The organism is Brevibacterium oceani, assembly GCF_013623835.1.
Classification (GTDB): Bacteria; Actinomycetota; Actinomycetes; order Actinomycetales; family Brevibacteriaceae; genus Brevibacterium; species Brevibacterium oceani.
Genome location: NZ_JABKDE010000001.1, coordinates 1 through 708405, shown reverse-complemented (window position 1 = coordinate 708405; position 708405 = coordinate 1). Strand labels below are relative to the sequence as shown.

The 708405-nt window shown below is 64.8% G+C and carries 651 protein-coding genes, 7 tRNA genes, 3 pseudogenes, 1 riboswitch and 1 other annotated feature; of the genes and pseudogenes, 234 read left to right on the top strand and 427 right to left on the bottom strand.

Annotation, left to right across the window (positions count from 1 at the left end; translation table 11 throughout):
- Positions 1-127: 127 nt before the first annotated feature.
- The 5 genes from HK401_RS03295 to HK401_RS20970 all read right to left on the bottom strand — a co-directional run bounded on the left by HK401_RS03295 (position 128) and on the right by HK401_RS20970 (position 4535).
- Entirely contained in the window at positions 128-1357 is a 1230-nt protein-coding gene (locus HK401_RS03295; protein WP_181273226.1) for a M23 family metallopeptidase, read from the bottom strand.
- A gap of 1 nt (position 1358) precedes the next feature.
- On the bottom strand, positions 1359-2273 hold the full coding sequence (gene ftsX, locus HK401_RS03290) for a permease-like cell division protein FtsX (RefSeq protein ID WP_181273225.1): 915 nt from the start codon (positions 2271-2273) through the stop codon (positions 1359-1361).
- Positions 2270-2959: a cell division ATP-binding protein FtsE gene (gene ftsE, locus HK401_RS03285; RefSeq protein WP_181273224.1), complete on the bottom strand. Its 690-nt coding sequence runs from the start codon at positions 2957-2959 to the stop codon at positions 2270-2272. The genes ftsX and ftsE overlap by 4 nt, the downstream gene beginning before the upstream one ends.
- A 157-nt stretch (positions 2960-3116) precedes the next feature.
- Positions 3117-4241 (bottom strand): peptide chain release factor 2, encoded by a 1125-nt coding sequence (gene prfB, locus HK401_RS03280; protein ID WP_181273223.1) that lies wholly within the window; start codon positions 4239-4241, stop codon positions 3117-3119.
- A 12-nt stretch (positions 4242-4253) separates the two neighbouring features.
- Complete coding sequence (locus HK401_RS20970) at positions 4254-4535, bottom strand: globin family protein (RefSeq protein ID WP_219921652.1); 282 nt, start codon at positions 4533-4535, stop codon at positions 4254-4256.
- Positions 4536-5046: 511 nt separating this feature from the next.
- On the opposite strand from HK401_RS20970, the gene HK401_RS03270 reads away from it, so the two are divergent.
- From HK401_RS03270 to HK401_RS03250, 5 genes are all read left to right on the top strand, one after another.
- Entirely contained in the window at positions 5047-6270 is a 1224-nt protein-coding gene (locus tag HK401_RS03270; RefSeq protein WP_181273222.1) for a TadA family conjugal transfer-associated ATPase, read from the top strand.
- Positions 6267-7208, top strand: a complete 942-nt coding sequence (locus tag HK401_RS03265; RefSeq protein ID WP_181273221.1) for a type II secretion system F family protein — start codon at positions 6267-6269, stop codon at positions 7206-7208. Before HK401_RS03270 ends, HK401_RS03265 begins: the two co-directional genes overlap by 4 nt.
- Entirely contained in the window at positions 7205-8143 is a 939-nt protein-coding gene (locus HK401_RS03260; RefSeq protein ID WP_181273220.1) for a type II secretion system F family protein, read from the top strand. The genes HK401_RS03265 and HK401_RS03260 overlap by 4 nt, the downstream gene beginning before the upstream one ends.
- Before the next feature lie 101 nt (positions 8144-8244).
- Positions 8245-8556 (top strand): hypothetical protein, encoded by a 312-nt coding sequence (locus HK401_RS03255; RefSeq protein ID WP_181273219.1) that lies wholly within the window; start codon positions 8245-8247, stop codon positions 8554-8556.
- A 101-nt stretch (positions 8557-8657) separates the two neighbouring features.
- The gene (locus HK401_RS03250; RefSeq protein ID WP_181273218.1) at positions 8658-9752 is read left to right on the top strand and encodes a type I restriction endonuclease; all 1095 of its coding nucleotides are present in this window, start codon (positions 8658-8660) and stop codon (positions 9750-9752) included.
- An 8-nt stretch (positions 9753-9760) separates the two neighbouring features.
- Here HK401_RS03250 and HK401_RS20965 read toward each other — a convergent pair whose 3' ends face one another.
- The 3 genes from HK401_RS20965 to HK401_RS03235 all read right to left on the bottom strand — a co-directional run bounded on the left by HK401_RS20965 (position 9761) and on the right by HK401_RS03235 (position 11441).
- Positions 9761-10477 carry an HNH endonuclease gene (locus HK401_RS20965; RefSeq protein ID WP_181273217.1) on the bottom strand — a complete coding sequence of 239 codons (717 nt, stop codon included), beginning with the start codon at positions 10475-10477 and terminating at the stop codon, positions 9761-9763.
- A gap of 79 nt (positions 10478-10556) precedes the next feature.
- Positions 10557-10844 (bottom strand): hypothetical protein, encoded by a 288-nt coding sequence (locus tag HK401_RS03240; RefSeq protein WP_181273216.1) that lies wholly within the window; start codon positions 10842-10844, stop codon positions 10557-10559.
- A 342-nt stretch (positions 10845-11186) separates the two neighbouring features.
- Positions 11187-11441: a hypothetical protein gene (locus HK401_RS03235; RefSeq protein ID WP_181273215.1), complete on the bottom strand. Its 255-nt coding sequence runs from the start codon at positions 11439-11441 to the stop codon at positions 11187-11189.
- An 81-nt stretch (positions 11442-11522) separates the two neighbouring features.
- On the opposite strand from HK401_RS03235, the gene HK401_RS03230 reads away from it, so the two are divergent.
- From HK401_RS03230 to HK401_RS03220, 3 genes are all read left to right on the top strand, one after another.
- A complete protein-coding gene (locus HK401_RS03230) occupies positions 11523-12086 on the top strand; it encodes a hypothetical protein (protein ID WP_181273214.1) in 564 nt (187 codons plus the stop codon).
- A gap of 229 nt (positions 12087-12315) precedes the next feature.
- A complete protein-coding gene (locus HK401_RS03225; protein ID WP_181273213.1) occupies positions 12316-12849 on the top strand; it encodes a hypothetical protein in 534 nt (177 codons plus the stop codon).
- Complete coding sequence (locus tag HK401_RS03220) at positions 12846-13148, top strand: immunity protein CdiI family protein (protein ID WP_181273212.1); 303 nt, start codon at positions 12846-12848, stop codon at positions 13146-13148. The genes HK401_RS03225 and HK401_RS03220 overlap by 4 nt, the downstream gene beginning before the upstream one ends.
- A 272-nt stretch (positions 13149-13420) precedes the next feature.
- On the opposite strand, the gene HK401_RS21140 is transcribed toward HK401_RS03220, so the two are convergent.
- From HK401_RS21140 to HK401_RS03175, 9 genes are all read right to left on the bottom strand, one after another.
- Positions 13421-13633, bottom strand: coding sequence for a glutaredoxin family protein (locus HK401_RS21140; RefSeq protein ID WP_181273211.1), 213 nt, complete (start codon positions 13631-13633; stop codon positions 13421-13423).
- Positions 13630-14352, bottom strand: a complete 723-nt coding sequence (locus tag HK401_RS03210; protein ID WP_181273210.1) for a peptidoglycan-binding domain-containing protein — start codon at positions 14350-14352, stop codon at positions 13630-13632. The genes HK401_RS21140 and HK401_RS03210 overlap by 4 nt, the downstream gene beginning before the upstream one ends.
- A gap of 395 nt (positions 14353-14747) precedes the next feature.
- Positions 14748-16772: an ATP-binding protein gene (locus tag HK401_RS03205; RefSeq protein ID WP_181273209.1), complete on the bottom strand. Its 2025-nt coding sequence runs from the start codon at positions 16770-16772 to the stop codon at positions 14748-14750.
- Between the two features lie 58 nt (positions 16773-16830).
- Positions 16831-16956: a helix-turn-helix domain-containing protein gene (locus tag HK401_RS21135; RefSeq protein WP_373563637.1), complete on the bottom strand. Its 126-nt coding sequence runs from the start codon at positions 16954-16956 to the stop codon at positions 16831-16833.
- A 19-nt stretch (positions 16957-16975) separates the two neighbouring features.
- The gene (locus HK401_RS03195; RefSeq protein ID WP_181273207.1) at positions 16976-17527 is read right to left on the bottom strand and encodes a hypothetical protein; all 552 of its coding nucleotides are present in this window, start codon (positions 17525-17527) and stop codon (positions 16976-16978) included.
- A gap of 334 nt (positions 17528-17861) precedes the next feature.
- Complete coding sequence (locus HK401_RS03190; RefSeq protein ID WP_181273206.1) at positions 17862-18398, bottom strand: hypothetical protein; 537 nt, start codon at positions 18396-18398, stop codon at positions 17862-17864.
- Complete coding sequence (locus HK401_RS03185; RefSeq protein ID WP_181273205.1) at positions 18395-18907, bottom strand: hypothetical protein; 513 nt, start codon at positions 18905-18907, stop codon at positions 18395-18397. Before HK401_RS03185 ends, HK401_RS03190 begins: the two co-directional genes overlap by 4 nt.
- Before the next feature lie 147 nt (positions 18908-19054).
- Positions 19055-19423 carry an Lsr2 dimerization domain-containing protein gene (locus HK401_RS03180; protein WP_181273204.1) on the bottom strand — a complete coding sequence of 123 codons (369 nt, stop codon included), beginning with the start codon at positions 19421-19423 and terminating at the stop codon, positions 19055-19057.
- Between the two features lie 29 nt (positions 19424-19452).
- A complete protein-coding gene (locus HK401_RS03175) occupies positions 19453-21024 on the bottom strand; it encodes a recombinase family protein (protein ID WP_181273203.1) in 1572 nt (523 codons plus the stop codon).
- Between the two features lie 120 nt (positions 21025-21144).
- Here HK401_RS03175 and HK401_RS03170 point away from each other — a divergent pair, with 120 nt between their 5' ends.
- The 4 genes from HK401_RS03170 to HK401_RS03155 all read left to right on the top strand — a co-directional run bounded on the left by HK401_RS03170 (position 21145) and on the right by HK401_RS03155 (position 26415).
- A complete protein-coding gene (locus tag HK401_RS03170; RefSeq protein WP_309135897.1) occupies positions 21145-21591 on the top strand; it encodes a TadE/TadG family type IV pilus assembly protein in 447 nt (148 codons plus the stop codon).
- Positions 21584-22060, top strand: coding sequence for a hypothetical protein (locus HK401_RS03165; protein WP_181273202.1), 477 nt, complete (start codon positions 21584-21586; stop codon positions 22058-22060). The genes HK401_RS03170 and HK401_RS03165 overlap by 8 nt, the downstream gene beginning before the upstream one ends.
- Before the next feature lies 1 nt (position 22061).
- A complete protein-coding gene (locus tag HK401_RS03160) occupies positions 22062-22532 on the top strand; it encodes a pilus assembly protein TadG-related protein (RefSeq protein WP_181273201.1) in 471 nt (156 codons plus the stop codon).
- Positions 22533-22692: 160 nt separating this feature from the next.
- Complete coding sequence (locus HK401_RS03155) at positions 22693-26415, top strand: FtsK/SpoIIIE domain-containing protein (RefSeq protein WP_181273200.1); 3723 nt, start codon at positions 22693-22695, stop codon at positions 26413-26415.
- Here HK401_RS03155 and HK401_RS03150 read toward each other — a convergent pair.
- The gene (locus HK401_RS03150) at positions 26387-27445 is read right to left on the bottom strand and encodes a GNAT family N-acetyltransferase (RefSeq protein WP_181273199.1); all 1059 of its coding nucleotides are present in this window, start codon (positions 27443-27445) and stop codon (positions 26387-26389) included. The two genes, HK401_RS03155 and HK401_RS03150, sit on opposite strands and share 29 nt — an antisense overlap.
- A 44-nt stretch (positions 27446-27489) precedes the next feature.
- Between HK401_RS03150 and HK401_RS03145 the strand changes: the two genes are divergently transcribed.
- Positions 27490-28299, top strand: coding sequence for a purine-nucleoside phosphorylase (locus HK401_RS03145; RefSeq protein ID WP_181273198.1), 810 nt, complete (start codon positions 27490-27492; stop codon positions 28297-28299).
- A gap of 70 nt (positions 28300-28369) precedes the next feature.
- Positions 28370-30214: a phospho-sugar mutase gene (locus HK401_RS03140; protein ID WP_181273197.1), complete on the top strand. Its 1845-nt coding sequence runs from the start codon at positions 28370-28372 to the stop codon at positions 30212-30214.
- 62 nt (positions 30215-30276) lie between these two features.
- On the opposite strand, the gene deoC is transcribed toward HK401_RS03140, so the two are convergent.
- The 7 genes from deoC to HK401_RS03105 form a co-directional block, all read right to left on the bottom strand.
- A complete protein-coding gene (gene deoC / locus HK401_RS03135; protein WP_181273196.1) occupies positions 30277-30924 on the bottom strand; it encodes a deoxyribose-phosphate aldolase in 648 nt (215 codons plus the stop codon).
- A 55-nt stretch (positions 30925-30979) separates the two neighbouring features.
- Positions 30980-32269 carry a thymidine phosphorylase gene (locus HK401_RS03130; RefSeq protein WP_181273195.1) on the bottom strand — a complete coding sequence of 430 codons (1290 nt, stop codon included), beginning with the start codon at positions 32267-32269 and terminating at the stop codon, positions 30980-30982.
- 57 nt (positions 32270-32326) lie between these two features.
- The gene (locus HK401_RS03125) at positions 32327-32833 is read right to left on the bottom strand and encodes a cytidine deaminase (RefSeq protein WP_181273194.1); all 507 of its coding nucleotides are present in this window, start codon (positions 32831-32833) and stop codon (positions 32327-32329) included.
- Positions 32834-32952: 119 nt separating this feature from the next.
- On the bottom strand, positions 32953-34236 hold the full coding sequence (locus HK401_RS03120; protein ID WP_181273193.1) for an ABC transporter permease: 1284 nt from the start codon (positions 34234-34236) through the stop codon (positions 32953-32955).
- 1 nt (position 34237) lies between these two features.
- Complete coding sequence (locus HK401_RS03115) at positions 34238-35470, bottom strand: ABC transporter permease (RefSeq protein WP_181273192.1); 1233 nt, start codon at positions 35468-35470, stop codon at positions 34238-34240.
- A complete protein-coding gene (locus HK401_RS03110; protein ID WP_181273191.1) occupies positions 35467-37089 on the bottom strand; it encodes an ABC transporter ATP-binding protein in 1623 nt (540 codons plus the stop codon). Before HK401_RS03110 ends, HK401_RS03115 begins: the two co-directional genes overlap by 4 nt.
- Positions 37090-37163: 74 nt before the next feature.
- Entirely contained in the window at positions 37164-38231 is a 1068-nt protein-coding gene (locus tag HK401_RS03105; protein WP_246490393.1) for a BMP family lipoprotein, read from the bottom strand.
- A 349-nt stretch (positions 38232-38580) separates the two neighbouring features.
- Between HK401_RS03105 and HK401_RS03100 the strand changes: the two genes are divergently transcribed.
- From HK401_RS03100 to HK401_RS03085, 4 genes are all read left to right on the top strand, one after another.
- A complete protein-coding gene (locus HK401_RS03100; protein ID WP_181273189.1) occupies positions 38581-40428 on the top strand; it encodes an ABC-F family ATP-binding cassette domain-containing protein in 1848 nt (615 codons plus the stop codon).
- 52 nt (positions 40429-40480) lie between these two features.
- Positions 40481-40831: a TraR/DksA family transcriptional regulator gene (locus HK401_RS03095; RefSeq protein WP_181273188.1), complete on the top strand. Its 351-nt coding sequence runs from the start codon at positions 40481-40483 to the stop codon at positions 40829-40831.
- Between the two features lie 100 nt (positions 40832-40931).
- A complete protein-coding gene (locus HK401_RS03090) occupies positions 40932-42455 on the top strand; it encodes an acyltransferase family protein (RefSeq protein ID WP_181273186.1) in 1524 nt (507 codons plus the stop codon).
- Positions 42456-42591: 136 nt separating this feature from the next.
- Positions 42592-43641: a homocysteine S-methyltransferase family protein gene (locus tag HK401_RS03085; RefSeq protein WP_181273185.1), complete on the top strand. Its 1050-nt coding sequence runs from the start codon at positions 42592-42594 to the stop codon at positions 43639-43641.
- A gap of 169 nt (positions 43642-43810) precedes the next feature.
- Here the strand turns inward: HK401_RS03085 and HK401_RS03080 are convergent, their stop codons facing one another.
- Positions 43811-44953, bottom strand: a complete 1143-nt coding sequence (locus HK401_RS03080) for a pyridoxal-phosphate-dependent aminotransferase family protein (RefSeq protein WP_181273184.1) — start codon at positions 44951-44953, stop codon at positions 43811-43813.
- A gap of 151 nt (positions 44954-45104) precedes the next feature.
- Positions 45105-46655: an NADP-dependent phosphogluconate dehydrogenase gene (gnd, locus tag HK401_RS03075; RefSeq protein WP_373563635.1), complete on the bottom strand. Its 1551-nt coding sequence runs from the start codon at positions 46653-46655 to the stop codon at positions 45105-45107.
- Between the two features lie 119 nt (positions 46656-46774).
- On the opposite strand from gnd, the gene HK401_RS03070 reads away from it, so the two are divergent.
- Both HK401_RS03070 and HK401_RS03065 read left to right on the top strand, forming a co-directional pair.
- Positions 46775-47317, top strand: a complete 543-nt coding sequence (locus HK401_RS03070) for a gluconokinase (protein ID WP_181273182.1) — start codon at positions 46775-46777, stop codon at positions 47315-47317.
- 56 nt (positions 47318-47373) lie between these two features.
- A complete protein-coding gene (locus HK401_RS03065) occupies positions 47374-48777 on the top strand; it encodes a GntP family permease (RefSeq protein WP_181273180.1) in 1404 nt (467 codons plus the stop codon).
- Between the two features lie 48 nt (positions 48778-48825).
- Here HK401_RS03065 and HK401_RS03060 read toward each other — a convergent pair whose 3' ends face one another.
- Genes HK401_RS03060 through rsmA form a run of 3 tightly spaced genes read right to left on the bottom strand, consistent with a single transcriptional unit; the run spans position 48826 to position 51352 of the window.
- Positions 48826-49548 (bottom strand): FadR/GntR family transcriptional regulator, encoded by a 723-nt coding sequence (locus tag HK401_RS03060; RefSeq protein WP_309135896.1) that lies wholly within the window; start codon positions 49546-49548, stop codon positions 48826-48828.
- Positions 49545-50495, bottom strand: a complete 951-nt coding sequence (locus HK401_RS03055; protein ID WP_181273178.1) for a 4-(cytidine 5'-diphospho)-2-C-methyl-D-erythritol kinase — start codon at positions 50493-50495, stop codon at positions 49545-49547. The genes HK401_RS03060 and HK401_RS03055 overlap by 4 nt, the downstream gene beginning before the upstream one ends.
- Positions 50492-51352 carry a 16S rRNA (adenine(1518)-N(6)/adenine(1519)-N(6))-dimethyltransferase RsmA gene (gene rsmA, locus HK401_RS03050; RefSeq protein ID WP_181273176.1) on the bottom strand — a complete coding sequence of 287 codons (861 nt, stop codon included), beginning with the start codon at positions 51350-51352 and terminating at the stop codon, positions 50492-50494. The genes HK401_RS03055 and rsmA overlap by 4 nt, the downstream gene beginning before the upstream one ends.
- A 216-nt stretch (positions 51353-51568) precedes the next feature.
- Between rsmA and HK401_RS03045 the strand changes: the two genes are divergently transcribed.
- The 3 genes from HK401_RS03045 to HK401_RS03035 all read left to right on the top strand — a co-directional run bounded on the left by HK401_RS03045 (position 51569) and on the right by HK401_RS03035 (position 54938).
- Entirely contained in the window at positions 51569-52798 is a 1230-nt protein-coding gene (locus HK401_RS03045; protein WP_181273174.1) for a class I SAM-dependent methyltransferase, read from the top strand.
- Positions 52795-53628, top strand: coding sequence for a sulfurtransferase (locus tag HK401_RS03040; protein WP_181273173.1), 834 nt, complete (start codon positions 52795-52797; stop codon positions 53626-53628). The genes HK401_RS03045 and HK401_RS03040 overlap by 4 nt, the downstream gene beginning before the upstream one ends.
- A gap of 428 nt (positions 53629-54056) precedes the next feature.
- A complete protein-coding gene (locus tag HK401_RS03035) occupies positions 54057-54938 on the top strand; it encodes a C40 family peptidase (protein ID WP_181273171.1) in 882 nt (293 codons plus the stop codon).
- An 87-nt stretch (positions 54939-55025) separates the two neighbouring features.
- On the opposite strand, the gene HK401_RS03030 is transcribed toward HK401_RS03035, so the two are convergent.
- The 5 genes from HK401_RS03030 to HK401_RS03010 all read right to left on the bottom strand — a co-directional run bounded on the left by HK401_RS03030 (position 55026) and on the right by HK401_RS03010 (position 61755).
- Positions 55026-56660, bottom strand: coding sequence for a glycoside hydrolase family 3 N-terminal domain-containing protein (locus HK401_RS03030; RefSeq protein WP_258233931.1), 1635 nt, complete (start codon positions 56658-56660; stop codon positions 55026-55028).
- Between the two features lie 122 nt (positions 56661-56782).
- Complete coding sequence (locus HK401_RS03025; protein WP_181273169.1) at positions 56783-58351, bottom strand: mannitol dehydrogenase family protein; 1569 nt, start codon at positions 58349-58351, stop codon at positions 56783-56785.
- A complete protein-coding gene (locus tag HK401_RS03020) occupies positions 58348-59301 on the bottom strand; it encodes a carbohydrate ABC transporter permease (RefSeq protein ID WP_258233930.1) in 954 nt (317 codons plus the stop codon). The genes HK401_RS03025 and HK401_RS03020 overlap by 4 nt, the downstream gene beginning before the upstream one ends.
- Complete coding sequence (locus HK401_RS03015; protein ID WP_258233929.1) at positions 59298-60239, bottom strand: carbohydrate ABC transporter permease; 942 nt, start codon at positions 60237-60239, stop codon at positions 59298-59300. Before HK401_RS03015 ends, HK401_RS03020 begins: the two co-directional genes overlap by 4 nt.
- A gap of 157 nt (positions 60240-60396) precedes the next feature.
- On the bottom strand, positions 60397-61755 hold the full coding sequence (locus HK401_RS03010; protein WP_181273167.1) for an ABC transporter substrate-binding protein: 1359 nt from the start codon (positions 61753-61755) through the stop codon (positions 60397-60399).
- A gap of 131 nt (positions 61756-61886) precedes the next feature.
- On the opposite strand from HK401_RS03010, the gene HK401_RS03005 reads away from it, so the two are divergent.
- The 4 genes from HK401_RS03005 to HK401_RS02990 all read left to right on the top strand — a co-directional run bounded on the left by HK401_RS03005 (position 61887) and on the right by HK401_RS02990 (position 66858).
- Entirely contained in the window at positions 61887-62972 is a 1086-nt protein-coding gene (locus HK401_RS03005; RefSeq protein ID WP_181273166.1) for a sugar-binding transcriptional regulator, read from the top strand.
- A complete protein-coding gene (locus HK401_RS03000; protein WP_181273165.1) occupies positions 62969-64549 on the top strand; it encodes a xylulokinase in 1581 nt (526 codons plus the stop codon). The genes HK401_RS03005 and HK401_RS03000 overlap by 4 nt, the downstream gene beginning before the upstream one ends.
- A gap of 7 nt (positions 64550-64556) precedes the next feature.
- Positions 64557-65654: an ABC transporter ATP-binding protein gene (locus tag HK401_RS02995; protein ID WP_181273164.1), complete on the top strand. Its 1098-nt coding sequence runs from the start codon at positions 64557-64559 to the stop codon at positions 65652-65654.
- Between the two features lie 76 nt (positions 65655-65730).
- On the top strand, positions 65731-66858 hold the full coding sequence (locus HK401_RS02990) for a glutamate--cysteine ligase (RefSeq protein WP_181273163.1): 1128 nt from the start codon (positions 65731-65733) through the stop codon (positions 66856-66858).
- Between the two features lie 231 nt (positions 66859-67089).
- Here HK401_RS02990 and HK401_RS02985 read toward each other — a convergent pair whose 3' ends face one another.
- From HK401_RS02985 to HK401_RS02945, 9 genes are all read right to left on the bottom strand, one after another.
- Positions 67090-67683, bottom strand: a complete 594-nt coding sequence (locus HK401_RS02985; protein ID WP_181273161.1) for an NUDIX domain-containing protein — start codon at positions 67681-67683, stop codon at positions 67090-67092.
- On the bottom strand, positions 67670-68749 hold the full coding sequence (gene tsaD, locus HK401_RS02980) for a tRNA (adenosine(37)-N6)-threonylcarbamoyltransferase complex transferase subunit TsaD (RefSeq protein WP_181273159.1): 1080 nt from the start codon (positions 68747-68749) through the stop codon (positions 67670-67672). Before tsaD ends, HK401_RS02985 begins: the two co-directional genes overlap by 14 nt.
- Positions 68746-69321, bottom strand: a complete 576-nt coding sequence (locus tag HK401_RS02975) for an SRPBCC family protein (RefSeq protein ID WP_181273157.1) — start codon at positions 69319-69321, stop codon at positions 68746-68748. The genes tsaD and HK401_RS02975 overlap by 4 nt, the downstream gene beginning before the upstream one ends.
- Positions 69318-70265, bottom strand: coding sequence for an aldo/keto reductase (locus tag HK401_RS02970; RefSeq protein WP_219921651.1), 948 nt, complete (start codon positions 70263-70265; stop codon positions 69318-69320). The genes HK401_RS02975 and HK401_RS02970 overlap by 4 nt, the downstream gene beginning before the upstream one ends.
- Positions 70266-70359: 94 nt before the next feature.
- The gene (locus tag HK401_RS02965; RefSeq protein WP_181273155.1) at positions 70360-72672 is read right to left on the bottom strand and encodes an HtaA domain-containing protein; all 2313 of its coding nucleotides are present in this window, start codon (positions 72670-72672) and stop codon (positions 70360-70362) included.
- A gap of 47 nt (positions 72673-72719) precedes the next feature.
- A complete protein-coding gene (locus HK401_RS02960; protein ID WP_181273153.1) occupies positions 72720-74147 on the bottom strand; it encodes a hypothetical protein in 1428 nt (475 codons plus the stop codon).
- A gap of 3 nt (positions 74148-74150) precedes the next feature.
- Positions 74151-74996: a heme ABC transporter ATP-binding protein gene (locus HK401_RS02955; protein WP_181273152.1), complete on the bottom strand. Its 846-nt coding sequence runs from the start codon at positions 74994-74996 to the stop codon at positions 74151-74153.
- The gene (locus tag HK401_RS02950) at positions 74993-76165 is read right to left on the bottom strand and encodes a FecCD family ABC transporter permease (RefSeq protein ID WP_181273150.1); all 1173 of its coding nucleotides are present in this window, start codon (positions 76163-76165) and stop codon (positions 74993-74995) included. Before HK401_RS02950 ends, HK401_RS02955 begins: the two co-directional genes overlap by 4 nt.
- Entirely contained in the window at positions 76162-77424 is a 1263-nt protein-coding gene (locus tag HK401_RS02945) for a heme/hemin ABC transporter substrate-binding protein (protein ID WP_181273149.1), read from the bottom strand. Before HK401_RS02945 ends, HK401_RS02950 begins: the two co-directional genes overlap by 4 nt.
- 211 nt (positions 77425-77635) lie before the next feature.
- On the opposite strand from HK401_RS02945, the gene HK401_RS02940 reads away from it, so the two are divergent.
- Together HK401_RS02940 and HK401_RS02935 are read left to right on the top strand one after the other, a co-directional pair.
- Positions 77636-80116 carry an LPXTG cell wall anchor domain-containing protein gene (locus HK401_RS02940; protein ID WP_181273148.1) on the top strand — a complete coding sequence of 827 codons (2481 nt, stop codon included), beginning with the start codon at positions 77636-77638 and terminating at the stop codon, positions 80114-80116.
- 142 nt (positions 80117-80258) lie between these two features.
- Positions 80259-80897 carry a biliverdin-producing heme oxygenase gene (locus HK401_RS02935; RefSeq protein WP_181273147.1) on the top strand — a complete coding sequence of 213 codons (639 nt, stop codon included), beginning with the start codon at positions 80259-80261 and terminating at the stop codon, positions 80895-80897.
- Here HK401_RS02935 and HK401_RS02930 read toward each other — a convergent pair.
- From HK401_RS02930 to alr, 4 genes are read right to left on the bottom strand one after another with little or no spacing between them, the layout of a single operon-like run.
- Positions 80894-81415, bottom strand: a complete 522-nt coding sequence (locus HK401_RS02930) for a GNAT family N-acetyltransferase (protein ID WP_181273145.1) — start codon at positions 81413-81415, stop codon at positions 80894-80896. The two genes, HK401_RS02935 and HK401_RS02930, sit on opposite strands and share 4 nt — an antisense overlap.
- Positions 81412-82173: a tRNA (adenosine(37)-N6)-threonylcarbamoyltransferase complex dimerization subunit type 1 TsaB gene (gene tsaB, locus HK401_RS02925; protein ID WP_181273144.1), complete on the bottom strand. Its 762-nt coding sequence runs from the start codon at positions 82171-82173 to the stop codon at positions 81412-81414. Before tsaB ends, HK401_RS02930 begins: the two co-directional genes overlap by 4 nt.
- Positions 82170-82694 (bottom strand): tRNA (adenosine(37)-N6)-threonylcarbamoyltransferase complex ATPase subunit type 1 TsaE, encoded by a 525-nt coding sequence (gene tsaE / locus HK401_RS02920; protein ID WP_258233928.1) that lies wholly within the window; start codon positions 82692-82694, stop codon positions 82170-82172. Before tsaE ends, tsaB begins: the two co-directional genes overlap by 4 nt.
- Positions 82695-82720: 26 nt before the next feature.
- Positions 82721-84034: an alanine racemase gene (alr, locus tag HK401_RS02915; protein WP_181273141.1), complete on the bottom strand. Its 1314-nt coding sequence runs from the start codon at positions 84032-84034 to the stop codon at positions 82721-82723.
- 118 nt (positions 84035-84152) lie between these two features.
- Here alr and HK401_RS02910 point away from each other — a divergent pair, with 118 nt between their 5' ends.
- The gene (locus tag HK401_RS02910; RefSeq protein WP_181273139.1) at positions 84153-84851 is read left to right on the top strand and encodes a hypothetical protein; all 699 of its coding nucleotides are present in this window, start codon (positions 84153-84155) and stop codon (positions 84849-84851) included.
- A 15-nt stretch (positions 84852-84866) separates the two neighbouring features.
- Here the strand turns inward: HK401_RS02910 and HK401_RS02905 are convergent, their stop codons facing one another.
- From HK401_RS02905 to glmS, 6 genes are all read right to left on the bottom strand, one after another.
- Positions 84867-86492 (bottom strand): bifunctional ADP-dependent NAD(P)H-hydrate dehydratase/NAD(P)H-hydrate epimerase, encoded by a 1626-nt coding sequence (locus tag HK401_RS02905; protein WP_181273137.1) that lies wholly within the window; start codon positions 86490-86492, stop codon positions 84867-84869.
- An 85-nt stretch (positions 86493-86577) separates the two neighbouring features.
- Positions 86578-87882 (bottom strand): M20 metallopeptidase family protein, encoded by a 1305-nt coding sequence (locus tag HK401_RS02900; RefSeq protein ID WP_181273135.1) that lies wholly within the window; start codon positions 87880-87882, stop codon positions 86578-86580.
- A gap of 93 nt (positions 87883-87975) precedes the next feature.
- Positions 87976-88164, bottom strand: a complete 189-nt coding sequence (locus HK401_RS02895; RefSeq protein WP_181273134.1) for an antitoxin VbhA family protein — start codon at positions 88162-88164, stop codon at positions 87976-87978.
- A 113-nt stretch (positions 88165-88277) separates the two neighbouring features.
- Positions 88278-88898, bottom strand: a complete 621-nt coding sequence (locus tag HK401_RS02890; RefSeq protein ID WP_181273133.1) for a DJ-1/PfpI family protein — start codon at positions 88896-88898, stop codon at positions 88278-88280.
- A 52-nt stretch (positions 88899-88950) separates the two neighbouring features.
- On the bottom strand, positions 88951-89409 hold the full coding sequence (locus HK401_RS02885) for a holo-ACP synthase (protein WP_181273131.1): 459 nt from the start codon (positions 89407-89409) through the stop codon (positions 88951-88953).
- 87 nt (positions 89410-89496) lie between these two features.
- Complete coding sequence (glmS, locus tag HK401_RS02880; RefSeq protein WP_181273130.1) at positions 89497-91371, bottom strand: glutamine--fructose-6-phosphate transaminase (isomerizing); 1875 nt, start codon at positions 91369-91371, stop codon at positions 89497-89499.
- Positions 91372-91613: 242 nt separating this feature from the next.
- Between glmS and coaA the strand changes: the two genes are divergently transcribed.
- A complete protein-coding gene (gene coaA, locus HK401_RS02875; RefSeq protein ID WP_181273129.1) occupies positions 91614-92651 on the top strand; it encodes a type I pantothenate kinase in 1038 nt (345 codons plus the stop codon).
- Positions 92652-92899: 248 nt separating this feature from the next.
- The gene (locus HK401_RS02870; RefSeq protein ID WP_181273128.1) at positions 92900-94762 is read left to right on the top strand and encodes an ABC transporter ATP-binding protein; all 1863 of its coding nucleotides are present in this window, start codon (positions 92900-92902) and stop codon (positions 94760-94762) included.
- A 182-nt stretch (positions 94763-94944) separates the two neighbouring features.
- On the opposite strand, the gene HK401_RS02865 is transcribed toward HK401_RS02870, so the two are convergent.
- The 4 genes from HK401_RS02865 to rplM all read right to left on the bottom strand — a co-directional run bounded on the left by HK401_RS02865 (position 94945) and on the right by rplM (position 98723).
- Positions 94945-95580: a putative endonuclease domain-containing protein gene (locus tag HK401_RS02865; protein WP_181273127.1), complete on the bottom strand. Its 636-nt coding sequence runs from the start codon at positions 95578-95580 to the stop codon at positions 94945-94947.
- Between the two features lie 517 nt (positions 95581-96097).
- Positions 96098-97450: a phosphoglucosamine mutase gene (gene glmM, locus HK401_RS02860; RefSeq protein ID WP_181273126.1), complete on the bottom strand. Its 1353-nt coding sequence runs from the start codon at positions 97448-97450 to the stop codon at positions 96098-96100.
- Between the two features lie 287 nt (positions 97451-97737).
- A complete protein-coding gene (gene rpsI / locus HK401_RS02855; RefSeq protein ID WP_181273124.1) occupies positions 97738-98247 on the bottom strand; it encodes a 30S ribosomal protein S9 in 510 nt (169 codons plus the stop codon).
- A 32-nt stretch (positions 98248-98279) separates the two neighbouring features.
- Positions 98280-98723: a 50S ribosomal protein L13 gene (rplM, locus tag HK401_RS02850; RefSeq protein WP_181273122.1), complete on the bottom strand. Its 444-nt coding sequence runs from the start codon at positions 98721-98723 to the stop codon at positions 98280-98282.
- Positions 98724-99042: 319 nt separating this feature from the next.
- Between rplM and HK401_RS02845 the strand changes: the two genes are divergently transcribed.
- Together HK401_RS02845 and HK401_RS02840 are read left to right on the top strand one after the other, a co-directional pair.
- Positions 99043-101646 carry a hypothetical protein gene (locus tag HK401_RS02845; RefSeq protein WP_181273121.1) on the top strand — a complete coding sequence of 868 codons (2604 nt, stop codon included), beginning with the start codon at positions 99043-99045 and terminating at the stop codon, positions 101644-101646.
- Entirely contained in the window at positions 101643-103871 is a 2229-nt protein-coding gene (locus HK401_RS02840; protein ID WP_258233924.1) for an alkaline phosphatase family protein, read from the top strand. Before HK401_RS02845 ends, HK401_RS02840 begins: the two co-directional genes overlap by 4 nt.
- A gap of 273 nt (positions 103872-104144) precedes the next feature.
- On the opposite strand, the gene HK401_RS02835 is transcribed toward HK401_RS02840, so the two are convergent.
- The 3 genes from HK401_RS02835 to HK401_RS02825 all read right to left on the bottom strand — a co-directional run bounded on the left by HK401_RS02835 (position 104145) and on the right by HK401_RS02825 (position 108389).
- A complete protein-coding gene (locus HK401_RS02835; RefSeq protein WP_181273120.1) occupies positions 104145-106736 on the bottom strand; it encodes a bifunctional metallophosphatase/5'-nucleotidase in 2592 nt (863 codons plus the stop codon).
- Between the two features lie 196 nt (positions 106737-106932).
- The gene (truA, locus tag HK401_RS02830) at positions 106933-107787 is read right to left on the bottom strand and encodes a tRNA pseudouridine(38-40) synthase TruA (RefSeq protein ID WP_181273119.1); all 855 of its coding nucleotides are present in this window, start codon (positions 107785-107787) and stop codon (positions 106933-106935) included.
- Positions 107784-108389, bottom strand: coding sequence for a LemA family protein (locus HK401_RS02825; RefSeq protein WP_181273118.1), 606 nt, complete (start codon positions 108387-108389; stop codon positions 107784-107786). Before HK401_RS02825 ends, truA begins: the two co-directional genes overlap by 4 nt.
- 243 nt (positions 108390-108632) lie before the next feature.
- Between HK401_RS02825 and HK401_RS02820 the strand changes: the two genes are divergently transcribed.
- Positions 108633-109814 (top strand): glycosyltransferase family 4 protein, encoded by a 1182-nt coding sequence (locus HK401_RS02820; RefSeq protein ID WP_507134197.1) that lies wholly within the window; start codon positions 108633-108635, stop codon positions 109812-109814.
- A gap of 201 nt (positions 109815-110015) precedes the next feature.
- Here the strand turns inward: HK401_RS02820 and HK401_RS02815 are convergent, their stop codons facing one another.
- The 10 genes from HK401_RS02815 to HK401_RS02770 form a co-directional block, all read right to left on the bottom strand.
- Positions 110016-110582 (bottom strand): cysteine hydrolase family protein, encoded by a 567-nt coding sequence (locus HK401_RS02815; RefSeq protein ID WP_181273116.1) that lies wholly within the window; start codon positions 110580-110582, stop codon positions 110016-110018.
- Between the two features lie 178 nt (positions 110583-110760).
- Positions 110761-111435 (bottom strand): hypothetical protein, encoded by a 675-nt coding sequence (locus HK401_RS02810; RefSeq protein WP_181273115.1) that lies wholly within the window; start codon positions 111433-111435, stop codon positions 110761-110763.
- Between the two features lie 298 nt (positions 111436-111733).
- Positions 111734-112450 (bottom strand): energy-coupling factor transporter transmembrane component T family protein, encoded by a 717-nt coding sequence (locus HK401_RS02805; RefSeq protein ID WP_219921650.1) that lies wholly within the window; start codon positions 112448-112450, stop codon positions 111734-111736.
- Positions 112447-113175 (bottom strand): energy-coupling factor ABC transporter ATP-binding protein, encoded by a 729-nt coding sequence (locus HK401_RS02800; protein WP_181273114.1) that lies wholly within the window; start codon positions 113173-113175, stop codon positions 112447-112449. Before HK401_RS02800 ends, HK401_RS02805 begins: the two co-directional genes overlap by 4 nt.
- Positions 113172-113936 (bottom strand): biotin transporter BioY, encoded by a 765-nt coding sequence (locus HK401_RS02795; protein ID WP_181273113.1) that lies wholly within the window; start codon positions 113934-113936, stop codon positions 113172-113174. The genes HK401_RS02800 and HK401_RS02795 overlap by 4 nt, the downstream gene beginning before the upstream one ends.
- A 205-nt stretch (positions 113937-114141) precedes the next feature.
- Positions 114142-115725: a glutamine-hydrolyzing GMP synthase gene (gene guaA, locus HK401_RS02790; RefSeq protein WP_181273112.1), complete on the bottom strand. Its 1584-nt coding sequence runs from the start codon at positions 115723-115725 to the stop codon at positions 114142-114144.
- A gap of 206 nt (positions 115726-115931) precedes the next feature.
- Entirely contained in the window at positions 115932-116369 is a 438-nt protein-coding gene (locus tag HK401_RS02785; RefSeq protein WP_181273111.1) for a DUF3817 domain-containing protein, read from the bottom strand.
- A 2-nt stretch (positions 116370-116371) separates the two neighbouring features.
- Positions 116372-117385 carry an SURF1 family protein gene (locus HK401_RS02780; protein ID WP_181273110.1) on the bottom strand — a complete coding sequence of 338 codons (1014 nt, stop codon included), beginning with the start codon at positions 117383-117385 and terminating at the stop codon, positions 116372-116374.
- A 31-nt stretch (positions 117386-117416) separates the two neighbouring features.
- Positions 117417-118550, bottom strand: a complete 1134-nt coding sequence (locus HK401_RS02775; RefSeq protein WP_181273109.1) for a GuaB3 family IMP dehydrogenase-related protein — start codon at positions 118548-118550, stop codon at positions 117417-117419.
- A 124-nt stretch (positions 118551-118674) separates the two neighbouring features.
- Positions 118675-119586, bottom strand: coding sequence for a LysR family transcriptional regulator (locus tag HK401_RS02770; RefSeq protein ID WP_181273108.1), 912 nt, complete (start codon positions 119584-119586; stop codon positions 118675-118677).
- A 226-nt stretch (positions 119587-119812) separates the two neighbouring features.
- Here HK401_RS02770 and HK401_RS02765 point away from each other — a divergent pair, with 226 nt between their 5' ends.
- Positions 119813-120502 carry a LysE family translocator gene (locus tag HK401_RS02765; RefSeq protein ID WP_309135895.1) on the top strand — a complete coding sequence of 230 codons (690 nt, stop codon included), beginning with the start codon at positions 119813-119815 and terminating at the stop codon, positions 120500-120502.
- 249 nt (positions 120503-120751) lie between these two features.
- Here HK401_RS02765 and HK401_RS02760 read toward each other — a convergent pair whose 3' ends face one another.
- The 3 genes from HK401_RS02760 to panB form a co-directional block, all read right to left on the bottom strand.
- A complete protein-coding gene (locus HK401_RS02760) occupies positions 120752-122155 on the bottom strand; it encodes a mechanosensitive ion channel (RefSeq protein WP_258233923.1) in 1404 nt (467 codons plus the stop codon).
- Between the two features lie 310 nt (positions 122156-122465).
- Positions 122466-123329: a pantoate--beta-alanine ligase gene (panC, locus tag HK401_RS02755; RefSeq protein WP_181273105.1), complete on the bottom strand. Its 864-nt coding sequence runs from the start codon at positions 123327-123329 to the stop codon at positions 122466-122468.
- Positions 123329-124267 (bottom strand): 3-methyl-2-oxobutanoate hydroxymethyltransferase, encoded by a 939-nt coding sequence (gene panB, locus HK401_RS02750; RefSeq protein WP_181273104.1) that lies wholly within the window; start codon positions 124265-124267, stop codon positions 123329-123331. Before panB ends, panC begins: the two co-directional genes overlap by 1 nt.
- Positions 124268-124596: 329 nt before the next feature.
- On the opposite strand from panB, the gene nadA reads away from it, so the two are divergent.
- The 6 genes from nadA (at position 124597) to HK401_RS02720 (ending at position 130761) form a co-directional block, all read left to right on the top strand.
- Complete coding sequence (gene nadA, locus HK401_RS02745; protein WP_181273103.1) at positions 124597-125880, top strand: quinolinate synthase NadA; 1284 nt, start codon at positions 124597-124599, stop codon at positions 125878-125880.
- On the top strand, positions 125880-127754 hold the full coding sequence (gene nadB, locus HK401_RS02740) for an L-aspartate oxidase (RefSeq protein WP_181273102.1): 1875 nt from the start codon (positions 125880-125882) through the stop codon (positions 127752-127754). The genes nadA and nadB overlap by 1 nt, the downstream gene beginning before the upstream one ends.
- Positions 127748-128641 carry a carboxylating nicotinate-nucleotide diphosphorylase gene (gene nadC / locus HK401_RS02735; protein ID WP_181273101.1) on the top strand — a complete coding sequence of 298 codons (894 nt, stop codon included), beginning with the start codon at positions 127748-127750 and terminating at the stop codon, positions 128639-128641. The genes nadB and nadC overlap by 7 nt, the downstream gene beginning before the upstream one ends.
- Position 128642: 1 nt before the next feature.
- Positions 128643-129803, top strand: a complete 1161-nt coding sequence (locus HK401_RS02730; protein ID WP_181273100.1) for a cysteine desulfurase family protein — start codon at positions 128643-128645, stop codon at positions 129801-129803.
- A 126-nt stretch (positions 129804-129929) separates the two neighbouring features.
- Positions 129930-130145 carry a hypothetical protein gene (locus HK401_RS02725; RefSeq protein WP_181273099.1) on the top strand — a complete coding sequence of 72 codons (216 nt, stop codon included), beginning with the start codon at positions 129930-129932 and terminating at the stop codon, positions 130143-130145.
- 91 nt (positions 130146-130236) lie between these two features.
- Positions 130237-130761, top strand: a complete 525-nt coding sequence (locus tag HK401_RS02720; protein WP_181273098.1) for a DUF1648 domain-containing protein — start codon at positions 130237-130239, stop codon at positions 130759-130761.
- Positions 130762-130845: 84 nt separating this feature from the next.
- Here the strand turns inward: HK401_RS02720 and HK401_RS02715 are convergent, their stop codons facing one another.
- Positions 130846-131232 (bottom strand): thiaminase II/PqqC family protein, encoded by a 387-nt coding sequence (locus HK401_RS02715; protein WP_258233922.1) that lies wholly within the window; start codon positions 131230-131232, stop codon positions 130846-130848.
- 416 nt (positions 131233-131648) lie between these two features.
- Here HK401_RS02715 and HK401_RS02710 point away from each other — a divergent pair, with 416 nt between their 5' ends.
- The 4 genes and pseudogenes from HK401_RS02710 to HK401_RS02695 form a co-directional block, all read left to right on the top strand.
- Complete coding sequence (locus HK401_RS02710) at positions 131649-131951, top strand: hypothetical protein (protein ID WP_181273097.1); 303 nt, start codon at positions 131649-131651, stop codon at positions 131949-131951.
- A 282-nt stretch (positions 131952-132233) separates the two neighbouring features.
- Positions 132234-132866: a NucA/NucB deoxyribonuclease domain-containing protein gene (locus tag HK401_RS02705; RefSeq protein ID WP_181273096.1), complete on the top strand. Its 633-nt coding sequence runs from the start codon at positions 132234-132236 to the stop codon at positions 132864-132866.
- A gap of 7 nt (positions 132867-132873) precedes the next feature.
- Complete coding sequence (locus tag HK401_RS02700; RefSeq protein WP_181273095.1) at positions 132874-133488, top strand: hypothetical protein; 615 nt, start codon at positions 132874-132876, stop codon at positions 133486-133488.
- Positions 133489-133531: 43 nt separating this feature from the next.
- A pseudogene (locus tag HK401_RS02695) lies at positions 133532-133846 on the top strand (transposase); the annotation flags it as partial.
- A gap of 300 nt (positions 133847-134146) precedes the next feature.
- Here HK401_RS02695 and HK401_RS02690 read toward each other — a convergent pair.
- The 15 genes from HK401_RS02690 to HK401_RS02620 all read right to left on the bottom strand — a co-directional run bounded on the left by HK401_RS02690 (position 134147) and on the right by HK401_RS02620 (position 153692).
- Complete coding sequence (locus HK401_RS02690) at positions 134147-134887, bottom strand: TenA family protein (protein ID WP_181273093.1); 741 nt, start codon at positions 134885-134887, stop codon at positions 134147-134149.
- 123 nt (positions 134888-135010) lie between these two features.
- Positions 135011-135880: a bifunctional hydroxymethylpyrimidine kinase/phosphomethylpyrimidine kinase gene (gene thiD / locus HK401_RS02685; RefSeq protein ID WP_181273092.1), complete on the bottom strand. Its 870-nt coding sequence runs from the start codon at positions 135878-135880 to the stop codon at positions 135011-135013.
- The gene (gene thiE, locus HK401_RS02680; RefSeq protein WP_181273091.1) at positions 135877-136698 is read right to left on the bottom strand and encodes a thiamine phosphate synthase; all 822 of its coding nucleotides are present in this window, start codon (positions 136696-136698) and stop codon (positions 135877-135879) included. The genes thiD and thiE overlap by 4 nt, the downstream gene beginning before the upstream one ends.
- The gene (thiM, locus tag HK401_RS02675) at positions 136695-137609 is read right to left on the bottom strand and encodes a hydroxyethylthiazole kinase (RefSeq protein WP_181273090.1); all 915 of its coding nucleotides are present in this window, start codon (positions 137607-137609) and stop codon (positions 136695-136697) included. Before thiM ends, thiE begins: the two co-directional genes overlap by 4 nt.
- A riboswitch (TPP riboswitch) is annotated at positions 137597-137730 on the bottom strand. (Overlaps the previous gene by 13 nt.)
- A gap of 179 nt (positions 137731-137909) precedes the next feature.
- Positions 137910-139121, bottom strand: a complete 1212-nt coding sequence (locus tag HK401_RS02670) for a sugar ABC transporter permease (RefSeq protein ID WP_181273089.1) — start codon at positions 139119-139121, stop codon at positions 137910-137912.
- Positions 139118-139942, bottom strand: a complete 825-nt coding sequence (locus HK401_RS02665) for an ATP-binding cassette domain-containing protein (protein ID WP_181273088.1) — start codon at positions 139940-139942, stop codon at positions 139118-139120. The genes HK401_RS02670 and HK401_RS02665 overlap by 4 nt, the downstream gene beginning before the upstream one ends.
- 150 nt (positions 139943-140092) lie before the next feature.
- Complete coding sequence (locus tag HK401_RS02660; RefSeq protein ID WP_181273087.1) at positions 140093-141187, bottom strand: substrate-binding domain-containing protein; 1095 nt, start codon at positions 141185-141187, stop codon at positions 140093-140095.
- Between the two features lie 70 nt (positions 141188-141257).
- Positions 141258-142352 (bottom strand): LacI family DNA-binding transcriptional regulator, encoded by a 1095-nt coding sequence (locus HK401_RS02655; protein WP_181273086.1) that lies wholly within the window; start codon positions 142350-142352, stop codon positions 141258-141260.
- A 308-nt stretch (positions 142353-142660) separates the two neighbouring features.
- Positions 142661-145228, bottom strand: coding sequence for a GNAT family N-acetyltransferase (locus HK401_RS02650; RefSeq protein ID WP_181273085.1), 2568 nt, complete (start codon positions 145226-145228; stop codon positions 142661-142663).
- Complete coding sequence (locus HK401_RS02645) at positions 145225-146676, bottom strand: lysine N(6)-hydroxylase/L-ornithine N(5)-oxygenase family protein (protein ID WP_181273084.1); 1452 nt, start codon at positions 146674-146676, stop codon at positions 145225-145227. The genes HK401_RS02650 and HK401_RS02645 overlap by 4 nt, the downstream gene beginning before the upstream one ends.
- Positions 146673-148154 carry a pyridoxal phosphate-dependent decarboxylase family protein gene (locus tag HK401_RS02640; RefSeq protein WP_181273270.1) on the bottom strand — a complete coding sequence of 494 codons (1482 nt, stop codon included), beginning with the start codon at positions 148152-148154 and terminating at the stop codon, positions 146673-146675. The genes HK401_RS02645 and HK401_RS02640 overlap by 4 nt, the downstream gene beginning before the upstream one ends.
- Positions 148155-149088: 934 nt before the next feature.
- Positions 149089-150615, bottom strand: coding sequence for an IMP dehydrogenase (gene guaB, locus HK401_RS02635; protein ID WP_181273083.1), 1527 nt, complete (start codon positions 150613-150615; stop codon positions 149089-149091).
- Positions 150616-150722: 107 nt separating this feature from the next.
- Positions 150723-151385, bottom strand: a complete 663-nt coding sequence (locus HK401_RS02630) for a GntR family transcriptional regulator (RefSeq protein WP_181273082.1) — start codon at positions 151383-151385, stop codon at positions 150723-150725.
- 69 nt (positions 151386-151454) lie between these two features.
- Positions 151455-152447, bottom strand: a complete 993-nt coding sequence (locus tag HK401_RS02625; protein WP_181273081.1) for a pseudouridine synthase — start codon at positions 152445-152447, stop codon at positions 151455-151457.
- A gap of 57 nt (positions 152448-152504) precedes the next feature.
- On the bottom strand, positions 152505-153692 hold the full coding sequence (locus tag HK401_RS02620; protein WP_181273080.1) for an ATP-binding protein: 1188 nt from the start codon (positions 153690-153692) through the stop codon (positions 152505-152507).
- A gap of 216 nt (positions 153693-153908) precedes the next feature.
- Between HK401_RS02620 and HK401_RS02615 the strand changes: the two genes are divergently transcribed.
- Complete coding sequence (locus tag HK401_RS02615; RefSeq protein ID WP_181273079.1) at positions 153909-154439, top strand: hypothetical protein; 531 nt, start codon at positions 153909-153911, stop codon at positions 154437-154439.
- Positions 154440-154526: 87 nt separating this feature from the next.
- Here HK401_RS02615 and HK401_RS02610 read toward each other — a convergent pair whose 3' ends face one another.
- The gene (locus HK401_RS02610) at positions 154527-154754 is read right to left on the bottom strand and encodes a hypothetical protein (RefSeq protein ID WP_181273078.1); all 228 of its coding nucleotides are present in this window, start codon (positions 154752-154754) and stop codon (positions 154527-154529) included.
- A gap of 104 nt (positions 154755-154858) precedes the next feature.
- Between HK401_RS02610 and HK401_RS02605 the strand changes: the two genes are divergently transcribed.
- Together HK401_RS02605 and HK401_RS02600 are read left to right on the top strand one after the other, a co-directional pair.
- Positions 154859-156001 (top strand): lysophospholipid acyltransferase family protein, encoded by a 1143-nt coding sequence (locus HK401_RS02605; protein WP_181273077.1) that lies wholly within the window; start codon positions 154859-154861, stop codon positions 155999-156001.
- A 52-nt stretch (positions 156002-156053) separates the two neighbouring features.
- A complete protein-coding gene (locus HK401_RS02600; protein WP_181273076.1) occupies positions 156054-158729 on the top strand; it encodes a PEP/pyruvate-binding domain-containing protein in 2676 nt (891 codons plus the stop codon).
- Between the two features lie 115 nt (positions 158730-158844).
- On the opposite strand, the gene HK401_RS02595 is transcribed toward HK401_RS02600, so the two are convergent.
- From HK401_RS02595 to HK401_RS20960, 13 genes are all read right to left on the bottom strand, one after another.
- Complete coding sequence (locus HK401_RS02595) at positions 158845-160266, bottom strand: ABC transporter permease (RefSeq protein ID WP_181273075.1); 1422 nt, start codon at positions 160264-160266, stop codon at positions 158845-158847.
- A complete protein-coding gene (locus HK401_RS02590) occupies positions 160263-161114 on the bottom strand; it encodes an ABC transporter ATP-binding protein (protein ID WP_181273074.1) in 852 nt (283 codons plus the stop codon). Before HK401_RS02590 ends, HK401_RS02595 begins: the two co-directional genes overlap by 4 nt.
- Before the next feature lie 144 nt (positions 161115-161258).
- A complete protein-coding gene (locus HK401_RS02585) occupies positions 161259-162827 on the bottom strand; it encodes a polysaccharide pyruvyl transferase family protein (protein ID WP_181273073.1) in 1569 nt (522 codons plus the stop codon).
- Positions 162828-163137: 310 nt separating this feature from the next.
- Complete coding sequence (groL, locus tag HK401_RS02580; protein ID WP_181273072.1) at positions 163138-164730, bottom strand: chaperonin GroEL; 1593 nt, start codon at positions 164728-164730, stop codon at positions 163138-163140.
- A gap of 36 nt (positions 164731-164766) precedes the next feature.
- A complete protein-coding gene (gene groES, locus HK401_RS02575; RefSeq protein ID WP_166973277.1) occupies positions 164767-165060 on the bottom strand; it encodes a co-chaperone GroES in 294 nt (97 codons plus the stop codon).
- An 835-nt stretch (positions 165061-165895) separates the two neighbouring features.
- Positions 165896-167098: a resuscitation-promoting factor gene (locus HK401_RS02570; RefSeq protein WP_181273071.1), complete on the bottom strand. Its 1203-nt coding sequence runs from the start codon at positions 167096-167098 to the stop codon at positions 165896-165898.
- Between the two features lie 297 nt (positions 167099-167395).
- Positions 167396-168310, bottom strand: coding sequence for a TatD family hydrolase (locus HK401_RS02565; RefSeq protein WP_181273070.1), 915 nt, complete (start codon positions 168308-168310; stop codon positions 167396-167398).
- Positions 168310-169905, bottom strand: a complete 1596-nt coding sequence (gene metG / locus HK401_RS02560; RefSeq protein WP_181273069.1) for a methionine--tRNA ligase — start codon at positions 169903-169905, stop codon at positions 168310-168312. Before metG ends, HK401_RS02565 begins: the two co-directional genes overlap by 1 nt.
- A gap of 241 nt (positions 169906-170146) precedes the next feature.
- Complete coding sequence (locus tag HK401_RS02555) at positions 170147-171328, bottom strand: putative endonuclease domain-containing protein (protein WP_181273068.1); 1182 nt, start codon at positions 171326-171328, stop codon at positions 170147-170149.
- Between the two features lie 212 nt (positions 171329-171540).
- Positions 171541-172410, bottom strand: a complete 870-nt coding sequence (gene rsmI / locus HK401_RS02550; RefSeq protein ID WP_309135893.1) for a 16S rRNA (cytidine(1402)-2'-O)-methyltransferase — start codon at positions 172408-172410, stop codon at positions 171541-171543.
- Positions 172407-172838 (bottom strand): DUF4190 domain-containing protein, encoded by a 432-nt coding sequence (locus HK401_RS02545; protein ID WP_181273066.1) that lies wholly within the window; start codon positions 172836-172838, stop codon positions 172407-172409. The genes rsmI and HK401_RS02545 overlap by 4 nt, the downstream gene beginning before the upstream one ends.
- 145 nt (positions 172839-172983) lie before the next feature.
- On the bottom strand, positions 172984-173451 hold the full coding sequence (locus tag HK401_RS02540) for a DUF4190 domain-containing protein (RefSeq protein ID WP_181273065.1): 468 nt from the start codon (positions 173449-173451) through the stop codon (positions 172984-172986).
- Between the two features lie 262 nt (positions 173452-173713).
- Positions 173714-174457, bottom strand: coding sequence for a DUF4190 domain-containing protein (locus HK401_RS20960; protein ID WP_309135892.1), 744 nt, complete (start codon positions 174455-174457; stop codon positions 173714-173716).
- A gap of 234 nt (positions 174458-174691) precedes the next feature.
- Here HK401_RS20960 and HK401_RS02530 point away from each other — a divergent pair, with 234 nt between their 5' ends.
- The 7 genes from HK401_RS02530 to HK401_RS02500 all read left to right on the top strand — a co-directional run bounded on the left by HK401_RS02530 (position 174692) and on the right by HK401_RS02500 (position 183954).
- Entirely contained in the window at positions 174692-176527 is a 1836-nt protein-coding gene (locus HK401_RS02530) for a dolichyl-phosphate-mannose--protein mannosyltransferase (RefSeq protein ID WP_181273063.1), read from the top strand.
- Between the two features lie 129 nt (positions 176528-176656).
- Positions 176657-178027 carry a cytidylyltransferase domain-containing protein gene (locus HK401_RS02525; RefSeq protein WP_373563634.1) on the top strand — a complete coding sequence of 457 codons (1371 nt, stop codon included), beginning with the start codon at positions 176657-176659 and terminating at the stop codon, positions 178025-178027.
- The gene (locus HK401_RS02520) at positions 178024-178911 is read left to right on the top strand and encodes an N-acetylneuraminate synthase family protein (protein WP_181273062.1); all 888 of its coding nucleotides are present in this window, start codon (positions 178024-178026) and stop codon (positions 178909-178911) included. Before HK401_RS02525 ends, HK401_RS02520 begins: the two co-directional genes overlap by 4 nt.
- Before the next feature lie 115 nt (positions 178912-179026).
- Positions 179027-180022, top strand: coding sequence for a glycosyltransferase family 2 protein (locus tag HK401_RS02515; protein WP_181273061.1), 996 nt, complete (start codon positions 179027-179029; stop codon positions 180020-180022).
- Positions 180019-181551, top strand: a complete 1533-nt coding sequence (locus tag HK401_RS02510; protein ID WP_181273060.1) for a polysialyltransferase family glycosyltransferase — start codon at positions 180019-180021, stop codon at positions 181549-181551. Before HK401_RS02515 ends, HK401_RS02510 begins: the two co-directional genes overlap by 4 nt.
- A gap of 5 nt (positions 181552-181556) precedes the next feature.
- Positions 181557-182549, top strand: coding sequence for a hypothetical protein (locus tag HK401_RS02505; RefSeq protein ID WP_181273059.1), 993 nt, complete (start codon positions 181557-181559; stop codon positions 182547-182549).
- Positions 182536-183954: a DUF6716 putative glycosyltransferase gene (locus tag HK401_RS02500; protein ID WP_258233920.1), complete on the top strand. Its 1419-nt coding sequence runs from the start codon at positions 182536-182538 to the stop codon at positions 183952-183954. The genes HK401_RS02505 and HK401_RS02500 overlap by 14 nt, the downstream gene beginning before the upstream one ends.
- 184 nt (positions 183955-184138) lie before the next feature.
- Here the strand turns inward: HK401_RS02500 and HK401_RS02495 are convergent, their stop codons facing one another.
- Genes HK401_RS02495 through HK401_RS02485 form a run of 3 tightly spaced genes read right to left on the bottom strand, consistent with a single transcriptional unit; the run spans position 184139 to position 187356 of the window.
- Positions 184139-184651 carry a GtrA family protein gene (locus tag HK401_RS02495; RefSeq protein ID WP_181273058.1) on the bottom strand — a complete coding sequence of 171 codons (513 nt, stop codon included), beginning with the start codon at positions 184649-184651 and terminating at the stop codon, positions 184139-184141.
- A gap of 21 nt (positions 184652-184672) precedes the next feature.
- Complete coding sequence (locus HK401_RS02490) at positions 184673-186325, bottom strand: hypothetical protein (RefSeq protein WP_181273057.1); 1653 nt, start codon at positions 186323-186325, stop codon at positions 184673-184675.
- Positions 186322-187356 (bottom strand): glycosyltransferase, encoded by a 1035-nt coding sequence (locus HK401_RS02485; protein WP_181273056.1) that lies wholly within the window; start codon positions 187354-187356, stop codon positions 186322-186324. Before HK401_RS02485 ends, HK401_RS02490 begins: the two co-directional genes overlap by 4 nt.
- 444 nt (positions 187357-187800) lie before the next feature.
- Here HK401_RS02485 and HK401_RS02480 point away from each other — a divergent pair, with 444 nt between their 5' ends.
- The 6 genes from HK401_RS02480 to HK401_RS02455 all read left to right on the top strand — a co-directional run bounded on the left by HK401_RS02480 (position 187801) and on the right by HK401_RS02455 (position 192947).
- The gene (locus tag HK401_RS02480; protein ID WP_181273055.1) at positions 187801-188769 is read left to right on the top strand and encodes a methionine ABC transporter ATP-binding protein; all 969 of its coding nucleotides are present in this window, start codon (positions 187801-187803) and stop codon (positions 188767-188769) included.
- Entirely contained in the window at positions 188769-189443 is a 675-nt protein-coding gene (locus HK401_RS02475) for a methionine ABC transporter permease (protein ID WP_181273054.1), read from the top strand. Before HK401_RS02480 ends, HK401_RS02475 begins: the two co-directional genes overlap by 1 nt.
- A gap of 140 nt (positions 189444-189583) precedes the next feature.
- On the top strand, positions 189584-190420 hold the full coding sequence (locus HK401_RS02470; protein ID WP_181273053.1) for a MetQ/NlpA family ABC transporter substrate-binding protein: 837 nt from the start codon (positions 189584-189586) through the stop codon (positions 190418-190420).
- 67 nt (positions 190421-190487) lie between these two features.
- On the top strand, positions 190488-191153 hold the full coding sequence (locus tag HK401_RS02465; RefSeq protein WP_309135891.1) for a DUF6069 family protein: 666 nt from the start codon (positions 190488-190490) through the stop codon (positions 191151-191153).
- 28 nt (positions 191154-191181) lie between these two features.
- Positions 191182-192306 carry a sensor histidine kinase gene (locus HK401_RS02460; RefSeq protein WP_181273051.1) on the top strand — a complete coding sequence of 375 codons (1125 nt, stop codon included), beginning with the start codon at positions 191182-191184 and terminating at the stop codon, positions 192304-192306.
- Positions 192303-192947 (top strand): response regulator transcription factor, encoded by a 645-nt coding sequence (locus HK401_RS02455; protein ID WP_181273050.1) that lies wholly within the window; start codon positions 192303-192305, stop codon positions 192945-192947. The genes HK401_RS02460 and HK401_RS02455 overlap by 4 nt, the downstream gene beginning before the upstream one ends.
- 57 nt (positions 192948-193004) lie before the next feature.
- Here the strand turns inward: HK401_RS02455 and HK401_RS02450 are convergent, their stop codons facing one another.
- Both HK401_RS02450 and HK401_RS02445 read right to left on the bottom strand, forming a co-directional pair.
- The gene (locus HK401_RS02450) at positions 193005-193904 is read right to left on the bottom strand and encodes a serine hydrolase (RefSeq protein ID WP_181273049.1); all 900 of its coding nucleotides are present in this window, start codon (positions 193902-193904) and stop codon (positions 193005-193007) included.
- An 8-nt stretch (positions 193905-193912) separates the two neighbouring features.
- Entirely contained in the window at positions 193913-194896 is a 984-nt protein-coding gene (locus HK401_RS02445) for a LysR family transcriptional regulator (protein WP_181273048.1), read from the bottom strand.
- A 175-nt stretch (positions 194897-195071) separates the two neighbouring features.
- Between HK401_RS02445 and bla the strand changes: the two genes are divergently transcribed.
- Entirely contained in the window at positions 195072-196004 is a 933-nt protein-coding gene (bla, locus tag HK401_RS02440; RefSeq protein ID WP_181273047.1) for a class A beta-lactamase, read from the top strand.
- Positions 196005-196025: 21 nt separating this feature from the next.
- Here bla and HK401_RS02435 read toward each other — a convergent pair whose 3' ends face one another.
- Complete coding sequence (locus HK401_RS02435; protein WP_181273046.1) at positions 196026-196811, bottom strand: SDR family NAD(P)-dependent oxidoreductase; 786 nt, start codon at positions 196809-196811, stop codon at positions 196026-196028.
- A gap of 103 nt (positions 196812-196914) precedes the next feature.
- On the opposite strand from HK401_RS02435, the gene HK401_RS02430 reads away from it, so the two are divergent.
- Both HK401_RS02430 and HK401_RS02425 read left to right on the top strand, forming a co-directional pair.
- Positions 196915-197433 (top strand): MarR family winged helix-turn-helix transcriptional regulator, encoded by a 519-nt coding sequence (locus tag HK401_RS02430; RefSeq protein WP_181273045.1) that lies wholly within the window; start codon positions 196915-196917, stop codon positions 197431-197433.
- Between the two features lie 102 nt (positions 197434-197535).
- The gene (locus tag HK401_RS02425; protein ID WP_181273044.1) at positions 197536-198312 is read left to right on the top strand and encodes an NAD(P)-binding domain-containing protein; all 777 of its coding nucleotides are present in this window, start codon (positions 197536-197538) and stop codon (positions 198310-198312) included.
- Positions 198313-198387: 75 nt separating this feature from the next.
- Here HK401_RS02425 and HK401_RS02420 read toward each other — a convergent pair whose 3' ends face one another.
- Together HK401_RS02420 and HK401_RS02415 are read right to left on the bottom strand one after the other, a co-directional pair.
- A complete protein-coding gene (locus tag HK401_RS02420) occupies positions 198388-200202 on the bottom strand; it encodes a formate--tetrahydrofolate ligase (protein ID WP_181273043.1) in 1815 nt (604 codons plus the stop codon).
- A 167-nt stretch (positions 200203-200369) separates the two neighbouring features.
- Positions 200370-200732: a MerR family transcriptional regulator gene (locus HK401_RS02415; RefSeq protein WP_181273042.1), complete on the bottom strand. Its 363-nt coding sequence runs from the start codon at positions 200730-200732 to the stop codon at positions 200370-200372.
- Positions 200733-200786: 54 nt separating this feature from the next.
- Here HK401_RS02415 and HK401_RS02410 point away from each other — a divergent pair, with 54 nt between their 5' ends.
- Complete coding sequence (locus HK401_RS02410; RefSeq protein ID WP_219921649.1) at positions 200787-201746, top strand: alpha/beta fold hydrolase; 960 nt, start codon at positions 200787-200789, stop codon at positions 201744-201746.
- Positions 201747-201771: 25 nt separating this feature from the next.
- On the top strand, positions 201772-202521 hold the full coding sequence (locus HK401_RS02405) for a class I SAM-dependent methyltransferase (RefSeq protein WP_181273041.1): 750 nt from the start codon (positions 201772-201774) through the stop codon (positions 202519-202521).
- 20 nt (positions 202522-202541) lie between these two features.
- Here the strand turns inward: HK401_RS02405 and HK401_RS02400 are convergent, their stop codons facing one another.
- Genes HK401_RS02400 through HK401_RS02390 form a run of 3 tightly spaced genes read right to left on the bottom strand, consistent with a single transcriptional unit; the run spans position 202542 to position 206039 of the window.
- Complete coding sequence (locus HK401_RS02400; protein WP_181273040.1) at positions 202542-203687, bottom strand: FAD-dependent oxidoreductase; 1146 nt, start codon at positions 203685-203687, stop codon at positions 202542-202544.
- A 51-nt stretch (positions 203688-203738) separates the two neighbouring features.
- Positions 203739-205091 (bottom strand): sodium/glutamate symporter, encoded by a 1353-nt coding sequence (locus HK401_RS02395; protein ID WP_181273039.1) that lies wholly within the window; start codon positions 205089-205091, stop codon positions 203739-203741.
- Between the two features lie 51 nt (positions 205092-205142).
- Positions 205143-206039, bottom strand: a complete 897-nt coding sequence (locus tag HK401_RS02390) for a LysR family transcriptional regulator (RefSeq protein ID WP_181273038.1) — start codon at positions 206037-206039, stop codon at positions 205143-205145.
- A 327-nt stretch (positions 206040-206366) separates the two neighbouring features.
- Between HK401_RS02390 and HK401_RS02385 the strand changes: the two genes are divergently transcribed.
- Positions 206367-207011, top strand: a complete 645-nt coding sequence (locus HK401_RS02385; RefSeq protein WP_181273037.1) for a YdhK family protein — start codon at positions 206367-206369, stop codon at positions 207009-207011.
- Between the two features lie 10 nt (positions 207012-207021).
- On the opposite strand, the gene HK401_RS02380 is transcribed toward HK401_RS02385, so the two are convergent.
- Positions 207022-207822, bottom strand: a complete 801-nt coding sequence (locus HK401_RS02380; RefSeq protein WP_309135890.1) for a DUF3626 domain-containing protein — start codon at positions 207820-207822, stop codon at positions 207022-207024.
- A 108-nt stretch (positions 207823-207930) separates the two neighbouring features.
- The gene (galE, locus tag HK401_RS02375) at positions 207931-208923 is read right to left on the bottom strand and encodes a UDP-glucose 4-epimerase GalE (RefSeq protein ID WP_181273035.1); all 993 of its coding nucleotides are present in this window, start codon (positions 208921-208923) and stop codon (positions 207931-207933) included.
- Between the two features lie 189 nt (positions 208924-209112).
- Between galE and HK401_RS02370 the strand changes: the two genes are divergently transcribed.
- Positions 209113-210168 carry a hypothetical protein gene (locus tag HK401_RS02370; protein WP_181273034.1) on the top strand — a complete coding sequence of 352 codons (1056 nt, stop codon included), beginning with the start codon at positions 209113-209115 and terminating at the stop codon, positions 210166-210168.
- Positions 210169-210255: 87 nt separating this feature from the next.
- A complete protein-coding gene (locus HK401_RS02365) occupies positions 210256-210780 on the top strand; it encodes a Dps family protein (protein WP_181273033.1) in 525 nt (174 codons plus the stop codon).
- 93 nt (positions 210781-210873) lie between these two features.
- Here the strand turns inward: HK401_RS02365 and lhgD are convergent, their stop codons facing one another.
- Positions 210874-212088 (bottom strand): L-2-hydroxyglutarate dehydrogenase, encoded by a 1215-nt coding sequence (lhgD, locus tag HK401_RS02360; protein WP_181273032.1) that lies wholly within the window; start codon positions 212086-212088, stop codon positions 210874-210876.
- Between the two features lie 477 nt (positions 212089-212565).
- Here lhgD and HK401_RS02355 point away from each other — a divergent pair, with 477 nt between their 5' ends.
- Complete coding sequence (locus HK401_RS02355) at positions 212566-215844, top strand: choice-of-anchor G family protein (protein WP_181273031.1); 3279 nt, start codon at positions 212566-212568, stop codon at positions 215842-215844.
- Positions 215845-215990: 146 nt separating this feature from the next.
- Here HK401_RS02355 and HK401_RS02350 read toward each other — a convergent pair whose 3' ends face one another.
- On the bottom strand, positions 215991-217520 hold the full coding sequence (locus HK401_RS02350; protein ID WP_181273030.1) for a deoxyguanosinetriphosphate triphosphohydrolase family protein: 1530 nt from the start codon (positions 217518-217520) through the stop codon (positions 215991-215993).
- 164 nt (positions 217521-217684) lie between these two features.
- Between HK401_RS02350 and HK401_RS02345 the strand changes: the two genes are divergently transcribed.
- Entirely contained in the window at positions 217685-217873 is a 189-nt protein-coding gene (locus HK401_RS02345; protein ID WP_181273029.1) for a hypothetical protein, read from the top strand.
- A 117-nt stretch (positions 217874-217990) separates the two neighbouring features.
- On the opposite strand, the gene HK401_RS02340 is transcribed toward HK401_RS02345, so the two are convergent.
- The 4 genes from HK401_RS02340 to HK401_RS02325 form a co-directional block, all read right to left on the bottom strand.
- A complete protein-coding gene (locus HK401_RS02340; RefSeq protein WP_181273028.1) occupies positions 217991-219793 on the bottom strand; it encodes a thiamine pyrophosphate-requiring protein in 1803 nt (600 codons plus the stop codon).
- 220 nt (positions 219794-220013) lie between these two features.
- Positions 220014-220718 carry a peptidyl-tRNA hydrolase gene (locus tag HK401_RS02335; protein WP_309135889.1) on the bottom strand — a complete coding sequence of 235 codons (705 nt, stop codon included), beginning with the start codon at positions 220716-220718 and terminating at the stop codon, positions 220014-220016.
- Between the two features lie 698 nt (positions 220719-221416).
- Positions 221417-221716, bottom strand: coding sequence for a helix-turn-helix transcriptional regulator (locus tag HK401_RS02330; protein ID WP_258233917.1), 300 nt, complete (start codon positions 221714-221716; stop codon positions 221417-221419).
- Between the two features lie 27 nt (positions 221717-221743).
- Entirely contained in the window at positions 221744-222040 is a 297-nt protein-coding gene (locus HK401_RS02325) for a type II toxin-antitoxin system RelE/ParE family toxin (protein WP_309135888.1), read from the bottom strand.
- Positions 222041-222159: 119 nt separating this feature from the next.
- On the opposite strand from HK401_RS02325, the gene HK401_RS02320 reads away from it, so the two are divergent.
- Positions 222160-223257 carry an alpha/beta hydrolase fold domain-containing protein gene (locus HK401_RS02320; protein WP_258233916.1) on the top strand — a complete coding sequence of 366 codons (1098 nt, stop codon included), beginning with the start codon at positions 222160-222162 and terminating at the stop codon, positions 223255-223257.
- 10 nt (positions 223258-223267) lie between these two features.
- Here HK401_RS02320 and HK401_RS02315 read toward each other — a convergent pair whose 3' ends face one another.
- Both HK401_RS02315 and HK401_RS02310 read right to left on the bottom strand, forming a co-directional pair.
- Positions 223268-224248 (bottom strand): YihY/virulence factor BrkB family protein, encoded by a 981-nt coding sequence (locus HK401_RS02315; protein ID WP_181273026.1) that lies wholly within the window; start codon positions 224246-224248, stop codon positions 223268-223270.
- On the bottom strand, positions 224245-225330 hold the full coding sequence (locus HK401_RS02310; RefSeq protein ID WP_181273025.1) for an AI-2E family transporter: 1086 nt from the start codon (positions 225328-225330) through the stop codon (positions 224245-224247). Before HK401_RS02310 ends, HK401_RS02315 begins: the two co-directional genes overlap by 4 nt.
- A gap of 150 nt (positions 225331-225480) precedes the next feature.
- Between HK401_RS02310 and HK401_RS02305 the strand changes: the two genes are divergently transcribed.
- Positions 225481-226659 carry a phosphatase PAP2 family protein gene (locus HK401_RS02305; protein ID WP_258233915.1) on the top strand — a complete coding sequence of 393 codons (1179 nt, stop codon included), beginning with the start codon at positions 225481-225483 and terminating at the stop codon, positions 226657-226659.
- Between the two features lie 178 nt (positions 226660-226837).
- On the opposite strand, the gene HK401_RS02300 is transcribed toward HK401_RS02305, so the two are convergent.
- The 4 genes from HK401_RS02300 to HK401_RS02285 are packed head-to-tail and all read right to left on the bottom strand — an operon-like array spanning position 226838 to position 230801.
- Entirely contained in the window at positions 226838-227641 is an 804-nt protein-coding gene (locus HK401_RS02300; RefSeq protein WP_181273024.1) for an ABC transporter permease, read from the bottom strand.
- A gap of 8 nt (positions 227642-227649) precedes the next feature.
- Positions 227650-228504, bottom strand: coding sequence for an ABC transporter permease (locus HK401_RS02295; RefSeq protein ID WP_181273023.1), 855 nt, complete (start codon positions 228502-228504; stop codon positions 227650-227652).
- A 51-nt stretch (positions 228505-228555) separates the two neighbouring features.
- Positions 228556-229740: an ABC transporter substrate-binding protein gene (locus HK401_RS02290; RefSeq protein ID WP_181273022.1), complete on the bottom strand. Its 1185-nt coding sequence runs from the start codon at positions 229738-229740 to the stop codon at positions 228556-228558.
- Between the two features lie 32 nt (positions 229741-229772).
- Positions 229773-230801, bottom strand: a complete 1029-nt coding sequence (locus HK401_RS02285) for an ABC transporter ATP-binding protein (RefSeq protein WP_181273021.1) — start codon at positions 230799-230801, stop codon at positions 229773-229775.
- Between the two features lie 97 nt (positions 230802-230898).
- Here HK401_RS02285 and HK401_RS02280 point away from each other — a divergent pair, with 97 nt between their 5' ends.
- The 3 genes from HK401_RS02280 to HK401_RS02270 all read left to right on the top strand — a co-directional run bounded on the left by HK401_RS02280 (position 230899) and on the right by HK401_RS02270 (position 234347).
- Positions 230899-231660 carry a GntR family transcriptional regulator gene (locus tag HK401_RS02280; RefSeq protein WP_181273020.1) on the top strand — a complete coding sequence of 254 codons (762 nt, stop codon included), beginning with the start codon at positions 230899-230901 and terminating at the stop codon, positions 231658-231660.
- Positions 231647-232348, top strand: a complete 702-nt coding sequence (locus HK401_RS02275; RefSeq protein ID WP_181273019.1) for a cache domain-containing protein — start codon at positions 231647-231649, stop codon at positions 232346-232348. The genes HK401_RS02280 and HK401_RS02275 overlap by 14 nt, the downstream gene beginning before the upstream one ends.
- 217 nt (positions 232349-232565) lie before the next feature.
- Positions 232566-234347, top strand: coding sequence for a DEAD/DEAH box helicase (locus HK401_RS02270; RefSeq protein ID WP_181273018.1), 1782 nt, complete (start codon positions 232566-232568; stop codon positions 234345-234347).
- A 160-nt stretch (positions 234348-234507) separates the two neighbouring features.
- On the opposite strand, the gene crtI is transcribed toward HK401_RS02270, so the two are convergent.
- The 3 genes from crtI to HK401_RS02255 are packed head-to-tail and all read right to left on the bottom strand — an operon-like array spanning position 234508 to position 238201.
- On the bottom strand, positions 234508-236115 hold the full coding sequence (gene crtI / locus HK401_RS02265) for a phytoene desaturase family protein (RefSeq protein WP_181273017.1): 1608 nt from the start codon (positions 236113-236115) through the stop codon (positions 234508-234510).
- Complete coding sequence (locus tag HK401_RS02260) at positions 236112-237038, bottom strand: phytoene/squalene synthase family protein (protein WP_181273016.1); 927 nt, start codon at positions 237036-237038, stop codon at positions 236112-236114. Before HK401_RS02260 ends, crtI begins: the two co-directional genes overlap by 4 nt.
- A complete protein-coding gene (locus HK401_RS02255) occupies positions 237035-238201 on the bottom strand; it encodes a polyprenyl synthetase family protein (RefSeq protein ID WP_181273015.1) in 1167 nt (388 codons plus the stop codon). Before HK401_RS02255 ends, HK401_RS02260 begins: the two co-directional genes overlap by 4 nt.
- Positions 238202-238316: 115 nt before the next feature.
- Here HK401_RS02255 and HK401_RS02250 point away from each other — a divergent pair, with 115 nt between their 5' ends.
- The 6 genes from HK401_RS02250 to HK401_RS02230 are packed head-to-tail and all read left to right on the top strand — an operon-like array spanning position 238317 to position 244185.
- Positions 238317-238895 carry a MarR family winged helix-turn-helix transcriptional regulator gene (locus tag HK401_RS02250; RefSeq protein WP_181273014.1) on the top strand — a complete coding sequence of 193 codons (579 nt, stop codon included), beginning with the start codon at positions 238317-238319 and terminating at the stop codon, positions 238893-238895.
- 14 nt (positions 238896-238909) lie between these two features.
- The gene (locus HK401_RS02245; protein ID WP_309135887.1) at positions 238910-240229 is read left to right on the top strand and encodes a cytochrome P450; all 1320 of its coding nucleotides are present in this window, start codon (positions 238910-238912) and stop codon (positions 240227-240229) included.
- Positions 240226-240675 (top strand): lycopene cyclase domain-containing protein, encoded by a 450-nt coding sequence (locus tag HK401_RS02240; RefSeq protein WP_181273013.1) that lies wholly within the window; start codon positions 240226-240228, stop codon positions 240673-240675. Before HK401_RS02245 ends, HK401_RS02240 begins: the two co-directional genes overlap by 4 nt.
- Positions 240672-240995: a lycopene cyclase domain-containing protein gene (locus HK401_RS20555; RefSeq protein ID WP_258233913.1), complete on the top strand. Its 324-nt coding sequence runs from the start codon at positions 240672-240674 to the stop codon at positions 240993-240995. The genes HK401_RS02240 and HK401_RS20555 overlap by 4 nt, the downstream gene beginning before the upstream one ends.
- Entirely contained in the window at positions 240992-242674 is a 1683-nt protein-coding gene (locus tag HK401_RS02235) for an FAD-dependent oxidoreductase (RefSeq protein WP_309135886.1), read from the top strand. The genes HK401_RS20555 and HK401_RS02235 overlap by 4 nt, the downstream gene beginning before the upstream one ends.
- Positions 242671-244185, top strand: coding sequence for a cryptochrome/photolyase family protein (locus tag HK401_RS02230; protein WP_181273011.1), 1515 nt, complete (start codon positions 242671-242673; stop codon positions 244183-244185). Before HK401_RS02235 ends, HK401_RS02230 begins: the two co-directional genes overlap by 4 nt.
- On the opposite strand, the gene HK401_RS02225 is transcribed toward HK401_RS02230, so the two are convergent.
- Entirely contained in the window at positions 244155-245729 is a 1575-nt protein-coding gene (locus HK401_RS02225) for an SDR family oxidoreductase (protein WP_181273010.1), read from the bottom strand. The two genes, HK401_RS02230 and HK401_RS02225, sit on opposite strands and share 31 nt — an antisense overlap.
- A gap of 189 nt (positions 245730-245918) precedes the next feature.
- Positions 245919-246959 carry a baeRF2 domain-containing protein gene (locus HK401_RS02220; protein ID WP_181273009.1) on the bottom strand — a complete coding sequence of 347 codons (1041 nt, stop codon included), beginning with the start codon at positions 246957-246959 and terminating at the stop codon, positions 245919-245921.
- A 382-nt stretch (positions 246960-247341) separates the two neighbouring features.
- On the opposite strand from HK401_RS02220, the gene HK401_RS02215 reads away from it, so the two are divergent.
- Together HK401_RS02215 and HK401_RS02210 are read left to right on the top strand one after the other, a co-directional pair.
- The gene (locus tag HK401_RS02215) at positions 247342-248100 is read left to right on the top strand and encodes a GAF and ANTAR domain-containing protein (RefSeq protein WP_181273008.1); all 759 of its coding nucleotides are present in this window, start codon (positions 247342-247344) and stop codon (positions 248098-248100) included.
- A gap of 54 nt (positions 248101-248154) precedes the next feature.
- A complete protein-coding gene (locus HK401_RS02210; protein WP_181273007.1) occupies positions 248155-249108 on the top strand; it encodes an NADP-dependent oxidoreductase in 954 nt (317 codons plus the stop codon).
- Positions 249109-249212: 104 nt separating this feature from the next.
- Here the strand turns inward: HK401_RS02210 and HK401_RS02205 are convergent, their stop codons facing one another.
- Positions 249213-249386, bottom strand: coding sequence for a hypothetical protein (locus HK401_RS02205; protein WP_181273006.1), 174 nt, complete (start codon positions 249384-249386; stop codon positions 249213-249215).
- Between the two features lie 134 nt (positions 249387-249520).
- Between HK401_RS02205 and HK401_RS02200 the strand changes: the two genes are divergently transcribed.
- Positions 249521-249751, top strand: a complete 231-nt coding sequence (locus tag HK401_RS02200; RefSeq protein ID WP_181273005.1) for a hypothetical protein — start codon at positions 249521-249523, stop codon at positions 249749-249751.
- Positions 249752-249763: 12 nt separating this feature from the next.
- Here HK401_RS02200 and HK401_RS02195 read toward each other — a convergent pair whose 3' ends face one another.
- A complete protein-coding gene (locus tag HK401_RS02195; protein WP_219921647.1) occupies positions 249764-250648 on the bottom strand; it encodes an ABC transporter substrate-binding protein in 885 nt (294 codons plus the stop codon).
- Between the two features lie 269 nt (positions 250649-250917).
- On the opposite strand from HK401_RS02195, the gene HK401_RS20955 reads away from it, so the two are divergent.
- Together HK401_RS20955 and HK401_RS02185 are read left to right on the top strand one after the other, a co-directional pair.
- On the top strand, positions 250918-251643 hold the full coding sequence (locus HK401_RS20955) for a helix-turn-helix domain-containing protein (protein ID WP_181273003.1): 726 nt from the start codon (positions 250918-250920) through the stop codon (positions 251641-251643).
- A gap of 240 nt (positions 251644-251883) precedes the next feature.
- Positions 251884-253266: a polysaccharide pyruvyl transferase family protein gene (locus tag HK401_RS02185; protein ID WP_181273002.1), complete on the top strand. Its 1383-nt coding sequence runs from the start codon at positions 251884-251886 to the stop codon at positions 253264-253266.
- A gap of 177 nt (positions 253267-253443) precedes the next feature.
- Here the strand turns inward: HK401_RS02185 and HK401_RS02180 are convergent, their stop codons facing one another.
- Genes HK401_RS02180 through HK401_RS02160 form a run of 5 tightly spaced genes read right to left on the bottom strand, consistent with a single transcriptional unit; the run spans position 253444 to position 259720 of the window.
- A complete protein-coding gene (locus HK401_RS02180; RefSeq protein ID WP_181273001.1) occupies positions 253444-255258 on the bottom strand; it encodes an ABC transporter ATP-binding protein in 1815 nt (604 codons plus the stop codon).
- The gene (locus HK401_RS02175; protein WP_181273000.1) at positions 255258-256175 is read right to left on the bottom strand and encodes an ABC transporter permease; all 918 of its coding nucleotides are present in this window, start codon (positions 256173-256175) and stop codon (positions 255258-255260) included. Before HK401_RS02175 ends, HK401_RS02180 begins: the two co-directional genes overlap by 1 nt.
- Positions 256172-257125, bottom strand: coding sequence for an ABC transporter permease (locus HK401_RS02170; RefSeq protein WP_181272999.1), 954 nt, complete (start codon positions 257123-257125; stop codon positions 256172-256174). The genes HK401_RS02175 and HK401_RS02170 overlap by 4 nt, the downstream gene beginning before the upstream one ends.
- Before the next feature lies 1 nt (position 257126).
- On the bottom strand, positions 257127-258671 hold the full coding sequence (locus tag HK401_RS02165) for an ABC transporter substrate-binding protein (RefSeq protein ID WP_181272998.1): 1545 nt from the start codon (positions 258669-258671) through the stop codon (positions 257127-257129).
- Between the two features lie 11 nt (positions 258672-258682).
- The gene (locus HK401_RS02160) at positions 258683-259720 is read right to left on the bottom strand and encodes a TetR/AcrR family transcriptional regulator (RefSeq protein WP_309135885.1); all 1038 of its coding nucleotides are present in this window, start codon (positions 259718-259720) and stop codon (positions 258683-258685) included.
- Between the two features lie 200 nt (positions 259721-259920).
- Here HK401_RS02160 and HK401_RS02155 point away from each other — a divergent pair, with 200 nt between their 5' ends.
- Positions 259921-261747, top strand: coding sequence for a glycosyltransferase family 2 protein (locus HK401_RS02155; protein ID WP_181272997.1), 1827 nt, complete (start codon positions 259921-259923; stop codon positions 261745-261747).
- 102 nt (positions 261748-261849) lie between these two features.
- On the opposite strand, the gene HK401_RS02150 is transcribed toward HK401_RS02155, so the two are convergent.
- The 6 genes from HK401_RS02150 to HK401_RS02125 all read right to left on the bottom strand — a co-directional run bounded on the left by HK401_RS02150 (position 261850) and on the right by HK401_RS02125 (position 268254).
- Positions 261850-262230 carry a hypothetical protein gene (locus HK401_RS02150; RefSeq protein WP_181272996.1) on the bottom strand — a complete coding sequence of 127 codons (381 nt, stop codon included), beginning with the start codon at positions 262228-262230 and terminating at the stop codon, positions 261850-261852.
- Between the two features lie 90 nt (positions 262231-262320).
- The gene (locus HK401_RS02145; protein WP_181272995.1) at positions 262321-262581 is read right to left on the bottom strand and encodes a C97 family peptidase; all 261 of its coding nucleotides are present in this window, start codon (positions 262579-262581) and stop codon (positions 262321-262323) included.
- Between the two features lie 550 nt (positions 262582-263131).
- Positions 263132-264580 carry a polysaccharide pyruvyl transferase family protein gene (locus tag HK401_RS02140; protein ID WP_181272994.1) on the bottom strand — a complete coding sequence of 483 codons (1449 nt, stop codon included), beginning with the start codon at positions 264578-264580 and terminating at the stop codon, positions 263132-263134.
- Between the two features lie 89 nt (positions 264581-264669).
- Positions 264670-265779: an NAD-dependent epimerase/dehydratase family protein gene (locus HK401_RS02135; RefSeq protein ID WP_181272993.1), complete on the bottom strand. Its 1110-nt coding sequence runs from the start codon at positions 265777-265779 to the stop codon at positions 264670-264672.
- Positions 265772-266494 (bottom strand): IspD/TarI family cytidylyltransferase, encoded by a 723-nt coding sequence (locus tag HK401_RS02130; RefSeq protein WP_181272992.1) that lies wholly within the window; start codon positions 266492-266494, stop codon positions 265772-265774. The genes HK401_RS02135 and HK401_RS02130 overlap by 8 nt, the downstream gene beginning before the upstream one ends.
- Complete coding sequence (locus HK401_RS02125; protein WP_181272991.1) at positions 266476-268254, bottom strand: CDP-glycerol glycerophosphotransferase family protein; 1779 nt, start codon at positions 268252-268254, stop codon at positions 266476-266478. The genes HK401_RS02130 and HK401_RS02125 overlap by 19 nt, the downstream gene beginning before the upstream one ends.
- A 250-nt stretch (positions 268255-268504) precedes the next feature.
- On the opposite strand from HK401_RS02125, the gene HK401_RS20950 reads away from it, so the two are divergent.
- A complete protein-coding gene (locus HK401_RS20950) occupies positions 268505-269785 on the top strand; it encodes a CDP-glycerol glycerophosphotransferase family protein (protein WP_309135884.1) in 1281 nt (426 codons plus the stop codon).
- Positions 269786-269800: 15 nt separating this feature from the next.
- On the opposite strand, the gene HK401_RS02115 is transcribed toward HK401_RS20950, so the two are convergent.
- From HK401_RS02115 to HK401_RS02085, 7 genes are all read right to left on the bottom strand, one after another.
- On the bottom strand, positions 269801-271678 hold the full coding sequence (locus HK401_RS02115) for a glycosyltransferase (protein WP_181272990.1): 1878 nt from the start codon (positions 271676-271678) through the stop codon (positions 269801-269803).
- 52 nt (positions 271679-271730) lie between these two features.
- Complete coding sequence (locus tag HK401_RS02110; protein ID WP_181272989.1) at positions 271731-274382, bottom strand: glycosyltransferase family protein; 2652 nt, start codon at positions 274380-274382, stop codon at positions 271731-271733.
- Positions 274383-274493: 111 nt separating this feature from the next.
- Entirely contained in the window at positions 274494-276614 is a 2121-nt protein-coding gene (locus tag HK401_RS02105) for an acyltransferase family protein (protein ID WP_181272988.1), read from the bottom strand.
- Positions 276615-276718: 104 nt separating this feature from the next.
- Complete coding sequence (locus tag HK401_RS02100; protein WP_181272987.1) at positions 276719-277642, bottom strand: glycosyltransferase family 2 protein; 924 nt, start codon at positions 277640-277642, stop codon at positions 276719-276721.
- Positions 277639-278469, bottom strand: coding sequence for a CDP-alcohol phosphatidyltransferase family protein (locus HK401_RS02095; RefSeq protein ID WP_309135883.1), 831 nt, complete (start codon positions 278467-278469; stop codon positions 277639-277641). Before HK401_RS02095 ends, HK401_RS02100 begins: the two co-directional genes overlap by 4 nt.
- Positions 278470-278534: 65 nt before the next feature.
- Positions 278535-278924, bottom strand: a complete 390-nt coding sequence (tagD, locus tag HK401_RS02090) for a glycerol-3-phosphate cytidylyltransferase (protein WP_181272985.1) — start codon at positions 278922-278924, stop codon at positions 278535-278537.
- 103 nt (positions 278925-279027) lie between these two features.
- Entirely contained in the window at positions 279028-280296 is a 1269-nt protein-coding gene (locus HK401_RS02085) for a CDP-glycerol glycerophosphotransferase family protein (RefSeq protein ID WP_181272984.1), read from the bottom strand.
- A 134-nt stretch (positions 280297-280430) separates the two neighbouring features.
- On the opposite strand from HK401_RS02085, the gene HK401_RS02080 reads away from it, so the two are divergent.
- The 6 genes from HK401_RS02080 (at position 280431) to HK401_RS02055 (ending at position 286093) form a co-directional block, all read left to right on the top strand.
- Positions 280431-281561, top strand: a complete 1131-nt coding sequence (locus tag HK401_RS02080; RefSeq protein ID WP_181272983.1) for a magnesium and cobalt transport protein CorA — start codon at positions 280431-280433, stop codon at positions 281559-281561.
- 135 nt (positions 281562-281696) lie between these two features.
- The gene (locus HK401_RS02075; protein WP_181272982.1) at positions 281697-282572 is read left to right on the top strand and encodes a glycerophosphodiester phosphodiesterase; all 876 of its coding nucleotides are present in this window, start codon (positions 281697-281699) and stop codon (positions 282570-282572) included.
- Positions 282573-282585: 13 nt separating this feature from the next.
- Positions 282586-283344, top strand: a complete 759-nt coding sequence (locus HK401_RS02070) for a dihydrofolate reductase family protein (protein WP_181272981.1) — start codon at positions 282586-282588, stop codon at positions 283342-283344.
- Positions 283344-283850 (top strand): flavin reductase family protein, encoded by a 507-nt coding sequence (locus tag HK401_RS02065; protein ID WP_181272980.1) that lies wholly within the window; start codon positions 283344-283346, stop codon positions 283848-283850. The genes HK401_RS02070 and HK401_RS02065 overlap by 1 nt, the downstream gene beginning before the upstream one ends.
- A 94-nt stretch (positions 283851-283944) precedes the next feature.
- Complete coding sequence (locus HK401_RS02060) at positions 283945-285288, top strand: TrkH family potassium uptake protein (protein ID WP_181272979.1); 1344 nt, start codon at positions 283945-283947, stop codon at positions 285286-285288.
- Between the two features lie 64 nt (positions 285289-285352).
- On the top strand, positions 285353-286093 hold the full coding sequence (locus HK401_RS02055; RefSeq protein ID WP_181272978.1) for a potassium channel family protein: 741 nt from the start codon (positions 285353-285355) through the stop codon (positions 286091-286093).
- Between the two features lie 15 nt (positions 286094-286108).
- Here HK401_RS02055 and HK401_RS02050 read toward each other — a convergent pair whose 3' ends face one another.
- The gene (locus HK401_RS02050) at positions 286109-286531 is read right to left on the bottom strand and encodes an organic hydroperoxide resistance protein (protein ID WP_181272977.1); all 423 of its coding nucleotides are present in this window, start codon (positions 286529-286531) and stop codon (positions 286109-286111) included.
- A 249-nt stretch (positions 286532-286780) separates the two neighbouring features.
- Between HK401_RS02050 and HK401_RS02045 the strand changes: the two genes are divergently transcribed.
- On the top strand, positions 286781-288367 hold the full coding sequence (locus tag HK401_RS02045) for an FMN-binding glutamate synthase family protein (protein ID WP_181272976.1): 1587 nt from the start codon (positions 286781-286783) through the stop codon (positions 288365-288367).
- 25 nt (positions 288368-288392) lie between these two features.
- Here HK401_RS02045 and HK401_RS02040 read toward each other — a convergent pair whose 3' ends face one another.
- The 4 genes from HK401_RS02040 to HK401_RS02030 all read right to left on the bottom strand — a co-directional run bounded on the left by HK401_RS02040 (position 288393) and on the right by HK401_RS02030 (position 292508).
- Positions 288393-290891 carry an ATP-dependent DNA ligase gene (locus tag HK401_RS02040; RefSeq protein ID WP_181272975.1) on the bottom strand — a complete coding sequence of 833 codons (2499 nt, stop codon included), beginning with the start codon at positions 290889-290891 and terminating at the stop codon, positions 288393-288395.
- A gap of 187 nt (positions 290892-291078) precedes the next feature.
- Positions 291079-291522, bottom strand: a complete 444-nt coding sequence (locus HK401_RS20945; protein WP_309135901.1) for a phospholipase D-like domain-containing protein — start codon at positions 291520-291522, stop codon at positions 291079-291081.
- Positions 291523-292329 carry a phospholipase D-like domain-containing protein gene (locus HK401_RS20940; RefSeq protein WP_309135881.1) on the bottom strand — a complete coding sequence of 269 codons (807 nt, stop codon included), beginning with the start codon at positions 292327-292329 and terminating at the stop codon, positions 291523-291525.
- 35 nt (positions 292330-292364) lie between these two features.
- The gene (locus HK401_RS02030; protein WP_167198715.1) at positions 292365-292508 is read right to left on the bottom strand and encodes a GPGG-motif small membrane protein; all 144 of its coding nucleotides are present in this window, start codon (positions 292506-292508) and stop codon (positions 292365-292367) included.
- A gap of 230 nt (positions 292509-292738) precedes the next feature.
- On the opposite strand from HK401_RS02030, the gene ku reads away from it, so the two are divergent.
- From ku to HK401_RS01995, 7 genes are all read left to right on the top strand, one after another.
- Positions 292739-293629 (top strand): non-homologous end joining protein Ku, encoded by an 891-nt coding sequence (gene ku, locus HK401_RS02025; RefSeq protein WP_181272974.1) that lies wholly within the window; start codon positions 292739-292741, stop codon positions 293627-293629.
- A 47-nt stretch (positions 293630-293676) separates the two neighbouring features.
- Positions 293677-294093 carry a ChaB family protein gene (locus tag HK401_RS02020; RefSeq protein WP_181272973.1) on the top strand — a complete coding sequence of 139 codons (417 nt, stop codon included), beginning with the start codon at positions 293677-293679 and terminating at the stop codon, positions 294091-294093.
- 136 nt (positions 294094-294229) lie between these two features.
- On the top strand, positions 294230-295123 hold the full coding sequence (locus tag HK401_RS02015; protein WP_181272972.1) for an SDR family oxidoreductase: 894 nt from the start codon (positions 294230-294232) through the stop codon (positions 295121-295123).
- Positions 295124-295288: 165 nt separating this feature from the next.
- Positions 295289-296425 carry a hypothetical protein gene (locus HK401_RS02010; RefSeq protein WP_181272971.1) on the top strand — a complete coding sequence of 379 codons (1137 nt, stop codon included), beginning with the start codon at positions 295289-295291 and terminating at the stop codon, positions 296423-296425.
- Positions 296426-296565: 140 nt separating this feature from the next.
- Positions 296566-297345 carry a GAF and ANTAR domain-containing protein gene (locus tag HK401_RS02005; protein WP_181272970.1) on the top strand — a complete coding sequence of 260 codons (780 nt, stop codon included), beginning with the start codon at positions 296566-296568 and terminating at the stop codon, positions 297343-297345.
- A gap of 118 nt (positions 297346-297463) precedes the next feature.
- On the top strand, positions 297464-297784 hold the full coding sequence (locus HK401_RS02000) for a hypothetical protein (RefSeq protein WP_181272969.1): 321 nt from the start codon (positions 297464-297466) through the stop codon (positions 297782-297784).
- Between the two features lie 252 nt (positions 297785-298036).
- Positions 298037-298345, top strand: a complete 309-nt coding sequence (locus HK401_RS01995; protein ID WP_181272968.1) for a hypothetical protein — start codon at positions 298037-298039, stop codon at positions 298343-298345.
- On the opposite strand, the gene HK401_RS01990 is transcribed toward HK401_RS01995, so the two are convergent.
- From HK401_RS01990 to HK401_RS01945, 10 genes are all read right to left on the bottom strand, one after another.
- Positions 298340-300181, bottom strand: a complete 1842-nt coding sequence (locus tag HK401_RS01990) for an MFS transporter (RefSeq protein WP_181272967.1) — start codon at positions 300179-300181, stop codon at positions 298340-298342. The two genes, HK401_RS01995 and HK401_RS01990, sit on opposite strands and share 6 nt — an antisense overlap.
- A 143-nt stretch (positions 300182-300324) precedes the next feature.
- Positions 300325-301506: an NAD(P)/FAD-dependent oxidoreductase gene (locus HK401_RS01985; RefSeq protein ID WP_181272966.1), complete on the bottom strand. Its 1182-nt coding sequence runs from the start codon at positions 301504-301506 to the stop codon at positions 300325-300327.
- 66 nt (positions 301507-301572) lie between these two features.
- Positions 301573-302373, bottom strand: a complete 801-nt coding sequence (locus HK401_RS01980; RefSeq protein WP_181272965.1) for an SDR family NAD(P)-dependent oxidoreductase — start codon at positions 302371-302373, stop codon at positions 301573-301575.
- 41 nt (positions 302374-302414) lie between these two features.
- Positions 302415-303788, bottom strand: a complete 1374-nt coding sequence (locus HK401_RS01975) for an NAD-dependent succinate-semialdehyde dehydrogenase (RefSeq protein WP_181272964.1) — start codon at positions 303786-303788, stop codon at positions 302415-302417.
- Between the two features lie 119 nt (positions 303789-303907).
- A complete protein-coding gene (locus HK401_RS01970) occupies positions 303908-304309 on the bottom strand; it encodes a general stress protein (RefSeq protein ID WP_181272963.1) in 402 nt (133 codons plus the stop codon).
- A gap of 207 nt (positions 304310-304516) precedes the next feature.
- The gene (locus HK401_RS01965) at positions 304517-304897 is read right to left on the bottom strand and encodes a hypothetical protein (RefSeq protein WP_181272962.1); all 381 of its coding nucleotides are present in this window, start codon (positions 304895-304897) and stop codon (positions 304517-304519) included.
- 113 nt (positions 304898-305010) lie between these two features.
- On the bottom strand, positions 305011-305676 hold the full coding sequence (locus HK401_RS01960) for a PepSY domain-containing protein (RefSeq protein WP_181272961.1): 666 nt from the start codon (positions 305674-305676) through the stop codon (positions 305011-305013).
- Between the two features lie 139 nt (positions 305677-305815).
- Entirely contained in the window at positions 305816-306424 is a 609-nt protein-coding gene (locus HK401_RS01955; RefSeq protein ID WP_181272960.1) for a MarR family winged helix-turn-helix transcriptional regulator, read from the bottom strand.
- Positions 306425-306734: 310 nt separating this feature from the next.
- On the bottom strand, positions 306735-308063 hold the full coding sequence (locus HK401_RS01950; RefSeq protein WP_181272959.1) for an MFS transporter: 1329 nt from the start codon (positions 308061-308063) through the stop codon (positions 306735-306737).
- A gap of 136 nt (positions 308064-308199) precedes the next feature.
- Complete coding sequence (locus HK401_RS01945; RefSeq protein WP_181272958.1) at positions 308200-308952, bottom strand: class I SAM-dependent methyltransferase; 753 nt, start codon at positions 308950-308952, stop codon at positions 308200-308202.
- Between the two features lie 200 nt (positions 308953-309152).
- Between HK401_RS01945 and HK401_RS01940 the strand changes: the two genes are divergently transcribed.
- On the top strand, positions 309153-309812 hold the full coding sequence (locus HK401_RS01940; RefSeq protein ID WP_181272957.1) for a helix-turn-helix domain-containing protein: 660 nt from the start codon (positions 309153-309155) through the stop codon (positions 309810-309812).
- Between the two features lie 37 nt (positions 309813-309849).
- Here the strand turns inward: HK401_RS01940 and HK401_RS01935 are convergent, their stop codons facing one another.
- Together HK401_RS01935 and HK401_RS01930 are read right to left on the bottom strand one after the other, a co-directional pair.
- Positions 309850-310953: an aminotransferase class V-fold PLP-dependent enzyme gene (locus HK401_RS01935; protein WP_181272956.1), complete on the bottom strand. Its 1104-nt coding sequence runs from the start codon at positions 310951-310953 to the stop codon at positions 309850-309852.
- A 54-nt stretch (positions 310954-311007) separates the two neighbouring features.
- Positions 311008-311724 (bottom strand): SDR family oxidoreductase, encoded by a 717-nt coding sequence (locus HK401_RS01930; RefSeq protein WP_181272955.1) that lies wholly within the window; start codon positions 311722-311724, stop codon positions 311008-311010.
- 158 nt (positions 311725-311882) lie between these two features.
- Here HK401_RS01930 and HK401_RS01925 point away from each other — a divergent pair, with 158 nt between their 5' ends.
- Positions 311883-312251, top strand: coding sequence for a MerR family transcriptional regulator (locus HK401_RS01925; protein ID WP_181272954.1), 369 nt, complete (start codon positions 311883-311885; stop codon positions 312249-312251).
- A 22-nt stretch (positions 312252-312273) separates the two neighbouring features.
- Here the strand turns inward: HK401_RS01925 and fdhD are convergent, their stop codons facing one another.
- Both fdhD and HK401_RS01915 read right to left on the bottom strand, forming a co-directional pair.
- Positions 312274-313155 carry a formate dehydrogenase accessory sulfurtransferase FdhD gene (fdhD, locus tag HK401_RS01920; protein WP_181272953.1) on the bottom strand — a complete coding sequence of 294 codons (882 nt, stop codon included), beginning with the start codon at positions 313153-313155 and terminating at the stop codon, positions 312274-312276.
- A gap of 4 nt (positions 313156-313159) precedes the next feature.
- Positions 313160-313699 carry a MogA/MoaB family molybdenum cofactor biosynthesis protein gene (locus tag HK401_RS01915; RefSeq protein ID WP_181272952.1) on the bottom strand — a complete coding sequence of 180 codons (540 nt, stop codon included), beginning with the start codon at positions 313697-313699 and terminating at the stop codon, positions 313160-313162.
- Between the two features lie 96 nt (positions 313700-313795).
- Between HK401_RS01915 and HK401_RS01910 the strand changes: the two genes are divergently transcribed.
- The 4 genes from HK401_RS01910 to HK401_RS01895 all read left to right on the top strand — a co-directional run bounded on the left by HK401_RS01910 (position 313796) and on the right by HK401_RS01895 (position 316947).
- Positions 313796-314248, top strand: coding sequence for a MarR family winged helix-turn-helix transcriptional regulator (locus tag HK401_RS01910; RefSeq protein ID WP_181272951.1), 453 nt, complete (start codon positions 313796-313798; stop codon positions 314246-314248).
- A 155-nt stretch (positions 314249-314403) separates the two neighbouring features.
- Positions 314404-315576 carry an LLM class flavin-dependent oxidoreductase gene (locus tag HK401_RS01905; RefSeq protein ID WP_219921646.1) on the top strand — a complete coding sequence of 391 codons (1173 nt, stop codon included), beginning with the start codon at positions 314404-314406 and terminating at the stop codon, positions 315574-315576.
- Positions 315576-316142 (top strand): NADPH-dependent FMN reductase, encoded by a 567-nt coding sequence (locus tag HK401_RS01900; RefSeq protein ID WP_181272950.1) that lies wholly within the window; start codon positions 315576-315578, stop codon positions 316140-316142. The genes HK401_RS01905 and HK401_RS01900 overlap by 1 nt, the downstream gene beginning before the upstream one ends.
- Positions 316143-316467: 325 nt before the next feature.
- Complete coding sequence (locus HK401_RS01895; protein ID WP_181272949.1) at positions 316468-316947, top strand: DoxX family protein; 480 nt, start codon at positions 316468-316470, stop codon at positions 316945-316947.
- A 405-nt stretch (positions 316948-317352) separates the two neighbouring features.
- Here HK401_RS01895 and HK401_RS01890 read toward each other — a convergent pair whose 3' ends face one another.
- On the bottom strand, positions 317353-317568 hold the full coding sequence (locus HK401_RS01890) for a TetR family transcriptional regulator C-terminal domain-containing protein (protein ID WP_258233911.1): 216 nt from the start codon (positions 317566-317568) through the stop codon (positions 317353-317355).
- A 43-nt stretch (positions 317569-317611) separates the two neighbouring features.
- Complete coding sequence (locus HK401_RS01885) at positions 317612-317911, bottom strand: TetR/AcrR family transcriptional regulator (RefSeq protein ID WP_181272947.1); 300 nt, start codon at positions 317909-317911, stop codon at positions 317612-317614.
- Here HK401_RS01885 and HK401_RS01880 point away from each other — a divergent pair.
- Complete coding sequence (locus HK401_RS01880) at positions 317880-318269, top strand: hypothetical protein (RefSeq protein WP_181272946.1); 390 nt, start codon at positions 317880-317882, stop codon at positions 318267-318269. The genes HK401_RS01885 and HK401_RS01880 overlap by 32 nt on opposite strands.
- A 190-nt stretch (positions 318270-318459) precedes the next feature.
- On the top strand, positions 318460-319686 hold the full coding sequence (locus HK401_RS01875; protein WP_181273259.1) for a calcium:cation antiporter: 1227 nt from the start codon (positions 318460-318462) through the stop codon (positions 319684-319686).
- Between the two features lie 110 nt (positions 319687-319796).
- On the opposite strand, the gene HK401_RS01870 is transcribed toward HK401_RS01875, so the two are convergent.
- On the bottom strand, positions 319797-320498 hold the full coding sequence (locus tag HK401_RS01870; protein WP_181272945.1) for a type 1 glutamine amidotransferase domain-containing protein: 702 nt from the start codon (positions 320496-320498) through the stop codon (positions 319797-319799).
- A 141-nt stretch (positions 320499-320639) separates the two neighbouring features.
- Here HK401_RS01870 and HK401_RS01865 point away from each other — a divergent pair, with 141 nt between their 5' ends.
- Together HK401_RS01865 and HK401_RS01860 are read left to right on the top strand one after the other, a co-directional pair.
- On the top strand, positions 320640-321572 hold the full coding sequence (locus HK401_RS01865) for an NAD-dependent epimerase/dehydratase family protein (RefSeq protein WP_181272944.1): 933 nt from the start codon (positions 320640-320642) through the stop codon (positions 321570-321572).
- 68 nt (positions 321573-321640) lie between these two features.
- Complete coding sequence (locus HK401_RS01860; protein ID WP_181272943.1) at positions 321641-322075, top strand: PaaI family thioesterase; 435 nt, start codon at positions 321641-321643, stop codon at positions 322073-322075.
- A gap of 64 nt (positions 322076-322139) precedes the next feature.
- On the opposite strand, the gene HK401_RS01855 is transcribed toward HK401_RS01860, so the two are convergent.
- Entirely contained in the window at positions 322140-323741 is a 1602-nt protein-coding gene (locus tag HK401_RS01855; RefSeq protein ID WP_181272942.1) for an AMP-binding protein, read from the bottom strand.
- A gap of 125 nt (positions 323742-323866) precedes the next feature.
- Entirely contained in the window at positions 323867-325018 is a 1152-nt protein-coding gene (locus tag HK401_RS01845; protein WP_219921645.1) for a GmrSD restriction endonuclease domain-containing protein, read from the bottom strand.
- 259 nt (positions 325019-325277) lie between these two features.
- Here HK401_RS01845 and HK401_RS01840 point away from each other — a divergent pair, with 259 nt between their 5' ends.
- Positions 325278-325901, top strand: a complete 624-nt coding sequence (locus HK401_RS01840) for a hypothetical protein (protein ID WP_181272941.1) — start codon at positions 325278-325280, stop codon at positions 325899-325901.
- A 141-nt stretch (positions 325902-326042) separates the two neighbouring features.
- On the opposite strand, the gene HK401_RS01835 is transcribed toward HK401_RS01840, so the two are convergent.
- A complete protein-coding gene (locus tag HK401_RS01835; protein ID WP_181272940.1) occupies positions 326043-326834 on the bottom strand; it encodes a sulfite exporter TauE/SafE family protein in 792 nt (263 codons plus the stop codon).
- An 84-nt stretch (positions 326835-326918) separates the two neighbouring features.
- On the opposite strand from HK401_RS01835, the gene HK401_RS01830 reads away from it, so the two are divergent.
- The 7 genes and pseudogenes from HK401_RS01830 (at position 326919) to HK401_RS01805 (ending at position 332542) form a co-directional block, all read left to right on the top strand.
- Positions 326919-327674: an AraC family transcriptional regulator gene (locus HK401_RS01830; protein ID WP_181272939.1), complete on the top strand. Its 756-nt coding sequence runs from the start codon at positions 326919-326921 to the stop codon at positions 327672-327674.
- 94 nt (positions 327675-327768) lie between these two features.
- Positions 327769-327957, top strand: coding sequence for a hypothetical protein (locus HK401_RS20545; protein WP_258233910.1), 189 nt, complete (start codon positions 327769-327771; stop codon positions 327955-327957).
- Positions 327958-327995: 38 nt separating this feature from the next.
- Positions 327996-328340: pseudogene (locus HK401_RS21130) on the top strand (hypothetical protein); the annotation flags it as partial.
- On the top strand, positions 328333-328830 hold the full coding sequence (locus HK401_RS01820; RefSeq protein ID WP_181272938.1) for an MFS transporter: 498 nt from the start codon (positions 328333-328335) through the stop codon (positions 328828-328830). The pseudogene HK401_RS21130 and the gene HK401_RS01820, both read left to right, overlap by 8 nt.
- Positions 328831-328907: 77 nt before the next feature.
- On the top strand, positions 328908-330350 hold the full coding sequence (locus HK401_RS01815; protein WP_258233909.1) for an MFS transporter: 1443 nt from the start codon (positions 328908-328910) through the stop codon (positions 330348-330350).
- A gap of 70 nt (positions 330351-330420) precedes the next feature.
- The gene (locus tag HK401_RS01810; protein ID WP_181272937.1) at positions 330421-331056 is read left to right on the top strand and encodes a GntR family transcriptional regulator; all 636 of its coding nucleotides are present in this window, start codon (positions 330421-330423) and stop codon (positions 331054-331056) included.
- Positions 331057-331531: 475 nt separating this feature from the next.
- Positions 331532-332542 (top strand): aldo/keto reductase family protein, encoded by a 1011-nt coding sequence (locus tag HK401_RS01805; protein ID WP_181272936.1) that lies wholly within the window; start codon positions 331532-331534, stop codon positions 332540-332542.
- 23 nt (positions 332543-332565) lie between these two features.
- On the opposite strand, the gene HK401_RS01800 is transcribed toward HK401_RS01805, so the two are convergent.
- Both HK401_RS01800 and HK401_RS01795 read right to left on the bottom strand, forming a co-directional pair.
- Entirely contained in the window at positions 332566-333036 is a 471-nt protein-coding gene (locus HK401_RS01800; protein WP_181272935.1) for a hypothetical protein, read from the bottom strand.
- Between the two features lie 40 nt (positions 333037-333076).
- Positions 333077-334054, bottom strand: coding sequence for a helix-turn-helix transcriptional regulator (locus HK401_RS01795; RefSeq protein WP_258233908.1), 978 nt, complete (start codon positions 334052-334054; stop codon positions 333077-333079).
- Between the two features lie 132 nt (positions 334055-334186).
- Between HK401_RS01795 and HK401_RS01790 the strand changes: the two genes are divergently transcribed.
- The gene (locus tag HK401_RS01790) at positions 334187-334552 is read left to right on the top strand and encodes a VOC family protein (RefSeq protein WP_181272934.1); all 366 of its coding nucleotides are present in this window, start codon (positions 334187-334189) and stop codon (positions 334550-334552) included.
- Between the two features lie 217 nt (positions 334553-334769).
- Positions 334770-336212 carry an MDR family MFS transporter gene (locus tag HK401_RS01785; protein ID WP_181272933.1) on the top strand — a complete coding sequence of 481 codons (1443 nt, stop codon included), beginning with the start codon at positions 334770-334772 and terminating at the stop codon, positions 336210-336212.
- 25 nt (positions 336213-336237) lie between these two features.
- Here the strand turns inward: HK401_RS01785 and HK401_RS01780 are convergent, their stop codons facing one another.
- The 3 genes from HK401_RS01780 to HK401_RS01770 all read right to left on the bottom strand — a co-directional run bounded on the left by HK401_RS01780 (position 336238) and on the right by HK401_RS01770 (position 340391).
- Entirely contained in the window at positions 336238-337266 is a 1029-nt protein-coding gene (locus tag HK401_RS01780) for a LacI family DNA-binding transcriptional regulator (RefSeq protein WP_181272932.1), read from the bottom strand.
- 193 nt (positions 337267-337459) lie between these two features.
- Positions 337460-339121: a TIGR03767 family metallophosphoesterase gene (locus tag HK401_RS01775; RefSeq protein WP_181272931.1), complete on the bottom strand. Its 1662-nt coding sequence runs from the start codon at positions 339119-339121 to the stop codon at positions 337460-337462.
- The gene (locus HK401_RS01770; RefSeq protein ID WP_219921644.1) at positions 339114-340391 is read right to left on the bottom strand and encodes an MFS transporter; all 1278 of its coding nucleotides are present in this window, start codon (positions 340389-340391) and stop codon (positions 339114-339116) included. Before HK401_RS01770 ends, HK401_RS01775 begins: the two co-directional genes overlap by 8 nt.
- A 276-nt stretch (positions 340392-340667) precedes the next feature.
- Between HK401_RS01770 and HK401_RS01765 the strand changes: the two genes are divergently transcribed.
- Positions 340668-341267, top strand: coding sequence for a histidine phosphatase family protein (locus HK401_RS01765; RefSeq protein WP_246490421.1), 600 nt, complete (start codon positions 340668-340670; stop codon positions 341265-341267).
- 88 nt (positions 341268-341355) lie between these two features.
- On the opposite strand, the gene HK401_RS01760 is transcribed toward HK401_RS01765, so the two are convergent.
- Positions 341356-341844: an SRPBCC domain-containing protein gene (locus HK401_RS01760; protein ID WP_181272928.1), complete on the bottom strand. Its 489-nt coding sequence runs from the start codon at positions 341842-341844 to the stop codon at positions 341356-341358.
- Positions 341845-341890: 46 nt separating this feature from the next.
- On the opposite strand from HK401_RS01760, the gene HK401_RS01755 reads away from it, so the two are divergent.
- Entirely contained in the window at positions 341891-342217 is a 327-nt protein-coding gene (locus tag HK401_RS01755) for an ArsR/SmtB family transcription factor (protein ID WP_258233907.1), read from the top strand.
- Positions 342218-342234: 17 nt separating this feature from the next.
- On the opposite strand, the gene HK401_RS01750 is transcribed toward HK401_RS01755, so the two are convergent.
- Positions 342235-343464 carry an MFS transporter gene (locus tag HK401_RS01750; protein WP_181272926.1) on the bottom strand — a complete coding sequence of 410 codons (1230 nt, stop codon included), beginning with the start codon at positions 343462-343464 and terminating at the stop codon, positions 342235-342237.
- A gap of 111 nt (positions 343465-343575) precedes the next feature.
- Here HK401_RS01750 and HK401_RS01745 point away from each other — a divergent pair, with 111 nt between their 5' ends.
- Complete coding sequence (locus HK401_RS01745) at positions 343576-344127, top strand: hypothetical protein (RefSeq protein WP_181272925.1); 552 nt, start codon at positions 343576-343578, stop codon at positions 344125-344127.
- Positions 344128-344178: 51 nt separating this feature from the next.
- Here HK401_RS01745 and HK401_RS01740 read toward each other — a convergent pair whose 3' ends face one another.
- From HK401_RS01740 to aztD, 6 genes are all read right to left on the bottom strand, one after another.
- The gene (locus HK401_RS01740; RefSeq protein WP_181272924.1) at positions 344179-344622 is read right to left on the bottom strand and encodes an NUDIX hydrolase; all 444 of its coding nucleotides are present in this window, start codon (positions 344620-344622) and stop codon (positions 344179-344181) included.
- Complete coding sequence (locus tag HK401_RS01735; RefSeq protein WP_181272923.1) at positions 344619-345239, bottom strand: DNA-3-methyladenine glycosylase I; 621 nt, start codon at positions 345237-345239, stop codon at positions 344619-344621. The genes HK401_RS01740 and HK401_RS01735 overlap by 4 nt, the downstream gene beginning before the upstream one ends.
- Positions 345240-347312: a choline BCCT transporter BetT gene (betT, locus tag HK401_RS01730; RefSeq protein ID WP_181272922.1), complete on the bottom strand. Its 2073-nt coding sequence runs from the start codon at positions 347310-347312 to the stop codon at positions 345240-345242.
- Positions 347313-347606: 294 nt separating this feature from the next.
- Entirely contained in the window at positions 347607-348986 is a 1380-nt protein-coding gene (locus HK401_RS01725) for a short-chain fatty acid transporter (RefSeq protein ID WP_181272921.1), read from the bottom strand.
- 148 nt (positions 348987-349134) lie between these two features.
- Positions 349135-350517 (bottom strand): NAD-dependent succinate-semialdehyde dehydrogenase, encoded by a 1383-nt coding sequence (locus HK401_RS01720; protein WP_181272920.1) that lies wholly within the window; start codon positions 350515-350517, stop codon positions 349135-349137.
- 164 nt (positions 350518-350681) lie between these two features.
- Positions 350682-351962 (bottom strand): zinc metallochaperone AztD, encoded by a 1281-nt coding sequence (gene aztD, locus HK401_RS01715; protein WP_219921643.1) that lies wholly within the window; start codon positions 351960-351962, stop codon positions 350682-350684.
- A gap of 248 nt (positions 351963-352210) precedes the next feature.
- Between aztD and HK401_RS01710 the strand changes: the two genes are divergently transcribed.
- Complete coding sequence (locus HK401_RS01710; protein WP_181272919.1) at positions 352211-352564, top strand: nuclear transport factor 2 family protein; 354 nt, start codon at positions 352211-352213, stop codon at positions 352562-352564.
- A gap of 104 nt (positions 352565-352668) precedes the next feature.
- Here the strand turns inward: HK401_RS01710 and HK401_RS01705 are convergent, their stop codons facing one another.
- A complete protein-coding gene (locus tag HK401_RS01705) occupies positions 352669-353589 on the bottom strand; it encodes a 3-hydroxyacyl-CoA dehydrogenase NAD-binding domain-containing protein (RefSeq protein ID WP_181272918.1) in 921 nt (306 codons plus the stop codon).
- Positions 353590-353698: 109 nt separating this feature from the next.
- On the opposite strand from HK401_RS01705, the gene HK401_RS01700 reads away from it, so the two are divergent.
- On the top strand, positions 353699-354562 hold the full coding sequence (locus tag HK401_RS01700) for a hypothetical protein (protein WP_181272917.1): 864 nt from the start codon (positions 353699-353701) through the stop codon (positions 354560-354562).
- 202 nt (positions 354563-354764) lie between these two features.
- Here HK401_RS01700 and HK401_RS01695 read toward each other — a convergent pair whose 3' ends face one another.
- The 5 genes from HK401_RS01695 to HK401_RS01675 form a co-directional block, all read right to left on the bottom strand.
- Positions 354765-356396, bottom strand: coding sequence for a long-chain-fatty-acid--CoA ligase (locus HK401_RS01695; RefSeq protein WP_181272916.1), 1632 nt, complete (start codon positions 356394-356396; stop codon positions 354765-354767).
- A gap of 172 nt (positions 356397-356568) precedes the next feature.
- Positions 356569-357330 carry an enoyl-CoA hydratase-related protein gene (locus tag HK401_RS01690; RefSeq protein WP_181272915.1) on the bottom strand — a complete coding sequence of 254 codons (762 nt, stop codon included), beginning with the start codon at positions 357328-357330 and terminating at the stop codon, positions 356569-356571.
- 314 nt (positions 357331-357644) lie between these two features.
- Positions 357645-358298, bottom strand: a complete 654-nt coding sequence (locus HK401_RS01685; RefSeq protein ID WP_181272914.1) for a GNAT family N-acetyltransferase — start codon at positions 358296-358298, stop codon at positions 357645-357647.
- On the bottom strand, positions 358298-359503 hold the full coding sequence (locus HK401_RS01680) for a trans-sulfuration enzyme family protein (RefSeq protein ID WP_181272913.1): 1206 nt from the start codon (positions 359501-359503) through the stop codon (positions 358298-358300). Before HK401_RS01680 ends, HK401_RS01685 begins: the two co-directional genes overlap by 1 nt.
- A gap of 176 nt (positions 359504-359679) precedes the next feature.
- Positions 359680-360597 carry a LysR family transcriptional regulator gene (locus HK401_RS01675; protein WP_181272912.1) on the bottom strand — a complete coding sequence of 306 codons (918 nt, stop codon included), beginning with the start codon at positions 360595-360597 and terminating at the stop codon, positions 359680-359682.
- A gap of 86 nt (positions 360598-360683) precedes the next feature.
- Between HK401_RS01675 and HK401_RS01670 the strand changes: the two genes are divergently transcribed.
- Both HK401_RS01670 and HK401_RS01665 read left to right on the top strand, forming a co-directional pair.
- Entirely contained in the window at positions 360684-361889 is a 1206-nt protein-coding gene (locus HK401_RS01670) for a YeiH family protein (RefSeq protein ID WP_181272911.1), read from the top strand.
- Positions 361890-362112: 223 nt separating this feature from the next.
- Positions 362113-363564, top strand: a complete 1452-nt coding sequence (locus HK401_RS01665; RefSeq protein WP_181272910.1) for an SLC13 family permease — start codon at positions 362113-362115, stop codon at positions 363562-363564.
- Between the two features lie 180 nt (positions 363565-363744).
- Here HK401_RS01665 and HK401_RS01660 read toward each other — a convergent pair whose 3' ends face one another.
- Positions 363745-364332 (bottom strand): GNAT family N-acetyltransferase, encoded by a 588-nt coding sequence (locus tag HK401_RS01660; protein WP_181272909.1) that lies wholly within the window; start codon positions 364330-364332, stop codon positions 363745-363747.
- A 236-nt stretch (positions 364333-364568) separates the two neighbouring features.
- Between HK401_RS01660 and HK401_RS01655 the strand changes: the two genes are divergently transcribed.
- Complete coding sequence (locus tag HK401_RS01655; protein WP_181272908.1) at positions 364569-364895, top strand: GNAT family N-acetyltransferase; 327 nt, start codon at positions 364569-364571, stop codon at positions 364893-364895.
- A gap of 74 nt (positions 364896-364969) precedes the next feature.
- On the opposite strand, the gene HK401_RS01650 is transcribed toward HK401_RS01655, so the two are convergent.
- A complete protein-coding gene (locus tag HK401_RS01650; protein ID WP_181272907.1) occupies positions 364970-365512 on the bottom strand; it encodes a DUF2306 domain-containing protein in 543 nt (180 codons plus the stop codon).
- Positions 365513-365600: 88 nt separating this feature from the next.
- Between HK401_RS01650 and HK401_RS01645 the strand changes: the two genes are divergently transcribed.
- Together HK401_RS01645 and HK401_RS01640 are read left to right on the top strand one after the other, a co-directional pair.
- Positions 365601-366308 (top strand): MerR family transcriptional regulator, encoded by a 708-nt coding sequence (locus HK401_RS01645; protein ID WP_181272906.1) that lies wholly within the window; start codon positions 365601-365603, stop codon positions 366306-366308.
- Positions 366309-366509: 201 nt separating this feature from the next.
- Positions 366510-367949, top strand: coding sequence for an NAD-dependent succinate-semialdehyde dehydrogenase (locus tag HK401_RS01640; protein ID WP_181273255.1), 1440 nt, complete (start codon positions 366510-366512; stop codon positions 367947-367949).
- 72 nt (positions 367950-368021) lie between these two features.
- Here HK401_RS01640 and HK401_RS01635 read toward each other — a convergent pair whose 3' ends face one another.
- The gene (locus tag HK401_RS01635) at positions 368022-369161 is read right to left on the bottom strand and encodes a zinc-dependent alcohol dehydrogenase (RefSeq protein WP_181272905.1); all 1140 of its coding nucleotides are present in this window, start codon (positions 369159-369161) and stop codon (positions 368022-368024) included.
- Entirely contained in the window at positions 369161-370525 is a 1365-nt protein-coding gene (shiA, locus tag HK401_RS01630; RefSeq protein WP_181272904.1) for a shikimate transporter, read from the bottom strand. Before shiA ends, HK401_RS01635 begins: the two co-directional genes overlap by 1 nt.
- 232 nt (positions 370526-370757) lie before the next feature.
- On the opposite strand from shiA, the gene HK401_RS01625 reads away from it, so the two are divergent.
- Complete coding sequence (locus HK401_RS01625; protein ID WP_309135879.1) at positions 370758-371585, top strand: IclR family transcriptional regulator domain-containing protein; 828 nt, start codon at positions 370758-370760, stop codon at positions 371583-371585.
- Positions 371582-372091, top strand: coding sequence for a putative immunity protein (locus HK401_RS01620; protein WP_181272903.1), 510 nt, complete (start codon positions 371582-371584; stop codon positions 372089-372091). Before HK401_RS01625 ends, HK401_RS01620 begins: the two co-directional genes overlap by 4 nt.
- Before the next feature lie 184 nt (positions 372092-372275).
- Here the strand turns inward: HK401_RS01620 and HK401_RS01615 are convergent, their stop codons facing one another.
- The 3 genes from HK401_RS01615 to galU form a co-directional block, all read right to left on the bottom strand.
- Positions 372276-374363: a hypothetical protein gene (locus tag HK401_RS01615; protein ID WP_181272902.1), complete on the bottom strand. Its 2088-nt coding sequence runs from the start codon at positions 374361-374363 to the stop codon at positions 372276-372278.
- Between the two features lie 177 nt (positions 374364-374540).
- On the bottom strand, positions 374541-375146 hold the full coding sequence (locus HK401_RS01610) for a GNAT family N-acetyltransferase (RefSeq protein ID WP_246490424.1): 606 nt from the start codon (positions 375144-375146) through the stop codon (positions 374541-374543).
- Positions 375147-375159: 13 nt separating this feature from the next.
- Positions 375160-376062, bottom strand: a complete 903-nt coding sequence (gene galU / locus HK401_RS01605; protein ID WP_181272900.1) for a UTP--glucose-1-phosphate uridylyltransferase GalU — start codon at positions 376060-376062, stop codon at positions 375160-375162.
- Between the two features lie 45 nt (positions 376063-376107).
- Here galU and HK401_RS01600 point away from each other — a divergent pair, with 45 nt between their 5' ends.
- The 4 genes from HK401_RS01600 (at position 376108) to mscL (ending at position 378891) form a co-directional block, all read left to right on the top strand.
- Positions 376108-376917: a 5-formyltetrahydrofolate cyclo-ligase gene (locus HK401_RS01600; RefSeq protein ID WP_309135878.1), complete on the top strand. Its 810-nt coding sequence runs from the start codon at positions 376108-376110 to the stop codon at positions 376915-376917.
- A 185-nt stretch (positions 376918-377102) separates the two neighbouring features.
- Positions 377103-377435, top strand: a complete 333-nt coding sequence (locus HK401_RS01595; protein WP_181272899.1) for an FmdB family zinc ribbon protein — start codon at positions 377103-377105, stop codon at positions 377433-377435.
- Positions 377436-377539: 104 nt separating this feature from the next.
- Entirely contained in the window at positions 377540-378169 is a 630-nt protein-coding gene (locus HK401_RS01590) for an SAF domain-containing protein (RefSeq protein WP_181272898.1), read from the top strand.
- A gap of 260 nt (positions 378170-378429) precedes the next feature.
- A complete protein-coding gene (mscL, locus tag HK401_RS01585) occupies positions 378430-378891 on the top strand; it encodes a large conductance mechanosensitive channel protein MscL (protein WP_181272897.1) in 462 nt (153 codons plus the stop codon).
- Between the two features lie 305 nt (positions 378892-379196).
- On the opposite strand, the gene HK401_RS01580 is transcribed toward mscL, so the two are convergent.
- Together HK401_RS01580 and HK401_RS01575 are read right to left on the bottom strand one after the other, a co-directional pair.
- The gene (locus HK401_RS01580) at positions 379197-379550 is read right to left on the bottom strand and encodes a hypothetical protein (RefSeq protein WP_181272896.1); all 354 of its coding nucleotides are present in this window, start codon (positions 379548-379550) and stop codon (positions 379197-379199) included.
- Positions 379543-384558 (bottom strand): PDDEXK-like endonuclease domain-containing protein, encoded by a 5016-nt coding sequence (locus HK401_RS01575; RefSeq protein ID WP_181272895.1) that lies wholly within the window; start codon positions 384556-384558, stop codon positions 379543-379545. The genes HK401_RS01580 and HK401_RS01575 overlap by 8 nt, the downstream gene beginning before the upstream one ends.
- A gap of 107 nt (positions 384559-384665) precedes the next feature.
- On the opposite strand from HK401_RS01575, the gene HK401_RS01570 reads away from it, so the two are divergent.
- Positions 384666-384741 (top strand) — tRNA-Arg (locus HK401_RS01570).
- Positions 384742-384872: 131 nt separating this feature from the next.
- Here the strand turns inward: HK401_RS01570 and HK401_RS01565 are convergent.
- From HK401_RS01565 to pdxH, 6 genes are all read right to left on the bottom strand, one after another.
- On the bottom strand, positions 384873-385937 hold the full coding sequence (locus HK401_RS01565; RefSeq protein WP_181272894.1) for a universal stress protein: 1065 nt from the start codon (positions 385935-385937) through the stop codon (positions 384873-384875).
- 216 nt (positions 385938-386153) lie between these two features.
- The gene (locus HK401_RS01560; RefSeq protein ID WP_181272893.1) at positions 386154-386654 is read right to left on the bottom strand and encodes an HNH endonuclease; all 501 of its coding nucleotides are present in this window, start codon (positions 386652-386654) and stop codon (positions 386154-386156) included.
- Between the two features lie 513 nt (positions 386655-387167).
- Positions 387168-387992, bottom strand: a complete 825-nt coding sequence (locus HK401_RS01555; RefSeq protein ID WP_181272892.1) for a C40 family peptidase — start codon at positions 387990-387992, stop codon at positions 387168-387170.
- A gap of 461 nt (positions 387993-388453) precedes the next feature.
- Positions 388454-389140 carry an iron-dependent transcriptional repressor DtxR gene (locus HK401_RS01550; protein ID WP_181272891.1) on the bottom strand — a complete coding sequence of 229 codons (687 nt, stop codon included), beginning with the start codon at positions 389138-389140 and terminating at the stop codon, positions 388454-388456.
- 139 nt (positions 389141-389279) lie between these two features.
- A complete protein-coding gene (locus HK401_RS01545; protein ID WP_181272890.1) occupies positions 389280-389528 on the bottom strand; it encodes a hypothetical protein in 249 nt (82 codons plus the stop codon).
- A complete protein-coding gene (gene pdxH, locus HK401_RS01540) occupies positions 389525-390196 on the bottom strand; it encodes a pyridoxamine 5'-phosphate oxidase (RefSeq protein WP_181272889.1) in 672 nt (223 codons plus the stop codon). Before pdxH ends, HK401_RS01545 begins: the two co-directional genes overlap by 4 nt.
- Positions 390197-390427: 231 nt before the next feature.
- Here pdxH and serC point away from each other — a divergent pair, with 231 nt between their 5' ends.
- Together serC and HK401_RS01530 are read left to right on the top strand one after the other, a co-directional pair.
- A complete protein-coding gene (gene serC / locus HK401_RS01535; protein WP_181272888.1) occupies positions 390428-391609 on the top strand; it encodes a phosphoserine transaminase in 1182 nt (393 codons plus the stop codon).
- Positions 391610-391625: 16 nt separating this feature from the next.
- On the top strand, positions 391626-392792 hold the full coding sequence (locus HK401_RS01530) for an NAD(P)/FAD-dependent oxidoreductase (protein ID WP_181272887.1): 1167 nt from the start codon (positions 391626-391628) through the stop codon (positions 392790-392792).
- 249 nt (positions 392793-393041) lie between these two features.
- Here the strand turns inward: HK401_RS01530 and HK401_RS01525 are convergent, their stop codons facing one another.
- The 5 genes from HK401_RS01525 to HK401_RS01505 form a co-directional block, all read right to left on the bottom strand.
- Positions 393042-393539 (bottom strand): DUF456 domain-containing protein, encoded by a 498-nt coding sequence (locus HK401_RS01525; RefSeq protein ID WP_181272886.1) that lies wholly within the window; start codon positions 393537-393539, stop codon positions 393042-393044.
- A gap of 132 nt (positions 393540-393671) precedes the next feature.
- On the bottom strand, positions 393672-394931 hold the full coding sequence (locus HK401_RS01520) for an MFS transporter (protein ID WP_181272885.1): 1260 nt from the start codon (positions 394929-394931) through the stop codon (positions 393672-393674).
- A gap of 8 nt (positions 394932-394939) precedes the next feature.
- Entirely contained in the window at positions 394940-395914 is a 975-nt protein-coding gene (locus HK401_RS01515; RefSeq protein WP_181272884.1) for a DUF3027 domain-containing protein, read from the bottom strand.
- Positions 395914-396294: a cold-shock protein gene (locus HK401_RS01510; protein WP_181272883.1), complete on the bottom strand. Its 381-nt coding sequence runs from the start codon at positions 396292-396294 to the stop codon at positions 395914-395916. The genes HK401_RS01515 and HK401_RS01510 overlap by 1 nt, the downstream gene beginning before the upstream one ends.
- A gap of 554 nt (positions 396295-396848) precedes the next feature.
- Positions 396849-397079 carry a hypothetical protein gene (locus tag HK401_RS01505; RefSeq protein WP_181272882.1) on the bottom strand — a complete coding sequence of 77 codons (231 nt, stop codon included), beginning with the start codon at positions 397077-397079 and terminating at the stop codon, positions 396849-396851.
- 76 nt (positions 397080-397155) lie between these two features.
- Here HK401_RS01505 and HK401_RS01500 point away from each other — a divergent pair, with 76 nt between their 5' ends.
- Positions 397156-399309 (top strand): helicase-associated domain-containing protein, encoded by a 2154-nt coding sequence (locus HK401_RS01500; RefSeq protein WP_258233906.1) that lies wholly within the window; start codon positions 397156-397158, stop codon positions 399307-399309.
- A 147-nt stretch (positions 399310-399456) separates the two neighbouring features.
- Positions 399457-401091, top strand: coding sequence for a DNA repair helicase XPB (locus HK401_RS01495; protein WP_181272881.1), 1635 nt, complete (start codon positions 399457-399459; stop codon positions 401089-401091).
- Positions 401092-401181: 90 nt separating this feature from the next.
- Here the strand turns inward: HK401_RS01495 and HK401_RS01490 are convergent, their stop codons facing one another.
- Together HK401_RS01490 and HK401_RS01485 are read right to left on the bottom strand one after the other, a co-directional pair.
- Positions 401182-402858, bottom strand: a complete 1677-nt coding sequence (locus HK401_RS01490) for an ABC-F family ATP-binding cassette domain-containing protein (RefSeq protein WP_181272880.1) — start codon at positions 402856-402858, stop codon at positions 401182-401184.
- Between the two features lie 92 nt (positions 402859-402950).
- Positions 402951-403919 carry an EamA family transporter gene (locus HK401_RS01485; protein WP_181272879.1) on the bottom strand — a complete coding sequence of 323 codons (969 nt, stop codon included), beginning with the start codon at positions 403917-403919 and terminating at the stop codon, positions 402951-402953.
- A 262-nt stretch (positions 403920-404181) separates the two neighbouring features.
- On the opposite strand from HK401_RS01485, the gene HK401_RS01480 reads away from it, so the two are divergent.
- The 9 genes from HK401_RS01480 (at position 404182) to pspAB (ending at position 413548) form a co-directional block, all read left to right on the top strand.
- Complete coding sequence (locus HK401_RS01480; protein WP_181272878.1) at positions 404182-404772, top strand: CGNR zinc finger domain-containing protein; 591 nt, start codon at positions 404182-404184, stop codon at positions 404770-404772.
- A 591-nt stretch (positions 404773-405363) separates the two neighbouring features.
- Entirely contained in the window at positions 405364-406122 is a 759-nt protein-coding gene (locus tag HK401_RS01475) for a response regulator transcription factor (protein WP_181272877.1), read from the top strand.
- A gap of 30 nt (positions 406123-406152) precedes the next feature.
- Entirely contained in the window at positions 406153-407982 is a 1830-nt protein-coding gene (locus HK401_RS01470) for a sensor histidine kinase (protein ID WP_181272876.1), read from the top strand.
- Positions 407979-410147, top strand: coding sequence for a S1C family serine protease (locus tag HK401_RS01465; RefSeq protein ID WP_181272875.1), 2169 nt, complete (start codon positions 407979-407981; stop codon positions 410145-410147). The genes HK401_RS01470 and HK401_RS01465 overlap by 4 nt, the downstream gene beginning before the upstream one ends.
- 230 nt (positions 410148-410377) lie before the next feature.
- Positions 410378-410665: a WXG100 family type VII secretion target gene (locus HK401_RS01460; RefSeq protein ID WP_181272874.1), complete on the top strand. Its 288-nt coding sequence runs from the start codon at positions 410378-410380 to the stop codon at positions 410663-410665.
- 168 nt (positions 410666-410833) lie between these two features.
- A complete protein-coding gene (locus tag HK401_RS01455; RefSeq protein ID WP_181272873.1) occupies positions 410834-411583 on the top strand; it encodes a PspA/IM30 family protein in 750 nt (249 codons plus the stop codon).
- Positions 411580-411864 carry a PspA-associated protein PspAA gene (pspAA, locus tag HK401_RS01450; protein WP_181272872.1) on the top strand — a complete coding sequence of 95 codons (285 nt, stop codon included), beginning with the start codon at positions 411580-411582 and terminating at the stop codon, positions 411862-411864. The genes HK401_RS01455 and pspAA overlap by 4 nt, the downstream gene beginning before the upstream one ends.
- 85 nt (positions 411865-411949) lie before the next feature.
- Positions 411950-412861 (top strand): zinc metalloprotease HtpX, encoded by a 912-nt coding sequence (gene htpX, locus HK401_RS01445; RefSeq protein ID WP_181272871.1) that lies wholly within the window; start codon positions 411950-411952, stop codon positions 412859-412861.
- Positions 412862-412948: 87 nt separating this feature from the next.
- Positions 412949-413548, top strand: a complete 600-nt coding sequence (gene pspAB, locus HK401_RS01440) for a PspA-associated protein PspAB (protein WP_181272870.1) — start codon at positions 412949-412951, stop codon at positions 413546-413548.
- 154 nt (positions 413549-413702) lie between these two features.
- On the opposite strand, the gene HK401_RS01435 is transcribed toward pspAB, so the two are convergent.
- The 3 genes from HK401_RS01435 to HK401_RS01425 form a co-directional block, all read right to left on the bottom strand.
- Entirely contained in the window at positions 413703-413921 is a 219-nt protein-coding gene (locus HK401_RS01435) for an RNA-binding S4 domain-containing protein (RefSeq protein WP_181272869.1), read from the bottom strand.
- Positions 413921-414766: a hypothetical protein gene (locus tag HK401_RS01430; protein WP_181272868.1), complete on the bottom strand. Its 846-nt coding sequence runs from the start codon at positions 414764-414766 to the stop codon at positions 413921-413923. Before HK401_RS01430 ends, HK401_RS01435 begins: the two co-directional genes overlap by 1 nt.
- A 101-nt stretch (positions 414767-414867) precedes the next feature.
- The gene (locus HK401_RS01425) at positions 414868-415617 is read right to left on the bottom strand and encodes a TSUP family transporter (RefSeq protein WP_181272867.1); all 750 of its coding nucleotides are present in this window, start codon (positions 415615-415617) and stop codon (positions 414868-414870) included.
- Between the two features lie 122 nt (positions 415618-415739).
- Here HK401_RS01425 and HK401_RS01420 point away from each other — a divergent pair, with 122 nt between their 5' ends.
- Positions 415740-416507 carry a DUF1707 SHOCT-like domain-containing protein gene (locus HK401_RS01420; protein ID WP_181272866.1) on the top strand — a complete coding sequence of 256 codons (768 nt, stop codon included), beginning with the start codon at positions 415740-415742 and terminating at the stop codon, positions 416505-416507.
- Positions 416508-416567: 60 nt separating this feature from the next.
- On the opposite strand, the gene HK401_RS01415 is transcribed toward HK401_RS01420, so the two are convergent.
- The 6 genes from HK401_RS01415 to HK401_RS01390 all read right to left on the bottom strand — a co-directional run bounded on the left by HK401_RS01415 (position 416568) and on the right by HK401_RS01390 (position 422432).
- A complete protein-coding gene (locus HK401_RS01415) occupies positions 416568-416951 on the bottom strand; it encodes a hypothetical protein (protein WP_181272865.1) in 384 nt (127 codons plus the stop codon).
- Positions 416952-417175: 224 nt separating this feature from the next.
- A complete protein-coding gene (gene groL / locus HK401_RS01410; RefSeq protein WP_166973712.1) occupies positions 417176-418819 on the bottom strand; it encodes a chaperonin GroEL in 1644 nt (547 codons plus the stop codon).
- Between the two features lie 516 nt (positions 418820-419335).
- Positions 419336-419539: a cold-shock protein gene (locus HK401_RS01405; protein ID WP_025780447.1), complete on the bottom strand. Its 204-nt coding sequence runs from the start codon at positions 419537-419539 to the stop codon at positions 419336-419338.
- A gap of 284 nt (positions 419540-419823) precedes the next feature.
- On the bottom strand, positions 419824-420405 hold the full coding sequence (locus HK401_RS01400; protein WP_181272864.1) for a LytR C-terminal domain-containing protein: 582 nt from the start codon (positions 420403-420405) through the stop codon (positions 419824-419826).
- A 2-nt stretch (positions 420406-420407) separates the two neighbouring features.
- Positions 420408-420674, bottom strand: coding sequence for a DUF3263 domain-containing protein (locus HK401_RS01395; RefSeq protein ID WP_166973719.1), 267 nt, complete (start codon positions 420672-420674; stop codon positions 420408-420410).
- A gap of 291 nt (positions 420675-420965) precedes the next feature.
- The gene (locus HK401_RS01390) at positions 420966-422432 is read right to left on the bottom strand and encodes an aldehyde dehydrogenase family protein (RefSeq protein ID WP_181272863.1); all 1467 of its coding nucleotides are present in this window, start codon (positions 422430-422432) and stop codon (positions 420966-420968) included.
- 286 nt (positions 422433-422718) lie between these two features.
- On the opposite strand from HK401_RS01390, the gene HK401_RS01385 reads away from it, so the two are divergent.
- Positions 422719-423420 carry a uracil-DNA glycosylase gene (locus HK401_RS01385; RefSeq protein WP_181272862.1) on the top strand — a complete coding sequence of 234 codons (702 nt, stop codon included), beginning with the start codon at positions 422719-422721 and terminating at the stop codon, positions 423418-423420.
- A gap of 53 nt (positions 423421-423473) precedes the next feature.
- On the opposite strand, the gene HK401_RS01380 is transcribed toward HK401_RS01385, so the two are convergent.
- On the bottom strand, positions 423474-425288 hold the full coding sequence (locus tag HK401_RS01380; protein ID WP_181272861.1) for a threonine/serine exporter family protein: 1815 nt from the start codon (positions 425286-425288) through the stop codon (positions 423474-423476).
- Positions 425285-426565, bottom strand: coding sequence for an amidohydrolase (locus HK401_RS01375; protein WP_181272860.1), 1281 nt, complete (start codon positions 426563-426565; stop codon positions 425285-425287). Before HK401_RS01375 ends, HK401_RS01380 begins: the two co-directional genes overlap by 4 nt.
- A gap of 167 nt (positions 426566-426732) precedes the next feature.
- Here HK401_RS01375 and HK401_RS01370 point away from each other — a divergent pair, with 167 nt between their 5' ends.
- The 3 genes from HK401_RS01370 (at position 426733) to HK401_RS01360 (ending at position 428435) form a co-directional block, all read left to right on the top strand.
- Complete coding sequence (locus tag HK401_RS01370; protein ID WP_181272859.1) at positions 426733-427560, top strand: SGNH/GDSL hydrolase family protein; 828 nt, start codon at positions 426733-426735, stop codon at positions 427558-427560.
- Positions 427561-427623: 63 nt separating this feature from the next.
- On the top strand, positions 427624-427812 hold the full coding sequence (locus tag HK401_RS01365) for a hypothetical protein (RefSeq protein ID WP_181272858.1): 189 nt from the start codon (positions 427624-427626) through the stop codon (positions 427810-427812).
- Positions 427809-428435: an alpha/beta hydrolase gene (locus HK401_RS01360; RefSeq protein WP_309135877.1), complete on the top strand. Its 627-nt coding sequence runs from the start codon at positions 427809-427811 to the stop codon at positions 428433-428435. The genes HK401_RS01365 and HK401_RS01360 overlap by 4 nt, the downstream gene beginning before the upstream one ends.
- Before the next feature lie 52 nt (positions 428436-428487).
- On the opposite strand, the gene HK401_RS01355 is transcribed toward HK401_RS01360, so the two are convergent.
- The 7 genes from HK401_RS01355 to HK401_RS01325 all read right to left on the bottom strand — a co-directional run bounded on the left by HK401_RS01355 (position 428488) and on the right by HK401_RS01325 (position 436198).
- Positions 428488-429447 (bottom strand): tryptophan 2,3-dioxygenase, encoded by a 960-nt coding sequence (locus HK401_RS01355; RefSeq protein ID WP_181272857.1) that lies wholly within the window; start codon positions 429445-429447, stop codon positions 428488-428490.
- Between the two features lie 16 nt (positions 429448-429463).
- Positions 429464-429829 (bottom strand): protealysin inhibitor emfourin, encoded by a 366-nt coding sequence (locus HK401_RS01350; RefSeq protein ID WP_181272856.1) that lies wholly within the window; start codon positions 429827-429829, stop codon positions 429464-429466.
- Positions 429826-431010, bottom strand: a complete 1185-nt coding sequence (locus HK401_RS01345) for a M4 family metallopeptidase (protein ID WP_258233904.1) — start codon at positions 431008-431010, stop codon at positions 429826-429828. The genes HK401_RS01350 and HK401_RS01345 overlap by 4 nt, the downstream gene beginning before the upstream one ends.
- A gap of 159 nt (positions 431011-431169) precedes the next feature.
- A complete protein-coding gene (locus tag HK401_RS01340) occupies positions 431170-432366 on the bottom strand; it encodes a low temperature requirement protein A (protein ID WP_219921638.1) in 1197 nt (398 codons plus the stop codon).
- A gap of 63 nt (positions 432367-432429) precedes the next feature.
- Positions 432430-433992, bottom strand: coding sequence for a hypothetical protein (locus tag HK401_RS01335; protein WP_181272855.1), 1563 nt, complete (start codon positions 433990-433992; stop codon positions 432430-432432).
- On the bottom strand, positions 433989-435218 hold the full coding sequence (locus HK401_RS01330) for an NAD-dependent epimerase/dehydratase family protein (protein ID WP_309135876.1): 1230 nt from the start codon (positions 435216-435218) through the stop codon (positions 433989-433991). The genes HK401_RS01335 and HK401_RS01330 overlap by 4 nt, the downstream gene beginning before the upstream one ends.
- A complete protein-coding gene (locus HK401_RS01325; protein WP_181272854.1) occupies positions 435215-436198 on the bottom strand; it encodes an MTAP family purine nucleoside phosphorylase in 984 nt (327 codons plus the stop codon). The genes HK401_RS01330 and HK401_RS01325 overlap by 4 nt, the downstream gene beginning before the upstream one ends.
- Positions 436199-436458: 260 nt before the next feature.
- On the opposite strand from HK401_RS01325, the gene HK401_RS01320 reads away from it, so the two are divergent.
- Positions 436459-437823: a molybdopterin-dependent oxidoreductase gene (locus HK401_RS01320; RefSeq protein WP_181272853.1), complete on the top strand. Its 1365-nt coding sequence runs from the start codon at positions 436459-436461 to the stop codon at positions 437821-437823.
- Positions 437820-438383, top strand: coding sequence for a hypothetical protein (locus HK401_RS01315; RefSeq protein WP_181272852.1), 564 nt, complete (start codon positions 437820-437822; stop codon positions 438381-438383). The genes HK401_RS01320 and HK401_RS01315 overlap by 4 nt, the downstream gene beginning before the upstream one ends.
- Here HK401_RS01315 and HK401_RS01310 read toward each other — a convergent pair.
- Genes HK401_RS01310 through HK401_RS01300 form a run of 3 tightly spaced genes read right to left on the bottom strand, consistent with a single transcriptional unit; the run spans position 438358 to position 440506 of the window.
- The gene (locus tag HK401_RS01310) at positions 438358-439038 is read right to left on the bottom strand and encodes a class I SAM-dependent methyltransferase (RefSeq protein ID WP_181272851.1); all 681 of its coding nucleotides are present in this window, start codon (positions 439036-439038) and stop codon (positions 438358-438360) included. The genes HK401_RS01315 and HK401_RS01310 overlap by 26 nt on opposite strands.
- Entirely contained in the window at positions 439035-439736 is a 702-nt protein-coding gene (locus HK401_RS01305) for a TIGR04282 family arsenosugar biosynthesis glycosyltransferase (protein WP_181272850.1), read from the bottom strand. Before HK401_RS01305 ends, HK401_RS01310 begins: the two co-directional genes overlap by 4 nt.
- Positions 439733-440506, bottom strand: coding sequence for a glycosyltransferase family 2 protein (locus tag HK401_RS01300; protein ID WP_181272849.1), 774 nt, complete (start codon positions 440504-440506; stop codon positions 439733-439735). Before HK401_RS01300 ends, HK401_RS01305 begins: the two co-directional genes overlap by 4 nt.
- A gap of 122 nt (positions 440507-440628) precedes the next feature.
- On the opposite strand from HK401_RS01300, the gene HK401_RS01295 reads away from it, so the two are divergent.
- The 5 genes from HK401_RS01295 (at position 440629) to HK401_RS01275 (ending at position 447568) form a co-directional block, all read left to right on the top strand.
- Complete coding sequence (locus HK401_RS01295; RefSeq protein ID WP_181272848.1) at positions 440629-441375, top strand: response regulator transcription factor; 747 nt, start codon at positions 440629-440631, stop codon at positions 441373-441375.
- Positions 441375-442541 (top strand): sensor histidine kinase, encoded by a 1167-nt coding sequence (locus HK401_RS01290; protein ID WP_181272847.1) that lies wholly within the window; start codon positions 441375-441377, stop codon positions 442539-442541. Before HK401_RS01295 ends, HK401_RS01290 begins: the two co-directional genes overlap by 1 nt.
- A 93-nt stretch (positions 442542-442634) precedes the next feature.
- Positions 442635-443981, top strand: coding sequence for an MFS transporter (locus HK401_RS01285; protein ID WP_181272846.1), 1347 nt, complete (start codon positions 442635-442637; stop codon positions 443979-443981).
- Between the two features lie 277 nt (positions 443982-444258).
- Entirely contained in the window at positions 444259-446271 is a 2013-nt protein-coding gene (locus HK401_RS01280) for an ABC1 kinase family protein (protein ID WP_181272845.1), read from the top strand.
- A gap of 970 nt (positions 446272-447241) precedes the next feature.
- On the top strand, positions 447242-447568 hold the full coding sequence (locus tag HK401_RS01275) for a hypothetical protein (RefSeq protein WP_181272844.1): 327 nt from the start codon (positions 447242-447244) through the stop codon (positions 447566-447568).
- Here the strand turns inward: HK401_RS01275 and HK401_RS20435 are convergent.
- The 9 genes from HK401_RS20435 to HK401_RS01230 form a co-directional block, all read right to left on the bottom strand.
- Positions 447565-449709, bottom strand: coding sequence for a collagen-like protein (locus HK401_RS20435; RefSeq protein ID WP_219921637.1), 2145 nt, complete (start codon positions 449707-449709; stop codon positions 447565-447567). The two genes, HK401_RS01275 and HK401_RS20435, sit on opposite strands and share 4 nt — an antisense overlap.
- 103 nt (positions 449710-449812) lie before the next feature.
- On the bottom strand, positions 449813-450763 hold the full coding sequence (locus HK401_RS01265) for a peptidoglycan-binding protein (RefSeq protein WP_181272843.1): 951 nt from the start codon (positions 450761-450763) through the stop codon (positions 449813-449815).
- A gap of 80 nt (positions 450764-450843) precedes the next feature.
- On the bottom strand, positions 450844-451122 hold the full coding sequence (locus HK401_RS01260; RefSeq protein WP_181272842.1) for a hypothetical protein: 279 nt from the start codon (positions 451120-451122) through the stop codon (positions 450844-450846).
- 11 nt (positions 451123-451133) lie between these two features.
- Complete coding sequence (locus HK401_RS01255; RefSeq protein WP_181272841.1) at positions 451134-451421, bottom strand: hypothetical protein; 288 nt, start codon at positions 451419-451421, stop codon at positions 451134-451136.
- Positions 451418-451846 (bottom strand): hypothetical protein, encoded by a 429-nt coding sequence (locus HK401_RS01250; RefSeq protein WP_181272840.1) that lies wholly within the window; start codon positions 451844-451846, stop codon positions 451418-451420. Before HK401_RS01250 ends, HK401_RS01255 begins: the two co-directional genes overlap by 4 nt.
- The gene (locus tag HK401_RS01245) at positions 451846-452868 is read right to left on the bottom strand and encodes a hypothetical protein (protein ID WP_181272839.1); all 1023 of its coding nucleotides are present in this window, start codon (positions 452866-452868) and stop codon (positions 451846-451848) included. Before HK401_RS01245 ends, HK401_RS01250 begins: the two co-directional genes overlap by 1 nt.
- A 13-nt stretch (positions 452869-452881) precedes the next feature.
- The gene (locus HK401_RS01240; protein WP_181272838.1) at positions 452882-453994 is read right to left on the bottom strand and encodes a Gp37-like protein; all 1113 of its coding nucleotides are present in this window, start codon (positions 453992-453994) and stop codon (positions 452882-452884) included.
- A 15-nt stretch (positions 453995-454009) separates the two neighbouring features.
- Positions 454010-454921: a phage tail family protein gene (locus tag HK401_RS01235; protein ID WP_181272837.1), complete on the bottom strand. Its 912-nt coding sequence runs from the start codon at positions 454919-454921 to the stop codon at positions 454010-454012.
- Positions 454922-461137: a phage tail tape measure protein gene (locus HK401_RS01230; protein ID WP_181272836.1), complete on the bottom strand. Its 6216-nt coding sequence runs from the start codon at positions 461135-461137 to the stop codon at positions 454922-454924.
- A gap of 114 nt (positions 461138-461251) precedes the next feature.
- Here HK401_RS01230 and HK401_RS01225 point away from each other — a divergent pair, with 114 nt between their 5' ends.
- Positions 461252-461437, top strand: a complete 186-nt coding sequence (locus tag HK401_RS01225) for a hypothetical protein (RefSeq protein ID WP_181272835.1) — start codon at positions 461252-461254, stop codon at positions 461435-461437.
- A gap of 291 nt (positions 461438-461728) precedes the next feature.
- Here the strand turns inward: HK401_RS01225 and HK401_RS01220 are convergent, their stop codons facing one another.
- The 56 genes from HK401_RS01220 to HK401_RS00945 all read right to left on the bottom strand — a co-directional run bounded on the left by HK401_RS01220 (position 461729) and on the right by HK401_RS00945 (position 492518).
- The gene (locus tag HK401_RS01220; protein WP_181272834.1) at positions 461729-462397 is read right to left on the bottom strand and encodes a hypothetical protein; all 669 of its coding nucleotides are present in this window, start codon (positions 462395-462397) and stop codon (positions 461729-461731) included.
- Between the two features lie 119 nt (positions 462398-462516).
- Positions 462517-463083: an HNH endonuclease signature motif containing protein gene (locus tag HK401_RS01215; RefSeq protein WP_181272833.1), complete on the bottom strand. Its 567-nt coding sequence runs from the start codon at positions 463081-463083 to the stop codon at positions 462517-462519.
- Positions 463084-463214: 131 nt separating this feature from the next.
- Complete coding sequence (locus HK401_RS01210) at positions 463215-463745, bottom strand: phage tail tube protein (RefSeq protein ID WP_181272832.1); 531 nt, start codon at positions 463743-463745, stop codon at positions 463215-463217.
- Between the two features lie 5 nt (positions 463746-463750).
- Positions 463751-463954, bottom strand: coding sequence for a hypothetical protein (locus HK401_RS01205; protein ID WP_181272831.1), 204 nt, complete (start codon positions 463952-463954; stop codon positions 463751-463753).
- Between the two features lie 442 nt (positions 463955-464396).
- Positions 464397-464783, bottom strand: coding sequence for a hypothetical protein (locus tag HK401_RS01200; protein WP_181272830.1), 387 nt, complete (start codon positions 464781-464783; stop codon positions 464397-464399).
- Entirely contained in the window at positions 464784-465182 is a 399-nt protein-coding gene (locus HK401_RS01195; protein WP_181272829.1) for a DUF6093 family protein, read from the bottom strand.
- On the bottom strand, positions 465179-465736 hold the full coding sequence (locus tag HK401_RS01190; RefSeq protein WP_181272828.1) for a hypothetical protein: 558 nt from the start codon (positions 465734-465736) through the stop codon (positions 465179-465181). The genes HK401_RS01195 and HK401_RS01190 overlap by 4 nt, the downstream gene beginning before the upstream one ends.
- 23 nt (positions 465737-465759) lie before the next feature.
- Positions 465760-466713, bottom strand: coding sequence for a phage major capsid protein (locus tag HK401_RS01185; RefSeq protein WP_181272827.1), 954 nt, complete (start codon positions 466711-466713; stop codon positions 465760-465762).
- Positions 466714-466734: 21 nt separating this feature from the next.
- Positions 466735-467262, bottom strand: coding sequence for a phage scaffolding protein (locus HK401_RS01180; RefSeq protein ID WP_181272826.1), 528 nt, complete (start codon positions 467260-467262; stop codon positions 466735-466737).
- Between the two features lie 31 nt (positions 467263-467293).
- Positions 467294-468235, bottom strand: coding sequence for a VG15 protein (locus HK401_RS01175; RefSeq protein ID WP_181272825.1), 942 nt, complete (start codon positions 468233-468235; stop codon positions 467294-467296).
- The gene (locus HK401_RS01170) at positions 468189-469694 is read right to left on the bottom strand and encodes a phage portal protein (RefSeq protein ID WP_181272824.1); all 1506 of its coding nucleotides are present in this window, start codon (positions 469692-469694) and stop codon (positions 468189-468191) included. Before HK401_RS01170 ends, HK401_RS01175 begins: the two co-directional genes overlap by 47 nt.
- A gap of 8 nt (positions 469695-469702) precedes the next feature.
- Positions 469703-471292, bottom strand: a complete 1590-nt coding sequence (locus tag HK401_RS01165) for a hypothetical protein (protein WP_181272823.1) — start codon at positions 471290-471292, stop codon at positions 469703-469705.
- Entirely contained in the window at positions 471282-471782 is a 501-nt protein-coding gene (locus HK401_RS01160; RefSeq protein WP_219921636.1) for a hypothetical protein, read from the bottom strand. Before HK401_RS01160 ends, HK401_RS01165 begins: the two co-directional genes overlap by 11 nt.
- Before the next feature lie 536 nt (positions 471783-472318).
- Complete coding sequence (locus HK401_RS01155; RefSeq protein ID WP_181272822.1) at positions 472319-472789, bottom strand: HNH endonuclease signature motif containing protein; 471 nt, start codon at positions 472787-472789, stop codon at positions 472319-472321.
- 362 nt (positions 472790-473151) lie between these two features.
- Entirely contained in the window at positions 473152-473331 is a 180-nt protein-coding gene (locus HK401_RS01150) for a hypothetical protein (RefSeq protein ID WP_181272821.1), read from the bottom strand.
- 150 nt (positions 473332-473481) lie between these two features.
- Positions 473482-473850 carry a hypothetical protein gene (locus HK401_RS01145; RefSeq protein ID WP_181272820.1) on the bottom strand — a complete coding sequence of 123 codons (369 nt, stop codon included), beginning with the start codon at positions 473848-473850 and terminating at the stop codon, positions 473482-473484.
- 29 nt (positions 473851-473879) lie between these two features.
- Positions 473880-473953: transfer RNA gene (locus HK401_RS01140), tRNA-Leu, on the bottom strand.
- A gap of 89 nt (positions 473954-474042) precedes the next feature.
- A complete protein-coding gene (locus HK401_RS01135) occupies positions 474043-474312 on the bottom strand; it encodes a hypothetical protein (RefSeq protein WP_181272819.1) in 270 nt (89 codons plus the stop codon).
- A 122-nt stretch (positions 474313-474434) separates the two neighbouring features.
- A complete protein-coding gene (locus HK401_RS01130) occupies positions 474435-475136 on the bottom strand; it encodes a hypothetical protein (protein ID WP_181272818.1) in 702 nt (233 codons plus the stop codon).
- Entirely contained in the window at positions 475133-475465 is a 333-nt protein-coding gene (locus HK401_RS01125; protein WP_181272817.1) for a hypothetical protein, read from the bottom strand. The genes HK401_RS01130 and HK401_RS01125 overlap by 4 nt, the downstream gene beginning before the upstream one ends.
- Positions 475462-475617, bottom strand: a complete 156-nt coding sequence (locus HK401_RS01120; RefSeq protein WP_181272816.1) for a hypothetical protein — start codon at positions 475615-475617, stop codon at positions 475462-475464. The genes HK401_RS01125 and HK401_RS01120 overlap by 4 nt, the downstream gene beginning before the upstream one ends.
- 175 nt (positions 475618-475792) lie before the next feature.
- Positions 475793-476182: a hypothetical protein gene (locus tag HK401_RS01115; protein ID WP_181272815.1), complete on the bottom strand. Its 390-nt coding sequence runs from the start codon at positions 476180-476182 to the stop codon at positions 475793-475795.
- Positions 476182-476397 carry a hypothetical protein gene (locus HK401_RS01110; protein WP_181272814.1) on the bottom strand — a complete coding sequence of 72 codons (216 nt, stop codon included), beginning with the start codon at positions 476395-476397 and terminating at the stop codon, positions 476182-476184. Before HK401_RS01110 ends, HK401_RS01115 begins: the two co-directional genes overlap by 1 nt.
- A 31-nt stretch (positions 476398-476428) precedes the next feature.
- The gene (locus HK401_RS01105; RefSeq protein ID WP_181272813.1) at positions 476429-476701 is read right to left on the bottom strand and encodes a hypothetical protein; all 273 of its coding nucleotides are present in this window, start codon (positions 476699-476701) and stop codon (positions 476429-476431) included.
- A complete protein-coding gene (locus tag HK401_RS01100) occupies positions 476698-476868 on the bottom strand; it encodes a hypothetical protein (protein WP_181272812.1) in 171 nt (56 codons plus the stop codon). Before HK401_RS01100 ends, HK401_RS01105 begins: the two co-directional genes overlap by 4 nt.
- Positions 476865-477116, bottom strand: coding sequence for a hypothetical protein (locus HK401_RS01095; protein ID WP_181272811.1), 252 nt, complete (start codon positions 477114-477116; stop codon positions 476865-476867). The genes HK401_RS01100 and HK401_RS01095 overlap by 4 nt, the downstream gene beginning before the upstream one ends.
- A complete protein-coding gene (locus HK401_RS01090; protein ID WP_181272810.1) occupies positions 477113-477370 on the bottom strand; it encodes a helix-turn-helix domain-containing protein in 258 nt (85 codons plus the stop codon). Before HK401_RS01090 ends, HK401_RS01095 begins: the two co-directional genes overlap by 4 nt.
- 374 nt (positions 477371-477744) lie before the next feature.
- A complete protein-coding gene (locus tag HK401_RS01085; protein ID WP_181272809.1) occupies positions 477745-478005 on the bottom strand; it encodes a hypothetical protein in 261 nt (86 codons plus the stop codon).
- A 352-nt stretch (positions 478006-478357) separates the two neighbouring features.
- Complete coding sequence (locus HK401_RS01080; protein ID WP_181272808.1) at positions 478358-478513, bottom strand: hypothetical protein; 156 nt, start codon at positions 478511-478513, stop codon at positions 478358-478360.
- A 124-nt stretch (positions 478514-478637) separates the two neighbouring features.
- Positions 478638-479078 (bottom strand): single-stranded DNA-binding protein, encoded by a 441-nt coding sequence (locus HK401_RS01075; protein WP_219921635.1) that lies wholly within the window; start codon positions 479076-479078, stop codon positions 478638-478640.
- Between the two features lie 83 nt (positions 479079-479161).
- Positions 479162-479392, bottom strand: a complete 231-nt coding sequence (locus HK401_RS01070; protein ID WP_181272807.1) for a hypothetical protein — start codon at positions 479390-479392, stop codon at positions 479162-479164.
- 10 nt (positions 479393-479402) lie between these two features.
- Positions 479403-480203 carry a ribonuclease H-like domain-containing protein gene (locus HK401_RS01065; protein ID WP_181272806.1) on the bottom strand — a complete coding sequence of 267 codons (801 nt, stop codon included), beginning with the start codon at positions 480201-480203 and terminating at the stop codon, positions 479403-479405.
- Between the two features lie 138 nt (positions 480204-480341).
- Complete coding sequence (locus tag HK401_RS01060) at positions 480342-480554, bottom strand: hypothetical protein (protein ID WP_181272805.1); 213 nt, start codon at positions 480552-480554, stop codon at positions 480342-480344.
- Positions 480555-481328: 774 nt separating this feature from the next.
- The gene (locus tag HK401_RS01055; protein ID WP_181272804.1) at positions 481329-481763 is read right to left on the bottom strand and encodes a hypothetical protein; all 435 of its coding nucleotides are present in this window, start codon (positions 481761-481763) and stop codon (positions 481329-481331) included.
- Positions 481760-482173 (bottom strand): hypothetical protein, encoded by a 414-nt coding sequence (locus HK401_RS01050; RefSeq protein ID WP_181272803.1) that lies wholly within the window; start codon positions 482171-482173, stop codon positions 481760-481762. Before HK401_RS01050 ends, HK401_RS01055 begins: the two co-directional genes overlap by 4 nt.
- Positions 482166-482549, bottom strand: coding sequence for a hypothetical protein (locus HK401_RS01045; protein WP_181272802.1), 384 nt, complete (start codon positions 482547-482549; stop codon positions 482166-482168). Before HK401_RS01045 ends, HK401_RS01050 begins: the two co-directional genes overlap by 8 nt.
- Positions 482546-482929: a hypothetical protein gene (locus HK401_RS01040; RefSeq protein WP_181272801.1), complete on the bottom strand. Its 384-nt coding sequence runs from the start codon at positions 482927-482929 to the stop codon at positions 482546-482548. The genes HK401_RS01045 and HK401_RS01040 overlap by 4 nt, the downstream gene beginning before the upstream one ends.
- The gene (locus HK401_RS01035) at positions 482926-483810 is read right to left on the bottom strand and encodes a phage replication protein O (RefSeq protein WP_181272800.1); all 885 of its coding nucleotides are present in this window, start codon (positions 483808-483810) and stop codon (positions 482926-482928) included. Before HK401_RS01035 ends, HK401_RS01040 begins: the two co-directional genes overlap by 4 nt.
- Positions 483811-483978, bottom strand: coding sequence for a hypothetical protein (locus HK401_RS01030; RefSeq protein ID WP_181272799.1), 168 nt, complete (start codon positions 483976-483978; stop codon positions 483811-483813). It lies immediately after the preceding gene.
- Positions 483975-484433, bottom strand: coding sequence for a hypothetical protein (locus HK401_RS01025; RefSeq protein WP_181272798.1), 459 nt, complete (start codon positions 484431-484433; stop codon positions 483975-483977). Before HK401_RS01025 ends, HK401_RS01030 begins: the two co-directional genes overlap by 4 nt.
- Positions 484430-484858 carry a RusA family crossover junction endodeoxyribonuclease gene (locus HK401_RS01020; RefSeq protein WP_181272797.1) on the bottom strand — a complete coding sequence of 143 codons (429 nt, stop codon included), beginning with the start codon at positions 484856-484858 and terminating at the stop codon, positions 484430-484432. Before HK401_RS01020 ends, HK401_RS01025 begins: the two co-directional genes overlap by 4 nt.
- Complete coding sequence (locus HK401_RS01015) at positions 484851-485066, bottom strand: hypothetical protein (RefSeq protein ID WP_181272796.1); 216 nt, start codon at positions 485064-485066, stop codon at positions 484851-484853. The genes HK401_RS01020 and HK401_RS01015 overlap by 8 nt, the downstream gene beginning before the upstream one ends.
- Complete coding sequence (locus tag HK401_RS01010; RefSeq protein WP_181272795.1) at positions 485063-485308, bottom strand: hypothetical protein; 246 nt, start codon at positions 485306-485308, stop codon at positions 485063-485065. Before HK401_RS01010 ends, HK401_RS01015 begins: the two co-directional genes overlap by 4 nt.
- Before the next feature lie 310 nt (positions 485309-485618).
- A complete protein-coding gene (locus HK401_RS21125) occupies positions 485619-485975 on the bottom strand; it encodes an HNH endonuclease (RefSeq protein WP_373563636.1) in 357 nt (118 codons plus the stop codon).
- 340 nt (positions 485976-486315) lie between these two features.
- Positions 486316-486609 (bottom strand): glutaredoxin domain-containing protein, encoded by a 294-nt coding sequence (locus HK401_RS01000; protein WP_258233900.1) that lies wholly within the window; start codon positions 486607-486609, stop codon positions 486316-486318.
- Positions 486610-486763: 154 nt separating this feature from the next.
- Positions 486764-486967: a hypothetical protein gene (locus HK401_RS00995; RefSeq protein ID WP_181272793.1), complete on the bottom strand. Its 204-nt coding sequence runs from the start codon at positions 486965-486967 to the stop codon at positions 486764-486766.
- A gap of 218 nt (positions 486968-487185) precedes the next feature.
- Positions 487186-487470 (bottom strand): hypothetical protein, encoded by a 285-nt coding sequence (locus HK401_RS00990; RefSeq protein WP_181272792.1) that lies wholly within the window; start codon positions 487468-487470, stop codon positions 487186-487188.
- Positions 487467-487991 (bottom strand): hypothetical protein, encoded by a 525-nt coding sequence (locus HK401_RS00985; protein WP_181272791.1) that lies wholly within the window; start codon positions 487989-487991, stop codon positions 487467-487469. The genes HK401_RS00990 and HK401_RS00985 overlap by 4 nt, the downstream gene beginning before the upstream one ends.
- Positions 487992-488173: 182 nt before the next feature.
- The gene (locus HK401_RS00980; protein WP_181272790.1) at positions 488174-488860 is read right to left on the bottom strand and encodes a lambda exonuclease family protein; all 687 of its coding nucleotides are present in this window, start codon (positions 488858-488860) and stop codon (positions 488174-488176) included.
- Positions 488857-489252 (bottom strand): hypothetical protein, encoded by a 396-nt coding sequence (locus HK401_RS00975; protein WP_181272789.1) that lies wholly within the window; start codon positions 489250-489252, stop codon positions 488857-488859. The genes HK401_RS00980 and HK401_RS00975 overlap by 4 nt, the downstream gene beginning before the upstream one ends.
- A gap of 633 nt (positions 489253-489885) precedes the next feature.
- On the bottom strand, positions 489886-490056 hold the full coding sequence (locus HK401_RS00970; RefSeq protein WP_181272788.1) for a hypothetical protein: 171 nt from the start codon (positions 490054-490056) through the stop codon (positions 489886-489888).
- Positions 490049-490441, bottom strand: coding sequence for a hypothetical protein (locus HK401_RS00965; protein WP_181272787.1), 393 nt, complete (start codon positions 490439-490441; stop codon positions 490049-490051). Before HK401_RS00965 ends, HK401_RS00970 begins: the two co-directional genes overlap by 8 nt.
- A complete protein-coding gene (locus HK401_RS00960) occupies positions 490441-490647 on the bottom strand; it encodes a hypothetical protein (RefSeq protein ID WP_181272786.1) in 207 nt (68 codons plus the stop codon). Before HK401_RS00960 ends, HK401_RS00965 begins: the two co-directional genes overlap by 1 nt.
- Before the next feature lie 684 nt (positions 490648-491331).
- Positions 491332-491472: a hypothetical protein gene (locus tag HK401_RS00955; RefSeq protein WP_181272785.1), complete on the bottom strand. Its 141-nt coding sequence runs from the start codon at positions 491470-491472 to the stop codon at positions 491332-491334.
- 35 nt (positions 491473-491507) lie between these two features.
- Positions 491508-491777, bottom strand: coding sequence for a hypothetical protein (locus HK401_RS00950; protein WP_181272784.1), 270 nt, complete (start codon positions 491775-491777; stop codon positions 491508-491510).
- Positions 491778-492128: 351 nt separating this feature from the next.
- Positions 492129-492518 (bottom strand): helix-turn-helix domain-containing protein, encoded by a 390-nt coding sequence (locus tag HK401_RS00945; protein WP_181272783.1) that lies wholly within the window; start codon positions 492516-492518, stop codon positions 492129-492131.
- A 179-nt stretch (positions 492519-492697) separates the two neighbouring features.
- Between HK401_RS00945 and HK401_RS00940 the strand changes: the two genes are divergently transcribed.
- Positions 492698-492982, top strand: a complete 285-nt coding sequence (locus tag HK401_RS00940; protein ID WP_181272782.1) for a helix-turn-helix domain-containing protein — start codon at positions 492698-492700, stop codon at positions 492980-492982.
- A 146-nt stretch (positions 492983-493128) separates the two neighbouring features.
- On the top strand, positions 493129-493989 hold the full coding sequence (locus HK401_RS00935; protein WP_181272781.1) for a tyrosine-type recombinase/integrase: 861 nt from the start codon (positions 493129-493131) through the stop codon (positions 493987-493989).
- 129 nt (positions 493990-494118) lie between these two features.
- Here HK401_RS00935 and HK401_RS00930 read toward each other — a convergent pair.
- The 3 genes from HK401_RS00930 to HK401_RS00920 all read right to left on the bottom strand — a co-directional run bounded on the left by HK401_RS00930 (position 494119) and on the right by HK401_RS00920 (position 497767).
- A tRNA-Thr gene (locus HK401_RS00930) sits at positions 494119-494191 on the bottom strand.
- Positions 494192-494399: 208 nt separating this feature from the next.
- Positions 494400-495260, bottom strand: coding sequence for a DsbA family protein (locus HK401_RS00925; RefSeq protein WP_181272780.1), 861 nt, complete (start codon positions 495258-495260; stop codon positions 494400-494402).
- A 335-nt stretch (positions 495261-495595) separates the two neighbouring features.
- Positions 495596-497767: a serine/threonine-protein kinase gene (locus HK401_RS00920; RefSeq protein ID WP_181272779.1), complete on the bottom strand. Its 2172-nt coding sequence runs from the start codon at positions 497765-497767 to the stop codon at positions 495596-495598.
- A gap of 65 nt (positions 497768-497832) precedes the next feature.
- Between HK401_RS00920 and HK401_RS00915 the strand changes: the two genes are divergently transcribed.
- Both HK401_RS00915 and HK401_RS00910 read left to right on the top strand, forming a co-directional pair.
- A complete protein-coding gene (locus HK401_RS00915; protein ID WP_181272778.1) occupies positions 497833-499422 on the top strand; it encodes an alpha,alpha-trehalose-phosphate synthase (UDP-forming) in 1590 nt (529 codons plus the stop codon).
- Positions 499423-499432: 10 nt separating this feature from the next.
- Entirely contained in the window at positions 499433-500470 is a 1038-nt protein-coding gene (locus HK401_RS00910) for a trehalose-phosphatase (RefSeq protein ID WP_181272777.1), read from the top strand.
- A 138-nt stretch (positions 500471-500608) separates the two neighbouring features.
- Here the strand turns inward: HK401_RS00910 and HK401_RS00905 are convergent, their stop codons facing one another.
- On the bottom strand, positions 500609-501706 hold the full coding sequence (locus HK401_RS00905; protein ID WP_181272776.1) for a LacI family DNA-binding transcriptional regulator: 1098 nt from the start codon (positions 501704-501706) through the stop codon (positions 500609-500611).
- On the bottom strand, positions 501703-502686 hold the full coding sequence (locus HK401_RS00900; RefSeq protein ID WP_181272775.1) for a LacI family DNA-binding transcriptional regulator: 984 nt from the start codon (positions 502684-502686) through the stop codon (positions 501703-501705). The genes HK401_RS00905 and HK401_RS00900 overlap by 4 nt, the downstream gene beginning before the upstream one ends.
- Before the next feature lie 183 nt (positions 502687-502869).
- Between HK401_RS00900 and HK401_RS00895 the strand changes: the two genes are divergently transcribed.
- From HK401_RS00895 to HK401_RS00885, 3 genes are all read left to right on the top strand, one after another.
- Positions 502870-503610 carry an ABC transporter ATP-binding protein gene (locus tag HK401_RS00895; protein WP_258233899.1) on the top strand — a complete coding sequence of 247 codons (741 nt, stop codon included), beginning with the start codon at positions 502870-502872 and terminating at the stop codon, positions 503608-503610.
- 3 nt (positions 503611-503613) lie between these two features.
- A complete protein-coding gene (locus HK401_RS00890; RefSeq protein WP_309135875.1) occupies positions 503614-504936 on the top strand; it encodes a DUF4032 domain-containing protein in 1323 nt (440 codons plus the stop codon).
- Between the two features lie 1389 nt (positions 504937-506325).
- A complete protein-coding gene (locus HK401_RS00885; RefSeq protein WP_181272773.1) occupies positions 506326-507636 on the top strand; it encodes an ISL3 family transposase in 1311 nt (436 codons plus the stop codon).
- Here the strand turns inward: HK401_RS00885 and HK401_RS00880 are convergent.
- Positions 507624-508103 carry a hypothetical protein gene (locus HK401_RS00880; RefSeq protein WP_181272772.1) on the bottom strand — a complete coding sequence of 160 codons (480 nt, stop codon included), beginning with the start codon at positions 508101-508103 and terminating at the stop codon, positions 507624-507626. The two genes, HK401_RS00885 and HK401_RS00880, sit on opposite strands and share 13 nt — an antisense overlap.
- A 650-nt stretch (positions 508104-508753) precedes the next feature.
- Between HK401_RS00880 and HK401_RS00875 the strand changes: the two genes are divergently transcribed.
- Entirely contained in the window at positions 508754-509575 is an 822-nt protein-coding gene (locus tag HK401_RS00875; protein ID WP_258233898.1) for an SDR family NAD(P)-dependent oxidoreductase, read from the top strand.
- A 29-nt stretch (positions 509576-509604) separates the two neighbouring features.
- Here the strand turns inward: HK401_RS00875 and HK401_RS00870 are convergent, their stop codons facing one another.
- A complete protein-coding gene (locus tag HK401_RS00870) occupies positions 509605-509751 on the bottom strand; it encodes a hypothetical protein (protein WP_181272771.1) in 147 nt (48 codons plus the stop codon).
- A gap of 17 nt (positions 509752-509768) precedes the next feature.
- On the opposite strand from HK401_RS00870, the gene HK401_RS00865 reads away from it, so the two are divergent.
- Positions 509769-511310, top strand: a complete 1542-nt coding sequence (locus HK401_RS00865; RefSeq protein ID WP_181272770.1) for an amino acid permease — start codon at positions 509769-509771, stop codon at positions 511308-511310.
- Positions 511311-511381: 71 nt separating this feature from the next.
- Here the strand turns inward: HK401_RS00865 and rlmB are convergent, their stop codons facing one another.
- Entirely contained in the window at positions 511382-512320 is a 939-nt protein-coding gene (gene rlmB / locus HK401_RS00860; protein ID WP_181272769.1) for a 23S rRNA (guanosine(2251)-2'-O)-methyltransferase RlmB, read from the bottom strand.
- 63 nt (positions 512321-512383) lie between these two features.
- Entirely contained in the window at positions 512384-513835 is a 1452-nt protein-coding gene (gene cysS, locus HK401_RS00855) for a cysteine--tRNA ligase (protein WP_181272768.1), read from the bottom strand.
- A 248-nt stretch (positions 513836-514083) separates the two neighbouring features.
- Between cysS and HK401_RS00850 the strand changes: the two genes are divergently transcribed.
- From HK401_RS00850 to HK401_RS00830, 5 genes are all read left to right on the top strand, one after another.
- Positions 514084-515646: a sodium-dependent transporter gene (locus tag HK401_RS00850; RefSeq protein ID WP_181272767.1), complete on the top strand. Its 1563-nt coding sequence runs from the start codon at positions 514084-514086 to the stop codon at positions 515644-515646.
- A gap of 1 nt (position 515647) precedes the next feature.
- A complete protein-coding gene (locus HK401_RS00845) occupies positions 515648-515761 on the top strand; it encodes a methionine/alanine import family NSS transporter small subunit (protein WP_181272766.1) in 114 nt (37 codons plus the stop codon).
- A gap of 354 nt (positions 515762-516115) precedes the next feature.
- Complete coding sequence (locus HK401_RS00840) at positions 516116-517207, top strand: S-(hydroxymethyl)mycothiol dehydrogenase (protein WP_181272765.1); 1092 nt, start codon at positions 516116-516118, stop codon at positions 517205-517207.
- Positions 517207-517878: an MBL fold metallo-hydrolase gene (locus HK401_RS00835; RefSeq protein WP_181272764.1), complete on the top strand. Its 672-nt coding sequence runs from the start codon at positions 517207-517209 to the stop codon at positions 517876-517878. Before HK401_RS00840 ends, HK401_RS00835 begins: the two co-directional genes overlap by 1 nt.
- Positions 517879-518131: 253 nt before the next feature.
- Positions 518132-519451: an amino acid permease gene (locus HK401_RS00830; RefSeq protein WP_181273242.1), complete on the top strand. Its 1320-nt coding sequence runs from the start codon at positions 518132-518134 to the stop codon at positions 519449-519451.
- A 133-nt stretch (positions 519452-519584) separates the two neighbouring features.
- Here HK401_RS00830 and HK401_RS00825 read toward each other — a convergent pair whose 3' ends face one another.
- Genes HK401_RS00825 through HK401_RS00810 form a run of 4 tightly spaced genes read right to left on the bottom strand, consistent with a single transcriptional unit; the run spans position 519585 to position 522744 of the window.
- Positions 519585-520721, bottom strand: coding sequence for a hypothetical protein (locus HK401_RS00825; RefSeq protein ID WP_181272763.1), 1137 nt, complete (start codon positions 520719-520721; stop codon positions 519585-519587).
- A 42-nt stretch (positions 520722-520763) separates the two neighbouring features.
- A complete protein-coding gene (gene ispF / locus HK401_RS00820) occupies positions 520764-521249 on the bottom strand; it encodes a 2-C-methyl-D-erythritol 2,4-cyclodiphosphate synthase (RefSeq protein WP_181272762.1) in 486 nt (161 codons plus the stop codon).
- A complete protein-coding gene (locus HK401_RS20535; protein WP_309135900.1) occupies positions 521246-522247 on the bottom strand; it encodes an IspD/TarI family cytidylyltransferase in 1002 nt (333 codons plus the stop codon). Before HK401_RS20535 ends, ispF begins: the two co-directional genes overlap by 4 nt.
- Before the next feature lie 14 nt (positions 522248-522261).
- Positions 522262-522744, bottom strand: coding sequence for a CarD family transcriptional regulator (locus HK401_RS00810; protein WP_135539215.1), 483 nt, complete (start codon positions 522742-522744; stop codon positions 522262-522264).
- 407 nt (positions 522745-523151) lie between these two features.
- On the opposite strand from HK401_RS00810, the gene HK401_RS00805 reads away from it, so the two are divergent.
- Positions 523152-523754, top strand: a complete 603-nt coding sequence (locus HK401_RS00805) for a hypothetical protein (RefSeq protein ID WP_181272761.1) — start codon at positions 523152-523154, stop codon at positions 523752-523754.
- A 238-nt stretch (positions 523755-523992) separates the two neighbouring features.
- On the opposite strand, the gene HK401_RS00800 is transcribed toward HK401_RS00805, so the two are convergent.
- Complete coding sequence (locus tag HK401_RS00800) at positions 523993-524676, bottom strand: response regulator (protein ID WP_166973834.1); 684 nt, start codon at positions 524674-524676, stop codon at positions 523993-523995.
- Complete coding sequence (locus HK401_RS00795) at positions 524673-526082, bottom strand: sensor histidine kinase (protein ID WP_181273240.1); 1410 nt, start codon at positions 526080-526082, stop codon at positions 524673-524675. Before HK401_RS00795 ends, HK401_RS00800 begins: the two co-directional genes overlap by 4 nt.
- 302 nt (positions 526083-526384) lie before the next feature.
- On the opposite strand from HK401_RS00795, the gene phoU reads away from it, so the two are divergent.
- Complete coding sequence (phoU, locus tag HK401_RS00790; protein ID WP_181272760.1) at positions 526385-527047, top strand: phosphate signaling complex protein PhoU; 663 nt, start codon at positions 526385-526387, stop codon at positions 527045-527047.
- Between the two features lie 137 nt (positions 527048-527184).
- On the opposite strand, the gene HK401_RS00785 is transcribed toward phoU, so the two are convergent.
- Positions 527185-527943, bottom strand: a complete 759-nt coding sequence (locus HK401_RS00785) for a phosphoglyceromutase (protein ID WP_181272759.1) — start codon at positions 527941-527943, stop codon at positions 527185-527187.
- Between the two features lie 183 nt (positions 527944-528126).
- Between HK401_RS00785 and HK401_RS00780 the strand changes: the two genes are divergently transcribed.
- The gene (locus tag HK401_RS00780) at positions 528127-529164 is read left to right on the top strand and encodes a bile acid:sodium symporter family protein (protein ID WP_258233896.1); all 1038 of its coding nucleotides are present in this window, start codon (positions 528127-528129) and stop codon (positions 529162-529164) included.
- Between the two features lie 66 nt (positions 529165-529230).
- Entirely contained in the window at positions 529231-529884 is a 654-nt protein-coding gene (locus tag HK401_RS00775; protein WP_181272758.1) for a GNAT family N-acetyltransferase, read from the top strand.
- Here HK401_RS00775 and HK401_RS00770 read toward each other — a convergent pair.
- From HK401_RS00770 to HK401_RS00745, 6 genes are all read right to left on the bottom strand, one after another.
- A complete protein-coding gene (locus HK401_RS00770) occupies positions 529865-530437 on the bottom strand; it encodes a YbjN domain-containing protein (RefSeq protein ID WP_181272757.1) in 573 nt (190 codons plus the stop codon). The two genes, HK401_RS00775 and HK401_RS00770, sit on opposite strands and share 20 nt — an antisense overlap.
- A 70-nt stretch (positions 530438-530507) precedes the next feature.
- Positions 530508-532010, bottom strand: coding sequence for a glycosyltransferase (locus HK401_RS00765; protein WP_181272756.1), 1503 nt, complete (start codon positions 532008-532010; stop codon positions 530508-530510).
- Between the two features lie 20 nt (positions 532011-532030).
- Entirely contained in the window at positions 532031-532840 is an 810-nt protein-coding gene (locus tag HK401_RS00760; RefSeq protein WP_181272755.1) for an alpha/beta fold hydrolase, read from the bottom strand.
- 66 nt (positions 532841-532906) lie between these two features.
- On the bottom strand, positions 532907-533218 hold the full coding sequence (locus tag HK401_RS00755) for a DUF2516 family protein (RefSeq protein WP_181272754.1): 312 nt from the start codon (positions 533216-533218) through the stop codon (positions 532907-532909).
- A gap of 133 nt (positions 533219-533351) precedes the next feature.
- On the bottom strand, positions 533352-533900 hold the full coding sequence (locus tag HK401_RS00750; RefSeq protein ID WP_181272753.1) for an AzlD domain-containing protein: 549 nt from the start codon (positions 533898-533900) through the stop codon (positions 533352-533354).
- A complete protein-coding gene (locus tag HK401_RS00745) occupies positions 533897-534880 on the bottom strand; it encodes an AzlC family ABC transporter permease (protein WP_181272752.1) in 984 nt (327 codons plus the stop codon). Before HK401_RS00745 ends, HK401_RS00750 begins: the two co-directional genes overlap by 4 nt.
- A 66-nt stretch (positions 534881-534946) precedes the next feature.
- Here HK401_RS00745 and HK401_RS00740 point away from each other — a divergent pair, with 66 nt between their 5' ends.
- Positions 534947-535636, top strand: a complete 690-nt coding sequence (locus HK401_RS00740) for a helix-turn-helix domain-containing protein (RefSeq protein WP_181272751.1) — start codon at positions 534947-534949, stop codon at positions 535634-535636.
- Positions 535637-535762: 126 nt separating this feature from the next.
- Here HK401_RS00740 and HK401_RS00735 read toward each other — a convergent pair whose 3' ends face one another.
- Positions 535763-536911 (bottom strand): FUSC family protein, encoded by a 1149-nt coding sequence (locus HK401_RS00735; RefSeq protein ID WP_181272750.1) that lies wholly within the window; start codon positions 536909-536911, stop codon positions 535763-535765.
- Between the two features lie 85 nt (positions 536912-536996).
- Here HK401_RS00735 and pepN point away from each other — a divergent pair, with 85 nt between their 5' ends.
- Positions 536997-540083: an aminopeptidase N gene (gene pepN, locus HK401_RS00730; protein WP_181272749.1), complete on the top strand. Its 3087-nt coding sequence runs from the start codon at positions 536997-536999 to the stop codon at positions 540081-540083.
- Between the two features lie 211 nt (positions 540084-540294).
- Here pepN and HK401_RS00725 read toward each other — a convergent pair whose 3' ends face one another.
- The 3 genes from HK401_RS00725 to HK401_RS00715 all read right to left on the bottom strand — a co-directional run bounded on the left by HK401_RS00725 (position 540295) and on the right by HK401_RS00715 (position 545264).
- Positions 540295-541383: a C40 family peptidase gene (locus HK401_RS00725; protein WP_181272748.1), complete on the bottom strand. Its 1089-nt coding sequence runs from the start codon at positions 541381-541383 to the stop codon at positions 540295-540297.
- 362 nt (positions 541384-541745) lie between these two features.
- Positions 541746-542822, bottom strand: coding sequence for an LLM class flavin-dependent oxidoreductase (locus tag HK401_RS00720; RefSeq protein ID WP_181272747.1), 1077 nt, complete (start codon positions 542820-542822; stop codon positions 541746-541748).
- A gap of 183 nt (positions 542823-543005) precedes the next feature.
- Positions 543006-545264: an HNH endonuclease signature motif containing protein gene (locus HK401_RS00715; protein WP_181272746.1), complete on the bottom strand. Its 2259-nt coding sequence runs from the start codon at positions 545262-545264 to the stop codon at positions 543006-543008.
- 585 nt (positions 545265-545849) lie between these two features.
- On the opposite strand from HK401_RS00715, the gene HK401_RS00710 reads away from it, so the two are divergent.
- Positions 545850-546887 carry an NAD(P)/FAD-dependent oxidoreductase gene (locus tag HK401_RS00710; protein ID WP_181272745.1) on the top strand — a complete coding sequence of 346 codons (1038 nt, stop codon included), beginning with the start codon at positions 545850-545852 and terminating at the stop codon, positions 546885-546887.
- Positions 546888-546952: 65 nt separating this feature from the next.
- On the opposite strand, the gene HK401_RS00705 is transcribed toward HK401_RS00710, so the two are convergent.
- The 18 genes from HK401_RS00705 to HK401_RS00620 form a co-directional block, all read right to left on the bottom strand.
- Entirely contained in the window at positions 546953-547348 is a 396-nt protein-coding gene (locus HK401_RS00705; protein ID WP_181272744.1) for a universal stress protein, read from the bottom strand.
- A gap of 135 nt (positions 547349-547483) precedes the next feature.
- On the bottom strand, positions 547484-548914 hold the full coding sequence (locus HK401_RS00700; protein WP_181272743.1) for an APC family permease: 1431 nt from the start codon (positions 548912-548914) through the stop codon (positions 547484-547486).
- Positions 548915-549029: 115 nt separating this feature from the next.
- Entirely contained in the window at positions 549030-549731 is a 702-nt protein-coding gene (locus HK401_RS00695; RefSeq protein WP_181272742.1) for a type 1 glutamine amidotransferase, read from the bottom strand.
- The gene (locus HK401_RS00690; protein WP_181272741.1) at positions 549728-550891 is read right to left on the bottom strand and encodes a dipeptidase; all 1164 of its coding nucleotides are present in this window, start codon (positions 550889-550891) and stop codon (positions 549728-549730) included. The genes HK401_RS00695 and HK401_RS00690 overlap by 4 nt, the downstream gene beginning before the upstream one ends.
- 242 nt (positions 550892-551133) lie before the next feature.
- Positions 551134-551934 (bottom strand): serine hydrolase, encoded by an 801-nt coding sequence (locus HK401_RS00685; RefSeq protein WP_181272740.1) that lies wholly within the window; start codon positions 551932-551934, stop codon positions 551134-551136.
- Positions 551935-552059: 125 nt separating this feature from the next.
- Positions 552060-553349 (bottom strand): S66 peptidase family protein, encoded by a 1290-nt coding sequence (locus HK401_RS00680; protein ID WP_181272739.1) that lies wholly within the window; start codon positions 553347-553349, stop codon positions 552060-552062.
- Positions 553342-554997: an ATP-binding cassette domain-containing protein gene (locus HK401_RS00675; RefSeq protein ID WP_181272738.1), complete on the bottom strand. Its 1656-nt coding sequence runs from the start codon at positions 554995-554997 to the stop codon at positions 553342-553344. Before HK401_RS00675 ends, HK401_RS00680 begins: the two co-directional genes overlap by 8 nt.
- Positions 554997-555998 carry an ABC transporter permease gene (locus HK401_RS00670; RefSeq protein WP_258233895.1) on the bottom strand — a complete coding sequence of 334 codons (1002 nt, stop codon included), beginning with the start codon at positions 555996-555998 and terminating at the stop codon, positions 554997-554999. The genes HK401_RS00675 and HK401_RS00670 overlap by 1 nt, the downstream gene beginning before the upstream one ends.
- Positions 555998-557194, bottom strand: a complete 1197-nt coding sequence (locus HK401_RS00665; protein ID WP_309135872.1) for an ABC transporter permease — start codon at positions 557192-557194, stop codon at positions 555998-556000. Before HK401_RS00665 ends, HK401_RS00670 begins: the two co-directional genes overlap by 1 nt.
- Positions 557195-557409: 215 nt before the next feature.
- The gene (locus tag HK401_RS00660) at positions 557410-559233 is read right to left on the bottom strand and encodes an ABC transporter substrate-binding protein (RefSeq protein ID WP_181272737.1); all 1824 of its coding nucleotides are present in this window, start codon (positions 559231-559233) and stop codon (positions 557410-557412) included.
- Between the two features lie 86 nt (positions 559234-559319).
- Positions 559320-560972, bottom strand: coding sequence for a type III PLP-dependent enzyme domain-containing protein (locus HK401_RS00655; protein ID WP_258233894.1), 1653 nt, complete (start codon positions 560970-560972; stop codon positions 559320-559322).
- 90 nt (positions 560973-561062) lie between these two features.
- Positions 561063-562745 (bottom strand): PucR family transcriptional regulator, encoded by a 1683-nt coding sequence (locus HK401_RS00650; RefSeq protein ID WP_181272736.1) that lies wholly within the window; start codon positions 562743-562745, stop codon positions 561063-561065.
- Positions 562746-562787: 42 nt separating this feature from the next.
- Complete coding sequence (locus HK401_RS20935; RefSeq protein ID WP_181272735.1) at positions 562788-563435, bottom strand: response regulator transcription factor; 648 nt, start codon at positions 563433-563435, stop codon at positions 562788-562790.
- A complete protein-coding gene (locus HK401_RS00640) occupies positions 563432-565087 on the bottom strand; it encodes a sensor histidine kinase (RefSeq protein ID WP_181272734.1) in 1656 nt (551 codons plus the stop codon). The genes HK401_RS20935 and HK401_RS00640 overlap by 4 nt, the downstream gene beginning before the upstream one ends.
- A gap of 101 nt (positions 565088-565188) precedes the next feature.
- Positions 565189-566556: a 4-aminobutyrate--2-oxoglutarate transaminase gene (gabT, locus tag HK401_RS00635; protein ID WP_181272733.1), complete on the bottom strand. Its 1368-nt coding sequence runs from the start codon at positions 566554-566556 to the stop codon at positions 565189-565191.
- A gap of 185 nt (positions 566557-566741) precedes the next feature.
- Positions 566742-568007: a CAF17-like 4Fe-4S cluster assembly/insertion protein YgfZ gene (gene ygfZ / locus HK401_RS00630; protein WP_181272732.1), complete on the bottom strand. Its 1266-nt coding sequence runs from the start codon at positions 568005-568007 to the stop codon at positions 566742-566744.
- 1 nt (position 568008) lies between these two features.
- Positions 568009-568608, bottom strand: a complete 600-nt coding sequence (locus HK401_RS00625) for a heme-binding beta-barrel domain-containing protein (protein WP_181272731.1) — start codon at positions 568606-568608, stop codon at positions 568009-568011.
- A 207-nt stretch (positions 568609-568815) separates the two neighbouring features.
- Positions 568816-569619, bottom strand: a complete 804-nt coding sequence (locus HK401_RS00620; protein ID WP_246490442.1) for an ammonia permease — start codon at positions 569617-569619, stop codon at positions 568816-568818.
- Between the two features lie 94 nt (positions 569620-569713).
- On the opposite strand from HK401_RS00620, the gene HK401_RS00615 reads away from it, so the two are divergent.
- From HK401_RS00615 to pstB, 8 genes are all read left to right on the top strand, one after another.
- The gene (locus tag HK401_RS00615; RefSeq protein WP_181272730.1) at positions 569714-570754 is read left to right on the top strand and encodes a winged helix-turn-helix domain-containing protein; all 1041 of its coding nucleotides are present in this window, start codon (positions 569714-569716) and stop codon (positions 570752-570754) included.
- Positions 570751-571734 carry a mycothiol synthase gene (gene mshD / locus HK401_RS00610; protein ID WP_181272729.1) on the top strand — a complete coding sequence of 328 codons (984 nt, stop codon included), beginning with the start codon at positions 570751-570753 and terminating at the stop codon, positions 571732-571734. The genes HK401_RS00615 and mshD overlap by 4 nt, the downstream gene beginning before the upstream one ends.
- Positions 571709-573883: an RNA degradosome polyphosphate kinase gene (locus tag HK401_RS00605; RefSeq protein WP_181272728.1), complete on the top strand. Its 2175-nt coding sequence runs from the start codon at positions 571709-571711 to the stop codon at positions 573881-573883. The genes mshD and HK401_RS00605 overlap by 26 nt, the downstream gene beginning before the upstream one ends.
- Complete coding sequence (locus tag HK401_RS00600) at positions 573880-574857, top strand: NUDIX hydrolase (protein WP_181272727.1); 978 nt, start codon at positions 573880-573882, stop codon at positions 574855-574857. Before HK401_RS00605 ends, HK401_RS00600 begins: the two co-directional genes overlap by 4 nt.
- A 182-nt stretch (positions 574858-575039) precedes the next feature.
- Positions 575040-576140 (top strand): phosphate ABC transporter substrate-binding protein PstS, encoded by a 1101-nt coding sequence (pstS, locus tag HK401_RS00595; RefSeq protein ID WP_181272726.1) that lies wholly within the window; start codon positions 575040-575042, stop codon positions 576138-576140.
- A gap of 206 nt (positions 576141-576346) precedes the next feature.
- Positions 576347-577297 (top strand): phosphate ABC transporter permease subunit PstC, encoded by a 951-nt coding sequence (pstC, locus tag HK401_RS00590; RefSeq protein ID WP_181273235.1) that lies wholly within the window; start codon positions 576347-576349, stop codon positions 577295-577297.
- 5 nt (positions 577298-577302) lie between these two features.
- The gene (gene pstA, locus HK401_RS00585) at positions 577303-578439 is read left to right on the top strand and encodes a phosphate ABC transporter permease PstA (RefSeq protein ID WP_181272725.1); all 1137 of its coding nucleotides are present in this window, start codon (positions 577303-577305) and stop codon (positions 578437-578439) included.
- A 52-nt stretch (positions 578440-578491) separates the two neighbouring features.
- Positions 578492-579271, top strand: a complete 780-nt coding sequence (pstB, locus tag HK401_RS00580; protein WP_181272724.1) for a phosphate ABC transporter ATP-binding protein PstB — start codon at positions 578492-578494, stop codon at positions 579269-579271.
- Between the two features lie 230 nt (positions 579272-579501).
- On the opposite strand, the gene HK401_RS00575 is transcribed toward pstB, so the two are convergent.
- Positions 579502-580140, bottom strand: coding sequence for a winged helix-turn-helix transcriptional regulator (locus tag HK401_RS00575; RefSeq protein WP_181272723.1), 639 nt, complete (start codon positions 580138-580140; stop codon positions 579502-579504).
- Between the two features lie 120 nt (positions 580141-580260).
- Between HK401_RS00575 and HK401_RS00570 the strand changes: the two genes are divergently transcribed.
- A complete protein-coding gene (locus HK401_RS00570) occupies positions 580261-580821 on the top strand; it encodes a dihydrofolate reductase family protein (protein ID WP_181272722.1) in 561 nt (186 codons plus the stop codon).
- A gap of 132 nt (positions 580822-580953) precedes the next feature.
- Here the strand turns inward: HK401_RS00570 and HK401_RS00565 are convergent, their stop codons facing one another.
- Positions 580954-581277, bottom strand: coding sequence for a hypothetical protein (locus HK401_RS00565; protein WP_181272721.1), 324 nt, complete (start codon positions 581275-581277; stop codon positions 580954-580956).
- Between the two features lie 60 nt (positions 581278-581337).
- Here HK401_RS00565 and HK401_RS00560 point away from each other — a divergent pair, with 60 nt between their 5' ends.
- Positions 581338-581820 (top strand): DUF4383 domain-containing protein, encoded by a 483-nt coding sequence (locus tag HK401_RS00560; RefSeq protein WP_181272720.1) that lies wholly within the window; start codon positions 581338-581340, stop codon positions 581818-581820.
- Between the two features lie 319 nt (positions 581821-582139).
- Here HK401_RS00560 and HK401_RS00555 read toward each other — a convergent pair whose 3' ends face one another.
- The 3 genes from HK401_RS00555 to HK401_RS00545 form a co-directional block, all read right to left on the bottom strand.
- Complete coding sequence (locus tag HK401_RS00555; RefSeq protein WP_181272719.1) at positions 582140-583150, bottom strand: inorganic phosphate transporter; 1011 nt, start codon at positions 583148-583150, stop codon at positions 582140-582142.
- A gap of 3 nt (positions 583151-583153) precedes the next feature.
- Entirely contained in the window at positions 583154-583708 is a 555-nt protein-coding gene (locus tag HK401_RS00550) for a DUF47 domain-containing protein (protein ID WP_258233891.1), read from the bottom strand.
- Between the two features lie 414 nt (positions 583709-584122).
- Positions 584123-584710 carry a hypothetical protein gene (locus tag HK401_RS00545; RefSeq protein ID WP_181272717.1) on the bottom strand — a complete coding sequence of 196 codons (588 nt, stop codon included), beginning with the start codon at positions 584708-584710 and terminating at the stop codon, positions 584123-584125.
- A gap of 175 nt (positions 584711-584885) precedes the next feature.
- Between HK401_RS00545 and HK401_RS00540 the strand changes: the two genes are divergently transcribed.
- From HK401_RS00540 to HK401_RS00530, 3 genes are all read left to right on the top strand, one after another.
- Complete coding sequence (locus HK401_RS00540; RefSeq protein ID WP_258233890.1) at positions 584886-585824, top strand: hypothetical protein; 939 nt, start codon at positions 584886-584888, stop codon at positions 585822-585824.
- Between the two features lie 195 nt (positions 585825-586019).
- Positions 586020-586092: transfer RNA gene (locus HK401_RS00535), tRNA-Lys, on the top strand.
- A gap of 23 nt (positions 586093-586115) precedes the next feature.
- Positions 586116-586601, top strand: coding sequence for an RDD family protein (locus tag HK401_RS00530; RefSeq protein WP_181272716.1), 486 nt, complete (start codon positions 586116-586118; stop codon positions 586599-586601).
- A gap of 37 nt (positions 586602-586638) precedes the next feature.
- Here HK401_RS00530 and HK401_RS00525 read toward each other — a convergent pair whose 3' ends face one another.
- Together HK401_RS00525 and HK401_RS00520 are read right to left on the bottom strand one after the other, a co-directional pair.
- A complete protein-coding gene (locus tag HK401_RS00525) occupies positions 586639-588054 on the bottom strand; it encodes a dihydrolipoyl dehydrogenase family protein (RefSeq protein ID WP_181272715.1) in 1416 nt (471 codons plus the stop codon).
- 79 nt (positions 588055-588133) lie between these two features.
- The gene (locus tag HK401_RS00520) at positions 588134-588973 is read right to left on the bottom strand and encodes a helix-turn-helix transcriptional regulator (RefSeq protein ID WP_181272714.1); all 840 of its coding nucleotides are present in this window, start codon (positions 588971-588973) and stop codon (positions 588134-588136) included.
- A gap of 101 nt (positions 588974-589074) precedes the next feature.
- Here HK401_RS00520 and HK401_RS00515 point away from each other — a divergent pair, with 101 nt between their 5' ends.
- Positions 589075-590076, top strand: coding sequence for an aldo/keto reductase (locus tag HK401_RS00515; RefSeq protein WP_181272713.1), 1002 nt, complete (start codon positions 589075-589077; stop codon positions 590074-590076).
- A 53-nt stretch (positions 590077-590129) separates the two neighbouring features.
- Here the strand turns inward: HK401_RS00515 and HK401_RS00510 are convergent, their stop codons facing one another.
- The 4 genes from HK401_RS00510 to HK401_RS00495 form a co-directional block, all read right to left on the bottom strand.
- Positions 590130-590381, bottom strand: coding sequence for a PspC domain-containing protein (locus HK401_RS00510; RefSeq protein ID WP_181272712.1), 252 nt, complete (start codon positions 590379-590381; stop codon positions 590130-590132).
- A gap of 10 nt (positions 590382-590391) precedes the next feature.
- Entirely contained in the window at positions 590392-590961 is a 570-nt protein-coding gene (locus HK401_RS00505) for a GNAT family N-acetyltransferase (RefSeq protein ID WP_181272711.1), read from the bottom strand.
- Between the two features lie 44 nt (positions 590962-591005).
- Positions 591006-592364 (bottom strand): FAD-dependent oxidoreductase, encoded by a 1359-nt coding sequence (locus HK401_RS00500; protein ID WP_181272710.1) that lies wholly within the window; start codon positions 592362-592364, stop codon positions 591006-591008.
- Positions 592365-592494: 130 nt separating this feature from the next.
- Positions 592495-594198, bottom strand: coding sequence for a glycosyltransferase family 2 protein (locus HK401_RS00495; protein ID WP_181272709.1), 1704 nt, complete (start codon positions 594196-594198; stop codon positions 592495-592497).
- A 127-nt stretch (positions 594199-594325) separates the two neighbouring features.
- Between HK401_RS00495 and HK401_RS00490 the strand changes: the two genes are divergently transcribed.
- Entirely contained in the window at positions 594326-594820 is a 495-nt protein-coding gene (locus HK401_RS00490) for a GNAT family N-acetyltransferase (protein ID WP_219921632.1), read from the top strand.
- 80 nt (positions 594821-594900) lie between these two features.
- Here the strand turns inward: HK401_RS00490 and HK401_RS00485 are convergent, their stop codons facing one another.
- The 6 genes from HK401_RS00485 to HK401_RS00460 all read right to left on the bottom strand — a co-directional run bounded on the left by HK401_RS00485 (position 594901) and on the right by HK401_RS00460 (position 602139).
- Complete coding sequence (locus HK401_RS00485) at positions 594901-595941, bottom strand: BadF/BadG/BcrA/BcrD ATPase family protein (RefSeq protein ID WP_181272708.1); 1041 nt, start codon at positions 595939-595941, stop codon at positions 594901-594903.
- A complete protein-coding gene (murQ, locus tag HK401_RS00480; RefSeq protein ID WP_181272707.1) occupies positions 595938-596909 on the bottom strand; it encodes an N-acetylmuramic acid 6-phosphate etherase in 972 nt (323 codons plus the stop codon). Before murQ ends, HK401_RS00485 begins: the two co-directional genes overlap by 4 nt.
- Entirely contained in the window at positions 596906-598417 is a 1512-nt protein-coding gene (locus HK401_RS00475; protein ID WP_181272706.1) for a sodium:solute symporter, read from the bottom strand. The genes murQ and HK401_RS00475 overlap by 4 nt, the downstream gene beginning before the upstream one ends.
- A gap of 75 nt (positions 598418-598492) precedes the next feature.
- Positions 598493-599698, bottom strand: a complete 1206-nt coding sequence (locus HK401_RS00470) for an anhydro-N-acetylmuramic acid kinase (RefSeq protein ID WP_181272705.1) — start codon at positions 599696-599698, stop codon at positions 598493-598495.
- On the bottom strand, positions 599695-600489 hold the full coding sequence (locus tag HK401_RS00465; protein WP_181272704.1) for a GntR family transcriptional regulator: 795 nt from the start codon (positions 600487-600489) through the stop codon (positions 599695-599697). The genes HK401_RS00470 and HK401_RS00465 overlap by 4 nt, the downstream gene beginning before the upstream one ends.
- 264 nt (positions 600490-600753) lie before the next feature.
- Positions 600754-602139 carry a GntP family permease gene (locus HK401_RS00460; RefSeq protein WP_181272703.1) on the bottom strand — a complete coding sequence of 462 codons (1386 nt, stop codon included), beginning with the start codon at positions 602137-602139 and terminating at the stop codon, positions 600754-600756.
- A gap of 117 nt (positions 602140-602256) precedes the next feature.
- On the opposite strand from HK401_RS00460, the gene HK401_RS00455 reads away from it, so the two are divergent.
- Both HK401_RS00455 and mgrA read left to right on the top strand, forming a co-directional pair.
- On the top strand, positions 602257-602919 hold the full coding sequence (locus tag HK401_RS00455) for a 4a-hydroxytetrahydrobiopterin dehydratase (protein ID WP_181272702.1): 663 nt from the start codon (positions 602257-602259) through the stop codon (positions 602917-602919).
- A 56-nt stretch (positions 602920-602975) separates the two neighbouring features.
- Positions 602976-604016 carry an L-glyceraldehyde 3-phosphate reductase gene (mgrA, locus tag HK401_RS00450; protein ID WP_181272701.1) on the top strand — a complete coding sequence of 347 codons (1041 nt, stop codon included), beginning with the start codon at positions 602976-602978 and terminating at the stop codon, positions 604014-604016.
- A gap of 115 nt (positions 604017-604131) precedes the next feature.
- Here mgrA and HK401_RS00445 read toward each other — a convergent pair whose 3' ends face one another.
- From HK401_RS00445 to HK401_RS00405, 9 genes are all read right to left on the bottom strand, one after another.
- Entirely contained in the window at positions 604132-605268 is a 1137-nt protein-coding gene (locus HK401_RS00445; RefSeq protein ID WP_258233940.1) for a phosphotransferase, read from the bottom strand.
- 2 nt (positions 605269-605270) lie between these two features.
- Positions 605271-606542, bottom strand: a complete 1272-nt coding sequence (locus HK401_RS00440) for an aminoglycoside phosphotransferase/kinase family protein (protein WP_181272699.1) — start codon at positions 606540-606542, stop codon at positions 605271-605273.
- Entirely contained in the window at positions 606539-608371 is a 1833-nt protein-coding gene (locus tag HK401_RS00435) for an ABC transporter ATP-binding protein (protein WP_181272698.1), read from the bottom strand. Before HK401_RS00435 ends, HK401_RS00440 begins: the two co-directional genes overlap by 4 nt.
- Complete coding sequence (locus tag HK401_RS00430) at positions 608368-609696, bottom strand: glycosyltransferase family 4 protein (RefSeq protein WP_181272697.1); 1329 nt, start codon at positions 609694-609696, stop codon at positions 608368-608370. Before HK401_RS00430 ends, HK401_RS00435 begins: the two co-directional genes overlap by 4 nt.
- Positions 609693-611084 carry a glycosyltransferase family 4 protein gene (locus HK401_RS00425; protein WP_181272696.1) on the bottom strand — a complete coding sequence of 464 codons (1392 nt, stop codon included), beginning with the start codon at positions 611082-611084 and terminating at the stop codon, positions 609693-609695. Before HK401_RS00425 ends, HK401_RS00430 begins: the two co-directional genes overlap by 4 nt.
- Positions 611074-612357: a glycosyltransferase family protein gene (locus tag HK401_RS00420; protein ID WP_181272695.1), complete on the bottom strand. Its 1284-nt coding sequence runs from the start codon at positions 612355-612357 to the stop codon at positions 611074-611076. The genes HK401_RS00425 and HK401_RS00420 overlap by 11 nt, the downstream gene beginning before the upstream one ends.
- Positions 612358-612445: 88 nt before the next feature.
- Positions 612446-613105, bottom strand: coding sequence for a response regulator transcription factor (locus HK401_RS00415; protein ID WP_181272694.1), 660 nt, complete (start codon positions 613103-613105; stop codon positions 612446-612448).
- The gene (locus HK401_RS00410) at positions 613102-614760 is read right to left on the bottom strand and encodes a sensor histidine kinase (RefSeq protein ID WP_258233888.1); all 1659 of its coding nucleotides are present in this window, start codon (positions 614758-614760) and stop codon (positions 613102-613104) included. Before HK401_RS00410 ends, HK401_RS00415 begins: the two co-directional genes overlap by 4 nt.
- Positions 614693-615109: a hypothetical protein gene (locus tag HK401_RS00405; RefSeq protein ID WP_181272693.1), complete on the bottom strand. Its 417-nt coding sequence runs from the start codon at positions 615107-615109 to the stop codon at positions 614693-614695. Before HK401_RS00405 ends, HK401_RS00410 begins: the two co-directional genes overlap by 68 nt.
- Before the next feature lie 108 nt (positions 615110-615217).
- Between HK401_RS00405 and HK401_RS00400 the strand changes: the two genes are divergently transcribed.
- Entirely contained in the window at positions 615218-615961 is a 744-nt protein-coding gene (locus HK401_RS00400; RefSeq protein WP_181272692.1) for a DedA family protein, read from the top strand.
- A 21-nt stretch (positions 615962-615982) separates the two neighbouring features.
- Here the strand turns inward: HK401_RS00400 and HK401_RS00395 are convergent, their stop codons facing one another.
- Genes HK401_RS00395 through HK401_RS00385 form a run of 3 tightly spaced genes read right to left on the bottom strand, consistent with a single transcriptional unit; the run spans position 615983 to position 618070 of the window.
- A complete protein-coding gene (locus HK401_RS00395) occupies positions 615983-616843 on the bottom strand; it encodes a shikimate dehydrogenase (RefSeq protein WP_181272691.1) in 861 nt (286 codons plus the stop codon).
- A gap of 31 nt (positions 616844-616874) precedes the next feature.
- A complete protein-coding gene (aroQ, locus tag HK401_RS00390) occupies positions 616875-617318 on the bottom strand; it encodes a type II 3-dehydroquinate dehydratase (RefSeq protein ID WP_181272690.1) in 444 nt (147 codons plus the stop codon).
- Positions 617319-617320: 2 nt separating this feature from the next.
- Positions 617321-618070, bottom strand: coding sequence for an IclR family transcriptional regulator (locus tag HK401_RS00385; protein ID WP_181272689.1), 750 nt, complete (start codon positions 618068-618070; stop codon positions 617321-617323).
- A 202-nt stretch (positions 618071-618272) separates the two neighbouring features.
- Between HK401_RS00385 and HK401_RS00380 the strand changes: the two genes are divergently transcribed.
- Positions 618273-619595, top strand: a complete 1323-nt coding sequence (locus tag HK401_RS00380; RefSeq protein WP_181272688.1) for an MFS transporter — start codon at positions 618273-618275, stop codon at positions 619593-619595.
- Positions 619592-621589 (top strand): bifunctional sugar phosphate isomerase/epimerase/4-hydroxyphenylpyruvate dioxygenase family protein, encoded by a 1998-nt coding sequence (locus tag HK401_RS00375; RefSeq protein WP_181272687.1) that lies wholly within the window; start codon positions 619592-619594, stop codon positions 621587-621589. Before HK401_RS00380 ends, HK401_RS00375 begins: the two co-directional genes overlap by 4 nt.
- Positions 621590-621644: 55 nt before the next feature.
- Here HK401_RS00375 and HK401_RS00370 read toward each other — a convergent pair whose 3' ends face one another.
- Positions 621645-622619 carry a DUF8548 family protein gene (locus HK401_RS00370; RefSeq protein WP_181272686.1) on the bottom strand — a complete coding sequence of 325 codons (975 nt, stop codon included), beginning with the start codon at positions 622617-622619 and terminating at the stop codon, positions 621645-621647.
- Between the two features lie 265 nt (positions 622620-622884).
- On the opposite strand from HK401_RS00370, the gene HK401_RS00365 reads away from it, so the two are divergent.
- Positions 622885-623202, top strand: coding sequence for an XRE family transcriptional regulator (locus HK401_RS00365; protein WP_181272685.1), 318 nt, complete (start codon positions 622885-622887; stop codon positions 623200-623202).
- Positions 623203-623371: 169 nt separating this feature from the next.
- On the opposite strand, the gene gap is transcribed toward HK401_RS00365, so the two are convergent.
- From gap to HK401_RS00345, 4 genes are all read right to left on the bottom strand, one after another.
- Positions 623372-624367, bottom strand: a complete 996-nt coding sequence (gene gap / locus HK401_RS00360; protein ID WP_181272684.1) for a type I glyceraldehyde-3-phosphate dehydrogenase — start codon at positions 624365-624367, stop codon at positions 623372-623374.
- A 192-nt stretch (positions 624368-624559) separates the two neighbouring features.
- Complete coding sequence (locus HK401_RS00355; protein ID WP_258233887.1) at positions 624560-625684, bottom strand: GlxA family transcriptional regulator; 1125 nt, start codon at positions 625682-625684, stop codon at positions 624560-624562.
- A gap of 124 nt (positions 625685-625808) precedes the next feature.
- On the bottom strand, positions 625809-626150 hold the full coding sequence (locus HK401_RS00350; RefSeq protein WP_181272683.1) for a carboxymuconolactone decarboxylase family protein: 342 nt from the start codon (positions 626148-626150) through the stop codon (positions 625809-625811).
- 220 nt (positions 626151-626370) lie between these two features.
- Positions 626371-627945 (bottom strand): serine hydrolase domain-containing protein, encoded by a 1575-nt coding sequence (locus HK401_RS00345; RefSeq protein ID WP_181272682.1) that lies wholly within the window; start codon positions 627943-627945, stop codon positions 626371-626373.
- A gap of 299 nt (positions 627946-628244) precedes the next feature.
- Between HK401_RS00345 and HK401_RS00340 the strand changes: the two genes are divergently transcribed.
- Positions 628245-628880, top strand: a complete 636-nt coding sequence (locus tag HK401_RS00340; RefSeq protein WP_181272681.1) for a hypothetical protein — start codon at positions 628245-628247, stop codon at positions 628878-628880.
- 249 nt (positions 628881-629129) lie between these two features.
- Here HK401_RS00340 and HK401_RS00335 read toward each other — a convergent pair whose 3' ends face one another.
- The 6 genes from HK401_RS00335 to HK401_RS20930 all read right to left on the bottom strand — a co-directional run bounded on the left by HK401_RS00335 (position 629130) and on the right by HK401_RS20930 (position 634034).
- Positions 629130-629594, bottom strand: a complete 465-nt coding sequence (locus tag HK401_RS00335; RefSeq protein WP_309135899.1) for a LuxR C-terminal-related transcriptional regulator — start codon at positions 629592-629594, stop codon at positions 629130-629132.
- A gap of 114 nt (positions 629595-629708) precedes the next feature.
- Entirely contained in the window at positions 629709-630560 is an 852-nt protein-coding gene (locus tag HK401_RS00330) for an MMPL family transporter (protein ID WP_181272680.1), read from the bottom strand.
- A gap of 362 nt (positions 630561-630922) precedes the next feature.
- Positions 630923-631489, bottom strand: a complete 567-nt coding sequence (locus tag HK401_RS00325) for an isochorismatase family protein (RefSeq protein ID WP_181272679.1) — start codon at positions 631487-631489, stop codon at positions 630923-630925.
- A gap of 82 nt (positions 631490-631571) precedes the next feature.
- The gene (locus tag HK401_RS00320) at positions 631572-632291 is read right to left on the bottom strand and encodes a GrpB family protein (RefSeq protein ID WP_219921631.1); all 720 of its coding nucleotides are present in this window, start codon (positions 632289-632291) and stop codon (positions 631572-631574) included.
- A 9-nt stretch (positions 632292-632300) separates the two neighbouring features.
- Positions 632301-632765 carry a DoxX family protein gene (locus tag HK401_RS00315; protein ID WP_181272678.1) on the bottom strand — a complete coding sequence of 155 codons (465 nt, stop codon included), beginning with the start codon at positions 632763-632765 and terminating at the stop codon, positions 632301-632303.
- A gap of 96 nt (positions 632766-632861) precedes the next feature.
- Positions 632862-634034, bottom strand: coding sequence for a CPBP family intramembrane glutamic endopeptidase (locus HK401_RS20930; protein WP_309135871.1), 1173 nt, complete (start codon positions 634032-634034; stop codon positions 632862-632864).
- A 259-nt stretch (positions 634035-634293) separates the two neighbouring features.
- On the opposite strand from HK401_RS20930, the gene HK401_RS00305 reads away from it, so the two are divergent.
- Together HK401_RS00305 and HK401_RS00300 are read left to right on the top strand one after the other, a co-directional pair.
- Positions 634294-635874, top strand: a complete 1581-nt coding sequence (locus tag HK401_RS00305) for an APC family permease (protein ID WP_258233886.1) — start codon at positions 634294-634296, stop codon at positions 635872-635874.
- A 436-nt stretch (positions 635875-636310) separates the two neighbouring features.
- Positions 636311-637234, top strand: a complete 924-nt coding sequence (locus HK401_RS00300; protein WP_181272677.1) for a putative endonuclease domain-containing protein — start codon at positions 636311-636313, stop codon at positions 637232-637234.
- 127 nt (positions 637235-637361) lie between these two features.
- Here HK401_RS00300 and HK401_RS00295 read toward each other — a convergent pair whose 3' ends face one another.
- Positions 637362-637874, bottom strand: a complete 513-nt coding sequence (locus HK401_RS00295; RefSeq protein WP_309135870.1) for a GNAT family N-acetyltransferase — start codon at positions 637872-637874, stop codon at positions 637362-637364.
- 119 nt (positions 637875-637993) lie between these two features.
- Between HK401_RS00295 and argG the strand changes: the two genes are divergently transcribed.
- Both argG and HK401_RS00285 read left to right on the top strand, forming a co-directional pair.
- Complete coding sequence (gene argG / locus HK401_RS00290) at positions 637994-639415, top strand: argininosuccinate synthase (protein WP_181272675.1); 1422 nt, start codon at positions 637994-637996, stop codon at positions 639413-639415.
- A gap of 255 nt (positions 639416-639670) precedes the next feature.
- Positions 639671-640402 (top strand): DNA alkylation repair protein, encoded by a 732-nt coding sequence (locus HK401_RS00285; protein ID WP_181272674.1) that lies wholly within the window; start codon positions 639671-639673, stop codon positions 640400-640402.
- Positions 640403-640485: 83 nt separating this feature from the next.
- Here HK401_RS00285 and HK401_RS00280 read toward each other — a convergent pair whose 3' ends face one another.
- Entirely contained in the window at positions 640486-641289 is an 804-nt protein-coding gene (locus tag HK401_RS00280) for an alpha/beta fold hydrolase (protein WP_181272673.1), read from the bottom strand.
- Between the two features lie 281 nt (positions 641290-641570).
- Between HK401_RS00280 and HK401_RS00275 the strand changes: the two genes are divergently transcribed.
- Positions 641571-643049 carry an anion permease gene (locus HK401_RS00275; RefSeq protein ID WP_181272672.1) on the top strand — a complete coding sequence of 493 codons (1479 nt, stop codon included), beginning with the start codon at positions 641571-641573 and terminating at the stop codon, positions 643047-643049.
- Positions 643050-643137: 88 nt separating this feature from the next.
- On the opposite strand, the gene HK401_RS00270 is transcribed toward HK401_RS00275, so the two are convergent.
- Positions 643138-643842: a hypothetical protein gene (locus HK401_RS00270; protein WP_181272671.1), complete on the bottom strand. Its 705-nt coding sequence runs from the start codon at positions 643840-643842 to the stop codon at positions 643138-643140.
- A gap of 245 nt (positions 643843-644087) precedes the next feature.
- A tRNA-Arg gene (locus HK401_RS00265) sits at positions 644088-644160 on the bottom strand.
- Positions 644161-644569: 409 nt separating this feature from the next.
- Here HK401_RS00265 and HK401_RS00260 point away from each other — a divergent pair.
- A complete protein-coding gene (locus HK401_RS00260; RefSeq protein WP_181272670.1) occupies positions 644570-646402 on the top strand; it encodes a phosphoenolpyruvate carboxykinase (GTP) in 1833 nt (610 codons plus the stop codon).
- A gap of 435 nt (positions 646403-646837) precedes the next feature.
- On the opposite strand, the gene HK401_RS00255 is transcribed toward HK401_RS00260, so the two are convergent.
- The 4 genes from HK401_RS00255 to HK401_RS00240 form a co-directional block, all read right to left on the bottom strand.
- Positions 646838-647071 (bottom strand): hypothetical protein, encoded by a 234-nt coding sequence (locus HK401_RS00255; protein WP_181272669.1) that lies wholly within the window; start codon positions 647069-647071, stop codon positions 646838-646840.
- On the bottom strand, positions 647068-648444 hold the full coding sequence (locus HK401_RS00250; protein WP_181272668.1) for an inorganic phosphate transporter: 1377 nt from the start codon (positions 648442-648444) through the stop codon (positions 647068-647070). The genes HK401_RS00255 and HK401_RS00250 overlap by 4 nt, the downstream gene beginning before the upstream one ends.
- A gap of 344 nt (positions 648445-648788) precedes the next feature.
- Entirely contained in the window at positions 648789-650207 is a 1419-nt protein-coding gene (locus HK401_RS00245; RefSeq protein ID WP_181272667.1) for an aspartate aminotransferase family protein, read from the bottom strand.
- 81 nt (positions 650208-650288) lie between these two features.
- The gene (locus HK401_RS00240) at positions 650289-651773 is read right to left on the bottom strand and encodes a CoA-acylating methylmalonate-semialdehyde dehydrogenase (RefSeq protein ID WP_181272666.1); all 1485 of its coding nucleotides are present in this window, start codon (positions 651771-651773) and stop codon (positions 650289-650291) included.
- Between the two features lie 113 nt (positions 651774-651886).
- Here HK401_RS00240 and HK401_RS00235 point away from each other — a divergent pair, with 113 nt between their 5' ends.
- Complete coding sequence (locus HK401_RS00235; protein ID WP_181272665.1) at positions 651887-653620, top strand: PucR family transcriptional regulator; 1734 nt, start codon at positions 651887-651889, stop codon at positions 653618-653620.
- 2 nt (positions 653621-653622) lie between these two features.
- On the opposite strand, the gene HK401_RS00230 is transcribed toward HK401_RS00235, so the two are convergent.
- The 8 genes from HK401_RS00230 to HK401_RS00195 all read right to left on the bottom strand — a co-directional run bounded on the left by HK401_RS00230 (position 653623) and on the right by HK401_RS00195 (position 660583).
- The gene (locus HK401_RS00230) at positions 653623-654627 is read right to left on the bottom strand and encodes an Ldh family oxidoreductase (protein ID WP_181272664.1); all 1005 of its coding nucleotides are present in this window, start codon (positions 654625-654627) and stop codon (positions 653623-653625) included.
- A gap of 104 nt (positions 654628-654731) precedes the next feature.
- Positions 654732-655790, bottom strand: coding sequence for a proline racemase family protein (locus tag HK401_RS00225; protein WP_181272663.1), 1059 nt, complete (start codon positions 655788-655790; stop codon positions 654732-654734).
- Between the two features lie 196 nt (positions 655791-655986).
- Entirely contained in the window at positions 655987-657234 is a 1248-nt protein-coding gene (locus HK401_RS00220) for an FAD-dependent oxidoreductase (protein WP_181272662.1), read from the bottom strand.
- 163 nt (positions 657235-657397) lie between these two features.
- Positions 657398-658153, bottom strand: a complete 756-nt coding sequence (locus HK401_RS00215; RefSeq protein WP_181272661.1) for a GntR family transcriptional regulator — start codon at positions 658151-658153, stop codon at positions 657398-657400.
- Between the two features lie 12 nt (positions 658154-658165).
- On the bottom strand, positions 658166-658759 hold the full coding sequence (locus tag HK401_RS00210; protein ID WP_181272660.1) for a short chain dehydrogenase: 594 nt from the start codon (positions 658757-658759) through the stop codon (positions 658166-658168).
- Between the two features lie 129 nt (positions 658760-658888).
- Positions 658889-659488, bottom strand: a complete 600-nt coding sequence (locus tag HK401_RS00205) for an OmpA family protein (protein ID WP_181272659.1) — start codon at positions 659486-659488, stop codon at positions 658889-658891.
- On the bottom strand, positions 659485-660099 hold the full coding sequence (locus tag HK401_RS00200) for a hypothetical protein (protein WP_181272658.1): 615 nt from the start codon (positions 660097-660099) through the stop codon (positions 659485-659487). Before HK401_RS00200 ends, HK401_RS00205 begins: the two co-directional genes overlap by 4 nt.
- 395 nt (positions 660100-660494) lie before the next feature.
- Positions 660495-660583, bottom strand: a tRNA-Ser gene (locus tag HK401_RS00195).
- 753 nt (positions 660584-661336) lie between these two features.
- Between HK401_RS00195 and HK401_RS00190 the strand changes: the two genes are divergently transcribed.
- Positions 661337-663430 (top strand): LCP family glycopolymer transferase, encoded by a 2094-nt coding sequence (locus tag HK401_RS00190; protein ID WP_181272657.1) that lies wholly within the window; start codon positions 661337-661339, stop codon positions 663428-663430.
- Positions 663427-665691, top strand: coding sequence for an FAD/NAD(P)-binding protein (locus tag HK401_RS00185; protein WP_181272656.1), 2265 nt, complete (start codon positions 663427-663429; stop codon positions 665689-665691). The genes HK401_RS00190 and HK401_RS00185 overlap by 4 nt, the downstream gene beginning before the upstream one ends.
- A gap of 395 nt (positions 665692-666086) precedes the next feature.
- On the opposite strand, the gene HK401_RS20925 is transcribed toward HK401_RS00185, so the two are convergent.
- Positions 666087-668477 carry a YhgE/Pip family protein gene (locus tag HK401_RS20925; protein WP_181272655.1) on the bottom strand — a complete coding sequence of 797 codons (2391 nt, stop codon included), beginning with the start codon at positions 668475-668477 and terminating at the stop codon, positions 666087-666089.
- The gene (locus tag HK401_RS00175) at positions 668474-671410 is read right to left on the bottom strand and encodes an efflux RND transporter permease subunit (RefSeq protein ID WP_181272654.1); all 2937 of its coding nucleotides are present in this window, start codon (positions 671408-671410) and stop codon (positions 668474-668476) included. Before HK401_RS00175 ends, HK401_RS20925 begins: the two co-directional genes overlap by 4 nt.
- 144 nt (positions 671411-671554) lie before the next feature.
- On the opposite strand from HK401_RS00175, the gene HK401_RS00170 reads away from it, so the two are divergent.
- Positions 671555-672214: a TetR/AcrR family transcriptional regulator gene (locus tag HK401_RS00170; RefSeq protein ID WP_258233885.1), complete on the top strand. Its 660-nt coding sequence runs from the start codon at positions 671555-671557 to the stop codon at positions 672212-672214.
- 84 nt (positions 672215-672298) lie between these two features.
- Positions 672299-673339 (top strand): hypothetical protein, encoded by a 1041-nt coding sequence (locus HK401_RS00165; RefSeq protein WP_181272653.1) that lies wholly within the window; start codon positions 672299-672301, stop codon positions 673337-673339.
- Positions 673340-673390: 51 nt separating this feature from the next.
- On the opposite strand, the gene HK401_RS00160 is transcribed toward HK401_RS00165, so the two are convergent.
- Both HK401_RS00160 and HK401_RS00155 read right to left on the bottom strand, forming a co-directional pair.
- Positions 673391-674617 (bottom strand): C45 family autoproteolytic acyltransferase/hydrolase, encoded by a 1227-nt coding sequence (locus tag HK401_RS00160; RefSeq protein WP_181272652.1) that lies wholly within the window; start codon positions 674615-674617, stop codon positions 673391-673393.
- A 76-nt stretch (positions 674618-674693) separates the two neighbouring features.
- Positions 674694-675812, bottom strand: a complete 1119-nt coding sequence (locus tag HK401_RS00155; protein ID WP_181272651.1) for an MBL fold metallo-hydrolase — start codon at positions 675810-675812, stop codon at positions 674694-674696.
- Positions 675813-676266: 454 nt separating this feature from the next.
- Here HK401_RS00155 and HK401_RS00150 point away from each other — a divergent pair, with 454 nt between their 5' ends.
- Positions 676267-677643, top strand: coding sequence for an APC family permease (locus HK401_RS00150; RefSeq protein WP_181272650.1), 1377 nt, complete (start codon positions 676267-676269; stop codon positions 677641-677643).
- Positions 677644-677809: 166 nt separating this feature from the next.
- Here HK401_RS00150 and HK401_RS00145 read toward each other — a convergent pair.
- Both HK401_RS00145 and HK401_RS00140 read right to left on the bottom strand, forming a co-directional pair.
- A tRNA-Ser gene (locus tag HK401_RS00145) sits at positions 677810-677900 on the bottom strand.
- A gap of 138 nt (positions 677901-678038) precedes the next feature.
- Positions 678039-680531 (bottom strand): maltokinase N-terminal cap-like domain-containing protein, encoded by a 2493-nt coding sequence (locus HK401_RS00140; protein ID WP_181272649.1) that lies wholly within the window; start codon positions 680529-680531, stop codon positions 678039-678041.
- Between the two features lie 252 nt (positions 680532-680783).
- On the opposite strand from HK401_RS00140, the gene ilvA reads away from it, so the two are divergent.
- The 5 genes from ilvA to HK401_RS00115 all read left to right on the top strand — a co-directional run bounded on the left by ilvA (position 680784) and on the right by HK401_RS00115 (position 685315).
- Entirely contained in the window at positions 680784-682055 is a 1272-nt protein-coding gene (ilvA, locus tag HK401_RS00135; RefSeq protein ID WP_219921657.1) for a threonine ammonia-lyase IlvA, read from the top strand.
- A 203-nt stretch (positions 682056-682258) separates the two neighbouring features.
- On the top strand, positions 682259-683269 hold the full coding sequence (locus HK401_RS00130; RefSeq protein ID WP_181272647.1) for an NAD(P)H-quinone oxidoreductase: 1011 nt from the start codon (positions 682259-682261) through the stop codon (positions 683267-683269).
- Positions 683266-683859, top strand: a complete 594-nt coding sequence (locus tag HK401_RS00125; protein ID WP_181272646.1) for a proteasome activator — start codon at positions 683266-683268, stop codon at positions 683857-683859. The genes HK401_RS00130 and HK401_RS00125 overlap by 4 nt, the downstream gene beginning before the upstream one ends.
- Positions 683856-684467: a hypothetical protein gene (locus tag HK401_RS00120; RefSeq protein ID WP_181272645.1), complete on the top strand. Its 612-nt coding sequence runs from the start codon at positions 683856-683858 to the stop codon at positions 684465-684467. Before HK401_RS00125 ends, HK401_RS00120 begins: the two co-directional genes overlap by 4 nt.
- Positions 684464-685315 carry an HAD family hydrolase gene (locus HK401_RS00115; protein ID WP_181272644.1) on the top strand — a complete coding sequence of 284 codons (852 nt, stop codon included), beginning with the start codon at positions 684464-684466 and terminating at the stop codon, positions 685313-685315. Before HK401_RS00120 ends, HK401_RS00115 begins: the two co-directional genes overlap by 4 nt.
- Before the next feature lie 69 nt (positions 685316-685384).
- Here the strand turns inward: HK401_RS00115 and HK401_RS00110 are convergent, their stop codons facing one another.
- Together HK401_RS00110 and serS are read right to left on the bottom strand one after the other, a co-directional pair.
- Positions 685385-686245, bottom strand: coding sequence for an HAD family hydrolase (locus HK401_RS00110; protein WP_258233884.1), 861 nt, complete (start codon positions 686243-686245; stop codon positions 685385-685387).
- Between the two features lie 94 nt (positions 686246-686339).
- Positions 686340-687620: a serine--tRNA ligase gene (gene serS, locus HK401_RS00105; protein ID WP_181272643.1), complete on the bottom strand. Its 1281-nt coding sequence runs from the start codon at positions 687618-687620 to the stop codon at positions 686340-686342.
- A gap of 128 nt (positions 687621-687748) precedes the next feature.
- On the opposite strand from serS, the gene HK401_RS00100 reads away from it, so the two are divergent.
- The 3 genes from HK401_RS00100 (at position 687749) to HK401_RS00090 (ending at position 692868) form a co-directional block, all read left to right on the top strand.
- The gene (locus HK401_RS00100) at positions 687749-688870 is read left to right on the top strand and encodes a diacylglycerol/lipid kinase family protein (RefSeq protein WP_258233883.1); all 1122 of its coding nucleotides are present in this window, start codon (positions 687749-687751) and stop codon (positions 688868-688870) included.
- A gap of 256 nt (positions 688871-689126) precedes the next feature.
- Positions 689127-691271: a hypothetical protein gene (locus HK401_RS00095; RefSeq protein ID WP_181272642.1), complete on the top strand. Its 2145-nt coding sequence runs from the start codon at positions 689127-689129 to the stop codon at positions 691269-691271.
- Positions 691272-691515: 244 nt separating this feature from the next.
- Positions 691516-692868: an LPXTG cell wall anchor domain-containing protein gene (locus HK401_RS00090; RefSeq protein WP_181272641.1), complete on the top strand. Its 1353-nt coding sequence runs from the start codon at positions 691516-691518 to the stop codon at positions 692866-692868.
- A 172-nt stretch (positions 692869-693040) separates the two neighbouring features.
- Here HK401_RS00090 and HK401_RS00085 read toward each other — a convergent pair whose 3' ends face one another.
- The 12 genes from HK401_RS00085 to dnaK form a co-directional block, all read right to left on the bottom strand.
- Positions 693041-694024 (bottom strand): HoxN/HupN/NixA family nickel/cobalt transporter, encoded by a 984-nt coding sequence (locus HK401_RS00085; protein WP_181272640.1) that lies wholly within the window; start codon positions 694022-694024, stop codon positions 693041-693043.
- Positions 694025-694062: 38 nt separating this feature from the next.
- Positions 694063-694791 (bottom strand): urease accessory protein UreD, encoded by a 729-nt coding sequence (locus tag HK401_RS00080; protein WP_181272639.1) that lies wholly within the window; start codon positions 694789-694791, stop codon positions 694063-694065.
- On the bottom strand, positions 694788-695540 hold the full coding sequence (gene ureG, locus HK401_RS00075) for an urease accessory protein UreG (RefSeq protein WP_181272638.1): 753 nt from the start codon (positions 695538-695540) through the stop codon (positions 694788-694790). The genes HK401_RS00080 and ureG overlap by 4 nt, the downstream gene beginning before the upstream one ends.
- On the bottom strand, positions 695533-696333 hold the full coding sequence (locus tag HK401_RS00070) for an urease accessory protein UreF (RefSeq protein WP_181272637.1): 801 nt from the start codon (positions 696331-696333) through the stop codon (positions 695533-695535). The genes ureG and HK401_RS00070 overlap by 8 nt, the downstream gene beginning before the upstream one ends.
- On the bottom strand, positions 696333-698036 hold the full coding sequence (locus tag HK401_RS00065) for an urease subunit alpha (RefSeq protein ID WP_181272636.1): 1704 nt from the start codon (positions 698034-698036) through the stop codon (positions 696333-696335). Before HK401_RS00065 ends, HK401_RS00070 begins: the two co-directional genes overlap by 1 nt.
- Positions 698036-698374: an urease subunit beta gene (gene ureB / locus HK401_RS00060; RefSeq protein WP_181272635.1), complete on the bottom strand. Its 339-nt coding sequence runs from the start codon at positions 698372-698374 to the stop codon at positions 698036-698038. Before ureB ends, HK401_RS00065 begins: the two co-directional genes overlap by 1 nt.
- An 11-nt stretch (positions 698375-698385) precedes the next feature.
- On the bottom strand, positions 698386-698688 hold the full coding sequence (locus HK401_RS00055) for an urease subunit gamma (protein ID WP_181272634.1): 303 nt from the start codon (positions 698686-698688) through the stop codon (positions 698386-698388).
- 8 nt (positions 698689-698696) lie between these two features.
- A complete protein-coding gene (locus HK401_RS00050) occupies positions 698697-700445 on the bottom strand; it encodes a purine-cytosine permease family protein (protein ID WP_258233882.1) in 1749 nt (582 codons plus the stop codon).
- 208 nt (positions 700446-700653) lie between these two features.
- Complete coding sequence (locus HK401_RS00045) at positions 700654-701091, bottom strand: heat shock protein transcriptional repressor HspR (RefSeq protein ID WP_181272633.1); 438 nt, start codon at positions 701089-701091, stop codon at positions 700654-700656.
- A gap of 14 nt (positions 701092-701105) precedes the next feature.
- Positions 701106-702128, bottom strand: coding sequence for a DnaJ C-terminal domain-containing protein (locus HK401_RS00040; RefSeq protein ID WP_181272632.1), 1023 nt, complete (start codon positions 702126-702128; stop codon positions 701106-701108).
- Between the two features lie 178 nt (positions 702129-702306).
- Complete coding sequence (locus HK401_RS00035) at positions 702307-703005, bottom strand: nucleotide exchange factor GrpE (RefSeq protein WP_181272631.1); 699 nt, start codon at positions 703003-703005, stop codon at positions 702307-702309.
- Positions 703005-704870, bottom strand: coding sequence for a molecular chaperone DnaK (dnaK, locus tag HK401_RS00030; protein ID WP_181272630.1), 1866 nt, complete (start codon positions 704868-704870; stop codon positions 703005-703007). Before dnaK ends, HK401_RS00035 begins: the two co-directional genes overlap by 1 nt.
- 356 nt (positions 704871-705226) lie before the next feature.
- On the opposite strand from dnaK, the gene HK401_RS00025 reads away from it, so the two are divergent.
- A complete protein-coding gene (locus HK401_RS00025) occupies positions 705227-705925 on the top strand; it encodes a TnsA-like heteromeric transposase endonuclease subunit (protein ID WP_181272629.1) in 699 nt (232 codons plus the stop codon).
- The gene (locus HK401_RS00020) at positions 705909-707306 is read left to right on the top strand and encodes a TnsB C-terminal domain-containing protein (protein WP_181272628.1); all 1398 of its coding nucleotides are present in this window, start codon (positions 705909-705911) and stop codon (positions 707304-707306) included. The genes HK401_RS00025 and HK401_RS00020 overlap by 17 nt, the downstream gene beginning before the upstream one ends.
- Here HK401_RS00020 and HK401_RS00015 read toward each other — a convergent pair.
- Positions 707290-707556: pseudogene (locus HK401_RS00015) on the bottom strand (integrase core domain-containing protein); the annotation flags it as partial. The gene HK401_RS00020 and the pseudogene HK401_RS00015 overlap by 17 nt on opposite strands.
- 57 nt (positions 707557-707613) lie before the next feature.
- Between HK401_RS00015 and HK401_RS00010 the strand changes: the two are divergent.
- A complete protein-coding gene (locus HK401_RS00010) occupies positions 707614-707919 on the top strand; it encodes a transposase (protein WP_309135898.1) in 306 nt (101 codons plus the stop codon).
- Positions 707880-708008: a sequence feature (AL1L pseudoknot), on the top strand. (Overlaps the previous gene by 40 nt.)
- Positions 708009-708071: 63 nt before the next feature.
- Positions 708072-708405, top strand: a 334-nt coding sequence (locus tag HK401_RS00005; RefSeq protein WP_219921630.1) for an IS3 family transposase, incomplete at its 3' end; no start/stop codon positions are given.

The following is a 708405-nucleotide window of genomic DNA, read 5'->3' as shown; positions in this document are numbered from 1 at the left end:
CCCCCTCGGGCCCCGGCGCCTGGGCCCAAGCGCCGTCCCCCCCCCCCCCCACCCCCTCATTGCTACCTGACGGCGGCCCTGCAACCTCGCGCGAGGTTGCTGGGCCGCCGTCGGGTAGCAAATGGGGTCAGGAGATGTAGGGCATCGGATTGACGTAGCCGCCGTTCTTCATGATCTCGAAGTGCAGGTGGCAGCCGGTCGAGGCGCCGGTCGTGCCGGAGATCGAGATGACGTCGCCCTTCTTGACCTTCTGGCCGGCGTGGACCTTGACCTTCGTGTTGTGGTTGTACGTCGAAGCGATCGAGTCGCCCTTGATCTTGCCGTGGGAGACGACCACCCGGTTTCCGTAGCCGCCAGTCCAGCCGGCCCCGACGACGACGCCGTCGCCGGCCGCATGGATCGGGGTGCCGCAGGGAACACCGAAGTCCGTTCCGGAGTGCAGCTTCTTCGCCCCCGTGATCGGGTGAATGCGATAGCCGAACGGCGAAGTGATCGGGTACCCCTTGGCCGGGTTGGCCAGCACACCGTCACCGAAGGTGAAGTTGCCCTTCTTCTCCTGCTCCTTCTCCCACTCGCGGACCTTCTTCGCCAGACGGTCCTGCTCGGCCTTCTCATCGGCGAGCTGCTTCTCGGTCGTGGCCTTGTTGTCGGAGATCGTCTTCTCCGCATCGTCCTTCGCCGAGATCAGATCGTTGAGGCTGTCGGCCTTCTTCTTCGCATCGACCTGCGCGGCTTCCTTGGCCACGACAGCCTCGGCGGCTTCGTCCTTGAGGTCGGAGATCTTCTCGGTCACGCCCGACAGGCGCTCCTCATTGTTCTTGTTCAATGCGCGCTGCTCGGAGAGCTTGTCGATCGTGCGCTGCTGGCTGCGCACAGCAGAATCCACCCGCCCGATGCCGCCGTCGGCGCTCGTACCCTCGGCCATCTGCAGGAGCATCGCCAGGTCCGAGGTGATGCCCGAGTTCTGGTACGCCTGACGCCCGATGCGCGCGGCCGAAGTCTTGTGCTTGCCGATCTCCTCGGTGCCCGACTTGATCGATGACTTGAGATCCTTCTGCGCGTTCTCGGCCGAGGTCAGCCTCGCAGCCATGTCCTGATCCTTCTCGATCGCCTCGGCCAACGCATCGTCGGCGGCCTTCGATTCCGCCTCCGCGTCGGGCAGCTTCTCCTGCGCCTCATCGCGTTCGGCGATGACGCGCGCGAGATCCTCGTCGAGTCCCTCGAATTCCTGCTGGAGTTCCTTGACGCGGTCATCGACCTTGCTCTTGTCGTCCCTGGGGTCGGCCACCGCCGAGGCGGTCGGCAGGACCAGCGCGAGTACAGCCGCGGTGACGGCGAGTCCGAGCCTGTGCTTCATCTCAGACCTTCGTGTACTTGTTGAGGGTGATCAACGAGGAGGCTCCGGCCATGATCACGCCGATGACGATGAGCACGGGGGCGATGAGGAGAACGTCCCAGCCGGAGATGAGGCTGAACCCGGTCGCCTGCCCCTGCAGCCAGCCGCTGATGCCGAAGTGCACGAGCAGACCCAGCACGCCGGCCGACAGTGTCGCGCCGATCGCCGAGGCGATGACTCCCTCAAGGAGGAACGGCATCTGGATGAAGGTGTTCGAGGCACCGACGAGTCGCATGATGCCGGTCTCCCGGCGTCGGGAGAACGCGGAGAGGCGGATGGTGGTGGCGATGAGCAGCATCGCGCACACGAGCATGATGCCGGCGATGGCCACGGCCACGATGGTGGCGATGTTGAGCACCCCGAACAGCCGGTCGAGCAGCTGGTTCTGGTCGACGACCTCTTCGACTCCGGGTGTCGAGGAGAACGTCTCCTTGATGATGTCGTACTTCTCGGCGTCCTTGAGTTTAACCCGGAAGGACTCGTTCATGTCGTCCTTGGGCACGGTGCCTTCGAGACTGGTGCCCTTGAACTGGTCTTGGAAGTGCTCGTAGGCCTCGGACTTGTCCTCGAAGTAGACCTTGTCGACATAGGGGGCGAGTTCGGAGCTTTCGAGTTCGGCCTTGATCTGCTCCTTCTGATCGCCGGTGACCTCACCGTCGACGCAGTTCGTCGCCTCCGAGTCCGACGGGCAGAGGAACACAGAGACCTGCACTCGGTCGTACCAGAAGTCCTTCATCTGCCCGACCTGCATCTGCAGCAGAATCGCGGCACCGACGAAGAGCAGCGACACGAAGGTCACGAGGATGACAGAGAGGACCATGGAGAAGTTCTTCCGCAGGCCCGAGACGACCTCGGAGAGGATGAATCCGGCTCTCATGAGGCGACTCCGTAGGTGCCTTCTTCGACGTCGCGGACGATCTCGCCCTCCCGCAGTTCGATGACACGGCGGCGCATCCGGTTGACGATCTCACCGTCGTGGGTGGCCATGAGCACGGTGGTGCCGTTGCGGTTGATCTTCTCCAGCACGCTCATGATGTCGGCACTCGTCGTCGGATCGAGGTTGCCCGTGGGCTCATCGGCGAGCAGGATTCCGGGCTTGTTGACCACGGCGCGGGCGATGGCCACTCGCTGCTGCTCACCGCCGGAGAGTTCGCTGGGATAGCGCTTCTCCTTCCCTGCCAGACCCACGGTCTCGAGGACGTCGGGGACGAGGGTCGACATGGCCGCGCGAGACTTACCGATCACCTGCAGTGCGAAGGCAACGTTGGCGAAGACGGTCTTGTTCGGCAGCAGACGGAAGTCCTGGAACACGGTTCCGATCCCCCGCCGCAGGTAGGGCACCTTCCAGCTGGGCATCTTCACCACGGACTTCCCGGCGATGTGGATCCGCCCGGCAGTCGGGACCTCTTCGCGGAGGATGAGGCGGATGACCGTGGACTTTCCCGAACCGGAGGCTCCGACGAGGAACACGAATTCACCGCGGTCGGCTTCGAACGAGATGTCGTCGAGTGCCTTACGTGTTCGTGTGTCGTAGGACTTCGAAACGGAGTCGAATCTGATCAAGTCGGTCTTCAATCATGTCGCGGGTGGCTCGGCCGTTTCCACTGTACGTAACAGCTCCGTGATGTCCCGGGAGGCGAGCGGGCGTGTGTTGCGGTCTGATGAAGTTCACAGTCGGTCGTCGGACTGTGGCGATGCCCTCACCGAGGCGGCGGTCAGCTCAGGCCTCGGCCTCCTCGGCGATCTCCTGTTCCTTGCGCCAGCGGATGCCGGCCTCGATGAGCCCGTCGAGGTCGCCGTCGAAGACCGCGGAGGGGTTGTTGACCTCGTAGCCGGTGCGCAGGTCCTTGACCATCTGGTATGGGTGCGTGACATAGGAGCGCATCTGGTCGCCCCAGCTGGCCTTGATGTCCCCGGCCAGCTCCTTCTTCTGCGCCGCTTCTTCCTGGCGCTTGCGCTCGAGGAGTCGTGACTGGAGGACGCGCATCGCGGCCTCACGGTTCTGGATCTGTGACTTCTCGTTCTGCATGCTCACGACCACGCCGGTGGGGATGTGGGTGATGCGCACGGCCGAGTCCGTCGTGTTCACCGACTGCCCGCCGGGCCCTGAGGACCGGTAGACGTCGATGCGCAGGTCGTTCTCGTCGACCTCGATGTGGTCGGTCGACTCGATGAGCGGGACCACCTCGACCGCAGCGAAGGAGGTCTGCCGGCGGCCCTGATTGTCGAAGGGGCTGATGCGCACGAGGCGGTGGGTGCCGGCCTCGACCGACAACGTGCCGTAGGCGTAGGGGGCGTTGATCTGGATCGTCGCGGACTTCACTCCGGCGCCTTCGGCGTAGGAGGTGTCGAGCTCCTGAACGCCGTAACCGCGGTTCTCCGCCCAGCGGATGTACATGCGGGTGAGCATCTGCGCCCAGTCGGTCGCATCGTCGCCGCCGGCACCCGAACGCACGGTGACGACGGCCGAGCGTTCGTCGTACTCGTGGTTGAGCAGAGTCGAGATCTCGAGCTCGGCCAGCTGATCGCGCAGCTTCTTGATGTCCCGATCAGCTTCTTCGAGTGAGTCGGCGTCACCCTCGTCCTGCGACATCTCGACGAGGAGCTCGGCATCGTCGATCCGCTGCCCGAACTTCTCGAGCTTCTCCAGAGTCCCCTGCTTGTGCGAAAGTTTCGCCGAGGTCTTCTGCGCCGAATCCGGGTCGTCCCAGAAGGTCGGCGACGACGCCTCCTCAGTGAGCTCGGCGACCTCGTCGCGCAGATTGTCCAGGTCGGACACGTCGAGAATCGCCTTGTACGTCTGACGGAGGTTGGCGATTTCGGAAGAGTAATCAGTGGAGGCCATAATGCCTCGATTCTAGTGCATGCCCTCCCCGGGGCAGGAAACGGCGGATGCGCGCCGAGGTTGGGCCACCTCGGCGCGCATCCGCCGGTTCACGAGCCGCCCGGTTCGGATCGCGCCGGCCAGAGCCTTCTGCTGCTCGCCCTGGGCCTGGTTGCCGCGGTTGAACAGATCTCGCAGCAGTTCGGGACGCGCGGTGAACATCCGCTTGTAGACGATCGGGGTGATGTCGCCGATGGCGGCCCCGACGGCGGGGAGGGTGTTCCGGACGATGGCGAGAGCGGGCTGGGAGATCACTTCTGCTCCTTTCGCGGCATGGTCACCGCAGTGCTGGAGCGGCCTGGTCAGGTCGCTGTTCTGCTTGCACATTCGACGCTAGTACGGTCGGTAGAACTATTTCTACGAGTTGTAGAATCTGAGATTCTTCGTACCGGCACAGGTCGGCGCAGGTGCCCGCGGAAGAGCCGACTCAGCAACCGGGAACCAAAAGCGCCGCCGGCGGCGCGGCTCGAGTCGCTGCATCGCGAGAACTGGTGAGGAAAATGTATACCGTAACGCGGTTCCACGCAACTGGACACCGATACCCTCAGACAGCCCCTGCGCAGCACGACAGACCCGCCCCCAAGCGCACTCCGCTCCCGCCCTCGGCCGCACGCAAAGACATATTATGTAACTACACTTCCGTCATTAGGCAAACCACACGGAAGTTATCCACAGATTTGCAAACACTCTGGATTATTCATTCGACTACAGATAGGTTAAACAGCAAATCTCGCTGTCATTTGAATGGTCTGGGCAAGGGTTCACTGTGGAAGCCACCGAAGTCATCACCAGCGAGGTCCACAAACGGATCAGGGATCTCGATGTGGACCCGCGCGCCGATATCCAGCGCTCCCGCGAGCTCATCCGCACCGTCATCGCCGAATATGACGAACGCAGCCTCGTCGCCGACCTGCCACTCCTCGAGGACAAGGAGGAGACCTTCCGGCGTATCGACAATCAGCTCTCCGGCTTCGGCGTCCTGCAGGACTATTTCGACGACCCGCACGTCGAGGAGATCTGGATCAACAGTCCCAGCGAAGTCTTCATCGCCGTCGACGGTGTCCACCAGCTGACGACGACGAAGCTCAGCTCCGCTGAACTCGACGACCTCATCGAGCGGATGCTGCGCACCTCGGGTCGTCGCGTCGACCTCTCGCAGCCCTTCGTCGATGCGATCCTGCCCGACGGTTCCCGCCTGCACGTGGTGCTGCCCGACATCACGCGCAGCCACCCGGCCGTGAATATCCGCAAGTTCATCGCCCGTCCCCGCAATCTGGAAAATCTCGTCTCGAACGGCTCGCTCACCCCGAGCGCCGCCGCATTCCTCGACGCATCCGTGGCCTGCGGAGCGAACATCCTCGTCTCCGGGGCGACGCAGGCCGGGAAGACCACCATGCTCAACGCCCTGGCCGGTTCGATCCCGGCCCGCGAGCGCACGATCTCCTGCGAAGAGGTCTTCGAACTCAACCTGCCCAGCCGCGACTGGGTGCCGATGCAGTGCCGCCAGCCCTCGCTCGAAGGCACCGGCGAGGTCACTCTGCGGGCCCTGGTCAAAGAGGCCCTGCGCATGCGCCCGACCCGCATCATCGTCGGCGAGGTCCGAGAGGCCGAGAGCCTCGACATGCTCATCGCCTTGAATTCGGGTCTCGCCGGAATGTCGACGCTGCACGCGAACTCCGCTCGCGCGGCGATCACGAAGATCTGCACGCTGCCCCTGCTCGCCGGGGCGAACATCTCGTCGGCCTTCGTCGTCCCCACCGTCGCGGTCAGCCTCGACGTCGTCGTCCACCTGCGACGGGACCCCACCGGGGTGCGCCGCGTCGACGAAATCTGTGCCGTCCCCGGCGGCGTCGAAGGCGACGTCGTCGAACTCGACACGATCTTCCACTCCCCACACGGACAGCTCGTCCGCGGTCAGGGGTTCGGCCACCTCGGCGAACGATTCGCGGCCATCGGCCGGGATCTGCACGCCATTCTGGAGGCGGCGTGAGCTATTCGCAGTACGCACTGCTCATCGGCGCCTGCCTCGGGGTCGGGCTGCTGCTCATCTGGATGTCGCTGTGGCAGCGACCGACCGGGGCGAGGACGCAGCGGCGGTGGGTGCGCGAACTCGACGACATGCTCACCGGGGCCGGGTTTCCTCGTCTGCGCCCGGTGCACCTGCTCCTCATTTCTATCGCCGCCTTCTGCATCGTCGCGGTCGTCGCCACCGTGCTCACCGGTTCGTGGGCGATCGCCCTGTGCTTCGGCCTCTTCACCTCGTGGCTGCCCCACCGTCTGCTCCAGCACCGTGCGCGCGGTCGCGAAGTGATGCGGCGCGAGCTGTGGCCGGAGACCCTCGACCACCTCAATTCCGGAGTCCGAGCGGGCCTGTCCCTGCCCGAGGCCCTGAGTTCACTCGCTTATCGAGGACCGGAGCCGCTGCGTCCCCTGTTCGAGGTCTTCGCGGAGGAATACCGTGCCAGCGGTTCGTTCGCCCTCGCACTCGAGCGCTTCAGGCAGGTCAGTGCGGATCCGGTGGCCGACCGCATCGTCGCAGCATTGAGCGTCACTCGGCAGGTCGGCGGCAGTGATCTCGGCACCATGCTGCGCGCCCTGGCGCAGTTCGTACGCGATGACGCTCGGACCCGCAACGAACTCTCTGCCCGACAGCAGTGGACCGTCAACGGCGCCCGTCTGGCCGTGGCCGCACCATGGGTGGTGCTCGCGCTGCTGTCCACCCGGCCGGAGACCGCGACGGCCTACAACTCACAGACGGGCCTCATCCTGTTGGCCGCAGGATTCGTCGTATCGCTGCTGGCCTACCAGGCGATGAAGCGCATCGGCAGACTCCCGAGCGAACCGCGCGTCATCGAAGGCTCCTCACTCAGCGCAGCGCACCGCCGCTTCATCGGCGCCGCAGACGAGACCGGCGGGCAGGCGGCATGAGCATCCTCGGCGATCCCCTGTCCGTGCTCGCACTCGGACTGCTCAACGGACTCGCCCTGTGCGCCTTCGTCTTCGCATTGCCTCCCCTGCGCCGTCCCAGCCTGTCGTCGCGGATCGCACCGTACCTGCGCGATCAGGAGTCCCTGGTCGACATCTACGCTCCCCCGACCCCGCGCACCGAAGGATTCTGGGGACTGGCGAAATCGTGGCTGGTCACCTCGACGCTCTGGGTGACCTCGCGCATCACCACGGATGCGACTCTGCGGCTGCGCATCGACCGCCTCGGCGGGAATGCCACGATCGAACGCTTCCGCATCAACCAGGTGCTCAGCATCCTCGTGGGCATGATCGCCGGCGGAGGGCTGGCCGGTCTGCTGTCGGCCCAGCGCGGATTCTCCCCCATCGTCACCCTCGTCCTCATCATCAGCGGCGGCATCGCCGGCCACGTGTTCAACGATTGGCGCCTCAGTCAGGCGATCAACCGGCACGAATCCCGCGTCCTCGCCGAGTTCCCCACCGTCGCCGAACTCCTCGCTCTATCTATCACCGCAGGTGAGGGCATCGTCGAGGCTCTCGAACGCGTGTGCCGCACATGCTCGGGTGACCTCATCGACGAACTCCGGGCAGCCTTGGCCGCCACCCGCACAGGCACTCCTCTGGTCGAAGCGCTCGACGGCATGGCCACGCGCATCGCGATCCCCGAGATCGTCCAATTCGTCGACGGTCTGGCAGTGTCGATGACCCGCGGCACGCCGTTGGCCGAGGTGCTGCGTTCCCAAGCCGCTGACGTGCGCGAACAGTCACGACGACGACTGCTCGAGCTCTCCGGGAGGAAGGAGATCGGGATGCTGGTACCCGTCGTCGTCTTCGTCCTCCCCGTCACCGTCATCTTCGCCGTCTTCCCGTCCCTGACCGTCCTCGACCTCAGCCCGTGACCGCCGATCCGCGTGCACCGGAGCACGCCGCAGCCCATCGACCGAAGGTCGAACCTGACCCAGATGATCGTCCCGCAGTTCACCCGGAAGAAGGAGACACCATGTTCCGCCAGTTCAGCTACCGACTCATCGCGCTCATATTCGGGCTGATCGCCGGAGCACCCCATCGCCGAGGTGGGTCCACCCGCAGCGAGGCGACCGACCGTGAGTACGGGACCGAGGCCGATTCCGGCTCGGGCCCCCATCCTGGGGAGGACACCGATTTCGACAGCGAGTACGATCCGCCCGATCGCGGTGACGTGCCCGGTTGGGTTCTCATCACCTTGATGACAGCAGGATTGGTAAATCCAACTATCAAACCGCAAACAGTAAATTCGGGCCGTCCACCTGCACCTATAGTCAACAGTCGGTAATTGAGACGCGCCGGAAGCATGCGCCCGAAGCGCACTGTGTGACGGTAGTAGGCAAAAACTTTTGTCACGGTTACTCTTGGGATTAACTCAAGGAGGAGAACATGGAATTCGAAGAGCGACTGGCCGCACTAGCGACGAAGATCCACAATCAGCGAGACGCGATACTGACAGAAGAAGCAACGAAGAACGCGTTCATCATGCCGTTCATCTCCACCATTCTCGGCTACGACATTTTCAATCCTCTTGAAGTAGTCCCAGAGTTCACCGCCGACGTAGGAGTCAAACGTGGCGAAAAGGTGGACTACGCCATTATGCGTGAGGGCGAGGTACAGCTCCTCATCGAATGCAAGCCGACTACAGGCTCGCTCAAGGTGGAACACGCCTCTCAGCTCTACCGCTACTTCTCAGTCACCAACGCGCAAATCGCCATTCTCACGAACGGTGAGATCTACAATTTCTACACCGATCTTGACGCTCCAAACCGCATGGATGATCGGCCGTTCATGGTCCTCGACCTCAGTGATATAGACGAATCGATCCTTCCGGAACTGAGAAAGCTGACCAAAGAAGACTTCGACCTCAATTCCATCTACAGTGCCGCAGAGGAACTGAAGTATGTAGGTGCACTCAAGCGAGAAATCACGTCGCAGTTCAAAGAACCTGATTCTGATTTCGTGCGTCTCTTCACCTCGCGGGTATATGACGGTCGGTTCACCCAGGAGATCCGAGTTCTATTCACAGAACTTGTCGGAAAAGCCTGCAAACAATTCCTAAACGAGGAAGCCAATGACCGCCTCAAGTCTGCGCTTGGTGCTTCGTACGCGTCGGCAAAGATTTCAGATAATGCAGACGCCCCCACTAGTCAGCCTGTAGCTGAAGAAGATCTGGACCGGGATACAACAATCGAAACAACTCTTGAAGAGCTTGAGGGTTACCAGATCGTCAAGGCAATCGCTTGCAGTGAAGTCAAGCCTGAGCGAGTCGCACAACGCGATTCCAAGTCCTACTTTGCCGTCTTGCTAGATGACAACAACCGGAAACCAATCGCGCGACTTCATTTCAACAGCAAGAGCAAGAAGTACATTGGACTGTTTGACGAAAACAAGTCTGAGACTCGACACGAGCTAGAAGGCCTAGATTCCATCTACGAGCACGCCGAAGCAATCCGAGCAACAGTGAATAGGTACATGGACTAAATCTGCCTCTATTCTCGCACCATATCTTTCAGCTCTTCGGGCCTCAGCCACCCACTCCTATGGATCATCCGGTGACAGTTTGAACAGAGCAATACGAGATCTTCTAAGCGCGTCTGCACAACTCCAGACACATGCAATGGCGTGACATGGTGGACTTCTATATATCCACGACCGCGATCTCCGTAGGTCTTTTCAAAGTCGAATGTACAGACTTCGCAAGCAATCGGACGGTCTTCAGCACGAACAGATTTCAGCTTTGCCTCACGTAGGTTCGGATCTCTCTCACGGCGGTAGGAGACAACAGCCTTGAGGCCGCCCTCCTGAGCCGCTTCAATTACCAGCGGATCTGATTCGTTGGAGACTGCCTCCTCAAGCCTCAGACCTTCCTCAAGCCGTAAACGAATCTCAGCCGCGACTCTCTTCATTCGGTCTCGGTCCAGAAGGAAGGCCTCCACAATCGGGATCTCCGAGACGGAAGGACGCGTGCCCTTTCCTGTTCGGCTCGGGTGCCAGTACTGAAGATTCTCGGCTTTAAGCGCGACCCCGTTCTCGTTCCGGAATGTTTCTGGCCGACCTTCGAATGGATAATAAGCCGACGTGCTCCGGAGAAGGGCAGACAACTCAGCCACGCCCGCCGTTGTCTTCCTAAAAGGCCTCCAACCCAAATCATCTTTGAGGTCAGCTACGAGAATCTTCTCTTCTTCGGTCCAATTCCACGTGACCACGACACCCCTCCCTACGCACCCGATATCAGTTACGGCTCTCGCTGTTCAGTCTACGGCTGAAGTAACCGCACTTCTCCGATCACCCAGCCTCAATCACGTCCCATTCAAACGGTCTGCTGAGGTTTCTCCGCTTCTCCAGCGTGACCGATTCCCCACGTTCAGCAAGAGCCTTCACCCTCTCGTATGCCGCTTCAGCATCCGGCCTCTCAGCGAAATAGACACGCGCTACTTCTGAAGACTCCACCCATCCCCCTCCAGCCGGTGCCATTCCATCACCCAGAGGCACGCTCACCTTGACCCGGTACTCCCCCGTCAGCAACCTTCCATCATCGTGCCTCTCGGATAAGTACCTGACAGCCTCACTCATGTCTTTCACTTCCAGACCTCCCAATCAAAAGAATTTGCAACTCCACCTAAGGCTTGCACACCGATCCCTCCATCTATACGAATCTCCGAGACCCCCGAAACGCTCCCCGAGGTATCCCAGCGTTCTAGCCGTGCAATCATATTAGTACACTTGTTCGATGACAGATATCTACAATTTGACACGTGTGGTAATCGGATATTTCTTGTATGTTTCACACTTAGGACACTTGCTCTATTCTGGCCTCCGCTCTTCGCCTAGCTGATCCCGAGCACACCGGCCCCAGGGTCTCGATACAAGAAAAGACCCCCTCAGCCGAGGGGGTCAATGAACGATGAAGCTGGTTCAGCCTCCAGGAAGTGCCGAAGCTACGGGAATCCACTCATCATCGATGAAATGCTCAAGATAAACGTCACTGTTTCCCGAAAGCAGTAGGGCTTGCTTGTAGATGCGCTCAGCATCTGCGTACCTATCAAACGTAACCGTGATCGGAACGTATCTTTCCCGATCTCCGTCAACTCGATAGCTACGAGTGGTGACGGCCCACTCTCCACCAATAACGGGCTCAACGTTATTCAAGAACTCATACACAGGCGTCACAGCAACTCCTTCAACTACAGATGTCCAGCAATCTTATACCGGACCTGACCTGAGCGGTAAGCTTCGTTCATGGAACCTTGGATGACTGCTCTTCTGAGCGCAATTGTTGGTGGCCTGATCACGTCCGGCTTCTCTGTCTGGATCTCCCATGGACTAGCCAAGAGCAGAGACGAGTTAAACCGAGAAGCCAATGCTGAGATCCAGAGGAAGGCGGACATCCGCAACTATCACACTCTTGAAGACCAGCGTAAGGATCTAGAGCACTCTGCCAAGGAGCGTGACCGGACTGAAGCGGTACGCGCCTACTACGCGAACTACATCGCCGCCTATACCGATCACGAAACAGGCCCGGAGAAAGTTAAATCAGTCATTGTAGCGACCCGCCTCTTCAGGATGGAGTCAGCTGTACACGGCTCTCAGATGCCCAGGCAAATCGACAAGTTTTTAAAGCTCATTGCTATCCGGGTCGACAAAGCCAAGGATGATCCAGCCGGATATGGGAATGCGTTCAATGAAATAGTTTCCTTCCTCATCAATTTCCAGGAGACTATGTTTGATCAGCTTCTTCTATGGGGATTCCATGACAAGCCCCGCAAGTTTGGCGAGTTGATGGATCGTGAGCTAGCCAAACTGCGGGAACAATGAAGGTCTTTAGAGCCTCCCGAAATACCCAAGACACACCATCCCAGCGTCTAGCCTCCTGCACTCCTCCGCGTACTCCCAGCATGCAGTTCCGAGGGTCGGCACACAGGCAAGACTCCTCGCATAGAAGCTCATAGCAACACGCACCAAAAATTCACCCGCACTCCCTCAGCCACCGACCCAGATAGTGATACAGTTCACTTCGCCCCTCGAAAACCGAATAAGGATCTCCATGAGAAAATCAATCGCAATCTCAGCGATAATTGTCACGCTGTCGCTTCTCATACCAACAACAGCGCACGCCTCTCCAACCAGTACTCAAGAAAAAGAACTGAAACAGATTAGGCTCGAAACACAATTTAATCCGCTAATAATCCTGGACTGCAACGACCCCTTGTACCTACTCCAGTTAGAGAACGTTGCAAAGACTAAATCCAAAAAAGACGGAGAAGTCACACTCAAATGCGGAACACCTGGCTACGGCTATGTTCACATTAGGAAAAAGCACGAAAAAGAGTGGAAGACCGTCACCAGCAGCAAGAAGGTGCACTGGGACGATACCATGTGGACCGTAACAAAGAAAGTACTTAGTAATCCTTCATTTACTTTAGTCCAAAAGGGAAATAAGAGATGCTACACAGCGCCCGTTAAACTAAAAGGATCGAACGGTAAGATGGGAGAATTCTTCCCGTCGGTCATTGTCGCTACTGACAAGAAACGCATTATCACTTCCGTTCCCACCAGAGAGCACATGTGTTCACCATGAGAACTAAAATCGAAATACGCTTTTTTCCCGACTGGGGTCGAAAAGAGCCGCTCTGGAGTCACGACACCGATGACTATGTAGTGAAGACTTCAGATCTTCCTATAACTGAATCGCTTGCCAAAGGACTTCATAACTACATGGATTTTTGGGCAGAACACTACAATCCCGTTGCCGACTACCCTGAACCAGATTGGGATTCCGAAGAGAATCGCATAAAGCACGACGAAGAAGGAGATAGGCTAATCCGGGAACTTAGAACCCAGCTCGAAGGTCAAGCAACGATTTCCGACGAACGCTAGTCAAAGATTTCTTAAAATCGTGGCAACTATTGACCCTGCAACCAGAGGATTGCAGGGTCAATGGTTTAGAAAATTCTGATAAGTTTCAGCTACCCAAACACCTATCTTCTCTCCTAATAGATCACACAGGTAGACCACTCCGAAAAGTCCCGCGATCATCACAAAAATATCCATATCTAATCCTTTCGTATACATCCAATTATATCATTAGCGATTTTAGATATAAGAACAGACGTGGCCCTCTCGATTTCCACCGAGAGGGCCAATGGTTGTTAGAGAAGAATCTCTAGTTCTTCGGGATTGAAGCCAACTGAAATAAGCTCATCTCCCTTGAATACCGCTGGAGCTGATTGAACTCCGTGCTCTGCCATGAGATCTAAGCTATCCATGATGCATAGCTCTTCAAACTCGATCTCATTCTTATTGAGCCATAACTTGACTCCGACGCATTGACCGCAAACCGGCTTTGAGTATACTTTGATCATCGATTAAACATCCTGTTCCATGTCTTGTCTCCGCACGCTCCATCGACCGACAGACCGGCCTTCTTTTGAAATGCGCGGATCTTCTTCTCCGTGCTCTTTCCGTAGAGTCCATCTCCCGCGATTCCTAGCTTTTGCTGAATCTTCACAATGTGCTTACGGTCTGCCAGGGAGTAGAAGCCTGAGTGTGCTCTGTCTGTCCTCATCGGCTGAGAGAAGAAGTGACCTTTAGCTAGAGGAAACTCTGGAGCTGTCTTCTTCTTCGGCTTCTTCGCTGGAGCTTTCTTGCCCTTTAGAGCGGCTAGAGTCTTCGGACCTACAACTCCGTCAACAGTCAGCCCTTTGGACCTCTGATAGGCCTTGACAGCCTTCTCAGTACCAGCTCCGAAATATCCATCAGCCTTGAGTCCTAGATCCTTCTGAAGCTCCTTAACGGGAGTGCCCTTGGTGCCCTTCCTGAGGAGATCTCCGGCCTTCTTCCTTTCGTGGTATCTGTGCTTTGCATAATGCTTTGAACACAGACCCATTGCTCTATGCGGAAGTCCACATCCTTCAATGGTGCAAACTGTTGTTTGATTGTGAGGACTCTTCTCCGCAATCTCATAGTTAGTCGGTAAGCCCTTCTTAAACATCTGAAAATGAGGATTGCAGAAGCCCTTAGCGTAATACGGACGTTCGCACTCTCCGCTTACGCCACCTTTGCAACTCTTTGTTTTCTTCATACATCCATTATACTAAATATTGAATCGCTATGTGTAGATTGCTAATCACTCCGCTAACGTGACGGACAACCGACATTCAATGTCGGACCAATCTCCATCCCACTTCCGCGTCAATACTGGGGAATGTCGGTTCATGTCGGTATGTCACTGGTTTTCTCTCTATCCCTCTATAGACCACACAATTTATATAATCTTTTAAACTTTCTTCTTCTTATGGTGTGTATATATAGATAATTTAATTTAAAGTGTCATAGTGTCATAGAGAGAGGAAGTAGTAGAAGAATAAAGGGGAGAAGCCATGTCGCTTTGAAGAATTCAGTCCGACATTCATGACGGTTAACCCGGCACAAACACGAAAAAGGCACTCCCGAAGGAGTGCCTAGATCGATTTGAGCTTATGCGTTTGCGATCTCGATTAGCTCTCTATAGTCAGTTTTTCCGAGAGAGGTCTTCACGGAGTAGAAGCGTCCTGCACCTGTTCGTCCTCTGACCAACTCCACACCAGGGAGGATCTGAGGATCGCACAAAGGTCCAAGCTTCTTACCGATTGCACTGCTCTGATCCTTGACGCTTCGCCCTACCAAGTAAGACTTGAGAGCCATACGATCCTTGACGTACTGCTCAGAGTTCAAAGCCTGTTGTGTGGAGGTCATATTCAGTTCATCCACCAGATCCTTAGCTGACCAGGTTTCGTGACCGTCCATCACACGGAGGATACGTGCCAACATCTCGCGCTCAGTGTCCTTACCGGAGTCGATACCGGCTAGATTGTCCTCTCGCGTCTCTAGGAAGCCCTGTACGCCACTGACAGCCAAGATCCCGCCTAGGGTCTCTGCCCACTCTTGAAAGCCGTCATAGACTTCATTTCCAAGAGGAGTACCCGCGTCTCTCCATGCAAGGATCATCGTCAGCAGATCGATCAAAACCGCTTCACGATTATCTTGGAGGTTCTTCTTCCTCTGGCCGTCCCACTTTGCTTGCTCCTCAGCGGAGATTGCGTCTCTGTTCATTGGGAGAGGCACAAGCCTACGGAGCATGTCGGGGGAAGTACTTGCATGATTGGCTGTGAGGAAGAGAACCGTGTTGTTTTTGATCTCAGCCTGATTCTGAGTGAAGAGGACTCGATCATTCCACTTACGGGAGGTCAAGAGAGCTTCAATTCCGGGACTGTCCACGTTCGCTTTGATGTTGTCAAAGATAGCGACCTGTTTACCGCTGTTGAGCATGGAGGTAATGGTCTCTCTGGTCTTGGCTTCAGACGGCCAATCATTCTCAATTGCGTCATCTCCGGACATGAGCGCAATGATCCTAGCGGCCTCTGTCTTACCCGTTCCTGATCGATTGGCTGTGATCAGACCTCCGGGGATTGGATCATCCAAGTAGTGCATGAGGAGCGGAGTAAGCGCGAAAGCTAGAGCATCGGCCTTAGACCTCTGATCGACAAAGGCGAAACCGTCAAACCACTTCATGAGCCTTTCAGCCGCCTCAGCTCCCTTCTCAGGTGAGATCTCGCCCTCCAGCTCTCCTAGGTAGTTCATCGGCTCCACAACATAGGAGAGGGTATCTGCGTCATACCCGGCCTCAAATCGTGGCTTGAGTGACTTCCCTAGGACTGGAGCTGTCTCGATTGTCTCCAGTTCGTTTAGCTTGCCCTCCCAGAGTTCAGGAGTCGCCATGACGGACTTTGCATCTTCAGCAATGAGCTTTGGAACGTCGGCTCTATCGGTAGGAGTGACAAACATGAGTCCGTGCTTTGCGGTCCATCCCTTCAGCGCGGGACCGTCTACAGAGACCATACGATCTCCTACAACCTTCATCACTTCTCCGCGTACCCAGAAGAGGCTTCCGCGCTCTCTAGCGACCTTGGAGCACTCAAGAACGATCTCATTGAGCCTGATCGCTTCTGAGCGATTCAGGAAGATCCTTGGATCTACCTTCTCTTCTCGTTCCTCAATCTCCGCTTCTGCCTCATCGTCGCTGAAGAGGAATCCATCTTCACTCTCAAGCACCTTGTCTAGTGAGATGTAGCCGGGGAACCTCTTGAAGCTGGTCTTGCTTCCGATGGACTCAAAGTAATCGGAGATGTTCTGGAGTACCTTTGCTCCGGTCTTCTTTGGGTCTGCGTAGATGAGGCTAGGAGCTACGATGATTGCTCTCTGTGTGTGGAGATCTTCGACCTCTCCAGACTCCCAGTGATCGAGTCCTGTCACTTGATAGGTGTTGTTCCAGTTCTTCCAGGTAACGGAATCGGCACCTTTGTAGAACTCCAGTAGGAAGACTCTTGCATTCGGCTCAGCGTTGAGAATCGCCTTACGCTCTGCGTCTCGGAAGACGATGAAGAATGCCGTAGTGGTCTGGTCTTCTTCGTTGATAGCTGGAATGATTGGTGTGAAATCCTTAAGTTTGATTGCATTCGCCATGATTGGCCTTTCTGTTATATATCGCCCTTTCGGTAGGCAACAGGTGGAAAATTCTTTGTTAGTTTGCTGAGCTGATTCGCATGAGTTCAGCGTGTGGGATTCTCGGAGATCCGTTCAGTGTCGTGGTCTTGATCTCTCCCCTCTCGATTGCTCTGGAGATCGTTCTGACACTGACTCCTAGCATCTCTGCTACTTCCGCTTTGCTATACAATTTCAAGTTCTGCATTTCCGATTCCTTCCTCTTCCATGATCTCTAGGATCTCTACTGCATTTAAGTCCTTCTGTCTGTCGCTGTAGGTGTTGTCAAACCATCGATAGTTTCTCTTGGTCTCGCCCTCTTCAATGGTTCGATCTCCAACGTGAAGCCAAGGGCGATCAACTGCCATTCCATGATTGGCCTTGCCACATGCACAGATACATACATCTCCAAGTGCGTTCTGACATTCAGATCCGCACGAGACTTCAGCAGAGATCCCAGCGTCCATCACTAGCAAGCACTTTCCGTACTCCGGCATGATGTAGTTGAGGATGACCTGATATACATTGGACTTCGCAATCTCGACTACGCTCCCCCAGATATCGGACTCATAGGGCACGTACCTGGTGTGTGGGTTCTTCTTGTCGATTGCCCGAGCGATCTCCCGACGATTTCCGTCTAGGGTCGGTAGCTTCCTGTGGCCGGTGCTGTCCCTTTTGGGAAGGAAGACGTATGCGTAATCATCTTCGTTCAGTGATAGCACGTATGCATATTCCATAATTTGATCTCCTTTGTTTTGCTAGCGACCTCCCTCTTTGTTAGTTGGAATGTTTATCGCTATGTATCAATGATAACACATTTCTGGACATAATGTGACAGATGATGACTTAGCATAATATTAAGCCTTAAAATAGCGAAAATCCCCCACCCCGAAGGATGGAGGACTCTTACTAACAAAGAATACAATTATGGAGATTGCACATACCATTATACGGTATCTCGCCGGTCCCTACCGGAAATGAAGGACCGGCGCCTACTTTGTAGGAGACCGGGTCTCTCGATAAGATATCTCAGATATATAATTTACTCGCCCGTCTTATCAGATATCAATTTCATAAGTTCGGATACATGTACTTGAAGATTCTGTAGTGTAGCTCAGGTCCATATTCGTGCCCCCACAACATCGATCTAGTGCCCATGAGGAGCAACATCATCCCGCTTTTCGTTACACCTCCGACTCTGCCGTCTTCAGTCATCTGAAGCAGAATCAAATTCGCGCTGTATGCGTACTGAATCGCGTCGGGTTCGAAACCCGAGGGTGATATATAGATGTTCATCGGTTTGAAATACTGCTGTGAGTCCAACTCAAATGCTTTCAAAGCAAGCACAGGAACTTTGTTCTGCCTTACGGAGAGTTGAACCTTGGCAACGTTACACATGAACTCCATACCGCCCTGCACGTCACTCATGGTGCGAACATCAATATCCAAACCCACGTTTTGCAGAACCGATTCGGCTTGCCCCTCATAGTCGGCATAGCTGGTCATTGGTCTTGGTGCCGGTAACTGAGGCTTTTCGAATGTGTCTTTGTACAGCTCAAACAGCCGTTCTTCTTGCTTCTCAGCCTTACTCTTAAACAAGCCCATCACGGATCAATCTCCGAAACGTCGGTTACGAACTCATAGCTCCACTCATGATTCTCCTCATCGGAGAGATCGAGTAGCGCATTTCCCAGATCAGCGATCTTCTCGTACTGCTCATCAGTGTCCTGATCCAGCGTTACATCGATGTTGAGATTGGCTACCTCATAATTGAAGTCCGCAAGCTCGGTTCCGCCGCTACAAGTAGTGTCATCTTCAATGTCCTCCCAGAGGTCATCGCCTTCGTCTACGAGATCGTCTATGTATTCGGGCTGGTCTGGAGCGTCACGCGCGGCCACAACTAGTTCCCACGTCATTGACAGCCCAGATCCGACTTCACCCACGGTAAAACACGGCCAATTGTTCTGCGACTTCACCGGAGGTCCGGTGTAATCGGCTATAGGCTCTACGGTCTCCTCTTGAATCGGTTGAGCTTCATTGCTCTCCGCTCCCCCGCCACAACCTGCCAGAATTATGGCTCCAGCCACCATGACCGCGCCAAGTCTCACACTCTTCATTTCTTCCCCTCAAGAGCACCGTGCTCTACTAGAAAGATAGTAAGGCTGAGCACTGACACCACCTGACCAAATCCGGTCTCGATACGGTCACGTTTCAACACAAAAGATCCCCACCTCTAATGAGATGGGGATCTTTTCGGAATGTTACTAGTTTCGAGCTGTGGGCTTGCCAGCGTCGATCCAAGCCTGTTCTAGATCTCTAGGCAGACGGCCACGGTCTCCGATCTCGCGCTCTCTGTACTGCTCCTGAATCCAAAGACGTGCAACCGGCTTCTCTGCATCTGAAAGGAGAGATCCGCTTGACCTTCTTGTCCTCTGAGATCCAACGCGACCGCTCTCAGCCCTTCGCGCGGCTTCTACGTACTTCTGGATTCCAGCCTCAAATTCATCCCGCTCTTCGGCTGTCAGGTCGATTTCAAGATCTCTTCCATCCCAGCCGAAGGAAACGGTCTGCACGTCTTCTGACTCCTGATCACTCAGGTCACTTGAAAGGATCGTAATTGTTCGCTTAGCCATTCCAGCTCCTTAATAGGGATCTAACATGCTCAGGCTACAGGCTTACCCTCTTTAATCCAAAGCTTCAGGTACTCGAACTTAATATTCCCTCTTACAGAGACCTTCTCCTCATAGCCGTTTGCCCTCAGCCAAGCTCTAGCCTGTTTGGTCTCCTCACGGCTCAAGCCCTGCGTGTTTGCCTTCTCTACCTTTACGGAGCCGTCATAGCTCATTTTCTCCTGAGTCAGTGTGTAACCGGCTTTGCCGATGATGGAGAAGGACTGATCCGGATTGAGCGTGCACTTGTCTACAAGCTTGGTACGCACGTACAAAGCCCACTCAGAAGGAGACATGTCCTCTTTTTGCTCCAAAGCTTGCTGATCGACTTCCAGAGGAGTTGCTAGAGCTAGCTCCCCTTCCGCCTCACTCAGTTTGATCTCAGCGGTTTTCACATCTGCACGCCTGGCCTCAAGAATCTCCTTGCTCTCCTCCAAGCTAAGGCCTAGTACGGTGATCGTCTCAAGGAACTCCTGAAGCTTGCTCTTAGCCGCTGTGAGAGCGTACTCAGCCTCTTTTACGTCCTCCTTGAGCTGTGACTGTGTTTCCGCGTCCGGAAGAGCGGAAACGATCTGATCCATGTACTGAGAGACAAACAGCATGAAGGCATGATCCGCTTGGAGACGATAGATTGCCTTCTGTTTACACGTGCCTTTGTTGCGACGATGTAGGCAACCTAACCGCGTAGCTCCGTCCTTGTTTCGCTGGATCATCCCTACCGGACCTCCACACGATCCGCAGACCATGAGACCCGAGAGCGGCCACTCAGGGTATTTATTCCTAGCTGGTGCTTTGGAGTTCTGATTCCTCCGCGCCTCAAATGCCGTGTACAGCTCCTTGGAGATAATCGGCTCATGAGATCCAGGGAACTCTTCTCCTTTGAACTCGATTACTCCAGTCTGGAATTTCTTCCTCATGAGTCCGATCAAGGTAGGGAATGCCCAGGCATCAGTTCGATTTGTAATCGTCGGGACACCGGCCTCATTCCATTCAGCCGTAATCGCACCAAACGATTTCCCGCCCACGTAATCCTCATAGGCCTTCTTCAATAGTGGAGCGTACTCATTCGGTACGTACTCCCCCTTGTCATTCTTGGAGTACCCGAAGTACGGAGCACCTGTTGGAGGGAGACCGCGCTTAACTCGGTTCTCATGAGTTTGTCGCCACTTTTTCCCGAGGTCACGAGAGAACTTGTGAGCCAACAGAAGATGGAGAAGCGGAGTGAATTCATCATCTGATTCAGCTATGCCTTCTTCCACCGTGGCTAGCTTCATGCTCCCGAGGATGGATGCTCCGTCCTCCAGCGTCCTAGAGAAGCGTGAGTAGTTGAGCGCAACAGCGATATCGAATGCTCCGGCTTCATAGTCCTTACGGAGCTTGAGGAGTCCTGGCCGATTATTCATGGCGCGTCCTGAGATATCTACGTCTTCGTAGACTCCCTCTGTCAGCTTCCAGCCCTTACTCTTGCAATAGGCCTTGATCTGCTCCCGCTGGATAGCCGGAGAGATCGTGTCTTCGTGCGTCTGCGACTGCCGAACATACGCGGCGGCTCTTGTCTTTTCCATATCACAATGATACTTAGCGAGTTGCAATAGTTGTTGCTCTCTGGGCCCTGGCGGGCGAGGCGTTCACTTCGATGTTCCAGGATGCGATGAACAAGGTCCGCGGAGCAGGGTGATCCGGAAGTGGCCGACGATGACGCGTGCTCACCGCCGGGCGATCCAGATGTGGGTCGCGCCGATGGTTTGGCGTGCGCCGATACGGGTTCGGCCGTTGCCGAATTCGCGCTCGTCGCCTCGCTGCTGGCGCTCATCCTCGCCGGTGCTCTGCAGATCGGACTCGTCATCCACGTGCGCAACACGGTCATCGACTCGGCCATCGCCGGGGCCCGACAGGCGAGCCTGGCCGACCAAACCGCCCGCGACGGCCAACGACTCACCGCCGACCTGATCCGCGTGTCCGTCGGCGAGCGCTATGCGCAGAAGGTCACCGTCTCGACCTCCCGCCGAGGTGGGGCCGAGATCGTCGAGGTGCGTGTGCGCACCCCGTTGCCCGTGCTCGGGCTGTGGGGACCCGCCGAGGTGTGGGATCTGCGGGGTCGGTCCCTCGTCGAGGACATCGACCGTGGCTGACGACGGCGCGACCGGTCAGGCGGATGCGAGGTCCGATCGAGCGGATAACGGGACCGATCGGGCGGATTCGGGGACCGCCGTCGTTGAATTCATCTTCGCCGCGGTCGTCCTCCTCATTCCCGTCATCTATCTCATGCTCGCCCTGTCTCAGCTGCAGGCCGCCAGCTACGCGACCACTTCGGCGGCGATGTCCGCCTCCCGCATCGCCGCTCGGGATGCGAACCCGTCCGAGGCCAGGGCGCAGGCCGTCGCGAGGATGCATTTCGCCGACTTCGGAGTCGACGACGCACCGACATCGATCACCTACTCGTGCGCCGGGGCTTGTGGACAGGCCGGTTCTCTGATCACCGCACGTGTCGAAACGAAGGTTTCACTGCCGGGATTTCCCTTGCTCTTCGGATCCGATCACTCGCCACACATCACTCTGCGGGCCAATCACACCGACGTCGTCGCCACGGGAGGCGAATGAGATGTCGGACGAAGAGCAACTTGAGGCCGGCTCCTCAGCAGATGCGCAACGACAGCCACCGGATGCCGGTTCGATCACGCCCTTGGCCATCGGCTTCGTCGTCATCGCCCTGCTGCTCGCTCTTCTCATCGCAGCCCTGACCGACCTGCACATGGCACGGCGGGAGCTTCAGGGTCTTGCGGACTCGGCGGCGCTGGCGGCCTCGGACTCGTTCGAGCCGGCTCCCGGCGATGATCCCGGCCTCGTATTCTCCCCGCCCGCAGCCGAACGTGCTGCCGGACGCTACCTGGACGCCGTCCCGACCCCGCAGGGGATGCACCATCTGCGGCTGAGCGCGAATGCCGACGGCGCTCATTCGGTCCGGATCCGAATCGAGGCTCGCTACTCGCCGGCCCTGCTCTCGCCCTTCGTCCCCGAACTCATCGATCTTCAGGCCACCGCCTACGCCCGAGGCGCGCTGCGCCTGGACTGACGAAGTCTCGGTGCTCGGGTTCGATCCCGGGCGACTTCGACGCCGATTCCTGTGCATGCTCGCCCCACTCGCGCATGGTCGGCCTGTGGACGAACGGGCCCTATCCACAGGCCATGTCAGAGCCCTTGCCCCTCCCGAGCGATACGGAGACTCTGTGGTCATGAGAACTCTCGGACTCGTCCATCGCATCGAGACGAACGGAGCAGTCACTAGCAGCAGCGTCGAAGCCGACTCGACCGCACCGGCACTCGACGTCTTCCGCGCTGCCTTCGGCCCGAAGCTGGAACCGGAGGACCTCATCGACGGCAACCGGTGCGAGGGCCAGAACCTCGAGACCATCAGCTGGGGTCGGTGGCAGGCTCTCAATCCGATCACGCTCATCGGAGCGATGACCCTGCGCACCGTTGACCGCGCCGAGGCCGAACTGGCACCGGTGTCGGTTCTGGCCGGCCCGGATTCTGGATTCACCCTCGCTGTCGATCCACGCCGAACACACCTGTCACGCCTTGCCCACGCCGACTCTCTCACCATCATCGACCCCTGCCTCTCGCGGACTCCGATGCCGCTGACACTCGATGCCACAAGTTCCCAGGCCACTGTCCGAATAGGCGCAACAGTCCTCGCTCCAGCCCCTGGCACGGCCGTGACGGCTGGGACGACCCCTGGCACGGCGGCAACGACTGAAACGACCCCGGCCTCGCAGACACCGCAGATCCGCTCCCCGCCGTCGGGTCGCGGCGAGGACATCCACATCGCACCGAAGACGATCGCAGATCCCCAGCCCGCAAGACCACCCCAATGGTGGACCTTCCTCATTCCCATCGGCATCGGCGTGGTGCTGGCCGTTGTCACGAGCATGTGGTGGTTCCTGCTCTTCAGCGTCTCTGCACCGATCTCCGGGTACGTCGCCTACCTCGTCGAAAAGAAGCGCTTCACACGAGACAGCGAACAGTGCCTCCGCGATCGTGCCGCCGCCCTCGACGAGGCACGCACCCGACTCCGCGAACTCGAGGCCGGCCATCGCCGCACCGCCTTCGCCTCCTCGGGGCTGTGCTTGGGTTTCGGCGCTGTCCTCAGCGATCTCACCATCGACGAAAAGCTTCAAGAAGCCTCTGACCATGTCGACGGTCGCATCGTGCTCGCAGCGATGCCGATCCGCGTCGACCCGATGTCCACCTCGGTGACCGTCAGCGGAGAGTCCGAAGCCCTGCGCACAATGGCATTCGCGTGGCTGTCCGATCACCGATATGACTGGCGGCCCTGCCCCGCACTCGCCCAGCTTCCGGAGCTGGCCGGCACACGATTCGACGCCGATACCGGTGAGCAGACCGCCCACCCTCTGACCCGAGGCGGCGCCAAGGACGATGCCGCCGTCGACCTCCACCTCGACGACACCACAGACCCGGCTCAGCTCACGATGAACGGCCCGCGTCCTGTCGCGACGATCTCGCTGACCGTGGGACCCCTTGCCCAGGCACGCACCACCGCCTCGAGCGCGCCTCGTGGACCGGTCCCCGGTCGGCCGCTCATCGCCACCCTCATGCCCGCAGCCCGCTTCGTCAGCCTGCACCGACGCCGCCACGTCGGACAGGTCCCTCACCCCTGGCCCAACCACGGCCTCGGCGAGCTCTGCGATGATGCTCCCGAGGCAATCGCCTCGCGCTGGCGCCACCCCGCACCGGGGCCGGTCGTCATCGGTCGCGGAGCCGACGGTGACGTCGGAATCGATCTGTTCGCGGATGGGCCACACGCTCTCGTCGCGGGGACCACGGGCAGCGGAAAATCACTCCTCCTCCAGACCTGGCTGCTGTCGATGGCCCTGGCCCGTCCGCCTCGGCGCCTGCGATTCGTCCTCATCGATTTCAAGGGCGGTGCCACCTTCGCTCCGCTGCAGGACCTGCCGCACACCGACAGCGTGCTCGACGACTTCGACTCTGGTCTCGCCTTCCGCGCGCTCGTGTCTGTCCGCGCTGAGATCACCCGCCGCGAACGCCTCCTGGCCGCGGACGGCTGCGCCCATATTCTCGACCTGGCCGAACCGCCACCGCAGCTCGTCGTCGTCATCGACGAATTCCACGCCCTCATGGCCACCCACCCGCGGGCCGCTGACCTGCTCGAACACCTCACTGCACTCGGTCGATCCCTCGGCGTCCACCTCATCCTCGCCACTCAGCGGCCCCTCGGAGTCGTCACCGGGCAGATGAAGGCGAACATCAACATCCGCGTGTGCCTGCGAGTGCGCGACGAAACCGATTCCTTCGACGTCATCGGCACCGACGACGGCGCCCTGCTGCCGGTGGACAGACCCGGTGCTGCCTGCCTGGACACCGGGCTCGGAGTCGCCCGATTCCGAGTCGCCGTCCCCTTCGACAGCGTGTCCCCCGCCGAGGCTGTTCTGCGTCCCCGCGTCCGGACCTGGAACGCCGGACCGGTTCCCAGTCTGCCGGGTGGGGCGAGCGGCGTCAGCGTCGACAACATCATCACCGCGGCCCAGACGATCGGCGAGCGGGCACGCTCGCCGCAGGTCGTGCTCGCGCCGCTGCCCGGCCCGGACGGCGCGAGCGGCGACGGCACGGGGACCATCGACATCCCCTCCGAGCAGAGGCAGCAGAACTGGACGTATGACCCGGACGTCGACGGGTCGACGATCCTCATGAACGGCGATCCGGAGACCACGGACTCCGTGCTCATCCGCATGGCACGCGCGGCCGCGCCGACACGTCGGATCATCGCCCTCGGCAGGATCGCGTCGGTACTCGACTGGGCCGAGATCAGCTGTGCGATACCGACGGGATGGACGATGCAGTCCGTGCTCGACCACCTCACCACCGGACCGACCGATGCGACCGCCCCGCCGAGTCTGCTGGTCTGCGGCAACTGGGCGGAACTCATCGATGAGCTCGACCACTACTGGGCCGAGCGGGCAGAGCGGCTGCTCGGACACGGTTCGCGCTCCGGCCTCGTGTTCCTGCTCTCGGGAGCCCGCAATGCGACGAGCAGGAGTTCGCGGTTCTCCACCCAGCTGATCTTCCCTCCGGAGACCGGTGAGGACGGAACGAGTCTCGGCCTCAGTCGGCAGCGTTTCGCGGGAACCTGGCCGGAGTTCCGTGCCGTGATCCGAGGCCCCTGTGTGCAGTCAACCGGCAGCGAAGGCGCCGATATTCAGCTCGTTCAGGATCAGGGTTCTCCGGACGACCCATTCGAGGCCCCGAAGGGCGATCGCGGTGTCACATCTCGCGGTGTCACATCTCGCGGCATCGCACCTCGATGGCACGGTCTCGACCACGCGGCGAGCACGGTCGTCGAGAGTCTCACGGACTCGGTCGACGCCGTTTTCGAACGCGCTGCCCTCCCCATCGGCGTCGATGCCTTCGGTGAGCTCGTCACCTGGGATCCGCAGCGTGACGGCTCTGTGCTCACGGTCCGCGGTTCACCGCAGAGCGGGAAGAGCGAGTTCGCCGCACTGATGCGGTGCCTGGGAACAGCGGTCGTCCACGATGATGCACACAAAGAGGAGGAGCCGCACGATTGGGATCCCCTCGACGGGCGATTGCACGTGCTCATCGTGCCGACGCGGTTCGCTCCCGGCTACGGGTCTGCCCTGTCGAAAGCGCAGAATCTCGGGCCTCTGCTCGTCATCGGCGTTCACACCCGTCAGGACCTCACCGGCTTGGGTCTGCTCCGGCAGGCGCCGCTTGACGGACTGGCGGGAACAGGATGGTTCGCCACCGAGAATCGTGCCCGAGCGGTGCGGCTCCTCACCGCCGACGAGGGCCGAAGACTGTTCCGCATCCGGTCCGCGACCGGCACAGTCACCGCAGACGGACCGCGACACCCAGAGCGGTCGCATTCGGTCAGCTCACGTCGGCAGGAGGTCCTGTGAGCGTCTCATAACGGTAGAGTTCGGTGGCCGTCCCCGCCTCGAGCAGGCGGTCGGCGAGTGCTGAGATCACGGGCATTCCGCTCGTGACCTCGATGACGACATCGGCATCGACCGACAGCCGGGCCAGGAGCAGTTCGGCATCGGCGACAGCAGCGGCGAAGTCCTCACCAGTTGCCTCGGCGTCCTCGCGAGTCTCGAACATCGACCCGAGGATGAGTTCGGTCGGGGCTTCTTCAACGGCCTGATCGACGACAGCCTGACCTGCCCCGTCTCCGGCGGCGGCTCCAGCACTAACTGTGCCGGTGCCCGGTTCACCGGCCGATAGCACGGTCCCTGCGGTCTCATCGGCTTCCCGCGCATAGGACACGGCGAAGGCGCTCAGCCCACCCGCCTCGGCGGTCCCGGCCGCACCGCCGAGCAGTGCGGCACCATGGGCACCGGCAGCCTCGGAGAGGAAGGCATTGTTGACCTGTCCGATCGTCAGCGGGCCGACGGCATCGTCACGGTTGACTGCGGTGTACCAGGCGAGGAACGCCTTCGTCAGCTTCACCGAACCGGTGGCCACGATCTCGAGGTCCTCCGCCCGGCCGCCTCCGGCCGGAGGCAGGGCACCGGCGGGCACCCGGATGACACGGGTCGTCGTCAGCGGAGTGAAGCCGAGGGCCTGCGCGAAGCCCTCCCCCGTGCTGCCGGCCTGCACTCGGGCTCGCAGGTCGAGGCCTTCAAGCCCGGTGCCACGGGTCTCGGCGCACACGGCTTCGAAGAGCTCACGTCCCTGACCGTGCCCCTGTTCCTCGGCGGCCACCTCGACGTGCACCCAGGCACGGTAAGGGTGAAGAGGGGATTCGGCGATCGCGGCGGCTCCGACGGGAACCTCGGGGACCACCTCGGCGATGACGGAGCGCACCAGCGGAGAATCCGAGGACGGGCGGAACAGTGACCTGGCCATATGACCGGCCGGGGTGGTCGCGTCCGCGAACACCTCGTTCAGGCGCAGATCGTCACCGTCGCTCAGCTCTCGAATGGGCATGTGCTCGCTCCTTGGGCGGTGGGGAACTTGATAATCTTGGCGTCATGACTGACTTAAGCGATCCTACCGCCGCCGCCCGGGCCGCGGCCACGACCATCAACTCCGCCGCCGGGATCGACGCCCATGACATTGCTCTCGTCCTCGGCTCCGGGTGGGGCGGCGCGGCCGACCTCCTCGGCGAGACGATCAGCGAGGTTCCCGCGGCCGAGGTCCCCGGCTTCCACGCTCCAGCCGTCGAAGGGCACGGGACGATGCTGCGGACCGTGCGGATCGAAGCCAGCGGCAAGCATGCGCTCGTGCTGGGATCGCGCACCCACTACTACGAAGGCAAGGGCGTGCGTGCCGTCGCCCACGGTGTCCGCACCGCCGCTGCCGCCGGGTGCCAGTCGCTCGTGCTCACCAATGGCTGCGGCGGGCTCAACCGGAATTGGGCGGCCGGCACCCCGGTGCTCATCTCCGACCACATCAATCTCACCGGCACCTCGCCGATCGAGGGCGCGAACTTCGTCGACCTCACCGATCTCTACTCCCCGCGGATGCGTCGCATTGCCAAGGAGATCGACCCGACCCTCGACGAGGGCGTCTACGCGCAGTTCCGCGGCCCCCACTACGAGACGCCCGCCGAGGTGCGCATGGCGGGCATCCTCGGCGCGGATCTCGTGGGCATGTCGACGACGCTCGAGGCCATCGCCGCACGTCAGGCCGGACTCGAGCTCATGGGCATCTCGCTGGTGACGAACCTCGCCGCCGGCATCCAGGAGACCCCGCTCTCCCACGCCGAGGTCATCGAAGCCGGTGCCGCGGCCGCCCCGCGCATCTCCCGCCTGCTCGCCGACATCGTCGCGAAGCTCTGAGGCTCCGCGCACTCCCTGCGCCGTTCCGCATTCGCCCTATCCCTCTCCGCGACCTCGCAAAGGACCAAACATGACCCGTGTAGCCGATCGTTTCACCGCCGGATTCGACGCCGAGGTGGTCCGCGCCTGGATCGCCGATGACCCTGATCCGCGGACCGCGACGACCCTGGAGCACGTCCTCGCCGAGGCTGAGGCCGGGGATGCGGCGGCCGTGGCCGATCTCGAGGACCGGTTTGCCGGCCCCCTCGTCTTCGGCACCGCGGGCCTGCGCGGGGAGATCGCCGCGGGTCCGAACCGGATGAACCGGGCCGTGGTCATCCGAGCCGCGGCCGGGCTCTCGGCATTCCTCGCCGAGACCGTGGGCGAAGGATTCCGCGTCGTCATCGGCTGCGACGCCCGCTACAAGTCCTCCGACTTCGCCGCGGACACCGCCGCCGTCGTCACCGCCGCCGGAGGGGTCGCGATCCAGCTGCCCGAACAGCTGCCGACCCCGCTGCTCGCCTTCGCCCTGTCCCACCTGGGCGCCGATGCCGGGGTCATGGTCACGGCCAGCCACAATCCGCCGGCGGACAACGGTTACAAGGTCTACCTCGGGCTGCGTCCGCTGCAGGCCATCGAATCCGATTCTGACGCCGCTCTCGCCGGTGCCGGAGCACAGATCGTCAGCCCTGCCGATGCCCTCATCGCCCAGAAGATCGCCGCCGTCGAATCCGTCGTCTCGGTGCCGCGTGCCGAATCCGGGTGGGAGCACCTCGATGAGTCGATCGTCGAGCGTTATCTGGCCCGTATCGACGAGATGGGGGCGCGGGCGAGCGGGGAGCTGTCGATCGTGCTCACCTCCCTGCATGGTGTGGGTGCCGGTGTCGCCGAGGCGGCCCTGACCCGCACCGGGTTCGCCGACGTTTACCCAGTGGCTTCGCAACAGGATCCTGACCCGGACTTTCCGACAGTGTCCTTCCCGAATCCCGAAGAGGCCGGGGCGCTCGATGAGTCCTATGACCTCGCGCGTGAGGTCGGGGCCGAACTCATCATCGCCAACGATCCCGATGCCGACCGGTTCTCCGCGGCGATCCCCGACTCGTCGGCAGCCTCCGGATACCGACAGCTGACCGGCGACGAGGTGGGGCTGCTCCTCGGTGAGGATGCCGCGGCTCGGCTGGCTGCGGGCACGCATCATGCGACGGGACCGTCGTCGGGATCTCAGGCTGCGGCACCCGTCTTCGCGAATTCGATCGTGTCCTCTCGGGGGCTCGCGGCCGCGGCCACGAGCCATGGTTTCGCCGCGGTGGACACTCTCACCGGGTTCAAGTGGATCTCCCGCGTGCCCGGACTCGTCTTCGGCTACGAGGAGGCGCTCGGCTACTGCGTCGACCCGGCTGCCGTCCGCGACAAGGACGGGATCTCGGCAGCTGTCACGTTTGCGGCTCTGGCCTCTCGTCTGAAGTCCGAGGGCAGCAGCATTGAGGCCGAACTCGACCGGATCCGGGGCCGAGACGGCTATTTCGCCACCGCGCCGCTGTCCTTCCGCCTCGATGACGTCTCGCTCATCGCCACGGCCATGGCGAAGCTGCGCGAGAACCCACCAGCGACGCTGGCGGGATCCCCTGTGGCTGAGGTCCACGACCTCTCCGCCGGATATGAAAGCCTGCCGCCGACCGACGGGATCCTGCTGCTCTCGGAATCGAACTCACGGGTCATCGTCCGCCCATCGGGTACGGAACCGAAGCTCAAGTGCTACCTCGAGGTCGTCGCCGAGCCCTCCGAACTCGAAGCCGCATCCGAGGCCGATGCACGTGCGGCCGCCAGCGCGGGAGTGCGACTGCCGGCCACCTCGGCGAGCGTCTCACTGGCTCCTGCACTCAAGGAACGCCTGACCTCGATCAGCACCGAGCTCAAAACCTTCCTCGCCCTCTGATTGCTACCCGACGGCGGCCCAGCAACCTGGCGCCAGGTTGCTGGGCCGCCGTCGGGTAGCAATCAGAGGGAGTTGAGGATTGCTGCGCTGCCGGAGAGGCCCAGGCGGGACGCGCCGGCGGCGATCATCTCTTCGGCCGCCTCGGCGGTGCGGATGCCGCCGGAGGCCTTGACGCCGAGGCGATCGCCCACCGTCTCCCGCATGAGTGCCACGGCGTGGGCGCTGGCACCGCCTGCGGGGTGGAAGCCGGTGGAGGTCTTGACGAATCCGGCCCCGCCGGCCTCGGCGCGGCGGCAGGCCTCGACGATCTGCTCATCGGACAGCGCCGCCGATTCGATGATGACCTTGACCAGCGCGTCCCCGCTGGCCTCGACGACCCCACGGATGTCGGCCTCGAGCCCGTCGAAGTCCCCGGCGATGGCCTGGCCGATGTTGATGACCATATCGACCTCGGCGGCACCGTCGGCCACCGCGCGCTTCGCCTCGGCGGCCTTGATCTCAGGCTTGACCTGGCCGGACGGGAATCCGACGACGGTCGCGACGACGAGCTCGCCCGGATCGGTGATCGGCAGCATCGACGGTGACACGCAGATCGCGAGCACCCCGAGGCCCTTCGCCTCGGCCACGAGCGCTTCGACGTCGGCCGGGGTGGCTTCGGGCTTGAGCAGGGTGTGGTCGATGATCGCGGCGACATCGTTTCGGCTGGTCATGGGTTCCTCCAAGTGAAGTGGTGCGGTGGCTTCAGGGTAGCGGGGTGGCAGGGGCTCAGCTGATCTTCTCGAACACGATCGACTCCGGCACCGAGGCGGCGTCCCCGCCGATCTCGACCGCTGACTCCAGCGCTTCGATCGCCCGGGCGAAACGCTCGGGCGTCTCGGTGTGCAGGGTCATGAGCGGCTGGCCTGCGGTGACGGTGTCGCCGGGCTTCGCGTGGAGTTCGATGCCGGCGACGGCCTGCACCGGATCCTCCTTACGGGCGCGACCGGCTCCCAGCCGCCACGAGGCGACTCCCACCGACAGCGCGTCGAGCGTGGTCAGCACCCCGGACTCGGGGGCGGTGACGACCTCGGTGTGTTCGGCCACGGGCAAGGCCGCCGACGGGTCGCCGCCCTGCGCTCGGATCATCGCCGTCCACTTGTCCATGGCCCGACCGTCGGACAGCGCGGCGCGCACGTCGACGTCGGACTTTCCGGCCAGGCGCAGCATCTCCTCGGCCAGGGCCACCGTGAGGTCGACGACGTCGGCCGGTCCCCCACCGGCGAGGACCTCGACGGATTCGCGGACCTCGAGGGCATTGCCGACCGTCAGACCCAGCGGCGTGGACATGTCGGTGAGCAGGGCCGAGGTCTTCACCCCGGCGGCTGTGCCGAGGTCGACCATGGTCCGCGCCAGCTTCTGTGCCTTGCTCATGTCCTTCATGAACGCACCCGAGCCGACCTTGACGTCGAGGACGAGTCCGCCGGTGCCCTCAGCGATCTTCTTCGACATGATCGACGAGGCGATGAGCGGAATGCAGTCGACCGTCGAGGTGGTGTCGCGCAGGGCGTAGAGCTTCTTGTCCGCCGGGGCCAGTCCGGATCCGGCCGCGCAGATGACGGCGCCGATGTCCTCGAGCTGGGTCAGTATCGCGTCGTTGCTCAGCCCTGCCTGCCACCCGGGGATGGACTCGAGCTTGTCCAGGGTCCCGCCCGTGTGGCCGAGGCCGCGGCCGGAGAGCTGCGGCACGGCGACGTCGAAGACGGCGACGAGCGGGGCCAGGGGCAGGGTGATCTTGTCCCCGACTCCCCCGGTCGAATGCTTGTCGGAGGTCGGGCGCGACAGCGTCGAGAAGTCCATCCGCTCGCCGGAGGCGATCATCGCCTGAGTCCAGTCGGCGATCTCGCGCGGTTCCATGTCGTTGATGAAGATCGCCATGGCCAGCGCGGCCATCTGCTCATCGGCGACGGCCCCGCGGGTGTAGGCGTCGATGACCCAGTCGATGTGCTCCCTGCTGAGCGCCTTCCCGTCGCGTTTGGTCGCGATGACGTCGACGGCGTCGAATGCCTCTACTGTCACAGTCTCATTCCTTCGTTGTGTTCGTTTCGGCCGGCCGCCTCGGCGGAGGTGGAGTCGTCAGTGCTTCGCGGTGTGGGCCGCGTCGGAGGCGTTCAGATGGTCGGGTCCGAATGCTTCGGGCAGGACCACGGACATGGGGGCGCGTCCGCTGGGCATGTTGAGCACGAGGTCATCACCGCCGTGTTCGAACAGCAGCTGCCGGCAGCGTCCGCAGGGCACGAGGGTGTTGCCGTCCCCGTCCACGCAGTCGAAGGCGACGAGCCGTCCTCCACCGGACATGAACAGATCGGATACGAGCGAGCATTCGGCGCACAGGGTCACGCCGAAGGAGGCGTTCTCGATGTTGCAGCCGCTGACGATGCGCCCGTCGCACACGAGCGCGGCGGCGCCGACGGAATACGACGAGTACGGCACATAGGCCCTCGCCATCGCCCGCTTCGCCTCCTCCCGCAGCAGCGACCAGGTGCCCTCGCTGAGGTCATCGGGGCTGACCGGGGTGGGTTCGTCGCTCCAGACGTGCTCGGAGGCGTCGGTGTCGGGGACATCCTTGTCGGGGACAGTCATGGGGATACCTCTTCCTTCAGGGTGTGACTGCTGGTATGTCGAGGGGGTGCCGCAAGACCTCGGGCGGGCCCGGTCGGCCGGGTCCCGCGGTGGGATTCATCCCATCGCCGAGGTGGGGTTCATTTCACGTAGGGAACACCTTCCGCAGCGGGCGGGCGGACCCGACCGACGAAGCCGGCGACGGCGAAGACGGTGACGATGTAGGGAAGCATGAGCAGCAGCTCGTTGGCCACGGGCGTGCCGATCGACTGCAGCGTGTTGCCGAGGCTCTTCGAGAAGCCGAACAGCAGTGCCGCCAGCAGCGCTCCCTTCGGGTTCCACTTGCCCAGGATCATCGCGGCCAGGGCGATATAGCCCTGTCCGGCCGACATCTCCTTGCCGAAGGCCAGCCCAGAGCCGACCGTGAAGAAGGCTCCGCCGAGTCCGGCGATCGCACCGGCCATGAGCGTGTTGCGCACGCGCGTGAAGTTGACCTTGATGCCCACGGTGTCCGCAGCTTTCGGGTGTTCGCCGACGGCCCGCATCCGCAGACCCCATTTCGAGCGGAACACGAAGATCTGCAGGGCGATGACGACGACGTACATGATGTAGACGAGGATGTTCTGGTCGAACAGCACCCGTCCGAGCACCGGAATGTCCGAGAGCAGCGGGATGGGCAGGTTCGGCAGCTTCTGGCGCGCGTTCCACAGTGCGGGGTCCTCGGTGAGCACCGTCGAGTAGAGGAAGCTCGTCAGTCCGACGACGAGGACGTTGAGGACGACGCCGATGATGATCTGGTTGACCCAGTACTTCACGGCGAAGAACGTGAGGATCACGGCGACCAGCGCGCCGGCGATCGGCGCGGCGAGCAGCCCTGCGTACGGATTCTTCACCACCGAAGCGACGACGGCGGCGAGGAACGCACCGGCGAGCAGCTGGCCCTCGATGGCGATGTTGATGATGCCGGAGCGTTCGCCGACGAGGCCGCACATGGCACCGAAGATCAGCGGCACCGATAGGGCCAGGGCCCCGGCGAGCAGGGTCGTCAGCGGGATCACGCCGCCGGAGCCCCCGCCGGCCCAGGCGAGGAACGAGATGACGAAGAGGACGCCGAAGAGCATCGGGAACCACGAGCCGACACTGATGCGCTTGACGCCCAAGTAGATCGACGCCGCTGCCATGACGACGAGCAGGATGCCCAGGGTCAGTCCGGCCGCGGTCGAGGACACGACAAAATCGGGGATGGCGAAGAAGTCTCCGCCGGTGGCCACCCGGAAGGTCGTCTCACCGTCCCGGCCGATGAGGCCGAAGAAGACGAAGGACACGAGGGCGAGGATCGAATACACGATCGGGAACTTCCAGGCGATCGGCGCCAAGGCCTTGACCTGGGTCGAAGAGGTGTTCTCCACGGTCTGAGCAGTCATCTCAGTCCTCCTTCCGCTTGAGCACCGGCGTGGGCAACCGGAAGATCGACCTCACCAGGGGCGGGGCCGCGATGAGCAGCACGATGACGGACTGGACGACGAGGACGATGTCGATCGGCGTTCCCGTCTGCGACTGCATAAGGTAGCCGCCGGCCTTGAAGGCGCCGAACAGCAGACCGGCGAGGAACGTGCCCAACGGCTTCGACCGGCCCAGCAGGGCCACGGTGATGGCGTCGAATCCGATCGAGCCGCTGATGCCGCCGGTGAGTTTGAACTCGGTGCCGAGCACCTGCGCGGCTCCGCCGAGGCCGGCCAGGGCACCGGCGACGATCATGACGAGGATGGTCACCTTCGACACGGAGATGCCGGCGGTGCGGGCCGCGTGCGGGTTCGCACCGACGGCCTTGAACTCGAAGCCGATGGTCGAGCGCTCGAGCAGCCACCACACGAAGATCGCGGCGAGGATCGCCAGCACGAATCCGAAGTGGAGACGGAACGGCGCCGGCAGCAGCAGGAACATCTGCGCGGAATCGTCGACGACGCGCGACTGCGGGTTCGCCGAGGTGGTGTGCGTGAACCAGTTCTGCTTGAGCAGGTATCCGAGCGCATAGCCGGCGATCGAGTTGAGCATGATCGTCACGATCACCTCGTTGGCCCCGGTGCGTGCCTTGAGGACACCGGCGATGCCGGCCCAGATCGCTCCGCCGATGATGCCGCCGAGAGCGGCCACGAGCATGTGGACGACCGGGGGCAGCGGCAGTGCGTAGCCGAGGAAGCCGGCGATGGTCGCGCCGAGGATGACCTGGCCCTGTCCGCCGATGTTGAACAGTCCGCAGCGGAAGGCCAGGGCGATGCCGAGGCCGGTGAGGATGAGCGGGGTGCCCGAGACCATCGATTCGGTCAGCGGGCGGATGGCGCGTTCGGTCGTGCGTGCGTCCCAGTCGAAGACGGCTCCGCGGAACAGTGCCGAATAGGCTTCGCCGACGGTGGAGAAGAGGGTGGCGAAGAAGTCGCCGGGGGCGGCGAAGAAGTTCTCCGCGGCCGCAACGACCTCCGTGTTCGACACGGCGATGAGGACACCGCCGAGCAGCAGTGCGAGCACGATCGCCAGCAGCGAGACAAGCCAGGACCCGGAGAGGATCTCCTGCAGCAGGTTCTGCTCCTTGCCGTCCTCGGCCTCGACCTCCGGCGGTGGTGCCGGTGATGGTGCCGCCGGTGAGGTATCAGTCGTCATTCGGTCTCCTCCGCCGAGGTGGTGGCTGAGTCGTCGTCGGCAGCCGGTGCCGCTGTGGCGGCTGACTGCGTTTTCTCGGTGGCGTCGGTCGTCGAGTCTGCGGTCGCGGCCAGTGCCTCGTCGGCCGGGACGCCGGCCATCATCAGACCGAGCGCCTCCCGCGAGGTCTCGGGCCCGACGATGCCGACGATGCGGCCGGAGTACATCACGGCGATGCGGTCGGCCAGCCCGTAGACCTCATCGAGTTCGGTCGAGACGATGATGCAGGGAGTGCCGGCGTCGCGTTCGGCGATGACGCGCTTGTGCACGAATTCGATCGATCCGACGTCGAGGCCGCGAGTGGGCTGGCTGGCGATGAACAGGCGCAGCTCACGGCCGAGCTCGCGGGAGAGCACGACCTTCTGCTGGTTGCCGCCCGACAGTGTCGAGATCGGGTCGACGACGCTGCCGAGGCGGATGTCGAACTCGTCGACTTTCTTCTTGGCCTCGGCGGTGATGACCTTGGGTCTGAGGTTGAGGCCTTTGGCGTAGGGCTGGCGGTCGTAGACGTCGAGGATCATGTTCTCGCGGATCGCGAATTCGGCGATGATCCCGTCGGTCGAGCGATCCTCGGGGACGAAGCCGATACCCGCGCCGAGGCGGTCCTTGACGGATTCGCCGACGAGGTCCTTCCCGTCGAGGGTGATCGTTCCCAGGCGGGGTTCGGTCAGCCCTATGATCGTCTCGGCGAGTTCGGTCTGTCCGTTGCCCTGGACACCGGCGACGGCGAGGATCTCGCCGCGGCGGACATCGAAGGACACGTCATCGACGACGACGTTCTCGGCTTTGTCGACGACGGTGAGCCCGCGGACCTGGAAGGTCGCATCACCGGAGTCGGCGTCGTCCTTCTCCGTCGTCAGCGACACGGCACGGCCGACCATCTGGCTGGCCAGTTCGGTTTCGGTCGAGTCCGGGGAGGCCTCGCCGACGATCTTGCCGCGCCGGATGACGGTGATCGAGTCGGCGATCGCGCGGACCTCACGCAGCTTGTGGGTGATGAAGACGATCGAGGTGCCCTGCTCCTTGAGCTGGCGCATGATCGAGATCAGTTCGTCTGTCTCCTGCGGGGTGAGCACGGCGGTGGGCTCGTCGAGGATGAGGATCTCGGCATCGCGGGACAGGGCTTTGATGATCTCGACCCGCTGCTGGGCTCCGACGGGCAGATCCTCGATGAGGGCATCGGGATCGATATTGAAGTTGAAGCGCGAGGAGATCTCGATGACCCGCTTGCGCGCCTCTTTGATGTCGAGGAGGCCCAGGTTCTTCGTCGGCTCGTAGCCGAGCGCCACGGATTCGGCGACGGTGAACACGGGCACGAGCATGAAATGCTGGTGGACCATGCCGATGCCGGCGGCCACGGCGTCTCCGGGGCCGGCGAACTTCACCGGCTCGTCGTCGATGAGGATCTCTCCCCCATCGGCGTCGTAGAGTCCGTAGAGGACGTTCATCATGGTGGACTTGCCGGCGCCGTTCTCACCCAACAGGGCGTGGATCTCGCCCGGTTCGATGGTGAGATCGATGTGGTCATTGGCCACGAACGATCCGAACACCTTGGTCATCCCGCGAAGCTCGAGTTTCACTGCTCCCGGTTCTCCTCACAAACTTGAAGACTGCAGGGCCGAAGATCTCCGGCCCTGCAGTCTAACCGATGACCTTATTTCGGCGTGCTCTCCGACTCGACGGTCAGCGAGCCGTCGATGATCTGCTTCTTGAGATCCTCGACCTTCTTCTTCACGTCTTCGGGAACCTCGTCGTCGAAGTCGTGGTACGGGGCCAGTCCCACACCTTCGTTCTCGAGGGTGCCGATGTAGGGCTCGTTCGTGAACTTGTCCTCGCTGCCTTCCTTGATGGTGTCCTCGACCGCGTTCGCGATCTCCTTGACCACCGAGGTGAGGATGATGTCGCCGTATTCGGTCGACTCGTAGCCGTCGGAGTCGACCCAGATGAGCTTCGTGTCTCCGGCGTCCTTCGCAGCGGCGGCGGCACCGAGGCCGACGGGACCGGCGACGGGCATGATGACGTCGGCGCCCTGGGAGATGAGCTGCTTGGTCAGCTCCTGACCCTGGCCCTGGTTCTCGAAGTCACCGGAGAACGAGCCGTCCTGCTTGTCCTTGTTCCAGCCCAGCAGCTTGACGTCTTTCTTGTTGTCCTCGTTGAACTTGTCCACGCCATCGGCGAAGCCGTCCATGAAGATCGTCACCGACGGGATCTGGATGCCGCCGAAGGTGCCGACCTTGCCGGACTCCGAAGAGGCCGCGGCGACATAGCCGGCGAGGTAGGCGGCCTCGGCGGTGTTGAAGACGACGGGCTTGGCGTTGTCGACGGTCACGGGCTTGCCGTCGGCATCGGAGAACGTGGAGTCGATGAGCGCGAAGTTGAGGTCCGGGTTCGCTTCGGCGGCTTCCTGGATCGTGTCCTCGAGGAGGAATCCGACGCCGAAGGTGAGGTTGCAGCCGGCCTGAACCATGTTGTCGACGTTCGGCTTGAAGTCCGCATCGCCCTGCGACTCCGCGTCCTTCTCTTCGATGCCGAGGTTCTTCTTCGCGTTCTCCATGCCCTGCTTACCGGACTGGTTGAACGACTGATCGTCCCAACCGCCGGAGTCGGAGACCATGCAGGCGAGGTAGTCTTCGGCGGAGTCTCCGCCCCCTCCCGAGCCACAGGCCGAGAGAACCAGGGCAGATGCGGCGATCATCGACACCGCGGATGCGAGCTTCTTCACGTTTTCTCTTTCCTCTTACAGACAGCGGACACGGTCGAGGCCCCTATCTGCCCCTGCCGAAGATGTGAAACCACTGGACGATCTGTCATATTTTGGTGAGTTTCGGTCAGTCTAATGCACTTCCGAGTCCTCGGAAGCTCCGCTAGCAGGTCAATCACGGACACCGATACGAAAACGCAATAAACCGTCACGGCGGGGGCTCGTCCGTCCGAAATGCGAACGCTGACCAGGCCATCTTTGAGACGCGAACGACCTGAGCCAGGTCGGGCTGCGAGCACGGACGTCCACGGACGGCGAGCGCATCCGCGTGAAGGGCTCAGCGTCCGAGTGAACTAGGCTTGAGGGCGTTATGTCACATCTCCTCGGGGCCGAAGCCCTGCACCTCGAATACCCCACTCGCGTCGTCTTCGACTCCGTGACACTCGGCGTCGAGACCGGCGACATGATCGGCATCGTCGGCCGCAACGGCGACGGCAAGTCGAGCCTGCTCGGCATGCTCGCCGGCACGGTCGAACCCGACTCCGGTCGCGTCACCTACCGCGGCGGGCTGCGTCTGGGCATGCTCGGCCAAAGCGATGACCTCGATGACGCGGCGAGCGTCGGCTACTCGGTCGTCGGGGACGCCGCCGATCACGAGTGGGCCGCTGACCCACGTGCCCGCGACATCATCTCCGGCCTCATCTCCGACCTCGACTGGGATGCTCCGGTCTCCAGCCTCTCCGGCGGTCAGCGTCGCCGAGTGGCCCTGGCGGCCCTGCTCATCGGCGACTGGGATCTGCTCATCCTCGACGAGCCGACGAACCACCTCGACGTCGACGGCATCGCCTGGCTGGCCGAGCACATGCGCCGGCGGTGGCCGAAGAACTCCGGCGCACTGCTCCTGGTCACCCACGACCGCTGGTTCCTCGACGAGGTGTGCACGAAGACCTGGGAGGTCCACGACCGCATCGTCGAACCCTTCGAAGGCGGGTATGCCGCCTACGTCCTCCAACGCGTCGAACGTGACCGGATCGCCGCGGCCACCGAGGCCAAGCGTCAGAATCTCATGCGCAAGGAGCTCGCCTGGCTGCGCCGCGGTGCCCCGGCGAGGACGTCGAAGCCGAAGTTCCGCATCGAGGCCGCCAACGAGCTCATCGCCGATGTGCCCGAGGTGCGCAATCCCATCGAGCTGAAGAAGATGGCCACCGCCCGGCTGGGCAAGGACGTCGTCGACCTGCTCGACGTGTCCAAGCACTTCGGAGACACCACGATCCTCGACGATGTCACCTGGCGCATCGGCCCCGGCGAGCGCACGGGCATCCTCGGTCCCAACGGTGCAGGCAAGTCGACCCTGCTCGGACTCGTCGCCGGCACCCTCGAGCCTGATTCCGGACGGGTCAAGCGCGGCAAGACGGTGCAGATCGGCGTCCTCGACCAGCAGTTCAAGGACCTCGCCCGCATCGCCGAGGACCGGGTGAGGGAGGTCCTCTCCGAATCGAAGACGTCGTTCACGATCGAGGGCAAGGACTACACGCCGGCCCAGCTGCTCGAGCGGCTCGGCTTCGCCAAGGAGCACCTGTCCGCTCGGGTCAAGGAACTCTCCGGTGGACAGAAGCGTCGCCTCCAGCTGCTCCTGCTGCTCATGGCCGAGCCGAACGTCATCATCCTCGACGAGCCGACGAACGACGTGGATTCGGACATGCTCGCGGCGATGGAGGACCTCCTCGATTCGTGGCCGGGCACCCTCATCGTCGTCTCCCACGACCGTTACCTGCTCGAGCGCGTCACCGATCAGCAGTACGCGATCCTCGATCACGGCCTGCGCCATGTGCCCGGTGGGGTCGAGGAGTACCTGCGCCTGCGCGCCGAGGCGGCCCGCTCCGGTGGTTCCGCATCGAACCGTTCGAGTGCGGGCTCGGGTCGGAACGGGACTTCCGCGGGAGCCGACGTGGCCGGCTCGGCGAATGGGGGATCCGATGCCGGATCCAAGCTCACCGGCGCCGAGGCGCGCGCGACGAAGAAGGAACTCGCCTCGATCGAGCGGCGGATGGACAAGCTGAACACGCAGATCGCTGCCAAGCACGAGGAGATGGCCGCCCACGACCAGACGGACTTCGAAGGATTGGGTGCGCTCACCTCGGCGATCCGAGAGTCCCAGGACGAGCTCGACGAACTCGAGATGCGCTGGCTCGACGCCACCGAGGCGCTGGAGGCCTGAGTCCGGACGACGGGCGGCGTGAAGGTGAGTCCGAAGCGGGAGAGAGTGGACGATGACGGATGAGGGCCGGTTCCGTGAGCTGCTTGAGGCCGAGCGGGCCGATGCGCAGTCGCTGATCAGCCGGCTGACGCGGGGCATCGATGAGGTCTCGGCCGCTCGCGAGGGCGACAACAGCGATGACGAGCACGACCCGGAGGGGGCGACGCTGGCCTTCGAACGGTCTCAGGCCGCGACCCTGCTCGAACAGTCACAGGATCGGCTCGATGAAATCGCCGAGGCGCTGACCAGGATCGATGAGGGACGATTCGGTGTCTGCACGAGCTGCGGCACGCACATTGCACCGGCACGGTTGGAGATCCGCCCGTATGCGGCGCAGTGCGTCGACTGCGCTGCCCGCGGCTGACCCTCGGAGCGGCCGAGACACATCGCCGGGGTGGGTGCCGGGCTCGCCTGACCACCTCGGACCTTTATCGTTATCGGGTCATGTGCGGTAATGTATCGGCGTGTCAACACGGGATTATCGCATCGACCGCGCCAAGGGGATCCTCATCTTCACGGTGGTCCTCGGGCATCTGCTCGCACGGACGGGACCGTGGGAGTCTCCGATTCTCGGCGCCCCGATGTACCTCATCTACTCGTTCCACATGCCGGCTTTCGTCTTCCTCGCCGGCATCACGGCGAAGTCCAACCGACTCGCAGAGCGGGTTCTGACCTACTTCGTCCTGCTGGCCACGGTGCTGCCGCTGATGTGGGTGTGGATGTGGGCATTCGGGCTCAACCCCGACTACGAATTCCTCCGGCCGTTCTGGTACACGTGGTTCCTGCTCTCCATGGCGTGGTGGATGATCACGGTCCCCTTCATCGAACGCTTCCCGCGCACGATGCTCGTCGCCTCACTCGTCGTCGGGCTCTTCGGCGGAATGCTACCGATCCTCGACACCGAACTCTCCGCGGCGCGGACGATGGCGTTCTGGCCCTTCTTCGTCATCGGCAAGCTCTACGGCAAGCAGATCATCGGCTGGGCCGGCAGCCTCGCGATCTGGCAGAAGCTCGGCTTCAGCATCGCGGCCCTCGGGGTCGTCGCATACTTCTACCACGACCAGGTCGATTACAACTGGCTCTACGGCAGCCTCAACTTCGCGCATTTCAAAGTCGGCGTGCCCGAAGGTGTGGGTCTGCGACTCATCATGGACATCGGCGCACTCCTCATGACCCTGGCGCTCCTGTCGTGGCTGAGCAATACGAAGGACACGCTTGCCAAGATCGGCAGGAACAGCCTGGCCGTCTATGTTCTCCACGGCTTCGTCGTCCGCGGCCTGCAGCCGGTCCTCGACGACAGCCGCAATGTGCTCCATGACGCCATCGTGCTGCTCATCTGCGTGGCGCTTGCTGTGGTGTGGACGGGGCTGCTGTCCTGGTCGCCGTTCGAGCGGGCTCTGCGCTGGTGGACCTCGACCATCACTGGCCTCCTCCTCAAGCCCTTCCCGTTCCTGCGGCGAGAAACCAGTGGTTCGGGCGGACGCAGCGCGGAGGGTTCCGGCGCAAGAAGTGCGACCGCGGGTGCCGCGACTGCGGGCGGTTCGGGTGCACAGTACGCCCACTCCGACGACGCGCAAGTCGTCCCGGGCAGCGGCTATGGCGACTCGGGTAATGCGCAGTCCTATTCGAATGACGGCTATGCGCACCCTGGTGACGCATACGCCGAGGGCGACGGCCCGAGTCGACACGGCTTCGGGGTCCAGCCGCTGCCTGGTGCTGGCTATGACCACTCCGCCGGCTACGAGCAGACCATCGGCCAGTCCGCCGGCTACGGCCAGTCTTCCGCCGACGACCATCAGCCGAGTCAGCAGGGCTTCACCTCCCCTGCCCAAGTCGAGCAGTATCCGCTGCCGGGCACACATCAGGTACCGCAGAACAACGCCACATACGAGACCACTCAGGAGGTGCCCGCCGACGCCGCACAGCGTGCCGTGCGGTACCGCCGTCTGCCGGTCTATCTGAGCACCCCGCCCGACGACGAACGCTGACTCGCCCCTCTCAAGGCTCTGACGTCGGAATATGTCATTGTGACGGACATCGCCGCAGCGATTGATGGTGTGATTCTGTGGTCTGGGTCGCCACCCGGACATGGACGATCCCCCACCATCGAATCGGAGAGCACCCATGACCGCGACAAACGCACTGACCCAACGCCTCGACGCGAGCCCCGTGATCTGCGCCGAAGGATTCCTCTTCGAGCTCGAGAAGCGCGGCTACCTCTCGGCCGGCGAATTCGTCCCCGAGGTGGCCCTCGAATTCCCCGATGCTCTGCGCAGCCTCCACGTCGACTTCCAGCGTGCCGGCTCGGACATCGTCGAGGCCTTCACCTACAACGGTCACCGCGAGAAGATGCGCGTCATCGGCAAGGAAGACCTCCTCGAGCCGCTCAACCGCTCGGCCCTGCAGATCGCCCGGTCCGTTGCGGACGCCAAACCCGGGAACTTCATGGCCGGCAACATCTCGAACTCGAACATCTGGGACCCCGCCGACGAGGCCAAGCAGAACGAGGTCCGCGCGATGTTCGCCGAAATGGTCGGCTGGGCCGTCGAGGAAGGCGCCGACCTCATCATCGGCGAGACCTTCTACTTCGCCGGTGAGGCCATCGCCGCCGCCGAGATCGCCAAGGCCAGCGGCCTGCCCGTCGTCCTCACCCTCGCACCGATGGCGTTCCAGGAGATGGCCGACGGAGTCGGGATCGTCGAGACCGCGCAGAAGCTCGAGCAGCTCGGCGTCGACGTCGTCGGACTCAACTGCTTCCGCGGGCCCGCGACGATGCTCCCGTGGCTGAAGCAGATCCGTGAGGCCGTGTCCTGCCACGTCGGCGCCCTGCCGATCCCCTACCGCACCACAGCCGACGAGCCGACGTTCTTCAACCTCTCGGACCCCCGCGCCGAGGTGGCCTCCCCGCACGGTCGCACGTTCCCGACCGCGCTCGACCCGCTGCAGACCAACCGCTACGAGATCGGCGCGTTCGCCAAGGAAGCCTACGAACTCGGCGTCAACTACATCGGCGTGTGCTGCGGGGCGACCCCGATGCACATCCGTGAGGTCGCCGAAGCCGTCGGCCTGACCACCGATGCCAGCCGGTTCTCCGAGAACATGCGCAATCACTTCATGTACGGCGACAACGAACGTCTCGCCGAGAACGTCGTCGCCCTCGGCGACACCGCCTGAGGCTGGGCGACACCGCCTCGCGGCGCAGCATCGCTCACCGGCAGCTGCTCTGCATACAGTCAGCGCCATAACCTCTCGTTGGAACGGGAGGTTATGGCGCTGAGTGTATATGTTGCGGTTACCTCTAGGACGTAACGCGGGCGCTGAGTGGTTGTGGCGCGGTCGACGCTCAGCCCTGGGGCGTCACGCCGATCGAGTCGAGTGCGGCCTCAAGGCGGGCGACCGTGCCGTCGATGTCACCGAGCTTGTCGAGCCCGAACAGGCCGATGCGGAAGGACGAGAAGTCCTCGGGCTCATCGCACTGCAGCGGCACTCCCGCAGCGATCTGGACCCCGACCTCCTTGAAGTCGGCTCCGGTGGCCAGCTTCGGGTTGTCGGTGTGGACAACGACCACGCTCGGCGAGGCGAACTCGTCCGAGGCCACCGACGGCAGACCGCGGTCGGCGAAGACCCGCCGCACACGTTCTCCGAGCTCGCGCTGAGCCGATTCGAGTTTGTCGAAGCCGCGCTCCTCGGTCTCGCGCATGAGCTCGACATTGTGCGTGAGCGCATCGGTCGGCATCGTCGCGTGGTACGGAGTCCGACCCTCTTCATAGTCATCGGCGATCGACAACCACTTCTTCAGGTCCATCGCGAAGCTCGTCGACGTCGATGCTTCGACAGCGGCCCGACCGGCCGAGCTCAACATGACGTATCCGGCGCAAGGCGAACCGCTCCAGCCTTTCTGCGGAGCGGAGATGAGCACATCGACGCCGAGGTCGGTCATCGACGCCCACATCGCCCCCGAGGCGATGCAGTCGAGGACGAACAGGCCACCGACCGAATGCACGGCCTCGGAGACGGCCCGGACGTAGTCATCGGGCAGCAGCATCCCCGAGGCGGTCTCGACGTGGGGAGCGAATACGACATCGGGCTTCTCGGCCTCGATGGCGGCGACCACCTCGGCGACGGGGGCCGGTGACCATGCCGACTGATGCTCGGGACTGTCGGCCGAGGCCTTGAGCACGGTCGTCTCCGACGCGATGGCTCCCGCGTCGAGGATCTGCGACCAGCGGAAGGAGAACAAACCGTTGCGCACGATGAGCGCCTTCTTGCCGGTGGCGAGCTGACGAGCCACGGATTCCATCGCGTAGCTGCCGCCTCCGGGGACGATGGCCACGGACTCGGCATCATAGGCCGAGCGCAGGATGCGGTTGATGTCCTGCATCACGGACACGAACCTCTTCGACATGTGATTGAGCGAGCGGTCGGTGAAGACCACCGAGTATTCGAGCAGGCCGTCTGGGTCAACATCTTCGTGTGGCAAAGTCATGGTTCTAACATAGCCACTCATTCGGCATTCCGGCCACCGGCGTCGCGGCATGAGACCGAATCGACCGTCGCCGAGGCGGCCCGACGCCGGTCTCGCCCCTGACCGGGGCGACCCGGAGGTTCACATCCCCGTCGCCGAGGCGGCTGACCGATCAGATTTCGACTTCGCTGCGATCCCCCGACCACAGAGTATGGAAGACTCCCGGACGGTCCTTGCGCGCATACGTGTGAGAGCCGAAGCGGTCCCGCTGCGCCTGGATCAGCGCCGCACTGCCGGCCTCGGTACGCAGCCCGTCGTAGTAGGCCAGGGTCGAGGCGAGCCCGGGCACCGGAATGCCGCGGCCGATCGCACGGATCACGGTCGAGCGCAGAGCATCCTGACACCGACCGGCGACATCGCGGACATAGCCATCGGCGAGCAGGGTCGCAGCCCGGGCCTCGGTGCCGTAGGCGTCGACGATGCGATCGAGCAGGCGCGCCCGGATGATGCACCCGGCCCGCCAGATGGAGGCGAGCTCGCCGAGGTCGACCTCCCACCCGTGTTCGTCCGCACCGGCCGAGATCTCGTGGAAGCCCTGCACGTAGGCCATCACCTTGCCCAACAGCAGAGCCCGTCCGATCTCGTCGATGCGTGCCGCACGCTCGTCACCATCAGGAACCGTCGTCACAGCGACGGTGCCGCCGGGGACGGCGTCAGTATGGGGACGCGGCCCCTCGAGCCGCCTGCCCTCGGCCCGCAGATCGACCGCGGATGACAGAGAACGGGAGAAGACCGCCTCGGCGATGGTCGGCACCGGAACCCCGAGGTCGAGGCCCGCCTGCGCTGTCCACGCACCGGTTCCCTTGGCCTTCGCCGCGTCGGCGACGATGTCGACGAACGGCCGCCCCGAGGCTGCGTCGACGTGGGCCAGCACATCGGCGGTGATCTCGACGAGGTAGGACTCGAGCTCGGTGTCGTTCCAGCGCGCAAACACCTCGGCGATCTCCGTCGGGGCTATCCCGAGACCGTCACGCAGGAGGGTGAACGCTTCGGCGATGAGCTGCATATCGGCATACTCGATGCCGTTGTGGACCATCTTGACGAAGTGGCCGGCCCCATCGGTGCCGATATGGGCGACGCAGGCCGCACCAGGGTCGGCGACCGCACCGGAAACGGCGGGCGATTCGGAATCGGCGACCGCACCGGAATCGTCAGCCGACGCTGACTCCGCCCTGGCCGCGATGGGTTCGAGGAGCGGACGCAGACGCTCCCACGCCGCGGCCGATCCGCCGATCATGAGCGAGGGGCCGAGCAGGGCACCGACCTCTCCCCCGGAGATGCCGACGCCGGCGAACTCGATACTCGTGTCCTCCAACCGCCTGCCGCGGGCGATGGTGTCCTGGAAGTGCGAATTGCCGCCGTCGACGATGATGTCACCGGGGGCGAACACCTCGGTGAGGTCGGCGATCGCCGAATCAGTGGCCCGTCCGGCATTGACCATGAGGATGGCCACGCGCGGGCCGGCGAGCTTGTCGGCAAGGTCGGCCGGACTCGAGGCGACGATGAACTCAGCCTCGGGGAAGTCCGTTGCCACCGACTGCGCGCGGGCGAGGTCGCGGTCGTAGATCGCCACCCTATGGCCCGAGGATCGAGCGAGGTTGCGCGCCAGGTTCGACCCCATCACACCGGTTCCGATCACCGCGACGTCGGCTTTCATCTGCATTCCCCTTTCCTGGGAGCGGCGCTGTTGACAGTCACTCGCCACCAGCACTACGGTGCAATAAATCGGTTTTAATAAGCGATTATAGGTTTTTCCTCATATTTTATCGAGAGGTTTCGGACATGGGTCAACGCCCTTCCTCTTCGCCGCTCGTCATCATGGGTGTCTCGGGAACCGGCAAGACCGTCCTCGGCGCACAGGTGGCGCAGGCTCTCGACCGCCCGTTCGTCGATGCCGATGATCTCCACTCGGCGGCCAACAAGGCCAAGATGGCCTCGGGGACACCGCTCGACGACGACGATCGCGCCCCCTGGCTCGATTCCGTGGCCGCCGAAACCGGGCAAGAGCCGGCACCCGTCATCGCCTGCTCGGCGCTCAAACGCTCCTACCGCGACCTGCTGCGCAAGGCAGCGCCCGACCTCGTCTTCATCCACCTCGATGGTCCCCGAGATGTCATCGCCGACCATCTCGCCCGCCGCGACCACGAGTTCATGTCCCCGGACCTGCTCGACTCACAGCTGGCCACGCTCGAACCCCTCGCGGTCGAGGAGGCCCACGCCGTCGTCGATGTCGATCAGACGATCCCGGCGGTCCTCGACGCCGTCCTCGTTGCGCTCGACCGTCTCGATCGCACCGGTGCAGCCAGCAGCACCGACGGTCTGTGATCATGACTCTCAACCACACCGCCCACCCGTCCGCCTGACCTCAAGGAAGAGGAACAATGACCGATCTCGACTTGGCCTGGACCCTGTCCTCCCCGGCGCTCCTCGGACTCGCCGCCGTGGCCATCGCCCTGCTGCTCCTGCTCATCATCAAGGCGCGGCTGCACGCCTTCATCGCCCTCGTCATCGTCAGCGTGCTCACTGCCCTGGCCGCAGGCATCCGCCCCGGCGACCTCATCGATGTCCTCTACGACGGCTTCGGCTCCACCCTGGCCAGCGTCGCGCTGCTCGTCGGACTCGGCGCGATGCTCGGGCGCATGCTCGAACTCTCCGGCGGCGCCGAGGTGCTCACCGACTCCCTCATCCGACTCTTCGGTGAGAAGCGCGCACCGCTGGCACTCGGAGTGACGTCCCTGCTCTTCGGGTTCCCCATCTTCTTCGACGCCGGCCTCGTCGTCATGCTGCCGATCATCTTCACGATCGCGCGCCGACTCGGCGGTTCCCTGCTCCTCTACGCGATGCCCGCGGCGATGGCGTTCTCCGCGATGCACATCTTCGTGCCCCCGCACCCCGGCCCCGTCGCCGCGTCCGGTCTGCTCGGGGCGAACGTCGGACTCGTCCTCATCTGCGGGCTCATCATCGCGATCCCCTCCTGGTACCTCACCGGCTACCTCTTCGGACTCATCATCGGCCGGCGCATCGACGTCGCCGTGCCCGACGTCCTCTCGGGCGGGAAGAACGATGCCTTCGCCGAGTTCTCCTCCAAGCCGAAGCTCGGCCACGTCATCGTCCTGCTCGCCCTGCCGCTGATCCTCATCTTCCTCAACACCGGGCTCAACTTCGCCGGGGAGGCCGGCTGGGTCGACACCGAGTCCACGCTCGTCGCGTCCCTGCGCCTGCTCGGAGAGACCCCGATCGCGCTGCTGATCACCGTCGTCATGGCCATGTGGCTGCTCGGCTGGCGGCAGAACAAGGGGCCCAGTCTCGTCGAGACCGTCGTCGACTCAGCCCTCGGACCGGTCTGCTCGATCATCCTCATCACCGGCGCCGGCGGCATGTTCGGCGGTGTCCTGCGCGCCAGCGGCATCGGCGACTCCCTGGCCGAATCGCTCGCCTCGTTCGGTCTGCCGGTCATCGTCGCCGGCTTCGTCATCGCTGCGATCGTGCGCATCGCCCAGGGTTCGGCCACAGTGGCACTGACCACGGCGGCCGCGCTCGTGCAGCCGATCGTCGTGGGCAACCCGGATTTCTCGAACCTGCAGGTCGTCGCCATCGTGCTTTCGCTGGCCGCCGGTTCGGTCTTCGCCAGCCATGTCAACGATTCCGGATTCTGGCTGGTCTCGCGCTTCTTCGGCATGGACACGAAGACGACGCTGAAGACATGGACCGTCGCCGAAACGCTGCTCGGCACCGTCGGATTCCTGTTCAGCCTCGGCCTCTACGGGATCGTCAGCCTGTTCTGATCGGGGTCGTCAGCCTGTATCGGGGTCCGAGTCCCGATTCGGACGGCTTCAGCGGCCGGGGTGACGGGGTTCGTCGGCCCAGACCCTGCCCATCTCGTCGTCGGCTTTGGCGACGATCTTCGCCATCGCCTCTCGTGCCCGGTCCGGCTCCTGTCGGCCGATGGAGTCGGCGACGTCGAAGTGCCACTGCAGGGCATCGGGGTGCGGGAACTGCGGCATGAGACCGGCTCCGGTGCGTCCGGCGAGGATCTCGCCGATGACCGTGTCAAAGGCTGCGAAGAGCTCATTGCCACCGGCGCCCAGCACCGCCCGGTGGAAGGCGACATCGGCATCGAGGAATGCTTCGACATCTCCCTGCCGACCGCTCGAGCGCATCCGCGCAGCCAGGGTCATGATCTCCTCGGCGACCTCGGCCGTGGCATGCCGTGCCGCCAGCGCCGCCGCCTCGGGTTCGATGGCCACGCGCAGTTCGGTCAGCGATCGCAGCTGCCCAGCCGGGGCCTCGGTCATCCGCCACCGGATGACGAGCGGGTCGAGCAGCGTCCATTCGCTCATCGCGAGCACCACGAGGCCGACCCGCTTGACCGGCCGCAGCATGCCGAGTGATTCGAGGACGCGGACGACTTCGCGCACGACGGACAACGACACGTCGTATCGGGCCCGCAGATCCTCGGCCTTGACGATCGTCCCCGCAGCCAGTCGACCGGCCACGATGTCCTGCCCGACCTGGTCTCGCAGGTGCTCGTGAAGATTGCGGGGACTGCGCGTCACGATCCCGCCACCACATGCGCGCCGGGAGCCGGGCCGGTCGTGCGCAGGGCCTCGTTGACTCCGCGCGTGGCCTGGAGCAGCACCGCGAGGTCGAGTGCGTGGTGGGCATCGCGGGCGAGGAATCCGATCGTCGGTCCCGATCCGCTGAGCAGGGGCAGTAGGGCACCGGCGTCGCACCCGGCCTCCATCACCTCGGCGATCTCGGGCATGCAGGCCACGGCTGCCTCGGTGAGGTCGTTGGCCGCGTTGGCCGCGAGCGCCTCCGGTTCGCCGGCCGCGAGCGCCGTGAGCACCTCGTCAGGGACGACGGCCTGGACCGGTGTGGGGTGGAGTTCGTCGAAGCGGGCGTAGACATCGGGGGTCGGCAACGGACTCGCCGAGGTAGCCATCACCCAGTGGAAGGTCCCGCGGGTGAGGACGGGACTGAGTCTCTCCCCGCGCCCATGGCCGATGGCCGTGCCCCCGCGCAGGAGGAAGGCGACATCCGCACCGACGGCCACGGCCGCCTCGTGGAGGACGTCGTCATCGACTCCCCCGATGAGGTGGGCGGCGCCGACGAGCGCGGCGGCCGCGTCCGCCGACCCCCCGCCCATTCCACCGGCCACCGGCACCTGTTTGTCGATGACGATGTCGAGGTCGCGCAGCACGTCGACGTCCCGGCCGTCCCCGAGGGCAGCGATGAGGGTGTCGACGGCGCGCCGGGCGAGGTTCGACTCATCGCTGGGAACCGCGGCATCCGCGTAACGGCCCTGGACGATGATCGACCGCGTCCCACCGGGAATGAGGGTCAGCGTCTCGCCGAGGTTGAGCGCCTGAAACACGGTCGCGAGCTCGTGATACCCGTCATCTCCGGCCCCACCCACACCGAGGTGGACGTTGATCTTCCCCGGTGCCCACACCTTCACCGGGGCGGGGTCCGTCGAAATCGGGTGCAGCCGCGTCGTCATGTCGAGGGTCTCTCGGCGGGGTCAGCGACGGTTGCGAGGTGTTCGAAGTCGGCGACGCCGAGTGCTTCGCCGCGGGTCTTCGGGTCGATGCCGGCGGCGGTGAGCAGCTCTTCGGCTCGCTGCGCACTCCCGGCCCACCCGGACAGGGCCGCCCGCAGGGTCTTGCGACGCTGGGCGAAGGCGGCGTCAATGAGTGTGAAGAGGCGTCGGCGGATTGCCGGGTCACGGTCGGTGCGGGTGACGTCGATGCGGACGAGTCCGGAGTCGATGTTCGGAGCCGGCCAGAACACGTTCTTGCCGATCCGTCCGGCCAGGCGCACATCGCCGTACCACTGGGCCTTGACGCTGGGGACGCCGTAGGTGCGGGAGCCGGGTGCGGCGGCCAGGCGCTCGGCGACCTCGAGCTGGACCATGACGAGCACGGTGGTCAGGCTCGGGAAGGTCTCGAGGAAATGCAGGAGCACGGGCACGGCCACGTTATAGGGCAGGTTCGCCACGAGAGCGTCAGGGTTGTTCGGAGCCGGCAGCTCGGTGACCCTGAGCGCATCGGCGTTGGCCAGGGCGAATGGGGCTTCGGCACCGGCGTACTTGTCCACGGTGCTCGGCAGCTTCTGTGCGAGCACGTCGTCGATCTCGACGGCGGTGACACTGTGCCCGGCCTCTAGGAGGCCGAGGGTGAGCGAGCCGAGGCCCGGCCCGATCTCGACGACGTTCGAAGCATCTTCGAGGCCGGCGGCGGTGACGATCGAGCGCACGGTATTGGGGTCGATGACGAAGTTCTGCCCCTTCTGCTTCGTCGGGCGCAGACCGATGTCAGCGGCAAGTTCGCGGATGTCGCGGGCGGTCAGTAACGTCACAGCCAACAACTTACAGCACTGTCCGTCTGGCACAATCACCGCGCGTCCGGCGGTTCGGCGGCAGACGGGCCGGGCCGCATCTGCGCGGACGGACCGTCCCGCACCAGCGCACACGGACCGGCCCGCGTCCGTGCGGACGGGCCTGCGTCCGGGCGGACGGCGGGGCCGCCTCGGCGAGGTATCTGCGGCCACCCCGCGGACGATAGGGTGAAGGCTATGGATCCGCAGACTCTGACCGAACTGCTCGACGTCGCCGTGCTCGACCGGCTCGATCGCATCGATGATCTGCCCGACGACGACCTCGCCCGGTCGAAGGCTCTGCGGAAGGAAGGCTACTCCGCCGAGGTGACCGCGGCCCTGCTCACCCAGGCCCGGCTGCGGAAGGAGGCGGCCGTGAAGCTCGGCCCCTTCGCCGAGGACATGCTCTTCACCCGCGACGGGCTCGCCCAGGCCACCCGACTTCCCGTCGCCGCTCACCACGCTCGCCGCCTCATCGGCGAGGTACCGGACGACGCAGCGTTCCGCATCGCCGACCTCGGGTGCGGCATCGGCGCGAACTCGGTCGCATTCGCCGGAATGGGGGCCCGCGTGTCCGCCGTCGACGCCGACGAGGTCACGGCCGCGATCGCCGCCTTCAACCTCCGCCATCTTCCCGATGCCGCGGTCGAGCATGCCCGCGCCGAGGACGTCGATCTCGCCGGTTTCGACGCCCTGTGGTTCGATCCGGCCCGCCGCACGATCGGCAAGGCCGACAAGCGCGGATCGACGTCCCGGCTCACCGACCCCGAGGCCTTCTCCCCGTCCCTGTCCTGGGTCGTCGACCAGGCGATGCAGGCGAAGGCCGCCGGTGTGAAGCTCGGCCCCGCCCTCGACCACGACCTCATCCCCGGCGAAGCCGAAGCCCAATGGGTCTCCCACAACGGCGAAGTCGTGGAGGTCTGCCTCTACTTCGGCACCGCTCGGCAGCGACCAGGCCGCAGCGCGCTGATCATGGGCGAGCGCACCCTCCTCGTCCACGAGGACGATCTGCCCGAAACGGATGAAGAGGGCATCGGAGAACTCGGCCGGTACCTGCTCGAACCCGATGGAGCGATCGTGCGCGCCGGCCTCGTCACGGCCCTGTGCGCACCCCTGCAGGCCCGCCGGCTCAATCCGACGATCGCGTATCTGACCACCGACGTCGAACCGAGCGGACCGGCCGCCGCCGGAGTCACCGCCTACGAGATCGTCGACGTCCTGCCCGCGAAGATCCCGAGCCTGCGCAAGGAGCTCGTCTCCCGCGGCATCGGCTCGGTCGTGATCAAGAAGCGCGGCGCCGACATCGTGCCCGACCAGGTGCGCCGCCAACTCAAGCTGTCCAAAGGCGACAAGGCGACACTCGTGTTCACCCGCCTCGGCGACAAGCACGTCGTCCTGCTCACGCACCCGCAGAAGGAGACCCCATGACCCGCTCCGACGTCCTCATCACCGCCGGTGAGCTGCTGAGCCGACTGACATCGACACCCCCGCCGAGGCTGCTCGACGTCCGCTGGACCCTGCCCAAACCCGATGGCCGGGACGACTTCGCCGCCGGGCACATCCCCGGCGCGATCTACGTCGACCTCGACACCGAGCTCGCCGACCACGACAGCACCGATGCCACCGCTGGCCGGCACCCGCTGCCGAGCCCCGAGGCGTTCGAGAACATGGTGCGCGCGTGGGGCATCGACACCGACACCGAGGTCGTGGTCTATGACGACAATTCCTCGCTCGGCGCGGCTCGCGCCTGGTGGCTGCTGCGATGGGCCGGGCTGAAGGCGCGCGTTCTCGACGGCGGACTCGCCGCCTACCGGGAGGCCGGCGGTGAGCTCGAGACCGGCGACTCTCGTGCGGTGGAGCCGAGTTCGGTGGAGATCTCTCCCGGCTCCCTGCCCGTCATCGACGCCGACGATGCCGCGGCGTGGAACGGCGTGCTGCTCGATGCCCGTGCCGGTGAGCGCTTCCGCGGGGAGACCGAACCGCTGGACCCGCAGGCCGGGCACATCCCCGGGGCGAAGAACGCCCCGGCCACCGCCAACGTCCCCGCGGGGGCGTTCCTGCCCGAGGCGCTGCTGCGTGAACATTTCGCCGACCTCGGCGCCCTCGATGGACCTGTCGGCGTCTACTGCGGTTCCGGCGTCACCGCCTGCCATAACGCCTTGGCCTTGGCGAGCCTCGGAATCGAGGCGAGTCTCTACCCGGCCAGCTGGTCCGGATGGTCGGCTGACCCGGATCGCCCCGTCGAGACCGGGGCCTGAAACCGAGAATTGCTTCTTGCCGCGCGGGGGCCACTCCTGTGTGTTGTCCCGAGGTCTCCCGCTCTGTTCTCGGGACAATGCCGGTGAGTTCAGGACGATTCGTGCGGGAATTCGGCCGGTTTCACCGCACAGATCGTCCGGAACTCAGCCGCTCGCCATACGCCCAGCGCGCTTCGAGGAGCACGAATCCACGCTCCGCGAATGTCACGAAACGTTATTCAGGGCAAGAAGTACGCGCCGAATCATTGCCCAACTCGACTCAAACCATAACCCTCTCACCACGGATTATGTCGCCATCAGCCCTCTGACCTGGACTGATACCGAAAACCGACGCCGACAATCCTTTTGTAACAATAACGTGACAGAAGATCACAACTTCGTTACAGTGGTGGCTATCGTTCAAGTCAGACAGGCAATGAGAGGAAACCGTGGCACCTAAGCAACACGGCCGCCGCGCCGCCGCTACCAAGGCCAAGACACCGCTGACCGAGCTGAGCGAACTGCTCGCCGCGAACTCCGGGGCATTCGGCCGCCGGGCTGCAGTGGTGGCCGCCAGCGGCGGTCTGCTCACCGCAGCAGTCCTGCCCGCAGCAGGTCAGGGAACCGACGACGAGGCTTCGGTATCCGCCGAGACCGAGAAGCAAGCGCCGGTCGAGTTCAGGAATCAGACACCGACCATCGACGCCGGCAGCGAATCGAAGTCCGGCGATCAGGGCGCTGCGGTCACCGTCGACACCGGCAGCGTCACCGCCGAGGCTGCCCCCAAACCCAAGCCCAAGCCGGCAGCGGCCTCGGAGACTGACGACGATGACTCGAAGCCAGCAGAGAAGACTGCCGACGAACCGAAGGAATCGACCGCTCCCAAGAAGTCATCCGACGATGATGCTCCCTCGGATTCCGGCAAGGACAAGAGCAAGGACGACGGGGCGGACTCCGGCTCCGGGGATGTCAAGGTTCCGGACGGGTCGAAGGCCGAGCAGGTCATCGCCATCGCGAAGCAGTACGTCGGCACTCCATACGTCTCCGGCGGAACCTCGCCCAGCGGATGGGACTGCTCCGGTTACACCTCGTACGTCTACGGCAAGGTCGGCGTGAATCTGCCGCGCACGTCTTCGGCGCAGAAGGGCGCCGGGCAGACCGTCTCGGCCTCCGAGGCGAAGGCGGGCGACATCATCTGGTCACCGGGACATGTCGGCATCTACGCAGGCGACGGCATGATGTACGACGCCGGGAATTCACGCGTAGACACCAGCTACCGCAGCGTCGATTGGATGACAGCGCAGGGCGCCCAGTTCATCCGCGTCCTCTGATCTGTTTCCACCAGAACCCCTCGTCGGCACTCTCACCGGCGAGGGGTTCGTCGTTTCCGGAGAGAATGCCGGAGAGCATGACCGCGCTCACCCGCAGTCGGGTGCCGCGTCGCTTCCCTCGTACTCAGCGGGCAGTTGGCCCGAAGCCTTGAGGTCGCCCTTGAGCCATTTCGCCACGGCTTTCAACGCGTAGGGGTTCGAATCATACGCGGTCACCGCCGACTTCGCCGAGGTGCTGCGCATCGTCCATGGGGCCGCGGTGCCGACGGCAACATCGGCCGAGGTCGACGGACTCAGGCTCACCGAAGTTCCGCCCGATCCGACGCTCAGTCCGACATCCTCGGCCGCCTTCGTCAGTTCGGCCTTCTCCTTGTCGCTGCCTCCGACGATCGAGATCGAGTCCGTACCGTCTAAGGAGCATTCGCCCTTGAGCACGGTCAGGGACTTCTCGGCCACCTCGGTGAGGGTCTTCTTCGCGTCGGAACCGTTCCCAGACTGTCCCGAGTCCTCCGCCTTCACGCTCTTCTGCGCTTCCGCGGTGGCCAGCTGCATGGCGACGACGCGTTCGGACTTCTCCTCGAGGTCCTTCTTCTTCAGCGTCCCATCACCGATGGCTGTGACGATCGCCTTCTGCGCGGCACCCGAGTCCGGTGGCATGAGCGCGAGGTCCGCGCCGGCGGCGAGCGCCTTGACGGTCTCCCCGCCCTTGAGATTCTGCGGCACGGCCTTCATGTTCAGAGCGTCGGTGATGATGACGCCGTCGAAGTCGAGTTTGTCCCGCAGCGCCGAATACGCCTTCTTATTGAGTGTGGCCGGGGTGGTCTTCGCATCGGGCAGGCCGATGTGGCCCATCATCACCATCGGCACGTCGGCCTCGACCGCGGATTTGAACGGCAGAAGGTCCGTGTCCTCGAGCTCGTCGATCGATTTCTCCGACACGGGCAGGCTCTCATGCGAATCCACGCCGAGGCGGCCGTGGCCGGGGAAATGCTTCGCCGAGCTGCCGACGCCTCCGGCCTTGTACCCGGTGACCGCATCGGCGACCACGTCGGCGGCGTCCTTGTGATCGGTGCCGGCCGAACGGACGTTGATCGCTTTGTCCTTCGGCCCCACGGTGACATCGGAGTCCGGGGCGAAGTCGATGGTGAAGCCGAGGTCGGTGAGGTTCTGCCCCTGCGCTATCGTCGCTTCGGTGATGAGATCGGAGTCATCGGTCGCGGCCAGCCCCATGAGCGGCGGGAACGGCAGTGCCGCCGAGCTCAGCCGGGACACCGGTCCGCCTTCCTGGTCGACGCCGATCGACACGGGCTGGCCCTTGGTACGCGCGCCCTTGAGCGCTTTCGTCAGTCCCGTGACCTGGTCGCTCGTCGGGTTCTCCGACAGGTTGTACCCCATGACGATGACCCCGCCGAGGTGGTTCTGCCTGATCATGTGCACCGGAGTCTGCGTGTCCGTACCGTTCCACGTGCCGATGATGAGGGAACCGGCGAGTTCGTCATCGGAGAAGCCGTCGACGATCTCGGCGGCTTCATCTTCGTAATCGGACGGATCGATGTCGGCACGATCCTGCTGCGGAGTCTGCTCGGTCTGTGCCTCGGCCTGCTGGCCGGATCCATCTGGGGACTGCGCTCCATCAGATTCGGGCGCGGCCGTCGAACCGGAACAGCCGACGAGCGCGAGAGTCGTGGTCAGAGCCAGGATGCTCAGGCGAGAACGCAACATGCCTCCATGCTAGACGCTGACCCTGACTCGGCGCCCATTGAACTGCTCACCAGGACGAGCCCGCAACCCGACAGTGCCGACCTGCTCGGGCCGACCCCCTCAGCTTTCCCGAGCCCGGCTGCTTACAGCGCTTCGCCGGCGGCCAAGCGCCGCACGGTCTCCTTCGCTCCACGTTCGTGCAGTGATGTCAGTGCCGCGAGGTACGGTTCGGTGAAGCGCGGATCTTCGGCGAGATCCCCGAAGAACTGCTCCTGTCGGATGAAGGCGAGCGGGTCGGCGTCCTGTGTGCTCGCGACCCTCTGGAGCTCCTCGGCGTAGCGGTCGACGATGGTGAACCGACCGCCGGTTTCGTCGTGGCCTTCGGCGTAGCGGGCCCAGGAGGCGCAGATCGCCGCGGCCACCTCGACGGGATGGCTGGAGACGAGGTTGTCCTTGACGACCGGCAGCAGCCATTTGGGGATGCGGTCGGAGGATTCCGCGCCCAAGCGGGCCAGGGTGTCCCGGATCTCCGGGTTGCTGAACCGCTCGATGAGCGTGTCCTTGTACTCCTCGAGGTCGATGCCGGGCAGGGGTGCCAGGCTCGGTGTGCCCTCGTCATCCATATATCGGCGCAGATAGGTTGCGATATCCGGGTTCTCCATCGCCTCATGGGCGAAGGTGTATCCAGCGAGCAGCCCGAAGTACGCCAGCCCCTGGTGTCCGGAGTTGAGCAGCCGCAGCTTCATGTGCTCATAGGGCTGCACATCGTCGACGACCTGCACCCGCGCCTGTTCGTACGGCGGGCGACCGTCGGTGAAGGCGTCTTCGAGCACCCATTGGAAGAAGGGTTCGGCCACGACCGGCCAGGCGTCGACGACTCGGGTCTCAGCCAGCAGATCGGCCCGGTCGTCATCGGTGGTCGCCGGGGTGATGCGATCGACCATCGAATTCGGGAACGCGACGTTCGTCTCGATCCAGTCGGCGAGTTCGTCATCGACGAGGCGGGCGAAGGCGGTGAACATCTTCGCGGCGACCTCCCCGTTTTCGGAGATGTTGTCACACGACTGCACCGTGAACGCCGGAGTGCCGGCCTCCCGTCGCTGCCTCAGCGCGGCGACGACATACCCGAAGACCGTCGCCGGCAGTGTACCGGCCCGCAGCGCCTCGGCGTCCGCAGCAATTGCGGGCTCATCGGTGATGAACTTCCCGGTGACGGGGTTGACGTTGTACCCGCCCTCGGTGACGGTGAGCGAGACGATGCGGATCGTCGGATCGGTCAGCAGCTCGAGGAGGCCGGCAGGATCGTCGGGACCGAACCGGTAGTCGATGATCGACCCGATGACCCTCCGATCCTTGGTACCGTCCGGATGTTTGAGGGTGAGCGAATAGAGGTGGTCCTGGCCGGCCAGCGCATCACGCATCGCCACATCGTGCGGCAGCACACCGGCGCCGACGATCCCCCAATCGGTGGCCGATCCTGCTTCCATGAGGTCGTCGAGGACCATCGCCATATGCGCTCGGTGGAAACCTCCGACCCCGAAGTGGACGATGCCCGGCCGCACGGCCGACCGATCATAGGTGGGCACGGTGATGCCGCGGTCGGCCACCTCGGCGAGGTTCTGCTCAGACAGATCGAGGTTCCGCGCGGACGCGGCCAGGGTGGGGCCGCCTCGGCGGGGATCGGAGTTTCCGGCAGGGGTCGGTGCGGTCATTTGACGGCTCCCATGGACAGGCCCTGGACGAGTTTGTCCTGGGCGGCGATTCCGGCGACGAGCACCGGCACGGAGATGATGAGCGAGGCCGCGCACACCTGGGACAGGAACAGCCCCTGGGAGGTGACGAAGCTCGTGAGGAACACCGGAGCCGTCGACGCCGCGGTCGAGGTGAGCACGGTGGCGAAGAGGAGTTCGTTCCACGAGAAGATGAAGCAGATGAGCGCCGTGGCGGCCAGTCCCGGCGCGGTCAGCGGCAGCAGGATCTGCACGAACACGCGTGGCAGCCGCGCGCCGTCGAGTTCGGCGGCCTCGAGGACTTCGATGGGCACCTCGGCGAGGAAGGAGCGCATCATCCACACCGCGATCGGCATGTTCATCGCCGAGTAGATGATGATGAGCAGCAGCCACGTGTCGAGGATGCCGGTTGATTTCGCGACGAGGTAGACGGGCAGGAGACCGGCGACCATCGGCAGCATCTTCGTCGAGAGCAGGAAGAAGAGCACATCGGACCAGCGTTCGATGCGACGGATGGCCAGGGAATACGCGGCCATCGTCGACAGGACGAGGACGATGAGGGTCGAGACGATCGCGGCCACGGCCGAGTTGATGAGGAACGGCCACGGGTTCGCGCCGTTGCCGCCGCCGAAGAAGTTCACATACGAGTCGAGTGTGAGCGGGGCGAAGAAGCTCGGCGGATTCGTCGAAGCGTCGGTCTCGGCGTGGAGGCTGGTCAGCAGCATCCACAACAGCGGTGAGACGAACAGCAGCCCGACGAGCCAGGCCAGCAGGCCGAGCAGGATCTTTCCGGTCCGACCTTGGCCGGGCCGCCTCGGTGCGTTCGCCTTCAGCCGAGGCGGCCCCGCAGAACCGGGTGAGCCGGGTTCGGTCGGGGTGATGCCAGGCTCGGGGCGGGTGCTCAGGGGCGCCTGGGTCTCGGGGGTGCTCATGAGTTCTCCTCCTTGAGCAGGGTGGATGCGGTGCGCAGGGCGAAGGTCGCGATGATGAGCGAGGCGATGACGACGATGACGCCGACGGCCGAGGAGACTCCGTAGTCCTGCGCGACGAAGAACTCCTGGTAGATGACGTAGGGCAGGGTGGCGGTGCCCAGTCCGCCGGAGGTCATGGTGAAGACCATGTCGAAGTTCTGGACGATGTAGATCGTGCCCAGCAGGGCGGCGAGTTCGATGTAGCGGCGCAGATGCGGCAGAGTGATGAAGCGGAAGGTCTGCCAGGGTCCGGCGCCGTCGACGAGCGCCGCCTCGTAGACGTCCATCGGCCGTGACTGGAGTCCGGCGAGCATGATGAGCATCATGAACGGCGTCCACTGCCACACGAGCACGAGCCCGATACCCAGCAGCGGTGAGGAGGACATGAGGTCCGGCTGCGGGGCGTTGTCACCGAAGACCACGGTCAGCAGCCCGTTGAGCAGACCGTACGACGGGTTGAAGATCGCGTGCTTGAACAGCAGCGCCGCGGCCACGGGCACGACGAGGAACGGGGTGATCATCAGGGTGCGGACGAATCCGCGGCCGATGAACTTCCGGTCGAGCAGCAGCGCGATGCCCAACCCCAACAGCGCCGAGGCGAGCACCACCCCGACCGTGAGTCCGACGGTGACGAGCACGGCTCGCAGCAGGTTCGCGTCGGTGAACACGGTGACGTAGTTCTGGAGCGTGCCGAACGCGATGTCATCGGGGTACGCCGCGTTCCAGTTCATGAACGAGATGATGATCGTGATCGCGAACGGGATCTGGGTGACGATGATGACGAAGATCAGCGCCGGCAGCATGGGCGCGCGTTTGAGCCATCTGTCCTTGGCTGGGGTCTTCGGCGGCGTGATCGGTCTCGATGCACGCTCGGCGGCGGGTGCTGACACGTCGAACATCCTTCGCATTGTGGGGCGGTGGTGGGGCTGAAGCGGGTGCGGCCTCGGGGCTGGGGTCGCTCCTCGGGGGCAGGGTCTGCGCGGGCGAGGGCCTGCACCTCGGGGCGCGGTCGATCTTCCGCCCCGAGGCTGCGCAGTCAACGCTGAGGCCGCACGGTCACTTCTTGTATTTGTCTCCGACCTTCTCGGCTTCCTTCTGGCCCTTCTCCAGCGCCTTGTCCGCGGTGGTGCGTCCGGCGATCGCGGAGCTGACGTCTTCGGAGATGCCTGTGGCGAGGTCCGCGAACTCCGGGATCGTCACGAACTGCACGCCCAGTGTCGGCCGCGGCTGGACACCCGGGTTCTCCGGATCGGCCGAGTTGATGGCATCCTCGGTCTGTTTGTAGAAGGGTTTCGCGGCCTTCTGGTAGTCCGCGTTCTCATAGGTCGAGGTCCGTTTGCCGGCCGGCACGTGCTGCCAGCCGAGCTCTTCGGCCACGGTCTCCTCGTAGTCCTTCGACGAGGCCCATGCGACGAACTGCTTCGCGGCGTCCTGGTTCTTGCCCGCGGCCTGGATGCCCCAGGCCCAGGTATAGAGCCACGAGCTCGACTCGGTCTCCTTCACCGGGGCGGCGACATAGCCGATCTTGCCCTTGACCGGTGAGTCATCGGCTTCGAGGGTGCCGCTGGCGGCCGTCGAGTCGTACCACATGGCGACCTTGCCCTGCTGCAGGTTCGTCAGGCATTCGGTGTACCCGGCCTGCGGGGCACCGGATTCGCCGTGGTCCTTGATGAGGTCGACGTAGAAGTTCGTCGCCTCCTTGAACTCCTTCGAATCGACCTGCGCGTTCCAGTCCTCGTCGAACCAGGTACCGCCGAAGGTGTTGACCACCGTCGTCAGGGGCGCGAACATCTCACCCCAGCCGGGCAGGCCGCGCAGGCAGATGCCCTTCGTGCCCTTCTCCGCCCCGTCGACCTTCGCCGCGAGCTTCGCGACCTCGTCCCAGGTCGGGTTCTCCGGCATCTCGACTCCGGCCTTGTCGAAGATGTCCGTGCGGTACATGAGGAACGAGCCCTCACCGTAGAAGGGTTCGCCGTAGATCGTGTCATCGACGCTCAGCGATTCGGCCATGGGGGTGAGGATGTCGTCCTGGTCGAAGCCCTCGGCATCGGCGACGCCCTCGTCCATGGGGGTCAGCCACTTGTTGTTCGCATACGTCGGGACTTCGTAGTTCGACATCGACGCGACGTCGTAGTTGCCGGCTTGGGCTGCGAATTCCTGTCCGATCTTCGCTCGCACCTCGTTCTCCGGCAGCACGGTGTAATTGACCTTGATGCCGGTGTCCTTGGTGAAGTGGTCGGCCGTGAGCTTCTGCAGGTCCTGCATCTGCGGATTGTTGACCATGAGGACATTGACCTCATCGCCTCCCCCGCCGCTGGAGCTGCCGCCGGCCCCGCCGCACCCAGAGAGTGCGAGTGCTCCGACCATGCCGATGGCCGCCCAGGTGGCTCCTCGGCCCGTGATCTGGTGTTTCATCGTTGTGCCTTCCCTCATCATCGCGGGATTGCCGCCCGCCATCGGGTTCGCTTCGAGAAATTCATATGAGCATCGGTGCTCATATGTGCAATACTGTGTCACGGAACACACAGATGTGCAAGACTTCACATATGAGCGAACACAAGGTCGTCGACGCCGAAGGGAGGATGATGAGCACAGCACCCACTGCCCGCCACCGCAGATTCCTCGCGCAGCTGGCCCGCGATCACTACCTCGAGGGCCGGTCGAAGGTCGAGATCGGCAAGGCCAACGGGCTGAGCCGATTCCAAGTCGCCCGCCTCCTCCAGGAGGCCGTCGACACCGGGGTCGTCACGATCACGATCGAGACCGATGCCGGTGAAGGCGACAGCCTGTCCGAACGCACGGCTGCCTCCCTCGGCCTGGACTCGGTCGTCATCGTCGACATCCCCGACCAGGCCGAGGCCTCCCAGCAGATGGGCCGGGCCGCCCTCGCACTCGTCGGCCGCAGGGCCCGGGCGGGGATGCGCATCGGCCTGTCCTGGTCGCGCACCCTCGACGCTGCGGCCGCGTTCACTCCGGCCCTGCCGCGGTGCACGATCGTGCAGCTCGCCGGTGCGCTGCGGCTCGAATCCCACCGCCCCAGCTCCGAGATCTTCACCCGGCTGGGACAGGATCCGGCCGTGAGCGTGGTCCGCCTGCCGGCCCCGCTGCTCGTCACCGAGGCCGAGACCGCCTCCGACCTGCGCGCCCTGCCCGAGATCTCGGGCACGCTCGCCGCCGCCGACGACCTCGATCTCGCCGTGGTCTCCGTCGCCTCGTGGGCCGAGGGGCTGTCCTCGGTGTGGGAGAAGTGCACCCCCGCCCAGCGTCAGGCTGGCATCGATGACGGTGCCGTCGCCGAGGCGTCCGGGCGTCTCTTCGATGCCGCCGGTGAGGACGTGACCACGATCGATGATCGCGTCATCGCCGTCACTCTCGACCAGCTGCGCCGGGCCACGACGACCGTCGGGGTCGCCCGCGGGGCCGAACGCGCCCGTGCGGTGCTGGCGGCGTGTGCGGCGGGCATTCTCGACGTCGCCGTCATCGACCGTGCCCTCGCCGACGCCGTGCTCGCCGAATTTGACCCGGACGAGGCCACACCCGACGAGGTTGGTCCCACCGAGGCCGCTCCCACCGAGGCCGCTCCCACCGAGGCTGCTCCCACCGAGGCTGCTCCCGCCGAGGAGGAGTCATGACCGTCGCCCGCCGCCTCGTTGCCGGCATCGATTCCTCGACGCAGAGCTGCAAGGTCGTCATCGCCGACCCCGACACGGGCGACATCCTGCGTACCGGTTCGGCCCCGCACCCTCCCGGCACCGAGGTCGACCCGGAGGAATGGTGGACCGCACTGCAGGAGGCGATCGAGTCCGCCGGCGGCTTCGACGATGTCGCGGCCGTGAGCATCAGCGGCCAGCAGCACGGACTCGTCGCCCTCGATGCCGAAGGCCGCGTCATCCGTGACGCTCTGCTGTGGAATGACCTGCGCAGCGACGCTGCCGCCCGGGATCTCATCGCCGAGGTCGGGGCCGGGGATTTCGTCGCCCGCACCGGTGTCCTGCCGGTGGCCTCCTTCACCGGCGCGAAGCTGCGCTGGCTGCGTGACGCCGAACCGGACAATGCCGCCGAGGTGGCCGCCGTCGCTCTCCCCCACGATTGGCTGACCTGGCGGCTCCTCGGTTACGGCCCCGCCGGCTCTTCGACCCGCGGGCCCGTCCTCGATGCCCTCGTCACCGACGCCTCCGACGCCAGCGGCACGGCCTACTTCGATCCGGCCTCGGGCGAATACGATCTCGATCTCTTCCGCATCGCCTTCGGTGCGCACGCCCGTGAAGCCGTGGGCACCGGCTCAGCAGCAGGCACCGGCACGAGCACCGGCGCCGCCTCGAACCCCGACCATACGGCCACGACCGTCGGCACCGACCCGAGCGCCACCTCGGCGATCATCCTTCCCCGGGTCCTCGCCCCCAACGAGGCGGCCGGGCACACGGCCGAGGGCATCCTCGTCGGGCCCGGGGCCGGAGACAATGCTGCGGCCGCACTGGGACTCGGGGTCACCTCGGGGGATGTCGTCGTCTCGATCGGGACCTCGGGCACCGTCTTCGGCACCACGGACCTGCCCATCGCCGACCGCAGCGGCACGGTCGCCGGCTTCGCCTCCGCCGACGGAGGGCGATTGCCGTTGGTCGCGACCCTCAACGCCGCGCGGGTCCTCGTCTCGGCGAGCACCCTGCTGCGCATCAGCCACGACGAGGTCGCGGCCCTGGCCCTGGCCTCGAGGCCGGGGGCGAACGGGATCACGCTCGTGCCCTACTTCGAGGGCGAGCGCACCCCGAACCTGCCCGATGCCACCGCCCGGCTCGAGGGGATGACCCTGGCCAACGCCTCGGCCGAGAACGTCGCCCGGGCCTTCGTCGAGGGCATGCTCTGCGGACTCGCGGACGGACTCGACGCGGTCCTCGCGCAAGGTCTCGAATCCCGCCGTCTGCTCATCATCGGCGGGGCGGCCAGGAATCCAGCGGTCCGCGAGGTCGCCCGCGACATCTTCACGGTGCCTATCGATGTTCCCGAACAGGCCGAGTACGTGGCCATCGGTGCCGCCCGGCAGGCGGCATGGACGCTGACCGGGTCGCTGCCTGAGTGGCCGGTCGAACTCGTCGCCACCCTGCATCCGAGACCGTCTCGGGTGCGGCAGCAGTACCGGACTTATACGCACGAGAACTCACTGCACGATCACCGTCGATCATCGGATGCGTCCGCATCCGCGAAAGGTTGAGAACACCATGGCCACTGTCACCTTCGACAAAGCACTGCGTCAGTACCCCGAGGCACTGGCACCCTCCGTCGACGAGATCAGTCTCGACATCGACGACGGGGAGTTCCTCGTCCTCGTCGGGCCCTCCGGCTGCGGGAAATCGACGACCCTGCGCATGCTCGCCGGGCTCGAACCCGTCGATTCCGGACACATCCGCATCGGCGACAACGACGTCACTGCGCTCTCTCCACGCGAACGCGATATCGCGATGGTCTTCCAGAACTATGCGCTCTACCCGCACATGAGCGTACGCGAGAACATGGCCTTCGCCCTCAAGATCGCGGGCGTGACGAAGAAGGAACGGGACGAACGCGTCGAGGAGGCCGCCCGGCTGCTCGACCTCGAGCCCTTCCTCGACCGCAAACCCAAGGCGCTGTCCGGCGGACAGCGGCAGCGCGTAGCGATGGGCCGGGCGATCGTCCGCTCCCCGCAGGTCTTCCTCATGGACGAGCCGCTGTCGAACCTCGATGCGAAGCTGCGGGTGCAGACCCGCGCGCAGATCGCGTCACTGACGCGCCGCCTCGGCGTGACCACCGTCTATGTCACCCATGACCAGGTCGAGGCGATGACGATGGGCGACCGGGTCGCCGTCCTCGCCGACGGGCGCCTCCAGCAGGTCGACACGCCCGCGAACCTCTACGACCGTCCGGCGAACCTCTTCGTCGCAGGGTTCATGGGATCTCCCGCGATGAACCTCGTCGAGGTCGGTCTCGAGGGATCGACGCTGCGCCTCGGCGACGTGCAGATCGAACTCAGCGCGGAGCAGCGCGGCCAGGTCACGGGTGAGACGGTCACCGTGGGAGTGCGTCCCGAGGATCTGCACACCGAGGGTGAGCACGGCTTCGATGTCACTGTCGACCTCGTCGAGGAGCTCGGCGCCGATGCCTATGTGCACGGGCGGGCGGGTCTGCCCGGCGAAGAGAGGACGGTCGTGGCCCGGGTCGCCGGGCGGTCGACGATCCGCCGCGGTGACAGAGTCCGGGTCGTGCCGGATGCCGCGCGTCTGCATCTCTTCGACACCGAATCGGGACGACGGATCGTCGAGGGTGTGCGGCAGGCCGCGTGAGGACAGCGCGCGATCACACAGTCCGAAACGCACCGCCGAATCAGGCGAAACGGGTCCGCGCGATTATGATCGACCCATGGTCGATTTCGCACGCTCTCCCCGCTCCACCCTCGGTGTCGAATGGGAACTGGCTCTGTTGGACTCACAGAGCCTGGACCTGACCCCTGCCGCCGAGACTCTGCTGACGGATGTGGCCGAGCATGCTCCCGACTTCGAGAAGAAGATCGTCGGTGAGATGCTCACGAACACCATCGAGCTCGTCACCGGCGTCCACAAACAGGTGTCGACCGTCGCCGAGGATCTGGCTGCCTCGATCGGTGCCCTGCGAAATCTCACCGAGGTTCGCGGCGTCGAGCTCATGTCCGCGGGCACCCATCCGTTCGCGCAGTGGCACACGCAGGAGGTCCGAGCCAAGGATCGGTACCTCGAACTCGTCGACCGCACCCAGTGGTGGGGTCGGAACATGCTCATCTTCGGCGTCCACGTGCATGTCGGCATCGACTCCAGAGACAAGGTGCTGCCGATTGTGAATGCCCTGCTCGCCTACGTCCCGCACCTGCAGGCACTGTCCGCCTCCTCCCCGTTCTGGGGCGGCACGGACACCGGGTACGCCTCGAACCGGGCGATGATGTTCCAGCAGCTGCCCACCGCCGGCCTGCCCTTCCAGTTCGAGCAGTGGTCCGACTACGAGAAGTACGTCGATGACATGCTCACCACCGGCATCATCGACCACATCAACGAGATCCGCTGGGACATCCGTCCCGCCCCGCACTGGGGCACCGTCGAGGTCCGGGTCTGCGACGGACTGCCGACGCTCGAGGAGATCCTCGCGATCACTGCGTTCATCCAGTGCCTCGTCGACGACATGTCGGAACGTCTCGATAACGGGGAGACGCTGCCGACGATGCCCGACTGGTTCCACAACGAGAACAAATGGCGAGCCTCCCGCTACGGCATGGACGCGATCATCATCGAAAATGCCGCAGCCGACGAGCGCCTGGTCACCGAGTGCCTGGCCGATGAGATCGAACGCCTGTCCCCGGTCGCCGAACGCCTCGGCTGCGCCGAGGAGCTGCATTCGATCACCTCGATCATCGAACGCGGGGTGCCCTACCAGCGTCTGCAGAAGGTCTTCGGCGCCACCGGGTCGCTGACCGAAGTGACTCGTTCGCTCATCGGCGACCTGCGCAACTCCTACCGCTGAGGGGTTGCGGGGCGCCGCACGCCGAGACACCGGTGGAGCGCCGAGACACCGGTGCGCACCACAGTGGTCTCGGCGCCGACCTGCCTACTTCATCATTTGTTTGGTCGATCCGCGGCGTTATGAGCGCCTGAACCGCCGTGGATCGACCAAACAGTCCACCGAGGAGGCACTTCGCAACGCGGGCACTGCAACCAAGCGGCAGCCCAGCCACGCCCGCCAAAAGCCACCCCTTCACAGGTGGGGGCGCAGCAGCTCCAGCAGCGTCGGCAGCGCGGCGGCGACTCCCGGGTGCAGCTCGTAATCGTCGAGCTCGTCGAGCGGCACCCACGACAGTTGGATGCTCTCGGGGTCGTTGATGACGGCATCGAAGCGGCGCAGGGTCTTCGCGATCACCGTCGTGTATGACCAGGTGTCGAGATCGAGGACATGCGTCTCGACGATCTCGATGCCGGATCCGTCCTGGTCAGGCACGCCGGCCTCTTCCCAGGACTCGCGAATCGCGGCCTCGACCGCCGACTCCCCCATGTCCCGGGCCCCACCGGGGAAGCCCCAGGTTCCGCCCTCGACCGACCACAGCGCCCGGTGCTGCATGAGCACCCCGCGCTCCGGATCGACGAGCATGAGTCCGGCAGCCCCGTCGAGACCCCAGTGCTTCTTCCCATCCGAACCGTAGGTCCATCCGTCACCCGATCGCCGAGGCGGCCGACCGTCGGGCAGGTGCGTGGACTTCGCCGCCTGTGCGTTCCGTTCGGCGACGCTGTCGAAAGTTGCGCTTTCGGGGTCACCTCCTGCGGCAGCGTTCGGATCGTTCTCAGACGAGGACATGATCGACATCCAATGATGAGACGGCTGCGAAAGACAGATCGCTCGGCCCGATTCCGCGGGAGACGAGCTCGGAGCCGAGGGCAGCGACCATGGCACCGTTGTCGGTGCACAGTTTCAAGGGCGGCACTCGCAGGGTCACCCCAGCCTCAGCGCAGCGTTCAGCGAGCACCTCACGCAAGTGCGAGTTCGCGGCCACTCCCCCGCCGAGGACGACATGGTTAATCCCAGTATCATCCGCGGCCAGCAGGGTCTTGGTCACGAGCACGTCGACGACGGCATCTTCGAACCCGGCGGCGATATCGGCCACGCGCAGGTCGGTTCCGAGCGTTTCGGCCTTCGTCACCTCGCGCAGAGCCGCGGTCTTCAGCCCGGAGAACGAGAAGTTGTACCGGCGCTCCGGATCATGAAGATCCTGCTTCTTCGCCAGCCCGCGCGGGAACGTCACGGCCTTCCGGTCGCCCGGGACGCCGGTGCCGTCAAGCAGCCCGAGAGCAGCCTTCGAGATATTCGGTCCGCCCGGGTAGTTCAGTCCTAACAGGCGTGCGGTCTTGTCGAAGGCCTCACCTGCGGCATCGTCGATCGTGGCGCCGAGGAGTTCGATGTCGGTGACGACATCGCCGATGCGCAGGATCTCCGTGTGTCCTCCGGAGACGAGGAGCGCGATCGTCGGCGTGGTCAGCCCGTCGACGTCCTCGGCGACGAGGTCGACAGCGACGTGTGCGGCGAGGTGGTTGACCCCGTAGAGCGGTTTGTTCAGTGCCGCGGCGAGCCCCTTGGCCGCGCCCACTCCGACCATCAGCGCCCCGGACAATCCCGGGCCGGCGGTGACGGCCACAGCGTCGATGTCGGACAGTTCCACCTCGGCGGTCTCACACGCCGAAGCGATGGCCGGGCCGATGGCCTGCACGTGGGCCCGGGACGCGACCTCGGGCACGACTCCGCCGAAGCGGACGTGTTCGTCCATCGATGAGGACACCGTGTTCGTCAGCAGTGTGCGTCCGCGGACGATGCCGACTCCGGTCTCATCGCAGGAGGATTCGATGCCGAGGACGAGGGGTTCGCTCACGATTCGGCCCCCTCAGCGTCGACCGAATCAGGGCCGTCTCCCGCATCCCCGGCTTCGAGCGCGAGGTCAGAGTAGGCAGCGTTGAGTTCGGGTTCGGTCGCCTCGGCGATGTTGACGCCGAGGCTGCGGGCAAACAGGCGCAGGTGGGTGTCCCACATGGGTCCGAATTCGGTCGCTTGCGCGCGGGCGGTGTCGACATCGGCCGCGGTCTGGGTGAACACGAGCAGAGTCTCCTCACCCGTTTCGCCTTCGAGCGGCAGAAGCCGGATTCCGAGCACCCCGAAGTCGTCGAGTTCGAGCAGCACGTGGTCGTACTCTTCGCAGCTGAGCACCGACCCGTTCAGGTCGATGTCTTCAAGTTCGAAGGTGATCGGTCGGGACGCGGGCACGTCGGCGTCATCCCCCGCATCGGACGATTCCTCGCCGAGGCGGAACGGCGCGAACCATGCCGCCGCGGTGCCGCTGTCGGTCAGGGCGTCCCAGACGGTACCGACATCGCGTGCCAGGAGCAGCTCGATGACGAGGTCGGTGCCGTTCTCCCAGCTGACGAGGCGTGGGGAGGGTGTGCTCATTCCTCCACCCACGAATCGTTCAGTGCCGCGATCTCCTCGTCGCTCAGCTGCATCTGCGTGCCGGCAAGCAGCTCGGTGAGCTGTTCGGGCACCCGGGCCGAGGCGATGGTCGAGGGAATGAAGTCGTGGCTGAGCTGCCAGGCGATGGCCGTGGCCGTCATCGTCGCGTTGTGGGCCGAGGCGACGTCGTGGAGAGCCTCGAGGGCGCCGAGTGCCTTCTGATCCTCGACGAATCCTTCGACTCGTTCGCCGCGGACGCTGCCGGTGGCATCTCCGCCGGTGTGCTTGCCGGTGAGGAACCCGGAGGCCAGGGAGTGGAACGGCAGTTCGGCGATCCCTTCGGAGCGCAGGTACGCCTGCTTCTGTTCGTCGACGGCGGCGCGGGAGACGAGGTTGAACCGGTCCTGGACGACGCGGTAGCAGGCCAGGGAGAACTTCGTGGAGATCTTCCTCGCCGACTGCAGCCTCTCGAGGCTGAAATTCGAGGCGCCGAGGTAGCTGACCTTCCCCGAGCGGACGAGAGCGTCGAAGGTCTCGGCGACGGCGACCTGGTCGACCTCGTCATCGTCGACATGGGCGTAGTAGACATCGATGTGGTCGGTGCCCAGTCGGCGCAGCGAGTCATCGACGCAGTCGCGGATGTTCGCCGGGTCGAGACCTTTGTGCTTCGGGTGCATGCCGACCTTCGTCGCGATGACCATCTCGTCACGGTTGCCACGGGATTTCATCCATTCGCCGATGATCGTCTCTGATTCTCCGCCGGAGTTGCCGTCGACCCAGACCGAGTAGGCGTCGGCGGTGTCGATGAAGTTTCCGCCTGCCGCAGCGTAGGCGTCGAGGACCGCGAAGCTCTGGTCCCGATCCGCACCCCAGCCGAAGGGATTGCCACCCAGCTGAAGAGGATGGACGGAGAGATCGGTATCTGCCAATTGCACACGTGTCATGCCTCCAGCCTACCCTCCCGACAATGTGGACCAGGGCCCGGTTCACGGTGAGAAACACCGCGCACCGAGCCCTGACCCGACCGTTTTCGCACCCTCAGACGAGGTCGGAGGGATCGAGCCCGATGTGGCGGCGGATTCCCGACCGGATGCCGAATCCGGCCACGATCGCGACGGCCAGTCCCGTGCCCATGACGATCCAAGCGCGCACAGGCACCTCGGACGCGGCCCGGACCTCTTCAGCCTCCTCGGCGAAGATGGTGTCGTCGTCGAAGTCGCTGCCCTTGTCCGACTTCTTATCCGAGGCGGCCTTGCCTGCCCCACCGGCAGAACCGCCTCCACCGGCGCCGCCACCAGCTTGGCCGGCTCCCTGCTGGCCACCGGCACCCGAAGCATTCTGGGCGGGAGCGCCGTTGCCGGCTGCCGCGTTGTAGTCCCCGGCACCCGGCTCGTAGTCTCCGAGAGAGATGGTCATCGGTTCGGCCGGTTTGTAGGGATCGCGGACACCATCGGAGGTGAACCAGTACGAGTACTGGCCGGTCTTGTGCTGGAAGTCGACGAAGTCCTGTGGGAAGGCACCCCAGTAGTCGGAGTTCTCACCGGACTTCTTCGCCTGCGCCGAGGCGTTCTCATCCGCACCGCCGACTGAACCGCCCGAGGACCCTGATTTGCCCTTGTTGTCGTACTTCACGCCGAGGTAGTCGGGAGTAGCCGTGATGTGCCCGTCGTCGAGGAGTGCGTCGATGTCGATGTTTGTGAAGTTGGCCATCGTGATCGACTCGGGTTTGAGGGTGACCCACTTCGAGGAGTCGAACATGTCGGCACCGTACCCGCTGAGGCTGGCGACGAGTCTGCCCTGTCCGTTCGCGTCGACCTCGAGCTTCGGGTCGGTCGCCGACCAGTAGGTCATGCCGCCGTAGAAGGCGACGGTGAAGCTGCCCTTCCACTGCACGGTCACGCCGTCATCGGACTCACTGACCTCGCCGTTCTTGATCGCCAATCGGGATTGAGTCCACGAACCCTTGCGCGAGGTCGATACGGCTTCGCCGGATGAGTCCTGGCATCGGGAGTCCCACGAGGCTTCCTTGAACGTCGATCCGGTCGGCTTCTGAATGGTCACGTTCCCGGACTTCGACTTGTAGAAGCCGCCCCCACCTGAGGGCCAGACACGGGCGCTTCCGGAGTCCTTGGCCTTGCCAGCCGAGAGGAAGTTGCAGCCGCCGTAGAACGCGCCTCCGTTGGTCTCCTTATTCAGTGACCAGTACAGGGTTGCCGTTCCATCGCCTGCTGTCTTCTTGTCGTCGCCCTTCCCGTCATCGCCCTTATCGTCATCGCCCTTGTCCCCATTGTCATCGTCCCCGGGATCGTCTGGGTTTGGCGTATGGTCGCCGTCGCCTGGTTCTTCGACTGACTCTGTGTAGCTGACTTTGAGCGGATTGGTCTTCTTCCGCGGCTGGATCGAAGTCTTCGAGCCCGCCGTCGTGTACCAATAGGAGTCCTGCCCGGTATCGACATTGAAGTCGATCCAGTCCTGAGGCATCGCACCCCACCAGGACTCATTTTCGTCGGACTTCTTAGACTGTGGATTGCGACCGTCTATGTTGGTGGAAACGCCGAGGAAGTCCGGTGTGAACTCGAAGCCTTTCTCGGTGATGTCGACATCGCCCTTCTTGAGGTTAACGATCACCTTGTTCTTCTTGGGACTGAGCTTCCTCCAGATGCTGGGGTCGTCCATGTCGGCGCCGTAGCCCGAGTAGGTGCCAGTGATCGTGCCCTGGCCGTCCTTGATTTCGAGCTTCGGATCCGAAATCGTCCAGTAGGTCATGCCTCCGTAATAGACGATCGTCCACGATCCCTTCCACTGGATCGAGGCGTTGTCGGCGTCAGGATCGATGGTTCCGCTGCCGTTGGTGATTCGGACGCTGTCTCCGGTGTGGTTGGGATCAGACGTCGTGTTCGTCGCTCCGTTGACCTTCTTACCGTCAGCGGTCTGGCACCTGGATCCAAAGGTGTTGTAGGTGTTGTTGGTCTTGACAATAGAGACGTTGCCGTCCGTGAAGTTGCCCGAGTCGTCCATTCCGACGAGCTTCTTCGTGTCCGCTTCCGTCCAGACGTGCGAGAACTCGGCGTCGCCGGCCGCGCCCGCGGCGAGGAAGTTGCACCCGCCGAAGTACGATCCGCCTGTCGACTCATCGTTGATTGACCAGTCGAAGACCGCGTCGTCGATCGCTTGCTCGCCCGTCGCGTCCTGACTCGGATCCGTCGTGGAGGTCGCCCTAGGTACCGAATACGGCGCGGTGACCGCTTGTACGGGACCGGTGAGACCGAAACCCAACAGCCCCAGAGCCGCGATCCCGGCCGCGGTGCGCGTGAATATCCTGCCCCTGCGAGAGGAGGTGTGAGTGTGCATCGTCGTACCTCGTCCGTTCTCGTCCAGGTGGACGGTCCGTTCGCGTCTCATGATTTCGTCGTCGGGATGGTGGTGGTCTCAGCGTCGTCCGCGGCCACTCGGGTGAGGACCCGCGTGTCCTTGTGATCCTCCGGGCCGGTCTCTCCCACCGAGGCGGCCCCGCCGTTCCCCGAATCCGTACCGTCGGCGTTCGGCCCGGTACCGGCAGAGACGACGCCTCCGGTGTAGAAGCTCGGCGCCGCACCGACACCGTCGCCTCCGCTGCGGTTGCCCGCCGTCTTCCGGTCCTCGTCCTCGAAGAAGGCGATGACCTGCGGCGGGAGCTTCCCGTTGCCGGGGCCGAGACTCTGATGGTTCGCGTGCGCCACGGCACGTTCGGAACCACGTTCGAGCTTGGCCAGCTGCAGCTTCTTCTTCCGCTGCATCGCCAGTCGGCGCTTGGCCAGCTTGTGCTGGGTCCGGATACGCTTGCGCTCGCGCCGGTCGCGTTCCTTCTCCATCGCCGCCGGGCTGACGCCGAGCAGCAGGCTCTTGGCCGCGAGGTAGCCGCCGATGCCGAACCCGAGACCGATCGCGATGATCGACCCGAGCACGAGCACTCCGGCGAGGATCGCGAAGAAGATCAGCCATGAGGTGCTCATCGGAGGTTCACTGGCCACCGGCGCCACATTCGGGTTCTGTGCAGGGTCGACGGTCTGCCCGTCGCCCCCACCGGAACCACTGCCGGAACCGCTGCCGGACCCGCCGCTGGCGCTCGTCGTCTCGGCCTGATCCCCCGAGGCGGCCTCATCGTCCTTCTTCTCGTCTTTGTTCTCCGACGACGTCTTCTCGTCGTCGGTCTTCTCCGCATCCGCGCCCGCAGCCGCCCCGGAGGCGGCGAAGTCGACAGGAGTGAAGGATTCGTTGTTCGCATTGTCGACGCCGTGGGCACCGATCGTGATGATCCCGCACTGGACCTCGCCGCAGTCGACCTGCGTCTCGTTCTGCGACCGGTCATAGGTGGTGAACTTCTCACCGGGGACCTTGATGGTTCCGCTCCAGGTGCCGTTAGCCGCGATCTTGCCCCCGTTGGCCGCATACTCTGTGCTCGAGCCCGGGAAGGCCACGAACAGTTGGTATCCGGCCGGTTTGGTCTCATCGTCGTAGACGTAGCGGTAGTTCGTTCCCGTGACTCCGCCCTTGCTCGGCCGCCAACTTCCGGAGGAGTCGTCGACCCAGCCGAAGAGGACGTAGATCCCGCCGAACCCGCCTTCGACGGATTGGAAGCCGGACCCCGAGAGTTTGAGTTCGGACTCGCCATCGGCCTTCGGGGTGCCAGACACGGACACCTTCGGAGCCGCCTCGGCGGGGGCCGGATTGATGATCGTCGCCGTCAGGCCCACGGCCACGGCCAACAGCGTCGAGATCGTGATGAGCGCGAGGATCCGCTTCACCGGCACCGAGGCGATTGTCCGGTCGAGTGCGTTGTCAAGCATGGGTCAGTCCTCCTTTCGGCCGGCCCGCACGGGCACGACCAGCGGTGCTCCGGTGTTCGGGTCGGCCACGATGGATACGGGGTAGTCGTAGACGTCGCTGATGCGATCGGCGGTGAGCACCTCGGCGGGTGGCCCGTCGGCGATGATCGACCCGTCGGAGATCATCGCGATGCGATCCGCGTAGGCACCGGCGAGGTCGAGGTTGTGGACGATGATGACCACGGCTCCCCCGGTGGAGGCGTAGTCGCGGGCCTGCTGGAGGACGAGCTCCTGATGGCGAATGTCCATCGGCGCGGTCGGTTCGTCGAGCAGCAGCGCCGGGGTCGCCTGCGCGAGCACACGGGCCAGGGCCACGCGAGCCTTCTCACCACCGGACAGAGAGGTGAACTTCCGGGCCGCGAACTGCACGGTCTCGGTCCGCGACATCGAACCGGCGACGATGAGATCGTCGTGTTGGGATTCGCGCATGCCCGCCCACGGGGAGCGGCCCATCTCGACGACCTCGAGGACGGTGAACGGGAACGCCATCCCGATGTCCTGGAGGAGGACCGCCCGGCGCATCGCCAGTTCGCGGGTCGACCAGGAGTACTCCACCTCGTCATCGATGAAGACCTTGCCGGCGTCGAGCTCGACGTCGGCGGTGATGACATTGACCAGGGTCGATTTGCCGGCACCGTTGGGGCCGACGATGGCCAGCACCTCCCCGCACCGGATGTCGAGGTCGATCCCGGCCAGAATCGTGCGTTCGCCGAAGCTGACCTCGGCTCCGCGCACGGAGATGATCGGCTTGCCGGCGACGGGGAAGTCCGGACGGCGAACGGCAGATCTGCCTACGCTGATGATGCTCATGCCCAACCTCCGGATTCCTTGCGGCTGCGTCTGATGAGGTAGAAGAAGAACGGTCCGCCGACCAGTGAAGTGAGCATGCCGATGGGCAGATCGGCGAACTCGACGAGGGTGCGGGCGGCGAGGTCGGCGATCGAGAGCAGCACGGCACCGCCGAGCACGCTGGCCGGCAGCAGCAGCCGGTGGCCGGGCCCGATGATCATGCGGATGATGTGCGGGACGACGAGGCCGACGAAGGCGATGATCCCGCAGAATGCGACCGCCGCGGATACCAGCAGAGCGACGACGGCCATGACGATGATGCGCAGGCGTTCGACGTTGATGCCGACGTGGCGGGCGCTCTTCTCTCCCAGTGAGAGGATGTCGAGGCCCGGTGCCAGGGTCTGGGCGATGATGATCCCGAACACGATGAGCGGGAGGATGAGTCCGACCTGGGACCACAGGCTGCCGTTGAAGCTGCCCATCTGCCAGAACACGATCTGCTCCCTCGCCGAGGTCGGTGCAGCGAAGGTGATGTACGCGATCGCGGCCCCGGCGATGGCATTGACCGCGACACCCGTGAGCACGAGCGTGATCACCTCCGTCCGCCCACCCGAACGGGAGACCGTGTAGACGATGAAGGTCGTGATCAGGCCGCTGACGAAGGCGAAGGTCGGGGTCGTGAACGCACCGAGGAACGACCAGCCGAAGAGGATCGAGGCGCTGGCGCCGACCGCGGCACCCGAGGAGACTCCGACGACGCCGGGTTCGGCCAGCGGGTTGCCGAAGACACCCTGCATCATCGCACCGGCCACGGCGAGCGCGGCACCGACGAGGACGGTCATGACCACACGAGGGAAGCGCACCTGCCACAGTGCCTCTTCACCGAATTCGTGGCTCGGTCCCGGCAGCCAGTCGAGACCGATCTTGTTCAGCAGGGAGCCGACGACCTCGAGCGGCGGGATGAAGAGCTGGCCGATCGCGGCGGAGAGCACGCACGCGGAGATGAGAGCGATGATGAGGATGAGGAACAGTGTTCCTGCCCGCGCGGTGCGCTGACCGCGGATGCGCCCGAGGTCGAGGCCGTCTCCCTTCCCGACGGGGTCGCCCTCTCTGGCGGGATTGCCCTCGCCGAGGCGGTCGCGACGGGATCGACGCAGCGAGCTGTCCCGTATCTCGGTGGACTCACTCATGCTTTGTCATCGTCCAATTCCTCATTGATCTCTTTCAGACGCTTTTCGATCGACTTCGGCGGGTGGTCCGGGTGGTAGGCGAGGTCGGGGGCATGGATCGCGGTGCCGAGTGCCGCGAGCACCTGCGCCGACCGCGGGCCGAAGCTCATCACTTCGTAGTCGCTCATGTCGACGAGTCGTCGGTTCTTCCCGGCCGGGGTCTGTTTGATGCCGGGCAGTTCGAGCGCCTTGTCGATGCCACCGACCGAGGCGAGCCCCAGGGTCATGACGATGATGACGTCGGGTGCGGCCTTGATGAGGGCCTCGGAGTTCGTCGGGGACATGCCTTCGAAGCCGACCTCGGCGGCGACGTCGCGGGCAGAGACGGACTGGATGAGCGAGTCCGCTCCGGAACCGACGCCGAACCAGTAGTAGATGTTGCCGCGCAGGTAGAGGAAGACCGTCCGCGGCCGATCTGCCGGGTCCTCGGGGGCGAGCTTCGCGACGGCCTTCTGCGTGTCGTTGATCTCGCGGACGGTGCGTTCGGCGAGCTTCTCTCCGAGACCCGGAACGCCGAGCGCATCGGCGACCTCCCTGATCTGCGGACCGGCCGAGCGCACACCCTCGGAGTAGGACGAGGAGATGAAGATCACAGGAATGCCGGCATTGCGCAGCTGCAGCTGGGCGTCATACGGGCCGATCGTCGTATCCGTGAGGATGACATCGGGCGAGAGCGCGAGCACCGCCTCGGCGTTGATCTCGTGCCCACCCTGGGTGATCAGCGGCAGCTGCTCGGCTCCGGGGACGAGCTGGGTGAAGTCGGTGGCGATGTCACGGCCGACGAGGTTGCAGCCGAAGCCGAGGCCGACCACGGCGGCGGCGATACCGCCGTTCTGGTTCATCGCGAGGATCCGGTCGGTCTTCTTCACCGTCTGCTCGGGGCCGTCGTTGCTCTTCACCGTCACCGGCAGGTTCGCTTCGTGTGCTGCTGTGTCGGAGACGGGCGGGATCTCCCCCGCCTGGGTGTACGCGGTCGTCTGCCCCTTGATCGATGTCGGGTCCGGCAGTGCCGAACGGTCGACGTCGGGAACATCGGGCATATTCGGCGTCGACCGGGCCGGCGGCTGCTGACAGCCGCCCTCACCTTGGGCGTTGATCGAACCGATGTTGTGGATTCCGTTGTTCCACAGCAGGACTGCCAGCACCAGACCACCGGCGAGCCAGGCGGTGCGGCGGAACGACCGTCGGCGCACAGTCCTGCGCAAAGACCACTTCTGCATGAGTTACTCGACTACTTCTCAAAGTCATTTAGTTAAGGTAAGGCTACCCATTCATAAGTGAGGCTTGCCTTGGCTTTTTAGGTTATATCTGTGTAGTCTATTTACCGTTCAGCAAATCCACAACTTCTGCTGATGATGAATCCAGGATCTTTTCGGATGCCTGGCACCACGCGGTCTCCGCCGTGTTTGACGTTGAAAATGAGGAGAATCTATGACGCACAAGAGTGCGCGCGCACGGGCCCCGAAGGCACGGCGCTTCACTTCGCCGCTGGCGACAGGAGCGGCGATCGCGGCTGCCACCGGACTGCTGGGCATGGGCATGAGCGCCCCGGCGTTCGGCGCTGTCGAGAAGACCGTCGACGATGCCGTATTCAGCTGGTCAGTCAACAACGAGTCCACCGGCGGCGCCTACTTCGGCGGGTGCAACTTCCTCGTTGCCGGTGAGGCTGGGGATGCGGGCATGGCCCGCATCTGGACCGCCGCCGATGCTGGAAAGGTCTATCCGGTCGACGGCGACGGCAACTTCGTCGACGGTAACACCTCGATCGTGAAGACGAACGGCAAGAAATCGAACTTCGAGAATCGCTGCAAGACCGGCGAAGGCGAAACGGTCAAGGGCACCAACGCCGAAGCGGAGAACAATCACAGCGGCGATCACATCGAAATCGCCAACGGCACCGGCACCATCGATGCCGACAGCGACACCGCATCTATCCAGTGGGAAGGTTCGTGGACGTTCGCCTACTACGGCGGCATGACCTACTGGTCGATCTCCGATCCGAAGCTCGAGGTCAAAGACGGCAAGGGCACCATCACGGGCACCTACTCGGGCTTCGGCACGGACATGGACGACACGTCGATCTGGAAGAAGCTGGATGCACGTGACGGTGACATCGTCGAAATCCAAAAGGGATCGGTCGACGTCACGGACGATGGCTTCGAGTTCACCCCTGACTACCTCGGCGTTGAGACCGATACGGCCGGACGCAACCCGCAGTCGCCGAAGTCGGCCGAGAACGAGTCCTGGTGGGGCGCGATGCCGCAGGACTGGATCGACTTCAACGTCGAGACCGGTCAGGACTCGTACTGGTACACCACGGCAGGGGCGGCCAACTCGCTGCAGCCGCGGAAGAAGACCAATCCGCTCACGGTCGAATACACCGCGCAGGCCCCGGCACCCGATGTTTCGACCTCGCACTCGGTGAAGTCGGCGAGCGCCGAGGACGGGCTCATCGTCAACGTCACGGGAGACGGCTACGACAACCTCCCCGATGCCAGCACCGGCAAGCCTTCGGCGGGCGCTTATGCGGCGATCGTCGATCGCGAGCTCGCGAGCAAAGACGTCACGGACGGCAACACGACCGCCGTGCAGTACGTGATGCCCCCGCAGATCAAGGACGGCAAGATCGACGTCGATGTCACGGCGGAGACCGCCGACCTCGATGAGTCCAAGGACTACGACGTGCTCACCTGGGTCGCCCACGGTCTGCCCACCGGTGACGCCGAGCTCTACCGCGCACCCATCGAACTGACCGATGAGCAGAAGAACGCGCTGTTCCCCGGTGAGGACGAAGAGTCCGACAACGACAGCGAAGGCACTGACGACGGTGCGACCGACGGTGCCGAGGCCGGCGACGAGGGCGCAGCCGATGCAGCCGAAGGCGAGGCCGACGGTGCCGAAGCCGGCGACGACGGTGCAGCTGACGCCGCCGAAGGCGAAGCCGACGACAAGGGTGCAGCCGATGCCGCCGAAGGCGACACCGACGGCGCCGAGTCCGACGACAATGGTTCTGCCGACGCTGCCGAAGGCAGCGATGACGGTGCAGCCGATGCCGCTGAAGGAAGCGACGACGGCGCTGCCGACGCCGCCGAGGGTGAGGCCGATGATAAGGGCGCAGCTGATGCCGCCGAAGGTGACGACGACGGCTCGAAGGCCGCCGCTGACGCCGACGGCAAGGCCGACGGCTCCGACTCGGACGCCGGTGGCTCCGCCGACGGAGATGACTCCGATGCCGGCTCCGACGGAGACGAGGACAAGCCTGCCAAGCCTGTCGTCAAGGACCAGACCGTCGGCGAGGACCGACTCGTCAAGGGCACGACCACCCCGAACGCAGAGGTGAACCTCGCATGGACCCCCGTGGTCGAGAAGGACGCCGGCAGCCAGATCAAGGCCTTCGCCGCGACTGTTCCCAGCGAGGACAACGTCACGGTGACCGCCGACGGTGAAGGCAACTTCTCCACCAAGGCACCGAGCGCGAAGGGCACGTACGCCTACTCGGCCATCGCCACGGTCGACGGTGTGCCGTCCGACCCCGCCGAGTTCACCGTCACGGTGAACGAAGACGAGGCCGCCGATGACGATGCCGGCAGCGAAGGCGACTCGGACAGCGGATCCGCCGATGGTGCCGAGGCCGGTTCCGATGGTGGTTCGAGCGCATCCGAGGGTGCGGCCGACGGTTCCGAAGCAGACGCTTCCGGCTCCGACGACAGCGCAGGTTCGGACTCGGACGGTTCAGGGTCCGCAGGTTCGGGCTCCGCAGCGTCGTCCACAGGAGGATCCGCCTCGGGCAGCTCCGACGGCAGCTCGAATCTCCCGCGCACCGGCGCCGATCTGATGACTCTGCCGATCGCTCTCGGTCTGATCGTCCTCGGCGCAGGATCCGTACTGTTCTCGCGGATGCGCAAGCGCTAAACTGGTCTCAAACAAGTAATGTAGTGAGACAGCGAGTCCGCCTCGGTTCGAAGCGAGAGTTTCGAACCGGGGCGGGCTCACCCCTAAGTTCGACCATCGCGGTCCCTCGTTCGGGTCGACGATCACTCATTGAGGAAACATCATGTCTCAACCGTTCTCAGCTCGCCTCAAGGCCAGCACCGCCATTATCCACGACGAGGTCGAGCACACCACCTTCATGGTCGACCTCATGGAAGGACGACTGGACTCGCGGGCGTATGCCCTCCTTCTCAAGCAGTACGAGGTCATCTATGCCGTGCTCGAGTCCCAGTCGCGGACGTTCGCCGACGACCCGGTCTTCGCGCCCTTCCACGACGTGAACCTCTTCCGCTCCGAACGCATCGCAGCTGACCTGGCCGCGCTCGGCGGTGAGGATCTGCCCGTGATGCCCAGCGCCACCGCCTACGCCGACCACCTCGCGGGACTGGAGCGTCCCGAGCAGGTCATCGCTCACCATTACACGCGCTACCTCGGTGATCTCTCCGGCGGTCAGGCGATCGGCGCCCTTATGGGTCGGCACTACAGTCTGCCGGTCGAGACCCTGACGATGTGGGACTTCACAGCGCTGGGCAAGACGAAGCCGTACAAGGATTCCTACCGCCGCCTCCTCGACGAGGTGGCAGCGACCGGCGGCGATGAGCAGATCGTCATCGACGAGACGATGGAGGCCTTCCGCCTCAACGGCGCCCTCCTCGTCGACCTCACCGAGGCGACGGAACTGCGGGCGGTCCCGGTCGCCTAGTCGCCGATCCGCAGACGCATGAGAACGGCCGCGGCGCCCGGATAGTAATCCGGGCGCCGTCCCCATTCAACGAATCCGCGGGAGGCGTAGAGACCCAGCGCCGAGGTGTTGCGTTCGTCGACCTCGAGATGGACGACCTCCGCCCCGCGGTCCTTCGCCCAGCCGATCCCCGCGTCGAGCAGGGCCCGCCCGATGCCCCGCCCGCGGGCAGCCTCGGTGGTGGCGATGGTCATGACATCGGCTTCAGCACCGGATAAGGACATGACGATCCACCCGGCCAGCTCCCCCACCGAGGCGGCGGTGCCCTCCGTCGCGGTCGAACCGTCGACAGTGTCGTCCGGATCCGATTCCCCCACCGAGGCGGTCCTGGCCGCGAGCATGATCGTGCCGTGCTGTGCCTTGACCGACCAGTAGTACCCGGGTGTCCACGCGGTGGGGCCGAAGACGGCCGCATCCTGATCGGCAACCTCGGCGAGGTCCCACCAGGGCAGCTCGGCGATGGTCGTCGCTGCGGTCATCTCAGGGAGCTCTCACGCACCGGGGTCGGTTTCGCATCGGGATCACGCAGGTATTCGGGGATCGGCTCGCTCAACTCCCGACCGGCGGAGAGCTCCCGCGCAGCCGCGAACGCGAGGAATTCGGCACGCGGATCAGTGAGGTCCTCGAGCGACGGAGCGCCGAGGGTCTCGGGGTAGAGAAGGAAGCCGCGACCGAGCCGCTGACCGATCCGATCGACAGCAGCATCCGTCGGCTCGTGTGCGGCACCGGCGGGGTCGAACACATAGTTGTGCTCGGCGAGGACGGCGGCGACCTCGGCGGGCCTGGCGACGAACGGTCCCGCACTCAGGGACGCGTCGACCGAATCATAGACGCTGAAATAGACCTCTTTGCGGCGGGCGTCGGAGGCGATGAGCACGGGGCGCTCGGTGCCGGTCGCACTGTCAGTGCCTGTCGCCCCGTCAGAGGTGCTGCGCACGAGTTCTTCGGCGATCGCCGCCTGCGACATCAGTCCCCTGACGGGGATGCCGCGGGCTTGGCCGACGGCGATGCCGGCCGCGATGCCGACCCGCAGCCCTGTGAACGGACCCGGTCCGATGCCGACGACGACGAGTTCGGGCGACGCGTCCGCCTTGAGCACACGGGCGAGCGCAGGCCCGATGAACTCGACGTGTCGACGCTGGTCATCGGCCTGTTCGGCGGCGATGACCGTGTCAGTGTCGGTGTCGACGAGTGCCACGGAGGCCGACTGCGAGGTGTCGATGCTGAGAATGATCATGAAGCGTCTCCCTCGGTTGTGATGCCCTCAAGCGCTGAGATCCCGGCGTGCACGCGGACCATTCTTCCCGACCATGAGTCGCCGTGGCCGGTGAGGTCGACGGTGCGCCGTTCGTCCTCGATCTCGTCGTCAGCGGCGGTGCCGGTGTCGGCCACGTCGTCTGCGGCCCAGACCGGGGTGATGGTGATCTCGAGGTAGTCGGTGCTCAGCTGCTCGGCGAGTCCGGCACCCCATTCGACGACGGTGATCGACTCATCGAGTTCGGAGTCGAGGTCGAGGTCTTCGAGCTCCTCCCCGTCGGCCAGCCGGTAGGCGTCGACGTGGACGAGGGCCGGTCCACCGGAACGCGAGGGGTGTTCGCGGGCGATGATGAACGTCGGCGAGGTGATCCGCCCCGAGACGTCGAGCGCCCGCCCCAACGACTGGGTGAAGGTCGTCTTCCCGGCACCGAGGTTGCCCGTGAGGATGAGCAGGTCACCGGCGCGCAGGTGCCCGGCGAGCTCCTCGGCGAAAGTGCGCATGTCCGCAAGCGATCCGAGGCGCGCCCTCATCGCTCGACACCGTCCGTCGAGGCCGGCTGCCGGCCGGCCGATTCTGCGCCGGCCGACTCCGCACCAGCCGATTCTGCACTGTCCCCGCGGGCGAACCGCTGCACGCGGGCGCTGAGCTGGGTGACGATCTCGTAGTTGATCGTGTCCGCCCAGGTCCCCCACTCGGCGGCGCTGGGTCCGCCGGGGCCGAAGATGACGACCTCGTCGCCGATGGCCACCTCGTCGTTCCCGGTTCCGAGGTCGATGATCATCTGGTCCATGGCGATGCGCCCGACGACGGGGTATCGGCGCCCGCGGATGGCCACCTCGGCGCGGTTGGATGCCGCACGGGGAAGCCCGTCTCCGTACCCGCCGGGCACGAGCGCGAAGCGGGTGTCGGTCGCGGCCGTGAACGTCAGCCCGTAGGAAGCGCCGTGACCCGCGGGAATGTCCTTGAGGTTGATGACCGTCGAGAGCAGCCGCAGCGCCGGGCGCAGCCCGAGGGCCGCAGCGTCCCCGTCTGCGAGCGGGGAGAGACCGTAGAGCGCCAGCCCGACCCTGGCCGAGGTGCCCGGGCATGGGCCGAGGGTGAGCGCGCCCGGTGAGTTCGCGATGTGCACATCGAGTTCCTCCGATTCGCCGAGGCGGCCGTCCGCGGCGTCGAGCACGGCCCGCAGCTGCCCGTGGGCGGAGGAGAAGACCGCGCTCTGGGCGGCGGTCTCGGGGCGTTCGGGTTCGTCGGCGACGGCGAAGTGACTCATGATGCCGACGATGCAGATGCCGGGTGCGGCAGCCGCGTGGCTCGGATCGCCGGGTCGAGCGTAGTCGGCATCTGCGCTCTGACGACGCTCCTCGTCATGGCGGCGCAGCCAGTCGAAGGCGCGGACGAGGTCGTCCGGGGCCAGCCCGTTGCGGCCGAGACCGGTGTCGATCTTCAGATGCAGTCGAGCGGTGGTACCGGTGCGCAGGGCCGCCTCGGCGAGGCGGTCGAGGCTGCCGACGGTGGAGACGCCGAGGGCGATTTCGGCCTGCAGCGCCGCATCGAGGTCGGTGGTGGGTCCGTAGAGCCAGGCGAGGATCTGCGCCTCGGGACCGAGCAACTCGCGCAGCTGCAGTGCTTCGGTGATGGTGGCCACGCAGAACTCGCGCCATCCGGCTGCGAACAGTGCCGGGGCGACGATGTCGACGCCGTGGCCGTAAGCATTGGCCTTGACGACCCATTTGAGGCGGGCGGGGGCGAGCCGCTCGGCGAGGACGGAGGCATTGTCGCGCAGGGCCGCCTCGTCGATCTCTGCTCGCACGAGAGCCTCGGGAATGTCGAAAGATGTCACTGAACAAGACTACCGCCGACACCATGTTGCCGACCTCACCGGTGGTTAGGATGAACCCCCGCACGTCTCGGCGACCCTGCCGAGGTGCGCGGACCCAACCGATGACAAAGGAGAAGTCATGCACACCACCACATCCGCCCGCACCCTCTCATCCGCCCGCACCCTGGCCATGGTGCTCGTGACCGCGCTGTTCGCCGCGGTCCTCACCCTTGCCTCGGGTGCCGGGGCAGCCTCGGCGGCGTCGAAGTACTGCACCGGCATCGAATCGAACTCGAAGGTCACGGCCGGCAAGGCCATCGAGGTCAAACAGCGTACGACGATCACCGCCGACATCTACCTGTGCTCGAAGTCCGGGTCACGCTACGTCCGCGACAGCGGTCCGTACAAGGCGCGGCTGGGCTACAACGGGACGACGGCGAGCAAGCGCGAGGGTGACGGGAAGACCCCGAAGGGCGTGTTCTGGATGCGCGACGGCTTCGGCACCTCGGCGAACCCGGGCCTGAAGAAGACGTGGACGAAGGTCACTCGCGATCACGTCTGGGTCGATGGCACGGCCACCAAGGCACAGGGGTACAACACGATGCAGCTGAAGTCGAAGGGCTACAAGGGCGAATCGCTCTACCAGCCGAAGCCGTACAAGTACGCCCAGGTCATCGGGTACAACGAGGCCCGTACCCCGGGCAAGGGATCGGCGATCTTCCTCCATGCAAACACCGCGTCGATGAAGACCGCCGGATGCGTGTCGATGTACGAGGCGAGCCTCGTCAAGGCGATGAAGTGGGAGGGGTCGACGAAGACGCAGATCGTCATTCACTGAGTGGAGGTGCTCGGTTCAGTCGGTGGCGCGGATGAGCTCGTCGACCACCTCGGCGATGGCATCGGCGAAACCGGCCGCGGTGATCGCCCGTCGGCCGGCCTCGTTGTGCAGCAGCACCGCGAGTCCGGCCAGGCGAGCCCACTGCCGCGGCGGCAGCGCTGCTTCGTCACCGCCGTAGCGAGCGCGCGCCGAGGCGATCGCGCACAGCGTCCCGAGGACCCCGGCGAGCACGTCCCCAGCCCCGGCCGTGGCAAGGCTCGCCGGGCCCGGTTCGGGGAGGACGACGAAGCCGTCGGGCGCGGCGATGACCGTGTGGTGGCCCTTGAGCAGGACGATCGTCCCGGTCAGCTCCGCTGCCTGCCTGGCCCACCCGACCGGGTCCTGACCGATCCTGCCTGCGGTGATGATCTCGCCGAGGAGGCGGCTGAGCAACCGTGCCAGCTCACCGGCGTGCGGGGTGATGATGAGAGGGCGGTGCGCCAGCCAGGTGCCGGCCATCGCCTCGGCGCGGCCGACCATGTCCAGTCCCCCGGCGTCGATGACGACCGGGGTGTTCGTGTCGCTCAGTCCGTCGACGACGGCTTGGACGTAGTCGGATTCGGGGTCGCCAGGCCCCAGCACGACCGCGTCGACCCGACCGGAGGCGCTGACCACTTCGGGGTGGAGGCCGATGACGAACTCGGCGACGAGCGGGGATCCGAGATAGCGGACCATCCCGGCTCCGGAATTCACCGCAGAGGTGGTCGTGAGCACGCCGGCCCCCGGATAGTCTTCGGAACCGGCGAGGACCCCGGTGATGCCGCGGGAGTATTTGTGCCCGGTCGGATCGGGGCGGGGGAAGTCAGCGGCGAGGTCGGCTGAGTCGAGGAGTTCGGCGTCGGCGAGCTCCGGGTCGAGGTCGAGCCCGATGTCGATGACGTCGATGGAGCCGGTGAACTCGGCGATGCGGGGGTCGACGAGTTCGGATTTGAGACCGCCGAAGGTCACGGTCCGATCGGCGTGGAGCCGCTGGTCGGTGCCGACAGAGTGTGCACCGTCCGAGCCTGCATCCTCGGGGCCGGGATCGAGGTCGGAGGGGACGTCGACGGCGATGAGGCGACCGATTCGGTGCGGGGCCCAGTCGGCGATGAGTGCGGCGATATGGTCGGGCAGTCCGCGCCTGCCCCCGGTGCCGAGTATCCCATCGAGGACGAGGTCGGCCCGGGTCAGTTCACGCAGGACGTCGGTGCGGGAGGTGCCGGTGGAGGCAGCGCCGGTGCGGGACTCGGGACGGTCGGCCGCCTCGGTGGCGGTGGAGGAGGCGCCATCCTCAGTCGGCGTGAACGCGATGACCTGGGCTCCGGCACTGCGGGCCGCGGCGAGTCCCTCGGCGTGGGTGCGGTCGAAGAGGGTGATGACCGTGACGGCCGCACCGCGCCGGGCGAGCGTGGCCGCTGCGAAGAGGGCGTCACCGGCGTTGTTGCCGGGTCCGGCCAACACGCTCACGCGGATCCCGGTCACTCGGCCGTGGTCGGCTTTGAGTGTCTCAAGACAGATGTTGGCCAGGGCACGGGCGGCACGGGCCATGAGCGGGACACCGGCGTCGAGGAGGGGCTCCTCGGCGTCGCGGATGACCTGACTGGGATAGGCAAACACACTCATCGCTGCTCCTTCACGTCCATCCCTGCACCGTATGCCGTTTCCCCCCTCCGGGGCCAGAGCCGACCGTGGTGAGGGGCCGGTGCTCTCAGTCCTCGGCCAGCTGGGCGAGCCGGCGTCCGGCAAGATGGGCGAGGAACAGTGCCTGGTCGGCCAGACCGTCGTCGCTGTGGCGAGCGCGTGGCGAATGGTTGGCTTCGCGTTCGTCGACAGGGAGGTTCGGCAGCGCCACGCCGAAGTGTCCGTAGGCGCCGGGGACGGCGTCGAGGACGCGGGAGAAGTCTTCGGAGCCGGGCAGCGGGTTGGCCTTGCGCACGGTCCTCTCCTCACCGAAGAGGTCGGTGAACGTGGCCAGGAAGAATTCGGCTTCGGCGTCGTTGTTGATCGTCGGGGGAAGGATCTGCTCGTAGTCCACCTCGGCGGTGAGACCGTGGGCGGCGACGAGGTCACGGACGAGGTTCGGCAGCTCCACCTCGGCGCGGGAGGTCACGGCTTCGGAGAACGTGCGGACGCTGACGACGAGGCGGGCACTGTCGGGGATGACGTTCGGGGCGGTGCCGCCGTTGAACTGGCCGACGGTGACGACGAGCGGGTCGAAGATGTCGAAGCGGCGGGTGACGTATTCCTGCAGCTGGCCGACGAGCATGGCGCCGACCTGGATGGGGTCTTTGCCGGTGGCGGGGCGGGAGGCGTGCGTGCCTTTGCCGTGGACGGTGATCGTCATCTTCGAGAACGCCGCCATATAGGACCCGGGACGGGAGCTGGCGACTCCGAGGTCGGCGTCGGCGGAGACGTGGATGCCGAAGGCGGCCTTGACCCGGGGTCCGGCGGCGTCGAGGACGCCTTCGTCGATCATCTTCCCTGCCCCGTCGTAGCCTTCTTCGCCGGGTTGGAACATGAACACGACGTCGCCGGGCAGGGAGTCACGGTCGCGGTGGAGGAGTTTGAGTGCACCGACGAGGCCGGCGGTGTGGAGGTCGTGGCCGCAGGCGTGCATCCTCCCCGAGGTGGCCGCGAAGTCGAATCCGGTCGCCTCGTTCACGGGCAGTCCGTCCATGTCCCCACGCAGGAGGACGGCGGGCACCACACCGGTCGAGTCTTCCGTGCGGGCGCCGCCGCGGAGGACGACGGTGATCGAGGACAGGTTCTCGCCCGTGCTGACTTCCACGTCGAGGCCTTCGATGGCGTCGAGGACGAGTTTCTGCGTGGTCGGCAGGTCGAGGCCGACCTCGACGTTCTCGTGGAGTGCGCGGCGAAGAGTGACCAAGCCGGGCGCGATGTCCGCGGCATCCTCGGCGGTGGGCAGGTGGATGGTGGGTGTGGGGGTAGCCGCAGCGGCGTTGGCGTCGTTCGCGGTGGGAGTGTTGTCGGCATCGTTGGGAAGTGAGCTCATGGTGCTGAGTCTATTACCCAGCAGGCGCAGGCGGATTGAGACTGGGCGTTGGTCTTGTCAGGCCGGACACCTGTCACGGAATCCGGCATCGGGTCAGGAAAGTCCATAACGCGCACGAGTACGAGCCACAACCTCGTCGGCGTCAATGTCTCCATTGATATAGCGATCGGCGTCCGCCTGGGTCTCCGCGCTGACCGAGAGACCGTCCATCTCGCCGCTGTGAGCACTTTCAGCTACGTGGGCAGCCCGAATCGACCGGCAATCGTTCGCGGTTGATTGCATCGCTCGATCGGCCTCCCTAGCATTCCGCGCGATACCCACCATTCTACCGGGAGCAGTGGTGAATCAGCCGCAGAGCATTTACTGCGTGCCCGCCTTAACCACAACCAGCATGGTCAAACAAGCCCGTGGTGGGCGGCGAATGGATCCCAGTCGGGATCGGTGTGGATGTCGAGTTCGATCTCGTTCGCGGCGGTCGCGGCCGCCTCGGCGCCGTGGAGATGGGCGATGAGCGCGGCGGTCATGTCCATGCCGGCGGCCACACCCGATGAGGTCCACCGGTCCCGGTCCTCGACCCAACGCGCCTGCGGCACCCAGGTGACGTCCTCACCGTGTTCGGCCGCCCAGGTGAACGCCTTCTTATTCGACGTCGCCCGGTACCCGTCGAGCAGACCCGCGGCCGCGAGGACCGCCGAACCGGTGCACACCGAGGTGATGAACTCGGCACCGGCCGACCAGTCCACGAAGCCGTCGAGGAAACCTCGGTCGTCGACCAAGTTCCGGGTGCCCATTCCGCCGGGGACCATGACGATGTCCGGGGTGTTCGCGGTGTCGAAGGGCTCGGTGACGATGACCTCGATGCCCTGGGCGCTGCGCACACGTCCCGGCTGCGCCGCGACATAGGTCAGGGCGAAGGCATCGGGGAGCCGGCTGAAGAGTTCGACAGGACCGAAGACGTCGAGCACCTCGAAGCCGTCGAAGAGCACCACTGCAACATTGCGAGTCCGTGAATCCATGGACTCATTGTCTCAGCTGCAGTGTCAGTCATCCGGCGTCAGTCCTCCGGCATCAGTCCTGGGACCGAAGATTCCGTCCGTACATCGAATGGGTGAAGTGCTCGGCGACCCCCTCGATGCCAGGGCTCAGGGACGGCCCCTCCCCCTCGGCGATGACGAACGTCATCGTGAGGTTCGCATCATGGGTGATCGAGAGGTGGATGTTCTGGCCGCCGATGCGTTTGAAATGCTCGAGGACGAGCCCACGCAGACGGAAACTGGGCGCACCGGAGCGGGCGGGGACCACCTCGGCGGACTGCCAGGGCAGCCACCCGGGGAAGCCGATCGCCTTCTTCAGTGCCTCCTTCGCGGAGAACCGGGCCGCCAAGGACGCATCGGTACGGCGTTTTCCGTTGCGTTTGAGCTGCTCGCCGGGGGTGAGCAGCCGGTCGAGGAGTTCGGGCACGCGTTCGATGTGCTCGGCGAAACGCGGCACATCGGCGATGTCAGTGCCGATCCCTAGAATCGCCATACTCGCTCCTCCTCAGACTCCTCGGCAGCGACAATCATCGGTCCACGGTGCCGGACCGGACCATATCCCGTCCAGCACCGAGGCGGGTCACTCGACCGTGACCGACTTCGCGAGGTTGCGCGGCTGGTCGACGTCGAGGCCCTTGGCCGTGGCGAGTTCCATCGCGAAGATCTGCAGCGGAACGGTCGTCAGCAGCGGAGCCATAAGCGTCGTCGTCTCGGGGACGGCGATGACTTCGGAGGCGAACTGGTCGACCTCTTCGTCCCCCTCCTCGGCGATGACGACGGTGTTCGCACCCCTGGCGCGGACCTCCTGGATGTTCGAGATGACCTTCGCGTGCAGCGAATCGCGGCCGCGCTTCGAGGGTACGACGATGATGACGAGCTGACCGTCGTCGATGAGCGCGATCGGTCCGTGCTTGAGCTCACCGGCGGCGAAGCCCTCGGCGTGGATGTAGGCGAGCTCCTTGAGCTTGAGCGCCCCCTCCATCGCCACCGGGTAGCCGACGTGACGGCCGAGGAACAGCACCGAGCCGACGTCCTTGTTCCGGTCGGCCAGGGCGAGGACCTGCGCCTTCGTCTCATCGAGGATGCGCTGGACCTTCGCCGGGATCGTCTGCAGTTCGCCCAGGATCGTGGCGATCTCGTCGCGGAACTTGTTCCCCCGCAGCTGGGCGAGGTAGAGGCCGAGGAGGTAGCAGGCGACGACCTGGGACAGGAACGCCTTCGTCGAGGCGACTGCGATCTCCGGGCCGGCGTGGGTGTAGAGCGCAGCGTCGGATTCGCGCGGAATCGTCGAACCGAAGGTGTTGCAGATAGCGATGACCTTCGCGCCCTGCTGACGCGCGTGGCGGACGGCCATGATCGTGTCCATGGTCTCCCCCGACTGGGAGATCGCGACGACGAGGGTCTTCTCCGTCACCACCGGATCCCGGTAGCGGAATTCGTGGGCGAGCTCCACCTCGGTGGGGATGCGGCACCAGTGCTCGATCGCGTACTTCGCGACCTGCCCGGCGTACGCGGCGGTGCCGCAGGCGATGACGACGATCTTGTCGACGGTCTTGAGCACGTTCTCGTCGATGTGCATCTCATCGAGGGTCAGGTGCCCCTCGGTGTCGAGGCGGCCGAGCAGCGTATCGGCCACGGCCTGCGGCTGATCGTGGATCTCCTTGTCCATGAAGGACGCGAAGCCGCCCTTCTCCGCGGCGGCAGTGTCCCAATCGACCTCGAACTGCTCACCTTCGACGAGGTTGCCCTCGATATCCGTGATCGTGACCGTCTCCGGGGTGATCGTCACGACCTCGTCCTGACCGATCTCCACGGCCGTGCGGGTGTAGTCGATGAACGCGGCGACGTCTGAGCCGAGGAAGTTCTCTCCCTCGCCGAGGCCGATGACCAGCGGCGAGTTCCGGCGGGCGGCCACGACCTGGCCGGGCAGGTCGGCGTGGACGGCCAGCAGGGTGAACGCACCCTCGAGTTGGCCCGCGGTCGCACGCATCGCGGCTGTGAGGTCACCGGTGGCGCGGTAGTTCTTGGCCAGCTGGGCGGCGGCCACCTCGGTGTCGGTCTCGGAGAGGAATTCGACGCCCTCGGCGACGAGGTCCTTCTTCAGGTGGGCGAAGTTCTCGATGATGCCGTTGTGGATGAGCGCGAGCTTGCCGCCGTCGGCCAAATGCGGGTGGGCGTTGAGGTCGGTGGGTCCACCGTGGGTGGCCCAGCGGGTGTGGCCGATGCCGGTCTGCGCGGCCGGCAGAGGATGGGCGTCGATCTCCTCGGTCAGGGCAGAGAACTTGCCTGCCTTCTTCGCCGAGGCGAGCTGCCCCTCGGGCGTCACGAGCGCGACACCGGCGGAGTCGTAGCCGCGGTACTCGAGCCTCTTCAGGCCGCCGAGCACGACATCGAGCGCCGTGTGATCGGCGTTGTCAACGGGGGCCTGGGATACATAGCCAACGATTCCACACATGAGGGAGATTTTACGCACTCCCGGCGAATCTCGCTCATTCCGGCGAGTCACGATCCGGTCAACGTGACGAACCGCACGCGGAGGCGGTCACGGGCACCGATGACCACCTCGGTGATGAGGGTCGACCGCCGCCTCAGCGAGGGTTGGTACGGGGCCCGACAGTAACCTCGGCGATGGGGCGGGTACGGCGCCGGGTCGGACCTCGGTGACGGGGCGAACATGACGCATGACACAATGGTCGAATGAGCCATGTCGACCCTCAGTTGGACCGTGCGCGCCGCCTCGCTGGTCTGAACACCGGACGCCGCCTCGAGTCCGAATCGGTGTCCCCGTTCTGGGAGTTCGACCGGGATGTGTGGGGCACGCTCGCCCAGGCCACTCCCCTGCCGCTGAAGCAGCGTGACATCGAGAGGCTGCGCGGCCTCGGCGATCGGATCAACCTCGACGAGGTGGCCCAGGTGTACCTGCCGCTGTCGCGGCTGCTCAACCTCTACGTCTCCGCCCGGCGGGCCAAACACGACATGACCAGGGAGTTCTTCTCCCCGCTGCACGATCGGGGCTTGGAACCGCAGGAGGCCAAACGCACCCCGTTCGTCATCGGCGTCGCCGGATCCGTCGCCGTCGGCAAGTCGACGACGGCTCGTGTGCTGCGCGAACTGCTCGCGCGCTGGCCCGACACCCCGCGGGTCGAGCTCATCACCACCGACGGGTTCCTCTACCCCAACGCCGAGCTCGAACGACGCCGCCTCAACGGGCGCAAGGGATTCCCCGAATCCTACGACCGGCGCAAGCTGCTGCAGTTCATCGCCGCAGTCAAGGCCGGATCCCCCGAGGTCCGCGCGCCCGTGTACTCCCATCACACCTACGACATCGTCCCCGGCGCCGAGGTGGTAGTCCGGTCCCCTGACGTGCTCATCGTCGAGGGCCTCAACGTCCTCCAGCCCGCCCGCCCGCGCAGCGACGGCACGCTGGGCCTGTCGATCAGCGACTACTTCGACTTCTCCGTCTATGTCGACGCCCGCTCGAGGGACATCCGCGAGTGGTACGTCTCCCGCTTCCTCAAACTCAAGCACGGCGCCTTCCAGGACGAGGACTCCTACTTCCACCGGTATTCGAAGCTCGGCGACGACGAGGCGATCACCCTGGCCACGGAGATCTGGGACTCGATCAACTTCCCGAACCTGCGGGAGAACGTCCAACCCAGCCGTGGTCGCGCCGACCTCGTGCTCCACAAGTCCGCCGACCACACCATCCGGAAGGTGCAGCTGCGGAAGCTGTGAGGCGCGGTCGTGCTGGGTGGGCGTGCCGTGCGCGCGTGCTGTGACCGACTTCGCTTACGGGTGAGGAAATAGTTTCAGCTCGTACGCAGTTGCACTGTGTGCACTGTTCTATTCTTCGCCAGCGGGTCACCTGCCCGCGGCGGCGACCGGATACGGGCGATCCTCGTATCGCCACGGGCATTCCCGTTCATCACCGCCGGTGATCCCCGTCGGCCCCCGGTCGCATCGGCAGCAGAAAGGGGCCCGCCATGAGTATGCCCTCCCCTCACCGCGTCATGTACTCCTCGGTCAAGACCCAGAAGACCCCGCAGACGTCCATCCAGCCTGGCATCTACCGGCGAATCGCCGCATACGCCTCCCGGCACAAGCGCAAACTCATCGTCTTCCTCATCCTCTCCGTGCTCACTGCAGGAATCGGCGTGCTCAATCCGGTGCTCGCCGGCGACGTCGTCAACGCGATCACCGGCGGCGGTCCGGTGGCCACTGTGGTGTGGCTGGCCGTCGCGATCGGCGGACTCGCCATCGCGGACGCCGCCATCTCGATCACCAACCGCTATCTGTCCTCGCGCATCGGTGAGGGACTCATCTTCGATCTGCGCACGGCCGTATACGACCACGTCCAGGCGATGCCGATCGCCTTCTTCAACCGCACTCGCACCGGCGCCCTGGTCTCCAGGCTCAACACCGACGTCATCGGTGCCCAGCGGGCGTTTTCCAACACGCTGTCGGGCATCGTGTCCAACTTCGTCTCCTTGGCCCTGACGGTCGGTGTCATGGTCACGATCTCGTGGCAGGTGACCGTGATGTCGATCCTGCTGCTGCCGCTGTTCATCATCCCCACCCGCATGCTGTCGGGCAGACTCGCCTCCCTGCAGTTCGAAGCCGCGAACAACTCCGCGGACATGTCGACGCGGATGACCGAGCGGTTCTCCGCGGCCGGCGCCACGCTGATCAAGCTCTTCGGCAATCCCCGCAAGGAGAATGAGGAGTTCGCCGACCGCGCCGGACAGGTCCGCGACATCGGGGTGAAGGTCGCGATGCTGCAGTCGACGTTCGTGTCCTCACTGACGCTGGTCTCCGCCCTCGCTCTCGCCTTGGTCTACGGCGTCGGCGGTGCTCAAGCCGTGCTCGGCAACCTCAATGCCGGTCAGGTCGTCACCTTGGCGCTGCTGCTGACCCGGCTCTACACTCCGCTGACGATGCTCGCCAATGCTCGTCTGGACATCCAGAGCGCTGTCGTGTCATTCCAGCGCGTGTTCGAGATCCTCGATCTCGTGCCGTACTTCAAGGAACCCGAGAAGCCGCGTGCGCTGCCTGCCGGCGGTCTGGACGTGTCCTTCGATCATGTCGACTTCGCCTACCCGAGTGCCGAACAGGTCAGCCTGGCGAGCCTCGAGGACGTCTCCGTGCTCGACTCCCGCAGCGGCGACGAGGTCATCCATGACCTCAGTTTCACGATTCCGGCCGGACACACGGTCGCCCTCGTCGGCTCCTCCGGTGCCGGCAAGTCGACGATCGCATCCCTGCTGCCCCGCCTCTACGATGTCACCGGCGGCACGATCAGCATCGGCGGAGTCGATGTGCGGGATCTGTCGTTCGCCGATCTGCGCGAGGCTGTCGGCGTGGTCACCCAGGACGGTCACGTCTTCCATGAGTCGATCCGCGCGAACCTTCAGCTCGTCAATCCCGACGCCACCGAGGAGCAGATGTGGGATGCACTCACACGCGCGCAGCTGCGAGGCGTCATCGACGCGCTGCCCGATGGTCTCGACACGGTCGTCGGTGAGCGCGGGTACCGTCTCTCCGGCGGTGAGCGTCAGCGACTGACGATCGCCCGCATGCTGCTGGCGAGCCCGGAGATCGTCGTCCTCGACGAAGCCACCTCGGCGCTGGATTCGACGAACGAGGCCGCGATCCAGCAGGCCCTGGCCCAGGCGATGCACGGGCGTACGGCACTGGTCATCGCGCACCGGCTCTCCACGGTGCGGCAGGCCGATACGATCCTCGTCGTCGAGGCCGGTCGCATCGTCGAATCAGGTACGCATGAGGAACTGGTCGGCCGCGGCGGCCGATACGCCGAGCTCTACGCCACCCAGTTCGCCTCGAGCTGACGGGCCGGCGGCCCCTCCGGCCTCAGGTCACGCGAATCTCGAAAAGCGCGTCGCCAGTGACGATATTTTCGAGATTCGCGCGACCTGAGCGGAACTCGCTGCGGTGCGGCACCCTGAAAGGCACTGGTTTTCGCGCGATCGGCGTGTGTCCCCTTTGCACGTTCCCGCGCAGAGTTCGCCGACTACGCCGTCTGCGCACTGCGCCTCTTGACGCTCTCCTTGATTCGCAGGAAGAGGTCGCCGCTGAAAAGATCCTTCCAGGTGATCCTGAAGACCTGGTAGCCCAGATTGCGCAGCGAATACTCCCTGCGGCGTTCATGCTCGAACGCCCGCTTCGGATCGGCTCCGTCGAGGTAATACTTCCCTGCACCATCGAACTCAGCGATGACATGCGCCTTCCGATTGGCGAAGTCGGTCCGCGCGACGAAGTCGCCGTTCTCGTCACAGATCACCACCTGCGGCGAAAAGCCCGGTATTGAATATTCGACGAACCGAACCGCGGTGATCGATTCGGCCACAGATTCCCGCCGACCATCGACATTCGTGAGAACTGCGTCGATGCGTCGCTGGCGGGTTCTCACAAGGTTGCGAGCACAGTAGTCTGCGAATTCTCGCGCAGAGGTGAGATTCCGACGGATCGCCTCGTCCACGACGGCGACGGCGAATGCCAGAGGGCAGTCACGGGCAACGTCGCGCAACGTCCGAAGCAAGGTGGTGACCCTGCACCTGTCGACGACTTCGATGCTCCCCTCCAGAGGCCTCTTCCAGACGTGCACGAAGGAACGCTGCGCCCCGAACTCCGGGTGGGCGAATTCCACACGGGTTGGTGGGCCCTTCTCGGAGTACGGGATCGAGAGGCCGTGGACGATCAGAGCGCTTCGGTGAGAGAAGGCCGCTCCATCCGGCAGATCGTCGACATAGGATCGCACGAGGATGCGCAGATCTTCGTTCCGCTTCATTGCCCCTCCCGACTCCTGCGGCAAGGTGGTTCCAGGTGCCGACCCGACAGTCGAGATGACTCGATGCGCCGGATCGTCACAGACCGCCGTCACCACGTAGACACCGCGACGGACTCTCCTCAGGCAACAGCGCTCAGCCAACCGAAGCTGGTGGGAGCTCAATCCAGCGGCGCTGAGCTCTGCCGACGTCAGACACGCGAACATGCACCCACCATCGCGGTGCGGGACACCCGTGCGCAAGGGCGAGAGAATGGCCTGTGGAAAACTGCGTACTCAAACACACAGGCTCAGGTAACGCGAAACTCGAAAAAGTCGTCACTGGCGACGACTTTTTCGAGTTTCGCGTTACCTGAGGGCAGCGGAGCGCCACGGACGGTTACAGCGCCAGGTGCTCCTTGACCGAGGCGGCGAGGCGTTCGGCCTGTTCGGTGGCTGTGTCTTCGGTGGCGGCCTCGACCATCACGCGGATGAGCTGCTCCGTGCCCGAGGCGCGCAGCAGCACGCGTCCGGTGTCGGCGAGTTCGGCCTCGACGGCGGCGACTTCGGCGGCGACCTGCGGGTGATCGACATTGTTCTTGTCCACGCCCTTGACGTTGACAAGTGCCTGCGGCAGCTGCGGGATCTCCGCGGCGAGGTCGGCCAGAGTGCGCTTGGCATCGGCCATCCGCTTCATCAGGTGCAGAGCGGTCTGCACGCCGTCACCGGTGGTGCCGTGGTCGAGCATGAGCACGTGCCCGGACTGCTCCCCGCCGAGCGCATACCCGTCGGCGAGCATCCGCTCGAGCACGTACCGGTCGCCCACAGCGGTCTGGACGGTGTTGATGCCGTATTTGTCCATCGCCTGCTTGAGTCCCAAGTTCGACATCACAGTGGTGACGAGCGTATTGCCCCGCAGCTCACCGAGCTCCTTGAGCGCGATCGCAAGGATGCCCATCACCTGATCACCGTTGACGACGCGACCGAGCGCGTCCACGGCCAGACAGCGATCGGCGTCCCCGTCGAAGGCCACACCGAGGTCGGACTGCGTCTCGACGACGAGACGCTGCAGCGGACCGAGATGGGTGGAACCGACTCCGTCGTTGATGTTGAAGCCGTCGGGTTCGGCGGCTGAGACGATCACCTCGGCGCCGGCTTGACGCAACGCGGCGGGCCCGACGATCGATGCGGCGCCGTTGGCGCAGTCGACGACGACCTTGAGACCGGACAAGGGGCGCACACCCTCGGCATCGAGGCATGCCACGAGGTGCTCGGTGTATTCGTCGGCGGCGGCCGGGTAGCGGGAGATGCGTCCGACGTCCGCGCCGGTCGGCCGGTCCCAGTCCTCATCGAAGATCGCGAGGATATCGTCCTCGACCGCGTCGTCGAGCTTCTTCCCGCCGGCGGCGAAGAACTTGATGCCGTTATCGGGCATGGGGTTATGCGAGGCGGAGATGACGACGCCGAAGGCCGCACCGGTGTCCTTGACCACCTGCGCGATGCCGGGAGTCGGCAGCATTCCGGCATCGAGCACATCGACCCCGGTCGAGGCGATGCCCGCGCTCAGCGCGGCGGAGAGGAATTCGCCGGACACTCGGGTGTCACGTCCGACGACGGCGAAGGGGCGCTTCTCCCCGGCCCAGCCGCGGCTGAGCACGCGAGAACCTGCGACCGAGAGTTGGAGTGCGAGCTTGGCCGAGATATCGCGATTGGCCAGTCCGCGCACACCATCGGTGCCGAAGAGTCGAGACATGTGGGGATCCTTTCGTCAATGTCGGAGTCGATCTTAGTCGATTCCTTCGCCGAGGCGGCTGATCGCTGCCGAGGCCCCGGCAGTCAGCGCAGCGGTTGCGGCTTGGTAGGAGCTCGTTCAAGGCAGAGCGCACCACCGCACTACGTCACCGCGGCGGCACCGCCGCACCCGGGTATGAGAATGCGGCCCCGAACGAGGTTCGGGGCCGCATTCTTGAGTTCGTCGAACTGAACTGTCGATGACTGCGACTCAGTGGCAGACCAGCCGCAGCTTCTCGAACAGGTTGATCAGCGCTTCGAGAACTGAGGTGCCTTGCGGGCCTTCTTGAGTCCGGCCTTCTTGCGCTCGGGGACGCGAGCGTCGCGACGCAGGTAGCCGGCCTTCTTCAGCTCGGCGCGGTTGGACTCCGCGTCGATCTGGTTGAGCGAGCGAGCCACGCCCAGTCGGACGGCTCCGGCCTGGCCGGAAGGTCCGCCGCCGGAGATGCGCACGATGACGTCGAAACGTCCACCGAGGTCCAGCAGGGTGAAGGGCTCGTTGACGAGCTGCTGGTGCAGCTTGTTCGGGAAGTACTCTTCGAGAGTACGTCCGTTGATCGTCCACTCACCGGTGCCGGGAACGAGACGCACGCGAGCAATTGCCTGCTTGCGGCGGCCCACTCCGTTGCCGGGGGCGGTCAGGGACTGTCCGCGTCCGCCAGCGGTGCTTTCGCCCAGGCCGGCAGATGCGGGAGTCTCGGAAGTGTATTCGGTGATCTCTTCTTCGACAGTTTCTGTCGCGTTGGTGGTATCAGCCACGGTTCTCCTCGGGATGTCTAGAGCTCAGGCGCTTACTGCGCGACCTGGCTGAGTTCGTACGGCTGCGGATTCTGAGCGGCGTGCGGGTGCTCGGCACCTGCGTAGACCTTCAGCTTCTGCATCTGGGCACGTCCGAGACGATTCTTCGGGACCATACCGGCGACAGCCTTCTCGACTGCACGTTCGGGGTGGGTGGCGAGCAGCTCGGCGTAGTTGACGCTCTTGAGGCCACCGGGGTAACCGGAGTGGCGGTAAGCGCGCTTCTTCTCGAGCTTCGCACCGGTCAGCGCGACCTTGTCGGCGTTGATGATGATGACGAAGTCACCGGTGTCGACATTCGGAGCAAAGGTGGTCTTGTGCTTGCCGCGCAGGAGGCGTGCAACCTGCGAAGCAAGGCGACCGAGCACCTGGTCAGTGGCGTCAACGACGTGCCACTGGCGCTCGATGTCACCGGGCTTGGGTGTGTACGTACGCAAAAGTAGCCTTCTTTTCGTATCTTGTTCAGTGCAGCGCTCGATCCTCATCGAGTCGTGAGTCCGCTGGGTCTCAAGCGCTGGTTGTCTTCAATCGGGTGAACCTATCGACGCATTCCCCTCACCTACGGGCCTGCAACGCATGAGGCTATGTAAGGGAGTGCGACAAGCACACACAACGACAATCAAATATACACGGCCCCTCACCCGGGGAGCAAACGCCCAGAGCGGTCTCAGGACGGGCGGAAACCCAAGCCGATAGTATTGATCTGTGCCGACTCACTCCAGCCTGCTCCCACGACTTCCCGCATTCAGAATCCTGATGCTGGGCCTCCTGGTCGGGCTCGTGACGATGGGACTCGGACTCTCCCCGTCCACTGCGGATGCAGCGACGACGCAGTCGTCCTCGGAGCCCACGACCGCCTCGGCGCAGGAATCGCGCGCCGCTCAAGGATCGGACGGCGCGGCCGGGGCCACCTCGGCGAGCGCCTCGACGGACCCGGCGGGGAAGACGATCGTCTTCGGCATACCCGGCCTGACCATAAACGATATCGATGCTGAGCGCACACCGAACCTCTACCGCCTGCTCTCCGAGGGGGCCGCGGCCAACCTCAATGTGCGCACGATCGGCTCGGCCACCTGCCCGGCATCGGGATGGCTGTCCTTCGGCGCCGGGTCCCGCGCGCAGGCCGGCCCCACCCCCGACGCCGAGGCGGCCGACGAGTCCGATTCGGCCCGCTGCCCGGCAATGCTCGCCCCGACCACCGACGTCGACTCCGACTCGATCGATTCCGACGAGGGCGCCTCCGAACCGATCCCCGAGGGTGCGACCGGAGCTGATTCCGCGGCGGAGAGTGACGAAACTCATGCAGGGAAATCCGTAGCCGGGGCGAGCACAGCGAGAATCGACGACTTCGACTCCGTCAAAGAGCCGAACATCGGATCCGGCTACTCCGTCGACTACGGGATGCTCGCCCGTGCCGTGGCCGACCGCGGCAAGGTCGTGCCCGAAGGCACCGCCGCCGAAGCCGAGGACTCAATCCTCGAACCCTGCGTCGCCGCCGAAGGCCCGGGCGCCGCCTACGCCGCCGCCGACGAGGACGGCGTGGTGACCAACTATGCGGAGGACGCCAACGCCACAGACTGCCGGCTCGACGTCGTCGACCTCGGTGCGATCGGCATTCGGTCGTGGCTGTACGACCCGATCCCGAACTACTCCTACACCGTGCCGCCGAACGTCGACCGGCAGGACCGCGTCGCCGAGGCGGACCGCCGCCTCGGGGTCGGGCTCAAAGAGGTGCGTGAGAACGCGAAGGACGGGGCGGCCGATCCGACGGTCATCGTCGCCGGCCTCGGCGACAGTTCGGGGCTGCCGCAGCTGCGTGCCTTCATCGCCTCCGGCCCCGGCATCGAACCCTCGTCCCTGTCCTCACCGACGACCAGGACCCCCGGGCTGCTGCAGATCACGGACCTGGCCCCGGGCATCCTCGACCTTCTCGACGTGCCGTCCGACAGCGGGATCAGCTTCACCCAGACCCCGACCGATGACGATCCGCAGACCCGCATCGACGACCTCGTCGCGGATGCACAGAAGTCGACGTCGATCTATGCGCACCTGTCGACGTTCTCGATCACCCTCGACATCGTCTTCTACTGCCTCTTCATCGCCTGCGGACTGCTGCTGAGCCGGTCGATCCTCGGCCGCCGAGGCGGGGCCACCCTGGCACCGCTCGTCCACCGATCATTGGGCTGGGTCTCCCTCGGCATCGCGGCCCTGCCGACGGGGGCTTTCCTCGCCGGGCTCATCCCCTGGTCGCGGATGAGCCAGCCGGATCTCGGTCTGCTGCTGTCGGTACTCGGCACCGCCGCCGCACTCTTCGCGGTCTCTCTCCTCCCGCCGTGGGGACGGTCCTGGCGCGGCCGTGTCGGCGCCCTGTCCGCGGCGAATCTCATCATCCTCTCGGCCGACCTGGCGACCGGATCGCACCTGCAGGCGAACTCCCTGCTCGGCTACAACCCGATCGTCGGCGGCCGCTACTACGGCCTCGGCAACCAGGGGGCCGCGATCTTCATCGTCAGCCTCTTCGTCTTCCTCGGACTGCTCGTCTCCTGGCTGCGGGCTCGCGGCCATCGCAAGGCGGTCATCGTCGTTCCTCTCATCATCGGCCTCGCCGCCGTGTTCGTCTCCGGCAATCCCTCGTGGGGGGCGAAGTTCGGCGGGACGATCGCGATCCTCGCCGGTCTCATGGTGCTGCTGGCGCTGCTGTCGAAGATCCGCCTGTCCCTGCTGCGTCTGGGGCTCATCGGTCTGGCGTCGCTGGCGGTGCTCATCGGCATCGCGTTCCTCGACTGGCTGCGTCCGGCCGGTTCGCGGTCGCACTTCGGCACCTTCTTCGACCAGATCGTCACGGGTGAGGCGCTGCAGGTCATCGGACGCAAACTCGGCGCGAACCTCCACATCATCCAGATCAATCCGGCGCTGGCGATCGTCACCCCGCTCGCGGTCATCGCAGTCCTCTTCTTCCTCCGCTACCTCGTGGTCTTCCCCCGGTTCGCAGCGAATGGTTTCAGCGGCAGCGGGCATGGCGCCAGCGGGCAAGGCGGCAGTCGTGCCGGGCGACTGGCGAACAAGTGGCGGGGCAAGCTGCCGCAGGTCTTCGCCGACTCCGATCTCCACTTCGGGTTCCTCGCCGCGGTCACCGGCCTCGGCGTCGGTCTCGTGCTCACCGATTCCGGTGTCGCTGTGCCCTCGACCGGAGCGATGGTGCTCCTGCCCTTCCTGCTCGCACTCAGCGCCGACCACGCCGAGGACGCCGTCGCCGGGCCGCGCACCCGGCCGAGCTCGGGCGATGGCAGTACTTCCACCGACACCGACAGTGACGGTGACAGTGACACTGTCACCGGCGCCGAGGAGGTGCGCCGATGACCATGCGCGTTCCCTCAACAGCGGCTCGGGTTCTCCTCGGAGTGCTCGCCGTCGTCCTCGTCGTCCTCGGTCTCCCGCAGGCTGCGACCGCGGCCCAGGTCCACGCGTCGGATCGGCCATCATCGGCTGGCAGGGCCACCTCGGTGAGTGCCGGATCGGCCGCCGACGCTCAGGGCACGGACGAGGATTCGGGCAGGACCACCTCGGCGAAGGGACAAGGAGCCGTGTCGGTCAGCGTCTCCGGATTCAGGTTCGAGGACCTCGACCCGCGCACGACCCCGCACCTGTGGGTGATGATGAAGAACGCGCAGATCGGAACGATCACGCCCCGCAGCGTACGATCGACGAGCTGCCCGGTCGACGGTTGGCTCGGGCTTGGATCGGGCCGACGAGCCGCCGACGAACCCCGCGATCAGTGCCGCGAACCGGCCGCGCCGATGAACGGCTGGGTCGCCGATTGGGATGTGTATGCGCAGGTCGCGCGCGGTGACAACTACGATGCTGCACTCGGCTCCCTCGCCGAGGCGGTCCCCGATATCCGTTCCTTCGGCAACGGTGCTGCGATCGCCGCCGCCACCCCCACCGGGCATGTGAAGAACTGGTCGCCGGTGAGCTCTCAACTGGGATCGGACGTGGCGAAGTCGGCCGGGAATGGGGAGCTCACGCTTGTTGATCTCGGCAACACCGCCGCCGACGGGTATTCGCTCAAGAAGCTCGACGCTCAGGTCGGGGACGTCCTCGAGGCGACCGGGTGGATGGACGCCGACCGGCCGAATCGGATGGGTGAGGGGCGCACGCCGATCGTGTTCTCCTCGATCGCCGATGGTGCGCACAAGGGGTCGTCGATGCAGGCGACGATGATGCTGAGGCCCGGCCAGTCGGCGGGGCTGCTGACGTCGTCGTCGACGAGGCAGCCGGGGCTTGTGCAGGTGCCGGACCTCGCTCCGACCCTCGTTCAGCTCTCCGGGGCCGAGGAGATGGACAATGCCGCCGGCGCACCGATGACCGCCGGTTCGGACGGGACCGATTGGAAGGTCCGCTATCAGGCGGTGCTCGACCGTCAGGTGGCGGTGAAGACGCAGAATGACCTGTCGACATGGTTCTTCCCGGTCGTCGCCACGCTCATGCTCGGGCTGCTGGCTCTGGCGTGGTTCCTGCGGAAGAACGATCGCGAACTCATCCATTCCGGCACCTACCGCCTCGGCGTCGTGTTCGCGGCGATGCCGATCTCGACGTATCTGGTCAACACGGTGCCGTGGGAGCGGGCGACGAATCCGGACATCGCGATGCTCGGCGCCCTGGTCGGGTGGTCGCTGCTGCTGGGAGTCTTGGCTCTGCTCGGACCGTGGCGCCGTCACAAGTTCGGGCCGGTGCTCTTCGTCTCGGTCGTCACCGTCTGCGTGCTCGCCTATGACGTGATGACCGGTTCGCAGCTGCAGATGTCGACGCTGCTGGGTGAGCCGCTGCTCATCGCCTCCCGGTTCTACGGGATCGGCAACTCAGCTCTGGCGCTGTACTGCTGTGCGCTGCTGCTGGCCGTGGCCGGTTTCGCATCCCTGGTGACGAAGCCGCTGCACCGCGTCCTCATCGTCACGCTGCCTGTGGTCGTCTCCTGCGTCATCCTCGCTTCACCGGGTCTGGGTACGAAGTTCGGGTCGGTGCCGACGCTCATCGTCGGAGTGGCCTACCTGGTGCTGGCCGCGGCGAGTGTCCGCTTCTCCCTCAAGCGTCTGGGACTGACGGTCGGCATCGCAGGTTTCGTCATGCTCACGGTGCTGTTCCTCGACTGGCTGCGCCCAGCGGACCAGCGCACGCACTTCGGTCGGTTCTTCGATTCGATCATCAATGGTCAGGCGCTGGGCGTGCTCGCCCGCAAGATCGGGATGAACATCGACATCCTCACACAGTCGTGGATGACGTTGGTGCTGCCGCTGTTCATCATCGGCGTCTTCTGGCTCGCCCTCGATCCGCAGCGTTTCGGCTTGCGCGGACTCGACGACACGTACCGGCGGATTCCGCTGCTGCGCGCGGCAGTCATCAGCCTCGCGATCCTGCTCGGAGTTGGCACTGTCATCAATGACTCGGGCATTGTGGTGCCGGCCGTCGGCATCCTCTTCCTCGTCCCGATCCTCGCGCACCTCGAGACGTTCCGCGCCAGCCTGCCGCCAGTGCCCGACGGTGCTGGCGAGGCAACGTCTACACCCCACGACATTTCAGCGCAGTAGCCGCAGCGCCTACACCCGACGACACCTCAGCGCGGCAGCGACAGAACCTACCGAAACACCTGTGCGACAAGTCGCTCCGAGGAGGGTGTGCCGCTACCGGTGGTGGATGCCCGGCCGTGTGCTGGTGATTCGGCAGGCACCGGGTAGAGGACTGCGGGCAGGGGCCCGCGCGTACAGAACTGCGGGCAGGGGCCTGCGCGTACAGAACTGCGAGGCCGAAGAGGTGAACTCTCCGGCCCCGCAGTCTGTGCCGATAACAGTATCGGCGTCGTGTCAGCTGTTGATCCTCCGGCGCCGGACGAGTGTGACCGCAGTGCCGCCGGCGACGATGAGCGCCAGAGCCGCAGCGACGATATTGAAGGTCTCGAAACCGGTGCGAGGCAGGTCGCCGCCGTCCTTCGAACCGTTCGCATCCGAGCCCGAACCGTCAGCGGAACCGCCGTCGGCGGAGGCGTTCGCACCATCAGCGTCGGCGCTCGCCCCGCCGGCCGCGGACGAACCGTCCGCACCACCTGCCGCACTGTCACCACCGTCGGCGTTGCCGCCGTCGGCACCGCCGTCGGCCGAACCATCGTCTCCGGCCGAGGCATTCGCGTCGTCGCCGACCGTGGCGGTGGCTTTGAACTCATGAGCCAGCGGGAGCGGGTTGTCGTCCCACCATGGGCCGTCGGCGTTCGCCTGCAGGCTGACCTTGACGGTCACGTCACCGGAGGCATCCTTCGGCGCGGTCACGGTCACGGGAGTCTCGGACTCCCCTGCCGGAATCGAATCGAGCGTCATCGTCTTCGCGGCTTCGTCCTCGGCGCTGACCTCGGGGGCGTCAGCGGACGTCGACTGGGTCGAGGACTTCCCGGCCGCCTCGGCGGTGTATCCCTCCGGCAGATCGACGGTCACGTCGACCGGACCTGCCACCTTCGACTTCGCGTCGGTCGTGAGGACGAAGTCGGCGCTCTCACCGGGCTTGATGGCCTTCGGTCCGGTCAGTTCGGCCTCGAGGTCACCGCTGCTGATGACGTCCTTGGCCGCTTCGGCCTGGCGTTCGTTCTTGTCGGGGGTGACGTCCTTGCCCTCGTCCTGGTGCTTGTTGAAGTAGTTCTCCCAGGTCTCGAAGTCAGTCAGACCGGACTGTTCGAAGTCGCCCTTGGCGAACGAAGTGAAGTTGTCGCCGCCGGCTGCGAGGAAGCTCAGCGTCGCGACCCGGTAGTCGTCCTTCGGGTCGATCTCCTTGCCGTCGACTTTGACCGACTTCACGTGTTCGCCCTTGTCGGCATTCGAATCATAGACGACGTCGAGGTCATCTGAAATGCCCAGGTGCAGGAACGGACGCGACGACTCGTCCGGCTGCCACTGTTCCTCGAACAGACCGATGACGTCTTCACCCTTCATCGTCACCACGCCGTGGTCGTTCGCGAAAGGCAGCACGCTGTTGAGCTCGGCGACAGTGACCTCGCATTCGTCCTCGTCGTTGTAGATATCGTCGCAGAGCAGGTCGGTGCGCAGACCGCCGGGGTTCGTGATCCCGAAGTCGGCCTCCTCCAGCTGTGTCTCCTCGACGCCTTCCTTCAGTGCATCCGCGACGAGGTTGCCCAGCGTGGACTCGGCACCGCGGTCCTCGTCGTCACCCTTCTTCGCCCGGGTGATGTCCTCACTGATCGTGCCGGTGACCTCCGAGCCGAGTTCCTTCGCTTTCTCCTCCGCGTCGCTGACGATGCCCGCGACCTCGTCGACGACCGGCGAGTCGTAGCTCTTGTCCGCGGTGTCGAGCAGCTCGACCGCATCCGCATCCCAATTGCCGTCGCCGTCAGCCGTGAGCTGAACCTGGCCGACGATCTCACCGTAGTTCGCCGCTTCGAGTACGGGCCGGGTGCGATCAGGGTCTCCGGGCACCGGAGCTTCGAACTTGTACGGCAGGTGTGTATGCCCGGTGAAGAGGACGTCGACCGACGCGTCGGTTTCGGTGACGAGCTTCTTGAACTCGGCGTTCGACGCCTCCGCCTCTTCGAGACTCTCGGTTGTGGCCGCGCCGAGGTGGGCCTCGACGACGGTCATATCCGGCTGTTCGTCTTCAGGCAGCTCGTCGATGTCATCGACGACGCGGTTGACCGCATCGGTCGGATCGCCGAAGTCGAGACCGGCGATCCCGTCGGGAGAGACCAAGGATGCGGTGTCTTTCGTGACGACGCCGATGACGGCGATCTTCACCCCGCCGACGTCGACGACGGAGTACTCGTCGAGGCCGTCGACGACGTTCTCTGTTCCCTTGTCATAGACATTGGCCGCCGAGTACGGGAAGTCGGCTTCGTCAGTGACGCGCCCGGTGAGGTCGTCGATGCCCCTGTCGAATTCGTGATTGCCCACGGCCGAGGCCTGCACGCCGATCGCGTTGAGGACGTCGAGAGTGGGCGTATCGTTCTGCGACGACGAGGTATAGGTCGAGGCGCCGATGTTGTCACCGGTCGAGAGAACCGCGGTCCCGGCACCGTCGAATCCTGCGCGCTGCTCTTCGATGACGGAGGCGACCTGGGTGCCGGTCTCGGAGATGCGTCCGTGAAAATCAGTGAGGTTGAGGAGCTGGACCTGAGTGCCTGCCTCTGCCGCATGGGCGTCGGATTCGGAATCCTCCGCTCCGTCAGCGTGATGAACGGCGCCCCCGCCGGAGTTCGTACGCTTTGCCGTGTCAGTTCCGTTCGCGGAATCAGCGGTCTTCTCGGTACCGGTTTCAGCGGGTGTGCTCGGCACAGCACTGTCTTCAGCAGAGTTTCCGTTGCCCAAGCTGGGCGCTGCGACGACCGGCGCGAGTCCCGGCAGTGTCAGCATCGACACTGCGGCACCCGTCGCCAGCACTTTGGTCACAAGTTTCGACATGTATTCGGTTCCTTCGATCATCGAGTCAGGCGCACATCAACCGTGCTTGTGGGAGTGAAGCCGGATTCCATCCTGCAGTGCCAATGCGAACTGTGAGTTACCTCAATGTGAATCTACACAGGATTCTCACAACTGGGAAGAGGGATCCTCCCATATTGCTGACATCAATCATCCGAGTCGGACAATCACTCTCCGCTCACTCCTGGTCGCGACGGGCCATCGTCTGGGCCGCGCGGGCGGCGTAGTCCTCGGGTGCGGGGTACCCGACTTCGGTGAGGACGAGTCCTTCGGCAGACGTGACGAACATGGGCACGTCCGGAGTGATCCCGGCGTCCGCCTCGGCGATGAGTTCGGCCGGTCGGGTGACCGGCCAGCTGCCGGATCCGACCTTGATCAGGCCTCCGACCAGGGCGCGGACCATGTGATGGCAGAACGCGTCGGCGCGCAGGTCGATGATGATGACCGCGTCCTGATCGCGTTCGACGCTCAGCTCATAGAGGGTGCGGATCGTCGTGGCCCCCTCACGCGGCTTGCAGAAGGGCAGGAAGTCGTGCAGACCCTGGACCTCGGCCGCGGCTTCGGCCATGGCCTCGGCGTCGAGTTCGCCCTTGTGCCGGGGAGTCACGGCTGTGAGCAGAGGGTCGATGAACGACCGGTGATCGGCGAGTCGGTACCGGTAGGACCGCCACAGCGCGGAGAACCGGGCGTCGAAGGTCTCGGTCACCTCGGCCACGGCATGGACGACGATGTCGGGGCAGTCGCCGGCGGCGAGGACTCCGCGCAGACGCGAGAGCAGGGCCACCTCGGCGAACCGATTCGACCGGCCGACGAGCTTGGCGACAGCGTTTTCGCCCAGGTCGATGTGGACGACCTGGCGGCGGGCGTGGACGCCGGCGTCGGTGCGGCCGGCGACGACGGTGGCCACCTCGGTGCCGGTGATGCGTGCGAGCCCGGATTCGACGGCGTCCTGCACGGTGCGCAGGCCCGGCTGCTTCGCCCAGCCGTGGAAATCCGTGCCGCGGTAGCCCAGATCGATGCGGAACCGAGTCACGATACGACCTTCGCCGAGGCGGGGCTACCCTCGCCGTCGGCCACCTCGGTGAACGGTTCGCGGGCTTGGAAGACGCCCTGGAACAGGCGAGAGATCGGACGCATCCGCTGGCGGTGATAGCGTTCGACGTTCGTGTTGTAGAAGCGGGCGCCGGCGAGGATCCGCTCGGTGAGCACCTGCAGCTGACCGTGCAGGAGGCCGATCGTCGTGTCGATCTCCTCGTTGACCGCGGCTGTCTGTGAACGGGCGAAGTCCGAGGACAGGGACCGCTCCGCCCGCGCCGACGGGATGAGCGCGGCATCGTTGACGGCGGCGGTCAGAGCGTTCTCGGCGGCGGCACCGCGATGATCGAAGGGTGCGCGTTCGGCGGAGGCGAGCGCGAGTTCGAGCCGGGAGAGATCCTGTCCCGCGATCTGCTGGAGGGTGCCGATGTAGGCGGGCACGAGGGCGTGGCGGGCGCGGATCTCGCCGATGAGCTGGCGCTTGGCTTCGTCACACAGCGACCGCGCCATCGACAGCTGGTTGAAGCGCAGCACCGTGAGGATGACGAACAGGACGACCACGGCGGCGAGGACGCACCCGCCGACGATGTACCAGCCCACGGCCACTCCCCTCGCCTGTGCTCATCCCGGATTGCGCGTTCGCGCCCCGGGCTTTTCCGACACCTCAGTTTACGCAGGGTTGAGATTCGTCGCGACAAGGCCACCATGCGGACACAATGACTGCGGGTCGTTCGCTCTGGCGCACTGGCTGTCGTACTCGCCGCGGGCGATTTCGGCCAGATGTCGCCGCCGCGTCGCCTTCGGGTCACGCATTGGTCACCGAAGAGGTCTTGGCTGGGAAACGTGAGAGTAGCGATCATTGCAGAATCCTTCCTCCCCAACATGAATGGGGTCACCCACTCACTCCTGCGGGTCCTCGACCATCTGGCCGACCGCGGCGACGAAGTTCTCGTCATCGCCCCGGGCACCCGCAGGGACGGTCCGAAGGAGGTCGCCGGAGCCCGCATCGTCCGGGTTCCCTCGATCGCCTTGCCGAAGTATCGTCGCATCCGCGTCGCACCCGGAGGCGTGACCCGAATCCGTCGGCTCCTTCAGCGGTTTGCTCCCGACGTCGTCCACCTCGCCAGCCCGTTCGTGCTCGGCTGGCGCGGGGTGCTCGCCGCGCAGACGCTCAACCTCCCGACCGTCGCGATCTACCAGACCGAGGTGCCCGCCTATGCCGCCCGGTACGGCATGCACGGCATCGAGGCCATGCTGTGGAACCACGTCCGCAACATCCACCAGCATTCCTCGCTCACGCTCGCACCGTCGAGTTACACGATCGATCAGTTGGAGGGACTCGGTGTCGCCGAGGTGGCCCTGTGGGCCCGTGGGGTCGATTCGTCCCGATTCGACCCCAGCCATCGGTCCGAGGCGTGGCGCCGATCCGTGGCGCCGAACGGTGAGAAGATCATCGGCTTCGTCGGCAGGTTGGGGGCGGAGAAGCAGGTCGACGACCTCGCAGTACTCACTGACCTGCCCGGTGCCAAGGTCGTCATCGTCGGCGACGGGCCGTGGCGGACACGGCTGGAACGGTCGATGCCGAATGCTCACTTCACCGGGTTCCTCGGCGGGGACGCCTTGGCGCAGGCGGTCGCCAGCTTCGATGTCATGGTCGCCCCCGGCGAACTCGAGACCTTCTGCCAGACGATCCAGGAGGCCATGGCCTCCGAGGTCCCAGTCATCGCCCCGGCTCGCGGGGGTCCGCTCGACCTCGTCGACTCTTCCCGCACCGGCTGGCTCTATGCCCCGAAGGACCTCGGTGCCATGCGCGGACATGCCGTCGACTTACTCGGCGACGAGGCGAAGCGCCGAGCCTTCGGCGTCGCCGGTCGTGAACAGGTGCAGTCACGGAGCTGGAAGAGCGTGTGCTCACAGCTGGTGGGCCACTACTCGAGGGCAATCGAGAACCCGGCGCCGCAGGTGCTCGGACGCGGGTTCGCCTCGATGGTCAACTCCCGCCTCGAGGACACCCTGCCCTTCTGAGGTTGCCCTGCTCCCCCCGCCACCTCTTTCCCTTCCGCCGACCGCTCACGTCAGTGACAACCGCTCGCCGCATAACTTGGCACAACGTCGCTAACATGAGCGGTCGGCACAGTACGCGTGTGGGCGTGTTGGTCAGGGGACGTCGGCCGTGCACGCAAACAGGTCCGTCAGGCGATGCCGCGACTCGGGCGAGAACGTGCGTCAGGCGAGGCCGGCGGACCAGTCCTGGACAGTTGTCACAGTCGCCTGCTTCGGGAACACTTTCTCGGTGAGAAGCTGATGAACCTCGGGGTCCCGGTCGGCGCAGGCGTCGGCAAGCACGGTGAGTTCGAAGTCGAGATCCGCGGCTTGGCGCACCGTCGAGAGAACGACCCCGCTCGTGGCAACACCCGTCAACACGAGCGACGAGGCTCCGTACCCGCGCAGCAGCACCTCGAGGTCGCTGCCGGTGAACGCGCTGATGCGCCGCTTCGTCACGATCGGCTCGCCTTGATGCCGGTCGAGGGTCTCATGAATGCTCGTCGATGCATGGGCCTCATCGAGGTCCCCGTGCGCGGCGATCTGCGCGAAGGATGCGGTCGCCGCCAGCTCCGGCTGGCCCTCGCGCAGCGCCACCCGCACCCACACGACCGGGATGTCGTGCGCGCGTGCGGCGGCCACAGCGTCGCGTGCGCGTTCGAGGACTCCGGTGGAAGTGAAGGCCTCGTCACCGGCGATGCCGTTCTGGAAATCCATGGCCAGCAGGACGGTTCGATCGACGTCAGTCATCATGTCTCCTTCGGTTCGCGAGGGATTCGCACCCTCTTCCGATGAGGCTACTCCCTACACCGAATAGTCAGCTGAGTCAGGGATCAAGACCCCCTGAGACCGACTGAGCATCGCAGTCCGCGTGCCGAAGTGCCGCAGATCAAGACCACGGGGAAATGCAGTTCATCGTCGGCCGAAATCAGCGCTGATACCATGAAAGTGAAGCAACGTCAGGCCCCGGGTTACCGGATAATCCCGGCCCTTGGGTAGACGGCCCCCTGGTTTTTGCGCAAGCACCCAGGGGGTGCTTCATATTCAAGAGCTTTCCGTCGACGGCATCGATCATCGTCAGTTTGCCCTCCCGCAGAGTCGGCTCGATGAACCTCATATCGTCTCGGAGAATATTGCGCTGCACCGCCCACGACACTGTGTCGGCCGACCACAACAGCGGCTCGTCTCCCATTCGGCTGTGAGAGAAGGCCACGTCGGAGTGAATAGCGCCTGAACTACGCAGCTTGTCGAGTACCTGTTCGTCCAGCCCGTTGAGCTTCTGATCCTTATTATTGTCAGCGACGATCCCTCGAACAGCCTCGTCTCCGGTGCCGCTAGTGAGGTTTCTGACGAGCCGGTCCAGACACAGGGCTCTCGCCCGAGCGAGATCGCGGCGAGAGTTGCCTGCCAACGGCAGCTTCACGGCAATCACGTTCCACACCGATTCCTCGGTGACCGTCTCGATCATCTCGATGATGTCTCCGCGGTCGAAATCGGATCCGCGGAATTTCTGACTCGTATGCCAATAGGACCCTCCGGCGACATCCACCAGTCGCTCGCGAACAGCATCCAAGCGAGCGTAAGAGAAGATGACAGCGGCCATCTGATAGAATGCAACCTCCTCACCAGCCGGACCCTCCCCACACTGGTCGGCTGCCGCATCGACTCATCGATGAACGCGATCGGATTCGGGGCAGCGGCGAGGTAGAACCTCTCCAATACGGGCGACCGCAGGCTTGGGCTCGACATCTCTCCGCTTTCGTCCGGGCTGTCATCCAGCAACATTGCTTTGATCCGATGACGTGCCAGCACTCTACGGGTCACCCATGACACGGAACGGAACTGCTGCTCATCAGTCAGTAATAAGGCGGGAACGTAAGCGACGGACTGCGTGAATGCGTTCAGTCCACGATGCCGCGGGCATCGAGCGCACGCCCCGTATCCTGCGCGTACTTCACCGAACGCAGGATCGCCGGCACCACCCTGGCCTTGATGCTCGAATCGAGACCCCGGGCGCGAGCAGCCCGCTCGGCCTCCCCCAACAGCCCCGAGATGTGAGAGATCGCCCGCACCATGAGGCTCGCCGTCAGAGCGATCGCCTCGGTGTTGGCACCGAAGAAGCGCAACGGAGACACGATCACGGTGAAGGTATCGAGCAGCTGCGCGACCCTCGTCGTCAACGTCAGCAGCAGCGCCGCCTGCACACAGGCGAATACGGTCCCGCCGACGGCCAGACCCGACTGCAGGGACCCGAAGAAGAACTGCAGGGTCATGACGATGGCCACCAAGACGGCGACATAGAGCCACGTGCGCAGGAAGTACGTGACGCGCAGCTTTGCTGTGAACCCGATGATGACGAGGACGACGAACATCGACCAATTGATCACGGGATCGCGGAAGATGAGCGCGACGATGCCGATCGCCGCGATGAGCGCGAGCTTCACCCCGGTCGGGACCGAGTGCAGCCATCCGCGGGCGGGAGCAACCTTGCCGAAGAGCTGCGGGCGCGGTCTGATGCCCGCGTTCCTCCGCCACGTCGCCGAGGTGGGGCCTCCGACGCTGCCGTCAGCTCTGCCGACGCCCGCGCTTTCGCCGGAACGGTGGGAATCCCCGCTCATGGCGTATCGCTCATGATCATCTCGCGGTAGGTCTCGACCGCCTCGGCGGGGGTGGCATCGGCGACGATGCGGCCGTCCTCGACGACGAGGGCGCGCTGGGCGATCTGCGCGAAGTCGAGGTCATGGGTGGTCAGCACAATCCGCATCCCCCGCCGGGCGACGAGCTCGCGCAGGTGCACCCGCAGCCGCTCTCGGTTCCGCAGATCGAGCAGCGTCGTCGGTTCGTCGAGGACGAGGATCTGCGGGTCGACGGCGAGCACGGCGGCCAGGGCGACGAGCTGCCGCTGCCCGCCGGAGAGTTCGTAGACGCTGCGTTCGGCGAGGTCAGCGATGCCGAGCTCGTCGAGCACGGCCAGAGCAGCCGCCCGCCTTCTGCCCTTCGGCACTGACTTGCGCAGGGACAGTTCGATGTCCTCGATCGGGGTCGGCATGACCAGCTGTGCGGCCGGATCGGTGAAGACGAAACCGACGCGGGAGCGGACCTTCGCAGGTTCCCGATACGGGTCGAGGCCATCGATGAGGACCTGCCCCGCGTTCGCCGTGACCAGGCCGTTGACCAGCTGCAGCAGGGTCGACTTGCCAGAGCCGTTGGCGCCGATGACGGCGACGATGTCCTCGGTCAGGGTGAAGCCGACGTCCTGGAGGATCGGCCGGACGACCTCGCCGTCGGGCCCCTCGTCGAGGACTCCGACGCCGACGTCGGTGAAGCGGATCTCACGGGTCACTTGGCGTCCGATTCCCTCTCCGGCGCCGAGGCGGCCGGACCGTCAACGGCAGGTCCTGCAGCAGCCGTCCCGCCAGGTCCGGCTGAAGCCGTGTCCGCCTGCCCCGCGGCGACAGCACCGGAGCGGCCCACAGAGGTCACGCTCACCCCGCGGCGACGCAGCACGTCGGGGAACGCACGATGGATGAGCACGGCCACCGAGGCGGCGAGGATGTTCTTGATGATGTCGCCGGGCCAGTAGGCGAGATCGGCGACGGCAGCGACCCGCAGCGGCAGATCGGCGTTGATCGACATGCCGAGGATGCCCAGCGGGTGGTTGAGCAGCAGGCTCGCGGCGAATCCGCCGATGAACAGGGTCACCCCGAGCTTCGCTCCGCGGAAGCGGCGCACGGCCCAGCGAGCGATGAGCCCGGCGACCAGGGCGTAGAGGGTGAAGGAGAGGATGTAGCCGGCGCTGGGGCCGGCGAGCACGCCGATGCCGCCGTTCATGCCCGAGAAGATCGGCAGTCCGAGCAGACCGAGCACCACGTAGAGCAGGTTTGCGGCTGCGCCCCGCCAGGGTCCGAGCACCATGCCGCACAGGGCGATCGCGAAGGTCTGCAGGGTGATCGGCACGCCGGCCGGGCCGACGGGAACCGGGGGCATCATGGCAAACGCCGCGAGCAGGGCGGCGAAGACCGCGATGAGCGCGATATCACCGGCGCGGCCGGCAGAGCGGGGGCGAGTGAGGCCCGCCGACGCGGTGCTTGGTGCCTGAGACATGTGTACTCCGTTGTTCGTGATACACCCGATCCACCGGCCATCGGCGTCCGGATGCGCCCGAGGCGGCCCCGGGCACCCCACCACTGTAACTGAACACTGTTCAGGAACGGCATTCGGGGGTCCGGTGGCCGCCTCGGCGCTGCCTGAGCCGATCATCCGCTGCCCCGTGCGAGGGGCACGGTTCAGCTGGTCGGCGGGCAGACGATCATTCCCATTCGATGGTGCCCGGGGGCTTCGAGGTGACGTCGAGGACGACGCGGTTGATGTCGTCGACCTCGTTGGTGATGCGGTTGGAGATCACGGAGAGCACGTCGTAGGGAACGCGGGTCCAGTCCGCGGTCATCGCGTCCTCGCTCGAGACCGGGCGCAGCACGACCGGGTGGCCGTAGGTGCGGCCGTCACCTTGGACGCCGACCGAGCGGACGTCGGCGAGGAGGACGACCGGGCACTGCCAGATCTCGCCGTCGAGGCCGGCCTTCGTCAGCTCTTCGCGGGCGATGGCGTCGGCCCTGCGCAGGATGTCGAGGCGCTCCTCGGTGACCTCGCCGATGATGCGGATGCCCAGGCCCGGCCCGGGGAAGGGCTGGCGGGAGACGATGACCTCGGGCACGCCGAGTTCACGACCGATGGCGCGGACCTCGTCCTTGAACAGGGCACGCAGGGGTTCGATGAGTTCGAACTGGATGTCATCGGGCAGTCCGCCGACATTGTGGTGGCTCTTGATGTTCGCGGTGCCCGATCCGCCGCCGGATTCGACGACGTCGGGGTAGAGGGTGCCCTGGACGAGGAAGGCGATCTCTTCGCCCTCGCCTTCCTGAGCCTCGAGCACGAGATCGGCGGCAGCAGTCTCGAAGGTGCGGATGAACTCGCGGCCGATGATCTTCCGCTTCTCCTCCGGGTCGGTGACCCCGGCAAGCTCACCGAGGAACTGCTCCTGAGCGTCGACGGTGACCAGACGGACGCCGATCGAATCGACATAGTCCTTCTCGACCTGTCTCCGTTCGTCCTGGCGCAACAGGCCATGGTCGACGAAGACGCAGGTGAGCTGGTCACCGATGGCCTTGTGGACGAGTGCCGCGGCCACGGAGGAATCGACTCCGCCGGACAGGGCGCAGATGACCTTCTTGTCCCCGACCTGGGCGCGGATGAGTTCGACCTGTTCGTCGATGACGGATTCGTTCGTCCAGTCGGCGGTGAGGCCGGCGACGTTGAAGAGGAAGTTCTCGAGGATCTTCTGCCCGTTCTCCGAGTGGAGGACCTCGGGGTGCCACTGCACGCCGGCGAACTTCTTCGCCGGGCATTCGAAGGCGGCCACCGGGGTATCGGGGGTGGAGGCGAGGACGTCGAAGCCGGCGGGCGCCTCGGCGACGGAGTCACCGTGGGACATCCACACCTTGTAGGCGGAGGGGGTCTCGGCCAGCAGCGATCCCTGATCGCTCACCGCCAGCGGGGTCGATCCGTATTCGCGCTTGTCCGTCTTCGCCACGCGTCCGCCGAGGCTGGTCGACATGAGCTGGAAGCCGTAGCAGATGCCCATGGTCGGGATGCCGAGGTCGAACACGGACGTGTCGAAGCTCGGTGCTCCCTCGTCGTTGACGCTCGAGGGTCCGCCGGAGAGCACGATGGCCACCGGCTTCTTCGCTTCGAACTCGGCAGCCGGGGCATCATGGGCGATGATCTCCGAGTACAGGCCGGCCTCGCGGATGCGGCGAGCGATGAGCTGGGCGTACTGGGCGCCGAAATCGACGACGAGGACAGGGGGCACCTGCGTGGACTGGGATTGCGTCATGATCCAATTCTATGCGCCGGCGACTTCACGCCCGAATTCGGGCCACACCCCGCGGTCAGGGCACGCCTGCGGCCTGGTCACGGCCGCCTCGGCGAGGGTAGGGACGGGATGTCAGGGCCGACTCGGCGAGGGTCGGGACGGAGGGTCAGGGCCGCCTCGGCGAGGTGAATCGTCTGCGGAGCGGGATCCTCAGCCCTGCGGGACCCTCAGCTCTTGGGGGCGACGACGACGGCGGCTTCGAGTTCGGCGTCGACCTGGCGGTGGATGCGGCGTTCGAGGATGAACGACATCACCGGCACGACGCCGGCGAGCGCGAGGATGAGGTAGCGGCCGAGGCTCCAGCGCATCTGCTGATTGAGCCAGAAGCAGCCGATGAGGTAGACGACGTAGCACCAGCCGTGGCAGATCGCGATGGCCGCGGCGAGGTTGAAGCCGCCGAAGTTCAGAGCGGTCTCGGAGTCGGCGGCGATGAGGTATTTGTAGATCATCTCGACCGTGAGGATGAGCAGCATGGTGCCGGTGATGAGCGCCATCACACGGTAGAACTTCAGCGCATTGCGTGCCGAGGTGAAGCGTTTGACGCTCCACACGTTGCTCTCGTCGAAGTCGGGGCGGGAGTCCAAGGACTCGCGGTCGTCGCTCACGATCAGTTTCCTCCGGTCGTGCGGTTGTCGGTGGTGCTGTCAGTGTCGGTGGTGGTGCTGGTGGTGCCTGTGTCTGCGTTGGTGGTGCCGTCGGCACGTGCGGGTCGGTCGGCACGTGTGGGCGACTTGGCAGGTTTCTTCCCTCCGTGGCGATGGGCCGGCAGCCCGGTCAGTCCCGACATCACCTCGGGGTCGATGGTCGATCGGCCTGCGGCCTTGACGACAACATACTCGACCGGGTTCTCCGGATCCTGGGAATCCTCGCCGAGGCGGCGCTTGAGGAAGTCATCGCGCAGCAGCTGGAACCACATGTAGAGGGCCATCGCGGCGAAGATCAGCCATTCGACGGCATAGACCGCCGACTGCAGATCGAATCCGCCTTCGTCGCGGGTCGTCGTCGGCGGGACCTGAGCCAGGCCGTCGGTGCCGACCGAGGCGGCGGCTCCGGTCTCGGTCTCGGGGATGAGGAAGCCCGAATACGTGAGCAGGTCAGGGAACATGTTGATCAGCTGCGAGGTCGACACGGTGCGCACCTGATCATCGGGCAGGTCATTGCCCGGCTCCGGGCCCTCGATCGGTCCGATGCGAGCGGTCAGATCGACCTTGCCAGTCTTCGCGCGGGACTGCGCGGCCGCCTCGGCGTCGGTGGTGAACCCACGCACGACGGGGATCGCGATCGTCTTCTCATCAGCATTCGCCGCTTCGACACCGTCACCGAGGTGGGCTCCGTCGGGGGCGAACATCGTGACCACCCAGTACCCGTCGTCACCGTCCTGGACGCGGCCGGGGACGACGACCTGGTCGTCGGGCAGCCAGCGCCCGGACAGGCTGACCCGCTGATCGGCGAGGATGCCGGGCATCGGGGCCTGCGCGTCCATGACGTCGTTGAAGTCCTTGAGCTTCTCGACTCCGGCGGATTCGGTGACGTCGTTCTTGTGCTGGGCTCGGTTGACCTGCCACGCCGAGAGGCCGACGAAGCAGGTGACGAGCACCAGGACGAGGAGCAGGGACCCCAACCATTTGGGGGTCAGCGCCAGACGGAACAGATCAGACCACCGATCCGGTCTGGTAGGGCGAGACGGTGACGTCGACGCGCTGGAATTCCTTGAGGTCGAGGTAGCCGGTGGTGGCCAGGGCGCGGCGCAGGGCACCGGCGAGGTTGAGTTCGCCGATCGCTGTGCGGCCGGGTCCGAAGAGCACCTGCTCGAGGCTGCCGACAGTGCCGAGTTCCACGCGGTGGCCGCGCGGCAGCTCCGGGTGGTGGGCCTCGGCGCCCCAGTGCATGCCGCGGCCCGGGGCCTCGGTCGACCGGGCCAGTGCGGTGCCGAGCATGACGGCGTCGGCGCCGACGCCGAAGGCCTTGACGATGTCACCGCTGGTGCCCAGTCCGCCGTCGGCGATGACGTGGACGTAGCGGCCGCCGGATTCGTCCATGTAGTCCCGACGGGCGGCATGGATGTCAGCGACGGCGGTGGCCATCGGGGCGTGGATGCCCAGGGTCTTGCGGGTGGTGGCCGCCGCTCCCCCGCCGAAGCCGACGAGGACGCCGGCGGCGCCGGTGCGCATGAGGTGCAGGGCCGCGGTGTAGGTGGCGGCGCCTCCGACGATGACGGGCACGTCGAGTTCGTAGATGAACTGCTTGAGGTTGAGCGGTTCTGTGTGAGTCGAGACGTGTTCGGCCGAAACGGTGGTGCCGCGGATGACGAAGATGTCGACGCCGGCATCGATGACGGTCTTGTAGAACTGCTGGGTCCGCTGCGGGGTCAGGGCGCCGGCGACGGTGACGCCGGCTTCACGGATCTGCTCGAGGCGGGCGGTGATGAGCTCGGCCTGGATGGGCGCGGAGTAGAGTTCCTGCATCCGTGAGGTCGCCATCTCGGCCGGCAGCTGGGCGATCTCGGCCAGCAGCGGGGTGGGGTCCTCGTACCGGGTCCACAGGCCTTCGAGGTCGAGCACGCCGAGTCCGCCGAAGCGGCCGAGGGCGATGACGGTCTCCGGCGACATGGCCGAGTCCATCGGGGCACCGATGAACGGCAGCTCGAACTGGTAGGCGTCGATCTGCCAGCTCAGGGACACGTCTTCGGGGTCGCGGGTGCGCCGAGCGGGGACGATGGCGATGTCGTCGAGCGAATAGGCGCGACGGCCGCGCTTGCCTTTGCCGATTTCGATTTCAGAACTCACGCCAACAGCCTATCCCACCGCCCTCTGCGCGAGGTCTCAGCCCACTATGAGGAACAGGGCGTCTCCCCTCCCAGAACTACCTGACGGCGGCCCAGATACCTCGCGCCAGGTTGCTGGGCCGCCGTCAGGTAGCAAGAGAGGTGAGGTGGGTGGCGACGGCGGCCTCGGCGGCGGCAGTGAAGGCGCGCACGTGCGGCAGGTGCGCCTCCTTCTCCCGCACGTGCATGAGGATCCGCCTGACCGGCACCGGATCGGTGAGATCGACAGCGACGAGTCCCGGGGGCAGCTGCAGTGTCGACAGTCGCGGCAGCACGGTGATCGCGAGATTCGAGGCGACCAGCGCCAGTGCCGCGAAGTCGTCCTCGGAGGCCGCGAAGTTCCGCGGCTCGAACCCCGCGGCCGCACATGCGAGGTCGACGACCGTGCTCGTCGGTCCCGACCACAGGTCGTGATCGACCCAATGCTGCTCGGCGAGGTCGATGAACGGCACGGACTCACGTCCTGCGAGCTCGTGGCGCTCGGAGACGACGACCCGATAGTCGTCATCGAAGAGCGGGATGCGCGTCATCCCGGGCAGATGGACCTCCCCCTCCTGCGGCACTTCGGCGCGGACCTCGATGAGGCAGGGGCTGCGCCGGCCCTTCGCCGGCTCGTTGAGCTGGATGTCGAAACGCAGATCCGGGTGCTCCGCGGCGACAGCTTCGATGATGTCCGGCAGCACGCGGGCGTTGAAGGAGGTGAAGGCGGCGATGCGCATACGGGGCCGGCTGACGTTGCGGAAGCTCTCGACGAGGTCGTCGAGCTTGGCCACCGAGGCGAAGACCTCACCGGAGTCCTCGGCCAGACGTTTGCCGAACTCGGTGATCTCGATGCCGCGGCCCGACCGGCGGTACAGCGTGGCGCCGACGGACTTCTGCAGCGTGGTGATGTGCTGGCTGACCGTCGCCGGTGTGTAGTTGAGGCTCTTCGCCGCGGCCACGACGGAGCCGGTGGCGACGACGGCTCGCCAGACCCGCAGACGATTGAGATCCCACATGGTGACAGCTTAGCCGACCACTATTCGGCTGCACCTGATGGTTGTTCATCATCAATTGCTTTTCATGATCGATCGGTGCCGTCAGAATGGTCATGTGCCCCGTGGGATACGTGTCGTGTCCACGGGGCACCCTCCGGCTGCCCCACCCGCACCGGCCGGTCCCAGCCGGACCAACCGCACCATCGATCGACGCACACCAACCGCCACCCCCATCCGAAGGAGAGTCGTGACCGGTCCCGAGATCATCACCATCACCGGCGCCGCTGCCGCCCTCGCCGTCACACCCGGCCCCGAGACGATCCTCACGATCCGTCTCTCCTCCCTGCGCCGGAAGGCCGGACTCGTCTACGCACTGGGCACGGCCACCGGCACCGTCATCTGGATGGTCCTCGCACTCACCGGCGTATCCGCACTGCTGACCGTCTACCCCGCGGCCGTGCAGGTGCTCAAGATCGTCGGCGGCCTCTACCTCTGCTTCCTCGGGATCCTCGCCGCCCGCCAGGCCATCCGGCTCCGTCGGCGACTCCGGCACCAACGTCAGGCAACCTCGGCGAATGAGTCCGAGGGCCCGGTCAGCGAGATCGCGACCGTCATGGAGTCGAGCACGAAGGGGCACCTGCGTTCGGTCGTGTCCTACCGTCGCGGGATCATCTCCTCGCTGAGCAACCCGAAGGTCGGCCTGTTCTTCCTCGCCATCCTGCCCACGCTCGTGCCCGCCTCGCCGAGCGGAGTCGACTACGCGGTCCTCATCGCCCTCGTGCTCGGCGTCCTGCTGTCGTATCAGCTGATCCTCGCGTGCATGGCGAGCCTCGCGGCCTCGGCGATGGCTCATCGCAGCGCCGATTTCGTCATCGAGGCGGCCTCGGCGCTCATCCTGCTCGTCATCGGCATCGCCGTCATCGTCATCCCGATCTGAACCAGTGGCTGCGGGTATCGCTCGTCGGCACTTCGCGTAGCTTCTTGGGTGGGCGAAATGGTCGAGTCCCCCGGGCCGGAGTGGACCATTTCGCCCACCCAGCAAGCGTGACGAATCGCGCCGAGGCGAGCCCGAGCTTCGTGCGCAAGGCACGACGAAGGGGTGGGGGCGTCGAGATTCTGTCTCGACTCCCCCCCCACCCCTTGTCGCGTCCGGCCTCAGGTGCCGGTCACTGAGCGGTTCAGTGCGTCAGTGCTGAGGATCCCCCGCCGAGGCGGCTCCCCCGTTCGCACCAGGCCCACCGTTGCCGGTCCCGCCGTTTCCGACCGTGCCGGTGTTCGACGCTGCGCCGGCGCCCTTGTCGTCGGCCACCTCGTCGAGGTCGACCTTGTTAAGCATCCTCGCGGCTGCATCACGACCGCCGAGGCCGAAGGCCAGGGCCGCTGCCGCGGCACCGCCGATGACGACCGCGCCGAAGGCGAGGTTGATGATCGAATCGGCCAGTCCCATGTAGCGCAGACCCATCGCGATGAACAGTGCGATGGCCGAGTACCGCAGGACCTTCGACGCGAGATTGTTCGTGATGAACTTCCCGATGATCGCGGCGATGAGGAAACCGGCGGCGATGATCGCGGCGCCGAAGAGGACGCTGCCGCCGAGGTCGAGGATCTCGTTGAGGATGTTCGTGATCTCTTCGAAGCCGAGCATCCGGGTGGCCATGATCGCGAAGAAGATCATGATGGCGACCTGGACGATGCGGGTGATCACGTTCGAGGCGCTGGTTCCTTCGGGGACGATGCCGATCTCATTGATGGCTTTGTCGGTGCCGATGCCCTCGAGGATCTGTTCGAGCAGATTGCCGAGGAACTTCGCGATGACGAAGCCGATCGCCAGCAGGATGCCGGCGGCAATGATGAGCGGTACCGCATTGAGGAAGATCTGCAGCATCTGCTCGGCCGGACCCGAGATCGCTTCGATGCCGAGCACCTGCAGCGCGGAGATCGCGACGACGATGATGATGATCCCGACGACCAGGTTGCCGATGAGGTTCGAGACCTTCGCGTTCGCCTCGACGTTCGGGTTCGGAGCGTAGCCGGGCTGCTGCGGGTGACCCTGCGGCGGCTGACCCTGCGGCGGCATTCCCTGCTGACCCTGGGGCGGCATCCCCTGCTGACCCTGCGGAACCTGCTGAGTGACATCGTGCTGAGGCCGTCCGGAGTTCGCCGAACCGTCGACCACGCCGGTGGCCTTGTCGCCAAGTGAGCGGAACTTCGACGTCAGCTTCGTCAGATCGACGGCATTGAGTGCCGTCTGAACGAGCTGCTTGGCGATCTTCGCGAAGACGTAGCCGATGAAGAAGATGAATCCCGCGCCGATGATATTGGGCAGGAATCCGAATATTCCATCGAGCAGACCCTGCAGCGGTGTGAGGACCTGATCGAGTTCGAAGAGCTGGAGGACAGCGATGAGTCCGAGCAGCCAGATGACCAGTCCGGATATCTGTCCGATCGATTTTCCGATCTGCTGTCCGTTGCTTCCGTCCTTCTGAAGAGCGGGCACCTTCGTGACGAGTTTGCCGATCGCCCATTTGACGATGGCGGCAAGGATCCAGGTGACGATGAGAATGACGATTGCCAGTCCGACCTTCGTCAAGATCGACCATATGTCTTGGCTTTGCAAGTCGCTTTTCTCCTTCGGCTACAGCGAATTGACAAGGCGTTTTTTCGCTTGCTGTTTTGGAGTCTATTCTTAGCGAACTTTCAGAACACGGGTTTTCCGACCGATATCCGATTCACGAAACAACACATGTGAACGCATCGCACCGCTGTCACAGCCGAACATTTCAACGCGTTAACAGAATGTTCATAAACTGATCACGATTGCATATCGAAGCGCCGATACAACCGGTCGACGGGCCGCCGGCAAGCGCTCGACCCGCCTGCCGACCGGCACCGACGCGCCGTCAGAATTCGAGCGGAAGATTGTCGATGAGGTGGGTGCCGCCGACGGTTGCGGAGACGAGCAGCAGCGCAGATCCCCGGAAGTCCGGACCGCACGGCTGCAGCGTCGCTTCCTCCACGAGACTGAGATAGATGAGTTCGAGATCCCCGCGCCGAACCGCCTCGTCGATCACCGCCCGGGCCGCGTCTTCGACTTCTCCCGGCAGGCCCCCGCCGGAAGCTTCTGCGCCCGCCCCTCGAGCCACCTCGGCGGCGGCATCGAGGGCGCGCGGAATCGCGAGCGCACGAGCCCGATCGGACGGTGAGAGGTACTCGTTGCGGCTCGACATCGCCAGCCCGTCGGCGTCGCGGACGACGGGCAGACCGATGAGTTCGATATCGAAGTTGAGATCGCCGATCATACGCCTGACCAGGCAGAACTGCTGGATGTCCTTGAGCCCGAACACAGTGAGATCCGGGTCGACGAGGGTGAACAGCTTCGCCACGACGGTGAGCACGCCGTCGAAGTGACCGGGCCGTGCCTCACCCTCGAACACCGCACCCATCCGCCCGGAGACGACCCGGACCTCCGGTGCCGATGGGTACATCTCACCCAACGCGGGAGCGAAGACGAAGTCGACCCCGGCCTCCTCGCACTTCTCGAGGTCTGCGGCGAACGGGCGCGGGTACTGCACGAAGTCCTCGTCCCGACCGAACTGCAGAGGGTTGACGAAGATCGACGTCACGACGAGGTCGGCCTCGGCGCGGGCCCGGGTCATCAGCGCCTGGTGACCCGAGTGCAGCGCGCCCATCGTCGGCACGAGCCCGACCCGACCGGCCTGCCGCGCCCGCCAGGCCCGCAGCGCCTGGATGCCGCCGACCTCCATCAGTCGAAGCTCCTCTCGGGTTCGGGGAAGACTCCGGACTTCACCTCGTCGACATAGGTCCCGACCGCCTCGGTGAGCACGGAATGGAGATCGGCGTAGCGCTTGACGAACCTCGGCGCGCGTCCCGTGCGCAGCCCGGCCATGTCCTGCCACACGAGCACCTGCGCATCACAGTCGGCGCCGGCACCGATGCCCACGGTCGGAATGTCCAGCTCGCCGGTGACCTGCCCGGCCAGACCGGATGGCACCATCTCCATGACCACGGAGAACACACCCGCCTCGGCGACGGCCCGAGCATCCTCGAGCAGCGCATCACCGGCTCCGCCGCGACCCTGGACCTTGTACCCGCCGAGGTTGTGCTCGGCCTGCGGGGTGAAGCCGATGTGCGCCATGACGGGGATTCCCGCGTTCGTGAGCGCGCGGATCCGCGAGGCCATCCGCACCCCGCCTTCGAGCTTGATCGCGTGGACGCCGGCTTCCTTCATGAACCGCACGGCCGTGGCCACGGCCTGTTCGTCGGAGACCTCGTAGCTGCCGAAGGGCAGGTCGGCGACGATGAGGGCCCGGGACGTCGCCGAGGCGACCGCGCGGGCCAGAGGAATGAGTTCGTCGACGGTGACCGGCAGGGTCGTGTCGTGGCCAAAGACGTTGTTCGCCGCCGAATCGCCGATGAGCAGGGCCTCGACGCCGGCCTGCTCGAACAGCGCGGCCGTGTACTGGTCATAGCTGGTCAGCATCGCCCAGCGTCGACCTTCGGCCTTGGCCTTGATGAGGTCGAGGGTGCGGATTCGCCGAGGTGGGGCCGCCGGTGCGCCACCCGCGTCGCCTGCGCCGCGGGCAGTGGTCCCGGAGGGCGCGGTCGCTGCTCCGCCGTACGGGGACGGCTCTTCGGCCGAGGTGGTGGATGCTGTCTGGTTCGAATGTGCCGCTTCGGGCATGAGAATCCTTCGGAAGTGCGATGTCGTCAGTGTCGGCGCGGGCGGGGTGAGGCCTGTGCTCCGGTCGGAAGCGACAAGTCCTCTCACGGGGCGCCCACCGCAGTGCGCATCGACTCGGTTTGCGAGCCAGACCACAGCCTAGATCATCCGCCGCCTCCACGGCCATCTCCCCGGCCATCTCCACAGCAATCGTCGGCGCCGCGCCCACCAGCACCTTCGCCGCGCCGATGCGGAACCCGGAGTTGTGCATTCCACCACCGCAGGATTAAGCTCAAATCTGCGCAAAGCATTAAATCAACTTTGCGCAAAACTTGGAACGAAGGACGATGATGACCACGACAGCTTCGATCGAACTCACCCTCAAGGACATCTCTGCCGGCCGCAAGGGCGACGACATGTGTTCGACGGAGCTGCTCGATGCCCCGTGGGACGTCGACGAACGTCCCGGCTACGGTCCCGGCGCCTCGCTGTCCGACCCGATCCCGGCCCTCGCCCCGCGGCAGGGCGAGATCCCGGAGGAGTACAAGCAAGCGTCGCCTGAGGAGCTCGACGCCCGCATCCGCAGCGCCAAGGCCGCCCTCGGCGATCGGGTCGTCATGCTCGGCCACCATTATCAGCGAGTCGAGGTCGTCGAACACGCCGACTACATCGGCGACTCGTTCATGCTTGCCCAGGCCGCCCAGCATCACCCGGAAGCCGAGGCCATCGTCTTCTGCGGCGTGCACTTCATGGCCGAGACTGCCGACCTGCTCTCGAAGCCTGAACAGTCGGTCATCCTGCCCAACCTCGCCGCCGGCTGCTCGATGGCCGATATGGCCTCGATCGACCAGGTCGAGGACTGCTGGGAGCAGTTGGCCGAGGTCTTCGGCACTGCCCCGGACGCTGACGGCCGCGTGCCGATCATCCCCGTCACGTATATGAACTCCTCCGCCGCGATCAAGGGCTTCTGCGGCCGCAACGGCGGCATCGTGTGCACCTCGTCCAACGCCGAGGTGGTCCTCGAGTGGGCCTTCGAACGCGGACGGCGGGTCCTGTTCTTCCCCGACCAGCACCTCGGCCGCAACACCGCGGTGAACATGGGCATCGGACTCGATGAGATGCCGCTGTGGAACCCCACACGCCCACTGGGCAACAACACCGCACAGGAGCTCACCGATGCCCGCGTCATCCTGTGGCAGGGATTCTGCTCCGTGCACAAACGCTTCACCCCCGCCCAGATCGCCAAGGCCCGGACCGAGCACCCCGATGTCCGCGTCATCGTCCACCCCGAATGCCCGCGCGAAACCGTCGAGGCCGCCGACGAGTCCGGTTCCACCGCGTACATCACCAAGGCCATCGCCGAAGCGACCGAGCCGACCACGTTCGCCGTCGGCACCGAGATCAACCTCGTCCAACGGCTCGCCGCCGAATATCCCCAGCACGAGATCTTCTGCCTCGACCCCGTCATCTGCCCGTGCTCGACGATGTACCGCATCCACCCCGGCTACATCGCCTGGGTGCTCGAATCGCTCCTCGCCGGCGAGGTCGTCAATCAGATCTCCGTCGACGCCGAGGTGGCCGAGCCTGCCCGCGTCTCCCTCGAACGGATGCTCGCAGCGAAGCCTCGGATCTGATGAGCACGAATCCGCAGCAGACGTCCCCGCCGAACTCCTCCCGCCCGATCGCCGAAGCGACGGGCCGGGTCGTCATCGTCGGGACCGGGATCGCCGGGCTGAGCGCGGCCCTGTCTCTGGCCGGTCGCCACGAGGTCACCGTGGTGACGAAGGGCAGCCTCGGTGAGTCGAACACCGCGTGGGCGCAGGGCGGGATCGCCGGTGTCATCGGCACCGACGACACCGTCGAATCGCACATCGCCGACACTCTGTCCGCCGGGGCCGGGTACTGTGACGCCGAGGCCGTGCGCACCCTGTGCGAGGCCGGCGGGGAGGCGATCGTCGCCCTCGCCGAGGCAGGGGTCGACTTCGACACGGATCCGACCGGGGCATGGTCGCGCGGGATGGAGGGAGCACATTCGCATCCGCGGATCTTCCACGCTGGAGGTGACGCGACCGGACAAGCCATCACCTCGGCCCTGACGGCACGGTTGCGCACCGAGGTGGCCGCCGGCCGAGTGAGGCTGCTTGAGCACACGATGCTCATCGACATCACGACCGAACACGACGCCACCACTTCAGGCGTGACCGCCGAGGAAGGCACCACCACATCAGGTGTGACCACGTCCGGTGTGACCACCGAGGCGGGCACGCCCGAATCCGACCGTGCCACCGGTGTCACCGTCCTGCGCGAGGGAACCTTCGAGCGGCTGGAGGCCGACGCGGTCGTGCTCGCCACCGGAGGTGCCGGGCAGGTCTTCGCCCACACGACGAATCCGGCTGCGGCGACCGGCGACGGACTGGCCGCGGCCATCCGGGCCGGCGCACAGGTGCGTGACCTCGAGTTCTTCCAGTTCCACCCGACCGCGCTGAACGGCTCCGGGTTCCTCCTCTCCGAGGCGCTGCGCGGGGCCGGCGCACTTCTGCTCGATGAGCACGGCCGCCGGTTCATGCCCGGGGTCGACGAGCGCGCCGAACTCGCCCCGCGCGATGTGGTGGCGCTGGCCCTGCACCGGACCTCGGCGGCTCAGGACGGTCGCCCCTGCTTCCTCGACGCCCGTAGCGTGCCCGACGTGTCCGCGAGATTCCCCAGCATCACCGCAGGTCTGGCCGCTCACGGTCTGGACCCATCAACCGACCTCATTCCCGTCACTCCGGCCGCCCACTACTTCATGGGCGGGGTGGTCACGGACCTCGACGGTCGCACGAGCATCGACGGTCTCTTCGCCGTCGGTGAGGTCGCGTGCACCGGAGTCCACGGCGCGAACCGGTTAGCGTCGAACTCGCTGCTCGAAGGAGCGGTATTCGCCGGCCGCGCGGCCGCTGTGATCACCTCCCAGCTCGGCAGCACCGGGTCGGACTCGTCCGGAGGCGACCTCGCTGTCGACGGACCACCGTTGATGCACCGCGTCCATGAACTGCTGCGCTCCCCCACCCGTGCATTGCACCGTCCCATTCACGAATTGCACCAGACGGCACTGACACGAACCCAGCTGCAGGCTCTGAACTGGGACAACCTCGGTGTCGAACGCACGGCCACGGGCCTGCGGACCCTGCTCGACCGCCACTCCCACGCAGACCTCCCGCACGAAGAACTCCCGCACCGAGACCTTCCTCACGAGTCGCTCATCGAGGCCTACGAGACCGCGAATCTCGCACTCATCACCGAATATATGGCTCGACATGCGCTGGCACGGGAGAACAGCCTCGGCGCACATACCCGCACCGATTCCCTCCCCACAGCCGACGGCTCACGGACAGACGCCGACGGCACACGGACAGACGCCGTCGACCCACGCGCCGAACGCACCGACACTGCGCACCGCACCGACCCCGCGCACCCAACCGACATTGTTCCGACTCACCCCGCACTTCAGGAGGCCGCCGCATGCTGACCACCGCGACCATCGACGCCGCGCTCCGGCTCGCCCTCGACGAGGATGCCCCCTGGGGCGACATCACCGGGGAGACCTTCATCCCGGCGACCGCCTCGGCGAGGGCCGAGCTGCGCGCACGGGAAGATGGAGTGCTCGCCGGCATCGAGGTCTTCGCCCGCGCGTTCACCCTGATCGACCCGTCGGTCGCGGTCGACCTCGCAGCAGCCGACGGCGACGCCTTCTCGGCCGGCCGGCTTCTCGCCACCGTCACCGGCCCCGCCCAGGCGGTGCTGCGGGCCGAGCGGATCGCGCTGAACTTCTGCCAGCGCATGAGCGGCATCGCCACCCAGACCAGGGCGTATGTCGACGCAGCCGCCGGCCGTGCCCGCATCGCCGACACCCGCAAGACCACACCGGGTCTGCGTGCCTTCGAAAAGCACGCGGTCGTAAGCGGCGGCGGACACAACCACAGGTTCGGGCTCTCGGATGCGGTCATGGCCAAGGACAACCACCTCGCTGTCCTTGCTGGTGAGGGCCGCAGCATCGCCGATGCTATCCGCGACGCCCGAGCCCGCCTGCCGCACACGACGACGATCGAGGTCGAGGTCGACCGCCTCGGTCAGATCCCGTACGTCCTCGACGGCGGGGCAGACATCATCATGCTCGACAACTTCACCACCGACCAGTTGCGCGAAGGCGTCGACCTCATCGCCGGCCGGGCGGTCGTCGAGGCCAGCGGCAACGTCACCCTGGACACGATCCCGCAGATCGCTGACACCGGTGTCGACGTCATCTCCTCGGGAGCCCTGACCCACAGCGTGCGCGCGATCGACCTCGGCCTCGACCTCGTACTGCACAACACCGACCCAGCGCCCGCCGACCTCGCCGCAGCACTGGAGAACTGACGTGGACGAGGCCCGACTCTACCTCGACACCGCCTCGGCGGCCCCCGTGCGCAGGGAGGCCCTCGAGGCAGCGTGGCCGTATCTGGCCGGTGCCTTCGGCAACCCGTCGAGCCACCACGAATACGGGCGCCTCTCCTCCGAGGCCCTGACCGATGCGCGTGCACGGGTGGCGCGGGTGCTCGGCATGCGGGCCACCGACATCACCTTCACCAGCGGCGGCACCGAGGCGGACAATCTCGCGATCATCGGCATGGCCCTCGGTGCACGGACGGCGGCCCCACCTCGGCGACATATCGTCACCTCCCCCATCGAGCACGAAGCGGTGCTCGCCTCGGTGGAATTCCTCCACCGGATCCACGGATTCACCGTCACCGAGGTGGCTCCGGACTCCGATGGCACGATCGCGCCCGAGGCCCTGGTCCGGGCGATCCGCCCGGACACCGTGCTCGTGAGCCTCGGTTATGCGAACAATGAGATCGGCACTGTCGCCGACGTCACGAGCCTCGCCGGCATCGCCCACGAGGCGGGGGCGCTGTTCCACACGGATGCGGTGCAGGCCGCCGGCTGGCTGCGCCTGGCCGGGCTCGACGTCGACGCGCTCAGCCTGGCCGGGCACAAGGTGGGGGCTCCGAAGGGCATCGGGGTCGCCGCGATCCGTGCCCGCATCCCCGTCGAAGCTCTCATCCACGGCGGCGGTCAGGAGGCGGGGCGCCGCTCGGGCACGGAGAACGTGGCCATGGCCGTCGCGTTCGCCACCGCCCTCGAACTCGCCGAGGTTGAGCGGACCGAAGCCGCCGAACGTGTCCGAGCCATTCGCGATGATTTCATCGCCGAGGTGGTTCGCGCGGTTCCCGGTGCGTTCCTCACCGGCAGCGCCGAATCGCGCTCACCGAACCATGCGTCGTTCTGCTTCTCTCGCACCAGCGGTGAGGCGGTGCTCCTCGAACTCGAACGCTCCGGCGTCACAGCGTCGAGCGGATCGGCGTGCGCGGTCGGCGACGATGAACCCTCGCATGTGCTCACGGCGCTGGGGATCGCTGCGGAGGTCGCGCAGACGAGCGTGCGCTTCACCTTCCCGTCCTCGATCACGGCCGAGCAGGGACGAGCCGCGGCCCGCGCCGTCGTCTCGGCCGCAGAGAGTCTGGCTTCGACGTTCGCCTGATTGCGACCTCACCGACGAGTGACTTTGACCACGGTGCGCTCAGCAGGTGGGATAGCCCCTATCTTTCTCCGTGATTTGGGGTGACACTGAGAATGTCGAATAGAGCCGGGTGTGGAGGGGGCCGCCATGGATCTGCTGATACTGTTCGTGATCGCTGTGATGTTCACGACCGTTGTGTTCTTCATCGGTCGGTTCGCCTGTCCGAAACATGACCGCGTCCCCCTGATCGAGGTCGACCACGTGCTGCTGTGGACGACGTTGCGCCGCGGCTGGCATGCTCTCGGATCCTTCGGTCCGATGACGCACTACCCGGACGACCCGGCAGGCACCGCTCGCGCGTGAGGTCCTGAGCCACTGAGCTACGTGTTTGGCGCCCTGAGCCGCGCGCGTGAGGCCCTGAGCCACCGACTTCCCCTGTTGTTAGAGTGGCAGGATGCCTTCCTCTTCACAGCCGCGCCGGAACTCGCCCGGAGAAGTCGCCGCGCTCGTCTTCGCCGTCGGTTCGATGCTCGTTCTCACCGGTGCAGCGGTGTGGTTCTGGATTGTTGCGCCCGAACCGGTGCCCAGTCATCTCGATGCCGCGGGTCGGGCCGATGACTGGTCGTCGAAGGCAGGAACCTTGGGAATTCTGCTTCCCCTGGGCCTCGGCATTTCGATGGTCTTCTCGATCCGGTGGATCTGGGAGCGAGTGCCGGCGGCATTCCTCAACATCCCGCACAGAGACTACTGGCTCGAGGCGGGCAATCGCGACTATCACTTCGACTGCCTCATGGAGTTCATGCGCATCACTGCGGGGCTCGTCGCGCTGCTGTTCGCCTCGGTGCTCGTCATCATCATGCACGAGGCGCGCAGCTCGATGATGCCAGAGTGGATGACGTTCGTCCCGACCGCGGTCTTCCTCATCGCAACGGGATTCGCCGTGTGGCGACTCCTCCACAGGCTCCGCCCGCCGAGATGACCGATGGAGCCGATCGCGTCAGACGGTCGCGTCCTGCGGCAGGAAGACGGAGACGTCCCAGTTCTGCATCGCATGCGCCGAGGCCTAGAAGTGCAGTTCGTACACGCACGCCTGTTCGAAGGCCGCGCGCATCCGGGAAGCCTCCTCGCTCGGGGCCTTCGCGAGTTCCTGTTCGAGGATCTGCACCGCGTGGCGGGTCGATTCGTCGAAGTCAGGCGAGTCGTAGGTCTGCACCCAGGTGCGGTACGGGTGGTCCTCGGTCATCTGTCCGGCTTGTTCGACGAGCACCTTGCCCATGTGGGCGTAGACCCAGAAGCACGGCAGCACACCGGCCACACCTTCGCCGTAGGAACGGCTGGCGGCCGTGGCGATGAGGAAGGACACGTAGCCGAGCGTCGTCGGCGAAGCCTTGAAACGGAAACCCGCCTCGATGAGCTCGGTCAGGGCGCTCTCGCCCGGTGTCGTGGCCATTATTGCCTCTCAGTCAGTGATGGTGTCCGTTGCTGACAACGACGGGTAGAGGTGAACGCCTGTCGGTTGCACCTATTCGGGACTCTGCTGGGCGGATGCCACCATCTGCTCCAACGTCGCGGCATCCGGGCACGGCCACGCCACTGCATCGCCGCCGCCATCCCGGCAGACCTGGCACACGGTTTCGCCGGTCTGTGTGCCTAAGCTTTCGTCAACTGCCGAGGGAGTCTACAGAAGCGCGTGCCGAGCTACCGCTATCGTCATCAGATTTCTGTGAAATCTACTCCATTTGGGGGATGTCGAATGGGGTGCCGGACGCATACGATCCTTGAGGCCATTCAACCAAACACAAAAATAAGGCAAGTGAATACATGGTAGAAATGAGAGCAGGGCGATTGAACTTCGCTACTGCGACAGTGATCGGACTTCTGGCGTTGGCATCTGGCCTTCTCGGCCCAGCACAGAGCAGCGCTGCTGCCGAGAATGCTTCAGAGGGGCAAGCACCGGCCCAGGAGCGAATTGTCATCGATCCGTCACAGATTGAGGATCAGCAAGGTCTGTCAGCACAAGCGCAATCCGGACAGAGTACGGAACCTATCAAGGCTGAAACAACTTGTTCCAAAGACCCCGATGGGGCAAGCATCTGCGTGACGCTGGGAGAGCAGGAAGATTCTGGGCTGAAACCGCGCGCGGCACTTCCCTTGCCGAAGAATCTTTGAAAGTCCGGGGTGCGATCGTCTGACAGAACTAACGGCTGCGTCGGTGTTCCACTCACGATCAAGCATCATTCTGGGAAGGGAGCAGTGCTAGGAACACTCACCGGGACTGCCTACGTATACCAGTACAGCGCAACTAATCAGACCCGCATCGGAAACCAGCTCACACTCGTGACCTCAAAGACATCGGGGACAGGAAATCAGTTCTCGATCGTCGGCAACACACCCAAATGCAGCGGAAGTTGTTCTCGCACGGGAGCTCTAACGTCGCTGGTAGGAAAGGCGTTGAAGGCTCGAAAGACTCTCAGCGCCGAAAGCTATTACAACTGGACTGGCAAATCAGCCCGCACGAATCAGAACCTGTCGTGGAACCTCACAATCAAGCACCCAAGAGTCGCACAGGTGCTGCCGTTCAACTATGCCGGAGCGAGCCCAGTGCGGTGCGATAGAGAGTACAAATCAATATCCGCCGGATGCATCATGACGAAGGGCCAGGTCGCAATCGGATATGACAGGGCTTCTCACCCCAACTTCGCCAAGCACGTCACCGATGCACAGAAGAGCGGACTCCCCGGGAAATCAACGGCGCTCAAGAGGCTGAAGCCGGGACAGTCGTCGGCCAAGAACCGCTCAAAGGCTTGCCCGTCACGGCTCAAGCGACCGTCCGGTTACTCATGCGACGAATACCCGTTCGCCTCGACCCAGCAAGGCGCCTATTACGGCGGTGGCACAGGGCGCACGTTCAGCCAATGTAAGATCTCCGATAAAGCGGATCCGGTCGATGCTAAGGGTGGAAAAGGATACAGCGCATGTATGATTCCCCAGAAGGAAAATTCCGCGGCAGGGTCTGAGCTCAGCAAGTTCTTTAAAGAGAGCCGCGTCCTGACAGGCGATTCATTCTTCGTCCAGATTCTTTAAGAGGCAGATGACTGACATGTACAAGCAGGTAGCCCAAACTGAAAACTGGAGACTCGATCTGCTTCCTCTTGTGGCGACGGACACGTCCGACACAGTTCTCGGAGGAACGGTTTCGATTGGCGACGAAGGTGGTATTGGCCTGCACACTGGCGCGATGTACGGGCCAGTTGACGCAGTGTTCGAAGTTCTCGACCACACCCCAGAAGGCCCGGCCCAGGAATGGGAAGATATCGTCGAATTCAGTGCGCGAGCCGCCGAGGCAGCACCTTTGAAGCTGATCGGCATCTTCAGCGACAGTGGCGAAGCCGACGAGCCTGCCCCTGACGCGGAAATGCTTGAAAGCGGTCGAGACTATCGAGTGCGGATTCATGTGCGAGGTCGAGATGAGTCGGGTAGCGACGAACTGATTGAACCCGACAGCCCTCCGAACGATCATGTGCTTGTGCAGGTGTGGCCGTCTGAGGCACATGAACCTGAGGTCATAAAGATGAGTTCGGCAAAAGCCGGTGATGATGATGGAAACTCGGAGACTTTCAGCGGATCCGGTTACGTCACTCTCGGTATGGGCGATCCGGACCGCGAGGATCTGATTGCACAAAACCTCAGGAACGCTGGGAATTAGGGCATGTCTCCTTTATGTGAGGTCTTCGGACTGACACGCTGGATTGGTGACTACGCAGCAACGACACCGAATCTTCACTGACGAGCAGTGGGAGAATATCGAACCACTCCTGCCCTCGAACGTCGGCAAAAGAGCCCGACCGTTTGAGAACAACCGCCGAATCGTCGAAGGAATCGTCTACCGCTACCGAGCTGGCATCGCTTGGCGTGATCTGCCACGCGAGTACTTCGGGCCCTGGCAGACAGTGTGGAAACGTCACCGCCGCTACGCCGCTGACGGCACCTGGGACCGCGTCCTTGCTCAGGTGCTTTCCGATGCTGACGCTGCCAGTGACATCGATTGGAACATCTCCGTCGACTGAATCGACTGCCTCCTGCAATTCCTGCGAATCACCGCCGGCTGCATGTCGTTACTCTTCGCCTGGCTTCTCCTCAGCATTCTGCTCACCGGTCTCGGCATGCAACTGCCGGGGTCAGCCATGTGGGCCGGAACTCTCGCGTTCCTTGTGTGCGTCGGACTCGCAACCTGGAACCTGGTCCGCCGACTCACGCCGTGAGGTTGATTGCCAACATCGGTCCCACCTCGGTACTGGCAACACGCCGTTTCCGACGAGGCCGACCGCTTCCGATCACCGAGGTGGCCGACTGAGACGACCGCGTCAAACGGTCGCGTCCTGCGGCAGGAATACCGAGGCGTCCCAGTTCTGCATCGCGTGCGCCGAAGCCCAGAAGTGCAGTTCGTACACGCAGGCCTGTTCGAAGGCTGCGCGCATCTGGGTGGCCTCCTCGTTCGGTGCCTTCGCGAGTTCCTGCTCGAGCATCTGCACTGCGCGGCGGGTCGATTCGTCGAAGTCTGGTGAGTCGTAGGTCTGCACCCAGGTCCGGTACGGGTGGTCCTCAGTCATCTGACCGGCCTGTTCGACGAGCACCTTACCCATGTGGGCGTAGACCCAGAAGCACGGCAGCACACCGGCCACGCCTTCGCCGTAGGAGCGACCGGCAGCCGTGGCGATCAGGAAGGACACATAGCCGAGCGTCGTCGGAGAAGCCTTGAACCGGGAACCCGCCTCGTTGAGCTCGGTCAGGGCGGTCGCCAGCCGCGAATCGGCGAGCAGCTCTTCGTGCATTCCCTCTTCCACGGTGATCGCCTCGGCGGCCGAACCCGCCCAGAATCGGGACTCGTCACGGTCGACTGTCTTCGCGGCCAGGAATGACATGGCCTTCGCATAGCCGTTGAGGTAGAGGCTGTCCTGGGAGATGTAGTTGACGAAGGCCCGCGCGTCGAGGCTGCCGTCGGCGAGCTGAGCGAGGAACGGCAGGGCCTCGATCTCCTCGACGATCGGGCGGACACGGTCCCAGAGCTGGGCGGTCAATGGTCCGGCGGAGAAGTTGACGGTCATGGGAACTCCTTTGTACTCGTGCGACGTAAGTGTGTTCGTGTGCTGTGTGTTCGTCTAACGTGGGACGGTGATTCGCAGCGAGGTGAGCGCTGCTCTGGTCTGATTTGGTCAGGTCTGGACTGGTCAGGCGGGTCGGCCGCGGACGATGTCGACCTGGTGGTCGACGGGTCCGTGCGCTCCCTCGGGATCGAGGCTGACCTGCCAGTCCGCCGCCGATTTCAGGGCCCTGGCGAGGTAGTCGAGGGCATTGCCGACGGCCTCGCCGAGGAGATCCGGTCCGATCGCTGCACGTTCGCGGCCGAGGACGGCCACCTCGGCGGTGATCGCAGCCGAGAGGGTGCACCCGGTTCCATGCGTGTTCGCGGTCGCCACGCGGGGGTGGGTGAACTCGCGGATCTGCCCGTCGCGGGTCGCGAGGATGTCGAACACGTCCCCGTCGCTGCCGTGCCCGCCCTTGAGCAGGACGGCGCCAGCCCCCCGTTCGAGGAGGCGAAGCGCCTGGTCACGCATCTGTTCGGAGGTCTGCGCCTCGGGTTCGTCGTCGGACAGAAGCAGGGCCGCCTCGGGGAGATTGGGGGTGATGAGGTCCGCCACGGGCAGCAGGTGGGTGCAGACCGCGTCGACGGCATCTGCCTCGAGGAGGCGGTGGCCGGAGGTCGCGACCATCACCGGATCGACGGTGTAGAAGCCGAGCCCGCCCTCGGCGGCGCGGGCGACGACCAGCTCGACGAGTGACCGAGTGCCGAGCATCCCGGACTTCGTGGCGTCGACGGGCATGTCGGTCAGCACCGAGTCGAACTGGTCGGCGACGAAGTCATCGTCGATCGGGTAGACCCGGGACACCCCGTGTGTGTTCTGCGCGACGAGGGCGGTGATCACCGTCGTGCCCAGGGTCTTCCGAGCGGTGAAGGTCTTGAGGTCGGCGTGGATGCCGGCGCCACCGCTGGGGTCGGTGCCGGCGATGGACAGGGTGATCGGCGGGCGTGTGCTCATGCTTGGTGCCCGTCCGATGCGTCATTCCATGAGGATGCGTCACTTCCCATGGCCGACTCATCACCGTCGGCGAACGCTGCGAGCAGCGCTTCGGCCGCGGCTCTCGGATCGTCGGCCGTGCAGATCGCCGAGACCACGCAGATCCCGATGAGTCCGCGTCCACGCAGCTCACGGGCTCGATCGAGGTTGATCCCGCCGATCGCGACGGCCGGGATTCCGACTTCTGCGACGAGTTCGCCGAGGCGGTCGGGTCCGATTCCCTCGGGTGCGTCGGCTTTCGTGGTGGTGTCGAAGACGGGTCCGATGCCGACGAGGTCGACGACGCCGGAGTCGCGGGCGGCGGCGAATTCGGTGCTGTTCGCGGCCGAGAGACCGATGAGCGGTGCTTCGCCTAGGGCGGCGCGCACCTCGGCGACGGTGGCATCGGTTTGGCCGACGTGGACGTGGATGTCCTCGCCTTCGTCGATGAGGCGGCGGGCCACCTCGACGCGGTCGTTGAGGACGACCGGCACGGTGCGGTCGGTGCCGCGGGTGGCGGTGTCGACGGCGGCGATGACCTGGCGGGTGAGCGAGTAGAAGTCCCCGTCGTCGATGTCCTTGTCGCGGACCTGGACGATGCCCACTCCCCCGGCGACGGCGGCCTGCACGGTCTCGGCGACGGTGCGGCCGGCCGCTTCGCACTGGGCGGAGTCGGTGACGAGGTAGAGGCGGGTGTCGATGCCGGCGAAGCGGTCGGTGGCGTTCTCCTGCGCACTGGTCGCGTGCGCATTGTCGGCGAGATGGGCGTTGTCGGCGATGTGCGCGGATCCGGCGGTCATGCTTGGACGCTTTCGCCGGCATCGAGCGTGCTGAGGCTCACCCGCGCCTGCGCGAGCTGGTCGCCGGTGACGGCATGGAGCGCGTCGAGGAAGTTCACCGAGTAGCTGCCCGGTCCCTTCGCCCCGTCGGCGGCGAGTTCCCCGGCGACCGCGAAGTGGGCGTGCGCGGCGACGACGGCTTCGAACCTCGCCCAGGCGGCTCCACCGTCGGCGGTGTGCTCGCCTGCGTCGACGGCCGAGGCGCCGGCATCAGGATCGGCCAGTCCGCTGCGGGCGGCGGCGAGGTAGGCGCCGGTGACGGCACCGAGGGAGCAGCCGGTGCCGATGACCAGCGGCATGAACTCGCAGCCTCCGTCGATGCGTGCGACGTGGTCGGTGCCGTCGATGTGGGCGACGACGGCGTCGGTGGGTCCGGAGACCGCGACGATCGCGCCGGTCTTTCGCGACAGTTGAGCCGCGGCGGGAAGGACGGCGTCGACCTCGTCGGTGGAGTCGACTCCGCGTCCGCCGAGGCCGACTCCGGCCAGTGCGGCGATCTCGGAGGCGTTGCCGCGGATGGCTGTCGGGTGGTCGGAGGCGGCGCGGCGGATGCGGGAGGTGCGGAAGTCGACGGCGCCGACGCTGACGGGGTCGAGGACCCAGGGTTTGCCGGCGGCGTTCGCGACGTCGATGGCGGCGTCGGCGGCGAGCAGCTGATGGTTAGAGGCGGTGCCGAAGTTGATGAGGATTCCGCTCGCGATGCCGGCAAACTGTCCGGCGTCGGCCTCGTGGTCGAGCATCGCCGGGGAGGCACCCACGGCCAGGAGCACGTTCGCGCTGAATTGCTGCACGACGGTGTTCGTGATGCATTGGATGAGCGGGTTGGACGCACGCAGTCGTGCTTTGGCAGAACGCAGGTCGAAGTCAACCATGACGATCCCTTCGCTAGTATGGCCCAGATCAGGTTCGATGGGTGTTCTCTCAGCCTCGGTGTCCTCCGTGCGCAGCTCTTCGGTGCGAACGGATCCTCATGAGGCACCCCATGTCATTGGCTCCGACTGTATCAGCCCGGCCGAGGCACGGCGACCACGCGCCTCGCGCTTCCTCCCAGTTGACCTATTGTCCTGAGGCCACTTCGCCGACCGCTCAAGTCAGCGACGCTGTACCGCGCTATGCGGTGAGCGGTCGGCGGCAACTTGAGCGGTCGGCGAACTGCGGACGACGGCGACCACCTATCCCCGGCCCACGTACCTCTGGCCGCGGCGGCTGAGCGCATCGATGACGACGGCGGTGAGCAGGACGAGCGCGGTGATGATCTGCTGCGCATCGGAGTTGAAGCCGATAAGGTAGAGACCGTTGTTGATGGCACCGACGACCAGGGCACCGAGCACCGCCGCCCACGCAGTGCCGCGACCACCGAACAGCGAGGTGCCGCCGATGACGGCGGCGGCGATCGCATTGAGCAGGTCCTGTGTGCTCACCAGCGTCGATCCCGCATTCGTCGTCACGCCGGTCTTGATGAAACCGAACAGTGCGGCCAGGACTCCGGCGGCCATGAACACGCTGATGCGCACCCAGGTCACGCGGATACCTGCTCGCCGGGCAGCCTCGACCTTGCCGCCGACAGCGTAGATCGAGCGGCCGTAGCGGGTCTTGCGCAGCACGAGGTCGATGACGATGGCGATGACGATCATGAGGAAGAACGGCATCGCCAGCCCGAAGTCCTGGTTGACGAGGATGAGGAACCCGAACACGATCGCCGCCAGCAGCACGATGCGCACGATCACCGAGGTCCAGCCCGGTGCATCCAGCCCTTCGCTGTGCCGACGCAGCTTCGAATAGATGATGCCGGCACCGAAGCCGATGATCGCGATCGCACCGAACACGTACGCCCAGATCGCCGGAAAGTAGAAGCTGGCGAAATCGAAGGCGAAGGTGTCCGACATCGACAGGTTCTTCTGCGTGCCCAGGGTCGTCAGCGTCAGACCGGTGAACGCGAGGAGACCGGCCAAGGTGACGACGAACGCCGGAATGCCGACGACGGCGAAGAACCAGCCCTGGATCGCACCGACGACCAGCCCGAGCAGCAGCATGATGATCAGTGCAAGCGCCGGCGGCACACCTTGCCGGACGACGAGCACACCGAGCAGCGAGGCGGCCAATCCACCCAGCTGCGCCAGCGACAGGTCGATCTCACCGAGCAGCAGGATGAGGTTGATGCCCAGCGCCAGGATCGCGAGGAACGCCACCTGGGTGGAGAGGTTGACGAGGTTGGCCGGAGAGATGAAGTTGGAATCGGCCGATTGGAAGACGATGACGATGACGACAAGAGCGAGGATGACCGGGAACGACCCGAGCTGGCCCTCTTTGACGCGGCGGACGAACGTACCGACGAGTCCTTCGGAAGAGATCCTCTCGTCAGTGATGAAGGAATTGCGGGTCATCGACGTTCACCCCTCCGTGCCGCGCGCTTGGTCACGACGTTGTCACTGGCTCCCGTGATCGCGGCCACGAGCACATCTGTGCGTTCGTCACCAGGGAAGTCACCGGCGTCCTTGCCCAGGCGCAGCACGTGCACCCGATCGCACACGGCCTGCACGTCGGCCATGTTGTGGCTGACGAGCAGCACTCCCAGGTCGCGTTCCTTCAGCCTCTCGATGAGGTTGAGCACCTCGGCCGTCTGTGCCACACCGAGGGCGGCAGTCGGCTCGTCGAGCATGACCAGGGAGGGTTCGCCCAGCAGCGAGCGAGCGATCGCGACCGTCTGGCGTTGTCCGCCCGACAGCGCCGCGATCGGGACCCGCACACTCGGGATCTTTGCCGACAGGCTGCGCAGCAGCTCCCAGGATTTGGCTTCCATGTCCACCTCGTCGAGCACGCCTCCGCGAGTCTTCTCGTGCCCGAGGAAGAGGTTGGCGACGACGTCGAGGTTCTCGCACAGGGAGAGGTCCTGGAACACGGTGGCCACTCCAGCCTTCTGCGCGTCCTTCGGTGAGGAGAATCTCTGTGCCGCACCATTGATCTGAAGTTCGCCTTCGTCGGCGGCGTGGACTCCGGCGATGACTTTGATCAGCGTTGATTTGCCGGCGCCGTTGTCGCCGACGAGGCCGACGACCTCGCCGCGGCCGACGGTGAGATTGATGTCGGTGAGGGCCTGCACGGCCCCGAAGCGTTTGTTGATTCCGCGCAGTTCGAGCACGGTGTCGCTGCCGCCGCCCGGTGCCCGCGAAGCAGCGGGTGCGGGGTCGGGTGTCTCAGATGTCATCTGTTCCTACTTGTCACTGTCGGTGGTCCGACTCTGGGTGGTCCCGGCTGCCGGCACCTTGACGGGTGCCGGCCGCCGGGACGGTCATGTCGCCTCTGCAGCGCTGCTGAGCCTGTTCGGATGCAGAACGGGCTCAGCTGCAGCGCCGGATCATTTCACTCCGGCGTCCTTGCAGAGCTTCTCGACGCTTCCGGAGCAGATGTCGTCGGCCTTGATCTGATCGCCGACGATGTCCTTGATGTTGTCCTTGGTCACGACCTTGGCCTCGACGAAGTCCGTCGGGGTGTCCTTGTAAGTCGTTCCCGCATCGACGTCCTCTCCGCCTGCGAGAGCGACTGCGGCCTTCGCTGCGAACTCGGCCTGCGGCGGGATCGACTTGTAGATCGTGGCGAACTGATCACCCTTGAGGATGTTCTGCAGTCCGTCGACCTCGGCGTCCTGACCGGTCACGACGGGTTCGACCTTGGCCTTCTTCGTCGCGGCGATGACACCGCCGGCCGTGCCGTCGTTGGCCGAGTAGATCGCGACCGGCTTCTCACCGTTGCCCTGCAGCTGACCTTCGACCCATTGACGAGCGTCGTCGGGGTTCCAGTCGAGGGTGTCGTGGCTGGCGGCGATGTCGACGCCGGCATCCTTGAGGGTCTCTTCGGCACCGGCCTTGAAGTCCGCGGCGTTCGGATCCTTCGGGTCACCGTTGACCATCCACACCGGACCCGATTTCGGGTCGACGCCGGCATCCTTGAGTCCGTCGAGGACGGCCTGGCCCTGCAGGTTGCCGATCTTCTTGTTGTCGAATGAGGTGTAGTAGTCCGCGCCTTCGAAGAAGCGGTCGTAGGAGATGACCGGGATCTTCTTCGCTTCGGCCTTCGACAGCGCCGAGGACACCGCTGAGGCATCGACCGGGTCGAGCACGATGGCGTCGACGCCTTCGGTCACCGCGGCTTCGAACTGCTGTTGCTGCTGCGTCGCGTCCTGGTTGGCGTTGCGGTATTCGATCTTCGCATCCGGGTTGGCCTCGGCGACGTACTTCTCGAAGTTCGGCTTGTCGAGCGACTCGTACCGAGTGGTCTTCGACTCGGGCAGCAGCAGCGCGATGGTGACGTCTCCGTCGCCGCCGGAGCCGCTGTCGGCTTCGTCGTTGCCCTGGCCCTTCTGATTGCCGCAGCCGCTGAGCGCGAGAGCGCCGATCGCGACCGAGGCACCGAAGAGGGCCAGCTTCCTGTGGGACTTAAGGTTGTGCCTCATTGTGAACCTTTCAATCATTCTGACAACGTTGTCAGGCTGTTGAATATGATTCGCCTATCGGCCCCCGGTGTCAACTGTTTCGCGACGAAAGTCTTCGCGCCTGCTCGGGCAGTTCCTCGCCGCTGCCCCGGGCGATGACGCGAACCGGAAAGACATCTTGTCCCGGCGATGCACCCCCACCGAGGCGGCCGCCCCCCTCACCGACACCCCCACCGAGGCGGCCCTCCCCCTCCTCGGTCGTGCCCCGGAGACGGCGGACCGCCTCGGCGGCCATGGTCTCGACGTCGCGGTCGATGACGGTGACGTCGAGGAGTTCGGCGGCGGGGAAATCGTCGATGCCCACCAGCGCGGGCCATTCGTCGAGGCGGCGGCAGGCGTCGATGGCGCCTTGGGTCAACGTGGCCGAGAGGGTGATGAGTGCGCTCGGGGCGCTCCGTGAACCGAGCCACGCCGCGACGACGTTCTTCGCGCTGGCTTCGTCGTGGGCGTCTTCGCGCATGTACGCCCGCCAGCCGACATCGTGGCGGCCGGTGAAGGCGGATTGGATGCCTTCGAGTCGTCGGGTCGTGATGAGCGAGGTCGAGTGATCGCCGATGACGCCGAGGGCGATGTGCCCGTGCTCGAGCAGCTGCTGGGCGGCCAGGCGGCCGGCATCGACCTCGTCACCAGCAAGGACGCTGACGTCGTCCCCGCTGACCGCAGGGTCGAACGACACGATCCGGATCCCCGAGGCGGCTGCGGCGCGGGCGTAGATGTCGCCGGCGTCGGGGTGGGAACGGACGACGATGATTCCGGACAGGTCGTTGGCGAGACATTCGTCGACGAAGGCCTGTTCACGCTCGGGGTCGTCGCCTGCCACCGTGACCACCGGGCGCAGCTCGACGGTCGCAAGTTCTGCCTCGAGGGCGGAGAACACTCGAGCCTGGAAGGCGTCATCGGCGTCGGTGAGGACGACGCCGATATACGGCGAGCGCCCGCCGGCGCGCAGCCTTTTGGCCGTGGGGTTGAGGCGGAAGCCGAGTTCGGCCGCGGCGTCTTCGACCTTCTCGGCGGTGGCCCGGGCGACGTGCTTCTCCCCGTTGAGGACGCGGGAGGCGGTCTTGATGCTCACTCCGGCGCGGGCAGCGACGGTGGCCAGGGTCGGCCGATCGTTCTGCTTCGCCATGAGCGCGCCTTCGAGTCTGGGGGCTGGTTCGAGCCGCCGCGCAGCGCCGCGCGGTCGAGCATAGGAATGATACTAACCGCTGGCGGACCGAACGGACCGCGTGGCCGGTGTCGCGATGATTCTCGCCTGGCTGATCTGCGGACCGTTGATACCCGTCCCATTGGCATGGTCACTTGCCTTGCTGATCGTCCGGAGACGTACCCAGCAGCATGGCGCGGCAACTGATCACTCGTCGAACTGCTGACGGCAATCGCCGAGGTGGGGCACTGTAACGGTGCCCCACCTCGGCGAGGGAATCGCCCACAGGCTCAACCGGCCACGGGGTTATCCATGGTGCCGGCGTAGAGCAGGGATTCGGCCTGATTGCCGATGTCGACCATCTGCTTCGTGTTCTTCAGCTGCAGGCGGTTGAGGCACGAGTGGGCGAAGGACTCGGCACGCAGGTCGACGTCGCCGTTCACCCCTCCCGCGGCATCCGGGTGCGCGGCTTCGTACTCGTCGAGCACCTCGGCGACGACGGTCCAGAACTGCTCGGCCGGCAGCAGCCCGTCGGCGTCGAGGATGCCCGAGAGGTGTCGCAGGACGCCGTCGAACATGTCGGTGAACACCGACAGCGCCTTCTCCTCCCCCGGCACGACGGCGCGGATGCGCTCGACGGCGGCGGGCAGTTCGCGGTTGCCGAGCACGGCGACCTCTTCGCCGATGTCCTTCATGAACGCCCCGGTCACCGTGTGCTCGTCGAGGACGAGGATGAGGTTCTCCCCATGCGGCATGAACACAAGGTCGTGTGCGAGCAGCGCGTGCACCAGCGGGTACAGGTACGCCCGCAGGTAGGACCGCACCCAGGCCGCAGAATCCTGCCCCGAGGCGCGGATGAGCTCACCGGCGAAGGAGACGCCCTCGTGGTCGCGATGCAGCAGCGCGGCCATCGTGATGAGCTTCTGGCCTGGCTCGATCTTGTCGAGAGGGTTCTCTCTCCACAGGGACGCGAGCATCTTCCGGTGCGGGTTCGTCTCCTTTGTCCGGTGGTAGACATCGCCCGTGTAGCCGAGCGCGGCACGTTCCCGCAGCACCCGAAACCCGGCGCCGGCGAAGGTGTCATCGGAGCCGATGAGGTTCGCGACCCAGTCGTTGATGGCCGGAGTGTCGCGCATGTACTTCGGTGACAGGCCGCGCAGGAACCCCATGTTCTGCACGGCGAGCGCAACCTTGACATACGGAGCACCGGTCCGCGAATGGTTGAAGAATGTGCGCAGCGACTGCTGTGCCTGATGCTTGTCGAGTCCGGCCCCCAGCGGCAGCAGGTCCCCGCGTGCGATGTCCGCGGCGAAAGTGATCGCCAGCCGGTGATCGGCCTGCCACGGGTGGATCGGCATGAGGTGGAAGTCAGCCGGATCCTGCCCTGCCGCCCGAATTCGGGAATCGAACAGCTCCCGTTCGCCGTCGCTGAGAGCCTCGTCGAGGTGGCCGGGCTCATCGAGCCCCTCACCTAGGGAGAGGTGGCTGTGGTCGCGTCTGACGGCCACCCATTCGAGACGGTTGAGTTGTCCGTTCTCGGGCGTCCACTGGCGGAAATCGGACAGTCCGAATCCGATGCGACCGTTGTTCGCGAGGAACCCGGGGTGACCTTCGGTCATGGCCGCCTCGGTGGTCTGGAAGTCTGCGTCGACGAGCTCGCGAGAGTTCGGTCGGCGTCCGGCCCGCGCGTCCTCGAGTTTGTACGCGGCTCCGGCCAGGGTCGAGGCGAGTTCCTCGAGGTACGTCGAGATGAGGTCCTCGGGAATGGCCAGTGCGTCCTGGAGTTCGACGACGAGTTCCTGCGCGTCGAGCGGAACCTCGGTCTCCCCCTGCCGACGGGTGATGCTCGCTTCGTCGATGAGCCAGTGCTCGAGTGGGAGGACGCGGGCGGCGAACGTGTACCGCGTGGCACCGTCGATGCTCAGCTCCCACGCACCCCCATCGGCGTCGACCTGCACCGGGGTGATGAGTCGTTCGTGGGCGAATTCGGACAGAGCCTTGGCCACGAGGTGGCGCTGCACGACGGCGAATGCGTCGGCATTGAGGTGGGCGTAGGCGTCGGGCGCGACACCGTCCTCGTGATCGTCGGATCCGATGAGCGGGGCGAGTGCGCTGCCGGCGAAGTCGGCACGCGTGCACACGCTCACGAGCGCCTGCTTCTCGATCTCGCCCATCATGATGGTGGCCTTCGCGATCGGGGTGAAGCCGGCGGCCCGGTTCTTCTCGATGATCGCGTCGTTCCGGGCGTCGGGTTCGACGACGACGCGCTGACCTGCGCGTCCGCCCTGGTCAGTGGGCCTCAGGCAGAAGTCGATGACCTCGGCCATGATGCGGTCGGTCAGCCCGTGCACGGCCGGGCCGGCCGAGGGTGCGACGAGCAGGTGCATCCCGATGTCGCCGGGCCCGGTGGCCAGGACGTTCTGCGGGATGAGGCTGTCCGGGGTGTAGGTCTCGACGTAGAAACTGTCGTGGCCGTCGACGGAGCCGACCCAGCCGGCATCGTCGGCGGAGTCGCGGACGCCCTCGAGGTAGGTCCGCACTCCGGCTTCGTCGAGGTCGGTCATCATCCAGTAGCGTGCCCGCGGGTGGGTGAGCCAGGCGTGGAGCGCCGACGTGTCCCGGTCGACGTCGAGCGGTCGAATGGTCACCCTCGCCGAGGCGGCCGTGAGCTTGGCAGCCGGGCGCTGAGTCGCCGGGGGCGCGGTCGGATCCGCGGACGGTTCCGCGGACGGTTCCGCAGCCGGAGGCGCGGCCGAGCGCGAAGCCGTGTCCGCACCGTCGGATTCCTCCACCGCGCGGTCCGCGGCGGCCTCGCCTGTGGTGGTGGACGTCGGGTCGGTGATGAGTTCTGTGGTCATGCGTGTGACATCTCCTTGGAGTCGTCGAGTGCGAAGGCGGCGGGCACGGCATCGGATTCGTCGGCCGGTACGCCGAAAGTCTGGAAGGCGATGCGGTTCTCGACCTGATACGGCTCCCTGCCGGTCACCTCGGCGAGCACCACCGAGGCCCGCCACGGACCGAAGCCGAGGTCGGGGGCGGTGACGCCGTGGGTGTGCTCTTCGCCATTGAGGACGTGGATCGTGCCCTCGTCGTTGATCGTGTAGTGGCGGCTGACGTCGAGTCGGCCGCGTGAGTCGAGGCGCACCTCATCGCCGAGCGGGGCCAGGAAGTCCGGGACTCGTGATTTGTATCCGGTGGCCGCGACGACCGAGCCGGACCTGCGGGTGAAGGTCTCGTTCAGCGCCGTGTTGCGGAAGCCGAGCAGATATTCGCCGCTGATCGGGTCGACCTCGGCGGTTTCGAGTTCGGCTTCGGAGACGAGGTTCGTCAGCAGTGTCCGTCCGCCGCGGCTGAGCCGGTAGAGGGTGTCGTGGATGTCGTCGACGAGGTCGCCGGAGATGCCCTTGTACAGGGTGCGCTGCTCGCGGCCGACGTGTTCGCGCAGCTCATCGGGCAGGGCGCGGAAGTGGTCGGTGTACTCCGGGGAGGTCATCTCGAGGGTGAGCTTCGTGTACTCCATCGGGAAGAACCTCGGCGAGCGGGTCACCCAGTCCACACGCACTCCGCGGTCTTCGGCGTCGTCGATGAGGTCGCGGTAGATTTCGGCGGCGGACTGGCCGCTGCCGATGATCGTCACCGCACCGGAATCGAGCAGCGCTTCGCGGTTGTCGAGGTAGTCGGCGGTGTGGATGAGCGGCCCGGCACCGGCCGCGCCCGACACGCCAGCCGGCTGGCCGGATCCGCCGGCCGAACCCGCGGCACGACCCTCGGCGCCATCAGCGTTCAGCCCCTGCAGGGCGGGCGGCAACACCGGCTGTGTGCCCACGCCGAGCACGAGGTGTCGGGCCCGGTAGGTCTCGGTCGTCACGACCGCATCGGAGTCGTCGGTCACCTCGGCGATGGCGGTGAAGATGCCGTCCTCCCTGGTCACGGACACGACGCGACGGTTCCATCGCAGTGAATCGAGCTGGGCGGCGACCCACCGGCAGTATTCGTCGAATTCGGCGCGCAGCGGGTAGAACGACTCGCGGATGTAGAAGGGGTAGAGGCGCCGGCGTTCCTTGAGGAAGTTGAGGAACGAGTACTGCGAGGTGGGGTCGGCCATGGTGACGAGGTCAGCGAGGAACGGCACCTGGATGGTCGACCCCTCGATCATCATGCCCGGGTGCCAGCGGAATTCGGGCCGCTGGTCGAGGAAGACCGCATCGACATCATTGAGCGGTTCTGAGAGTGCGGCCAGGCCGAGTCCGAAGGGGCCGATGCCGACGCCGAGGAGGTCATGGACGTCTGTGGAATGTGCGCTCATGCTGTGCCTCCTTCGGCGGTGATGTGCCGGCCGGCGAGGATTCCGTGGCCGGTGGCGCGGACGAGGTCGAGCACCGCTGTGATGTCGTCGATGCTGGTGTCAGGGTTGAGCAGGGTGAGTTTGAGCCACGGTCTGCCGTCGATGGTGGTGCGGGCGACGGCGGCGCGGCCGGAGCGGAAGAGGACCCGGCGGATCATCGGCACGAGTTCGTCGCACGCCTCGACGCCGGCGGTCGCCGGGGTGAAGCGGAAGAGCACAGTCGACAGATCCGAGGCGCCGAGGACTTCGAAGTCGGCCTGGCCCTCGAGCAGCTGCCGGACGTCGGCGGCGAGGTCGCAGACGGTGTCGAGCATCGACCCGATCTCGCTGGCACCGCGGGCCCGCAGCGTCGTCCACAGCTTGAGTGCGTCGAAGCGGCGGGTCGTCTGCAGAGACTTGTCGACCTGGTTGGGTTCGGCCTCGTGCGACTGCGCCTCGGCTTCGGGGTTGAGGTAGTCGTGGTGGTGGATCGTCGGCGCGAAGAGGCACGCGTCCCTGATCAGCAGGGCCGAGGACGACACCGGCTGGAAGAAGGTTTTGTGGAAGTCGATGGTCACCGAGGTGGCCCGGCCGATCCCGTCGAGCAGGTGGGCACGAGCCGGGGCCCAGAGCAGGCCTCCCCCGTAGGCCGCGTCGACGTGCAGCCACACGTTCGCCGCTGCGCATGCCTCGGCGATGGGCTCGAGCGGGTCGATGACGCCGAGGTCGGTGGTCCCGGCGGTGGCGACGACGGCCATGGGGATCTGGTCGTTGGCCTCGATCGCCAGCAGGGTGGCGTTGAGTGCCTCAGCGTCCATTCGGCCGCTGACGTCGGTCGGGACGGTGACGACCGCTTCGGCGTCGAGGCCGAGGAGGAAGGCTGCGCGGGAGACGGAGAAGTGGGCCTGGTCGGTGGCGACGATCCGCAGCCGGGACAGGAGGTCGGGACGGGCGGACGCGCCCAGGTCAGGGCCGTCTCGGTGAGATTCGGCGCCACCGGCCTCAACGTGTCCCGCCACCTCGGCGAGCACGTTCTCACGGGCGAGGAACAGCGCCTGCAGGTTCGACTGGGTTCCGCCGGAGGTGAAGATTCCGTCGCCGCCGTCGAACCCGAGGTGTCCGCAGGTCCAGTCGATGAGGCGGCGCTCCATGAGAGTGGCGACCTCGGACTGGTCGTAGGTGTCGACCGAGGTGTTGATGGCTGCGAGCATCGCTTCGGCGGCGACGGCAGGGACGGCCACGGGGCAGTTGAGGTGGGCGACGTAGCTGGGGTGGTGGAACCACACCGCGTTGTCGGCGTAGAGGGCGTCGACCTCGCGCAGGGCCTCGGCGTTGCCGACGCCGGGGGTGTCGAGATCGACGGCGTCGACGGCGGCCTGGAGCTGGCTGCGGTCATTCGCCGAGGTGGCCGCGTCGGTGGCGTGGAAACGTCGGCCGAGCGAGTCGACGACGTCATGCATGAGCGCCGTATACTCGTCGGCGCTGTGGGCACCGAGCAGAGCGTCGGTGCGGGAGTCGTTCGAACCCTGAGGATTCGAATCGGCGTGGGGAGTTTCGGGGGTGCGGAGGGGTGCAGCGGGTGGTGCCGCTTCGGTGTCAGAGAGCAGAGAAGTCGTCACTGTGAGGTTTCCTCCTTCGATGAGCGAACCGCGGAGCGCGGTTGGCATTAGGGAAACCTACCCTAAGTGCAGCACTTTTCGAAGGGCGTTCGCCGGAGTTCACCGACTACGGGAGTAGCATTCTGACCTGGGGCGATGCTGTCTTCCCCAGTGCTCCCAGGGCAAGGAGGCCCCGCCTACTACGGCTGCATCGCCTCAGAAATTCATCTCGTGGTCTTCCTCACACGAGCTCCGATCGTCTGGCATCGTGAGACAGCGACGACGGCCGCAGTCATCGCTGCTCGCCTGTGCCGCAGCCGTTCACCTACGCGCAGCCACAGTTGGTCGGTGGCGACTGCGGTCGTCTGAGCGCCACCGCCGAGTTCCGGACGATCCGTGATGGATTTTCGGCCGTAGCTCCGCACGGATCGTCCGGAACTCGCCACTCAGCGCGCGATCCAGCCCGCTGACCAACCCCGGCGTACGTTGCCTGCCCGAATAGTTGCCTGCCCGAATAGTTGCCTGCCTGAATATAGTTCGCATCCGGATACTTTCGTCACCGGAGAGTATCCGGAAGCGACCTATTTTCGTCACGCCAGTCGTTTCCCGGCAGCAACACCAGCAGCAACACCAGTAGCAACAGCCTCCTCCGGCCCACAGCTCGCTGCTGCCAGCCCACGCCCGGGTCCACGCGCAAAGCGCCCACACGCAAAAAGCCGCAGCCCCCGCATGCAAGCGGGGACCGCAGCTTCTCACCGATCAGGGCCTCTCGACCGAAGTCAGTGGCCTCCCTACATCACTTCACGACGTAGTTCGGGGCCTCCACGGTCATCTGGATGTCATGCGGGTGGCTTTCCTTCAGCCCCGCGGTGGTCAGACGGACGAACTTGCCCTTGGCCTTGAGGTCGTCGATGGTGCGCGCGCCGACGTAGAACATCGTCTGGCGCAGACCGCCGGTGAGCTGGTGGGCGACCTGTTTGAGGTGTCCGCGGTAGGCGACGCGGCCTTCGATGCCCTCGGGGATGAGGTCGGTGTCGGTGGCGATGTCGGCCTGGAAGTAGCGGTCCTTCGAGTACGACTTGCCCTTGCGCGGGGCCATCGCGCCGAGCGAACCCATGCCGCGGTAGGCCTTGTACTGCTTGCCGTTGACGAAGATGAGCTCACCCGGTGACTCATTGCAGCCGGCCAGGAGGGAGCCGAGCATGACGGTGTCGGCACCGGCGACCAGGGCCTTGCCGATGTCGCCGGAGTACTGGAGGCCGCCGTCGGCGATGACCGGAACACCGGCCGCGCGGGCGGCCTGGGCGGCGAGGTGGACGGCAGTGACCTGCGGGACACCGACGCCGGCGACGACGCGGGTGGTGCAGATCGAGCCGGGGCCCACGCCGACCTTGACGGCATCGACTCCGGCATCGACGAGCGCCTGAGCGCCTTCCTTCGTGGCGACGTTGCCGCCGATGATCTGGACGTTCGCGAACGCGGGATCGGACTTGATCTTGCGGATCATGTCCGTGACTCCCCTGGCGTGACCGTTGGCCGTGTCGACGACGAGGACGTCGACGCCCGCCTCGGCGAGCATACCGGCACGCTCATAGGCATCGCCGTAGAAGCCGACGGCGGCGCCCACGCGCAGGCGACCTTCGTCGTCCTTCGTCGCCAGCGGGTACTCCTCGGTCTTGACGAAGTCCTTGACGGTGATGAGGCCCTTGATGACGTTGTTGTCGTCGACCAGGGGCAGCTTCTCGACCTTGTGCTCGGCGAGCAGCTCGAAGGCCTTCTCGGCTGCGACGCCGACGGGCGCGGTGACCAGGGGCATCTTCGTCATCGTCTCGGCGACGGTGCGGTCGGGGAATTCGCTGCGGGTGACGAAGCGCAGGTCGCGGTTGGTCACGATGCCGACGAGGACGTTGTTCTCGTCGACGACGGGCAGGCCGGAGATGCGGTACTTGCCGCAGATCTCGTCGAGCTCTTCGAGCGTCTTGTCCGCGGTGATGGTCAGCGGGTCGTTGATCATGCCGGATTCGGAGCGCTTGACGTAGTCGACCTGGTCGGCCTGGTCTTCGGCGGAGAGGTTGCGGTGGATGATGCCGAGTCCGCCGATGCGGGCCATGGCGATGGCCATCCGGGATTCGGTCACGGTGTCCATGGCCGCGGAGACGAGCGGGATGTTGAGCTCGATCTCCTTGGTCAGCCGAGATGTGGTGGAGGCTTCGGAGGGGATGACATCGGTGTCGCCTGGCAGGAGGAGGACATCGTCATACGTCAGGCCCGTGAGGGAGAACGGATCGTTTGCGGCCTGTGATTCCTGCTCAGGGTTTCCCATGAAAACAGCCTTTCGACGCGAAGATACGGTGGGTCAACTCTATCGGAGCGCGACACTCGCCCGCCATGGTTTCAAGTACCGAGCACTGTGAGACTGGCTACACGCCTCTAGCGTCCCTCGCCCACCGACCGCGCGAGGTCGAGCGTCGAGGCCTCGGAGTCGTCGAGGTGGATGCGCAGCAGGCCCTCGGCACCCTGCCGGTCCCCTGACTTCATCTTCTCGAGGATCTCCCGGTGCGGATTCGCCCAATGCGAGTGGTACTTCCCCGGTTCCGGCGAGCGCGAGAACGTCGTCGACAGGCGCGCCATGAGGTTGAGGTAGAACTCGTCGAGCAGCGGGGAGCCGAGCAGGCCGACGAGCGCCCGGTGGAACGAGGCCGAGTGCTCCTGCGCATCGGCCCAGGTTTCGTTCTTCGGTGCGGTCTCGGCTCGGATGACGGAGGCTTCGACGGCGGCCATCGCCTCGTCGGTGGCGTCCTGCGATTCCTGGACGGCCCGGATCTCGAAGACCCGACGCGCCCGGTAGAGGTCCTTGAGTTCGTCGATGCCGAACGTCGAGACGAAGAACCCGCGGTTGGGCTCCTGCGTGAGCAGTCCGGCGTGGCGCAGGAGGCTCAGCGATTCGCGGGCGGTGTTGCGTGAGACGTTGAATTCCTTGGCCAGCGCACCATCGCGAACCGGGCTTCCGGCCGGGTATTCGCCGTTGGTGATGCGGGTGCGGACAAGGGCGACGATGGCCTCTGAGGTGCATCCGGGGGCATGTGGACTCATGACACCAGGCTACCGTGTCCCCGCCGAAGGTGGGCGAACTCCACCGCCGGACCGGCCGAGGCGGATCACTCAGGACGCTGCCACGGGTGCCTGGCCGAGGCTCATCCGGGTGCTGAAATGACGAGGGTTCCCCGTGAGCGGATCGTCGAAGGCAAGCTCCGCGGCCAGCAGCTGGAGCGGTGATGAGAAATCGTACGGATCCGGTGCCACATCGACCGGATAGACCGGGTCCCCGAGGATGGGCAGCCCGAGCGCGTTCATGTGCACCCGCAGCTGGTGGGTCTTGCCGGTGAACGGCTCGAGCACATATTCCGCGATCTCATCCCCTCGCCGAGGCGGCTCTGCGATGGCCGCGGACCGCCCGGCTCCGCTGATGGTGCGGGCGAGGCTGATCCGAGTGATCGCGTTCGGCTCCCCTTCGACTTCGAGGACCTGCCGTCCGCCGACGGGTTTGACCAGTCGGGACTCCCTCACCAGCGGTAATTCGAGCTCCTGGGGAGGGGCGGGTGCGAGCGCACGGTAGGTCTTCGTGACCCGGCGGTCCTGGAACAGGCGCTGGTAGCGACCGCGGGTCTCGGGGCGCTTGGACAGCACGAGCAGGCCGGCGGTGATGCGGTCGAGGCGGTGGATGGCGACGAGATCGGGCAGGTCGAGATCGACGCGCAGCCGGGTGACGACACATTCGCGGACGAAGCGGCCGTTCGGAGTGCTCGCGAGGAAGTGTGGTTTGTCGACGACGAGGAGGTCTTCGTCTTCGAAGACGATGCCGACTTCGAAGGGGATCCGGTCCTCAAAGGGGACCGGCCGGTGGAAGAAGTAGAACCCGCCAGGGATGACGGGATCGTCCCATTTCACCGATCGCCCATCCTCGGCGCGCATATCCCCTTCGGTCAGGAGTCTGTGACGCGAAGCGGGGGCAGCCTCGGGGAATTCGGATTCGAGCCAGTCACCGATCGACTCGGGCACGGGCAGGTGATTCTTCGCGTGCGTGGCCCTCCCGCCGGGGGCGCGCAGAGCGGTCGCGGAGATCCCTTCGCGGGGCGGGAGCGGGCTGCGGGGCATTGGTCCAGTCTATGCGGGCGTCCCATGCTCACGGATACTTCAGCATCGTGGAGGAAATCACCCGCGGGTGGAGGTCTTCCCGGCTTTCGCCTGCTCGGAGCGCAAGAAGTCCGCGGTGTAGGGGATGCTGAACTCGACTTCGCCTCGACGCGGTGAGGTGATGACACCTCGATTGATCAAGCGGTCTCGGAACACACCTGCGTGAGATGCCGACAGACCCATGCGGTCAGCCACCGCCCCGGTCCTCGCAGTTCCACCGCTGGCACTCACCGCCGCCACGTACTGCCGCTCCCGCTCCGGCAGACTTGCCAACGTCGGCTCATGGATCTGACGAAACATCGTCTCCTTCGCGTCCTGTGCCGCTTCCTGCACGTGGTCAAGAGCGATCTCTTCAGCGGACCCTGCCGCACGCCATGCATTGTCACCTATCAGCTGCACCAGATAGGGATAGTTCGACGACGACTCCACAGCCGCCGACAGGGCTTCATCGCCGATGCGCTTATCGGCTGCTTCAATCGGAACACGCAGACCCACAGCGGCACCCGCAGACGACAGGTTGCCGAGGTTCACCCTCTCGGCACGCCTGAGGAATGTTGAGACATCGTCATTGACCAAGCCATTGATCGTCTCCGGCAGACCTGCAGCGGCGAACGCGAACGGCGCACCATCGGCCACTGCCGTCGAAAGCGCGTCAGCCACCTCCTGAAGCTCCTCCAGATGCGACCGATGCACCTCATCCAAAGTCAGCAACAGACCTGTCCCATGGTCATCGAGAATTTCGAGCGTCCGAATGAGCTGGTGGTGGAAATCCGGAGTCACGGGGGCCGTGTTCTCTGACTCGGTGTTGACGCTGCCGCCGAAACCCAGCGCAGACAGACTGCCTCCTCTGAGGCGCGTGCGAGTCGTGTTCGCAGTGTCCAACTTCGACAGAGCCTCCGGCAGACGCGCAGTCGTCAACCGATCAACAAAGCCACTCGTGGCTCTTGCACTGACTGTCAGCCACTGCCGGGATTCCACAACATCGCGGAAGACTCGCAGCATGACCGACTTCCCCACACCACGAGTCCCGGTCACCAGGGTTGCTCTCCCCCGTGCACCGGGCCCGCTGTCAAGGGCATAGGCGAAATCATTGATCAGATTCTGCCGGTCAGCCAGCAATGGCGGAATCGCCCCGAAAGTGGGCGTGAACGGCGACTGCCTGGCAGACCCGTCAGGAACCGGAGGAATCTCAAACGGTAGACTCATCGATAATCACTTTCCCAAACCAACAACGCCATTTATACGGGTTTATAGAGTTTATATTCTTTATGGAAGCTTATAGTGGTGCATTTTCAGCCAATGCCTGCGCGAGGCTTCTGTCGCTGGCACCGACGCCCCTGCATCCCGCACTTTTTGAGAGCATCCCGCAATTGTCCGACCCGCCTGCCGAATCTCGGGCGATCAGGTTCTATGGTGGAATACATGGACCCTATCGTGGAGGACATGGACTCTGTGGCGGAAGACATGGCGGAAGGCACAGACACTGCGGCGGATGACACGGACTGCATCGAGCTGACGGAACAATTCCTCTATTCGAAGGTCGTCACGCCGATCGTGCTCGGCCTGTTCGCCAACGACGAATGGGACAGCATGGCGACCATCCGTGACCCCGAGGACCCACGACGGCTCTTCGTCCGAGTCGTCGTCTGCGAAGACGAAGCCGTGAACGTCCTCCTCGACTTCCCGGGCAATGATGAGAACATCAATGAGATGCAGATGCGGCTCATCGGCGAGCTCAAAGCATTCATCGCGTCCTCTGAGTTCGGTGCTCGTCGGACCGACGACTGGACGGCAGACGAGTACAACGATGATCGCCGTCCGGCTGGGGTGATCCGCACTCCCCGTCCGAACTTCCTCGCGCGGGAAGAGTGCAAGCAGCGTTGCCGACGGAACGCCGGACGAGTCCTGCGCATCGATCGCCGGCGCTGCCTCTCCACCCACCGCCGCGGCTGAGGTCAGGGCCCACGCAGTTCCGGCCTAGTCTCCGCCGAGTAGCCCAGTTCGCAACGTGGGCTGCTCGGCCGAAAGTGTGCCGAATCCTCAAGCGCCCGTCGACTCTGTCTCCTCACCCGTCGAGTCGGAGGCCTCCGCCGCGCTCCGTGCGCGGGCTCGGTAGCGACTGTCCTCGGCAAGACGACGATTGACCTTGAGCAGCACCATCAGTCCCACGGTCAGCACTGCCAGAACCAGCAGCAGGATGCACGCGTAGACAACCATCGACACGACGCTCATCATTCCCATCATCGCCATTGCCGCTTCTCCAATCATTCGACAACTATCGTGCAAGTTATCTTGCACATTACAGGTTAACTGCCTGCTGAGAGTCCACAATCAACCAGCGATCTCACCCGAACCTGTGGTCAACTGGTGTCATGAGCGACGCCTCACTGGGATTGCGGCACCGGATCATCAACGCAGCCATGCGCACCGTGTACTTCGGTCGCGTGCGCGTGCTCGACCTCAGTCAGGAGTCGAATTCCTCCCCCACCCGGCGTCCCCGCCTCATCATCGCCAGCCACCGCAACGGCGCGATCGACGGTCACCAGGTGCTTGCGGCATTCCCCCGCGCCCAGTTCCTCGTCTCGATCCAACTCATCCGCCACTGGTTCCTTCGCCTCTTCATCGCCGGCATCCCCGTCGTCCGACCCAAGGACGTCGACCGCTACGGCCTCGATCCGGCCTCGGTGGCCAGCCCCGTCGATGCCGGCCTTAACCACCTGCGCCGAGGCGGTGACCTCGGCATCTTCCCCGAGGCCAGCAGCGAATGGGGCCACCGACCGCAGCCGTACAAGTCCGGTGCCGCCCGCATCGTGTGCACCCTCATCGACGAAGGCACCGAGGTCGAGGTCATCCCCGTGGGCCTGTTCTACTCGACCCCGGATCGATTCCGCTCCCGCGCCGAGGTGGTCCGCGGACCCGCGATCACGCTCCCCTCGCGTGACGGCCGAGACCGGCGGGAGTGGGAGGCTGCGATCGCCTCGGCGATGGAATCGGCCCTGGACGCGGTCTCGGTCAACTGCCCGGACGAGGCCACGTTCGCCCGTATCGAAACCGAGGCGCTCGGACGGGCACGGCGCAACCCAGGCCGAGGGGCAAGCTACGCGCAGGCATTCCTCGACCTCCAGCGGGCGGGCAACGCAACCAGCGGTAAGGACGACGCCGGCGCTCAGACCGGCGCTGGGCGCTGCGCCGACTCAGACGGCGCTGAGAACAGCCGCCCCACCTCGGCGAACACCGCCTCACCGCCCCGCACCTACCCGCTTATCCGCGCTCTCGGGTTCGCACTCATGTGGCTCTTCGCACCCGTCCTCGTCGCCGCGGGTTTCGCCGGGTCGCGGGCGGACGGTCGCAATACTGTCACATTCTTCCGCCTCCTCGCGGGCTTCGCAGCGGTTATGGTCTGGGTACCGGCGCTGATCGTCGCGGCCGTCTTCTGGCCCGCGGTCATCGGCGCCGGCGTCCTCAGCGGCATCATCGGCTGGCTGCTGCTGGGGATGCGCCGCATCCGGCTGTGAACCGCCTCGTCAACCGCAGATGTGCATCAGCCGCAGACCCGAAGGAGCACCGATGAGTCTCACCCTCAGCTTCACCGATCCCCTCGCCACCGACCTGGCCCGCAGCGGCGGCAAGGGCGCGAGCCTGGCCAAGGCCGCGCAGAGCCTGCCCGTGCCCGGCGGATTCATCGTCACCGCCGACGCCTACACCCATTTCATCGCACCCCTGCAGACCCGCATCACCGAGCTCATCGGCACCGGCTCCCCCGCCAAGGCGATCGCCGAGCTCATCCGCACCACCGCGATCCCCGAGGCGTGGCTGACCGAATTCGCCGAGGCGGCCACCTCCGCCGGTCTCGACGGTGAGGCCGTGGCCGCGCGGTCCTCAGGGACGATGGAGGACCTGCCGGGTGCCGCGTTCGCCGGGCAGCACGACACCTACCTCGGCGTGCGCGGAATCCCGGCCATCGCCGAGGCGGTGCGCGACTGCTACGCCTCCCTGTGGAACGAGCACGCCTTCCGTTACCGCAGGCAGCTCGGCGTCGATCAACTCGAGGCGAAGATGGCCGTGGTCGTCCAGCTCATGGTCGCTGTCGGCGCCGAGGAGGCCGCCGGGGTCGCATTCTCCGTCGACCCGGTGCGCGGCAACACCGACGAGGTGCTCATCAATGCGGCCTTCGGCCTCGGGGAGACGGTCGTCGGCGGGGAGGAACCCGTCGACGAGTTCCGGGTGCGCCGGGAGGACGGGGAACAGGTCGCAGCCAAGATCGCAGAGAAGCCGACGGCACTGGTTCTACGCGGCGATGGAACCGCCATCACCCACCTCGGCAAGGATCAGCGGACGCGTCCGGCGCTGACGCAGGAGCAGACTCGAGCCGTAGCCGAACTCGCGGTGGAGGCGGAGAACCACCTCGGGTTCGCGCAGGACATCGAATGGGCGATCCACGACGGGCACCTCTACCTGCTGCAGTCGCGGCCGATCACCCGAGTCGCGCCGAGGTGGACCCGAGACGAATCCGCGGAACGCTTCCCGACCCCGGTGACCCCTTTGACCTGGGACCTCGTGGAGGCCGGGTTCCACCATTCGCTCAATCACAGCTTCGATCTCATGGGACTCCCGCCGTTCGATGACAAGTGGTTCGTCATGCGCGACTTCTACATCTACGGCAACCAGACCGCCGTCGACCTCTACGCCGGACGGCTGCCGACGAACATGCTCTCCAGCATCGAAGCGATCACCGAGTCGCTGCCGCAGATCGCTCGGCAGTTCGGGTGGATCCAGGAGCTGCCGGTGCAATGGATGCGCGACCTCGACACGTATCTCATCGGGATCGGACGGCTGTCGAACGAACCGCTCGAGGACAAGTCGCTGCTCGAGGTGTGGGAGCACGTGATCGCGATCAGCGACCTCGGCACCGAGTACTTCCGGCCGAACATCGCGATCTCTCTGACGCAGAGCACGCTCTATGCAGCACTGCAGCACATGCTCTCACTCGCCCTCGACGAGGAGCAGGCCCAGGTCGTGTTCGAGCGTCTCATGGCCTCGACCGAGACGAAGACCTCGCAGGTCAATTCCGAACTGAGGGACCTCGCAGACGTCGTGGCTGACGATCCGGAGCTGTTGGCCGCGCTCGAGGACAACCACGGTGAGGCCGGAGTGGCGGTGATCGAGCAGTTCCCGGAGTTCGCAGGCGAGTTCGCAAAGTTCCTGGCCCAGCACGGACACCGCGAGCTCGATTTCGACGCGTACCACCCGACCTGGGTGGAGGCCCCGCACATCGTGCTCGACCAAATCCGGCTGCTCGCCGCACGGACCGTGAAAGAGCGAGATGCTGCGAGCGATCGGGGTGAGCCGTCGACCGATTCCTCCGCAGGTGGAGTGGACGATGTCGGTGGCACAGGTCAGCCTGCCCAGGCGCCGGCCTCATCGGAGATGGAGCGCAAGATCGTGCAGGCCGAGACCGAGCGTGCCGTCGTCAATGCCGCGCCGGAGCAGCTGCGTTACCTCGTCCAGGAGGTCATCCGCTTGGCGCGGTCCTACACCGCCCTCGACGATCTCGAGCACTATCAGACGACTCGGCTGACTCTGCCGATGCGTCGGGCCCTGAAGGAACTCGGCAGCCGCCTCGTCGATGCCGGAGTCCTGCCCGAGGCTTCGGACGTGTACTTCATCGACTTCGAGCACCTCGATGAAGCGATCCGCTCGGCCGACGCCAGCGCTGCTGAGGCAGGAGCAGCCAATGCCGATGGCGGTGCGGGCGCCAGCGCAGCAGGAACCTCGGACCGTGCGGCTGCACTGTCCGGTCTCACGGAGATCGCAGCGAAGAACAAAGCCGCCTACCAGGCCGCGGTCGACCGCACACCCGAGTGGGAGTACGGAGCGACGGCTCCCGCCTACGACACCGACGGCGACCACATCACGGGCACCGCAGGCAGCCCGGGAACTGTCGAAGGAGAGGTCTTCGTCGTCCACTCCCCCGCCGACTTCTCGTCATTCCCCGATGGTGCGATCCTCGTCGCTCGAACCACGAATCCCGCCTGGACGGCACTGTTCTACCAGGCCAGCGGCGTGATCACCGAAAGCGGCGGAGCACTCTCGCACGGTGCGGTCACCGCCCGCGAACTCGGACTGCCCGCCGTCATGGCCATCAGGGACGCGACCAGCCGGTTCACCTCGGGTCAGCGAGTCCGCGTCGACGGATCCACCGGAACGGTGACCGACCTCGACTCAGCGGACACGTCGGACTGAGCGCCGCCTCGGCGAGGGGCCGCCCGGTCCGACACCGGACCGTTACCGGACCCGGACCCCGTCGGACACCGCCGGCTGAGCCCCACCTCGGCGACCATCGACCCCTGCCCCGACGTCACACGGCTTCGAGCGCGTCGACCGGGCTGATCGACGTCGCCGCTCGGGCCGGTCCACGGCTGGCGGCGAGAACGGCGACGAGGCTGCCTCCGGCGACGGCGATGATGACCCACCACGGCACGGACGGGGCGAAGATCCCCAACAGCGGCGAGAGCAGGGTCAGCGCCCCGATCCAGCCGTAGGCGATGCCCAAGGGCACGGCGATCACGCATGCGGTCAGGCTCAGCTGCAGACCTTCGGCCGCGATCATCCGGCGCACGCGCTTCGGCGTCTGGCCGAGCGCCCTGAGCAGGCCGATCTCCTGGGTGCGCTGCCGCACGGAGAGCATGAGGGCGTTGGCGACCCCGATCACGGCGATGATGACGGAGAAGAGGATGAGGCCGAGGAAGAACAGCATCGTCTTGTCGACGACGTCGGCCAGTGCGTCCTCGAGGCCGTTCCACCCGCCCTCGCCGAGCGAACGGGCATAGGCGACCATCTGGTCACGGAAGGTGGTCATAGCGGTGGCGAACATGACGATGAGCGTGATGCCGATGACAAGGCCGATGACTGTCCGGGCGTTGCGCGTCGGATGCTGGGCGATCGTCTTCGCCGCGAGCCGGGACACCGCGGTCCGACCGAGCAGCCGACCGATGAGAGTCTGCAGCGGCGGCAGGATCCAGGGGTGACCGACGATGATGCCGAGGAAGGTGAGCACCGCGCCGAGGGCGACGAGGAGGACGCCCATGATGGACAGCCGCTGCGACCCGGCCCCGACGACGGCGCTGATGAGGAACGTCAGCCCCATGGTCAGCAGAAGGAGGGTAGCTGTCAGCGCCCCGAGCGAGGCCCGCGCATCCTCAGGGCGGCGGTCGACGGCCTGCGAGGTGGCCTCGATCGGGGAGATCCGCGTGATCCGGAAGGCACCCAGATACGCCGAACCCCAGGTTACTACGATGGTCGCGAGCGCAGGCACGACCATCACCGGTTCGAGCAGGCCGACGTGTGTCGTGACTCGTTCGCCGAGGTAGCTCAACGTCGCCCACGACAGTGCCGTCGAGACGGCGAATGCGAGGATCGCGCTGGGCACGGAGATGAGCAGACCCTCCACCGAGGCGGCCCGTCGCAGCCGTTTCGCCGACGCCCCGATGAGGCGTAGCAGCGCCAGCTGTCGGCTGCGACCGGCGACGATGATCGAGAACGTGTTGGCGATGACGATGGCGGAGACGAAGAGGGCGATGAGGAAGAAGACGTATCCGACGACGGTCAGCAGGTTCTGGGCGTTGGTCGATTCGGCGATGATCTTCGCCGAGGTCAGCCAGGCGGAGAGGATCGCAATGCCCTGCATGATGGTGGTGCCGAAGAGGGATGCGATGAAGACGACGAGGACGCTGGGGAAGAACTGCCCCGGATTGGCCCGGATCTCTCGCAGCGGACTCATCGGCGGCTCCCGGCCGCCTCGGCGCGTTCACGATCGGCCGCCTCGGCGCGTTCGCGATCAGCCGCCTCGGCGCGTTCGCGATCAGCCGCCTCGGCGCGTTCGTCGAGTTCGAGCATCGTCTGCGAGATCACCTCGGCGCTGATCGTCTCGTTCAGCTCCGTGATGGGGGTGCCGTCGGCGATGAAGATGACGCGGTCGGCGTGGGCGGCGACGAGCGGGTCATGGGTGACGAGCACGATCGACTGCCCGAAGTCTGCAACGGCGTCGGAGAGGATCGCCATGACTTCGCGACCGGATCGGCCGTCGAGGTTGCCGGTCGGTTCGTCGGCGAAGAGGATGTCGGGACGGGTGGCCAGCGCGCGGGCGATCGCGGTGCGCTGCTGTTGGCCGCCGGAGAGTTCGCCCGGTCGGTGCTTCAGCCGGTCGCCGAGTCCGAGGCGGGCGACGACGGTGGAGATCCACTCGCGTTCCTCGGCGTTCGGCTTCCGGTCGTCGAGGTCGAAGGGCAGCCGGATGTTCTCCTTGACGCTGAGCGTGGGCACGAGGTTGAACGCTTGGAACACGAACCCGATCCGCCGCCTGCGCAGGGCGGTGAGCTCGTCGTCGCGCAGATCGGTGATCTCCTGTTCGCCGAGGTGGACGGCGCCTTCGGTGGGGCGGTCGAGTCCGGCGAGAACGTGCATGAGGGTCGATTTTCCCGTCCCGGAGGGGCCCATCACGGCGGTCAGGCGCGCCGGTGCGATGTCGAGGCTGACCCGGTTGAGTGCGGTGACCGCGGCACCAGTGGGATCGAAGATCTTCGAGACCTCACGGAGTCGGGCGATGGGCATCGTTGCGCCGGTTGTCATGGTGTCCCTCAAGCGTCGGTGCTGTGTGTCAGTCAGTCTGTCGGTCTGTCTGCTCCAGACTAACGATCATCGGCGGTCGGGAACATGAAAACTGACTGATCAGTAGTTGAGAGCCGCCTGCATGCGCCTGACTCGGAATCAGTGCTATCTCCGCAGAGAAGCCAATCGCCTGTAGGACTTGCGCGCGAGGGCCGCTGCCCTGCGTCCGGTATCCTCCACACGCCGCGCGGCCCGGACCGCCGGTTCGGACTCTGTCTGCTCGCGGCTCTGGCGGGCTCGATCGAGCTCTGACTGCAGGCGCTTGAGCTCTGCCTTCGCGTCAGTGACTTCGGCTTTGGCCTGCGCCAGCTTCCGATCCTTCAATGCCATGACCAGCCCGTAGTCCTGAACAGCATTGAGTCTCTCACGAACAACGTCGATGTCGGCGACGTACGGATTCGGAATCTCAGCAGCGTGGAAGAAGCCTGGAGCCTCGGCAGTGGACGCTGTCTCGCCGAGAGTCTTGGCGACAAGGAAGTTCCACCACTGCTGATGCTCTTCCCGTCGCCTCGTGGACTGTCCGTGCAGCGCCGCGGCAAGGGAGCCCCTGTCGCCGATGACGCCCACGGCGGTCGCCACGATGTCATCGACGGAATCGAGCGGGAGGACGTAATTCTCCATGCCGACGTTCTCCGCGGCCCCGCGCATGCGTATCGAGGAGTAGAGATTCGGAGCGAGCGAGATGAACGGCACGGCGGCTGCACCCGCGAAGATCGCTGCGTGGTATCGGGTGCCGATGACCGCAGCCGCCTGCTCGGTCAGGGCCACGAGCTGACGGGCGGTGAGCATGCGGGTGGGCACCACATTGTCGTTTCCGCTCGCTTCGGCGATCGTGATGTCGGTGAGCTGGTCACGCGTCTGACCGGCAGGCGGGAGAGCTCCTCCGTGCGGCACAAGCAGGACTCTTAGGCCGGTGTCATCCGCCACACGCCGGGTCAGTTCGGCCAGTCTTGCGTGGTAATCGGTGTCGCTGATCATCGGGGTGGAAGCCTTCTCGGCGAAGCTCGCCAGGATGAAGGGCTCGGCAGCCAGGTCGGACACGGCTGCCCGGTCGTCGTCACTGGCTGTGAGAGAGAACGCGTCGTCCACCTGTCGACGGACCGTCGCCTCACCAGAGCTGAGTTCTTCGGCGATGTCGGTGGTATAGCTTTCACGTGTTCCGATGAACTGCGCTTCTGCAAGAAGATCATGGACGAGTCCCCGATCTTCCTCGTAGATCAGCGGTCCCAGCGTCTGGCTTGTCAGCGCGTACGGTTTGCCGAGGGCGCGTGCGATCTTCGCCAGGGTCGCCCGTTCGTAGATGTGGTGAGCGAACATCGAGTTCAGATTCCCACCTCCGGCGACGAGCACGGCCTCGGAGTTCCGGACCGCTTCGATGATTCTGACGGCAGGATCGTCTGGGGCCAATGTATTCCCCGCGCTTTCGCCCTCGACGTGGGCGAGCACCTTCTTCATCCGTGCGATGTTCGGCTTCCTATCGCGTTTGAAGCCGATACGCGGGATGGCATCGACGCCGTACATCCGTCCCGCGTATTCCGGTTCACCGGCGATGAGGGTGATCTCGATGTCGGTGCGATCGCGCAGCGCGTCGATGGCGAGTTCGGTCATGGCCTCATCGCCGAGGTGGTAGAACCGGCTCCAACCGACATCGCCGATCATCGTAATGCGTTTCATGTCTCCCTAGAGTCCGCGTATCGCCCGTGCGTTGGGCCTCCGCGACAACTTAATGGGGAGACGTCGCCAGAAGGTGAACCGCGCACGACGCCCGAGTTAACAGCCCCTCGGGCGGCCGCGACTCGGGTTCGCCACACTCTGCACTGGGCAGCCCAGTTCGGAAACTGGGCTGCCCAGCGCAGAGTGTGGCGCCATCTCACGCGTCCGGGACAGCGCCACCTCGCGCGAGGGGTGAATGCACCGGTGGCCCGGAACGTGATGTTCCGAGCCACCGGGGTCAGTCAGAGCTGACGCGGATCGAGGGTGATGCTCAGTCCTCGTCCTCGTCTTCCTTCTTCTCGACGACCAGGGTCTCGGTGGTGAGAACCAGGGCGGCGATCGAAGCGGCGTTGCGCAGAGCCGAACGGGTGACCTTGACGGGGTCGATGATGCCGGCGCCGATGAGGTCGCCGTATTCATTGATTGCGGCGTTGTAGCCCTGGCCGGACTCGAGGTCCTGGACCTTGGCGACGACGACGTATCCGTCCTGGCCGGCGTTCTCGGCGATCCAGCGCAGCGGCTGGACGACACCGCGCTTGACGATGTCGGCACCCGTCGCGGCGTCCCCGGACAGTCCGAGGTCGTTGCCTTCGAGAACCTTCGCGGCGTGGATCAGAGCCGATCCGCCGCCGGCGACGATGCCCTCTTCGATGGCTGCACGGGTTGCGGACACGGCGTCTTCGACGCGGTGCTTGCGCTCCTTGAGCTCCACCTCGGTGGCGGCGCCGACCTTGATGACGGCGACACCGCCGGAGAGCTTGGCCAAGCGCTCCTGCAGCTTCTCGCGGTCCCAGTCGGAGTCGGTGTTCTCGACCTCGGCGCGGATCTGAGCGACACGACCGGCAACACCCTCGTCCGAACCTGCACCATCGATGATCGTGGTGTTGTCCTTGGTGACGGTGATGGTGCGGGCGTTGCCGAGCTCCTCCAGAGTGATCTGGTCGAGCTTCATGCCCATGTCCGGGGTGACGACCTGGCCACCGGTGAGGACGGCGAGGTCCTCGAGGATGGCCTTGCGGCGGTCACCGAAGCCGGGAGCCTTGACGGCGGCGACGTTGATGATGCCGCGCAGCTTGTTGACGACCAGCGTCGACAGTGCCTCGCCCTCGATGTCCTCGGCGATGATGAACAGCGGCTTGCCGGCCTGCTGCACCTTCTCGAGGACGGGCAGGAGCTCCTGGATGTTGGAGATCTTGCCCTGGTTGATGAGGATGAGAGCGTCGGAGAGCACAGCCTCCTGGCGATCGGCATCGGTCACGAAGTGCGGCGAGAGGTAGCCCTTGTCGAACTGCATACCCTCGGTGACTTCAAGTTCGACGGACGCGGCCTGCGACTCGTCGATGGTGATGACGCCGTCCTTGCCGACCTTGTCGAAGGCATCGGCGATGAGCTTGCCGATCTCTTCGGACTGGGCGGACAGACCGGCCACGTGCGCGATCTCCGAGGAGTCGGCGACATCGCGGGCGATGGTGCCGAGCTGCTGCGAGACAGCCTCGACAGCGGTCTCGATGCCGCGCTTGAGCGCACCGGGAGCGGCGCCTGCGGCCACGTTGCGCAGTCCTTCGTTGACGAAGGCCTGGGCGAGCACGGTCGCGGTGGTGGTTCCGTCACCGGCGATGTCGTTGGTCTTGGTGGCGACTTCCTTGGCCAGCTGAGCGCCGAGGTTCTCGTACGGGTCGTCGACCTCGACCTCACGGGCGATGGTCACACCGTCGTTCGTGATCGTGGGGGCGCCCCACTTCTTGTCGAGCACGACGTTGCGGCCCTTGGGTCCCAGCGTCACCTTGACGGTGTCGGCGAGGGTGTTGACGCCCTTTTCGAGCGCACGACGAGCTTCGTCGTTGAATTCCAGTGTCTTAGGCATTCGTCCTCCTGTCTGCGGGTTAGTTGTTCAGGGGATTCAGCCGATGACGGCGAGCACGTCGCGAGCCGAGAGCACGAGGAACTCTTCGCCGGCGTACTTGACTTCGGTTCCTCCGTACTTGGAGTAAATGACCTTGTCGCCGATGGCGACGTCGACCGGCACGCGGTTTCCGTTGTCGGCAACGCGACCCGGGCCCACTGCGACAACTTCGCCTTCCTGAGGCTTTTCCTTGGCGGTTTCGGGAATGACCAGACCACTGGCGGTAGTCTGCTCTGCTTCGACCTGACGGATGACAATCCGATCTTCGAGTGGCTTGATGGAGACCGACATATCGGGCCCTCTCCCTTCGCTGGGTTCATTCTTCATTGAGTCAGACGGCGGCTGCTGCCATGAACCTCTCGTCGTCGCGGGTGCCGAGCGATTCGACCGTCCTATGAAACTGGCACTCGTTGAGTGCTAGTGCTAATTCGACTCTAGAACGCTCTTAGCACTCGGTCAACTTGAGTGCCAACAATTCGTCATGCTCTGGGCGAAAGTTCAGATTGCGGCTACGCGGGCGGACGGGTCGACGCCCGAGCGGCGAGGAGGGGCGGCGTACGTTTGCGCGGCGCGGTCAGGCCCCAGCTTTCGAGTTTCGGTGCGGGCCGAACTTCCACTCCCGAGTTCCCGGGCGCGATCCGGCCTCACCTGCCGAGTTCCGGACGTTTCGTGCGGGATTCGGCACTCGGTTCCCGCACGAAACGTCCGGAACTCGCCGGGCCGCCACGCATCTCCGGGCGCCGCAGTCAATCCCGCAGCTGGGAGCTGTTCGGCGGACGGTGCGAGGGCTACACCCGGAGCAGCCGGCCCACAAAAGCCTGGGTCAACCATCCCATGGGCCTGCAGCGTTAAGCAAAGCTGGCAGCAGTAAGCAAGGCCGGCACTAGTAGGCAAGGCCGGGACTAGTAAGCACAGCCTGACAGCAAGGCAGGCATCCATTTGCCAAAAGGCGCGGGCCCCGGGATCTCTCCCGGGGCCCGCGCTGCGTCGGCCACCTCAGCTCAGTTGTCGATATCTGTTGTCAACAGCGGCCAGAGTCTATTGCCGGTCAGGCCGCCAGTCATGGTCAGCCATTCAGCCAGGCAGTCACGGACTGCCGGTCAGCGACTGCGGCTCTGATCTCGGATCACGAGCACTGCCATTGGCTCCATCCGGCTTCAGCCTGAAGCTTCTTGGCGCGCTGGAACTGTTCCTGCGGGCTGGCGTCCGATGGGTTGCCGCTGCCGCCAACATTCCGCCAAGTCGAGGGCAGGAACTGGAACAGACCGAAGTGGGTGCCGTTCGACGCGCGGGGGTTGAAGTTCGATTCGCATTCGACGATCGAGTACCATTTGGATCCGGGTCCGCCGAGCATCGCCTTGATCTCTTCGGTGCTCATGGAGCCGCCGCTGGAGCCGGAGCCGCCGCCGGTGCTCGAGTCACCGGAATCGCCTGAGTCGCCGGAGTCACCCGAGTCGGAGCCGCCGGTGTCGGCCGGTGTCTCCTTCTTCTTGGTTCCCTGGACGACCACCTTGGTCTTGGGCTCGGAGAGGACCTTCTCGTCCTTCTTCTCCTTCTTGACCTCTTCACCGTTAATGGTCTTGACCTTGTAGACGACCCGCTTCTCGCCGTCCCTGCCTTCCGACTCGACCTTGGTCTCACCCTGGTAGAGGGAGTCGGACTTCTTGGTCTCGACCTTGGCCTTGATGGCCTGCTTGTCCTTGACGGTCTTGTTCTCGACGCGGTTGACGGTGAGCACCTGTCCGTCGGAGAGTTCGGCGGACATCGGCACGGACAGGAAGTCATCCTTCTTGAGCTTGACGCCCGATTCCTGCAGAGCTTCCTTCGCGGTGCCCACGGCAGCCGAGACCTTATGGTCCTTGCCGTCGGCGACGACGGTGAGATCCTTCGACGTGGTCACGTCGATGTCGTTGCCGTCTTCCTTCAGCCGCTGCTTGGCATCGGCGTTGAGGTCGGCGCCCTTCGCATCGACGCCGAGGTCGGCGAGTGCCTGACCCACGGTGTTCGCGTTGGTCCATTCGCTCGACTTCTTACCGTCGACCGACAGCGAGACCTTCTTCGCGGTGTTGACCGTGATCGTCATATCCCGGTCGACCTTCGTGCCGACGCCGGGCTTGACCTGGTCGCGCTTGTCGACGTCGATGTCATGGCTGTCGAGGATGTCACCGACGGTTCCCCCGAAGGTGCGAATCTCCTCAGCCTGACCGTTGACGTCCAAGGTCACGGGCTTGTTCATCGTTACAACAGCGCCCGTACCACCGACGAGTCCGGTGATCACGACTGCCTGAGCAGCGATCTGAACCTTGCGGTTCTTCAGAAAATCAATCACAAAAATATCCCTGAGCAGAGTTTATCGACCCCACCACTGTAACCGATTCGTTACACCGCTGGCAAAATATCACGGAAATGTAACGTTGGGAGTTTGCTGGGTGCCCGCCTGACCTGGAATTCCCCCGTGTTTTCGGGGTTTTCAGACCGTGACAATCCCTCGCCGAGGCGGCCCTGCGTACCGTTGTCCTGCTCACAGATCAGGGGGCTGGCTTGGGCAGCGGACGACGCGTCCGCGCATATTCTCGTCGCCGGGGAGGAGGTGCGATGCGAGTTCCCTTGCCAGTTGCCTGTTGCGTCAGTCCCAGCTGCCGATAGCTCTCTGGGCGTTGGCCCACACGGCTGAGCAGAGATCCGCTTCGCTCATTCCGCGCACCTCGGCGAGTTTCCGCGCGGTGATCGCGGTGAGGTACGGCCCGCCCGGCTTCCCGCGGTGCGGGGTGAGGAACGGGGCGTCGGTCTCGGTGAGCAGCAGCTCGAGCGGTGCAGCAGCTGCGGCCCGGCGCAGTTCGTCGGCATTCTTGAACGTGAGGTTGCCGGCGAAGGACATGTAATAGCCTTCTGTCGCGCATTCCCTGGCCATCTCTTCGTCGCCGGAGAAGCAGTGGAAGATCGTAACCTCGGGAGCACCTTCCTCTTTGAGGATGCGCAGCACATCAGCGTGTGCTTCGCGGTCGTGGATCTGCAGGGCGCGACCGGTGCGCTTGGCGATCTCGATGTGGGCGCGGAAGGAGCGCTGCTGTTCGGCCACTCCCTCTTCTCCGGTGCGGAAGTAGTCGAGTCCGGTCTCCCCCACCACACGCATGCGGTCATGCGAGGTCACGAGAGCCTCGATCTCGTTCAAAGCATCGTCGAGCAGACCGCGCTCGGCCAGCCGCGGAGCTTCATTCGGGTGCAGGGCCGCTCCCCCGAGCATCCATGTCCGGCCGGCCGCATACTCGGAGGCGACGAGCTCGGTCGTCCACCTGGCTGCCGGGAGGTCGCAGCCGATCTGGATGATGCGACGGACCCCCGCCTCGGCGGCGGTGTCGTGGAAGAAGTCGAGCGAGGGGAACTCCTCGTCTTCGTTCGGGGTCACCTCGGGTTCGGGTTCACCGGCTCCCAGCGGCAGCCGCACTCCGGTGCAGATGTCGAGGTGGGTGTGGGTGTCGACGACGGGGTGGGCGAGCGGTTCGGGCACCGGTGGATAGGTTCCGGCGGCGCGCGAGGCCATTACTCGGACTCCTCCACGAACTTCGGGAACACGGGCTCAGGCTTCGGCAGCGGGGTGCCCGGCTCGAGCGGGAACTCGACGGCGGCGAAGGACCGGGGATCCACCTCGGCGCCGGACCCGGATTCAGTCGCAGTCGGCAGGACCTTCGCTCCGGCCTCGCCGTTGCCTGCGGGAACGCCGAGGAGGTCGAGGATCTTGCCGGCGGACTCGGGCATGACGGGCTGGATGAGGATCGAGATGATGCGCACGACCTCGATCGTCACCCACAGCACGGTGGCCATGCGCTCGGGATCGGTCTTCTTCAGCTTCCACGGCTCCTGTGCGGAGAAGTAGCGGTTGGCCTCGGAGAGCACTTTCCAGCAGGCCTCGACGTAGAGGTGGAGGGCCTGGGTGTCGACGTGGCGGCGGGCGGTGTCGGGCACGGCCCGGGCGAGGGCGAGCAGGGCTTCGTCCGCCTCGGTGAGCTCACCCGGCTGCGGCACCTGGGCGTCGCAGTTCTTCGCGATCATCGACAGGGAGCGCTGGGCGAGGTTGCCGTACTCGTTGGCCAGATCCGAGTTCTTCCGGGTGATGATCGAGTCCTTCGTATAGGACCCGTCCTGGCCGTAGGAGAACTCGCGGAAGAGGAAGAAGCGCAGGGTGTCCAGGCCGAAGGCGTCGACGAGGTCGAGCGGGTCGACGACGTTGCCGACGGACTTCGACATCTTCTCTCCGGAGTTGAAGAGGAAGCCGTGGGCGTGGACGCGCTTGGGCAGGTCCATGCCGGCGCTCATAAGGAACGCGGGCCAGTAGACGCTGTGGAAGCGGATGATGTCCTTGCCGATGATGTGAACGTCGGCGGGCCACCACTTGTCGAGACGTTCCTGGTCATCGGGGTAGCCGGCGGCGGTGAGGTAGTTCGTCAGAGCGTCGATCCACACGTACATCACGTGCTTCTCGTTGCCGGGCACGGGAACTCCCCAGTCGAAGGTGGTGCGGGAGACAGAGAGGTCCTTGAGGCCGGAGGAGACGAAGGAGGCGATCTCGTTGCGGCGGGAGTCGGGGCCGATGAACTCGGGATGGGTCTTGTACAGCTCGAGCAGCTTGTCCTGGTACTTCGACAAGCGGAAGAAGTAGGACTCCTCTTCGGTCCAGGTCACCTCGGTGCGGGTCTCCTTGGACAGGCGCACACCGTCGACGACCTCGGTCTCGTCTTCTGTGTAGTAGGCCTCGTCGCGGACCGAATACCAGCCGGCGTAGGTGTCGAGGTAGATGTCGCCGGCCTCTTCGATCCTGCGCCAGATGGCCTTCGACGCCTCGTAGTGGTCTTCGTCGGTGGTGCGGATGAACCGGTCGAAGGTCGATCCGAGGGCGAGCTGGGTGTCGCGGAAGTTCTTCGCGTTGTCGTCGGCGAGTTCCTTGGGCGTGATGCCGAGCTTGTTCGCGGCCTGCAGCATCTTCAGCCCGTGCTCGTCGGTGCCGGTTGCGAAGAATACCTCGTGATTGTCCAGCCGCTTGAACCGGGCGATCGTGTCGGCCGCAATGTACTCATAGGCATGCCCGATGTGAATGGCCCCGTTGGGGTAGGCAATCGCTGTCGTCAAGTAGTAACCCATAGGTCACTCAGTCTAAGGGACGCGCGGTTGCGGGCGTGCACGGGTCCGCGGGAGTGCGGTGGTGGGCGCGAGTCCGCGGGAGTGCGGTGGTGGGCGCGAGTCCGCGGGAGGTGGGCGCGGGGTCCCGAGGCTTCCGGCACAGTGTGCGCTGAGTAGCCCAGGTTCGGAACTGGGCTGCCCAGCCTAAGTTGTGCTGAACCAGGCGATCGCGTCCTGAACCAAGCGAGCGCGACAAGCGGAGTCACAGAATCAGCCGCTCGCGACACCGGCTCTTCAGCTCAGGCACTTGTTGGAAGAGCTTCTGGCCGAACTTCTTCGCCTCGAGTACCTCATTGAACTTGAATCGCACGACCTTGTATCCCATCGCCAACAGCCGGTTGTGCTGACGGCTCTCCTTGTTCATCACGTCGAATCCGCCGTCGACGTATTTCTGCGTCCCGTCCACATAGATCGCGACTCTGTCCTCCCGGAATAGGAAATCGAGTCGTGTCAGCAGCCGACCGCCATCGCGGATCTCGACTTGCTGGCTGAACTCGTGCAGTCCCAGCAGATGCAGGCTGAGAGAAGCACGGCTCTCCGCATAGCTTTCCGACAGCGGCGATACGTACGTCGCGAGAGCCGAGGCGATTTTCCGCCCCCTGGACAATCGTGAAATCGGTGAGCTGAACACTTCCTCGACGGCTTCTGGCACGTCATCCATGAGAAACGGCGCATACCCGATTCTGAAGATTTCGTCTTCGTCGTCGCCGAACATGTGCCGACGAAGTGTCTGTTCCATTGCGGCGAAGCAGGCTCCCGCGCCGAGCTCTGCCCTCAAGTCCAATGCGGTTCGTGCCGCCGAGGTCACTCGAAGCCCATCGACCAGGCAGACATCGTCGTCCGAGATCGGCCTGCGCCGCCTGATGAGTTCGGCAGAGGACGTACTCGAGACCGGATGGAACACCGACACCGCTTGTTCCGGCTCGTTGAACATCCCTAACTTATGCAGTCGAGCAGCTGATATGCCGCACACGATGTCGCCGGGCCGGTAGTGCGGGTAGTGACGTATCCGTAAGATCTTGAGGTGGTTCTGGTACGACCGTGCCTGCTCACGATCTTGGTGGCGCCCTGTCTCGTGATAGTTCAACCAGGCGATGTCATCGGCGAAATCCTGGAACCGACGGTGGGCGCGAGTCTCACATCTGCGGATGACCGAATAGACGCCGCGCGACAGTTTCATCAGGCAGCATTTCAACGCATTGCTGATGTCCGAGTTGGTCGCCCCTGCAATTCGCAGATCCTGGAAGTACACAACATTGCTCTTCATGTCGGCATCGTCACTGCCGTGCCCCGGCGCGACAAGGGCAGAAGAATCGCCTGTGGATTCGCCGATTCGGTCCCCAGCGATAGGTGTGCAAGTGGTGGCCCTGTCCACAGTGGTCACAGCGCAAGTGATCGCAGCAAGTGGCCCCAGAGTATGGGCCGGTCACTTTTCCGACTCACCTGAGGCTGAGTAGCCCAAGTTCCGAACTGGGCTGCTCAGCCTGAGTTGCGCCGATTGCTGTCCACACCTGAGCACGCCGAAGTCGAGTCCGCGATTAGGCGGCAAGAAATGAGGTACGTGGCCCCGGGGATGGCAAAACACCAGCACGGCCCTCACTCGCGGTGGAGCCAGGCCTCGTAGACGTCGCGTTTCGACAGTCCGAACTTCTTCGCCACCTGTCCGGCGGCTTCCTTCGCGCGCACCCCGGCATCGACCAGTTCGCTGACCTCGCCGAGGTGGTCCTCCGGAGCCGTTTCGACCTCGGTGGCGCCGGCGAGCACCAGGGTCAGTTCCCCACGCAAGCCGTCTGCGGCGAGTTCCCGCAGGGATCCAACCGTCCCACGCAGGGTCTCCTCGTAGGTCTTCGTGAGTTCGCGGCTGATGCTCATGGGCCGGTCGTCGCCGATCACCTCGGCGAAGTCGTCCATCGCATCGACGATGCGGTGGGGGCTTTCGAAGAAGACCATTGTCCGCTTCTCGGCCTTGAGTTCCTCAAGCAGAGTCCTACGCTGCCCAGACTTCCGGGGCAGGAACCCTTCGAAGCTGAAGCGATCGCTCGGCAGTCCCGAGACCGCCAAGGCCATGAGCACCGCGGACGGGCCCGGGGTTGACGTGATGGCCAGCCCCGCCTCGGCGCAGGCCCTGACCACGCGATAGCCGGGGTCGGAGACGGCGGGCATTCCAGCATCGGAGAGCAGAACCACGGTCTCACCTGCGGCGATGAGGTCGACGAGCTCGGGCGCGCGATGCCCTTCGTTGTGGTCGAAGACGCTGACGACGCGGTTCGTGTGGGTGAGGTTGAGCCGTTGCGCCAGGGAGAGGAACCGCCGCGTGTCCTCGGCGGCGATGACATCGGCGGTTTCGATGGCCTGCCGCATCCGCGGGCTCGCATCGCCGAGGTTGCCGATCGGAGTCCCGACCAGGATGAGTCGTCCGCCGGTGGGGTCGGTGCCGGGCGACTCTGAATCACTCGGCTGCGTCACGAGGCTCCGGCCGTGCCGAGGATGAGGGCGAACATGCCGAGATAGAGGAACATGATGGCCAGGAAGCCGAGGACCCACAGAGCGGTGCCGACATACCCGACCCACAGTGCGCCGACCGCCATGCCTTCGCCACGTTCACCGCTGACGCTGATCTGCTTCTTGGAGATGTGGCCCATGATCACCCCAGCGATGCCGCCGATGATCGGAAACATCATGAATCCGGCGATGGAGCAGACGAGCGCGACGACGGAGAGCGTGTTCGTCGGCGGCAGCGGCTGGTAGACGTAGCCCGGGCCGCCGGCATACTGCGTGTTGGCAGCGTATGCCCCATTCGAGCCGTAGGACTGTGCCCCGTAGCCGCTGCCTGCATTCGACTGCGGCTGCTGGTAGTACATGTCCGGATTGTTCCAGTTGTTCTGGCTGCTCATGGTGAAGTCTCCTTGTGTCTGCCTTCAACGGTACAGAGTCGTTGATTCCGGCAAAAGGTGGGGCGGTTACAGGTCTGTCACAGTTGCGGAGCGATCAAGGCTCGTCAGGACAGCACGGCGGCCCGGTCCCCGACCCCGCGAATCGTCAGCTGACAGTGCCACCTCCTGCGGCGATGCCGACGCCGATGACCAGGGCGATGATGCCGAAGTAGACGAGCCAGAAGCCGATCCAGAAGAGAACGCTGAGGTAGCCCAGCCACAGTCCGGCCACTGCCATTCCATTGCCACGTTCACCGCGCTTCTTGATCTGTGAACGGGCGACGTGACCGAAGATGATCCCGACGATGCCGAAGAGGAAGATCGATGAGGTGAACGAGATGAGCGTGAGCACCAGCGACACGATCGCCGCGGAGTTCGTCGGCGCGACCTGCTGGTAGATGACGACCGGAGCCGCATTGCCGTAGGTGACAGGTGTGTGCACCGAGGCCGGAACCACCGCAGCTTCAGCCGGCACAGCTCGCGGCGCCGAGGCGGCCGACACCGAACCGTTCATCGCCGACGATCGGTTCGACCCGGTGTAGGTGCTGCCGATGGGCAGTTGGCGCGTGTACATGTCAGTTGCTCTCCGATGGCTCTGGCCGGTCGTGGGGCCCGGATTCCACGGTTCCCCTTGTCTGACACCTACGCTATCGAGGTCCGACGCACCCGGACTCCGAATCGTGTTGCAGTCCTGCACCAGGGATTGCAGGGCCGGAATCCGACCTCGCCGAGGCGGCTCATCGATTGTCGCGAACTGTCCCGACGCACAGGGTTGCCGTGCGTGGAGAGTGGTGAGTCAGTTGAGGCCGCTCATTCGGAGAGCCAGTCCCGACGGTTCAGGAGCCGCCCATCATGGCCAGGAAGCCGATCCCGAAGATACCGATCACAATGAGCATGCTCAGGAGTCCGAGACCGATGCTGACATAGCCGATGATCAGTCCGGCCAGCCCCTGACCGCGCCCTTCTTCACCGGTGCGCTTGATCTGGCTCAGGCCGATGTGTCCGAAGATGATGGCGAGCACGGGTGCGATCCACAGGAACATCGCGATGAAGCTGAACAGGTATCCGATGAACGGAATCAGCGAGAGCACGCCGCAGACGAACCCTCCGCCGATGCCGCCGATGCCCATCCACATCGACCACACGGCCATCTTGTTCGCCACGGGCCGGACGATCATCGGCTGCGCACCATAAGTCATCGGCTGGCTGTAGGCACCCTGTTGGCTGTAAGCACCCGGCTGACTGTACGAACCAAAGGCACCTGGTTGGCTGTAGGCGCTCTGCTGGCTGTACGGGTCGGACTGGCTGTAGCCACCGGGCTGGCTGTAGCCTCCCTGACCGTAGCCGTTCTGCTGGCTATACGGGTCGGACTGACTGTAGCCGCCCTGCCCATACGGCTGACTCTGACCGTACGACTGACTCTGGCCATACTGCTGATCTTGCGAGTACGGCTGGCTCTGCCCATAAGCCTGGCCCTGCGAGTACTGTCCCGAACCGTTCTGCGGCTGGGACCCGTAGTTGTTGAATTGCTGTGAGCCGACCTGAGGCGGGTTCGGTCGGTAATCGGGGTTGTTAGACACGTGCTTCACCGTTCTGGCTCGGACTCTGGCTGTCTTCCACTACCCTAGTGGTCCGCGCCGACGAATGCTCGCCGATCCCGCTGTCCGTGCCGAACCTCATCTTCCATGCTCCCGCCGACTCCGACTTCCCCGAGCATTCCGCGCCGACGCTGCATCCCCGCGCACTTTCCACCCGACTACTCCCTGCGGGTCGCATGAGAGTCCGACCGTGCCCGCTCTCTAAACTGGATGACGATGACACATACCGCAGACTCCCCGGCCCCCACCCGGCGCATCGCCCGCGAACGCCTGGCGAGGCGACGCGAGAAGGTGCGCGCCGGAGCCGCGGCCATGCGGCGGCGGACCTTCCACGCCGGCATGTGGGCAACCCGCGCACCGCTGTGGATGTGGCCGGCCCTGCTCATCATCACCGGCATCGGCGCGGCCCTGCGCCTGTTCCGACTCGACTTCCCCCACCGCCTGATCTTCGACGAGACGTACTACGTCAAGGATGGGTACTCGGTCTTCAACTTCGGCTACGAGCGCTCCTGGCCCGAGAACGCCGACGACTCCTTCAACGCCGGCGACCCCAGCGTCATCGAGCCCACCCCCGAATACGTCGTCCACCCGCCGCTGGGCAAATGGCTCATCGGCATCGGCATCCACCTCTTCGGCGTCGACGACTCCTTCGGCTGGCGCTTCTCGGTGGCGATCATCGGCACCCTGACGATCTTCCTCTTCGGCGTCATCGCCTGGAAGCTCTTCCGCTCGGCGTTCTTCGCCTGCGTCGCCGCCGGCCTCCTCGCCGTCGACGGCGAGCACTTCGTCCACTCCCGCACGAGCCTGCTCGACATCGTCCTCATGGCTTTCGTGCTCCTCGCCTTCTTCTTCATCGTGCTCGATCGCGAACAGGTGACCAAGCAACTCGCCCGCTGGACGAATGCGACCGCGGCTGCCCCGCAGACCGATGGCCAGCACACCGACTCCGCACCCGCTGATTCCCATCGACCCGATTCCACCCTCGCCGAGGCGGCCCACCCCGAGACCCGCACCCGGCGGAGGCGTCGGGCCACGTCCGGGGACACCGTGAATTTCGGGCCCCGCCTCGGCGTGCGTCCCTGGGTGATCGCCGCGGGAATCAGCATCGGCCTGGCCATGGGTGTGAAGTGGTCGGGTCTCTATGCGGCCGCCGTGTTCGGGATCCTCCTGGTCGCGTGGGACGTGCATTCGCGGCACAAGGCCGGGGTCGTGCATCCGTGGCTGGGCATGCTTCTTCGCGATGCCGTCCCGTCGTTCCTCAAATTGGTCCCGGTCGCGTTCATCACCTATCTGGTGTGCTGGACCGGGTGGATCCGCTCCGACAATGCGTGGGATCGGCACTGGGCTGCCGAGAACTTCGGCTGGTGGCAGTCGCTGCCGGACTGGCTGCAGTGGCTGCCGTCCCTGGCGCACTATCACTACACGGCGTATTCGTTCCACGTCGGCCTCGATTCCGAACATCCGTACATGTCGAATCCGTGGGGCTGGATCGTGCAGTGGCGGCCGACGTCGTTCTACTACGAGTCCTACGATCACGGTTCGATGGGATGCATGGTCGACAAGTGCTCCTCGGCGATCACCTCGGTGGGCAACCCGGTGATCTGGGGACTTGCACCGTTCGCCGTGCTCATCTGCCTCGTGGTGTGGATCATCCGCCGAGACGTCCGCCCCGCCGTCATCCTCGCCGGCCTCGCCGCGACCTGGTTGCCGTGGTTCGCCTACCAGGAGCGGACGATCTTCACGTTCTACACGATCGTCATGGTGCCCTTCGTCGTGCTCGCCGTGACCTACTGCCTCACCCTGCTGTGGGGTCGAGCGCCGACAGGTGCGGCCGGTACTGGCTTCAGGTCCGACACCGAGGTCAGGACCGGATCCGCGACCAGACGGCTCTTCGCTCGCGTCCCGATCGCGCTGCTGTCCCGCCGGATGGTCGTCGGTGCCGTCCTTGCAGCTGCTGTCCTCGCGTTCGCCTACTTCTGGCCGATCTACACCGGCGAGGTCATCCCTTTCTCCGCCTGGAACAACCGGATGTGGAACATCACCTGGCGCTGACCTGCGTGCAGCTCGCTGCCTCGCACCACCCCACCAGCACCTTCGTCACGGCTTCGCCATCGAAGGGTCGCCTCGGCGACATGGCGTATTCACCTTGAGGTAACACCGCCTCGTTAGCGTCGAATCATTGTGAATGACCTTTCGACGACCCCTCAACAGAATGCCCCCGAGCCGACGCCGGGAGCAGGCACCACCGCGGCCCCCGCGACGCCGGCCAACCTGCACCGGACCGTCGCCATCATCCCCGCCCGCGGCGGCTCCAAGGGGATCCCGCTGAAGAACCTCCAGAAGGTCGCGGGAGTCTCGCTCCTGGCCCGCGCCGTCCACGCCGCGCAGGCGAGCCCGAGCATCGACCGCGTCATCGTCTCGACCGACCATGAGGGCATCGCCGCCGAGGCCCAGCGCGCCGGCGCCGAGGTGTCCCGCCGCCCCGCGGCCATCGCCGGGGACACCGCAACCAGCGAATCCGCGCTCATCCACACCCTGTCGACCCTCGATGAGGACGTCGACATCACGGTGTTCATGCAGTGCACCTCCCCCTTCATCGACTCCGCGTCCATCGAGAACGCGGTGCGCACCGTCCGCGACGACGCAGCCGACGTCGTGTTCTCCGCAGTCGAGGACCACTCCTTCCTGTGGCGCCTCGACGACGAGGACACCGCCGTGGCCGTCGGCCATGAGGCCAGCTACCGCCCCCGCCGTCAGGACCGAGCCAAGCACTTCAACGAGACCGGCGCGTTCTACGTCATGCGCACCGCCGGCCTCATCGAGCACGAGCACCGTTTCTTCGGCCGCATCGGGATCGAAGAGGTCCCGCCTGAGCACGCCCGCGAGATCGACGACATGTCCGACCTCAGCCTCGTCCGCGCCATCGCCTCCACACAGGAGACCGCGCAGGTCATCGACGTCGACGCCCTGGTCACCGACTTCGACGGCGTCCACACCGACGACGGCGCCTACGTCGACGAGGACGGCAACGAGCAGGTCCGCATCCACCGCGGCGACGGCATGGGGGTCTCCCGCCTGGTCAAGGCCGGAGTGCCGGTGATGATCCTGTCGAAGGAACGCAGCCCGGTCGTCACCCGCCGCGCGGAGAAGCTGCACGTCGACGTCGCCCAAGGCATCGACAACAAGGCCCACATCCTCATCGCATGGATGGAGACGAACGACCTCGACCCGGCCCGCGTGGCCTACGTCGGCAACGACATCAACGACCTCGAGGCCTTCGACGTCGTCGGCTGGCCCATCGCGGTCGCCGACGCCCACCCCAAGGTCATCGCCGCGGCCCGCGTGGTCCTCGACCGACCCGGCGGCAGGGGTGCCGTGCGTGAGGTATGCGACCTCATCCCGATCCCCGCCGAGGCGACCGGGCACCTCCCCGGACCGACGCTGACCTCCGTATCCGCCACCTTCACCGACCATCAACCGTCAACCGGGCAGCAGCCGCTGCTCACCACCCACGCAGCCACGCCGCGTGCCAACCGAAAGCAGGTTTCATGACTGATCAACTCGCCCCCGTGGCCATCGGCAATCAGCTCGTCGGCCCGAATCAGCCCGTGTACATGATCGGTGAGATCGGCATCAACCACAACGGCGACGTCGAGATCGCCAAGCAGCTCATGGATGTCGCCGTCACCGCCGGCGCGAACGCCGTGAAGTTCCAGAAGCGCAACCCCGAGGTCGCCGTCCCCGAACACCAGAAGTCGAAGATCCGCTCGACCCCGTGGGGCGAGATGACCTACATCGACTACAAACACCGCGTCGAGTTCGGCATCGATGAGTACACCGAGATCGACCGCTACGCCAAGGAAGTCGGACTGCAGTGGTTCGCCTCCCCGTGGGACACCGACTCTGTCGACTTCCTTGAGAACGAGTTCGATGCGCTGACCTACAAGGTGGCCTCGGCCTCGCTGACGGACTTCGAACTGCTGCGCGCGATCGCCGCCACCGGCAAGCCCGTCCTGTGCTCCTCGGGCATGTCCGACTGGGAGACCCTGGATCGGGCCGTCGAGGTCTTCGACCGGGACAAGCTCGTCCTCATGCATGCCACCTCGACCTATCCGCTGCCGCCCGAAGAGGTCAACCTCAAGGCGATTCCAGCCATGCGTGAGCGCTACGGAGTGCCGGTCGGCTACTCCGGTCACGAGCTCGGCCTCGAGATCTCCTTCGCCGCCGCGGCTCTGGGTGCTGTGACGATCGAACGCCACATCACGCTCGACTCCTCGATGTGGGGTTCGGACCAGTCGGCCTCGATGGAGCCCCGCGAATTCGCTTCTCTCGTCAAGGGCGTCCGCGTCCTCGAGACCGCTTTCGGCGACGGCGAGAAGCGCATCATGCCGGGCGAGGAATCGAAGATCGATTCGCTGCGCAAGGTCACCGTCTGAGCATTCGTCGGAAGCCACCTCGGCGAGGGATTCCTGCGCCGCGGTGGCTCTTCTCTGCCCGCGCCAACGACCGCCGGGCCGACGCCGGAATGACCGCAATCCTCGGAGACCGCCTGTGACCGATTTCGACCTGAGCATCATCATCCCCGCCAAGGACGGCGCCGCTTACCTGGGCACGCTCTTCCGTTCGCTGCTGAAGCAGGGGGACGTCTGGGACCGCACCCAGCTGATCTTCGTCAACGACGGATCGAGCGACGAGACCCCCGAACTGCTCGAGGAATTCAGCACCTGGTTCCCCCATTTCGAGGTGCTGACCAACCCCGAGGCCACCGGCCTCGCCAATGCCCGCAACAAGGGACTGGCCGCCGCCGAAGGCGAGCACATCGCCTTCCTCGACGGTGACGATTGGCTCGCACCGGGGCACCTGTCGGCGCTCCTCGACGCGGCGCACCGCCTCGGCGTGGATTTCCTCCGCTGCGATCACACGACGGTAGAGGGGACGAAGCGAGTGCGGAAATCGGCACCGATGTCCGTGCGCAACGTGCCGCTCGACCCGCGGGTGGGCATCCTGCCCGTCTACGAGTCGACGATGGTCGACTATCCGTATGCGTGGGCGGGACTGTTCCATCGTCGGGTGCTCGAGCAGGGAATCCTCCATTTCCCGGAGAACTTCATGACCGCCGAAGACCGGTCGTGGATCTGGCGCCTGCACCTGCAGGCCGATTCCTTCGCCGTCGTCGACGCTCCCGGGATCCTCTACCGGAGGGGAATGACGAATTCGCTCTCACGCATCGTCGACGCCCGGCAGCTCGACTTCATCCGAGCCTTCGGTCAGATCTTCGACCTCGTCGACGCGGACCCGCAGGCGGAGCATTTCTGGCCGAAGGCCATCCGGAACTGGCTGGCCATCCTCGATCACCAGATCAATCGGTTCGGCGCCTCCCCTGCACCGCTGCGGTCTCAGCTGCGGCAGGGTTCGCGGACGATCTCGGCGAAGATCCCCGCCGAACTGCTCAGGGAGGAGTTCGTGCTTCAGAAGCATGCTCGTCAGCTCAACGTCAGCAGCTACCTCAACGATGCTTCCTCGTTCGTGTTGGAGATGGTGAAATGAAACAGGTATTCCTGGCTTCGACGCTGTTCGAGCTCGTGTGCCTGGCTGCCGGCATCGACAGCGGCGAATACGACCGGCCTGCTGAACCGGCCCTCATGGGAACCGTCGGTGAAGCCGCCGAGGATGTGCCACCGGCATCAGAACGGATCCTGCTCGTGAGCAACAACGCGGTCGTCATGGAGCTCTCAGACTCATTCGTCGAGACACCAGGGGCCGACTCCCTGGTGCGCAGATTCGACCGAGTCGTCGACCTCAATCAGGCGCTGGCACCGCTGCATGTGCATCCGTCGTCATGGCGGCCCGACCATGCGGATCTGCCGATCGTCGAAGACTATCTGCGTCGCCTGTGGGGACTGGAGAACGAGGACGTCGAACTCATCCTCGAATCACCTCAGGTCAATCCCGCGATCGCTCTCGGGCGGGTGTTCTCACGTGCCACGATCCGTGTGCACGCCGACGGCCTGATGAGCTTCGGACCCACCCGGAACCAGATTCCGCTGACGAATGGGCAGCGGATGTCTGTGCTCCACTATCTCCCGCTGGTGCCGAGAATCTCTCCGCGGCTCCTCAGCGAATTCGACATCGTTCACCGTCCCCTGACCTTCGAGGCGTTCACCGCGATCGTCAGAGAGGTCGGAGAGCATTCGGCCGAAGCGCTCGAATCCGAGCTGGGCGGCGTGCTGAAGGCTGGTGAGTCGGGTGGCTCTGCGTCGGGTGAGTCTGGGTCGGGCGGCTCTGGGTCGAGGACCTCGTCCTCGGCCGGCGAGACCCTGCCTTGGGCCCTCGTCGTCGGTCAGTACCTGTCGGCGCTCGGCCTCATCAGCAGCGAAGAGGAGACGCAGCTGCATGTCGAGATGATCGAAGGCGCTGCGGCCCGCGGATTGAGGTCGGTGGTGTTCAAACCGCACCCGGCCGCTCCGCCCTCGCAGACAGGTCCCCTGTTCGAGGCGGCTGAGCGCCTGGGTGTCGAGCTGCACATCCTCACGCTGCCCGTGATGGCGGAGGTGATCATCGACCGGCTCCGTCCCGACCTCATCGTCGGCGGGTTCTCCACCGCGTTGATGACGGCTCGAGAGATCTATCGGATTCCGGCGCTCTCGGTCGGCGCCGACCTGCTGCTCGATGCGATCACCCCGTACCAGAACAGCAATCGGATCCCGCTGACGGTCATCGCCGAGATCTGCGACGGCAGCATCCCTGCGCAGGACGATGCGTTCGACACTGTGCAGCTGGAACGACTGCTCGCCGCGGTCACATACTGCATGGCACCGGGCCTGTCTCACGACCTCCGAGGTCAGGCAAGTGCGTTCCTGTCCGAGGTCTTCGACGAGGACGGCCGCGGAAATCCCGCGGCTGCCCAGAGTTACCGTCGCTATTTCAAACGCAAGCGGCTGACCGCTCTCGACCTGCCGGGAAGCCTGTCCAAGGTCTTCGCCCCCAGAAGGGTCGTCAAACGCACAGGAACCCTAGCCATCAAGGCTATCGTGAGGAAGCAGAAGCGCATCATGAATCGGATCCACAGCCGGTGACACCCGTGAGCAAGAACCGCACCGCCGTCGCCTTCGTCGAATCCCCGCTCCAGTTCCTCTCCGCGCTCGAATCCCACGAGCCGAATGAGGATCTGCTCATCCGTGCCCGGGCGAGCGCGAAGGGCATGACCTCGTTCCTCGATGCTTTCGATCCCGCCTGGCTGCCGAAGAACGTGAGTCTCGAACGCGACGGGGCGAAGCCGGGAGTGTTGCGGAAGTCGGCCTTCGACCGCATCTACCTCGGTGATGCCTGCTCAGGGCAGGTGCACAAGGCCCTGGCGTTGGCGTACCTCGAGCGTCGCATGCCTGAAATCGTCATCCTCGACGACGGCCTGGCCACGTATTCGACGATCGAGATCCTCACCGCCAAGCGCGGCCCCCTGGTGCGTCCGCGGCAGAAGCTCAAGGCCTCGCGCACGATCATGGCCGCCCATGTCGCCGACAGGTTGCGCGGCCAGGCGACGGTGGGCAGACTGCGGTGGCACACTGCGCTGCCGGTGGCCAAGCCGCTGCGCAAGGCGTTCCTCAAATCCGGCGGCGAGATCACCCGCCACCGCTTCGAACACCTCCAGACACTGCCGACCGGCGGCAGCCACCCGCGGGACAACCCGGTCATCGGCTCGTCCCTCGCCGCCGACGGACTCATCGCGGAGAAGGACTATCGGGCGTGGGTCGACAGCATCGTCGACGCCCACGGGTCGATCACCTACTATCCGCACCGCCGGGAGGCCGACGAGTTCCTCGCCGACCTCGCCCGCGACGAACGGGTGCGCATCAAACACGTCGGTCTGCCGATCGAGCTGCGCCTGATCAACCTGCCGCCTGATTCGACGATCCGCAGCCTGCCGTCGACTGCGGCGGTGTCACTGGCGGTGCTCAATCCGGACGTCACAATCGACGTCACCGAAGTCCCGGCCAAGTGGTGGACCGGGGCCGCGCCCGATAGTCTGCGAAAGACCCTCAACTCCCAATCGGTCAAGGCAGATGACGACACCTGATCCCTCCGACCCGTACAGCAGCGGTCCTCTGATGCCGCCGTCAGCCGCCGGACCGTCACGCTCGGCCACCGCACCGTGGCTGTCGGCCACCGCACCGCGCCGATCGGCTGGCCTCGACCCCATCCGCATCCTCTCGGTCTCCGACAGCGAGTCCTACCTCAAATGGGCGACCCAGCTGCTGTCCAGCCTGACGGATGTCGAGGGCCGCGTCTTCCTCATCGACAACCCGATCCTGCCGACCGACGAGCAGATCGCCAGCGCCGTGGCCGGCACCGATTGGCAGCACCGCCAGATCCCTGTCATCGCGCGCTCCGACCTCGCTCAGGTCATCGCCGACCACTCCCCCGACATCGTCCTCGGTGCCGCCACCGGGCCGATCGTCGCCCAGGTCTTCCTCACCGCACACAGCCGGGCCGACCGTCCCGCTCTGGTCTCGGGTCTGCCCGGCATGGGCCTGCCGGCCAGCGGCAAGGGGATGAACTATCGCCGGCTGATGGATGCGTTCATCGCACATTCCTTCGCCGAGGTGGCCGCCTACACCGAGGCCAGCACCGCAGCTCAGGTGCCGTGCGAGGTGCTATTGGCTCGCCTGCCGATGCTCCGTTCGGAGGGCATCCCGCGGCTTCAGACATCCACCATCACCGAGGCGGCCCCACCCGCGCCGGGTCCCACTTCGGACCGTGACTCACACACCACACCCCCTGCCAGCCCGCGCTCTCTGGATGCCTCGAGCACTCTCGCGGTTCCGCGTACCCTCGTGTTCACCCCGCAGGCGAAAGTCCCCGCCGAGCGTGCTGACCGCGAAGCGATCATTGCAGCACTCGCCGAGTTCGCCGACCGGCATCCGAAGTCGACGGCCGTGATCAAGATGCGTTCGCGTCCAGGCGAGTTCGAAACCCATCACGAGCAGCATTCCTACTTCGAGATCCTCGCCGACTTCCGGACTCGCCGCGTTTCCGGCGCCGATCGCATCGAGCTGGGTTACGGCCCTCTCAGCGACTTCCTGGATTCGGAATCGGCCTTGGTCACCGTGTCATCGACGGCGGCACTCGAGTCCATCGACCGGGGCGTGCCGACCCTGCTCATCTCGGACTTCGGTATCGACCGGGAGCTGCTCAACGAGGTCTTCGCCGAGTCCGGTGCCACCGGAACACTGGCCGACATGGTCGCCGGAAGAATCAGATTTCCTGACTCTGAGTGGTTGGCCGAGAACTACTTCCACTCCGACGACGGGCAGCTTCGTCGCGACCTCGGGCTGTTGGCCACTCGGGCGAAGGCCGGTCAATTGCCGAACCGTCGATCGGCATTCCTCAAGCAGAAGCGCCTGCTCGTGCGAGCGGAACTGCGCACAGTCACACCGGCGCCGATCATCAGCGCCTACCGCAGGCTCCGCTACGCCCGCTGACGCGGTTGCCCTCTCACTTGATGCCGAGACAACGGTGGAGCACCGAAACCACGGGGCACACACAGGTGTCTCGGCGCTCCACCATTGTCTCGGCGCTCCACCATTGTCTCGGCGCTCTACCGTTGTCTCGACGCGGATTGCCGCAGAGCGCTCAGCATCAAGTGGCTGAACTGGCCGACTGTGCTCAGCTCCGGTCGTCGGGGACTCGGCTCGGCTCTTCCAAGGGCACGACCACCTCGGCGTCGGGGGTGTGGTCCTTGAACACCCACGTCCGGTACGCGTAGAAGCGGAAGATCATCGCCAGCCCGATGCCGATGACGTTCGTCGAGAGGTTGTAGGTGAGCTGGTCACGCATATCGAGCAGGTACCAGGTCACGCCGAGAGGGACGACCGAGATGATCATACCGACGAGGTTGACGATGACGAACAGGACGACGCCGCGCAGGTTCGACTGGGTGGTCCGGTCCCCGTAGGTCCAGAGTCTGTTGCCCAGCCACACGACGATCATCGACAGGATCGTGGAAATGATCTTCGACTTGATCGGGCTGCCGTCGAGCAGAGCGGGGATCGGGCCGAGCCCGTAGGCGAGGACATTCGACAGCCCGACGTCGACGATATAGCCGAGCCCGCCGACGGTGAGGAACTTGAAGGCTTCCACCGCGAGGCGCCGGAGACGGACCGAGAATGACTCTTTCATAACTGAAAACAGTCTATGACCCTAGGTTTCGGACTCGCTGGATGCCGCGCTCGGCAGTGTGGCCGTGTCCGGGCTGCCTCGCCTCCAGGTCGAGAGCGCAAGCACGCAGGCGACGGTCACGGCCAAGGCCGGCCAGAAGGTGTATCGGAAATGGTCGGCCGGCACGATCGGGAAGTATCCCGCGATGTAGCACAGCGCCGAGGTGGCCAGCACCGTGATCTCGGGCCCGAAGCGTGGCGAGGGCCGCCTCGGTGCTGGCTGGTGCGCCGGGGACCGCGAGGCCTTCCGGTGCATGTGCACGACCGCTGCCAGCAGCAAGACGGCGATGAGCGTCCAGAACCACGGTTTGAACAGCATCGGGAACGTTGCGAGAGCGAAGTCATTGACGAAGGGCTCGAAGATGAAGTCAGCCTTCGTGTTGCCGGTCGGATAGCCGATCTTCTTCGCCTCTGCGTCCCAGTCGGACTCCCAGTACTCGAGCGTCGAAGAGAAGAAGTACATCGAATAGACCGAGGCCCGGTATTCGACGTACCGCACCGGGTGGGTGATCACTTCGTTCAGCCACAGGTCCTTGAGCTCATCCTGATCAGCCAAAGGACTGAAGGCGCGACCGCTGACGCCGCGGCCGTAGCAGTTCCAGTACGCGTCCCAGATCTCGCCCTTCGCCAGACATGTGTCCCGGGCGGAGCTGATGTGGTCCTTGAGTTCGGCCGGGGCGTCTGAGGCCTGCAGCTGAGCTTCGGGCACAGAGAACATCACATCATCGAGGAAGATCTGCGAGATCTGTCCGGTGTTCTCGACCTCGACGCGCGACCCGATCGCCGCATCCGTGGCCACGGTGCCCGCGCCGATGATGCCGAGGAAGAGCACCGACAGCCCCGTCACGGCGAGGATGGTGCGCGGCTTGGATCTCGGGGCAGGGCGCTGCTCGGGAAGGTCATGCGACTGTGCAGCCCGGCGCCACCTCGTCGGCCAGGCCTCGAGCAGGCAGAAGGCGGCGTAGACGGCGATCGGCAGGAGAGCGAACACGGCGTTCTTCCGCAGCGCCACCGCATAGACGAGCAGCATCACCGCGGGAATCCACAGCACGATGACCCACGACGCCCACGATGTCAGCGACCGCCGGCTCAGTCGGATGACGGCGATGAGGACCACTGCCAGCAGCAGGGCCACTGCCATCTGCGAGTCCTTCCACAGGGTCGTCATCTGCGACAGCACCCACGGAGCGGCCATCACCGCAGGCCCGAGCAGGGAGACCCAGCGGGGGCCGCTTCGGCGATGGATGAGCACTCCCGTCACCCACACGGCCACGGCCAACAGCACCACCTGCAGGACAAGGAGACTGCCCGGATCACCGGTGAGATCGATGAGCACCTTCCACACGGCGCTCATCACCGGCGGATGCCAATCGCTCACGGGTGCTTTCCCGATCGCCTGCTGCCACTGGTTGCCGATGTCGACGTTGATGCGCCCGGGCGCAAACAGGCGGATGAAGATGTACGACCAGGCGAAGGTGATCGCCGCAAGAAGCAGATCCCAGACCCATGGCTGAGACACCACCTCGCGAACCTTCGCCCCGAAGGCCGGAGTGCCCGGAGTGGCTGGAGTGGCCGCGGCGGCTGGTGCGAATGAGCTGCCCGATGCGTCCGCGTCGTCGGAGTCAGATTGCGTCATGAAGCCAGTCGCGCCTGCACCTGCTCATCGGCTCGCCGCGGGCCAACATACAGCCGGTCAGCAGTCTGTTCCGGAGCCTGCCGCTGTATGGCGGTTCCGGCCTGGACGGCAGGCAGGCCGAGGTAGACCAGCCGGGACGTCTCACGGCGGGCACGCCGCAGACCGTCCAAGGTCAGTCCCACGCTGCCGAGCAGGAACGCCAGCCCCATGAGTGCTGCGGCGAGGATCGCGGTCGGGAACCTCGGCACGAGTCCGGTCTGCCAGAACTCCCAGACCACGGGAATGCCGAAGACCAGCGACAGGGCCGCGAGCAGCAGAGTGAGGCTGCCGTAGAACAGGCGCGGTCGTTCGTGCCTCACGAGTGCGGAGATGAGCCCGAGGATGCGGAACCCGTCCTTGAACGTCGAGAGTTTCGACTCGCTTCCATCGGGTCGGTCGCGGAAGTCCACGGCCACCTCGGTGGTGGGAAGGCGCAGGGACATCGTGTGCACGGTCAGTTCGGTTTCGATCTCGAACCGACGGCTGATCGCAGGGAAGGACTTGACGAAGCGTCGGGAGAACACCCGGTAGCCCGAGAGCATGTCCGAGACCTCGGAGCCGAAGAGTGCCCCGGTCAGCTGGTTGAACATCCTGTTCCCCGCCTCGTGACCGGGTCGGTACGACGTGGTCTCCTGGTTGTCCTGACGCACCCCGAGCACGTGGTCGTACGGGCCCGAGATCAACGTGTCGATCATCTCGGGCAGGTGCGCGGCCTCGTAGGTGTCGTCGCCGTCGATCATCACGTAGATGTCCGCGTCGATGTCGGCGAAGGCGCGGCGGACGACGTTGCCCTTGCCCGGCCGGTTCTCCTTGCGCACGATCGCGCCCGCCTCGGCGGCACGCTGCGAGGTGCGATCGCTCGAGCAGTTGTCATAGACGTAGACCGTGATTCCGGGGACGGCGGCCTTGAGGTCGCCGACGACCTTCGCGACGGTGATCTCTTCATTGTGGCAGGGAACGATCGCCGCGATCCTTGCCGGTTCCTCGTACATGCGCTTCCCTTTATCGCCGGTGGCCCGATCTGACTGTCCAGGATTACGCCGCCGAGGTTGCCGCAGGGTTACAGCAAGGAGAACTGTCGTCCGCGTTGGCGGGCACTTCCCGTCGTATTCATCTGTCGGTCATCTTGTGCAGGGTTCGTGTGAGTGCTCGTCGCGGGCGCGGTGAGGTCGCGGGGACGGTGAGTATGTTCCCATCGCGCGGGGACGGCAACACCCTTCGTGCGGACGATTGGCGCACTTCGCGTGGACGCTCCGGGTGAGTCCTTCCTCACGATCATGCAGTTGTGCGTCGATTTATGACATCCGTCTGTGAGCATCCTGGAATTCCTTGGCATCCTGAATCGTCGGCATTACTGGATCGTAGGCCGACTCATCCCCCTTCATCCGCCGCCCACCACCGTGCGCGGCGCTGACCAACCACACGAGGAGGCGCCTGTGATCGAGCTGCGCGCACTGCGGAAGGTGTTCGGAGACACCGTCGCCCTGGAGGAGATCGACCTCTCGGTCCCGGCCGGAGAGATCCACGGCATCGTCGGCCGCTCGGGCGCAGGCAAGTCCACGCTCATCCGCTGCCTGACCGGACTCGACTCCCCCACTTCGGGAACGGTCTCCATCGACGGCGTCGACCTGACCAACCGGTCCGGCGCCGGTCTGCGCGAGGCCCGCCGCAACATCGGCATGGTCTTCCAGCACGTCAACCTCCTCGATTCGCGCACCGCGCTGCACAACGTCGCCCAGCCGCTCAAGATCGCCGGCATCGGCAAAGCCGAACGCCTGGCCAAGGCTCGGGAACTCCTCGACTTCGTCGGCCTCGGTGACCGCGTCGACAACTATCCCGCTCAGCTCTCCGGCGGACAGAAGCAGCGCGTAGGCATCGCTCGAGCGCTGGCCGCGGAGCCGAAGGTGCTGCTGTGCGATGAGCCCACCTCGGCGCTGGATGCCTCGACGACCGATCAGATCCTCGGCCTCATCCGCTCCCTGCGCGACCGCTTGGGCATCACCGTCCTCATCATCACCCACGAGATGTCCGTCGTCCGCGAGATCTGCGATTCCGTGACGCTGCTCGCCGACGGCCGCGTGGCCAAGACGGGGAAGCTCGCCGAGGTGCTCTCCGAACCCGGATCGGCACTGGCGAAGGACCTCGTTCCGCTGCCTCCGGTCGGCATCGACGATTCGGAGGGCCGCCTCGTCGAGGTGTCCCTGGCCGGCACCGATCTGCCCACTGTGCTCACCGCGGCACAGAAGGCCGGAGTGAGCGCCGAGGCGATCCTCGCCGGGGCCGTGGAGACGATCGAGGGTCGTCAGATCGGCCGGCTGCGCTTCACCGTTGGCTCGGCCGAGCAGTCGAACGGGCTGATCAGCGCCCTGAAAGCCGATGGCATCTATGCGGAGGAGGCAGCCTGATGAACGATCCCATGTGGTTGGACAACCCCGCGATCACCGATCAGATGTGGCCTGCTGCCGTCGAAACCCTGCTCATGACGGCGTGGTCGACCGGGCTCGCCGTGCTCTTCGGACTGCCGTTGGGCATCTGGCTGTTCACCGCGTCGAAGGGCGGACTGAACTCGAACCAGTTCGTCTACCGGGTACTGTCCTTCATCGTCGACGTCACCCGTTCGATCCCCTTCATCATCCTCATCATCGCCCTCATCCCCTTCGCCCGGTTCGTCGTGGGATCCGCACTCGGCTGGCAGGCGACCGTGGTCTCTCTGACGATCGGGGCGATCCCGTTCTACGCCCGTCTGGTCGAGAACTCCCTGCGTGAGGTCTCCGAAGGCAAGGTCGAAGCGGCCCTGATGATGGGTGCCTCGAACGGTCAGGTCATCCGTCAGGTCTACGTCCCCGAGGCCAAGCCCGGTCTCATCGGGGCCGCCACGGTCACCTCGGTGACGTTGGTGTCCTACACCGCGATGGCCGGCGCCGTCGGCGGCGGCGGGCTCGGCGCACTGGCGATCTCGTACGGCTACCAGCGCTACCAGGCGGACACGATGATCGCCTGCATCATCGTCCTCGTCCTCATCGTCACGCTCATCCAGTTCATCGGCGATCGGCTGGCCCGCGCGGTCGACCACCGCTGAGCCGCCTCGGCGGGTTATCCGGCAATCTTCCGCGTTAAGTGGGTACAGATTGCCCGAATCGGCTGCGAATTCGACAATCTCAACCCACTTGACCTCGCACCGCACCACTTCACGACACACACAACACATCAAGGAGAACCATGAAGACCAAGCTCATCGCGATCGCGGCCAGCGCGACCCTGCTGCTCTCGGGCTGCGGACTCGTCGGCGGCGGCACCGATTCCGTCGGCGAGAAGGACGGCGACCTCACGAAGCTCATCGTGGGTGCGACCCCGGTCCCGCAGGGCGACATCCTCAACTTCGTGCAGGAGAACCTCGCCGAGGATGCCGGCCTCGACATCGAGGTCAAGGAGTACACCGACTACACGCTGCCGAACAAGGCGCTCAACGACGGTGACATCGACGCGAACTACTTCCAGCACAAGCCGTACCTCGATTCCGAGGTCGAGGGTCAGGGCTACGAGATCACCGGCTTCGAACCCATCAACCTCGAGCCCTTCGCGCTGTTCTCGAAGGACATCAAAGACGTCAAGGACATCCCGAAGAACGCGAAGATCGGCATCAACAACGACCCGTCCAACCAGGGCCGGGCGCTGAAGATGCTCGAGGAGGCGAAGCTCATCACCCTCAAGGACGGAGTCGACGCGGTCGACGCGAAACTCTCCGATGTCGAGGACAACCCGAAGAACGTGAAGTTCGTCGAGGCTGACGCCGCCCAGCTGGCTCGCACCCTCGAGGACGTCGACGCCTCGGTGATCAACGGCAACAACGCCCTTGAGGCAGGCCTGTCCCCGGCCAAGGACGGCATCCTGCTGGAGAAGGCCGAGGACAACCCGTACGGCAACTTCCTCGCCGCTCGCACCGCGAACAAGGACGACGAGAACATCAAGAAGCTCGACGACCTCCTCCACTCCCCCGAGGTGAAGAAGTTCATCGAGGACAAGTGGTCCGACGGCTCGGTCCTCCCCAGCTTCTGACCCCAATTGCTACCTGACGGCGGCCCAGCAACCTCGCGCGAGGTTGCTGGGCCGCCGTCAGGTAGTTATGGGTGGGTTTCGGGACATTTGTCACTGTGTATTCGGGATCGTGCTCCCTACTGTTGTGCTTTCGGCCTCAGTAGCGTCGAAGCTGTCAAAATTTATCGACGCTTCAACCAAGGAGGCGACCACGATGAGCCACTCCACCAATCACGTATCAGAACCTGCACCGACAACCACCCCCGCCCGACGCCCAAAGCATCGTTCAACCGCTGAGCGACGGACGGCTCCCTTTAGAAACACATCTGCCGTCGTTGCCATCGTGACTCTTGCCGGGGCCTTCGCTGCGCTTGCAGTATGGGCAATCGCCGTGCCGGTAGCAGGCGTCACGCTGATCGCCGAGGGCCCGGCCGTCGCCCCGGCTGCTGTCGCGCTCGTCTCTCTCGGAAGCGGATGCGCAGCCGGCATCTCCTACAGCATCATGAAGCAATTCCGCGGCGGAACGGTGATGTGGACCGTGTTCGCATGCTCGGTTCTCGCTGTGTCCATGGTTGGGCCGCTGATGTCAGGAGCCAACGGCGCAGCCGTGGTCGTACTCGAGCTGATGCACGTGGTCGTCGGTGCCACAACGATTCTCGGACTCCGGATCCTCGTCCCACGCAGCACGAGTCGCGCGTCCGACCACGGATCCGAATCCTCAGGTTGGGGCCCATCGACAGCACCGTCCGAGTAATGTACGAATCGGGATACCGGAGGCGACAATGACGAAGCAATCCATTTCCACCGACAACGACGATTATGTCTCGCAGTGGGTCGACCGGACTCGCGGACCTGGGTTCGCGCTGGTGTGGCTGCCGGTCCTCATGCTGTCCCCGATCCTGACAGCCGTCCTCGACGGCGACCTCACTGCGCTGACGATCCACCTGGCAATCACAGCCCTCTACGTCGTCACGATTCTTGTCGCCCACAGCGACCTGCCGCGGCGTGTGGGAGAGCTCTGCACTGCGGGACTCATGGCGTTGGTCGTCATACAGTTCATCGTGACTCTTGGAGGTCAGGGCTTCCTCTACCCGTTGCTCGCCATTGCAGCCGCCACCGCCGTCCGGATCCGCGCAGCACTTGGGATCGTCATGGGTCTGGCGGTCAGCGGATCCTTCGCCGAGGGGTTCGCAACAATGTCGCTGAGCAATGCGCTGCAGTTCGGATTCGCTACCGTGATGGCGGGTGCCAGCACCTACCTGATCCGCCGACTCACCACTACCGTCGAGGATCTGCGCGCCACCCGACGACGGCTGGCCGGACTCGCCGTAGTGGAGGAACGCCAACGGTTCTCCCGAGATCTCCACGACCTACTCGGTCACACCTTGTCGGTGATCGTGGTCAAGGCTGAGGCCATCCGTCGATTCGCCGCGACCGACTCTGCGACAGCAATTTTGCATGCTCAGGAAGTCGAGGACATCGGGCGCACAGCCTTAGCCGATGTCAGGCAGGCTGTCGCAGGTTACCGGGAGATGCGTTTCGCGGATGAACTCGCCCGTACGGTCACTGTCCTTGAGGACGCCGGGGTCAAGGTCGACACGATGCCGGTGCCGAATCTCAACAGTCCTGTCGACGCCCTCTTTGCCTGGGCTGTCCGAGAGGCTGGCACGAATGTCCTCCGTCATGCGCATGCCTCGACGTGCTCGGTGAAAGTGTCCGTCGATGGGGCCTCCGGCGCCCTTGAGATCACCGATGATGGCAACGGTATGGGTCAGAACTCCACAGGCGCAGGGCTGGCCGGGCTGCGTGAGCGGGCAGAGCGCCTCGGTGGACAGGTTCATACACGCTCGAACTCTCACGGCTTCGCCCTCACTGTTCACGCGCCGATTGCAGGAGAGAGGCAATGATCAGGATCGCTGTTGTCGAGGATCAAGTTCTGATGCGTTCTGCTCTCATCAGCCTGCTCGATCTCGAAGACGACATCACGGTCGTCGGCGAGGCCGGCAGCGGTGCCGAAGTCGCAGGATTGATCGCTACCGCTAACCCGTCCGTGCTCCTTCTTGATATCGAGCTGCCGGGCAAGACAGGGCTCGAAGCGCTCGAAGAGCTGAGGCTCTCCGAAGACCGTGAGCCTGCGAGACCGACCGATGGGACGGGCTCTGAGAGACCTGCGGTCGTCATCGTCACTACCTTCGGCCGGGCGGGCTACCTGCGTCGGGCGATGGACGCAGGAGCACGGGGATTTCTCGTCAAGGACGGCCCGGTAGAGACCCTCGCCGAGGCGATTCGTCGAGTCGCGCGCGGAGAGACGGTTGTCGATCCACTCCTGGCGGCTCAGGCGCTCAGCTCGGGTGAGAGCCCGTTGTCGGAGCGCGAAGTCCAAGTCCTCGTTTCCTCGGACGAGGGTGCTCCGGTCGCAGATGTGGCAGAGGCTCTGCATCTGTCGCCGAGCACGGTCCGCAACTATCTGTCGAGCGCGATCGGCAAGCTCGGGGCCCGCAATCGTGTCGAAGCCCTACGCAATGCCCGCCGCGAAGGCTGGATCTGACTCGCCGTCCCGCACGCGCCGACTGCGGCCGATGGGCTGCTCCTTCACGGCCGGTCCTCACCTCAGCAGATCGTGGAGGGCACGGGCAGCGGCACCGAGGGCTGCCTCGGCGGCTGGCTGCACGGAGGCAGGATTGCTCGATTCACTGAGCACGACGACCGCAATCGACTGACCATCAGCATGGTCGACGACGCCGATCTCGTGTCTGAGGTGGAGCAGTGTGCCCGTCTTCGACGACCACTGGGCCGAATCGGACATGAGGTCAGGGGAGATGCGGTGACGCACGACGTTTCCGGACATGAGGTCCCGCAGCCGTGCGGCGATGCGGGGATCGACACGTTCGGGCCGCCACAGCTCAGCCAGTAGGCCCATCAGATCGCGGGCGGTGCCGGAGTTGGCCCGGGAGACATCGAGCTGCCAGATCCGATGCCCGTCGCCGTAGGCAGGCCGCGCCTGCGCAAGATCGTACGCAAGATGTGCTTCGGATCGGTCGAGGCTCTCCAAAGGTGTCGACACCAGTGCGTCGAGCCGGTGCCGGACATCGATGCCCTGCAGCCCCAGAGCATCGAGATCTCGCTGGACGTCGCTCGCAGGAACGAGGTCGAGCAGGGCGTCGGCGGCAGTATTGTCGCTGAAGCACACGGCTAAAGTGAGCAGGTCTTCGATCGCGATCCGTGCCGGATGTCGGAAACGTGCCACCCCTGTCGGGCTCGCAGTGCCGGTCGCAGCTGGATCGACCCGCACCTGTTCGTCGGCGGCGAGCTCACCCGCCTCGATTCGGTTGAGCACTGCGAGAGCGATGGGCACCTTGACCAAGGATGCCAACGGCATCGCGCCTTCGGACGCCAGAGCGACTTCTGCATGCGAGTCGAGATCACGGGCGAGGATCCGAGCACGCAGGCCCGCGCTCTCAAGCTCTGCACCGACCGCTTCGACGACTCTCTTCCGCTCGCTCAATCCATTCCTCAAGTCGATCGTCCGATTCCCGAACCCATCGCCGAGGCGGCTCGATCCGTCGTCGTTTGCGTCCTCACTGCCGCGGAGCTTTGCCGTCTCGAGTCTGCGCGGATCGAACCGCCGAGGCAATCAGCGAATTCCTCGGCGAAGTCGGCAAGCAGCGTCTCATCTTCGTCCGAGCCGGCCTTCAGCATATAGCCCCGAGAGATGACCGGATCGATGAGCGGTGTCCAGGGAAGATCCAGTTCCGCGGCTTCCGCTTCACTGCAGAGCATCAGGTCACCGTCACTGAGCACTGCCGCCACCGCGTCGGGATCTGAGGTGTCCACGACGACCTGGTACGGCAGCAGACCTGCGGTCTCAGCGGATCGTCGGATCCGGTCGCGGATGTGCGGGACGTTGTCCTCGCTCGTCACTCGCAGGCGTCGACCCGCGAGTTCGAGGTCATCGCCGGGGACCTGCGACCGGGATCTCCGCAGGTCGGCGATCCGCATCGGAGCCGTCAACGGGGAACGATGAGCACATCCCAACTCGACAGCCCATCTGCCTTCGTCTGCCGGAACGGTCTGCAGCGACGCGCGCACTCGTCTCCTGGCGAGGTCGTCGGCTCGCCGGCCCGGCGGCCCCGAGTGGAAGTCGACCCGCAGTCCCCGGTCCTTCACCGAAGCTGCCAACACCGCAAGGTTTCGAGTGGAGCAGATCGTCGGGACCGCGACTGAGACCGGCCGCAGTTTCGCTCGGTCGGCACCAAGCAACATCTCGTCGGCCAACTCGACGAGGCGCGTCGCCGGAACGAGCATGTCGCGGCCGAACGGTGTGAGACTCACTCCTCGCCCGGTCCGTTCGAGGAGTCGTGCACCGAGCTGTTTCTCCAGTCCTGCAATGCGTCGACTGGCCACCGGCTGAGGGATCCCGTCCGCAGCAGCGCCGAGTGTCATGCTGCCGAGTTCGCTGACAGCGGTGAATGTCCGACAGGCGTCTACCAGGTCCATCACCTCATGGTATGCGCTATCGATATGAGAGCGGGTGTTTCAGTCTTCGACCGCATGGCGCCTACAGAGAAGACTGGTCAGCGCCGAGCATCGCGAGAACGTCGAACGCGAGACGGCGCTCACCCAACGATCCACGTCACATCGGCTCCCGTCAGGGAGAGAACGGAACGAATCGATGAACACACGGACCCTGCAGCTTCTCGTCACGTCAATACTGTCCTCTCTTGCGCTGGCTGGCTGCGCTCCAAGTGAGGCTCAGTCGTCGAACCAGTCCAGCCCTCTAACCGAAACCTCGACCAGCCCGAAGGACGACACTGACCACCAGCGACTCGAAAAGCAGCTCAAGAAGCTCGAGGACCGCTACGACGCGAGAGTCGGAGTCAGCGCGTTCGATACCGAGTCCGATGAATCAGTCGACTACCGTGCAGACGAGCGCTTCGGCTTCGCTTCCTCACTCAAGGTGTTCGCTGTCGCCGAACTCCTTAATCGCACGTCTCCGAAAGAACTTGAGAAGAACGTGTCCTGGACTCAGGCCGATGTCGATGAGGCCGGATGGACACCGGTGACGCAGAAACACGTCGACGACGGACTGCCGCTCGAAGACGTTGCCGAGAGCGCGCTGAGGATCAGTGACAACCTGGCGATGAACATCGTGCTCGACCAGATCGGCGGGCCCGAGGCCCTCGACGACGCCCTGGAGAAGGCCGGTGACATGACGACCGAGGTCACAGACGAAGAGCCGGAGCTCAACGACGTCGAAGACGGCAGCACGGACAACACCACCACTCCGGCCGCATTCACCACCGATCTCCACAGCCTCCTGGACCCGCGACGGCTCTCGGACGATGATCGCAGGGTGCTCTTCGACTGGATGTCGGGGAACGAGACCGGCGACCCGCTCATCCGCGCAGGCGCACCCGAGGGATGGGTGGTCAGAGACAAATCGGGGCACTCGGATGCGATTCAGAACGACATCGCAGTGGTCACGCCTCCCGATCGCCACCCCATCGTCATTTCAGTGATGACAGAAACCGATGACCCCGGCTCAGAGGATGGACCGGCCCTGGTCGCTGCCGTCGCCGAGGTGGTGCTCGACAGCTTCCAGTGAGGACGGACGACCCTGCCTCCCTCACACCAGAGTCGGCAGCACCCCTCCATCCGCGCGCAGGGCTGCACCGTTCGTCGCCGAGGACAGAGGACTGGCCAGGTAGGCCACGAGGTGGGCGATCTCGCCGGGCTCGATGAAGCGCTGCAACAGTGAGGTATCGCGAATCAGTGAGTCTTTCAGGTCCGCGACGCGCACCGACTGAGAGGCGGCGATCTGCTCGACCGCGGAGGCGACCCCGTCAGAATACGTCGGCCCGCCGAGCACGGTATTCACGGTCACCTCGGTTCCACGGGTGAGTTTCGCCAGGCCGTTGCTCAACGCCAGCGTCGCGGCTTTCGTCGCGCCGTAGTGGATCATGTCCCCTGGTACATCGACGGCCGATTCCGTGCCGATGAATACGATTCGCCCCCACCCGCTCTCGAGCATCTGCGGGAGCAGTCTCCGGGAAAGGCGAACGGCGCTCATGAGATTGATCTCGAAGTATCGCAGCCACTCGGCGTCATCGATCTCGGTGAACGTCGCCACGTCGAAGAGGCCGACATTGTTGATGAGCACATCCACGTGGCCGAGACGGTCAAGCAATCCGTCGACCTGCCCGACGTCGGCGAAGTCCGCCGTGATTCCCCTCGCCGAGGCGGACGGATTCTGTTCTCGCAGATGCGCGACAGCCGCTTCGACGCCTTCTTCGTGGCGACCGTTGATGATGACCGTCGCCCCTTCGTGCGCGCAGAGTGCGGCGATCGCGAAGCCGATCCCTTGCGTCGATCCCGAGACGAATACGGTCTTGCCCGCCAATTGAAGATCCATGAGGTTTCCGCCTTGATGTCTCGATTCCGCCGTTACTTGCCCAGGAAAGTCAACAATAGATTGATTGAGTTTCCTACGCAAGTAATCAACTAGACTCCACTGCATGGACAGTCCCGCGTATAGTGCCACAGAACGAAGCCCTCAAGACTCCGACTCGTCCGCCTTCACAGCGGACGAGCTCGAGACTTGGTCGTCGGTCGCGACCTTGCTCGAGTGGCTTCCGGCCGCACTCGATGCGCAGATGCAGCGCGATTCGCATATCAGCCATTTCGAGTACGGGATCCTCTTCGCACTTTCAAGGGCGGCGGAAAGGACTTTGGCGATGAAACAACTTGCCGGCTTCGCCAACAGCACTCTCTCCCGACTGTCACGGGCAGTCGCACGTCTCGAACGCCGGGGGTGGTTGACTCGATGTCCGGACCCCGACGACGGGCGCACGACGATCGCTTCCCTCACCGACTCCGGCCTCGCGGCTACGAGTGCGGCTACTCCGGATCACGTCGCCTTCGTACGACGCGTCGTCTTCGAGTCTTTGACCCCGACCCAGGCTCATGAACTCGGTACTGCCAGTCGTCGCATCGCCTCGGCGATCAGGGGCGAGGGCGGTTGGCGCTCGCATTAGGCGACGACACCTCGCTCCTCTCCGTTGGCTCGATCCCCACCCGTGGCTCCGTACGTCGATGACACAATGCACACAGGCACACAACCACTCAGGGAGGAGCACATGACACGAATCGGTTTCATCGGAGTCGGAGAAATCGCCTCGGCGATGGTCGAAGGTCTTGCCGACAGCGGGGCGAAACCCGACCTCCAGCTCTTCCTCTCCCCACGCAATGCAGAACGCGCGGCGAAACTCGCTGACTCAATCGAGTCCGCCACGGTCTGCCGGAGCAATCAGGACGTCATCGACCGCAGCGACCTCATCGTCCTCGCAGTCCTGCCGCAGCAGACCGACGCAGTCTTGAGCGATCTCGACATTCCTGCCGAAAAGACCCTGGTCAGCGCCGTTGCTGGAGTCTCGACGACCACGCTCGGAAACCATCTTCCGCATTCCCCGACGATCGTGCGCGTCATCCCCCTGCCCGCCGTCCGCGAGCACAAGGGAGTCACCGCGGTATACCCGGCCAATGACGCGGTCGAAGGGCTGCTGAGTCACCTCGGCGGATCGGTGACCGCAGCAGACGAGACGATGTTCTCCACGCTCTCGGCGGTGACGGCGACGATGTCGGCGCACTTCGCGTTCCTTCAGACGATCACCGCGTGGCTGGTCGACCGCGGCTGGGATCAGGCGGATGCCGATCACTTCATCCGCGGCCAGTTCGTCGGACTCGGCACCACTCTTGCTCAGACGGACGAGCCCATCGACAACCTGGTCGCAGCCCACGAGACCCCGGGCGGCCTCAACGAAATGCTCAATAGCGAATGGATGAACGAGGCCAACCGCAACTACCTGGCATCAGCTCTCGACGCTGTGTTCGACCGCGTCACGAGGTCCGACTGACCCCCAGAACTACCTGACGGCGGCCCAGCAACCGCGCGCGAGGTTGCTGGGCCGCCGTCAGGTAGCAATTACGTATCAGAAGAGGCCGGTGATGTTGCCGTCCTCGGTAACATCGATCTTCAGCGCTGAGGGTTCGCGCGGCAGGCCCGGCATCGTCATGATGTCGCCGGCGATCACGACGATGAACCCGGCTCCGGCCGACAGCCGCACGTCCTTGATCTCGATGATATGGTCGGTCGGCGCCCCGCGCAGGCTCGCGTCCGTCGACAGTGAGTACTGCGTCTTCGCGATGCATACGGGCGCATCGCCGTAGCCCTCATCGGTGAATTGCTTGAGCTTCCGTTTCACTTTGGCCGGCAGATCGACGTCCTTGGCCTGGTAGATCCGCTGCGCGATCGTGCGGATCTTCTCCTCCAGCGGCCGGTCGAGGTCATAGCCGTACCGTGCCCGCGACGCCGGATCGGCAGCGGGAGCTTCGGCATCCCCCGAGGCGGTGCCGGCGACGAAGACCGACCCATCGTCGACGGCCGGTCCAGCCGACCCATCACCGTTCCCGACACCAGTGCCGCCGCCCGAAACACCGCCCGCAGCCTCAACGACCGCCTCGGCCAGAGCGAGCGCACCCTTGCCGCCGTCGGCCCAGTGCGTGGACTCCACAGCCGCAACCCCAAGACCGTCCAAATGGCTGATCGCCGCGGACATCTCCTCGTCGGTGTCCGTGGGGAACCGGTTGAAGCACACGACCGGCGTCAGCCCGTAGATCTCGCGCAGGTTCCGGCAGTGCAGCTCGAGGTTGCTCATGCCCTCCAGCATCGCACCAACATCAGCCGAGTTCACATCCTTCACGTCGACCCCACCGTGGTACTTCAGGGCCCTCAGTGTCGCGACGACGACCACGGCAGAGGGCCAGATCCCGGCGGTGCGGCACTTGATGTCGAGGAACTTCTCGGCCCCGAGGTCGGCACCGAATCCGGCCTCAGTGACGACCCAGTCCCCCAGCGACAGCCCGGCCTTCGTGGCCAGCAGGCTGTTGCAGCCGTGGGCGATGTTCGCGAACGGTCCGCCGTGGATGAACGCCGGCGAATGTTCCAAGGACTGCACGAGGTTCGGCGCCAGTGCGTTGCGCAGCAGCGCGGTCATGGCGCCCGCCGCCCCGATGTCCGCGACTGTGATCGGTTCCCGCCCCCTACTGTGCGCGAGCACGATCCGTCCCAGCCGTTCCTTGAGATCAGCCAACGAGGTGGCCAGGCAGAACACCGCCATGACCTCGCTCGCGACGACGATGTCGAAGGCATCCTCGCGGGGCACTCCCCCGTTGAGTCCGCCGAGCCCGACGACGACTCCGCGCAGGGCGCGGTCATTGAGGTCGACGACGCGGCGGAGGTGGATGCGCCGCGGGTCGACGTCGAGCTCGTTGCCGAAGTGGATGTGATTGTCGAGCATCGTCGCGGCAAGGTTGTTCGCCGCCGCAATGGCCGCGAAGTCGCCGGTGAAGTGGAGGTTGATGTCCTCCATCGGCACGACCTGTGCGTATCCGCCGCCCGCCGCCCCGCCCTTCATTCCGAAGACCGGGCCCATGCTCGGCTCCCGCAGCGCCAGCACGGCCTTGCCGACCTCGGGCGTCGACCGCGCGAGTTCGTTGAGTCCATCAGCAAGACCGATGCTCGTCGTGGTCTTTCCTTCCCCTGCCGGGGTCGGGCTCATGGCAGTGACGAGGATGAGCCTGCCGTCAGTGGCGGACTCGGCCGCCTCATCGAGGATGTCGATGGGCACCTTCGCCTTCGTCCATCCGTGGGGAATGATGTCCTTCGCGTCGAGACCCAGCCCAGCGGCGATGTCGACGATGGGATCGAGCTCGGCGCTGAGCGCAATATCCATATCTGTGGTCATAAGGCCATCATGCCCGTTCTCCGAGATTTTGTGACCATCACCGACCCGAGAATTCGCGCAATGCGCACTGAGTTCCGCCCATCGCAACATCGACCTCGCCGAGACGGCCGACCGTTACCTGCCCGACCGAGCAGCTCGCGGCCCTGCTCCTCCGCACCGCTCCCGCCTCAACGCGCATACTCCGAGCACTCCCGGCACCGAGTCATGAGGTCGTGCCGGCAATGGCGAACATGGAGGAGGAACTTCTCCGCCGAGTCCAGCGAGGTTCGCTGCGCCCGAATCGCCGACAGGCGAGCCGCGATCACCGAGGCACGTCCCGCCTCACCTTGGTGCAGGATCGCCCGGATCTCCGCAAGGCTCATGCCCACACTCTGGCACGACAGCACGATCCGACACCGGCTCAGATGCTCAGCTGAATAGTCACGGTGCCCGTTCGCAGTCCGGTCCGGCACGACGACGCCTTTGTCCTCCCAGTGCCTGAGCACATGCGCGGCCGTTCCCAGCTCTGCGGCCGCATCCCCGATCTTCATAACTCCATGATGACACCTTGACTTCAGGTTGACCTGAAGTTCTACCGTCGATTCATGACGACGCCAACAGACCGCAGTCCCGCCATCCGCATCTCCACCGATCGCATCACCTTGAGCGACGGCGCCGAGGTGGCCACAACGACCCTCGGACCGATCTCCCCCGACACCGACCAGGACCGCCTCGGCGAGGTCATCATCTGTCACGGAACCCCGTGGTCAGCACGGATGTGGCTGCCGCTTGCCCACGAACTCGCGCTGACGAACCGCGTCCGCCTGTGGGATATGCCCGGATACGGCAAGTCCATCCCCGATCTCTCCACCACGTCGCCACAGCCGACGGACGATCCCCTCGCCGAGGCGACCCCCGCCGTCGATCTCATCACCCAACGTCGTCGACTGGTCGAGCTCATCGACTGCTGGGAAGTCTCGAATCCCTACGTCATCGCCCATGACATCGGCGGCGCTGTCACGCTCGGCGCGCACTTGCTCGAGGGCTGCGATTTTGCGTCGTTGTATCTGCTCGACATCGTCACTCTCGCCCCGTGGGGCTCACCGTTCTTCCGCCTCGTCGCCGGGAACGAAAAGGTCTTCGCCGCTCTCCCTCCTCGCCTCCATCGCGCACTGGTCCGCGAATACATCTCCGGGGCGGCTAACACGACATCCGACGAATCTCCGTCGGGCGAAGACCACTCGAGACTCAGCGAGGAATGGATCGCCGCACTCAACGCACCCTGGCGCACCGAAGCCGGTCAAGCTGGGTTCTACCGGCAGATTGCCGCGCTGCGCCCCGAGCACACGGCGCCCGTCGTCGACCGCCTCGGCGAGGTGCGCTGCCCGGTCCGTATCGGGTGGGGTGAGGACGATCCGTGGATTCCGGTCGACCAGGCCGATCGCCTCGCCGAGGCTCTTCCCGGAAACTCGCACGTGACCCGGTTCCCGCACTCGGGCCACCTCGTCCCGCTCGAGGCACCGCACGATCTGCTCGTCGATGTGACCGCTTGGCTCGACGTGTAAGGGTCGTGTGCGCGAAGATGGCGGTATGCGCGCATTCGACGAGCTCGTCACCGAGGCCCAGTCCGCCGATATCTCCGGGTGGGGGTTCGATTGGCTCGCCGGGCGCGCCACCGAAGAGCGTCCGCCGTGGGGCTACGCGACACTGCTCGCCCGCCATCTGTCGACGGCGACCGCGGCCCTCGACATCGACACCGGCGGCGGAGAGGTCATCGACGAGGCACCGGTCCTGCCTGCCCGCATGGCCGTCACCGAGTCCTTCGCCCCGAACGTCGCCATCGCCCGGCACCGGCTCGGTCCTCGCGGGGTCGATGTCGTCGAGGCGGACCCGCACAGCCTGCCGTTCGCCAACGGCAGCTTCGACCTCGTCAGTTCGCGTCATCCGGTCACGCCCGTGTGGTCGGAGATCGCCCGCGTGCTCGTGCCCGGCGGCATCTACCTCGCCCAGCACGTCGGCCCCGCCTCGGCGTTCGACCTCATCGAGTTCTTCCTCGGGCCGCTGCCGGAGAACCGGAAGGCCCGCGATCCCGAAGCCGAGACCACAGCCGCCGAGGCGGCCGGACTCGCTATCGACAAGCTGCGGACCGCACGCTGCCGCATGGAGTTCTACGACGTCGGGGCCGTCGTGTGGATCCTGCGCAAGTGCCCGTGGTGGGTTCCCGATTTCACGGTCGAGAGATATCTGCCGCAGCTGCGTGAGCTCGATGCCAAGATGCGCCGAGGCGACCCCTTCGTCGCCCATTCGACGCGGCATCTCATCATCGCGTCAAAGCGTTGACCCACCCCGTCGCCGGCAGATCACCTGGTAGCGCCGCCCGACCGGAACCGATCCGGAACATCGTCGGCGCCCGTGGCGAGGTCGGCCGCAAATTCGCCGAGGAGCGGCGCGAACTTCGCCCCGTGCCCCGAACACGCGGAGACGATGACGAGCCCGTCGACCTCGTCGATGACGAAATCCTCGTTCGGGGTGTTCGTGAACAGGCACGTGGTCTCCGCATACGGTTCCGGAATGAGTCCCGGCAGGTTCCGCTTCGCATAGTCGATCATCCGGGTCCGCATCTCCTCGGTGATCTGTCCGTCCTGGTCAAGAGCCGAACCGATCACCTTCCCACCGTTGAACTGCGCGAACTTCTGCCCCGCGAAACCGGCATCCCGCCCGCCGGGTAGTCCGTAGGTGAACATCTCACCGGATTTGTGGATGAACGTCGGCCAAGGTGTGCTCCGCCGCCCGTCAGCACTGGCATCGCGGTAGGGCATGTGGAACGCCTGCTCCTGCCGCACTTCGAATGTCGGCAGCGCCGCAAGGAACGCTTGCGGAAGACCAAGATCGCCGAGGAGGTCGGGCAACCACCCGCCCGCCGCGACGATGACGTGGTCGCCCTCGACAGCGTTCCCCTTCGCCGAGGCGACACGGAAGCCGCCCACGGATCGTCGGGCCACCTCGGTGACCGTCCAATCATTGAGGACCCGAGCCCGCCCTGTGTCCACCGCACGGTCGAGCATGGTGGTCACCGTGGTCTCGGCGTCGATCACACCGGCGTCCGGGTGCCACAGAACGTCGGTGTCGAAGGCGAACTGCGGCCACCGTTCCACAGCACTCTCGGGATCGAGGACCTCGTACTCGACTCCGACATCATCGAAGATCTCGGCGAGCAGATCAGTGTGCCGGGCGTCGCCGAAGTCGAGCGCTCCCGTGCGAGTGATCAGCTCAGTTCCCGATTCCGCTTCGAGGTCCTCCCACAGCTCACGCGCACGCACAACGAGTTCGGTGTAGAGACGGTCCGGATAGGCGTAGCGGAAGATGCGGGCCGAACCATGGGAGCTGCCACGATCGTTGGCCGGGGTATGCCGTTCGAGCACAGTGACGTCCTCGCCGCGCGCGGTCAGCGAATACGCGGCTGCGGCACCGGCCAGCCCTGCTCCGATGACGATGTGGTGAGTCAAAGCTGTTCTCCTCAAGAAGTGGTTGGGTGATTGGTCACTCTCGCGGGCGCATCACACCTGGATCCGGCTGCGTCTGTTGCCTGCGACAACGACGAGCGCTGCGGCGACAGCGACGACGGTGATCGCACCCCAGATTCCCACAACTGCCCACGAGGCGCCGGCGATGACCAGCAATGGAGCGAACGTCACGGCGGTGACTTCTACCGGGATGACCGGGAGATACGCCAGCGAGAAGTCCTCAAGGGTGCGAGATTTGAGTTTCGGATCGACGATGCGCAACAAAGCGATGCCCGTGGCGACCGCCCCTGTCGCCCAGCCCCAGGTGAAGAGCTGCCGTTCAAACCACCCGTCTTCCATTACCCGCGGGGCGACCCACAGGCCCAGGAACAGGCACAGGGCCAGACCGACGACGAAGAGAATGAGAAGTGAGAGCCATTGGTCGACGACGAAGCTCGGCACTACTGAGGCGATCCCGCACACCATGAGGACGTCAGTCGCAGATCCGGAGATGGAACTCTGGGTGTCCTTGTCGATGAACTTCGTCGTCGACGTCGCGGACAGCAAGGCCCGGAGCACGAGGCCGACAAGGAACGCGATTGAGAACAGTGGGAATGCCACAGAAGGAATGAGTTCGCCGAGGATGACGTTGATTCCGTAGGCCGCCGCAGACATCCCGGCGACGATTCCGGCTTGGAACGTCAACGATTCGATGGCGCTGCCGGAGAATTTGTGCGTACCGATCGCAGGCTGCTCGACGTTGTCGTCGAGGATTCCGGTCCGCAACTCGGCGGGCACCGTGTCGAGGCCGGAGAACTCACGGGCGTATCCCTTCACTGCACCGTACTTCGCCTGGATGATACCGCCGACGACTCCGACGAGCAGACCGACTGTCGCTGCGGTGAACGCGAGGGACTGCACGGCAGGGTCTCCGGAATCAGCGAATACCGTACCGATCGCCGCTGCTGAACCGAAGCCACCGGCCCAGCCGGCGAACAGCAGCAGCCCGACATGATCAGGTGCCCCGAACAGCGGACCGAGGACCAGCAGGACCAGCCCCATGCCGATGGCCGTCTGCGCGGCGTAGATGAGGACACCGTAGCTCGCGAAACCTGCGACCGATCGCCCGATTTTGAGGATGTTGAAGTCGCTGGTCATTGCCAGGCAGGCGAAGACCAGGACGATGAGCAGTGAGGTGTATTCGCCGAGCTGGTCCGAAAACGGCAGCCAGCCGAGAACATTGGGGCCGAACACCAGACCGAGCACACCGGCAATGACTCCGGCAGGAATCATCATCGTTTGGATCGCCGGAATCTTTGCCCGCAGGATCGTGCCGACGACGAGCAGGCCGCCGATGAGTCCGGCATCGACGAGCAGCGCTGAGGGGCTGAATTCCGTGGGTTCCATGAGAGCAGTCTCCTGTGAAAGCGGTTCGTGGATGAGAGGGCGGATAAAAGGTCAGGGCGTAAGGTCGTTTTCTGCCGCCCATCTGCCGAGCACTTCGGTCAGCGGGTGCAACAGTTTCAACGGGTCTCCAGGCGCGGTGCGGATCGTCAGCGGATACGTGTGCCGTGCCTCGGCGAGGGAGGCGAATGCGACACCGCTCCACGATTGGATGGCAACCGATGCCGGCACGAGGCTGATGCCCGCCCCGGCGGCGACCAGCCCGAGGATGGCCTGCTCGTTCGACACATGTGCGACCGTGCGCATCGTTCGTCCGTGCTCAATGAAGATGCTGGCGACGAGGTCGAATGCGACGGGAGCAGAGGAACGGTGGAACAACACGACCGGCTCGTCGCTGATCTCGCCGACATGCACTTCGCTGCGGCCGGCCAGCCGATGGCCATTTGGAAATGCCACGCACAGCTTCTCCCGGAACGCAATCTTCTCATCGGGCCGGTGGCTGCTGAACTCCCTCACCAGGCATGCATCGATGTCCCCGTTGTCGACAGCAAGTGTGAGGTCGGAACTGGCGCCGTCGGAGACGACGATCGAGTAGTCGTCGAGAGCCGCGAGCACTCCGGTGATGATGGCCGGGAAAGTGGAGCTGACACCGCCGAGGCGGATCCGCCGAGTCTTCTTCCCGTCACGCATATCGGCTGCAAGCTGTGGGAGCGAATCGGCACGGCGTCGCAGCTCGAGCACTTCGGGATAGAGCCCGCGAGCCGCGGCAGTGGGGATGACTTCACGCGGCCTCCTCTCGAAGAGTTTCTCTCCCAAGTGCCGCTCCAAGGAGGCAACAGACTGGCTGACCGGCGACTGTGCCATGTGCAAGGACTTGGCAGCATTCGTGAAGCTTCCTTCGGAGTACACAGCGAGGAAACAGCGCAACTGCTTGAGACTGACTTCGCTCATCGGCGCACTCCCGGACTACACGTGACACAAGCAACTGTGGTTGTGTTCATGACAGCCGAGTCTATGAATGCAATCCGGTCAAGGCAAGATGCAAATCAGATTCATTTACGAAAGTTCTAGACGAAAGCCGTCTAGCACGATTGCGTCGTTCTCATATATATCCCCATGCCACTACGGGTGCAGAGCACCTCTGTCGTCTTGGCGATCATACCCGTCAGGGGTATAGGGTGTGCGTGGCGGGTCCGCGAGCTGGGATGCCGTGAAATTGTCCCATCTTCCGCCGGGCGATCTCCGACGCGGCCGTCTCACAGAACCAGGAGACCACTTATGAAGAAGCTCTCACCGACCATCCGATTTGCGGCAGTCGTCGCAGCACTCGGGCTGGCATTGGCAGGCTGTTCGACCGTGAATGATGGCACTCAGGGATCCGACGGCGAAGGCTCCCACGGAAGTCACGAGTCCGCATCGAACGAATCCAGCGGATCCGATCACGAAGACATGGACAGCAGCGATTCAGGACACGAATCAGGCGGTCACGAAGGACACGCAGCCGATGGCGGCGACCCGCCCGAGGGAATCACGAAGGCCGCCGACCCCAAATTCGACGTCGGCGACACAGTCGTTCTCTCTGCCGATCACATGCCGGGGATGAAGGACGCCGAGGCAACCGTCTCCGGCGCGTTCGACACGACAACGTATTCGATCAGCTACACGCCGACCGACGGTGGAGGTCCGGTCAAGGACCACAAGTGGGTCGTCCACGAAGAGCTTGAGGACCCGAACAAAGCGCCGCTGAAGACGGGCGCGAAGGTCACCGTCAATGCCGACCATATGCCCGGTATGAAGGGCGCCGAGGCGACCATCGACTCAGCGACCGACGAGACCGTCTACATGGTCGACCTGAAGACAGATGAGATGGAGATGACGAACCACAAATGGGTCGTCGAAAGCGAGATGAAATCCGCTGAGTGACAGCGTGGTCTCACCAGGTCCGGCCGAATCGCGCGAGGCAGTGCCAGACCTTCTTGATCTGCTGCCCGTCGAGATCCCACGCCCGTCGGGCGCGCGCGACATGGATGGGTCTCAGCTGCGCTGAGTTCCCCACACCCTCGGCGATCCGCTGCGCAAGCTCGACCACGTCCTGGCCCCGATACTCCGGATGCGCGGCGATTCGGGAGACCTCGGCGACATAACCCGGATGAGTCTCGACGGCGAGACCGCAGCGGTCCGCCGTCTCCAGCACCGCATGATCGTCGAAGCTGGGATCGATCACCAGCGCTTCGACGTCTTCGGGCACCTTCACCTCTCCGTGGATATGAGCCTCGATGTAGTGATCGAGACGGTCGCGGGACATACCGCTTCCTTGAGCAACAGCCGGGTCGCCGGCCGACTCGTCGCGACGAAAGTCGGCGATGAGTCCCATCCGGTCAGCGACGCCGAAGATTTCCGGGCCGAACATGCTGTCCGGATAGGCAAAGGTCGCCCGAGCAAGAGTCTCCGGGCGAAGACGCAGGTGGGCCGACCCAAATCGAGGTGCCGGGCCGTAGGGATCGCCGTCGAGGTCAAGAGCTCCATAGACCGGTCGATGCTGCACTTCCACATGGTCATAGGCTCCGCCGAATATCCTCTGCTCCCAGTGCCACCGGTCACCACCGGGAAAGGCAGTCAGACCGCCGTTGCTCGTTCCCGTGACGAACTGGGACACATACCGCCCCTGAGCGAGAATCGACGCGAGCGCTCCGGTCTCCGAGACATCATCACCGGGATGGAAATGCAGTGCCACACGCGCACGGGATGACAGATCCTGCCCTGCCGCGGAACGTGCTCGGACCCAGTCGAGCGCTGCTGAGACCGGGTCCGGAACCATCAGTCCTGCCCTTCTAAGCGCCGTTTACTTCTGCCCAGGCAGCATCCCCGCGGCTTCGACGGCACTGCGGACGATCTCCTCCAGACCGAATTCGGCTTTCCAACTCAGCAGGGCCTGGATCCGGGAGACGTCGGCGACGAGGGCCGGCGGGTCTCCGGCGCGACGCTCGCCCATGTCGGGGACGATGTCACGGCCGGTCACCTCGGCGATGGTGTCGATGACTTCCCTCACCGACGCCCCGGTTCCGGTGCCGACGTTGAACACGGTCTCCGTGGTGCCGCCGGCCTTCATGTAGTCCAGCGCCGCGATATGGGCTTCGGCGAGGTCTTTGACGTGGACGTAGTCGCGGATGCAGGTGCCATCCGGGGTGGCGTAGTCGTCGCCGAAGATGATCGGCGCCTTGCCGTCGGCGAGTCGGCCGAGCACGATCGGGATGAGGTTCATGACCGCGGTGTCGGCGAGTTCGGGCCAACCGGCACCGGCGACATTGAAGTAGCGCAGCTTCACGGCATTGAACGTCGTTCCCCGCATCTGCGAGGCGGTGATCTGGTTGTCGATCATCCACTCGCCGATGAGCTTGGTCTGGCCGTAGGGGTTGATCGGACGGCAGGTGAGATCCTCAGGCACCATGTCGACATCGGGCATGCCGTAGGTCGCGGCCGAGGAGGAGAAGACGAGCGACTCGATGCCGGAGCGCTCTACGGCGGCGAGGATGTTCGTCAGGCCGCCGATGTTCTGCCGGTAGTACATGACCGGTTCTTCGACGGATTCGCCGACCTGCTTCTTCGCGGCGAAGTGGATGATCGAATCGACCTGGTGCTCCTCGATGGCGGCGACGAGGCGGTCGGTCGCATCGGCTGCGGCCAGGTCGAGGTCAACGACGGGCAGACCATCGACTCGGGCCGCGATGCCTGTGGAGTAGTCGTCGACGACGAGCACATCGTCACCGCGTTCGGTGAGCAGCCGCACCACGTGCGAACCGATGTAGCCTGCTCCTCCGGTCACCAGAACTGCCATTGACCGCGTCCTCCTTCATCTCGTCGACTCGAGCTCATCCGTCGAATCCTCGACATCAGAACATCTGCGATATCAGAATACGTGTTCGCCACACTGCCATCGACCCGACGACCTGAATGAGCCGTGTGGAAAGCGTCGGAATTCGCCGTCGCCCTGGCCAGACCGAACCGGCCCCGCCACAGTGGGAAAATGCATGCCCTCCTCATCTGCGATCCCGGTCCGCCGAGCCGGCGAGTGGCCTCGCTCAAGGACGAGTTCGCCGAACTCCTCCGACAGGATTTCGAGTCAGAGGTGACCGTCGACGTGTGCACTGAGGCGCTGCGTGTCCAGGCCGACCATCGGCTGGAGTTGTCGACCCTCGATGCGATCGTCGACCGCTTTCCCGCAGCGGACCTCGTCATCATGCTCACGGACATCCCGCGCCATACCCAGGGCAAACCGCTCATCGCCGAGGTCCTGCCGGACCGCAACATCGCTGTGATCTCCTGCCCCACCCTCGGCGCTGTGACGACGAAGCGCCGCCTGCTGAAGATCTATATGAGCTGCGTCAATCAGCTCCTGCCCGACGGCCATCTGCCCGCGAAGTCACGTCGTCTTCCTCGTTGGGGTCAGTGGTCGAGTCGGGCCGAATCGGGCCGCCGCACCCTCCACGCTCACACCTTCACCGGCGGGACTCGCCTCGTGCTGGGCAGGACCATGGCCAACGAGCCGCTGCGGATGTCGCGCAAACTCTCCCGGGCCATGGCCGCAGCGGCAGCGACGGGTGCGTTCGGCATCTTCTACAGCTCCATCTGGCAGATGTCCCATCACCTCTCGACCGCCCGTCTCATCTCGATCGGTGCCATCGCCATCGCAGTCATGGTCGGTTGGCTGATCACGATCAATCGCCTCTGGGACCGTCCTGTCAATGAGCGCCTGGCTCAAGTCGTCTTCTACTACAACCTCTCCACCGTGCTCACACTCATCATCTGTGTCACCGGGCTCTATGCCTTGCTGGTCATCGGCATCCTCGCCGGTGGACTCATCGTCATCGACCCCGATTTCATGGCGCAGACGATCCACCGGCCCGAAGCCCGCTTGACGAACTACCTCGACATCGCGTGGCTGAGCGCGGCGATGGGCGTCGTAGCCGGCGCACTCGGGTCGAGCTTCGACAGCGACATCGACCTCAAGAACCTCACTCACGCCCAACGGCTGCGCTCCCGCGTCTACACCGCCCAGGACGAGGAGACCGGCGCGGCCTGACGGGGGGGTTACGTCCCACCCCGGACGGCGTTATGGTGGCAACAGACTCCGGATTCACCCGTAACCGGAGAGATTGGAGCAAGAATCATGACACAGTCAGTGACAGTTCCCGATCCTCATGGCGCAGAGAAGACCACTCGCGAGAACGCCGAACACGGCTTCATCGCCTCCGACGCCCTGACCAAGAACCTCCAGACGGTTCTGGTCGACTTCATCGCCCTGAGCCTCACGGCCAAGCAGGCGCATTGGAACATCGTCGGCTCGAACTTCCGTGACCTCCACCTCAACCTCGACGAGGTCACGGACGTCGCCCGTGCCGGCAGCGATGAGATCGCCGAGCGTATGCGGGCCCTCCACGCCTCCCCTGACGGTCGCCCCGCGGTGATCGCCGAACAGACCGGGTTGCCGGAGTTCCCGAACGGAGAGATCACTACCCACGACGCCATCGATCACATGGTCGCGTCGATCGAAGCGACCGTGGCTTCGATGCGCGACTGCCATGACGAGGTCGACTCGGCGGATCCGACGACCGCCGACATCTTCCACAGCTATATCGCTCAGCTTGAGCAGCAGGCCTGGTTCATCAGCGCAGAGACCCGCACACCCAAGTGAGTCGCTGCGGCTGAGCAGCCACTCTGATCTTCGGGCCGCCTCCCCGTCCTCACGGTCGGGCAGGCGGCCTTTCGTCGTCGACGCCCGGCACCGTCATCGCCGACCGTCGACGATGCCCACGAGGTGTTCGGCAATGGCCAGCGCCGAGGTGGCTCCCGGGGAGGGCGCGTTCCTTAAGAACATCGTGGCTCCCGCCCGGTCGATGACGAAATCATCGACGAGTGTTCCGTTCAGGTTCATTGCTTGTGCGCGGATTCCGCGGGTGGCGCGGTGGCCGTCGGCTCCGGCGAGGGAGGGGACGTAGCGAGCCGCCTCGGCGACGAATCTCTCGATGGAGAGCACGCCTGGGAGTTCACGTACAGCGGTGGCCATATTGTCGGCGGCGAAGCGCCAGAATCCCGGGTCGGCGGCCACGGCCAGGGAATCGGGGATGTTGAGGCCGAGGCCCCGGTAGCCTTCGCGGGAGAAGGAGAGGAAGGCGTTGGGCCCGATCATCAGGCCGCCGTCGATGCGCCGGGTCACGTGGACGCCGAGGAAGGGATACTTCGGATCCGGGACGGGGTAGATGAGTCCATTGACGGCATCGCTGTGTGCGGCATCGAGGATGAAGTACTGGCCGAAGAAGGGCACCACGGTCGGCGTGCGGGCCTGTCCGGAGCGGGCGGCGAGGCGGTCGGATTGGAGCCCGGCGCAGACGATGACGTGGTCGAATTCCTGGGTGTCGACCGGAGTGCGGACGATGGCGGTGTCACCGGTGGGGCCGCCTCGGTGATCGACGGACTTCACCGGGGTGGAGAAGCGGACGCGGCCGCCGTGGGTGCGGAAGTCGGCGACGAGGGCGTCTGTGAGTCCGGGGTAGTCGATGATTGCGGTATGGGGTGAGTGGAGGGCGGCGAGTCCTTCGGCGTTCGGTTCGATGTCGCGCAGGCCGTCGCGGTCGAGCAGAGCGATGTCGGGGACGCCGTTGGCCAGGGCGCGGCCGTGGATGGCGTGGAGGCGTTCGACTTCTGTCTCGTCGGTGGCGACGACGACCTTGCCGCATTCGTCGAAAGCGACGTCATGATCGGCGGCGAAGTCGCGGATGAGATCGACGCCACGGCGGCACAGGGTGGCCTTGAGGCTGCCGGGTTCGTAATAGAGACCGGCGTGGACCACTCCGGAGTTGTGGCCGGTCTGGTGGGCTGCCGGGCGGTCTTCCTTTTCGAAGAGGGTGACGTCGGCGGAGTCGTGGCGGCCCAGGATCTCGCGGGCGACCGCGGCTCCGATGATGCCAGCTCCGATGACGGCCCACCGTGGTGTCTTCGCCATGCCTCAACTCCTTCGCTGATCCTCGTCGTTCCTGCCGGTTGAGTCGACTGTAGACGTTGGCAAGGCGGCAGGAGCCGCTCGTCCACACCACGGAAGCGTGACCTTGCGGGACACCGCTTGGTCACAGACCGACATCGAGGCCAGACTTCTGTGTCCCAATCCGTGACAATAAGGGGCTGTCTCAGTGACTCGACTATGACTGTGACACTTTCCGAGTCGGTGGCACCACCCTGAGACCACAAGTCGACCACCTGGGGTTTTAATGACCACGGCAGACAGGAGCTCCACCACATCCACTACCCGCAACGAGCACTTGAATCTACCTGGGCGTAACTATAACGACGAGGTAACTTTTTTTGTGATTCACTGATTACTTTTTCATTACTCCGTAACGTTGTGAGCGTCCTGTCAGGAAACTGCCTGTTTCCGTCCAGGCCGCGCCTGGACCTGATCAGGGTCTGAACGATGTGGAGAATCATGAGAAAACTGAGAGGCCGGCCCGGAACCGGTCGGAAGATCGCGGTGGGGTCTGTCGCCGCGGCGACGGCAGTGGGTCTGACACTGCTGACAACGTCGCCAGGTGCTGCCGACGAGCAGAATCCGAATGAAGATTCAGAAGCCTACGGACAGCTGATCGACGCCGACATCCTGGGCGCCGACGCGCTCGACGCCCTGTCGGCGTACAGCAGCTCTCCGGCCAGCACGGATGCGGACAGCACGCCGATCAACGCCGAGGTGCTCCAGGCCATCGGAGTCGAGCTCCCCGGAATCGGCATCCCGCTCATCAGCAACGAGGATGGCGACGGCCTCCTCGAGCTCGGTGAGGGCGGAGCGCTCAATACCTACGGTCACGCTCCTGCCTACAACGACGCCACGGCCAGTGCCGGTGCTGTCGGGTCTGATGGTGGGCTCAACCTCGATGACATCAATAATGGTGAGTACGGCAACGCCAAGGTCGACCTGACCTCGGTGCTCGGTCAGCTCAATCTCGACGGCGTCACCGATGAGATCGTCGATGAGCTCAGCCTCGAGCTCGGTGCGATCGCCTCGACTGCTAACAGCAACGGCGAAGCCGATGACTCTGAGTACGCTGTCGCCGATGGCATCCTCACGGTCTCCAGCCCTGCGGTGGGCGACCTCTCGGGCGCTCTTGATGAGGTCGTCGACGGTGCCGGAGGCACTCTCGAGGAGGTCATCGGCGATGAGGGGCTGGTCAATGACCTGGCCGGCCTCGGTGTCAACGTTGATGTACTTGCAGCTTCCGTCAATATCGGTGGAGACGACACCCAGGTGTCCGTCGAAGTCCGCGATGCACTCAACAGCGTCGTCGAGAACGTCGTCAACGAGGCGCTCGAAGATGACGCTGGGATTGTCTCGATCGATCTCGCCAATGGCGACATCAAGATCGACCTCGCGAAGATCGTCAAGGGCGGCGACGCCTCTGACCTCAACGGCCTCGACCCGAACACTCAGGTGCTCACCTCGGACACGATCTCGAAGATCACCGATGCCGTGGCCGATGCCCTCGGCGCGCTCTCGGGCAAGGTCAACGAGACTCTGTCCGATGCGCTCAACGACGTCCATCTCGTCATCGACCTCCCGGCTTCAATCACGTTGCTGGGTCAGTCAGTTGACGGCAAAGTTACCGTCGATGCGACCCTCGGCCAGCTGGCCGGGACAGACAACTCCCAGCCAACCGTCACGACTGATCTCAAAATCAGCGTCCTGGGAACAACCATCGACGCTGGACAGATCCTTAACCTCATCACCACTCCTGTGGTCAACGCAGTTCTCGGCATCACCGAACCTCTCATCGGCGGAATCCTTGATTCCACGGCCGATGAAGTCGCTGGCGCTGTGACCGGTATCGTCGATCCGGTTCTCGATACTCTCGACCCGGTCTTCAACGCACTCAACCAGGTCGTCGATCTCACGATCAACGAGCAGCCGACTGCAAAGGATCCGGCAGAGGAGAGCCAGGTCAAGGGCTCCAATGGACCCGGCTTCACCGTCAGTGCGGTGAGCCTGGAACTGCTCCCGGCCGCCGATGCCATCGACATCAACCTGGCCTCGTCCTCGGTCCGTGCGACCGCGGACGCACCGGAAGAACCGGGCGATGACGATGTGAACGCGAACGCAGCGGCCTCGGCATCGGCTTCGGCCGACGCCGATGGTGACAACAACCCGGCTGCCCAGGCTGCATCCGAGGCAGCTGCCGACAACAATGCCGACAACACGGCATCGGCAGCAGCTGACGAGAATGCTGAAGCAGCGGCAGAGTCGGCAGCGACCGAGGACGCCTCATCGGAGGCCTCGGCCGATTCGACAACGGATGAGAATGCTTCGTCGACGGCAGCCTCGCAGGCCGCTGCACAGGCAGACAACACCGATGACACGAATGCCGAAACGTCGACGGCCTCGGATGCCAACTCCGCAGCCGCTTCGGAAGCCGCTTCCACCGCTGATTCCTCGAACGAGGCATCTGCAGAGGCAGCAGCCGAGTCTGACGCAAGCGCAGCTGCGGACCCCGATGCTGCCGATGACGCAGACGCGAATGCCAACGTGAACGCAGCCGCTTCGGCCTCGGCTTCGGCCAACGCCGATGACGACAACAACGCGGCAGCCGAGGCAGCAGCAGTGGCAGCCGCCGATAACGATGCCGACAACACGGCATCGGCAGCAGCCGACGAGAACGCCGAAGCAGCCGCAGAATCGGCCGCCAACGAAGAGGCCTCCTCGGAGACCTCGGCGGACGCGACCTCGGATCCGAACGCCTCGGCGCAGCAGGCGGCCAACGCCGCCGCGAACGCCGACAACTCGGACTCGACGAACGCTGATGCTTCGGCCGCTGCTGATGCCGATCCGGCAGCTGCTGCGTCCGCAGCCTCGACCGCGGACTCTTCCTCGGAAGCTTCTGCCAACGCAGCTGCTGACGCCGACGGCGGGGACGAAGCCACGGCCACCGATTCGGACGATTCGGATGCGAATGCCAATGTGAACGCTGCCGCATCGGCCTCGGCTTCGGCCAACGCCGATGACAACGGCAACGCAGTCGCCGAGGCAGCCGCTCAGGCGGCAGCCGATAACGATGCCGACAACACGGCATCGGCAGCTGCGAACGAGAATGCCGAAGCAGCCGCGGAGTCCGCTGCCAACGAAGAGGCCTCTTCGGAGACCTCGGCGGACGCGACCTCGGATCCGAACGCTTCGGCGCAGAAGGCAGCCAACGCCGCTGCAAACGCCGACAATGAGGATGAGAGCAACGCTCAGGCTTCGGCCGCGGCGAACGCTGACGCCGGTGCCGCCGCTTCGTCGGCATCGACGGCGGACTCCTCATCTGAGGCTTCCGCTGCGGCTGCCGCAGACGGCGACGAGGCTGACGCTGCCGCTGAAGGCGCAGAGGCGAATGCCTCCACCGACGGAGACTCGGCCAGCGCCTCGGCCGACGGTGACGAAGCCAGCGCTTCGACCGATTCCGAGAAGGCCGCCTCGGCGAACTCCTCGGCATCGGCTGATTCGGATCAGGCCGCATCGGCCAACGCCGGAACCTCGGCGAACGCCAATGCCGGATCCGGTGCCAACGCCTCGGCCGGTTCGAGCACCAACGCCTCCGGCAGCAGCGCCGGCGGAGACCTTCCGCGGACGGGCGCCGACGGCGTCCCGGCCATGGTCGGATTCGCCGCACTGCTCCTCGCCGGTGGCGCCGCAGCGGTGTGGGCAACCCGCCGCTACCGCGCCTCGGCAGGCAAGCACTGAGGTCCACCGGAACTCAGCGTTCGGGCCCATCACCCGAACGCTGAGTCCGGCTCGGCCCACCAGCTGAGCAGCGAACGCTGAACAGAACGAACGGCGGGATCGAAACGAAATCTTCGATCCCGCCGTTCGTCATTCACACAGTGCGACTACAACCCGCGCCCGGCCTCCCACGGCTCCTCGGAGGCTCCGGTGATCAAGGCATTGACCGACATCGCCTGCGCATCGGTGAACGAGGCGATGTAGTCCACGACCGCTCGCGCCCGGCCCCGCCGGACGATCGCCGCCGCCCCCTCCTCGCCCAGTGCGGCAGGATTGCGCGCGTACAGATCCTGATACTCCTGCGTTGACGCCTCGACGGAATCGACGAGCCGCCGGGGAATCCGCGTCGCCTCATCTGGGTCGAGCAGCCATTCGTGGAACCCCTCGACCAGAGATGCGATGATCCGCGTCTGCCCGCGCTGATAGACCGCCAAGTCAGACCGCTCGAGCACGAACTTCGCATGCACGAACTTCAGCACCACAACGTCGTGCCACGCCTCCTGGCTCAGCCGCACATGCCCGCTGCGGATGTGCGGATCCGGATCGACGACAATCGAGGCCTGCAGCCGATCGATCCACCGCCGCGTGAACCCGGTGACCGCCCGATCCGCTTCCAATCCCCCGTCATAGGGAACTCCGAGCAGACCCTCGACGAGGTCCCGGTTGATCCGCTCGACCGAATCCCGAAACGCCTCCTCCGAGGCAATCCACGGGTCTTTCTGCCCGATGTGCCGCCGGATCGCCTCGAGCGCATGCCCCGGCCGGCGCCTGTCCAGGTCGGCATCATCCAACGTCGCCAAGTCCCGGCAGTCACGTAGCCATCGCCCCAGCTCAGCCGACACCGCCGTGTACTGCAGCACGTTCGACCGGTAGAAATCGTCCAGGTCGTGCACCGCATACGCGATATCGTCGGCGACATCCATGACCGCGCACTCGAGCGTCTGCTGATACTTTGCGATCGCCGGGAACGCCGAGAGCACGTCCGCCATCTCCTCGACCTCGGTGGCATAGGCGGAGAACTTCATCGCTCCCTCGCTGGCATCATCACCGACCCCGCGCGGCATTCTGGCCGCCGACGACGCCCGATCGCCGGTCCACTCCCCGCGCTCCCACGGATACTTCAGCACCGCCGCCCTGACCGCCCGCGTGAGGTTGAGCCCTCGCGCCGTGGCCTCACAGCTGTCGAGGGCAGTGAGGATCCGAAACGTCTGCGCATTGCCCTCGAATCCGTCATCGAGGCGTAGCACCTGCCGCGACACCCGGTCGAGTTCCTTCTCGCCGAGGTGGCCGAACGGTGGGTGCCCCAGATCGTGGGCGGCCGCAGCCGCCTGCACGACCACCGGATCACACCCGCCGAGGCGGCCTACCACTTCCCGTGTCCGCTCATCGGCGTTGTTGAGCGTGATCGCGATCGACCGGGCCACCGCGGAGACCTTGAGCGAATGGGTCAGCCGGTTGTGGATGACCGTGCCGGATCCGGCCTGCGGGATCACCTGGGTGACCGAGGCCAGCCGGGAGAAGAACGGGGAGAACCGGATCCGTTCGATGTCGACACGGAACTCATCCTCGTTGGGGCGGGCCACCTCGGCGACATTGCGTTCGCGTCCGCCGTCGGTGTGCATTCTGAGACGTTCCATCCACCCAGACTACCGATTCCGGTCCCGACAGACCCTCTATTGCTACCTGACGGCGGCCCAGCAACCTTGCGCGAGGTTGCTGGGCCGCGGTCAGGTAGCAAAGGGGTCATTGAGACTCTTGTCACACTGGCGTATGGTCAGAAGACCTATAGGAGGTGGTCACGATGACCGGAGTCAATGAGGATTTCTACCAGCCGGCGACCCAACCCGGCGACATCGTCGAAGTCGAGGACGAAGAGACCGGCGAGATGGTCAAACACATCATCTACCTCGACGAATTCGGCAACGGCACGAAGACGCGGCCGCTGACCGACGAGGAACTCGACGACCTCGACAACGCCCCCGAGAGCTGAACCCGAACCAGCGTTTCCCCGACACAGCGACCGCCGCGGACACCGGATCACCGGTGTCCGCGGTCGTGGTTGACGAGACCTGCCGCACCTCTTGACGCGGCAGCTCGACCAGCCGACTCAGTCATCCGAAGTCAGACCCATGCGCGCAAACAGCCGTGCTGCGGTGGCGCGAGAACTCTGTTTGACCACCTGCCCGAGCTCTGGGTCCCCGCCCAGCAGCGATTCCGCGAGGCCTTTGGCCTGTGCAACCGCGATGTGGGCCGGCAGCGGCGGCGTATTGCGGTCGCAGCGGACGTCGAGGACGACCGGCCGGTCTGCGGCGAATGCTTGGTCAAAGGCTCCGTCGATGTCCTCCGGGTCGTCGACGGCGATGCCTCTGAGTCCGAGCAGCTCCGCGTAGCCGGCGTAGTCCAACGACTCGACCAGCTGTGCCGTGTCCCACCTCGGGTCACCGGCCTCACGCATCTCCCAGGACACCTGGTTGAGGTCCCCGTTGTTGATGACGAGGACGACGAAGGTGGAGTTCGACCATTCCTGCCAGTGGCGTTTGACGGTGAGCAGCCCGTTCATGCCCATCATCTGGATTGCTCCGTCGCCGATGGTGCACACCACCGGACGGTCGGGATGCGCGAACTTGCCGGCCAGCGCATAGGGCATCGCGGCGAGCATCGACGCCATCCGACCCGAGAGGTTGCCCATCTGGTTCGGCCCCAGTTCGATGTGGAAGCCGTACCAGTCGGCCGTGCTCCCGGCGTCGCAGGTGATGATCGCGTTCTCGGGCAGACGTTCGTTGAGGGAGACGAAGACACGGCGAGGGTTGATCGGATCGGCTTCGGTCTTCGCCACCCGCGTGTTCTCTTCGACCCACGCTCGGTTCTCCTCGACGATCTTCTCCTGCCACCCGGTCTCATGCTGGGTCAGATGCGGCTGAAGGGCGGCCAGCGTGGTCTTCGCGTCTCCCCACAGGTTCACTTCGGTGGGGTAGCGGATGCCCAGGTGACGCGGCGACAGATCGATCTGCACGGCTCGGGCCTGCCCCGTCGGCGGCATGAACTCACCGTAGGGGTAGTTCATGCCGACCATGAGCAGAGTGTCGCATTTCTGCATCATGTCGTAGCTCGGCCGCGAACCCAGCAGTCCCAGTTGCTGGGTGTGGTATCCGACGTCGCCGGGCACCACCTGTTTGCCCAGGAGCGTGGTGATGACACCGGCGCCGAGGCGTTCGGCGGCGCTGATGACCTCATCGGTCGCCCCGATCGCGCCCTGCCCGACGAGCATGGCGACCTTCTGGCCGCTGTTGAGGACTTCGGCCGCGCGGGCGAGCGCGTCGTCGTCTGGTCGCAGGCGGTCCTCGGCGAAGCCGATACCCGTGCGGGAGACGAAATGCTCGACCGAAGGTTCTTCCATATCCATGGTCTGCACGTCGGCGGGGAGGATGACCACGGCAGGTCCGCGGTAGGCCTTGGCCATGCGCACGGCCTTGTCGACGACGAGCTGGGCGTGCATCGGTGTGGTCACGGTCTGCACGAACACCGCCGCGTCGGCGAAGAGTCGTTCGAGGTTGATCTCCTGTTGGAATTCGGAGTTCAGCGACACCCGCGCCTGCTGGCCGACAATGGCAACGACGGGCGCGTTGTCGCCTTTGGCATCATAGAGGCCGTTCATGAGATGGATGGCTCCGGGACCCGAAGTCGAGACGCACACGCCCACGCTCCCGGTGAACTTCGCGTGGGCGGTGGCCATGAACGCGGCCTCCTCCTCATGGGTGGGACGCACATAGGCGAAGTCCTTGCCCTCATCCTGTGCTCGGCCCATGGCCCCATCGAAGCCGCCGATGCCATCGCCGGGGTATCCGTACCACTGGTGCAGATCCCAGGCGATGAGTCGATCGATGATGAAGTCGCTGACGGACGTCGCCATGGGGGTTCTCCTCAGGAAGTCTCGATGTCGAATGTGCCGTAGTCGACCTGATGTCAGGTGACCGGACCTGGCCCTCCAGGCTTGTCCCCTCCATTCCACCTGTCAAGACCTTGACATGCCGGCTTCCAGGCCTCACCAACCATCGCCGCGGCGCCAGGACGCGTCGGAATCGGTGCCGACGACAGCACGTCGCGAGTTCATCTCTTCGACAGCTGCAACCTCACCATGAGGCGCGCACGGTCTCCGTGGGTCCGTCGACTTCGGTGAACCCGGCATCAACGATGCTGACCTGCTGCTCGTTCGCCGCCCAGGCTTCCTTCGTCGCGGTCTGCACACGCAGGCTGAACCCCGAAGCGCGCCAACGCTCACGCTCCTCGACGGGCATCTGCTCATATGCCAGCTGTGCGGCGTGACCGCATTGGGCGGCGGCCTTGCCCGTCGTCAGCGTGAGCGAGGGTGAGAGTTCGATGGTCACGACCGCCTCGGCGGCGGGGATCGAGGATTCGCCTTCATCGGGGAATTCGGTGCCGCCGACCTGAAGCTTCTTGAGCTCATGCGGCAGCGGTTCGACGGGTCCGGGCACGAACACGGACGCCTCGGCGGGGGCGAAATCATCCGTGCCGCCGAAGGCCACGCTCACGCTGCCCAGCGCCCGTGCATCTTCGAGCTTCTTCCCGTCACCGCGGCGCACGACCTTGCGGATGGCTCCGTCGCGCCAGTAGGCGACGGCGTCGTGCCACTCCCCGCCGGGCTGGGTGCGCGGATCGTCGAGGAAGGTCACGACGGCTCGGGAGGTGGCTTCGAGGACGTCGATGTGGCGGGCGATGGCGGTCTTCGACCGGCGCACGACGATGGGCAGGGACCAGGGAACCTCGTGGTCGGTCTCGTGTCGGCGCATGTGCTCGGTGCGCACGTTTTCGGTCAAAGTGCTCGCTCCTGGTGTGTCCGTCGCTGCCTCGGACGGCGCAACCAGCTGGTCACGCACGTCGACAGTAGTAACAGCCTCGGGCGCGGGATATTCCAATACCGGAGGATCACAACAAAACATGCGGGCCCGCACACGCCAAATCCCCGCTACCCCGGCGACTCTCCTCCAAGACGCTTGATAGCCACTCAACACACGAACTGAAAGCTATCCTCTGGGACGCGGAGGCAGTGGATATCTCCACTGGTGTTCCTCACCACCTTGCCGCCATGTCACCGTCATTGTGCTGTCGGAAGTGGCCAATGACCGCGCAGCCATGAATGTAAGCGCCTCACCCGGCCGAAGGTCTATTACTTCCGGGGCCCTAAAGATCATGTTTGAGCTTGGAGCCGCCGAAACCTCCACGCTGGAAGCGACCATATCGCCCGTGTTCTCAAGGAGATAGGTATCGCCAGCTTGATAAGTCATACTCCATCGGACCATCTCAGGCAATAGAAACTTTCCTGATCCTGAATCATTTGCGGCGATCTGCTCAAGTGCTCCAATCGCTCGATTCGCATTTTCATCACTAAGCGCCGCGGCGGCCTCCGCTCGTCTGGCTGCCGCACGTTCAGCCCTTACAGCGAAAAGGACGCTCGCTATCACACCAACTGTCGTCGCAATATTGGCGATGATCGACCATGCAGCCATCATGATGTTCAGGCAACCTGTACGCGTTCGTCACCGATCACATATTCGAGCGCAAGACCACCACCGACGGCTTCGAGGTATCTCCGGACCGTGCCTACCTTGGCATTGTCGAGTTCGCCGTGCTCGATCTTCGAGACCTGCCGCTGAGACACCCCGATCCGATCTGCGAGCTCCTGTTGAGTCAGGCCAGCGTCCTCCCGTAGTTCGCGCAGTCGGTACGCCCGAACCTCAGCGAGCATTCGCTCCTTATGTGCTTCAACAGACGCCCGGTCCGCTGGAGGCTCAGCGAGAAGGTCTTCGAGACTCATAGCCATGTTATTCATTTTCCTTTCAAGCTACGCAGATGTTCGTCGAAACGATCGTCCGCGACCGGTATGTTTCTTCGATACCAGCGGTTCCAGTCGCCTGACTTGTCTCCCGCAATGAGAAGTACGGCTCTCCTTTTGGGAATCGAAGGCGAAGAGGACCCGAAGTTCCGATCGCCCAGACGACCCCGGCCGCAATTCCTTCATGTTCTTATGACGGGAAGCGACCACAGTGTCTACCAGCTGGCGCCCCAGGTTTGGACCATGCTCCTCGAGCAACTCAATAGCAGCAACGACTTGATTTCGGGAGTCGTCATCCAGTGTCACGATCCACCCGGCGACTAACTTGACGTCCACGCTCCGCCTACTAAAACTATAGAATCTGGAGGTTCTTAAATCAAGGTCGCTAGACTGGATTCAACAGCCGCTGACCAGGAAAGAGGCCGATGATTCCCGGCGTAACCGTCGACTCCGAGCTCACTGATGAGCTGCTTGCCACGATTCCCGCCGACATCGTCGAGGCGATGTCGCCCCAGATGTGCGAGGTCCTGTCCATTCAGGCCGCGCGGGCCGAGGAATGCCGAGCGATCGGCGAAGTGGCTGCGCAGGCCGCGCAATTAGCCGACTCCAACTCCGTGACCAGTCGTGGCGCCCTGGCCAAGCGCGCCGAATACCGTGCCGAACGGTGCGTGTGGAACGAGGGCGGGCCGATCATGGCCCGCACCGATGATCGACACATCCGCGCCGCCGGCGTCGACGTTCCCATCCGCATCCACCGCCCCACCGCCGAGGCGGTCCTGCCCGGAATCGTGTTCCTCCACGGCGGCGGGTACAGCGTCGGCGACCTCGACACGCATGATCGGATCATGCGGGTCCTCGCCGAGGCGGCCGGCTGCGCCGTCATCGGCGTCGACTATTCCCTCTCCCCCGAAGGGACGTACCCGCAGGCCCTCCACGAATGCGCGGCGATCGTCGACCACCTGGCCAGATACGGCCATGGGTACGGCATCGACGGTGCACGGCTGGCCGTGGCAGGAGATTCGGCCGGGGCCGGTCTGACGATGGGTGCGGCACTGCTGCTACGGGATGAGCCTCACATCGTGGCGGCGGCACCTGAGAGCTTTGCGGCTCTGCGCGCCCTCATCTCGATCTACGGCGGTCATGGACTCGTCGATTCCGCCAGTCGCAGGCTCTTCGGCGGCGACTGGGACGGAATGGGAGCCAACGACCTCAACAACCTCATGGGCGAGTACTTCGCCGAACCCGACGACGCGGAGTCTCCCTACGTCGCACACCTCACCGCCGATCTGTCCGGTCTGCCTCCGGTGTTCGTCGTGGCCGCAGGACTCGACCCGCTGCGCGACGACAGCCGCGCCCTGGCCAGGACTTTGGAGCGAGCGGGCAACGATGTCGAGTTCGAGGAGTACCCGCATGTGCTCCACTCGTTCCTCCACTTCGGGCGCATCCTCGACGACACGAACACGGTGCTGCATAATGCCGCCGCGTTCGCGTCGAAACTCCTCGATCAACGCGGACAGGGCTGAGCGGGCACGGTCAGCGACCCGGTACCTGACTCTCCGGTCCCGGGCCGCTGTGGCTGCTTTCAGCAGTGCGCCGGCGGCTGTCTCCCCTCGAATCACCGGCACTCGCCGGAAGTCGGAACATCTCGTCAGGGGGCCGGCCGGACTGTCGTCGACGCTCACGTTCGATCTCGGCATCGAACTCGGCGCCGAGGAGCAGCGAGAGGTTGACCATCCAGACCCAGGCGAGCCCGACGATCACTCCCCCGATCGATCCATAGGTGACGTTGTAGCTGCTGAAGTTGTTGATGTAGAGCACGAAGCAGGCCGACACGGCAAGCAGCACGAGCAGAGCGATGAACGCACCGAGGCTGACCCACCGGAACTTCGGCTGCCTGACGTTCGGGGTCACGTAGTAGAGCAGGGCGATGAGCAGCATGACGAAGAAGACGAAGACCGGCCATCTGACCACATTCCAGATCAGCAGGGCCGTGGGTCCCATACCGATGAATTCGCCGAGTGTTTCGGCGATGGAACCGGACAGCACGAGAAGCAGCCCCAGAGTGGCCAGAACGATGAGCGTGACCAGGGTCATCAGAAGCATGAGCGGCTTGAACTTCCAATACGGCCGACTCTCCTCGACCCTGTAGACAGCATTCAAGGCACGGCCGAATGCGCCGATGTATTTCGACGACGACCAGATCGCCAGCAGCAGGCTGCCGATGAGGGTGGCTCCGGCCGAGGACGCCTTGGTGAGTTCGACGATGAATGGGCGGATCGACGTGGCTGCCTCGGCCGAAACATCGTGGACCAGGGAGAGCACCGCCTTCGTGGTCGACTCAGCTTCCCCGACCACGCCGAGCAGAGACACCATGGCGAGAATGGCCGGTGCGGCAGAGAGCAGAGCGTAGAAGCTCAGGCCGGCCGCTCTGTCGAGGCATTCGTCTTCGAGCAGACGGCGAAGAGCGCCCTTGACGATCCGCCCTCGATTCAGCCGTGGCGAGGCCCGTCTCATCTCGTTCCCACTCTGTAGTCTTTGGCCGCGTGGATCATCGCATTGAGAGTCGCGATGACCGGGACCGAGAAGAAGGCCCCGGCGATGCCTGCGACCGCTGCTCCCGCTGTCACTCCGAGGATCACCGCCAGGGGGTGGATCTTCACTGTGGGCCCGGTCAGCCACGGCTGCAGGACGTGGCTTTCGAGCTGCTGAACGACGATGACGATCCCGAGCATGATCAGGCCGTGTACCCAGCCATTGAAGAGCAGCGCCAAGCCCACCGCGACTGCGCCGCCCACGATCGCTCCGACGAACGGCACGAAAGCGCCGAGGAAGACCACCACGGCGATCGGCACCGCCAAGGGGACGCCGAGGATCAGCGCGCCCACGCCGATCCCGACAGCGTCGCTGGCCGCGACGACGAGCTGGATCCGAATGAAGTTCGACAGCGTCTTCCACCCGGCCTCGCCGGCCGCGGAGATCCGCGCATGTGCCTTCTTCGGCCAGATGTTGACGACCCAGGTCCAGATGCCACGTCCGTCGATGAGCGCGAAGAGGGTGACGAACAGGATGATGATGACGCCTTCGATGACATGGGCCGCCGTCGTGCCCACTTCGGCGGCACCAGAGCCGAGACCGGCCGCATTGTCCTGCAGCCACTTCCCCGAGGAGTCGATGATTTCATTGAGTTTGGCTTCGGTGAGTCCGAACGGCTGCGTGGCCAAGAGCTGCTTCGCCGCGTCCAGCGTCGTCGCGACCTGCTTTTGGATCTCAGGTATCTCACTTCTGACTTGGAAGGTGATGAGCAGGACGAGTCCGGCCAATAGGCCGAGGACGACGACCCAGACAGTCACCACTGCCAGCCATTTCGGCCACCGGTGTCGTTGCAGGAACGTCGACATGGGGACCAGAAGCGCGGAGAGGACGAGTCCGGCCAGGAACGGGATCACTATCTGGGCGACCTGCAGAGCAACGAAGACCGCAACCGTGATCCCCGCGATGATCACCAACAGGTATCCGGTGAAGCGGGCACCGAGCTTGAGGCCCTCGGGAATCGGGTCATCGCGAACCGGAGTCGCGTTCGACGAACCTTCTGTCATGCACCAACACTAATGCCGCGAGGCACGCAGTGGGTGGACCGTTCTGTTCTGGTCCGAATCCGGTCAGCCGATTCCGGTCAGCCGATTCCGGTCAGCCGACTCCGAGGGAAATCCGACGAAGCACTGAAACAGAATCACTACAGTGTGCCGATGACCAGAATGCGACGTTGGCCCTACACCTTTGCCATGGCGCTGTCCCTGCTCGTCGGAGCGGCGGCCGTGATCTCATCCCTCTGTCTCGATCTCCCGCTGCGTGACCCCGACGGGTTCCTCGGACCCTCCTACATCCGGCTGCCCCTGCTGGTTCTCGGGTTCATCGGCGGCGGGGTCATCGTCGAGGCGGTGAGACGAAGCGGGTGGCGGAACCTGCCTGCCACCCTCGTCGATGTGGCCAAGAAGGAGTGGAACTCCCATCGCGTGCTGTGCATCGGTGCCGGACTGCTGAGCTTCTACGTCTGCTACGTCGCCTACCGCAATCTCAAGAGCGTGCTGCCCGTCGTCCGTGACGGCACCCTCTACGACCGGCAGCTGCTCCACCTTGACTACTGGCTCGCCGGCGGCCACAATCCGGCAGTGGTGCTCCACGATCTGCTCGGCACCGATATCGCGGCGAGCCTGCTCTCGATCGCCTACCTCGCGTATCTTCCGCTCATCCCGATCAGCCTTGGCGCGGTCCTCGTCCTCAGTCGCAACCATGCCATCGGCGCGTGGTATGCCACGACTCTGTGCCTCAATTGGGTCTTCGGTGTCATCAGCTACTACCTCCTGCCGTCGGTCGGGCCTGCCTTCAGCAATCCCGAAGCCTATCGGGCGCTGCCCGACACCGGGGTCAGTCAGCTCCAGGACTCTTTGTTCTCCACTCGCCTCGACTACCTCAGCAACCCCTTCGGCAGCGACTCCATCCAAGGGGTGGCCGCATTCGCATCGCTGCACGTCTCGGTCACCTTCGCCGCCGCACTGTTCATGACACGGACACAGCAGAAGCCGGCGATCAGAGCGATGACCTGGATCTTCTTCGGCGTCACGATCATCGCCACTCTCTACTTCGGCTGGCACTACCTCCTCGACGACATCGCCGGCGTGGTCATCGGGTGGGCCTCGGTGACGCTGGCGGGGTGGGTCACCGGTCATCGCCGAGCACGTCAGCGGCCGGTCGGCCTCGCCGCCGATCCCCATCGTGCGGTGACCGACCCGGTCGCCGAGCCCGATCGTGAGGTGACCGTTCCGGTCCCCGTCCGTGGGGTCACTAACCAGGCACTCGAAGCAACCGATCCCGATCCCGAAACGGCCGAACCTGTGCTCGAAACGACCGACCCCACTCCCCGATAGCGTTGAGAAGCCCTATCCGAGCACGACCTCGTCGCATCTCAACACGAATTCAGCGCCAAGGTTCGAAGCTCCCCGCGCGATCCGCAGCCGTAGTTCCGATGGACCGTGCGCTGGTGGCGATGCCGAAGTCCGCGGCCGCCCTCTTTACCGAGGCAGCTCTTGACCGGTCATTCGACCGTCAGGCCACGCCCGTCGCCGCCTTTCCGCCGATACGGTTCGCCAACGTGATCGGGATGATCGACACGATGACGAGGAAAGTCGCGATGACGTTGACGATCGGGGCCTGATTCGGTCGGAACATATTGTCGAAGATCCAGATCGGCAGAGTCTGCACCCCGGTACCGGCAGTGAACTGAGTGACGATGATTTCGTCGAAAGAGAGCCCGAATGCCAGCAGACCGCCGGCCAGCAGTGCGCTTCTCAGCTGAGGGAAGGTGACCAGCCTGAACGTGGTGAAGGCGTCGGCACCCAGATCCATGGCCGCATCCCTGAGGTTGCCGGACATCCTGCGCATGCGCGCGAATACGTTGTTGTAGATCGTGACGATGCAGAAGGTCGCGTGAGCCACGATCACCGTCATCAGCCCCAATCGCATGCCCAACATCGTGGTGAAGGCGTTGTTCAATGCGATACCGGTGATGATTCCGGGCAGCGCGATCGGCAGGACGATGAGGAGGTTGACTCCTTCTTTTCCGAAGAATTCGAACCGGTCGAGCGCCAAGGAGGCGAGCGTCCCCAGGACGAGAGCAATGACGGTGGCGCATGCCGCGACCACCAGGCTGGTACCCAACGCTGACAGAGCCACCTTGTCGCTGAATGCTCTGATCCACCACTCGAAGGTGAAGGACTGCGGGGGCCACCCCAGTGACTGACTGGCGTTGAATGAGTTGATGACGACGATGATCAGAGGAATGTAGACGAACGCCAAGACGGCGCAGACGATCACACTGAGCACGGCTTTGACCGGTGCGGGAATACGCATGGGAGCTCCTACAGATTCTTCAGGGCGCCGGTTCGGCGAACTGCAGTGAGGTAGATGACGATGACGACGATCGGGATGAATGCGGTTGCAGCAGCCAGCGGCATATTCCCTCCGGTTCCGACGTTGGCATAGATCAGGGTTCCCAGCAGCTGCTGGGAGCCGCCGACGATCTGCACGGCGATATAGTCACCCAGGGTCAACGAGAACGAGAAGATCGAACCGGCGATGACAGAGGGCCATACCAGAGGGACGATGACCGCGGTGAACGTATTCCAGCCCTTTGCCCCGAGGTCGCCTGCCGCCTCGATGAGGTTGTCGGGAATCCGCTCGAACCCGGTATAGACGGGCATCACGACGTATGGCAACCAGATATAGGACATCGTGATGATCGTTGCGATCAGCCCCAGGCCGGGCGAGATCCCCAATGAGTCAAGGAGCCCGTGCGGCGAGACGATGGTTCGCCAGGCATAAGCCTTGACCAGATAGGCGGCCCACAGCGGCATGAGGAACGCGACGACGAGCGCTCCGCGCAGCCGTGGGCCGGCTACCTTGGACATGAAGTATCCGACCGGCAGGGCGATGACCACATCGATGATCGTGACGGATACTGCAATGATGAGCGTCCTCACCGTCACTGCCCGATAGAGCGCTTCGGTGAAGACCGCCGTGAAATTGCCCAGGGTCCAGTCCTGGACGACCTGCCCGGTGAAGCTGTCCGTCGACCAGAAAGCGGTCACCAGCAGCAATAGCAGGGAGACGATGTAGATGAGGACGAGCCAGGCCAGCGGTGCCGCAAGCAGGGCAGTCAGAGACAGCTTTCGATGTGTTGCGAAGAAGCTCGAAAGTCGACGTGACGCTGTCATGGGCGGAGCGGGGAGCCGCCCTTCAGCTCTGCTGGTCTGACTCATTGTCAATCACCCCTTGATCTGTTGCCAGGCTTTGGTCCAGGCGGAGTAGTCGGTGCATTTGACGTCGGTGCGTCCGTCCAGGCACTCCGTCACCGGTGTCGTCCAATACCAGATGCCTTCCGCGTACTTCTTGTCGCCGGCATGGTAGTTGTCGCAGAAGTTCGGATCTTTGGCCTCCTCGCAGGCTCCTGGATTGTTCGGCGCCTCACCGAAGTATTCGGTGGCAGCGGCCGAGCCTTTTGCGCTGGTCATGTAGTCGAGCCACTTGTACGAACACGTCGGATGCTCCGTCTTCGACGAGATCATCCAGGTGTCGCTCCACCCCGTCGTCCCCTCATCTGGAACGACCGAGCCGAACTTCTTCGGATCGAGTTCGTTCATCGTCACCTGCCAGCCGGTGCCGGCGACGACCGAGCCGTTCTCGAACCCTTGCAGAGACTTCAGATAGTCGGACCAGTATTCAGCCACATTGGGCTTCTGTTTCTTGAGCAGTTCGACTGCGGCGTCCAACTGCTTCTCGTCGAGCGAATACGGGTTCTTGATCCCCAGATCAGGCTGATGCTCCATCAGATAGACCGCTGCGTCGGCGATATAGATGGGCGAGTCATAAGCGGTGATCTTGCCTTTGTGCTCGTCGGCCTTGTCGAAAACGACATCCCACGAGGTCGGCGCCTTGTCGAATTCCTTCTTGTTGTACATCAGCAGATTGGCGCCATAGCCGTGTGGAACTCCATAGTTCTTTCCGTCCCGGGAGTTCCAATCCCGATCCTTGAGGAAGTCGTAGACGTTCTCGTAGTTCGGAACGAGGTCGTTGTTGATGGGCTGGACATCGCCTGCGGCGATGAGGCGCAGCGAGAGGTCCCCCGAGGCGGCGACCACGTCGATGCCGCCCTGCTTCATCAGATTGAAGGCTTCATCGCTGGTGCCATAGGTCTGAGCATTGACCTTGCACCCGGTGTCTTTCTCGAATGGCGTCACCCAGTCGGCGTCGGGATCGTTCGAGCCGTCTTCGACATAACCCGGCCAGGCCAGAATCGAGACCTCCCCTTCGGGGTCACCGAGTTCTTTGAGCTCTTCGGTGTCGGCGTCGGAACTGCCTCCCGATGCCGTACCGCAGGCGCTGAGCCCCAGCGACAATGCCAGGGCCGCGGCGGCAGCTACGCCGACTCCGGCGCGTCTTCTCAGTTTCATCTCACTTTTCTCCTTCATCCTTCACTGGCGGTTCAGGCCGCTGAGAGACCGTCTGTCCGGAGTTTCCGAACGTCCGCATCGTTGAAATCAATCGCCACCGCGTCTCCGATTTCACGGTTCGGCGATCCTGCCGGTTCGAGCACAGAGATCTCGAGTTCCTCGACATCGACGATCGTCCGGTGGCTCGAGCCGATGAACATCCGATTGCGCACGGTTCCGGACAGCCTGCCGGGACGGCCCGATTCCGCCGCGATGAAGCGGAGGTTCTCCGGACGGATGGTGTAGGTCCCCGACAGCCCCAGAAGCCTGTGAGCGGCTTGTTCATCGAACAGGTTCGACGTACCCACGAAGGACGCCACGAATTCGGTCGCGGGGGCGCTGTAGAGATTCTCGGGGGTGTCGACCTGCTGGATCCTTCCGTCGTTGAATACCGCGATCCGATCCGACAACGTCAGCGCCTCCTCCTGATCGTGAGTGACGAAGACGAAGGTGATCCCGAGGTTCCGCTGCAGATCTTTGAGCTCGATCTGCATCTGCTCGCGCAGCTTCTTGTCCAGTGCACCCAGGGGTTCATCGAGCAGGAGCACCTTCGGGTCGACGACGAAGGCGCGCGCAAGTGCCACACGTTGCCGCTGTCCGCCGGAGAGTTCGCCCGGACGGCGGGTTTCTAAGGCTCCCAGCCGCATCCGCTCCAGTGCTTCCCGGGCCAACTGACGTCGCTTGGCCTTGGCGATGCGGCGCACGCGCAATCCGAACTCGACGTTTTCAATCACGTTCAGGTGGGGGAAGAGAGCGTAGTCCTGAAAGACCGTGTTGACGTCACGATCGTACGACGCCAAGTGATGCACCGGCTTGCCGGCCAGCTCGATCGTTCCCGCAGTGGGTTCATCGAAGCCCGCGATCAACCGGAGGACGGTGGTCTTCCCCGACCCCGACGGGCCGAGCATGGAGAAGAACTCCCCCTCGGCAATGTCCAGATCGACGCCATCGACCGCGGCGACCTCACCGAACCTGCGCTCGACCCCGCGGAGCGAGATCGCCATACCGGAGGACTCTGTCATCACACTCTCCTTGAACTCTTGATGTGTTGCAGATCATACAAACACATGAAACCATATGTTTCAAGGATTTCTCAGCCTGTATTCGGACAATGGAGATATGGATGATCGCCGCTCCGACTCGCCAGTCACCGCAGCCATCTATGCGCCGATCGGGGACAAAGCGCTTGTTCCCCGAATCCGGCAGCGACTCGAGGACGCAATCGCTACCGGCGTCCTCGCCCCCGGTGATCGCCTCCCTGGAGAATCAACTCTGGCATCGCGTTTCCGCGTCTCTCTCGTCACCGTCAGGGAGGCCCTCCAGCAGCTTCGGGCCACCGATCTTCTGCATACGCGACAAGGGCGTGGCGGCGGCAGCTTCGTGGCCGCCGACTCCGTCCAGATTCGCGGCCTGCTCGAGAGCCGCATTCGGGCTCTCTCCCGTGCCGAGATCAATGACTTCGCTGTCTACTACCGAGCCATCACGGACGCTGTTCTCAATACGATCGCGCAGATGGGACTCGAGCAGAACCTCGTGGGAGTCAGAGAGTCGTTTCTTCGAGCAGTGCCGCAAGACGGCGCGGCGGCTCGATCCGTGCAGGGCGGATTGGATCTGCGTTTGGCGGGAGAGGCTCAGTCGGTCCGCCTCGTCCACGAGCAGATCCGCATTCAGAACGAGTTCGGTGCACTGCTGTGGATGGGACTGGATGACCCCGATCTTCGCGAGTCGATCTTCAGCTCCCATGAATCGATGCTCGACGAGATGATCTCCGGGGACACTGCATCCGCGATAGAGGCCCGCGAGGCGGCTGTTAACATCTCACTGAGGTGGCTGTTGTCCCGACGCAATGACGCACATAGGCAAGAACGTGAAAACAATTGATCAGAAATCTGCCCTGGCCAGAGTGATCCAGTCGATCACCGCTTGGCAGAACGACGTACCCGAGACGATCGATCGCCTCGCCGAAGCGGCGATCGAGGCGATCTCTTCCGATCCGCGCACCGTCGAACGTCAGGTCGAAAAGGTCGCCTTCGACGTCCTTACGTCGACCGACCGCTTCGCCGGCGCCGGAATCGTGAGTATTCATCCCACTGTGACGGCTCGAGCGAGATCACTGATGTGGTGGGTCGCTCAACCCGCCGCGGGACGGTCCGAACCCATTCCGCTGGATGCCGATCTCACCGAACTCGGAACCTACCAGTCAGGACTCGAAGAGATCGAGTGGTACCGCGTCCCGGCGGCGACCCGTCAGGGGCACATGACCGGCCCGTTCGTCGACTACATGTGCACCGACCAATTTGCGTTCACATTCACTGCTCCCGTGGAGATCTCGGGTGAGCTCTATGGCGTGGCAGGGATCGATATGACGGTTCGCAGCCTGGAGAACGAGATCGAAACCCTCCTCGAGGCACTCAGCGACAACGCCATCCTCCTGGCCAATCACAATCTTGTGGCCATCAGTCTCGACCCTCGTTTTGCCACTGGCAGCAGACTCAAGCCCAGGGACTTGGAGACCTACTCCATCATCGAGGTGCCCGGCGCCGCGTTGTCCATCGCCGTTCCTCACTGACCCGGTGAGACCGGACGTTCCGGCACGAACCGACCGACAGCAGCTCCGCGAATTCTGCTCCTGGCCGCTCCCCCGCTATACTGGAAACACTTGCGAACCCGTTCTCGGGTTCCCTGCGTCGTCAGGACGCCTCGTCTCTGCAGCTGGGTGAGATCACCCGCGCATATTCCGAAGCCGTTTTCTCTCGGCGATCGAGAGCGCCGACAGCGCTCATTCCATGACCGGAAGCGGCTGCCTGCCACCCAACCACGGCACCGGCACGCCCTCCGGCACGTCGAAGGGCCATCCCATCACAACGTCACAGACACGCACCACCGACCGCAGCTCCTCCAACGGCCGCAGCGGCACCACCACCCGCACCAAGAAGACCGCGGCATCGACCTCGTTCGCCGAACTCGGCGTCCCACAGAAACTCGTCGCCACCCTCGGCCGTGAGGGAAAGACGTCCGCCTTCCCTATCCAGCAGGACACCCTTCCGGACACCCTGTCCGGCCGCGACGTGCTCGGCCGCGGCAAGACCGGATCCGGCAAGACCCTGGCCTTCTCCATTCCGCTGGTCGCCCGCCTCGCCGAATCGCAGGCTGCCGGCGACCGATCCAACCGCACCCGCCAACCCCGCGGACTCGTCCTCGCCCCCACCCGTGAGCTCGCCACCCAGATCACCGACGTCATCGACCCGCTGGCCAAGGCCGTCGGCCTGAAGACGGCGACGATCTTCGGCGGAGTCAAACAGCGCCGTCAGGAGGATGCACTGCGCTCCGGCGTCGACATCGTCGTCGCCTGCCCTGGCCGCCTCGAGGACCTGCTCAACCAGGGTGTCCTCACGCTCGAGCACATCGAGGTCACTATCCTCGACGAGGCCGACCACATGGCCGACCTCGGCTTCCTGCCCGGCGTCACCCGCATCCTCAAGCAGACCCCCACAGAGGGTCAGCGGATGTTCTTCTCCGCCACCCTGGACAACGACGTCGACAAGCTCGTGCGTCGCTTCCTGCACAATGAGGTCCTCCACTCCGTCGACGAGGCGACCTCGCACGTCTCGGCCATGACCCACCACGTGTTCGAGGTCGCGGTCGATGACAAGAACGCGCTCGTCCACAAGCTCGCTTCGGGCACCGGTCGCCGCATCCTCTTCACCCGCACGAAGCACCGGGCCAAGCGCTTCGCCCGCCAGCTCACCGCCGCCGGTATCCCTGCTGTCGACCTCCACGGCAACCTGTCCCAGGGCGCCCGCGACCGCAACCTCGCCGCGTTCACCAATGGTGATGCGAAGGTGCTCGTGGCCACGGACATCGCCGCCCGCGGCGTCCACGTCGACTCCGTCGAGCTCGTCGTCCACGTCGATCCCCCGACCGAGCACAAGGCGTACCTGCACCGTTCGGGTCGCACCGCTCGTGCCGGCAGCGCCGGTGACGTCGTCACCGTGATGACGCCCGATGAGCGCAAGGACACCCAGATCCTGCTCCGCAAGGCCGCCATCAAGGCGACCCCGAAGAAGGTCGCCGCCGACTCCCCCGAGGTGACCGAGCTCGTCGGTGAGATCGCCGAGTATGTCGAACCGCAGCCGAAGGAACCGACACAGCCGCGGAAGAAGACCGAACCGGCAACGTCGAATGGTCGTTCATCCCGCCGTCGCCGAGGTGGCCGTGGCGGACGCGGCGGAAGCTCAGGACGCGATGGCGCCGGCAACAGCGGCACCGATCGCAGCCGCGAGAACTCAGGTGCCGCCGGTGGCGGTCGCAGCAGCGAATCCCGTCGTGGCGGGAGCAGCGGCCGAGGCCGGGGTACCGGACACAGCGGCGAGGGCAATAGTCGCCGCGATAACTCCCGCGGCGGCCGTTCCGGCAGTGGCCGGTCGGGCGGTCAGCGCTCGGGTGACTCGAGCCGTCAGCCGAGCAGCCGCCGCGCCTCCGACTCTCGTGGCACCAGCCCCGAGACCCGTCGCCGCAACCGCACCCGCGCCGGAGGCTCACAGCAGGTCTACTCGACCAGCAGCTGAGCTCGCGGGAACTCCACACCGGCTCCTCACTGGGGGTCTCGGCGTGCACCCCAAGCTTTTCGGCGGCGACCCCGCCTTTTCACCACACTTGACGCCGGTTAGCCCAGTTTCGAAACTGGGCTAACCGGCGTCAAGTGTGCCGCGAGGAAGTCCCTCTACATCACAAGGGCATCGGCCCTGCCGAGTGGTCCCCGCGGATGCGCTTGGCGACGACCTCGGCGCTGATGAGGCACATCGGCACACCGATGCCCGGCGCGGTCGTCGCCCCGGCGTAATAGAGCCCATCGACGCGTCGTGACTGGTTCTGCATTCGCAGGAATGCGCTCTGGCGAAGCGTGTGCGCCGGCCCGAGCATTCCCCCTTTCCAGGAGTGGAAGTCCCGCGCGAAATCGGCCGGGCCGACGGTCCTGCGGACTCTGATCCGACTGCGCAGATCCTCGACTCCCGCCCACAATCCGATGCGCTCGATCGCGGCATCGACCGCTTCCTCGAGGACGGCAGCCCCGTCACCGTCCGATCCCCCGCTGCCGATCTCCACGTCCGCCGGGACCGGAATGAGAACGAAGAGATTCTCGCACCCGCCCGGTGCGACCGCGGGATCCGTGGCGCTGGGTTTGCACACGTACAGCGACGCAGGATCGGGGGTCCTCTGCTCGGTGCCGAAGATCGCCTGCAGATTCGCCTCCCACTCATCGGTGAAGAACAGCGAGTGATGCCCGAGTTCGGGCAGCCCACCGTCGACACCGAGCATCGCGATGATCGCCCCGGGTCCGCTCTCGACCTGTGACCACGCCGATTCGGGATAGGTGCGCAGCTGCGGGGGAAGCAACTCGGTCTCGGTGTGGTGCAGGTCGGCCGCCGAGACCACGAGGTCGGCCAGCTCGACGTGCGATCGCCCCTCGTTATCCGTCCAGCGGACTCCGCTGACAGCCGCTCGACCGCCGCCGACACCTGATCGACCGCTGCTGACGGCCGCTCGACCGTTCCTCTCCTGCGTCATCACCTCGGTCACCTCCGCCGAGGTGACCACCGTGACCCCGGCCTCGCGAGCCAGTACCTCCATACGTTCGACGAGAGCCCAGAACCCGCCCATCGGATAGAAGACACCCTGGTCCAGATCGAACGCACTCAAGAGGTGATAGATCGCCGGCGCCCGATTCGGATCGGTGCCGAGGAACACAGCAGGATACGTCAGAATCCGACGCAGAATCGGTTCCCTGAACCGCCGCTCCACGAATCCAGCCAGCGGCCGCAACAGCAGTCTGGTCAGCTCCGGCACTGACCGGAGAACGTCCAGCCCGAGCATCGATGTCACCCGCGCGAAGGGGTTGTAGAGGAAGCGTCGGCGGGCGACGTCGGCGGTCATGCCCGCCGACCGCAAATATTTCCGCACCGCGTTGCCTGCGCCGGGTTCGATGCTCTCAAACAGTTGAGCCACCGCTTCGACCCCGTGCGGCACCGTCACGCTGCGCAGACCGGCCGCTTCATCGGGTTCTGAGAAGACCTGATACCCCGGGTCGAGAAGTCGCAGATCCAGCTGCGCGTCCGTGTTCGTTCCCAACAGCGCGAAGAAGTGGTCGTAGACCTCCCGCATGAGGAACCACGAGGGTCCCGTGTCGAATCGGAACCCCTGCTCCTCAATACTGCCGGCCCTCCCGCCGAGGTGGTCCCCACGTTCGAGGACGGTCACCTCGTGACCGTCGCGGGCCAAGAGCGCCGAGGTGGCGAGCCCGGCGATTCCTCCGCCGATGACGTTCACCCGGCTCATCGTTTCACCCCCTGCCGCACTTCATACATCGACCGGAGGACGAGTGCAGCCTTGTGTGGGCCGGCCACGCGGATGCGTCGACGCGGGAGCTCGGCGGCCGGCACCACGGCCAGCCTGTCGGTCAGTGCCGAGAACAGTCGCAGCGCGCAGAGGACCGCCAGTCGGGCGTCGCCGGGCAGCAGCGGAATCGTCTGCGCGGCAGCATCGAGCTGTTCGCGGATCGAGTCGATCCACCGCTCCTTTGCCCGGGCGCTGACCGTGCCCGTCTCGCTGAGGTAGCTGCGCCCCAGGCGCTGCGTGTCATCGCCGAGGTCGCGCAGGAAGTTGACGTTCTGGAATGCGGCGCCGAGGCTGCGCGCACCGTGGACCAGCCGCCGTTCCCTATCAGACGAGCAGTCCTCGTCACGGATGAAGATCCGCAGGCACATCAGCCCGACCACCTCCGCAGACCCGTAGACGTAGTCGGCGTGGTCGTCGGGGCCGAAGCCCACCTGCTCGGCAGCCTCGGTGATCTGCGGATCCGAGGGCGTCAGCTGCAGGTCGGTGCGCATCGAGGCGAAGAACGGTCGGGTCAGTTCGGCACCGAAGCCTGATGCTCGTGCGGTGCGCGCGAAGGCGTGGATGATCGGGTTGCTGCTGTATCCCAGGCGCATTCCGCTTTCGGTCTCGGCTTCGAGTTCGTCGAGCATCCGCCGCTGTTGGTCGGCGGAAACACCCGCCTCGGCGGCCACCCCGTCGACGAGTTCGTCCGCGACCCGGACCAGTGCGTAGATGTTGCGCACATGGTCCCGGTGACGGGGCCCGAGCAGTCGCGTCGCGAGTCCGAAGGACGTCGAATAGGCCCCGATGACCGATTTCGCGATCCGGTCCGACACTGAGGAATAGCGCCCGAGGGGACCCAAGCGGTCGACGCCGCGGCTCATGATCGTCTCCCGTCGAGGGCACCGATGAGGTCGTCGAGGAGCAGCACCATGTCCGTACCGAGGAGGTCCGCTTCGGTCGCAAAGAGCTCGCGCGCATTCGCCGACAGCTCGTCGACGAGAGCACGGACCTCGGCCTCCGCCCCACAGTCGGAGAGCAGCGAGCGCATCTGCGCACCTTCACCAGCACCGAGGCTGCCGACACCGAAGTGCGGTTCGATGAGCGGCCAGGCGGTGCTGCGTCGGGCAAGGGCGATGATCGCGGTCTCCTTGCCCTCGCGCAGGTCTGAATAGGGGTCCTTGCCATGGTCGTCGGAATGGCCGAAGACCGAGAGCAGATCGTCCTGAAGCTGATAGGCCAGGCCCAGGAGGGATCCCACCTGTCCGAGGAGCGCCTCGGCTTCGGGTTCGAGTCCGGTGAGGATGGCGGCCGATCGCAGAGGAAGTTCGAAGGAGTACGTCGCCGTCTTCTGACGGCTCATCTCCACGACCTCGGCCAACTCCGGACGCATACGACCGGCGCTGAGGGCGACATCGGTCAGCTCTCCCGACACCGATTCGAGCACCGCCTGATCGAGCGCCTCGAGAAGCCGCTGCCCCGTCTGCCCCGGGCCCGCTTCGCGGAAGACGATTCGGTGAGCGGTCGACAGCAGCAGGTCGCCGACCAACATCGCCGTGCTGCGTGCGGCACGCAGCCGCGGCGGTGCCGCATGCAGCCGCGGCGCGCCAGTCGCGTCGAGCCCCGCGCCGTCGTCGGCCGCGACGCTTCCGTCAGACGCGGCACCTCGGTCGTCCTCCCACTCCTCGAGCAGGAGTCCGATGAAGTTCGGATGCCCCCGCCGCATGAGGTCGCCGTCGATGACATCGTCATGGAGGAGAAAGGCGAAATGGAGCAGCTCGACTGCAGCCGCGATGCGCACCGACCGGTCCCTCGCCTCGGCGTTCCGCTGGCCAGAGCCAGTCAGAGCGTCGACCGCCCCGACGAGCAGCCGCGGTCGCACCAGCTTGCCGCCGAGAACACAGCGCGAGGCCAGATCCCATGCGTGAGTCGCCGCGGAACCCAGGGTGGCGACCTGCTGCGCTCGAGCGTCCATTTCGCGCCTGATCTCGGACTCGATGTCTGAGGTGATGGAGGGGCCGAACGCGACGCCCGCGGCTGTGGTCATCGATGAGTCCTTCGTTCGAGGGTCAGTAGCCACAACGATATACTACACTTTGGTGTAATATAAACAGAAAGATATTCTTCTGCATTCGAGGGGAACCGATCAGTAAGATGGCGCCATGGAATCACCGGAGGTCGCGGACAGTCACGACCCGATCACAGCGAACATGTACACCGGCTCAGAGCACGGCTTTCCCGGTGACATCGTCGATTCCTCGGGCCTCTCGACCGCTGACCGAGAGCAGATCGCTCACCTCATGGACTCCCTGGCCCGACTCCGAGAGGCCGAGCGCGCCCTCTCCGACGCATCGCGGAAGTTCATGCACTTGAGCGAACAGGACATGCGTGCACTGCACTACCTCATCGCCGCGAAGCGCCAAGGTGAGGTGGTGACCCCGAAGATGCTCTCGGCACACATGAACATGTCGGCCGCCTCGGTGACGAAGCTGATCAACCGTCTGGAGCGCGACGGCCACGTGATCAGGGGCCTCCACCCCAGCGACCGCCGGGCCTACGCCATCATGGTCACCGAGAAGACGGCACGCTCGGCACGAGAGACGGTGGGCCGCTCACAGGCCCGACGCATCTACGCCGCCGCCCGCCTGACCAGCCGCGAACGCGACACCGTCATCCGCTTCCTCGACGGAATGTCAGACGAGCTGTCCCTGAGCAACGCCGACTGGGCGACCCAACCATGACGTCGGCTCCTCGAGTGCCGAGCCGCTCGGGAGCGAGCGAGCGCAAGGCCCTGCGCGACGACGAACCGACAGCTCCTCCCATCGAGACTGCCTCCTCCACCCGCAGCATGTGGCGGCTTCGTGCGTTCGCACCGGCCCGCCGGGTGTTGCGCGCCCGCGGACGCTCGACACAGGCGGGCTTCACCGCGGAGAAGATCCCCCGCGGACTCTTCCGCGCCCACCCGATCCTCATCTCCGACGGTCCGGCCCACGACCGGCAGCGCCGGGAGGTCGCCCGGTTCTTCGCCCCCGCCGTCATCGCCGACCGCTATGGCGAGCACATCGCCCAAGCCGCGCAGTCCATCGTCGACGAGGCCGTGGTCACCGGCCGGTGCCGACTCGACGAGGCGGCCCTGCACTTCGCCGTCGACGTCACCTCGCAGGTGGTCGGCCTCACCGAGTCCGATACCGACAGCATGGCCGCACGGCTCGTCGCCTTCTTCCGGCAGCCGCCGGTCGATCTCGCCGCAGAGAATTGGGGACGGACGAAACGCCAATGGATGCAGGCCGCGGTCAACGGCATCGTGCCGCTCGTGCGCTTCTTCACCCACGATGTGCGCCCGGCCATCCGCGCCCATCGGCGCGAGCACCGCGGCGATGTCATCTCTCATCTGCTCGATTCCGGGCACAGAACCGGTGACATCCTCGTCGAATGCCTCACCTACGGCACCGCGGGGATGGTCACGACCCGCGAGTTCATTGCGATGGCCTGCTGGCATCTGCTCGAGAACGAAGAACTCCGGCGGGACTACCTCGCGGCCGACCAGCCTCGGCGGCTGTCCATCCTCGAAGAGATCATCCGGGTCGAACCCGTCGTCGGGCATCTCTATCGACGCGCCACCTCGGCGATCGACATCGGCGACGACCACAGCACGACCTCAGCCGGCGACGAACACGATCACGCCACCATTCAGGCCGGGGACCTCATCGATGTCTGCGTGCGTGAGGCCAACGTCGATCCCGACGTCTACGGCGCGAACGCCGAGGCGGTCTGCCCGCACCGGAGCGGAACTGCCCCTGCCGCGGGCCTGAGCTTCGGCGACGGCGCCCACGCTTGCCCCGGCAAGCCGTTGGCCCTGTTCGAGACCGATGTGCTGCTCCACCGGCTCCTCGCCTGCGAGCCTCGGCTGCTGACCGAGCCCACCATCGAGTGGGACGACCTCATCGAGGGCTATCGGATCCGCACCATCGACCTCGGCTTCGTCGTGCCCGCTCGCCCCGCACGTGCATCGCACGAACCCAGCACGCCCCGGGTCGCGCGGGCCACATCGCCCATCGAAGAGGCGAATCCATGATCGCCGCGTGGGACGGCCTCGCCGGTTGGCACGGCTTCAGCCATTGGGAATATCTCGCGCTCATGGGCGCCTGCGTGCTCATCACGCTGCCGCTCGAGTTCGTGTTCTCGGCGCGGGTGTACCGCCGGCTGCCGCTGCTGCTCAAGTCTCTGCTGCCGGTGGTCGTCGTCTTCGCCGTCTGGGACATCGTCGCCATCGCCCGAGATCACTGGACCTACGATCCGCGGTTCGTCACCGGCATCGACCTCGGCATCCTGCCGCTCGAGGAACTCGTGTTCTTCCTCGTCATCCCGGTCTGCGCGCTGCTCAGCTACGAGGCGGTCGGCACTGTGATCGGCTGGACCAAGCGGCACACCACCCGCCGGACGATCGCCGATCGCCCAACGCGCACTGCCCGCCCGATCCACGCCGATCCCCACCCGCCGGACGGAGGCGACAACCGATGACCCCTGAGTACACCGTGTGGACCGTCATCGGCATGCTCGTCGTCATCGGGCTCGAGCTCTTCGTCGTCCGCAGCGGCATCTTCCGCCGCGCACAGTACTGGTGCGCGCTGGCCATCTGCCTGGGATTCCAATGCCTCGTCGACGGGTGGCTGACGAAGCTGTCCGACCCGATCGTCATCTACAACCCGGAGGAATTCCTCGGCATCCGCTTCCCCTTCGACATCCCCATCGAGGACTTCGGGTTCGGCTTCGCCATGATCACCGCGGTTCTCATGCTCTGGCAGCGCGCCCTCAACCACCGCACCGAGGAGGCCCCGTGAACCCCCGCGACCGCCACGCCGTCCGCATCCCCGCCGTCCCCGGACGTGACCGTCTGCTCCGGCCGAAGACCGTGAGCGTCATCGGCGGCGGCATCGCTGGCCTGTCGGCGGCGACGATCCTGGCCGAACGGGGAGCCGCGGTCACGATCGTCGAATCCGGGCCCCGCCTCGGCGGGCGTGTCAGTGCGTGGCCGCTGGACGAGGGTCGGACGATGAGCCGCGGATTCCACGCGTTCTTCCGGCAGTACTACAACCTGCGCGACCTGCTGTCTCGCGCCGACCCTGACCTCGATCGTCTCCGACCGATCCCCGACTATCCCCTCACCCGCCGAGGTGGCCCCACCGATTCCTTCGCCTCGATTCCGCGGACTCCCCCGTTCAATCTCCTCGGGTTCGTCCTCGCGAGTCCCACCTTCTCCCTGCGCGGGCTGGCTGATGTCGACGTGCGCACGGCCCTCGAGTTCATCGATGTCGACTTCCCGAACTCGTTTTCTGTCTATGACGGGGAGTCGGCGGCGGCGTTCCTCGATCGCCTCCGTTTCCCCGAGCAGGCGCGCGACCTCGCCCTCGAGGTCTTCGCCCGATCCTTCTTCGCCGATCCCAACGAGTTCTCCGCTGGTGAGCTCGTCGCGATGTTCCACAGCTACTTCGCCGGGTCGGCCGAGGGGCTGCTCTTCGATGTCCCCGATGACGACTACGACACCGCCCTGTGGGCGCCGCTGGGGCGATACCTGCAGAGTCTGGGCGTGCGGTTCGAGACCGGCACCGAGGCTCGCACGATCTCCCGCACCCCACGCGGCTGGAGTGTTGAGACAACGAGTGCTGGTGACATCGACTCCGATGCCCTCGTTCTCGCTGCCGATCCGGCCGGGACACGGCGGCTGATCACCACGATCGAGGAGCATGCCGACGGTATTGATGACGACAGCACCGATGCCGGCCGCGCCTCGCAGGGCTCGAGGCCCGCGCGCGAATACGCGCCGACCAACTCGGGAGCCGAACGTGCGCGAACGCAGGACTGGTTCGCCCGAGTCGCCGGACAGCGCAACGCACCGGCGTTCGCCGTGCTGCGGCTCTGGTTCGCCGAGGCGGTCTCGGCCGAGCGGCCCGCGTTCCTGGGCACGAGCGGCTTCGCGCTGCTCGACAACGTCTCCGTGCTCGAACGATTCGAGGACGGTGCCGCCCGGTGGGCGAACGAGCGTTCCGGTTCCGTGGTCGAACTCCACGCCTACGCACTGACCGGCCAGGAGTCCGAGGACGAGCTCATCGGACGCCTGCTCACGGACCTGCACGAGGTATATCCGGAGACCCAGCAGAACGAGATCCTCCACCGCGAACTCCTCATCGAATCCGACTGCGGACTCACCGACACTCGCCCGTGGGGCGAGCGCCCCGGAGTGACCACCCCGCTGCCGGGCCTCGTCCTCGCCGGGGACCACATTCGGTGCGAACTGCCCGTGGCGCTCATGGAGCGAGCGGCAACCACCGGCTACCTCGCCGCCAATGAACTGCTCGCCGACTGGCGGGTCGAGGGCACTCCGATCTGGTCGCCACCCCGACAGGGTCTGCTGCGACGGGGACTGCTGGGGCGTCTGCGACGGGATCGCCGCCCTGAGGACCCGATGCGGCGTGACCGGCTTGGCAACGCGCACCGATCGAAGAAGGAGTCGAGCCGATGAGCGACAACCACCTGACCCTCGTCTGGTTCCGCGACGACCTGCGGTCGACCGATCACGAAGCACTGACGGCCGCACGCGCCGACGGCCAGGTGATCGGCATCTGGATCAGAGAGCAGCGTGACAGCGACGGCCTCGGACCCCGTCCGCTGGGAGCGGCGGCCCGCTGGTGGGCGCACGAATCCCTGCGCGCCCTGGCGTCCGAACTCGACGAGCTCGGAATCCCTTTGCTCTTCGCCGCAGGGCCCGCGGCAGGCATCATCCCGCAAGCGGCTGCGGACCTGAGCGTCGATGCCGTCCGCTGGTCACGTCGCTATGCGCCGGCCTCCCGCGACCTCGACGCAAAGATCAAGACCCTGCTCACCGATGCCGGCTGTGCCGTGCACTCCCATCCCGGAGCGCTGCTCGTCGAACCGTGGACGGTCAGCCCGCAGGGCGGTGACTTCTACAAGGTCTTCACCCCGTACTTCACCGCCGTACGCGATCGCGCGGTCGGGGACGTCCTCACAGGCCCGGCCAAGCAGAAACCGTTGTCCGATGCGCGACTGAAGTCGCTGAGCGACCACGACTGGGCGAAAGATCTCGACGGTCTCGGCCTCCGCGACGGGTCACACCCTCTCAACGGAAGCCGAACCGACTCAGGCGGCACCGGCACCGATCCCAGCGGTGCAGACACCGGCGGAACCACCTCGGCGACGGTTCCGCAATGGTGGAAGTCGACCGTCGCGCAGCATTGGTCTCCTGGCTGTCGGGAGGCCCAGCGGCAGTTGACAGGCCTTCGCGAGAGCATCGGCGGCTACGGCGACTCGCATGATGTCCCGGGCGACCCCGACAGCACCTCGGCACTGTCACCGCGGCTGCGATTCGGTGAGCTCTCCCCCAGGCAGGCCCTGGCGGCGGCACTCGACCTGCCGGACATCAGCGATGATGACCGGTATGCGTGGATCCGGCAGCTCTACTGGCGGGAGTTCTCCTGGCACCTGGCCTACCACCTGCCCCACGTCGAGTCCGAGCCGATGCGTCCGGAGTTCGCACGCTTCCCCTACGAGGACGATCCCGAAGCGCTGGAGCACTGGCAGAACGGGACGACCGGGATCCCGCTCGTCGATGCGGGCATGGCTCAGCTGTGGCAGACCGGGTGGATGCACAACCGAGTGCGGATGGCCACGGCGAGCTTCCTGACGAAGAATCTGCTCATCGGCTGGTGGCACGGTGAGCAGTGGTTCTGGGACACGCTCGTCGATGCCGATGAGGCCAACAATCCCGTGTCTTGGCAGTGGGTGGCCGGGTGCGGGGCCGACGCCGCCCCATACTTCCGGATCTTCAACCCCGAACGCCAGCGGGAGCGCTTCGACCCGCACGGCGAATACGTGAGCCGGTGGCTGGGGCAGGGTCCGGGCGGGCTCACCCGAGCCGAGCGGACCGGCGGGGACTGCGAGCCGATCGTCGACCTCAAGGCCTCACGCCAGGCGGCGCTGGCGGCCTATGACCGGATGAAGGCCGAGTCGGACTGAGCCCGCCGGCGCGCCTCGGCGGCGATGTTCTTCGCCATGGCGGGGAAGATGAACCGGTGGAAGGGAGCGACGAGAGCCCAGTAGAGGCGCCCGCGCACACCGGAGGGGATGAAGGTCGCCGTCTGGTGGTAGTCGCAGCTCCCGTCTGTGTCTGTGAGCTCGAATTCGAGCCAGGCGTAGCCGGAGACCTTCATCTCGGCGCGCAGCAGCAGGCGAGAGTTCGGTTCGAGCTCGTCGACTCGCCACCAGTCGACGGGGTCACCGATGCGCAGGGTGTCAGGCAGACGGCGGCCACGGTTGAGGCCCGCTCCCCCGACGGCTTTGTCCCAGACACCGCGGATCTTCCACGCCAGCGGCCACGAGTACCATCCATTCGCGCCGCCGATCCCCTCGATCACAGGCCACACCTCGGCTGCCGTGACGCCGGCGATCGTCGCCGAACGCTCATCGCTGCAGATGCGACGACCCGCCCACTGCGGATCGTTCGGTAAGGGCAGGGCCGCCTCGTCGAGCTCTCCGGCATCGGCGTCCCAGTTCGTGTCCACGGCACCTTCGACTTCGCGACGGAGGGCGAGCCGGACGGCGTCGGCGAACCCGATGAGCCCGGACCCGGGCGGCGGGATGACCGCGTCGACATCCTGGTCCGAAGCCACCGCGTCTTCCTGCAGGGATTGGACGAGCGGGAGGGTGAGGCTGAACGGAAGCGGGGTGACCAACCCGACCCAGATGCCTGACAGCGTCGGGGCGGGAAGGGGCAGCGCGATGACGTGGCGAGGTTTGAGCCCGGCCACCTCGGCGAAAGTGCGCATCACCTGCGCATAGGTGAGGATCTGACGCGAACCGATTTCGAAGGAGCGGTTGATCTCCTCGTCCACGTCGGCGGCGGCGACGAGGTAGTAGAGGGCATCGCGGACCGACAGCGGTTCGACGCGGTTGGACACCCAATCCGGGGCCGGCATCCAGCGCAGGGTCGTGGCGAGGTGGCGGATCATCTCGAACGACGCCGAGCCGGAGCCGATGATGATGCCGGCGTTGAAGACGATGGCGTCGACCGCGGAGTCGAGGAGGATCCGGCCGACGTTCGCGCGTGAGCGCATATGCTTCGAGAGTTCGCGGCCTTCGGGGTGGAGGCCGCCGAGGTAGACGATGCGGGAGACACCGGCAGAGGCGGCCGCCTCGGCGAATCGTGTGGCCGCCTCGGCCTCGTGTGCTTCGAAGTCACCGCCGGATCCCATGGAGTGCACGAGATAGTAGACGGTGTCGATGCCGTGGAGGCTCTCGCTCAGACCTTGACCGCTATCGAGGTCGACGGTGCGCACGTCGACGTCGGCTGCCCACGGCACCTGCTTGAGCTTCTCGGGTCGACGGACTCCGACGCGGACCTTGTGACCGGCCTGGAGCAGGCGGGGCACGAGGCGGCCGCCGATGTAGCCGGTCGCGCCGAGTACGAGGGTGCGGCGCGGGTTGCGAGTCTCCTGGATGATCTCGTCATCCGGTGTCGTCGAGTGCTCGGAGCTCGGTCGGTTGGTCGTCGGTCGGTTCATCGGTGCCTCCTTCCAGACTGCCGAGAGCGGCCGTCAGGACACGAGTCTACACAATCTATTATCCCCTGGGATACTATCAACCTTGAGGCCATAAAGGACGGGGCGCCGCATGGCAGCGACGCCCCGTCCAGTTCTGGTCGAGGTATCGGTCAGCTGTCGGTCCTGTGATCGTCGGCGACGAGCACCTGTTCAATCCGCCAATGCAGAAGCGACGTCGTAGCGGAGGACCGCAGCGATCCCGTCAGCCATCGGGTCATGGCTGAGTCCGATCTCTGCCGAGGACAGAACGGCCTGGGCCACGATGGCGGCTTCTCCTTCGGCTGCCTCCGCGTCGTCGAGCAGCAGGGTTGCCACTGCTCCGCGCTCGACCGCTTTCTCGACTTCCGCACGGCCTTCGACCGCACGGTCGTGCGCCTTGCTCTCGGCCAGCCGCTCCGAGTTCGCTGCCTCGCGCTCGCCGGAGAGCTTCGTGATGAGCGATCGCACCGCCACATCGATCGCCTCTTCGGCACCCTCATCGTCGTCGCCGCCTTCCGAGATTTCGTGAAGCAGCTCTTCGGCCTTCACAGACAGCTCGGCCTTGACCGCCGTTCTGCCCTGGACTTCTCCGGCCAAAACGACCGCGTCTGGTGCGTGGTCCGTCGTGAGTCGGTCGACGAAGTCAGCGACACTGCGCGCATGGTCTTTGATGATCTCGTCGACTCGGCGCCGGATCTGGTTGTGTGAGTACGCTCCTCGCCGTGGCTTATTGATGTCTTCGTCGTTGTCGCCGGCCACGTGAACCGGCGCGTTCTCGCTGCGTTCGCGATCCGGAGTCACGCTCAGTTCGCGGACGGCCGCCCCGTCCTGACCGGCGATGACGAGGACGACGTCGAACTGTCTGCACTCCTGGCGGAGGTAGGCACCGAGTTCGGGCACGTCCCCGTAGTGCGCATCGTCGCCTTCTCCCAGCGCCGCGTCCCAGTGCTCGTCCAGCAGAACTCCTCCGGAGTTCGCCACGATGATCCGACCGTCGGTGTGCACCTCGGTGGGCTCATCGACGAGGATAATCCCTTCGATGGACTCGAGCAGCGGCTCCCCTGCCCCACTTTCGGACAGTCGGTCGCGCAGCTCCGACCAGCGCAGGCGGAGCTGCGTGTCGGCATCGGCTGAAGGAGTGCGACCCTCAAGGTAGACCGTGGCGTAGGGACCGCCGCTCTCGTAGATCGTGCGCAAGTGACTGTGGTTCATCCCTTGTTCCTCCTCAGCATCTATGTACATCTGTCGGAACCTCGCAGGGTTCCGCCGCGCTCTGCGCGATGAGTTCAGCCTGGCATCGCCGCAGGGTCCCTGTAAACAACCTTGACAATCCAGGCCGACGCCTTTATACGAGACGTCGTCTGCCGGTGCTCCCGACGGGGGCCGGGCCGTCGACGAGGGCCGCGCTGTCATCGTTCGAGCAGGCGCCGAAGAGTCGATTTTGGGAGCGGCACCAGCCTTGCGTAGGATATTGCAAGGTCAAGCAGGCGGCCTCCAGATGTGAGGACCCCTAAATTGTGTATCGCCTTCCCCTTCACCCGCAGTTTCTCACGCGGATCATCCACACCAGCGGTCCCAGACTGAACCGCAGACGTTGAAGGACATTGTTGATGCGTCCGACCCTCACCGCGAATCGGCCGCAGAACTCCTCATCAGTCTTCTGGCCTCCGAACACGAGCTCGGAAGACTTGCCGATGAACTCGCTGCCCTGGCTGCCGCGGAGATCGGACAGGATTCTTCGGTCTCATGCGCGATCACTCTGGTGCGGAACAGACGCGCCACCATCGTCGGCGTCAGCGACGAGGCTACGGGGCGATTCGACGAGATCCACACCGAGATCCACACCGACCTCGATGCGGGACCCCGCATGGAGGCACAGAAAACCCGCTCGCTCATCCGCATCGATGACGCTGAGGACGAGAAGCGCTGGCGAGGCTACGTAGACATCGCTGTGCTCCACGGCCTGCGAAGCATGGTGACGGTCCCGCTCGACATCGACGACACCTCGGACGCGACCATGAGCTTCTACGCCGTGCAGCCTTACCGTTTCGGGGAGCAGACGCTCTTGGCCGTGCAGAGGCTCGGAAAGCTGGTGGAGAGGTCGCTCCGCGTGGCAGTCCGGACCGCCCGCTTCGCCGAGGCGGCCGAACACCGACAGCGGGCGATGGAATCACGCACCGTCATCGACGTCGCCGTCGGGATCACGATGGCCCAGGCAGCGTGCAGCCAGGGGGAAGCTGTCGCCATTCTCAAGGAGGCTTCATCTCATCGCAACATCAAGCTCCGCACGCTTGCCGGTGACATCGTCGCTTCCCTCGACCAGCCCGAGCCGACCACGCCTTTCGCTGACTGACTGACCCCGCCGGGGCCCTCCTCAGACCCGGCCCTGCAGTGACACAATGGAGCCATGAACACCGAAACGACGATGAGCGCCGTCAGCCAGCAGACCTTCGGCAGTCCCGACGTTCTCGAAATCACCGAGCTGCCGCGCCCGAAGCCCCGCCCCAACGAAATCCTCGTCAGAGTTCAGGCGGCAGGTCTCAATCCCACCGATTGGAAGCACCGCGCCGGCCACGGCTTCGTCAACGAACTGCCATTGGTGCTCGGGTGGGACGTCTCCGGCGTGGTCGAAGCCGTCGGCATCGGCGTCGCGACGTTCAAGCCCGGAGACGAGGTGTTCGGCATGCTGTCGTACCCGTTCGGGCTCGGCTCCCATGCCGAGTACGTTGCCGCCCCGGCCAGATTCTTCGCAGCGAAGCCCCGATCGGTCGACCATGTGCAGGCGGGGGCACTCCCCCTCGTCTCTCTGACCGCGTGGCAAGCGCTCGTCGACAACGCCGACCTGCAGTCGGGACAGCGTGTGCTGATCCACGCGGCCGCAGGCGGCGTCGGGCACATAGCTGTGCAGATCGCGAAGGCGCGGGGCGCATACGTGATCGGTACCGCGAGCGCTGAGAAACACGGCTTCCTGCGGGAGCTCGGCGCCGATGAGGTCATCGACTACCGTACGGAGGACTTCGACGAGCGAGTGCGAGACGTCGACGCGGTGCTCGACACGATCGGCGGTGACACGGCGATGCGTTCGCTGCACACCCTTCGCAAGGGGTGCTCTCTCGTGTCGCTCATCCCTGTCGGCTCCGACGATCTCCTTCGCGAAGCAGATCAGCTCGGAGTTCGAGCTCTCCGGATGCTCGTGGACTCCTCGCGCAGCACCCTGGAAATCATTTCAGGACTCGTCGACGACGGTGCGCTGCGTGCCACAATTGCCGGGACGTTCCCTCTCACGGAAGCGGCAGAAGCCCACCGAGAGGGCGAGACCAATCGCACCACAGGCAAACTCGTACTCACGATGAACGAGTAGACGAAACGCAGCCCTCACTGAGCTTGCAGGGGTCAACTGCTGACCGTCCAGAAGCCGTGACCTGCCCGTCAACGCCTCAGTGCCGGGCCCTGCGAGCGCGGGAGTCAGTAATGTGCTGGCGGATCACTCGCGGGGAAGGACTCTTCCTCCCATTCATCGACCAGGTCTTCCTTGTGCTGCTTCGACGCGGAATCCGTGCCGGGCTTTTCCGCAACATCATCTTTGGCTTCCTGGGGGACCTTTGTCGGTTCCTTCTCGTCTTCACTGGAATCGCTCATCACGATCATCCCTTCTCTATCGGGTGTACGAACCCATGCTGACACTGTTTCAGGCGACTCGAAAGGGGTGCCGCTCGGCTGGGCCCCGCGTAGACTGATCACCCATCCGGGCTCTCCAGCGAAAGGTGACCAGAATGTCGACCGAAGACAACAGCACCGAAGGCAGCACCGCCGACAGCATGCGCAAAGCTGCGGAGAATCTCGACCACAGTGCCGGTGCCGCACCATCAGCGAAGTATCTCGACAGGGTGGACACCGACGATTTCGGTCGCTCGGACGAGACCGTTGATGGTGAGAACCGTGAGGAAGATGACAACGTCGACGAGGAGGACGTGTCGGACGATCCGCCGTCGACGGATCGCTGACCGTCTTCATCGTCACTGCGTCGCGGGGAACATGTCCTCGACAGTGTCGAGCAGGGCCATGGCCTCGTCGTAGTCACCACGCATCGACCAATAGGGGAGGTCGTGGACCTGACCGGATTCGAAGGCAGGGACACGATCGTAAGGCGCTTCGCCCTTGAGGTCGTCGACACCGATGCTCGCATTGTTGAAACCGACGACGAACACCGTCTCCGAGCGCAGCACATCGGGCAGAACTTCGAGCGAAGGCCCGAACATGTCACCACCGGCGACGTAGGGCTCGATGTCGTTCTCTTCGAACAGCGGAGCGGTTGTGAAGCCGAGCGGCTCGAGCTCTGCCGACAGACTCTTGCCTTCGATGAGGATATAGGGAGTGTCCTTGCTGTCGAGAGTGAGGATGGAGATCTCTCCCTCGGGGACCGTGATGTTGTCCTTCACCTCGGCGACTCGGTCGTCGTAAGCGGACTCGAACTTCTCGTAGGCATCCTTCCGGCCGAGCACGTCGGAGGCGATGAATGAGAACTGGTCCTGCCATGTCTGCTTGTCTCCGGAGACAAGGACCGTGGGCGCCACTTCCTGCAACCTGTCGTAGGCATCGGTCGCATGTTTGAGCGGGAACCCGATTCCTCCGGCGATGATGAGGTCGGGATCGGCGGCGATGATGGACTCGAGGTCGAATCCGTCGTTGCTCCACGGGAGGAACTCGGTTCCCTGCGCCTTGGCCTTCTCGGACCAGAACTGTGAGAACTCCCCGTCGGAGTCCGTGACCTCGGGCGTCGTGGCGACGACCGGCACATCGAGATCATAGAGGTAGCCGGCGAGCGCGTAGTTGAGCACAACCACCCTCTGCGGATCGGCAGGAACCTCAACCTCCCCCTGCTCGGTCTCAACCACGCGCATTTCGGCTCCACTCGCCGAGGTGCCCTCATCAGACGCATTCGTAGGGCCCGCACAGGCACTGATGAGCAGGAGACCGGCGCCCAGAAAGAGCGCGCAGGTTCGACGGAGCAAGGACATCGGCTACCTCTGTCAGATGAATGGAACTAGAATCAAAGAACATAGCCCAGCCTAACCAAACTCTTCGAATTACTTACGACAAAGGCGACATCATCACACGACCAGCACGACATGTTCTTCGCCGACGCACCGACACCGAGACGGAACGATCGGTGCACTTCGCTGGACATGATTGGCACAGTCATTCGTATCCGCTGCTTATCCATGTCATCAGCGGATCCGTGGACGCGCGTCTGCGCGGACACGGATTCGAAGCGACGCACCTCAGTCTCTCTGCCGGTGCCAGCTTGTGGTTGAGAGCAGGCATCGACCACTCGGTCACGGCACAGTCAGGTGCCATCATGCTCGGCCCCCGACTGTCACCGCAGACAGAGCCGCCCGAGGGATTCCTGCACATCCGCCACTCACCCGTCTTGCGCGAGACGGCTCTGCTCATCCTCGCCTCGTCTCCGAGCAGCGAGGCCGAGCGGATACCGCTCAGGCACGCCGTCGATGCAGAACTGAGTAAGTTCACCGTCGATGATTTCCCTATTCCCGAATCTCAGCACCGCGCAGTGAAAGCGATCGTCGACGATCCCATGACGCTGCTATTGCCGCTGAGCGCCGTCGCCGCGCGCCACTCGATGAGCACTCGTCACGTCGAACGGATCGTCAAAGACGATCTCGGCCTGTCGTTCGTCCAGTGGAGGACGCGGAAGCGACTCAACCTGTCCCTGCGCAGGATCCGCGCGGGGTCGAGCGTCGCCTCCGCAGCCCGAGCGGTCGGCTACCGCGGGTCCGACGGGCTGATCAGGGCGATCAGCCGGCTCACCCAGCTCACCCGGCAAGAGCTCTCGGGCGACCTGGCAGGTGCGGTCAGGGCCTCCCGCAGGAGTTGACCTGAGTGCTCTGAGAACAGCAGGCATCTCAGCCCACATCACCTCGGCAACAGCACTGCAATGACCGGTACCCAACGTTCAGCCGAGCAGACTACGTTCGAGCGTCGTTTTTCATAACACTTTGGATCCATTGCCGGTGCCCTGCTCATACGATCTAGTCCACTGATCAGATAGACTCGCTCGCAGCTCATCTCGAATCCCTCACTTCTGACCAGCAGATCACTCGAAGGTGTCCAACGCATGGCCTCGCCACTACGAATTGCAACCGTGTCCTATGTCGACGATAACTTCGGCGATAACCTCATTGGCACCAGTTTTCTCGCGTTGCTCGAAGTTGCTCTGGAGAATTACGGCCTTAGCTCCGACGACTACGAACTCGCTCCGCTGTCGCTGAAGGGCTTCGACGAATCTCAACTCGAACGCTGTGATGCCATCTTCTTTGCCGGCGGTGGGCTCTTCGGTCAGTCGTATCTTGGATTCTACGAGCATATGGACCGGATCACCGCCGCAGCCGACGAGCGTGGGATTCCTGTGGTGTTCTCCTCGATGGGCTTGAACAATATGGGTGCCGACGACGGCCGAGTCGACGCTATAGCCCAGATCGTGAATAAGCGCTGTGTCCGCGCTCTGTCTGTTCGTGAGAATCTCCCTCTTTTCCGGGAAGTCGCCAAGGATGCACCATTCGAGGTGCGACAGGTTGCGGATCCGGCAACTTGGACCAAGTTTGTCTATGGAATGACTGACGTCGTTCCAGACGGCACGATCGGGATCAACGTAGTCCGCGGCGGATTGTTTAGAGCTAACCAGCGCGACTGGGGACTCTCGCAGGAAATGTCGTACCTGGCTGACCTTGTCACTCTCGCAGAATCCCACGGCATGATTCCCAAGCTGTACACGAATGGGAGCCTGGGAGACAACAATACTTTGCGATTCTTCGCCAAGGAACACGGTCTCTCAGATGAGCAGATCACCCTCCCGCAAACGACCCGAGAGGTTGTCCAGGCGATCGCGACCCGATCAAAAATTGCATCCATACGTATGCACTCCTCGATCATTTCGTACTCATTTGGCATTCCTACTGTCGCTCTGGAGTGGAATGACAAGCTACCCCATTTCTACGAAGCGATTGGACACCCGGAGCGCGTGCTTCCGTTCGATAAGTGGGATGCTGAACAGACATTCCAGATTCTCGATCAGGCAAGCCCGGCGCCCGAAGATAACCCCCAGTACACGGCCTATCTAATGTCCACGTACGCCTACATCTTTGAGACGTTGGGCGCCTATGTGCTCAATTCGGACGCCGGTGCTCAAAGGTATGACTTCCAGTCAGTCGCGGACTCTCTGGTGGCGAGGTCGCAGATCATTGATATGGATGAGTTCGACCTTCGCCATAAACTGGGGAAAGTTGAGAGAGCCTACCTTAAGCAGTTCACATCAGGGCGCAAGAATCGCACGAAGTTGGGCACGCTCACAAAGAAGGTTGATTCTCTCTCCTCAGAAGTGGATGCACTCTCGTCGGAAGTGGATGCACTCACTCAGCGGAATGCAGAACTTCAGACAGAGATCAATCGACGTTTCTCGACTCGGCTCGCGGGGTACGTACGACGGGTAACGCGTCGGTAGTTCCAGCACCGCACCGGCCGCTGATCGGACCCGACAGGTACCCGGCTCGGTTAACCGAGCCGACTACGGCACACCGGTAGTCCGGCCTAGCTGGGGAGGGGCTGTCCTCACTTACACATGAACTATCCGAGTGTGACTCGACTCCGAAGCCAATGGGCTGCCCCTCCCGTACACTCTTCAGAACTTCGGCACGTCCGAGATGAGCGCCCGTGTGTACTCGTGCGTCGGGTTCTCCAGCACCGAGGCGGTCGGACCGTAATCGACGATCTTGCCCTTATTGAGCACGGCGAGGTTGTCCGCGATGTGCCTCGACAGCGCGATGTTGTGCGTGACGAAGAGCATCGCCAGCTGTCGCTCGGCTCGCAGGGTGCGCAGCAGCCCCACGATCGAGGCCTGCACACTGACGTCCAACGCCGAGGTGATCTCGTCACAGACCATCACCGACGGCGCATTGACCAGGGCCCGGGCGATCGCCGCCCTCTGCCGCTCACCGCCGGAAAGATCCCCTGGACGCCGGTGATAGAACGAGCGCCCCAGCCGCACCGAATCGAGTGCCTCCTCGACAGCGGCCTTCCGGCTCGCGGCCGTGCCCTCCCCGCTCATCTCCAACGGCACCGTCAGCGACTGCCCGATCGACCGCCGCGGATTGAGCGAGGAGAACGGCGACTGGAACACGTACTGGATGCCCACCCGCTGCTCGTTCGTGCGCTTGCGCGTCGACCGCGCCAGCTCCGTGCCCCGCAGTCGCACCGATCCCGAATAGTCATCGTTGAGCCCGGCCACACACTGCGACAGCGTCGTCTTTCCCGACCCCGATTCGCCGAGCAGCATCGTGCACTCCCCCGGTTCGAGGACGAGGTTGATCCCGTCGAGGATCTGCGCCTTCCCGTAGGCGAGCGCGATGTCTTTGGCCTCGAGCAGGGGTGCATTCGCCGAGGCGGCTCCACCGTCCCGCTCCCCCGCGGAGGCAACAGAATCCCCCGCCGAGGCGGCCGCCCCGTCCCGTGCGTCACCGTCTGTTCCGGAATCGCCCGATTCCCCGGGCCCACCAGGCTCCCCCGTCGAGACGAGAATGTGCGTCTCCCCGTCCGTTTCCGAGGGCTTCTTCTCCTCGGCGGCTCCGTCGCCGATGGTCTTGCGACCGGCGAGGTCGGGCACCGCGGCCATGAGCATCTGCGTGTACTCGTGCTGTGGATCCTCGAGAACGGCCGACACCGGTCCTTCTTCGACGAGGTTGCCGCGCAGCATCACGGCCACCCGGTCCGAGATGTCCTTGATCACCGCGAGGTCGTGGGTGATGTAGAGGCCGGCGACGTTGTTCGCCACCGTCATCTGCCGGATCGTGTCGAGCACGACCGACTGCGTGGACACGTCGAGGCCGGTGGTCGGCTCGTCGAGGATGAGCACATCGGGGAACATGGCGAAGGCCATAGCGATGCCGATGCGCTGCTGCTGACCGCCGGAGAGCTGATGCGGCCAACGTTTCTGATAAGAGCGGTCCCCGGGCAGGCCCACGTCGACGAGCACCTCGGCGACCCGGTCGGTCCGCTCCTTCTCGGACGACCCGAATCCGTGGATGTCGAGGACCTCGCGGATCTGCTCGCCCACTCTCATGGCCGGGTTGAGCGAAAGCGCGGGATCCTGGGGAATGTAGGCGATCCGGGAGCCGCGCAGCTCACGCACGGCCACCTCGTCGAGGTCGCCGACCTCCACTGCGGTGGCCTCACCGCGCGGCCAGATGCTCACGGAACCCGATCCGAACTTCAGCCCTTCTCGAAAGTGACCCATGCAGGCCAGGCCCGCCGTGGTCTTGCCGGAGCCGGATTCGCCGACGAGCCCGAGGATCTCACCGCGGGACAGAGCGAAGTCCACGCCGTGAAGGATCTCGTCGCCGGCGTTCGTGAGCACCCGCAGGTCGGACACCCGCAGGACGATCTTCTCGTTCGGTTCGTTCGCATCGTCGTGGCGAACGGTCTGCGTCTTCGTGCTCATCAGGCCTCCACTGATGTCGATGCGGTGGCTCGGGCGAAGGAGTCCGCGAGCAGGTTGGTGCCGATGGTCAGCAGCGCGATCGCGATGACCGGCAGCAGCACACCCCAGGGTTGGATGGACAGGGCGATGCGGTTCTCGTTGATCATCAGGCCCCAGTCGGCGGCCGGCGGCTGCAGGCCGAGTCCGAGGAAGGACAGCGAGGCGATGTAGCCGATCGAGTAGGTCAGGCGCAGCCCGGCCTCCACGCTCAAGGGCCCGGTGATGTTGGGCAGCAGCTCTCGCAGAAGGACCTTCCACCGCGGCATCGCGTACATCTCCGCGGCTTTGATGTAGTCCTCGGTGATCACACCCAGCGTCGCCGACCTTGCCACACGGGCGACGCGCGGTGCGTGAGTCAGTCCGATGACGGTGACGAGCACCCACCCCTGCGGGCCGAGCACCGTGATCGCCAGGAGTGCGAACACGAGCTGTGGGATGGCAAGGAAGATGTCGTTGAGGCGCATGATGACGGCATCGAATCTCCCACCGACATAGGCGGCGAGCATGCCGACGATGGCACCGACGACCATGCCGAGCACGGTGGCGAGCACCGCGTAGACGATGAGTGTCAGCCCGCCGGCGAGGAACCGTGAGAAGACATCGCGGCCCAGGTTGTCCGATCCGAACAGGCCGTAGGGGCTGAAGGGCTTCGTGACGAACTGGGTGGCGGTGTTGCCCGTCGCCCACGGCAGCAGCAGCGGCCCGCACAGGGCGAGGATGACGATGATCAGCGTGATCGTCAGACCGATCTTGCCCTGCTTCTGCGCGAGCACCCGCTTGTAGAAGGGAACGTAGGTGGTCTGGGATTCCTTGGGCACCTCGGCGGCGTCGGTGGCCGCTGATTTCAGGTCGTCGAGGCTGTTGGCGTCGGTGCTCATGCTGCGCTCCTCAGTTTCGGGTTGGTGAGGATGCCGACGACATCGGCCGCCAGGTTCACCACGACATAGACGGCGGCGACGAGCATGGAGATCGCCTGGACGACCTGCACGTCACGGTAGGTCACCGCGTCGATGAGTGCTTGGCCGAGTCCCGGGTAGCGGAACAGGAACTCGACGACGACTACACCGCCGGCCAGCCAGGCCAGCTGGATGGCGACGACCTGCGCGACCGGACCCAGTGCATGGGGGACGGCATGGCGCAGGATCACTCGCTTCTCCGGGACGCCTTTGAGCCGGGCCATCTCGACGAAGCCGGAGTCGAGGACTTCGATCATCGTCGCCCGCATCATCCGCACGATGTACGGAGTGACGACGAGGACGAGGGTCAGGGTCGGCAGAATGAGCTGCTCGGGTCGGTTCCACACGGGTTCGCCGGGCGGGGCGAGGGTCACGGCGGGCAGGATCTGGAACACCGAGGTCGCGAAGAGTGCGACGAGACCGATGCCGATGACGAACTCGGGCATCGAAGCCAGCACCAACGAGATGCCGGTCATCGTCTGGTCGCGGCGGCCGCCGCGGTGCAGGGCCTGGTAGACGCCGAGGCCGATGCCCAATGGCACCGAGATGACTGCGGCGACGGCCATGAGGATGAACGATGCCCCGATACGGTCCCCGAGCAGCGCGGACACAGGGCCGCCCGAGGCCGAGGAGGTGCCGAAGTCGCCGACGAACAGTCCTCCCAGCCAGTGCAGGTAACGCAGCCAGGCGGGATCGTTGAGTCCCAGCTGTTCGTTCAGTGCCGCGATGCGTTCGGGTGTGGCCTGCTGGCCGAGGATCGCACGTGCCGCGTCTCCGGGCAGCAGCAGCGTGGCACCGAAGACGAGAAGGGACACTGCGAGGAGGATGAAGGCGGAGAAGAGGAGCCGCTTTCCGATCACTTTGCCGAACATGTCACACCTCTCCGATCCATACGCGGTCGAGTCGCCATCCGCCCAGCGGTCTGCCGGTCGCGTTCTCCTTCAGACCGCCCACATACTTCTGGTAGGCGTCGACCTGGTTGGCAAATCCCCAGATGATGTATCCGCCTTCGTCGTAGAGCATCTTCTGCGCCTCGTGTTCGAGGTTCTTCCGTTTGCTGCTCTCGGGAATCCCGCGGGCCTTCTGCACAATGGACGAGAACTTCTTGTCGACCCAGTGTGTTTCGTTGAAAGGAGAGACGTCCATCGCGCACGAGACGCACTGTGGGAGGAAATCTCGGGTGTACCAGAAGTCCTGCGCGAAATCCCATTTGAGGTATTCGTCGCCGAAGAACGTCGTCGCATCGACCTTGCGAATCTTCACGGTGATGCCGGCGTCGGCGGCTTGCTGGGCGAAGACCTGCGCGGCTTCGACGACTCCGGATTGGATGGGAGCGGTGACGAGTTCGACCTCGAGGCCGTCGGGATAGCCCGCCTCGGCGAGGAGCTTCTTGGCTTTGTCGATGTCCTGGTCGCGCTGCGGGAAGTCCGGGTAGTTCTCGCTCAGGGGTCCGAACATGTCGTTGCCGATGGTCCCGTACCCGGAGAGCACCTGTTCGATCATCTGCTTGCGGTCGACGACGAGGCGGAATGCCTGTCTGACCTTGACATCGTCGAACGGCTTCTTGTCGACCCTCATTGTGAAGGGCAGCCACATGCCGGTCTTCGAATTGAGGATGGCCATGCGCTCGTCGGCATCGATGACTTCGACGAGGGCCAGCGGGATCTGCGCAATAGCGTCGACCTGCGAAGACAGCAGTGCGTTGATGAGGGCGTCCGAATCGTTGAAGTTGAGCACCTGGACCTCGTCGAGGTACGTCGAGTTCCGCCAGTAGTACTCGTTGCGCTCCATCACCGTCGACTGCCCCGGGGTGTGCGATTTGAGCTTGAAGGGCCCGGAACTGACGGGCTTCTTCGGGTCGTAGTCGGCAGGAACGATTCCGCAGGTGTATTCGGACACCGAATCATTGAGCAGACCGTTGGGCTCATTGAGCCGGAATTCGACGGTCCGGTCGCCGGTCGCGACGACCTTCTCCAACATTGTGAAACTCGACGATGCCGTCTTCGGGTCGTCGGGGTCGTTGATCCGCTCGAAGGTGAAGACGACGTCATCGGGAGTGATATCTCGGCCGTCGGAGAACTTGATGCCTTCGCGCAGGGTCGCTGTCCACACAGTCGAGTCCGAGTTGGGTTCGAATGATTCGGCCAGTTCCGGCTGGATCTTGTAGTCATCCGTGCGAGTCAGCAGGCAGTTGTAGAGGTTCACCGTCCTGGCGATGTCGCCGCTGTTGACCGGAATGTGCGCGTCCACGGTGTCGGCCGAGTTGCCGCCGGTGACGCCGGCTCGCAGGGTTCCGCCCTTGACGGGGTCACCGGCGTCGGCGGCACCGACGGTCCCTCCCCCGCACGCGCTGAGCCCGGCGACCGCGGATACCGCGAGTCCGGCTCCCAGCGCTTGTCTTCGGTTCGGTGTATTCATGTGCCTTCTTCCTAGGACGTCGAATCGGGTCCGCCGACTGCGGCGACTCGCTCTGACTTCGGGGTTCGGGTGTCTGGTGTGGAGGTGGCATCGTCGGCGAGGACGTGGGCGGCGAGGTAGTTCTCGAGCATGGCCAGCGCCTCGTCATCGGTGATGGGCATGTGTTCGGTGGTGCGGGCGACGCCGAGGCCGTCGATGAAGATCGCCAGCGCCTTGACCATGAGGGAGGTGTCACCGGTGCGGATCGCGCCCGATCGCTGTCCGGACTCGACGACCGCGGTGATCATGTCGAGCCATTCGCCGTAGACAGCGGTGAGGTTCGCGCGGGCGCCTTCGTCTGTGGCTGCGCGTGCCCAGCATTGGAGCCAGATCGACCACACGCGGCGGATCTTCAGATCGATACCGGCGTGGAGTCGGGCGAAGTGGCGGAGGACGGCGGCGGGGTCGGTGGGGTCGTTGAGGTGGCGGGTCTGGGCGATGATGTCGAGCGAGTGCCGCAGGGCAGCCTGCAGCAGCTGGTCCTTGGTCCGGAAATGGTAGTTCACCGCCGAGGTCGTCATGCCGGCCGCGCGGGCGACGTCTTCGGTGCGGACTTTGGCGATGCCGAGGTCGGCGTAGAGCTCCCAGGCTGCGGCGATGATCGTCACCCGGCTGCGGGTGCCCTTCGACATCCACTCCTGCGTAGGGTCGGCCGAGGGTGGTTCTGCATTGTCGCCCTGCCCGGGAATCGTCGGGATATCGTCGCCGTCGGGCGAGGCGGATACAGGAACGTTGCCCGAGGTCGGTGTGGCCCTCCCCCGCCGAGGTGGCCCTGCCGTTCTCCCGGTCGTGAGCCAGTCGGTGCTGACTTCGGTGAGTTCGGCGATGCGTGAGATCTCCTCGACTCGGAACTTCCGCGTTCCGGCCAGGGACTTCGAGAGTTTGCTGGCGTCGAGCCCGATCCGGCGCGCGACCTCGCTGTGGTTGATTCCCGCGTTCTTGATGGCGTCGCGGACACGGGTCACCAGCGACGTCACGCTGGTCTCTGCATCTCTTCTCGTCGCGACCACTCATACAGTCTGCACACAAGTTGCGATTTTAGCAATACTTACTTGGGCTTCAAGCAGTTAGGACTGTTCGCGACCTTCGCGTTGCTTTTTCTTTTCGGCGACTGTCGCCGCGCCCTCCATGGAACTGACGACTGCATAGGTAGCATAAGAGGTTGAGGTGAATCCCCAGCCTCTTACGAACACTGCACTGGAGCCAGCCCATGACTACATCCCCTACAACCGCGCTCAAGAACTTCGACGAACTCCAGCCTGTCGACGTGAGCGTCGTCATCCCCGTTTACAACTGCGAGAGATACCTGCGCGAAACGATTAGTTCGGCACGAGAACACGACATGCCCCGCGGATCTGTCGAAATCATCGCCGTCGACGACGGCTCTACCGACAGTTCTTTGCAGATCCTCACTGACCTCGCAGAGTCAGAGAACGACCTTCAGGTCTATTCCATATCCAACAGCGGCTCTGCCGCTGCTCCACGCAATTATGGGTTGAAGAGAGCACAGGGCCGATACGTGTTCTTTCTCGACGCAGATGACAAACTCTCACCTGACGCCTTGTCGCGAATGACAACAGTCGCGGACGATACCGGTTCGGGGGTGGTCCTGGGCAAAATGGGACTTTTCGGTCAGAAGCGTGCAGGGGACATCCCCTCAACCGCTTTTGGCAGAACCCTGTTCGCTACAGATTTCATCGAATCAAAGGCGCATTCGACTCTCGGCTCTTGGAAGCTCTTCCGTCGATCGATACTCGTTGAACACGACATCTGGTTCCCGCTCGGCTACAAAATCGGCGAAGATCAGCCTTTTACGATGAAGGCGTACTTGAACAGTCCACATGTCTCAATTTTGGCGGACAAGATCTACTACTGGATACGGGGCCGTGACGATGGAACTAACATAACGACTACCGGTCAACCTCCGAGCCAGCATCTCAAGCGAATCACGACGCTTATTCAGGCGATCGTGGAAAATACCGAGCCGGGGGAACGCCGCGACCAGCTCCTTAGGCGTCCGATCATCGGTTCGGCCGGAGTTACCTCGGTGTTCGGGAAGAAGATGCTACCCGCTCACGACCGAGCAGAACGCGAAGCCATGCTGAGGGAGTTTCAGGAAGTCGTCGCTCCCCTATGGACGGCGAGCGTTCGTGATCGCGGCTTACCCGAATCTCAAATCCTTGTTGACCTTGGCGTTCGCAATGATATCGACGGGGTGGAAGCCGTCAGTCGACTACTGGCAGAGAAGAAGCCGATTCCTCTCACTCTCGACGACGATCGCACCCAACTGATCTACCATCCTCACAAAGGTTCCAGCATCGGAAAACTGCGAGTCAGGCTCCAGCAAAATCTTGAGTCGATCACCTCAGTAGGAAAAACAGCCGTCATCCGAGGTGAGGTCGGAATCTTCGGTTTGGACGAAGTTCCGGACTCTGCGCAGCTCATCTTCCAGCACCGCAAGCTCGAGACAAAGGTAGTGTCCAAGCTTGATATCTCCCGAACATACGCCAGAGGTCTCGGTGCCCAGGTACGATTCACGGCGAAATTCAGTCCGTCAAAGCTCACCGATTCCGGCATCTGGGATGCGTTCATCAAAGTGAAATGGGGACAGCTTGTGGCCCGGGAACGATTCGGAGAATCACGTTCGGCAGGTTTAGACACCTCGCCACTTCTGATTGGAGATCCCACCGAAGCTGTCGTGTTCTTCGCTAAATCTAACGGACTTGCGATCGACATCGGCCCTACCGAAAAACATCTCAATCCAGTCAAGCGAGATGAAATACAGGTCATGGATCAGTTCGAAGTCGGACGCTTTATAGTCCTCGTCGTCAATGGTCCGGTTGCGAATATGGCGAGCGCGTCCTTTCGAAGGGAGAGCTCGAGGACGGACAAACCTGCCGAACTCGTCGTCCACTCAACGACACACGCCTCAGTGGTTGTGCCGCGCTCTGCCGTGAGACGACGCAGCTTCGTAGTGGAGCTGACCGACAAGGAAGGGAACACTGCCGACGTAACATCGGCTAACGACCTTGCATGACACATTAGCGACTCGATAGACGCTTTAGCCTAGACTTCAGCCCGAGCATAAGTGAAGCGAATGTCGAACGACCGATTTCCCTCGAAGAAAGTCGAGCCTCATCTAAACTGGCTCTCTCTGCTGGTAGAGTCCATAGGATCGACGTAGCTTGCGTCGCACCTTCTCTTGATACTGTTTTCGCGAAGTCCCCCGATAACGCGGCATCTTCTCACGAAGTTCGCCAATAGAGTACGGTTCTGCCTGTGAATCGGGAACGATGATGCCCTTTAGCCCGGCGAACAAAGTTCGGTACACAGTCATAAGGGTATTCGGGTCTTTAGTAACGCCTTCGCTCATTGCAACATCCAAGGCCTTAAGGACCGTCGTGGAGTGCCAGTCCGTATGATCGAGCGCGCGTTCCGAATAACCCATTGAGCGGTAGAAATCCGGAACCTTGTAGTTCCAGTTCAGACCGATCGAAGGAATGCCGAGGGAAAGTGACATGATGCTCGCGTGCAGACGCTAAGCGATCACCCCGTCGCACTACTCCAATTCGGCAACGAACTCGTCCGGCGACTTAACCGTGGTGGAGGCCTACTTTCTCGGAACTCCATGATGCCTGACCAGCGAATCAAGAAACAATTCGTCAGTGAAGTGGCCTGTGGTGAAGAGATGATAGTCGTCTCCACGAGCTTCCAAATCGGCGATCGCATCGAGCCAAAAGCGACGTTGGTCCGCTTCGTCGAAATCGATGCCGTCGTCTTTGAAGATCCCGGCGCGATCCGATGCGCCGCCTCCCGCCGAGTTTCGGAGCCGCACCTGCTCGACATTCGACGCCCAGAACAGAGTCAGCAACGACTGCAGGGTCAGAGACCAGCGACGTAGGGAGATTTGTCCCCTCGGCGTAGCGATTCGCGGATTCGATATCGTCTCGATCTGTGAACTACTTGACCACTGGCAGAGCAAGAGCCTTCTTTAGTTGCTGAGAGCGTGGATTCTCAGCGGAGTACTGCTCGATGCCAATGCTCGAGAACAACACGGGCACATCGTATTCGGCAGAGAGTTCGACTGTCCGGATAGTCCGCAGGTAGAAAATCTGATAGCGATCATTGAAAGGCGGAGCACCACCGAAGATGACGACATCTGCGCGGGATAGCGCATACCTCGCGGGCTCAAGCAGGGACTCGTCACGAGTAGACATGTACCGACTGCTGATCAAGCTTGCCGCCCGACTCCGGATCGTCACCTTTCTAGGTGCGATCCCGAGGTTGACCGCCGTAGTCTAAAGCAGGCTGATTACCGAGGCCTCAATGATCTGATCGCACATGTTGCCGGAGTCCCGATTCGTCAGGACGGGAATCTCAAAGGAGTCCGCTGCTTCAACTCCGCTTCTGCTAACCACGTGTCATTTCGAAGCGTTAGCCTTGACCGACAGCCTCTGATAGCTCTCGTAGGTCCGACGGAGTTTACGATTCACCTTTTCCCTGTAAGCTTTGGACCCAGTTGCCGCTTGCCGGGGAAGTCCCTGCCAGAGCTCGGCAAAGTTGTAAGGTTCAGCTGTGCTATCTGGAGAGACCACATCCCGGATTCCGGTGAAAAGGGTGTCGTATACGCTCTTGAGGAACTTTTCGTCCTTCGTGATTCCCTCGGCCATAGCGGCTTCGATCGCGACAACAGCCTCGTCTGCTGTCCACTGTTCGGGTGAGAGTGCCCTGTGTCCATATCCCACGGACTCATAGAAGTAGGGAACTTTGAAGTTCCACGACAGTCCGATAGACGGGATGCCCATAGCGAAGGAGGTGATGCTCGCGTGCAAACGGTAGGCGATTACACCGTCGCATCGGCGCAGTTCTTCAATGAGCTCCTCCGGAGAGTTCACGTTCACAGCCGCCTTGTTACCCTGCAATCCACCGTTCTTGACGAGGTTATCCAAGAACACTTCATCAGTGAAATGTCCAGTGGTAAATACGCGATAGTCATAACCGCGTTCAGTCAGCTTCGAAATGGTGTTCAACCAAAACTCTCGCTGGTCCTTCCCTGTGAATTTGATTCCGTTGTCGGCGAAGATTCCTGCACGGGTGACAACGAGACCTATACATTTACGCTTGGAGCCGGCAGCAACTCCCTGCTTCGAAATTCCTGCAGCTGACTGCGAAGGCGAGACCGAACTGCTCGTTGCTCGTGCGCCTGACGCTGCGGTCTGCTTGTGTTTTTCGTCTGCGAGTAGTCGATTGACCACGCGCCGGATCTTGCGCTTGATTCGTACCCTCGTTGACCGTGCCGGAGCTGGGGTTGCTTTCTGATCGGTATTCTCTCGATAGACGATATCTGCGAGAACCGCTGGGTCGGCAACGTGTGCAGTCGGAATATCGGTGCCCTCGACATAGCGCCGCACAGAGTCGATGTCATCACGAGTAGTGATCTGTTTGACGATAGGCAGCTGCAGGGCACTCTTCAGCGCCTGACTCTTCGGGTTCTCCGCGTCGAATCTCTCTACACCGATGCTGGAGAAGAGGACAGGCACTCCATATTCCTGTGCGAGTTCAAGGGTGACGATAGTTCGCCGATAGAAATTTTGGTACGCGTAGTTGAAGAGTGGCGCGCCACCGAAGATGATGAGGTCCGACTCCGAGATCGCTTTGCGAGCGACCTTGAGCAGTTCTGGGTCTTCGGTCTTCATGTACTTCTTGGAAATGATTCCAGCCGCGCGGCTGGAGATGGTGAAGTCGTCAGCGGCGAAGCCAAGGTTCTTCATCACCCCCTTGATGATGGAGATCACTGTGGCTTCGATGATCTGGTCACCGACGTTGTCCGAGTCTCTATTGGTCAAGAGCAGAATGCGAAGGGGGTTCATGATGGTTCAGGACTCCTCGTCGTCGCGGCAGTTGCCGTCGGTGCCGATATTCAATTGTCCATATTAGGACAGTTCAAGTCAGGCCTCGTTCAGGGATTGATGAGCGGGCCGTCCTCATAGGATCGCACAGTACGGGATACACCATCGTTCAATGACGTGGTTGCCTTCCACCCGAGCGCGGCGAGCCTGTGTGCATCGAGGCCCAGGGAGGCGACCGGGGAGAAGGAACGGCCGTCTTCCGGATTGACGAAATCCAGCTCCAGGTTCTTGTCCGGTCGTGCTGAGGCGAAGGTCTCGGCCAGTCTGCGAATGCTGACGTTCCCCCCAGGATCAGCGACGTTGTACACCTGTTCCTCACCACACAGGTGCGCATAGAACAAGCCGAGGACTGCGTCGGCAACGTACGTGTACGTCCTTGTGGCTGCGCCGGAACTCATCATCCGGATGTTCCGATTCAGCACGACATCAGCGAGGAAATCCGCTTGGACCCGTCCGTCGTCAAGAGCCATCCCCGGACCGTAGATATGACCGAAGCGAAGGCTGAGCGCACGAACGGAGAATTCGTCAGCATAGGCGGCCAAAGCAGTCTCCGCGATGCGTTTGCCCTCGGAATAGCTGGCACGAGGAGCGAAGTGCTGGAGTGTACCCTCGTCATCCTCGCTGATGAGCTCGGTGTTGGCGACAGCACCGTAGACTTCAGAGGATGAGAGAAGGACGAACGACTCCCCTCCGACAGCGACCAGGGAATCCAGCAGGTTGATGGTGCCGAGAGCATTCGCCTTGAGTGTCGTCACAGGTGAACTCTTATGCAGAGTCGGTCGTGCTGGCGAAGCTCCGTGGAAGACGATCGAATAGGGACGATCGAATGACTCGTGGTCGATGACATCACCTTCAACGAGGGTGAAGTCGGCTCGGTCGAGCGCACTGCCGAATCGGGCCTTCGCTTTCGGGACATTTCGAGCCATCCCTGAGACACGCATTCCGAGTCCATGCAAGTCGTTTGCTGCCAGAAGCGTACCCACGACGTACATCGGGATCATCCCCGAGGCACCGGTCACCAGGATCTCCGACCCAGAGTATTGTTCCCACGGCAGATCCGCCGAAGCGATCCGGCGCACATCGTCGGCGAAAACCGGAGAGTCGAACAGTACGACGTCTGAGCTTTCGCCGACGGTCATCTCGGTAACATGTTCACTCACCGCCGAAGGCCTCCCGGTCCTCGATGAGAGTGAGGAACGTACGGCACACATAGTAGTCTGAGGCGGTCGTGATCTTGATGTTCGTCCGGGGGCCTTCCACACGGTGCACTTGGTAACCGAAGCCGTTCATCAGAGTGCAGGTATCGATGGAGTCGTTCTCACCTTCCGCGACAGCCCGGTCATAACCTGCCAGAACATCCTTGAGCGCAAAGGTCTGCGGAGCTTGGGCGGTCCACAGCGGATCGCGGGGAATGACTTCCTTGATGCCTTCGCCCTCTTCGACGACCACAGTCTCTGTCATCTTCGTGCAGGTGATCGCCGATCCGAACTCGCGGGCGCTCTCGATATTCCGGGACACGAGGTCAGCGTCGATCAGGGGCCGAACTCCGTCGTGGATGAGCACGATGCTGTCGGGGTCGTTGTGTTCGGCGACGACTTTGAGTGCGTTGTGTCGTGATTCCTGGCCGGTGGATCCACCATCGACGATCCATTTCACCTTGCTCAGTTCATACCGTTTGATGAGTCGCTCGAGGTGTTCCCGGTACTGGGGCAGGATAGCCACAGCTATCGCGTCAATCTCCGGGTGCTGCTCGAATACGTCGAGAGTGTGCACGATCACCGGGCGGCCGTGGATTTCAAGAAACTGCTTGGGACGGGAGCTGTGCGCCATTCGGGCACCCACGCCTCCAGCGAAGACTACTGCGATGTTTGCCATTGGTTTTCCTCGTCCTCTTCTTCGTTCTTCTCACTGCTGCCAGCGTAGTCGTCTGAGGGCGCGTTCAGCTGGTCCTCTTGACCGGGAGTTCCGGGGTCCTCCTCGCCCACACGCTCAGAGATCTGGTCCTCAGCCTCCAAGTCCGCCGACTCGTATCCGGTCACAGGCTCGCTGAGAATCAACGAGTCGATGACTCGGTCTGAATTGTGCGTATCCACGTAGTCGAAGTTCTCTTTGACGAACTCCTTCGTCTTCTCGTTGCTCAGCTCGGGCATTCGGATGTACTCGACAAGCTGATCGAATGTGGTTGCAATGCTTCCCGGAGTAGCCTCCCGATAGTCTTTGTGCATTCCACGCGTCGCCGAATAGGTATCAAGGTCGTAGGCGAAGAAGAGCATCGGACGCTCAAGCAATGCGTATTCGTAGATGACAGACGAATAGTCAGTGATGAGCACGTCGGAGATCAACATCAAATCGTTCGTGTCCGGATATGACGCGACATCGATCAGACGGTCGGCGAACTCCGACGGGATGGGTGCCGGATCGGGGACGAAGTGATGCTGCCGGAAGAGGATGACGGTGTCCGAACCGCAGGAATCGTAGAGTTCGCGGAAGTTGATCTGTTCGTAGTCGTAATGCGCATCCCCCGAACCGCGACCTCTGAATGTTGGAGCGAACAGGATCTTACGGTTGCCCTTCGCATCGGGGAACTGCTTCTCGAAGTCGACGAGAACTTCTTCTGCACGCCCTTCCCTGAGGAAGCCGTCGATTCGTGGGAGACCAGTGGCGATGACCGCCTCGCGCTCGATGCCAAAGGCTTCGCTGTAGACGTCTCGCAAATGCTGAGAACCGCAGATCGCATACGAGTAAAGCCGGTGGGCATTGCGAAGATTCGGCGAACCGTATTGCCCGAACCTGCTGTAGCCCACTGACTTGAAGCCGCTGCCAGCATGCCAGAGCTGGATGATCTTCTGCTCGTCGCGGTTTCCGAGGTCCTTGAGGATTGCGAAGTAGTCATCGATGAGGATGGTATTGGCCTTGCCCATCTCCCATGCCAGGGCGAACGCACTCTGGCGACTGCTCGTCCGTCCTGTGCGAAAGGAGTATCCGAAATTGAAATCGGAGTCGAGCCCACGCTCGAGCATGCGGTCATGAACTGCTTTGAGGTTACCCTGCATATTTGGGCGAGCTTCAGAGGCGAAGAGGATGTTGCTGCCGTCGGAGGGACGCCTGAAGGATGAAAGTGCGAAGACGCTCCGAAGCGCCTTGCGCTTCGTCGACTTCCACTTCTTCCTTGCTTTCGACTTCAATTTCGCAACAGCGGAGGACGGCTTCGCTCCGGAGCGGCCGAAGGAGTATGTGCGCATGAGGAAATACGGTGCGTTTTCGTCATCGGAGATTCCGAAAGTGACCGTGTATGCGGAGAAGTTCTTGTTGTAGACAAACGCTCGAGAAGCGTCGCCGAGCTCATCGGCTTTTGCAAGCGGATACGCCGCCGGAATGTTCTCTTCGCCACGTCGCGCAACAATATAGTAGGTTCCGTTCGGAACCTGCGCTCTGCGGTTGAACTGCGTGACATTGATGCTCAGTCGATAACGACCCTCGTCCAACGGTTCCGCTCGGACGGGAAGTTCGACCTCATACGGCCGAGAATTAGGCGTCAGGAAGAATGAATCGGGAGCATCGCCGGGAAATCTGACGACAAATGACAGAATCACACGTTCCCACGAGATTCCTTCAATTGTCAGCTCATCTACCACAGATTCCCCTTACCGGACGCCGGCCACACGCCACCGGCGCTTCTCATTTACCTTCGGTTAACGTTGGTAGCCTAGCAGTTGTCGATACAGCCCCGGAAACTCTTCGACACGCCTGTCCGACTGACAGGTGGAAGTCTCTGTCTTGTGAATGGCATCGAGGTCGAGAAGATATCCTGGCGCAGGAACCGAAGCCACTCGTGCGATTTCCCCTGTTGCTTCTGAGACTACAAGACCAAGAGGAGTTCGAACTGTGAAGAACCCCGTAAAATCCATCGCCCGAAGCGCAGTGCAGTCACGCGTTTGGAAGAACACGAGCAAGTGGATTCGCGGTACCGAACGCTGGAACCAGCTCGAGGACGAGTTCGATGGCAGCCATGCAACTGGTGACGTGGTCGTCTATTTCGGTGATCGCAGCTCCAAGTTCTATCAGCTCGAACAGTGGCTCCCCGTGCTCGAGGAGCTCCACAAGAACCACCGAGTCGTTCTCGTCCTGCGCAAGGGGTCGGCTCTGCTCCAAGCCCTCGATTCCACTCATTTGCCCGTGGTCTTCAAACGGCGCTTCGATCCTCTTCACACCTTCTACCACGCGAACGATTTCAAGCTGGCACTCTATGTGAACAATGGTGTGACGAACTTCCAGTCACTGGCCTTCTCCCCGATGGTTCACGTCCACATCAATCATGGTGAGTCGGACAAGCTGAGCATGGTGTCCAATCAGGCCAAGGCCTACGACAAGGTGTTCGTCGCCGGCGATGCTGCAATCGAACGACACCGCAGAGCACTCATTGACTTCGACGAATCCGCACTGATCAAAGTGGGTCGCCCGCAACTGGACATCGAGAGGCCGGCGGAGCTCGAACCTTCATCAGCACGGACGATCATGTACGCGCCGACGTGGGAAGGCGAGAACGAGTCGAACAACTACACCTCGGTCGACCTCTACGGCCCCCAGATTGTCGAGGCTGCCTTGAGGGTCCCGAACACTCGGCTCGTCTATAAGCCGCATCCCCGGGTCGAAGCCTCCAACGACCCTGCCATGACAGAGGCGAACACGCGCATCCTCGCACTCATCGACCGGGCCAACGAAGCCATCGACGACCCGACACAGCAGCACCAGGTGCTCATGCAGGGAGACATCCTCGCCATGTTCGACGAGGTCGATCTGCTTGTCACTGACGTCTCCAGCGTCGGACTCGATTACCTCTACCTCGAACCGCACAAGCCGTTGGCACTTACGGACCGCCGCACCGATACAGCGAAGCTCAATTCCGAGGCCCCCATCAGTCGAGCCACCCCGATCATCGATGAGACGACGGTGGGTCGAGTGGAATCGATGCTGCTCGAGATGTTCTCCGATGACACGGCCGCCCCTGCCAGGCAGGAGCTTAGGCGACGCTACTTCGGAGAAGGTGGAAAAGGGACGTCGACAGCACTGTTCACCGCTGCTGTTTCCCACCTCATCGCCGATCGCTCCGTCGAACTGAGACAGTTCCACTCAGAGAGCACCAACGCCGAGTCCAGCGACGACTGAGGTACCGGGTCTGTCTTACGAACGTGGGCGGACCGACAGGTTCCCGTGCTTCGTCGAATACCATTCCCTGGCCTGGACCTGAACGGCGCGGAACCGCTTCGGTGCCTGAATCCTCCGCTTCTCCGTCCACAGTCCCTGGGCCCTGCGCAAGAACACGTCGAAAGTCTCCCCAGGAGACTCCGAGAAGCCCGCGTAATCGACGTCGAAGGTAAGAACGACTCTGCGGCCGAATCTGCGGGATGAGATCTGCGTACTGCTGCTCACGAAGAAGGTGCTGAGCTTTCGTCCGGCAACAACAAGTTGCAGACTCTCGGCAATCATTGGATCGATCTGGTCGAGTTCGATCTCGACGCGGCACCCCTGAGGTGTCGCCGCGTAGGTGAGCTTTTTGGCTTCGATTGCCGGTGCCGAATCCTCGTCCCGTTCATCGGGCAGATTCGCCACCGCCACTTCTTCCAGCGCGTCCTGCCAACGCTGGTATCCGGCTTCAGGAAGGTAGCGCTCGACAGTCCTCCGTGCCTCCCTGCGCATGTCGTCGACGCGGTTCTCGTCCAATGCAAGGAAGTCGGCGATCTGATCGGCCAGTGCGTCGATGTCGCTCCACGGTGTGATGAAGCCGTTGCGACCGTGCTCGATGAGGTCCCGCGGGCCGTAGGTGATGTCGTAGACGATGGGGATGCATCCGGCGCCCATGGATTCCATCATCGACAGCGGCAGACCCTCGCTTGTGCTCGTGAGCAAAGAGAAGGACGCTGACTGCAGTCGATCCGATACGTCGGTGACATAGCCGGGCAGTTTGACGCGGTCGCCGAGGTCGAGGTCGGCGATGAGCTTCTCGAGCCTTCCGCGTTCGCTGCCCTCACCGAGGACGGTCAAGGAGACGTCGATTCCTCGGTCCCGCAACTCTGCCACCGCACGGATCGGATGATCGATGCGTTTGAGCTCGATGAGATTGGCGATCATGACGGCCGAGTTCAGTGGTCGCTGGCGCGGAACCTCCGACAGCACTGCCGATTCGGGAAGCTCCCCCGTCAGCAATCTGGTGTTCGCCTCGGTGTATCCCAAGGCTCGGACCGCCTCGGCCTGCTGTTCTGTCTGCACCCCGACGATGTCGAAACGGTCAAGGTTGCGCATCGTGTCCAGCCTGCGCGGCAGGATCTGACCGTGGTTGCCGTTCCACGGGTGGCGAAGATGGGTCCCGTGGAGGAAGAGGACGAGTGGGAATGCCCGGTCCGAGATCTCGTGGATGAACTCGCTGACCTTCTTCTCATCGACGATGACGACGGCAGGCTCCTTCGTCACCACCGCCGAGATCCAAGCATTGTAGAAATCTCGGGGTCGCCGCCATTCCGTCATCGACCGTCCGTCCTGCGAATGCAGGATGAACCGTCTGCCGAGCTTCGGATCCTCGATGTCAGCGACCAGGAGGCTTCCGTCCGCTCGCCGATAGTTGCGTCGGATGACTGCTCCGGTCCGCGGGTGGCGGAACACATCGTAGAAGGCGGTGATGTTCTCGACCTCGCCGCCCTCCGGCGGTACCGGGGCCCGCAGCGATTCGCCCTTGAGCGCAGTCAGACCTGATTCGGTTCTGGCGCGCAGTTCCGGCCAGATGTTCACCAGCTCCACGTCGTCGCTGATCTTTCCCTGAGCGATCAGACGGGCCCTCGTCTCATCGGCATCCATCCGCGGGCTGAACGTGAGGATGGTCTGCGACAGCGGATGACCGAACTTCTGAAAGCTGCGAATCCGTCGGAGGGCGGCGGTCGTCATCCCGCCCATGGATGTGGGGATCCCCCACAGGACGTTATAGACGTGCACTGCGTCTGTGCCGAGAGGACGAGCAGTGTCATGGTTGCCGTTGTTCTCACGGCTGGGTCGAACATTCAGGCTCACTGCTGATGCCTTTCTTCAGTTCATGGGCGGGAGGGACGGCGCCGGGAGCTCTTCACCGTCTCAATGCCATGTGACCGTAGTAGCGGGTCTGACCGCGCCAGTTGACGATCTTGGGATCCGGCGAGGTCTCCCATTGCGCACGAACGTTCCAGTCGCCGTCGAGATGCGCATAACGTCCACGGACCGCCGTCTGCAGGGCATCGACATAGCCGATGGTGACCTCGGACAGCAGACCGAGGACGCGTTCCGCAATGCCGTCTTTGCGCAGTGCGCTCGGATTGAGCACAGCGATCTGTGGGTCGAAGGGAGCGAAGTCTTCGTTCATTCCCGCGTGGCTGGCGAAGACGTATTTGAGCGCTCCGACGTGGTCATCGCCGAATGCACTGGCCGTCCGACGCATCAGGGTGAGCCCGCTGGATCGGTTCTTCCTTACATCGTGCTTCGCCGCGATGAGCGCCTCGCCGAGGTCGGTGGCCGCGAGCTCGGCGATGTCGGTCCTGACCTCCGCCGCGGCGGGAATGACGACGAGTCGCTCATGGTCGGCGAACAGCTCCGGCAGCAGAGCCTGCACCAGATCGTTGCTGTCCGTGACACCGGGGAACGTCACCGGCGGAAGGACGCGGATCGTGCCATTGGTCAAGTGTGACTCGATGTCGTCGACCTGCGTCGAGTCGAGGGCATCCGCCGGTAGCCACACTCGATAGCGCGTCGATGTGTGGTCATCGATGGCCTTGACCGCAGACGCGACCAGGGCTTGTTCGCCCTTGTCGACCGTCACGACGATGTCCGTGACGTTGTTCTCCGGCGCCGGCTTCTCAGCCGCTTGAACCGCTGCCGCAACTGCGGCCCTGTCTGCTACTGGCAGCTGTGCGGTAGCCAGGTAGTCGTCAGCGACAGCCATATCGTCGGCTGTTATCTCGACCCATTTGCTGTAGATCTCGTCTTCTGACGCTCCCGTGCCGATGAGGGGAAGCAGGACGGAGAGCTTGTCGAGGATGCCGTTGCGAATGGCATCGAACTCGTCCTCGTTGATTCCGATCAGCCCGCCGAATCGTGAATCGGACTTGTTCTTGGGTTCGAACTCGACGTCCGCGCCGACCGATCGCGCGGGAAGGTTCGCGTGCAGACGAGACGTGAGTACCTGCTTGTACTTGTACGCATAGTCGGCAACCCAGTTGCGAGCGAGTTCGAGGTTCTCCGGAAACGACTTGTCTCGGATGGCGGTGACCGTCTGCTTCTTATTAGGCCCCTTGGCGTCCTTCATCCAATCGACTCGAAGAGTGCCAGCCCGGTGGTCCTTCGAAGGTGTGGCGAAGAGCGTATCGACGGTCGTCGTCAGACATCCGGAGAAGAAGGCGGGGACACCCACCGCGCGGAGGAGTGCCACTGACTGCCAGTCGCGGCAACCGACAGGACCGTACTTCTTCAGGTAGGCAATGGCTTCGGGCGTGAGCATCTCCGGGTATCGAACGAAGACCGACAGCAGGATCGGGCGGAGGTTCGGGTGGAACGGAATGTTGAATGATTTTCCGAAGATGTCGTGCATGTACCAGCCGAAGGCGATGTACCAGGTGTCTTCGGGGATCTCCTGGTAGACATTGCCGTCGCGGTAGACCTCGACGAGGTTGAGCTCGGCTTCGGGGCCTGGGTACTTCCGTTCTTCTTTGACGGACCCGCGGAGCTTCGCGAAGAGCGTGGTCAGTCCTTTGTCACCGGAGAACGTGAGGTTCTCGTAGCGGAGGAGGTGACCGATCGAGGCGATCGTCTGGATGTAGTCGCCGATGTTGCGGGAGCGGATGCCCGGCTGATCGTAGCTGAGCACGCCGAAATTGCGTGTGCCTGCGCTCGTGGGAAGTGGTTCGAGGTGTTTGCCGCCGGGCAGCCAGTCGAGCATGCGGGTGAGTTCGTAGCGCACCGCCTCGTCGAGGTCGTCCTGCTTCAGACGTGAATCGACAAGGGTGCGGACGTGGTCGAAGGCATCGATGCAGAAGGCAGACTCCGCGGTGCGCAGCACGGCTTTCTGGCTCCACCGCTGCGTCTCTTCGGACTCGTTCGATCGCTCCAGCAGCGGCAGGGCCTCACGTCCCCGGGAGTCGATGGCCGTGGGGTAGTACTCTTCGGCGGCCGCGACGATGAGATCCCGATCGTCGACCTGCGCGAATTCCGCCCAGGCCACGGCAGGCTCAGAGGAACGCTGGTACGCCATTCCCAGAAGTGCTCTGCCGACCTCCTCGTGGTGAGGCTGGGCGCACAGGTTGAGTCCGATGGACACGACTTCGGATTGGAAGCCGGCGGCGATGAGCGCTCGCGCAGCCTCGATGTTCGAGGGGCCGAAGGGCTGGCCCTTGGCCAAGGACTCGGACAGCGTCGAATGCGCCTTGAGTCGTGCCAGCTGCCGTTCCTTGGCAGCGACCTCCTGCGACGACGGTGCGACGTTCCAGCCATCGATGTCTTCGGCAGATCCGCCTCTCAGCCCGACGGCAAGCTTCCGATAAGCCCGGGCGGTTGCGGCTGCGTTCTTCTGCGCCTCGGCGGCCGACTTCTTGCCGCCTTTGCCTCCAGCGGCACGTTCGCGCACGTATTTCGTGCCGGAGGCCCTTTCCACCACGGGAAGTGCCCGTCGGGCGACTCCGTGGACCACGGGTTTGATCAGCTCGCGTCCCTTGCTGATGTATCGATCTGCTGAGTTGCGTCCAGTGGTCACTCGTGTCGTCCTTTGCAGAGGGTTCAAATGAACAGTCGGTGGTCGGGACCGATCAGGGTCACACAGTATCGGACTTCGCTGTCAGTTCGGTGAACCGACGGGTTTGGTCTGTCAGTCGAAGGTGTGCAACCCCGACCGGCGCAGGCTCGCGTCGAACTGCGGCGCAAGGGTCTGCGCATACGTGGCAGTGATGTGAGCGGTGTCGAAGTACGTGATGACTCCGCCGATGACGGGTTCACAGGTGCCGTCCGGGCAGAACCAGTCCTGCGGGTACATCACGGAGATCCGCTCCGAGTCCATCGTCCTCGCCGATGCGGCCAGGGGATCCATCCAATGCCAGGACTCGGGGGTGCCCGAGCATGCGTCGAGATCCTCCTCATGTTTGGCGACGCAGTCGGGCACGTTGATGTCCTCGCCTCCGGGGTAGGGAGTGTCCCTGACGACGAGGACGTCGAGGTTCGCATCCACCCAGCTCTGCAGGACAGAGCGATGCCCCTCTGGGGCCTTCTGTTCGGTTTCGTCCCAGTCCATGCCCTGCAGCGGTGTGGATTGGCGTTCCGACGTGATCACTGCATCGAATCCGCCCTCGGTGGTGCGGTCGACCACCCAGTCCGCGTAGTCCTGACAGCCCTTGGTCTCGTCCGGAGTCGACAGTTCTTGGGGCAGGGTCGAGATGCTGCAGTTCGATGCCAGGAACGTGGTGATCGTCCAGTCGTTCTTCTCTGCCAGCCTCTCCAAGGTCGGCAGCCAGTGTCCGGCATGGGAGTTGCCGACGAGGGCGATGTGCTTCGAACCGTCGCCGTAGGTGCATTCGGGTTTGCTGGAATACGGTGCACTCGCCCAGCACCCGTCGGCGTAGGCCTTCGACTTGTCCTTCTTCGCTGCTGCGGGTTCCATCTGCAGAGTGTTCATGTTCTCGCAGTTCGGGTTGTCCTTCGCCCCTGGCAGGAGGATTCCGGCCCCGAGGCAGGAATCCGGATCGGCCAGCTTCGATTGGAGGCTGTCCTCGTTCTGTTCGACGATTCGATTGGCGATGGTCACCTGACTCACCCCGAGTGCGCTGACGATGACCATGGTGATGACAGCGAAGCCGAACGCCTTCGCTGAACCGCTGAGGACCGCGGTCTTCCGGAAACGATTCTCCACCCAGGTCGTCGACGCCCAGGCGGCGAGGATCGAGACGATGATGATGACGATCTTCGAGACGAACCCGAGGGTCTCCGAACCTCCCAGTTTCACCGACAGGTACGGCACGAGGACGATGAGAGGCCAATGCCAGAGGTAGACGGAATACGAGATGTCGCCGAGGAATCGGATCGGCCGCAGCGACAGCAGAGGGAGCACGGATCTGGGTCCGCGAGAGTCGGCGAGGATGACGAGCGCCGTTGACACCACCGGCACGAGAGCCACGAATCCGGGGAACGGCATGTCAGAACGGATGACGAACGTACCCACAACGATGCCCGCCAGCCCGATCCACCCGAGCAGCGAGCTGAACGGCAGGCGCTCGGGTCGGAAGAATGTCACGAAGACCGCGATGAGACCGCCGGATGCCAGTTCCCACATCCGGGTCGGTGTGATGAAGTACGCCATCGCCGGTTCTGCGAACGTGTACCAGGCGGAGAAGACGAACGACGCGAGGAATACCCCGAGGACGGTGAATCCGACGATTCGCTTGGATCTGCCGAATTTCGCGCCGAGGAGGAATGCCAGGCCGATGATCATCGGCCAGACGAAGTAGAACTGCTCCTCGACCGACAGCGACCAGAAGTGCTGCACTGGGGAGGGTGCATTGTCGGCTGCCAGATAGTCGACGCTGGAGATCGCGAAGTCCCAGTTGACGACGTACAGCGCTGCGGAGACGATCTGTCGGCCGGTGTCTGCCCAGATCGACTGGGGTGCGACGAGGAAGGTAGCGACGCCGACGACGAACAGGACGAGCAGTGACGCGGGAAGCAGCCTCTTGATCCGTCTGGCCCAGAAGTTCGCGATATCACCCCAGCTGCGTGGGGGCTTCTTGATGAGGTGGCTGGTGATGAGGAAGCCGGAGATGACGAAGAAGATGTCGACGCCGACGAATCCGCCGTCGAATGTGGTCGGCCACAGGTGGTACAGCAGCACGATTCCCACGGCCAGTGCGCGCAGTCCCTGGATGTCGGACCGGAAGCCGGAGGTCTGAGGCGCACTGTTCGCGTGGGGAGAAGTTTCAGCTGCTGGCGCTGATGACGGCATGTAGCGGCTCCACTCGGTTTCTCAGTCGGCTAGATCGGACCCGACCGCGGTCCCTGTCATATCTCGGCGAGAAAGTTCGAGCATTGGGCGCACAACACCCGCGTTCACACGATCGGAGGTCGCCCGTGCCGTGACATTCGCAGCACGCCGCGTCCGGACAGCTTTCGGCGGTCTTCGTCCTTGCCCCATGGGTCAAGCCGCCAGCCGGCTCGCCACCCTTCCATCCAGGCCTTGAGCTGGTGGGGCTTGTTTGCCCACTTGATGCATTGCATCAGGGTCCACGAACCGACGTATGCCCAGCTGAACGGCCAGGGAAGATTTCGCCTGGCCAACCAGACGCGGTTCCTGGCGTTCATGTAGAAGTATTCGTCATGTCGTCTGGGGTCGATCACCGGGTGTGCCACCGCGAGGTCGCCCATGTACCAGACGATGTACCCGGCGTCCCAGACTCGCCAGGCGAGTTCGATGCCTTCGTGGGCGTACCAGAAAGGTGCGGGCCAGCCGCCGCATTCGTCGAAGGCTCGACGCTGCATGCAGACTGCGCCTTCCCAGACCGAGAACACGTTCGACGAGTGATCCGCCGTCCCCTTCTTGAGTCGGGGGATCCATCGTTTCGGTGCGTCCGGCCCTCCGGGTTCCTCGACTCGAGGCTGGATGAGTCCGATCCTCGGTTTGGTGCGCATCAGCTGCGCCATGCGCATAAGCGTGGTGTCGTCAGGCAGCCAAGCGTCGTCGTCGAGGAAGAACAGGAACTCGCCGGACACGTGCGGCACTCCGGCGTTGCGTCCGGCTGGGATGCCGAGGTTCTCCGGCAGACCGAGCTTCTTGACCTGGTCCGGGATGCCTTCGGGTTCCCACCCGTTGCCGACGCAGACGATATCGAGGTCGACGCCCTTCTGCGCGAGAAGTGATTCGAATCCGCGATTGAGGTCGTCGAGTCGTTTTCCCTGACTCAGCACGACGACACCGAATGTGTATCGACGGTTCTCTTCGAACCGCTGGGAGAGGATCTTCGAGTCATCGCTCATGACAGCCTCTTTGACGCCATGATCGACAGGAAGTGTCCGATGACCGAGAGCAGACACAGGGGCGCCATGATGAGAACGAGCCACCGCTCACCGAACAGCGGCTCGGCCCCCGCTGACACAGCAATCACGGTGACGATGCTCGAGAGCAGCGCCATCAGAGACATCTCCACCGAATGGAAGATGCGGTGGAAGGGCACAAAGCGGGCGACGCGTTTAAGGGTGGCGACAAGACCCGGGTTGACCGCAGTGGCTTCCTTGGAATCGGCGAGTTTGTCGAGTCCGTTGAACGCGCGGGAGACGTGAACCATGTCGTTGAGCGCCTTGTTGAGCAGGACAATAGCGGCTAAAACGGTGCCGGCGAGGAGCAGTGGGTACGAACCAGACGGGTCGTCGACGAGGTTGCTCCACTCCCCCACGGCCCGTACTCCGAGGGCAACCGCGACCAGTCCCTCTGTGGTGTAGTGGCCGACCTTGTCGAGGAAGACGCCTTTGGCCCCGCTCGTGCCGCGCCAGCGGGCGACTTCACCGTCGCAGCAGTCGATGTACATCTGCACTTGCGAGAAGAACACGGCCAGAATTGCACCCCAGATTCCGGGGATCAGCAGGCTTCCGGCGATGCACCAACCAGCCAGGATCATCAGACCGGTGACGCCGTTGGCGGTGATCCTGGTCCGAACGAGCAGCATGGTGAAGTAGATCGAGATGTGCCGGAGGTAGAGCTGCGCGGTCCAGTGCTCCGCGTTCTTTCGACTGCGGACTTCTATCGGCTGGGCCTTGGCCCGAAGCTCCGCCAGCGTCGGATGTTTCGCCGGAGACTTTTCGGGCACGTCCGTTCCTCTCTGCTCCATGATTGGTCTCCAGCCACGATAGCGCGAAGTCCGCGCCCCTACAGTCAGGGCTTACCCAGCTCGCTCTTGATTCGCGTCGTCGAGATCTCGGGAGTGCGAGGAAGATAGACGACCTCGCACTTGTCCTTGAGGAAGTCGAACTCGCCTACCCAGTCATCACCCATGACGAACGTGTCGATGTGATACTTGTCGACGTCGGTCGACTTCTGCTCCCAATTGTCTTCGGGAATGACGAGATCGACGTAGCGAATCGCCTCGAGCATGTGCTTGCGCTCTTCATATGAGAAGTACGACTTCTTGCCCTTGCCTGCATTGAACTCGTCACTCGAGAGAGCCACCACCAGGTAGTCGCCCTGTTCCTTGCACCGCTGGAGCAGTCGAATGTGCCCGTAATGGAGCAGGTCGAAAGTTCCATAGGTGATGACTCGTCGCATTGCTGATTCCGTCCAGTGATCGGTGCCCACGTGGTGGGCCGCAGAATTGATTCGGCGTTATTTTACCATTCTGTAACTTCAAGTTACGAAATTGTCATATGGCTCACCCGCCGTGTTTGAGCCCGTGTTCTTCGGAACGCAGCTCGATGACGCGCTCGCTCGCGTAGATGAATCGTGCGGTCTGTTCACCCGCCTCGGTGTCGCCGAGGTAGAACTTCGCCAATGCGGGAACCGCCCCGCTGCGGGAAACGGCCTCGGCGACGAGGTCGACCACGCTTTCTCTCCCGTCCGGATCCACGGACGGACAGCGGTCCAGCAGTCCCCCTTCGAGTACCTCTGCCTCTGGTTCATGGGGTTTGACCATCACCAGCGGTTTCCCGGAGGCGAGCCAGTCGAAAGCGACCGAGGTCATCTCGACCACAGCGAGATCGGCCTCGTCGAGCTGCCAGGACACATCCGGACTCTTGTCGAGGAACCCACGCGGATCGGACTCGACGATCTCCGCCACGTCCCCCACCGCCTTCTCGAAGTCGTGCCGCATGACTCCGGTGCGCGGATGGGGGCGGAAGATCACTCGATAACCGGCTTCGAGCAGCGAGGTGACGATGGCTTCGCCGTTGTAGGCGATTGTTCCGTAGGCCATCGACGGGGAGTCACCCTCCCACGTGGGCGCATAGAACACCGCTTTCCCGTCAGGGTGGGCCTTCTTGAACTCGGTCCACTCCCGGGGGACGGAGCGTGGACGGTCCAGTTGGGGACGCCCGACGTCGAACATCCGATCGTCGCTCATTCCGTAGAGCGTCTGTTCGATCCGCTCCCTGGCGGCCCGGCCGGCTGTGAAGACGTAGTCGTACCCCTTGAGCTGATTGGAGATCATGGAGATCTTCTCGCTCTCACCGTGGCTGAGGTGCACGTGAGCGGGCTCGGGGTAGCGCAGCGCTTGGAAGTTGCTCGTTCCCTGGTTGACGTAGAAGACGGCACGGAGGCTCGGGGACTGCATGAACTTGTCGAGGCCGTTGGTCAGCCGTGAGAACCGCACCGGAAACGTGGTGATGCCCTTGAGGTACTCCGCCACTGGGGCGTTGCGGACAATGATGCCGAAGGGCTGATCTCCATGGCCGTCATCCTTGAGTCGTGCTTCCAACTGTTTGAAGGGCCACAGCCACTGCTCCAGCTGATAGACCGAGGTGAGGTCTCCTGCGAAGTAGCCGGCCGCGACGAAGTCGTCGTCGTCCTGGGGAGAGAATTCGTCCGGCAGCCGCGATTCGCGGACACGTTCGCGAAGTCTCTGCGCCACGAGCTTGGCAACCGACTGTGCGAAATTGGCACCACGAACCGCAGTGTGCGGCAGATCTGCCGGGTGAAAGGTCATGGCATCTATTGTGCATGCCTGTCTGTGTTCCCACTGAACTCGCCCTCCTCTCCAGGTGAACGGTCTGCCGACCGCCAATCGACGCATGCGGCTGAGATCGGCTAGTTTAAGTGTGATCCAGCGAGGAGAGCACCATGTCACCTGTCAGCCGACACCGATTCGAACGACCGTCTCTGCGGAAGCGCCCAGCGGCCGCTCCAGCGACGCCCACACCCGAGGCTGCGTCTCTGTTCAGTCGCCGCATCGTCGACAGCGAACCTCAGGACCTCATCGTCTCCGACTCCTTCGCCGACGCCCTGACGGTGCCCGACTCGGGCAGCGATGCTTCCACGGAATCGGGGGCGATCACCCAGGTGATCATTCCCCGTTCCACTCCCGAGCTTCTCGCCGAGATCGCTTCGACGTGGGACCTCCACCCGGTGCTCGTCGATGATCTCTTCCATGCGAATCAGCGTGCCAAGGTCGAACGCTACGATGAGGTGCTCTTCGTCGTCCTCCAGTCGGCGGTGTACATCGATGCGAAGGAGGAAGTCGAGTTCAACGAGTTCCATCTGCTGATGAAGGATGATGTGCTCGTCATCATCTGTCAGGGTGATCGGTTCGTCGACGGCACACCCATCCCGGGCAGCCTCGGCGGGATTCGGGAGTACTTCACGAACGAGAAGCGCGCGTGGACGAAGGACCGCGAACTGCTCTCACTCGGGCCAGAAGCACTCGTCTATCGACTCCTCGACACGGCTGTCGACGGCTATTTCCCGGTCCTCGACGGGCTGCAGATCGACAAGGACGGGATCGAGCGGCAGGTCTTCAGCGGGGATACGGCCGCGGCCGAACGCATCTACCTACTGAGTCAGGAAGTCATCGACGTCCTCCACAATTCGACACACCTCAACCGCCTGACGCAGTCGTTGGGCAATGGGGCGAGCAAGTACGCAATACCGGACGAGCTGCGCGCCTATCTCGACGACGTCACCGACCACCTCACCCGCGTCCTCGCCGAGGCCGGCGAGCTGAGGGAGGCCCTGTCCCAGATCCTCAACGTCAACTCGACCCTCGTCGCTCAGCGACAGAACGAGGACATGAAGAAGATCTCCGGATGGGCGGCGATCCTTTTCGCACCCACTCTCGTCGGTGCGATCTACGGCATGAACTTCGACGATATGCCCGAACTGCACTGGGCCTTCGGCTACCCGATGGCATTGGGACTCATGCTCGGGCTCGGCATCGTGCTCTACGTCGTCTTCCGCGTCAAGAAGTGGATGTGAGGATCAGGGAATACGCCTGACTCGGTGGTGCACCACCGAGTCAGCGACGCCATTTCCCACACGTTCTCCTGACCTGCCGATGACGTTCACGGCGTCTTCGCCGCAAGGTCGCCTGCCGCTCCTAGCGTCGCTGGCGTGAGAACACAGAATGCGAAATCCACGTCCATCCGTCCGCTCACGATCCTCGCCGCCGCGGTGCTGACAGCCTCGGCCACCGTCGGCGCCGGCCTCGCCCCCGCAACTGCCGCGGGCCTCGGCTCAGCCGGTGACGGCCCGGGCCTCGGCTCCCCCAGCGACTTCACCGCACCCGACAAAGTCACCGACCTGACATTCCCCACCACGATCTCCCACCGAGGCGGCGCCGAAGTCCACCCCGAAGAATCCATGGAAGGATTCACCGCCTCGGCGAACGACGACTTCCTGCCCGAGATGGACATCCAGTTCCTCGCAGACGGCACCCCTGTGCTCAACCACGACGACACGGCCGACCGCACACTCAACGGAGTCAGCGGACCCATCCGGGACCTCAACCGCGAAGAATGGGACGCAGCCACCATCAAGCACCCGGCCGGCGGAGAAGACGCCGCCACCGTCACCCTCGACGAACTCCTCGACGAGATGGGCGGCGACGTCGTCCTCGTGCCCGAGATCAAGCCGGGAGCCACCTCGGCGGAAGTCGATCAGGTGCTTGACGAATTCGACGAACGCGGACTGGCCGACTCACTCATCGTCCAGTCCTTCGACTTCGAGGCCGCGAAGACGATCGCCGAACGCGGGTACACCTCGCTCTACCTCACCGGGGCGACCAAGCCCGAGGAGTCCCTCGACGAGATCAAGGACGCCCGCATCGAATGGGTCGGGCCCAGCACGAAGCTGCCGAAGAAGGACATGCACGCGTTCGACAAGGCCGGCTTCCACGTCGCCCCCTACACCCTCGAGACCGCAAAGGACGGGCACCGCCTGCCCGGCTGGATCGACGGCTTCTTCACCGACAACGCCTGGCAAGGCTGAGTAGACTGCACGGATGGAGCCTCTAGAACGCAGCGCACCGATCCCGGACCCACTGACGCCCTATCTCGAGGTCGACCGCTCCCAGCCGCGACACGAATGCTGGGTGACCGGCCACATGGTCGCCGGTCTCGACGGGACCGCCGCCATCCACGGGCGCGTCGGCGCTCTGTCGACAGAACCGGATCAGGATCTGTTCCGGCGGATGCGACAGATCGCCGATGTCGTCATGGTCGGCGCGCAGACGGTGCGCAGCGAAGGCTATGCGCCGATGCGGCTGAGCGAATCGGCCCGATCGCAGCGGCGGGCTCGGGGACAGTCCGAGATGCCGCCGGTCGCGGTGGTCAGTCGCAGCCTCGACCTCGACTGGTCATCCCGGGTCTTCGCCGCAGCCCCCGAGCATGCGCGCACCATCGTCATCACGTGCGCACAAGCCGACCCCGATCTGCTGGCGGCCGCGGAACAGGCGGCAACAGTCATCATCGCCGGTGAGGAGCGGGTCGAACCAGCCGCCGCTCTGCAGGCTCTTGCCGGTCTCGGCCACCGGGTCGTGCTCTGCGAAGGCGGACCGCGGTGGCTCGGAGAGCTCGTCGCCGCCGGCCGCCTCGACGAACTGTGTCTGTCGATCTCACCGATGATGGGCGGCGATCAGCTGCCCGTGAGCGTCACTCCGCCCGGAGCGGGCATCGCTCAGTTCGCTCTGAAGTCGACGATGGTCGCCGAAGACACCCTTTTCCTCCGCTACGAGGCGAAGCCACCGGACGGGAGAGTCTGATGAGCACATCTCTCGACGGCCTCATTGGCTCCGTCGATTCCCCGCTCATCGTCGTCACCACCTCGGCGGAGGGCGAACGGGCCGGCTGTCTGGTCGGCTTCCATTCCCAGGCGAGCATCTGGCCCGAGCGTTACTGCCTCTGGCTGTCGAAAGCCAACCACACCTACCGGGTCGCGCTGCGTGCGGACCACTTCGCCGTGCATTTCCTCACCACCTCCGACGGTGAACCGGCCCGGCACTTCGGGTCGGTCTCCGGATCGGACACGAACAAATTCTCCGGCCTGGACTTCACCATCACCGAGGGTGGGGTGCCGCTGCTCGCGGACCTGCCGAACCGCCTCCTCGTCGAACGGGTCGCGATGCTCGACGACGGAGGCGACCACGTCTGCCTCACAACACGTGTGCGTGCGACCGAGTTCGCGGGTCACTTCACTCCGCTGCGACCTTCCCAACTGGGAGATCTCACTCCCGGACACGGCAGCGAGGAACGAGCGATCCGGCCGTAGGCCGAGTGCCGAACAGACCCCCTTGTGGCCCGGGGGAACATCGGTACTGTTGAGCCTATGACGTCTACGGCAGAGCTGATTCGAGGTCGATAGCATGCCGACCGTGCATCATCCTCATCGCAATGCCATCGACCGCGTGGTCGTGACCTACCTTGCGGCTCTGCTCCTCGGCACGGGCCTGCTGATGCTGCCCGCGGCGACGTCGACTCACGGCGGCATCTCAGTGCTGTCTGCGCTCTTCACCGCCACCTCCGCGATCAGCGTCACGGGCCTGGAGGTGCTCTCGACCGGAAGCGACTACACGTTCTTCGGTCAGGCCGTGATCCTCGGCCTCATCCAGCTCGGCGGCCTCGGCGTCCTGCTGTTCACGACTCTTCTGGCCATGCTCGTCGCGGGAAAGGTCGGGCTCAGGCTCCGGGAGTCGGCCGCCGCCGAGGCCAAAAGCTCCGATATCGGAGGCGTCCGACCCATGGTGCTGCGGATCATCGGTCTCACCCTCGCCACCGAGGCAGTCGTTGCGACGACGTTGTTCCTTCGCTTCGCCGTCCACTACGGTGAAGAACCCGGACACGCGGCGTGGGACGCGGTCTTCCACGCGGTCTCGGCGTTCAACAACGCCGGCTTCGGTCTCAGATCCGACAGCCTCGCCCGCTACGCCACCGATCCCTTCGTCTGCGCACCCGTAGCCGCGGCGATCATCCTCGGCGGACTCGGCTATCCGGTGTTCATCGAGATCGTCCGACGCTTTCGGGCCCCGCTGGCCTGGAGCATGACGACGCGTGCGGTGGTCGTCGCCACTCCGGTTCTGCTCCTGACCGGCACGGTGTTCATCGCCGCAGTCGAATGGAACAATCCCGGCACTCTGGGACGATTCGACCTGCGGGAAAAGCTGCAGGCGGCCGCATTCCAATCGACGACCACACGCACCGCGGGTTTCAGCACCGTCGACATCTCGCAGCTGCATCCCGCGACCTGGTTCGTGATGGACATCCTCATGTTCGTCGGCGGAGGCCCGGCGGGAACCGCAGGCGGGGTCAAGATCACCACTGTCCTCGTGCTGCTGGCGATGACCTGGGCCGAGATCTCCGGAGGCACGGCGACGAACCTCTTCGGATCCCGAGTGGCACGATCAGCGTACCGACAGGCGACGACGGTGATCGTCCTCGCTCTCGCGCTCATCGCCACAGCCACCATCGTCCTCATGCTCGATGACCCGCGTCCCGGCCTCGATCGCCTCCTCTTCGAGGTCGTCTCCGGCTTCGGCAACGTCGGCCTGTCGACCGGCATCACCGCAGGGCTGCCCGGAACGAGTCAGGCCGTCCTCATCGCAGTGATGATCCTGGGGCGGCTGGGTCCGGTGACCGTCGCTTCGGGACTGGCGCTGCGGGCACGGGCCATCCGCTACGAGCTCCCGGTCGAACGGCCGCTCATCGGCTGAGCAGCCCGACCGGCATCGCTGCCTCACAGTCAGCACCCACGCACTTCAGGAAAGGAGACCGGAGATGAAGAGCAGAAAGTGGCGCACGCGACCTGCGGCGTTCTTCTTGGGCAACCCCCACCCCCTGGCCAGGGACGGAGCGGTGGCCGTCATCGGGCTGGGTCGCTTCGGCGGATCACTGGCCACGGAACTGGCCGCCTACGGCGTCGACGTCATCGGCATCGACATCGACGAGGCGGTCGTGGCCCAGTACTCCGACAAGCTCGCCTTCGTCTCCCGCACCGATGCAACGGATGAGACCGTGCTGCGTCAGCTCGGCATCGAGGAGGTCAGCCGAGTGGTGATCGCCATCGGCAATGACCTCGAAGCCGGCATCCTCGTCGCTTCGAAGGTCCTCAAAATCGGGAATCAGCATATCTGGGCCAAGGCGGTCAGTCAGACGCATGCGGACATCCTCGGACAGTTGGGCATCGACAATGTGATCCGTCCGGAGAACGACATGGGGCGCCGGACAGCGCATCTCATCCGCGGGCACATGTCCGACTTCATGCCCGTCAGCGAAGACTTCGTACTGGCCCGCACGGCCCCGCCGGTGCGCATCTCGGATTCACCGCTGGCATCGTTCGACATCAGACGCGAGTACGGGATCAGTGTCGTCGCGTTCAGGCGTGACGGAGAGGACAGCTGGAATATCGCTGACCAGGATGTCACTCTCTACGCCAACGACGAGATCCTCGTCGCGGGAGCTCCCCGCGAGGTGGAGGACTTCAGCACCCTCGACGAAGAGGACGACGAGGAGGGCTGAAGTCCTCGACCGGTCTCAGACCGCGACGACCTCGACGGGGATGTTGCCACGGGTGGCCTTGGAATAGGGGCAGAGCTCGTGGGTGCGGTCGACGAGCTTCTGCGCGGTCTCGAGGTCCACGTCGGGGATGCTGACCTCGAGTCTCACCGACAGACCGAAGCTCTCACCCTCCTTGCCGATCCCGACTTGGGAGTTGACGACGGATTTCGAGGTGTCGACGCCCTGTTCCTTGCCCGCCAGCCCGAGTGCGCCCTGGAAACAGGCCCCGTAGCCGACGGCGAAGAGCTGTTCGGGGTTGGTGCCGCCGCCCGGTCCGCCCTGTTCCTTCGGTGTGCGCAGGTCGACGTCGACCATCTTGTCGTCGGTGGCGCCATGTCCGTCCCGACCGCCGGTGATCTCCGCGCGAGCGGTGTAGGCGATGTTCTCAGGTGCATTCATTGTCTGCTCCTTGTCACAGGTCTCCCGAGACTAACGCAGTCACCGCGTTCCCGTAAGGGGGCGCAGACGCCCTGATCGCAGTGTTAACCTGCCGACCCACCGACGGCTCGACACCACCCGACACGAGGACAAGCAGACTTCCCACTGATGTCGCTGCGGCTTCACAAGCGTCAACCGGAGGTCCACGATGGGGTGAGGGAGGCGGGGTCGTCTCGACCTCGCCTCGGTGCTCGGAGTGAGGAGTCTTCCATGGGGCGTTTCCTGGCGATCACGTCAGCGCTGACCGGACTGGTGGCGGTGGCCTGGGCTGCAGCCGTCGGACCGTGGGCGTGGTGGGTCCTCGGTGCGGTGGTGCTCGCCGTCGTCGGCGTGGCCGTGTACGACCTGCTGCAGCGCAAGCACTCGATTCTGCGCAACTACCCCGTCGTCGGTCACCTGCGATTCCTGTTGGAGACGCTCCGACCCGAACTCCAGCAGTACTTCATCGAACGCAACTGGGACGGACGGCCCTTCGACCGAGACATCCGCTCCCTCGTCTACGAACGCGCGAAGGGAATCCACGGAGAGCTGGCCTTCGGCACCGAACGGGACGTCAACTCCGTCGGCTATGAGTTCCTCATCCACTCCACCGCGCCCGTCGCGGTTCCGGACCAGACGCCTCGCGTGCAGGTGGGCGGGCCCGACTGTGCGAAGCCCTACAGCATGGCGCTGCTCAACGTCTCGGCCATGAGCTTCGGCTCCCTGTCGCCCAACGCCGTCAGGGCGCTCAACCGCGGCGCCGACCTCGGCGGCTTCGCCCATGACACCGGTGAGGGAGGGATCTCCGACTACCACCTCGAGAACGGCGGCGACCTCGTCTGGGAGATCGGGTCGGGCTATTTCGGTGCCCGGACCGACAGCGGAGGCTTCGACCCCGCCCAGTTCGCTGACCAAAGCTCCCGCGACCAAGTCAAGTGCGTCTCACTCAAACTGAGCCAGGGCGCGAAACCCGGAATCGGAGGCGTCCTGCCGGCAGCGAAGGTCAACGCTGAGATCGCCCGGACGCGAGGCGTTCCGCAAGGCGAGAAGTGCGTGAGCCCGGCCGCCCACAGCGTCTTTCACACCCCGGTCGAACTCATCGAGTTCATCGCTCGGATGCGCGAGCTCTCGGGCGGCAAGCCCACGGGGTTCAAACTCTGTGTGGGATCCCGCACGGATGTGCTCGCGATCTGCAAGGCGATGCTCGAGGTCGGAACCGCACCCGACTTCATCATCGTCGACGGATCCGAGGGCGGCACGGGTGCCGCTCCCCTCGAGTACGAGGATCACGTGGGCACTCCGCTCACCGACGGCCTCCTCACCGTCCACAACGCGCTGGTCGGGACCGGCCTGCGGGATCGGATCCGCATCGGCGCCAGCGGGAAGGTCGCCGCCGGAAACGACATCGTCAAGCGCCTCATCCAGGGGGCAGACTATACGAACTCGGCCCGCGCCATGATGATGGCAGTCGGCTGCATTCAGGCTCAGATCTGCCACACCGGGCAGTGCCCGGTCGGTGTCACCACCCAGGACCCCAAGCGGCAGAGGGCACTGCACGTGGGTGATAAGAGTGAACGGGTGCGGAACTACCAGGAAGCGACCGTGCAGCAGGCCGTGGAGATCATGGCCTCGATGGGCGTCAGCGATCCCACCGAGCTCTCCCCACAGCAGCTCCACCGCAACATCGGCCGCAACGAACACCTTTCGTACGCCGATCTCTACGACTGGCTCGAACCAGGAGAGCTGCTGGCGCAGCCGCCCGAGACCTGGAGCCGTGACTGGGCGCGGGCCGATGCGGGAACGTTCCATTCGCTCTGAGCGACCGCCTGTCAGCCGAGGAAGCTCAGACTCGGACGTCCTCTGCGTCGATGTCAGAGCGCAGGCCGCGCCAGACCGGGTGCCGCAGGCGTCCGGCCTCGGTCAGGCCAGAGAACCGGACCTCTCCGACGAGGTCGGTTCGCACCCAGTGAGCATCCCGCGACTCTGCGGCCGGCACGGTGAGCGCCGGCGTCTTCCGAGACCGGCGATCGAGGTTCGAGCGCAGACTCCGCAGGGCCGCCTCGTCGAATCCGGTGCCCACGCGACCGAGGTAGTGAAGCCCGTCGTCGTCATGGGCGGCGACCAGCAGTGAGGCGAAGCTGCCCGAGCGTTCGCCTTCACCGGTCCGCCAGCCGACGATGATGACATCGCGCGTCGAGGCGTGCTTGAGCTTGGCCCAGGTGCGGGTGCGCTTTCCGGGGAGATAGACGCTGTCGGTCCGCTTCGCCATCACACCTTCGAGTCGAAGCTTCCGGCTGGACTCGAAGGCGGCGTCGACGCTTCCTTCGAAGGCCTCGGGCACATGGATGTGCTCGCTCTCGGCCACGAGTTCGAACAGACGTTCGCGCCGTTCCGTATAGGGGGTGCGCAACAGCGAGGTGCCGTCGGCGTGGAGGACGTCGAAGACCATGAGGTAGACGGGGGTGCGTTGCCGCTCCCGTTCGACGTCGCTCTCCCGGCTCAGCCCCATTCTGCGCTGAAGTCTCCCGAAGTCGGGCCTGCCACCCTGCCCGAGGGCGACGATCTCCCCGTCGAGGACGCAGTCGACCTCGACACAGTCGGTCAGTTCGCGAAGCTCCGGATAGGTGCTCGTCATGTCCCGGCCGTTGCGGCTGGTCAGCTCGATGCTGCCGCTGCGGTCCCCGTCGCCCAGCTGCACCCTCGCCAGGGCGCGGATGCCGTCCCACTTCATCTCGAAGGCCCAGTCCTCGGCTTCCCGCCGGACGGAGCCGATGTCGCCGATGCTCGCGAGCATCGGTGACAGGTCCGTCGGCAGAGCTTCCTTCTTCGGCTCGTCCTTTATGAGGTGGATCATCCAGTTCTTCTCCGGGTCCTTGTTCGGACCATGGCCCCCGGTGTTGAACAGGGCGAACCGTCGCACTCCCCCGAGGCCGCCGTTCTCACGCCCGTGGAGGACCGCAATGATCTCCTTGCCCTCATGCCACTTCTCGAGTTCGACGGTGCCGGCATCCCAGATCTCGACGTCGCCAGCCCCGTACTCCCCTTTCGGGATCGTGCCTTCGAAGCTGCCGTATTCGAGGGGGTGGTCCTCGGTCTGGACCGCCAGGTGGTTCTTCCCCGTGTCGGTCGGCGGTCCCTTCGGCAGCGCCCAGGAGACCAGCACACCATCGTGTTCGAGTCGGAAGTCCCAGTGGAGGCTCCTCGCATGGTGCTCCTGGATGACGAAGGTCAGTTCGTCCCCGCTCGTTCCCTGTTTCGCCGGCACGGGTTCGCTCGTGCGCTTCGGGTCCCGTTTGGACCGGTAGACCTCCAGTCGGTCGCGCTCGGCTTCCGGGTCCTCGTCCGACTTCGGGTCGGCTTCGGGCTCCGCCTCGGCTCGGGACTCTGCCCCGCCTCCGGACTCCGGAGCCGAGGCGGTTCTTCCGACCGCCTCGGCGAGAGGTTCGAGGAGGTCCCCGACATCGTCGATCCGGTCGAGGACCTCCTCGAAGCGCACCTGCTCGACGGCGGCTGGGTCGTCGAATTCGGCCCACCTGCGCGGTGCGGCGACCATGGGGGTGAAGCGGCCGCGCAGAGAATACGGAGCCACCGTGGTCTTCGACGCCGAGTTCTGCGACCAGTCGATGAGGACCTTGTTCTCCCGCAGCGTCTTCTTCATCGCGGAGACGATGAGCTTCGTGTGGTCGGCTTCCAGGCTGCGGGCGAGTTCATGGGCGACGTCGGAGACGTGCTGCGAGCTCACCGAACCGTCCAGCGGCGCATACAGGTGGACGCCTTTCGATCCGCTGGTCACCGGGTAGACCTCCAGGTCCATGCCCTCGAGCAGTTCGCGCACGAGCTCGGCCACCTCGATGCAGTCGGCCAGACCGCGCCCGGGACCGGGGTCGAGGTCGAAGACCATCCGGTCGGGGAAACGGGTCTCCGAGTCGATCGTGCCGGGGTCCTTCGCCCCCGCGCGCACCCTCCACTGGGGCACATGGATCTCGAGCGCGGCCATCTGCGTGAGGTAGGTCAGGGTCGCGAGATCGTTGACCAGGGGATAGCGTTTGGTCCCGGTGGAGTGCCGGATCGCCCGTGTTCGGATCCACGACGGGGCAGAGTCCGGGAGGTTCTTCTCGAAGAACACATCTCCGGGGTCATCGGGAGTGCCGACGCCGTCGACCCAGCGTTTGCGCGTGGCGATCCGGTCCCGGGCATGGCGGATGAGGTACGGGGCGATCCGGGCGCAGTAGTCGAGGATCTCCCCCTTCGTCGTGCCGGTCTCCGGGTAGAGGACCTTGTCCAGATTGCTCAATGTCAGTCGATGGCCCTCGACCGTGACCTTCTGCTCGCGGCGTGCCATTGGGCACCTCCTCGTTCGCACCGTTCGTGCCGGACCGATGGTCCTTTCACCGTACTCGGCACTGATCAAGTGCAACAGGGGGTGCGGGACCGCCCGAACATCCTCGCTGCGGGTGAGTCCCGAGACAGGTCACAGTTCCAAGGGCCTGGCCATGTCGCAGCGACGTGAACGACATCGAGCATCGTCGTCACAGCCAGGGACGCATCGGCACGAGTGCGCGTTCGGCGAGTTTGGTCAGCCGGTGGCGGTTGAGCCAGCCCACGCCGAGTTCGACGCAGTGCGTGGCGTCGCTGTCGAACACCTTCTCCATCTCAGCGGCGAATGCGCTGTCGATGACTTCGACATTCGTCTCGTAGTTGTACGACAGTGACAGCCGATCGATGTTCGCCGTGCCCACCGTCGACCATTCGCCGTCGACCGTGGCGACCTTCGAATGGATCATGCTCGCGGTGTAGAGCAGAACCGTGACCTTCGAGTTGATCATCTGCTCGAAGAAACCGCGGGAGAGCCAATCGCCGAGGATGTGGTTCGACTCCTGCGGAACCATGACCCGCACGTCCACGCCACGCTCCGCCGCCTCGAGGAGAGAGCGCAGCAGCTGTTGGTCGGGGATGAAATAGGGAGTCGTCAGTCAGATCCGCTTCCGCGCGCGGGCGAAGGCATTGAGGTACATGTTGCGGATCGGATAGACGAGATGGACCGGGAGATTCGCCGAGACGCGCAGCTGCGACTCCCACGCCGCCGGCGGGACCCAGGAGATCTGGTCGTCTGCGGCATGGAATGCATTCCACACTTCCGCGACGGACTGTCGCAACGCCCATGCTCCGGGCCCGATCGAGCGCAGGTGGGTATCGCGCCAGTGCCGGGCGTAGAGGGAACCGACGTTGAACCCGCCGACGAAGGCCACATCGTCATCGATGACGAGGATCTTCGAATGGTTGAATCCCGAATGGCGCAGCGGACCTCGCCAGAACTGCCGTGCGATTGTCGGCAGGCGCAGGACACGGACCTGTTCGGAGAGCTGACGGTAGAAGGAGCTGGGCACCGACAGGTTGGCGAAGCCGTCGTAGATGAGGTGGATCTCCACACCGCGCGCCGCCGCCGCGTTGAATGCGTCGATGAATCGCTGCCCCACCTCGTCGTTCTTCCAGATGAACGTCTCCATAAGGATCGACTCGCGTGCGGAGCCGATTGCATCGAGCATGGCGTCGTAGAGAGTGGAACCGTCGGTGTAGATGTCGAGTTCTGACTGTTCGACCGTCGAACTGAACGTTCCTGGTCGCGGCGCGGGACGTGACTTCCGCCCTCGTTTCTGGATGAGGTCGACGGCCATCGAGACGGCGACGGTCGCCGGCACCGCACTGGCGACGCCGGCGACCGCCCAGGGCACGAAACGACGGCCGATGTCGCGGAGGGATTCGATTCTCAGACGAGACATCTGCTCACCTTATCCCTTCCGCCCCGTCCGCAGTCTCAGGTGAAGATGCTCACTCCCCCGGGCCCGACGAGGCAGCCCACGACGATGAGCACGACGCCCCAGAGAATCTGCTTCCTGAAGAGGGCAGCGATCCCTGAGACGACGAGCAGCGCTGCGATGATCCAGAGAATGACAGCCATGGGTACTCCTTCATCCGATGATTGCGAAGGCCGCCGTCCGGCAGCCGGTTCGCCTTCGAATCGCCAATCTAACATCGCTTCGCCGACCGTGCAGGGCGGCGACGGTGCCTCAGCAGTGTGCCCGCAAGAGACCCGTGCGAGCGTGAACCCGAAGGACTCAGGCCTCTGCCCATGACGCGGGGCGGCCGAGGGGGCTAGCCAGTGCCCGAAACCTGCGTTTCAATAGGGGAATGAGAGCTATCTGGTCCGGTTCCATCGTCTTCGGCCTCGTGAATGTGCCCGTGAAGCTGTACTCGGCCACGGAGAACCACGACGTGCGGATGCACCAGGTTCATGCGAAGGACGGCGGACGGATCCACAACCAGCACCGCTGCGAGAAATGCGGAAAGACCGTCGAGTACGACGACATCGACAAAGCCTATGACGACGGCGAGCACCGGGTCGTCCTCACGGACGAGGACTTCGAGGCACTTCCCGCAGAGGACAACGACGACATCGACGTCCTCCAGTTCGTGCCCAGCGATGAGATCGACCCCATCATGCTCGAGAAATCCTACTTCCTCGAACCGACGTCGAAGACGCCGAAGGCCTACCTCCTGCTGCGGCAGACGCTCGAGGACACCGAGCGGACCGCGATCGTCAAGCTCACTCTGCGCACACGCACGCGGCTGGCCGTTCTCCGGGTGTGCGGAAAGGTCCTCATGGTCCAGACTCTGCGCTGGGCCGATGAGATCCGCGACGTCGACTTCAAAGGTGTGAACTCGAAGGCGAAGATCTCAGACAAGGAACTCGAGATGTCGGAGAAGCTCGTCGAGTCCTACTCCGAGGACTTCACTCCCGAAGAGTTCAGCGACGACTACCAGGTCGAACTGCGCAGACTCATCGACGCGAAGATCGAATCGGGCGAAAGCCTCGATGTCGAGAGGACCCTCGACGAGGAAGACTCCGAGGAGGACACCGGCGGCGATGTCATCGACCTCATGGAGGCGCTGCGGAAGTCCGTGGACAGTACTCGGTCATCGAAGAAGGGGACGTCGGGCAAGAAGTCGACTGCGAAGAAGACCTCGTCGAAGAAATCGGGGACGACGAAGTCGTCCGCCGCGAAGAAACGCACCGGGTGAGAAGCCGGACCGAAACCTGGAACCGACCACGAAGGAGCTGTTCCACCATGCCGAAGACGACGAAGACAGGAAAGCCGAAGGAGAGCGAACTTCCCTCGACGCTGGAGAAGTCGAGCAAGAAGGCTCAGCGGACCTTCGCCAAGGCCTACGACTCGGCCATCGACCAATACGGAGACGAGAAGCGCGCTCACCAGGTCGCCTACGACGCGCTCAAACACAGCTATGAGAAGGTCGGCGACAGATGGGAGGAGAAGGCCTCCTCCGGCCCGTCGGACGCACAGAGCGCCGGCGGCAAGAACACCGACCGCAGGACCGCCGGCGGAGTCGACGCAAAAGCATCGAAAGAGCACCTCTACGAGCAGGCGAAGAGGCTGAAGATCTCGGGACGTTCGTCGATGACGAAGAAGGAGCTCGTCGATGCACTCGAGAAGGAGAGCAAGCGGAAGACGAAGCAGAATTCCTGATGAGCGGCTCACGCGACGAAACCGGAGCGGCATGGAGAGATTGTTCGACAGCCGAACGCCGGGACTGCAGTGATGACCTCCGGACCTCCGCCCCGCTGTCCCAACAGACGCACACCCACAATCGAGGAGGAAGACGATGAGCGACCAGCTGACCTTCCAAGACCCAGTCAACCGATTCCCCGACATCTCACCGCCGAAGCAGGATCAGCCCGAACCGGGGCTCGACGCCGAGCTCATTCCCGGCACGGACCGCGGTGAGGACAGCTACACCGGCACCGGAAGGCTCCGCGGCCGCAGGGCGCTGATCACCGGCTCGGACTCCGGCATCGGATCCGCTGTCGCGATCGCCTTCGCCCGTGAGGGAGCCGATGTCGCTCTGTCCTATCTGCCAGCCGAGGAGGAAGACGCCCAGCACGTCTGCGAGGTCATCCGCCAGGCCGGTCGCAAGGCCGTGCCGCTGCCGGGAGACCTGTCCGACCCCGACTACTGCCGCGAGGTGGTCCGGCGGGCGGCCGCGGAACTGGGCGGACTCGATGCGCTGGTCAACAATGCCGGCCGACAGATCGCCGTCGAAGACATCGCCGATCTCACGGACGAGCAGTGGGAGGACACTTTCCGGACGAACATCCACGCGATGTTCCGGGTCTCCCAGGCCGCGCTCGAGCACCTCGAGCCCGGATCGACGATCGTCAACAGCACTTCCGTTCAAGCGTATTCGCCCTCCGCCCACCTCATCGACTATGCGTCGACGAAGGCCGCGATCAACAACTTCACGAAGGGGCTGGCCACTCAGCTCGCTCCGAAGGGCATCCGGGTGAATTCCGTGGCACCGGGGCCGATCTGGACCCCGCTGCAGGTCTCGGACGGACAGCCGAAGGACGCTCTGCCGCACTTCGGGAAGAACACTCCGCTGGGCCGGGCCGGACAGCCGACGGAGCTGGCTCCCGCTTACGTCTTCCTCACCTCGTCGGAGTCGAGCTACGTCATCGGTGAGACCCTCAACGTCAACGGCGGCCAGCCCACACCCTGACCGTCCAGTCCAGGACGGTCATCGAGGATCCCGAGGTTGCTCGGGCTGCGAGGTCGAAACCTGAGGATCTGTCAAGGCCCTTCCGCACGAACTGAGTCCTCAATAGCGTCATTGGCACCACGGGAGCCGCCGGCGGCTCCTCGATCCGATTCGGAGGATGCCATCATGACTTCGCCCATCCAGTTGGCCCGCACCTACGCTCGCTCTTATCAGGCATCGTCGCGCAAGGACAAAGGCACGATCCTCGACACGCTCACCGAGGCGACCGGTTGGACTCGCGATCACGCGCGCCACCAGCTGCGCAGCCAGTTCCACCAGATCAGGGCCGGGGTCTCCCCCGCCTCCGTCGTCGACCGCCGCCGCCTCAGGCCGAAGAAGTTCTCGCCCCGTGCCCAGCAGGCTCTCGAACTGGTGTGGAGGGCCTCCGGCCGCCCCTGCGGCAAGTACCTCGAGGCGGGGATGTCCGTCTGTCTGGACTCCTTGGAGAGGCACGGCCACCTCCGTGAGGGACGGCACGGTTATTCGTCCTCGGTGCGAAGGGAGCTCCTCGATATCTCCGCGGCGACGATCGATCGGTACCTGCGCGGCGCCAAGGCCGGCGACCACGACGATTCGTGGTTGACCGGCACCGGGGCGGGAATGCGCTCCTCGCTTCCGCGACAGCGCATGCGTTCGCTCCTCGAGGCCGAACCCGGTTACTTCCTCGTCGAAATGCTGACAATCACGACACCGTCCGACGAGGACTGCATCACAGTGACATTCACCGACGTCGAGATCGGGTGGGTGTGCACGAGGACCTTCGCCCCCGGCACGCAGGTCGTCGACATGCTCGCGCAGATGGTCCGCGCGGTGCCTTTTATCGTCACCGGAGTCTTGCTCCCGTCTGCGGTTCCGGACAGCGCCATCGAGACGTGGGCGAAGGACAACCTCATCGAATTCCACTGCATGAGCGATCTGCGACACGGGTCTCGCGTGCCCGATCGGACGTTCAGCGGACTTGACCTCCCGCTCGGCACGCCGCACCACCTCGATCCCGCGATCGCGAGAGTCAACAAGCTGTGGTCGGCTCTGGCCGACCGCCTCAACTACTTCATGCCCGTGAAGAACCCAATGGGTTGGCGTCTCACTCCCGCGGGAGAGCGGCGACGCGAATACGATCGGCCGGACACACCTGTCTCCCGACTCATCGCATCCGGCATCCTCTGTCCCGAACAGACTCGGGAACTGCACGAGAAGAGTCAGGGACTCGACATCGCCGGACTCACCGCACGCATCGAGGAGCTGAAGTCGACTCTGCGATGAAGGGACACTTCCCCGCGGGCTCCGGGGACGGCGACGGAAGACCACCGTCGATGACCATTGACGAGGGCCCGACGTGGACGAATACTGGAGTCAGCGATCACAGGGACGACATCTGAAGAACGATTGGAGTGCCATCTCTGATGCACGAGACCTCAGCAGAATCGACCGACGACGATCTTGAGACACACCGCGATGCGGCTACGGATTCGGCACCCACTGATACCGATGCCGAACGGCACCGACTGACGGCGCAGATCGGCGAATGGGCACGCTCACTCGTGCTCGAACCCGATGACCTCGTCCTCAAGGCGATGGTGGACGAAGCACTGCGAATCATTCCGGGGGCGGATTACGCGTCGCTCTCGATCGTCACCCGTGGTGACCTCATCCGGTCCCGAGCTCCCTCGGACGTGGTCCCCGAGCGACTGGATGCACTGCAGTCGGAGCTGCACGAAGGACCGTGCTTCGACTCCATCCTCGAGCATCGCATCGTCCGGGCCCCGGATCTCACCGATCCCACTCCCTGGCCCCGGTTCGCCTCCAACGCAGTCGCGGAAGGAGTGAGGAGCATGCTCGCCTTCCAGCTCTTCGTCGAGGTCGACAGCCTCGGCGCTCTCAATCTCTACTCGAAGACGCCCCGCGCCTTCGACCAGGCAGCGGAGGACATCGGAAGCGGGGTGGCCGCCCATGCCTCCCTGGCTCTGGCCAATGCTCAGAAGCAGGGACAGCTCTATGAGGCGGTGGCCTCGCGGGATCTCATCGGCCAAGCCAAGGGGATCCTCATGGAACGGCAAAAGATCAGTGAGCACGATGCGTTCCTGCTGCTCACGAAGGTGAGCTCGAAGACGAACATGAAGCTGCGTGAGGTCGCCGAGGAGTTCGTCCGCACCGGTGCGCTGCCGGGCATGGTCACCGACTGATCAGGCACGCAGGGATTCTCCTTCTCATCGACCTGCCGCTTGTTGTCCGGTGCGCCGCTGGACTAAGCTGAGAGTCGGTCAAGCAGATGGCCTCCTTCCTGAACTCAAGGGGACCACTGTGTACACGTTGCTCAACAACAGCGAAGCTTCCAAATTCGATCTCTACCTTCCCGGGAAGCTCGTCGCCTCGCTTCACTACACGATCACACCGGACGAGATCATGTTCGTCTACTGCGAAGCCATTGAGCCACTCGATTCCGAACGCCACTGCCGCGAACTTCTGCGCCTGGCTCTCGATGACTCGCTCAATCGGCGGATCCCGATCACCGTCTCGTGCCCGATCGCACGCAAGCACATCGACAGCGACCCCGTCATCGCCGCCCAGATGCAGACTCTGCCCAAGAGCGTGGGGCGCAAGCACGAGAAATCCGTCGAATAGGGCATCGACTGCATCTGTCGATCCTCTTTCGCTGCAGCCGCCTGTGGTCTCACTCTGACATCTTCTCCACAAGATCACCGACTGTGGCCGTCTTCAGGTCCCCATCCTCGGCGATGCACCTCGCGGCGATTCAGCTGCGGCAAGCCGATTGCCGATCGCCCCTAGCCTCGATCGAGAAGCTGAACATAGACTTTCTGGAACCCGACAGGACAGACTTCCTGTTGCCGATCCACGAGCCGAATCAGCAGACGAATGGACGATCAGAACCCGAAGCGCATCGATCCCCGATCCGGCACCGAGTTCTCAGACGAGCAAGCGATCAGAAGACGGAGGAAACTCAAAGAGGTTGCCGAATTCTGGAACATGTCGGTTTTCGGAATGTGGCTGCACTATGTCAGCCTCGGCGGTGATCTCACCGAATACGAACTCGACGCCTACCTCCACGAGGCCTACTTCCTCACGCCCTATCAGCACGACATTCTGGCCGAGGCCGTCAATGAACTCATCGATATGCTTCCGCCGCCTCCGCGAGCCCCGCTGACCGACGAAACCGGTCTATGACCGGTCGCCTCGGTACTCGAGCCTGCCTCGGCGATTGCGATGGACTGCTCCCTGTCGAATCGCTTCCCGCACCGCGGCACGGAAGCGTCCGGGGCCCCATCGGCGAGCCCCGATCGCACGGTAGAGCTCCACCTCTCCGACAGGTTCCATGTCGCGGACGAAATCGATGATGCCGTTGACCTCGTTGGCCGAGACCTCGGGCGGGACCACGCGTGAGGACACCGAAGGCCACGGGGCATAGACGCCGACCGATCCCGGGCCCGGACGCAGGCGATCTCCTCGGCTTCGAGCTTCGGGTCCCGCCGACGATTCGGCCGTGCCGGCGGAGTCTGCCCGCTCGCTGCGCTCGGTCGGTTCGGCACCGCTCTCCGCGGCGCCTTCGGCACTCTCAGCGTCCTCAGCTGTCAGGGGTCGGGCGATGTCTTCGAGGTCGGCACCTTCCGCCTTGACTCCGAAGATCAGTTCGGCCACGCCGCCGAGCGCCATGACAGCCGCCCCGATGCAGAACGCCCAGGCCACCTGGGAGCGGTCGCCGGACTCGATCATGCCGCCGAAGAGCAGCGGCCCGGCGATGCCTCCGGCGGCGGTGCCGATGGCGTAGAAGAACGCGATGGCCAGTGCTCGGGTCTCCATCGGGAAGATCTCGCTGACGGTGAGGTAGGCCGCACTGGCTCCGGACGAGGCGAGGAAGAAGCAGACGATGAGGATGAGGAGGAAGAGCCATTCGCCGCCGACCTCGGCGTTGAAGACGAGCGCGAGGACGACTGCGACGACCGCGGATCCGAGGTAGCTGAACGAGATCATCGGCTTCCGACCGATCGTGTCGAAGAGTCTGCCGAGGACGACGGGGCCGGCGAAGTTGCTCAGGGACCACAGGATGATGAAGATCGGCACGGTGGCTGCCGCGACTCCGTAGAATCCGTTGAAGATCGTCCCCAGGTTGAAGGTGATGCCGTTGTAGAGGAACGCCTGCCCGACGAAGAGGACGAGACAGAGGACCGCCCGTTTGGGGTAGATCGTGAACGCGACCTTCATGATCTCGGCGAACGAGATCGTCTTCCGCTGCCGGACGGTGATGGTCTTCTTCGGCGGCGGCAGCGTCTGTGAGGTCTCCGACTCGATGCCGTCTTCGATCTCTCCGACGATGCGTTCGGCATCGTCGTTCCGGCCGTGGATGAACAGCCAGCGCGGGCTTTCGGGCACGTTCTTCCGCACGACGAAGACGAAGATCGCCAGCAGCATGCCGACGGCGAAGGCCAGACGCCAGCCGATCATCTTCGGCAGGATGTCGGTGTTGAGCAGGAGCAGGGTCGTCGCCGCCCCGCCTGCGGCACCGAGCCAGTAGGAGCCGTTGATGATGAGGTCGATGCGACCGCGGACGCGGGCCGGGATGAGTTCGTCGATGGCAGAGTTCACAGCCGCGTACTCGCCGCCGATGCCGGCACCGGTGAGGAAGCGGACGAGGAAGAAGTACCAGGGAGAGAACGAGAACGCCGTGGCGACCGTGGCGACGAGATAGAGCACGAGAGTGATGAGGAAGAGCTTGCGGCGACCGAAACGGTCGGTGAGCTGGCCGAAGACGATTGCGCCGACACAGGCACCGAGGACGTAGATGGCTCCGGCGGTGCCGATCTGCCCTGCGGTCATGTCGATGCCGCTGCCCTCTTCGGTCATCCGAGCCGCGACGTTGCCGACCATCGTGACCTCGAGTCCGTCGAGGATCCACACACTGCCGAGTCCGACGACGACCATCCAGTGGAACCGGGCCCATGGCAGCCGATCCAACCGGGCCGGCACATCGGTCTTGATCGTCCCGAGTTCGATCTTCTCGCTCATCTCACGCCTCCTGGACAATTCCGGGACAGAGTCCCCTGATTGCCAGGAAGTCTAAGCACACTCCGCGGGGCCGACAAGGCATGGTGGGAATGCCCGAAGGCGAGTAGTCTACGACTCCCGCGGGTCTGTCCCGGGGAATCAGTTCACGAGATCCTGTTCACGAGATCGCCCGGTGAGTGCTCCCAGTCCTCGGCCAGGACCTCCCGAGCGTCATCGAGTCGGCCCTCCATATTCACCATGAGAATTCCGCGGACGCGTCCGTCCTCGCCGAGGTAGTAGACCACGCCGTCCGTATGGGGCTTCTGCCAGTCTTCGACGGTGCGCAGAGCGGGATCGAGCTCGCCGACCGCCTGGTAGCCGAAGTCGAAGACATTCGTGTAGAAGTACGGCGTGTGGGTGTAGGACTCGTTCGCGCCGGCCATGATCCGCCCGACGGTCTTGCCCATCTGGGTGGCGTTGTCGACGTGTTCGACTCGTTGTCGTCCGAGGAGCCTGTCCGGATAGCGAGCAACGTCTCCGGCCGCGAAGACGTCCGGCTTCGAGGTCCGCAGCGATTCGTCGACGATGATCCCGTCATCGGTCTCCAGTCCCGCATCCTCTGCGAGCTCGGTCGCCGGTTCGATGCCGAGGCCGACGACCACTGCGTCGAACTCATGGGACTCGCCGTCGCAGTCGAGCACCACTCGATCGCCGTCGACGTGCCCACCCGAGGCCTTCGTGCTCGGTACGAGAGTCACTCCGTGGCTGCGATAGAGTTCGTGGAACTGCTTGGCGAGGTCCGGCAGGAAGATGGAGCCGCCGAGGGTGTCGTCGTCGAAGATCAGAGTCGTTCGGGTCGTGTTCTGCACCAGGGCGGCGGCGAGTTCGGTGCCGATGAAGCCGCCGCCGATGACAGCGATGCTCAGATTCTGCCCCGACAGGTCCCGAAGACGGCGGTAGTCGGCGAATTCGCGGAAGCGGATGACCCGCTCGCCTTCGTCCAGATCGATGCCCTTCGGGCGCCCGCCGGTGGCGAAGAGCAGCTTGTCATAGGTGAAGTCGCCGAGGGTCGTCCTCACGGATTTCGCGTCGACGTCGACCTCGGTCGCCTCCGTGCGGAGGCTGATCCGGGCTCCGGTCGACTCGGCGGTGTCGAAGTAGTTGTCGCTCTCGTCGAAGCTCTCGTCGGTCCACAGTCGCTTGCTCAGCGCGGGACGCGTATAGGGCTCGTCGACGTCATCGCTGATGATGGCGATCGAACCGTCCTTGTCGATCTCCCTGATTCCCTGGGCCGCGGAGTCAGCGGCCATGCCGCCGCCGATGATCACATATCGGAACTCAGCCATGTCGAATGCTCCTCTTCCTGTCGTCTCTGCCGTGCCTGTATTCGGTGTTCGGTGCGGTGTGGCGCACTAGATCGTTGCGACCGATCCGGCGTCCACGCGATAGTTCGAGCCGTTGACGAAGCTCGCGGCGTCCGAGCACAGGAATGCGATCACCTTGGACACCTCCTCCGGTCGGCCGCGGCGACCGAGCTCCATGAATGGACGCTCCTCGCGCAGGAACGAGGCGATGGCCTCGTCGAAGCTCGTTCCCTTCTGCTGTGCTCGCTCGTTCATCATCTCGTCGGTCATGGCGGTGGCGATGAACGCCGGAGAGACGGTGTTGACCAGCAGTCCTTCGGAGGCGTAGGTGCGTGAGAGTCCCTTGGCCAGGGAGAGCAAGCCGGCTTTGGCCGCACAGTACGGCAGCTCATCGTCATAGGGCTGCACCGCGTCTTCGGAGGACACGAACACGATGCGGCCCCAGCTACCTCGGCGAAGTCCCGGAAGGAACGCCCGCGTGACACGGACCGGTCCCATGAGGTCGACGTCGATGGTTCGGTCCCAGCCCTCCTGGCTGATCTCGTGGAACAGGCCGCCGGCCCCATGAATGCCGGCGACATTGACGAGGATGTCGAGGTCACCGACCTCGGCGGCGACGGTCGCTGCGAGAGCGTCAACAGACTCGTCATCGGCGATGTCCGCGTCGTGGGCGTAGATCCGCTCCTTGAACTCGGCGAGTTCGTCGACGGCGGCTTTGAGTTCATCAGGTTCGGGCCCGGTCATCACGACGACGGCTCCTTCGGCGAGGAGCTGGCGGGTCGTCTCCAGTCCGATGCCCGAACTCGCCCCCGTCACCAGGGCCTTGCGGTCGCGGATGTTGAGATCCATCTGTTTCCTTCCAGGTTTCGGTTTCGTTCTCAGCGGCCCTATCAGGGGGTGCGGATGAGCTTCCTGTTGACGAATTCGCGGATGCCCTCGGCACCGAGCTCCCGACCGACGCCCGAGCGCTTCGTGCCCCCGAAGGGCAGGTCGGGTTCGGTCCAGGTGGCCTGGTTGATCCACACCATGCCGGTGTCGATGCGGTCGGCGACGCGTTGGGCCTTCTCGATGTCATCGCTGACGACCGTGCCGCCGAGGCCGAAGGAGGAGTCATTGGCGAGTGCCACGGCTTCATCCTCTCCTGCGACCGAGTAGACGACCGCGACGGGGCCGAACAGCTCCTCCGAGTAGGCGCGCATCTGTTCGGTCACCCTGGTCAGCACCGTGGGTTCGACGAAGGCGCCGGGTCGATCGACTCGGTGCCCGCCGGTGCGGACCGTCGCACCGTGGTCGACCGCGTCCTCGACCTGCTCCATGAGGTCTCGGGCGGCCTGTTCGGAGGACAGAGGTGCCATGGTCGTCACAGAGTCGGCCGGGTCGCCGGCGACGAACTGCGACATCTTCGCCGTCAGCAGATCCACGAACTGGTCGTAGAGATCTTCGACCACGATGAGGCGCTTGGAGGCGATGCAGCTCTGGCCGGAGTTCGTCATCCGCCCTTTCACAGCGGCGGTGACGGTTGCGTCCAGATCCGCTGAATCGAGGACGACGAACGGATCGCTTCCGCCGAGTTCGAGGAGCGATTTCTTGAGATTGTGTCCCGCGCCGCTCGCCACTGCCGCACCGGCACCTTCGGAGCCGGTCAGCGAAGCGCCTCGAACACGCCCGTCGGCGATGATCGTCTGGATCTGATCGTTGTCGGCGAAGACGTTCTGATAGCAGCCGGACGGCAGACGCGCATCGTTCATGACCTTCTCGAACGCCAGAGCCGACTGCGGGCAGTTCGATGCGTGTTTGAGGATGATGGTGTTGCCCGCCACGAGGTTCGGTGCGGCGAGCCGGGCGACCTGATAGTAGGGGAAGTTCCACGGCATCACGCCGAGGATCGGGCCGATGGGTTCGCACTTCAGAACGGCGCTGCCTCCGCTGGCGGGTTCGAGCCGTTCGTCGGAGAGCAGCTGGGGCCCTTCTTCGGCGTAGTAGCGCAGGATCCTCGCCGCCAGTTCGACCTCGGCCTCTGCCTCTGTCCGCAGTTTGCCCATCTCGAGTGTGAGGAGCTCAGCGAGGTCCCACCTGCGCTCGTCCATGAGGTCCGCCGCTCGAGCAAGCGGAGCGGTGCGATCGCGGACATCGGTCGTCCGCCATGCCTGGAAGGCCGCGTCGGAGGCATCGATGACGGTGGAGATCTCCTCGTCGCTGGCAGTGGGAAACTCCTTGAGGACATCTCCGGTTGCCGGGTTCGTCGTGTTGAATTTCGCGGTCACGGCTTCTCCTTTCCTCGAAGTTCGGAAGGTGCTCAGCGAAGCAGGGATCACGTCTGCTCCGCGACCTCAGCCGAACCGAGACTCCACCGTCCCAAATCTCGCAGACCGCGACCAGCCCCTTACGGAGTCCGGCGTTTGCCTTTATAATCCGCACAGCGATCGGGTTCGTCGATCACAAGCAGAATCGCTCCGTTGTCGAGTTCGCATTCGAACTTCTCTATTTCATCGGAATCGAAGCCGTACCGCTGAAAGCGTTCCCTGAGTTCGTCGTCTCTTTCGTTGTACCGTTCGGCCACGAGTTCCCTGACGCCTTTCAGCGTTCCGCCGGCACCGGTGCCGACCACTTCATCGGCACCTTCGGCGTCGTGGGCGAAGATGTGCAGGGCCCTCTTCGGCACGCCCTCCGAAGCGAGCTTCTGCACATGGTTGAGAACACCGATGTCGTCGTGAAAGGCCTTCACGATCGGCTTCTGACTCGTCACGTCAGGCTGCTGTGAGTTGAGATCGTCGTTGCTTCCCATGCCGCTCAACATAGCATTGCGGAGTTGCGCCGCCAGCTCAGGTGGGTGTGCCGCCGAGCATGCCGGCGACCAGCCCGAGCACGGCCAGGGCGGCTAAGACGATGATGATCACACGTTTGCCCATGCCCCGATTCTACTGTGGCCTCCCCGGCCGGTGTCGACGCTGCGATTCGCAGGCCGCGCTCACCAGGGCCTTCACCAGGACCCTCACCAGGGGTTGGCGTCCTGCCACCGGGTGAACCAGTAGCGGTCACCCTGATAGTGCGACTTCTCCGGCTTGCACCCCTTGAGGTCGGAGTGTTCGCCCAACCAGTTCCGCACGAGCAGCTGGACCTCATCCAGAGACTCCAGCCAGTCGTCGAGCGGCAGCAGGAGCACCGCACCGTCGATAGAGGTCAGGCGGCACGAGTAGTTCGGCAGCCCCTCGGTGATCTGCGAATGCGTGTAGGTGATCTGATCGCAGCCGGTGGTGAGGTAGAAGCGGATGTACTCCCCGCAGACGAAAGAACACAGCGTCTTGAAGTTCCGATAGCGGGTGATCCACGCCGGCGTCTCGGAATCCTGCGCCGGAGCCTCATATTCGGACATGAGCTCTATTGTAGCGCCGGCCCGGCGGACGGTCACCCCTTCAGTCGGCCAGTACCCCAGAGGGCGATCGGCCCGTCAGTCGGCGGTCGACCCTTCAGAAGGTGGTCGGCCAGTCAGTCGGTCATGACCTTCTTCGATTTCACGTCGACGGTGACCTCGACCTCGTCTCCGTTATCGTCGAAGTCGAACTGGTACTCGCGCTGACCGTCGTCGTATTCGAGCTTCCAGCCGGTGAGACTTCCCGAGGCCTTCTTCTTCGCGAGGTCGAAGGCCTCGTCATAGGTCATCGGGGACTTCAGGTCGATGGCCTTCTCGGGATCGTCGCTGCTTTCGGACTCGTCTCGGATGACCTTGCCCGAATCCGCGTCGATGACGACCTTGTGGTCGGTGTCGCCGTCCTTGATCTTGACGTCGTATTCCCACTTGCCGTCGTCACTGTCGTAGTCGAGTTCGACGGCGTGGAGGATTCCGTCCTTCGCCTTGGCCTTGTCCTCGGCGGTCTTCACCGCATCCTCGGCGGACGTGGACGGCATCGTCTTGCTCAGGTCGGCATCCTCGGGTGTCGTCGACGCCGAGGCTGATTCGTCGGCGCTCTTCGAGCTGTCCGCGGAGCCGCTGTCGCCGGCCTCCTGGCCCTCACCCTGGGACTCACTCTGAGTCTCGTTCGGTGCCGGGGAGTCGGAGGAGCTGTCGCCTCCGGAGCTCGAACACCCGGTCAGGGCGAGTCCGGCGCTGAGCGTGCAGATTGTCGTGATCCGTGTCAGTCGCTTGGCGTTCATGCGGCCAAGCTAACACTCGATCATCAGTCTGGCCAGCGACCCGATCACCCATGCAGAATCATCGGCCGCCGGGCCTCCTCCCGCCATTGGGGGCACTCGCCTATCCGCCTTCAGGGGCGCAGGCGCCTCCCTGCTCACCTCAGGGCTCGCCCTTGCGCAGGACATCCCTGCTTGGGACATCCCCGTCAGTATTCGCGGCGGCCGCGAGCACGCCTCGGGGCAGGTCCGCCTCGGTGAGTGCTTCGAGGAATCGGATCACGGCATACCTCTCCTCACTGCTCATCGCCGCCGCGGCATCGAAGCGGCGAGCATGCTGACGACCGACCGCCTCGCGAGCAGCCAACGCCGTCGACTCGGTGACCTCGATGCACAGGGTCCGCTTGTCCCGCGGGTGCGGCACGCGCACCAGGTGCCCACCGTCGACGAGGCGGACGATGAGTTTCGTCGTCGATGCCCCCGAGATACCGACCCAGGCGGCGACGTCCTTCGGGGTGACGAGGATCCCCTGCTTCTGAGCGTGGATGAGCATACGAATGGCGCGCATGTCCGACTCATTCAGTTCCATGTAGCGTCGAGCTGCCTCAGCGAGGAGGCGATCAGCTTCGCGCCATTGGTGCAGCGCTTCCATCACGGCGGTGCTTTCGCGGATCTCGGCGGCGGTCAGCCGGGAACGGTCGGAGAATTCCGACTCATCCGAGAAATATCTGAGCCCTGAGCTCGAGGGCGCACTGCCGTCTGCCGATGTCACGCTGACAGCTTACTCGGCATGCGCTAGATTCATCATTAGCCAGGCTAACGAATATGGTGAGGCCGGACGGATGAACGTTGTCGACGAGAGTCGCCGGCGATGATCCGAGCGGTCAGCCACTCCCCTCGAGGCCCGGCCGAGCGATCCCCTCGCTCTCTCGCGGCGGCGTACTGCGAACCCCACCTCGCAGTGCGCCGCCCTGCGGGTTCGACTGATTTTCACGTGTGCGAGGGTGCCTTTCGCAGCGACGCGGGTTTGACCGTCGCTGCGACTGGCCGTCGCGAGATCTTGAGGTGCGGAGCGACGTCTGTCAGCCGCGGGTGCGCTGGCGGATGAGCACGAGGGCGAGCAGCGCACACAGCAGGTAGACGGCACCGACGACGATCCACCCGAGTAGGAAGCCTCCCGCCGAGCTCACGAGCAGTCCCATGCCGAGCGGCCCGAGTGCGAAGCCGAAGAACATTCCGGCAGTGACCATGCCGCTGGCCGAGACCATCGATGACGCGGGGATGACGCGCATCAAGGCGGACATGAGCACCACCGAGACCCCGAGCGCGGAGATGCCGTGCAGGGCCACCGCCACCCACATGAGCGCCGACCATCCGGTCGCCCCCGCGGCGAAGAACAGTGCCGCTCCAGCCAGGGCGATGAAGGCGAGCACGAGCAGCAGGCGCGGACCCGAGGCGCCCTTGGCCATGCGTCTGGCCCAGCTGACTCGGGCGATGACGCCGACGATTCCGGCCAGGGCAGCAGTCGCGCCGCCGAGGACGAGGGAGAAGTCGAGCTCGCGCACGGCGAACAGCGGCATGTACACGTTCGTCGCCTGCACGCCGATGCCGTTGAGTAGCCCGAAGGCCGCCAGAGCCCAGACCACTCCCGGGTGTTTCGTCCGCGGCGCGGGGGTGGTGTCGGCTGGGCCGGATCCGGACTGATCGTTCGCGGTGCGGTCGAGCGATGCGGGCGGGTCGGCCGCCTCGGCGATGCCAGTGGGGCCCGATTCGGACTGATCGGCCGCGGTTGGATCCGCCGCCTCGGCGGGGGTGCCGGTGTTCGGGGTGGGAAGCAGCGGGGTGGAGCGCAGGGATCGCCAGGCCATGACGAGCAGGATGATCGGGATGATCGCCACGGCCACGGCAGCGCCGCGCCAACCGAGCCCGATCGCCAGCACGGGGAAGGCCAGGCTCGCGACGAGCTGGCTGACCTGGACACCCGACTGCTTGATGCCGACCCAGCCGATCCGTTTGGCGGTGGGGACGCGTTCGAGGAGGATCCGGTTGGTCACGCCGTTGGGGAAGGACTGGGCGATCCCGGCCAGGGCCGCGGCGAGCAGCAGCATCCAGAATCCGTCGGGCACGGCGACCAGGAGGAGGGCGAGCGTGCTGAGGATGAAGATGAAGGCCATCAGGGCCAGGTCGGAATGCCGGTCGGCCAGCCTGCCCATCGTGGCGTTGCCGATGGCCGCTGCGCCGAAGCAGGCGGTCGCGAGCAGGCCGAAGTGGCCCTCGGAGATGCCGAGTTCGGCGATGATCGAGTCGCTGGTGGCGCTGAGGCCGTAGAGCAGGATCGGGCCGGCCGCGACCGCGCCGAGGAGGACGGTGATCAGTCCGATTCCCGGAGCCTTCTGCTCGATGCCGGTCATCCGCCGCTCCCCCTCCGGTGTTCTGCGCTCTGCTGTCGTGCCGGAGCTCGTGCGCCCTGGCTTCAGGTCAGCATCGTAGCTGGATGGCGGGAGCGCAGGTGAGGGAGGTCAGGGGCTGGACAAGGCTGCTGTCTGCTCAGCTGCGTCGCAGCAGGATGACCCCGTCTTTGACCGTTGCTGTTTCGACGCCGTCGGGGCCGGTCGCCTCGCGGAGGCGGATCTCCTGCTTCTCGAGGGTCCAGTCGGCATCGTCGAGGTCGAGCGCAGCCACTTCCTCGCTCGGGGTCTTGAGTACGCTGAAGTGCTTCTGCAGCTCGGGGTCGTTCGGGTCGTCGGTGCCGTGGAAGCGCAGCGACCACTCGGGAATGTCGTCGGGGCCTTCGAAGACGTGGGTGACGAGCAACAGGTGACCGCCGGGGCGGATCTGTTCGGCTGCTCGGCGGAGTATCTGCTCCCGGGGCAGTTCGACGGTGGAGTGGAAGAACGAGGCGGTGACGAGGTCGAAGGCCTCCGTCGTCTCCCATGTCGCCAGATCGTGGGTGACCCAGGTGATCGCTTCGCTGACGCCGGCCGTCCGAGCCAGTTCTGCGCCGCGTGCCGTGGCGGTCGCGGAGATGTCGACCGCGGTCACCTGCCAGCCTTGGGAGGCGAGCCACACGGCGTCGCCGCCCTCGCCGCATCCGAGGTCGAGAGCGGAGCGCCCTGACACTGTTGGCAGCTCGGAGACCACCTCGGCCATGGTGCCGTTGACGTTGCCCGACCAGCGTGCGGGACTGCCGGAGTACTCACCCTCCCAGTACTCTTCGGGTGAGGATCCGTGGTCTGGGTGGCTGTCGTGCTCGGTGTGGCCGGGGCGCTCGGTGTGGCTGAGGTGCTCGTTGTCGTTCATGTCTTCAATTTCAGCGCAGAACTTGCGTGTTCGCAAACGATCTTGCAGAATCGGCAAGACATTGCCTCGGCCGGGGAGCGGGTTCGGCGCTCGGGCGGAGGACACGCTCGGTGTTAGCGACGGAAAACGCGTTCGAGGTTCTGCACTGACGACGCGTTCGGCACTCAGCCCCGAGGCGAAGGGACGACGGAGGGACGGACATGACCGACGAGCTCAAGCAGATCGGGCCGCGCCTGCGGGCGCTGCGCACCAGCAAGGGATGGACCCTCGACCAGTTGGCCTCGCGTGCCGAGATGTCGACGAGCACCCTGTCGCGCCTCGAGTCGGGCAAGCGGCAGGCGAGCCTCGAACTGCTCATCCCGCTCACCCGCCACCTCGGCGTCGGGCTCGACGAACTCGTCACACCGAATCCGCCGGATCCCCGCGTCCGTCGCCGCTCCGTCCGCAGGAACGGGATGGTCATCACCCCACTCGCCCCGGAGGGGTCGCCTGTCGCGACGTTCAAGATCATCTACCCGCCGGTCGCCGAGGCACCGGAGCCGCGGGTCCATGACGGCTTCGAATGGTTCTACGTGCTCTCGGGGAAAGTGCGACTCCACCTCGGCGATCAGGACCTCATCCTCACCCGCGGTGAGGCCGCCGAGTTCGACACGCGCGTTCCGCACAGCATCTCCGCTGCGGGCGCTGAGTCCGCGCAGGTGCTGAGCATCTTCAACGCCGAGGGCATGCGCATGCACACCCACACTGCCGCCGGTGACAGTGAGGATGGCGCTGAGGACGACAGCGCCGATCTCGCAGAGAGCGACATGGAGACCGAGGCCGATGGCACGGAGGTCGACGCCGAGGTGCAGGAGGAGTGACGCCGAGGTGGAATGACGGCATCGAGGACGGTTTGCCTCACAGCGTCCCGCGGAGGGCGGTGAGGGCCGCCGCGACGTCGTCGTCATCGTTGTAGAGGTGGAAGCCGAAGCGTGCTCGCCCGTCGGCGACGGAGAACCGGACGCCGGCCTCGTCGAGTCGCGTCAGCCCTGCGTCCGGCACGTCGACGGACACGATCGCCGAGTCCGATTCGTCCAGCCCCAGACCCGTGCGGAAGGCATTGGCCAAACCGACGTCGTGATCGTGGATCGCCTCGACGCCGACGTCGAGGAGAAGCTCGAGGGCCGGGGCCATCCCCACCCACGAATGCCACGCCGGAGAGATGTCGAAGGCGCGGGCGGAGTCCGCGAGCTGCAGGGGCATGCCGTAGCTTGCGGTGCCTCCGGCGGCGAACCATCCTGCCGCGACCGGGGTGAGTCGGGAGGCGAACTCCGCCTGCCTCTCGCGCACAGCCTCGGGTGTGAATGTGCTGGTCAGCGGCCGCATCGTCAGCAGCGCGGTGCCGCGTGGAGCGCAGAGCCATTTGTATCCGGCGACGGCGAGGAAGTCGACGCCGGCACCGTCGAGTGGAAGCCAGCTGGCGGCCTGAGTGCCGTCGAGGACGGTGAGCGCTCCCACCTCGGCGGCGCGGTCGACGATCGCAGGGACGTCGGCGACCTCACCCGTCGCGGACTGGGCGGCGGAGAAGGACACGAGCGCTGTCGAGTCATCGACCGCCTCGGCGAGGGATTCGAGCGGGGCGGTGCGCACATGCACGCCGCGGTGGGCGTGGACGGCGAAGGGGTAGACCCCGGAGGTGAACTCGATGTCGGGCACGAGGACCTCGGCGCCGTCGGGCAGGGCGGCGGCGATCGGGGCGAGCAGCTGGGACACGGCAGCGCCGGTGGCCACCCAGTCGGCGGGGACGCCGACGAGCTCGGCGAAGCGCTCGCGGGAGGTCTGGACGGACCCGGCCCAGCCCTGCCACGGTCGGGCTCCACGCCGATATTCGTCGAGGGAAGACTGGAGGGCATCCCACCCGCGCCGAGGCGGCGGACCGTATGAGCAGGAGTCGAGGAAGGTGCGGTCGATGCCCCATTCGGTGCGGGCGTCATCGACGGTCAGCGATGGTCGTGATGTCATCGGTTCTGCCTTTCCGGACTCGTGGTCGGCCGCGGCCGACCATGCTCTTCCAGGCTACGCCACGTGCTCGGGATACGAGGAGGCGGTGAACCGGCCGCGATCCTCCGACAGTCCCGCCTTGAGCGCTATGGCAGCGTCGTCGGCGAGGATCTCGTGCACCCCATTTTCGAACTGGTCGAGGGCGGTGGCGACAAGTTCCTCGGGGCGGTTCTTCGGCACATCGATGCCTGCCATCATGTCTGTGTCGGTGCTTCCGAGAAAGAGGGAGCTGATCTGGATCCCTGTTCCGGCCAGCTCCTCTCGCAGTCCATTCGACATCGCCCAGTTGGCGGCTTTGGATGCTCCATAGGAGTTCGAATGCTCGTAGCCCAGCCATGCCATGACAGATGAGACGTTGAGGAAGCCGCCGTGGCCGCGTTTCCGCATGATCGGCGCGAACGCTCTGACCATGTGCAGGGCACCGAAGTAGTTGACTTCGATCTCCTGGCGGATGTCGTCCATATCTCCGTCAACGAGTCGGGCGAAGGATGAAAAGCCGGCATTGTTGACGACGATGTCCGCTTCACCGAACCTGCGGGCGACGGCGTCGACCTCATCCTGGTCTGTGACGTCCAAACGGATCGCTTCGACCCCCGGCAGATCGACGGTCTCCGGTCGACGGGCGGCCGCGTAGACCTTCGATGCGCCTCGCTCGAGCAGTTGGGCGGCGAACTGTCGGCCCAGACCGCGGTTCGCTCCTGTGACGATGGCAATGCTCTTGTCGATGTTCATGTCTGCTTTCCTCTTTCTGCTCTGCGCGGCGTCGGTCTCCGACTTCGCACTCTCTTCGTGGCCACTGATCGCAGTGGTTACCGGTTCGCCCACCAGGTGCGGCGGGTGATTCGATGCTAGAGTCTGACGTCGGCGTCAATTTCAAGAGGATGAGGCGAATGTCACAGAATTCACATGCGGCACCGCGTCTGCCCCTCCTCTCCATCGGAGAAATGGCGCGACGGGCCGGCTGCACCCCGCGTGCCCTGCGCTACTACGAGGAACAGGGCCTTCTCGCCCCGGCGCGAACCTCCGGCGGCCAACGCCGCTACCGGGCCGATGATGTGGAGCGGGTACTGCTCTACAGACGACTCATCGATGCCGGCCTCGGGACCGAGGTGATTCGCGAGCTCCTGCCGTGCATGAACGGAGCCGCGAGCGCAGATACCGTGGCCACGCTCGAGCGCGAGCACGCGAGGCTGATCGACCAGGCCCGTGAACTCGAGGAGACCGCGAGCAGACTCAAGAGCATCCTCACGTCGCTGTGAGCCCGATCGGTGCTCGCCGGGGCTAGGCCACGCGTTCGGGGTACGAGTAGGCGTTGAACCGGCCGCGGCGGTTGAAGCCGATGACGGTGACGCCGACGCTGCGGCCGTGCTCGACAGCCATCGCCGAGGGTGCGCTGACCGCCGATATCATCGGGATGCCGGCCATCGCGGACTTCTGCACGAGCTCGAACGACGCCCGGGCCGAGACCTGCAGGACGGTGCGGCTGAGCGGCAGTCCATGGTTGGCCATGGCCCAGCCGATGACCTTGTCCACGGCGTTGTGCCGACCGACGTCCTCACGGCCGACGAGCAGTTCAGGTTCGGCGGTCGGGTCGTCGCCGACGGCGAAGAGTGCCGCGGCATGGACTCCCCCGGTCTTGTCGAAGACGGCCTGCTGCGAACGCAGACGGTCCGGCAGCTCACCGATGCGCGCGGCCGAGAGCAGGGGCGGGAACTCGTACTCCCCGTCCTCGTCGACGTCGCAAGTGGCGGGGATGAGCGGGTAGGCCGAGGTCTTCGTCACCGCGTCGATGGCCGCCGTCCCACAGATCCCACACGAGGACGAGGTGTAGACGGATCGGGCGGGGGCCGCCTCGGCGCTCCAGGTTCCGGGTCGCAGCCGCACCTTCGCGACGTTGTAGTTGCGGGACCCGTCGGGGGCGAGCCCGGCGGAGAAGTCGATCTCGACGATGTCGTCCATCGAGGTCACGACCGCCTCGGAGAGCAGGTACCCGGCGACGAGCTCGACGTCGTTGCCGGGGGTGCGCATGGTCACGGAGAACTGCTCGCCGTCGAGGTTGATCTCCAGCGGCTCCTCCCCGGCCAGGGAATCCGGGCCCGCGGAGATCTCGCCGGTGGCGTCGAACTTGTGGACCCGGGCGCGGACGGCCTTGCGCTGTGCCATCGGCTCAGACCCGGGGTCCGTGGTCGGTGGTGTCCTCGACCGAGGTCTGGATGTGTTCGAGGAGGTCGTCGATGACGCTGATCCCGTCCTTGACCCCGCCCTTCGAGCCGGGGAAGTTGATGACGAAGCTCCGGCCGCGTACGCCGGCGACTCCGCGGCTCATCACCGCCGAGGTGGTCGATTCCAATCCCTTGCGCCACATCGCGTACACGAGACCCGGGGACTGACGTTCGAGGAGTTCGGCGGTGAACTCGGGCGTCCTGTCGTCGGGGGCCAGCCCGGTGCCGCCGCTGGTGACGATGAAGCGCGGGCGCTCGTCTTCAGAAGTGTCGACGAGGAGGTTTCGCAGGGCCTCGCCGACGGGTTCGCCGTCGCGGACGACGATGGCGTCGGGGGTGTCGTAGCCGCGGCCGCGCAGCCAGTCGACGAGGATCGGACCGGTCGTGTCCGCGGCCTCTCCCCTGGCCGCCGAGGTGGAGGCGATGATGACCGCCGCCGACCGTCCGGCGCCGAGGAGGTCGGTGTTGTCGTTGTCTGTGCTCACGATGCCATCGTACGTCTCCCGGTGGGTAAGCTGAGAGCCCGACCGGGGATCGCGAACTGAGCTCGACCCGGGATCTTGACCCGAGGAGGAGGCGCGGTGGAGGATCTGTCGCTGAGCACGCTCATCTGGCTGCGGATGGTCCGCTTCGTCCAGAACAGCAACCAGCTCTCGAACGATCATCTGCGCCAGTTCGGCCTCACCGTCGCCCAGTTCGAGGCCCTCGCCCACATCCGCAACTTCCAACCCGTCACCCAGACCGACCTCGCCAAGGGGCTCACGGTCAGCGGCGGCGGCATCTCCCGGATGCTCGCCCGCCTCGAACGCGAAGGGCTCATCGCCCGCGAGCAGACGTGGAAGACCAAGCACATCACGCTGACCGAGGCGGGACTTGACGTCCTCGAACGCGCCTTCCCCTCCCAGCTCCACCAGCAGTCCGCTCTCTTCGACGACGTCCTCGACGAGGACGAGCAGCGGACATTGCACGCGCTGATGAAGAAGCTCTACGACCACAGCCTCGCCGAGCGAGCGGCGGCAGAAGAGAACGACTGACCACCTCGGCGCACGGCTCGGCTGAACCACCTCGGCGCGAATCTGTGCACCACCTCGGCGGGGTCAGGAATAAATCTCCGCGTCTATCAGTTGACAGGGCAAATGATCAATCGAGATCGGCCCTGCGGGACGGTCTCCGGCGCATAGGAGAGACCTTGAGCGAGAACACGACCACCCTCGATCCCGTCGGATTCGACCCCACTCAGGGGCTGCAGTTCGGGATGTACAGCCTCGGCGATCATCTGCCGAACCCAGCCGACGGCAGCCGGGTGAGCGCGGGCGAGCGCATCCGCGAATTCGTCGGCTACGCACAGGCCGCCGAGGAGGCCGGCTTCGACTTCTTCAGCGTCGGCGAGAGCCACCAGGAGTTCTTCGCCTCGCAGGCGCACGCGGTCATCCTCGGCGCGATCGCGCAGGCCACCTCGTCGATCCGCATCGGCAGCACCTCGACGATCCTGAGCACCTCGGATCCAGTGCGCGTGTTCGAGAACTTCGCGACGATCGACCACCTCTCCGAAGGTCGAGCCGAGCTCGTCGCCGGTCGCGCCTCGCGGATCGGGCTGTTCGAACTCCTCGGATACGATCTGCGCGACTATGAGGAGCTCTTCGAAGAGAAGTTCGACCTGCTGCTGAAGATCCGCCGCGAAGAATCGGTGTCATGGTCCGGGCAGTTCCGCGCCCCGCTCAACAACGCCGAGGTCCTCCCCCGCCCCGAGCAGAACCCGCTGCCGATCTGGCGCGCGGTCGGCGGTGCCCCGGCAAGCGCGGTCAAGGCGGGACTGGCGGGCGTTCCCATGGTGATGGCCCACCTCGGCGGGACCACCTCGTCGTTCAAGCCCACCGTCGATGCCTACCGTCAGGCGGCACGTCACGCCGGCTTCGATCCTGCCGCTCTGCCGATCGCCACGGCCGGGTTCCTCTACACGGCACCGACCTCGCAGGAAGCGCTGCAAGGGCTCTACCCGCACATCAACGAGGGGATGAAGCGCACGAACGGGCAGGGCATGCCCAAGCAGCTCTTCGCCCAGAGCGTCGATCCGGCGAGCATCGTCAACATCGGCAGCCCGCAGCAGATCGTCGAGAAGATCCTCCACCAGCACGAGGTCTTCGGACATCAGCGATACCTCGGCCAGATCGACTTCGGCGGGATGCCGTATGACCGGGTGATGAAGCAGATCGAGACCATCGGCTCGGAGATCATCCCGGCGGTGAAGAAGTACACCGCGGATGAAGGTACGGCGGCGAGCGCCGAGGCGGCTGACGCTCCGGCTGGGGCCGCTGGCGCTCCGGCTGGGGCCGTAGCCACGGCAGCAGAGGAGCATGTCTGATGAAGATCGTCGTTCTCTCCGGCTCGAACGTCGGAACGAAGACGCGGACCGTGATGGACTATGTCGCGCAGACGGTGATGGGGCAGGATCCCGACATCGAGGTCACGCTCATCGACCTCGCCGAGGCGGACATGGTCTTCTCCGACGGCCGGAACTTCACCGAATACTCCGGTGACACCGGGCGGGTGACCGCGGCGATCATGGACGCTGATGCGATCATCATCGGCACGCCGATCTTCCAGGCCTCGATTCCCGCGAGCCTGAAGAACGTCTTCGACCTGCTGCCGGTGGGCGCGTTCCGCGACAAGGTCGTGGCCGCGGTCGCCACGGCCGGCTCGGCGAAGCACTACCTCATCCCGCAACAGCACCTCCTGCCGATACTGACGTACATGAAGGCGCAGGTCGTCTCGCCGTACGTGTTCGTCGAGGAGCGCGATCTGCACCGCGGCCAGATCGTCAGCGAGGATGTCATCGCCCGCCTCAACCGCCTCGTCGAGGACACGATCGTGCTGACGAAGACCTACGCCGCCATCCGTGAGGAGAAGGAAGCCGCCTACGGGTTCTAAGCGGTGAGGCAGTTGCCGACTGCGCGGGTGCGGGCGGTGTCGGCAGTGCCGGCGGACGCCCCTCCGCTCTCTCGCAACAAGTGGGTACAGATTGCCAATTTCCGGGCTCAGAATGGCAATCTGTACCCACTTGTTGCCGCGTCAGCGGTCGTGGCCACGGACACCCACGGGATTTCCCGCAGTCACCCCGGTCCCCCACTCGATTCCGACCCCGGATCGTCGAGTCACTCACACCTACCCCTTCGCGGGCGGAAGCGCATTCAGTGTCCTGCCATGTTCACCCAATAGCGTGTGGTTGTACTTTCAATCAACCCTGGAGCGCAGCGTGTACGCAACGACCGGATTTCCGACCATTGCCCGCGACATCATCACCGCTATCACCCGAATCGCCCTCGGCGCCATCTTCATCGCCCACGGCTGGCAGAAGTTCAACGAATGGACAGTCGCCGGAACCACCGACTCGTTCTCGCAGATGGGAGTGCCGCTGCCCGAGATCGCCGCGCCCTTCGCCACCTTCGTCGAGCTCATCGGCGGCGCACTGCTCATCCTCGGCGCGCTGACTCCCATCGTCGGCGTCCTCCTGGCCGCAAACGTCATTGGGGCGCTGGTGATCGTCCACCTCACGCCAACCCCGTTCGTCGATCAGGGCGGCTGGGAACTCGTCGCCGCGGTGGCCGCCGGTGCGCTGCTCATCGCCGCCATGGGACCGGGTCGGTTCAGCATCGACCGCTTCCTCTTCTCCGGAAAGAAGGGCAGGGGTCGTACGCGGACTTCGGGGGCACGGTCGGTCGCGGCCGAAGCCTGAAGGCACAACCGCCTCGGCGGAACCGGGCCTCCCTGCCCGATTGAGATCAATACTCTCCACGGGTTCACACAATGATGGATAACTGGAAAATGACGCGGGCCCGGATCTCATTCACCGCCGCTGAGCGGCGGCTCCTCCACGCCGAGGCCGAGCGATCAGGACGCTCGATCTCCGCACTGATTCGCGATGCAGTCAATCACATGTACGGTCCCAGCCGGAACACCGACACCGACATGAGCGCGATCGCAGCCGCATTCGGCGCATGGAGCGAGCGAGTCGACGACGGCGAGACAACCGTCGACCAGCTTCGCTCGGGCGCTCGCTTGGAGCGATCAACCACTCGATAACGGTCAGCGAATCCTTGAACGATAAGGCCTAACCGCCTCGGCGGCTCGCTCTCTACCTTCACAGCCCCTCAAGATGAGCGGAGAGCACTTCGCGGGCACGCTCGGGAGGAAGCACCTCGGGGCGCAAAGTCGAACGAAGAGTGAGTCCGTCGACGAGCGCCGCCAGAGCATCGACCTCAAGATCGAGGTCGAGATCGCGCCGCAGCACTTCCCTACGCGACATACTCTCAAGAGTCCGAACCATCAGCTGTCGCGAACCGCGCACCGAAGACATCGGCGAGAGCAGGATCCGTCCGCGCGGTCTCCTCGAAGGCCAATCACACGACTGACTCCTGTCGCCTCACTTCGTCGAGCGGCAGCAGCTCGGCCAGGAGGTCGACGGTCGCCTCTTTCGCCGCATCCCCACTGAGCGAGCCGGCGTCGAGCTGCGGCAGCAGCGAAGCCAGGCGATCCTCGAGGCGAGCGCCGATCCGCGCGACCAGCGTTTCGAGCGCAAAGCGCACGATCCCTTCAGCCGTGGTGAAGTAGTGCCGGATCGAGCCGATGGCCAGACCGGCCTCCTCGGCGATCGCGCGCAGCGAGACCTTGGGTTTCGACCACTGGAGCGCGGCGAACATCGCCTTCCTCGCCGTCTCTGTTGCCGTCGGCATCGGCTTCGGCATGATGCGCGGGGCCTCAACCGTGCTCTTCGAGAAGGACGGCACCCTTCATCAGAGATACACCGTGAAGACGCTCATCGTCTGGGGCCTCAGCCTGGCCGCCAGCGCCGGACTGCATTTCGGTGCCCAGGCCATCGGCGCCGAGGAGGTGGTGCGTCCCATCACCCTGAGCATCGGTCTCAGCCTGCTCGGTGAGGCGATCACCTGCGGGTGGCGCGGACAGCAGACGGGGATCCCATTCGCAGTGAAGGACTCAGGTCGCCGCGGCGACGACATCGGTGACCGGCTGTCGGGGATATTCGACAGCGCAGGTTAGCGTCGAGCGCACGCGTCACACCTCGTACGCTCGACGCTGGAGTGAGCGGTCGGCGAAGACAGCTGAAAGCTTCCACCCAGTTGGCCCGCCTCGGCGGGATTGGGTACCCTGAAAACACAGTGACGAACGGGACGACCCGTTCGCTTCCCACCGCGATGAGGACGGCCTCTAAGAATTGGACCAGACCGTCATGACCGCCGCACTGCGCAGCATCATCAATCCCACCGCGATCATCAGACTCCTCCTCGGCTGGGGCGCCTACGTCGCACTCCTCTCAGCAGGCCCCCTCCTCGAACCGCCGGTTCCGGCTCCCCTGCTCATCACCGCGCTCATCGTCATCGTCGCGGTCATCCTCATCTGTGCGTTCGGCGTCGTGCACGAGGCCGAGCACCTGGCCGGCCGCCTCGGCGACCCCTACGGTTCGCTCGTCCTCACCCTGTCGATCGTGCTCATCGAGGTCGTGCTCATCGCCGCGGTCCTGCTCGGCCCCGGCGACCACGCAACGATCGCCCGTGATTCGGTGATGGCGGTGACGATGATCATCCTCGGTGCCGTGGTCGGGCTCTGCCTGCTCATCGGCGGGCTCCGGCACGGGGACCTCGTGCACAACCGCACCGGCGTCTCGACGTATCTGTCGATGATCGTCGTCCTCGCCGCGCTCGCGTTCGCGCTGCCCGCCGTCATCGGCTCAGGCGGCAGCTACCTGCCGTGGCAGGAGATCCCGATCATCGTGCTCACCATCGGCATCTACGCCTTCTTCCTCACTCGGCAGATGGGCGCCCAGGCCGCCGATTTCGTCGAGGTCGATCCCCGGCTGACACGCACCCTCGCCGAGGCGGCCGATCCCGCCGTGGACACGGGCTCCGTCACCGAGGCGACTCCCGACGGTGATACGGCATCGGATGTTGATACGGCGCCGGACGCTGATACGGCGCCGGGCATCCGGGAAATCCTGTCGACTCATCGGGTCGAGATCCTCATTCGGCTGGCCCTGCTCATCGCCACGGTGACGCCGATCGTCCTCCTCTCCCACGACATGGCCACACTGCTCGATGACGGGTTGGGTCGCCTCGGCGCTCCGGTGGCACTGTCGGGCATCGTCATCGCGATGATCGTCTTCCTGCCCGAGTCGATCACCTCGATCAGGGCGGCTTGGAACGGCGAGATTCAGCGGGTGAGCAACCTCTGCCACGGGGCGCAGGTGTCGACGGTGGGGCTGACGATCCCGACCGTCCTCGTCATCGGGCTGCTGACCGATCAGCCCGTCGTACTCGCCGAGTCTACGGTGAATCTGCTGCTGCTCGGCCTCATGCTGCTGCTCTCGGTGGCGACGTTCGCAGCGAAGCGGGTCACGGCCGTGCACGGGGCCGCGCATCTCGTGGTGTTCGCGGCCTTCGGGATCTCCGTGTTCTCGTGAGCCGGGGTTCGGTCACGTCGCCCAAAGTCACATAAGTGCCGCTACCTGAGTAGGAGCCGGTCCGGCGTGACCGGCTCGGCGCACTGACCGAGAGCTCAGCTCCCGAGGTCTCAGTCCCGGAAGTCGGCGATGATCCTCTCAGCGAGCGCCTCGGCGGACTGCGGGTTCTGACCCGAGTAGAGCGCACCGTCGACGACGACATGCGGGCACAGCGGGATCATCCCTTTGTCGTAGTCGACTCCGGCCTCGATCATCGCGTCCTGGAGCAGCCACTTCGCTTTCCACGCGAACGGGTTGAGCCTCTCCTCGGCGTTCGACAGTCCGGTCATCGTCCGCCCTGCGAAGACATTCGTTCCGTCGGGATTCGCTGCGGCGAGGATCGCGGCCGGAGCGTGGCAGAGCAGCGCGAGCGGCCGGCCGGAATCGAGCCTGCGCTGCAGCAGCCGCCCGGAGTCCTCGTCGACGGCGAGGTCCTCCATCGGACCGTGACCACCGGGATAGAACACGAGACCGAAATCGGCCTCGTCCACCTCGGCGAGGGTGCGGGGATGGTCGAGGTCATCGCTGATCGATTCGAGGTAGCGGCGGATCTCCGCGCGCTTCTTCGGCAGACCACCGGCCACACCGAGGCTGAGCTCGTCAAGGGTCGGCGGCACCCCTCCGGGGGTGGCCACGGTGATCGACCATCCGGCCTCGGTGAAGAGACGGTGCGGTTCGGCCAACTCCTCGGCCCAGTAGCCGGTGGGGTGGACGGAGCCGTCCTTGAGTGTCCACCCGGTTGCGGCGGTGACGACGAAGAGCACATCGACCATCGGCTTCTCCTGCCTTGGTAGAGTCGGGCCTGCACCAGCGAAGTTAGGCCACGGCCGTGCGGGTGTCAATGCATCGCGCAGTTGCCAGCGAATCGCGCAGTTGCCGGCAAAGCGCGCGGGTGTCAGTGGACAGGAGGGCGTATGCAGACGATTCTCGGATCCGGCGGACCGATCGCCGACGAGCTCGCCCGTGAGCTGCGCCGAAACTTCACCAGTGACATTCGGCTGGTCAGCCGGCATCCGACGGCTGTCCATCCCGACGACGAACTCGTTTCCGCCGACCTCACTGATGCCGCCGCGACGAGCCGAGCCGTTGCCGGCAGTGACATCGCCTTCCTCACTGTCGGGCTGCCCATGGACTCCGCCTTGTGGGAGGCGAAGTTCCCGACAATGATGGCCAATACGATCGACGCATGCGCCGAGCACGGGGTCAAGCTCGTGTTCTTCGACAACACATATATGTACCCGGGGACGCCGGAACCGCAGACCGAATCGACGCCCTTCGTCCCCAACGGCCGCAAGGGACGCGTCCGTGCGCAGATCGCGACGATGCTGCTCGAGGCGATGGAATCAGGCCGGGTCGAAGCCGTGATCTGCCGGGCCCCGGAGTTCTACGGACCCGGGCCGACGAAGAGCCTGTCGAATTCGCTCGTCTTCAACCGGATCAGGGACGGCAAGCGGCCTTTCGTCCCGATCAGCGCCGCGACGCGTCGCTCACTCATCTGGACTCCGGATGCCTCGCGGGCGATGGCGCTCATCGGCAACACCGACGATGCCTTCGGCCAGACCTGGCATCTGCCGATCGACCGGTCGAGGCCGAGCTATTCCGAGATGATCGGCATCGCCGCGACCGTCCTCGACCGGCGGATCAGCTACACGGCGCTGCCGAATGCGGTCTTCCGCCTCGGCGGACGGTTCGTTCCCGCCCTCGCCGAGGTGGGTGAGCTTCTCCCCCGATACCACGGGGATAATATCTTCGACACCGAGAAATTCACGACTCGGTTCCCCGACTTCGCGGTCACTTCGGCAGTCGATGGGATCCGGGAGATCGTTGGCGGACCGACTGTCAGGTAGACAGTCCGCACACTGTCCAGTCAGCGAGTTCAGCCCCACAGCATTTCAGCCCCACAGGAGGAACATCGATGACCACCGATTCGACACCCACACCCGACGTCTCGCTGAAGAACGCGAGCCGATTCGTCGCTGCCGCCGGATTGGTCGTCGAGGAGGTCACGGTCACCTCGGTGCGGGGATATGCCGAGCTCGACGAGAATCACCACACTCCGTGGGGCGTCGTCCACGGCGGCGTGTACACCACCCTCGTCGAAAGCGCCGGCAGCATCGGGGCGAGCCATGCCGTGGCCGACCGCGGTGAATTCGCCGTCGGCGTCCACAACGCCACCGATTTCCTGCGCCCGAGCCAGGGCGCCCGTGTCGCCGTCAAGGCCACGGCCCTCTACCAGGGTCGGACGCAGCAGCTGTGGGAGGTCATCATCACCGATTCGGCGACGGACAAGCAGCTTTCGCGCGGACAGCTGCGCCTGCAGAACGTGCCGCTGCCGAAGCGGGAGGGCTGACGGGAAGGGAACCGGAACCTCGCTGCCGGTTCCCTTGACGCGCCGTCAGCCGCCCCAAACCGCCTCAGTTCCCCGCCATCTCCCGCAGGGCGTTCTTGCGGATCTTGCCCGTCGACGTCGTCGGCAGCGCGTCGACGAATTCGACTCCGGCCGGTGCCTTGTACCCGGCGATGCGGGTCTTGACGAAGGCGATGAGCTCGTCCGCGGTCACCTCGGCGCCGTCCTTGAGCACGACATACGCCAACGGTCGCTGACCCCACTTCTCATCGGGCATCCCGACCACAGCCGCCTCGGCGACGGATTCGTGGGCGACGATGGCCTGCTCGACCTCGATCGTCGAGATGTTCTCACCACCGGAGATGACGATGTCCTTCGCCCGGTCGAGGATCTGCACGTAGCCGTCGGGGTGCATCACCGCGAGATCACCGGAGTGGAACCATCCGCCGCGGAAGGCCACCTCGGTGTCCTCCGGGGAATTGAGATAGCCCTTCATCACGTTGTTGCCGCGCATGACGATCTCGCCCATCGTCTCCCCATCGGCGGGCACGTCGCTGAGTTCGGCATCATCGCGCAGCTCGACGACACGGACGCGTTCGGCACTGATCATGCCGATCCCCTGCCGTGACTTCAGAGCCGCACGCTCCTCGACCGGCAGCTCCGACCATTCGGGTTGCGGTTCGCACGAGGAGTACGGCCCGTATGTCTCAGTGAGCCCGTAGACGTGGATGATCTGAATGCCGAGCTGTTCGAGCAGGGCGATCGTCGTCGGCGATGGCGGGGCGCCCGCCGTGGTGATCGACAGCTCGCCGCCCATATCGTGGGCTTCCTTGGCCCCGGCGATGGTGTTGAGCACGACCGGAGCGCCGGCCATGCGGGTGATCGATTCGGCGTCGATGAGCGCCCACGCTTCGGTTCCGCGCACGGCCCGCAGACACACGTGCGTGCCGGCCACCGCGGTCAGCGCCCAGGTCGTGCACCAGCCGTTGCAGTGGAACATCGGCAGGGTCCACAGGTAGCGGGTCAGCGGTTCGAAGCCCTGCGTGACGACCTCGCCGAGCGAGTTGAGATACGCCCCGCGGTGCGTGTACATCACGCCCTTCGGCCGACCGGTGGTGCCCGAGGTGTAGTTGACCGTGATCGTCGCGGTTTCGTCGGCGACCTCCCACGTGCGTGGGGTCTCCGGCGCCGAGGCGGCCCAATCCTCATAGTGCTCCACCTCAGTGTCCGTGGCGCTGAGTGCACCCCGAGTGCCGTCGGCTTCGGGATGGAGGACGATGGCCTCCACAGACTTTGCTGCACCCGCCTCGACGATGGGCTGCAGGAGGCCGGCGTCGCCGAAGAGGAACTTCGCCTCGCAGTGGCCGAGGATGTATTCGACCTCCGGCGGTGCCAGTCGGGTGTTGAGCATCACGAGCACCCCGCCGGCCAGCGGGACCGCGTAGTGGGCAATGAGCGCCTCGGCGCTGTTGGGCGCGAGGACGGCCACCGTGTCGCCCTCTTTCAGGCCGCGACGGGTGAGTCCTTCGGCGAGGCGCTGGACGGTCTCGGCCATGTCCCGGTAGGTGAAGCGGCGGGGCCCGTCGACGATCGCCTCGCGATCGGGGTGGGCTTCGAGGGAGCGCTCGAGGAAGCGCAGCGGGGTCAGTGCGGTGTCCAATCCGGACATGGTGGGCTCCTCATCGTCGGTGACCAGGGTCGGTGTTCACGGCAGATCTACCGTGGTCGAACATCTGTCTGTACTCAGATTACCGACCGGTTGTGTGACCCGGCACACCCACCCCGCCGAGGCGGCTATTCGCAGGCGACCCCGTCGCCGTCACGGTCGAGGTGAGATCCGTACCCGGGGTCTCCTCGGTGGACGGGTGCGGCCCCGGCTTCACGGGCTGCCGTGCAGTTTTCGAAGTAGGTCGATGAGTTCGACGAGCCGGAGCCGGTCGAGCCTGTCGACGACTTCTTTGAGCCGCTGCTCGACGAGCCGGAGCCTGCCCCGGCGCCTGACGACTTCTGCTTCGCCGGACGGGTCTCTTCCTTCGTCGTGACGTTGTCGCCCTCACCCGCCCCGGGCCAGTCGGCATCCTCGGTGAAGGCCGGTTCGTCCTCGCAGTCGGAGAGCACGCGTTCCATCGCGGCTTTCTCCGGCTTGACCACCCAGAGGTCGTACTTGTGCTTGACCGCGATCTGCCGGGCGACGTACTCGCAACGGTAGGACTTGTTCGGCGGCAGCCAGGTCGCTGCGTCGCCGTCGCCCTTCTGCCGGTTGAGGCTCGAGCTCACGGCGAGCAGGTTGAGTGGATCGTTGCCGAACTCCCCCAGCGTCTCCTCGTCGAACTTCGCCGCACCGGTCTGCCACGCATTCGACCGGGCGACCACATGGTCGATGTCGATGGTGTTGGCGCTGCGATCGAAGTCGTAGGTCTCGCCCTGATACGGGTCAGCGATCGTGCCGGCCAGGACGATGCACCCCTGCGTTCCGGCCTTGAGCGTGATGTCCTTAAGGTCGCGGCGGAGCACATCGTTGCGGGTGTCGCACCCGTTGTGGTCGGTGTCCGAACGCCACTTGAACAGGTCGCCGTCGTAGCCGGTCTTCGGCGCCCGGCCCTTGACATCGAGCTCATCCAACATCGCCGAGGCGGTCCCCGTCGCCGAGCCTCCCGCCTTACCTTCGTCGCCCGCATCGTCGCTGTCGCTACTCTTCGTCGACGCCGACGCGCTGCTGCTCGGTGCGGGTGCTTCCCGAGTCGGGGTCGGGTCAGCTGTGCTGGACGCGGCGGTGTCGACGGTCGGCTCGGCCGCCTCGGCGCACCCGGCGAGGAGGCCCAACGTGAGGACGGCGGCGAGCGCCGGCAGGAGTCGAGCACTGGGCCTGATCTGCCGACCGTCGGCTGCGTGATTCAGCCGGAGCCTGTCAGTCCAGCGCGAAGCGCGGTTCGGGGAAGTGGGCATGGCGGGATCTTTCACATGAGCGTGCTCGATGCCGAGCGAGGTGGTCCAAACGTGGTCGTGGACCGGGCCGGCGTTGCCGCCGCAGCTCGATCCACTGCGGACAGTCTAGATCGCGCGGCGGCCCTCTGGGTAAGTTAGGGCGACAACGTGTCCCATTCGTTACGGACCCTCTCGGCGGCCGTCCGCCCGCACGCCCGATCCGGCGGGTGGGTGCATGATGGATGGAAACGGTGAGCAGCCTCGGCGAGGAGGATTGTCGATGCGACACGATGAGGAGCGTCCGCGGACGAACAGATTCCTCTGTGAAGGTACAGTGCCCGGTCACTGGACGCAGGTGCTCGGCGGCATGCGTGCGAATCCCTTCACCCGGCTGAGCCTCGATGACGTGCTCACGAAGGCGGCCCACGTGCTCATTCTCTCCCCCACGCTGGATGTCGCGCGGGCGTGCTGCGGGGAGCTGCTCGCCGCTGCCGATCCAGACTCGCCGGGCAACCCCCGCATCACGATCACCGCGCTCGACGACTTCGTCGCCTCGGACGTCCCCGCGGGGACATGGATCTTCCTGCCGCATCGCCAGGACGGGTGGACGGAACTCGAGGCCGCCTCGGCGAAACTGCGGTCTGCCCTGGTCAAGGAGAACTCGACGCGGGAGACAGGCAGCAAGTTGGTCCTCGTGGAATACGGGATCAACCTGTGGATGTGGGCCGACCCGCCGTCGAGTGGAGGCGACCCCGTCTGCCACGCCGGCGAGCTCATCAGCTGGGAAAGCGCATGGGCGCTGGGGGCTGGCGCAGCTGATGGCGGCTCGGCCACCAGCTCGGCTCGCCCGCCGATCTACTTCGGCCTGCCGCCCATCCTGCGCAAACGCCGCTGGGAGAGCTGAACTCCATCACCGACCGCTCGAGTTAGCGACATTGCATCAAGGTATGCGGTGAGCAGTGGACGCCAATCTGTGCGGTCGGCGAGCCCGCGGTCGCCGACGTGAGCGGTGGACGCGAATTCGAGCGGTCGGTGGGGCGTGCTTTCAGGCCACGGCAACGACGACTCCGGCAGATATGAGCAGCACGAAATACCCCCAAGCATGGAGGATCTCGGAGATCTTCGGCACCCGCCTGCGCAGGAGTACGATGATCGGCAGACCGCCGATGAGCAGGGCCGCTGCTGACACCAGGTCGAGGGCTCCGACGATGCCCGGGGCGTCGATCGCGGCGGGGTCGAGGATCGTCACGAGCACGGCCGGGCTCATGATCACCAAGGTCAGCGGGTTGGCCAGAGTCGTGGCCACGGTCATCGTCGCCCCCGACCGGCGCATCATCGGCACCGTCATCACGGACCCTCCGACTCCGAGGAACGACGCCAGCCCGCCGATCGGCACACCCCAGATCGCGGAGATCTCGCGACCACCCTCGCCGGCTTCATCCCTGACGCAGGCGGCGGGACGGAAGAAGCCCGGGCGCAGCAGCAGGTCGACGGCGGTCACTGCGATGTAGAGGACGAATCCCCACTGCAGCAGCGCGTCCGGGGCGAAGCCGCCGGTGAACGCCCCGAGTCCGCCGCCGAGGGCGAGCAGTCCGAGCAGCCACCACCGTCCCTTGAGGTGGGCAAGGGTCTCGCGCTTCGTCGAGACCGTGGCGACGATGGCGTTGACGAGCATCACCAGCGCCGAGGTGGCCGCCGCCACCCGTGCCGTGTCGTGCCCGAGATCCGCATCGACGAGGGTGATGATCGGGACGGTGACGAAGCCGCCGCCGAAGCCGAAGAGCACGGTCGTCAGGCCGACGAGGCAGCCGATGAGGATGAGTCCGATGAATTCCACCAGTCCATCTCAGCGCACCACCTCCGAGGCAGGCAATCGATAGTTTGCCGCCGATCTGTGAGAGTTCGCCATTACACTCGAGTCGTGCCCACTCTCGCAATCGACGATGTCGACTCCCACCCGTGGGACGTGCTGTCCGTCGGCACGCAGTACCCGCCGGACACGGTCCTGCCCTATCACCGCCACCGGCGAGCGCAGCTGCTCTACGGCTCGACCGGGGTCATGCTCGTCGAGACTCAGGACGGTTCGTGGACGGTCCCGACCCATCAGGCCGTGCTCATCCCCGCCGAGGTGGAGCACCTCGTCCGGTTTCTCGACGTCACGACGTGGAGCCTTTACATCGAACCGACCAGCGTGCCGTGGTGGCCGGAGACGTGCACGGTCATCACGGTCACTCCTCTGCTGCGCGAGCTCCTGCGGACCGCGGATTCGTTCGAGATCGCCGAGGAGATGACCGCCTACCAGCATCACGTGTTCGCGCTCATCCTCCTCGAACTCCAGCGCGCCTCGGCGGTGCCGCTTGAGGTTCCGCTCCCCCGCGAGGGCCGCCTGCGGCAGGTCTGCATCGACTACCTCGACGGCCCCGAGCTCGGGCTGAGCAATCGCGACTGGGCGAAGCAGCTGCAGATGAGCGAGCGCAGTCTCGACCGTGTCTTCCGCGCAGAGACGGGGATGAGTCCGGCCGCGTGGCGGACCCGTGCTCGTGTACTCGTCGGGTTGCAGCAGCTGAGGTCGCAGACGATCACGCACGTCTCCGAAAGCCTCGGCTACTCCTCACCGGCGGCGTTCTCGGCCGCGTTCTCCCGTGAGATCGGCCGAGCGCCGTCCTCGTTCCAGTGAGAACCTGCCCCGTCGCTGGACCGCCCCCGCAGGCGTCATCTCAGATTCAGACCACCCATCGCCCCGGGACCTGCCACGGTTAAGGTTGTCTGGGATGTCAGACGCACCCGATTCCCCATCGTCGCAGGGGCCGCCTCCCCGCCCGCTCGCGGCCCTCATCCTCGCCATGGCGGCGATTCTGCTTATGGGACTGAGTCTGCGGATTCCGACGATCTCACTGTCCCCACTCCTGCCGAGCATGATGGACGACACCGGACATGGGAGACCTTCTTTTCACTCCTGACCAGCGTCCCACTCGCCCTGACTCTGGCGGCCGCGCCGGTGGCCCCGATGTTGGCGAATCGTCTCGGCCGAAGTCGAACCGTCGGGCTCTCCCTGATCGCGATTGTGATCGGGATGATCATCCGCTCGGTGCCCGGCGATGCTCCGCTGCTCATCGGTACCGGACTCCTCGGCTTCTCGATCGCGATCGTCACGGTGCTGGGCCCGTCGATCATCTCCGCCGAACGTTCCGCAGTCCGCTCCGGTCTCACCGGCGTCTATTCGATGTCGCTGAGCCTCGGTCCGGCACTCGCTTTGGCGCTGACGATCCCGATCGGGCGGCTGACCGGTCTCGACTGGCGAGGCACGCTGCTCACCTGGATCGCGGTCTCCGCCGGTGCCCTCGTACTGTGGTGGCTCTACTCGCGCGCCTCCCCGTCGGACGTCGCCGAAGGCGGCCCAGACAGCCGGAGGATTCGTCTCCCTCATCAGCGTCATCGCGATCCCCTTCGGCCTCATCGCACCAACGCTGCTCGGCCGCGGAGCCTCCCGGGCCCTCGCCCCGGCCGCTCCCCTGCTTGCCGTCATCGGCGTCGCAGTCCTCTTCCTCGCGGGCTCCCCGGCGGCACTGCTCGTCACGATCCTCCTCGGCTTCGCCCAGGGCCTGCGCCTCGGAGTCTCCTACGATCAGATCATCAAGTACGGGAGGTCGCCCGCGCACACCGCTTCGGTCTCGGCGGTGACCTCGGCGGTCGGCGTGGCATTGGCCGCTCTCGGCCCCTTCGCCTTCGGCCTCGGCCTCGAGACCGCCGGGTCCGCGGCCATTCCGCTGCTCGGCCTCGCGCTCGTCGGCGCATCACAGTCGGCCATCGGCCTGCGCACCTCGCGGCTCTGAATCACAACTCCGGACCGCAACACACACGCACGATTCCACGCATCAGCATCTTGTATCCAAGCTGGATCCAAGATAAATTGAGCGAGTACCTCGACAGCGACACAGCACAGGAAGGCGAGACCCCGATGACGAGTCGCGCTCGCGAACAGGCCAAACTCATCACGGCCCAGCTGCTCTCCGGAGCGGGCATCGCCTCCGGGTATGCCGTCGGCGGTCTGCTCGCCGAGGAGATCACCGGCAAGACCTCGATGGCCGGGCTCGCACAGATGAGCGTCATCCTCGGCGCCGGTCTCATCGCCTACCCCCTCGCAGTGCTCGCCGGACGTTCTGGTCGGCGCAAGGCGTTGACCTTGGGCTTCGGCGTCGGCACGCTCGGTGCGGTGGTCGTGCTCATCGGCGTCGCCTTTCAGTTGCTGCCGATGTTCATGCTCGGGATGATGATGTGCGGCTCCTCGACCGCCTCGGGCCTGCAGGCCCGCTATGCCGCCGTCGATCTCGCCGATCCTGCTGCCGCGGGCAGAGCGATGTCGCTGGTCGTGTGGGCGACGACGGTCGGCTCCGTCCTCGGACCGAATTTCACGGATCCCGGTGCCCACCTCGGCAAGGCCCTGGGCATGAACGGCCTGGCCGGCCCCTACCTCATCTCGATGTGCGCGTTTGCCCTGGCCACTCTGTTCGCCTCGACGCTGTCCCGGTCGATCACCGCGGGCACGGACCTGCCGCCTGCGGACTCCGAACTCGACGCCGAGCGGACGGTCACGTCCGATGCCGCCGAGGCGGCCACCTCGGCGAACAATTACGACACCTCCCCCGCCCCGACCGGAACGGCATCACCACCGGCCCAGATGAGGCTCGGACAGGCGCTGCGGTTCGCGCTCGGGCGGCCGGTGCCGCTGTTCGCGATGATCACGATCATCACGGGGCAGATGATGATGACCAACGTCATGGTCATGACCCCGGTGCACATGGACCATCAGGAGTTCAGCCTCGGCGCGATCGGCATCGTCGTGAGCATCCACATCGCCGGAATGTACGCCCTCTCCCCCGTCTTCGGATGGATGGCCGACCGGTGGGGTGCGGGCGTCGTCATCGCCGGCGGCGTTGTCATCTTCGCCGCCACGATCACCCTCGGCGTCATCGATGCCCTCGCCCCGGTGTCGTCGATGGTGCTGCTGAGCACCGCGCTGTCCCTGCTCGGGGTGGGCTGGTCGATGTTCCTCATCGGCGGTTCGGCACTGCTGACCGCCTCGGTGCCGGCTCACGCGAAGGTGCCCCTGCAGGGCATCTCGGATTCTGCGATGAACCTCGGTGGGGCGCTCATGGCGGCCATGGCCGGCACCGTTCTCGAGGCCGGCGGATTCCTCTGGATCAACCTCATGGCAACGTTCGTCCTGCTCATCGCCCTCGCGTTCGCGATCAGGGCGGTCCCACTCATGACCTGGCCGGGCCGCCGGTCGGCAGAGCCCGACAAAGCCCTCGCCGAGGCGGCCGCCGGGGAGTCGTCATCACCGTCGAACTGAGCACGCCCCGTCATGACGCCGTGCGACTGTTAAATGGAACGCCGGCGAGCGCGACAGGGAGGATGAGGATATGAGCACACGCGAAGGCGGCACCAGCGCGGCCGAGCACGCCTACCAGCAGATCCGTCGGCAGATCCTCAACGGTACGCATGTGCCGGGAACCATGCTCGGCGAGGCAGCACTGGCCGCCGAACTCGAGGTCAGTCGGACGCCGGTGCGCGTAGCGCTGGCACGACTGCAGGACGAGGGGTGGATCATCATCTACCCCAAGCGGGGCGCCCTGGTCCAAGGTGTGGATGAGCGGACGATCACCGAACTCGCCGATGCGCGCTTCGTCCTCGAGACCACGGGCGTCGATCGGGCTCCGGAAGCCCTGCGACGACGGTTGGCCGACCGACTCGACGGCCTCATCGAGAAGCAGCGGAAGGCGTTCGATGCCGGAGACATCGCGACCTTCATCGACCTCACGCTCGAGTTCCATCGCGGCTTCGTCGAATCCAGCGGCAATTCTGTGCTCATCGAACTCTACGGGCAGCTGTCCGACCGGCACCGCTTCATCCTCTTCACTTCCCGCGACCGGCTGCTGGCCCGGTGGGAGGAGATCATCGCCGAGCACGTGTCGCTGACCGGCCACCTGCGCAGCGGCAACACGGAGGCCTTCTCTCAGGTCCTGCGGGGTCACATCGCCGAGGTGGCCGCGCCGTAGTCTGTCCAAGCCACCTCGGCTTGGAATGGTGACTGCCAATCTCATCGGGGCCTTCGTTATGGTCGGACCTGTCGTCCTCGCGGCGGCGGTCTGCGAATCACGATCGTCAGCCGCGACACCAGGCAAACGAATCTTGCGGCTGCGACTCGTCGAACAGTCGGCCACCGCGCTTCCGCACCACACTGTTGAGAAATCTCCTCAAGCTCGGACTCCCCTGGGTCCTCGGGCATGCGGCCTGTGTACGCCCTCGCTTCGGGGAGTACACAGGCAGCGCCCGTCTCGCCGTGGATCTGGGCCTTGACCGTGGCCGCCTACGTGCTTCCCATCGTCTATGCCGTGTCCCTCTTCTTCGGTGAGGGCCGCACTCCATACGATCGCATCACCGGCACAAAGGTCACGCGTAGACCCGAGCGCTCTGAGGAGAGCTCCTCATAACTCCTTCCCACCTCTTGACCAGCAGACGTAGGCTGGAGACATGGAGCACAGATATCTGGGAAACAGCGGCCTGAAGATCTCCGAAATCACCTACGGAAACTGGCTCACGCACGGTTCCCAGGTCGAAAACGACACGGCGACGAAGTGTGTTCACGCCGCACTCGACGCCGGCATCTCGACCTTCGACACCGCCGACGTCTACGCGAACACCGTGGCCGAGCAGGTCCTCGGCGATGCGTTGAAAGGTCAGCGACGTGAGTCGCTCGAGATCTTCACGAAGGTCTACTTCCCCACCGGCCCGAAGGGTCACAACGACACCGGCCTGTCCCGCAAGCACATGATGGAGTCGATCAACGGCTCCCTCAAGCGACTCGGCACCGACTACGTCGACCTCTACCAGGCCCACCGGTACGACTACGAGACTCCGCTCGAAGAGACGATGCAGGCGTTCGCGGACATCGTCCGTGCCGGCAAGGCCCTCTACATCGGCGTCAGCGAGTGGAACGCCGACCAACTCCGCGCCGCCCATCACCTGGGGAAGGACCTCGGCATCCAGCTGGTGTCGAACCAGCCTCAGTACAACATGCTGTGGCGCGTCATCGAGTCCCGGGTCGTGCCAACGTCGAAGGAACTCGGCATCTCCCAGATCGTCTGGTCCCCGATCGCTCAAGGCGTGCTCACCGGCAAGTACAAAGTCGGCCAGCCCGTGCCCGAAGGCTCACGGGCGACGGATGAGGACGGAGGCGGCGCGGAGTCGATCAGGAACCGCTACCTCCACGACGAGAAACTCACGGCCGTGGCGAAGCTCGAACCGATCGCCGCCGACCTCGGACTGACCATGGCGCAGCTCGCCGTCGCCTGGGTGCTCGCCAACGACAACGTCGCCACCGCCCTGGTCGGAGCCTCCAGGCCGGAGCAGATCGCCTCGAACGTCGGGGCCGCCGGGGTCAGTCTCGACGCCGAAGTGCTCGCCCGCATCGACGATGTCCTCGGAGACCTGCCCGAAACCGACCCGTCGAAGACCCAGTCCCCGGCGACGCGGCTGGCCTGAGGATTCTTCGACCGCCTCGCTGTTCAGTGACGCTTCAGGGATGCCTCCGCCCGCGCCGGCCGAACGACGAGCGGGCTGCAGGCGCAGGTGAGGATCCCGGCAGGCGCCGAAAAACCGAGGATGATCAGCCAAAGACCGATATCGGCACTAGTGATGAAGTCAATGAGCTCGCCACTCACGATCATCCAGATCACCGAGGGAGCAATCGCCGAGGCGGCCCCCAAGATCAGGAAGAAGAGCCTGGCAGCGGCTCGGCTGTGGAGACGGTGCACACTGAGCCGAACGACGAGGTACGCAGGGAAGCCCATGATCAGCCCGAGGCCCCCACCCACCCCGCCGGCTATCCCGCCGATGGTGAGCAGCTCGATGTAGGGCCCATACTCGAAGAGGCTGCGGACCGCCTCGTAGACCATGTAGGTCAGGCCGGTGGCGGCACCGATTCCCGTGGTGAGAAGAACGAACTTCCACAGCGGGCCCCACGGTCCGTGCACCACCTGAAACCCCTTTCGAGTGCAACACGACTTGGCTTCTATCCTAGTGCCGATCGAGCAGGTTCTGTGCGCGCTCACGCACCAGCGCCCGCGCCTCTATCGGCGCGATGATCTCGATGTGATCGGTGAACTGCACGAGCTGCCTGACTCCGCCGAGCTCCTCATAGCCGACGGTGATGATGACGGAGTCAGGTCCCTCAGCCGGCGAGACGTCGAGCAGGCGACTGCCGAGGATCCGTCGCGCGAGGTCCTCTGTGCGGGCGTCGAGGTGCGCCGTGACGACCACGTCGCGTCGCCGTTCGAGTCGTTCGGCCAGGTCCGCAGCCACCGTCGACAGTGCCGTGCCCGGGCGCAGTCGACGCGGCTCCTCCAGCGCCTCCCACCCGCGCAGCCGGGTCATGGCGAACATCCGCGGCTCCTCATCGACATCGGCGATGAGGTACCAGCGGCCTGAGCGCGAATAGAGGCCGTATGGGTCGACCACGAGGAAGCGGGAGACAGTCTGCCCGCTCGACCGATAGTCGATGCGCAGGCGACTGCCGCGCCGCAGGTCGACGAGGAAGTCCGAGAAGTCGATAGGTTCGTCCGGGGCGAACCAGTCCGAACCGTCGACCACGATGACCTCGGACAGCGGCAGAGACGGTTCTTCTCCTCGCCGAGGCGGCCGAATCCGTCGCGAGGAGAGCTTGTCGCGGGCACTGTGGGCACTGTCCTCAAGCCCGAGCTGCCGTGCGCTCTCTCCGTCGACCCCCAGCAGAGCGAGAACCTCCGCCTCGCTATTCGTCAGGCGGTTGACGTCGATCTCGGCACCAGGCATGAGGGAGATTCCACCGTACCGACCGCGGTCGGCGACGACGGGCACGTCCGCCTCGGCGAGGGCGACGATGTCGCGCAGAATCGTCCGCTTCGAGACTCCGAAGCGTTCGGCGAGTTCGGCCGCTGTCGTCTGGCGATGCCCCTGCAGCGTGACGATGAGCGAAAGCAGTCGTTGCGGTCTGCCCATCACGGGTTCGGCACTCATCGAAGACTTCTTTCCGATCGATCGTCCAAAGGCGACATAAACTGTCACCTATTGCCGTCAGTCTAGAAGAGCACCACGAAAGTCTAGAAGAGCACCACAAGAAGAACGACGAATCCATCACAGGAGAACCTCATGCCCACGCCGAATCTCTTCCTCATCTACGTCACCGATACCGAGGCCTCGACCACTTTCTACCGTGATCTCTTCGACATGGAGCCCGACATGATCACACCGCGATACGTGCCATTCACGGTGGCACCCGGGGTTCTCTTCGCACTGTGGAGCGGGGGCGCAGAGTCCGCAGCTCAGGCGACCACACGGACATCCGAAGTCGGGCTGATGGTACCCGGATCCGCCGAGGCGGTCGACGCCGTCTACGACGAATGGACGGCGAAGGGCATCACGGTCGTCGACGAGCCGCACGACGCGGTCTTCGGGCGCACCTTCGTCATCGCCGATCCCGACGGCAACCTCATCCGCGTCTCACCGGTCGACTGATCAACCTCCGTCTGTACGACCGATGTCCGCGTACGGTCGCGTTGATGAAATCACACCGACCCGGGGCCACCTCGGCGAAGGTGGTGCGTTAAACTGCATAAAGAAGTTATATAACTGAGGAATCGAAATTCTCAGCGCAACGACGTGCTGAATCAGCGCACTGCCCGAGGCGGACCGCCGCCGAACAACGATTCTCAACAGACGAACAGGTGAAGGGATGGCATTGACGAACGAAGACACCAGCCGGCAGGAATCGGCAGAGGGCGCCCCGATCAACCGGAATCTCGTCCTCGCTGTGCTCGTCTCCGGCGCCTTCGTCATCATCCTCAACCAGACGCTGCTCAACACCGCACTGCCGCATTTCATGAGCTACTTCGACATCACCTCTGGGGCCGCCCAGTGGGTGACGACGAGCTTCATGCTCGTCAACGGCATCATGATCCCGGTGACTGCGTTCCTCATCCAGAAGTTCACCACCCGCGGCCTGTTCTTCACGGCGATGGGCCTGTTCATCATCGGCACGCTTGTCTGTGCGATCGCACCGGTCTATCCCGTGATGCTCATCGGCCGCGTCATCCAGGCCTCGGCCGGCGGCATCATCATGCCGCTGATGCAGACGATCCTGTTCGCGATCTTCCCCGTCGAGAAGCGCGGATCGGCGATGGGCACCTTCGGCCTCGTCATCGCCTTCGCCCCGGCGATCGGGCCGAGCCTGTCGGGCTGGATCGTCGACCACATGCCGTGGCAGGTCCTGTTCTACATGATGCTGCCGATCGCGATCATCGACCTCGCCATCGCCTACTTCCTGCTCAAGAACGTCACCGAGCGGACCTATCCGCCGCTCGACGTGCTCTCGATCATCCTCTCCACGCTCGGCTTCGGCGGTCTGCTCTTCGGCTTCGGCACCGCCGGTGACGCCGGGTGGGTGAGCGCCGAGGTGCTCATCCCGCTCGTCGTCGGTGCAGTATCGCTGACGTTCTTCATCCTGCGCCAGTTCAAACTCGAGCAGCCGATCCTCGAGTTCCGCATCCTCCGCTACCGCATGTTCACGCTCAACACCCTGCTGGGCATGTGCGTGTTCATCGTCATGGTCGGCGGCATGATGGTTCTGCCGCTGTATATGCAGAACATGAACACCTTCTCCGCCATGGAATCCGGACTGGCTCTGCTGCCGGGCGCTGCGGTGATGGGCCTGATGTCGCCGGTGACCGGACGAGTCTTCGATGCGATCGGCGCGAAGTGGCTGGCCGTCGTCGGCTTCACGCTGCTCACGGGAACGACCTTCATGTTCGCCCGCCTGGAACCGGACACCTCATTCCTCTACCTCGCCGCCGTCAACACCGTCCGCATGTTCGGTGTGGCTATGGTGATGATGCCGGTGACCACGGCGGCGCTCAACCAGCTGCCCTCACACCTCATCCCTCACGGCACGGCCCTGAACAACACGATGCGACAGATCGCCGCCTCCGTCGGCACTGCGGCCCTGGTGACAGTCATGGTCTCCGCCGCACGGGATCCGCAGACCTACGGAGTGGCCGGGCTTGTCCACGGCGCGAACGTCGCATTCTTCGTCGCCGCCTGTGTCGGCGTCCTCGGCATCATCGGAGCGTTCTTCATCAAGAACTCCCACGGGCTCGAGCCGAAGAAGGCGACTCAGTGAGGCCTTCTGTGGGCCGGCACCGTACTCACGATTCGATCGGAGGTCCGGTCGAGCCTCGCACGATGAGTTCGACGTGCTCTCGATGGTTTCCGAGTCCGGGTTCGGTGAGTCGTCGATAGGCCTGCCGTCCCATCTCGCGAAGGTCCACCCGAATCGTCGTCAGCGCCGGGGACAGCAGGGCCGAGGTCGCCAGATCGTCGTGGCCGACCACTGAGACGTCGCGACCGACCGACAGACCCTGACGATGAATCGCATGGTAGACGTGGGCCGCCGTGTGATCTGAATTGGTGATGATTGCCGTCGGACGCTCGGCAGCCGGTAACGCGAAGACGTCGGACAGATGTTCGGTGAGTCCGTCTCCTCGCAATGAGGCGTAGATCGGGTGGGGCCTGACGTGATGCTCAGAGCACAGTTGCAGGTAGCGTGCGGTCCGATCGCCGTCTGGCATGAGCTGCGGCGGTGCGGACAACAGTGCAATCCGGGTGTGCCCCAGTTCGCGGAGGTGGTTGAATGCGAGGTCCACCGCTGTCTCATCGTCCGGAGTCACATGGGGGACGTCTGGTGCGGCTGCAAGCCGCGCATTGACGATGGCCAACGGTGCTGACGGCTGCAGCTGCCGCCACAGTCGGACCGTGGACGCGTCGCCGACTGGAACGATGGCCAATCCGGCGGTGCGTCGAGAAGCCAGCGAACGAACGTGTGCTTCTTCGCGCTCTGCGTCGAATTGCGAGTCCATAGCGAGGATCGAGACCCCGTCGCCTTCTGCATTCTCCTGCATGCCCATGAGGATTTCGTTGAAGAACGGGTTGGCGACGTTTCTCACCACTAGACCCATCATCGCCGCCTTGCCTGTCCGCAGTTCGCGGGCGCGGGGATCCGGCTGATAACCGAGGTCTGCGGCAACGCTGCGGATGTGCTTCCTCGTCGACTCGGAGACTCCCGGACGTTCGTTGAAGACGAAGCTAACGAGAGATGGTGACACTCCTGCGGCCTCGGCGACTGTCCGGACCGTGGGTCGACGGTTCGGGATTCCGCTGTCGTTGTATGGGTCCATCCGTCACCTGCCTCGCTCAATCTGTCGGTCTCTCGCAGTTCGTCCACGGCTCTGGTTCAATTCGCCGACTGCCGACGATTCCCATTGTCCCGGAATCTTGACTGCGAGCTTCTCAGCCAGCTGGCAGGTGCTGACTTGACCGGATCACTCGAGCCTTAAGCCGCCTTCGACCGGTTCGCTCCAGGCGCTGGCCTCAGCGCTCCGCCCCAAAAGATCTCAGATTGGTGAGAAGCTCACTCGAGACCGAGACCAGGAGATCTTGATTGCGATCGGCAACGGTGCCTTCGGCGTACAGCCCACCGACAGAACCATCGTCGTTGGCAGCGATCTCCCGATGCAGGGACGCGAGATCCTCGAGGCTCAGGGTTCCGTCCGGCGTCGCCGGCGCTTGGGAATCGACCATCGTCGCCCGCAGCCGGACCGCCGACGCACCTGCCGAGATCTCGATGCCGCGGAATTGCACCGGCCATTCTGCGATGGAGCCCGTCGAGACTTCCCAGAATCCGCCGCTGATACCCGGCCGAGGGGTGATGCTGTTCACGTGGGTATGTCCCGACAGCCACAGGGCCACATTGCCGAAACGATGCAGGAGCCTTTCGACCTCGTCGGCGACGTACAGCTTTCCGCGTCGGTCTTCGCCTGTCTCCGAGTCTGCTCCGTAGTCGTTGGTCATCGTGGAGAGCCCGTGATGCGACGCAATGACGACCAACCGGTCGCCCCCGCGTCCTTTGACCATCTCGCCGCTCTCAGAATGATACGAGGTATGGACCTCGACGAGCCGCTCTTCCAGCCATTCGAACTGTCGCTGATCCACACACCCGTCGACGTGCCCGGCGATATTGGTAGTGTCCAGAACGATCATTCTCACTCCGGGAAGTTCGTCGTAGACGTAGTATGCGCGACCGGTTGATCTGTTGTCCTCGGTGAATCCGTGTCCCTGGGGAGAACCGGCGGCGCAGAGATGCCTGTCGACATACTCGGCTTTCGACACCATCCGCCGCTCAGAATCACGCTCTATGGGATGACTCGCCCCTTGGGAGATCCATGTCGGGTCCTCGACGTATGCAGAGAGTTTGTCTCCAGGCGGAGCGGCATTCTCTGCCACACCCACGGGCTTAGCCTGACCGGTGAGGAACTCATCGTATCCGCTCGGCTCGGCAGAACGTCCCTGCACCAGGCAGTCGTGGTTGCCGAAACAGCTCAGCCAGGGAAGACTCAGGCCCTCACCGTCGAACGGTTCGGCAGACGCCGCCAACGCTCCAGCATGTGTCGGCAGCCCCTTCGTCCTCTTCCACTGATCATGTGACGAAGGCTCGGGGTTGTAGTAGTTCTCATCGCCCAGGCCCACCGGCGCATCGCTGAAGCCACGTGTGCCAGCTGCCGGCTCGATCGTGCCGCCTGCCAGATAGGAGAGGAACGCGTCGAGCTCGTTCGACTGCGCCGAATCCGTGTTGTCCCCTGTTGTCAGAGCGATGTCCCATCGTCCCGGATCCCCAGAGACGAGTCCGTTGATGCTGCGCACTGTCATTTCGATCGCATGGGCCAGGAGAAACTCCTGGGGCCGGTATGCGGGAAGCATGCGCGCCCATTCCGGTTGCCCTTCACGCCGTTGGAGGAACTCCACTCGACTTGGCGAGGCAAGGTCCGCGATCTGGAAATCAGTGAAGTGCACCAGCCCTGCAAGCCGGACCTCTTCGTCGGCAGGATCTTCGTCTGGCATCGCAGGCACCAGATCAGTGCGCACGATGTGCTGCTCACCGGCACTCCGGCGGAGTCGACGATACGTTTCGGCGCTGTCGGGAACCAGCGTCGTTTCGACTGTGGTGATCACCTTGGAGTCACGACGTTCAGGCATTGGCAGGCTCCTCGAAGTTGATCTCCTCCAGGCTGCGGTTCTTCGTCTCCGGTGCCATGAACAGGCAGATCAGCAAGCCCGCGGCGCCGACAGCGGCAAACACCCAGAGTGCCGCGTTGTTCCCCCACGCGGCCACGAGGTTGGGGAAGGCCAGCACGCCCAGGATCGATCCGATGCGGCTCACCGAGGTCGCCAGTCCGGAGCCTGTTGCTCGCAGTGACGTGGGGAACAGTTCAGTGGGGTAGACGAAGTTGAGGATGCCTCCGCCGGAGTTGGCGAAGAGTACAGCGATGCTGAAGAGGACGACGAGGAACCCGAAACTCGGTCCGATGACAGAGGCCAACACGATGAGCGCCACAGTGAGACCGGCGAAAGAGGTGATGATGAGAGGACGCCGACCCCAGTTGTCGACGAGGTTCATACCGATGATGGAACCGGCGAGTCCGAGAAGTGCAACCACTCCGGATCCGATGATCACGCTGACGTGGGAACCGTTGGTGAACGGTTCCAAAATCGTCGGCGTGTACATCGAGATGCCGTAATAAGCGGTGGCGTAGCAGAACCAGAATCCGCAGACGAACAGGGTCCGCCGGCGCTGCACACCGACGAAGAGCTTGGACGATTCACCCGGCTTAGGCTGGTCGCTTTCGGTGAGCTCAGCCTCGGTCGGTCGTACGCCGGTGACCTTTTCGACGACATTCTTCGCGTCCTCAGTTCGGCCGTGAGCAAGGAGCCAGCGAGGCGACTCGGGTAGCTGCACGCGGAAGATGAAGACGATGAGCGCGAAGAACGCCCCCACCAGCAAGAGGGCGCGCCAAGCGTTGTCCCCCAGTGGCAGCACAGCCAAGCCGACCAGATATGCGGCGACGGCTCCGACGAACCACATTGCACCGAGCGACGTGGAGAGTTTCCCGCGTCCCTTCTTGGAGGCGAATTCGGACACTATGGTCGCAGATATGGGATAGTCGGCACCGATTCCGATGCCGAGCAGGAATCGGAAGATGATGAGCTGCCAGACATCTTGGGAGAATGCAGTCAGCGCCGCAAACACTACGAAGGCGAGCAAGTCGATGACGTACATCGCCTTGCGGCCGAAACGATCAGTGAGATTGCCGAGTACGGCAGCACCGATGAAAGAGCCGATGATCGCCGAACTGGTGATGAGGGACTTCTCGCCCGCACTGACATCCCATTCGTTTGCAATCATCGGCAGGGCCACAGCAATGACCGTCAGGTCGAATCCGTCAAGGAAAGTGCCGCCTGCAGACAAGACGGTCACCTTCCGTTGAAACCGTTTCGTCTGCGGACTCTCGAAGCCGTCGAAGTTCATGATCCGCCCTCTCTCGGTGGTGGAAGACCGCCAAATAGGTGTTCGTCAGAAGTCTTGGAATCTCGGGGTTTAAATCGATTTAAACGCTACACTGGCTGTTGCGCGCCACACAATAGAATCGGTGTCTCAGACCCAATCGACTCCTGACCTTCATTTGGGGGTCATATGTGGCCGCAGAATGTTCACGTATCAGTCACGAAAGGACCGCAGGCTGCTGTGACCGACATCCTCAACAACCACCACACACGACTGTGGGGACTCCGCCACGGAGAAAGTCGAGCAAACGTCGAGCAGATCGTTGTCAGCCGCCCGGGCCCTCGCGCTTTCGACTGGGCGTCACTGACGGATCTAGGCAGGCAACAAGTAGAAGAGACCTCCCGTGTCAATCATTTACCCTCTGACACGCTTCTGATCACCAGTGATTTTGCGCGCGCCTACGAAACTGCTCAGATAGCAGCTGAGGCTTGGGGAGCCCATCTTCCACGTATCGACTCGCGTCTGCGCGAGAGAGATTTCGGCTCCCTGGAAGACGGCCCGGCAGCTCGATATGACGAGGTGTGGACAGCAGATTTCAAAAACGGAGGTTGGCCTGACGGGGTGGAGACTCCGCAACACGTTGCCGCGCGGATTCGCGCGCTCGTTGAGTCACTGATCGACGACCCCGAAGGTGATGCATCTGAAATTGTCCTCGTGGCACATGGGGACGTATTGCAGATCGCCGAAGCTTGGCTGAGGGGCCTCGATCCGTCACAGCATCGTTCGCTCCCTCACCTCCTCAACGCCGAGCTTCGCCTACTCACTCCGAACAGGGCATAAGTTCGAAGAACTCGGCGATGACCCTTGGGCTCAAGGTCGCAGATTCGCCCTCATCGCGTTCAGTGATTCGGCATGAAGGCGAATCAGCTCACTTGTAGAAGCCCTCGCGCAGATTGATGCCGTGCTCAACCCACACTTTGAGGGCCGCGAGCATCCCGGTCCAGCCCATGCAGTTGCCGAAGGCACCCTCGGATCCCCCGCAGGTGAGCTTCCACGACTTCTCGGTGATCGTCACGAGAGTGCGCGCACCCTCGTCGACGGGGGTGAACTCGAAGGTCGTCGTCGTGCTCGGCTCGACCGACTGATCGGATCCCTCCCACCGGATGACGATCTTCTCATCCTGCACGGCCTCGACGACCTCGACGGGAAAGCGGCCCGGGAAGTCCGCGAAGTCCCAGCTGACCTCGGCACCGGTCTCCAGCCGGCCGCGCGCACCGCCGGTGGTGAAGTAGTGCGAGAGCTGCGCGGGATCGGCGACAGCCTCATAGGTCTCGTGCGGAGTCTTCGACACGTACCCGGTCACCGTGAAGGACAGTTCCTCGAGTGCTCGGCTCTCAGCGTTCTTCTCATCATTCATGTGATATTTTTACCACATGTCGGATCAGGAAGGAACAGGTCAGCCTATGCCGAATGCAGATGCGGATGAGCGCGACGATGCCGTATTCAAGGCCTTGGCGAATCCCACCCGCCGACGCATCCTCGATCTCGTCCGCACGGGCCCTCTCTCGACAGGCGAGGTCTGCGAGGCATTCCCGGACCTCGATCGCACGACCGTCCTCCAACACATCCGCGTCCTCGAAGGCGCCGAGCTCCTCACCGGCCGCAAGGAAGGCAGAACCCGCCAGCTGGCCCTTGCTCCCCTGCCGATCAAACGCATCCACGACCGCTGGATCGATGACTACACGCGCGCAGCCGTCGGCCTACTGGCCCGACTGGGCGACGAGACCTGAGCGATGCCTCGGAGCCTTCAGCCCGCGCCGCCCCGCCGGCTCTGCAGCGTCCGCGCGATCCATGACAGCGCACCGGCCAGCAGCAGGAGCAGCGCACAGAGCAGGAATGTCGAGGACGACCCGAGGTAGGTGAAGCCGAGTCCGCCGAGCACGCCGGCCACGGCCAGTCCGACGTCGAAGTTCATGTTCCAGGCGACGCTGGCCCGGCTGGGCGTGCTCACCGAGGCAAACGCCATCACCAGGCTCGCCGACTGCATCGTGCCCAATCCCAGACCGATGATGATCATCGCCGCGAACAGGGACCCGCCGTAGAGGACGACGGCGCAGACCAGGCCGATCGCGGCCACAGCGAGACCGAGGACGTTGAGAGCGAAGGGCGGGAAGCGGTCGGCGACGGCTCCTGCCACGAACCGTCCGATCACCGCCGACACCTGCATGGCCGCGATGAACAGGGCCGCACCGGCGACCTCCTCGCCCGGCCCGAATCCGATGATGAGACCGAAGACGATCATGCCGACGAGGAACGGCGAGAGCATGAGGACGAGCCCGAGCGCCTCCCCGGCCCGCCGACGGACCCGCCGCAGCCGCTGTCGTTCGTTCCGTCCGGAGCGGATGTCGACATCGATATCGACGTCAGACCGGCCGGCCTCGTCCTTCCTCCGCCGAGGCTGCCGACCGGGTACGAATCTGATGGCCGTGGGCACGGCGAGCAGGAGGCACGCACAGACGATGATGCGGAAGGTCCAGAGGGGAATCGTCTCGACCAGCCACAGCCCCAGCGAGGCTCCGACCGCAGATGCCAGAGAGGTGATTCCGCCGAAGAATCCCAGTGCTTTGCCGATACGTCCCGGCGCGGTGGTCCCGGGCACTGCCGCATTGGCCAGGACCACGAAGAGCCCGAATCCGAGGCCTCCGGACAGGCCCGCGAGGACGAGCCCCAGCAGGACGGGAGTGACGAAGAGTCCGAGGAGCTGGCCGAGCAGCTGCAGGACGACGGCGAAGAGCAGCGCTCCCTTGAAGCCGAAGGCACGACCCACCCAGGGCGCGAACGGCTGGGCGGCGATGACCCCGATCATCATCGTCGTGAGCACGGATCCTCCGGTGACGGTCGAGAGCCCGTCCGCCGCGGCGATGGAGACCATCGTGGAATAGCTGAAGAAGAAAGCGGAGTACCCGAACATCCCCGTCCAGACCAGCCCCAACAACGCAGGCGTGTAGGTCCGTCGGTCGTGTGGTTCGGTGCTCATGATCCGAGGTTACGACATCGCAACCGACCCGGCTGACGCGCCCATCGGTTCCACGCCTGCGAGCAAGGCAGTGTTCACCTGCAGGTCAGACTCACCGCCTACCATCGGCTCATGAACTCTGCGAAGCTGAACCGCACTGCTCCCAGCGGCACCGTCGACACGGCGTTCGTCCTCAAGTACGAACCCCTCTACGTCCTCACCGATGTCGAATCGGACCTCTTCAGCTCGATCGGACCGAAGGTGGTGACTCGGGAGTCCTACAAGCGCAAACACTTCCTCAAGGTCGCCGAGTGGAAGGCAGTCGGCGTTCTGCCGCGGCTGGAGTCCATCGATTCCGGGGATATCGACTTCGTCACCGGCGTCGCTCTCGACGACGGCACTCCCAACCACCTGCGGCTGCCGCTGCTGCAGATCCTGCCCGGGGTGGGTGTTCCGCTGGCCAGCACATTGCTGACCGTGTTCAATCCGAAGAAGTTCTCCATCATGGACACCCGGTCCCTGTCCGTGCTGTACGACTACGACCTCGTACCCACGGACAACCCGACGAGCATGGACTATCAGACCTACCGCAAGCTCATGAAGTCCCTGGCCAAGGGCGCGAACTGCGCCCCGATCGACCTCTACCGAGCTCTCATCGCCTATTCGCGACAGTCAGAGGACTGACGCCCGTAACGACAGCAGCGCTTCCAGTCCTCAGTCTCACAGGACGCGCCCTCACCCGGCGAGCCGCCCGGTCGCCTGCAGTGCGGGGATCACCTCGTTGCGGGTCAGAGGCGCGAACTGACGCTCGACGGTATCTGCCGGGAGCGGGTCGATGGGGAACCATCCGGCCTCGGCGATCTCGGCGAGATGTGCGATGTCCTCGATGTCGAGTTCATCGGGCAGACCGTCGTAGCAGAACACATCGCCGATGACTCTGTGGTCGGCTTCGTTGGCCGCCTCGGCCGTGAACGTACCCAAGGCATGCAGCCGGTCCGCACTGAGCCCGAGCCCCAGCTCTTCGGCGATCTCTCTGATGATCGTCTCCTCAGCGGTCTCCCACGCTTCGGGTTTGCCGCCGGGGAGCATGAACGAGGTGGTGCCCGCCTTGCGGACCATAAGCAGATCGCCCCGGTGCGGGTGGAGGAGAACCAGAGCGGAGACGCGGATGTCGTTCATGCCGACCACACTCCGGAGGCACCTCGGCGATGGGAGTCGAGCAAGTGGGTATCGACCATTCCTATCGCCTCCATGAGTGCGTACATCGTGGTGGGACCGACGAAGCGGAACCCTCGCTTCTTCAGTGCTTTCGACAGCGCCACGGATTCGGGACCCGTCGTCGGAATCTCGGCCGGGGTTCGTGGCCGAGGCGTCTCGGTCGGCTGGAAGGACCAGAGGAACTCGTCGAGCCCACCGTCCTCGCGCAGCTCGATCACACGCGCGGCATTGTTGATGCAGGCCTCGATCTTGCCGCGGTGACGGATGATTCCGGCGTCGCCGAGCAGTTCCTCGATCTCGGGCTCGCCGAACCGGGCAACGGCCTCAGGGTCGAAGCCGGCGAACACCTCCCGGAAGCGATCCCGTTTCTTCAGAATCGTCAGCCACGACAGTCCGGCCTGGAACCCTTCGAGGCTCATGCGTTCGAACAATCCCGCCTCATCGTGGATGGGCAGGCCCCATTCTGTGTCGTAGTAGCTCAGGAGTGCCGGGTCACCGTAGGCCCAGGGCGTGCGGGACAGCCCATCGTCTCCGACGACCGCCCCGCCGCCCCCGAGCGAATCCGATTCTTCGTCCATTCAGTCCTCGCCGTGGGCGATGTTCTCCTGCAGCTGCAGGAACTCGACGTGACGTTCGTACTTATCGAGCACGTCGTCGATGATCTGCTCTTTCGAGTAGCCCATGATGTCGTAGCCCTGACCGGTGCCGCCGTCGAGGTAGACCTCCATCCGGTAGTAGTCCTGACCGGTGCCGCGCGGGACGATGCCGCCGAACGAGGGCACGCTGACCTTGTGCGGCCACACCTGGTACCGGAACGGGAACTCGCCTTCCCCGTCGACCTCGAACTCGATGAGTTCGCCGTCCTCGACGAACACACCTTCGTTGTCCACCCGACCACAGCGGGACCCGATGCCTCTGCCTTCCATCTCTTCGGCCACCTCGGTGAGGGTGGGGATGAGGACATCGTCGGCGAAGGCCTTCGCACGGGATTTGTTCGGGAAGGACAGCACCCGGCCGAGCTGCCGCTGCCAGGTCTCGTTGCCGGGACCGCGGGAGCGGCGGGCCAGGGAGGCAGGCAGGCTCGTGTCAACGCTTTCTACTCGATGCGCCTCGACCCGCAGAGCCTTGTACAAGCCGATCATCACGAGAATGACGACGAAGGCGAACGGCAGCCCCATGATGACAGTGGCGTTCTGCAGCGCACCGACACCGCCGACGATGAGCATGGCGATCGTCAGAGCTCCGGTGGCAACGGCCCAGAAGATCCGCAGACTCGGACGACCGTCATCCTGCGGGGTCGGCAGACGCGAAGACAGGTTGGCCATGACCAGAGCCGCGGAGTCAGCAGTCGTGACGTAGAAGAGCAGCGCTGTCACCGTGGCCAGTGCGGCGATGACGAAGAACCCGGGATAGTTCGACAGCAGCTCGTAGAAGCCGCCCTCCGGGTTGAGCATGGTCCGCTCGCCGAAGTCTTTGTCTCCGCTGCGGATGAGGTCGAGCGCTGAGTTTCCGTAGATCGAGATCCACATGATGATGTAGAGGAACGGGATCGTCAGGGTGCCCAGGACGAACTGCCGGATCGTGCGGCCGCGGGAGATGCGGGCGAGGAACAGGCCGACGAACGAGGCGAAGGCGATCCACCAGGCCCAGAAGAACAGGGTCCAATCCGTCATCCATGTTCCGGTGTCCTCGAAGGCGAAGGTCTGGCCGACCATGTTCGGGAACAGTCGGACGACATCGACGATGTTGAGTACGAAGGCGTTGAGCAGGAACTGCGTGTTGCCCGCGATGAGAACCCAGAGGCTCAGGGCGACAGCGAGGAACACATTGAGCAGTGACAGGAACTTGATGCCTTTGTCGACGCCGGAGACTGCCGAGAGGGTGGCCACGGCCACACCGACGACGACGATGCCGATCTGCGCGCCCGTCGAGATCGGCAGACCGAGGACGGTGCTGAGTCCGGTGTTGACCATGACGACGCCGATGCCCAACGAGGTGGCAACGCCGAAGACGGTGCCGAGGAGCGCGGCGAAGTCGACAGTGTCTCCCAACCCGCCCTTGACGCGCTTGCCGAAGATCGGCGCCAGTGCCGAACGGATCGCCAGGGGCATGTTCATCCGGTAGGCGAAGTACGCCAGGGCCATCCCCATCAGTGCGTAGAGGCCCCAACCGCTGAGGCCGTAGTGGAACAGCGTCCACGCTGTGGCTTCACGGGCGGCGTCGACGGTCTCGGCTTCGGTGGAGGGCGGTGCAAGGTATTGGGTGACGGGCTCGGAGACGGCGAAGAACATGAGGTCCGTGCTGATGCCGGCGGCGAAGAGCATCGAGGCCCATGCCATGAGACCGAATTCGGGCTTCGAATGTTCGGGGCCCAGCTTGATCGTTCCATATTTCGACGCGGCCAGATAGATGACGAAGACGAGGACGACCGCGACGAGGAGGACGTAGAACCAGCCGAACCAGTCGGAGGTCCATCCGACGACGGCACCGAGGACCGCCTCGGCGTTGGTGGGAGCGATCAGGGCCCACACCGTGATTGCAAGCGTCCCCAAGGCCGCGGCGATGAATACCGGCTTGTTGACGGGAGGGAGAACAGGCTTCTCCTTTTTCTTCTTCGGCGGCTCTGAGGAGATGTCCGCTGTAGCTGTCATCTGATCGCTCCTTCGTCGGACGAGGTTGCGTCCTGGCATCTGCGCTCGATCAGGTATCTGCACACTGTCGAGCCTGGCTGACCGCATATCTGCGGTGCGTCGAGTGGCACACTCCTAACGTCCCGGTCATGGGGCAGGGGGCCAACCATGCAGGCTACCATATCGTAGCCGCGGGTAACCTCCCAGGGGAAGAACGGCGAGGATCTCGGAAGGGAACAGGACAACTTGCCACCGGAGCGGCTGGCGGGCGAGGCAGTTGCCGACCGTGGCAGTGCGGAGGGAGGTGCGGATGGTTCACAGCGACACAAGGAAGAGTGCCAGCGCCATCACCACCCCGGAGGCGAGGAAGGTGATGAACGTGTAGCCGAGGATGTCGCGCATCTTCAGCCCTGCGATCGCGAGCACCGGCAGGGCCCAGAACGGCTGCAGCATGTTCGTCCACTGGTCGCCGTAGGACACGGCCATGATCGCAATCGACGGGTCGACGCCAAGCTGGTTGGCCGCATCGAGCATGATCGGCCCCTGAACGGCGAACTGTCCGCCGCCGGAGGGTACGAAGAAGTTGACGAGGCCGGCTGAGAGCAGCGCCAGCACACCGAACGAGGCAGGGTTGGCGATCGAGACGAAGGCGTCGGAGAACACGGCGATGAGCCCGGTGGACGACATGATGCCGAGGATGCCGGCATAGAGCGGGAACTGCAGCAGGATCTCGCCGACGTTCGAGGCGGCTTCCTTCGTCAGGTGAATGAGTTCGAAGGGATTGCGCACGAGCAGGAGGATGAGGGCGAGGAACGACCAGTTGACGATGTCCAGGGTCAGTCCCCCACCCTGGGCGAAGTGCATGACCAGGTAGATCACGAGCGCGAGACCGACGACGAGGGTGAGGATGCGTGAGGCGTCGATGCGGTCGGCGGGAGTGACGACCTCCTCGTCGACGTGGGACTGCTTCTCCGAGGTCACCGAGGCGGGGAGTTCGTACACCGGTGCGCCGGGTTTGGGTGCGAGGAGGAGGAAGAGGAGACCGCAGACGACGATGACGCCGAGGATCGCGAGCAGGTTCCAACCGGCGAAGATCGTCTCGGACACGGGGATCGTCTTCCCGCCGAGGGAGTCGGAGAGGAAGGAGTCCGGAGTGGCCGCGGTCAGCGGACCCGACCCCGAATAGCCCATATGCCAGACGACGAACCCCGAATAGCCCGCGGACACGAGCAGTGGGAAGTGGACCTTGATCCCGCGCTCACGTGACTGCACGGCGATCTCGCGGGCGAGCAGGGCGCCGACGACGAGGCCGAGGCCCCAGGTGATGAGGCTGGCGATTGCGGCGACGACGAAGACGAAGACGTAGGCGAAGGTGGCGTTGCCGGGCACTCGGGCCAGCCACGCCAGCAGCTTCCGCACGGGGCCGGTGTTGGCGAGGATGTGCCCGAGCAGGAGGATGAGGCACATCTGCGTCATGAACTCGAGCAGTCCGGCGAGCCCCTCACCCCAGCCGGTGACCACCTCGGCGGGCCCGGCATCGGTGAGGATGAGCGCGAGGACCGCGACGATGAGGGTGAGCACGATGGCGAAGGTCAGTGCCGACGGTATCCATTGCTCGAGGAATCGGTTGATCGGACGCATGATCCCTTTTGAGGCTGCGGCATTGACCTGGGTCGACGGCTTCGGTGCCGACATGGGAGACCTCCCGCTGAGAGTTCGCTGTGTGCGATCTCAGCATACAATCAGGGCGCTGCCCTCGGTAGAGAGCAGCGCCCTGAGCGGTGCGCGGACGCGCGCTGGTGGCTGTGTGGCGCAGGTGCCGACCGGCGCCGAGGTGGTGGCCTCAGTCCTGCTTGTAGACGAGCTGCTTGTTGACGAACTCGTCCATGGCCAGCGGTCCGAGCTCGCGTCCGACGCCTGAGCGCTTGACGCCGCCGAAGGGCAGGAACTCCCGCGTTCCCTCGGGGGCGTTGAGGAAGACCATGCCCGAATCGATCTGCGATCCGACGCGTTCGGCCCGTTCGATGTCGCCGGAGAACACGGCGGCGCCGAGGCCGAACGGGGTGTCGTTGGCCAGTTCGACGGCCTCTTCCTCGGTGCCGACCTTGTAGACGATGACGGCGGGGCCGAAGAGCTCCTCGTAGTAGCCGCGCATGCCCTTTTCGACTCCGGTGAGCACGACGGGTTCGACGTAGGCGCCGCCGCCGTCGTACTTCTTGCCGCCGGCCAGCAGGGTCGCACCCTGGCTGACGGTGTCCTGGACCTGCTCGATGAAGCGGTCAGCTGCGGCCACCGACGACAGCGGGGACAGGCGGGCGCCGTCCTCACCCGGCGTTGCGGGGGTGCGCTTCTTGGCCTCCTCGGTGATGGAGGAGACGAAGTCGTCGTAGAGGTCGTCCATGACGATCATCCGCTTGGGCGAGTTGCAGGCCTGGCCGGTGTTGCCCATGCGGGTGTCGAAGAAGGTCTTCGCGGACTCCTTGACGTCGGCGGAGTCGAGGAGGATGTAGGGGTCGGATCCGCCGAGTTCGAGCACGACCTTCTTGAGGTTCTTGCCCGCCTCGGCAGCCACGGCGGCCCCGGCACGTTCGGAACCGGTCAGCGAGACTCCGTGGTTGCGCGGGTCGGGCAGGATGAGGTCGGCGACCTGTTCGTTGCTCGCGTAGATGTTGATGTACGCACCCTCGGGCAGGCCGGCCTCGATGAAGATCTCCTCCATGATCTGAGCCGAGCGCGGGCACTGCGGTGCATGCTTGAGCAGGATCGTGTTACCGAGTGCCAGGTTCGGGGCGGCGAAGCGGGCGACCTGGTAGTAGGGGAAGTTCCACGGCATGATGCCCAGCAGCGAGCCGACGGGCTTGCGGCGGATCATGGCGGTGGCGTCCTTCGGTCCGCGCAGCGGCTCATCGGCCATGAACGACTCGGCGTTGTCGGCGAAGTACTTGTAGATGAGGCTGCACAGGCCGACCTCGCCCTTGCCTTCGGGCACGGCCTTGCCCATTTCGAGCCTGATGACCTCGGCGAGCTCTTCGGCGCGTTCGGAGTAGATCTCGGCGACGCGGGCGAGGACCTTCGCCCGTTCGGCCACGGTGGTCCGGCTCCACTCGGTGAAGGTCGTCGCCGAACGGTCGAGGGCGGCGAGGATCTCGGAATCGGTGGCGGTGGCGAATTCTTCGGCGACTTCGCCGGTCGCCGGGTTGGTCACACGGTACGCGGTGGTGGTCATGGCTGTCCTCGTTTCGATTCGGGGTTGTGCCTCGGTCACCTCCAACCTATGACCGAATCCCGGCGTCGGCAATGCACATCTCACCTCCCGGGCGAGTTCTTGAGCATCTTGTCAGCGGGCGCCGAGGTGGTGCTCCCGACGCCCGCCGACGCGGAGGCGGTCATTCAGCCGGCGACCCCGGTGAGTTCGTTCGTCGCGTGCGGCAGCTTCTCGCTGGCCATCACCTCACCGTCGTCGAGGTCGACGATGTGGATGCTCTGCTTCGCCGGGTCGCTGACGTACGCGACCTCACCTTGGACGAAGAGCGTCGGCCGGGCCTTCTGCCATTCGACCGGCTCCTTCCACTTGTCGATGACGGGGTACTCATCGGTCACCTCGGCGCTTTCGGGGTCGATGATTGTCAGCGTCCCGTCCGTGGTCAGCACGATGCCCTCCCCTTCGGGGCCGCGGCCGAGCGAGCGGAAGCTGTAGGAGGCGTCGAGGTCGACGAGCGAGAGCGTGCCGTCCTTCGTATCGGTCACGCTCACCTTCTCGGGACGTTCGAGTTCGGCGTCCTTGTCGACCTTGTAGTCGCCGAGGACGTAGCGGGAGTCGTCGCTGCCGGCCTGGTTGCCGATGCGCCCGTAGTCATCGGGAGCGTCGATCTTGTCGAACTTCCCGTCCTTGTACAGCAGGATCCCGTCTTCGCAGCCGAGTGCGATCGTCTCGTCCTTCGCAGCGGCCTCACCGTGGACGCCGGGGCAGTCCTCGCTGTGGGCGATCTCCTTGCCGTCCTTGTCCACGACCTTCGCACCGGACCGCTCGTCCTCGGTGCCGACTGTGTGCAAGGTGGATCCGTCGTCGAGGCGGACGGCGACTCCGTGATGGGGCTCGTCGGCCTCGGTGACCTCGGGTTTCGGGTCGTCGGCGAAGTCGTCGGTGTCGAAGGTCTGGATTTTGCCGTCCCCGTCGCCGAAGAGCACAGTCGATCCGCCGTGGGTGACCACGTGTCCGGGCAGCTCGGTGTCGAAGACGGTGTCGGTGAGGACGGGGTCGGCCGCATAGCTGTGGGTGTGATCGCCGTGCGGCTGCGTCCAGACGCCGGCGTCGAAGAGGCGGAATCCGTCGGCCACGGAGACCATGAGATGACGGTCATCGCCGACCGGGTTGAGGCGGTTGAAGCCGTCGAGTTTCGTATCGTCGATGACCTCGAGGGTCGTCGCGTCGAGCGTCATGATCCCACCGTCATAGGTGGTCACGAGTCGGGGCTGGGAGCCGGCGACTTCCTGAGCATGACCGTCGCCGGTCTTCTCCCCGTCCTTGCCTTCGCTTCCGGCCTCCGCGGTCTTCTCCTCCTGGCCGACGGCATCGTAGTCGGTGTCATCGTCGCCGGGCTGGCAGCCGCCGAGCAGCAGCGCCGAGGCGACCACCGCCGATCCGAGCATCGCCTGGTGTGGTTTCATCATTCCGGTTCTCTTTCTAGTGAGACTCATTATCCTTAGCAGGTCGATATTAACCCGATGCGGTGGTGAGATGCGAAACCAGACGGCACGGCGTCGGTGGCACGGCGTCGGTGTCGCGGGGGCGGTGACACTGCGTCGGTGGCGCGGGGACGGCGGGAACGGGGACGGCAATGACACGGGGCGGCGGGCCGCCTCGGCGATATTCTTCACTGCGGTGAGTGTGTGTCACGGGTCACTGCTACGGTAAGACCATGGCCAGTGTGACTGAACTCGTGAAGCGCTACTACACCACCGTCGATGCCGGGGATGCGGACGCCACCTCGGCGCTGTTCTCAGCCGACGCCAGCTATGACCGCCCCGGTTACCCGACGATGCTCGGGCAGCAGATCACCGACTTCTACCACGGCGAGCGCGTCATCGAATCCGGTGCACATTCGTTGCAGGAGATCCTCGTCGAAGGCGACCGCGCCTCCAGTCGAGGCGTGTTCAACGGTCGGCTCAAGGACGGATCGGAGACCTCGGTGGGCTTCGCCGACTTCTTCCTCTTCGACACCGAGGGCCTCATCGCCGAACGCACGACATACTTCTATCAGGCAGCGGTCTGAGGCTCAGCGTCGGCAAGCGTGAGAGCGCCGAATATAGGTCACTATCGGACATATCTGAGCCCGCAGAATATCCGATAGTGACCTATATTTGAGTCCGCTGTGCCTCAGACGTCTTGGCCGCGGGCCTCGAGCACCGCGCGCTGGATCCGATCGCGGACCTCGGCGGCCTGCGGCGTCGGGGTCGGCCCATAAGCCTGTTCGACCTGATCGAAGACCTCGCTCATCGCTGATGGGTCGACGTCGACGGGCAGGTCCTCGATCGCGGCGAAGGCCGGGCCGATGTGGTCCATGAAGCCGCGGATGCCTGCCGGTCCCCCGCCGAAGTGCATGCCTTCGAACTGCCCGACAGCCGACCAGCGCAGACCCAGCGAATTCTTCATCACCGTGTCGAGGTCCGGGGCCGAGATCACGCCGTTCTGCACGAGCGCGATCGCCTCCTTCATCAGCGCATTCTGCAGCCGATTGCCGACGAACCCGCGGATCTCCTGCTTCAGCACCACCGGCTCACGCCCGCAGCTGCGGTAGAACGCGACCGCCGCGTCGATGGTCGCAGACGAGGTCACCGGTGCGGGAACCACCTCGACGAGCGGCATGAGATGCGGCGGATTGAACGGATGTCCCACGATCACTCGCGCCGCGGCCGCCCTGTCGAGGTGCTCGGCGTTGAACGAGGCCGGGATCGTCGACGAAGACGTCGCGAACACGGCATCGGCAGGGGCCGCCTCGGCGATCCGGGCGAACAGCTCCGGCTTCGCATCCGGATCCTCCGGCCCGGACTCCTGCACGAAGGACACCCCGGCGACGGCCGACGCGGCAGAATCGGCAGCCTCGATGCTGCCGATCTGCGCGGCCGACTCATTCTGCGACGATGCGGCGGACGTGACTTCGGCCTGGAGTGAGGAGACCACCTCGGCGAGGTCATCGCGAGGATCGAAGACCCGCACGGTGTACCCGCTGCGGGCGAAGAGGAAGGCGAACGAGCGGCCGATGGTTCCGGCCCCGATGACAGCGACAGATGAGCTCATGCGTCCAGGCTATACCTGGGCGCGAGGTCGCGGGACGCCTGTCGAGCTGTGCCCGAAACGTTGCCGTGTGCGCCCGGTCGCGGCTTCGCTTCGGTGGCACAATGTCACCATGAGCGCGAATGCAGAACTGAGAACAGTGGACTCGGAGATCATCGCCCTGGCGGAAGACGAATTCGCCGCCGCGGCCGAGACCGCAGGAATCGAGGTGCGCGAGATCCACACCGCCGAGGAGGCGGCTCGGGCCTCGCTGCTGCTTGACGAGGTCTGGAGCGTCGACGACACCGGTTCGACCGTGTTCGAACCCAGCCTCATCATCGCCTTCGCCCACGCCGGCAACTACGTCTCCGCCGCCTACAGCGTCGATGACCCGGACGAGATGATCGGCGTGACCATCGGCTTCTTCGGCCAGCCTCTGGGTACCGTCATGCATTCGCACATCGCCGGCGTGCGTCACCAGGTCATCGGTCGCGGAGCCGGTTCGGCGATGAAACTGCACCAGCGCCTGTGGTGTCTCAACCTCGGCATCACGGAGATGACCTGGACCTTCGATCCGCTGGTCGCCCGCAATGCCTACTTCAACTTCCAGCGCCTCGGCGTCGGCATGGTCGAATACCTCGAGGACTTCTACGGGCAGATGCGCGATGGGGTGAACTCCGGGCAGGCCAGCGACCGGATGATGGTGTCCTGGCCGCTCGACCGTCCGGCGCGTGCGGCGATCGCCGATGCCGGTTCGGCCTTCCCCTGCCTTCGCGCCGATGACGACGGCGAGCCCCTGCTCAGCGAAGTGCCGAAGGAGACCGAGGTCGTCTCGCTCGACTTCCCCTCCGACATCGAGGACCTGCGCGGTCAGGATGCTGAGCTGGCCGGACGCTGGCGCATGGCGCTGCGGACCTCGCTGACCGGCCTGGTCGGCGACGGCTGGGTCGTCGACACCTGCCTCAAAGGCGGCACCTACCTGCTCCACCACCCCTGAGCAGCCCCTCTGGCACCCATTTCCACAAGCCTCTTCCTCGAGACAACGCTGGAGCGCCGAGACCACTGTGCACACAGCGTTGTCTCGGCGCTCCACCGTTGTTTCGACTGAATGAGCTCATCAACCCAGCTAAGCCAACTCACCAGCCCAGCTCAATCAGCCCAGCCAACTCACCAGCCCAGCTAGGCCAGACGAGCTCAGCTCACTTCTCGTCCCACTCCTTGCGCAGCAGCTTCTTGTCCAGTTTGCCCACCGAGGTGCGCGGCAACTCGTCGACGACGTTGACCTCATCGGGCATCTGCCACTTCGCGAACCGCTCACCAAGCGTTTCGATGATGTCTTCGCGGGTCACCTCGGCACCGTCATTGGCCACGACGTAGGCCACGGGACGCTCATCCCATTTCGCGTCGGGAACGCCGATGACGGCCGCCTCCTTGACGTTCGGGTTGTCGAGGATGCCGTTCTCCATGTCGATCGAGGAGATCCACTCGCCGCCGGACTTGATGACGTCCTTGAGACGGTCGGTGATCTTGAGATAGCCGTTCTCGTCGATGACGCCGACGTCGCCCGAGCGCCACCAGCCGTCGAGGAACCGCTCGGAGTTGTCCGGCAGCTGGTAGTACGACTCGGTGATCCAGGGGCCGCGCATGAGGATCTCACCCATCGACTTCCCATCGCGCGGCAGCTCCTCACCGGTGGGATCGACGATCTTGAGCTCGACGCCGATGATCGGCAGACCCTGCGAACGCTTGAGGTCCCAACGCTCCTCCTCGCCCAGGTCCATGCCCGGCTTGAGCTTCCAGTTCGTCGTGGCCAACGGGGTCGTCTCGGTGGCACCGTAGCCATGGATCACCTCGGCGCCGGTGATCTCCTTGAACCCGCGCATCATCGACAGCGGCGGCTCCGAGGACCCGGAGACGAGCCGAACCCCGCTGAGGTCGGGCGGCTGCGGCATGTTCTTCATCATCGCCAGCATCGGGGCGAAGATCGCCGGTGCACCGTTGGCCAGGGTGACGCCCTCTTCGATGAAGGCCTGACCGATCGCGCCGAATTCCTCGGCCGCGAACTTGCCCGGCAGCACGAGCTTGGCACCGGCGGCCACCGCGTTCTGCGGGAAGCCCCACGACAGGACGTGGAACATCGGGGTGATGGGCATGACGCAGTCGTCGAAGTCGGCGTGGAGTGCCGCGAGTCCGCCCATGGTGTGCAGGTAGATCGAGCGGTGCGAGTAGTAGACGCCCTTCGGCCGGCCCGTGGTGCCGGTGGTGTAGCCGGCGTAGGCGGCGGTCTTCTCCTCGACGACGGGCCAGTCGTATGTCTCAGGCTTGTCGGCGATGAGGTCTTCGTAGAAGACGACGTTGTTCAGGCTCGTCTCGATCTCGGACGAGGGTTTGTCGGTCATGACGACCCAGCCCTTGACGTCGAGCTTCGGGGCGAGCGCCTCGGCGACGTGGAGGAGCGATTCGTCGACGAAGATCCAGTCGGATTTCGAATGGCTGACGACGTAGGCGAGGTCCTCGGGCGCCAGGCGCAGGTTGAGCTGGAGCATGGTGGCGGCGACGCCGGGGACGGAGAAGTAGAGTTCGAGGTGACGGCGGGAGTTCCAGTCGATGACGCCGACCATGGAGCCGGCACCGACGCCGAGTTCATCGAGGCCGTGTGCCAGTTGCGCCATGCGCTTGAATTCCTCGGCGTAGTTCGACCTGCCCCACGATCCGTCGGAGCGGCGGTAGACGACTTCGGACTGGCCGAACACGGTGGCTGCGTGCCTGATGAGGGTGGTGGTGTTGAGCTGGTAGCTGTCACCGAGGGTGGATGGGATGCCAGTGAGCATGAGACTCCTTCGTTCGTGCTTGGCTGCGGGCGAACCGCTTGGTTCGTCTGCAGCGGGTGGTCGTTGCCGTCAGACTATCGGCTCAGGTGAGGCCGATCACATCCGAAGCGGCAGGTGTTATCAATCAGAGACCCGACGCCGAGGTGGGGCCGGGGATTTCGCCGAGGCGGGGTCAGTCCCCGGTGAACGTCGGGGTGCGCTTTTCGAGGAAGGCAGCGACTCCCTCGACGAAGTCCTGCGAGGCCCGCAGCTGTCCCTGCCCCTCGACCTCGCGCGAGAAGGCGCTGTCGAGTTCGGTGAGCGTGGCGTCATTGATCGCAGCTTTCGCCGCGGCCATGGCCTGCGGTGCCCCCTTGGCCCACGCCGCAGCAAGCTCGGACGCGCGCGTGAGGTGCTCCCCGGCGGGGACGACCTCGCTGGCCAGACCCCAGTCGAAGGCGTCAGCGGCGGGCAGTTTCTCCCCGGTCAGGGCCAGCCGCAGGGCACGGTGCCGACCGGCCGATGCGGCGACGAGGGCGGTGGCACCGCCGTCGGGCATGAGGCCGATCTTGGTGAACGGGAGCATGAGGTAGGACTTCTCACTCATGACGAGGTAGTCGCAGGCCAGAGCGAACGAGCAGCCGATTCCGGCGGCCGGTCCCGACACCGCGGCGATCGTGGGCACGGAGGCGTCGATGAGGCTGCGGATGATCGCATTCGCCTGGTCGAGTTCGATGCCCTGACGTTCGGAGACTCCGCCCTGCAGGTCGGCCCCGGAGCTGAAGGCCCGGTCGTTGCCGGTGAGGACGATCGCTCGAGACTTCGCCTCCGCCTCGGCGACGGCCTCACCGATGGCCAGCACCGCCTCCTGAGTCAGCGCATTGAGACTCTCGGGCCGGTTGATCGTGATGGTGGTGACGTCACCACTGACGTTGACGAGAACGCTGTCGGACAATGCGACTCCTTACGTGCGATCCCGGTGACCCGTGCGGGCGGGCGATCCGGGCAGCTGTTGGCACTTCTGCTTCCGTGCACCCCAAGAGGCACACGTGCTTCCACCGCCATTTTAACGTACGTTAAGTTGATCTGCGTCACACGCCTAAGCGCCGGACAGTGACACGCCTAAGCGCCGGAGCGACGAGTTCGCGTCACCCGACCGGCGACCCTGCGTCGCGCGATGCTCGGGAGCGTCTCCTGGAGGTGGATCCACCGTGATTCGCGTCGGCATTTCGCGGTGGATCCACCTCCAGGAGACATACGGCACCGCTTTCAACGCAGGGTCGCGTCCAGCTGCGCGGGAGTGAGCTCGCGGTCGGCGAAGACGAGTCGGATGGCAGCAGGGTCCGGGTTGCCGGCGTCCGGCGCCCGGTGGACGAGTTCGAAGCCGAGCTTGCGAGCGACCTGCGCCGAGGCGGTGTTGTGCTCGAGCAGATACGCCACGACCGGCAGTTCGGCGTCGATGGCTGCCGCCGCGTCGATCGCGTCGCGGGAGACCGCGGTCGCCAGTCCCCTCCCCTGAGCCTCGGGGCGGAACCGGTAGCCGAGGTTCCAGAATGCCCCGGGCGCATTGCGTGAGGCGCCGGGCTCGGGTACCCCGCGCAGCGAGCAGCCGCAGTGGCCGAGGAGGTCGCCGCCGGGGACGTCCCTGACCATCCACGGCCCGAGACCGTCGAGCTCCCATTGCTGAGTCAGCCGTGCGAGGATCGCCTTCGCCTCGCCCTTGCCCGTCATCCGACCACTGGGCAGATGGGTCCACACTCGCGGGTCGGAATCAATAGCGAAGAACTCCTCGACATCCTCCGCGCTCGGTCGATCGAGCACGTAACCCCGGGCATCCGGACGCTCACGGTGACCGGAAGGCACGCGGTGACCCGAACGCTCACCGTGACCCGAGCGGTCCCGATCCCCCGGAGTGTGCTCCATCAGCCCAACGCCGCCTCGAGGTCGGCCCACAGGTCTTCGAGATTCTCGATCCCCACGCTCAACCGGATCAGTCCCTCGGGCACCGTCTCCGGTTCGGCGGCGTGCCGACGCCGGCGTTCGATGAGGGATTCCACCCCGCCCAGGGAGGTCGCCGGGGTCCACAGTCGGACCGCCTCGGCGATGGCGGTGGCCTTCTCCGCCGTGTCGACAGTGAAGGCGATGATCGCGCCGAACCCATTCATCTGTGCGCTCGCGCGGGCATGGCCGGGGTCGTTCGGCAGGCCCGGGTAGCGGGTCTCGACGACGGCGGGATGGGCGGCGAGGCGTTCGGCGATGGCCTGGGCATTGGTCTGCGCGCGGTCGAGGCGCACGGCCAGGGTGCGCAGCCCGCGCAGGGCCAGCCACACCTCGAAGGGTCCGGCGATTCCGCCGCGCATCGAGCGTTCGGTGTGCAGCTGCTCCCGCAGTTCAGGGCTGCTGGTCAGCACCGCCCCGAGCACGACGTCGGAATGACCGGCGAGGTACTTCGTCACCGAATGGACGACGACATCGGCGCCGAGGTCGAGCGGCGTCTGCAGCAGCGGCGTGGCGAAGGTGTTGTCGACGGCGACGAGGAACCCACGGTCCTTCGCGGCCGCGATCAGCGCGGGAACGTCGGCAACCTCGAGCATCGGGTTCGTCGGCGATTCGATCCACAGCATGCCCGTCCCGGAAACGGATGTGCCATCCCCCGCCGAGGTGGTGGTGCCGTCGGCTGACCCCGCGCTGTCGAGTGCGGCGATGACCGCCTCGGTGTCGGCGATATCGACGGTGACGAAATCGAAGCCCTGCCGCTGCGCGATCTGCTCCGCCGAGGCGAGCGCTCCCTGATAGCTGTGCTTCGGGATGATGAGCGTGCCGCCGGCGGGGACGAGACTGATCGCTGCGGAGATCGCCGCCAGACCGGAGCCGAAGACCAGCCCGGGCAGGCTCGCATGTTCGAGCTGGGCGAGTGCCTCTTCGAAGGGTGACCACGCGGGGGTGTCGAAGCGGGCGTAGGCGTAGGGCGAGTTCTCGATGTCGCCGGCGCTGATGAACGTCGAGGACAGGTCGATCGGCGGGTTCACCGAGGCGCCGTCGACGCGAACCGGTCGTCCGGTTTCGACGACGATGGTGTCCGGAGCGAGTTCGGTGCGGCTGGTGGAAGTGGACTCAGGCGTTGTCATGGTCCCCAATATAGAGGTGCGTGCCCTCACGTGCAGAGGCGGTCCATTCCGCATCGTCGGTGCCCGCCGGACGAGATGAGCCGCCGGCACAGCCTCGACGCGGACCCTGTTCCCGCAGCGGCGCGGCACGTGTCTGCCGGCGCAATCCTGCCCCGCCACCCCTCACCGACGCCACGTCACCCGAGGCTGCGGACCATGTGCTCGAGCAGCAGGCGGGCCCCGGCGGACCGGCGGCGGCCGGGCGACCAGACGGCGTGGAGTTCGCGGGCGAGATCGACGGAGTCGTCGACGGGCAGCGGCAGCAGCCGTCCGGCTCGGAAGTCATCGCGCAGCGCGAGTTCGGAGAGCACCACGGGGGCGACGGCGGTGGCTGCGGCGATGCGCAAAGCGGAGTTCGATCCGTACTCTCCGGCCACGCGCACTCCCCCGACGCTCGCCAGGGCGGAGTCGATGGCCTCCCGAGTGCCCGAACCGACCTCCCTGACCAGCAGCGGAACTTCGGCGAGCGCCTCGGCGGTGATGGGCTTCGACCACGCCTCGGCGAAGCTCGGGGCACAGGCGATCATGAGTCGGTCGCGACCGACCACCTCGGCGGTGAGGTCGGAGGGCACGGACACGGATTCGATGAGCCCGAGGTCGACGCTCTGCTGGCGCACCCGGTCGATGACGGTGGCGGAGTTCTCCACGGACAGGCCGATCCCGATCTCCGGGTGGGCGGCGCGGAAGGTCGTGAGGTGGCGGGGCATGAGGTATTCGGCGACGGTGAGCGAGGCGCTGACCTTGACGGTGCCGGCGCGGGCGTCCTGGATCGCGCGGATGCCGGCGTTGAGGGTGTCATAGGCTTCTATGACCTTCGACCCCCATTCGGCCACGGCCTGGCCTTCGACGGTGAGCTCGGTTCCGCGCGGTGAGCGTCTGAGCAGCGGCACCTTGAGGTCACGTTCGAGATTGCGCAGGCTGCGCGAGGCATTCGGCTGGGCGAGGTCGAGCTTCGCCGCGGCCTGGCCGATCGAGCGCGCATTGCCGCTGAGGGCCACGAGCAGCCCCAACGCCTGCAGCTCCGGCCACTCCTTCATGTCCGTGAGGTCGTGCATATGCCCATCATGGCATATCAGTCAGATATGGGTTGACGCGAAATTGCCGTCTACCGCCCCATCTCGGCCGTTGTCAGACTGGGGACATGCACCGCATCATCTCTCTCCTTCCCGGACTCGCCGTCGCAGCCATCGCGACGGCGATCGCGTGGCCGATCTCCATGCTGCTGCCGGTCCTCTCCCCTCTGCTCGTGGCGATCGTGCTCGGCATCGCACTGGGCAACCTCGTGCCCGACCTGCCCGAGAGGTTCCTGCCCGGATTGAATTTCGCGGCGAAACCGCTGCTGCGCGTGGGCATCGTCGCCCTGGGCGCACAGGTCGTGCTCGGTGACATCCTCGACCTCGGCTGGCTCGTCCTCGTGCTCGCCGCCGTCATCGTCGCCGCCGGAATCTGCTCGGCGCTGGCGCTCGCGCGCCCGTTGCGGGTCGACCGTGACCTTGCCGTGCTCATCGGCTGCGGCTTCGGCATCTGCGGGGCTGCAGCCGTGGCCGGCGTCGAATCGACCCTGCGCTCGAAGAAGGAGGACGTCGCCGCCGCAATCGGGCTCGTCGTCCTCTTCGGCACCCTGATGATCGCGATCATCCCGTCCTTGGCGACCGCCTTCGGGCTCGCCCCGGCCACCGCTGGCATGTGGGGTGGGGCGTCGACCCACGAGGTGGCCCAGGTCGTGGCGATCGGCGGCATCATCGGCCCCGCCGCCCTCGAGGTCGCCGTCCTCGTCAAGCTCGCCCGCGTCATCATGCTCGCCCCCACCGTCGCCGTGTTCAGCTACGCGGTGCGCCGCAGCGAGGCCAAGGCGCACGCGAATGCGCAGTCGGATTCGAATGCACAGTCCACCCTCGCCGAGGCGGGTGCCGGGTCGAGTTCCGACGCCGAGGCGGGTGCCGGGTCGAGCTTCGACACCGAAGCAGGTGCCCGGGCGGGCTCGAATGGTACGGCCGGCTCAGATGGAGCCGGGCCCGGCACGGCCTGTTCAGCCGGCACCGACTCGGGTGCGGCTCGCACCGCTACGGCACCTGCGAAGACTGCACGGCCGCCGATCGTGCCCCTGTTCGTTCTCGGCTTCCTCGCCATGGCCGCGCTGCGCACCTTCGGTCTGCTGCCGGAGTTCGCGGTCACCGGGCTCGGCTGGATCCAGACGGTGTGCCTGGCCATGGCGATGTTCGCGCTCGGCCGCGGCGTGCAGTGGCGGGCGCTGAAGAACCTCGGCGCACGCCCCCTCGCCCTGGCCGCAGCGGTCACGATCATCGTCGGGATCATCGGCCTCGGCGGGGCGCTCCTCCTCACCTGAGACCGCCCCCAAACTACTACCTGACGGCGGCTCAGCAACCTGGCGCCAGGTTGCTGAGCCGCCGTCAGGTAGTTCTGGGGCCGCCTCGGCAAGGGTGTGCCGTTTATCGGGATTCTGCGACGGGTCGGGCACGCCTGCCGCGTACCGGCGAGTAGGGCTGGTAGTGTCTCACAGCGAATCAGCCAGCGATGCACAGTGTCGCTTCAGCCTTCTCAAGGACATCATGCTCACCCAGATCATCGCCCTGCTCATCTTCGTGGCACTCTTCGCCGTCGGCGCAGTCCGCGGCGTCCAGATCGGCGTGCTCATGCTCGTCGGCGCCGCCGGCACCGGACTGCTGTTCACCGACATGGTCGTCGATGACATCATCGCCGAGTTCCCGCTCGACATCATGGTCCTCCTCGCGGGAGTGACCTACTTCTTCGCCATCGCCCAGGAGAACGGCACCGTCGATCGGATCATCGACTGGGCCCTCGAACGCGTCGGCTCCTCAGCAGTGCTCCTGCCCGCGGTCTTCTTCGTCATCACCGGCTGCATCGCCGCGATGGGCGCACCGCTTGCAGGGCTCGTCATGATGCCTGTGGGCATGCAGGTCGCCCGCAAGTACGAGGTCGACTACGCGCTCATGGGACTGGCGATCTGCTTCGCCATCGGCGCCGGCGGCTTCGCCCCGACGAGCCTCTACGGCATCGTCACCTACAGCACCGCACGCGGGGCCGGCATCGACCTCTCCCCCTATGTGCTCTTCGGCATCGCCGTGGTCACGTATCTCATCATGCTCGTCGTCGCCTACTTCATGTACGGTCGGTCGCTGTTCGGTCGGAAGTCCGCCGTTGCCGCCGCGACTGGCGCAGGGTCCGCCGGTTCGGACGGCGACGGTGCCGGTTCGGATGGTGCCGGTGCGGGAGCCGCCGCCGATACCAGCGGCACCACAGCGGGTGCGAGCTCACGCATCTCCCGCGGCTCCGCCTCGGCGACGAAGGTGGCCTTCGGTGAGGACGACGAGGACGAAGCGCTCTTCGACTCCTCGAGCTCGGAGCACACCGGCGACTCCGCACCCTTCACGTTCGTGCAGATCCTCACCGTCATCTTCATGATCGGCCTCGTCGGCAGCGTCGTGGTCCTCGCCGCTCTCGGCAACGATCCCGACATCGGCCTGCTGTGCTTCCTCTTCGGCGCGATCCTCTCCCTCGTCGACCCGAAGACCGGCAAGGCCGCGCTGCCGAAGATCGACTGGTCGACGGTGCTGCTCGTCGGCGGCATCATCACCTTCGTCGGGGTGCTGCAGAACATGGGAGCCGTCGACCTCCTCGGCGAAGGTGCCGAGTCGATCGGTTCGCCGCTCATCGCGGCCTTCGTCCTCTGCATCGTCGGCGGGCTCGTGTCCGCGTTCGCCTCCACCACAGGCATTCTCGCGGCCCTCGTGCCACTGGCCCTGCCGCTCATCGCCGCAGGTGGAGTGCCCGGTTGGGCGCTCATCGCGGCACTGGGCGTGTGCTCGGCCGTCGTCGACGTCTCACCGTTCTCCACCCTCGGTGCCACCGTCGTCGCCACCGCCCCGACCGAGGACAAGCCGCGTCTAACGCGCATCCTCGTGAAGTTCGGTATGTCGATGGTCATCATCGGGCCTGTCGCGCTGGTCGGCGGACTCGTGGTGCCCGCAATGCTGTTCTGAGGTCGACTGCCCGTCTGGCAGGCGCTGCCCGCGGGATTTCGCAGCGTTGAGCGCTTCGCGAAGACCACTAAGTGGGCGTTTTGGTCGGGTCCAGAGCAACAGAATCCGACCAAGACGCCCACCTATGAGCCCGGCACAGGCGCGAGCCCAGCGCAGGCTCCGGCACCGGCGCGAGCCCCCTCACCCCAGCGGCTTGAGCAGCAGCACGAACTCCAAATCGTCGACCTTCGGGACACCGAAGCGCTCGTCGCCGTAGGGGAAGGGTTCGACCTCACCGGTGCGCCCGTAGCCTCGGCGCTCGTAGTAGGCGATGAGTTCTTCGCGCTTGTTGATCACGCTCATCCGCATCGCGTGCGCGCCCCAGCGTTCGGACACCCACGCCTCGGCGAGGTTCATCAGCGCCGACCCCACACCCTTGCCCTGGCCCAGCGGCGAGACCGCGAGCACGCCGAGGTAGGCCTCCCCGTTCTCGGGTTCGCGCAGGTACACACTCGCCACGGCCCGCCCCTGTCCGTCGCGGACGAGCAGGATCACGGAGTCGGTCTCGGCGTGCATCTCCTCGGCCATCGGGACGTCGAGGCGCTGCCCGCCGAGTATGTCCGCCTCGGTGGTCCAGCCCTGCTTCGAGCCCTCCCCGCGGTAGGCCGAGGACACCAGTTCGACATAGTCGGCGATGTCGGCCTCGGTGAGTTCGGTGACCTCGTACCCGGCCTCATGGAGGATCATTTCGTGCGCATCGACCATGGTGACCGGGGTGGGTGAGGACATGTGACCGACTCCTTCGCGAGCGTTCGACTGGGTTGCCGCCGGGCGAACCCGACCATTGCGTCTTTGTTCATCAGGCTAGTCGGTTTCCCAGCTGCAGAACTATAGTGTCAGAGGTCAGGACAGATCGACACCGATCGTCCGCCGCAGTACCGACCATCGCTGCGTCGCCGGGCACCGGCCCAGCGCCGCGGACGCCGCCACAGTGCCGCCGGGCACGGACATTCGAGAGGAATGACATGGACTTCGAGGTCAACGGAGAGACCTTCACCGTCGCCGAGGATGCCGCCGCCCACCGCTTCACCGTCTCCCATGACGGCGCGGTCATCGGCGTCGCGGACTACATCGACCGCGAGGCCGGCCCCGACGACACTGCCGAGGGCACGGTCCGCACCTTCACCCACACCGAGGTCTCCCCCGAATGGGGCGGGCGCGGGCTCGCCGCGAAGCTCGTGCGCTTCGCGCTTGAGACCAGCGCCGAGGCGGGGCTGAAGTTCCGGACGACGTGCTCCTATGTGCACAATTTCCTGCAGAAGAACACGGAGTTCGACGCGAACGTCGCCTGAGGGCGGTATCGCTTTCGCTCCGAACGTCATCTTCGACGCGCGGCTGTGTCACAGCCGGTCGGCAGGTGGCGGCGTCATACCGCCGGCGCTGCAGCTGCACCGGAAGGAGCAGGCGTACCATCCGTCGGCACTGCATCGCCGATGACTGCCGACACACGATCCTGCCCGGAGACGAAGCGCAGAACGTAGACCGCCCAGGCCGTGACCAGCACGATCACCAGGGCCACGAGCGACCACAGCAGTCCCGGATCACTGACGGCCAGCCGCGGAATATCACGACCGGGGATGATCGCGGCGAAGATGCCCGCGGTCAGCGCACCCAGGTACGAGCCGACCATCATGAAGATGTGGCGGCGGACCTTGCCGCGGCGAATGGCGATGACGCCGAGGGTCGTGGAGATGAAGGTCCAGATCGCCAACGCGTGGAAGGCGGTGAACGATCCGGTCAGAGAGTAGATGAGCATTCCGCTGACGCACACGAAGTACATGAGGATGACCCAGGACCGGCCGATGAAGCGGTGCTTGCGGTCCTTGGTGCGGCGGAGGATCTGAATCGGGCCCAGCAGAACGACACCCGAGGCGGCAATGGCGTGGATGACTACGAACAATGTGGACATACAGTTAAGATAGTGTCGCTAACCAATAGCGGCAACGTAGATAGCATCGGCCGCGTCCACTATCCGATGCGGCGAAGAGAGGTCTGTGATGAAACTCAGCGCTCTGGCCGCAGCCACGGGGGTCTCCACCGCGAGCATCAAGTACTACATCCATGAGGGACTCCTGCCGCCCGGCCGGAAGAAGAATGCGACCACGGCCGTCTACGACGACTCGCATCTCCACCGGCTCACACTCATCAGGTGGCTGCGCGATGAGCTGTCTATCCCGATCACCGGCATCGCCGAACTCACCCGGGCCATTGACGATGACTCACTGTCGACGATCGAGCTGATGGGCATCTGTCAGGAACTCGCCCTACGCGGAAACTCCGGGCTTCCCGCCTCGGCGCTGCGTGCTCTGGGATCCGCACATTATGCCCTCAAGTCGACCACGGGCGATGACATCACAGGCGGCACCGCGACGCCGCCGGACCGCTTCGACGAGATCGTCGACGAGGCCCTCGACCGCCTCGGCTGGCCGGACGAGGAATCGGCCGCCAGGACTGCGCTGACCCGAGTCCTCGCGATGACAGATGCCGCCGGTTACCGCGTCGACATCGATTCGGTCGTCGCTCAGTGCCGGGCCATCGCCTCGGTCGCCCGGGACAACATCCGCCCCATCGGCCCCGAGCTCAGTCGGGACGAGGTCTGCCTCCGCGTGATCCGCGGAATCACGATGCACAATCGCCAACTGATCGCCACCAGCGCACTCACCCACGCCTCCCTGTCGATCCTGGCACGTCAGCCGCGCGACTGAGGTTCCCGAGCGACGAATTCCGCAGTGTGCGCGGGCCTCATGCCCCCTACACGCGCGAGGCTCAGGCCCCTACACTGAGAGGGCCGCACGCTCGATCGCCGCCGAGGGCCGCCCGAAACGGTTCGTCCTTCGCGCCCAACGACGACGCGGTTCCGCTCTGACGACAACCAAGGAGATTCCGTCGTGGACATCACCCCGATCATGGACACTCTCAACACCGGACTGTTCATCGACGGACAGTGGCGCGAGGCCGAAGGCGGCAAGACCCTCGAAGTTCTCAATCCCGCCACCGGCGAGGTCATCACCACCCTGGCCGACGGCTCGGCCGCCGACGCCGAAGCCGCCATCAAGGCTGCCGGTGACGCCCAGGCCTCATGGGCGGCAACCCCACCGCGCGAGCGCGCCGAGATCCTCCGCCGCGCCTTCGAACTCCTCATCGAACGCGCCGACGACATCGCCGCGGTGATGACCGCGGAGATGGGCAAGCCCTTCGCCGAGTCGAAGGGCGAGGTCACCTATGGTGCCGAGTTCTTCCGCTGGTTCTCCGAGGAGGCCGTGCGCGTCTCCGGCGACTTCATGCAGTCGACCGACGGCAAGAACCGCCTCATGGTCTCCCGCGAACCGGTCGGGCCCTGCATCCTCGTCACCCCGTGGAACTTCCCGCTGGCGATGGGGACCCGCAAGATCGGGCCGGCCATCGCCGCCGGCTGCACCATGGTCTTCAAGCCCGCGAAGCTGACCCCGCTGACCTCGCTCATGCTCGTCGACGTGCTGGACGAGGCGGGGCTGCCCGCAGGCGTGCTCAACATCGTCACTTCGGAGTCGGCTCGCCGCGTCGTCACCCCGTGGATGGAGGCGGGCATCGCCCGCAAGATCACGTTCACCGGCTCGACCGAGGTCGGCGTCAGCCTGCTCAAGCAGGCCGCCGACAATGTCATGAAGACCTCGATGGAGCTGGGCGGCAATGCCCCGTTCGTCGTCTGCGAGGATGCCGATCTCGACAAGGCCGTCACCGGTGCCGTGCTCGCGAAGATGCGCAACGGCGGTGAGGCATGCACCGCGGCCAACCGCCTGTTCGTCCACTCGGCCGTGGCCGAGGAGTTCTCGACCAAGCTCGCCGAGCGCCTCGGATCGATGCAGGTGGGCAACGGCCTCGATGAAGGCACCGAGGTGGGGCCGCTCGTCGATCAGGATTCCCTGGACAAGGTCACCGAACTCGTCGACGACGCCGTGGCCAAGGGCGCGAAGGTCCTCACCGGCGGCAAGAGGATCGAAGGCAAGGGCTACTTCTTCGACCCGACCGTCATCACCGAGGTACCCGCCGACTCAGCGATCCGGACCACCGAGATCTTCGGCCCCGTTGCTCCGATCGTCACCTTCGACACCGACGAGGAGGCCATGGCCCTGGCGAACGAGACCGAGTACGGACTCGCCGGCTACCTGTTCAGCGAGAACATCGAGCGGGCACTCAGCCTCGCCGAGAAGCTCGAGGTCGGCATGGTCGGCCTCAACACCGGTCTCGTCTCGAACCCGGCCGCACCGTTCGGCGGAGTGAAGATGTCCGGACTCGGTCGCGAGGGCGGACGCGTCGGCATCGACGAGTTCCTCGAGATCAAGTACGTGGCCACACCACGCGCCTGATCAGACGCGGCCAGCTGCCTACCTCGTGCCTGATCAGTCCGACCGGCTCGAGTCAAGCACGGTCCGGAGTCATCAGCGGCGCAGATCCACCCACTGTTTGACTCCGGGACGGTCGGCGGTGCCCGCACTCAGCAGCTCGGGCACCTCGTCGAGCGCGAGCCCCGGGCCGACGATCGACTCCGTCGGCAGCGCCTGAAGCATCGCGACCGAGGCCGTCATGTCCTGCGGGTGCTCGTAGATGAACGATCCCCGAATGCTCAGCTGATGCTGGACGATGTCGAAGCTCGACGCGCCGAGGTGGTGCTGATCCTCGCCGACGATCGTGACCTTCGCGAACGGGGCAAGGTGGTCGACGACTGCGGCCAGGGCCGCCGGAACGCCCGCCGCATCGATGACAGCCGTCGGTGCCGGGCTGCTTCCGGGGACGAACTCGCGGGCTCCGAGCTCGATCGCCAGACGCCGACGAGCCGCGTCCGGTTCACTCACCCACGGCCGATACCCGCGCGAGACGAGGACGAGGCTTGCCAACAGTCCTTGGGCCCCCGCGCCGAGGACGAGAACCTCTTCCCCATCCCGCCGTTGGGTATCCTGCAGTTCGGTGCGACGAATCGCCGAGGCGGCCACGGTCAGCGGCTCGGCGCACACGGCACGTTCCACGGGGATGCCGGGCGGTAGCCGATGACAGAATTCCCTGGGATGGTCGATCACCTCGGCGAGGAATCCCGGCTGGGTGAGCACCCCGGCGCTCAGCCGAGAGACACACGCCGAGGTCATACCACGGCAGCAGTATTCGCATTGCCCGCAGTTGATGTTCGGTTCGAGGGCGACCCTGTCACCGATAGCCCACCCCTCCACGTCAGGCCCCACCTCAGCGATCTCACCGACGCCTTCGTGCCCGAGCCTCCACGGCATCTCGGGCGGCGTCCGCGACCCCGAGGCCAGGCTGAGATCGGTGCCGCAGATCCCCACCGCGAGCATCCGCACGCGCAGCTCTCCGGCGGCAGGACGGCCCTGCGGTCCCGGACGAGTGAGGATTTCGACGCGAGCGGGGCCGGTGATCTCGGCCGATCGGATCGATCCGAACTGACCGATCGATCCTGTCGGCCCACCCGAGTCCGGCACAACCACGGTCGGCATCGCGGAAGCCGGCTGCTCGGCGCTCCGCGTACCGGTAGTCGGCGCAGCCTCGGCGAAGGAAGGGTGGCGGACCATCAGGCGGACACGACCTGGGCAGCCTTGGCGGTCGCGCGCTCGGTCCGACGTCCGACCTGCCACTGCCGGATCAGGTAGAGCGCAATGGAGATCGAGATCAGGCAGCCACCGGCCAGGTAGGCCGCGACGAGGTACCACGTTCCGTTCCCCACACCGACGAGGAAAGTCGCGATGAACGGGGTGAAGCCCCCAGCGATCGCACTGGCGAGCTGGTAGCCGACTCCGGCGCCGCTGTAGCGGAACTCGGGGCTGAACATCTCAGCGAAAAGCGGCTGCTGAACGCTGACGACGGCGTCGTGGGCGATATTGATGAGGAGGACGGCGAAGATGACGATCGTGACGACATTGCCGCTCTCGAGTGCGAGGAAGAACGGGATCGCACTGACCAGGCCGATGATGCCGCCGGTGAGGTAGACCCGCAGCCGGCCGAAACGGTCGGAGAGGTAGGCGAAGGTCGGGATGGTGACGATTCCGAGGCCGCCCACGAGGAGTGTGATGTTGAGCATCAGCTGCCGATCGAGCCCGAGTTCGTCCGTGGAATAGGACAGAGCGAAGGTCGTGACGATGTACATGGTCAGCAGCTCGATGAAGCGCAGGCCGACGATCTGGAAGATCTGCGCCGGATAGCGTTTGAAGGCCTCGAGGATCGGCAGCTTCGCGGTCTTGTCGGTCTTCGCGTTCTTCACTCGCTCGACGTACTCTTCGGATTCCTCCACACCCGAGCGGATCCACAGTCCGATGAGGACGAGGACGGCGCTGAAGAAGAACGGGATGCGCCAACCCCAGTCGAGGAACGCCTCGGCCGAGAAGTTGCTGCTGAGCACGGCGACGAGTCCGGTGGCCAGCAGCAGTCCGAAGGAGTAGCCGATCTGAACTCCGCTGGAGAAGAAGGCACGCAGCTTCGATGGCGCGCTCTCAACGGCCATGAGGGCGGCACCGCCCCATTCGCCGCCGACAGCGATGCCTTGGATGCAGCGCAGCAGCACAAGCAGCGCCGGAGCCAGCCAACCGACCGCCTGGTAGGTAGGCAGGACGCCGATGAGTGCGGTGGCCACTCCCATGATCGTCATCGTCCATACGAGCATTGACTTCCTGCCGAGGCGGTCGCCGAAGTGGCCGAAGATGATGCCGCCGAGTGGGCGGAAGATGAACCCGACGCCGAAGGTCGCGAAAGCGGCGAGCGTTCCGGCATGAGAGCTGTAGTCCGGGAAGAAGAGCTTCCCGAAGACCAGGGCCGCGACGATTCCGTAGAGAAGGAAGTCGTACCACTCGACGACGGCGCCGATGAACGATCCTGCGGCGGCTCGTCTGGCGCGCTTGAGTTCGGCGGCGCCTCCCGCGTCGGTGCTTTTCGCTGCTGACATGACATTCCCCTTCGAATGGTGCCCCGCAGTTCCTCCACGGCGAGGGCGTGTTCGTGCTTATCGCAGATCACATTATCACGATGTGCGCTGCTCGTACATCCGTGCGCTATGCGCACACTTTGCTAGACTGTCTTCATAGTCGAGGACGTCTCGTACCGCCAGTCGGCTCTGCCGAGGACGACGATCGTCCGCCGAGGCGGGCCCCGATGCCCTGGCCCGATACCCTGGAGAGGTGACTTCAACGATGAGCTTCAACGACCGGACGCCGACCGGCAGACATTTCGTCCAGTCCGCCGAGAAAACCTTGGCGGTACTACTCGCCTTCACCGCGGAATCCCCTCGGCTCTCGGTTACCGAGGTCGCCGAGGCCACGCGCCTCACCAGGGCTGCGGCACGGCGTTTCCTCCTCACCCTCGTCGACCTCGGCTACCTCCGCGCAGACGGGGCGCTCTATTCGCTCACGCCCCGCGTCCTCGACATCGGAGCAGGATTCCTCGCGGGGCTCGATCTTCCGAAGGTCGCGCAGCCGCACCTCAATCGGCTCGCCAACGAGCTCGACGAATCTGCGACACTGAGCATCCTCGACTCCGATGACGTCGTCTACATCGCGCGAGCCGCAGCGCCGAGGCTCCACGCCGTGACGGTCAATCTCGGAAATCGGCTCCCCGCGTGGGCGACGTCGATGGGTCGGATGCTCATCGCCGAGCTGCCCGAGTCCTTTCAGGAGGAGTTTCTCAACCGAGTCGAGATCACGCCGTTCACCGACCACACCGTGTCCTCGGCAAGTGAGCTCGGGGCTGAGCTCAGTCGAATCCGCAGGCAGGGATGGTGCCTCGTGTCCCAGGAGCTCGACGACGGCCTACGGGGCCTTGCCGTCCCGGTTCGTCGCGGACAGAACACCCTGGCCGCGCTCAACGTCTCACTGCACACCTCTCATCTGAGGGGGCTGTCGGTCGAGGACGATCTGGTGCCGCGCCTACAGGCGGTCGCGGCCGCCATCGCCGATGACTTCGGCGGTCGGTCGGAACCCGGATCGGAATCGACCGCGAGTCTGCAATGATCCTCCCCGAGGTCCGAGATCCGCGGATGATCACCATTCGCCGAGGCGGCTCCCTCACCGATGACCATCATCGACTCCTCGCCCTGTGGGCCGCCGACTGCGCCGAGCACGTCCTCCCATTCTTCGCAGCCGTCTGCCCCGAGGACCCCCGCCCCGAGCAGGCCATCGCCGCGGCCCGAGCCTGGACAGCCGGTGAGATGCCGATGATGACCGCCCGTGCCGCCGGCGGGCATGCGATGGGCGCGGCCAGGCCGCTCACGGGTCCGGCCCGCTTCGCCGCCTATGCGGCAGGGCAGGCGGCCTGCGTCGGCCACGTCGCCGAGCACGACCTCGGCGCTGCCGCGTATGCGATCAAGGCCGCCCGCGGTCCGAAGCAGTCCGACTTCGCAGCGGGACGGTCAGAACTTCGGTGGCAGCGACAACGGCTCCCGGGCGAGGTCCGTGAGCTCGTCCTCGAGGATCAGGTTCGCCGGAACGCCCTCTGCTGGTCGGTCTTCACCGACTGATCGGCACACCCTGCCCCGAAATACTCACCGAAGAACGTGAGTCGTTGAGAACAAGGTGTGCAGCTTCAGTGGTCGATGATACGACGCCTGCCCGGGCTGCGAGTCGAGTGCGCCGCGACCACACCGATGTGGGCCAGTCCCGACCGTGGCGAGGGCCGTCAGCCCCCGCCCACGCCGAAGTGCGTCAGGCCCGGCGGCGGGCCAGCACGTCGTTGACGGCGCCGAGGTCGGCGGCCTTGTTCGTGCGGATCGCCTTGCGTCCGTGTCCGAGCGGCCCTTCTTCGCGGGCGGAGTCGCTGAGCTCCGGACGGTACCCGAGTTCGGCGGCGAACTGAGCGGCGATGTCCTCACGGCTGCGCGCCTCGGTCTCATACGAACTGGCGTCAGCCGCCGTCGCCGAGGGCGCCTGGTGCTCGGCCTCGGGAGCGCCGACGTAGCTGGGGACCGGCAGGGGCGTCGGCGACCATCCGTCGCGGGACTTCAGTCGCTGCATGAACGGGTCGTCGACCTTCGGGGCAGCCGCGTTCAGTGCCGCATGCACGTCCGCGTCGGCGCTGGCCCGTCCGCTCTCCGCCGCGGGGGCATCGGCGTCGAGGTCGGACCCGAGCGAGACCGGAGCCTCTGTCGCGTCCTTCTCAGCGGCCCGGGTCTCGGAGGTCCGGGTCTCGGCGGAAGTCGTCGCCGTCTCGGACGGGTCATCCTCAGCGGAACGAACGGTCGAAGAGTCCGCAGCGTCAGTGGACGGTTCAGCGGCGTCGGCGGCCGCCTCGGCGGAGGCTTCCTCCTTGACGACCGGGATCGGCCCGGTGAGCAGGACCTGGCGAGTGGTGTGTCCCTCGCTGGCTTCCTTGCGGACGCGCACGAGGGGGATCTCACCGGTGTCGGCTTCCTCACGGGCTTTCTTGGCTTCGGTGCTGTGGGCCATCGCGGCCCGGGCCTGTGCGGCCTTCGTCGATCCGTTCTTCGCCTGCGCTGCCGCCGCGATCCGAGCGGCGGTTCCGCTCGAGGTCGACGCCGAGGCGGCCGGTCGTGCCGCGGTGCGGGTGCGTGCCGTCGTCCGATCCGGGGCAGGCTGCTCGGTGGACGGGGCCGCCTGCCGGGCGGACGGTGCCGACTGCTTGGCAACCGGGGCAGGCTGCTCGTCGACCGGCGCGGTCGCCGTCGCCTGGGCACCAGCGGCCGCGTGGCTCTGCTGCCTCTTCACCGGCACCGTCTGCGCGGATCGCTGCGGCGACCGGTCGAGCCGGCGCAGCTTCTTCTTCACTACGGCCTTGCGCAGATTGAGTGTGCGCACGAGGAACAGGGAGACGACCGCGAGGCCGAGGAAGACACCGGCCAACGCGATGTGGACGACCGAGAACAGCGCGAGCACGCTCGTGACGAGGATGCCGAGCACCGACGCGAGGAACACCAGCGCGAATCCCCTGACCATCGTGTTCAGCGACTTCAGGGACTCCCGCAGGGTCGTTGCTTGCTCAGTCATCGCGTGTTCCTCATCGTCTCCGACGCTCGGATTGGAAATCTGTGGTTCGTCTGCCTTCGGGACACCGTCGCCGAGGTGGCCGCCCCGGCCCGTGCCCGATCCGCCGGTGCCAGGTGCGCCGCCTCGGTCGGCCGACCCGATCGTCGATAGGGCGCCTGCCGCAGGCGACTGCGCATGCGGCGGATGCTGCTGTGCAGTTCGACCCTGCCCGGCCCGCGGATCACTCTGCCGGCCACCCGATGAGCCGGATCCGCGGGCGGAGTCATTGAACACAGCGTGGACGGCAGGGTGGAGCGTCCGCACATTGCCGACCCCGCTGTGGTTGCCGACCCCGTCCTGCCCGGTGACTCCACCATGACCGGCGACCGCGCCATAGCTGCCGGCTGGATGCTCGGTCGGGTAGGCCGAGTGGGACTCACCGACCGCGATCGGCATGACGTGGAGCTGGGACTCATCGGCCGCCTCGGCGATGGTCGTCGCCTCCGCCTGACCGTCGATGACGGAGAATTCGGGCGTGGACGACAGGCTCAGCTGCGGTGCGGCTTCGGTGCGGGAGACATCCGGCAGCGGCACGGACGGGGTCTTGCGGGGTTTGTCGTGGAAGACCTGGGTGCGCACCGAATGATCGTGCCCGGGAATCGGGGTTGTCGCGGAGACGACGGCCGCGTTGTCGGGGACCGTGTCGATTTCGGCGCGCGAGAGCTCCGTCGCGGACTTCCGAATCATTGCGGGCACAGCAACGGCGAAGACCACGACGATGGCGATGACGACGATGATGCTGGTGTCCACAATGCCACCCTAAGTTGCAGGCATCGGCGAAGACGTGAGCGCGGGTGGTGTGTCGGTCAAACAGGTGCGAAGTTCACAGAATTCCCAGGTGGTGCGGGCACGCGCCGCACCGACGCGGGCACGGGCGAACGCACCGGACCGACGCGATCCTCAGCGCGCCCCGCCGCGCACACGGGCTCAGCTCGCCGCTCCTCCGGAGGTGCCGTGCCGATACGCCCCGAGCAGGCCCTGCGGGACGTCTTCGGACAGCAGCGCGAAGGTGCGGTGGTCGCACCACTGTCCGTCGATGTGCATGTATCGGGTGCGCAGCCCTTCGTCGCGGAAGCCGAGCTTGTCGACCACCCGCAGGCTGGCCGTATTCTCCGGACGGATGTTGATCTCGACGCGGTGGAGGCCGAGAGCGAAGAAGCAGTGGTCGGCGGCCATCGCCACCGCGATCGGGGTGATGCCCCGGCCGGCCACGCGCGAGTCGATCCAGTACCCGATCTGCCCGGACAGGATGGATCCCCAGCTCAGTCCGGACACGGTGATCTGGCCGCGGAAGTCCCCGCCGACCTCGATGGCGAAGGGCACGGTCTGGCCGCGTTTGGCCTGCCGGTCCTGCATGCGCACCATGGTGCGGAATCCCGGCAGCTCCTGGCCGGGTGCCGGCAGGGTCGCATCCCACGGTCGCAGCCAGTCGCGGTTGAAGCGGCGAACCTCACGCCACGCCTGCTCATCGCGTCGGCGCAGCGGTCGCAGCACGATATCGGACTGTCGATCAGTCAGGATGACGGGCCACACCAGGCGTCCCTGCTCAGTCCAGTGTGGGGACGAAGTCGCGCAGCCATCCCTTGAGATCCTCGCCGAGGTCGTCACGGTCGCACGCGATCTGCACGACGGCCTTGAGGTAGTCGAGCTTGTCACCGGTGTCATACCGGGCACCCTTGAACACGACCCCGTAGACGCCGTGACCGTCGGCATCGCCGGCGAGTTCCTGAAGAGCGTCGGTGAGCTGGATTTCGTTGCCACGGCCGGGCTCGGTGGTCTCGAGGACGTCGAAGATCTCCGGGGCGAGCACATAGCGGCCGATGACAGCAAGGTTCGAGGGAGCATCCTCGGTGGCGGGCTTCTCTACGAGGCCGGTGACCTTGACGACCTCGTCATCGGGAGTGGTTTCGACGGCCGCGCAGCCGTAGAGGTGGATGGCCTCGGGCGGGACCTCCATGAGGGCGACGACGCTGCCGCCGGTCTTCTCGGCGACCTCGATCATCTTCGGCAGGATGGGGCTGCGTTCGTCGATGAGGTCATCGCCGAGGAGGACCGCGAAGGGTTCGGCACCGACGTGCTGGCGGCCCTTGAGCACGGCGTGGCCGAGGCCCTTCGGATCTCCCTGGCGGACGTAGTGGATGTCGGCGAGTTCGGAGGGGTGGCGCACGGCGGCGAGCTTCTTGTCATCGCCCTTCTGGGCGAGCGCGGCTTCGAGCCCGTCGACCCGGTCGAAGTGGTCCTCGAGCGGTCGTTTGTTCCGCCCGGTGATCATGAGGACGTCCTGGAGTCCGGCATCGACGGCTTCTTCGACGACGTACTGGATCGCGGGTTTGTCGACGACGGGGAGCATCTCTTTGGGGGTGGCCTTCGTAGCGGGGAGGAACCGAGTTCCGAGGCCGGCGACGGGGATCACGGCCTTGCGAACGGTGCGCTGCACTTCATCACTCATGAAGTCATCTTAACGAATCGGACCCACCCCGATACTCTGACTCACGTGGACTCATCGACTTCCAAGGCGCAGCTGCGTTCTCACGTCCGTTCCGCTCGCGCAGACCGTGCCCGCGCCGAGGCAGCGACCGGTTCTGCCCGGACCGTGACTGGAGGTCGGACCAGCGTCTCCCCCGCCGAGGTGGCGCCTGGTTCCGCCCGGACCGTGGCCGACGCTGCGTGGGAGGTCATCTCGTCTCGCCCGGTGCGTTCCCTGCTTGCCTATGCGTCTCTTTCCGGGGAACCCGATCTCGACCCCGCCATCGACCGTTTCCTTGCCTCAGGGGGAACAGTGTTCCTGCCGGTCGTCACGAAGGTCGGAGAGCCGCTCGCGTTCGGCGAGGTCACCGGGTCGATGGGCACTCTCGAACCGCAGGGCAAATGGGGCATCCGAGAGCCGCAGGGCGGTGCGCAGCTCTTTTCTGCGGAAGAACTGGTGACGACCGAGGTCGGGCTGGATCTCGTCTTCGTCCCGGCCCTCGGGTTCGGCACCGACGGCGCCCGTTTGGGCAACGGCGGCGGCTTCTACGACCGGACTTTCGGCCCCCACGGTGTGGCACCGCTCGACCGCGGGAACCAGGCGGAAGCGGAAACGGGATCGCGTATGGAAAGGGGCTCAAGCGTGGAAATGGGCCCGCGCATGGAGCGGGGATCGCGCGTGGAACGGGAATCGGCCCCGACCCTATCCGTGCCGCGGGTTGTCGGGGTCTGCTTCGCCTCCGAACTCGGGCTGACCGGGCTCATCGCCGAGGACTGGGACCTCCGCATACCCGCGGCCATCACCGAGGCCGGCCTGCACACCTTCGATCCCGCCTGACGGTCGACGCTTGCTCTCCTTCGTGTCCACCCGCGCACTTTTGACCCTCATCTGGTGACTGAGAATGGGGAATCAGCACCCACTCCGACGTGTTGACGTGTGGATAACCCTGTGCACATCTCGGACCGGTGCGGCGGCGACGGCTCGGCGTGCACTATAATCTTCTCGTCGAAGAAAGGTCTCGAATGCCCGTTTACTCCTATGCCTGCAAGAGCTGTGGTCACGCCTTTGATATTCATCAGGACTTCAGCGACGACTCGCTCACCGTCTGCCCCGAATGCCAGGGTCGCCTGAAGAAGGTCTTCGGCACTGTGGGCATCAGCTTCAAGGGTTCGGGCTTCTACGCAACCGACTCCCGGTCGTCCACCTCGAGCACCGTCGGCTCCTCGAACTCCTCGAACTCATCGAGCTCCGACTCATCGTCGAAGGATGCCGCGAACTCCTCGTCAGCGAAGGATTCCTCCGCATCCAGTTCCTCGTCCGGCACCTCGGCGGCGAGCACCCCCGCAGCAGGCTGAGACCCGCCGCCACTTGAGCGTCGATCGCCTGTGGACAGCGATCAGCGTCCACAGGCCCAGTCCGCTCCCTTGCCCGACCGTCCCGGCCGCACCAAGGTCGTCCCATGGGCATCCTGCAGCGTTTCCGAAGCACGTCGACCACGTGGGCACGATCGTCTCGCATCCGCCCGCAGCGCATCCTCGCCGCCGTCTGCCTTGCGTGTGCGTGCGCCCTGATCGTCTGGGTGCTCACCCCGAACGAATCCGGAACCGCCGTGGTCGTAGCGAAGACGGATCTCGCCCCCGGCGCCGAGCTCACCTCACAGGATCTTGCGCTCAAGGACTTCCCGCCCGACCTGGTGCCCGACAAGGCGTTCACCTCCATCGCCGAGGCGAAGGGTCGACACACCTCGGCGGGGCTGTCGCAGGGGTCGGCTCTGACAGCATCGATCGTGCTCGACCAGCAGGCTCTGCCCGAGGGCAGCCGGGACCTGCTCATGCCGATCCGCCTCGCCGACGACGCCTCGGCAGCCCTCTTGCAACCGGGGCAGAAGATCCGCCTGTTCTCCTCTCTTCCGGACGGCGGGTCCGAAGTCGTCGTCGAAAAGGTGACGATCGCTCGGCTCGTCGATAAGCCGGAGGGAATAGCCGCCGAATCAGGTCAGCTTGTATCGGTCATCCTCTCTGCCGAGGACGCCGGACGGGTCGCGGAATTCGCCGGACTGCCGATTAGCTTCGCAATACTGCCCCGTTGACCGAGCCGATATCGGCGCCGAAGGGCTCGCGCCCGACCATCAGCGACGGTGCGTGTGTCCGAGCTGACCGGCCTGCATCCCTGCTCGCCGCGCGAGTGTCCCCGCTGATCACATACCTGAGACGCTCGATGATGATCGAACCGTGACGAGAATCGCGGAGAAATCTGTCGAGATTGTGTTACTCCTGTGTACCATTGAAACGTAATTGGGTAATTCTCAAGCGCATTTCAGTGAACAAACACACCGAAAGGGTCTCTCTAATGCTTAAGGGATTCAGAGACTTCATTCTCCAGGGGAATGTCGTCGAACTCGCCACCGCGGTCATCATCGGCGGTGCCTTCACCGCGATCGTCACCGCCTTCTCCGACAAGATCATCAACCCGCTCATCGCCGCTGTCGGCGGTGCGGAGGGTCCGGCCCTTTCGTTCCAGATCAAGCCGGACGTCCCGGAGACGACCATCGACCTGGGTGCGGTCATCACCGCGGCCCTCAACTTCCTCATCGTCGCCGCCATCGTCTACTTCATCATCATCGTTCCGATGAACAAGCTCAACGAGCTGCGTAAGCGCGGAGCCCCCGAGGAAGAAGTTCCTCCGACCGCCGAGGATCTGCTCGGCGACATCCGCGAGATCCTGCGCAACCAGACCGCTGCCGCTGCCGGACCCGCCGAGGGCCCCGCAACCGACGGACCGATCGACCCGAACCAGCCGCCGCGACACTGATCCCCAGTCGCCCACGGCGAAGGCCCGCTCCCTGCAAGGAGCGGGCCTTCTTCATGTCCGGACCGACTACCGGGCCTGTTCGGCGCACTGTCCGGGCCGAAACCCGGCCCATCCGGCGCAGTGTCGGCTGCTGTTCACTCTCGTTCAAGGTGACGCGCACCTTTCGACCCTTGCGCCTTTCCACATCTGCGCGCCGGCTTGAACGACGATTCCGCCGAGGCTTGGTGCGTCCGACCCGGTCTGACGACCCGCGAAACTGACGATCCGTGGACCTGACGGTCAGTGGATCGTACGATCAGAGGACTTTACGACCAGTGCGGAGGCTTCTGCGAGCGGTAATAGTCCTCGCTGAACCCTCCGCCGCCGGACTCGGCCTCGTTGCGCAGAGTGGCCCGATAGCGTCGTTTCGCTGCTTCGAGCCGTGCTCGGCGCTCCGCGTCAGCGCTCGCGTCGGAGTCGGTTTCGGTCGCGTCGCCGTGAGCTTTCGGCAGGCCGGGATCCGCGGAACCGGCGGCCTCGGCTGCCGGTTCTGCCTCGGGCTCACGCTCCCGCTCGACCTCGGCCGCGCGATTCTGCTCGACTTCGGATGTGCGATTCTGCTCGACCTCGGACTGCTGATCCCCGTCGCGGGGAACAGTCTCGTCCGGCTGTTCAGGCATCGTCGGTCTTCGGCTCCGTCGCCGATTCGGAGCTGCGCTTCTCCGCCTCGTCGGCATCCGACTTCGCCTCGACCGGCTTCGCGTCTGCCGAGTTCGACTCAGAGCCAACGACCGAAGCCGACCTCGACTCAGCGCCCGCACCCGACACATCCGACCCAGCCGCGGAGTCCGACCCTGTCGCAGGGCCCGACTTCGCCACGCCATCTGCCGAGTCCGACGTCGCGACGTCATCCGCAGCACCCGACCCAGCCTCGTCAGGGGAGTCCGCCCCACCGTCGGGACCCGAGTCCGACTCATCGGCTGCCTCGGCGACCTGGTCGTTGCTCGCAGTTCGGACTAGCCCGGCGGATCGGAGCTCATCGGCACGGATCTTGCCGGTGTCGAAGGTCGGCAGGATCTCGTCCTCGACGGGTCCGGCCGAACCGGACCGCGGGATGAACACCTCGGAGCCGGTGACCTTCTTCGCCTGAGCGTGACGCTCACGATAGCGGTCGACGGCGGCCTGCAGCTGCGAGTCTCCGCGCGTCGAGCTGCCCTTCTGAGCCAGTGCTGTGCGCAGGAGGTCCTTGATCTCCCCATCGCCGCGCACGACAGCATCGGACTGGATCCAGTCGGTCATCTGGTCGAGGCCTTCGGCGGTGTACTTGTGCATCGGCAGTCCGGGCACGAGCTTAGGGCGGCTGCCCGTACGTCCGACGACCACGGAAGCGGCGCGTGCGGCATTGAGCACGGCCTGGGGGCTCATCGTCTCGACGGTGGAGCGCCAGGCTTCGAAGATCTTCTCGGTCTCCGACTGCGGGTCGACGAACGCATCCGTCGACCACACTCGCATGAACTTCCAACCGCGGCGGGTCAGCTGCTCGGGCAGCACTCGATCGCGTTGGCGCAGGCTGCGCATCGAGGCATATTCGGGACCGTCACCAGCGACGGCGATGATCATCCCGTGCTCGTCCTCGGTCGAGTTCGCCACGGCCAGATCGATGCCGTTGTAGTGTTCGTGGGCGACGACGCCGAGCTGGAGCAGCCGATCGGCGATATCGCCCATCAGCGGATCGTAGATCTCTCCGTGCGGTCCGGGCTGGCTGACGCCGCCGGCGGCGACCTCTTCGAGCAGCCGCGGCAGCAGGACCGCTCCCCCACTGAGTTTGTGCTGATCGAAGTCCTCGGCCTCGATGCTCGAGACCACGGTCAGTCGCTTCCGGGCACGCGTCATCGTCGCCGCGAGGATCCTCCGCCCGTCAGGTCCCGAGAGCGGACCGAAGTCGTGGATGACCCGGCCGTGGACGGTGCGCCCGTAGCCGAGCGTGAAGATCACGGCGTCGCGGGACATGCCCTGAACGCGTTCGGCGTCGGTGACGACGAAGGGCTCCTTCGACGAGTCGCTGAAGAACGCCGCGACATAGGGCAGGTCCTTCATCGCCCGCGAGATCGCGGTGGCCACCCGCTGAGCGTGGTGCGGGGTGAGCGCGACGACGGCCAAGGACTCCCGCGACCGGTTCCGCGCGTGCTTGAGCACGAGTTCGACGACGCGTTTGACCTCGGCGTCGGGGCTCTCGACCCGGCCGGTTCCGATGTCGGTGGGGCCGCGGCCGTCGGCGACGTAGGAGAATTCGAGGCCGCTGCCCTCGCCCGTGTGCGCCGTCGGCAGCGTCGAGATCGTCGAATCGTAGAAGTGCCGATTGGCCAGGTCGATCAGTCCCACCGGTGAGAGCCGGTAGGAGTTCGACAGCCGCATCCGCGGCAGGAACTCGCCGAGGCGGTCTTGCACCGAGTCCGGATGATTCCCATCGTCCATCCCGAACCGATCGACCGCGATCGAGAACGGGCGCGGACCCAGCAGCCGGGAGTCGCCGAGGGAGATGATCTGGCGGGCGCGCGTGATCCCGGGGACGACGTCGGCGACCGAGAGGCGGCCGGCGTCGGCGATGACCACGGCGTCGAAGAGCGGCAGGGCGGAGAAAAGTTCGGGCACCGTGTACGGGCTGCCCATCCACACCGGGGCCAGGGTGGTGAGCAGTTCGGGTGCCTGCGTGGAGATCCGCTGCACCGAGGTGTGCTTCGACAGCAGCTCCTGCTTGATGACTCCGGCGGAGATCGGGTCGGCGTCGATGCCGCGCTTCCACGCCTGAGCATGGTTGAAGCGCAGACGAGAGGCACCGGCGGCGACGAACGCCCGATCGTTCTCGCGGAAGTCTTCGGCCACTTGGTGGAGAGCGGCGCCATCGTGACGGCCGATCGCGGGATCTTCGCCGGCCATGGTCTGCAGCACCGACGCCCAGTAGGCGAGGTCGAACTCAGGGCCGACGAGGCTGTCGTCGACCTTGCGACGACGCAGATCGGTCATGAGGTCGCCGAGACCCTCGGCGTCGAGTTCGCGCTGCAGGCGGGAGCGTTCGGGCAGTTCGGCGAGGTTCTCCGAGTCGCGGCCCATCGCCTCGGCGCGGGCCTGGAGCTCCTCGATGAGCATCGAACCGAGGTCGCCGCCGTCAGGAGTGCTCTCGAGGATCGGGCTGAGCTTCGCCATGTCGGCTTCGACGCTCTGGAGGATCTCGTCGGCTTCGAGCACGCCGCGTGGGATCTGCGGGCGGCCGTCGTGACCGGCGAGGTCGGTCAGAATCACGCGCTGGGCGCGGACGTCGATGAGGGAGGCATGGAGGTCATCGACCTCGGCGCCGGGACGGAGGAATTCCTGGGCGGACTTCTTCAGCCGGCGACGCTGCATCATGCCCATCTCGACGCCGGCATCGGCACGGTACTCGGCGGTGCCGGTGGCGGCGATGAGGTCGTCGAGGCGGTGGTCGTAGATGTCGGGGGCGAAGCTGTCGAGGGTCTTGCGCACGCGCATCAGCACGCGGATGGCGCGCGCCCAGTCGTCGACGTTGCGGCGCGGATTGAGCTTCGCCTTCTGCAGCACGGGTTCGGTCGCGGCGACGAGGTCCGGGATCGTCCGGCCGATGCGCTCGGCGACGGTGCGGGCGGCTTCGGCCTCTTCGACGGACTTGAGGTCGGCACCGAACCAGACGGTGTCTTCGACGTCGAGGGTGAAGGCGCCGAGGGAGGCGAGTTCGCCGAGCTTGCCGCGCAGGACGCTGCGGCGGTCGTCGCTGGCACCGAGGATGTCGTCGTCGAAGCGGACCGGGGTCTGCGGAGAGTCATCGCCCGAGGTCAGTTCCGCGAGGTGCTGCATGGTCTCGTACACGGAGACGTCCCAGGGTTCGCGGCGACGGTGAAGGGACGAGACGTGGTCGGCCAGCGTCGCCCGCTGCTCGTTGAGGTCGGACAGCAGCGTCGACAGATCCGGGCGTTCGGACTTCTCCGCCGAGGCGATGAGGCCGATGAGCTGCTTGCGGATGTGCTCCGAGCCCTCGCGGGTGTCGACGGCGAAGTCGCCCAGACCCACCTCGCCGAGGCGGGAGGAGAAGTCATCGAGCGCGTCGGAGGTCTGGGCGAGGAAGAGAACGCTCTTGCCGGTGTGGGCCAGGGTGGTCGCGACGGCGACGGCGACCTGGGTGGCCCCGGTTCCGGGCGGAGTGTCGACGACGACGGAATGGCCGGAGACAGCGGCATCGACGACGGCCTGCTGGTCACCGTCGACGTCGATGACGAGGAACTCCTCCTGCGGCTTCCGGTCGGGAAGCGGAGTGATGGGTTCCTTGAGCGCGGCGGGGACGACGTCCTCACCGGCGGATTCGGGTTCGGACTCATCGGATGACTCGGACGCACCGGGTGCTTCGGACTCACCGGGGGCTTCGGGTTCGGCGTCAGCCTCGGTGGCAACATCGGTACCCGCGGAGGGATCGGCCTTCGCCTCAGCGGCCTCGGCCTCTGAGGCCGATCCGGTCAGCGGTTCATCTGTCAGCGGTTCATCAGTGATGGGAACAGTCGGCTGACCGTATTCCTCTTCATCATCGCCTGTAGCCGAGGACCCGGTGCTCGAAGACTTGTCGTTCGGTGCGGACGCATCCTTGTCGGCTTTGTCCCCGGCGACGGCACCCTCACTGAGCGTGCCGTCGCCGGCCGCTTCCGCAGCCTTCTCAGCGTCTGCGTCAGTCTTCGCATCCACGCCGGCTTCCGCCGCAGTGCTGGACGTCGGCTCCGCATCGGAGGCCTTATCGAAAGCCTTGGTTCGCGCGAGCTTGCCCTCATCGACGGGCGACTTCGCTGCCTTCGCCTCGTACGCTTCTTTCGCAGTGCCGGCCGCAGCGGCCTTCTCCTCGCGAGTGCCTTCTGCCTTCGCATCACGCGACCCTGCCGGCTGCGGCACGTACGAGGGCCCGCCGAGTGCCGCCCGCACATCCTCGTCTCCGGCCAGGGCGCGGAGCACAGGGTGCTGGGTCGGGAGGTAGTCGGTGGAGAACGGATTCGCGATGTTCGCGAACGTCGAGATGATCAGACGATGGTTGATCCGCAGGCCGGGCACGTCCTGTGCGAGATCGCGGAGTCGGTCGAGGGCCGGGCTCGGGTCGAAGCCGTGCGGACCCCCGGTTGCCTCGATCCAGTCGTCGACGGGCACCTCGAGGTCGTATTCCTCGCTGAGGTGGTGGACGAGGGCGGGGTTGATCGTGATCTCGTTGCCGAGCACGATCTCGAAATCCTCGACGCGCGACCCCCGCGGGACCAGCGTGATGTGGCGCATGACCACGGGCGCGTTGAACTTGAACTTCGCATCCTTCTCCGTCCACGAGGCGAAGCCGATCGCGAGATGAGCGGTGCGGATGCCGCGCTCGTTGTCGAGCTGTTCGGCCTTTGAGCGGATGGACTTCGCGCGACGCCTGGCGTCGGCGAGGATGTCGTGGTCGCGGATCAGGCTCGACAGGCGGGTGGCCCGACCGGCGAGCAGCTGCGCCAGCCCGGACGGGTGGGCACCGGAGAGGTCGATGCTGCCATCGCGCGAGTCCCGGAAATGAAGCATGGTGTCGCGACCGCCCAGATGGGCGGCCTGCTTCTTCCACTCGGCGAAGACCTCTCCGAGTTCTGGGAACTGTTCGTCTGCAACGGAATCCGACACAATTCGACCCTAACGAGAATCTGCTCCCAATAGGTGCTGGCACACCGTGGAACACTGAGGTTTCTTCTACGCTACACTGGGTGATCGTGGTTGAGGACGACCACCTGGCCCCCGTAGCTCAGGGGATAGAGCACCGCTCTCCTAAAGCGGGTGTCGGCAGTTCGAATCTGCCCGGGGGCGCCAGGACTGCCGATGGGCACCGTCACCGTTCCGGTACGGGTTCCTTTTCTCCGCACTCAACACCGTCAATCGCCGAGGCGGCCGATCGATTCGATCGGCCGCCTCGGCGATTGTCTTCCGGCAGTTCCGCCGGATCACAGGCCGGGTTCTGGGATCTCCCCGTCCTTCCGGCGCTTGTTGTGATCGCGCGCCACGCGCACGACCATCGTCGGGCACTGCGAGTACGGCAGCACGGACTGCGAGGTCGAACCGAGGAGGAGGCCGGCGAAGCCGCCGCGTCCGCGGGAACCGATGACGAGCACCTCGGCGGTGTCGGAGGCGCGCACGAGCACCTCGGCGGGCTGGCCGTCGAAGAGGGTCCAGGTGACGTCGAGCTCGGGGAATTCTTCGGCCAGGCGCTGCTTGGCGACGACGAGCTTGTCCGCCCCTTCGTTGACGAGACGTTCGAGGTCAGCGGTGCTCGGCAGCCATTCGGGGCCGATGACCGTCGTCGTGATCACGGCGACGATGTGCAGCGGAGATCCGCGGCGCACGGCGAGTCTGGCGGCCTTCCACAGCGCCGGGGATTCGGCGCCGAGCGAGTCGACGCCGACGACGACCATGCCGTCGAAGCGCAGTCCTTCGATCGCCTCGGCGTTGGGATCGTGCTCCTCGACCTCGACGCCGTCCTGGCGGATCGGGCGGGACGATGTCGGGTGGGCCGGACGGTCGGCCTGGCTGTCCCAGCAGGAGGGGACGACGACGGTCGGGCAGGCCGAGTGCGCGGGCAGAGCGCTCGAGACCGTGCCGAGCAGCCGACCGGCGAAGCCGCCCCGGCCGCGGGAGCCGACGACGGTGAGGCAGCCGGTCTTCGATTCGTCGATGAGCACGCCCGCAGCATCACCGATCTCGATGACGGCTTCGACGGGGACGCCGGCGGCTTTGACCTCGGCGGCGGCCTCCTTGAGCGTGTTCGTCACGGCCTGACGGATCGATGAGTCATCGATGGGCACATAGGACACATCGATCGCGGCCGCGGCGACGCTCGGGATCGTGTAGGCACCGACGAGGCGGATCGGTCGATCCAGGGAGCGAGCCTCCTGGATCGCCCAGGCCAGGGCATTGCGGCTCGGCGGGGATCCGTCGATGCCGACGATGACGGCTTCCGGCTCACCGGCCGGAGCCGGGTCGGGGTTCTGGGGTCGGCCCTGCTCACTCATGGCAAGCTCCTCACGTCGGAGAACTCTTCTCTTTCGTCCACCCTAGAACACAATGACCCCGCGGACTTCGCGTATGTCACATCGTTATCCGAATTCCTCCGCAATGCGGACAACACCGTTCCCTATCTGTGACGATGCTGGGCCTTCGAACCTCACAGGACATCAGCGTCCAGCCCGCGCACCCGGGTGATCCGGGCGCCTCGAACGACTGGGCCTTCAGGCCGCGCGGGAGAGTTCGAGGAACGGTCGCCACTTCTCGACGGGCTTGTCGATGCCGCGCATCCACAGCTGCCCGAGGCGGGGTTCCTTCGGGTGGACGTTGAGCTTCCACCCGATCTCGCTCAATGTGCGATTGCCCTTGCGGTTGTTGCATTCGCGGCAGCAGGCGACGAGGTTCTCCCAGCTGTTGACTCCCCCGCGGGAACGCGGCACGACGTGGTCGACTGTCGAGGCGGCCCTGCTGCAGTAGGCACAGCGATGATTGTCCCGGCGAAGAACGCCACGACGGGACAGGGAGACGCGACGATTGCTCGGCGGGCGGACGTAGCGGGTGAGCAGGATGACGGAGGGCTGATCGAGACTCATGTGCTCGGATCTCACCGGAATGTCCTCTGCGGCCAGCACTGTCGCCTTGCCCGTCAGCACGAGCACCACGGCGCGTGTGAACGGCACGATCGACAGCGGTTCGTAACCGGCATTCAGCACGAGAGTCTTCATATCTCGCCCCTCATCTTCTTCTCTTCCGGGCCGAAGCCGGCTGCCTCGGCCCCAGGGAACACAAAAGGCGCCGTGCTCATGGGCACGACGCCTGGAAAGAGGGCACGGAGACACGTATGTACTCCGCACCAGAGACTGGAGCGGCTATTCGAAGTATTCGACTCTGCCCCATCTGCTTTCCTTCAGGTCGGCGGTGTCGATCCATTCGGGTCGACACCGTTCATGGAACTCAATCCTCTCCAGAGTAACGCCGCGGACGCCTGTGACCCAATTCATACACATCGCGTCACGGAATCTTCGGCTTCCATTCACTTCGCGCGGGCGCGCGTAGGCCAGCGCGCGTGGGCGCGCCAAGGCACATGCGGCTGCGGGGCCCACCTCTGCAGGATCCGAGCCCGAACTCGCGGGCGAAAGCGGGCGCCCCGCCTCGGCGAGGGAATTCCGGGTATGCAAAAGCTCCCCGTACGACTCGAGGACCGTCGAGTCGAACGGGGAGCTTTCGGTGGAACTAGATCAGAGAACGCGGATGAAAGTGACGTTGCCCATCCAGCTGTAGCTGCGCTTCGAGGTTCCCGAGCTCGGCGAACCCGCGTCGTACATCTGTCCGCCGCCGGCGTAGATGCCGACGTGGCCGGGGTGCCAGATGAGGTCGCCGGGCTTGGCCTCGGACTGCGAGACGATCTGGCCTGCGCCCTTCTGTGCACCGGAGGTGCGGGGCAGGTTCACGCCGACGTGGCTGTAGACCCACGAGGTGTAACCGGAGCAGTCCCAGCCGCTTCCCTGGCTGGTTCCGCCCATGACGTAGGGGGTTCCGACGCCCTTGGCTGCCCAACCGAGGACCTGCTCGGCCTTCGATCCGTCGATGGAGCCGGCATCCGAGCCGGAATCGCTCTCGCCCGAGTCGGACGAGCCGCTGTTGGCATCCTCGTCGGAGGTGCCGGCGGACTCATCGGAGTCGGCGGTGGCGGTCTGAGTGGGGGTGGGCTTCGGCTTGGGCTTCGGAGCAGCCTCGGCGGTGATGGTCTGGTCAGCGGCGGTGAAGGAGTCGGCCTTCTTCTCGCCCTTCTTGTCCTTGGAGTCGTCACCGATGGTGACGGCCTGGTTCTTGAAGTCGACCTGCTGGGTGGTCTCGGCCTGAGCGGAGACCTCGTTCTGGTCGCCTGCACCCTGGCCCGCGGCGGGCATCACCGCGGCGGTGAGCAGACCACCGCTGGCTGCAACAACAGCTGCGCGACGTCCGAAGACACCTGAGTTGGCATTCAGAAGTTCAGTGAGCTCGGTCAGTGGAGTCTTGACCTTGGCATCTGCGGCGCGGCGGCCATGCTGCTTAGTTGCCACGTTTTCCCTCTCGTACCTATTGGCTTTCCGGGCCAACCGCCACTATCGGTCCTTGGTAACTCACAGCGAGCGTGGCGTGCGGCTCTCGCTGCGAAGTCGTCATTGCGTGAACGACCTCCACAACTGTAACCAATCGGTGACCAATTGTCACGTTTCTGTCACAAGGGCCGGAGGGAACCCGTGATGTTTTCCATAAACGCCCAGGTCAGAGGCGTTAAACCTCTTCAAGATTTCGTAACATTTTCCCGTTATACGACTCGACCCAGGGGGTGGAGAACCACTCCCTGGGTCATAGATCACAGATATTTGTAACAAATCGAGACTCATGTGCCCGCCCCTTCGTTACCGAGGGCGGGCACGTGGCTGCACACGTTGCGTCAGCCGGAGGCAGTTCCGGTCGAAGTCACAGGCAGTTCCGGTCGCGCGGGCGTCCCTCCGCGGCTCGCTCAGCGGTGTCTTGTTCAGCTGCGGTAGGCGAAGACGTGCGAGGCCGTCTCCAGCGGCAGGTCGAGCACGTCCTGAGCGCCCGGCACCTGCACGGTGATGTATTCGCCGTTGCGTGAGATCTCGACTTCGCTGTCCGGCAGGACTCCGGCGACCTGGAACTGCTGGAGCAGGTGGATGTCGACCTGCAGCGGTTCGGCCAGCCAGGCGATCGTCAGCTTCTTCGCCCCATCGCGTCCGACGGCGGTGGCGAGGTCGACCACCTCGGTGGTCTTCGAGGCCTCTCCCCCGATGACGTCGAGTCCGGGGATCGGGTTGCCGTAGGGACCCGAGGAGGTGTCGGGCAGGAGGGTGACGAGCTTGCGCTCGACCTGCTCGCTCATCACGTGCTCCCAGCGGCAGGCCTCGTCGTGGACGAGCTCCCATTCGAGCCCGACGACATCGGAGAGCAGACGCTCGGCCAGACGGTGCTTGCGCATCACATCGGTGGCGATCCGGCGGCCCTCGGGGGTGAGCTCGAGGTGACGGTCGTTGCTGACATGAAGGAGCCCGTCGCGTTCCATCCGGGCCACGGTCTGCGACACGGTGGGGCCGGAGTGATCCAGACGCTCGGCGATCCGGGCACGCAATGGCACGATCGACTGTTCTTCGAGCTCGATGATCGATTTGAGGTACATCTCGGTTGTATCAATGAGGTCGTTCACTTCTGACCAGCCACTCCACTCTTCGTCTTCAGGTCGTTCGGACCATTTCAGGCGTTGTCACCATTCGGGCCGTTGCGACCCTGCGCCGACCGCCGCCCAGGCGCTCCTGGTCGCGGCCGTTGCGATCTCTGTCCCAATCCTATCGTGCGTTCAGCGATTCCCGTGAGTCGAGAGAACGCAGTTGCGCAGAGCCGTTCTCCCAGGCCTTCCGCCTCCGCGCCTCAGCCCTCTCCCATCCGCCGAACGACAGATCATCGACACCGGCTGCGGCGCTGACCATGCCGTAACGCTTGCAGCGGGTCAAGTATTTCACCACCACGGCGGCGATGCCTGCGGCCGCGGTCCGGCGCTGCTCACCCACACCGCTCAGGTGCGAAGCGGCTCTCACGGGTAAAGGCGGGTGGCGGTCCACGCAGTCGCATCGTCGAGGTTCGCGACCTCGTGGCTGCCGTCGGAGCGACGGAAGACCCACCGGTCGTGGAACCGGTTCTGCTGGCCCTGCCAGAATTCGATCTCGAAGACACGGACACGGAATCCGCCCCAGTGGTCCGGACGCGGCACGTCCCTGCCTTCGAACTCGGCCACGGCGGCATCGTATTCGGCCTGCATCTGCTCTCGGCCGGCCACCGGCTGAGACTGCTTGGATACGTTCGCGCCGATCTGCGAACCACGGGGGCGGACGGCGAAGTACGCGTCCGAATCCTCGGGAGCGGCCACCTCGGCGAGGCCGCGGATGCGGACCTGTCGCTGCATGTCCTGCCAAGGGAAGTTCACGGCGATGCGGGGATCGGCGCGCAGCTGCCGGCCCTTCGCGGAGTCGTAGTCGGTGAAGAAGAGGAACCCGCGCTCATCGAGCCCCTTGAGCAGGACGATGCGCGAGCTCGGACCCCATTCGTCGAGGGTCGACACGGTCATCGCATTCGGTTCGCGGACATAGTCGGCCGCCTCGTCGTACCACTGTCGGAACAGGGTCAGCGGCGCGGTGTCCGGATGATCGAAGATGCTGGAGTCGTAGGACTTCCTGGTCTGCGGGAGGCGATCGACGGGCTCACTCATACCTTCACTCTACGACGCGGGTCTGACACTGGGATATCGGCGGCCGCCCGGGCACCCGCCGTCGCGCGCCTGGCGTCCCCGGACCGCCCACCATCGGGCGTCGGCCGTCCCCGAACCGGCTGACGTGCTCACAGCTGACCTGTTGCCGTGCCGATCCCTGCCCACGCAGTCGCCGCGTCACATGACGGACCGACGGCGGGCGCGGGCACGGCCCACCGTAGAATGTCGACCGTGACTGCGACGAATACAACGATCCCAGAGAACCTCCTGCCCGCCGACGGACGCTTCGGGTCCGGCCCGGCCCGCATCCGCCCCGCACAGATCGAGGCCCTGAACGCTGCCGCGACCGAGGTGCTCGGCACCAGCCACCGCCAGGCGCCGGTGAAGAACCTCGTCGGACGCATCCGCTCCGGACTGACCGACCTGTTCAGCCTGCCCGAGGGCTACGAGGTGGTGCTCGGCAACGGCGGATCCACCGTGTTCTGGGACGTCGCCGCCTTCGGTCTCGTGCGCAATCGTGCCGCGCATGCGACCTTCGGGGAGTTCGGACAGAAGTTCGCCAAGGCTACCGACACCGCCCCGCACCTCGAATCCTCGCTCATCCTGAGCGCCGAACCGGGCACCTCGGCGATCCCTACGCCCGAGGCACTGGCCGAGGCCGGCCTCGTCTCCTCCCCCGCCGAGGCGGCCACCGGCGAATCAGCCGCCGACGTCTTCGCATGGCCCCACAATGAGACCTCGACCGGTGTGGCCACGACGATCACCCGCCCGGCGGGGATCGACGAGGACGCCCTCGTCGTCATCGACGCGACCTCCGGAGCCGGCGGCCTGGCCGTCGACATCGCCGAGACCGACGTCTACTACTTCGCACCGCAGAAGAACATGGGTTCCGACGGCGGACTGTGGGTGGCCATCCTGTCCCCGCGCGCCATCGCCCGCGCGCAGGAGATCAAGGACTCCGGACGCTGGATCCCGACCTCGCTCGACCTGGTCACCGCGATCGAGAATTCGCGGAAGGACCAGACCTACAACACCCCGGCCGTGGCGACCCTGCTGCTGCTGGCCGAGCAGATCGAATGGATCAACGACAACGGCGGCCTGGACTGGGCGAGCGAGCGGACCCGTGAGTCCTCCGGTCTCGTCTACAACTGGGCGAATGCCGCCGAGGCGGCCCACCCCTATGTCACGGACCCCGCGGATCGTTCGTCGGTCGTGGCGACCATCGACTTCGACGATTCCGTCGATGCCGCAGCCGTGGCCACGGTGCTGCGGGCAAACGGTGTCGTCGACGTCGAGCCCTACCGCAAGCTCGGACGCAATCAGCTGCGCATCGCGACCTTCGTCTCGGTCGACCCGGCCGACGTTCGGGCGCTGCTGGCCTGCATCGACTTCGTCGTGGACGCCCTGAAGTAGGCCTCGGAGGCCCGCCGTGACCAGCACCGCGACCGACGCACCAGCACGCACCGTCGACAGCTGCGCCCGCGTCGGCGTCATCGGCAGCGGCATCGCCGGGGCCAGCACCGCTTTCGCTCTCGCCTCCCGCGGCGTCGACGTCACCATCATCGACGATGCGATGGCCGGGCAGGCGACAGCGGCCAGCGCGGGAATCATCGCACCGTGGGTGTCGACGAGCACGGGCGCCTATTACGAGACGTACGCAGCCGGCGGGAACTTCTATCCGGCGTTCTTCGAACGGCTCGGTGCTCTCGGCATCCCGGACCTCGGCTACCGCCGGTCCGGTGCCCTCGTCGTCAACAACGACCCGGACACCCTCGCCGAGGCGGCTGTCACCATCCGTGAGCGCGTCACGGCCGCCGGGTCCGTCGCGGGCGAGATCCATGACGTCGATGCGGCAGAGCTGGCTGAGCTCTTTCCTCCGATCGCTCCGGATATGACCGGACTCCTCATCACCGGAGGCGGAAGGGTCGACGGACGGGTTCTGCGAGATGCGATCCTCACCGGGGCCAGCCAGCATGGTGCCAGGTTCGTCGCCGACTCTGCGCAGGCCATCACCCCATCGGGTGGGAAAACTGCGGGCAGGGGTACATGGTCGGTGCGCACCACCTCGGCGATGGAGGACTTCGACGCGCTCGTCATTGCAGGTGGGGCACGGAGTGCTGACCTCCTCGACCGGCTCGGTCACCCGGTGGGGATCGCTCCTCAGCGTGGCCAGCTGCTTCATCTGGGGCTGCGCGGAGTCAACACATCGCCGTGGCCGACGATCCACCCGCTCGACCACCACTACATCACCCCGTTCGACGGAGGCCGCATCGTCGCGGGAGCCACCAGGGAGGACGGCGTCGGCTTCGACGTCCGCGCGACGGCGGCCGGCACGAAGCAGGTCCTCGACGACGCACTGCGGATCGCCCCGGGACTCGCCGAGGCGACTGTCCTCGAGACCCGGGTCGGCGTGCGCCCCATGTCGACGCGCGAGGGGGCGCTGCCCTACGCGGGAGCGGTTCCGGGCGCGGACGGACTGTGGCTGACTTCGGGGTTCGGTGCCGGTGGACTCACGATGGGTCCGCTCATCGGCGACGGGCTGGCCCGGCTGATACTCGGCGAAGGGGCACCGGAGATCGCCCACCTGGCGCCGTGAGTTGCGGTCCTGAGGCAGCTGCCGACCCTGCCGCAGGGCGCGATACCAGCCGAGGCATCACGCGACGCGCACCGTCAGCGCCATAACCTCCCGTTGCACCGGGGCGTTATGGCGCTGACTGTATGCGATGACGCTGCCGGTGCGAATTGACGCTAAGGGTGAGGGATGGACTGTCCCGGCGGCTTTGCCCGAGGAAACGGAGTTCCCTGCTCAAGAAAGCCGAGCTCCCGGCAGGAGCAAGTGCACCCCCTACCCGAGGAAGTGGATGAGCAGTCCGATGCCGTAGGTGAGCGCGGCGAGCAGCGCGAGGCAGAATTCGATGCCGGCGCCCAGGCCGATCGCCTTGATCGACTCCCAGCTCGAGGTCCACGCGGTCGAGGCGTCCTTGAGTCGAGAGTATTCCGCGAGGAACAGCCCGGCCACGAACCCGATCGGCAGCCCGAGCACGGGGATGACGAAGAAGCCGACGATTCCGAGCACTCCGCCCAGCAGCACCGAAGAGTTGGGCACCCGCATGGATTTGAGCTTCCGACCGGTGAGCACGAGTGACGAGCTCATCCCGGCCGCGACGAAGACGGCCACGATGGCGAAGATGATCCAGGCGGCGGGTCCGCCGATGACGATGGCCCAGATGAGCACCGCGATGCCGATGAGGATCGACCCGGGCAGGACGGGCACGATGATGCCCACGCAGCCGACGAGGATCGCCACGCCGACCAGCGCCGAGGTGATGATGTCAGTAGTCACAAGCAGGTCCAATTCCGTCGCCGAGGTGGTCCCCCGAATTCTAATCGCCGAACCTCAAGGCCGGCCGAGTTCAGGGCCGACCCTGTCCGACCGAGTCCGGGGCCGGCCGCCTTCCACCGGAACGCCCTATTCTCAGTGCCGACCCTGATAGCTCAGGTGCAGCCGGATCCGCGACTTCGGGTCGCGGTGGACGCGCAGGTCCTTGGCCAGGATCATCCAGGCCAGCCCGACGCCGAAGGCGATGATCCCCGAAGCTGCTCCCACCGTCAGTGCCATGCGTGGGCCGAAGGAGTCGGCGACCCAGCCGGCCAGCGGCGCACCGATCGGGGTGCCGCCCATGACGACGGCGGCATAGATGGCCATCACTCGACCGCGGTAGTTCGGTGCCGTCGTCGTCTGCACATAGGCGTTCGCCGAGGTCATCATCGTCAGCGACGCGAATCCGACGAACACCAGTGAGCCGGCGAAGAGATAGTAGTTGGGCATCAGCGACGCCACCCCGACGGCCAGGCCGAAGCCTCCGGCGGCACCGAAGATGAACCGCAGCCGCGGCTTCTCCCGCCTCGCCGAGGCCAGTGCACCCGTGACCGAGCCGATCGCCATCACCGAGTTGAGCAGGCCGAATCCGCTGGCGTCGCGGCCGAACTCGATCTTCGCCATGGTCGCGGTGTAGATGTTGAAGTTGAAGCCGAAGGTCGCGACGATGAAGAGCACGATCAGGACGATCGTGATGTCCGGTCGCTCGCGCAGGTACCGCAGACCTCCGAGCACCCCGCCCTTGCCCCGTCGTCCCGAGGGGTGCAGCCGGGACTTGTCGAGGCGGAGCAGCACGGTCAGCGTCGCGGCGAATCCGAGGCCGCTGATGAGGAACACCGGACCGGCGCCGATGAGGGCAGTGAGCACACCGGCCACGGCGGGGCCGAGCATGCGGGCGCCGTTGAACGATGCCGAGTTGAGGCTGACCGCGTTCGGCAGCAGCTTCTCCCCCACGAGTTCGGAGACGAAGGCCTGCCGGGCCGGATTGTCCAGGGTCGTGAGCATGCCGAGGGTGAACGCGAGCACGTAGACGTGCCAGAGCACGATGACATCGGTGATGACGAGGGCGAAGAGGATGAGTCCGATGGTGCCCAGCAGGGCCTGAGTGACCATGAGCAGGCGACGTTTGTCGAACTTGTCGACGAGGCTGCCCGCGAACGGGAACATGATCAGCTGGGGTCCCAGCTGGAGGGCCATCGTGATGCCCAACGCCGAGGCGTTGTTGTTCGTGAGCATGGTCAGGACGATCCAGTCCTGAGCCGTGCGCTGCATCCACGTTCCGGTGTTGGAGATCAGGGCACCGGCGAACCAGTGCCGGTAGTTCGGCTCCGACAGCGACCGGAACGTCTGGGACATCGAGGAGGTCAGCCCTCCTGAAGTTCGAGTTCGCCGGAATAGTCGTCGACGACGGCCTCGGCCGGATCATGATTGGGTTTGTGCACATCGGTCTCCGAATGGGCTCCGCACCCGGATTCGAGTCCGACGACGCGTCCGTCGAACGGCGACCAGGCGTTGGCGCAGACTCCGAACTTCTGCCGCAGGGATCCGGCGATCGGCATGAGGTAGCCGCAGGATCCGCAGTGGGCCGAGGCGCGTGAGGCGAACTCGCCGTCGGGCCCGGCGTCCGAGTCCGCCCACCGGCTGGCGGCGGCGGAGAGACCGTCCGAGGACAGGACGCGTTCACGGCCGAGACCGAATTCGAAGTTCGGGATCTGGTCGACGTTGTCCGCCGAGTTGTCCTCGGTCTGCTGGAAGCCCGGCTGCAGGTTCGGATCCTGATCCAGCTTGGGCAGGGTGTCTTTGGGTGTCATGTCCCCGGGTTCGAGGCGTTCTTCCCACGGCACCCATTCGGGCGCGGTCAGTGCATCGGGTCCGGGCAGCAGAGCCGTTTCGCAGACGGTGACCTTCTTCGCCCGCGGAGCGCGGGCGAGCACGGCCACCCAGCGCCAGCCGCGGTAGGTCGGATCGGTGCACACGAAGTAGTGGGTGACCAGGCGGGTGCCTTCGGCCACCGTTCCCAGGTGCTCGCCGATCACGGCACTGCCGGCCACCTCGGCGATGGCGGAACGGGCGATGTCGATCGCCGCGGCCAGCTGGGTGTCGAGCACGATCTTCTCGGTGCTCGCACGCTTTTCCGAGCCCGCACGTCCGCGTGAGGACTTCGTCGCCTTCGCCGAGGCGGCCGCCTCGGTGTCGGTCGATGCGGCACTTCCAGCGGCGGACACTGTGTCGTTCTCGACGGCGGCTGCGGCATCGTTCTCGACCGCACCCGCAGCTTCGCTCTCGACCGCGGACGCTGTGGTCTGCTGGGCCAGCCACTCACTGAACAGCGATGACATCAGGACTCCAAATCGTCGGCTATCGCCCGCAGCAGGCTGGCCACCTTGTTCCCGTGTGTGGGATCCGGGTAGCGGCCGTGCTGCAGTCCGTTGTTGAGGTCATCCAGTACTTTGATGACATCCTCAACCATAACCGCCATGTCCTCGGCGGGGCGTCGCCGGGCCTTGGAGACTTTGCCCGGGGCGCTCAGCGGGCGGGCCTTGAGCACCTGTGCTCCGCGGCGGGAATCGACGACATCGTATTCGAGTCGGGTGCCCTTGGTGACCTCGAGTCCCTCGGGCAGCACTGAGGAGTGGAGGAAGGCCTGGGAGCCGTCCTCGGCGACGACGAAGCCGAATCCCTTGTCGGCATCGAACCATTTCACGCGTCCGGTGGGCATGATGTCCTTTCTTCTGGCGCCCGCCGCTGGGGCGGGCCGTGTCTGTGTCCGCCTCGGTGGGCGGGTGGTGCTGGTATCCGCCGCTGGGGCGGATGTGTCTGTGTGCGCCGCTGTGGGCGGGTGGTGCGTGTCTGCGCTTCATCATCGCGTGGTGCATGTTCAGGTCTAGGCGGGGCGTGGTGCATGTTCGCGCCTGGGCGGGAGGGAGGCCGGTGCCCGGGTTTCCCGTGAGGCATCGGGACCGATGCGGCGGGAGTGAGACGATCCGCCTGAGCTTTCGGTCCGTCCGAGTCCCGGTCCCCTTTCAGGCTCCCAGTGCCGTCCGGTTCAGGCCCCAGAACCCCTGCAGACCGGTGATCCGCACCCGATCACCGGGTGGCGCGTCACCGACTCGGCGATGCTGCGGGAGTGGGCGGCCACCTCGGCGAGGGGATCGCTCTGAGCGTCCCGATCACTGTGGTCGGTCTGCTCGGTTCAGCCGCACCGATCACTCGGATCGGGCGGTGATCCCGGGGATCATTCCGCTCTCCGAGCTTGCCGGTGAAGCGTTGGAATCAGCTGGGTCCCACCTCGGTCTGTCTGCGTCTGAGCGCCGCGCGGACCATGGCCACACAGGCCAGGGCGACGGCGATGGGGACGAGGATCATGGGCAGATAGGTGAGGAAGGGGCTGGGCGTCATTCCCATCCAGGCCTGGCCGAGCACGCCGATGAGGCCGAACGCCCCGATAACTGCGGCGGCAACCGCTGCGACGACTATGACCGTGTCGACTCGATTGGCTGACAATGCGCGTCCTTCCTGAAGTTCGCAGTTCCTGTTTCTCTGCCCTTCCAGTGTACCCCTCACGATAGACTGGGCGACGATGTCCATGACCTTCAGCCAGTGGCTGTCCCACAGTTCAGATGCCGAGTTCGAGTCCTTCGTCCGGACGCGGCGCGACCTCCTCCAACCCGAGTCACCGACGATCGGATCCCTGGCGGCGGCCGCGTCCTCGCGAATCGGGGTCGCCCGCGGCATCGAGGCGCTTCAGGCTGGCGAGCTCGAGGTCTACATCGCCCTGGCCGTGGCCGCTCGCACGAGCCCGGAGATCGCCGTCGGTGACAATGCTCATATCGATCCCGCCCGCGCCGAGGCGACCCTCCCCCGCCTGCGCGACCTCGGTCTGGCCTGGCCGACGTCCGGGTCTGAATCAGGGGCTGCGTCGGGGTCGGGGCCGGCGTCGGGGCCAGGCGATCATGCTGCCCTGCTCACCGCGCAGCCGGTCTGGCGGATCCAGTCCGAGGCCATCACGCTCCTGCCCACCTCGGCGGCCGATTCCGCGCGCGCCCGCCCGTGGCAGATCGATCCGGCCACCGTCGATGCGAGCACCGCGACGATCGGTCAGGCGCTCATCCACAATTCCGAACAGGCTGCCGTCGCCGAGGTGATCTCCTCGCTGCGCGGGCTCGTCGACGAACTCTCCGCAACCCCGATCTCACGGCTGACCAGCGGCGGGATCTCGAAGCGGGATGTCTCCCGGCTCGCCCGCACCCTCGACCTCGGACTCGAGCAGACGATCACTCTGCTGCTGGCCGCGAAGTCACTCCACCTCATCGGAGTGCTCGACGATGCCCTCGACCCGCAGTGGACGGCCGCCGACGATGCCGAGTCCGCGCTCTCGGCCGATCGAGCCGAACTCTGGGCGGCGCTGGTCGGCGCATGGCTGCGCGAGTCCCTCGACGTCACGCAGCTGGCGGCCGGGGCGAGTGAGAACGAACGGCTGACGGTGCTCGCCGCACCGAAGAAGTCCCTCTTCAAGGGGCACGGACAGTCGGTGCCGGCGATGCCGCTGCTGCGCCTGACCGTCCTCGACATCCTCCATGACATCGGTCTCGGTTCGGCCCGTTCGGCGGGATGGATCCATGCCGAGGTGCTGCGTCGCCGTCCCATGATCCAGGCGCACGAGTACGCGATGACCGAGGCGGTGCTCCATGCGTGCGTGAGTCTGGGTCTGGCGACCACTCCCCTGCAGCAGCCCGATCATTTCGGGCCGAGCCGCTTCGGGGTCAGCCTCGCAGCAGGACTGGACGCGGCACTGGTCGAGCACGGGAAGGAGGACCCCTCGATCGCACCGTTGGGAGTGGCCGTCGACGCCCTCGCAGTCCCCGGTGACGTCATCGTCGCGGTGTCCGACGGCCTCGGCGACGAGGTCGACACGGTGCTCATCCAGTCCGATCTCACGGCGGTGGCGACGGGTCCGATCGAACCGCGGGTCCACCACATCCTGCGCAGGTACGCCGTCGTCGAGGCCCGCGGACAGGGCACCGTCTACCGCATCGACGCCGAGACGATCGAGGACACCATGCAGTCGGGCGTCAGCGCCGAGGATGCCTTGGCCGAACTCGCCGAGATCAGCGCCGAAGAGCTGCCGTCGACCTTGGACTTCCTCGTGAAGAACACTGCCTCGAAGCTGCGGCGGGTCCGCGTCGCCGGTGCCCGAGCCGTGCTCGTCGTCGACGACCCCGTCGACCTCGATGTCATCCTCTCCGATCAGGCGATGCTGCCGGCCGGGCTCGAGCGCCTGGCGCCGACGGTGGCGATCGCCCAGCTCGGGCCCGAGCGGACCATGCACTTACTCGAGGCCGGTGACCATCATGCGCTGCTGCATTCGGCGACCGGAACGGTGCGCCGGCGGAAAGTGATCACGCAGTCCGAACCCGAGGTCAATGTGCGTCGGCGTCCGCGCGTCAGTGACGGCCACCTCGGCGAATACATCCGCATCCTCCGCTCGGCCCCGACCGGGGCGCAGGCGATGACGAGCACCGATGAGCCGCTGGGGCACATGGATCGGCTGCGCGAGGCCGCCGAGGCGAAGCGGCGGGTGGTCATCCGGATCGCCGATTCGCAGGGCCGCGAGCGCACAATCGAGATGCTGCCGGCCACGCTCAATGCCGGCCGGGTGCGCGGTACGGTCACCTCCACGGGAGCCGAAGCATCCCTGTCGATCGCCCGCATCGTCAGCGTCGACCCCACCTAATTACTACCCGACGGCGGCCCAGCAACCTCGCGCCACGTTGCTGGGCCGCCGTCGGGTAGCACGGGAGGGAACAATTGGGGCGGGGGACGTGTTGTCCCCTCTGGTGTCGTAGCACCTGACAAGCGCACTCGTGAAATGGGAGTCTGAATGAATGGTCCGCTGATCGTGCAGTCCGATCGGACTGTGCTGCTGGAGTCGGGGCATCCCCTGGCTGTCGAGGCGGCCGTGGCGATCGCCCCGTTCGCTCAGCTGTCGCGGACTCCCGAGTACATCCACACCTACACGATCACTCCGCTGGGACTGTGGAACGCCCGCGCCAGCGGACACGATGCCGAATCCGTCGTCGATGTGCTCCTCGAGTTCGCGAAGTACCCGGTCCCGCACGAACTGCTCGTCGACATCGTCGACATCATGGACCGCTTCGGCGTCCTCACCCTCATCGACCACCCGATCCACGGACTCACCCTGACCTCCACGGAGACGGGTCTGCTCGATGAGCTGGTCGATCAGCCCGACCTCGTCGGCAAATTCGGCAAGCGCATCGACGACGATTCCGTTCTCGTCCATCCGTCCGAGCGCGGCGAGCTCAAACATGCGCTGCTGCAGCTGGGCCATCCGGTCTCCGATCATGCTGGCTATGTCGACGGCGAGGCGCATGAGATCGCCCTGTCCGATGACGCCCACGGCGGTCAGTGGCATCTGCGCGATTACCAGAAGCAGGCCATCGACCAGTCCCTGTCCGGTGAGTCCGGAGTCGTCGTGCTGCCCTGCGGGGCGGGCAAGACCGTCGTCGGGGTGGCCACGATGTCGCGGGTGCAGACGACGACGCTCATTCTCGTGACGAACTCGGTCTCGGCGAGGCAGTGGAAGGACGAGATCCTGCGGCGGACCAGCCTGACCGAGGACGAGATCGGCGAATACTCCGGGTCGACGAAGGAGATCCGGCCGATCACCATCGCCACCTATCAGGTGCTGACGACTCGCCGGAAGGGCTCCTACCTCCACCTCGAACTCCTCGATGCCAAGGATTGGGGGCTGGTGATCTATGACGAGGTGCATCTGCTGCCGGCTCCGATCTTCCGGCTCACCGCGAGCCTGCAGGCCAGGCGTCGGTTGGGCCTCACCGCGACGCTGGTGCGTGAGGACGGCCGTGAGGACGAGGTCTTCTCCCTCATCGGACCCAAGCAGTACGAAGCGCCGTGGAAGGAACTCGAACGGCTCGGCTACATCGCCTCGGCTAGCTGCCACGAGGTGCGGGTGCGCCTCGACGGCGGAACCCGCACAGCCTACGCCCGGGCCGACGGCGAGGACCGCTACCGCCTGGCTGCGACCTCGGATGCGAAGCTGCCGATCGTCTCCGAGCTCGTCGCCGACCATCCGGATGCGCAGATTCTCGTCATCGGCCAGTACCTCGACCAGCTCGAGGAGATCGGGGCCGAACTCGGCGCGCCGGTCCTGACCGGCCAGACCCCGGAGTCGGTGCGCCAGGAGCTCTTCCGCGAATTCCGCTCCGGTGAGATCCCTGTGCTCGTGGTCTCGAAGGTCGCGAACTTCTCTGTGGACTTACCGGCCGCCTCGGTGGCGATCCAGGTCTCCGGGGCGTTCGGGTCACGGCAGGAGGAAGCCCAGCGACTCGGTCGGATCCTGCGCCCGAAGCAGGACAAGGGTTCCGCGACGTTCTACACCGTGGTCGCCGCCGACACCGTCGACGAGCACTTCGCCGCGCAGCGCCGCCGCTTCCTCACCGAGCAGGGCTACAGCTACAACATCGAGGTCCGCTGACCTCTCCCTGCTACCCGACGGGCGCCCAGATACCTGGCGCCAGGTTGCTGGGCCGCCGTCGGGTAGCAGGAAGAGGCGGAGACGCCGGGATCATCGGGACCGAGTCACACGTCCTTCGTCCCAGACCGGCGTCGTCGATTCATAGACCTCGCCGTCGGACCCGAAGACGAGGAAACGGTCGAAGTCCCGGGCGAACCAGCGGTCGTGGGTGACGGCGAGGACCGTGCCGTCGAAAGCGGTCAACGCATCCTGCAGTGCCTCGGCGGAGACGAGGTCGAGGTTGTCCGTCGGTTCGTCGAGGAGCAGCAGGGTCGCACCCGCCAGTTCGAGCAGCAGGATCTGCACTCTCGCCTGCTGTCCGCCCGAGAGTGAGTCGAAGGTCTGCTCGGCAGCACCGGCGAGTTGATAGCGGGCGAGCGCCCGCGAGGCCGGTTCCCGGGGAAGCCCATTCCGATGCTCGTCCCCGCGATGGAGGATATCGAGCAGGGTGCGACCATGCAGATCCGGCCGGCCGTGCGTCTGCGCGAACCAGCCCGGCCGAACTCTGGCTCCCAGCTTCACCTGCCCCGAATGCTCGACCGGGGCGATCTCGACATCGGAGACCGGACGGTGCTCTGGTTCTGGGTCGGTGCCGCCGGCGGCGAGCAGACGCAGGAAGTGGGACTTGCCCGAACCGTTCGAGCCGAGCACTGCGACTCGGTCCCCGTAGTGGACCTCGAGGTCGAAGGGCAGCATGAGATTCGTCAGTTCGAGACTGTGCGCCCGGATGGCGATCTTCCCGGTCCGCCCGCCGGTCAGACGCATTCCCAGATTCTGCTCGCGCGGCGTCGCCTCAGGAGGACCTGCGGCCTCGAAGCGCTCGAGCCTGGTCTGCGCCGCCCGGTACCGGGACGTCATGTCCGAGTTGTACGCGGCTTTCTGCTTGTACATCTGCACCAGCGCGCGCAGCTTCGCATGCTCCTCGTCCCACCGCTTGCGCAACTCTTCGAGACGGTCGAACCGGGACTGTCGGGCATCGTGGTAGCTTTCGAAACCACCCGGATGTGTCCAGGCGGTGTTCCCGGCGGCCGAGAGTTCGAGGGTGACGATCTCCGAGGCGGCCCGGGCCAGCAGCTCACGATCGTGGGAGACGAAGAGGACGGACTTGTCCGTGTCCCGCAGCTGGTCCTCCAACCACCTTTTGCCGGGAACGTCGAGGAAGTTGTCCGGTTCGTCGAGGACGAGGGCATCGTCGCCGCCGCGCAGCAGAGCCTCGAGGATGAGCCTCTTCTGCTCTCCCCCGGACAGGGTCGTAATCGCCCGGTCCCGACAGCGGTCGAAGGGCATTCCCAGCGCCGAGGTGGTGCAGCTGTCCCACAGCACCTCGGCTTCGTAACCTCCGACTTCACCCCATTCGCCGAGCGCAGCGGCGTAGGCCATCTGCACGTTCGTCGAGTCGCCGTCGGGCCCGAGCAGACGCTCCTCGGCCCGGCGGACCTGAGCGGCCGCCCTGCGGATGCGCTTCGGCGCCACCTCTTCGAGCGCCTCGGCGATGGTGCCGGCGGTGATGAACTGGCGCATCAGACCGACGCTGCCGGTGTGGGAGACGGAGCCCTCGTCCGGAGCGATCTCCCCGGTCAACAGCCTCAGCAGCGTTGTCTTCCCTGCCCCGTTGGCACCGATGAGTGCGGCTTTGGCCCCATCACCGACGCGAAACGACACCCCGCCGAGGAGCGGTCGACCGTCGGCGAGTGTGTACGAGACGTCATTGATCTCTATATGGCCCATGGACACAACCTATCAACGCTTCTTCACAGCGGATGCGCCCCGAACTACCCGACGGGCGCCCAGCAACGTGGCGCCAGGTTGCTGGGCCGCCGTCAGGTAGTAATGAGGGAGGGTTTGGCGTCGGAGCGGGCGACGACCTCGCGGCGGGCGACTCGGGCGGCCAGGCGGGCCTCGCCCCACTTGATGAAGCCGACGCCGCCGAGGATGAACACTCCGCCGAAGAGCTGGATCGGTGCGGGCATCTCGAAGAGCACGAGCCAGGCGACGATGACCGAGAACGGGACCTCGACGAGGTTGACGAAGGACCCGACGGTCGCGCCGACATAGCGCAGACCGAGGATGCCGGTGATGTAGGCGCCGACGGTGAAGACGACGATCATCGCCATCGGCACGATCCACGACATCGACACTCCGCCGAAGTCCACATCAGAGGCCACCGCACCCCACGGCATGACGCCGACGAGCACGATGAGCGACATCGCCAGCGCCCCGATGCCCATTCCCAGGCCGGTCAGGGCGACCGGCGGGATCGTGATCGTGTCCTTCGCCGAGACGAGGAAGTAGCTGGCCAAGCACACCGCTGCGGCCATCGCCATGACCACGCCGAAGATGCTGATCGACGATCCGCGGAGGTTGAGCACGAGCAGGAGTCCGATCATCGAGACCACGACCCCGATGAAGGTCACCGTCGCCGGCCTGGTCCGCGTGCGCGCCCAGATCCAGAACACGATGAGCATCGGCGCTGTCATCTCGAGCAGCAGCGCCACGGCCACGGTGAGGTGCTCGACGGCGACGAAGTAGAACCCCTGCACTCCGGCCATCGAGACCAGCCCGTAGGTGACGACGGTGCGCCAATGTGTGAGGACCTCGCCCCAGCGTCCGTGCAGCGCGATGAGGGTGGGGATGAGCAGCAGCACCGCTGATCCGGCCAGTCGGATGAGCACGACCGCACCCGGCGTCCACCCGATCGCGTACATCGTCTTCGCGATCGGCCCCGACACCGCGAAGAAGAACGCGGAGGCAAGAGTGAGCAGGAACCCCAAAACGACGGTGCGACTCATGACTGACCTCCTGAAGTGCTGAAACGTGAGTGGATTTGCCGGCGGAGGATCCCCGCCGAGGTGGCCCGGCGCAGGTGATTCCCCCCGCCGAGGCGGCTCGTTGTCCGGTTCTGCCGCACTGGGTCCTCCCGGCGCGCACTGGGTCCTCCCGGCGGAGGACACGGCATCGCCGTTCGTCGAACAGTTTCAGTATCGACTCTGGTTTTGAAATGAGTCAAGTGCATTTTGGTGCTTACATCCGTGTGGCAGTATGGTTCCCGCCATGGCCTTCACCTACGACATTCGCGCGAATCTCACGATGCTCGTCGACCTCCTCAACACCTCCGAGGACGTCGCGACGGACGGTGACGAGCTGACGACGACCGCCAAACTCCGCGAGTTCGCGGCCCGACACGACTTCTCCGGCCCACTGACGGCCACGAAGAGCGACGTCGCAGAGACCCTGCGACTGCGCGAACGATTCGCCGCGGCGCTCGATGCGAGCATCCGCGCCGAGACCGAGGACGAGGTCGAAACGGCCACCTCGGCGGTCGTCGAGGAGATCAATCTCACACTCAGCGACTCCGGTTCTGTGCCGCAATTGGTCAAACACGACCATTGGGACTGGCACCTGCACGCCACGGGTTCGCAGGCGAGCCTCGCCGATCGCGTGGCCGCCGATGTCGCCCTCGTCCTCATCGACCTCATCCGCTCCGGCGACCTCGATCGCCTCGGCCGCTGCGCGGCCGAGGACTGCCGGGCCTACCTCGCCGACTTCAGCCGCAATCGCTCGAAGCGCTTCTGCGACACCGGCGGCTGCGCCAACCGCACCCACGTCGCGGCCTTCCGCGCCCGCCACGCCGAGACCGACTGAAGAACTCCGACCATGTCACTGCAGCCCCTGCGCATCTCCGCCGGTCGCAAGTTCGCCGCCGGACTGGCCAGTATCATCACGATGACAGCCGCTACCCGATCCTCGACCACCCGCCTCATCCCGGCATCGGTCTGGCCGAAGGCCGTGTCGTCGACCACTGGGCAGGAACCTCCGCCAGAGCGCCAAGCCTGGCCGTGGTTCGTTTCACCGACGCCCAGGGTCGCGAACACTGGGTCCGCCACCTCGTCCAGCAGAGACCGTCGATGCAGGGCACGATCGGTCAAGTCACCTACGACCGACACCGGCCCGATCGGGTCCTGCGCTTCGCCGTGACACACCAACTCTTCGACCTTCGCCCACCGCAGCGCCCCTGAGCCGAACCCGCCCACCCCGCGTCCGCGTCGGTGACCATTCCTGAACCCAACCTGATCGCAAGCGCATTTTTCCCTGAAATCGCCCCTCCTTTCCTGAGAGCGAATGTGCCGGATCAGACCCGAAACGACTTTCCTGAGAGTTTTATCGTGATACATGTCACATTGGCATTCAGCTGACTTCCAGTTGACTCCCAGAAATGGCGCCCAGACTGGAGCCATGACTACAGCACAGAACGACGCCGACATCGAAGCCACCCTGCTCGTTGTCGATGATGAGCCCAATATCCGCGAACTCCTGTCCACCAGCCTCCGCTTCGCCGGCTTCGACGTCGTCTCGGCCGCCAACGGCGCCGAGGCCCTGCGTCTGGCCGAACAGACCGATGTCGACCTCCTCGTCCTCGACGTCATGCTGCCCGACATGGACGGCTTCACCGTCACCCGCCGTCTGCGCCAGATCGGCATGAACGCTCCGGTCGTGTTCCTCACTGCCCGGGATGACACGTCGGACAAGATCACCGGGCTGACCGTCGGCGGCGATGACTATGTGACGAAGCCCTTCAGCCTCGAAGAGGTCGTCGCCCGCATCCGCGCCGTCCTCCGCCGCACGCACAGCCTCGAGGACGAGGAGAACGCCGTCATCGTGGCGGGCGACCTCGAACTCGACGACGACACGCACGAGGTCCGCCGCTCCGGCATCCTCATCGACCTCTCCCCCACCGAGTTCAAGCTGCTGCGCTACCTCATGCTCAACACCAACCGGGTGCTGTCGAAGTCGCAGATCCTCGACCACGTGTGGGAATACGACTTCGGCGGCGACACCGGCATCGTCGAGTCCTACATCTCCTACCTGCGTCGCAAGATCGACGTCACCCCGGAGACGGACGCCGCCGGCCACCCCGTCGAGATGGAGTGGACCCCGATGATCCAGACCAAGCGCGGGGTCGGCTACATGCTGCGCACACCGGAATCCAAGTAGTCGTCCAAGCAAGGGCGATAGATTACCTACGTGGCAAAAGAATCCCGTCCCTCCCGCCCCGGCTTCTGGGAAGAATGGTCGCTGACCACCAAGCTGCTGGCCATCATGATGCTCCTCATGCTGCTCGTCCTCACCGGGACGAGCGCATGGGTGTTGGAGAACCTTCGCGACAGTCTCGTCCAACGCACCGATGAACGACTCATCAGTGCGTCCGAGACCCTGGCCAAGCAGGCCTATCGTGATGTGTTCCAGCCGGCCGAGCTCCAGTCCGGGGACGATTCCGAGGACACCGAGGATGCTCCGTCGTCGACGACGATCGATTCGAATTCCTGGGACCAGCTCAAGAGCCTGTTGCCCGGAGGCTTCTATGTGCAGTTCTACAACACCGACGGGGAAGCGATCCGCGATCCTGTCGCCCCGGAGCCGGAGAACCAACCGATCCTGCCGAAGATCGATGAGAAGGAAGTCTATGCTCGCGGCGGTGAACCCTTCACTGTAGCCGGCACGAACTCCCAGTGGCGGGCCCGAGCGATGAAGGTGAAGAACACCGACGTGCTCGTGTCCATTGCGGTGCCCTTCGACCGCGAGGTCGACAACATCAACGAACGCGCCCGCAATACGATGATCGGCATCGGCCTGCTGGCCCTGGCGATGGTCGCGGGCGTCGGCTATTGGGCGATCAACAACACGTTCAGACCCCTGCGCGACATCGAGAAGACCGCCTCGCGGATCGCCGCCGGCGACCTGTCGCAACGCGTACCCAGCTATCCGCGCAACACCGAACTCGGGCGACTGTCGGCGGCACTGAACACCATGCTCGGACGCATCGAGGACTCCTTCGACGGTCAGACGAGGTCGGAGAAGCGCATCCGCCAGTTCGTCTCCGACGCCTCGCACGAGCTGCGCACCCCGCTGGTGACGATCCGCGGCTATGCCGAGCTCTACCGGCAGGGTGCGATCACGAAGGAAGCGGACATCGGCAACGCCATGGAGCGGATGGAGTCCGAGGCCAAGCGCATGGGCGTACTCGTCGACGACCTCGTCGTGCTCGCCCGACTCGACGAACAGCGTCCCGCCGAGATCGGCCCGATCGACCTGCACAAGGTCGTCCGCGATGCCGCCGCCGATGCTGCGGCTCAGGCCCCCGATCGCGACATCAGCTTCATCGGACTCGACGGTGAGGACGCCCAGCCGGTGCCGATGATCCGCGGATCCGAATCGAAGATCCGCCAGGTCATCGTCAACCTCGCGGGCAATGCTGTGCGCCACACCCCCGAGAACACGGCGATCGAATTCGCCGTCGGCGTCGTCGGGATGCCCGAGGACCCCGGTGCCGATTCCGCGGAGTCCGGTGAGGGCCGTGACCCACAGGCGAAAGGTCAGAACGGTCGCACCGGAGCGAAGAACGGGGCAAAGGAGAAGAGCCGTGAGCGCGGTTTCGTCACCGGTGGCGTCCGCATCTTCCGCCGAGGTGACTCCGCCGGGAACGATCAGGCGGACGCTAAGGAGCCGGCCGGCATCGTCCCAGACGTGACCGCGGCGGGTTCGATCACCGTCGATGATTCCCTGCGCGGCTTCCCCAATGGTCGTGTCCGCTTCGAGGTCAGGGACCACGGCGACGGCATCGACCCCGCGGTGGTGCCGCGGATCTTCGAGCGCTTCTACCGTCTCGACGTCTCCCGGACCAGGGACACCGGCGGATCCGGTCTGGGTCTGTCGATCGTCAAGGCGATCGTGGAGAATCACCACGGCGCGATCTCCGTACACGAAACCGAAGGCGGCGGTGCGACGTTCCGCATCGATCTGCCCATCTCCGAAACCGCCGAGACCGATGCGGACATACGAAAGGACGATCGATGAGCGAGAACAGCAATCCCCAGGGCCCGTCCCGCGGTCGAGGACGGCACGGAGACGACGACCACCGCCCGTTCCCGAATCAGGAGGACGGTCGCGACGCCTCGGCGACGGGCGCTGGTTCGTCTGACGAGGACCGTGATTCCTCGGCTGAGGGCCGCGACTCCTCGACCGCGGGTCGTCGCGGTCCGACGGGCGGGGGCTATCGCAGCCAATCCCCGGAGGTTCCGCGCACCTTCCCCACCGCCTCACATCCGCAGTCGAACGGTCCTGCTCGCGTCAGCCCGCCGGTCGCACCACCAGAACGACGCCCCGATTCCGCCTCGTCGGCGCAGCACGGATACCCGCGGCAGGAGAGCCAGTCCGCCTCCGGACAGCCCACTCGGGCACAGAATCCTGTGGACGGTTTCGCCGGACGCGAGGGTCAGTCGGGTCAGCAAGGTCAGCCACAGCAGTCGTCGCCGCATCAGCCGTATCAGCCGAATGGTCAGCAGAGGGACTTCCAGTCCGGCGCTCGACAGGGAGACCAACAGTCTGGCGCTCAGCAGGGCGGGTCTCGACCGTATGCCGGCGGAGCACAGCAGAATTTCCCCGGGCCCCAGCACTCCGGCGCCTTTCCGTACGCCGGCGGTTCACAGCAGCCCGGTGCATCGCGGCAGCCCGGTGGTTCGCAGCCCCACACCGCCGCGGGCGCTGGTGCCGCCGGAGCAGCGAGCGCTGCAGGAGCGGGAGCCGGATACGCCTACTCGAACTCGTCCTATGCCTCACCGGGTGCCCAACAACCAGGCGCTCAGCAACCTGGTACTCAGCAGCCGGGTGTTCAGCAGCCGGGTCCCGGCTCTCAGCAGGTGTACGCCGCTGGCTCCTCTCCCTCGGCCATCGGGTCTCAGCCGACTGCAGTGGGGTCCCAACAGGGACCCGGCGGTGCCGGAGCCCCCGGCGGTCCCATCGGTCCCGGGGCGCCTGGCGGACAAGGCGGCCCGGGCGGCCCGGGCACCCCCGGCGAACCAGGAACCTTCGGCGCACCGGGCTACGGCCCCTACGGATCCGAACAGCCGCCTCGGCGAGGGAAGAAGGGACCCGGCTGGGGCGCGACGATCGCGATCGCGGCCATTGCCGCCCTGCTCGGCGGTGGGCTCGCCTTCGGCGGGAACTATGCGATGTCGGCTCTGCAGGGCGAAGAGCCGCGCAAAGTCGCCGAGCAGACGATCGAGACTCCGGACTGGACTCAGGTCGCGAAGAACACCTCGGGGAGTGTGATGTCGATCCAGGTCGGCACCAACGGCCAGGTCCAGGGCCTGGGCTCGGGCGCTCTCTATGACGATCAGGGCCACGTCATCACGAACAACCACGTCGTCGCACCCGCTGACACTCCCGGCGGCGAGATCTCCGTGACCATGAAGAACGGCGAGACGACGAAGGCCGAGATCGTCGGCCGCGACCCGTCCACGGACATCGCCATCATCAAGATCGAGCAGGTCCCAGACGAGGTCAAGCCGCTGACCGTGGGCGATTCGAAGAAGCTCACGGTGGGCGACCCGGTGATGGCCTTGGGCAACCCGCTGGGCCTGGCCGACTCCGTGACCACGGGCATCGTGTCCGCACTCGACCGGCCGGTGTCCACGGAGAACATCGGCGAGGACGCGAGCTCGCAGGAGAAGGAGCTCACGATCACGAACGCCATCCAGACCGATGCGGCGATCAACCCGGGCAACTCCGGTGGCCCGCTCGTCGACGGCAACGGCGAGTTCATCGGCGTCAACTCGGCCGCCGCCTCGCTCAGCCAGGCCGGAGAGGGCGAACAGTCCGGCTCGATCGGCATCGGCTTCGCGATCCCTGCCAACCAAGCAGTGATGATCGCCGATCAGCTCATCGCCAACGGCAAGGCACTGCACCCGTTCCTCGGCATCACGCTCACGGACGGGCACATCAACAACGGAGGCATCAGCCAGGGCAGCGCGAAGGTGCAGTCGGTCCAGGGCGGTTCGCCTGCCGCCAAGGCCGGCATCAAGGACGGCGATGACATCGTCGCCGTGGGTGGGACCAAGGTGAACAACGCAATTGCGCTGCGCGCCCTCGTCCGGGCTCAGCCGGTGAACAAACCCGTCGAGGTCACCGTGGTGCGCGGCGGACAGGAGCAGAAGGTCGACGTCACGCTCGTGCTGAAGTAGGCACGCAGCGCAGCAGACACGCAGGCTCCAGCCGGCGGGCAACGGGACGCTCCGGGACTCGGACGTTGGAGCCTGGGGACACCGCTGCGACTCGATCGCATGGAGGGTGTGGACAGCCGAACGCTGTCCACACCCTCTTCCTCTGCCCTTGCCCACACTCCGAGCAGACTCCGAGACTGGCGCCATCCCACCCGACCGCGGCGGGAGGTTTCCGACGAACAGGAGTGATCATGAGTTTCGAAGTCGACGCCGAACGCGTCCAGTCCGCCGCCAGCACCGCAGCCGGAACATCACGCAATCTCGTTTCCGAGTCCGACACGATGATGCGCAACCTGCTCGCGCTGCAGGAATGCTGGCGCGGAGCCGCAGCACAGAACTTCCAAGCCGTGATCAACCAGTGGAAGGATGCGCAGAAGCAGCTCATCGAATCCCTCGACTCGGTCCACGGAGCGCTGACGACCGCGGCCCGTCAATACACCGAGGTCGAAACCGCGAACTCGCGTCTCTTCGCACCCTGACGGGCAATCGTCGATCTCTTCGTTCTCGTACCCGGCGTCTGGCAAACTATCAGCCTTTCTCAGTAGACTGAAGAGCGATAGTTCGCGGCGGTGTTGGCCGAGAATCTCCGGACCGGAGTGGATCGGGTTGGCAACGTCGGGTCAAACCAATGCAGGAGTCGACTACGGATGAGTATCTTCCAACGGATCGCGACGATCTTCGGTGCCAAAGCCAACAAGGCTCTGGACAAGGCCGAGAACCCCAACGAAACCCTTGACTATTCGTACCAGAAGCAGCTCGAGCTGCTGCAGAAGGTCCGCCGCGGTGTTGCCGATGTCGCCACCAGTCGCAAGCGTCTCGAGCTGCAGATCAACCAGCTCGAACAGCAGCAGAACAAGCTCTCCGGTCAGGCGCAGAAAGCCATGGAGATCGGCCGTGAGGACCTCGCCCGCGAGGCCCTGACCCGCAAGTCCGGACTCACCCAGCAGATCACCGATCTGCAGAGCCAGCACGAGGGACTGCAGGGCGAAGAGCAGAAGCTCACCCTCGCCTCGCAGCGCCTGCAGGCCAAGGTCGACGCCTTCCGCACGAAGAAGGAGACCCTCAAGGCGACCTACAACGCAGCCGACGCACAGACCAAGATCGGCGAAGCGTTCTCGGGCATCTCCGAAGAGCTCGGCGATGTCGGAATGGCCGTCCAGCGCGCCGAGGACAAGACCGCGTCTCTGCAGGCACGTGCCGGTGCCGTCGACGAACTGCTCGCCTCCGGTGCCCTCGACGATGTCACGGGCACCCAGAAGGACGACATCACCGCACAGCTCGATTCGCTCTCCAGCGACAACGACGTGGAGATGGAACTGCAGCGGATGCGCGAGTCCCTGCCGGCCGGCTCCGAGAAGCAGGATCAGAAGTCGCTCGAAGGCGAGGATCAGCAATGATCATCCGCATCATGGGCGAAGGACAGTTCGACGTCGCCCACGTCGACCAGGACCTGCTGCAGAAGTACGACAATCAGGTCGAGGATGCCGTGAACGCCGGGAACGAAGAAGCCGCCCGCACCGCGCTGAACGCCCTGCACGACTACGTCACGGCCAACGGCCAGCCGGTCGCCGACGACTACCTCGGTTCCTCCGATGTGGTCATCCCGTTCGTCGATGCCACCTTGGCCGAGATCGCCGAGCTGCTCACGGGCGAGGGCTTCATCCCGGACCCGGCCTGAAACCGAATACCGCAATGATCAACCCGGCCCATTGTCTTCGCTTGAGACGGTGGGCCGGTTCTGCCATACCCAGAGAGGAACGACGATGAAGAATCGCTTCGTCAAAGACAACGGACTGACCATGCGGATGGGATGGACGATCTTCCTCAACGGGCTCATCTACGTCATCCTCATCCTCGCGATCTGGTGGATGTTCGGCCAGAGCGTCCCCGGCGTGATCTTCGCCGTCGTCGTCAGCGCCGGAGCATTCTTCTTCCAGTGGTACTTCTCCGACAAGATCGCCATGCGCGCCATGGGCGGCAGGGAGGTCACCCCCGAGGAGGCACCGGAGCTGCACACGATCGTCGACCGCCTCTGCCAGCTGGCTGACTCGACGAAGCCGCGTGTAGCGGTGTCGAATTCCTCGATCCCCAACGCCTTCGCCACCGGCCGCTCCCCCGAACGCTCGGTGGTGTGCGTGACCCGCGGTCTGCTCGAAAAGCTCGATCGCGACGAGGTCGAGGTCGTCCTCGCTCACGAACTCTCCCACGTCGCGCACCGCGACGTGACCGTGATGACCGTCGCCGGAGTCACCGGTGTGGTCGCTGCGCTGATGATGCGCGCAGGCTACTACATGAGCTTCGGGCGGTCGAACAACAATAACAACGGCATCCCTATCCAGCTGCTGTTCATCCTCGTCGGAGCCGTCGTCTACGGGCTGTCATTCGTCCTCATCCGAGCATTGTCCCGGTATCGTGAGCTCGCAGCCGACCGTGCCGCAGCGATCCTCACCGGTGCTCCCTCGACGCTGGCATCGGCGCTGACGAAGCTCAGCGGGGACATGAGCAAGATCCCGGAGAAAGATCTGCGCTCATCCGCCTCGGCGAACCATCTGGCCCTCATCCCGGCCATCAGCGGCAAGGCCGCCTTCGGTCAGCTCTTCTCCACCCACCCCTCGCTCGAGAAGCGGCTGGATCAGCTGGCGAAGATCTCCGCCCAGCTCTCACGCCCCGAGTGACCGGTCACGGACACGGTCGCAGCGCATTCGAGAACACGCCGCTGTCTGCCCCCACTCACCCCACAGCACCACCCGACTAGGAGTTCCATGGGTTTCTTCGACGCACTGCTCGGCCGCACCAAACCGAAGCGGGCCAACCTCGACGACCTCTTCGCCCTGCCGCCTGCCGCACTGACCCTGCAGGCGGCCACCGGCTTCACCCCGACCGGAGTCGGCGCCGTCGCCTTCCGACAGGTCGAAGGGGCCGCGTTCCAGTCGGCCGAGTCCGAGAGCGTCGCCCTCATCGGCTCCGATCCGTCCGCCTCGGTGCGGCAGGAGAACGACGGATTCGGGTTCACCTGGCAGGTCGTCTCGGATTCCGGCGCCGAGGTGGTCAACCTCGTCACGAACATCCACGCCGTGAACTCGGCGCTGGTCAATCAGGGCTTCGACACGATGCTGCTGTGCACCACCGTGTACTTCGTCCACCCCGACGGTCGGCGCATGGCGTTGGTCTACCAGTACAAGCGCGGCACGTTCTACCCGTTCGTGCAGTCGGGTCCGAAGCAGCGGGACAATCCGCTCGAGATCCAGGTCAAGGGCATCCTCTCCGGTGAGCTTCCGTTCGAGGAGGACACCTCGAACTGGTCGGCCCTGTGGGATGCTCCGGGCATGAACGACACCCCGGGGGCGCCCGAACTGGAGTGAGCGCTCCGGTGGCACGGACGGCCAACCGGCTGCGTCATCCAGCAACGAGCAAATCACCATCAGACAAGTGGAGGGCGTCCCCGCGGGGACGCCCTCCACTGTCTTCTCGATAAGTCTGTGTTCTCGATATGTCTCTGTACGTGAGCGGCGCTTCTCAGCCCTGTTCGGCGCCCACCTCGAAGGCTTCGCCGAGGGCTTCGATACGGTCGCCGGGACGGATGGTCGCACCTCGGCGGGTTTCGACCTCGCCGTTGACGGTGACCTCACCGTCGGCGATCATGTCCTTGGCCATGGCACCGTGTTCGGCCACACCGTGGAGTTTGAGCAGCTGACCGAGCTTGATCGACTCACCGCGGATCTCGATCGTCTCCATCAGAAGTCGAACCCGTCGAACAGTCCGCCGCCGTCACCGCCGAAGAGTCCGCCGCCGTCTCCTCCGTCACCGCCGAAGAAGCCGCCGTCGCCACCTCCGTCGCCCATGTCGCCACCGGCGTCTCCGCCGCCGCCATCTCCCATGTCACCGCCGTAGGCACCGTCCCAGCCGCCGCCCATTCCGCCGAACATCATGGCACCCATGAGGACGCCGGGAAGCAGGCCGGAGCCGGCGTAGGAGTTGAAGTAGCCGCGGTTGTACTCGGCGTAGGCAGGGCCGGCCTCCCAATAGGCGCGGCGCGTGTGTCCGTCAGCCGTGACGACCTTGCGCACCATGGGATCGGCGCCGACGGCCACGCGTTCGGCATCGGCAGCGCACACGGGTACGGGGCGCAGCTGACCGCCGGCAGGGGCCCAGTCGATGTCCTCGACCGATGGTCCGTGCTGCGGGTTGAAGAAGCAGGGCGGACGGCGCATGGGAAGCGGCTTGCCTTCGACGCGGGCGCGCACGCACTTCGCGGCGTAGCGCCCGTCTTCGAGCGCCTCGGTGACGTGACGGATGTCAGCGGGTTCGGAGACCTTCTCGAGGGTCTCCTTGGCGATGTCGTAGGAGTCCAGCGCCTGCTTGTAGTCCTGCGCTCCACCAGTGTCGAGATCCACACCCGATGTGATGATGTCGAGTTCGGCGACTTCTTCGCCGAACGATGTGACATCCTCTTCGGCGGTCTTCTTCACCTGCTGGAGTTCGGCAGCGTGGATTTCCCGCTGACGTCGCTTCTCTTTACGGTGGCCGATGAAGAAAACGGCTCCGAGAACAACGAGCAGCAACAGAAATACTTCAGTCACGATCTATGCCTCCCCGGCTATCTGCGTCCTCGAACAGTATGCCCGACGAAACTGACAGACGACTGAACCCGTCCCCCACATCCGCTCAGTTCTCGAGCACCTCACAGCAGGGCCGCAGCCCCTTTGAGGAGTGCCGCGGCTCCCCCGCCGAAGGCGAGGACGAGCATGCCGATCCGTGCGATCGAAGCGTCGATGCGCCGTGACAGCCAGTCCCCGCCGATCAGTCCCGCCACGAGGACGAGGACCAGACCGATCCACGTGCCGATCGACAGGGCGGGCCACGCCCCACCGTGGGCGATCAACTTCGCCACCACCGCCGAGGCGGTCCCCACGACGAGGAACGGCTGCAGGGTGGCCGCGAAGGACCGCTGTTCCCAGTCCGTGAGCACCGCGTAGGCGCTGACGGCCGGTCCCCCGGCCCCCGCTGCCGCCGACATCGCCCCGGAGAGCGCACCGAACCCGAATCGCGTACCGAGGTTCGCCGGCATCCTGCGACCGAGGCGACCGAGAGCCAAAGAGCTGATGAGCGAGACGATGATGAGCAGTCCGATGAGGATCTGCAGCGGCGCGGTCGGCAGCGCGGAGGCGAGAAGGGCGCCGGGGATCGTCCCGATCACCGCGCCCAGGGCCAGGTGGCGGAACGACGCCCACTCCACCTCGGCGAAGGTGCGGGCGAAGACCGAAGCCGAGGCGACGATCCCACAGATGTTGACGAGGATGATCCCGCTGTACGGGTCGAGGAGGAGGACGAGGAAGGGGCCGCTGACCAGGCCGAATCCCATCCCGGTGACGCGTTGGGACAGCGCCCCGAGGAACACGGCGAAGAGGATGAGCACGACGACGGGTTCCACCCCGTCGAGTCTAATGCAGTGCACTTCCCACGCTGCCGGCAGTGCATCTCCCAGCCTGCATGCGGCGCACTTCCCGGTCGTTGCCCCGATCGGCGGGCCGGAGCGGGGTTACAGTATTCATCATGAACTCTCCTCCCCTCTGGTCGCGATTCAGTGCCGATCCGCGATCGCACGGAAAGGTCCGTGCCTCCGACGCCGACCGTGCGGTCGTCTCCGATGTGCTCTCGGAAGCGTATGCGCTCGGTCAGCTCGACGTGGAGGAATTCGACGAACGCTCCGAGGCGGCCGCGAAGGTCAAGACTCTCGGTGAGGTCCCAGCACTGATCGAGGACCTCGTCCTGGCGGACCCGTCCGAGGTCGAACCGAGCAAACTCGACGATGCCGGCCGTGCGCAGGCCCTGGCCCGGCTCGAGGCCGACCGGGTTCCGATCACGCCTGAGCAGATCGACGCCGCGGCACAGCAGTACTACCGGGATCGGGTGCGCCGGGCAGCGCTCGGCCTCATCGCCGGCCCCGGCGGAATCACGTTGGCCATCTGGGCGTTCACATCGATCGCACGTGGGGATTTCATCTTCTTCTGGCCGATCTTCGTCATCATTCCGATGCTCCTGGGATTCTTCTCCCGAGTCGGTCACAAGGAGGAGACGATCCGCGAGCGCAAGCGGGAACTCACGCGCAGGGCGCGGGCCCACCTCGGCGATGCGGAGGCCAAACGCGAACTCGAGAAGGGTGAGCAGTCGGCCGATGACTACGAATCCGAGTTCGGCAGAGGACTGCAGCCGCCGCACCCGTCTCACCCGCCGTATTCGCCCGGACAGATCGCCCGCCGGGATGAGCGGCGCCGGCGCCGTGAAGGGCGGCGTGCTCACCGTGACAACCCCTGGGACTGACGCGGGTCGTCGTTGCTGAGCCGACCCCGATGCCGGTAGCCGGCCGCCCCGATCGGCTCATCAGACCTGGAAGACCCGGATCTGGCCGAAGTCCTGCGCCTTGTGCGTGGTGAACCACATCGTGTGGGAGAAGTGCCTGAGATCATCGCTGTCCGCTTCGGCCTGCCAATAGCCCCAGGCGGCCGCTGCCTTGCCGTGGGTGATCGCGGCTTCGAGGTGGCCGGCCTCGGGCGAATGCGCCGAGAGCTCCAGCAGCGCGTCGACGACCTCGTCACGGCCGGTGGCGGTCCGGACGCCCTCGGGCCGGACGATCTGGAGCACACAGTCCTCAGCGACCGCCTCGCCGAGGGAATCCCTGACTCCATTGAAGAGGTTCTCTTCGAACTCGGCGACGAAGACGTTCTTCGGGCTGTTTCCGCAGGCATCGGTGCCGATGAAAGTCATGCGCCCAGCCTATGCGGGCGCATCTGCGAGGACAATACTCGAGGGCACCGCTGAAGCGAATCGCCCGAGGCCGGGCATACTCAGCGCCTCCTCGTCGGGGAACACGGCACCCGCGGAACGCACATGGCGCCTGTGAACCGGGCATGAAAACGGCCGTGCCGGCACCCTTGCGGGTACCGGCACGGCCGATCGAACAGCGGGGCTGCTCTGACGGTGAGGTCAGATCAGAAGCCCATGCCGCCCATTCCACCCATGCCGTCCATGCCGGCAGCTGCGTCTGCACCTGCGGCGGCCTTTTCGGGCTTGTCGGCGACGACCGACTCGGTGGTGAGGAACAGACCGGCGATCGAGGCGGCGTTCTGCAGGGCAGAGCGGGTCACCTTGACCGGATCGTTGATGCCGGCAGCCAGCAGGTCCTCGTAGTCACCGGTTGCGGCGTTGAGGCCGAATCCGGGCTCGAGGTTCGCGACCTTGTCGGCGACCACACCGGCTTCGAGACCGGCGTTCGTGGCGATCTGCTTGAGCGGGGCTTCGATGGCGACCTTGACGATGTTCGCACCGGTTGCTTCGTCTCCCTCGAGTGCGAGGTCTCCGAAGGCAGCCTTCCCCGCCTGGATCAGAGCGACGCCGCCACCGGCGACGATTCCCTCTTCCACAGCAGCCTTGGCGTTGCGCACAGCATCTTCGATGCGGTGCTTGGTTTCCTTGAGCTCAACCTCGGTGGCGGCTCCAGCCTTGATGACTGCGACACCGCCGGCCAGCTTGGCCAGGCGCTCCTGCAGCTTCTCACGGTCGTAGTCGGAGTCCGAGTTCTCGATCTCGGCGCGGATCTGAGCGACCCGTCCGGCGATCTCCTCGGCGTCTCCTGCGCCCTCGACGATGGTGGTCTCGTCCTTGGTGATGACGACCTTGCGGGCGGTGCCCAGCAGATCGGTGGTCACGCTGTCGAGCTTGAGCCCGACTTCCTCGGACACGACCTGGCCACCGGTGAGGATGGCGATGTCGGCCAGCTGCGCCTTACGGCGGTCGCCGAAGCCCGGTGCCTTGACGGCGACGGACTTGAAGGTGCCCTTGAGCTTGTTGAGCACCAGGACGGCAAGGGCTTCGCCCTCGACGTCTTCGGCGATGATGAACAGCGGCTTATTGGACTGCTGGACCTTCTCGAGGACGGGCAGCAGGTCCTTCACGTTCGAGATCTTGGAGTTGACGATGAGGATGTAGGGGTCCTCAAGGACAGCTTCCTGGCGATCGGTGTCGGTGACGAAGTAACCGGAGATGTAGCCCTTGTCGAAGCGCATACCCTCGGTCAGTTCGAGTTCGAGTCCGAAGGTGTTGGACTCCTCGACGGTGACGACGCCTTCCTTGCCGACCTTGTCGATGGCCTCGGCGATCAGTTCACCGATGGCAGGATCTCCAGCGGAGATGCCTGCGGTGGCGGCGATCTGTTCCTTGGTCTCGATGTCGATGGCGTTGTTCAGCAGGACACCGGTGACAGCTTCCACTGCCTTCTCGATGCCGCGCTTGAGGCTGAGCGGATCAGCACCGGCTGCCACGTTGCGCAGGCCTTCGCGGACGAGAGCCTGAGCGAGCACGGTAGCGGTGGTGGTTCCGTCGCCTGCGACGTCGTCAGTCTTCTTGGCGACTTCCTTGACGAGTTCGGCGCCGATCTTCTCGTAGGGGTCCTCGAGTTCGATCTCCTTGGCAATGGAGACGCCATCGTTGGTGATGGTCGGTGCGCCCCACTGCTTTTCGAGCACGACATTGCGACCGCGGGGTCCAAGGGTCACCTTGACCGCGTCCGCGAGCTGGTTGAGGCCAGCTTCAAGTCCCCGACGAGCTTCTTCGTCGAATGCAATCATCTTTGCCATAGTGGCTTAGATCCTCCCTGATGGAGTGGAGTGGGAATCCAGAGCAGTCATCAGCGCCCGCGACGGCAGAGAGTGTGTCCGCATGTTCCATTCCACATAAGGACCACGCTCTCGAGACGACTGGTGGGAACCCATCGGTTTTCACCAGTACTAGATTTAGCACTCTCACTATGCGAGTGCAAATATTCGTCGTCTGTCGTCACAGTGGAGGCAGGCAGGTGCCCGGGAGCGGATCGAGCGAATCCGCGACCGAGTTCCGCGGATTCTCGCGGCGCGGGGCATATGTGCGGCCGTCGAGACACTCGGTTCGTCACCATCACCGAGGCGGTTCGGCCCAGCGCGAAACGACTGCGCACCACCGCACCCGAGCACCACCTGCACCTCCCGGGCACTGAAAAGCGCCGAGCAGTTGCCTGCTCGGCGCTTTCCCCGCGTACGGTCAGTCCGGTCGACCACATGGTCGTTCGAGCTTCGCCGTGCCGCGGATCAGAAAACTGTGCTTATCAGCAGCCAGTCTCAGAGGAGGGTGACGGACTCCGCCTGAGGACCCTTTTGTCCTTCTCCAACTTCGAACTGAACCTGCTGGCCCTCTTCGAGAGAGCGGTAGCCGTCCATCTGGATTGCGCTCCAGTGAACGAACACGTCCTGGTTGTCGCCTTCGAGGGTGATGAATCCATAGCCCTTTTCAGCGTTGAACCACTTGACGGTACCTTGTGCCATTACTTCTCCATACAGTGCAGTGCCATTGAAATCCCGCAGATCAGCCGCGATCGGGCGACCGCATCGAGCTGCGGAAGCTAGTAAAACTCAACCGACCCCGCGACTTCTCTCATTGACCTCGGGAGAATAATCTCGGTGAAGCACGAATAGAACACAAGGTGCTGTGCTTGCCTAGCTGGTGCCACTCTACCGCAGCCGCGCACCCCACCCGGGGTCGCTCAACACTGTTATAGATTCGTTACCTTAGGCTTTTCGCCCTGTTCACGTGGGGAACGCGGCAGTCATCAGCCGTCGGAGGAGTCGGCGCCCTCTGTGCTCTCTCCACCCGACTCGGGCCCACGGTCGGCGATGTCCGAGCAGATGACGACGGTGACGTCGGCATCGAAGTCCGAGGAAGCCTCGGTGGCCGAGATCCCGAGCGACTTCGCGACGAGCTTGGCCTGCGACGCGTTGTCCTTGCCGTTGTAGTACACGGTCGAGTCGGTGAGGTTCGTCGAATAGTTGCCGACCTGGCCGAGCTTCCAGCCCTTGTCTTCGACTGCTTCGGAGAACTTCTTCGCGGCGCCGGAGACGCCGGAGCCGTTGAGGACGTCGACGGTGATCGAATCGTCGGCGACGTTGACTTCGCTCTCGCTCGGCGAGGGCTCGGACGAGGCGGACTCCGAGGCCGGCGGGTCGGCGATCTTCGACTCGGGATTGCCCATCGAGGAGAAGATGATGTTGATGGCGGCCACGACCAGCAGGACCGCGACGAGCGCGAGCACGATGACCAGAGAGATGGCACCGATGTTCGACGACGCTGCGGATTCCTGTCGATGGGCGCCGCTACGCCGGCCGGGCTCGATCTCGTCGAATTCGTCGGTCATGTCTACCTCGAGACGCGGGCTTGGGCGCGCTCGCTCTGCCGCGTGGTGCGGATCCGGCGAAGGCGCTTGACCAGCATCGGATCGCTGGCCAGAGCGGCAGGGTTGTCCAGAAGCGAGTTCAGTATCTGGAAGTAGCTGGTGGCTGACATGTCGAATCGCTCACGGATCGCGTGATCCTTGGCTCCACCGTATTTCCACCACCGCCGCTCGAATTCGAGAACGGCCACCTCGAGCTCGCTCAGTTCTGAGGTGTCGTTGTTCGGCGGCATAGGGGATGTGCTCCTTCGAGAGGTGACTGTGCTTCTATATTATCGCCCGATCGACGGGACCGAAATTTTCGGCGCGCCGCCGAAGCTGTGAGGTCCCTCGCGACGCCCGTCGAGAACCGCACCACCCCGCCGCAGCACAACTGATTGTTGTGCGCTGCGACGGGGTGAGCGACGGGGTCATTCGCCGAGGCGGCCCCGCCTCAGGGAGGGGCCCATCCTCGGACTCGGGGTCCGGTCCCGGCAGGGCGGGCCACCTCGGCGAGGATGCCCCACCTCGGCGAGCGTATCCGCTCAGCGGATGCGGATGTTGACCTGTTTGATCTGGGTGAAGCCCTCGAGCATGCCTTCGAGCGAGGCTTCGCGACCGAAGCCGGAGGTCTTCATGCCGCCGTAGGACTGGCCGGCAAGCTGACCGCCGCCCTGGTTGACCTGCACCCAGCCGGACTCGATGCGGTTGGCCATGGTCAGCGCCGCGTCGACGTTCTTCGTGAAGACGAAAGCCGCGAGACCGAAGTCGGAATCATTGGCCATCTCGATGACCTCGTCGATGTCCTTCCACGGAATGACCGAGAGGACGGGACCGAAGATCTCTTCGCGGCTGGTCTGCCAGTCGTTCTTGGCCTTCGAGAAGATCACGGGTGCATGGTAGAAGCCGGGCTCGCCGACTTCGAGCGAATCGGAGCCGTCGTAGGCGATCTCGACGCCGTCCATCGACTTGCCCATCTCGATGTAGGAAGCGACCTGGTCGTACTGCTTCTGGTTGATGATGCAGCCGATGTCGGAGTCCTCATCGCGAGGGTCGCCGACCTTCATCTTCGACACCGCATCGACGAGCTTGGCGAGGAAGTCATCGTAGATGTCTTCGTGGAGGAAGAGGCGCGAACCCATCGTGCAGGACTGTCCCTGGCGGGCGAAGCGAGTCGACAGCAGCACCTGCTGGAGGGTGTCGTCGTCGTTCGAGTCCGGGAAGATGATGTTCGGGGACTTGCCGCCGAGCTCCATCGACGAATGTGCGAGACGGCCACCGGCCACCTCGGCGACGTGACGGCCGACGCTCGTCGAACCGGTGAACGAGACCTTGTCGACGTCGGGGTGGACGTTGAGGGCCTCACCGATGACCGAGCCCTTGCCGGTGACGACGTTGAGGACACCCGCGGGGAGGATGTCGGCGATGATCTCGGCCATCTTGAGGATCGTCAGCGGCGCATCCTCGGCGCACTTGAGGACGATCGTGTTGCCGGCGGCGAGCGCGGCAGGGGTCTTGAATGCCGCGATCATCAGCGGGGAGTTCCAGGGCAGGATGCCCGCGACGACGCCCAGCGGCACACGCTTGGTGTACTGCAGCTGTCCGTCACCGGCGGGCAGGGTGTTGCCCTTGACCTCTCCGGCGACTCCGCCCATGTAACGGAACAGGTCGGCCAGGGTGATGGTCTCCGGGCGGGCCTGCGTGCGGATCGCGTTTCCGGTGTCGATGGCGGTCAGCTGGGCCAGCTCCTCTGAGGCGGCTTCGAGCGCATCGGCGCAGGCCAGCAGCTTCTTCTGGCGTTCTTTGAACGGCACGGCCGCCCACTCGGGGAAGGCCTTCCGCGCGGCCCTGACGGCACGATCGGCGTCGGCCTCCTTGCCGTTGGGCACCTTCGCGATGACGACGTTGCGGTCGATCGGGGTGATGACATCGGTGGTGTCGCCGTCAGCGGCATCGACCCACTCGCCGCCGATGAGCATCTTCCAGTTCTTGGCCTCGGGGAAATCCGACATTCTCGTCCTTTCGTTCAACGATGAACTCCTTAGGCCGAGCATAACGTGTGGCGTTGAACGGCAATACTCCCGATCGATACGCGATCACGCACACCCGGTCTGCGGCACGTGCACACGTGCACGGCGACCGAAACACGTGCACGGGTGCGCGCACCTCACGCCTGCCGCACATCGTTGTTTGGTCGATCCGCGGCGGTTTCATCAAGGAAATCACCGCGGATCGACCAAACACTCCTGGGTAACCGTTGATGTGTCACGCCGACTCGGCCTCGCTACACTCGTGCCCATGACGTCGACGCCTCCGATGACCGAGATCATGTCCCCCGATTGGGCCGAGGCCCTCGCCGATGTCGAGGACCGCATCCACGCGATGGGCGATTTCCTCCGCGCCGAACTCGCCGCCGGGCGCGAGTACCTTCCCACCGGGTCGAACGTGTTCCGTGCCTTCGCCGAACCGCTCGCCGAGGTGAAGGTCCTCATCGTCGGTCAGGATCCCTACCCGACGCCGGGGCATCCGATCGGCCTGTCGTTCGCCGTCGACCCCGAGGTCAGACCCCTCCCCCGATCGCTGGGCAACATCTACAAGGAGCTCGAGGCCGATCTCGGGATATCACCGGCCGCCCATGGAGATCTGCGGGCGTGGTCATGCCAGGGCGTGATGCTGCTCAACCGGGCGCTGACCGTCGCCCCGGGACAGCCTGCCTCCCACCGGGGCAAAGGCTGGGAGGAGATCACCGAACGTGCGATCGCCGCGTTGACCGAACGCGATCAGCCCCTCGTCGCGATCCTCTGGGGCAGGGATGCCCGCAACCTTGCGCCGCTGCTGACATCGGGCACCGCCGAGGTGGCCATCATCGAATCCCCGCACCCGTCGCCGTTGTCGGCCAGCCGCGGATTCTTCGGCTCCCGCCCGTTCTCACGGGTCAACGAGCTGCTCGGGCAGAAGGGTATCGCGCCCGTCGACTGGGCGCTGCCGCCTCAGGGCTGAGTCCTCACGACTGGGCGCTGCCGCCTCAGAGCCTGACCGCTCCGACTGAACCCTCACGGCTCGGTCGGCGCCGACCCCGTCTGCGTCTTCGTCCCGCCGGTCTGGACGGTGTCGACGACCGCGGTCACCGGCTCTCCGCTGCGCACCGACTCGACCTTCTCCTCGGCCGAGCTGCGGCTCTTGAGGTTCTTCAGCGGCAGTGCCAGATAGCTGCCGAACACCGCGCCGACCGCCAGGGCGGCATTCGCCAGGATCGCGGTGAACAGCGAGGACAGGCCGACGGCGAACGAGACGTTCTCCGAGTCCGAGGCGATCTGGTAGACGGCGGTGAAGATCGACAGTCCCTGCAGCAGGGTGTAGATGCCGGGGATCATGAGCACGATCGCCGGTGCTCCCAGCCGCAGCGCCAACGGCCTCGAAAGGAACCCGGTGACGGTGGCCGCGAGCAGGCTGGCGAGCACATTGTCGATGTGCAGCAGGGTCAGCGACATCATGGTGATGTGCGAAGCGAGCCCGACCAGAGCCGCAGGCAGGATGAACCGCCGCCTGGCCGACATCGCCACGGCACCGGACATCGAGACCACGACGGCCGCGAACATCGACAGGATGGCAGTGACCACATGCGGACTCGTCTTCGGCACGAGCACCTCGATATGGCTCAGCCCGATCGCCTGCCCGCACACGACGCCCAAGGCGATGCCGGAGACGATGCCCGCCAGGGTCATGAACACCCCGACCACGCGCCCGGCCGCGGTGAGCGGGAAGTTCGTCAACGCGTCCTGCACGGCCGAATAGAGCGACTGGGTCGGCAGCAGCAGAACGATGCCGGCGGCCACGAGGTACTGCGGTGAGGCGATGAGGCCGAGGTCGCCGGCGATCGTGGCGATGAGCGTCGCCGCGGCAGCCTGGAGCGCCGTGATGAAGAACGACGGCAGGTGCGTCCGGCCGATCCACTTGCCGACCTGGAAGATGAGGATCGCCATGGCGATGCCCAGAGGAACCGCGACCGGCCCTCCCCCGAGGAGGAGAACCAGCGCACCGACCATCATTCCCCACGCGCCGGTGGTGAACCACTGCGGGAACGGCCGGCGCTGGGAGCGGATCGCGTCGAGGCGGTTGCGTGCCTCGTTGAATTCGAGTCGACCGTCGACGAGGTCGGTCACCAGCTTGTGCACCGAGGCGAGCTTCGCATAGTGCGTGGATTCGCCGCGGTTGACCCGCATCACCGTCAGCAGACGACCGTCGGAGGTCGAGTAGTGCACGACGAGGGTGTTCGAGGTCAGGTCCACCTCGACCGTGGCGAGACCGCACGCGGTGCATGCGGCGATGACCGAGACCTCGACATCGCTGGTGCCGGCACCGGCGCGCATCATCATCGCCGCGATGTCCGCGGCGAGGTCGAGGATCATCCGCGCCTCGTCTTCGCTCGGCTCGGTCGCCTGCACCGGCGCCTGGTACGGGGTGCCCCTGAGCGCGGTGACGATCGGCACCGGCTGGGTGTTCGTCGTGGTGGTGCCCGAGACGAGTTTGCCGACGGTGCGTCGGGCGACCTTCTGCGCTATCCGCTGAGACGCGCCGAGGTGGTCGGTCCGGGGCTTCGCCCGTCCCCCGCTCCGGCTCGGTTTCGCCGCCTTCGCGGCCGCGGCCTTGGCGACATCGTCCGGCTGGGTTCCGGTCGGGGTCTCCCGCAGCTCGGCCAGGCGCTGCAGGCGGGTGCGTTCGAGCAGCTCCCGCAGGGCCTGGGATCCGGCCTCGGGATTGCCGTTGGCGCCCGTGGCCGGAGTCGATCCGCGGACGGGACCGGGCGCGGTCGGGGGATCGACCCGCACCTCGGCGGTGGTGGCGTCTTCGAGATCTTCGTCGCTCACGGCTCGCTGATGAGAGTCGGGCCGTGTGGGTCGGCGATGTTCGCGGTTCCCGTCTGCGCGTCGAATTCGAAGACCCGGCGTCCGGAGACGAAGACCTGCTCTGCTCGGGAGTCGAGGTCGAGCGGGTCACCGGACCAGATGACGACGTCGGCGTCGCGGCCGACGGACAGGGAGCCCAATCGGTCCTCGAGGCCGAAGATCGCGGCGGGGTTGATCGTCAGCGCTTCGATGGCCACGACCGGGTCGAGTCCTTCCTTCACGGCCAGCGAGGCCTCGTGGATGAGGAAGTTGATCGGGATGACCGGATGGTCGGTGGTCAGGGCGATGCGCACGCCCGCCTTGGCCAGGGCCGCCGCGGTGGCCAGCGTGCGGTCGCGCAGCTCGACCTTCGACCGGCTGGTCATCAGGGGGCCGAGGATGACGTCGATGCCCTTGTCGGCGATGTAGTCGGCGATCTTGTGGCCTTCGGTGCCGTGGTTGATGACCAGGCGGTAGCCGAATTCCTCGGACAGGCGGATGGCCGTGGCGATGTCGTCGGCGCGGTGGCAGTGCTGGTCCCATGCGAGCTTGCCGTCGAGGACGTCGGCGAGGGTCTCCTTGACCAGGTCACGGTCGAACGGTGTGCCCTCGGCCTCGGCGTGGGCACGTTTGGCCTGGTAGTTCCGGGCGTCGACGAAGGCGTCGCGGATGATCTTCGCGGTACCCATCCTCGTCGAGGGGGTGACCTTCTTCTCCCCGTAGACGCGCTTCGGGTTCTCGCCGAGGGCGGACTTCACCGACAGATCCTCGGTGACGAGCATCTCGTCGACGATCCGGCCCCAGGTCTTCACGAACGCAGTGCGCCCGCCGATGGGGTTGCCGGAACCGGGTTTGATGAGCGCCGAGGTGACTCCCCCGCGCAGCGCATCCTTGAAGCCGAGATCGGTGGGGTCGATGCCGTCGAGCGCGCGCAGGCCCGCCCCGTTGGGATCGGTCATCTCGTTCGTATCGTCACCGGACCAGCCCTCCCCGTCCTCATGCACGCCGAGGTGGCCGTGAGCTTCGATGAAACCGGGCAGGACCCAGCGTCCGCCGGCATCGATGACCTCGATCCCGGCGGGCAGCGCGGAGGTGTCGACGGACCCGGCGGCCACCTCGGCGATGCGGCCGTTCGAGATGGTCAGCGTGCCCGATTCGAGGGGTTCGGCACGGTTTCCGCGCTCGTCGGCCACGGGTACGATCCGTGCGTTCGTGATGACGAGATCTGTGGGGGCGGGGACCGGAACCGAACGGTACATTGTGCTCCTTGCGAAGGGGTCGGCGGCGACGTCTGGATGCGGTGTCGAGTCTACGCCACATCCCGTTTCGACCGAGTCACCCCGCACCGTCGTGGCGTCCCCGGACGGACGCCGCGTCAGAGCGTGCGTATAGTCTGGATGGGAGAACGACGAGAGAAGGATCCCTGATGCTCAAGACCATCACCTCATACGTGGCTGTCGGAGACTCGTTCAGCGAAGGACTGATGGATCCCGATCCCCGAGCCGACGACCGTTTCCGCGGGTGGGCCGACCGTCTGGCACTCATGCTCACCGAATCCTCCGTGGGCAGCCCGGACGTGTCGTACGCCAACCTCGCGATCCGCGGCCGTCTCCTCGACCGCATCATCGACGAACAGGTGCCTCGTGCCCTGGAGCTGAAGCCGGACCTCGTGAGCCTGTGCGCCGGCGGCAACGACTGTCTGCGGCCCAAAGCGGATATCGACGCCCTGGCCGCGAAGTTCGAACGCGCCGTCGTCGCGCTGCGTGAGGCCGGCATCGAGGTGCTCATGTGCAACGGCTTCGACACCGAGTTCAGCACTCCGCTGATCCGGGCGGTGCGCCCGCGCGTGGGTGTCTACAATGCGCACCTGTGGTCGATCGCGCAGCGTCACGGCTGCCACATGATCGATGTCTGGGGGCTGCGTTCGCTCTATGCCGCGGAGATGTGGGCCGATGACCGCATCCACCTCTCCCCCAAGGGCCACCATCTCGTCGCCGAACAGGCTCTGGCCACCCTCGAATCCGGCCACTCGCTGCCGGTCGAGGGCTTCGGCATCCCCGCGCGACCGACGCGGGCGATCCGAGAGGTGATGAGCGAGGAGTCCCGGTGGGCCAAGCAGTACCTGGGCCCGTGGGTCGGCCGGCGCCTGCGCGGCGAGTCCTCCGGGGACAGACTCGATCCGAAGCTGCCCGAACTCACCCGCGTCCGCGACCTCGTCGAGCGCGCACACGGCACCGACGACACGGTCGAGTGAGGATGCCTGCGGTGCGGCTGAGTGAGGGTGCCGACGTCAGGACGGCGGAATGGGAGCAGCGAAGTGAGTGACGAGAGTGCGCGCATCGTCGAACTCGCCGAGACCGGTGCGGACCTCGGTGGTCCGACCGCAGCCTTCGGCGAAATCGGCCGCGGGTCCGACGCAGTGCCGGGATTCCGGCACGTGTACGGGGACGCCCCGAGCAGTTCGTCGAGGTCTACGGCGACCCGGCGGCCGCCTCGGCGACGGTGATCTTCGTCCACGGCGGCTACTTCCGTCCTCGCACGGACCTCGCCCATGCTCACCCCTTGGCTCGAGCTCTGGCCTCGTCCGGGGTGCTCGTCGCGCTCGTCGAATACCGGCGGGCCGGGGGACAGCCGCACCTGCTCGACGATGTCACCGCGGCCATCGACTCGATCTGTGCCGAACTGCCTGGTTGGGGTGTCAGTGCTGGGGCACGGGAGAACCTCATCGTCTCCGGTCATTCGGCCGGCGGCTGCCTCGTCCTCGCGTGGGCTTCGCATCTGCCCGAGGCGGGACCGCGGATCCGATTGCTACCACTGGCTCCGGTGACGGACCTGCTGCGGGAGGTGGCGGACGGGCTCGGCGACGGTGCGGTGCTCGACTATATGGGTCTGCGCCCCGAGGAGGACCTCGCCGCGTATCTGCGCCACGACCCGCGTTCGCGCGTCGCGCTCATCCCGGAACGCGTCGACGTGCATTCGATCCACGGGGATGCCGACGGAATCGTCGACATCGAATTCTCACGCGTCTTCCCGGCCGCCTGCACGGAGCTGGCGGGGGCGAACCATGCCGATGTCATCGACCCCGAGTCACCGTACTTCGCGCAGGTCAGCAAGCTGCTGCTCGGTTAGCCGAGGTGCTCCTCGGTTGGCCAACGTGCTGCTCGGTTAGCTGAGGCGCTCCTTACGCATCCGCGCGGGGGTGCGGCGGCTGGATCGAAGCATCAGGGGAATCCCTCCGTGTGCCGGGGCCGTTCTCGATGCCGGTGCGGATGTCGAACAGTTCGGGGAAGAACGTGAGGTCGAGTGCCTTCTGGAGGAAACCGACCCCGCTCGAACCGCCCGTGCCGCGCTTCATGCCGATGATCCGCAGCACCGTGCGCATGTGCCGGTAGCGCCAGAGCTGAAAGTTCTCCTCGAGATCGACGAGCTCTTCGCAGCTTTCGTACTCCAGCCAGTAGTCATCAGGGTTCTCGTAGATGATGCGGAAGGTCTCCAACAGTTCCTCGTCGAAGGTGTGGGCCTCGGACTTGTCACGGTCGAGCAGGCGCCTGGGCACCGGGAGTCCACGGCGAGCGAGGCAGGCGAGGAACTCGTCGTAGATGCTCGGCTCGTTCAGGTACTGCTCGAGTGCGGCGCGAGCCTCGGGCTCACCGTCGAAGACCTGGAGCATGCCGCGGTTCTTGTTCCCGAGCAGGAACTCCACCGCCCGATACTGCCAGGACTGGAATCCCGAGGCGCGCCCGAGCTGGTCGCGGAAGCCCACGTATTCGCTCGGGGTGAGCGTGGCGAGGACTGACCACTGTTCGGTCAGGGTCTTCTGGATGTGCTTGACGCGGGCGATGCGTTTGAGCGCTGTCTGCAGTTCATCAGCGGCAATGAGTCGGCGGGCGTCGAGGAGTTCGTGGATAACGAGGCGGAACCACAGTTCGGTGGTCTGGTGCTGGATGATGAAGAGCATCTCGTCATGGTGTTCGGGGCTGCTGACGGGATGCTGGGCGCCGAGCAGTCGGTCGAGGTCGAGATAGGACCCGTAGGTCATCGTCTCTTTCAGGTCCGTATGGATCCCGGATTCGAGGTCGCGGACGTTCTGCTCTGCGGTCGTCCGAGCGTCAGTGGTCGGAGTCGGTTTCTCGTCGGTCATGGTCTCCAGCATAGGGTCAGTCAGGTCGGCGCCTCTGCGGTTCGGCGACTTCGCGGACCTCGTCGACCAGGCGCCGCCACTCCTGGGGCATCTGTCCCTCGCCGAAACGCACCCGCCCGAAACGACTCTCGATGAGGTAGTCGAAGCGGTCGGCACCGGCCGACGCTGAGCTGGTCGTAGCCGGATCGGCGGTGGAGCGATCGGACCAGGGCAGTTCGGTCACCCTGCGGCCGAGATCGTCGCGACGGGAGCTCGTGTCGATGTCGACCTCCCAGACGACCAGCATTCCGCCGATCCCGCCCGAGCGCTCGACGACCAACCGGCCGAACCCCTCAGCGCCGCTGTCGGCGGCGCCTGCGGCGCCGGCAGGCTCCTCGCTCACCAGGTGCTCCCTTCATTCCCGCGCGCCGAACCGGCATGGGAGATGCCCACGGCTTCCCACCCGGTCACGACCGCATCGTGAACGTCGGATCCGGATCCGAACTGCTCGGCCGCCTCGGCGATGGTCAGCTCTGCGAAGCCGACGAAATCGGTCTGCTTCGTGATCTCGTCGCCGGTGAGCACCCCGTACCAGACCTGCCCGACGCTCTCCCAGGCCGGACCGCCGACGCTGACGGCGGCGAGCGCGAACGCCCGGTTGGGGATGCCCGAGTTGAGGTGGACGCCGCCGTTGTCCGAATCCGTGGTGACGAAGTCGTCCATGTGGCCTGGCTGCGGATCCTTGCCGAGCACATCATCGTCGTAGGCGGTGCCGGGTTCGATCATCGAGCGCAGGGCACGACCGGTGACCTCGGGGGTGAAGATGCCGGCCCCGATGAGCCAGTCGGCGTCCTCGGCGTTCTGGCTGTTGTCGTGCTGGTCGGTCAGCGCCCCGAAGACATCGGCGCAGTGTTCGTTGAGCGCTCCCGGCTGGCCGGAGTACTCGAGATCGGCGGTGTGGCTGATGACGCCGTGGGAGAGTTCGTGTCCGATGATCGACAGCGACCCGGTGAAGCCGGTGAACACCTCGGCATCGCCGTCGCCGAAGACCATGAGGCGGCCGTCGAAGAACGCGTTGTCGTAGTCCTGGCCGTAGTGGACGCTGGCCAGCAGCGGCATCCCGTTTCCGTCGAGGGAGTCACGGTCGAAGACCTCGGAGAACAGCGAGTACGCAGCGCCGAGGCCGTCGAAGGCCTCGTTGACCGCCTCATCGGGGACGGGGTCTTCGCCTTCGCTGCGCACGAGCACACCGGGCAGCACCTCCTTGCCCTGCGCGTCGTGGATGAGGCGCTGCACTCCCGCGCTTCCGGGCCTGCCGGCTGTGGCCGCTCGGCCGGTCGCCCCCTCACTGCCTGCGTCGCCTGAGGTCGAGGTCCGGTTCGCGGGGTCGTCGGTTTCGAGGGTCTCAGCCTGGTCGAGGTCGGCCGGCGGGGTGTAGCGCAGGCCGGTCAGGCGCAGGCTGCGGCAGGACTCGTCGGACATCCGACAGCTGGCAGCGGCGGCTGCGGCGCGGGGGAACTTCTCGGGACCGCGCTCGGCGATGGCATCAAGGAGGTAGGGCGGGACGACACTGTGGATGTTCATGCCTCCAGCGTCCCACGTTCGTTCACGCATCGGTAGGTCACGAGGGCGGGTGACTGTGTCGCTGACCCAGCGGCCGACTCGCCTGCGCCCGCGCTCACCCGGCGGCCACCTCGGCGAGGATTTCTCCTGCTTCGGCGGGTGTGTGCCCGGTCCTGCACGTCACCCGGCGACCACCTCGGCGTCGTACTCCGAGCCTCCGCCCTTCGGCGGGATGGCGATGAGGGTGATGACGATGATGATCATGAAGAACGTCGTGAGGAACGTGGGGATCGGGATGATCGGGTCGAGGAGGACGAGGACCGCGCAGACCGGGACGACGGTGTTGACGATGCCGTTCGCGTTCGCGCGGATTGCGAGCAGCCACACGCCGAGCACGAACACGGCGATGGGCACCGAGACCGTGAACGTCGCCAGCACCGGATCGAGGGCGCTGTCGCCGAGCTGGGAATCGGCTTCGATTCCGACTCCGGCCGAGAACGCGCCGGCGGCGGCGAAGATGAAGTAGTGGCCGTACCCGTATCTCAATGATCCGCCGAGGCTGCCGATCGCCCGGTGGTGCGGCGGCCAGAAGTAGATCCACCACATCGCGGCGGTGACGATGAGGCTGAGGACGCCGAGCGAGATGAGCGGGACGATGTCGGCGACCTCGGCGAGGGCGTCGAAGATCGTGTCCGCCGAGGCCAGCAGGCTCTCGCCGAGCACGATGATGGTGAAGCAGCCGTAGCGTTCGGTGATGTGGTGCGGATGCCACGGAGTCGTGCCGCGGGTCTCGGCGATGACCGGCACCGACACCTCGGCGAGGATGAGCAGCCCGACGCCGACCGCGCGCATGACGGGGTCGTCGATGGCCAGCCAGGCCACCCACAGGACCTGCGCGATCCCGATCCCACTGGCGTAGACGATCGTCGTCCACCGCGCGGGCCCGGCACCGCGGGCCGCGCGCAGCCATTGGGAGATCATGATGACGCGCATGAGGACGTAGCCGCCGATGAGGAGCCGGAAGTCCCCGTCGGAGAAGACCGGCCCGATGCCGGCGGCGAGGATGAGCACCCCGCCCATCTGCACGATCGTGAGCACCCGGTAGAGCCAATCATCGGTGTCGAACGAGGTGGCGAACCAGGTGAAGTTCATCCACGCCCACCAGATCCCGAAGAACACGAGCAGATAGTTCGCCACCCCCTCCCCGAGGCGGCCGACAGTGACCGTGTCATGCAAGTGCGAGGACGCGATGGACACGGCGATGACGAAGACGAGGTCGAAGAAGAGCTCGAGCGTACTCGCCGCCCGGCCCGCCTCCCCCGGATCGCGAGGGCGCATCGGGACGAGGCGGAAGCGTGCGGAGATCGTCGAGGTCATGTCAGGTGCTTTCGCGGTGTGGTTCGTCGGGACAGTGGACAGCCTAGGACGAAGAGAGTCGAGTCACCATGCGCTGTGCACGAGATGAGCGAGGACGAGGGCGAAGACGAGCTGCGCCGACAGCATCCACGACCGGGCCCGCACCGGAACCGCGGCCAGAGAGACGAGCAGCCACGGCACCATGAACAGCCAGATCCGCTCCACCTCCGCCCGGCTCATGCTCGACAGGTCCGCGGCGATCGCCATTCCCACTGCGGCGGCGGAGAGGATGCCGATGGTCCACCGGCCGCCCTCACCGGTCGCATCGGTCTCACCGGTCGCATCGGTCGCATCGGTGCGCAGCGTTCCTTTCCGTCCTGCGGCGGGAAGGGATCGCAGCGACCCGTTCCACATTGCGACGAGGCGGGATCGTAGTGCGGGCACAACCGCGGTCACGCCGGCGCCGAGTGCGGGACCGGTTGCGCACAGAAGTGCCGCGAGGTTCGCCCACAGCCAGTAGCGTGCCGGCCGACTCGCGGCGAATCCGTCCCAGTACCTCTCGCGCAGCACCGGATAGGCCTCCCACCAGGCGAAGCCTCCGGCTGTGAAGAGGGCGACGACGGCCAGCCCTCCGACGATCAGCCACGGCAAGGGGCGCAGGGTGCGGGCAGCGGCGAACACCGCGAGGACGACGAGGCCGAGCAGCGGAAACCCGTAGCTCGAATACGTCCCGAGACCGAGGAGCACACCGGCGGCGAGTCCGCCGACGACTGTTCGCGGTCGCGTCGATCCCGACGCAGACCGCTTCGTCGACCAGGCGAGGACCGCGATCGCCCACGCTCCCGTGCTCGCGAAGACTGCATCGGCGGAGACCGCGAGCCAGATCGCTGCGGGAGCGCTGGCCAGGAAAGGCGCAAGACTGCGCGCCCCAGCCTCGGTGCCGAGGCTGCGCAGGGTCCACATCACCGCGGCGGGAATCGTCGCGGCAAGGACGGTGATGACGAGGCCGATCCCCCACGCCGATCGCACCCCGACGGCGACGAGGAGTGCGAAGAACAGCACGGCCCCCGGCGGATGCCCGGCGAGGTGGACGGGAAGATTGTCCGCTGCCGCGAGCGGAATGCGCGCAACATACCCGGACAGCAGGTCGGGGATCGCCGAGGCCAGGCCCGCATCGGCGAGCGCCCGGGCGGTGGGCACATACTCCTCCGCGCTGTTGAGGATCCCGCCGAGGTGGCCGAACCCGTCGACCGCATCCAGGGCGAGCATCCACGCCGCGGACACGAGGGTCGTCCATGACAGCAGGGGCCACCAGCGCAGACGGCCGGTGAGGCGAGGGCCCCAGACGAGCACGACTGCGGAGATGACGAGGGCGATGGCACTCCCGGGGCCGATCCGCGGCCGGAGTTCGGCGAACAGCGGCGCAGCTGACAGCGCCTTGACGTCCCAGCCGGTGCTCGGCGGCACGATGATCGCGACGACGATGAGGATGAGCGCGGCGAGGACGCCGATGAGACTGCCCCTGCCCGAGCGTGCCGGCGCCCTGCTGGCACCTGTCCACGTGGCGGAATCCCCGGTCGGTGAGGTCGAGTCTCCGGTCGGTAGGGCCGGGTCTCCGGCCGGCGGGGTCGGGTCTTCGTCGATCACGGTCGGCCAGTCGGTTCAGTTGAGCTTCCGTCAGGCGGGCGGGCGCTGTCTTCGGCGGACGGGCCAGCACTGTTGTCGGCAGGCGGGCGAGCTCTGCTGTCGACCGGTTCGCGCAACGGAGCGCGGGCGAACTCGGCCATCCCTTCGGCGAAACCGATCCGAGGTCGCCAGCCCAGCTCGGTGCGGATTCGCTGTGCCGAGGCGGTGATGTGTCGGACGTCGCCGAGGCGGTACTCCCCCGTGATGACCGGTTCGGGTCCGCCGAGGGCCGAGGAGAGGGCTTCGGCCATCTGACCGATGGTGGTGACATCACCGCTGGCGATGTTGAAGGCCCGCACCGTGCCCGGCTCCTGCGTGCGAGCGAAGTCGAGGCCGGCGATGTTCGCGGAAGCGACGTCGCTGACATGGATGAAGTCACGACGCTGTGCACCGTCTTCGAAGACGCGCGGTCGGCCTCCCGCCTGCAGCACCGAGCGGAAGATCGAGGCGACTCCGGCGTAGGGAGTCCCCTGCGGCATATGGGGTCCGTAGACGTTGTGATAGCGCAGGAAGACGGCGCGGCCGCCCGTCGCCCGCGCCCAGGCGGCGGCGAGCATCTCTTGGCCGAGTTTCGTCACGGCGTAGACATTGCGGGGGTCGGGTGTGGCGTCCTCGCTGATCAGCTCCGGGGTCAGCGGGGTATTCGTGCGCGGAGAGACGGGGTCGAATCGTCCCGCTTCGAGATCGGCGATGGTCCGCGGACCGGCGTCGATGGGACCCTGTTCGTCACGGTAGGCGCCCTCGCCGTAGACGACCATCGAGGACGCGAGGACGAGATCCCTCACACCATGCCGGGCCATCGCGGCGAGGAGGATCGACGTCGCCAGTTCGTTGCTGGCGACGTAATCGGGACTGTCTGCGAAGTCGACGCCCAATCCGACCTTCGCCGCCTGGTGACTGACGGCGTCGATTCCCGGCAGCACCTGGTCGAGAACACGCGGATCGGCGACGTCACCGCCGACGATGCGCAGGTCGGCGGACGCGGGCGCGCCGAGTCCAGGGCCGGTGAATTCCTCGCCGAAGCGTGCGAGCAGCTCGGCGGCATCCACCGCTCCGGCGTGGACGTCGGAGCGGAAGCTGTCGAGCACGGTGACCTTCCAGCCCTCGCGCAGGGCAGCGGCGACCACCTCGGCGCCGATGAACCCGGCACCCCCGGTGACGAGCAGGTGTGGACGGGACGCGGTCACGGGCGGACCGCCTCGGCGAAGGATCCGTCAGCGACGGGTTCTCCGGCGACAGCCCTGTCGGCGACGGGATCCCCAGCGACCGGCCTGTCAGTGACCGGGAGGGCGAGGATCCGACGCACCACTGCGTCGGGCACGAGCCTCGGCGGTGCGAAATCGGATCCGATCGCGGTGACGATCGCAGACAACGCCGCGAGGATCCGCGGTCGGGCGGCTGCGAGCCGGTGGAGGACCGTGTCCGCATCGACCGCCTCGGCGCTGGTGGCCCCGGCATCGGAATCGGTGACGAAGGAGAGGTTGACAATGCCCATTCCCAGCTCCTGGGCGAGCGCGGCCTCCGGATACTGGGTCATGTTGACGATGTGGGCGCCGGATTCGCGCAGCAGGCGGGACTCGGCGCGGGTGGAGAACCGTGGGCCTTCGATCACTGCGGTGGTGCCGCAGTCGGGAACGTCCTCGCCGAGGCTGCGGACGGCTGCGCGTGCGGCGTCGACGAGTTCGGGGGTGAACGGATCGGAGAAGGGAAGGTGGATGAGCATACCGTCACCGGAGTATGTCGCGGTCCGCCGCACGGTCCGGTCGAGCATCTGATCGGGAATGACGAAGGACCCCACGGGCACGTCGGGGCTGATGCCGCCGACCGCGCTCGAACTCACGACCGCGCGCACCCCGAGGGAGGCGAGCGCCCACATGTTCGCCCGATAGTTGATCTCGTGCGGAGCGAGCGTATGTCCGGCGCCGTGCCGGGTGAGAAACGCGATCCGTCGACCGCCGAAATCTCCCACTGTGACCGTGCCCGAGGGCGGGCCGAAGGGAGTCGACACATCGAGTTCGGTGCGCGAGTCCTCGTCGAGGAGGTCGTAGAGGCCGGAGCCGCCGATGACGGCGATCCGTGGTGGCTCGTTCGCCTCGGACCGTTCGCCGAGGTGGGGGCCCTCGCCGAGGTGGGGTCCGGTGCTCGTCGATCGCGCGGTGTCGTCCATGTGTGCTCCCTCTGCCGAGCCTGCCGCTCGGCCGTGGTCGTGTCTGCTGTCTCTGTCGTCTCTGTCGTCTCGCCATTGTGTCGTGACCACCTGCCCGAGGACCGTGCGATTTGCTTACGAGACGATGACAGAGGTGGAGCGTCGATGCCTGAGCCGACTCGACCGGGCCGAGTCGACAGAGGCGGTGTCCCGTGCCCGCTGTCTTCGGACCGTAAGGAAATCGGGGCACATAACCGGCGCCGGATCCCTACGGTCGAATCATGCCGCGACGACACACCCCCGGCCATCTGCCGAACGACCGTCTCACCGAGCTCCGTTCCTCGGTGCGCGAGCGCCTGGGCGCGCCGAGGCCGCAATCCGTACACGAACACACGCCCGACTCAACGCACGAGCAGACGACATACTCCGCGCAGAAGCAGACCCACGACTCGGTGCGCGGCCCGCGCACGGCCGTCGTCATCGGCAGGCTGCTCGGCCTCACGTTCGTGCTCTGCTTCGCCACCGGGATCTGGAGTCACTACCTGCAGGACCCGCTGCCGTGGATGCGGTTCCCCACCCGCCCGGCCGTGCTCTACCAGGTCACCCAGGGGGTGCATGTGGCTGCGGGACTCGCCTCGGTCCCGCTGCTCCTCGCGAAGCTGTGGACCGTCTACCCGCGCCTGTTCACGTGGCCACCGATCACCTCGGCGATCCATGCGCTCGAACGCGGTCTCACCGGCGTCCTCGTCGCCTCGAGTCTGCTCGAGCTGACGATCGGCGTGATGAACATCTACCACTGGTATGCGTGGCCGTTCTCCTTCCGCACCGTCCATTACGCCCTCGCCTGGGTCATCGTCGGCTCACTCCTCGCCCACATCGCCTTCCAGCTGCCGACGATCCGCCAACATTGGAGGTCCCGACCCTCGCCGAGGCGGGGCGACGCAGCCGTGGACGTCAGCGAAGTGGACACGGGCCCCGCACCGATTGACCGTGTGCAGACTGACCATGTGCCGGCTGACAGTGTGCCGGCCGACCATGTGCGCACGGCAGGGTCCGATCGTCGGGCGTTCCTCGCCTCGGTGGCCGCGGCGAGCGTCGCCGTCGTCGGCTTCACCGCCGGTCAGTCGACGAGGTTTCTCTCCGCGTTCAACCTCTTCGGTCCCCGCCGCTACGGGGACGGCCCGCAGGGACTGCCGGTCAACCGCACCGCCGCGGCCGCCGATGTCCTCACCACTGCCGCCGATCCTGCCTGGACGCTCGAGGTGAGGGGCAACGGCATCGTCCACGGCTTCAGCCGATCCGAGCTCGAGGCGATGGACCAGTCGACCGAAGACATTCCCATCGCGTGCGTCGAGGGCTGGTCGACCTCGGCGAGGTGGACGGGAGTCCGCGTCCGCGATGTCCTGACGCGGTCGGGAATCGACCCGCACTCGCGATTGCGGGTCACGAGCCTGCAGACCCGCGGGGGCTACGCAGTCAGCGAGATGGGCCCCGAGTTCGCCGCCGACGAACTCACCCTCATCGCCCTCGGGCTCAACGGAGAACCCCTCGACCTCGATCACGGATATCCGGCCCGCATCATCGCGCCCGGACGCCCCGGAGTGCTGCAGACGAAATGGATCAGCACGATCGAGGTGATCGGATGAGGCCCCCACTGCGCTCACGCGACATCACCCGCACGGCGCTCGTCATCGCCGGAATCGGATTCGTCGCCTACGGCGCGTTCCTCGTGCTCACGACCGTGGGGACAGCGAGCATCGTCGGGCTCGGCCTCTGGCTGGCCGCCGCTGTCATCGTCCACGACGGCGTCTTCGTCCCCGTCGTCACCGTGCTCGGGCGCATACTCTTCGGACCCCGAACCGCCCCCGAGCCGGACTCCGCAATGACATCGGAGTCGGCGGAACATGCTCGTGGCCACCGCATCCTCGCCGCGCGCCGTCGTCCGCCTGTCCGGAACGCGCTCTCTGACCGAACTGCGCTCTTCGGTCACCGCGCCCTCGCAGTGACCCGGGCACTGTTGGTGGCCGCGAGTCTCGTCTCTGCTGTCGTCGTTCCAGAGATCTGGGCACAGGGCCGCGGGGCCGCGAACCCGACCATCCTGCCCGGTGATTACGCCGGCAATCTGCTGGTGCTCTGGGGCGTGGTCGCAGCGGCCTCGGTCATCGTGCTCACGATCGGCCTCATCGCCGCCCGTCGACGCCGGTGAGGGCGAGGAATGTGCGAGCCTGATGACTCCACGTCTCCTCGACGCGCAGTCCCACCTCGGCGGCGGTGCGAGCGAGGGCCGTGCTGCCGATCTGTGCCCAGGGGAACGCGGCACTCGTGCGGCCGCACCGGTCACGGACCTCGGCGAGGAACGATCGCACTTCGTCCTGGCCCGCGGAGGTCTCAACGATGATGCGACCGCGAGGGTCGAGGAGTGCTCGCACACGGTCGAGCAGCCGCGCCGGATCTCCGCCGATGCCGATGTTGCCGTCGATGAGCAGTGCCGTCCCCCACCGACCTTCGAGCGGGAGGACGGCATCGATGTCGCGGCACAGCACCGGCAGACCGGCGTCCTGAGCGATGGCCACGGCCGTCGGGGACACGTCGATTCCGAGTGCGAAGTGACCGGAGGCGATCGCTGCCCGCACCATCCGCCCCGGTCCGCAGCCGAGGTCGATGACGGCACCCGCGGCTCGGCCGATGGCCGTGAGATCGGCGGCGTCGGCATCGCCGGCATACCGGTCGACATCCATGCGCGTCGGCGCACGATCGTCGCTGATCCCGTGGAGGTAGAGGGCGCCACCCATCACCAGCGCCCGATCATACGGGCGGGCTCCGCCGTGGCCGAAACCCACGGGCGCCGCACTCACACTCATGATGCCTCCGCGCGGTCGGCAAGGCTTGCGCAGTCGGCGAAGTCTGTGACGACGTCACCGGTGCTGACGCCCGCGCGGACGGCAGCGCCCGCCCGATCAGCGAACTCAGCGAGCAGCGTGCCGGGCAGCAGCTGGGCGGCGGCGTCGAGGTCAGCGACCGTGTCGATGTCACGCAGCACCGGCAGCAGCGTCGTCCTCAGTCCGGCCGCGCGCAGCCGCTCGAGTTGGATCGCGCCCGTGTCCGCTCGGGACATCGGCACCCCTCTGACCAGGTCACCAACGGGTTCGCGCAGGCCGAGCGCCCAGAACCCGCCGTCCGCGGCCGGGCCGAACCAGGCGTCGCAGTCATCCGGCCACTCGGTGCTCAACAGATTGAGCACGCCCCGGTCGAGCTGTGGTGAGTCCATGCCGATGAGCACGGTCGGGCCCGCACAGGCGTCGAGCACGGCGGCGATCCGCTCGTCGAGGTCACCGTCTGACTGAGCCACGATGTCCCACCCGGTGAAGTCCCTCGGCAGCCGTGTCCCATCGAGGCAGAGGACCTTCCGGGTCCAGCCGAATCGGTCGACGGCGTCGGCGGTGATGTCGATGCAGGCGGCGGCCACCTCGGCGGCGGCGGTGAGGCTCAGCGGAGGACTGAGGCGGGTCTTCACCTTTCCCGGCACGCATTCCTTGGCGAGCATGATGAGCGTGGTCATCGTGTCTCCTCTCTGATCAGGCGGGACATGTCGGTGATCGCGGTGAGGGTGCCGCGCAGGGTGCCGGTGACCTTCGATCGGCCCACCCGCGGCCGGTAGGTGACCGGGACTTCGCGGATGCGCAGGCCCGCGGTTCGGGCGCGGAGCACCATTTCGAGCGGATAGCCGCTGCGCCGGTCGGAGAGGTCGAGCGCGAGCAGGTCGTGCCGGCGCATCGCCCGCATCGGTCCGAGGTCGCCGAGAACGATGCCGGTGCGCAGCCGGATGAGTCCGGCGAGCGCACTGTTGGCCAACCGGGCGTGCAGCGGCCAGGCGCGCGGGCTCACGGCTCGCCTCCGACCCAGGACGAGGTCGGCCCGGCCCGTGAGGACGGGACCGGTCACTCGGTCGAGTTCGCCGAGATCGAAGGATCCGTCCCCGTCACAGATCGCGACCACCTCGGCGGTGGCGGCACGCACCCCGGCATGCACGGCGGACCCGAAACCGCGCCGGGGTTCGACGACCACGTGGGCACCGTGGGCGCGGGCCACCTCGGCGGAGGCATCGGTCGAGCCGTTGTCGACGACGATGGCCCTGATCCCGTCCGGCAGGCCCGCAAGCACCCCGGGCAGGGCGGCCGCCTCGTCGAGGCACGGGAGGATCAGGTCGATGCGGGCACGGTTCGTATCGGCGCTGTGTGTATCGGCGCGGTTCGTATCGGCGCTGTGCGAGTCAGCACTGTTCGGGTCAGCACTGTTCGGCAGAGCCTGGTGCGGAGGTGATGTCGGCATGGTCCGAGACTAGGGACGACGGTGCCGCCTGAGACCGGTCGAATCCTTACGAAACGCGGACAAAGCGGGCATGCGGACGGTTTTCGTCGGCCGCAGACCGCCGCGCTTCCTACACTGGAACCATGACGCAACCCCCGCCCGACTCCGCCCTGCGCGATCGGCGGATCCTCCTCGTCGAGGATGATCCCACCGTCGCCGAGGTGGCCCGCAACTACCTGCGCAGCGCGGGATTCCTCGTCGACGAGGTCACCGACGGCTTCCAGACCATCGATTCGGTGACCGCGGTCCGGCCCGACCTCGTCGTCCTTGACCGAAAGCTGCCGGGCATCGACGGCACCGAGGTGTGCCGCCGTCTGCGCACGTTCACCGACGTTCCGGTGCTCATGCTCACGGCGCTCTCGGCCACGGAGGATCGCATCGACGGGCTCGAGTCCGGGGCCGATGACTACCTCACGAAGCCCTTCTCCCCGCGCGAACTCGTCCTCCGGGTCCGTTCGATCCTCAAGCGCACCGTGGACGAATCCACCCCTGAGGCACCGTTCGCGCTCGGGCCGTTCCGTCTCGACGCCTCGGCGAGGAAGGTCAGCCGAGGAGGCGATCCGCTCGAGCTCTCCGCCCGGGAGTTCGACCTCCTCGCCTTCTTCCTCAAGCATCCGAATCAGGTCTTCGACCGGGAGACGCTGCTGCGGTCGGTGTGGGGCTGGGAGGTCGGTGACCTGTCGACGATCACCGTCACGGTCCGCCGCCTGCGAGAGAAAATCGAGGGCGATCCCTCACACGCCACCTTCCTCACCACGGTCTGGGGCGCCGGGTACCGCTTCGACGTCGAGGAGGCCGACGCCGAATCCGCTGCCGAGGGAGTGCGCTGATGCTGCTGCCTCTGCCCGACTCGGCGACGATCTTCGTCGTCGCGTTCGGCTGCTCCGGCGTCGTCGGTGCGCTCGGGCTCCTCGCCCTGTGGCTGGCTCGGCGCCGCACCCTGACCATGCGCCTGGCCATCATCGTGGCCACGACGCTGTGCTCCGTGCTCGCGGGAATGGTCGCGATCGCCTCGGCGATGTACCTGTCCGAACACGACCTCTTCGTCTTCCTCACCGTGGCCGCCGCCTCACTCGTCTCGACGGCCGTCGTCACTCTGGTCCTCGGCCGCGTCGTCGCCAGGGAGCACCGGGACCTGCGGGCGCTGACCACCGAGGTGGGTCAGGGCCGCCGACTCAGCGTGACCCCCAACGCGAAGGATGCCTCAGAGACCGCGCGGCTGCGAGCCGAGCTCGTGGCCATGAGCAACCGGTTGGCCGATGCCCGCGACGAGGCGGCCGCGCTCGATCGTTCGCGACGCGAGCTCATCGCGTGGATCGCCCACGATCTGCGCACGCCGATGGCCGGCCTCAAGGCGATGGCCGAGGCCCTCGAGGACGGCATGGCAGACGATCCCCAGCGCTATTACGCGAATATGCGGGTTCAGGTCGACCGGCTCTCCCGCATGGTCGATGACCTCTTCGCCCTGTCACGGATCCAGTCGGGCAGCCTCGAGCTCGAATCCGTCGAGGTCGGTCTCTACGATCTCGTCTCCGATGCCGTGGCCGACCTGCGTCCCGTGGCCGCGTCCAAGCAGATCACCGTCGAGGCGCGCGGACTCACGGACCTCACCGTCACGGGCGATCCCAAGGAGCTGACCCGCGTCGTCGAGAATCTGCTGATGAATGCCCTGCAGCACTCCCCCGACCACGCCGAGGTGGTCCTCGAGACGAGCCGTCACAGCGACGGTCACGCCGTGCTCACGGTCTCCGACACCGGCGGGGGCATCCCCGCCGAGGCACTCACCGAGATCTTCACGACCGGGTGGCGCGGAACCCCGTCGCGGACCCCAGACGACACTTCCGGGAACCACGACGTGCTCACCAGCGGTGCGGGGCTCGGGCTGGCGATCGTGCGCGGAATCGTCGAGGCCCATGCCGGCACCGTCGGCGTGACGAACACACGCGTGGGAGCCTGCTTCGAGGTGCGGTTGCCGGGGGCTGCTCCGCTGGGGTGAGTCAGTGCCTCCGCGGTAAGTCAGCCCCGGTGGGATGAGTCAGCCCCGCTGGAGCCGTTCAGGCTCGGCGCGGTGACGAACTAGACTGAACCGGTGCTCAAACCCATCCTGTGGCCGGTCCTCGCGCCGTCTCTGCTCTTTGCCGTCGGACTGGGTGCGATCATGCCGATCCTCGTCCTCGGCGCGCTCACCTTGGGTTCGACCGCATCGTTCGCCGCCGCGATCGTCGGCATCATGGGGGCTGTGTCGCTGGCGGCCACGGTCCCGGCGGGAATACTGATCGACCGCCTCGGCGATTTCCGGGCGATGCTCGTGGCCACGCTCGCCGCCGTCGTCGTCTTCACCGCCGTGGTCGCGGCCTTCGTGTGGGACTCCCCGTATTCGCTGCTGATCTACACGATCGCGCTCATGCTCTTCGCCCCGGTCTCCGACGTGTGGAGTCTCGCCCGGCAGGCCGTCGTCGCCGAGGTCATGCCCGCGGCCGACCTGGCCAAGGCGATGACCGCGCTCGGCGGCACCCAGCGGGTGGGCAACCTCGTCGGCCCGATGGTCGGCGCCGGACTCATGCTGTTCATGCCGATCTGGTCGGTGTTCGTCTTCTCCGGCATCACCGCCGTCGCCGCGATCGTCATCATGGCGCTGCCGATCGCCCGGATCCCCGGCTTCGACGATCACCCGAGTCCCGCCTCGGCGGAGGATTCCGGCACAGGCACGGGCACAGAGGCGGCCCCCGGCCAGCCGTCGACCGATCCGACCGACCCCGGCCGGCACTCCGCGGGTGAGGGCCCCCTCGGTGAGCATTCCTCCGCCGAGGCGGCCCGGGGCGAGCGCAGGAAGAAGCGGGAGCGCCGCCCGCCCTTGGATGTGCGGTGGAAGTCCGTCGTGCTCGTCGGCATCACCATCATCACGCTCGCGGCCGCACGCGCCGCACAGCCGGTGGTCATCCAGCTGTGGGGCGTGGAGATCGGCCTGCACGAGTCCTCGATCTCGCTCATCATCGCCTTCGGGGCGGGCCTCGAACTCATCGTCATGTTCCTCGGCGCCTACATCAAGGACCACCTCGGACGGATCGCCACCCTCGTGGGGTGCCTGAGCATCTTCGGGACCGGATTCATCATCATGGTCGTCCTTCCCGATCTGTGCGGAATGGTCATCGCCGCGGCCGTCATGGCCTTCGGCAACGGCCTCGGCGCGGGAGTGAACATGACGATCGGGGCGGACCTGTCCCCCGCAGTCGGTCGCCCCCGCTTCCTCGGCATCTGGGCGATCTTCAACAACGGCGGCAAACTCGGCGGACCGAGCCTGCTCTCCCTCATCATCACCCTGACCACGCTGAGATTCGGTGTGCTCTTCCCGGGACTCTTCGCCCTCCTCGGCGCGGTCTGGGTGCTCGTCTGGGCACGACAGATCGGACTGCCCGGTCGGCGACGCCGGGTCTGACCGTCGCGCCTGAGCGTCGGCGGGTCTGCACGTCGGGTCTGCACGTCGGGTCTGACCGGCGGGTCTGACCGGCGGCGGATCCGACTCCGTGCCGTATCTGACTCCCGCGCAGTCGCCGCTCCCGGCTCCGGGCGCTGTCATCTCTCATGACCCCGAACCCCTGCACCACGCCCGCTCGCAGGTCCGCACCGACGGACTAGGCTGGTGGTGACCGTTTCGACGAGGTTCGGCCGAGCGTCCGAAGCTGCCGGCCCGATCAGGATCAGGAGAGTCATCGATGGAAGCCCTGGACGTCGGCGGATACGTGCTGGTCAGCCTGGCCGCGCTCGTCTTCCTCTTCCTCCAGTCGTGGTTCGCCGCCACCGTGGTCCGCCGCGTCGTCGGTGTTCCCACCGGCTGGCCGCGCACGCTCGCCGTCGGCCTCGTCATGAGCGCCGTCGTGGCCGTGACCGTGCAGTACCTCTACCGGGCCGGCACCGGGCAGAATTCCACCGGCCTCGACGTCTCACCCGGAGTGGCGGTGCTGTTCACGGTGCTCGCCCTCGGGTGGATCTTCGCCCTCGGCGTCGGTGCCCTCGTCATGCTCGAAGCGGCCTTTCCCACCGGATCCCTGCCGAGCCCGCAGTCGCTGTTCTTCGGGTGGAAGTCCCGCCGTCGCCGCGCCCGCCGCTACGCCCAGGTCGTGTCCATCGCGGTCCGGCACGGCCTCGGCTCCCAGCTGCGCGGATTCGGCGGAGACTCGCCCGGCCGCGAGGTCAAAACCGCGCGGGCCCTCAAGGAATCCCTCGCCGAGGCGGGGGTGACCTTCGTCAAGCTCGGACAGATGCTCTCGACCCGGCGAGACGTCCTCCCTCCCGTCTTCGTCCGTGAACTCGAGACGCTCCAGACCGAGGTCACGCCCGAACCTTGGTCGGTCATCGAACCCGCCATCTCCGAACGTCTCGGGAGACCCATCGGCGACGTCTTCGCACGGATCGGCTCCACCCCGCTGGCGGCCGCCTCGGTGGCGCAGGTGCATGAGGCGACGCTGCTCGACGGCACGGAGGTCATCGTCAAGGTGCAGCGGCCGAAGGCCCTCAACCAGGTGACCCAGGACCTCGACATCATCCTGCGGCTGGCGGCGTGGCTGAATAAGACCACGTCATGGGGCAGGGACCTGGGCGTACGGTCGCTGGCCGCCGGATTCGCCACCACGCTCGAGGAGGAGCTCGACTACCGGATCGAACTCGACAACATGGCCAGCATCGAGTCTTCTCTGCGGCGTTCGGGGAAGTTCGACGTCACCGTCCCCCACGGCTATCCGGAGCTCAGCGGCGAACGGCTGCTGGTCATGGATCGGCTGCCCGGCAAGCCGGTGTCGCGCGCGGGGGCGCTGCTGTCCGAACTCAGTGATGCCGAACGCTCACGCTTGGCGACCACGCTGCTGGGTGCCACACTCGAGCAGATCATCGGCGACGGGATCTTCCACGCCGACCTGCACGCCGGCAATATCTTCATCACGCCCGACGGAAAGCTGGGTCTGCTCGACTTCGGTGCGGTCGGTCGCCTCGATCCGGGCACGCAGACGTCGCTGGGGCTCATGCTCTATTCGATCGATCAGAACGACAGTGCCGGGGCCACCGATGCCCTCATCGAACTGCTCGGTCGGCCCGACGGTCTCGATGACCGCGAGGTCGAACGTGCCGTCGGCGAACTCCTGCTGCGCTACGGCGGCGGCACCCGCGCGTCACAGGGGCAGAAGCTCTTCGACGACCTGTTCAACCTCGTGCTCGCGCATCGGTTCTCCGTGCCGGCACCGATCAGCGCCGCCTTCCGGGCGATGGCTTCGGTCGAGGGTGCGCTGCTGACGATCGATCCGAGCTTCGACATCGTCGCCGTGTCCAGGCGAGAGGGCAACAGACTCGTGCGGTCGAAGCTCAAGGGCACGAAGATCACCGATGAGCTGCAGCGTCGGGCGCTGCAGCTGATGCCGATGATCGATCGCATGCCCCGGCGCATCAACAAGATCACCGAAGACCTCGAGCAGGGCCGGTTCTCGATGAACATGCGTGTGCTCGAGAATCCCTCCGACCGCAGCTTCCTCACCAGCCTGTTCCAGCAGCTCATCGTCGCCGTCCTCGCCGGTGCCGCCGTTGTCGGTGCGATCATGCTCATCACCAGCGATGAGGGACCGCTGCTGACGAAGGACATCAACCTGTACTCGTTCTTCGGCTTCGTGCTGCTCTTCGGAGGCTTCGTCTTAAGCATGCGTTCCCTCATGCTCGTGTTCAGACGCGACGGCGGCGGCTAGGGGCGTCGGTGGGCAGCGGCGTCAGTGGGCAGCGGCGTCGGCGCTGCCTCACAGACGGCTCGCTGGCGCCGGTGCCGAACTCAGCACGTGGTGCGCTCGAACTTCTCGCACCCCGCCCCGACCGTTGCGTGACTGTACATCGGAAGTGTGTACGCACTGATTTTATGCAGTACGTGTGCACATCCGACCTACAGTAGCGAAACCGCCCCCTCGCAAATGCGTCCAGCGGCACGACGACATCGATACCGTGGCGTCGAGTCTGGACCGAGCGAGGACCGATATGAAGTGTGGGCAAAGTGTGGGCACGCCGCCACAGTGGGGCATAGAAGAGGCCCCGCGTTCCGCTAGTTCTAGCGGATCGCGGGGCCTTCCCAGATGGAGCCCCCTGTCAGACTCGAACTGACGACCTTCGCTTTACAAGAGCGTCCTTGCAGTCGGGTGCGGTCCGGCGTGTTATGCAACATTGGCGGCTTGACGTGGGATTATGCTCGTTTCGTCACATTGATGTTGCATCGCTTAAGGCGTGGTTGGGTGAGTGGATGTTAACGACGCTGTTAATGGCGCAGGTGGGGGTGATGACCTTCGCTTCATATGCAACACCAATGCAAAAGAACCCCCGCAACCCAATCAAGGGTTGCGGGGGTTCAGTGTTGCGACCGTGACAAAAACCTGCGTATAGGTGTGGCCGCGTGTCCCAGTGTAATGGCTTGTCGAGCTGGTGTGCGTGCGTATACGGGGTGCGTCTACATGAGCAGTGTTACTTGGGCGGGCCGGAAAGTAACTATAACGATTCGGTTGCTGTATCGTCCTACACTATTGCGTCAAGCCCCCACCGTAGGTTTATACTACTGCGCCGTCAAGCGATCCACGGAACCAGTACGCAAACACGCGAAGACCCCCCCGACGCCGAAAAAACGGCGACATGGGTCTCGGGGTAGAATTATCCACCACGCGCAAAGGGGGTAGCACCATGGACGAATACGAACTCACCCACCGGCTGGGAGACCGCCCAATATCCGAAGAACAGGAACGACTACTAGCCACAGTCATAGGCGCAATCGAAGAAACACCACTAGACCACGACGCACGCGAACGAACCATCCGTGCAGCAATAGACGCGGCAGTAGGGGACGTTGAGGTTGAGGAAGCGGTCGAAGACTGGCCAGAGATTAAAGCCAGCCTCGACCGAATCCGGGGCGCGCTGTCCTTCCATATGGCGGGTGGCGAAACGGTGGAGAACCTGGCCGAGTTCACCGGGATCAGCACCGACGACATTCTGTACCTGACGCGCGGCTAACCGATCACGAACGACAGCGCCACGGGAAGCCACGACGCGGCAGAAATAGTGCCCGAGTTATAGTTCACGATCTTGATGTAACCGTTGTTGCCAACATCGCAACGCCAGTATGCGGAACCGTTCGATACCATCTGAAAGTTCGTGTTCATTTCCGGCCTATAGCCTGCTGGCAGGAGGCCAAGGTTCGCGCTGCCGGAGATTGAAGCAATGCCCTTGAACGCGCCTCGAACGAACACGATTGGACCTTCGCGCCGGTACTGGGGGATTTGCGTCTCCGAGTATGCAGTCACTCCTTCCGCCAGCGGTAGAGTTTTCCACCCGCTAGAGTTCGACATGGGAACAGTGTCCGTGTCCACTTTCGCGCTTGAACCTACACCGTGCACCGTGATGTACACGTAGCGGTGCAAATGGTTCATGGTCGCAATGCGACCGTCCCTGAGGGGGAACACGCCCTCGTTCTCGAAAGAAACTTCGTTCGGGATGGTGTCGGATGGCCGCTTCTGCTCGGCCAAAACCCGACGATAATCAGCCTTGTTCAGAACCACGCCCGAAACTATACGCCCGGTAGCGTTATACACGCGCAAGTCCAGCCGACCCGTCGTATCATCATTCGCATCACGCTTACCCGCCGACAGGTAAATGAACCCGTCATTTACGGCAAGCCCCTGAGGTTTGTTGTCCTGAGGGAGCGGCCCAAACTGATCCAGCTGAATTTCATTCACCAACACTGGCGCACCATTCTTGATCGACTCAAGCGAATAAACGTAGACAGTCGTCAGGATTGCCCGATCCGGGTCGGCATAGGCGCAGTAGAAATATTTGTTGTCTGCGAACAGTTTCGACACACCCAGAACGGGCATTGCCGCCGAAAGGACTTTCGTCACACTGTTGTAAGTGCGAACGTACCCTCCCGGATCAATGCGCAGAATGAAACACAGCTGGTCGGATTCGTTGTAGTAGAACGGGCAACCTTCCGAATAAGCAATGTTTCCCGGCAGCTCAATATCATCAGTGCGCCACTTCAGCGACCCGTCATATTTGCGGCACTCAACCCACTGTGCGTTATCGAGATACACGGACACGTAAATTTCTTCCGTGTCCTCGTTGATGGTGAACCCTTGAGTCCATGCCCCGTTGGTTTCTGCGTATGAGTCCCAGGAGGTGAAATAGTCCATGTAGTTGAGACCCTGCCCGACCGGGTTCGGGTGCAGTGATCCGTCGTTACGGATGCTGGCCGTTGCGGCTTCAATATCAGACTGTGTGGGGTACTCGGCCAGCCGCCCCGTCGTGTAGTTCGCCAGGTTCGCGGGCGTCCATACGCGCGGGTTGTTGGATACACCGTTGTTGAGTTCAGATAGTGACCCGTTGATTGCGGTGGCCCCGGCTGCGAGGTCGAGTGCATCTCTCGCCGCACCGGCTGTTGCGGCGAGCATAAGGTTTTTGCCGGTGGGTGTTGCGTCAGTGATGTTGCCGACGAGTAGGTCTGGGATTTCGCCCGGGTCACCCTTTTCGCCTTGTGGACCCTCCGCACCGTCCTCACCAGCTGGTCCCTGTGGACCTTCTGGACCCTGCACGGCTCCAGGAATCGGCACCGTGGACTCTTGACCATCCGAGTAAGCGAACACAAGCTGCCCATCAACAGCAGTAATGTTTTCGAGTCCTGCACCGCGTGGCCCTTTAGTCACATCCACAGTGCCACCGGACTTGAGTGGTACGAGTTCAGTCAGATCAACCGGGCCGCTACCGTCAGGGACACGGAACGACCAGGCAGGGATCTTCACATACTCATCCGACGCACCAATCAGAATCTCATAGAACTCGGCACGCCACGACCACACCTGAGACGCTTCATCATCAACCGTGACCATGAGCGTGAGAGGCTGAAGAACGATCTCCTCATCATCACCTGTGCCTTGTTTAACCTCAACCTGCACGAACCCGTCAACAATGCGGGCGTGAATCGTGCGCGGGTGAGCAAACTCGGGTGGCACCAGTTCCGGGAACGCAATCACACCACCCGTAAACACGGGAGTGAACTTGACGCGCCCGTTCATTGGTGCACGGTCGGGAACAACATCTGAGTCAATACCGTCAGGAATGTAGCCAACGAACTGGCCCGTGATCTCGCGGAATTTTGGCACTCTAGCCTCCAATGATGTGCGGGAGTGGCCCGCGAAAAAATGAATAGGGAACGCCCACCCGGAACAGTCACGGGTGGGCGTTAAAGTGGGGCGCGGTGGTGGGTTAGGTGACGGGAGATTCCCAAATCTTCGACCAAGTAACCTGACCCACCGCACCATCTACGCTGATTTTCTTCTCAGCCTGGAACTGGCGAACCACCTTCTGCGTGGCGGGGCCAAACTTCCCATCAGCCGTGATCTTCCAACCACGAGCCTTCAGTTTGTTCTGAAACTGCTTAATACCAGCCTGATCGGACTTGTAGTAACCGGAATGGTTCTTCTTGTTCTTCGACTCCACCCCGTACCAGTGACCCTTAGGCAGCGGGAATGCAGGTGCCTTCGAGGTGACCTTGCCCGACGAAGACGAACCAGACGATGAGCTGGATGACTTGCCGTTGATTTTCGCCCACGTCTTCGCGCCAACAATCCCATCGGCATCCAGTCCGCGCTTCTTCTGATATGCCTTTACAGCAGTCTGCGTGTCCTTACCGAAGTAGCCGTCAACTTTCACGCCGACGGCCTTCTGGATGCGCTTGACGGGTTCGCCCTTGTGATACAGCTTCACGAGCGGCGTAGACCCCGTAACGGTCGTGTACGTGGGAGACGATGAACCGCCGCTGGATGTTGCACCACCGGACGGTCCCGGCTTCTTGCCCGCCTTGATTGCTTTGGCAACCTTCGCAACAGCCGCAGTCCCGGCGTTAATCTCGAAGTGCATTTCGTCCTTGCGACCGTTGTAGTTGCCGCCCCATCGGACGACACCGCCACAGTCGGCAAGGATTTTCTTGATGCGGCCCTTCTGCGCGGACGAGAACGTGCCCACCTTCCCCAGCGGGTGGCGGGGCGCGTTCAAGTCAATCGCCGTACCGGACGCATGGTTAGACAGCGTGGTTGAGTTGCCGCGAATGGTGCGCTCGGCGTACCCCCAGTTCCCCGGCCAAACAAGCAGTTCAACCTCGGAGTGGAAGCGGTTCGCAACATACGACAGGACCGTTGCAACGTCACCCTTGCGCATAGCAAGCTTCCCACCGGGCACCGAATAGGATGCGATGAGGGATCGGTCATTAGCGCGATACCCATTCTGTGAGGTAGCCATCAAACATCACCGTCCTCGAACAGGTTCACATCAACGTCATGCCGCGCGCTGAGCGTGTCGGCAACGTCAAGGTCATTGTTAGTGTTTGCGGATGCGGTGAACCCGACGGCACCGGCCACGAACGGGAACACGGCCAGGACCACGAGCAGCCATTCAGGGTTCGCGGCACCAATGGCGGCGATACCAACCTGAATGGCACCAATAATCACACCGGCGACAGCGAATGCACCGTAGATCGGTTTCCGCCAAGACGCGGGGATGTAGGACGAAATGTTCATAGGTGTCTCCTTTAGATTCGTGGCGGGATGGGCGGAATGGTTCCGTTCGTGATCCCCGCAATGAGCACGTCGATATAGTCTTCAGCTTTTTCTAACTGGTTGACGCGTTTCTCCAAACGTTCTATTTGGATGTTTTGTTGCGCAACAATCGCATTGAACTCAACCGTGTATTGTGCGCGTGCTTCTGTTTCGGATTGTGATTTGTTTCGTTTCGAGTTAACGAACGCGGTAATGATTGCGGCAAGGGTGGACGAACCCAGTACTGCGGCAATCAACGTGATTACTGTCCCGATGCTCATTCATCTAACCCCTGCCTCCGCTTAAACAGCAGTTTCAACGGCCCATCGAGAAGTTGGTTCAGGGAGAACCATCGGGCGGTAAGATATGAGAACAGGGCGATCATGAGGAACAATGCGAGACCTGAACCAGGGTTTTCGCCGGTCGCTACAACGTTAGTGATCGCGGCCACGTAAATGAGTGTTCCGGCAGCCATTGCGGGAATGGTTGCGTATTCAATCAAATACAGTCCACGCCATGCGGCAAATGCGGCAACAACACCAGACCCCATGAACACGCCCCAAATGGCGAGTTGAATAGGGTCGGCGGCGATTGCTACAGATACTGGTAGGGCAATGAAAACACCCCATGTTCCACCGAGTAGAAACATGAGGTGCCCAATACCGCGTGCAATACGTTCAGCGAGCGGGGGTGAATACTTAGTCATCACGACCCCACCGTGTAGCAAATACCGTCCCACGAAACCCAACTACAATTCACATTCGGGTAAACACGAACCGCACCATCAGAACCAATATTCACCGTCGCAGTATTACTGTTATTGTAATTCGGGGCCTTAGTCAAAAAACGGTGCTCATACGCGGGCCGATACTCTTCCGGCAACGTCGCAACATAATACCCATCCGAAGTAGACGCATAAAAATCATTACCACCAGTACGCGCAATCCGACCCTCAAGAACAACAATCTGCCCCTGACGAGTAGCACTCGGCCTAGAACCAGTCCCAGCCCACTCATACAAATCCGCATCAGGGCGTTCATAAACCGACGAAACGGGTAACCATGCGCGTGGCCCATCCTCGGACGCACCACCAGCACGGTACTCGGCCTTAATGTCATCGACCAGGCAGCGAGTACCCCACAAGACGTTATTAGCAGACGGCATATGATCGCTCGTGTCTACCGTAATCACCGGTGTGATCTTCGGGCGCACACGCTCAACAGTCGCCGACGTCAACAGTTGCGACGGTGTGCGGGTCAGCTTCCACAGCACAATATGGAAACGCCCCATAGTCGTAGGTGGTTCACCCGCATACATTTGCAAACTGATCGGACCACCAGAAGTAGTTGTCGCAGCCGGATCATACGTTAAACAAAAATGATACGTCGTGGTTGTTGAAACAGCCTGGACAGTGAATGTTTTATCCTCAGTCAACCTGTGATAAAAACCACGAAGCAAAGCCTGAGCAGTGTTCCTCGTGGTAGACACAGTAATCTTAACCGTGTCATTCTCATTCTCACGACCACGCAACCAATACGGTTGACCACCCTCATCAAGCACCCCGTCACCGAGACCGAGCGTGACGTACTGCCACATCTCATCATTCATCGGCTGATTAACAACCGGATAAGAAAACTCAGAACCAGAAGGCGGCTCATAAGTCGTAGTGATAAGTTCCTTCAACTCATCAATCTGCTGCTGAAGTTCTTCGGGCGTAGGATCAGCCATAATCGCCTCCCAATTATCGTGTCTGGTTACGGCGGACTTCCGCCCATATCTTCTTGTAAAGTTCTAGAACGGTCCCAGTGGACTCGTTGAGTTTCGATTCGTCAGCAACGGGACCGACCTGCATTTTCGTGACCCGGCCCTTTTCGTCCCACGACATTTCAGCAACCTGCAAAGTGTCCTGGATAAGTGACTCGTCAAGGTTCACAGTGATCTTGTCGCCAACAACATAGTCGCGGCCATAACGGAGGCGGGGAATATCGTTAGCCTCGAACGTGACCGATGCCTTCTCGCCCTTGTTTTCGAGTTCGTTTTCGGCAGCCTGTTGCAACTCGTCTTCATCGGAGGTTGATTGCCGGTCAACGAACTTTGTGACACGCCGGTTCCAGTCACCAACCTCGCTAGGGACACGCCACATTTTGCGGGTAGCACCAGAACCGACACCGCCCACGATTGCTTCCGTCGCTTCGGGGGCTTTGCGTTCCGTGGAGTACTCCCCCACCGCCCCGTTGTGACGTGTGAGGCGCACCGCTTTCGTGAGGTCTCGTGGTTCGCTGATACGGAACTGCAACTCTTGACCGGCCTGCCTGACCGTGAACAACAGTGACGCTGTGGTTGCTTGCGCTTGTAACACTTCGAGGATGTTCGTGAACCGTTCCGACACAGACACTTCGGCACCACGCCCACCGTCTGCCATGACAACAAGGTCACTGATTCGATAGTCGTCGGGTGCTGACGGTCCGATTTGTTCGTTGACGAGTTTCCTCATCACTGTTTCCGCCGCGCCCGTTGCTTTCCAAAGATCACTGTCGGCTTCGGCACCCTCCGTCGGGTTTGGTATCACCAGTGAGTCAGACAAATACGTGTCATCGGATACGCCAGAGATGGTGAGTGTGCGTGTACGGTTATCGCCCGACACGACGGTTTTCATTTCCGTGGCCGGACCGGATAGAACCTGGTTTCCGAACGTATCGAAGATTTGGATACCCCAACCAGGCTGGAAACGTTCAGAACGAACATTGTTCCCATCCACGGTCAGGGACCAGGTAGATACGTCGTTATTACGAATAACGCACGACCCTGCAATAACAGGGAGAGTACCCCGATGATGGAGAGTGGTGTCACGCATGAGAACTTTCACGATTCACCACCCCGTCAACCAAGTCTCCGAATACCGCAAACGCACAACACTGTTAGGGCGTGCGTTAACCATAGTTACCTTCACCGAGTTCAATCCCGGCGTTAAAGGGAAGAACGAATAATCATCATTTACCCGCGACCACAACTCACCATCAATAAGAGTGTCCGTGTAAATATCAGCAACAGTAGGCCGGTGATCCACTGTCACATCCTCATCGAATTCGCCCTCAATGAAAATGTTCTCTTCCGTGCCAGTGTTCTCGATCAGCAAATCCTCGCCGGGGCCGCTAATCTCCCACACCGGCCATGCGTTCGCATCACCCGAGATTTGCAACTGGTAAGCACCAGCCACGGTTGAGGATGCGAGCATGACCGGGAAGAACGGGATAGTGGCAGGCCCATCAAACGATGTAATGAACGGTTTACGCCCCGCATCAACCTTCCACTCAATAACCTGCTCAGCCCCGTACCACATGGGGTCAGGTGCTAGGAATTTGATTTGTGCATGCCGCCAAGTGAAATGCGAATCCGAACCACCGACAGCACCCTCTAACCCTTCCGTGTAGTACACGAAACGGCGGCGAACGGTGCCCAACGCCGGTGCCTCAACAGCCAGTTCAATCGGGTCGTCCGAGGCCGGACGTAGAACGTTTTCCAGCATGCGCGCGAGGAAAGCAACGGACGACGGATCATTGCCGCGCACCGAAATCGGTAGCATAACTTCCGATTCGTCGAACCGTTGCGAACGGAACACCGACCCATTAGCGGACGGCAGCGGGGTAGACTCCACCGACCTGCTAGGTAAACCGAAACCACGCGCCCCGTCCAACAGTTTGAACGGGGCCGTATGGTCATGAGTAGACAATTCAATCTCACCCACGGAAGACCGCAGAAACACTTTCAAAAACGGGTCCATTTATACTCCCATCGTGTAAAGTGCCTGCTTATCCGCAAACTCCTGAACAGTCTTCTTAGCAATACGTTCCTCAATGAGACCCGCATTATCGTTATTCACCACAAGCGACGGCGGCAGATTAGACACCACGGCCTTAGCCAATGCGTCATAATCGAGACCGCCACCCGAACGAGTATTCGGAATGAACGTGCGATTATCAGCAGAAACCAGGCGGCGCGTATCGGCAGCGTTCTTGATCTGCTCACCGCCGTTTAGGCGAATCGCTTCCGGCCCCTGCTCGCCAACCAAAGCCCAACCCGACTGGGCTGACTCGGTGCCGTTCGCGTACCAGTGATTGCGTTCCCAGAACGACCGGGCACCCTTAACGTCGCCGTAGCGTTGCTGAATGTACTTCAGTCCGTACTCAAGCTGCTTACGCGGATCAGAGGTCTTAGAACCACCGACACTGCCCCACGTACTGTTAAGGAACTGGAACAGGCCATACGCTGTAGACGTTGGGTTCTGGGCCTTCGGGTTCCAACCAGACTCACGAGTCAGCAACCAGTTCAGGTCACCGAACTGGTCTTCCCAACCCATCTGCTTGAGCATGTCCTTAGCCATTGTCTTAACCGGGCCGGAAGCAACATTCGAGAAGTCAGCCGAACCGGCGTTCTTCCCGTACTCCACGGCCTTCTTGACCAGACCCTCGGACACCTGCGACATGATGCCCTTGCCCAACTGGCCGAACTCACCAGAAGGCAACAGCTTCGAATACTTGCCGTAAATATCGGCGGTCAGTTTCTCAGCGGCCTTCTTGTACGATGCCTCAAGGTCAGTTCCGGCAGACACCTTCGCCCTGTCCAAGAACGGGTGTGACATTTCCCCACCCATACCCGGCAGACCACCAGCCATCGCATCCGACAGCGCCTGCAACGCGGCAATGTGGACGTGGTTATAGTGCATTGACTTAACCGCACCCGTGTACGTGTAATTCGAACCATTCTTGATCTGCTTATTCCCAGCCGGGGAATAAATCAGTTCGGCCAGATTCGCACCGTACTTATTGCGCCAGAAGTTGAAAATATCCATTGACGGGTTAACGTCAATAGCATTACCTCTAGCATGGTGGGACGTGTTACCCGAAGCCGTAATAGAACCGCCACGGTAAGCCGAATTCAGTGTTGCGTTCGGGAACTTCGCTTTAGTAATAGCCCACAGATTCCGCCAAACACCAGAATCCGCAAACGCATTCACACCAGGAACACGCCCATAAACACCACCAGTAGCGAAATGACCAGATTCCTGCATATGCAACAGGTCATCAAACCTGCCTTGACGCGCAGCATCATTCTGAGCCTTAACACCACGTTCGCCACCCATAGCACGCGTCCACTCGGGCCGCATGATCGCTTCCCCACCAGACAAATGCAACTCACCCGCTGTTGGTGAAACGAAACGGTGAATGTCAGCACCCGGCGAATAACCCGGCATCACACCACCCGAAGCGAACTTAATCGCCTGGGGTGACTTGAGCTTCACACCCACATCACCAAACGCTTTATTCACCGATGCAGTGAACTTAGACAGAACACCAATAAGCGAATTCAGGCGGTTACCCATCTCCGGTTTAGCCGCAGACATTTCACCGTCAATACCGTCACGAACAGCTTCCATGTTCGCGTTCGACGTTTTCAGAATCGACTCAAACCCGCGACTATTCAGACCCTTCAAATCGCCCAAACGAGAATCGTAATCCCCGTAAATGTTCGACATGGTAGTGTCCGTCGCAGTACGCATGTCACCGAACTTCAGCCCGGTAGTCTTCTTCAGCGACTCGAAATCCTCAGCAGACTTCTTCTTCATCTGATCCTGCTTATCAATCAGCATCAGACGCATAGATTCCTGCTGCTCTTCAGCCGCAGTACGCTGACCGGCCTGCTTCCTCGCTACCGTAGACCGCATTTCCTCCTGCTGAGTCTGCGTATCCAACAGCATCGCCGCATTCTGAGTCTGCGTGTTAAGTAGCATTGCAGCCTGCTGAAGTTGCGTATCAGTCAACTGCCCCAGATTCGATTCCTGAGTAGCCAACAACATGCCCGCCTGCGTCAACTGAACGTTCGCCAACATTCCAGCAAACCCATCAGAAACAGCCAGACCCATCGCAGCCATAGCCTCAAGCGTCGTAGCAGACATATCCTGCAACGCCGTACTAGCAAGACCCTCATCCGAATCCGTTACAGGGGCATCACCCGTAGACACATCAACAGACACGCCAGTAGTTGGGATAGCAGCCAAACCAAGCTCATCCGCCGCAGACTCAACATCCGCAACACCACCAAGCATGCCCTGCACAAGACCCTCAGCAGTAAACCCACCAAGTTCAGCCATCACCCGCGACGGCGAATGAATGCCAAGAACAGACTTGAACGTGGCTTCCATCGACTTCGCCAGGTTAGCGATAGCCTTCTCAACATTCGACTGCTGAGACTCAAGACCCTTAACGACACCATTAGCCGCATTCAGGCCACCGTCATAGAAACCCTCAGTAACATACTGGCCCGCAGCATTAGCGTACTTCTCGTAATCGTTCCAAGCACCCACATACGACTGAACCTCAGCATCCGACGCATCCAGGAAAGCATCAGCCATAGTCGAGCCTTCCTCGACACCAGCCTGCGCAATCTCCTGAATAATCGCACCAGGAATACCCTTAGCGGCAAGTTTCTTCAACTTCCCCGCGAACGCCTTCATAGCGCCCACATCAGCCGTCAAACGTCGAGTAGCACCAGAAACACCCGAATAAGTGGACCACTGCCCATTCTCGAAATTCTGATAATCCCCAACATCAACGCCACGACCATTAAGCAACGACGAAGAAACAGAATCACTAATGCCCTGAAGTTCAGTAGCCTTATCCTGAGCGGCCTTCAGTTTCTCATCAAGCTTCTCAGCCTTCGCATACAACTTCGTAAGAGAAGCCTCAAACTTACGAGCCGACGAATTAGCCTTCGAACGAGAAGCCTTAGACAAATCCTCATTCGAACCCAGACTGAACAACTCATCAACCTGAGACAAACCACCACTAAGACCAGAAGTAACAGAATCGCGGATCGTGCCACGACGAACATCAGTCCGCAAATCAGACTGCAACTCACCAACACGAGCACGACGCTCCTGCTCTTCCTTCTTCTTCTTAGCAGCAGCCTCAGCCGCCTCCTTAGCCTCCTTAGCCGCCAACTTCGCAGCCTTCTCATCAGCCGCTGCCTTAGCCTTAGCCGCCTTCAAAGACTTCTTAGCAGCCGCCAACTCATCCTCAGCCGCACGAACACGACGAGTAGCCGCAGCCTTAGCCTTAGACGACTTCGCATCCTGCTTCGCACGACGAGCATTCTTCAACGAATCAGAAGCCGAATCAACACGAGACTGAGCGGAAACAACACCACCCGAAGCCATAAGGTCAAGGCCGGGCATACGCTTCATGGCCTCGCCAAGAATCGCCATAGAACGACGAGAACCATCCAACGGGATATACGCTTCATCCACATCGGAACGGTCACCCACAACACGCCACGTATTCGGGTGAACCATCTTCGCAACCGGGTCCATCGGGCGCAGACCACCACCCGCATAGAACTCCATGATCGACCCAGCGGCCTCAAACGTTGACCCATGACGAGACGTTTTGTACTTAGTCTGGTCGCCTTCCTTGCGGACATAGACCTCATTGACCTTGACCCAAACAGTCTTGTCCTTGATCTTGTCCATCCACTCTTTGGTGGTCTTCAGCTTGGAGACAGCGCCTTCAGAGTTGAGCTTGATGTCGGTTTTGATCTGCTTGGGCGTCTTGAGGACCTGATCCACATACGCCTTGGCCTTCTTCTCCGAACCGAAGAAAGCCGTAGCCATGCGGATCATCTCGTCACGATTCGCCTTATGCTTCTTCGTGACCGAAGCAACAGAGTCACCGCGCTCAATGTTCGCCGCAGTTTCCTCGTTAATGTTCCGAATCTGAGCATCCAGCAGCTCGTTGTTCTTACGCCCCGCCTCGGTGCTGTCATCGAGCGATGTTTTACCGCTCTTGATGGCTTCCGTCAGGTCGTCCCAGCCAGCCTCAACTTGCCGTGCGGCCTCGCGAGCACTGAGCGTTTCCGAACCGAACCCGCGAATCTCATCAGCCAGCGCCGCCAGCTTCTCCTTGGTCGAGTCCGCCTTGTCGCCCATGCCCGAGACCGCTTCGGCCACCGCATCAGACGCACCGGAAACAGAAGCCAGCGCAGGTGGCAACTCGCCGGACGCCATCCAAGCAAGTTTTTCCTGCTCGGTAACAGCAACGCCCGCCTCGTTAGCAACACCCATCAGGGCTTTCTCGTATTCGGGGAAGAGCGCAGCAGCGTCCTTAACCGAATACCCCTGCGCCTCGAACGAATCAGCCACCTTGGAGAACGTCTCCGCAGCGAGTTCGCCGTTACCGGAACTAGCCAGATTGGCTACAGCCTCATCCAGCTCATAGAACTGGTCGCGGGCCTTGCTTGTCGTACCGAGAGCCTTGTTGATGGCGTCCCCGCCAAGGCTCTCGTTGATGAACTTGTTGAACGGGTCGCCCTTGTACATGACAGACTCAATGGCGCTGTCAAGGTCGCGGACGTTACCGGCCAGCTTCCCGCCATCTTTAGCCTGGAACAGTTTGTCCAGTTCGGTATTCGTGTGGCCCGATTGCTGAGCCGCCTTGATGAGCGCATTCGTAATGTCCTCGACGCCCTGCACGGCAGGCTTTGTCGAAATTGCGTTATACGCAGCCGCCGCAAGCTGAAGCCCAACCCAAGCGCCAGCCGCGATTCCCGCAGCCTTACCAATGTTCCTTAGCGCCGTGGCAGTCTTCCCGCCACCGCCAATGGCCGAGAGCGTCTTATCGAGTGTCGTGGAGGAATTGCGCAGCGTGTTGACGGCAGTGATCGTTTCGACGATCCGGGGTGCCAGCACAAGGAATCCACCAGCGGCAAGAGCCAGTGTTCCGACAACACCACCGATGGCCGCACCGAACCTCAGTACGGGTTCAGGCAGGTCTCCAAACCACGATGCAACACCAGCCAGCGCCTGCGCGACACCTGCAATCGCGGGAAGGAACGTGCCGCCAATCGTGATGGCAGTATCCTTCAGCGAGTTACCGGCCATTTTGATCTTGGAATCAGCAGTTTCGTAACGCTTCGCGGCTTCCTGGGCGAGCGCGGTCCCGCGCTCAAATTCATCGTTGCCGGTCTTCAGCGCATCGGACAGAACATCCCCGGACGCGGAGAGGCGCAGCAGTGCATCAGACTCACGGATGCCGGTAATTCCAAGATTGGTGAGAGTCCCGTTGACGTTCTCGCCCTGCGCCTGTGCGTTTCCGAGGCCCTGAATGAATGAGTTAAGTGCGCCACCAGCATCATCGCGCCAGGCGGCGGAGAAGTCGTCAGAAGACATCCCCGCGATGCGCGCGAACTCGGCAACCTTGTCTCCTCCGCCGGCGACCTCGTTGCCGATCTTCTTCATGACCATCGAAATGGCCGTACCGCCAGCCTCCGCGTCAATGCCCACCGAAGACAGCGCCGTCGCGAGGCCGAACACGTCGCCCTCAGTTAGACCAGCCTGCTTACCAACGCCGGCAATGCGCATCGACATTTCAACGATTTCGCGCTCAGTCGTAGCAAAGTTGTTACCCAGCCCGACGATGGAGGCACCCATCTTGCCGAAATCATTCTGGGACGTGCCCATAATGTTCGAGAGGCGGGCAAGGGACGTGGCGGCATCTTCGGCAGACAGGTTCGTCGATTCGCCCATGTCGATCATCGTTTTCGTGAACGACACAACATTCTCAGTCTTGATGCCAAGCTGACCGGCAGCCTCAGCGACAGCCGCAATCTCCTCGTGCGACGCAGGCAGAACCTTCGTCAGCCCGCGAAGCCCTTCCTCAACCTTTGCCAGTTGACGGGGTGACCCGTCAACGGTTTTCAACACACCCGCGAAAGCGGACTCCCACGACATTGCCGCCTTTGCCGACAGGCCCAGCGCACCCACGACGACACCGCCGAACGTCGCCATAGCAGTGCCCGCCGTGGTCAGTTCACTGCTGTAGCGAGTGATCTGCTTCATGGCGTTACCCGTGCGGGTGTTCGACTTATCCCAGGCGGTCTCAGTCTTCTGCGCGGCATCAACTGCCGCCTTCGACGCGGCCTGCATGTCCGCCTTGAAAGAGTTCACCTTCGCAGAAAGTACTACGCTTACAGTACGCGATTCGGCCATAAGAGATTGCCCCCTGCTAAAAAGTGAGTTAGAATAAGCGGCCAAGAGGCCAAAACAATTTAGGGAGAAGCCATGAAGACAAAGCCGTCAACGAACCTGTTCCTGCTCGCCGCAGCAATCCTCATATTCGGGCTGGTCGTGAACACCGCATCGACAACAAACACCGTCGTCGCAATCGGGTTCTGCGCGGCACTAGTAGTGGCTCTCATCGCCGCGTTCGTAAAAATCCGGGAAAACAAGAAGATCAATCGTCCTTAACGACGAACGTTTTCTCGCCCTTCTCGGGTTCCCTCGACCCTTCCCGGAACATCTCCAACTCCGCACACCCAACACACGTCGTAGTGCGAACGTCGTAATCATGCGGATGATCCCCAGACGTGAGCGACATGGGTTTACCACAACCCCCGCACAGGTCCGCCTCATACACGGTCAACGCCAACGCGAACGCACGATCCTTGCCTGTGAACTTCTTCCCAGGCTTACGCTCACCCCGCAGCACGGACACGGGAACACCCCACGCCCGTGCTGTACGGGTTTCCGTCAGACTGTTCAGCCCGCGTTCGTTCGCCCAGGCTTCAGCGATTTTGGGACAAACGAACCCGGATCAGTCGAAGTCAGGTCATAAAACGCGCCCTGCAACTTCTGGAACTGGGGCGCACCCAGCTTCCCCGCCGCAACACGCATCTGATCAACCGTGAACACCGGCGCACCAGTCTCATCAACAACAGCAGCCGTCAGAATATGCAGACCCGTCTCATACTGAAGAATGGCGGCAGAAGCATTCGACGAAGCCCTCCGCACCGATTCCTTAATCTCCTTCGGATCGCCCACCTCGGACCGCTTGCACTCTTCGCGCGCATAACCGGCAGCTTCCTTCGCCGCCTCATCCGCACGATCCGCAGCAGCCTTACGAGCTTCCTTCGCCAGCCGGTCAATCGTTTCCTGATCGAGAGCCTGCACAATGAACTCAACAGCCGATTCCTGAAGCTCGGCCTGTAGACGCTCCTGCTTCTCCACCAGTTCGGCACGCTCAGCACCAGCAGTCATATCCTGCTCGGTATCGTCGTTGGTTTCGAAGGCGGCGAGGTCTTCCTCAACCGCAATCAGCTCACCAGCCAGATCGGCCCGCTGGAAAATAGTTACCTTCGTCTGCGCAGTACGAATACCGGCCAGGAAGTCATCAGGGTTGAAACTTGCGCTCATAATCATCATCTCCATGTGTGATTCTCCATGAGGGTATGACTCTCGGCACGGCCATGGAGGAACCGTGCCGAGAGGGATTTTGGGCACAGAAAAGGCACCGGGTAAACCGGTGCCTTTTCTAAACGATTGAGTGGCTAGTCTTTATCGCGGTCACTGTGGGTAAACAGGTCCAGCCGCTTCGCCCGAGCCGCTTCAGCCGCTTTTTCGGCGGTGTCGAACGTCCCGACGTAAACCGTTCTCCCCTTGTGGCCGACGCGCGCAACAAACTTGTTCCGTTTTATCGTTACGCCACGGAAGCCTGTGGGAGTATTCGAGTTGGATGAGACGCGATGCTCGCCGTTCTGCTTGTGGGAAATAGCGCGCAGATGCTCAGGGTTGACGCAAGTCCTGCTGTCGCAAGTATGGTCGATCTCGGTCCCCTCGGGGATCGTGCCGTAAGCAAGCTCGAAAGAATATCTATGTGCACGGACCATCTTGCTCCGTGCCGGTGAGAAGTAGCCATATCCGCTACCGGTTACGCCGCCAGTCCATTCCCAGCAGTCAGAAGATTTATCCACCTTCGCCCAGAACCTGGTCCCTGGCGGGATTGGGCCGGGCATAAATTCTCCCGCGATCTTAGCGCGGCGGTAGTGCATTGGGCATAAGCCCCGCCCGGTACGCTTCTTTGCGCAACCTTCGATGATGCATGTATAATCAGCCATAGCCACTCCTTACAGTGGTCAGCCCTCGGTTTAGTGTTGCAAGCACTGCCGGGGGCGTTATTAATTTGTGCTACCGCTGTACCACAGTGGCACTATCTTCTGTAGTGCCACTGTGATTATGTGGGAATAGATCAGCCGCCAGCGACGGGGCCAACTTCACCATTGACCCAAAGGTCCTGGTAAGCGCCCGTCACCTTTTTCTTTACATAGCCGGTGCGGTCGACCTGCTGGGGGTTATCAGTGATGAACTCGAAGCCGTCAACCTCGTCACCGACCGCCCAATCGTCCGTGGACTTCTTGGAAGTCTCACGCTGGTAGAGCCAAAGGCGGGTGCCCTTGAACTTGGTGGCCTGGAAAACCGCGTCACCAATCTCGTCAGCCTCAGTTTCCTCAGCGGAACCATCGGTGCCGAAGTAACGGAAAGGGGTGAACTCGATAGTTGCGTTCGAGGGACCAAACGCGACCGCGTTTCCTTCGATGCAGAGTTCCTTTTCCTCGACGGTTTCCGAGGCGGTTGCGGTGACATTGTAATCTGCCGAGTTAATGCGGCAAGATGCGTCGATGCCAGCCGTCAGCTCTGCAACCGTGGGGTGCAGAGGATCGGCAGGCTTGGTAGAGAGAATAGCGACCTTTGTGTGACCGTCAGCCAAACTTTTCGGCAATTTGATCAGCCTTCCTTTTCAGTGTTAGAAGAAATGAAGTCGGGGATTTTCGGTGCCTCGACTGGCTTAGGCTTAGCCGCCCGCGCCTTGGGAGTTGCAGAAAGATTCGGGAAAATCTTTAGGTGAGTCTTCGGAACCCGCCCAACCTTCTTCCCGGTCGTTTTGTCGTACGCTTCAACGAAAGCGTCTTCATCGAATGTGTGAGCCAACTTGTCTCCTTTAGGGCATAAGAAAAGCCCCGGCAGGAGACCGAGGCTAGATAAACGGGTAATGGCCTATTTGGTTACGTCGTAAATGTCCACACAGAACGCAGGATGACGACCGGAACCAGTTATCACTTCGTCACGATCCACCTGGGTTGGTTGATGGTCACGAATCTTCAATGTGAACCCGGCAACCTGAATCGGGAACCCGTTAGGCTGCAACAGTGAGCGCACCTGCTGATGCACAATCCGCACACCCGCAGCAGTACCAGCAGCAACGGTGACACCAACACGGTCGGAAACTCCGTCAGCTTGTGAGCCGAGGTTCTGTTCCGCGTGCGGGCGAGAATCACCGCCCCAAACAAGAATGTAAGGGAACGCGGGTGATGCGTCGGTTACGTCAGTGTCGTATACCTGGTATCCGAGTGTTCGCAGGGTTGCGATTAGTTCAGAGAACATTTTTGAGTATGTCTCCTATCGCTTTCTCGAACTTCGGTGCCTCTTCGTTGACGGGGCCAAGGAAGTCCACGGTTCCGCCGCCGCGAGATGTTCCGAAATAGGCGACGTTCGCCAAGTTTCCCGGCTCGCCCCGCCCGCGCCTGGGGCCAATCTCGGCCTCAACGGCGTTCGGGGTTACGTTCATGTCGAAGTCAACCGAGTATTTCAGGCCCTTCTTGTTCCCGAAGTATGTGTGACCGTCAAAGGCATCTTGCATGCCCTTCTTGACGTTCATGGCACCCTTGAACACTGATTTTTCAACCTCTTTGAGAGCTTTGTCTCCAACTTTCCCGAGGTCGTGCGAGAGTGTTTCTAGTTCTTTCGCGTTAATGTCCATTTACGCCGCCTTGAAATCAACGAACGCCCTGTATGCTGTTGCGAGGGATTTGAACGGCGCATCCTGGGTGATCCGATATTCGGTGCCGACAAGGTTCGCGTCGAAGGAATCGACACACACCGCCACATGATCCACCTGGGGGCGATAACCACCGACCGGCAAATGCAGTGACATGCGCTGAACGGTAGACGTGTGCCCAATCGTTTCCGGGTTACGTTCATACCCTTCGTACGATTGCAGCTTGCCCTTGCCCTCATACACGGTGATCTGCTGGTCGGGTCCAGGTAGGCCAGTCAGGTCATCTACAGCACCTTTTTCGACCCTGTAGATGCGCCACTGGTCAACCATGAGTGATTCCGCTAACCGCCGCCCTTGTAGGATTGCGGCGCGGGCGCTCATAGTGTCCTCACAACATGCGTGGACTGCCCGTAACGAGACTTCAGTGCGTCTTCCACCCTTTGGGGTAGAACGAACCCGCTAGAGTCACCACCGGCCTGCCAACCTTTCCGGTAGTCATCAATCGACACGTAAGCGACACCACCAGAGTGGAGCGCGCCAAGGTCGTCAATGGAAGACAGAACATCAGCGGCAAGGACACATGCCCACGCCTTCAGTTCATCCGGTACGGTGGCGTAACCAACCGTGTACGTGACCTCGACCAGCGAATGCCCGCGAACCTTCACCGCATTATCCAAATGCAGGAAGTCCGCGTCTTCACCGTCGACAGTCACCGACTCGACGGACACAATAGGCGAACCCGGCAGATGCACCCATTTTTCGCCCGCACTCAAATAGTCACGCACAGTGACCTGTGCGGGCGGGCTTACCTGCGCACCAATAACGCCACGCAGGTAAGCGGTCGCATCCGTTAAAGCGAACTCAGCGATCTGACGTTCGCCAGATTCGAGGGTCCGCCCAAGCCGCGACTCAAGATCATTGATAGTTGCGAACATGGTCACCCTCCAATCAGGTCAGGTCAGCCTTCGCCGCCGCCCGTAACAGCCGGGGTGATGACCGAGAACGGGTAAGGGTTCTCTCCACCTTCACGGGTGAACTTCGGTGCGGCGGTGGCGAAACCAACACGGAACTTGAAGCGGAGGGCGATCATGTCGCGCTCAGCAAGGTTCACAGCGTTCGCACCAGTGCCGAGGGTGGCCTGGTCGAGGAGCTTCACTTCCATATCCGAACGGATACCGATGATCGCCTTATCGCGGTCACCGACGAGAGCAACCGACTCTTCGCGGTCCCACGAACCGTTACGAACCCAGTAGAGTTCCTGCCCGAAAATCTGGGCGGTGTTGTTGTCCGAGCGGAGACCATCAAGGTAGATGGGGTTGCCGTTCGCGTCGCGGAGTCCACGGAGCTGACGGCGAATGTTGCGGCCAGCGTAGGCAACGTTTACGTCGAAGCCTTCGTCCTCGACCTGTCCGAATGCTTCGTTGAAGTCATCGGCAAGATCAACGCCAGTACCGGCAACAACCTGGTTTCCGGCAGCAATAGCGCCCGGAACAAGTGCGTCATCAGTCCAGGTGGCGGGCTTGTCGGTGCCGTAGAACACGGCCTCGTCGAGCTTCCGACCGAACGCCTCAGCAACGAGCGGGCGGACCTGGCCCCAAATGTCGAAGTCCTGGTCCTCAATCACGTTCTCGTGAATGGGGATGATGACGGCAAGCTCTTCGGCGGTGAGGTACTTGTTTTCCCAGTTCACCTTCGACTGGGGCTTAACGTTCCCGGCTCCGGTTGCGCCTTCACCAACGAACCCAACATCAGGGAGGGCCGCGAGAACCGGCATGCGGTGCTGCTTGGCGGGCATCCGAATGTTACGGAAAGTAGAGAGAGCGGCAGAAGACTGGGTAGCCTCCTGAATGATGTCGCCAACGCTCGCTTCCTTCAGAAGCGCGAGAGCGTCAGCACGAGTAATATCAGCCACAGTGTGGCTCCTTTCGTGTGATTAGTTCTTTCCAGCAGCCGACCGCAACAGGTCGTTTAGAGTCGGCTCGCGCTTCGCGGAGTCGTTGCGACTACCACCATCCGCGCTGTCTTGAAACCGTTTAGCCGGTGCGGCCAAATAGGGTTTCTTTTCCAGCAGTCCCTTGATCGCGTCGGCAATATCAGTTTCATCAACTGAACCGTCTTCGCTCACGTCGAACTGTGAAAGATCAATGAACGCGAGTGCATCGTTCGGGTCCGCAATAAGCCCCTTAGCGGCGGCTTTCACCTCCGTGCGGATAATCCGTTCAGCAACCTTCGCGTTAGCTTCCTGGACCGCCTGAGCGCGTATAGCGTCAGTGTCTACAGGGTCCGGTTCCTCCTTCGACGCTTCATGCTCTCGGAGCTTCTGCGCCAGTTCCCGACGTTTAGCTTTCTCGGCCTCGTAGGCTTTGAGCAGTGCGTCAGGGTTCTTAACCTCCGTCGTTGATTCCTCAGTCTGTTCGGTTTCGGTTTCTTCAACTTCGGGGGTGGTGTTTTCTTCCGTCATTCTTTCCTCCATTGCGGGCCAACCATTGCGGTCAGAGAATGTATTTGTAGAACCGCAGAAGCTCGACTGCTTCAGCGGGGGTTTTAGCGTTCTTGAAGATCGTTTCCGGGGTCATACGCGCCCCCCGGCCTGTGCGACCGTAAGAACCGCGACGGGTAATTCCCTCGCGCGTGTATCGTTCACCGCCAGCCGTGTAGACACCGCCGCGATTAGTGGCGTTCACGACCTGGAAAATATCGGCACCCTGCCGAATCGCTTCAGCGTTCGCCTGCCCGAACCGTTCGTCTTGTTCCTCGCGAGTCATGGACTCGAAGGCGGCATGCGGATCGGTGGTAGGGTCGTCGTCTTTGTTTTCTGCGGCGGGAATGTGCGTGCACTTGCATCCGGGGTGCCGCAGGAATGCTTCTTGTGATTGGTAGCGGCGACCGGCGAGGATGATGCACCGCGAGCATGCACCTGGGGACACCATGCGCGTGTACCCGCCAACCCAGCCTTGTTTCAGGCCAGAGGCGCGTGTACCCATTGCTGTGGCGGTGGATTGCCTGGCCTGGTCGGTGACGGTGGTGATGATCGAGTTTGCGAACCGTGCCCGCCCAGACTGCAATGCCTGGGCGGGCGACCAGCCCTGGCCGATTAACCCTTTGACGGCACCAATGGAGCCGCCAAGGAACGCGGCCAGGGAAATGCCCGACCCGGTGAACTCACGAAATGCGTCAGCGTTCACCCGACCAGCCGGGGAATCAGTGACACCATGCGCACCGGCCATGCGCGCCAGATACGTGTCAGACTGGGCGGCAGCGGCAACCTGGGCGGCACCCACCAACGCAACCGCCGAAGGTGCCACCAAACGCCACGACGCATCCAGGTTGTCAACATCAACCATCCGCCATGCTTTATCCGCCTCATAGACGGCGGCAGACGTAATATTATTGACCGTCCGCTGGTGGTTCTTCGCTACCGTCTCCACGCTCACCAGGAACCTCCACATTCGGATTCTCAGCAGCCGCAGTAATAGCGTTCATGCCCTGCTCAATCGCCGCTTCCTGTTCCTTATCCCGCATAGCAATAATCTGCTTAATGTCTTCCGGTGATTTACCGTCCTCCATCAGCAACCATTCGAACGGGTAACCAATCTGCTTCTTCTTAATCAGTGAATCGGCCAACTGGTTTTCGGAACGGTTCTCAGCGTTACGCCACAAAACATTTCCACGACGCGCTTCATCCGCGAGAGCTTTATTGCCCCGAACCAAAGCGATTTGACGGAACACGCGACGAATAGCAGGTGAGAAGAACATTTGCTGTTCCTGCACCTTCTTCGCCAAACCAGTCTCGGCTGCAACAAGGGCATCACCAGACAGGTTAGATAGACCCTTATTCGCTACAAGGTAGTGGGGCGGCGTGCGGGTTTGGGCCGCAATATGACCGACCGCTTCTTCAATGACCGCAGTGAACACATCGAGCTTCGCGGCATCGAACTGGTCAATCTTCGTAGTCTGCCCCGTCAACCACAGCAAACGCCCATTGGCAAGGTCATCAATCTTGACCGTCTTCTCGCCCACAACACTGCCGGAAGCGTCCATGATCGGCATCTTCGGGGGTTCCTGGCCCATCACAACACGGGCAGGGAACGACGCATGATCCGCAGCCGTAAACAGATACGCCCACAACAGGTTAATCGCGTTCTGCATAGACATGGTGCCCTCAATATCGCTAAGGGGAACACCACGCAGAGTGGGCCGGTTCGGGAACTCCGTAACCGGCACCTCACCCAACGGGTTAGGTTGCGGGTTAGGGGCATCACCACGTTCACGCAACAGCCACGTACCAGCCAACATGGCCTGACGTTTCTGCTCCGGCCACGAACGCGCATCCTCAACAGTCTTCGACGGGCGAGAGAACTTCCACACCTGATCCGCCGTGAACAGAGTTGCGAACTCTGTTTCATCGTCACGCCACACCTTCAACGCGGCAGTGTAAAGACGGGGATTCTCATAGTCGTATTCGGCCTCAACGAACGCCGGATGCTCCCACGTGACAACCGGCTCCCCATCCTCATCGCCCCACACGAGAACATGAGAACGTTTAGACACAATCGAACCAAGAAAACCCTGCGACGATTGAATATCCATCTCATTATCAAGCCAGTCACGCCACAACTGAGACTCAGAATCCGTAGCCTTAACCGTTGACGTGTCCAACTTGAACCCATCAACATGCAAACGCTCAGCCGGGGCATTAGCAACCACACCACACCAGTTATCCGAGAACCCCGCATACCTGTTCTGGTGAAACTTGCGCCACTCATCCGAAGCATAAGCCAACGGTTGCTTACCCTCGTAATATGCCTCTAACGTCTCAATAGACGAAGACCTATGCGCAATCCGGTTATACAGTTTCTCCACCCTCAGACGGGCGCTATCAAGCGTTTCCACACGCCCTCCTAAGCGAAGTAGACATAAGAATTAGTAACCGCATTCGCACCAGCCGCAATCGCGTCACCAGCAGCCTCATGAGCCAACGCGGAACACATTGCAAGGTCAATCTTTTGCGGCTGAGAAGCCTTACCCAACAGGTACGTTTGATTAGGCCTTGGGCGTTCAACAGCGTTACGAACATGCGCCTGCGTCTGCTCACAACCGTCATGAGTGAACCCCGAGTCAGGAGACACAACATCAGTCTTCAAGCGCTCCAATGCCGCATGCATCTGAGTGGGCCGATACGTTGCCCACTGAAAAACCTTCTTCTCCCAGCGACCTGCCCAAGCATCAACCTCGGACTGCCAATAAGGCGGGTCACAATACATGCGGATCACGTCATAACGGGCGAACAGTTCCTCAACCGCCGCGTTCACTTCCGAACGCGGAACACGCCCACCATGAGCGGCAGGATTCCAGATAGTCAGCCGACCGCCAGCAAACGTTGGCGTGAACTGGTAGCCGTCAAGCGTTTCCGCACGAATGCCCGTCCAGTCATCAACATCAGAACCGTCAAAGCCAAGACAAATACGCGCACCATCAGGCACGGTCTGCTTCTCGGCTTTGACTTCCCACCGGCCAATGTCCAACCATTTACCGTCACCGGCAACAATGCGGTTACCAAAGAACCGTTCAGCCTCAGCAGGAGACTTCTCTAACAGCTCCGCAGCTTCAGCCTCAATCGCATCAATATTCACCCACGGGGCACCCGCGTAATTGTGCTTAAAGATCTTGCGGCGATCCACCTTGAGCGAAAACTGCCACTTATTCGGCGGGGTGCGGAAGTCTTTGTAAATGTCCTTAGACTGAGACTCAAACGTCTGCTGAGCCACACTGTCTTCTGAAGGGTCCCATGCATTAGTGGTCTCAATCGAACGACCACCCATACCAGCCAAACCACGACGCTGAGTAGACGCAACCTTCTTCATTCGGGCATCAACCCAAATGCCAGTCTCATCCTGCACAACAAACGTGACACGCTGACCAAGCCGTGAAGTGGCCTTAGACGTGACAACATCAATCCGACCACCACCAGGCAGGCGAATGAATTCCTCACCCGTCCTAGGGATCACGGACGCAAGCGGACCAGCATCAATCATCGGCCTCAGCGCGTCATAAGTGTTCTCAACCTGATCTTCAGTAGTAGCAGTCAACTGAATAAGCGGAGTCGGCCACTGAGTGCCCTTAGGCTCACCCGGCTCATACTCACGAACCCACCCACAACCACAACCATGCTCATCACACGCATACACTTCGCCCGGTTCAGCAAACCCATCAAACACGACAGGGCCAACACCCTCAGCGCAAATGAACGCCGCAATCAGGGGCGACTTCCCCCACTTCTGCGCCCGGATGAGCGTGGACCTACGATGCACGAACGCCGTAGCAAGATCACCAACCATCGCGGAATCCTTCACCGCATAATGATTCGCAACAAACACAAGCTGCTCGTCCTGCAGCATGAACGGGTCACCCTTAGAGAACCCATCCGGCACAACACAATGAGCCTCAATCCAGTCAGCAACCAAGAACCCGAGAGTAAGCTCAGGAATCATTGCCCACCGCCTTCAAACGATCACGCGCAGAAGACTTAGCGACCGGCTTCCTCCGCTCCGAAACCTCGTCGTGGGCAATAAGCCAACCGTTCTCCTTCAAGCCAGCCGGAGTCATCCCAATCTGATCCGCCAACCGATGCAACTGACCAATAAGTGTGGGTGCCGCATCCGGTGCTTCGGTGCGCACGAACAGGCGCGCGTACATACCGACCAGGGGCCAACGCCATTCCTCAACAGCCCACGCCGCAGCCTGGGGTGTTTTCCACAGTCGCGCCCACGTTTCCAGTTCTCGTTCAGACGCAAGCGGTAGAGGGAACTCGGGTGCGTCACCGTCGAACCCGCCTGACGGCAAATTCACATACGTCATCCCGGACGAACGAATACTGTTCGGGTCTTTCGACGGACCGCTACGGTTCCGTGCACCACCTGAAGCCACATGAATCACTCCTGACAACGGCATTGCGCCGACACCGGAAAAGCCAAGGAACATTGCGAACCGAGGGCATTGAAAGTAGTTGAAAATGAAGATGTTTGAACCCGCCGCTGACAATATTTGCCTCTTCGGCGATCTTTTCGAGCAAGTTGACCTGGGGTATGCCCCCGCCTCGATGTGCTCAGTGTTTGCGCGGGTTGCGCGGTGATCCCCCGTCGAAAATGTTTCGTGTGGGACGGTTCGCACCGGTTATTGTTGGAGGAATCCGCCTGGTTGGTTGCGTGCGGTTTCTTTTGAGTGGCAGTCGTGGCACAGGCCGCGACCGTTCTCGGGGTCGTTTGGGTCCATTCCGAGTAGCACCAACTGCTTGCGGTCGATGGGGTAATGGTCTGCGTCTGTGGCCACGGCTATGTCACATAGGACGCAGATGGGGTCGCGTTGTAGGACTAGGGTACGGAACGCCTTGTGCCCTGCCGTGTTGTATCCCTTGTCCCTGGTGGTATATCGCTGTGCCTCACGCTTCTTTGTGTGGGCTTCGCATTGCTTGGCTTGTGTTAGCTCAGGGCACCGCGCAACATTGCATACGCGCCAAGTCATGATGCTCGATCAAGATCGTTGTGAGTGAAGTACTTATTGCGCGCTTCGATCACTGCGTCATTGGCTTCATTGATATCATTGAAGTATCCAACATGTATGCGCTTTCCATTGTGCTTAATGCGAGCACACCACTTGCGTGCATGCTTGTGCCACGTCACGCCTTGATATCCGCTGGTGTTGTTACCTTGCAGTGCGCTCACGTTCTCCAGGTTCTGCTTCCGCGTGGTGATGCGCAGGTGCTCCACGTTGACGCACTCCTTGTTCCAGCACATGTGGTCAATGTCCATGCCTTTCGGTATCTCTCCGTGCGCGGCGGAGTATGCCCACCGATGCGCGAATACCGGGCGCGTGCCGTCCCAAAAGTACCCGTATCCTTCGCTGTTCGTGCATGCAACCCAGCGGTGGCATCCGTCTGCGTCCATGCGAACCTTGGCGTTAAACCGTTCTTCGATTGTCTTGCGTGCCATGCGTGGCTCCTATGTCGGTAGGAATAGATAGTCCCCACCGCGATAGCAGCTAACTATCCGTGGGGTCTCGGTTCCGACAAACCGAGCAGATCAGTTGTTTACGGTCGGAAGTGTTTGGGTGTGGTCTTTGCGTCCGCACCATGCGCATGTGCCGTTGGTGTATGCGTGTGCACCGTTCATGCAGTAGAGGGCGTTGTCTCCTGCGTACTGCTCGACTTGACTGTGCACATCACTCATCGCCTTTGGTTTGTGGAACTCAGCCCCACCCAGATGAAGGAGGTATCTGGATGGGGCGAGCCTTCCATTCCGCGCACGCTCCGATGGGTGCCGCGATCAATGGAAGTGTTGGGGCCGCAGTTGGGTTACTGCGAGGGGTTGCGTAGGTTGCGTTTGATTGTTGCCCTGTCGCGTTTGTTCTGCTGTTTCTGGTAACTGTTTCCGCAGCAGTGGCATCGTTGTTTATCGTCGCGGCCTTTGGGGTCGAGACGCATTTGGTCGGTATCCCAGTCGTAGCGCAGGTGTTTGCGTGTTGTGCGGCTCATTGTTCGCATCCTTCGCATTTGGTGATGCGGCCCACATCGTGCACACCTCCATCAGATAGTGCGACGGCGAGGAAAGAATAGGAATCGGCCCCGCATTGTGTGCATTCGCCGATTGTGATGCTGCCGGGTGATAGTTCGAAGCGGGCGGTTTTATCCATCAGCATCATCGCCTAGGTCGACTTGCCCGTTGGTTAAGTACACCATGCCGTCTTCGGTTTGGCGCGTGTCTACTTTTGCCTCGAAGTAGGTCATGATGAGTTGGAAAGTCTCGTCTTTGTCGAACCCGCCGTCGAGCAGTTGTTGGCGGAACGCTATGAGTTCTGCTGACTCGGAAAACATGTTCCACCGCCTTAATATGTTTAACCCCGTCGTGGCCGCTCGAATTGTTTCGCAGCGAGTCTCGCGACGGGAAGAATGTGTGGTGGCGGCGAAGGGGCTGTGCTTGCCACTGTTCTCATCGCTCTTATCTGGCACCTGGCCACCCATAAGACTCCAGCCCGCATCGTAAAGTGTGGCCACACCTGTTGCTACGACCGGGCTGAATGGTGTGACCTCCCCGAGATTCGAACTCGGACTGTACGCATTTTGAGTGCGTTGCCTCTGCCTGTTGGGCTAGAAGGTCTGTGCCGGTTTTGTTGAGGTCCGGCAACTCGGTAACCACTCACCCGTCAGGTAGCGAATCTGCCCGGTGCCGTGGTTGGTCTTTTGGGGTTACAGGACGCTGTTGATCTTAGCGAAGGCTTCTTTTACTTTGCTCAGGTCAACTTCCGGTCTCAGGTTGACCGTGATGGTTCCTGTTTCGTCATCCGCGCCTTCTTCTTTGCGCTCGAATACTTCGTCCTGCAGTGAGTCGGTATCTTCTGCTTCAGCGATTAGCGCCTTGAGGAAGGTGTTGCTCATTGACGCCACTTCGGTGGGGGTGAAGTGTGCGGACTCTAGTTCGTCGCGGAACTTGATGAGTGCTTGTGTGATTTCGTACATGGGTTCTCCTTCGTGGCATAGAAAAAGGCCCGATTCGCCTGAACCGGACCTTGACACTTTTTCCACTATGACAAACAGTACATGATAGTTGGCCGTTTGTCAACTCTTGTAGTGATTTATTTTCAGCATAGTCTGTTGAGTACGTCCCATACCCGGTAGATGTTGCTGTTGCCTTCTTTGCGGATGGGTTCTAATCGTTTGCCTTCCTTGCGTGTTTTATCGTTCCTGTGGGCGACTGTGATTTTTTGCGGGGTTATGTCGTGTCCGAAGAATGTTTTAATGATTTCGGCTACGTCTGATGCGGTTCCTTCTGTGTCGAGCATGTGTGCTGCGTTGTATGCTCTTAGGTCGGCTACACGGTGGGTTTCGCCGTCTTCTAGGGTGACTTCGGTTTGTCCGTCGCGTATGTAGACGTTTCCGCCGCCGTAGAACCCGATGTATTTTTTCCCTGCTCTCGGAAGATAGGGATTCTCCAACTGCTTCGTGAGCACGGTGATTTCGTCGAGGAAGTCTTGCGCTGTTTCGTGATTAGCTAGGAACTCGGCCCGCTCGCCAGAACCTAACCATTCGAGGCGTGAGTGTTCGTCGAGGTCGTATGTGGCGACTACCTCTAACCCGTCTCTCACCAAACTGCACCAGTCGGCCAACCAGTCTGCGAGTTCCCGTTTCGCGCTTATTAGCCCCACTGGCAGCGGTAATGGTGCTTCAATGGATGAACCCCCACCGCCGCCGTTTTGTGGCTTTGGTGAGGGTTTCTCGGTTGCTATGAGTAGTGCGTCTTGGGTTCTCCGGCACGCTTGCGTTATGTGATGGGGTTGGATCATCTAATACCTAGCTCTCGTTCGAGGTCTCGGATGTGTTGTTCGCGTTCGTCCATTTCTCTTTTGCGTGCGCGTGGGTCTGTGGAGTCTACTGCGGTCGTGAAGAAATTGATGGCGATCATGACCGGCCAGACTGTGAGGACGCCCAGGGTTTTGAGCATTACGTCTTCGCGTATCCATCCCTCTATGCTGTGCGTTCCCTTCATCGACGGAAATCTGCTCTCATTCTTCAGCCTCGCCTTTTCCCAGCGTCGGGGTAGTAGCTTCCAGGCTGAGTATGCGCCGATGGTGAAGTATCCGGTTATGGCTGTTGCGATTATTAGCCCGATCATTCGACTTCTTCCCAGTCGCTTATGGTCCGTTCGACGATTAGCCAGTCTTTGCCCATTTCTTTTGCTTGGTTGATTGCGTCGGTGAGTGTTCGTGATGGGATTACGTAGTTGTTTGGGTTGCGTGCGATCCCGTATTCGATGCGTGCGGTCATTAGGCAACTCCTGCTAGTAATGCGAAGGCGAGTGTTGCGAATGCGATTATTGCGTCCACCTGCCAGACTAGGGGTCGGTCTTTGAGTTCCCTTTTGGTTGCCCATATTCCTGTGGCGTGTACTAGTGGCAGGCCGATTGCTCCGACTGCTAGAACGATTAGTGCGCTTTCCCAGTTCATTGCTGCTCCTTCTTGCGCTGGAACTCTGGTTCGTCGCCAGTCTTGAATTCTGGCTTGAACACTTTTGGTCCGCCATATCCGTTTTCTTTAGCGATTTCCCACTTGACGTTTGATATACGGTTGCGCTGCTCGCCCGTCTGCTTCCGGAGTGGTGCGATTATCAGTGCCACGCTTTTATGCGGCGAGATGATCCACCAGTCCATGACGGCCAGGCTTGCCGCGAAGTTCGCTTTGATGCCGGAGTCTTTGGTCTTTCGGAAACGCCACTCACGGGCTAGAACGCCGAGCAGCCGCCCCCCGAAGTAGAAGATACCGAGGACGATTAGTGCGGCGATGAGCAGTAGCGGGAGGGCCGCCACGCCGATCCAGAATGATCCCCAGTTCATCAGTCCTCCTCGACTACGCGGATGCCGATTGGTCCTCGGTATCGGTTTGGTGTTCTGGTTCCTAGGAATTTGTTTTCTTCCCAAGTGGTTTCGATGTCTGCTTCGATGGCGGCGATTTTTGCTTCTCGTCCGGCTCGTTCTGTTAGTGCTTGGATGAGGTCTTGTAGTTCGCCGAGGGTGTTTGTTTGGGTTGTGTAGATGGCTTCTTTTCTCATTCCCCTGTTCCTTCTTTTTCGATGCGTGCGGTCATCCTGTTCCTTCTTTCTCGGCCCGGTTGGCTTCTGCCTCGGTTTTGTCTGCGAGTTTTTTGAGTTCGACAACGTAGAGTGCACCGGCGCGAATAACTGCAATATCAATGAGTTGTAACGCGTCTTCAAAGTCGGCGTCTATGGCTTGTTTGATGGTGTCGTCGGCGCAGGCGCAGTAGGCGTGCCATACGTCGTAGATTCGTTTGATGCCGTCGTAGAGTCGGTCGCGTTGTGTTTCGATTTGTGCGGCACGATCACTAAGCGCGGTCATGCTTCATCAACCTCTGCTCTTGAGTTCCAGCCGGCACCGAGCATTCCTAGACCGACTCCCATACCGCCGAAAAATTTGGAAAGGTTGTTGTCGAAGTTGAAAAGGATGATTAGTCCAGCGACCACTATCAGCCAGCAGATCATTACGGCCACGAATCGTCCCCTCATGTGTCCTCCCGGTATGGGTTCTCTGTCAGGTATGCCTGTTTTCTGGCGTGGTCGTTATCAGCCACTTCGTTGAGCGTCCACTCAACGGCTTCATCCCACACCTCGGCGCGGACTCTGCGCAGCATTTCCCCGAACCGCCGGTCTGCTTCTGTAATGTCGTGGAGCCCGATGCTTTCGAGTTGGCTTTTGACGAGGGTCAGGTAGATGCCTCGGATGCGGCCAACACTGGTGAATTCTTTCTCAGTCATTCATCCTCCTTGCCCGGCGTGATGTTGAGTTCGATGAGCGATTCGACTCCGGTTGCGTAGCGTTGTATGTCTCGGAGTGTAGGGTTGCTGTCGTAGCGTTCGAATTCGTGGACGAATTTTTCTGAGACCCCCATTCGTTCGGCCAGCTCTGCTTCGGATAGTCCGAGCCGGTTGCGTTGGTATCTGAGCGCGGATCGGAGGTGCAGGCCTTGTAGTGCGTTGGCTTTTGCGCGTTCCCTGATGCGGCTGTTCATGTGTCCTCCTTGCCGTTTTCGGGCACTAAAAAACCGCCCGTAGGCGGTTGAATTGTTGGCTGCGGTTGCCTTCTTCGTTTAACCCACATGTAGGCGTGGAGTGGCCAGATTATGAGTGCGCGTTCTATCTTGTTGATGTTGCGGTCTTTCAGGGGTCGTGTGTTGTGTCGGTGCAGGTTGAACCAGAAACGCATTATTGGGGGCATTCGGGTTCCCATTCCCATGCTCCTGTGATGCGTGTCATGCTGCGTTTTGCTTCGGCGGCTGAGTGTGTCTCCACGGTCAGCCCGAACTCGTCAATGATTGCCTGTGCGGCTGCTGGTGCGGTTCGCCCGAGGATGATGGACGTCAGTCTTTCCCGCAGGTCGGCCTGGTCAGTCATGGTTGATCGCCCCTTCGATTACACGAACCGTCGGGCACGGGTACTCGAGGTGGTATACGTGCCAGTTACCGTGATGGATGACAGTGCACTCCCCGCACTCTCCGTTCTGGTCCGGCCGGTGCACTCCGAGCACCGCCTCAATGGCTGTCAGGGCGCGGGGAAAGTTGGCGCGGCTGTCCCGGTCAGAGAACGGGACTCCCGAAGCTTGGATTGCTCGTCGTTCCTCGATCCACGCCTTCACGGTGTCAGTCATTAGTGTCCTCCTTGCATTCTGGGCAGAAATCGTCTCGGTGCCTTCCCACTCCGGTCGCCCACCCGTAGTATCGGGCTGTTATTCTGCATTCTCTTGCTGTGTGGTTGAACCCGGAGTCGAATATCTCTCCGCACCCGTCACAGGTGAGTGTCCACGATCTATCCGCACTCATTGCCGCTCCTTCTGTCATCGTGTGGGCCTATTATGCGTCTGATTTCCGCGATTTCGTATGCGAGTGCGAGTAGTGCTTGTGCTTCTGGGCCGCCTTGTGCTCCGTGTATGGCGTAGGGGTTGTTGGGTAGGTGTGGTGGGTAGTTCATTTTTCAACTTGTCTCGGGTCGGGGGTGCGTGTTTAGACGCTCCGGCCTGTGGAGATTTTGGCAATGGGCAGGCCTTCTTTGGTTTTGATTGTCCATCCGTGTTCGTTCGCCGCCACCACGTATGGTTGCTGGTCGAGTCGGTGCGCCCATTCGCGGAGGATGGTTGCGATTCTTGTCTTCAGCGTCATGCTGTTCTCCTTCGGTGCCGGGCGGGTGTTCACGAAAAACTGAACACCCGCCAAATGTGCGCACGCATACGGTGGGCGTATACGTGCGCGTTTTTCATAACAACGTGTGCCCGGTTTTATGACTTCAGAAGGGTGCTTCTGCCTGCCCGTTGGATGCTGCCCACGGATCAGACTGAGGCTGCGTCGGCTGATGCTCAGCATTAAAACCAGCAGGAGCAGGGAAACTACCACCGCCGCTGTTCCGCCTCGGCACGATCCCAACCTCCCTCGCGTTCAGCTCCAACGACTGCCCCTTACCGCTGCCATCCTTCTTCTCAAACTCACGAATACGCTCCTCGCCGGTCACGATGACACGCATACCCTTGCTGAGGTGTTCGGCCAAATGTTCGCCCTTCTTGTCCCACACGGTCACCTTCCGCCATGTGGTGCCGTCATCCTGCCATTCCCCCGACTGATCCTTACGGCGATGGTTCTGAGCCAATGAGAAGCCGAGGACGGGCTTACCTGCGGGGGTGAATCGAAGCTCGGGATCGTTGATGGTTCCGATAACGGTGACGTTACTCAAAATGCTTTCTCCTCCTGTTTCGTTGCATGAAAATAGCCCTCACCATTTTTGGTGCGGGCCGGGGTGTTGCGGGGTGGCGTGGGTCAGTAGCCTTCTGATGCTTCCCCGAGTGGGCGGAAAACGAATCGGCGCTCACGGGGGACGTTGTTTTTGTCAAACACGTCAGCGGAGAGCACGTAGTTGCCTGCGCGCCCTTCTTCGAGGTAGAGGCTCCCCCGGCTGACGCTGGTTTCTTTGACTCCTGCAATTGCCCAGATCATTCCGAACAGTGCTTCTCGGTCGCGTCTGTCGAGTCGTGGTTCAAGTTCTGGCATTACCTTCTCCTTACCTGTATGTGCGGGTGTGTGTGGCGTCTTGGAGTTTCTTGGTGCTCCTGATCCAGTGGCCGCAGTTGTCGCACTGGTATGCGGCGTACCTTTGCACGTGGGTGTATGCGTCGCCCTTTCGGTTTGTTGACACGTCGGGGTTTCCGCAGTTCGGGCAGCCCCAGATTTCCCCGTTGTGCATTGAGAGGTGCGGGTGATTCTTAATGAAGGGTCGAAGCCGGTCGTAGACGGCTTCGGTCGCGCGAATATCTCCCTCGTTGTACCGGGCGATCTTGCGTTGCGCCTTCTCGTCGCCGTTTACTGCGGCTTGGGCGACGTCGGCACTGTACTTGTCGGTTTTTGCCGATACGCCGAGCCGCTTAGCGAGTGCGTCGAGCGTGTTGGATTCGAAGTTCAGTTCCGAGCGTGCAACTTTCAGTGTGTCCACGACGGCCCACGGTGATGGTTGAACCCACCCGTATTCGGCCCATCCTGATCGGACGTGCTTCACATCGAAGGCTGCGGCATTGTGTCCGATGATGAGCGCGGCGGAATCGAACCATTCCCACATGGTGCGCATGAACTGTTCGTGTCCGCCTTCCTGCCATTCTGCGGCGAACATGACTTTGCTTTGTCCGTACCATCGTCCGGCTGCGCAGATGGTTCGCGGCCAGGACACCACATCGTCGGCGTGGATGCGTCTGCCGATTGTGTGTTTCCATCCGCCCAGGTCCCAGAATTCGCCTTCGATGGTGAGTCCGCGATGTTTGATTTTCGCGTGTCCGGGGATGCGTTCTATGTCGAAGGTCAGTACGTTCACTGATTGGATTGTTTTCTTTGTGATTCGTGGTTTAACGGTTAGCGTCATTGTGTGCCTCTCTGGGCGATGAAAATAACCCGGACGAGAGTATGTCCGGGTTTGGTGTGTTAGGCGCCTCTAGGCACCATTCTGTGCGTTTCAGAGGTTCCTGCGCCTCCATCCGCGTACTGCCATTTCGGAAATGCGGTAACCCAACTCGTTTGAGAGTGCTTCTGCGAGGTCTACGTGTGTGTACATGTCGGGTCGTGTCAGGTAACCCAACGCGTCTTCTCGGTCGGCGGGTGTGCACTGGTCGAGGTAGGTTTCGATGATGTTGTTGCGTTTTTTGGGTTCGGTAACTGTCAGTGACATATCAGTTGTCCTTCACGGTGGGGTGTTTGTGTTGGCTGCGGCAGTCGTCGCAGCGTCGGTATGGGAGCGCTGTCCCGGTTGCGCGTCCGAGTGATGATGCCCAACCGTTTGCGGTGTCTCCTCGGAAGTCGATTGCGTTGACGGCCCATTGTGTTTCCCCAGTTGCGGTCCTGAAGCACACCGAACATTGGGTGGTTGCGCCGGGGTGGCTGCGGTGATGGTTGGGCCATGTTGCGATCACACCGACCGTCTTGCCGGGTTTCGTTGGGAGTGGTTTACCTGGGTCCGCCCATTCGAGTGTGGTGGTCAGTGACATATCGATCTCATTTCATGTGTGGGGCTGCGAGTCCAACCCAGGTCGCAATGTTGAGGATCAGGAGTGGGGTGATGAGTAGTGAAACCCAGAGCCGTTTGTGTGCGTAGAGCATGATTTCTCGGCCGAGTAGGAGGAACAGTCCTATTGCGGTGCAGAACAGCCCGGATAGGGTGAATGCTGTCCAGTCCATTAGTGTCCCTTGTGTTCGGTTTCGGTCAGTGACATATCAGTTGTCCTTAACTGTTCGGTATGGGTTGTCTGGAACCTCGGGATTAAACAAGTAGTCAAGGGAACTTTCATAATTACTCCAAGCCATGAACCCTTCATCCCATGCGTCGGCTAGGCGCGTGCGGAGGAATGCGCGTGTTGCGCATCTGTTTCATCGTCGTATCCGTAGTATTCGTCGTGCGCAACGCACCACACGATGTAGTCTTCGTCAATATCGTCAGGATTAAACATCAGTTGTCCTTCACGTTGGGTGGGGTGATGCCTGCTGCGTCGAGTGCTTCGGCCCATGCTCTTACCGCAGCCTCGTCCTCTAGGTATTCGCCTTCGTGTTCTTTGTTGATCGCCCACAGGAGCTGTTCAAGCTTCTCCGCATTGGTCGGTTCAGGGTCGGGGATGATTTCGCCGCCTGCTTTGGTGAATCCTCGCAGCCACGCCTGGGCAGCTATTTTTCCCCAGCCCGTTCTAATCTCTTCTAGTTCGCTTTCGGTGATGGTGGGTTTGCCCGGAACAGGAACCCAACCGTTGTGGGCCATGTTTGCATCGGAGTGGTAATCTTCCAGACTCTCCCATGGCTCTTCCAAATGCGGGTTGACCCTCATTGCGATTCGTCCGTCTTCGTGTTCTGCGAATTTAGCTTGTTCGAAGTCTTCGCTCGTGTATTTCATTTGTTCTCCTTGGGCGCGGTAACGCCGTGATCGTTGAGGTACTTTTGCAGGCTCAGCGTGGCATCGGCTGCGTCGTTGAAGTAGTGATCGAGCAGTTCCTTGAGCCGTTCCGTGTTGGTTGGTTCCGGGTCAGGGATGACGGAAGCGTCGAGCACGGCCAGCGCGGTGCAGAAACCCCATCGGAACCCCCATGGTTCATCTTTCAAATAGCGGGCTTTGACGCTTTCGGTGATGGCGGGTTTCGTGGGCACGGGAACCCAACCAGCGTTAGCCATTTCCTCGTCACTGAGAACGAAATTATTGTTTTCCCATTCATAATCGCTTTCCGGTGCGCACCTAGCAATTACCCGCCCGTCTGGGTGTTCTGCGAATCGTGCGTTTGCGAAATCAGCAGCAGTGTACTTAGTCATCGTTGTTCTCCTTCAGCTCGAATCCCCGAACTTCCGCAGCTCGGCGAACAGAAAGGGCAAGGGTTCCCTCCTGAAGTTCGTTCAGCATCTTCAGCGCCCAGTTGGGGTCGTCCAGGTCGTATCCGCCGCCGATCAGATTGATTGATGACCGCACCACACCTGGCGGCACCGAGTTCCTGGTGAATGTCCAGCCCGTGAGGTCAACGACCGTGTACACGTCTGTGCCCTTAGGCTTAAATGCCGCCTGCCGTGAGGCGATGATGTACCTGGGGTTCCGTGCGGCCACGTTCCACCAGCGTTTGGTGTCGTGTGGCGTGAATCGAATCTTTGATCCCACGGCTACTGTTTCGAAATCTTCTGCTGTCAGTTTGCTCATTTCGTGTTCTCCTTCACTCGTCGGTCGTATTCTCGGATCAACTCATCATTGGATGGGTTGATGATGCCTTGCTCTTTGAACTCACGAACTATCCGCGTGTACCCCATCACCATTTGTTTGTAGTTGGCTGGTCGGGGTACTGCATTGGTTGGTCCAGCTTCTAACCCGTGCGAATCAGAACGCCTGTTGAAGCGACTCTTGGCCGCATGCAACACGTCCCCAGCTTTCATGCGGCGTTGCTGTGGCTGACTGTGGTAGTCAACGATCCCCGCCTCGTAGTCCTCGTTCGTGAGATGCGGTGACCGTGCCATTGCCATTGCGAGCGCTTGAATCTCGAACTCGTCGGATTCACGCTGCTCGTAGGCAACGATGATTCTCATTGCCCGATTTGCTTGGGCGAGGAATCTTGGGTCCAAATGTCACCACCAATCTGCCGATTGATGTGCTCGAACAACTGGTTGCTGTTCTGGATGCGTTGCTGATCGAATGTGACCCCCGACTGAGACTGTTGTGGTCTTCGCATTTGGGCTTGCATGGTTTCGAACTTGTCTCGGAACTTTGAGAAGGATCGAATGTTGGTTCGCCAGAACTCGTTGCTCAATGCCCAGTCCATGACTTCACGAATCACAGGCGGTGGGTATTCGTCGCGGGTGAACAACAGTCGTGCAGCATCCCGGTTCGCTTTCGTATCCGCTGGCCGTTTGAACCCGTTCTGCTTCACCCGGTCGTTGAAGTAGTCGAGTGCTTGGGCGGCCTCTGGGTGAGCGTCAGCGAAACCTGAGGATGTATTTATATCTGTCTCTGTCTCTGTCTCTGTCTCTGTCTCTGCTACGTTTTCGCTAAGGCCTTTGCTAGACGTTTGCTTAAGCGTTTGCTGTAGCGGTTGCTTAGCGTTTGCTTTAGCGGTCGCCATTTTCGCCAGTCCTCCCTTCCGTCCAGCCTCCCGCCGCTGCTGCTGTCTTTCCTTGATCTGATCCGACGTTTCCTGCATATCCGCATACCCGTGAATCGTGATCGTCCCGTCACCGTTCCGAGAAATTGAGGGCTTGTCCGAGTCGTTCGACGCAAGTTCATCAAGCGCCGAATCTTCGAACCGAGATGCAAACCTCTTCGGAATCTGTCCGTCAGTCCCGTACTTGCGGCTATAAACGATCATTTCCAAATGCGCCACGATTGCCTCAGCGGACAGTGCCATGATCTTCGGATGATCGAAGTAATCCAACGCAAGCCGAGCGAACAACTGCCCCTTCAGCTTCGCCACTCATTCCACCTTTCGTCCGGGGCGGAACTCGTTGAGGATCACAACACCAATCACGATCACGCCCACACCAATCACCCCGCGCACTGGCGTCTCAGTCATCATCGGGCCAAGAATCTGCCAACCACCGATGCAAACCAGAACACCAATCATTGATGCAATAAACCTCACGAATCCCCCTTTGGCGCTTTGATTCCGTCTGCGTCAAGACTGTCTGCGAGATAACCAATGTTCATTTCCTCGACCCGGAAGTTGAGCCAATTGAACTTCTTGAACTTCTCTTCCAAAATCGTTTCGAGCCGGTCAGCATTTGATGGCGTCGGCTCCGGGTCCTTAAGCACTGGTATTCTGAAATGGCTCAGCGCGTAAATGAATCCTGCGACGCGGGCTGGACTGCCGAGGAAATTGAGAATCTCGTTGTACTTGGTTTTGGTAATCCCCAGCGCATTGGATTCGGATCGATCATTCAGCTCGGCCCGTAGTTTCTTGATTTCTGCTTCGTACTGCCACACTCGATTCCTGTGTCCGTGCGCCTGTGCGTCGAAGTTGGCCTGCAGGTTCCTCTGCTTCTGCTCAAGCTTCCGGATTTTCGCCTCAGCGTGCTCGATTTCTTTGTACTTGCTCATTCGATTTTCCTTACTTTCACGCGCACACCAGCCTGATGCCCGTCTTGTCCTTCTATGTCGTGTGTCCAGTGTTTTTCTGCCCGCCACCGGACGATTCGTGCGTCGTTGCGGAGTACACCTGATTGTTCGAGTGCATCACCGGCGCATCTCTGTAACTTGTCAAGATCAAGCCCGGTTGCCGCGTTGTCGAGTCGTGGTTTCTTCGGGCGCGGCAGAAAGAAAGTCGCATGCACCTCGACGGGCTCATCCAATGCTTCCCACCCGCCGAACCATGTGCCCGCCCACTGCTCGAACACACTCGTCATGTGTTTACGCCACGCCACCATGCCCTTACCGTGAACCATGCGACCATTACCCACATGACGAAGGCTTCCTTGTGCCTTCGGGTCACCAGGGACAAAGACGTTAAGAAACCACTCACTCACGTGTCCTCCTGAACGGGTTGACGGGTGCGACGAAGACTCCTGGACAGTCGGCAATACCGGTCGCGTAGCCCACGTCCCACCCGTCTGCCATTTCTTCAGCCAGCCATGTGCAGAATCCGTTGTGGGCTTCTTTTTCGGTTATGCCTTCTGGCCTGCTGTTGATCCACAGTTCACGGATATGCCACCGCGTGGGCGTGTAATCGCTCATGTGTCCTCCACCGCTCGGACGATTATTGCCGCCCAGTCAATAAACTCTTGCTGGCATTTCTCGCCAATAGCGTCCCACTTCTGCCGTGTGTAGAAAGGCTTGCGGCGTTCAGTCCTTTGCTCAAGCACGCGATGCATCTCTTTCGCACCAATCATGATCTTGTCTTCAGTCCTCAACGTCTGCTCCTTCAGGGCATGTAAAGCACTTTGAGATTGTTGATTCCATGTCGCCGATGCCTTCATCGTTCATTGCGGTTAGCTTGAAAACATAGAGTGAGTCACAACCGCAGTCGGGGCATCTTTCGATTTCCGGTTCGCCGTCGATAATGATGTGGTGATCACTCATTCACGCACCGCCAATGCACGAGCAGCAGACATGGCTTCCGGGAGGGTGCTGAACCATTTGCCGATGTAGTTGTCGCGGCCCATCGAGGCAAAGCCCCCTTGTGGGCATCTATGCAGCGGATAGACAACGGGCACTGGGTGGTCGTGGCAGTTGTGGAGTCCCGGGCACTCGTCCCTGTGCTGGTCGCGTATCTTCTGAAGCTCTTCTCTATCCATTTCCGGCAAACTCTCCCCACAGCTCTTCTCGCGCCAGCCTGATAGCGTCAGCGGCATCCTCCAGCGACTCGAAATTGCCAACCTGAATCTTCTTGTTCCCTAAGACCAGGCGAGCCTCATAGCGACCATTTGGCCTCATAGTTACTCCGCGAACGCCCGTCGATGAGCGGCGGTTGGGTCCGCTCTGACTCCGCTGGTTCTGGCTAGGTGTTGCCAGCCGCAAGTGATCCGGTCGAACGCATGATCTGTTCCAGCACATGTGGTCCACCACCATCCCCGGCGGGATCGGGCCGCTGTTCCACTCGAACGAGAGGCGATGGACTAGCGTCGCCTTTCCGTTAACCCGCATCTGCCCATACCCGTCTCCCCAGGACGATCCGCCCCATTCCCAGCAGCCCTCTGACTTACTGACCTGCGACCAGAATCGGGCCTCATGCATCTCCTGGCTTGAGCGGAGGGCCATGTGTCCTGGGTTCACGCATCCTGAGTTAAAGCACAGATGGCCGAGTCGTTCGCCCTTCGGAAGTGGACCGTTGGCGACTTCGTATGCGTACTTGCTCGCGGCACGGTTCCTGCCTTTGATGCGGACGCGGCCACAGCCAGATGAATCGGTGGCCGCGTTCCATGTCCAACAGTCGTTCGGACCGAGGATCGTGACCTTTGATCCGAACTCGGTTGCGAGGATTTCGTCAACTGAGGTCATCGCGCGCCCATTTCTTTGCGGATGCAACGAAGTCAGCCAAACGTCCTGGGTTGAATCCTGCCCAGTGTGATTCGGCACCGGATGGGTAGCGAACAAACACGACCGGCGCGGCACGATAACCGAGGTCTTTAGCAGCAGCCAAAGCGAGTTCGTCTTCTTCGAGGCTGATTTCCTGGTATCGAGTGTTGTGGTTGTTCAGGTACTTTTTCGTGGCCTCACACTGGAAGCAGTTGCTCTTTGTATACAAAGTTAGTACTGGTTTTGATTCACACATTGTCATTCTTCTCCTTCGAAAATGTACGAGTAATCAAGTCGGCTGAATACGCCAATAAGGTCGGGGTGGTTGCAGTCTGCACAAAATACGCGTTCCGATTCGGCCCATAAACCCATATTGATTCCGCAACGGAAACACGACACGTATTTGTCAGCATCGACTACCTCCATTCGTATTGCCATTCCCGCCGTTCGTTGTTCACCGTCTGTGGCGTGCAACCGATACGGCGTGCTGCTTCAACACCCGTGAGGCGAAGGTCGAGTGCAATGGACATGTCGTGTTCGTCCCATTGTTTGCGCGGTTTCACTTCGGGTTTCGTGCGGCCTGCTTGTGCCGCGTTAATGAATTCCCGCAACTCATTCACGCTGTCCCTCCTTTCGGGTGTTCGCATTGCCGACAGCATGGTTGTTTCGTGTCGCGTGCAAGCAGTCGGCACACAAGCTCCGTACCCAAACAATGCGGGCAGCGACGCGATTTCGTGTCCGTGGTGTCTTTCTTCTTCGCCACGTTGATACCTTTCTGGCACCAAAAAAGGCACCCACAAAACATTGGGGTGCCTGCTTGTTAGAAACTGTTAGACGGTTACGGGTTGTTCGACTTCCATTCCCGGTGAACTTCGTCGAGCAGTTCGCGTTCATCCGAGGCCGCAATGAAACCGTCCGGTAGTTGCCCCAACCATTCCACCAACAAAGTGATGTTCATGTCATAGGCACTTGCCCCGCCATAACATCCAACTCGATAGTTTGCGTGGAATTTGTAGCCGTCCCAGGACACGTTCAATTCTTCATAGGACGGCCCGCATGTTTCGCAGTCGGTCGGCTCGAACGCACTGTCGATAGTCCATTCAACTGTCCTGTAAAGACTCATGATCCAGCCTCCTTCAGCCGGACCAAATATGTTTGGTCTGCTCCGTCTTCCGTTGCCTGCTGCCAGATCGCGTTCTTCTCGCCACCCGTAGACGCAGAAGCCATGAGTGCCAGGAAATCCTGCGACGGGGTGTAAGGGGCAAGTGGTTTGACAGTGTGCAGTTTCTTCTTCCCGCGCGTGGCTGTGAGTGACACTTTCAAATCAGCGTCAATGTCGCTCATGTGGGAGATTTCAATTCCTCCCACTTCGTCCTTTCCGAACCGGATTTTAGGGTTGCGGAACAGGGTGAGGCGTTTCCCCGCATAAGCGTTCGCGTCCTTGCCCCACGCCGTCACCATCACACGCCGCATACTCTTACTCGGCTTGTATGGTCGGCCAGGTGTTTCAACAGTGTTCACGTTCACCGGCTGCTCAGCATTCCCCTGCGTAACCTCGGTGATCGTGACAGTCATAGGGCCGGTGAGCAGGTCATCCGCATTGAGCTGGTCAGACCTCGGCTGAATCGTACTCGTCATATCCATTTAGTTATCCTTATCTGCGACAGTCGGCCCTGGAATATCTTCGGGATGCTTGTCGAGCCACTTGAGAACCGAGCGCCTATCGCGTTGCGTATCATCGTCCGGGTAGTAGTGGCTCCCCCTTCCGGGAACGTGGAGGTTAATTTCGTCTGCCAGGTCTTCGTACTTACTTGCTCTACTCATTGCTAGAACTCCATTTCGTCTTCTTCGAACGGGTCGAAGAACTCGGTGTGTGGTCGGTTGTTTGCGCGGCCTGTGGTGTAGTAGGTGTGGAGCATGCCGCGAATCTGTGCCTCTGCGTTGGTTACCGCTGTGTCGATGGTTTCGAATGCTTCCGGGTTCGGGTAGACACGCTTCACATAGAGGTCCATACCGGGGCAGAAGCTGACGAAATCAATCCAACTGCGCCCGGTAACGAACAAACCAACCTGTAGCTGCCAGTCGTAAACGGTCGGCTGAATATCAGCCAGGACTGTGCGTAGGTGTTCCTTCGGGCCAGGTGACTTGATTTCAAGTAACCCATCGCGCTCGACCAACCCGTCAGGCGAAAACCCGAGTGCGTACCGTTCCGTATCGAGCCTGATGAATCCGACTTCTTCAACGGGTGCGTAATGTTCCGCGTACAAGTCCCGAGCAAACGGCTCCAACATTGTCCCCCGCTGCATTGGCCGGGTCGGGTGCGTGTACTCGGGAACACCAATAATGCGTTCCGTAGCCAACTGCCGAACAAACCCGCGCGACGTATCGTTGTCGGCTGGTTTACCTGATGCGGTGACAAGGTTACGCATCGTGGACGCGGTAACGATGCCGCACCGGGCTTGCAACCATTCGTCGGTGCCTTGTTCTAGTTCGTTGAAAAACGTTCGCTTCATCGCAACCTCTCGTACTCATTTACAATGTTGGTCACTGCGCACTTAGCTGCCCAGTCATCCTCGGCCGCATCAATTGCCGCACGCATCCGATCCCGGAACGTCGGCACCATAGCCTCACGGAACGACTCAACGAACCCCGACATTGCATTGGGGCGATAGTTCTTGGAAACCCGGTCGGGTCGGGAGCGGGTCACGTAACTAGTGCCCACAGCCAGGGCAACTATCACTGATTCGACCTCACTCCTGGGGATATAGATTGCGGCATCATTTCCCTTGTGAGCTATCAGTGCGATTTCCGGGTCTGCGTGACCACCAACCATGACTGTCCGGTCTTCGTATAGCGGGTCTGGGTACTCGTGGTGGTAGAACAGGCGTTCGCCTTTCTCCTTCATTCCTCTTCCTTCTCCTTCTTGAATGCAACATGTGGCACCCCGTTAATCCAGATGGGCGGCAGCATTGTGTAATCGTGTTTGCGTCCCAGCCGTTCGAGCATGCGCACGACTTTGAGTTTGTGTCTAATTGGTTTGGGTGTCGCTGCGATCTTGATCGCCTCCCCGCCTGCGCTCGCCCGCGATCTGTGCGGCATCTACTTCTTCATCAGACGGCCAGTAGTTCATATCAGGTTCACTTCATGGCACCAGCATGTACAGTTTTGGTCGTCGTGGTGTGGGTTGTCGTTTTCGTCCCATTCGATACAACCGTCATCCATGGGTTCTCCTTATGTGTGTGATGTGGCTCGTAAGTGGGGTTAACGGGTTAGATGATCCCAGTTATTCGAGGATTAGCCACTAAAACCAGACCGAAGCATAAGCGGCAGTGCAGATAATGAAACCGCCAACACCCCACACAATGGCGCGGCATGCGTACATGATTGCGAGTTCAAGCCTCATGAGTGCGCCTCCTGGTAATCGCGCTCGGCCTGCATGTAGTCCTCGTACTGCTGCGAGTAGTCGATGCGTGGCGCGAAAACGTAATCTGATGGGTACAGCCGGAGCAGTCCGAGTCCTGCGCGGCGAACGTGCCCGTCATTGCTGAGGATCGGCTTCGGGTCTAGTTGCGTTTTCAATCACTTCCTTTAGCCGGGAGATTTCTTCCAGATTGAAGAACATTGCAAACGACACATCCCCCCGCGCAACCGCAAAATACACACCCTCAGTATCGGGATAAGTAACAGCATTAAACGTTGCATTAGTCATCGTCGCCTCCCGGTGCCTTCACGCCAGCCTCGTCGAGCTTGCTCGCCAGGTGTTCGCGGTATCCGCCTGTGCTGTCTCCGATTGCATCCAGAACGGCTTTCAGCTTCTCCGCGTTCGTCGGCTCAGGGTCCGGTCGGTCCAAGAGGAACCAGTCGCAGGGGTCATCCTCGGGTCGAGCTGGCGTAGCCTCTGCTGTGTACTCGGCGATCCGGCCGCTCGGGGAAGCAAACCGCACCCGGTCGCCCTTGCGGATGTCTGCCGGGTCGATGGGCTCACCAGGGTTACGGAGCCAACCCTCAGCGTCTATGGCGTTGACGATCCCGTCGGCCATTCGGTGTGCCCAACCCTCGTCCGCGATCTTCTTGATCAGTTCCTGCTTGTTCATCACTGCCTCCATGCTGTTTCGCCGTCCCCGTATTCGTCGCTGTAACGGTGTTTGTCTAACTCGATTTCGCGTTCTTCCATGCGTTCCGTGTAATGCTGTAGATCAGTGAGCAGATCGAGCGCGTCTTCGAAATCAAGTGGTGTGACTGTACTGTCTGTGACGACTTTGAGAATGTTGTCTGTCCAGTCGTGTTCTATAGTCAGCATCCGTTGTCTCCTTCGAAGTGTTGGCATAGTGGGCAGCGAACGTATTCTGGTGTTGCGTACGCGTCTTTCCGCTGGACGCTGGTTGTCAAGCACGCCCCGCATTCATAAGTGGCAGCAACACCATCGTCAGGGTCACGCGTAAGTGGTTTAACTTTCAACAAGATCATGGTTGGTCCTTGTGTTGTGATTGCCGGTGGTCGTCGCGTGCCTGCTCATAATCGCCAAAACCGACCAAAGCGAGCGTTCCGGCGATTACAACCGCCACGAGAGTAACCGTCAAAAACACGTTCTGTCGTTGTGCCCTATTCATCGAACAATCCTTTGCGTCGAAGAATCGCAATTGCATCACCAGACACTTCGTAACCGCGCACAGGAATCCATGCAGCAGCCCGTTCCAATTCAGCGACCGTTGCTGTCCCGTGGTCGCGCATACGTTGCATATCGCACTCGCGAAGAAAAGCAGGAGGCATGTTCATTTCCGCCCCCTCGTGAGCCTTGCAGTAACGTCAGCATCAAACCAGTACGTGTCACGCGAAAACCGTTCCGGGTACATAGCCGGAATCACAGACGCAACACGCACATCCAAATCAGACCAAACCGCCGACGTAGTAAACAACGCCGCCTCACGAACCTCCAAAGGCGTCGCAACCGTAGTCCGCGCCACCACATACTCGGGATTCGCGGTCATGACAGTTTCCTATGCAGTGCGGCCAGAAAATCATCAGCATCACGGACAGGCCGTTCTTCATGCTCACTGATATGCCAACCGCCAGACCCATTATTCATGCGGTCGTCCCAGTCATAATCAAAGCCATTTGCAGTCATTGCTCTTCACTCCCTCGTGAAATCCGTGAAGCCGTTCAGCCCCACCTTGTAACCCAATTAGTCATATACCCGTGCTCTTCACGAATATCCGTCTCCATGCGTGCCATTGCTTCCTGCGCGGTAGGATCACCACCACCCTTACGACCGTTCAAACCCTCAGTCCGAACAACCACATCCAGGCCATTAAACGCATCCTCAACAGACACACCGGCACCCACCAGTTGCTTCAACCGGTTATGCACCTTCGCCCGATTCGTATTCGGCGAATTCGCCATGATCCGCTTAACCGCATCCTTAATCGTCATTACAATTCGTCTCCCGTAAGTAGGTATTAGAAAGCCCCGGCCCACGCTGCCAACGTGAACCGGGGCTTGTTTGGGTGGTGCAGTCTTAGTGAGTGGTGCGTTCCAGGTTGCGAACCGCGTCGCGGGCGGTCGTGTCCGTGGTCATGCCGAGAATGCGGAGGGACTCATAGAAGTCGAACTCTTCGCTCATCGCATCCATGCGACGAGCCAACCGGATACTCAACTTCCGCGCCTTAGAGTTCGAAATCTCGATACCGTTATCGAAGCAGAACCGGATGATCCTGTTCTGGAACCCTGAGGCCGTCCCTCCCGTGTGCGAAACTCGGCTGAGGTCTGTAACTGTTGCGGGACTCATCTCGCACCCGCCAACCATGCGGTCAAATCCATCTCGTCAATGAGGTACTTGCCGCCCTTGACTCTCTGAACCGACTTCATTTCGCCCCGATACACGGCCTTCCTGATCGTGTCCGGGTGGTACTTGGTGCGCTCTGCTGCTTCCTTCACCGTGAACTTGATAGTCACCTTGTTCGGGTTGACCCCGATCAGTCGTTCCGGGTCCATGCCGAGCATTCGGGAGATTGTGCCGATGTACTCGGGACGGAACCGGGACTTCCCGTTGAGGAGTCGCGTTGCTTGCGAGTAGGAAACGTTGAGTCGTTCTGCGATGTTCTTTGCGGTGTAGCCCTCGGCGTTGAGAGCCTTTCGGATGTTCTTGGCTACTGTGCCTGTCGTGGTGTTCATGGCTACTAAGCTACCCCACGGAACACGGCTTATGCTGGTGAGCATAGAATTGCATCAGTGTGATTTGGCTGGTTACCATGCGGTATGTGGGTGTTCATGCAGGTCAGGCACGGACCATGCTCAGGAAAATAATTTGTAACTTTCTTGCATAGTTGGGCGTGGCGTGCAATGCTGGACCCATGAACGCCCAAGTATCCCCAGAAGCAAACGCCATCGCGCGCCTCATCAAAGCGCAAATGGTGATAAAAGGCGTGACCCAAACCAAACTCGCGTCAATCCTCGGCATAAGCCAATCCCACCTATCCCGACAGCTGCGCGGACAGGCACCCCTCGACCTGGACCAAATCTTCGTCGCCTGCCATCACCTCGGCATCGACCCGCAAGAAGTACTAGTGCGCGGCATCCGAATGGCACAGGGTTCCGACGAAGACCACTTCAGCATCATGGACGCGGTGAGTGAGTAATGGCGTGGGTTAGACAACTAGCGAACGGTGAATACCGGGGCGGATACCGTGACGCATACGGGAAGCAGAAGACCGCGCCCGGAACGTTCACTCACCGACCGGCAGCACTACGGGCAGCAGCGAAGAAGGAAGCCGAAGTTCGTGAAATGCGAACAAAGGACACACCCGTCACGTGGGGCGAATGGTCGAAAGAATGGCAAGCACACCGGGACATAGCCGCATCCACGAAACTCACCGATGAACAACGCATCGACCTGCATGTGATGCCAAGGTGGGGAAAGACTGCACTATCGGATATCACCCGCGCCGACGTTAAGCGATGGGTTGCCGAACTAAAGGCGAACCACAAACCCACCACGGTCAACCGCATAGTCGGCCTACTGAACACGTCATTACGCGAAGCCGTTGACCACGAACTGATTCACGTGAACCCCGCACAGGGAGTCAGGTTGAAAACTGGTGAGGTCACACACGAACGGTTCCTCACCAAAGCGGAAGTGGACAGAGTGTGCGCACATTTGTCCCCGCAGTGGGCGAAACTGACATACCTGCTCGCCTATACGGGCCTCAGGTGGGGTGAAGCGGCAGGGTTACAGCCGCATCGGTTTGATCGTAAGCGTGGTGTGATTCTCGTTGCCGAAGTGTGGGATGAGAAGAACGGGCAGTTGCTCGATTATCCGAAGGGGAAGAAGCGTCGTACCGTGCCGGTCCCTAAATGGCTTCATGAGTCGATAGGGGGCACGGACCCGGTGATTCTGTCGCCGCGTGGCGAACGGCCCCGCAGCAGGTCTTTGCGGCGCGCTCTGGATGATGCGGCGGTTGCGGCGAAGGTTGAACCGTTCCGCATCCATGATCTACGCCATTCGTTCGCGTCGTGGCTGATTCAGGGTGGTGTGCCGGTGGAGGAAGTTCGGCGGCTGCTTGGTCACACCAGCATTCAGACCACGCAACGGTATGCGCATCTTGCGGAGGTTCCGAATGAGGATGTGTTGAACGCGCTTCTGTGAATGATGGTGAATGTGAGAGAACCCCCGACCGTGTTTGGTCGGGGGTTCTCTGTGTTGCGTGTTGATGCTCTGTTAACGGTGACGCAATTCGTGTCCCGCTTTTTCCGTGTTGTGCCTGGTGAGACTGTGAGCCCCCTGTCAGACTCGAACTGACGACCTTCGCTTTACAAGAGCGGTGCTCTACCAACTGAGCTAAGGAGGCGTGGTGCAGACCGAGCGTCTGCGCCTACACGATAGTAGTCCATGGCCCGTGCCCGCCACAAAACTGCGGGGACGGCGAAGGCCAGCCACCACCTCCGCGGGGACGACGAAGGCCAGCCACCACCTCCGCGGGGACGGCGAAGGCCAGCCCCCACCTCGGCGGGAACCGGCCTTCGCAAGCGATGCGCTCAGCTGAAGCGCCTCGGCGATCAGCCCTTGACTTCTCCGGTGGCCTTGAGGATCTCGGTGGCGAGCGCCTGCGGGTCACTGGTGTTCTCGGTGTGCTTGCCGTTGATGAGCACCCACGGGGTGGCCTCGACCTTGTCGTCCAGGGCGCTCTGGCTCGACTGCTCGACGAACTTCTTGAACGTCTGGTCGGTGACGCAGGACTCCACGGTCTGCTCGGGATCGGCCTTGAGCTTGGCCGAAGTGTCGATTCCGGCGTCCTTGGCCACCTTGAGCAGCTCGTCGTCGGAGCGCCCCTCGGTGCCCTCTTCGGGCTGCTGGGCGTAGAGCGCATCGAAGAGGTCGATGGCCTTGTCCGGCTGGCTGTCGACGACGCAGGCGGCGAGGTTGGCCGAACGGGTCGAGTACTCGTTGCCGCTGGACATGCGATCGAGGAACGACACGGGCTTGTAGTTGATGACGATCGTTCCCTCATCGGCGAGCTTCTTCAGCATGCCGGAGTTCGACTCTTCGAAGGCCTTGCAGCCCGGGCACTGGAAGTCGAGGTAGACCGTGACCGTGGCGGCGTCCTTCTTCGCGCCGGCGTCGGTCGCGGCGGGAAGGTCGGACTCCTCACCTTCCGGCATCTTCAACGGCTGGACGAGAGCGTTGTCCTTGGAGACCGTGATCCCCTCGGAGACGTAGTTCTCGGGATTCACCGCCGGCTTGTTCTGCTGGAATATGAGCACACCGACCACGGCCAGGACTACGACGATGACGACACCGATGCCGACGTACAGAATCGTCTTGGCGGTCTTCTCCTTCTTCGCCTGATTCGCTGCGATCTGGCGGGCGTTCTCACGCGCCTTCTTGCGCTTGTCATCTCCGGAGCTGTTCTTCGCCATTGTTCCTCACGTTGGATCGTCTGACATCGGTGCGGCCTGCGGCCCGAAGCGTGCGGGGCGGCTGTGGCGACCCGACGGCACCACTGTACCGAAACTGTCTCCGCACCGGCTCCCAGAAATATTCAAGGTTCAACTAGAGCCCGTCACTCGCTGCGCTGCCCAGACCGAACCCGCCCGAGAGTCCCCGCGCTGCCCAGACCGAACCCGCCCGAGAGTCCCCGCGCTGCCCAGACCGAACCCGACCGAGAGTCCCCGCGCTGCCCAGACCGAACCCGACCGAGGGTCCCGCGTGCCGGGCACGCCCGGCAGGCTTCCCTGGCAAGGTGTCCAATCGCTTACACCGGCCCCGGCAGGTAGTCGAAGGGATTGATCGGCAGCGGCCACCAGGACATGGCCGCTCCCGACTGGATGACCATGACCGCGAGCACTACGAGCAGTGCCGTCACCGCCAGCGCGATGAGCCGCCCCAGGTGGTTCCGCGTTGCGCCCGAGACGACTGCTCTGGAGCCGTAGCGCAGGCTCGACGCTCCCGGACCGACCCACAGCACGAGCGAGCCCGCGGCCCCAGCGGCCCACACCGACCACTGTTCGGAATCGCCGCTGGGCACGATCCCTGCGATGTCGAGTCGCGTGAGCACGAGCATGGCGACGGCCGCGATCGTCGGCAGGATGAAGGAGGCGATCGATGTCAGGACCGATGCCAGCACCGCTCCCGGCGCCGAGGCGAGCGCCCGCCCGAATCCGCCCGATTCCATTCCGCGTTCGAACCGGTACCGCTGGACCTTCCGGTCCAGACGCGTGCCCGTGCGTGCGAGCACCGACCAGAGCAGCGCCACGACACAGATGACCAGCGGACTCAGCGGCATGACGGCTACGGCGAGGACGATGAGACCGAAGACGACCCATCCGCCGCTGCGCACCCGCCGGTAGGTCATCGGGGCCCACGGATATCCGGGCTGCCCGCCCGGCTGCATCGCCTGCCCGTCCGGTCCGCCGGGCTGGCCGATCTGCCCGCTCTGGCCTCCGGGCTGCATGATCTGGCCGCCGGCACCCTGATTGCCCGCACCATGGCCTCGGGCATCGGGACCGCTCTGACCGGACCACGACCTCTGCCCGTTGCCGGACTGGACGAATCCTGACCGGCCGAGGTCGGCGCCGGCCATCCGAGATCCAGGAGCGGCCTGGATGCTGCCGTTCGGATTACCGACCGGCGGCGCCGTGCCCTGCCGCGTCGGATCGGACGTCTGCCCGGGTCCGTACCCCGAGCCGCCGAGGTGGCCGGAACCTCCATGATTCGTCGGACGACTGGAACCCGGGTACTGCGGCTGTCCGGCATGGCCCGGACCGCCGACACCCGGACCGCCGACACCGGGCCCGCCGTCAGCGGCTCCTGGATAACCAGACCCCGAATACCCCGAGCCCGGATACCCCGATCCTGCGTAGTCCCCGCGCGCTCCGCCGCGCCCGTCGGCCGCTCCGGATCCGGCTCCCCCGGGCCCGGCCGCACCGTAGCCGGCAGCGCCGCCGGCCACTCCCCCGGCCAGCGCACCACCGGCAGCGCCGAGAGCGCCGGCCCCGAGGCCACCGCCGCCGGAACCACCACCGGCAGCGCCCTCATCCACGGCAGGCATGACCGCGGTTCCGCTCGGGGAACGATTGATGCCGCCCCCGGGCCCGGCACCGGATCCTCCGCTGGGCCCGGAGCCGAGCTGCGGCATCCGTCCGGACTCGATGTCGACGAGGGCGTCAAGGATCATCTGCCCTGAGGGGCGACGTTCGGGCTTCGGGTCAAGGCAGGCGGCGATGAGGGGCACGAAGTTCTTCGGCGCCCCATCGAGATCGAACTTGCCCATGGCAACTCGTCCGAGCACCGCCTCGAGCGGTCCGGAACCGTAGGGATTGCGACCGGTCGCGGCGAAGGCCATCGTCGCGGCCCACCCCCACCAGTCGGTCTTCTCGCTCGAGGCCCTCCCGTCGGCGATCTCCGGCGACAGGTAGCCGGGCGTGCCCATGACGAGTCCGGTCGCGGTCACCCGCACCTCATCGGCGACCTGGGCGATGCCGAAGTCGATGACCATGGGCTCTCCGTCCATGATCATCACGTTCGCGGGTTTGAGGTCGCGGTGGATGACACCGGCGTCATGGACGGCGTTGAGGGAGTCGAGCAGCGCATGCCCGAAGTGGACGAGTTCGTCCTCGGCGAAGGGGCCGTTGTCGCGGACGTCATCGGACAGCGTCTGCCCGTCGACGAATTCGGTGATGATGAACGGCTGCGCGGAGTCGAGCTCGGCATCGAGTACCTCGGCGATGCGGGGGTGGCGGATGCGCCGCAGGGTCCGTGTCTCCCTGGCCAGACGCTTGCGCGCAGTCTCGTCATTGGCGATGTGGGGGTGGAGGACCTTGACGGCGACCGGGTTGTTTCCGCCGTCGACACCGAGGTAGACGACACCCATGCCGCCCGAGCCGAGCTCCTCGATGAGGCGGTAGCCCCCCAGTTCCTGAACCATCACCTGGCCAAGCCTAGTCGAGCGGGTACAGTTCATTCCAAGGACCGACACAGGAGGAAGCGCAGATGAGCACCGTCGACTCTGCCGAGCCGAGCACCGAGACCCCCACCGACGGAAGCGATTTCGTCGTCGTGGCCAACCGTCTTCCCGTCGACCGCGACCCCGATGATCAGCACGCGCAATGGCGCACCTCACCTGGGGGTTTGGTCACAGCGGTGGCTCCGGTGATGAAGTCCCAGGAGGGCGCGTGGATCGGGTGGACGGGGGTGCCCGATGAGGAGTTCGAACCCTTCACGATCGACGGCATGCACCTGACCCCGGTGTCCCTGACGAGTGAGGATGTCCTCAGGTATTACGAAGGGTTCTCCAACGCCACACTGTGGCCGCTCTACCACGATGTCATCGTTCCGCCCGAGTACCACCGCACATGGTGGGACGCGTATGTGCGGGTGAATGAGCGCTTCGCGGCCAAGGTCGCCGAGGTGGCCGCGCAGTGCGCGACCGTGTGGGTCCATGATTATCAGCTCCAGTTGGTTCCGCAGATGGTGCGGCGGCTGCGCCCCGACCTCGCGATCGGCTTCTTCAACCACATCCCGTTCCCTCCCTATGAGCTCTTCGCCCAGCTGCCCTGGCGCGATGAGATCCTCCGCGGCCTCCTCGGCGCCGACCTCATCGGGTTCCAACGGCCGGCGGACGCGGCGAACTTCCGTCGCGCCGTGCGCGGGCGACTGGGATATTCGACGAAGGGGTCGACGGTCTCGGTCCCGCCGGGTGACTTCCTCCCCGCCCACCTCGTCCGCGCCGAGTCGTTCCCGATCTCGATCGACACCCCCTACCTCGAGGAGCTCGCTCGCGATCCGAAGATCCTCGAGCGGGCGAAGCAGATCCGCGAGGAGGTCGGCAATCCGCGGGTGGTCATGCTCGGCGTCGATCGCATGGACTACACGAAGGGCATCCGACACCGGCTCAAGGCGTTCGGGGAGCTGCTCGCCGAGGGCCGTCTCGAAGTCGAGGACGTCGTGCTCATCCAGATCGCCACGCCTTCGCGCGAGCGGCTCGAGCAGTACAAGATCATCCGCCACGACGTCGAACTCGCCGTCGGTCGGATCAACGGCGAACAGGTCGACGTGGGCTCGATCCCCGTGCGCTACCTCCACCATTCCTACCCGCGCGATGAGATGACGGCGTTCTTCCTCGCCGCCGACGTCATGTTGGTCACCGCTCTGCGCGACGGAATGAACCTCGTGGCCAAGGAGTATGTGGCCTGCCGCAGGCGAGACGACGGAGCCCTCGTGCTCTCCGAGTTCACCGGGGCGGCCGAACAGCTCAAGGGCGCGGTGATGGTCAATCCCCATGACATCGCCGACCTCAAGGCGGGCATCCTCGAGGCCGTGCAGATGGACGAGAAGACCCGCTCCCGTCGGATGAAGCAGATGCGCAAGCGGGTCGCCACGGACACCGTGAGCCGGTGGTCGCAGAACTTCCTCGCCGAGCTCGAGCACATCAAGCACAATCCCGAGGTCATCGTCCCCGATGGGCCCGTGGTGCAGAAGAACCGGACCGCACCGCCACCGGATGTGCCAGCCGCCCCCTCCGATCGCGCCGACCGACCCGATGATGCCGAGTGGACAGACGACATCTCCACCGCCCGCTAGGAGGCGCCGAGTGACATCGAAGCCGACCGTGCTCGTCCCTGCCCTGTCGACCCCCGCCGAGGTGGACCTGCGTGAGCTCGCCACCGCCGATTCCCTGCTGGTTGCTCTTGATTTCGATGGAGTGCTCGCACCCCTGCAGGACGATCCCGAGACCTCGCAGATGACCGCGGGATCGGCCGCGGCGATCGCTGCCCTGGCCAGGCTGCCGCACACCCGGGTGGCGTTGGTCTCCGGCCGTGACATCGCGACCCTGTCACGGCTGACCGAGACACCGGAGTCGGTGTGGATGATCGGCTCCCACGGCGCCGAGGCGGCGCTCGGCTCGGGCATCGAGAGTGACCGTGCCGGAATCGCCCCTGTCGGAGACGACGGCGCGGACCTCGCACACGGCACCGGGGCCTCGCACTCCCCCGAGCTCACCGCGGCCGAGCAGGAGAGGCTCACGGCCATCGATGCACACATCGAGGCCTTCGAAGACGCTTTTCCGCCGACAGCACCGGAGATGCTGACGGACCTGCTCGTCGAGCGCAAACCCTATTCGCGGACCGTGCACACCCGCGGCTTCGACCCCGAGGTCGCCGCTGCCCTGCACGAGCACGCCATGCAGGTCGCCGAGGAGTTCCCCGACATCCGGGTCATCGAGGGCCACGACATCACCGAGCTCGCGGTCAAGCAGGCGACGAAGGGCGACGGCCTGCGGCTCCTGGCCCGCGCGGGAGCGCCGACGGCGATGGCCTATCTCGGCGACGACGTCACCGATGAGGATGCTTTCGCCGCCCTGCACGATCTGTCAGCCGACCAGACTCTCGATTCCGGCCCGACTGACAAAACCGGCCAGACTGACAAAACCGGTCTGCCTGACGAAGCCGGCCCGACTCTCGACGCCGGCCTGACCGTCAAGGTCGGCACCGCTCCGACTCAGGCGAGGTGGCGGATCACCGGGCCCGATGCCGTGGCCGATCTCCTCGGCCGACTCGCAGCCGAACGTGCGGACCACCTCGGCGCGGAGCACCTCCGTGCGGAGCACTTCGGCACCGAGCGCGGCTGAACCGCCCCGGCGGATGATGTCCGTCGATCTCCGGCCCTCGCCCGGCCGCCTCGGCGCGGTCATCCACCGGTCGATCCGCGATCATCGGTCGGCCGCCTCGGCGAGGGCCTTCGCACTCCCCCGCGGTGCCCACGCCGCTCAGCGGCGCTGCGGGGGTACCGCACTGGCGCGCAGCACGAGATCGGGGTTGACGGTGTAGTCGACATGGACACGGTCCTCACCGGCGGCGATCATTCCGCGGATCTCGTCGATCGCGGACTGTGCGACGGTCGCCCAGTCGTAGACGACCTGCGAGAGCGGGGGTTCGATGACATCGGCATCGGGCACGTCGCCGACCGTGAGCACGGACAGATCGCGGGGCACGTCGAGGCGCAGACGCTGAGCGGCCTCGAGCAGACCGAAGGACAGCGACGGGGCGCACGCGATGACCGCAGTGCACCGCAGATCGATGAGTTCGTCAGCGGCGGCGACTCCGGCCATCGCCCCTCCTGCGGCCTCGACGACGGGGGCCTGATCGCGGGTGGCGGGAATGTGGAGGATGCCGGCCATCGACCGGCGGAACCCGGCGATCCGGGCCGGTGCCGCGGAATCGCGCAGCACCGCGAGTCCGATCCGACGGTGCCCGAGGTGGACGAGGTGGGCCACAGCAGTATCGATGCCTCCGGTCGCGTCGAGGTAGATGCGCGAGATCCCGTCGTCGTGACGGGCATTCGAGATGCGGATGAGCGGCAGCCCGCGCTGGGCGAGCACCCCCGCGAGCACTCCGGCGGCACCGCCGCCGACGACGATGGCCCCGGAGACCCGCGGGCCGCCGCGTCCGTCGTCGAGGATCGTCTCGGCGAGGGTCTCATTGTGTTCGGCCACGGCTTCGATGTGGACGACGGCGATGCGCAGGCCGAACATCCGGTTCGTCAGAATCTCGGCCAGCCGCGAATAGGGGTCGACATTGCCCGCGGACACCGCGGGTTTGATGAGAGCGATGAGCGGTTCTCCGCCCGCGGGCTCCGAGGTGCGCGAACGCCCGGAGACCTGCGGCTCGAGACCGTGACCGGCCGCGCCGAGGATGGCCAGCGCCTGCTGCACCTTCTGCCTCGACGACGCTGAGACCGAGTCGGGATCGCGCAGGGCGCGAGAGGCCGTGGCCTTCGAAACCCCGGCGGTGCCGGCGATCTCGGCGAGACGGACGTGCCGGTGCTCGGGCGTGAGCGCGTGCCCAGCGCTGTTCTGTTCGCTCACTGCCGGGCCGCCGTCGTCGAGGTGCGGGCGATGAGGCGGGGCCGGAACACCGGCGGCACTGTCGGCACCCCTGTCGTCGAGATCCGCAGAGTATTGAGAGTCGCCGCGACCAGCGCGTTCGACAGGCCCTCGATGTCGAGGCCGAGGACCGTGGCCGGCGGACCGGTGAACTTCATCGTCGGGGAGTCGCCGAAGCCGACGATCGACATGTCGCGAGGCACCTGCAGGTGCCGGTTGCGCAGTCCGTAGAGGGCGCCGTGCAGCTGCAGCGCCGACTGCACGATGACCGCGGTGCAGGTCGCGTCCTTGAGCTCAAGCACCGCTCGCGAGCCGCCGGAGAACGACTTCGGCACCCGTGCGATCCAGTCCTCGAGGTCGAGTCCGAGATTCCGTGCGGGGTGTTCGGCGAGGAAGCGGCGGATCAGCTGGACGGCGAGTTCGCCGCTGTCGTTGCAGATCAGACCGATCCGCCGGTGACCGATCGCACGCAGATGTTCGAACGCGGTGGTCATTCCGCCGCCGAGGTCGAGCCGAGCGGCGATGAGGTCGGAGCCGCCGAGGTCCTCACCGTCGCTGGCGGACTGCTCGTCGACGCGGATACAGGGGATCTCGGTGTGCAGGCTCGTCAGCGTCGGCGTCACCAGGGCCACGGCCCCGGCGTCGATCGCGACCTGCAGCGGTTCGGGATCGGTCTCCACCAGGGGGCGGGTGACGAGCAGATCGTGCTCCTGCAGAGCCTGGGCCACACGGGTGCACACCTGGACCTGCCAGTATTCGGGGTTGCCGGGGGCACTGACGGCCACCAGCCGCCTCGGCGCGTCGTGGAGCAGCGTCGAACGCGAATAGCCGAGCTCATTCATCGCCTCGAAGACCTTGGCACGCGTCGCCTCAGCAACGGCACCGCGCCGGCCGAGGACACGGGAGACCGTGGCCAGGGACACTCCGGCCCGGGCGGCGACCTCGTCGAGCGTGACCTTCATGCGTGCCAGTCTACTTTCGGCTGTTGTGTGCGTCGGCGCAGAGCCATCGTGCTGAGAATCACTCTACGCTTTGTCGAATAGACTGAGCACCCGCCCGATCCACCCCGTAGGATGAGAGGGACTGAGCATCCCCGCCAGGTCACCGACGACCAGCTGCTCACCGAGTTACTTAGAGGAGGACTTATGTCAACGGTGTCGTTGAATGGCCTCAGTCATGTCTACGAGAACACGACGTCCGAGTCCGTGCATCCTTTCAACCTCTTCGTCGACACGGGCGAATTCCTCGTCCTCTACGGCCCGTCCGGGTCCGGCAAATCGACGATCCTGAGGATGCTCCACGGGCTCGAGACCCCGAAGACCGGGACCATCCTCATCGATGGCGTCGACATCACCCACACCGCAGTCAACGACCGCGACGTCACCCTCGCGCTCGAGAGCTACGCCCTCTACCCGCACATGAGCGTGCGCGACAACCTCGGCTTCGCGCTGCGCGTCGACGGCCTGCCCGTCGAGGAGATCACCGACCGCGTCGAATCCGTGATGGAGACGATCGGGCTCACCGACATCCTCGACTCCGTTCCCGGCGACCTCACCCAGCTGCAGCGCCAGACCGTCGCGCTGGCACGTGCCGTCGTCCGCCGGCCCAAGGTGCTCATCATGGACGAGCCCGTAGTCAACCTCGTCCCCGAGCAGCAGGCCGAAACCCTGTCGCTGATCAAGGAGCTCCAGCAGGAGTTCGAGCTGACCACCATCTATGCGACCTCCGACCTCGCCGATGCGAAGGTCCTCGGCGACCGGATCGCCTTCCTCGACCGCGGCAGGCTCATCGGAGTGGAGAAGCCCGAACTCGCCGAGGCGCTCGTGTCCTCCACCGACCCGGACTCGGTCTCACACACCGACCCGACCTCGACCCCGGACGAGTAACCCGTGCCGGGCATCCCGTCCCAGCCTTCGTCCGCGGGCACAGCGGGCGCGCCCGGCACGACGCCCGAGCCGGGTTCAGCATCGGAGCCCAGCACGGCGCCCGAGATCCACACGGTCCGCCACGCCGATCGCACCGCTCTCGCCGAACTGCCGTGGCATCTGCCGCTGGCACAGTGGCCGCAGAAGCTCCTCGGCGGACTCCCCCGCGGCATCTCCCGCCATGTGGTGCGCTATGTCGAGATCGGCGACGAAGTCCTCGCGATCAAGGAGACCGAGGACAAGCAGGCGATGCGGGAGTTCGACATCCTCGGGGCACTGGGCAACCTCGACGTGCCGCTGGTCGAACCGCGTGCCGTCGTCAGCGGCCGGACCACCGCAGACGGGCAGAGGCTCAACGGCGCACTCATCACCGCCTACCTCGAATTCTCCCTTCCCTACCGGGCGCTGTTCTCCCGGGATCTCGCCTCGGACACCGGCGGCCGCCTCGTCGACGCTCTGGCTGTGCTGCTCGCCCGGCTCCACCTCGTCGGGTTCTACTGGGGCGACGTCTCACTGTCGAACACCCTCTTCCGCCGTGACGCCGACGCCTACGCCGCGTACGTCGTCGATGCGGAGACCGGGGAGCTGCACGACCAGCTCTCCGACGGGCAGCGGAACATGGACCTGCGGATCGCGCGGATGAACATCGCCGGTGACTTCCTCGACCTGCAGGCCGCGGGGCTCGTCGATCCCGAGACCGATCCGATGGCCGCCGGGCAGCGCCTGTGCGAGTCGTATCAGGCGCTGTGGACGGAGCTGACCCGTGTCGAGGAGTTCAGCGTCAACGAACGCTGGCGCATCGACGAACGCATCCGCCGCCTCAACGATCTCGGCTTCGACCTCGGCGAGGTGACAGTGACGACCGACCTCGACGGCATCAGCCTGCTCGTCGAACCGAAGGTCGTCGAACCCAATCACCATTCCCGGCGTCTGCTGCGCCTGACCGGCATCGGGGCGAACGAGAACCAGGCACGGGCGATGCTCAACGACCTCGACTCGTTCCGCTCCGCCCCGGAGATCGCCGAGGTGGACGAACTCGACGAATCCGAGGCCGCCCGACGCTGGCTCGACGAGGTCTACAAACCCCTCATCCAGGCGATCCCGGAGAACCTCACCCGCAAGCTCGAGCCGGGACAGATCTTCTACGAATTCGCCGAACATCGGCGGACGATGGCCCGCGCCCGGCAGCGCGACATCCCGACCATGGAGGCCATCGCCTACTTCATCGTCGACTACCTCGCGAACCTCCCCGACGAGATCCGCTACGTCGACAGCGAGAAGTTCTGACCCTCGCCGAGGCGGCCCGCCCCGCTGCACGGACGTGCCGATGGGAGGGGCGAACAATCGATTGGGGATGTGCAAAGGACTTCATAAAGTTGGTACTCCGTGTCGAACCAGATGGGTCGTCACCGAACGCAGCGGCGGCACCTCGCTGAGACTACGTAAGGCTACTCATTCGAAAACGAGCGACCTGGCAAATTGCGAGCCAAGTACTCTGCACCAGTACTTCCAGTCTCAGCGGGGAGCCGCCGTTCGGATTGCGCGAGGCCAACCTGGCTACGCCAATAGATCGACTTGGAGCCCTGCAGTGACGGGTTCAAATAGCAGGAGTCACGCGCTATTCGAATCCCGGAGGCGACGAAAGCGCTGAATCAGCAGGATAACCATTCCTGCAAGCGCGACCAGCGGGAACGCCAACCCAAGAGCGAAAGACGCAGGCCCACTGTGAGCCTCCGTGAAAAATAGCATCCCTCCTACTGCGAAGGTCATACCTAGTGCAAAAGCTCCAATTAGCTCTCCCATGCCGACTCCTGTTCCGCTTTCTCGACTCATGGTTTCCCGCCACCACAGGGAGGGCACACTTGGCCGCCGACTTTTTCGCAGCAATACTTGATCGCTGCTCCGCAGCCACTAAAGAGGTATGTGGCACAACCCACGGTCCCCACGCCTGAACCGCAGGCGGCTACGCAACCCGCGCAACTTGACGCCGCAAAGGCACAATCGAGCACCTTATTCGTTTTGCACGTAGGACCCACAGTGAGTTTAGTTGCACTGGTACACCCGCCGCACGGGTCAGATTTCTGAGCCGCTATCCCTTCCGGGAGCGGCTCCATGCGAACTCCATTCGAGCTGGCATCAACGAGCTCTGCTTCCCCCTCCTTGAAGTCGACCGCGTACCGTTCGGCTCGCACATCAGTTCCGCCATTACTGAAGTTGACGGAATACACCACGCCGACACTTTCAAGGGTAATTGCGAGAGTCTCGATTGGCTCCCCGTCTTGGTCTTCCCCTGACGACGCCTGCACTAGCGGGTCGCTGTCAGAGTATGACTGTATCTCGATACTTTCTGAGCCCAGCTGGTACTGAAATTCGGCCAGCTGAGATCGCGCCGACAAACTTCCGGCTCTCATCTTCGCAAGGGTCGTATCATCGGCGATATTGACAAAGTCAGCGCTGTCGATTGCCGTCTTCACCAATTCTCCGACACGCGACCGCGATGCGATCTTGCTGGGCTTAATGGCAGACGCCGAGGCAGGGCGTGCACCAGCAAAACTGGCTCTTCGCAATTGAGAGTGTAGATCTGTGATTCCAGGACACGGCGTGGCGCTGCCTGGATAGACGTCGAGGTCTTCCGATGATGGAAGTTCTCACACAGTCCATCCGAAAGACCTCGACGTGGCCAAGCCTACTTTCTCGACCCCTGACCTCACGACATTCTGCCGACTCGACACCCTCGACCTGACCTGTATTGGCCAGCACGTCACCGGACACAAAGCCATTCTGGAATGTTCGCCGAACACTGCAGATGACTGGTGCCGTCGGTGTGGTGGGCACGGGATCGTCCGCGATACCGTCGTCCGTCGTCTGGCCCACGAGCCTTTCGGCCACCGACCGACCACGCTTCACATTCGCCTCCGCCGCTACAAATGCGTCGAGTGCGGCTGTGTATGGCGTCAAGACACCACTGCTGCGACACCCCCACGAGCGAAGATCTCGCGCACCGGATTGGACTGGGCACTGCGCGCCCTCGTCATTGACCACGACACCGTGTCCGTGATCGCACGCAAACTCGCCGTGTCCTGGCACACCGCGAACTCCGCAATCCTCGCTGAAGGTCGCCGGCTGTTGATCAACGACCCGACCCGTTTCGACGGGGTCAGCGTCATTGGTGTCGACGAGCACGTATGGCGGCACACCAGGCGCGGTGACAAGTACGTCACCGTCATCATCGACCTCACCCCGATCAGTCAGGCAGCAGGCCCGGCGCGGTTGCTCGACATGGTGTCCGGACGGTCGAAGCAGGTGTTCAAGGAGTGGTTGAAAGCCCGTCCGAAAGACTGGCGTGATGGCATCGACGTCGTCGCGATGGACGGGTTCTCCGGGTTCAAGACAGCCTCGGTTGAGGAGCTGCCCGACGCTGTGGAAGTCATGGACCCCTTCCACGTCGTCAAGCTCGCCGGTGATGCTCTCGATGATGTTCGTCGTCGTGTTCAGCAGGCGACCACTGGTCACCGCGGCCGGGCGAAAGACCCGCTGTATCGGGCGAGGAGGACTCTGCACACCGGAGCTGATCTGCTTACAACAAAGCAACAGGAGAAGATCGCGGGCCTATTCGCTGATGCGAACTTCACCGAAGTCGAAGTCACCTGGGCTGTTTACCAAGACATTGTGAACGCCTACCGAACCGCCGACCGCAACGAGGGCAAGAAGCTCTTGAGAACGGTCATTGACGCCCTGACGACGAACCTGCCCACAGAGCTCATTGAGCTCAAACGGTTGGGACGGACCTTGAAGCGTCGAGCTACTGATATCCTCGCGTTCTTCACCCGACCGGGAACGTCCAATGGTCCGACTGAAGCGATCAATGGCAGGCTCGAACATCTACGGGGGTCAGCGTTGGGCTTCCGTAACATCACCCACTACATCGCCAGGTGCCTGCTCGAGTCCGGTGGCTTCAGACCGGTTCTACACTCTCATTTACGATGAGCCGCAAAACTACCTGCGGCGAGAATCCCGAAACTAGCGGCAATGCCTCCAGCCACTTGCGCGAACCCACGCCTAGACAACAGCCCAGCTTGACGGTCACGATTGCGCCCAGATCGCTCAATGCCAAGGATCTTTAATATTTGAAGTGAGCTTTCGAAACCAACTTCGCGCGCAACCAATGGTGCTATTCGCGCACCGGTCCACGCTCGCGGCTCACCTTGCACAACTTTCAGGAAAGTAGGCTTGTGCGGCATGTCTTCGCCGAACACTTGACGCCGGGCACGTAGCGCAAAGTCCGAGTCAAGCGGAAGTACTGCAAGCTTACCTTCCGTGGCTGCTTCTAAGTCTTGTGAGATCCGGGTGCATGTTGAACAATGTGCGTCGAAGAGCAACCAGGTGCCAGTTACTTCGTCGCCCAGCATTTGGCTGATTCCGGGCTCGCCTTCACCATATTGCTTTGAGAGCATGAGTTCCCTTGATCGCCGAAATCACTTGCACAACGCAACTTACCAAAATGGGAGAGCTCTGTCAGCAGGAACGGCTTCTCGCTTCTATACGCCGTATCATGGCGCTCTCTGCTGGGAGCCGAACGGGGGCGGGTCGTTCCCGCCGGGACGAACAATTGATTTGGGATGTACGACTAGAATCTCAGCGAACACACATGCGGAGCAGAAACCCGCTAGGGCAGCACGTTCCATACACCGTTGCGGATCACACATCTGAGCTGAAGACTAGCGCTTCCGATGCGGCAACGCGACCTGGTTTCTATCGCTCTGTCCCAGCCCTATTACGACGATTGACAATTCCAACCATCCGCCCCCGGAGTGACCTGGTGCCGATCCTAAACGCTAATAGTCGTTGCGAGAGCATTGCTGGCACGTGACCACTCGACGGAACTCATGGACCTTCGCGGTGACCGCTGGCCCCACCGTTGGGCGGCCCCACCGAGGGCGGGCACCACCGAAACCGGCGGCTGCGGCGGAGCGAGGCGACCCGCCCCGCCTACGTTCCACAGGGTGAAACGATCACGGCACGACCGCCTCGGCGGGCATAGCTTTGATCTTAGCGGAGGGACGATGTCGTTCTTCCCGGTCGAAACCCCACGGAAGGATCCCTGATGACCGCCACCGAGCCGATGCCCACGAACGAGAACAACCCGTCGATCCCCGGCCTGTTCGACCTGACCGGTCGCACTGCGGTCGTCGTCGGCGCCGGGTCCGGCCTCGGTCAGGCCAGCGCCATCGGTCTCGCCGATGCCGGAGCCCATGTCGTCGCCGCCGACCTCAACCTCGCCGGAGCCGAGGAGACCGCTGCGCTCATCGGCGACCGCGGCGCCGGATCCTCCGAAGCCGTCGCCGTCGACATCACGGACACTGATTCCGTCGACGCCCTCGTCGCGGCTCAGGCCGAGGCGCAGGTCCTCGTCGTCACCCCCGGGGCGAATGTGCGCAAGCGGCTGACTTCGACGACCGATGACGAGTTCGACAGGGTCATCGACATCAACCTCAAGGGCACCTACCGGCTGATGCGCGGCTTCGGCCGGGAGATGGCTGCTCGGGGCCGGGGTTCCATCGTCACCTACGCGTCGTTCAGGGCGCTGGCCATCGAACCCGGTCAGGGCCTGTACGCAGCGGCCAAGGCCGGGGTCGTGCAGCTGACGAAGACGCTTGCCAGTGAGCTCGGCGGGCAGGGTGTGCGGGTCAATGCGATCCTGCCCGGGCCGTTCGACACCCCGCTGACACAGCAGATCAAGGCCGACGAGACGTGGTGGAACGCGTACGCTGACAAGACTGCTCTGGGCCGTTGGGGTCGTCTCCACGAGATCGCCGGGCCCGTCCTCTTCCTCGCCTCGGACGCTTCGAGCTACATCACCGGGCACTCGCAGCTCGTCGACGGCGGGTGGATGGCCCAGGACGGCCGGTTCACCCCCGACGTGTGAGACGGGTGGTTCGGAGCCTGCCCGGCGGCTCAGCTGGGTGATTCGGAGGCTGACAGGCGGCGCAGCAGGGTGCGGCGCGGAGCCTGCCCGGCGGCGCGGTACGTGTGAGATCGGCGACGCGACGAGCGATCGATCCCCGTGATCGCGGGGAACCCGGCCGAGAAGATATACAGCATTATGCAAAAATATTCATATGACCGATTCTGATACGCCCTCCGCACACCCGACAGCCACCTCGGCGGGGGTGCTGCGCCAACTGGGACGACGCAAATCGATCGGCTCGATGGTCGCGGACGCACGGACCGACGCGGACGCACGGACCGACGCCGAGGCCCGGATCGACGCCGACGCCGAGGGAGCGGGCCGCCTGCGTCGGACGTTCGGCGTCTTCCAGTTGACGATGATCAGCGTCGGGGCCACCCTGGGCACGGGAATCCTCGTCATCCTCGGTGAGGCCGTCCCCGTCGCCGGGCCCGCGGTGTGGCTGGCGTTCGTCCTCGCCGGCGTCACCGCTCTGCTCTCGGCGGTCAGCTACGCCGAGATGGCCGGCATGGTGCCGGTGTCGGGATCGAGCTATTCGTACTCGTACGCGACCCTCGGTGAGGGTGTGGCCTGGGTCTGCGGCTGGTGCCTCGTCCTCGAATACGCGGTCTCGGTCGCCGCGGTCGCCGTCGGCGCCGCCGACTACGTCAATGAGACCCTGCGGGTGTTCGGGCTCGAACTGCCCGCCTCCCTGACCACCGGGCCCGGGGTGGCGGACAATCCGGGCGGGGTCATCAATGTCTCCGCCCTCGTCGTGGTGGCCCTGGCGACGGTGCTGCTCATGCGCGGGGCCAAGGAGTCCGGCATCGTCAACACGATCCTCGTGTTCGTCAAACTCGGGATCCTCGTGTTCTTCGCGATCGTCGCCTTCACCGCGTTCAGGGCCGGCAACTTCGCACCGATGCTGCCGATGGGCGCGGCCGGAGTCACCGCGGCCGCCTCGAGCGTGTTCTTCTCCTACATCGGCTTCGATGCGGCCTCGACGGCCGGCGAGGAGGCGAAGAACCCCCGCCGCGATCTGCCGCGGGCGATCATCCTCTCGATGCTCATCGTCACCTCGATGTACGTGCTCGTGGCCGTCGCCGCGATCGGGGCCAGGCAGTGGCAGTGGTTCTCCGGCGCAAAAGCCCCGCTCGTCCAGATCGTCGAGGAGATCACGGGTTCGAACCTCGCCGTCCTCCTCTTCGCGGTGGCTGCGGTGCTCGCGATCTTCTCCGTCGTCATCACCGTCCTCTACGGACAGTCGCGGATCCTGCTGACGATGGCCCGCGACGGCATGGTGCCGAAGGTCTTCGGCGTCGTCTCCCGGCGCACCGGCACTCCCCTGGCCGGCACCCTCATCGTCGGCGGACTCGTCGCGATCACTGCGGCACTCATCCCGCTCGGCGAGCTCGCCGACGCCACGAGCATCGGCACCCTGTTCGCGTTCTTCCTCGTCAACCTCGCCGTCATCTACCTGCGGGTGAAGCGTCCCGACCTCGAGCGGTCGTTCAAGGTGCCCTTCGGCCCGGTCATCCCGGCCCTCGGCGCGCTCGCGTGTGCGCTCCTCATGGTCAACCTCGGCGGGACGACCTGGGCCGTCTTCGGCGTGTGGATGGCCGTCGGCGCGCTCGTCTACTTCGCCTACAGCCGCCGCCACTCGGTCGTCGGTGCCATGGACGAATCGACCTACCGCACCACCCTCAACCCCTAATTGCTACCCGACGGCGGCCCAGCAACCTCGCGCGTGGTTGCTGGGCCGCCGTCGGGTAGCAAATGGGGCGTTCAGGCGCGGCGGGCTCTGGCCACCTCGTAGAGCGAGACGGCCGCGGCGATGCCGGCGTTGAGGGATTCGGTCGTCGCGGCGATCGGGATCGAGACGATCTGGTCGCACTTCTCCGAGATCAGTCGGGACAGTCCCTTGCCCTCGGAGCCGACGACGATGCACAGCGGGTCACGGGTGAAGCTCAGCTCGGGCAGCTCCACGTCGCCGTCCATGTCGAGGCCGACGACGAAGATGTTCTGCTTCTTCAGCTCGTCGATCGCCCGGGCCAGGTTGACCACCTGGGCGACGCGGATCCGTGAGGCGGCTCCGGCTGAGGTCTTCCACGCGGCTGCCGTCATCGAGGCGGCGCGCCGTTCCGGAATGATCACCCCGTGACCGCCGAAGGCCGCGGTCGAACGCACGATCGCGCCGAGATTGCGCGGATCGGTGATCCCGTCGAGCGCCACGAGCAGCGGGGTCTCGGCCCGATCGGCGGCGAAGTCGAGCAGATCGGAGGGGTCGGCGTATTCGTACGGCGGGACCTGCAGGGCGATGCCCTGGTGGATCGCGTCGTCGGTGAGCCGGTCGAGGTCGGGCTTGCTCGCCTCGAGCATCGAGATGCCGCGCTGCGTGGCCAGGGTGATCGACTCGCGGACGCGGTCGTCGGAGTCGATGCGACCGGAGACGTACATCGCGGTCGCCGGCACTCCCTCGCGCAGCGCCTCGAGCACCGAATTGCGCCCGGCGACCATGTTCGGGCCGAGCTCCTTCTTCTTCCGCTTCGCCTGCGCCGAGGCGTTGGCGGTCTTGCGGTTCTGCGCGGCTTTGTGTGCCTTGTGGTAGACGCGGTCCTCGGCCTTGGGTGTCGGGCCCTTGCCGCGCAGTCCGCGCTTGTTCTTACCGCCCGAGCCCTTGGTCGGGCCCTTCTTCGAACCGCCGGAGCGGGGAGTGGAAGCCATGTGATTCCTATCAGGTGCGTAGAGGCCGCGGGCGTGTGCCCGTGGCCGAGATTCGTGCGTACCTCAGCCCTCGCCGAGGTGGTAGCGGTACCCGTCGGCCGTGTCCTCGATGACGACGCCGGCCGCAGCGAGTTCGTCGCGGATCGCATCCGCGGTCGCGTAGTCCTTGTCCCGCTTGGCCTCGGCGCGTTTGTCCGCCAGGGTGGCGACGAGGGAGTCGAGTGCCGATTCCGCCTTCTCATCGGTGGCCGAGCCGGCCCAGACAGCAGCGCTGGGATTGACGCCGAGGATGTCGAGCATGAGTTCGACCTCGGCGACGATCCTCGTCAGACCCTCGGGATCGCCTCCCGCATCGAGCAGCTTCGCGCCCTCGGTGACCTGGGCGAAGACCACGGACAGGGCCCGCGGAATGCCGAGGTCGTCATCGAGGGCGGCGGCGAATTCGACGGGCACGTCGACCGTGCGAGTCGCATATCCGTCGCTGACATCCGGCAGGACCGGAACGCTCGCACCGAGTGACTGCCGAGCCCGCTGGAGGAAGTTCGACAGTCGTTCGAGCGAGGCCGCCGAGCGTTCCATGGCTTCCGGTGAGAAGTCGAGGATCGACCGGTAGCTCGCCCCGGTGAGGAAGTAGCGCAGGGCCAGCGGACTGAAGGACTCGAACAGGTCGGAGGCGAAGACGGAGTTGCCGAGCGACTTCGACATCTTGTCCCCGCCGACGTTGAGCAGTCCGGAGTGCATCCAGACGTTCGCGAAGCGGTCGCCGGCCGCCCGTGACTGGGCGAGTTCGTTCTCATGGTGGGGGAAGCGCAGGTCGAGTCCGCCGCCGTGGATGTCGAAGTTCGACCCCAGGTACTTCGTCGACATCGCCGAGCATTCGATGTGCCAGCCCGGACGACCCCGCCCCCAGGGTGAGGGCCAGGACGCGGTGATGGGTTCGGTCTCCTTGTGCGCCTTCCACAGCGCGAAGTCCCGAGCGTCCTTCTTCCCACGCAGTTCGGCGCCTTCGGCCAGCTCCATGTCCTCGAGCTTCTGGTTCGTCAGCTCGCCGTAGTCAGCCCACGAGGCGGCGTCGAAGTAGACGTCGGCGCTGCCGTCGAGAGCGGGATAGGCATGGCCTGCCTCGATGAGGCGCGAGATGAGTTCGATCATCTCGGTGATGTGCCCGGTCGCGCGAGGCTCACTGCTCGGAGGCAGCACGTCGAGTGCGTCGTAGGCATCGGTGAAGGCCCGCTCGTACTTGTAGGCGTGGGCGAACCACTCGCGGCCCTCTTCGACGGACTTCGACAGGATCTTGTCGTCGATGTCCGTGACGTTGCGGACCATCGTCACCGCATAGCCGCTGTAGAGCAGCCAGCGACGAAGGGTGTCGAAGACCGATGCCGAGCGCAGGTGACCGATGTGCGGTTCGCCCTGCACCGTGGCACCACAGACGTAGATCCCCACGTGTCCGTCGTTGACGGGACGCAGTTCTTCGGTCCTGCGGCTGGCGGTGTTATAGAGCGAGATAGTCACGTCCTCAAGTCTACCGGGCCGCACCGAACTTGCCGTCAGTCCGGTTTCGATACGGGACTGTTATGCACCTCACGTGATGCACCGCACATCGCACAGCGAATTCCCAGTAAAGTGGACGCAAGCACAGCAGACCGATGCGAGAGGCATTCTCGCATTCCGGACTCCGCGCGAGCCCGCCGGTCTCACAGACGAGACTGCGGGGGCTGAACTCGGTCTCGAATCCCCGCGACCGACCAAGAAAGGACACCATGTCTCCCAAGACATCACCCCAGAGGGAGGTCTTCGCCACCCGCGGCGCGTTCATCTTCGCTGCCATCGGCTCGGCGGTCGGCCTCGGCAACATCTGGCGCTTCCCCTACGTCACCTACGACAACGGCGGCGGCGCCTTCATCATCCCCTATCTCGTCGCACTGCTGACGGCGGGCATCCCGCTGCTGTTCTTCGACTACGCGATGGGCCACCGCTCACGCGGTTCGGCACCCCTGTCGTTCCGCATGGCCTCGAAGGTCGCCGAACCCATCGGCTGGTTCCAGACCGGGGTCGCCTTCGTCATCGGCATCTACTATGCGGCCATCATCGGCTGGGCCGGCTGCTATATGTTCTTCTCCCTCAATCAGGCATGGGGAGACGACGCCACCACGTTCTTCACCGGCGAATTCCTCAAGCTCTCCGACCCGGGAATCTCGATGGAGTTCGTCCCCGGCGTGCTCATCCCCGTCATCCTCGTCTGGGTCATCACCATCGGCATCCTGCTCATGGGCGTCCAGAACGGCATCGCCGGGTTCTCGAAGATCTTCATCCCGCTGCTCGTCGTCCTCTTCCTCGCTCTCGTCATCCGAGCCCTGTTCCTGCCGGGTGCGGCCGAGGGCCTCAATGCGCTGTTCACTCCTGACTTCGGAGCACTGACGGATCCGACGGTGTGGATCGCGGCCTATGGGCAGATCTTCTTCTCGCTGTCGATCGCATTCGGCATCATGATCACCTACGCCTCGTACCTGAAGAAGAAGACGAACCTCACCGGTTCGGGGCTCGTCGTCGGCTTCTCGAACTCCGCGTTCGAGATCCTCGCCGGCATCGGCGTCTTCGCAGCGCTCGGCTTCATGGCCGCGGCTCAGGGCACCCAGGTCTCCGAGGTCGCCGATTCCGGCATCGGGCTGGCGTTCATGGCCTTCCCGACGCTGATCTCCGAAATGCCCGGCGGCGGACTGTTCGGCTTCGCCTTCTTCGCCTGCCTCGTCTTCGCCGGGCTGACCTCGCTGATCTCGATCGTCCAAGTGCCGATCCAAGCACTGCGGGACAAGTTCCGCCTCGGCAACAAGACCTCGACCGTCCTCGTCGGCGGTGCCATGGCGGTCATCTCGATCCTGCTCATGCCCACCGTCACCGGCCTCTACGTCCTCGACACCGTCGACGCCTGGGCGAACAACATCGGCATCGTCGGTGCCGCTGTCGTGGCTCTCATCGTCGTCGGCTGGTTCGCCCGCAAGCTGCCGGTGCTGCGCGATCACCTCAATGCGATCTCGAGCTTCAAGGTCGGCTGGTTCTGGATGATCATCCTCGGCGGTGTCACCGCCCTGGTCCTCGCCTACATGCTCATCACGCAGATCATCACGTACACCACCGAGGGCTACGAGGACTATCCGACACTGCTCACCGGCGTCATGGGCTGGGGCATGATCGGGCTGCTGGTCGTGGCCTCGATCGTTCTCACACTCATCAGATGGCCGAAGCAGACGATCGACGAGGCGGAGGCGGCGATCGCCGATTCCGTGGCCGCAGAGAACCTCCGCAACGAAACCAAGGGAGTCTGACATGGGTACCTCAGCAATCGTCATGATGATCATCGCCATGGTCACCGTGTGGGGCGGCTTGGGCGCTGCGATCCTGCACCTGCGCAAGCATCCCGATGAGGAGACCGCCGAGTGAACTCACCCGGTGCCCCGGACGGCGATTCCGTCCGGTGATCCACACCGGGTGACCCTCGCCGAGGCGACCCCCACCGAGGCGGCCCGATGCACCATGCATCGGGCCGCCTTCGTCGTGCGTGCCCAGCTGGTCTTCGCAGTCCGCGGCAGGCCGCTCTCCTCACTCGGGTCCCGCTCACTCGGGCCCTCGCGTCTCACTCGCGAATCGCCGCTGGTCGACAGCCAGCGGCTTGGTTAAGGTGGGGCTGTGAGCTCCCCGACCAGGGGTGCACTCGGTCCACTTCGGGCGTCGGCTTCTGCGGATGTCCGCTGCCGAAGCCAGGACACCCGCGAAGGAAGACACAAAGGAGACGCAATGCCACAGACTGTCAAGGGCGTCATCTCCCGCAGCAGGGGAGCCCCGGTCGAACTCACCGACATCGTCATCCCGGATCCGGGACCGGGCGAGGTCATCGTCGATGTGAAGTCGTGCGGCGTCTGCCACACCGATTTCCACTACCGCGAAGGCGGCATCAGCGACGACTACCCGTTCCTGCTCGGCCACGAATCAGCCGGAGTCGTCTCCGAGGTCGGTGAGGGAGTCACCAACGTCGAGGTCGGAGACTTCGTCATCCTCAACTGGCGCGCCATCTGCGGCGAATGCCGTGCGTGCAAGCGCGGCGAGCCCTGGTACTGCTTCGCCACACACAATGCTTCGCAGAAGATGACCCTGCCCGACGGCACCGAGCTCGAGGCCGCACTCGGCATCGGCTCCTTCGCCGAGAAGACCCTCGTCGCCGCCGGCCAATGCACGAAGGTCCCCGAGTCCGATCCGGCCGTCGTCGGCCTGCTCGGCTGCGGAATGATGGCCGGCATCGGCGCCGCCATCAACACCGGTGAGGTCACCCGCGGCAAGACCGTGGCTGTCATCGGCGCCGGCGGCGTCGGCTGCGCAGCGATCGCCGGTTCGGCTCTGGCCGGCGCGGGAACGATCATTGCGCTCGACATCGACGAGAAGAAGCTCGAATGGGCAAAGGACCTCGGCGCCACGGCCACCGTGAGTACCAAGGGCATGAGCGAGGACGAGGTCGTCGCCGCGATCCAGGAGCGCACGGGCGGATTCGGCGCCGATGTCGTCATCGACGCCGTCGGACTTCCCGCGACCTGGCGGCAGGCCTTCTACGGCCGCGACCTCGCCGGCACCGTCGTCCTCGTCGGCGTGCCCACCCCGGAGATGGAGCTGACCGTGCCGCTGCTGGACGTGTTCGGCCGCGGCGGCAAGCTGAAGTCCTCGTGGTACGGCGACTGCCTGCCCGACCGGGACTTCCCGATGCTCGTCGACCTCTACCAGCAGGGACGATTCCCGCTGGAGAAGTTCGTCACCGAGCGCATCGGGCTCGGCGACGTCGAGGCGGCGTTCGAGAAGATGGGCCAGGGCAAGGTCCTGCGGTCGGTGGTGGAACTCTGATGACGTCCATCGACCATCTCGTCACCTCCGGGACGTTCTCCCTCGACGGGGAGACCCACAACGTGGACAACAATGTGTGGATCATCGGCGACGATTCCGAGGTCATCGTCATCGATCCCGCCCACGACATCGATGCCATCGCCGAGGCGGTCGGATCGAGAGAGGTCAAGGCCGTTCTGCTCACGCACGGTCACGATGACCATGTGGGAGTCGTCCGCGACTTCGCACAGCGGGTGGGCAATCCCACCGTCTACCTCAATCCCGATGACTATGTCCTGTGGGACATGACCTATGACAGCTACCGCCCCGACGGTCAGATCGCCGACGGCGATACGTGGACCGTCGGCGGTATCCGACTCAAGGCGCTGCACACTCCGGGCCACTCCCCCGGTTCGACGTGCTTCTTCGTCGAGACCGGCCTGCCCGCACCAGCCACGGCCGGTGCCGGTCGCGCGGTCGGTCCGGTGCTGTTCTCCGGTGACACGCTGTTCAACGGCGGTCCCGGCGCGACCGGTCGGTCGTACTCGAGCTTCGAGACGATCATCGAGTCGATCCGCGACGTGCTCTTCGAACTCCCCGAGGCGACTGTCGTGCTCACCGGGCACGGCGATGCGACCTCGATCGGGGCCGAGCGTCCGAGCCTCGAGGAGTGGATCAGGCGCGGGCACTGATCGTCCTGCCTGAACATCTCCACCCGACTCGCGGCCCCCGGTTCATAGCGAACCGGGGCCGCGTCGTTTTCGGTGGAGTTGCGGCGGCCGCTGACCTCCCTTTCAAGAGCACCCAGCATGCATCTTCTGCACTGCCGACGGCTACACTCGACGGGTGCCCGATTCACTCTCACAACAGCCCTCCGACGCGTCATCCGCCTCGGCTCGCGGCGCCTCCGACACCTCCGCAAACGCCACCGGCCTCAAGGTGGGGATGAAGCCCCGCCACCTGGTGATGATGAGCCTCGGCTCGGCGATCGGCGCCGGCCTCTTCGTCGGTTCCGGGGCCGGCGTGCAGGCGGCCGGCCCAGCGGTCCTCGTGTCCTATGTCGTCGCCGGCCTCATCGTCATCTTCGTTATGCGCGCCCTCGGCGAACTCGTCGCCGCGGATCCGAATCCCGGAGCGTTCTCCCACTACGCGGGCAAGGCGATGGGGCCTGCCGCCGCGTTCGCCGTCGGTGCCCTGTGGTGGGTGCAGCTGTGCCTCGTCGTCGCCGCCGAGGCCACCGCCGCCGCGCAGATCGCCGCCTCCTACGTTCCCGCGGTCCCGCAGTGGGTCATCGCCCTGGCGATCATGCTCGTCTTCACGGCCATCAACCTCACCACTTCAGGCAGCTTCGGTGAGTTCGAGTTCTGGTTCTCACTGCTCAAGGTCGCCTTCGTCGTGCTCTTCCTCGTCCTCGGAATCGCCTATCTCCTCGGCTGGACTCCGGCCGAACCGCCCGCGCAGATCTTCTCAGACGGGTTCATGCCCACCGGGATCTCGGGCATCGCAGCCGGACTGCTCGTCGTCGCTTTCGCCTTCGGCGGCATCGAGATCGTTGCGGTCGCCGCCGCCGAGACCGCGAACCCCGAGCGCAGCGTGAGCCAGGCGATCAAGACCATCGTGTGGCGCATCCTGTTCCTCTACATCGGTTCGGTGGCGATCATCGTCCTCGTTCTGCCGTGGACGGACGACCGCCTCGGCGCGTCCCCCTTCGTCGCTGTCCTGCAGACGGCGGGCCTGCCGTTCGTCGCCTCCCTGCTCGCCGCCGTCATCGTCATCGCCCTGCTGTCATCGATGAACGCGAACATCTACGGTGCCTCCCGGATGGCGTTCTCGATGTCGCAGCGGTCCATGCTGCCCCGCGGGCTCGGTCGCACGACCCGACGCGGCGTGCCCGTTCCCGCCGTGCTCGCAACCTCGGCGTTCGGCTTCGTGGCTGCGGCGCTCAATTACTTCTGGGCCGCCGAGGTGCTCGGAGTCCTGCTCAACATCGTCGGCTCCACGCTCATCGTCACCTGGGTCGCGACTTTGGTCTCGCAGATCGTGCTGCGTCGCCGCGCCCAGGCGGCCGGGGACCCCCTGCCACTGCGGATGTGGGGCTACCCGTGGCTGTCGTATGTCACGCTCGCCGGCATCGCCGTGATCATCGGCCTCGGTCTCACCGTCGCGTCCGTGCGCTTCCAGATCATCGGGACGCTCGTCTTCATCGTCGCGCTCTACCTCGTCGGCCTCATCGTCACCAAGCGCCGACCCGCTGCGAGGGCCTGAGCCGGTCGGGCTGGGTCAGGCAGGGCTGGGCCACACTGGACTGGGCTGAGCCGGTTCAGGCTGGGCTGAGCCAGATTGAGTTGGACCTGGCAGAGCTGAGCCAGACCGAATCCGACCAGGCTCAGCCACAGGCTCAGTCGACAGCAACCGCGGCGTCAAGCGCGGCGATCTGCTCCCGCAGAGCCGTCGTTGCCGAGGCACCTGCCGCCCAACCCGAGAGCATGTCCCGAGTCTGCCCGACGTGACGGCCGAAGTGCCGACCGGCGTAGGTGGTGACGTCGATGGGAAGCACCGCCTCCATCGCCTCGAGCACGGCCCGGGCGACCGGCGCCGATACGGCCTTCGCCACCGATGCAGACAGGGGAAGGGGCAGTCTGCTGCGTGCCCGCACCGCCTCGGCGGCGGCCCTCGCCGGACGATTCAGGTGCGACTTCAGCTGAACCCAGGAGCCGCCGCGGATGCTCAGTTCCGCGACGTAGGGGATGAACACTGTCGGCGGCAGCGCGATCGCGGAGTGCGGCACCGGCATGACGAGTCGGCCGAGCTCACGGACCAGTCGTTTCACTGTCTCGCGCCGTCCGCTGACGAGGAACCTCGGCGCGGCTGGCGGGGCCCAATAGCGCACTTCGTGCCCGGTCGCGGCGTCGCCGTCGGCGACGCGTTCGGACACGAACGCAGGACCGAAGACGGCCACCTCGGCGTCGGGGAACTGCGTCCGCGCCCGGTCCAGGTCGCCATCGACCTGGCTGGTGATCGCGATGACGGGGGCGCAGGTCTGACGAATCGCCGAGGCGACCGTCGGGTCGAGGTCACGCGGACGGGTGGAGAGGACGATGAGGTCCCACCGCCCGGCTTCCCGCGCCCGGTCCCAATCGGTGACCGTCACCCTCCTCGTCGCCGCCACCCGCGTCATCGCCCAGCCGGATGAAGCCTCGACAGAGGTGTCGCCATCCGCATGTGCACGGGGCTGCGCACCGGACCTGTCGTTGACGGGCCTGCCGTCGCCTGAACTGCCGTCGCCTGAACTGCCGTTGCCGGGCTCGCCGTCCCCGGGTTCACTGTCATCGGGCTCGCCGTCGCCGGAACTGCCGTTGCCGGGTCCGATCGGGCGCTGATCACCGCTCGGATCGATGACACTCACTCGGCGCGGATAGGCCGCTCGCGGCCGCGCGGCCGGCCTACGAGACACGACCGCAACCTCGTGGGCATCGGTGAACAGCGCGGCTCCGGCGAGGCCGATGGCTCCGGCTCCTTGGAAGAGGATTCTCATCGTGCGCCTGCCTCTCTGTTCGGGTCTCTCAAGGCTCGTGTCTCAGTTCTCGTAGACAAGTGCAGAGGCGATGGCAGCGATCCCCTCGCCTCGGCCGGTCAGCCCGAGTCCGTCTGTCGTCGTCCCCGACACCGAGACCGGGGCGCCTGCGGAGGCGGAGAGGATCTGCTGGGCTTCTGTGCGGCGGGAGCCGATCTTCGGTCGGTTGCCGATGACTTGGACCGCGATGCTGCCGACCTCGAAGCCGTGGTCGCGGACGATGCGGGCCGCCTCGCTGAGGAGGTCGGCACCCGAGGCACCGGCGAGCTCCGGACGATCCACCCCGAAGTGCTCACCGAGGTCACCGAGGCCGGCAGCGGAGAACAGCGCATCGCAGCAGGCATGGGCCGCCACGTCGGAATCCGAATGCCCCTCGAGTCCGCGTTCTCCCGGCCACAGCAGACCCGCAACCCACAGCTCGCGCTCGGCATCGACGGAGAACGCGTGCACATCGACACCGATGCCGGTGCGCGGAATCATCGTGCTCATCGTGGGTCTCCTTCTGTCCCGCTCCCCGAGATCTCACCGTTCCTCGAGCTTCCAATGCTTTCGGAACTCCCAGAGCTTCCAGAACGCCCAGAGTCAGTGCCCGCGTCTCTCAATCGTGCAAGGTGTTCGCCGAGGATGCGGTCGAGCGGATAGGTGATCTTCAGTGCCTCTTCGTCACCGGCGACGGCGACGACCTCGATGCCCAGACGCTCAACGAGGCCGGCATCGTCGGTGGGGACGGCCGCGCGCACCGCGTCGAGGTCCTCGCCCGATTCCTCGCCCTCGGCAGTCACAACATCGTCGGTCCCATGATGTTCGTAGGCGCGCAGCAGAGTCATAGCGCGGAATCCCTGCGGGGTCTGGACCCGTCGCAGGTGTGCCCGATCGAGATCTCCGCGCACCACAGCGTAGGGCCCGGCGGTTCCCACAACCGCTGCCGGATCAGAATTGTTTGGTCGATCCACCGTGGTTTCGGCGACAGAATCGCGGCGGATCGACCGAACAATGCCGTCGGAAGTGCGATCCACACCCGTGTCATCGCCGGCGGTCGTGCTCGATCCCGTCGCGGGGTGAACAACTGCCCGCCGGACGGTATCGATCATGGGCAGAACGGGGACGACAGCCTCGGCGCCGGAGAGCACCGCGGCATGCACGCGACGGAACACATCGGGCGGGGTCAGGCACCTCGCCGCGTCATGGACGAGCACGACCTCAGCATTACTGACATGTTTCAAGGCGATTTGCACCGAATCAGTGCGGTCTTTTCCACCTGCTACGGCTGTGATTGGAATAGAGGTATTCATGCGCTCGGTTACCGAGTCGATTTCCTCACGTGCACGCAAAAGAAAATCCTCGGGAGCGGCCACCACGACTGTGGTGGCGACTCCCGAGGAGATGATCGTCTCGAGGCTGCGAACCAGAAGGCTCCGCCCGTGGATATGGGCGAAGGCCTTCGGCTCTCCGCCGCCCAGACGAGAGCCCGACCCCGCGGCCGGGATGATGACACAGGTGCTCAGGATGCGAGCACTTCGTCCAGCAGGGCCTCTGCCTCGGACTCTTCCTTCTTCTCGGCCAGGGCGAGTTCGGAGACGAGGATCTGACGTGCCTTGGAGAGCATGCGCTTCTCGCCGGTCGACAGGCCGCGGTCCTGCTCGCGACGCCAGAGGTCACGAACGACCTCGGCGACCTTGATGACATCGCCGGACTGCAGCTTCTCAAGATTCGCCTTGTAGCGGCGGGACCAGTTGGCGGGCTCCTCGACGAATTCCGCGCGGAGGACGTTGAAGACCTTTTCCACGCCTTCCTCACCGACGACGTCTCGCACACCGACGAGGTCGCAGTTCTCGGCCGGCACCTCGATCACTAGGTCGCCGTGGGCAACCTGGAGCTTGAGATACAGTTTCTCCTCACCCTTGATGGATCGCTTCTTGATTTCTTGGATTGTCGCTGCACCGTGATGTGGATAGACAACAGTGTCGCCGACCTGGAAACTCATATTCTCTTCAAACCCCTTTCGCGGAATCCCAGTTTACCATGAGGCGCGCCACAGAAATCGCTCAGGGTAATGATTCTTCATGCTAGGCTCCGCCCCTCATCCTCGACCGAGGGGGCCACTCAACCGCCTCGCCAGCGGGGACGTCGGCATCGGTTGTCCTGTCGCACCTGCGGGATTCGCCGACGATTCCCCGTCTGCGACGAGGAATGAACTTCGTATGAACTCACGACACGCGCGAACCTGCAGAACCTCCCGAGCGACACCCCGAACCTCCCGACTGCCACCGGCCACGCCCCGCCCATGGCGACCGGTCGCGGACTTCACCTGCGGATCGGGCCCGGTTCTACAGCAGGTCAAAAACCGGGTAGTATACAGACTGATCTTGTATTGCCACTTCAAGGAGCATAATGAAACGGCACAACCGCGCGGCCCTCGCCGTTGCCGCACTCGCTCTCGTTATCCCCGTCAGCGGATGTGCAAGCCTGCTGTCTCCCCACCAGACCGCGGAATACCACTACAACGGCGGCGACGGCGCCTCTGGCACGGTCGGTGACGTCGAGGTCCGCGGACTGATGCTCATTATGGATGAGAAGGGCGAAGGCCCGGCGCAGCTGTTCTTCACCCTCCTCAACAAAGGCGACTCCACTGCCGATGTGACGATCGAGGCCTCGGGCACCACCGTAGACGAATCCGTCAAGGCCGGCGAGACCTTCGTCCAGGATCCGAAGAGTCCCGAGACCACGTCCAAGGACGTCGTCACGGTCGACAAGCTCGACGCTCAGCCCGGCGACCTCGTCGACATCACCGTCACGGTCGGCGGCGAAGAGAAGACGATCCGCACCCAGGTGCTCTCGGACTCCCTGCCCTACTACGAGGAGTACGTGCCGACCGAGTCGCCGTCGAGCGTGCCCAGCGACGATGCGACCTCATCCGAAGGTGCCGCGTCATCCGACGAGACGACGTCCTCCGATGAGGGCACCGCGACCGAAGGCGCAACGGCCAACGGCTGATCTGCCCGACCGCCTGCCGAAGCAGGCGACTCAGGCGAACCAGATGAAAGGAGCCGCTCACATGATGTGAGCGGCTCCTTTCGCATTCACTGCCGTTCCGGGCCGACCGCACCCGTGAGACCGCGCCCGCGAGCCGCGGCCGGTCCGCGAGTTCCGCCCTGCAGACCGGCCCGGGACCCCGAACCTCCTGCCCTGCAGACCGGCCCCGAACCCCGCACCTCCTGCAGTGGAGAGGACCTCAGGCTTCGAACTTGTATCCGAGCCCGCGGACGGTCGTGAGCAGTCGCGGCTCCGAAGGGTTCTCCTCGACCTTCGCGCGCAGGCGCTTGACGTGGACGTCGAGGGTCTTCGTGTCACCCACGTAGTCCTCGCCCCAGATGCGGTCGATGAGCTGACCGCGGGTCATCACACGCCCGGAGTTGCGCACCAGAATCTCGAGTAGTTCGAACTCCTTGAGCGGCATGGACAGCTCTTCGCCGCGCACGGACACGACGTGGCGTTCGACGTCTATGCGCACTCCCCCGGCCTCGAGCACGGACTCGTCCTCGAATCCGTCGGATTCGACGTTGCGCCGCAGCACCGCACGCACCCGGGCGAGCAGCTCACGTGAGGAGTAGGGCTTCGTCACGTAGTCGTCGGCGCCGAGTTCGAGCCCCACGACCTTGTCGATCTCCGAGTCCTTTGCCGTGAGCATGATGATCGGCACGTTCGACTTCGCCCGCAGCTCACGGCACACCTCGGTGCCGGAGACGCCGGGCAGCATGAGATCGAGGAGGACCAGGTCGGCGCCGCTGCGGTCGAATTCCGCGAGAGCCTTCAGCCCGTCATCGGCGACCGTCACCTCGTATCCTTCCTTCCCGAGCAGGTACGACAGCGGGTCCGAGAACGAATCCTCATCCTCGACAAGCAGAATACGAGTCACGTTGTGAGCTTCCTTTGTTCGCTTTCATCGGTCAGTTCATCAGTCGAGCCGTCACGGTCGGCCCGGGCGACGTCGCCGTCTCCATTATCACCGGCGGAAGGCGCGTTGTCCTCTGCACCGTCATCGTCGACGTCGTTCTCACTCGCCGAGGCGGCGCCCGCCGAGTCTGCAACGCCGTTCGAATCCGCGCCCTCCTCAGGTTCCCCGGCCGCGACCGCTGCCGGTGCCGGGTCTGCGGAGTGCTCGATGAGCACCCCGTCGGGGGCCGAATCGCTGGCGGCGTGGTCGGGGGCAGTGCCTGCCAGGGGCAGCACGATCGTGAAGGTCGATCCCTTGCCGAGCTGACTCCAGACGCGGACCTCACCGCCGTGGGTGGCGATGATGTGCTTGACGATGCTCAGGCCCAGTCCTGTGCCGCCGGTGATCCTCGACCGCGCCGGGTCGACGCGGTAGAAGCGTTCGAAGACCCGCTCGGTGTCCTGGGCGGACATGCCGATGCCCTGGTCGGTGACGGCGATCTCGACGCGTTCGTCGACGAGATCGACGCCGACGCCGACGCGGGTGCCGTCGGGTGAGTAGTTGATGGCATTGTCGATGAGATTGCGCACCGCATTGACGAGGAGCTCGTAGTTGCCCTCGATGAGCAGATCCGACGGCGGGGAGATCTCGATGTGGATGTTCTTGCCTTCGGCGCGCGTGCGGGCACGGTCGGCGGCATCGTCGACCACCTCGGCGGCGGAGATCTTCTCCGTGGTCGCGGGGGCGGCGTGATCCTGGACGCGGGAGAGGTCGATGATCTCCTGGACGAGCTGGGTCAGTCGCTTCGACTCACGCTGCATACGTCCGCCGAAGCGTTCGACCGCGGCGGGATCGTCGGCGAAGTCGGTGACCGCCTCGGCGAGGAGGGCCATCGCTCCGATGGGGGTCTTGAGCTCGTGCGAGACGTTGGCGACGAAATCGCGGCGGACGGCGTCGACGCGCTTGGATTCGGTCTGGTCGTCGCAGAGGACGAGGACGAAGGAGGTGCCCAGCGGTGCGACGCGGGAGTGGAGGAAGCGGAGCACGGAATCGGAGTTCTCGCGCTTCTGTTCGAGGTCGATCTCCTCGATGAGGCCCCGGGCGCGCACTCGGCCGACGACGCGCAGCATCTCGGGCGAGGCGAGCGAATGACCTCTGACCAGGCCGAACGTATACGCGGCCGGGGAGGCTTTGACGACATCGTCGCCGGCGTCGATGACGATCGCGGCCGACGAGAGGACGGCGAGCACCTCGGCGATGCCTTCGGGAAGGTCGTCCTCGGAATGCAGATCGGCAGCATCGCGGGAGCGTTCGCTGAATCGGAACGCCAGAATGCCCGCTATGCCGAGGCCCAGGCCGACGACGCCGGTCAGGACCGCCACTACCAAGAGATCCACAACCTCAAGCTTAGGTGCACTCCACCGTCCCGGCGCACCGAATTCACCTTGCATGGGCCCATTTGCCGAGGAATTCACCTTCCCGACAGGCGACGTTCATCCGTCCGTGCGAAGCTGACGTCTGTGTGCCTGCGCTCCCCCGCCCTCGGCCGCCGACCGGTTCACCGGTCCGTGACCGGATTGCCTGTCCATGAACGGACTTCCGGTTCATGAAAGACCGAGGACCGGATGCGCGCACCAGCAGTCACCCCGATGAACCCCCTCGCACGATCGAGAGTAAGGAAGAGCCGTCAATGCGCGAAGTCTTCAAGAACGAACTGGACGATCTGGCCACCCAGCTGGTCGGCATGTCCACCAAGGCGCTCGAAGCGATTCGGCTGGCGAATCAGGCGCTGCGGTCCAATGACCTCGAACTGGCCGAACAGGTCATCGAGGCCGATGCCGTGATCGACAACATGCAGTTCACCCTCGATCAGCAGGCCGCGGAGATGCTCGCCCTGCAGGCCCCCGTCGCCGCCGACCTGCGCGCCGTGATCGGCTCGCTGCGGATGTCCGCCTCTCTCGAGCGGATGGGCGACCTCGCCCGACACATCGCCCAGCAGGTGCGCATCCGCTACCCCGAATCGGCGATTCCCGAGACCTTCGAGACGACCTTCGCCCGCATGGGTGAGTCCGGAGAGAAGATCGCCGAGGCGACGCAGCGGCTGCTGTCGAATCCCGGCCTGTCCGCTGTGCCCACGATCAACGCGATCGATGAGGAGCTCGATGAGCTCCACCTCAGCGTCTTCGCGAAGCTCGCCGAGGCTCCCGCAGGATCGCTGGCCCCGCGCCACATCGCCGACGTCACCCTGCTCTCGCGCTACTACGAGCGCTTCGGCGACCACGCGGTCTCGGTCTCGCAGAAGGTCGAATACCTGCTCACCGGCAACTGGGAGCCGTACCTGTCGAAGAAGTGAGGCAGGCCCGCAGAAGCGAGGCACACTCTGAGAAGTGCGGCAGTCTTCCAGAACTGAGGCGCCGGCAGGACGCCCGGACGACGATCGCCGAGGTGGTTCTCCCACCTCGGCGATCGTCGTTGTCGCTGCAACTGCTGCTATTGCAGCCGGGCTCTGCGCCCCTGGTTCGCGACCTGGCCGATCGCGTCGGCGGCGGCGTCGGGGTCGAGGTAGGTGCCTCCGGGCCGGACCGGAGTGAAGTCCTCGGTCAGCTCGTAGTGCAGCGGGATGCCGGTGGGGATGTTCAGTCCCGTGATGTCGGCATCGGAGATGCCGTCGAGGTGCTTGACCAATGCACGCAGCGAGTTGCCGTGGGCGGCGACGAGCACGGTCTTGCCGACGGTGAGCTCGGGGACGAGGACGTCATACCAGTACGGCAGGAGGCGGTCGATGACGTCGGCGAGGCACTCGGTGCGGGGCAGCGAATCGCCGAGGTTGGCGTACCGTGCCTCACCGGCCTGCGAGAACTCGGAGCTGTCGGCCAACGCAGGCGGCGGGGTGTCGAAGGACCGGCGCCAGGTCATGAACTGCTCTTCGCCGAACTCCTCGCGGATCTCCTTCTTGTTCTTGCCCTGCAGAGCGCCGTAGTGGCGCTCGTTGAGCCGCCAGCTGCGGTGGACGTCGAGCCAAGAGAGGTCGGCGGCCTCGAGGGCGATGTTCGCGGTGAGGATCGCTCGCTTGAGACGGGAGGTGTGCACAACGTCGGGGATGAGGTCCCTCTCGCGCAGCAGCTCTCCGGCGCGCTGGCCCTCGGCGCGGCCCTTGTCGGTGAGGGGCACGTCGACCCACCCGGTGAACAGATTCTTCTGGTTCCATTCGCTCTCGCCGTGGCGCAGCAGGATGAGGTTATACGTCATGGCACCATTTTTGCACGACCGGTCCGGGCGGTCTCTCGCGACCGCCATCTGAGTGAGACGGAAGCAGTCGTCCAGCCCGGTGACAAGTGGGGCGCCAGATTCGCTCTTCGGTCGCCACCGTTCGAAATCTCAATATTCGACAGAATGTCTCGCATCGCAATACAAGCGGAGTAGTCTGACCTCATGTCAGACACACCGACGCCTCCAAGATCCGCGAGCGCAGACGCTCCCACTGCCGACCGCAGTTCGATCATCGCCGTCACGGCCCTGCCCGTGCTCGTCGTCATCGCCGGCGTGCTCGGGTTCCTCCTGCCCGATGCCTTCACCCCTCTGGCCCCGACGATCACATGGGCTCTCGGTGTGGTCATGTTCTTCATGGGGCTGACGCTGACGCTTCCGGACTTTGCACGCATCGCCAAACGCCCCTGGGTCGCCGTGCTCGGCGTCGTCACCCAGTTCGTCGCGATGCCGCTGCTCGGCCTCCTCGTCGTCACTGTGTACGACCTGCCCGCCGAGATCGCCGTCGGCGTCATCCTCGTCGGCTGTGCTCCCGGGGGCACCGCGTCGAACGTGGTCACCTATCTGGCCAAGGGTGACACGGCACTGTCGGTGTCGATCACCACCCTGTCGACGCTGCTCGCTCCTGTGCTCACCCCGCTGCTGACCCTGTGGCTGGCCGGTTCGTACATGGATGTGCCGTTCGGGTCGATGTTCGTCTCGATCTGCCAGACGGTGCTCGTGCCTGTCATCGTCGGAGTCCTCGTCCGCGTCTTCGTCTCCAAGGTCGTCGATGCGATCGCCCCGGTGCTGCCGTGGCTGGCGTCGATCGCCATCGCCTACATCGTCTCGATCGTCGTGGCCGGTTCGGCCGGGTCCATCGCCACGGCCGGTGTGCTCGTGCTGCTGGCCGTCGTCACTCACAATGTGCTCGGACTGGCTGTCGGCTACGGAGTGGCGACGGCCTGTCGCCTCGATACTCCGACGCGCAGGGCCCTGTCCTTCGAGGTCGGCCTCCAGAACTCCGGGCTGGCTTCGACCCTGGCGACTACGTACTTCTCGCCGCTGACTGCTCTGCCGGGTGCGGTCTTCAGTGTGTGGCACAACGTCTCCGGTGCGCTGCTCGCCTCGATCTTCGCTCGCCGCCCGTACGGCAAGCCTGCGGTCGATGCGCCCGAGCGCGTCTCCGTAGGCGCATCCGCTGACGGCGGTGCGGACCGATGAGCACCGAACGTTGGGCACCGACCGATCATCACAGGCCGTTGAGCGCCGACCGATGATGACAGGCCGATGAGCGCCGAGGCGGCTCCGGGCAGAGGATTCGAGTCCTTCGCCGGCGAATCGATCGAAGTGAAGCGACGACGCTTCACGATCCGCCGCGCGGTCGGATCCGATCTGCCCGCCCTCGTCGCGCTGCTGCGTGATGATGTGCTCGGTGCCGCCCGCGAGGGCAGCGCCGATGTTGCCGAAGCCGTCCCGGGTACTCGCGAGGGCAGCGCCGATGCCGGCAACATAGCCGGCGATCCGTCAGCCGCGTCCGTCGCTGACGATTCGACTGCCTACGCCGAGGCGTTCGCGCTCATCGCGGACGACCCGAATCAGCTGCTCGTCTCCGTCGTCGAAGGCAGTGCTGCCGACGAGCACACCACAGACGCACCCGATGCGGATGGCCGTATCGTCGGCACCCTTCAGCTCAGCCTCGTGCCGAGCCTGTCGCGCCGCGGGACTCTGCGCCTGCAGATCGAGGCGGTGCGGATCGGTGCCGCCGCACAGGGGATCGGCCTCGGCACCGCGGTCTTCGAATGGGCGCATGACTGCGGTCGTCGCTTGGGAGCCGGACTCGCGCAGCTGACGACCGACAAGTCACGCGCCGATGCGCAGCGCTTCTACGCTCGCCTCGGCTATGTCGCCAGCCACGAGGGTCTCAAACTCCCTCTTGGCTGAGCGGTGGGCTCCCCTCACCGACCTTCTCACCTTCGGTGAAGGTGCCGAGGAATTCGTTGTCATCACCGCTGAGTTCCTTCTCGAACGCGGCGAGGTTGCGCGTCGATTCTCCGCGGCTGACGCGCCAGGCCCATTCCCGCTTCATTCCGGTGAGGAATCCGATGAGGAGGAGTTCGTTGAACGAGGAATCGGCAGCCTGGAGCATGGCTCCGAGCAGCCCGTCGAGTTCGGCGAGCAGGTGCTCCCTGGGCACGCTGGCGCGCAGATAGACGTCGCCGAGGCTGTCGATCGCGAACGCGACAGGCCCGGGCTTGAGATTCTTCTGCAGCAGCCACCTATTGAACTCGGCCGCATTCTCGTCGGGGTGGCGGATGACGAAGGCCTGCAGGTGGGCGGTGCGGGCGAAGACGCTGATGGCGACGTTCGTCTTCAGCTTCTTCTCGCCCGGCAGGGTGACGACGATCTCGGAGTCCTCGACGGAGTCGACGGGCACATCGTTGCTCTCGGCCCACGTGCGCACGCCGGTGAGGATCGCCTCGGTGTCGGTGCTCATGCTCTCACGCCTTTCGTTCGACTCTCGTGCTCACCGCCGACTCTAGTCCTTCAGCAGGCGGCGAAGTCCTTCAGCACGCTCCGAGCGCCGCGGATCGCGAGCGTACTCCCGCACCTGCTTGCGCTTCGTCGGCAACCGCCGAGTCAGCAACCGCCGAGTCAGCAACCGCAGAGTCGGATGCCGCGGAGCCAGAGTCCGGGAGGGCATCGAGGACGGCGACGACGGTGCGTCCCCAGTCGAAGCGTTCGGCGCGGCCCACGGCGTGGACGCCGAGTTCGCGACGCAGCTCGCCGTCGCGCACCAGAGTCTCGATCGCCGTCGCCCAGTGGCGCGGATTGTGGTCGGCGATGAGCAGTCCCGAATGGCCGTGCTCGACGATCTCCGGCAGTCCGCCCACCGCCGAGGCGATCGCGGGCAGTCCGGATGCTGCGGCTTCGGCGGCGACGAGGCCGAAGGATTCGCTGCGGGAGGGCACGATGAGCACATCCGCGGCACGGTAGTAGTCGACGAGGACGTGCGCTGGCACGGGCAGCCGCACCTCGACGCTGGGTTCTGCGGCGATGGCGGAGGTGAGATCGCGCAGATACGACGAGGAGACCGTCGCGGGCACGTCACCGCCGCCCGTCGCTTTGGGGTCGACACCGGAGGCTGCGCCGAGGAGGATTCCTCGGGTTCGGGAGGCCAGGTGCGGGTCGCGCTCGCGCAGTTCGGCCAGGGCGTCGACGGCGACGTCGGTGCCCTTGATGAACTGCATACGCCCGACGTAGAGGACGATCGCTTCGTCGGTGTCGAAACCGAGTCGGTCCCGGGCAGCGGTCTTCTCACCGGGCCGGTAGAGGGTGTGGTCGACGCCGGGTCGGGCGATGACGACCGAATCCGGTTCGGCGCCGACTTCGCTGATGAGGTCTCGCCGCTCGACCGGGGTGCCGGCGACGAGGAGGTCGGCCTCTGCGGCGATCCGCTCCTCGGCCTGCAGGCGCTGGGGTCGTTCGTGGCTGGTCTCTGAGTCGCGGTTCTTCACCGCGCCGATCGTGTGCATGCTCACGGCGATGGGTGCGTCCCCGGACGCAGATGCGATCTCGGAACCGGAGGTGAACCCGGCGACGGATGCGGATTCGGGGCCTGCACTGGGAACTGTGCCGCGAGTGTCCCCGGTGATCTCACGGGCGCGCAGGGCCGCCTCGGCGGAGATCCAATAGTGGGCCCAGATGAACTCGGCGGCGCGGAAGTCCGAGTGGTCGTTGAGCAGGCGCGCGAGCTCGTCGATGGCGTCGGCGAGTTCGTCCTTCGTCGTTGCAGCGGTCGGCAGGTGGTGGAGGGTGATGGACTCGGCGATCTCCATCCGGGAGCCGTCGCGACCTCCGGTGCCGTGATCGTCCCCGGTTCCCGCATTGCTCCCAGCATGCCCGGTTCCATCCAGCCCGCCGGGATCGGCGGTGAAGACGTCGACCATGTGCCCCGCCTCGGCGAGGGCGCGCACCGACTGATCGACGTAGACGTTCATTCCTCCGGCGTCGCCCTGGCCGGGTTGAGCGGCGGGTGACGTATGGAGGGAGAGGACGGAGATGCGCACGGGGACAGTCTAGCCAACGCCTAGGCGAAGAATTCGCCGAGGATGCGGCGCACCTCGTGGCGTCCGCGCCACAGGATCGACCCGGCCGGGAGCACCTCGAGGCGGGAGTTCGGGATGGCTCGGTGGATCGCCTCGGCGATGGGGACGGGATGGGCCGGGTCGTCCTCGTGGGTGAGGATGAGGACCTCGCCGGGGAAGGTCCGCAGGTTCTCTGCGGCTTCGGCTGTGTCGTCGACGGCGATCTCGAGGGCGAGGCCGAGCCCGTCGGACATGTCCGTGTGGACGAGGTTCTCCGCCTTCGCCTTCGTCCATGCTCGCGCTGGGAGCATCTCGGCCACCTCGGCGGGTTCGCGGGAGAGCATGAGATCGACGATGCCGTCGACGTCCTCATCGGCAACCAGTCGGCGCAGTCGCTCGAGGTAGGAGCGGTTGGCGGCGGTCACCTCGGCGGGGAATCCGGTGAAGGAGGCGGGGAGGACGAGGGCGAGCTTCTCGAGATTCGCGATCGCCGGGTGGGCTGTGCTGAGCAGGTGGAGCAGACCGCCGGCGGACATCGATACCCCGAGGGCCCGCGTCGCCGAGGTGGTGCGCAGGGCCTCGGCGAGCGCCTCGGCGATCTGCGGGTAGGTCCATCCGGGGCCGGGTGAGGGTCGGCCGCCGTGGCCGGGCAGGTGAAGGAAATGGCGGGCGCCGGAGACGCCGGTGCCGAAGGGGCGGGTGTCGCGGACAGCGCCGGCGAAGCCGTGGCTGAAGAGGGTGTGCGGTCGGCCGGAGCCGAAGGTCGCGATGTAGCCGGTATCGGGACCGGGAAGGTTGAGGTCGTCGCTCATGCGGTGCGCGCGGTCCTGGAGTGCAGCGCGGACATGGTGCGGGGTGTGCTCATCAGGTGACGGGCCTCAGCGGTTGCGGTAGCGCGGGTCGACGGCCCTGACCTTCGGGCGGACGTCGGTGAGGTAGACGATGCCGGCGACGAGGGCGATGATGTTGAGGAAGATCATGCACATTCCCATCGGCGGGAGTGCGATGAGCGCGAGCGCGAGTCCGACGCCGAGGAGGATGACCCAGAACTTCTTGCTCTGCTTGTCCACGGCACGGTAGTTCTCGTCTTTGAAGCGGAGACAGTCGATGAACGCCCACAGCTGCACGACGAAGGCGGCCACCGTCAGCGCGAGAAAGACGAGACTCTGAAAGCCCGCAATGTATTCCATTCCCCCAGCCTAGCAAGCACCGACCGCTCGGTCAGGTTCGCACGACTGATCCTGGGCATTTGCCCACCCTCGACTCACCGCGCTCTCAGAGGATGCCCGTCGTGGCACTCAGCGGACGCCGTCGTGCGGTCCCTCAGAGGATGCCGGTCGTGCGGATGAGCGCGCACACGCCCATGCCGATGACCACGGCGAGGAGCATCGGGACACGGACGATCGCAGCGAGCACGCCGACCCCGACGCCGATGAGGCGGGCCGGATCGGCGAGGTCCTGGCCGTCGAAGATCGCCGTCGTGGCGAACACGGCGCCGATGAGCACGACCGTCGCACGATCCATCCACATCGTCACGCGCTCGGTCGAGGCACCCGAATCGCCCTCCCCCGCCGAGGTGGCGTCGGCGGAGCCGTCGGTCGCCGAGGTGGCGCTTGATTCGGTCGCCACCGCCGGGGAGGTGCCTGATTCGGTCGCCACCGGCGAGGTGATGCCTGCATCGCCGGCTCCCGCCGAGGTGGTGCCTACAGTGCCTGCTCCCGCCGAGGTGGCACCCGCGGAACCGCTGGTCACCGGCTGACGGCGCCGGCCCTTCGTGGCGATGGCGCCGCCGAGCTTCACTCCGGCGAAGCGCATGAGGTAGGTTCCGATGCTCAGCGCCACGAGGGCGATGAGGAAGCTCCCGGCGCTCATCGTCGCCCCTCTCCTGCGTTGATGGGTCGGTCCGAGTTCCGTGTACGGTCCGATTTCTGTGGATGTGAGGTTCCAGCCCTCGAGACGTCGACACTTTCGCTCTCGGCGGGGTCGGAACCTCCGCTTTCGGCGCCGCCTCCGCTTTCGACGCTGCCTCCGCTTGCGACGGGGTCGGCGCCTTCGCTCTCGGCTGTGGCCGCACCCCCGCCTCGGCGATGGTCTGCGGTTCGGCGCAGGCGGATCAGCGAGCGCACCGCCCGGCCTGCCGCGACGAAGACGAACACGGACAGCGAGGTCACCGCACCCAGCCCCAGCGGCAGCACAGGGGTGAGGAGCACTGCGATGAGGACGCCGACGAGGGTCAGCGACAGGGTGGCACGGTTCTTCAGGTCGCCTCGGATGAGGCAGAAGAGGATGATCGGGAAGGCGGCGTCGAGGCCGAGGAGATCGGCGTCGATGACGTTGCCCAGCCATTGGCCGAGCATGGAACCGCTGGGCCACATGATGGCGATGGCCGCACCCATGAGGAGGAAGGCGTGCCAGCGCGCGCGGTCGTTGTGCCCGGTGCGTGAGAGCGCGGTGGATTCGTCGTTGATCCAGTGGGCGGCGATGAGCGCTCGCCAGTCCTGGGGGAAGAAGGGGCCGACGGCGACGCCGAAGGCGAAGTTCCGGGAGTTGACGAGCAGCCCGGCGAGCACCGCGAGGATCGGAGCACCGCCGGCGGCGATGACGCCGACGAAGGTGAACTCGGCGGCACCGCCGAGGGCGAACATCGCCAGCAGCAGCGTCTGCCACCAGGCGAAGCCCGAGACCGCCGAGATCGCACCATAGGACAGCGCGACCGCAATGATCGTCACGGTCACGATGGCGATGGCACGGTAGGTCGATCCCGGAAGCACGCGCTCGGTCGGGCGCTTACCCTCCTGCGACCGCCGGCGACCGGGCAGCACATTCCCAACCGTGCGAAATAGTGAACTCATGTTCTATACACTGCACCTCGCGTAATCGTTCGTCAACCCGAACGACATTGCCGGTATGCTGAACACATGAGTTCTCAACCTCAGCCCGATTCACAGGCCGATTCACAGGCCGATCCGCTGGTCGACACCCAGGCAGATCCGAGCGCGGACTCCAGTGCCGAACCGGACTCCAGCTCCGATCCGGACTCCGCCGCCACATCCGGCTCTGCCCTGTCCCCCAGCGAGCAGATCGCCGCAGCGCTCAAGCGCGAGCGGCTGCGTGCGGGCCTGTCCCTGTCCGAGGTCGCCCGACGGGCAGGCATCGGCAAGTCGACGATGTCCGGGCTCGAGACGGGTAGCGGCAATCCCAGCCTTGAGACGATGTGGGCGCTTGCCGCCGCTCTCGACATCCCGCTGGCGCGTCTGCTCGACCCTCCGCCCCACGAGGTGGCCCTCCAGCATGTCGGCGACATGCCGAGCCTGCCCTCGACGACGGCGAACTATGTGGCCACCCTGCTCTCGCCTTCGCCGACGAACGCCCGACGTGACATCTACTTCATCCAGGCAGAACCGGGTGAGCCGCGGATGTCGCAGCCGCATCCGCAGGGGACGATCGAACACGTCATCCTCGGCAGCGGGGCGGCGCGCATCGACGTCCTCGGGCAGTCCTTCGAACTCGGCGTCGGCGACTACCTCACGCATCCCGGCGACCAGCCGCATCGCTTCACGGCACTGAAACCGAGCACGAACGCCGTCTTCGTCGTCGAAAGCAGCTGAGGCTCAGCCGAGAGCAGCCGCGTCGTCGACTGCAGCCGCGTCATCGTATGCAGCCGCGCTGTCGAGAGCCGCCGCGTGGTCGACTGCAGCTCACGAATCGCCCGAAGCAGCCGAGCAGCCGGGCCCCTATTCTGCGACCGGCCCGTCGCCGCTGCCTGCGCCGCCGTCCAGCGGCGGCATCCGTGACTGGGCTTCTTCCCTCGTCAGGCCCGCAGCCTGGAGGAGGTCGACGGCGACGGTGCGGAGCAGCAGGACGAGGGATTCGTCGTGGATGTCCCAATCGGGCTTCGCCCGCGGATCCAGCGTGCTCGCGGCCTCGGACAGCGCCGCCTCGGCGAGGGATCGGTCGGTTCCTCTGCGCAGGGCGATCTCGAGCTTCTTCGCACCGTCGGCCAACGATCCGACGTAATCGGCGATGACGGGCTTGTCGACGTCGAGCTCGGTGATGCCCACGACCCGGCGGGCGATCACGCGGATGGTGCGCATCGCCCGGTCGGAGAACTTGTGGGCTCGGGAGAGCCGGGTCACCTCGGCGGCGTGACGACGGGCCCGGGCGTTGATCTTCGCCGCCTCCCGGGAGATCCGCAGCGATGAGCCCCACGAGTCGATGATGTCCTGGGTCTCGCGGGCGCGCTCGAGGGCACGAGTGGCCAGCGCGGAATCGGAATCCTGAAGTGCCCGCCGCATCATCTTGAGGACGACATCGATCTCCTCGAGCATGTCCGCGGCCAGCCGGCGGGGCGCTTTGCGGGCGTCTCGCGGGATGAGGAAGGCCAGGAGGATCGCGCATACGGAGCCGGCCAGGGCGTCAAGGGTGCGTGGGAACGGCGAGCTCGACGCGGTCGCCGGAACCACGACGACATAGACGGATTGGACGGCGATCTGGGTGATGAAGATGCCGCCGGAGTTGAGGATCGTGCCGATGATCAGACCGATGATGAGGGTGACGGCGAGCTGCCAGATGCCGGAGCCGTAGACATTGACGAGCAGCTCGCCGACGAGCACCCCGAACGTCGCGCCGATGCCGATCTCGAGTGCCCGACGGAGGCGGCGATCGGCGACGGGGCCGATTCCCACCGCCGAGGCGACGGCGGCGAGGAACGGGTAGGGATGGCCGAGGACGTAGACGCAGAACGCGTAGGCGGCGGTGGCGGCGATGGGGATCTGGATCAGCTGGCCGGAGTTCGCCCAGAGTCGCTTGAGCCCGAGGCGGAGGCGGTGACCGGCGACATGGACCGCCCGCCGTGGCAGTTCGCCGACTCGATTCTCCGCCATCAGTCCCCTCTGCCGCTCACTGTTGCTGTACTCAGAGTACCGGAAATGTGGCATGCTAAAGTCGGTGCGCCGAGGAGGCTATTGAATGACAACGAATCTCACCCGGAACGAAGCGCAGAGTCGCACACAGCTGCTCAAGGTGAAGACCTACACCGTCCATATCGACGTCAGCAACGCCGAGACCGAGGACGAGACCTACTTCTCCCGCACTGTCGTCGATTTCAAGGCTCGTTCGGCAGGTTCGACGTTCATCGACCTCATTGCGGATTCCGTCAGCCTGGTTGAGATCAATGGTGAGAGCCTCAACCCCGCCGAGGTGTTCGACGGTGCCCGTGTCAGTTTCGCCGTCCGTGATGGGAAGAACACCCTCACGATCGAGGCTCGCGCCCGCTATTCGACTTCGGGTGAGGGCCTGCACCGATTCGCCGATCCGGCCGACGGCAAGGTCTACCTCTATACGCAGTACGAGCCCACCGATGCCAGGCGAGTGTTCGCGAACTTCGATCAGCCCGACCTCAAGGCCAAGTTCGTCTTCTCCGTCACGGCTCCCGCGCACTTCCAGGTGCTGTCGAACCGGGAGGAGACGGGTCAGGAGCCGGCAGTCGCCACCGCGGATCCGGCGGCGCACGGTGCTGGTGCATCGTCTGCGGCTGGTGCCGCCGCCGTCACCCACCATTTCGCTCCGACGCTCAAGCAGTCGAGCTACATCACCTGCATCACCGCCGGGCCCTACGAGGGGGCGACGGAGACGTGGACGGATCCGAACACCGGCGAGGTCGTCCGGTTGGGCGCGTGGACGCGGGCCAGCCTCGTCGATCATCTCGATGCGGATGACATCTTCAGCGTCACGAAGGCCGGACTCGATTTCTTCACCGCGGAGTTCGACCACCCCTACCCGTGGGGCAAGTACGATCAGATCTTCGTTCCGGAGTACAACCTCGGCGCGATGGAGAATCCGGGGCTGGTGACGTTCACGGATTCGCTCATCTTCCGTGACAAGGTCACGGATGCGCAGTACGAGTCGCGCGCGAATGTCATCCTCCACGAGATGGCGCACATGTGGTTCGGCGATCTCGTGACGATGAAGTGGTGGGATGACCTGTGGCTCAAGGAGTCCTTCGCTGACTATATGGGTGGGCTCGCGCTGGCCGAGGCGACCCGGTTCACCGACGGCTGGGTGACGTTCGCACTGCGGCGCAAGGCGTGGGCGTACACGCAGGATCTGTATCCGACGACGCATCCGATCGTCGCCGACATCCCCGATGTCGAGGCCGCGAAGCTCAACTTCGACGGCATCACGTATGCCAAGGGTGCGTCCGTGCTCAAGCAGCTCGTCGCGTTCGTCGGCCGGGAGGCGTTCTTCGCCGGGTCCCGGCTGTACTTCAAGCGCTTCGAGTACGGCAATACCGAACTCGCGGACTTCCTCGAATGCCTCGCCGAGGCGGCTCCCGACCGTGACATCGCGAACTGGGCGGGCGCATGGCTGGGCACCTCGGGCGTATCCGAGCTGACCTTGGATCTGACGACCGACGCTGACGCGTCGGCGGCGGGGGCAGGTGGCGCTGCTGGCGCAGGTCGCGCGTCCGGGACGGCCGCGGTCACAAGCACCGCGTCGGGTACCGCTGCCGGAACAGGTGTCACTTCGTACGGGACCGGGAACGGGGTTCGCATCTCTTCGAGCGCGGGTGCACGGCTGCGAGCCACTGCCGACGGCGGCGGTGGCGGTGGTGTGGCTTCGGTCGCGGGCTCGGTGGCGGGCCGGCCTTCCGACTCGGGCAGTGGGTCGAACTTCGCCTCGAGTGCCGATGCCGGCGCTCAGGTTCAGCCACCTCGGCGACGGACGGGGTCCGAATCGATCATGCGTGCGACCATCACGCAGGCCGATTCGGCCGAAGGTGCCGCCCTGTTGCGTCCGCACACCATCGAGATCGCCACGCTCGGCAGGTCCGGTCGCGCGATCGTCCCCTTGGACACGTTCCGGTTCGATTTCGCGACCGAATCCGCCGAGGTGCAGCAGCTCGTCGGGCGCAGCGCCGGGGTCATCACGCTGCTCAACTACAACGATCTGGACTATGCGCGGGTGCGGCTCGATCCTGCCTCGATCGAGGCGGCGGTCACCTCGGCGTCTCGGATCACCGACCCGCTGTCGCGGGCGCTGGTGTGGTCGGCGCTGGACAACGCGGTTCGCGATGGCCTCATGCCTGTGCAGAAGTACCTCACGGCGTATGCGCGCAGCCTCGGCAAGGAGAGCCATGCGGGAATCATGGCCGGTCTCAGCCAGACCGCGCTGACCTGTATCGATCAGTGGGTGGCGGATCGGAATTTCGATGCTGCGATCAGTGGTCTGCTCGGTGCGGCGCTCGATGCTCTGGCAGCGGCGAAGTCCGGCTCCGATGCACAGCTGAATCTGGCGAATCTCGTGCTTGCGCTGACGTCGCGGACGGCGCGGTGTGCGGCCGGGAGCTCGGCAGTGGCGATGGGCCGCAGCTTTGCTACTCAGATCCTCGCGGTGCCGGTCGGTGAGGAGATCGACCGGATGTATCCGGAGGTCCTCGGCGAAGGTTCGGACTCAGGCGGTGTTGCCGATGTGAGCGGGACAGCCGGTGTCGGTCGTGCCGAGCATTCGGCGGCGGCGCTTCCCTTCCGCGGTCTCGTCAATGATCATGCGCTGCGGTGGAACGCGCTGACGGCACTTGTGTGCCTCGGTTGGGCGGACCAGACGGACATCGCGCGGGAGAATCAGTCGGATCCGAGTTCGTCGGGTCGGCTCCATGCAGAGACGGCGAGTGCCGCCCTGCCGTTGCCCATCGTCAAGATTCGGGCGTGGGAGGCCATCCGCGAGGCCAGCGCGCTGAGCAATGATGTGCTCTCGGCGATCATCTCCGGGTTCATCGCACCGAGTGCGCTTCCGCTCATCGAGGACTATGTCGACGAGTACTTCGACGGGCTGCTGGGGTTCTGGACGAGCAATTCGATCGAGATCGCTCGCCGTCTGGTGCTTGGTCTCTACCCGCGGTGGTCGGTCGATGAGGATGCGGTCGTCGAGAAGACCGATGCCTGGCTGGCTGCCAATGCTGAGGCTCCAGCGGCTCTGCGTCGGTTGGTCATCGAGCGTCGGGACGATCTGGCCCGCGCGATCTTCCTCAAGTCGACACAGAGCTCGCGCCACTGATATCGCGCTGGGCATCGCCCGACCGCTACCTGCCCACCTGACACGTGCCCGACCGCCGCCTGCCCACCTGACACGTGCCCGAAGATTGTCGGCGCAGCGGCCGGCGGCCACCGTGACCGCCGCTCGTCCGCATTTTGGCCTATAGCCCGCGTACGCCAAAGGCCGGCATCCGTACGTCGGGTGCCGGCCTTCGAATTCGCGCGCTGCGTGATCAGAGAATGCGGCGGGCTCCAGAGAACTCGTTGCCCGTATCCCACTTCTTCCAATCGGTGACGTAGACGTCCTTCGACGCGTTCGGCGAGTGGATCATCTTCCCGTCTCCGATATACATGCCGACGTGGTGCACGGTTCCTGAGCTGGTGGAGAAGAACAGCAGATCGCCGGCCTTGAGGCTCTTCGAGGACACGGCCTTGCCGACCTTCGCCTGCTCCCCCGAGTCACGCGGAAGGTCGATGCCATGTGCTCGGTAGATGCTGTAGGTGAAGCCGGAGCAGTCGAATCCGTATGCGGAGACGCCGGCCCACAGGTAGCGCAGTCCGTCGAACTGCTTCGCGGTCTTCACGAGGTCCTTGCCGCTGGGCTTCGCCGGCTTCTCGCCGACGTCGTAGACGTCGACGTCGTCGGCATCGATCCAAGCGGCACCGCCGCCGGGGAGCGCGACGCGAACATCATCGACGTCCTGGGCGATGAGGGGCAGATCGACGTTGAAGCTGACGTCGGCTCCGGTGTCCTTGGTGAACTCGATGCCTTCGAGTTCGCTCTTGGGCTTCGTCACGACGGCGCGGGGCTGCTCGTCACGGAGCTTGGTGAAGCGGTCGTTCTCGACGAGCTGCTTCGTCGGCAGCCAGCCGGGGTAGCCCTTCTTGTTCTTCGGGGTCTTCTGGTCCTTGACGCTGACGTAGGACCATTTGCCCTTGGTGTCGAGGACGGTGACTTCCGAACCGTAGGTGGCTTGTGTTTCGGTCTTGCCGGTCAGACCGCGCCGCACATCGGTGCTCTTGAGGTTCTTGTTCCACTTGGCGAGGTCGACAGGGTGTCCGAGGGCAGGTTTGTCGGCCTTGCGTGGTGCGTCTGTGTCGGTCCACAGGGTGGCCACGGTGACGTCGACGTAGGCGGTTTCGCCTTTTTCGATCTTTCCGTCACTGATTCGTTCGAGTTCCTGACCGGGGACGACATCGGCTGAGATCTCGGCTGACTTTGCGGCATCGGTCGAGGTCAGACTGCTCGCGAGTGCGGGAGCACCGGAGCCGAAAACCAATCCGACCCCAAGTGCTGCCGAAACAGCAATTTTGGTACGCATTATTTCTCTTTCGGTCTGCGGGCGGCAGGCCCGCGTGGGGGAAGTCTCCGAAGATGCGCGAACGCATTCGGCGTACTTGCCTCGTCACCGACAGGGATTCCCTGATGGGGAACCTCGTTGGTGCCGAGACGGTGCACGGTGTCGATCATGCTGGCTGTCGAACGACTGGCAGCATTCATGACACTGTGACAGGATAGCGTGCTCTGTCGAAGGTTTGAAGTCCACTTGCCCGATTCGATGCTGAGCTGAGACCTCAGCAGGGAACCTATTGAACAGTCGTCAGACCTCCCGACCGTGACTGTGGACCGGTGGAATCAGCCGCAGAGTATTGATTCACCGTGCTGTCAGCGAACGCCAGGTCGTCAGCCCTTGAGGAATTCTCCGGCGAGCAGTTCGAGCGTCTGAATCCGCCCGGGATCCTCACGCAGATCTTCACCTTCCATCGCACCTGCGACCGGCTGGATCATGATCTCGTCGACGTCGAATCGTGCCGCGAGCTCTTCCAGCTGCGAGGCAGCGGATTCCGTATCACCGACGATCCAGTTGGCCGACAGTTCTTCGCCGACCATGCGCTGCTGATCGGTCATGACGGATCGGACGTCATCACCGGTGAGGCGCAGCTTCTCCATCGGACCACCCGTGCGCAGTCGAGACATCTGCAGCATGAAGGGTTCTGACCGCAGCTGCGCTTCCTCGGCGGTGGGCGCGACGACGACGTTGGCCGTGACGAAGGTCTGTGGCTTGTCGCCGTAGGCTCCGGGGGTGAAATTGTCGCGATAGATCTTCATTCCGGTCGTGGCCCCTGCCGCGAAGTGGTTCGCGAAGACGTAGGGCATGCCCAATTCTGCGGCCAATCGAGCAGAGTAGCCGGAGGACCCGAGCAGCCATGGCAGCGGTTGAGTGCCCGGCATCGGGTCCGGTGTCGCCTTGAGTACGTGCTCGCGGCCACCGTGCAAAGGCACGCGCAGACCCTCCGGCCGCATCAGGCTGAGGGTATCGATCACATGCTGCGGGAACTGTTCGACTGGGTCGATGGTCTGACCTTCGCGATCGACCATCCGACCTTCGCCGAGGTGGCCCCTCATAGCCGCAGAGGTGATCGGGTCCGTACCGGGAGCACGTCCGATGCCCAGGTCGATGCGATCGCCGTAGACAGCGGTGAGCAGCGCGAAGAGTTCGGCAACGGCCAAGGGCGCGTGGTTGGGAAGCATGACACCGCCGGAGCCGAGCCGAATGCGTTCGGTTCCCTGACCGAGGTGCATGAGTTCCGGCCCTGGCATCGTCGAGGCGATCGAGGGCATGTTGTGGTGTTCGGCCACCCAGTAGCGAGTGAACCCGAGCCTGTCGGCGGTGTCGATGATCTGCTTGGACGCAGCGAACGAGTCTGACGTGGTCTGTCCCGCCCGGACGGGGACGAGGTCGAGAATGGAAAGCTTCATATCCGAGCAACAGTGCGCGCGACGGGATCATTCCGGTTGTGGCCGGAAGTACAGCCGAGCCGGTTGGCACGGTCGGTTGTAGGTTCGGCCGGCGGGTCGACTGTCAGCCCGGTGCCAATGCGGGCACTGGGTTGAGCCTCGATCCGGTGTCGGGGCTGCGGTCGTCCGCAGTCCCGAGGTCGGTCAGCCGAAGAGGGTCTCTCCGATCTCCCGCGCGATGAACCGCGCATGCAGGATCGGTGTCCGAGCCGCGTCGACCGATGTCGGAGGCACCCATGCCGGGCGACCGTCCTTGAGCATGATGCAGTACCAATCGGACTTGTCGATCAGGTGGTGGTGGGCCGAACATGCCAACGTCAAGTTGTTGACGTCGGTCTCGCCTTCTTCTGCCCAAGCGACGATGTGGTGTGCTTCGCACCATCCGGGAGGGGTGTCACAACCGGGGAATGAGCATCCCTGGTCGCGGCTGGCGAGGATCGCCAGCTGCTTCTCGGTCGCCAGTCGCCGTTCGGTCGCGAGCGCCAACGACTTGGTCTTCTTGCCCATCAGGTGGAAGAACACCGATCCGTTGAGTCCTTCCAGAGCGGCCGAGGTGATCGGGAATGGTGCCTCGACCTCGGTGGCGGCTTTGCCGGCCTGCGTCGCGAGGTCCTCGGCCTTGGCCGTGACGACCAGGGCGTAGGCGGCGCCCGCCTTGATGCGGTTCATCTCGATACCACCGACGAGGCTGGAGAACCGTTCGTAGATCCGGCGGCGAACGCTCGGCTGCTGTGCAGCCATCGCGACCAGAGTGCCGTCTTCCCTGACGCCCGCGCCCTGCGGGATCTCGCCGTTGTCGCCGACCTGCGGCTGTGAGAAGTCGAGTGAGGGGTCGAGGCAGTCGGAGCGATCCCCGCGCAGAACTTCGGTGAAGGTGTCGACGATGGCCTGATCGCTGTCTGCCTCCGCGGCGCCGGAGGCGGCCTCAGCAGCGCTGTCGGCGAGCGTCCCGGCTTGGGACTCGGAACCCGCAGCGCCTTCCGTGCCGGCACTGGCAGTATCGTCGGCGCTGCCTTCCGCACACGGCGCGTCGGCTTCCTCGTCCGATGCGTTGTCGGCCTTGATCCGGGAGGTGAGCAGTCCGTTGAGGACTCCTCCCGTCTCTGCGTCGAGTCGGCCCTTGAGGGTCCAGGTGCCGTCCTTGAGCTGGCGCAAGTTGACGTTGAAGTCATCGCGATCGGCCGCTTCTTTCGGCTCCCGCCCGTCCGGGTCGATCCAGCCGCAGATCTCCTCGAAGAGGGCGTGAATGTCTCGCACGCGAACGGCTGGCGCCTTGTCGACGAGCAGCCGTTCGGCCATGAGCTTGTCGTCGTCGGAGACCGTCGGCGGAAGACTCTTCAGGCACTTGATGATGGTCGACGCCTGGTTCGACGACAGGATGCCGTCGCGCAGGGCTGCCGACAGTGTCGCGAACTGCGGTTCGATCGATTCCCCGCTCATAGCGGTTCGCTTGCCCAGATGCTCGGCGAGCTGCGTCCTGCGGTAGGCCTCCTGAGAAGACAGGTTCAAACGATTCTGAACCAGCGCTTTAGTCGTCTTCGCCCCGTAGTCGCGTGGCGTTCCGACCCGGTCGAAGACCGAAAGGGTGACGACTGACAACGACTCGGTCAGTCGGTCGAGCGTTTCGAGCCCGTCGAGCACCGTCACGGCGTCATCAGGCCCCATGGGCCGCGCGAAGTCGCGGAGTTCGCCCAGCAGGCGCTGGAGCTGTTCGACGCTGTCGGTGACCTCCGGCGCGATGTGCTCGAGGTCTGACCAGCGATACTCGTCGAGCAGGGGGTGACCACCCGCCGTCGGCGTGGCGTTCTCGGCCACGACTCTATGGCGCTCGGCGCGCTCGAGCTCGGCCTCGCGTGCCGCCTCCTGCGCCTTCTGCTTCTCCTCTTCGTACTGGTCGAACCGTGCGTCCAGTTCGGCGCTTTCGCGTTCGCAGTCCTCACGGAACTGCTGCGCTTCGCGTTCGTCGCGCGCTTCACGCGCCTTACGCTCTTCGCGCTGTTCCGGTGTCTCGCTCTCTTCGCGCTTCTTCTTCACCCACGCAGCCTGGCGCGCTTCGGCCTCCGCGATATACGCCTTGACATCGTCTTCGGTGCTTGGCTGAACGGGCTTGCGCGACCACAGCCCTTCTGCGTCTCGCAGGTCGCTTCCCTGCAGAGTCGACGGGGTGACAGCGAAGTCTTCGTCGTCGGTCGCGTCGTCGGCGATACCGTCGAAGCGGTCAGCCAGGGGATGACCGGTGAGATCGAGGCCGGCCCGTTCGAGAAGCTCCCGATAGGACGGCGCGGCGGTCTCCGGCCCTTCGGAAGGGGTCGGCATCGGGGTGTCGGGTCGAAGCGGGGTCGACGAAGCCGAGTCGGATTCGTCGTTCTGTTTGTCGTGCCTACGGTCGGGGATGAGAGCCATGTTCTCTGTGTCCGTTCATCATCGTTGATGTCTTCGGCTACCTATATTCTAAATCAGGATTAGAACACTGTCTATAGTTCTGTACTATTTGTATTCCTTTCTCTTTTCCCTCTTCGAAATTCTTCTATTCCTTGACGTCATTATGAGACTGAGGCCCGGCAAGGAGTGGATCGTCCTCAGACAATCCTCGAAGTGCCGGACCGCAATGCCGATAAAGCCGTCATGCATCGCGCTTCCCTGCCGGGCAGAAGAAGGCTTCCCAGCCGGGCGGAAGAAGAGGGAAGTCGCAGCGAATCCCGGAAGAGAAGAACCGAGGAGGCATGGTCTCCAATGCCTGCATTCAGACTACATTTCGGCACTGACACCACTTCGGGGTCTTACAGGAAGCAGCAGTGAGCGGCGCACAGGAAGCCGGTCCACACCAGCGGACCATACCGGCAGCAGAGAAGGTTTTGCTATTTCTGCAAATAGTATTGCAGATTCGCAGGTTCGCACCACAGACTGTCCATATACCGATCCACGGCAGCCACGAATTCATCGCACCAACCGATCCACGGCAGCCACGAATGACACCTGAGGAGAACTATGGCCACCACAACGCCCGCAAATCCCACAACACCGACCGCCCCCGGATCACCCACCGACGCCCACACGTCCGCGCACGACACTCAGACCGTCGAGGTGGCCATCGTCGGCGGCGGTGTTGCCGGCTTGGCAGCCTCGGTGGCACTCGCCCGATCCTTGCGCTCGGTCGTCGTCATCGACGCTGGTCAGCCCCGCAATGCGCCGAGCGCGCATGCGCACAACGTCCTCGGCAACGAGGGCATCAATCCTCTCGAACTCGTCGCGAAAGGCCGTGCCGAAGCGGAGGACTACGGAGTGGCCTTCCTCGACGCAACTGTCACGGAAGCCCGCACAACCCACTCCCCCGAGGCGGGCCCGGGGCATCGGTTCGAACTGACCACCTCGGTGGGGATCGTCGTCCGCGCCCAGCGGATCATCATCGCCACCGGACTGACCGACGAACTGCCGGACGTCCCCGGCCTCGCCGAGGGCTGGGGCGAGACCGTCCTGCACTGTCCGTACTGCCACGGATACGAGGTCCGCGGGCAGCGCCTCGGCATCATCGGGACCACCGCGATGTCCTACCATCAGGCGATGCTGTTCTCCCAGCTCAGCAACGACGTCACCCTCATCCGACACAACGCTCCCGAGCCCGATGACGACCAGGTCAGGATGCTCGATTCGCTCGGCATCGAGTACATCGATGCCCACATCCCCGAGGTGGACCGCACCGACGCCGGCACCGTCCTATCGCTGAAGCGACGGACAGTGGATGCCGTGGCTGTCGTCGAAACCCTCACCTTCGATGCCCTCGCCGTCGGCGGCTACGCACGCGCGAACTCCGAGCTGTTCGGCCAGCTCGGCGGCGAAGTCGACGAGCACCCGAGCGGAATGGGAACCTACATACCCACGCAGATGGCCGGCCAGACCGCGGTGCCGGGCGTGTGGGCGATCGGAAACAGCGCCGACATGTCGGCCATGGTCGTGGCGAGCGCCGCGAGCGGCGTCCTCGCCGGTGCACACGTCAACGCCGATCTCATCATGAGCTCGGTCGGCTGATCAGCCGGACGATGGCCTCAGTGCGCGAGGCATCGGGCACGGTCCCCGTCAGCGCACAATCAGCCTCAGTGCGTGGCCTTCACGCACAGCACCGGAACTTCGGCGTCGAGGATGACCTTCTGGATCGTCGAACCGAGGAGGAACTTCCCGACCGGGGTGCGCTTCCGGGTGCCGAGCACGATGAGCTCGGCCCCCACCTCGGCGGCGGTGTCGAGGATCTGCTCGGCCGGATCGTATTCGCTGCCCATGGTCAGCACTCGGTATTCGACCTCTGACCGTGACAGATAGTCCTTCACGGACTTCAGCTCACCCTCGCCGAGGCGGTACGAATCGTTGCGCTGAGCCGACCGGGAGGCGTTGACGACGACGAGCTCCTTGCCGTCCTTCTTCGCCTGCGCGATTCCGGAGTCGAGTGCGGCATGACCGGCAGGATTGTTGACGTAACCGACGAGAATGCTCATTTATTCACCTTCGCTGATCTGAGCGCTGATAGTAGCTGGCTGAAACGAAACAGAACTGAGCGGGCGGGACGGTGGCCCCACCTCGCGGTGGCCCTGCTTCCCAGGATAACGGTGCCCCACCTCGGCGGGGGTTCCTCACGTCAGCTCCTCGGGATTGCGGAAGCGGGTGCTCGTGCCCTTCGTCGAACGGTTCCACAGCCAGGTGATGGCCCACAGGACGACGCCGATTCCGACGAGCGCGACGGCGATCTGATACTGGATGAGGTCGTCGAGGCGGGCCCACGGGCCGACGAGGAATGCGCAACTGAAAACGCCGATCCACGGCAGGAACGTCGGTGCTTTGAAGTGCTCGTGTTTCGCCGGCTGCCTGCGCAGGATGAGCACGGCGACGTTGACGACGGCGAAGACCGCGAGCAGCAGCAGCGAGGTGGTGCCGCCCAGCGATGCGGTCACCGATTCGGGCAGGATCGTGGTCACCGAGATGATGAGCGCGTAGGCGATGAGCGTCGTGAAGATGATCGACACCCACGGCGATCGGCGGCCGGCCAGCACCTTCGCGAACACCGGCGGGAGCACGTTCTGCTTCGCCATTCCATAGAGCAGGCGGCTGGCCATGAGCATGTTGATGAGCGCGGAGTTCGCGACGGCGAACATCGTCATGAACGGGAAGATCGCGTCGATCGGAATCCCGGGCGCACCGGCCCGGACGACGTCGAGGAGCGGGGTGTCGCTTTCGGAGAGCTGACCGATCGGAACCGCCGCGACCGCGACGATGGACACGAGCACATAGATCACACCGGTGATGGAGAGTCCCGAGAGCATGATCTTCGGGAAGATCCGCGGGTCCTTCGTCTCCTCGACCATATTCACCGAATCCTCGAACCCGACCATCGAGAAGAAGGCGAGCGCCGTAGCACCTGTGATCGCGAGGAAGACGCTCTTGTCATCGGCGGTCTCGAAGATCATCACCCGCGAGAAGTCGGCGCTGCCGGACCCCAGGGCGAAGAATCCGACGACGATGACGAGCAGCAGACCGGTCAGTTCGATGAGTGTGAGGACGACGTTGAACCAGACGCTCTCGCCGACCCCGCGGAGGTTGATCGCAGCGACGAGGGTGAGGAATCCGAGTGCAATCCACATCACGCCGGTGCCCGAGATGTCCCAGCCGAAGCCGGCGACCATATTCGCCGCGAACACGTTCGAGGCCGTCGACGCCGAGGTGATGCCCGAGCTGAGGACGGCGAATGCGACGAGGAAGGTGACGAAGTGGATCCCGAACGCCTTGTGCGTATACAGGGCGGCGCCCGCGGCCTCCGGGTACTTCGTGACGAGCTCCATGTAGGAGAAGGCCGTGATCAGGGCGATTGCGAAGGCGAGGATGACCGGTGCCCAGCCGGCACCGCCGACCTGCCCCGCCACCTGGCCGGTGAGCGCGTAGACGCCCGTTCCGAGGATGTCGCCGACGATGAACAGGAGCAGAAGCTTCGGCCCCATGACCCGCTTGAGGGTCTCGGGCTGCTGCCCGTCACCTGATTCGACCGTGGTCGTCGGTCCCTTGTCGCTCATGATTCCTCCGGTTCGCCGCGGCCGGTTCGCCGCAGCCGGTTCGCCGCGGCTGGTTCACCGCAGTCCTGGCAGTCCTGGCAACTCCGACGGTGGTCAGAGCCTGACCCAGTATGCCTCAGCTCCGCACAACATCGAGAAACGCAGTGAACAGTGCCTTCGCATCACGTTCGCTCTCAGGCCCGAGCTCCGTCGCTTCATCCAACAGCGTAGCTTTATCGAACCCGAGTGTCCGCAGTTTCTGCCCGTCCCACCGCAGAATGTTCTCCCGCGTCGATTCCGGGTGGAACTGCGTCCCCCAGGCCCGGCCGACTCGGAACGCCTGGAACTCGCAGGCCTCGCTGCGGGCCAGCAGCGTCGCCTCCCCCGGCAGGGAGACGATGCGGTCGACATGGCTTTCGACGAACGACGTCTGCGTCCGGATCGCGGAGAACACGGGGTCGTCGGCCGCCTCGGCGGTGGTGTCGATCCTCGTGTACCCCTTCTCCGGGGCCCCGGTCTGTGCGCGCACATCGCTGCCGGTCACGTGCGCGATGAGCTGCGCTCCGAGGCAGATGCCGAACTGCGGCAGGTCCGCTTCCAGCCCACGCCTTACGAGCGCGGCCTCATCGGCCAGCCACGGTGCCCGGTCCGTCTCATCGGGCATGTATCCGCCGCCGAGCATGACCAGCCCGTCATATGCGCTGAGCGCGTCGGGCCCCGGCAGCGGCGAGATACCCCCGATGCGCAGGTCGAATTCGACGTTCTCGCTGATCATCCACCGCGTCAGCTGCCCCGGCTGAGACTCGATGTCATTGACGATGACGAGCAGGCGGGTCATGATTCCGACCCCGCCGAGGCGGCTGTGCCGTTAGGAGCGGCCTTGCCGGTGGGTCCGGCCGTGCCGGTCTCAGCCGGCACCGAGGCGGTCGTGCCGGTGGGTGCCGCTGTGTCGTCGGATCCGGCTGCACTGTCGCTCGTCCCGAGGAAGGCGGTGTACGCGTCCTCGTGCGCGTCGAGGACGCGCATCGCATTGTCGAAGCCGAGCTTGCGCAGATCGGCCTGCGACCAGCCGCGGGAGGCGAGCTCGGCGAAGAGATTCGGATACTGACCCGCATCGCCGAGCCCGGTCGGCAGCTCATCGACTCCGCAGATGTCGCCACCGAGGCCGATGTGGTCGATGCCGATCCTCTCGCGTACGTAATCGCAGTGGTCGGCGACCTGGGCCACGGTCACCTCGGGGGCGGTGCCGTTCTCCCCGGCCTCGACCCATTCGCGACGTTCGTTCGAGACGAACGAGGGCACGAACGTCATCATCGCCACTCCCCCGTTGTCGGGCACGCGATCGAGGACGTCGTCGGGGATGTTGCGCGGGTGCGGGTTGAGGCCGTACGCGCACGAGTGGCTGAAGATCACCGGCAGGGTGCTCAGATCCAGCGACTGGTGCATCACGGACGGTGCGACGTGGGAGAGGTCGACGATCATGCCGATCCGGTTCATCTCGGCCACGACCTCACGGCCGAAGTCGCTCAGGCCACCATGCTGCGGATCGTCCGTGGCCGAGTCGGCCCACGAATGCGTCGTCGACCACGTCAGCGTCATGTACCGGGCGCCGGCGCGGGCGTAGGAACGCAGCAGAGCAAGCGACTCGTCGATCTGCTGGCCGCCCTCGACACCCATGAGCGAGGCGACCTTCCCGGCGGCGCGGGCGGAGCGGACGTCGGCGGCGGTGCGGGCGAAGGCGAGGCGTTCGGGGTAAGCGCTGACCACGCGACGGACGGCGTCGATCTGCTCCCACGTCGCCTTGACGGCATCGGCCCCGGTGATCGAGGAGTGGACGTAGACGGACCAGTACTGCGCGGCGACGTGCCCGGCCGCCAGCTGATCCATCGTGGTGAACGGCGAGACGGCCGGGTCATTGAGACCCTCGACGCTGTAGTCGCGCTCTTCGCGCAGGAACCAGGCGAGGTCGTTGTGTCCGTCGAAGACGTCGATGCTCATGTGCTTCTCCTTGTCGTGGGGTGACGGTGGGGTGCGGGCTGGGCGGTCGTGGCCTGCCCGCTGGGTGTTGGTGGGGCGCTGGCAGGGTGCTGGTGGCCTGCCCGCTGGGTGCTGGCGGGGTGGTCCGAGTGCCAGGCGTGGTCCGGTCTGTCACTGATCGGTTCGGTCGAAACTCGCGTCGCCGGGGACGTGTTCTTCGACCGCAGCGATAAGTGAACGTGTCGCCGCCCCGACCCGGCGGCCTAGAGGAACCGGTGGATCGCGTCGCCGGCCTCGCGCATGATCGGCATGACGTCGACGACGCGGTCGGTGCCCGGCTCCCAGTTCGCGAACACCGCATAGGCGACGCGACGCTGCGGGGTCATGACGATTCCGGCGTCGGCGCGGATCGTCCCGTTCGTGCCGGTCTTGTTCCACACCCACACGTCGCGCTGGTAGTTGTAGTGGGCGAGCGGATCGAGATCGAACGCCGAAGCGACCATCGACGTGTCCGCGCCGGCGCCCAGCCAGCGGCGGAAGACCTCGTTCGTCGACTCGTCCCAGAACTCGTCCTTCGCATGTCGGGCCATGAAGTCGCTGATCTCCGCGGCCGTGCCCGTCGACAGGGTCCGCGGCGCCTTCGCCGGTCGCGGCCAGCGCAGGAAGTCGTGCAGGCCCGAGTTCGAGTACCCGAGCGTCTTCACCTGCGCCGCAACGTTCTCGAGTCCGACCCGCCGGATGAGGACGTTCGTCGCGAAGTTGTCGCTGAAGGCGCCGATGAGCAGCGCTACGTCGAAGATGCTCAGATCGTCCTGCTCCATGAGGTACCAGATCCCGGACTCGTCGACCCGCTCGGACGGCCGGCGGTGCAGGCGCTCCTCGAGGTCGAGCGTGCCGTCCTTGTACATCTGCAGCGCCGTGTGCAGCAGGAACACCTTGCCCATGCTCGCAGTGTCGAGTTCATCGTTCTCGTGATGGGCGAACACCCTCTCCCCGCTGTCGACGTCGAAGGCCAATGCACTGAAGCGCACCCCCGGCAGTCCGTCGAAGTTCAGTTCGCTCATGATCGCGCTCCTGTCAGTTTCGTGGTCGTCGTGGTCGTCGTATTCGTCATCTCGTCACCCGCTGCCGTGTGGCCCTTCTGCTTCGGTGCACCCGGCTGGTGCGGATTGCCACCTCCACAACGACCTCATGTGTCCTCCGCCGGGTGCACCCACATCCGCGGCCGACCATCCGCCGGCGCTTCGAGCGTGACAGCGACACCGAGCGGCACACTCGGGGCATCCGGGTCGTGTCCGAACCCCATCTCGCTGACGATCGGGATGCCCGCATCGCCGAGATAGTCCATGATCAGCGCCTCGACATCGTCGACCGGCGCGCAGTCCTCCCACGATCCGAGCACCACCGCATCGGCAGAGGCGAACCACCCGCCGCGGTCGAGCTGAACCATGAGGTTGTCGAGCCGATACAGCTCCTCGTCGACGTCTTCGAGCATGAGGATCGTCGGCCCGTTCGTCTCGCGCCACCGGCTCGCACCGAGCAGTTCCGGACTGCCGATCCCTGCCGCGACAAGACTGAGGTTTCCCCCGCCGAGGCGGCCCTTCGCCTCACCCGGAACCAACGTCCGCGCCCGGCTGAGCGGGCGAGACGCCACGGCAGTTCCCTGCCGGGTGGTCTCCAGCGCACCAGTCCCCTGCCCAGCGGCTTCTCGCGCACCAGTCCCCTGCCCAGTGGTCTCCAGCGCACCAGTTCCCTGCAGATCTGCCGCGGCACCTTCTTGGGTGAGCGAAATGGTCGGCTGCCCAGCGGATTCGTCCGACCGTTTCGCCCACCTAAGCGACGGCTCGGCGGAGGAATCCACGCCAGCGCCAGCAGCAGGGTCCGCTTCCGAACCGGCAACGACGCCCGCATCCGCGCCGCCGATACCGGCAGGGGAGCCGACACCGGCCGGGAAACCGAGTTCGCGGCCGCCCCAAGGGTGGAACAGCCAGGAGGCCACCTCGGCGGGGACCACTGTCGAGCTCTTGAACGGGTCGTTGCCGACCATCGGGCAGAACAGTGTCGCCACGCCCAGGTGGTGCTCCCATGCCTGGTGGAGGGCGGTGATGTCCGAGGATCCGGTGAGCAGCTTGGGTCGGCCGTCTCGGCGTCGCAGGTGCCGGCGCATGAGGTCGAAGTCGATGCCGTCGAGCAGCCGCATGGCGCCGTATCCGCCGCGCAGGGCGATGACGGCGTCGGTGTCCGGATCGCACCAGGCGTCGACGAGGTCGCTGCGGCGCTGCTCATCGGTGCCGGCGAGATACGTCACCCGCGGATGCCGGGCGCGGACGTTCTCACCAGGCACGACGCGAAGCCCCCAGGATTCGAGCTGGGCGATGGCGCGTAGCAGCGACTCCTCGTCGGTGGGCCCGGACGGCGCGACGAGGCGGACCGTGTCACCGGGCTGCAGGGGCGCGGTGTCGAGGTACGGGCTACTCATTCCTCACCAGACTCTGACTTCCCAGTCGCGGAACCGCGGCGAGCAGTTCCTGCGTGTAGGCGTGCTGCGGGTCCTTCAGGACCGTGTCGACATCACCGTATTCCACAATCTCGCCTTTCTTCATCACTGCCACTGTATCCGCGATGTTCCAGGCCAGGCCCAGGTCGTGGGTGATGATGAGTGCGCTCATGCCGAGGTTCTTCTTCAGCGCGAGGAACAGCGACAGGATCTCCCCGCGCACCGAGGCGTCCAGGGACGCCACCGGCTCGTCGGCGATGAGCACCTGCGGGTCCAGGGCGAGCGCCCCGGCGATGACGACCCTCTGCCGCTGTCCGCCGGAGAGCTCCTGCGGGATCGACTCGAGATAGTCCGCGGCCGGCGTGAGCTCGGCGGCTTCGAGGGCCCCGACGACCCTTTCGTACTCGCGGTCCCTGATCCCCTGCACGCGCAGCCCTTCGACCACCGCCTCGTAGACGCTGCGTTTGGGGTTGAGGGACCCCGACGGGTCCTGGAGGATCATCTGCACCTGTCGGCGGAAGGTCCGCAGCGCCTTCGCCTTCTTCGGCAGCGGCTTGCCCGCGAACGACAGCTGCGAGTCCGGCTCCACCTCCTGCAGCCCCAGCAGCGACCGCGCCAGGGTCGTCTTCCCCGAACCGGACTGGCCGACGACGGCGAGGATCTCTGCCTTGTGCAGCGCCAGGTCCACGCCGCGCACGGCTCTCTCCCGACCATGCCGGGTGTCGAAGGAGACGCTGAGGTCCTTCGCCTCGAGCACCACCTCGTCACCCATGGTGTACGGCTGCGCCCGGGTCACCTCGGCGGGCTTGAGGGTCCTGGGATTCAGCCGGGATTCGGGGTCTCCGATCTGCGGGAACGCACCGGCGAGCTGCTTCGTGTACTCCTCCTGCGGGCGCAGACACACCTCGTCGCTGGGGCCGTATTCGACGAGCTTCCCGTGCCGCATGATCGCGAGATTCGCGCACACCGCCGAGAGCACGGCCAGGTCGTGGCTGATCATCAGCAGCGAGATCCCGCGCTCGGCGACGAGGGCGGCGAGCCCGGACAGGATCTGCTTCTGCACGATGACGTCGAGGGCGGTGGTCGGTTCGTCGGCGATGATGATGTCCGGTTCGCACGCGAGCGCCATGGCGATCATGATCCGCTGCTTCTGTCCGCCGGAGAGCTCGTGCGGGTAGGCGATGGCCTTCGACCGGTCGAGGTCGACCTCGCTTAAGAGTTCGAACATCCGATCCCGACGCTTCTCCGGGGTCGTCCACGTATCCTTCGCATGGTGTGTCAGCGCCTCGATGATCTGGCCCCCGACTTCGCGGACGGGGTTGAGCGAATGCAGGGCACCCTGGAACACGATCGAGGCCTGCGCCCACCTGACCGCGCGGATCTGCCCGAAGTTGAGGTCCTGCAGGTCCTTCCCGCCGAGGAGGACCCGCCCGTCCAGCCGGGCCGACTTGGGCAGCAGCCGCAGGGCCGACATGATCAGCGTCGACTTCCCCGACCCGGATTCCCCGGCGATGCCCAGCGTGGCTCCCGCGGGCAGGTCGAGGCTGACATCCTTCACGGCCACGACGTCGCCGCGGTCGGAGGACGAACGGTACGTGATCGAGACGTTCTCGAAGCTCAAGTCAGTCATCAGCGGCTCCTCAGGGCGGGGTTGATGATGGCCTCGAGCGCGCGGCCGACCATGGTGAAGGCCAGCACCACGAGGAGGATGGCGATGCCGGGGGTGAGCACGTACCACCAGTAGCCCGACGTCGCGGCCGAGACGTCCATCGAGTTCTTCAGGATCGTGCCCCACGACTCCTTGCTCGTGTCCCCGAGGCCGAGGAACGACAGGGTGGATTCGGCGATGATCGCCCCACCGACGGTCAGCGTCGTGTTCGCGAGCACGAGCGGCATCACCGACGGCAGCAGGTGCCGGAACAGGATATGCCGATGCCCGGCACCGAGGATGCGCGCCCTTTCGATGTAGAGCCGGGACTCGACGCTGAGCGTCTGCGAGCGCACGATGCGCGCGGTCGACGCCCACGAGGTCAGCCCGATGGCGACGACGATCGTGAAGACTCCGCGTTCGAGGACGGAGGACAGCACGATCGCCAGCAGCAGGGACGGCAGCACGATGAAGAAGTCGACGATGCGCATGATGATGCCGCCGAAGAGTCCGGTGAAGTGACCGGCGGCCAGGCCCATGATCGTGCCGATGACCATCGACATCACGGTCGCGGCGACGCCGACGAGGATGGACACGCGGGCACCCCAGAGGATGCGCACCCACATCTCGCGGCCGAGGTCGTCGGTGCCCAGGGGGTGTTCGAGGCTCGGCGGGGCGTAGCGGGGCACGTCGAGCTGTTTGGTCACGTCGAGCATCGACTCGGGCGCGATGAGCGGGGCGACGACGGCGATGACGATGAAGAAGAGGAGGACGACCGCCCCGACCATCGCGGGGATGTCGGAGCGGAACAGCGCCCAGTTCTTCTTCGCGTTGTTCAGCCGGCGTTCGCGGACGAGCTTTGCGCCGTCGACGACGGGGGCGGATCCACGCGGATCCGAGCCACGCGGATCCGAGCCGTTCGACGGGGAGCCTGCGCCCGATGGCTTGCCCGGGGCCGCCTCGGCGGGGGTATTCGCTGGCATCATGCCCTCCTGACGCGGGGATCGAGGAATCGGTAGACGAGGTCGGCGGCGAGGTTCATGACGATGATGATCGCCGAGAACACGACGAATGTGCCCTGCAGCAGCGGCAGATCGGGGCCGCGGATCGCTTCGAAGGTGAGTTTGCCGAGCCCCGGCCAGGAGAACACGGCCTCGACGGTGACGGCGCCGGCGATGAGCCCGCCGATGTGGAGGAAGACGACGGTGACCGTCGGCAGCAGCGCATTGGGCACGGCATGCTTGCGACGGACCTCGTCCTCGGTCAGCCCCTTCGCGCGGGCGGTCGTGAGGTAGTCCTCGCTCATCTCCTCGAGCAGGGAGGCGCGCATGACCATGAGGAACTGCGCGTAGACGACGGCGACGAGGGTGATGACCGGGAGGATGAGGTGCTTGATGACGTCGATGACCGCGGCTGCCGACCACGGTTCGAGGCTCGGGGTGACCATGCCGCCGGTGGGCAGCCACTGCAGGGTGCCGCCGAAGATCATGAGCAGGATGAGGCCGAGCCAGAACGTCGGCACGGACCAGAAGATCAGCGAGGTCGACGAGGCGACCTTGTCGAAGAGCGAATTGCGTTGCCATGCCGAGAGCTGACCGAGCCACAGGCCCAAGGCGATCGCGATGACCGCGGCGGTGGCGGTGAGCAGCAGGGTCGGGCCGAGGTACTCGCCGATGAGCGAGGCGACGGACTTCCGGTACACGTAGGACTCGCCGAGGTCGCCGGTGACGATGCCGACGAGGTAGTCCCAGAATTGGACGATGACGGGTTTGTCGAGCCCGTACTGACTGCGCAGCTCGGCGATCTGGGCCGGACTCATCGGCCGTTCCTTGGCGATCTTGAGCACCGGGTCGCCGGGCAGCAGGCGGAACGCGAAGAAGCCGAGGAGCACGACGAGGATCATCGACGTCGCCGCCCCGCCGAGCTTGCGCAGGAAGTACCGCGCGAACGATCCGCCCGCCGGCGGTTCGTCCATGTCCTGGTCGGGGCCGGTGAGGGCGGCCCCGCCGGAGCCGGACGCCGAGGCGGCCGATCCCGTCGCCGAGGCGGCTCCCCCGCTCGCAGGGTCAGTGCCCTTGCCCGCGGAACCGGGTCCCGCTCCGGTGGTGCCGGGTCCCGACCCGGTGGGACCCTGATTCGGGTCCCCCGGACGGGAATCGTCGTGGGTGGGTGTGCTCACTGTGGTGCTCCTGGTGCTGAAGGGGAGGGGCCGGGACTGCGTCCCAGTGGGGCTGCGTCCCGGTGGGGCTGCGTCCCGGTGGGGCTGCGTCCCGGTGGGGCTGCGTCCCGGTGGGGCTGCGTCCCGGTGGGGCTGCGTCCCGGTGGGGCTGCGTCCCGGTGGGGCTGCGTCCCGGACGCCGCTTGTGCGACGCCCGGGACGACGGTGCCGCGCTGCTATTCGCGGTCGTCGGACTTCTTCCGACGGCTGAGCAGCCAGCCGCCTCCGCCGAGGACGACGATGACAGCGGCGCCGATGCCGATCCATCCGCCGGTGCCGATTCCGCCGCCGCCAGCGGCGTCCTCTTCGCTCACCGGTTCGACCGAGGCGTAGCCCCAGTAGCCGACCTGGTTGGCAATCGCTCCGCCGTCGGTGGGCTGCTTGGTGAAGTTGTCGAACCGGTCGGAGCGGTAGGCCTCGAGCTGGTTCGGGTACCACAGCGTCACCGAGGGGGTCTCCTCGTAGTGGATGGCCAGGGCCTTCTGCACGAGATCCTGGCGCTTGGCCTGGTCGAGTTCGACATGCTGTGCCTTATACAGCTTGTCGAACTCCTTGTTGCACCAGCCGTCCTGGCTGGTGCCGCCGTTGCCCTCGGCGTCGGGGCGCTGGCCACAGGTGTTGATGCTCAGCTGGTAGTCCGGATCCGGGTTGATCGACCAGCCGGAGAAGTACATGTCGTAGTCGCCCTTGGTCGTGCGTTCGGACACGGTGTCGACGTCGGTCGATTCGTTCTTCAGGTCGATGCCGATCTCCTTCATCCACGGAGCCAGGAACTTCGCGGTGCTCTGCTCGATCGGAGCGTCGGCGTCGGTGAGGAAGCGCAGTGTGAGCTTCTTCCCGTCCTTCTCGCGGATGCCGTCGGAGCCTTCCTTCCAGCCGGCGTCGTCGAGCAGCTTCTTCGCCTTCTTCACGTCGAAGCCGCTGATGACCGGGTTGTCGGACTTGAGTGCCCAGTTCGGGTAGACGGCGGGGATGAAGCTCGTCGCCGGCTGCGCGTAGTCCTGCATGACCTGCTTGCGCAGCGTCTCGACGTCGATGCCGGCGCGGATCGCCTGCCGGACCTTCTTGTCCTTGAGCGCCTTCGCCCCCGTGCCGAATTCCTTGCCCTTGGCATCGGCGACTCCCGGGTTGATCGAGATGCCGTTGAAGCGGCGGCCGTGGCCGTCGTTGAGTTCGACGTTCTCGGCTCCGTCGAGGGCGGAGAACTGTTCGGGGCTCAAGCCCGTGATGAAGTCGACCTCGCCGGAGCGGATCGCCTGCACCTGGGCGTCGGAGTTCGTGTAGTAGCGGTACTGGATCTCGTCGAGCTTCGGCTTGCCGCGCCAGAAGTTCGGGTTCGCCTTGAGTGTGACGGACTTGTTCGCCTCATAGCTCTCGAGCTGGTACGGGCCCGAACCGACGGACTTCTCGTCGTTCTTGAAATCCCCTGGCTTGTCGATCTTCGACCACACGTGTTCAGGGACGACGGGGATCTCCTGGCCGGGATTGTTCGCCTGCGGCTTCTTCAAGGTGATGACGAGGGTGTCGTCGTCCGGCGCCTCGACCTTGGCGAAGTTCTCGACGAGGCTGCCGTTGGCGACCGCCATCCCGTCCTTCTCCATCATCTGGGTGTACGTCCAGGCGACGTCTTTCGAGGTCAGCGGTTCGCCGTCGGACCACTTCATGTCCGGTCGCATCTTATAGGTCCAGACCAGGCCGTCGTCGTCGGTGTTCCATTCGGTGGCGAGACCCTCGGTGACCGAGCCGTCCTTGGCGTCGTTGGCCACGAGGTTCTCGTACATGTACCGGAACGTGTTCGTCGGCAGCAGGTAGAAAGAGGTGAAGGGGTTGAATGAATCGATGAAGCCGTCGGTGGCGATCCGCAGCACGTTGTCGTCGCCCGGGGCCTCGGAGGTCGCCGCCTGAGCGGGCGTGGTGGCCAGCGATCCGGCCAGCGCCAGTGCGGCGACGCCGGCGAGGCACCTGCGCCACCCTCTGCGCAGTGTGGGGTTGGTGAACATCTTTGCCCTTCTGTCATTTCCGTGATTCGGTTATAGATATCTGCAGGTGAGACCCTGCTCACACTTCATCCTAAGTCGATCTGACCTCAACTTCGGATAAACGCGCCCTGTTTGTCTGCGTCGCGCTCACCGTCCTTCCCTGCGGTGCGGGAGGGCCCTGTTGCGCGGGAGGGCCCGCCCGCGGGCGGTGCAGTGAGGTCCAGCTCCCCTGCCTCGGCGAGGACATCGTCGATCGTCTGCCCGGCCCGGATGAGGAAGAACTGCGGCGCCCCTTCGCCGAGGTGCCCCCCGGTGCCGCGTTCATCCGGGGATGGGGATGGTCCGGTCGGGACAGTGTCGGTCGGCTCGGCGGCGGAGGCCCCTGCGTCGGCTGGGCCGGGTTCAGTTTGGTCGGGTCCGGCCTGGTCAGATCGGGCATCTGTACCACCGGGGATGCGGTAGCCGTAGACGGGAACGCGCGGGAGGAGATTGTAGGAGAAGGGGTTCGAGAAGTAGTACGCGCCGGTGTCGGGGACGGCGACGAGGTCTCCGGCGTCGAGCCGGGGCAGCATCCGATCGCGAGCGAGCAGGTCCCCGGCGAAGCAGGCGGGGCCTGCGACGTCGGTGGGGACCGCCTCGGCGATCTTGGGTCTGCCCTGCGGGTCGAAGGGCAGGATGCGCAGTGGCCAGTCGGCGGGGGCGTAGGCGGTGCGGGTGGCGACCTGGACGCCCGCGTGAGTCATCGCGATGCGGCGGCCGCCGGTGGTCTTCGTGTATTCGACGCGGGTGAGGATCGTGCCGGCCTTGGCGAGCAGGGCGCGCCCGAATTCGGTGACGATCTCGAAGTCGAAGATCTCGGGGATCCGGGCTTCGAGGGCCGCGCGGTAGTCGGCGAAGGTCGGAGTGACCTCTTCGCCGTCGAAGTTCACGGGAAGTCCCCCGCCGATGTCGATGCGCGTGACCTGCCGGCGGTTGACGCGGGTGTTGATCTCTGCGGCGAGCTCGACGGCCACGGCGATGCCCTCGGCAGCCTGGTCGAGGCCGATTCCCTGCGAACCCGAGTGGACGTGGATCTGGGTCAGCCAGGGCCGGGCGAGGTAGGCCCCGATGACAGCCTCACGAGCTCCTTCGTCGGTGAGGCCGACGCCGAACTTCGAGGTCCGGGTGGCGGTGCTGAGCGCGCCGATCGTGCCCGTGCCCGACTGCGGGTTGATGCGGATCCCGACCCTCGCCGAGGCTGGGGTGGGGTGTCGTTCGTCGAACAGGGTGTCGAGTCGGGCGAGCTCCTCGAGGCTGTCGATGTTCATCGACACTCCGAGTTCGACGGCCCGGCGCAGCTCGGTCCAGGTCTTCGCGGGAGAGTCGAAGACGATGCGGTCGGGGGTGAACCCTGCGGCGAGCGCGAGTTCGAGTTCACCGGGGCTGGCGACCTCGCAGCCGGCTCCCGCCTTGGCGTAGAGGCGCAGCAGCGGGCGGAGCGGCACTGCCTTGCAGGCCACCGCGTGGAGGACGTCGTGGTCGGAGGCGAAGGCCGAGCTCAGCTGAGCAAAGGCCTCGTCGATGTGGTCGAGGTCGATGAGGCCGATGACGGGATGTGCGTCACTGAGGGCGGGAGCGTCGCCGCGTGTCGGATCGTCACTGAGAGTGGGTGCGTCAGTGTGGTCAGAGTTGTCGGCGACGGCGGAGATCGCGCACGACCGCCGGGCAGGGGTCGAGGAAGTGTCGTGTCTGGTGTGCATCATGTCCTTCGTCAGCGGCATGAATGCACTCTAGAACGCTGGCGCTATGAGGTTCGGACACTATTGCGCCAAAGTTCACGCGGTCTCGTTGTGATGAACCGACAATCAGGCTCAGCGGCTGCCGCTTCGATTGCTGCCGATGGCGGTCTCCCTGTCGACGACGAGCACCGAGAGTTCCAGCCACAGTCTCTCGGCGCGTTCGGAGGTCGACAGCCCTGTGATCTCCTCGATCCGGCCGAGCCGGTGGCGCAGCGAGTTCGTGTGGACGTGCAGCCGGCGGGAGGCCTCGGCGGAGTTGCCGACGGTGGCGAAGTAGACCCGCAGCGTCTCGAGCAGCTGTCCGTGGTGCTCCGCATCGTGGGCGGCGAGCGCCCGCGCCGGCGCCGAGATCTGCGGGCCCGCGGCAGGTGCCCCGGACTGCGGGCCCGCACTGCGCATCGAGACCTGCGATCCCGCGGCGCGGAGGGCATCAGCCGTCATGAGCCCGATGAGATCGGCGGCGACGTCATCGGCGGTGGCTCCGATCGCCTGCGCGTTGTGAGACGGCGACGTATCATCGGTCGGCGCACTGCGGCTGAGCAGCGCATCGACGATGTCGACCGCCTCCCTCCAGGCCCGCTGCACATGATCGAGCCTCTCGACGGTGGAACCCACCCCGAAGAGGAGCATCTCGGACGAGGGCAGCGATCGTTTGAGTGCCGTGACCACGCGGAGCTTGATCTCGGTCGCGGTGAGGTCCCCGTCGATGTGGAGGAGCACCGCGAGCCGACCGGTGCGGTCGTCGTGGGCGAGGACGGCGTCGGCGAAGGCCGCACGCAGGTGGAACCGCAGCGCCGGTTCCCGTTCGGGGGCCACCTCGGCGAAGGCGAGGGCCGAGTAATGCCCGGAGAAGGGCAGCGCGAGAAGCGTCGCGGCCGGACCCAGATCTGCGGCGCCGAGGAGGATCGACCCGAGAGCTTCGCGGCGGATGCGCTTCTCGAACGGTGAGCGCCGCAGGGTGCGCAGCATCACCGGGAGTGCTGCGCGGGCCGCTTCGCGCAGCACCTGGCGCAGAGATTCCGCGGGCACGGTTTCCGGGTAGGCGGCCCAGATCGTGCCGATGAGTTCGCCTTCGCTGCGCAGTGCGATCACCGAACGCGCCGGGGTCGCACCGTCGGCGGGACGTTCGACGACGTCGGTCGAGCGGCGCACGGTGTCGAGGAATCCGGACTCCTCGAGTTCGGCGATGCGCCAGCCCGGGATCGCACCGGAGAGGATGGTCTCGCGGCGGATCTCATCGAGCTCATCGCCGAGGTTGGCGTGGGCGAGGACGCGGGAGGCCGGGTCCTCGATGGTGATCGATGCGCCCGTCGACTCCGCGATTACCGCGGCCAGCGCGCTGAGGTCGTCGACATCGGGCCAGGCCAGGGCGCTCGCGGCGCCCTCTCGCAGCTGGCGGAGGTGGACGAGCACTTCGGACCATGTCACGGCTGCGGACCGTTCGAGAAGGGCCGGTGCGGTTCCTCCCTCGCCGTAAGCAGGGGTGTCGGTGAGGTGGTCGTGGGCTCCGGGCGAGAGGATCAGGGCCGCCGCTCCACGGTGGGTCTCGATCAGCGCATCGAGTCGGTCGGAGCTGCCGACCGCCTCGGCGATGAGGACGACCGTGCCGGTCAGCGCCTGTGTATCGGCGGGCAGGTCGAAGTCGAATTCGACCCGGGTGACCAGGATGTCGTCGGCCACCTCGGTGAGCGGCAGGAGGAAGCCCTCGGTGTCCCGGATCAGGTGGGACAGGCGGGGGCTCACGGCATCGGTCATGGTTCCCACTGTAGTAGGCGGGCAGGTGGCCTCGAGGGATCCCTACTCCGGTGAGTAGTACTTGAACTGGAGGGCGCGGACGACGAGCTGGGCGAGGTTCTTCGCGCCCAGTTTGATGCGCAGGTTCTTCGCATGTGTCTTCATCGTGCTCATCGTGACGAACTGCGCTTCGGCGATCTCGTCGTAGCCGTGGCCCTGGCAGAGGAGGATGAGCAGCTCGAGTTCCCTATCGGTCAGCTGAGGCGCGGAGGTCGGCGCCTCGGGCAGCTCATCGCCGCTGATGCTGATGTCCTCGGCCAGGCCTTTGAGCAGTTCGGGCGACTCCCCTGCCGAGGCGGCCCGCACCACCGAGACGAGCTCCTCCTCGCCCGCTGTCTTATTCACCACGGCGAGCGCACCGGCCTCGAGTCCGCGGGCGATTCCCGGCCCCGGTGCCACGGTGGTCAGCAGCACCACGCGGGAGTCGGGGTCGTGCTCGAGGATCGCAGCCGTCGCGTCGACGCCGCTCATTCCCGGCGGCATGTTGACGTCCATGAGCACGAGGTCAGGACGGTGCGCGGTGAAGGACTCGACAGCCTCTTCGCCGGAGTGGACCGGGTCGAGGACCTCGAAGTCGCCGTTGTCCCGCAGCGCCGCCGTGACCGCGCGGGTCGTCCAGGAATCATCGTCGACGACGAGGACCGATGTCACGCGTCGACCTTGTTCCGATGACCGGCGGAGTCATCGCGAGTGGGACGGTCGCCGCCAGGGCTGTTCGGTCCGCCGGAGCGGGCCGTCTCGTTCGCGTGGTTCTCACCGCTGGCGGCGGGAACCTCGTTCGGCTCCGGAGTCCTCGACTCACGGTCGCCTTCGCCTGTCGCCGACGTGGTCGGCTCGCCTTCGGCCGTCGCCGAGGAGGCCGAGCCGACATCGGTCGACGACGACTTCGATCCGCCTCCGTCCGATGCCGACTCCGACCCGTCTCCAATCGTCGTCGAGGCGGGCGAGCCGCCTCCGTCCCATGACGCGGACAGCACGTCGTCGCCGATGACATCGATCATGTCGGCGTCGGTTCCCGCGGCCCCGCGGTTCGCGACCGCCGTCGCGGACGGCGAACCCGCGGACTGCGATCCTGCGGTCGGACGTGCGGACGGGGCGCCTGCGGACGGTGAGAGGAAGCGGACGGGCAGGGCCACCTCGACGACGGCTCTCTTCTGTTCATCGGTCTCGACTCGGCAGGCCCCGCCCACTGCGGTCGCGCGTCGGGCCAGCGATCGCGGCACCTGGGTGAGTTCAGCGGGGGTTTCATTGGTGCTGCGGCAGATCAGCTCGGCCCGGTCTCCGTGCTCACCGCGGATCTCGACCTCGATCGACGCGGGAGTCGCCGGGGTGGAATGGCGGATGACGTTCGTGGCCAGTTCGAGCATGACTGCGCGGAAATGGTGGCCCAGCGTGCTCGAGGAATACGCCGGCAGCGGCGACAGACTGGTCGTCAGCGGCACGGAACCGGCCGTGCATCCGTCTTCGATCGCGGTCGTCAGCTGCTCGGCCTCGGTGCGGAAGCGGATGCGGGAACTGCGCCGGTCCCCGGTGCAGCTCTCGGCCTCCCACGTGCTCAGACTCGTCACCAGCTGGCGCAGCCGCTTGGTCGCTTCGGCGTTGACGAGCGAGAGCTCGGCCAGCAGTCGCGCGGCGTTCTCCGAGTCGGTCTCCCTCGCCAGCGTGCGGATGATCGCGGACTCGGTGGTCAGGGAGTGCGAGATGGTGTCGTGCATATCGCTGGTGAACCGTGCGCGCATCGCATCGAGGGTCTTCTGGTGTTCGACAGCGGCACGTTCCCGCCGGTCGATCTCGCGGCGGATCCGGACCTCGACGAAGCTCGCCGACAGACCGAGCAGCGCGTAGGTCAGCCAACCGTAGCCGAGGTCGGTCAGCCCCTCGAATCCGGCGTCATAGGCGCCCAGCCGAGTCGCGACGATGAGGTAGGCGGCCAGGCCCACGGTGCCGAGGGCGAACCCGATCCACCGGCGACGGCTGATGAGGACCGCCGTGGCGAGGATGAGTGCCTCGGGGTACATGTTCTCGAGGCTCGGGTAGAGCTGGGAGAAGACCATGCCCAGTCCGGTCGTCGCGATGATGATGGTCAACGGCAGGAATGCGGCGAGGACGATGAGGCCGTAGGCGAGGATGAGGAACGCGGCATAGCGGGGTTCGGCGATCTCGAACGACCCGGGCACGAGGATGGTCAGGCCCATGATGAGCGCCAGCAGGCGGATCGGCAGGTCGATGAAGCGCGGCCCCCTGAGGAACTGCCACACACGGGCCGGAACGCTCATGCTCGAGCCGTCGATCGCTGAAGTCATGGCCTCTATTGTGCTACATCCCCCTCCCCCGAACTACCTGACGGCGGCCCAGCAACCTTGCGCGAGGTTGCTGGGCCGCCGTCAGGTAGTAATTGGAGGGGTTAGGCGGGGAGGAGTTCGGCGAGACCGGCCTCGATGACGTCGAAGGCGTCGTGGAGCAGCTCGTCGGAGATCGTCAGCGGCGGCAGGAAGCGCAGGATGTTGCTGAAGGTTCCCGTGGTGAGCACGAGGACGCCGTTCTTCGCGCAGTAGTCCGCGATCTTCTTCACCAGGTCCGCATTCGGCTCGATCGAGTCGTGCTCGACGAACTCGGCGGCGATCATGGCTCCGCGGCCGCGGATGTCGCCGACCTCGGGGTACTTCGACTGCAGCTTGGTCAGACGGTCGACGATGATCTCGCCGATGTGTCCGGCCCGATCGGCCAGCCCGTCCTCCTCATACGCGGCGATCGCGCCGAGGGCAGCGGCACATGCGGTGGGGTTGCCTCCGTAGGTTCCGCCGAGGCGGCCCGGTCCGACCGAGTCCATGATGTCCGCACGACCGGTCACGGCCGAGAGCGGCAGACCGCCGGCGATGCCCTTGGCCGTGGTGATGAGGTCGGGGACGATGCCCTCCCATTCGGAGGCGAACATCTTGCCGGTGCGAGCGAAGCCGGCCTGCACCTCGTCGGCGACGAAGACGATGCCCTTCTCGCGGGCGTACTCGACCAGCGTGGGCAGGAAGCCCTCGGCCGGGACGATGAAGCCGCCCTCACCCTGGATGGGTTCGATGACGATCGCGGCGACGTATTCGGAGCCGATCTGCTTCTCGATCATCGTGATGACGCGCTTGGCCGCATCCTCACCGCTGATCTTCGTGCCGGCCGCGTCGTTGTCGCGGAACGGGTAGGACATCGGTGCCCGGTAGACCTCACCGGCGAAGGGACCGAAGCCGGCCTTGTAGGGAGCGGCCTTCGCAGTCATCGCCATGGTCAGGTTGGTGCGGCCATGGTAGGCGTGGTCGAAGACGACGACGGCGTCGCGGCCGGTGTGGGCGCGAGCGATCTTCACGGCATTCTCGACAGCCTCGGCGCCGGAGTTGAGCAGCACGGTGCGCTTCTCGTGGTCGCCCGGGGTGAGGCGGTTGAGGGCTTCGGCGACCTCGACGTAGCTCTCGTACGGGTTGACCATGAAGCAGGTGTGGGTGAAGGCCTCGATCTGGGCCTTCGCGTTCTCGACCACGCGGGCGTTCGAGTTGCCGGCGGTGGTCACGGCGATGCCCGACCCGAGGTCGATGAGCTGGTTGCCGTCGACGTCCTTGAGGATCGCACCTCCGGCGGCCACCACATAGGCGGGAAGGCTCGAACCGACACCGGTCGCCACGGCTGACTTGCGACGCGCCTCGAGTTCACGGGACTTCGGTCCGGGGATCTCGGTGACGAGTTGACGTTCCTGCGGCAGAGCTTCGCCGCCAATTTCCAAAGCTGTCATAAAGGGAAGAATAGGGGTTCGCGACGGTTCTTGTCACTTGCCGTCCGCGGGATGAGCAGAACATCACGATCCGCTCGTTGACAGGTGCGGAATCCGTTGCGATTCGGGTGCCGGAGATCAGCTGGTCCGGCAAGCGACGATCGGGCGGATCAGTGGCAGGAGACCTGCCGAATCGATGGCAGGAATCAGCGGTTGCGACCGCGTGCGTCGACGTCGCGATTGCGGCCCGGCAGTTCGCGTTCGTGTTCGCGCACGGGGACCACGATGGTCTCCTGGGCGCCGACGACACGGTCGCCGTCACTCATTTCGAAGCTCAGTCTCGCTTCGGGCGAGAGATTGCGTTTGACCACGGCGAGGCCGATCGGGCCGAGCTCCCAGTGCACGGTCACCGAGGTCAGCGTCCCCACGGATCGTTCGGATCCGCGGACCTCCGCGAGCACCTCGGTGCCGGGGTCGGGGGCGATGTGCCCGGACCCGTCGAGGTGGACGAAGACCATCCGCCGAGGCGGCTGACCGAGGTTGTGGACCCGTGCCACTGCCTCCTGACCGCGGTAGCATCCCTTGGCCAGGTGGACGGCCGTGCGGAGCAGGTCGAGTTCGCCGACGAGGGATTTGTGATCGATCTCATTGCGTCCCGGTCGCCAGGCGGCGATCCGCAGCGCCTCCCACGCGTCGAACCCGGCCATGGCGAAATCGTTCGCGGACAGCCCGGCCAAGTCGGTGCGTCTGACGATGCCGATGACGAACGGAGTCTCGAGTCCGGGATGGTCGGTGCCGGCGACCTCGAGGCCGAGGTCGACCTGGGCGTAGGACGCCGAACCGGCGCCGATGTGCGGCCACGGATCGGACCACAGCTTCGTCACCGGCAGCTTCTCCGGCAGGGCGGTGACGGCGCCGAAGCACTGGTAGTCGTCGCTGAGATCCTCGATTTCGACGCGCATCATGAAGACCATCCTGCGGAGGAAGTCGAGGGTCTCATCGGTGTTGAGGTCGCTGATGGCCCACAGCGCCTCGCCGTCGTCGACGATCTTCAGCCAGCCTTCGATGCGGCCGTTGGGGTCGAGGACGAGGGTTTCGGTGGACACACCGGGTGCCAGGGCATCGATCTTCTGCGTGGTGATCGAGTTCAGCCACGTCAGACGGTCAGGGCCGCTCAAGCGCAGCACCCGCAGATGGGCGAGGTCGACGAGGCCGTCCTTCTCTTGAAGGACGCGCTGTTCGCGCAGGGATGCCCCGTAGTGGATGGGCGTCTGCGCCAGCTCTCCCGCTCCGAGCACCGCGGTCGAGCTCAGACCCCGGGCGAGCGAGGAACGACGCGCCGCCTCGGCGAGGGCATCCGTCGAGGTCTCGACGGCCTCAGGTGTGCCGGCCGGAGCCTCGGCGGGGGTGTCGGGAGTCTCCGGCGACGACGAATCGGAGACGTCAGAGTTCGGCGACACGGGATCGGTCATCTTAAGACAGCTTCTTCAATCTGGCGGAGGAGTGGGAGGCGAGTTCGTGACCCATGGCCGCCATATCCCAGGCCCACATCAGTTCGCCTCCGACGAGTCCGTACATCCGCGTCGAGGCGGTGTACTCCTTCGAGGTCTTCGTGCGGGCGACGACATCGGTGGCGAGGTCGATGCGCGGGCCCTTGACGGTGCCCGCGTAGAGTTCCATGACTCCGTGCGGGTGAACGATCTCGGCTTCGATCTCGAACGCGTCGTCATTCGTGCGCAGTGTTTCGACGGCCGCGGCGGAGGTGAAGCTCTGGTCGGCGGTGGGCACCATCATGCCCGGTCCGACGTCGCCTTCATCGCGCTGACGCACGAGCTGCCAGATGCCGGTCTCGAGCGTCAGGGTCGATTCGAGCTCCCCGCCCTCGGTCAGCAGCCACGCATGCGCGGTGTACTGCAGGTACGGGGTGCCCTCGTGGGCGACGAAGTCGACGCGCTGGCCGAACTGCTTCTCAGGCGTATCCGCGTAGCCGACGACTCCGACGCCTTCCCACGACCCGATCAGCCAGGACAGGGGGACGAGCTCCGGATGGACCGAGGCGTCAAGTTCGATCATCGGTCTCAGCGGTTGTCTTTGAACAGCGCGGTGACGACCTTGACTCCCACGCCCAGGGCACCGAGTGCGGCGATGCCGACGAGGCTGGAGAAGACGATTTCGAGAGCAACGAGATTTTCCATGCCCTCAGTCTACAGTTCCCGGCAACTCGTTGTGCATCCGGTTCGCTGGCACAGAAGTCCGCTGCAGACCCGGATGGGGAGGTGCTCAGAGTGCGATGCGTTCGAGGGCGTAGACGACGACGCCGCCGAGGGCGATCGGGGCAGCACCCAGGGCGAGCTGGACGGCGAAGCTGCGCGCCTTCTCCACGTTCTTCTTCAGTTCGATGTTCTGTGAGGCCTCGAGGCTCGCCGCCTGGAACTTCGCGAACGCGACGAGTCCGAGCATCCGATCGACCGCGGCGACGAGCAGACCCATAACGATTCCCAGCACGAGCGCGGTCGGCCATGAGATCGCATGTTCGAACACGAGCACGGAGAGGATTCCGGCGACGGCGGTGGCCATGACGATAGCCAGGGGCGAGGTGTAGATCGCCGGCCACGGCAGCGCGGTCATGCACTGGGCCATCAGCAGAGCGAAGAGGCCGACGACGATGGCTTCCTTGTCACCGGGCACCGTGATCGCCGCGACCCAGGTGCTCGCGGACAGGACGATGACGAGGCCGGAGACCTGCGCGGAGACGTTCGCCACCGCGTCCGAGGCGCCGATTCCGCGGGTGAGGTTCTGCACGAACGTCCATAGCAGGCCCAGGCCCGCGAGCACCGGCAGCCAGTCGAGGTATGGTGCGGAGTCGTCGTTCCATGCGGCGAAGAGACCGGCCACCCCGAAGAGGGCGAGCATGATCGACGTCGCCCGCGGCTGCGGGGAGTCCGTCAGGCGCGGCCAACCGTAGGCCACGCCGAAGACGATGAGCCCGGTCGCAAACAGGAACAGCGTGTAGCCCCAGTACACGGAGGCACTCAGGGCCAGCACCAGCACCAGTGCGACGGCTACTCGAATCCATCTGATCACAGCACTATCGTGCCTCATCCGGTCACGGCTTCGCGATTTCGCACTCGCTATACTTCTACTCAGACGACACACACCGAGGAGGTGGAGGCAGCACATGCGGATCCTGCACATCTGCCCCACGGCTCGCGTCGAATCCCCCATCGCCCCCGAATCGCTGCAGTACCTCGGTCACCAGGTCAGCCGCCTCGGCGCCGATGCCCTGACCACCGCCGACCGTGAGTCGCTCGACGCCGACGTCGTCATTGCCGACGCCTGCCTCGACCTGTCCCTGGCCCCGCGGATCGCCGAGGTGCTCACCCACCGCAGCGTCACCGCGCCGGTCATCGTCGTGCTCGGAGAGGGCGGACTGGCGACCGCCTCGGCGAAGTGGAACGTGTCAGATTTCATCCTCACGACTGCCGGCCCCGCCGAGGTGGAGGCGCGGCTGCGCGTGGCCCGTGATCGTCAGCGTCAGGCTGCGGCCTCCGGCCCCTACTCAGGCGGGGCGCGCCTCGGCGGCCCGTATCTTGCCGGCGCCGGCGGCATGGGGGCGACGGTCAGCGGCATCGGTCGGGGGCCGATCCGCACCGGACGCGGTCCCCTCGATTCCGGGCGCGGCCCGGTCGCCACCTCCCGGGAGGCCGGTGCGCAGGGGTACTTCGGCGAGGGGGTCGAGGGCGGTCCGTGGAATGCCGACGGTGAGCCGATGATCGTCGTCACCGGCACTCTGCGCATCGACGAAACCGCATTCACCGCCGAGCTCGGCGGTCGCAGCCTCGACCTGACCTATCGCGAGTTCGCGCTGCTGAAGTTCTTCGCAATGCACCCCGAACGCGTCTTCACCCGCGACGAGATTCTGCTGGCCGTGTGGGGTGACGACTACTTCGGCGGCACCCGCACCGTCGACGTGCATGTCCGACGCCTCCGTGCGAAACTCGGCAAAGACCTCGAGAACGCCATCCACACGGTGCGCAATGTCGGTTACCGATTCAGCGCCGACAGCGTCACCGAGGACGAGGATGAGGGCGAGGAGAACGACGCGCCCGACTCCGCGGAATCAGGGAAGGAGTCCTCGACTTCCGCGGGCAGCGGGCACCCCGAAGACGAGCATCCCGACTCGGGAGAGACGACGAGCACGGAGGACGTGAAGGTATGACGATTACGGCCAGCGGAGCGGTCACGGGCACCCCCATCGACACCCTCACCGAGGCGGAGCAGGCATTCCTCGACCGCGTGGCTCTCGCCGACGGCGCTGCCGAGATCTCCGGCGTGCTCATCGCCATCGCCACCGGTGAGGACACCTCCCACGAGGCGCAGACCGCCTCGAGCGTGTGGCGTGTGTACGCAGACGGCGGCAGTGCCGCATCTGCCGCCGACGCGGAGGTCGCGACTGCCGGCGGAGGCGCCGAGCTCATCGGCTTCGGCATCCGCGCCCTGCAGGGAGAGCGGCACGCCGCCGAATTCCTCATCGCCCCCGAACACCGCGGCACCGGACTCGGCGAGAAGCTGCTCAGAACGATCCTCGACGAGCAGCCCGAGGCCTGGTGCTGGTCCCACGGCGACCACCCCGCCGCTGCCCATCTGGCGAAGAAGTACGGACTCGGCCGCGACCGCGTCCTCTACCAGATGCGCACCGAAGAAGGTCTGAGCCTGACCGACCTGCCCGAGACCGATGCCCCCGACGGCGTCGAGATCCGCTCGTTCGCCCCCGGCGACGAAGACGGCTGGCTGGCCGTGAATAATGCCGCCTTCGACTGGCACCCCGAACAGGGTTCGCAGACCCGTGCCGACATCGATGCCATCGTCACCGCCGACGACTTCGACCCGGATACGGTCATCCTCGCCGTCCGCGACGGAGAGGTCATCGGCTTCCACCAGACGAAGATCACGGACACGGAGACTGAAGGCCGCCTCGGCGAGGTCTATGTCGTCGGGGTCGACCCGCACATCCACGCCAAGGGGGTGGGCAAGGCGCTCACGGTCGAGGGCCTGCGACGGATGGTCGCCGACGGGGCCGGGGTCATCGAACTCTACGTCGAATCGGACAATGCTCCGGCGCTAGGCTTGTACGAGCGGTTGGGCTTCCACGTCGCGATCGCGCACGTGGCCTATGCACCCGCAGGCGAGAAGGAGTAGAGCGTTGTACGACATCGCAGCAGCCGGGCAGGAGCTGAATCTGCCCGACCCGGCCGACCGATTCCTCGACCGCGAACTCAGCTGGCTCGCGTTCAACGAACGCGTCCTCGACCTCGCCTCCGACCCGGAGATCCCGCTGCTCGAGCGGGTCCGGTTCCTCTCGATCTTCGCGACCAACCTCGACGAGTTCTTCATGGTCCGCGTCGCCGGCCTCAAACGCCGCATCAACACCGGTCTGGCCGTGCCGAGCGTCACCGGCCGGATGCCCGCGCAGGTCATGCACGACATCGGCGTGCGCGCCTACGAACTGATGAGTCGGCACGCCGCCCTGCTCAAGGACGACATCGGCCCCCGCCTCGACGCGGAGTCGATCACGAAGGTCCAGGTCGATGATCTCACCGAGGACGAGCGCGCCCGCGTCGACGAATTCTTCTTCGGTCACGTCTTCCCCGTCCTCACGCCCCTGGCCGTCGATCCCGCGCACCCGTTCCCCTACATCTCGGGCCTCTCGCTCAACCTCGGCGTGCTCCTGCGCTATCCGGAATCCGGCAAGGAGCTCTTCGCCCGGGTCAAGGTGCCCCCGCGCCTGCCCCGGTTCTTCAACGTCGCCGAGGCGACCGACCGACCCGCCGGACGCGACGTCCCAGCCCGCTTCGTCGCCCTCGAGGACATCATCGCCGAACACCTCGGCACGCTGTTCGAAGGCATGGAGGTCATCCACCACTCGACCTTCCGCGTCACCCGCAACGAAGACCTCGAGGTCGAAGAGGACGATGCGGAGAACCTGCTCAAGGCCCTGGAGAAAGAGCTGCTGCGCCGCCGCTTCGGACCGGCCGTGCGGATGGAGATCACGGAGAACATCCACCCCCGGGTGCTCGAGATGCTCAAGGACGAACTGGGCATCCACGAATCCGAGATCTACCATCTGCCGACGCCGCTCGACCTCTCCGGCATGTCCGACATCGCCGATGTGCCCCGCGATGATCTGCACTATCCGAAGATGGTTCCGCAGATGAACAAGGACCTGTCCCTGCGCGAATCCAGCGATCAGGTCGACGTGTTCTCGGCGGTGTCCAGCCGTGACATCCTCCTCCACCACCCCTACGACTCGTTCTCCACGAGTGTGCAGGCCTTCCTGGAACAGGCCGCCGCGGATAAGAACGTGCTCGCGATCAAGCAGACGCTCTACCGCACCTCCGGCGATTCGCCGATCATCGACGCCCTCGTCGACGCCGCGCAGGCCGGAATTCAGGTCCTCGCCGTCGTCGAGATCAAGGCCCGCTTCGACGAGGAGGCCAACATCACGTGGGCGCGCAAGCTCGAGCGCGCCGGCGTCCACGTCGTCTACGGCATCGTCGGTCTCAAGACGCATGCGAAGCTCTCCCTCGTCGTCCGCCAGGAGGCCGAGGGACTGGCCCGCTACTGCCACGTCGGCACCGGCAACTACCACCCGAAGACCGCACGCGGCTACGAGGACTTCGGTCTGCTGACCAGAGACACCGCCGTCGCCGACGATCTGACGAAGCTGTTCAACCAGCTCTCCGGCTACGCCCCGCGCTCGGAGTACTCACGCCTCCTCGTCGCTCCGACCCAGGTGCGCACCGGGCTCGTCGACCTCATCGAATCAGAGATCGCCATCGCCGAGGCCGGCGGTGCCGGGCAGGTGAGGATCAAGGTCAACTCCATCGTCGACGAAGCCATCATCGACGCCCTCTACCGGGCTTCCCGGGCCGGGGTGAGCGTCGAGGTGTTCGTCCGCGGCATCTGCGCCCTGCGTCCGGGCATCGAAGGGCTGAGCGAGAACATCACGGTCCGCTCCGTGCTCGGTCGATTCCTCGAACACTCCCGCGCCTTCGTCTTCGGCAACGGCGGGGACCCGATCGTCTACATCGGTTCGGCGGACATGATGCACCGCAACCTCGACCGGCGGGTCGAGACCCTCGTGCAGATCGTCCAGGACAACCACCGGGAGGAGATCATCGATCTGTTCGATCTCGCCTTCACGGAGACCACCTCGGCGTTCGAACTCGCCGCAGACGGCAAGTGGACCCGGCGCACCCACGATGCCGACGGCACCATCCTCATCGACTATCAGACGGAGCTCATCCGCCGTCACCGCAGTCGTCGGCGGATCGGGGACGAGGCGTGAGCGGCCCTTCACCGGTCGAAACCGCGCAGGCGTCGTCGCGTGTCGACGCCGATGTGCTGGCAGCCGGTGCCGTGTGCTGGCGTCATGGGGCCGATGGCCTCGAAGTCGCCCTCATCCACCGTCCGAAGTACAACGACTGGTCCTGGCCCAAGGGCAAGGTCGAGCCTGGTGAGACGCTGCCCGAGGCGGCCGTGCGTGAGGTCAGGGAAGAGACGGGATTCGACATCCACCTGGGCATCCCCCTGCCCACCGCCGAATACATGGTCGGAGGGAAGAAGCTCAAGAAGGTCTTCTACTGGTCCACCGAGGTCAAGGGCGATCCCCCGTTCGCGCCGATGAACGAACGCGAGGTCGACCGGGCACAGTGGCTGCCGGTCGAGCAGGCGCGGACGAAGCTGACCTCCTATGCCGACCGCGATCAGCTCGATGCCCTGGAGAAGTACGATTCGACGGAGGCGCTGTCCGCGTGGCCTCTCATCCTCGTCCGCCACGGCAAGGCGTTCCCGCGGTCGAAGTGGTACGAGACCGAGCATGTCCGCCCCCTGCTCAAGCTCGGCACCAGGCAGGCGATGGCGCTGACCGGGCTGCTCGGGGCGTGGGAGACGAAGAAGCTCATCTCCAGCCCATGGAAGAGGTGCATGGCGACCCTGGCTCCGCTGTCGGCGGCGACGGGCAGGTCGATCAAGAAGGTGACGACGCTGTCCGAGAAGGCCACGGCGGCGAACCCGGCGAAGACCGCACGGTGGATCGAGAAGATCCTCGAGAAGGGCAAGCCCGTCATCTACTGCACCCACCGTCCGGTGCTGCCCACGATCTTCGAGGTCTACCGTACGCACGCCCCGCAGCGGGTCGTCGAGAAGCTGCCGAAGGAGGACCCGTACCTCAAACCCGGTGAGGTCCTCATCGCCTACGTGCGTCCGGGTCCGGTGCCGCGCATCGTCGAGATCGAACGCGTCCGCCCCATCGACGGCTGACAACGATCCTTTCACGAATGCGGCCGGGGTTGTGATCGGGCACTCAGAAGTGCGCGGATCCTTCAACCGTCATTCACCTCCCATTCACGTTTCGCCTCCTTGCACTTCACGCGTGATCCTTAGCGTGGACAGCGAACAATCGAGAACTCTCGAGCTGTCTCCACAACATGAAAGGCATCTTCGTGAAGATGAAGCATCTCGCCCCCTCCGCAGCGATTCTCGCGGTCGGCGCTCTCACCCTCTCAGCCTGCGGCGGAGCCTCGGCAACCGGAGAGGAAGCCAGCGGCGGCGACAGTGACCTGCAGGGCACCCTCACCGGCATCGGCGCCTCTTCGCAGAAGGCTGCCATGGATGCTTGGACCGCCGACTTCACCTCGGAGAACTCCGGCGTGACCGTCAACTACTCCCCCGACGGCTCGGGTGCCGGTCGTGAGCAGTTCCTGGCAGGCAACGCCCAGTTCGCCGGATCCGACGCTCACCTCGATGACGATGAGGTCGAGGCCGGCAAGGAAGCCTGCGGCGCCGACGGAGCCTACGAGTTCCCGGTCTACATCTCCCCGATCGCCGTGACGTTCAACGTCGAAGGCGTCGACGAGCTCAACCTGTCCCCCGAGACCATCGCGAAGATCTTCAAGGGCGACATCACGAAGTGGAACGACGAGGCGATCAAGAAGGACAACCCGGACGCCGATCTGCCCGATACGAAGATCACCGCCGTCCACCGTGCCGACGACTCGGGCACCACCGAGAACTTCGCCGAGTATCTCAAGGCCACCGCCGAGAAGGACTGGGACGCCGAGGTCGACGGAAACTTCCCGAAGGAGTACGGCGGCGAGGCCGCTCAGGGCACCGACGGCATCATCCAGACCGTCTCCGACACCGACGGAGCCATCGGCTACGCGGATGCCTCGGCCGTCGGTGAGCTGAAGACCGCCAAAGTCAAGGTCGGCGACGAATTCGTCGAGCTCTCCCCCGAGGCCGCGACCAAGGTCGTCGACGCCTCCGAGAAGGTCGAGGGACGCGGCGAAGGCGACCTCGCCTTCGACCTGGCCCGCGACACCACCGAGTCGGGTGCCTACCCGATCGTGCTCGTCTCCTACCACCTCGTCTGCTCCTCCTACAAGGACCAGGAGACCGTGGACATGGTCAAGGCCTGGGAGAAGTTCGTCATCTCGGAGGAGGGACAGAAGTCGGCCGCCGATTCGGCCGGCTCCGCCCCGCTGTCGGACGACCTGCGCTCGCAGATCGAGAAGGTCATCGACTCGATCAAGGTCGCAGAGTGAGCCTGTCCGAATTCCATGATCGTGGTCTCTGACCTCGAAGAATAACCAACTGGGAGCGGCGCAGAGGCCCTGCGCCGCTCTTCGGTGCCTGTGGGACCACCCGGGTTCCACCACAAGTCACGTGAGGAGTACTTGTGCCGACCAGCACACAGACCACCGAGTCAGGCCCCACCGGGCCGAGCTCCGAACCCGAGGCCGGGCAGCAGATGCCGTCCTCGAAGCCCGACGGGCGCGCACCCAAGGCCGTCGTCCGTCCCGGCGACCGGATCTTCTCGGCCGCCACACTCATCGCCGGCATCCTGATCCTGGTCATCCTCGCCGGTGTGGCCCTGTTCCTGCTCGCCCAGTCGAAGGACACGATCGAAGCGCAGCTGACCGATCCCTCGCAGATCACCGGCGGCAAGGGGTTCTTCTCCTACGTCTGGCCGCTGGTCATCGGCACGCTCATCTCCGCGGCGATCGCGCTCGTCGTGGCGACTCCCTTCGCTTTGGGCATCGCGCTGTTCACCACGCACATGGCGCCGCGCAAGCTCGCCCCGGTGCTCGGATACGTCATCGACCTCCTCGCCGCCATCCCCTCGGTCGTCTACGGCCTGTGGGGCATCGCGCTGGCCGGCAACCTCACCGGCTTCTACCTGTGGCTGTCACAGTGGTTCGGCTGGATTCCGATCTTCGCGCCGGCCGCCGACGGCTCGGTGTCGCAGACGGGCCGCACCCTCCTCACCGCGTCCCTCGTCCTGTCGATCATGATCCTGCCGATCATCACCTCGCTCACGCGTGAGATCTTCCTCCAGACCCCGCGTCTGCAGGAGGAGGCGGCCCTGGCCCTCGGCGCCACCCGCTGGGAGATGATCCGGATGGCCGTGCTGCCGTTCGGCAAGTCCGGCATCGTCTCGGCGACCATGCTCGGCCTCGGTCGCGCACTCGGTGAGACCATGGCCGTGGCCATGATCCTCTCACCCGGCGTCCTCACCGCCTCACTGGTCGTCAGCGGCAACCAGACGATCGCCTCTGAGATCGCGCAGAACTTCCCGGAGGCCGCCGGCCTGCGCCTGTCCGAGCTCATCACGGTCGGACTCGTCCTCTTCGTCATCACCCTGCTGGTGAACATGGGAGCCCGCGCCATCGTCGCCCGTACTTCGGTGAAGGGAAGCTGAGAAGAATGACCACTGCAGATACCGTCGTCTCCAAGCCCGCGAAGCTGACCTCGAAACAGCTGCCCAAAGCGACCCCGTGGGTCGTCGCAGCAGCCTCGATCATCGCGGCGATCGTCATCAGCTTCATCGCCTTCGGCGGCTTCAACATCCCCGTCGCCGCCGTCCTCGCCGGCCTCATCAACCTCATCGCCGTGTTCGTGCTCTCCGCCTCCTACGAAGGCCGCCGCAAGGCCGTCGACCGGGTCGCGACCACGATCGTCACGTCGACGTTCATCCTCGCGTGCGTTCCCCTCGTCTCGCTCCTGTGGCTGACCGTATCCAAGGGCGGGGCCGCGATCAGCGGCGACCTGCTGACCCGGACCATGCTCGGCATGAAGGGCGTGCTCGATCAGCAGTATGTCGCCGGCGAGGCCACCCTGGCCGGCGGCTTCTACCATGCGATCGTCGGCACCGTACTCATCACCGTGGCAGCATGCATCATCTCGATCCCGGTCGGCGTCCTCACCGCCATCTACCTCGTCGAGTACGCGAACAAGAACCGTCTGGGGAAGGCCATCACCTTCCTCGTCGACGTGATGACCGGCATCCCCTCGATCGTCGCCGGTCTCTTCGCCTTCGCGCTGTTCTCGACGGTCGCGAACCTCATCATGCCGGCCTCGGCGGGAATCGCGAAGACCGGCTTCACCGCGGCCGTGGCCCTGTCGGTGCTGATGATCCCGATCGTCGTGCGCAACACGGAGGAGATCCTCCGTCTGGTGCCGATGGATCTGCGGGAGGCCTCCTACGCCCTGGGCGTGCCGAAGTGGAAGACGATCGTGAAGATCGTGCTGCCCACCTCGGTGTCGGGGATCCTCTCGGGCGTCACCATCGCCATCGCACGCGTCATCGGCGAGACCGCTCCGATCATGGTCACCGCCGGCTTCGCGAAGACGCTGAACTGGAACCTGTTCTCCGGCTGGATGTCGACGCTGCCGACCTTCATCTACGACTCGCAGCTGCGCCCGGTCTCCCCCGGCGCAGCCGCTCTGGCCAGCTCCGAGCGCGCCTGGGCCGCCGCCCTGGTGCTCGTCGTGCTGGTCATGGTCCTCAACCTGCTCGCCCGCATCATCGCGAAGGTCCTCGCCCCGAAGGCCGGACGCTGATGGGCAGCTTTCGATTCTCTAGACTCATCAATATCCACGGATAGGAAACACAATGTCCAAGCAGATCGACATCAAGGATCTCGACATCTTCTACGGCGACTTCCGCGCCGTCGACGGTGTGCAGATGCAGATCAAACCCCGCTCCGTGACCGCCTTCATCGGCCCCTCCGGCTGCGGCAAGTCCACCGTGCTGCGCACGCTCAACCGCATGCACGAAGTCATCCCGGGAGCCAGCGTCTCCGGCGAGGTCCTCATGGACGGCAACAACATCTACGGCGCCGGCGTCGACCCCGTCAACGTCCGCCGCGAGGTCGGCATGGTCTTCCAGCGTGCGAACCCGTTTCCGACCATGAGCATCAAGGAGAACGTGCTCGCCGGGGTGCGCCTGAACAACAGGCGCCTGTCGAAGTCCGAAGCCGACGACCTCACCGAGCGTGCCCTGCGCGGAGCGAACCTCTGGAACGAGGTCAAGGACCGCCTCAACCTGCCCGGCTCCGGACTCTCCGGCGGTCAGCAGCAGCGACTGTGCATCGCCCGCGCAATCGCCGTCGAACCCGAGGTCCTGCTCATGGACGAACCGTGCTCGGCCCTCGATCCGATCTCGACGCTGGCGATCGAGGACCTCATCAACGACCTCAAGGACAAGTACACGGTCGTCATCGTCACGCACAACATGCAGCAGGCCGCACGCGTGTCCGACAAGACCGCGTTCTTCAACATCGCCGGCACCGGCAAGCCGGGCAAGCTCATCGAGTTCAACGAGACTTCGTCGATCTTCTCCAACCCGGACAAGGAAGAGACCGAGAACTACATCTCCGGCCGCTTCGGGTGATGTGAGGCCGCGGCCGCGACGGCTCGTCGTTGCGGGCGTCCGGTCAGTCTTTTGGGCACACGGTCAGTCTTTTGGGTGCACGGTTCGTCGTTTCGGGCCGAATGCACTGGCAACACGTCAGTGTTTGGTCGATCCGGCGCGTTCTGCTCGTCAGAAACACGGTGGATCGACCAAACAATTCTGTTTTTCGCCGCGTCCGGCTCACTCTGCCGGCGGGCGCACCCTGCCGGCTAGCTGCCGACTGCCTCGTCGAGCGGGGCGCGGAAGGCCCGAACGAACTCGGCCAGCAGGCGCTGGTCGCCGCCCACTGTCACGGTTCCGGCCGCAAGCGCCGCCTGTGCATCGCCATCGGCGAGGAGATCCCACAGTCCGGATCCGCCGACGAAGAGCTGCGCGTGCGGATCGGCGCCTTCGGCCAGGTCGACACCGGTCGCGGACACGGCGGCGTGCGCGATGGCCGGGCCCGCGGTCACCTCGACGGTGAATGGCTCGACTGCGTCCCCCGTGCGGGACGTCATCAGTGCGGCGGCCAGGGAGCTGTTCGTCGGCGCCTCTCCCTCTCGCGGGGCACCGAGGCGGCGAGAGCCCCATCGTCCGAGTCCGATGAGCACCGGCCCGAGGTCATTGCCGTAGTCGCTGAGCCGGTAGACGACGTGGCGCCCTTCGAGGCTGCGTTCGACGATCTCGCTGGATTCGAGTTCTCGCAGCCGGGTGGTCAAGAGGTTCGACGGGATTCCGGGGATGCCCTGACGCAGCTCGTTGAAGCGTTTCGGCCCGATGAGGAGGTCACGGAGGATGATGAGCGACCACCTCTCCCCCAGCACCTCGGCTGCCCGAGCGAGGCCGCAGTACTGTCCATACGATTTCATGATTGACAGTGTAACCACATCGGTTCATTATTGAAATAGTAGTTCAGTTTATGAACCATTCAAGAATTGCTGTTCGAGCATCACTGCACTGAGCCACACACACTCAACGAGGAGTACATCATGAGCCGCACAGTCATCGCCGCCCTGTTCCAGTCACTCGACGGCGTCGCATCGGACCCGTTCAACTTCCAATTCGATTCCTTCGACCAAGAGATGGGCGAATGGATGACCACAGCCATCGGAGGAGTCGATGACTGCCTCCTCGGCCGGGTCACCTATCAGGAGTGGGAGAACTACTGGCCGAGTCACACCGAGGGCGAAGACTCGCCGTTCGCCGACTTCATCAACGCGACGCCCAAGCACATCGCTTCGACGACTCTGCGGTCCGAAGATCTCAGGTGGGAGAATTCGAGCCTCATCGACGGTGACCTCGTCGAGTTCGTGCGTGGTCTCAAGGCGGCCGACGGTGGGAAGATCGCCGTGGAAGGTTCCATGTCGGTGGTCCGTCAGCTCGTCGAGGCGGGGCTCGTCGATGAGCTGACTCTGGCGATCCATCCCGTCGTTGCGGGCAGCGGACGTTCACTCTTCGAAGGCGGAGCGACGACTCGGCTGGAGCTGCGCGATGTGCAGCGGACGAGCAAAGGCAACCTGCTCACCACGTACGGCCCCCGGCGCACATGACGTAATCGCGCCGAGGCAACGGTGGAACGCCGAGGCAACGCTGTGTGCACAGTGGTCTCGGCGCTCAGCCGCTGTCTCGGTGCTCAGCCTCCGACCTGCGGCGATGAGGTCGCTTCGGGAGCCTCGGCGTCCTCAGCCGCGGGACTCGGCCGCCTGGCGGCGTTGCGGGTAGGCGAAGGTTGCCCAGCCGAGGGCCACGGCCCAGACCGGGAACAGCAGCGTCGGACCGATCGTCGCCCACCAGCTGTCGGCGAAGACCTCGGCCGGCCCGGCGAAGACGGTGCGCATCAGGCCGATGCCGCCGGTGAAGAGTGCCAGGGGCACGATCGTCGCGGGGATCGTCGCCAGCGTGATCGGCAGGCGCCTGCCGCCCAAGGGACCCAGCCATGCCGGCAGGCGCTCGCGGCAGGTCAGGGGTGGTGCCCGCTGCGGAGAATTCCTCGTTACGACATCCATCCGCGGTCGGGAGGGCTCCGAATCACCGGTGACAATGACCATTCCGTCGAAAGGACCGTCATGACCACGCCGCGTTCCGCTTCACCGTCCGACTCCCAGTCATCGCGCACCGCCACCCTCAGGCAAGGAGGGCGCACCCCAGTGCAGGTCGTCGCCGGCATCTTCGGCGCCGTGTTCCTGCTTGTCGGCATCCTCGGCTTCATTCCGGGGATCACCGCAAATCTCGGGACCATCATGTTCGCCGGGCACCATTCGGAGGCGGCTCTGCTGGGCATCTTCCAGGTCTCCGTGCTCCACAACGTCGTCCACCTGCTCTTCGGTATCGTCGGCCTGCTGGGCCTGCGCTCACGCGGGCTGGCGAAGAGCTACCTCATCGTCGGCGGCATCGTCTACGCGGTGCTGTGGATCTATGGACTCGTCGTGCCGATGGAGTCGATGGGCAACTTCGTCCCGCTCAACACCGCCGACAACTGGCTGCACTTCGTCCTCGCAGCCGCGATGATCACGACGGGGTTCGTCTTCGGCCGCAAGTCACGAGGCTGATACCCCGAGGCCGAACCCGTGCCGTGCCCGAGGCTGGCACCGCGCTGGGGCTGGGTCCGCCAGGGCCGGCACCGCACTGGGGCCGGCCCCGCGCAGTGGCGGCCCGGCCATCGGTACGAGCCCGTGCGGAACGCGTTCGTATTCGTCGAGGAAAGCGAGTTTCTCATTGATGGTTAAACGTGGGCGGTGTTGCTTGGCCATGACTTTCACCTATTCCCCACCTGCTGTGTCAGGCTGTCTCACTACAGCCTGACACAGAGGGTGTGCGCCGTTGTCTCGGCGCGGCGCCGTTGTCTCGGGCGGCAGACACAAACAGCAGTCACATGATCGTGACCCTGACGATCCCGCCGATCATCACGGCCAACAGCGCCGCGGCCGGGATCGTCAGCAGCCACACACCGAACATCGGCACGAAGTAGCGGGCCCGAGCGTGGCCCTTCCGGCCCGCGTACTGGGTGCCGAGGATCGACGACCCGAGCACGAAGGTCAGCGACACCGGCACGCGCATGACCAGGGCCGCAATGTACATGAGCACCGAGGCGGCCCCGTCGGCCACGGCCGATTTGAGCGGGTCGAGTCGGACCATCCGCACCGACAGGGTCCGCACCACTCGCCAACCGCTCAGCCCGGTGCCCACTGCCAGCGCGGCGGCGATGAGGATGCGCACCGGCCATGAGATGTCGACGACCGAGAGACCATCCTGCGCGGTGGAATCGGCCGCGAGGATGGCCACCATGACCAGGGCCGCGACCTTCTGTGCATCCTGGACGCCGTGGACGAGTGACAGCGAGGCCGTGAGCACGGAGTCGACCATGCGAGCACCTCTGAACATCGGTTTCGCTGGTGTCGAGGCCAGCAGCTTCGACACCAGCAGCGTCAGCGCCCAGGCCAGAGCGAATCCGAGAATAGGTGAGAGCAGCAGCGGCCACACCACGGAGTTCATCGCCTCGGCACCGTTGACCGAGAACCCGAAGACCACGCCGGCGCCGAGCAGACCGCCGATCAGACAGTGCGTCGAAGACACCGGAAGCGCGAGGAAATAGGTGAACAGACTCCAGATCGTCGCTGCGACGAAGGCGATGAGCAGACAGGTGAGGATGAGGGAGTCCGAGCCGGTGAACAAGACGATCTGGTTGGCCACGACGAGGGCGATGCCTTCGCCGAGCAGCGCCCCGATGAAGTTGAAGACCACGGCCAGGCTGAGCGCCCAGCCCGGTTTGAGTGCACGCCCGACAACGGCGTTGCCGATGGTCAGAGCAGCGTCGTGGAAGCCGTTCGAGCCGGCGAAGATCACCGCGGCGATGATGACACCGGCCAACAGCACCTCCACGGACTACGACTCCTTGATCGCGATGGCGGCGACGACCTTGCCGAGCTCGGTGAATCCGTGGGCGGCCCGGACGAACGCCTGCCCGAGCTGGGAGACCGCGGCCATGTAGGTCAGCCCTCGTTTGGAGTTCGGCACCGCATCCGACATTCGCCACTGCAGGGTCTCGACCTGGTACGTCAGCCGATTGATCGCATCGACATAGTCCCACTGGTCGAGCTTGCCCGGCAGCCGACTGATCAGGCGGGAGGTGTGGTCGGTCTGGTTCGACAGCACCGCGAGGGTCTCCGGGACACCGGAGGGCAGAGGATCGAACGCCTCGGAGGCGAGGACGAAGCCGACCCCGTGCAGGCGGTGGCAGATGTCGCGCATGTGATGGCTGAGCAGGTACAGGTCGTTGCGGTCGAAGGGGGTGATGTAGTTCTCCCGCAGTGCCCGCAGCATCGCGCCCATGTCTTCGTCGGCCTTGTCCCCGATCTCGCGGAGGCGGTCGGCGACGTCACGGCGGGTGCCGACATCGATGCCGGAGAGTTCGGCGAGCACCAGATTGCATTGCCTCATCTGAGAGACGAGATCGGACAGCCGCTCATAAAAGACAGTGTCCTGCGGTACTCGCTTGAGCCGCATGCGCTCCTCCTGCCCGGGGCCCGGTCGCGCCGGACGAATGTGCATGATGCCTCAATGATATGTGCCGAACGCTGGACCGAGAGCGCCTCTCGGCGGAAGGCCGCTCGAAGCGGCTGAATTTGGAGCCCGGGGCTTCAGCGATCCAGCGTCCGGTGGCCCGAAGGCCACCCCCTACGATACTCGTTCACACTGATGAGTCCACCGCCGAGGCGGCCCTTCGTGCGTTGATAATCTCACAGTCCCGATGATGGCCGGGCAGGAATACGATCCCGAGGTCGGCGAGACGGAAACGAGCGTGTGTGAGATGGTCGGGGCCACCTCGGCGAGACTGCTTCCGGGGGTCACCGGTCAGTCGAGGCCGCCTCGGCGATGGGCGACTGCGGCGTCGGTCAGGTCCTGGGAGAGTCGGCGCAGTCGGGTGCCCGTGTCCGCGTCGTCGGTGCCTTCGGCGCAGATGCCGACGAACGCGGCGGCGCGCAGCAGGGCGATGACGACGTCGCCGCGGAAGGCCCCGGCGAGGATCTCGTCGATCGCGCGGGCGACCTCGTCGGGGCCGGCGGGGAGCTCGACGCCGGCGAGGATCTCCTCGTAGCCGATGCCGCGGTCGATGCGACGCTGTCCGTCAGAGAACATCTCGGAGAGTTCGCGAGGCGCGGTCCTGATCCACTGGCGCAGGGCGTAGAGGCGCCAGAGGGCACCGGGTGCGGAAACGGCGGGGGCGGCCGACCACATCTCGGCGATGAGCTCGAAGCCGATGTCATCGGCGAGGTCGATGAATCGCCTGGTGGCCGCCTCGTCGCGGTTGCCGTCGGCATCACCGAGGAGCAGGGCAGCGGTGGCGTGGGACGTTTCGGAGCGGGAGACGGGGTCGTCGGAGGCGCCGACGGAGTCGAGGTCGGCGAGGGGAACGGGGCGGTGGAAGGGGCGCTGTGTCATCGTCACGGCAGTCTAGTCCCTGCAAGTGTGCGCCGACCAGGGCGCAGGTCACAGTCCGGCTTTCGTTCGACGGTCAGGATCCGCTCGTTCGACTCACAGTGGTCGCTACTAAGCTTGGCAGTGATTCGCGTCTGCGACCCGCAGGTGCGAGTGACCGAAACGAGGAGGAACTCTCGTGACAAAATCATCAGTGGCGAAGAAGGGCATCGACAAGGCGGCGCAGCTCGCGGTCAACGACGATGGCACCCTCAATCCCCGCGCCCAGTCGATGTTGTCGCGTCTGCTGTCCGTGCAGCGCCCCGTCGCCCTGGCCTATGTGCGCAGTCTGCGCCGCAGGCACCCCGATGCGACTCCCGAAGAGCTCATCAAGATCATTCGCCGTCACTACCTGACGCTCACGACCTCCGGCGGAGCGGCCGTCGGTGCCACCGCGGCCGTCCCCGGGCTCGGCACGACCGCAGCTCTCGGCGTGGCAACCATGGAGACCGGAGGATTCCTCGAGGGCACCGCTCTGTTCGCGCAGTCGATCTCTGAGATCCACGGGCTGCCGGTCGCCGATGCCAAGCGTGCGAATGCCCTCGTACTCGGCCTCATGCTGGGCAAGGACGGGAAGAACCTCGTTCAGCGTTTCAGCAAGAAGAACGGCGGCGTGGATTCCATGCTCGGCAGCTGGGGCTCCACGGTGACCAAGCAGCTGCCTGCTCCCCTGGTCGACCTGCTGGTGCGCAAGCTGCGGAAGACCTTCATCCGCAAGTTCGCCGCACGCGCCGGCGGCTCTCTCGTCGGCCGGCTCCTGCCCTTCGGCATCGGCGCTGTCATCGGCGGTGTGGTCAACGCGCAGATGGCTCGACAGGTCGCGAACGAATCGAAGGAGGCCTTCGGTGCCGCACCCTCGGTCTTCCCGATCGAGACCGACCCCGAATACGTCGCCCCGAAGAAGGATCGCAGGCTGCTGTCGGGGCTGAAGTACGTCTCCGCGTTGGTCGGGAAGCTGAAGAAGGACAAGGCCATCGAATCCGACGTCATCGAACCGACCGACCCGGACGATCTCGAGTCGCCGGACGCTCTGCCTCGGACCGACGGCGGTGAGGATCGCCCCGAACTGGAGAAGTGATCGTCAGCGTTCTGCAGTGATCTGCACGACGCTGATCCGAGGGACTCTCGGAGCGGGGCCGACGGTGATGAGAGTCGCCGTCGGCCCCGCTCTTATGCTCCTGAGTCTGGTTTGAGTAATGAGGTCGCGAACCTCTAATATGAGTGAGTCTCCAACTGCTTGTCGCGGGCTCTGTCCTGCGGTCGTGTTGGGGCGGGGCCTCTAGCTCAGTTGGTAGAGCAGCGGACTTTTAATCCGCGGGTCGTGGGTTCGATCCCCACGGGGCCCACCGATGTCGAGAGAAGGCCTCACATGAGTGCGAACTTCGGGAGTCCGGCCCACGCCGGGATCCAGGACCACGCGAACGGGACACTGCGCAACGGACAGCTGCTGCCCCCGGCCCCTGCGAGTCGGCGGCGATGGGCGAGAGTCCTCGACGCCGTCTTCGTCCTCGCGCTGACCGCTCTCATCGCGACTGCGGCGCTCTCGCTCGAAGGCGCCGGCGTCGTCTCGATCGATGCCGCCACGGCCGCGGCGCTCATCAGCTACCCGTTCGCTCTCCTCGTCTTCGGGGCACTCTACGGCTGCACGGTCTCCCCGGGCCAGGCGCTGACCGGAGTCGTCTCACTGCAGAAGGACCTCGGCCGACGCGTGGGCTTCGGGAGAGGGATGGGCCGCTACCTCGCCGTCGGGTTCTTCCCGATCGTCATCGTGCTGGTCATCTGGACGATCCTCGACGCACCGACGATCGACACGGTACCGATCCGGGTCTATCGTCGGGTCCCGCAGACCCGGTAGTCGAGATCGCCGACAGTCCGACGGTCATGCCCGATCCTCAGCTCCCGGGCCTCCCATAGGCCTCCAGAAGGCGCAGCCAGACTTCGCTCATCGTCGGATACGACGGGACAGCGTGCCAGAGACGCTCGATCGGTACCTGACCGACGACCGCGATCGTGGCCGCGTGGAGCAGCTCTGCGACGTCCTGCCCGACGAACGTCGCCCCGATGACGACGTGCCGATCCTCGTCGATGACGAGCTTCGCCCGCCCCGCATACCCATCGGCGTGGAGAGCGGCACCGGCGACCCCGCCGAGGTCGACTTCGACAGCAGCGACGGCCAGTCCCTGCTCACGAGCAGCCGCCTCCGTGAGTCCGATACTCGCGATCTCGGGATCGGTGAACACGACGTGCGGGACCGCCGCATGATCGGCACTCGCAACGTGGCGTCCCCAGACTCCGTCGTCGACGGGACCGCCGAGGATCCGCGCCGCAATCGCCTCTCCGGCCGCCCGGGCCTGGTATTTGCCCTGGTGGGTCAGCAGGGACCGGCCGTTGACGTCGCCGACGGCGTATAGCCAGTCGGTGCCCTCAACGAGCATCGTCTCATCCACGGTCAGTCTCTCCGTGAGCCCCACCTCGGGGAGGCCGAGGCCGTCGGCGTCGGGACGACGCCCAGTCGAGACGAGGATCTCCTCGGCCTCGATCGTGGAGCCGTCGTCGAGGACGGCACACACGACTCCGTCATCGCCACGATCCACGCGACTCGGTGACGCCCCGAGGCGGACGTCGACTCCCGCCTCGGCGAGGCCCTGTTCGAGCATCTCCCCGACGAACGGCTCCTCCCTGCCCAGCAGCCCGCTGCGCGCGACGACCGTGACAGCGGATCCGAGTGAGGCGAAGGCGGAGGCCATCTCGACACCGGCCACCCCGCCGCCGACCACGATGAGGCGCGGGGGCACAGCCTCCGCCGACGTCGCCTCCCGCGTCCCCCACGGATGTGCCTCGGCGAGGCCGGGAACGGGCGGCAGGATCGGCACCGAACCGGTGGCCAGCGCCACAGCTCGCGCGGAATAGGTCCGCTCCCCCACCCGTACACTGCGCTCACCGGCGAGTTCACCGCGGCCGCGGATGAGGTCGATGCCCGCGCCCTCGAGCCAGGCGACCTGCCCGGCGTCCTTCCACCCGCTGGTGAAGGAGTCGCGCCGGGCGAGGACGGCGGGGACGTCGAGGCTGCCGGCCATGGCTTGACGGGAACCGTCGACGCGGCGTGCCGCACGCAGAGCCTGACCGCTGCGCAGCAGCGCCTTCGAGGGCATACACGCCCAGTAGGAGCATTCGCCGCCGACGAGCTCGGATTCGACGACTGCGGCTCTCAGCCCGCGCTTCGTCGCATAGTCGGCGACGTTCTCACCGACAGGGCCGGCACCGATGACGATGAGGTCGTAGTCGGGGTGCTCACTGATCGTCGTCATGGGTGCCTCTTTCGCATCGTGTGGGTCGATTCCTCGTCCTGCTCAGTGGTTCCTGCCGCCTCCGCGTCGACTGCGCCGCTCACCCCGAGGTCAGCGACTGTGTCCCGACGACGCCGAGCAGTGCCAGCTTATCCGCAGTTTCGGTGCCCTCGAGCGGGAAGAACACGAGCAGCGAGATGTCGTCATCGGGTGTGAGCAGAACTTCGCACCGGAACTCGAGCAGGCCGATGTCCTTGTGGATGAAGTTCTTGACGTCGGTCCGTCGGATCGCGACGTCGTGACGCTCCCACAGCTGTGCGAACTCGCTGCTGAGGTCGATGAGATCGGCGACGAATTCCCGCACCTGCCGGTCCCCCGATCGGCGCGCGAACGTGGCCCGCAGGTCACTGACGTGCGCCGCAGAGATCCGATCCCAGTCCTCCTGCGGCATGGGTCGCGACTGCGGATCGTCGAACCATCTCCAGATCAGGTTCCGATCCCGGCCCGGTCCGACGGGCAGGTCGGCGAACAGAGCCCGCCCCATGTGGTTCTGCCAGACTACCTCGCCGAGGTCGGTGATGATCACAGCGGGTACGTCGACGAGACGGTCGGCCACGGCGATGAGCCCCGGACGGATGTGCCCGTCGCCACCGCGCCGCGGGACCGGATGACCCGCGAGATGCAGCAGGTGATCTCGCTCATCCCTATCGCATTGCAGGGCTCGGGCGACCGCAGTGACCACAGACGCCGAGGGCGTCGCTCCGCGACTCTGCTCGAGTCGGGCATAGTAGTCGACGGAGACACCTGCCAGCATCGCCACCTCTTCGCGCCTGAGCCCGGGGGTGCGTCGCCTGGCCCCGCCGCCGAGGCCGACGGCATCGGGACGCAGGCTCTCGCGACGACGGCGAAGGAAGTCCGCGAGTTCCAGGCGATCAGTCATCCGCCCATTATCCTCCCTCGGCCATGGCCCATCCAGGTACAGGTTGTCCGTGGATCAACTGAGCCTTCCCGCCGGGGTGGTTCCCCACCAGACTCGAGTCCATGACAACACACAGCGAAACACGGGCCATCGACCACCGCCGGCTGGGAACCGCAGGACCCTTCGTCACCTCACCGGGCCTCGGCGCCATGAGCATGTCCGGCGCCTACGGACCTGCTTCCGACGAGGAGGGCACCGCGGCTATCCGCACCTACCTCGACGCTGGTGGGAACCTCATCGACACCGGCGACTTCTACGCAGCCGGCCACAACGAGATGCTCATCGGGCGAGCACTGGCGGAACGCGATCGCGACGACGTCATCCTGTCGGTGAAGTTCGGCGCGGTGCTCTCACCGGATGGAGCCTTCATCGGCTTCGATTCGCGGCCCGACGCAGTCCGCAACTCTCTGTCCTACTCGCTGCGCCGCCTCGGCACAGACCATATCGACATCTACCGCCCGGCACGACTCGACCCGAATGTGCCGATCGAAGACACCGTGGGAGCCATCGCCGAACTCGTCGAGGCAGGGTACGTCCGCTCGATCGGACTGAGCGAGGTCGGTGCGGAGACGATCCGCCGCGCGGCCGCCGTCGCCCCGATCAGCGATCTGCAGATCGAATACTCACTGCTCACCCGTTCCATCGAGTCGAACGGGATCCTCGACGCCTGCCGCAAACTCGGCATCGGAATCACCGCGTACGGGGCACTCGCGAAGGGGATGTTCGCGGGCAAGACCGACGGGAACCGCGCGATGTTCCCCCGGTTCCAAGGGGAGAACCTCGTCCACAACCAGGGGATCACCTCGGCGCTGGGCGAACTCGCCTCGGCGAGGGGGATCACACTCCCCCAGCTGGCGATCGCCTGGGTCGCAGCGCAGGGTGAGGGAGTCGTCCCGGTCGTCGGATCGCGGACGCCGGACCAGGTCAGGGCGACCCTGTCCAGCACCGAGGTGCAGCTGAGTTCCGATGATCTCGCCGCCGTCGCCGAGGTGCTGGCGGGCACAGAGGTCCGGGGGGACCGCTATCCCACGGCTCTCATGGCTCAGTTGGACAGCGAGCGCTGAGGACGGCAGCCGCCGAGGCGGCTCCGCCCAGCGCTCGAGGCGCGCTCGCGCGCCTACTCGAGCGAGCGGCCGCCGAAGACCTGCTGGAGCGGGATCGATCCGTCCTGCCACGGCGTGAGGATCCAGACGACGACGTACGCGCCCAGTCCGATGACCGGAAGCAGGAACGAAGCGAGGACGAGCAGGCGCATCAGCCAGACGTTGATGCCGGTCACCTCGGCGAGGCCGCCGGCGATGCCGCCGAGGATGCGGTCGGGACCGCGGCGGAAACCGATTTTGCGGATGGAGTCGAATAGTGAGTTCATGTCTTCGACTCTACTGATCCGCCGTCAACGCGGCACTAGTGCTGACCGTCGAGGCCGATTGAGGAAAACCGGAATCCGCGCCGATCCAGTAGCGGCGTTTCGGCGGTCCATCACTGTTGTCGCGCACGTCCTCGAGGACTCCCCCGCGCCGTTCGATCACACTTGCCGAGGCGATGTTCGTCTCATCGCACGTGACGAGCACGCTCTCGACTCCGGCCGAGCGCAGCCGTTCGACCGAACGTGTCAGGATCTGCTGGGCGTATCCTCGGCGACGGAATTCCGGGGCGACCGCATATCCGACGTGCCCGCCGAACTCGAACACGAAATCGTTGAGTTCGTAGCGGATGGACGTGCGTCCGACGGGTTGTCCGGCCACCTCGGCGATGAGGAATTCGGCCCGTACTCGGTCAGGTGGGAGGTCGATTCCGCGGGCCTCGCGGGCGATCGTTGAGAGGATGTCGTCCCACGACCCCTCGGCCAGGAGGAAACTGAAGTCTTCGGCCCGCAGCTGCTCATGGAACTGCTGCAGGGTCGCCTCGTCGTCGCGGTTCGGTGCGCGCAGCAGCAGCTCGGCAGTCATCGGTTCCTTTCCGCTGGTGCCATCGGCTCGTTGTCGTCGACTCCTCATTGTCGCTGATCGATCAGATCGGGCTGGGAGCGTTCCGGGCGGCGGGCGAAGTCGGGGGCATGCTCAGGGGTGATGCCCATTCCGAGAATCCGGGCGGGGATGACGGTGAGCGCGGGAAACTTCTTGAGCAGCCATTCCAACGCGGCGGGCGGGTGGATGTCGCCGCCGTGATGGACGACGGGTTCGACCATGCGGTGGATGCCGGCCTGCAGGAGCTCGACGGCCTTCGTCGTCAGCAGTCGGCGACGCTGTACTCGGCGCAGCTGCCTCGGACTCACCGTGCCGGCGCGCAGTGATTCAGCGAGCAGTCGGGCCGTCGCAACGCCGTCCTGGACGGCGAGATTGACCCCGACTCCGCCGAGCGGGCTCATCGCGTGCACCGCATCGCCGATGCAGAGCAGACCGGGGACGAACCACCTCGGCGCTTCGTTGCGGCGCACGTCGAGGAGTTTGACGTCGTCGAAGTCGATCGCCCCGACATCGTCAGCGAGGGCCGGGAAAGTGGCAGCCACAGCATCGCGCAGCGCTTCGATGCCCTCGGCGCGGAGGCGTTCGTCAGCGCCCTTGGGAATGAGCCGGGCCATCTGCACATGCCCGTCTCGCGGAATCGCGACGAAGACGTTTCCACGCTCGGATCGCGGGGCGACGGAATCGGGAAGCACCGCCTCGGTGTCGATGCGGAACCACCACACGTCGATCCCCGAGTGAAGTTCGCGAACGGGCAGGCCCGCCTCCTCCCTGGCGATCGACCACCGCCCGTCGGCAGCGATGACGAGCGGGGCGCGCAGCTCGTGCACGGACTCCGGACCGTCGGTCTCGTCCGGCCCCTGCATTCTCACGCCGACGACCCGAGCGCCGGGCCCGTCGTTGGGCAGACTGCCGTGCCTGTCGGCGGGTGGGCTGCCGGGTGGGCTGCCCCGTTCGCCGACTCTCTCGTCCTCCCAGATCAGGGAGGTCATCTCGGCACCCATCCGCAGGTCGAAGCCCGGTTCGTTCCTCCCCGCTTCCGCGAGCAGATTGAGGAAGTCCCACTGTGGCGCGATGGTCATGAAGGGATGGGGAGCCTTCAACCTCGAGAGGTCGCCGAGGACGAAGTCCTTCCCGGACCGGTCCATGAGGCTGATGTTGGACACCTGGCGATGCGCGATGCGGGCAAACCGGTGGTAGAGGCCGAGTTCGTCGAGCAGCCGCAGCGTCGACGGGTGAACTGTGTCGCCGCGGAAGTCGCGGAAGAAATCCGCATGCTTCTCCAACACGACCACTTCCACGCCCCCGCGTGCAAGCAGCAGCCCGGCGACGACTCCGGCCGGACCGCCTCCGGCGATGATGCAGTCAACGTGCTCGGTGTCGGCCATGGCACCCTCCTCGATTCGCGACTCGAAGGACTCACCCACCAGCCTAACCCTCGCGGTGGACAGTCGGTATGGGGCGAGGGGAGTGGGACGTCGGACATGGGGAGTCAGATGCGGCAGGAAGCGCCGGCATTCATACTCCGGTCCGTGGCATCCCTCCGGCCATCTTCTCCGTGACGTCGAAGCGTTCGCGGTAGCGGCCGGTGAGCAGGCACCACTGCGAATACAGTGCGGTCGAGGAGTTGAACACGAGCAGTGTGAGCGGATAGAGCAGCCACTGCAGCCACATCGTCAGGCGGCGTTCGCGGGGAACGTGGATCGGCCGCGGAGGCAGCAGCGCATTGAACACGAGGACGGAGACGACGAGCCCGATCATGCCGATCTGCTGCACGATGCCCACCGTCATCGGCATGCGCTCCACCACCGAGGTGACCTGCCCCGTCTGCGCGGCCACGGCGAAGGGGATCCAGCCGCCGATGGCGATGATGATCGAGATCGAGGCGAGGCTGACGTGGCCTTCGAGCAGGGAGAAGAACCGGAGGACTCCCGGCCAGAACGGGGACCGGGCATCGGGGGCGAAGACCCGCACCCCGACATAGGGCACATCGGAGGCGCCGTAGGACCAGCGGCTGAGCTGTTTGAATTGGGCGACCATCGTGTCCTTGAACGTCCCGGCCTGCACAGCGTCCTGGAAGATCGGGACGTGGATGGGCACGACCCGGTAGTCGCCGTCGAAGTGGAACCAGCTGCGCCAGTACTGGTGGCCGTCCTCGACGATGGTCCGCTTCGACCAGAACCCCATCTCGACCAGGGCGGTGAGCGGCTGCGCATGGGAGGCGAAGTTGCGCAGGGCAAGCCGGCGAACCGTCGTCGTGAGGTTCCAGAAGCAGTTCGCGCTGGCGACCACCCGTGACGGTGCCGGAACGTCCCAGATGTTCGTGATGTAGAGGCTGATCGGCTGGAACGACAGCCGCTCCCGGTCCGGTGCGATCGCGTATTCGTAGGCGACGCAGTCGAAGTAGGACTCATGCGGGATGTTGTCGCAGTCGAGGCTGGTGACGATGACCCGGCGCGGGTCGATCGCCTGCTCGCGCACCCATTCGGCCAGGCGGTGTCCGGCGAACGTGATGTTCGCGCCCTTGCCGGCGATCTCGTCGGGCAGGTCGGCCGGATGTTCGACGAGGACGAAGGCTCCGAAGCGGTGCCCGTATTCGGCGGAGAGGCGGCGGGCGGTCTCGGCCATGGCTGGACCGCCGCGCTCCTCGTGGGCGAAGAAGACGAGGAGCTGTTTCGGTGACGTCGACGTGTGCAGCAGGGTGCGGATGGTGTCGGCGATGACCGGGTACGGCTCGTTGTACGCGGCCACGACGACCGCATGGAGCAGGGTCGAGGGACGCATGATCGATCCCGGATCGCCGGTGATCTGCTCGACAAGCACCTTATGCTCGGCAGCACGGAAACCTCCTCGCGGATGCGCCAAGGAAGGGCGCCCATCCATGGCCCGCTCGAGATCGGTCAGGCGGGCGGCCCAGTCCACCCGGGCGGCACGCCGATAGCGGAGGAACCCGCGGGTCACGTCGATCGCCCCGAGCATGGCTCGGGCGAACATCAGCCCGACGATCGAGAGAACATAGACTGCACCGACCATCGCATCGATGAACGGAAGAACGAAGACGAGGCCGACGGCGGTGAAGCTGATGATCGCCGGCAGCGCCTCGAAGAACCGGTACGCGGGAGTGCGCGGTCCCAGCGGCAGTTCGAGATCGTCGGAAGTCTGTCGAGGACGTGGTCCCTCAGAGGGAACTGGTTCAGACGCAGACTGGCGATTGGTTCTCACTCTGTCGATCCTGCGCGCCGAGGCTGGCCGCTGGTTTGTGCGCAGGTGCAGGTCAGATGAATATTTCGTGCCGACTACCAGTCAGAGGAGTCGCCCGACAGCATGTGTTGTCCGGTAGCCTCCTGTTATGGCCCATATCATCCGCACTCCCGTCCCCGACGATGCCGCGGCCATGGCGCGTGTCCACGTCGACACGTGGCGCGAAACGTACCGCGGGCTCATGCCCGATGACCTCCTCGACGACCCCGAACTCATCGAACGGCGCAGTCAGATGTGGACGAATGTCATCACCGAGGCGGACCCGCACAAATACGCCTGCGCCGTCGCCGAGTCCGACGGCCGCATCGTCGGCATCGCCATGGCCGGTCCCCCGGAGGCGGACGGCGGGGCTGAGGACCGACACCTCTACATCCTCTACGCCTACCGTGCGATGCACGGCACGGGCGCCGGTCAGGATCTCCTCGACGCCGTCGTCGATCCCTCCCTGACGACGGCACTGTGGGTGGCCGACCCGAATCCCCGCGCCCAGGCGTTCTACATCAAGAACGGCTTCGTCGCCGACGGCACCGTCAAAACCGATGATTACGACGGGGTCCGCGAAGTGCGGATGATCAGGGCTTGAATTCGCCTCAGGTCACGCGAAGCTCGAAAAGGACGTCGCCGGCGACGACTTTATCGAGTTTCGCGTGACCTGACGCCCTGTCAGATCCAGACGACCCGATCCTGTGGACGGATCCTCCCACCCGCGCCGAGGTGGCCGAGCGTGAGTGCTCCATCGAGTGGTCCGCCGGCGGGCTCGACGATGGTGGCGTGCGGGTGCAGGCGGGCGGTTTCGGTGCGGAATCCTTCGACGAGGTGGCTCCCGGCGGCCGTCACTCCCCCGGTGAGTGCGATACGCACCGAGGAACCGGCAGCGTGGGCGGCCGGTTCCGCGCGAGTGCCATCGTCTGCGGAGCGAACCGTCGACGCATCATCGGCACCGGCGGTCCGCGCCGCGGCGACGGCGCTGCGGGCCGACTCGTGACCGGCCTGTCTGAGCAGCTCGGCCGAGGCTGCGTCGCCGGCTCGGGCACAGTCGGCGATGTCGGCGGCGAATCCGGCGAGCAGTCCGGCCCTGTCCCCCCGGGTGTAGAACTGTCCCGGCCAGGAGGCGGGAGGCCCGAAACGGCGGGTGGCCGCCTCGAGCAGTGCGCGCCCGTGCTCATCGAGCCCGTCATGGGTGCGCAGGGCGAGTTCGAGGCCGTGACGGCCCAACCACGCTCCTCCCCCACGGTCGCCGAAGAGATGCCCCCACCCGTCGGCACGCGACCAGTCGGACGACCATATTCCCGTCTCATCCGGACCCGGGTGGGCGATGGCGATGGCTCCGGTGCCGAGCACGCTGATCGCTCCACCGGCCCCGCCGAGGGCGCCGAGGTGCGCGGTCACGGCATCGATGGCGGCGACCGCCGGCATACCGAACTCGGCAGAGATGTCTGCGAGCGCATCCGAAGGGTCCTCGGCGAGCGACGCGATGCCCGTGGCGCCGACGCCGATGCCGGCGACCTCGGAGAAACGGTCGGCCCACGTATCTGCGGCCGATCGCACGAGTTCCCGTACAACGCGGAGGACGGTGCTGCCGCTCGGCCCGATCTCGATGCGGGGACCAGTGATCTGGTCGATGATGCGTGGGCCCGAGGTCACCTCGCCGAGGGCGGCCCGGCTGCCGGTTCCGCCGATGTCGATGCCGAGAACGAGGCTCATGTACCCACGGTACCCGGGCCGGTGAGTTCGGCGATCGCGGCCCGGACCGAACCATCATGTGACTCCAGGCTCGACGCCGCCAGGGCGGGGGCCGCCTCGGTGAAGGAGACGACGATGGCGGTCTTGAGGTCGCCGTCGCAGCGCTCGAGAAGTGCCCTGGCGTCGGCGTCGGCGAGGTCCGCGGCCTCCATGAGGATGCGCACCGTGCGCTCGCGCAGCTTCTCGTTCGTGGCGACCACGGAGACCATGAGGTTGTCCCACGTCCGGCCCAAGGCGACCATCAGCGCGGTCGAGAACCCGTTGAGGGCGAGCTTCTGCGCGGTGCCGGCCTTGAGCCTGGTCGATCCGGTGATGACCTCGGGGCCGGTGTTCAGCAGGATGTGATCATCGGCGCTCTCGGCGACGGGGGCGTGCGGGTTGTTCGAGATGAGCACGGCGTGGGCACCGTTCGCGTGCGCGGCCTCGAGCGCCCCGCCGACATACGGCGTCGACCCGCTCGCGGCGATGCCGATGGCCACATCGTCCGGGCCGAGTTCGGCTCCGGCCGCTCGTCCGTCAGCCCCGGAGTCCTCGGCGTTCTCCACGGCGTTGACCAGCGCGGCCTGCCCGCCGGCGATGTGCCCGACGACCCGGCCGGGTTCGAGGTTGAAAGTCGGCAGCAGCTCACTGGCGTCGAGGACGCCGAGCCGGCCCGAGGTGCCCGCACCGAAGTAGTGGACACGGCCGCCTCGGCGCATCCGCTCGGCTGCGATGTCGACGAGGTGGGCGAGCTGCGGCAGGGCGGCGGAGACCGCCTCGATGACCGCGTGGTCCTCGGTGTTGAGGACCCGGAGGACGCCGAGGGCGTCGAGCTCGTCGAGACCGGCGCTGGCCGGATTGCGCTGCTCGGTCGGTGAGAGCGGGCGTGGGGATTCGGAGTGGGACTGCGGGGATCCGGACTGGGTCTTCGGGGATCGGGAGGAGGTCATCGGCGGGTGCTGCCTTCCACCTCGGCGGCGGTGGCATCGGTCGATGCGGGCGCGGGATGGCGCAGGGCAAGCAGCCCGCCGACGACGAAGGTGACGATGACGCCGAGGGCCGGGTACCACTGCCAGGCCACCCACACCTCACCGGTGACGTACTTCTCCATGACGAAGAAGAAGGCGTTGACGGCCACGGCGAGCGCGAAGCCGATGTTCGCATCCACGGCGTTCGCACGCTTGTTGACGATGCCGAAGACGAAGGCGCCGAGCAGCCCGCCGTACGTGATGCCGGCGATGCCGAGGGCCAGGATGACGATGCTACCCGAGTCGGATTCGAAGATCGTGGCCGGGAGGATGAAGGCGATGCCCCAGCCGATCGTCGCCCAGCGTCCGACCTTGAAGCCCTGCTCGTCGGTCATCGGGGTGCGCTTGAGTTTGCCGTAGACGTCATTGACCGTCGAGGACGACAGGGCCGACAGCGACGAAGACAGGGTCGACATCGCGGCGGCGAGGATGCCGGCCAGCAGCAGTCCGGAGATGCCGGTGGGCAGACCCTCGATGATGAACTTCGGGAAGATCTCGTCATCGCGGGTCAGTCCCAGGTCTGCGGGCAGGGCGTGATCGTAGTAGGCCCAGAGTGCGAGACCCACGGCGAGGAAGATCGCGAACTGGACGACCACGACGATGCCGGACCAGATGAGCGCCTTCTGCGCCTCGAGCTTCGACCGGCACGACAGCAGCCGCTGCACGATGAGCTGGTCCGAACCGTGCGAGGCCATCGCGAAGACGGCGCCGCCGAGGAAGGAGGGGATGAACGAGGCGTCCGCGGAGATCGGGTTGCCTTCGAAGACGAAGATCTTCGTCTTCCCGGCTTCGACCGCCTCGGCGAGCCAACCGCCGCCGACCGAGGCGGAGATGATGATGATCGCGAGGATGCCGCCGACGACGTAGAGGAGCATCTGGGCGACGTCGACCCAGACCACGGCCTTGATGCCGCCGATGAACGTGTACGCGATCGTGACCAGGGAGAGGACGACGATGATGACGAAGTAGTTCGTGTGGATGCCGAGTCCGTCGAGGATGACCTTGACCGGGATGGCGCAGGCGAGGACGCGGATGCCGTCGGCGAGCAGGCGGGTGAAGAGGAACGTCACCCCGGCTGTGGTCTGCGTCGAGGTGCCGAAGCGTTTGCCCAGGTAGGCGTATGCGGTGACCATCTCACCGTCGTAGTAGCGCGGGAGCATGAAGTAGGCGACGATGACGCGGCCGAGGATGTAGCCCAAGCCCAGCTGGAGGTAGTTGAGGTCGCCGAGGTAGCTCATCACGGGGATGCCGATGACGGTCAGGGCGCTCGTCTCGGTGGCGACGACGGACAGGCACACCGCCCACCACGGCAGGTCGCGACCGCCGAGGAAGTAGCCCTTGAGGTTCTTCTGCTTACCGCTCAGCGCCAGTCCCAGCCACGCCGTTGCGACGAGATAGGCGATGATCACCAGGAGGTCGATGATCTGCATTGGTCTCTCCTTGATAGAGGGGATCGAGTGTGGGGGTCGGTTCGGGTTCGGGTCAGTCGGTCAGTCGGGTTCGGGTCAGTCGGTCAGTCGCAGCCGGGTGGGCCGTCGGCGGAGGGGCTCGGGCAGGTGCAGCGGACCGTCACCGGGGGTGAACCGTCCGGCGATGCGCGGGCCGCTCGCCCCGGTCAGGCTCGGTTCGGTGCCGTCGAGACCGTGCCAGCTCAGCCATCCGATGAGCGCCATGAGCAGCGCTTCCTTGCTTCCCTCTGGCAGTCCCAGAGCGGCGTCGGTGCTGGTCAGCTCGACGTTCTCGCCGAGTTCTTCGCCGAGGCGACGCATGAGTTCGGGGTTGCGGGTGCCACCTCCCGACGCGATGACCGTGGTGACGTCGAAACGGCGGGCCGCCTCGGCGATGGTCCGCGCGGTCAGCGCCGTGACCGTGGCGATCTGATCATGCTCGCCGAGGTGGGGGTGGACGTCGAGGAACGAGTCGAGGTAGGCGGCGTGGAAGAGTTCCTTGCCCGTCGATTTCGGGGGTTCCTGACGATAGTAGGGCTCGGCGAGGAGCGCGGTGAGCAGGTCGTCGTCGACGGCGCCGGCTGCTGCGAGCGCCCCGTCGCGGTCGCACGCTCCCCGGCCGTCGGTGATGCGGCGGGCGAGGATATCGATGAGCGCGTTGGCCGGTCCCGTGTCGAAGGCGATGGGTTCCTGACCTGGGGCGACGACGGTGATGTTCGCGATCCCGCCGAGGTTGAGCACCGCGGTCGGGGTCTCGACGTCGCCGAGGAGGAGGGAGTCGAGGAGCCCGACGAGCGGGGCTCCCTGGCCGCCGGCGGCGACGTCGCGGGAGCGGACGTCGGAGAGGACGGGCGCTCCGAGCGCCTCGGCGATGAAGGCCGGCTGCCCGAGCTGGAAGGTCGAAGTGACCTGCCCGTCGATGATGTCGTGTCGGACGGTCTGTCCGTGGGAGACGACGAGGTCGGGGGTGACGGCGGTGTCCCGGCAGAGCTCAGCGAGCGCCTCGGCGGAGAATCGGCCGAGACGGGCATCGACGCCGCTGACCAGGGACAGGGGGACGTCGGCGGGTTCGAGGAGGTGGAGTATGTCGGCGTGGAGTTCCTCGTCGAAGGGGGTTTCACGTTCGGCGAGGATGCGCACGGTCAGGGTCGTCGGGTCCGCGCCGACGAGGTCGGAGCCGACGGTGGGGTCGGGGAGGAATTCGGCGATGACGAGGTCGAGTCCGTCGGCCGAGGTTCCGGTCATGAGTCCGGCGATGATCATGGTTGGTGTCCTTCGGAGGGGGCGGGGATGGTGCGGTCGGGGACGGTGGCGGGAGCGCCTGCGGCGGAGTCGGCTCTGTCCGCGACACCGCGGTCGGGGACGGTGAGTTCGGTGCAGATCTTGTAGCGGTCGCCGCGATAGACGGAGCGGACGAATTCGAAGGGCACGTCGTCGGCGCCGCGGGAGGTGCGTTCGAACAGCAGGGCCGGGGAGAGTTCGGGGACGTCGAGGTGCTTTGCCTCGGCGGCGTCGAGCAGGGTCGGCTCGATCGTCTGCACGCTGTGGCTGAGTCTGATGCCGAACCGGTGGCGGAGCAGTTCGTAGAAGGACTGATCTTCGAGGTCAGCGGCGTTCAGCCCGGGGACGAGGGCGGAAGGGATGTGGAGTTCCTCGAGGGCGATCGGTTCGTCATCGGCCAGCCGCAGTCGCAGGATGGCGATGACGTCGTCGCCTTCGGCGAGGTGGAGGCGCCTGCCGATGTGTGCCCCGGCGGCGACGGTGTCGAAGCTGAGGATGTGGGAGCCGGGGCGCATTCCACGGGCGACCATGTCTTCGGTGAAGGAGCTCGCGGCCAGCGGCTGGTCGAGCTTCGGGCCGAGGGCGAAGACTCCGGTGCCGTGTCGTCTGCGGACCATGCCTTTGGCGACGAGTTCGTCGATCGCGCGACGCAGGGTCATCCGCGAGATGCCGAGGGTCTCGGCGAGCTGCCGTTCGGGCGGGAACTGCTCGCCGGCGGCCATGCCTTCGAGGCGGTCGAGGAGCTGATCGCGGATCGAGTGGAATTTGGTCACGACACCATTGAGTCACAGGACACACTCAATTTCAAGACCACTGGTCTACTTTGCACCTAGGCGCCGGACTCTCTCGCCGCTCAACTCCTCTCGATCAAGGCGGAGCTCTTCCATAGAGTCGTCGACAACTCCGAATCTGCGTTTCGCCTTGATCGACGGAAAGCACGCCGCTCGACTGCTCTCGATCAAGGCGGAGCGCACTTATCGAGTCGTTGACGACTCCAAATCTGCGCTACCGCTTGATCGACGGAAATCAGATGTTGATCAGATGAAGAAGAGCGAGAGCAGGAACGCGAAGATCAGACCGAAGACGCTGACGAGAGTCTGGACCATCATGTGCGTCTTCGTCGCCTGGCCCAGTGTCATGCCGAAGCTCTCCTTGACGAACCAGAATCCCGCGTGGTTGACCCAGTTCAGCCCGATCGAACCCGAGCCGATCGCGATGACGACGAGGGAGACGTAGGCGGCAGAGTGATCGCCGATGAGTGGAGCGACGATGCCGGTCGCCGAGGTGATGCCCACCGTCGCCGAGCCCGTCGCGAAGGACAGCAGAATGCCGATGAACCATCCGAGCAGCACGAGGTTCATCTCCAGGTGCGAGGTCGCGCCGACGACCGCGTCGCCGATGCCCGAGTCCTTGAGCACCTCATTGAAGGCCCCGCCGCCGCCGATGATGAGGATGACTCCGGCGATGGACTTGAGGCTCTCGCCGAAGGAGCTGCGGATCCGCTCCCCGCCCATGCCCGAGGTCCAGCCGAGGGCGATGGCGGCGAAGACGACTCCGGCGAGCATCGCGATGACCGGGTTGCCGAGCACCTCGGCGACGGGTTCGAACGACGAATCCGGGGCCACGAGCTGCACGACCGTGTGCACGAGCATGAGCACGACGGGCACGAGGACGGTGACGAAGGCGAGCCAGATGGGGATCGTGCGCAGGGGACGATCGGCCACCTCGGTGCGCTGTCCGGTGTACTGATCGATGAGGTCATCGCTCGGTTCGAGCTTCACCCGCGGGGCGATCCACCGCGCGTAGACGGGGCCGGCGAGGATGACAGTGGGAATCGCGCAGACGAGCCCGAGTCCGATGGTCAGCCCGACGTTCGCGCCCAGTCCGGACACCGCGATGAGCGGACCCGGATGGGGCGGGACCATACCGTGGAGGCAGGCGAGCGCTGCGATCGCCGGCACGAGGATGCGCAGGTACCACAGATTCTTCTGCCCGGTCTTCTTCTCCAGCTGCGAGGCGACCGCGTAGATGACGGGGATGAGGACGACGAGGCCGACCTCGAAGAACATCGGGATGCCGATGATGAAGGCCACACCCGTCATGATCCACGGCGCAGCCCGCGGTGAGGAGTGTTCGATGACGAGGTTCGCGATCCGCTGGATGGCGCCGCTGTCGGCGAGCAGGCGACCGAGCATCGCCCCGAGGGCGACGACGACACCGGTCTCGCCGAGGGTGTCGCCGGCTCCCGCGATGAGGGTCTCGGGGATCTTGCCGAGCTCCTCACCGGCCGCCAGCGCGGTCAGCCCGGCGGTGATGAGCAGCGCCAGGAAGGGATGCAGCTTCGTCTTCCAGTTGATGAGGAGGATGAGCAGCGCGATCGACGCGAAGAGCAGCGTCACGAGGTATGCGGTTGAGCCAAACACTGTGGCAACGTTACGCCCCCTGCCGCCCGAGTCGGGCAGAGGGTTGCACCGCAGAGGGGTTCACCGCAGAGGGCGGGAGGGGTTCACGCCGGACACTTGAGTCCCTAGCATGGGTCCATGACTGCATATACCGGACAGAAGCTGCTCGACGCACTCGATTGCCAGGGACTCGGCGACTGGCAGGGCCTTCCGGACTGCATCAAGTCCCGATTCCTCACCGGGGACTTCGCCACCGGGCTCGATCTCGTGGCTGAGATCGGATCCCTCGCCGAGGCGGCCGGCCACCATCCCGATGTCACGCTCACTTTCCCCCACGTCGACATCCGCCTGACCAGCCACGACACCGGGGCGGTGACCGAACGCGATCTCGACCTCGCGGGACGGATCAGCGAGGCGGCTGCCTCGGCGGGGGTGAGCGCGGATCCCGATGCTCCCGTCGTTCTCGAGCTCGGACTCGACACTGCGCACCAGGATGCGATCGCTCCGTTCTGGGCCGCACTGCTCACCGGCGATCAGAGCAACGTCTCCGGTCCCGATGTCGTCGACCCGTCGGGGCAGGTCCCGCTGCTGTGGTTCCAGGATTGCGAAGAGCACGAGGTGCCGCATCAGCGCCTGCACGTCGACGTGTCCGTGCCGGCCGCCGTCGCTGCGGATCGGATCAAGGCAGCGGTCGATGCCGGAGGCACGATCGTCGACGAGGAGGAGGCGCCCTCGTTCACCGTGCTCGCCGATGCCGACGGCAACCGCGCGTGCGTGTGCACCCTGGCCGCTCGCCAGTAGCTGACGTGCGCCCGTAAGCTGGGACACGACCTCTTCCACTCAGTTCAGGAGAATGCGTGTACCAGGCCGCGGAGAACCGCTACGACTCGATGACCTACCGCCCGGTCGGCCGCTCCGGGCTCGTCCTGCCCGCCCTGTCGCTGGGGCTGTGGCACAACTTCGGCGATGACGTCGCGTTCCAGAACCAGCGCGACATCGTCCGCAGAGCCTTCGACCTCGGCATCACCCACTTCGACCTGGCGAACAACTACGGCCCTCCCCCGGGATCGGCGGAGACGAACTTCGGTCGCCTGCTGCGCGAGGACCTCGCACCCTACCGCGATGAGCTCATCATCTCGACGAAGGCCGGCTGGGTCATGCACCCCGGTCCCTACGGCGGTCCCGGCGGCAGCCGTAAGTACCTGCTGGCCAGTCTCGACGCGTCGCTGCGCCGGCTCGGCCTCGACTACGTCGACATCTTCTACTCCCACCGCCCCGATGCGACGACTCCCCTTGAGGAGACCATCGGCGCCCTTGATGCCGCAGTCCGGTCGGGTCGTGCCCTCTATGCGGGCATCTCGTCCTACTCTGCCGCGGACACCGCCCGTGCTTCCCAGATCGCACGCGATCTCGGCACTCCGCTGCTCATCCACCAGCCGTCCTATTCGATGGTCAACCGGTGGATCGAGGATGACGGACTCCTCGACACGACGAGCGACGAGGGCCTGGGTGTCATCTGCTTCTCCCCGCTCGCGCAGGGACTGCTCACCGACAAGTACCTCGGCGGAGTGCCCGAGGACTCACGCGCCGGCAAGGCCACGCCCTCGTTCAAGGACGGATTCCTCTCCGAGGACAACCTCGACCGCATTCGGGGGCTGAACGACATCGCCTCCGCCCGCGGACAATCTCTGGCGCAGATGGCGCTGGCTTGGGCGCTGCGCGACGGCCGTGTGTCCTCCCTGGTCATCGGGGCCAGCCGCGTCGAGCAGCTCGAACACAATGTCGCGGCGCTGGACTCGGCTGAGTTCAGCGACGACGAGCTGCGGACCATCGACGAGTTCGCCGTCGACTCCGGCGTCGACATCTGGGGAGACGCCCGCCGCAGCACCGCAGAGTGAGGCCGGCGGACTCCGTCAGCACCGCAGAGTGAGGCCGGCGGACTCCGTCAGCACCGCCGAGTGAGGTCAACCAGCCCCGCCAGCCGAATCGAACCGGTCAACCGAATCGATCCCGTCAGCCTCGCAACGACCTGGCCGTGTCGAGCAGCCACCCGGTCCGGTTCCGCCACGCCGGACGGAAGGCGTAGACGCACGCGAGTCGGATGAGCGTGGCTCGTTCGTACACGCTCACCCGGTCCGGGCCGATTCCCACCGCCGAGGCGGTATGCGCGATTTCGTCGATGACCACTGCCGCCTGAGCAGGAGTCCACAGATTCTGCTCGGTGCGCCACCGGGCGTGCGCTCGGAGGTTGCCGAGGTCGAGCGCACGTTCGCCCCGGCAGGCCGTGTCGACGTCGAGCAGCCCCGGTCCGGCGACCGGATCCCACATGATCTGTTTATCGTGCAGGTCCCGATGGATGAGGCCGAACGGTTCTTCCCTCGCCGAGGCGGCCCCACCGATGAGTTCGGCCGAGACTTCGTCGATGAGTTCGTCGAGCTCGCCCAGTTCGACCGGCGGCTCGCCCCGGCTGGTTCCGCTGGCGTCCGGTAGGGACCAGGCAGTGCCCCGAAGAGCCCTGTCCGCGAGCACGGGTCGTGCGCGATCGCGCCATGTCGTCACAACCTCGACTTCGGCGGCGGCATCGTGGATCGGCAACGTCGATTGCGGCGCGGGGCCGGGTCCGGGAACGCTGTCCCCCGCCTTCGCCCACGCACCGAGCACTTCCGCCCAGGCCCACGCCCAGTCCGCGCCGAGCGCGTGAGGGTCGTGGAGTTCGACCCCGGGCACCACACCGAGCACCACCGTCGAAGTATCCGACCGCAACACCTGCGGGAGGATGAACCCGCGGGCGAATCCTTCCGCCCTCTTCTGCCCGGTGAGGACATCGTCGGCTCGGCCCTCGCGGACGCATTTCGCGAAGCTGCCGTCGAGCAGTCGGACGACGGCACGCCTGCCCGGTCTGTGCGAGACCAGTCGGCCACCCTCGTCGAGCAGCCCGGCGAGGCCCGGCAGCTTCGGATCCCTGTCCGGCTCAAGGAGTTTCGGCCCCGAATCGTCGAGGTAGCCTGCCCGGATCCCGAAGTCGGCGTGCGCTGCTTCCCACGCGATGCGCCCGCGGCCGGCGGGCCATGCTCGACGGACCGGCCACTGCGTCCCGTCGATGGTCATCACATCGGGGATGCTCAGCGCGGTCTCCTGGTCGATGTTCATGCTCACGTTGATTCTCCTCGTGCGTGCGCGGCTGTGGCATCTGCGGCTATGGCGTGTGCGGTGTCGCCGACCGCTCCGTCCCGCACGACACCTCGTGCCGCGTCGATGATCCGCAGCGTCTCGTCCTTCCAGGTCTCGGAGCAGCTGCGCCACGGTTCAAGCCCGGCCACGAGCAGTGCCCAGGCCGTCCACGCGCCAAGGTCGACGTCCGAGCCACCGGCACCGCCGGCCGCACGGTGCCCGTCGAGGAAGGGCTGTTCGAGGTCGTGCAGTTCGGGATGACGTCGGCACGCGGCGGCCCACCGGCCCAGATCCATTCCCATCGGCCCGATCGCGGATCGGTCGAGGTCGATGATCCGGCACTCGGAATGACCGAGGAGCACCTGGTCGGGACTGAGGTCACCGTGGATTTCGCGTGGTCCACCGGCAGCGGCCCGTCCCTGCAGACGCGAACGCAGTTCGGCGCGGAGTTCGTCGAGGTCTGCTGCGCGTTCCGGCAGCAGTCGGGCGAGTGCTGACGCGGCGGCCTCCGCCTGGTCGATCGGGTCATCGACCGCCCGCTCGCTCGACGGCTCCGGCAGTTCCCGGTGCAGTTCGGCGACGATCACGCCGACCTCCTCGGCCACGCTCGGGTCCGGATGCTCGTGCAGGTCACCGGTCCCCCACCACGGTGACCGGGTCGCGGTGTGACGCCGACCGATGAACTCGACCGGCAGGCTCGGCAGCTGTGCCCGCTGCCACCGTTCGGCCGCCTCGGCGAGGTGACGTTGGGATCCGGCTCCGATGCGCACGAATTCCGGCGACCCGTCGACCGGGGTGTGCTTGAGCAGCAGCCGTCGTGCGGGGTTGTAGCCGATGATCTCGATATCCCCGCCGAGGTGGTCGAGCGTCCGCGCGATGTGTTTCCCGATCCGGGGGTCGGCGAGCACTCCGCCGCTGATCAGCACGGCACCGGTCGCACCCGCCGCCTGCGGATCGGCGGCCTCGTGGACGGTCAGCTCCTGACCGTGCCGGGCCGCCCGCCGCTGCGCGTTGGCGAGCTTGTCCGGACTCGTCATCACCGCGGTGAAGCCCCAATCGTCAAGCGCGCCGAGGCGGCCGGCGTCCTCCCGCTGCCACGCGACGATGGCGCTGCGCCCCTGCTTGATCCTGATGCGACGCGGCCGGACCGGGAAACGCAGGTGCCGGGACAGCACGGCCGCCGAGCGCAGCTGTCCGATAGAGGGCAGATTCGCGAAGTCCGTGTCCACCTGGTCGACGTTCAGCATGGTCATGAGGAGGCTCCCATCTGCACGGCCAGGCTCTCTGAGTCCTCGGCCTGCGAGCGGATCCACCGGGCGAACCGCGTGTTCGCGTCTGCGGCAAGAGCGTTCGGTGCCCCGTCCTCGACGATCCGTCCGCCCTCGAGCCATACGACGCGCTCGAGCCCGCGGATCATCGCCACGTCGTGGCTGATGACGATGCTCGTACGTCCCTGTGTGAGCGCGGAGACGGAGTCGGCCACCTCGGCGCGGGTCTCCGGGTCGAGCCCCGTCGTGGCTTCGTCGAAGACGACGACCGGGGCGTCGCGGACCAGGGCCCGGGCGATGGCCAGGCGCTGCCGCTGCCCGCCCGAGAGAGTGTCCCCGCGGTTGCCGAGTTCGGTGTCGTAGCCGTCGGGAAGGGCCCGGATGAACTCGTCGGCGCGGGCGGCGCGGGCGGCGGCGACCACCTCGGCGTCGGTGGTGTCGAGCCGGCCGTAGCGGATGTTCTCCCGCACGCTGGCGGCGAAGAGCACGGATTCCTGGAGGAGGACGGACACGTTCTGGCGCAGGGAGGCCCGGGTGACGTTGCGGGTGTCGTAGCCGTCGAGGTAGATCGATCCGGCATCCGGCTGGCTCAGTCTCAGCAGGCAGCTGACCAGGGTCGATTTGCCCGCCCCGGATGCCCCGAGGATGCCGATCTTCTGTCCGGCGGGGATGAGCAGATCCAGATCGTCGAACAGGGGCCTGCCGTGACCATCTTTCGAGGTGATCCCGGTGAAGACGACGTCTCCGGAGACCGGGCCCATGGTCACGGCTCCCGGGGCGTCGGCGATCTCGACGGGTTCGTCGAGGAGGTCGGCGATCCGCTCCCCCGAGGCGGCCGCGCGGGCGATGCGGCCGGTGTACTTGGCCATGTCCCGCAGCGGCTTCATCGCGATCTTGAGGTAGAGGAGGAAGAGGACGAGGTCGCCCGGGGACATCGCTCCGCGCAGCACCTGCCATCCTCCGAAGGCGAGCACGAGTGCCTGCGAGATGCCGACGAGGACATCGGTGGAGCGTTCGAGTCCGGCGGCCAGGCGGCGCGCCCGGACTCCTGCTTTCAGCGCGCGTTCGTTGCCCTCGGCGAAGTCCCGGGCCACGGTCTTCTCGAGTCCGTAGGCCTGGACGACGCGGATGGCGCCGAGCGCCTCGGCGGCGGATCCGACGAGTCGGCCCTCGCCCTTACGGGTCGACCGGGAGGCGCGCGTGATCTTCGGAGTCGTGACCTTCGACAGCAGCCCGTAGACGGCGGCGGTGACGAGCACGATCGCGCTGAGCACGGGATCGAGGATGACCATGACGACCAGCAGCACCGCAAGGGTGACGACGTTGCCGACCAGCGGCAGGCCCGCGGTCACGGCGACTTCCTGCAGGCGTCCGATGTCGCCGACGAGTCGCTGCGAGGTGTCCCCGATCGACGCTTTCGAGTGGTACCGCAGCGACAGGGACTGGACGTGGTCGAACACGCGTGAGCGCAGCTGGGTGGCCACGCGGGCGCCGACGAGGGCGAAGGAGATCGTCGATGCGTAGTTCGCTGCGGCTCGTCCGCCGACGATGACAGCCAGGCCGATCGCCACGACGGCGAGCGTCGTGCCCACACCCGCGTCGAGACCGAACGTCGGGGCGATCTGTGCGCCGATGGCCGCGGTGACGGCGTCGACGGCGAGCTTGATCGGCCAGGGTTCGAGGATGCGGAAGACGACATCCGCCAACAGTGCAAGCATGCCGCCGACGATCAGCCACGTGTGCCCGGGCAGGTGCGGGGTGATGATCCGCAGGGTCCGCCGCAGCGCGGAAGCGGAGATCTTCTTCGCGCTCATACTCTCACCGCCGAGGCGGGGCGCCGTACCGTCACGGACGGTCCGGTGTGGGCGGCGTCGGCGTCGGTTTCTGCGAGGGCGGGCCCGGTCACAGGCGCGAGGATCTCCCGACATCGCCGTGTCCAGGAATGGCGGGCCAGTGCTTCGGCCCGGGCGCGCGCACCCATCTCGGTTCGCAGATCGACATCGTCGATGAGCCGCTGCAAGGCGCTGGTGAGGTCATCGGTGTCGGTCGGGTCGGTGAGGATCCCGGCCCCGGAATCGGCAAGCACAGTGGGAATCGATCCGACTCTCGATGCGACGACGGGCAGTCCTGCTGCCAGATATTCGTAGATCTTGAGCGGGGAGAAGTAGTTCTCCCCGGCCGGATACGGGGCGACCGCGATGTCGAATTCGCGTAACGCATCGGGCACAGCCTCAGGGGCGAGCGCCCCGTGGAAGTGCACCCGGCCGGTCAGATCGAGTCCACGCACCTGGGCCTCGAGCGCTTCGGCTTCGGGACCGTGACCGACGATGTCGAGACGGAAGTCCCCGGTCAGCTCGGCGCAGGCGGTGATGAGCCGATCCGTGCCGTGCCAGGGTTTGAGCGTGCCGACGAAACCGATCCGGACCGGTCGCTGCCCGCTGGGAACAAGCGCACCTGGGCCCCCATCGCCGAGGCGGCCGTGACCGAGTATGACGTCGCCGAGGCGGCCGTGACCGAGTATAACGTCGCCGAGGCAGCCCTCACCGCCTCGTGGGGTGATCCGATCCGTGTTCACCCCGTTGGGGACGACGCTGACATCGTCGAGGCCCGGATAGTCCGCGCGGACCCAGTCGGCGACGAGTTCGCTCACACATACGATGCGATCGGCGCCAGCGAAGCTGACTGCAGTGGCACGGGCGGCATGCTCGGCGTGGACGAGTCCGCGGTGGGTCCGCTGTTCGTCGAGCAGAGGGGCATTGACCTCCATGATGAGAGGAACCCCGAGGCGTTCGCTGATGCGGGCGCCCGCGGTGGAGAACAGCGAATAGCGTTCGTAGACGAGGTCGAAACCCTGCCCTGAGGCGGCCGTGGTCTCGGTGACGAGGTCGGCGAGCATATCGGACAGCCGCAGCAGCGCGATCTCCCGCTGCGAGCGGTCGAGTCCGCGCGGCACCTCGAGCCGGGTGACGTCGAGGTCGGCGAGATCGGCGGGGATGTCGTCGTCGGTGCGGGTGCAGAACATGCTGACTTCGTGGCCGAGGGCTCGGAATGTGCGCACGATCTCTTGGACGTGGACGCTGGCACCTTTTGTGCCGAAGACCCCGATGCCGGGATCGAGGAGGACATAGGCGATTCTCATAACACTGACTCCAGATCGGTCTGACGTGCGGTCGACGGCGCACCGGGCTCGGATGCGCCGGGGTCGGATGGGCCGGTCTCCACGGCGTTCGCCGCTGCATCGGCCAGGCGAGCGAGTTCGCGGGCCTGAACTCTCGAATCGTGCATTCGGCTCACTCGGTCGCGGGCGGCGTCGGTGACGGCGCGGATGGCCGCGGGATTCGTGCGGAGGGCGGCGGCCACCTCGGCGATGGTGGAGGCGATGTTCTGCTCATCAGACCCATCGATGAGCCACCCCGTGCGGCCGTGGTCGATGACCTCGGGTACGGCCGTGACCGCCCCGGCGATGCCCGGGATGCCGGTGGCCATGCCCTCGAGGAGCACGGTGGGCAGACCATCGGCGTTGCCGTCGGAGCCGATGACGAACGGGGCGACGAGGAGGTCATGGTCGGCGAGCATGTCGCGGACCTCGGCCTGGGTGAGCGCCCCATGGAAGGTGACGAGATCGTCGAGGCCGAGCGCGCGGGCCTGAGATCGCAGATCGTCCTCGAGTGGGCCGGTGCCGACGAGGTCGAGCCGGCAGGTGGTCCCCTGCGCGCGGAGGAGGGCGAGGGCGTCGAGCAGGTGGGCGAATCCCTTCTTCTCGACGAGGCGGCCGACCGCCAACAGCGAAGGTGCCTCTCCCGTCGCGCCCTGCTTGGGCCGGTAGGGGAAGCGGTCGAGTTCGAGGCCGTTGCGCACGACGACGACCCGGTCGGCGAGTTCGGGACCGAGCACCCGCGAGAGGTAGCGCCGGTTGAAGTCGCTAATGGCGATCACATGGTCGGCGTCGGCGGTCTTGCGCGCCAGATCGGTGAGCACCACGTCCTCGTGGAAGATGTCCTTCGCGTGTGTGGTGAACGAGTACGGGATGCCCGTGAGCGCCGAGGCGGCCTTGGCCACCGTCGTCGCCACCGAGGCGAAATGCGCGTGCAGGTGTGTGACTTCGTGGTCGAGTGCCAGCCGGGCGAGGGTGAGCGCTTGGATCGCGTCATCGTGGCTGAGTTCCGCCAATGCGCCGAGGTGGCCCGGCAGGGACGTGGTCAGGTGCGGATCCGCTGCGGCCTCGGTGAAGGTCTGCCAATAGCTGCGAGCGCTCGACGGGCGGTCGATGTGGATGACCTCGGCGCGGACGCGGGCGAGTTCGGGGTGGAAGCGGGTGTCGGTACTCGGCCGCAGGGAGAAGATCACGAGGTCTTCGCCGGCGGCCTCGCGGGCAAGGATCTCGGAGACGATGAAGGTCTCGGAGAACCGCGGGTACATCTTGAGCACATAGGCGCGTCGACCGGCCGACTGTGGGGCGAGCGTTGTCGGCGTCGACCGCACAGGGTGTGTGGGTTCCACCGTCGGCGGCGTCGTATCAGACAGCATGACTGGTCTCCTCGAGTGTGGTGGGCAGGTGGTCCGACGCGGCCGGGAGCGGTGTCAGCGCGGCCGGGGACGGATTCGTCGCGGGATCTGGCACCGGGGTCGGCGCCGTCGCGTGGTTGCCTGCGACAAGTCGGGCGGCCAGCCGGGGAACGGCACCCAGCCCCGTCAGGTCGATCTGTGAGCGGTCGGTCCGCTGCCCTGCTCGAGTCGCGAACCAGTCGCCGAGAGCTTCGGCATCGAGGCCGTCGATCGAGCGGGCATCGACCGCTCCGGCCGCCGCCAGGGCGAAGGCGCGCCGGGGCTGTTCGGCCCGGTGCCCCTTGCGGGGGACGACGAGGGCCGGGGTGCTGGTGGACATCAGCTCGGCCAGCGTGTTGTACCCGCCCATGCACACCACCGCCTCGGCGGAGGCGACGAGTCCGGGGATGTCGTGACTGTGGCGGATGACGGTGGTGGTCTCAGCAGCGCGGGCCCGCAGTCGGTCGAACTCCTCGGCATCCATCTGCGGTCCGGTGACGATGAGGTGGCGGTGCCCGTCCGGCGGTCTCGCGTCGACGGCGATGGAGGCGAGGCTGCCGCCGTCGGAACCTCCGCCGAGGCAGGTGAGGACGAAACGGTCGGATCCGACGGCCGCCGGCGTGGATCCGCCGTCGTCGGGGCGGTGGTGGGAGAGGTATCCGGTGGGGACGGCTTTGGCAGCCAGCACGGCCGGAACTTCGCCGGTGGCCCGCGGATCGTAGACGTCTGCGTCGCCGTAGATCCAGACGGCGTCGAAGGCTTCGGCCACACGGTCCGCTCCGCCGGCTCTCTCCCATTCGGCGGCGATGACGGATGGTGTGTCGAGGACTTCGCGCAGGCCGAGGACGGTGCGGCACCCGTGGTCGCGGACCTGGTCGATGGCGGCTGCCAGTTCTCCGCCGATGCCGAACGGGTGCCGGTCGACGATGAAGAGCTCGGGTCGCTGCTGGTCGAGGATCGCCGAGATCGCCGCGGTGCGCAGGGCGCTCAGCCCTGCCATCGAGGAAGCGAGCGCCCGCGGGGCATAGCCGCCGTCAGCAGGAGTGACTCCGGGCAGGATCACCCAGTCCCAGCCTGCCGGCAGGTCGAATCGCGCGGCTTCCGGACTGCTGGCGATGAGCAGACCTGAGACCTTTCGGCCGGTCAGCGCCGGCAGCTCACGGTCCAGGGCGAAGGCCAGCGCGCGATTGCGGCGGATGTGCCCCAGTCCCAGCGAGTCGTGGGAGAACAGTGCGATTCTCAGTCGTCGTCTCATACATCTCAGCCTGTCGGCTGCGATTAAGATGGACTTAAGACGCGGATGAGAAGACTCTTAGGTTCAGTCCACCCGGTTCGGTGACCGTTCAGTCCACTCGGTACCCGAAGCCGCGGACGGTGGTGACGAAGTCGGTGCCAAGCTTCTTGCGCAGATACCCGATGTAGACGTCGACGACGTTTGAGCCGGGGTCGAAGTCGAATCCCCACACATGGGAGAGCAGCTGTTCGCGGGAGAGGACATTGCCGCAGTTGCGCAGCAGGATCTCGGCCAGGGACAGCTCCCGTGCGGAGAGTTCGACGAGACTGCCCCCGACCCACGCCTGCCGCTTGAGCAGATCGATGCGCACCTCGTCGCGAACGAGCTCCGTGACCTCCTGCTCCTGCGGGCTCTCCTTGAGCCGCAGCCGGACCCGTGCGAGGAGTTCAGCGAAGCGGAAGGGCTTGATCATGTAGTCCACGGCCCCGGATTCGAGAGCGTAGATCGTGTCGTCCGGGTTGTCCCGGGCGGTGAGCACGAGCACGGGCAGCTCGGGTCGCTGTGCTCGGAGCTGCTTGAGCACACTGAAACCGTCGAGCCCCGGCAATCCGATATCGAGCACGACGAGGTCGAAGTCCCCGGTCAGAGCCAGGTCTCGACCCGTGATCCCGTCGGCGGCGATCTGCGGGCGAAAGCCTGCGGCGGTCAGGCCCTTGGAGATGAATGCGGAGATCCGCTGTTCGTCCTCGACCACGAGAATGCTCTTCACTTCTGTCCTTTCGGCAGGCTCTCCTTCGGCAGACCTCCGTGCAGGGGCGGCGCCGTCGGCAGGATCATGCGGAATTGGGCGCCGACGGAGGTCTGGTCGAGCACGACCGTGCCTCCGTGCGCCTCGGCGATGGCAGAGATGATCGAGAGTCCCAGACCGAAGCCCTGGCCCTCGGTTGATCCGCGACGGAAGCGGTCGAAGATCTCGGCGGCGATCTCCTCGGGGACACCTGAGCCCTCGTCGCGCACCCAGATGTGGACGTCGTCCTCATCCCGGCGGGCACCGAAGATGATCGCCTGACCCGCCTCGGTGTGGCCCACGGCGTTCGCCGCCAGCTGGAGCAGGGCCTGGGTGAGGCGCTGCCGGTCGGCGGAGAAGCTCAGCGTCTCCTGCACATCGAGTTGCCAGTGCCGGTCTCCGAGGCCTTTGGCCTTGGCCAGCGACTCTTCGACGAGGGCGCGCAGATCGACGGTGTCGAAGCGGACGAAGTCGGGGCGGCCGGCGCGGGCGAGGATGAGCAGCTCTTCGACGAGGCGGCCCATCCTGTCCGTCTCGTCAAGCAGCATTGTGCGTGTCTCGTCGACGTCGGCGACGTCGCTGGAGTCCATGGTCTCGAGGTGTCCGCCGAGAATGGTCAGCGGAGTGCGCAGCTCGTGTCCGACATCATCGAGGAACTGACGCTGGGTTTCGAATGCGGCCTCTAACCGGTCGAGCATCTCGTTGAAGGTGTGCCCGAGTTCGGCGATGTCGTCATTGCCCTTCGTCGCCAGCCGGCTGCTGAGGTCACCGCCGGAGATCGACTGGGCAGTCTGCCGCAGCTCGGTGACCGGGTGGAGGAGCCGGCGTGCGAGGATCGCCGAGATCCCTGAGATGAGGAGAGCTGCTGCGAGCGCGACGATCATGTAGATCTGCATGAACTGGGAGAGGCCGGAATGACTGGCCGTGACATTGTGGACGACGACGAAGGCACCGCCCCCGTTCGTGTTGCCCGGTTGGCCGACACCGTCGATCTCTCCCACATCGGTTGGATTCTTGCTGGGGCCCGCCGAGGAACCAGGCGACCGGCTCTCACGTGGTGTCCCCGAGGTCGCCGACGATCCCGACTCGGCATTCGCACCGGTGTCCGAAGTCTCTTCGGTGCCACCAGCGATGGGAAGTACATAGCCTTCGTAGCGGTCCCCGTCGACACTCAGTTCGATCTCACCTCCCTGGGCGGCGGCCCCGGCGACGGCTTTCTCCAACCCTCCGGAGGCGGTGATCAGCCCTTCCGGCTCACCTTGGTAGAGCACCCGCCCATCGGGAAGGAACGCGAAGAGCGTCTCATTCTCATCGGGCTGGTTCTGCGCAAGGAACTGGGAGAGGATCTGGTCGACCGAGCTGAAGGGCCGGTTTGTCTCAGGGTCGACTCCGTTCTGCGCGAACGACCTCATCTCAGCGATCTCCTGCGCCATGGAGGCCGAAATCCGACTGCCGACACTATTGGACTCGACGGTGTAGAGGATGACTCCGACAACGGTCAGGGTGAGTACGGACAGGGCTGCCACGGCGATCGTCAGACGGTTCTGGACGGTCAGCCGGATGCGACGGTCAGTCGTCATCGTCGTCGTCCACGTCGTCGTCCACGTCGTCGTCATCATCATCGTCCGCGTCGTCATCCACGTCGTCGGGGACTTCGCGTGGAGGGTTCGGCACCGGCTCGTAGGAATGCTCGATCTCACCAGGGGCTTCGGACCCGTCGGATCCCGTTGATGTCGAGCCAGAATCAGGTCCGTCGCCGGAGCTGTCAGTGTTCGTGCGGTCATTCTTCGGCTGACCGGACCCGTCGGAGCCGCCGCTCGACTCGGTGGGCTCGGGTGTCACCTCGACAGGGGTGAGATCCGGGGGTTCGGGCTGAGCGGTGCTGCGGACGATGATGAGCGTCAGAGCAGCGAGCACGACGACGAGACCGGCGATCACCCAGCCGAGAATCTTCGATTGTCCACCCACGTCCTCCACATTGCCCAAGCCCGTAGTCTTTGTCGAGCCGCGGCCGATGAGAGTCTTCTTAGATGGGCCGTTCGGGTGCTTGTGATAGCGTGAGCGCCGACCTCTCAGACGACCGGCAGGAGCCCGATGAGCGACGAGCGCGTGGACCGCGACGAGGCCGAGGACCAGCCGAAGGAAAGTCCCTGGGCGGCGATCAAACCGTGGCAGGGCAAGGCAGCCGGGCTCGACAAGCTGCTGCTGTTCATCATCATCGGAGTCCCGCTCATCTACCTCGGACTCATGCCGCTGCGGCCGTGGATGCTCGTCCACGCTCCGGTCGTGCAGGAGTTCATCAATGGGGCGAAGACCTCGATCGTTGCGGCGGCCGCCTATGCCCGCATCGGCGAGATCCCGCTGTGGCTGGTCATCGTCGCCGGCTTCATCGGCATGGCCAAGCTCGACTGGGCGTTCTGGCTCGCCGGTCGCCGCTGGGGCGATGGAGTGCTCCGGCTCTTCGCGCAGAACGAGCGTCAGCTCAAGCGCATCAACCAGCTGAAGAAGATCCCGAATTGGGCGCTGTTCCTCATGACGGTGATCTCGCGCTGCCCGGGCATCCCCGGCACCCTTGTCTACATCGTCGCCGGCTGGACCCGGATGCGTCTGTCGCTGTTCCTCATCGCCGACCTCATCGGCTGCCTCCTCTTCACCCTCATCTGGACGGTGCTGGGCTATCAGCTCGGCGAGGCCGCCGTCGACATCCTCGAGATCGTCGACAAGTACGCCTGGTGGCTGACGATCGCCCTCATCGTCGGCATCTTCGTCCTCAGCTTCTACCGGGAGTACCGGAAGCAGAAGAAGGCGGAGGCAGCCGAGGAGGCCGCCGAGGACTGAGTCAGACGACCCGGGACTGAGTCAGGCTCCGAAGGACAGGAACGTCTCACGCATCCGCTGCGGGTCGGCCTTCTGTCCGCTGAAGAGTTCGAACGCGTCGATGGCCTGATTGACGGCCATCCCGGAACCGTCGAGCGTCCGGCATCCCTTGGCCCGGGCCTCGGCGAGGAACTGTGTCTCGAGTGGGAAGTACACGACGTCGGCGATCCAGGTGTCGGCGCCGAAGACCGTCGTGTCGACGGGGGTCCCCGGATAGGCTTTCATCCCCACCGGGGTGGCGTTGACGATCCCATTCGCCGAGGCGGCCGCCTCCTCCAGCTCATCGAGTCCGATCGCTCGCGCCCGGGTTCCGACCGAGTCCACCCGTCCGATGTCCGCGGCCAGGCCGGCGGCACGATCAACATCGGTGTCGGCGATGATGAGCCCACCCACGCCGAGCTCGGCCAGGGCGAACCCGACGGCACGACCGGCTCCACCCGCGCCGATCTGCACGACCGCCTCGGTGGCGGCACCGTCGAGGCCGGCACGGAATCCGGCGGCGAACCCGGTGACGTCGGTGTTGAAGCCCTTGGTCGCACCGGTCTCGTCGATGACGACGGTGTTGACCGAGCCGATGCGAGCGGCCACCGGATCCACCTCGTCGAGGAGGCCGATGACCTGCTGTTTGAACGGGTGCGTGATGTTGAGCCCGTCGAATCCGAGGCGGATCGCCGCGGTCAGCAGCTCCTCCAGGCTCGCGTCGGCGCGCTTCGGTTCGGTGACGTCGATGGTCCGGTAGATCGTGGGGATGGAGTGCGCGGCACCTTCGTTCTCGTGCATGCGCGGGGTCCGGGAGGCGGAGATTCCGTCGCCGATGAGTCCGAGGAGGAGGGATGAGGTCATGGTCTCGCTTTCAGGAACGGATGAGGGGTGGTCAGGACTGCTCGCCGAGGAGGTCGATGAGGACCTCCAACGCGTGGACGTAGCCTTGCGCGCCGGCTCCGGCGATGACGGCTGCGGCCAAGGGTGAGAGGTAGGAGTGGTGTCGCACGGTTTCACGGGCGTGCGGGCTGCTCAGGTGCACCTCGATGATGGGGTGGTGATACGACTTCAGTGCATCGTGGAGGGCGAGGGACGTGTGCGTGTACGCTCCCGCGTTGATGATCGCTCCGACGGTGGAATGCCTCGCCTCGTGGACGGCGTCGATGAGCCCGCCCTCATGGTTGGACTGGATGCAGCGGGCGGACAGCCCCGCCTCGGCGGCGGCATCGGAGCACATCTGCTCGATGTCGGCCAAGGTGGTGCGGCCGTAGATCTCGGGCTCGCGCTCACCGAGGAGGTTGAGGTTGGGTCCGTTGAGGATGAGGACTTCTTCCATGGTCACCTCGGGAATCGGGCGGCGACGGCCGCGGCGGTCTGGGTCAGTTGGGGCACGAGTGTGATGAGTTCGTCGAGGCTGCGGCGGAAGACGGGGGCGGCCAGCGCCAGTGCGGCCAGCAGCCGGCCGTCGAGGTCGAAGACGGGTACGGCGAGAGCGTTCATGCCGATGTCGTTCTCCTCGGACTGTCCGGCCCATCCGGTGTCGCGGATCTGTTCGAGTCGGCGTCGCATCTGTTCGGGGTCGGTGATCGAGTTCGGGGTCCGGGCTTCGAGGTCGATGGCGTCGATCGTGGCGTCGGCGTTCTCATCGTAAGCGAGCAGGGCCTGGCCGATCGCCGAGGTGTGCAGCGGGGATTCGTCGCCGGGATCGGTCGTCGTCCGAAACTGCGGGCCGTCGACCGTGAGCACGGTCAGCGCGGCGTTTCCGCGGCGGACGGCGAGGATGCTCGACTCCCCCGTCGTCGCGGTGAGGTCGACGAGCAGGTCCTTGGTCGCACCGGAGAGGCCGCGGCGGTGGGCGACCTTCTGTGCGAGTCGGAACACCTCCATGCCGATGGTGTAGATCTTCGTGCGCGTATCGAAGTCGGCATAGCCGGATTCGACGAGGCCGCCGAGGAGTCGGTAGGCCGTCGAGAACGGGTGGCCGGTGGTCTCCGCTGCCTGCGCGGCGCTGATTCCCTCTGGGTGGGCACCGAGGAGATCGAGCATCTCGAAGGTCTTCGTCACCGAGTTCGAGCCCTTGGGCGGCATGTCTCGCCTCCTTGCGTTGCTGCTGTTGGTGGGTGATCGGCTGCCGTCAGCGAGGCTGTTCCTCACTGACCCACGTTGACAGGCTATGTCATGTCGATCACACTGTAAACCACAATGTAACAACGATTGCCACACTATGGCAATCGACAGTCCGTATCGATGGCCCACCGACGGTCCACGAGGATGAGAGATGCGAGGAAGCATGAGCGAAGCGATCGAAGAAGCCCGCCCGACGAAGACACCACTGCGCGCGGCGTTGTCGAGTTGGACCGGCTCAGCCCTCGAGTACTACGACTTCGCGGTCTACGGGACCGCAGCGGCGCTGGTGCTCAACACTCTGTTCTTCCCTGAGACGACTGCTCCGGGAATCTCCATCCTCTTGGCCATGGGCACCGTCGGAGTCGCCTACGTCGTCCGCCCCCTGGGCGCGCTCATCATGGGCCCGCTCGGCGACCGCTTCGGCCGCAAGTTCGTGCTCATGCTCACGCTGTTCATGATGGGCATCTCGACCTTCCTCGTCGGCTGCCTGCCGACCTATGAGCAGGTCGGCATGCTCGCTCCGATTCTGCTCGTGCTCTGCAGGGTCATCCAGGGGCTGTCGGCCTCGGGCGAGCAGGCGAGCGCGATCTCCGTCTCGCTCGAGCACTCGGAGGAGAAGAAGCGGTCGTGGACGACGAGCTGGACGCTGCACGGCACTCAGGCCGGAACCCTGCTGGCCACCGCGGTCTTCATTCCCTTCACCGCATTCCTGCCCGAGGAGGCACTGTTCAGCTGGGGCTGGCGCGTGCCGTTCTGGCTCTCCGCGGTCGTCGTGTTCACCGCCTGGGTGATCCGCCGCGGCCTCGAGGAGCCGCCGGCCTTCAAGGAGTCCCGCGTCGACAACCCGCCGCTCATGCAGGTCTTCCGCTGGCACAAGGCAGCAGTCGTGCGTGTCGCCGTGTGTGCCATGGTCAACACCGTGAACATGGTCTTCACCGTATGGTCGCTGTCGTTCGCCACCTCGATCGTCGGACTCGAGCGCTCGACGATGCTGCTCGTCTCGGTCACCGCCAATGGTGTTGCACTGCTGGCGATCCCGACCGCGGCTCTGCTCTCTGACAGGTTCGGGCGCAAACCGGTGTTCATCACCGGCGCCGTCGGGTCGGGACTGATGATGTTCCCGTATCTGGGTGCGGTCTCTGCCGGGAACTGGACGCTGATCTTCGTCTTCGGTGCCATTATGTCCGGCTGTGCGTACTCGCTGGCGAACTCGATCTGGCCGTCCTTCTACGCCGAGATGTTCCCCACCACGGCACGAGTGACAGGATTGGCCCTGGGAACCCAGGTCGGATTCGCCGTCTCCGGCGGCCTGGCTCCCGTGCTCGCCTCTGCCGTCGCCGGCGCAGGAGGAGAGAATTGGGTATCGGTCGGCGCCTTCACCGCGGGTGCCTGCATCGTCGTCGGACTGGTTGCGATGACGGCGAAGGAGACGAAGGGACTGAGCTTGGAAGAAATCGACACCGCCCATGAGGAAAGGTCACGATGAGAACATCGATTGCCACGGTGTGCCTGTCCGGCACACTCGACGAGAAGCTGCGCGCCGCCGCTCAGGCGGGGTTCGACGGGGTGGAGATCTTCGAACAGGATCTCATCGTCTCCCCTGACTCCCCCGAGGCGATCGCCGCCCAGGCCGCCGAGCTCGGACTCACCCTCGACCTATTCCAGCCCTTCCGTGACTTCGAAGGCGTTGACGAGGAGCAGTTCGGTGCCAACCTCGCCCGCGTCGAGGCGAAGTTCCGACTGATGAAGCGCCTGGGCATGGACACGATGCTCCTGTGTTCGAACGTCGGCACCGCCACCATCGGCGATGACGGCATCGTCGTCGAGCAGCTGCGACGCCTCGGTGACCTGGCCGAGCGCTACGGGATCGACGTCGCCTATGAGGCGCTTGCCTGGGGCCGGTTCGTCTCCGAGTACGACCGCGCCTGGGACCTGGTCAAGGCTGCCGATCATCCGCGCATCGGAACTTGCCTCGACAGCTTCCACATCCTCTCCCGCGGCACGGATCTGTCCCGCATCGCAGAGATTCCGGGCGAGAAGATCTTCTTCCTCCAGCTCGCCGACGCCCCGGCTCTGTCAATGGACGTACTCAGCTGGTCCCGCCATCACCGGGTCTTCCCCGGCGAAGGTGCCTGGGATCTCACCGACTTCCTCACCCGGGTGGCGCTGACCGGGTACGCCGGGCCGGTCTCACTCGAGGTGTTCAACGACTCCTTCCGACAGGCCGATACTCAGCGCACCGCGGTCGACGGCCTGCGGTCCCTGCGTTGGCTCGAGGCGGCGACCGCGGATCGGGTGGCGGATCGGGGCGCGGCGACCGGTGCAGGGTCGACCGGAACTGCCGCGGTCACTGACGGCCCGTCCGAGCAGGACGACCCGGGCCAGGTGCATCTCGATCTGCAGCGACTGCCCGAGGTCGCCGAACCTCGCGGCGTCGACTACGTAGAACTCGACACCGACGACCTCGGTGCGCTGACCCGACAGATCCATCAGCTCGGCTTCCGCTTCGTCGGGTTCCACCGCACGAAGCCGCATGTGCAGCTGTGGCGTCGCGGACAGGCGCGCATCGTCGTCACCGAGTCGACCAGTACCGATGCGATGAGTGTCGATCCGGCAGTTTCGACTGCGCCCTCCTCGTCGGCAATCTCGACCTCGTCTGCTCCCGGCACTTCTGCCGACGTCGCCACGGCACCTATCGGCTCGGGGACCCACCTGCGCGGGATCGGCTTCGCTGTGGCCGATGCCGATGCCGCCATGGATCGAGCGATCCTGCTCCAGGCGACCGAGGTGCCCCGCGATCAGGCTCACGACGAGGAGATCCTGCGCGGAGTCTTCGCGCCCGACGGTTCCGAGGTCTTCTTCGGCGACGGGACGGGCGTCGACCCGACGTGGACCGAGGAGTTCGGCAACGTCCCGGATGACCGCCGTTCGGCCATCGACCACGTCAACCTCGCCCAGCCTGCCCACCACTACGACGAGGCCGTGCTCTTCTACACCTCGCTGCTGGCCCTCCATGCTCAGGCCTCGAACGATGTGCCCAGCCCCTCGGGTCTCGTTCGTTCGCAGGTGATGGCAAGCTCCGACGGCGCAATCCGGATGCCGCTCAACCTCGCACCGCGGTCAGCCGAATCCTCGGCGACCGGCGACTACCCCGAGCACGTCGCTCTGGCCTGCGATGACATCTTCACGGCAGCCGCAACCGCAGTCTCACGAGGTCTGGACTTCCTGCCTGTCCCCGAGAACTACTACGAAGACCTCGAAGCGCGCTTCGACCTCATGCCCGAACTTCTCCAGCGGCTGCAGGAGAACAACATCCTCTATGACCGGGACGACCGAGGTGAGTTCCTCCATTTCTACACCTCGACGATCGGGTCGGTGTTCTTCGAGATGGTCGAACGTCGCAATGACTACCAGGGATACGGCGCCCCGAACGCCCCGGTGCGGTTGGCCGCACAGCACCGGCGCAACACGGGGCGCTGACCCGGCCGGGTCGGAACGACACCGAACCCGGTCGGCGCTCAGCCGTTCGTCCTAGTCAGAAGGGGGCTGCGCCGGTCGTTCCCGGCAGCGGATACGGCGCTGCCCAGTCAGGTTCGTCCTCGTCTGCTGGCGCGAGCTCTCCCTTGGGTTCGAACGTTCGCTGGGATTCGAGCGCCTCCTCGGATTCGAAGGGGGCAGTACTGTATTCGGGTTCGAAGATCGACGCCCACTCATCAGCTTCATGGCGAACTTCGGGGTCATACGTCCCAGACCACCAATCCGGCTCCTCGTCGAGTGCGTCGTCCAAGAAGTATGGCAGAACGAGTTCCTTGCGCTTCGGGTCCGGCCGGAGCCGACGATGCGAGATCTGCCAGACGATCTGCTTGACCACCCTGTCGTCGACATCGAGGTAGTCAGCCGTCGCTGAGATCAGTTCGAGCACCTCGTCGTCCGTCATCCGAGGGTAGCTGCCGAACGGCCAGCCGAAGAATCCTCTCACCCGGTGGTCGATCTCGAAGTGATCGGACCCGGCGACCATGAGCAGTGCTCGCCAGGAGATCCCCGATTTCTGACTCGGCAGCTCCCTCCAGGCACGGGCCACCTCGTTGGCATGCCGCCCGGTCGACGGTTCGTCACCGACCGCGGCGAGGAGGTCGTCGACGGTGTCGATGCCGTGATCGGCCATCAGCCGTGTGGCACGGTCGACGACCTCGGCCCTGAGCATCGCTCCGGGTTGGGTGTGGGCGGGCTTAAGGTTGCAGATCACCTCATGCGCCCACTTCTCAGATCCTCCGGCTGCGGCGATCGAATAGCGCAGCGACTTCGCCCCGTCGGTGCCGCCATGCCTGGCGGTGTACCGGCCGACGACGTTGTCGATCGCGGTCGGATGGGAGCCCGTCATGAAGAGCGCGTCGAGGATGCACAGCGCGAGGCTGTTCGGGTAACTGATCGAGCGCGGCTTGCCGTTCTCGTCGAGGAATTCTTCGCAGCGATACGCCAAGCTGCGGATGCTTCTGGTCCTGATCTCCATTGTTCTGACCTTCCGTCATGCGCCGCACCCTGCGACGCGTCGCTTCCGACTCCGATGACGGAAGCATGAGACGAACATTAGACGAAAGCACTGACATGGCCTGCTCGCCACAGAATAGAACATCAATAATTTATAGTCTCATCTGCGACAATACGAATTCTCGAATTGCAGCGCGCAGCGATCCCGCCTCACTGCAGTCACCGAAGTGGGAACTGCAGGCGGCCCCAGTCTTGGCACGCATGAACGCCTCTGGCATGGTTGAGGCATGAGCACAGACGAGATCATCATCGACGGCCCCCTGGCCCGCGCAACCCGGATCCTCTGCCAGATCTCGGCGAAGCATGTGGCGGCCCAGGCCGAGATCGAGAAGTCCCAGCTGAAGGACTACGAGAAGGGGCGCGAGGACCTCACTGCAGAGCAGGAGCGTCGCCTCATTCTCGCCCTTGAGTACTACGGTGCGCGATTCATTCCCGACGGCAAGGACGGCGGCTACGGCGTGCGATTGAAGTTCGGCCGCGCGAAGGTCCGCGCCATCGAACGCTGGGAGGACGAAGGCGGCACACCCGGCGCCGACGACGTCTGAGCGTCGATCGCAGGGGAAGAGCCGCCTCGGCGAGGATATTCGGCCCTGAAATGACGACTGTGGCCTCGATCCTGCTCAACGCAGGCTCGAGGCCACAGGTGCATCCGTCGGCACCGGGGAACAACCTCGGCGACGATCATGGTCACCGGCGGATATCCGCCGGTGAAGTTCAGTTCCGGCCGATGAACTCGAGGTTGTCGACGACGCGGTTGGAGAAGCCCCACTCGTTGTCGTACCAGGCCACGACCTTCACGTGCTTGCCGTCGACGCGAGTGAGCGCGGCATCGAAGATCGACGAGGCTGCCTGACCGACGATGTCGGAGGAGACGACGGGCTCGGTCTCATAGTCGAGGATGCCCTTGAGCTCGCCGTCGGCGGCCTTCTTGTAGGCGTCGAGGACCTCATCGCGGGTGACCTCGCGGGACACGGTCGTGTTGAGTTCGACGATCGAACCGACCGGGACCGGGACGCGGATGGCGTCGCCGCTCAGCTTGCCGTCGAGCTGCGGGAGGACGAGGCCGATGGCCTTGGCGGCGCCCGTCGAGGTGGGGATGATGTTCTCGGCGGCGGCGCGGGCACGACGGGGGTCCTTGTGCGGGCCGTCCTGGACCATCTGGTCGCCGGTGTAGGCGTGGACCGTGGTCATGAAGCCCTGCTCGATCCCGGCGACGTCATCGAGGACCTTCGCCAGCGGCGCCAGCGCGTTCGTTGTGCACGAGGCGTTGGAGATGATCGTGTATTCGGGCTTGTAAGCCTCGGAGTTCACTCCGTAGGCGAGGGTGACGTCAGCGCCCTTCGACGGGGCGGAGACGAGGACCTTCTTGGCTCCCGCGTCGAGGTGGGCACGGGCCTTGTCGGCCTTGGTGAAGCGGCCGGTGGACTCGAGCACGATGTCGATGTCGAGCTCACCCCACGGCAGCTTGGCCGGATCCTTTTCGGCGAAGACCTTGACGGTGCTCCCGTCGATGACGATCGAGTCGTCAGTGGTCTCGACGTTGTGGTTGAAGCGTCCGAGAGTGGTGTCGAACTTCAGCAGCCGCGCGAGATCGTCGACGGGGCCGAGATCATTGATGGCAACGACCTCGAGGTCGCTACCCCGTTCGGTGAGGGCACGCAGGGTGGCGCGTCCGATGCGACCGAAACCATTGATGGCGATGCGAGTCAATGTCACTCCTTGAACACGGGGTTTGTTCTGATATCTCCATCATGGGCCGTTCGGGAGCTTGGCAACAGTGGCCAGACAGACAATCTACGCAAGGTTCTCGCCAGTTCATTTGCCAGAAGTCGCAAGTATCGCGCCAGCGCGACTGAGGTCACGCTTCGCCGGCCCCGGTCCACTCGTGAGGCGCCCCCGGGATCACCCCTGAAAGGAGTGCCGGTAGTCGTTCGGAGAGGTTGAGAGGATGCGTTGGAAGTGCATGCGCAGGTTGGCTCCTGTACCGAGTCCCACCTGGTCAGCGATCTGCTCGATGCCCAGGTCGGAGTTCTCCAGCAGCTCCCTGGCCAGATCGACGCGAGCACGGAGAACCCACTGCATGGGCGTGTATCCGGTGTCTTCGACGAAGCGACGGGAGAAGGTCCGCACGGAGACCCCGGCAGTGGCGGCGAGTTCGCGCAGGGTGATCTTCTCCCCGATGTGCTGCAGGGCCCATTCGCGGGTATCGGCGAAGTCGTCGCCGAGCGGGTCGGGCACGCTGCGCGGGACGTATTGGGCTTGGCCGGCGCTGCGGTAGGCGGCGGCGACGAGCCGCCTGGCGACCTGGTTCGACAGTCCCACGCCATGGTCGCTGCGGATGAGGTGGAGGCACAGATCGATCGCCGAGGCGGCTCCGGCCGAAGTGAGCAGCTGTCCTTCGTCGATGAAGAGGACGTTCTCGTCGACCTCGATCGAGGGGAACCGTCGCACGAGTTCTTTCGCCGTCGACCAGTGCGTAGTTGCGCGGCGGCCGTTGAGCAGGCCGGTGCGGGCAAGGACGAAGGTTCCCGTCGAGATCGCGGCGATCCGCGCGCCTCGTTCGAACGCCGAGAGCAGCGCACCGATGACGGCGGCGGGTGGTTCGTGTCCGACCGCCGAGGTGGCTCCGGGCACGACGACCGTGTCCGCGGTCTCCAGCGCCTCGAGTCCGCGAGCGACGAAATAGCCGAGGCCGTCCGGGCCGGTGACCGTGCCGGCGGTGACGCCACAGATCTCGACCGCATAGGGCCAGATCCCGGCGGGGACCGCCCCGGCTCGCTCGCCGACCGGCACTGCCGATGGCAACTCCCCCACGACCGCGGCAGCCATCTCACCATCGACTGTGGATCGGGCGGGTGGGGCCACCTCGGTGCGGGTGCGTGCCGTGGCGGCATTCGATTCGGGGCCGAAGACCTGGACGGGGACGCCGAGGTCCATGGCAGACACCCCGTCCAGCGCGAGCACGACGATGCGGTGCGGGCGCGAACGGGGTGACCTGCGTGGGGTGGTGCGGGGCTCGTCAGTCATGATCGCCTCTCAGTGTAGCGATCCGGCCTTGCTCCGGGCCGCGACGTTTCCGGTGGTGACGGCACCGCCGAAACCCGTCCGGGTCGCGATGGCCGGGAACGATAGCTCCGCGCCGAGGTGAGCCTCAGTGTTCGTGGGTGCCGGTGAGCTTGAAGCCCAGGCGACCGTGGGCGAAGGCTCCCCCGGCTCGGATCGCCGAGGCGGTCCACGCGGTCTCGGCGAGTTCCGTTTCGGTGGCGCCGGCCTTCACCGCGGCGTTGGAGTGCGCGTCGATGCAGTAGGCGCACTGGGTGGTCAGACCGACGGCGTAGGCGATGAGTTCGCGGTACTTCAGCGGAATCTCTCGGCCCTCGGGAGCAAAGACGGCGTTGTTGAACTCGCCGAAGGCCTTGAGGATATCCGGGGTGGTCTCCTTGTACGCCTTGTCGTACTTGCCGTCGTTCTCACGGTCGAAGAAATCGGTCATCGTGGTGCCTCCTGTGATCGGTGTCATTCCGATCCTCACGCTACCCAGTCACCGAGGCGACCGCCATGGGTTCGTCACACCGAATTTCGTCGACCTGCTGTGGCCCCTCGTCTGACCGTCGACCGATTGTTTGGTCGTTCCACCGCGTTTTCGGCGACGAAACCACGGCGGATCGACCAAACAACTACCTTCCGCGAGGTGGGCGGAGACGAGAGGGGCGTCAGTAGAGAGTGGTCTGGGCGATGAGCGGAGTCGCGTCGAAGTTCGGCGCGGGCGGAGTCTGCGCCGCCGGAGCAGGAGCAGTTGCCTCCGGGGCGGCAGCCGCTTTCTCCCAACCGGGAGCAGAACCTTCCGGAACCACCTCGCCGGGCCCGACCGCCTCGGTGATGGCTTCGAACATGGCCAGGGTCCCGTGCTGGGCGGCCAGGCTCACCGGCTCCGGGTCACTCGAGAGTTTGACGCCGATGGTCTGGGTGGCGCGGTCGATGTAGAGCATCTGGCCGTGGATGCCGATGCCGATGACGATGTCGCGGTTGGCCGACGGCAGCCAGAACTGGCTGCGGTACATCCCGCCGGGATACGACCGCCCCGATGGGGAGGCGGCGAAGACCTTCGCGGAGTCTGCGGCTCCGGTGAAGATGTCCTCGACCCATTCTGCCGACAGCACCCGTTCACCGCCCGAGGTCGTGCCGCCGCGGGCGATCATCTCGCCGAATCGGGCGAGGTCGCGCAGGGTGGTGCTGATCGCACCGTCGGCGATCGATCCGCCCCACCGGTCCTGGCAGACCTGGGCGGCGTGGGCGGCGCCGATCTTCGACCAGACGAATTCGCTGGCGACGATCGAGAACGGTTGGCCGGTGACCGCCTCGGCGATCCAGGCGAGGACGTCGGTCTCGCAGCTGCGGTAGACGAAGGCCGCTCCGTGTTCGCGTTCGCTGGTCAGACCGGTGAGGAAGTTCTTGATTCCATTCGCCGAGGTGGCCGTCCGCGGCGCGAAATCGACCGCCTCGAACAGGGCCCGGATCTCCGAGCCGTCCTCGAGGTATTCCTCGGAGAACTTGATGCCCGAGCGCATGTCGAGCAGGTCCCGGATCGTCGCTCCCGCATACCCGGACTCGGACAGGGCGGGCACGTGTGTGGTGACGAGTTCGGTGGGGCGCAGCAGGCCCGAGTCGGCGAGCGCGCCGATGACGGTGGCGACGATGGACTTGCTCACGGAGAAGAGCATGTGCTGGCGGGCGGGCTTCATCGGCCAGGCGTATTCCTCGGCCAACGCCACTCCGTTCCGGGTGACGAGCCAGGCGTCGGTATGGGTGTTGGCGAGGACGTCGCCGACGGTGGTCCAGTCCTCGTCGATGGCCGGCCATTTCTCGCGGTCGATAGTCAGCGGACGGAAGTGGTTGTCCTCGGTGACGTATTCGCGGACCGGTCCGATGCCACGCGGGATTCCGCCGGTCGGGAAGATCTCCTGCATCCGGGTCAGTGCGAAGGCGAAGTACTCCGGCCACTTCCAGGTGTCGAGGTCGATGCTTTCGAGGACCGGTTCCGAGGGGTCGACGATGGCATCTTCGCTCGCCGAGGCGAGTTCCCCGACGTGCGGGAGAGTGTTGTCCACCGGCGCCGAGGCGGGGCTGGCGGGTGCGGCAGGATCGCCGGAAGCCGCGGTGGCGGCACTCTCACTGGCATCAGCACCAACACTTGCGTCGATGCCCTTCGTATTGCCCGACAGTGCGCCGATGCGACGGTTCGGTGGGGTCGCCGGACGAGGCGGAAACGTTTCGCCTTCGCCTGCCATGTCACCTCCACTGCATCGATCCGAACGGGGTCTGCACGTGCGCAGGGCTGTCCCGATGCGCAGGGAACAGACTACCCGGAGGAGGTGAAACTCCGTAGCGGAGTCGAGTCGATCCTGACGACGCAGCAGGTCTCGACCCGGCTCTGTCGGTGCCCTCACCAGGTGCGACGTCGCAGACAATTACCAATCAGTTATTCATCTGACATTCTGCGCTCGGCCGTCGTTTCGGTCGGCGGCGCTCTCCGCTAGTCTCGACTTCAGAACGATGCGCGCCGCTGCTGTTGCGAGGAGGACTGCCGATGCCGCTGAGAGGGATCGAGATCGATCGTGTCGCTGACAGTCTGACCATGGCGTGGGCTCTGCCGTCTGCTCCGACGGATGTATGGCGGCATCTGCAGAATGTCGAGTCACTCGACGAGTGGCTCGGCCGTCCGCTCGTCTTCAGTACCGAGGTCGGTGGCGAGATCATCATCGATCACGCCGACAGCTACCTGTGCCGCTCGGAGATCCTCACGATCGACGATTTCGCCGTGGAGGCGACGTGGGCGTTCCCCGACGAGCCGACGACAAGGATCGCGATCCAGCTCGCCGCGACTGTCGCAGACCGTTCCAACGGGGCGGGCGGATTCGCTTCCACCGAGGTGACCACCGAGGCGATCGACCAGACAGCCAGCAAGACGGCCGACGAGGCCGTCACAGAGGCGGCTGCTGCCGATGGTGCGCCTGCCCGTGACGATGCAGAATCGTCCACGACGCTGGTATTGCGTCATGATGGTCTCGGTTCGCTGATCGATTCGTACGCGACAGGCTGGTGCACCCACCTCACGTTCTTCGAGGCCTCTCTGGCGGGGATTCCGATCCCGGGCTCCCAGTTCTGGCCGCTGTGCACGACGTTCGATCAGCTGCTCGCACCTCACACGGAGTCGCAAGGCTGACAGCGTTCGCTGCAAATCAACGCGTTGCCGCGTGCAGGTCAGGCGGCAACGACCGCCCACATGGTCGTCGACTTCTCACCGGCGACAAGAACAGTGCTGTAGCCCGAGGTCAGCTCGTCGTACTCATCTGCTTTGTGCTCATCGACGAGTTCACCCGTCTCGGATTCGTAGAAGCTCGTCTTCTTATTGTCGGTGATGCGTGGTGGACGTGAGCAGGCCGAGCAACGGAGCCCAGAATGACAGCCGGCGCTACACCAGCCCCTGATCCTCGGCGACGCGGATGGCTCGGGCCCGCGAGTCCACCCCGAGCTTCGTGAACACGTTGACGAGGTGGCTCTTCACCGTCGCCTCGGTGACGAAGAGTTCCTGAGCGATCTTCGCGTTCGAGGCTCCGGTAGCCAGCAGTTTGACGACGTCGCGCTCCCGCCGGGTGAGCTTCGGGCTCGGATTGTGCATCGCGGCGAAGACCTTCGACGAGATCTCCGGCGGCATATAGGTCTCCCCCGTCGCTGCCCTCTCGATCGCTGTCGAGATGCCGCCCGGGTCGATGTCTTTGAGCAAGTAGCCCGAGGCCCCGGCATTGAGCGCGGCCACGATCTCAGAGTCGAGGTCGAAGGTGGTGAGGATGAGCACCGCCGGCGGGTTGTCCTTGGCTCGCAGCCGCTTGGTCACCTCGATGCCGTCGATCCCGTCTCCGAGCCGCAGGTCGCACAGGACGACGTCGGGGTCGAACTCGTCGACGACGGCGATGTGCTCGGGGGCGTCGATGACCGATCGCAGGCCCCGCCCGCACGACCGGGTGGTCGTCGACGAGGATCACTCGAATGCTCATGCGTTCTCTCCTGCGTCCGTATTCATGTGCCGACGATTGCCACCCTCGCCGAGGTGGCCCGTCGTGTCCGCGGCCGCACCGTCAGCAGGGGTACTGAGTCCTTCGCCGCGGGTGTGCAGCTGGGATTGGCTGGGCAGGGTCGCGGAGATCGCGAAGCCGGAGCCCGGGTTCGATTCGATGACGAGCTCCCCGCCGAGTTCGAGCAGAAGCGCCACGATGACGATGGTGACGATGAGCAGGGTGAAGTCGGCACCGTTGAACGCCGAGGCGATGTCCGCGCCGATCGCCGGACCGCCGGTGACCAGCAGGGACATGCCCGAGTCCTCGAGCTGACCGGCCTGTGAGTCATCGGCGATGAAGTCGCGGAGTCCATCGACGGTGTCCGCGGTGTCGGCGTTGTTGAGTCCGACCTCGATGGGGGCCATGAGCAGTGCGGCCCTGCCGTCGTCGCTCATGATCGGCCGGGCGCCGGAGCTGCCGGAACCAGCGTCACCGGAGCTCTTGGCGTCAGAGTCGCCGGAGTCCGACTTCTGCTGATCGGCGTAGTCGCTCAGCGTCGTGCCGAGTGTGCCCAGTTCCTTCTGCTCGTCCGAGCTGATGGCGGAGTCGTCGTCCTTCGAGGCGACGACAATGACGGACTGTTCGTCCGCATTCGGGAACTTGTCGAGGGTCTGTTGGACCTGCGTGGATTCGGAGTCGGTCGGAGCGGTCTCGTTGGCCCGGTCCTCCCCCGCTCCGGACAGGAGTCCGAAGAGGAGCGCGATGAGGACGACGACCCCGCCGAGGACGAACCAGGAACCGCGCTTCGATGTCAGTGTGCGTACGGTTGTCGCCAGCTGTCTGTTCATGACTCAAGTCCATCAATTCGCGGACCTGGGCACATCGCCGAAGAGTTCGGACCTGATCTCCAACTTTTGATGGAGAAATACTGCTGACCTCGGGCGATGCTTGAGGTAGAAGCTGCAGGGGCAGGGCGGGAGGATTGCGGGAAGGGCGGCGCTTGGCCGCCTCCGGGCGCGGCACCGAGGAGGCTCTGGGGACGTTCCGGGCGGTTTCGGGGAGACTCCGGGGAGGCCCCGAGTCTCACTTATCGGTTAAGTCGAAAAACATGTCGTGCACGACGCGTTCTTCGGGCTAAGCGATCAGTGAGAGCTCGTAGCCGCGCGGAGGAGTGGGTGCGTTTAGAGGTTCCGCGCGGACGAGCAGCGTTTCAGGCGAGCTCTCCGCCCGCCGCCTCGATCTCAGCCAGAGCCGCCTTCGACGAGTCTTCCCCGACGCCGACGACGAGGTCGGTGAGGACGCGGACCTTCACACCCGAGTCCAGTGCGTCGAGGGCGGAGGCGCGTACGCAATGGTCGGTGGCGATGCCGACGACGTCCACCTCGGTGACGGTGAGGTCGTGAAGAAGCTCACCGAGGCTGCTCCCCGTTTCCGTGGTGCCCTGGAAGGCCGAATAGTCGGGTCGGCCCTGGCCCTTGCGGACGTGGTGGGTGATGGGCGCGGTGTCGAGCAGCGGGTCGTAATCGGCCCCGGTGGTGTCGGCGACGCAATGGACGGGCCAGCTGTCGACGAAATCCGGGGTGTCGCTGAAGTGGCCGCCGTTGCCGCTGTCCGGATCATGCCAGTCGCGGGAGGCGATGACGCCGGCGTAGTCCCCGGCATGAGCGGCGAGGTGGCGCGTGATGCCTTCGGCCACGCGGTCGCCGCCGGTCACGCCGAGCGCGCCGCCTTCGGTGAAGTCGTTCTGGACATCGACGATGAGGAGAGCCTTGACCATGCTTCGAGCATAGGCGTTTCCCGCCCGATTGCCAGGGGTGCGCTGGGATCAGAGGTCCGTCGGATTCAGCGGCGCGTTGGAGTCAGATCCAGCCTCTGCCCGCGAAGATGCGGTGATAGATCTCGCGGAGCACCGACTGCTTGCGGGCGTTGTAGTCCGTGACGGTCTCGCCCGCAGCGTTCGCCTGCGCTGCCGAGGCCAGCTTCGCCGCCTGATACCGCTCACGATCGTCCGGGTGTGTCCGCAGGTGGTCGCGGAAGAGTCGCATGCGTGCCACCTCCGCGCAACGGGGCCCGAAGACGTGGACATTGCAGTGCATCTGACCCTGTGCCGGGTCGAGGCGTTTGAGCAGGCGGTGTTGATACCATGCCGACTCCCGGACGGTCAGGTCGAGCCCGATCGAGTTGAGCGCGGGTACGTAGTCGTCCTCGTGGCGGGGCTCGGTGACGACGAGCGCGATGTCGAGAATCGGCTTCGCCTTCAAACCCGGCACAGAGGTGGACCCCACGTGGTCGATGCCGACGAAGGAACCGGTTCGCGCGAGTAAGTCGCGAATACTGTCCGCGATTACGGCGTAATGTTCGGCCCACGCCGGATCATGTTCGACGATCTCGATCGTGGCCGGAGGTGTGCTCGGGCGGATCCAGAGGTCCGGTTCCGGAGCCTCGATGAACGTGACGATGTCGGCCACCTCGGCGAACATCGGGTCCGCGGGCAACGGATCGGTCGACTCACCGCCCGCTGACGTGGTCTCACGGCCGGGACCCCGGTCGTCTGATCCGTCAGCGGGCGGCTGGTTCATCGACGAGTCTCAGGCCTGCTTGAGGGCGCGCTTCTCGGCTTTCTTCGCAGCCTTCTCGATTGCCTTGGTGTTGTCGCCGTCTCCGGCGATGAGGAGCAGACCGCCGAGGGCCGCGAGGTTCTTCGAGAACTGGGTCTGATGAGCCTTCGCGTCGCCGCCCTCCATCTCCCAGAAGGAGTGTCCGGCCAGCGTGGTCGGGACGAGGGAGCCGGCGAGCGCCAGCGCCGAGAGCCGCGGCTTGATGCCGAGCAGCAGGGTCGCGCCGGCAAGGATCTGGACTCCGCCGTTGATGCGCACGAGCAGCTCGTTGTCATCGGGCAGTGCGGGAACGTACTCGCGGATGGCATCGAGCGTCGACTCGGCCATCGCCGCCTTTCCGGCCGGATCCTTGATGGCCGACAGTCCGCCCGTGATGAAGATCGGGGCGGTGAGCATGCGTCCTGCCGTCTGCAGCAGCGATGATCCAAAAATCACAAGAGACTCCTTAGGTCTATGGGATTTTGAGCCTAACGGACGCCGGGGGCGTGCCTCAATTTCGAGGTCGGCCCCAGCGGCGCGTTTCGCTGATGATCACGCGTTCTGCACGTGGGCAGTCGGCTGCGGGACAGCCTCGGCGAGCTTGGCCTTCTTGATCCCCAGCTCCGGCTGCTTGCGGAACTGCCCGGTCACAACGAGCACCACGATGACGATGGCAGAGACGATCCACCCGGAGACCCCGAGGAATGCGATGAGCGCCGGGTCGGGAGTTGAGGCGCCGGAGTCCATGAGCAGCCCCAGCAGCATCGCATTGGACCCGTTGAGGGCGGTGTGGGCGAAGACTGCGGGCCAGACGGATCCGGTGCGCAGACGCAGCCAGCCGAAGAGGATGCCGAGCATGACGCAGCCGCCGACCATGAACGCCAGACCGGTGATGTCAGGGCGACCGAAGTTGTAGCCGAGCAGAATGAGCGGCGCGTGCCACAGGCCCCAGACGGCACCGACGATGAGAATGGCTGGCCAGGTGCCGAGGGGACGGAGACTCGTGAGCAGCCATCCGCGCCACCCGAGCTCCTCCCCGATGGTGACGAAGGCGGTGGCCACCGAAGCTGCGAGCATGAGCAGCAGATAGCCGAGGACGGCGACCGCCTTCGGCACGGACTCCAGGCCCGGGAGTGTGGCCAACTGCTCCTTGAACGCGGACAGTCCGGTGATGTCGAGGTCGAGCCAACCGAAGGCAGCGCTGAGGAGGTAGCCGAGGACAACGAGCACCATGATGCCGAAGAAGGCGGTCACGGTCATCCAGAGGACTCGACCGAAGGGCCGCAGCGGCCAGAAACCGAAGTAACGGGGTGCGCTGGCCATGGCCTCTCCCCTTGCGCGGGCTCTCCGACGCTGAATGATGGAGGCGACGATGCTGGCGACCACGGGGGTGAACATCATCAGTCCGCCGCAGAGCTGCACGGCGAGCGGATCGCTGAGTCCCTCTCCCGAGGTCCACAGCGGCAGACATGCGAGCCAGGCGAGGCCGCACGCGATGACGGCGAAGAGGCCGAGCTCGAGCCAGGGCACGCGGCGGGGCACGACCGCGAGCGGACGCCCCTTCGCATCGACCGCCTCGGCGGTGGTGGAGATGCCGGGAGCCTCCGCGGTGGTGTCGATAGTCGCAGGGGCGGTGGTGGTGTCGATCGTCGCTGATCCGGGCGTCGTATCGGTCGGTCGGGTCGCCTCGGCGAATCCTGCCTGGTTGTACGTCTGCGTGTTCACGATTCCTCCTCATTGCTGCACGGTGCCTGCCGTTTCATCAGCGGTCCGTGCCTGTGATTCCACGCTATGACGCATGTCGTTCCGGCACCTCCGCCGCGAGGATGAAATCACGGTCAACCGCGCGGGCGAGATCGGAGTCGCGGCAGGGAATCGGGCTGGTGGGACGCGTTCGAACGCATTCGTCTCCAGGCCGGGGAATCGGGGTTACGATGGCCGACAGAACCAGGATCAACGACGATTCGTATAAAGGAACATCACCATGTCCGATCACCTCTCCGACGCCCATCACCCCTCGGGCGACCACAGCGCCACCGGCGGCGACCGCGCCGAAAGAGCAGGCCGCACCGCCGGCGACCGAGGCGACCACCTCTCCGATTCCGATCACCTCGCGGTCCTCGGCTACGGGGACTCGTTCGAGCGATCGATGAGCCCGTGGGCGAACTTCGCGCTCGGCTTCACCTATCTCTCTCCGCTCGTCGGCGTCTACTCACTGCTGGCGGTCGCGCTGTCGACCGGCGGTCCACCGTCGATCTGGTGGATCGTCATCGTCGCGTGCGGGCAGCTCCTCGTCGCACTCGTCTTCGGCGAGGTGGTCTCGCAGTTCCCCATCGCCGGCGGCATCTACCCGTGGGCACGCCGCCTGTGGAGCAAGCGGTATGCGTGGATGGCCGCCTGGGTGTACATCTGCGCGCTCATCGTCACGATCACCTCGGTGGCGGAGTTCGGAGCCGGATTCCTCGCAAGCCTCTTCGGCCTCGCGCTCAGTCGCAACACCACGCTGGTCCTCGCGCTGGTGCTGCTCGTACTCGCACTGGCAATCAACTTCTCGGGCACGAAGTGGCTGGCCAGGATCGCGCGGATCGGCCTGTTCGCCGAGCTCATCGGCGTCATCGGGCTCGGCCTGTTCCTCCTCATCTTCGAACGCAAGCACAGCTTTTCCGTCTTCTTCGACACCATGGGCACCGCCGGGGACGGCAGCTACCTGCCTGTGTTCATGGGCGCCGCAGTCGCCGGACTCTTCCTCTTCTACGGCTTCGAGGCCTGCGGTGACGTCGCCGAGGAGGTCTCGAACCCCGCGCGCGGCATCCCGAAGGCAATGCTCATGACGATCTTCGTCGGAGCGATCTCGGCCCTGTTCTCCTTCGGCGGTTACGTGCTCGCCGCCCCGAACCTCGACGAGATCGTCGCCGGTGAGGTCGAGGATCCGATTCCCTCGATCCTGGCAGGTAGCCTCGGCGATGTGGGGGCGAAGATCTTCCTGCTGGTGGCGATCCTCGCGTTCATCTCCTGCGTGCTCAGCCTGCAGGCCGCGGCCTCACGTCTGATCTTCAGCTTCGCCCGCGACGGCATGATGCCCGGTCACCGGTGGCTCTCAAAGGTCACCGACGGCACGAAGGTCCCCCGCAATGCGCTCATCGTTGCCTGCACCGCACCGGCACTCATCTGCGTGCTCATCTGGTTCAACGACGGGATCCTCGTGGCTGTGACCTCATTCGCGATCCTCGGCATCTACCTCGCCTTCCAGATGGTCGTCCTCAGTGCGCTGCGGCAACGCTTCAAAGGCTGGAAGCCGGCCGGACCATGGTCGCTGCGCGGATGGGGCATCGTCGTCAACATCGCGGCCCTGGCCTACGGCATCTTCGCGATGATCCTGCTGTCCCTGCCAGGCGACTCCGGGTCGTTCTTCGCCGATTGGATCGTGCTCATCGGTCTCGTCGTGGTGTTGGGCGTCGGCTTCATCTACCTGTTCACCGCGCGCCCGGACCGGAAGTCCGACGCACCCGAAGACGACGCGATCGCCGTCGCTGAGGCGATCCGGGCACACCGGGCGAAGCGGTAGGGGTTGGGCGGGCGCAGCAATTGGGTGCGGCGGGTGCAGCAATTGGGCCTGCTGCACGAGGCGGCGGGCCGCACTCCCATGAAATAGTGGTCACAAATGAACGTTGCCCTCGAATATAGGTCACCATCGGATATTCTCTAGGGCGGAGAATGTCCGATGGTGACCTATGTTTAGGTCCGAAAGTCCGATGGTGACCATCATTTCGCGCCCACTTTCGCACTCACGCCTGTGCAGAACTTCGATGAGACTCCCATCGCCACACCCGAGAGTTCCCCTGAACGCGCTGGCCACGCCGACGGTCTCGCTCCACCCACCCTCAGCTGGTTGTGGACAATGGTTTGACTCAGACATGAGCACCCTGTGGACGCTCGACTGCTTCGCACAGCCACCTAGGGCGGGTCTTCCCGCAATGTGAGTCCAAGTGAACGATCTGTGCATGAAGCATCCTCTGAACTATGCCGACTATCCAGCAATCCTCTCGGTCTCCGAGGCCCGCTCACGAGGTGCCTCCGACTACGACATCCGTTCCGGCCGCAACTTTCCATCGGCAGCCTGGGGAATTCGCTTTGACGATTCCACCCCTACCCAATTCCCGGTTCCCACATGGGCGGACGACGTTTGGCTCGGTGAGGCGAAATTGCTCCGAGCTCTGGCCCACCGGCACCCGGGCGTCGTCGCATGCAGAGAAACTGCGGCACGACTGTTCGGATGGCCGCTGCCGCCGTCCAGCAGAAGCGACAATCTCCATGTGGCCGTTTCGGACACCAACAAGCGCATTCGCAGGAAGGGCGTCACCCTGCACAGGATGAGAGTCCTCAGAACTGTCACGTGGTTGGGTCTGCCCGTGTTGAGACCGTTGCAGGTCTTCAGTCAGCTTGCTTCCGTGTGCTCGGTGGAATCTCTGGTGAAGATCGGAGACGCAGCAATCGGCGATTGGAAGAGCCCGCCCCAATTCTCACTGGAGAACCTGACCGCGCACATCTCCGGGACAAGGCGCCTCAGAGCCAGACCAAAGCTCCAAGTTGCGGTCGGCCTCATCAGAGAGGACGTTGACTCACCGATGGAGACCGACCTCCGACTCTGGGCTATCGCCCAAAATCTTCCTGAACCAGTCGTCCATCCTGCTGTGTACTGCCCGACGATCAATCAGACCCTGCATCCTGACCTCGGGTACCCGAAGGAAAAGCTTGCGCTGGAGTACGAAGGAGACCATCACCGAACCTCCGAATACCAGTGGGCAGCCGATATTGATCGAGTCAATGCGCTGAAGATAGCCGGCTGGACCGTTATTCGAGTGACGAAATCGACCAATCGCCGTCAACTCGAACGCGATATCCGCCAGTACCTCGGACTGCAGTGAAGAACTCAGGTCACCATCGGACATTTCTGGGGCCGAAAAGTATCCGATAGCGACCTAAATTCAGGCGCAAATGTCCGATGGCGACCTCAATTCGCCGGAAGGCGCTGGGCAGCCGCCCCGCTTCGCCTCAGACTCCGAATTCGGGGGCGAAGGACAGAGATCCGGCTGGCACGTCGCCGGCCAGCGGCATCGCCATGAGCGCCTCATCAGGGACGTCGACGTGCAGCGTGATGCCGAAGCCTGAGGCCGGGGTGAAACCGAAGCGCGGATAGTACTCGGCGTGACCGAGGACCACGACGAATGGTTCACCGCGCTGGGCCGCCTCGGCGAGGAGCGCTTCGATCACCGCAGTGCCGGCGCCGGTGCGCTGGTGCTCGGGCCACACGGAACAGGGCGCAAGGCAGACCCCGGGAACCTCACCGACGAAGCACCGAGAGAGCATGGCGTGGGCGATGACCTCACCGTCGAGGATGCTAACGAACGACAGACCTTCGATCCCATTGCCGGACGCGCGGAGGGCGTCGACGAGTTCTGCCTCGTCAACCTGGCCGAAAGCAGCCGCCGTCAGCGCGTGGATCGCGTCGATGTCGCCGGAAGCCTCTGGGCGGACGGTGAACCGAGGTGCGGGAGGATTCGTCACCCACACACGATAGCAATCGGCGAGGCCGCATCCGTCCCCTCACCCGCCCATTGACATAAAAATACAATCCTATGCATAACAATTCGACAGACAGTGGGCGATGACGTTACGCTGGTGTCATGTCGAAAGTACTGTCTTCGCTCCCAGTCGGTGAGCACGTTGGAATCGCCTTCTCCGGCGGATTGGACACCTCCTGCGCGGTTGCGTGGATGCGCCACAAGGGTGCCGTCCCCTGCACGTACACAGCCGACATCGGCCAGTACGATGAGCCCGACCTCGACGGTGTGACCGCTCGCGCCAAGGAATACGGCGCCGAGATCGCCCGCTTCGTCGATGCCAAGCGTCTGCTCGTCGAGGAGGGCTTCGTCGCCCTGCAGTGCGGTGCGTTCAACGTCCGCTCCGGCGGCAAGACCTACTTCAACACCACTCCCCTGGGCCGCGCCGTCACCGGCACCATGCTCGTGCGGGCCATGAAGGAAGACGGCGTCGACATCTGGGGCGACGGGTCGACCTATAAGGGCAACGACATCGAGCGCTTCTACCGCTACGGTCTCATGGCCAACCCGAAGCTGCGGATCTACAAGCCGTGGCTCGACTCGGACTTCGTCGAGGAGCTCGGCGGCCGACAGGAGATGAGCGAATGGCTCGTCGAGCACGGCTACCCGTACCGCGACTCGGCCGAGAAGGCCTACTCCACCGACGCCAATATCTGGGGCGCGACCCACGAGGCCAAGACGCTCGAGTTCCTCGACGCCGGTCTCGACATCGTCGAACCCATCATGGGCGTCGCCGCCTGGCGCGATGACGTCGAGGTCGCAACCGAAGAGGTCACCGTCGGCTTCGAGGCCGGCCGGCCCGTGTCGATCAACGGTGAGAAGTTCGACGACCCCGTGGCACTGGTCTACAAGGCCAATGAGATCGGCGGCCGCCACGGCCTTGGTGTCTCCGACCAGATCGAGAACCGCATCATCGAGGCGAAGTCCCGCGGCATCTACGAGGCACCAGGCATGGCCCTGCTGCACGTGACCTACGAACGCCTCCTCAACGCCATCCACAACGAGGACACCATCGCCCTCTACCACGAGGAAGGCCGTCGCCTCGGCCGCCGCATGTACGAGGGACGCTGGCTCGACCCGCAGTCGCTCATGCTCCGCGAATCCATGCAGCGGTGGGTCGCCTCGGCGATCACCGGCGAGGTCACCCTGCGCCTGCGCCGCGGCGACGACTACACGATCGTCAACACCACCGGGCCGAACCTGTCCTACCACCCGGAGAAGCTGTCGATGGAACGCGTCGGCGACTCCGCCTTCGGGCCGGAGGACCGCATCGGTCAGATGACCATGCGCAACCTCGACATCGCCGACTCGCGCGCTCGCCTCGAACAGTACGCTGCCATGGGCATCGTCTCGGGCCCGACCTCGGAGCTCGTGGGCTCGCTCGAGGCCGGCGGCGCCGAGGAGATCGCGAACTCCAACGCCGAGGTGGACGAAGCCGGCGATCTGGCTGGCCTCTCCGCCGCATTCGACGCGGGCACGGACTGAAGTTCCGCGCCCGGCGATGACAGACTTCCGGAGCTACCGCGCTGCATGAGACTCGCGGCCTCCGGTTGAGAACAGAGAACGGCCGGCAGACGACCCCTGGATCATTGCGATCCCGGGACCGTCTGCCGGCCGCTTCTTTCATCCACCGCAAACGGTCGGGTGTTCTGGCGTGAGTGCCGCCCCGGCTCCAGCGCGTGCGCGCCGAAATCCACTCCGCGATCGTCCGCACGCCGCCCAGATGGGATGATTCTTCCCATGACCTCCGATTCCGCGGGCACCATCCCCACCCTCGCCGAGGTGATCGAGCGGGAGCTGCGCGCCCGCGGCACCCGTGAGCGGGCCGAGAAGGAGAGGGCCTACCTCAAGAGCGAGATCGATCACTACGGAGTCAGCGTCCCGGATACCCGCTCGGTCGTGCGGGCCGCGCTGCACGGGGCGGAACTCGGCCGCGACGAGGCTATCGACCTCGCACGGGAACTGTGGATTGTCCCCGTCCACGAACTTCGCGCCGCGGCGACGATGCTGCTCATCCGAACGCAGGACCGCCTCGGCGCCGGTGACGCCGACTTCATCGAAGGATTCCTGCGAGAATCCCGGACCTGGGCGCTCGTCGACCCGCTCGCCGGTGACCTCGTCGGGCCGCTGAGCGAACGGGACTCCGGCTTCGATTCGGTGCTTAAGCGTTGGGCGGTCGATGAGGACTTCTGGATCCGACGCTCGGCGCTGCTGGCGCATCTGCGTCCGCTGCGGCAGGGGTGCGGAGACTTCGACCGCTTCGCACGGTTCGCCGATGAGATGCTCGAAGAGAAGGAGTTCTTCATCCGCAAGGCCATCGGATGGGTGCTGCGCGACACCGCGAAGAAGCGTCCGGATCTGGTCTTCGAATGGATCCTGCCGCGGGCACACCGGGCCTCCGGCGTGACGATCCGCGAAGCAGTCAAGCCGCTGTCGCCTGAGCAGCGGGAAGCAGTGCGGGCCGCACGGTGATCCACGCGGCGCGATGAGAAGCGTTGGCACGATGAGTACCGCCGAGGCGACTCAGGCAGTCAAGCTCTGAGAACCGTCAGCAGCTACAGTCGGCGCGCGAATTCGAGCAGAGCCTCGTTGAAGGCCCCAGGCTGTTCGATGTTCGCGGCGTGCCCGGCCTTGGGCAGAACGACGGACGAGCCGATCGGCGCCAGGCCCGCCGATGCCGATGCATGGGTCGGCGGCCAGTACTCGCTCTCGGCTCCGGCGACGAACAGGACGGGAACCGCGCAGCCTTCGATGACCGGCCTCCAGTCGGCCTTCGCATGGTCACCGAGCAGGGCGAGTTCGCCGTCGCTGATGTCCCTGTCCACGCCCTTCATCGCCTTCACCAGCCGCAGGACCCTCCGGCCGCGCCGCCACACCGGCGTGCCGCGACCTGTGTTCGGAATGCCCTCGGCGAAGTTGTTGTCGATGTTCGTCGCATCGTAGTCGTAGAAGCCGTGCGGCCAGTCGTCCGTGTTGAGCATGGCCGGGGTCTGATCAACGATGACGATTCCGGCGATCCGCTCCGTGCCGCTCAGGGCGATGTGGGACCAGATCGTGTTTCCGCCCATCGATCCGCCGACGAGCAGCGCGTCACGGAGATCGAGAGCCTCGAGCACCTCGTCGAGATCGCGGCCCCGGCGCTCCATGGTCACACCCGATGGCGGTCGGTCTGCACGACCATGACCGCGCAGGTCGACGGCCACGACGGAGTACCCGGAACGCTCCAGGGCATCGACCTGATACAGCCAGCTCGTGGCCGGGGCTCTGAACCCGGCGAGCAGCACGACCGGGCGACCAGTTGGTTCCCCGGTCCGGGTGTGGTCGAGTCGGACGCCGTCGTCGCAGATGATCGTGGCCACTCCACCATGGTATCGCCGAAGCGGATACCGTTCCCTCGCGCGATCACCAGTCCGCTACCACTCGGCGGCTGAGGAATCTACGTGAGATATCACTCCGGCTGAGGGTACCCTCAACAGCCTCACATGGGTCTATTGTGATACCGGATCACGCAGAACCGGGCTCTTCGCCCGCCCCGATCCCGCCGAACGCCGTCGCTGTCGCCGCCGACAGCGACAGCCGCCGGCACAACGCGAACGCAGAAGGCATCAGGCGCGTCCCGAATGAGAATCAAGGAAGCCCCATGCCCAGTCAGTCCAGCACCAGAACGCTGGAAAAAGCCGCGGCGAGCCAGTCCCGCGCCCATGCCCGCCTATCGATGGCGGGGAAGATCGCAGCGGTCCTCGCCCTCACACTGATCATCTACTTCATCCCGGCCCCGGAAGGCATCGACCCACGCGGGATGCACATGGCCGGAATCTTCGCCGGAACCATTCTTGGTCTGATCCTGCAGCCGTTGCCGACGGCCTCGGTGGCGCAGATCGGGCTGGCCGCCGCCATGGTCACAGGCACGATGGACGCGAAGACCGAGGCCCTGCAGGGGTTCGGGAACTCGACGATCTGGCTGATCGTGGCCGCGTTCTTCATCGCCGACGGATTCCTGCTCACCGGTCTGGGGCGTCGAATTGCGCTGCTGTTCGTCTCGTGGCTGGGCCGTTCCTCGCTCGGGCTGTCCTACGGCATGGCACTGACCGACCTCGTGCTCTCCCCGGCCACACCGTCGAACACGGCACGCGCGGGAGGCGTCGTCTATCCGATCGTCCGGTCGCTGGCGTCGGTCAATGACTCCCACCCATCCACCGATGAGTCGCGGAAGAAGTTGGGCGCCTATCTCTCTCTGACCTCGGTGCAGGTCAACACCATCACCTCGGCCATGTTCGTCACGGCCATGGCCGGCAACCCCCTGGCCGTCGGCTTCGCCGCCGACGCCGGAGTCGACATCTCGTGGGGCGCCTGGGCTCTGGCCGCGATCGTGCCCGGACTCGTCGCGCTCATCGTCATGCCCTGGTTCATGGCCAAGATCTACCGACCGGGTCTGACGAAGACTCCCGAGGCTCCTGCCCACGCGCGTGACGAGCTCAAGGAACTCGGCACCATGAGCCGCGGCGAGTGGACCATGCTCGCGACGTTCGTCCTCCTGCTCCTCCTGTGGGTGTTCGGCGACATGATCGGTGTGGATGCCACCTCGGCGGCCTTCGTCGGCGTTGCGATCCTCCTCATCACCAAGGTGCTGACCTGGAAGGACATGGCCGCCAACGGGGGTGCCTGGTCGACGCTGATCTTCTTCTCCGTGCTCGTGGGCATGGCCACCCACCTCAACACCCTCGGGGTGATCGGGTGGATCGGCGACGAGGTCGCCGGACTCGTCGGCGGGATGCCGTGGATGGCAGCGTTCGCCGTGCTCAGCCTCGTGTACTTCTACGTCCACTACCTCTTCGCGTCGAACACCGCGCAGATCGTCGCGATGTACTCCGTGTTCCTCGGCGCTGCGATCGCCACCGGCGCTCCCCCGCTGTTCGCGGCGCTGGCTCTGGGCTTCATCGGCAACCTCATCGGCGGGCTCTCGCACTACGCCTCGGGACCCGCGGGCGTGATCTATGGGTCCGGCTACGTCACGACAGCCGAGTGGTTCAAGGTCGGCTTCCTCGCCTCCGTCGTCAACATCCTCATCTGGTGCCTCATCGGCGGCGGGTGGATGTCCCTGCTAGGCATGTGGGGCTGATCCCCTCGCCGAGGCGGCCACCCGGCCGCTCTGGTAGCCGAGACGGCCCGATGTTCGCTGACGTCGGTCATTGTTCCGGTTACCGCGCTCAGCGGTCGCGGACCGGAGGATGGCCGGGGAGCTGGCGGGCCGCATCCTCGGGGTTGCCGCTCAGCTCGACGACGCCACGTGCAGTGGCCGCCTCGGCGAGCTGTGAGAATCCCGCCGCCGAGGCGGTCCAGGCGATGGCATCGATCGCCGACTTCGCGGGCTGCCGCCCGGTCCCGGCGAACCAGATCCAACGACCGTCGATCGACCGCGGAATCGGGTCGAGCGCAAGCGTGAAACGCCTGCGTCCACGCCGGGCATCCTCGGCCGAACAGGCAACGAAGTGGACGCCATTCCTCGTCCACCACGACGCCCTCAGTGTCGACTGCGACATCTGCCCCTGCAGCCCGACTTCTTTGAGGTACCTGTTCGCGCCGGCGACTCCGGCAATGCTGCCGGGCGTGATCTGCTGATAGGGAATGGCGTAAGGACGCAATCCGGGAGCCACGGATCCGACGATGAGCCCGCGCGCACAGACGATGAGTCGCTCGCCGGATAGATAGAGCAGTATGAGTCCGACGATCAGGGCGAAGATGATGCCGGGTGCGATCGCCAAGACCAGCGTCTCTCCCGGGTTGATGAAGGTCAGGCCTGTGCAGACCACCCAACTGAGGACAAAGCCGATCACGGTTCCCGGGCCGGGCCGGTCCGCGAAGACGACAACGACGTCGCCGAGCTCGTCGCGGTGACGACGGGCCTTTCGCATCACAGAACTCAACAGAACCCCAACCTTCGGATCAATAGTCAGCCGCACAAAGCCCCGAACGGACGGTGACTGTGCATCAGAAGTGTGAGCGTACTGATTTTCATCACTACGTGTGCACTTCTGGGATACAGTCGCGGACTATCCCCGCGCTGGGGACGCAATCCCGCCAACCGACGGAAGTCGGCTCCCGATACACGAAAAAGTCCCTCACCAGATATCATGCCTGGTGAGGGACTTTCCTTCGGTGCGCCACGAGGGATTCGAACCCCCAACCTTCTGATCCGTAGTCAGATGCTCTATCCGTTGAGCTAGTGGCGCATGTTGACCGGACTTCCGCCCTGCAACTCGAACAACTATACACACCCGCTTCGCTCAAGCTCAAATCGTTCCCGCGTGCGCTTCGCCACATTCGCACGGAACCGCAGAGCCGCCTCGGCGAACTGGGGATGACCAGCGCGACAGCCTCGGCGAAGAGGGGGTGAAACCGCGGACTCAAGCGCAAATCCGGCACTGAAACAAACCATCATTCTGTTGAAACAATACGTCATATCAATGACGCTTCCGCGTCATTGATGCCCTGCTTGTGATCCAATGCACATCTTCGCGTGACCGAAACGGGCGATTTTCTCTTTGCTCCCCATCCTACGGTGGATGTGTACCAACCGCTCGACGGATCGACCAGCCGCCCGAGTCCAAACCCTCGCACACGACCCACAGGAGACCACTCATGACTGTCCTCGACCATGATGTCGTCGCTGACCAGCTGAAGAACGCACCGACCGAGAATCAGTCGGTGCTCTCGTTCGTCGGCCGGATCGCCTCCCTGACCACGCCGGACGAGATCGTCTGGATCGACGGTTCGGATGAGCAGAAGAATCAGATCGCTGCGCAGCTCGTCGAGGCCGGCACCATCGTGCGCCTCAACGGCACCAAGGACTCCTACTATGCGGCCTCTGATCCCGAGGACGTCGCCCGCGTCGAGGGTCGCACCTACATCTGCTCCGAAGAGGAGAAGGACGCCGGCCCGCTGAACAACTGGGTCGCTCCTGCGGAGATGAAGGAGACGCTGAATGGTCTCTTCGAGGGCTCGATGCGCGGACGCTCCATGTACGTCATCCCCTTCGTCATGGGCCACGCCGAGGCGGACCAGCCGATGTTCGGCATCGAGGTCACCGATTCGGCCTACGTCGTCCTCTCGATGCTCGTCATGGCGCGTTCGGGCAAGTACGCCCTCGACGCCATCGACGCCCAGAACGCGAACTTCGTCGAGTGCGTGCACTCGGTCGGCGCCCCGCTCGAGCCCGGTCAGGACGATGTCGCCTGGCCCTGCAACACCACGAAGTACATCACGCACTTCCCGGAAGAGCGCTCGATCTGGTCCTACGGCTCCGGCTACGGCGGCAACGCCCTGCTGGGCAAGAAGTGCTACGCGCTGCGCATCGCCTCGGCGATCGCCCGTGACGAGGGCTGGCTGGCCGAGCACATGCTCATCCTCAAGCTGACGAACCCCGAAGGCGTCGTCAAGTACGTGGCCGCCGCGTTCCCGTCGGCCTGCGGCAAGACCAACCTCGCGATGATCGAGCCGACCATTCCCGGCTGGAAGGCCGAGACCCTCGGTGACGACATCGCCTGGATGCGCTTCGGTGAGGACGGCCAGCTTTACGCCGTCAACCCTGAGTTCGGTCTCTTCGGCGTCGCCCCCGGCACCGGCTACACCACGAACCCGACCGCGATGCGCGCCATCGAAGAAGGCGGCAACATCTTCACCAACGTCGCCCTGACCGACGACGGTGACGTGTGGTGGGAAGGCAAGACCGACGAGGCTCCGGCCCACCTCACCGACTGGAGGGGCAACGACTGGACCCCCGACTCCGACACCCCGGCCGCTCACCCGAACTCGCGCTTCTGCACCCCGATCGCGAACGTGCCGACCCTGGCACCCGAGTGGACGAACCCGAACGGTGTGCCGATCTCGGCCATCCTCTTCGGCGGTCGCCGCAAGACGACGATGCCGCTGGTCACCGAGACCAAGGACTGGACGCACGGCGTGTTCATGGGCTCGGTCCTGTCCTCCGAGACCACCGCCGCCGCGACCGGAGCCGTCGGCGTCGTCCGCCGCGACCCCATGGCGATGCGCCCGTTCATCGGCTACAACGTCGGTGACTACCTGCAGCACTGGCTCGACATCGGCAACACCGAGGGCGCCCAGCTGCCGAAGATCTTCTACGTCAACTGGTTCCGTCGCGACGATGACAACTCGTTCCTGTGGCCCGGATTCTCCGAGAACTCGCGCGTTCTCAAGTGGGTCTTCGAGCGCGTCATCGGCACCGCCGATGCTCAGGAGTCCCCGCTGGGCCTCACCCCGGTCGATGGCGGCCTGGACACCCAGGGCCTCGACTTCACCGATGAGCAGCTGCGCAAGGCACTGGCCATCAAGCCTGAGGAGTGGGAGACAGAGCTCGGTCTCATCGAAGACTGGTACGCCGAGCTCGGCGATTCGGTTCCGACCGAACTCCGCGCCGAGGTCGACAACCTCCGCCAGCGCCTCGGGCTTGCCTGAGACAGACGGCCCACCCTCGACGGAGGTCGGCTGCCTCTCCGGACCTCGACTGCCTCACCCGAGGTCCTGAGTCTGCACGACTGAGTACGACGATCCCCCAACTGCCACCTCGGCGGTTGGGGGATCGTCGTGTTTCCGCATCCTGCAACACTAGCCGCACCGTTCCCTGCCTCCCGCACCATCAGCGGCACCGCCTACAGGGTGCCGCAGCACGTCCTGGCAGCGACACTACGCAACGGTGCAAAGGTGCGAGCTGCCGCTTACGGTGAGGGATGGTCAGCTGAGGGAAGCGGTTACGCGAGACGAGATGCGCGACGGCATTCGTCGAGCACCCTGCGAAAACCAGCAACGCCACGCCGAAGGTGCCACCCGGCACCCAGGCCGCCGCGTTACCGAGAGATCAGGCGCCGTGGAGGCCGCCGCGCTGCCGAGAGATCAGGCGCCGTGGAGGGCCGGGACGATGAGGTAGACGCCGAGGAGGACGACCAAGCCGCAGATGCCGAAGACCGCCCAGTACCCGAGTCGAAGCAGGGAGTTACCCTGGCCCTCAGCAGCCTGGTCGACGTGGACGGCGCGCATGCGCACTGCCACGGAGAAGAGAGTGATGACGACGACCGCCGACACCCAGGTCGCGGCCGCGACGATGAGGAATGAACTCCACTCGATCATTTGCTGTCCCCCTTGTCACCGGTTTCGTCCGACCGCGCCGACTTCCCATCGCCCTGCCCGGCCGGCACACTCGCCGAGGCTGAGCGCCGTGCCTCGGATTCCGAGGCCTTGCGCTCGTGCGAGGCCCGTCGCTCCTGCTTCGCCCGCTGCTTCTCTTCCCACGCCTCGCGGCGTGCCGCCCGCTTGGCTTCGGCGCGCTTGCGGTTGCGGTCCTTGCGCAACTTGCGCTTGCGTCCGCGGATGTTGACGGCCTCACCGACGGCATCGAAGTTCGAGAGGTCGGTCTCCTCGACCCGGCGCGAGGTGAGGAAGATCCAGAGCACGGCGATGACGGCGATGACGGTGTCGATGAGGACTCCGACCACCCCGAAGTGGGCGATGCCGGCCGCAGCGGCGCCGACGATCGCGGCGGCCGGAATCGTCAGCAGCCACCCGGAGGCGATGCGCCCGGCCGTCGACCACTGGACATCGGCGCCCTTGCGTCCCAGACCGGAGCCGAGCACCGATCCGGAGGCCACCTGGGTAGTCGACAGGGCGAAGCCGAGGTGGGACGAGGCGAGGATCGCCGCGGCCGTCGAGGTCTCGGCGGACAGACCCTGTGCGGGCTTGACCGTGGTGAGCTTCGTGCCGAGGGTGTCGATGATCCGCCACCCGCCGATGTAGGTGCCCAGTGCGATCGCGAGGGCGCAGGCCGTGATGACCCAGATGTGCGGGCCGGTGCCGTGCGCCTGCATGCCGGCCGAGACGAGGACGAGGGTGATCACGCCCATCGTCTTCTGCGCGTCGTTCGTGCCGTGTGCGAGAGCGACCAGGGACGAGGAGAAGATCTGACCGAATTTGAAAGGAGCACGATGGGCGGTCTTGCCCTCATCATTGCGGCGAGTGATCGCGTACGCCAGCTTCGTGCACAGATAGGCGCCGAATCCCGCGATGATCGGGGCGGCCAGCGCCGGGATGACGACCTTCGAGAGGAACACTCCGAAGTCGACGGAGTTGAGTCCGGCACCGACGATGGCCGCACCGATGAGGCCGCCGAAGAGTGCGTGGGACGATGATGAGGGCAGACCGAATCGCCAGGTCGCCATGTTCCAGATGATCGCACCGATGAGTCCGGCGAGGATGAAGTCGGGAGTGATCTGGACTCCCCCGCCGCCTTCTTTGATGATGCCGCCGGAGATGGTCTTGGCCACCTCGGTGGACAGGAATGCGCCGACGAGGTTGAGGACCGCGGCGAGCGTGACCGCCGCTTTCGGCTTGATCGCCCCGGTTGCGATCGGGGTGGCCATGGCGTTGGCCGTATCGTGAAAGCCGTTGGTGAAGTCGAAGAACAGTGCCAGTGCTATGACGAGCACGACGACGAAGATGATTTCCACTAATCGACCTTGGGTGTAGACACTATTCGGACCGTGGATGATGCAGCTGGCGGCCAGCGATCACTATCCCGCAGAAGTCTACCCACAGATTCAACCGCTCTTCACCCGCAATTCGACCCTACTCCACCTCGTTCACCTTTTGTTCACTTCTGACGTGCGCAAACGGACCCCGCCCGGACGAGAGTGCAAGAGCGCTCACATTCCGAACGGGGCCCGAGCACCCGACAATAGCCGAGGCGGCCGGCCCGGTCAGAATGCAATCCCGCCGAGGCGACCGCCCCGTTCACGTCCGACCTCGCCGAGGCGACCGCCCCGTTCACGTCCGACCTCGCCGAGGCGGTCGCCTACTCCGTGACGTACCGATCCGCGATCTCGAGCGCCCGGTCCAGGACGGCGAGCCCGAAGCGGACGTCCTCATCCGGGGTGTTGAGCGGCGGGACCACATGGATGCGGTTGAAGTTCGCGAACGGCAGCACGCCCTCGGACTTCATCGCGGCGATGACCTCGTTCATCTCCGGCGAGCTGCCCCCGTAGGCCGCCAGCGGCTCCTTCGTCTCCCGATTGCGCACGAGTTCGACGGCCCAGAAGCAGCCCATACCGCGCACATCACCGATGGACGGATGCCTCTGCGCCATCTCACGCAGCGCCGGACCGATGATCTCGGCACCGAGGCGCTCGGCATTGTCGACCATGCCTTCGGAATCCATCGCGTTGATCGTCGCGACCGCCGCCGCACACGCCAAGGGGTGACCCGAATAGGTCAGTCCGCCCGGGTAGACCCGGTCGCGGAAGGTCTCAAAGATCTCGTCCGAGATCGCGACACCGCCGAGCGGCACGTACCCGGAGTTCACGCCCTTGGCGAAGGTGATGAGGTCGGGGGTCACTCCCCAACGATCGACGGCGAACCACCGACCGGTGCGGCCGAATCCGGCCATCACCTCGTCGGCGATGAAGACGATTCCGTACTTCGCCGTCAGTTCGCGCACGCCTTCGAGGTACCCGGCCGGAGGGCCGTAGATTCCCGCGGTGCCGGGCACGGTCTCCATGATGAGCGCCGCGATGTTGCCCGGGCCTTCGAGCGTGATCATGTCCTCGAGGTGCCGCAGTGCCCGGGCTGTCTCCTCCGCCTCGGTGGTGGCATTGAAGTAGGACCGGTACTGGTAGGCGGGCATGAAGTGGACGATGCCCTCGGCCGAGTAGTCATTGGCGAACCGGCGCGGATCACCCGTGACATTGACGGCCAGCTGGGTGCCGCCGTGGTAGCTGCGGTAGGCCGAGAGCACCTTCGTCCGTCCCGTGTGGAGGCGGGCCATGCGGATCGCGTGTTCGTTGGCGTCGGCGCCGCCGTTGGTGAAGAACACGTGGTCGAGGTCGCCCGGGGTGCGCTCGGCGATGAGCCGCGCGGCCTCCGAACGAGCGTCGTTGACGTGCTGCGGGGCGATCGTGCACAGCTTGCCTGCCTGCTCCTGGATCGCCGTCACGACCGCCGGGTGCTGGTGCCCGATGTTCGTGTTCACCAGCTGCGAGGACATGTCGAGCAGCTTCCGCCCCTCCCCGTCCCAGACGTACGCGCCTTCCGCGTCGACGATCGTCATCGGCTGGAATGGTCCCTGCGCCTGCCAGGAATGGAAGACGTGGGCGCGGTCGAGCTCATGGGCCCGTCGCCCGGCGGCGAGGGCGTCCTCACCGATGCGCGGCTGGGGCTCCGCTGTCGAACGCGTCGAGGCGGCCGCCTCGGCGGGGGTGGTGTCGATCGTGGTCATGTCAGTCCTTCTTTCATCGGTGGCCGATGTGCCCGCCGTTGAGCGCGTCGGCCGCCGAGGTGGTTCTGTGTGGCGTGGGTGTCAGTCGTTGGTGGGGAATCCGAGGTTGAGTCCGCCGTGGCTGGGGTCGAGCCAGCGTGAGGTCACGACCTTGCCGCGGGTGAAGAAGTGGACCCCTTCGTCGCCGTAGGCGTGGGTGTCGCCGAAGAGCGAGTTCTTCCACCCGCCGAAGGAGTAGTAGCCCACGGGCACGGGGATCGGCACGTTGATGCCGACCATGCCGACCTCGACCTCGTTCTCGTACCGGCGGGCCGCGCCTCCATCGTTGGTGAAGATCGCGGTGCCGTTGCCGTAGGGGTTGGAGTTGATGAGTTCGAGGCCCTCGTCATAGCCGGGCACGCGGACGACGGCGAGGACGGGGCCGAAGATCTCGTCGGTGTAGATCGACATGTCGGGGGTGACGTTGTCGAACAGCGTCGGGTTGAGGAAGAAGCCGTCGGCCCGGGTGTTCTCGCGGCCGTCGAGGACGACGGTGGCTCCCGCCTCGGCGCCGGCGTCGATGTAGCCTGCGACCTTGTCACGGTGGGCCGCGGTGACCAGAGGTCCCATATCCGGCTCGGTCGCACCGTCGCCCACCCTCAGGGTGCGGGTGCGTTCGGCGATCTTGGCCACGAGGTCATCGGCGATGGAGTCGACGGCGACGACGACGGAGATCGCCATGCAGCGCTCACCGGCGGCACCGTATCCGGCGTTGACGGCGGCATCGGCGGCGAGGTCGAGGTCGGCGTCGGGCAGGACGAGCATGTGGTTCTTCGCTCCGCCGAGGGCCTGGACGCGCTTGCCGGTGGCCGTGCCGTTCTCATAGACGTACTTCGCGATCGGGGTGGATCCGACGAAGGACACCGAGGCGACATCGGGGCTTTCGAGGATCGTGTCGACGGCCTCTTTGTCACCGTGGACGACGTTGAAGACGCCGTCGGGCAGGCCGGCCTCCGTCCACAGTTCGGCGAGCCAGTTCGCGGCCGTCGGGTCCTTCTCCGAGGGCTTGAGCACGACGGTGTTGCCGGTGGCGATGGCGACGGGGAAGAACCACATCGGGACCATGGCCGGGAAGTTGAACGGTGAGATGATCGCGGAGACGCCGAGCGGCTGGCGCAGGGAGTGGACGTCGATGTTCGTCGAGGCGTTCTCGGTGTGGCCGCCGCGCAGGTGTCCGGCGATGCCGCAGGCGAATTCGACGACCTCCTGGCCGCGTGCGACCTCGCCGAGGGCGTCGGAGACGACCTTGCCGTGTTCGGCCGTGATGATCTCGGCCAGCTCCTGCTTCCGGGCGTTGAGCAGTTCGCGGAAGTTGAACAGGACAGCGGTCCGCTTGGCCAGGGACGTGTCGCGCCAGCCGGGGAATGCCTCAGCTGCGGCAGCGATCGCCGATTCCACGGTCGCCTTCGACCCGAGTGCGACCTGTCCGCTGACGACGCCGGTGGCGGGGTTCGTGATATCGCCGAGGCGGGTGTCGCCGTCGGCGGTGACGGTCTGTCCGTTGATCCAGTGGTTCAGGGTTGCCATGAAGTGTCCTTCTGCGTCGTCGGGGTGTTCGCTGTCTCCATCCTCGGTCTCCGAACTCCATCCCGGTAGTGTCAAACTGTCAGAATATTTCTCTCCGGCTTTACACTGTGTCAATGGACTCTGCGAAGGAAACGGATGGTGCGTCGCTGAGCATCGCAGGCCTGCTCGAACTCGACGAGGTCTGGGCGGCCGAGCCCGAGGTGCTGGCGAGCGCGGCGGGTCTCGACCGGGCTATCCGGTGGGTGCACATCGCCGACTCTCATCACGTCGAACGGTTCCTCGAAGGCGGGGAGCTCGTGCTCACCACGGCCTCGGCCTTCCGCCACTCCCCTGCGGCGATGACCGAATTCCTCGATCAGCTCGAGCGAGTCGGAGCCGCGGGCACGATCATCGAACTCGTCGATGAGGACTCCGCCTTTGACGAGGCAGCGGGATCGGTTGTGCGGGCGGCTGCCTCGGCGAGGGATCTTCCCGTCGTCATCCTCCCGCACCGGGTCAAGTTCGTGCGGATCACGGAGCACGCACACCGCCGCCTCCTCGCGCAGCAGATCTCCCGGCTCGAGCATGCGCGGGAGATCCATGAGACGTACACCCAGCTGAGCCTCTATCGGGCGGGGGCACAGACGATCGTGGAGCGCACGGCCGAGCTGCTGGGAACGCCCGTGATCCTCGAGGACGTCGCCCACCGAGTCCTCGCTCATGCGGGGCGGGGGTCGGCCGCGCTTGCGCAGAAGTGGGCGGATCTCGTCACGGGGGCGAGCACCGCGCCGGGCGTGGAGGCCGCGCGAGATTGGCGGCAGACTCCGGTGGGGATGCGGGCACGCCGGTGGGGGCGCCTCGTCGTGCCCGGCCCGGCGGAATCGACGGCAGCGCTCGACCAGATCATCGAACGGGCCGGAGAAGCGCTGACGCTCACGCGCATGGCCGACCGTGACGAACAGGACCTGCTGCTGCAGGCGCAGAGCGGCCTGATCAGAGAGATCGCGGACTCCGAGGTCATCGATGAGAGCACCGCACGGGCACGTGCGCGTTCCCTCGGCTTCGCTCCCGTCGAAGATGCGCAGTTCCTGCCCGTCGTCGTCCGGCTCGATCGGGATGCCGAGACGGGGCCGACGCGGATCCAGCTTCAGGAGCGGGGGCTGACCCAGGAGATCGTCGCGGCCGCGGCACGTCTGGATCTGTGCGTACTCACGACGAGCCTGCAGTCGGGAGCCTTCGGGTTCATCCTGGCCCCGACCGAGGCCAGGGCGGCGGGCGCGAACAAGCGCAATTCGAGTCGGCCGGGCGGCTCCGGGCCGTCGGGCGGGCCGGACGGCACCGGCGATCCGGGTCGGTCGACCGGCTCCGATGCCGATGCCCTCCTGACCGGGCTCCTGCGGGAGGTCGAGGAGTATGCGGCCAGCTGGGTGGTCGGCGTCGGGCGGGGCAGCGCCTCCCTGCTCGATGCGGTCGCGCGCCTCGACTCCGCATCCCAGGTCGCCGAGGTGGCGTCGACTCTCGATGTGCGCGAGCGCTCGTTCTACCGCTCCTCCGATGTCCGCCTGCGCGGGCTGCTCTCGCTGTTTGCCGACGACTCGCGGCTGCGCGCCTTTGCCGAGGGCGAGCTCGGCCCCCTGCTCGGGTCCGTGCACGAGGGCGCCGATGCGGAGGATCTGCTCGGGTTCCTCGAGCTCTACCTCGCCCACGGCGGGAACATCTCCGCGATGGCGCGGGCCGGATATCTGTCCCGGCCCGCGCTCTACGCACGGATGACGAAGCTGCAGAACCGCCTCGGCGTCTCCCTCGATGATGCGGAATCACGCACGGCACTGCACGTGGCGCTGCTGTGGTGGCGGATGAACGGGTGAGGTCAGTCGAGCAGAGCGCGGATCGTGTCGGTGATCGGGATTCCGCGCTCGGCGGCCTCGGCGCGGTTGGCATAACGGCGATCGCCGGGCTGACGATCCATGCCCGCTTCGCGGAGCATATCGACGAACCCCCTGACCCGGCCCAGGAAGGCATCGTTGCCGCCCCGCTGGGGATCGATGACGATGAAGAGCTGCCCGGTGCGGAAGGTATGGGCGCCCTCCGGCGCCTCGGCGTCGATCTCAAAGGTGAAGGCCCCGCCGGTGAGGCCGGCAGCGAGCGTTTCGATCATGAATGACAGCAGCGCACCCTTGTGACCACCGATGGGACGGATGCCGCCGCCGTCGAGGATGTCCCCCGGATCCGTGGTGTCCGCTCCGATCGAGTCGACTCCGGTGCCGGGCGGAACTTCCCGGCCCTCGGCGCGCAGCAGCTGCAGGTCGCCGTGCGACATCGACGATGTCGAGAAGTCGAAGACGATCGGATCCGCCTCAGCAACTGGGGTGGCGAAGCCGAAGGGGTTCGTGCTGAAGACCGGCTTGGTCGCCCCTTCGGGGACGACGGCCAGCTTGCCGCTGGCGATCATCCCCAGTGCCACACACCCGCGGCGGGCGAACGCTTCCAGGTCCGGCCACAGGGCGGAGAAGTGATGGGTGTTGCGCAGGGCGATGACCGCGACACCGGTGTCGACGAGCGCCTGATCAACCTCCGCTCGAGCATCGGTCAGGGCGGGTTGTGCGAAGCCGTTGTGTCCGTCGATGCGGATGAACGAGGGACCGACGACGTCGACGCTCGCCTCAATGTCGCCGTCGGCCCATCCGCGGTTGAGCGAATCGAGGTAGCCGGCGACCCGGAAGACCCCGTGGCTGAGCGTGCCGTCTCTCTCACAGGTCGCGCAGTTGGTTGCCAGCACCCGTGAGACCGCCGGGGAGGCTCCTGCACCGACGAGCTTCGCCTCGATCGCGGCGACGAGTTCGTCGAAGGAGATGCGGTCGGATTCATTCGTCATTGTGCGCTCCTCATGTGCGGCGATTCGCTTCGGGTTCGACCATTGCCTGTCCCCAGCAGGCTACCGTCGACTCAATCGTCGGTTCCGGTGGTCAGCCAGTCGGATCAACGGCCCCAGATGTCGCCGATTGTGTAGCCGAAGGGGAAAGGGTCGTCGGCTTCGAGGACGAGCTGCTGGAATCCCGTGATCCATCCCCGTCCGCTGATGGAGGGGATCACAGCAGGCACCTCACCGACATACGTCGTCTCGTTCACTTCGGCTGTGAAGGTCGTTCCCAGCATCGATTCGTGGACGAACTCCTCCCCCAAGGCGAGTTCACCACGGACATATTTTGCGGCTACACGAGCGCTCGTGCCGGTGCCGCACGGTGAACGGTCGAGCGTGCCCGACCACGTGGTCGGATCGTTGAGGTCGACGGTTCCATTGGGCAGAACCACGGCGTTGCGACCGTCGGTGCCCGGTGCCACCGCGGGACCGTGGATCATCGGCAGCCCGATCGAATCGATCTCAGGGATAAGCGGGTGCCGCACCTCGAAGGTCTCGTTCGCCGCTTGGAGCAGGACGCTGCCGGCTCGGATGATCTCCTTGGCATCGCCCGGATCGAGATCCACGCCGAGGCTGCTCGCCGAGGTCTGGACGTAGAACTGACCGCCGAAGACGATGTCGACAGGAATCGTCCCATAGCCGGGGACCTCGAGAGGGAGGTCGAGACCGTGGACGAAGGCAGGCACATTGTCGAAGGTCACCTTCCGCGCGCGACCGTCGACCACCTCGGCGCGGGCGGTGACGACTCCGGCGGCCGTGTCGATGCGCAGGTGGGTGACCGGTTCGGTGACGTCGACGGATCCGGTCTCGACGAGGGCCGTGACAGTGCAGATGAGATTCGACCCCGACATCGGCTTGAACCCGCCCTGTTCCATGACGATCATGCCGAAGTCACAACTGGGGTCCGTCGCTGACACAACGATCGGTGAGCACAGCCCCGGGTATCCGCGCGGCTCGTGAAGAATGAGAGTGCGGAATTCGTCGAGGTGCTCCTCGCAATAGCGCAGCTTCTCGGCCATCGTCGCACCTTTGACCTTGAGGTTCGACCCGAGGAGAACCCGGCCGGGCTCTCCTGCCGCGTGAACATCGACGGCCTGGATGATCTGCCTGTTCTTCACATCTCCTCGATTCCCGAACGAGTCGTCCGTCGACCGCGACATCGGCGTCGCGAAGCGGCCCGGGGAGTACGACGACGGACTCCGCGTCGACACCGACGAGAGTCATCTCCGTCCTGATGGCGCCAGCATAGTTGCACGACAGGAGAAAGGCACTCACCGGAACTGGCGGCTGAGGCGGAGCGGGTATGCCGAGGGCTCAGAAGCGGTTCGGAGAGATGCGGGCGAGGAGCTCCTCAGGCACTGTCGACGTTCCGTCGGCCATGAGGCCGGCGAGCAGTCGCGCCGACCCCGGGGCCAGCGTCAGGCCGAGCATCGAGTGGCCGGAGTTGATGAAGACGTTCGCCGCCGCGGCGAGGCGACCGATGACGGGGAGCCCGTCCGGGGTCATGGGGCGCGATCCTGCCCATGGGGGCTGCTCACCGATACCGCCGTCCCAGCCACGGAAGGCTTCCTGCGCGGAGCGACGGATGGCGCCGACACGGGTGTCGTTGACGCGGTCGTCCCTGCTGCCGAATTCCATGGTTCCAGCCAGTCGAAGCATGCCATTGAGCGGGGTGACGGCGACGCGAGCGTCTTCGAGGGTCAGAGAGGTCTTCAGCTCGATTGGAGCCGGGGTGTAGTCGATGCTGTAGCCCTTGCCCGAGTAGATCGGGATCTTCTGGCCGAGTTCGGCCGCCAGTGCTCCGGAGGGGACTCCGGCGGCAATGACGAAGGCATCGGCGCCGATGACCTCGGCGTCGGTGGTGACCACGGCGGTCACCGTGCCGCCGGTGCGGACGAACCGACCGATGCGTGTGTCCTCACGGACATCGACGCCGAGAGCGGACAGCTTCGTGAGCATCCCCGACGTCAGGGAGTCGGGTTCGAGCTGGCGGTCGGCGGGGAAGAAGAATCCGTGGCGGATACGGTCGCTCAGTGCCGGTTCGAACTCGTAGACCTCATCATCGTGCAGGCGCTGGGGACGGTGGCCCGCGGCCTCGAAGGCAGGCAGACTCTCGCAGTGTTCATCGAATCGTTCGCGGGTCGCGAAGGCGAGCAGCACTCCGCGGTCGTGCATTTCGAAGTCGATGCCCTGCCGTCGGTACTCGTCGAAGAGGTCGTTCGCGTCCTCGCCGAGGCGCAGGAGGAGGTCGAGTCCGACGGTGAACTCACGGGCGTTGCAGTGAGCGGCCATGCGCAGCAGGAACTTGAGGTACCCGGGGGCCAAGGACGGCCTGATCGACAGCGGACTGTCGGGTCTGAGCATCCAGCGGACGCCCTGCAGGAGCACTCCCGGCGCGGGGACCGGTGTGCTTTCGGCGATCGCGATCTTCGCCGCGTTGCCGTGGGAAGCGCCGGCGCCGCAGCGCTCGGCCTCGATGACAGTGACGTCATGGCCGCTCAGAGCCAGTTCGTATGCGCTGGTCAGCCCGACCACGCCGCCTCCGACGATGACAGTCCTCATCCGGCCACCTCCATTGGTTTCCCGAGTCGGCGGGACCGTGATCGGCATTGGCGTCACATTTCAGACTGCCACTATCGAGGCCCCGTTGTATGACAATACATTGGCAAGTACGCTACGCAGAGTTCGAGGAATCGTCAATGCCGCCTCGGCGCAGATCGGGCCCTCAGTGTCTGTCGACGCTTCCGGAGACGAGCAGGGCAAGCTCCTGGGCACTGTCCATCGTGTGCACGTCGAGTGCGGTGCGAATGCGAGCACGGTCACCGCTGCGAATGGCACGCATGAATGCCGCATGGATCGCATGAGCACGGCCGGAATCACGCCTGGTGAACTGGTCATAGGCGAGGACGATCGTCATCTGAGCCTCGACCACGGGCCAGATGCGCATCAGAAGGTAATTGTCCGCGGCCTCCCAGATTCCGCGGTGGAAGCAGATGTGGGCCTCATGTGCGGCAAGCGGATCGGCCGCACTGCTCTCACTCTCGAAGCGCTTCCAGATCTCCTCGAGACGCGCCAGGCGCTCTCCCGAGGCATCGTCGAGGATCTCGTCGATGGCTTCGGTGTCGAGTGCCACACGGACACGCGCGATCTCGAGCAGGGACTCGACCTCGATGTTCGCCACCCGCAGGCCGCGATAGGCCTCCTGGATGAGGAAGCCGTCCCTCGCCATCTGGTTGAGGGCCTCCCGAGCGGTCGGGCGGCTCACCTCAAGCGACGAGGTCAGCTCCGCCTCGATGATCCGCTGCCCGGGGGTGAGCTCGCCGAGCACGATGCGACGTTTGATCTCATCGATGACGCGCTGGCGGCGTTCGGTGTTCGAGACAGGCGGACGCGCAGATGAGTAGTGGACTGCGCGACCAGTGCGATTTCGCTCGACTTCGTCACCGCGCCCCGACTCATTGCCCTCGGCGACCGCTCCCATTGTTACGCTTCCTCAGACCGCGAGGATGCGGCCGGTGACGTTGCCCTCGACGGAGCGGACGAATGCAGTGGCGACCTGCTCGTCGGTCACCGGCACCATTCCGGCGAAGGCGTCGTGATAGTGCGGGGAGTTCGCGAGCACGTTCGGACTGACGGCGTTGATGCGGATGCCGCGCGGAAGCTCCGGAGCGGCGGAGATGACGAACGACTCGACGGCGCCGTTGGCCATGGCCGCGGCCGCCGCGGTGGGCACGGGTTCGCGGCTGAGGACACCGGTGACGAACGTGATCGAACCGCCGTCGCTGAGGCGGTCGAGGCCCTGGGTGACGAATTCGATCTGGCCGAGCGTCTTCGAGGTAAGCGCCGCGGTGTAGTCCTCACGCGTCAGCTCGGTGACCGGCTTGAAAGCCGCAGCTCCCACTGCAACGATGATCGCGTCGACGGTGCCGACGGCCTCGAGGAGACGAGAGATCGAGTCGGCATCAGAGGTGTCGACCCCCGGATCGGTCGATCGGGTGACACCGAGGACTTCATGGCCGCGCTTCTCGAGCTCGGCACGGGCGACGCCTCCGACATGTCCGCCGGATCCCACCAACAGAATCTTCATCCTGACCTCCTTGCAGTGTTCGGACGATCGCATCGGCGACCCGACCGATGACGAGCTTTGTCAGACATTCCTATATTGACGGACAATGCCGAGTCTAGGGGATGCGTTCCCATCCGACCAGCCTGCCGGTCAGCCGTTGTAGCGGATCTCGACGCGGCGGTTCTTCGCCCGGCCCTCAGGGTCGTCTTCGCCGCCCTTCTCGTTCGCAGCGACGGGCTCGGATTCCCCGTAGCCCTTCGCCGTCACGTCGAGGTCTTTGTTCTCGGCGGTGAGCACCTCGGCGACGGCCTCGGCTCTGTCTTCGGAGAGCTTCTTGTTGTAGTCGTCCTCGCCCTTGGAGTCCGTGTGACCGCCGACGGTGATCTCTGAATCCGTCGGCAGGTCCTTGACCAGGTCGGCGATCTTCTTCTTCGCCGCGTCGCTGAGCTCGGCCGAGTCGAAGTCGAAGAGGATGTCGGTATCGAGGGTGACCACGGTGGAGTCGCCGCTGACTTCGGTCGATTCGAGATCTTCGATGCCCTTGTCGAGGTCGTCGATTCCCGGATCGAGATCGACGATGCTTTCGTCGATCATCGACTGATCCGGGTCGGTGAAGTCCTCGGGTGTCGGGGTGCCCCTGTCAGCGACATCATGCGAAGTCACGGAGTTCGCGACTGCGGATGCGGCGGGCCCGGCGATCGCGACGCCCACGGCGAGCGCTGCTGCGGAGCAGGCGATTGCGATCTTCACGAGATCTGCGCTCCGGCGACGAGGTTCATGCCGTCGACGACCGAGACCTCGACTTCTTTGACGTCTGGCGGCGGAGCAGCGAGGACGGCGAAGGCATAGTAGGTTTCACCGGGTTTGAACTTCGGGCCCTGCACCTCGGTCTGCGCCCGATTGATGCTCTTCTTCAGCACCGAGTGTTTGCGCAGGTTCTGAGAATCGACGAGAAACGGGTCCCACCCTGAGTCACCGAGGTAGCCGTACAGCCAGTCTTCCTCGGTCGAGCTTGAGTTCACGGTGAACCCGAACTGACCGACGACGGTCTCTCCCTGTCGTTTGAGCGCGAAGAACTCGACGGTCATCGTTGCGTCGTCGTCCCCCTCGACTGCGGCGGGGATGTCCTGGGCGGCGATCGGATCGGGCAGGTCATTCAGGTCGAGGCCGGCCGCCTCGGCGGATCCGGGTTCACCCTTCGAATCGGAGCCGTCGGCTCCGCCGGACTTCTGGGCGGTCTCCTGAGACTCGGCACCTTCGGTCTTCGACCCGTCCGCTTCGTCTCCGGACGAACACGCGGTCAGGGTGATGGCCAGAACGCCGGCGGCTGCGGACAGAACAGTCCTGCGGATGGAGCGCATGGTGATGTCGGTTCTCCTCGTATGTCGCCGTCCGCCGTTCGTATAAGTGGCCTCCGGCGGCTCTGCGGGTGGACTCATTTCACCCTAGCCCGAAATACTCGGACTTTCACTACAGCCCTTGTCGTGACCGATGAAGTTTCGGTGAACCGGTCGGCGCGAACTCCGGGCCGGAGGGTGATGGTGCGTGCTGGGACCGACACGTGCCGGGCTGCCCGTGTCAGCCCTCACGCGGACATTGGGTAGATGACTGTGCATCAGAAGTGTGAGCGTCCTGATTTTCGTCACTACGCGTGCACTTTGGGCATACAGTCGCGCTGACGCGTGCGGACCAGGCCGGAACGAGAAGAATCCCCGTGGTCCGATATGTCATCGGATCGCGGGGATTCATCACTACGCGGAGTCGGTGGGATTTGAACCCACGGTCCCCCGTTCGGAGGACTTCACCTTAGCAGGGTGACGCTTTCGGCCGCTCAGCCACGACTCCTTCTGCAATGCTCTGGTCGCCTTCGGCGCAATGTTCGTCGACAGACCTGCCAGCACTACGGATAACAGCCTAAGGGAAAGGAGCCATCCAGAGCAAAGTGCAGGCGGCATGAGTGGGCTTCGTCATAGAAGGAGCGACCCATGATCGGCGGAAATCCGGGCCGATCGTCCCGTTTCTTCTGCTCCTCCACACCGGAATTCCAGCATTCATCAATGTCCGGGCGTAAAATCGGCGTGATGTGCCTTGCGGTCTGCTCACCTTTCCTTCCGGGAAACCAGCCGGGAAAGCCTGCATCCTCACGATGCACCCGACGCCGACGGATGAGAACGACGAGCGGGCCGCTCAGCACGAAATGACAGTTTTTGAGGAGTAGACAACTTGCCAGAGTTTCCCCCTGACAAGCACGGACCGCATGAGAACGACCCCGATTCTCACGCCGCCGGGCGTCGACTCCGCGCCTCCGCTCGCCCGCGTTTCCGTGGCGACACCGCTGCCAGCGACAACGGTCCGGCCCCGCAGGGGAACGCCGGAGGCTCCAGCGGTTCTCGGTCGAGCAGGAAGCAAGACGGCAGAGATTCATCCGGACGCTCATCCGGCAGTTCTGATTACACCAGTGCCCGACCAGCCGATGGACGGTCCGGACCCCGCTCGTCATCGGATTCGACGACGGATTCCGCCGACCACTCATCAGGCGGTCAGCATCCTGCTCCGACTCCGCGCCCGGTAGCCCCGCGCACTCGCCGGGAAGCACGCATGCTGCGCGCCGCGGCCGCCAGCGGAGCCTCTGCGGCCGGCGTGGCCGCGGCCGCGGGATCGAACACCCCGCCCGACAGATACTCCGATTCCTCCGAGTCCGCTGGCCCCTCCCGGTCCGCCGATCTCTCCCGTTCTGCCGACCGTCGAGCCGACCACGATGCCCCGCGCACCTTCTCGGACGACCACACGGCCACCTCGGCGAGGGGCGCCGACGACGAAGCCCCGACCACTCGGCGTGATGCTCGCGAACGACGCGCCGCCGAGGACCGCAGCCGCGGTCGCGGCAGGAACGCCGCCCGCAATGCGGCACGCAGTGCGGACGGAGCAGGCGCAGTCGGCGCGGACGCGGCTGGGGCAGGTGCAGCCGACGCGGGCGCAGCCGAACGTCCCCAGAAACGCTCACCGAAGTCGGACGGTGACTCAACCGGCCACGGACCTGGGCGAGCCCGCCGACATTCCTCCCGCCTCGGCGAAACCTTCCCCAGCCTCGTCGGCTGGACCTCGCTGAGCACGCTACTGCCGGGCGTCGGACTGCTGCGCACACGCTTCCGTCCCGTCGGCCTCATCGTGTTCGGGCTCTTCGTCCTCGCCCTCCTCACCGGGCTGATCTATCTGCTCGTCAAGGGGCCGGTGCGTGCGGTCGCAACCGTCGTCTCCAGCCCGTCTCTGCTCAACTTCCTCGCCATCGGCGCGATCCTCGTGGCCGTGATCTGGATCCTCGTGATGATCGTGTCCCACCTCGGGCTGCGGCGCGGGCACCGGTACCGGCCCTGGCAGAACAAGCTCGCCGGCGTTCTCGTCGTCTCTCTCGCGCTCATCATCGGCATCCCTCTGGGCGTCGGATCCGTTTTCGCCAGGGTCCAGTCCTCGACCGTCGCAAGCCTCTTCGGCGACAGCACCGGCAAGTCCCAGAACGCCGAAGATCTGTGGGCGGACAAGCCCTACATCAACGTCTTCCTCATGGGGCGTGACAACGGCGACGACCGTGAGGGCACCCGGCCGGACACGATGCTCGTGGCCTCGATCGACACGAAGACCGGCAATGCCGCGCTCATCTCCGTCCCCCGCAACCTCGCGTTCCCGATCTTCCCCGAGGGCAGTGAGCTCGAGAAGCAGTGGCCGGACGGGTTCCGCCCCTCCGGCGACTCGTCGCAGGACCTCATCAACGCCGTGTGGCAGTGGGGCGATCAGAACAAGGACTCCATCGGCGACACTCACGGCCTCGAGCCGGGGATGTGGACGACGATGCAGGCCGTCGAAGGCTCGCTCGGCCTCAACCTCGACTACTGGGCCTCGGTCGATATGGCCGGGTTCGAAGACGTCGTCGATGCCATCGGCGGTGTGAATATCGACGTCGAGCGGCCCATCCCGATGGGTGGCGGCAAGTCGATGAACGGGGTCAAGAACGAGATCTACGGCTGGGTCGATCCCGGCCAGCAGAACCTCAAGGGCAAGGACGCGCTGTGGTATGTCCGCTCCCGCGAAGGCAGCGACAACTACGACCGCATGTGCCGTCAGCAGCGGATGCTCAAGACCACGCTGGAGCAGGTCGATCCGCAGGAGATCGCTTCGGCGTATCCGAAGCTCGCGAACTCGGCGACGCGGAACATCGCGACCTCGATTCCGCAGAACGAGATCCCGGCCTTCATCGAACTCGCCCTGATGATGCAGAAGGGCGACGTCACCTCGGTCCAGATCAACAACGACGTCACCCCCACCTACGACCCCGACTTCGACGTCCTCCACAAGTGGATCCTCGGCGAGGTGAAGGGCGCCTCCGACGGCGAGGAGACACCGCAGCCGACCAATGACGGCAGCAAGTCCCAGGACTCCGGTGAGGACAAGGAATCGTCGTCCGGCACCGACGAGACCACCGACCCCACCGAGGCTGCCGACTCCACCGACTCGAGCGAATCCGGGTCCGGGGACGAGGAGGGCGCGGCCGCCTCGTCGACTCCGGGTGAGCCCAATGCCGAAGGCAAGTGCTACCCGAAGGGCTACAAGCCCGGTGACGACTTCCCCGGATACCCGGGCAACTCCGGTGAAACGGCTGGAACGGAAGGTGCCGGCGGAACCGGCGAGCAGGGGTGAGTGCGGCCGGTCGGACGCAGGCTCCCGCGGTCGCGATCATCGGTGTCGGCCCGCGCGGTCTCACCGTCCTCGAACGGCTCGTGGCACTGGCCGCGAAGCGCTTCGACGGACGCGAAGGTGAGACCGATCCCGCGCTGACCATCCACCTCATCGACCCGTATCCGCCCGGGGCCGGCATCGTCTGGCGCACCGATCAGCCGCAATCCCTGCTGATGAACACGACCATCGCCGAGCAGACCGTATTCCCCGACTCCAGCTGCTCTTTCCTTGACGAGGGCGAGGAACCCGCCGGCCCGTCGATGGGCGAATGGTATGTCGCCGCAGGCGGCACCGAACCACTCGACTCGACCTTCCCCAGCCGCGCCCTCTACGGCCGCTACCTCCGCGACTCCTACGACCGCATCCGACGCATTGCCCCTGCCTGCGTCGAAATCGTCGAACACCTCACGAAGGCCGAATCCGTCATCGACCTGCCCGCCATGGACCTCCCGGAGGCGGCGCCGGCTGCGTCCGGGACAGGTCCCGCTGGTGCCGGGAGCGCCTCCGAGGCCGGGGCCAGTGTGGCCAGCGCCGACCCGGCTGACGCGGCCGCCAGCCCCGGCAGGTCGAGGGAACCGATCCCTCCCGAACAGCTCGTGCGCTGTCAGGACGGGACGACGATCATCGCCTCGGCCGTCGTTCTTGCCGTCGGCCATATCCCCAGCGCCCAGCCCGAGGAGCGCGCCCGCCTGGCCGCCTTCGCCGAGCGCAACGGCGGACTGTACCTGCCCCAGGGTCTGCCGGCAGAGACCCCCGTCGCCGAGGTGGCCCCCGGCGACCGTGTCATCGTCCGCGGTATGGGGCTCAACTACTTCGACCTGCAGACCCTGTTCACCCATGAACGCGGGGGCCGCTACGTCCCGAGTCCGACTTCCAAGGGCGAGCTGCGCTACGAGCCCAGCGGCCTCGAACCGCACCTGGCCCTGGGCTCCCGCCGTGGGATCCCATACCGCAGCAAACCGATCTGCGGGGAACACCCGAAGGCGGATTGGCCTCTGCGCTATTTCACCCGTGAGAACATCGCCCTGCTGGCCGGTCTCGACGACCTCGACGGCGACCGTTCCGCCGAGGCCCGGTTCAACGACCAGCTGTGGCCACTCATCCTCGCCGACCTGCGCCTGGCCTACTATCACACGCTCTCCCAGGTCCGACCCGAGGCATTCGCCGGGGACCCTGGACAGCTGCGCGAGGCCATCGCCGAGGCGGTGTCACGCCACCTGACCCGCCGCACCTGGCAGGAGACCCACCCGCAGGGGAATACTGCCGGCCCACGTGCTGCTGCGAGTGCGACGGCCACCGAGGATGCCGCCCGCCAAGGTCGCGTCACCCGCGAAGCGTTCGCGTGGTCGGAGATCGAAGAGGCACTCGTTCCCGATCCCGCCGATCGTATGTCGCTGCACGAGCTGCTCAACCCGCTCGAGGGCGAGCTCTTCGTCAGCCGTGAACCCGGGGAGCCAGGTTCGCTGCATGAGTGGATGCTCGATTTCCTGCGCACCGACCTGCGTGCCTCGCTGGCCGGTCCGACCGGCAGCCCGGAGAAGGCGATGTTTCCGGTGTTGTGGCAGTCTCGGCTGCTGCTCAAAGAGCTCATCGTCGCCGCCCACATCGACCGAGTGAGCATCGATATGGAGATCATCGGCTGGTTCGAGGGCTTCGTCTCCGGCATCTGCGACGGTCCTCCCCCGCAGCGCATCGCCGAACTCCTTGCCCTCGCGGAGGCCGGCGTCGTGACTTTCATCGGCCCCGACATGCGCATCGAAGAGAACCCGGCTGCCATCTCGGCAGGCGACACCTCGGCAGGGGTCACCTCGACAGGGGGCACCCCGGCGACGGTCACGAACGCGGATATCTTCACGGTCACCTCGGCGCAGGCCGCCGGCCGAATCACCGGCAACGTCGTCATCGATGCGGCGTCGCCGACGAACTCGGTGTCTCGGGCCGCCGATGTCCTGCTGCACGGAATGCTAGAACGCGGACAGCTCACCGCCGCCCGTCTGACCTTGGACGACGGTCGAGAGAAGTTCCTCAACGGACTCGCGCTCACCCCGCGCCCCTACCGAACCATCGACGTCGAGGGTCAGGTCCATCCGCGCCGATTCGCACTGTCGATCCAGCTGTCCTCGCGGCAGTGGGGACTGGCGATCGCAGCGAACCCGGGAGTCAACGCGGCCACGCTCAACGACTCTCACGCCGCCGCCGAAGCGATCCTCGACCTCCTCTGAGAGTGCGCCTCCCCTAACTGGATCCCCAACCGCGACGGTCTGTGCTCGCAACACCGCAGCTCCCGTCGTTCAAGCCGGAGCGCACTTGTGCAACGGTGCATCTATCCACAAGTGCGCTCCCGCTTGAACGAGGTCGAGGCCACCTCGCATTAGCCGTCGTTCAAGCGCCAGCGCATTCGTGGAACGGCGTACCTATCGACGAGTGCGCTCCGGCTTGAACGAGCGCATTACCGGTCGTCGCGCTCCGGATTCGGCTCGAAAAGGCCGTTTCGCCGCGGACAATGCGAAAGCGGCATATTCTGCGCTGAGCAGCCCAGTTTCGGAACTGGGCTGCTCAGCGCAGAGTGTGCCGCTTTGCGTTCGGGCGGCGCAGAACTGCCGCCCCGCGCGACGCCTTAAGCCATCTCGAGCGCGGCTTCGGGCTTCGTGGATCGGGCGCGGACGATCGCGAGCAGCGACATCACGACGCCGATGACCGCCCAGGCCAACAGCCCGCCGTACGCCGCACCTACACCGGAAGTGCCCGCCGCGATCGCTGCGAAGCCGTTCATCGACGGCGTCAGCGGCAGGATCGGAGCGACGAAGTCGAAGAACTGCGGCACCGCGCCGATCGTCCGCCCGGCCACGGCCAGGACGACGGCGATCACCGACAGGAATCTGCCCACACCGCCGAACCACGCCACGAGTGCGAAGTTGAGGATCATGAACACGATCGCGGAGACGAAGGTGAGCACCGCGATGTCGAAGCCTTGGATCGCATCGATGTCCATCACGCTCACCGCGAGGATCGAGAGCACGAGCGCCTGCAGCACACCGACGACGACGCCGGGCACCAATCCGCGCGCCCACACGGCGAACGAGGACTTCGTCGAGAGCAGGGTCGAGGCAGGGATCGGTTTGAGCACGGTGTAGGTGACGAGCCCGCCGACCCACAGCGCGAGCATGATCAGCAGCGCGATCGTCGAACCCTGCAGCACGTTCGTCAGACCGTCGGTGCTGGGTTCCGCGATGTTCGCCGAGGCGACCTTCGCCAACCGATCACGCTCGGGTGCCGTGTAGGAGGGCACCTCATCGGCGCCGTCCCTGACCCCGTCGGCGAACTTGGTCACGCCCTTCGCGTACTTGCCGGTGCCCTCGTCGAGCTCATCGAGTCCCGAGGCCAGCTCCGAGGTTCCGGTTGCAGCCTCGGAGACGCCGTCGGTGTACTTGCCCACACCGGTGCTGTACTTGTCGAGTCCGTCGCTGAGCTGTCCGGCGCCGTCGGAGAGCTCGGACGAACCGTCGGAGACCTTCCCGATGCCCTGCGACAGGGCGGGCATGCCGTCGGCGAGCTGTTGGTTGCCGTCGGCGACGCCGGCGGCTCCCTTCCGCAGTCCCTTCGAGGCCTCGAGAAGCTTCGGAGCGTTCTTCGAGATGTCCTTCATCCCGTCGGCGAGGTCACCGAGGCCGTCCTCGAGTCCCGTGACGAACTTGCTCACTCCGTCGGAGAGCTCCCCTGCGCCATCGGCGAGGTCATCGGCGCCGCCGAGCAGCGAGGAGCCGTTCTGCTCCTGCTCGAGTCCGTCGACAGCCTTGTTCAGACCGCCCGAGGTGCCGTTGAGCAGTCCCTGCGCATAGGCCTGCTCGATGCCCTGACAGACCTCGTCGGGCGTGCCCTCGGGGCACATCTGGGCACGTGCCTGCTCGGCCTCTTTCGAGGTCATGATGCGGGCAGCAACGAGCGCGTCGAGGTCGGGCTTCGACGCGGCGAGCTTGTCAGCACCGTCAGCCTTCTTCTTCAGCCCGTCGCGGTACTGGTGCAAACCGTCGGAGAGACCGGACGCCCCGTCGGAGACGCCCTTCGCGCCTTTCTCGAGCTTCTTACCGCCCTTCGTGAGGTCACCGAGCCCGCCCTGATCCGAGTCACCGGACCCGGCGAAGCCCTTGATGATCTGGTCGATCGACTTCGTGTACTGGTTGACGCCGTCGGAGAGTTCGCCCGAACCGTCGGCGAGCTTCTGCGTGCTGTCGGGCAGCTTCGAAGTCTGCTTGTCGAGCTTGTTCAGGCCCCCGGACATCTGCGAGGCACCCTTCGACAGATCCCCGGCGCCCTTCGACAGGTCGGCGGCACCGGACTTGAGTTCACCGCCGTTGTCGCCGAGCTGCTGCATGCCCTTCGACAGTTCGGCGGCGCCGCTGGCGGACTTGTCGGTGCCTTCCTTGAGACCCTTCGCGCCCTTGTCGAGTTCCCCGGCGGCGTCGCCGAGGTCCTTCATCTGGTCGCCCATCTTGTTGAAGCCGAGGTAGATGTTGTCGAGGTAGTTCTCGGTCATCTTCGTGTTGAAGGTGGTGCGGGCGACCTCGGCGACCGACCTGGAGATCTGCGTGTCCGTGGCCGGGGCGGTGCCCGAGACGTCGACGTCAATCTGCGTCTGCGTCGCCGATTTCGCGTCATCGACCGAGGTCACGGCGCGGGAGAAGCCTTCGGGGATGGTCAGCTTCGCAGCGTATGTGCCGTCGGAGAGCCCCTGTTTCGCGTCCTCCTCGTCGGTGATGACCCAGTGGATGTTGTTGTCCTTTTCGCCCACGAGCCCGCTGGTCAGCTGCCGGCCGATCGGCACGGTCTCACCGTCGACCTTCGCACCGTCATCGTTGTTGACGATGGCGGCTTCGATGGTGTCGAGTCGATCCCCGCTCTTCCAGGTGGCGAGGATGAAACCGGCCGCCACGATGATGGGAATGAGGACGAGGCCGAGGATGGAGAGCCAGTTGACCGGCCGCTTCGAGTTCGCACGTTCGAGTCTCACGACTGCACGCCTTCCATGTTGGTGCTGCCGGCGGCGATGGTGCTCTCGCCGCCGTATTCGCTGTCAGTGTCGCCTCGCTCGTCGGGTCTGGCCTCGTCGAGGTCGAGGTGGAAATAGTTCGTTTCGGGGCTGAGGATGCCCGCGACGTCCCCGTCGGGCAGTCCGAGGACGACGGTCGTTCCCGCGTCGACGAGTTCGGGCAGGAGGTCCCGCAGTTCGCGCGCGGATTCTGAGCCGAGGTTCTCCGCTCCGTCGATGACGAGCAGATCCGGCGCCGAGGCGGCCAAGCGTGAGATCTCACGCGGGCTGACCGCCCGGTCGGCTCCCTCACCTGCCAGATCGAAGTAGGGGACCTGGCGGCGGACGCGTCCGGCGTGTTCGGGCAGAACGTTCTGGCCGATCTTCATCTCCCCGGCGCTCAGGCCGACGCGGCCGGAGACGGCCAGCAGCAGAGCCCGACGTGCCGCGCCGCTGGCGACGAGGATCTGACCGGGCAGCAGCGAGATGTCGACGCGGGCGAATCCGCGGGAGCCTGAGTAGACGCCGATGCCGCGACCGTAGACCCGGTAGTCGGAGTTCGGCTCCGGCCAGTCGCGCAGGGCCACCTCGTGGGCGAGTCCTTCGCCTTCGACGTCGAGGCGCGGCAGGATCCGATCGAGCCACTTCGGCAGCCACCAGGCCTTGTCGCCGAGCAGCTGCATGATCGCGGGCACCAGGGACATGCGCACGAGGAACGCGTCGACGAAGATGCCCGAGGCCAGGGCCAGGGCGATCGATTTGATGATCGGCTCGCCGGCGGGCACGAAGGCCGCGAAGACGGAGAACATGATGATCGCCGCGGCCGAGACGACGCGGGCCGAGGAGGCGAAGCCGGCCTTGATGGCGCCCCTGGCCGAGGAGCCGTGGACGTAGGCCTCGCGCATTCCGGAGACGAGGAAGACCTCGTAGTCCATGGCCAGGCCGAAGAGGATGCCCATGACGATGATCGGCAGGAAGCTGATGACCGGTCCTGTCGAGTCGATGCCCAGGGGCGCGGCGAAGTATCCGTCGTGGAAGACGAGGACGACCGTGCCGAAGGAGGCGAAGACGGACAGGAGGAAGCCGCCGGTGGCCTTGAGCGGCACCGCGATCGAGCGGAAGACCATCATGAGCAGGATGATGGAGAGTCCGACGACGAAGATGCCGAAGGGCAGCAGCGCCTTGCCCAGTTGGTCGGACACGTCGATCTGGATGGCGGTGGCGCCGGTGACCGCGGTGTCGAAGTCGTAGTCGTCTTCGATGTCCCGGCTGAGATCACGGAGCCGGTCGACGGTGTCGAGGGTTGCCGGATCATCGGAGGCGGTGGTCGGGATGATCTGGAACAGAGCGGTCGTGGCGTCACGGTTCGGGGTGGCCATGATGACCTGCTCGACGCCCTTGACGTCTTCGATGCGCTTCTCGATCTTGTCGACGTCGTTGAGCGGGTCGTCGCTGGTCACGATCTGGCTCGTCATCACGAGCGGTCCGTTGAATCCGGGTCCGAAGTGCTTGTCGATGAGGTCATACGTCGTCCGCGCCGGGGTGCCCTGCTCCTGGTCGCCCGCCGTGGGCAGGGACAGCTGGAGCTGCGTGGCGGGGATCGCGAAGAGAGCGAGTCCGCCGACGATGACGACGATCGTCAGCAGCGGAATCTTCGTCACGACCTTGAGCCAGCCGGCGAAGAACCGGTTCATGATGGTCTTCGGGTAGGGCTCCCCCGCCTCGGCGCGGGCCTCGTCGGCGATCCGGGTGCGCGTGGCCGGATCGCTCACGACCGCCTTGGTGCCGGTGTTCGCGGCGGTCGCCTGGGTGGAGGACTCCCCCGCCGAGGCGGCCGTGCGTGCGTTCGCCCGTTCCGTGGCCGCGGAGAAGGCCTTGCGGTAGCGCTTGGTCGGCTTCGGGGTGATCTTGTTCTTCACGAGGCCGAGCAGGGCGGGGATCATCGTCAGGGAGATGAGCACGGCCACGGCCACCGAACCCGAGGCGCCGATGCCCATGATGGTGAGGAAGGGGATGCCGGCCAGGGAGAGGCCGAGCAGGGCGATCATCACGGTCATGCCGGCGAAGACGACGGCGGAACCGGCCGTGGCGACGGCGCGTCCGGTCGCCTCGATCGGGTCATGCCCTTCGGCGAGCAGGGCTCTGGTTCGGGAGACAATGAAGAGGGCGTAGTCGATGCCCACCGCCAGGCCCAACATCAGCGCCAACATGATCGACGAGGAGTTGATCGTCGCGAATGCCGTGGCCCCGACGATGAGGAGGACGGAGATGCCGACGCCGATGAGCGCGGTGATGAGCGGCATGCCCGCAGCGCGGAAGGAGCCGAGGGTGAGCAGGAGGACGATGAAGGCGATGACCACGCCGACGCCTTCGACCCAGGAGATCTCGACACCGGTGATCTGGAAGAGTTCGCCGCCGCCTTCGACCTGAGCTCCGGGCAGGTCATCGCGCAGCGGGTCGAGTGCGTCGATGAGGTTGTCTCCGGCGTCCTCGCCGACCTCCTGCTGGGTGCCGTCGTATTGGACGGAGATCATCGCGGCCGACTCGTCCTTGCTGATGGCACCCTTGACGAGGTCCGAGTAGGGAGAGGTCACAGTGTCGACGTGCGGCAGGTCCTCGAGCCGGTCGACCTCGTCTTCGATCGCATCCTTGTACTTCCCGTCCTCGACCGAGTCACCGTCGGCGGCGACGACGATCACCGAGGCGGAGACTCCGGACGCCTCGGGGAAGGTGGCCTTCATCGAGTCCAGGGCGGTCTGCGCCTCTGACCCCGGCAGGGTGAAGTCGTCGTCGAAGTCTTTGGCGAAGGCGGCGACTCCGGCACCGACGAGTGCGAAGATGATGAACCACGCGGCGATGAAGCGCCACGGGGTGCGATACGCACGACGACCCAGGGCGTAGAGGAAAGTTGACACGAAAACCTCGATACAAAAGTGTATTGGATACAGTATTGTATTGTTGTTGAATCCTCACGTTCTATGCAAATGCATCCCAGGAATTGCGAGGATTCTCATGAGATGTTCAGCCGCACCGACCACCTTCAGGACCCACGCCGCGACATGACGATGAACACAGACGAGCTCAGTCCTCGCCGCAGGCAGACCCGCGCGACGCTCGTGCAGGCGGGCATCGACGTCTTCGCCGTGCGCGGCATCGACGGCGCCTCGATCGAGGAGATCTGCGAGGCCGGCGGACTGACCCGCGGTGCCTTCTACTCGAACTTCTCCAGCCGCGACGATCTGGTGCTCGTGATCGTCGAAATGCGGATCTCGGAGAATCTCGACCGACTCGATGAGACGATCCAGCGATGGACCGAGCGCCTGGCCGCCACAGAGGCGCCGGAGGTCAGGGAGCTGATGACGACGTTCATCGACGACGTCTTCAACGAGAAGAAGCAGACGGTGGCCGAGACGATCGCCGAGCAGGAGATCGAGCTCTACTGCCTCCGGGTCCCCGAGCTCTATGCCCGCTACGTCGAACTCAACGCCTCTCAGCTCGATCGGCTGGCATCCCTGGTGACCACGGCTCTCGACGTCGCGGGAGCCTCGCCGAGGCAGCCGTTGCCGGACTTCCTCACGGTCATCATCTCCGTGTTCAACAGGATCGCGCTCACGGCTGCTGCCGGGCGGCCGATGCACGAGCATGTCGACATCGACCCGAGCCTCATCGTCGAGGTCCTCCTCCACCTCATCGACTTCGCCCCCTGTGAGCCGGACTGAGGTTCAGCCCCTGCGAAGCGGAGTGAGCTTCAGCCCATGCGAAGCGGACTGACTGCTGTGGCCTGAGGCACTAAGGTGGAGGCCGTGAATGAACTCCAGCGCGAATACTCTGCCTTCATCAACAATATGGACGTCCGCCTCGGCGCGTTCGTCCTCGCCGATCTGCCCGAGACCTTCGAGAAGGAGGACGGGGAGACGGTGAAGTTCCCGAAGGACTTCGGCGCGAAGTCCCTGCCGATGCTCGAGCTCTTCGTGCTCTCGAAGTTCCCTGACACGGAGACGATTCTCAAGGCCGAGAACCGACGTTTCTTCGAGGGGCTCATCCGCTACCTCGGCGAGACCTATCTGCGTGCGGTCGGCGGGGTCTGGGATCACGACGAGACGACAGGCAACGGCATGCCGTTCATCCGTCCCGACACCGCGGACGGTCCGGCCGCCGGTGAGCCGATCCCACTCGTGGCGATCGCGCTGACCGCCGTCGATCAGCGCAGCGCCGAGGTGTTCACCGCGGTCCTCGACAAGGCCAGGGAGCAGCTCGGCGGCGACGGTTCGCCGCGACGTCAGTGCACGGGCCTGTCGCTAGGCACGCTCACAGCGGAGAACTCGAGCGAGGAAGAGGTCGAGTTCCTCACCCGCTTCATCGGCACCGTCGAGCCGGGCATCGCTGCATGGACGCAGGAGCAGGCCGATCCCGCCTCATGGGGCTTCGATCGGGAGAGCCTGGCCCGGCTGGGCAAGCAGGTCGCGGTCCGCTACGACTCGCGCGAGGACATGATGACCGAGGAGGAGACGCCGTTCATCGCCGGTGCGATGCGTTTCATCGGCGAGACAGTGCGGCGGATCGGCTTCGGCCAGTGGCGCTACGGCACCGACCTCGAACGCGATGATCCGCGGCAGAAGCAGCCCTACATCCGCTTCGTCATCGGCGATCAGAACCTCGACCTCGTGCCCTGGCGACTCATCCAAGCAGCACTGGAAGACGGGAACGCGATCGCCTCGGCGCTCGACGCCGTCATCGAGATGCGGGAGCAGGAAGCCACCGAGGCGGCCGCGAGCGCAGATGGTTCGGAAGGCTCCGCGGGCTCCGAAGGCTCAAAGGGCGCTGCAGACTCGGACGAGGACTGAGTCGCTCGGATCTGAAAACGACACGGGAGGATCCGTGTCGGGTGGTTCTCGTCAGAGCTGGAAGCTGCGGTTGCCGTGCAGACCCTCGATCGGCGACCCGGGCGCGAGGTCGATCTGCTTGCGAGCCGGGTCGATGCGCACGCTGACTAGGGTTGCTGAACGGTTGCCATAGGTGGCCCCGGGATCAGGAGTGCAGCACACGGGCGCTTCTCCCGGCTCGGTGGTCAGCAGTGTCGTGAGATCGCCGACGGTCACGGGCTGCGCCGTGTCGGCGCGTTCAGCCGCCGCGGCCGATGACGTTCCAGTCGGACCCGCACCACTGTCACGCACCTCGAGCCGTGCCGTCTCGAAGCGCGCGACCGCCTCGGCGAGATGTCGGTAACGGGCCTGAGAGGTCGAGTCCGGGCGCAGTTCGAGCGCCCCGTCGAGCAGATCCGGGTGCAGGAAATGATTCGTGTGGATGAGAAATCCACTGTCACCGACGGCCAGATCCCCACGATCCGCGGCGACCCCACCGTTCCCATCGCTGCCCACGCGGCGTTCGCGTTTGCGGTCACCGGCGATCTCGATCTGGACGGCCGCCTCGGCGGTGATGACCGTGATGATCGACGAGGACGAGGTCGGCGCCGAATGGATGATCTCGAGCGCCTCGGCGAGGGTGTCGGCTTCGGAGAGCACGCGGTCCAGGATCGCGTGGACGGGCACTCCCCCGGGACCGTCGGCGGTGTGCTTGAGGATGTTGAGCAGGACTCCGACGCCTGACTCGTTGAGGCCGATCTTGCCGAGCATCCCGAATTCGGCGATGCCGGCATGGCGGCGCTGACCTGGTACGGCACCGACGTCGTTGATATGCCACAGGGAGGAGAAGTCGGCCGCCCAGTCCCAGTTCTGCGCGGCCACAGAGGCGCCGGGTCGCGTGTAGCTCACGGTCGAGCATTCGGTCGGGGCTGCGGCCGCCTGGGTCATGATCTCGGTGCGGGAGATGATCTCCATGAGCTCGGCGACTTCGATGCCCGCGCCCTCGGCCACGGCCGCGATCTCCTCGGCGGCGGTCGGCGACCACGCCTGCAGACGTTCGAGGCTCGACGTCGCAGCTGTGCGGACGGCCGCCTCGGCGATATTCAGATGGGCGAAGTACCGGCGATAGGCGGCCAGAGTGGACGCGATCCCGGTGCGCAGCTCGGCCCCACGCCGGCGGCCGCGCTCACGATGGTCGGAGGCGCGGACGGCGAAGGTCACCGGCCGGACTTCGGCGGCGGGGACGAATTCGGTGCTCATGTCGACTCCTTCGTCTCGGCTCCTGCCGACTCTAGTTCACTTCTCGCCGGGTCACGATCGCTATCCGGCGGTCGACTCATTTCTCGCCGACCAGGGATCCCACGCCGAGGTCGATGCCGAGGTAGTGCATGTGCGCGGCGGTCTCGGCGAGGGCGGCGAAGAGGTTGAAGTTGTGGAGGCTGTCGAATCCGCGCGACCAGTGCAGGCCCTGGGCGATCGAGTAGACGCTGTGGTCGTCGGTGGCGTCCATGCGGGCGCGGATCTCGTCGAGGCGTTCGTGGTGGTGTTCGACGAGTTCGACCTTGCGGTCGTGGAGGCCGGTGAAGCGGAAGCCGTGGGCGGGCAGCACCGCGACATTCGCGTCGAGTTGGGCCAGCTTCTCGAGTGAGCGCAGATAGTCGCCGAGGCTGTGGGTGATCGCCCCGGAATCGAGGCCGATGTTCGGGGTGATCGTCGGCAGCACGTGATCGCCGGAGAACAGCAGGTCGTCCTCGGGTCGGACGAACGTCGAATGCCCGTAGGTGTGGCCGGGCGTCCACATGGCTGTGAGCGTCCCGTCGGCCAGCGGCAGGTCGGTGCCGTCGTCGAGGACGTGGATCGTCTCCGGCAGTCGGCTCATCGACTGCCGATAGAGGCTCATCGGGTCAGTCGTCTCCCCCGCTTCGGCAGACTTTCCCGTTCTGGCAGATCTTCCCGTTTTGGACGAGCCGACCTGGAGGCTCTCGACCTCGGCCCACCGGTCTTCGGGGACCCCGTAGGCGCGGGCGATGTTGAGGTTCGGGTCGACTCCGGTACCCATGTCGACGGCGTTGGTGTAGAACCGTTTGATCGAGCGCAGGTCCTCGCCGTGCATGGCGACCCACGCGTCCGGGTTCTCGGCCAACAGGGCGGGGACGAGCCCGATGTGGTCACGGTGGTAGTGCGTGATCGCGATTCCGTGGATGTCTGCGACCGTGAAACGCAGGTCGGCCAGCGCCGAGGTGAGCGCCCGGTACTGGTCCTTCCCGTCCCAGCCCGGGTCGATGAGGACGACGCCGGAGCCGTCGGCGATGGCATAGCAGTAGGTGTAGACCAGCGGGTTGTTCGGGATCGGGACCGGAACGGCCCAGACTCCCTCGGCGACCCTTTCGACCGAGGGCAGGACCCGGTCCTTCCACGCCGCCGACTGCCCGGCGCTCAGCGATTCGATCGCCATACGTCTCTCACACCTCTCCGTGGGGCAACTTGTCCGTTGGGTGCAATCTACTCCGTTTCGGCTCATTACTGAAAGGTCATTCGATTTATGGTCGGGGGCAGACGGCAGGCAGACCGGCGGCATGGGCAGCGCAGATGCGGCGTCGCCTCGACTGGCGGGCATCGCAGACGCGGTGTCGCCTCGACGGTGGAATGTCTCCGCCGATCCCCGCGAACGCGACTGATTTCGTCATCTGCGCTTGCTGAAATCGTCGCCCCTGCTTACTGAAATCGTCATCCACGGCAGGTTAACCTACTGATTGATCTCATATTCGGCACACAAGGTTTCGTTTTTCGCAGTCGAAACGCTAAGATCGTGACGCACATCACCGCTGGGCCGATGCTGCGCATCACCCTTGATCCGCATCGTGACTCATGGCCCGGCGGGCGGCACGACTCCAATCGGGAGGATTGATATGGCAGCTTCCGGCTCGCTGAAGCGCAACCTCGGTCTGTGGTCCATCGTCGGACTCGGGCTCGGGTACATGACGCCGACCGTGGTCTTCGATACATTCGGGATCGTCTCCGAGCAGACGGACGGCGCGGTCCCGGCAGCCTACCTCGTCGCTCTCATCGTCATGGTCTTCACGGCCTTCAGCTACGGCAAGATGGTCAAGATCTTTCCGACCGCGGGATCGGCGTACACCTATACGCGTGAGACCATGTCGCCGGCGCTCGGCTTCCTGGTCGGCTGGACATCGCTCATGGACTATCTGCTGCTGCCGATGGTCAACTGCCTCATCATCCGCCTCTACATGGAATCAATGGTCCCGGATGCACCGCCGTGGGTATGGGTCGTCGTCTACACGATCGTGATGACCGGGATTGTACTGTCCTCGATGCGGGGGACGGCGAACCTCAACGGCATCCTCCTCATCTTCGCCATCATCCTGGTCGCCACGTTCTGTGTCCTCGCGATCGGCCAGCTCAACGCCGGCGAAGGAGCAGGCCTGATCATCAGTGCCGACCCATTCATCCACGAGGGTGTCCACCTCGGCGCGGTGCTCACCGGCGCCACCGTCGTCTGCTTCTCATTCATCGGCTTCGACGCGGTGACGATGTACACGAACGAGGCCAAGCATGTCAGCCTCATGCCCAAGGCGATCATGCTCACCGTACTCGCCGGTGGACTCATCTTCCTCGTCGCCGGATACTTCGCACAGCTGCTCTTCCCCGACAACTCGCAGTTCACCATCGTCGACGATCCACTGCCCGAAATCGGCATGCTCACCGGCGGTCACGTCTTCCAGCTCTTCTTCGTCGCTGCCGCCTTTGCGGCCACCGCCGCCTCGGGCCTCGCCTCGCACGCGTCGGTCTCCCGCATGCTGCTGGTGATGGGACGCAATGGCGTGCTGCCGCGCAGGGCCTTCGGCTACATCAATCCGAAGACGCACACTCCGGTGTTCAACATCGTGCTCGTCGGCGCCGTGTGCCTGCTCGCGATGTCCTTCAGCCTCGAGCTGATCTCGGCGCTGATCAACTTCGGTGCGCTCATCGCCTTCACCTTCGTCAACCTCACGGTCATCGCCCACTACGCGTTCCGGACTCGGCAGGTGGTCGACTTCAAGACGACGTTCAGCTATGTGATCATGCCCGCGGTCGGCGCGATCCTCACCGGTGTGCTGTGGGCGAGCCTGCACAGCACGGCCCTCATCGGCGGCCTCGTCTGGCTGGCCATCGGCATCATCTATCTGGCAGTGATGACCCGCGGCTTCCGCCGCTCGGTGCGCAGCTTCGACGACCCCGAGGCCGACGCCCAGATGTCCGAACCCGAAGCGCCCGTCGACAGCTGAGGACGGAACCGATAAAGGCCCTCGCGCAGTCCAGCCGGCGGCCTCGTATGGCGGTCGGTTGCCCGATGCGATTTCGGAGGTGAGCGAAGGGACGCCTACGGCCACTCTCACACGACGAAAACACCCCGAGCTCCGCGCAGATCAGCGGGTCTCGGGGTGTTCCACGTGGCGGAAGCGGTGGGATTCGAACCCACGGTGCGGGGTTGCCGCACAACGGTTTTCAAGACCGTCTCCTTCGGCCGCTCGGACACGCTTCCATCGGTTCACTCTCGGTCGGCACACTCGTGACGACTGGATCGAGACGAACCCGGCCTGCCCGGCGCAGAGCCGAGCCACCATAGTTTCTCACAACCGCATCAGCAACTGCCAATCGCTGGCACCGGCCGCGGATCGGCTCAGTTCTTCTTGCGCTTCTTGTCGATTCGGTTGCGCTTGCGCTCGGTTCCCAAGAGGTCGTCGAAGACCGAACCTGTCGACGAGCCTTCGTTCTGTTCCGACTGCCCGGCGGACTTGTCGACGCCCTTGCCGGACCCTTCGTCATCGTGTGAGCGTTCGCTCCACGTCTTGCCGAGCTTGGGTGCGGACTTCGGCTTGGCCGGCTGCACGTAGTGACCGTTGTTGTCGGCATCCTCGGAGGTGGCGCCGCGGGCAGCGAAGGTTGCGGGCACGCGCTGGACCGGGATCTCCTCCTCCGCATCGTCGGCGAATTCGTCGTCGTCCTCCGGCGGAACCACAGTGGAGTCCTCGACGTCGTCGATCCCTGGATCCGCGGTGGCGTCGACGGTGTTCTCGGCGGTGTCCGCGACCGGCGCAGGATCCGGCTCGGCGTCTGCGGTGACCGGCGCAGACTTCACCTCGACGACATCCGCATCCGCGGCACCGCCCACGTCGGTGTCTGTCGCCCCGGCGGTGGAATCGGTCGCAGTGTCATCCGCCTCGGCGGTGGCATCGGTAGGAGCGGATTCGTTCTCGGCACGGCCGGCTTCATCGCCACTCGAGTGCGCAATCGCGGCGGCGACAGTTCCAGCCGTTCCGCGCGGTGCTGCGGCGACGGACTCCGAATCGGCGGCTGTGGTCTCGTCGGCGGCTGCCGCCGTGGCGAACGCGTCGCTCGGCTCAGCCTCGGCGGACGGACCCTCCGAACGATCCGCACCCTCGCTGCCCGAACCTGCTGCAGCACTGGATGCGGCAACAGCGGAGTCGGCAGCGCGGGAGCCCTCGGGAGCGTTGGAGTCATCGGCCGACGCGGCAGCCTCCTCGGCGCGGGCGGGCTTGCCCTTGAGCACAAGGGTGAGCGTAGCCAAGGGCACGGACAGCCAGTTCGGGCGGTTGCGCAGTTCGGTGACGACCTCGACGAGGAGGCGGTCGACGAGCGCGGCTCGCAGCACCGGATCGCCCAGGCCGACGGATTCGCCGCGAGCACGCGAGTACCCGGACAGCAGCGAGTTCTGCACCTGCGAGGCCCACAGGTATTCGGGCGAATCGAAGATCGCCCGCAGCGCCGACGGATCGTTGCCGAAACCGTTGACGACCAGCGATCCGTCCTCGGAGTCGAGCGCATCGGTGCGCTGCAGGCGGGCGAACCCGGCCGCGTAGTCGATGCTGCGCAGCAGCGCCACCAGGTCGAGTGCCGCCGGCTTCGGGTCCGAATTCGTCGAATCGGTGAACTTCACAACCGAGTAACCGTCCGACGGCGAACTGACCACGTGATCAAGAGTGAGCTCGCCGTGGATCTTCTGCAGGGTGCCGATGGTCTCGAGCCCCTGCACCTTCGCCCGGTGGGCGCGCAGTTCCGACACCAAGGAATCCAGTGCCAGCGGCGCCCTGCCCAGTGCCCAATCGACGCGGTCGATCCACTTGGAGACCAGCTGCTTCGTCGGTTCACCGCTGCCTTCGACGACCCCGAACTCGGCGGCCATGTCCGTGTGGAGTTCGCCGATGCGCCGACCCATCTCTGCGGCGTGAGCGTTGTAGGCTCCGATCGACCCGGAATCAACGGCGCAGACGGTGTCCACAGCCTCCCGCCACGCGGGTTCGGCCTCGACGTCGGCGTGGGAGAGCAGCGCCATCGGCGCCTCCATCTCCTGGACTTCGAACATGTCGTACCAGCGGCCCGAACCCCAACCGATGACCTCGGGCACGCTGCGCGAACCCGCCTCGGTGAGCAGCACCGGGATCGTCAGCGACGACGGCATCCCGTTCTCGAGCACCCGGAAGAAGGACAGCTCCATCGGCTCGTATTCGTCGTGGATGACGACGGTGGACTTGTGCGCACCCGAGTCCGAGACCTCGATCGGACGGATCTCGACGGGCAGCTCTTCGGTCTCCCCCACCGCGAGGTCCGATTTCGACGGCTTCGGTGGGGCCGCCTCGGAGGGGGTGGCATTCGTTCCGTTCGCCGAGGCGGCCGCACCGTTCGCGGTCACCGGGAAGGGCATCGGCGCCCGGTCCCTGGCCTCGGTCTTCTCCTGGCTGTGGCGCAGAGATTCGGTGGACAGCTGCCCGCCGTCGAAGACCTTCCGCTTCGTGATGGCGTCGGCCATGAGGTTGACGAACACGGGATCGGCGGCGCCGTCGTAGACGTGGACGGGACCGAGCGCGAGGTCATCGACGCGGCCGATGAGGGCGTGGCGCAGATGGATGTCTTCGGTGCCGCGCAGGGTCAGTGGGATGTTGAGGCGGCGCAGCGTCGCGCCGTCGCCGACGGAGATCACGGTCACGAGACCCGCAAAACCACCGAGCTCCTCGGCGGTGTAAGTGAACGCGCGGGCCACCGACATCGGGGTGATGTCGGGATCGGTCCCGAAATCTGCCGCGAGCTTGGGAAACCACGGCTGACGAGGTATCCAGCTGGCTAACAGTTGTTCGAGCTCACTGCTGATGGCCATGACGTCTCCTAGAAGGGATTACGGGCATCCTCCATCCAATCATGATAGGGCGTATTCGCGGTTCAGGGCGCACCCGAAACCCGGAAGTCCACAGCGGATTCGGGCTTTCGCGACGGCGGGTGGGGCTGTTCGGAGCGGATGTGCGAGGCGATGCGGGGTGGGTGCGCGGGGCGCCGAGTGCGTCCTTATGTCGATACGAGTTGCCAAATGGCAAGACAGAGGGCGCACAATAGTCTGGTGGTTGAAACAGACATGACATCCCAGAAGCTCACACTCGCCGACGAGGTCGAAGCGGCCGCGTCGCGAATTTCCGAATCCGTCATCCTGTCTCCACTCCAGATCTGCGAGCGGCTGACGGCCGCGACCGGTTCGACGATCTACCTCAAGCGCGAGGACCTGCAGATGGTGCGGTCCTACAAGATCCGCGGAGCCTTCAACTTCATGCTCCAGCTCGACGCGGACGAACGGGCGCGCGGAGTCGTGTGCGCCTCGGCGGGCAACCATGCGCAGGGCTTCGCCCGCGCCTGCAAGGAGCTCGGCATCCAGGGCACGATTTTCGTGCCCAAGACGACACCGAAGCAGAAGATCGAACGTGTCCGCCACTTCGGCGGCGAGCAGGTGACCATCGAGATCGCCGGCTCCACCTACGATGATGCCTCGGCGCTGGCCTACCGCTTCGCCGACCGCAACGACGCCCTCCTCGTCTCTGCCTTCGACGACCGCCGCACCATCGCCGGTCAGGGCACCGTCGCCGCCGAGATCCACTCGCAGCTCGAGACCGATCCGGACTACATCGTCGTGCCCGTCGGCGGCGGCGGAGTCCTCGCCGGAATCGCCGCCTACGCGGCCGAGCGCATGCCGCACACGAAGGTCATCGGCGCCGAACCGGCCGGGGCCGCCTCGATGATCGCAGCGCTGAAGACCGGCCATCCGGTGACCCTGGAGAACATCGACCGCTTCGCCGACGGCACCGCCGTCAAGCGCGCCGGCGCCCTGACCTTCGAGGTCGTGTCCGAACTCGGGCTCGACGTGCGTCCCGTCGCCGAGGGCGCCGTGGCCACGGAGATGCTCGACATGTACCAGGTCGAAGGCATCATCGCCGAACCCTCCGGCGCCCTGGCCTCGGCGGGAATCGGCGGCCCCGACTCCGGCAAGCCGATCACGATCGAGCCCGGGTCGACCGTGGTGTGCCTGGTCTCCGGGGGCAACAACGACATCTCCCGCTACCCCGAGATCCTCGAACGCTCCCTCGTCCACGAGGGCCTCAAGCACTACTTCATCGTCGACTTCCCGCAGGAGCCCGGCGCCCTGCGCCGCTTCCTCAACGAAGTGCTCGGGCCCGAGGACGACATCGCGATGTTCGAGTACGTCAAACGCTCCGACCGCGAGACCGGACCGGCGTTCGTCGGCATCCAGCTCGGCTACGCCGAAGACCTGCCGAATCTGCTCGAGCGGATGGAGGCATCGAACATCGAGGTCGAACGCGTCCACCAGAACTCACCGATGTTCCGGTTGTTCGCCTGAGGGCGGGCCCGGCGGCCAAACGTAGGTCACTATCGGACACTTCTGGGCTCCAGAACTGTCCGATAGTGACCTACGTTTGAGTTGCGGTGTCCGATTGCGACCTAGGTTTGGACAGAAGTGCCCTGTGCCGCTGCCCCGACGTCTCGCGCACCACTGCCCAGACACCCCTGCCCCGCATCGGCGCCACCCACTACAGTGGGGGCATGCGTGCTATCACGATCTCCTCCCCCGGTGACCCCGAGGTTCTGCAGGTCACCGACGAGCCGACACCCGACATCGCCGCCGACGAGGTGCTCGTCCGCGTCCATGCCGCCGGAGTCAATCGAGCCGATCTGCTCCAGCGCCGAGGCTTCTACGATCCTCCGCCCGGAGCGACGACGATCCCCGGCCTCGAGATCTCCGGCACGATCGTCAGCCTCGGCGCCGATGTCACCGGCTGGTCCGTCGGCGACCGTGTCGCCGCCCTCCTCTCCGGCGGCGGCTACGCCGAGTTCGTCCCCGTCCCCGCAGGTCAGCTCCTTCCCGTCCCCGACGGCTTCGACCTCACCGAGGCGGCCGCGCTGCCCGAGGTGCTCTCGACCGTATGGTCGAACATCGTCGGTCGTGGGCACGTGGAGGCCGGCGAATGGCTGCTCGTCCACGGCGGCGGTTCCGGGATCGGTACGGCCGCGATCCAGATCGCGAACCACCTCGGCGTGAAGATCGTCGTCACCGTCGGGTCCGAGCGCAAGGCCGAGTTCTGCCGCAACCTCGGCGCCGATGCCGTCATCAACTACCGCGACGAGGACTTCGTCGAACGCGTCCGCGAGATCTGCATCCACGAGGACGGGACGACCGGGGCCGACGTCATCCTCGACATCATCGGCGCGAAGTACCTCGAACGCAATATCAAGGCACTGAACACCGACGGCCGGCTGGTCATCATCGGCATGCAGGGCGGGACGAAGACCGAGATCAACCTCGGCTGGCTCATGCAGCCGCGCAAATCCGTGTCCGCGACGACCCTGCGGGCGCGGCCGAAGGAGCAGAAGATCGCCATCGTCGCCGAGGTGGCCGACCGGCTGTGGCCGGGCGTGATCAACGGTGACATCCGCCCGATCATCCACGAGACCGTGCCGCTGTCCGAGGCCGCCAGAGCTCATCAGATGCTCGAGGACGGGGCGAACATCGGCAAGGTTCTGCTCATCGTCGATGAGGAAGGTGACAAGGGATGACCGAGAACCCCGAGGACGGTGCAGCGAACCCCGAACGCAGCACCGCGGATGCGGAGTCGGCAGGCATACCCGAGTCCGACCTGACCAGGACCGAGACCGACCGAGCCGAGACCGACCGCGCCGAGAAGGATCAGGCCGATGTGTCGTCGCCGGCGAAGGTGATGCGCATCGGCACCATGGTCAAGCAGCTGCTCGAGGAGGTCCGCAGCACGGACCTCGACGAGAAGGGTCGGCAGCGACTCGCGGAGATCCACCGCCGGTCCATCGAGGAACTCGAGGACGGGCTGTCGAAGGACCTCATCGACGAACTCGAACGCCTCGATCTGCCGTTCGACTCCGCCGACGGCCCGCCCACGACCTCGGAGCTGCGCATCGCTCAAGCCCAGCTCGTCGGCTGGCTCGAAGGTCTCTTCCACGGCATCCAGACCGCGATCATGGCCCAGCAGGCGATGGCTCAACAGGCCGCCGGACGCGGTCAGCTGCCTCCGGGCATGGTCGCACCGGTGATGACTCCGTCCGGCTCTGCGGCAGAAGGGCCCGAGAAGCAGGAGTCGGAGCAGGGCGACCGCGGCACCGGCAACTATCTGTGAAGGGCTTCCTCGCCAGATTCACCAAGGCGGGCCGGTCGCAGCAGGTCAGCGATGACGACCGCTTCGGTACCGGTCTGTGGCGGCACAACCGCGACCGGTTCCTCCGCGCCGTCGACCGCTACTACACGACTGCCCTCGCCCTCCACGAGGCACGCAACTCCGGTGACATTCCCCAGCCCGGCCCTGCCTCGGCGGTGGAGGATCCGAACCCGGCCGATGACGGGAACGGCGGAGCCGCCTCGGCGCAGGAAGAAGGGAACGGCGCATCCACGGACCCGATCGATGTCATCGTCGACGGCACACACCGGCTCAACGCGCTCGTGCCCGTCGTCGACGACATCACCGCGGGCCTGCACGCGGCACACCCGGTGACGGGCCAGATCGTTCCCGGCCCGGTCCGGCGCGCCGTCGGCGACGCTCCGGAACTGCTGACGAAAGCCTCATCGAAGGTCGCCGAGGCGGTGCTGGCCGCATCGATGGCCCGCGCCGAGGCACCGGCCGGGAAGCCGAACGACTCGAGCGCACGCGCGACCGAGCGGTTCATCTCCGATGCGGCGGACCTGTTGGAGCGGGCTCGGGCGGAACTCGCTAGGCTGGAGCGATCATGACTGTGACCATCGGACCGGACCGTCTGCCTCCTGACGACTTCGAACTCGGCCTCGTGGCCAGCGACATCGACGGCACTCTGCTGCTGAACTGGAAGCCGATCTCCACAGCGACGATCGATGCGATCCACCGCTGCCAGGACGCGGGCATCCCCTTCGTCCTCGTCACCGGCCGGCCCATCCGCTGGCTCGCCCCGATCGCCGAGCAGATCCCGGATCTCGGTCGGGTCGTCTGCCTCAACGGCGCCGTCGTCTACGACATCGCTGCGCAGTCCGTCGTCGACGCCCATACCATCGATGCCGACACGATCGGGGAGATCACCTCGGCGATCAGGGCTGCTCATCCCGAGGCCGGATTCGCCTATGAGACGCTCACCGCGGGATTCATCGACCGGGAATTCGCCAACCGCCGATCGCGCGAGGCCCGCGTCATCGATGACGTCACCGAGTTGCGCGGCCAACAGGTCGTCAAGGTGCTCGTGCGGCTGGGCACGAGCGATTCGCAGGCTATGCACGACCTCGTCGACCCGCTTGTCGAGGACACCTGCCACGCCTCGTTCTCCGAACCGGACAACGGACTCGTCGAACTCGCACCGGCCGGGATCACGAAGGCGAAGACGCTTGAGGACCTGTGCGACCACCTCGGCGTGGCCCGGTCGCAGGTGATGGCGTTCGGGGATATGCCCAACGACATCGAGATGCTCTCGTGGGCCGGACATGGAGTGGCGATGGGCAATGCGCTGGGCTCGGTGAAGAAGATCGCCGCGGCCGTCACCGAGGAGGTCGATGAGGACGGCGTCGCCCGCTACCTCAACGCGGTCCTAGACACCCACACCCACCAAACCCCTTAATTGCTACCCGACAGCGGCCCAGCAACCTGGCGCGAGGTATCTGGGCCGCCGTCGGGTAGCAAATGGGGATCAGGGGCGGGTGTTGGTGGAGCCTTCCGCATCGAGGAGGGACTCGTCTAAGTCGAAGTAGTCGACCAACGCAACGGCCAGGCCGTCATCGTCGATCGGGTCGGTGACCACGGAGGCCAGCACCTTGAGTTCGTCCTTCGCCTGACCCATGACGATCGCGTGTTCGGCCCATTCGATCATCTCGATGTCGTTGAGTCCGTCGCCGGCTCCGACGGTGTGCGCGTGGTCCACGCCGAGTTCGGTGGCCACGAGCGAGAGACCGCTGGCCTTCGAGATCCCGTCGGGGGCGATGTCGAGCCAGTTGCTCCAGCCCACGGAATAGCTGACCTCATGGAGACCGAGCGAATCCACGGCGGCGGCGAACTCCTCGGCCGTTCCGTTGACCTCGCGCATGACGATGCGGGTGGCCTGCTTGGTCAGCAGCTCGTCGAAGTCGACGATGTCGAGGGTGTCCGATTCGGCGAGCTCCCCGGCCGGGAACGCTCCCGATGCCCACCTGTGCAGGTCCGGGTCCTCGACGAGGAAGAGCGCGTTCGGCAGTGCCTCGTGCATCTTCTCCAGCGCATCCCGCGGGTCGAAGGAGACCACATGGTGCATCTCCCACCCCAGCGGCAGGTCGGGGTCGAGGCGGACGACGACGGAGCCGTTCGAACACACGACGAACCCGCGCTTGAGCCCGAGGGCATGAACGACCTCGAGCGCACCCGGCAGAGCACGGCCGGTGGAGATGACGAGGTGGTGCCCCGCCTCGGCGAGGCGATCGAGCACCTGCTTCACCGCCTCGGACAGTGATCCGTCGTAGCCGACGATCGTGCCGTCGACGTCGAGTGCGATGAGGTGCGGGGCCAATGTGTCTCCCAACGTGGATGTGCGGTGTCCGTCTCGGTGAGCCTGCATGTTCGACGCTGCGCGTCCTGTGCTGCTGGCCCGGTGCCAGGCGCTCAGCGGCCGACGCTCAGTAGCGCGGTCCCTCCGGTCCCTGTGCGGTCATCCCGCCGAGGTAGGGCCGCAGTGCCGCAGGCACCGTGACCGAGCCGTCCGCCTGCTGGTGGTTCTCCAGGATCGGCACGAGCCAACGGGTGTTGGCCATGGTGCCGTTGAGGGTCGCGACCGGGCGGGTCGCCCCGTCGTGGCGTTCGCGGATCTGCAGGCGGCGAGCCTGGAACGTCGTGCAGTTCGACGTCGAGGTCAGCTCCCGGTAGGTTCCCTGCGTCGGCACCCAGGCCTCGCAGTCGAACTTCCGCGCCGCAGAATCGCCGAGGTCGCCGGCCGCGGTGTCGATGACCCGGTAGGGCAGTTCGCACAGACCGAGCATCTTCTCCTGCAGGCTCAGCATCCGCTCGTGTTCGGCTTCGGCGTCCTCGACCTCGACGTAGGCGAACATCTCGACCTTCTGGAACTGGTGGACGCGGATGATGCCGCGGGTGTCCTTGCCGTACGAACCGGCCTCCCGGCGGTAGCACGAGGAGATTCCGGCGTAGCGCAGCGGCCCATCGGAGAGGTCGATGATCTCGTCCATGTGGTATCCGGCCAGGGGCACCTCGGAGGTGCCGACGAGGAACAGGTCGTCGGCTTCGAGGCGGTAGACCTCGTCGGCGTGCTCGCCGAGGAATCCGGTGCCGCGCATGACCTCGGGACGAACGAGGGTCGGGGTGATGGTCGGGTTGAACCCGGCCTCATCGGCGACGTCGCGGGCGAGGTTGAGCAGGGCCATCTCGAGCTTCGCACCGAAGCCGGTGAGGTAGTGGAAGCGGGAGCCGGAGACTTTCGTGCCGCGGGTGGTGTCGATGGCTTTGAGCTTCTCGCCGATCTCGAGGTGGTCGAGCGGTTCGAACCCGTCGACACTGAAGTCGCGGGGCTCCCCGATGGTCTTCAGGGTCACGAAGTTCTCTTCGCCGCCGGCCGGGATGCCGTCGATGATGAGGTTCGGAACCTTGGACACGAGCTGGTCGAAGGCGAAGCTCGCCTCTTCGGACTCGGCCGACAGCGCCTTCACGGTCTCGGACTTCTGCTTGCCTTCGGCGATGAGTGCGGGCTTGTCCTCTTTGGCGGCCTTCGCGATCTGGGAGGAGAAGGACTTCTGGTCGGCACGGGCGTCCTCGTAGGCGGTGATGGCCGCACGGCGCGCGGAGTCGGCGGCCAGGACGTCGTCGATGAGTTCGACGGATCCTCCGCGAGCCTCCTGCGATGCCTTGAACAGGTCCGGGTTTTCTCTGAGAAGCGCTAGATCGATCACCCCATCAGCTTAACGGCCCGGGCGTGTTTTCGATATTCGGCGCCCTGCCCCGCCGCTGTCGACGGGGCCGCGTCCCACGCCCGGCACCACTCAGCTGACACACGAGGACAGCAGGGTAGATTTGGCACATGACCATCGCGCTCGATCCCCTGATGACCTGGGTCGTCATCATCGGCGCCCTTGTCGTGCTCGGACTCGTGTTCCTCCTCGGTCGCCGCTCCGGTGCCCGCCGCACCCTGAGAACGGTGCGACGCTACTCCCATTCGACGAATCTCTCCGACTCCGACGGAGAGGTCAGCGACTCCGCCCGCTACCGTGCCGCCCTCATCGTCAATCCGACGAAGACGGATGTGCGCAGGCTCGCCTCCACCGCCGAGGCGATCTGCCGTTTCGAGGGCTGGAACCCTCCGCTCGTGCTCGAGACCACCGTCGAGGACTCGGGTGAAGGTGCCGCAACTCGCGCACTTGACGAGGGGGTCGACGTCGTCATCGCCGCCGGCGGTGACGGGACCATCCGCGCGGTCGCCTCGGCGCTGGCGGGCACGTCGACGCCGATGGGCATCGTGCCGCTGGGGACGGGGAATCTGCTGGCCCGCAACATCGACCTCGTCCTCGACAAGACGGAATGGGCTCTGCGCATCGCGCTGTGGGGGCGCAATCGGGAGATCGACGTGGGCACGGCGAAGATCGCCGAGGACGGCGACGCCCATATCTTCACGGTGATGACCGGTCTCGGGTTCGATGCCGCAGTCATGGCCGACACGAGCGATGAGCTCAAAAGCCGCCTCGGCTGGCTGGCCTACGTCGAGGCGGGGTCGCGTAAACTCGTCGGCAGGCCCAGCCAGGTCAAGATCACCTTCGATGACGACTACCGGATCTCGGCCAGGGTCAGGTCCGTACTCGGCGGCAACTGCGGACGCCTGCAGGGCGGGATACAGCTGCTCCCGCAGGCGGTCATCGACGACGGCATGCTCGATGTGCTCATCGTCAGCCCGAAGAACCTCGGCCAGTGGGTCGGCGTGCTCGCGTCGATCGCTGGGCGCAGGGTCTCGCGCGGACTGCACACGAACACGCGCAAGTGCCAGAAGGTCGTCATCGAGGCCGGCGAGGACCTCGACGTCCAGCTCGACGGCGACCCCCTCGGACAGTCCCCCTACCTGGAGATGGAGGTCAGGCCCTCGGCGCTGACCGTCCGCGTGCCGACCGTCGAACAGCGCAAGCAGATCCGAGCCGAAGCCTGGCCCGTGTGAGCTCGGGCAATGCGAAATACCCGCGCCGAGGCGGCCCGGCCGACCCAGCGATTCCGCGCTAATCGCACGGAAGAGTTCCGCCCAGATCAATCGCCCGAATTTACCGATTAGTAGATCACAGGGAGATTACAGAAATTCACCGAGGCGTTACAACATCTCAACCTGAACAAAACGTACAGAAATAGTTGAGAAAATCCTCAGAGCCTAAAATGAGTGCCGTATCACACCCCTCGAACACGAAAATGAAGGCATTCCAATGAAGAAGATCATCCTTGCGCCGGCAGTAGCCCTCGCATTCACCGGACTGGTCGCCGGTCCGGTCGCCGCCGCCGAATCCCCCTCCTCGCAGTCGGCATCGGAACAGAAGGTCGAGAAGCAGAAACTCGAGAAGGAAAAGGCCGAGAAGGCTGCGAAGGCCAAGGCTGAGAAGGAAGCTGCGGAGAAGAAGGCTGCAGAGAAGGCCGAGGCCGCGAAGAAGGCCAAGGAGAAGGCCGCCGCGGACAAAAAGGCCATGGAAGACGCCGCCAAGAAGGCTGCGGACAAGAAGAAGGCCGCCGAGGACAACGCTGACAAGAAGAGCGACGACAGGCCCAAGCCTCCGAAGAAGGTCGATCCGAAGCCCGCGCCTACCCCCAAGGACGAGGACAAGGACACCAAGGACGACGACAGCTCCGAGGACAAGGTCAACCCGATCAACGCCTCGGTGCAGGTGACCTCCGGTGAGGTCACCGCCGAAGAGCTCGCGGACGAGGGTGTCACCGTCAAGGTCACCGGTCTGGAGAAGGGCGACAAGGTCGCGGCGAAGTCCGGCCTGACCGGCCCGTCGACGACGGCTCAGGGCTCGACCGCCACGCTCAAGCTCCACTCCGCCAAGACGGTCACGCAGGAATCCGTGGCCTTCGCCGTTCAGGTGCAGCGCACGGGGACAGCAGCTCAGTCCCTGCCGAGCAGCCTCACCGTCCAGTCCGACAAAGTCGACCCGATCGACGCGTCCCTCAAGGTCTCACCCGAAGAGATCACCGCGGAGGATCTCGCTGACGAGAGCAAGGGTGTCGACGTCACCGTCAGCGGGCTCGAAGAAGGCGATACGGTCAAGAACTCCCTCACAGGTGATACCGAGACCGCCGATGCCGACGGCGCCCTCAAGCTCCACCTTTGGTACGAAGGCAACCCGGACAAACTCGAGGCCGGCAAGGTTCCGTTCAACGTCACGATCAACCGCGAAGACACCGAGTCGAAGTCCCTCAACGGCAACATCAACGTCGTCGACGATACTGAAGTCGACCCGACGGTCAAGGTCGACTCGAAGGAGATCTCCCTCGAGGACTTCAAGAAGGACGGCCTCAAGTTCAGCGGCTCGGGCTTCTCCCCGAACGGCACCATCAGCGTCCAGGGCGAGGCCGTCTCGACGCAGCGAGCTGCGGCCCCGCAGGCCGACGAACTCCGGGCGGACGAAGACGGCAACGTCGAGGGCGCCGTGATCGCACCCGAATCGCTCGAGGCCGGCAAGTACTCGCTGACCTTCATCGACGACGATTCCAAGAAGACGAGTGACCCCGTCGAGGTCACCGTCACCGAGGACGACGCCGTCGACCCGATCGACGCCTCCCTCAAGGTCGATCCCAAGAAGATCACCGCCGAGGACCTCGCGAACAAGGACAAGGGCGTGACCGTCACGGTCTCGGGCGTGAAGAAGGGCGACAAGATCAAGGACTCCCTTACCGGGGAGACCGAGACCGCCGACGCCGACGGAGACTACAAGCTCCACCTCTGGTACGAAGGTAACCCGAAGAACCTCGAGGTCGGCAAGGTTCCGTTCAGTGTCGCCATCGATCGCGAAGGCACCGAGTCGAAGACACTGAACGGCAACATCAACGTCATCGACGATGAAGCCGAAGCCCCCGCCGAGGCGACTCTGAAGGTTTCGCCGAAGACGATCGAGGCCGCGGACTTCGCCAACGACAAGAAGGGCGTGACCCTCGCCGTCGAGAACTGCGAGCCCGGCCAGGACGTTCACTTCGAGGTCAACCCGAAGGGCATCAACGTCACCGCCTACGAGAACACGGTCAAGGCCGATGACGAAGGCAATGCTTCGGTCAACGTCTTCGGAACCTCGTCGAACGCTTCGGCCTACGTCGGTGCATACACCGCGACCGCCACGTGCGGCGATGACACCATGAAGGACTCCTTCACGGTCACCGGCGGCGCCAACGGCGGCGGAGACAACGGCGACAACGGCAATGCCGGAAACGGCAGCGGCGATGACGGCAGCCAGCTGCCTCGCACCGGTGCCGACCTCGGCGGACTGACCACGGGGGCACTGCTCCTCCTCATCGGTGGGGCCGCGATCGCAGTCACCGGACGCAAGAACAAGTTCGGACAGAATCCGATGAGCTTCTGATCTGAAGTCATCGGTCGATCTCGACCGGCGTCGAGGGGCGGTCCAGCGCATGCTGGGCCGTCCCGCTTCGTTGTGTGGCCCTCCCGGCATTGGAGCGCCAGTTCAACGTGAATGGAGAATGAACTCTGCGGCCGAGTCGCACTCAGAGCTGAACAAAATGACCACAACTATGTGTGTGGTGAATGTTTCATTACCGTTACATTCGTAATACTTCACACCCAGCTGTAATTTTCGAAGGAAATACATGAAGAAGCTCGCCCTCGCACCCGCCGTGGCCATCGCCATCACAGGCCTCGCCGCATCCCCGGTCATCGCTGCGCCCGAGGCCCCCGCCTCGATTCCGTCGGCCGATACTCAGCCCGCAGCCAAGCCTGCCTCCCTCCAGAAGGCCTCCAACCCCGCGCAGGCCCAGGCCGACGGCGAAAAGGAGCTCGTCCTCTCCGCCGATACGATCTCGCTCAAGGACTTTGCCGACAAGGGCCTCGGCATCTCCGGCTCGGGAGTCTCTGCGGACACTCAGTTCCAGCTCACCGTGACGCCCACGAGCGGCCAGAACGTCAACACCTACGAAGCATCCTTCCGTTCCGATGGCAACGGCGAGTACGAGACCGGTGTCGGCGGCACTGACAATGAGGCTTTCGTCGGCACGTACGACGTGACCGTGACGAACCTCGACGACAAGAGTGAGACCTTCTCGTCCTCCTTCGAGGTCACCAAGGGCGATGACTCCGACGAGCCGGACGCTCCCGAAGTCGACCCGAAGGTCTCGCTCAACACCGACAAGCTCACCGTCAGCGAATTCGCGAAGAACGGCGTCAAGGTCACCGGCGAAGGCTTCACCTCCGGCGGCAAGGTCACCGTCGTCGGCGGAACCGCACAGTCACCCTTCGCCACCGTCGAGGTCGACGCCGACGAAGAAGGTAAGGTCTCCGCGACTCTGAAGACCGACGGCGACGACGATCTCCCGGCCGGCGACTACTCCGTCTGGGGCGTCGACCAGGAGTCCGAGACCAACTCTGATGCGCAGACCTTCACCATCACCGAAGACGAGACCGAGGATCCGACGACCCCGGCTGCCGAAGCCAAGCTGACCGTCTCCCCCGAGACCGTTTCGCCTGCTGACTTCGTCAAGGAAGACAAGGGCGTCACCCTCGCCGTTGAGAACTGCGAACCCGGCGAGGACGTGCACTTTGTCGTCAACCCCAAGGGCGATTCGAACGTCACCGCCTACGACAACACCGTCAAGGCGGACGACGAGGGCAAGGCCAACGTCAACGTCTACGGCACCAGCGCCTCCAACGCCTCGGCCTACATCGGCGACTACGATGTCACCGTCACATGCGGTGATGACGAACTGACCGGTGACTTCTCGGTCAGCGATGACGCCAACGCCGGTGGCAGCGACGGAAACGACGACGGCAACGGCGACGGCGGAAACGGCGACGACAACGGCAATGGCGGCGGAGGCGACCTGCCTCGCACCGGTACCGAACTCACCGGCCTCGTCGGCGGAGCCGGCCTCCTCCTCATCGGCGGAGTCGCCGTCGCCCTGACCATGCGTCGCAAGAAGGTCGCTCAGGATCCCGCAGAGATCTGAGATCGATGACCTGAGCTCACCCGAGCTCGGCGTCGATTGACCGATCAGCGCCGTTCATCAGCGCATCTGAAAGGAGCGCGAACCCGAACCCGGGTTCGCGCTCCTCTCATCTGTCGAGACATCCTTCTGTCCGGTCGCCTCAAGCGTCATGGCAGGCCGCGACTCCCGGCTCTCAGGCGATGACGCTCGCTTCGACGGATCGGGCCCCACGCACCCGGCGGACGGTGAGCGCGGCCGCCACGGCGATGAGTGCGAACAGGGCGGTCGCGACGATTCCCAGATAACTCGTGTCCACCTCGGGCAGGGCGAACGTCTCCGTCTCTGCCCCCACCTCGACGACTCCCGCGATGACCACCAGGCCCGCGACGACCACGGACAGGCCGGTGATGACGATGTTGTATCTGCGGAAGCGGTTCCTGCCGCGCGATGCCCACCCATAGAGATTCGACATGAACAGACTGTCCGCGGTATCGCACACGGCCATGCCCACAGCGAACAGGAGCGGCAGCGAGAGCGCCAGCGCGGCCGAGGAGCCGGCCGCCGTCGTTCCTGCTGCGATCATCAGACCGATCGTCGCAGCGGTGTCGAATCCGAGGCCGAAGAGCACACCGATGGGAAACATCCGCCGCGGACGATCCACGGCGCGAAGCAGCCGGGCGAAGGCGATCGTCAGCGGCCCGTCGGGCGCCGAACCGGCTTCATCGTCCTTTCGCCGCAAGAGACCGATGAGCGAGACCAGATTGACGATCCCGAAGACGGCGACGACGAACGTCGCGAACGACAACCCCCACAGCCCGAGTCCGAACCGCGCAGCCGAATCCTCGGCAAGCACGAGGTCGCGTGCCAGGCCCGCACCGAAGGCGACGAACACACCGGTGACCACCACGACCGAGGAGTGGCCCAGGGAGAACCAGAAGCCGACGGTACCGGCAGGAGTCCCCTTCGCCGACAGGCGCCGCGTGACGTTGTCGATGGCGGCGATGTGGTCGGCGTCGAAGGCATGTCGGGCTCCCAACAGCACCGCGGTCAGCGCCAGGCCCCACGCCACCGATGGTGCGGTCTCCCGCAGCGAGACGATCACCAGAAACACCCCGATGATCGCGATGCCCGACAGCGTCAAGACGTGGGGAAGCATCGTCCCGTATGCTCGGGTCATGTGTGTCCGGGTCATCTGTGTCCGGGCCAGTTCAGTCATCACTCTGTTCTCCGTTCTGCTCTGTTCGTCCAGCGGCGCCATCGGACGTCGACGTGTGCCGCGTGGGTTGCTGAGCCGATCGCTCTCGCAACAGCACCGGGCCGGGCGAGGACCAGCACCTGCCCCTCGTCCGTGTCAGACGGCGCCTCCTCCTCAGGTTCGGCGCCGACCATGATCGCCGTGTCGAGCACCCGCGACCGTCCCAGCACACCTGGTCGAGGATGCTCCCCGTCAAGAGACAGCTCTTCGACGAAGAACGGCGTTCCGTCGACGTCGCGGATGTCGGTGGTGCTGACGATTCTGCCGCCGGCCTCTCCGGTCCGACCCAGCACGAGGGTCTCCCGCAGGCACACCTGCGCGTCCGCTCCCCTGCGCACCGTCGTGCGGCGTCTGACGTGGGCACGGTCGGCGACGACGAAGGGAAACGATTCCCACACCAGGACTGCCCCGTCACCGACGACCGCATCGACATTCCAGTCGGACGGCCTTCCCGTCGAGGGATAGGCGACTGTGCCCCCGATGTCTTCGATCCGCAGTGTGCATCCGGCGCCGACTTCGACCCTGATCGACACCGAATCCCCACCGAGGAGCGTCGCCCCTCCCGCAACCAACGCGACATGAGCGAACCTTGCCTTCCGGGTCACCAGCCTCGGTTGCAGCAGCCCCGGAGTGAGTCGAACCTTCGGCGGTCCGCCCGGTGCCGCCTCGGCGACCGCAATGGTCGTCATACCCGTACATGTTGATGGCTGTGCTCTTCGCCCTCGTCATCATGGGTGTGCACATAGCCTCCCTCCTCATCGGCGTGGAAGTGCGGAGCCATCGGTCCCGGATCCTGCGGCTCATGCGCGCCGGCACGATGAGAGGCCAGGAGCGCGAGCAGCCATTCGCGCAGTCGCGCCACGGAAGCCTCGTCGGTGCGGGAGAGAGCGAGCACCGGTTCCCCTTCGCGCGCCTCGGTGGCGTCGCTGACCATCTGTTCGACATCGACTCCGACGTAGTCGGCGAGGTCGGTCTTGTTGACCACGAGCAGGTCGGCACGCGCGATCCCGGGTCCGCCCTTGCGAGCGACGTCCCCACCGCCGGCGACGTCGAGGACGAAGATCTGTGCGTCCACGAGCGCCGGTGAGAACGTCGCCGTGAGATTGTCGCCGCCCGATTCGACGAGGACGAGGTCGAGTGGGTAGTAATCATTCTCCAACCGTTCGACGGCCTGCAGGTTCGCCGTGACATCGTCACGGATCGCGGTGTGCGGGCAGGCCCCCGTCTCGATCGCCCGGATCCGGTCCGGGTCGAGGACTCCGGCGGAGCGGAGGAGCCGGGCATCCTCGTCGGTGTAGATGTCATTGGTGATCACGCCGATGCGGATCTCATCGGCCAGTGCGCGGCAGATGAGAGCGATCAGCGAACTCTTTCCGGTTCCCACGGGCCCGGCGACGCCGAGTCGCAGGGATCTTTCGGATGCAGGGAATTCAGGCACGGAACAGCCTCCTCGGTAACACGGACTGGACTTCTGCCCAGTCCTCGATCAGTGGGGCACCCGAGGCGGGAAGCGCCTCGGGGCGGGTGAGTCGGGACAATTCGGACACGGAGTCCTCCATCGCCGCGCAGGCGTCGAGCACCCAGCCGGTGACGCGGATCGGATCCGTGGGTTCGAGCTTGAGCACCGCGGCGGCGACGGTCTGCGCGTCGTCGTAGGCGACGAGGCGGACGAGATCGGCCGCCCCGATGCCCGCGCACGCGGCGATGGTGCCGAGCACGATGGGACGCGGCAGCGGCGTGGGCCGGAGCACCGCAGCCGTCTGCGGCCAGATCCTCTGACCGATGCGGGCCAGTCCGGCACCGAGGGCGACGGCGATCTCCCGCAGTGCCGCACTCGGGGTGCGGGCAGCCCATTCGGTCTCGAGAACACCGAGGCGGTCCGGCACGACGGTGTCCCGCTCCGGAGCGATGCCGTTCCGCTCCGGACGGAAGGAGTCCCGGTCCGGATCGCCGGAGCCCTGCTCCGTGTCCGCGGCGCCATCGGCCGATGGACGTACGTCCGCCAGGTGTCGGGCGATCACGGCCGCTCCCGCTTCGACGCGGACGACCGTGGTCATCCTCGTCCGCATGTAGTCGGCCACCTCGTGCGCGGCGAGACCGTGACGCAGTCCGGCCTCCAGGCCGTTCGAGGACACGTGGGCTCCGGCTGGCAGGCGCGAGTCGGCGAGGAGCATCGCGAGAGTCGCCGAGGCGTTGCGCCGGGTGGGAAGGTCGGTTGAGGTCACGGTCATCAGAACATCTGGTAGAGCCGGGCCAGCGGCAGCGTCTGCGCCGGTTGGGCGGTCACCGGTTGGCCGTCGATCGCGATGGCGAAGGTGTCAGGTTCGATGTCGATCGCCGGTCGTGCGTCATTGCAGCGCATATCCTTCTTGCCGATGTCCCGCGTCGGCGCGACTGGTTTGAGTTCCCGCTTCAGTGCGAGCTCGTCGCGCAGCCCGTTCTCGACCGCGGACGGGGCTGCGAACGACACCGACAGCCGTGCTCCGTCCGAGGCTCCGAAGGATGGTCGCATCAGGACCGGCTGCGGAGTCGGGATGGAGGCGTTCGGGTCGCCGAGACCGGCCCAGGCGATCGCCCCACCCTTGATGACGAGGTCCGGTCGGACCCCGAAGAAGCGAGGATCCCACAGCACGAGATCGGCCATCTTCCCGACCTCGATCGAACCGATGTGGGCATCGACGCCGTGCGCGATCGCCGGATTGATCGTGTACTTGGCGACGTAGCGGCGAGCGCGTTCGTTGTCCGCCGGCAGGGTCTCACCGAGGTCGCCCACCCTGTGCTTCATCACGTGGGCGACCTGCCAGGTTCGGGTGATGACCTCACCGATGCGCCCCATCGCCTGCGCGTCCGAGGACGTGATCGACAGGGCTCCCATGTCGTGGAGCAGGTCCTCTGCCGCGATGGTCGTCGCCCGGATGCGGGATTCGGCGAACGCGAGATCCTCGGGCACGGCGGGGTTGAGGTGGTGGCAGACCATGAGCATGTCGAGATGTTCGGCGACCGTGTTCGCCGTATGGGGCAGGGTCGGGTTCGTCGAACCGGGGAGGATGTTCTCCAATGCTGCGATCGAGAGGATGTCGGGGGCGTGTCCCCCGCCGGCGCCCTCGACGTGGAAGGCGTGGATGCTGCGACCTCCGATCGCGGCGATCGTCGATTCGACGAACCCCGCCTCGTTGAGCGAGTCCGAGTGCAGCGCGACCTGCAGTCCGTGATCCCCGGCGGCCCTCAGCGAGGCGTCGATGGCCGCGGGCGTCGCACCCCAGTCCTCGTGGACCTTGTAACCGGCGGCACCGCCGAGTGCCTGTTCGGCCAGCCCTTCGGCTGAGACGGTGTTGCCCTTGCCGAGCAGGAGGACGTTCATCGGAAGGTCGTCGAGGGCGCGGTGCATCGCGCCGAGGTGCCAGGCTCCGGGAGTCACCGTCGTCGCCTTGCTGCCCTCGGAGGGGCCGGTCCCGCCGCCGGCGACCGTTGTGATCCCGGTGGCGAGCGCTTCGTGGAGCTGGGAAGGTGAGAGCAGGTGGACGTGGGAGTCGAAGGCGCCCGCGGTGAGGATGCGGCCTTCGCCGGAGATGACGTCGGTGGACGGTCCGATCTGCAGGTCCGGGTGCACTCCGTCGGCGATGTCGGGGTTCCCGGCTCGCCCGAGCGCCACGATCTGTCCGGCCCGGATGCCGACATCGGCGCGGATGATCCCCCACCAGTCGAGCACCACGGCGTTGGTGATGACCGTGTCCGGTGCGCCTTCGGCAGTCGTGGTCGTTCCCTGATTCATCGATTCGCGGATCGATTTCCCACCGCCGAAGACGGACTCCTCGCCGCCGAGGGTACGGTCCTCCTCGATCTCGATCCACAGGTCGGTATCGCTTAGGCGCAGCTGATCGCCGAGGCTGGGCCCATAGAGCGCGGCGTAGCGCTGGGTGGACAGTCGCGCCATCACGGATCGCCCGCCTCGGCGAGGGGAAGCCGGATCCCGGGCACACGCCTGTGCCCGCGCAGGGAGACGATCGGCACGGTGCGGGAGGCGCCCGGTTCGAAGCGCAGGGAGGTGCCGGCGGGGATGTCCAGCCGGAACCCCTCCGCCCGGCAGCGGTCGAAGTCGAGCGCGGCATTGGTGTCGGGGAGGTGGATGTGGGAGCCGATCTGGACCGGCCGGTCTCCGGTGTTCTCGATCGTCATCGTCGCCGTCTCGTCCGGGTTCTCGCGCACGTTGAGTTCGCGCTCTCCGGCGCTGACTCGAACGGCGCCCGGCCCGCGGTCGCGTGTTCCTGCCACTGTCAGGTCCTTCAGTCGATGGGGTTGTGGATGGTCACGAGCTTGCGCCCGTCGGGGAACGTCGCCTCCACCTGAACGTCGCTGAGCATGTCGGCGACGTCCTCGAGGACGTCGTCACGGGTGAGGACCTCGCGCCCGGTGGTCATGAGCTCCTCGACGCTCGCACCTTCCCTGGCGCGTTCGATGGCCCAGGTGCTCAGGAGCGCAACCGTCTCCGGATAGTTCAGGCGGATGCCCCGGTCCCGTCGGTCCCTGGCGACCATTCCCGCCACGGACAGGAGCAGCTTGTCGGTGTCGGCCGGAGTGAAGTGCATGCGTCCCCTCAGCCTTTCGTCGGAACGTGCGGGTTGTCCGGGCGATCGTGTGGGGCGTCCGCGCGAGCGTGCAGGACGTCCTCACGGCTGCGCGGGACATCCGCGGGCAGCACATGCTCGCCGAGGCGGTCGGTCGAGAGCGCGAGGGAGCTGAGGTAGAGTCGCTCCCCGTTCTCCCCCGTCTTCGCCGAGGCGATCATGTCGGGACGTTCGAACTCCAAGTCCGTGACATGGCAGCGCAGGGTCTCGCCAGAGGGGTTGCCGTGCTCGTCGAACATCGGCAGCTCGATTCCATCATCGCTGCGTCGCAGGTAGTACCGGCCGCGGGTGATGATCGCCATGAGCGGGGTCGCGACGATGGCGATGCCGACGGCGAAGAGAGGTGAGAACGGCTGGACCGTCGCCCCGAAAGCCCCGAAGTAGATGGCGATGGAGACCCCGCCGGCGAGCACCAGCGAGACGATCCCGACCGGGTTCCAGTCGTAGAGCATGCCGCGTCGGAACTCGGGGATCTTCGGGGAGAGCTTCAGCAGGTATTTGTTGATGGCGATATCGGCGGCGACGACGCAGATCCACGACATCGCGAGGTTCGCGTAGAAGCTGAGGATCGCGTTGAGGAAGTCGAACATGTTCAGCTCCATCAGCGCCAGGGCGATGAGCAGGTTGACGACGAGGAAGGTGATCCGGCCCGGGTAGCGCTTCGTGATCCGGGTGTACGAGTTCGTCCAGGCCAGCGATCCCGAATAGGCGTTGGTGACGTTGATCTTCACCTGGGAGATGACGACGAGCACCACGGCCAGAAGCAGAGCGAGCCATTGCGGCATCATCTGCTGGTAGGTGGCGAGGAACTGCTGGACGGGTTCGTTCGCGAAGCTCACGGCACCGGGAACATTGGCGATGAGGTAGACCGCGAGGAACATGCCGATGATCTGCTTCGTCGCCCCGAAGATCACCCAGCCGGGTCCGGCGAGGATGACGGCCGCCCACCAGCTGCGGCGGTTCTCCGGAGTACGCGGGGGCATGAACCGCAGATAGTCGATCTGCTCGGCGATCTGGGCGATGAGTGAGAGGCAGACACCGGCGGCGAGCATGACCGAGGCGAAGTTCGCGCCCTCGCCCTCTTCGCCCGTATAGGCGAAGAAGTCCGCGACCGAATCCGGCTGCCAGGCGATGAGATAGCCGACGGGGATGACCATGAGCAGCAGCCACAGCGGGGTCGTCGAGACCTGCAGTTTGGCAAGGACCTTCATGCCGTAGATGACGAGCGGGAAGATGAGCACCGTGGACACGAGATAGCCGATCGGGCGGGGCAGGCCGAGGCCGAGGTAGAGCCCCTGCGCCATGATCGAGCCTTCGAGGGCGAAGAAGATGAAAGTGAAGGTCGCGAAGATGATGTTCGTGATGACGGACCCGTAGTACCCGAAGCCCGAACCGCGGGTGATGAGGTCGAGGTCGAGGTTGTAGCGGGCGGCGTAGAACGCCAGCGGCCACCCGGTGAGGAAGATGATGATGGCCGCGACGAGGATGCCGAGGATGCCGTTCGTCGTGCCGTGGGCGATGCCGATGTTGGCACCTATCGAGAAGTCGGCGAGGTAGGCGATGCCGCCCAGCGCACTCGTCGCGACGACTCCGGGCGCCCATTTCCGGTACGACCTGGGGGCGAAGCGGAGGGTGTAGTCCTCGAGGCTCTCAGATGCCGCGAGCTGTGCTTCGTTTCGCGGCTCGGGAAGTGCCGTCCTGCTCGGAGACAGTGTCATTGTGGGTTCCTGACTTGTGCGTCGACCGTGATCAGGACCTCATCTTTGCAGGCGATTGTTTCCGCACATGTCGGTTCTGTTTCGGGCAGATGTCGACCGGGGACTTTGCCGGCGGAGTCGCCCATCAGCGCAGATGCGAAGAGCGCGAACCCGCATTCGGGTTCGCGCTCTTCGCGTCGTCACTTCTCGATCGCCGCAGGCGACGGATCTACCGCCGCCGGAATCTGTTGTAGAGCACCATGGCGCCGGGTTCGGGCCGCCCCTGCGGGCGCCTGCCGCGGGCGATCGATACGACGTCCCCGGCTGTGCCGGCGGCGAAGACACGCGCATCGCGTTCCTTCGCCGCCTGCTGCGTCCGGATCTCGTCCTCGAGCTCGTCATTGCGGTGCTGGAGGGCGTCGACCTGATTCTGCAGGTCGATGATCTTCTTGATCCCGACGAGGTTGACCCCCTCGTCCTGGGACAGCTGCTGGATCATCCGCAGCTTGGCGATGTCCTGTCCGGAGTACCGCCGACCTCTTCCCGCCGTGCGTTCGGGAATGACAAGACCGAGACGGTCATACTGTCGCAGCGTCTGCGGGTGCATTCCCGCCAGATCCGCCGCCACCGAGATCACATACACCGCCGCCGTCGACGAAATATGCATCGTTCATCACCACCTCAACTGGCCTTGGCCGTCTCCAGCAGGCCGTCGCGCGGATCATCGTCCTCGGTGGCCGCCTGGAACGCCTCGACCGCAGCCTTGGCTTCCTTCGACAGGTTCTTCGGCGCCACGATCTCGACCTCGGCCAGCAGATCGCCGGTGCCCTTCTTCGTCTTCACGCCCTTGCCGCGCACCCGCAGGGTCCGCCCCGACGGGGTGCCCGGTGCGATCTTGACCTTGACCGGCATTCCGCCCAGGGTCGGGACCTTGACCTCGGCGCCCAGGGTCGCCTCGTCGAAGGTCACCGGCAGCTCCATCCGCAGGTTGTCCCCGTCGCGGGTGAAGACTGGGTGCGGCTTCACATGCACGGTGAGGATCACGTCACCGGTCTCACCGCCGTTGGGGCTGGCCTTGCCCTTGCCGGCCAAGCGAATCTTCTGTCCGTCCTTGACCCCGATCGGGGTGCGCACGGTCAGCGGCTTCCCGCCGGGCATGTTGAGCTTCACCGAGGCGCCGTTGATCGCCTCGGTGAACGACAGCGTGGTGCTCGACTTGATGTCGCCGCCTTTGACCGGGGGCGAATAGCCGCCGCCGAATCCGCCGCCGTAGCCGCCCCCACCGCCGCCGAATCCGTTGAGCAGGTCGGCGAGGTCCGGGGGAACATCTCCCCCGCCGCCGTAGGTCGTGCGGGTCCGGGTGCGACCGCCGCCTCCGAAGAGGTCGGAGAACACATCGTCGAATCCGCCTCCGCCCGCTCCGCCGGGTCCTCCGGCGCCGGCGCTGAACCGGGCGCCTCCGCCCATGGCGCGGACCTGGTCGTACTGGGCGCGGGATTCCTTGTCGGAGAGCACCTGATGTGCCTGTCCGATCTCCTTGAACTTCTCCTCGGCCTTCTCATCTCCGGGGTTGGCATCCGGGTGATACTTGCGCGCGAGTTTGCGATAGGCCTTCTTGATCTCGGCATCGGAAGCATCCTTGGAGACGCCGAGGGTCTTGTAGAAGTCCTTATCGAACCAATCATTCTGAGGTCCGGTATTCACCTGGCACCTCCTTTCCTTCCAATCATTGCACTCATCGATCTATTCACTTGTCTCCTCACAATCCGCATCCCCGGGGTGTGACCCCGAAGATCCGGACCGCCGCCGAGGTGGCCCCCAGCCCCGTAAGACAGTTCACTTCTCGTACGGGACCGGCGGCCGCCTCGGCGAAGGTGTCCGTTCAGTCCTCCGGCTGCTGGACGCCGACTCGGGCCGCACGGATGATGCGGTCGCCGAGGCGGTAGCCCGGCTGCATGACCAGGAAGATCGTCGGTTCCTCGACCTCGTCGGAGGGCTGCTGCATGAGCGCCTCGTGGAGGTTCGGGTCGAACTCGTCGCCGACCTCACCGTACTGTTCGACGCCGACCTTGTTGAGCGAGTCGATCAGCTTGTTGACGTGGGTCTCGAAAGGCCCGGAGACGTCGCCGTTCTCGCGTGCGAGCTTGACCTCGTCGAGCACGGGGATCAGGGCCTCGACGACCTTGATCGTGCCGCCGACGGCTGCGCGTTCGCGTTCGCGATCGGCGCGCATCCGGTAGGCGGCGTACTCGGCGTTGATGCGCTTGAGATCCGCGAGGTGCGCGGCGGCTTCGGAGCCCGGTTCGGGCTCGGGGGCCGCCTCAGTGTCCTTGAGGCTCGAGGCATCGGCGGGGATGTCGACTCCGAGGTCGCTGGCGTCGGCGGCGGGGTCGTCGGCGGCGGATCCCTCTGCCGCCTGAGCGGCGTTCGGGTCCGTGACCTGTTCGTCGCCGACCCCGGCCGAGGCCGACTGGGCGTCGGCCTCGGGACGGACCTCACCGGTGTTCGGGTCGACCCGGCGCTTGTCACTGAAGGTGAAGCCTGGCTCCTCGGACGACTTGTCGTTGCCCTCGGCAGTCATTACTTCTTCTCCTCATCCTCATCGTCGACGACCTCGGCATCGACAACATCGTCGTCGGCACCGGAAGCGGCATCGGCTTCGCCCTCACCGGCGGCGGCGCCTTCGGCACCACCCTGCTGGTTGTAGATGGCCTCGCCGATCTTCTGCTGGTTGGCCACGAGCTTGTCGTAGGCTTCCTTCACAGCGTCGTCGTCTTCACCCTTGAGGGCTTCCTTGACGGCGTCGACGTCGCCCTGCATCTCGGTCTTGACGTCGTCGGGCAGCTTGTCGTCGTTATCGGTCAGCAGCTTCTCGGTCTGGTAGGCGAGGTTCTCCGCGTTGTTGCGGACATCGGCGGCCTCACGGCGCTTCTTGTCCTCTTCTGCGTGCTCCTCGGCCTCACGGACCATGCGCTCGATGTCTTCCTTCGGCAGTGCGGAACCGCCCGTGATCGTCATCGACTGTTCGGTGCCGGTGCCCTTGTCGGTGGCCGACACGTGGACGATGCCGTTGGCGTCGATGTCGAAGGCGACCTCGATCTGCGGCACGCCGCGCGGAGCCGGCGCGATGCCGGTCAGCTCGAAGGTGCCGAGGTTCTTGTTGTCGCGAGTGAACTCGCGCTCGCCCTGGAAGACCTGGATCGACACGGAGGGCTGGTTGTCCTCAGCGGTGGTGAAGGTCTCCGAACGCTTGGTCGGAATCGGGGTGTTGCGCTCGATGAGCTTCGTCATCACTCCGCCCTTGGTCTCGAGTCCGAGCGAGAGCGGGGTGACATCGATGAGCAGAACGTCCTTGCGCTCACCCACGAGGACACCGGCCTGAACGGCGGCACCGATCGCAACGACCTCATCGGGGTTGACTCCCTTGTTGGGCTCCTTGCCTCCGGTGAGTTCGGTGACGACCTGGGTCACGCCGGGCATACGAGTCGATCCGCCGACGAGAACGACGTGGTCGATGTCCGAAACGGACACGCCGGCGTCCTTCATCACAGCGTGGAACGGGGCTTTGGTGCGCTCGAGGAGGTCCTTGGTCAGGTCTTCGAACTTCGCCCGGGTGAGGGTCTCATCCAGGTGGATCGGTCCGTTCTCGCTCATTGACAGATACTGCAGCGAAATGTTCGTGCTGGTCGCCGAGGACAGTTCTTTCTTGGCCTGCTCGGCAGCTTCCTTGAGGCGCTGCAGAGCGGTGGCGTCCTTGGTCAGGTCGACACCGTAGTTGTTCTTCACCTGCTCAACCAGCCAATCAACGATCCGCTGGTCCCAGTCGTCACCGCCGAGGCGATTGTCACCGGAGGTCGCACGGACCTGAATGGTGGAAAAGTCGTCTTCGTCCTTGCCGACTTCGAGCAGCGAAACGTCGAACGTTCCGCCGCCGAGGTCGAAGACGAGGATGAGCTCGTCTTCCTTGCCGCGCTCGAGGCCGTAGGCCAGGGCAGCGGCGGTGGGCTCGTTGATGATGCGCGAGACGTTGAGTCCGGCGATCTCACCGGCATCCTTCGTGGCCTGACGTTCAGCGTCGTTGAAGTAGGCCGGAACGGTGATCACCGCGTCGGTGACCTTCTCCTGCAGGTACTCCTCGGCGTCGTGCTTGAGCTTCTGGAGGATGCGGGCCGAGACCTCGGGAGCCGTCATCGACTTGCCGCCGATCTCGGTGGACCAGTCGGTGCCCATGTGGCGCTTGACCGAAGAAACGGTGTTCTTGATGTTCGTGACAGCCTGGCGCTTGGCGATCTCGCCAACGAGGGAGTCGCCGTTCTTGTTCACTGCGACGACAGACGGGGTCGTGCGACCACCTTCGGCATTCGCGATGACCTTCGGCTCGCCGCCTTCGAGGACTGCGACGACGGAGTTCGTGGTTCCGAGGTCGATTCCAACTGCACGTGCCATTGTGTTCTCTCCTTTGTTCGTGAGTTCCTTCGACTCGAATGTGAGCGTTCGGGCGGCGCCGCCGACCGAACGCCCCCGGCCTTGACTGCCGCGGGGCGAATGCCGGAACCACTCGACCGCACACATTGAGTCAACTGGACTCAAGTATTGTCTTCGAGGTTTCGACCGTCAAGTCGAACCTCACCAAACTTGCGTACACTACACTCAACTTTGATGAGGTCGGCTTTATTCCGGCTGGAGAGAAATTCTTCGATGACACTCCGTGTAGGATCTCGGATTTCGTGTCGGAATCTCAATTTCGTGTCGGAGGCGTGTCGGTGTTCCCAGTTTCATGTCGGTGCGAGGATGCTGGAAACATGACAACGACGACGTTGTTGGACACGGAACTGTTGTACCTCACCGAGGAGGGCACATCGGTAGCCACCACTGTGGGCGCTGTGGACAGCACCCGACTTTCGAAGGGACTACCGGTCCGGTCGCCCAGATCATACGCGCGTCAACGTCACTACCCCGGTTTGTTCTGGTCCGCGACCACAAACGACCATATACCGTACGAAAGCCGGTTAGAACTCGATCGATTGTGGTTGGCGGACTTCGACCGACAAGTCACCTGGATATCCGGACAGCCAATGTGGTTAAGCGGGCGTGACGGGGAAGCGATTCGTCGGCACGTACCCGATTTCTTACTGACGTCACCAGATGGCCGATTGACCGTGGTCGATGTGAAACCCGCCGAATTCGTCAGCCGACCGAAGGTCGCGGTCGTATTCGCCTGGACTCGGCAGGTCTGCGAAGCGGCAGGTTGGCAATACGAGGTCTGGTCAGGAGAAGATCCTCAGCGATTGGCGAACATCAAGGCGCTCGGAGCAACTCGCCGTCTCCAAATGTTCGGGCCACAAGACGTACTCGAATTCGACAGCGAGACTGGCATGTCGTTCGCTGATCGCTATCGGGCATGGTCTGAGTCATACGAGGCAGCCGTCGCGCACCGAATGGGGACATACCAGCGTGCGGAAACGACATTTGAGGAGATCACCGATGACGTCGGTTGTTGAACTTTCGGTGGGCAAACAGGTCTGGTTCGAAGGGGAAACGTGGGGTATCTCTTCCATGTCTGCGGCGGCGACGCAGTTGACTCGTGGCGACGTGTTCCGTTCAGTGGAGACACGATCCCTGTTGGAGACCGCGAAAATTATCGGTGACGATTCTCAGTCTGCAGAAGAGAAAGAGTTTCGGCCTCCCTCGAATGTTGTGTTGAGTGACTTGAGCCCTGCCCAACGGGCGAAGTTCGACCAGCGTGCTGCCCTCGTCCGCCCGCTGCTGGAGTATGACGGTGAAGTCTCGTTGCAGCAGCGTCTGGGAGAGGCAGCGGCTTCGGCTCGCGTGTCGACGCGCACTGTGGAGCGTTGGATGACGGGATACCGTAACGGAGGTCTGGCCGGTCTTGCCGACAGCCGAATGACTGGACGCTACGCGACGGGTATCGATTCCCGCTGGGATGCTGCCTGCATCGAGATACTGGCGGAATACTCGAGGCGGTCGACTCCGACGATGGGTGTTGTTTTAGACAAGGTCCAGCAACGGGTTGACGTGCTGCACGGCCCGGGAGCGGTGAGCGCTCCGTCCCGGTCCAGTGCTTATCGTCGCTTGAAGGAGCTATCTAAAGGGAGGCACGCCTTCGGCAGTGGGAAGCAACGAAGGTCGGTCGCCGATCGTCCTCGGGGTCCGTACGGGCGGTTGCGGGCGACGCGGCCGGGTGAGTATGTGGTGTTGGATACGACGCCATTGGACGTGTTCGCGATGGAACCGGTTACTTTGCGGTGGGTGCCTGTCGAACTGACTGTTGCGCAGGATTTGTTCACTCGCTGCATTCTGGGTCTGCGGTTGACTCCCGTCTCGACGACCGCAGCAGATGTCGCAAATGTGTTGTACCAATGCGTGGCTCCGCAACCGAACGGTGATGACGACGGTAATTGGCCTTTTCATGGGGTCCCGCGCAATGTGTTGGTCGGTACCGAAGAGCCGGATGGTGTGTCTCAGGAGCGAGTCGCTGGGTTGCCGGCATGCTTGCCGGAAGCGATCGTTGTCGATCATGGGAAGGTTTACTTGTCTTCGCATGTGACCTCAGCATGTGCTCGATTGGGCATCACTATCCAGCCAGCAATTCCTCACAAGCCCACAGATAAGCCAACAGTCGAGCGGTTCTTCAAGACACTGCGCGAGGGACTCTTGCAGCATCTTCCCGGGCACAAAGGCCCGGACGTCTATAATCGCGGCGCTGACATCGAGGATCAGGCTTTCTATTACGTAGCGGAGCTTGAACAGATCATTCGCGAATGGGTTGGCCAAGTCCACCACCAGACCAAGCACCGAGGGTTAAGTGTGGGGCTCCCCGCAAGTCGTGGACACGTGAACCACGTCACGCAGCCTGCGTAGACGCTTCCTCCTGAACCCGGCCGGCACTGTGCTCGACCAGAAGAGCCTCTTCGAACTCCACCGGCGGAACCATCCCCAACGCCGAGTGCAACCGCCGCCGGTTATAGACCACCTCGATCCACCGAGCGACCTCCCGCATCGCCTCAGCCCGAGTCTGCCACACGCGCCGCTCGAAGAACTCCGTCTTCAGTGATGACCAGAACGACTCCGACATCGCGTTATCCCAACACACTCCAGTCCGACCCACTGTATCGCCCCGGGGATAATAGAGGCAGGGAGATTGGAAGAAGGAGATTCTCTCTTGCCAGTGAAATACACCGACGAACTCAAGGCTCGTGCCGTCGAGCTCGTCATCCATGCCCAGGCCGATCCGGACACCGCGAACGGAGCGATCACCCGTGTCGCCGGCGAGCTCGGCCTGAGCAAAGAGACCCTGCGAGTCTGGGTGCGTAAGCACAAAGACTCCGGCAAAGCCACACCGGCCGAGTCGGTCGATTTGGAAGCGGAGAACCGTCGGCTGCGGGCGGAGTTGGCTGAAGCGAAGCGGGCCAACGAGATCTTGAAGAGAGCGTCGGCTTTCTTCGCGGCGGAGCTCGACCGCCCATCGAAGTGATCGTCGCCTTCATCGACGACAATCGTCACGAGTTCGGAGTCGAGCCAATCGTACGCGCCCTGTCCGGGACTGCGGCACGGATTGCTGTGAGCTCGTATTACGCGTTCAAGAAACGCGAACCATCGGCCAGGGCCCGCCGAGACCAGGCGCTGATGGTCGTCATCCAGGATGTCTATGAGGCGAACTACTCGTGTTACGGGGTGCGGAAGATGTGGAAGGCGATCAACCGCGAGTACGCCGATGAGTTCGGTCCGGTGGCCCGCTGTACGGTGGAGCGGTTGATGCGCCAGTTAGGCATCGACGGTATTCGACGCAGGAGGAAGCGCCCGAAGACGGCTTCGGCCAGGGCTGAGGAGTGTCCGGAGGATCTCGTCGAACGTGAGTTCACAGCACCTGGCCCGAACTGCGTTTGGGTCGCTGACATCACCTATGTGCCGACGTCTGCTGGGTGGGTGTACACGACGTTCATCCTCGATGTCTTCCACA

Excerpts from the sequence above, each read along its gene's own strand:
- HK401_RS01150 (WP_181272821.1), bottom strand. The coding sequence starts at position 473,331 with ATGAGCCGCACAACACGCAAACACCTGCGCTACGACTGGGATACCGAC.
- aztD (WP_219921643.1), bottom strand. The coding sequence starts at position 351,962 with ATGATGAAACCACACCAGGCGATGCTCGGATCGGCGGTGGTCGCCTCG.
- HK401_RS00260 (WP_181272670.1), top strand. The coding sequence starts at position 644,570 with ATGACTGTCCTCGACCATGATGTCGTCGCTGACCAGCTGAAGAACGCA.
- HK401_RS02425 (WP_181273044.1), top strand. The coding sequence starts at position 197,536 with ATGACACGAATCGGTTTCATCGGAGTCGGAGAAATCGCCTCGGCGATG.
- HK401_RS01495 (WP_181272881.1), top strand. The coding sequence starts at position 399,457 with ATGAATGGTCCGCTGATCGTGCAGTCCGATCGGACTGTGCTGCTGGAG.
- HK401_RS00545 (WP_181272717.1), bottom strand. The coding sequence starts at position 584,710 with ATGACACAGCGCCCCTTCCACCGCCCCGTTCCCCTCGCCGACCTCGAC.
- prfB (WP_181273223.1), bottom strand. The coding sequence starts at position 4,241 with ATGGCCTCCACTGATTACTCTTCCGAAATCGCCAACCTCCGTCAGACG.
- HK401_RS01095 (WP_181272811.1), bottom strand. The coding sequence starts at position 477,116 with ATGACTGAGAAAGAATTCACCAGTGTTGGCCGCATCCGAGGCATCTAC.
- HK401_RS00420 (WP_181272695.1), bottom strand. The coding sequence starts at position 612,357 with ATGAGACGACGACTGAGAATCGCACTGTTCTCCCACGACTCGCTGGGA.
- HK401_RS01590 (WP_181272898.1), top strand. The coding sequence starts at position 377,540 with ATGGGCATCCTGCAGCGTTTCCGAAGCACGTCGACCACGTGGGCACGA.
- pstB (WP_181272724.1), top strand. The coding sequence starts at position 578,492 with ATGTCCAAGCAGATCGACATCAAGGATCTCGACATCTTCTACGGCGAC.
- HK401_RS02770 (WP_181273108.1), bottom strand. The coding sequence starts at position 119,586 with ATGTGGGATCTCAATCGTCTGCGGGTCTGGCGAGCCGTCGTCGCCACC.
- HK401_RS01325 (WP_181272854.1), bottom strand. The coding sequence starts at position 436,198 with ATGGACGACACCGCGCGATCGACGAGCACCGGACCCCACCTCGGCGAG.
- HK401_RS02055 (WP_181272978.1), top strand. The coding sequence starts at position 285,353 with ATGAAGAGCAGAAAGTGGCGCACGCGACCTGCGGCGTTCTTCTTGGGC.
- HK401_RS02410 (WP_219921649.1), top strand. The coding sequence starts at position 200,787 with ATGACGACGCCAACAGACCGCAGTCCCGCCATCCGCATCTCCACCGAT.
- HK401_RS02315 (WP_181273026.1), bottom strand. The coding sequence starts at position 224,248 with ATGAGACGGGCCTCGCCACGGCTGAATCGAGGGCGGATCGTCAAGGGC.
- HK401_RS00525 (WP_181272715.1), bottom strand. The coding sequence starts at position 588,054 with ATGACGACGATCAGTGAGCACCCCGACTACGACCTCATCGTCATCGGT.
- HK401_RS00240 (WP_181272666.1), bottom strand. The coding sequence starts at position 651,773 with ATGGCAACCCTGAACCACTGGATCAACGGACAGACCGTCACCGCCGAC.
- HK401_RS03010 (WP_181273167.1), bottom strand. The coding sequence starts at position 61,755 with ATGAAACACCAGATCACGGGCCGAGGAGCCACCTGGGCGGCCATCGGC.
- ftsX (WP_181273225.1), bottom strand. The coding sequence starts at position 2,273 with ATGAGAGCCGGATTCATCCTCTCCGAGGTCGTCTCGGGCCTGCGGAAG.
- HK401_RS02330 (WP_258233917.1), bottom strand. The coding sequence starts at position 221,716 with ATGAGTCTCGAAGACCTTCTCGCTGAGCCTCCAGCGGACCGGGCGTCT.
- ygfZ (WP_181272732.1), bottom strand. The coding sequence starts at position 568,007 with ATGACCGATCCCGTGTCGCCGAACTCTGACGTCTCCGATTCGTCGTCG.
- HK401_RS02500 (WP_258233920.1), top strand. The coding sequence starts at position 182,536 with ATGACGACACCTGATCCCTCCGACCCGTACAGCAGCGGTCCTCTGATG.
- HK401_RS02225 (WP_181273010.1), bottom strand. The coding sequence starts at position 245,729 with ATGAACCGACCGACGACCAACCGACCGAGCTCCGAGCACTCGACGACA.
- HK401_RS03015 (WP_258233929.1), bottom strand. The coding sequence starts at position 60,239 with ATGTTCGACGTGTCAGCACCCGCCGCCGAGCGTGCATCGAGACCGATC.
- HK401_RS21125 (WP_373563636.1), bottom strand. The coding sequence starts at position 485,975 with ATGCGGGTTAACGGAAAGGCGACGCTAGTCCATCGCCTCTCGTTCGAG.
- HK401_RS01060 (WP_181272805.1), bottom strand. The coding sequence starts at position 480,554 with ATGTCACTGACAGTTACCGAACCCAAAAAACGCAACAACATCATCGAA.
- HK401_RS00865 (WP_181272770.1), top strand. The coding sequence starts at position 509,769 with ATGACCGATTCTGATACGCCCTCCGCACACCCGACAGCCACCTCGGCG.
- HK401_RS02010 (WP_181272971.1), top strand. The coding sequence starts at position 295,289 with ATGACTTCGCCCATCCAGTTGGCCCGCACCTACGCTCGCTCTTATCAG.
- HK401_RS01435 (WP_181272869.1), bottom strand. The coding sequence starts at position 413,921 with ATGGAGACGATCGAGATCCGCGGTGAGTCGATCAAGCTCGGTCAGCTG.
- HK401_RS01660 (WP_181272909.1), bottom strand. The coding sequence starts at position 364,332 with ATGTCCTCACCCACCCCGGTCACCATGGTCGATGCGCACGAAATGATC.
- HK401_RS00970 (WP_181272788.1), bottom strand. The coding sequence starts at position 490,056 with ATGACTAATGCAACGTTTAATGCTGTTACTTATCCCGATACTGAGGGT.
- HK401_RS03295 (WP_181273226.1), bottom strand. The coding sequence starts at position 1,357 with ATGAAGCACAGGCTCGGACTCGCCGTCACCGCGGCTGTACTCGCGCTG.
- HK401_RS00560 (WP_181272720.1), top strand. The coding sequence starts at position 581,338 with ATGACCACGCCGCGTTCCGCTTCACCGTCCGACTCCCAGTCATCGCGC.
- nadC (WP_181273101.1), top strand. The coding sequence starts at position 127,748 with ATGCTGACCACCGCGACCATCGACGCCGCGCTCCGGCTCGCCCTCGAC.
- HK401_RS02350 (WP_181273030.1), bottom strand. The coding sequence starts at position 217,520 with ATGGAACGTCTCAGAATGCACACCGACGGCGGACGCGAACGCAATGTC.
- HK401_RS03125 (WP_181273194.1), bottom strand. The coding sequence starts at position 32,833 with ATGACTGTCCCCGACAAGGATGTCCCCGACACCGACGCCTCCGAGCAC.
- groES (WP_166973277.1), bottom strand. The coding sequence starts at position 165,060 with ATGTCGGTCTCCATCAAGCCACTCGAAGATCGGATTGTCATCCGTCAG.
- HK401_RS02210 (WP_181273007.1), top strand. The coding sequence starts at position 248,155 with ATGAACACCGAAACGACGATGAGCGCCGTCAGCCAGCAGACCTTCGGC.
- HK401_RS03145 (WP_181273198.1), top strand. The coding sequence starts at position 27,490 with ATGACTGACTTAAGCGATCCTACCGCCGCCGCCCGGGCCGCGGCCACG.
- HK401_RS03045 (WP_181273174.1), top strand. The coding sequence starts at position 51,569 with ATGGATCCGCAGACTCTGACCGAACTGCTCGACGTCGCCGTGCTCGAC.
- HK401_RS01220 (WP_181272834.1), bottom strand. The coding sequence starts at position 462,397 with ATGGAGATGATGATTATGAGCGCAAGTTTCAACCCTGATGACTTCCTG.
- HK401_RS01490 (WP_181272880.1), bottom strand. The coding sequence starts at position 402,858 with ATGGGCCATATAGAGATCAATGACGTCTCGTACACACTCGCCGACGGT.
- HK401_RS01650 (WP_181272907.1), bottom strand. The coding sequence starts at position 365,512 with ATGTCCACATTGTTCGTAGTCATCCACGCCATTGCCGCCTCGGGTGTC.
- HK401_RS01370 (WP_181272859.1), top strand. The coding sequence starts at position 426,733 with ATGCTCAAGACCATCACCTCATACGTGGCTGTCGGAGACTCGTTCAGC.
- HK401_RS00380 (WP_181272688.1), top strand. The coding sequence starts at position 618,273 with ATGAGCGAAGCGATCGAAGAAGCCCGCCCGACGAAGACACCACTGCGC.
- HK401_RS02845 (WP_181273121.1), top strand. The coding sequence starts at position 99,043 with ATGCTGGGCCTCCTGGTCGGGCTCGTGACGATGGGACTCGGACTCTCC.
- HK401_RS01240 (WP_181272838.1), bottom strand. The coding sequence starts at position 453,994 with ATGCGTGACACCACTCTCCATCATCGGGGTACTCTCCCTGTTATTGCA.
- HK401_RS01215 (WP_181272833.1), bottom strand. The coding sequence starts at position 463,083 with ATGGCTGATTATACATGCATCATCGAAGGTTGCGCAAAGAAGCGTACC.
- HK401_RS02605 (WP_181273077.1), top strand. The coding sequence starts at position 154,859 with ATGAGCGACGCCTCACTGGGATTGCGGCACCGGATCATCAACGCAGCC.
- lhgD (WP_181273032.1), bottom strand. The coding sequence starts at position 212,088 with ATGGCGAAGACACCACGGTGGGCCGTCATCGGAGCTGGCATCATCGGA.
- HK401_RS00035 (WP_181272631.1), bottom strand. The coding sequence starts at position 703,005 with ATGACTGCCGAGGGCAACGACAAGTCGTCCGAGGAGCCAGGCTTCACC.
- HK401_RS02130 (WP_181272992.1), bottom strand. The coding sequence starts at position 266,494 with ATGGCAAACATCGCAGTAGTCTTCGCTGGAGGCGTGGGTGCCCGAATG.
- HK401_RS00720 (WP_181272747.1), bottom strand. The coding sequence starts at position 542,822 with ATGAAGCTTTCCATTCTCGACCTCGTCCCCGTCCGGGCGGGACAGACC.
- HK401_RS00455 (WP_181272702.1), top strand. The coding sequence starts at position 602,257 with ATGACTGCATATACCGGACAGAAGCTGCTCGACGCACTCGATTGCCAG.
- HK401_RS00485 (WP_181272708.1), bottom strand. The coding sequence starts at position 595,941 with ATGAGCCTCGTTCTCGGCATCGACATCGGCGGAACCGGCAGCCGGGCC.
- HK401_RS01580 (WP_181272896.1), bottom strand. The coding sequence starts at position 379,550 with ATGCCTGAACAGCCGGACGAGACTGTTCCCCGCGACGGGGATCAGCAG.
- HK401_RS00430 (WP_181272697.1), bottom strand. The coding sequence starts at position 609,696 with ATGAGAATCGCCTATGTCCTCCTCGATCCCGGCATCGGGGTCTTCGGC.
- HK401_RS01890 (WP_258233911.1), bottom strand. The coding sequence starts at position 317,568 with ATGTCTTCGGTGCGCGGTTCGCGACAGCTGATGGTTCGGACTCTTGAG.
- HK401_RS03210 (WP_181273210.1), bottom strand. The coding sequence starts at position 14,352 with ATGAAGAAAACAAAGAGTTGCAAAGGTGGCGTAAGCGGAGAGTGCGAA.
- HK401_RS01315 (WP_181272852.1), top strand. The coding sequence starts at position 437,820 with ATGAGGCCCCCACTGCGCTCACGCGACATCACCCGCACGGCGCTCGTC.
- HK401_RS00805 (WP_181272761.1), top strand. The coding sequence starts at position 523,152 with ATGAAACGGCACAACCGCGCGGCCCTCGCCGTTGCCGCACTCGCTCTC.
- HK401_RS01620 (WP_181272903.1), top strand. The coding sequence starts at position 371,582 with ATGATCCTCCCCGAGGTCCGAGATCCGCGGATGATCACCATTCGCCGA.
- HK401_RS00700 (WP_181272743.1), bottom strand. The coding sequence starts at position 548,914 with ATGAGCGACAAGGGACCGACGACCACGGTCGAATCAGGTGACGGGCAG.
- HK401_RS02815 (WP_181273116.1), bottom strand. The coding sequence starts at position 110,582 with ATGACTGACGTCGATCGAACCGTCCTGCTGGCCATGGATTTCCAGAAC.
- thiE (WP_181273091.1), bottom strand. The coding sequence starts at position 136,698 with ATGACCGCCGGATCCGCGCACATCGCCGACAACGCCCATCTCGCCGAC.
- HK401_RS02345 (WP_181273029.1), top strand. The coding sequence starts at position 217,685 with ATGACCGGAGTCAATGAGGATTTCTACCAGCCGGCGACCCAACCCGGC.
- coaA (WP_181273129.1), top strand. The coding sequence starts at position 91,614 with ATGAGCCATGTCGACCCTCAGTTGGACCGTGCGCGCCGCCTCGCTGGT.
- metG (WP_181273069.1), bottom strand. The coding sequence starts at position 169,905 with ATGGGTTACTACTTGACGACAGCGATTGCCTACCCCAACGGGGCCATT.
- HK401_RS03100 (WP_181273189.1), top strand. The coding sequence starts at position 38,581 with ATGTCACATCTCCTCGGGGCCGAAGCCCTGCACCTCGAATACCCCACT.
- HK401_RS00090 (WP_181272641.1), top strand. The coding sequence starts at position 691,516 with ATGAAGAAGCTCGCCCTCGCACCCGCCGTGGCCATCGCCATCACAGGC.
- HK401_RS00685 (WP_181272740.1), bottom strand. The coding sequence starts at position 551,934 with ATGAGCGAACTGAACTTCGACGGACTGCCGGGGGTGCGCTTCAGTGCA.
- HK401_RS00615 (WP_181272730.1), top strand. The coding sequence starts at position 569,714 with ATGCGGATCCTGCACATCTGCCCCACGGCTCGCGTCGAATCCCCCATC.
- HK401_RS00990 (WP_181272792.1), bottom strand. The coding sequence starts at position 487,470 with ATGAGTCTTTACAGGACAGTTGAATGGACTATCGACAGTGCGTTCGAG.
- HK401_RS00515 (WP_181272713.1), top strand. The coding sequence starts at position 589,075 with ATGACAACACACAGCGAAACACGGGCCATCGACCACCGCCGGCTGGGA.
- HK401_RS02870 (WP_181273128.1), top strand. The coding sequence starts at position 92,900 with ATGAGTATGCCCTCCCCTCACCGCGTCATGTACTCCTCGGTCAAGACC.
- HK401_RS02185 (WP_181273002.1), top strand. The coding sequence starts at position 251,884 with ATGGCCTCGCCACTACGAATTGCAACCGTGTCCTATGTCGACGATAAC.
- HK401_RS01870 (WP_181272945.1), bottom strand. The coding sequence starts at position 320,498 with ATGGTCGATGTGCTCTTCGTCGTCACCGCCGCAACCGGGTGGACACTC.
- HK401_RS00825 (WP_181272763.1), bottom strand. The coding sequence starts at position 520,721 with ATGAGAATCCTCTTCCAAGGAGCCGGAGCCATCGGCCTCGCCGGAGCC.
- tsaB (WP_181273144.1), bottom strand. The coding sequence starts at position 82,173 with ATGATCATTCTCAGCATCGACACCTCGCAGTCGGCCTCCGTGGCACTC.
- guaA (WP_181273112.1), bottom strand. The coding sequence starts at position 115,725 with ATGACGCAATCCCAGTCCACGCAGGTGCCCCCTGTCCTCGTCGTCGAT.
- HK401_RS01720 (WP_181272920.1), bottom strand. The coding sequence starts at position 350,517 with ATGACCACCACCGCGTACCGTGTGACCAACCCGGCGACCGGCGAAGTC.
- HK401_RS02940 (WP_181273148.1), top strand. The coding sequence starts at position 77,636 with ATGACGCACAAGAGTGCGCGCGCACGGGCCCCGAAGGCACGGCGCTTC.
- HK401_RS03160 (WP_181273201.1), top strand. The coding sequence starts at position 22,062 with ATGTCGGACGAAGAGCAACTTGAGGCCGGCTCCTCAGCAGATGCGCAA.
- HK401_RS00230 (WP_181272664.1), bottom strand. The coding sequence starts at position 654,627 with ATGACGAATGAATCCGACCGCATCTCCTTCGACGAACTCGTCGCCGCG.
- HK401_RS00830 (WP_181273242.1), top strand. The coding sequence starts at position 518,132 with ATGAAGCCCCGCCACCTGGTGATGATGAGCCTCGGCTCGGCGATCGGC.
- HK401_RS02805 (WP_219921650.1), bottom strand. The coding sequence starts at position 112,450 with ATGAGCGGGGATTCCCACCGTTCCGGCGAAAGCGCGGGCGTCGGCAGA.
- HK401_RS02670 (WP_181273089.1), bottom strand. The coding sequence starts at position 139,121 with ATGACCCGCAATTCCTTCATCACTGACGAGAGGATCTCTTCCGAAGGA.
- HK401_RS01980 (WP_181272965.1), bottom strand. The coding sequence starts at position 302,373 with ATGGATCTCAACATCCGCGACCGCAAGGCCCTGGTGACGGGGGCGAGT.
- HK401_RS00275 (WP_181272672.1), top strand. The coding sequence starts at position 641,571 with ATGCCCAGTCAGTCCAGCACCAGAACGCTGGAAAAAGCCGCGGCGAGC.
- HK401_RS01675 (WP_181272912.1), bottom strand. The coding sequence starts at position 360,597 with ATGCACGACCTCACGGACATGAAGGAGTGGCCGGAGCTGCAGGCGTTG.
- HK401_RS02445 (WP_181273048.1), bottom strand. The coding sequence starts at position 194,896 with ATGGACCTGGTAGACGCCTGTCGGACATTCACCGCTGTCAGCGAACTC.
- HK401_RS02105 (WP_181272988.1), bottom strand. The coding sequence starts at position 276,614 with ATGCCGTCATCAGCGCCAGCAGCTGAAACTTCTCCCCACGCGAACAGT.
- htpX (WP_181272871.1), top strand. The coding sequence starts at position 411,950 with ATGAAGAATCGCTTCGTCAAAGACAACGGACTGACCATGCGGATGGGA.
- HK401_RS03205 (WP_181273209.1), bottom strand. The coding sequence starts at position 16,772 with ATGGCGAATGCAATCAAACTTAAGGATTTCACACCAATCATTCCAGCT.
- HK401_RS00840 (WP_181272765.1), top strand. The coding sequence starts at position 516,116 with ATGCCACAGACTGTCAAGGGCGTCATCTCCCGCAGCAGGGGAGCCCCG.
- HK401_RS00835 (WP_181272764.1), top strand. The coding sequence starts at position 517,207 with ATGACGTCCATCGACCATCTCGTCACCTCCGGGACGTTCTCCCTCGAC.
- HK401_RS01655 (WP_181272908.1), top strand. The coding sequence starts at position 364,569 with ATGGACTTCGAGGTCAACGGAGAGACCTTCACCGTCGCCGAGGATGCC.
- HK401_RS03115 (WP_181273192.1), bottom strand. The coding sequence starts at position 35,470 with ATGACGACTGATACCTCACCGGCGGCACCATCACCGGCACCACCGCCG.
- HK401_RS00215 (WP_181272661.1), bottom strand. The coding sequence starts at position 658,153 with ATGGGAGCGGTCGCCGAGGGCAATGAGTCGGGGCGCGGTGACGAAGTC.
- HK401_RS01990 (WP_181272967.1), bottom strand. The coding sequence starts at position 300,181 with ATGAGCGAGAAGATCGAACTCGGGACGATCAAGACCGATGTGCCGGCC.
- murQ (WP_181272707.1), bottom strand. The coding sequence starts at position 596,909 with ATGACCTCCTCCCGATCCCCGAAGACCCAGTCCGGATCCCCGCAGTCC.
- HK401_RS01300 (WP_181272849.1), bottom strand. The coding sequence starts at position 440,506 with ATGCCGACATCACCTCCGCACCAGGCTCTGCCGAACAGTGCTGACCCG.
- HK401_RS02630 (WP_181273082.1), bottom strand. The coding sequence starts at position 151,385 with ATGAGTCCACATGCCCCCGGATGCACCTCAGAGGCCATCGTCGCCCTT.
- HK401_RS02725 (WP_181273099.1), top strand. The coding sequence starts at position 129,930 with ATGGATCTGCTGATACTGTTCGTGATCGCTGTGATGTTCACGACCGTT.
- HK401_RS00020 (WP_181272628.1), top strand. The coding sequence starts at position 705,909 with ATGACGTCGGTTGTTGAACTTTCGGTGGGCAAACAGGTCTGGTTCGAA.
- HK401_RS00750 (WP_181272753.1), bottom strand. The coding sequence starts at position 533,900 with ATGAGCGCCGGGAGCTTCCTCATCGCCCTCGTGGCGCTGAGCATCGGA.
- galU (WP_181272900.1), bottom strand. The coding sequence starts at position 376,062 with ATGAGTGATGAAGTGCAGCGCACCGTTCGCAAGGCCGTGATCCCCGTC.
- HK401_RS00980 (WP_181272790.1), bottom strand. The coding sequence starts at position 488,860 with ATGAAGCGAACGTTTTTCAACGAACTAGAACAAGGCACCGACGAATGG.
- HK401_RS02795 (WP_181273113.1), bottom strand. The coding sequence starts at position 113,936 with ATGTCTCAGGCACCAAGCACCGCGTCGGCGGGCCTCACTCGCCCCCGC.
- bla (WP_181273047.1), top strand. The coding sequence starts at position 195,072 with ATGAACACACGGACCCTGCAGCTTCTCGTCACGTCAATACTGTCCTCT.
- HK401_RS02720 (WP_181273098.1), top strand. The coding sequence starts at position 130,237 with ATGCCTTCCTCTTCACAGCCGCGCCGGAACTCGCCCGGAGAAGTCGCC.
- HK401_RS02415 (WP_181273042.1), bottom strand. The coding sequence starts at position 200,732 with ATGAAGATCGGGGATGCGGCCGCAGAGCTGGGAACGGCCGCGCATGTG.
- HK401_RS01750 (WP_181272926.1), bottom strand. The coding sequence starts at position 343,464 with ATGAGCACCGAACCACACGACCGACGGACCTACACGCCTGCGTTGTTG.
- HK401_RS02620 (WP_181273080.1), bottom strand. The coding sequence starts at position 153,692 with ATGAGTCTACCGTTTGAGATTCCTCCGGTTCCTGACGGGTCTGCCAGG.
- tsaE (WP_258233928.1), bottom strand. The coding sequence starts at position 82,694 with ATGCGCACTTTCGCCGAGGAGCTCGCCGGGCACCTGCGCGCCGGTGAC.
- HK401_RS02475 (WP_181273054.1), top strand. The coding sequence starts at position 188,769 with ATGAACGATCCCATGTGGTTGGACAACCCCGCGATCACCGATCAGATG.
- HK401_RS02420 (WP_181273043.1), bottom strand. The coding sequence starts at position 200,202 with ATGACCACAGATATGGATATTGCGCTCAGCGCCGAGCTCGATCCCATC.
- HK401_RS01710 (WP_181272919.1), top strand. The coding sequence starts at position 352,211 with ATGGCCAGTGTGACTGAACTCGTGAAGCGCTACTACACCACCGTCGAT.
- HK401_RS00670 (WP_258233895.1), bottom strand. The coding sequence starts at position 555,998 with ATGCCAGCGAATACCCCCGCCGAGGCGGCCCCGGGCAAGCCATCGGGC.
- HK401_RS02240 (WP_181273013.1), top strand. The coding sequence starts at position 240,226 with ATGATCGCCGCGTGGGACGGCCTCGCCGGTTGGCACGGCTTCAGCCAT.
- HK401_RS02995 (WP_181273164.1), top strand. The coding sequence starts at position 64,557 with ATGGCCACTGTCACCTTCGACAAAGCACTGCGTCAGTACCCCGAGGCA.
- HK401_RS03220 (WP_181273212.1), top strand. The coding sequence starts at position 12,846 with ATGAGAACTAAAATCGAAATACGCTTTTTTCCCGACTGGGGTCGAAAA.
- HK401_RS02430 (WP_181273045.1), top strand. The coding sequence starts at position 196,915 with ATGGACAGTCCCGCGTATAGTGCCACAGAACGAAGCCCTCAAGACTCC.
- HK401_RS02610 (WP_181273078.1), bottom strand. The coding sequence starts at position 154,754 with ATGATTGGAGAAGCGGCAATGGCGATGATGGGAATGATGAGCGTCGTG.
- guaB (WP_181273083.1), bottom strand. The coding sequence starts at position 150,615 with ATGGGAAACCCTGAGCAGGAATCACAGGCCGCAAACGATCCGTTCTCC.
- HK401_RS01245 (WP_181272839.1), bottom strand. The coding sequence starts at position 452,868 with ATGGCTGATCCTACGCCCGAAGAACTTCAGCAGCAGATTGATGAGTTG.
- HK401_RS03140 (WP_181273197.1), top strand. The coding sequence starts at position 28,370 with ATGACCCGTGTAGCCGATCGTTTCACCGCCGGATTCGACGCCGAGGTG.
- HK401_RS00140 (WP_181272649.1), bottom strand. The coding sequence starts at position 680,531 with ATGGCCATCAGCAGTGAGCTCGAACAACTGTTAGCCAGCTGGATACCT.
- HK401_RS01795 (WP_258233908.1), bottom strand. The coding sequence starts at position 334,054 with ATGAGTGCCGAACCCGTGATGGGCAGACCGCAACGACTGCTTTCGCTC.
- fdhD (WP_181272953.1), bottom strand. The coding sequence starts at position 313,155 with ATGGCACAGCGCAAGGCCGTCCGCGCCCGGGTCCACAAGTTCGACGCC.
- HK401_RS02370 (WP_181273034.1), top strand. The coding sequence starts at position 209,113 with ATGCATGCCCTCCTCATCTGCGATCCCGGTCCGCCGAGCCGGCGAGTG.
- HK401_RS02585 (WP_181273073.1), bottom strand. The coding sequence starts at position 162,827 with ATGAAACGCATTACGATGATCGGCGATGTCGGTTGGAGCCGGTTCTAC.
- HK401_RS01785 (WP_181272933.1), top strand. The coding sequence starts at position 334,770 with ATGGCATTGACGAACGAAGACACCAGCCGGCAGGAATCGGCAGAGGGC.
- HK401_RS03250 (WP_181273218.1), top strand. The coding sequence starts at position 8,658 with ATGGAATTCGAAGAGCGACTGGCCGCACTAGCGACGAAGATCCACAAT.
- HK401_RS00985 (WP_181272791.1), bottom strand. The coding sequence starts at position 487,991 with ATGGATATGACGAGTACGATTCAGCCGAGGTCTGACCAGCTCAATGCG.
- HK401_RS01515 (WP_181272884.1), bottom strand. The coding sequence starts at position 395,914 with ATGTCATCGCTGTTCAGTGAGTGGCTGGCCCAGCAGACCACAGCGTCC.
- HK401_RS00085 (WP_181272640.1), bottom strand. The coding sequence starts at position 694,024 with ATGACCCGAGCATACGGGACGATGCTTCCCCACGTCTTGACGCTGTCG.
- HK401_RS03185 (WP_181273205.1), bottom strand. The coding sequence starts at position 18,907 with ATGAAGAGTGTGAGACTTGGCGCGGTCATGGTGGCTGGAGCCATAATT.
- HK401_RS01695 (WP_181272916.1), bottom strand. The coding sequence starts at position 356,396 with ATGCTCACTGGCATCCCATCCACCCTCGGTGACAGCTACCAGCTCAAC.
- HK401_RS00785 (WP_181272759.1), bottom strand. The coding sequence starts at position 527,943 with ATGACGTATAACCTCATCCTGCTGCGCCACGGCGAGAGCGAATGGAAC.
- HK401_RS01190 (WP_181272828.1), bottom strand. The coding sequence starts at position 465,736 with ATGTTCGCAACTATCAATGATCTTGAGTCGCGGCTTGGGCGGACCCTC.
- HK401_RS01305 (WP_181272850.1), bottom strand. The coding sequence starts at position 439,736 with ATGACCACGCTCATCATGCTCGCCAAGGAATGCGTGCCGGGAAAGGTG.
- HK401_RS00045 (WP_181272633.1), bottom strand. The coding sequence starts at position 701,091 with ATGCATATTTCGTCGACGGCGGCGGTGTATGTGATCTCGGTGGCGGCG.
- HK401_RS03020 (WP_258233930.1), bottom strand. The coding sequence starts at position 59,301 with ATGAGCACCCCCGAGACCCAGGCGCCCCTGAGCACCCGCCCCGAGCCT.
- gnd (WP_373563635.1), bottom strand. The coding sequence starts at position 46,655 with ATGCAGATGAAAGCCGACGTCGCGGTGATCGGAACCGGTGTGATGGGG.
- HK401_RS00845 (WP_181272766.1), top strand. The coding sequence starts at position 515,648 with ATGGGTACCTCAGCAATCGTCATGATGATCATCGCCATGGTCACCGTG.
- HK401_RS02960 (WP_181273153.1), bottom strand. The coding sequence starts at position 74,147 with ATGCTTGACAACGCACTCGACCGGACAATCGCCTCGGTGCCGGTGAAG.
- HK401_RS00355 (WP_258233887.1), bottom strand. The coding sequence starts at position 625,684 with ATGACTGACGAGCCCCGCACCACCCCACGCAGGTCACCCCGTTCGCGC.
- HK401_RS01010 (WP_181272795.1), bottom strand. The coding sequence starts at position 485,308 with ATGAAGGCATCGGCGACATGGAATCAACAATCTCAAAGTGCTTTACAT.
- ispF (WP_181272762.1), bottom strand. The coding sequence starts at position 521,249 with ATGAGCACGATGATTCCGCGCACCGGCATCGGTGTCGATGTGCACGCG.
- rlmB (WP_181272769.1), bottom strand. The coding sequence starts at position 512,320 with ATGGCTTCCACTCCCCGCTCCGGCGGTTCGAAGAAGGGCCCGACCAAG.
- HK401_RS00680 (WP_181272739.1), bottom strand. The coding sequence starts at position 553,349 with ATGAGTAGCCCGTACCTCGACACCGCGCCCCTGCAGCCCGGTGACACG.
- HK401_RS02250 (WP_181273014.1), top strand. The coding sequence starts at position 238,317 with ATGGAATCACCGGAGGTCGCGGACAGTCACGACCCGATCACAGCGAAC.
- HK401_RS00675 (WP_181272738.1), bottom strand. The coding sequence starts at position 554,997 with ATGACTGACTTGAGCTTCGAGAACGTCTCGATCACGTACCGTTCGTCC.
- HK401_RS01935 (WP_181272956.1), bottom strand. The coding sequence starts at position 310,953 with ATGACATCACGACCATCGCTGACCGTCGATGACGCCCGCACCGAATGG.
- HK401_RS02595 (WP_181273075.1), bottom strand. The coding sequence starts at position 160,266 with ATGAGTCCGCTGCGAGAGATCCGGGCCAATCCGGGGCAGTTCTTCCCC.
- HK401_RS00715 (WP_181272746.1), bottom strand. The coding sequence starts at position 545,264 with ATGGCTCTCATCCCCGACCGTAGGCACGACAAACAGAACGACGAATCC.
- HK401_RS02300 (WP_181273024.1), bottom strand. The coding sequence starts at position 227,641 with ATGCGTATTCCCGCACCGGTCAAAGCCGTGCTCAGTGTGATCGTCTGC.
- HK401_RS00350 (WP_181272683.1), bottom strand. The coding sequence starts at position 626,150 with ATGACCGATTTCTTCGACCGTGAGAACGACGGCAAGTACGACAAGGCG.
- HK401_RS01235 (WP_181272837.1), bottom strand. The coding sequence starts at position 454,921 with ATGGACCCGTTTTTGAAAGTGTTTCTGCGGTCTTCCGTGGGTGAGATT.
- HK401_RS01255 (WP_181272841.1), bottom strand. The coding sequence starts at position 451,421 with ATGAGCATCGGGACAGTAATCACGTTGATTGCCGCAGTACTGGGTTCG.
- HK401_RS01295 (WP_181272848.1), top strand. The coding sequence starts at position 440,629 with ATGACGCAACCCCCGCCCGACTCCGCCCTGCGCGATCGGCGGATCCTC.
- HK401_RS01265 (WP_181272843.1), bottom strand. The coding sequence starts at position 450,763 with ATGCGCAAGGGTGACGTTGCAACGGTCCTGTCGTATGTTGCGAACCGC.
- HK401_RS20940 (WP_309135881.1), bottom strand. The coding sequence starts at position 292,329 with ATGTCTCGTCTGAGAATCGAATCCCTCCGCGACATCGGCCGTCGTTTC.
- HK401_RS02050 (WP_181272977.1), bottom strand. The coding sequence starts at position 286,531 with ATGAATGCACCTGAGAACATCGCCTACACCGCTCGCGCGGAGATCACC.
- HK401_RS02935 (WP_181273147.1), top strand. The coding sequence starts at position 80,259 with ATGTCTCAACCGTTCTCAGCTCGCCTCAAGGCCAGCACCGCCATTATC.
- HK401_RS00605 (WP_181272728.1), top strand. The coding sequence starts at position 571,709 with ATGCACCCGCAGGCGAGAAGGAGTAGAGCGTTGTACGACATCGCAGCA.
- HK401_RS00925 (WP_181272780.1), bottom strand. The coding sequence starts at position 495,260 with ATGGCGAAGAACAGCTCCGGAGATGACAAGCGCAAGAAGGCGCGTGAG.
- shiA (WP_181272904.1), bottom strand. The coding sequence starts at position 370,525 with ATGTCAGCAGCGAAAAGCACCGACGCGGGAGGCGCCGCCGAACTCAAG.
- HK401_RS02220 (WP_181273009.1), bottom strand. The coding sequence starts at position 246,959 with ATGAACCACAGTCACTTGCGCACGATCTACGAGAGCGGCGGTCCCTAC.
- HK401_RS00770 (WP_181272757.1), bottom strand. The coding sequence starts at position 530,437 with ATGAGCACCGACACCGAGGCGATCCTCACCGGCGTGCGCACGTGGGCC.
- HK401_RS02950 (WP_181273150.1), bottom strand. The coding sequence starts at position 76,165 with ATGAGTGAGTCCACCGAGATACGGGACAGCTCGCTGCGTCGATCCCGT.
- HK401_RS00570 (WP_181272722.1), top strand. The coding sequence starts at position 580,261 with ATGAGCCGCACAGTCATCGCCGCCCTGTTCCAGTCACTCGACGGCGTC.
- HK401_RS02810 (WP_181273115.1), bottom strand. The coding sequence starts at position 111,435 with ATGGCCGCTGTCATCTTCTCTTACGCTCGCTTGGATGCTGTTCGCGAG.
- HK401_RS02285 (WP_181273021.1), bottom strand. The coding sequence starts at position 230,801 with ATGACAGAGTCCTCCGGTATGGCGATCTCGCTCCGCGGGGTCGAGCGC.
- HK401_RS00705 (WP_181272744.1), bottom strand. The coding sequence starts at position 547,348 with ATGAGCATTCTCGTCGGTTACGTCAACAATCCTGCCGGTCATGCCGCA.
- panB (WP_181273104.1), bottom strand. The coding sequence starts at position 124,267 with ATGCCCGAAGCGGCACATTCGAACCAGACAGCATCCACCACCTCGGCC.
- HK401_RS01665 (WP_181272910.1), top strand. The coding sequence starts at position 362,113 with ATGCTCACCCAGATCATCGCCCTGCTCATCTTCGTGGCACTCTTCGCC.
- HK401_RS01970 (WP_181272963.1), bottom strand. The coding sequence starts at position 304,309 with ATGGGAAGCAACGACGATCTCAACTCACAGCAGCCTGACGTGACGAGT.
- nadB (WP_181273102.1), top strand. The coding sequence starts at position 125,880 with ATGAGCACGAATCCGCAGCAGACGTCCCCGCCGAACTCCTCCCGCCCG.
- HK401_RS00640 (WP_181272734.1), bottom strand. The coding sequence starts at position 565,087 with ATGACTTCAGCGATCGACGGCTCGAGCATGAGCGTTCCGGCCCGTGTG.
- HK401_RS01735 (WP_181272923.1), bottom strand. The coding sequence starts at position 345,239 with ATGGACGAAGAATCGGATTCGCTCGGGGGCGGCGGGGCGGTCGTCGGA.
- gabT (WP_181272733.1), bottom strand. The coding sequence starts at position 566,556 with ATGACAGCTTTGGAAATTGGCGGCGAAGCTCTGCCGCAGGAACGTCAA.
- HK401_RS01670 (WP_181272911.1), top strand. The coding sequence starts at position 360,684 with ATGCACCGCATCATCTCTCTCCTTCCCGGACTCGCCGTCGCAGCCATC.
- HK401_RS02030 (WP_167198715.1), bottom strand. The coding sequence starts at position 292,508 with ATGGCTGTCATTCTCTGGATCATCGCAGCGCTGCTCGTCGTCTCAGGG.
- HK401_RS01480 (WP_181272878.1), top strand. The coding sequence starts at position 404,182 with ATGGCCTTCACCTACGACATTCGCGCGAATCTCACGATGCTCGTCGAC.
- HK401_RS00445 (WP_258233940.1), bottom strand. The coding sequence starts at position 605,268 with ATGAACATCGACCAGGAGACCGCGCTGAGCATCCCCGATGTGATGACC.
- HK401_RS02385 (WP_181273037.1), top strand. The coding sequence starts at position 206,367 with ATGAAGAAGCTCTCACCGACCATCCGATTTGCGGCAGTCGTCGCAGCA.
- HK401_RS02890 (WP_181273133.1), bottom strand. The coding sequence starts at position 88,898 with ATGGATTCACGGACTCGCAATGTTGCAGTGGTGCTCTTCGACGGCTTC.
- HK401_RS00695 (WP_181272742.1), bottom strand. The coding sequence starts at position 549,731 with ATGACCCGCCTGCTCGTCATCGTCAATGACATCGAGTCTCAGCCGGGG.
- glmS (WP_181273130.1), bottom strand. The coding sequence starts at position 91,371 with ATGTGTGGAATCGTTGGCTATGTATCCCAGGCCCCCGTTGACAACGCC.
- HK401_RS02100 (WP_181272987.1), bottom strand. The coding sequence starts at position 277,642 with ATGAGCGATGACTCGAAGATCCTCTCCCAGCGGTTCGAAGAGAACCGT.
- HK401_RS03180 (WP_181273204.1), bottom strand. The coding sequence starts at position 19,423 with ATGGCTAAGCGAACAATTACGATCCTTTCAAGTGACCTGAGTGATCAG.
- HK401_RS02230 (WP_181273011.1), top strand. The coding sequence starts at position 242,671 with ATGAGCGACAACCACCTGACCCTCGTCTGGTTCCGCGACGACCTGCGG.
- HK401_RS02085 (WP_181272984.1), bottom strand. The coding sequence starts at position 280,296 with ATGACCTTTCACCCGGCAGATCTGCCGCACACTGCGGTTCGTGGTGCC.
- HK401_RS01135 (WP_181272819.1), bottom strand. The coding sequence starts at position 474,312 with ATGTACGAAATCACACAAGCACTCATCAAGTTCCGCGACGAACTAGAG.
- HK401_RS01865 (WP_181272944.1), top strand. The coding sequence starts at position 320,640 with ATGCAGACGATTCTCGGATCCGGCGGACCGATCGCCGACGAGCTCGCC.
- HK401_RS01640 (WP_181273255.1), top strand. The coding sequence starts at position 366,510 with ATGGACACTCTCAACACCGGACTGTTCATCGACGGACAGTGGCGCGAG.
- HK401_RS01465 (WP_181272875.1), top strand. The coding sequence starts at position 407,979 with ATGAGCGAGAACAGCAATCCCCAGGGCCCGTCCCGCGGTCGAGGACGG.
- argG (WP_181272675.1), top strand. The coding sequence starts at position 637,994 with ATGTCGAAAGTACTGTCTTCGCTCCCAGTCGGTGAGCACGTTGGAATC.
- HK401_RS01290 (WP_181272847.1), top strand. The coding sequence starts at position 441,375 with ATGCTGCTGCCTCTGCCCGACTCGGCGACGATCTTCGTCGTCGCGTTC.
- HK401_RS01680 (WP_181272913.1), bottom strand. The coding sequence starts at position 359,503 with ATGACAACGCCTGAGTCCACTTCCACCAGCCGCACCGAACTCGCTCCG.
- HK401_RS02180 (WP_181273001.1), bottom strand. The coding sequence starts at position 255,258 with ATGAGCACGAAGACGCAGACCGTTCGCCACGACGATGCGAACGAACCG.
- HK401_RS01855 (WP_181272942.1), bottom strand. The coding sequence starts at position 323,741 with ATGTCCGGATTGGACACCGCACTGACCCCGCTGCGCTTCCTCGAGCGC.
- HK401_RS03240 (WP_181273216.1), bottom strand. The coding sequence starts at position 10,844 with ATGAGTGAGGCTGTCAGGTACTTATCCGAGAGGCACGATGATGGAAGG.
- HK401_RS01250 (WP_181272840.1), bottom strand. The coding sequence starts at position 451,846 with ATGACTAAGTATTCACCCCCGCTCGCTGAACGTATTGCACGCGGTATT.
- HK401_RS01160 (WP_219921636.1), bottom strand. The coding sequence starts at position 471,782 with ATGTTCCTTGGCTTTTCCGGTGTCGGCGCAATGCCGTTGTCAGGAGTG.
- HK401_RS02460 (WP_181273051.1), top strand. The coding sequence starts at position 191,182 with ATGACGAAGCAATCCATTTCCACCGACAACGACGATTATGTCTCGCAG.
- HK401_RS03155 (WP_181273200.1), top strand. The coding sequence starts at position 22,693 with ATGAGAACTCTCGGACTCGTCCATCGCATCGAGACGAACGGAGCAGTC.
- HK401_RS02615 (WP_181273079.1), top strand. The coding sequence starts at position 153,909 with ATGGACCCTATCGTGGAGGACATGGACTCTGTGGCGGAAGACATGGCG.
- HK401_RS01725 (WP_181272921.1), bottom strand. The coding sequence starts at position 348,986 with ATGTCGGCACCGAAGCCGTCGACCCAGGTCAATGCCGCAGCCTCAAAA.
- deoC (WP_181273196.1), bottom strand. The coding sequence starts at position 30,924 with ATGACCAGCCGAAACGATGTCGCCGCGATCATCGACCACACCCTGCTC.
- HK401_RS00210 (WP_181272660.1), bottom strand. The coding sequence starts at position 658,759 with ATGAAGATTCTGTTGGTGGGATCCGGCGGACATGTCGGAGGCGTCGCC.
- HK401_RS01280 (WP_181272845.1), top strand. The coding sequence starts at position 444,259 with ATGGAAGCCCTGGACGTCGGCGGATACGTGCTGGTCAGCCTGGCCGCG.
- HK401_RS02835 (WP_181273120.1), bottom strand. The coding sequence starts at position 106,736 with ATGTCGAAACTTGTGACCAAAGTGCTGGCGACGGGTGCCGCAGTGTCG.
- HK401_RS00190 (WP_181272657.1), top strand. The coding sequence starts at position 661,337 with ATGCTGCGCGCCGCGGCCGCCAGCGGAGCCTCTGCGGCCGGCGTGGCC.
- HK401_RS00940 (WP_181272782.1), top strand. The coding sequence starts at position 492,698 with ATGAACGCCCAAGTATCCCCAGAAGCAAACGCCATCGCGCGCCTCATC.
- HK401_RS02885 (WP_181273131.1), bottom strand. The coding sequence starts at position 89,409 with ATGGCGATTCTAGGGATCGGCACTGACATCGCCGATGTGCCGCGTTTC.
- HK401_RS02080 (WP_181272983.1), top strand. The coding sequence starts at position 280,431 with ATGTCACCTGTCAGCCGACACCGATTCGAACGACCGTCTCTGCGGAAG.
- HK401_RS02895 (WP_181273134.1), bottom strand. The coding sequence starts at position 88,164 with ATGCAATCAACCGCGAACGATTGCCGGTCGATTCGGGCTGCCCACGTA.
- HK401_RS01130 (WP_181272818.1), bottom strand. The coding sequence starts at position 475,136 with ATGATCCAACCCCATCACATAACGCAAGCGTGCCGGAGAACCCAAGAC.
- HK401_RS00520 (WP_181272714.1), bottom strand. The coding sequence starts at position 588,973 with ATGACTGATCGCCTGGAACTCGCGGACTTCCTTCGCCGTCGTCGCGAG.
- HK401_RS00080 (WP_181272639.1), bottom strand. The coding sequence starts at position 694,791 with ATGACGACCATTGCGGTCGCCGAGGCGGCACCGGGCGGACCGCCGAAG.
- HK401_RS02485 (WP_181273056.1), bottom strand. The coding sequence starts at position 187,356 with ATGTACGAGGAACCGGCAAGGATCGCGGCGATCGTTCCCTGCCACAAT.
- HK401_RS01760 (WP_181272928.1), bottom strand. The coding sequence starts at position 341,844 with ATGAATGATGAGAAGAACGCTGAGAGCCGAGCACTCGAGGAACTGTCC.
- HK401_RS02305 (WP_258233915.1), top strand. The coding sequence starts at position 225,481 with ATGACCAGAATGCGACGTTGGCCCTACACCTTTGCCATGGCGCTGTCC.
- HK401_RS01120 (WP_181272816.1), bottom strand. The coding sequence starts at position 475,617 with ATGACCGCACGCATCGAATACGGGATCGCACGCAACCCAAACAACTAC.
- galE (WP_181273035.1), bottom strand. The coding sequence starts at position 208,923 with ATGGCAGTTCTGGTGACCGGAGGAGCAGGCTACATCGGTTCGCACGTG.
- HK401_RS02200 (WP_181273005.1), top strand. The coding sequence starts at position 249,521 with ATGTCGACCGAAGACAACAGCACCGAAGGCAGCACCGCCGACAGCATG.
- HK401_RS03120 (WP_181273193.1), bottom strand. The coding sequence starts at position 34,236 with ATGACTGCTCAGACCGTGGAGAACACCTCTTCGACCCAGGTCAAGGCC.
- HK401_RS01805 (WP_181272936.1), top strand. The coding sequence starts at position 331,532 with ATGGAGCACAGATATCTGGGAAACAGCGGCCTGAAGATCTCCGAAATC.
- mscL (WP_181272897.1), top strand. The coding sequence starts at position 378,430 with ATGCTTAAGGGATTCAGAGACTTCATTCTCCAGGGGAATGTCGTCGAA.
- HK401_RS00880 (WP_181272772.1), bottom strand. The coding sequence starts at position 508,103 with ATGCTCTCAAAGCAATATGGTGAAGGCGAGCCCGGAATCAGCCAAATG.
- HK401_RS01520 (WP_181272885.1), bottom strand. The coding sequence starts at position 394,931 with ATGTCCCAGACGTTCCGGTCGCTGTCGGAGCCGAACTACCGGCACTGG.
- HK401_RS00960 (WP_181272786.1), bottom strand. The coding sequence starts at position 490,647 with ATGCTGACTATAGAACACGACTGGACAGACAACATTCTCAAAGTCGTC.
- HK401_RS00950 (WP_181272784.1), bottom strand. The coding sequence starts at position 491,777 with ATGACGATTAAGGATGCGGTTAAGCGGATCATGGCGAATTCGCCGAAT.
- HK401_RS02900 (WP_181273135.1), bottom strand. The coding sequence starts at position 87,882 with ATGAGCTCACTTCCCAACGATGCCGACAACACTCCCACCGCGAACGAC.
- HK401_RS01415 (WP_181272865.1), bottom strand. The coding sequence starts at position 416,951 with ATGACTTTCATCGGCACCGATGCCTGCGGAAACAGCCCGAAGAACGTC.
- HK401_RS00935 (WP_181272781.1), top strand. The coding sequence starts at position 493,129 with ATGCGAACAAAGGACACACCCGTCACGTGGGGCGAATGGTCGAAAGAA.
- HK401_RS00340 (WP_181272681.1), top strand. The coding sequence starts at position 628,245 with ATGCCGCTGAGAGGGATCGAGATCGATCGTGTCGCTGACAGTCTGACC.
- HK401_RS01455 (WP_181272873.1), top strand. The coding sequence starts at position 410,834 with ATGAGTATCTTCCAACGGATCGCGACGATCTTCGGTGCCAAAGCCAAC.
- HK401_RS00470 (WP_181272705.1), bottom strand. The coding sequence starts at position 599,698 with ATGATCATCGCCGGACTCATGACCGGAACCTCGGCCGACGGACTCGAC.
- HK401_RS01310 (WP_181272851.1), bottom strand. The coding sequence starts at position 439,038 with ATGAGTGTGAGTGCGGCGCCCGTGGGTTTCGGCCACGGCGGAGCCCGC.
- HK401_RS02650 (WP_181273085.1), bottom strand. The coding sequence starts at position 145,228 with ATGACCACAGAACTCATCACCGACCCGACGTCCACCACCACAGGCGAG.
- HK401_RS02690 (WP_181273093.1), bottom strand. The coding sequence starts at position 134,887 with ATGACCGTCAACTTCTCCGCCGGACCATTGACCGCCCAGCTCTGGGAC.
- groL (WP_166973712.1), bottom strand. The coding sequence starts at position 418,819 with ATGGCAAAGATGATTGCATTCGACGAAGAAGCTCGTCGGGGACTTGAA.
- HK401_RS01180 (WP_181272826.1), bottom strand. The coding sequence starts at position 467,262 with ATGACGGAAGAAAACACCACCCCCGAAGTTGAAGAAACCGAAACCGAA.
- HK401_RS00100 (WP_258233883.1), top strand. The coding sequence starts at position 687,749 with ATGACCATCGCGCTCGATCCCCTGATGACCTGGGTCGTCATCATCGGC.
- pstC (WP_181273235.1), top strand. The coding sequence starts at position 576,347 with ATGCCGTCCTCGAAGCCCGACGGGCGCGCACCCAAGGCCGTCGTCCGT.
- HK401_RS00245 (WP_181272667.1), bottom strand. The coding sequence starts at position 650,207 with ATGACCACGATCGACACCACCCCCGCCGAGGCGGCCGCCTCGACGCGT.
- HK401_RS02390 (WP_181273038.1), bottom strand. The coding sequence starts at position 206,039 with ATGAGCGAAGTCAGTCTCAAGCAGTTGCGCTGTTTCCTCGCTGTGTAC.
- HK401_RS21140 (WP_181273211.1), bottom strand. The coding sequence starts at position 13,633 with ATGATCAAAGTATACTCAAAGCCGGTTTGCGGTCAATGCGTCGGAGTC.
- HK401_RS00255 (WP_181272669.1), bottom strand. The coding sequence starts at position 647,071 with ATGATCGAGTGGAGTTCATTCCTCATCGTCGCGGCCGCGACCTGGGTG.
- HK401_RS00285 (WP_181272674.1), top strand. The coding sequence starts at position 639,671 with ATGACCTCCGATTCCGCGGGCACCATCCCCACCCTCGCCGAGGTGATC.
- HK401_RS01195 (WP_181272829.1), bottom strand. The coding sequence starts at position 465,182 with ATGAGCGCCCGCGCCGCAATCCTACAAGGGCGGCGGTTAGCGGAATCA.
- pspAA (WP_181272872.1), top strand. The coding sequence starts at position 411,580 with ATGATCATCCGCATCATGGGCGAAGGACAGTTCGACGTCGCCCACGTC.
- HK401_RS00875 (WP_258233898.1), top strand. The coding sequence starts at position 508,754 with ATGACCGCCACCGAGCCGATGCCCACGAACGAGAACAACCCGTCGATC.
- HK401_RS00170 (WP_258233885.1), top strand. The coding sequence starts at position 671,555 with ATGACGATGAACACAGACGAGCTCAGTCCTCGCCGCAGGCAGACCCGC.
- HK401_RS02405 (WP_181273041.1), top strand. The coding sequence starts at position 201,772 with ATGCGCGCATTCGACGAGCTCGTCACCGAGGCCCAGTCCGCCGATATC.
- HK401_RS01500 (WP_258233906.1), top strand. The coding sequence starts at position 397,156 with ATGTCCATGACCTTCAGCCAGTGGCTGTCCCACAGTTCAGATGCCGAG.
- HK401_RS01105 (WP_181272813.1), bottom strand. The coding sequence starts at position 476,701 with ATGACCGCGCTTAGTGATCGTGCCGCACAAATCGAAACACAACGCGAC.
- HK401_RS02040 (WP_181272975.1), bottom strand. The coding sequence starts at position 290,891 with ATGGCACGCCGCGAGCAGAAGGTCACGGTCGAGGGCCATCGACTGACA.
- HK401_RS03030 (WP_258233931.1), bottom strand. The coding sequence starts at position 56,660 with ATGTTGCGTTCTCGCCTGAGCATCCTGGCTCTGACCACGACTCTCGCG.
- HK401_RS01560 (WP_181272893.1), bottom strand. The coding sequence starts at position 386,654 with ATGAAGACTCTCGTGCTGAATGCCGGTTACGAACCGCTGTCGATCGTG.
- HK401_RS00760 (WP_181272755.1), bottom strand. The coding sequence starts at position 532,840 with ATGAGCGACGACCTCAACCTTCCCGGTCCCGATACCGGCTACATCGCG.
- HK401_RS01965 (WP_181272962.1), bottom strand. The coding sequence starts at position 304,897 with ATGTCCGAATATGAGGCTCCGGCGCAGGATTCCGAGACGCCGGCGTGG.
- HK401_RS00330 (WP_181272680.1), bottom strand. The coding sequence starts at position 630,560 with ATGAACAGACAGCTGGCGACAACCGTACGCACACTGACATCGAAGCGC.
- HK401_RS01055 (WP_181272804.1), bottom strand. The coding sequence starts at position 481,763 with ATGAAATACACGAGCGAAGACTTCGAACAAGCTAAATTCGCAGAACAC.
- HK401_RS02910 (WP_181273139.1), top strand. The coding sequence starts at position 84,153 with ATGCACACCACCACATCCGCCCGCACCCTCTCATCCGCCCGCACCCTG.
- HK401_RS02510 (WP_181273060.1), top strand. The coding sequence starts at position 180,019 with ATGAAACAGGTATTCCTGGCTTCGACGCTGTTCGAGCTCGTGTGCCTG.
- HK401_RS00475 (WP_181272706.1), bottom strand. The coding sequence starts at position 598,417 with ATGCAGATCATCGACCTCCTGGTGATCATCGCCTATCTCGTCGCAACG.
- HK401_RS03070 (WP_181273182.1), top strand. The coding sequence starts at position 46,775 with ATGGGTCAACGCCCTTCCTCTTCGCCGCTCGTCATCATGGGTGTCTCG.
- HK401_RS00690 (WP_181272741.1), bottom strand. The coding sequence starts at position 550,891 with ATGAGCATCGACGTCTTCGACGGACACAACGACCTCGCCTGGTTCCTG.
- HK401_RS02365 (WP_181273033.1), top strand. The coding sequence starts at position 210,256 with ATGACACAGTCAGTGACAGTTCCCGATCCTCATGGCGCAGAGAAGACC.
- HK401_RS01460 (WP_181272874.1), top strand. The coding sequence starts at position 410,378 with ATGAGTTTCGAAGTCGACGCCGAACGCGTCCAGTCCGCCGCCAGCACC.
- HK401_RS00345 (WP_181272682.1), bottom strand. The coding sequence starts at position 627,945 with ATGGCAGGCGAAGGCGAAACGTTTCCGCCTCGTCCGGCGACCCCACCG.
- HK401_RS01420 (WP_181272866.1), top strand. The coding sequence starts at position 415,740 with ATGAACTCTCCTCCCCTCTGGTCGCGATTCAGTGCCGATCCGCGATCG.
- HK401_RS02640 (WP_181273270.1), bottom strand. The coding sequence starts at position 148,154 with ATGCATGACGTCGTCGACTCGCTCGGCCGACGTTTCCACGCCACCGAC.
- HK401_RS01040 (WP_181272801.1), bottom strand. The coding sequence starts at position 482,929 with ATGAGAATCATCGTTGCCTACGAGCAGCGTGAATCCGACGAGTTCGAG.
- HK401_RS01340 (WP_219921638.1), bottom strand. The coding sequence starts at position 432,366 with ATGACCTCGACGATCTCCGCACGCTTCCGCCTCGTCCCGATGCGCCCT.
- HK401_RS01810 (WP_181272937.1), top strand. The coding sequence starts at position 330,421 with ATGAGCACACGCGAAGGCGGCACCAGCGCGGCCGAGCACGCCTACCAG.
- HK401_RS02140 (WP_181272994.1), bottom strand. The coding sequence starts at position 264,580 with ATGAACCCCCTTCGCATTCTGCTCTTGACCAATAGAGACTCGGACAAC.
- HK401_RS01860 (WP_181272943.1), top strand. The coding sequence starts at position 321,641 with ATGACCACCGATTCGACACCCACACCCGACGTCTCGCTGAAGAACGCG.
- HK401_RS02945 (WP_181273149.1), bottom strand. The coding sequence starts at position 77,424 with ATGCAGAAGTGGTCTTTGCGCAGGACTGTGCGCCGACGGTCGTTCCGC.
- HK401_RS03085 (WP_181273185.1), top strand. The coding sequence starts at position 42,592 with ATGACCGCGACAAACGCACTGACCCAACGCCTCGACGCGAGCCCCGTG.
- HK401_RS01510 (WP_181272883.1), bottom strand. The coding sequence starts at position 396,294 with ATGCCCACCGGACGCGTGAAATGGTTCGATGCCGACAAGGGATTCGGC.
- ilvA (WP_219921657.1), top strand. The coding sequence starts at position 680,784 with ATGACATCCCAGAAGCTCACACTCGCCGACGAGGTCGAAGCGGCCGCG.
- HK401_RS03150 (WP_181273199.1), bottom strand. The coding sequence starts at position 27,445 with ATGCCCATTCGAGAGCTGAGCGACGGTGACGATCTGCGCCTGAACGAG.
- thiD (WP_181273092.1), bottom strand. The coding sequence starts at position 135,880 with ATGAGCACACGCCCGCCGATCACCCTGTCCATCGCCGGCACCGACCCC.
- HK401_RS00530 (WP_181272716.1), top strand. The coding sequence starts at position 586,116 with ATGAGTGCGAACTTCGGGAGTCCGGCCCACGCCGGGATCCAGGACCAC.
- ku (WP_181272974.1), top strand. The coding sequence starts at position 292,739 with ATGAGAGCTATCTGGTCCGGTTCCATCGTCTTCGGCCTCGTGAATGTG.
- HK401_RS02600 (WP_181273076.1), top strand. The coding sequence starts at position 156,054 with ATGAGTCTCACCCTCAGCTTCACCGATCCCCTCGCCACCGACCTGGCC.
- HK401_RS01125 (WP_181272817.1), bottom strand. The coding sequence starts at position 475,465 with ATGATCGGGCTAATAATCGCAACAGCCATAACCGGATACTTCACCATC.
- HK401_RS02165 (WP_181272998.1), bottom strand. The coding sequence starts at position 258,671 with ATGAATACACCGAACCGAAGACAAGCGCTGGGAGCCGGACTCGCGGTA.
- HK401_RS01165 (WP_181272823.1), bottom strand. The coding sequence starts at position 471,292 with ATGATTCCTGAGCTTACTCTCGGGTTCTTGGTTGCTGACTGGATTGAG.
- HK401_RS02655 (WP_181273086.1), bottom strand. The coding sequence starts at position 142,352 with ATGGCGAAGCAGAACGATCGGCCGACCCTGGCCACCGTCGCTGCCCGC.
- HK401_RS00095 (WP_181272642.1), top strand. The coding sequence starts at position 689,127 with ATGAAGAAGATCATCCTTGCGCCGGCAGTAGCCCTCGCATTCACCGGA.
- HK401_RS00895 (WP_258233899.1), top strand. The coding sequence starts at position 502,870 with ATGTCAACGGTGTCGTTGAATGGCCTCAGTCATGTCTACGAGAACACG.
- HK401_RS02470 (WP_181273053.1), top strand. The coding sequence starts at position 189,584 with ATGAAGACCAAGCTCATCGCGATCGCGGCCAGCGCGACCCTGCTGCTC.
- HK401_RS00125 (WP_181272646.1), top strand. The coding sequence starts at position 683,266 with ATGACCGAGAACCCCGAGGACGGTGCAGCGAACCCCGAACGCAGCACC.
- HK401_RS03080 (WP_181273184.1), bottom strand. The coding sequence starts at position 44,953 with ATGACTTTGCCACACGAAGATGTTGACCCAGACGGCCTGCTCGAATAC.
- HK401_RS03055 (WP_181273178.1), bottom strand. The coding sequence starts at position 50,495 with ATGACGACGCGGCTGCACCCGATTTCGACGGACCCCGCCCCGGTGAAG.
- HK401_RS00655 (WP_258233894.1), bottom strand. The coding sequence starts at position 560,972 with ATGCCGCTGACGAAGGACATGATGCACACCAGACACGACACTTCCTCG.
- panC (WP_181273105.1), bottom strand. The coding sequence starts at position 123,329 with ATGGAGGTCGGCGGCATCCAGGCGCTGCGGGCCTGGCGGGCGCGGCAG.
- dnaK (WP_181272630.1), bottom strand. The coding sequence starts at position 704,870 with ATGGCACGTGCAGTTGGAATCGACCTCGGAACCACGAACTCCGTCGTC.
- HK401_RS00325 (WP_181272679.1), bottom strand. The coding sequence starts at position 631,489 with ATGGTCAAGGCTCTCCTCATCGTCGATGTCCAGAACGACTTCACCGAA.
- HK401_RS01845 (WP_219921645.1), bottom strand. The coding sequence starts at position 325,018 with ATGCCCACTTCCCCGAACCGCGCTTCGCGCTGGACTGACAGGCTCCGG.
- HK401_RS01155 (WP_181272822.1), bottom strand. The coding sequence starts at position 472,789 with ATGGCACGCAAGACAATCGAAGAACGGTTTAACGCCAAGGTTCGCATG.
- HK401_RS00575 (WP_181272723.1), bottom strand. The coding sequence starts at position 580,140 with ATGAAATCGTATGGACAGTACTGCGGCCTCGCTCGGGCAGCCGAGGTG.
- HK401_RS03225 (WP_181273213.1), top strand. The coding sequence starts at position 12,316 with ATGAGAAAATCAATCGCAATCTCAGCGATAATTGTCACGCTGTCGCTT.
- HK401_RS00050 (WP_258233882.1), bottom strand. The coding sequence starts at position 700,445 with ATGACACTGTCTCCGAGCAGGACGGCACTTCCCGAGCCGCGAAACGAA.
- HK401_RS02625 (WP_181273081.1), bottom strand. The coding sequence starts at position 152,447 with ATGCCCCGCAGCCCGCTCCCGCCCCGCGAAGGGATCTCCGCGACCGCT.
- HK401_RS01930 (WP_181272955.1), bottom strand. The coding sequence starts at position 311,724 with ATGAACATCGACAAGAGCATTGCCATCGTCACAGGAGCGAACCGCGGT.
- HK401_RS00305 (WP_258233886.1), top strand. The coding sequence starts at position 634,294 with ATGTCCGATCACCTCTCCGACGCCCATCACCCCTCGGGCGACCACAGC.
- HK401_RS01260 (WP_181272842.1), bottom strand. The coding sequence starts at position 451,122 with ATGAACATTTCGTCCTACATCCCCGCGTCTTGGCGGAAACCGATCTAC.
- HK401_RS01475 (WP_181272877.1), top strand. The coding sequence starts at position 405,364 with ATGACTACAGCACAGAACGACGCCGACATCGAAGCCACCCTGCTCGTT.
- HK401_RS00115 (WP_181272644.1), top strand. The coding sequence starts at position 684,464 with ATGACTGTGACCATCGGACCGGACCGTCTGCCTCCTGACGACTTCGAA.
- HK401_RS02565 (WP_181273070.1), bottom strand. The coding sequence starts at position 168,310 with ATGGCCTCGCGCGCCGCCGGAACCTATCCACCGGTGCCCGAACCGCTC.
- HK401_RS01945 (WP_181272958.1), bottom strand. The coding sequence starts at position 308,952 with ATGAACGACAACGAGCACCTCAGCCACACCGAGCGCCCCGGCCACACC.
- HK401_RS02395 (WP_181273039.1), bottom strand. The coding sequence starts at position 205,091 with ATGGAACCCACGGAATTCAGCCCCTCAGCGCTGCTCGTCGATGCCGGA.
- HK401_RS01685 (WP_181272914.1), bottom strand. The coding sequence starts at position 358,298 with ATGGAGCACACTCCGGGGGATCGGGACCGCTCGGGTCACGGTGAGCGT.
- HK401_RS02005 (WP_181272970.1), top strand. The coding sequence starts at position 296,566 with ATGCACGAGACCTCAGCAGAATCGACCGACGACGATCTTGAGACACAC.
- HK401_RS02065 (WP_181272980.1), top strand. The coding sequence starts at position 283,344 with ATGAGCACATCTCTCGACGGCCTCATTGGCTCCGTCGATTCCCCGCTC.
- HK401_RS02435 (WP_181273046.1), bottom strand. The coding sequence starts at position 196,811 with ATGGATCTTCAATTGGCGGGCAAGACCGTATTCGTCTCGGGATCGACG.
- HK401_RS01375 (WP_181272860.1), bottom strand. The coding sequence starts at position 426,565 with ATGTACCGTTCGGTTCCGGTCCCCGCCCCCACAGATCTCGTCATCACG.
- HK401_RS00740 (WP_181272751.1), top strand. The coding sequence starts at position 534,947 with ATGAGTTCTCAACCTCAGCCCGATTCACAGGCCGATTCACAGGCCGAT.
- tagD (WP_181272985.1), bottom strand. The coding sequence starts at position 278,924 with ATGCGACGAGTCATCACCTATGGAACTTTCGACCTGCTCCATTACGGG.
- HK401_RS02840 (WP_258233924.1), top strand. The coding sequence starts at position 101,643 with ATGACCATGCGCGTTCCCTCAACAGCGGCTCGGGTTCTCCTCGGAGTG.
- HK401_RS01115 (WP_181272815.1), bottom strand. The coding sequence starts at position 476,182 with ATGAACTGGGGATCATTCTGGATCGGCGTGGCGGCCCTCCCGCTACTG.
- HK401_RS00810 (WP_135539215.1), bottom strand. The coding sequence starts at position 522,744 with ATGAGTTTCCAGGTCGGCGACACTGTTGTCTATCCACATCACGGTGCA.
- HK401_RS00870 (WP_181272771.1), bottom strand. The coding sequence starts at position 509,751 with ATGCTGTATATCTTCTCGGCCGGGTTCCCCGCGATCACGGGGATCGAT.
- HK401_RS02205 (WP_181273006.1), bottom strand. The coding sequence starts at position 249,386 with ATGAGCGATTCCAGTGAAGACGAGAAGGAACCGACAAAGGTCCCCCAG.
- HK401_RS01985 (WP_181272966.1), bottom strand. The coding sequence starts at position 301,506 with ATGGCTGAGTTCCGATATGTGATCATCGGCGGCGGCATGGCCGCTGAC.
- HK401_RS21135 (WP_373563637.1), bottom strand. The coding sequence starts at position 16,956 with ATGCTAGGAGTCAGTGTCAGAACGATCTCCAGAGCAATCGAGAGGGGA.
- HK401_RS01355 (WP_181272857.1), bottom strand. The coding sequence starts at position 429,447 with ATGACCGACGAGAAACCGACTCCGACCACTGACGCTCGGACGACCGCA.
- HK401_RS01110 (WP_181272814.1), bottom strand. The coding sequence starts at position 476,397 with ATGAGAAAAGAAGCCATCTACACAACCCAAACAAACACCCTCGGCGAA.
- HK401_RS02155 (WP_181272997.1), top strand. The coding sequence starts at position 259,921 with ATGACTACATCCCCTACAACCGCGCTCAAGAACTTCGACGAACTCCAG.
- HK401_RS01025 (WP_181272798.1), bottom strand. The coding sequence starts at position 484,433 with ATGAGCAAGTACAAAGAAATCGAGCACGCTGAGGCGAAAATCCGGAAG.
- HK401_RS02015 (WP_181272972.1), top strand. The coding sequence starts at position 294,230 with ATGAGCGACCAGCTGACCTTCCAAGACCCAGTCAACCGATTCCCCGAC.
- HK401_RS03255 (WP_181273219.1), top strand. The coding sequence starts at position 8,245 with ATGTTCCGCCAGTTCAGCTACCGACTCATCGCGCTCATATTCGGGCTG.
- HK401_RS02715 (WP_258233922.1), bottom strand. The coding sequence starts at position 131,232 with ATGGCCACGACACCGGGCGAGAGCGCCCTGACCGAGCTCATCGAGGCG.
- HK401_RS02965 (WP_181273155.1), bottom strand. The coding sequence starts at position 72,672 with ATGCACACTCACACCTCCTCTCGCAGGGGCAGGATATTCACGCGCACC.
- HK401_RS01790 (WP_181272934.1), top strand. The coding sequence starts at position 334,187 with ATGCCCACGCCGAATCTCTTCCTCATCTACGTCACCGATACCGAGGCC.
- HK401_RS02645 (WP_181273084.1), bottom strand. The coding sequence starts at position 146,676 with ATGAGCGCACATTCCACAGACGTCCATGACCTCCTCGGCGTCGGCATC.
- HK401_RS03195 (WP_181273207.1), bottom strand. The coding sequence starts at position 17,527 with ATGGAATATGCATACGTGCTATCACTGAACGAAGATGATTACGCATAC.
- HK401_RS02955 (WP_181273152.1), bottom strand. The coding sequence starts at position 74,996 with ATGAGCATCATCAGCGTAGGCAGATCTGCCGTTCGCCGTCCGGACTTC.
- HK401_RS00270 (WP_181272671.1), bottom strand. The coding sequence starts at position 643,842 with ATGCGAAAGGCCCGTCGTCACCGCGACGAGCTCGGCGACGTCGTTGTC.
- HK401_RS01015 (WP_181272796.1), bottom strand. The coding sequence starts at position 485,066 with ATGAGCGATTACACGCCCACGCGGTGGCATATCCGTGAACTGTGGATC.
- HK401_RS00370 (WP_181272686.1), bottom strand. The coding sequence starts at position 622,619 with ATGGAGATCAGGACCAGAAGCATCCGCAGCTTGGCGTATCGCTGCGAA.
- groL (WP_181273072.1), bottom strand. The coding sequence starts at position 164,730 with ATGCCTAAGACACTGGAATTCAACGACGAAGCTCGTCGTGCGCTCGAA.
- HK401_RS00955 (WP_181272785.1), bottom strand. The coding sequence starts at position 491,472 with ATGACTGCAAATGGCTTTGATTATGACTGGGACGACCGCATGAATAAT.
- HK401_RS00160 (WP_181272652.1), bottom strand. The coding sequence starts at position 674,617 with ATGAGCACCGAATTCGTCCCCGCCGCCGAAGTCCGGCCGGTGACCTTC.
- HK401_RS00650 (WP_181272736.1), bottom strand. The coding sequence starts at position 562,745 with ATGACCGATGCCGTGAGCCCCCGCCTGTCCCACCTGATCCGGGACACC.
- pstA (WP_181272725.1), top strand. The coding sequence starts at position 577,303 with ATGACCACTGCAGATACCGTCGTCTCCAAGCCCGCGAAGCTGACCTCG.
- pspAB (WP_181272870.1), top strand. The coding sequence starts at position 412,949 with ATGGGTTTCTTCGACGCACTGCTCGGCCGCACCAAACCGAAGCGGGCC.
- HK401_RS02495 (WP_181273058.1), bottom strand. The coding sequence starts at position 184,651 with ATGAAAGAGTCATTCTCGGTCCGTCTCCGGCGCCTCGCGGTGGAAGCC.
- HK401_RS02270 (WP_181273018.1), top strand. The coding sequence starts at position 232,566 with ATGACCGGAAGCGGCTGCCTGCCACCCAACCACGGCACCGGCACGCCC.
- betT (WP_181272922.1), bottom strand. The coding sequence starts at position 347,312 with ATGACAGCTACAGCGGACATCTCCTCAGAGCCGCCGAAGAAGAAAAAG.
- HK401_RS00375 (WP_181272687.1), top strand. The coding sequence starts at position 619,592 with ATGAGAACATCGATTGCCACGGTGTGCCTGTCCGGCACACTCGACGAG.
- HK401_RS01070 (WP_181272807.1), bottom strand. The coding sequence starts at position 479,392 with ATGCCAGAACTTGAACCACGACTCGACAGACGCGACCGAGAAGCACTG.
- HK401_RS02970 (WP_219921651.1), bottom strand. The coding sequence starts at position 70,265 with ATGACACGTGTGCAATTGGCAGATACCGATCTCTCCGTCCATCCTCTT.
- HK401_RS01780 (WP_181272932.1), bottom strand. The coding sequence starts at position 337,266 with ATGGACCCATACAACGACAGCGGAATCCCGAACCGTCGACCCACGGTC.
- HK401_RS00025 (WP_181272629.1), top strand. The coding sequence starts at position 705,227 with ATGACAACGACGACGTTGTTGGACACGGAACTGTTGTACCTCACCGAG.
- HK401_RS02455 (WP_181273050.1), top strand. The coding sequence starts at position 192,303 with ATGATCAGGATCGCTGTTGTCGAGGATCAAGTTCTGATGCGTTCTGCT.
- HK401_RS02340 (WP_181273028.1), bottom strand. The coding sequence starts at position 219,793 with ATGGCGACGTCCGTCAGCGACTTCATCATCGATCGACTCATCGCCTGG.
- HK401_RS01200 (WP_181272830.1), bottom strand. The coding sequence starts at position 464,783 with ATGGACATTAACGCGAAAGAACTAGAAACACTCTCGCACGACCTCGGG.
- HK401_RS00385 (WP_181272689.1), bottom strand. The coding sequence starts at position 618,070 with ATGCCGCCCAAGGGCTCGAACTCGGTGACGAAGACCTTCGAGATGCTC.
- HK401_RS01960 (WP_181272961.1), bottom strand. The coding sequence starts at position 305,676 with ATGAACGCCAAGCGACTGACACGGATCACGACAATCTGCACGCTCAGC.
- HK401_RS03230 (WP_181273214.1), top strand. The coding sequence starts at position 11,523 with ATGACTGCTCTTCTGAGCGCAATTGTTGGTGGCCTGATCACGTCCGGC.
- pdxH (WP_181272889.1), bottom strand. The coding sequence starts at position 390,196 with ATGAGTGAGCCCGTCGATCGCCTCCCGCAGACCAGGAAGTCCTACGAC.
- HK401_RS01275 (WP_181272844.1), top strand. The coding sequence starts at position 447,242 with ATGGACGAATACGAACTCACCCACCGGCTGGGAGACCGCCCAATATCC.
- HK401_RS00745 (WP_181272752.1), bottom strand. The coding sequence starts at position 534,880 with ATGAGTTCACTATTTCGCACGGTTGGGAATGTGCTGCCCGGTCGCCGG.
- HK401_RS00220 (WP_181272662.1), bottom strand. The coding sequence starts at position 657,234 with ATGAGGACTGTCATCGTCGGAGGCGGCGTGGTCGGGCTGACCAGCGCA.
- HK401_RS00915 (WP_181272778.1), top strand. The coding sequence starts at position 497,833 with ATGAGCACCGTCGACTCTGCCGAGCCGAGCACCGAGACCCCCACCGAC.
- HK401_RS00965 (WP_181272787.1), bottom strand. The coding sequence starts at position 490,441 with ATGAACAAGCAGGAACTGATCAAGAAGATCGCGGACGAGGGTTGGGCA.
- HK401_RS01385 (WP_181272862.1), top strand. The coding sequence starts at position 422,719 with ATGACGTCGACGCCTCCGATGACCGAGATCATGTCCCCCGATTGGGCC.
- HK401_RS00725 (WP_181272748.1), bottom strand. The coding sequence starts at position 541,383 with ATGCGTACCAAAATTGCTGTTTCGGCAGCACTTGGGGTCGGATTGGTT.
- HK401_RS01090 (WP_181272810.1), bottom strand. The coding sequence starts at position 477,370 with ATGAACAGCCGCATCAGGGAACGCGCAAAAGCCAACGCACTACAAGGC.
- HK401_RS03040 (WP_181273173.1), top strand. The coding sequence starts at position 52,795 with ATGACCCGCTCCGACGTCCTCATCACCGCCGGTGAGCTGCTGAGCCGA.
- HK401_RS03025 (WP_181273169.1), bottom strand. The coding sequence starts at position 58,351 with ATGACCGCACCGACCCCTGCCGGAAACTCCGATCCCCGCCGAGGCGGC.
- HK401_RS03175 (WP_181273203.1), bottom strand. The coding sequence starts at position 21,024 with ATGGAAAAGACAAGAGCCGCCGCGTATGTTCGGCAGTCGCAGACGCAC.
- HK401_RS02590 (WP_181273074.1), bottom strand. The coding sequence starts at position 161,114 with ATGACAACCGGCGCAACGATGCCCATCGCCCGACTCCGTGAGGTCTCG.
- HK401_RS01565 (WP_181272894.1), bottom strand. The coding sequence starts at position 385,937 with ATGAGTGAGCAGGGCCGACCCCAGAACCCCGACCCGGCTCCGGCCGGT.
- HK401_RS00780 (WP_258233896.1), top strand. The coding sequence starts at position 528,127 with ATGTCAGACACACCGACGCCTCCAAGATCCGCGAGCGCAGACGCTCCC.
- HK401_RS00055 (WP_181272634.1), bottom strand. The coding sequence starts at position 698,688 with ATGCACTTCACTCCGGCCGACACCGACAAGCTGCTCCTGTCCGTGGCG.
- HK401_RS01045 (WP_181272802.1), bottom strand. The coding sequence starts at position 482,549 with ATGAGCAAACTGACAGCAGAAGATTTCGAAACAGTAGCCGTGGGATCA.
- HK401_RS00660 (WP_181272737.1), bottom strand. The coding sequence starts at position 559,233 with ATGTTCACCAACCCCACACTGCGCAGAGGGTGGCGCAGGTGCCTCGCC.
- HK401_RS01085 (WP_181272809.1), bottom strand. The coding sequence starts at position 478,005 with ATGACTGACACCGTGAAGGCGTGGATCGAGGAACGACGAGCAATCCAA.
- HK401_RS02070 (WP_181272981.1), top strand. The coding sequence starts at position 282,586 with ATGGAGCCTCTAGAACGCAGCGCACCGATCCCGGACCCACTGACGCCC.
- HK401_RS02255 (WP_181273015.1), bottom strand. The coding sequence starts at position 238,201 with ATGACCACAGCCGCGGGCGTCGCGTTCGGCCCCTCCATCACCTCAGAC.
- HK401_RS02990 (WP_181273163.1), top strand. The coding sequence starts at position 65,731 with ATGGTCGATTTCGCACGCTCTCCCCGCTCCACCCTCGGTGTCGAATGG.
- HK401_RS01390 (WP_181272863.1), bottom strand. The coding sequence starts at position 422,432 with ATGTCGGATTTCCCCGAGGCCAAGAACTGGAAGATGCTCATCGGCGGC.
- HK401_RS02930 (WP_181273145.1), bottom strand. The coding sequence starts at position 81,415 with ATGACCGCAGCGACGACCATCGCCGAGCTGCCCTGGTGGGACCTCGCC.
- HK401_RS01645 (WP_181272906.1), top strand. The coding sequence starts at position 365,601 with ATGAAACTCAGCGCTCTGGCCGCAGCCACGGGGGTCTCCACCGCGAGC.
- HK401_RS01875 (WP_181273259.1), top strand. The coding sequence starts at position 318,460 with ATGACCGCCGCACTGCGCAGCATCATCAATCCCACCGCGATCATCAGA.
- HK401_RS01100 (WP_181272812.1), bottom strand. The coding sequence starts at position 476,868 with ATGAGGGGACGATTCGTGGCCGTAATGATCTGCTGGCTGATAGTGGTC.
- HK401_RS02355 (WP_181273031.1), top strand. The coding sequence starts at position 212,566 with ATGAGAAAACTGAGAGGCCGGCCCGGAACCGGTCGGAAGATCGCGGTG.
- HK401_RS02665 (WP_181273088.1), bottom strand. The coding sequence starts at position 139,942 with ATGACATCTGAGACACCCGACCCCGCACCCGCTGCTTCGCGGGCACCG.
- HK401_RS00425 (WP_181272696.1), bottom strand. The coding sequence starts at position 611,084 with ATGCTGTCTGATACGACGCCGCCGACGGTGGAACCCACACACCCTGTG.
- HK401_RS01485 (WP_181272879.1), bottom strand. The coding sequence starts at position 403,919 with ATGAGTCGCACCGTCGTTTTGGGGTTCCTGCTCACTCTTGCCTCCGCG.
- HK401_RS01395 (WP_166973719.1), bottom strand. The coding sequence starts at position 420,674 with ATGCCGCCGAACAACGACACCTCAGAACTGAGCGAGCTCGAGGTGGCC.
- HK401_RS00775 (WP_181272758.1), top strand. The coding sequence starts at position 529,231 with ATGAGCGCCGAGGCGGCTCCGGGCAGAGGATTCGAGTCCTTCGCCGGC.
- HK401_RS20555 (WP_258233913.1), top strand. The coding sequence starts at position 240,672 with ATGACCCCTGAGTACACCGTGTGGACCGTCATCGGCATGCTCGTCGTC.
- HK401_RS02150 (WP_181272996.1), bottom strand. The coding sequence starts at position 262,230 with ATGTCACTTTCCCTCGGCATTCCTTCGATCGGTCTGAACTGGAACTAC.
- HK401_RS00150 (WP_181272650.1), top strand. The coding sequence starts at position 676,267 with ATGGCAGCTTCCGGCTCGCTGAAGCGCAACCTCGGTCTGTGGTCCATC.
- HK401_RS00900 (WP_181272775.1), bottom strand. The coding sequence starts at position 502,686 with ATGAAGGTCACGCTCGACGAGGTCGCCGCCCGGGCCGGAGTGTCCCTG.
- HK401_RS02545 (WP_181273066.1), bottom strand. The coding sequence starts at position 172,838 with ATGAGCAGCCAGAACAACTGGAACAATCCGGACATGTACTACCAGCAG.
- HK401_RS02175 (WP_181273000.1), bottom strand. The coding sequence starts at position 256,175 with ATGAGCACCGACGCCAACAGCCTCGACGACCTGAAATCAGCGGCCACC.
- HK401_RS01405 (WP_025780447.1), bottom strand. The coding sequence starts at position 419,539 with ATGGCACAAGGTACCGTCAAGTGGTTCAACGCTGAAAAGGGCTATGGA.
- HK401_RS02060 (WP_181272979.1), top strand. The coding sequence starts at position 283,945 with ATGCCGACCGTGCATCATCCTCATCGCAATGCCATCGACCGCGTGGTC.
- HK401_RS00945 (WP_181272783.1), bottom strand. The coding sequence starts at position 492,518 with ATGAACACCACGACAGGCACAGTAGCCAAGAACATCCGAAAGGCTCTC.
- HK401_RS02020 (WP_181272973.1), top strand. The coding sequence starts at position 293,677 with ATGCCGAAGACGACGAAGACAGGAAAGCCGAAGGAGAGCGAACTTCCC.
- HK401_RS01840 (WP_181272941.1), top strand. The coding sequence starts at position 325,278 with ATGCGACACGATGAGGAGCGTCCGCGGACGAACAGATTCCTCTGTGAA.
- HK401_RS00235 (WP_181272665.1), top strand. The coding sequence starts at position 651,887 with ATGGACTCTGCGAAGGAAACGGATGGTGCGTCGCTGAGCATCGCAGGC.
- HK401_RS02320 (WP_258233916.1), top strand. The coding sequence starts at position 222,160 with ATGATTCCCGGCGTAACCGTCGACTCCGAGCTCACTGATGAGCTGCTT.
- HK401_RS01775 (WP_181272931.1), bottom strand. The coding sequence starts at position 339,121 with ATGCCTGAACGTCGTGACTCCAAGGTGATCACCACAGTCGAAACGACG.
- crtI (WP_181273017.1), bottom strand. The coding sequence starts at position 236,115 with ATGAGCCGGGTGAACGTCATCGGCGGAGGAATCGCCGGGCTCGCCACC.
- HK401_RS01700 (WP_181272917.1), top strand. The coding sequence starts at position 353,699 with ATGAGCGCGAATGCAGAACTGAGAACAGTGGACTCGGAGATCATCGCC.
- HK401_RS00155 (WP_181272651.1), bottom strand. The coding sequence starts at position 675,812 with ATGGCGATCGAATCGCTGAGCGCCGGGCAGTCGGCGGCGTGGAAGGAC.
- HK401_RS01885 (WP_181272947.1), bottom strand. The coding sequence starts at position 317,911 with ATGTTCGCCGCGCTCCAGTGGTCGAAACCCAAGGTCTCGCTGCGCGCG.
- HK401_RS01740 (WP_181272924.1), bottom strand. The coding sequence starts at position 344,622 with ATGAACGACATCCGCGTCTCCGCTCTGGTTCTCCTCCACCCGCACCGG.
- HK401_RS00070 (WP_181272637.1), bottom strand. The coding sequence starts at position 696,333 with ATGACCGTGACCTCAACCGACCTTCCCACCCGGCGCAACGCCTCGGCG.
- HK401_RS02310 (WP_181273025.1), bottom strand. The coding sequence starts at position 225,330 with ATGACAGAAGGTTCGTCGAACGCGACTCCGGTTCGCGATGACCCGATT.
- HK401_RS02530 (WP_181273063.1), top strand. The coding sequence starts at position 174,692 with ATGACACATACCGCAGACTCCCCGGCCCCCACCCGGCGCATCGCCCGC.
- HK401_RS01745 (WP_181272925.1), top strand. The coding sequence starts at position 343,576 with ATGAACTCTGCGAAGCTGAACCGCACTGCTCCCAGCGGCACCGTCGAC.
- HK401_RS03065 (WP_181273180.1), top strand. The coding sequence starts at position 47,374 with ATGACCGATCTCGACTTGGCCTGGACCCTGTCCTCCCCGGCGCTCCTC.
- HK401_RS02905 (WP_181273137.1), bottom strand. The coding sequence starts at position 86,492 with ATGAGTGTGTTTGCCTATCCCAGTCAGGTCATCCGCGACGCCGAGGAG.
- HK401_RS00435 (WP_181272698.1), bottom strand. The coding sequence starts at position 608,371 with ATGAGCGCGAAGAAGATCTCCGCTTCCGCGCTGCGGCGGACCCTGCGG.
- HK401_RS00975 (WP_181272789.1), bottom strand. The coding sequence starts at position 489,252 with ATGAAGGAGAAAGGCGAACGCCTGTTCTACCACCACGAGTACCCAGAC.
- HK401_RS00300 (WP_181272677.1), top strand. The coding sequence starts at position 636,311 with ATGAAGCATCCTCTGAACTATGCCGACTATCCAGCAATCCTCTCGGTC.
- HK401_RS02260 (WP_181273016.1), bottom strand. The coding sequence starts at position 237,038 with ATGAGCCGCGGCGTCGACCGCTTGGGTCCCCTCGGGCGCTATTCCTCA.
- HK401_RS01635 (WP_181272905.1), bottom strand. The coding sequence starts at position 369,161 with ATGGTCCGCCACCCTTCCTTCGCCGAGGCTGCGCCGACTACCGGTACG.
- HK401_RS01595 (WP_181272899.1), top strand. The coding sequence starts at position 377,103 with ATGCCCGTTTACTCCTATGCCTGCAAGAGCTGTGGTCACGCCTTTGAT.
- HK401_RS01080 (WP_181272808.1), bottom strand. The coding sequence starts at position 478,513 with ATGACGCTGAAGACAAGAATCGCAACCATCCTCCGCGAATGGGCGCAC.
- HK401_RS03005 (WP_181273166.1), top strand. The coding sequence starts at position 61,887 with ATGAGCGAACACAAGGTCGTCGACGCCGAAGGGAGGATGATGAGCACA.
- HK401_RS01345 (WP_258233904.1), bottom strand. The coding sequence starts at position 431,010 with ATGAACATCCACAGTGTCGTCCCGCCCTACCTCCTTGATGCCATCGCC.
- HK401_RS01755 (WP_258233907.1), top strand. The coding sequence starts at position 341,891 with ATGCCGAATGCAGATGCGGATGAGCGCGACGATGCCGTATTCAAGGCC.
- nadA (WP_181273103.1), top strand. The coding sequence starts at position 124,597 with ATGACCACGACAGCTTCGATCGAACTCACCCTCAAGGACATCTCTGCC.
- HK401_RS02975 (WP_181273157.1), bottom strand. The coding sequence starts at position 69,321 with ATGAGCACACCCTCCCCACGCCTCGTCAGCTGGGAGAACGGCACCGAC.
- HK401_RS01320 (WP_181272853.1), top strand. The coding sequence starts at position 436,459 with ATGCCGCGACGACACACCCCCGGCCATCTGCCGAACGACCGTCTCACC.
- HK401_RS00130 (WP_181272647.1), top strand. The coding sequence starts at position 682,259 with ATGCGTGCTATCACGATCTCCTCCCCCGGTGACCCCGAGGTTCTGCAG.
- HK401_RS00565 (WP_181272721.1), bottom strand. The coding sequence starts at position 581,277 with ATGGATGTCGTAACGAGGAATTCTCCGCAGCGGGCACCACCCCTGACC.
- thiM (WP_181273090.1), bottom strand. The coding sequence starts at position 137,609 with ATGGTTGACTTCGACCTGCGTTCTGCCAAAGCACGACTGCGTGCGTCC.
- HK401_RS02290 (WP_181273022.1), bottom strand. The coding sequence starts at position 229,740 with ATGAAACTGAGAAGACGCGCCGGAGTCGGCGTAGCTGCCGCCGCGGCC.
- pepN (WP_181272749.1), top strand. The coding sequence starts at position 536,997 with ATGACAACGAATCTCACCCGGAACGAAGCGCAGAGTCGCACACAGCTG.
- HK401_RS02295 (WP_181273023.1), bottom strand. The coding sequence starts at position 228,504 with ATGACAGCGTCACGTCGACTTTCGAGCTTCTTCGCAACACATCGAAAG.
- HK401_RS02170 (WP_181272999.1), bottom strand. The coding sequence starts at position 257,125 with ATGTTCGGCAAAGTGATCGGAAAGCGGCTCCTCTTCTCCGCCTTCATC.
- HK401_RS01900 (WP_181272950.1), top strand. The coding sequence starts at position 315,576 with ATGAAGATCGTCGTTCTCTCCGGCTCGAACGTCGGAACGAAGACGCGG.
- HK401_RS01225 (WP_181272835.1), top strand. The coding sequence starts at position 461,252 with ATGAAGACAAAGCCGTCAACGAACCTGTTCCTGCTCGCCGCAGCAATC.
- HK401_RS00400 (WP_181272692.1), top strand. The coding sequence starts at position 615,218 with ATGAGCGACGAGCGCGTGGACCGCGACGAGGCCGAGGACCAGCCGAAG.
- HK401_RS01995 (WP_181272968.1), top strand. The coding sequence starts at position 298,037 with ATGGACGATCAGAACCCGAAGCGCATCGATCCCCGATCCGGCACCGAG.
- HK401_RS00735 (WP_181272750.1), bottom strand. The coding sequence starts at position 536,911 with ATGGCGGAGAATCGAGTCGGCGAACTGCCACGGCGGGCGGTCCATGTC.
- HK401_RS01705 (WP_181272918.1), bottom strand. The coding sequence starts at position 353,589 with ATGAGCTCATCTGTCGCTGTCATCGGGGCCGGAACCATCGGCCGCTCG.
- glmM (WP_181273126.1), bottom strand. The coding sequence starts at position 97,450 with ATGTCTCGACTCTTCGGCACCGATGGTGTGCGCGGACTGGCCAATCGC.
- HK401_RS00625 (WP_181272731.1), bottom strand. The coding sequence starts at position 568,608 with ATGATCGAACTTGACGCCTCGGTCCATCCGGAGCTCGTCCCCCTGTCC.
- HK401_RS02465 (WP_309135891.1), top strand. The coding sequence starts at position 190,488 with ATGGGTGGGTTTCGGGACATTTGTCACTGTGTATTCGGGATCGTGCTC.
- HK401_RS03000 (WP_181273165.1), top strand. The coding sequence starts at position 62,969 with ATGACCGTCGCCCGCCGCCTCGTTGCCGGCATCGATTCCTCGACGCAG.
- HK401_RS00710 (WP_181272745.1), top strand. The coding sequence starts at position 545,850 with ATGGCCACCACAACGCCCGCAAATCCCACAACACCGACCGCCCCCGGA.
- HK401_RS00395 (WP_181272691.1), bottom strand. The coding sequence starts at position 616,843 with ATGACCTCATCCCTCCTCCTCGGACTCATCGGCGACGGAATCTCCGCC.
- phoU (WP_181272760.1), top strand. The coding sequence starts at position 526,385 with ATGCGCGAAGTCTTCAAGAACGAACTGGACGATCTGGCCACCCAGCTG.
- HK401_RS00365 (WP_181272685.1), top strand. The coding sequence starts at position 622,885 with ATGAGCACAGACGAGATCATCATCGACGGCCCCCTGGCCCGCGCAACC.
- HK401_RS00505 (WP_181272711.1), bottom strand. The coding sequence starts at position 590,961 with ATGACTGCCGAGCTGCTGCTGCGCGCACCGAACCGCGACGACGAGGCG.
- HK401_RS03260 (WP_181273220.1), top strand. The coding sequence starts at position 7,205 with ATGAGCATCCTCGGCGATCCCCTGTCCGTGCTCGCACTCGGACTGCTC.
- HK401_RS00550 (WP_258233891.1), bottom strand. The coding sequence starts at position 583,708 with ATGAGGCAATGCAATCTGGTGCTCGCCGAACTCTCCGGCATCGATGTC.
- HK401_RS00755 (WP_181272754.1), bottom strand. The coding sequence starts at position 533,218 with ATGGAATACATTGCGGGCTTTCAGAGTCTCGTCTTTCTCGCGCTGACG.
- HK401_RS02490 (WP_181273057.1), bottom strand. The coding sequence starts at position 186,325 with ATGACGCAATCTGACTCCGACGACGCGGACGCATCGGGCAGCTCATTC.
- HK401_RS01925 (WP_181272954.1), top strand. The coding sequence starts at position 311,883 with ATGTCACAGAATTCACATGCGGCACCGCGTCTGCCCCTCCTCTCCATC.
- HK401_RS02045 (WP_181272976.1), top strand. The coding sequence starts at position 286,781 with ATGGGGCGTTTCCTGGCGATCACGTCAGCGCTGACCGGACTGGTGGCG.
- aroQ (WP_181272690.1), bottom strand. The coding sequence starts at position 617,318 with ATGGAAGAAGTCCTCATCCTCAACGGACCCAACCTCAACCTCCTCGGT.
- HK401_RS00320 (WP_219921631.1), bottom strand. The coding sequence starts at position 632,291 with ATGAACCAGCCGCCCGCTGACGGATCAGACGACCGGGGTCCCGGCCGT.
- HK401_RS01940 (WP_181272957.1), top strand. The coding sequence starts at position 309,153 with ATGACCGACGAGCTCAAGCAGATCGGGCCGCGCCTGCGGGCGCTGCGC.
- HK401_RS02660 (WP_181273087.1), bottom strand. The coding sequence starts at position 141,187 with ATGAGGCACAACCTTAAGTCCCACAGGAAGCTGGCCCTCTTCGGTGCC.
- HK401_RS02280 (WP_181273020.1), top strand. The coding sequence starts at position 230,899 with ATGGATGATCGCCGCTCCGACTCGCCAGTCACCGCAGCCATCTATGCG.
- HK401_RS01000 (WP_258233900.1), bottom strand. The coding sequence starts at position 486,609 with ATGACAATGTGTGAATCAAAACCAGTACTAACTTTGTATACAAAGAGC.
- mshD (WP_181272729.1), top strand. The coding sequence starts at position 570,751 with ATGACGATTACGGCCAGCGGAGCGGTCACGGGCACCCCCATCGACACC.
- HK401_RS00410 (WP_258233888.1), bottom strand. The coding sequence starts at position 614,760 with ATGACGACGCGGACGATGATGATGACGACGACGTGGACGACGACGTGG.
- HK401_RS01950 (WP_181272959.1), bottom strand. The coding sequence starts at position 308,063 with ATGACCGGCATCGAGCAGAAGGCTCCGGGAATCGGACTGATCACCGTC.
- HK401_RS00440 (WP_181272699.1), bottom strand. The coding sequence starts at position 606,542 with ATGACCATGCTGAACGTCGACCAGGTGGACACGGACTTCGCGAATCTG.
- HK401_RS00850 (WP_181272767.1), top strand. The coding sequence starts at position 514,084 with ATGTCTCCCAAGACATCACCCCAGAGGGAGGTCTTCGCCACCCGCGGC.
- HK401_RS02195 (WP_219921647.1), bottom strand. The coding sequence starts at position 250,648 with ATGCGCGTGGTTGAGACCGAGCAGGGGGAGGTTGAGGTTCCTGCCGAT.
- HK401_RS00490 (WP_219921632.1), top strand. The coding sequence starts at position 594,326 with ATGGCCCATATCATCCGCACTCCCGTCCCCGACGATGCCGCGGCCATG.
- HK401_RS01050 (WP_181272803.1), bottom strand. The coding sequence starts at position 482,173 with ATGACTAAGTACACTGCTGCTGATTTCGCAAACGCACGATTCGCAGAA.
- HK401_RS00510 (WP_181272712.1), bottom strand. The coding sequence starts at position 590,381 with ATGAACTCACTATTCGACTCCATCCGCAAAATCGGTTTCCGCCGCGGT.
- HK401_RS02540 (WP_181273065.1), bottom strand. The coding sequence starts at position 173,451 with ATGTACACGCGCCAACTGCCCATCGGCAGCACCTACACCGGGTCGAAC.
- HK401_RS03095 (WP_181273188.1), top strand. The coding sequence starts at position 40,481 with ATGACGGATGAGGGCCGGTTCCGTGAGCTGCTTGAGGCCGAGCGGGCC.
- HK401_RS00500 (WP_181272710.1), bottom strand. The coding sequence starts at position 592,364 with ATGGCCGACACCGAGCACGTTGACTGCATCATCGCCGGAGGCGGTCCG.
- HK401_RS02985 (WP_181273161.1), bottom strand. The coding sequence starts at position 67,683 with ATGTCCTCGTCTGAGAACGATCCGAACGCTGCCGCAGGAGGTGACCCC.
- HK401_RS00065 (WP_181272636.1), bottom strand. The coding sequence starts at position 698,036 with ATGGCGCGACTGTCCACCCAGCGCTACGCCGCGCTCTATGGGCCCAGC.
- HK401_RS20545 (WP_258233910.1), top strand. The coding sequence starts at position 327,769 with ATGTCAGACGCACCCGATTCCCCATCGTCGCAGGGGCCGCCTCCCCGC.
- HK401_RS00200 (WP_181272658.1), bottom strand. The coding sequence starts at position 660,099 with ATGCGCTCCATCCGCAGGACTGTTCTGTCCGCAGCCGCCGGCGTTCTG.
- HK401_RS01400 (WP_181272864.1), bottom strand. The coding sequence starts at position 420,405 with ATGACCGACGAATTCGACGAGATCGAGCCCGGCCGGCGTAGCGGCGCC.
- HK401_RS02520 (WP_181273062.1), top strand. The coding sequence starts at position 178,024 with ATGACTGATCAACTCGCCCCCGTGGCCATCGGCAATCAGCTCGTCGGC.
- HK401_RS00920 (WP_181272779.1), bottom strand. The coding sequence starts at position 497,767 with ATGGTTCAGGAACTGGGGGGCTACCGCCTCATCGAGGAGCTCGGCTCG.
- HK401_RS02700 (WP_181273095.1), top strand. The coding sequence starts at position 132,874 with ATGACTGACATGTACAAGCAGGTAGCCCAAACTGAAAACTGGAGACTC.